General features: G+C 52.8%; 781 protein-coding genes, 14 tRNA genes, 3 rRNA genes, 3 pseudogenes and 1 riboswitch (1 of these 802 only partly in view). Of the genes and pseudogenes, 497 read left to right on the top strand and 304 right to left on the bottom strand.

What is annotated here, in order from left to right; all coding sequences use genetic code 11:
* On the top strand, nucleotides 1–759 hold the 3' end of the coding sequence (locus IR195_RS17640; RefSeq protein ID WP_146944320.1) for an efflux RND transporter permease subunit. The gene continues 2298 nt to the left of window position 1, outside the view; the window shows 759 of its 3057 coding nt (coding positions 2299–3057); its start codon lies beyond the left edge, outside the window; its stop codon occupies nucleotides 757–759.
* Here the strand turns inward: IR195_RS17640 and IR195_RS17635 are convergent.
* From IR195_RS17635 to IR195_RS17615, 5 genes are all read right to left on the bottom strand, one after another.
* A complete protein-coding gene (locus IR195_RS17635) occupies nucleotides 756–1628 on the bottom strand; it encodes an ABC transporter substrate-binding protein (protein ID WP_206048192.1) in 873 nt (290 codons plus the stop codon). The two genes, IR195_RS17640 and IR195_RS17635, sit on opposite strands and share 4 nt — an antisense overlap.
* A 179-nt stretch (nucleotides 1629–1807) precedes the next feature.
* Complete coding sequence (gene preA / locus IR195_RS17630; protein ID WP_206048191.1) at nucleotides 1808–3142, bottom strand: NAD-dependent dihydropyrimidine dehydrogenase subunit PreA; 1335 nt, start codon at nucleotides 3140–3142, stop codon at nucleotides 1808–1810.
* Entirely contained in the window at nucleotides 3139–4524 is a 1386-nt protein-coding gene (locus tag IR195_RS17625; RefSeq protein WP_277395550.1) for an NAD(P)-dependent oxidoreductase, read from the bottom strand. Before IR195_RS17625 ends, preA begins: the two co-directional genes overlap by 4 nt.
* Nucleotides 4525–4561: 37 nt before the next feature.
* Nucleotides 4562–6001: a dihydropyrimidinase gene (gene hydA, locus IR195_RS17620; RefSeq protein ID WP_206049823.1), complete on the bottom strand. Its 1440-nt coding sequence runs from the start codon at nucleotides 5999–6001 to the stop codon at nucleotides 4562–4564.
* Between the two features lie 31 nt (nucleotides 6002–6032).
* Nucleotides 6033–6899 (bottom strand): nitrilase-related carbon-nitrogen hydrolase, encoded by an 867-nt coding sequence (locus IR195_RS17615; RefSeq protein ID WP_206048189.1) that lies wholly within the window; start codon nucleotides 6897–6899, stop codon nucleotides 6033–6035.
* A 576-nt stretch (nucleotides 6900–7475) separates the two neighbouring features.
* On the opposite strand from IR195_RS17615, the gene IR195_RS17610 reads away from it, so the two are divergent.
* Nucleotides 7476–8993 carry an NCS1 family nucleobase:cation symporter-1 gene (locus tag IR195_RS17610; RefSeq protein ID WP_206048188.1) on the top strand — a complete coding sequence of 506 codons (1518 nt, stop codon included), beginning with the start codon at nucleotides 7476–7478 and terminating at the stop codon, nucleotides 8991–8993.
* Between the two features lie 86 nt (nucleotides 8994–9079).
* Here IR195_RS17610 and IR195_RS17605 read toward each other — a convergent pair whose 3' ends face one another.
* Nucleotides 9080–9985, bottom strand: a complete 906-nt coding sequence (locus IR195_RS17605; protein WP_206048187.1) for a LysR family transcriptional regulator — start codon at nucleotides 9983–9985, stop codon at nucleotides 9080–9082.
* 184 nt (nucleotides 9986–10169) lie between these two features.
* Here IR195_RS17605 and IR195_RS17600 point away from each other — a divergent pair, with 184 nt between their 5' ends.
* Entirely contained in the window at nucleotides 10170–13283 is a 3114-nt protein-coding gene (locus IR195_RS17600) for a bifunctional diguanylate cyclase/phosphodiesterase (RefSeq protein WP_206048186.1), read from the top strand.
* On the opposite strand, the gene IR195_RS17595 is transcribed toward IR195_RS17600, so the two are convergent.
* From IR195_RS17595 to IR195_RS17575, 5 genes are read right to left on the bottom strand one after another with little or no spacing between them, the layout of a single operon-like run.
* Nucleotides 13263–14285 (bottom strand): CobW family GTP-binding protein, encoded by a 1023-nt coding sequence (locus tag IR195_RS17595; RefSeq protein ID WP_206048185.1) that lies wholly within the window; start codon nucleotides 14283–14285, stop codon nucleotides 13263–13265. The genes IR195_RS17600 and IR195_RS17595 overlap by 21 nt on opposite strands.
* A 3-nt stretch (nucleotides 14286–14288) precedes the next feature.
* On the bottom strand, nucleotides 14289–15296 hold the full coding sequence (moaA, locus tag IR195_RS17590; RefSeq protein ID WP_213017540.1) for a GTP 3',8-cyclase MoaA: 1008 nt from the start codon (nucleotides 15294–15296) through the stop codon (nucleotides 14289–14291).
* The gene (moeA, locus tag IR195_RS17585) at nucleotides 15293–16546 is read right to left on the bottom strand and encodes a molybdopterin molybdotransferase MoeA (RefSeq protein WP_206048184.1); all 1254 of its coding nucleotides are present in this window, start codon (nucleotides 16544–16546) and stop codon (nucleotides 15293–15295) included. The genes moaA and moeA overlap by 4 nt, the downstream gene beginning before the upstream one ends.
* Complete coding sequence (gene mobA / locus IR195_RS17580; RefSeq protein ID WP_125751857.1) at nucleotides 16543–17178, bottom strand: molybdenum cofactor guanylyltransferase MobA; 636 nt, start codon at nucleotides 17176–17178, stop codon at nucleotides 16543–16545. The genes moeA and mobA overlap by 4 nt, the downstream gene beginning before the upstream one ends.
* Nucleotides 17175–18032: a formate dehydrogenase accessory sulfurtransferase FdhD gene (locus IR195_RS17575; protein WP_206048183.1), complete on the bottom strand. Its 858-nt coding sequence runs from the start codon at nucleotides 18030–18032 to the stop codon at nucleotides 17175–17177. Before IR195_RS17575 ends, mobA begins: the two co-directional genes overlap by 4 nt.
* Before the next feature lie 146 nt (nucleotides 18033–18178).
* Between IR195_RS17575 and IR195_RS17570 the strand changes: the two genes are divergently transcribed.
* The 11 genes from IR195_RS17570 to IR195_RS17520 all read left to right on the top strand — a co-directional run bounded on the left by IR195_RS17570 (nucleotide 18179) and on the right by IR195_RS17520 (nucleotide 28918).
* Entirely contained in the window at nucleotides 18179–18619 is a 441-nt protein-coding gene (locus tag IR195_RS17570) for a DUF3305 domain-containing protein (protein ID WP_206048182.1), read from the top strand.
* Nucleotides 18616–19239, top strand: a complete 624-nt coding sequence (locus IR195_RS17565) for a DUF3306 domain-containing protein (RefSeq protein WP_206048181.1) — start codon at nucleotides 18616–18618, stop codon at nucleotides 19237–19239. Before IR195_RS17570 ends, IR195_RS17565 begins: the two co-directional genes overlap by 4 nt.
* A gap of 186 nt (nucleotides 19240–19425) precedes the next feature.
* Complete coding sequence (locus tag IR195_RS17560) at nucleotides 19426–21144, top strand: 4Fe-4S binding protein (RefSeq protein WP_206048180.1); 1719 nt, start codon at nucleotides 19426–19428, stop codon at nucleotides 21142–21144.
* Nucleotides 21145–21148: 4 nt separating this feature from the next.
* A complete protein-coding gene (locus IR195_RS17555) occupies nucleotides 21149–21802 on the top strand; it encodes a TorD/DmsD family molecular chaperone (RefSeq protein WP_206048179.1) in 654 nt (217 codons plus the stop codon).
* A gap of 79 nt (nucleotides 21803–21881) precedes the next feature.
* On the top strand, nucleotides 21882–22085 hold the full coding sequence (locus IR195_RS17550; RefSeq protein WP_206048178.1) for a twin-arginine translocation signal domain-containing protein: 204 nt from the start codon (nucleotides 21882–21884) through the stop codon (nucleotides 22083–22085).
* Between the two features lie 24 nt (nucleotides 22086–22109).
* A complete protein-coding gene (locus tag IR195_RS17545; RefSeq protein ID WP_146944296.1) occupies nucleotides 22110–24962 on the top strand; it encodes a molybdopterin-dependent oxidoreductase in 2853 nt (950 codons plus the stop codon).
* A 72-nt stretch (nucleotides 24963–25034) separates the two neighbouring features.
* Entirely contained in the window at nucleotides 25035–25649 is a 615-nt protein-coding gene (gene fdh3B, locus IR195_RS17540) for a formate dehydrogenase FDH3 subunit beta (protein ID WP_146944294.1), read from the top strand.
* An 11-nt stretch (nucleotides 25650–25660) separates the two neighbouring features.
* Nucleotides 25661–26773, top strand: a complete 1113-nt coding sequence (locus IR195_RS17535) for a formate dehydrogenase subunit gamma (RefSeq protein WP_146944292.1) — start codon at nucleotides 25661–25663, stop codon at nucleotides 26771–26773.
* An 87-nt stretch (nucleotides 26774–26860) separates the two neighbouring features.
* The gene (locus IR195_RS17530) at nucleotides 26861–27187 is read left to right on the top strand and encodes a DUF1244 domain-containing protein (RefSeq protein ID WP_125751833.1); all 327 of its coding nucleotides are present in this window, start codon (nucleotides 26861–26863) and stop codon (nucleotides 27185–27187) included.
* An 11-nt stretch (nucleotides 27188–27198) separates the two neighbouring features.
* Nucleotides 27199–27720, top strand: a complete 522-nt coding sequence (gene moaB, locus IR195_RS17525) for a molybdenum cofactor biosynthesis protein B (RefSeq protein ID WP_125751830.1) — start codon at nucleotides 27199–27201, stop codon at nucleotides 27718–27720.
* Nucleotides 27713–28918 carry a molybdopterin molybdotransferase MoeA gene (locus IR195_RS17520; protein WP_206048177.1) on the top strand — a complete coding sequence of 402 codons (1206 nt, stop codon included), beginning with the start codon at nucleotides 27713–27715 and terminating at the stop codon, nucleotides 28916–28918. The genes moaB and IR195_RS17520 overlap by 8 nt, the downstream gene beginning before the upstream one ends.
* On the opposite strand, the gene IR195_RS17515 is transcribed toward IR195_RS17520, so the two are convergent.
* The 13 genes from IR195_RS17515 to dctP (IR195_RS17455) all read right to left on the bottom strand — a co-directional run bounded on the left by IR195_RS17515 (nucleotide 28901) and on the right by dctP (IR195_RS17455) (nucleotide 45052).
* Nucleotides 28901–29305 (bottom strand): hypothetical protein, encoded by a 405-nt coding sequence (locus IR195_RS17515; RefSeq protein ID WP_206048176.1) that lies wholly within the window; start codon nucleotides 29303–29305, stop codon nucleotides 28901–28903. The two genes, IR195_RS17520 and IR195_RS17515, sit on opposite strands and share 18 nt — an antisense overlap.
* 4 nt (nucleotides 29306–29309) lie before the next feature.
* The gene (locus IR195_RS17510) at nucleotides 29310–29897 is read right to left on the bottom strand and encodes a chemotaxis protein CheW (RefSeq protein WP_125751821.1); all 588 of its coding nucleotides are present in this window, start codon (nucleotides 29895–29897) and stop codon (nucleotides 29310–29312) included.
* Nucleotides 29894–31639: a diguanylate cyclase gene (locus tag IR195_RS17505; RefSeq protein ID WP_125751818.1), complete on the bottom strand. Its 1746-nt coding sequence runs from the start codon at nucleotides 31637–31639 to the stop codon at nucleotides 29894–29896. The genes IR195_RS17510 and IR195_RS17505 overlap by 4 nt, the downstream gene beginning before the upstream one ends.
* A gap of 54 nt (nucleotides 31640–31693) precedes the next feature.
* On the bottom strand, nucleotides 31694–32050 hold the full coding sequence (locus tag IR195_RS17500; RefSeq protein ID WP_125751815.1) for a response regulator: 357 nt from the start codon (nucleotides 32048–32050) through the stop codon (nucleotides 31694–31696).
* Between the two features lie 25 nt (nucleotides 32051–32075).
* On the bottom strand, nucleotides 32076–34211 hold the full coding sequence (locus IR195_RS17495) for a hybrid sensor histidine kinase/response regulator (RefSeq protein WP_146944282.1): 2136 nt from the start codon (nucleotides 34209–34211) through the stop codon (nucleotides 32076–32078).
* On the bottom strand, nucleotides 34211–35611 hold the full coding sequence (locus IR195_RS17490) for a CheR family methyltransferase (protein WP_206048175.1): 1401 nt from the start codon (nucleotides 35609–35611) through the stop codon (nucleotides 34211–34213). The genes IR195_RS17495 and IR195_RS17490 overlap by 1 nt, the downstream gene beginning before the upstream one ends.
* Nucleotides 35608–36675, bottom strand: coding sequence for a chemotaxis-specific protein-glutamate methyltransferase CheB (gene cheB / locus IR195_RS17485; RefSeq protein ID WP_206048174.1), 1068 nt, complete (start codon nucleotides 36673–36675; stop codon nucleotides 35608–35610). The genes IR195_RS17490 and cheB overlap by 4 nt, the downstream gene beginning before the upstream one ends.
* 10 nt (nucleotides 36676–36685) lie before the next feature.
* Nucleotides 36686–38713: a methyl-accepting chemotaxis protein gene (locus IR195_RS17480; RefSeq protein WP_206048173.1), complete on the bottom strand. Its 2028-nt coding sequence runs from the start codon at nucleotides 38711–38713 to the stop codon at nucleotides 36686–36688.
* 458 nt (nucleotides 38714–39171) lie between these two features.
* Entirely contained in the window at nucleotides 39172–40710 is a 1539-nt protein-coding gene (locus IR195_RS17475; protein WP_206048172.1) for a malonate--CoA ligase, read from the bottom strand.
* Complete coding sequence (locus tag IR195_RS17470) at nucleotides 40707–42074, bottom strand: malonyl-CoA decarboxylase (protein WP_206048171.1); 1368 nt, start codon at nucleotides 42072–42074, stop codon at nucleotides 40707–40709. The genes IR195_RS17475 and IR195_RS17470 overlap by 4 nt, the downstream gene beginning before the upstream one ends.
* Nucleotides 42075–42085: 11 nt before the next feature.
* Nucleotides 42086–43432, bottom strand: a complete 1347-nt coding sequence (locus tag IR195_RS17465; protein ID WP_206048170.1) for a TRAP transporter large permease — start codon at nucleotides 43430–43432, stop codon at nucleotides 42086–42088.
* Between the two features lie 2 nt (nucleotides 43433–43434).
* Nucleotides 43435–43956: a TRAP transporter small permease subunit gene (locus IR195_RS17460; protein WP_206048169.1), complete on the bottom strand. Its 522-nt coding sequence runs from the start codon at nucleotides 43954–43956 to the stop codon at nucleotides 43435–43437.
* Between the two features lie 100 nt (nucleotides 43957–44056).
* The gene (dctP, locus tag IR195_RS17455) at nucleotides 44057–45052 is read right to left on the bottom strand and encodes a TRAP transporter substrate-binding protein DctP (protein ID WP_206048168.1); all 996 of its coding nucleotides are present in this window, start codon (nucleotides 45050–45052) and stop codon (nucleotides 44057–44059) included.
* Nucleotides 45053–45208: 156 nt separating this feature from the next.
* On the opposite strand from dctP (IR195_RS17455), the gene IR195_RS17450 reads away from it, so the two are divergent.
* The 3 genes from IR195_RS17450 to IR195_RS17440 all read left to right on the top strand — a co-directional run bounded on the left by IR195_RS17450 (nucleotide 45209) and on the right by IR195_RS17440 (nucleotide 48174).
* The gene (locus tag IR195_RS17450) at nucleotides 45209–45898 is read left to right on the top strand and encodes a GntR family transcriptional regulator (RefSeq protein WP_206048167.1); all 690 of its coding nucleotides are present in this window, start codon (nucleotides 45209–45211) and stop codon (nucleotides 45896–45898) included.
* A gap of 117 nt (nucleotides 45899–46015) precedes the next feature.
* On the top strand, nucleotides 46016–47020 hold the full coding sequence (locus IR195_RS17445) for a GlxA family transcriptional regulator (RefSeq protein ID WP_206048166.1): 1005 nt from the start codon (nucleotides 46016–46018) through the stop codon (nucleotides 47018–47020).
* Entirely contained in the window at nucleotides 47011–48174 is a 1164-nt protein-coding gene (locus tag IR195_RS17440) for an MFS transporter (RefSeq protein ID WP_146944274.1), read from the top strand. Before IR195_RS17445 ends, IR195_RS17440 begins: the two co-directional genes overlap by 10 nt.
* Here IR195_RS17440 and IR195_RS17435 read toward each other — a convergent pair.
* Genes IR195_RS17435 through IR195_RS17415 form a run of 5 tightly spaced genes read right to left on the bottom strand, consistent with a single transcriptional unit; the run spans nucleotide 48171 to nucleotide 53436 of the window.
* Nucleotides 48171–48617, bottom strand: coding sequence for a phosphatase domain-containing protein (locus IR195_RS17435; RefSeq protein ID WP_089040680.1), 447 nt, complete (start codon nucleotides 48615–48617; stop codon nucleotides 48171–48173). The genes IR195_RS17440 and IR195_RS17435 overlap by 4 nt on opposite strands.
* Before the next feature lie 10 nt (nucleotides 48618–48627).
* Nucleotides 48628–49710, bottom strand: coding sequence for an MBL fold metallo-hydrolase (locus tag IR195_RS17430; protein ID WP_206048165.1), 1083 nt, complete (start codon nucleotides 49708–49710; stop codon nucleotides 48628–48630).
* A complete protein-coding gene (locus tag IR195_RS17425) occupies nucleotides 49707–50765 on the bottom strand; it encodes an ABC transporter ATP-binding protein (RefSeq protein ID WP_206048164.1) in 1059 nt (352 codons plus the stop codon). The genes IR195_RS17430 and IR195_RS17425 overlap by 4 nt, the downstream gene beginning before the upstream one ends.
* The gene (locus IR195_RS17420; RefSeq protein ID WP_206048163.1) at nucleotides 50753–52453 is read right to left on the bottom strand and encodes an ABC transporter permease; all 1701 of its coding nucleotides are present in this window, start codon (nucleotides 52451–52453) and stop codon (nucleotides 50753–50755) included. Before IR195_RS17420 ends, IR195_RS17425 begins: the two co-directional genes overlap by 13 nt.
* Nucleotides 52454–52455: 2 nt before the next feature.
* Entirely contained in the window at nucleotides 52456–53436 is a 981-nt protein-coding gene (locus IR195_RS17415) for an ABC transporter substrate-binding protein (protein ID WP_125751784.1), read from the bottom strand.
* 148 nt (nucleotides 53437–53584) lie between these two features.
* Here IR195_RS17415 and IR195_RS17410 point away from each other — a divergent pair, with 148 nt between their 5' ends.
* Nucleotides 53585–54337, top strand: coding sequence for a DeoR/GlpR family DNA-binding transcription regulator (locus IR195_RS17410; RefSeq protein ID WP_125753816.1), 753 nt, complete (start codon nucleotides 53585–53587; stop codon nucleotides 54335–54337).
* Between the two features lie 7 nt (nucleotides 54338–54344).
* Here the strand turns inward: IR195_RS17410 and IR195_RS17405 are convergent, their stop codons facing one another.
* Complete coding sequence (locus IR195_RS17405) at nucleotides 54345–54629, bottom strand: YrhK family protein (RefSeq protein ID WP_125751781.1); 285 nt, start codon at nucleotides 54627–54629, stop codon at nucleotides 54345–54347.
* Between the two features lie 127 nt (nucleotides 54630–54756).
* Here IR195_RS17405 and mtnK point away from each other — a divergent pair, with 127 nt between their 5' ends.
* A complete protein-coding gene (gene mtnK, locus IR195_RS17400; RefSeq protein ID WP_241006754.1) occupies nucleotides 54757–56022 on the top strand; it encodes an S-methyl-5-thioribose kinase in 1266 nt (421 codons plus the stop codon).
* Between the two features lie 564 nt (nucleotides 56023–56586).
* On the opposite strand, the gene IR195_RS17395 is transcribed toward mtnK, so the two are convergent.
* Genes IR195_RS17395 through mtnB form a run of 3 tightly spaced genes read right to left on the bottom strand, consistent with a single transcriptional unit; the run spans nucleotide 56587 to nucleotide 58420 of the window.
* Nucleotides 56587–57135, bottom strand: a complete 549-nt coding sequence (locus tag IR195_RS17395; RefSeq protein WP_206048162.1) for a 1,2-dihydroxy-3-keto-5-methylthiopentene dioxygenase — start codon at nucleotides 57133–57135, stop codon at nucleotides 56587–56589.
* A gap of 11 nt (nucleotides 57136–57146) precedes the next feature.
* Nucleotides 57147–57833, bottom strand: coding sequence for an acireductone synthase (gene mtnC / locus IR195_RS17390; protein WP_146945061.1), 687 nt, complete (start codon nucleotides 57831–57833; stop codon nucleotides 57147–57149).
* The gene (mtnB, locus tag IR195_RS17385; protein ID WP_206048161.1) at nucleotides 57830–58420 is read right to left on the bottom strand and encodes a methylthioribulose 1-phosphate dehydratase; all 591 of its coding nucleotides are present in this window, start codon (nucleotides 58418–58420) and stop codon (nucleotides 57830–57832) included. The genes mtnC and mtnB overlap by 4 nt, the downstream gene beginning before the upstream one ends.
* Nucleotides 58421–58531: 111 nt before the next feature.
* On the opposite strand from mtnB, the gene mtnA reads away from it, so the two are divergent.
* Nucleotides 58532–59557: an S-methyl-5-thioribose-1-phosphate isomerase gene (gene mtnA, locus IR195_RS17380; RefSeq protein WP_206048160.1), complete on the top strand. Its 1026-nt coding sequence runs from the start codon at nucleotides 58532–58534 to the stop codon at nucleotides 59555–59557.
* Between the two features lie 5 nt (nucleotides 59558–59562).
* Here the strand turns inward: mtnA and IR195_RS17375 are convergent, their stop codons facing one another.
* The 5 genes from IR195_RS17375 to IR195_RS17355 all read right to left on the bottom strand — a co-directional run bounded on the left by IR195_RS17375 (nucleotide 59563) and on the right by IR195_RS17355 (nucleotide 65311).
* A complete protein-coding gene (locus IR195_RS17375) occupies nucleotides 59563–60399 on the bottom strand; it encodes a carbohydrate ABC transporter permease (RefSeq protein WP_206048159.1) in 837 nt (278 codons plus the stop codon).
* Complete coding sequence (locus IR195_RS17370; protein ID WP_206048158.1) at nucleotides 60396–61280, bottom strand: carbohydrate ABC transporter permease; 885 nt, start codon at nucleotides 61278–61280, stop codon at nucleotides 60396–60398. The genes IR195_RS17375 and IR195_RS17370 overlap by 4 nt, the downstream gene beginning before the upstream one ends.
* Before the next feature lie 63 nt (nucleotides 61281–61343).
* Nucleotides 61344–62624 (bottom strand): ABC transporter substrate-binding protein, encoded by a 1281-nt coding sequence (locus IR195_RS17365; protein ID WP_206048157.1) that lies wholly within the window; start codon nucleotides 62622–62624, stop codon nucleotides 61344–61346.
* 29 nt (nucleotides 62625–62653) lie between these two features.
* The gene (locus IR195_RS17360; protein ID WP_206048156.1) at nucleotides 62654–63784 is read right to left on the bottom strand and encodes an ABC transporter ATP-binding protein; all 1131 of its coding nucleotides are present in this window, start codon (nucleotides 63782–63784) and stop codon (nucleotides 62654–62656) included.
* Nucleotides 63785–63898: 114 nt separating this feature from the next.
* Nucleotides 63899–65311, bottom strand: coding sequence for a sigma-54 interaction domain-containing protein (locus tag IR195_RS17355; protein ID WP_206048155.1), 1413 nt, complete (start codon nucleotides 65309–65311; stop codon nucleotides 63899–63901).
* A gap of 200 nt (nucleotides 65312–65511) precedes the next feature.
* On the opposite strand from IR195_RS17355, the gene speB reads away from it, so the two are divergent.
* The 4 genes from speB to IR195_RS17335 all read left to right on the top strand — a co-directional run bounded on the left by speB (nucleotide 65512) and on the right by IR195_RS17335 (nucleotide 71119).
* Complete coding sequence (gene speB / locus IR195_RS17350) at nucleotides 65512–66462, top strand: agmatinase (RefSeq protein ID WP_206048154.1); 951 nt, start codon at nucleotides 65512–65514, stop codon at nucleotides 66460–66462.
* Nucleotides 66463–66599: 137 nt separating this feature from the next.
* Nucleotides 66600–67982, top strand: coding sequence for a YjiH family protein (locus IR195_RS17345; RefSeq protein ID WP_206048153.1), 1383 nt, complete (start codon nucleotides 66600–66602; stop codon nucleotides 67980–67982).
* Between the two features lie 11 nt (nucleotides 67983–67993).
* Nucleotides 67994–69658, top strand: coding sequence for a 5-guanidino-2-oxopentanoate decarboxylase (locus tag IR195_RS17340; RefSeq protein WP_206048152.1), 1665 nt, complete (start codon nucleotides 67994–67996; stop codon nucleotides 69656–69658).
* On the top strand, nucleotides 69659–71119 hold the full coding sequence (locus IR195_RS17335; RefSeq protein ID WP_206048151.1) for an aldehyde dehydrogenase family protein: 1461 nt from the start codon (nucleotides 69659–69661) through the stop codon (nucleotides 71117–71119).
* Between the two features lie 2 nt (nucleotides 71120–71121).
* On the opposite strand, the gene IR195_RS17330 is transcribed toward IR195_RS17335, so the two are convergent.
* A complete protein-coding gene (locus tag IR195_RS17330) occupies nucleotides 71122–72084 on the bottom strand; it encodes a hydroxymethylglutaryl-CoA lyase (protein WP_241006753.1) in 963 nt (320 codons plus the stop codon).
* Nucleotides 72085–72094: 10 nt separating this feature from the next.
* A complete protein-coding gene (locus IR195_RS17325) occupies nucleotides 72095–73300 on the bottom strand; it encodes a CaiB/BaiF CoA transferase family protein (RefSeq protein WP_206048150.1) in 1206 nt (401 codons plus the stop codon).
* 151 nt (nucleotides 73301–73451) lie between these two features.
* Between IR195_RS17325 and IR195_RS17320 the strand changes: the two genes are divergently transcribed.
* On the top strand, nucleotides 73452–74354 hold the full coding sequence (locus IR195_RS17320; protein WP_125751730.1) for a LysR substrate-binding domain-containing protein: 903 nt from the start codon (nucleotides 73452–73454) through the stop codon (nucleotides 74352–74354).
* Nucleotides 74355–74372: 18 nt separating this feature from the next.
* On the opposite strand, the gene IR195_RS17315 is transcribed toward IR195_RS17320, so the two are convergent.
* The gene (locus IR195_RS17315) at nucleotides 74373–75140 is read right to left on the bottom strand and encodes an SDR family NAD(P)-dependent oxidoreductase (protein ID WP_206048149.1); all 768 of its coding nucleotides are present in this window, start codon (nucleotides 75138–75140) and stop codon (nucleotides 74373–74375) included.
* 311 nt (nucleotides 75141–75451) lie between these two features.
* On the opposite strand from IR195_RS17315, the gene IR195_RS17310 reads away from it, so the two are divergent.
* The 4 genes from IR195_RS17310 to IR195_RS17295 all read left to right on the top strand — a co-directional run bounded on the left by IR195_RS17310 (nucleotide 75452) and on the right by IR195_RS17295 (nucleotide 78941).
* Nucleotides 75452–76432: a TRAP transporter substrate-binding protein gene (locus IR195_RS17310; protein ID WP_125751723.1), complete on the top strand. Its 981-nt coding sequence runs from the start codon at nucleotides 75452–75454 to the stop codon at nucleotides 76430–76432.
* A gap of 113 nt (nucleotides 76433–76545) precedes the next feature.
* Nucleotides 76546–77076, top strand: a complete 531-nt coding sequence (locus IR195_RS17305; protein WP_213017542.1) for a TRAP transporter small permease — start codon at nucleotides 76546–76548, stop codon at nucleotides 77074–77076.
* Nucleotides 77073–78368 (top strand): TRAP transporter large permease, encoded by a 1296-nt coding sequence (locus IR195_RS17300; protein ID WP_095603727.1) that lies wholly within the window; start codon nucleotides 77073–77075, stop codon nucleotides 78366–78368. Before IR195_RS17305 ends, IR195_RS17300 begins: the two co-directional genes overlap by 4 nt.
* Before the next feature lie 300 nt (nucleotides 78369–78668).
* Nucleotides 78669–78941, top strand: a complete 273-nt coding sequence (locus tag IR195_RS17295; RefSeq protein WP_125751716.1) for a hypothetical protein — start codon at nucleotides 78669–78671, stop codon at nucleotides 78939–78941.
* A 96-nt stretch (nucleotides 78942–79037) separates the two neighbouring features.
* Here IR195_RS17295 and IR195_RS17290 read toward each other — a convergent pair.
* A protein-coding gene (locus IR195_RS17290; RefSeq protein WP_206047697.1) for an IS3 family transposase occupies nucleotides 79038–80398 on the bottom strand; the annotation gives its coding sequence in 2 pieces (ribosomal slippage) (nucleotides 79038–79942 and nucleotides 79942–80398; 1362 coding nt in all).
* A gap of 169 nt (nucleotides 80399–80567) precedes the next feature.
* Here IR195_RS17290 and IR195_RS17285 point away from each other — a divergent pair.
* From IR195_RS17285 to IR195_RS17245, 9 genes are all read left to right on the top strand, one after another.
* On the top strand, nucleotides 80568–81674 hold the full coding sequence (locus IR195_RS17285; protein WP_206048148.1) for a heparan-alpha-glucosaminide N-acetyltransferase domain-containing protein: 1107 nt from the start codon (nucleotides 80568–80570) through the stop codon (nucleotides 81672–81674).
* A gap of 56 nt (nucleotides 81675–81730) precedes the next feature.
* The gene (locus tag IR195_RS17280; RefSeq protein WP_206049821.1) at nucleotides 81731–82795 is read left to right on the top strand and encodes a serine hydrolase; all 1065 of its coding nucleotides are present in this window, start codon (nucleotides 81731–81733) and stop codon (nucleotides 82793–82795) included.
* Between the two features lie 281 nt (nucleotides 82796–83076).
* Nucleotides 83077–83355: a peptidylprolyl isomerase gene (locus IR195_RS17275; RefSeq protein WP_089040730.1), complete on the top strand. Its 279-nt coding sequence runs from the start codon at nucleotides 83077–83079 to the stop codon at nucleotides 83353–83355.
* A 58-nt stretch (nucleotides 83356–83413) separates the two neighbouring features.
* On the top strand, nucleotides 83414–84349 hold the full coding sequence (locus IR195_RS17270; protein WP_146945073.1) for an ABC transporter ATP-binding protein: 936 nt from the start codon (nucleotides 83414–83416) through the stop codon (nucleotides 84347–84349).
* Complete coding sequence (locus IR195_RS17265; protein ID WP_146945074.1) at nucleotides 84346–85107, top strand: ABC transporter permease; 762 nt, start codon at nucleotides 84346–84348, stop codon at nucleotides 85105–85107. Before IR195_RS17270 ends, IR195_RS17265 begins: the two co-directional genes overlap by 4 nt.
* A 53-nt stretch (nucleotides 85108–85160) precedes the next feature.
* Nucleotides 85161–86174, top strand: coding sequence for a nucleoid-associated protein YejK (yejK, locus tag IR195_RS17260; protein ID WP_206048147.1), 1014 nt, complete (start codon nucleotides 85161–85163; stop codon nucleotides 86172–86174).
* A 117-nt stretch (nucleotides 86175–86291) separates the two neighbouring features.
* The gene (locus tag IR195_RS17255; protein WP_206048146.1) at nucleotides 86292–86744 is read left to right on the top strand and encodes a tellurite resistance TerB family protein; all 453 of its coding nucleotides are present in this window, start codon (nucleotides 86292–86294) and stop codon (nucleotides 86742–86744) included.
* 90 nt (nucleotides 86745–86834) lie between these two features.
* Nucleotides 86835–87428 (top strand): exopolysaccharide biosynthesis protein, encoded by a 594-nt coding sequence (locus IR195_RS17250; RefSeq protein ID WP_125751698.1) that lies wholly within the window; start codon nucleotides 86835–86837, stop codon nucleotides 87426–87428.
* A 64-nt stretch (nucleotides 87429–87492) separates the two neighbouring features.
* Nucleotides 87493–88095 (top strand): YqhA family protein, encoded by a 603-nt coding sequence (locus IR195_RS17245; protein WP_241006752.1) that lies wholly within the window; start codon nucleotides 87493–87495, stop codon nucleotides 88093–88095.
* 294 nt (nucleotides 88096–88389) lie between these two features.
* Here IR195_RS17245 and IR195_RS17240 read toward each other — a convergent pair whose 3' ends face one another.
* Nucleotides 88390–88719, bottom strand: coding sequence for a hypothetical protein (locus IR195_RS17240; protein ID WP_206048145.1), 330 nt, complete (start codon nucleotides 88717–88719; stop codon nucleotides 88390–88392).
* Nucleotides 88720–89101: 382 nt separating this feature from the next.
* Between IR195_RS17240 and fliD (IR195_RS17235) the strand changes: the two genes are divergently transcribed.
* From fliD (IR195_RS17235) to IR195_RS17140, 21 genes and pseudogenes are all read left to right on the top strand, one after another.
* Complete coding sequence (fliD, locus tag IR195_RS17235; RefSeq protein WP_206048144.1) at nucleotides 89102–90448, top strand: flagellar filament capping protein FliD; 1347 nt, start codon at nucleotides 89102–89104, stop codon at nucleotides 90446–90448.
* A 233-nt stretch (nucleotides 90449–90681) separates the two neighbouring features.
* Nucleotides 90682–92085, top strand: a complete 1404-nt coding sequence (gene fliD, locus IR195_RS17230) for a flagellar filament capping protein FliD (RefSeq protein WP_206048143.1) — start codon at nucleotides 90682–90684, stop codon at nucleotides 92083–92085.
* A gap of 261 nt (nucleotides 92086–92346) precedes the next feature.
* Nucleotides 92347–93534, top strand: a complete 1188-nt coding sequence (locus tag IR195_RS17225) for a FliC/FljB family flagellin (RefSeq protein ID WP_125751686.1) — start codon at nucleotides 92347–92349, stop codon at nucleotides 93532–93534.
* Between the two features lie 185 nt (nucleotides 93535–93719).
* Nucleotides 93720–97565, top strand: a complete 3846-nt coding sequence (locus tag IR195_RS17220; protein WP_206048142.1) for an FkbM family methyltransferase — start codon at nucleotides 93720–93722, stop codon at nucleotides 97563–97565.
* A 3-nt stretch (nucleotides 97566–97568) separates the two neighbouring features.
* Nucleotides 97569–98066: an acyltransferase gene (locus tag IR195_RS20580; RefSeq protein ID WP_164517112.1), complete on the top strand. Its 498-nt coding sequence runs from the start codon at nucleotides 97569–97571 to the stop codon at nucleotides 98064–98066.
* A 282-nt stretch (nucleotides 98067–98348) separates the two neighbouring features.
* Complete coding sequence (locus IR195_RS17210) at nucleotides 98349–99119, top strand: amino acid ABC transporter substrate-binding protein (RefSeq protein ID WP_172422620.1); 771 nt, start codon at nucleotides 98349–98351, stop codon at nucleotides 99117–99119.
* Between the two features lie 102 nt (nucleotides 99120–99221).
* Complete coding sequence (locus tag IR195_RS17205) at nucleotides 99222–99890, top strand: amino acid ABC transporter permease (protein WP_206048141.1); 669 nt, start codon at nucleotides 99222–99224, stop codon at nucleotides 99888–99890.
* A complete protein-coding gene (locus IR195_RS17200) occupies nucleotides 99887–100642 on the top strand; it encodes an amino acid ABC transporter ATP-binding protein (RefSeq protein WP_206048140.1) in 756 nt (251 codons plus the stop codon). Before IR195_RS17205 ends, IR195_RS17200 begins: the two co-directional genes overlap by 4 nt.
* Before the next feature lie 292 nt (nucleotides 100643–100934).
* A complete protein-coding gene (gene rpsT, locus IR195_RS17195; protein ID WP_125751671.1) occupies nucleotides 100935–101201 on the top strand; it encodes a 30S ribosomal protein S20 in 267 nt (88 codons plus the stop codon).
* Between the two features lie 109 nt (nucleotides 101202–101310).
* The gene (murJ, locus tag IR195_RS17190) at nucleotides 101311–102888 is read left to right on the top strand and encodes a murein biosynthesis integral membrane protein MurJ (protein WP_125751668.1); all 1578 of its coding nucleotides are present in this window, start codon (nucleotides 101311–101313) and stop codon (nucleotides 102886–102888) included.
* Nucleotides 102889–103034: 146 nt separating this feature from the next.
* Nucleotides 103035–104072, top strand: a complete 1038-nt coding sequence (gene ribF / locus IR195_RS17185) for a bifunctional riboflavin kinase/FAD synthetase (RefSeq protein WP_125751665.1) — start codon at nucleotides 103035–103037, stop codon at nucleotides 104070–104072.
* A gap of 7 nt (nucleotides 104073–104079) precedes the next feature.
* Entirely contained in the window at nucleotides 104080–106911 is a 2832-nt protein-coding gene (gene ileS, locus IR195_RS17180) for an isoleucine--tRNA ligase (protein WP_206048139.1), read from the top strand.
* The gene (gene lspA / locus IR195_RS17175) at nucleotides 106904–107452 is read left to right on the top strand and encodes a signal peptidase II (RefSeq protein WP_125751658.1); all 549 of its coding nucleotides are present in this window, start codon (nucleotides 106904–106906) and stop codon (nucleotides 107450–107452) included. The genes ileS and lspA overlap by 8 nt, the downstream gene beginning before the upstream one ends.
* Before the next feature lie 27 nt (nucleotides 107453–107479).
* Nucleotides 107480–107923, top strand: coding sequence for an FKBP-type peptidyl-prolyl cis-trans isomerase (gene fkpB, locus IR195_RS17170; RefSeq protein ID WP_125751655.1), 444 nt, complete (start codon nucleotides 107480–107482; stop codon nucleotides 107921–107923).
* 55 nt (nucleotides 107924–107978) lie between these two features.
* Nucleotides 107979–108959, top strand: a complete 981-nt coding sequence (gene ispH, locus IR195_RS17165; RefSeq protein ID WP_206048138.1) for a 4-hydroxy-3-methylbut-2-enyl diphosphate reductase — start codon at nucleotides 107979–107981, stop codon at nucleotides 108957–108959.
* A gap of 63 nt (nucleotides 108960–109022) precedes the next feature.
* Nucleotides 109023–109424: a type IV pilin protein gene (locus tag IR195_RS17160; RefSeq protein ID WP_206048137.1), complete on the top strand. Its 402-nt coding sequence runs from the start codon at nucleotides 109023–109025 to the stop codon at nucleotides 109422–109424.
* Nucleotides 109425–109469: pseudogene (locus IR195_RS20500) on the top strand (prepilin-type N-terminal cleavage/methylation domain-containing protein); the annotation flags it as partial.
* 67 nt (nucleotides 109470–109536) lie between these two features.
* Nucleotides 109537–109830: a hypothetical protein gene (locus IR195_RS17155; protein WP_241006751.1), complete on the top strand. Its 294-nt coding sequence runs from the start codon at nucleotides 109537–109539 to the stop codon at nucleotides 109828–109830.
* Nucleotides 109831–109843: 13 nt separating this feature from the next.
* Nucleotides 109844–110317: a PilW family protein gene (locus IR195_RS17150; RefSeq protein ID WP_206048136.1), complete on the top strand. Its 474-nt coding sequence runs from the start codon at nucleotides 109844–109846 to the stop codon at nucleotides 110315–110317.
* Nucleotides 110318–110346: 29 nt separating this feature from the next.
* Nucleotides 110347–110829, top strand: coding sequence for a pilus assembly PilX family protein (locus IR195_RS17145; protein WP_241006750.1), 483 nt, complete (start codon nucleotides 110347–110349; stop codon nucleotides 110827–110829).
* 49 nt (nucleotides 110830–110878) lie between these two features.
* Nucleotides 110879–111901: a tryptophan--tRNA ligase gene (locus IR195_RS17140; protein WP_125751643.1), complete on the top strand. Its 1023-nt coding sequence runs from the start codon at nucleotides 110879–110881 to the stop codon at nucleotides 111899–111901.
* Between the two features lie 70 nt (nucleotides 111902–111971).
* Here the strand turns inward: IR195_RS17140 and IR195_RS17135 are convergent.
* Nucleotides 111972–113332, bottom strand: a protein-coding gene (locus IR195_RS17135; protein ID WP_206048135.1) for an IS3 family transposase whose coding sequence is annotated in 2 segments (ribosomal slippage) — nucleotides 111972–112876 and nucleotides 112876–113332 — 1362 coding nt in all. Because the reading frame shifts where the segments join, the coding sequence is not laid out codon by codon here.
* Between the two features lie 328 nt (nucleotides 113333–113660).
* Between IR195_RS17135 and IR195_RS17130 the strand changes: the two genes are divergently transcribed.
* From IR195_RS17130 to IR195_RS17110, 5 genes are all read left to right on the top strand, one after another.
* A complete protein-coding gene (locus IR195_RS17130; RefSeq protein WP_206048134.1) occupies nucleotides 113661–114425 on the top strand; it encodes a PoNe immunity protein domain-containing protein in 765 nt (254 codons plus the stop codon).
* Nucleotides 114422–115222 carry a PoNe immunity protein domain-containing protein gene (locus IR195_RS17125; protein ID WP_206048133.1) on the top strand — a complete coding sequence of 267 codons (801 nt, stop codon included), beginning with the start codon at nucleotides 114422–114424 and terminating at the stop codon, nucleotides 115220–115222. Before IR195_RS17130 ends, IR195_RS17125 begins: the two co-directional genes overlap by 4 nt.
* Nucleotides 115223–115468: 246 nt before the next feature.
* Nucleotides 115469–115984 (top strand): hypothetical protein, encoded by a 516-nt coding sequence (locus IR195_RS17120; protein ID WP_206048132.1) that lies wholly within the window; start codon nucleotides 115469–115471, stop codon nucleotides 115982–115984.
* 397 nt (nucleotides 115985–116381) lie between these two features.
* Nucleotides 116382–117593, top strand: coding sequence for a YeeE/YedE family protein (locus IR195_RS17115; protein ID WP_206048131.1), 1212 nt, complete (start codon nucleotides 116382–116384; stop codon nucleotides 117591–117593).
* Nucleotides 117594–117772: 179 nt separating this feature from the next.
* Complete coding sequence (locus tag IR195_RS17110) at nucleotides 117773–119452, top strand: NAD-dependent malic enzyme (RefSeq protein WP_146945093.1); 1680 nt, start codon at nucleotides 117773–117775, stop codon at nucleotides 119450–119452.
* 84 nt (nucleotides 119453–119536) lie between these two features.
* On the opposite strand, the gene acnA is transcribed toward IR195_RS17110, so the two are convergent.
* The gene (gene acnA, locus IR195_RS17105) at nucleotides 119537–122269 is read right to left on the bottom strand and encodes an aconitate hydratase AcnA (RefSeq protein ID WP_206048130.1); all 2733 of its coding nucleotides are present in this window, start codon (nucleotides 122267–122269) and stop codon (nucleotides 119537–119539) included.
* A 272-nt stretch (nucleotides 122270–122541) separates the two neighbouring features.
* Between acnA and trxB the strand changes: the two genes are divergently transcribed.
* A complete protein-coding gene (gene trxB / locus IR195_RS17100) occupies nucleotides 122542–123492 on the top strand; it encodes a thioredoxin-disulfide reductase (RefSeq protein WP_125751631.1) in 951 nt (316 codons plus the stop codon).
* Between the two features lie 28 nt (nucleotides 123493–123520).
* Here the strand turns inward: trxB and IR195_RS17095 are convergent, their stop codons facing one another.
* Entirely contained in the window at nucleotides 123521–124045 is a 525-nt protein-coding gene (locus IR195_RS17095) for a GspH/FimT family protein (protein ID WP_125751628.1), read from the bottom strand.
* A gap of 78 nt (nucleotides 124046–124123) precedes the next feature.
* Between IR195_RS17095 and thiO the strand changes: the two genes are divergently transcribed.
* Nucleotides 124124–125233: a glycine oxidase ThiO gene (gene thiO, locus IR195_RS17090; protein ID WP_206048129.1), complete on the top strand. Its 1110-nt coding sequence runs from the start codon at nucleotides 124124–124126 to the stop codon at nucleotides 125231–125233.
* 32 nt (nucleotides 125234–125265) lie between these two features.
* On the opposite strand, the gene IR195_RS17085 is transcribed toward thiO, so the two are convergent.
* Entirely contained in the window at nucleotides 125266–125532 is a 267-nt protein-coding gene (locus IR195_RS17085) for a PP0621 family protein (protein WP_038478351.1), read from the bottom strand.
* A 145-nt stretch (nucleotides 125533–125677) separates the two neighbouring features.
* On the opposite strand from IR195_RS17085, the gene IR195_RS17080 reads away from it, so the two are divergent.
* Nucleotides 125678–127312 (top strand): NAD+ synthase, encoded by a 1635-nt coding sequence (locus IR195_RS17080; RefSeq protein WP_125751622.1) that lies wholly within the window; start codon nucleotides 125678–125680, stop codon nucleotides 127310–127312.
* Nucleotides 127313–127420: 108 nt separating this feature from the next.
* On the opposite strand, the gene IR195_RS17075 is transcribed toward IR195_RS17080, so the two are convergent.
* Nucleotides 127421–128224 (bottom strand): outer membrane protein assembly factor BamD, encoded by an 804-nt coding sequence (locus tag IR195_RS17075; protein ID WP_125751619.1) that lies wholly within the window; start codon nucleotides 128222–128224, stop codon nucleotides 127421–127423.
* A gap of 198 nt (nucleotides 128225–128422) precedes the next feature.
* Here IR195_RS17075 and rluD point away from each other — a divergent pair, with 198 nt between their 5' ends.
* From rluD to ilvN, 5 genes are all read left to right on the top strand, one after another.
* Nucleotides 128423–129382 carry a 23S rRNA pseudouridine(1911/1915/1917) synthase RluD gene (gene rluD, locus IR195_RS17070; protein ID WP_125751616.1) on the top strand — a complete coding sequence of 320 codons (960 nt, stop codon included), beginning with the start codon at nucleotides 128423–128425 and terminating at the stop codon, nucleotides 129380–129382.
* Entirely contained in the window at nucleotides 129379–130134 is a 756-nt protein-coding gene (gene pgeF, locus IR195_RS17065) for a peptidoglycan editing factor PgeF (RefSeq protein ID WP_206048128.1), read from the top strand. Before rluD ends, pgeF begins: the two co-directional genes overlap by 4 nt.
* Before the next feature lie 172 nt (nucleotides 130135–130306).
* Nucleotides 130307–132886 (top strand): ATP-dependent chaperone ClpB, encoded by a 2580-nt coding sequence (gene clpB / locus IR195_RS17060; protein WP_125751609.1) that lies wholly within the window; start codon nucleotides 130307–130309, stop codon nucleotides 132884–132886.
* 516 nt (nucleotides 132887–133402) lie between these two features.
* Nucleotides 133403–135127 (top strand): acetolactate synthase 3 large subunit, encoded by a 1725-nt coding sequence (locus IR195_RS17055; RefSeq protein ID WP_125753799.1) that lies wholly within the window; start codon nucleotides 133403–133405, stop codon nucleotides 135125–135127.
* Nucleotides 135127–135618 (top strand): acetolactate synthase small subunit, encoded by a 492-nt coding sequence (ilvN, locus tag IR195_RS17050; protein WP_027336791.1) that lies wholly within the window; start codon nucleotides 135127–135129, stop codon nucleotides 135616–135618. The genes IR195_RS17055 and ilvN overlap by 1 nt, the downstream gene beginning before the upstream one ends.
* Nucleotides 135619–135696: 78 nt before the next feature.
* On the opposite strand, the gene ilvY is transcribed toward ilvN, so the two are convergent.
* Nucleotides 135697–136584 carry an HTH-type transcriptional activator IlvY gene (ilvY, locus tag IR195_RS17045; protein ID WP_125751606.1) on the bottom strand — a complete coding sequence of 296 codons (888 nt, stop codon included), beginning with the start codon at nucleotides 136582–136584 and terminating at the stop codon, nucleotides 135697–135699.
* 198 nt (nucleotides 136585–136782) lie between these two features.
* Between ilvY and ilvC the strand changes: the two genes are divergently transcribed.
* The 5 genes from ilvC (at nucleotide 136783) to rrf (ending at nucleotide 144385) form a co-directional block, all read left to right on the top strand.
* Nucleotides 136783–137799 carry a ketol-acid reductoisomerase gene (gene ilvC / locus IR195_RS17040; protein WP_016916053.1) on the top strand — a complete coding sequence of 339 codons (1017 nt, stop codon included), beginning with the start codon at nucleotides 136783–136785 and terminating at the stop codon, nucleotides 137797–137799.
* A gap of 163 nt (nucleotides 137800–137962) precedes the next feature.
* Nucleotides 137963–138895, top strand: coding sequence for a CDP-diacylglycerol--serine O-phosphatidyltransferase (gene pssA, locus IR195_RS17035; protein ID WP_206048127.1), 933 nt, complete (start codon nucleotides 137963–137965; stop codon nucleotides 138893–138895).
* Nucleotides 138896–139428: 533 nt separating this feature from the next.
* A 16S ribosomal RNA gene (locus tag IR195_RS17030) occupies nucleotides 139429–140963 on the top strand.
* 295 nt (nucleotides 140964–141258) lie between these two features.
* Nucleotides 141259–144151, top strand: a 23S ribosomal RNA gene (locus IR195_RS17025).
* A gap of 118 nt (nucleotides 144152–144269) precedes the next feature.
* A 5S ribosomal RNA gene (gene rrf / locus IR195_RS17020) occupies nucleotides 144270–144385 on the top strand.
* The 16S, 23S and 5S rRNA genes sit together here, the layout of an rRNA operon.
* A gap of 373 nt (nucleotides 144386–144758) precedes the next feature.
* Here rrf and hisC read toward each other — a convergent pair.
* A complete protein-coding gene (gene hisC, locus IR195_RS17015) occupies nucleotides 144759–145820 on the bottom strand; it encodes a histidinol-phosphate transaminase (RefSeq protein ID WP_206048126.1) in 1062 nt (353 codons plus the stop codon).
* A 164-nt stretch (nucleotides 145821–145984) separates the two neighbouring features.
* Here hisC and IR195_RS17010 point away from each other — a divergent pair, with 164 nt between their 5' ends.
* The 4 genes from IR195_RS17010 (at nucleotide 145985) to mnmH (ending at nucleotide 150082) form a co-directional block, all read left to right on the top strand.
* Nucleotides 145985–146434 carry a copper resistance protein NlpE N-terminal domain-containing protein gene (locus tag IR195_RS17010; RefSeq protein WP_125751595.1) on the top strand — a complete coding sequence of 150 codons (450 nt, stop codon included), beginning with the start codon at nucleotides 145985–145987 and terminating at the stop codon, nucleotides 146432–146434.
* A gap of 109 nt (nucleotides 146435–146543) precedes the next feature.
* The gene (gene radA, locus IR195_RS17005) at nucleotides 146544–147914 is read left to right on the top strand and encodes a DNA repair protein RadA (RefSeq protein ID WP_125751593.1); all 1371 of its coding nucleotides are present in this window, start codon (nucleotides 146544–146546) and stop codon (nucleotides 147912–147914) included.
* A gap of 45 nt (nucleotides 147915–147959) precedes the next feature.
* A complete protein-coding gene (gene selD / locus IR195_RS17000; RefSeq protein WP_206048125.1) occupies nucleotides 147960–148997 on the top strand; it encodes a selenide, water dikinase SelD in 1038 nt (345 codons plus the stop codon).
* Nucleotides 148997–150082: a tRNA 2-selenouridine(34) synthase MnmH gene (gene mnmH, locus IR195_RS16995; protein ID WP_146944772.1), complete on the top strand. Its 1086-nt coding sequence runs from the start codon at nucleotides 148997–148999 to the stop codon at nucleotides 150080–150082. Before selD ends, mnmH begins: the two co-directional genes overlap by 1 nt.
* Nucleotides 150083–150103: 21 nt before the next feature.
* Here the strand turns inward: mnmH and IR195_RS16990 are convergent, their stop codons facing one another.
* Entirely contained in the window at nucleotides 150104–150796 is a 693-nt protein-coding gene (locus IR195_RS16990) for a type 1 glutamine amidotransferase (protein ID WP_206048124.1), read from the bottom strand.
* A gap of 112 nt (nucleotides 150797–150908) precedes the next feature.
* Between IR195_RS16990 and IR195_RS16985 the strand changes: the two genes are divergently transcribed.
* Nucleotides 150909–151511, top strand: a complete 603-nt coding sequence (locus IR195_RS16985; RefSeq protein WP_146944854.1) for a YjaG family protein — start codon at nucleotides 150909–150911, stop codon at nucleotides 151509–151511.
* A gap of 13 nt (nucleotides 151512–151524) precedes the next feature.
* Here the strand turns inward: IR195_RS16985 and IR195_RS16980 are convergent, their stop codons facing one another.
* The 5 genes from IR195_RS16980 to hisB are packed head-to-tail and all read right to left on the bottom strand — an operon-like array spanning nucleotide 151525 to nucleotide 154888.
* Entirely contained in the window at nucleotides 151525–152031 is a 507-nt protein-coding gene (locus IR195_RS16980; RefSeq protein WP_125751581.1) for a hypothetical protein, read from the bottom strand.
* A 41-nt stretch (nucleotides 152032–152072) separates the two neighbouring features.
* Nucleotides 152073–152846 carry an imidazole glycerol phosphate synthase subunit HisF gene (gene hisF, locus IR195_RS16975; protein ID WP_038478299.1) on the bottom strand — a complete coding sequence of 258 codons (774 nt, stop codon included), beginning with the start codon at nucleotides 152844–152846 and terminating at the stop codon, nucleotides 152073–152075.
* The gene (hisA, locus tag IR195_RS16970) at nucleotides 152843–153589 is read right to left on the bottom strand and encodes a 1-(5-phosphoribosyl)-5-[(5-phosphoribosylamino)methylideneamino]imidazole-4-carboxamide isomerase (RefSeq protein ID WP_125751578.1); all 747 of its coding nucleotides are present in this window, start codon (nucleotides 153587–153589) and stop codon (nucleotides 152843–152845) included. The genes hisF and hisA overlap by 4 nt, the downstream gene beginning before the upstream one ends.
* An 11-nt stretch (nucleotides 153590–153600) precedes the next feature.
* Nucleotides 153601–154242, bottom strand: a complete 642-nt coding sequence (hisH, locus tag IR195_RS16965) for an imidazole glycerol phosphate synthase subunit HisH (protein WP_125751573.1) — start codon at nucleotides 154240–154242, stop codon at nucleotides 153601–153603.
* A 52-nt stretch (nucleotides 154243–154294) separates the two neighbouring features.
* The gene (gene hisB, locus IR195_RS16960; protein WP_125751570.1) at nucleotides 154295–154888 is read right to left on the bottom strand and encodes an imidazoleglycerol-phosphate dehydratase HisB; all 594 of its coding nucleotides are present in this window, start codon (nucleotides 154886–154888) and stop codon (nucleotides 154295–154297) included.
* A gap of 206 nt (nucleotides 154889–155094) precedes the next feature.
* Here hisB and IR195_RS16955 point away from each other — a divergent pair, with 206 nt between their 5' ends.
* The 7 genes from IR195_RS16955 (at nucleotide 155095) to IR195_RS16925 (ending at nucleotide 159958) form a co-directional block, all read left to right on the top strand.
* Entirely contained in the window at nucleotides 155095–155580 is a 486-nt protein-coding gene (locus tag IR195_RS16955; protein ID WP_125751567.1) for a GNAT family N-acetyltransferase, read from the top strand.
* On the top strand, nucleotides 155577–157910 hold the full coding sequence (locus tag IR195_RS16950) for an AsmA family protein (protein ID WP_206048123.1): 2334 nt from the start codon (nucleotides 155577–155579) through the stop codon (nucleotides 157908–157910). Before IR195_RS16955 ends, IR195_RS16950 begins: the two co-directional genes overlap by 4 nt.
* A gap of 141 nt (nucleotides 157911–158051) precedes the next feature.
* Entirely contained in the window at nucleotides 158052–159149 is a 1098-nt protein-coding gene (mutY, locus tag IR195_RS16945) for an A/G-specific adenine glycosylase (RefSeq protein WP_206048122.1), read from the top strand.
* 55 nt (nucleotides 159150–159204) lie between these two features.
* Complete coding sequence (locus IR195_RS16940) at nucleotides 159205–159480, top strand: oxidative damage protection protein (RefSeq protein WP_172422023.1); 276 nt, start codon at nucleotides 159205–159207, stop codon at nucleotides 159478–159480.
* Between the two features lie 174 nt (nucleotides 159481–159654).
* Nucleotides 159655–159730 (top strand) — tRNA-Phe (locus tag IR195_RS16935).
* A gap of 5 nt (nucleotides 159731–159735) precedes the next feature.
* Nucleotides 159736–159810, top strand: a tRNA-Gln gene (locus tag IR195_RS16930).
* Between the two features lie 72 nt (nucleotides 159811–159882).
* Nucleotides 159883–159958 (top strand) — tRNA-Thr (locus tag IR195_RS16925).
* Between the two features lie 189 nt (nucleotides 159959–160147).
* On the opposite strand, the gene IR195_RS16920 is transcribed toward IR195_RS16925, so the two are convergent.
* On the bottom strand, nucleotides 160148–161011 hold the full coding sequence (locus IR195_RS16920) for an MBL fold metallo-hydrolase (RefSeq protein ID WP_206048121.1): 864 nt from the start codon (nucleotides 161009–161011) through the stop codon (nucleotides 160148–160150).
* A gap of 104 nt (nucleotides 161012–161115) precedes the next feature.
* Nucleotides 161116–161754, bottom strand: coding sequence for a DsbA family protein (locus tag IR195_RS16915; RefSeq protein WP_206048120.1), 639 nt, complete (start codon nucleotides 161752–161754; stop codon nucleotides 161116–161118).
* Between the two features lie 83 nt (nucleotides 161755–161837).
* On the opposite strand from IR195_RS16915, the gene IR195_RS16910 reads away from it, so the two are divergent.
* Nucleotides 161838–162791: a LysR family transcriptional regulator gene (locus IR195_RS16910; protein ID WP_206048119.1), complete on the top strand. Its 954-nt coding sequence runs from the start codon at nucleotides 161838–161840 to the stop codon at nucleotides 162789–162791.
* Between the two features lie 20 nt (nucleotides 162792–162811).
* Here IR195_RS16910 and IR195_RS16905 read toward each other — a convergent pair whose 3' ends face one another.
* Complete coding sequence (locus IR195_RS16905) at nucleotides 162812–163261, bottom strand: META domain-containing protein (RefSeq protein ID WP_206048118.1); 450 nt, start codon at nucleotides 163259–163261, stop codon at nucleotides 162812–162814.
* A 677-nt stretch (nucleotides 163262–163938) separates the two neighbouring features.
* Between IR195_RS16905 and thpD the strand changes: the two genes are divergently transcribed.
* Both thpD and IR195_RS16895 read left to right on the top strand, forming a co-directional pair.
* Nucleotides 163939–164985, top strand: a complete 1047-nt coding sequence (gene thpD / locus IR195_RS16900) for an ectoine hydroxylase (RefSeq protein WP_206048117.1) — start codon at nucleotides 163939–163941, stop codon at nucleotides 164983–164985.
* Nucleotides 164986–165114: 129 nt separating this feature from the next.
* A complete protein-coding gene (locus IR195_RS16895) occupies nucleotides 165115–165780 on the top strand; it encodes a fumarylacetoacetate hydrolase family protein (RefSeq protein WP_125751531.1) in 666 nt (221 codons plus the stop codon).
* Nucleotides 165781–165911: 131 nt separating this feature from the next.
* Here the strand turns inward: IR195_RS16895 and speA are convergent, their stop codons facing one another.
* Together speA and IR195_RS16885 are read right to left on the bottom strand one after the other, a co-directional pair.
* Nucleotides 165912–167831, bottom strand: coding sequence for a biosynthetic arginine decarboxylase (speA, locus tag IR195_RS16890; protein WP_146944786.1), 1920 nt, complete (start codon nucleotides 167829–167831; stop codon nucleotides 165912–165914).
* Entirely contained in the window at nucleotides 167831–168787 is a 957-nt protein-coding gene (locus IR195_RS16885; protein ID WP_120387332.1) for a homoserine kinase, read from the bottom strand. The genes speA and IR195_RS16885 overlap by 1 nt, the downstream gene beginning before the upstream one ends.
* Before the next feature lie 174 nt (nucleotides 168788–168961).
* Between IR195_RS16885 and polA the strand changes: the two genes are divergently transcribed.
* Entirely contained in the window at nucleotides 168962–171736 is a 2775-nt protein-coding gene (gene polA, locus IR195_RS16880) for a DNA polymerase I (protein WP_206048116.1), read from the top strand.
* Between the two features lie 153 nt (nucleotides 171737–171889).
* Here the strand turns inward: polA and IR195_RS16875 are convergent, their stop codons facing one another.
* The gene (locus tag IR195_RS16875; protein ID WP_125751525.1) at nucleotides 171890–172915 is read right to left on the bottom strand and encodes a Fe(3+) ABC transporter substrate-binding protein; all 1026 of its coding nucleotides are present in this window, start codon (nucleotides 172913–172915) and stop codon (nucleotides 171890–171892) included.
* Nucleotides 172916–173139: 224 nt separating this feature from the next.
* Between IR195_RS16875 and IR195_RS16870 the strand changes: the two genes are divergently transcribed.
* Nucleotides 173140–174237 carry an ABC transporter ATP-binding protein gene (locus tag IR195_RS16870; protein WP_125751522.1) on the top strand — a complete coding sequence of 366 codons (1098 nt, stop codon included), beginning with the start codon at nucleotides 173140–173142 and terminating at the stop codon, nucleotides 174235–174237.
* Nucleotides 174238–174268: 31 nt separating this feature from the next.
* Here the strand turns inward: IR195_RS16870 and IR195_RS16865 are convergent, their stop codons facing one another.
* The 4 genes from IR195_RS16865 to dctP (IR195_RS16850) all read right to left on the bottom strand — a co-directional run bounded on the left by IR195_RS16865 (nucleotide 174269) and on the right by dctP (IR195_RS16850) (nucleotide 179132).
* The gene (locus IR195_RS16865; RefSeq protein ID WP_146944794.1) at nucleotides 174269–175969 is read right to left on the bottom strand and encodes an ABC transporter permease; all 1701 of its coding nucleotides are present in this window, start codon (nucleotides 175967–175969) and stop codon (nucleotides 174269–174271) included.
* Nucleotides 175970–176135: 166 nt separating this feature from the next.
* Nucleotides 176136–177467: a TRAP transporter large permease gene (locus tag IR195_RS16860; RefSeq protein ID WP_198350412.1), complete on the bottom strand. Its 1332-nt coding sequence runs from the start codon at nucleotides 177465–177467 to the stop codon at nucleotides 176136–176138.
* Nucleotides 177464–177967, bottom strand: a complete 504-nt coding sequence (locus IR195_RS16855) for a TRAP transporter small permease subunit (protein ID WP_146944796.1) — start codon at nucleotides 177965–177967, stop codon at nucleotides 177464–177466. Before IR195_RS16855 ends, IR195_RS16860 begins: the two co-directional genes overlap by 4 nt.
* 61 nt (nucleotides 177968–178028) lie before the next feature.
* Nucleotides 178029–179132, bottom strand: coding sequence for a TRAP transporter substrate-binding protein DctP (dctP, locus tag IR195_RS16850; RefSeq protein ID WP_125751509.1), 1104 nt, complete (start codon nucleotides 179130–179132; stop codon nucleotides 178029–178031).
* Between the two features lie 332 nt (nucleotides 179133–179464).
* Between dctP (IR195_RS16850) and IR195_RS16845 the strand changes: the two genes are divergently transcribed.
* Both IR195_RS16845 and IR195_RS16840 read left to right on the top strand, forming a co-directional pair.
* Complete coding sequence (locus IR195_RS16845) at nucleotides 179465–181651, top strand: tRNA(Met) cytidine acetyltransferase TmcA domain-containing protein (RefSeq protein WP_206048115.1); 2187 nt, start codon at nucleotides 179465–179467, stop codon at nucleotides 181649–181651.
* Nucleotides 181652–181683: 32 nt separating this feature from the next.
* Nucleotides 181684–183147 (top strand): aminoacyl-histidine dipeptidase, encoded by a 1464-nt coding sequence (locus IR195_RS16840; protein ID WP_206048114.1) that lies wholly within the window; start codon nucleotides 181684–181686, stop codon nucleotides 183145–183147.
* Between the two features lie 95 nt (nucleotides 183148–183242).
* On the opposite strand, the gene IR195_RS16835 is transcribed toward IR195_RS16840, so the two are convergent.
* Both IR195_RS16835 and IR195_RS16830 read right to left on the bottom strand, forming a co-directional pair.
* Nucleotides 183243–183719, bottom strand: a complete 477-nt coding sequence (locus IR195_RS16835) for a Dps family protein (RefSeq protein WP_009724882.1) — start codon at nucleotides 183717–183719, stop codon at nucleotides 183243–183245.
* 284 nt (nucleotides 183720–184003) lie between these two features.
* Complete coding sequence (locus IR195_RS16830; RefSeq protein WP_206048113.1) at nucleotides 184004–185134, bottom strand: glycerate kinase; 1131 nt, start codon at nucleotides 185132–185134, stop codon at nucleotides 184004–184006.
* 134 nt (nucleotides 185135–185268) lie between these two features.
* Between IR195_RS16830 and IR195_RS16825 the strand changes: the two genes are divergently transcribed.
* The 4 genes from IR195_RS16825 to IR195_RS16810 are packed head-to-tail and all read left to right on the top strand — an operon-like array spanning nucleotide 185269 to nucleotide 187968.
* Nucleotides 185269–185847 carry a hypothetical protein gene (locus IR195_RS16825; protein WP_125751497.1) on the top strand — a complete coding sequence of 193 codons (579 nt, stop codon included), beginning with the start codon at nucleotides 185269–185271 and terminating at the stop codon, nucleotides 185845–185847.
* Complete coding sequence (locus IR195_RS16820; protein WP_125751494.1) at nucleotides 185844–186218, top strand: hypothetical protein; 375 nt, start codon at nucleotides 185844–185846, stop codon at nucleotides 186216–186218. The genes IR195_RS16825 and IR195_RS16820 overlap by 4 nt, the downstream gene beginning before the upstream one ends.
* Before the next feature lie 53 nt (nucleotides 186219–186271).
* A complete protein-coding gene (locus IR195_RS16815) occupies nucleotides 186272–186910 on the top strand; it encodes a DUF1007 family protein (protein ID WP_146944855.1) in 639 nt (212 codons plus the stop codon).
* A gap of 59 nt (nucleotides 186911–186969) precedes the next feature.
* The gene (locus tag IR195_RS16810) at nucleotides 186970–187968 is read left to right on the top strand and encodes a nickel/cobalt transporter (RefSeq protein WP_206048112.1); all 999 of its coding nucleotides are present in this window, start codon (nucleotides 186970–186972) and stop codon (nucleotides 187966–187968) included.
* Between the two features lies 1 nt (nucleotide 187969).
* On the opposite strand, the gene IR195_RS16805 is transcribed toward IR195_RS16810, so the two are convergent.
* Nucleotides 187970–188389 carry an HIT family protein gene (locus IR195_RS16805; RefSeq protein ID WP_206048111.1) on the bottom strand — a complete coding sequence of 140 codons (420 nt, stop codon included), beginning with the start codon at nucleotides 188387–188389 and terminating at the stop codon, nucleotides 187970–187972.
* A gap of 201 nt (nucleotides 188390–188590) precedes the next feature.
* Here IR195_RS16805 and IR195_RS16800 point away from each other — a divergent pair, with 201 nt between their 5' ends.
* Both IR195_RS16800 and IR195_RS16795 read left to right on the top strand, forming a co-directional pair.
* Entirely contained in the window at nucleotides 188591–188722 is a 132-nt protein-coding gene (locus IR195_RS16800) for an entericidin A/B family lipoprotein (RefSeq protein WP_125751484.1), read from the top strand.
* Between the two features lie 107 nt (nucleotides 188723–188829).
* Complete coding sequence (locus tag IR195_RS16795) at nucleotides 188830–189198, top strand: I78 family peptidase inhibitor (RefSeq protein WP_146944812.1); 369 nt, start codon at nucleotides 188830–188832, stop codon at nucleotides 189196–189198.
* Here the strand turns inward: IR195_RS16795 and IR195_RS16790 are convergent.
* Entirely contained in the window at nucleotides 189195–189800 is a 606-nt protein-coding gene (locus IR195_RS16790; protein WP_206048110.1) for a LysE family translocator, read from the bottom strand. The genes IR195_RS16795 and IR195_RS16790 overlap by 4 nt on opposite strands.
* A 95-nt stretch (nucleotides 189801–189895) precedes the next feature.
* Here IR195_RS16790 and IR195_RS16785 point away from each other — a divergent pair, with 95 nt between their 5' ends.
* Nucleotides 189896–191299: an aminotransferase-like domain-containing protein gene (locus IR195_RS16785; RefSeq protein ID WP_206048109.1), complete on the top strand. Its 1404-nt coding sequence runs from the start codon at nucleotides 189896–189898 to the stop codon at nucleotides 191297–191299.
* A 35-nt stretch (nucleotides 191300–191334) separates the two neighbouring features.
* Here the strand turns inward: IR195_RS16785 and IR195_RS16780 are convergent, their stop codons facing one another.
* From IR195_RS16780 to IR195_RS16750, 7 genes are all read right to left on the bottom strand, one after another.
* Nucleotides 191335–192339 carry an ion transporter gene (locus tag IR195_RS16780; RefSeq protein ID WP_206048108.1) on the bottom strand — a complete coding sequence of 335 codons (1005 nt, stop codon included), beginning with the start codon at nucleotides 192337–192339 and terminating at the stop codon, nucleotides 191335–191337.
* Between the two features lie 33 nt (nucleotides 192340–192372).
* Nucleotides 192373–192897 (bottom strand): acyl-CoA thioesterase, encoded by a 525-nt coding sequence (locus IR195_RS16775; RefSeq protein WP_125751469.1) that lies wholly within the window; start codon nucleotides 192895–192897, stop codon nucleotides 192373–192375.
* Nucleotides 192898–193015: 118 nt separating this feature from the next.
* On the bottom strand, nucleotides 193016–194326 hold the full coding sequence (locus tag IR195_RS16770; RefSeq protein ID WP_125751465.1) for a short-chain fatty acid transporter: 1311 nt from the start codon (nucleotides 194324–194326) through the stop codon (nucleotides 193016–193018).
* Nucleotides 194327–194543: 217 nt separating this feature from the next.
* Complete coding sequence (locus IR195_RS16765) at nucleotides 194544–195842, bottom strand: MATE family efflux transporter (RefSeq protein WP_206048107.1); 1299 nt, start codon at nucleotides 195840–195842, stop codon at nucleotides 194544–194546.
* Nucleotides 195843–195854: 12 nt separating this feature from the next.
* Nucleotides 195855–196103: a YfhL family 4Fe-4S dicluster ferredoxin gene (locus IR195_RS16760; RefSeq protein WP_038478199.1), complete on the bottom strand. Its 249-nt coding sequence runs from the start codon at nucleotides 196101–196103 to the stop codon at nucleotides 195855–195857.
* 72 nt (nucleotides 196104–196175) lie between these two features.
* Nucleotides 196176–196670, bottom strand: a complete 495-nt coding sequence (gene coaD / locus IR195_RS16755) for a pantetheine-phosphate adenylyltransferase (protein WP_089039814.1) — start codon at nucleotides 196668–196670, stop codon at nucleotides 196176–196178.
* Nucleotides 196667–198553: a beta-ketoacyl synthase gene (locus IR195_RS16750; RefSeq protein WP_146944856.1), complete on the bottom strand. Its 1887-nt coding sequence runs from the start codon at nucleotides 198551–198553 to the stop codon at nucleotides 196667–196669. The genes coaD and IR195_RS16750 overlap by 4 nt, the downstream gene beginning before the upstream one ends.
* A 210-nt stretch (nucleotides 198554–198763) precedes the next feature.
* On the opposite strand from IR195_RS16750, the gene trmB reads away from it, so the two are divergent.
* The 6 genes from trmB (at nucleotide 198764) to IR195_RS16720 (ending at nucleotide 205865) form a co-directional block, all read left to right on the top strand.
* Nucleotides 198764–199429, top strand: a complete 666-nt coding sequence (gene trmB / locus IR195_RS16745) for a tRNA (guanine(46)-N(7))-methyltransferase TrmB (protein ID WP_206048106.1) — start codon at nucleotides 198764–198766, stop codon at nucleotides 199427–199429.
* Nucleotides 199426–199755 carry a DMT family transporter gene (locus IR195_RS16740; RefSeq protein ID WP_125751456.1) on the top strand — a complete coding sequence of 110 codons (330 nt, stop codon included), beginning with the start codon at nucleotides 199426–199428 and terminating at the stop codon, nucleotides 199753–199755. The genes trmB and IR195_RS16740 overlap by 4 nt, the downstream gene beginning before the upstream one ends.
* 179 nt (nucleotides 199756–199934) lie before the next feature.
* Nucleotides 199935–201365: a D-alanyl-D-alanine carboxypeptidase/D-alanyl-D-alanine endopeptidase gene (gene dacB / locus IR195_RS16735; protein WP_206048105.1), complete on the top strand. Its 1431-nt coding sequence runs from the start codon at nucleotides 199935–199937 to the stop codon at nucleotides 201363–201365.
* A gap of 28 nt (nucleotides 201366–201393) precedes the next feature.
* Nucleotides 201394–201765 (top strand): diacylglycerol kinase, encoded by a 372-nt coding sequence (locus tag IR195_RS16730; protein ID WP_038478183.1) that lies wholly within the window; start codon nucleotides 201394–201396, stop codon nucleotides 201763–201765.
* Nucleotides 201766–201838: 73 nt separating this feature from the next.
* Nucleotides 201839–204853, top strand: coding sequence for a bifunctional [glutamate--ammonia ligase]-adenylyl-L-tyrosine phosphorylase/[glutamate--ammonia-ligase] adenylyltransferase (glnE, locus tag IR195_RS16725; protein ID WP_206048104.1), 3015 nt, complete (start codon nucleotides 201839–201841; stop codon nucleotides 204851–204853).
* Nucleotides 204854–204971: 118 nt separating this feature from the next.
* Nucleotides 204972–205865: an AEC family transporter gene (locus IR195_RS16720; RefSeq protein WP_206048103.1), complete on the top strand. Its 894-nt coding sequence runs from the start codon at nucleotides 204972–204974 to the stop codon at nucleotides 205863–205865.
* A gap of 23 nt (nucleotides 205866–205888) precedes the next feature.
* On the opposite strand, the gene IR195_RS16715 is transcribed toward IR195_RS16720, so the two are convergent.
* Complete coding sequence (locus IR195_RS16715) at nucleotides 205889–206245, bottom strand: FxsA family protein (RefSeq protein WP_089039809.1); 357 nt, start codon at nucleotides 206243–206245, stop codon at nucleotides 205889–205891.
* A gap of 223 nt (nucleotides 206246–206468) precedes the next feature.
* Here IR195_RS16715 and IR195_RS16710 point away from each other — a divergent pair, with 223 nt between their 5' ends.
* The 3 genes from IR195_RS16710 (at nucleotide 206469) to IR195_RS16700 (ending at nucleotide 210360) form a co-directional block, all read left to right on the top strand.
* Nucleotides 206469–208094, top strand: coding sequence for a BCCT family transporter (locus IR195_RS16710; protein WP_125751448.1), 1626 nt, complete (start codon nucleotides 206469–206471; stop codon nucleotides 208092–208094).
* Nucleotides 208095–208480: 386 nt separating this feature from the next.
* Nucleotides 208481–209830, top strand: coding sequence for an MFS transporter (locus IR195_RS16705; RefSeq protein ID WP_125751445.1), 1350 nt, complete (start codon nucleotides 208481–208483; stop codon nucleotides 209828–209830).
* Nucleotides 209831–209844: 14 nt separating this feature from the next.
* A complete protein-coding gene (locus IR195_RS16700) occupies nucleotides 209845–210360 on the top strand; it encodes a retropepsin-like aspartic protease family protein (RefSeq protein ID WP_125751441.1) in 516 nt (171 codons plus the stop codon).
* Nucleotides 210361–210494: 134 nt separating this feature from the next.
* On the opposite strand, the gene IR195_RS20560 is transcribed toward IR195_RS16700, so the two are convergent.
* A complete protein-coding gene (locus IR195_RS20560; RefSeq protein ID WP_268764549.1) occupies nucleotides 210495–210617 on the bottom strand; it encodes a hypothetical protein in 123 nt (40 codons plus the stop codon).
* A 227-nt stretch (nucleotides 210618–210844) separates the two neighbouring features.
* On the opposite strand from IR195_RS20560, the gene IR195_RS16695 reads away from it, so the two are divergent.
* Together IR195_RS16695 and IR195_RS16690 are read left to right on the top strand one after the other, a co-directional pair.
* A complete protein-coding gene (locus tag IR195_RS16695; RefSeq protein WP_125751438.1) occupies nucleotides 210845–211603 on the top strand; it encodes a winged helix-turn-helix domain-containing protein in 759 nt (252 codons plus the stop codon).
* Nucleotides 211604–211621: 18 nt separating this feature from the next.
* Nucleotides 211622–213217, top strand: a complete 1596-nt coding sequence (locus IR195_RS16690) for an ATP-binding protein (RefSeq protein ID WP_125751435.1) — start codon at nucleotides 211622–211624, stop codon at nucleotides 213215–213217.
* Here IR195_RS16690 and IR195_RS16685 read toward each other — a convergent pair.
* Nucleotides 213180–214118: a LysR family transcriptional regulator gene (locus IR195_RS16685; RefSeq protein WP_125751431.1), complete on the bottom strand. Its 939-nt coding sequence runs from the start codon at nucleotides 214116–214118 to the stop codon at nucleotides 213180–213182. The two genes, IR195_RS16690 and IR195_RS16685, sit on opposite strands and share 38 nt — an antisense overlap.
* Nucleotides 214119–214217: 99 nt before the next feature.
* Between IR195_RS16685 and metE the strand changes: the two genes are divergently transcribed.
* Complete coding sequence (metE, locus tag IR195_RS16680; RefSeq protein ID WP_206048102.1) at nucleotides 214218–216515, top strand: 5-methyltetrahydropteroyltriglutamate--homocysteine S-methyltransferase; 2298 nt, start codon at nucleotides 214218–214220, stop codon at nucleotides 216513–216515.
* A gap of 219 nt (nucleotides 216516–216734) precedes the next feature.
* Here metE and ppk1 read toward each other — a convergent pair whose 3' ends face one another.
* On the bottom strand, nucleotides 216735–218948 hold the full coding sequence (ppk1, locus tag IR195_RS16675; RefSeq protein WP_146944832.1) for a polyphosphate kinase 1: 2214 nt from the start codon (nucleotides 218946–218948) through the stop codon (nucleotides 216735–216737).
* A 123-nt stretch (nucleotides 218949–219071) separates the two neighbouring features.
* Nucleotides 219072–220079 (bottom strand): porphobilinogen synthase, encoded by a 1008-nt coding sequence (gene hemB / locus IR195_RS16670; protein WP_125751422.1) that lies wholly within the window; start codon nucleotides 220077–220079, stop codon nucleotides 219072–219074.
* Between the two features lie 208 nt (nucleotides 220080–220287).
* On the opposite strand from hemB, the gene elbB reads away from it, so the two are divergent.
* Nucleotides 220288–220947, top strand: coding sequence for an isoprenoid biosynthesis glyoxalase ElbB (gene elbB, locus IR195_RS16665; protein WP_125751419.1), 660 nt, complete (start codon nucleotides 220288–220290; stop codon nucleotides 220945–220947).
* Nucleotides 220948–221073: 126 nt separating this feature from the next.
* On the opposite strand, the gene tatC is transcribed toward elbB, so the two are convergent.
* The 13 genes from tatC to IR195_RS16600 all read right to left on the bottom strand — a co-directional run bounded on the left by tatC (nucleotide 221074) and on the right by IR195_RS16600 (nucleotide 234099).
* Nucleotides 221074–221856 carry a twin-arginine translocase subunit TatC gene (gene tatC, locus IR195_RS16660; protein WP_125751416.1) on the bottom strand — a complete coding sequence of 261 codons (783 nt, stop codon included), beginning with the start codon at nucleotides 221854–221856 and terminating at the stop codon, nucleotides 221074–221076.
* Nucleotides 221853–222416 carry a Sec-independent protein translocase protein TatB gene (gene tatB, locus IR195_RS16655; protein ID WP_206048101.1) on the bottom strand — a complete coding sequence of 188 codons (564 nt, stop codon included), beginning with the start codon at nucleotides 222414–222416 and terminating at the stop codon, nucleotides 221853–221855. The genes tatC and tatB overlap by 4 nt, the downstream gene beginning before the upstream one ends.
* 3 nt (nucleotides 222417–222419) lie before the next feature.
* Nucleotides 222420–222704: a Sec-independent protein translocase subunit TatA gene (gene tatA / locus IR195_RS16650; protein ID WP_125751410.1), complete on the bottom strand. Its 285-nt coding sequence runs from the start codon at nucleotides 222702–222704 to the stop codon at nucleotides 222420–222422.
* Between the two features lie 23 nt (nucleotides 222705–222727).
* Nucleotides 222728–223084, bottom strand: coding sequence for a phosphoribosyl-ATP diphosphatase (locus tag IR195_RS16645; RefSeq protein ID WP_146944836.1), 357 nt, complete (start codon nucleotides 223082–223084; stop codon nucleotides 222728–222730).
* A 96-nt stretch (nucleotides 223085–223180) separates the two neighbouring features.
* Nucleotides 223181–224803: a ubiquinone biosynthesis regulatory protein kinase UbiB gene (gene ubiB / locus IR195_RS16640; protein ID WP_125751390.1), complete on the bottom strand. Its 1623-nt coding sequence runs from the start codon at nucleotides 224801–224803 to the stop codon at nucleotides 223181–223183.
* Entirely contained in the window at nucleotides 224803–225480 is a 678-nt protein-coding gene (locus IR195_RS16635; RefSeq protein ID WP_146944838.1) for a ubiquinone biosynthesis accessory factor UbiJ, read from the bottom strand. Before IR195_RS16635 ends, ubiB begins: the two co-directional genes overlap by 1 nt.
* A 22-nt stretch (nucleotides 225481–225502) precedes the next feature.
* On the bottom strand, nucleotides 225503–226258 hold the full coding sequence (ubiE, locus tag IR195_RS16630) for a bifunctional demethylmenaquinone methyltransferase/2-methoxy-6-polyprenyl-1,4-benzoquinol methylase UbiE (RefSeq protein ID WP_125751384.1): 756 nt from the start codon (nucleotides 226256–226258) through the stop codon (nucleotides 225503–225505).
* Nucleotides 226259–226379: 121 nt separating this feature from the next.
* Complete coding sequence (locus IR195_RS16625) at nucleotides 226380–226781, bottom strand: gamma-butyrobetaine hydroxylase family protein (RefSeq protein WP_146944840.1); 402 nt, start codon at nucleotides 226779–226781, stop codon at nucleotides 226380–226382.
* A gap of 237 nt (nucleotides 226782–227018) precedes the next feature.
* Nucleotides 227019–228341 (bottom strand): ATP-dependent protease ATPase subunit HslU, encoded by a 1323-nt coding sequence (hslU, locus tag IR195_RS16620; protein ID WP_125751379.1) that lies wholly within the window; start codon nucleotides 228339–228341, stop codon nucleotides 227019–227021.
* 11 nt (nucleotides 228342–228352) lie between these two features.
* Nucleotides 228353–228886 (bottom strand): ATP-dependent protease subunit HslV, encoded by a 534-nt coding sequence (hslV, locus tag IR195_RS16615; RefSeq protein ID WP_009724832.1) that lies wholly within the window; start codon nucleotides 228884–228886, stop codon nucleotides 228353–228355.
* Nucleotides 228887–229095: 209 nt separating this feature from the next.
* Nucleotides 229096–229881, bottom strand: a complete 786-nt coding sequence (locus IR195_RS16610; RefSeq protein ID WP_206048100.1) for an SPOR domain-containing protein — start codon at nucleotides 229879–229881, stop codon at nucleotides 229096–229098.
* A 3-nt stretch (nucleotides 229882–229884) separates the two neighbouring features.
* Entirely contained in the window at nucleotides 229885–231570 is a 1686-nt protein-coding gene (argS, locus tag IR195_RS16605) for an arginine--tRNA ligase (protein ID WP_125751374.1), read from the bottom strand.
* 144 nt (nucleotides 231571–231714) lie between these two features.
* Nucleotides 231715–234099 carry a primosomal protein N' gene (locus IR195_RS16600; RefSeq protein WP_206048099.1) on the bottom strand — a complete coding sequence of 795 codons (2385 nt, stop codon included), beginning with the start codon at nucleotides 234097–234099 and terminating at the stop codon, nucleotides 231715–231717.
* 19 nt (nucleotides 234100–234118) lie between these two features.
* Here IR195_RS16600 and rpmE point away from each other — a divergent pair, with 19 nt between their 5' ends.
* Nucleotides 234119–234334: a 50S ribosomal protein L31 gene (gene rpmE, locus IR195_RS16595; RefSeq protein ID WP_009724828.1), complete on the top strand. Its 216-nt coding sequence runs from the start codon at nucleotides 234119–234121 to the stop codon at nucleotides 234332–234334.
* 477 nt (nucleotides 234335–234811) lie between these two features.
* Nucleotides 234812–236083, top strand: a complete 1272-nt coding sequence (locus tag IR195_RS16590; RefSeq protein WP_125751368.1) for a malic enzyme-like NAD(P)-binding protein — start codon at nucleotides 234812–234814, stop codon at nucleotides 236081–236083.
* 84 nt (nucleotides 236084–236167) lie between these two features.
* Here IR195_RS16590 and IR195_RS16585 read toward each other — a convergent pair whose 3' ends face one another.
* A complete protein-coding gene (locus IR195_RS16585; RefSeq protein WP_125751365.1) occupies nucleotides 236168–236992 on the bottom strand; it encodes an acyl-CoA thioesterase in 825 nt (274 codons plus the stop codon).
* Between the two features lie 131 nt (nucleotides 236993–237123).
* Between IR195_RS16585 and tadA the strand changes: the two genes are divergently transcribed.
* Nucleotides 237124–237555, top strand: a complete 432-nt coding sequence (gene tadA / locus IR195_RS16580) for a tRNA adenosine(34) deaminase TadA (protein WP_125751362.1) — start codon at nucleotides 237124–237126, stop codon at nucleotides 237553–237555.
* A 49-nt stretch (nucleotides 237556–237604) separates the two neighbouring features.
* Here tadA and mltF read toward each other — a convergent pair whose 3' ends face one another.
* The gene (gene mltF / locus IR195_RS16575; RefSeq protein ID WP_146944845.1) at nucleotides 237605–239068 is read right to left on the bottom strand and encodes a membrane-bound lytic murein transglycosylase MltF; all 1464 of its coding nucleotides are present in this window, start codon (nucleotides 239066–239068) and stop codon (nucleotides 237605–237607) included.
* 182 nt (nucleotides 239069–239250) lie between these two features.
* On the opposite strand from mltF, the gene purL reads away from it, so the two are divergent.
* The 11 genes from purL to IR195_RS16520 all read left to right on the top strand — a co-directional run bounded on the left by purL (nucleotide 239251) and on the right by IR195_RS16520 (nucleotide 262226).
* The gene (gene purL, locus IR195_RS16570; protein WP_146944846.1) at nucleotides 239251–243192 is read left to right on the top strand and encodes a phosphoribosylformylglycinamidine synthase; all 3942 of its coding nucleotides are present in this window, start codon (nucleotides 239251–239253) and stop codon (nucleotides 243190–243192) included.
* 225 nt (nucleotides 243193–243417) lie between these two features.
* Nucleotides 243418–244209 carry a crotonase/enoyl-CoA hydratase family protein gene (locus tag IR195_RS16565; RefSeq protein ID WP_206048098.1) on the top strand — a complete coding sequence of 264 codons (792 nt, stop codon included), beginning with the start codon at nucleotides 243418–243420 and terminating at the stop codon, nucleotides 244207–244209.
* A 1-nt stretch (nucleotide 244210) separates the two neighbouring features.
* Nucleotides 244211–246040 (top strand): DNA repair helicase RadD, encoded by a 1830-nt coding sequence (radD, locus tag IR195_RS16560; RefSeq protein ID WP_206049818.1) that lies wholly within the window; start codon nucleotides 244211–244213, stop codon nucleotides 246038–246040.
* Between the two features lie 108 nt (nucleotides 246041–246148).
* Nucleotides 246149–247108 (top strand): segregation and condensation protein A, encoded by a 960-nt coding sequence (locus IR195_RS16555; RefSeq protein WP_125751347.1) that lies wholly within the window; start codon nucleotides 246149–246151, stop codon nucleotides 247106–247108.
* Complete coding sequence (gene scpB, locus IR195_RS16550) at nucleotides 247105–247905, top strand: SMC-Scp complex subunit ScpB (protein ID WP_206048097.1); 801 nt, start codon at nucleotides 247105–247107, stop codon at nucleotides 247903–247905. The genes IR195_RS16555 and scpB overlap by 4 nt, the downstream gene beginning before the upstream one ends.
* Complete coding sequence (gene rluB / locus IR195_RS16545) at nucleotides 247892–248761, top strand: 23S rRNA pseudouridine(2605) synthase RluB (RefSeq protein ID WP_125751341.1); 870 nt, start codon at nucleotides 247892–247894, stop codon at nucleotides 248759–248761. The genes scpB and rluB overlap by 14 nt, the downstream gene beginning before the upstream one ends.
* A gap of 1232 nt (nucleotides 248762–249993) precedes the next feature.
* On the top strand, nucleotides 249994–251193 hold the full coding sequence (locus IR195_RS16540) for a TolC family protein (RefSeq protein ID WP_241006749.1): 1200 nt from the start codon (nucleotides 249994–249996) through the stop codon (nucleotides 251191–251193).
* A 130-nt stretch (nucleotides 251194–251323) separates the two neighbouring features.
* The gene (locus IR195_RS16535) at nucleotides 251324–253546 is read left to right on the top strand and encodes a type I secretion system permease/ATPase (protein WP_206048096.1); all 2223 of its coding nucleotides are present in this window, start codon (nucleotides 251324–251326) and stop codon (nucleotides 253544–253546) included.
* Nucleotides 253543–254775 carry a beta-barrel domain-containing protein gene (locus tag IR195_RS16530; RefSeq protein ID WP_206048095.1) on the top strand — a complete coding sequence of 411 codons (1233 nt, stop codon included), beginning with the start codon at nucleotides 253543–253545 and terminating at the stop codon, nucleotides 254773–254775. Before IR195_RS16535 ends, IR195_RS16530 begins: the two co-directional genes overlap by 4 nt.
* A gap of 495 nt (nucleotides 254776–255270) precedes the next feature.
* Nucleotides 255271–256071, top strand: coding sequence for an OmpA family protein (locus tag IR195_RS16525; protein WP_206048094.1), 801 nt, complete (start codon nucleotides 255271–255273; stop codon nucleotides 256069–256071).
* A 206-nt stretch (nucleotides 256072–256277) separates the two neighbouring features.
* On the top strand, nucleotides 256278–262226 hold the full coding sequence (locus tag IR195_RS16520; protein ID WP_206048093.1) for a BapA/Bap/LapF family large adhesin: 5949 nt from the start codon (nucleotides 256278–256280) through the stop codon (nucleotides 262224–262226).
* Between the two features lie 154 nt (nucleotides 262227–262380).
* Here IR195_RS16520 and IR195_RS16515 read toward each other — a convergent pair whose 3' ends face one another.
* Entirely contained in the window at nucleotides 262381–265569 is a 3189-nt protein-coding gene (locus tag IR195_RS16515) for a UDP-N-acetylmuramoyl-tripeptide--D-alanyl-D-alanine ligase (RefSeq protein WP_206048092.1), read from the bottom strand.
* 216 nt (nucleotides 265570–265785) lie between these two features.
* Between IR195_RS16515 and IR195_RS16510 the strand changes: the two genes are divergently transcribed.
* The 3 genes from IR195_RS16510 (at nucleotide 265786) to nadA (ending at nucleotide 267314) form a co-directional block, all read left to right on the top strand.
* Nucleotides 265786–265861: transfer RNA gene (locus tag IR195_RS16510), tRNA-Lys, on the top strand.
* Nucleotides 265862–265919: 58 nt separating this feature from the next.
* Nucleotides 265920–265995 (top strand) — tRNA-Lys (locus IR195_RS16505).
* Between the two features lie 290 nt (nucleotides 265996–266285).
* On the top strand, nucleotides 266286–267314 hold the full coding sequence (gene nadA, locus IR195_RS16500) for a quinolinate synthase NadA (RefSeq protein ID WP_125751317.1): 1029 nt from the start codon (nucleotides 266286–266288) through the stop codon (nucleotides 267312–267314).
* Nucleotides 267315–267384: 70 nt separating this feature from the next.
* Here nadA and IR195_RS16495 read toward each other — a convergent pair whose 3' ends face one another.
* Nucleotides 267385–268845, bottom strand: a complete 1461-nt coding sequence (locus IR195_RS16495; RefSeq protein WP_206048091.1) for a M48 family metalloprotease — start codon at nucleotides 268843–268845, stop codon at nucleotides 267385–267387.
* 183 nt (nucleotides 268846–269028) lie between these two features.
* On the opposite strand from IR195_RS16495, the gene IR195_RS16490 reads away from it, so the two are divergent.
* Together IR195_RS16490 and IR195_RS16485 are read left to right on the top strand one after the other, a co-directional pair.
* Nucleotides 269029–269307: a sulfurtransferase TusA family protein gene (locus IR195_RS16490; RefSeq protein WP_206048090.1), complete on the top strand. Its 279-nt coding sequence runs from the start codon at nucleotides 269029–269031 to the stop codon at nucleotides 269305–269307.
* Complete coding sequence (locus IR195_RS16485) at nucleotides 269304–270401, top strand: AI-2E family transporter (RefSeq protein ID WP_125751308.1); 1098 nt, start codon at nucleotides 269304–269306, stop codon at nucleotides 270399–270401. Before IR195_RS16490 ends, IR195_RS16485 begins: the two co-directional genes overlap by 4 nt.
* A 109-nt stretch (nucleotides 270402–270510) precedes the next feature.
* Here the strand turns inward: IR195_RS16485 and IR195_RS16480 are convergent, their stop codons facing one another.
* Nucleotides 270511–270984 (bottom strand): peroxiredoxin, encoded by a 474-nt coding sequence (locus tag IR195_RS16480; RefSeq protein ID WP_206048089.1) that lies wholly within the window; start codon nucleotides 270982–270984, stop codon nucleotides 270511–270513.
* A 466-nt stretch (nucleotides 270985–271450) separates the two neighbouring features.
* On the opposite strand from IR195_RS16480, the gene dapA reads away from it, so the two are divergent.
* From dapA to purC, 3 genes are all read left to right on the top strand, one after another.
* Nucleotides 271451–272335 (top strand): 4-hydroxy-tetrahydrodipicolinate synthase, encoded by an 885-nt coding sequence (dapA, locus tag IR195_RS16475; protein ID WP_089039768.1) that lies wholly within the window; start codon nucleotides 271451–271453, stop codon nucleotides 272333–272335.
* Between the two features lie 79 nt (nucleotides 272336–272414).
* Entirely contained in the window at nucleotides 272415–273413 is a 999-nt protein-coding gene (gene bamC / locus IR195_RS16470) for an outer membrane protein assembly factor BamC (RefSeq protein ID WP_125751302.1), read from the top strand.
* 31 nt (nucleotides 273414–273444) lie between these two features.
* A complete protein-coding gene (gene purC, locus IR195_RS16465; protein WP_206048088.1) occupies nucleotides 273445–274158 on the top strand; it encodes a phosphoribosylaminoimidazolesuccinocarboxamide synthase in 714 nt (237 codons plus the stop codon).
* A 114-nt stretch (nucleotides 274159–274272) separates the two neighbouring features.
* On the opposite strand, the gene IR195_RS16460 is transcribed toward purC, so the two are convergent.
* From IR195_RS16460 to IR195_RS16450, 3 genes and pseudogenes are all read right to left on the bottom strand, one after another.
* Nucleotides 274273–275013, bottom strand: coding sequence for a response regulator transcription factor (locus IR195_RS16460; RefSeq protein WP_206048087.1), 741 nt, complete (start codon nucleotides 275011–275013; stop codon nucleotides 274273–274275).
* Nucleotides 275014–275504: 491 nt separating this feature from the next.
* Nucleotides 275505–276517: pseudogene (locus IR195_RS16455) on the bottom strand (IS630 family transposase).
* 307 nt (nucleotides 276518–276824) lie between these two features.
* Nucleotides 276825–277622, bottom strand: a complete 798-nt coding sequence (locus IR195_RS16450; RefSeq protein WP_206048086.1) for an IS30 family transposase — start codon at nucleotides 277620–277622, stop codon at nucleotides 276825–276827.
* An 847-nt stretch (nucleotides 277623–278469) separates the two neighbouring features.
* On the opposite strand from IR195_RS16450, the gene IR195_RS16445 reads away from it, so the two are divergent.
* The 7 genes from IR195_RS16445 to IR195_RS16415 all read left to right on the top strand — a co-directional run bounded on the left by IR195_RS16445 (nucleotide 278470) and on the right by IR195_RS16415 (nucleotide 290308).
* A complete protein-coding gene (locus IR195_RS16445) occupies nucleotides 278470–283899 on the top strand; it encodes a YadA-like family protein (RefSeq protein WP_206048085.1) in 5430 nt (1809 codons plus the stop codon).
* A gap of 11 nt (nucleotides 283900–283910) precedes the next feature.
* Nucleotides 283911–284744, top strand: a complete 834-nt coding sequence (locus IR195_RS16440; protein WP_206048084.1) for an OmpA family protein — start codon at nucleotides 283911–283913, stop codon at nucleotides 284742–284744.
* Nucleotides 284745–284831: 87 nt separating this feature from the next.
* A complete protein-coding gene (locus IR195_RS16435; RefSeq protein WP_089039761.1) occupies nucleotides 284832–285257 on the top strand; it encodes a hypothetical protein in 426 nt (141 codons plus the stop codon).
* 68 nt (nucleotides 285258–285325) lie between these two features.
* The gene (locus IR195_RS20490) at nucleotides 285326–285655 is read left to right on the top strand and encodes a DUF6447 family protein (protein ID WP_213017642.1); all 330 of its coding nucleotides are present in this window, start codon (nucleotides 285326–285328) and stop codon (nucleotides 285653–285655) included.
* 84 nt (nucleotides 285656–285739) lie between these two features.
* Nucleotides 285740–286660, top strand: a complete 921-nt coding sequence (locus IR195_RS16425) for an SH3 domain-containing protein (protein ID WP_206048083.1) — start codon at nucleotides 285740–285742, stop codon at nucleotides 286658–286660.
* 167 nt (nucleotides 286661–286827) lie between these two features.
* On the top strand, nucleotides 286828–288021 hold the full coding sequence (locus tag IR195_RS16420) for a FecR family protein (protein ID WP_206048082.1): 1194 nt from the start codon (nucleotides 286828–286830) through the stop codon (nucleotides 288019–288021).
* Between the two features lie 46 nt (nucleotides 288022–288067).
* Nucleotides 288068–290308, top strand: a complete 2241-nt coding sequence (locus tag IR195_RS16415; RefSeq protein ID WP_206048081.1) for a CHASE2 domain-containing protein — start codon at nucleotides 288068–288070, stop codon at nucleotides 290306–290308.
* Nucleotides 290309–290341: 33 nt separating this feature from the next.
* Here the strand turns inward: IR195_RS16415 and tsaA are convergent, their stop codons facing one another.
* Nucleotides 290342–291070 (bottom strand): tRNA (N6-threonylcarbamoyladenosine(37)-N6)-methyltransferase TrmO, encoded by a 729-nt coding sequence (gene tsaA, locus IR195_RS16410; protein WP_206048080.1) that lies wholly within the window; start codon nucleotides 291068–291070, stop codon nucleotides 290342–290344.
* A 161-nt stretch (nucleotides 291071–291231) separates the two neighbouring features.
* Between tsaA and IR195_RS16405 the strand changes: the two genes are divergently transcribed.
* Complete coding sequence (locus tag IR195_RS16405) at nucleotides 291232–291759, top strand: GNAT family N-acetyltransferase (RefSeq protein WP_206049816.1); 528 nt, start codon at nucleotides 291232–291234, stop codon at nucleotides 291757–291759.
* Nucleotides 291760–291764: 5 nt separating this feature from the next.
* Here the strand turns inward: IR195_RS16405 and nadC are convergent, their stop codons facing one another.
* Nucleotides 291765–292619: a carboxylating nicotinate-nucleotide diphosphorylase gene (gene nadC, locus IR195_RS16400; protein ID WP_172421865.1), complete on the bottom strand. Its 855-nt coding sequence runs from the start codon at nucleotides 292617–292619 to the stop codon at nucleotides 291765–291767.
* An 83-nt stretch (nucleotides 292620–292702) separates the two neighbouring features.
* Between nadC and ampD the strand changes: the two genes are divergently transcribed.
* The 7 genes from ampD (at nucleotide 292703) to IR195_RS16365 (ending at nucleotide 302052) form a co-directional block, all read left to right on the top strand.
* Nucleotides 292703–293269, top strand: a complete 567-nt coding sequence (gene ampD, locus IR195_RS16395) for a 1,6-anhydro-N-acetylmuramyl-L-alanine amidase AmpD (protein WP_125751273.1) — start codon at nucleotides 292703–292705, stop codon at nucleotides 293267–293269.
* 419 nt (nucleotides 293270–293688) lie between these two features.
* Nucleotides 293689–296361, top strand: a complete 2673-nt coding sequence (aceE, locus tag IR195_RS16390; protein ID WP_125747015.1) for a pyruvate dehydrogenase (acetyl-transferring), homodimeric type — start codon at nucleotides 293689–293691, stop codon at nucleotides 296359–296361.
* 58 nt (nucleotides 296362–296419) lie between these two features.
* Nucleotides 296420–298468, top strand: a complete 2049-nt coding sequence (gene aceF / locus IR195_RS16385; RefSeq protein ID WP_206048079.1) for a dihydrolipoyllysine-residue acetyltransferase — start codon at nucleotides 296420–296422, stop codon at nucleotides 298466–298468.
* A 250-nt stretch (nucleotides 298469–298718) separates the two neighbouring features.
* Entirely contained in the window at nucleotides 298719–299372 is a 654-nt protein-coding gene (gene adk / locus IR195_RS16380; RefSeq protein WP_125751262.1) for an adenylate kinase, read from the top strand.
* 110 nt (nucleotides 299373–299482) lie between these two features.
* On the top strand, nucleotides 299483–300187 hold the full coding sequence (gene tsaB, locus IR195_RS16375; protein ID WP_125751259.1) for a tRNA (adenosine(37)-N6)-threonylcarbamoyltransferase complex dimerization subunit type 1 TsaB: 705 nt from the start codon (nucleotides 299483–299485) through the stop codon (nucleotides 300185–300187).
* Nucleotides 300184–300903 carry a class I SAM-dependent methyltransferase gene (locus IR195_RS16370; RefSeq protein WP_125751256.1) on the top strand — a complete coding sequence of 240 codons (720 nt, stop codon included), beginning with the start codon at nucleotides 300184–300186 and terminating at the stop codon, nucleotides 300901–300903. The genes tsaB and IR195_RS16370 overlap by 4 nt, the downstream gene beginning before the upstream one ends.
* Before the next feature lie 27 nt (nucleotides 300904–300930).
* Entirely contained in the window at nucleotides 300931–302052 is a 1122-nt protein-coding gene (locus IR195_RS16365; protein ID WP_206048078.1) for a phospholipase D-like domain-containing protein, read from the top strand.
* 25 nt (nucleotides 302053–302077) lie between these two features.
* Here IR195_RS16365 and IR195_RS16360 read toward each other — a convergent pair whose 3' ends face one another.
* The gene (locus IR195_RS16360; protein ID WP_125751249.1) at nucleotides 302078–302752 is read right to left on the bottom strand and encodes a YecA/YgfB family protein; all 675 of its coding nucleotides are present in this window, start codon (nucleotides 302750–302752) and stop codon (nucleotides 302078–302080) included.
* 90 nt (nucleotides 302753–302842) lie between these two features.
* On the opposite strand from IR195_RS16360, the gene IR195_RS16355 reads away from it, so the two are divergent.
* From IR195_RS16355 to IR195_RS16345, 3 genes are all read left to right on the top strand, one after another.
* Entirely contained in the window at nucleotides 302843–303391 is a 549-nt protein-coding gene (locus IR195_RS16355) for a SprT family zinc-dependent metalloprotease (protein ID WP_206048077.1), read from the top strand.
* Between the two features lie 168 nt (nucleotides 303392–303559).
* Nucleotides 303560–305509 carry an acetate--CoA ligase gene (gene acs, locus IR195_RS16350; protein WP_125751247.1) on the top strand — a complete coding sequence of 650 codons (1950 nt, stop codon included), beginning with the start codon at nucleotides 303560–303562 and terminating at the stop codon, nucleotides 305507–305509.
* 273 nt (nucleotides 305510–305782) lie between these two features.
* On the top strand, nucleotides 305783–306445 hold the full coding sequence (locus IR195_RS16345; RefSeq protein ID WP_125751244.1) for a response regulator: 663 nt from the start codon (nucleotides 305783–305785) through the stop codon (nucleotides 306443–306445).
* Between the two features lie 255 nt (nucleotides 306446–306700).
* Here the strand turns inward: IR195_RS16345 and IR195_RS16340 are convergent, their stop codons facing one another.
* The 4 genes from IR195_RS16340 to IR195_RS16325 form a co-directional block, all read right to left on the bottom strand.
* Nucleotides 306701–310648, bottom strand: a complete 3948-nt coding sequence (locus IR195_RS16340) for a hybrid sensor histidine kinase/response regulator (protein ID WP_125751239.1) — start codon at nucleotides 310646–310648, stop codon at nucleotides 306701–306703.
* A gap of 95 nt (nucleotides 310649–310743) precedes the next feature.
* Nucleotides 310744–311274 (bottom strand): hypothetical protein, encoded by a 531-nt coding sequence (locus IR195_RS16335; protein WP_125751236.1) that lies wholly within the window; start codon nucleotides 311272–311274, stop codon nucleotides 310744–310746.
* A 105-nt stretch (nucleotides 311275–311379) separates the two neighbouring features.
* The gene (locus tag IR195_RS16330; protein ID WP_125751233.1) at nucleotides 311380–313161 is read right to left on the bottom strand and encodes a sodium:solute symporter family protein; all 1782 of its coding nucleotides are present in this window, start codon (nucleotides 313159–313161) and stop codon (nucleotides 311380–311382) included.
* Between the two features lie 6 nt (nucleotides 313162–313167).
* The gene (locus tag IR195_RS16325; protein ID WP_009721290.1) at nucleotides 313168–313428 is read right to left on the bottom strand and encodes a DUF4212 domain-containing protein; all 261 of its coding nucleotides are present in this window, start codon (nucleotides 313426–313428) and stop codon (nucleotides 313168–313170) included.
* 595 nt (nucleotides 313429–314023) lie between these two features.
* Here IR195_RS16325 and IR195_RS16320 point away from each other — a divergent pair.
* The 3 genes from IR195_RS16320 (at nucleotide 314024) to ttcA (ending at nucleotide 317529) form a co-directional block, all read left to right on the top strand.
* Nucleotides 314024–315841, top strand: coding sequence for a putative nucleotidyltransferase substrate binding domain-containing protein (locus tag IR195_RS16320; protein ID WP_206048076.1), 1818 nt, complete (start codon nucleotides 314024–314026; stop codon nucleotides 315839–315841).
* 5 nt (nucleotides 315842–315846) lie between these two features.
* Complete coding sequence (locus IR195_RS16315; protein ID WP_125753775.1) at nucleotides 315847–316497, top strand: 3'-5' exonuclease family protein; 651 nt, start codon at nucleotides 315847–315849, stop codon at nucleotides 316495–316497.
* 66 nt (nucleotides 316498–316563) lie between these two features.
* The gene (gene ttcA / locus IR195_RS16310) at nucleotides 316564–317529 is read left to right on the top strand and encodes a tRNA 2-thiocytidine(32) synthetase TtcA (RefSeq protein WP_372374321.1); all 966 of its coding nucleotides are present in this window, start codon (nucleotides 316564–316566) and stop codon (nucleotides 317527–317529) included.
* Here ttcA and fnr read toward each other — a convergent pair.
* The 11 genes from fnr to ccoN form a co-directional block, all read right to left on the bottom strand.
* Nucleotides 317516–318268 carry a fumarate/nitrate reduction transcriptional regulator Fnr gene (gene fnr / locus IR195_RS16305; RefSeq protein ID WP_125751227.1) on the bottom strand — a complete coding sequence of 251 codons (753 nt, stop codon included), beginning with the start codon at nucleotides 318266–318268 and terminating at the stop codon, nucleotides 317516–317518. The two genes, ttcA and fnr, sit on opposite strands and share 14 nt — an antisense overlap.
* A gap of 58 nt (nucleotides 318269–318326) precedes the next feature.
* Nucleotides 318327–319754, bottom strand: coding sequence for an oxygen-independent coproporphyrinogen III oxidase (hemN, locus tag IR195_RS16300; protein ID WP_125751224.1), 1428 nt, complete (start codon nucleotides 319752–319754; stop codon nucleotides 318327–318329).
* 128 nt (nucleotides 319755–319882) lie between these two features.
* Nucleotides 319883–320578: a sulfite exporter TauE/SafE family protein gene (locus IR195_RS16295; protein WP_125751221.1), complete on the bottom strand. Its 696-nt coding sequence runs from the start codon at nucleotides 320576–320578 to the stop codon at nucleotides 319883–319885.
* Nucleotides 320575–320796, bottom strand: a complete 222-nt coding sequence (gene ccoS / locus IR195_RS16290; protein WP_089039736.1) for a cbb3-type cytochrome oxidase assembly protein CcoS — start codon at nucleotides 320794–320796, stop codon at nucleotides 320575–320577. Before ccoS ends, IR195_RS16295 begins: the two co-directional genes overlap by 4 nt.
* Entirely contained in the window at nucleotides 320793–323270 is a 2478-nt protein-coding gene (locus IR195_RS16285) for a heavy metal translocating P-type ATPase (RefSeq protein WP_206048075.1), read from the bottom strand. Before IR195_RS16285 ends, ccoS begins: the two co-directional genes overlap by 4 nt.
* On the bottom strand, nucleotides 323267–323791 hold the full coding sequence (locus tag IR195_RS16280; RefSeq protein ID WP_206048074.1) for a FixH family protein: 525 nt from the start codon (nucleotides 323789–323791) through the stop codon (nucleotides 323267–323269). The genes IR195_RS16285 and IR195_RS16280 overlap by 4 nt, the downstream gene beginning before the upstream one ends.
* 7 nt (nucleotides 323792–323798) lie before the next feature.
* A complete protein-coding gene (gene ccoG / locus IR195_RS16275) occupies nucleotides 323799–325235 on the bottom strand; it encodes a cytochrome c oxidase accessory protein CcoG (protein WP_146941740.1) in 1437 nt (478 codons plus the stop codon).
* Between the two features lie 214 nt (nucleotides 325236–325449).
* Nucleotides 325450–326379: a cytochrome-c oxidase, cbb3-type subunit III gene (ccoP, locus tag IR195_RS16270; RefSeq protein WP_125751209.1), complete on the bottom strand. Its 930-nt coding sequence runs from the start codon at nucleotides 326377–326379 to the stop codon at nucleotides 325450–325452.
* Nucleotides 326376–326597 (bottom strand): cbb3-type cytochrome oxidase subunit 3, encoded by a 222-nt coding sequence (locus tag IR195_RS16265; protein WP_125751206.1) that lies wholly within the window; start codon nucleotides 326595–326597, stop codon nucleotides 326376–326378. The genes ccoP and IR195_RS16265 overlap by 4 nt, the downstream gene beginning before the upstream one ends.
* A 3-nt stretch (nucleotides 326598–326600) precedes the next feature.
* The gene (gene ccoO / locus IR195_RS16260) at nucleotides 326601–327209 is read right to left on the bottom strand and encodes a cytochrome-c oxidase, cbb3-type subunit II (protein WP_038477934.1); all 609 of its coding nucleotides are present in this window, start codon (nucleotides 327207–327209) and stop codon (nucleotides 326601–326603) included.
* A 19-nt stretch (nucleotides 327210–327228) separates the two neighbouring features.
* A complete protein-coding gene (ccoN, locus tag IR195_RS16255; RefSeq protein WP_125751203.1) occupies nucleotides 327229–328653 on the bottom strand; it encodes a cytochrome-c oxidase, cbb3-type subunit I in 1425 nt (474 codons plus the stop codon).
* Between the two features lie 177 nt (nucleotides 328654–328830).
* On the opposite strand from ccoN, the gene IR195_RS16250 reads away from it, so the two are divergent.
* From IR195_RS16250 to IR195_RS16225, 6 genes are all read left to right on the top strand, one after another.
* Nucleotides 328831–329580, top strand: coding sequence for an alpha/beta fold hydrolase (locus tag IR195_RS16250; protein WP_125751200.1), 750 nt, complete (start codon nucleotides 328831–328833; stop codon nucleotides 329578–329580).
* Nucleotides 329581–329673: 93 nt separating this feature from the next.
* Nucleotides 329674–329749, top strand: a tRNA-Val gene (locus IR195_RS16245).
* Nucleotides 329750–329799: 50 nt separating this feature from the next.
* Nucleotides 329800–329876, top strand: a tRNA-Asp gene (locus tag IR195_RS16240).
* 36 nt (nucleotides 329877–329912) lie between these two features.
* Nucleotides 329913–329989: transfer RNA gene (locus IR195_RS16235), tRNA-Asp, on the top strand.
* Between the two features lie 51 nt (nucleotides 329990–330040).
* Nucleotides 330041–330116: transfer RNA gene (locus tag IR195_RS16230), tRNA-Val, on the top strand.
* Between the two features lie 78 nt (nucleotides 330117–330194).
* A tRNA-Asp gene (locus IR195_RS16225) sits at nucleotides 330195–330271 on the top strand.
* A 146-nt stretch (nucleotides 330272–330417) separates the two neighbouring features.
* Here the strand turns inward: IR195_RS16225 and IR195_RS16220 are convergent.
* From IR195_RS16220 to glcD, 4 genes are all read right to left on the bottom strand, one after another.
* Nucleotides 330418–330819 carry a GlcG/HbpS family heme-binding protein gene (locus tag IR195_RS16220; RefSeq protein ID WP_125751197.1) on the bottom strand — a complete coding sequence of 134 codons (402 nt, stop codon included), beginning with the start codon at nucleotides 330817–330819 and terminating at the stop codon, nucleotides 330418–330420.
* Between the two features lie 87 nt (nucleotides 330820–330906).
* Nucleotides 330907–332139 carry a glycolate oxidase subunit GlcF gene (glcF, locus tag IR195_RS16215; protein WP_125751194.1) on the bottom strand — a complete coding sequence of 411 codons (1233 nt, stop codon included), beginning with the start codon at nucleotides 332137–332139 and terminating at the stop codon, nucleotides 330907–330909.
* A 14-nt stretch (nucleotides 332140–332153) separates the two neighbouring features.
* Entirely contained in the window at nucleotides 332154–333254 is a 1101-nt protein-coding gene (gene glcE, locus IR195_RS16210) for a glycolate oxidase subunit GlcE (RefSeq protein ID WP_206048073.1), read from the bottom strand.
* Nucleotides 333255–333305: 51 nt separating this feature from the next.
* Nucleotides 333306–334805: a glycolate oxidase subunit GlcD gene (glcD, locus tag IR195_RS16205; RefSeq protein ID WP_206048072.1), complete on the bottom strand. Its 1500-nt coding sequence runs from the start codon at nucleotides 334803–334805 to the stop codon at nucleotides 333306–333308.
* Between glcD and IR195_RS16200 the strand changes: the two genes are divergently transcribed.
* The gene (locus IR195_RS16200) at nucleotides 334804–335028 is read left to right on the top strand and encodes a hypothetical protein (protein WP_125751185.1); all 225 of its coding nucleotides are present in this window, start codon (nucleotides 334804–334806) and stop codon (nucleotides 335026–335028) included. The two genes, glcD and IR195_RS16200, sit on opposite strands and share 2 nt — an antisense overlap.
* A gap of 14 nt (nucleotides 335029–335042) precedes the next feature.
* Here the strand turns inward: IR195_RS16200 and IR195_RS16195 are convergent, their stop codons facing one another.
* Nucleotides 335043–336734 (bottom strand): L-lactate permease, encoded by a 1692-nt coding sequence (locus IR195_RS16195; RefSeq protein ID WP_125751182.1) that lies wholly within the window; start codon nucleotides 336732–336734, stop codon nucleotides 335043–335045.
* A 455-nt stretch (nucleotides 336735–337189) separates the two neighbouring features.
* Here IR195_RS16195 and IR195_RS16190 point away from each other — a divergent pair, with 455 nt between their 5' ends.
* Both IR195_RS16190 and IR195_RS16185 read left to right on the top strand, forming a co-directional pair.
* Entirely contained in the window at nucleotides 337190–337882 is a 693-nt protein-coding gene (locus IR195_RS16190; RefSeq protein ID WP_125751179.1) for a glutathione S-transferase family protein, read from the top strand.
* Between the two features lie 388 nt (nucleotides 337883–338270).
* Nucleotides 338271–338627, top strand: coding sequence for a phasin family protein (locus IR195_RS16185; RefSeq protein WP_038477905.1), 357 nt, complete (start codon nucleotides 338271–338273; stop codon nucleotides 338625–338627).
* 182 nt (nucleotides 338628–338809) lie between these two features.
* Here the strand turns inward: IR195_RS16185 and uraD are convergent, their stop codons facing one another.
* Nucleotides 338810–339352: a 2-oxo-4-hydroxy-4-carboxy-5-ureidoimidazoline decarboxylase gene (gene uraD, locus IR195_RS16180; RefSeq protein ID WP_125751176.1), complete on the bottom strand. Its 543-nt coding sequence runs from the start codon at nucleotides 339350–339352 to the stop codon at nucleotides 338810–338812.
* A gap of 177 nt (nucleotides 339353–339529) precedes the next feature.
* On the opposite strand from uraD, the gene uraH reads away from it, so the two are divergent.
* The 3 genes from uraH to IR195_RS16165 all read left to right on the top strand — a co-directional run bounded on the left by uraH (nucleotide 339530) and on the right by IR195_RS16165 (nucleotide 341906).
* The gene (gene uraH / locus IR195_RS16175) at nucleotides 339530–339883 is read left to right on the top strand and encodes a hydroxyisourate hydrolase (RefSeq protein WP_095604053.1); all 354 of its coding nucleotides are present in this window, start codon (nucleotides 339530–339532) and stop codon (nucleotides 339881–339883) included.
* 82 nt (nucleotides 339884–339965) lie between these two features.
* Nucleotides 339966–341165 (top strand): urate hydroxylase PuuD, encoded by a 1200-nt coding sequence (locus tag IR195_RS16170; RefSeq protein WP_206048071.1) that lies wholly within the window; start codon nucleotides 339966–339968, stop codon nucleotides 341163–341165.
* 24 nt (nucleotides 341166–341189) lie between these two features.
* Nucleotides 341190–341906 (top strand): GntR family transcriptional regulator, encoded by a 717-nt coding sequence (locus IR195_RS16165; RefSeq protein WP_083006885.1) that lies wholly within the window; start codon nucleotides 341190–341192, stop codon nucleotides 341904–341906.
* Nucleotides 341907–342000: 94 nt separating this feature from the next.
* Here IR195_RS16165 and IR195_RS16160 read toward each other — a convergent pair whose 3' ends face one another.
* The 3 genes from IR195_RS16160 to IR195_RS16150 form a co-directional block, all read right to left on the bottom strand.
* Nucleotides 342001–343467, bottom strand: coding sequence for an NCS1 family nucleobase:cation symporter-1 (locus tag IR195_RS16160; RefSeq protein ID WP_125751170.1), 1467 nt, complete (start codon nucleotides 343465–343467; stop codon nucleotides 342001–342003).
* A gap of 67 nt (nucleotides 343468–343534) precedes the next feature.
* Nucleotides 343535–344905: an NCS1 family transporter gene (locus IR195_RS16155; protein WP_206048070.1), complete on the bottom strand. Its 1371-nt coding sequence runs from the start codon at nucleotides 344903–344905 to the stop codon at nucleotides 343535–343537.
* Nucleotides 344906–345126: 221 nt separating this feature from the next.
* Nucleotides 345127–345882: an aspartate/glutamate racemase family protein gene (locus tag IR195_RS16150; protein WP_206048069.1), complete on the bottom strand. Its 756-nt coding sequence runs from the start codon at nucleotides 345880–345882 to the stop codon at nucleotides 345127–345129.
* Nucleotides 345883–346191: 309 nt separating this feature from the next.
* Here IR195_RS16150 and puuE point away from each other — a divergent pair, with 309 nt between their 5' ends.
* The 9 genes from puuE (at nucleotide 346192) to IR195_RS16105 (ending at nucleotide 354234) form a co-directional block, all read left to right on the top strand.
* On the top strand, nucleotides 346192–347139 hold the full coding sequence (puuE, locus tag IR195_RS16145; protein ID WP_125751161.1) for an allantoinase PuuE: 948 nt from the start codon (nucleotides 346192–346194) through the stop codon (nucleotides 347137–347139).
* Nucleotides 347140–347150: 11 nt separating this feature from the next.
* Nucleotides 347151–347975: a bifunctional allantoicase/(S)-ureidoglycine aminohydrolase gene (locus IR195_RS16140; protein WP_125751158.1), complete on the top strand. Its 825-nt coding sequence runs from the start codon at nucleotides 347151–347153 to the stop codon at nucleotides 347973–347975.
* A 112-nt stretch (nucleotides 347976–348087) separates the two neighbouring features.
* Nucleotides 348088–348579, top strand: a complete 492-nt coding sequence (locus IR195_RS16135) for an ureidoglycolate lyase (protein ID WP_125751155.1) — start codon at nucleotides 348088–348090, stop codon at nucleotides 348577–348579.
* Between the two features lie 92 nt (nucleotides 348580–348671).
* Nucleotides 348672–349520: an HTH domain-containing protein gene (locus IR195_RS16130; protein ID WP_206048068.1), complete on the top strand. Its 849-nt coding sequence runs from the start codon at nucleotides 348672–348674 to the stop codon at nucleotides 349518–349520.
* A 71-nt stretch (nucleotides 349521–349591) separates the two neighbouring features.
* Nucleotides 349592–351076 (top strand): pyruvate kinase, encoded by a 1485-nt coding sequence (gene pyk / locus IR195_RS16125; protein WP_206048067.1) that lies wholly within the window; start codon nucleotides 349592–349594, stop codon nucleotides 351074–351076.
* Nucleotides 351077–351079: 3 nt separating this feature from the next.
* Nucleotides 351080–351847 (top strand): molybdate ABC transporter substrate-binding protein, encoded by a 768-nt coding sequence (gene modA / locus IR195_RS16120; protein ID WP_125751145.1) that lies wholly within the window; start codon nucleotides 351080–351082, stop codon nucleotides 351845–351847.
* Complete coding sequence (modB, locus tag IR195_RS16115; protein ID WP_125751141.1) at nucleotides 351847–352515, top strand: molybdate ABC transporter permease subunit; 669 nt, start codon at nucleotides 351847–351849, stop codon at nucleotides 352513–352515. The genes modA and modB overlap by 1 nt, the downstream gene beginning before the upstream one ends.
* Nucleotides 352508–353713, top strand: a complete 1206-nt coding sequence (locus tag IR195_RS16110; protein WP_241006747.1) for an ABC transporter ATP-binding protein — start codon at nucleotides 352508–352510, stop codon at nucleotides 353711–353713. The genes modB and IR195_RS16110 overlap by 8 nt, the downstream gene beginning before the upstream one ends.
* Nucleotides 353710–354234, top strand: a complete 525-nt coding sequence (locus tag IR195_RS16105) for a DUF192 domain-containing protein (RefSeq protein ID WP_206048066.1) — start codon at nucleotides 353710–353712, stop codon at nucleotides 354232–354234. Before IR195_RS16110 ends, IR195_RS16105 begins: the two co-directional genes overlap by 4 nt.
* Before the next feature lie 44 nt (nucleotides 354235–354278).
* Here the strand turns inward: IR195_RS16105 and IR195_RS16100 are convergent, their stop codons facing one another.
* Nucleotides 354279–355145 carry a DMT family transporter gene (locus IR195_RS16100; protein WP_125751135.1) on the bottom strand — a complete coding sequence of 289 codons (867 nt, stop codon included), beginning with the start codon at nucleotides 355143–355145 and terminating at the stop codon, nucleotides 354279–354281.
* 249 nt (nucleotides 355146–355394) lie between these two features.
* Between IR195_RS16100 and IR195_RS16095 the strand changes: the two genes are divergently transcribed.
* The 11 genes from IR195_RS16095 (at nucleotide 355395) to IR195_RS16045 (ending at nucleotide 369513) form a co-directional block, all read left to right on the top strand.
* Entirely contained in the window at nucleotides 355395–356405 is a 1011-nt protein-coding gene (locus tag IR195_RS16095; protein ID WP_125751132.1) for a DctP family TRAP transporter solute-binding subunit, read from the top strand.
* Nucleotides 356406–356470: 65 nt separating this feature from the next.
* Entirely contained in the window at nucleotides 356471–356950 is a 480-nt protein-coding gene (locus IR195_RS16090; RefSeq protein WP_125751129.1) for a TRAP transporter small permease, read from the top strand.
* Nucleotides 356940–358241, top strand: a complete 1302-nt coding sequence (locus tag IR195_RS16085; RefSeq protein ID WP_206048065.1) for a TRAP transporter large permease — start codon at nucleotides 356940–356942, stop codon at nucleotides 358239–358241. The genes IR195_RS16090 and IR195_RS16085 overlap by 11 nt, the downstream gene beginning before the upstream one ends.
* Before the next feature lie 423 nt (nucleotides 358242–358664).
* Nucleotides 358665–359639, top strand: a complete 975-nt coding sequence (locus IR195_RS16080; protein WP_125751122.1) for a TAXI family TRAP transporter solute-binding subunit — start codon at nucleotides 358665–358667, stop codon at nucleotides 359637–359639.
* A gap of 137 nt (nucleotides 359640–359776) precedes the next feature.
* Entirely contained in the window at nucleotides 359777–362371 is a 2595-nt protein-coding gene (locus IR195_RS16075; RefSeq protein WP_125751119.1) for a TRAP transporter permease, read from the top strand.
* Between the two features lie 11 nt (nucleotides 362372–362382).
* Nucleotides 362383–362811 (top strand): universal stress protein, encoded by a 429-nt coding sequence (locus IR195_RS16070; protein WP_125751116.1) that lies wholly within the window; start codon nucleotides 362383–362385, stop codon nucleotides 362809–362811.
* Nucleotides 362812–363128: 317 nt separating this feature from the next.
* Nucleotides 363129–363947: a DUF2189 domain-containing protein gene (locus IR195_RS16065; RefSeq protein WP_125751113.1), complete on the top strand. Its 819-nt coding sequence runs from the start codon at nucleotides 363129–363131 to the stop codon at nucleotides 363945–363947.
* A 184-nt stretch (nucleotides 363948–364131) separates the two neighbouring features.
* Complete coding sequence (locus tag IR195_RS16060) at nucleotides 364132–364746, top strand: putative pterin-binding protein (RefSeq protein ID WP_241006746.1); 615 nt, start codon at nucleotides 364132–364134, stop codon at nucleotides 364744–364746.
* On the top strand, nucleotides 364736–366988 hold the full coding sequence (locus IR195_RS16055) for an ATP-binding protein (RefSeq protein ID WP_206048064.1): 2253 nt from the start codon (nucleotides 364736–364738) through the stop codon (nucleotides 366986–366988). The genes IR195_RS16060 and IR195_RS16055 overlap by 11 nt, the downstream gene beginning before the upstream one ends.
* A complete protein-coding gene (gene nosP / locus IR195_RS16050; RefSeq protein WP_206048063.1) occupies nucleotides 366966–368129 on the top strand; it encodes a nitric oxide-sensing protein NosP in 1164 nt (387 codons plus the stop codon). The genes IR195_RS16055 and nosP overlap by 23 nt, the downstream gene beginning before the upstream one ends.
* On the top strand, nucleotides 368101–369513 hold the full coding sequence (locus tag IR195_RS16045; RefSeq protein ID WP_125751103.1) for a hybrid sensor histidine kinase/response regulator: 1413 nt from the start codon (nucleotides 368101–368103) through the stop codon (nucleotides 369511–369513). The genes nosP and IR195_RS16045 overlap by 29 nt, the downstream gene beginning before the upstream one ends.
* Before the next feature lie 14 nt (nucleotides 369514–369527).
* Here the strand turns inward: IR195_RS16045 and IR195_RS16040 are convergent, their stop codons facing one another.
* The gene (locus IR195_RS16040) at nucleotides 369528–370211 is read right to left on the bottom strand and encodes a LuxR C-terminal-related transcriptional regulator (RefSeq protein ID WP_146941775.1); all 684 of its coding nucleotides are present in this window, start codon (nucleotides 370209–370211) and stop codon (nucleotides 369528–369530) included.
* A 119-nt stretch (nucleotides 370212–370330) separates the two neighbouring features.
* Between IR195_RS16040 and exaC the strand changes: the two genes are divergently transcribed.
* Entirely contained in the window at nucleotides 370331–371851 is a 1521-nt protein-coding gene (exaC, locus tag IR195_RS16035; RefSeq protein WP_125751097.1) for an acetaldehyde dehydrogenase ExaC, read from the top strand.
* A 121-nt stretch (nucleotides 371852–371972) separates the two neighbouring features.
* Complete coding sequence (gene adhP / locus IR195_RS16030; RefSeq protein WP_206048062.1) at nucleotides 371973–373001, top strand: alcohol dehydrogenase AdhP; 1029 nt, start codon at nucleotides 371973–371975, stop codon at nucleotides 372999–373001.
* Between the two features lie 47 nt (nucleotides 373002–373048).
* On the opposite strand, the gene dauA is transcribed toward adhP, so the two are convergent.
* From dauA to IR195_RS16005, 5 genes are all read right to left on the bottom strand, one after another.
* Nucleotides 373049–374800: a C4-dicarboxylic acid transporter DauA gene (gene dauA, locus IR195_RS16025; protein ID WP_206048061.1), complete on the bottom strand. Its 1752-nt coding sequence runs from the start codon at nucleotides 374798–374800 to the stop codon at nucleotides 373049–373051.
* 149 nt (nucleotides 374801–374949) lie between these two features.
* On the bottom strand, nucleotides 374950–376998 hold the full coding sequence (gene betT, locus IR195_RS16020; RefSeq protein WP_125751088.1) for a choline BCCT transporter BetT: 2049 nt from the start codon (nucleotides 376996–376998) through the stop codon (nucleotides 374950–374952).
* Between the two features lie 204 nt (nucleotides 376999–377202).
* The gene (locus IR195_RS16015; protein ID WP_338073798.1) at nucleotides 377203–377619 is read right to left on the bottom strand and encodes a type 2 periplasmic-binding domain-containing protein; all 417 of its coding nucleotides are present in this window, start codon (nucleotides 377617–377619) and stop codon (nucleotides 377203–377205) included.
* Nucleotides 377620–377741: 122 nt separating this feature from the next.
* The gene (locus IR195_RS16010; protein ID WP_206048060.1) at nucleotides 377742–378374 is read right to left on the bottom strand and encodes a hypothetical protein; all 633 of its coding nucleotides are present in this window, start codon (nucleotides 378372–378374) and stop codon (nucleotides 377742–377744) included.
* Nucleotides 378375–378387: 13 nt separating this feature from the next.
* Entirely contained in the window at nucleotides 378388–378741 is a 354-nt protein-coding gene (locus IR195_RS16005) for a DUF805 domain-containing protein (protein ID WP_206048059.1), read from the bottom strand.
* Nucleotides 378742–378893: 152 nt separating this feature from the next.
* Between IR195_RS16005 and IR195_RS16000 the strand changes: the two genes are divergently transcribed.
* Nucleotides 378894–380018, top strand: coding sequence for a helix-turn-helix domain-containing protein (locus IR195_RS16000; protein ID WP_206048058.1), 1125 nt, complete (start codon nucleotides 378894–378896; stop codon nucleotides 380016–380018).
* Here the strand turns inward: IR195_RS16000 and IR195_RS15995 are convergent.
* The 5 genes from IR195_RS15995 to IR195_RS15975 form a co-directional block, all read right to left on the bottom strand.
* Nucleotides 379995–381014: an alpha/beta hydrolase family protein gene (locus IR195_RS15995; RefSeq protein WP_206048057.1), complete on the bottom strand. Its 1020-nt coding sequence runs from the start codon at nucleotides 381012–381014 to the stop codon at nucleotides 379995–379997. The genes IR195_RS16000 and IR195_RS15995 overlap by 24 nt on opposite strands.
* 148 nt (nucleotides 381015–381162) lie before the next feature.
* The gene (locus IR195_RS15990; RefSeq protein ID WP_206048056.1) at nucleotides 381163–381882 is read right to left on the bottom strand and encodes a response regulator; all 720 of its coding nucleotides are present in this window, start codon (nucleotides 381880–381882) and stop codon (nucleotides 381163–381165) included.
* Nucleotides 381883–381898: 16 nt separating this feature from the next.
* Nucleotides 381899–383323, bottom strand: coding sequence for an ATP-binding protein (locus tag IR195_RS15985; protein ID WP_206048055.1), 1425 nt, complete (start codon nucleotides 383321–383323; stop codon nucleotides 381899–381901).
* Nucleotides 383323–386421: an efflux RND transporter permease subunit gene (locus IR195_RS15980; RefSeq protein WP_206048054.1), complete on the bottom strand. Its 3099-nt coding sequence runs from the start codon at nucleotides 386419–386421 to the stop codon at nucleotides 383323–383325. Before IR195_RS15980 ends, IR195_RS15985 begins: the two co-directional genes overlap by 1 nt.
* Nucleotides 386418–387620 (bottom strand): efflux RND transporter periplasmic adaptor subunit, encoded by a 1203-nt coding sequence (locus IR195_RS15975; RefSeq protein ID WP_206048053.1) that lies wholly within the window; start codon nucleotides 387618–387620, stop codon nucleotides 386418–386420. The genes IR195_RS15980 and IR195_RS15975 overlap by 4 nt, the downstream gene beginning before the upstream one ends.
* A gap of 217 nt (nucleotides 387621–387837) precedes the next feature.
* Here IR195_RS15975 and IR195_RS15970 point away from each other — a divergent pair, with 217 nt between their 5' ends.
* Nucleotides 387838–388449, top strand: a complete 612-nt coding sequence (locus tag IR195_RS15970) for a TetR/AcrR family transcriptional regulator (RefSeq protein ID WP_125751049.1) — start codon at nucleotides 387838–387840, stop codon at nucleotides 388447–388449.
* On the opposite strand, the gene IR195_RS15965 is transcribed toward IR195_RS15970, so the two are convergent.
* Nucleotides 388446–389249 carry a helix-turn-helix domain-containing protein gene (locus IR195_RS15965; protein WP_125751046.1) on the bottom strand — a complete coding sequence of 268 codons (804 nt, stop codon included), beginning with the start codon at nucleotides 389247–389249 and terminating at the stop codon, nucleotides 388446–388448. The two genes, IR195_RS15970 and IR195_RS15965, sit on opposite strands and share 4 nt — an antisense overlap.
* A gap of 221 nt (nucleotides 389250–389470) precedes the next feature.
* Nucleotides 389471–390736: a beta-ketoacyl-ACP synthase II gene (gene fabF, locus IR195_RS15960; protein ID WP_206048052.1), complete on the bottom strand. Its 1266-nt coding sequence runs from the start codon at nucleotides 390734–390736 to the stop codon at nucleotides 389471–389473.
* Between the two features lie 231 nt (nucleotides 390737–390967).
* Between fabF and IR195_RS15955 the strand changes: the two genes are divergently transcribed.
* Complete coding sequence (locus tag IR195_RS15955; RefSeq protein WP_206048051.1) at nucleotides 390968–391609, top strand: TetR/AcrR family transcriptional regulator; 642 nt, start codon at nucleotides 390968–390970, stop codon at nucleotides 391607–391609.
* Between the two features lie 180 nt (nucleotides 391610–391789).
* Nucleotides 391790–393973, top strand: a complete 2184-nt coding sequence (locus IR195_RS15950) for an OsmC domain/YcaO domain-containing protein (RefSeq protein WP_146941790.1) — start codon at nucleotides 391790–391792, stop codon at nucleotides 393971–393973.
* 87 nt (nucleotides 393974–394060) lie between these two features.
* Here the strand turns inward: IR195_RS15950 and IR195_RS15945 are convergent, their stop codons facing one another.
* On the bottom strand, nucleotides 394061–394963 hold the full coding sequence (locus tag IR195_RS15945; protein ID WP_206048050.1) for a LysR family transcriptional regulator: 903 nt from the start codon (nucleotides 394961–394963) through the stop codon (nucleotides 394061–394063).
* A gap of 100 nt (nucleotides 394964–395063) precedes the next feature.
* Between IR195_RS15945 and IR195_RS15940 the strand changes: the two genes are divergently transcribed.
* From IR195_RS15940 to IR195_RS15930, 3 genes are all read left to right on the top strand, one after another.
* Entirely contained in the window at nucleotides 395064–395279 is a 216-nt protein-coding gene (locus tag IR195_RS15940) for a DUF2798 domain-containing protein (protein ID WP_206048049.1), read from the top strand.
* Nucleotides 395280–395464: 185 nt separating this feature from the next.
* The gene (locus IR195_RS15935) at nucleotides 395465–396928 is read left to right on the top strand and encodes an alanine/glycine:cation symporter family protein (RefSeq protein ID WP_125751027.1); all 1464 of its coding nucleotides are present in this window, start codon (nucleotides 395465–395467) and stop codon (nucleotides 396926–396928) included.
* A gap of 39 nt (nucleotides 396929–396967) precedes the next feature.
* Nucleotides 396968–397978, top strand: a complete 1011-nt coding sequence (locus IR195_RS15930) for an asparaginase domain-containing protein (RefSeq protein WP_206048048.1) — start codon at nucleotides 396968–396970, stop codon at nucleotides 397976–397978.
* Between the two features lie 11 nt (nucleotides 397979–397989).
* On the opposite strand, the gene IR195_RS15925 is transcribed toward IR195_RS15930, so the two are convergent.
* The 5 genes from IR195_RS15925 to IR195_RS15905 form a co-directional block, all read right to left on the bottom strand.
* Nucleotides 397990–399222: a DUF3422 domain-containing protein gene (locus tag IR195_RS15925; protein WP_125751020.1), complete on the bottom strand. Its 1233-nt coding sequence runs from the start codon at nucleotides 399220–399222 to the stop codon at nucleotides 397990–397992.
* 118 nt (nucleotides 399223–399340) lie between these two features.
* Nucleotides 399341–400570: a nucleoside recognition domain-containing protein gene (locus IR195_RS15920; RefSeq protein ID WP_146941798.1), complete on the bottom strand. Its 1230-nt coding sequence runs from the start codon at nucleotides 400568–400570 to the stop codon at nucleotides 399341–399343.
* Nucleotides 400571–400649: 79 nt separating this feature from the next.
* Complete coding sequence (locus IR195_RS15915; RefSeq protein ID WP_146941800.1) at nucleotides 400650–401582, bottom strand: LysO family transporter; 933 nt, start codon at nucleotides 401580–401582, stop codon at nucleotides 400650–400652.
* Nucleotides 401583–402269 (bottom strand): hypothetical protein, encoded by a 687-nt coding sequence (locus tag IR195_RS15910; protein WP_423250122.1) that lies wholly within the window; start codon nucleotides 402267–402269, stop codon nucleotides 401583–401585. It lies immediately after the preceding gene.
* Nucleotides 402270–402405: 136 nt separating this feature from the next.
* Nucleotides 402406–403341 carry a 2-hydroxyacid dehydrogenase gene (locus tag IR195_RS15905; protein ID WP_206048046.1) on the bottom strand — a complete coding sequence of 312 codons (936 nt, stop codon included), beginning with the start codon at nucleotides 403339–403341 and terminating at the stop codon, nucleotides 402406–402408.
* A 222-nt stretch (nucleotides 403342–403563) separates the two neighbouring features.
* On the opposite strand from IR195_RS15905, the gene doeA reads away from it, so the two are divergent.
* From doeA to IR195_RS15845, 12 genes are all read left to right on the top strand, one after another.
* Nucleotides 403564–404763 (top strand): ectoine hydrolase DoeA, encoded by a 1200-nt coding sequence (gene doeA, locus IR195_RS15900; RefSeq protein WP_125751004.1) that lies wholly within the window; start codon nucleotides 403564–403566, stop codon nucleotides 404761–404763.
* A 27-nt stretch (nucleotides 404764–404790) separates the two neighbouring features.
* Nucleotides 404791–405822: a N(2)-acetyl-L-2,4-diaminobutanoate deacetylase DoeB gene (doeB, locus tag IR195_RS15895; protein WP_125751001.1), complete on the top strand. Its 1032-nt coding sequence runs from the start codon at nucleotides 404791–404793 to the stop codon at nucleotides 405820–405822.
* 8 nt (nucleotides 405823–405830) lie between these two features.
* Nucleotides 405831–406307, top strand: coding sequence for an Lrp/AsnC family transcriptional regulator (locus IR195_RS15890; protein ID WP_125750998.1), 477 nt, complete (start codon nucleotides 405831–405833; stop codon nucleotides 406305–406307).
* 193 nt (nucleotides 406308–406500) lie between these two features.
* Nucleotides 406501–407370, top strand: coding sequence for a carbon-nitrogen hydrolase family protein (locus IR195_RS15885; protein ID WP_206048045.1), 870 nt, complete (start codon nucleotides 406501–406503; stop codon nucleotides 407368–407370).
* Nucleotides 407371–407523: 153 nt separating this feature from the next.
* Nucleotides 407524–408996 (top strand): biotin carboxylase, encoded by a 1473-nt coding sequence (locus tag IR195_RS15880; RefSeq protein WP_125750992.1) that lies wholly within the window; start codon nucleotides 407524–407526, stop codon nucleotides 408994–408996.
* 56 nt (nucleotides 408997–409052) lie between these two features.
* The gene (locus IR195_RS15875) at nucleotides 409053–410036 is read left to right on the top strand and encodes a C45 family autoproteolytic acyltransferase/hydrolase (protein WP_241006744.1); all 984 of its coding nucleotides are present in this window, start codon (nucleotides 409053–409055) and stop codon (nucleotides 410034–410036) included.
* A 63-nt stretch (nucleotides 410037–410099) separates the two neighbouring features.
* Nucleotides 410100–412877: an aminotransferase class I/II-fold pyridoxal phosphate-dependent enzyme gene (locus IR195_RS15870; protein WP_206048043.1), complete on the top strand. Its 2778-nt coding sequence runs from the start codon at nucleotides 410100–410102 to the stop codon at nucleotides 412875–412877.
* Nucleotides 412878–413125: 248 nt separating this feature from the next.
* Entirely contained in the window at nucleotides 413126–414622 is a 1497-nt protein-coding gene (locus IR195_RS15865; RefSeq protein ID WP_206048042.1) for an NAD-dependent succinate-semialdehyde dehydrogenase, read from the top strand.
* A gap of 70 nt (nucleotides 414623–414692) precedes the next feature.
* Nucleotides 414693–416126, top strand: a complete 1434-nt coding sequence (locus tag IR195_RS15860; RefSeq protein ID WP_125750983.1) for an aspartate aminotransferase family protein — start codon at nucleotides 414693–414695, stop codon at nucleotides 416124–416126.
* A 133-nt stretch (nucleotides 416127–416259) separates the two neighbouring features.
* A complete protein-coding gene (locus IR195_RS15855) occupies nucleotides 416260–416937 on the top strand; it encodes a haloacid dehalogenase type II (protein WP_125750980.1) in 678 nt (225 codons plus the stop codon).
* Between the two features lie 61 nt (nucleotides 416938–416998).
* A complete protein-coding gene (locus IR195_RS15850) occupies nucleotides 416999–417346 on the top strand; it encodes a putative quinol monooxygenase (protein ID WP_009721375.1) in 348 nt (115 codons plus the stop codon).
* Nucleotides 417347–417399: 53 nt separating this feature from the next.
* Nucleotides 417400–417867: an S-ribosylhomocysteine lyase gene (locus IR195_RS15845; RefSeq protein ID WP_206048041.1), complete on the top strand. Its 468-nt coding sequence runs from the start codon at nucleotides 417400–417402 to the stop codon at nucleotides 417865–417867.
* 188 nt (nucleotides 417868–418055) lie between these two features.
* Here IR195_RS15845 and IR195_RS15840 read toward each other — a convergent pair whose 3' ends face one another.
* Both IR195_RS15840 and IR195_RS15835 read right to left on the bottom strand, forming a co-directional pair.
* Nucleotides 418056–418763 carry an inorganic diphosphatase gene (locus tag IR195_RS15840; protein ID WP_125750974.1) on the bottom strand — a complete coding sequence of 236 codons (708 nt, stop codon included), beginning with the start codon at nucleotides 418761–418763 and terminating at the stop codon, nucleotides 418056–418058.
* A 76-nt stretch (nucleotides 418764–418839) separates the two neighbouring features.
* Entirely contained in the window at nucleotides 418840–419499 is a 660-nt protein-coding gene (locus IR195_RS15835) for a DUF1826 domain-containing protein (RefSeq protein ID WP_125750971.1), read from the bottom strand.
* Nucleotides 419500–419603: 104 nt separating this feature from the next.
* Here IR195_RS15835 and dksA point away from each other — a divergent pair, with 104 nt between their 5' ends.
* The 5 genes from dksA to IR195_RS15810 all read left to right on the top strand — a co-directional run bounded on the left by dksA (nucleotide 419604) and on the right by IR195_RS15810 (nucleotide 424071).
* Nucleotides 419604–420089 carry an RNA polymerase-binding protein DksA gene (gene dksA, locus IR195_RS15830; protein ID WP_449204422.1) on the top strand — a complete coding sequence of 162 codons (486 nt, stop codon included), beginning with the start codon at nucleotides 419604–419606 and terminating at the stop codon, nucleotides 420087–420089.
* On the top strand, nucleotides 420089–421279 hold the full coding sequence (locus IR195_RS15825; protein ID WP_241006743.1) for a CobW family GTP-binding protein: 1191 nt from the start codon (nucleotides 420089–420091) through the stop codon (nucleotides 421277–421279). The genes dksA and IR195_RS15825 overlap by 1 nt, the downstream gene beginning before the upstream one ends.
* Nucleotides 421279–422163, top strand: coding sequence for a GTP cyclohydrolase FolE2 (folE2, locus tag IR195_RS15820; RefSeq protein ID WP_206048040.1), 885 nt, complete (start codon nucleotides 421279–421281; stop codon nucleotides 422161–422163). Before IR195_RS15825 ends, folE2 begins: the two co-directional genes overlap by 1 nt.
* Nucleotides 422164–422280: 117 nt before the next feature.
* On the top strand, nucleotides 422281–423318 hold the full coding sequence (locus tag IR195_RS15815) for a CNNM domain-containing protein (protein ID WP_146941812.1): 1038 nt from the start codon (nucleotides 422281–422283) through the stop codon (nucleotides 423316–423318).
* A gap of 102 nt (nucleotides 423319–423420) precedes the next feature.
* Complete coding sequence (locus IR195_RS15810; RefSeq protein WP_206048039.1) at nucleotides 423421–424071, top strand: peroxiredoxin; 651 nt, start codon at nucleotides 423421–423423, stop codon at nucleotides 424069–424071.
* A gap of 72 nt (nucleotides 424072–424143) precedes the next feature.
* Here IR195_RS15810 and IR195_RS15805 read toward each other — a convergent pair whose 3' ends face one another.
* The 5 genes from IR195_RS15805 to IR195_RS15785 all read right to left on the bottom strand — a co-directional run bounded on the left by IR195_RS15805 (nucleotide 424144) and on the right by IR195_RS15785 (nucleotide 428106).
* A complete protein-coding gene (locus tag IR195_RS15805; protein WP_125750957.1) occupies nucleotides 424144–425403 on the bottom strand; it encodes a methyl-accepting chemotaxis protein in 1260 nt (419 codons plus the stop codon).
* A gap of 124 nt (nucleotides 425404–425527) precedes the next feature.
* A complete protein-coding gene (locus tag IR195_RS15800; protein ID WP_206048038.1) occupies nucleotides 425528–426211 on the bottom strand; it encodes a DUF3047 domain-containing protein in 684 nt (227 codons plus the stop codon).
* Entirely contained in the window at nucleotides 426198–426383 is a 186-nt protein-coding gene (locus IR195_RS15795; protein ID WP_240645203.1) for a zf-HC2 domain-containing protein, read from the bottom strand. The genes IR195_RS15800 and IR195_RS15795 overlap by 14 nt, the downstream gene beginning before the upstream one ends.
* 42 nt (nucleotides 426384–426425) lie before the next feature.
* Nucleotides 426426–426995, bottom strand: coding sequence for a sigma-70 family RNA polymerase sigma factor (locus IR195_RS15790; RefSeq protein WP_206048037.1), 570 nt, complete (start codon nucleotides 426993–426995; stop codon nucleotides 426426–426428).
* 97 nt (nucleotides 426996–427092) lie between these two features.
* Nucleotides 427093–428106, bottom strand: a complete 1014-nt coding sequence (locus IR195_RS15785; protein ID WP_125750946.1) for an isocitrate dehydrogenase — start codon at nucleotides 428104–428106, stop codon at nucleotides 427093–427095.
* 528 nt (nucleotides 428107–428634) lie between these two features.
* Between IR195_RS15785 and IR195_RS15780 the strand changes: the two genes are divergently transcribed.
* Nucleotides 428635–430125: a SulP family inorganic anion transporter gene (locus IR195_RS15780; protein WP_125750943.1), complete on the top strand. Its 1491-nt coding sequence runs from the start codon at nucleotides 428635–428637 to the stop codon at nucleotides 430123–430125.
* Nucleotides 430126–430228: 103 nt separating this feature from the next.
* Here IR195_RS15780 and IR195_RS15775 read toward each other — a convergent pair whose 3' ends face one another.
* From IR195_RS15775 to crcB (IR195_RS15765), 3 genes are all read right to left on the bottom strand, one after another.
* Entirely contained in the window at nucleotides 430229–431203 is a 975-nt protein-coding gene (locus IR195_RS15775; protein ID WP_206048036.1) for an arsenic resistance protein, read from the bottom strand.
* Between the two features lie 71 nt (nucleotides 431204–431274).
* Nucleotides 431275–431670 (bottom strand): fluoride efflux transporter CrcB, encoded by a 396-nt coding sequence (crcB, locus tag IR195_RS15770; protein WP_125750936.1) that lies wholly within the window; start codon nucleotides 431668–431670, stop codon nucleotides 431275–431277.
* On the bottom strand, nucleotides 431667–432053 hold the full coding sequence (crcB, locus tag IR195_RS15765) for a fluoride efflux transporter CrcB (protein WP_206048035.1): 387 nt from the start codon (nucleotides 432051–432053) through the stop codon (nucleotides 431667–431669). Before crcB (IR195_RS15765) ends, crcB (IR195_RS15770) begins: the two co-directional genes overlap by 4 nt.
* Before the next feature lie 167 nt (nucleotides 432054–432220).
* On the opposite strand from crcB (IR195_RS15765), the gene IR195_RS15760 reads away from it, so the two are divergent.
* Together IR195_RS15760 and IR195_RS20485 are read left to right on the top strand one after the other, a co-directional pair.
* Nucleotides 432221–433075, top strand: coding sequence for a universal stress protein (locus IR195_RS15760; RefSeq protein ID WP_125750930.1), 855 nt, complete (start codon nucleotides 432221–432223; stop codon nucleotides 433073–433075).
* 81 nt (nucleotides 433076–433156) lie between these two features.
* The gene (locus IR195_RS20485) at nucleotides 433157–433309 is read left to right on the top strand and encodes a hypothetical protein (RefSeq protein WP_241006742.1); all 153 of its coding nucleotides are present in this window, start codon (nucleotides 433157–433159) and stop codon (nucleotides 433307–433309) included.
* Nucleotides 433310–433445: 136 nt separating this feature from the next.
* Here the strand turns inward: IR195_RS20485 and IR195_RS15750 are convergent, their stop codons facing one another.
* On the bottom strand, nucleotides 433446–435131 hold the full coding sequence (locus IR195_RS15750) for a 2-isopropylmalate synthase (RefSeq protein ID WP_125750926.1): 1686 nt from the start codon (nucleotides 435129–435131) through the stop codon (nucleotides 433446–433448).
* Between the two features lie 219 nt (nucleotides 435132–435350).
* Here IR195_RS15750 and IR195_RS15745 point away from each other — a divergent pair, with 219 nt between their 5' ends.
* Together IR195_RS15745 and IR195_RS15740 are read left to right on the top strand one after the other, a co-directional pair.
* Entirely contained in the window at nucleotides 435351–435836 is a 486-nt protein-coding gene (locus IR195_RS15745; RefSeq protein WP_125750923.1) for an Lrp/AsnC family transcriptional regulator, read from the top strand.
* A gap of 71 nt (nucleotides 435837–435907) precedes the next feature.
* Nucleotides 435908–436267 (top strand): RidA family protein, encoded by a 360-nt coding sequence (locus tag IR195_RS15740; RefSeq protein WP_038477690.1) that lies wholly within the window; start codon nucleotides 435908–435910, stop codon nucleotides 436265–436267.
* Nucleotides 436268–436299: 32 nt separating this feature from the next.
* Here IR195_RS15740 and IR195_RS15735 read toward each other — a convergent pair whose 3' ends face one another.
* Complete coding sequence (locus IR195_RS15735; protein WP_206048034.1) at nucleotides 436300–437163, bottom strand: MurR/RpiR family transcriptional regulator; 864 nt, start codon at nucleotides 437161–437163, stop codon at nucleotides 436300–436302.
* Between the two features lie 196 nt (nucleotides 437164–437359).
* Nucleotides 437360–438715: an aldehyde dehydrogenase family protein gene (locus tag IR195_RS15730; protein WP_206048033.1), complete on the bottom strand. Its 1356-nt coding sequence runs from the start codon at nucleotides 438713–438715 to the stop codon at nucleotides 437360–437362.
* A gap of 160 nt (nucleotides 438716–438875) precedes the next feature.
* Here IR195_RS15730 and IR195_RS15725 point away from each other — a divergent pair, with 160 nt between their 5' ends.
* The 12 genes from IR195_RS15725 (at nucleotide 438876) to lpxL (ending at nucleotide 449499) form a co-directional block, all read left to right on the top strand.
* Nucleotides 438876–440024: a GNAT family N-acetyltransferase gene (locus IR195_RS15725; RefSeq protein WP_206048032.1), complete on the top strand. Its 1149-nt coding sequence runs from the start codon at nucleotides 438876–438878 to the stop codon at nucleotides 440022–440024.
* Nucleotides 440025–440124: 100 nt separating this feature from the next.
* Nucleotides 440125–440478 carry a cell division protein FtsB gene (gene ftsB / locus IR195_RS15720; protein WP_125750913.1) on the top strand — a complete coding sequence of 118 codons (354 nt, stop codon included), beginning with the start codon at nucleotides 440125–440127 and terminating at the stop codon, nucleotides 440476–440478.
* Nucleotides 440475–441191, top strand: coding sequence for a 2-C-methyl-D-erythritol 4-phosphate cytidylyltransferase (ispD, locus tag IR195_RS15715; RefSeq protein WP_206048031.1), 717 nt, complete (start codon nucleotides 440475–440477; stop codon nucleotides 441189–441191). The genes ftsB and ispD overlap by 4 nt, the downstream gene beginning before the upstream one ends.
* The gene (ispF, locus tag IR195_RS15710) at nucleotides 441191–441679 is read left to right on the top strand and encodes a 2-C-methyl-D-erythritol 2,4-cyclodiphosphate synthase (RefSeq protein WP_125750907.1); all 489 of its coding nucleotides are present in this window, start codon (nucleotides 441191–441193) and stop codon (nucleotides 441677–441679) included. The genes ispD and ispF overlap by 1 nt, the downstream gene beginning before the upstream one ends.
* On the top strand, nucleotides 441672–442712 hold the full coding sequence (truD, locus tag IR195_RS15705; protein ID WP_125750904.1) for a tRNA pseudouridine(13) synthase TruD: 1041 nt from the start codon (nucleotides 441672–441674) through the stop codon (nucleotides 442710–442712). The genes ispF and truD overlap by 8 nt, the downstream gene beginning before the upstream one ends.
* A 50-nt stretch (nucleotides 442713–442762) precedes the next feature.
* Complete coding sequence (surE, locus tag IR195_RS15700) at nucleotides 442763–443509, top strand: 5'/3'-nucleotidase SurE (protein ID WP_125750901.1); 747 nt, start codon at nucleotides 442763–442765, stop codon at nucleotides 443507–443509.
* Nucleotides 443496–444173 carry a protein-L-isoaspartate(D-aspartate) O-methyltransferase gene (locus tag IR195_RS15695; RefSeq protein ID WP_125750898.1) on the top strand — a complete coding sequence of 226 codons (678 nt, stop codon included), beginning with the start codon at nucleotides 443496–443498 and terminating at the stop codon, nucleotides 444171–444173. Before surE ends, IR195_RS15695 begins: the two co-directional genes overlap by 14 nt.
* Nucleotides 444170–445141, top strand: coding sequence for a DUF368 domain-containing protein (locus tag IR195_RS15690; protein ID WP_125750895.1), 972 nt, complete (start codon nucleotides 444170–444172; stop codon nucleotides 445139–445141). Before IR195_RS15695 ends, IR195_RS15690 begins: the two co-directional genes overlap by 4 nt.
* 7 nt (nucleotides 445142–445148) lie before the next feature.
* Nucleotides 445149–446225: a peptidoglycan DD-metalloendopeptidase family protein gene (locus tag IR195_RS15685; RefSeq protein ID WP_206048030.1), complete on the top strand. Its 1077-nt coding sequence runs from the start codon at nucleotides 445149–445151 to the stop codon at nucleotides 446223–446225.
* Between the two features lie 154 nt (nucleotides 446226–446379).
* Nucleotides 446380–447351: an RNA polymerase sigma factor RpoS gene (rpoS, locus tag IR195_RS15680; RefSeq protein WP_125750889.1), complete on the top strand. Its 972-nt coding sequence runs from the start codon at nucleotides 446380–446382 to the stop codon at nucleotides 447349–447351.
* 120 nt (nucleotides 447352–447471) lie between these two features.
* A complete protein-coding gene (gene alr, locus IR195_RS15675; RefSeq protein ID WP_206048029.1) occupies nucleotides 447472–448572 on the top strand; it encodes an alanine racemase in 1101 nt (366 codons plus the stop codon).
* Nucleotides 448573–448584: 12 nt separating this feature from the next.
* Nucleotides 448585–449499: an LpxL/LpxP family Kdo(2)-lipid IV(A) lauroyl/palmitoleoyl acyltransferase gene (lpxL, locus tag IR195_RS15670; protein WP_146941836.1), complete on the top strand. Its 915-nt coding sequence runs from the start codon at nucleotides 448585–448587 to the stop codon at nucleotides 449497–449499.
* Between the two features lie 73 nt (nucleotides 449500–449572).
* On the opposite strand, the gene speD is transcribed toward lpxL, so the two are convergent.
* From speD to IR195_RS15650, 4 genes are all read right to left on the bottom strand, one after another.
* Nucleotides 449573–450367, bottom strand: coding sequence for an adenosylmethionine decarboxylase (gene speD / locus IR195_RS15665; RefSeq protein WP_125750880.1), 795 nt, complete (start codon nucleotides 450365–450367; stop codon nucleotides 449573–449575).
* Nucleotides 450368–450586: 219 nt separating this feature from the next.
* A complete protein-coding gene (locus IR195_RS15660) occupies nucleotides 450587–451006 on the bottom strand; it encodes an OsmC family protein (RefSeq protein ID WP_038477634.1) in 420 nt (139 codons plus the stop codon).
* 70 nt (nucleotides 451007–451076) lie between these two features.
* Entirely contained in the window at nucleotides 451077–451754 is a 678-nt protein-coding gene (murU, locus tag IR195_RS15655) for an N-acetylmuramate alpha-1-phosphate uridylyltransferase MurU (protein ID WP_206048028.1), read from the bottom strand.
* Complete coding sequence (locus IR195_RS15650; RefSeq protein ID WP_206048027.1) at nucleotides 451751–452761, bottom strand: aminoglycoside phosphotransferase family protein; 1011 nt, start codon at nucleotides 452759–452761, stop codon at nucleotides 451751–451753. The genes murU and IR195_RS15650 overlap by 4 nt, the downstream gene beginning before the upstream one ends.
* A gap of 70 nt (nucleotides 452762–452831) precedes the next feature.
* On the opposite strand from IR195_RS15650, the gene IR195_RS15645 reads away from it, so the two are divergent.
* Genes IR195_RS15645 through IR195_RS15615 form a run of 7 tightly spaced genes read left to right on the top strand, consistent with a single transcriptional unit; the run spans nucleotide 452832 to nucleotide 460671 of the window.
* Entirely contained in the window at nucleotides 452832–455279 is a 2448-nt protein-coding gene (locus IR195_RS15645) for an LPS-assembly protein LptD (RefSeq protein ID WP_206048026.1), read from the top strand.
* A gap of 39 nt (nucleotides 455280–455318) precedes the next feature.
* Nucleotides 455319–456356, top strand: a complete 1038-nt coding sequence (locus IR195_RS15640; RefSeq protein ID WP_206048025.1) for a peptidylprolyl isomerase — start codon at nucleotides 455319–455321, stop codon at nucleotides 456354–456356.
* A 12-nt stretch (nucleotides 456357–456368) separates the two neighbouring features.
* A complete protein-coding gene (gene pdxA / locus IR195_RS15635) occupies nucleotides 456369–457418 on the top strand; it encodes a 4-hydroxythreonine-4-phosphate dehydrogenase PdxA (RefSeq protein WP_206048024.1) in 1050 nt (349 codons plus the stop codon).
* Nucleotides 457419–457444: 26 nt separating this feature from the next.
* The gene (gene rsmA, locus IR195_RS15630) at nucleotides 457445–458275 is read left to right on the top strand and encodes a 16S rRNA (adenine(1518)-N(6)/adenine(1519)-N(6))-dimethyltransferase RsmA (RefSeq protein ID WP_146941850.1); all 831 of its coding nucleotides are present in this window, start codon (nucleotides 457445–457447) and stop codon (nucleotides 458273–458275) included.
* Entirely contained in the window at nucleotides 458272–458649 is a 378-nt protein-coding gene (gene apaG, locus IR195_RS15625) for a Co2+/Mg2+ efflux protein ApaG (RefSeq protein ID WP_125750855.1), read from the top strand. Before rsmA ends, apaG begins: the two co-directional genes overlap by 4 nt.
* Before the next feature lie 23 nt (nucleotides 458650–458672).
* Nucleotides 458673–459488, top strand: a complete 816-nt coding sequence (locus tag IR195_RS15620; protein ID WP_206048023.1) for a symmetrical bis(5'-nucleosyl)-tetraphosphatase — start codon at nucleotides 458673–458675, stop codon at nucleotides 459486–459488.
* A 46-nt stretch (nucleotides 459489–459534) separates the two neighbouring features.
* Nucleotides 459535–460671, top strand: a complete 1137-nt coding sequence (locus tag IR195_RS15615; protein ID WP_146941854.1) for a tRNA nucleotidyltransferase/poly(A) polymerase-related protein — start codon at nucleotides 459535–459537, stop codon at nucleotides 460669–460671.
* Between the two features lie 34 nt (nucleotides 460672–460705).
* Here the strand turns inward: IR195_RS15615 and folK are convergent, their stop codons facing one another.
* Both folK and folB read right to left on the bottom strand, forming a co-directional pair.
* On the bottom strand, nucleotides 460706–461251 hold the full coding sequence (folK, locus tag IR195_RS15610; protein WP_146941856.1) for a 2-amino-4-hydroxy-6-hydroxymethyldihydropteridine diphosphokinase: 546 nt from the start codon (nucleotides 461249–461251) through the stop codon (nucleotides 460706–460708).
* A complete protein-coding gene (folB, locus tag IR195_RS15605) occupies nucleotides 461248–461604 on the bottom strand; it encodes a dihydroneopterin aldolase (protein WP_125750842.1) in 357 nt (118 codons plus the stop codon). Before folB ends, folK begins: the two co-directional genes overlap by 4 nt.
* Nucleotides 461605–461709: 105 nt before the next feature.
* Here folB and plsY point away from each other — a divergent pair, with 105 nt between their 5' ends.
* On the top strand, nucleotides 461710–462279 hold the full coding sequence (gene plsY, locus IR195_RS15600) for a glycerol-3-phosphate 1-O-acyltransferase PlsY (protein ID WP_125753755.1): 570 nt from the start codon (nucleotides 461710–461712) through the stop codon (nucleotides 462277–462279).
* Nucleotides 462280–462309: 30 nt separating this feature from the next.
* Here plsY and tsaD read toward each other — a convergent pair whose 3' ends face one another.
* On the bottom strand, nucleotides 462310–463350 hold the full coding sequence (gene tsaD / locus IR195_RS15595; RefSeq protein WP_125750839.1) for a tRNA (adenosine(37)-N6)-threonylcarbamoyltransferase complex transferase subunit TsaD: 1041 nt from the start codon (nucleotides 463348–463350) through the stop codon (nucleotides 462310–462312).
* A 222-nt stretch (nucleotides 463351–463572) separates the two neighbouring features.
* Between tsaD and rpsU the strand changes: the two genes are divergently transcribed.
* The 3 genes from rpsU (at nucleotide 463573) to rpoD (ending at nucleotide 467981) form a co-directional block, all read left to right on the top strand.
* The gene (gene rpsU, locus IR195_RS15590) at nucleotides 463573–463788 is read left to right on the top strand and encodes a 30S ribosomal protein S21 (RefSeq protein ID WP_008956349.1); all 216 of its coding nucleotides are present in this window, start codon (nucleotides 463573–463575) and stop codon (nucleotides 463786–463788) included.
* Between the two features lie 177 nt (nucleotides 463789–463965).
* A complete protein-coding gene (gene dnaG / locus IR195_RS15585; RefSeq protein ID WP_206048022.1) occupies nucleotides 463966–465870 on the top strand; it encodes a DNA primase in 1905 nt (634 codons plus the stop codon).
* A 254-nt stretch (nucleotides 465871–466124) separates the two neighbouring features.
* The gene (rpoD, locus tag IR195_RS15580) at nucleotides 466125–467981 is read left to right on the top strand and encodes an RNA polymerase sigma factor RpoD (protein ID WP_125750833.1); all 1857 of its coding nucleotides are present in this window, start codon (nucleotides 466125–466127) and stop codon (nucleotides 467979–467981) included.
* A 137-nt stretch (nucleotides 467982–468118) separates the two neighbouring features.
* Here the strand turns inward: rpoD and IR195_RS15575 are convergent, their stop codons facing one another.
* Together IR195_RS15575 and IR195_RS15570 are read right to left on the bottom strand one after the other, a co-directional pair.
* Nucleotides 468119–469690 carry an AbgT family transporter gene (locus tag IR195_RS15575; protein WP_125750830.1) on the bottom strand — a complete coding sequence of 524 codons (1572 nt, stop codon included), beginning with the start codon at nucleotides 469688–469690 and terminating at the stop codon, nucleotides 468119–468121.
* Nucleotides 469691–469873: 183 nt separating this feature from the next.
* Nucleotides 469874–470524 carry a hypothetical protein gene (locus tag IR195_RS15570; RefSeq protein WP_125750827.1) on the bottom strand — a complete coding sequence of 217 codons (651 nt, stop codon included), beginning with the start codon at nucleotides 470522–470524 and terminating at the stop codon, nucleotides 469874–469876.
* 215 nt (nucleotides 470525–470739) lie between these two features.
* On the opposite strand from IR195_RS15570, the gene IR195_RS15565 reads away from it, so the two are divergent.
* The gene (locus tag IR195_RS15565; RefSeq protein WP_206048021.1) at nucleotides 470740–472107 is read left to right on the top strand and encodes an L-serine ammonia-lyase; all 1368 of its coding nucleotides are present in this window, start codon (nucleotides 470740–470742) and stop codon (nucleotides 472105–472107) included.
* On the opposite strand, the gene IR195_RS15560 is transcribed toward IR195_RS15565, so the two are convergent.
* Nucleotides 472104–473000 (bottom strand): LysR family transcriptional regulator, encoded by an 897-nt coding sequence (locus IR195_RS15560; RefSeq protein ID WP_125750822.1) that lies wholly within the window; start codon nucleotides 472998–473000, stop codon nucleotides 472104–472106. The two genes, IR195_RS15565 and IR195_RS15560, sit on opposite strands and share 4 nt — an antisense overlap.
* Nucleotides 473001–473172: 172 nt before the next feature.
* Between IR195_RS15560 and IR195_RS15555 the strand changes: the two genes are divergently transcribed.
* The 3 genes from IR195_RS15555 to mtgA all read left to right on the top strand — a co-directional run bounded on the left by IR195_RS15555 (nucleotide 473173) and on the right by mtgA (nucleotide 475939).
* Nucleotides 473173–474282 carry an S-(hydroxymethyl)glutathione dehydrogenase/class III alcohol dehydrogenase gene (locus IR195_RS15555; protein WP_206048020.1) on the top strand — a complete coding sequence of 370 codons (1110 nt, stop codon included), beginning with the start codon at nucleotides 473173–473175 and terminating at the stop codon, nucleotides 474280–474282.
* A gap of 75 nt (nucleotides 474283–474357) precedes the next feature.
* Nucleotides 474358–475212 carry an S-formylglutathione hydrolase gene (gene fghA, locus IR195_RS15550; RefSeq protein ID WP_125750816.1) on the top strand — a complete coding sequence of 285 codons (855 nt, stop codon included), beginning with the start codon at nucleotides 474358–474360 and terminating at the stop codon, nucleotides 475210–475212.
* A 10-nt stretch (nucleotides 475213–475222) separates the two neighbouring features.
* A complete protein-coding gene (gene mtgA, locus IR195_RS15545; protein ID WP_206048019.1) occupies nucleotides 475223–475939 on the top strand; it encodes a monofunctional biosynthetic peptidoglycan transglycosylase in 717 nt (238 codons plus the stop codon).
* 4 nt (nucleotides 475940–475943) lie between these two features.
* On the opposite strand, the gene IR195_RS15540 is transcribed toward mtgA, so the two are convergent.
* The gene (locus tag IR195_RS15540; protein ID WP_423250115.1) at nucleotides 475944–476843 is read right to left on the bottom strand and encodes a DMT family transporter; all 900 of its coding nucleotides are present in this window, start codon (nucleotides 476841–476843) and stop codon (nucleotides 475944–475946) included.
* A 181-nt stretch (nucleotides 476844–477024) separates the two neighbouring features.
* On the opposite strand from IR195_RS15540, the gene IR195_RS15535 reads away from it, so the two are divergent.
* The 3 genes from IR195_RS15535 (at nucleotide 477025) to IR195_RS15525 (ending at nucleotide 480288) form a co-directional block, all read left to right on the top strand.
* Nucleotides 477025–477414 carry a DUF4168 domain-containing protein gene (locus IR195_RS15535; protein WP_125750808.1) on the top strand — a complete coding sequence of 130 codons (390 nt, stop codon included), beginning with the start codon at nucleotides 477025–477027 and terminating at the stop codon, nucleotides 477412–477414.
* A gap of 236 nt (nucleotides 477415–477650) precedes the next feature.
* Nucleotides 477651–479561, top strand: a complete 1911-nt coding sequence (locus IR195_RS15530) for a DUF294 nucleotidyltransferase-like domain-containing protein (RefSeq protein WP_125750805.1) — start codon at nucleotides 477651–477653, stop codon at nucleotides 479559–479561.
* Between the two features lies 1 nt (nucleotide 479562).
* On the top strand, nucleotides 479563–480288 hold the full coding sequence (locus tag IR195_RS15525) for a 3'-5' exonuclease (protein ID WP_125750802.1): 726 nt from the start codon (nucleotides 479563–479565) through the stop codon (nucleotides 480286–480288).
* A gap of 76 nt (nucleotides 480289–480364) precedes the next feature.
* Here IR195_RS15525 and IR195_RS15520 read toward each other — a convergent pair whose 3' ends face one another.
* From IR195_RS15520 to IR195_RS15505, 4 genes are all read right to left on the bottom strand, one after another.
* Nucleotides 480365–482005 carry a BCCT family transporter gene (locus IR195_RS15520; protein ID WP_206048017.1) on the bottom strand — a complete coding sequence of 547 codons (1641 nt, stop codon included), beginning with the start codon at nucleotides 482003–482005 and terminating at the stop codon, nucleotides 480365–480367.
* Between the two features lie 259 nt (nucleotides 482006–482264).
* Entirely contained in the window at nucleotides 482265–483137 is an 873-nt protein-coding gene (locus IR195_RS15515) for a glycine betaine ABC transporter substrate-binding protein (RefSeq protein WP_125750795.1), read from the bottom strand.
* 191 nt (nucleotides 483138–483328) lie between these two features.
* Nucleotides 483329–484165 (bottom strand): ABC transporter permease, encoded by an 837-nt coding sequence (locus IR195_RS15510; protein WP_125750792.1) that lies wholly within the window; start codon nucleotides 484163–484165, stop codon nucleotides 483329–483331.
* A complete protein-coding gene (locus IR195_RS15505; protein ID WP_206048016.1) occupies nucleotides 484165–485367 on the bottom strand; it encodes a quaternary amine ABC transporter ATP-binding protein in 1203 nt (400 codons plus the stop codon). Before IR195_RS15505 ends, IR195_RS15510 begins: the two co-directional genes overlap by 1 nt.
* Before the next feature lie 376 nt (nucleotides 485368–485743).
* Here IR195_RS15505 and IR195_RS15500 point away from each other — a divergent pair, with 376 nt between their 5' ends.
* Nucleotides 485744–486205, top strand: coding sequence for a hypothetical protein (locus IR195_RS15500; RefSeq protein ID WP_206048015.1), 462 nt, complete (start codon nucleotides 485744–485746; stop codon nucleotides 486203–486205).
* Nucleotides 486206–486711: 506 nt separating this feature from the next.
* Here IR195_RS15500 and IR195_RS15495 read toward each other — a convergent pair.
* From IR195_RS15495 to IR195_RS15475, 5 genes are all read right to left on the bottom strand, one after another.
* On the bottom strand, nucleotides 486712–488112 hold the full coding sequence (locus IR195_RS15495; RefSeq protein WP_125750783.1) for a sigma-54-dependent transcriptional regulator: 1401 nt from the start codon (nucleotides 488110–488112) through the stop codon (nucleotides 486712–486714).
* Between the two features lie 11 nt (nucleotides 488113–488123).
* Entirely contained in the window at nucleotides 488124–489569 is a 1446-nt protein-coding gene (locus tag IR195_RS15490) for a sensor histidine kinase (protein ID WP_125750780.1), read from the bottom strand.
* 129 nt (nucleotides 489570–489698) lie between these two features.
* Entirely contained in the window at nucleotides 489699–490877 is a 1179-nt protein-coding gene (locus IR195_RS15485; protein WP_206048014.1) for a PQQ-dependent sugar dehydrogenase, read from the bottom strand.
* A 131-nt stretch (nucleotides 490878–491008) separates the two neighbouring features.
* On the bottom strand, nucleotides 491009–491884 hold the full coding sequence (locus IR195_RS15480; RefSeq protein WP_146941875.1) for an AEC family transporter: 876 nt from the start codon (nucleotides 491882–491884) through the stop codon (nucleotides 491009–491011).
* 69 nt (nucleotides 491885–491953) lie between these two features.
* Entirely contained in the window at nucleotides 491954–492877 is a 924-nt protein-coding gene (locus IR195_RS15475) for a LysR family transcriptional regulator (protein WP_125750770.1), read from the bottom strand.
* A 190-nt stretch (nucleotides 492878–493067) separates the two neighbouring features.
* Between IR195_RS15475 and IR195_RS15470 the strand changes: the two genes are divergently transcribed.
* Nucleotides 493068–495026, top strand: a complete 1959-nt coding sequence (locus IR195_RS15470; protein WP_125750767.1) for a ligand-gated channel protein — start codon at nucleotides 493068–493070, stop codon at nucleotides 495024–495026.
* Nucleotides 495027–495103: 77 nt separating this feature from the next.
* On the opposite strand, the gene IR195_RS15465 is transcribed toward IR195_RS15470, so the two are convergent.
* From IR195_RS15465 to IR195_RS15455, 3 genes are all read right to left on the bottom strand, one after another.
* On the bottom strand, nucleotides 495104–498259 hold the full coding sequence (locus IR195_RS15465) for an efflux RND transporter permease subunit (protein ID WP_206048013.1): 3156 nt from the start codon (nucleotides 498257–498259) through the stop codon (nucleotides 495104–495106).
* On the bottom strand, nucleotides 498259–499344 hold the full coding sequence (locus tag IR195_RS15460; protein WP_206048012.1) for an efflux RND transporter periplasmic adaptor subunit: 1086 nt from the start codon (nucleotides 499342–499344) through the stop codon (nucleotides 498259–498261). Before IR195_RS15460 ends, IR195_RS15465 begins: the two co-directional genes overlap by 1 nt.
* 112 nt (nucleotides 499345–499456) lie before the next feature.
* The gene (locus IR195_RS15455) at nucleotides 499457–501661 is read right to left on the bottom strand and encodes a TonB-dependent receptor domain-containing protein (RefSeq protein ID WP_206048011.1); all 2205 of its coding nucleotides are present in this window, start codon (nucleotides 501659–501661) and stop codon (nucleotides 499457–499459) included.
* Between the two features lie 279 nt (nucleotides 501662–501940).
* On the opposite strand from IR195_RS15455, the gene IR195_RS15450 reads away from it, so the two are divergent.
* The 5 genes from IR195_RS15450 to IR195_RS15430 all read left to right on the top strand — a co-directional run bounded on the left by IR195_RS15450 (nucleotide 501941) and on the right by IR195_RS15430 (nucleotide 507869).
* A complete protein-coding gene (locus IR195_RS15450; RefSeq protein WP_125750759.1) occupies nucleotides 501941–502882 on the top strand; it encodes an ABC transporter substrate-binding protein in 942 nt (313 codons plus the stop codon).
* Nucleotides 502883–502950: 68 nt separating this feature from the next.
* The gene (locus IR195_RS15445; RefSeq protein WP_125753752.1) at nucleotides 502951–503919 is read left to right on the top strand and encodes a FecCD family ABC transporter permease; all 969 of its coding nucleotides are present in this window, start codon (nucleotides 502951–502953) and stop codon (nucleotides 503917–503919) included.
* A gap of 58 nt (nucleotides 503920–503977) precedes the next feature.
* On the top strand, nucleotides 503978–505120 hold the full coding sequence (locus IR195_RS15440) for a FecCD family ABC transporter permease (RefSeq protein WP_125750756.1): 1143 nt from the start codon (nucleotides 503978–503980) through the stop codon (nucleotides 505118–505120).
* On the top strand, nucleotides 505117–505956 hold the full coding sequence (locus IR195_RS15435) for an ABC transporter ATP-binding protein (RefSeq protein WP_241006741.1): 840 nt from the start codon (nucleotides 505117–505119) through the stop codon (nucleotides 505954–505956). The genes IR195_RS15440 and IR195_RS15435 overlap by 4 nt, the downstream gene beginning before the upstream one ends.
* A gap of 77 nt (nucleotides 505957–506033) precedes the next feature.
* Complete coding sequence (locus IR195_RS15430) at nucleotides 506034–507869, top strand: ABC transporter ATP-binding protein (protein ID WP_206048010.1); 1836 nt, start codon at nucleotides 506034–506036, stop codon at nucleotides 507867–507869.
* On the opposite strand, the gene IR195_RS15425 is transcribed toward IR195_RS15430, so the two are convergent.
* From IR195_RS15425 to IR195_RS15395, 7 genes are all read right to left on the bottom strand, one after another.
* Nucleotides 507866–508444 (bottom strand): PadR family transcriptional regulator, encoded by a 579-nt coding sequence (locus IR195_RS15425; protein ID WP_206048009.1) that lies wholly within the window; start codon nucleotides 508442–508444, stop codon nucleotides 507866–507868. The genes IR195_RS15430 and IR195_RS15425 overlap by 4 nt on opposite strands.
* Before the next feature lie 76 nt (nucleotides 508445–508520).
* Entirely contained in the window at nucleotides 508521–510536 is a 2016-nt protein-coding gene (locus IR195_RS15420) for a TonB-dependent receptor domain-containing protein (RefSeq protein ID WP_125750747.1), read from the bottom strand.
* 86 nt (nucleotides 510537–510622) lie between these two features.
* Nucleotides 510623–511294 carry an O-methyltransferase gene (locus IR195_RS15415; RefSeq protein ID WP_206048008.1) on the bottom strand — a complete coding sequence of 224 codons (672 nt, stop codon included), beginning with the start codon at nucleotides 511292–511294 and terminating at the stop codon, nucleotides 510623–510625.
* Between the two features lie 52 nt (nucleotides 511295–511346).
* A complete protein-coding gene (locus tag IR195_RS15410) occupies nucleotides 511347–512111 on the bottom strand; it encodes a heme ABC transporter ATP-binding protein (RefSeq protein ID WP_206048007.1) in 765 nt (254 codons plus the stop codon).
* Nucleotides 512111–513151: a FecCD family ABC transporter permease gene (locus tag IR195_RS15405; protein ID WP_206048006.1), complete on the bottom strand. Its 1041-nt coding sequence runs from the start codon at nucleotides 513149–513151 to the stop codon at nucleotides 512111–512113. Before IR195_RS15405 ends, IR195_RS15410 begins: the two co-directional genes overlap by 1 nt.
* A complete protein-coding gene (locus IR195_RS15400) occupies nucleotides 513148–514011 on the bottom strand; it encodes a heme/hemin ABC transporter substrate-binding protein (RefSeq protein ID WP_206048005.1) in 864 nt (287 codons plus the stop codon). The genes IR195_RS15405 and IR195_RS15400 overlap by 4 nt, the downstream gene beginning before the upstream one ends.
* A gap of 164 nt (nucleotides 514012–514175) precedes the next feature.
* Nucleotides 514176–514766, bottom strand: coding sequence for a hypothetical protein (locus tag IR195_RS15395; protein WP_206048004.1), 591 nt, complete (start codon nucleotides 514764–514766; stop codon nucleotides 514176–514178).
* A gap of 127 nt (nucleotides 514767–514893) precedes the next feature.
* On the opposite strand from IR195_RS15395, the gene IR195_RS15390 reads away from it, so the two are divergent.
* Nucleotides 514894–514970 (top strand) — tRNA-Ile (locus IR195_RS15390).
* 380 nt (nucleotides 514971–515350) lie between these two features.
* Here IR195_RS15390 and IR195_RS15385 read toward each other — a convergent pair.
* On the bottom strand, nucleotides 515351–515668 hold the full coding sequence (locus IR195_RS15385) for a DMT family transporter (protein WP_146941936.1): 318 nt from the start codon (nucleotides 515666–515668) through the stop codon (nucleotides 515351–515353).
* Between the two features lie 234 nt (nucleotides 515669–515902).
* Between IR195_RS15385 and IR195_RS15380 the strand changes: the two genes are divergently transcribed.
* The 3 genes from IR195_RS15380 to IR195_RS15370 all read left to right on the top strand — a co-directional run bounded on the left by IR195_RS15380 (nucleotide 515903) and on the right by IR195_RS15370 (nucleotide 520282).
* Nucleotides 515903–516271, top strand: a complete 369-nt coding sequence (locus IR195_RS15380; protein WP_125750693.1) for a hypothetical protein — start codon at nucleotides 515903–515905, stop codon at nucleotides 516269–516271.
* A gap of 484 nt (nucleotides 516272–516755) precedes the next feature.
* The gene (locus IR195_RS15375; RefSeq protein ID WP_206049810.1) at nucleotides 516756–518756 is read left to right on the top strand and encodes a TonB-dependent siderophore receptor; all 2001 of its coding nucleotides are present in this window, start codon (nucleotides 516756–516758) and stop codon (nucleotides 518754–518756) included.
* A 173-nt stretch (nucleotides 518757–518929) separates the two neighbouring features.
* Nucleotides 518930–520282, top strand: coding sequence for a serine hydrolase domain-containing protein (locus IR195_RS15370; protein ID WP_146941938.1), 1353 nt, complete (start codon nucleotides 518930–518932; stop codon nucleotides 520280–520282).
* A gap of 152 nt (nucleotides 520283–520434) precedes the next feature.
* Here IR195_RS15370 and nhaC read toward each other — a convergent pair whose 3' ends face one another.
* The 7 genes from nhaC to IR195_RS15335 form a co-directional block, all read right to left on the bottom strand.
* The gene (gene nhaC / locus IR195_RS15365) at nucleotides 520435–521877 is read right to left on the bottom strand and encodes a Na+/H+ antiporter NhaC (protein ID WP_193067649.1); all 1443 of its coding nucleotides are present in this window, start codon (nucleotides 521875–521877) and stop codon (nucleotides 520435–520437) included.
* A 43-nt stretch (nucleotides 521878–521920) separates the two neighbouring features.
* Nucleotides 521921–523228, bottom strand: coding sequence for an NAD(P)/FAD-dependent oxidoreductase (locus tag IR195_RS15360; protein WP_206048003.1), 1308 nt, complete (start codon nucleotides 523226–523228; stop codon nucleotides 521921–521923).
* Between the two features lie 369 nt (nucleotides 523229–523597).
* Nucleotides 523598–524269, bottom strand: a complete 672-nt coding sequence (locus IR195_RS15355; RefSeq protein WP_206048002.1) for a GntR family transcriptional regulator — start codon at nucleotides 524267–524269, stop codon at nucleotides 523598–523600.
* A 173-nt stretch (nucleotides 524270–524442) separates the two neighbouring features.
* The gene (locus IR195_RS15350) at nucleotides 524443–526020 is read right to left on the bottom strand and encodes an aldehyde dehydrogenase (NADP(+)) (RefSeq protein ID WP_206048001.1); all 1578 of its coding nucleotides are present in this window, start codon (nucleotides 526018–526020) and stop codon (nucleotides 524443–524445) included.
* A 50-nt stretch (nucleotides 526021–526070) separates the two neighbouring features.
* Nucleotides 526071–527081, bottom strand: coding sequence for an Ldh family oxidoreductase (locus tag IR195_RS15345; RefSeq protein ID WP_206048000.1), 1011 nt, complete (start codon nucleotides 527079–527081; stop codon nucleotides 526071–526073).
* Nucleotides 527082–527174: 93 nt separating this feature from the next.
* The gene (locus tag IR195_RS15340) at nucleotides 527175–528122 is read right to left on the bottom strand and encodes a dihydrodipicolinate synthase family protein (RefSeq protein WP_172421581.1); all 948 of its coding nucleotides are present in this window, start codon (nucleotides 528120–528122) and stop codon (nucleotides 527175–527177) included.
* Between the two features lie 109 nt (nucleotides 528123–528231).
* Nucleotides 528232–529167, bottom strand: coding sequence for a 4-hydroxyproline epimerase (locus tag IR195_RS15335; RefSeq protein WP_206047999.1), 936 nt, complete (start codon nucleotides 529165–529167; stop codon nucleotides 528232–528234).
* A 705-nt stretch (nucleotides 529168–529872) separates the two neighbouring features.
* On the opposite strand from IR195_RS15335, the gene dctP (IR195_RS15330) reads away from it, so the two are divergent.
* The 3 genes from dctP (IR195_RS15330) to IR195_RS15320 all read left to right on the top strand — a co-directional run bounded on the left by dctP (IR195_RS15330) (nucleotide 529873) and on the right by IR195_RS15320 (nucleotide 532815).
* Nucleotides 529873–530925, top strand: coding sequence for a TRAP transporter substrate-binding protein DctP (dctP, locus tag IR195_RS15330; protein WP_198348986.1), 1053 nt, complete (start codon nucleotides 529873–529875; stop codon nucleotides 530923–530925).
* A gap of 67 nt (nucleotides 530926–530992) precedes the next feature.
* Nucleotides 530993–531496: a TRAP transporter small permease subunit gene (locus IR195_RS15325; RefSeq protein ID WP_172421578.1), complete on the top strand. Its 504-nt coding sequence runs from the start codon at nucleotides 530993–530995 to the stop codon at nucleotides 531494–531496.
* The gene (locus tag IR195_RS15320; protein ID WP_206047998.1) at nucleotides 531496–532815 is read left to right on the top strand and encodes a TRAP transporter large permease; all 1320 of its coding nucleotides are present in this window, start codon (nucleotides 531496–531498) and stop codon (nucleotides 532813–532815) included. Before IR195_RS15325 ends, IR195_RS15320 begins: the two co-directional genes overlap by 1 nt.
* Nucleotides 532816–532907: 92 nt before the next feature.
* Here IR195_RS15320 and IR195_RS15315 read toward each other — a convergent pair whose 3' ends face one another.
* Together IR195_RS15315 and IR195_RS15310 are read right to left on the bottom strand one after the other, a co-directional pair.
* Nucleotides 532908–533858 carry a sucrase ferredoxin gene (locus tag IR195_RS15315; RefSeq protein ID WP_206047997.1) on the bottom strand — a complete coding sequence of 317 codons (951 nt, stop codon included), beginning with the start codon at nucleotides 533856–533858 and terminating at the stop codon, nucleotides 532908–532910.
* A complete protein-coding gene (locus tag IR195_RS15310; protein ID WP_206047996.1) occupies nucleotides 533855–534706 on the bottom strand; it encodes an ABC transporter ATP-binding protein in 852 nt (283 codons plus the stop codon). Before IR195_RS15310 ends, IR195_RS15315 begins: the two co-directional genes overlap by 4 nt.
* Nucleotides 534707–534919: 213 nt before the next feature.
* Here IR195_RS15310 and IR195_RS15305 point away from each other — a divergent pair, with 213 nt between their 5' ends.
* Nucleotides 534920–537061 carry a TonB-dependent receptor gene (locus IR195_RS15305; protein WP_206047995.1) on the top strand — a complete coding sequence of 714 codons (2142 nt, stop codon included), beginning with the start codon at nucleotides 534920–534922 and terminating at the stop codon, nucleotides 537059–537061.
* On the opposite strand, the gene IR195_RS15300 is transcribed toward IR195_RS15305, so the two are convergent.
* Genes IR195_RS15300 through IR195_RS15290 form a run of 3 tightly spaced genes read right to left on the bottom strand, consistent with a single transcriptional unit; the run spans nucleotide 537058 to nucleotide 539989 of the window.
* On the bottom strand, nucleotides 537058–538098 hold the full coding sequence (locus IR195_RS15300) for a FecCD family ABC transporter permease (protein ID WP_206047994.1): 1041 nt from the start codon (nucleotides 538096–538098) through the stop codon (nucleotides 537058–537060). The two genes, IR195_RS15305 and IR195_RS15300, sit on opposite strands and share 4 nt — an antisense overlap.
* Nucleotides 538095–539099 (bottom strand): FecCD family ABC transporter permease, encoded by a 1005-nt coding sequence (locus tag IR195_RS15295; RefSeq protein WP_206047993.1) that lies wholly within the window; start codon nucleotides 539097–539099, stop codon nucleotides 538095–538097. Before IR195_RS15295 ends, IR195_RS15300 begins: the two co-directional genes overlap by 4 nt.
* Entirely contained in the window at nucleotides 539093–539989 is an 897-nt protein-coding gene (locus IR195_RS15290) for an ABC transporter substrate-binding protein (protein WP_241006843.1), read from the bottom strand. Before IR195_RS15290 ends, IR195_RS15295 begins: the two co-directional genes overlap by 7 nt.
* A 671-nt stretch (nucleotides 539990–540660) precedes the next feature.
* Here IR195_RS15290 and IR195_RS15285 point away from each other — a divergent pair.
* From IR195_RS15285 to IR195_RS15250, 8 genes are all read left to right on the top strand, one after another.
* Complete coding sequence (locus tag IR195_RS15285) at nucleotides 540661–541128, top strand: Lrp/AsnC family transcriptional regulator (protein ID WP_206047991.1); 468 nt, start codon at nucleotides 540661–540663, stop codon at nucleotides 541126–541128.
* Nucleotides 541058–542782: an aminotransferase class V-fold PLP-dependent enzyme gene (locus IR195_RS15280; RefSeq protein WP_206047990.1), complete on the top strand. Its 1725-nt coding sequence runs from the start codon at nucleotides 541058–541060 to the stop codon at nucleotides 542780–542782. Before IR195_RS15285 ends, IR195_RS15280 begins: the two co-directional genes overlap by 71 nt.
* On the top strand, nucleotides 542779–544233 hold the full coding sequence (locus IR195_RS15275; protein WP_125750666.1) for an NAD(P)-binding domain-containing protein: 1455 nt from the start codon (nucleotides 542779–542781) through the stop codon (nucleotides 544231–544233). Before IR195_RS15280 ends, IR195_RS15275 begins: the two co-directional genes overlap by 4 nt.
* A 48-nt stretch (nucleotides 544234–544281) precedes the next feature.
* The gene (locus IR195_RS15270) at nucleotides 544282–544776 is read left to right on the top strand and encodes a CMD domain-containing protein (RefSeq protein WP_125750663.1); all 495 of its coding nucleotides are present in this window, start codon (nucleotides 544282–544284) and stop codon (nucleotides 544774–544776) included.
* Nucleotides 544773–545351 carry a peroxidase-related enzyme gene (locus tag IR195_RS15265; protein WP_038477449.1) on the top strand — a complete coding sequence of 193 codons (579 nt, stop codon included), beginning with the start codon at nucleotides 544773–544775 and terminating at the stop codon, nucleotides 545349–545351. The genes IR195_RS15270 and IR195_RS15265 overlap by 4 nt, the downstream gene beginning before the upstream one ends.
* A 139-nt stretch (nucleotides 545352–545490) precedes the next feature.
* Entirely contained in the window at nucleotides 545491–546477 is a 987-nt protein-coding gene (locus IR195_RS15260; protein ID WP_089039560.1) for a TRAP transporter substrate-binding protein, read from the top strand.
* 76 nt (nucleotides 546478–546553) lie between these two features.
* A complete protein-coding gene (locus IR195_RS15255; protein ID WP_125750654.1) occupies nucleotides 546554–547060 on the top strand; it encodes a TRAP transporter small permease in 507 nt (168 codons plus the stop codon).
* Complete coding sequence (locus tag IR195_RS15250; protein ID WP_146941951.1) at nucleotides 547057–548346, top strand: TRAP transporter large permease; 1290 nt, start codon at nucleotides 547057–547059, stop codon at nucleotides 548344–548346. The genes IR195_RS15255 and IR195_RS15250 overlap by 4 nt, the downstream gene beginning before the upstream one ends.
* 15 nt (nucleotides 548347–548361) lie before the next feature.
* Here the strand turns inward: IR195_RS15250 and IR195_RS15245 are convergent, their stop codons facing one another.
* The 4 genes from IR195_RS15245 to sstT form a co-directional block, all read right to left on the bottom strand.
* On the bottom strand, nucleotides 548362–548697 hold the full coding sequence (locus IR195_RS15245) for an AzlD domain-containing protein (RefSeq protein ID WP_146941952.1): 336 nt from the start codon (nucleotides 548695–548697) through the stop codon (nucleotides 548362–548364).
* Entirely contained in the window at nucleotides 548690–549415 is a 726-nt protein-coding gene (locus IR195_RS15240) for an AzlC family ABC transporter permease (RefSeq protein WP_125750645.1), read from the bottom strand. The genes IR195_RS15245 and IR195_RS15240 overlap by 8 nt, the downstream gene beginning before the upstream one ends.
* Nucleotides 549412–549942, bottom strand: a complete 531-nt coding sequence (locus tag IR195_RS15235; protein ID WP_146941954.1) for a helix-turn-helix domain-containing protein — start codon at nucleotides 549940–549942, stop codon at nucleotides 549412–549414. Before IR195_RS15235 ends, IR195_RS15240 begins: the two co-directional genes overlap by 4 nt.
* Before the next feature lie 69 nt (nucleotides 549943–550011).
* Nucleotides 550012–551247: a serine/threonine transporter SstT gene (gene sstT, locus IR195_RS15230; RefSeq protein WP_206047989.1), complete on the bottom strand. Its 1236-nt coding sequence runs from the start codon at nucleotides 551245–551247 to the stop codon at nucleotides 550012–550014.
* Nucleotides 551248–551494: 247 nt separating this feature from the next.
* Between sstT and IR195_RS15225 the strand changes: the two genes are divergently transcribed.
* Nucleotides 551495–551824 carry a hypothetical protein gene (locus tag IR195_RS15225; protein WP_125750640.1) on the top strand — a complete coding sequence of 110 codons (330 nt, stop codon included), beginning with the start codon at nucleotides 551495–551497 and terminating at the stop codon, nucleotides 551822–551824.
* 145 nt (nucleotides 551825–551969) lie between these two features.
* On the opposite strand, the gene IR195_RS15220 is transcribed toward IR195_RS15225, so the two are convergent.
* Nucleotides 551970–552590, bottom strand: a complete 621-nt coding sequence (locus IR195_RS15220) for a CDP-alcohol phosphatidyltransferase family protein (RefSeq protein WP_125750637.1) — start codon at nucleotides 552588–552590, stop codon at nucleotides 551970–551972.
* Nucleotides 552591–552860: 270 nt separating this feature from the next.
* Here IR195_RS15220 and IR195_RS15215 point away from each other — a divergent pair, with 270 nt between their 5' ends.
* From IR195_RS15215 to IR195_RS15195, 5 genes are all read left to right on the top strand, one after another.
* Complete coding sequence (locus IR195_RS15215; RefSeq protein ID WP_125753734.1) at nucleotides 552861–554501, top strand: SLC13 family permease; 1641 nt, start codon at nucleotides 552861–552863, stop codon at nucleotides 554499–554501.
* A gap of 144 nt (nucleotides 554502–554645) precedes the next feature.
* Nucleotides 554646–555794, top strand: coding sequence for an exonuclease SbcCD subunit D (locus IR195_RS15210; RefSeq protein WP_206047988.1), 1149 nt, complete (start codon nucleotides 554646–554648; stop codon nucleotides 555792–555794).
* A complete protein-coding gene (locus IR195_RS15205; protein WP_206047987.1) occupies nucleotides 555791–558856 on the top strand; it encodes an AAA family ATPase in 3066 nt (1021 codons plus the stop codon). The genes IR195_RS15210 and IR195_RS15205 overlap by 4 nt, the downstream gene beginning before the upstream one ends.
* Nucleotides 558857–558976: 120 nt before the next feature.
* On the top strand, nucleotides 558977–559750 hold the full coding sequence (locus IR195_RS15200) for a tellurite resistance TerB family protein (RefSeq protein WP_206047986.1): 774 nt from the start codon (nucleotides 558977–558979) through the stop codon (nucleotides 559748–559750).
* A complete protein-coding gene (locus IR195_RS15195) occupies nucleotides 559750–560229 on the top strand; it encodes a phosphatidylglycerophosphatase A family protein (RefSeq protein ID WP_206047985.1) in 480 nt (159 codons plus the stop codon). The genes IR195_RS15200 and IR195_RS15195 overlap by 1 nt, the downstream gene beginning before the upstream one ends.
* 98 nt (nucleotides 560230–560327) lie before the next feature.
* Here the strand turns inward: IR195_RS15195 and IR195_RS15190 are convergent, their stop codons facing one another.
* The 3 genes from IR195_RS15190 to IR195_RS15180 form a co-directional block, all read right to left on the bottom strand.
* Nucleotides 560328–561710: an NAD-dependent succinate-semialdehyde dehydrogenase gene (locus IR195_RS15190; RefSeq protein ID WP_206047984.1), complete on the bottom strand. Its 1383-nt coding sequence runs from the start codon at nucleotides 561708–561710 to the stop codon at nucleotides 560328–560330.
* A 199-nt stretch (nucleotides 561711–561909) separates the two neighbouring features.
* Nucleotides 561910–562545, bottom strand: coding sequence for a peptide-methionine (S)-S-oxide reductase MsrA (gene msrA / locus IR195_RS15185; RefSeq protein WP_206047983.1), 636 nt, complete (start codon nucleotides 562543–562545; stop codon nucleotides 561910–561912).
* 89 nt (nucleotides 562546–562634) lie between these two features.
* Nucleotides 562635–563537, bottom strand: a complete 903-nt coding sequence (locus IR195_RS15180; RefSeq protein WP_125750615.1) for a LysR family transcriptional regulator — start codon at nucleotides 563535–563537, stop codon at nucleotides 562635–562637.
* Nucleotides 563538–563674: 137 nt separating this feature from the next.
* Between IR195_RS15180 and IR195_RS15175 the strand changes: the two genes are divergently transcribed.
* The 6 genes from IR195_RS15175 to IR195_RS15150 all read left to right on the top strand — a co-directional run bounded on the left by IR195_RS15175 (nucleotide 563675) and on the right by IR195_RS15150 (nucleotide 571060).
* Complete coding sequence (locus IR195_RS15175; protein WP_125750612.1) at nucleotides 563675–565186, top strand: CoA-acylating methylmalonate-semialdehyde dehydrogenase; 1512 nt, start codon at nucleotides 563675–563677, stop codon at nucleotides 565184–565186.
* A gap of 26 nt (nucleotides 565187–565212) precedes the next feature.
* Entirely contained in the window at nucleotides 565213–566880 is a 1668-nt protein-coding gene (locus tag IR195_RS15170; protein ID WP_206047982.1) for a GMC family oxidoreductase, read from the top strand.
* A gap of 190 nt (nucleotides 566881–567070) precedes the next feature.
* Nucleotides 567071–567274 (top strand): cold-shock protein, encoded by a 204-nt coding sequence (locus IR195_RS15165; RefSeq protein WP_009101184.1) that lies wholly within the window; start codon nucleotides 567071–567073, stop codon nucleotides 567272–567274.
* Nucleotides 567275–567555: 281 nt separating this feature from the next.
* Complete coding sequence (locus tag IR195_RS15160; protein ID WP_206047981.1) at nucleotides 567556–569325, top strand: SLC13 family permease; 1770 nt, start codon at nucleotides 567556–567558, stop codon at nucleotides 569323–569325.
* A 73-nt stretch (nucleotides 569326–569398) separates the two neighbouring features.
* On the top strand, nucleotides 569399–570064 hold the full coding sequence (locus tag IR195_RS15155; protein WP_125750603.1) for an alpha/beta hydrolase: 666 nt from the start codon (nucleotides 569399–569401) through the stop codon (nucleotides 570062–570064).
* A complete protein-coding gene (locus IR195_RS15150) occupies nucleotides 570065–571060 on the top strand; it encodes a YihY/virulence factor BrkB family protein (protein ID WP_125750600.1) in 996 nt (331 codons plus the stop codon).
* Nucleotides 571061–571159: 99 nt separating this feature from the next.
* Here IR195_RS15150 and IR195_RS15145 read toward each other — a convergent pair whose 3' ends face one another.
* Together IR195_RS15145 and IR195_RS15140 are read right to left on the bottom strand one after the other, a co-directional pair.
* Nucleotides 571160–572569 (bottom strand): PhoH family protein, encoded by a 1410-nt coding sequence (locus IR195_RS15145; protein WP_125750597.1) that lies wholly within the window; start codon nucleotides 572567–572569, stop codon nucleotides 571160–571162.
* A gap of 196 nt (nucleotides 572570–572765) precedes the next feature.
* Nucleotides 572766–573635, bottom strand: coding sequence for a LysR family transcriptional regulator (locus tag IR195_RS15140; protein ID WP_089039538.1), 870 nt, complete (start codon nucleotides 573633–573635; stop codon nucleotides 572766–572768).
* 107 nt (nucleotides 573636–573742) lie between these two features.
* Here IR195_RS15140 and IR195_RS15135 point away from each other — a divergent pair, with 107 nt between their 5' ends.
* Nucleotides 573743–574606, top strand: a complete 864-nt coding sequence (locus IR195_RS15135; RefSeq protein WP_089039537.1) for a cation diffusion facilitator family transporter — start codon at nucleotides 573743–573745, stop codon at nucleotides 574604–574606.
* Nucleotides 574607–574631: 25 nt separating this feature from the next.
* Here IR195_RS15135 and IR195_RS15130 read toward each other — a convergent pair whose 3' ends face one another.
* Nucleotides 574632–574814: a DUF3008 family protein gene (locus IR195_RS15130; RefSeq protein WP_423250114.1), complete on the bottom strand. Its 183-nt coding sequence runs from the start codon at nucleotides 574812–574814 to the stop codon at nucleotides 574632–574634.
* Nucleotides 574815–574964: 150 nt separating this feature from the next.
* Between IR195_RS15130 and ybaK the strand changes: the two genes are divergently transcribed.
* The 6 genes from ybaK to IR195_RS15100 all read left to right on the top strand — a co-directional run bounded on the left by ybaK (nucleotide 574965) and on the right by IR195_RS15100 (nucleotide 582159).
* Entirely contained in the window at nucleotides 574965–575441 is a 477-nt protein-coding gene (gene ybaK, locus IR195_RS15125) for a Cys-tRNA(Pro) deacylase (protein ID WP_146941979.1), read from the top strand.
* A gap of 166 nt (nucleotides 575442–575607) precedes the next feature.
* Nucleotides 575608–577005 carry an ATP-dependent RNA helicase DbpA gene (gene dbpA, locus IR195_RS15120; protein WP_146941981.1) on the top strand — a complete coding sequence of 466 codons (1398 nt, stop codon included), beginning with the start codon at nucleotides 575608–575610 and terminating at the stop codon, nucleotides 577003–577005.
* A 50-nt stretch (nucleotides 577006–577055) separates the two neighbouring features.
* Nucleotides 577056–577913, top strand: a complete 858-nt coding sequence (locus tag IR195_RS15115) for a PA4780 family RIO1-like protein kinase (protein WP_125750588.1) — start codon at nucleotides 577056–577058, stop codon at nucleotides 577911–577913.
* 183 nt (nucleotides 577914–578096) lie between these two features.
* Complete coding sequence (locus IR195_RS15110) at nucleotides 578097–579137, top strand: AbrB family transcriptional regulator (RefSeq protein WP_146942145.1); 1041 nt, start codon at nucleotides 578097–578099, stop codon at nucleotides 579135–579137.
* Nucleotides 579138–579173: 36 nt separating this feature from the next.
* Nucleotides 579174–581084, top strand: coding sequence for an ABC transporter ATP-binding protein (locus tag IR195_RS15105; protein ID WP_277395546.1), 1911 nt, complete (start codon nucleotides 579174–579176; stop codon nucleotides 581082–581084).
* A 67-nt stretch (nucleotides 581085–581151) separates the two neighbouring features.
* Nucleotides 581152–582159 carry a zinc-dependent alcohol dehydrogenase family protein gene (locus IR195_RS15100; RefSeq protein WP_172421540.1) on the top strand — a complete coding sequence of 336 codons (1008 nt, stop codon included), beginning with the start codon at nucleotides 581152–581154 and terminating at the stop codon, nucleotides 582157–582159.
* A 93-nt stretch (nucleotides 582160–582252) separates the two neighbouring features.
* On the opposite strand, the gene IR195_RS15095 is transcribed toward IR195_RS15100, so the two are convergent.
* Entirely contained in the window at nucleotides 582253–582519 is a 267-nt protein-coding gene (locus tag IR195_RS15095) for a hypothetical protein (RefSeq protein ID WP_125750576.1), read from the bottom strand.
* Between the two features lie 130 nt (nucleotides 582520–582649).
* Here IR195_RS15095 and IR195_RS15090 point away from each other — a divergent pair, with 130 nt between their 5' ends.
* Both IR195_RS15090 and IR195_RS15085 read left to right on the top strand, forming a co-directional pair.
* Entirely contained in the window at nucleotides 582650–583879 is a 1230-nt protein-coding gene (locus IR195_RS15090) for a hypothetical protein (protein ID WP_206047980.1), read from the top strand.
* 8 nt (nucleotides 583880–583887) lie between these two features.
* Nucleotides 583888–584715: a mechanosensitive ion channel family protein gene (locus IR195_RS15085; RefSeq protein ID WP_125750570.1), complete on the top strand. Its 828-nt coding sequence runs from the start codon at nucleotides 583888–583890 to the stop codon at nucleotides 584713–584715.
* A 73-nt stretch (nucleotides 584716–584788) separates the two neighbouring features.
* Here the strand turns inward: IR195_RS15085 and IR195_RS15080 are convergent, their stop codons facing one another.
* Nucleotides 584789–585520 (bottom strand): YebC/PmpR family DNA-binding transcriptional regulator, encoded by a 732-nt coding sequence (locus tag IR195_RS15080; protein ID WP_125750567.1) that lies wholly within the window; start codon nucleotides 585518–585520, stop codon nucleotides 584789–584791.
* A 188-nt stretch (nucleotides 585521–585708) separates the two neighbouring features.
* Between IR195_RS15080 and IR195_RS15075 the strand changes: the two genes are divergently transcribed.
* Together IR195_RS15075 and IR195_RS15070 are read left to right on the top strand one after the other, a co-directional pair.
* Entirely contained in the window at nucleotides 585709–586326 is a 618-nt protein-coding gene (locus tag IR195_RS15075) for a LysE family translocator (protein ID WP_051626348.1), read from the top strand.
* Nucleotides 586327–586403: 77 nt separating this feature from the next.
* On the top strand, nucleotides 586404–586889 hold the full coding sequence (locus IR195_RS15070) for a glutathione peroxidase (RefSeq protein WP_125750564.1): 486 nt from the start codon (nucleotides 586404–586406) through the stop codon (nucleotides 586887–586889).
* 16 nt (nucleotides 586890–586905) lie between these two features.
* On the opposite strand, the gene IR195_RS15065 is transcribed toward IR195_RS15070, so the two are convergent.
* A complete protein-coding gene (locus IR195_RS15065; RefSeq protein WP_206047979.1) occupies nucleotides 586906–587289 on the bottom strand; it encodes a DUF7079 family protein in 384 nt (127 codons plus the stop codon).
* Nucleotides 587290–587447: 158 nt separating this feature from the next.
* Between IR195_RS15065 and fabV the strand changes: the two genes are divergently transcribed.
* The 9 genes from fabV (at nucleotide 587448) to IR195_RS15020 (ending at nucleotide 597236) form a co-directional block, all read left to right on the top strand.
* Nucleotides 587448–588653, top strand: a complete 1206-nt coding sequence (gene fabV / locus IR195_RS15060) for an enoyl-ACP reductase FabV (protein WP_206047978.1) — start codon at nucleotides 587448–587450, stop codon at nucleotides 588651–588653.
* 69 nt (nucleotides 588654–588722) lie between these two features.
* The gene (locus IR195_RS15055; RefSeq protein ID WP_125750554.1) at nucleotides 588723–588938 is read left to right on the top strand and encodes a hypothetical protein; all 216 of its coding nucleotides are present in this window, start codon (nucleotides 588723–588725) and stop codon (nucleotides 588936–588938) included.
* Nucleotides 588939–589115: 177 nt separating this feature from the next.
* The gene (locus IR195_RS15050) at nucleotides 589116–590090 is read left to right on the top strand and encodes a GlxA family transcriptional regulator (RefSeq protein WP_171880231.1); all 975 of its coding nucleotides are present in this window, start codon (nucleotides 589116–589118) and stop codon (nucleotides 590088–590090) included.
* Nucleotides 590091–590190: 100 nt separating this feature from the next.
* Complete coding sequence (locus IR195_RS15045) at nucleotides 590191–591405, top strand: aspartate aminotransferase family protein (protein ID WP_125750551.1); 1215 nt, start codon at nucleotides 590191–590193, stop codon at nucleotides 591403–591405.
* 35 nt (nucleotides 591406–591440) lie between these two features.
* Nucleotides 591441–592505 (top strand): arginine N-succinyltransferase, encoded by a 1065-nt coding sequence (locus IR195_RS15040; protein WP_125750548.1) that lies wholly within the window; start codon nucleotides 591441–591443, stop codon nucleotides 592503–592505.
* A complete protein-coding gene (astA, locus tag IR195_RS15035; protein ID WP_125750546.1) occupies nucleotides 592505–593536 on the top strand; it encodes an arginine N-succinyltransferase in 1032 nt (343 codons plus the stop codon). Before IR195_RS15040 ends, astA begins: the two co-directional genes overlap by 1 nt.
* A gap of 145 nt (nucleotides 593537–593681) precedes the next feature.
* Nucleotides 593682–595157, top strand: coding sequence for a succinylglutamate-semialdehyde dehydrogenase (gene astD / locus IR195_RS15030; protein WP_206047977.1), 1476 nt, complete (start codon nucleotides 593682–593684; stop codon nucleotides 595155–595157).
* Nucleotides 595154–596536, top strand: a complete 1383-nt coding sequence (astB, locus tag IR195_RS15025; RefSeq protein ID WP_146941995.1) for an N-succinylarginine dihydrolase — start codon at nucleotides 595154–595156, stop codon at nucleotides 596534–596536. The genes astD and astB overlap by 4 nt, the downstream gene beginning before the upstream one ends.
* A gap of 205 nt (nucleotides 596537–596741) precedes the next feature.
* Entirely contained in the window at nucleotides 596742–597236 is a 495-nt protein-coding gene (locus IR195_RS15020) for a 2-thiouracil desulfurase family protein (RefSeq protein WP_241006738.1), read from the top strand.
* 177 nt (nucleotides 597237–597413) lie between these two features.
* Here the strand turns inward: IR195_RS15020 and IR195_RS15015 are convergent, their stop codons facing one another.
* Both IR195_RS15015 and IR195_RS15010 read right to left on the bottom strand, forming a co-directional pair.
* Nucleotides 597414–598052 carry an NAD(P)-dependent oxidoreductase gene (locus tag IR195_RS15015; RefSeq protein WP_146941997.1) on the bottom strand — a complete coding sequence of 213 codons (639 nt, stop codon included), beginning with the start codon at nucleotides 598050–598052 and terminating at the stop codon, nucleotides 597414–597416.
* A 43-nt stretch (nucleotides 598053–598095) separates the two neighbouring features.
* The gene (locus tag IR195_RS15010; RefSeq protein WP_206047976.1) at nucleotides 598096–599031 is read right to left on the bottom strand and encodes a DMT family transporter; all 936 of its coding nucleotides are present in this window, start codon (nucleotides 599029–599031) and stop codon (nucleotides 598096–598098) included.
* A 100-nt stretch (nucleotides 599032–599131) separates the two neighbouring features.
* On the opposite strand from IR195_RS15010, the gene IR195_RS15005 reads away from it, so the two are divergent.
* Nucleotides 599132–599662, top strand: coding sequence for a MarR family winged helix-turn-helix transcriptional regulator (locus IR195_RS15005; RefSeq protein ID WP_206047975.1), 531 nt, complete (start codon nucleotides 599132–599134; stop codon nucleotides 599660–599662).
* A gap of 242 nt (nucleotides 599663–599904) precedes the next feature.
* Here IR195_RS15005 and IR195_RS15000 read toward each other — a convergent pair whose 3' ends face one another.
* Nucleotides 599905–600921 (bottom strand): zinc-binding alcohol dehydrogenase family protein, encoded by a 1017-nt coding sequence (locus IR195_RS15000; protein ID WP_206049807.1) that lies wholly within the window; start codon nucleotides 600919–600921, stop codon nucleotides 599905–599907.
* Between the two features lie 39 nt (nucleotides 600922–600960).
* A complete protein-coding gene (locus IR195_RS14995; RefSeq protein ID WP_206047974.1) occupies nucleotides 600961–602052 on the bottom strand; it encodes an alkene reductase in 1092 nt (363 codons plus the stop codon).
* Between the two features lie 307 nt (nucleotides 602053–602359).
* On the opposite strand from IR195_RS14995, the gene IR195_RS14990 reads away from it, so the two are divergent.
* The 3 genes from IR195_RS14990 to IR195_RS14980 all read left to right on the top strand — a co-directional run bounded on the left by IR195_RS14990 (nucleotide 602360) and on the right by IR195_RS14980 (nucleotide 604632).
* Complete coding sequence (locus tag IR195_RS14990; RefSeq protein WP_206047973.1) at nucleotides 602360–603259, top strand: LysR family transcriptional regulator; 900 nt, start codon at nucleotides 602360–602362, stop codon at nucleotides 603257–603259.
* Nucleotides 603260–603279: 20 nt separating this feature from the next.
* The gene (locus IR195_RS14985) at nucleotides 603280–603783 is read left to right on the top strand and encodes an NUDIX hydrolase (protein WP_241006737.1); all 504 of its coding nucleotides are present in this window, start codon (nucleotides 603280–603282) and stop codon (nucleotides 603781–603783) included.
* A gap of 87 nt (nucleotides 603784–603870) precedes the next feature.
* The gene (locus IR195_RS14980) at nucleotides 603871–604632 is read left to right on the top strand and encodes a class I SAM-dependent methyltransferase (RefSeq protein WP_206047972.1); all 762 of its coding nucleotides are present in this window, start codon (nucleotides 603871–603873) and stop codon (nucleotides 604630–604632) included.
* 130 nt (nucleotides 604633–604762) lie between these two features.
* Here the strand turns inward: IR195_RS14980 and IR195_RS14975 are convergent, their stop codons facing one another.
* Complete coding sequence (locus tag IR195_RS14975; protein WP_125750519.1) at nucleotides 604763–605599, bottom strand: PhzF family phenazine biosynthesis protein; 837 nt, start codon at nucleotides 605597–605599, stop codon at nucleotides 604763–604765.
* Between the two features lie 107 nt (nucleotides 605600–605706).
* On the opposite strand from IR195_RS14975, the gene IR195_RS14970 reads away from it, so the two are divergent.
* Nucleotides 605707–606663 (top strand): LysR substrate-binding domain-containing protein, encoded by a 957-nt coding sequence (locus IR195_RS14970; protein WP_206047971.1) that lies wholly within the window; start codon nucleotides 605707–605709, stop codon nucleotides 606661–606663.
* A gap of 21 nt (nucleotides 606664–606684) precedes the next feature.
* Here the strand turns inward: IR195_RS14970 and IR195_RS14965 are convergent, their stop codons facing one another.
* Entirely contained in the window at nucleotides 606685–607581 is an 897-nt protein-coding gene (locus IR195_RS14965; protein ID WP_206047970.1) for a LysR family transcriptional regulator, read from the bottom strand.
* An 88-nt stretch (nucleotides 607582–607669) separates the two neighbouring features.
* Here IR195_RS14965 and IR195_RS14960 point away from each other — a divergent pair, with 88 nt between their 5' ends.
* The 5 genes from IR195_RS14960 to IR195_RS14940 all read left to right on the top strand — a co-directional run bounded on the left by IR195_RS14960 (nucleotide 607670) and on the right by IR195_RS14940 (nucleotide 611380).
* Nucleotides 607670–608425 carry an NAD(P)H-dependent oxidoreductase gene (locus IR195_RS14960; RefSeq protein ID WP_206047969.1) on the top strand — a complete coding sequence of 252 codons (756 nt, stop codon included), beginning with the start codon at nucleotides 607670–607672 and terminating at the stop codon, nucleotides 608423–608425.
* Nucleotides 608426–608510: 85 nt separating this feature from the next.
* Nucleotides 608511–608642 carry a hypothetical protein gene (locus IR195_RS20555; RefSeq protein ID WP_276313928.1) on the top strand — a complete coding sequence of 44 codons (132 nt, stop codon included), beginning with the start codon at nucleotides 608511–608513 and terminating at the stop codon, nucleotides 608640–608642.
* Nucleotides 608643–608839: 197 nt separating this feature from the next.
* Nucleotides 608840–609535 carry a 5,6-dimethylbenzimidazole synthase gene (gene bluB, locus IR195_RS14950; protein ID WP_206047968.1) on the top strand — a complete coding sequence of 232 codons (696 nt, stop codon included), beginning with the start codon at nucleotides 608840–608842 and terminating at the stop codon, nucleotides 609533–609535.
* Nucleotides 609536–609565: 30 nt separating this feature from the next.
* A complete protein-coding gene (locus tag IR195_RS14945) occupies nucleotides 609566–609946 on the top strand; it encodes a DUF1294 domain-containing protein (RefSeq protein WP_125750504.1) in 381 nt (126 codons plus the stop codon).
* Between the two features lie 81 nt (nucleotides 609947–610027).
* On the top strand, nucleotides 610028–611380 hold the full coding sequence (locus tag IR195_RS14940) for a DUF2252 domain-containing protein (protein ID WP_146942018.1): 1353 nt from the start codon (nucleotides 610028–610030) through the stop codon (nucleotides 611378–611380).
* Nucleotides 611381–611399: 19 nt separating this feature from the next.
* Here IR195_RS14940 and IR195_RS14935 read toward each other — a convergent pair whose 3' ends face one another.
* From IR195_RS14935 to IR195_RS14925, 3 genes are all read right to left on the bottom strand, one after another.
* The gene (locus IR195_RS14935) at nucleotides 611400–613151 is read right to left on the bottom strand and encodes a GGDEF domain-containing protein (RefSeq protein WP_241006736.1); all 1752 of its coding nucleotides are present in this window, start codon (nucleotides 613149–613151) and stop codon (nucleotides 611400–611402) included.
* 344 nt (nucleotides 613152–613495) lie between these two features.
* The gene (locus IR195_RS14930) at nucleotides 613496–614545 is read right to left on the bottom strand and encodes an SPFH domain-containing protein (RefSeq protein WP_125753722.1); all 1050 of its coding nucleotides are present in this window, start codon (nucleotides 614543–614545) and stop codon (nucleotides 613496–613498) included.
* 44 nt (nucleotides 614546–614589) lie between these two features.
* Nucleotides 614590–615054: an NfeD family protein gene (locus IR195_RS14925; protein WP_146942023.1), complete on the bottom strand. Its 465-nt coding sequence runs from the start codon at nucleotides 615052–615054 to the stop codon at nucleotides 614590–614592.
* Between the two features lie 179 nt (nucleotides 615055–615233).
* On the opposite strand from IR195_RS14925, the gene IR195_RS14920 reads away from it, so the two are divergent.
* Nucleotides 615234–615950 carry a trimeric intracellular cation channel family protein gene (locus tag IR195_RS14920; protein WP_089039499.1) on the top strand — a complete coding sequence of 239 codons (717 nt, stop codon included), beginning with the start codon at nucleotides 615234–615236 and terminating at the stop codon, nucleotides 615948–615950.
* A 74-nt stretch (nucleotides 615951–616024) separates the two neighbouring features.
* Here the strand turns inward: IR195_RS14920 and IR195_RS14915 are convergent, their stop codons facing one another.
* The gene (locus tag IR195_RS14915; protein WP_206047966.1) at nucleotides 616025–618988 is read right to left on the bottom strand and encodes a hypothetical protein; all 2964 of its coding nucleotides are present in this window, start codon (nucleotides 618986–618988) and stop codon (nucleotides 616025–616027) included.
* Between the two features lie 107 nt (nucleotides 618989–619095).
* On the opposite strand from IR195_RS14915, the gene IR195_RS14910 reads away from it, so the two are divergent.
* From IR195_RS14910 to IR195_RS14890, 5 genes are all read left to right on the top strand, one after another.
* The gene (locus tag IR195_RS14910) at nucleotides 619096–619803 is read left to right on the top strand and encodes a DUF3581 family protein (RefSeq protein WP_206047965.1); all 708 of its coding nucleotides are present in this window, start codon (nucleotides 619096–619098) and stop codon (nucleotides 619801–619803) included.
* A gap of 127 nt (nucleotides 619804–619930) precedes the next feature.
* On the top strand, nucleotides 619931–620917 hold the full coding sequence (locus tag IR195_RS14905) for a TRAP transporter substrate-binding protein (RefSeq protein WP_206047964.1): 987 nt from the start codon (nucleotides 619931–619933) through the stop codon (nucleotides 620915–620917).
* Between the two features lies 1 nt (nucleotide 620918).
* Nucleotides 620919–621482, top strand: a complete 564-nt coding sequence (locus IR195_RS14900; RefSeq protein WP_125750482.1) for a TRAP transporter small permease — start codon at nucleotides 620919–620921, stop codon at nucleotides 621480–621482.
* A gap of 28 nt (nucleotides 621483–621510) precedes the next feature.
* Nucleotides 621511–622776, top strand: coding sequence for a TRAP transporter large permease (locus IR195_RS14895; protein ID WP_206047963.1), 1266 nt, complete (start codon nucleotides 621511–621513; stop codon nucleotides 622774–622776).
* Nucleotides 622777–622993: 217 nt separating this feature from the next.
* Nucleotides 622994–624493 (top strand): CoA-acylating methylmalonate-semialdehyde dehydrogenase, encoded by a 1500-nt coding sequence (locus IR195_RS14890; RefSeq protein ID WP_125750476.1) that lies wholly within the window; start codon nucleotides 622994–622996, stop codon nucleotides 624491–624493.
* A gap of 49 nt (nucleotides 624494–624542) precedes the next feature.
* Here the strand turns inward: IR195_RS14890 and IR195_RS14885 are convergent, their stop codons facing one another.
* On the bottom strand, nucleotides 624543–625238 hold the full coding sequence (locus IR195_RS14885) for a hypothetical protein (protein ID WP_206047962.1): 696 nt from the start codon (nucleotides 625236–625238) through the stop codon (nucleotides 624543–624545).
* A 199-nt stretch (nucleotides 625239–625437) separates the two neighbouring features.
* Here IR195_RS14885 and IR195_RS14880 point away from each other — a divergent pair, with 199 nt between their 5' ends.
* The 6 genes from IR195_RS14880 to IR195_RS14855 all read left to right on the top strand — a co-directional run bounded on the left by IR195_RS14880 (nucleotide 625438) and on the right by IR195_RS14855 (nucleotide 631662).
* The gene (locus IR195_RS14880; protein WP_125750470.1) at nucleotides 625438–626019 is read left to right on the top strand and encodes a peroxidase-related enzyme; all 582 of its coding nucleotides are present in this window, start codon (nucleotides 625438–625440) and stop codon (nucleotides 626017–626019) included.
* A gap of 99 nt (nucleotides 626020–626118) precedes the next feature.
* Nucleotides 626119–626226, top strand: a riboswitch (TPP riboswitch).
* The gene (locus IR195_RS14875; RefSeq protein WP_125750467.1) at nucleotides 626216–627604 is read left to right on the top strand and encodes an SLC5/6 family protein; all 1389 of its coding nucleotides are present in this window, start codon (nucleotides 626216–626218) and stop codon (nucleotides 627602–627604) included. It overlaps the preceding riboswitch by 11 nt.
* A 34-nt stretch (nucleotides 627605–627638) precedes the next feature.
* Nucleotides 627639–628607 carry a magnesium transporter CorA family protein gene (locus IR195_RS14870; protein ID WP_125750464.1) on the top strand — a complete coding sequence of 323 codons (969 nt, stop codon included), beginning with the start codon at nucleotides 627639–627641 and terminating at the stop codon, nucleotides 628605–628607.
* Nucleotides 628608–628723: 116 nt separating this feature from the next.
* Nucleotides 628724–629302: an NnrU family protein gene (locus tag IR195_RS14865; RefSeq protein ID WP_125750461.1), complete on the top strand. Its 579-nt coding sequence runs from the start codon at nucleotides 628724–628726 to the stop codon at nucleotides 629300–629302.
* A gap of 132 nt (nucleotides 629303–629434) precedes the next feature.
* Nucleotides 629435–630601, top strand: a complete 1167-nt coding sequence (locus IR195_RS14860) for a zinc-binding dehydrogenase (protein WP_206047961.1) — start codon at nucleotides 629435–629437, stop codon at nucleotides 630599–630601.
* An 11-nt stretch (nucleotides 630602–630612) separates the two neighbouring features.
* Complete coding sequence (locus IR195_RS14855) at nucleotides 630613–631662, top strand: proline racemase family protein (RefSeq protein WP_125750455.1); 1050 nt, start codon at nucleotides 630613–630615, stop codon at nucleotides 631660–631662.
* Here the strand turns inward: IR195_RS14855 and IR195_RS14850 are convergent.
* Nucleotides 631659–631880 carry a DUF1289 domain-containing protein gene (locus tag IR195_RS14850; RefSeq protein ID WP_206047960.1) on the bottom strand — a complete coding sequence of 74 codons (222 nt, stop codon included), beginning with the start codon at nucleotides 631878–631880 and terminating at the stop codon, nucleotides 631659–631661. The two genes, IR195_RS14855 and IR195_RS14850, sit on opposite strands and share 4 nt — an antisense overlap.
* 101 nt (nucleotides 631881–631981) lie before the next feature.
* Nucleotides 631982–632398: an alternative ribosome rescue aminoacyl-tRNA hydrolase ArfB gene (gene arfB, locus IR195_RS14845; RefSeq protein ID WP_146942029.1), complete on the bottom strand. Its 417-nt coding sequence runs from the start codon at nucleotides 632396–632398 to the stop codon at nucleotides 631982–631984.
* A gap of 206 nt (nucleotides 632399–632604) precedes the next feature.
* On the opposite strand from arfB, the gene IR195_RS14840 reads away from it, so the two are divergent.
* From IR195_RS14840 to IR195_RS14830, 3 genes are all read left to right on the top strand, one after another.
* On the top strand, nucleotides 632605–633216 hold the full coding sequence (locus IR195_RS14840; protein WP_206047959.1) for a flavin reductase family protein: 612 nt from the start codon (nucleotides 632605–632607) through the stop codon (nucleotides 633214–633216).
* Between the two features lie 152 nt (nucleotides 633217–633368).
* On the top strand, nucleotides 633369–633938 hold the full coding sequence (locus IR195_RS14835; RefSeq protein WP_206047958.1) for a DJ-1/PfpI family protein: 570 nt from the start codon (nucleotides 633369–633371) through the stop codon (nucleotides 633936–633938).
* Between the two features lie 156 nt (nucleotides 633939–634094).
* On the top strand, nucleotides 634095–634457 hold the full coding sequence (locus IR195_RS14830; RefSeq protein ID WP_125750441.1) for a ribbon-helix-helix domain-containing protein: 363 nt from the start codon (nucleotides 634095–634097) through the stop codon (nucleotides 634455–634457).
* An 84-nt stretch (nucleotides 634458–634541) separates the two neighbouring features.
* On the opposite strand, the gene IR195_RS14825 is transcribed toward IR195_RS14830, so the two are convergent.
* Entirely contained in the window at nucleotides 634542–635309 is a 768-nt protein-coding gene (locus IR195_RS14825) for a DUF1499 domain-containing protein (protein ID WP_206047957.1), read from the bottom strand.
* A 199-nt stretch (nucleotides 635310–635508) separates the two neighbouring features.
* On the opposite strand from IR195_RS14825, the gene IR195_RS14820 reads away from it, so the two are divergent.
* Nucleotides 635509–635859 carry a hypothetical protein gene (locus tag IR195_RS14820; RefSeq protein ID WP_206047956.1) on the top strand — a complete coding sequence of 117 codons (351 nt, stop codon included), beginning with the start codon at nucleotides 635509–635511 and terminating at the stop codon, nucleotides 635857–635859.
* A gap of 46 nt (nucleotides 635860–635905) precedes the next feature.
* On the opposite strand, the gene IR195_RS14815 is transcribed toward IR195_RS14820, so the two are convergent.
* Nucleotides 635906–636118 carry a DUF3820 family protein gene (locus IR195_RS14815; protein ID WP_038477229.1) on the bottom strand — a complete coding sequence of 71 codons (213 nt, stop codon included), beginning with the start codon at nucleotides 636116–636118 and terminating at the stop codon, nucleotides 635906–635908.
* Between the two features lie 41 nt (nucleotides 636119–636159).
* The gene (locus IR195_RS14810; RefSeq protein WP_206047955.1) at nucleotides 636160–637032 is read right to left on the bottom strand and encodes a LysR family transcriptional regulator; all 873 of its coding nucleotides are present in this window, start codon (nucleotides 637030–637032) and stop codon (nucleotides 636160–636162) included.
* A 182-nt stretch (nucleotides 637033–637214) separates the two neighbouring features.
* Between IR195_RS14810 and IR195_RS14805 the strand changes: the two genes are divergently transcribed.
* Nucleotides 637215–637640 carry a VOC family protein gene (locus IR195_RS14805; protein ID WP_146942037.1) on the top strand — a complete coding sequence of 142 codons (426 nt, stop codon included), beginning with the start codon at nucleotides 637215–637217 and terminating at the stop codon, nucleotides 637638–637640.
* A gap of 177 nt (nucleotides 637641–637817) precedes the next feature.
* On the opposite strand, the gene IR195_RS14800 is transcribed toward IR195_RS14805, so the two are convergent.
* Complete coding sequence (locus tag IR195_RS14800) at nucleotides 637818–638585, bottom strand: class I SAM-dependent methyltransferase (protein WP_206047954.1); 768 nt, start codon at nucleotides 638583–638585, stop codon at nucleotides 637818–637820.
* Nucleotides 638586–638752: 167 nt separating this feature from the next.
* Here IR195_RS14800 and nfsA point away from each other — a divergent pair, with 167 nt between their 5' ends.
* Nucleotides 638753–639484 (top strand): oxygen-insensitive NADPH nitroreductase, encoded by a 732-nt coding sequence (gene nfsA, locus IR195_RS14795; protein WP_125750422.1) that lies wholly within the window; start codon nucleotides 638753–638755, stop codon nucleotides 639482–639484.
* A gap of 142 nt (nucleotides 639485–639626) precedes the next feature.
* Nucleotides 639627–640256: a hypothetical protein gene (locus IR195_RS14790; protein ID WP_146942041.1), complete on the top strand. Its 630-nt coding sequence runs from the start codon at nucleotides 639627–639629 to the stop codon at nucleotides 640254–640256.
* Nucleotides 640257–640287: 31 nt separating this feature from the next.
* Here the strand turns inward: IR195_RS14790 and IR195_RS14785 are convergent, their stop codons facing one another.
* The 7 genes from IR195_RS14785 to IR195_RS14755 all read right to left on the bottom strand — a co-directional run bounded on the left by IR195_RS14785 (nucleotide 640288) and on the right by IR195_RS14755 (nucleotide 649634).
* Complete coding sequence (locus IR195_RS14785) at nucleotides 640288–641091, bottom strand: PEP-CTERM/exosortase system-associated acyltransferase (protein ID WP_206047953.1); 804 nt, start codon at nucleotides 641089–641091, stop codon at nucleotides 640288–640290.
* A gap of 27 nt (nucleotides 641092–641118) precedes the next feature.
* On the bottom strand, nucleotides 641119–643983 hold the full coding sequence (locus tag IR195_RS14780; RefSeq protein ID WP_206047952.1) for a bifunctional diguanylate cyclase/phosphodiesterase: 2865 nt from the start codon (nucleotides 643981–643983) through the stop codon (nucleotides 641119–641121).
* A gap of 13 nt (nucleotides 643984–643996) precedes the next feature.
* On the bottom strand, nucleotides 643997–645232 hold the full coding sequence (locus tag IR195_RS14775) for a hypothetical protein (RefSeq protein WP_198350368.1): 1236 nt from the start codon (nucleotides 645230–645232) through the stop codon (nucleotides 643997–643999).
* Nucleotides 645201–645725 (bottom strand): hypothetical protein, encoded by a 525-nt coding sequence (locus tag IR195_RS14770; RefSeq protein ID WP_241006734.1) that lies wholly within the window; start codon nucleotides 645723–645725, stop codon nucleotides 645201–645203. The genes IR195_RS14775 and IR195_RS14770 overlap by 32 nt, the downstream gene beginning before the upstream one ends.
* A gap of 439 nt (nucleotides 645726–646164) precedes the next feature.
* Nucleotides 646165–647100, bottom strand: a complete 936-nt coding sequence (locus tag IR195_RS14765) for a glycerophosphodiester phosphodiesterase family protein (RefSeq protein ID WP_206047951.1) — start codon at nucleotides 647098–647100, stop codon at nucleotides 646165–646167.
* A 217-nt stretch (nucleotides 647101–647317) separates the two neighbouring features.
* Nucleotides 647318–647866 (bottom strand): P-loop NTPase family protein, encoded by a 549-nt coding sequence (locus IR195_RS14760; protein ID WP_206047950.1) that lies wholly within the window; start codon nucleotides 647864–647866, stop codon nucleotides 647318–647320.
* Nucleotides 647867–648239: 373 nt separating this feature from the next.
* Nucleotides 648240–649634 carry an SLC13 family permease gene (locus tag IR195_RS14755; protein WP_206047949.1) on the bottom strand — a complete coding sequence of 465 codons (1395 nt, stop codon included), beginning with the start codon at nucleotides 649632–649634 and terminating at the stop codon, nucleotides 648240–648242.
* Nucleotides 649635–649726: 92 nt separating this feature from the next.
* On the opposite strand from IR195_RS14755, the gene IR195_RS14750 reads away from it, so the two are divergent.
* A complete protein-coding gene (locus IR195_RS14750; RefSeq protein ID WP_206047948.1) occupies nucleotides 649727–650530 on the top strand; it encodes an AraC family transcriptional regulator in 804 nt (267 codons plus the stop codon).
* A 24-nt stretch (nucleotides 650531–650554) separates the two neighbouring features.
* Here IR195_RS14750 and IR195_RS14745 read toward each other — a convergent pair whose 3' ends face one another.
* Nucleotides 650555–651538, bottom strand: coding sequence for an aldo/keto reductase (locus tag IR195_RS14745; RefSeq protein WP_206047947.1), 984 nt, complete (start codon nucleotides 651536–651538; stop codon nucleotides 650555–650557).
* Nucleotides 651539–651605: 67 nt separating this feature from the next.
* On the opposite strand from IR195_RS14745, the gene IR195_RS14740 reads away from it, so the two are divergent.
* Nucleotides 651606–652541 (top strand): LysR family transcriptional regulator, encoded by a 936-nt coding sequence (locus tag IR195_RS14740; protein WP_423250112.1) that lies wholly within the window; start codon nucleotides 651606–651608, stop codon nucleotides 652539–652541.
* A 90-nt stretch (nucleotides 652542–652631) separates the two neighbouring features.
* Here the strand turns inward: IR195_RS14740 and IR195_RS14735 are convergent, their stop codons facing one another.
* From IR195_RS14735 to IR195_RS14725, 3 genes are read right to left on the bottom strand one after another with little or no spacing between them, the layout of a single operon-like run.
* Nucleotides 652632–654107, bottom strand: coding sequence for a sodium:solute symporter family protein (locus IR195_RS14735; RefSeq protein ID WP_062363614.1), 1476 nt, complete (start codon nucleotides 654105–654107; stop codon nucleotides 652632–652634).
* Complete coding sequence (locus tag IR195_RS14730; protein ID WP_054641024.1) at nucleotides 654100–654324, bottom strand: DUF3311 domain-containing protein; 225 nt, start codon at nucleotides 654322–654324, stop codon at nucleotides 654100–654102. Before IR195_RS14730 ends, IR195_RS14735 begins: the two co-directional genes overlap by 8 nt.
* 48 nt (nucleotides 654325–654372) lie before the next feature.
* Nucleotides 654373–655566 (bottom strand): M20 aminoacylase family protein, encoded by a 1194-nt coding sequence (locus tag IR195_RS14725; RefSeq protein WP_206047945.1) that lies wholly within the window; start codon nucleotides 655564–655566, stop codon nucleotides 654373–654375.
* Nucleotides 655567–655702: 136 nt separating this feature from the next.
* On the opposite strand from IR195_RS14725, the gene IR195_RS14720 reads away from it, so the two are divergent.
* A complete protein-coding gene (locus tag IR195_RS14720; RefSeq protein WP_206047944.1) occupies nucleotides 655703–656614 on the top strand; it encodes a LysR family transcriptional regulator in 912 nt (303 codons plus the stop codon).
* Between the two features lie 38 nt (nucleotides 656615–656652).
* Nucleotides 656653–657252, top strand: coding sequence for a class I SAM-dependent methyltransferase (locus IR195_RS14715; protein WP_206049804.1), 600 nt, complete (start codon nucleotides 656653–656655; stop codon nucleotides 657250–657252).
* Between the two features lie 5 nt (nucleotides 657253–657257).
* Here the strand turns inward: IR195_RS14715 and IR195_RS14710 are convergent, their stop codons facing one another.
* On the bottom strand, nucleotides 657258–658127 hold the full coding sequence (locus IR195_RS14710; RefSeq protein ID WP_120386560.1) for a LysR family transcriptional regulator: 870 nt from the start codon (nucleotides 658125–658127) through the stop codon (nucleotides 657258–657260).
* Nucleotides 658128–658309: 182 nt separating this feature from the next.
* On the opposite strand from IR195_RS14710, the gene IR195_RS14705 reads away from it, so the two are divergent.
* Nucleotides 658310–659527 carry a YbfB/YjiJ family MFS transporter gene (locus tag IR195_RS14705; protein WP_206047943.1) on the top strand — a complete coding sequence of 406 codons (1218 nt, stop codon included), beginning with the start codon at nucleotides 658310–658312 and terminating at the stop codon, nucleotides 659525–659527.
* Complete coding sequence (locus IR195_RS14700; RefSeq protein WP_206047942.1) at nucleotides 659527–660129, top strand: glutathione S-transferase N-terminal domain-containing protein; 603 nt, start codon at nucleotides 659527–659529, stop codon at nucleotides 660127–660129. Before IR195_RS14705 ends, IR195_RS14700 begins: the two co-directional genes overlap by 1 nt.
* 150 nt (nucleotides 660130–660279) lie before the next feature.
* On the opposite strand, the gene IR195_RS14695 is transcribed toward IR195_RS14700, so the two are convergent.
* On the bottom strand, nucleotides 660280–661173 hold the full coding sequence (locus IR195_RS14695) for a LysR family transcriptional regulator (RefSeq protein WP_206047941.1): 894 nt from the start codon (nucleotides 661171–661173) through the stop codon (nucleotides 660280–660282).
* Nucleotides 661174–661311: 138 nt separating this feature from the next.
* Between IR195_RS14695 and trpB the strand changes: the two genes are divergently transcribed.
* The 3 genes from trpB to IR195_RS14680 all read left to right on the top strand — a co-directional run bounded on the left by trpB (nucleotide 661312) and on the right by IR195_RS14680 (nucleotide 664155).
* A complete protein-coding gene (trpB, locus tag IR195_RS14690; RefSeq protein WP_206047940.1) occupies nucleotides 661312–662517 on the top strand; it encodes a tryptophan synthase subunit beta in 1206 nt (401 codons plus the stop codon).
* 20 nt (nucleotides 662518–662537) lie between these two features.
* On the top strand, nucleotides 662538–663377 hold the full coding sequence (trpA, locus tag IR195_RS14685; protein ID WP_206047939.1) for a tryptophan synthase subunit alpha: 840 nt from the start codon (nucleotides 662538–662540) through the stop codon (nucleotides 663375–663377).
* 157 nt (nucleotides 663378–663534) lie between these two features.
* Complete coding sequence (locus tag IR195_RS14680; RefSeq protein ID WP_206047938.1) at nucleotides 663535–664155, top strand: LysE family translocator; 621 nt, start codon at nucleotides 663535–663537, stop codon at nucleotides 664153–664155.
* Between the two features lie 173 nt (nucleotides 664156–664328).
* Here IR195_RS14680 and IR195_RS14675 read toward each other — a convergent pair whose 3' ends face one another.
* Nucleotides 664329–664676 carry an antibiotic biosynthesis monooxygenase family protein gene (locus tag IR195_RS14675; RefSeq protein ID WP_146942065.1) on the bottom strand — a complete coding sequence of 116 codons (348 nt, stop codon included), beginning with the start codon at nucleotides 664674–664676 and terminating at the stop codon, nucleotides 664329–664331.
* A gap of 83 nt (nucleotides 664677–664759) precedes the next feature.
* Entirely contained in the window at nucleotides 664760–665113 is a 354-nt protein-coding gene (locus IR195_RS14670; protein WP_206047937.1) for an NIPSNAP family protein, read from the bottom strand.
* Nucleotides 665114–665188: 75 nt separating this feature from the next.
* Here IR195_RS14670 and IR195_RS14665 point away from each other — a divergent pair, with 75 nt between their 5' ends.
* From IR195_RS14665 to IR195_RS14650, 4 genes are all read left to right on the top strand, one after another.
* On the top strand, nucleotides 665189–665929 hold the full coding sequence (locus IR195_RS14665) for an ArsR/SmtB family transcription factor (RefSeq protein WP_206047936.1): 741 nt from the start codon (nucleotides 665189–665191) through the stop codon (nucleotides 665927–665929).
* Nucleotides 665930–666085: 156 nt separating this feature from the next.
* Entirely contained in the window at nucleotides 666086–666550 is a 465-nt protein-coding gene (locus tag IR195_RS14660; protein WP_125750362.1) for a YpsA SLOG family protein, read from the top strand.
* Nucleotides 666551–666619: 69 nt separating this feature from the next.
* Complete coding sequence (locus IR195_RS14655; RefSeq protein ID WP_206047935.1) at nucleotides 666620–666979, top strand: VOC family protein; 360 nt, start codon at nucleotides 666620–666622, stop codon at nucleotides 666977–666979.
* 106 nt (nucleotides 666980–667085) lie between these two features.
* The gene (locus tag IR195_RS14650; RefSeq protein WP_125750356.1) at nucleotides 667086–667322 is read left to right on the top strand and encodes a helix-hairpin-helix domain-containing protein; all 237 of its coding nucleotides are present in this window, start codon (nucleotides 667086–667088) and stop codon (nucleotides 667320–667322) included.
* A 51-nt stretch (nucleotides 667323–667373) separates the two neighbouring features.
* Here IR195_RS14650 and IR195_RS14645 read toward each other — a convergent pair whose 3' ends face one another.
* Nucleotides 667374–668006: a LysE family translocator gene (locus IR195_RS14645; protein ID WP_206047934.1), complete on the bottom strand. Its 633-nt coding sequence runs from the start codon at nucleotides 668004–668006 to the stop codon at nucleotides 667374–667376.
* A gap of 42 nt (nucleotides 668007–668048) precedes the next feature.
* Entirely contained in the window at nucleotides 668049–668879 is an 831-nt protein-coding gene (locus IR195_RS14640) for a helix-turn-helix transcriptional regulator (RefSeq protein ID WP_206047933.1), read from the bottom strand.
* Nucleotides 668880–669041: 162 nt separating this feature from the next.
* Between IR195_RS14640 and IR195_RS14635 the strand changes: the two genes are divergently transcribed.
* Nucleotides 669042–669938, top strand: coding sequence for a dihydrodipicolinate synthase family protein (locus tag IR195_RS14635; protein WP_206047932.1), 897 nt, complete (start codon nucleotides 669042–669044; stop codon nucleotides 669936–669938).
* Nucleotides 669939–670038: 100 nt separating this feature from the next.
* Here the strand turns inward: IR195_RS14635 and IR195_RS14630 are convergent, their stop codons facing one another.
* On the bottom strand, nucleotides 670039–670941 hold the full coding sequence (locus IR195_RS14630; RefSeq protein ID WP_206047931.1) for a LysR family transcriptional regulator: 903 nt from the start codon (nucleotides 670939–670941) through the stop codon (nucleotides 670039–670041).
* A 144-nt stretch (nucleotides 670942–671085) separates the two neighbouring features.
* Here IR195_RS14630 and IR195_RS14625 point away from each other — a divergent pair, with 144 nt between their 5' ends.
* From IR195_RS14625 to IR195_RS14590, 8 genes are all read left to right on the top strand, one after another.
* Nucleotides 671086–672219 carry an MFS transporter gene (locus IR195_RS14625; protein WP_206047930.1) on the top strand — a complete coding sequence of 378 codons (1134 nt, stop codon included), beginning with the start codon at nucleotides 671086–671088 and terminating at the stop codon, nucleotides 672217–672219.
* 240 nt (nucleotides 672220–672459) lie between these two features.
* Nucleotides 672460–674073 carry an ABC-F family ATP-binding cassette domain-containing protein gene (locus IR195_RS14620; RefSeq protein WP_206047929.1) on the top strand — a complete coding sequence of 538 codons (1614 nt, stop codon included), beginning with the start codon at nucleotides 672460–672462 and terminating at the stop codon, nucleotides 674071–674073.
* Between the two features lie 101 nt (nucleotides 674074–674174).
* Complete coding sequence (locus tag IR195_RS14615) at nucleotides 674175–674468, top strand: type II toxin-antitoxin system RelE/ParE family toxin (protein WP_206047928.1); 294 nt, start codon at nucleotides 674175–674177, stop codon at nucleotides 674466–674468.
* A gap of 23 nt (nucleotides 674469–674491) precedes the next feature.
* Nucleotides 674492–674800 (top strand): HigA family addiction module antitoxin, encoded by a 309-nt coding sequence (locus IR195_RS14610; RefSeq protein WP_125750333.1) that lies wholly within the window; start codon nucleotides 674492–674494, stop codon nucleotides 674798–674800.
* A gap of 138 nt (nucleotides 674801–674938) precedes the next feature.
* On the top strand, nucleotides 674939–675274 hold the full coding sequence (locus IR195_RS14605; protein WP_125750330.1) for a zinc ribbon domain-containing protein YjdM: 336 nt from the start codon (nucleotides 674939–674941) through the stop codon (nucleotides 675272–675274).
* Nucleotides 675275–675555: 281 nt separating this feature from the next.
* Nucleotides 675556–676980 carry a bifunctional diguanylate cyclase/phosphodiesterase gene (locus IR195_RS14600; RefSeq protein ID WP_206047927.1) on the top strand — a complete coding sequence of 475 codons (1425 nt, stop codon included), beginning with the start codon at nucleotides 675556–675558 and terminating at the stop codon, nucleotides 676978–676980.
* Nucleotides 676981–677193: 213 nt separating this feature from the next.
* On the top strand, nucleotides 677194–677745 hold the full coding sequence (locus IR195_RS14595) for a LysE family translocator (RefSeq protein ID WP_241006733.1): 552 nt from the start codon (nucleotides 677194–677196) through the stop codon (nucleotides 677743–677745).
* A gap of 61 nt (nucleotides 677746–677806) precedes the next feature.
* The gene (locus tag IR195_RS14590; protein WP_125753711.1) at nucleotides 677807–678208 is read left to right on the top strand and encodes a PaaI family thioesterase; all 402 of its coding nucleotides are present in this window, start codon (nucleotides 677807–677809) and stop codon (nucleotides 678206–678208) included.
* A 195-nt stretch (nucleotides 678209–678403) separates the two neighbouring features.
* Here IR195_RS14590 and IR195_RS14585 read toward each other — a convergent pair whose 3' ends face one another.
* The gene (locus IR195_RS14585) at nucleotides 678404–679177 is read right to left on the bottom strand and encodes an HD domain-containing protein (RefSeq protein ID WP_206047925.1); all 774 of its coding nucleotides are present in this window, start codon (nucleotides 679175–679177) and stop codon (nucleotides 678404–678406) included.
* Between the two features lie 124 nt (nucleotides 679178–679301).
* Between IR195_RS14585 and IR195_RS14580 the strand changes: the two are divergent.
* From IR195_RS14580 to IR195_RS14565, 4 genes and pseudogenes are all read left to right on the top strand, one after another.
* A pseudogene (locus IR195_RS14580) lies at nucleotides 679302–680201 on the top strand (GlxA family transcriptional regulator); the annotation flags it as partial.
* A gap of 312 nt (nucleotides 680202–680513) precedes the next feature.
* Nucleotides 680514–681563 carry a DUF2235 domain-containing protein gene (locus IR195_RS14575; RefSeq protein WP_206047923.1) on the top strand — a complete coding sequence of 350 codons (1050 nt, stop codon included), beginning with the start codon at nucleotides 680514–680516 and terminating at the stop codon, nucleotides 681561–681563.
* A 146-nt stretch (nucleotides 681564–681709) separates the two neighbouring features.
* A complete protein-coding gene (locus tag IR195_RS14570; RefSeq protein ID WP_206047922.1) occupies nucleotides 681710–682012 on the top strand; it encodes a DUF427 domain-containing protein in 303 nt (100 codons plus the stop codon).
* A gap of 83 nt (nucleotides 682013–682095) precedes the next feature.
* The gene (locus IR195_RS14565) at nucleotides 682096–684978 is read left to right on the top strand and encodes a TrlF family AAA-like ATPase (protein WP_206047921.1); all 2883 of its coding nucleotides are present in this window, start codon (nucleotides 682096–682098) and stop codon (nucleotides 684976–684978) included.
* 148 nt (nucleotides 684979–685126) lie between these two features.
* Here IR195_RS14565 and recD read toward each other — a convergent pair whose 3' ends face one another.
* Together recD and recB are read right to left on the bottom strand one after the other, a co-directional pair.
* On the bottom strand, nucleotides 685127–687394 hold the full coding sequence (gene recD / locus IR195_RS14560) for an exodeoxyribonuclease V subunit alpha (protein ID WP_206047920.1): 2268 nt from the start codon (nucleotides 687392–687394) through the stop codon (nucleotides 685127–685129).
* Nucleotides 687391–691125, bottom strand: a complete 3735-nt coding sequence (gene recB, locus IR195_RS14555; RefSeq protein WP_206047919.1) for an exodeoxyribonuclease V subunit beta — start codon at nucleotides 691123–691125, stop codon at nucleotides 687391–687393. The genes recD and recB overlap by 4 nt, the downstream gene beginning before the upstream one ends.
* 145 nt (nucleotides 691126–691270) lie before the next feature.
* Here recB and pncB point away from each other — a divergent pair, with 145 nt between their 5' ends.
* Nucleotides 691271–692452, top strand: a complete 1182-nt coding sequence (pncB, locus tag IR195_RS14550) for a nicotinate phosphoribosyltransferase (RefSeq protein ID WP_089039424.1) — start codon at nucleotides 691271–691273, stop codon at nucleotides 692450–692452.
* Nucleotides 692453–692469: 17 nt separating this feature from the next.
* On the opposite strand, the gene IR195_RS14545 is transcribed toward pncB, so the two are convergent.
* A complete protein-coding gene (locus IR195_RS14545; protein ID WP_206047918.1) occupies nucleotides 692470–692958 on the bottom strand; it encodes a DUF2938 domain-containing protein in 489 nt (162 codons plus the stop codon).
* 221 nt (nucleotides 692959–693179) lie between these two features.
* On the opposite strand from IR195_RS14545, the gene IR195_RS14540 reads away from it, so the two are divergent.
* A complete protein-coding gene (locus IR195_RS14540) occupies nucleotides 693180–693644 on the top strand; it encodes a helix-turn-helix domain-containing protein (protein WP_206047917.1) in 465 nt (154 codons plus the stop codon).
* Between the two features lie 54 nt (nucleotides 693645–693698).
* Here the strand turns inward: IR195_RS14540 and recC are convergent, their stop codons facing one another.
* Nucleotides 693699–697325, bottom strand: coding sequence for an exodeoxyribonuclease V subunit gamma (recC, locus tag IR195_RS14535; protein WP_206047916.1), 3627 nt, complete (start codon nucleotides 697323–697325; stop codon nucleotides 693699–693701).
* A gap of 146 nt (nucleotides 697326–697471) precedes the next feature.
* On the opposite strand from recC, the gene IR195_RS14530 reads away from it, so the two are divergent.
* The 4 genes from IR195_RS14530 to chrA all read left to right on the top strand — a co-directional run bounded on the left by IR195_RS14530 (nucleotide 697472) and on the right by chrA (nucleotide 701650).
* A complete protein-coding gene (locus tag IR195_RS14530) occupies nucleotides 697472–697792 on the top strand; it encodes a type II toxin-antitoxin system RelE/ParE family toxin (protein WP_038477087.1) in 321 nt (106 codons plus the stop codon).
* On the top strand, nucleotides 697789–698079 hold the full coding sequence (locus IR195_RS14525) for a helix-turn-helix domain-containing protein (RefSeq protein ID WP_241006732.1): 291 nt from the start codon (nucleotides 697789–697791) through the stop codon (nucleotides 698077–698079). Before IR195_RS14530 ends, IR195_RS14525 begins: the two co-directional genes overlap by 4 nt.
* 127 nt (nucleotides 698080–698206) lie before the next feature.
* A complete protein-coding gene (gene ilvD, locus IR195_RS14520; protein ID WP_120386581.1) occupies nucleotides 698207–699883 on the top strand; it encodes a dihydroxy-acid dehydratase in 1677 nt (558 codons plus the stop codon).
* A gap of 573 nt (nucleotides 699884–700456) precedes the next feature.
* Nucleotides 700457–701650, top strand: a complete 1194-nt coding sequence (gene chrA, locus IR195_RS14515) for a chromate efflux transporter (RefSeq protein ID WP_206047915.1) — start codon at nucleotides 700457–700459, stop codon at nucleotides 701648–701650.
* Between the two features lie 19 nt (nucleotides 701651–701669).
* On the opposite strand, the gene IR195_RS14510 is transcribed toward chrA, so the two are convergent.
* From IR195_RS14510 to IR195_RS14495, 4 genes are all read right to left on the bottom strand, one after another.
* Nucleotides 701670–704765: a molybdopterin dinucleotide binding domain-containing protein gene (locus IR195_RS14510; RefSeq protein WP_206047914.1), complete on the bottom strand. Its 3096-nt coding sequence runs from the start codon at nucleotides 704763–704765 to the stop codon at nucleotides 701670–701672.
* On the bottom strand, nucleotides 704758–705945 hold the full coding sequence (gene nrfD, locus IR195_RS14505; protein WP_206047913.1) for an NrfD/PsrC family molybdoenzyme membrane anchor subunit: 1188 nt from the start codon (nucleotides 705943–705945) through the stop codon (nucleotides 704758–704760). Before nrfD ends, IR195_RS14510 begins: the two co-directional genes overlap by 8 nt.
* Entirely contained in the window at nucleotides 705929–706705 is a 777-nt protein-coding gene (gene dsrO, locus IR195_RS14500; RefSeq protein WP_125750271.1) for a sulfate reduction electron transfer complex DsrMKJOP subunit DsrO, read from the bottom strand. Before dsrO ends, nrfD begins: the two co-directional genes overlap by 17 nt.
* 255 nt (nucleotides 706706–706960) lie before the next feature.
* The gene (locus IR195_RS14495) at nucleotides 706961–707233 is read right to left on the bottom strand and encodes an XRE family transcriptional regulator (RefSeq protein ID WP_089039409.1); all 273 of its coding nucleotides are present in this window, start codon (nucleotides 707231–707233) and stop codon (nucleotides 706961–706963) included.
* Nucleotides 707234–707451: 218 nt separating this feature from the next.
* On the opposite strand from IR195_RS14495, the gene purE reads away from it, so the two are divergent.
* Together purE and IR195_RS14485 are read left to right on the top strand one after the other, a co-directional pair.
* Nucleotides 707452–707964, top strand: coding sequence for a 5-(carboxyamino)imidazole ribonucleotide mutase (gene purE, locus IR195_RS14490; protein ID WP_125750268.1), 513 nt, complete (start codon nucleotides 707452–707454; stop codon nucleotides 707962–707964).
* A 123-nt stretch (nucleotides 707965–708087) separates the two neighbouring features.
* Nucleotides 708088–709170 (top strand): 5-(carboxyamino)imidazole ribonucleotide synthase, encoded by a 1083-nt coding sequence (locus tag IR195_RS14485; RefSeq protein ID WP_241006842.1) that lies wholly within the window; start codon nucleotides 708088–708090, stop codon nucleotides 709168–709170.
* Nucleotides 709171–709223: 53 nt separating this feature from the next.
* Here the strand turns inward: IR195_RS14485 and IR195_RS14480 are convergent, their stop codons facing one another.
* The 4 genes from IR195_RS14480 to IR195_RS14465 form a co-directional block, all read right to left on the bottom strand.
* The gene (locus IR195_RS14480) at nucleotides 709224–710042 is read right to left on the bottom strand and encodes a TraX family protein (protein WP_125750262.1); all 819 of its coding nucleotides are present in this window, start codon (nucleotides 710040–710042) and stop codon (nucleotides 709224–709226) included.
* 129 nt (nucleotides 710043–710171) lie between these two features.
* Nucleotides 710172–711800: a serine hydrolase gene (locus tag IR195_RS14475; RefSeq protein ID WP_193084817.1), complete on the bottom strand. Its 1629-nt coding sequence runs from the start codon at nucleotides 711798–711800 to the stop codon at nucleotides 710172–710174.
* 57 nt (nucleotides 711801–711857) lie between these two features.
* Nucleotides 711858–713534, bottom strand: coding sequence for a ShlB/FhaC/HecB family hemolysin secretion/activation protein (locus IR195_RS14470; protein ID WP_206047911.1), 1677 nt, complete (start codon nucleotides 713532–713534; stop codon nucleotides 711858–711860).
* Nucleotides 713531–714823 carry a serine hydrolase domain-containing protein gene (locus IR195_RS14465; RefSeq protein WP_206047910.1) on the bottom strand — a complete coding sequence of 431 codons (1293 nt, stop codon included), beginning with the start codon at nucleotides 714821–714823 and terminating at the stop codon, nucleotides 713531–713533. Before IR195_RS14465 ends, IR195_RS14470 begins: the two co-directional genes overlap by 4 nt.
* 215 nt (nucleotides 714824–715038) lie before the next feature.
* Here IR195_RS14465 and IR195_RS14460 point away from each other — a divergent pair, with 215 nt between their 5' ends.
* Nucleotides 715039–717768 carry an AAA family ATPase gene (locus IR195_RS14460; protein ID WP_206047909.1) on the top strand — a complete coding sequence of 910 codons (2730 nt, stop codon included), beginning with the start codon at nucleotides 715039–715041 and terminating at the stop codon, nucleotides 717766–717768.
* Between the two features lie 320 nt (nucleotides 717769–718088).
* Here the strand turns inward: IR195_RS14460 and IR195_RS14455 are convergent, their stop codons facing one another.
* The 5 genes from IR195_RS14455 to IR195_RS14435 form a co-directional block, all read right to left on the bottom strand.
* Entirely contained in the window at nucleotides 718089–718859 is a 771-nt protein-coding gene (locus IR195_RS14455) for a transporter substrate-binding domain-containing protein (RefSeq protein WP_089039402.1), read from the bottom strand.
* A gap of 183 nt (nucleotides 718860–719042) precedes the next feature.
* Nucleotides 719043–719774: an ABC transporter permease gene (locus tag IR195_RS14450; RefSeq protein ID WP_089039401.1), complete on the bottom strand. Its 732-nt coding sequence runs from the start codon at nucleotides 719772–719774 to the stop codon at nucleotides 719043–719045.
* A gap of 1 nt (nucleotide 719775) precedes the next feature.
* Nucleotides 719776–720477, bottom strand: coding sequence for an ABC transporter permease (locus IR195_RS14445; protein WP_125750245.1), 702 nt, complete (start codon nucleotides 720475–720477; stop codon nucleotides 719776–719778).
* Nucleotides 720478–720492: 15 nt separating this feature from the next.
* A complete protein-coding gene (locus IR195_RS14440; protein ID WP_125750241.1) occupies nucleotides 720493–721263 on the bottom strand; it encodes an ABC transporter ATP-binding protein in 771 nt (256 codons plus the stop codon).
* Nucleotides 721264–721499: 236 nt separating this feature from the next.
* Complete coding sequence (locus IR195_RS14435) at nucleotides 721500–722483, bottom strand: succinylglutamate desuccinylase (protein ID WP_206047908.1); 984 nt, start codon at nucleotides 722481–722483, stop codon at nucleotides 721500–721502.
* Between the two features lie 342 nt (nucleotides 722484–722825).
* On the opposite strand from IR195_RS14435, the gene wrbA reads away from it, so the two are divergent.
* A complete protein-coding gene (gene wrbA / locus IR195_RS14430) occupies nucleotides 722826–723425 on the top strand; it encodes an NAD(P)H:quinone oxidoreductase (RefSeq protein WP_125750235.1) in 600 nt (199 codons plus the stop codon).
* Between the two features lie 80 nt (nucleotides 723426–723505).
* Here wrbA and IR195_RS14425 read toward each other — a convergent pair whose 3' ends face one another.
* Both IR195_RS14425 and IR195_RS14420 read right to left on the bottom strand, forming a co-directional pair.
* Nucleotides 723506–724579, bottom strand: coding sequence for a tartrate dehydrogenase (locus IR195_RS14425; RefSeq protein WP_206047907.1), 1074 nt, complete (start codon nucleotides 724577–724579; stop codon nucleotides 723506–723508).
* A gap of 17 nt (nucleotides 724580–724596) precedes the next feature.
* Nucleotides 724597–725112: a lipocalin family protein gene (locus IR195_RS14420; protein ID WP_146942160.1), complete on the bottom strand. Its 516-nt coding sequence runs from the start codon at nucleotides 725110–725112 to the stop codon at nucleotides 724597–724599.
* A 226-nt stretch (nucleotides 725113–725338) separates the two neighbouring features.
* On the opposite strand from IR195_RS14420, the gene IR195_RS14415 reads away from it, so the two are divergent.
* The gene (locus IR195_RS14415) at nucleotides 725339–725767 is read left to right on the top strand and encodes a secondary thiamine-phosphate synthase enzyme YjbQ (protein WP_206047906.1); all 429 of its coding nucleotides are present in this window, start codon (nucleotides 725339–725341) and stop codon (nucleotides 725765–725767) included.
* Between the two features lie 51 nt (nucleotides 725768–725818).
* Nucleotides 725819–728056, top strand: coding sequence for a glycosyltransferase (locus IR195_RS14410; protein WP_206047905.1), 2238 nt, complete (start codon nucleotides 725819–725821; stop codon nucleotides 728054–728056).
* 8 nt (nucleotides 728057–728064) lie between these two features.
* On the opposite strand, the gene IR195_RS14405 is transcribed toward IR195_RS14410, so the two are convergent.
* A complete protein-coding gene (locus IR195_RS14405; RefSeq protein WP_206047904.1) occupies nucleotides 728065–728760 on the bottom strand; it encodes a TVP38/TMEM64 family protein in 696 nt (231 codons plus the stop codon).
* A gap of 206 nt (nucleotides 728761–728966) precedes the next feature.
* On the opposite strand from IR195_RS14405, the gene IR195_RS14400 reads away from it, so the two are divergent.
* The 3 genes from IR195_RS14400 (at nucleotide 728967) to IR195_RS14390 (ending at nucleotide 731532) form a co-directional block, all read left to right on the top strand.
* On the top strand, nucleotides 728967–730418 hold the full coding sequence (locus IR195_RS14400) for an alanine/glycine:cation symporter family protein (protein ID WP_206047903.1): 1452 nt from the start codon (nucleotides 728967–728969) through the stop codon (nucleotides 730416–730418).
* Nucleotides 730419–730599: 181 nt separating this feature from the next.
* Nucleotides 730600–731205, top strand: a complete 606-nt coding sequence (locus tag IR195_RS14395) for an FMN-dependent NADH-azoreductase (RefSeq protein ID WP_206047902.1) — start codon at nucleotides 730600–730602, stop codon at nucleotides 731203–731205.
* A gap of 27 nt (nucleotides 731206–731232) precedes the next feature.
* Entirely contained in the window at nucleotides 731233–731532 is a 300-nt protein-coding gene (locus tag IR195_RS14390; RefSeq protein ID WP_038477012.1) for an MGMT family protein, read from the top strand.
* Between the two features lie 78 nt (nucleotides 731533–731610).
* Here the strand turns inward: IR195_RS14390 and IR195_RS14385 are convergent, their stop codons facing one another.
* Together IR195_RS14385 and IR195_RS14380 are read right to left on the bottom strand one after the other, a co-directional pair.
* Nucleotides 731611–733179, bottom strand: a complete 1569-nt coding sequence (locus IR195_RS14385; protein WP_125750213.1) for a carbon-nitrogen hydrolase family protein — start codon at nucleotides 733177–733179, stop codon at nucleotides 731611–731613.
* A 42-nt stretch (nucleotides 733180–733221) separates the two neighbouring features.
* On the bottom strand, nucleotides 733222–734139 hold the full coding sequence (locus tag IR195_RS14380) for a DMT family transporter (RefSeq protein ID WP_206047901.1): 918 nt from the start codon (nucleotides 734137–734139) through the stop codon (nucleotides 733222–733224).
* A 192-nt stretch (nucleotides 734140–734331) separates the two neighbouring features.
* On the opposite strand from IR195_RS14380, the gene IR195_RS14375 reads away from it, so the two are divergent.
* From IR195_RS14375 to IR195_RS14355, 5 genes are all read left to right on the top strand, one after another.
* A complete protein-coding gene (locus IR195_RS14375; RefSeq protein WP_206047900.1) occupies nucleotides 734332–736353 on the top strand; it encodes an NADPH-dependent 2,4-dienoyl-CoA reductase in 2022 nt (673 codons plus the stop codon).
* 150 nt (nucleotides 736354–736503) lie between these two features.
* Nucleotides 736504–737547, top strand: coding sequence for a threonine aldolase family protein (locus tag IR195_RS14370; protein WP_206047899.1), 1044 nt, complete (start codon nucleotides 736504–736506; stop codon nucleotides 737545–737547).
* Nucleotides 737548–737826: 279 nt separating this feature from the next.
* Complete coding sequence (locus IR195_RS14365) at nucleotides 737827–739749, top strand: PrkA family serine protein kinase (RefSeq protein WP_125750203.1); 1923 nt, start codon at nucleotides 737827–737829, stop codon at nucleotides 739747–739749.
* Nucleotides 739750–739768: 19 nt separating this feature from the next.
* Nucleotides 739769–741058, top strand: a complete 1290-nt coding sequence (locus tag IR195_RS14360) for a YeaH/YhbH family protein (RefSeq protein ID WP_125750200.1) — start codon at nucleotides 739769–739771, stop codon at nucleotides 741056–741058.
* A gap of 20 nt (nucleotides 741059–741078) precedes the next feature.
* A complete protein-coding gene (locus IR195_RS14355; RefSeq protein ID WP_206047898.1) occupies nucleotides 741079–742641 on the top strand; it encodes a SpoVR family protein in 1563 nt (520 codons plus the stop codon).
* A 79-nt stretch (nucleotides 742642–742720) separates the two neighbouring features.
* Here the strand turns inward: IR195_RS14355 and IR195_RS14350 are convergent, their stop codons facing one another.
* On the bottom strand, nucleotides 742721–743035 hold the full coding sequence (locus IR195_RS14350; RefSeq protein WP_125750195.1) for a high-potential iron-sulfur protein: 315 nt from the start codon (nucleotides 743033–743035) through the stop codon (nucleotides 742721–742723).
* 255 nt (nucleotides 743036–743290) lie between these two features.
* Here IR195_RS14350 and IR195_RS14345 point away from each other — a divergent pair, with 255 nt between their 5' ends.
* From IR195_RS14345 to IR195_RS14335, 3 genes are all read left to right on the top strand, one after another.
* Complete coding sequence (locus IR195_RS14345) at nucleotides 743291–743566, top strand: Lrp/AsnC family transcriptional regulator (RefSeq protein WP_009721675.1); 276 nt, start codon at nucleotides 743291–743293, stop codon at nucleotides 743564–743566.
* 62 nt (nucleotides 743567–743628) lie between these two features.
* Complete coding sequence (locus IR195_RS14340; protein ID WP_206047897.1) at nucleotides 743629–744492, top strand: DNA/RNA non-specific endonuclease; 864 nt, start codon at nucleotides 743629–743631, stop codon at nucleotides 744490–744492.
* 671 nt (nucleotides 744493–745163) lie between these two features.
* Entirely contained in the window at nucleotides 745164–747215 is a 2052-nt protein-coding gene (locus IR195_RS14335) for a choice-of-anchor L domain-containing protein (RefSeq protein WP_206047896.1), read from the top strand.
* Between the two features lie 225 nt (nucleotides 747216–747440).
* Here the strand turns inward: IR195_RS14335 and IR195_RS14330 are convergent.
* The 3 genes from IR195_RS14330 to IR195_RS14320 form a co-directional block, all read right to left on the bottom strand.
* Nucleotides 747441–747527, bottom strand: a tRNA-Leu gene (locus IR195_RS14330).
* Between the two features lie 43 nt (nucleotides 747528–747570).
* Nucleotides 747571–747657: transfer RNA gene (locus IR195_RS14325), tRNA-Leu, on the bottom strand.
* A 103-nt stretch (nucleotides 747658–747760) separates the two neighbouring features.
* Nucleotides 747761–747847: transfer RNA gene (locus IR195_RS14320), tRNA-Leu, on the bottom strand.
* Between the two features lie 246 nt (nucleotides 747848–748093).
* On the opposite strand from IR195_RS14320, the gene rnr reads away from it, so the two are divergent.
* The 9 genes from rnr to IR195_RS14275 all read left to right on the top strand — a co-directional run bounded on the left by rnr (nucleotide 748094) and on the right by IR195_RS14275 (nucleotide 755890).
* Complete coding sequence (gene rnr / locus IR195_RS14315) at nucleotides 748094–750499, top strand: ribonuclease R (RefSeq protein WP_146945248.1); 2406 nt, start codon at nucleotides 748094–748096, stop codon at nucleotides 750497–750499.
* A 2-nt stretch (nucleotides 750500–750501) separates the two neighbouring features.
* A complete protein-coding gene (rlmB, locus tag IR195_RS14310; protein ID WP_206047895.1) occupies nucleotides 750502–751314 on the top strand; it encodes a 23S rRNA (guanosine(2251)-2'-O)-methyltransferase RlmB in 813 nt (270 codons plus the stop codon).
* Nucleotides 751315–751511: 197 nt separating this feature from the next.
* Nucleotides 751512–751895, top strand: a complete 384-nt coding sequence (gene rpsF, locus IR195_RS14305; protein ID WP_009721681.1) for a 30S ribosomal protein S6 — start codon at nucleotides 751512–751514, stop codon at nucleotides 751893–751895.
* Between the two features lie 33 nt (nucleotides 751896–751928).
* On the top strand, nucleotides 751929–752156 hold the full coding sequence (gene rpsR / locus IR195_RS14300; protein WP_009097135.1) for a 30S ribosomal protein S18: 228 nt from the start codon (nucleotides 751929–751931) through the stop codon (nucleotides 752154–752156).
* A 12-nt stretch (nucleotides 752157–752168) separates the two neighbouring features.
* Entirely contained in the window at nucleotides 752169–753020 is an 852-nt protein-coding gene (locus tag IR195_RS14295) for a hypothetical protein (protein WP_125753704.1), read from the top strand.
* Between the two features lie 15 nt (nucleotides 753021–753035).
* Nucleotides 753036–753482: a 50S ribosomal protein L9 gene (rplI, locus tag IR195_RS14290; RefSeq protein WP_038476968.1), complete on the top strand. Its 447-nt coding sequence runs from the start codon at nucleotides 753036–753038 to the stop codon at nucleotides 753480–753482.
* Between the two features lie 219 nt (nucleotides 753483–753701).
* A complete protein-coding gene (gene dnaB / locus IR195_RS14285) occupies nucleotides 753702–755090 on the top strand; it encodes a replicative DNA helicase (protein ID WP_009721684.1) in 1389 nt (462 codons plus the stop codon).
* A 66-nt stretch (nucleotides 755091–755156) separates the two neighbouring features.
* Entirely contained in the window at nucleotides 755157–755450 is a 294-nt protein-coding gene (locus IR195_RS14280) for a hypothetical protein (protein ID WP_125750180.1), read from the top strand.
* A gap of 137 nt (nucleotides 755451–755587) precedes the next feature.
* On the top strand, nucleotides 755588–755890 hold the full coding sequence (locus IR195_RS14275) for a DUF6482 family protein (protein ID WP_038476962.1): 303 nt from the start codon (nucleotides 755588–755590) through the stop codon (nucleotides 755888–755890).
* Nucleotides 755891–755922: 32 nt separating this feature from the next.
* Here IR195_RS14275 and IR195_RS14270 read toward each other — a convergent pair whose 3' ends face one another.
* Nucleotides 755923–756321 carry a thiol-disulfide oxidoreductase DCC family protein gene (locus IR195_RS14270; protein ID WP_125750177.1) on the bottom strand — a complete coding sequence of 133 codons (399 nt, stop codon included), beginning with the start codon at nucleotides 756319–756321 and terminating at the stop codon, nucleotides 755923–755925.
* A complete protein-coding gene (locus tag IR195_RS14265) occupies nucleotides 756318–757898 on the bottom strand; it encodes a cryptochrome/photolyase family protein (protein WP_206047894.1) in 1581 nt (526 codons plus the stop codon). The genes IR195_RS14270 and IR195_RS14265 overlap by 4 nt, the downstream gene beginning before the upstream one ends.
* 112 nt (nucleotides 757899–758010) lie before the next feature.
* Here IR195_RS14265 and hemH point away from each other — a divergent pair, with 112 nt between their 5' ends.
* From hemH to rloA3, 12 genes are all read left to right on the top strand, one after another.
* Complete coding sequence (gene hemH, locus IR195_RS14260; protein WP_206047893.1) at nucleotides 758011–759093, top strand: ferrochelatase; 1083 nt, start codon at nucleotides 758011–758013, stop codon at nucleotides 759091–759093.
* A 191-nt stretch (nucleotides 759094–759284) separates the two neighbouring features.
* On the top strand, nucleotides 759285–761642 hold the full coding sequence (locus tag IR195_RS14255; protein WP_206047892.1) for a putative monovalent cation/H+ antiporter subunit A: 2358 nt from the start codon (nucleotides 759285–759287) through the stop codon (nucleotides 761640–761642).
* Complete coding sequence (locus IR195_RS14250; RefSeq protein WP_206047891.1) at nucleotides 761635–762066, top strand: Na+/H+ antiporter subunit B; 432 nt, start codon at nucleotides 761635–761637, stop codon at nucleotides 762064–762066. The genes IR195_RS14255 and IR195_RS14250 overlap by 8 nt, the downstream gene beginning before the upstream one ends.
* An 18-nt stretch (nucleotides 762067–762084) precedes the next feature.
* Nucleotides 762085–762432: a Na+/H+ antiporter subunit C gene (locus IR195_RS14245; RefSeq protein ID WP_009721692.1), complete on the top strand. Its 348-nt coding sequence runs from the start codon at nucleotides 762085–762087 to the stop codon at nucleotides 762430–762432.
* Complete coding sequence (locus IR195_RS14240; RefSeq protein WP_125750164.1) at nucleotides 762429–763997, top strand: Na+/H+ antiporter subunit D; 1569 nt, start codon at nucleotides 762429–762431, stop codon at nucleotides 763995–763997. The genes IR195_RS14245 and IR195_RS14240 overlap by 4 nt, the downstream gene beginning before the upstream one ends.
* Complete coding sequence (locus tag IR195_RS14235) at nucleotides 763994–764467, top strand: Na+/H+ antiporter subunit E (protein ID WP_125750161.1); 474 nt, start codon at nucleotides 763994–763996, stop codon at nucleotides 764465–764467. Before IR195_RS14240 ends, IR195_RS14235 begins: the two co-directional genes overlap by 4 nt.
* Nucleotides 764467–764736, top strand: coding sequence for an MrpF/PhaF family protein (locus IR195_RS14230; protein ID WP_125750158.1), 270 nt, complete (start codon nucleotides 764467–764469; stop codon nucleotides 764734–764736). The genes IR195_RS14235 and IR195_RS14230 overlap by 1 nt, the downstream gene beginning before the upstream one ends.
* A complete protein-coding gene (gene mnhG / locus IR195_RS14225) occupies nucleotides 764729–765133 on the top strand; it encodes a monovalent cation/H(+) antiporter subunit G (RefSeq protein WP_125750155.1) in 405 nt (134 codons plus the stop codon). The genes IR195_RS14230 and mnhG overlap by 8 nt, the downstream gene beginning before the upstream one ends.
* 240 nt (nucleotides 765134–765373) lie before the next feature.
* Nucleotides 765374–765565 carry a DUF2256 domain-containing protein gene (locus IR195_RS14220; protein WP_125750152.1) on the top strand — a complete coding sequence of 64 codons (192 nt, stop codon included), beginning with the start codon at nucleotides 765374–765376 and terminating at the stop codon, nucleotides 765563–765565.
* The gene (locus tag IR195_RS14215) at nucleotides 765549–766970 is read left to right on the top strand and encodes a DASH family cryptochrome (protein ID WP_206047890.1); all 1422 of its coding nucleotides are present in this window, start codon (nucleotides 765549–765551) and stop codon (nucleotides 766968–766970) included. Before IR195_RS14220 ends, IR195_RS14215 begins: the two co-directional genes overlap by 17 nt.
* Nucleotides 766971–767094: 124 nt before the next feature.
* On the top strand, nucleotides 767095–768351 hold the full coding sequence (locus IR195_RS14210) for a lytic murein transglycosylase (RefSeq protein WP_146945255.1): 1257 nt from the start codon (nucleotides 767095–767097) through the stop codon (nucleotides 768349–768351).
* 80 nt (nucleotides 768352–768431) lie between these two features.
* The gene (gene rloA3, locus IR195_RS14205) at nucleotides 768432–768986 is read left to right on the top strand and encodes a retropepsin-like aspartic peptidase RloA3 (RefSeq protein ID WP_125750143.1); all 555 of its coding nucleotides are present in this window, start codon (nucleotides 768432–768434) and stop codon (nucleotides 768984–768986) included.
* A gap of 56 nt (nucleotides 768987–769042) precedes the next feature.
* On the opposite strand, the gene IR195_RS14200 is transcribed toward rloA3, so the two are convergent.
* Nucleotides 769043–769753 carry a 16S rRNA (uracil(1498)-N(3))-methyltransferase gene (locus IR195_RS14200; protein ID WP_125750140.1) on the bottom strand — a complete coding sequence of 237 codons (711 nt, stop codon included), beginning with the start codon at nucleotides 769751–769753 and terminating at the stop codon, nucleotides 769043–769045.
* A gap of 133 nt (nucleotides 769754–769886) precedes the next feature.
* Here IR195_RS14200 and phaR point away from each other — a divergent pair, with 133 nt between their 5' ends.
* The 5 genes from phaR (at nucleotide 769887) to IR195_RS14175 (ending at nucleotide 773506) form a co-directional block, all read left to right on the top strand.
* Nucleotides 769887–770351, top strand: a complete 465-nt coding sequence (gene phaR / locus IR195_RS14195; protein WP_125750137.1) for a polyhydroxyalkanoate synthesis repressor PhaR — start codon at nucleotides 769887–769889, stop codon at nucleotides 770349–770351.
* Between the two features lie 96 nt (nucleotides 770352–770447).
* Complete coding sequence (purD, locus tag IR195_RS14190; protein ID WP_125750134.1) at nucleotides 770448–771734, top strand: phosphoribosylamine--glycine ligase; 1287 nt, start codon at nucleotides 770448–770450, stop codon at nucleotides 771732–771734.
* A 52-nt stretch (nucleotides 771735–771786) separates the two neighbouring features.
* Entirely contained in the window at nucleotides 771787–772239 is a 453-nt protein-coding gene (locus IR195_RS14185) for an acyl-CoA thioesterase (RefSeq protein ID WP_206047889.1), read from the top strand.
* Nucleotides 772239–773111, top strand: coding sequence for a phosphoribulokinase (locus IR195_RS14180; protein WP_125750127.1), 873 nt, complete (start codon nucleotides 772239–772241; stop codon nucleotides 773109–773111). Before IR195_RS14185 ends, IR195_RS14180 begins: the two co-directional genes overlap by 1 nt.
* Before the next feature lie 53 nt (nucleotides 773112–773164).
* Nucleotides 773165–773506, top strand: a complete 342-nt coding sequence (locus IR195_RS14175) for a histidine triad nucleotide-binding protein (protein WP_125750124.1) — start codon at nucleotides 773165–773167, stop codon at nucleotides 773504–773506.
* A gap of 103 nt (nucleotides 773507–773609) precedes the next feature.
* Here IR195_RS14175 and ettA read toward each other — a convergent pair whose 3' ends face one another.
* The 3 genes from ettA to IR195_RS14160 form a co-directional block, all read right to left on the bottom strand.
* Nucleotides 773610–775271, bottom strand: a complete 1662-nt coding sequence (gene ettA / locus IR195_RS14170) for an energy-dependent translational throttle protein EttA (protein WP_125750121.1) — start codon at nucleotides 775269–775271, stop codon at nucleotides 773610–773612.
* Between the two features lie 219 nt (nucleotides 775272–775490).
* On the bottom strand, nucleotides 775491–775703 hold the full coding sequence (locus tag IR195_RS14165; protein ID WP_089039365.1) for a PA3496 family putative envelope integrity protein: 213 nt from the start codon (nucleotides 775701–775703) through the stop codon (nucleotides 775491–775493).
* Between the two features lie 153 nt (nucleotides 775704–775856).
* Nucleotides 775857–776294 (bottom strand): PAS domain S-box protein, encoded by a 438-nt coding sequence (locus IR195_RS14160; protein ID WP_206047888.1) that lies wholly within the window; start codon nucleotides 776292–776294, stop codon nucleotides 775857–775859.
* Nucleotides 776295–776612: 318 nt separating this feature from the next.
* Between IR195_RS14160 and IR195_RS14155 the strand changes: the two genes are divergently transcribed.
* The 10 genes from IR195_RS14155 (at nucleotide 776613) to IR195_RS14110 (ending at nucleotide 806243) form a co-directional block, all read left to right on the top strand.
* Nucleotides 776613–776882: an Rdx family protein gene (locus IR195_RS14155; protein ID WP_125750115.1), complete on the top strand. Its 270-nt coding sequence runs from the start codon at nucleotides 776613–776615 to the stop codon at nucleotides 776880–776882.
* Nucleotides 776879–777754 carry a DMT family transporter gene (locus tag IR195_RS14150; protein ID WP_206047887.1) on the top strand — a complete coding sequence of 292 codons (876 nt, stop codon included), beginning with the start codon at nucleotides 776879–776881 and terminating at the stop codon, nucleotides 777752–777754. Before IR195_RS14155 ends, IR195_RS14150 begins: the two co-directional genes overlap by 4 nt.
* Nucleotides 777755–778045: 291 nt before the next feature.
* Entirely contained in the window at nucleotides 778046–779512 is a 1467-nt protein-coding gene (locus IR195_RS14145) for a TolC family outer membrane protein (RefSeq protein WP_125750109.1), read from the top strand.
* A gap of 106 nt (nucleotides 779513–779618) precedes the next feature.
* Nucleotides 779619–781796 (top strand): type I secretion system permease/ATPase, encoded by a 2178-nt coding sequence (locus IR195_RS14140; protein ID WP_206047886.1) that lies wholly within the window; start codon nucleotides 779619–779621, stop codon nucleotides 781794–781796.
* Nucleotides 781796–783226 carry an HlyD family type I secretion periplasmic adaptor subunit gene (locus tag IR195_RS14135; protein WP_125750104.1) on the top strand — a complete coding sequence of 477 codons (1431 nt, stop codon included), beginning with the start codon at nucleotides 781796–781798 and terminating at the stop codon, nucleotides 783224–783226. The genes IR195_RS14140 and IR195_RS14135 overlap by 1 nt, the downstream gene beginning before the upstream one ends.
* On the top strand, nucleotides 783226–783849 hold the full coding sequence (locus tag IR195_RS14130; protein ID WP_146945259.1) for a helix-turn-helix transcriptional regulator: 624 nt from the start codon (nucleotides 783226–783228) through the stop codon (nucleotides 783847–783849). The genes IR195_RS14135 and IR195_RS14130 overlap by 1 nt, the downstream gene beginning before the upstream one ends.
* Nucleotides 783850–783962: 113 nt before the next feature.
* Entirely contained in the window at nucleotides 783963–785012 is a 1050-nt protein-coding gene (locus tag IR195_RS14125) for a hypothetical protein (RefSeq protein ID WP_241006731.1), read from the top strand.
* On the top strand, nucleotides 785012–786826 hold the full coding sequence (locus IR195_RS14120; protein ID WP_206047885.1) for an ABC transporter ATP-binding protein: 1815 nt from the start codon (nucleotides 785012–785014) through the stop codon (nucleotides 786824–786826). Before IR195_RS14125 ends, IR195_RS14120 begins: the two co-directional genes overlap by 1 nt.
* A gap of 209 nt (nucleotides 786827–787035) precedes the next feature.
* Entirely contained in the window at nucleotides 787036–805815 is an 18780-nt protein-coding gene (locus IR195_RS14115; protein WP_206047884.1) for a hypothetical protein, read from the top strand.
* 104 nt (nucleotides 805816–805919) lie between these two features.
* Entirely contained in the window at nucleotides 805920–806243 is a 324-nt protein-coding gene (locus IR195_RS14110) for a tryptophan synthase subunit beta like protein (protein WP_089037379.1), read from the top strand.
* Between the two features lie 53 nt (nucleotides 806244–806296).
* On the opposite strand, the gene IR195_RS14105 is transcribed toward IR195_RS14110, so the two are convergent.
* The 3 genes from IR195_RS14105 to IR195_RS14095 all read right to left on the bottom strand — a co-directional run bounded on the left by IR195_RS14105 (nucleotide 806297) and on the right by IR195_RS14095 (nucleotide 809720).
* The gene (locus tag IR195_RS14105) at nucleotides 806297–808201 is read right to left on the bottom strand and encodes an EAL domain-containing protein (protein WP_125750086.1); all 1905 of its coding nucleotides are present in this window, start codon (nucleotides 808199–808201) and stop codon (nucleotides 806297–806299) included.
* Nucleotides 808202–808215: 14 nt separating this feature from the next.
* Nucleotides 808216–808920: a transglutaminase-like cysteine peptidase gene (locus tag IR195_RS14100; protein ID WP_206047883.1), complete on the bottom strand. Its 705-nt coding sequence runs from the start codon at nucleotides 808918–808920 to the stop codon at nucleotides 808216–808218.
* A 128-nt stretch (nucleotides 808921–809048) separates the two neighbouring features.
* A complete protein-coding gene (locus IR195_RS14095; RefSeq protein WP_206047882.1) occupies nucleotides 809049–809720 on the bottom strand; it encodes an arylesterase in 672 nt (223 codons plus the stop codon).
* Here IR195_RS14095 and IR195_RS14090 point away from each other — a divergent pair.
* The 4 genes from IR195_RS14090 (at nucleotide 809719) to glyA (ending at nucleotide 815974) form a co-directional block, all read left to right on the top strand.
* Nucleotides 809719–810552 (top strand): ABC transporter ATP-binding protein, encoded by an 834-nt coding sequence (locus tag IR195_RS14090; protein ID WP_206047881.1) that lies wholly within the window; start codon nucleotides 809719–809721, stop codon nucleotides 810550–810552. The two genes, IR195_RS14095 and IR195_RS14090, sit on opposite strands and share 2 nt — an antisense overlap.
* Nucleotides 810545–813109: an ABC transporter permease gene (locus tag IR195_RS14085; protein ID WP_206047880.1), complete on the top strand. Its 2565-nt coding sequence runs from the start codon at nucleotides 810545–810547 to the stop codon at nucleotides 813107–813109. Before IR195_RS14090 ends, IR195_RS14085 begins: the two co-directional genes overlap by 8 nt.
* Nucleotides 813110–813160: 51 nt before the next feature.
* Nucleotides 813161–814552: a hypothetical protein gene (locus tag IR195_RS14080; protein ID WP_206047879.1), complete on the top strand. Its 1392-nt coding sequence runs from the start codon at nucleotides 813161–813163 to the stop codon at nucleotides 814550–814552.
* Nucleotides 814553–814708: 156 nt separating this feature from the next.
* The gene (glyA, locus tag IR195_RS14075; RefSeq protein ID WP_146944937.1) at nucleotides 814709–815974 is read left to right on the top strand and encodes a serine hydroxymethyltransferase; all 1266 of its coding nucleotides are present in this window, start codon (nucleotides 814709–814711) and stop codon (nucleotides 815972–815974) included.
* 95 nt (nucleotides 815975–816069) lie between these two features.
* On the opposite strand, the gene IR195_RS14070 is transcribed toward glyA, so the two are convergent.
* A complete protein-coding gene (locus IR195_RS14070) occupies nucleotides 816070–817506 on the bottom strand; it encodes a phosphomannomutase (RefSeq protein ID WP_206047878.1) in 1437 nt (478 codons plus the stop codon).
* A gap of 154 nt (nucleotides 817507–817660) precedes the next feature.
* On the bottom strand, nucleotides 817661–822328 hold the full coding sequence (locus IR195_RS14065) for an ExeM/NucH family extracellular endonuclease (protein ID WP_206047877.1): 4668 nt from the start codon (nucleotides 822326–822328) through the stop codon (nucleotides 817661–817663).
* Between the two features lie 216 nt (nucleotides 822329–822544).
* Here IR195_RS14065 and IR195_RS14060 point away from each other — a divergent pair, with 216 nt between their 5' ends.
* The 18 genes from IR195_RS14060 (at nucleotide 822545) to IR195_RS13975 (ending at nucleotide 848169) form a co-directional block, all read left to right on the top strand.
* The gene (locus IR195_RS14060) at nucleotides 822545–824884 is read left to right on the top strand and encodes a DUF4214 domain-containing protein (RefSeq protein WP_206047876.1); all 2340 of its coding nucleotides are present in this window, start codon (nucleotides 822545–822547) and stop codon (nucleotides 824882–824884) included.
* Between the two features lie 148 nt (nucleotides 824885–825032).
* Nucleotides 825033–826802, top strand: a complete 1770-nt coding sequence (locus tag IR195_RS14055; protein ID WP_125750064.1) for a type I secretion system permease/ATPase — start codon at nucleotides 825033–825035, stop codon at nucleotides 826800–826802.
* A complete protein-coding gene (locus tag IR195_RS14050; protein ID WP_125750061.1) occupies nucleotides 826799–828178 on the top strand; it encodes an HlyD family type I secretion periplasmic adaptor subunit in 1380 nt (459 codons plus the stop codon). Before IR195_RS14055 ends, IR195_RS14050 begins: the two co-directional genes overlap by 4 nt.
* On the top strand, nucleotides 828178–829632 hold the full coding sequence (locus IR195_RS14045) for a TolC family outer membrane protein (RefSeq protein ID WP_206047875.1): 1455 nt from the start codon (nucleotides 828178–828180) through the stop codon (nucleotides 829630–829632). The genes IR195_RS14050 and IR195_RS14045 overlap by 1 nt, the downstream gene beginning before the upstream one ends.
* Nucleotides 829633–829641: 9 nt before the next feature.
* Nucleotides 829642–831018 carry an undecaprenyl-phosphate glucose phosphotransferase gene (locus tag IR195_RS14040; RefSeq protein WP_241006730.1) on the top strand — a complete coding sequence of 459 codons (1377 nt, stop codon included), beginning with the start codon at nucleotides 829642–829644 and terminating at the stop codon, nucleotides 831016–831018.
* Nucleotides 831019–831156: 138 nt separating this feature from the next.
* Entirely contained in the window at nucleotides 831157–832596 is a 1440-nt protein-coding gene (locus IR195_RS14035; RefSeq protein ID WP_206047874.1) for a mannose-1-phosphate guanylyltransferase/mannose-6-phosphate isomerase, read from the top strand.
* Between the two features lie 139 nt (nucleotides 832597–832735).
* A complete protein-coding gene (locus IR195_RS14030) occupies nucleotides 832736–833911 on the top strand; it encodes a glycosyltransferase (protein ID WP_241006729.1) in 1176 nt (391 codons plus the stop codon).
* Nucleotides 833912–833952: 41 nt separating this feature from the next.
* Nucleotides 833953–834204, top strand: a complete 252-nt coding sequence (locus tag IR195_RS14025; RefSeq protein WP_125750052.1) for a hypothetical protein — start codon at nucleotides 833953–833955, stop codon at nucleotides 834202–834204.
* The gene (locus IR195_RS14020; RefSeq protein WP_206047873.1) at nucleotides 834197–837097 is read left to right on the top strand and encodes a glycosyltransferase; all 2901 of its coding nucleotides are present in this window, start codon (nucleotides 834197–834199) and stop codon (nucleotides 837095–837097) included. The genes IR195_RS14025 and IR195_RS14020 overlap by 8 nt, the downstream gene beginning before the upstream one ends.
* A 51-nt stretch (nucleotides 837098–837148) precedes the next feature.
* Nucleotides 837149–838000, top strand: coding sequence for an ABC transporter permease (locus IR195_RS14015; protein ID WP_241006728.1), 852 nt, complete (start codon nucleotides 837149–837151; stop codon nucleotides 837998–838000).
* A 48-nt stretch (nucleotides 838001–838048) separates the two neighbouring features.
* A complete protein-coding gene (locus tag IR195_RS14010) occupies nucleotides 838049–839242 on the top strand; it encodes an ABC transporter ATP-binding protein (protein ID WP_125750043.1) in 1194 nt (397 codons plus the stop codon).
* The gene (locus IR195_RS14005) at nucleotides 839239–839997 is read left to right on the top strand and encodes a DUF4214 domain-containing protein (RefSeq protein WP_206047871.1); all 759 of its coding nucleotides are present in this window, start codon (nucleotides 839239–839241) and stop codon (nucleotides 839995–839997) included. The genes IR195_RS14010 and IR195_RS14005 overlap by 4 nt, the downstream gene beginning before the upstream one ends.
* Nucleotides 839994–841022, top strand: a complete 1029-nt coding sequence (locus IR195_RS14000) for a glycosyltransferase family 4 protein (protein WP_206047870.1) — start codon at nucleotides 839994–839996, stop codon at nucleotides 841020–841022. Before IR195_RS14005 ends, IR195_RS14000 begins: the two co-directional genes overlap by 4 nt.
* Before the next feature lie 551 nt (nucleotides 841023–841573).
* Nucleotides 841574–844594, top strand: a complete 3021-nt coding sequence (locus IR195_RS13995; protein WP_125750034.1) for a DUF4214 domain-containing protein — start codon at nucleotides 841574–841576, stop codon at nucleotides 844592–844594.
* Nucleotides 844595–844728: 134 nt separating this feature from the next.
* Nucleotides 844729–845517, top strand: coding sequence for a SapC family protein (locus IR195_RS13990; RefSeq protein ID WP_125750031.1), 789 nt, complete (start codon nucleotides 844729–844731; stop codon nucleotides 845515–845517).
* 198 nt (nucleotides 845518–845715) lie between these two features.
* Entirely contained in the window at nucleotides 845716–846276 is a 561-nt protein-coding gene (locus IR195_RS13985) for a hypothetical protein (protein ID WP_125750028.1), read from the top strand.
* A 98-nt stretch (nucleotides 846277–846374) separates the two neighbouring features.
* Nucleotides 846375–846587: a DUF6447 family protein gene (locus IR195_RS13980; RefSeq protein WP_125750025.1), complete on the top strand. Its 213-nt coding sequence runs from the start codon at nucleotides 846375–846377 to the stop codon at nucleotides 846585–846587.
* 403 nt (nucleotides 846588–846990) lie between these two features.
* Entirely contained in the window at nucleotides 846991–848169 is a 1179-nt protein-coding gene (locus tag IR195_RS13975; protein WP_241006727.1) for an O-antigen ligase family protein, read from the top strand.
* A 78-nt stretch (nucleotides 848170–848247) separates the two neighbouring features.
* On the opposite strand, the gene IR195_RS13970 is transcribed toward IR195_RS13975, so the two are convergent.
* Genes IR195_RS13970 through IR195_RS13960 form a run of 3 tightly spaced genes read right to left on the bottom strand, consistent with a single transcriptional unit; the run spans nucleotide 848248 to nucleotide 850434 of the window.
* Nucleotides 848248–849084 (bottom strand): glycosyltransferase family 32 protein, encoded by an 837-nt coding sequence (locus IR195_RS13970; protein WP_206047868.1) that lies wholly within the window; start codon nucleotides 849082–849084, stop codon nucleotides 848248–848250.
* Nucleotides 849085–849125: 41 nt separating this feature from the next.
* Entirely contained in the window at nucleotides 849126–849719 is a 594-nt protein-coding gene (locus tag IR195_RS13965) for a FlgO family outer membrane protein (protein ID WP_125750016.1), read from the bottom strand.
* 4 nt (nucleotides 849720–849723) lie between these two features.
* The gene (locus IR195_RS13960; RefSeq protein WP_125753689.1) at nucleotides 849724–850434 is read right to left on the bottom strand and encodes a hypothetical protein; all 711 of its coding nucleotides are present in this window, start codon (nucleotides 850432–850434) and stop codon (nucleotides 849724–849726) included.
* 160 nt (nucleotides 850435–850594) lie between these two features.
* Between IR195_RS13960 and IR195_RS13955 the strand changes: the two genes are divergently transcribed.
* The 11 genes from IR195_RS13955 to IR195_RS13905 all read left to right on the top strand — a co-directional run bounded on the left by IR195_RS13955 (nucleotide 850595) and on the right by IR195_RS13905 (nucleotide 860831).
* Complete coding sequence (locus IR195_RS13955; protein WP_206047867.1) at nucleotides 850595–851608, top strand: OmpA family protein; 1014 nt, start codon at nucleotides 850595–850597, stop codon at nucleotides 851606–851608.
* Nucleotides 851609–851956: 348 nt separating this feature from the next.
* Complete coding sequence (locus IR195_RS13950; protein ID WP_206047866.1) at nucleotides 851957–852916, top strand: HAD-IIB family hydrolase; 960 nt, start codon at nucleotides 851957–851959, stop codon at nucleotides 852914–852916.
* Complete coding sequence (locus tag IR195_RS13945; RefSeq protein WP_206047865.1) at nucleotides 852913–854133, top strand: glycosyltransferase family protein; 1221 nt, start codon at nucleotides 852913–852915, stop codon at nucleotides 854131–854133. The genes IR195_RS13950 and IR195_RS13945 overlap by 4 nt, the downstream gene beginning before the upstream one ends.
* Nucleotides 854134–854724: 591 nt before the next feature.
* Nucleotides 854725–855591: an MBL fold metallo-hydrolase gene (locus tag IR195_RS13940; RefSeq protein ID WP_206047864.1), complete on the top strand. Its 867-nt coding sequence runs from the start codon at nucleotides 854725–854727 to the stop codon at nucleotides 855589–855591.
* Between the two features lie 27 nt (nucleotides 855592–855618).
* A complete protein-coding gene (locus IR195_RS13935; protein ID WP_172421275.1) occupies nucleotides 855619–855810 on the top strand; it encodes a YgaP family membrane protein in 192 nt (63 codons plus the stop codon).
* A gap of 18 nt (nucleotides 855811–855828) precedes the next feature.
* The gene (locus tag IR195_RS13930; RefSeq protein ID WP_206047863.1) at nucleotides 855829–856290 is read left to right on the top strand and encodes a YeeE/YedE family protein; all 462 of its coding nucleotides are present in this window, start codon (nucleotides 855829–855831) and stop codon (nucleotides 856288–856290) included.
* A gap of 10 nt (nucleotides 856291–856300) precedes the next feature.
* The gene (locus tag IR195_RS13925; protein WP_206047862.1) at nucleotides 856301–856738 is read left to right on the top strand and encodes a DUF6691 family protein; all 438 of its coding nucleotides are present in this window, start codon (nucleotides 856301–856303) and stop codon (nucleotides 856736–856738) included.
* 212 nt (nucleotides 856739–856950) lie between these two features.
* Nucleotides 856951–857652, top strand: a complete 702-nt coding sequence (locus IR195_RS13920) for a response regulator (protein WP_206047861.1) — start codon at nucleotides 856951–856953, stop codon at nucleotides 857650–857652.
* A complete protein-coding gene (locus IR195_RS13915; protein ID WP_206047860.1) occupies nucleotides 857649–858992 on the top strand; it encodes an ATP-binding protein in 1344 nt (447 codons plus the stop codon). Before IR195_RS13920 ends, IR195_RS13915 begins: the two co-directional genes overlap by 4 nt.
* Before the next feature lie 88 nt (nucleotides 858993–859080).
* On the top strand, nucleotides 859081–859776 hold the full coding sequence (locus IR195_RS13910) for a c-type cytochrome (RefSeq protein ID WP_206047859.1): 696 nt from the start codon (nucleotides 859081–859083) through the stop codon (nucleotides 859774–859776).
* Nucleotides 859773–860831 carry a c-type cytochrome gene (locus IR195_RS13905; protein WP_171880183.1) on the top strand — a complete coding sequence of 353 codons (1059 nt, stop codon included), beginning with the start codon at nucleotides 859773–859775 and terminating at the stop codon, nucleotides 860829–860831. Before IR195_RS13910 ends, IR195_RS13905 begins: the two co-directional genes overlap by 4 nt.
* 446 nt (nucleotides 860832–861277) lie before the next feature.
* Here IR195_RS13905 and dsbG read toward each other — a convergent pair whose 3' ends face one another.
* From dsbG to IR195_RS13890, 3 genes are all read right to left on the bottom strand, one after another.
* Nucleotides 861278–862057: a thiol:disulfide interchange protein DsbG gene (dsbG, locus tag IR195_RS13900; RefSeq protein WP_146944910.1), complete on the bottom strand. Its 780-nt coding sequence runs from the start codon at nucleotides 862055–862057 to the stop codon at nucleotides 861278–861280.
* A gap of 70 nt (nucleotides 862058–862127) precedes the next feature.
* Nucleotides 862128–862880 carry a TlpA family protein disulfide reductase gene (locus tag IR195_RS13895; RefSeq protein ID WP_328284523.1) on the bottom strand — a complete coding sequence of 251 codons (753 nt, stop codon included), beginning with the start codon at nucleotides 862878–862880 and terminating at the stop codon, nucleotides 862128–862130.
* A 169-nt stretch (nucleotides 862881–863049) separates the two neighbouring features.
* The gene (locus IR195_RS13890) at nucleotides 863050–864819 is read right to left on the bottom strand and encodes a sugar phosphorylase (RefSeq protein WP_206047857.1); all 1770 of its coding nucleotides are present in this window, start codon (nucleotides 864817–864819) and stop codon (nucleotides 863050–863052) included.
* 238 nt (nucleotides 864820–865057) lie between these two features.
* Here IR195_RS13890 and nrdR point away from each other — a divergent pair, with 238 nt between their 5' ends.
* The 12 genes from nrdR to IR195_RS13830 all read left to right on the top strand — a co-directional run bounded on the left by nrdR (nucleotide 865058) and on the right by IR195_RS13830 (nucleotide 880048).
* Entirely contained in the window at nucleotides 865058–865561 is a 504-nt protein-coding gene (gene nrdR, locus IR195_RS13885) for a transcriptional regulator NrdR (RefSeq protein WP_172421267.1), read from the top strand.
* Nucleotides 865561–866727, top strand: a complete 1167-nt coding sequence (gene ribD, locus IR195_RS13880; protein WP_206047856.1) for a bifunctional diaminohydroxyphosphoribosylaminopyrimidine deaminase/5-amino-6-(5-phosphoribosylamino)uracil reductase RibD — start codon at nucleotides 865561–865563, stop codon at nucleotides 866725–866727. Before nrdR ends, ribD begins: the two co-directional genes overlap by 1 nt.
* 72 nt (nucleotides 866728–866799) lie before the next feature.
* Complete coding sequence (ribBA, locus tag IR195_RS13875; protein WP_125749972.1) at nucleotides 866800–867966, top strand: bifunctional 3,4-dihydroxy-2-butanone-4-phosphate synthase/GTP cyclohydrolase II; 1167 nt, start codon at nucleotides 866800–866802, stop codon at nucleotides 867964–867966.
* Between the two features lie 4 nt (nucleotides 867967–867970).
* Entirely contained in the window at nucleotides 867971–868459 is a 489-nt protein-coding gene (gene ribH, locus IR195_RS13870) for a 6,7-dimethyl-8-ribityllumazine synthase (protein ID WP_009721753.1), read from the top strand.
* Nucleotides 868456–868959, top strand: coding sequence for a transcription antitermination factor NusB (nusB, locus tag IR195_RS13865; RefSeq protein WP_009721754.1), 504 nt, complete (start codon nucleotides 868456–868458; stop codon nucleotides 868957–868959). Before ribH ends, nusB begins: the two co-directional genes overlap by 4 nt.
* 35 nt (nucleotides 868960–868994) lie before the next feature.
* Nucleotides 868995–869972 (top strand): thiamine-phosphate kinase, encoded by a 978-nt coding sequence (thiL, locus tag IR195_RS13860; RefSeq protein WP_146944905.1) that lies wholly within the window; start codon nucleotides 868995–868997, stop codon nucleotides 869970–869972.
* Nucleotides 869969–870442: a phosphatidylglycerophosphatase A family protein gene (locus IR195_RS13855; RefSeq protein ID WP_038486072.1), complete on the top strand. Its 474-nt coding sequence runs from the start codon at nucleotides 869969–869971 to the stop codon at nucleotides 870440–870442. Before thiL ends, IR195_RS13855 begins: the two co-directional genes overlap by 4 nt.
* A 128-nt stretch (nucleotides 870443–870570) precedes the next feature.
* Complete coding sequence (locus IR195_RS13850) at nucleotides 870571–871818, top strand: DUF945 family protein (protein WP_206047855.1); 1248 nt, start codon at nucleotides 870571–870573, stop codon at nucleotides 871816–871818.
* A gap of 209 nt (nucleotides 871819–872027) precedes the next feature.
* On the top strand, nucleotides 872028–874487 hold the full coding sequence (gene lon / locus IR195_RS13845) for an endopeptidase La (RefSeq protein ID WP_125749964.1): 2460 nt from the start codon (nucleotides 872028–872030) through the stop codon (nucleotides 874485–874487).
* Nucleotides 874488–874637: 150 nt separating this feature from the next.
* Entirely contained in the window at nucleotides 874638–876803 is a 2166-nt protein-coding gene (locus IR195_RS13840; protein WP_206047854.1) for a methyl-accepting chemotaxis protein, read from the top strand.
* Between the two features lie 167 nt (nucleotides 876804–876970).
* Nucleotides 876971–878815, top strand: a complete 1845-nt coding sequence (gene ilvD / locus IR195_RS13835) for a dihydroxy-acid dehydratase (RefSeq protein ID WP_125749958.1) — start codon at nucleotides 876971–876973, stop codon at nucleotides 878813–878815.
* A 180-nt stretch (nucleotides 878816–878995) separates the two neighbouring features.
* Nucleotides 878996–880048, top strand: coding sequence for an oxidoreductase (locus IR195_RS13830; protein WP_206047853.1), 1053 nt, complete (start codon nucleotides 878996–878998; stop codon nucleotides 880046–880048).
* Nucleotides 880049–880227: 179 nt separating this feature from the next.
* Here the strand turns inward: IR195_RS13830 and nudE are convergent, their stop codons facing one another.
* Nucleotides 880228–880842 (bottom strand): ADP compounds hydrolase NudE, encoded by a 615-nt coding sequence (gene nudE, locus IR195_RS13825; protein WP_206047852.1) that lies wholly within the window; start codon nucleotides 880840–880842, stop codon nucleotides 880228–880230.
* A gap of 70 nt (nucleotides 880843–880912) precedes the next feature.
* Here nudE and yrfG point away from each other — a divergent pair, with 70 nt between their 5' ends.
* The 9 genes from yrfG (at nucleotide 880913) to rsd (ending at nucleotide 891601) form a co-directional block, all read left to right on the top strand.
* Entirely contained in the window at nucleotides 880913–881590 is a 678-nt protein-coding gene (yrfG, locus tag IR195_RS13820; protein ID WP_125749948.1) for a GMP/IMP nucleotidase, read from the top strand.
* Nucleotides 881590–881979: a ribosome-associated heat shock protein Hsp15 gene (gene hslR / locus IR195_RS13815; protein WP_125749945.1), complete on the top strand. Its 390-nt coding sequence runs from the start codon at nucleotides 881590–881592 to the stop codon at nucleotides 881977–881979. The genes yrfG and hslR overlap by 1 nt, the downstream gene beginning before the upstream one ends.
* Nucleotides 881980–882037: 58 nt before the next feature.
* Complete coding sequence (gene hslO, locus IR195_RS13810) at nucleotides 882038–882913, top strand: Hsp33 family molecular chaperone HslO (RefSeq protein WP_125749942.1); 876 nt, start codon at nucleotides 882038–882040, stop codon at nucleotides 882911–882913.
* 311 nt (nucleotides 882914–883224) lie between these two features.
* Nucleotides 883225–884781, top strand: a complete 1557-nt coding sequence (locus IR195_RS13805) for a phosphoenolpyruvate carboxykinase (RefSeq protein WP_125749939.1) — start codon at nucleotides 883225–883227, stop codon at nucleotides 884779–884781.
* 143 nt (nucleotides 884782–884924) lie between these two features.
* The gene (gene msrB, locus IR195_RS13800; RefSeq protein WP_206047851.1) at nucleotides 884925–885422 is read left to right on the top strand and encodes a peptide-methionine (R)-S-oxide reductase MsrB; all 498 of its coding nucleotides are present in this window, start codon (nucleotides 884925–884927) and stop codon (nucleotides 885420–885422) included.
* Between the two features lie 856 nt (nucleotides 885423–886278).
* Entirely contained in the window at nucleotides 886279–888654 is a 2376-nt protein-coding gene (locus tag IR195_RS13795) for a Tex family protein (protein ID WP_206047850.1), read from the top strand.
* Nucleotides 888655–888795: 141 nt separating this feature from the next.
* A complete protein-coding gene (gene gshA, locus IR195_RS13790) occupies nucleotides 888796–890436 on the top strand; it encodes a glutamate--cysteine ligase (RefSeq protein WP_146945445.1) in 1641 nt (546 codons plus the stop codon).
* Nucleotides 890433–890930, top strand: a complete 498-nt coding sequence (locus IR195_RS13785; protein ID WP_125749927.1) for a disulfide bond formation protein B — start codon at nucleotides 890433–890435, stop codon at nucleotides 890928–890930. Before gshA ends, IR195_RS13785 begins: the two co-directional genes overlap by 4 nt.
* A 182-nt stretch (nucleotides 890931–891112) precedes the next feature.
* Nucleotides 891113–891601, top strand: a complete 489-nt coding sequence (rsd, locus tag IR195_RS13780; protein ID WP_125749924.1) for a sigma D regulator — start codon at nucleotides 891113–891115, stop codon at nucleotides 891599–891601.
* A gap of 183 nt (nucleotides 891602–891784) precedes the next feature.
* On the opposite strand, the gene IR195_RS13775 is transcribed toward rsd, so the two are convergent.
* Together IR195_RS13775 and IR195_RS13770 are read right to left on the bottom strand one after the other, a co-directional pair.
* Nucleotides 891785–894859, bottom strand: coding sequence for an efflux RND transporter permease subunit (locus tag IR195_RS13775; protein WP_125749920.1), 3075 nt, complete (start codon nucleotides 894857–894859; stop codon nucleotides 891785–891787).
* Nucleotides 894843–895934, bottom strand: a complete 1092-nt coding sequence (locus IR195_RS13770; RefSeq protein ID WP_206047849.1) for an efflux RND transporter periplasmic adaptor subunit — start codon at nucleotides 895932–895934, stop codon at nucleotides 894843–894845. Before IR195_RS13770 ends, IR195_RS13775 begins: the two co-directional genes overlap by 17 nt.
* Before the next feature lie 269 nt (nucleotides 895935–896203).
* On the opposite strand from IR195_RS13770, the gene IR195_RS13765 reads away from it, so the two are divergent.
* Nucleotides 896204–897178 carry a malate dehydrogenase gene (locus tag IR195_RS13765; protein WP_125749914.1) on the top strand — a complete coding sequence of 325 codons (975 nt, stop codon included), beginning with the start codon at nucleotides 896204–896206 and terminating at the stop codon, nucleotides 897176–897178.
* A gap of 237 nt (nucleotides 897179–897415) precedes the next feature.
* On the opposite strand, the gene IR195_RS13760 is transcribed toward IR195_RS13765, so the two are convergent.
* Nucleotides 897416–898072: a histidinol-phosphatase gene (locus IR195_RS13760; protein ID WP_038486032.1), complete on the bottom strand. Its 657-nt coding sequence runs from the start codon at nucleotides 898070–898072 to the stop codon at nucleotides 897416–897418.
* Nucleotides 898073–898248: 176 nt separating this feature from the next.
* Between IR195_RS13760 and IR195_RS13755 the strand changes: the two genes are divergently transcribed.
* A complete protein-coding gene (locus IR195_RS13755) occupies nucleotides 898249–898746 on the top strand; it encodes an RNA pyrophosphohydrolase (RefSeq protein WP_125749911.1) in 498 nt (165 codons plus the stop codon).
* Nucleotides 898747–898912: 166 nt separating this feature from the next.
* Entirely contained in the window at nucleotides 898913–901174 is a 2262-nt protein-coding gene (gene ptsP / locus IR195_RS13750; RefSeq protein ID WP_125749908.1) for a phosphoenolpyruvate--protein phosphotransferase, read from the top strand.
* Here the strand turns inward: ptsP and IR195_RS13745 are convergent.
* Nucleotides 901171–901962 carry an NRDE family protein gene (locus IR195_RS13745; RefSeq protein WP_146945373.1) on the bottom strand — a complete coding sequence of 264 codons (792 nt, stop codon included), beginning with the start codon at nucleotides 901960–901962 and terminating at the stop codon, nucleotides 901171–901173. The genes ptsP and IR195_RS13745 overlap by 4 nt on opposite strands.
* A 165-nt stretch (nucleotides 901963–902127) precedes the next feature.
* Between IR195_RS13745 and IR195_RS13740 the strand changes: the two genes are divergently transcribed.
* The 19 genes from IR195_RS13740 to IR195_RS13650 all read left to right on the top strand — a co-directional run bounded on the left by IR195_RS13740 (nucleotide 902128) and on the right by IR195_RS13650 (nucleotide 922672).
* The gene (locus IR195_RS13740; protein WP_206047848.1) at nucleotides 902128–903291 is read left to right on the top strand and encodes a response regulator; all 1164 of its coding nucleotides are present in this window, start codon (nucleotides 902128–902130) and stop codon (nucleotides 903289–903291) included.
* The gene (locus IR195_RS13735) at nucleotides 903288–904085 is read left to right on the top strand and encodes a sulfite exporter TauE/SafE family protein (protein WP_146945372.1); all 798 of its coding nucleotides are present in this window, start codon (nucleotides 903288–903290) and stop codon (nucleotides 904083–904085) included. Before IR195_RS13740 ends, IR195_RS13735 begins: the two co-directional genes overlap by 4 nt.
* A gap of 51 nt (nucleotides 904086–904136) precedes the next feature.
* Complete coding sequence (lgt, locus tag IR195_RS13730; RefSeq protein WP_206047847.1) at nucleotides 904137–904925, top strand: prolipoprotein diacylglyceryl transferase; 789 nt, start codon at nucleotides 904137–904139, stop codon at nucleotides 904923–904925.
* A 790-nt stretch (nucleotides 904926–905715) separates the two neighbouring features.
* On the top strand, nucleotides 905716–906528 hold the full coding sequence (locus tag IR195_RS13725) for a thymidylate synthase (RefSeq protein WP_171880200.1): 813 nt from the start codon (nucleotides 905716–905718) through the stop codon (nucleotides 906526–906528).
* Nucleotides 906525–907064: a dihydrofolate reductase gene (locus IR195_RS13720; RefSeq protein ID WP_146945370.1), complete on the top strand. Its 540-nt coding sequence runs from the start codon at nucleotides 906525–906527 to the stop codon at nucleotides 907062–907064. The genes IR195_RS13725 and IR195_RS13720 overlap by 4 nt, the downstream gene beginning before the upstream one ends.
* A 22-nt stretch (nucleotides 907065–907086) precedes the next feature.
* Nucleotides 907087–907917: a ProQ/FINO family protein gene (locus tag IR195_RS13715; RefSeq protein WP_206047846.1), complete on the top strand. Its 831-nt coding sequence runs from the start codon at nucleotides 907087–907089 to the stop codon at nucleotides 907915–907917.
* Nucleotides 907918–908181: 264 nt separating this feature from the next.
* Nucleotides 908182–909237 carry a porin gene (locus IR195_RS13710; protein WP_206047845.1) on the top strand — a complete coding sequence of 352 codons (1056 nt, stop codon included), beginning with the start codon at nucleotides 908182–908184 and terminating at the stop codon, nucleotides 909235–909237.
* 377 nt (nucleotides 909238–909614) lie between these two features.
* The gene (locus tag IR195_RS13705; protein ID WP_125749882.1) at nucleotides 909615–910040 is read left to right on the top strand and encodes a DVU3141 family protein; all 426 of its coding nucleotides are present in this window, start codon (nucleotides 909615–909617) and stop codon (nucleotides 910038–910040) included.
* A complete protein-coding gene (locus tag IR195_RS13700) occupies nucleotides 910040–911761 on the top strand; it encodes a polysaccharide biosynthesis/export family protein (protein WP_125749879.1) in 1722 nt (573 codons plus the stop codon). The genes IR195_RS13705 and IR195_RS13700 overlap by 1 nt, the downstream gene beginning before the upstream one ends.
* A gap of 91 nt (nucleotides 911762–911852) precedes the next feature.
* Nucleotides 911853–912662 (top strand): ABC transporter permease, encoded by an 810-nt coding sequence (locus tag IR195_RS13695; protein WP_206047844.1) that lies wholly within the window; start codon nucleotides 911853–911855, stop codon nucleotides 912660–912662.
* Between the two features lie 3 nt (nucleotides 912663–912665).
* A complete protein-coding gene (locus IR195_RS13690) occupies nucleotides 912666–913760 on the top strand; it encodes a KpsE/RkpR family capsule polysaccharide export protein (RefSeq protein ID WP_206047843.1) in 1095 nt (364 codons plus the stop codon).
* A 232-nt stretch (nucleotides 913761–913992) separates the two neighbouring features.
* Complete coding sequence (locus IR195_RS13685; RefSeq protein ID WP_206047842.1) at nucleotides 913993–915405, top strand: MBL fold metallo-hydrolase RNA specificity domain-containing protein; 1413 nt, start codon at nucleotides 913993–913995, stop codon at nucleotides 915403–915405.
* 133 nt (nucleotides 915406–915538) lie between these two features.
* Nucleotides 915539–916420, top strand: a complete 882-nt coding sequence (locus IR195_RS13680; protein WP_146945363.1) for an ABC transporter ATP-binding protein — start codon at nucleotides 915539–915541, stop codon at nucleotides 916418–916420.
* Nucleotides 916421–916468: 48 nt separating this feature from the next.
* Nucleotides 916469–917530, top strand: a complete 1062-nt coding sequence (gene rfbB, locus IR195_RS13675) for a dTDP-glucose 4,6-dehydratase (protein WP_146945362.1) — start codon at nucleotides 916469–916471, stop codon at nucleotides 917528–917530.
* A gap of 130 nt (nucleotides 917531–917660) precedes the next feature.
* On the top strand, nucleotides 917661–918575 hold the full coding sequence (gene rfbD, locus IR195_RS13670) for a dTDP-4-dehydrorhamnose reductase (protein ID WP_206047841.1): 915 nt from the start codon (nucleotides 917661–917663) through the stop codon (nucleotides 918573–918575).
* Nucleotides 918576–918587: 12 nt separating this feature from the next.
* Nucleotides 918588–918878 carry a GIY-YIG nuclease family protein gene (locus tag IR195_RS13665; protein ID WP_206047840.1) on the top strand — a complete coding sequence of 97 codons (291 nt, stop codon included), beginning with the start codon at nucleotides 918588–918590 and terminating at the stop codon, nucleotides 918876–918878.
* Nucleotides 918879–919783: 905 nt separating this feature from the next.
* Nucleotides 919784–920680, top strand: a complete 897-nt coding sequence (gene rfbA, locus IR195_RS13660) for a glucose-1-phosphate thymidylyltransferase RfbA (RefSeq protein WP_206047839.1) — start codon at nucleotides 919784–919786, stop codon at nucleotides 920678–920680.
* 82 nt (nucleotides 920681–920762) lie between these two features.
* Nucleotides 920763–921308 (top strand): dTDP-4-dehydrorhamnose 3,5-epimerase, encoded by a 546-nt coding sequence (rfbC, locus tag IR195_RS13655; RefSeq protein WP_206047838.1) that lies wholly within the window; start codon nucleotides 920763–920765, stop codon nucleotides 921306–921308.
* 41 nt (nucleotides 921309–921349) lie between these two features.
* Nucleotides 921350–922672: a UDP-glucose dehydrogenase family protein gene (locus tag IR195_RS13650; protein ID WP_206047837.1), complete on the top strand. Its 1323-nt coding sequence runs from the start codon at nucleotides 921350–921352 to the stop codon at nucleotides 922670–922672.
* Nucleotides 922673–922746 lie beyond the last annotated feature (74 nt).

Here is a 922746-nt window from a genome sequence, read left to right as displayed (position 1 = left end):
AACGTATGGAGCGCCGAACAGGGGCGTTACATCACGGCTGATCAAGTGATGCGTGATGTGACGACCGAGGTCGCTGACCCGCTGGTGATGCGCCGTGACCGCGAGCGCATGCTGGCAGTGTATGGCGAACCCGACCCGCTAAGCGGAGTGACGGCGGCTAGTGTATTGGCTCAGGTTCGACCTCAAGTAGAGGCGCTTGAATTGCCACCCGGTTATCGGCTTGAGTGGGGCGGTGAATTTGAGACTGCCGGTGAAGCTCAGAGTGGCCTATTTGCATCGTTGCCGCTTGGCTTGGTGATGATGTTTATTATCACGGTGGTGTTGTTTAATAACTTCCGTCAGCCGCTGGCGATCTGGTTTTTGGTGCCGTTGACCATTGTCGGCGTAGTGGCCGCGTTACTGCTAACCGGGCTGCCTTTCTCGTTTATGGCGCTGCTGGGCACGCTGAGTTTGATCGGGATGGTGATTAAGAATGCTATTGTTCTGGTAGAAGAGATCAATGTGCAACTGCCGTTGCACAAAGATCGCTATCACGCCGTGGTGCGCGCCGCCATTAGTCGCGTGCGCCCCGTTTCAATGGCTGCGCTAACCACCATGCTGGGTCTGATTCCGTTGATTAGTGATGCATTCTTCGCCAGCATGGCGGTTGCGCTGATCGGCGGGCTTGGTGTTGCCACGCTGCTTACTCTTATCGTGCTACCGGTGATCTATTGCGTGCTTTACCAGATCAAGATCCATGAGGATTCATCGAGCACTTAATTCAGCGCAGCAGCGACCTCTTCAATTTGTAGCGCTAAGCTTTGTAGGCCGCCACCGGAGAGGTACCACAGAGCCGGGGTTAGCATCACTAGCTGGGGGGTAGTACCAGCCTCGGCTAGTGTTTGGCGCAGTTGGTCGGCATCCGCAGGTTCATTGCCAATGGCGGCGCTGCGATCAATGACCAGCAAAACGTCTGGTTTGATGTCGGCAATGGCATCAGCAGAAAGCGGTGTAAAGGTGCGCTCACCACGGGTTTCTGAGATCACACTCTCTGGCATGCTGAGCGCTTCCACGCCTAGCACATCGTGAACGACGGGATGTTGGTTAAGCATCAGGTTGCCGCCGTTGTGAGTGACGACCAGTGTCCTGGGGGCATTGCTGAGTGCTTCGCGTAGCGCGTCAATCTCTGTGTGGAGCGTTGCAAGTGCCTCATCAGCTTCACTTTCCGCCTCAAATTGGCTGGCGAGCTCACGCACGTTGTCGTCAAACGCCGCGAGGTAATTATCGCCTTGCAAACTGGTGTTAAGTAGCGGAGCAATATCACCAAGTGCTTCTTCCCAATCGCCCTGGCGGCCAGTGTAGAGAATCAGGCTAGGCTCGCTAGCGCTGATGGCCTCCATGTCCGGTGAGCGCAGGCCACCAATATCGCTATAACGGTCGCTAGCGTATTGCTCTAGGTAGGTGGGCAGGCTCTGCTTGGGGACGCCAACCACCTGCTCGCTTAAGCCCAGCGCGTCTAGCGTATCTAGGCTGCCTAAGTCGAAGGTGGCGATGCGCTGTTCGGCATGAGCGTTTACGCTGATGGCTGAAAACAGTACGGCTGTGGCGAATGTAGGAACGAATTTAGTGGCAAAAGAGGTAGGCTTCATCGTAGCTCCTTTTATGAGAAAATGTTTTATATGCGATGGTTTCTCATATTCTCAAAAGAAGAGGCGCTATGTCGCCTTTTTATAACGGAACAAACTGTTGCGCAAAGTGACCGCCCTCACAGAGGAGGGCGGTGCTATTCGCGAAGACTAGGTCGTGATGAGGCGTTTATGGGACACGCTTATGAAGCGACACGGAAGGGGTTACGAGGGTCGTTGTCCCAGGCCAAGAATGGTTTGCCGGTTTCTTGAGGCACCATGGTGATGCAATTCTCCACTGGACAGGTGATTTGGCATAAGTTGCAGCCAACGCACTCGTCTTCGATTACCTCGTAACGGCGTGCGCCATCTTGCTCGGTGAGCTTGGCAATCGACTGGTGGGAGGTATCCTCGCAAGCGATATAGCAGCGACCGCACTCAATGCACAGGTCCTGATCAATCTTGGCAATGGTTTTAAAGTTGATGTCCAGGTGTTTCCAGTCGATGGTTTGGGGCACGGCTTTGCGCGAGAACGATTCAATAGAGTCGTAGCCTTTTTCTGCCATCCAGCGTGAAAGGCCATCTTTCATCTCTTCTACAATGCGAAAACCGTTGAGCATTGCAGCGGTACATACCTGCACGCTGCCTGCTCCCAGAGTGATAAATTCTGCCGCATCCCGCCATGTAGAAATGCCGCCGATGCCGGAAATCGGCAGCGTTGGCGTTGCCGGGTCGCGGGCAATCTCTGCCACCATATTCATCGCGATAGGCTTCACGGCGCTGCCACAGTAGCCACCGTGGGTACTCTGATGGCCTACCGTGGGTTTGGCGACCATATTGTCCAGGTCGATGCTAGTGATCGAGTTGATGGTGTTGATCAGCGATACCGCGTCGGCGCCACCCCGTAGCGCGGCTTGGGCACCCACTCGAATGTCGGTGATGTTGGGGGTGAGTTTTACGATCACCGGCTTTGAGTAGTGCTTCTTACACCAGTAAGCAACTTTTTCGATCAGGTCGGGATTTTGGCCGACCGCTGCCCCCATGCCGCGTTCCGGCATGCCGTGAGGGCAGCCCAGGTTGAGCTCAATGCCATCTGCGCCAGTTGCTTCCACGAGTGGCAAAATATAGGCCCAAGCGTCTTCGTTACAGGGCACCATGATAGAGACAATCAGCGCTCGGTCGGGCCAGTCTTTTTTCACCTGGGTGATTTCTTGAAGGTTGATCTCCAGCGAGCGATCGGTAATCAGCTCGATATTGTTGAAGCCGATCACCTCGCGGTTTTTGCCATAGTGCGCAGAGTAACGTGAAGAGACATTCACTGCTGGTGGCTCTTCACCAAGGGTTTTCCAGACGACGCCGCCCCAACCCGCTTCATAGGCGCGTATTACGTTATAGGCTTTATCGGTAGGCGGGGCTGAGGCTAGCCAGAACGGGTTGGGGGCTTTGATGCCTGCAAAATTCACCGACAGGTCAATGCCGTTTACTACGCTGTCGCCGCTGTTTTTGTTGCCTAGTGGTGTGAAGGGAAGTGTGTTCATGCGGCCTCCTGCTTGGCGGCAAGCGCTTGGTGAATGGCATGGGCAGCTAGTTTGCCGTGTTGAACGGCTTGAACAGTAAGATCTTGGCCGGGGTTCACGCAGTCGCCACCCGCGTAAACATTGGGCATTGAGGTGCGGAAGAAAGCATCAACTTGGATACGTTCGCCGTCGCGGGCAAGCTCTCTGGCGGCTTCATCCGTCAGGCTAGCGCTATCGAAGTCTTGGCCAATCGCCTTAAAGATGGCGTCGGCGGCAAGGTCGAATGTTTCACCAGTGGGTGTTAACTGACCAGCCCGATCGTGGGTCTTGGCAAAACGCATACCCGCCACGCGCCCTTGGTCATCCAATAAAATTTCGTCTGGCTGAGCCCACGTCACCATGCGCACGCCGTTCGCTTTGGCAATTTCTTGCTCATGATCGGTAGCAGACATCGCCTCTGTGCCGCGGCGGTAGACCAGCGTTACCTCTGTCGCGCCAAGCCGGGTCATTTGGGTCGCCATATCAATGGCGGTATTGCCTGCACCGATCACAATGCAGCGCTTAGCGACAGGTAAACTCCCAAGGTCTTTGGTTTGGCGCAGGGTTTTAATGTAGTCAACGGCAGGCATCAAGCCGGGAGCATCATCCCCCGTGAGTCCTAGGGCACGGCTGGCACCAAGACCCAAGCCGAGGAAAACGCTATCGAACTGCTGGTGCAGCGTCGCAAGCGACAAATTATCACCGAGGCGCTGGCCGTACTGAAGCTCAATGCCGCCTATTTCTAATAGAAACTCTACTTCTTTACGGGCGAAATCATCAGTCATCTTATAGCGGGCGATACCGTACTCATTTAGCCCGCCGGGTTTTTGTTCGGCCTCAAAAATGGTCACTTGATGGCCTAGCATTGCCAAGCGGTGGGCACAGGAAAGGCCGGCGGGCCCCGCGCCTACCACGGCGATATGGCGGCCGCTGTTAGCCGCCCGCTTGAATGGGTGGCTTTCGAACTGCATATGGTCAGTGGCGTGGCGTTGCAGCAGGCCAATTAGCACTGGCTGGCACTCTGCATCATGGTTGCGCACACAGCTACGCTCGCAGAGGATTTCAGTGGGGCACACCCGGGCGCAGCTGCCGCCAAGAATGTTGGCTTCCAGTATGGTTTCTGCTGCGCCATTAATGTTGTTTTCGCTGATCTGACGAATAAAGCTGGGGATATCAATATCCGATGGACAGGCCTCAACGCAAGGGGCGTCGAAACAGTACAAGCAGCGCTGGCTTTCGATCATTGCTTGACGGTGGGTTAACGGTGGATGGAGATCGGTAAAGTTGCTTGCCAGTGTCGGTGGGTCGTAGGTGCCGACCTCTTGTGCGCTAGGCAGGTGGTCAAGTGAGTGGTTCACGGTCATCTCTCCTGTTGGATTTTTTCTTTTCATGAGGAGCTGTTCAGCGCATTACGGCTACCGGCGCATTTAATTCGGCACGTTTAGCCAGTAGCTCAAACACACCTGGGTAGGCGGGGCGTTTTAAGTAGCGCCCAGCACCCCGCTCGGCGTGCAGTTCACCGTCTCGCCATACCCATTTCCCTTGGCTAATCGTGTGGCGAGCAATGCCGCGCACCGTTTTGCCCTCGAAAATGTTGAAGTCGACATTTTGATGATGAGTTTTTGCGGAGATCGTATGTGTGCCATTAGGGTCCCACACCACAATATCGGCATCGGCGCCCACTTGGATGGCTCCTTTACGAGGGTAGAGGTTGAAAATTTTGGCGGTATTGGTAGATGTCACCGCGACAAACTCCTGGGGCGAGAGCTTGCCGCTGTTAACGCCTGCGTCCCATATCACGGCAAGGCGATCTTCTACCCCGGCGGTGCCGTTAGGGATTTTAGTGAAGTCATCTTTGCCTGCGGCTTTCTGTTCTTCGCAGAAGCAGCAGTGGTCAGTGGCGGTGGTTTGCAAATTGCCGGACTGCAGGCCATGCCAAAGTGCTTCCTGATGCCCTTTGGGGCGGAAGGGGGGGCTCATTACGTGGGCCGCGGCGGTTGCCCAGTCGGAATGCTGGTAAACGCTGTCATCAATGAGTAAGTGTCCTGCCAGGCACTCGCCGAATACTGGGTGACCTTGCTGGCGGGCATAGGCAATTTCATCGACGGCGTCTTTGGTGGATACATGTACCAGGTAAACCGGCGCGCCTAGCGTGCTGGCAATTCGAATCGCTCGGCTGGCGGCTTCGCCCTCTACTTGGGGCGGGCGGGAAAGTGGGTGAGCTTCCGGCCCGGTAATGCCCTGGGCCAGTAGCTTCTGCTGCATGTGGTAAACCAGTTCGCCGTTTTCGGCGTGTACCGTAGGTACCGCGCCCAGTTCAAGGCATCGGGAAAAGCTTTCCACCAATATGTCATCAGTGGCCATAATCGCGCCCTTGTAGGCCATGAAGTGCTTGAAACTATTCACGCCGTGTTCGCGCACCAGGGTACCCATTTCCTCTTTGACGCTCTCATCCCACCAGGTGATTGCCACGTGGAAAGCGAAATCGGTAGCCGCTTTTTCCGCCCACCCTTGCCACGTCTCAAAGGCTTCTAAGAGTGATTGGCCTGGGCTTGGAATGACAAAGTCGATAATCGTCGTGGTACCACCCGCCATCGCGGCGGCGGTGCCGGTGTAAAAATCTTCGCTGGCCACTGCGCCCATAAACGGCATTTGCATATGGGTATGGGGGTCAATGCCACCGGGCATTACCAACTGATTGCTAGCGTCAATAATGTCGCAGTTATCGGGGAGGTCCAAGTCGGTGCCGATGGCGTGGATTTTTCCGTCGACGCACAGCACATCGGCGCGGTAAGTATCGGCATGGGTGACGACGGTGCCGCCTTTGATCAATAAACTCATCATGAAGTCCTCGTATGATTCATCAACAGGGCTACTCACCATCAGTGAGGCGGGTGTAGGCATCGGGGCGGCGATCACGGAAGAACTGCCAGTTATTGCGCACCTCACGCACCATGTCTAAATCAATTTCATGCACTAGCAGCTCGTCTTCCGTTTCGCTGGCCTGGGCTTCGATTTTGCCGCGGGGGTTGACGATATAGCTGGAGCCGTAGAAGTCACCGATATTCCAGGGCGCTTCTGTACCCACGCGGTTGATAGCGGCAATGAAGCAACCGTTAGCCGCAGCGGAAGCAGGCTGCTCAAGCTCCCATAGGTACTGGGAAAGCCCTGCTACGGTAGCGGAAGGGTTGAAGATTACCTCAGCGCCGTTAAGCGCCAGTGCACGCCAGCCTTCAGGGAAGTGGCGGTCATAGCAGATATACACACCAATTTTGCCGTAGGCAGTGTCGAAGACCGGCCAGTTTGATTTGCCCGGTTTGAAGAAGAATTTCTCCCAAAATCCGGCCACTTGAGGGATATGAGTTTTATGATATTTGCCGAGGTAGCTACCGTCGGCGTCAAACACGGCGGCGGTGTTGTAGTAAACGCCGGTCTCTGTTTCTTCATACACGGGCACGATAATGACCATGCGGTGTTCGGCAGCCAGTTTTTGCATCATCTGACAGCTGGGGCCTTCTGGAACCCGCTCAGCGGCGGCATACCATTTGCCATCTTGGCTTGGGCAGAAGTACGGCTGGTTAAAGACTTCTTGAAAACATAGTACTTGCACACCCTGTTCGGCGGCCTGCTGAATCATCGGTAGGTGTGCTTCGTTCATCGCATCGCGGATCGCCGCGGGGTCTAAATCGGTGCTGGTTTTGAGCCCCATTTGAATTAAGCCAATTTTCATTTTCTGCATAGAACATGCCCTCTCAAGTCATACGCGCCAACCGCATGCATACGCATGTCGGTACGTTACTGGTCAAGTAACAAGTGTGTGATTACGTGGCGTGCAGTGGTGTCTTATTGTTGTTCAAAAAGTTGTCTTGATTGACAGCTTTTTGAACATAGTCCTTTGTGAGGTGTTGTTTCAAGTGTTTTTTAATAATTTTAATTCGCTGCTTTAACTCTTTGATTTATTAATATTTTTATTGTTTTTAGTGATGGGTTTTCTAAGTTGGTGAAGTTTTGTTCGATGTTGGTGATGTTTGTTTTTTCTTTTAAAACATATGGTTGTGTTTATTTTTTTGAGTTTTGATATTTTTTGCGCATCTTTTTGGTGCGTATTTTATTTAAATGGCTACGCTTATTAATGGCTTTTAAGACCTGAAAGGCGAATAACAATAATCACGCTATAAGTATGTGTATGTCTGCCTAGTAAGTCAGCTTTTCGATCAATGGGTTAGTGTTTGTGATTTTGTTTTAGGCACGCTTATTGCTCTTGAAAGACTGAAACCATGAACTTACTGGGCTACAGCACTGCTGAGGAGACTATATGACTGGCTCAACATCCCGAATGGTAGACAGAGAGGGGTTAATTGAACTCGATGTAGGCAAAGACGTAGGTGATAGTCCTCGTTTCAATAAAGATATTGCGCCCACTCAGGCGAGTGAGCGCACTTGGAGCAAATGGAACATTGCGGCACTTTGGGTGGGGATGTCGATTTGTGTACCGACCTACACCTTGGGTGGTGTGTTAACCGCCTACTTTGGCCTGAGTGTGGGCGAAGCGCTTTTTGCCATTTTTCTAGCCAACGTGATCGTCCTGATTCCGCTCACTCTAAATGCTTTTCCGGGCACTAAATTTGGTATTCCTTTCCCAGTTGTGCTGCGATCGTCATTTGGTATTTTAGGCTCTAACGTGCCTTGTTTGGTGCGGGCTCTCGTAGGCTGTGGCTGGTTTGGCATTCAAACGATGTTTGGTGGCTTGGCTATTCATCTTCTGTTATCCGAACTGGTCCCCGCTTGGGCTGCGCTGGGTGGGGTAGGTGAAGTCATTGGCTTTTTTGTCTTCGGCGCAATGAATCTTTTTGTGGTCATTCGTGGGGCTGAGTCGATCAAGTGGCTGGAAACCCTAGCGGCGCCGTTGTTGCTTGCTGTGGGGATTGGATTAATGATGTGGGCATGGCCGCACATGTCGATGACTGAGTTATTAGCGCAACCGCCCTCGCGCCCAGAAGGAGCATCAGTATATGGCTACTTCTTTGCAGGATTAACTGCGATGGTGGGATTTTGGGCGACGTTGTCGCTGAACATTCCTGATTTCAGCCGGTTTGCCAAAAGCCAAAAAGATCAAATTGTTGGCCAAGTGATTGGGTTGCCGCTGACAATGTTCTTCTTTGCAGCGTTGGGCGTTGTATTAACGGCGGCGTCTGAGTCGCTAGTGGGCCAGACGGTTGCTGACCCAGTACGTTTGATTGGCTATATCGAAAGCCCTTTCTGGGTAGTGCTTGCCATGTTGCTAATCATTATTGCCACTATTTCCACCAATACCGCTTCGAATATTGTTTCTCCCACGAATGACTTCCAGAATATTGCCCCAAAACTGATTAACCAAACCCGCGGTGTGCTTATGACCGGAGCGGTGGGTGTTTTGTTGATGGGCTACGACCTTTTGCAGAAAGCGGGTCTCATTGCTCAAGGGGTGTCGCTTGAGCAGATGTATTCAAACTGGCTGCTGGGATACTCCAGCCTGCTTGGCCCCATCGCAGGCATCATGGCAGTGGACTATTTCCTAATTAAAAAGCAGCGTTTAGATGTGCCTAGCTTATATATGGATAACCGTGCTTATCCTGCGGTCAATGTGGCGGGTTTTATCGCGTTCGGCGTGCCGGTGGCACTGACGCTAATCTCGCTGTTAACCGGCACCATGAACTGGTTCTATGACTATGGCTGGTTTACCGGCTCTGCGCTTGGCGCGATTGTTTATTACGCCGCAAGCCACGTTTTAACATCATCTTCTCAGGTAGGGCCCGCGCCACACATGGCCAGCGAGACGGCAAAGCTGCCATAAACTCGTTATAAGTAAACGCCATTAATAATCAAAGCTCGGCACTTAGCCGAGCTTTGATTATTTTGTGCTTGGCATAACCAGGTGAGCTATTTTGCGCCTTTAACAAATCCTAAAAATGCATCGACCACCCGGTTGGGGCGGCGATCATGGCGAGTGATTAGCACAAACGGAATCTGATAACGTTGGGTACCCGGCTGAATGGCGCGCATCTTATGGGCATTAACCCATTGAGCGGCAACATGTTCAGGAAGAAAACCGATAAACCGTCCAGTGAGAATCAAAAACGCAGCGCCCTCCCGGTCAGAGGCAGAGGCTTGTAAATTTAACGCATCATGTGCTTTACGCGCATCGCTGGGGAGTGGATAGCGAGGCGTTATCGCTGGATAAGTGGCAATCTGTTCAAATGTGAATGCGTCATCAGTTGCATTAAACAGCGGGTGGCCAGCGGCGCAGTAAAGAAACGAAGGCTCCTCGTACAACAGGTGCGTTTCTAAGCTGGAGGGTAAGTTAACCGCGGGCACAACGCCGACATGCAAGTGGCCATCCATGACGCTTCGAATAACGGCATCTGAAGGCTCCATGTGAATATTAACGGTGACCTCATGATTTGGCGCGGTCAGCTCGGCGAGCGCATGGGTAACATGCATAGCAGGCAAGGTGACCAAGTTATCGGTGATACCGATATTCAGTTCGCCCTTGATAGTATGATGTAATGCGTTTACATCGCTTTTAAAGGCTTCGAGCGCGGCCAGTAGTGTCAAACCTGCTTGGTAAATTTCCTTGCCTTCTTCGGTTAAACTAAAGCCGCCTCGGCCACGCTGGCATAGCGAAAAGCCTAGCCTACCTTCTAAATCATTCATGTGTTGGCTAATGGCTGAACGGCTGATGCCTAAAGCGGTTTCCGCAGCGGTGAAACCACCGCACTCCACGACCGTTTTAAAAATACGCACTAAGCGTACTTCGTAGTCACTCATTTGGCCTAACGATGCCATGACAGCCTCTTATTGAGTAAAATAACGACTTTTATGAGCTTTTTGCTGAAAATAGATATACATCAAAAACAAGCCGCGCCACTATTTAAAACCGCCTACGAGGAGCCGTTGTGGTCTATTTTTCACTATTCTTTTTATACTGTATCAGGTGTGCTGCGGGATATCTGAATAAGGCCTACATATAATGCTGCTACCTCGCAGTGATCGGGTAACTAACAAAAGCCAGGCAATGCCTGGCTTTCGGCGCCAAAAGCAGCGCGTTATTACGCTCTACATTTTGTCGTTATGTATGATGATTGCGCTGTTTGGCTGGTTGCTCAAAGGCCAATATCACCAAGAAGTCACTGCGGCTGAGTCCCGTGTGATTGCTCGTGCGAACGTGGTGTCAGAATGGGTAACAGGCATGTTTGGGCAGAGCAGCCAAGGTTTGTTTAGCCTGGCCGAGTTGCTCAATGTTCACCAAGAAAACTCTTTGGGGTTGGATGGTTTAGAGGCGGAAAGTGCAGTTGCCGTCCAACGAGCGCTCGACAATTTTACCGAGTACGTGCCGCTAATCTATAGTGTTAGTGTATTAGACCCTCATGGGCGCCCACGTTTAAGCAGTAACGCTAATCGAGATGTTGAGGAGGGGATTGGCGACAGCGTCTTTTTCAGCACCTTTCAACAAGGTGACCAAGACGAAATGATGACGCCGCTTATTTGGTCGGCAAGCAAGCAGCGTTTCTTTCTCTATCATGGCAGGCGTCTAGTGAATGACCAGGGCGACTTCGCTGGTGTGATTATGTCTCGTATCATGCCGCATATCCTCAATAGTGCGCTGCAGCAAATGCGAGTGTACGAAGGTGAGAGCATGGCACTGATAGATGAGAGTCTAAAAGTAGTTGCTCGGCACCCGGCTCCCCATGAAGGCAGGTTTATTGGTAGCCAGCTTGATGCGCCTGAGACACAGCAGTGGTTAAACAGCGGTAGTGTTACTCGGACATTAACCGCGATCTCGCCCCTTGACGGAAGTAAACGCTTATTTCACATGCAACGCATTAGTGACTATCCGGTATTTGTTGCTGTAGGTGTTGACCTTCATACGCTGATGGCTGGATGGCGCCAGCGTTTGCTGGTGTTATTGTTGGTCGTTGGTTTAATTACGCTGTTAGGGGCTTGGGGTGTTCGCCACTACTTAAACCGCCTTGCGTTAGCTTATCAACTACATGAGCGAATAAAAGAGCGAGAGCTAGCAAGAGCCGAAGCGCAAGCGCGTGGCGCACGTATGGATGCTTTAGTCCACTCGATTCAGGATTTGATTTTTGTATTTGATGTAGAAGGGCACTTTAGCTATATCCATGCGGCTTCCCCTGAGCAGCTGCTTGTTAAAAGCCAAGATGTGCTGGGAAAGCACTTTTCACAGGTCTTGCCAGCTCCTTTGGCTGGTGCATTTGCCGCCGTTTTTGAGCGAGTGCAGCAGTTGCATAAAGTAGAAAGATTTGAGTATCCGCTGACCATTGACGCGCAGCCACACCATTTTCATGCCACCGTGAGCCCGCTAATAAGTAGTGCTGGACAGTTTGAGGGAGTGTTATCGGTGAACCGTGATATTACCGAAGCGAAGCGCGCAGAAGTTGAGCTGCAGATTGCAGCGGCTGCTTTTCAAGCGCATCTAGGCATCATAGTGGCGGATGCACGGGGAGATATTTTAAAAGTTAATGAGACGTTTAAGCGTATAACCGGCTACAGCGAAGCTGAGGTGATCGGCAAGAACCCACGTATGTTTAGCTCTGGTCACCATAACGCAGCGTTTTATCGTCGCTTGTGGAAGCGGGTGATGACCACAGGAAGCTGGGAGGGCGAAATCTGGAATCAGCGCAAAAATGGTGAGCTGTTCCCTGAGTGGCTGACGATCAGTGCTGTTTACGATGCAGACGGTGTGCTGACTAACTACGTTGCCACCATGAGCGATATTAGTGAGCGCAAAGCCGCTGAGCAAGAGATCCACCAACTTGCGTTTTATGATCCATTAACAGGCTTCGCAAATCGACGTTTGTTTATGGACAGAATGGAGACAGCACTCAAAGAGCTAAACCGCCACCAGCGCTGTGGGGCGTTGCTGGTGATCGATATCGACCGTTTTAACCATATTAACGATACCCTGGGGCACCTTGCCGGCGATCAGTTGCTTCAGCGGGTTGCCCAGCGATTTGGCCAAATGTTGCGCGATACCGATACGTTGGCTCGCCTGGGGAGTGATGAATTTGCCGTGCTTATTGAAGACATCGATGGAAGCCCACGTCAGACACGTCGCTTAGCAGAGCATATTGCCCAGAAACTTCTGGTGGCGCTTGATGAGCCAGTTAATTTTTCTGAAGAACAGATCATGGTCACCGCATGCGTCGGGATTACGGTTGTGTCCGATAGCCAGCGAAGCGCCGAAGACTACCTTCAGCAAGTCGACATGGCTTTACTACAGGCGAAGGCGAGTGGGCGTCGTGCCATACGCTTTTTTGACCCTTCGATGCAAGCTGCGCTACTGGCAAGGGTTAAGCTTGAAGCCGACTTGCGGCAGGCATTAGAGAGTCATCAATGGCGTCTCTATTACCAACCTCAAGTTGATCGCTGTGGCCACTATACGGGCGTTGAGGCACTGCTACGCTGGCAGCATCCAGAGCGTGGCATGGTGTCACCTGGCGAGTTTATTCCGCTCTTAGAGAGCACCGGGCTGATTAATGAGATTGGCGAGTGGGTCATTGAAGAGGCGTGCCATCAGCTAGCTTGCTGGGCAGCAACGCCACACCTGCATGAGCTGACGATTTCGGTGAATATCAGCCCACTGCAGTTCCGCGATAGTGATTTCTTGTCTCGCTTACAGCAGGTCTTTGTGCGTACAAAGGCACCGCTTGAGCGCCTCAAACTTGAAGTTACCGAGTCGCTGTTTGTGGAAGCGCGCGACGATGCGCGTGACAAAATGCTGAGCCTGAAAGCCCAAGGCGTGCGTTTTTCTCTGGATGATTTTGGAACCGGTTATTCATCGCTGGCGTATCTTGCCCAGTTGCCACTTGATCAGCTTAAGATCGATCAGTCGTTTGTCCATCAAGTGTTAGAAAGCAGTGCTAATGCGGCCATTGTGGAAAGTACGATTGCCCTGGCAAAAAGCTTAAATCTTGATGTCATTGCCGAAGGCGTCGAATCAGAGAGTCAGAAAGCTTGGCTGCTAGCTCATGGCTGCCAAGCTTTTCAAGGTTATTTGTTTGGACGCCCTATGCCGGTAGACGCTATCGAGAAAACGTTTTTAGCTCAACAGCGCTCCTGATGATTGCAGTTCTGTCACTAAATTGGTGTGGGTATCAGCGTCATTGTCGGGGGTAATCACCTCAAGCCGCGAATCTTGCCGCCAGGCGCTATTGCCGAGACTAAGTGTTCCATCGGCTCGATTGAGCTGCTTCCAGCCCTGCTCGGTATGAAAGACGCCTTTTACTCGCGCAGATGCGGGAAACTCACTCAAGTGAGCGGCCAAACGATCAAGGTCAAAGCGTTCACTGGGATGCCAGCGAAGGCCTGTGCTGGTATATCCAAGGGCACTAGCCGTCTTGTGCTGAGGCTGACCAGGCGCAGGAGCCGTATCAAAAAAAGTGCCTTCCAGTGTCGGGGTTGCCATCATTTGGCGGTGCGTATCAGGAACAGCGGTATCTTCTTGTTGGGCACGGGTCTGGGCGCTGTTTAACAGCAGCGATAGCGGCATCGTGCCATGCTCACTGCGATGAACCCACTTGCGTGGTGGCCAGAGCTCCGTCACAAACCGCTGCGCATGTTCGTGTTGTTCGGCACTGGCCTGCTCGCCCATCGTAATGGCGATGGCATCGGCCATGGCCAACTGGTCTTGAAAGGTCTCGTGTTCACGGACCCGAGACTCATCTAACCGGCGCGGATCTAGGGTGGCAATAATATCGTGCACGGCGACAACATCTTGAAAGGCTTCGCCGCGCAGTAAATCGAGTAAGCCAGCTGGATGGCCAAGCCCCGAAGGCTCAATAATGACGCGGTCTGGTTTGTTACGGGCGAGCAAATTGACCAATGCAGCCTGTAGCACAAAGGCCAGCTGGCAACATAGGCAGCCACCGGGGAGACCTTTGACAACGACGTCGTCGCGCTGCTCAAACATCGCTTGATCAATGCCTATTTGGCCAAACTCATTGACTAAAATGGCCCACTTCTCATCCACAGGCTTTTGCTCGATTAGGCTGTGAATAAGCGTAGTTTTACCGCTGCCTAGAAAGCCCGTAATGATATGCACTGGCACACGAGTAGCTGACAACGTTTAACCCCCTGTCATATTCATAAAGCGCACCACCTGGACATCGCCATCGGTCGTAAAGTGATGGCGCTCGGGCTTGAGCGGCAAGGCATTAATAATGGCGGTTTTCAACGCCAGCATATTGCCAGGGTGTCGGCGTAGTACAGCACGTAAATCGACCGAGTGTTCATTGCCTAGGCAGAGCAGTAGACGGCCTTCAACGGTTACCCGTACGCGGTTGCAGCTATCGCAAAAGTTGTGACTATGGGGCGAAATAAAGCCAACCCGACTGCTGCTATCGGCCATTTTAAAATAGCGCGAAGGCCCAGGTGTGGTTTCCGTTGTGGGCATGAGCGGGTAGCGTGTCTCAATCAGTGCTTGAACGTCGTCACTAGAGTAAAAGGTCTCGGCTCGAGAGTGATCAGACACATCGCCCAGCGGCATCTCTTCGATAAAGCTGATATCTAGCTCTTCTTGGCGAGCGAACGTAACGAGGTCCAGCACTTCATCATCATTGCGCCCCTTTAGAATTACTGCGTTAAGCTTGATACGTGAAAAACCAGCTTCTTTAGCGGCGTGAATGCCGTCAATCACTTTCGCTAAATCACCTGTCCGAGTCAGCTGTTTGAAGCGCTTTGGGTCAAGGGAGTCAAGGCTGATATTGAGTCTGCGCAGCCCCCCTTGATAGAGCCGTTTGGCGTGTTTACGCAAACTGGCCCCGTTCGTGGTCATGGTGAAATCGTTGAGCCCCGGCAGCGCGCCAATGTCGTCCACAAGCTGCTCAATGCCATTACGTACTAGCGGCTCGCCCCCAGTTAAGCGGATTTTCTCAACGCCTAGCTCGGTAAACGCCTGAGCTACCATGGCGAGTTCTTCCAGCGTAAGCACCTTCGCTCTTGGCAGGAAGGTCATCTCTTCGCTCATGCAGTAAACGCAGCGGAAGTCGCAACGATCCGTCACGGAAATGCGTACATAGCTAACACGACGGCCGAAATCATCAATGAGTGTTTCAGCAATTGGTTGTTTAGTCATGGCCACCTCGTCAGTGGTTGAATGCAGACTGCGTCGCCTGGCTGGGCGCCTGCTTGATCATCACCTAGCTCAATCAGGCAGTTAGCAGCTACCATCGAGGTTAGAATCCCAGACCCCTGTGCTCCGGTACTACGTACTTGCAGCACACCGTGAGCATCGCTTGAATAAATGCCACGTATAAAATCGGTGCGCTTTAGGCGACTTTTTAGCGGAGTTTGGGTAATGGCTGTTAAACGCCTCGGTGGAACGGGAGATTGTTTTTGTAAACGTTCCAATAATGGCACTACGAATTGGCTAAAGGTTACCATGACCGCAACGGGGTTGCCGGGTAAGCCGACAAATGGCTTGCGCGATTCACCCAGCCAGCCGCAGGCCATGGGGCGCCCGGGGCGCAGCGCCACGCGCCAAAAAGCTAATTGGCCTAATGTTTCCAACGCTGCCCTGGTGTAATCGGCCTGGCCGACAGAAACGCCTCCACTGGTAATAACTAAATCACACTGCGTCGCCGCGCTAGCCAGGGCATTTTGAATGGTGGTGGGGTCATCAGGCAAAATGCCCAGATCCATCACTTCAGCACCCTGTTCGTTGAGCAGGCCCAGCAATGTAAAACGATTGGTGTCGTAAATGCCTGCGCTGGGCAGCGCTTCGCCAGGGGGAGTGACCTCATTTCCAGTAGAGAAAATCGCCACCTTTGGACGCCTGAAAACACAAACCTCACCATAGCCCAGTGAGGCGATTAACCCCAAGCAGGCGGCATCTAACCGCGTGCCAGCTACCAGTGCTACCTCGCCTAGGGCAATATCTTCCCCTGCTTGGCGCACATGCTGACCATGGCTAACTCGATCGGGAGAGTCAACGGTGACACTGCTGTTATGCTCGCTAAGCTGCTCGCGCATGATAATGGTGTCGGTGCCTGACGGTAACGGGGCACCCGTGGTAATGCGTACGCATTGGCCGAGAGGTACGCTGCCTTCAAACGCTTGTCCGGCAAAAGCATCGCCTGCAATCGGCCATTGGGTTTGATGAGGTTGCTCTCCTGGCCACGCCAGGGCGATACCATCCATGGCTGCATTGGTATTCTGTGGCACGTTAATTGGCGCAATGATATCGGTGGCTAAGCGTCTGCCATAAGCTTGGCTCAGCGCTACCGATTCTACCGCAACGGGCTGTTCAGCCAAGGGCAGTAGTGCCTCTCGCGCTGCGTCAACGCTGAGCATTTGCTCACCGAGTTCGAAGCACGACAGGCTCATGGTGTTTCCCTCGAGGCAGCGTTGTTAGCGACAGAGCCTAGCGTTAGCTCCAAACGAGCCTTTTCCTCTTCGGTATTGAGGTTGGCAAATGTTTCCGGGCAATCCGACATATCGACCTTGCACCATGAGTGGCGAGCGTACCAGCGGTCAATTTTACGTTCGCCCTCAGCCAGCGCATTCGCTAAGTCATCGGCAAGCGAGGTGCGCAGCAGTGCGACGACTGGGTGCAGGCGCTCGCCGTCAAACGCAACGGCGATATCGTGTTCACCACTCTCTGAGGTGATGCCTGCCACCATACGCGCCACTAGGTCATTAGGTAGGGCAGGTGAGTCGCAAGGGGCAACCAGTAGCCAGGGCGTTTTAGCAGCGCGCAGGCCACTATAAATGCCCATCAACGGGCCTTTAAAGCCGCCTTCCACGTCTTCAATAACCCGACTTGCAAACAGTGCATAGGCATCTGTATTGCGATTGGCGTTGATCAATAGTTCGGATACATGGCTATCAAAGCGTTGAGCCACATGGGCCACGAGCGGTAGTCCCGCGAAGGGTTCAAGGCCTTTGTCACGCCCACCCATACGGCGGCCTTCACCGCCCGCGAGAATCATGCCAGTGAGGGTTTGCGGGGTGATCATAGACCGGCCTCCTTAGACGTGCGCGCACTGAGTGGCTTGGCAGGAATGGCATCTAACGTTAGGCGGTTAGCTGTATTAATCGCCTGGAAGTGTTTGCCCTTAGCCCGAGCAATCAGCATCACGCCGAAGCGTTCCGCCAGCTCCACGCCTTTTTGGGTCACCCCAGAACGTGAAACCAGCACGCTGATCCCCATTTGCGCCACTTTCAACACCATTTCGGAAGTTAGGCGGCCAGTGGTATAGAAAATATCAGCACTACTGCTTTCGGCCTGGTTGAGCCACTGGTGGCCTGCCAGGGTATCCACCGCATTGTGACGCCCGACATCTTCAACGAAGTCGAGCACGCGGCTTTGCTGGCACAGCGCACAACCGTGTACTGCTCCCGCGCTGCGATAAGTCTCGTTGTAGGTATTCAAATTGGTTAGCAACTGATAAAGCGTTGATTGCGCCAGCGGTGTCTCAGGTAACGCAGAGAGCGATGTTTGTTCCAGTAATTTGCCGAACACGGTCCCCTGACCGCAACCCGTGGTGACGGTACGAGTACTCAGCCGGTTGTCTAAATCGTCAGGTAAATAATCGGTGACGACGGCGGCGGACTCCACCTCCCAATCCACCTGTACCGCCAATAAGTCTTCCGCGCGGCGCAGTAATCCCTGGTTGCGTAGATAGCCCACCACCAAGGCTTCAGGGTCATCGCCCAGCGTCATTAGCGTGACAATTTCACGCTTATTGAGATAAACCGTCAGCGCACGCTCTGCGGCGATGGCTTGTTGGCGGGAGTCGCCGTAAGCATCCAGCACATCGATTGTCGTCGTGGCCGGTAAGCGGGCTCGGCTTAACTGAAGGGCGGGCATCCGCAATCCTCGTTGGAACCTAGTGAAGAATCATGTAACGCATACATGTAAATTATAATAGTTGAGTAAAACACTCTGAGTTGACGATGATGGCGCTCAAAAGGCTTACTTGTCTACCCATTCAAGGTCTAAGGTGGTCTATCCGTATGAGTGATAATCTGCGCTCTTTGAGCATTACCTTGATGGCAGAGCCCAAGCAGGTGAGGGGCTTTACCTTAACACAATGGCGTATCGCCGAGCTGACGCCAGGTGAGCAAGGTGACTATGTGCTTAGCCTTCAACTGTCGATGACCGAGCGTGCGGCCTACCGCTTTAACCTTACGTCAGCAACCCCACGTCTTTTTGTTCGCGCTGGTTTTACCGGACAAGCGCCCAAGCCTGATGCTATTACTGCAAGCCAAGATGTTGCGGCGGGGTGGCTTGATGGTGAACAGCAGGTACTCGAAGCATCGATGCCGATGGCGATTCAGGTATGGTTGGAAAGCTATTTAGCGCGCCATGGTGAAGCGCCATCAGAAAAGCGCAAAAAGAAGCATAAGGGAGCCGGTCGGGCTAAAGACACCCCGACCAAGGAGCAGCCCCAGTGAGCAGGCTTGAACGCTGGTCACGTAAAAAGCGTGGCGTTGAAAGCAACGAAGCAGACGTAGCTTCAGAGAACCCTCCCAACGGCAGCGCAGAGCCGAAGTCAGAGCTAGGGCTAGAGGCCGATGCGCTAAGTGCTACTTCCAGCGATACTGAGTCGTTGGATGCAGAGGCTAGCGTTGATGACGCGCGTCCCCTTCCTGGCAGCTTGGATCACACTTTACCCGACCCTGATAGTTTACCGGCAGGCAGTGATTTCAGCGCGTTCATGGCACCTGGTGTTAGCGCTGCGCTGCGCCGTCGTGCCCTAAAAAGGCTATGGGCTACCGGTAACTACAACGTACGCGATGGGTTGGATGACTACGATGCTGATTATCGTCAGCAGCTTAAACCTATGGCCACTGAGCTGGCAGGCAAGCTTCGCCGCTGGGCAAACAAAGCGGAAGAGGCAGTCGATAGGCCAGCAGAAACAGCTGGTGAGAGTATCGCGGATGACGGAACTTCTACCCCACATGAAGACGTTAATGCTTGTATAAGCGAGAGTGGTTGCGCAACAACAGCGTCACTAGACGACCAGTCTGATTCATCTAACAGCAAGCTAGACGAACGTATTAAAAAGGAGTAAGTGTTTTTATAAACAGTTGGTTATGGTGATTTTTCTGATGATGCGTTGAGACGCTGATGCGCTTTAAAGTGGCGAAAAACGCGTAAGCACCATACGCTCAAGGTAGGGAAAGCGCTAAGATATGCCATTAAAGTAAATAACATAACTTTTAATTATAAAAAAAAGACTTTCTGACCGTGAGAATGCATGAACCAACGAATCCAACTGGCATCGGTAGATGACCAGGTTAACGTCACCGCCCGCGAAGCGGTACGCCAGCGTATCTCGTGGCCGGTTAACTTAACGCCTGCTAACGTGACTTATCACAGCCGCGGTCATGCGCTGTTGATGGGCAATTCACACGATGTTAGCCAAGCTGCCCGAGTGTTACAGGGGCGTGGCTTGGCATCGTTGACACTGCTAACAACGGATTCTACCGTTGATTTAGCGGCGGCCAACGAGCCTCTCATCTGCCAAACGCTAACCGATACCCAACAATCTCAACTGCGCATCACTGGTTATCTGGGTGCCTTTCGCGTTGAGGTAGCGCCCGCGAATGGCGACACACTCAATTTGGCTCAAGCACTGATTGAGCGTGATGTGTTTGACGTGGTGCTCGACTTAACGTCAGCAGCCATGTCGAAGGCCACTCATGAATGGGAAATCCCACCGCCGGGCTATGTGTGTCTGGATTGGCTAGCCCAAGAAGCGCGGCGCGGTGAAATTCTGGAAAGCGTTATTGAACTCGTTGGTGAATTCGATAAACCGCGTTACTTCCAGGTTAATAGTGATCTCTGCGCACACTCCGCGAGTGGCAACGTGGGCTGTACTCGCTGTTTGGATGTTTGCCCCGCAGATGCCATTTCCAGCATTCAAGGGCGCATTGAGTCGCGTATTGAGATTGACCCGTTCCTTTGCCAAGGGGTGGGCAGTTGTACCAGCGCTTGCCCAACTGGTGCGATTGAATTTCGCCTGCCGGAAACCCGTCGTCAGCAAGACACCTTAGCGACGTGGCTGGCCGCCTATCGCGAGGCGGGCGGCCAAGCGCCTGTGATGCGTTTTGTCACCCATGACTTTCTCGATGCTGAACGCCAAGCAGGTGCTGTTACGCCAGGCCATCTGCTTGATGTCCCGCTTGAAGAGCTGGGGGCTGCTGGCCACGATCAGTGGCTTACCGCGCTGGCGAACGGAGCTGCCGAGGTGCGTATTCAGTTGCACGATGGGATGCCGCCTCGTTTAACCACGTTCATCACCCACCAGGTTGCTCAAGCCCACGGCTTACTGGAAGCACTGGGGCATGATGCCGCGCGGATTAAACTGTTGCCGCCAGAGTCGGCGGTTGAACGCGATGCACTTCCCACGCTTACGCCATTAACCGATGCTGCGTTGACCTTTACCGATACCCATAAGCGCGCCCGCTTTAATCAAGTGCTCGCAACACTTGCAGCATTTGGAACGCCTAGTAATGACCGGCATAGCATGCCTGACGGGGCCGCTTATGGCGGCATTCAAGTTGATCGTGAAGCCTGCACGCTTTGTCATGCCTGCGTGAGTAATTGTCCGACGCCGGCACTGAAAGCAGGGGGCGATACACCCGCGCTAAGTTTCTTGGAGTCCGACTGTGTGCAGTGCGGGCTATGTGAACAGGCGTGCCCTGAAAGCGCGATTACGCTACTTCCTGGTTTTTTAGCGGCGCCGGAACGCGACACACGGCAAGTTTGTCACGAAGAGGCGGCCTTTGAGTGTATTGGCTGCGGCAAGCCGTTTGCCACTGCCAGTACGGTAGCGACCATCAAAGCGAAGCTGGCTAACCACCCCTATTTCGCGGGCGATGCACTCGCGCGGCTAGAAATGTGCGAGGACTGCCGGGTTAAAGATGTGTGGAAAACCATGATCCGTGACCCTGATGCGCAACTAAAGGTGTAAAGCAATGAGTGATGCAATGCCCACACTTAGCGATACAGACGCACTGCGGGCCGATATTTATCAGCTATTAGCTAGTTTGCTACGCCAGGCGCCCGACGGTGAGTTATTAGCGTGGCTAGCCAGTCTAGATATTGAGCAAGACGGCAGCCGATTGGCGGAGTGTTGGTCAGCGCTCTCAAATGCTGCTGGCCAAAGCAGTGTAGATAGCCTGCAGCGTGCCCACTTTCGTCTTCTGGTTGGCGTCATTCAGGGCGAGATAGTGCCTTATGCGTCTTGGTACCGAAACGGGGAATTAATGGAGGCAGCATTAGTTGCATTACGTCAGGACCTTCGCGCGCTGGGGTTTGAGCGTAGCGAGCATACCCGCGAGCCAGAAGATCATTTGGCTGCTATATGTGAGGTGATGGCAATGCTGATTACGTCCCAGAGCAGCGAGCAGAGCTACTTCTTCCAGCAACACATGGCTCCCTGGTCAACGCGTTGTTTTGACGACCTTACTAACGTAGACACTGTTTTTTACGCATCGCTTGGTCAGTTGGGCGGCGCGTTTATGGAAAGCGAGCAGGCAACGTTGAGCGAAAGAGCGGCCTATCAAGCGGTGCGGATTGTGGAGCCAACGACAACCGCAACCGGCGCGGCGCGCGACGTCACACCGTGAGTGGCAGTGCGCAGCGGTAAGCGAATAATAGGGCCAGCAGGCCATGCAGAAGAATAAGGGCATGATAGAGGAGAAACCCATGCACACGTCACACAACCCTGAGCGCCGCCGGTTTATGAAAACCGTTGGGCTAGGTACCGCCGCTGCCGGTGCGGCCGCTGCTGTAGGTCACGTCACGCTAGCTCAAGCCGATAACACCACGTCGATTGAGCCTAAAAAACAAACAACGAACTACCACGAAACTGACCATATTCGCGCGTACTATGCGTCGCTGCGTGATTGACGGCGAAATGCCAGGAGAACTGCCATGCGTCTAACTCGCAAAACCAATACTGCCAACGCTTCAGGGCTTGGAATCTCCCGTCGTCAATTTTTAAAGCGTAGTGGCGTCGCCACCGGTGGCGTAGCAGCTGCGGGCTTTATGGGCGCGCCGATGATGCAGCGCGCCGAGTCGGCGAATAAAACCCCTGTACTAGACTCACCCGTTGAGACCAAACGCACCATTTGTTCCCACTGTTCGGTGGGCTGTGGTGTCTATGCAGAAGTTCAAGAAGGCATTTGGACAAAACAAGAACCCGCGTTTGACCACCCGATTAACCGTGGTGCTCACTGTGCCAAAGGGGCCTCGCTACGCCAGCACGGTCACTCTACCCGTCGCCTAAAATACCCCATGAAGCTAGTGGCGGGTGAATGGCAGCGGCTGAGCTGGGACGATGCGGTTAATGAAATAGGCGATAAGCTGCTTGAACTGCGTGACGCCTATGGCCCAGACAGTGTTTACTGGCTTGGCTCGGCCAAGTTTAATAACGAGCAGGCGTACTTGATGCGCAAGCTGGCCTCCATGTGGGGCACCAACAACACAGATCACCAAGCACGAATTTGTCACTCCACCACCGTGGCAGGTGTTGCCAACACCTGGGGTTACGGTGCGATGACCAACTCGCTCAATGATATGCAGAACAGCAAGGCGATTCTGTTCATCGGCTCCAACCCGAGTGAAGCTCACCCGGTCGCAATGCAGCATATTCTCATCGCTAAAGAGCGTAATAACTGCGACATCATCGTCGCCGATCCGCGCTTTACGCGTACCGCAGCAAAAGCCAATAAGTACGTACGCCTGCGCCCTGGCTCGGACGTTGCTTATATCTGGGGGCTGTTGTGGCACATCTTTGAGAATGGCTGGGAAGACAGCGAATATATCAGCCAGCGTGTTTACGGTATGGATGAAGTGCGTGCCGAGGTGGCTCAGTTCACGCCAAGTGTCGTGGAAGACATTACAGGCGTACCGGAAGCGGACATGTTTGATGTGGCTAAACGGCTTGCTGACAATCGCCCGGGCTGCGTGGTCTGGTGTATGGGCGGTACCCAGCACACTACCGGTAATAACAACACTCGCGCGTACTGCATTCTAGAGCTGGCGCTGGGCAATATTGGTAAGTCCGGCGGTGGTGCCAACATTTTGCGGGGCCATGATAACGTGCAGGGGGCTACCGACCTCGGCCTTGGCTGTGACTCGTTACCCGGTTATTACGGGTTAGCTGAAGGCGCATGGCAGCACTGGTCCCAGGTGTGGGATGTCGACTATGAGTGGCTAAAAGGCCGCTTTGACGATACCGAGTATGCTGATGGAAAACCAATGTACTCCAGCGGTATTACCGTATCCCGCTGGGTAGATGGTGTACTGGAAGAGGATGAAAATATCTCCCAGCGCACCGCGCTAAAAGCGATGTTCTACTGGGGGCACGCGGTCAACTCGCAAACTCGCGGCGTGGAAATGCAAAAAGCCATGCAGAAGCTTGAGATGATGGTCATTGTTGACCCCTATCCCACGGTTGCCTCGGTAATGCACGACCGCGCTGATGGTGTTTATCTGCTGCCTGCGGCGACCCAGTTTGAAACTACTGGTAGCGTGACGGCCACCAACCGCTCTATTCAGTGGCGCGACAAAGTCATTGAGCCGCTATTTGAAGCAAAGCCTGATCACGAAATAATGTACCTATTTGCCAACAAGCTTGGCTTTGGTAACGAGTTCGTGAAGAACTTTGAGATGAACGGCAACGAGCCTCTGATTGAAGACGTGCTACGTGAAATCAATCGTGGCATGTGGACTGTTGGCTACACAGGTCAAAGCCCTGAGCGTCTCAAAGAGCACCAGAAAAACTGGCATACCTTCAGCTTTCAGAACTTACGCGCCCAAGGTGGCCCTGCCGACGGTGATTACTATGGGCTGCCGTGGCCGTGCTGGGGCACACCAGAGTTTAACCACCCTGGCTCACCCAACCTCTATGACACCAGCGTACCGGTAATGGAAGGCGGTATGGGTTTCCGGGCCCGTTTTGGTATTGAACGCGACGGCGTTAATTTGCTGGCGGAGGGCTCTGCGCCAGTAGATGGCGAGATTGATGACGGCTACCCCGAGTTTACCGACCAACTGCTCAAAGATCTCGGTTGGTGGGATGACCTGACTGACATTGAGAAAACCGCCGCTGAAGGTAAAAACTGGAAAACCGACCTCTCAGGCGGTATCCAGCGGGTGGCGATAGGTCGTGGTTGCGCGCCTTATGGCAACGCAAAAGCACGTGCCGTGGTATGGACCTTCCCAGATGCAGTGCCTAAACACCGCGAGCCGCTATATACCACTCGTCGCGACTTGGTCGGACGCTATCCCACCTGGGACGATTTTGACTCAATTATGCGTCTGCCCACGATGTACAAAACCATCCAGGATCGTGATAACAGCGCTGATTATCCGATTATTCTCACGTCGGGTCGATTGGTTGAATACGAGGGAGGCGGTGAAGAAACACGCTCTATGTCGTGGCTGGCCGAGCTACAGCAAGAGATGTTTGTCGAGATGAACCCCGCGGATGCTAATGATATTGGCGTACGTGATGGCGACGACGTATGGGTTGAGGGTGCAGAAGGTGGTCGAGTGAAGGTGAAAGCCTTGGTCACGCCCCGGGTTGATCGCAACGTTGCCTTTATGCCGTTCCACTTTGGCGGCATGTTCCAAGGCGAGAGCTTACGGGATCGTTATCCGGATGGGTCTGACCCGTACGTCATTGGTGAGGCGGCTAATACCGCCACCACCTATGGCTATGACCCGGTGACACTGATGCAGGAAACTAAGTGCACCATCTGCCGAATTGAGCGGGCTTAAGCCAATAACGTCTCGACCGACCTGACAGAACCCAGCGGGGGGAAATGCCCGCGCTGGTGAGAGGAGAATACCATGGCTCAAATGAAATTTATGTGTGACGCCGAGCGCTGTATCGAGTGCAACGGCTGTGTCACCGCCTGTAAAAATGCCAATGATGTGGAGTGGGGGATTCAGCGTCGCCGAGTGGTCACACTTAACGACGGCGAAGCGAATGAGATGTCGATTTCAGTGGCGTGTATGCACTGTGACGACGCGCCATGCATGGCGGTATGTCCGACTGACTGCTTCTATAAAACTGACGATGGCATCGTGCTGCACGATAAAGACCTGTGCATTGGTTGTGGCTACTGCCTGTATGCGTGCCCCTTTGGCGCACCGCAGTTCCCACAACAAAATGCATTTGGCGAGCGCGGAAAAATGGACAAATGCACATTCTGTGCAGGCGGCCCCGCCGAGAGCAAAGAGGAGGAGTACGAGAAGTACGGCTCCAATCGCATCGCCGAAGGCAAGCTACCGCTATGTGCGGAAATGTGCTCTACCAAAGCCCTGCTGGCTGGTGATGCGCAAGATGTTGCCGATATTTTTCGTCAGCGTGTCGTTCATCGTGGCCATAAAGATGGTGCTTGGTCGAATAACCCCCAGGCCAGCACTGACAACCTTGCCTACGATGCTGCCCGTAAAGGGTGAGGAGGCGTGTCATGACAACGATGACCACGACCACAATAACACCAGAGGCGCCTGCGCTAGCACTCTGGGGAAGGGCGTTTTTCCAGCGCTGTTGGCGTATCGGCATACTATTACTGCTGCTGGCTGCCAGCCTTGGCATGTCCCAGCTAGCGGTTGCCCAGGCTGACACTGACCGCGAGATGGTGACCGCGGCTCCTGGTATTAGTGCCGATCAGTGGCGTCAGGTGCGCAGTGGCGAAACAGGGCCTAACTACCGCGACTCGCGCTTTGACAGCACCTATAGTCTGATCAATTCGAGTGGCGAAACCTGGCGACAGATCCGAAACCGTTGGGTCTCGCCGTTTGGTTTGATTGCGATTGGTGGGATGATCGTGTTGATTGCGCTGTTCTACTTTATGGTTGGGCGCAAACATCTCGATGAGCCGCGCACAGGGCGTAAGCTTTTGCGCTGGTCGTTGCTAATGCGTTCGCTGCACTGGACTGTTGCCACCCTGTTTATCACCTTGGCATTAACAGGGTTGAACCTACTGTTTGGTAAGTTTGTGTTCCGCACGCTGTTTGGCGACGCCGTCTGGGCATGGATGATCTCAGCTTCCAAAGTGCTGCATAACTATCTTGGCCCGATATTCGGTGTGCTACTCGTTGTGCTGTTAATCAGCTTGCTGAAAGACAATATTCCTAAGAAGCATGATTGGGTATGGTTTAAAAAGGCCGGTGGATTAACAGGCAAGCACCATCCTGACGCGGGTTTTGCCAACGGTGGCGAAAAAGCGTGGTACTGGCTATTAGCCACTGCGGGCTTGGTGGTGATCGCGAGTGGTTTTGTGCTCGACTTCCCTAACTATGGTCAAGGTCGCGATACCATGCAGTGGGCCAACATCATCCATGCGGTGGGTGCGCTTGGGTTGACGGCTGTCGCGCTAGGCCATATCTATATTGGGACCATCGGTACGGAAGGCTCATTGGAAGGTATGACTACTGGCTATGTCGATGAAACCTGGGCCAAAGAGCACCACAATTTGTGGTACGAAGAGGTCAAAGATACCGCCATGAGCGAAGAAGAAATCGCGGCACACAAAACGGGTAGCAGCAGTAGCGATATTTCTGTTACCAAACCTGGCTAGCTGGGTTGCTTAATTGCCACTCGACACCGCCTTTGGGCGGTGTCTTTTGTTATGCTGCTCTAAAGCTACTTGATAAGAGGATCACCAATGTCAGCGTTTAATGAATTTGACCAAACGACGCGTACAGAGCTAGAAGCTGCCGCGTTTCGTCGTTTGTTACAGCATTTAGACGACAATAAGGATGTTCAAAACATCGACTTGATGATTCTGGCAGATTTTTGCCGCAACTGTTTATCGAAATGGTTGGTGTCTGCCGCTGAATCGCGCAATGAAGCTCTCAGCTACGAAGAAGCTCGAGAGTACGTATATGGCATGCCCTATAGTGAATGGAAGGAGCTTTATCAGCCGCCTGCGACTGCCGAACAGAAGGCTGCCTGGGAAGCGCACCATGCTAAAAAGCAAGCAGCCAAATAGAGATAACGCTAATGAGTGAGCCAATGGTACCTCTTAAAGTCGCCGTGCTGACGGTCTCTGATACACGAACGGATGAGACTGATCGCTCCGGCCAAGCGCTGGTGCAGCGTCTGACCGACGCTGGGCACAGCCTGGCGGAGAAGCGCATCGTGCCGGATGACGTCTACCAAATTCGTGCGATAGTCGCTCAGTGGATTGCCGATGCAAATGTACAGGTGGTGATTACCACGGGTGGTACAGGTTTTACTGGCCGAGACTCTACACCTGAAGCTATTTCGGTACTGCTGGATAAGCGTATTGAAGGCTTTGGCGAGCGTTTTCGCCAACTGAGCGGGGAAGAGATCGGTAGCTCTACTATTCAGAGCCGTTGTCTCGGCGGTCTAGCCAACGCTACGGTCGTGTTCTGTTTACCTGGTTCAACCGGCGCCTGCCGTACCGGATGGGACGGCATTCTGGCCGAGCAGTTGGATAGCCGTCATAAGCCTTGTAATTTCGCCAACCTGGTTATCCCAGGCCGGGGGCAGCATGGCTGAACTACAGCCAATAAGTGCCGCGCTTAAAGCGCTGCTGGCCGACGTAAGCTTTGTTGACACCGAGAGCGTTCCACTAGACGCTGCTGCTGGGCGCGTGCTGGCCGAATCCGTTACCGCTCAGTTGGACGTCCCGCCGTTTGATAATAGCGCAATGGATGGCTATGCACTGCGTGCCAATGATGCGGGCAAGTGGTTGCCTATCAGCCAGCGTATTGCGGCAGGCAGCCCTGCAGTGCCGCTGGCGGAAGGCAGTTGCGCACGGATTTTTACCGGCGGTGAGATCCCCCCAGGGGCCGACTGCGTGGTCATGCAGGAGCGCGTCGAAGTTGCGGATCATCAAGCTTTGATGCCTACCGACATACCCAGTGGAGACAACATTCGCCTTCAAGGGCGCGATGTGCGCCGAGGTCAACCACTGTTGGCGGCGGGCGAGAGGCTCGAAGCGGCGGCGTTGGGCCACTTGGCAGGCCAGGGCGTTACTGTGGTAAGTGTACGTCGCCGTCCTCGCGTTGCGCTGCTCTCGACGGGTGATGAGATTATTGATCCAGGCACGCCGTTAAAGCCAGGTCAGCTCTATAACTCCAATCGGCCGATGCTGAAGAGACTGTTAGAGACGTTTGGCGCGGAGGTGGTCCAGCTTGTGAGTGTGCCGGACGATTTCGGCCAGACCGTTGCGCTGCTCACAAACGCAGCGGCGGACGCCGATGTGGTGGTCAGTACGGGTGGTGTTAGCGTGGGTGAGGAAGACCATGTTAAAGCTGCGCTTGAGTCGCTGGGCCAGTTGGATATGTGGAAGCTGGCGATTCGCCCAGGGAAGCCGCTGGCGCTGGGCCGCTTGCCACGCGAAGACGGCAGTGAAGCGCGCTTTGTAGGACTGCCGGGTAACCCTGTTTCCGGGTTTGTGGGCGCGTGGTTGTTTTTACGACCGTTGATGGGGGCGTTACTGGGGTGTGCGACGTTGAGCGCCTTACCTACGCTGACGGCCTCCGCTAATTTCACTACTCAGACCGGCCCTCGCCAGCATTATATGCGTGTTGTGCTGCGTTTTAGCGAAGCGGGCATCATCGCCGATGCCTTTGAAGACCAAAACTCTGGCGTGCTGTCATCCTGTATTAGTGCAGATGCGTTAGCGGTGATTGATCCGCACCAGCAGGTAGACAAAGGCACGTTGATTCGCTGTTTATGGTTGCAGCGTTAGCGCTGCGCCATCGAATAACAAACGTACCGTTTGGTTAGCCATCGTCAAGCCTCGTAGGGCGGGGCTGACGTGGCGTGCGGCAATTAAAGAGGGTAATGGAAACAGCTCGGTTATCAGTGTGTTGGCTAAGACAACGTCGCCATTAACGCCTAGCTGCCAAGCGCCGTTGGCATCCTCAAGGGTTAGCCAGTGGGTAGGTGTGATACTCAACTGTGGCGCGTTAAGTAACAGGCACTCGGCATTCGCGCATCGCGGTAGGTGGCTCGATTTCGCTAACCCCGAGACGTGGCGCGCTTCGATGGCGGCGAGCGTATGGCCAGCACTAAATAGCACTAACGCAACGTGTGTCGCTGCGTCTAAGGAGTGGTCTGGCGCGCTAATGGCCATAGGCTTACCCTAAACCTTGTTGATAGGCGTTGAATAAAGCAGCTGGATCCAGCAGGGCAATGGCCGCGCTGCCTCCTTCAGAATCGTTTTTAGTCTCTTCTTTGCCACTTTCTGCTGGCGTTGCATCAGGTTGCCATAGGGCGCTCACATAAGGCATTAGCTGGCTGGCGAGAGTATCCGGTGCCGGTTTCAGGGCACTGACCGGGATGTCGCAAACATCCTCTAAACAGTCGATGCGAACGGCACTGCGAATGCCCGCGGCGGTTACGACTAACAGCATGCCCGTTTGCTCCGCAGGGGGGAGGCCGAGAAGTGCCTGTAGGGTCACTACCGATTCAATGTTGCCGCGCAAGTGAATCACACCTTCTGTGGAAGCAGGCAGCCCAGGCACGAAATAAACTGGCTGATCACCGTTCAGAATTTCATTGACCGCACTGCCTGGTAAAGCGAACCTTTGCCCTGCTAGGCGAAATAACACCAGCTGCTGGCAAGGTTCGTCCACGTCAATAATCGCGTCATCGCTACTCTGACGCGCTAGTGCCTCTTCGAGAGAGAGGGGCTGGTCGTCACGCTGTTGGTGAGGGGTGGTCATTGTTTTTTTACACCGGGTGGCTTCGGTTGTGCTTTCCTGTCTGCATCGTTCTCGTTATTCGTTACCACTTGGTTGCGCCCCTGCTGTTTAGCTAGATAAAGTGCCTGATCGGCGCTAATGAGTAACGCTTCAGTGGAAAGCTGGCTGGGGAAACTGCTAACACCTGCACTGAAGGTGCAGCGAAAGCGCTCTGCACCCGCATGAAAATCTACCTGTTCGAAATCGTGGCGCAGTTCGTCAATAAGTTCGGCTGCGCGCTGTGCGGTAACGCCCTTTAGTAATACGACAAACTCTTCACCGCCATAACGCCCGATGATATCGGATGCACGCAAGCGGGTTTTTAGCAGCCGTGCTAGCGTGATAATGACCTGGTCGCCTGCTAAATGGCCGTAGGTATCATTGACAGTTTTAAAATGGTCAATGTCGAGCATGGCCATAGCATGCTGGCTACTTTCACGATATGCCTGCGTGAGTGTTTTATCGATAAGGTCGGTTGTGGTGCTATGGTTATAAAGCCCTGTCATACTGTCCTGGGTCATCAGCGAGCGCAGTAAGTGTAGACGTTCGGCACGCAGCTTTACCGCAGATACGAGCTCGCCAGGGGTAACCGGCTTGGTAATAAAAGCTTCGACGCCCGCCGTCATCGCCAATAACTGTTTTTGGCTGTCTGTTTCGCTAGATAGATAAATAATGGGCAGGCCAATATGGGCGGATTGCTGGCGGATAATTGTCGCTAGCTCTTCACCTGAACACACCGGCATATACACATCAATTAACAGTAAGTCAGGGCTGAAGCGTTCTATGGCGCTCAGCGCGTCAGCAGGGTGATGCACCTGCTGAACAATCATACCGGCCTCTTCTAGTATCAATGAGTGGTAAGTTGCAGCATCAGGCTCATCATCGACTACCAACACACGCAGCGGTTCTTCATCTAAGGGGCTAGTGAGCTCGTCAATCACTAACATTAAGTCCAGCGGCTTAATGGGCTTGGTAAAGTAGCCATTACAACCAGCTCGAGCAGCGCTCAGTCGTGAATAAAAGTCACCGTGGGACGACAGTACGATGGCGGGTAATTGTTCCCCGATTAATTTATTGAGGCTGGTCAGCGTTTCAGTACCCGCAGTGTTACCTTGCGGAAACTGTACATCCATGATGATCGCGTCGGGGCGGCGGGTAATAACCGCATTAAAAAATGACGCTGTATCTTCAAAATGAACCACTTCATGGCCAAAGCAGCGAAGGTGATGTAGCAACTGGTCGACTTGGTCAGGCTCATCGTCGCATAAATAAATAAGCCGCTGACGTTGGCCGAGTGACTGTGGTGCTACTGATGGGAATTCGACGCTGTTAAGAGATGTCAGAAGGGATTGCTGACCATGCTGTGACTGTAAGTACTTAATCTCTTCATTGAGCTGCTGAAAAAGCTGATGAATTAGGCTGTTTATATCATTAACGGCCTGGTCATCAAGAGCATGGTCAGCGGAAGCAGAGGCTCCTTTGAGGAGCTCTTCACCTTGATCTGCCAACAGAGCAATCCGTTCAAAGCCCAATGAGCGTCCGGTACCTTTTAAGCTATGGAAAAAGCGGTGAAGTTCTGGGGCTAAGCGTGACCCTGCCTCAGTTGAAAGTCGGCTTTGTTGCCACTTTGTTGCGGTTTGCTGTAAACGTGCTGGTAGCTGCTCAATAAAGCGTTGGCGCAGCTGGTTCAGCTTTTGTTGCAATGTCGGGGCAGATGGTGACATCAGACTACCTGTTCATGTGGGCGAACGGTGCGCTGTAATGCAAATGGACAATGTTCAACTGTTGAGCGCTTGAGTCACGGCATTGCCTAACGTGGATTCTAGCTCCGCATCTTTTTGCAGGCAGGCGTTTAAACCAGGCGTCTGGATAAGGGTTGAGTTAGGCGAGTCACCTGTGAGCAAAATAAAAGGTAAGGTAACGTCTTGTTCACGCAACATTTCCAAGAACTCTATCCCATTGATGAGCGGCATATGCATATCGCTAACAATAAGCGCGATATTGTCCAAACTATCTAATAGCTGCGTGGCCTCCATGGCATCATTGGCCATGACCGTTGTATAGCCCTGGAACTCTAGCAGCGTTGCTGTCATTTCACAGGCCAACGGGTCGTCATCTACGACCAATATTTGCATGATTAACCTCCGTCATGGTGAGTACTTAGCCGAGTAGCGCTTTTAGCGTATCCACCAAGTTATTCTGATCAAAGCTGCCTTTGACAATATACGCGTCGGCGCCCACTTCAATGCCGCGACGACGGTCTGCTTCTTTTTCGCGTGATGTGATAATGATAATAGGCTTATAACGATAAATCTCATTTTCTCGCAGACTCGCAGTGAGCGCAAAGCCATCCATGACAGGCATCTCAACGTCGGTGAGCACTGCATCAAACGAGTCAGCCAGGGCTTTGTTCAAACCATCCCGGCCATTTTCTGCCAGGGTGACCTGATATCCCCAAGCTTCTAATACATCTTTTTCAATTTCCCGGGTATTTAGAGAGTCATCGACGACCAGTATACGATGTGTCTGTGGCGGTTGATCCGTTTTAGCGAGAGCTTTGGGAGCATAACGGCGCGAGTGTTCCAGCAGTGTCGGCACGTGTAATAGGCTAACCAGCGTATTGCGCCCTAGCGTAACCATGCCAGAAACCAGTGGTAGGTGGCGCAAGTGTGTGGGTAGCGGCTTGATTACCATATCGCGTTCATCCACCAAGGCATCAATAATTAGCGCAAGTTTTTGATGACGTTGATGTACGACAAGTAACAGTAAGTTGTCAGCATCAGTGGGTGTATAGGGAAGTTCCAATAGCTCCGCAAGTGAAACGACCGGTACGAACTCGTTACGCAGGATCAATGTTTTTTGCCCAGCAGCATCAATAAAATCCGTTGATGCATGCTCTACAAGCTCTGACACATAAGGTGCTGTTACACCTAGCGTGATAGCACCCACATTGATCAGCAGAACCCGCATCATGGCTAGCGATAAAGGTAGGCGCAGGGTAAAACAGGTGCCTTTGCCTGGGTGACTGGTTAACTGTAAATCACCGTTGAGTTCGTCAATCACCGTTCGCTTGACGACATCCATCCCCACGCCACGACCAGAAAAGTCGGTAATCAAGGGTTTGGTTGAGAACCCAGGTAAGAAAATAAGTTCTAAGGTTTCCTGCTCGGTTAGGGTGAGCAGCAGCTCTTCACTGAGTAATTGCTTGGCGAGCGCCTTATGCCGTACGGCCTCAAGGGAAATACCTGCGCCGTCATCACGCATTTCAATCACTACCCAGCTACCGTCTTGCCATGCCTCAAGTGATAGCTGCCCCCGTGACGGTTTGCCTGTTGCCTGCCGTTCAGCGGGTGTTTCCAGGCCATGGTCTAACGCATTCCGCAGTAGATGAATGAGCGGGTCTGATAGGCGATCTATCATCTGCCGGTCAAGTTCAATCTCACTGCCGTGAACACGGCAATTAACTTGTTTGCCTAGCGAATGGGCAAGGTCTCTGGCCATTTGGGATAAGGGGTCAAACACCACGCTCAGCGGTAGCATACGCATTTGCAGAGCCCGGTCATGAAGGTCGCTCATTAGACCGTCGTGGGAAAGCACACTGTCCTTCAGCTCGCGACTAAAAGCGTTAAAGGAGGCCTGCTGTTCTTTGGGTAACGAGGCGCCAAGGCTGTGTGCCTGCTCTACGAGTGAGTGCAGATGATGGTGGCCTGATAATACTTCTCCCATCAGACGAATAACGTCATCTAGGCGGTCAAGACGCACGCGTACCGTATCTGTTAAGCGCAGTTCTTGAGTCGGAGGTGCAGAACTTTTCATTGTCGATGGCGCAGCGCTGAGGGCTGCGCTCTCGGCTTTGTCGTCCTCGGACACGCTTGTTTTAGGCGAGGGCTCCGTGGGCTGCCTTCCCGCCGCAGCGTTTTCCAGGGCCTGGCAAAGCTGACCGTCGGCGTCCGTGAGCTCTGCTGGAGACGTACCTTGGGCAAGCTGGCTAACTAGGTCAGACAGCGCGTCCGTGGCTTGATTAAGCAGGCAGGTGACATCAGGTGTAGCGGTTTGTGTTCCATCGCGTAGTGCGCTGAGCAGCTCCTCTGTACTGTGAGCGATCGCCGTTATGGGCGTCAGCTTTAGCATGCGCGATGAGCCTTTAAGCGAATGTGCTGCACGAAACAGCTCATTGATACGCTCTTGATGGGAGTCGCCTTGCTCTAGGGCCTCAATGCCCTCCCTTAACCGGGGTAAGTGGTCTGATGCTTCTTCAATAAAGCGCTGAATAAAGCGTTTAATATCCAGTGCCATTACCCTACTCCCTGTGTCGTTGCTTGTGCGCCAAGGTAGCAAGTTGCCAAGAAGTAGGCATCCCCCGGAGGAATAGGCGGCGTAATGACACTCAATCCACCATCCGCCTGTTTTGACGCATCCAGTAGGCGAATAACCGCCGCATAGCCGCGATTACGTTGTCCAGGAGCATCGTTAAGCTCTCCTAGTCGAAAAAGCTCGGCTTGAAAAAAGTGAGCTGGCCAGCATTCCGGAGCAACGTAAATGGCGCGCTTAAAGTAGTCGTAAGCATCGGTAAAGTTTTGCTGCCAACGAGCGACTAAACCCGCCAGCAGTAACGCATCCACACTCCAAGGCTGCTGTGCTAAAAGGTCAGAAAGTAGCGCGGCTGCTTCTGAAAATGCGTTCTGGTTGAGTAAATGATGAGCTTGCTGCAAAGCCGCGTTAAACGATGTCAGCGGCTGCTTGTGCTCAGGTGCATTTTCTGCCGGTTGTGAAGGTGTCTTTGGTAACACCGGTGGGGTTTCTGACAACATCGCTGGGACTTCTGGCAACACTGGCGGGGCTTCTGGCAACCGCTCGTCGTTATAGTGTGATTCATCATTGGCAGGTAAAGCGCGGGGCAGCGTGCTCTCTTGAAAAAAGAACACCCCTTGAGCCTGATGCAGTTCCAAAATGCCCAGGTCGTTGCCTAATGTTTCAGTGACACCACACATCAACACTCCATGTGGTTTCAGTAGCTGCTTCAGGTGGCGTTGTATATCGCGCCGGGTCGATTCGTCAAAATAGATCGATACGTTACGAAATAGGATGACGTCGAAGGGGCCAAGCTGGTCAGCGTCTGGCTGTAATACATTGAATGAGCAAAAGGTGACCCAGTGGCGAAGCGCATCATCTATTTTGAAGCGTCGACCCTCTGGGCGAAAATAGCGGTGTTTAAGCGCAGGTTTCAGTGTCCGAAATGACATGCCGCTGTAAATGCCTTTTTGGGCTTTACTAAGAACCTGCTGATCAACATCTCCTCCCGTAATATGAAAGAGTTGCTTGGCGCGCTCTCCGTAGCGCTCAAACAGCGCAATAGCGACACTGTAAGGCTCTTCACCTGAAGAACATCCTGCACTGAAAATAGCCAATGGCTTACCTTCTTCAGCCAATCGGCGAGGAAGATAGGTATCGGCTAACCAGTGGAGTGCTTCAGGCTCCCGGTAGAAGTAGGTTTCGTTTACCGTTAACTGACTAATAAAGCGATCAAACATCGCTTCGTTTTGCTCTAGGTGCACAATGAGCTTTGAGGTATCGCTAATGTCGGTGTCGGCCTGAAGTGCCTCCACGGCTTTGACGAGCCGGGCTTCAGCGAGGCCATCCAAGTGCAAACCGCAGCGGCGATGCACCAGATCTTTGAATGGCGTCAGCGAGCTCATAGTGATTTCGTCCAGGTAGACAGCCGTTGCTCACGAGTCTCGCGAATGAGTCTGCCAGGAAGCTCATCAAGGGAAACAACATGCTGGATAACGCCGGCACTAACCGCTTCTTGGTTCATGCCATAAATCACCGAGCTGGCTTCGTTTTGGGCAAAGGTGCAGCCGCCCGATAAATGAATAGCGCGCATACCGCTAACGCCATCACGTCCCATACCCGTTAAAATCACCCCGATAGCCTCTGGACCATAAATATTCGCGACGCTCGTTAACAGAACATCGCAGTTGGGGTGGTAAAGCGAATGATCTGGGCTCTGCTGTAGTTGAAGGCGGTGAGATGGCGTGACACGCAAGTTGCGTTCCGATGGCGATAGATAAATACAGCCTGGCTTAAGCGGTTCACCATGCTGAGCAACGCAAACCGGCATTGCGCAGAGCGATGCCAGCCAGTGTGCCATGCCTTCAATAAAGCCATGGCTGATATGCTGGGCAATCACTATTGGTGCAGGAAAGTTGCTCGGCAGCTTGCTAAGTAGGTGGGCGAGTGCCTGCGGCCCACCGGTTGAGCAAGCAATGGCGATAATGCGCTGAAAAGCCTTCGGCCGATGATGGTGGTTAACCGGTGGCACGTTTACCGGCGCAACGGTCATGGTGGATGTTGACCGGCGCCGTAGGCGAGTAATAACGGCCACTCCTGAAAGGAGCCGGACGCGCGCGAGTAGTCGTTGTGCGTCTTCATCATCCAGGGTCGGCTTCTGGATCACTTCTAGCGCGCCAACATCAAGTGCTCGGTAGGCCGTTTCAGCATCAGAACGATCGCTTACCACCAGGATAGGAACCCCTTTGGTATGCATAATTTCTTCAATGGCGCTGAGGCCGTCCATGACCGGCATATTCAGATCCATTGTGATCAACTGCGGCGATAAACGGCGGGCAAGTTCCACTGCTTCGCGCCCGTTACTGGCCTCACCAACAATCTCAATATCGCCATCGCGGGTGAGGATGTCGCGCAGCACGTCACGTGCCAGTTGGCTGTCGTCCGCCATCACTACCCGAATTGCACTCATCGCAGCGTCCTCACGAGGGGCGTTGGTGGTTTGTTTCCTGGTGAGCCAAAGTAAACTCCTGCACCAGTGCATTTAGCTCTGCCGACATGTTGATCATATCTTGGCTGATCTCGGTAATACTGCGTACTGACTGTGCATTACGTGAGCTGGCTGTATCAATATCGCGTAAGGCAATAACCACCTGATTACTAGCAGTTTTCTGCTGTTGGGTTGACAATGATATTTGCTGCGCTGCGCTACTGGTTTGGCTCGCTGCTTTGAGTAGTGCATCCAGGTCTTGAGCGGTATTAATACTGACCTCAACGCCTTTCTCTATCGAAGATGCTCCCTTTTCAGAGGCGACAACTAAACGATTTATCGCATTTTGAATTTCTTCGGTATGGCCCTCTATCTCTTGTGTTGAGTCAGTAACGCTATCTGCCAAGCGACGTATTTCGTTTGCCACAACAGAAAAACGGCGACCTGACTCGCCCGCACTTGATGCCTCTAGGGCGGCATTAAACGCAATCAGTTTAGTTTGTGCAGCGAGAGTATTAATCAGCTCCATGACTTTGCTGATTTGTTTCGACTTAGCACCCAGTGCCATGATTTCTGCCAGGCTCTGTTCGCTGTCGCTGCGAATATCCTGCATTTTTGCCTGCAGCAGTTGCATCGCTGTGCTGCCTTTGCGGCTGCGCTCAAGCGTTTGGTTAGCTACTTCTACCACAGATTGCGAATGATCAGCGATTTGTGTGGATGAGGTTGAAAGCTCCTCCATGGTCGAGGTTATCTCAGCCACTGATGAGGCCATTTCTTCTACGGCGGCGGCCATCGTCTGGTTCGCTTCATGATTGATGTCCCCGCCTTGAATGCCCGACAACCCTGCCGTTTGCGCTAAACGATCAGCCACTTGAGTAAGTGCCAGTGCGTTGTTGGAGACCGCCATAATGGTTCGAGATAAGCGTGCTAGCAGCTCATTAGTCTGATTCGCTAAATCGCCAATTTCAGCCTGATCGTCGGTGTTTACGCGGCGGGATAAATCTAGGTTGTTGGTAATCTCTTTAAGCTGGCGTTGAAGACGAGTGAGAGGGCGAATCAAGCTGCCAGTCAGTGGGTATAACGTAATTAACCCACCTAAAAGGATCAAAAGTCCGAAGCTCGTCGATGCAAAGAATCGCTCTCTGATGGAGCTTAAATACTCCTCTTTAGACACTTCAATCATCAGGTAGCGCTGCAGTTCGGGCAACCAGAGCGTAGAAACTAAAAAAGTGTGATTATCACGTTGGATTTCGTGTACACGAAGTTCGTGTTCGTCTTGCAGCAGGCTGTCTGACTCCTGGCTTTGAAGAGCGGCAAGTGACGTCTCATCACTGCGAATAAGTAGTTCGCCTTCCGCATTGAGTAGCGCGGCGCGGCCGGTTTCGCCTAGCTGAAAGCCTTCAATTAGCTGTGCCAATCGAGAGAGATCGAGCCCTGCTCCAGCAACAATAATAGGGCGGCCATTGGGTGCTTGTTCACGGCTGCGGAAATTTAAAAAGACAAACGCCTCTTCTGTTGAAAAATTATCGCTGTCTAGGTTTAGGTTATAAGCAGCATCGCTGTCGGTAAACTGATAGTACCAGTCATCATCGCCGCCGGGTGCTTGTAGCCTGCGCTCGAGAAACTCTCCATTGCGGTACTGGAAGTAGTAGCCGCGCCCTTGATACTGAGCCGTGATAAATAACAGTTCAGTGTCGAGCTGTTCCATCAAGCGTGACAAATAGCGCATGATATCCGGCTGGTCGGTGTCTGGCATCCCGTCGCGTACCCACCGCTCAATGAAATAGCTGTCGGCTAGGCTTTCTGATAGCGCTAGTGCTGGACTCAACCTAAGCGTTAGGCGGGTAGCAAGGCCCTCTACCTGAGCAGGCAGCTCTACGTTTAGCAGGTTTTCCAAGCGCGCCTGGCTATGCGAACGAGCCTGCAGGTAGAGCGCTAGCAACATGGCCAGTGCCAATACCGTTCCAAATGAGACAAACAGTCGTAACCGTAATGGCAAGGATTTCCAACGCGCTGTCATTATCGCTTCTGCTCCAAGTTAACTGGTGACGCTAGTAGTAGGAAAGTGCTAACACTGATTGCTTAGCGTTAAATAACGTTACAAGAAGCCTATCATATGACGATTTCAGCGGCTTTTATGAAAGCTGTCCAGTTTTCTCATTAACGCTACACCACGCGACAGGCAAATGCTGTGGCAAAAGTGCTGCACTTTGCGATGGAATTAAGCGTGGTAGGGGGAAGCTAAAGTGACATTATTGTGACATGGTGCGCGCAGCTTGATCCGTATGGCCCACTCTTGAGATTTAGCTCATGAGAGTTAGCTCATGAGATTTAGCTTTTTGCTGAGGTAACGGTCGGGGGCAGGTTCTCTGCTCGTTGAGTTGCTTTTTCACCACCCCCGAAAGTTGGATAGAGTGTCCAACTTCCGGGGGGAAGTTCATCGGCGGGGCGCCGTTGTTTGTAAGTAGGTTATAGGGGCTAGGTCGCTCGGTAGGTATCTCCAAAGCGCTTACGCAGCTCATTTTTTTGCACTTTACCCATCGTATTGCGCGGCAGTTCATCAACAAAGAAAACCCGCTTGGGCTGCTTATACTTGGCAAGCCGTCCATCTAAATGGGTGATTACCTGCTCCTCTTCAAGCTGGTTTTTTCCAAGATCAGCACCTTGCTGGCGAACGACCACTGCGGTAACGCCCTCGCCAAAGTCAGGATGTGGTAGACCGATCACTGCGGATTCGGCGACTTGCTCAAGCTCATCGATCACCTGCTCCACCTCTTTGGGGTAGACGTTGTAGCCGCCGGAAATCACCAGATCCTTGTCGCGCCCCACAATATGCACATAGCCCTGTTCGTCGACCATGGCGAGATCGCCGGTAATGAAAAAGCCATCGTCTAATAGCTCTTCACGCGTCTTTTCGGGCATTCGCCAGTAGCCGATAAACACATTCGGGCCGCGAATCTGCAGCATGCCAATCTCGCCCAAAGGCACCTCATCGCCGCTTTCACGATTGGTAATGCGCATCTCCACACCGGGTAGCGGCATGCCCACGGTGCCTGCTCGGCGGGCGCCTTCATAGGGGTTGGAGAGATTCATATTGGTTTCGGTCATGCCGTAGCGTTCAAGAATCGCATGGCCTGTTTTGGCTTCAAATGCTTCGTGGGTCTCGGCGGTGAGTGGCGCAGAGCCGGAAACGAACAGCCGCATATGGGCAGTCGCTTCTGGGGTTAGTCGTTCGTCCTGAACCAGCCGGGTATAGAAGGTGGGAACGCCCATCATCACACTGCCATGGGGCAGCTCATCAAAAATCACATCCGCATCGAACTTGGGCAGGAATAGCATGCTGGCGCCCGCTATCAAGGTGACGTTGCAAGCGACGAATAAGCCGTGGGTGTGGAAGATTGGCAGCGCATGAATCAGCCGATCATCAGCGCTGAAGTGCCATGCTTTGGCCAGGGTCTCGGCGTTAGAGGCGAGGTTTGTGTGCGTTAGCATGGCGCCTTTGGAGCGCCCGGTGGTGCCCGATGTATAGAGAATAGCAGCTAAGTCACGCTGACCAATCGTCACGATGTCTTGCCTTGGCGTTGCCGTTTGGGCGGCTTCCATCAGGCTGCCATCGGCAGCGCTGCCTAGGGTTGCCACTGCAGGGCAGCCGGTTTCAGCAGCAAGCGACCGTGCTTGCTCTTCTATCTTGGGGCGACAAACGAACAGCGCTGGCTCGGCGTCATTTAAAAAGTAGCGAATCTCATCGCCGGTATAGCCCGTATTGAGAGGCAAATAGACGCCGCCGATGCGCAGGCAGGCCAAGTAAAGCAATATTGCCTCAGGACTTTTATCTACCTGTACCGCGACGCGGTCACCTTGCTTAACGCCTAACTCGGTGAGTGCACCCGCAAGCTGCGCACTGATGGTTAGCGCATCTGCGTAGCGATAGCGGCGGCCGTCGCGGGTGGTAATAAAATCGGCCTCTGCGCGTTCGCGCATTTTGGCAGCAAAGGTTTCAAATAGGTTGTAGCTCATTTGGTGGTCTCTCCCTTGGCCAGCTTGCGGGCGCGTTTGGCGAGATCACGCACCTCATTTGAGCAAGCAACGGTCGCCTTGGCGGTATAGTTTTCGTGATTGCGCTCGATATCGTTCAGCACATACAGATAGTTAACCATCAGTCCTGCGGCTTGTTTAAAGCCCTTCTCGGAGGTATCGCCCAACCAGTTAATGCGGTGCAGTTCGGCGCCATTGCCGAGATGAAAGCGTGCCACCGGATTGAGCGGCAAGCCGTGGCGGTTTTTCTCTTCGACCAGATAACGGGCGGCCAGTGGGCGAATCGCGGCTTTCAACTGCTCTTCAAGCGCTTGGTCATGATGCCATCCTGGGGTTTCAAGCCCTTTGAGTGATTGACGCAGCGACGAGGGAAGTTGCTCATCGTCCCGCTGCTCCTGAAGCCACTGAGCGAAGCCAGGTACCGGCGAGAGGGTGACGAAGTACTTAAGCTGCGGCAGTTCCTGGGAGAGCTCTTGCACCACTTGTTTGATCAAAAAATTACCGAAGGAGATCCCACGCAGCCCGTTCTGACAGTTGCTAATGCCAAAGAACGCCGCCGTGTCGGCATCCTCCGGCTCGTCGATACCTTTTTTGCTATAGCTGCTTTCGCCAGAAAGGATGGGCTGAATACGGCTTGGCAGGCCCTTGTGGAGGGCTACTTCCACAAAGATCAACGGCTCATCGCCAATGGCGGGGTGGAAGAAGGCGAAACAGCGGCGATCACGGGCATCTAGGCGCCGGCGCAGGTCGTCCCAATCCTGAATCTCGTGTACCGCTTCGTAGCGGATGATCTTCTCTAGAATTGAGGCGGGGGTGTTCCAGTCAATGCGCTTGAGCATCAAAAAGCCACGGTTAAACCAGGAGCCGAACAGGTGAGCAAAATCGTTATTGATAGCTGCTAGTTCCGGCTGTTCGCGTAGTAATCCCAGCAGGTCTTCACGCATTTTAACCAGCTCATAGGTACCGTCGCTGGCGAGATTTAGGCGCCGGAAAAGCTCTTGTCGACGGGGCTCGCAGGCTTCGAACAAACGCTGTAGCGATTGGTTGTCGCGAGCGTCTTGATACGCTATATAGGCCGCGTCAATGGGGCCGGGCTCGGCCGAAAAGTCAGTCGTTAGGCAAGCAAAGAAGCGACTCTTTTCAGCCGTCGAAAGGCGCTGATAAATCGCCAGGGCGCGGCTTGCCAGCGCAATGCTGGAAGCTTCGCCATCGCTTTCCAAGAGCTTATGGCAGGCGCTTACCAACTGCCCATGATCGAGCGTTAAGGTCTCGGGATGGCGGCGCCGCAACAGCGCATCACGCTGGGTGATGTTATTGAACAGCTCCTGCAAAAACAGCATGTTCATGGTCAAACTCCTTAACCCATGATCAAGTTAGGTAGCCAAAGCGCGATGCCTGGGAAGAGACATAGCAGCAAGATACCCAGCACCATACACAGCGCGTAGGGCAAGCTTCCCATCAGAATGTCGCGTAGCGAGATATCCGGCGCGATCCCTTTGATAATGAATAGGTTGAGACCCACTGGTGGCGTAATCAGACCAATCTCCAGGTTGATGGTTAAAATCACCGCAAACCAGTAGGGGTCGAAATCAGCCGCTAGGATGATAGGCAACAGAATCGGCGCGGTCATGACGATCACCGCCACAGGTGGTAGGAAGAAACCTGCGACCAGCAAGAAGAGGTTAATTACCCCCATCAGTGCCCAGCGGTTGATCTCCAGATCGGCAATCGCAGCGGCGACGGTTTGGGTGATAAACATCGAGGAGAGTGCGTAGGCGAACACTTCGGCAGTTGCGATCACCAGCATGATCATCACGCTTTCGCGCAGTGAGTCGCGCATAATCAGCTTGATCGGGCCCAACTGCCACATGCGGTAGATCAGTATAGCCAGCGCCAGACACAGAAATGCGCCCACGCCTGCTGCCTCTGAAGGTGTTGCCACACCGCCATACAAGGCAAATAGGATACCCGCGACCACGCCCAGGAAAGGCAGAACACGCACTAACGCTTTCAGATTGGTATCGATATTCTGCTTAACGTTCTGCTTTAGCCGTTCGACGGACTCCGCCATGGGATTGTTCATGGAATTGTTATAGCCACCGGCCAGCTTGCAGGCGATCATCGTCCAGATCATAAACAGGCCCGCGAGCATAAAGCCTGGCACCACCCCGGCAATGAACAGTCGACCAATCGAAGTTTCGGTGGAGATACCGTAGATAATCATGGTGACCGATGGCGGAATCAGAATGCCCAGGGTGCCACCTGCGGCAATACAGCCTGCTGCCACGCCATCGGGATAGCCGCGCATGCGCATTTCGGGAATGCCCATTTTGCCAATTGCTGCGCAGGTGGCCGGTGATGATCCCGAGAGCGCAGCAAAGATTGAGCAGGCGCCGATATTGGAAACTGCCAAGCCGCCGGGCAGCTTGCCCATCCATAGATCCAGCGAGCGATACAGATCGCGCCCGGTAGGTGAGGAAGCCACCGCGGCACCCATCAGAATAAACATTGGAATGGCGACAAAACCAAATTCGGCGATGCGGTCAAAAAAGGTTTCACCGAAGTAGGTGAGCTCGGAAAGGCCGCGGTCGTAGAGCAGTGCTAGCAGCGATACACCGCCAAGGGCAAAAGCGATAGGGGTGCCAATGGCCATTAGCCCAATCAGTGCGATGGCGACAATAATGCCTAAGGTAATGGGATCCATACTTAACTCTCCCCACGCAGAATTTCAGCCACATACTGCAACGACAGCAGGGTGGCGCCGATGGCCATGGGTAGTAAGGCTGGCCACAGTGGTGGATTCCAAACGGAGCCCGTTGTCCACCCGCCGTGGAGCGCCTCAAAAACATACACCCAGCTGGCATACGCCAGAGCGGCGCAGAAACCTAATCCAAACAGTGACGCGATCAAGCGCATAATGGTGCGGGCTGTACCACCCAGCGCATCGGGCACAATGGTGATCGCGACGTGGCCGCCGGTCATCAGTACATAAGGGCTGCCCATCAGCATCGCCGCCGTTACTGAGAAAATGGTGAATTCGGTCTGCCAACTGGTGCTCATTCCGAGTAAGTAGCGAATAAAAACCATCTGGCAAATCACTAATACGCCAGCGATAAACATGGCGCAGGCTAAATAGGCGGAAAGCCGCGAGAGCTTATCCATGACGCGAATGTAGCCGCCGATGATGCCCCCACGCGACAGGGCATTGTGAGTCGTTGCAGGTGCCATATTTCCCTCGTCAAGCTGGTTATTTCGCCAAGCTAAGCAAGCATCAGTAGAAAACGGCCACCCGAAAGGGTAGCCGAACCATTAGGCGTATAGCGGTTGCTTACTCGACGGCCAGCGCTGCATCGATAATGGCCTGGCCATTGGGAACATTGTTGGCAAAGTTTTTGTAGGAGGTCTCACGGGCGATTTCCAGCCAGGCGTTATAGTCCTCTTCGCTCATGCTGACCACCTCGACGCCATTCTCCTCGTAAAGATCGACCATCTCCTGGTCAATGGCGGCGGCTTCTTCAGCAAAGAAAGCTTCTGCGGCTTCACCGGCTGCCATCAGCGCTCCCTGCTGCTCTTCGTTAAGGCCTTGCCACACCTGCTCTGAGATCAGAATCGGCTCGTACATAAACCACAGGGCGAAGTCTCCCGGCTCGGTTAAACACTCGACCTGCTCATAGAGGCGGAAGGAGATAAACGACATCGACGAAGTATTGGCTGCATCCAACACGCCAGTTTGCATGGCGGTGTAAACCTCAGAAGAGGGCATGGAGGCGATGGAAGCGCCAGCGGCCTCAAGCATCTCTTCAAACGCGGGGCCGGCAGCACGAAGGTTCTGGCCCTCGACAGTATCGGGTGAAGTAATGCATCGCTCGCTAGAGGCAAAACCGCCTGACAGCCACGCATCCGAGAGTACTCGGGCGCCGCCCTCTAGAATTACCGCTTTGATCATCTCCATGTATTCGGAGTCATTCAAACGCTGAGCGTGTGCTTGGTTGCGCACTAAGCCAGGCATCAGTGTGGCAGAGAACTCCGGGTGCCGTCCGCTGGCATAATCCAACGGCAGTGAGGTGATATCCAAACGGCCACGGGCTAAAGCCCCCCACTGTTCGCGTGCTTTAAACAGCGATTGACCCGGATAAACTTCTATCGTCAGGCCAACATCTGCCTCGGCGACATGGCGGGCCATCATTTGCACCATTTCGTCGCGGACATCCCCTTGCCCTCCGGGAAATTGATGCGACGCGCGTAGTACGGTATCGGCGGAGGCATGGGAAGCCGCAATGGCGAGACCAAGGGCGGCAGCAGTTGGGATTAAATAGCGTTGCATGTGGCGTCTCCAACAGTTGTTGTTGTGTGTTTGGATTGGCTTTATATATCTATCATTTGGCATGATATATATATCAATAGGCGCTACGTATGCTAATGTCAACTATATGACAGCATTAAACTAGCTAATATGAGTCGTGATCCAAGGAGGTGAAACATGACGGGCACCAAGCTTTCCAACGCTCAGCGATTAAGAGACTCTCTTGAAGACGACATCATTAATGGACGTCGTTTACCGGGGGAGCGTCTGGATCCCGAAGCCCTAGGGCAAGAGTTTCAGGTCTCACGTACTCCGGTGCGCGAAGCCTTTCAACAGTTGGTTGCTAGCGGCTTGGTCACCGTTTCGCCGAAGAAGGGCACCTTCGTTGCGAAAGTGGGAATTGATCAACTGATCGAGATGTTCGAGGTAATGGCGGAGTTAGAGGGTATGTGCGGCCGCTTGGCGGCACGGCGAATTACCGAAGCCGAACTGGCGGCGTTACGCGAGGCCCATCAGCGCTGCGAAGCAGCAGCGCTGGCTGGTGATAGCGATGAGTATTACTACGAAAACGAAGAGTTTCATGATTGTATTTACACCGCTAGTCATAACGCCTTTTTGGCTAGCGAAGCGCGTCAGCTGAAGCAGCGCTTAAAGCCTTACCGGCGGCTACAACTGCAGGTGCGTCAACGGGTAAATAGCTCTCTCAGCGAGCACCAAACCATCGTCGAGGCTATTGAGCGGGGCGACTCTGTGGCCGCCCAGCAGGCACTGAGCGACCATGTATTGATTCAGGGCGAGCGCTTTAGCGATTTTGTTTCCAGCGTACGCAGGATGGAGTCGCCATTGAAAGTAGAGAAAACGAACTGAGCCTAATAGATCGTTTTTATAACAATGTCCGAATCGGTGGGGTAATGGTCCTTGCCGACATTGGGCGTAGCGCTGACACTCTCTCATGCTTCCATATCCCGTTAGCGGAGAGAGACTGTGACTCGCCACGTTGTGCTATTTGCTTATCCTGACTGCCAACTACTGGATGTCAGTGGCCCTTGGCAGGTATTTGCCAGCGCCAATGCGTTAAGCCCTCAACCGCTCTATCAGTTGACGCTGGTTGCCGATGTCGTTGGCCCAGTAGCCACCAACGGCGGCTTAGCCGTGCATGCGACGCACAGCTACCACCAGCTTAAGCATTTACTGCCCCTGGATACACTATTGGTGGCGGGCGGCAGTGGCGTGATGCAGCAGCGTGACATAGCCGCTGTGAAACAGGTGCTTTGTAATGTCGCCCCTGAGGTGAGACGGTTTGGATCTATCTGCTCTGGGGCATTTTTGCTAGCCGCAGCAGGGCTGCTGGACGGCTGCCACGTCACCACCCACTGGCGCCATGCAGCTCAATTGGCCGAGGAGTATCCCGCGTTAAGCGTTGAGCCTGATGCACTGTATATCGAAAGCAACGGCCGTTACACCAGCGCCGGTGTAACGGCGGGAATTGACTTGGCTCTGTCGCTGGTAGAGGCAGATCACGGTGCTGATCTAGCCGGGAGAGTGGCTCGCGAGTTGGTGGTGTTTTTACAGCGTCCGGGCGGGCAGTCTCAGTTCAGTGAGATACTGCGCCACCAGCAAGAGGCGGGGCCGCTGCGCCGCTTGCTAGATCAACTCCACGCCGATCCCAGTGCCGATCACGGGCTTGAGAGTATGGCCGATCTAATGGCGGTCTCCCCGCGCCATTTAACCCGGCTTTTCAGGCGCTATCTGAATACTACTCCGGGTACCTACCTGACCCAACTACGCCTTGAGCAAGCACGCTTGGCGCTACTCAACGAGCGCGAGCAGTTGCCACTTGAGCGGCTAGCGCAGCGCTGGCGGTTGGGCGGCGCAGAGCAGTTACGCCGCCAGTTTCAGCGCTACTATGGAGTATCCCCCTCGATCTATCGCCAACGCTTTGCTTCTTCCCATACTAATGCCGCGCAGGAGAGTTCCTCATGCCTTTAGCCGTCACTCTATTATCGCTCTGTCAGGCGCTGCTAGTCACTGGCAGTGTCTTGTTGATCGCCGTATCACCGCTGATAGGGGCGTCCTTGGCCCCTAGCGCATCATGGTCGACAGCGCCTGTTGCTACCCAGTGGCTGGGGCTAATGTGTGCCACGATACCTGCCTCGCTAATCATGGCTAGGTTGGGTCGAAAGCGTGGCTTTATGCTAGGCAATATCGTGGGATTGGTAGGCGCACTGGTTGCCGTCCAGGCACTGATGGATGAGCGTTTTGGACTGTTCCTGCTAGCCACTTGGCTGGTTGGCATCGGCATTGGCTTTGGTCAACTGTATCGCTTTGCCGCAGTAGAGGCCGCCCCGGCATTGATGCGAGACCGGGCGATTGGTCTAGTGATGGGAGGCGGTGTGCTGGCGGCGTTTGCAGGGCCGTGGCTGGCCAGAGTGAGCCGTGAGCTGGGCGAGGTGCCGTTTCTGGGCAGTTTCGTGGGTTTAGCGGTGCTCTATGCACTGGCATTAGTGGTATTAATGCTGACACGGTTACCGCCCGCTTCTCGCACCCACTGCGAAGGCAGCGCACTGCCGCTAGGGAAGATACTCCGCCAGCCCGGATTTATTGTCGCGGTGAGCGCTGCAATGGTCGGCTACGGTGTGATGAACCTGGCGATGACTGCCACACCGCTCGCCATGGAGGGAGCCGGGCACCACTTTAACCACGTTTCAATGACTATTCAGTGGCACGTGGTAGCGATGTTCTTACCTTCCTTCTTTACTGGCCATTTAGCCGCCCGTTTCGGTGCCAAACAGGTCATTGTGGCAGGTTGCCTGCTGCTGGTAGCCAGTGCTTTGGTTGCTCAGTGGGGAATCGGTTTAGTTGGTTTCAACGTGGCGCTGATTTTGTTGGGCTTGGGCTGGAACTTTACCTTCCTACCTGCCACCGGGCTGCTCACCGAGAGCTACCGCCCAGTGGATAAAGCACGCACCCAGGCCGCCAACGAGTTTCTAGTGTTTGGCACCGCGGCGGTGACCGCCTTGTTTGCGGGGCCTTTGGTTAGCGGATTGGGCTGGGCAATGCTTAACCTACTGCTAATTCCCATCGCGCTGGTGCCCTTGGTGGTGCTGGTGTGGCAGCACCGAATCAGCTTGGCAAGTGCTTAAAAATCTCCCGGTGCGCACTGCAGGCAGGTAAGTCCGAGTGCGCGCCATTGGGCGACGACCGCGTCACGATCATCCAACACCAGCCAAGGTGCAAAGCCGTCGCTACGCATTTGATTAAGTAGCGCGGCTTTTACCTCTTCATCATCTACATGATCATCGCCTTGCGGGCGTAGGTACATCGCATCAAAGGGAATGGTGTGGCGCTCTAACCAGCGCTGAGTATGCTCCCGGTGGCTATCCGGGCGGCCGCTGCAAATCACGATTTGCTGTCCTTGGGCCTTCAGGATCTTAACCAGCTTGGCCACCGCGTCGATCACCGGCGCTTCAGCCATATGGGCAAAAAAAGGATCCCACTGCTTGGCGGGGCCAAGAACCCACTCGTGTACGTCGGTGGGGTGGAATTCGGCAAGCGTGCCGTCAACATCAACAATCACTGCGGACATTATTAATTTCCTAAACGGTTAAATAGGCGGTAGGGCGCGTGGCCGTATGCGGTTGAATCTCTAGGGTGTGATGGGTGCGTAGTCGCTGTCCCAGGCGTTGACGCCATTCGCTTAAACAGTTGCCAGTCAGCGGGGTAAATAGCGGTACTACCTGAGTAGCAGCTAGCTGATCGGCAAGCGCTACCAGGTGGGAGGCGCGCAGATGAACATTCCAGCGTTGCCAGCTTATCTCGCCTGCGGCGAGCTGAACTTGGCGTTCGGGTGTTAAGTAACCGGTGTGCAGTAGCTGGTAATTGGGCCATTGGCCTGGCGTATCATTGCGGTCACTAACCAGCCGCAGCGCTGGCTGCGGAGCATTCTGCCGCTCTAGCAGTGCGCTAATCGCACCGTCGAGGCCTGGGCGGCGTAAGTCGCTGGGCAGTGCTAACAGTGCGGCGAGGTTATCGCGAATAATTGGGTCAATGGCGAAAGGCAGTTGACCACGGTCGGCCACTTCCGATAGCCACAGGGCCATTTCCAGGGCGCGCCCCGTTTCAGGTACCGGTAATACTAACGGCTGGTCAAGCTGCAGACGAATAGCCTGCACGCAGTTTTCCTGGGGGTGGTCGTAGGTGCCATAGGAAGCATCCAGTAGCGCCGTGCGTGCAGGTGGCGGTGTATCGAAAGGAAACAAGCGGGATTCAAAGCAGGCGTCGCCGCTGTAGAAAATGCCGCCATCTACGTCCAGGTGCAGCCAAACGCCACCCAGCGAGTGTCCTGCCTGGCCGGTGGTCACCTTGATACCGTCGACCATAAGGCTTCCGCGTGCTGGCAAAGGCTGCCAAGCACGGTGTTTAGGCAATGTGTTGGCGACTAAGGGCGTGCAGTAGAGCGGAATGGTATCGGGCAGTTCAGCAACGCCACCGATATGGTCAATATGGTCGTGGCTAATCAGAATAGCGTCTACGTCCAAGCCATCTGCCCAGGTGATAGGCTCCCCAGGGTGCAGCGCGCCTCCTGCGTCCAGCAGCAGCCGTTTGCCGTTGGTTTCGACCACGATAGCAGCAGGGCCTTTACCCCCCAGCCCGCTTAATAGATGAATACGAGTGCTCATTGGTCAGGCTCCAGACACCAGCCTTCCAATAGCCGCAGCGCGACTTGTTGGCCCTCTTCAAGCGCTTGGTGATGGTAAGCCAGCAAGGCTTCGCCGCTGGGCAGGCGCAGGTGCAACTCGTAGCGTTCACCACGAAATGTTAACCGCTCGACACGCCCAGTGAGGTCATGCTCATTGGGAGCCTGAGCGTCTACGCGAATATGCTCGGGGCGAACTAGGACGGGTTGACGTGCAGTTTGGGCGCGGGGGTTGTGTGCCGCAGCCAGCCCTTGCATTAGGGCGCTTTCTGTTAGCCGCTGCCCTGGTACGCCGTTGGCAATGGCCAACTGGCTACCTTGGCCGATAAAGCTGGCCACCCATTCGCTGCGCGGTTGGCGATAAAGCGTTTCGGGCGTTGCCCACTGCACTAGCTTACCGTCGCGCATGACGGCAATACGGTCCGCCATCGCCATAGCTTCGCTTTGATCGTGAGTGACGTACACCATCGTCGCACGGGTGCGGCGGTGGAAATCCACAAAACTGTGCTCCATGGAGGCGCGCAGGTTACGGTCGAGATTGGCCAGCGGTTCATCCAGCAATACAACCGCAGGGTCGGTCACTAGACAGCGGGCGAGCGCGACCCGTTGGCGCTGGCCACCGCTAAGCTCCTGTGGCGAACGCTGTGCATAGGGTTCCAAGGCTACCTGGGCCAGTGCATGAGCAACTCGGCGTTGATACTCACTGCCCTGGATGCGGCGCAGTTTGAGTGGGTAACCGACGTTGTCGGCCACGCTCATATGCGGCCAGAGCGCGTAGGACTGAAACACCATCGCCATGTTGCGCTGTTCTGGTGGTAAATGGTGATGGCGGCTGGCGAGCAGCGTATCGTTCAGACGTATTTCGCCGCCAGTGACATTTTCGAACCCCGCCAGCATACGCAGCATAGTGGTTTTACCGCAGCCGCTGGGACCCAGCAGTGCCACAAACTCCCCTGGCGCAATCTCTAGCGAGAGATCATTGACCGCGCGATGGTCGCCAAACTGTTTGGTGACCTGTTGAATTGCTAGCCCTGCCATGGCACGACTCCTTTGGGTAAACGAGGGGCGAGCAGGCTGAGCGACAGCATCAGCGTGGCGACCATTAGGACCACCAGTACCGATACCGCCGATGCCAGCACGCTTTCGCCGCCCTCATCAAGGTTAAAAATCAATACGCCCAGGGTTTCGTTGCCGGCGCTCCAAAGCAGTGCCGATACCGTCAGCTCGTTCACCGCCAGCAGGAAGACCAACAGTCCCCCGGCAAATAGCGACGGTGCAATCAGCGGCAGTACGATCGTGGTTAGCCGCCGCCAGGGGCTTGCCCCCGCCAGTTGTGCGGCTTCTTCCAAAGAGGGATCAAGTTGGGCCAAGCTGGCGCTAACGGGTTTGAGGCATACCACTAAGAAACGCGCTAGATAGGCCACGAATATCAGTCCAAGCGTGCCGTAGAGCGCTACATTGATTAGCGGCAGTGGGCGTACGAACAGCAAAATGCAGGCGATCGCCAGCACCACACCAGGCAGTGCGTAGGGCAGTTCAATCGCGCTGAGCGTCATCTGCTGGAGACGGGGCGGGAGTCGCTGCAGGCGATATGCTAGCGGCAGGCTGCACAGCATAAGCACCAGCGCGGCACCGCCTGCTAGCCATAGGCTGTTGCGCACAGCGCGCCAGGTGGCGCCTTGGCGGCCAATCACTTCGTGATAAGCGTTTAACGTCACGCTATCGAAGCTAAGGGGAACGCCCATGGCGGGTACCAATGAACTGACTACTAGTGCTGCCAGTGGCGCGACGAGAATTACCAATAAAACGCCGACAAGTACCGTCGTCACCGCTGGCCGAAAGCGGCCCAGGGTAAAGTCATGAGAGCGACCGCTATGACCGCCTAAGCCAAAGCGGCTGCGATTCATCCAGTATTGCTGCAAGGCAACCCCTGCCAGTGCCAGCACACCAATCAATAACGATAGCGCCGCCATTTCCGCCAGCACGCCAGTACCAAAGCTAGCCATACGCTGGTAAATCAGCGTTGGTAACACGTAGTAGCCCGCTGGAATCCCCAGCATGGCAGGGATGCCGAAGTTGCCCAGGCTAGAAATAAACGCCATCGCCGCCCCGGCAATTAAACCGTGCCGAGTGACTGGCAAAATAATCTGTCCCCAGACTTGGGTCTGGCGCGCGCCGCTGATGCGGGCCGCTTCAATAAGCTCGCGGGGGAGTGAGATCAGTGAGGTGCGCAGCGCTAAAAAGACCAGCGGTGCGCTTTGAATTCCCAGCAACAGCGCAATGCCTTCCGCTGAGTAGAGCGGCTGGGGGCTGCCCAGCGGCGGCGCCATACCAATGCTTTTCAGCAACGGGCTGGCGGGGCCGAACAGCTGGAGCCAGCTCAGCGCCGTCACCTGAGGGGGAATCATCATCGGCAGCATAAAGCAGAAAACGAGCCACGCTTTGCCACGGATGTCGGTCAGGGTGATCACGAAGGCGAATAGGCTACCCAGCGTCAGAGCAATCAACATGCCAAGACCTGAGGTATACACACTGTGCCACAGCGCTCGCCAGGTACTCGCTGCGTTAAGCACCTTCCATAGCGGTGATTCGCTGCCCTGGCCAAGGTCACTAAGTGCCTCAGCCAGTAGCCGCAGGCTAGGCGCTAGGCTTAATAGCACCACCGTGAGTGTGATTAGGCTGAGCAGCCAGCGATGCTGGCTGCCAACGTTAAGCGACGGTGTCATGGTTAGCCGCCAAACAGGTCGCTAAAGCGCTGCTTCAACGTCTCTTCCTGCTCCAATGCTTGCTCAATATTGATCGGCATTAGCTGGATAGCGTCACGGGCGGGAAAACCTTCAGGCGGTGCGACTGTTGGGTGGGCAGGCAAGTAGCCCTGCTGGCTGACGAGTTCTTGGCCTTGTTGGGAAAGCACGAAATCGACAAATTTCTGCGCGGCATCCGGGTTGTTAGCACCCTGCATGATTGCGACAGGCTCGGTGACCGCACTAACGCCCTCGGTGGGGAAGACAAACTCAACCGGTGAACCCTTGGCGGCCTCGCGAATCGGCAGGAAATCTACCACGATGCCGTAGGGCTTCGTGCCTGATGCAACGGCATTGAACACGCCGCCGTTCCCGCCCTGGGCTTCTGCACGATTAGCTTGCAGCGCCTCGTAGTAGCCCATTCCTAGGTCGGGGTTGTCGCTTAGCGCGGCCATATGAATCAGCGCTGCGCCGGAATAGAGCGGGCTTGGCATTGTGACCAGGCCTTCATAGTCAGGCCCCGTCAGGTCTTGCCAACTCTGCGGCTGATGCTCTGCAGCGGTGTTATACACAATCCCTGTGGTGATCAGTTTGGTGCCGTAGAAGTATCCTTCCGGATCGTATAGTGACTCATCATAAGCCTCTCGCTCTGGGCTGAGGTAAGGCTGTAAATGGCCCTCTTGCTTGAGTGAGGTCATGGTCATGCTGTCAGCAATTAATAGTACGTCTGGATTGCTGACACCCGCGGAAAGCTCGGAGCGTAGGCGAGTCATCAGGCGAGTGGTGCCATCGCGTACCCACTCCACCTCAATATCCGGGTAGGCAGCCTGAAAAGCATCCACGGTTTGCTGGGCATCGCTATTCGGTTGGCTGGTATAGAGCACCAATTTGTCATCAGCGAGTAGTGACGACGATAGAGCAAAGCTTGCAAGCGTAACGGCAGTGCACAGTGAGCGCTTCAACATCGTAAAACCTCCAGTAGGTGAACACCGATCACACTACTGTCATCGCCTTACAACATCATGACACTACGCTTTCGTTTGATGGCGGCAGGCTTTCGCCTGCTAAAAAAAGGCTTTCGTTCCTAAGGTGGTCGCCAACGTGAAGAAAATAATGGGCTTAAACGAGCGCCGCCGTGCCGTATTGGCACAGGTGCGCCAGCAAGGTCGTCAGCCCCTGGAATCGCTAGCTGACCAGTTTGATGTGTCGATACAAACGCTGCGTGGGGATGTTCGTGTCTTGGCTGAGCAAGGGCTGGTATTGCGCCGCCATGGGGAAGTCTTACCATTTCCCGATCAGGAGAATATTGGCTACGATCAGCGCCAAATCGTTAATCAAGCGGGTAAGCGCCAGATTGCCCGCCAGGCCGCTTCGCTGGTTCAGCATCACCAATCACTATTTTTAGGTACGGGCACTACGGTAGAGCAACTGGCTGATGCCTTACGCGATAAGCAAGGTCTGCAGATTATGACCAATAACCTGCACGCACTGATCAAATTGTGCACCATGGAGTGCGAGCTGGTGGTTGCGGGTGGGCGGGTACGGCGCCGTGACCAAGATGTGATTGGTGGCGATGCTTGGCGCTTCTTTCAACGCTACCGGGTAGATGTTGGCATTGTCTCAGTGGGTGGCATGGACAGTCATGGCCATTTATATGATTACAATGATGACGAAGTCATGGCCCGCGAAGCACTGCTATCCCATGCTGCATATCGCATTCTGGTGCTGGATAAAACCAAATTCGACCTGCCGCTGCGCTGTGCCGCTGGTCAGCTTGCTGACTATCATGCGGTGATTACTGATAGCCCGCTACCGGATAGGCTGCGCAGCCCTTTGGCTGCCCAAGGGGTGAGGTTTTTATGTTAAGTCCGTTTTAAGCATCGTGGTCGGTATCGGGCAGTTGCTTGAAGTAGATATAACGATGTAGGCGGATTGTTGGACGAATCAGCAGCTGTATACTGCCAATCAAAAAGAGCCAAACGCCGACAGTTTGTATCGCGCCGTCATAGAAAAAACAGATACTGCCGATAACAAACCAAATACCAATCATAAAGTCGTTCATTATGCTTAGTACTTCATAACGACGGTGAACAATCAGCTCGCGGTGACCCATAGTGAATGTCCAATCGTTTGTTGATGGATCTTGCTGACGTTGCATCGTGCTCTCCTTATCGTCGGTTGCTGGGCTAATCGTGTTATGACGGTTTCGCTGCGCTTTCGTATGAAGGTGTTTGACAACCATTCCCCAGTGTGACAAATAAAAACGCATTTTCGCGAGGAATAACATGGTGGCACACGAACAGACCTATCAAGCGTTAGCGGTAGATACTCTGGCCCAACGGTTGGGGAGTGTTGAGGCAGTGGCAAGCCGAGTGGGCGCTAACCCTGAGCAGTGGCAGATCCGCGAAGTAGGGGATGGCAACCTAAACCTAGTGTTTATTGTGTCGGGAAGTGCGGGAAGCGTGGTGGTAAAACAAGCGCTACCCTATGTTCGTATGGTCGGTGAGAGCTGGCCGCTGCCACTTTATCGCGCCCACTTTGAATATTACGCCCTAGTGCGCCAAGCCCAGCGTGCGCCGGGCATCGCCCCTGAGGTGTTCTATTTCGACAAGCCCCAAGCGCTGATTGTCATGGAGTACCTTCACCCGCATACGATTCTGCGTCGCAAGCTGATCAACGGTGAGCGGGTTAACCTGCTTGGCGAAACCATCGGTCAATTCTGCGCGCGCATGGCGTTTCGTGGCTCGGAGCTCTCCTTAAGCAGCCCTGAGAAGAAAGCTGACGTTGGGCTTTTTTCAGGCAACGTGGCGATTCCTGCGATTACCGAATCTCTGGTATTTACCGATCCCTATTATGGCGCTGAAATGAATCGCCATACGCCGGAGCTGTCGCCGGTAGTGGATGAACTGCGCCGCAATACACGCTTAAAAGCTAAGGTACAGCGGCTGTTGATGAAGTTCACCGCGAACACGGAAACCATGTTGCACGGTGATTTGCACTCTGGGTCAATTATGGCCACCGAGTCGGATGTGCGGGTGATTGATCCCGAGTTTTCCCAGTATGGGCCAATGGCCTTTGATCTAGGCATGGCCGTTGCCAACTTCCTGATGGCCTATTTCAGCCAGCCCGCCCACCGCCAAGCCGATGAGCTTGCTGCCTATCAAGCGTGGATTCTTGACGTGATTGAAGCGTGCTTTACCCGCTTTGATGCCGAGTTCCGCCACCTGTGGCAAACCGAACGCACCGGTATTCTGTTCCCCCGGGCGCTGTTTGAGGCGCAGGGAAACAGTGCCGATGACGCCTGCGATGCGCTGCTTGAAGAGATTCGCCTGGATGCACTAGCTTATTGCGGCATTGAAATGCACCGTCGCGTTTTATCGCTGGCCCATAACGCTGACTTTGAAGAGATCGAAGACACCGCACTACGCGCTAAGCTTGAAGCACGCAATGTGCTGATGGGCCAAGCGTTAATTATGCAGCCGGAGGCTTACTGTGATCTTGCCGCGCTGGCGGAGCTTGCCAAGACGTATAACCAGCAAGAGATGTTATAAACGCTTACCCCTCTCGATATAATCGACTTCTTGATAATGGCGCTGTGGCTGATCCGGCCTCGGTGCCAACCTCGGCAACGCTGGCGCGTTGCTTCGCGGGTGCGCTGACGCTTACGCCGCGCTACATAATGAGCCCAACTCAACTATTGTTAAGCCCAGTAGCGCGGTGTAACGAATCTCGCGAGGGACGAGCGTATGAGGCACCCGCGACGGCGGCGCCAGCCGCCTGGGTAATGCCTCCGCGCCTGATCCGGCCTCAGTACCACCTTCGGCACCGCTAGCGCGCTGCTTCCGCGGGTGCGCTGACGCTTACGCCGCGCTACATAATGAGCCCAACTCAACTATTGTTAAGCCCCGTAGCGCGGTGTAACGAATCTCGCGAGAGACGAGCGTATGAGGCACCCGCGACGGCGGCGCCAGCCGCCTGGATAATGCCTCCGAGCCTGATCCAGCCTCGGTACCACCTTCGGCACCGCTAGCGCGCTGCTTCCGCGGGTGCGCTGACGTTTACGCCGCGCTACAACTGCCTCCCACTATTACAACTTACGATTCACCATTCACTAATCAAAGCTGATCCAAGCGATCAAACTTCCCGGCGATATCGCTCTCTGTCCAGTGGGGCACCCAGCCTTCAACGTTATCGAAGAAGCGCAGTGCAGTGAATTCTGGCGCTGGGCCCATATCGAACCAGTGAGGTGTATTCGCAGGTACGCTGATCAGGTCATTGCGAGTACACAGTACCTGATAGACCTTATCTTCAATATGCAGGCAGAAAAGCCCCTGGCCTTTAACGAAGAAGCGCACTTCGTCTTCGTGATGGCGGTGCTCGTTTAAGAACTTCTGGCGCATGGCGTCTTTGTCTGGGTGCGTGGGCACCATGTGCAGCACATCGACGGTTTGATAGCCGCCGATGGCCTTTACCCGGTCGATATCGTCTTGGTAGAGCGCCAAAATATCTTCCTGGGTGGCATCGTCGGCAATCTCGCCCGGCGTTGCCCAGCGCTCAAACAACACCCCCACCTTGTTCAGTTCCGCAGTTATCTGTTCGCCGTCAGTGATGTCCAGTAGGGCATTATTAGGGTTCTGATCAGCAAATACTTTTAGTTGTGACATTCTAGGCTCTCCTAAAGCGTTATTTCATCAAAGCGGGTAACGCAAGCATGGGTGTTGCCTGCCTGGGTGCCTTCGCGAACTAACTGTAGGGTTTGCATGCCCGCCTGCTTGGCGGCGTCCAGCTCTTCGACCACGTCCGACAAGAACAGCACCGCTTCCGGCGGCAGGTCAAGCTCAGCGATAATTCGCTGATAGGCTGTGGCTTCGCGTTTATGGCCAATATGGGTGTCGAAGTAGCCGCTAAACAGGGGGGTTAAGTCGCCTTCATCGCTGTAGCCAAACAGCAGCTTTTGCGCCTGCACGGAACCTGACGAATACACGTACAGTGCTTTGCCTGCCTGCTGCCACTGGCGCAGCACCGGGGCGACGTCGCTATACAAATGGCCTTTAAAATCGCCACGCTGATAGCCATCGGCCCACACCATGCCTTGCAGTGCTTTCAGCGGCGTGACTTTTTGATCAGTCTCGATCCAATGTAGCAACTGCGCAATGACTGCTTCCAGCGTGGCATCAGCGTCGCCCATTTCGCGGCGTACGGCGCTAATTTGCTCGGCAACCTCTGGAGAGTCAGCATTTGCCCGCAAAAAATCGGGCAGCTTGGCTTGAGCGTAGGGAAACAGCACCTTATGGACGAAGTTAATATCCGTGGTGGTGCCTTCGATATCGGTGACAACGGCGCGAACAGCAGGGTTACTCATTTAGACCACCGGCTCTCTTCAAGTACACAGGACAGTAAAAATTCAATGGCTTCTAAGTGTCGACGACAACTGGCGATGCTATCGCCCACGGCATAAATACCGTGCCCCGTCACCAAAAAGCCCCAGGGCATCGGCCAGCCGCTGCGTACATGCTCCGCTAGCTCGTCCATATCTTGGGAATTTGGTACCACAGGTAAAAGAACCGAGGCATCATGAGTCCCGTTGCCCTGCAGGGCTTTTTGCATCTCGAAGCCACTTAGCTCAATGCCGTTTGGAAAGCGCCGTGACAGCACAGTGCTGGCTAGGGTATGGGTATGCAGCACGCAGTTGATGGTCGGGTCTAACCGGTAAAGCGCAGCGTGAAGATCACTTTCTGCGCTAGGTTTACCATCACCGGATAGCACCTTGCCATCCAGGTTGCAGAGCAAGAGGTCATCGGCCTGAATGCGGGTTTTATCCCGGCCAGAAGCGGTGACAAGATAGCCCGCCTCGGTACGGGCGGAAAAGTTACCGCCGGTAGCGGGTGTCCAGCCTTGCTGCGCCGCCCATGAAATGGCGGCCAGCAGTTCAGTTTGTAGCGTCATCATAGGATCTGCGTCGCCTCATCTAGTAGCAGCCATTCTATATGATAAGCTTCGCGGCTGATAAGCCGCGCCGTTGTTCTGCTAGTCAAGTTCAAGTGCTCAAGGAGTCCAGCAATGCCACATCTACAGTCACGCAGTTTACGGGTCTACGCCGACCACCTTGAGTATTTGGATCAAACCCAACTGCCTCAGAAGGAGCAGTGGGTGCGCTGTGACTCGCCAGAAGAGTGGCAGCGTGCGGTGAAAAATCTAGCGATTCGCGGCGCGCCGTTGATTGGTTTGAGTGCGGCCTTTGTATTGGCGCAGACTGCCGCGCGTCATCCGCAAGGTGACTGGCAGTTGGTGAGTGATCGCTTACGTGCTACACGACCCACCGCAGTGAACCTGATGTATTGCCTGGATGCTATGGAAGCCTGCTTTGAGCAAGGGGCTGCCGCCCTGGCTGAGCGCGCCGCTGAATTGTTTGCAGAAGACCGCGCACTTTGCCAGCGCATGGCCGAGCGGGGAGCTGACCTTTTGCAATCAGGCGACCGCATATTAACCCACTGCAATACCGGGGCGCTGGCCACCGCAGGCGTTGGCACCGCTATCGGCGCACTCGCAGTTGCCAAGCAGCGCGGTGTAACGCTGCATGTGTATGTGGATGAAACCCGCCCGCTGCTGCAAGGTGGCCGTTTAACCGCTTGGGAAATGGCCGACTTAGGTATTCCCTATCAATTGATTGCTGACAGCATGGCCGCGAGCTTAATGGCCGCAGGGAAAGTCGATAAGGTCATGGTCGGTGCCGACCGCATTTGCGCCAACGGTGACTTCGCCAACAAAGTGGGTACTTACATGCTGGCGGTGATTGCTCACTATCATCAGGTGCCGTTCTATGTAGTGGCCCCTTACACCACGGTAGATCCCGCCTGCGTCACTGGCGCCGATATTCCTATTGAACAGCGTGATGCGGCAGAAATTCGTGGTGTTTCAGGTGCTTTCGGCGATGCAGTCTGGGCTCCCGAGAATGCTCCCGTGTGGAACCCCGCCTTTGATGTAACTCCCGCCAAGCTGGTCACTGCCTGGGTGCTAGACACTGGCACCTTTGATGCCGCCGCGATAGCGCGTGGCGATCACTGCCAGGGGCATGCAGAAAGATAGCGGTCTTAGCGAATTCCTGCCCGTAAAAACGACTGGACAAACTGACGCTGAAAGAGCAGGAAAGCGACTAGCAGCGGGGCGATGCTTAACAGCGTCGCCGCGCTAACGGTCGCCCAGTTAACGCCGGTTTCGGGCGCGGAAAACACCCCTAATCCTACCGTTAGCGGGCGGCTCTCTACTGAGTTGGTCACCACTAATGGCCAGATAAAGTTATTCCAGTGGTGGCTGATCGATACCAGGCCATAAGCCAAATAGGTGGGCTTAGCCAGTGGGACGTACACCTTCCACAAAATTTCCAGCCAGTTGCAGCCTTCGATGCGGGCGGCGTCTTCCAGCTCCCTTGGAATGGTTTTAAAGGTTTGGCGGAGCAGAAAAATACCCAGGGCGCTGGCCACGTAAGGTAAGCCAATCCCGGTGATGGTGTTGATCAGTCCCAGCTCACTGGCGATGCGGTAGTTCTCGACAATCAATACTTCTGGAAACACAAAGAGTTGAATCAGCACCAGCATAAACAGAACGTTCTTGCCGGGAATCGGAAAGCGCGCAAAGGCAAACGCCGCCAGGGTGCAGACCACAAATTGACCGATCACTACTCCTGTCACCAGCGCAAAGGTGTTCAGGTAGTAGCGGGCAAAGGGCGCTTGAGACCAAGCGTTAGCGAAGTTCTCCAACGTCAGCGGAGCGAAGAGCGCAAAGTTGACCATAAACTCGCTGGGGTGGAAGGCCGCCCAAAAAGCATACAGCAGCGGAAAAATCCAAATAATCGCCAGTAGCCAAGCGGCCACGGTTTCCAGCGCTGGAATTGAGAAGAATCGGGAGCGGGGCGCAGTGGTCGTATTCATTGATAGTGCGTCCTGCGATCTAAAATTGTGAACTTAAGCGTCGCCACTACCGCGAGCACCAGCAGAATCACCACCGTAATGGTGGCTGCCGTGGTGCGGTCAAAGAACGAGAACGCATTCTCGTAAACGTAGTAGAGCAGCAGGTTGGTGGCGTTGTTGGGCCCACCCTTGGTCAAGATAAATAGGTGATCCACGACCCGCACCGAGTTAATCAGCGCATTGATGAGCACAAACAGCGTAGTGGGCATCAATAGTGGAAATGTCACCCGCCAGAAAAAGCTCCAACGGCTAGTGCCTTCTAAATCAGCTGCTTCTTTTAATTCGGGGGGCATACTCTGGAGCGCCGCCAAGTAGAAGATCATAAAAAAGCCGGCTTCCTTCCACACCGACATCACGATCACCGAGCTTAACGCAATGCTTGGATCACCCAGCCAGTTCACGCCGGATAAGCCCAGCATACCGAGCAGTTTATTGAATAGGCCGATCTGCGGCGCGTAGAAAAACATCCAGATATTGGCCGCGGCGATCATGGGAAGAATCGTCGGCGTAAAGTAGGCCATGCGCACAAAGCCCCGCCCGCGAAGCTTGCCATTGACGAATAGCGCCATACCCAAGGCCAGCGCGATAGACGTAGGAATCGTACCGACGGCGTAGATTAAGTTGTTACGCGCTACTTTCCAAAACGTCGGGTCATCGAACAACACCTGATAATTTTCAAGGCCGACGAATTCAGTGGGTGCACCGCGAAAGCCGGGTAAAAACAGACTGTTAATAAGCGTCGTTATGGTCGGTAAATAAGCAAACGTCGTCAGCAGTACTGCAGCGGGCAGTAGCAGAAGCGCACCGTAGAGCTGCATTTTGCGGTGGTTGGTGAATGACATAGGGACGTACCGCACGTTGGAAAAGCCGGGGCGCGCCCCGGCGAACAGTAAAACGGCTAACGATTAGCGGGCGTAGCGGCGTAACACGCTATCGGCCTCTTGCTGCGCTTGGCTAAGCGCTTCTTGCGCTGTCATTTGGCCGGTCAGCGCTGCTTGCACGGCGTTATCCAGTGCGCGGCGAATGCGGCCACCCTGATAAGTGGAAAGCTCTGCCGTGCCGTGTTCAAGCTGGTTGCGGGCGACCGCGGCAGGTGGGAACTCTTCCACATAGCCTTGTAGCGCGTCGGTTTCGTAGGCAGCGGGGCTAACGCCCATATAACCAGTCTCAATCGACCAAGCGGCAGCACGCTCGGGAGCGGTCATCCAGCGAATAAACGTCATCGCTGCGCGCTGCTCTTCTTCAGTCGTATCTTCAAAAATGTAGAAGTTACCGCCGCCGGTGGGGCTGCCACGCTGGGTTTTCATCGGCAGCATGGCGACGCCAAAATCAAAATTGGCTTCGCTACGTACGGCGGTCAGGTTGCCCGTGGTGTGCCACATCATTGCCGTGGACTGTTCAAGGAAGTTCTGGCGCAGGGTGCCCCACTCAATGGTGCCGTCAGGCATGGCATTGTGCTCGGTGGCTAGCGATACCCAGTACTCCAGCGCTTCAACCGCTGCGGGGTCATCGAAGTAGACCTCGGTGCCATCTTCGCTCATTAGCCGGTGGCCGTTCTGAAAGGCAAAGGCCTGGAACATCCAGTAGGGGTAGCCGGTCGACGGTACCATCACGCCCCACTGCTCGCCATTGGAGGCTTCGCGCACGGTGGCGGCCATCTCGGCCATCTCTTGCCAGTTTCCTGGGGGTGTTTCGGGGTCTAGGCCAGCGGCTTCAAAGGCGTCTTTGTTCCAGAACAGGACGATGGTGGAGCGCTGGAAGGGGATGCCGTAGGTTTTGCCATCCAACTGGCCATTTTCCATCAGCCCTGGGTAGAAGCTATTGAGCCATTCGCGCTCTTCAGCGGTTTCGACTAGATCATCAAAAGCGACGATGGCGTTCTGCTCAATCAGCTCGTAAAGATCAATGGAGAACATGACCGATAGCTGCGGCGTTTCGCCCGCTTCCATTGCCGACATAGCGCGCACGCGGGTGTCGTCGTAGTTACCGGCGTAAATCGCTTCCACATTGATATCGGGGTACTCGCTTTCAAACTCTGCCACCAGCGTATCAACGACGTCGGTGAGTGCACCGCCCACTGCGACCGGGTAGTACATGGTCAGATCGACGCTATCCGCGTTTACCTGGGCGGCGCTTAACAAGCCCGCTGCCAGGGCGGTCATTGCAAAAGGGGTACGCAAACGCATAAGAGACTCCGCAAGTGTCAATACTGCTGTCAGTGTTGGAAAGAGCCCACCGCCGGTGGGCGAGGAACGCTTCGATATGAGCTGGGTAAGGGGAGCGGCGTCAGGTCATCCCGCCGCAGACCTTCGGCATCGAAAAGGTGTGTATTCTCTGGCGTCCAGTAGAGGCTGCATGGCTGACCTGCCAGCGCCTGCTTGCCGCTAAGCCGCACGCGTAGGGTGTGCGACCCCACTGCCACATAAGCAATGGTATCCGCTCCCAGGTACTCTTCACTTAATACGTTAGCGGGTACGCCGGAACCGGGTGCGATACGCAGTTCGATATCTTCCGGGCGGATGCCCAAATGTCCGCCAGCGGCATCCAGGGGGGCTACGGGAGTACTTGGTTCACCTTCGATAACAGCGCCATTTTTACCGGCCACTAGGGGCAGCAGGTTCATGGCAGGGCTGCCAATGAAACTGGCGGCAAAAGCGCTAGCAGGGCGGTTATAAAGCTCGTCCGGGGTGCCGTCCTGGACGATTTTGCCGTGCTGCATCAGAATTACGCGATCTCCCATGCTCATCGCTTCCACTTGGTCGTGGGTGACGTAAATCACCGTCATAGTCAGGCGACTGTGTAGTGCTTTGATTTCCCTACGCATGTCGCTGCGCAGCCGAGCGTCCAGATTGGATAGCGGTTCATCCATCAGGCAGATCGGGTGTTCGGAGATAATTGAACGCGCCAAAGCAACCCGCTGGCGTTGGCCGCCGGAAAGTTGCGCAGGTTTGCGGTCTAGGTAATCGGTTAAATCAACCAGTTCGGCGACCTTAGCCAGTCGCTGGCGCTGCTCATCTTTGGGTACCTTGCGGCTGCGCAGGCCAAAAACGATGTTGTCGGCAACGCTCAAATGCGGAAACAGCGCGTAGGACTGAAACACCATGCTCAGCCCACGGTCGCCGGGCGGCAGGCGGGTAACGTCGCGCTCGCCGATATAAATACGCCCGTCGCTGGCCTCTTCCAGGCCCGCGATCATGCGCAGCGTGGTGGATTTACCACAGCCTGAAGGGCCGAGCAGAATGACAAATTGCCCAGGCGTGACGTCGAAGGAAATGTCATCGACGGCAGTGGCCGCGTCCCAACGTTTAGTGACGCGTTCCAAGCGAATACGCGATTGGTTTGACATAGCACACACATCACCGGCTGCTGGTTGTTATTGGTTCAGCTTGTGTTGAAGGTGTTGCCGTTGCATGACACTTACATGGATGGTTGATGACAGCCGTTGTGTCAAGCAGAAAATTCACTTGGTGACTTTGATGCCATAACGCTGCAGCCTGCGCACCACGCTGGATTGACTAATCCCCAGCCGTTCAGCGATGGCGTACGTGCTGGGAAGCGTTTTGCTCAACGCTTCCAGTGTTTCGCGCTCTAGTCTGGCTAGGTACTGCTTTAGGGTTTCTTCGGGGGCTAAGGCGGCTCTTGGCGAAGAGGTTGGCGTTTGCGGCAGATTAGCAGGGGGCTGCTGCGTAGGAAGGCTAGGTGCTTCAATTTGATCCGTTGGGCTGGAGAGCCAAGCTCTTTCCAACCAGTTTTCAAGCTCGCGGACGTTACCTGGCCAGTCGCTTCCCATTAACGTTGACCACACTGGGTTGTCCAGGATTTTTTGCCGCCCATAGCGTTGGTTAAGGCGTTTCAAACAGGCTTCCACGAGGTCAGGAATATCTTCTCGGCGGTCGCGTAAAGGAGGAAGCGTGACCGGTATGACGTTGAGACGGTAGTAAAGGTCCAGGCGAAATAGGCCTGCTTCTACTTGTTTAGCTAGATTCTGATTCGTGGCGACAACTAAGCGAAAGTCCACTTTGCGCGGTCGTGTATCGCCTAACCGGGTAAGGCTGCCGTCCTGGATGACTTTTAATAGTTTGGTTTGCATTAATAAGGGGAGCTCACCGATTTCATCGAGAAACAGCGTGCCTCCTTCCGCTTGCTCTAATAAACCTGCTTTTCCTTGGCGAGCCGCGCCGCTGAACGCGCCGGGCTGATAGCCAAACATCTCAGACTCAAATAAGTTTTCGGGAATGGCCGCACAGTTAACCTCAATAAAGGGATGGTTATGGCGTTGGCTCCAACGGTGCAACTGTTTGGCAAACGCGGTCTTCCCCACGCCCGACTCTCCCAGCATCAACACATTAGCGTCCGAGGGAGCGACCCGTTTGAGAAGCAAGGCGACTTCACGCATAACGTGACTTCTCACTTGTAAGTTATCCAGCGCGTCGTCCAGCGCTTGTTCCTCGGCACCGTGGGCTGCTTGGCTACGTTTTAAGTGCTCACTAAAGCGTTTCTGGAGTAGTGCATATTCGTCTTGTAGGAGCTGCAAATCGGTTAAGTCTCTGGAGCGGCTGATAACACGCTCTAATTTTCCATTCACAAAGACGGGGTAGGCCTGAGCTATCACACGGCGCCCGGTACCGGTTACCTGCATCAGTTGGGCCGGCTGGTGGGTGCGCATTACTTCCAAGGTGATGGATGGCTTCAAAATGCCTGCTTGCTGCAGCTGGTAAACGCTACTACCTAGCAACTCTTCCCGGGGCGCGCCATAAACAGCCTCAGCGCCGGGGCTGATATCAAGCACTTGACCCTCCCCACTGACGATAAAGAAATGATCGTTGGCGGTTTCGACAATGGTTTTTAGCACGCACTTATCTATTTCACTCACAGCGATTGTCTCTTGAGTAACCTGCAATTCATTTTTGCATCAATGATGCATGAATGACTTAAGTGTACGTGATTTTGATTCATTACTGCATCGGTAATGGCTGGGAACCCTATTGTTAGGGCGTTCAGAGACTTGGCATGTTCTGTGCAATGTATGTGGTTATTCAGCGCTACAACATGAACAACGCCAAGGAGATCTGTATGTCTGATTTTAACCAGCCGCTTGGGGGCAATAGTATGCCGCGCTTTGGTGGGCCAGCTACTATGATGCGTTTACCCGCTCAGGAAAGTGCTGCTGGCTTAGATGCGGCTTTTATCGGTATTCCAATGGATATTGGTACGTCTAACCGCCCGGGTACGCGTCTTGGCCCACGTCAGATTCGTGATGAATCTCGCATGCTTCGACCCTATAACATGGCGACCCGCGCCGCCCCGTTTGAAAGTTTACAAGTGGCCGATATCGGTGACGTGCCCATCAATACGTTTCACCTGCCCAAAAGTGTCGACATCATCACGGCCTTTTATGATGACGTGCTAAAACACAACTGCATTCCGCTAACACTGGGTGGCGAACATACTCTGACACTGCCCATTTTGCGTGCCATTGCCAAAAAGCATGGACCAGTGGGGCTGATCCATATTGATGCCCATGCCGATGTGAACGAGCACATGTTCGGTGAGCCGATTGCCCATGGCACGCCGTTTCGCCGCGCCCAGGAAGAAGGCTTGTTAGCCCACGGCAAAGTGGTGCAAATCGGTCTTCGTGGTACCGGTTATGCCGCTGAAGATTTTGATTGGTGCCGCAGCCAGGGTTTCCGTGTTGTTCCCGCTGAAGAGTGCTGGCATCGCTCGCTGGCCCCCTTGATGAAAGAAGTGCGCGAGCAGATGGGCGATGTGCCTGTCTATATCAGCTTCGATATCGATGGCCTGGACCCTTCCGTTGCCCCAGGAACGGGAACGGTAGAGATGGGCGGGCTGACCTCAGCCCAGGGGCTGGAAATTGTCCGCGGTGCGGCAGGCTTGAACATCGTCGGCTGTGATCTAGTGGAAGTGTCGCCTCCTTATGATCCCAGCGGTAATACCGCATTGATGGGCGCCACACTGCTGTACGAAATGCTCTGTGTGCTGCCGGGCGTGAAACACAGTGATTAAGCTGTCCTGAAATAGCTAATAAATAAAAAAGCGCTTACCTGACAAAGCGCTAATGGTCAGAGAAATGGCAGGCTGCTTATTGCCTGCCAGGACGCCACCAGCCCACCTCCAATAATCACTTCCAACAGGTGAACCGTATGTCTTTCTCTCAAGTAAAATTGGATGACGCCGAGCCGTCGACTCCAATCCATCGTGCTCATTTGCTGAAATTTTTGATCCCATCTTTAATTGGCATCCTATTGTTTTTGGTGCCTTTTCAAGTGGGAGGTACGATTAACATTGGCATGGGGCTGATGGCCGATGGGTTGCAGTCGTTGCTTGGCTCTGCGCTACCTGTCATTGCCATGCTAGTCCTATGTTTGTCTGTGGTGATAACGCTTTACGTTAAAGTGGCAAAGCCCAACTGGGCGCAACGTGGTCACTTTCAAGAGATGTTTGACGTCGACACTATTTGGGTAGTGATGCGCATCTTAGGTGCCATTTTTGTCGTCATGACCTTTTTCCAAGTCGGCCCCGAATTTGTGACAGCATCGTATACTGGCGGCGTAATGCTCAATGATTTAGCGCCGGTGCTACTGACGTTCTTCTTCTTTGCGGCGATTCTGCTACCGTTTCTAGTCGAATTTGGCTTTATGGAATTTATCGGCACCATGGTGCGCAAGCCGTTTCGGAAGATTTTTAATCTCCCAGGACGCAGCGCTATCGATGCAACGGCCTCTTGGATGGGGTCAGGCACCGTGGGTGTATTGATCACTGCCCAACAGTATGAGCAGGGGTATTACAATGCTCGCGAGGCATCGGTCATTGCAACGAACTTTTCAGTGGCTTCCATCGCGTTTAGTTTACTGGTGACGAACTTTGTTGATATCAATCATCTCTTCGTACAGTTCTACTTTACGGTAGTCATGTCAGGGTTGATTGCTGCCATCATCGTGGCACGGATTCCCCCTCTATCGCTCAAATCTAACGACTACTACGAGCCTGTTGGCTGCCAGTTACGCGAGAAACGCACCGAAAATGTAGGGCTGTTTCGTTACAGCTTGCTCCAGGCAACTCGCCGGGCAGCGGATGCGCCAGGGCCAAAAGAGCTGGTGCGTTTAGCACTCCTCAACGTGATTGATATCTTTTTGACACTGCTGCCTTTGGTATTTGCCATCGGCACTGTCGCGCTGATTTTAGCCGAGTTTACGCCGCTGTTTACCTGGCTCTCTTACCCCATGGTGCCAGTGCTTGAGTTGCTGCGTATCCCTGAAGCACAAGCGGCTGCGCCAGCGACGCTGGTCGGGTTTGCCGATATGTTCTTACCAGCGGTGCTGGCGACGAATATTGAAAGCGAGCTGACCCGCTTTGTGATCGCTTGCTTGTCCATGACACAGCTGGTGTATATGTCGGAAATTGGTGCGCTACTACTTAAATCAAAAATCCCTATCAAGCTCTGGGAGTTAGCCGCCGTTTTCTTACTGCGCACGGCCATTACGCTGCCCATCATCGCCTTTATGGCCCATACATTTTTCTTCTGAGGGGGCCTGTCATGAACGCTGACGCCATGCGCAATCACTCAACGACGACCTGTGCCGAGCTGTTGATCCGCCTGCTGCGCGAAACCTATGGAGTTCAAACTCTGTTCGGTATCCCTGGCGTTCACACGGTGGAGCTGTACCGAGGGCTTGAAGGTAGCGATGTGCGCCACGTAACCCCGCGCCATGAGCAGGGTGCCGGGTTTATGGCCGACGGCTATGCCCGCGCCAGCGGTCAGCCTGGGGTATGTCTGATTATCACTGGCCCGGGAATGACCAATATTGCCACTGCGATGGGCCAAGCCTTAGCAGACTCTATCCCCATGCTGGTGATCTCCAGCGTTAACCGCCGCGATACGCTGGGCATGGGCCAAGGTCGGCTGCACGAGCTGCCCAGCCAGCAGCAGATGATCAGCGGCGTGTCACGCTTTAGCCACACGCTATTAGATGCCAATACGTTGCCTGATGTGCTGGCTCGCGCCTTTGCGATCTTCAATGGTGCGCGCCCTGGTCCGGTGCATATTGAAATTCCGATTGATCTGTTCAATGCACCGGTGAAGGCTCCGGCCAGTTGGCCAGCGCCATCGCTTTACCGAGCAGCGCCTGACCCGGATGGGCTTGCCGAAGCTGCCCGCTTGTTAAAGGCCGCGAAGCAACCTTTGCTGCTGTTAGGTGGTGGCTGTGTGGCAGCGCCAGAGGCTGCGCGGGCACTGGTAGAGAGGCTTGATGCCCCAGCGGTGACGACTATCAACGCTAAAGGGCTGCTGGGTCGCGACCACCCGCTAGACTTGGGGGCTAACGCAGCGCTGCCAGCGGTGCGTGAACTGGCCGCTAACGCCGATGTGATTTTGGCGGTGGGTACCGAACTTGGCGAGACCGACTACGATGTCGTGTTTGATGGTGGCTTTCACCTCAATGGCAAATTGATTCGTATTGATCTCGACCCTGAACAACTGGTGTGCAACCAGCATACAACGCTTGGTTTAGTGGGCGATGCCGGACGTAGCCTAGCGCTCCTACTCGCTCATTTCCCCGAACCTTTGCAGCGCCACGGTGTTGAACGCGGTATTGAACGAACAGCCACTACGTTGAGCGCACTTAACCTGGTTAACGATCCGGCTTTTAGCGACTTCGTGCCGCTTTATAAGACCCTGGCTGACCATCTGCCTGAGGCGATTTTGGTGGGTGACTCCACTGCACCGGTGTATGCGGGCAACCACCTAGTCAGCCAGCCAGCGCCAAGGCGTTATTTCAATGCCTCTACCGGCTACGGCACCTTGGGCTATGGGCTGCCGGCAGCGCTAGGGGCGCAGTTAGCTCGCGCTGATCTACCTGTGGTGGCGCTTGTCGGTGATGGTGGGGTGATGTTCACCCTTGCTGAGCTTGCTACCGCGGTGGAGGAACGCCTGCCGGTGGTGATTGTGCTGTGGCACAACGCAGGCTACGAAGAAATTCGCCGCTATATGGATGCCAACGGTGTGGCCCGTTTGGGCGTGGATATTCAAGCCCCTAACTTTCTTACTTTGGCCGAAGGGTTTGGTTGCCCAGGCGTGCGGGTAGAAAGTCCTGAGGAGCTTGCAAGCTCACTCGCTAAGCGCGTTTCAAGTGGCCCGTTACTCATTGAAATAGATGCAGCTGCTTGGCAGCGTGCGTGCAGAATTTCCGACCAGGATACCTAGATGCCGTTACTCGACCAGCAAGTTATCAATCAGCAGTTCATTAACAACCAATGGGTTGCCTCAGCAGGCACGCGTATGCTCGATGTGATGAACCCTTATCGCGAAGCGCGTATTGCCCAGGTCACGGCGGGGGACGCGGCAGATGTCGACGCTGCCGTTAAAGCTGCTCAGCAAGCACAACCTGCTTGGCAAGCGTTGGGTGGAGCTGCGCGTGCAAAGTACCTAGATAGCTTTGCCGATGCGTTGGAGGCCCGTCGAGAAGCGCTAATCACTCTTTCAGCCACTAATAACGGTAAACCGCTTGCGGAAGCAGGCATTGACCTGGACGACGCAATTGCCTGTTATCGTTATTACGCCAAGCAGGCCAGGGAGTTAGATGCTCGCCAAGGTGAGTTGGTTAGTGTGGCAATGGAGGGCGTCGAGGCGCGTACGTATCATGACCCTGTGGGCGTTGTGGGGTTGATTGCTCCCTGGAACTTTCCGCTGGTGACAAGCGCCTGGAAGCTGGCGCCTGCGTTAGCGGCAGGCTGCACCGCAGTGCTCAAACCGTCAGAGGTAACGCCGCTCCCCGAGTTAGCACTGGCAGAAATTGCCCTGGAGATTGGCCTGCCAGCAGGTGTGCTGAACCTGCTTAATGGCGACGGCGAGGGCATTGGCGCACCGCTAACCAATCACCCAGGTGTAGATAAAATCTCCTTTACGGGCAGTAACCGAGTCGGCGAAACGGTCATGCAAACGGCTGCCGTTCGCACCGCCAGTGTCTCTTTAGAGCTAGGTGGAAAATCGCCGATTCTGGTAATGGAAGACGCCGACCCCGCCCAAGCCGCCGACTGGGTAATGGCGGGTATTTACTTTAATGCCGGGCAAATCTGTTCGGCGACTTCGCGTTTACTGGTACATGAAAACGTGGCAGAAGCACTCTACACCGCCCTGGCTGAGCGGATGGATGCGCTAACCCTGGGCGATCCACTGGCGGAAGGCACTGACTTAGGGCCGCTGACCAGCGCTAAGCAGCGCGATGCGGTGCAGCGCTATTTAGACTTGGCGGTGCAAGAAGGCCTAACGGCAGTGCGCGATATTACCCATCGCACGTTACCCGCGCAGGGCTACTTTTTAGCGCCGACGCTTTACCGTGATGTACCGCTGGAAAGCCGCTTGTGGCAAGAGGAGATTTTCGGTCCGGTGCTCTGCGCACGCAGCGTTACCAGCGAAGCAGAGGCGATTAAGCTCGCCAACGATAGCGCTTATGGATTAGCTGCGACGGTGATTAGCGGTGATCCTGAGCGGGCAAAGCGCATTGGCCGTCAGCTAAAAGCCGGTAGCATTTGGTACAACAGCGAGCAGCTGGTGCTGCCTGAAACCGCCTGGGGCGGCTTCAAGCGTAGCGGCATTGGGCGTGAGCTTGGCCCCTGGGGGCTAAGCGCCTACCTCGAAGTGAAGCATGTGATTGGGCCTGCGTAAGGCTAACGCTTGGGCATCGCATAACGCCGGGATGATTTCCCGGCTTTTACCACTTGCCCGGGCACATCGTGGCCGATAAGTGTCGGCAGGGTGGCGGCAACGTCAAGCAGCGCATCTAAATCGACGCCCGTATCGACCCCCATCGCAGCGAACATATGCACTAAGTCTTCGGTGCATACATTACCGCTAGCGCCTGGGGCAAAAGGGCAGCCCCCCAGCCCGCCTAACGACGCATCAAAGCGGTTAATGCCCGCCTGCCACGCCGCCAGCGCGTTGGCTAAGCCCATGCCACGCGTGTTGTGAAAGTGCAGGGTGAACGGCGTTTCCGGCCATCGCTCAAGCACGGCGTCGCACAGGCGCCTAACCTGGGCTGGGTTGGCCATGCCCGTGGTGTCGCATAGCGTGACACCCTGAATGCCCAGCGCGATCAGCTGTTCCACCAGCGTAAGCACCCGCGTTTCAGGCACCTCGCCTTCAAATGGGCAGCCAAAGGTGGTCGAAAGCGAGGCGTTGATAAATACACCGCTGCCTTGGCTGGCCTCCACAATCGCGGCAAATTGCTCAAGCGACTGCTCTGGTGTCATGCGCAGGTTAGCCAAGCCATGGCTATCGCTTGCCGACATCACCAAATTAATCTCATCAACCTGGCAGGCAAGCGCGCGCTCCATGCCCTTAAGGTTAGGCACTAATACGCTGATATCGACGCCTGCCCGACGCTGAATACCTGTGACAACCTCAGCGGCATCGCGCAGGTTAGGAATCGCTTTGGGGGACGTAAACGACGTTGCCTCGATGCGCCGCAGGCCGGTGGTGGAGAGTGCGTCGATCCAGCGGATTTTATCGTCTGTGGGGACAAAGCGCGCTTCAATCTGCAGGCCGTCACGCGGAGCGACTTCATTAATTTCTATTTTTGTAGGACAGGGTGCTGTGGGGCAGAGCATGGGTTGACTCGTGGACTTGTGCATTGCGCTCTCCTTAAATAATGCCCGCTTGACGCAGTTTGGCGCGAGTTTCCTGGTCAATGCCCAGCTCATCCAGCACATCATCGGTATGCTGACCAAGCGCCGGGCCGCCATCGCCGAGTCGCCCTGGGGTAGCGCTAAGTTTGGGCAGTACACCGGGTACTTTTAATGGTTTGCCGTTGGGACGGGTGAAGGTTTGAATCATTTCCCGCGCCAAGTAATGGGGGTCAAAGGCAATATCTTCGGCGGTGTACGGATAGCCTGCTGGCACACGTGCCTCATCCAGCGCTTTAAGAATCGCCTCTCTTGGGCGCTCTTCAGACCACGCTTGAATCGCTGCGTCGATCATTTCAGCCTGCTGGCTGCGGCCATCGTTGTGGGCTAGCGCGGGGGCGTTGGCCAGATCATCACGGCCAATCACGCCCATCAGGCGTTTAAAAATGCTGTCGCCGTTACCGGCAATCAGTACGTAATCGCCGCCCTGGCAGCGGTAAGCGTTAGAAGGCGTAATGCCGGGGAGGGCGCTGCCGCTAGGTTCGCGCACCTGGCCGCTGGCATCGAATTCCGGTAGCAGGCTCTCCATCATGGCAAATACCGACTCATACAGCGCCACGTCGATCTCTTGTCCCAGACCGCTGCGGTTGCGCTCTTGCAGTGCCAGCAAGGTGCCAATGACAGCGTAAAGTGCGGACAGCGAATCACCAATGCTCACGCCTACCCTGACGGACGGCTCTCCCGGCTGACCAGTGAGATAACGCAGTCCACCCATGGCTTCACCCACCACACCAAAGCCGGGCTTGTCGCGGTAAGGGCCTGTTTGCCCGTAGCCGGAAATATGCACCATGATTAACCGTGGGTTGAGTTTTGAGAGTGCTTGCCAGCCCAGCCCCCAGTTATCTAATGTGCCTGGGCGGAAGTTCTCCACCACTACATCAGCCTCGGCAGCGAGTTTGCGCACCAGCGCTTGGCCCTCTTCACTGCGCAAGTCCAGCGCCACCGAGCGCTTGTTACGGCTTTGTACGTGCCACCAAAGCGAGGTGCCTTCCTCAAGCATTCGCCATTTGCGAAGGGGGTCGCCAGTGCCGGGCGGCTCAACTTTAATCACATCGGCACCAAATTCGCCCAACAGCTTGGTCGCAAATGGGCCTGCAATGAGCTGCCCAAGTTCAAGAACTTTCAGGCCTTCTAAGGGAAGCTGGCGAGCTTCGGGAGCGTGCATTAAGGCTCTCCTGGTCGTGTCGTTAATATTGTTGCCTACCAGCATGCGTGAGCTGCTGAGGTGCGACAATTAGGCAATGGGTAACAAAGGTTTCGTGACTGGCGAAGGTATGCGCTAGCATAGTCAGGTTACTTTTCAGGAGTTTGCCGAGATGCGCCGCTTTGATTTTTTTACGCTCAAGCTGTTTATCTCTGTTGCAGACGAAGGCCGCCTGACCGCGGCTGCCGAACGCGAACACCTAGCCCTTGCCGCCGTTAGCAAGCGAATGAGCGATCTTGAAAGCTTGGTCGGGACAACGCTACTTTACCGTAAGCCCCGTGGCGTGGAGCTAACCCCGGCAGGGCAGGCATTTTTGCATCATGCGCGGCGCATACTCGACAACGTTGAACGCTTACAGGCAGAGCTTAGCGAATATGGTGAAGGCGTGCGTGGGCATGTGCGTATTCATTCCAATACCTCAGCAATCATCGCGTTCCTTCCCCAAGATCTCAGCGCGTTCTCTCGCCACTACCCTGAAATTAAAATCGACCTGCAAGAGCGGGTCAGCAGTGAAATTATTGCCGCCGTGAGAGACGGCTTAACCGATATCGGCATTTTTGCTGGGCATGTAGCTGCGCCAGACTTACAGATAATCCCGTATCGGCGTGACCGCTTAGTGCTAGTCACGCCTGACAAACACCCTCTAGCGGAGCGAAGTAGCATTGCCTTCAATGAAGCGCTGGCTTTCGACTTCATCGGCTTGCAGCAAGATGCTTCACTGCAAGCGCTATTGTTTGAGCAGGCTAACCTATCGGGGAAAGCGCTGCGAATGCGCATTCAAGTACGTAGCTTTGATGCTATTTGCCGCATGATCCACCATGGTATGGGGGTCGGCGTGCTACCAGAACAAACGATCTACCGCGAGCTAGGTGATCTGCAGCTTAAAAGCATCCCGTTGAACGACGCCTGGGCCCAGCGGGAGCTTGTGATTGGCGTGCGCCGCTACGCGACGCTTCCTGTCACGGCAAGGCACATGGTGGATCTTCTAACCGCAGAAAAGCATTCAGCGTTATAAGGTTGATCAAGTCGCTGCTTAATCCCGCAGTATTGTGGGGGCCGACCACTGCTGGCAAAGCGGCATCACTTCTAAGCGCGTGATATTGATATGCGGCGGAAGTGAGGCTATATGGAACGCTTGGTCGGCTATATCCTCAGGCTGGAGCGGTTGCGCTCCTGCGTAGTAGCTATCGGCTACCTGGTGGTCACCTTTCATCCGAACCAACGTAAACTCACTCGCTGTCATCCCTGGAGCGAGGTCGGTCACTCTAACGCCCTGGGGGCCAACGTCGCAGCGCAGGTTATAGCTAAACTGTTCTACAAAGGCTTTGGTGGCGCCATACACATGCCCACCTGGATAAGGCGTATGAGCGGCGATAGAACCCAGATTAATGACCGTTGAACCAGGGCCAGCGGCGATGAGTTTGGGCAATAGGTGGCGCGTAACGGTTACTACCCCTTTGACGTTGGTATCAATCATGCGATGCCAGTCATCCAGCTCTGCGTTTTGTGCTGGTCCCTTACCCAGCGCTAGCCCTGCATTATTGATCAGGGTATACACCTGCTGAAAGCGCTCTGGCAACGCTGCAACCACGTTGGCAACGTCTTGTGGGTTGCTGACATCCAGTTGGGCAGTGTGCACAGCTACTTTGTTTTTCAGTGAGTGATAGAGCGCCTCTAAGCGAGTTTGACGCCGCCCTGTTAACACCAGTGACCAGCTTGCTTGGGCAAAACGGTGGGCACAAGCAAGGCCGATCCCAGAAGTGGCGCCGGTAATAAATACGACGGGTTTGACTTCGTGCATGATGAAAGCTCCTGGCGAACATAGCGGTTAAAACCACTGCTAAAAAGCAGCAGACAAGCGCCATTGAGATAGCCTAAGGGTGCAGTAGATATTCATCTTTGGTCGTACACTAATAATAAGGTGCGTAGTGAAGCGCGCTATAAGCGGCGTTTCTAGCCATCGTATTTGACGAAGTCAGCCTTCATGAACGTCGATTTGAGCCGCTTGGCTGCTTGTTTCAAGATCAATCAAACAGCAAAAAATGCTGTGATAGGTATCACGCTTAATAGCCATAACCACATCCAATAACGACAACCGTAGAGAGTCATCCTATGCGGACAACATTGCTTACCACTCTGGCCACCTTGGGTATGCTAACGGCGGCCCCCTTTGCCTTGGCAAATCCGATCGAGATTCAAGTTAACAACACCATGAGCGAAGGCGGCTCTGAAAGCGCAGCGGTCGAGCGCTTTGCCGAGTACCTAGAAGAGCAGGCACCGGGCCGTTTTGAGGTGCGTCCTTTTCTAGCAGGCTCACTCGGTGGTGAAAACGCGGTGCTGGAGCTGCTCAATTTAGGACAAACCCAGATCGCTATCACAGGCGGTAACTGGCGTCAGCAGTATGCGCCAGAGTATGACGCTATTACCGTGCCGTTTGTTTTTTCAACCTGGGATGAAGTCGACGCCTATATGGAAAGCCCTTCTGGCCAGGCATTGATTGAGCAGGCTGAGAACCAAGGCGGGCTTAAGTATTTTGGTTTGCAGCACCGTGGCCCACGCCATATGACCGCCAACAAGGCAATCAATAGCCCTGAGGACTTAGACGGCTTCCGTTTGCGTCTGCCATCGCTCCCCGTGTGGCTTGAGGTGTGGGAAGAGATCGGCGCCCAGGTAGTGAACGTTCCCGCGCCGGAAATTTACTTGGCCATGCAAACAGGTCAAGTCGATGGCCATGAAAACTCGCTCTCCTCGCCCTATACCCGCCGCCTTTGGGAAGTTCAGGATCACATCATTATGACCAGCCACGTGCAGTTTCCGTGGAGCTGGATAGCCAGTTCACGCTGGTGGGATGGCTTAGAAGCCGATGATCAGGCATTGATCGAAGAGGCGATCGACGTAGCTCGTCAATACGGTTCAGAGCAAGAGCGTGAACTTGACGAGTTCTATCTAAAAGCGCTGCAGGATGAAGGGATGACCATCATTGAGCCGGATGTGGCACCTTTCCGCGAAGCAGCGTTGCCTGCGATTGATCGTGTCATGGCCGATATGGCTGATGGTGTGCGTGAAGATGCGTTAGGTAATGAAAGTCAGTAATTGCCTGTGCTAAATGAACAACGGCGGCCTATCGGGCCGTCGTTGTAGTTTTAAAAGATACCTATTTAAGTTAAGCCTTATTAAGCCTCAGGAGCGTTCCCGTGGATTCAGCTATGCCGCCCAGAAACGGGCCGGATAGAATCGCTTTTTATGTGTTGCGTTACACCACCCGTCTTTGTGATGGGATAGGTGTTGCGTTAATGGCCGCGATATTACTGCTCATTGTGTCTGCAGTGGTGGCCCGTGACGTACTTGGGCTGGGGATGCCCTGGACAGAAGAAGTCGCATCACTGCTGGCCATCTATGCCATTGGTTTTGGGTCTATCTCTGCGTGGGTACGCAGTGAGCATTTAGTGGTTGACCTGTTCAGCCACAAGCTCTCTAGCTTAGGTAAAAATATACAGTATCGCCTTACTTCGCTGATCTCTTGCGGCTTTTTTGTCCTCGCGGCATGGGGCGCGTGGATTATGTCGGATATGAGCGCCAACAATAAAACCGTTTCGTTAAGTATCAGTTTCAGCTACCTCTACTACGGTATCTTCTTTAGCTTCGCAAGCATGGCGGTCATCGCCTTTTGGAAAGCGCTGCGCGGCCCGGTTTTGTGGCTTGAAGCACCCCGCGAAGAAGAGGTGACGGCACCATGACTGAATTACTAATTTTCGTTGGCGGCCTGTTGGTGCTAATGGCTATCGGGTTGCCTGTTGTGGTTGCCATCGGTGTGACTTCATTTATCGCTTTGGTATTCACCGGTACTGGAGGGTTGCCCGTTGAGCTACTGCCACTGCGAATGGTGCAAACGCTCAACAACTTTACCCTGTTGGCCATTCCGCTGTTTATTCTGGCGGCCAATATTATGAATATTGGCTCAACAACCACGCGTATTTTTGACTTCGCCACCGCATTAGTCGGTTTTACCAAGGGCGGTCTTGGTCACGCTAACGTAGTGGCCAGCTCCATTTTTGCCACTATGTCGGGTACTGCCGTAGCCGACGCGGCGGGTTTGGGGAGCATTGAAATTAAAGCCATGAAAGAGCGTGGCTATGATTTGAGTTATGCCACTGGGATTACCGCCGCCTCAAGTGTCATTGGGCCGATTCTACCGCCCAGTATTGCGTTGGTCGTGTACGGCTGGTTGGCTAACGTGAGTATCGGCGGGCTATTTATGGCGGGGCTGCTGCCCGGTATTTTGATGGCATTACTATTGATGGGGATGACGGTAGTGCTCGGGGCAACAGGCAAAGTAGTGATGCCTAAGCCTACGCCGTTTGATGCCTGCGAGGTCGTTCGAACCGGCAAGCGCGCTATTCTGCCTTTGATGATGCCCACTATTATTGTCGGTGGTATTTGGGGGGGCTTCTTTACGCCCACAGAAGCCGGCGCCATTGCCTCGCTCTATGCGGTTATTTTAGGCGGCCTGATCTACCGTGACTTAAGCCTGCGCGACTTGTTTAATGCTTTCCAACGTACCCTTATGTTCAGCGCCGTGATTCTGCTGATTATTGCGGTATCCAGCTTTTATGGCTGGATTTTAGTTCGTATGGGCATTCCGCAAGCGTTGGCGGGGCAAGTGGCCAGCATCGATATGCCGACGATTGCGTTGCTGCTCTGCTTTGCGCTGTTCTTCCTGCTTATCGGCTGTTTCATGTCGGTCATTGAGAGCATCCTGATCTTCACTCCGATTGTGGTGCCTGCTGCGCTAAGCGCGGGGTTAGACCCTGTCCATTTCGGCATTGTGATGGTCATTACGCTTTCAGTGGGGGTTATCACACCACCCTTTGGCACGGTGTTGTTTCTAATGGTGGGCATTACGCGACTACGCTATGGGCAGGTGGTCAAAGCGGTGTTGCCGTTCCTATTACCTATTCTGGCCACCATTTTATTGTTGATTGCGATACCTGGCCTTGCCACGTGGCTGCCTCGAGTGATGGGGTATTAATTGCCTAACACCCAATTGACATGATGCAACAGGACCCATGTGCCAACGGTAAACAATAAATCGCTAATTAAAGATAGATGCAGCCTTAGGTTGGCATGCATTGTTTATATTCAAGATTATGTATTTATTGTGTTTTTTGTTTTATTGGCATGGCTTGGTATGGCGGCTGCAATGTGTTGGGCAAGAGCGGAATGTTAGGAAGACATGACGTTCTTGCCACTAACCAAGGTTTTCAAATGATCGAATTTTCTGGTCACCGAAAACCAAAGTGAAAGCGAAGCCATACCAGGAGGCATGACTATGAAAAAGGAAGCTCTCAAGAAACTTGGCATTTTAGGCGTATCGTTTGGTTTAATCGCTAGCCCGTTGGCCTTTGCCGGCATGGAAGGCAACGATGATTACGAGCCTGCTCCTCAGGAAGAAACGACTCAGGATGAGCAAGGCGCTTACAACTCCTTCGACTCTGAGCAAGAGCAAGGTGCTACCAATGAAGGCGTAACCACTGAGTACGAAGAGGAAGAAGAAGAGCAAGGCACATGGGAAACTGAAGAGGAAGACGATTCCGGTTGGTAAACCCTGCTTGCTAACGGATTAACTTCTACCCAGGTTCACGGATGAACCAGAAAATGCTCCGCCAGTGAACTGACCCCCAATAGTTGGACGGTTCATTTAGCCGGCGCCCAAGGCCTGAGTCCTGTACTGCACAGGGCTCAGGCCTTTTAGTTTTAGCTTGATCCGGTGATGGTTGTAATAGTAGATGTAGTCAGCAATACCGCGCTGCAACTGCTCAACGGTATCGAACCGATTCAGGTGAAAATACTCAGCCTTCAGAGTGCCGAAGAAGCTCTCCATCGCCGCATTATCCAAGCAGTTACCCTTGCGCGACATGCTACGAAGTACCCGCTGCTCCACCACCAAGTGGCGATAGCTAGGATGTCGATAATGCCAACCTTGATCCGAATGGAGCAGCGGCCGATCCCCTGGCATCAGCCTGTCAAAGGCTTTCTTCAACATCCCCTTCACTAGATCGAATACCGGGCGTCGCCCTGTCTGGAAGGCAATGATCTCTCCGTTATACAGGTCCATGACCGGTGACAGGTAGAGCTTCTGGTCATTGACCTTGAACTCGGTAATGTCCGTCACCCATCGCTGATGGGGGTGCTGAGCCTGGAACCGGCGCCGCAAGGTGTTAGGAGCCGCGTGGCCCTCCGCTCCCCGGTAGGCACGATAGCGCTTGGGGCGAACCAGGGACTTCAAGCCCAGCTGTCCCATCAGCCGCTGAACGGTCTTGTGGTTGATCGTCTCTCCTGCCTGCCGCAGAACAGCGGTGATACGCCGGTAGCCATAGCGCCCTTGGTGGCGGTCGTAGATCGCCTGGATATGCTCCTTCAGAGAGGCATACCGATCGACAGTGCCCAAGGCCTGTATCTGGTAGTAAAACGTGCTGCGAGGCAGCTCAGCGGCACGCAGCAGCAGAGCCAGCGAATGTTCATGCCTCAACCCTTGGACGCTCCGGGCTTTTTGCCCCGCGTCGCTTCCTCTTTTTCCCGGATCAAGGCATCGAGCTTTTTTAAGTAGGCATTCTCGGCGCGCAAGTAAGCCAACTCTTCGAGCAGGTCCTCTTGGGAGCGCTCACCATCAGGCGGGATTGGTGTGGAGGATGGCTTCTTAGTCATCGGGCGGCGTCCTTTGGGTTTTGGCTCTAGTGCAGTCAGACCACTACTATGGTACTGACGCGCCCATCTGCCAATAGCGCCCATCTCGCGGATATTGAAGAAGGCCTGCGCCTGACGCTGTGACAAGCCATCTCGCCACATCGTCTCAAGCACCTTCCGCTTAAAAGCCGCGCTGTAGTGCTTATACTGCTTGCGCAGACCTGCTACGCCGTGCTGACGGTATCTCTCGCGCCACGTCCGTACCAGAGAATGATCCAGGCCATGCTGGCGAGCCACCTCCCTCAAGCTGGTGTTATCGTGCAGACACTGCTGCACCACCCGCAGCTTGAAGTCCTCATTGTATCGACTGCTCATAAAAACACCCCGACGGTTGGGTTGGGTGTCCAACTTTCGGGGTGCAGTTCAGTTGCGGGGCATTTTTGCGTTAAAAGGTGCCACATAGGGCGTAAGGATAGGGTGTCGGGAATGAATAGGCTATGGTTAGAGTTCTATTACTAACATCAGCCACAAGGACGTTGCCGACGTGTTGAACTGGAAGGAGGTTCCACAGCTTCCTAAAGCGCAAGGACGAATCGAGGCGATTGATCTCGCGCGTGGTATTGCCATTGGGCTGATGATTATCAGTCATGCCGTTAGCGGTTTAGTAGGTATGCGCCATGTGCCCGACTGGGGCATGGTGCCTATCCATTTTTTAACTAAATTCTCGTCCTCGCTATTTATTTTAGTTTTCGGCATTGCGCTGGCGGTGGCCTTCCTTGCTTACACGCAAAGTGACGATTGGCCTCGGCGGCGATTAAAGCTATGGGTAAGGGCCGTTGAGGTTTGGTTTTGGTATAAGGCGCTGATTATTATCGAAATGCTACCCTTTAGCTCGCCTAGCGATATGGTTAACACGCTGCTCTACGGGCGGTTTGCTATCTGGGTAGAGATTCTCGGTTTTTACGCCATTGCCTTGTTATGGGTACCGCTGATACTGCCGCTGTGGGCGCGAATGCCCCTCTGGGGACGTTTGGCGACCATTGCAGGATTAGCGCTACTTTCTGCATGGCTACAAGGGTTTTCCTTTGGGGGCTACGACCTTTTAAAAGCATTTCTGGTCGATCATGAAGAGCACTATGCCTGGGGGCAGCTTAGCCGTGCCCCGTTAATTTTATCTGGCTTATTGATTGGCGAAGCACTGCTACGCTGCTATTTCGATACCGCTTTACGCCGTCGTTTAATTCTTTGGCTGGTAGGGGCGGGGGCGCTGATGGTCGCTGCTTTTTATGCCATCGCCATCGCCGGGGGTGATGTTCATGGTGCGATGATGGCGGTGGCTCGTAATGTGGGAAAACACCCGCCAGGGATAAACTTTATGCTGTTTAGCGTGGGTGGCGCGCTGGTACTGCTCGGGCTTGCCTTAGCAGGTGGAGCAGCCGCTGCGAAAGTACTGTTGCCGATCACGCTCGTTGGTAGTGATGCGCTCAAAGCCTTTATCTTCCATATCGTGATGATTTTTCTGGTACTGCGTTTTTTATTGGAAGGCGAGGGGGCCTACAGCTACCCGCAGGCGCTAGGCGTTGGTGGCTTGTTAATACTCGGCGCCGCGCTGTGGATTTGGCTAACCCGCTGGATGGCGGCTCATCGCTAAACGCGAGCAAACTAACGGGAGTTGACGGTTTGCGACACTGGATACAGCGTGGACTGATGGTAGTCGCGCTGTTAATAGCGCTGCCCATTCATGCAGATTGGTATTATGCAGTTGATAAACAGAGCCGCTGGCAGGGTGACTTAAATGCCCGCATGGCCGCCATCGAAGAGGTGTTTGGTGGGCAACTGGGCGTGTATGTGCAGAATCTAGCCAGTGGCGAAGCCTATGCCTGGAAAGCCGATAAACCATGGTATTTGGCATCGCTGATAAAAGTACCGGTGGCTGCCCAAGTGTTGGCCGAGCATCAAGCTGGCAGGCTAGCTCTTGATGAGCGAATTACCCTGGCACGCAGCGACTATGTGGACGGCGCAGGCCCGGTTAACTGGCATGACCCAGGTACGCCTATTTCCATCCGTTATTTGTTGGAACAGATGATCACCGTTAGCGATAACACTGCCTCCGATATGCTGATTGATCGTGTAGGGCTTGAGGCAGTAAATACACGGGTAACGTCGATGGTGGCCGCAAGCGGAGGAAAGCCCGATCATATAGGGCCAATTAGCAAGCTCGTTGGCGTACGCCAAGGAGTGTATGGTCAGCTTCATCCAGATGCTCAAGGCTTAGGTGGTTTAGATTTTATGGCGCTGCGCAAGCACAGTGTTAGCCAGCGCCCGGAAGCGTTAGCCCGTGTACTTAGCGTGCGCCAAGATGCCTTCGCGCAACCTGACTATGACAGTGCCTTTGATGCCTATGAAGCTACGGGTGAGAACGTAGGCACGCTGCGCGCCTTCGGCGATGTGCTAGCCTCACTTCACCATGGGGGTATGGCGGATTTGAATAGCGAGCAGCGCCAAACGCTGTTGGCGGTAATGAGCCGTACCTCCTCTGGCGAGCGCCGCTTGAAACAAGGATTGGGCAGTGACATTCATTTTGCCCATAAGACCGGCACCCAGCACCGTCGCAGTTGCGATGCGGGTATTGCCTCACGCTTTTCTTCAGTCCAGGGGCCTTGGGTAATTGTCACTTGTAGCCGAGGCCCGCTTTCGGTAAACGCCCACGAACGCGCCTTGGCAAGTGTTGGTGAGGCGCTACGTTTTAGCGGAGCGCTCGCTGGGCCTTAATCAAGCTAACGCTAGCGCCTAACGCCGTACCAGCATGATAAACTGAGCCAATGCTCTGTTGATGTTTCACGGCCTGCCGTTGGAAAGTTGTAGCGCTTGGTGGCTAACGACGCGGGTGCCTCATTCGCTCGTACCTCGCGAGATTCGTTACGCCGCGCTACGGTAGGTGCCATAGGTTTTGTAGCGCGTGGTAAGCGAAGCGCACCCGCGATGACGGTTATGGCAAAATGAAACAGCAACAGGTTATGTAGGTTCTTTTTTTTATTACTTAGGAGTTTGTTATGGCAAGTGCCAGCGCCCGTCATATTTTGGTAAGCAGCGAAGAGCAGTGCAACGCACTGAAGCAAGAGATCGAAAACGGTCGTGATTTCGCAGAAGTGGCCAAGCAGCACTCTAGCTGCCCATCTGGCCGTCAAGGAGGCGACCTGGGTAGCTTTGGCCCCGGCCAAATGGTACCGGAATTCGACAAGGTCGTTTTCAGCGGTGAGCTGAATAAGGTACACGGCCCGGTCAAAACCCAGTTTGGTTACCACCTGCTGGAAATCACTAGCCGCAGTTAATGGCGCCGAACATCCGTCAAGCACCGCGGCAATACTGTCGCGGTGTGAGGAGCACGCCTTGAACGATCCCATTATTACTATTGAAGGCTTGAACAAAACCTATGAAGGTGGCTTTCAAGCCCTTAGCCGTGTGGATTTAACTATTCAGCGCGGCGAAATTTTTGCCCTACTTGGCCCCAACGGGGCGGGCAAAACAACGCTAATCAGCGTGGTATGTGGGCTGGTAAGCCCAACCCAGGGCCACGTCATTGTCGATGGCTATGATAGCGTTAGCCACTATCGTCAGGCTCGTGAACGAATTGGTCTTGTGCCTCAAGAACTGACCAACGAAGCCTTTGAAACGGTATGGAACACGGTTAGCTTTAGCCGTGGTTTGTTTGGTAAGCCACCTAACCCTGCGCATATTGAGAAAGTGCTTAAGTCGCTGGCCTTGTGGGACAAACGCAATAATCGTTTGATGACCCTTTCCGGTGGCATGAAGCGCCGCGTATTGATCGCCAAAGCGCTCTCTCATGAACCACGCATTCTGTTTCTAGATGAACCCACCGCCGGGGTAGACGTCGAGCTACGCCGTGATATGTGGGAAGTGGTACGCGGGCTGCGTGATAATGGTGTCACTATCATTCTCACCACCCATTACATTGAAGAGGCCGAAGAAATGGCCGACCGCATTGGCGTTATTAATCGCGGTGAGATTGTCTTGGTGGAAGAGAAAGCAGCGCTGATGAAAAAGCTTGGCAGCAAGCAGCTAACGCTGCAGCTACACACGCCGCTCTCCGCACTGCCTGCATCTCTTGATCAAGACGAGTTGAGCCTGGCAGCCGATGGCTATGAATTGGTGTACACCTACGATGGCCGTCAGGAGGAGGACGGGCGCGGTATTTCTGCGCTGCTCACCCAGTTGGAGCGGGCGGGCATTGGCTTTAAAGATCTGCATACCCGGCAAAGCTCGTTGGAAGATATTTTCGTCGATTTGGTAAAGGAGCGCCCATGAATCTCTACCCCGTTCGTGCCATTTATATGGCGGAAATGGCGCGCACCCGCCGTACTTTGCTGCAAAGCATTGTATCGCCAGTGATTTCAACCTCGCTTTACTTTGTGGTGTTTGGCGCGGCGATTGGTTCACGCATCAGCGAAATTAACGGGGTCAGCTACGGGGCCTTTATTGTGCCTGGTCTGATTATGCTGATGCTACTTACTCAGAGTGTCTCTAATGCCTCGTTTGGGATTTTCTTCCCGAAGTTCTCCGGCAGCATTTATGAAATTCTCTCAGCGCCCATCTCTTATTTAGAAGTGGTGGTGGGCTATGTAGGCGCGGCTGCCTCGAAATCAATTATTTTGGGGCTGATCATCCTGGCAACGTCCAGCTTATTTGTGCCGCTGGAAATTGCTCATCCGATTTGGATGCTGACCTTCCTGGTGCTGACCGCCGTCACTTTCAGCCTGCTGGGCTTTATTATCGGAATTTGGGCAGATGGTTTCGACAAGCTGCAGCTGGTGCCTTTGTTGGTGATCACTCCGCTAACGTTTTTGGGGGGCAGTTTTTACTCCATTGATATGCTGCCGCCGTTTTGGCAAACCGTAACGTTAGCCAACCCCGTGGTCTACTTGGTCAGTGGATTCCGTTGGAGCTTCTACGGCATTGGCGATGTTAGCTTAGCGGCTAGCGTGGCAATGATCATGCTCTTCCTGGCAGCCAGCCTTGCCACCATTGCCTGGATTTTTCGCACTGGCTATCGCTTAAAGCCTTGAGTGCGCCAATGTCTTATTTAGCTGTTCTTCTGATAAAAAGGTAACTCCCGCTTATGCCGCTACTGCAAAGTATTGTGCACCGCCTTGATCCATCACTAGATGGTGAACGTTTGACTGTCACGGCGGCACCTGCGTCAACACCCGCGGCCAACGATGACCCAGTGATGGCAAGCTTGGTAAATTCGCTAAATGACACCTACAACACCAAAGCCAAAGGGTGGGGAAGGTTTGCTGAGCAGGGCGAGCAGGCTGGGCCGCTGGTCGCTTGGCTGCAAGCCTATATGGCAGAAGAGCAAGATTTTACCCAGCTTTCTATGGCGATTGCCGAGCGCTTGGCGCAAACACTACAAGAGCAGCTCTCCGTTAGCGGCTACTTAGTGTTCGCACATCTGCGCCAGGGCGATACCGAAACGCTATTTTTAGGCTTAGTTCATCAGCGGGAAGGTATTGGCATTAACGCAGAGCACCAAGCAGTGCCTGCCGCGCAGCTTAATACCAGCCAGCTCACCTTGGCGGCACGGGTAAACCTTACCCAATGGCAGAGCGACTCTGAAAGCACACAGTATGTGTCGTTTTTAAAAGACCGCGGCGGCAAAAAGCTAGCCGATGGCTTGATAGCCCTGTTGGGAATGGAAGAGGGCATTGATGCCCCTGCCGAAACCCGCACGCTGTTGAAAGCCTTCAGTGATTACGTCGAAAAAGAGGACTACGACGACGAAGCCAGCCGAGAAAAAACTGACACCCTGGTTGACTACGCCAACGAGCAGCTGCGCCGTGGCGAGCCAATGACATTAGAAGAACTTTCAGAGCTGGTGGACGAAAAGCAGCCCAAAGCGTTTTACGACCATATCCGGAATGCTGACTATGGCCTTTCTCCAGAGATTCCGCCGGACAAGCGTACTATCAGTCAGTTCCGGCGATTTACCGGACGCGCTGGGGGCGTATCGATCAGTTTTGACTCCCACCTACTCGGGTCCAGCATTGAGTACGATGAAAACCAGGATCGCCTGATTATTAAGCAAGTGCCCAAGCAGCTAAAAGAGCAGTTGGCGAAGCGTAAGGAGTGATAGGTGAATAGTGAGGAGTGGGTGGGCGCTTAGGTGTAAAGGGCACTAAATGCCGCAACGCCAGTCGAAGTAGCATGTTTATTAGATGTGACATGTATATCAACAGGAGCGCTTAACGTGCTGGATGCCATTAGCAATTTCTTCCAACGCGCGCTGGCAGAACCTGAGCAGCGTGATAATCAAACTCTGACGCTAGAGCTGGCAACGGCGGCATTACTCTGTGAGGTCATGCGCGCCGATTACGATAAAAGCGATGCTGAACGCGCCGCGCTGAAGCAGATGCTAACCAGTCGTTATCACTTAAGTGAGAGCGACGTTAACGAATTAATGACGTTGGCGGAAGCAGAAGTGGATGATGCCGTCGATCATTATCAGTTTGTTAGCCTGATAAAAGAGCACTACGGCTATGAGCAGCGCTGCGAGTTGGTAACGTTAATGTGGCAGCTTGCTTGGGCAGACGGCAGTATCGACCCGCTTGAAGAGCACCGTATCCGGCGGCTGGCAGATCTTTTGCACGTTAGCCATAGTGATTTTATTCGCAGCAAGCTTGCCAGCACGCCCCAGGCCTAGCGGCTCCCTTCCGGCTCAGCAGAACCTCCCAGCCGTCGACATAACCATTAATAGACCCATTGATATAGGGCTCGGAGCGCAGATACGCCAATGAGTGATATGCAGGATGCATCGAACTTAACCGAACTGATTAATACCATGGAGCGAATGGAGCGTGAAAAAGCCAAGGTAAGCGTAGACGACGTGGTGCACGCGGTGGGCAGGCGTTCATTTGGGCCTCTCTTGTTGCTTGCTGGGCTAATTACACTTGCGCCTATTATTGGTGATATCCCCGGCATGCCAACGCTTATGGCGGCGTTGGTGTTACTCACGTCGGTACAACTATTGCTGGGAAGAGAAACGTTCTGGCTGCCCAAATGGTTATTAAACCGTTCGCTTTCCCGCAACAAGTTCGATAAAGCCATTCACTACATGAAGAAGCCCGCTAGATGGGTGGATAGTTTACTGGGTGTGCGTCTAGCGTGGATGACCGGCTATATCGGGATACGCGTTACCGCCGTGATGTGCTTGTTTATCGCCCTAGCCATGCCGCCGATGGAGTTTATTCCGTTTAGCGCCAACGGCGCGGGCTTAGCGCTTACCCTGTTTGGTTTAGGCTTAGTTGCCCGAGATGGCATTATGCTCTCGCTGGGTTTTCTACTCACCGGGGCGACGTTGACGGTTGTGCTGATCAACGTGCTATAAATTCGCCTACGACCATCCTAATGCCGCCTGAGCTGGCGGCTGTTTAAAGGAGCAAGCAGATACCATGTCTGATCCAGCGCCGTCTGAGTCATCATCGAACTCGCCATCGCCACATTCAGCACTGCCGCCTGCGCCCAAAACGCCCCGTGAGCAATCTCCCTGGGAGCGGCGGATTGAAACGCTGCTGTGGAATTCTCGCTTTCTAGTAATGCTGGCGGTAGTGCCGAGCCTATTGGGCTCACTGATGCTGTTTATTGTGGGTACGCTGGATATCTTAACCGTGGTGGGCGACGTACTGCGTTACTATCTGGTGGGTAGTTCTCAAGATATCCACGATACCCTGGTGCCGGACATCATCATTGCTGTTGATGTTTATTTAATAGCGATTGTGTTGTTGATCTTTGGGCTGGGTATCTATCGGCTGTTTGTTTCCCGAATCGATCAGGCGGAAGTGCGCTATCCCAAACACCCGTTTAACGTAGGCTCGCTGGATCAGCTCAAAGACAAGATTGCCCGCGTGGTGATTTTGGCGGTAATTATTGAGTTTTTCCGCGCTGTGGTGGATATCCGTTTCACGACGCCACTGGAAGCCATCTACCTCGCGCTTTCGGTGCTGGCGCTGGCGGCAGCGCTGTATCTCATGAGTCTTGGGCATAAGGGGGAGTGAGACGAATCGTCGGGCTGTCTCTTAAGCGAGTGAGTTAATACCCGCCGAGGGTAAATTACGCAAACATTATCAATCACTGCTAGGCTGGAAATGTTATCCCAAGGTGTTGCTCTCTTTGAAGCAAGCCTTTAAACGCAAAAGCAAGGAGTGCCGTTATGCGTAACATTATCTATATTATTGGTCTAATCGTTGTTGTGCTGTTTATTCTATCGCTACTTGGACTGCGTTAAGCACACCGCGCCAATAGAAAAACGCCCGCAGCCCTTTTTTCAAGGGGCTGCGGGCGCTTTGTATTTACGCGCAGTCGGCAGCGCCCTGGCCAAACATATCAAACATTAGTTCCCGTCCCATCGACGTCAGTACGAAACAGTCGTAGTCGTTAAATTCAGCGGCACCGCTCTCTTCAAGCACCTGTTGGCATGTTTTCCAGCTAGGGCATTGCCCCTTCAAATGAGCTAGCTCACGCCGGGCAAGGCCACGCTGTGGCAAGGTAATAGTTTCGAGCACATGGCCGTTATCGTAAAGCAGCTCGGCAACGCTAGAAAGGCAGTGGCGTAGGCTGCGCTGCACATGATAAGCGGCAGACGCTACGCTGGATGCGGGGTGTGACACCTCGGAAGGCATAAGTCGTTCTCCTGCAAATAGCCCCAAAATGGGCTTGTTGCAGCGCATTATAAAGCAATGTGAGTATTAGACCAAGGTCTATGATGGGTTGGTGTCAAAGCCACCATCGACCTTTTTCTGACACATTTCTGTCATCTAGATAATTCAGCATGTAAGCCGCTAGGGGAAAAGCAAAAAATATTAATTAAAATTGATGGTGTTATGGTTTTTTAGTTTTATGTAAGCGTCATTCTTTACAATTCATTACTTTTTAGTACGTAAAAAAAAGCCAAATAGGCTCAAGTCTAAGCTTTAATGGCCGATAGTATTAAATATAAATCACATTCTTATGTATGAGCAGCGCCAGCGTGTTGGGCGTTATTTAAAAAAAGGGCAGTAACTTATGGCTTCCATTTCATCACTCGGTATTGGCTCAGGGCTCAAGCTCAATGAATTGCTGGATCAACTGCAAGATGCTGAGCGAGGGAAGTTGAAGCCTATAGAGCGTCAACTGGAAACCCAGCAGACCAAGATTTCTGCTTATGGTCAGCTGCAAAGTGCGCTTTCCAAATTTCAAACTGCAGCCGCTGAGTTAAACGACAGTGCGCTGTATGAAAGCCTTTCCACGAATGTAGGAGGCGATGCTATTACTGCCACGGCAGACGGCGAAGCGCAGCCCGGTAGTTACAATGTCACCGTTAATACACTCGCTACTCGTGGCACGCTGGCTTCCGAAGGTGTTGCTGAACTGGATGCGTCGCTAACGACCGCTGAGCAAACGCTAACCTTCTCATTCGGTGATGGGTCCAGTAAAGAGGTCACCATCGGTGCGAATAGTAGTCTGGAAGATATTCGCGATGCGATTAACGCCAGTGAAGATTCAGGCGTTAACGCCACTATTGTGAACGACGGCACCAACTACCGGCTGGCGCTTAGTTCTAGCGAAACCGGTGCGGACGCCTCTATTACCGGCTTTAGCTTTTCAGGCACCGAACCCTTCGCTGCGGACACCGATAATACTCTGCAAGCAGGCACCGATGCCGCGTTAACGGTGAATGGTATTGCTATCACCAGTCCCACTAATCAGGTTGAAGGAGCGATTCAAGGCGTGACGCTTAATCTGCAAGAGGAAGGCGATAGCACCGTGGAAGTCGAGCAGAATACACGCGCTGTTCGTGAAGCAATTACGGGCTTTGTCGATGCCTATAACGAGCTTAAGGGCACCATCGGCGAGCTGACCAGTTACAATGCGGAAACCGGCGTGGCAGGCGAGCTCAACGGTGATAATACGGTGCGCACGGTGGAATCGCGCATGCGCAGCATATTAAGTGGCGGTATCGAAGGTGAGTTCTCGATGCTTAGTGATATTGGTATTTCGCTACAGCGGGACGGCACGCTTTCTATTGATGAAAGCGAACTGGATAACGCCATTGTCAATAACCAGGATGCGCTGTCGGTGTTCTTTGCTGGTGACGCCGACGATTCAGGTATGGCTGGCCAGTTAAACCAAGGCCTAGACCAGTTATTGGGCACTAACGGGGCTGTGAAAGGCGCTATTACCGGGGCGGAAAATCGTGTGGAGTCCCTAGTGGAGCGCTACACCCGAACAGAACAGACCATTGAGCGGACCATTTCTCGTTACCGTACCCAGTTCGGCCAGTTAGATAGCATGATTGCCCAGATGAACCAAACCAGCAGCTATCTAACCCAGCAGTTTGATGCCCTCGACGCTCAGCTTGGGCGTAAATAACCGCTAAAGTAATTGGATGGTTGTTGAACGTCTACGCTAACGCCTGCTTCCTGCAGGCGTTTTTATTAGAAGTTTCTCATTTCTAGTAAAAAAGTATGAAAATCAGCGAAAGCGCGAAAAGGCGCTAAAGTTGTGCGCTTTTCTGCCGATAGCAGTGCTATTAAATAAACGGGCGTGTGCATGCGCGCCTGAGTCTTGTGGTTTAGCCTTTTGCACTGAGGAATACCCCCCGCATGGCGACGATAACCTCTCTTGGCGTTGGTTCTGGCCTTGATCTCACCGGTTTGCTTGATCAGCTTCAAGTGGCTGAGCGAGGCAAACTCGTGCCGATTACGCTTCAAAAGAAGCAGCAGCAGGCGAAAATTTCTGCCTTTGGCCAACTTCAAACGTCGCTGAACGCGTTTCAAGACGCGGTCGCCAAAATCAATGACCCCAAGCTCTATCAAAGCCTTTCAGCCAATGTGCGTGGCACTGGTGGTGGAGAAGCTATTAAAGCGACTGCCGCCGCTGATGCGCTGCCGGGCAGCTACCGGGTAGAGGTCAGCCAATTGGCCACCTCTGGCACGCTAGCTTCAAACCGCGTGGGAGAGCGGGACGCAGCCATGGATCTACAAGGGGCAACTGCGCTGCAGCTAACCTTTGGCGATGGCGAGAGCGTCGCTATCAACATTGCAGAAGGCAGTAGCCTTGCGGATATTCGTGATGCCATTAACGCTGATAAAGATGCTGGTGTTAACGCCACGATTATCAACGATGGCACGGGCTACCGGCTGGCACTGAGTTCTAAAACGACCGGCGCAGACGCTTCTGTTGAAAACTTTAGTTTTGTAGATGCCGGTAGCACCGTAGTGCTTGGCCCCTTTGCTGAGGATGCGGCAACGAAGCGCTCAGGGGAGAATGCCGCGCTTACGGTTAATGGTATTACGATTAGCAGTGCGGAAAACAGTATTGAAGGTGCGATTCAGGGGGTAACGCTTAACCTTACTGAGCTTGATATCGTGGACGGAGAAATGGCTTCCAGTACCATTAATGTTGAGCGCGACACGCTAAAGCAGCGCGAAGCGATTAATGGCTTTGTAAAAGCGTTTAATGACTTAAAAGGCACTATTGGCAAGCTCACTCGCTTTACCGGCGATAGCGAAACCGCTGGTGAGCTATTGGGCGATAACACCGTGCGCACCATCGAATCCCGGCTGCGCAGTATATTAACCGGTGGGGTAGAAGGCGGTGAGTTGTCTACCCTTAACCAGCTAGGCATCACTCTGCAACGAGATGGCAAGCTCAAGGTCGATGAAGAGACGTTAGATGACTTGATCGCTAATAATCCCCAGGCACTCAATGCCTTTTTTGCCGGTGAAAACGAGGGGGAGGGTATGGCGGGTAGACTAAACACCACTATCGAACAGGTGCTGGGCAACAACGGCGTGGTCAAGCTGGCGATTAGCGGCGCGGAAAACCGTGTAAAAAGCCTGGACGACCGTTTCGAGCGTATGGAAAAAACCATTGAAGGCACTATCTCTCGCTACCGCACCCAGTTCGGCCAACTGGATGCGATGATTGCCCAGATGAACAGCATGAGCAGTTACCTCACTCAGCAATTTGACGCTCTGGATAGTCAGCTCGGCCGTAAGAAATAACCTTAGCGCTTCGGTTGAGTAGCCATAGATAAGTAGGGCGGTGTAACGAGCGAAGCGAGGCATCCGGAATGGGCGGCGTAAGCCGCCCTTTTGTTGCTCATGTAAAAGTAAGTTTCTCACTCTGCAGTTACCAAACATTACATCTTTTTTTACTAACCGCCCTAAAGATTCCTCTCGCCGTGCCGTTAATTCTAATAACGGCGCACAAAGTGGCCGAATAGCAGGCCTTCCGGCCAGTGTTCATGCAAGGAGAATCACACCATGTCAGTGATCAATACCAACATTACCTCCATGATTGGCCAGTCCAACCTGTCCAAATCACAAAGTGCCCTGACCACGTCTATGGAGCGCCTAAGCTCTGGTCTGCGTATCAACAGCGCTAAAGACGACGCAGCTGGCCAAGCCATCGCCAACCGTATGTCTAGCCAAATTACTGGCCTGTCTCAAGCACAGCGTAATGCCAATGACGGTATTTCTGTTGCACAGACTGCTGAAGGCGCATTGAACCAGGTCAACGATAACTTGCAGCGTGTTCGTGAGCTGACGGTTCAGGCACAAAACGGTACCAACAGCCAGGATGACTTACAGTCCATTCAAGACGAAATCAATCAGCGTCTTACCGAGATTGACCGTATTTCAGAACAGACTGATTTTAACGGCGTTAAAGTATTGTCCGAAGATCAGAGTCTGTCTATTCAAGTAGGTGCCAACGACGGTGAGTCTATCGACGTTGTCCTGGAGAAAATCACTTCTGACACACTAAATTTAACCAGCTTCAATGTAAACGGCCCGGGTGAGAATCTTGGCGCAGCTGTCGCTGCAGATTATGAAGCTGCCTACGGTCAGGGTACTGGTGTAACTACCAATACTGTTAACGACTTCTCCGCTGATTTGGCTACTAACTTAGGTGTTAGTGCTGCCGCTGTAAACAGCGCTGGAACTGCTCAAGTTGATGATAACGGTAACTGGTACGTTGACGTTACCATTACTGCTCAAAATAACGCTGAAGCAAAAGCACTTGGTTTACAGGGCATCGAAGCGACTTCCGGCACTGCGGTAACCTTCCAAGTGGCACTTGATCCCTCAGAAGCCACTGTCGCTACTGGTAATACCACTGCTGCCTATACTGTTACTGGCACAGACTTGGGTGCAAAAGACCTGCTAAGCTCTGCGTCCACTAACCCGATGGAGAAGCTTGATGCGGCCCTTAAACAGGTCGATGAGCTGCGCTCTGGCCTGGGTGCCGTTCAGAACCGCTTTGATTCTGCGATTACCAACTTGCAGACCAACGAAACCAACCTCTCTGCCGCTCGGTCACGTATCGAAGATGCTGACTATGCAACAGAAGTAGCTAATATGACCCGCGCACAGATTCTGCAGCAGGCGGGCACCTCTGTACTGGCACAGGCTAACCAGATTCCGCAGAACGTTCTTTCACTGCTGGGCTAAGCCATCGTACTACTTATCCGTACTTTCGGATTATCTACAGGCCTCCTTTATGGAGGCCTGTCTTGTTTTGCGGCTGGAATGAAATCAGTTAACAACTATATTCAGCGCTTTTCGTACCTTTGAGGGGAGGGGGCATCAGATATGATGTCATGCATAGCTTAACCGCCTTCAGGATGTTCTCTACCATGTCGAATAAAAAGCCCTATCGCTCATCAAATAATGCTCGCCAGCGCACTTTGGATACGAGAGGAACAGCGCAAGCATTGAAGAAAGCCAGAGCGCTAACGGAGCGTCAGCCAAAAAATATTTCTGCGTGGAAGCAGCTCAGTGCAGAACTCTCAGAGGCAGGACATCTACAAGAAGCACTTGAGGCATTAAGTAGCGCAATTTCTTTACAACCAAATGATGCCGAAGTGTTAGCGCTACAGGGGAGAATGACGCATCAAATGGGCGACCCTGATCAAGGATTGGCGTATTTACAGGCGGCTATCGAGTTACGCCCTAATTACGCTAAAGCACAACACTATATTGGCTACATCTATTATACCCAGGCACGTTTTGATGAAGCGCTACAGCATGCCGAAATAGCTTGCGAGTTGATGCCCGACGATGTGGATATGCTTAACACATTGGGCAATATTTTGATGCAAAAGTTTGAGTATGGACGGGCAAGAGATGCGCTTGAGAAAGCCGCAAAATTAGCGCCTAATAATTATTTATCCTGGAATAATCTGGGTAATGTTTACAATGCTATTGGAGATCTGGATAAAGGACTTGAAAGTTACGGTAAAGCTCATCGTGTTAATCCCCATGCGCCGGGTCCTTTTTCCAATATCATTACTACATATCACTACCACCCTGATAAGACAGGTGAGGAAATTACAGCGCTATGCAAGCAGTGGGAAAGTAAATTTTTATCAAGTATTACCACGCTTTCTTATGCTAGCCACAATAATCCTAAAAAACGCCTTAGAGTTGGATTGATCTCAGATGGTTTTCGTGGACATCCTGTTGGAAGAATGATTACTTCGGCACTGGAATGTGTTCCAAAAGACCAGATGGAGTTTTATTTTTATAGTACTAACCATGCTTCTGATGGTATTACCGAAAGGCTGAAGTCAGTAGCTACACAATGGATGAGTGTGCAACCGTTAAAGGATCAGCAGGTAGCTGAGAAAATTGTACATGATGGCATTGATATTCTGATTGATTTAGCTGGCCATAATGCTGGCAATAGAATATTGGCCGTAGGTATGCGCCCAGCTCCGATACAGGTAAAGTGGGTAGGCGGGTTGATTAACACTACAGGCTTGTCGGCCATTGATTATTTAATCAGTGATCGCATTGAAACACCTAAAAGTGTTGATGAAGCATATGTCGAAAAAATAATACGCTTGCCTGATGACTATATTTGCTATGTGCCGCCAAATGGATACGAGCCAGATGTGGGGACATTGCCTGCATTTAAGAATGGTTTTGTAACATTGGGTTGTTTTAATAATGCTAATAAATTAAATGATGTGGTGTTGGAACAGTGGTCTAGCATAATGAAGGCGCTACCTGGCTCTAAGCTATTGCTAAAAAGCATGCAGTATAAAAGTGAAGAACGCTGCCGAAAAGTTAAAGAAACAATGGCAAGGTTCGGTATTGAGAGTGATCGGTTACTTATTGAGGGGCCTTCATCGCACGCTGAGCTTTTAAATGCGTATAATAAAGTTGATATTTCCTTAGACCCTTGGCCTTACTCTGGTGGCTTGACCACTTGTGAATCATTTCTAATGGGCGTTCCGGTAGTGTCTTTCCCAGGGCCGACCTTTGCTGGGCGCCATAGTGCTACCCATTTGATCAATGCGGGTATGCCAGAACTTGTAGTGAGCTCTTGGCAAGAGTATCGAGAAAGAGTTTTGGAGCTTGCATCTGACTTAGATAGCCTTGCCACTATTAGGCAGCATCTTCGTCAAGTTTTATTAGAGTCGCCCGTATGCAATGCGCCTCGTTTTGCAAAACATTTTACCAATGCAATGCGTGCCATTTGGCAACGTCATTGTGAGGGAAAGCAGCCTGCCGCTTTAACGTTCGACAAAACTGGACAGGCACAGTTTGTGGATGAAGAAACACCCGTTGATATTGTCTATGCAGAAAGTATGGAGCCTGAGGTGGCCGGGTTTAAATGGTCGCTATCTAGCAAGATTATAGCGCTGGACAATGGGGCAAGGTTAGTTGTTGAGAAAGGCATTGAAACCCTTAGGCAATTAAATTCATTTGGCATAGTGGCCTTCGATCCAGCAAGCCAAGTAACAAATCCTGAGCGGTTTGAAGGCAGCAATGATGTGCAAGTCTTTACCCATGCTGTTTTAGGCGACGGCAATCAAGCAACGCTTTATTCGTGCTTAGATCCAGCAATGAGCAGTACTTTGCAACCGCTGCCTATCGGACAGCAGCACGGGGCTAGCCCGGAGGGTGCTAACGTGCTTGCCAAGCTGCCGATCAATACTATTGCGTTAGATTGTATCGAAGGGCTTGAAAGCTTGGATTGGTTGATTCTTGATCATCTAAGCGATTCCACTGCAATTCTTGAAAATGGCGAAAGAGCACTTAAAGATACGCTTATTATTCAAGTGCGTATTGCCTTTCAGCCGACGCACCAGCGCCAACCTAACCTCGCGGAAGTGCAGCACTGGATGAGCCGTCACGGTTTCCGTTTCTACCGCTTCAACAATGAGCAACACCGCAGCCACCTGCCAGAAAGCGTATCTGACAAGCAGCGCCAAGCGACGGAGTTGCATAATGCTGATGCTGTATTCTTGCCTAGCCATGAGCGTATGGCCAGCTTAAGCAATCACCAGCGCATCAAGCTTGCTTTTCTGTTACATACTATTTACGGCATCCGCGATATGAGTTACGAACTCTTGGTCGGTGTAGATAAAGCAAAGGCGGAAGAGTATTTACTTTCAGAAGGGATGGTGAAAGCCCCGGTAAATGAGTTTGATAATGAGAACGTGGTAACGCCTAAGCAAGCATCTGAGTTGCCCGTAGTTAATCAAACAGTAGCAGACAATATTTCTCAAGATATTGACGCATTATTAGAGCGTTATACTGAATTACAGAGCGATAATACTACCCAAGATGCGGCTAGTAGTAATGTTACACCTCAGTCTTCCGAGCTTGAAAAGCCACGTACAAAGAATAAGCCTATAAGCTTGTGGAAGCTCAATGAGCCAATCAGTGTAGTAGATGTCGGTGCCAATCCTATCGATGGGACGCCTCCTTATGCGGAAATGCTCAAGCAGGGGCTTGTGACGTTGGTTGGTTTCGAACCACAGAAAGAAGCACTGCAAAAGTTGCAAGCTATGAAAGGGGCTAATGAGACCTATCTGCCACATGCAGTCGGTACCGGCGAGCATGCCAAGCTTTATATCTGTCAAGCCTCGGGCATGACTTCAACGTTAAAGCCGAACAGCCAAGTGCTTAATCACTTTCAAGGCTATCCAATCTGGGGAAAGGTGAAGTCGGTCGAGGAAATCGAGACCGTACGGTTAGATGATATTGATCAAATAGAAAAAATAGACTGGTTGAAAATTGATATCCAGGGCGGAGAGCTTAACGTTTTTAGAAACGGCGAAAAAAAGTTGAAAGATACCTTGGTGATTCAGACAGAGGTTAACTTTATTCAGCTTTATGAAAATCAACCGCTCTTTGCTGAGATTGACCAATGGATGAGGGCGCATGGGTTTATGCTGCATACTCTTTTAGAGCAAAGAAAACGAATTTACGCACCGATGAGAATCAATGGCGGGATTCATCAGGGTATAAATCAGCTAACTACTGCTGACGCAGTATACGTCAGAGATATTAATACTTTACAGGAGGCTTCTGTAGAGCAGCGTAAAAAATTGGCGATTATTTTGAGCAAAGCATACGGAAGCTTCGATTTAGCTTACCGCTTATTGATGAATGAAGATGGTTGTAGTGAAAAGAGCTTTTTCAATAAAGTTGTCGGAAAAAAAATTAACGCTATTTCAGTGGATTAAAAAATGACACAGGAAACGCAGTTCCTGAGCTTGCTAAGAACCGCAAGTAAAAGTGATTTGCAGATTTTGGCAAAACTTTTAAGCCCATATTTGGCCGAAATAGAGCTTCGCCAGACAAAAGTATGGGGAGATCGTAGTCGTCTGCACCTAGATAATATTACGATTCCTTTGAATGACCTTTTGCTTAATACACGTTCAGGTCATATTACAATCGAAAAAGATTGCTTTTTTGGTCATCGTTGCATGTTGCTGACGGGAACGCATGATTACGAAAAAACCGGCTTAGAAAGATTAACAGCTGTCCCTGATAGCGGCCGAGATATCCACATCAAACAGGGGGTGTGGCTAGGTTCTGGTGTCACTGTGCTTGGGCCTGCCGTGATAGGGGAAAATGCTGTTGTCGCAGCGGGCAGTTTAGTTGTTGGTGATGTTCCGCCTAACACTATTATGGCGGGGCATCCTGCTAAAATTATTAAAAAAATTGATGGAAGTGATGCCTAATGAAAGTATGGGCTTCCTCATCTTTTTAAACGTTGAATGGTAGTAGTCGAGCAATGTTTACAATCAATTTGGGAGACCGGAGCCTTTTAATAGCGCGAACACGCCATCATCACGATAGCACCACCGGTTGCTCCTAAATTCCAAAAAGAACTAAAGAATAGGTTTATTATTTCTTTTTTGCTGGTATCTTGGCCTCATTGCACTGGTCGATGTTCGACGAACGTCGCAACCAGTGCTCACATTTAAAGCAGGGCGCCTCGGTGCCACTGAGAGGGAGATATGATGACGAATGTGAGCCGTTGGAAAAAAGCCGTTGCTGTTCTTTCGCTTAGCGTTGTGGGTGGTGTGCTGTCTGCCGCTGCTTATGCAGATACGCTGCGAGTCGGCATGTCTGGGGGGTACTTCCCTTTTACGTTTGTTGAGCAAAACGAGCTGAAAGGCTTTGAAGTGGATGTCATGAATGCCGTTGGTGATGTGACTGGCGATGAGATTGAATTCGTGACAGCGAGTTTCTCTGGTTTGGCGGGCATGTTGGAATCGGGGCGCATTGATACCATTGCTAACCAAATTACCATCACCGATGAGCGCAAAGCGAAGTACGCCTTCACCGCACCGTATGTTTACGATGGTGCCCAGGTTGTTGTACGGGCAGGTAACGACACTATTCAAGGGGTTGAAGATTTATCCGGCAAAAGCGTTGCGGTCAATCTAGGCTCTAACTATGAGCAGTTGTTGCGTGAACAGCCTAATGCTGATGAGATCGATATCCGTACCTACGAATCCAACGTCGAGCAGGATGTGGCACTTGGCCGTATCGATGCATTTGTGATGGATCGCGTTAGCGCTAGCCAAGTGATCAGCGAGCGCGGCTTGCCGCTTGCATTGGCCGGCCAGCCGTTCACCATCATAGAAAACGCGCTGCCGTTTCGTGATGATGAAGAGGGGCGTGCTCAGCGTGACCGCGTAGATGCCGCTCTGGAAGAGCTGCGTGAAAACGGTACATTAGGTGAAATATCGCAAAAATGGTTCGATACTGATATCACCCAGCCATAATCGCGGCGTTTATCTTTAGACGACCAGCAACTGATTGCGGCCGTGGCACTGCCACGGCCGTTTCGCTTATAGCGACGTTGCGAAACTGACCTTGGAATAACCATGCTGAATGTGGAGTATATGTGGGGCCTGTTGCCGGTCCTGCTGAGCTATTTACCGTTAACGCTGCAAATGGCGAGCATCGCCATGCTGTTGGCGCTGATCATTGCCTGCCTGTTGGCGGTCATCCGGGTATCGCGAGTGCCGGTGTTGAACGGCGCGGCAATGCTGTTTATCTCGTTTTTTCGTGGAACGCCGCTGTTAGTACAGCTATTTTTGTTCTATTACGGCTTACCCCAGCTGATTAACGCGCTGATTTCCATCAACGGAGTGACGGCCGCAGTGCTGGGCTTAACGCTGCACTTTTCGGCCTACATGGCGGAATCCATTCGCGCGGCGATTGTCGGTATTGACCGCAGCCAGACCGAAGCAGCGCTGTCCATCGGTATGACCCAGTCTCAATTGATGCGGCGGATTATTCTGCCTCAAGCCACCCGCGTGGCAACGCCAACGCTGATGAACTACTTCATCGATATGATTAAAGCGACTTCCCTGGCGTTTACCCTGGGTGTCACCGAAATGATGGGCGCTACCCAAAAAGAAGCCTCGGGCAGCTTTCTCTACCTGGAAGCATTTCTGCTGGTGGCGATTATTTACTGGGTGGTGGTGGAAGTGCTTTCCTGGGGGCAGCGCCGTCTGGAAACGTATCTGAATAAGGCGTACCAGCGATGATCACCCTCGAATCTGTCAGTAAGCGTTTTGGCCAGCAGCCAGTGTTTTCGGACGTTGATTTGCACCTGGAACAGGGTGAAATCATCGTCATTATTGGTCCCTCGGGTACCGGCAAATCAACCCTGTTGCGCTGTATTAACTTTTTAGAACGCCCAGAGACGGGGCACATTACGGTAGGCGATTTAAGAGTCGATGCCCGGCATGCTAGTCGTGCCGATATTCTGGCGCTACGCCGACGAACCGCTTTTGTATTTCAGAACTATGGATTGTTTGCCAACAAGACGGCGTTAGAAAATATCAGCGAAGGCATGATTGTCGTGGATAAGCTGCCTAAGGCTCAGGCACACGCTCGGGCAAGGGAGATTCTAGAGCGCATTGGCTTGGCCGATAAGGCGGATGCTTACCCAGCATCGCTTTCCGGTGGCCAGCAGCAGCGGGTAGGCATTGGGCGTGCGATGGCCGCGAATGCTGATGTGATTCTATTTGACGAGCCAACCTCATCGCTGGATCCGCAATGGGTGGAAGAGGTGCTGAGCTTAATGAAACAGCTCGCCGCCGAGCAGCAAACCATGATTGTGGTGACCCATGAAATGCAGTTCGCCAGAGACGTCGCCGACCGGGTGGTGTTTATGGATGAAGGGCAAATTGTCGAGCAAGGGTCGCCCGAAGCGCTGTTCACCAACCCTCAAGATGAGCGGACACGGCGTTTTCTGCGCAAAATTTTGGCGCCAACGGGGCAGGCATTGCCATAACGGATGAGTGGCGATCCGTGCGGGAAAAGCATTGACAAGCGCTGGCAAGCCCGCTTAACGCGTGATAGACTACGCCATCCTCTCAGACAAGACCCGTGGGCGGGCAGCTTTTGAACTGCTCGTTACACCATTTGGCAGCGTTTTAATTGCTTCCAAATCAATTGGTTGTTGTGGAAAGATTCTGACGGAAATGTCGTGTCATGGTGAAAACCTAGTGGCGAAAGCCGACCGACAATCACATAGTTAATCCGTTGCCGTTTATTGGCAACCTTTATTCTCCAAGGAGATACCTGTGGCGAACAGCAAGCAAGCACGCAAGCGCGCCCGCCAGGCCGAGACTCGTCGCGTCCTGAAAGCCAGCCAGCGCAGCAAGGTCCGCACTTACATCAAGCGTGTGATCAAAGCGATCAGCACCGGCGATCATGGCAAAGCGATGGAAGAGTTCCGGGCAATGCAGCCGGTTGTCGACCGCATCGCTGATAAAGACGTTCTTTCTAAGAAGAAAGCTGCACGTCTGAAAAGCCGCTTGAACAAGCGCATTAAGGCTCTGGCGGCGTAAGCCGGCAGGCGCCATAAAAAAACCGGCTGCGGCCGGTTTTTTTGTGTCTATACGTCGCGTTACCCGCGGCGACTTTGGGTCTCTTGTTTTAGTCGCTATGGATTGAGTGATGACCGCCAACACACCACCGCAAGCAAATATGTCGCCCCCGCGCCGCGGGTTGATGCGCTCTGGGTTAGTGGTCAGTGCCATGACCATGTTGTCGCGTGTGATGGGGTTGGTGCGCGATGTGGTGGTTGCCACCTTCTTGGGGGCAGGCAATGGCTCGGATGCGTTCTTTGTTGCGTTTAAAATTCCTAATTTTCTGCGTCGTTTGTTTGCCGAAGGGGCGTTTAACCAAGCCTTTGTGCCAGTGCTTTCAGAGTACTCAACCCAGCGCAGTAAGCAGGAAATTCGCGAGCTGCTGAACGCAGTAGCAGGCAGTCTGACCGCTATTTTGGCGCTAATAACCGCGTTGGCGATGCTGGGTGCCCCGTGGTTAGTGTGGGTGTTTGCCCCTGGCTTTGGGCGCGACCCCGAAAAGTTGGCCATGACAGCTGACATGTTGCGCCTGACGTTTCCCTATTTGCTGCTGATTTCGTTAACCGCTTTTTCGGGAAGCGTGCTGAATACCTGGAACCGCTTTGCGGTGCCCGCGTTCACCCCTGTGCTGCTGAATATTTCGCTGATTGGCGCGGCGCTACTGTTAATGCCGTTAATGGAAGAACCCGCCATGGCGCTGGCCTGGGGGGTGTTGATTGCGGGTGCTGCCCAGCTAGCATTTCAGGTGCCGTTTTTGCTGCGCCTTGGGTTGCTGCCGACCCCGTGGCCAAATTTTGCCCACGAAGGCGTGAAGCGCATCCTGAAGCTCATGGCTCCCGCGCTGTTTGGCGTATCGGTTTCGCAAATTAACTTGCTGCTGGATACGGTGTTGGCCTCGTTGTTAACGGCGGGCAGCGTGTCTTGGCTGTACTACTCAGATCGGTTGGTCGAACTTCCGCTTGGGGTCTTCGGTGTAGCGATTGGCACGATTATTCTGCCGGCACTTTCCAAGCGCCATGCGGAGCAGTCCACCGAACACTTTTCTGCGATGTTAGACTGGGCCATTCGCGTCGTGCTGCTGCTGGGAGTGCCGGCCGCGCTGGCACTGGCCGTGCTGGCAGAACCATTTTTGATTACCTTGTTCCACTACGGGGCAATGACCGATACCGATATTCAAATGGCCGCCATGAGCCTACGCGCTTACGCCTTTGGATTGGTGGCGTTTATGCTGATCAAGGTGTTGGCACCGGGATTCTTTGCCCGCCAGGATACTAAAACACCGGTCAAAGTGGGCATTATCGCCATGGTGGCTAACATGGTGTTTAACCTGCTGTTAATTTGGCCGCTTGCTCACGCAGGCTTGGCATTGGCGACCGCACTGTCGGCGTTTTTAAATGCTGGACTGCTAGGGTATCTGCTCTACCGCCAGAAGGTGTTGGTCTTTCAGCCAGGCTGGGGACGCTATGCAGTACAGTTGGTGGGCGGTAGCGCGTTGATGAGTATTGCGCTTTATCTGGCTGCCCCCGACTGGCAGGAGTGGCTTGATTTTGCACTGTGGCAGCGCATTCGCTGGGTAGCGGGACTCGTGGTATTGGGTGGTGGGCTTTATTTTGCCTGGCTGGCCGCGTTTGGCCTACGGCTGCGTCACTTTAAGATGAATAGCTAATGTGCAAACAGGCAGCGTTAGGGTGATAAAGAAGGTGATGCCAGGGCGAACGTAATCTTCCCCTGCACCTGATCAGCGCGTTCGTTATAATCAAACGCTTTTAGACGGCAAACGCTTTTAAAAAAGGCTTTTAAAAAAGAGGTGCCATGCACGTCATTCGAGGTCTGCACAATCTGACAGCGGCTCATCGGGGCTGCGTTGCCACCATCGGTAATTTTGATGGTGTGCATCGCGGCCATCAGGCGATCCTGCAGCAGTGCCGTGAGCATGCGGCGCGCTTGAAGGTGCCGTTGACCGTGGTGGTGTTTGAGCCTCAGCCGCGGGAGTTTTTTGCCGGTGATCAAGCGCCGCCGCGGCTTACCCGCCTGCGTGAAAAAGTTCGCTTGCTACGAGACCATGGTGCCGAACAGGTACTGTGCCTGCCTTTCAACGATGCCTTGCGCAGCCTGACTGGGCGCGAGTTTATCGATCAAGTGCTCATTGAGGGCTTGGGAGTGCAGCATCTGGTGGTGGGCGACGACTTCCGCTTTGGTTGCGACCGCCGTGGTGACTTCACCTTGCTTGAAACTGTTGGGCAGGTGGAAGGATTTGGTGTTGAACACACACGCACCTTTAAGGTCGATGACGAGCGTGTATCCAGCTCGCGCGTGCGCACCTTGCTGGCCAGCGGTAACTTTGAGGTCGCTGCACGCCTGCTTGGCAGGTCGTATTCGCTGCATGGCCGTGTGGTACGCGACCAGCAGCTAGGGCGCACCATTGGTGTGCCTACCGCTAACCTGCCGCTGTTGCCTCAGCCATTAACGCTGCGCGGCGTGTTTGCTGTGGTGGCCGAGCTGGCTAATGGTCAGCGCTATCCCGCCGTGGCGAATGTTGGTTTTCGGCCAACGGTGGGATCTAAACGCCCCACGCTGGAAGTTCATCTGTTGGATTTTTCAGGCGACCTCTATGGTCAGCGGCTGACGGTTTACCCCTGCGCGCGTTTGCGTGGGGAAGTGAAGTTTGACGACTTTGATGCGCTAAAAACGCAAATTGAACACGATCAAGCCAGAGCGCGCCGCTACTTTGCAGCAGCGGGTGCTGGCTGCATGAATTCTCTTCCGCTGGCCTCGGCCCCGCTTGGGCGTGAGACCGCTTCTTCTGATTTCTCTTCGGCGGATAACGCCGCCGATGCTAACGACGGCTGACCGGACTATGGATTATAAGCACACGCTAAACTTGCCAGAAACCGACTTTCCTATGCGCGGCATGCTGCCGAAGCAGGAGCCAGGGCGCGTTTCTAAATGGCAGGATATGAACCTATACCAGCGACTGCGCGATGCCCGTGCGGGTGCGCCGCTGTTTGTTCTGCACGATGGCCCTCCCTACGCCAACGGCAGTATCCATATTGGTCACGCTCTCAATAAAATCCTTAAAGACATTATTGTTAAGTCGAAGAATCTGGCAGGCTTTGATGCCCCTTACGTGCCGGGCTGGGATTGCCACGGTCTGCCTATTGAGCACAAAGTAGAAACCACCCACGGCAAACATTTGGCCGCGGATAAAGCTCGCGAGCTGTGCCGTGAATATGCCGGTGCGCAGATTGAAACGCAGCTCGCTGACTTCGTTCGCCTGGGCGTCATCGGTGACTGGGACCACCCCTATCGCACGATGGATTACGCTAATGAAGCGGGCGAAATCCGTGCTTTGGCGGCGATGGTAGATGCAGGCTATGTGTTCAAAGGCCTAAAACCAGTTAACTGGTGCTTTGATTGTGGCTCGGCCTTGGCTGAGGCGGAAGTTGAGTATGCCGATAAAAAATCCGATGCTATCGACGTCGCTTTCCCGGTAGAAGATGCCGACAAGCTAGCGGCGGCCTTTGGCCTAAGCGAATTGCCCAAGCCGGCGGCGGTGGTGATCTGGACCACCACGCCTTGGACAATCCCCGCTAACCAAGCGCTGAACGTTCACCCTGAGTTTACCTATGCGCTTGTGGATACCGGCGAACGCCTGCTACTGCTCGCAGAAGAGCTGGTAGAAAGCTGTTTGGAGCGCTTTGAGCTGACGGGCAGCGTAATTGCTACCGCACAAGGTGCCGCGCTGGATCTGATCAATTTCCGCCATCCGTTCTATGACCGCCTCTCGCCGGTTTACCTAGCGGATTACGTTGAGTCCGAAGTGGGCAGCACGGGCATCGTTCACTCAGCGCCTTCTTACGGTATGGATGACTTCATCACCTGCCGTGAGCATGGCATGAGCTTTGATGACATGCTTAACCCAGTGCAGGGGAACGGTGTCTATGCTGATGATCTGCCGTTCTTCGGCGGCCAGATGATCTGGAAAGCCAATCCGCATATCGTTGAGAAGTTGCGCGAGGTTAATGCGCTAATGGCGCACACGCCTATCAAACACAGCTATATGCACTGCTGGCGCCATAAGTCCCCGGTGATTTATCGTGCCACCGCCCAATGGTTTGTGGGCATGGATATCAAAGGTAAAGACGGTAAAACCCTGCGCGAGCGGGCGTTGGAAGGCATCGAAGCCACCGAGTTTACCCCCGCGTGGGGCAAGGCGCGTCTGCATAGCATGATCGCTAATCGCCCGGACTGGTGTATCTCTCGCCAGCGTAACTGGGGCGTGCCGATTCCGTTCTTCTTGCATAAGCAAACCGGCGAACTGCATCCCAAGACGGTTGAGTTGATGGGAGAGGCGGCTAAGCGCGTCGAGCAAGAGGGTATCGAAGCGTGGTTTAAACTCGACCCCGCTGAGCTACTCGGTGCCGAAGCTGCTGAGTACGACAAAGTCACCGATACATTGGATGTCTGGTTTGACTCCGGCTCCACGCACCGTCATGTGCTGCGTGGCTCGCATCCTCATGGCCATGAAAGCGGCCCGCGTGCTGATTTGTACCTGGAAGGCTCGGACCAGCACCGTGGCTGGTTCCATTCGTCGCTACTGACCGGTTCGGCGATTGATGGTCATGCGCCATATCGTCAGCTGCTAACCCATGGCTTTACCGTCGATTCACAGGGCCGTAAGCAGTCCAAATCGCTGGGGAATGTGGTCGCGCCGCAAAGTGTGATGGATAAGTTGGGCGCTGATATTTTACGTCTATGGGTCGCGTCTACCGACTACTCCGGTGAAATGGCGGTGTCCGACGAAATCTTGAAGCGTACCGCCGATGTGTATCGGCGCATCCGTAACACCGCGCGCTTTTTGCTTTCAAACTTGAATGGTTTTGATCCGGCAAACGACCAGGTGGCCTTTGACGATATGCTGGCACTGGATCAGTGGGTGGTTGACCGTGCGGCACAGCTGCAGGGGCGTATCGAAAAAGCCTATGAAGAGTACCGCTTCCTGGATGTGTATCAGCAGGTACACGGTTTCTGCGCACGGGAATTAGGCGGCTTCTACCTGGATGTCATCAAAGATCGCCAGTACACCACCCAAACGGATTCACTTGCCCGCCGTAGCGCACAAACCGCGCTTTATCATGTGGTTGAAGCGCTGAGTCGTTGGATTGCACCGATCTTGTCGTTTACCGCTGAGGAGATCTACGAGCATATTCCTGGCCAGCGTGGCGACAGCGTACTGCTGGAAACTTACTACACCGGGCTTAGCACCTTAGATGATGGCGCTGAGCTGGGCCGTGCCTTCTGGGAGCAAGTACTGGAAGTGAAGCACTCGGTGAATAAGTGCTTGGAAGACGCTCGTAATGCCAAAGTCATCAAGGGCAGCTTGGCGGCGGAAGTTACGCTGTACGTGAGCGACGAACTGAACGCTACGCTGTCCAAATTGGGCGACGAGCTGCGCTTCGTGATGCTTACCAGTGAAGTCCATCTAGCACCGCTAGCGGATGCCGCCAACGCAGAAAGCACCGAGCTTGAAGGCTTGAAAGTGGCGGTTAGCGGAAGTGAGCACCAGAAGTGCGAGCGCTGCTGGCACCATCGTGCTGATGTAGGCACCCATGCCGAGCATGCCGATCTGTGTGGTCGCTGTATCAGTAACCTTCCAGAAGGCAGCGGCGAGATTCGTTACTATGCCTAACACTGCGTCAACCACCAATGATCCACACCAGCGGCCGCCAATGCGGCGACCGCTGCGCTGGCTGTGGCTAGCGGTGGCGGTCATCGTGTTAGATTTGCTGACCAAATACACCGCCAGCCATTTGTTGAATTACGCCCAGCCCGTTGAGGTGCTGCCGTTTTTCAACCTAACGCTGCTGCACAATACTGGCGCTGCGTTCAGCTTTTTAGCGGACCACCCCGGCTGGCAGCGCTGGTTTTTTGCGCTGATTGCCATTGGAGCCAGCATTGGCTTAACCGTTTGGCTCTCCCGTGTTAAGGCGGATGAAAAGCTGCTGGCCGTGGCGTTGCCGCTGATTATTGGCGGTGCCCTGGGTAATCTGTATGACCGTTTAGTACATGGCTATGTGGTGGACTTTTTATCGTTCCATGCCGCTGGTTGGTACTATCCTGCCTTTAATGTGGCGGATATCGGCATTACGCTGGGGGCGGTGGGGTTAATTTGGGAGTCGATAATGGGTGATCGACGTCGTAAGAAAGCCGCGCTACAGCAGCGTGATTGAAAGCCATAGAGTGACGAGTGAGGAACCATGGACTACCTAATTGACGATGGTATGGAAATTACCCTGCACTTCACGCTGAAGCTGGAGGATGGCACGGTAGTCGATTCCACCAAAGAGAAAGCCCCGGCGACATTCCAGTATGGCGACGGTAACTTACCACCTGGCTTTGAGCACCCGATTAAAGGCATGGCCGCAGGCCAGAGCGGGTCGTTTCAAATCACGCCTGAGCACTCCTTTGGGCAGCATAATCCGCAAAATATTCAAACGCTGAAGCGTGCCGATTTCGGTGATGAAGCACCTGAAGTCGGTATGGTGATGTCATTTGCTGATAAAGCGGGAACGGAACTGCCTGGCGTGGTCAAAAGCATAGACGGCGACCGTGTGGAAGTGGATTTTAACCATCCGCTAGCCGGCCGTACGTTGACGTTTGAAGTCGATGTGCTGAACGTAACGCCCATCACCAAACACTGATTTTAAGCACTCGTTTTCATTTAACCGGCGATGCAAGTTGCATCAAGGCGCTTTTATGCAGTCATCAGAGTCCTCTCAGCCAATACAGATCAAGCTGGCGAACCCGCGCGGTTTTTGTGCTGGCGTGGATCGCGCGATCGACATCGTCAACCGCGCGTTAGATGTCTTCGGCCCGCCCATTTACGTGCGCCACGAGGTGGTACATAACCGCTTTGTGGTGGAAACATTGCGCGAACGTGGCGCGGTGTTCGTTGAAGAGCTGCATGAAGTGCCTGACGACGTGATCGTGATTTTCTCGGCTCACGGTGTGTCTCGTGCCGTGCAACAAGAAGCTGAGCAGCGCGGTCTCAAAGTCTTCGATGCGACCTGTCCATTGGTTACCAAAGTGCATTTGGAAGTGTTGCGTTATGCTAAGCGCGGCCAAGAGTGCATTTTGATTGGTCACGAAGGCCATCCGGAAGTCGAAGGCACCATGGGGCGTTACGACACTTCCCACGGTGGCCAGATTTACCTGGTCGAAGATGAGCAGGACGTGGCGAAGTTGGGCGTCAACGATCCTTCAGCGCTGGCGTTTGTGACTCAAACTACGCTCTCGATGGATGACACCGCTAAGGTGATTGATGCATTGCGGGAGAAGTTCCCAGAGATCCAGGGGCCGCGCAAAGATGATATCTGTTATGCCACTCAAAACCGCCAGGATGCGGTGCGTGAGCTAGCGGCAGATAGCGACTTGGTATTGGTTGTCGGCAGCCCCAATAGCTCCAACTCTAATCGCCTGCGCGAGCTTTCCGAGCGGATGGGCACGCCTGCCTATTTGATCGATAATGCCGACCAAATTGCGCCAGCGTGGCTGGAAGGTGTCAGCCGCATTGGTGTCACTGCCGGAGCCAGTGCGCCAGAAGTGCTGGTGAAAGGTGTTATCGACAAGCTGCAGGCCTTTGGTGCAGAGGTGCCTGTTGAACTGCAGGGCCGCGAAGAGAATATTACCTTTTCTATGCCGAAAGAGCTGCGTGAGCAAGTGATTGTAAGCGACTGATGCAAAGCATATCGGTTTGCGACATACTCAGGGTATGGGCTAACTGATATAGGAGCGCGTTCAGTGCCTTTGCCTTTTGCTAACCGTGCTGGGTGCCAGGAAGCTCGTCAGCACGGTTTTACGCTCTTTGAAATGCTGATTGTCGTCGCTATCATCAGCATTTTGGCGGGCATTGCCTACCCCAATTACACCCGCTATGTTGAGCGCTCGCTACGCACGGATGCCCATGCTGGTTTGCTGCAGGCCGCCGCCGAGCTTGAGCGCTGTTACTCTCGCCAATATACGTATGCCGGCTGCTCCTTTACTCCCTCTTCTCCCGATGGTAACTACACGATTACAGCCGATGACGGCGGTGAGGACGATGGCGGGTTTTTACTGACGGCGACAACATCACAAACTGACGGTTGTCACAGCGATATTCAATTTAATGCGCGAGGTGAGCGCCTGCCTGAGGCGTGCTGGTAAATGGTTAGGCAAAACGGCTTTTCGCTAATTGAAGCGCTTATCGCGCTGGTGATTTTAGCGTTTGGGCTAATAGGTGTCGCCGCGATGCAGATAACAGCACTGCAAAGCGCTAGTGCAGGCTACACAGTCGCTAGCGAACGTCGCAGCGGTAGATGCCCAAGAGCGGATATGGGCAGCGCTTTCCTCGTACCAAGACTGTGGCACGATTCCGTTAACCACTATTGAGTCCGCATGGCATAGCCATTGGTTTGCAGGCCAGCAAGCGGCGCTAGGCTATGCCCAGGGGCAACAGAGTCGTATTGAGCGCCAAGGCTGCCGGTTTGATGTGGTGGTGCGCCTGCGGACTGAGCCTAATGAGTCCGACGATATCTTCAACTACGTGTTCCAACTTCCCAATCAGCCGTAAAGGTAGGCCTGCCATGGATGTGCAGCGCGGTTTTACGTTAACAGAGCTACTGGTCGCCATGGTCATTGGGACGGTGGTGATTCTGGGTGCTGGACAGCTTTTCTTGAGCACCTTTCATACGTTTAAGCAGGTAGATCAATTGGGGCGTCATCAGGAAGCGCTTCTTTACGCGGCGACATCGATTACCGACACCCTACGCAGGCACGGCGCTACCGACTCAAACGGAGCACCTTTTTTTCGCCTGCAGTGCGTGGTGATTGAGTCTGACTGTCGCTGCACGGTTCAGGATATGCAGGAGGCTCAGCCGCTGGTCACCTTTGATTATGACGCTGGCGCTAGCTGTGAGCGGGACGAACCGCTTGGAGCACCCGCTACCAACGGGGGCAGCGTGGTGTCACTGCCATTAGGTCGGCAAGGGGCCAATATCGATTTCCACGTTACCCATCGAGAGGCTGCTCTGCAGTCTGCGTTTTCGGCTAGTCCATGAACGGTGTGGAGTGCGCACAAGGAGGCGATATGCAGCTTAGACCGCAGGAGCAGGGCGCTGCGCTCGTTGTGGTGATGGCGCTGCTAGCTAGCGCGTTGATTATTGGCGTTATCTGCGTTCAATCTGCGTTTGTGGATGAACGCTTAGCGAGTAATTACCGGGCATCGACGTTAGCGCAAATGCGCGCTGAAATAGCCGCCTCGAAAGCAGTGGCATCATTCAGTGAATTAACCTGGGGAGAAAGCGTGCTCACCATCAATAGCGATCAAACTCTCCGCTGGGAGGATGTCGTAGCGCACCCATCGACCACGCTGCTGGGGGAGGACTGCGAGCATAATAGCTGCTTATTTACGCCCGTTGAGCGTGACGGTCAACCTTGGGTAGTGGCGTTAGGTGCGGTTATTAGCGATGCCGATAGTGAAACGTTACTGGCACAGAGCCTACCTGTGTTTATCAAAGTAGAAGAAGGAGAGGAAAGCCATCAGACACAGGCGACGGTGGTTTGGCATTAAGTGTACAATGACTTACCTTTTTTGACCTTTATCCAGCTGGATCCACACTATGAGTCAGACAGCCAAAACCCGCGTGCTGACCGGGATTACCACGACCGGAACGCCACACCTTGGTAACTATGTCGGGGCTATTAAGCCTGCCATTGAGGCAAGCCAAGACCCCAACGTACAGTCGTTTTACTTTCTTGCTGACTATCACGCGCTGATCAAATGCCAAGATCCGAAGCGTGTGCAAGAGTCGCGTCTGGAAATTGCCGCCACGTGGCTTGCGCTAGGGCTAGATACCGATAACGCCATTTTTTATCGTCAGTCGGATATCGCTGAAATTCCCGAATTAATGTGGATGCTTTCTTGTGTGTGCGCCAAGGGGCTGATGAACCGCGCCCACGCATACAAAGCGGCAGTCGCTGAAAATGAAGAAGCCGGTGACCAAGACCCCGATAAAGGCGTCACCATGGGCTTGTTCGGTTACCCGGTGTTAATGGCCGCCGACATCTTAATGTTTAATGCCAATAAAGTGCCGGTAGGGCGCGACCAAATTCAGCACATTGAAATGGCGCGTGATATCGGCGGACGTTTCAACCACATGTTTAAAGGCCAGTATTTCGCTCTGCCTGAAGCCGTTGTGGATGAAAAAGGCGAAGTGTTGAAGGGCTTGGACGGTCGTAAAATGTCTAAAAGCTATAACAATACGATCCCGCTTTTCTCCAGCGAGAAAAAGCTGCAGAAGCTGGTGCGCAAAATCAAAACCAACTCACTGGAACCCGGTGAGCCCAAAGACCCAGACACCTGCACGCTGTTCCAGATATTCTCAGCGTTTGCCAGCAATGAGGAGGCCGCTGCACTACGCGAGCAGTACGTGGCAGGTATTGGCTGGGGCGACGCTAAGAACCAGGTGTTTGATTACTTGAATGCGCACTTAACCGCACCCCGCGAGCGTTACATCGCGCTTATGGAAGACCCCGCGCATATTGAAGCGGTGCTGCAAAAAGGTGCTGATCGCGCCAGAGAAGAAGCCGCCGTCACCATGGATCGCTTACGTTCCGTAGTAGGTTTAGGACGCTTTGTTTAGCAGATTTAAAATTGCACTGACAAAAAACCCCTTCTAAATTGAACTGACCCCCAATAGTTGGACGGTTCATTTAGCCGGCGCCCAAGGCCTGAGTCCTGTACTGCACAGGGCTCAGGCCTTTTAGTTTTAGCTTGATCCGGTGATGGTTGTAATAGTAGATGTAGTCAGCAATACCGCGCTGCAACTGCTCAACGGTATCGAACCGATTCAGGTGAAAATACTCAGCCTTCAGAGTGCCGAAGAAGCTCTCCATCGCCGCATTATCCAAGCAGTTACCCTTGCGCGACATGCTACGAAGTACCCGCTGCTCCACCACCAAGTGGCGATAGCTAGGATGTCGATAATGCCAACCTTGATCCGAATGGAGCAGCGGCCGATCCCCTGGCATCAGCCTGTCAAAGGCTTTCTTCAACATCCCCTTCACTAGATCGAATACCGGGCGTCGCCCTGTCTGGAAGGCAATGATCTCTCCGTTATACAGGTCCATGACCGGTGACAGGTAGAGCTTCTGGTCATTGACCTTGAACTCGGTAATGTCCGTCACCCATCGCTGATGGGGGTGCTGAGCCTGGAACCGGCGCCGCAAGGTGTTAGGAGCCGCGTGGCCCTCCGCTCCCCGGTAGGCACGATAGCGCTTGGGGCGAACCAGGGACTTCAAGCCCAGCTGTCCCATCAGCCGCTGAACGGTCTTGTGGTTGATCGTCTCTCCTGCCTGCCGCAGAACAGCGGTGATACGCCGGTAGCCATAGCGCCCTTGGTGGCGGTCGTAGATCGCCTGGATATGCTCCTTCAGAGAGGCATACCGATCGACAGTGCCCAAGGCCTGTATCTGGTAGTAAAACGTGCTGAGAGGCAGCTCAGCGGCACGCAGCAGCAGAGCCAGCGAATGTTCATGCCTCAACCCTTGGACGCTCCGGGCTTTTTGCCCCGCGTCGCTTCCTCTTTTTCCCGGATCAAGGCATCGAGCTTTTTTAAGTAGGCATTCTCGGCGCGCAAGTAAGCCAACTCTTCGAGCAGGTCCTCTTGGGAGCGCTCACCATCAGGCGGGATTGGTGTGGAAGATGGCTTCTTAGTCATCGGGCGGCGTCCTTTGGGTTTTGGCTCTAGTGCAGTCAGACCACTACTATGGTACTGACGCGCCCATCTGCCAATAGCGCCCATCTCGCGGATATTGAAGAAGGCCTGCGCCTGACGCTGTGACAAGCCATCTCGCCACATCGTCTCAAGCACCTTCCGCTTAAAAGCCGCGCTGTAGTGCTTATACTGTTTGCGCAGACCTGCTACGCCGTGCTGACGGTATCTCTCGCGCCACGTCCGTACCAGAGAATGGTCCAGGCCATGCTGGCGAGCCACCTCCCTCAAGCTGGTGTTATCGTGCAGACACTGCTGCACCACCCGCAGCTTGAAGTCCTCATTGTATCGACTGCTCATAAAAACACCCCGACGGTTGGGTTGGGTGTCCAACTTTCGGGGGGCAGTTCAAAATAGAAGGGGTTTTTTAATATGGACATAGCAAAAATGCTTAGCCTTCGATTGGATAATGATTGGGTTCGCAGGAGGCATTTTTAATGCCGTTGATGGGAGGAGGGGAAATCCTGCGCTCTTGGATGAAGTTCAAGCGTCTTGGGATGCCGGCCGCATCGATAAGTATCTGGTGCGTGTCAAACCCGACGGTTCGTCCCGAGTAAGGCTGCTGGACGACAATGCTAGAATCATCGGCGATGTCCCAGGGGTCTAAGATAACAGGAGACAAAATAGCATGCTGCGTGAGACCACTCGTAAGAAAAAAGACCTTGACGAATATCTTCGTTTTTTCTCGGAGGCTTTGGCAGAGGATGAAGCCGATATCCTGAAGCCGGATCTGTGGCCGTCAGAAGGCAAAGCTATGGCGGCTGCCGGGGTGTTTTCGCAAGCAATCAATCTGATAGTTGCCCGATACTCTCGGGGCGACGGTCTGGCGGCTCTCCGTGACGACCTACCTGGGCTACTTGAGCAGCGTGAAAAGCTGCTGTACTACTGCGATGCTCTCCCCGAAGAAAAACAAGAAAATCGTCTGATGTACGAGCGCTTGAGCGATGGGGCTTATATCGAGTACTGCCGCTGGCTGACCTTCGCCGCCTGCCTGGGTGCCGATCAGGTGCATATTGATCGTGCCCTAGAGCTGATTGATAACGCAGGCGTCGATGCGCTGTTTGATCGGATCGCCATCGCGCTGGGGGATAGCGAGCGCCCGGTGGCCGAAGGCCTGCTGTACCCCAAACCCTATGCACCGCTCTATGAAGCGCTGGATGCTGCGCCTGCCCAGCAGGGCCAGTTGATCAAGAAGTTTCTCAATAGCTATGCCAAGACCGTCTACAAGTGGGGGCTAAGTTTTATCTCCATGCCGGATGACGATGGCCCTTATCATCCTGGCAACTGGTGCCTCGAGGCCGCCCTGGTGGTCAAGCTGTTTGGCATCGACGATAGCGATTTCCGCGACCACCCCCTCTATCCTGCCGCCCTGATCCATGGAGACCCTGCATGAGTGCTGAGACTTCAATGCGAGATACCCGCAAGTCGCCAGCCTATTTTACCTCCTTACTTAGTGAGCTCAGGCTGGGCTTGCAAGGGGAACCGACGGATCCCGTTAATCGGTTGCCGGATGACCGGGTGCGTAGCGCCTGGCAGCTCTTCGAGGGCAGCCTGTATGGCCTCATCGCCTGCTACTCGCAGGGCGATCCCCTGGAAAGCCTGCTCCCTCTTCTGGATGAGGTGCTTAGGCGCCGCGAACAGCTCGCCGAGTTCGGCGATAAGCTCCCGGAACGCCAGCAGGTCATGCGACGTTCGCTGGAGCAGTTCGACAGCCGCTTCGAGACCTTCGACACCTACCTGTATCACCTGTGGTGGTGGTCGCTGGCCGTCTGCCTGGATGTCGGCGAGGATTACCGCCGGCGCATGCTGGCCGTGACCGGCAACGTCGGTCAGGACGCACTGTTCGATCGGCTGGCCCAGGCGCTGGGCGATCGCGACCGCCCGCAGGCGGATCGCCTGAACTATCCCCACCTTCATGCGCCACTGCTCGAAGCGATCGAGGCACCCGCCACGCTGCGCCCCCACGTCCTCAAGCGCTTCCTTGATGGCTGGTATGCCGGATGTGAAGCCGCCGCCTGGTACGACAACCACCTCAAGGAAGATGACGAGTTCGAATTGTCGGATTTCTACGTGGGCTACTGGTGCTTTGAAGCTGCCTTGGTTGTGGCTCTCTACGGTATTGATGATAGTGACTTTCGCGACCATCCTAATTACCCGTCAGATTTAGTGCAGTACTACCGAGCATCTTGAGCGGCTGTCTGATGCTTCAAGACAACATCCAGCACGGCAGTGAAGGAATTCTTAGTTATCAAGCTTGGAGGGATTTCTCCAACAGAAATTGGGCTGAGGTCGACTTTTGAAGTCCTCTAAAAATGGAGAGAGTTGCCACCCGATTTGGCAAGAAAATTCTCAATGGCGGTAACTACGATCAAGAAACATCTGCGGACGAAAATGAGCATGCAAACTATATAAACGTTAGCGCTACGGAGGATTGGTTTGGATATTGTAGAGCATTATGTCCAACAAAATTTGGATCTATATTCGCAGAGCTGTGTGTCGATTCTAGGCCGTCTGATCGATCTTTATGAAGATGAGCAGCAACATTGTGGCACAAGACTGGAGTGTGTTTGTGAGGTGTTTGATGATTTTAAACTATCATTCACCTTTATGAGTTTTCCAAATATGGGGAACTACGGGCAGGTGCTAAGTGATGAAAGTCAATTGTTCATGATGAAGTCGAAGTTTCTGAATAAATCGAAGGAAAAGGAAATCTTAAAAAAACTAGAGAGCTATCTCAGGGCTAACAATATTAACGAAGATGAATATGATATATATGAGATAGTTGCCTCAAGAATAGTTCCAGATTGGCTTGCGGAATGTTGGGTTGCTGCAAATAAGCTAAGAATGACTAGATATAATCTCTTCTACTTTTCACATAGATATTTTAATGAGCCAGCAATTAATTTGATTAATCAAGAAATGCTATTTCTGGAGGATTTAAAAACAAGCTAAGTACCTACTCAAAATTAATCGTGTGATCAGTGCCGTAGCAGCTTAGCAAGCAGTGTACCTCATTGTATAGGCGATCAAAGCCCCTGCGAAGGCGATGATAAGGCCACCAACGTAGGCACGCCCGACGGGCAGCCCCCCAAGGCGAACCCCTTACCGGGCAGGCCCGTCATGCCGGTAATGCGGAAGCCCGCTAGGCCGCGGCCATGTGCTGATTACCGGGGGCACGACAACGTCAAAGCCAACGGGCAATCGGATTTATATATTCCATAAAGATATAAATACCTCTCGATAAGGAATTTCCCGCGCTCTACAGCTATCGTTAGTCTTATCTGTATTGTCCCACTCAGCCAAGCGCCTGTTTCTAACAGGCGCTTTTGGCGTTGTTAGAAGGTGAGCTATGTCGACGATTTCTGCAGTGGCACCTAGTCAGAACCGGGTGCCATTACTCTCAGCGGCAGCCATTGTGCTGGGCGCGGTGATTATCGGTGTCGTGTTTGGCGCCAATATTGGTCTCTTAATGATTGTTGGCGGCTTGCTTGGGCTGGTGCTGTATCACGCGGCATTTGGCTTTACCGCCGCTTGGCGGGTATTTATCACCGAGCGGCGGGGGCGTGGTTTGCGTGCCCAAATGGTGATGTTGGCGATTGCGGTGGTGCTGTTTTTCCCGGCGTTAAGCGCTGGTTCGCTGTTTGGCACTAGCGTGAGTGGTTTTGTTGCGCCGATTGGTATTTCGGTCGTGGTGGGGGCGTTTATCTTTGGTGTGGGCATGCAGTTAGGTGGCGGATGTGCCTCGGGCACGCTGTTTACTGCAGGTGGTGGTAATGCACGAATGTTAATTACGCTGCTGTTCTTTATTGTCGGGTCGGTGATTGGTTCAGCGCATTTTAGCTGGTGGCAGAGCCTGCCTGCGTTTCAGCCTGTGTCGCTGGTGAATGTGGCAGGTGCTGGCGGTGGTATCGCGATTAGCTTGGTGCTGTTTGCAGCGATTACTGCGTTTACTGTGATTATGGAAAAGCGTCGTCATGGTCACTTGGAGCAGGCACCGCTGGTCGATAAGCCTGGCAGTCAGCGCTGGTTAACGGGGCCGTGGCCGTTGATGGCTGGCGCAGTGGCGCTAGCGCTACTCAATTTCGCAACTTTAGCCCTTGCCGGTCGCCCTTGGGGCATTACCTCTGCGTTCGCGCTGTGGGGGGCTAAAGGGTTTGAGCTCGTCGGTGGTGATGTCAGTCAGTGGGGCTATTGGCAAGCGCCGGGTAATGCGGCGGCATTAGAGGCGAGTGTATGGAGTGACATCACGACGGTGATGAACGTTGGCATCATGTTGGGTGCGCTTGCCGCAGCGAGCCTAGCTGGGCGCTTTGCTCCCAACTTCCGCATTCCGTTTAAATCCTTATTAGCGGCTGTTATTGGTGGCGTTATGCTGGGGTATGGCGCGCGGCTGGCATTTGGTTGCAATATTGGCGCTTACTTCAGCGGCATTGCCTCTGGCAGCTTGCATGGCTGGATATGGATGGTTGCGGCGTTCGCTGGCAACATGGTGGGCGTTAAGCTGCGGCCGTTCTTTTTTAGCGGTGTTGAAGGTCGCCAGCCTGTTGCTAAAAGCTGCTAGTAGTTAATCAGTTTTAAGGCTTTTTATGAGCGCCTTGGTAGCTACCAAGGCGTTTTTTTATTGCCATTGCTTATGTCCCTCCCACCTTTGTCGTATTAGCGTGTTACATTACGGATAAACGCCGCCAACGCCCAGCGTTGCTGCATTGCAATAGCAATCGACATAAAAAGAGAGTGCCTATGTCTACGAAGAGTAAACGCCCCCTGTACATTCCTTACGCCGGTCCTTCTTTGCTTGAAATGCCGCTATTGAACAAAGGCAGCGCGTTTACTCAAGAGGAGCGGCTAGCGTTTAACCTGATTGGTTTGTTACCGCAAAAAGTAGAGACCATTGACGAGCAGTTATCGAGGGCTTATCGCCAGTATCAGCAGTGTCATAGTGATTTAGAGAAGCACATTCATTTGCGTGCCATCCAAGATGACAACGAAACGCTGTACTTTCGCTTGGTTTCTCAGCATCTGGAAGAGATGCTACCGATTATTTATACCCCTACGGTCGGGCAGGCATGTCAGGAGTTCTCTAATATTTATCGCAATCACCGGGGGCTGTTCATCAGCTATCCGGATCGCGAGCATATGGACGATATCCTGCGCAGTGCCACCAAAGATAACGTTAAGGTGATTGTTGTCACCGATGGTGAGCGGATTCTAGGGCTGGGTGACCAGGGAATTGGTGGGATGGGTATTCCCATCGGTAAGCTGGCACTTTATACCGCTTGTGGTGGTATTAGCCCCGCCTACACGTTGCCGATTATGATTGATGTGGGCACTAATAATCAGGCATTGCTGGAAGACCCTATGTACATGGGCTGGCGCCATGAGCGGGTTAGTCAGGAAGAGTACGATGCGTTTATGGGGGAATTTATTGCCGCTGTAAAACGTCGCTGGCCGAACGTTCTGCTGCAGTTCGAAGACTTTGCCCAGGCCAATGCGGTGCCACTCTTAGAGCGCTACCGTGACGATTTGTGCTGCTTTAATGACGATGTGCAAGGTACCGCATCAGTGGTGGTGGGCACCTTAATGGCGGCGTGCCAGGCTCGCGATGAAACGATTGCCCAGCAGCGCGTAGTGTTTGTTGGTGGTGGTTCGGCAGGCTGTGGTATTGCTGAGCAGGTGGTCGTGGCCATGCAGGCAGAGGGGCTGACTGAAAGCGAAGCACGGTCGCGAATATTTATTGTTGATCGAGATGGGTTGATGACCACGGATCAGCCTTGGCAGCGGGATTTCCAGCGCCGCTTGGCCCACGATTCTGAGCTGGTGGCTAACTGGAATGGTCAGGGGCTTGAAGAGACCATTGCCCAAATGAAACCAACGATATTGATTGGTGTGTGCGGCAAGCGCGGTATTTTCACCGAACAAGTGGTGCGCACCATGCACGCGGGCTGCGAGCATCCGGTGATTATGCCGCTATCTAACCCTACCTCTCAGGCAGAAGCGGTACCCGAAGATGTGATTCGCTGGACCGACGGCCAAGCGCTAGTCGCGACTGGTAGCCCCTTTGCACCGGTGGTGTATAACGGCCGTACCTATCCAATTGCCCAGTGCAACAATGCCTATATTTTCCCCGGTATTGGCTTAGGTGTGATTGCAGCGAACGCTAATCGCGTCACAGATGAAATGTTGATGAGCGCCTCTCGGGCACTGGCGCGTGAAGCGCCGCTGGTTAAGGAGGGCAAGGGCGCACTGCTACCGCCGTTATCGCGGATTCGCGATATTAGTAAATCGATTGCCTTTGAAGTAGCTGCCCAGGCGCAACAAAACGGCGTGGCGCTTAAAACAAGCGGTACCGAACTACGTGAGCGTATTGAGAGAGCGTGCTGGTCGCCTGAGTATCGTGCTTATCGCCGCAGAGCCTTCTAAGCTTACAAACGAGAAGCCAAACCAGAGCGTAAAAAAAAGCCCCCACCATGGTGGGGGCTATGCAAGCATTGGTAGGTTTTACCTTTAGGCTGCGCCGATCATTTTGCGCAACACGTAGTGAAGGATACCACCGTGGCGGTAGTAAGCCAGCTCATTGATGGTATCAATTCGGCACTTGGCATCAACGGTGCGCTCGCCAGCATCATTTTTGATGACGACTTTCACGCTGCCGCCTGGGCTTAAATCGCTTAAGCCAGCAATTGATATCTCTTCATCACCGGTCAAACCAAGCGTTGCACGGCTGTCGCCTTCAGGGAACTGCAGCGGTACCACGCCCATGCCAATTAGGTTTGAGCGGTGTATACGTTCATAGGACTCGGCAATAACCGCGCGCACACCCAATAAGCGGGTGCCTTTTGCGGCCCAGTCCCGTGAAGAGCCGGTGCCATACTCTTTACCGGCAATCACCACTAAGGGGGTACCTTCCTCCTTATATTTCATGGCGGCATCGTAAATCGCCATTTGCTCGCCGCTGGGAACGTGGCGGGTCTCGCCACCGACAACCCCATCCAGCATTTCGTTTTTAATGCGCACGTTGGCAAATGTGCCGCGCATCATCACTTCATGGTTACCTCGACGTGAGCCGTAGGAGTTGAAGTCGACGGGCTTAACGCCATGCTCTTGCAGGTAACGACCCGCAGGGCTGTCGGGCTTGATAGAGCCCGCCGGGGAGATATGGTCGGTCGTCACCGAGTCGCCTAACAGGGCTAGCACGCGGGCGTTTTCAACATCCTCAATGGCATCCGGCTCACGCTCCATGCCTTCGAAAAACGGTGGGTGCTGGATGTAGGTCGATTCAGGCCACTGGTAAACTTTGCTTTCAGGAACGTTGATGGCTTTCCAGGTATCATCGCCTTCAAATACTGCTCCATACTCTTTGCGGAACATCTCGGTGTTGACCTGTTCAACCGCACTGGCGATATCTGCTTGAGAAGGCCAGATGTCTTTGAGGTAAACCGGGTTGCCTTCATCGTCCTGGCCAAGTGGGTCGGACGTTAAGTTACACTGTACATTGCCGGCTAACGCATAGGCGACCACCAAGGGCGGTGAGGCGAGCCAGTTTGTTTTGACTAGCGGATGAACGCGGCCTTCAAAGTTGCGGTTACCTGAAAGCACCGATGCCACGGCAAGGTCGCCGCTGCTGATCGCTTTCTCGATCTCATCGGGCAGCGGGCCGGAGTTACCGATACACGTCGTACAACCATAGCCGACCAAGTTAAAGCCCAGCGCATTCAGGTCATCGCTTAAGTTCGCGGCTGCTAAGTAGTCGGTTACTACTTTGGAACCGGGGGCTAGCGAGGTTTTAACCCAAGGCTTGGTAGTGAGTCCCTTTTGGCGTGCATTACGTGCTAGCAGTCCGGCGGCCATCATGACGCTGGGGTTGGAGGTGTTGGTACATGAGGTGATAGCGGCAATTACCACGGCACCTGGATCGAGGTTGAAATCCTTGTCGTTAAGTTTAACGGCTTGGCTGGTGTCATGTTTAAAGCTGCGCTCAGCCCCCACCGCCGTTTGGCCGCCTTCCGAGGAGAGCTTTCCTTTTGCGGTTGTGTCTGCGCTAGTGTCCTCTTGCATGAACTTGTCAAAGGCGGCGGCCATGTCTTTTAGCGCCACACGGTCTTGGGGGCGCTTCGGACCAGCAAGACTCGCTTCTACCTCGTCCATGTTGAGGCTGAGAGAGTCGGTGAAGACTGGTTCATCCCCCGGCTCGCGCCATAACCCCTGTGCCTTGCTATAGGCCTCAACCAACGCAATTTGGCCATCTTCGCGGCCAGTAAGACGCATGTAGTTGAGCGTTTCGTCGTCGACTGGGAAAAAGCCACAGGTCGCGCCATATTCCGGCGCCATATTGGCAATAGTGGCACGGTCAGCCAGCGGCAAATCTTTAAGGCCGTCACCGTAGAATTCAACAAACTTACCTACCACGCCTTTTTTACGCAGCATTTCAGTAACGGTAAGTACTAAATCGGTGGCGGTAATGCCTTCGCGCAGCTTGCCGCTAAGCTTGAAGCCAATAACCTCCGGAATCAGCATTGAGACCGGCTGGCCAAGCATGGCGGCTTCGGCTTCGATACCGCCGACGCCCCAGCCAAGTACGCCCAGGCCGTTGATCATAGTGGTGTGGGAGTCGGTGCCGACTAATGTGTCTGGGTAGGCAAAAGTCTGGCCATCCTGCTCTTTTGTCCACACTGCGCGACCCAGGTACTCGAGGTTAACCTGATGGCAGATGCCGGTGCCGGGCGGAACAACGCTAAAGTTATCGAACGCTTGTTGGCCCCAGCGCAGAAACTCGTAGCGCTCACGGTTGCGCTGCATTTCGATATCGACGTTTTCTTGAAACGCAGTAGCATTGCCGAATTTATCGACCATCACCGAGTGATCAATAACCAGATCCACAGGAGAAAGCGGGTTAATGCGAGCGGGATCTTCGCCGAGTTTCTCAACGGCAGCGCGCATAGAGGCAAGATCTACAACCCCTGGCACGCCGGTGAAATCTTGCATGAGAACGCGGGCGGGGCGGTAGCCTATTTCACGGCTTGATTTGCCCTCTTTTTGCCAGTCCACTAGTGCCTGAACATCCTCTTGATCGACACTTTCGTCATCGCCAAAGCGCAGTTGGTTTTCGAGCAGAATTTTGAGCGTTTTGGGTAGTCGGTCGATGTTGCCGAGTGAGTCGGCGGCTTTTGGCAGGCTGTAGTATTGATACTGCTGGTTGCCTACTTCTAGCGTGGTGAGCGTATCGGGTATCTTGCCCATTGGTCTCTCCTTTGATTGCTTGGCCTTTAGCGAATTGCTGATCGCAATTAATTGATTGCAATGCTTAGGCGCGACGGTCACTGCTTTGCTTTAATGTGGCTTATCCCCAGTATGGCTTATCTTGTTAATAGCACATGGGTGTTTCACCCCCGGCTTTCAAGGTGTCTTCGCCTAATAGCGAAAGCTAACCCTTGTAATTGCTTGTACTTGACGCCATTTCAGGCAGACTCTCTTGCAAACGATATCTGCTCAATTGTGACAAAGGTGGTGTCATGGAAACGCGTCATGAACGTTTAATTATTCTTGGTTCCGGCCCTGCAGGGTATACGGCAGCGGTGTACGCCGCCCGTGCTAACTTAAAGCCGTTGCTGATTACCGGCCTGCAGGCAGGTGGCCAATTGACCACCACAACCGATGTCGATAACTGGCCCGGCGACGCACAAGGTGTTCAGGGACCAGAATTGATGGAGCGTATGAAGCAGCACGCTGAGCGTTTTAATACGGAAGTGTTGTTCGACCATATCAATGAGGTCAGCTTAGGTGAGAAGCCGTATACCTTAAAAGGGGATAGCGGAATTTACACTTGTGATGCGCTGATTATTGCCACCGGTGCCAGCGCACGTTATCTAGGCTTGCCAACCGAGCAGCAATTTATGGGCCAAGGGGTGTCTGCTTGCGCTACCTGCGATGGCTTCTTTTATCGTAACCAAGAAGTAATTGTGGTGGGAGGCGGTAATACTGCCGTTGAGGAGGCGCTGTATCTCTCAAATATCGCCTCTAAGGTTACGTTGGTGCATCGTCGCGATACGCTGCGCGCCGAGAAAATTCTCCAGGACAAGCTGTTCGAAAAAGTCGAAGCAGGCAAAATTGCCCTTGAGTGGTTCTACGAAGTGGACGAGGTGCTAGGCGATAACTCTGGTGTAACTGGCGTGCGTGTTAAGTCGACTAAAGATGGTTCTACCAAAGAGATTCAAGCGCCTGGGTTGTTCATCGCTATCGGTCATAGCCCTAATACGGGGATTTTTGAGGGCCAGCTGGACATGAATGGTGGCTATATCAAGGTGCAATCGGGCCTTGAAGGCAATGCTACCGCTACCAGCGTGCCAGGCGTCTTTGCCTGTGGTGATGTGATGGATCATATTTATCGTCAGGCGATTACCTCTGCAGGCAGTGGTTGCATGGCAGCGCTAGATGCTGAGCGCTATCTGGATGGCATCGCCTGAGTTAGTCGTGGTTTAACGCCTGCCGCGATCAACAATCGGCGGGCGTTTCATCGATGCGCAGGCGACCCAGTCGACTGAGCACGAGCACTTTTCCTGGAGCGCTTGCCGCACATATATAAAAACGTCCGTTGAAGCCATTTGCATGGCCAAGCGTGCTATAGCTCACACGCCGCTTGTTACGGTTATAAGTGATGGTAGTTGCCTGCTCCTTAGGAAAGACGCGAATAATGTCGCTGTTGGTTATTTGATTTATCGCGTCCCCCTTGATGACCAGTAGCGCGTTACTCCAGTCACTGGTGCAGCTGTTTCTTTGCTGATTGGTTGGACAAACCGTGGCCGTTTCACGCTGTGTAATCGCTGTATTACGAGCCAGCGAAAAGGCGGACTGCAATCTGTTAATATCGGCGGTAACGGCTGTGTTTCGGCCAAGTGCTTGAAAATTTGGCACTCCCCAGGCGGCTAAGGCTGAAATAAGCAGAAGAGCAATAATAAGTTCGATCAGGGTAAAGCCTTGGATACGCGTGTGTGGAACGCCGTTATTGTTAGCTGACATGGTGGCTCCAGGCGTGTGTTTTTCTACAGCCTACCTCGCGGTGATCGTTTTTTATGTAAGCCAAAGCGGACAAACGTTGTGAGCAATTTCTTAATTATTGGCGGTGGCGTGATCGGTATGATGACGGCACTGCAGCTAGCAGATGCTGGCCAGCAGGTTACTTTAGTGGAGCGCGGCATTTGCGGACAGGAGTCTTCCTGGGCCGGTGGCGGCATTGTCTCGCCGCTTTACCCATGGCGGTATGCGCCGCCAATCTCGCAGCTTTCGCGCTGGTCAGAAGGCGTGTATCCCACGCTGTCGCTACGCTTGTTGGAAGAAACCGGCATTGACCCTGAATATCGCCAAAAAGGGCTGCTCTATCTCAACGTTGACGATGCAGACACTGCGCTTGGTTGGGCGAGAGGTTTAGCCAAGCCGCTGGAGCGTGTTAGCGCTGAGTTTGTTCGTCAGAAGGAGCCCATGGTGGCAACAGCGCAGGAGAGTGCGCTGTGGATGCCGACACTTGGCAGTGTGCGTAACCCACGTCTGGGGCAGGCGTTGCGCGCTCGACTGCTGGCAATGCCGAACGTTGTGCTTAATGAAGGCTGTGAGGTAAGCCGTTTTATAACGCGTGATCGACAGGTGTTGGGCGTTGCGACTGCGCATGGGGAGCTGCGCGCTGAAAAAGTGGTGGTATGTGGCGGCGCCTGGACAGCCAGACTGTTAGAAAGCTTAACGGTTCGCCTGCCGGTACGCCCCGTCAAAGGCCAAATGATTGCTTATCAAGCGCCGTTAGGGTTAGTACAGCGCGTGGTATTGAAGGATGGCCGCTATATTATCCCGCGTAGTGATGGGTTGCTGTTGGTAGGTTCAACCTTAGAAGAAGCGGGTTTTGATAAAACGACCGATAGTGAAGCTCTGGCATCACTCAAACAGACCGCTGAAAGCATTGTGCCTGGGTTATCAGATCATCCGGTTGCTTACCATTGGGCAGGGTTGCGCCCCGGCTCACCGGACGGCATTCCATTTATTGGGGCGCTGCCAGGGTGGTCTGATGTGTACGTCAATGCGGGCCATTACCGTAATGGGTTAGTGCTGGCACCTGCGTCTACTCATGTATTGGTTGATCTGCTATTAGGGCGTGAGCCACTTATCGACCCAGCGCCTTTTCAGCCGACAGCAGATCGATTAATCACGGATTTGGCATAGCTTACGGCTGACGCTGTCTATCGTTAGCGATTTCAATCGCGGTTCTGCTTATCTTGTTGCTCTTGCAAAAAACGATCCCGATGAGCGCTTGAGCAAAACCACTGTTCGCTATCGCGTAAGGCTTCTTCTTCCGGAACGTGGACATCGCACCAGCGGCAGCGCACCATTTGTCCGCCTTCATGGCGTTCGGGTTCACTCTGTTGGTGGGAAAGTTTGCGCTCTCGGTAGAGACCATAAAGTTTCAGGCCCACATAGAACAGCACGGCAAAAATAATCAGCCGAATGATCAAAAGGTTCATCCTCTATGACTCCCATGGTGGGATGTAATAATAGCTAGAGTAACATGAGCGCCGGCTAACCTTTGCCAGTTGGCAGTCCTTGCGGGACAATGTACTAAGGTGAGCGGCAACGTGTTCTAAAGATTCTCAAGAGATTTTAACGCCCATGCAAGACTTAACGCTGGTAATGGCCCAACTCGACCCTCTAGTGGGAGATATTCCCGGCAATGCTGCACGCGCCATTGAAGCGGTGCGCGAAGCGAGGATCGAGCATGGGGCGGATATTGTTGTCTTCCCAGAGCTTTTCTTGTCCGGTTATCCGCCGGAAGATCTGCTACTTCGCCCATCGATGGAAGCTCGCTTGCGTGAAGCACGGGCGAAAATGGCAGAAAAAATCGCCCGCGATGTGCTGGTGATTATTGGCTACCCGGGCGTCCGTGAAGGCAAGCGGTATAACCTGGCGGGTGTGCTGTATAACGGCCAATGGGAAGCGGAGTATGCTAAGCAGGCACTGCCGAACTATCAGGTGTTTGATGAGCAGCGTTACTTTACGCCTGGTACCGAACCGCTGGTTTACGAGCACAAAGGTGCCAAGCTAGGGCTGCTGATTTGTGAAGACCTTTGGGAAGGCACTCCGGTCAATGCTGCCCGTGAAGCCGGTGCAGAGGTGCTGATCAGCTTAAACGCCTCGCCTTATCACCAGGATAAGCCCAGCGAGCGCTTGCGCTTGTTAGAGCAGCGTGCCCAGGATGTAAACCGCCCGATTGTATATGTGAACACTATCGGCGGTCAGGATGAGCTGGTTTTCGACGGCGGTTCTAGCTGTGTAGATGCCCAGGGCGAACTCAAAGTGCTGGCGCCTTCTTGGCAAGCAGGCTTAATGCCCGTTCAGCTGCTGCAAACGAGCGCTAATACCTGGGAACCCCAGGCGGGTGAAATTGAGCCAGAGGTTGAGCCTGAAGAGAGCCTTTACTGTGCCTTGGTGACAGGGCTGCGTGACTACGTCAACAAAAGCGGTTTTCAAGGCGTTGTTCTGGGGCTTTCCGGTGGTATCGATTCCGCTCTTTCCTTAGCGATTGCCGTCGATGCGCTGGGCCCTCAGCGTGTGCAAGCAGTGATGATGCCTTACCACTATACGGCGGATATCTCGAAGCAGGACGCTGCCGAACAGGCTGACATGCTGGGCGTTCATTATGACGTAATGCCCATCGAGCCGATGGTCGACGCGTTTATGGGCACGCTGGCAGAAAGTTTCGCTGGCGCCGAGCGGGATACCACTGAAGAGAACCTGCAGTCGCGCTGTCGCGGCGTTCTGCTGATGGCGATCTCCAATAAGAAAGGCCTGATGGTGCTTACGACCGGCAATAAAAGTGAAATGGCTGTGGGTTACGCCACGCTTTATGGCGACATGGTGGGCGGCTATAACGCCATCAAAGATGTCTATAAAACCTGGGTGTATCGCTTAGCCCGCTGGCGTAATACCCAGTCGCCCGCTATTCCAGAGCGAGTGATTGAGCGCCCGCCCAGTGCGGAGCTGGCGCCCGACCAGCAAGACAGTGACTCATTGCCTGATTACGACGTGCTAGACGCCATTCTGGTGAGCTACATTGAAGGCGATATGAGTGCTGAGGCCATTATTGCCGCTGGGTTTGATGAGGAAGATGTTTATAAAGTAGTGAAGCTTGTTGATCGCTGCGAATATAAGCGCCGTCAAGCCCCGGTCGGAGTGCGGGTGACGCCCAGAGGGTTTGGGCGCGACCGGCGCTACCCGATTGTTAATGGTTGGCAGCCTGGCGATTAAGCATCAAAAACGCCCTAAATCGTGCTTCAGCATGATTTAGGGCGTTGTACACCTGATTAATCCATCCTATGCGGTCATCGGACCCGGCGTTATTTTACAGGCGCTTATTCATAAGTGCTTAGGCTTGAAACGACCATTGCTAAGCTGCTCATGGTTTGGCGCATTTTCGCGCAGTACGGAAAGCACTTCGTTGGCGCGGTCGTCCATGCCAAGTCCTTGATAGCCTTCTACCATGGTTGCCAGCGCGTCACGCGTTGCGTTGGACTCCGGATAGTTTTCAATCACCCAGCGACCTCGTTCAACGGCGGCCAGGAAGGCACCGCGACGCAAGTAGTAATCGGCAACGTGCAGTTCATGACGTGCCAGCAATTCACGCAGATACACAATGCGTTGCTGGGCATCCGGGGCATATTCGCTTTGAGGGAAGCGCTGAATTAATTCGCGGAAGTCGTTGTAAGCATCCCGTGAAGCACCTAAGTCACGCTTAGAAATATCAATCAGGCGCAAGCGTTCAAGGCTAAATCGCCCTGCCTGCCAAGCCGAAAGGCCGCGCAAGTAGTAGGCGTAATCCACTTGAGGGTGGTCAGGGTGCAAGCGAATAAAGCGGCTGGCAGCGGCGCGTGCCTCTTCCCAGTTGCTGTTTTCGTAGTAAGCGTAAATTAGCTCAAGCTGAGCTTGTTCGGCATGGGGGCCAAATGGGTAGCGGGTATCAAGCGCTTCCAGTCGCTCAATGGCAATTGGGAAACGGTTGCTATCCAGCGCTGTGCGGGCAAGTTCATAGAGCTCACGTTCTTGCACACCTGAGAATTCATCCTCTTCTTCAGGTGTGGTGTCGTTACTGGCACAGCCTGCCAAAAGGGCAAGGCTTAAGGCTAGAACGCCAAAGCGGTTGGCAGCGGAAAAAGCGCGCATCATCATCCTCGTTGCAAACAAGCCTCAATCACCGAAAAGCGACGATGGCCATAAGTAGAAATGGTAGAATAGGTCGCAGTTCGCCCACTATAAATCACCTAGACGCAAAACGCAGGCTTAGCGACACTCTAATGCCGTGTGAAGAGTTAAAAGCATTATAGGGTAGCCGCGGTTGTTTGCGTCTTAAAGAGGTTGTTCATGTCTCGTATTGTTGAAGCCACGCAGCGAGTACCCGCGACATTAGCTGGCGCGCGTTTAGACCAGGCCGCCGCTGAGTTGTTCAGCGACTATTCCCGCGAGCGTTTGAAAGCGTGGATCAACGCCGGTGAGCTCACCGTCGACGGCGCTAAAGTAAAACCGAAGGCCAAGCTGCACGGCCACGAAACATTAGCGCTAAAAGCGACTATTGAAGACGATACTCGTTTTGAGCCTCAAGATATTCCGCTTGATATCGTTTATGAAGACGACGCGGTGATGGTCATCAATAAGGCCGCTGGCATGGTGGTTCATCCCGCCGCGGGCAACCCTGATGGCACGTTGTTGAATGCGTTGCTCCATCATCATCCTGCACTGGCAGAAGTGCCCCGGGCGGGCATAGTCCATCGTCTGGATAAAGACACTACTGGTCTAATGATGGTGGCAAAAACATTGCCCGCACAAACGACGCTGGTTGAACAGTTGCAGGCGCGCAGCGTTTCTCGCCAATATGATGCCGTGGTGATTGGCAAGCCCGTGTCGGGCAGCACCATTGACGCGCCCATTGGTCGGCATCCAAAAGACCGCAAGCGCCAAGCGGTCACGGCTTCCGGGAAACCGGCAGTGACTCACTTTCGGGTAGTTGAGCGCTTTCGCGCGCATACCCATGTGCGTTGCCAGCTGGAAACCGGGCGTACCCACCAAATTCGCGTTCATATGGCACATGCCCGCTACCCATTGATTGGCGATCCGCTCTATAGTGGCCGTGCTAAGCTGCCGCCGGGCGCTGCGGCGCCGCTAAAAGAGATTTTGCGTGAATTTCCGCGTCAGGCGCTGCATGCTCGAAAGCTCAGTTTTGTGCATCCGGTGAGTGGTGAAACGCTTACTTTTCATGCCGACTTGCCCGATGATCTACTGATGCTGTTGGATTACCTGCGCGAAGATAGTGAGACCATGAGATGAGCGATGCGATTGATCTAAAGCCCACGCTGCTGTTACCTGATTGGCCAGCCCCTGCTAATGTGCGGGCGTTTGTGACTACTCGGGAAACAGGGCCGAGCCAGGATGATTTTGCCGCTTTCAATCCAGCGAGCCACGTCGGTGATAATGCTGATCATGTCGCGCTATGCCGGCGCTTGTTGCATAAAGAAGTTGGCGATGATCGACCGCTGCTGTGGCTTAATCAAACCCATGGCGCACGTGTTCAGCAGGAGTATCAAGACGATACACCGGAAGCAGACGCCTCGGTTGCCAGCAGCAACGACTATGCCTGTGTGGTGTTAACCGCAGACTGCTTGCCGGTGATGTTCTGCAATCGCCAAGGGACTCAGGTAGCCATTGCCCATGCGGGCTGGCGCGGGCTGGCGGGTGGCGTGTTGGAAGCGACCGTCGCCGCGATGAACTGCGATTCTGACGACATTTTGGTGTGGTTAGGCCCGGCTATTTCGAATGCCCAGTTTGAAGTAGGGCCCGAAGTCTATGGTGCCTTCGTTGCAGTACACCCGGAGACCGCCGAAGCGTTTGACCATAGCCCCTATCGTCTTGGCCACTATATGGCAGATCTTTATCGCTTAGCGCGCTTTCGTTTAGAAGCGCTGGGGATCCATCACATCAGTGGTGGCCACTTCTGCACTGCCTGCGAGTCGCGTTTTTACTCCTACCGCCGAGACAATGGCAACACTGGACGCATGGCAAGTGTGATCTGGATCAATTAAGCAGCACTATTCCTTCGAGCTTGTGAGGCACAGCTCTTGAAATACGTGGAACTGACTCCATTAAACTTGTCAAGCTAAACGTTTTTAGTACGTCAACGTTTCTAGCATATTAAAGACAAGTTATTGGGAAGCACCGTGGGTCCAAACGCACGGTTCCCCCAGGAGGAACTCCATGCGATTCGATAAATTTACTGCCAAATTACAGGCCGCTATTTCTGAGGCACAATCCCTTGCGGTAGGGCACGGCCATAACCAGCTTGATCCTGCGCACTTATTGCTTGCGTTACTCGATACCAAAGACACTGGCATCAAAGCCCTGGTTGAAAAAGCTGGGGGTAGCAGCTCGCGCCTGCGCGACGGTTTGCAGAAGCAGCTAGATGACTTACCTAAGGTAAGCCAGTTCGACGGTGACGTTCAGCCATCTCGCGACTTCATTAAACTATTCAATCTGACTGACCGGGAAGCGCAGAAGCGTGGCGACCAGTTCATTGCCAGTGAATTGGTACTTCTGGCTGCACTGGAAATGAACAGTGCGATCACCAAGCTGATGAAAGAGGCAGGGCTCAACCGCAAAGACTTGGAAGCCGCAATCAATAGTTTACGCGGTGGTGCTAAGGTCGACGACCCGAATGCCGAAGATCAGCGTGAAGCACTTAGCAAATACACCATGGACCTAACCCAGCGTGCCTTAGACGGCAAGCTGGACCCCGTAATTGGCCGTGATGATGAAATTCGCCGCACGATTCAGGTGCTGCAGCGTCGTACCAAAAATAACCCGGTACTGATCGGTGAGCCAGGGGTGGGTAAAACCGCCATTGTCGAAGGGCTGGCCCAGCGCATTGTGAATGGCGAAGTGCCTGAAGGCTTGAAAGAGAAGCGTGTCCTTTCCTTGGATATGGGCTCGCTGCTGGCAGGCGCTAAATTCCGTGGTGAATTTGAAGAGCGTCTGAAAGCGGTGCTCAAAGAGCTTTCCCAGGAAGAAGGCCGGGTCATCCTGTTTATTGATGAGCTGCACACCATGGTGGGCGCAGGTAAGGCTGAAGGCGCGATGGATGCAGGCAACATGCTTAAGCCTGCGCTGGCGCGTGGTGAACTGCATTGCGTAGGGGCGACCACCCTGGATGAGTACCGCAAATACATTGAAAAAGACGCCGCGCTGGAACGTCGCTTCCAGAAGGTGTTGGTCGATGAGCCCTCTGAAGAGGACACGGTAGCTATTCTGCGTGGCTTAAAAGAGCGCTATGAAGTCCACCATGGCGTGGATATTACCGACTCGGCGATTATCGCCGCGGCTAAGCTCTCTACCCGCTATATCACTGATAGGCAGTTGCCCGACAAAGCCATTGACCTGATCGACGAAGCAGCGTCACGTATCCGCATGGAGCTGGACTCTAAGCCTGAAGAGATGGATAGGCTGGATCGTCGCCTAATCCAGCTGAAAATGGAGCGCGAAGCGCTTAAGAAAGAGACCGACGAGGCCACTAAGAAACGCCTTGAGGCGCTGAATAACCAGATCCATGAGTTGGAGCGCGAATACGCTGACTTGGATGAAATCTGGAAAGCTGAAAAAGCCAGTATTCAAGGCGCAGCTCAGTTTAAAGCGGAGCTTGAGCAGGCGCGCATTGACCTTGAACAAGCGCGTCGCCAGGGCGATCTGGGGCGTATGTCCGAGATTCAGTATGGCAAAATTCCGGCGCTTGAGAAGAAAATCAGCGAAGCGGGTGAAGGCGAAGCTGATATTGCCAGCCACCAGCTGCTGCGCTCAAACGTTACCGAAGAAGAGATTGCCGAGGTGGTTTCTCGCTGGACAGGCATACCGGTCTCCAAAATGCTGGAAGGCGAGCGAGACAAGCTGCTGCGTATGGAAGAAGCGCTACATGAGCGAGTGATTGGCCAGCATGAAGCGGTAGAGGCCGTGGCTAACGCCGTTCGCCGCTCGCGGGCAGGGCTGTCTGACCCCAATCGGCCCAACGGCTCGTTCCTGTTCCTCGGCCCAACCGGGGTGGGTAAAACAGAGCTATGTAAGTCGCTGGCTAACTTCTTGTTCGATACTGAAGAGGCGATGGTGCGTATCGACATGTCGGAGTTTATGGAGAAGCACTCCGTGGCTCGCTTGATTGGTGCGCCTCCTGGCTATGTAGGTTATGAAGAGGGTGGTTACTTAACTGAGGCGGTGCGTCGTAAGCCCTACTCGGTGCTGCTACTGGACGAAGTGGAAAAAGCGCATCCGGATGTGTTCAATATCCTGCTGCAAGTGCTAGAGGATGGTCGTTTAACTGATGGGCAAGGTCGCACAGTCGATTTCCGTAACACGGTAATCGTGATGACTTCTAACATGGGCTCGGACATCATCCAGCGCATGGGGGGAGATGATAGCGACTACGAAGTCATGAAAAATGCAGTGATGGAAGTGGTGGGTAACCATTTCCGCCCTGAATTGATTAACCGTATTGATGAGGTGGTGGTGTTCCACGCCCTTGGCCAAGAGCAAATTCAGGCGATTGCCGGTATTCAGTTAGCGCGTTTGAAAGCTCGCTTGGCTGAGCATGACCTGAGCCTGGAAATTAGCGATGACGCCATGGCCCAGCTGGCGGTAGTCGGTTTCGACCCGGTGTATGGCGCAAGGCCGCTGAAGCGGGCGATCCAAAGCCGCATCGAGAACCCATTGGCCCAAGACCTGCTGGCGGGCAAGTACGCCCCTGGCGACACTATTCATATCAGTGCGAGTGAAGGCAAGCTGGTATTTGAGTAAGGTGGGTAATTAAAACGCCTATGTTCTCAACGCGTCTGCGCAGTGAAACCTAGCAAGCCTGCGCAATGAAATATGGCAAAAGCCTCGTTAGCTCTGCTAGCGGGGCTTTTTTAATGGCTAACTGCGACGTTTGTTGCGTTTGTCCTGATCGGAGGTTGACAGGCTGAGGGCGCTAATGGAATCTTGTGTGTTCCTGATTTGCGGGCGCGGAACCAACGGGCAACCCCTAATCCCCGCGTGAAGGGTAGGCGAAAGCCTTTACCCGCCGAAGGACTTCCGGGCTTGGGCTAACCGTCCGACCTGGCCAACGCCCCGACACGGCAAACCGTCGTGTAAGGTAGCTACTGGCGTATTTGATGATATACCGGTGCTTCCGATGAGAGTGCAGGCCCTAACCGGGCCATATGCCAGGGTTTGGCATCAGGTGCCGGCATGGGCCGGCAGCGGCATACCGCCGCACTCGACACCGCAGGATGTCCTGCGGATCGCACTCGAGACCTCCAGGGGAGAAACACAGTGGAACTGCTTTCCGGCGCAGATATGATCGCCCGCTTCTTGCAGGATGAGGGCGTTGAGTACATTTATGGTTATCCCGGCGGCGCGGCGCTGCACATTTACGATGCGCTGTTCCGCCAGGACAAGGTGAAGCACATTCTCGTGCGTCACGAACAGGCTGCAACTCACGCAGCAGATGGCTATGCCCGTGCGGCGGGTAAGCCAGGCGTGGTGCTAGTCACCTCCGGTCCTGGTGCTACCAATGCGGTTACCGGCATTGCGACTGCCTATATGGATTCGATTCCAATGGTCGTGCTGTGCGGTCAGGTCATGAGCCACCTGATTGGTGACGATGCCTTCCAGGAAACCGATATTGTGGGTGTAACTCGCCCCATCGTGAAGCACAGCTTCTCAATTCGGCATCCGTCTGAGATTCCAGAAGTGCTGAAAAAAGCCTTCTATCTTGCGGCGACTGGTCGCCCGGGTCCGGTCGTGGTCGATATCCCTAAAGATATGACAGCACCGACCGAGCGCTATGAGTACGTCTACCCGAAAAAGGTCAAGATGCGCTCCTATAACCCGGTTACCCGGGGGCATACCGGTCAAATTAAAAAAGCCGTTGAGATGATGCTGAAAGCCAAGCGCCCGGTGTTCTATACCGGCGGTGGCGTGGTAACTGGCAAGGCAAGCGAAGGGTTGACCGATTTGGTCAAACAGCTCGGCTTCCCCATTACCACAACGTTGATGGGCATCGGCGCCTACCCGCAAAGTGATCGGCAGTGCCTGGGCTGGTTGGGGATGCACGGCTCGTATGAGTCCAATATGGCCATGCACCATGCGGATTTAATTATCGCTATTGGCGCGCGTTTTGATGACCGAGTGACCAACAACACGTCGAAGTTTTGCCCCACGGCAAAAATCATTCACGTGGATGTGGACCCAAGCTCGGTATCTAAAACCGTACGTGCAGATGTGCCCATCGTTGGGCCAGCGTCTAGCGTCATTAATGAAATGATCAGCCTGGTTCAGGGGCAGTCAATTTCGCAGCCTGAAGCGCTAGCCGAGTGGTGGCAAAAGATTGACGGCTGGCGCGCCGAGCGTGAAGGCAAGCTATACGAGCCTTCTAAGCCAGGCGAAGTGTTGAAGCCACAGGAAGTTATCGAAGCGCTATGCCGTGTTACTCGCGGTGAAGCCTATGTGACGACGGATGTTGGCCAGCACCAGATGTTTGCTGCTCAGTACTACAAGTTTGATAAGCCTAACCGTCTGATCACGTCGGGTGGTTTGGGCACCATGGGCTTTGGCTTCCCGGCTGCCATGGGTATCAAGCAGAACTTCCCTGATGACGACGTTGTGTGTGTCACAGGGGAAGGCAGCTTCCAGATGATGATGCAGGAGCTTTCTACCTGTAAGCAGTACGGCGTGGGCGTCAAAATTGTAAACCTCAACAATGCATCGCTGGGCATGGTTAGGCAGTGGCAGGATTTGAACTACAAGTCCCGTCATGCGCACTCCTATATGGAGTCGCTGCCAGACTTCCACATGCTAATTGAGGCTTACGGATTTACCGCAATCACCGTGAACACACTTGATGAGTTGGAACCGGCGCTAGAGCGCGCCTTTGCTGACAAACATGAGCTAGTGTTCCTGGATGTGAAGGTTGATCCCTTTGAGCACGTCTATCCGATGCAGGTACCGTTGGGTGCCATGCGTGACATGCTGCTGTCTAAAACGGAGCGTACCTGATGCGTCATATCATCTCGATTCTGATGGAAAACGAACCGGGTGCGCTGTCACGTGTGGTCGGGCTGTTCTCCCAGCGTAACTTCAACATTGAAACGCTGAACGTTGCACCGACCGAAGACCCGTCGCTGTCACGCCTGACGGTGACCACCGTGGGTGATGACCGAGTGATTGAGCAAATCACCAAGCATCTTAATAAGCTGATTGATGTGGTGAAGCTGGTCGACCTGACGGAAGGTAACCACATTGAGCGTGAGCTGATGCTGGTGAAAGTAAAAGCGTTAGGTGCTGCCCGCGATGAAGTGAAGCGTACGGTGGATATTTTCCGGGCGCAGATCGTCGACGTAACGCCAAGCCTTTATACCGTTCAGATTACCGGTGACGCCGCTAAGCTGGATGCCTTCCTACAGGCCATGGCGCCGGTAGGCATTCTCGAAGTGGCGCGTACCGGGGTGTCCGGTATTGCTCGCGGCGATAAAGTTCTATCGTTGTAAACGCAACATGCTAGTTGAATCTGTCGTTGGCAAAGCCGTCCTTATCAGGGCGGCTTTTTTGTATCTTTTAAGCACACGTTAACCTGGCGTCACAGTCGCCCAAAACGCGTCAATCATCGGATTTTTGAGGCGTCGGTTAAGCACGCAAACTCCGACATCGTAGTGGGGTAGCTCGGGTTTTACGTTGAGTACTTGCACACGTTCGGACAGCGGGCTGTTATCTAGCACGATTTTGGGTACCACTCCCACGCCAAACCCCAGCCCTACCATGCTGACAATCGCTTCGTGCCCAGCGACTTGGGCATAAATGCGTGGCGTAATGCCCATCGCTTTAAACCACGTGTTGGCGTACTCCCTTGAAAGCCCTGCCTCTGAAAGAATCATCGGGACATCACGCCACTGCTCTGCTGTTGAGCTTTCCGGCTGGCTTGGCAGCCAATCGTGGGCTTCTGTCGGTGCAATAAACAGCAGCGGCGAGCGGGTAAGTGATTTAAACGCCAGGGCGCTGGGGGGAATCCGCGGCCGGGGGGTGATGGCCATATCGTCTGCGCCTTCCAGTACCCGCGACATGGCATCCGCGGGGTCGCCGGTATGCAGCTTTAATTCGATACCGGGGTGTCGAGTACGCACATCACTCAGGAGCTCGTAGAGAAAGCTATAGCTGGCGGTTACCGAGCAGTAAATGCTTATTTCGCCACTCAGCTGTGCCACCGTGGCGGCCAGTGTTCGCTTCTGCATTTCCCATTGCTCTAAGGTCTCTTTTGCATAGTGCTGAAACGCTAAGCCTTGAGGGGTTAGCGTGACATGGCGATTGTCGCGCTCAAATAGTTGCGTGCCTAGCTCGCTTTCAACCTGCTGGATTGAGCGGCTTAGGGTGGAGGGGCTGATATGACAAAGCTCGCTGGCGCGGCCAAAGTGCAGCGTCTCGGCCAGTGTTACCACATGCTTTAATAAGCGGAAATCCATAGTAAGCCCACTGTTAAGATCGGTGTTTCATAATTAGAAATAGTATGTTGCAAATATAGCGTTTTACGCAATGGTGGCGGTGGCGTAGAGTGATCTCAATGCCAAAGCCCAGTGCTGCAAAAGACGGCACGGGTGGCCATCAACGCTGACATATACGCAATAAAAACTTTTGGTTTCATCGACTTCTGGAGTCTCGCCATGCACGTTTATTACGATAAAGATTGTGACCTGTCCCTCATTCAGGCTAAGAAAGTCACTATTGTTGGTTATGGTTCGCAAGGCCATGCCCATGCGAATAACTTGAAAGAGTCTGGCGTCGACGTCACAGTTGCTCTGCGCAAAGGTTCTTCCTCTGCCGCCAAAGCAGAAGCCGCAGGCCTGAAAGTGGCAAGCGTTCCAGAAGCGTGCAAAACCGCAGACGTTGTCATGATTCTGGCGCCGGATGAGAATCAAAAAGCGATCTACGAGCAAGAAGTAGAGCCGAACTTGAAAGAGGGCGCGACCTTGGCCTTCGCTCATGGCTTTAACATCCACTACAACCAGATCGAGCCGCGCAAAGATCTAGATGTCATCATGATCGCGCCGAAAGCGCCAGGTCACACGGTTCGTTCTGAGTTTGTTAAAGGTGGCGGCATTCCTGACCTGATCGCTATCCACCAGGATGCATCTGGTAATGCCAAAGAACTGGCGCTTTCCTACGCGGCAGGCGTCGGTGGCGGCCGTAGCGGTATCATCGAAACTACCTTCAAAGATGAGACCGAAACGGATCTGTTTGGCGAGCAAGCAGTTCTGTGTGGCGGCGCAGTTGAGCTGGTTAAAGCTGGCTTTGAAACGCTGACTGAAGCAGGCTATGCGCCAGAAATGGCTTACTTCGAGTGTCTGCATGAGCTTAAGCTGATTGTTGACCTGATGTACGAAGGCGGCATCGCCAACATGAACTACTCCATCTCCAACAATGCGGAGTACGGTGAGTATGTGACTGGCCCTGAAGTGATTAACGATGAGTCTCGTGCTGCAATGCGCAATGCACTCAAGCGTATCCAAACGGGTGAGTATGCCAAAATGTTCATCCAGGAAGGCAACACCAACTACCCGTCGATGACGGCACGTCGTCGCTTGAATGCTGAACACGAAATTGAGCAAGTAGGTGCTAAGCTACGTGGCATGATGCCGTGGATCGCTGCCAACCAGTTGGTTGATAAATCGAAAAACTAAGCGGTTAGCGTGTTAGTACGCTAGTTAAAGTCTCGGGGCGCACATTGTTGCGCCCCGAGTCGTTTGGCGTCGCATGCTGCAATTGACTGGCTGAGTTAGCGTCACCGTGTAGAATGAAAAGGGATCACTGTTCTTGTGACTTCACTTCAAACGGATGATATTTATGACCCAGGATGCTCGCGATCAAGAGCGTAAACAGGCCCCACAGTCAGTGCCTCAAGAAGGCCAGAAAATAGAAGAGAGTGGCACTGGAGAGCAAGAAGACGCTAGTCACGAAAAGCTGAGTAATGGCAGCGTAAGTCATGGCGACATAAGCAATGAAGATCTTGCTAGCGTTTTTTTGCGCGAAACCGAAGTGGTTGAAGAAGCGGTTGAAGACGGTAAGAAGATTCGCCGAAAAGGCATTTACTTATTACCTAACTTGTTTACTACGTCTGCGCTGTTTTCAGGGTTCTTCGCGGTGGTGGCGGGGATTAACGGAGAATTTACTTCGGCAGCAGTGGCAATTTTTATCGCCATGGTGCTTGATGGGCTTGATGGCCGTGTTGCCCGGATGACCAATACTCAAAGCGAGTTTGGCGCCGAGTACGATAGCCTTTCCGACATGATCTCGTTCGGTATGGCGCCTGCATTGGTGGCCTTTACCTGGATTTTACAAGACATCGGTAAAACGGGTTGGGTCGTAGCATTTCTTTATGTGGCTTGTGCTGCACTGCGCCTGGCGCGCTTTAATGTACAGATTGGTAGTGTTGATAAGAAATGGTTTATCGGCTTACCAAGCCCATCCGCTGCCGCTTTAGTGGCTGCAAGTGTATGGACCTTCCATAGTTTTGATGCAGATGCGGTAGGTTTTAAGCTGCTTATGCTGTTTGTAGTAGGGGCGGCGGGGGTGCTTATGGTTAGCAATATCCGTTATTACAGCTTCAAGGACCTCGATTTTAAAAAGCCTGTACCTTTTGTTGTGCTGTTAGCGGTGGTGCTAGGGTTCGTCATGATCTCAGTGGAACCGTCTGTCATGCTGCTACTGCTTTTTGGTGCTTATGTTTGCTCTGGGCCCGTTTTGGCCGTTATGCGCAAGGCCAAGCCTAGAAGTTAAAGTTTATTCGCATTTTCTCAAAAAACTACTTGCCAAGACGGCAGCGAATCCGTAAAGTACGCATCCGCTGCCGGGGACGCACAGCGTTACCAGCGGTGATTGAAGGTGAAAACCTTCGGTTTGTCAGAGAGTTAGAAGAACTCAGCAGTCACATGCTTCGATGTCTTCCAGCGCTTTTTGAAACGAGCCACGCCAGAAAGCATTGTTATCTTGCTTTCTTCGCTCACTCGCTTCACTCACTTAAAACAGTGATTGACAAACACTAGGAAATGCGTAGAATACGCCTTCCTCGCTGAGGCAAGCCAGTTCATCGGTTAGCCAGTGACTTCTTCGGAAGTTCAGCAGCGAAAACAGCTCTTTAACAATTTGATCAGGTAATTCATGTGGGCGCTTGCCGATGAGGGTGATAAATCACCAAATATCAAGGCAAGCGGTCATGAGAACGAAAGTTTGAATGAATTCGTTTGAACCTTGAGCCAAGTTTGATGCGCTTTTGTTGCCTTCGGGTGACGAGTAAGCATCACAATGATTTTAAACTGAAGAGTTTGATCATGGCTCAGATTGAACGCTGGCGGCAGGCCTAACACATGCAAGTCGAGCGGTAACAGGGGTAGCTTGCTACCCGCTGACGAGCGGCGGACGGGTGAGTAATGCGTAGGAATCTGCCCGATAGTGGGGGATAACCTGGGGAAACCCAGGCTAATACCGCATACGTCCTACGGGAGAAAGGGGGCTCCGGCTCCCGCTATTGGATGAGCCTATGTCGGATTAGCTAGTTGGTGAGGTAAAGGCTCACCAAGGCGACGATCCGTAGCTGGTCTGAGAGGATGATCAGCCACATCGGGACTGAGACACGGCCCGAACTCCTACGGGAGGCAGCAGTGGGGAATATTGGACAATGGGCGAAAGCCTGATCCAGCCATGCCGCGTGTGTGAAGAAGGCCCTCGGGTTGTAAAGCACTTTCAGCGAGGAAGAACGCCTAGTGGTTAATACCCATTAGGAAAGACATCACTCGCAGAAGAAGCACCGGCTAACTCCGTGCCAGCAGCCGCGGTAATACGGAGGGTGCAAGCGTTAATCGGAATTACTGGGCGTAAAGCGCGCGTAGGTGGCTTGATAAGCCGGTTGTGAAAGCCCCGGGCTCAACCTGGGAACGGCATCCGGAACTGTCAAGCTAGAGTGCAGGAGAGGAAGGTAGAATTCCCGGTGTAGCGGTGAAATGCGTAGAGATCGGGAGGAATACCAGTGGCGAAGGCGGCCTTCTGGACTGACACTGACACTGAGGTGCGAAAGCGTGGGTAGCAAACAGGATTAGATACCCTGGTAGTCCACGCCGTAAACGATGTCGACCAGCCGTTGGGTGCCTAGCGCACTTTGTGGCGAAGTTAACGCGATAAGTCGACCGCCTGGGGAGTACGGCCGCAAGGTTAAAACTCAAATGAATTGACGGGGGCCCGCACAAGCGGTGGAGCATGTGGTTTAATTCGATGCAACGCGAAGAACCTTACCTACTCTTGACATCCTGCGAACTTGTGAGAGATCACTTGGTGCCTTCGGGAACGCAGAGACAGGTGCTGCATGGCTGTCGTCAGCTCGTGTTGTGAAATGTTGGGTTAAGTCCCGTAACGAGCGCAACCCTTGTCCTTATTTGCCAGCGCGTAATGGCGGGAACTCTAAGGAGACTGCCGGTGACAAACCGGAGGAAGGTGGGGACGACGTCAAGTCATCATGGCCCTTACGAGTAGGGCTACACACGTGCTACAATGGCCGGTACAAAGGGTTGCGAGCTCGCGAGAGTCAGCTAATCCCGAAAAGCCGGTCTCAGTCCGGATCGGAGTCTGCAACTCGACTCCGTGAAGTCGGAATCGCTAGTAATCGTGAATCAGAATGTCACGGTGAATACGTTCCCGGGCCTTGTACACACCGCCCGTCACACCATGGGAGTGGACTGCACCAGAAGTGGTTAGCTTAACCTTCGGGAAAGCGATCACCACGGTGTGGTTCATGACTGGGGTGAAGTCGTAACAAGGTAGCCGTAGGGGAACCTGCGGCTGGATCACCTCCTTAAACGATGCATCATCCCTCGCGGTAAGCGCTCACAATGAATTACCTGATCAGAATGCTGTTGATACGCAGTGATAAGCGTTTTCTTTATGTTGAAAGAAGAAAAAAAGGTCTTTCTTTTTCTTTTAATGTGAAAAAAGCACTCGCTTATCACTGCGCATAGCAGTCGCTCTTTAACAATGTATATCATGCTGACATAAACGTTTTAAAACGTTTATACGTAATTGTTTTGTGATACGTCTCAAGCGTATCCGGCAATCGTTATCATTGCGAGACACCAGACTCCTTCGGGTTATAGGGTCAAGCAATGAAGCGCACACGGTGGATGCCTAGGCAGCCAGAGGCGATGAAAGACGTGGAAGCCTGCGATAAGGCTCGGCGAGGTGGCAAACAACCTGTGACCCGGGCATCTCTGAATGGGGAAACCCACTCATCATAAGATGAGTATCTTGCGCTGAATATATAGGCGTAAGAGGCGAACCAGGGGAACTGAAACATCTAAGTACCCTGAGGAAAAGAAATCAACCGAGATTCCCCTAGTAGCGGCGAGCGAACGGGGACCAGCCCTTAAGCATGTGACTGATTAGACGAATGCGCTGGGAAGCGCGGCCGTAGTGGGTGATAGCCCCGTAGTCGAAAATCTGATCATGTGAAATCGAGTAGGTCGGGGCACGAGAAACCTTGACTGAAGACGGGGGGACCATCCTCCAAGGCTAAATACTCCTGGCTGACCGATAGTGAACCAGTACCGTGAGGGAAAGGCGAAAAGAACCCCGGAGAGGGGAGTGAAATAGACCCTGAAACCGTGTGCGTACAAGCAGTAGGAGCAGACTTGTTCTGTGACTGCGTACCTTTTGTATAATGGGTCAGCGACTTATATTCAGTGGCGAGGTTAACCGTTTAGGGGAGCCGTAGGGAAACCGAGTCTTAACTGGGCGACACAGTCGCTGGATATAGACCCGAAACCGAGCGATCTATCCATGAGCAGGGTGAAGGTTGAGTAACATCAACTGGAGGCCCGAACCAGGATCTGTTGAAAAAGATTTGGATGACTTGTGGATCGGAGTGAAAGGCTAATCAAGCTCGGAGATAGCTGGTTCTCCTCGAAAGCTATTTAGGTAGCGCCTCACGTATCACCGCCGGGGGTAGAGCACTGTTTCGGCTAGGGGGTCATCCCGACTTACCAACCCGAGGCAAACTCCGAATACCGGTGAGTGCAAGCGTGGGAGACACACGGCGGGTGCTAACGTCCGTCGTGAAAAGGGAAACAACCCAGACCGTCAGCTAAGGTCCCGAAATCCTGGTTAAGTGGGAAACGATGTGGGAAGGCTCAGACAGCTAGGAGGTTGGCTTAGAAGCAGCCATCCTTTAAAGAAAGCGTAATAGCTCACTAGTCGAGTCGGCCTGCGCGGAAGATGTAACGGGGCTAAACCAGGTACCGAAGCTACGGGTTCACACTATGTGTGAGCGGTAGAGGAGCGTCGTGTAAGCCGATGAAGGTGAATTGAGAAGTTCGCTGGAGGTATCACGAGTGCGAATGCTGACATGAGTAACGATAAGGGGAGTGAAAAACTCCCCCGCCGGAAGACCAAGGGTTTCTGTTCGACGCTAATCGGAGCAGAGTGAGTCGGCCCCTAAGGCGAGGCCGAAAGGCGTAGTCGATGGGAAACGGGTCAATATTCCCGTACCGGACATGATTGCGATGGGGGGACGGAGAAGGCTAGGTGAGCCAGGCGTTGGTTGTCCTGGTGAAAGTGAGTAGGCTTGGGTCTTAGGTAAATCCGGGACCCTTCAAGGCCGAGACACGAAACGAACTGACTACGGTCAGGAAGTCATTGATGCCACGCTTCCAGGAAAAGCCTCTAAGCTTCAGATCATGTGCGACCGTACCCCAAACCGACACAGGTGGTCAGGGTGAGAATCCCAAGGCGCTTGAGAGAACTCGGGTGAAGGAACTAGGCAAAATGGTGCCGTAACTTCGGGAGAAGGCACGCCGGCGTAGGGTGATGAGACTTGCTCTCTAAGCCCGAACCGGTCGAAGATACCAGGTGGCTGCAACTGTTTAGTAAAAACACAGCACTCTGCTAACGCGCAAGCGGACGTATAGGGTGTGACGCCTGCCCGGTGCCGGAAGGTTAAATGATGGTGTTAGGATTCGTCCGAAGCTCTTGATTGAAGCCCCGGTAAACGGCGGCCGTAACTATAACGGTCCTAAGGTAGCGAAATTCCTTGTCGGGTAAGTTCCGACCTGCACGAATGGCGTAATGATGGCCACGCTGTCTCCACCCGAGACTCAGTGAAATTGAAATCGCCGTGAAGATGCGGTGTACCCGCGGCTAGACGGAAAGACCCCGTGAACCTTTACTATAGCTTCACACTGGACGCTGATGTTGCCTGTGTAGGATAGCTGGGAGGCTTTGAATCTCGGACGCCAGTTCGAGGGGAGCCAACCTTGAAATACCAGCCTGGCATCATTGGCGTTCTCACTCAGGTCCGTTATCCGGATCGAGGACAGTGTGTGGTGGGTAGTTTGACTGGGGCGGTCTCCTCCCAAAGAGTAACGGAGGAGCACGAAGGTACCCTCAGCACGGTCGGACATCGTGCAATGAGTGCAAGAGCATAAGGGTGCTTGACTGCGAGACAGACACGTCGAGCAGGTGCGAAAGCAGGTTCTAGTGATCCGGTGGTTCTGTATGGAAGGGCCATCGCTCAACGGATAAAAGGTACTCCGGGGATAACAGGCTGATACCGCCCAAGAGTTCACATCGACGGCGGTGTTTGGCACCTCGATGTCGGCTCATCACATCCTGGGGCTGAAGTCGGTCCCAAGGGTATGGCTGTTCGCCATTTAAAGTGGTACGCGAGCTGGGTTTAGAACGTCGTGAGACAGTTCGGTCCCTATCTGCCGTGGGCGTTGGATGTTTGAGAAGGGCTGCTCCTAGTACGAGAGGACCGGAGTGGACGCACCTCTGGTGTTCCGGTTGTCACGCCAGTGGCATTGCCGGGTAGCTATGTGCGGACGGGATAACCGCTGAAAGCATCTAAGCGGGAAGCCCCCTTCAAGATGAGACATCCCTGAGGCCTAGAGCCTCCTGAAGGGCCCAGCGAGACCAGCTGGTTGATAGGCACGGTGTGGAAGCGCTGCAAGGCGTTGAGCTAACGTGTACTAATGGCCCGTGAGGCTTGACCCTATAACACCTAAGGGGTCTGGTCGCAGTGATAATGAAAACCGGATACGCGCTTCCTGTCGGTGACAGGAAACGAGAGACGCCACAAAACACCTCAGCATGATATGCATTACAAGTTACGCCTGACGACCATAGCACGCGTGAACCACCTGATCCCATGCCGAACTCAGAAGTGAAACCGCTTAGCGCCGATGGTAGTGTGGGGTCTCCCCATGCGAGAGTAGGTCATCGTCAGGCACTTATTTAGCAAAGAACCCAGCCAATCGGCTGGGTTTTTTGTTTGCGCGGAAGAAAATCAATTAGGGACGCTCCCAACTCACTACACCGTCATTCCCGAGCGGGGTGATCGGGAATCCACCTTGTCCTTTGCCTGGAGTAGCCCGAAACCCCACTTCAACATGGATTCCCGCTAGGAGCCTGCGGGAATGACAAGGGCAGGACCTGCGGGAATGACGAGGGCGGCGTGGAGGGCTTCGTCAGGCACCTATCAAGAAAAACCCCAGCTTCAACTGAAGCTGGGGTTTTTTGTTGGTGATATTGGTTATGGACTGTCTGAAAAATCCCTTAGAGCCTCGTGCACTGAGGATCTTGATGCATGGAACGGCAAAAACTAGCGGCAGATTGCTTCCAGTGCCTCTATTAAACTATCCATCTCATCATCTGTACCGATGGTGATGCGCAAGAAGTTGTTGAGTGCATCGGTATTAAAGTGGCGAACCAACACTCCTCGCTCGCGGAGGCCTGCAAATAGTTGAGCGCCTTCAATGTTAGGATGTTGAGCAAGCACGAAGTTGGCTTTTGACGGCAGCACTTCAAAGCCTAGTTGCTCAAGACGCTGGCGTGTGCGGTCTCGCGTTGTGATCACATTATTGCGGCAGGCGTTAAAATGCTCTTCATCCTTAAGAGCTTCAATGCCGATGAGGCTTGCGAGACTATCAACGGGGTAGGAGTTAAACGAGTCTTTGACCCGCTGCAGTCCATCAATCAGCTCGGGGGAGCCAATGGCATAGCCCAAGCGTAACCCCGCCAAGCTACGTGATTTCGAGAACGTTCCCGTGACTAGTAGATTAGGGTAGCGGTTAATTAAGGCGACAGCGCTTTCTGCGCCGAAATCAACATAAGCCTCATCAATTAATACCACCCGGTTTGTCACGCGTTTAAGCAGAGCCTCAATGGTTTCGAGGGAGTGCGCGTGTCCAGTTGGCGCGTTTGGGTTGGCAAAAATAACACCGCTGCGCTCTGATGCGCTCGCCAGGGCATCAATGTCCACTTCCCACTGAGCATTTAGCGGGTGTTTACGGAGCGTGACTCCATAAAGATTGGCATAAACAGGGTAGAAGCTATAGGTGATTGAGGGGACATCCAGCGCTGCGTCATGGCAGAAAAAGGCCTGGAACGCAAACGCGAGCACTTCATCCGAGCCATTGCCGACGAAGGTTTCGGCGACGCTAACCCCATAGGTTTCTGCCAGCGCTGTACGCAATGCGTAAGAGGTAGGGTCAGGATACAAGCGCAAATGATCGGTGGCATAATTGCGTAGCGCTTTGCTCACCCCTGGTGCGGGTGGATAAGGGTTTTCATTGGTATTGAGTTTAATAACCTGTTCACGGGGCTGCTCACCTGGCACATAGGGGGTAAGCTCCCGAACAGCTGGACTCCAGTATTGGCTCATGCGGGTAACCTGATTATCCTAATGTTAATATTCCATGGTCACCCGATGACCGCCCGAGCGCAAGCATTCAAGTAAGCTAGGGGGTGGGCGTCGCACCTTGTAGCGGTTATGCTGTCATAAGCGCGCGAAAGAAATGTATGTCCAACACGATAAGGAGACACTCAATGCAATTTAGGAGTTTGCTAGCCGGCTCGGCTATGTTGGCACTGCTGGCGGGCTGTGCAGCTGGCCCGACGGGCCAGAGTGAAGATGCAGGAATGACCGCTTCTCAAGTCAATTACCAAGGTACGCTACCTTGCCGTAACTGCGATGGTATCGACTTGGATGTGACGATGATAGGCGAAGAAATGAGTGCTCCTGAAGAACGGACGTTCACGTTAAACGCCACTTATCGTAATCATCCACAAACACCGCCAGACGAAAATTATGCAGGTAACTGGGAAGTGCTGACAGGCACGCCGTCTGATCCATCTGCAACTGTCTATGAATTAACGCCGAATGGCGATGGTCAGATTTACTACTTCCTGCGCATTAGTGATCGCACGTTGGAGCTGATTGACCCAGAGCGTCGCCGTTTCGAGAATGGTGAGATGCTGCAGTTACAGCGTCAATAAAGTGTGAAGCGACGCTAAAAGGCGGCCATTGGCCGCCTTTTGCATTTCTAGTCAGCTGAGGCATAACGCTCAGTGGCGACATCAAGATATCAACAGGAGCAATAGGGCGGTGGCGAAAGCGAAGAGTGCCTTTGTATGCACCGAGTGCGGTGCAGAGTATCGAAAGTGGCAAGGCCAGTGCTCCAGCTGCCAGGAGTGGAACACGCTAAGTGAGATTCGTTTGGCCAGTGCGCGGCCTGGAGGTAGTGCTGCGACAGGACGAGCGGGCTATGCCGGAGACCTATCGCGAGATGTGGTGGATCTTGGCAATGTGGATCTCAGTGAGGTTCCTCGCCTCACTTCAACCTTTGCCGAGTTTGATCGTGTGCTGGGTGGAGGCTTAGTGCCGGGTTCTGCTGTATTGCTGGGGGGGAATCCAGGCGCTGGTAAATCGACACTGCTGCTGCAAACCGCCTGCAAGCTTGCCCAGCAGCGGCGTATTCTATATGTCACTGGGGAGGAGTCGCTTTCCCAAGTCGCCATGCGTGCCCACCGCTTACAGCTGCCTACTAATGGCTTGAAAATGTTGGCCGAGACTAGCGTGGAAACCATCTTGGCGGTGTCTGAACGGGAGAAGCCAGAGATTCTGGTGATTGACTCCATCCAGACCATGCACCTGGAAGATATCAGCTCTGCGCCGGGGGGCGTGGCCCAGGTAAGGGAATCTGCGGCAGCGCTGACACGCTTTGCTAAGCAAACGAACACGGTTCTTTTACTGGTTGGGCATGTGACCAAAGATGGCACGCTGGCGGGGCCTAAAGTACTGGAGCATATGATTGATGCTTCGTTGCTCTTAGAGGGCGGAGCTGACTCACGATTTAGAACGCTCCGCGGCCAAAAAAACCGCTTCGGCGCGGTGAATGAGCTGGGTGTATTTGCAATGCTCGAGCAGGGGTTGAAAGAAGTTAAAAATCCCAGCGCAATTTTCCTCTCACGCCAAGAAGAGCAGGCACCCGGTAGCTTGGTGATGGTGGTGTGGGAGGGCACTCGGCCGATTCTCGTGGAAGTGCAGGCATTGGTCGACGAGTCTGCTCTGGGTAATCCACGTCGGGTTGCCGTGGGCGTCGATCAAAACCGGCTTGCCATGCTGCTAGCCGTATTAAATCGTCACGGTGGTCTGTTTACCGGTGATCAAGATGTCTTCCTCAACGTGGTGGGTGGGGTAAAAGTGCTCGAAACCAGTGCTGACTTAGCGGTGCTTTTAGCCGTGGTGTCCAGCCTGCAAAATCGCGCACTGCCAAAAGAGCTAGTGGTCTTTGGCGAAGTGGGGCTTTCAGGAGAAATTCGACCAGTGCCCAGTGGGCAAGAGCGTATTGCTGAAGCGGCTAAGCACGGCTTTTTGAAAGCCATTGTTCCGCGCGGCAATGCACCCAAGCAGGCCCCGAAGGGGATGGAGGTTATTCCTGTCGATAAACTGAGTGATGCCCTGGAAGCGCTTTAGCGTAAGCTATGCTAAGGAAAAGTGTTAAGACTAAGGAGAGGCGCCATGAGTGCAATTCGGTTAACCCAATATAGTCACGGAGCGGGTTGCGGTTGCAAAATTGCACCAGATGTACTGGATGGGATTCTTGCCAAAGCTGGCCCTGCTGCAGGCCATAAGCAGCTCATTGTCGGGAACAAGGGGCGCGAAGACGCAGCGGTGTATGATTTGGGTGACGGCCGCGGCATGATTGCGACCACCGACTTCTTTATGCCGATTGTCGATGATCCCTTTGATTTTGGTCGTATTGCTGCCACTAATGCGATTAGCGATGTGTATGCCATGGGCGGCACGCCGGTTATGGCATTGGGGATTTTAGGTTGGCCGCTGGATAAGCTCAGCGCAGAGATCGCGGGGGATGTTGTTGCCGGTGCCCAGGCTGTTTGTCGTGAGCTAGGGGTAGCGTTAGCGGGCGGTCACTCGATCGATGCTCCTGAGCCGATGTTTGGTTTGGCGGTCAATGGGTTAGTCGATTTAGCGCAGTTAAAGCTCAACAGCCAAGCCAAGCCTGGTGACCTGTTATTCCTAACCAAACCACTTGGCGTAGGGCTACTAACCACAGCCGAAAAGCGTGGCTTGTTAGAGGCTGGGCACCATGGCCTTGCCCGTGAAACGATGCTTAAGCCCAATCATATCGGTGTTGAGTTAGCTAAAGTGAAAGGCGTTAACGCGATGACAGATGTCACCGGGTTTGGCCTTGCTGGACACCTTGCTGAAATGTGCAGCGCAAGCGGTGTGAAGGCGCAGATTGATTTTCGCCGCTTACCCCGTTTAGCCGAAGCCGAAGCTTACCGTCGGCAGGGCGCTGTCCCCGGAGGTTCGCTACGCAACCGCGAAGCTCTTGGTAAAGCGTTGCCAGTGATGGACGACGCTCACTGGCAATGGCTGTGTGATCCTCAGACATCAGGCGGTTTGCTGATCAGCGTCGACCCTGCCTGGGAAGATGATGTAGAGCGTATTGGTCGCGAACACAGCCTTAACTTGGTACCGTTTGGGACTCTGAAGGCAGCTCAAGGCGATGTTTTGATTGAGGTTATTGGTTGATGCTAGCGACTGTTCCGGCATCCTTGAGTTTAATCGCGCAAAAAACACCGCTGATTGATGTGCGCGCCCCGGTTGAATTTGTTCAGGGCAGTTTGCCTGGTGCGGTTAATTTACCGTTAATGGTTGATGGTGAGCGCCATCAAGTGGGCATTGCTTATAAACAACACGGACAACAGGCGGCAATCGGATTAGGTGAACGTTTAGTCAGCGGTGATACTAAGCGAGCACGCGTTGACGCGTGGTTGGGATACGTAGCGCGTCAACCAGACGCTATTGTCTACTGTTTTCGCGGAGGACTGCGTTCGCAAATTGCCCAGCAATGGCTTGCTGATGCAGGCATCAACAGGCCGCGCATTGATGGTGGCTGGAAGGCGATGCGACAACGGCTATGTCAGCGCATTGATGAGGCTGCCAGCCAACCGATGCTGGTCGTGGCGGGGCTGACAGGCTGTGCGAAAACGACGTTAATTAATCAATTGAGTAACGGCGTTGATCTGGAGGCGTTTGCCAACCATAAAGGGTCGGCTTTTGGGAGGCAGCCGGAAGAACCGACAACACAAATTAATTTTGAGCATGCCTTGGCTAAGCGCTTAATTGGGCTGACGGGAAGCTTAGTGGTAGAAGATGAGTCGCGGCAAATCGGTAATGCCAATATCCCGCTGACGTTCTGGCATGCCCTACAACGTGCGCCGCGAATACGCATTGAGATGCCCCTGGATTGGCGGTTAGAGCAGTTGCGCCGTGACTATATCGAAGCCCTAGAACAGCGCTACACTGCCCGTTATGGTCAGCAAGAGGGCTGGCAACGTATGCGACTTCAATTAGCCAATGCCTTGCAGCGTTTGGCGAAACGCTTAGGCAATGCCCGATTGCAACGTCTACAGCGCTTACAAGGCATGGCGTTTGATGCTCATGCCCTAGGGAATATTCAAGCCCACGAAGCATGGCTTGCGCCGCTATTGACCGAGTATTACGACCCACTTTATCGCTATCACCTTGAAAAGCAGCGAGATAATCGCCCTGTGGAGCTGCATGTTGGCGATTGGGAGAGCTGCTTGGAAGCCGCTAGGCAATGGAGCGCTTAGCGGCGTCGTATTGGTTATCGATTATGCTGCTTTCAGCCACTGGGTCATCACACGGTCTAGTAGCGGAGCTAACTGATGGAAGCGCCCAGCATCTGCTAGGATCTGTTCATTGGTTTGTATAAAGCGTCCTGCTGCAGCGGTTTTAGGCTGTGGCCATTCATCGGCATTGAGCAGTGGTGATACGCTGGCAGCCGTCGCTTCGAAATGACACAGCAAACCGACGACACGCCCGGCGTCCCACGAAAAACCTTGCAGTGGTGCTGCTGCGCTGCCGCCTAGCGGTAGTGCGCTTTCCGGTAAGCTAAACACTAGCCGGTGTCTCATAAATGCCTCAAATTGTTCGGGTAGGTCAAAGGTGCTTTCTGGGGCAAGTGTTATTTGGTGCCAGCCAACTTCAGGGTAGGTACCTGGGGCAATAACGGCATCCAACGCCTCCGCTATCCACAGTGCGCCCAAGCCAATACCCAATAATGGTTTTTGCCCATCCAGGTAGCGATTGATCAGCTTGCGTTCGGCTTTAAACCAGCCGGGTGGGGCATTCACTAGACGTTCAGGGCCATCCAGTAGTATTAGCGCGTCGCACTCACCTGGTCGTGGGGTTAGCTCGCCCGCATAAAGATGAAAAACGGTGTAACTATGGCCCATACTCTCAAGCCAGTCAGTTAGACGAGCGGGACCATGGTCAGGGCCGTGCTGTAGCAGATGGATATGCATGGTAATCTCCTCGCCGGCCGATGTTAATAACGCGATAGGGATCTCCTGCCGCGTTTGTGCGACGATAACGTATCGCGTTCATTTCACCAATATTGTGACCCAGGAAATCAGCATGGTGGCTAAACCCCTAGGATTTTACCAACGGCTTCAACAGTTGCCGTTGCCCGCTCAGCAAGCGTTTATGGCAGCTTTGTGTGAACGTCTGCTACCTAACTACGCGCTTTATCAACAAACCACGGGGTTAGGTGACGAGCATACACTGCGTACTGTGCTGAGCCTGGTGTGGGAACGTCTAAGCGTTTCGAATGCGAGCATAGACTTTGCTCGGCAAGCGGAAAAACTGGCTGAATGTGAACCCCCGGAAGATGATGAGAGCTTTGGAGCGCGCCGTGCGTTAGATGCTGTTGTGTCGGTATCCGCACTGCTGGACACGCTGCTGGGGGAGTCGTCTGAAGCCGTGTTAGATGTCAGTCGCACCTCGCGGGCGGGCGTTCGTGCTTTTATCGAACTAACGGAAGGTGAAGAAGATGCCCAGGCACTTGCGTTGATCATTCGCGACCATCCCTTGATGGCCGACGAAAATGATTTCCAGGATGCTGTTTTGGATGCCGTGAGCGAGCCAATTAATAAAGCCTCCCTAAGGGAAATTCGTCAATTAGGACGTAATAACGGCATCAGTAATCTTGGTTTAACCTTAGACGAGGGCGAGGAGTAACTGTCGAAACTGGTTAAAACCGCAGGCCCGCCGTCACCATCATGCCGGCGGTGCCGAAGATGATGAGGTCCGATTCTACGCGCCCCCATTGCACGCCAATGCTGGGTAGCAGTACAGGCGCTGTGTCTAAATGGTTAAAGGGAATCTTGTCGCGATATTCACCTTTATAACCGTGTAGTAGCCCGCCAGTTAGCTTGGCGCGTACATTGATCTCTTCGGCAAATTGCCAAAGGGGGAATTCACGCCCTGCATAAAAATACCAGGTTGGTTGATCAAATGAATTTTTAAACCATGCCGTCCCTGCTAACCAGCGGTCTGGATTATGGAGTTCAATGCCCACCAGTTTTTGCTGATTAGTATGGTCAGGGTCCGGGTCGAAGTGGCGCGTTAGCAAACTGGTTTGCACCAGTGTGTGATCGAGCTCTAAGCTGGGAGGCCAATCAGGCAAGGAAAAGGCTGAGACGGTAGTGCTCAGCCATATCCCTGCTATCCCTCCTGCCCATTGATAATAACGAGGCATGTAACTGCTCCTGAGGGAAGGGCTTTTGCTAAGCGTTTTCGCTAAAGGCGCATTTCGATGCCGCGTTCCGCCATGTAGCGTTTGGCTTCTGGTATCGTATATTCACCAAAGTGGAAGATGCTTGCTGCCAATACCGCATCGGCACCACCTTTGAGTACGCCGTCTACTAAGTGATCCAAATTGCCCACCCCGCCAGAAGCAATTACTGGCACGCTAACGGCTTCAGAAATAGCGTGGGTAACCCCCAGATCGAATCCCACTTTGGTGCCATCGCGATCCATGCTGGTTAGCAATAGCTCGCCAGCGCCAAACTCGACCATCTTTTTGGCCCACTCGATGGCATCCAGTCCCGTTGGTCGACGTCCACCATGAGTAAATATTTCCCAGCGAGGAGGTTCGCCTTCTTTAGACACCTTCTTAGCGTCGATCGCCACCACAATACATTGGCTACCAAAGCGCTCGGCGGCTTCGCGAACAAACTCAGGGTTGGTCACCGCGGCGGTATTGATGGAGACCTTATCAGCCCCTGCATTCAGCATCGTACGAATATCATCGCAGCTGCGGATGCCTCCCCCTACGGTGAGGGGAATAAATACTTCACCGGCAATGCGCTCTACCATGTCGACCGTTGTGTCACGGTTTTCATGGCTGGCGGTAATGTCGAGGAAGGTGATTTCATCGGCACCCTGCTGGTTATAGCGCTGGGCAATTTCGACCGGGTCGCCTGCATCACGGATGCCAACAAAGTTAACGCCTTTCACCACGCGTCCGGCATCGACATCTAAGCAAGGGATAATGCGTTTCGCTAGACTCATTTGTCGCCTCCGCGAAGCTGGTCGCTCAAGCGCTGAGCTTCTGCCACATCGAGGCTGCCTTCGTAGATCGCACGACCGGTAATGGCGCCTAGAATGCCGCTGTCAGCAACATCACACAGCGCACGAATATCATCTAAATTGGTGACGCCGCCGGAAGCAATCACCGGTAAGCCACCTTCACGGGCAAGCGCAGCCGTGGCTTCGACATTGACGCCTTGCATCATGCCGTCGCGGGCAATGTCGGTATAGACAATGCTGGAAACGCCATCATTGGCAAAGCGCTTGGCGAGCTCGGTCGCCTTCAACGTAGATACTTCCGCCCAGCCATCGGTGGCCACATAGCCATCTTTGGCATCCAGACCAACAATAATGTGACCTGGGAACGCACGGCACATTTCGCCCACGAAGTTCGGTTCTTTAACCGCTTTGGTGCCAATAATGACGTAAGAAACCCCAGCATTTAAATAATGCTCTATGGTTTCCGCTGAGCGGATGCCGCCGCCAATTTGGATGGGCAGCTCAGGATAGGCGCGCGCAATTGCGGTGACTGCCTCGCCGTTCATCGGCTTGCCTTCAAAGGCGCCGTTTAGGTCAACCAAGTGCAGGCGGCGAGCACCCGCTTCTACCCAGCGAGCAGCCATGGCAACAGGGTCATCGCCGTAGGAGGTTGAGTCTTCCATGCGGCCTTGCTTCAAGCGCACACACTGGCCGTCTTTGAGATCAATCGCGGGAATTACCAACATAGTGAAACCTCTCAGGGCGTCCAGGTGACAAAATTTTCTAGCAGGCGAAGGCCCGCGCGGGAGCTTTTTTCAGGATGGAACTGCACAGCGAAGGTGGCGTCACGGCCAATCGCTACATGGGCGCAAACCTTGCCGTACTGGGTAGTGCCAAACACTTGAGCGTCGTCAGTGGCATTGACGTAGTAGCTGTGTACAAAATAGAAGTGTTCGTTATCGTCAATGCCTGACCATAGCGGGTGGTTGTGATGTTGCGCCACAAGGTTCCAGCCCATGTGCGGGACTTTCAAGCGCTGTTCGTGGTCATCGCGCATATTGGCCGGAAAACGATCAACGCTGCCATGGAAAAAGCCTAGGCAATCTACGCCACCGTTCTCTTCACTACGTTCCATCAGCATTTGCTGGCCCACGCAAATACCCAATAGTGGTTTTGCTTGGCGGGTAAGGATGTCATCGACTAAGCCGCGCAGCTCGGTACGCTCCAGTTCGCCTACACAGTCCCGAATGGCCCCTTGGCCCGGGAGTACTAGGCGCGTTGCACCTAAAATACGCCGAGGGTCGCGAGTAATAATCACATTTTCGTGGGTGACGTGCTCAAGCGCTTTTGCCACAGAGTGCAGGTTGCCCATTCCATAATCGATTACCGCGATGGTCATAAAGCGCTCCTTGTGATCGTTGGCGAGCTACCACTCGCTGCAATACCCGGCATTATAGGCTTCCTTTGGTAGACGGCATTTGCCCCGCCATACGAGGGTCTTCGGCCACCGCCATGCGCAGCGCGCGGCCAAACGCTTTAAATATAGTCTCAGCCTGATGGTGAGCATTAAAGCCTTTTACATTGTCAATATGCAGGGTGACGCGCGCATGGTTGACGAAGCCTTGGAAAAATTCCCAAAACAGCTGGGTATCCATGCGGCCAATGGTATCGCGGGTGAAGTCGACATTCATATAGAGACCTGGACGGCCGGAAAAGTCGATAACCACACGGGACAACGCTTCATCAAGAGGAACGTAAGCATGCCCGTAGCGATAGATGCCACGCTTATCGCCGATCGCTTGGTTAAATGCTTGGCCTAGGGTAATGCCTAGATCTTCAACTGTATGGTGATCATCGATGTGCAGATCGCCTTTTGCGTCAATGTCGAGATCCACCATCCCATGACGAGCTACTTGATCAAGCATATGGTCAAGAAACGGAACGCCGGTGTCGCTGCGGAGACGGCCTTCGCCATCAAGGTTGACGCTGACCGTAATCTGCGTTTCGTTGGTGTCACGGCTTACCGTGGCAATACGCGCTGACATGTTGCATCTCCTGCGCTGATGCGCACTCTGAGGGGATATTGGTGGATCGTCGGGTAATGTTAACACCGCTAGATCAAAGCATAACCTGTGCCAAAAGCGACCATTATAGTGAATCGGCGCCCCCATCCGCTACAATGCGCGAAAGGTAGCCGCCTTTGTTGGCGGTAGAATAGCAGCCTTGCTGCTTTGGCAAAGAGGATTTCACCATGCCGGTGACACTGCAGTACGTCGACCAGGCCCGTTGGGCAGCTGAGGAGCAGGTGCGTATTGACCTAATACGTATCTATGAAGACGCGCCTCAAGAGCGAATGCCTACACCAGCGGTCACCCCTTTTATTGAGCAACATTTAAAAGGGCAGCACTTTTTTGCCTGCGCACATTTTAACGATCGACTGCTCGGTGCGGTGGCGATAAAAGAGGCATCAGACCACGCGTGGTGGCTCTCCGAACTGTGCGTGCGTAAACCCACCCGACGGCGTGGTGTGGGCACGCGACTAATGGCACTGTTAGGGGAGCAGGCAAAACAAGAAGGGCGTGTGCTGCGCATCGAAACGTCGTCGCTGCCGTTAGCAGATCGAGTATTGCTCTCCAAGCTTGGTTATCGCCCCGCAGCCAATGAATCATCCGCACAGCCGGATGATGCCATCACCAGTGGTTTTGTTGAGCTAGACCCACAAGGAAAAGGGCAATGAATCAGCTATTACGTATTTTGCTGGCTGCGGTAGGTATTTTAGCGATCGTTGCCGTTGCCGCAGTGGTGTATGTGACTACTTTTCTTGACCCAGAAGATTTCAAGCCTCGGCTAACCGCAGTGGTAGAGGAGCAAACTGGCCTGAATTTAGCGTTGGAGGGCCCAATCACATGGTCATTTTATCCACGTATAGGGGTCAGTGTTGAGCAGGCAAAAGCATGGTTGCCTGAGCAAGCTCAAAACGAGAGTGCGTTTGCTGCCATCGAGCGGGCTGAAGTTAGCGTTGCCTTTGCTCCTTTATTACGCGGTGAAATCGCGGTTGACGGCTTAACCCTAGATGGCATGCGCTTGAACCTTGAAAAGGATGAACAGGGCGAAGGTAATTGGCAGCCGTTACTGGAGCGCCTCGCTGAGCAAGGTAACGAAACGGCGGAAACGGTACTGGCCCCTGCAAGCGCTGGTCCTAACGCGGATGCTGGCAATTTGTCGGTGGTGCTGAATATTGCCAGCGTTGAAGTAAAAAATGCTGATATTCGTTTCCGCGATGAGCAAAGCCAAGCGCTTTGGCGAGTGCAGCCGCTCAATATTTCAGGCGCCAATGTCAATCCGCTACGCTCTTTCCCTTTAAAAACCATGTTCACATTAACTAAGCATAATCGCTTAGATGCGGAAATGTTGGAGCGCACGCCCGACCTGACCAGCGAAGTGAATCTCGATACTCGTCTTCGTCTAGGTTTAAAAGACGAGCAGTTGGTTTTTGAAAACATGCAGTTGACGACCCGCACGCGACGCTCTGGAGAAAGCGATCCGCAACAGCTTAGTTTGAAAGCAGCTGAAGTAGTTGCCCGAATGGGTGAACAACAGCTTACGATTCGTGAGGGTGTCGTTGACGTGGGCTTACGCCACCCAGATAACTGGCAGGGTAGCCTTGCGGTCTCGTTGGCATTTGGTTTGGAAAGCGACTTTGCGGCGCAAACTGCTCAGTTTAAAGATGCTCAGTTAACCGGGCCTGATGGGTTAAGAGTCAGTGGCCATCTCAATATCGAAAAGTTTTTAGACTCTCCTCAGTACAGCGGCCAGCTCACCGCAGCGCCTTTTACATTGCGGCCTTGGTTATCGCGCGCGGGTATTACACTCAATACGGCCAACGAAAGTGCCCTGAGAGATGTGGCGATGACTAGCCCAATTGAAGGCGATATGACGAGTATTGCACTACCGCGCCTTTCTCTCGTAGTGGACGACAGTACCTTTACGGGTAATGTTTCCGCCGCGCTGGACGGTACTCGACTCGCCTTTAATCTGGAAGGCGACCAGCTGAATATTGACCATTATCTACCTGGTCCGGAAACCGCTCAACAAGCTAGCCGAGGCCTGCTGCGCACAGCCTTCGCCCAAACTGATGAAACACTATTACCTCAGGAATGGCTGAGTGCGCTATCGCTGGAGGGGGACTTAAGCGTCGACCAGCTTGTGCTGGCTGGGCTAACGTTCGATGACACTTCGCTAAGCTTGCGCGGAGAGAATGGAGTACACCAATTGACAGCCTTTGAGTCGCGCTTTTATGAGGGCGAACTTACTTCAACGGGCCGTCTAGATGCGACAACAAACGTACTGGAATGGCAGATTTCTCCACGTGTCAGTGACGTTCAGGTCGCGCCACTCATTGAAACCTTTAGTGAAGAGGCATCACCATTACGAGGCCGCTTTAACCTGGAAGGCGCGCTGACGACCCAAGGCAATCGCCGTGACGTGCTCACCAATAATCTTAACGGCGAGCTAACTGCACAGCTGAGCGACGGGGCGATTCTGCAAACGAATATTTCTCAGCAAATGTGCGAGATAGTGGCGCAGCTAGAGGGCGAAAGCACCCAGCGCGAATGGGAACCTGATACTCGCTTTGAACAGTTTGACGCGACCTTCCAGGTGCGTAATGGTGTAGTGCACAGCGACGATTTGCTGATCACCCTGCCTGGCATTGATGTACAAGGTGAAGGCGAATTTAATCTCAATACGCTGAGTTTTACGACGGAAGCAAGTGCCCGGTTGGTCGACACAGCAGATGCAGCCTGTAACGTGAACCCACGTTTAGAGCAGTTGCCACTTCCCGTTCGCTGCGAAGGCCATATGGGCGATGATAAAACCCAGTGGTGCCGATTTGACCGTTCGGCTTTCCAGGCAGCGGTAGTAGACCTGCTACGCAATGAAGCAGGTGGCCATCTTGAAGAAGCGCTTGAGGAACGGCTGGGAGATTCGCTTGATCAAATTGATGAACGCCTAGGAGAAGGCGCTGGTCAGGAACTTCGCGAGGGAATTCGCCGTCTATTTAATTGAGCATTCATACACGTTTTGAACCGATACAATAAGCGCGCCGGCCTCACCGCCGGCGCTTTTTTACGTGTTAGTTAGTCACATAATAGTCAAGCCAACTGACGGCTAATTGCAGGGTGCCGTTTTACTGTTTAAGGAAATTCTATGGCCGACATGTTTACGCCGCGCCTTGCGGCTGAAGAGTTTCAACGCCGCTTGCTTACTTGGTTCGATCAGTATGGCCGGCATGACCTGCCTTGGCAGTCGCCTCGAAGTGCCTACCGGGTATGGGTATCTGAAATCATGCTCCAGCAAACCCAAGTGGCTACGGTCATTCCCTACTTCAAACGCTTTATGATGCGTTTTCCGACGTTAGAAGCATTGGCCAACGCACCCCAAGACGACGTGCTGCATCTCTGGACCGGGTTGGGTTACTACGCCCGTGCCCGTAATTTGCATAAAGCGGCCCAGGTGGCGTTAGCGTCCCATGGGGGCGAGCTGCCAACGGATAGTCTCGAAGCGCTAATGGCGCTGCCAGGTATAGGCCGTTCCACGGCTGGCGCGATCATCGCGCAAAGCGCTGGCCAGCAGGCCACGATTTTAGATGGCAATGTAAAACGATCACTGACTCGCTTGCATGCCGTTACTGGCTGGCCAGGCAAGCCAGCAGTAGAGCGCTCACTATGGGCGCTGGCTGAGTATTACACGCCCAATACCCGCCTTGCCGACTATACCCAGGCCATTATGGATTTCGGCGCCACGCTATGTAAACGCAGCAAACCTGATTGTTTGATCTGTCCGTTTAACGACGTATGCCGTGCCTATGCCCAAGGTGAACCGCAACGCTATCCCGAATCCAAGCCTAAAAAAGCTTTGCCTACGCGTGAAACCATTATGCTGATGTTACGAGACAGGCAAGGCCGGGTATGGTTAGAGCAACGACCACCCAGCGGCCTGTGGGGAGGTCTATGGAGCCTCCCCCAGTTTGAGCAACATGGTGAACTGAACGATTGGCTGGCTGATCATGTGACGTCCCCTGAACGCCATGCACCGCTGCCCAGCTTTACACATACGTTTAGTCATTTTCGGCTATTGATTACGCCTCAGCCGGTCAGTTGCGATAGGCTGAACGGCGTAAGAGAAGACGGCGTTTGGTATGACGTTGACGAACCGCCTGCTCTCGGCTTGGCTGCGCCGGTTAAATCGTTACTGAGCCAGCTGGCGCCTTTTTCCTTAGATCCAACGCCAGGGCCGTCACGCTAACCTCACACGCGTTATTACTTTTATATTCGCAGCGTTATTCAAAAAGGAGTATCTCATGAGCAACACCGTTTTCTGCCGCAAGTATCAACAAGAGCTGCCCGCTCTGCCATTTCCACCACTGCCAGGTAAGCAGGGCCAAGAGATTCAAGCCACCGTGTCTAAGCAGGCCTGGGAAGAGTGGCAGTCGTTGCAAACGCGCTTGATCAACGAAAAGCACCTCAACATGTTAGAGCCCGAGGCACGCGCCTATTTGATGGATCAAATGCAGCGTTTTCTAAATAACGAAGCTACGGATCAAGCGGAAGGTTACGTGCCGCCTACCCAAGCGTAAGCGTTTAGGTAGCGGGGCTGTAAGGAGTAAAACTCGGTGCAGCCCACGGATGGCGTGGCTTTTGCACGTTTTTAGCCCTGAAAAGAAGTGCCCTAAGCACGTGACTAGAAAGAAAGTTTCACGAAAGTGTTGACGGAAAGCTGAGTTTTTAGTTTAATACGCACCGTTGGCAGCGGCCAGATAGCTCAGTTGGTAGAGCAGGGGATTGAAAATCCCCGTGTCGGCGGTTCGATTCCGTCTCTGGCCACCAAACGTTGGGGTATCGCCAAGTGGTAAGGCACCGGTTTTTGGTATCGGCATTCCCAGGTTCGAATCCTGGTACCCCAGCCATTGTCAACAAGATTTCTTGTTGATTGCGAAGCTTAACAGTGAAGCAATCATATTCTCAAGAAAACGCGAAGCGCCGACATAGCTCAGTTGGTAGAGCAACTGACTTGTAATCAGTAGGTCCCGGGTTCGACTCCTGGTGTCGGCACCACTTAAAAGTGGTTAAAATCAGAGCGTTAGAGAATTAGATTAAGCCGTCCGAAAGGGCGGCTTTTTCGTATGTGTTTATAAAGTGTCTACAGCGTGGGCGCTTTCACAGCTGAACCTTGCAAATTGGGCGACCAAGCAGCCATTGCAGAAAGCTAGTCATCGTTCACCTCTATACTATAGAGAGAACTGACTATCCCCAGTCCATTTCCCCCATAGCTACCTTAGCGCCAATTTGAAGTGCAACACTTAGCTTTGCATTTGGGTAGCGACGGGTCATTGCTTCAATGAGTTCATCGCTGTTATTCGCTTTGGCGAGCTCTTCTTCAAATGCTAATAGGTACTCACGTGTATATTGAATCGCGGAAGCATCAATCGCTGCGTCAGGTTGCATGTGGCCGGGTATAACGACCCTAGGAGAACGTGCTGCCATTTCATCAAGCGCTTGTACCCAAGCCGCTCGCTGTCCAGCAGTAGGGGTGTCTGCTGTCCACACATGCAGGTCTGAGAATACCAGCACACCACCAAAAACAGCTTCCAGGGAGGGAGCCCAGAGGTAGCGACGATTGGGCAGACCCTCTACGTTAACAATCTGAATGTCTTGACCATCGACTTGCAATGTCTGGCCATCAAACGCCTCGGGCATAACGATTTCATCAACTGATTGTGGTCCGTTTTCTTGGAGCTGGGGTGACCAGGTAGAGATTTTTTTCTCTACATTTTCCTTGATGGCATCAATTGTGGCGGGGGCAGCGATAACTCGAGCATCGGGAAATGCTGCTTGTATCGCGCCAAGGCCAAAATAGTAATCAGGATCGCTTTGGCTAATATAGACAGTGGTTAGCTGCTTACCGCTCTGTTGGATTGCCTCGGCAATTGCACGACCATCAGATAAGGTAAAGCTGCTGTCAATTAATACTGCCTCTGTTGCTCCCGTCACCAATACGGGCGCCCGGAAAAAGCCATTTTCTCCCGCAGGAAAATGCCGCCAACTTAATTGGTCATCAGACGCGAGGCTCTTTTTTATGCCGCTTATATTACCAGTGCTTATAGCCATGGATAATCCCAAGGCAGTTAACGACTTTAACAACATACGCCGAGTAGCCATTTTTTCTTCCTTCTGCAATTTCGTTTAGAGAGCCAATTGATTGAGTTGGCGCGTTACAGCGCGCGTATCTGTTGGGCTAGCGCACTGGGGTTGGCATACAACTCATTCGTAGAAAGAACCTTTAGGTTTTCACTCGACTGAGCGATGAACGTGGGCACTCCTCGAACGTTAAGCTTCTGCATTAGCGTTTGAGCCTGTGAAATTCGAGAACGATTGGAATGGGTAAGTGTTTCACTGGCATCTGTCATTAGCTCGGCCGCTTGGGTCAGCTCAAGTCTTTGTAGAATTTCAACCAACGTGACTTGAGATGTCACGTCACGACCCTGTACGTAGCGTGCGTATTGGATTGCTTTTAAAGCCTCGAACTCATTGGCGGGTGCGGTAAGTGATACTGCCGTTAGCGCTAGCGTAGCGGCACTACTATCAAACCGTTGATGATGATCGCTTAACACCTGAGCGCGATATAGTTGAGTGAATAGTTGCCCCGTTAGGCGCTCAATTCGTTGATCGTTACTCCAGGCATAGGCCGCGAACTCCTGATCCATTTGCCTTCCGCCACCGTCTGAGAAAAGGCCGCTGGGTAACAGCACCACGTTTATATCGTCTGCCGCGATCACGTCCGAAACAGATGGTGTTGCGCCATAGCACCAGCCACACAAAGGATCGAATAGGTAATACAAAGTGTTATTCATCGTCGAAGCTCTCTATACATGATGGACTCGCATGCTAAAGAGATTGTATTGACGGATAAATACATACGAAGCATATTATGTGTATGGAAAAAGCATACAATCGCAATGGAAGTAAGCTAGCTGGGTTTAATAACTTGCGGCGCTTAACTTACTTTGCGGCAGTGGTTGAAACGGGGTCTTTTACGGCCGCCGCTGAGCGTCTGGGTATCACCAAGGCGGTGGTTAGCCAGCAGGTAGCACGTCTTGAACAAGAGTTTAGAACCTCTCTCCTCACGCGTACGACGCGATCGGTACAGGTTACCTCCGCTGGAAAAGCGTTTTACCAACGCTGTGCCTTGATTCTCCGTGAAGCTGAAGATGCTTTTGATGAGTTAGGCGAAATAGCCCAGGAGCCGACAGGCACATTACGGTTGACGGCCCCTTTCGATTACGGTGTCACCTTTGTGGTGCCGGCGATTGCTGCATATACCCAGCAATATCCCGATTGCCGGGTCGATGCCACGCTGCGGGATCAAAAAGTCGATCTGATGGCTGAGGATATCGAACTGGCTATCCGTGTTGGTTGGCTAACAGAGACAAGCGTGCAAGCAAGGAAAATAGGCTCTTTTCAGCAATTGCTCGTTGCATCGCCAAGCCTTGAACAAGAGGTGGCGCAGCTCTCACAGCCGGAAGAGTTATTGAAATTCCCGTTCATTGCTAATAAAGCGCTACCCCATCCATTACAGTGGGAATTTTCACTCAGTAAGGGGGAGCACAGAACCATCCACGTGCGCGCCTCAATTTTTCTTGATGCGACACTCGCGGTACGCGAAGCGTTGTACGCTGGTGCGGGAATCTCGGTATTGCCGGATTATGTCATTGCAGGCGACATAGCCGCCGGGCGCCTTATACATATTTTGCCCCAGTGGCGTCTGCCCTCCGGCGGCATACATGTCGTTTTCCCATTCGCACGTTTTCGTCCTGCGAAAGTGCGTGCGTTTGTCGACATACTTGCGCGTAGAGAGCAGCAGCGACAAGAGGGCGCTTTCATTAAGTAAGCTTGCCTGTACATCGATGGCTAATAAAGATGCACGGCCTCAAATACTGCCACTGGTTTGCCATTGGCGTTTTTAAGTGACAGGGAGCCACCGTCTACTTGCCAAGTGTCTACATTGTTAAGCACGCTTAGCATTGTCTGCTCGTTACGCATTTGTGTGTCGGGGCAGGCCATCATCGTGGTGCCAACTTGTTCAAATGCTATCTGCTGACCATCAACACGGTAACTGCCAATCAAGGTATTGCAGCCAGTTGAGCCAGCTAGGCGTGTATTTTCTTCATGGAGCACAAGATGAGGCTCGCGAAAGTTCTCAGCGGTGATGATGGGTTGCCCTTCAAGCGTGACCAGTTTCCAGTAGGTATTGGTTAGCGTTTCGTCAGGCTTGGCTGCTTGCTGTGGCGCTGAATGTGATTGGCACCCGCTCGCTAGCAGGATAATAAGAGTGGATGCGATAAGGGATAATTTTTTCATAAAGCGTTTCTCTAGGTTTGCGTCATGAAATCATAATCGGATCGTTAATTTTTTTCTACCTTGGCTTATGTTAGATAACTTGTTGAATGTTTTATCTCACCCATTTTTAAGTTTTTATTTAAGTAGTAAGTCGAATTCTTGTATTTTTTTATAACCTGCTGATTGAATCAATTTTTGCGGGCAGTATTTGGTGTGAAAGATATGTGAGTAAGTAAAGTATTATTAGTTATGTTGCCATTGCCTTTATTGCAAATAGGGCTCTGAGGTAAGCGTTTCAGTTTTCCATAGCGCCGAGCCATCTGGTGATGCTTTGGGGCCTATTGGTCTATCGGGTTGGGCGGCTAAATTTACCGTGCCGCCATACTGTATGGCGGCATTTGAATAGAAAAATTCCTAAAGCTCATAGCGCTATCAAGCTTTCTAGTCCGAAGGGAGTGAAAGAAATGCCAGTTTTTATAGTGACTCTGTTTGTGGGTATAGTTTTCCGGATTGGTTTTTAAAAGTTGTTGCTATGTCTTTTAAGAGGTGGTGAAAAGTTTCATAACACATGTTATAAATTAAGTTATATGGGTTGCAAGGGCTGACTACTTAGCTATCCTACTGCCTGTGTTATGCACTAAATAAAATCGCTACATGTTTTATCGGTCTGAAATTTAATCATACAAGGAGTAGATTAGATGACAGTCAGTAACAACGCTCTCAAAACGATTACTGCCTATAAGCAATATAGTGAAATGTTGGATATGCCGTCGGCGCAACGTAGCGTAGTGAAAGATGACTACCCAACGCGCCTAGCAGCAGCCCCAGCTTCGCTAACGCAAGCGCGCCGCGATGCGGTGGTTAAAGGTCGCAATTTATCAGGGCCACTATCCTCAGCGCAGCTTGATGAGTTTGAACGCAAAGGTTTTTTGTTTATTCCAAACCTCATTTCAGGTGAAGAGCTGGAGGCACTTCGCGATGAAATGACATTATTAATGAATAATCAGGCCTATCGCGATCAGGAATTCAGCATTACCGAGCCAGAAAGCCACGATATTCGTTCGCTGTTTGCCGTGCATAGGCTTTCTAAACGATTAGCTCAACTGGCCTGTGACGAGCGCTTAGCGGGGGCTGCCCGGCAGATTGTTGGTGATGACCCTTACGTGCATCAGTCACGGATTAACTATAAACCAGGCTTTGCAGGTAAAGGGTTTAATTGGCACTCGGATTTCGAGACGTGGCACGCGGAAGACGGCATGCCGAATATGCATGCTGTTAGCGCATCACTGATATTGACCGACAACCATGAATTTAACGGTCCGCTTATGCTGATTCCAGGCTCCCATTTGGAATTTGTGCCCTGCTTGGGGGAAACGCCGGAGGATAACCACAAAAGCTCGCTTAAAGCACAGAAGGTTGGCGTGCCCAGCCCAGAAGCGCTGACTCAGCTAGTAGCAAAATATGGTATCGAGGCGCCAAAAGGTAAAGCAGGGGGCTTGCTGCTATTTGATTGCAACACGCTGCATGCGTCTAATGCCAATTTGTCGCCTGATCCCCGCAGCAATGTATTCTTTGTGTTTAATCGTCCGGATAATCGCTGTGTTGCTCCGTTTGCTGCTCCCAAACAGCGCCCTAGCTTTTTGGCGCATGAGCCTGATGATCGTTGGACGCCGGACGCCGGACGCCGGACGCCGGACGCCGGACGCCGGACGCCGGACGCCGGACGCCGGACGCCGGACGCATAGCTTAAGGTATCCCTTGTGGTATAAATAAAATGCTGTCGAAGAGGGTGTGGAACATACGCATAGCTGGGGTAGACTGTTGCGCCTGTCGTTGCGAATGCGGCACGCATAATGAGAAGGAGAGGAACCGCCATGCGTTTTGTTCCACAGTTTACCGATGGTCAGGAGTTTCCCCACGCGTTGGGCAAAATCGTCTGCGTTGGCCGCAACTATGCCGACCATGCCAAAGAGCTGGATAACCCAGTTCCCAGTGAGCCGCTGTTATTTATCAAGCCCGCTACCAGTGTGGTGGACTTGACTAAACCCCTTGATCCGCCGTTTTCACGGGGCGATGTACATTATGAAGCCGAGCTTGCGCTTTTGGTGGGAGAGACCCTGACCCACGCGACCCAGGATGAAGCTGAGCGTGCCATTGCGGGCATTGGCCTAGCGATGGATTTAACGCTGCGTGATGTGCAAACCAAGCTGAAAGAGAAGGGGCACCCATGGGAAATAGCAAAAGCATTTGATGGTGCTTGCCCCCTATCTCCTTTTTTGCCACTAAGCCGTATTCCCAATTGGAACGCGCTGGTATTTACCCTTGAGATTGATGGTGAAGAGCGTCAGCACGGAGAAGGTGCCGATATGATCTTCGCCATCCCAACATTGGTAGCGGAAATGAGTCGTCATTTCACCCTAGAGCCGGGTGACGTGATTTTGACAGGTACGCCTGCTGGCGTCGGTGAACTGCCCCGTGGAGCTACGCTGCGTTTAACATTGACCGGTGGGTTAGAAATCACCACTAGCGTAGTAGAGTAGCTGGATGGCGGTGACGCCAAAACCACACTAGCTAAGCGTTAGCCGTTATGCGAAAAGCCACTGACATCGTCAGTGGCTTTTTCGTTGGCCTATTCTATAAGTACTGTTCTATAAGCACGATTCTATAAGCACTATTCTAAATAGGTGTAGCCATCCAGGCCTTCGCTCAGGCTAGCGGCAAACTTTTCCTGTTCTTGGGTTGAGAAGCCGCTAGTGATCAGTTGCTCGGTGAGCTTCTGCTTAAGCACTCGAGCATCAAAATTGACGTAGGCTAAAACATCGGCCACCGTATCGCCTGCCTGTAGGTTAGAAAAGACCCAATCGCCATCGTCACCCAGTGCGGCATCGACGGAATCGGTATCGCCGAACAGGTTGTGCAAGTCGCCGAGAATTTCTTGATAGGCGCCTACCAGGAAGAAACCTAGCCAACGCTCGTCGTCGCTCGCCCACTCGGGCAGCGGTAGAGTGCTCTCCACGCCTTGACCATCTACGTAGCTATCAATGCGCCCATCTGAATCGCAGGTAATATCCTGAATAACCGCGCGACGAGTGGGGGGCTGGTCTAGCCCGCTCAACGGCAGAACAGGGAATATCTGTTCGATTCCCCACACGTCAGGCACCGACTGAAATAATGAGAAGTTGACGAACAGCTTGTCGGCTAGCTTTTCAGCCAGTTCGTCCATAATTTCTCGGTGTGCGCGATTACGGGTATCGAGCTGGCCGCGTAGGCGCGCACAGGCCGCCATATAAAGCCGTTCGCCTTCGGCACGGGCCTTGATATCACTTAAACCCATTACAAAACGGTCTTGCAGCTCACTCACCGCTTGCAGAAGGTCATGCCAAGCTTCCACTAAGACACGGGGCTCCTGGCTTTCGGCTAACTGCTCAAAAACCCGCCATAGAGCTTCCACCTGAAGGTCTTCCTGGGGGGAACGTTCTGGAGGCGAATCATTAACGCGCTCTTCGCCAATCACGTTGGTGATCAGTACGGCATGATGAGCGGTTAGCGCACGGCCTGACTCGCTGATCAGGTGGGGCTGTGGCAGATCCGCCTCCTGACACAGTTGCGCAAAGGCGCTCACGACGTTGCGCGCATACTCCTGCATGGAGTAGTTGGCTGAGCAGTAGCTGCGTGAGCGGGTGCCTTCGTAGTCGATGCCTAGACCGCCGCCAACATCGACGGTATTAACCGGTGCCCCTAGGCTCACTAGGTTTTGGTAAAAACGGGCGCACTCCCGTAGGCCACGCTGGATATCGCGAATATTGGCAATTTGCGAGCCGAGGTGAAAGTGTACTAACTGCAAGCTTTCCAACGCATTTTGAGCGCGCAAGGTTGCGACTACGTCAAGAATTTGGCTGGCAGTCAGGCCAAATTTTGACTTCTCGCCACCGGTGTTTTGCCATTTACCTTTTCCTACTGAGGCAAGCCGTGCCCGCAAACCAATGCGCGGGGTGACTTCCAGCTCACGAGCTTCTTCTAATATAAGCTCCAGCTCAGACAGCTTCTCAACAACCAGATAAACGCGATGCCCCAGCTTTTCACCCAGCAGCGCTAAGCGAACGTACTCGCGGTCTTTATAACCGTTGCAGACAATCAGCGAAGAGCCGCCATCCGACAGCGCCAGCACTGCCAGTAGCTCCGGTTTACTGCCTGCTTCTAAGCCTACGCGACCATTACCCCGTTCGGAGGTAGCGAGGATCTCTTCCACCACGCGGCGCTGCTGATTCACTTTGATCGGATAAACGGCTGTGTAGCCGCCCTGATAGTCGATGTCCTGCATCGCAACATCAAACGCACCGCACAGCTGTTCTACGCGGTCATGCAGAATGTCGCTAAACCTTACTAGCACCGGCAACCGCAGGCCCGCTGTCTGCAACTGACGGACAAGCCCGCTGAGCGGTAGCGCTGGACCTTCTGCGTCGCTGCCAAGCGGGCGGACCAAGGCTTGGCCGTGGTCATCCACGTCAAAGTAGCCACTGCCCCATTGGTCAATATTCCATGTGCGTCGGGCGCGTAAGGCCTGGGCGCTGGTGGTCACCGATTCGATCATCAAGAAACCTCTGGGAGCGGTAGTGCGCCAAATTCAATGCGCGCTTTTAAAATGGTTCGGAAACGCTCAGGGTCATGAGGCGTTAGGTCATGGGCAGGCGGGTCAACATAGACGACTAGCAGGCGCGATAGCCAATATCGCAATGCCGTCATGCGCAACATGGCTGGCCATAATTCACGTTCATCAGCGGTGAGAGGGCGACGTGCTTGGTAAGCGCTCAGAATGGCTTCATAACGCTCAGCATTCAACGTGCCATCCTCATTGGTGGCCCAGTCGTTAATGACGATGGCGAGATCAAATAGCAAATCGCCGGTACAGCCGTTATAAAAATCGATAATACCGCCTAGCTGGTCGCCCTCAAACAGCGTGTTATCACGGAATAAATCGCCGTGAAGCGCTCCTTGCGGTAGCTCGCCGTGTTGGCTAAAGGCACCTTCGAAGTCATCGACTTCATTTTTCATCAGTGTTTGGTCATCAGGGCTAATATAGGTTAGCACCTTGTGATGCACCGCTCGTAGCCAGTGAAGGTCGCGCGGGTTTGGCCGATGGCCAGGAAAACGCTGAGAGACAACATGCAAGTGCCCCAACGTATTGCCCAGCGCTTGGCATTGGGCAAGGTTAGGGGCGCTAGGATGCTTGCCGGGTAAGCGTGGAAACAGTAAAGCAGGCTTACCTGCCAAACTGTGTAGCGCAATTCCTTCGCGGTCGTGAATAGTACCGGGCACCGGCAAACGGTGCTCATCCAGGTAATCCAACAGCTCGACAAAAAACGGCAGCTCTTCATGTTCACCCTGTTCAAACAGGGTTAGTACCAGCTCGCGGCGATCGGTGGTCACAAAAAACGTTGAGTTTTCGGTGCCACCGGCAACGCCTTGCAGCGAAACGAAGCTGCCTACATCAAACTTTTCCAAAAACGCGGCGACCTGAACGTCGCTCAGCGGGGTAAATACAGCCATGAGAATCTCGCCCAGGTTGCTAAGCCCATTATTGTAGCGGCTTGCAGGATCAGTTGGCAGCGTTGTGTGAGTTTGAAATGCGTTATTCGTAGCGGTTGTTTCTGCAGTCATTGCCGTGAACGCGTATCATAGCCAATAGACTTTCTTACTGTGTTGCTAACAATGGAATTGGTTATGGCCCGTGCCCCAATCGTGCTTGTCGATGGCTCATCGTACCTATATCGCGCTTTTCATGCGTTGCCACCGTTAACGACCTCCAACGGCCAGCCTACGGGAGCCGTGAAAGGCGTATTAAATATGCTCAAGCGGCTGATTAAAGACTACCCGGAAAGCCCAATGGCGGTGGTGTTTGATGCGCCAGGAAAAACCTTCCGCGATGAGATGTACAGCGACTATAAAGCTCATCGGCCACCTATGCCCGACGACCTGCGCAGCCAAATTAAGCCGCTGCACGCTTGTGTAAAAGCGCTAGGCTTACCGCTACTGTGCATTGAAGGTGTTGAAGCCGACGACGTGATTGGCACTCTGGCCCATCGTGCCACCCAGGCGGGTCGTGATGCGGTGATTTCGACTGGCGATAAAGATATGGCGCAGCTGGTGAATGACCACATTACATTGGTCAACACCATGAAAGAAGAGACCCTCGACGAAACGGGCGTCAAAGAGAAATTTGGTCTTCCCCCCTCACTGATCATTGATTTTTTGGCACTGATGGGGGACAAGGTTGATAACATTCCCGGTGTGCCGGGGGTGGGCGAAAAGACGGCCATTGGCCTGTTGCAAGGCATGGAAGGTGGTTTAGAGACAATTTACGGAGATCTTGAGCGCGTCAAGACACTCAGCTTCCGTGGTGCGAAAACGTTACCCAAGAAGCTGGAAGAGCACCGTGAACAGGCCTTTCTCTCTTATCAGCTAGCAACCATTAAAACCGACTGCGAGCTGCCCGTGGGGCTGGATGACTTGGATATTGCGCATCCCGACCGTGAGGCGCTGGTAGAACTCTATAAAGAAATGGAGTTCAAGCAGTGGTTGGCTGAGCTACTGGCAGGTAGCGACGAGGGCGTCGATGATGTAAAGGGGGGCGAGCCTGCGCCTGATAACGCTGCTAATGAGGTGGCTGATAGCGCTGCGACTTCCAGCCAGCGGCATGATCACGTCATCGTTGAGCAAGCTGAGTTTGATGCATGGCTAGCGCGACTCAGAAAAGCCGAGCGCTTTTGCTTCGACTTAGAAACGACCAGCCTGAATTATATGGACGCCGATATTGTCGGCGTTGGCTTGGCACTGGAAGCTGGTGAAGCCGCCTATATCCCACTGGCCCATGACTACCTGGATGCCCCCGCTCAGCTTGATCGTCAACAGGTTCTGCAGGCATTAAAGCCGCTGCTGGAAGATCCTGAAAAAACCAAAATTGGTCAGAACCTTAAGTACGATATTTCCGTGCTGGCAAACTATGATATTCGCGTGGTGGGGCCGCTTGCCGACACTATGCTAGCCTCGTACGTGTTGAATTCCACCGCCACGCGTCATGATATGGATTCGCTGGCGCTGAAGTATTTGGGCGAAAAAACCATCTCTTTCGAAGAGATCGCTGGAAAGGGTGCCAAGCAGCTCACGTTTAATCAGATCGCCTTAGAGCAAGCGGTTCCTTATGCCTGTGAAGATGTCGATATCACGCTGCGGCTGCAAGAAATACTGCGCCCTCAGGTGGAGCGGGAAGGGCGTTTGGCGGACGTGTTGGATCATCTTGAGCTGCCGCTGATTAACGTCTTGTCGCGGATTGAACGCAATGGCGTTGCGCTGGATGCCGAACGTCTGCACGAGCAAAGCCAGCAACTAGAGCGCCGTATTCGTGAGCTTGAAAGCGAAGCCTTCGAGTTAGCAGGCCGTGAATTTAACCTTGGTTCGCCCAAACAGCTGGGGCAGATTCTGTTCGAAGAGCAGAAAATTCCGGTGATCAAGAAAACGCCCAAAGGCGCACCTTCGACCGCAGAGGCAGTGCTAGAGGAGTTGGCGCTGGATTACCCCTTGCCCAAGGTGATTATGCAGCACCGGGGACTGGCGAAGCTAAAATCCACCTATACCGATAAGCTGCCGCGCTTGCTCAATAAAACCACTGGGCGGGTGCATACTAGCTATCACCAAGCGGTAACGGCGACAGGGCGTCTTTCGTCGTCTGACCCCAACCTGCAAAACATCCCGATTCGTACGGAAGAAGGACGTAAAATCCGCCAAGCGTTTGTGGCGCGCCCAGGCTACCGCATTGTGGCGGCAGACTACTCGCAAATTGAGCTGCGTATTATGGCGCACCTCTCCGAAGATAAAGGACTTCTGGAAGCGTTTGCGGAAGGGCGAGATATCCATACAGCGACCGCTGCCGAAGTATTTGGTACTGCGCTTGAAAAGGTCTCCGCCGACCAGCGGCGCAGCGCTAAAGCGATCAACTTTGGCCTGATTTACGGCATGAGCGCTTGGGGCTTATCACGCCAGCTGCATATTGATCGTAATCAGGCGCAAACCTACATCGACCGCTATTTTGACCGTTATCCTGGCGTTGCTCGCTATATGGATCGTATTCGCACCCAAGCCGCGGAAGATGGTTTTGTTGAAACCGTGCTTGGGCGGCGGCTGTACCTGCCAGAGATCCACTCGCAAAACCGCAATCGCCGTCAGGGTGCTGAACGCACCGCCATTAACGCGCCTATGCAGGGCACGGCAGCAGATATCATCAAGCAGGCGATGATCGATGTCGATGCATGGCTTGCTGAAGGGGAGTTTGATGCCCTTATGGTTATGCAGGTGCATGATGAACTGGTGTTCGAAGTGGCCGAAGGACAAGTTGAGGCGTTTATTGAGCAGGTCCAAACGCGCATGCAGGCCGCTGCCACGCTTAGTGTGCCGCTGATTGTTGAAGCCGAAAGCGGCAGCAACTGGGATGAAGCCCACTAGTCTTAACCACTAGCATGAAGCCCGCTAGGCTAAGCGAGGCTTAAACGACGTTACGGGGTCGTTACCGGCAACCCAATAAAAAACACCTGCAGCTGAGCTGCAGGTGTTTTTTTAGTTAGGCTTGAGGCTCCTGAGTCCTAAGAGCCGCCGAGCTTAACGCCAGCTTACACGATCGAAGATACGGATCGCTTCTGGGTTATTTTCACCCAAGATGCTGATGTTGATATCGTCTTTGGCGAAATCACCCCAAGATTCCAGCACCGGGTTTTTCTTGATGCCTTCCACGACGGGGAACTCGTAGTTACGGTCAGCCAGTACTTCCTGAGCTTCGTCAGAGGCTAAGAACTCCAGGAAACGAATGCCGTTTTCTGGGTTTTGCGCGTTAGCCACTAAGCCAGCGCCGCCAACGTTAATGTGAGTGCCACGATCATCCTGGTTGGGGAAAATCACCCCCACTTTGCGTGCGGCTTCGCGGTCGGCATCTTCATCGGAATGCAGCATGCGAACATAGTAATAGTGGTTTGCAACCGCTAAGTCACACTCACCGCTGGCAACACCAAGAATCTGATCGGTATCGCCGCCTTCTGGGTCGCGCGCCATATTATTTACAACACCTTGGGCCCACTCTTCCGCACCTTCTGCGCCGTGGTGCTCAATCATTGACGCTAGCAGCGACTGGTTATAAATGTTGTTGGAAGAGCGAATGCATACTTGGCCTTCAAACTGCGGATCGGCCAGGTCTTCATAAGAGGTGATTTGGCTGGGGTCAAAGTTCTCACGGTTGTAGAAAATAACCCGTGCGCGCTGGCTAAAGCCAAACCACAAACCTTCAGGGTGACGCATTGATTCTGGCAGGCGCTCGTTAAGCACGTCAGACTCTACGCTTTGAAAAAGGCCGTCCTGCTCGGCGCGCCATAAGCGGCCTGCATCAACGGTAAGCATCACGTCGGCAGGGCTAGCAATGCCTTCACGCTGCATGCGCTCCATCAACTGGTCAGAGTCGCCTTCCAGCACATTAACTTCGATGCCGGTCTCGTCAGTGAACGCTTTGTAGAGAATCTCATCAGAGTCGTAATGGCGGGCGGAGTAAATGTTGACTTCGTTAGCGAGCGCGCTACCTGCAAAGGCAGAACCTGCCATAATGGCAGCTACGGTAGCCGTAAGACGTGCTTTGTTCATAACAAATACCCTGAATGTTTATGATAATAAGTTGCATTAGCGACGTGACGTATTGAAACGCTTCTCTTGGTTGGCGTCAAGTCAAATGCTAATGACACGCATCCGCTGTTTAGCAAGAAACGTGCATCTCTACTCAATAGAAAATAGAATGCAAATAACTTTCAACCGTGTTCGCAGCGGCATGCGTTTATCATGTCGCGGGTGGACGAGACAATGGTGAAATAATGACAGCAACTGTGTCACTTTCCGATGTGTCGGCGCCTGCATCAGCACTGTCGCTTCGTGGTATTCAGCACACGTTCGCGGCTAATAAAGTGGTTAAAGGCATTGATCTTGATATCGCCCCAGGCGAGGTTGTGTGTTTACTGGGCCCTTCTGGCTGCGGCAAAACCACACTGCTTCGGATTGCTGCGGGCTTAGAGGTCGTGCAGGAAGGCACGGTTAGTCTTGATGGCCTATCCATTGCGGCACCCGGTAAGCGTCATGTGCCACCAGAAAAGCGCAATGTTGGTCTCGCTTTCCAAGACTCAGCCTTGTTTCCACATCTTAGCGTGCTGGAAAATGTTACCTTCGGTCTGAAAAATTTGCCCTCTAGCCAGCGTCGGGAGCGTGCGCTGGAACTGCTGGCTCAACTTGGCATGGCCGACTACGCCGAGAGCTATCCACACATGTTGTCAGGTGGACAGCAGCAGCGCGTTGCGCTGGCGCGAGCGCTGGCACCCACGCCTAAATTAATGTTGTTGGATGAACCCTTTTCGAGTCTTGATGCGCGGCTACGTGATCGCATCCGAGACGATACGCTACACGTGTTGAAAAAACTCGGCTCAGCGACTCTGCTCGTGACCCACGATCCTGAAGAAGCCATGTTTATGGCGGACCGCATCGCACTAATGCGGGATGGCGAAATTGTGCAGACGGGCACTCCCCGTGAGCTTTATTGTGCGCCAGTGGCTCCCTTTGTGGTGACGTTTTTTGGCGAGGTGAATGAGTTAAGCGGCATTGTGAAAGGGGGCTTTGTCGCTACGCCCGTTGGGCCGGTAGATGCCAGCTGGTTACCAGAAGGTAGTCACGTTCAGGTGATGATTCGCCCCGAAGCACTGCGCATTAAAGAGCGTGACTTACCCGTCGAGTCGCATAGTCACAGCCATGTGGTGATGGCCAAGCTGCTAGGGCGTTCCAGCCTTATTCACTTATGTGCGCATGGAGAAGATGGTCAGGAAGCCCACCTTCACGCCCGCGTGCCAGGCGTGTTTTTACCCCAGGAGGGCCAGCCGATTGATATCGACTTGGACCATTCCCAGGTATTTATCTTTCCGCGTTAAGTGTTCGCTGTTCAGCGCTTGCTCGCCTCCATTACTCAGCTTGGCTGCCAGGGCGCGCCCGGCGCATTGCCAGGCTGAGTAAAATTACCGGTAATATGCCGACGACCACAATGGTCAGAGAGGCGGTTGACGCTTCAGCTAAGCGTTCATCTGAGGCGAGGCTGTGAGCGCGTACTGCTAGCGTGTCAAAGTTGAAGGGGCGCAGGATGATCGTGGCAGGCAACTCTTTCATCACATCGACAAATACCAGAATCCCTGCTGCCAGAAGACTGCTGCGCATCAGCGGCGTATGAATATGGCGCAGTGTACCGCCAGCGGTTTGACCCAAGGTGCGGGATGCGGCATCCATGCTGGGGGTTACTTTGCCAAGGCTTGCTTCTACCGCATTAAACGAGACGGCCAAAAAGCGTACGACATAAGCGTAAATCAAAATAAACGCTGAACCGCTAAATACCAGGCCAATGATTTTTCCGTAGTGTTCGTGAAGCCACATGTTCAGCGAGTTATCCAGCCAGGCAAACGGAATCAGGATGCCCACGGCAACCACCGAGCCAGGAATGGCATAGCCCATTGCGGCGATACGGGTGAAAAATCGTGCGCTTGGTGAGTTGTTAAGCCTAACCCCGTAGCTCAGTAGTACGGCTAAGCCTACCGCAATCAATGCAGCCACGGTCGCGAGGCTCAGGCTATTCATAGCAAAGCCAATAAATCGTGTGCCAAACAAGCTATCGCCCGTTTCAATGGCCATATTGAGCAAAATACCGCTGGGCAGTAAAAAGCCGATAACAATGGGCAGCAAACACGCCAGGGTAGCACCGAGTGCATGCCAGCCACGCAGCGGATATTCCGGTAGTTGCTGATAGCGGTTAGTGGTATGGAAGTAGCGCCGTTTACCCCGCGAATAGCGCTCTAGAAGAACCAATACAATGACAAAGGTCAGCAGACAAGCGGCTAACTGAGCGGCAGCGACGGGTTCACCTAAGCCAAACCATGTGCGATAGATCCCCGTGGTGAAGGTATCTACCCCAAAAAACTGTACCGCGCCGAATTCGTTAAGCGTCTCCATCAGTACCAGTGAAACGCCGCCTACTAATGCCGGGCGAGCAAGAGGCAGCGCCACGCTGGCAAATAAGCGCCAGGGGCCACGGCCCAGAGTGCGGCCTACATCTAATACACATACCGACTGCTCAAGAAAAGAAGCCCTAGCTAACAAATACACGTACGGGTAAAGCACAAAGGTAATCAGTGTGGCCGCGCCACCGAGTGAGCGTACATTGGGGAAATAGTAATCGCCCACTCGCCAGTCAAACCATTCACGCAACATGCTTTGTAGCGGTCCGGCTACTTGGAAAAAGTCTGTATAGGCGTAGGCAATGACATACGTTGGTACCGCAAGGGGTAGCAGCAGCGCCCATTCAAATATGCGCTTGCCTGGAAAACGGCACATTACCACCAGCCACGCAGTTCCGGCGCCTGTAATCAGAGTGCCGATGCCAACCCAGAGTACCAGCCAGAAAGTATTAGAGAGGTAGCGTGGCAATACCGTGCTTGCAAGGTGCTGCCAAACGCCTTCTGTCGGCACAAAAATATGGCTTAGGACCACAATAATCGGCAGGGCGACAACAAGGGCGATCAAAAAAAGCGCGATTGACCAAGGGTTGAGCGATAGCGAAATACGTGACGCAAAACCTGAAAGCAGAGCCGATGGTGAGCGGCGAGCTGGCGTAGACACGTCGTTATCTCCTTGGATGAGGGGCAGCTTGGCTCGTCAATGCGAAAAAATTGCGGCTGCAAATAGTATCACTTGCGTCAGGCGGCTGCAGCCAACATTGTTTCTATCAAAAAAATCCCCCCGCAATGCGGGGGGAGGTTGTGCGTTTGACATCAGTCGCTTGATATCACTGGTAGCCCACCAGCATGCTAGGTAATCCCGTAATCAAACTAGGGAAAAGAGCCATTAGTACGCAGGCGAAAAGGATGATGGCCACAAATGGCACGACGGCTTTATATAGGTCGATGATTTCGACTCCTGGTGGAGCCACTCCTTTCAAATAGAACAGCGCATAACCAAAAGGCGGCGTTAAGAAGGAGGTTTGTAACACCACCGCCACCATGACGACGAACCACAGTACATCCACGCCCATCTGCGAAATGATTGGCAGCATGATAGGGAAGCTAAGTAATACAATGCCAGTCCAATCAAGGAACATGCCGAGAATGAATACCAGGAACAGCATTAATAGCAGTGCACCAATGGTGCCGCCCGGCATGGCCAGTACAAAGTCACTGATCACGGTCATCCCGCCGCCAATCGAGAATACCCCAGTGAATGCTGTGGCCCCGACGAGCACTAACATGACCATCGTCGTGGTTTTGCCAGCTTCAATCAGCGTGTTGTAACAGGTTGATAGTTTGCGGTCGCCGAAAATTAAAAACAGCAGGAACGCGATAAAAACACCAATAGCGGATGCCTCTGTCGCCGTGGCCACACCGGTAAACAGTGCCCCCAAGACGCCGAGAATTAACGACATGGGGGGAACAACATATTTGCCCAGCATGATCAGTAGCTGTTTTGTGCTGACTTCGGCGCGCTCTTCTGCCGGTACTTTAGGGCCGTAGCTAGGTTTGAGCCAGCAGATTACCAGCACATATAGGGCATACATCACCCCCAACATCAGGCCAGGGACTAACGCACCAGCGAAGAGGGCGCCCACTGAGACAGGCGAGTAGCTTGCCATCAAAATCAGCATAATGCTGGGAGGGATTAAAATGCCCAGGCAGCCGCTAGCCATGATGACGCCCGCGCTTAGCTCTTTGTTATAGCCATACTTAAGCATTGGCACTAAGGCAATCATGCCCATAACGGCAATCGACGCGCCGACAATGCCGGTGGTAGCCGCAAGTAAGACAGAGACAACCACCACAGTAAGCGCTAACCCACCACGTAGATTCGCCAGCAGCAAGCGCATGGCATCAAACATTTTTTCGGTGACGCCTGAGTCGTTCAGGAAACGCGCCATTAGAATAAACAGTGGTATCGCCACTAGTACATAGTTGTCCATAGCATTGCCATAGACGTTGTTAATGATGATACCCAAGGTATTAATGCCCGGCCCTAAATATGCGCCGATGACCGCCATGCCACCCAATACGAAGGCAAGCGGATGACCCATAAACAGGCCAACTAAAAGGCCACCAAACATTATCAGCGTCAGTAGTTCTGCACTCATGCGGATGTCTCCTCACGCAGCTGCATAATGGCGCGCAGAACGATAGCAACCGCCTGCAACAAGATAAGCACAGCAGCGACTACGATAACGCCTTTTACCGGATACACCGGGATTGAGACCATTCCGTAGGTCGTTTCGCCTCGACTGAATGAACGCTCGAAAAAGCGCCAGCCGTAGGTCAATAACAGCCAGATAAAGGGTACAAAGAATATCAAGTAGCCGAGTAGCTCCAGTACGGCCTGCTTTTTACGTGATAGCAGACGTTTAATAACGTCGACTTCCACGTGGGCGTGGTGGCGCAACCCATAGGCGGCCATCAGCATAAAGTGAGCGCCGAACAGCATTTTGGTGACATCAAACGCCCAGTCGCTAGGACGGCCAAAGAAGAAGCGCGACACAATGTCGTAAAGCACTATTAGAGTAATGATGGCAATTAACGGTGCAATGATGCGGCCCAGCAGCTCGTTAATTGCATCGATCGCCTTGGCAATCGCGTTCATGGAAGGTCTCCGCAGCTAAGCAATAACCGCCCCCACAGCGCAGGGGCGGCACTTAAACGCCTTATAGGCAGGCTTCGATCTCTTCCAATGAGGGCAGGTTGTCCATCGTACGACTCATGTTGAATGGCGCAGTAACATCACGCCATACAGCGTACTCTTGTAGATAGGTAATCATGGAGTGATAGACCTTCGCGTGGTCGGAGTTTTCACACGCGCCACGTACGATGACATCGTTGGTGATTTCCTGGATGCGCGCCAAGTCTTCTTCTGAGAATTGGTTAATGGTGACGCCCGCATCAATAAACTTCTGGGTCGCTTCGGTAGATTCACGCTCCGACCAGGAAAGTGACCAAGCCATGGTGGCTTCAGCAGCTATTTTTAGCTTAGTCTGGGTTTCTTCAGACAGGGCATCCCAAGCGTCTTTGTTAATCATAACGCCGAAAACGCTTGCCGACTGGTGCCAGCCAGGTGTCGCCCAGTAATCAGCAACTTCAGCAAAACCGGCTTTAAAATCAACGCCTGGAGTCGAGAACTCACCGGCATCAATTACGCCGCGTTCAATCGCTTGATACACTTCACCCCCAGCCAGGGTGACCTGGGAGCCGCCTAGCTCTTCGAGCACCCGGCCCTGATCGCGTCCCGATAGACGCAAACGCTTACCTTCAAGGTCTGCGATGCTCTCAATCGGTGTGCGGCCCATAAAGCCAGATTCGTTGTTGGTAATGCCGTAGGGCAAGTACACCATGTTGTACTGGCCGTAGATTTCTTGATAGAGCTCAAAACCGCCCCATTGTTGAATCCAGTTCAAGTAATCCACGCCGTTAAACAGACTGGTAGTGGTGGCCAGAGGAGAGAATGCTGGATTCAAGCCGGCCCAGTAGCCTGGCCAATCGCCAGAGGCTTGGATAGCGCCGGTTTCGGTAGCGTCGAACACTTCAGTGCCAGGCATGAGCGTGCCGCCTGCACGGAAGTTAATTTGTACTTCGTCACCTGCAAGCTGGTTGACAAGCTCTGCCCAGTGCTGATCAACCTTAATCAGGTCAAGGTTTTCGGGCCAGGTAGTCGTCATTGTCCACTGTTCCTGCGCTTGAGCAGTGGAGGTGAGGGCGGCGAAAGCGACACCAGCGGCGAGGCTGGTTAGTGCGAATTTAGTGGTCTTTTTCATTGTATGTTTCCTGGTACTTTGGCGGTTGGCGTTATTAGTGTTTATTACCTGAAAGCAGGAAAGTGCAGTGAGTGTGGCTTACGTTTACGTAAAGTAAACGGCGCTAGGCTGCCTCGCTAAGCTAGCACACTCCCCCCGCTGCAGCGCAATATCAGTAACTCAAGGAATTTAACGTCGTATAAGAAGTTTTGTTGGGAAATTTAGCTCATTAAAAACAATTATTTGTATATTTTTTAGTAACTTTCTTAACCTTATGGTTAGTTCTAAGAGCGTTGAAAATTACGCGAATCTACAACCAAAGTTGTAAACAAAACACAAGCTCAGGAGTTGCTATGCGAGCAGGCTGCCGCGTTGACACACCCAACGCTGCCATTAAGCAGGTATCAGCCTTGGTTCATCATGCCATCCGCTTGCAGCGCCGCCGTTGGCGGGCGCTGGTATGGCTATATGGGCCGCCTGATAAGGCTCGCCAGCAGGCGCAACGGTTGTGGGAAGCGCAAACGTGGCAAGCACCGCTGTGGGTGGGCGCTGAGCATGAGACGCCAGTGGCGCCGTGTTTACCAGCCGGTAAAGCTCGTACACGGCTAGGTGCGGAGCATCAGCTAATCGTCCTAGATGCTAGTGGTAGCCAAGGGTTAGATCCAGATGCGCTCGGCGCATTAGCAGGTACCGTCAGTGCTGGTGGGTTATTAGTCATTATCACGCCAGACAATTGGGGCGAACAGCCTGATCCTGACTATGCTCGCTTTGCCGATTACCCGTGGCGTTGGGATTCGCTGAGCGCCCATTACCTTAAACGGTTAGCGTTTCAACTAACGGGTGAGAGCACTATTGTTCGCTGGAAGGTAAACGGTAGCCTCACGCTGCCCAGGCTGTCGCTTCGAGACCTGCGTGCGACTCCGTTTGACGATGCAGACTGTTTGACGGCTGACCAGGCTCGTGCAGTGAATGCGTTAGTAAAACTAAAACGTCGCCGGCCATTGGTTATTACGGCGGATCGTGGGCGGGGTAAAAGCGCTGCATTGGGTATTGCTTGTGCTCGCCTGCTACAAAAAAGCGTAACGCAACTGATGGTGACGGCACCTCGGCTGAGTGCCGTGGAAAGCTTGTTTGCGCGCGTAGTAGCGCTATGTCCGCAAGGTCAACGCCTCAGCCCTGCGCGGTTTGAACTGCCGAACGGCAGCTCGCTGTGTTTCCTTGCACCTGATGCGCTTAACGAACAGGTTGATCAGGCAAGACTCGGTGGTAGCGGCAGCTATTTACTCGTCGATGAGGCAGCGGCCATTCCTGCGGCAATGTTAGCCCACTGGCTTGCTGCCTTTCCACGTATCGCGTTTGCAACTACCGTGCATGGCTATGAAGGCTCAGGGCGCGGTTTTGCACTACGTTTTCGCGAGGTGCTCAATCGAACCGCTCCTCAATGGCGAGAGTTACCGTTAGATACCCCTGTTCGCTGGTCAGTGGGAGACCCTTTAGAAGCGACTATTCAAACGTTGCTACTGCTCAACGCTCCGTTGCCTGAGGCACACGCCAGTACTCATTGCCCGACGGCCTCTATGCTGTTGACTCAGGCCCAGTTAGCCAAGCAGCGTGAGTTGTTAGCGAAGCTGTTTGGCTTGCTGGTGCAGTCCCACTATCGCACCACGCCTAGTGATTTACGCCAACTGTTAGATGGCCCTGGTACCGCCATTCGTACAATCATTGCAGCACAAGATCCCCAGGCCGTTTTGGTGACCCGTGAAGAGGGCGGCTTTAATGCCGCACTTGCTGAGCAAGTGGCACGCGGCGAGCGACGCCCTCAAGGCCATCTGCTGGCCCAATCGTTGGCGGCTCACAGTGGTAGCCGTGAGGCGTTAACCTCGCGCTGGCGGCGGGTAGCACGCATTGCTACCCATCCAGAGCGGCGGCGTGAAGGATTAGGGCGCAGGTTGTTAGAAGAGGATATAGCCAACGCTCGTCAGCAGGGTGTCGCGCTTTACGGGGCTACCTTTGGTGCCGAAGCATCGTTGCTGCGTTTTTGGCTGGCGCTCGGGTTTACGCCTGTTCGTTTAGGCATCACCCGAGAAACGGCTACCGGCGAGTACGCCATTATGGTGGCTCGCGCGCTGACCAGCGAAGGGCAGGCCGTGCTAGCATCGCTGCGTGATACCTTTGCGGCCTCGTTGATAACGCTATTGGCCTTTGAGTTAGCGACACTGCCTGCGCCGATCGTCGCGTTGCTGCTGCCATCCTTGCCTCGTTTGCCGCTTAGCAACGCTGAGATTCAGACGGTGGACGATGTGGCGTATGCGCACCGCGACCCTGCCTTGGCAAGGGCGTCGCTTCAGGCGCTGGCCAGAGAGGCTAGCCATTGGTCATTAGCGCAAGAGGCACAAATAGCTCATCAGCAGTTGATCACCTGGGCCTTCCAAAACCAACCGTTAGCAAAGGCGCACGGTGAGTCAGTACGGCTGATTCGTCGCACGACTCAACAAATTATTGAACAACGCACGCTTTTCCCCAGTAGCCCAGGCGGGTAAAGTAAACTGGTTATCGATAATGAAGAGTTTACATGAACGCACATCTAGAAGCCCTCGAGCCACGTTTGGTGTGGCAGCACTTTCGCACACTGTGTAATACGCCGCGCCCCTCTGGTCATGAAGCCGCGCTGGTGGCGACGTTGGAGGCCTGGGCCGACGCCCAGGGGCTACCCCACGACCGTGATGAGTTTGGCAACTTGCGCATTTGTAAGCCAGCCACGCCCGGCTGTGAAAGCGCGCCAGGCATCGTGCTGCAGGGCCATCTAGATATGGTGGCGCAAGCTAACGCAGGCCATGACCACGATTTTACCCGCGACCCTATTCAGACGTATGAGAAAGATGGTTGGCTATGCGCTGATGGCACCACACTGGGGGCTGATAATGGCCTTGGTGTCGCCGCTATTCTGGCCGTATTGGAAGACCCAGAGCTTACTCATGGCCCGTTAGAAGCACTGTTTACGCTAGAGGAAGAGACCTCTATGGGGGGCGCGCTCAATCTTGCTGAAAATTGGCTGGCAGGGTCATTGCTGCTCAATTTAGACAGTGAAGATCGCGGCCAAGTTTATATCGGCTGTGCGGGAGGCGCAGACGTAGTAGTAAATGCTCAGCTTCCCAGTACGGCGCTGCAAGATAATGAGCAAGTGATTTCGCTGGCGCTGACTGGGCTAAAAGGCGGCCACTCGGGGGTGGATATTGATAAGCCCCTAGGCAACGCGAATCGCTTGTTGGTCCGTGTACTGTGGACATTGGAATCTTTTGGTGCACGGCTGATTAATTACCATGGCGGCACACTACGTAATGCCATCCCCCGCGAGGCGTTTGCGCAAATTGCCCTGCCTGCTGATGAGCTTGACGCCGCGTTGGCGATGGTGGGAACGCTTGCTGATACGCTAAAAGCTGAATTGGGTAGTGGCGATAGCACTATGGTGCTAACGGCTGAGCGCGTGGAACGGACTGATGCTGAGCCGCTAACGCGAGACGCCAGTGCGATGCTGCTGGCTGCGCTGCATGCGGCTCCCTGTGGGGTCGAACGCATGAGTGCTGATGTGCCGGGAGTAGTGGAAACTTCGAACAATTTAGGTGTATTAAGCGTCGAAAACGGACGTTTCCATCTTTGTGCGCTGGTGCGTTCGCTGCATGACAGTGCCACTGACGCCATGGCGGGACGCTTTCAGGCGCTGTTTGGCCTGATGGGCGCTAGAGTAAAAGTGGAAAATGGCTATCCAGGCTGGGCGCCTAATCCACAAAGCCCCTTACTGGCTACCTTTAACTCTCGGCATGCCGCATTAATGGGCCGTGAGCCTGAGGTCAAGGTGATTCATGCAGGCCTTGAATGTGGCATTCTGGGAAGTAAATACCCACAGTTGGACATGATTTCGTTTGGCCCGCTGATTCGTGGTGCGCATTCGCCAGCCGAGCGAGTGGAGATTGCCTCGGTGGCCGAGTTCTGGGTGCTGCTACGCGATTTCATTGAAACCCTGGCGAATTCTCGTTAGGCAAATTGCCATAAAAAAACGACACCCGTATAGGGTGTCGTTTTTGTTAGTGCTTACCTCTACTTACGTTAGCCGTCAGCGAGGTAAGCATCGTATTATTTGCTCAGGTAAGCATTGAGCATCCATACGGTTTTTTCTTGCTCGCGAATATAGTCACCGGCTTGTGCCGCGGTACCTTCATCGTCAGCGTCCGATGCAATTGCCAGCAATTCCCGCTGTAATTCAATCAGTGTTTGATAACCTGTGAGTACGCCTTTCACGCAGGTTTGACCATCATGAACGTCTTTATCTTCTTCAATACGCGAAATCTTCACATAGTCGCTATACGCATGAATGGGCTTGTGGCCTAACGTCAAAATACGCTCTGCCACTTCATCTACTTTGGTGAGCAAGTCGGTATAAAACTCTTCAAATTTCGCGTGTAGCTCAAAGAAGTCGCTACCTCGCACGTTCCAGTGGTAGCCACGAACGTTCATATAGAAAATCTGATAATTGGCCAGCAGGTGATTAAGTTTCTCGGCAAGTTGGCTGGCGCTGCCTTCGTGTAAGCCAATGCTATTTGTATCACTCATGTAGTGCTCCTCCATGGTTGTCACCGTTCCGAAAACAGTACGGTCATCAAATCGTTTGATTTAGCTTAAGACGCTTAGCGAGCATTGCAAAACAAGTTTTTTGCATCGCGGCAATAGCGTCATAACATTACCTTGGCGGTGAGCTGGCGACGGCTGACTCATCGCTCACGCAACGTATACAGATCTGATCTGCCGCTGCATGTATACCTAGTAAAAGAGGTGTAGGCGCCTAGCGTGTTTTTCAAGGGGGGGAGTACTTTTCACCCCACGGTCTGCTGACCCGCTTATCGCGCGAGCCAAAGCCTTGCAATACTCTCACAGCGGTCAGCGAGTAGTTCAGCGGTGCGTGGTAAAGCATCCTCAAGTGTCATCGGACCGTCGGCAAGGGCAAACGCAGCGGTAACACCTTCTTCTAAGCAGGCTTGCCACCCTTCACCCAGGCTACCGGCCAGTACGATGACCGGCTTGCTGTGGTGCTTGGCGGTACGGGCAACGCCAATAGGCGTTTTACCCGAAAGGCTTTGGCCATCTAAGCGACCTTCTCCGGTTATCACTACGTCAATATCAGGAAGCAGGTTGGGTAGCTTGGCCTGCTGCATCATTATCTCAATACCGGGCGTGAGAGTGGCGTTCAGAAAGCTGCGAGCGGCAAATCCCATACCACCCGCAGCTCCTGCGCCAGCCAATTCTTTTTCATCGCGCCCCAGCACCTGGGCGCTTAGCTCAGCAAAGTGGCCGATCGCGCGATCAAGTGTGGCGACATCGTCAGGTGATGCGCCTTTTTGCGGGCCAAAGACAGCGCTCGCCCCGCGTGACCCTAGCAGTGGGTTATCTACATCCACGGCGGCTTCAACTGCTAAGCTGTTTAAACGAGGATCCAGCGTGGAGAGGTCTAACGTTGCAAGCTGCTGGAGTGCTGCGCCACCAGGGGGAAGCGAATTACCGTGCTCATCTAATAGCTTGGCTCCCAGTGCTTGGAGCATGCCTGCGCCTGCGTCATTGGTGGCGCTGCCACCTAAAAAGAGCAGCGCTTTCGTGGCGCCAGCATCAAGCGCCGCATGAAATAACTCTCCGACGCCGTAAGTAGTGGTATGCAGGGCATTACGTTGGTGGGGGGATAGGTGCTGCAGCCCGCTGGCTTCTGCCAGTTCGATAAACGCGGTACGCTGCTCGCTAAGCCAGCCCCAGGATGCTTGGCGCGGCCGCCCCAAGGCATCTTGTACTGTAAGGTGACGTCGCTCGGCGTGGGTGGCGGCTATAAGCGCATCCAGGCTGCCTTCACCGCCATCAGCCAGCGGGCAAAGGTGGATCGTGGCGGTTGGCGCAGCCCGTTGAATACCGTCTGCCATGGCGCTTGCTGCTTGTTCAGCGCTAAGCGCATCTTTAAAACTATCGGGGCAAAGCAGAACATTCATCGCACAACCTCCCTAACGCGTTGTCATAATTGTTTATCGTGGTTTTTTATCATTTATCCTAATGAATCGCTGCTGGCGAGCTTAGCGCGGCGTTCGATGACACACCAGCCGCATCTGAGATGAGAGGATCACTCATGAAGGCAATACTACCGATTAGCATGACGTGCTTGTTGATACTGACAGGCTGCCAAGCAGTGCCAGAGCGCCTTCCACAAGCCGAGCCTGCGCCTTCTGCAGCCTGTTATTTTCCCACTGGGGCGTCTGGCCAAACGACACCGCCGTTGGAGGTGTTGACGCAAAGTATTGATGTATTGGAAGCATGGGGGTTTGAGCTTGAAACCACCGACACCGCTTTAGGTCTGGTGACCGCTAGTCGACAGCGAGACTTGATTGGCTACTACGACCCTTATGATAACGACTTTGGGTATGGGCGAAGCATGCGGGTCTTTGGTGGTTTTGGTTTGGGGCGTGGCGGTTCCAGCGTTGGCCTGGGGATTGGTAGTGGGTTTGGAGGTGGTTTCCACCATCAGCCTGTTGAAGTAGAGCGAGTCTCGCTACTGGCACGTGATGGTCATATTCGGCTTTCCCGAGATATTCGCCGCTTTGATCACTTAGGGGATCTGCGTGAATCTTATAGCGCTAGCAATGATGATTTTTGTCAACGTTTCCAAACTGCATTTGAGCAAACGGTAGCTACCCCGAGGACGTTATGAAACCACTACGTAAGCACTTTTTAACGGCCGCCACAGTACTCATGATGACTATGCTGGCAGGCTGTGCCTCCACGCAGCCACTAGAGCCGCGAGAGCTACGTTACAGCGCTTCCTCAGAGCAAACGTTACGCGCAGCCATTGAGTTGATGATCGAGCAAGGCTATGTCGTTCGGCACGCTGATTTAGCGTTAGGGCGAGCAGATGCGACGTTAGCCCGTTGGCCAGAGTATCGCTTGCAACTGCAGGTAAGTGACGTTGTTGGCGGTAGCCGTGTCAGCTTGTCGGCATTGCGTGGGAACCAGCCGCTGCCACCGTATGTATTAGATCCCTGGCTAGTTGAGCTGCAGCATAAATTAGGAGAGTTGCCGTGATAGGCGTACCCCCTCCACTCGGTCATTTATTGAATAGATTCCGCGCTTACTGGGTGGTGTTGGCAATAGGCGTTGGTAGCACGCTAAACAGCAGCCCTGTGTTAGCTCACCCACATGGTTGGATTGATCTCAGTGTGCGGGTGATAACAAACGATGAAGGGGTCGCAACAGGGCTTCATCAAGCATGGCGAATGGACCCTTTTTACAGTTTGGTGGTGTTCGAAGAGTTACAGCAGGTGCAAGGTAGTAGCCTGCAAGAAGGGCTTGACCAACTAGGCAGCGACATCCGCGATAACTTGTCGCGCCAGCACTATTTTACCGAAGTGAGTATCAATGGCGAACCGCAAGCACTGGGTGAGGTGTCTGAATACACGGCGTTAGAGCGTGATGGTCGGTTAACCTTTATGTTTATTCTGCCGTTGGCAACGCCTCAGCCATTAGCCGGGAAAATACTGGAGTATCAGGTCTTTGACCCAACCTACTATATCGAAGTGGTGCACGAAGAAGAGGACGGGGCACCCTCTGAGCAAGCGCTGATTCTCTACGGCAAGCCTGACTGCCGTTTAAGCGTGTTACCTGCTGATCCTGACCCTGAGCTCGTTATGCAAGCCGCGCTGTTAGATGTGGATGAAACGGGGGAGCCAGGATTGGGCCGCTATTTTGCAGAAACAGGGCGGATTGAATGCGACTAGCGAAAAACCTGGAAGGTCGTGTATAAAGTGTTACTTTATAACTTTTAGGTGGAGGGGCAATGCCTTTAACGCGGCAACAACTGCTATGGGGAGCGCTTACCGTGTCGGGAGCGCTGTTGTTGGTCTTCATCGTACAGGCTAATTTTCAGGAGGTTAGTCTTCAACTGCTGGCTTGGCAGCGAGATTTACACCGCACCCTAACGCTTGCTATTACCGAACTCTCGCGTGCGCCTTCTACTAACACTTGGCTAACGCTGCTGGGGGGAAGTTTTGCTTATGGCGTTTTCCATGCTGCGGGGCCTGGACATGGCAAAGCGGTATTGGCGACGTATTTAGCGTCTCACGGCGGTGCTACCCGTCGCGCCTTGGGGCTCTCTTTTGCGGCAGCTCTGCTGCAGGGGATAACGGCGATTGCCATGGTGGCAGTGCTTGTACATGGGCTAGGCTGGGTAACCCGCCAGGCGATGGGGAGCGCGGTTTGGGTGGAGCAAGCCAGCTTTATATTGGTGGCACTGTTAGGTGGCTGGTTATGCTGGCGGGCGATAACCCAATTGCGCCACGCTTACTCAAGCCGCGCTAGTGATGCTGTTGGTCACGGCCACAGTCACAGTCACAGCCATGATCATTCCCACTGCTGCGGTGGGGCTCATCATATTGAGCCGCAGCAAGCGCTGGATTGGCGCACAGCGCTGATGACCGTTGGTGCGATTGGAATGCGCCCATGCACTGGGGCGGTGCTGATGCTGGGGGCTGCTAGCCTGCTTGGGCAGTTTTACGTCGGTGTCGCTTCGGTGCTTGCCATGTCGCTTGGTACCGGTATTACCGTTTCTGTGCTGGCGCTGGCAAGCATCGTGGCTCGAGGCTGGGCCGCTAAGCGGCTGCAGCAACAGAGCAGCCGACAGGTGGTCGAAAAAGCGGCGGGTTGGGTGGCGTTTGCCGGCGGTGCTCTTATTGTTGCACTAGGCGTATCACTTTTTATGGCTGGCGCCGCCCAACCTGCTAGTGGTCCATTACTTAGTGAGCCACCCTCAAGGCAGGGCTCTTTGCTGGGGAATTAAGTTAAAGCTTTAACCCTTCAATTTGGGCCAGTAACTGTTCGCGGCGACTGCCCTGTAGGGCTAGCTCATAAGGCTCTGGGCTACCATTGCCCCATACCGGCGCTGGCCAGCAGGCATCATCTGTATAACGTACTACTAGATGCATATGCAGCTGGCTGACCACATTGCCTAAAGTGGCAATATTGAGCTTGTCACCGTGAAATATCTCCTTCATCGCTGCGCCTAGCGCTATCGTTTCACGCCATAGCTGGGCTTGCTCATCCTGACTTAGTTCAAACACTTCGCTGACTGAGGCACGCCTGGGCACCAGAACTACCCAAGGGTAGCGTGCGTCGTTCATTAGCAGCGCACGGCACAGAGGAAGGTCGGTGAGTGGCAAGGTGTCTGCTTCTAGGCGTGGGTCAAGTTCAAAGGTTTTCAAGTAAGTACTCCTTTACATAATGAAAATCATCATAGCAGTTGATGATTCGCCTTGCCCCTTATCAAAGGCCTGTTAAGGGCTTGGGAAGGCGGGGGCAAAACAGGCGAAATTATTAAAATATGTTACGCTAAAAACACTCCCATACGGCAAGGCTGCCGTCGGAGCATCCCGATGTTGAAGGATTTGTTAAGGAGAACGCAGATGAAAAAACTATTAAGTATTAGCTTTATTCTGTTGATGACGGCGGGCGCTCTAACGGGCTGCAATACCATTGCAGGTGCAGGAAAAGACGTTCAAGAAGGTGGCCAAGCAGTTCAGGATGCGGCGAGTTAATACGCTTTATTTCCCCTGTTTCTTGGCGTGAATGAGCGGGTTAGGCATAGTTGTCTAGCCCGTTTTGCATTCAGGGCAGTTATTTGCCAACACAAGGAAGCACCACAATGAATCATCCATTCCGCTGTGCGAAGAAAAAATTGGCCAGCCTCACGGTATTACTCGCATCGGTATTACCAGTCTCGGTGTTATTGGTGGCATGCGCAGGCTCACCCGATAATGTCTCTGCTCCAGAGCCTCCAGCTGTTGGTCAGCCTTCTGCCGAAATGCGCACCACATGCGATGCTGAGGCGGTTCAGTACGCCATTGGCACGCCTTTTGATGAAGTCAATGTACCCGCGCTACAAAGTGAGAGTGGTGCCAAGCAGGTTAGGGTACTCAGGCCTAACGGCGCTGCCACCATGGATTATCGCGAAGACCGCTTAAATATTCTTCTTGAACTTAATGACACGATTGAAGCGCTGCGCTGCGGCTAGCGTAAAATCAGTACGACGCAGGCGGCCGTTAATAGTCCCATAGTGATATTAAATGCCCGCCATGCTTGGTCACTTTTGATCCACTGTCCAATCGCGCTGCCAAACGCTGCCCACAGGGCAATGCACGGCAGCGCGACCAACTCCGCAAAGCCTGCTAACACCAGTGCGTTTACCACCGGTTGGCCATTTTCGGGCAGAAACCCAGCCATCAACGCCAACCCCATTACCCACGCTTTAGGGTTGGCGAATTGAAACATCGCGGCTTGGAAAAAGGTTAGCGGTACCCCGTGTTGAGTTCCGTTGAGATTTGGCGGTGGCGCAGTGGCTATCTTCCAAGCTAAATACAACAAATAGGCGCTACCTACCCAGCGGAGTGTCGTTTGCACCATAGGAAAGCGTTCAAACAAGATGCCTAGCCCCAGCGCGATACCGGAAAACAGCAGAAAACAGCCGCCTAAAATGCCCCACATATGAGGCATGGTTCTGCGAAACCCAAAATTCGCCCCAGAGGCGGTCAGCATAATATTGTTTGGCCCAGGGGTAAGCGTCATCGACATCATATAAAGCGCAGCCGGGCCAAGCAGTAGCCATTCGTTATTCATTTTGTACCCATACAATTCTGTGGTTTAAATTGTTTTTTGATCGCTTTTGTAAGCATAATGGCGGGTAAATCTACGTCAAAGGTTTTATTGTCATCATGACAATTTGGGTGCCTTCACTTGAGTGTTTTTCTGGGCCACGCTATCGCGCGATTGCCCAGTCCATTGGCGCAGCCATCTCGGCCGGCGAACTTTCCCCAGGCGAACGTTTACCACCTCAGCGGCGCTTAGCGGATGCGCTAGGGGTAACCGTAGGCACCGTTACTCGGGGGTATGCTGAGGCAGAGCACCATGGCTGGGTAACCGCGCGAGTAGGCAGTGGAACCTTCGTCAAACAACCTGCACCAAGAACCGTTTTTGATATGGCATGGCGGGCGAGTGGCGACAGTGATGATAGTGATATCATCGACTTAAGCTTAAGTTTGCCGCCGCCTCATCCGCTTCGTTTGCAGGCGTTCAGCGCTGCATTAAAGGCAATAAGCGAATCGCCTTCTGCAGTCACGCGAGGAGTTTCCTATCTTGATGCCAGGGGCACCGAAGGTCATCGCGAAAGGTTGGCAGGGTGGCTGGCGCAGTTAGGTATGGCGCTGGATGTGGATGAGCTACTGGTTACTCAGGGGGGACAGCATGGCATTAGTTTAGCGCTGAGTACGTTGCTGCGTCCTGGTGAACTGATTGCAACCGATGCTTTGACCTATCCAGGTGCCATTAGCGCTGCCCAGCAAGCACACCTAAAAATGGTTGGCATTGCTTTTGATGAGTCGGGGATGTGTATGGAAGCGCTGGAAGCCCAGTGCGCCCGCCAGCCACCCAGGTTGATCTATGTGACACCTGATCAGAATAATCCTACCGGGGCATGTCTCAGCGAGGCGCGGCGAGAGCAGTTGGTGGCGCTCGCTAGGCGCTACGATAGTTGGTTGCTGGAAGATGGTGTGCAGTATTTGCCTGCAGAACAGCGTGGCACGCCGCTGTATCAGTTAGCGCCAGAACGAACGCTGTTTGTCTTCAGCACCGCAAAAGTGTTGGCAGGTGGACTGCGTATCGGAGTCTTGCGGGCACCTAATAAGCTGCTTGAACGCCTAGCCGCTGGGTTAAGGGCGCAGAGCTGGATGGTACCGCCGCTCATGGTTGATATTGCCTGTTATTGGATCGCTCAGCCCGAGGCAGCATCGCTGCTTGCATGGCAAACCGAGGAGTTGGCCGCGCGACAGCAAATAGTGACAGAGGTGCTTGCTGATTACAGGCTGGGTCGAAGCCACAATGGCAGCAATGTTTGGCTAACGCTGCCGGAAGGGAGTCGTGCCATTGAGCTGTGTGAACGCTTGCAGCTGCAAGGCGTTAAAGTGTCAAATGCGGAGCCTTTTTGTGTGGGAAGTACGCCGGCGCCCCAGGCCATTCGGATTTGTATTGGCGCTGCTGCTGATAGGCAGGCATTAACCCAGGCACTGAACGTTATTAAGCAGTGCCTGGCTCAGCCTCCGTTGGCGACCGTTACCGTATAGCAGGACTATGAATAGCCCTGCGATTGGTAACCAAGCTACTCATAACGGTCTTTCCATCCTTGATGGCGTACCTGCTCTTTGAGCATTTCGAGAATGTCGTAAAGCACTTGTTCGGTGACATGCGCGCTTGTTTCATCCACGGTTAGCCAGCTGTTGAGGCCTGTTTCGGCTGTACGCTCAACCAGTTGGCGAAACTCCGTTGAGTGAATGCCTTGGGCGAGCTCATCCACTAGCCGCTGGGCAACTCCGCTAAGTGACGCCTGCATAGCGTTTGAAGCCGTGTATCCCATGGGAAGGCGGTGTAGTTTTTGAATTTCTGGGCTTTCCCGCAGTGTTCGGCTAACTAAGTCGTCAATCGCCGCCATAATAGCGATGCGGTTCTGTTGATAGGCTTGCCCCACCGTTGTTTCTAATCGTTGAGCAATTTCATGAATTAGCTGAGCCTTGCGTGGGAGGATAACGCGATCAATAACCTGCTCTGTAAGCGAATCGCTAGCGACAATTTGCTCTTGCACATTACCTAGTAAGCGCAGTGCAATGCGATCGGAAAGTTCCTCTAACAGGATGTCGTAATACTTGGCAAAAAAACGGTAGCTGGTCCAGCGAGTTACATTAATCAAACGCAGCCGGTGCAGTCGGTGTAAGAGTGATACGACACGCAGCACGCGTAATAAACGAAACCCGCTGAGCGGTATGCAGCCAAGCACGTCGTACCAGTGAACAAAAGGGTAGAAAAACCAGCGGTGGTAGCGTCGTTCGGCAATCGCTACCACCCAACCCAGCAGCACATCCGTTATAAAAATACCCACGAAAAATAAGTCGATGGTAATAAAACGGCGGTGGATCACTGTGTCGTAAAAAGCGTGAAAGCCAGGTGCGAGGCTGGCAAGGGCGTCGTTAATTGGCCCAATCAGAAATAACGAGTCAAACAGTAGTAGGCCAAGGTTGATGATAACCGCGGCGAGAATAAAAAAATCCCAGCCGATATGCGCATACTCAACGGTTTTAGGTAGCTGTGGGTAGCGCTCCCTAACGGGCATGAGGACTCCTTGCTCTGGAGTGTGGGTTAGGCGTTAAGAGTGCTGCTGATGATGATGTTTATGCGTTAGTAACTCTTCCTGCTCTGCCTGCTTACGCAGTTTTTTGCGTAGTGCGGCTTTTTCGAACCTCAGCTTCTGTAGCGACGTTTCCAATGCTAGCGGCGGTACTAACGCGGGCTTACCGTCTGAATCTACTGCCACCATGGTGAGATAGCAGCTATTGGTGTGACGAATCAGCTTCTCACGAATATCTTCGGCCACCACCTTAACGCCGATCTCCATAGAAGAGCGCCCCACATGATTGACGCTGGCAAGAAAGGTCACCAGCTCGCCGACGTGAATCGGTTGTTTAAACAACACCTGATCGACGGAAAGCGTGACGACATAGTGACCTGAATAACGACTGGCGCAGGCATAGGCCACCTCATCGAGTTTTTTAAGAATAGCACCACCGTGTACTTTGCCACTGAAATTAGCCATGTCGGGTGTCATTAACACCGTCATGGAGAGTTCTCGCTGGCCGGGCAGGGCGCTATGTTCAACTTGGGTGTCAGACATAAATAATAGCCTTTAGAGATTAAAATGCCCGCCCCAGAGGGCGGGCGCTATGCAGGTCTCAAGTGTTGTCAGGCTAGTGTGCTAAAACTAGTGCCCTAACGCTACCGCTACATGAGTGCTAGAGCCATACTAGGCCAACAGAAATGATAATGCCGGTAACCAATAGCTGGATAAGACAGAAGCCCATAATGTCTTTCGCTTTCAGGCCTGCGATAGCCAGAACCGGCAATGCCCAGAAAGGCTGCAATAGGTTTGTCCAGGCATCGCCCCAGGCGACTGCCATGGCAATACGTGGAATATCAGCACCCAGCGCTTCTGCGGCAGGTAGCATAACCGGGGCTTGCACAGCCCACTGGCCACCGCCGGAAGGCACGAACAAGTTTACGATGCCAGCACTTAGGAAAGACCAGAATGGCAGCGTCGTAGCGGTGGCGAAAGAGACTAACCATTCAGACATGCTCTGGGCCAATCCCGATTGCACCATTATGGCCATAATGCCCGCGTAGAAGGGGAACTGGATGACAATGCCAGCGCCGCCCTTTATGGCTTCGTTCAAACTGTTGAGCAGGTTGCGCGGCGTCCGGTGCAGCACAATAGCTAAGAATAGGAACAGGAAATTAACCACGTTTAGGTTCAAACCGCCGCTACGGAGTAGAAAGTGGTCGAGCAGGAATAGCAGCCCCGGAACACCCACTAGTAGGGCGAGAGGCATACTGTTTTCGAGCTTTTCGGCTGGACGGGTAATACGACCTTGCTGTTCAGGTTCATCGTTTAGCAGGTTGGGGTCGACATATACGCTGTCTTTTTCGTCCGGCAGCATGAAGCGGTTAACTAACGGGACGGCGATAAACAGGCAAATAACAATCGCAAGGTTAAAGAAAGCAAAAATAGTTGAGCCAGTACCGATAACGCCGATCTGATCAGCGGAGAAGTGGCCTTCAGTGGCAATGGTCAACGGAATTGAACCAGCAAGCCCACCATGCCATACCACGAAGCCTGAGTAAGCACTGGCAACCAGAAGCCGGTAGTCCACTCGCACCAGGCGAGCGAGCTCTTTGGCAAAAAGCGCCCCAACAACCAGGCCAAATCCCCAGTTAATCCAACTAGCCGCGAGTGAAACAAGCGTAACTAAAATGATCGCACCACCAGGACTTTTCGCAGTGCCAGCGATTTTCTGCAGAATGCGTTTGACCGGCGGTGAGCTTGCCAGCATAAAGCCCGTGACGAGTACCAGCAGCATTTGCATTGAGAAGGTGAGTAGCCCCCAAAAGCCATCGCCCCACATGCGCAGCACGGCAAGCGGTGTTTGGCGCTCAACGGCGATGGCAGCCACGGAAGCAATCAATGTAAGCAGCAGAACAAAGATATAAGGGTCAGGCAAATAGCGCTCGACCAGCTTAACGGCCGGTTTCGATATGAGTTTTAACATGAGTGCTCTCTTTATTCGTTATTAAGATATGCGTGGCTAATATACGGCGGTACTCCGTATTTTTCATCCATTGTTAGCGGCTTGATTAAGTGCTTGCTCAACGACTGACTCAGAGAATCATTCTTACGATAGACCGGTTGGCAATCGCTAAGCGTGGTGGGATTCAACGGTGGGAGGGCACGAGGGGGTTAGCGCTGCGAATTTCAGCAATGTGGGCTTAGCCCTGAGGGCGCCAGTAGCGCTGACGGTAGCGGTAGTAGTAGGCGATTAGTACCACTGAGCGAGTGAGCATAAAGAGTGTTAAGGCTAACCACAGGCCATGGTTGCCAAGCCCTTGAGATAGCCACCAAGTCGGTAGGTAAACCGCTAAACCGATAAAAATACTGTTGCGCATTTCGCGCACAGCGGTGGTGCCGATAAAAACGCCATCAAATAAATAGCTCCATACGGCTATTAATGGCATCACAATCATCCAAGGCAGGTAGCTAGCGGCGGTAGCACGCACCTCTGCCAGTCCTGTCAGCATGGCAACTAGATAATTTCCAGCTAATGCGAAGGTAACGGTGGCGACAGTGGCTGTCCAGAACGAGAATTGTGCTGTCGCCCGAACTGTCGCTGCAAACTCACGCCAGTCACGCCGGCCATACGCGCGGCCTACTAGCGATTCCGCCGCGTGGGCGAAGCCATCAAGTGCGTAGCTGGTGAGCATAATAAATTGCAGTAGCACAGCATTAGCGGCTAACACGGTGTCGCCCTGACGTGCCCCTTGAGCGGTAAAAAAGGCCATGGCAAACAGCAGACCTAAGGTGCGTACAAACAGGTTGGCGTTAACATTAACCAGGGCTGAGTAGGCTGACACTACCAAAAGCCGCTGGCGTTGAAAGCCGCCTTCCAAGTGGACAAGTTGGCGCAGTACTAAATAGCCGCCAAAAGTCAGCGCACTGTAATCGGCAATCACGCTGGCCAGGGCGACGCCGCCGCTGGTCATCCCTAGTCCTACGACAAACCAAAGATCGAGCACGATATTGACGCTGTTGGTCAGTACTAAAATCATCAGCGTAACGCGGGCGTTTTGTTGACCCAAAAACCAACCGAGAATAGCGTAGTTCGCCAGCACCGCTGGTGCCGACCAGAGGCGTATTTCGGCATACTCGCGTGCCAGTGGTGTCGCCGCTTCGCTGCCGTCTAATAGCCACAAACCGAGCGAAATCAGCGGCGAGCCAAAGATAATCAGTAACGCGCCGATGACGGCCGCCATAATGAGCGACTGGCCCAGCAAGTTGCGCACATCGCTATGCGCTTCGCGGCCGATTGCCTGGGCAACCAACCCCGTGGTGCCCATACGTAGGAAGCCAAACCCCCAATAGAGGAAACTAAACAGTGTCGCACCGAGAGTCACGGCCGCCAGATAGCGAGAATCGGGCAGGTGCCCGACCACTGCGGTATCGACCAGCCCTAGTAAGGGCACTGTTATATTCGAAAGAATAATTGGCCAGGCAAGAGTCCAAATACGCACGTTTCAGTGAGCCTAAGCAGCAGTAATAATGCGGTACTTCTCCATGAGTTTCTCGTGGGTTTCGGGACGCTCTGGGTCGAGAGGGATGCAGTCCACTGGACACACTTGCTGGCACTGTGGCTCGTCAAAGTGACCGACACATTCCGTGCATAAGTTGGGGTCAATAACGTAAATCTCTTCGCCAGGAGAGATGGCGTCATTGGGGCATTCAGGTTCGCAGACGTCGCAGTTAATGCATTCGTCGGTGATCATCAGGGCCATGGGCGTACCTCACGAATGGCTTTTCGCCCAGGTAGCTATATACCTGAGCGTTTTACTCAACAATATCGATCGCTAGATAGTGTAGTGCTTACGCAGTGCCTCTGCGACCTGCGGGTGAACGAGCGGTGAAATATCGCCGCCCAGTTTGGCGATTTCTCGCACGATGGTCGACGAAATATAGGAGTTTTCCACCGCTGGAGTGAGAAATACGCTCTCAAGCTCAGGGTTTTGCGCCCGATTCATATTGGCCAACTGTAGCTCGTATTCGAAATCCGAGACAGCCCGCAGGCCACGTAGAATAATGGTGGCCCCCTGTTCACGCATCATAGTGGTCAGAAGTGTTGAAAAGCCGATGACCTCTACGTTCGGTAGTGAAGCACACACCATTTTGGCCAGCGCGATACGGGTGTCTAACTCAAGGCTAGGCTGCTTGCCGGGGCTCGCCGCGACGGCAATGACGACTTTATCGAACATCCGGGCGCCGCGTTCGATAAGATCAAAATGGCCGTTGGTGATGGGGTCAAAGGTCCCGGGGTAGACGGCAACATTCACACGTTGATCGTTCATTCGGGGGGCTCCTGCTCGTCAAGCTGACCAAAAGGATTGTCCGCCGTTAGCGAAACGGCGTGATCATAGCCCGGAATATGAATGCGGTCGGCGTAGATCTCAAGTTCAGGGCCTTCTAGAACGGCTTCACCAAACTGATAACGAGGCGCATAGTGCCCATGGTCAGCGTCGGCTAAATAAGCGGCGGCATTCTCGCGCACAGCTTCTCGGCGTGTTTTCCAGGCGCTAATGGCAGCACTACCGTGGCGCTGAGTGAGCAATCGCTCGGTGACCTGAGGGGAGAGCACAACGCCAGTCGCGTTATTACCACCGAACCCTTTTGCATTAATAAACGCCGCATCGGCGCTAAATGCCACTGGGGTAGTGGAAAAACGCAGCCGCTTAGCGAATACATCGTCTGCGACTGCGTCTAAGGTGGGAATACCTGGCAGTAACCCATGGGCAAAACTGCCCAAAGCGCTTACCAATTGATCGCCTGCTGCAGACCCTTGAGAGTGACCGATAAACGCTTTAATGGCGACCACTGGCCAGTTCTCAATGCCGTTTGCTCGGGCAATCTCATCAAAAACATGGGATTCGGTAGTGCGGTTTTTGGGAGTACTGGTGCCATGGGCATGCAGGAAAGTGCGCTCTTTTAGCGCTTTCTCACCAAGCATATCTTTTACCAAAGCGGCTGCTTTGCCCAGGGTAATGTAGTTGCCAATACCGGGTGCAGAAATAGAGCGTTTAAAGCCATCGGCATTGACGAACACATCGGGCACTGAACCTAGAATATCCGCCCCTAGCTCAAGCGCTAACGCATCGTCCATTAACAGGACGAACTGACTTGCTTCCGCCATGGTGAAGCCACAGTTACGTGCAAATGGGCGACAAGCGCGTTGGTAATCAGCGTCGGTAAGTAGCGCTAAAGAATCCAGTGCCTTCAGGCTGGCATCATCGGCCAGTGCGCCCATGGCGCGGAAGCCTTCGATGATTTCGGGGGTAATCGGCGCATCTGCGGTGCCTACCATAACGACCCGGCAGCGCCCTGTACGAATATCATCAATCCCCAGGCGCAGGTTGTATAAAAAGCTTGCGCAGGCGCCTAAGGTTGCCCCCGTGCTTCCCACGCTGCCTAATACGTAAGCATTGAGGAAGTCAGCGGGCATTTGCCCGTAACCCAGCGGCATCTGCTTAGAGGTGGCGCGTTGGCCACTCACCAAGCTCTTTAGTAAGCCGCCCCAGCCTTGGTCATCTAATTGGCCAATAGAGTTGCCCGCATATACAGCGATATGGTCAGGGTCAAGCCGCTGGCGAATTGTTTCCCAAGCGAGCCCGCTGGCACCTAGGCAGTCACTGGCACTAAAGACTGCCATCGACAGCCCGCGCGGATGGTGCACGCTACGGTAAAGGCTAGCGGGATCGAAGCCACTCGGCAGTTGGGCGGCTGCGCGCACCTTGGGCTCTAAGGCGTCAGGCAGCAGAGCACTAAAGTTGCCTGCGGGCACAGTGACTGCGACTACTTTCGCGTCGATGTCCTCCACCTGCCATCCTTCAGGCAGCTGTTCGGGCAGCTGGCGGCGGCGCAGTGTAAAACGTACCGGTTCAGACAGGGTCATTTCTGCCCGTCGGTTGGCTGGTAAGCCCGGGGCGAGAAAGCGTGGATCCTCGTTGCGCCGAATCAATGTGTGGTTAAGCACATGATCGCGCAAGGTTTGAGCAGGGGAATCAATGGGCTGGCCGGCGCTATTATGCCAGCCGTTAGCGGAATGCTCGGCAAGGCGCATAAGCGCTGCCAAGCCTTCCAGTGTTTGGCGCTGCTGGTCAGCTGGAAGAGCATCAAGCACGGTGCGGCGGAAGGCCTGGTGGCCCGAGGTTCTGCCGGCGGGATTGATGCCGCCCATGCCGACAATCACCGGTAAGTGTGACAAGCCGGGTTCCTCGTGGTGCGGTGGTTTTTAGTAACAGCTACTGTCAGAGGCATAGCAAAAAAGTGCTGCTCATCTGCGCTTAATAATACTCTCGAACGTGATCATAGCACCGGGCGTGCAACGGCGTCATGCCGCGTGCGCGGTAGACTGATAGAATCACGTTTTTTTTAAGCAGGGAATGGCATGCAGCATACTTCACGACCCGTGGTTTCCAACCAACCTGGCCCGCATCACGATGTGGCGCGCCGGGTAGCCCGTGCCTTGGAAAACCCACTGCGAAAGCCAATCGCTGTGCATACGCAACAGGCTTTTGAAGGCGCGCATGCGTGGCTGCAAAAGCAGCAAGCGCCGTTAATTCTCGATGCCGGCTGCGGTGTAGGGCTTTCGACACGCCGTTTGGCAGAACAGTTTCCAGCACACGCAGTGATCGGCGTCGATCGAAGCGAAGATCGGTTAAGCCGAGACCATGGTGAATTGCCTACTAATGCACGGTTGGTGCGGGCTGACCTTGTCGATTTCTGGCGACTAGCTGAACAGGCAGAGTGGGCACCCGAGCGGCATTTTCTGCTTTACCCCAATCCTTATCCAAAAGCTGCGCATTTAAAAATGCGCTGGCATGGGCATCCTGTTTTCCCCACACTGCTAGCCCTTGGAGGGCATTTAGAAGTTCGCTCCAATTGGCAGCTGTATGTTGAAGAGTTTGCTCTGGCAATTGCTCTAGCAACGGGAAAGCAGGCAACGATTGCCGCGTTGGCGCCTAACGGCAGCTATTTAACGCCATTTGAAGCAAAGTATGATCAAAGCGGCCAAACGCTTTGGCAGTTACAGATCGAATTGGAGCGGGCATGACGTTTGTATATCTAGTGTTGGCGATTGTTGCCGAAGTTATCGCTACAAGCGCCCTCAAGTCTTCGGTGGGGTTCACTCGACCACTTCCAAGCATCATGGTTGTTGTGGGCTACGGTGTGGCATTTTATCTGTTGAGCTTGGTGTTGCGGACATTGCCGGTTGGTATTGCTTATGCCATCTGGGCAGGTCTGGGTATCGTGTTGGTCACGCTGGTTGGCATTGTAGTTTTCGGTGAGAAACCTGATTTACCTGCCGTCATCGGCATTAGTTTAATCGTGGCTGGGGTAGTCATACTTCAAGTCTTTTCAAAAATGAACGTGCATTGAGGAAAGTAAGCGTGACGTGCTCAGATACTAGGTTTTCAAATGCTAGGTTTTCAAATACTAGGTCTTCAAATATTGGGTCTTCAGATATTAAGTGTTCAGAAGTTAGCTATTCTACGGTGGCATTCTCAGCGTTCAATCATGCGGTTAAATCATCCCTACGCCGCTGGCATCGGGCGTTGATGACAACCGTGGTAGGTGCCGCTATGTGCGCAAGCCCTGCACTGTATGCCGATTTCAGCCAGTTGGGGCAGTTGGAAAGCAAAGGCTTCTCAATTAGCGCTGAAGCACGCTTACTGGATGGGGATGCTGGCAGTAATGCATTGCTGGGTAGTCTGAATCCTGAGCGTCAGTTGTCGCCAGCGTCTGTCACCAAAGCCTATATGTCTGCTGCGGCGCTCAATCGTTTTGGGCCTCAGCATCGCTTTACTAGCCAACTTGTCAGCACCGGTAGTGTGGAAAATGGTGTATTAAGTGGCGACTTGGTATTTGAAGGTGGAGGCGATCCGGGCCTCACAACTGAAGACCTTTGGCGGTTAGTGCAGCGTCTGCAGTTAGCTGGTGTACGCGAGGTGGATGGCGCACTGGTGGTTAGTCAGTGGCGCTTTGGCCCTGTTGAGTGTATTACCACGGACCGCTGTAATGCGCGTACCCGAGTCACCAATGCTTACAGTGCGCCGCTCACCTCGGCAGGTGTCAACTTTGGTAGCTGGTGCGCCAATATAGCCCCCGCTGCAGCAGCGGGCGAGCCTGCTCGCGTGGGCTTGTGCGATAGCCCCACGCCGTTAATTGTGATTGATAACCAAGTTATCACGCGCCCGGCTAATAGTGGCACTGACATTAGTGCTGAGCGGATTACCGATGAGCGCGGGGATGTTCTGCGCCTTACCGGACAAATTTCAACCAATGCCGCGGCTCGTGATGTTTACCGTGGCGCTGGTGATGCGGCAGAAAAAACGGCGCAAGTATTGTTAAGCATGCTAAATCAGGCAGGTATCAGTGTGCGAGATACCTGGCGGGTTAGCTCAACGCGTCCGCCCAGCAGTGCACAGCGTTTGGCAGCCGTTGACAGCAAACCGCTGCAGGAGCTACTGCTGCGAACAATGAACTACTCCAATAATTACATGGCTGATGTGCTGGCGCTGAACTTGGTGGAAACGCCACAAGCGCAACTGCGTCAAGCGGGGGAGGCGATAGAAGCCTATGTGAACAGCTTATCGGGACACGGGCCGTTAACGTTACACAGCGGCAGCGGGCTGACGACTGATAACCGCACTTCCGCTCACGGCGTCAATGTGATGTTAGAGGATATGTTCCACCAGAGCGCCTTGTTCCCCAGTTTTGTCGCCTCTTTTCAGTCGCCAGCCAATGGGGTTATGCGCTTTATTCGCCGTGGTTCTCCAACGTTTCAAAATAATGTCATGTTGAAAACAGGCACACTCAATCAGCCATTTTCTGTTCGCGCCTTGGCGGGCTACTTCCGTACCGCTCAGGGGCGCTGGGGCGTTTTTAGCGTGCTAGTTAACGGCACTGGCAGTACGCCTTATCTTAGCTGGCCGGAAGTGTTAGATCCGCTGTCGCTGGATTTAGAAGCGATGATATTGGCTAATTAATCTTAATTTTACCGCCGAGGCAACAGGCATGAAGCCAGGACATACGGGGTTAACCCATTTAATGCACTCAACGCGCTATTCATGGAAGGGGCTAAAGGCCGCTTTTAGAAATGAAGCTGCGTTTCGCCAAGAAGTGGGGATTACAGCGGTGTTGCTACCGCTAGCTTGGTGGATTGGAGAAGGGCCTATTAGTTGGTTGCTGCTGGTCGGCAGCCTGTGCCTTGTGCTGATTGTGGAACTGCTTAATAGTGCTATAGAGAACGTCGTTGACCGTATTGGCACCGAGCATCATGAGCTTTCAGGGCGGGCTAAAGATATTGGCTCGGCAGCGGTTATGCTGTCATTGATCATGGCAGGTTTAACCTGGGGGCTGTTAGGCTGGCAAAAACTAGTAGGCTAAATTGATTTTATTCAGCTCATACAGCGATTCGCTTTATCAACAAACATAATAGACGCTTGGCAGAGAGGTGGTTATGCAGTTAGACGGCGCGTTTTTACCCCAAACTGGGCTGCCAACAGCGCTTAAGCCTGCCGCACAGCGAGCCTGGCAGCGCTTAAGTGAAGCACTTAGCCAAGCAGATAATCTTGCTTCAATGACCCAACAGTCGTTGCCTTCCAGTAGTTGGGAGGCACTTTCTGATACGCGCCGTGAAGCGTTAGCCAACGTGATAACTGTTTCAAGCTTTGCCCTAGATACCTTGGCACGCTTTCCGCACTGGCTGATTGATCTAGATGTGGCTGGCGAGCTGGATGCGACAGCAAGCAAGGAGTCGCAAGCGAGTTGGTTAGATGAAGTGCTGGAAAATGCCGATGATGAAGAGGCAATGCATCGCGCTATTCGCCGTTTTCGCCGTGCCCGCATGCTCGGGATTGTGTGGCGCGATCTTAATCGTCCTGATGGCTACACCATGTGGGACACTGCTCAGGCAGTTTCGTGGCTGGCGGAAGTCTGTCTTGAGGCCGCGCTAAGCTGGCTTGAGCGTTTTTACGCCCCGCGCTGGGGATTGCCTGCGGCCCGCAGAGATGGCTCATCCCAGCGGTTGGTGGTGCTGGGTATGGGTAAACTCGGCGCGGGTGAGCTGAATCTTTCCTCAGATATTGACCTGATCTTCGCCTTCCCTGAAAAAGGTGAAACCGAAGGCGGGCGCAAATCCCTTGAGCACCAAGAGTACTTCACCAAACTAGGTCAGAAACTGATTGCCGCTTTAGATGCCATGACGGCCGACGGTTTCGTATTTCGCGTTGATATGCGGCTGCGCCCACTGGGTGATGGTGGCCCTCTGGTGGGCAGTTTCTCGATGCTCTCCAGTTACTACCAGGATCAGGGCCGTGAGTGGGAGCGTTATGCCATGCTCAAAGCGCGCCCCGTTGCAGGAGACATAGATGGTGGGCATGAACTGCTCGCAAGTCTCAGGCCGTTTGTTTACCGCCGCTACCTGGATTTTGGTGCGATTGAGTCGCTGCGTGAGCTCAAGGCGATGATCAATCGCGAGGTAAAGCGCAAGGGCATGCAAAGCAACATCAAGCTAGGGCCCGGTGGAATCCGGGAGGTTGAGTTCGTTGTCCAGGCATTTCAGTTAATTCGCGGTGGACGTGATACCGAGCTTCAAGTGACTTCACTCAAGACCGCCCTTCAACGACTGCCTGAACTAGGACTGTTGCCCCAAGCAGTTGTCGATGACTTGCTACCCGACTATGCGTATCTTCGCGACATGGAACACGTGATTCAGGCACTAGAAGATCGTCAAACCCAAATGCTGCCCGTTGACGATGAAGATCGGGAGCGGGTCGCGTTTGCCTTGGGGCATGACGATTGGCCTGGACTCATCGCGCGGCTGGAGGAAGTGCGCGAACGCGTTCGCCAGCACTTTGATGCGGTGATCGCCGACCCAGAAGAGGATAGCGATACAGAGAGTAGCGACGATAACCTTGGCCTGTCTCAGTGGCGGTTACTGTGGCGCGGCGAGCTAGAGCAGGAAGAAGCGGAAGCACTGCTAACTGAGGCTGGTTTTATAGAACCAGGGAAAGCACTTAAACGACTGCAGAGTCTTTACCATTCCCGCCAAGTGCAAAGCATGCAGCGTATCGGCTTTGAACGGCTAGATGCACTGATGCCGCTACTACTGGTTGCCGTTGCTGAAAGTGAATTGCCGGATAACGCGCTTAATGGTGTCCAGCCGTTGATCGAGTCGGTGCTTAGGCGAACCGCTTACCTTGCGCTGCTGCGTGAAAATCCCCAGGCGCTTGAGCACTTAATGAAGCTGTGCTCGGCCAGTCACTGGATTGCAGAGCAGCTTGCGCGCTACCCGATACTGCTTGATGAGTTACTAACACCGGATACGCTTTACACCCCCGCTGATAAATCACGACTTGCCGATGAGTTACGCCAGACCTTAAGCAGACTGCCAGAAGATGATGATGAGGCGCAGTTGGAAGCGCTTCGCGTGTTTAAGCATGCACAGATGCTGCACGTCGCAGCGTCGGATATTGCTGGAACACGCCACTTGATGAAGGTGAGCGACTACTTAACGTATATCGCTGAAGTCATTCTGGATGCCGTACTAGCGATGGCTTGGAAACATGTCACGCGAAAACATGGCGTGCCAGAAGGTCTTAATCCACAAGAGCCAGCGTTTTTGATTGTGGGATACGGCAAGCTTGGGGGCATCGAACTTGGTTATGGTTCTGATTTGGACTTGGTGTTCCTTCATGATAGTGACGGGAAAGGCACTACCGATGGTGCCCGGCCAATCGATACAGCGGTCTTTTTTACCCGTCTAGGTCAGCGCATTATTCATCTTTTAACCGCAATAACGCCTGCCGGCAGCCTCTACGAGGTTGATATGCGCCTTCGGCCTTCAGGCAATGCGGGTTTGTTGGTGACCTCTTTAGATGCTTTTGCGGATTATCAGCGCCAAAATGCCTGGACCTGGGAGCATCAGGCGCTGGTGCGCGCGCGCGTTGTCGCCGGTAGTCATGCGCTGGCGAGTAAATTTGATGCGATCCGTGGCGAGATGCTGTGTCGCGAGCGTGACCCGCAAGCCTTAAGAGACGACGTTGTCAGCATGCGTCATAAAATGCGTGATCACCTTGGTTCTAAAGGACAGGGCTCTAAAGGGCAAGGCTCTAAAGGGCTGGGCTTGAAAGGGCCATCAGATAGTGCGGACGGGGAGGTATTCAGTCTGAAGCACGATGTGGGTGGCATGGTCGATATTGAGTTTCTTTGCCAATACGCGGTGCTATCGCTCGCCCATGACACGCCTGCATTAATCACGTACAGCGATAATATCCGCATTTTAGAAACCCTCGCCAAAAGTGGTCATATTAGCGAGTCAGAAGCGGAGCAGTTGCGGGAAGCGTACCTCGCTTATCGTAGCCGTACCCATCGTGCGGCGTTAACCGGTGAGAAAACCGTCGTGGATGCACAGGCGTTCAAGGCCCATCGCGATGTGGTTATTGCACTTTGGCAGCGTTTTCTTGAACCCTGATTGGCGAAGTGAGCGTTTTTAAGTAGCATCGATAGGGAAGATAGCTTGATAACAATAAGGAAAAGCTCCCTATGTATGCAACAGCTTGTCTCTGCGCCCGCCGCTCGGCGGAGGGCGTATGATCGGTCATATTCTCGCAACGCTGTTACCGGTGTTCTTAATTGCTGGCTGTGGTGCGGTTTACGGGCGTTACCGAAACCCTGATATTCGCAGCCTTAACACGCTTAATATGGAGCTATTTGTTCCCCTGCTGGTATTTGCCGTGTTGGCTGATCGCCAAGCGCCGTTAGCAGAGTATGCGTGGCTTGCCACTGCGGCGGTGGCCGTGGTGCTGGGGTCTGGTGTTGTGCTTTGGCCGATCGCTAAATGGCTGTCTCTGGACACAAAAGTGTTCTTGCCACCGATGATGTTCAATAACTCTGGCAATATGGGAGTGCCGCTATTGGTGCTCGCCTTTGGGCCAGAAGCCCTACCGGCTGCAGTGGTCGTGTTTATTGTTGAAATGCTGCTGCATTTCTCAGTAGGTCTTTATATGTTGGACCCACGCACGTCACTTTGGCGACTATTGCGAATGCCCATTGTAGCGGCGAGCCTTGCAGGGCTAGTCATAAACGTGGGAGATGTACCGTTGCCGAGCTGGCTGCTAGAAGCAATGCATATGTTAGGGGGAATCTGTATTCCACTGATGCTCTTTGCATTAGGTGTTCGATTGCTGGAAATTGATTTTAATGACTGGCGAACGGGCTTGTTGGGCGCGCTCCTCTGCCCACTTTCTGGCTTAGTGATCGCACTACCACTCATGTGGTTATTACCATTGAATCCGCTACAGACAGCTGTGCTACTGGTATTTGCAGCACTGCCGCCAGCGGTATTGAATTACTTAGTGGCCGAGCAGTATAAACTGGCGCCGCAGAAGGTCGCTTCGTTGGTGCTCATCGGCAATTTAGGGAGCTTAATCGTAATGCCGCTGACGTTAGCAGCAGCGTTCGCCTGGATTCAAGCGCCGCTTTAACAGCGGCGTTAGTGGGCGACTGGTTAAGACCGGTGATGGTCGTCTTTAACTTCGTAACTACCTTCTATTGCATCGTGCTGGCTCGTGGAGGTGTCGCTGTAAGCATAACCGCCACCAACGTCTTGAGCGTTGTCAGCGCGCATCTGCTCCATGCGCTTTTTCATTTTATGGCGGACAAAGGGCATCATTGCCCAGCCAATGAGCAGGAAAAAAAGCCCGAGTACGACACCGACGATCATCAGCGCACCAAACGCTAGCCACGTCAATAACAGTTTAATGCTGCCCATTAGACCAGTTGGCTGGGTCTGAGCTGCCCGAGCACGCCACTGGTTAGCAGCTTGCCACGCGGCATTGCGTTGATCACGATTCATTTGCGGCATGAAAGCCTCCATCGTTCATATGCGTTTCATTGGAACACAGGCTGGGTATCAAGTTCCTGGTCTGGACTAACATTTCTTGATTGACGCCGCGAAGAAATTTTATACGCATATGTTAGTTTAAAGGCCATGCTGTTTAATGTTTAGTTATATATTTCAAAAAGCCTGCATTTATCAGTACATTATTACGCTGTTATACACAATGCTCATTTAACAGGATGGTTATATGGCAAATCATGGCGGTAAGTCGGTATTTGTCGCCTCTGCGGTGATTATATTCGGCTTGGTTGTTATTGGCGCTGCATTCCCAGAAGGCTTTGGTAATGCAGCCCAGGCGGCGCTCACCTCAATTACGGAATTGTTCGGCTGGTTCTATTTATTTTCAGTGTTTGGCTTTGTAGTTTTTCTGGTTGGCTTAGCATTGAGTAAGTATGGAAAAGTACGCCTTGGCCCTCAGGACAGTACGCCCAGCTACAGTTTTTTCTCGTGGATTAGCATGCTGCTGGCAGCTGGATTCGGCGTTGGGCTGGTGTTCTACGGTATGGCGGAACCAATGACGCACTATATCAATCCGCCTTATGGTGACGTGCCTGCTGAAACAGACGCTGCTGCGCGCTATGCAATCCAATACAGTTACTTTAACTGGGGTATCCATCAGTGGGCGGCGTTTTCTGTTGTGGGCTTGATTATTGCCTACTTTCAATTTCGCAAAGGGCAAGCAGGGCTGGTGTCTTCCGTGCTCTCTTCGGTGACCGCCAAACATCCCCGCGTTCGTCCTTACGCATCCTGGCTGGATGTTTTTGCCGTGGTCGCCACCGTTATGGGGGTTGCTACCTCGCTTGGCTTAGGTGTGCTGCAAATGAACGGTGGCCTTAATGCAGTATTTGGTTTGCCGGAAAATGGCTTTTGGCAGTTTATTATTCTATTTGTCATGTTCTGTGCTTACATGGCATCGACATGGTCAGGCTTGGATAAAGGTATTAAACGGTTATCGAACATAAACATGATTTTATGTATTGGCTTGATGCTGTATGTATTAATTACCGGCCCGACTATTGCAATTTTAGAGACTATTACCCTGGGGCTTGGCGATTACCTGCAAAACTTTATCGGCATGAGCCTACGTATTTCGCCCTATAGCGATAATCAATGGGCGAGTAGTTGGACCATATTTTACTGGGCATGGGTCATTGCCTGGTCGCCGTTTGTGGGCACCTTTGTAGCGCGTGTTTCCCGCGGCCGCACGATTAAAGAGTATGTCTTTGGTGTATTGTTTGTGCCGCCTCTATTAGCCTGTTTATGGATAGGTGTTTTTGGCGGTGCTGCACTTAATTTGGAAATGTCGAGCAGCGATGCAGGATTAGCTGCCGCCACTGAAGCCAATATTACTGTGGCGTTGTTCGAGATGTTTGAGCTGATGCCCTTTACCGGTGCATTATCGGTCGTCGCTATGTTGCTCATCTTTATTTTCCTGGTGACGTCTGCAGATTCTGCTTCCTACATCGTGGCGCAAATGACCGACAATGGCTCCATCAATCCGCCACTTTATAAGCGTATTATCTGGGGAGTATTGATCGCCGCCATCTGTTTAACACTGATTGTGGCGGGTGGGCTTTCTGGCCTGCAGTCAGCGGCGGTGCTTTCGGCATTACCGTTTACTTTTATTTTGTATATGATGGTTGTCGTGCTGGTTCGTGAGCTGCGTGCTGACCGCAAGGCGATGCTCACGCAGCTATATCGTCGCCACGGGGAAACGCCGGTTGGTGCTGATGCATTTGAAGCCGAACAGTTAGGCGAGGAAGAGCGCCTGCGCCGTGCTCCAAGTGTCGTCAATCGCCGCATTAATAGTTAAATTATTCGCTGATTTATGGGGAATGCACACATGGATAAAGCGTGCTGATGGCCCGGCAAGGACACCACGGTGCCACGCGAAAACAGCCCAAAAGGGAGGTTTTTGACCGCTGGCTAGATCGTCTTGTCACCGTTGCTGTTATCACGGCGATGGTGGTAGGAATCACGGCTGTGGTAGCGCACTGGTTGCTATGAATCGCAACGCTAAAGATGGCAAAAGCAACCATGATCAGTGTGTCGCGCTCGGCTATGCCGGGCGTTTGCTTTTCAAGGCCCCATCCGCGGTGAAGCCGCTGTTTTGAATAATCACCTGCCCTATGATCGTCATGAATTAGCTGTCGTTAATAGGGCAATGACGCTACTACACACTTTTTTGAGAGAGCCAGCATGCTGTCTGCTAACCCCGCCAAGGTTGCTCCCACCTACGCATCGCGACGTGAAATATTTGGTTGGGCAATGTTTGACTTTGCCAACCAGGCTTACACCTTGCTCATCATCACAGTCGTGTTTGGAGAACTGTTCACAACGGTAATCGTAGGTGATCGAGGCGATGGCTTTCGCCTAGCCAATTTCTTGTGGAGCCTCGCGCTAGCGTTGAGCTATCTCATGGTCGTATTAACTGCTCCACTCTGCGGTGCAGTGATGGATTATCGAGCAGAAAAAAAGCGCTTTCTATTTATCAGCTATCTCGCAACGGTGGCGACAACCGCCATGCTTTACTTTGTCGAGCCTGGTTACGTAGTCGCGGGACTGCTGTTAATTATACTTTCAAACTATGCTTACTCGATGGGCGAGTCGTTTATTGCCGCCTTTTTACCGGAGCTAGGCCCGCCTAATGCACTGGGTAAGATCTCTGGGTTTGGCTGGGCACTTGGCTATATTGGCGGCCTCTTTGCTGCTGGGTTTACGCTAGTGGTGCTAGGGGAGGCGACTGCCGATAACTTTGAGCGCATACGTTGGGTAGGTCCTTTTGCGGCTGGCTTTTTCTTAGTAGCGGCGCTTCCCACCTTCCTATGGATGAAAGAGCGCGGTGTGCCTCAACCCCATGCTGTTTCCTATCGCCGTATTGCGTTACAACGCGTTCGCTCAACATTTACTGAGCTGCGCTACTTTAAAGACTTAACGGTCTTTTTAGTGTCACTGTTATTCTCAATGGCAGGTGTCTATATCATTATTGCGTTTGCATTTATTTATGGCGCTCAGGTGATTGGTTGGGAAGAGAGCGTGCGCAATATTATGTTTATTATTGTGCAAATAACGGCAGCGGCAGGCGCGCTGGGATTTGGTTTTTTACAAGATAAATTGGGTGCCAAGCGCACATATCAAATGACACTAGCGCTGTGGGTCATTGCTATTGTATCGATATGGGCGACGCCAGAGCTGACTGGCTGGGTTAACAGCCATTACGCCGTGCAGTGGCAAGCACAGTACGTTTTTTTGGTGGTCGGTTGCTTGGCAGGTCTTAGTCTGGGGTCTAGCCAATCAGCTAGCCGAGCGTTGGTCGGCGTTTTTTCACCACTGGAGAAGTCTGCTGAGTTTTTTGGCTTCTGGGGGCTCGCTAATAAATTGGCTGGCGTGTTCGGCATTGTCATGCTGGGCATTTTGCAAACGTTAATTGGTTTGCAAGCGTCTATCCTATTATGTGTAGCGCTGTTTGTTATCGCGATGTTGATATGCGCTGGCGTGAATGAGCAGCGTGGACGTGAGGCTGCACTTGCCTGGAAAAGGAGCGCTTAGTTTGGAGGTGGCGTATGAAAACCCTCGCTATGCAACGAGGTGGTATCGTCACAATGCTACTCTTTTGGGTGCTGCTATTGGCTGCTGGCACATGGCTATTAGATGGTGGTTTCGCGAAGGTCATGACGCCGAATGCCCATGTGATGTACACCTCCGCCGATGATGGGCCTGTCAGTTTGACACGAAATCGTGCTGGTCATTTTGAAGCACCTGGGGAAATTAACGGAAAGCCGGTGACCTTTTTATTAGATACAGGAGCGACTTATGTTGCAGTACCGCGCAATTTAGCTAGCGAGTTGGGGCTAGAGCCGGGGCGCAGCGCTTGGTTTAATACCGCGAATGGTCGTGCAGAGGGCGCGCTAACAAAGCTAGATGAGGTTGTGTTGGGCAATATACGTATGAAGGGCGTGCAAGGGTCTATAAGCCCTGGTATGGAAAACGATACCGTACTGCTTGGCATGAGTTTTCTTAACTTATTGGTGATTGAAATACGCGCTGGGGAAATGGTGTTGAGCCTGCCTGCGGAGTAGATCTTGCTGAAGAGTCTGACCAACAAGTAATTGTCTGGTGAAAAAAGGCAGGCAGTGTTCAAACCTGCCTTTTTGGTAACCTAGCTGTTTAGGTTAGCGTACTGAGTGCTCAGTGGCTAAGTACACAAGCCGTATTAGTCGCTAGGCGGCGCTTTATAATGCCCAGGAATGGTCAGCTTCTCTCCATTCGGTAGATCACGCACTTGAGCGGGTACGTAAACGCGTTTAATAACACTTTTAGTTTTGCTGTTTCCCATAATGTCCTCCTTCTGTCAAATTGTCGACAGCTAGCAAAGCTACACTAGCGTTTGGCGGTGTGAGAATCAAGGTGACTAGCAGGCAAACCAGTACTCGGAATATGGGAAAGAGGTAAGAAGGCAGGCGTTTGAACGGTTTTGAGGTATCCTGGAAGATATTGCAACCTGCGGTTACATAGGGTGAGCGGGTGATTACACAAACTGCCTAAGCGGAGTGAATATAAAGGATGGTAGACCACTTGGAACAGCAATTTCAGGCGCTTGGGACTCAAGACGCCGCCACACTTGGCTATCCCGATCAAGATCACGTGCTGATTATTGAAGATGACCAGCGCTTGGCAGAGCTGACCCGCGACTACCTGGAGGCAAATGGCTTTCAAGTGACGCTAGAGGCAGATGGTGCAAAGGGCGTGGATCGTATTTTAACACTTCAGCCTGACTTGGTGATTTTGGACTTAATGTTGCCGGGCGAGGATGGTTTGGCTATTTGCCGTCGTGTTAGGCCTAACTTTGCTGGTCCTATTATGATGTTGACGGCCCGCACAGATGATCTTGACCAGGTACTGGGTTTGGAAATGGGGGCCGATGACTATGTGCCAAAGCCGGTTCAACCCCGTGTACTTCTTGCGCGTATGCGTGCACTACTGCGTCGTGCCGATGCACCAGCGCCGGGTGGTGAGATGCGCCTGCGCTTCGAAAATCTAGAGATAGATAACGCAACGCGTGAGGCCTGGCTTTCCGGTGAGCGTATAGATCTCACCAGCGCGGAGTTTGATCTGCTGTGGCTGTTGGCGAGCAACGCAGGGCGTGTATTAACCCGAGAAGAAATTTTTAATGAGCTGCGTGGCATTAAATACGATGGACAGGATCGTTCGATTGACGTGCGGGTTTCGCGTATTCGTCCCAAAGTAGGCGACGACCCTAACCAACCGCACCGAATCAAAACAGTGCGGAGCAAAGGCTACCTTTTCGTCAAAGACAGTTAACTAACAGAGGCTAACCGCATGCGGCGAGTGCTGGGCCACGGTTCTTTCTTAAGGTTTTATCTTCTGCTGGGGCTTGCACTGTGCGTGGTATTCTTTATTGCATTGGGCGGGCGCTCTTTTATTGAGCAGATTCGTCGCGAAGATTATCGTGAACAGCTTGCCGCATTGCCGATGTCATTAATGACGCAGCAGTTAGCATCAAGTCCGGTGGCGGGAAGAGAAAGCCTGCTTGCCCGCTTCTCGGAACAGCTGGGGATGCAGCTCTCACTTAAGCGTATTGAGAGTGTAGGGCTTAACTATTTTGAGCAAGCTCGCGTCGAGCGAGGCACGGTATTAGTTGCTGAAGATCCCTGGCGGTTACGGCAACGTATACCTAACGATGAGTGGCTGCTGGAGGCAACATTTGCCGCCTGGAGCGAGCGTCAGTGGCAGGGCAGCATGATACTACTCGGTGGGTGGCTTGCTAGTATGCCTCATGAGGCGAGGGCTGACGCCATCGCCTCGCTAGACGCGGGTAGTTGGCCACTTGTTTTGCTTTCCGCGCCGCCTTCTGACCTTACTCCAGAACAGCAGTTTCAACTCGCCCAGGGAGGCGTGTTGACTCGGCTGGTGTCGGATAAGCTCTCACTGATGCTGCTTTATCGGCTGCCGGATGATAATCAGTGGTTACAAGCGGGGCCTACCTCACGCGGTGATACGCTGCCAGCCAATTTGCATCTGCCTTTACTGGTGGGGTTAATGGTGGTGCTGAGCCTAATTATTTATTTAATTATGCGCAGCATAGAAGCGCGTATGGCGCGTTTGGAGCTTGCCGCGACTAGAATCGCCAGCGGGCGCTTAGAAACCCGGGTAAAGGTGGAAAGCGGAGACTTTTTAGGCCGTCTGGGCATGGCATTCAATGGGATGGCGAATCAAGTTCAGAGTTTGCTAAGAGGTCAGCAAGAAATGATTCGCGCGGTCTCTCATGAATTACGCACGCCGGTGGCTCGTATACGGTTTGCAGTGCAAATGGTCGAAGATATGACCGACCAACCAGCGATTCGTCGTCAGCTTCAGGGGATCGATGCTGATATTTCCGAGCTAGACGAATTGGTAGACGAAATTCTCACCTATGCCCGTTTGGGGGGAGAGTCGATCAATGGCGTTGAATTAGAGATGGCATTGGTTGAGTGCCGGGCAATGGCTGAGCGAGTCATCGACACGCTGTCACCGTTGCACCAAAGCTTATCGTTAACGCTGGATGGTAGTGCTGAAGTCGAGCTGTACGCCGAACCCCGCTATTTACAACGAGCGCTGCAGAACCTTGTCAGCAACGCCTGTCGCTATGGCAAGTCGCAAGTAGTGATTCGCCTATGGGATGAGCCTCACCTTGTACGGATTGATATTGAGGATGATGGGCCTGGCATACCACCCGAGGCACGTAGCGATATCTTCAAGCCGTTTGCCAGGCTTGATGACAGTCGTGCCCGTAGCTCTGGAGGCTACGGGCTTGGCTTATCTATAGTGCAAAAAATTATGGCAGGCCATGGCGGTAGCGTCACTGTGGATACCAGCCCTACACTGGGCGGTGCGCGCTTTACGCTGCTGATTCCTCGTCGCGAGTTGCCGGTTTAATCCCTGATAGCACCGCAAATGACGTCTCTTTAGCGGTGCGCAAAAAATCCTGCATCCAAGGCGCTTCTCTATTTTCTTCCCGAATGGCTGCATAAAGCGTGCTCCAAATACCATTCTCACCCAGTTTTACGGCGCTAACGTAATCCCGCTCTAAATACTCAGTGAGTGCCCAGTTGGGTAACGCGCAGACGCCTCTACCGCTGGCAACAAGCTGCATCATCATAATGGTGAGCTCTGCGGTGCGGATTTCCTGTGGTCGCACATTGGCGGGAGATAAAAACTGGGTAAACACGTCCAGCCGAGAGTGCTCGACCGGATAGGTGATCAGTGTCTCCTCGGCTAACGCTTGTGGTTCGATAAACGGACGGCCAGCAAAAGCATGCTGTCGAGCAACCGCCAGCAGTCCCTCATAACGAAATAGTGGCGCGTAGTGAACCCCTTCCAGTGGCTGGGGATCGGCGGTAATCACCAAGTCTAACTGCTCTCTAGCAAGGGCAGGCAATGGGTCAAAGTGGTGGCCACTGGGAATATCGATCTCCACCTCTGGCCAATGGTCGCGAAAATAATCCACCGTTGGCATCAGCCACTGAAAACAGCTGTGACACTCGATAGCCATGTGTAATCGCCCCTGCTCGGTACCTGCCAAGCGAGCAAGGTCGCGTTCAGCTTTACGCACCTCGGGCAATATCTCATCCGCTAGGGCTAAAAGGCGAAGCCCCGCTCTTGTGAATTCTACGGGGCGCGTTTTACGTACAAACAGCGCACTGTCAACGCGACCTTCCAAGTCTTTTAGCTGATGAGAAAGCGCCGACTGTGTTAGGTGAACCCGATCAGCAGCCTCCACTAGAGAGCCGGTTTCCCGGAGGGCGAGCAGCGTGCGCAGGTGACGTAATTCAATCATTGTGAGTATTTTTCATGTTTGCTATTAAAAACTTTAGTTTGATTCATTTTTGTGGGGTGAGCAGACTGTGCGAAATCATTCACGTTGGAAGGTTTCATCATGACAGTTTCTCATATTCTCGGCTATCCCCGAATTGGCGCTCAGCGCGAACTTAAAAAAGCCACCGAAGCCTACTGGAAAGGAGATATATCGCGGGAAGACCTGGAAGCAACAGGGCAAGCGCTTAGACTTTCGCATTGGCAGATCCAGCAAAACGCTGGCCTCGATTTTATCAGTGTTGGCGATTTTGCATTTTACGACCAAGTACTGAATGTTTCCGTCATGCTGGGAGCAGTGCCCGCACGCTTCAATGCTCAGCATGAAGTTAGCGCAGGCAATGTCGATTTGGATACTGTGTTTCGCATGGCTCGTGGCCGTGCCCCTAGCGGCACGCCCGCAGCTGCTTGCGAAATGACCAAGTACTTTGATACCAACTACCACTACTTAGTACCTGAACTGCATAAGGGACAGTCGTTTACGCTAGCGTCTGAGCGCTTATTTAATGAAGTAGATGAAGCCTTACAGGCAGGCTTTACGCCTAAAGTAACGCTAACCGGCCCGCTTACTTGGCTATGGTTGGGTAAAACCAAAGGTAGCGATTTTGACCGGCTGAGCCTGCTGGACAGCGTACTGGATGTGTATAGCGAGATTCTGGCACGCTTAGCCACTCAAGGTATCGAGTGGGTGCAGCTTGATGAACCTGCCTTGGTACAAGACCTGCCGTTGGCATGGCAGCAAGCGTATGAGCGCGCCTATCATCGTCTGCAATCGGCGCCGCTGAAGCTACTCGTTGCCAGTTACTTTGGTGCGCTGGGTGATAATCTTTCGCTAGCCACTCGCCTGCCAGTAGCTGGCTTGCATATTGATGCTGTGCGTGCGCCGGGCCAGGTAGAGAGCGTGATTGATCGACTAGGCCCTCATCAAGTGCTCTCAATTGGCTTAGTTGATGGCCGCAATATTTGGCGTGCTGATTTGGCTGCCCTACGTGAGCGTTTGCTGCCTTTAAAAGTGCGTTTAGGCCAGCGGCTATGGCTGGCGCCCAGCTGCTCATTGCTACACGTACCGGTAGACTTGTCCCAAGAAACCGAGCTGGATAGCGAGCTGGTCGGCTGGCTAGCATTTGCACGCCAAAAGCTAGATGAGGTGGTGACCCTTACTCGGCTCATTGATAACCGCACAACGCCTGTTGATGAACAGCGGGTGAGCGAGGCAACCCATGCTTTGGATCAGCGTCGTGAGTCAACGCGAATTCATCAGCCTGCTGTTAGCTCACGTCTAGCTGCAATAACGGCTCAAGATAGCCAACGTCAGTCGCCTTATGCTGCCCGCGCAGCGGCACAGCGCAGAGCACTTGCATTGCCGCTGTTTGCCACCACCACCATTGGTTCTTTTCCGCAAACGGGTGAGATACGCGCTGCCCGTCGAGCATTTAAAGCCGGTGAACTGAGCCAAACGGATTATGAAGGCCGTATGCGGGAAGAAATTGCTTTCGTCGTAGAGCGCCAGGAAGCACTAGGACTGGATGTGCCTGTCCATGGTGAGGCTGAACGTAATGACATGGTGGAGTACTTTGGTGAACAGTTAGAGGGGTTTGCCTTTACGCGCTTTGGCTGGGTACAAAGTTATGGCTCCCGTTGCGTGAAACCACCGATTATTTTTGGTGATGTCACCCGACTGGTGCCAATGACGGTGAAGTGGAGCGAATATGCCCAATCGCTTACTGATAAGCCCATGAAAGGCATGTTGACAGGGCCCGTGACGATTTTGCAATGGTCGTTTGTGCGTGATGACCAACCTCGCGCAACCACCTGTCGCCAGATCGCCCTAGCGCTGCGTGACGAAGTGCTGGATTTGGAAAAAGCCGGTATTCAAATTATTCAAATTGACGAGCCTGCGTTACGTGAAGGTTTACCGCTGCGCCAGCACGAGTGGCAAGACTATTTAGATTGGGCGGTAGAAAGCTTCCAGCTAAGCGCTGCTGGCGTTAAGGATAGCACCCAAATTCATACCCATATGTGCTATTCGGAATTTAACGACATCATTGGTGCCATTGCTGCACTAGACGCGGATGTGATTACTATTGAAACGTCTCGCTCCGATATGGAGCTGCTGGACGCTTTCCAGGATTTTGCATACCCGAACGAAATTGGGCCAGGGGTTTATGATATCCACACGCCCAATATTCCGGATGTTGCCTGGATGGTGGCGTTGATGGAAAAAGCGCTAGAGAAAATCCCTGCCGATCGGCTGTGGGTGAATCCTGATTGTGGTCTGAAAACTCGTGGCTGGGCAGAAGTAGAGCCTGCATTGGCGAATATGGTGGAAGCGGCGAATCAACTGCGTCAGCGTTATGGGTAATTAGCTGATTATCCACTAGACAAGTAAGTAAGGGTGATAAAAGTTAATTCTGAACATAGGTGCTTATAAATATAGGCACTTCTGAACATAGGTACTTATAAATATAGGCACTTCTGAACATAGGTACTTATAAATATAGGTACTTCTAAACACAGGTACTTGTCATTTAAGCCCCGCTGCAACAGACAGCGGGGCTTATTGTTTTTCTAGCGGTGGTAGCTAGCTTTTTGAAGCGTAGGCATAGAGCAGTGTTTCCTGGGCACTGATCGGGTCGCCATTGCCAGGGCTCTGCAGTTGATAGCTACCGTCGCTTTGTAGAAGCCAGCTTTGACAGTTATCGACCAGGTAGGTCTCCAAATCTTTACGTACTCGGGTGGCAAGCTTTTTATCCAATAGCGGGAAGCAGGTTTCTACGCGATGGAACATATTGCGTGACATAAAATCAGCGCTTGAACACCATGTCTCTGGCTTGCCGTCATTGTGGAAGTGGAAAACACGAGTATGTTCTAAAAAACGCCCAATAATCGACCGAACGCGGATATTCTCTGAAACACCCTCGATACCAGGTTTCAAACAGCACATGCCACGAATGATCAGGTCGCACTCTACGCCTGCTTGCGAGGCGCGATAAAGCGCTTTGATAAGCTTGGGCTCTGTTAGCGAATTGCACTTAATAATGATATGGCCACGCTTACCTTTTAGCGCTACCTGCGCTTCACGATCAATCATTTCGACTAGGCGCTCGTGAAGCGTAAAGGGGGCGTGAAGTAGGGTGTCGATCTTGCGCGCGCGGCCCATGCCAGAAAGCTGCTGAAACACTTTGTGCACGTCCGCGCATAGCGCAGTATTGGCAGTCAGCAGGCTATAATCGGTATATAGCTTGGCGGTTTTAGAGTGGTAGTTGCCAGTGCCTAAATGTGCGTAGTGGCGCAACTCGCCCTTCTCGCGTCGCACGATATGCAGCATCTTGGCGTGGGTTTTATAGGCCATGATGCCGTAAATCACGATGGCGCCGGCTTCCTGCAGGCGTGATGCTAACTGAAGATTGTCGGCCTCATCAAAGCGCGCCCGTAGCTCGATAACAACGGTGACTTCTTTGCCTTGGCTGGCGGCATCGACCAGAGCACTCACTATCGTAGAGTCTGCACCGGTGCGGTACAGCGTCTGCTTGATTGCCAGTACGTCTGGATCGCGGGCGGCCTCGCGCAGTAGGTCTTCGATAGGTGAAAAGGACTGGAACGGGTGGTGAAGCAGAATATCGCTTTTGGCAATAGCGCTGAACAGGCTACCGCCTTTTAATACTTTTGGCACGCTAGGTGAATAGGGCCGATAGAGCAGCTCTGGTCGGTCAACGTCGCCGAGAACCGCCATCATACGGGTCAAGTTTACCGGCCCTTGAACACGGTATAAGTCGCTGCTTTCTAGCTCAAACTGGCGCAGTAAGAAACTGGTCAAGTCATCAGGACAGTTATCAGCGACTTCAAGGCGCACACCGCTGCCATAACGGCGGGCTAATAGCTCGCCGCGTAGCGCTGAGGCCAAATCTGAGACCTCTTCAGGATCGACGGTCATATCGGCATTACGGGTCAGCCGGAACTGATAACAACCACGCACACGCATGCCGGGGAAGAGTTCCTCTGCATGTGCGTGAATCATTGACGATAAGAAAATATATTCGGAGAAGCCTTCTGCACATAGCGCTTTAGGCAGCGCCATTAAGCGAGGCAATGAGCGGGGAGCGGGCAGTATTGCCATACCACCAGCCCGACCAAAGGCGTCTTTTCCCTCGAGTTCCACAATGAAATTTAGGCTTTTATTAACTAAACGCGGGAACGGATGGGAGGGGTCTAAGCCAATGGGGCTGATGACCGGCATGATCTCGTTATCAAAAAAATCTTTAACCCAGGCTTTTTGCTCGTCGGTCCACTGATCGCGCCGACGAAAGCGTAGCCCCTGAGCTTCCAGCGCGGGCAGTAGCGTCTCATTCAATATTTGATATTGGCGAGCAATTTGCTGATGCGCGATATCCGAAATTTCTGCCAGCACCGCCTTGGGTAAGCGGCCGTCGGCGGCGGTAGTGTCGTCGCCTAATGCCATTTGGTGTTTAAGCCCGGCGACTCTTATCTCAAAAAACTCATCCATGTTGGATGAAAAGATCAGCAGAAACATCAGCCGGTTAAGTAGCGGATGCGCATCGTCCAAGGCTTGTTCAAGCACTCGGATATTGAACTGCAGATGAGAAAGCTCGCGATTGAAGTAGAGCTGCGGGTCGTCAAGATCCGCCTCCAAATGAGACTCTTTCGCGTGAACTCCGGTGGGGGTACGATTGATGCGTAATGGCAAAGCCTCTCCCTCGCCAGTTACCGTTTCGTGTGTAGCGTTTGTTGACTCGCTAGAGAATGCTGGCGTGGAATCTGCTGATTGATCGTCCATGGTTGCCCCCAGTAGTGGTTCATACTCATCATAGCGTGATTACGACTGTTGGGAGCAGTATGCCGGGGAAAGATGACAAACAAGTGTCACTGGTTTGTCATCTTTAAGGACTGACCTATTAAACTAGCGCTGTAACAAGCGTGCTGCTTCTAACGCGAAATAGCTTAAAATTCCATCGGCACCTGCGCGCTTGAAGCACATTAGTGACTCAAGAATCACCGGTTCGGCCTCAAGCCAACCGTTATCGAATGCGGCGCGATGCATAGCGTATTCACCGCTAACTTGATAAGCGAATGTCGGTACTTGGAGTTCGCTTTTTACACGGCGTACGATATCCAAGTAAGGCATGCCGGGTTTCACCATCACCATATCGGCGCCTTCGGCGATATCCATAGCCACTTCATGCAGCGCTTCATCGCTATTGGCGGGGTCCATCTGATAGGTGCGTTTATCTGCTTTGCCAAGATTGGCGGCAGACCCGACCGCATCACGGAAGGGACCGTAATACTTAGAGGCGTACTTAGCGCTATACGCCATAATGCGCACATTATGCAGGTGTTCCTGTTCTAACACTTGGCGGATGGCGCCGATGCGACCATCCATCATATCGGAAGGTGCTACGACATCGGCGCCTGCTTCGGCGTGGGAGAGCGCTTGTTTGAGTAGCGTATCTACTGTGCGGTCATTCTGCACATAGCCATGCTCATCAAGAATGCCGTCCTGACCATGACTCGTATAGGGGTCAAGGGCGACATCGGTAATAATGCCAAGTTCGGGTAGCGCTTCTTTTAGCGCCCGTACACTACGCTGGACAAGACCGTTAGCGTTGTAAGCCTCTTCCGCCAACTCGCTTTTTTGCTCAGTATCGATAACTGGGAAGAGCGCCAGGGCGGGAATACCCAGCGCGTAGGCCTCGCGTGCCTGCTCAATCAGCAGGTCGATGGAAAGGCGTTCAACACCGGGCATTGAGGCAATCGCTTCGCGTTGATTTTCGCCTTCCAGTACAAAAACCGGCAAAATTAAATCGCTGGGTGTTAGCGTTGACTCCTGCATCAAGCGACGGGAGAAATCGTCGCGACGCATACGGCGAAGTCGAGTAGCAGGGAAATGGCGGGGAGCAGAGGTGTTCAACGGCTTTCTCCAAACAATCGCATAGTCAATCGAATAGTGGATGCCTTAAAAGGCCTTACGTGAGTATATCAGTCCTGCACTGCAGCGAAAGCGGGCTTGTGATAGCTGGCTTGTAGTGGCTTTATAGACTGACTAAAGTGAGTCACTCAGCGACGCTAAGTGGCGACGATTTAACAGCGATAATAAGCGCTACAACAAGGAGATAAGCATGACCAAACAGGTAGCAATCGTATTAGCAGGCTGCGGCGTTTTTGATGGTTCAGAAATCTATGAAACAACGCTAACGCTGCTGCGCCTTGATCAGTTAGGGATTGGCTATCGCTGCTTTGCGCCGGATGTCGCTCAGCACCACGTGATTAACCACTTAACTCAAGAGCCTGTCGAGGGCGAGCAGCGCAATGTGTTACAGGAGTCGGCCCGCCTTGCCCGTGGTGATATTAGCCCGATTACGGAGCTAGATGCTGACGACTTTGATGCGGTTATTGTTCCTGGTGGCTTTGGTGTCGCTAAAAACCTGTCTGATTTTGCCGACAAGAGCGACAGTATGCAGGTACTTGAGAGCGTCAAAGAGGCGCTAGTAGGCTTTAAAGAAGAGGCAAAACCCATTGGCCTGATGTGTATTGCTCCTGTTTTGGTCCCGCGCCTACTTGGCGAAGGGGTGGCCGTGACGATTGGTCATGATCCCGGTGTTTCTGGTGCCATTAGTGCGATGGGTGGCCTGCACCGCAGCTGTGGCGTAGAAGATATTGTGGTGGATCATGAGCACCGGGTGGTAACCACGCCTGCTTATATGCTGGCGACCCGTATCAGTGAGGCCGCCACAGGTATCTTTAAGTTGGTCGACCGCATTGATGAAATGATGGGCTAATATTTTCTCGGTAATCGGCTATTCGTATTAAAGGCAAACAGCCTCTCGTATGAAGAGCAAAAAGCCTCTGCCATGTTTCAATGGCAGAGGCTTTTTTTAAGCTGTGCAGCGCCGTTAACAGTGCTTTTAGGTCTCTTGTTCCTCAGCGTCATCCGCCTTGGCCTTACGGCGTACCAATCGGCCAAACAGTAGGCCCACCTCATAAAGTAGATACATCGGTATCGCTAACAGGCTTTGAGAAATAACGTCGGGAGGAGTAAGCAGCATGCCCACCACAAAGCAGCCTAAAATAACGTAGGGGCGCTTTTTAGAAAGGCTTTCGACCGTGGTTGCGCCAGACAGTATCAGCAGAAATGTTGCGATGGGGATTTCAAACGCAACACCAAAGGCGAAAAACAGTTTAAGTACAAAGTTCAAATACTGATTAATGTCGGTCATTACCGCCACATTTTCCGGCCCGGTTTGGGTGAAAAACTCAAATAGCAGCGGAAAGACCACGTAATAAGCAAAGGCCGCTCCAGCGTAAAATAGCGCTATGCTGGAGACCAGAATCGGGATCGCCAGCGCTTTTTCGTTATCGTAAAGTCCAGGTGCTACAAACGCCCATGCCTGGTGCAGTACGAAGGGGATAGCGATAAAGACAGCGACTACCAGGGTTAGTTTAAAGGGGGCTAAGAAGGGCGAGGCCACCTCGGTGGCGATCATCTGTGAACCTTCTGGCAACAGGGCCATTAATGGTTCGGCTACAAAGCTGTAGATGTCATTAGCAAAGGCATAAAGGCCAAGAAACACGACTAATACCACTACGACTGCTTTCATAAGCCGCGAGCGTAACTCGATCAGGTGCTCAATAAGAGGCGCTTGGCTTTGGTCTTTATGTGGCTCCTGGGAATCGCCAGACATGCTCATTGGTGATTACTATCCTTTGTAAGATCCGCCTTTGTAAGATCCGCCTTTTGAATAGCGGCATCATGCTCCACATCCGCCTGCTCAGCATTAGCCTTGCTAGGTTCATGCTTGCCGCTAGGGTTCACCGCGCGCAGTTCATCGGTAGCAGGTTGATGAGGCGTTGGGGAAGAGGCTGCTGGCGTGTCTTCGCGTACCGTTTGCAGGGCGTCGTCTAACCGAGCACTCGCGTTGGCAACCCGCTGCTCGGTGTCATTTTGGGTCGCTTGTGTCGATGAGCTTGAAGAGCTGGAAGAAGAGGGTGCGTCGGCAATGTTCTCAACATCCTGCTTGGCTTTTTTGAGACTGTCATCGAGCTTTTTCTGCTGCTCGTTGAGCTTTTGACGCAGTTCCTCTGCTTCCAACTGAGCGCTGATTTCGCGCTGCATACCGGATACCGTACGCTTGATTTTGCCAATCCACATACCTGTTGTGCGAGCGGCTCTAGGCAGGCGCTCTGGGCCAAGCACCAGAAGCCCGACGATACCAATCAGCATCAGTTCAAGAAAGCCGATATCCAGCATGGGTTATTTGCGCTCTTCGTTACGTTCTGTGGGGCGTTCTTCGGCGGCACGCTTCTCTTCTGCTTGAACATCGTAGGTGTTGCCAGTCTCTTCGTGGCTGACTTTCGCCTGAGATTGGTCAGCATCTTTTTTGTCGCCGTCTTTCTCTTCTTCGTTAATGGCCTTTTTAAAGCCTTTGACTGCACCGCCTAAATCGGTGCCCACATTACGCAGTTTCTTGGTGCCGAAAATTAGGATGATAATGCCTAGAACAATCAGCAACTGCCAAATACTGATACCACCTAACATATGCATTTCCTCATCAGTGCAGGTTAACGTTGTGTGCGGGACGCTTTTTCTTCATGACCCGAAATACCAAACCGCTGTGCTAGCTCATCTAAAACGCGCTGATGATCCAGTTCAAGGTGCGACAGCATCACTAAGCTATGAAACCACAGGTCGGCGGTTTCAGCGATCACCGCTTGATGCGCCTGTTCACCGCCGTGCTCAGCATCTTTAGCAGCCAAAATTGTTTCGGTCGCCTCTTCGCCGACTTTTTCGAGTATCTTGTTCAAACCCTTATGATGCAAGGAGGCAACATAAGAATCTTCTGCACAAGCGTGTCGACGCTGCTTTAAGACCTCTGCGAGTGCATCTAGCACTTGCGTCGTCTGGGTAGAATCAGTCATAGGCATCCTTTTATCAATCATCACCGCGCGGTCACCAAAGGTCAGTGCTTTCGCCAAAAGCGACACTGAGGCGCTTTATCTTACTGCCTGATTGTTTCATTGCCATAGCAGCAGCAATAAGCCGACGCCCGCCGCTGCTAAAACAGGCCACTCTTGAGCCGATGCCCAGCCGCTCAGCGGCTGCCAGGCCAGGGCAATAGCAAGCAAAATAAGCCCGATACGCAGTCGGTAATGACGTTTATGCTGGCGCGTCAGTTGCTGCTGAACCGCACCAATTGACGTTGCTTGCTGATGACGCTGACGGTGCTCATGCTCCATTCGGTTTAGCGCTTGATGCGCTAGCACGGGGAGTTCAGGCAACTGATGAGAAAGCTCTGGCGCTTGGCGTTTGAGCGACTCCCAAAGACCGCCGATACCCGCGCGCTGTTTCATCCACTTTTCTAGATATGGTTTCGCGGTGCTCCACAGATCTAGATCAGGATAGAGCTGGCGACCCAGCCCTTCGATGTTCAGCAGCGTTTTTTGCAACAATACTAGCTGTGGCTGTACTTCCATATTAAAACGCCGTGCCGTTTGAAACAGCCCTAACAGCACCTGCCCAAACGAAATATCTTTGAGCGGTTTTTCAAGAATGGGTTCGCATACGGTACGAATCGCGGCTGCGAACTCGTTGGCGCGGGTGTTTTCGCCTACCCAACCGGACTCAATATGTAACGCGGCTACTTCGTAGTAATCTTGATGGAAAAATGCCAGTAGGTTACGTGCAAGGTAGTCTTGATCTTCTCGGGTAAGGCTCCCCACGATGCCGCAGTCGATGGCGATATACTGTGGGTCTTCAGGATCATCGCAATTAACAAAGATATTGCCGGGGTGCATATCGGCATGGAAGAAGTTATCTCGGAAGACCTGGGTAAAGAAGATTTCTACGCCGCGTTCAGCCAGCTTCTTAAGGTTGGTTCCGCGCGCCTTGAGGGTGTCTAAATCAGCCACAGGCACGCCGCGAATACGCTCCTGAACCATGACATGGCGACGGGTGTATGACCAATAAATTGTCGGCACAAACAGCAGCGGTGAGTCTTTGAAATTACGCTTAAGTTGCGATGTGTTTGCCGCTTCTTTGTAGAGATCAAGTTCGTCAAATAGGGTGGCTTCGTAATCACGAATCACTTCTACGGGGCGTAAGCGTTTTGCGTCAGGCACCTTACCCAGCAACTTAGCGATTTGGTACATCAACGCCATATCTTGGCGCATAATGCGCTCGATGCCGGGGCGAATAATTTTGACGACGACATCTTCACCGCTATGCAGCGTGGCCGCGTGCACTTGGGCAATTGAAGCTGATGCCAAAGGCACTCGGTCAAAGGCGGCAAATGCCTCTACCAGCGACATTTCAAGCTCTTTCTCGACCCGTGCAGCGGCTAGTTCGCCGGGGAAGGGCGGCACTTGGTCTTGTAACCGTTTTAATTCATCGGCGATGTCTTCTGGCAGTAGGTCTCGACGGGTCGAGAGCATTTGGCCAAATTTAATAAAAATCGGCCCCAGTGCTTCCAGGGCTAGGCGCAGCCGCTCGCCGCGACTGCGCTGCCCGACAGGGAGCAGTTTTAGGGGCGAAAGCGTCATTAAGGCACGTAGCCAGAACGGCAGCCGCTCAACGGGTATCAACGTATCTAAGCGATGGCGAGCCACTATCCAAGAGATTTTTAATAACCGCAGGCTCATCAGCGCGGCTCCTCAAGGTGTGGTTGCTTGTTGGGCGACTGGCTGGTCGTTAACTGTGTCAAACGCTTATGCAAGCGATTGAGCTTGGCTTCCAGACGGTCGGTGGCGATCTCAAGTTCGGTCAAGTGGTCGCGGAGCACGTCGCGCTGCTGGCGGCCGGGGAGTATGCGGGCTTCTTCAAATACGTATTCAGAAACGTCTTGTAACAGCTCATCTTTTGCTCTTAGCCCCCAGCGCGCGGCGCGTCGGACGCCTTCGGCCAGTGAATGAGCGGGCATATCTCCCAGCCAGCGAGCTAGCTCGCCCTCCCAGTCGATATCCAGATCAAACAGCAGGTCACGGGTAGCCTCCAGAAGGTGGATGCGGCCGCGCACAGAAAGCTTGCCGTCAAACATCAGCCGCTCAATGGAGGCACCACTTAACCACTCAGAGAGTGTTTCAGGAGTGAGTTCGACGATGGCATCGACGTCAGTTTCGTCTAAATCATCGCCACGCAGCAGATCAATCCCTGCATGGTGGTAGTGCAGCACCAGCTGAAGGTGAGGCTTTTCAAGCCTTACCAGTAGTCGACTCCCTGCTAACGCAGATAAGCGCGCAGGCGCGGCTGGATCACGGGCAAGCAAGGCATTCAACGTGCGTTCACATCCGGCCAGCAACAGGGTCGGGGTGACTAGCATGCTGACCTCATTGTCGGTGAATTCATAATTTAATGCCGCGGTGAAGGGCAACGATACCGCCGGTCAGGTTGGTATATTCGACCCGATCAAGCCCGGCCGTTTCCATCATGCCTTTCAGGGTTTCCTGGTCGGGATGCATGCGAATAGATTCGGCGAGGTAGCGATAACTCTCACCGTCCCCGGCTACTAGTTCGCCCATTTTAGGCAGCAGGCGGAAGGAGTACTCATCGTAGGCTTTTGACAGCAGGGCGCTATTTGGCTTCGAAAATTCAAGCACTAGCAACCGTCCGCCAGGCTTTAGCACGCGTGTCATAGATCGCAGCGCAGCGTCTTTGTCGGTGACGTTGCGCAGCCCGAAGGCAATTGTAATGCAGTCAAAACTGTTGTCCGGAAATGGCAGGCACTCGGCGTTGGCTTGTACAAACTCAACGTTGCCTCCAACGCCATTGTCCATCAGTTTGTCGCGGCCAACGTTGAGCATGGAGGCGTTAATGTCGGCCAATACCACTTTGCCACGCGGGCCAACCAAGCGAGAGAACTTGAGCGTCAAATCGCCAGTGCCGCCAGCAATATCCAGCACATGGTGCCCAGGGCGAACACCTGCGCGCTCAATCGCAAGGCGTTTCCAGATGCGATGGATACCCATGGACATCAAGTCATTCATGATGTCATAGCGCGTAGCGACCGAGTGAAAGACATCGGCAACACGAGACGCTTTCTCGTCAACCGCGACTTCCTGGTAACCAAAATGGGTGGTGCGTTTTTCAGAGGGGCTCATGGGGCTCTAGCTCCCGGGTTCGAGGCGGTAATAATCGACCAAAAGGTCGTCGCAATAAATGGTTAGCGACATTGTAGCCTTCTCACCCCCAACTTGTCTGCGCTTCAACTGAGGTCAAGCGTCACAGCTGTTTGAATTGGATACCGGTTGGTTCGCGGGAGGCGCCAGCCTCTTCGAGGCGTTGTAGGTAGTTTTGCCAATACTCTGTTTGATGCTGAGCTAAGTCATAAAGATAGTTCCAGCTGTAAAGTCCGCTGTCGTGGCCGTCGTCAAAGTGCAATTTCAGAGCGTAATTACCTGCTTGGGTAATGTTTTGCAGGCCGACATCTTTTTTACCCACTTGTAGTACGGCAGTATCGCCGCCGTGGCCACGCACTTCGGCTGAGGGTGAATAGACCCGTAAAAATTCGACAGGTAGTCGATAGCTTTCACCCGTGGCATAGCCGAGCTCTAGCTCGCGAGCCTGCTTATGGTAGTGAACCCGCGTTGGGGTGGGGGCATTCGTAGAAACAGGGGCGTTCATTGATAACGTCACCTCTTACGATATTGAGCTAAAGCGGATTGACCGACTATTTGCGCTTTAGCAAATGCGTGAAGGCAAGCGCCACGGCTAACGTTTGATCGACAGGACGTCGATCAAGCACGAGCAACAGGGATGTTGTTTTCGTGCGTAACATTAGACGCAGCGCAGCCTGAACAGCAGCATTTGCGTGCGTAAAAAGCGGGCAAGCTGCTGCGGGCTATACCGATATAAGCGCGTTTACAAAATGTATCGCGATAGGTCTTCGTCCACTGCTAGCTCACCCAGCTGGGCATTGACGTAATCGGCATCGATGATCAGCGGGCTATCCATGTCGCCGCCTTTGAAGGAGGCTTCTTCAAGCAGTCGTTCCAGCACTGTATGTAAACGGCGAGCACCAATATTCTCGGTGCCTTCGTTTACTTGCCAGGAAATTTCGGCAATACGCTCAATACCGTCTGGAGTGAACTCGATATCCAGCCCTTCGGTAGCCAGCAGTGCTTGATACTGCTTGGTGAGCGAGGCGGAGGGCTCGGTGAGAATTCGCTGGAAATCGCCAGGGGTCAGCGCGTCCAGTTCAACACGGATCGGCAAGCGTCCTTGTAGCTCTGGAATAAGGTCCGAGGGACGCGATAGATGGAAAGCGCCCGAAGCAATAAACAGGATATGATCGGTTTTGACCATGCCGTACTTGGTTGACACGGTAGAACCTTCGATTAACGGCAATAGGTCTCGCTGAACGCCTTCACGGGAGACTTCGCCGCCGCTAGACTGACCGCTACCTTTGGCAACTTTGTCAATCTCATCCAGGAAGACAATCCCATGCTGCTCGACGGCTTCGACGGCGCGGGCTTTGATCTCTTCTTCATTGACCAGCTTGCCAGCTTCTTCATCGCGCAGTAGAACCAGTGCCTCTTTCACCGTTACACGGCGCTGCTCACGCTTTTGCTGGCCCATGTTGGAGAACAGGCTCTGTAGCTGGTTGGTCATCTCCTCCATGCCCGGCGGCGTCATTATGTCGATGCCTTGCCCGTGGGAGGAAACTTCGATATCGATCTCTTTATCATCCAGCTGGCCTTCCCGAAGCTTTTTGCGGAAGGTTTGACGCGTGCCACTATCTTCCCGAGGCTTATCTTCCTGGCCGCGGGGCGGGGGTAGCAGCGCGTCTAGAACGCGGTCTTCAGCAGCATCTTCAGCGCGATGGCCAACTTCTTCCTTGGCGTATTCGCGCACCATTTTAATGGCAGCTTCCATCAAGTCGCGAATAATCGACTCAACGTCCCGGCCTACATAGCCTACTTCGGTAAATTTAGTCGCCTCGACCTTGATGAAGGGCGCTCTGGCTAGTTTGGCAAGGCGGCGAGCAATTTCAGTTTTACCTACGCCAGTCGGGCCAATCATCAGAATATTTTTGGGCGTTACTTCCGGACGCAATTCGTCGTCTAATTGCATGCGCCGCCAGCGGTTACGTAGGGCAATGGCCACAGCGCGCTTGGCATCCTGCTGGCCAATAATGTATTGATCCAGGGCGTGAACGATTTCGCGGGGTGTCATCTGAGTCATAAAAAGGGGCCTCAACGGTCGTTGATGTTCAGCTCTTCGAGCGTCACGTGGTGATTGGTAAATACGCAGATGTCGCCGGCGATTTCGAGTGACTTTTCAGTGATTTCACGAGCAGAAAGCTCGGTATTTTCCAATAGTGCGCGGGCGCTTGCCTGGGCAAAGTTGCCGCCAGAGCCAATAGCAATAATGCCGCGTTCAGGCTCAACCACATCACCGTTGCCAGTGATAATCAGTGATGCACTGTGGTCAGCTACAGCCAGTAGTGCTTCCAGGCGGCGCAGCGCTCGATCGGTGCGCCAATCCTTGGCCAACTCAACCGCTGCTTTGGTGAGATGTCCTTGGTATTTTTCTAACTGCGCTTCAAAACGCTCAAACAGGGTGAAGGCATCGGCGGTGCCGCCAGCAAAACCCGCGAGCACTTTGCCTCGATACAGGCGGCGCACTTTACTCGCATTGCCTTTCATTACGGTGTTGCCTAGTGATACTTGGCCGTCGCCTGCAAGGGCAACCTGATTACCGCGGCGTACGGATACAATAGTGGTCATGGAGATAACTCCTTGGGGGAGGCACATGCTCCCGATGACTGATCGGCCATTTTAAAAGACCGTATAAAAAGCGATTCACAACAAAATGCGGGCGGCTGATAAAAAATCAACCGCCCGCTAAATAAAGCTGTTAGATAAAGTGTTTTTTAACGGGGCTTATGACGATGAAAGCCTGCCTAGCCCGTTGGTTAACGTCGTCTGTGGTTAGATTAGTTCTGTAGCTGGATCAGCAGTGGCTCAATGCCCTGTGTGGCCATTAAGTCTTGGGCGCGGTTAAGCTCCCGGGTATCTTCGTAAGGACCTACTTGAACACGGTGCCAAGTATCGCCATTAGCCTTTACCTCGCTAACTTGGGCCAGCAGGCTCAAGTTGCGCAGGCGGCCACGCAACTGCTCGGCATCGCTTAACTCTCGAAACGATGCGGCCTGTAGCATGTAGCGGTTAGGCGTGCTGCTGGCAGGTGCTTGCTGGGCAGCGGCCACTTGCTCTTCAGGGCGCATATTTGCCGCAATCACCTGAGCAATAGGGTCATCGTTCTGGCGCGCACTGGCATTGCTTGTCGTTGTTTCACTGCTCGTTGTTGTTGCACTTGCTGTCGCGCTGTTACTTGCGGTTGTTTGCTGCTGCGTTGTTGCTGCTTCAGGGCGATTCACAGTTGATGGCAGCGATACGCCTGGAGCGATGACTTCTGTGTCTGGCAGCAGTGTGTAGAACTCAAACGTCGGCATTGCTGGCTCGGTGACGTTTTCTGTTTGACGCGCAGCGCTGCGCTCATCGCTGTCGGCAGGCTTAGGTAAGACAGTTGCTTGGGGCGTGTCTTCCTGCTCTTGCCAAGGAGCGGTGCCATGTTGATGTTGTGCTAGGAAGAAGCCTGCCGCTAAGCCTGCTATCCCCCAAAGCCAACCAGGGATTTTGAATCCGCCGCCTGAACTTTTGCTGGCTTTGCGCTGAGAGGTGGCTCCTCGGCGGGCGGGCTTCTCTTTTGGGCTGGCCATCGCTTACATCTCCTCTGGGGCGCTGACCCCCATAAGGTCAAGGCCGTTGCGAAGCACCTGCTTGGTGGCTAAGCCAAGAGCTAAGCGTGTGTTACGCAGGGTATCGTCTTCAACCATGACTTTAACGGCGTTGTAGCAGGTGTGGAAATCACCTGAAAGGTCCAATAGATACTGAGCAACCTGCTGGGGCTCGCGATTTTTAGCGGCGTTCTCAACCACTTCTGGGTAGCGCGCCAAGCGATTAAGTACCGCTTTTTCCTGGTCGCTATCGAGCAATGCGAGGTTAGCTAGAGCAGTGCTGTGGCTGAATGGCTGGCCAGCATCCTCGGCTTTGCGCAGCATGCTAGCTACCCGCGCGTGGGCGTATTGAATGTAATACACCGGGTTATCGTTCGACTGCGAGCGCGCCAAATCGATATCAAAGGTAAGCTGTGAATCCGCCCGGCGTGCGGCCAGGAAGAAGCGAGTAGCGTCGCGGCCAACTTCGTCAATCAGGTCACGCACGGTGACATAGCTGCCAGCACGTTTGGAAAGCTTTACCTCGACACCTGAGCGGGTCACCATCACCATCTGATGTAAAACGTAGTCGGGCCAGCCTTTTGGAATGCCGACCTCAAGTGCCTGCAAACCTGCACGAACACGGGTAACCGTGGAGTGATGGTCAGCACCTTGCTCGTTAATCACGGTTTTAAAGCCGCGTTGCCACTTGTTCAGGTGGTAGGCCACATCCGGTAAGAAGTAGGTGTAACCGCCTTCGCGTTTGCGCATCACGCGGTCTTTATCATCGCCAAAGTCAGTGGTGCGTAGCCACATGGCACCGTCTTCTTCGTACGTATGGCCATTCGCAACGAGCTTTTCAACGGTCGCGTCTACTTTGCCGTCTTGGTAAAGCGATGACTCAAGGAAGTAGACGTCAAACTCAACGCCAAACGCTTTCAGATCTAAATCCTGTTCTCGGCGTAGCCAAGCGACAGCGAAAGCCTGAATGGCATCTAGATCATTAGCATCTGCTTTAGCGGTGACTTCACGGTCATCGGCTGCCACCGTTTTGCCCGCCATGTAGTCATTAGCCACATCAACGATGTATTCACCGCGGTAGCCGTCTTCTGGCCAGCTGGGATCGTCTGGCCCGAGGCCCTTGGCGCGAGCTTGAACAGAAAGCGCCAGATTTTTGATCTGGGCACCGGCATCGTTGTAATAAAATTCGCGCGTCACATCGTAGCCGGTGGCTTCTAGCAGGCGGCAAATGCAATCGCCTATGGCTGCGCCACGGCCATGGCCAACATGAAGAGGTCCTGTCGGGTTGGCAGACACAAACTCCACTTGGACCTTCTCGCCCTTGCCAATCAGGCTGCGGCCAAAGGCGTCGCCGCTATCGAGCACTTGAGCAACAATTTGAGCGGCCGCATCTGTGGCAGCAAAAAAATTAATAAAACCGGGGCCAGCAATCTCGGTTTTTTGAATGGCATCGCTCGCGGGGAGGGCGGCGACCAGTAGATCGGCTAGCTCGCGCGGCTTCTTCGCTGCTGGCTTCGCCAGCATAAGCGCTAGATTGGTGGCGTAGTCGCCGTGCGCTTTATCTTTAGTGGGGTCAACTTTAATCGTCGGCTGTAGATCGTCGGGCAGCACGCCTTGGTGCTTAAGCGCGTCAATCGCGCCTTCTAGCAAAGTAACAATTGTGTCTTTCATTTAAATATCCGAATGTCGTCAGTGGCGGCGTGTGCATGCGCTCATGTTAGGCAGCGGCAAAGCGGCCATTATCGGCAATTGGCGCGCAGTTTCAAAGCCGTATTACATTACAGGGCGAGCCAATGGCCCATGATATCCCTGTCTCTACGCGAGCGTTTGCGGATCAATATCGATTGACCAACGGACTTTGCGCGCCTCACGATTGGCCTCTAACCACTGTACCAGCCAGTTAGCGGCGGTATGACGCTGGCTACGTTTGTCTGCTGCCAGCATGATATGCACATGATAACGGTTTTGTCGGCGCTCCATGGGAGCTGGAACGGGGCCCAAACAGCGCACCGGCAGTTTTACAATTGTTAACCATTGGCGGAGCGCTTGAGCAGCCTGCTGGCCCAAAGCGGTGGCGGCTTGCTCATGGGGGCTTTCAATGCGTAGCAAGGCCATAAAGCAAAAAGGCGGCAGCATTGCGAGGCGGCGCTCTTCCAAAAGGCTGCGGGCGAGTGCGCCATAACCGTGCTCCGCAAGTTGGCCCAAGTGCGGGTCATCTGGATGCAGCGTTTGCACCAGTACTCGCCCAGGATGAGCGGCACGCCCTGCGCGGCCGGCGACCTGTTCCAGTAACTGCGCGCTGTGTTCTAACGCGCGAAAATCAGCAGCGTAAAGCCCCCCGTCGGCATTAACGACGACCACCAGCGTGACATGGGGCAGGTGGTGGCCTTTTGCCAGCATCTGGGTACCAACAAGCAAGCATGGTTCGCCTCGCTGAATCTCTTTGAGTATCTGCTCAAAACTCTCTTTTTTACGCGTACTGTCGCGGTCAATTCGATGAACGGTGACGCTTGGGAACAATCCCTGCAATGTCTCTTCCGTTCGTTCGGTGCCGCTGCCCAGGGCGCGCAGGTCGCCGCTGCCACACTCGGGGCAAGCGTCTGGTAGTGCGCGCCGACTATCGCAATGGTGGCAGGCCAAAAGAGCAGGCTGACGGTGCAGCGTCATGCGTGAGTCGCACTGCCCGCACTCAGCGATCCAGCCACAGCTATGGCAAGCCAGCGTTGGCGCGAACCCCCGTCGGTTAATAAAAACCAGCGCCTGCTTGCCTGACGTTAAAGTGTTTTTGATAGCGGTGATGGCGCTGGGCAGAAGCCCGCCTTGGCGTCGCTGATGGCGTAGGTCGATCAACTCAAGCTTGGCTGGCGGGTGCCGACTGGGGCGTTGGGTGAGGCGTAGATGACGGTAGTGGCTGGAAAGCGCTTGCTGCAAACTCTCAAAAGAAGGTGTGGCGCTGCCTAACAGCAGGGGAATATTGTGGTAATGCGCCCTGGCAACGGCTAAGTCCCGAGCGTGATAGCGAAGCCCGTCGTGCTGTTTATAGGAGCCATCATGCTCCTCGTCGACGATAATGGCGCCTGGGTTTTTGAGTGGCGTGAAAATAGCCGAACGGGTGCCGATAATGACTAGCGCGCGGCCATTGGCTGCGGCTTCCCATACATCCAAGCGCTCCAGGTCGGTAAGCCCTGAGTGTAGCGCCACTACCGGTACCCTAAAGCGGCTTTTAAAGCGTGCCAGGGTTTGAGGTGTGAGGCCTATTTCTGGCACCAGTACCAGCGACTGCTTGCCCTTAGCGGCGAGGGCTTCAATTAGCTGAAGGTAGATTTCGGTTTTACCACTACCGGTCACGCCTTCAAGTAGGCAGGGGTGGTAGCTTTCGAGCTTTTCATGCAGCGCGGCAAGTGCCGAGGCCTGCTCTCTGTTTAGCGCAAGTGATGGTGAGGCCAGCAGATTGCCGCCAGCGGGCGGTGTGGCGGTTAGCGTGGTTTCCTGGGCACGGGCGAAGCCCTTTTTTTGCAAGGCTAGCAGCTGTTCACGGGTGAAACCGTGAGCAGTGATGGCTCGACCAGCGAGTCCGTGTGGATGCTGGCGCAGCAGGGCATACAGCTCAGCTTGTTTGGGTGCTCGCTGAAGCGCTAGGTCGTCTCCAGGTGATAGCGGTAGCCACAGGGTTTGTGTTCGTCCTCCTACCGGGTGGCCTTGGCGTAGCCTAGCAGGCATGGCCAGTTGCATCGTGTCGCCTAAGCTGTGCTGATAATAACGCGCAGCGAAATGGCATAGCCACTGCCAGTCGTTGGGCAGGGGAGCGTCATCAAGCACCTCGCTAATGGCGCGCAGCTTCTCATGGGGCAGCTCGCTGCCATTGGCAAGCTCTGCCACCACGCCGACCACTTCTCTGCGGCCAAAGGGGACGCGCACTCTTAGGCCTACCTGCCAGCCACAAGCGGGTGGTTGGCGTATTGGTAAATAGTCAAATAAACGCCGCAGCGGTGATGGTAGAGCGACTTTTAGCACTTGAAAAGATGCTGAGGAAGCGCCTTGAGGGCGTGCCTGGTTAGAAACAGAGTCGGACAATTGGCCTCCGGCGTTTAGTTTGCTAGAATGCGCGGCCGCTCTGAATCTATAGAATGGAGCGGGTAACCGGTTAGCAGTTTTTTCAAACCCGTATGCGGTGCCTGGCAATGGATCAGGTGGCGGCATACAGCTCATGAGGCTCAAGATGAAACAAGGTATCCACCCGAATTACAACACGGTCACCGCTAGCTGTTCTTGCGGTGCAAGCTTCCAGGTTGGTTCTACTTCTGGTCAGGACTTCTCTCTGGACGTGTGCTCCAACTGCCACCCGTTCTACACTGGTAAGCAGAAGCAAGCGACCACTGGTGGCCGTGTAGAACGCTTTAACAAACGTTTCGGCGCTGCCGTTAAGCGCGGCTAATCCTAACGGATTTGCGCTGCTGCAAACACACAATGTGTTTGCAATATAAGCCCACGCTACGGCGTGGGCTTTTTATTCTCAGAAGCACGCTTTTTCCATTCCCTTCTTAACCTGATGGGCCTTTGAGGGCTTATTCTACCAAGTAATGATGCATCCATGGATGCTTCTAGCAGATGCTTTAAGTAGATACTTTTCCACAGCCGCTTCTACACAAGCAGGCCTGTGGAAAAATTTGGTTTTTTTATGATTTTTAATGGAATTTATTTTCATAAATGCCGCATTGCATCAATAAGTAAACCTTTATGGCTGTTGCGCTTATTTATAAGTTGCAGTAAATGGTGTTGAAAAGTTACGAACATGTTGGAAATGGGAATGAAACAACTGTTTTTCTGCAAAGTTTACTACGTGCTTGAGACGCATGAGTTTTTTCTATATTCTGAAGCAACTTTTCTACTTTAGGCTGATTGGACCTTGACCATGATGGATGCAAATAAGCAAGCGGCTTTGGATTATCACGCTAAACCGATTCCCGGTAAGCTATCTGTGGAGTTAACTAAACCCACGGCTACCGCGCGTGATCTGGCGCTGGCGTATAGTCCTGGCGTTGCTGAGCCGGTTCGCGAAATCGCCCGTGAGGCGGAAAATGCGTATCGCTACACTGGTAAAGGAAATCTGGTCGCTGTCATTTCTGACGGAACTGCCATTTTAGGCCTTGGTAACCTTGGTCCGCTGGCCAGTAAGCCGGTTATGGAAGGTAAGGGCGTACTATTTAAGTGCTTCGCAGGCATTAACTCAGTTGATATTGAAGTGGATGCTGAAAGCCCGCAGGCGTTTATCGATACGGTGGCGCGTATTGCGGATACCTGGGGCGGCATTAACCTGGAAGATATCAAAGCCCCCGAGTGCTTTGAAATCGAAAAAGCCTTGATTGATCGTTGCAGTATTCCAGTATTTCATGATGATCAGCATGGTACGGCCATTGTGACCGCTGCCGGTATGCTTAATGCGCTGGATATTGCCAATAAGCGTATTGAAGATGTGAAGATTGTCTGCATGGGCGCGGGGGCAGCGGCAATTGCCTGCATGCGTTTGCTAGTGTCGTGTGGCGCTAATAAAAAGAATTTGGTGATGCTTGATCGTCGCGGTGTTATTCACGCTGATCGCGATGGCATTAACGAGTATAAAGCTGAATTCGCCCGCCATACCAATATGCGCACGCTAGACGATGCCATCGACGGCGCTGATGTGTTTATTGGTCTTTCAGGTCCAGGGCTGCTTTCTGCCGAGCAAGTGAAAAAAATGGCCGCAGACCCGGTTATTTTCGCCTGTACTAACCCTGATCCGGAAATCCACCCAGCTGTGGCCCGCGAGGCACGTCCGGATGTGATCATGGCCACTGGCCGTTCGGATTTTCCTAATCAGGTAAATAACGTATTAGGTTTCCCGTTTATTTTCCGAGGTGCTTTGGATGTTCGAGCGACACGTATCAATGAGGCCATGAAGCTGGCTGCTGTCCACGCTTTGAAAGATCTGGCTCGAGAGCCGGTACCCCAGGAAGTCTTAGACGCCTATGAGCGTACTGAGATGAGTTTTGGGCGTGAGTACATTATCCCGACACCGGTCGACATTCGCCTGCTTGAGCGAGTTTCTTCGGCGGTGGCTCAGGCTGCAGTCGATTCAGGTGTGGCGCGTAAGCCTTATCCGGCGCACTATCCGCTCAAAACGGTTAATGACGTTTACGGCGCGTAAACGGTACTGCGCAGGTTGATGTAACCTCCAACGCCCGCTGATAGCGGGCGTTGGTGTTTTTGCCAGCCGCTTGATTGGTGCGCTTTAGTGCTGTTGCGGGTAACGCACCAGTCCTTCTTGAGCGGTAGATGCCACTAAGCGACCGTCGCGTCGGTAAATATGCCCGCGTGCTAGACCGCGGGCGCCGCCAGCCCAGGGAGAGTCAATCACGTAAAGTAACCAGTCATCCAGGCGAGTATCTTCGTGCAGCCACAGCGCATGGTCTAGGCTGGCGATGCGCAGTTTAGGATCGGTAAACTTGATGCCGTGAGGGATCAACCCGGTTGTTAGTAGGTTGAAATCCGATACGTAGGAAAGCAGGTGGCGATGCAAGGCTGGATCATCGGGCAGCGTTCCGCCCGCTAGGCGAAACCATAGGCACTGGCCTGCAGGCGAGGCATTGTCTGGATTGCCTTTTAAATGCAGAAATTCGATAGGATGACCTGGAAAGCGCGCGTGCTTGACATCCCCGCTGTCGATTAACGCTTCTGGCGTAGGTACGTGTGGCATGGCGCGCTGATGGCTAATGCTCTCTTCGGCGCTTTGAAACGAGGCGCTACAGAAGAAGATCGGGCGCCCTTTTTGAATAGCGGTCACGCGTCGAGTCGTAAAGCTACCGCCATCGCGAATGGTATCTACTTGGTAGACGACCGGGCGATGAGGGTCGCCGGGACGCAGAAAATAGCCATGTTGTGAGTGTGGGCGACGATCTTCGGGCACGGTGCGAGCCGCAGCTGCTAATGCTTGGCCTAATACTTGGCCGCCGTAGAGCTGCGGGAAGCCGAGGTCTTGGCTTTGGCCACGAAATAGCGTCTCTTCAAGTGTTTCCAGCTCTAGTAAGCTTACCAGTAACTTCAGCGCATCGTTCATTCTCGGTATCCTTAGTGCTGTCCGTTTGGCCGCTAATGTTTGCCGAAGTAGCTATGCGGCTATGGCACAATTAAAACGATCGTTTTGCTACCTTAGCGGAGTTTGCCTTGATACGCAGCGACGAATTTTACATGCACCGAGCGCTTGACCAGGCGCACCTTGCCTTTAAAGAGGGCGAGGTGCCGGTGGGAGCCGTAGTGGTGGATGCTTTGGGAACCATTATAGGAGCAGGGCGAAACTCATCGGTAGCTAGCTGCGATCCTAGCGGCCACGCGGAAATTTGCGCGCTGAGAGCAGCGGGACAGCAATTAGCTAACTACCGTTTAGAGGGCTGCACACTCTTTGTGACGCTTGAGCCATGCATGATGTGTGCGGGTGCCATGGTCCATGCCCGTCTAACACGCTTGGTATATGGTGCGGCAGAGCCGCGCACCGGGATGGTCGAATCAAAAGCTAATCTGCTTGCTCAGCCGTGGTTCAATCATCAAGTGGTCGTCACTAGTGGCGTGCTGGCAGCGCCGGCAAAAAAGTTGCTAAAACAGTTTTTTGCTACGAAACGCTAGCCCGCGACTATCGCCAACGAGTGGCGGCGTTGGGAGTAGCCGTCGATCATTATTCCACGGGAGGAATAATATCAAAAAGTAACAGAGGCTCTTCGCTTACCAGCGTTTGTCCCAGCTGAAAAAACTGCTGGCGACTGCGTTCGACGTACTCAATCATCTCGTAGTAGCGGCGAATGTTGCGTACATAGATCACAGGCTCACCGCCGCGTGCATAGCCATGACGAGTTTGGCTATGCCACTCCCGTTGCTGCAGTAAGGGCAGCGCTGCACGGACATCTTGCCAGCTGTCTGGATTGCCACCGCGCATTTCGGCGATGTTGCGGGCATCGTATAGGTGCCCGAGTCCTACGTTATAGGCTGCCATTGCCATGTAAAGCCGGTCATTGCCGACAATGCTTTCTGGCAGACGGTCTTTAATACTACGTAAATAGCGGGCGCCGCCGTCAATGCTCTGAGCAGGATTGGTGCGGTCAGCGACGCCCATCTCGCTGGCGGTTGGGTTGGTGAGCATCATTAGGCCGCGCACCCCGGTGGGAGATACTGCGTTAGGGTCCCAGTGAGATTCCTGATAGCCCACGGCAGCCAGCAGTTTCCAGTCAAACCCCGTGTCTCGAGCCGCCTTTTTGAAAAGCTCGGTATAGGCTGGCAGACGTTCATCAAGGTGGGCTAAAAACGTGCGTGTTCCCACGTACTCCAAATAATCGTCATGGCCAAAGTAACGACTGACCAGTTGCTCCAGCGTGCCATTTTCCTGCAGTTCTTGAAGAAACTGATTGGCAGCTTCCAACAGCCCCAGTCCGCGCCCGCTAGGTACCGCCCAGGCTAATGATAGCGGCTCTCCCAAAAAGAAACCGCGCTCGACGTTAGGAAAAAAAAGCCGATTGAGTCGAAACTGATGATCAAAAATAATCGCAGCATCCAGCGTGCCGTTTTCCACCTGGGCTAATAGTTCTGCTACTTCTAGCTCGTGAGACTCTTTCCAGCTTAAGCTAGGGTAGTCGCGTTGAAGGGCGAGAAGTGCTTGGCTGGTGCCTGCTTCGCTAAGCGTGCCTAACTCTAAGCCAACTAAATTTTTTGGCTCGTCTATGTTGTTCAAGCCGCGACGATAAACCACCAGTGGCTGCATTTGGATAATCGAGCGGGTGTAATGAATGCCGGGTGAATCTGGCAGCAAGGGCAGCGCTGCGGCACCTAGGTCTCCTTGTTCTCGTACGGCAGGTAGCACGCTTTCAGGATGGTGGCTTGTATTGAGATTTAAGCTAACTCCTAAGTGGTCAGCAAACCGATGCATCAGCTCATATTCAAAGCCAGTGGGGCCTTGGCGGCCTTCATAGTAAGTAGTTGGTGTGTTGCGGGTATGAATAGTAATAAAGTCTTTCGCGATGATCTGAGCGAGGTGTTCACCTTGCGGTATCGGTGTGGCACGCGGAATTAACGCTAAGAAAAGCGTAACAATGACTGCAAAATAGGCGCGATAACGCGTTATAAAATGTCGGCAAATCAACGGCAGCATGGCGTCTTGTCGGCATGAAACAAGCTGCCACGATACCCAGCCTGAGAGATGCTGTCACCTTGTTGATTTCGTGTGGACGCCGCTTTCCAGTATCATAGTGCCTATTAGTGTCATTAAAGAGGGCCGCGCTGCGGCCCACTGATTTCCCGCACGAACTCTTCCTGCTTTAGAGGCTCCCAGATATGCTCGAACTGCGAGGCGCACCTGCCCTTTCTGCCTTCCGCCATGAACGGCTGTTAACGGTGTTGCGTGAACGTGTTCCCGAGGTGGAGGCGTTGTCCGCCCATTACGTCCACTTCATAGACCACCGCGAGACACTGGATGATGCTGCCCAGGAGTGTTTGGCCAAGCTGCTTGATTATGGCAGCCATGCGAGCCAAGACATTCCTGACAACGCCCAGCGCTTCCTGGTTGTACCGCGTTTAGGCACTCAGTCGCCATGGTCTTCTAAAGCAACTGATATTGCTCATAACTGTGGGCTGCACCAGATTGATCGCATCGAACGCGGTGTCGATTATCGGGTAGCACTGCGCGGAGCGCCTAGCGCTGAACAGTTAGGCGCAATCAGCGCGCTACTGCACGATCGTATGACGGAGAACGTGCTGTCTGACGTTGCCGATGCGGTCAAGCTGTTTGCTCATCACGCGCCTGCGCCACTGGGCAGTGTCGATATCTTGGAAGGCGGCCGCGACGCGTTGGCGACGGCCAACCGAGAATTAGGGCTGGCGCTTGCCGACGATGAAATCGACTATCTGGTAGCTGCGTTTATTGAGCTAGGTCGCAACCCTAGTGATGTCGAGCTGATGATGTTTGCCCAGGCGAACTCTGAGCACTGCCGCCACAAAATCTTCAACGCGGACTGGGTTATTGATGGTGAGGCCCAGAGCCATTCGCTGTTTAAGATGATTAAGAACACCTTCGCGACCTCGCCGGATAACGTGCTCTCGGCCTATAGCGACAACGCAGCGGTGATCAAAGGTAGCCAAGGGGGGCGCTTCTTCCCCACGCCACTGACTGGCGCTGAGGGAGAGCGGGCTAGCTACGACGCCCACCAAGAGCCTATCCACATTCTGATGAAGGTGGAAACTCACAACCACCCTACAGCGATTGCACCATTCCCAGGCGCGGCGACCGGTTCCGGCGGTGAAATTCGTGATGAGGGGGCGACCGGTATCGGCGGCAAGCCGAAGGCCGGCCTGTCGGGCTTTACCGTATCCAACCTGCGTATCCCCGAGTTCGTACAGCCTTGGGAAGCGTTTGACTACGGCAAACCAGAGCGCATGCAGTCAGCGCTGCAAATTATGCTGGATGGCCCCATCGGTGGTGCAGCGTTTAATAATGAATTTGGTCGGCCCAATCTGACGGGCTACTTCCGTACCTACGAACAGGATACGTTGAGCGACGATGGTATCGAGCGTCGCGGCTTCCACAAGCCGATTATGCTGGCCGGTGGTTATGGCAACATTCGTGCTCACCATGTGCAGAAAGGGGAGATTCCCGTAGGTGGCAAGCTCATCGTGATGGGCGGCCCGGCCATGCTGATCGGTCTGGGTGGTGGTGCAGCGTCTAGCATGGCATCAGGCGAGTCCAGCGCGGACTTGGATTTTGCCTCAGTGCAGCGGGAAAACCCGGAAATTGAGCGTCGCGCCCAGGAGGTCATCGACCGCTGTTGGGCGCTGGGCGATAAAAACCCGATTCGCTTTATTCACGATGTAGGTGCAGGCGGACTGTCCAACGCCTTGCCGGAGCTGGTCAAAGACGGTAACCGCGGTGGCCTGTTTGACCTGCGTGCCGTGCCTAATGCTGAACCGGGTATGAGCCCGCTGGAAATTTGGTGTAACGAAGCCCAAGAGCGTTATGTGCTGGCTGTTGCCCCTGACGACTTAGCTACCTTTGACGCACTGTGCAAGCGTGAGCGTTGTCCCTATGCAGTGGTCGGTGAGGCCATGGAGCATCACCACCTGGAGGTTCGCGACGGCCATTTTGACACCAAGCCGGTCGATCTCCCGATGAGCGTGCTATTTGGCAAGCCGCCGAAGATGACGCGCTCGTTTGAACGTCAGACTCCAGAGCTGTCTGGCGTTATGCTTGATAACCTGGATCTGCGCGAAGCGATGGATCGGGTGTTGCGCCTGCCCACCGTGGCATCGAAGAGTTTTTTGATTACCATTGGCGACCGTTCAATTACCGGCCAAGTCGCCCGTGATCAGATGGTTGGCCCTTGGCAGGTGCCGGTGGCTGATGTGGCCGTGACCACGGCTAGCTTCGACACCCACGCTGGTGAAGCCATGGCGATGGGTGAACGTCCGCCAGTGGCACTGATTAACCCTGCTGCTAGTGCTCGCTTAGCGGTTGCCGAAGCGATTACTAACTTAGCTGCGGCGCCAATTGGCAAACTGTCGGATATTAAGCTTTCAGCGAACTGGATGAGCGCCGCCGACCATCCCGGTGAAAACCAGGCGCTCTATGATGCGGTACACGCCGTGGGTATGGAGCTGTGTCCGGCACTCGGCATTGCCATTCCTGTGGGTAAGGATTCCATGTCAATGCGCACCGCTTGGCAGGAAGGCGACAGTTCGGGCGAAAACAGTGCTGACGAAAAGAGCATCACATCGCCGCTTTCGCTGGTGGTGACGGGGTTCGCGCCAGTGACTGATGCGCTGGCGACGCTGACACCGCAAATCAATCTGGAGCAAGACGAATCAGACCTGATTCTGATCGACCTGGGGAATGGCCAAAACCGCTTAGGTGGTTCTGCACTGGCGCAAGTCTATGGTCAAGTCGGTAATGACTGTCCTGATGTTGATGACCCAGAAGACCTGAAAGCATTTTTCGAGGTCATTCAGGGACTCAACCGCGATGGCAAGCTGCTGGCCTATCATGACCGTAGTGATGGTGGCCTGCTGGTCACGCTGTTGGAAATGGCTTTTGCTGCCCATGCGGGTCTTGAGATTAAGCTGGACTGGCTGATTGATGAGCCGGTAGAGGCTTTCAATGCGCTGTTCTCTGAAGAGCTGGGTGCGGTGATTCAGGTGAGCCGTGAGCACACTGAAGAAGTGCTCACCCAGTTCGCCATGGCAGGTATCGAAACATGCGGTGTTATTGCGCGCCCCCGTTATGACGACCAAGTGCGGGTAACGCTGTTTGAAGAACCGCTGCTGGAAACTACTCGCCAACTGACACAGCGCACCTGGGCAGAAACCAGCTACCGCATGCAGGCACTGCGTGATAACCCAGAGTGCGCCAAGAACGAATTCGATAGCCTGCTGGATGTGCGTGATCCTGGCCTAAGCGCTGCACCTAGCTTTGATATCAACGATGATATTAGCGCGCCGTTTATTAACACGGCCAAGCCCGCTGTTGCTGTACTGCGTGAGCAAGGCGTTAATGGTCAGGTTGAGATGGCATGGGCGTTCCATAAAGCGGGCTTCGACGCTGTGGATGTACACATGAGTGACATCCTGGAAGGACGTGTTTCGCTTGATGAGTTCAAAGGCTTAGTCGCCTGCGGTGGTTTCTCTTACGGTGACGTGCTGGGTGCTGGCGGCGGTTGGGCAAAGTCGGTGTTATTCAATGAGCGTGCCCGTGAACAGTTTGCCAACTTCTTCACCCGTGATGACAGCTTCTCGCTGGGCGTGTGTAATGGTTGTCAGATGCTCTCGCAGCTCAAGACACTGATCCCGGGGGCTGAAAGCTGGCCTGCGTTTGAGCGTAACGAATCTGAGCAGTTTGAAGCACGCGTAGCGATGGTGCGGGTAGAGAAAAGCCCATCGATTCTGCTGGCGGGTATGGAAGGCTCTAAGTTACCGATTGCTGTGGCCCACGGTGAAGGGCGTGCCGAGTTCCGTGATACCGCGCACCTGCGCAGTATGCAGTCCAGCAGCCAGATAGCGCTGCGTTATATCGATAACTACGGTCAAGTAACAACCCGTTACCCGGCTAACCCTAACGGCTCGCCGTCAGGAATCACCGGCCTTACCACACCGGATGGCCGTGTGACCATTATGATGCCTCACCCAGAGCGGGTGACCCGCGCGGTCACCAACTCCTGGCGTCCGGCCGAATGGACTGAGGATGGCGCTTGGCTACGTTTATTCCGTAATGCCCGTGTGTGGCTGGGCTGATATACCCTGTCATGCTAAACAAAAGCGGCCTGCGGGCCGCTTTTTTCCTGTGGTGGAGAAGTGATCTTGGTAGTGGTGGTGATAAAATGAAACGTTTGTTTGAAAATGCCTCGTCTACGCGCCACACTCAGTTCACCGGCGCGTTTATCACCTCATAAGCGCATTACTTCACCAGCACGGCGATCGCCCACCGGTGGCTAGCCAAAGGAATCTTCGGGGGCTCGAATGCATCAACTACTCAATGAACGTGTGACTCTAACGTTTGCTGATCATGTGGCTGAGGTCATGTTGTCGCGACCTAACCACCACAATGGTCTGGATTGGGCCATGATTGATGGTCTGTTGGCAGCCCAACAGTGCCTGACCCAGCTCGCTGGGCTGCGTGCAGTGGTCTTGAGCGGCGATGGTGACAGCTTTTGCGCGGGGCTCGATATGGCGTCGATCATGAGCGAGGCGGAACGGCTGCCCACCCTGCTGGCGCCCGACGAAGCGGGTATCAACCCGGTTCAGCGCTTGGCTCTAGGCTGGCGTGAAGCGGGGGTTCCCGTGGTAGCTGCTTTGCATGGGCATGTCTATGGTGGCGGCCTGCAGATAGCGCTGGGTGCCGATATCCGTATTCTCCACCCCAGCGCAAAATTGGCGCTGCTGGAGATTGATTGGGGCATCATCCCCGATATGGCCATTAGCGTGACGGGAGTGGGGCTACGCCAGGATGTACTTCAGGAGCTGGCGATAAGTGGACGCAGAGTGTCAGGGGAGGAAGCCTATCAGCTGGGCTTGGGTAGCCGTCTAAGCGATACGCCTCAGGGTGCTGCCCGAGAAACCGCCGCGCTCATCGCCTCACGCTCACCTAAAGCCGTCGCTGCGGCTCGTGAACTGTTTGCTCGTGGTCCGGATCTGGCTCCTCGCGATCGACTAGCCCTCGAAGCGCAGCTGCAGCGGCAGCTTTTAGCCGGTGCTGAGCAGCGTGAGGCGGTAAGTGCACGAATGGAGCGTCGCGCCCCGCGTTTCGACTGACATGCCCCAATTCAGCCCTTCCAGCGATCCCTCTTCTGGCTCATCACCCCGTTTACGCCCCTACCAAACGGAGGCGGTAAAGCGCGTGGTGGAGCACTTCCGTGCCGGCAGCGCGCCTGCAGTGGTGGTATTACCCACTGGGAGCGGTAAGTCGTTAGTGATTGCTGAGCTGGCCAGGCTAGCCCGTGGCCGTGTGCTGGTACTGGCCCATGTGCGTGAGCTGGTTGAGCAAAATCATGCCAAGTACCAAGCCTACGGACTTCAGGCAGATATTTTTAGCGCTGGCCTCAAACGTAAAGAGGCCAGCCGACAAGTGGTGTTTGGCTCGGTGCAATCAGTGGTGCGTAATCTAGAGCGCTTCAGTGACGCCAGTTTTACGTTATTAGTGATTGATGAATGCCACCGAGTGTCGCTGGAAAAAGATGCCAGCTATCGCCAAGTGATTGAGCATCTTCAGCGTCAGAATCCGCAGCTAAAGATTCTCGGTTTAACCGCCACGCCGTATAGGTTAGGGCAGGGGTTTATCTACCACCGCCATCACCACGGCATGGTACGCGGCGATGAAGCGTGCTTCTTTGCCGACTGCGTCTTTGAGCAGCCGCTACGATTGATGGTGAAACAAGGTTTTTTGGCGGCGCCTAAACGGCTAGATATGGCCATTGAAGGCTACGATTTTTCCGCCTTGGCCCCTGCCTCTAGCGGTTGGTTTCGTGAGGAAGAGCTCAATCGCGTTGTTGCTGGTAGCCGTGCTACGCCAAGGATTATTCAGCAGGTGGTTGAGTACGCTGAAGAACGCCAAGGGGTGATGATTTTTGCCGCAACGGTCGCGCATGCTGAAGAAGTTGTCAGCTACTTACCCGCGGACCAAGCGGCGCTGATTACCGGTGCGACGGCCTCCCAAGAGCGCACCTCTCTGATTGAGGCGTTCAAGGCGCGTAAGCTTAAGTTTCTAGTTAATGTGGCCGTGCTAACCACAGGGTTCGACGCGCCTCATGTGGATTTAATCGCTATTCTGCGGCCCACGGAATCTGTGAGCCTTTACCAGCAGATTGTTGGTCGAGGGCTGCGTTTATCACCGGATAAAACCAACTGCCTAGTGTTGGATTTTGCAGGCAACCCCTGGGATCTTTATGCGCCAGAAGTAGGTGAGCCAAAACCAGACAGCGACAGCGAACCGGTCCAGGTTGAGTGCCCCGCGTGTGGCCATGCCAACCTGTTCTGGGGTAAGCGTGATGGAGAGCTGGTGATTGAGCATTTTGGCCGCCGCTGCCAGGGGCTGGTAGACAACCCCAATCCGCCCACTAAGCCGGGCAAGAGTAAGCAGGGCATCTATCAAAAACAGTGCGATTTTCGTTTTCGCTTTAAAGTTTGTGAGCAGTGTGGCGCTGAGAATGATATTGCCGCTCGCCGATGTCATGGTTGTGAGCAACTGCTGGTGGATGCCGACGATAAGCTCAAAGACGCACTCAAATTAAAAGATGCCAAAGTGCTGCGAGTCAGCGGTATGCAGTTAGAGGCCACGACCAATGGGCGGGGGCTGCCACGTCTAAAAGTGACCTATTACGATGAAGATGGCGCGAACTTGGCAGAGTGGTTTGCGCTGGAAACGCCTGCTCAGCGGCGGGCATTTTATGCTGTTTTTTTACGTAACCATCTGCGTGCGCCAGGCGCTAAGTGGCAGCCTGTTTCGCCGGTCGAAGTGGTCGAAGAGCAGCGCCGCCTGCGCCATCCCGATTTTGTTGTGGGGCGTAAAATCGGACGGCACTGGCAGCTTCGCGATAAGCTGTTTGACTACCAAGGGCGTTATCGCAAGGCGGCTGAGGCAGGCTAGCAATACCTCGATAGGTGACACGCTGTTACACTGGCGAGCATAGCCATTTAACTAACCATGGGCGCTCAGCTAACCATGGATGTTTAACTAACAAGGAACACGCCCCGCGTGAGCGAGACGCCAAACGCCCCTGTTGATCACGAACTTATTGAGCCAACTGCCGAACCGGTAGCGCAAGCGCTTGGGCGCCTGTTTGATGAGCCCATCATGCAGTTGCCGGAGGATCTCTATATACCGCCAGAGGCGCTGCGCGTGTTTCTAGAGGCCTTCGAAGGGCCGCTTGATCTGCTGCTCTATCTTATCCGCCGTCAGAACCTGGACATTTTGACGATCAATGTGGCGACCATTACTCATCAATACATTGAGTATGTGGAACTGATGAAAGCTATGGAGATAGAGCTGGCCGGAGAGTACTTATTAATGGCGGCTATGCTGGCGGAAATTAAATCCCGCACACTACTGCCGCGCCCACCGAAGGCAGAAGGCGAAGAGGAAGAAGATCCCAGGGCTGAGCTGATTCGCCGTCTGCAAGAGTATGAGCGCTTAAAGGAAGCCGCCGAAACGTTGGACACGCTGCCTCGAGTAGGGCGTGACTGGTTTAGTGTACAGGCGGGCCTGCCCCCGTTAGAGGCGCGGATAATTCATCCCGATGTTGGATTGGATGAGCTGCTTGGGGCGCTGTCGGATATTCTGAAACGCGCTGAGTTGGCGCAAGCTCACCAAATCAGCCGCGAGGTGCTCTCTACCCGCGAACGCATGCTGAAAATTATGGAGCAGTTAAGTCACGATGGGGACCATCAGCGCTATACCCCGTTTGAAGCATTGTTTACGCTGGAGGAAGGGCGCGCCGGAGTAGTGGTGACGTTTATGGCCATTTTAGAGTTAGCCAAAGAAGCCATGATCGAAATTGTACAGAACGCGCCATTGTCGCCCATTCATGTGCGTGCGCGACGTGCAGCCCTCACAGATGGAGAGGAGAGCGCATTTGAAGAGGCTGACTCAGACGATGGCGCCTCAGAGTCTGCATTTGAGGAATCTGCATTTGAGCCTGACGAGGAGTCGCCGTGAGAGACACCACGTTAGACGATATTATTGAAGCGGCATTACTGGCCGCTGGCGAGCCGCTTTCTTTAGAGCGGCTTGAAACGCTGTTTTTAGCAGACGAGTGCCCGTCTAAAAAAGCGCTGCGCGATACCTTGTCCCGCCTTGTCCTGCGCCATGAAGAAGGAGCGCTGGAGCTAGTAGAGACCGCGTCAGGATTCCAGTTGCGTATTCGCCCGCGGCTCTCTCATTGGGTGTCGCGACTATGGGACGAGCGGCCACAGCGCTACTCCCGGGCACTGTTGGAAACACTGGCGCTGATTGCCTATCGCCAGCCGGTGACGCGGGGAGATATCGAAGACGTGCGCGGTGTGAGTGTTAGTAGCTCTATTATCCGCACGCTAATGGAGCGAGGGTGGATTCGCGTGGTAGGCCATCGAGATGTGCCTGGGCGACCAGCCGTTTATGCCACCACCCGCAGCTTTTTAGATGATTTTGGCTTGAAAACCTTGGATGCATTGCCGCCGATGCATGAACTGGTCAATGCCGATGAAAGCGATACGGTTATTGAGCAAGATGAAACGCAGCCAGCACTGGACGAAATGCCTGAAACCGTGCAGGATGCGCCACCCCAGAGTGAAGAGATAGCTTCAGCTGAGATTGTTGCAGCAGAGATAGCTGATAAACACGCCGAGACGGCGTTAACCCAGCCGCTGAGTTTTGCCGATTTAGAGGCTCGCTTAGCGGCACGTGCGCAGCGTAACGATGATGATGCGCGCACGCAGACTAACGATGTGAGGTCAGACGACCATGAGTCAGAGTAATAACACCACGCCCCCCGCCAGTGAAAAGCTGCAAAAAGTACTGGCCCGGGCAGGGCTAGGGTCACGCCGTGAAATGGAAACTGCCATTTCCGATGGTCGGGTAAAGGTTAATAGCCAGGTAGCCAAGTTAGGCGACCGAGTAGAAGCCCGCGATAAGGTCAGTTTTGATGATCGCCCGGTGTCGCTGCGCCCCGAAGAGGAAGTGCCGCGTCGTGTGATTATGTACAACAAGCCGGAAGGAGAGTTGTGCACGCGTAAAGACCCAGAAGGGCGGCGCACGGTGTTTGAACGTCTCCCGCGCCTGAAAGGCGAGCGCTGGGTTGCCATTGGTCGTTTGGATATTAACACTAGCGGCCTGTTGCTATTCACCACAGACGGTGAGCTTGCAAACCGACTAATGCACCCTTCGACCCAGGTCGAGCGAGAGTACGCGGTTCGCGTGATGGGTGAGGTCAAGCGCGAGCATATTGTCGCCATGGTTGATGGCGTTATGCTAGAAGATGGTCCAGCGCGCTTTACTGATGTACAAGAATTTGGCGGCGAAGGCATTAATACCTGGTTTCACGTGGTGATTTTAGAAGGTCGTAACCGCGAAGTACGCCGCCTGTGGGAATCTCAGGGGCTAACGGTTAGCCGTCTGAAGCGGGTGCGCTACGGCAACATCTTCCTTGATAAGCGCGCTAAAGCAGGCGAATGGGTTGAGCTCTCCCAAGATGAGGTCGACGACCTAGCTACGTTAGCAAATCTAGAAACTCGCAAGGTGCCTGCACTAACACCCGATGAGAAAAACCGCTGGAGCCGTGATAAACACAAACGCCGCCCGGTTCAAGCTATGCGCAAGCCTAAGCGTCGCTAATAACGATCAACACCATCGGCACTATAACGAGTAGTGCCTCTCTGGTAATTCGATGAGGGTCTCCGTAGGCATCAATGTCTTCGGGACCCTTTTGTGTTTTCAGCCACTGTGTTACTAGCAATGCCCAGTGGTGTGGCCCCGTTCCTGTGCTGCTTTTTTGCCACCTACGTTACCGAGTTGTGATTAAGCCCAAGCGGTGGGCATATATTTCCTCTCTTTGATCAATGTTGATTCTCTAATGCCTCTGAACTTCATCAAGTGAGAAAGATTTACTGCAAGGTGGATTTATCGCACCAGAGATGCGGCGATTTAATGCCGTATCTACAATCAATAAAAGTAATGCGCTGACAGGTCAAACGGTAATAATTGGGAGCTGTGAGGTGGCCCGTCTGCTCAATAAGAATACTAGTTGGGGCTCTTTTTACTTAACACCGAAAGGTGGTAATTGGTTGAAAGAGATATGATTTTGACGCAATGGGACGTCTATATTAACCACAGCGCTAGTACTACAGGTGGGCTCTCTTTGACAGCATGATGTTATAGCAGTTGTGGAAGGTATTGTTGTAAAGCAATGCGTGTATATAGAAGGTGATGTTGAGTTAAAAATTGTAGCGTAATTCTAAAGTTGATTAGCCGTCAGCCGAAGCCTTGTCATCCATATTAATTTAATCGTTATGGTTGAAGGAGGCTTGGTTTTACCTGAGTTTAAAGACAGCAGTAACGAGAAAGGTAAAGTACCAAATGGTTTTGAAACCCTTGGCGAGGTGCTGGTAGCGGGCTCTGAGTTGCAGAATCCACTTTAGACGAGCTTAATTAAAATACAGATGTGACTTGATTAAGGCTTTAACGTTGGCATTATTACCAAAGAACCGAGTCCGAAGGGCTTGTACGTTTTTTAGATAAAGATAGCCCAATATTGGCACGCAGTTTTTTGCAATCGATGCGGCCACTCTTAGTGGTATTGATGGCTAAATACTGGAATAGATGCTGCAAGGAAAGCCGTCATGTCACTCAAGTGATCATCGCGACATGGAATGAAGCTAACTATGAGAAACCTCAGTGCTGACAAACTTAAAAATAAGACTCCCTACGTAGCATGGGCATTGGCTGCCAGTTTTTTGTCATGGGGCGGGATTAACACGACGTGGGCGCAGGTGAGTGACCCGTCGACATTGGAGGGTAACACTAATCAGCCAGTGCAAGAGGCTCGACAGCTAACCATGCAAGCCGCGGTGCAACAAGCGGTTAACTGGTACCCTTCTATTGCGGAAACATTGGGACGCTTATATCAGCAAAATGAGCAGGTAGCGGTGGCGCGTTCAGGAGCTCTTCCACAGGTCAATGCAGGGCTATCATCAGAGTACAGAACATCCAGTAGCCAAACGGAAGAGGCGTTTAATATTACTGCCTCCCAGATGCTCTATGACTTTGGCAAAGTTGAAAATAAGGTAAAAGCCGAATTATTTGGAGTAGAGCGCGATCAGGCAAGAGTTCTATTGGCAATTGATCAGCTAGCGCTTGAAGTCGCTCAAGCGGTGATTGATATTCAGCGATTTGAAGCTTTGCTAGCGATTGCAGATGATCAAATTAACAGTGTCACCGATATACAGTTGTTAGCGGAAAGACGTTCAGAACTTGGCGCTAGTACACGCTCTGATGAGGTGCAGGCGCAGTCAAGGGTGGAAGCGGCTAGAGCAATACGTGAGCAGTACCAGTCACAGTTGACGATTAGTCAAAATAACTTAAGTCGGCTTATCGGAGCGCAAGGGCCAGTTAGCGTTGCGGACACACTTCCTGATGGCCTGTTACAAGTATGTAAGGCAGCTTCTGATCAGTTTCATAATGTACCGGAAATCATGGTGGCTGATGCCCAGCGCGAAGAAGCACGAGCACAAATTGCTCGGCGTGAGGCAGATTTTTACCCAACGATCTCCGCAGAAGCAGGCTTTAATCAATTTATTAACCAGATCGGCAACAATGATGATACAGATGTATCGCTGCGGTTTAATGTATCCAGCAGCCTATATCAAGGTGGAGCCACCCTTGCGCAACGGCGATCTGCTGACTATGTACTGCAAGCACTAGAGGCATCAAAAGATAATATTTTAATTGAGTTACAAAGAAGAGTGCAGGATGCCCAGGAACAAGCTCGTAGTGCTATGAGCCAAATTGATATTCTAAGAAAAAGAGTAGAGGACATGGCGATCACTCAGGAGCTATATCGACAACAGTATTTATCACTTGGGACGCGTTCATTGCTTGACTTGTTGAACGCAGAGGAAGAAATACAGCAGGCTAGGATTAATATGGAGAGTGCGCGTTACGATATGTATGCGGTTCAACTTGACTGCCTTTATGCATCTTCAGGTTTTCGCGATATGTTTGAAATAAGTAATGAAACTGTTCAAGGTGTTAGTTTATCTCCGTTGTAGTTGCGCTCGCCTCTTGTTCATGACTTTTCTTTGAGTGCTCTCCGTGAGGCTTTTATGTGTTTACGAGATGCGCTTTTTTCTCGCACAACTGTCTACTATGATTTAATTATAAAATATAAGGTGTATAAATATGCCAAATGAAGAATCAGTAGAGCATGGTGGGGCTCAAAACGCCATATTTGATCATTGGATAGAGGCAATAGCAATGGTCGCCCGCCACTATCGATTAGACTACTCTGCTGAAAACGCTAAAATTCGTTCAGCTTGGAGCCAAGGTTGGAGCCAAGGGGCGGCGCTTTCAGATGCGCTTCGTGGTATTGCTCATCAATTGGGCATGACACTGACGATTGAGCCTTACAATAAAAAATTAATGACGCCCTGGCGGTTGCCCATTGTTGTGCAGTTTGACAATGGCCAGCTTGCCGTTATTGAAACAATAAGCAGTCAGAATGAAGTTGGACTGGTTTATTGTGGTGATGGGGGAATAAAAAGTAGGCTTGATATAAGTGTTCTTGAACAGCACGCTGTAGGTCTTTATATGGCTCGGCCAGCACGTTCGGTGCCTGATTCACGAGTCGATGAATACATAAAGCCTTATCATAAGCACTGGTTAAGAAAAATTGTTCTGCGGGATTGGAAACCGTATGGACACATTATGTTGGCCGCTTTACTCTCTAATATTCTAGCGCTAGCTGGAATTGTATTTACGCGGCAAGTTTATGATCGTGTGATACCCGCTGAATCCTACTCAACACTTTATGTGTTATTTAGTGGCGTTGTGATTGCACTGATCTTTGACTTTATTTTGAGAAGGGTAAGGGTTCGGGTAACAGATCTACTGGGCAAACGTGCTGATTTACGCATGTCTGATAAAGTATATGGTCATGCGCTAAGAATTAAAAACTCAGAAAGACCGACGTCAACAGGCACATTTATATCGCAAATTCGCGAGTTAGAACGCGTTAGAGAGCTAATGACGTCAACGACGGTTACTGCGTTTTCAGATATGCCCTTTTTTATCCTTTTCTGTTTTGTTTTTTGGTATATCTCCGGCTCTTTAGTGTTAGTGCCAGTGGTGGCGGTGATGCTCATGCTGTTGCCCGCTATTTTGATACAGGGGAAACTAAAGAAATTAGCTACTGAGTCAATGCGAGAGTCGTCGCTGCGTAATGCAATGTTAGTTGAGTCTATACAAGGTATGGATGATATAAAATCGCTACAGGCTGAACCTAGGTTTCAAGGCCAGTGGAATCATTATACGTCCGAAGTTGCCGACTCAAGTCTTAGGCTAAGATACATTACCAACACATTAAGTGTCTGGAGCCAAACCATTATCACAGGGGTGTTTGCAACGGTTGTTCTGGTTGGGGCTCCAATGGTGATGTCTGGTGACCTAACAAGCGGTACGTTGATAGCGGCTTCTATTCTATCGTCCAGAATGTTGTCGCCAATGACAGGTTTGACGCAAGTGCTTAGCAAATGGCAACAAGCCAAGGTGGCTGCTGAAGGTCTTGATAAATTAATGCAGCGTTCGACGGACTATCCTGAAACAGAAAAAAGTGTTCATCGTCCAGTTATCAACGGTGATTATCTATTTAGCGATACAACGTTTAAATACAGTGCCGACGCTAAAACGCCATCACTTAAGATTGAGCAGCTACAAATAAAACGGGGTGAGAAAGTGGCTGTTTTAGGACGTAATGGTGCGGGTAAGTCGACGCTGTTACAGGCGTGTTCGGGGATGTTGGAGTCTTCGGAGGGTGAAGTAACGCTTGATGGCATTCGCCTTTCACACATTGACCCTGCTGATGTTCGGCGTGATGTGGCTTTCCTTAGCCAGAACGCAAGGTTATTTCACGGCACTATCCGTGAAAACCTATTGATGGCTAAACCCATGGCATCCGACCAGGACTTGATCGAGGTGTTGGAAATGTCAGGTGCCCAAGGTTTCATTCGCAAGCTTGCAGATGGGCTCGACCACGTTATTTTAGAAGGTGGCAGCGGCCTTTCTGGAGGGCAGAAACAGGCACTATTGTTAGCCCGTTGCTTTCTTCGCCAGCCCAATGTTTTGCTGCTTGATGAGCCTACCGCGTCACTGGATGACAGTTCAGAGAAACATATCATTCAATCACTAGCTGCATTCGCGGCTAATAAAACCTTAGTGGTCTCCACGCATCGCATGGCCTTATTGAGCTTAGTGGAGCGTATTATCGTGGTTGATAATGGCCGTATTGTGATGGACGGTAAAAAAGCTGACGTGCTCGCTAAACTTAAACGTAACCCTACGACTGTTAAACGTGGTGTAAATTCGTCGCAAAACCTGCATCGGAAAGGTGGGGAGGGGGCATCATGAGTCAGTCAAACAATCGTAAAGCAGATTCGAAAAGGTTGCTTTTTCTTGATTTTGAACAAGATAGGCAACGCCTGGATCAACATTCCGATGATGCTAAAACGACCCGTTCGGTGCGTATTATTTGGTGGGTATTAGCTTGCTTCTTGAGCTTTGCTGTCTGGGCCTACTTCGCAGAGCTGGTCGAAGTGGCTTCCGGCGAGGGCAAGGTGATTCCCTCTTCACGCGAACAAATTGTGCAGTCGCTTGAAGGGGGGATCGTGACCCAGCTAAACGTGCGAGAAGGAGATATTGTTGAAGCTGGGCAAGTGCTGGCTCAACTAGATCCAACCCAGTCTCAATCTATCGTTGAAGAAACAGCAGCTAGATACAGAGCGGCCTTAGCACGGGCAAGCAGACTGGAGGCTGAGGTAAATGAAGAGCCTCTTACTTTTCCAGAAGAACTAGATAATTATTCAGGTTTAGTGGCCGGAGAGCGGTCACTGTACGCAACAAGAACCAATGCACTAGAGAGTTCGCTTTCAGGTATCGAAGATACGTTAGCAATAGTGCGAGAAGAGTTAGGGCTAACAAGATCACTCGCTCAGGTGGGGGCAGCAAGTAACGTGGAAGTGCTCAGGCTACGCCGCCAGGAAGCTGAGTTGGAGCTCCAAGCTGCCGATGTCCGATCAGAGTACTTTGTGTTGGCTAGGGAAGAACTTGCTGAGGCTCGCGCTGACATAGAAGCTTTTTCTTCTGTGATCATGGGGCGCTCGGATACGCTTTCCCGGCTTACTATGCTTTCTCCAGTAAGGGGGGTGGTAAAAGATGTGGAGGTAACAACCAGGGGAGGGGTGATTCCACCTAATGGTCGGTTAATGACTATTGTGCCTTTGGATGATCAATTACTGATCGAAGCACGTATCTCGCCACGAGATATCGCGTTTATTCATCCTGGGCAGATGGCTAACATTAAAATAACGGCTTATGACCATAGTACTTATGGTGGCATGGAAGGTGAGGTTGTGACGATTTCACCGGATACGGTACAGGATGAAGCCGACCCTAATATTTTTTACTACCGTGTGTTTGTACGAACAGAGAAGGATTCGTTAGAAAATGATATAGGCACAACATTTGATATTGTGCCTGGTATGGTGGCGACAGTGGATATACGCACGGGCAGTAAAACTGTCTTTGATTACTTGGTAAAACCACTGAATCGCGCACAGAACGCGATGCGAGAAAGATAACAGGTAGTATGTGTCGCGAGCAGTGAATACTGCAATAAGTGGTGGCGAATTTTGGATGATTGTCACCATTTTTTTCACTGTTTCTTAAGTTATCTTTAGTAAAAATTCATCGATAAGCTTCTTTGACTGAGAGTTATTGGTGTCAATCTTCCTCCCTTTCCTCATTAACTGCTTAATTTTCTCCTTGCCTACTGGAGAAAATCATTAGGGCTGGCACAGTAGATCGTTCTAGTAGCACTGCTACTTAAATACGTCAATTTGGCACTGCTCAAAAAGTGTAGTGGCATAAGTGGCGCGTATTATTAATGTGATCTAATTTTATTGAGTTTAGTAATGAATAATAAATTAGGTTACGTCGTCGGGGCCGAGTTGCTGACATGTTCGACGCAGGTGAGGCTTTTCGCAAACAGGCTACTGCTAATGGTTAGCACGGTTTGAATGTTGGTGGGGGCTCTTCAAATCGTTTCAGTAGCTATGACGTATAAGGTAAAAGCTATGAAACAATGCACTAAGCCAAGAACTGTAATACCGGTGGTTGGAATTATTTTAGCGGTAAACAGCAGCGCCATTTGCTCTGCTTATGCAGAAGGGTTCCCAGATGTTAGAGCATCTCCCGAAGGATTAGGTGAGTCGTTTCTACGAAGCGGTACTTTTATGCCACTCAATAACTTACGAAAAGTAAACGCTGGTGCAGGCAGGTTAACTCAACAAGATGTAAAGAGCCTTCTTGGCCCACCCAGTAGCCCTTCAGCCGTGGACCAAGAAGAAGATAGCTGGATATACAACATTAATTTGCCTCTACATGGTGAAAGCTATCTTGTATGCCAGTATCAGATGTCATTTTCCCAGCAAGTACTTACATCTTCAGAATGGCGGCGGCCACAGTGTGAGCGCTTTTTCGCAGAACTCTCAACCCCAGTTCAGCCTCAAGAAGTCAGCTTCTCAACTGATTTTTTATTTGGGTTTGATAGCTATGCCATTTCTTCGCAAGACCGATCAGAACTTCAGCGAGCCATTCAAAGCATCCAGGCGGAGTTTCAAACTCCCACCACCATAGTGACAGGGCATACTGATCGAATTGGTTCAGCAGAATATAACTTGCGCCTTTCTGAACATCGAGCAAAAGCGGTAGCCGATGCTTTAGTGGAAGGAGGGGGCAGTCCCCACAATATTCGTTATACCGGCATGGGACAGAGCGACCCTTTGGTGAGCTGCCAAAACATCGTGGGTGCTGCATTAAAAGAGTGCTTGGCGCCTAACCGCCGCGTTGAGATTTTATTACAGGAAAGTATTTGAAGCTGAGAGTGGCTAGCTCTCACAAGCTTACTAAATGACTTAATTAAAAGGAGAGCCAAATCAAACAATAACAAAGTTTTTAACTTTGATAGTTCTTTTCAGCCTTGGGAATCTTCGGGCCAGGATGCATCAGTGTTCTACAGGATGTTGAGAAAAATGAATTTTTCAAGGTATTCCTTTGGAAGTAACACGAAAATAGGTGAAGCATGGACAATGCACTCATTGTCATTACCCCTAAAGTGGGTGGTGATTCGGTTGAAGTACCAAGAGGCAGTGTTGTTGATTTGCAGGAACCGAGCGTCGTTACGATTTCTGTAGGACCTGAAGAAACTGCTGCTTTTGATCGGTCTGGAATGGATCTGATTATCACCCTGAAGTCTGGTGAGCAGATTGTCATCGCTGGATTTTTTAATGCCCCGGAGGGGGAACGCTCGGAATTGCTTCTCAAGGATTCCGAAGAGGTAATTTGGTGGGGGCAATACGAGATACCTTGGTCTGGATTTGCGTTCTCTGAGACCCTAGTGGCAGCAGGTGGGCAAGTGCAAGATAGTAGCTCCCCAACTTTGGCAGCTGCATTAGGAATGCTTGGTTTAGTTGGCATTGCTGCAGCTGGCTCCTCTTCGTCTTCTTCAAACAGCGACTCTGATTCTGACGCGGATTCCGACGCGGATGCTGATGGCGACTCAGATTCCGATGGCGACTCGGATGCTGATAGCGACTCTGATTCTGATAGCGACTCAGACTCAGACTCTGATGCCGACGCAGATGCGGATGCGGATGCCGATGCAGACGCTGACGCTGACGCTGACGCAGATGCTGATGGCGACTCGGATGCTGATGGCGACTCGGACTCTGATAGCGACTCGGATTCTGATGGCGACTCTGATTCTGATGGCGACTCTGATTCTGATAGCGACTCGGACTCCGACGCCGATGCCGATGCCGACGCAGATGCTGATGCGGATGCTGACGCCGACGCTGACGCGGATGCGGATGCGGATGCTGATGCTGATGCGGACGCCGACGCCGACGCCGACGCCGATGCAGATACTGACGCTGACGCTGACGCTGACGCTGACGCTGATGCAGACGCGGATGCTGATGCTGATGCTGATGCGGACGCCGACGCCGACGCCGACGCCGACGCCGACGCCGATGCAGACGCAGATGCAGATGCAGACGCAGATGCCGATGCCGATGCAGATACTGACGCTGACGCTGATGCCGATGCCGACGCCGACGCCGACGCCGACGCCGACGCGGATGCTGATGCGGACGCCGATGCAGATACTGACGCAGATGCAGATGCAGATGCAGATGCAGATGCAGATGCAGATGCAGATGCAGATGCAGATGCAGATGCAGATGCAGATGCGGACGCCGATGCAGATGCGGACGCCGATGCAGACGCTGATGCAGACGCAGACGCAGACGCTGATGCAGACGCCGATGCAGACGCCGATGCGGATGCCGATGCTGATGCTGATGCTGATGCAGACGCAGACGCAGACGCAGACGCAGACGCCGATGCGGATGCGGATGCGGATGCGGATGCCGACGCAGATGCCGATGCTGACGCAGACGCAGACGCAGACGCAGACGCAGACGCAGACGCCGATGCCGATGCCGATGCCGATGCCGATGCCGATGCTGACGCAGACGCAGATGCCGACGCGGACGCCGATGCGGACGCTGACGCTGATTTCGAACTAGTCAATATCGATATTGCTGCGAATCTAGAGCGTGAAATCAGCTATGAGCCTGAAGAAACGCCGGATACTGGTAGCGATAGCCAGTCCGACTTGCTTGGTATCGATCTTCTAGGTGGACTCGCCAACCTGGATATTGGCTCTGGTGACCACCCGCTGGTCGAGTTTAGTCTGGATGAAAATACCAACGAGACCACGTTCAACATCGATATCTCTGGAGCTCTTGAGGTCGGTGTACTGGACGACTATGTTCTGATCGTTGAAAGCTTTGAGAACGGGGAGTGGGCACGTGTTGAGGATGGTGAGAATAATCTCGACGAAGGACTGCTTTCACTTAGTCTGCTTGGTTTGGGTGGTACTTCTGGGCAGGTGACTCTGGAAAATCTGGATGCGGGCGACTATCGCGCCACTCTGGTTCCCGACCCAAGCTTGATCAATGTTGGTGTGGCCATCACGCGTGACCTTGACGTTACCGCTACCGACTTGCTGGAAATTGAGGACATCACTGTTGGTGAGGGTGCGGAAGGCAACTTTATTGATGAGGCCGCCAGCGGTGATACCGGCAATCTGGAAATTCAGTCCATCACTTTCAATGGTACTGAGTTCACGCCAGTGAATGCTGAGATAGAAGTCGTTGGTGAATATGGCACTTTGGTCATAAATACCGACGGTTCTTACACATATACGCCGGATGCAGAGGCGGGTAGCTCAGGTGTGGACAGCTTCACAGTGGACGTCGTGGATACTGTAACTAACGAAGTGAAGTCCGCGAATATCAACGCTGAAGTGGCCCTAGTCGATGTGCCAGGCGAAGGGGATGCAGACGCCGATTTAGACGCACCGGATGCGCCTACCGCCGAGTTCAACGCTGACGGCGATATGGTCACCGGTGACGCCGAGCCGAGCAGCACGGTCACGGTGTATGACGAAAACGGTGAAGAGATAGGTACGGCGATTGCCGATGCGGAAACCGGCAGCTATAGCGTGGAGCTTGATCCGGCCCTGGCCGACGGTGAAGAGGTAACGGTGACGGCCACGGATGGTTCAGGCAACGAGTCCGAGCCAACCACTGTGACCGCACCGGATACCACCGCACCGAATGCACCTACCGCCGAGTTCAATGCTGACGGCGATATGGTCACCGGTGACGCCGAGCCGGGCAGCACGGTCACGGTGTATGACGAAGATGACAACGTGCTGGGTACCGCCACCGCCGATGGAACCGACGGCAGTTATAGCATCACTCTGGATCCGGCCTTGGCCGACGGCGAAGAGGTAACGGTGACGGCCACTGATGGTTCAGGCAACGAATCCGAGCCAACCACCGCGATCGCACCGGATGCCACCGCACCGGATGCGCCTACCGCCGAGTTCAACGCTGACGGCGATATGGTCACCGGTGACGCCGAACCGGGCAGCACGGTCACGGTGTATGACGGAGATGACAACGTGCTGGGTACCACCATCGCCGATGCAGAAACCGGCAGCTATAGCGTGGAACTTGATCCGGCCCTGGCCGACGGTGAAGAGGTAACGGTGACGGCCACGGATGGTTCAGGTAACGAGTCCGAGCCAACCACTGCGACCGCACCGGATACCACCGCTCCGGATGCACCGACCGCCGAGTTCAACGCTGATGGCGATACGGTCACCGGCGACGCCGAACCGGGCAGCACGGTCACGGTGTATGACGGAGATGACAACGTGCTGGGTACCGCCACCGCCGATGCAGAAACTGGCAGCTATAGCGTGGAACTTGATCCGGCCCTGGCCGACGGTGAAGAGGTAACGGTGACGGCCACGGATGGTTCAGGCAACGAGTCCGAGCCAACCACTGCGACCGCACCGGATACCACCGCTCCGGATGCGCCTACTGCCGAGTTCAACGCTGACGGCGATATGGTCACCGGTGACGCCGAGCCGAGCAGCACGGTCACGGTATATGACGGAGATGACAACGTGCTGGGTACCGCCACCGCCGATGCGGAAACCGGCAGCTATAGCGTGGAACTTGATCCGGCCCTGGCCGACGGTGAAGAGGTAACGGTGACGTCCACTGATGGTTCAGGTAACGAATCCGAGCCAACCACTACGACCGCACCGGATGCCACCGCACCAAGCCTGCCGGGCGTGACCATTGGCAATGGTGATGCCTTCCTTACCACCGATGATCTTGATGAGGATGGCAATGTCGAAGTCACCATCGACCTGACCGACACCAACGCCGAGATCGGTGACACTCTGACCGTCAATGGTGTGGAAACCACCTTGACAGAGGAGCACATCAACGCTGAGGAAGTAGTGACCGAGGTTGAAGCGCCGGAGGGTGGTGGGACCCTGGAAGTCACGGCCCACTTGGCCGATTCTGTGGGCAACGTATCCGACCCCGGTACTGCCAGTGCCACAGCGCTAATAGATGGTGAGGCAACCGCTAATCTAGGCAACCAGACCAGCCTGGACTACACGCCGGATAGTACCTCTGAGGTGCAGGTTATCGATCTGCTGGATAGCTTCCCAGAAGATGCGGGCACCACCGTGATTGTTGGAAACAATGAGGACTTCAACGCCTTCTCTGGGGATCTGGAGGTCGAGGTCAGTCAGGTTGGGCTATTGGCAGTGGCCGGTGCCTTCCGTGTCGATGTCTACGATGCAGGCGGTAATCTCGTGCACACCGCAGCCACCGCGGACAGTCCCTTGGTCGGTGATGTGGCCGGCCTGGGTATATTGGGGCTAACGGATGACGGAGCGCTAACCACAACGGTGACCGGGCTGGAACCTGGGCAGTATCAGGTTATTGTGCGCAGCGATGAGAGTGCATTGAACCAACTGGTCGGCGATCTCACTCTGTCGGAGTTGGGCGATAGCGGTGTTGTGCTGGGTGAAGAAAACCAAGCGGTGGTGCTGGATGCTGTGCGGGATGGCCTGAATGGCACTGTTCCTGTTCTTGACCTTCTGAGCCTTGGCTTAGGCGATATCGTCGTCGATTTAATACTTGAGCCAGTGCTGAACACTTCGACGGAGCTCGGGGCTGGAGAGCTGGTCGATGTTATCGTCGAGGGTTTGAACGACCTTGGTTTGACCTACCTGGTCGATGATGTGCTCGATGCGGTTGCCGATGCCTTGCTCACCGAGACCCTGACGCTGCTCGAGCAGACTGAAATTACCACTACGCTGACCGAGCACGGCCTGGAGGGCGACGGTATCGCTGAAGGCACCGTGGACACGGGGGCTGGGGTCGTTGGCAGTGTGATAACGGAAGTCGCCAATAGCAGCGGGCAAACCGTGCAATTGGAGGCTGGCACGGCAACCATTGCGGGGCTCTACGGTGATCTGGTGATCAATGAGGATGGCAGCTACACCTATACCGCCAATGGAGATATCGCCTCGCTAAACCAGCAGGAGACGTTTACCTACACGGTATCCGATGGCGACAGCCAGGCAGAGGCGGAGCTCACTGTTACGATCGAGGGCGAAATTCCGTTCTCGGCTAGTGATGATACCGCCACCATCGATATCGAATGGACAAACGTTACCGATAACGACTTCCACCAGGATGAGGGGTCGGCCAGCTCCATTCTGCTAGTCTTGAACTCACCCTATGTAGGTGAAGAATTCGAGATCGAGCCTAATATGGAGCTTTCAGGCGTCGTTATCGCTTCTTCGTCGGTTAATCTTCTTGGCGGTGGCAACCTTAACATCCAGCGGCTTGACGATAACGAAAATTGGGAAACGGTTTACTCTCAAGAGTTCGGCAACTTGGTGGGTGTGGCTAATGAAGTAGCCAGTATCGATATTGCTGGACTGGATCTCGACCCCGGAACTTATCGAGTCCATTCACAGATCACTGGTGTAACAGCGGATGTCAACATCGATGGTAGCTTTGCCGCTACCTATCTTGATCAGTTCGAGTCCGCTTTCGTACCGGTATCGGGCAATCTGTTGGATAACGATGAGGCGATAGGCGCAGGCTTGGAGATCCTTGAGCCGGATACGGGGGACTATGTTGAGATCGGTGTTGAGCCGATAACGATCGAAGGAGATTATGGCTCCCTGACCGTGGATGCCAACGGCAACTATAGCTACACGCCAAACGGTGATCTGGAGCACTTCACTGAGCCGCACTCGGAGGTGTTTGTCTACCAGCTTACCCACCCTAACGGCAGTACGAGTGGGGAGGCTACGCTGACCATTGAGCTTAAAGCGGTCGACGGGGAGGCGAGCCAACTCGACGATGTAGGCATTGCTGCGCTGAGTACCTTCAGCCTTAGCGATATGGACTTTGGTGATGGCAGCGAAGAGCTGGTATTCCCTGAATCTGAGGACAGTAACGAAGAGGAGGAGCAGGTAACGAGTGGTACTGATGGCGTTGAGGAGATGGCAATGGGTGATTTCTCTGAGCCGCAGAACCCGCTTGACGACGAGTTTGATCAGACGCTTATGGTCTGATGGGGAGTCTAATAGTGGAATCACTGCAAAACAACGCCGGGCCTTCGGGCCCGGCGTTGTTTTGCAGTTAATTGAAATTATCCATGAGACAATCAGCAGCCTTTAACATTAGGCCGTTATGGGCTGCGTCGCTACGCACGGTATTTGGCCATGATTAGTCCTGTTCGCTTTCCAACCAGGCAACGATTTTATGCATGCCTGTGCTGTTCGAGCCTTTTACGAGTACACCGTCGCCATTGTTGAAGGTATCTGCCAGTACCGTTTTTAATGCCTCAATAGACGCCACGTAGGCGCCTTGCTGCGCAGTAGGCAAACGCTCCCAAAATGTTCGGTAATGGGGGCCAACAACATACAGTGCGTCGATTTTAGCGCGCTCGACAGCCTCTAAAAGTGCCGTGTGGTAGTGCTCGGCTGATGGTCCCAGGTCTTCCATTTGCCCCAGAATGGCAATTCGTTGTCCTTCAACAGTGAGGTGTCCCAGCCGATCCAGTGCTGCGACCATTGAGCCTGGATTGGCATTGTAGGCATCATTGATTAGCGTAAACTGGCGACCCTTAAAACGAATCAGTTGTTCCTCTCCACGGCCGGGCAGTGGACGGAATGTTTTTAAGCGTTCTAGTATTGGTGCTAACGGATAGTCCAATGCCGTAGTGACGGCTATTACGGCAAGGCTGTTCAAGGCCATATGATGGCCCGCTGCTCCAATTTTCATGCTCTCCTGTGGGCCGCCGTAACGTGACAATGTGGCAACCTGTGTTGCGTTGTCATAGCTAATCAGTCGTATGTCACTCTGCTCGTGTTCGCCGAACAATATGACGCGTTGCTTGTTCTTAATGGCGGCCGAATAGACCATTTCAAACTCGAGCATATCTCGGTTGATGACAGCGACCCCTCCCGGTGACATACCCTCGAAAATGGCGCTTTTGACACGCGCAATATCAGCTACCGTGTGTGAACTACCTATATGCGCCGGATGGACGTTGAGGAAAACAGCAACATGTGGCCGGGCCATTCTGGAACTAGTAGGCATTCTGCCGACTGCCATCTCTAGTACTAAGTGTGGCACATCCCATCCTGCTGACGTCAGGTTCCAGGCAATGCCATGCGGTAAATTGGCATTGTGCGCACTGGCATAAACGTCACCTTGGGTTGCTAAAACATGTGACAGCATAGCCACGGCTGTTGTTTTACCCGAACTTCCAGTCACTCCGACAACAACACCGCTCAGCTGATTTCGAGCATAGCGGCCAAGGGCTAAAATTGCCTCTCCACTGTTATCGACCTCAAGTATTGGGAGTTCGGTGTTTTCTAGCGCTGTCGCGGATGATGAGGATGAACTCACCATGATACCCGCTGGTGTTGGTAAGGTGCTCACGCGACTTGGCAGTACGCCGACCTTTTCATCTTCGCCTCTCACAACCACGAGGTCGCCACCGCAAACGCTCGGAGCGAAATACTTAACTCCCTTTGCAAACCACTCATGTGTGGGCCGTCGAAGCCAGCGCCCCCCGGTCGCTGTTTCTAAGTGATGGGCATTCCAAACGCGGTCGTTGATAACGGGTGAAGGGGCTAAGGGCGCCTTTAGGTAGTGGTTCAAGAACGCAACATACCCTGATAAGTAGTGCTCCACATCATCGATGCGTACGCGGAAACTGTGATGGCGAATAAAGAAGCTACCCATGATACGTTGGGGGTTCTGAAAGTAGATAGCGAATTCCGGCCAGAAGAACCCATTGAGCAGGTAGTGTGCCCGTGTTTCTAAGGCGCGGTAGAACATTTTTAAATCGATCTGTTCCAGCAGGTGTCGGTGTTGGTCGCTGGCTTTTAAGCGTGTAATCATTTTGTGGGCTGCCATCATCAACTCAAGCAGCGTTGGGAAGGTAGTGATACGCCCAATGACGAAGCCAAGATACCCAGCAACGTTTTTGATGCCAAATTGGTAGTAACGCTCTTCCGGCCGGTAAAGCGTTAATTCATTGACGCAGTAGCTAAGCCAATGGTCATGGATTTTCCAGTGCTCTTTCTCGATGAAATACTCAAACGCCTCTTCAACCGTGTTCAACCAGCGCTCATCTTTAGTAAGGCCGTATAGGCGCATTAGGCCGAAAGCGGCCTCGCCATCGTAATATATGATGCGAAACTCTTCTTTTATGCTGAGATCGTCGGCATTTAAAACATGATTGAACTGGCCAGTGGCCTGATGCTGCATGTGCTGTATGCCAAGCGCTAGCTGCTCCATAAGCGGCAAGTATTGCTGATCATTAGTAAGCTCTGTGTACTTAACAAGGGCAAGCAAGCACACCGCGTTGCCGCCGAGCTTTATTTCGTTATTGCTGTCTTGTAAGTAAGCAAGGGTTTCCCCCGATGGTAAGCTATATTGGCGAATTAATTGGCTCGTTAAGTGCTCGATTGAGCGGTCTATTGCTGACTTTAGCTCGCTACTTTGGGTGACTTCCCATGCTTCAAGCATAGAGTACGTGGTACTGGTGTGGCGAAGCGTATTGTAGGCGTTGATATCTCTATCGAAGCAGGGGTGAATGCCATAAATAAAGCGGCCTGTTGCATCGACCTGTTCTGCTAGGAACTGGCTGGATTGCTGAATTAATGACGTTACCTGTACGGGGTCTAGCTTCTCGATAATCCGCCGCCCGGTATTGCGACCTTCTTGGCCACCGCTATAGCCGTGAAGCAGTTTATACGGCTGGTCGGGTTGTACTAAGATGGCTTGGGTGGTGAACAGCAGGGCTTGATCTTGATGGGCGGGTAATGAGAAGTGCTTACCGTAACGCTTCACTCCATAGATGAGAAAATTTTTCTTGTTCAGTGCGGCCCTTGGCTGATTGCCCCCCAGGTACAGCATGGCGTTGGCATTGAGTTCTTGCTCAAGAAAGGCGTAGCGGAAGTTGGTATCTAAAGAGACGCCATAGCGGAAATAGTTGCGCTTTACGCTGTGTATCTCTTTTAGGCAGTCGGCCCATGGCATGGCCCGTGTTTCGGTTACCCAATCAATACGTAGCCAGCGTACCTTGGGTGACTCTTTAAATTTTCGTTGTTGCCAGTCGGCGAGCTTTTTCCATACCTCGGCTAGATGTTTGCCTGAAAACTGCACCACGGTTGCGCGTTGCAAGCCATCCGTGAATGATAAAAATAGAGTAAGTGGTTTGCTGACAGGTAGGTGGGCCTTCGACAGCTCAGCTTCCAGTGGCGCTTTTGCCTGCACAATTAACTCTGAGAGCTTTTTTGCGGGATGCTCATTGATGAAGCTGCGTACCTGAGGCGGTTTGGCTTTGGGTTGGGCACTACGTGCGGAGGTAGGCTTTTTCACTGTCGATTGCTGGCGCATGCTGTGCTTCTCGTTGTTAACGTCGCGGAAACATGTGGGTATGGTGCGTTAACGCTTTATGTTTGGCTTAAATATCACATTTTAATTAGTGTGTGTCATTAGCATCGAAGAGTCGCAATTCATGCTTTTTCTGGATTAATTAGCTGCGTTGTAGATCCGCGTTAAAAGAACTTGCCAAGCATAGGGGGGATCTGTATTATATGCATCCGTTCGAGGGGGTCGTTAGCTCAGTTGGTAGAGCAGTTGACTTTTAATCAATTGGTCGTAGGTTCGAATCCTACACGACCCACCATTCGAACAGGTTTCAGGTTTATAGCGCCAAGTAATCAGCTAGGTGCGCAGCAAAATTTGGGTCGTTAGCTCAGTTGGTAGAGCAGTTGACTTTTAATCAATTGGTCGTAGGTTCGAATCCTACACGACCCACCAAATTTAACGCCCTTGGTAGCTTGCTGCCAGGGGCGTTTTGCTATGTCGGTGATAAGCCGTCCCAGCGCGCACTTAATGCTTGCGGCGGGCAACGATTTAACACCACAATAGTCTTGGTTATAGCTACCAATGATGTCACGGTAGCGCTGCCCGCACGAGTGGTGGGCAGAGCGACGAGTCACCGCGAGAGACGCAGCGACTTGTCGCATCGAGTGCGGCGTTTGCGGAGTGCACACGCCGTGACCGGTGTTTAACAGGGGGATTCCCTGTTCGTCACAGTGGTAGACACGATGACTATTATGACTACTCAAGCTGAGCTTGACGCTCCGCTCCCCAGCCCATATTGCCCCACCCGAATTCCTGCGGAAGATGAGGCTCGGGTAGCCGAAATCAAGCAGTTGCTAAACGCACATAATGCGGTGCTCGTTGCCCATTACTACACCGATGATGCCATTCAACAGCTGGCTGAAGAGACCGGTGGCTGTGTTGCTGACTCCCTTGAAATGGCGCGCTTTGGTGCGCGGCACGATGCAACAACGCTGGTGGTTGCAGGTGTACGCTTTATGGGAGAGACAGCGAAAATTCTATCACCAGAAAAACGCGTCTTAATGCCTACTCTGGAGGCGACCTGCTCGCTGGATATTGGCTGCCCCGCTGATGAGTTTAGCGCTTTTTGTGATGCCCATCCCGATCGTACCGTTGTGGTATACGCCAATACTTCAGCTGCCGTGAAAGCGCGCGCTGACTGGGTCGTCACTTCTTCGATTGCGGTCGACGTTATTGAGCACCTGCAAGCCAAAGGTGAAAAAATACTGTGGGCACCAGATAAGCATTTAGGCGGTTATATCCAGAAAAAAACCGGTGCAGATATGCTGATGTGGGACGGTGCCTGTATCGTTCACGAAGAGTTCAAGGCAAAGGGGATTGAAGACCTTAAGCGCCTTTATCCTGAGGCTGCTGTACTGGTCCACCCGGAGTCGCCCGATGCTGTGGTCAAATTGGCCGATGTGGCAGGTTCAACCTCTCAATTGATCAAAGCCGCGCAGACGTTGCCCAATGAAAAATTGATCGTTGCTACTGATCGCGGCATTTTCTTTAAAATGCAGCAGGCGGTGCCCGATAAAGTACTTTTTGAGGCGCCCACTGCTGGTAACGGTGCCACCTGTCGCAGCTGTGCGCATTGCCCATGGATGGCGATGAATGCTCTGGATAACTTGGCTGGTGCGTTGCGCGACGGTAGCGGTGAGATTTTTGTTGATGACACGCTGCGTCTGCAGGCATTAAAACCATTAGAACGAATGCTGGGCTTTAATGCCTAGCGTATAAATGCCCCATGGACGCCAGCAGCAGCCCGAATGCGATCAGCATTCGGGCTGTTTTTGTGAAACGTCAAAATTTCCCTAGTGCCTCGCGATATTCAATGAACGCTTCCCTACGTTGTTCGATACGTGCCAGTGCCTGTTGATCATTCTCTTGCTGAGCAGCATCTTTGGCGATGCTCAACTGACGAATACCGCGGTCAATTCTGCCTGTTAGCTGTAAGTGTTCTGCTCGTGCTAAGTGTCCCCAGCCGTCATAACCGCTTCGGCCAGCCGCTTCGGCAAGAAGATTGAACCCTTGAGGAGCTTCAGGGTGCAGAGCAGTCATCTCGCGCAATAACTCATAGGCTGCTTGCGGGTCGCGCTGGAGCTGGGCTTCGGCTAGCACTAATTGAGCAGGTAAGTAGTTAGGCATAATGCGCAGCAGGCGCTGGCTACGGGTAATAGCCTCCTCATAGCGGTGTGCTTCTAGCGCAACGGTGGCGGCAGAAGCAGGTAGCATGCCGTAGTCAGGTAGCTCACGGGCCAGTTGATCAATGGTTCGCAGTGCGTTGTCTGTTTGGCCATTGCGAGCTGCAATTAGCGCTGAAAGATAGCGTTGCGCTTGCTCTTCGCTATCCTCTTGAGCAAGTCGAGATGCGGCTTGCTGCGGTGTGTTGTGGTAAATGCTCAGGAGTGCGCGGGCGCGCATCATGTCGTATAACGTGTCGCTGGTATAGGCGTCGGCAATATTTAGCTGCGATGCGCGTGCTTGAGCATCGCTTAAGCGGCTATCACTCACCGGGTGGGTAAGTAAGAACTCTGGTGGCGTGCCGCCCTGGAGCCGAGCCATCCGCTGCATAGCGCTGAACATCCGCACCATCGCATCTGGGTTGTATCCTGCGCTTGCCATTGCCTGTAGGCCAACCCGGTCGGCTTCTTGTTCAAAGCGCCGTGAATAGGACAGTTGATCTTGAATTAGTGCCGCTTGGGAACCCATTGCGGCGGCCATGCCCGCATCGCCGCCTCCGCTAGCGGCAATGAGCATGCCTGCTAGCATAGCGGCCATTGCAGGCAGTTGTGTCTGCTCCGCACGTGCACTGCCCCTGGCGTAGTGTCGTTGAGATAAGTGGCCCAGTTCGTGGGCGATGACCGACACAAAGGCTCCCTCATCTTCAGCGAAGGCGAATAGCCCTGAATTGATACCTATGACACCCCCTGGGACCGCGAAAGCATTGAGAGAGCTGTTATCAACCATCACGGTGGTTGTGCGAAGGTTGCCAAGCTGGCTGTGGGGAGCAAGGCGTGCAACTAGACTATCTAGGTAGTCATTGACGATAGGATCTTGCCACTGTGGTGCCTGGGCACGAAATTGACGAAGCCAAGCGCGCCCCAGGCGGTACTCCTCGTTACTGACAGAGGTTGATGCGCCGCCTAGGCTGGGGAGCTGATAATCGTCGAAGCCAAGGCTGGGTGGGCTAACACTGGCGACGCTTAGCATGAGCGCTAGCGCGTAGGCTCGGCGAGAAAGTGCGAATCGAAGGTGCAGCATGGCATCCTCATGGTGTTCCTGATTTTCAAGTAATATACGCAGCAAACAGCGGTGTGACATTGATTCAGGCAGGTAAGTGCCGTTAAATCAAATTCTCAAGCGACCGTTTTAAAGAAATAGTTTATGTAACAATGCCGTATTCAAGTAAGTATGTTGATCAAGCAGGCATTTTGGGGAGAGGGTATGTCCGAGCACACAGAGTCCAGAACAAACGCTAGCATCAAGCCCGATATGGTGCTGGATGCTACCGGGTTGCACTGCCCGCTGCCATTATTAAAGGCCAAGCAGGCACTGGCAGGGTTGGCCCCTGGTCAATTACTTGAAGTAAGAGCAACTGACGCTGGTTCGTGGCGTGATATAGCATCGTTCACTGAGCTTAGTGATCATGTGCTAGAAGCGCGCGAACAGCATGGCGATATGTTCTATTTTTGGATATGTAAAGCAGGGGTGTCTCACTCATGACCATGCGCACTATTCTGAAAAGTTGGATTGATCGCTACTTTTCAGACGAAGAGGCGTTGATTCTTCTCTTGGTATTGGTAGCTGGTTTTGCAGCCATTATTTGGTTTGGCAGGATGCTGGCACCGTTCTTCACCGCGCTGGTGATAGCTTTTTTACTACAGGGCGTAGTGAGTGCCTTGACGCGACGCGGTGTGCCCCATTTGCTAGCGGTCATTGTTGTATTTGTGGCGTTTGTTAGCGTGTTGCTAACAATGGCCTTTATTTTGATGCCGCTGATATGGAATCAACTTGTCGGGCTTGTTCAGGAAACGCCGCGAATGTTTGCTAGCGGCCAGGGGTGGTTAGATGAACTTCAGGCTCGTTATCCTAATCTAATCACTCCCGATCAAATGCAGAGCTGGATCGGTGTTGCCAGCCGGGAAATTAGCCAGCTAGGACAGCGTGCACTAACGCTTTCACTGGCATCACTCGGCAATATTATGTCGTTGATTATTTACTTAGTGCTAGTGCCGATACTGGTATTCTTCATGCTGAAGGATCGCCAGTCTTTAGTAGGCTTTACGCTATCGCTGCTACCGCAAAAGCGTTCGCTGCTAACGCGTATTTGGCATGAGATGGATCGTCAAATTGCCAATTATATACGCGGTAAATCGATAGAGATTATTATCGTCGGTACGGTCGCCTTTTTTACCTTCGCTTTCTTTGGCTTACCATACACCGCCCTGTTAGCAGTGCTAGTGGGTTTTTCTGTGCTCGTGCCATACATTGGCGCGGCAGTGGTCACCATCCCAGTGGCGGCTGTTGCCGGATTTCATTTTGGAATCAGTGAGCAGTTTGCTTATGTCGTTGTCGCTTACGGTGTTATTCAAGCACTTGATGGGAATGTGCTTGCACCGGTGCTGTTTTCAGAAACGAATAACATTCACCCGGTTTCCATTATTGTCGCGGTGCTGTTTTTTGGTGGTATCTGGGGGTTCTGGGGCGTTTTCTTTGCGATTCCCCTGGCCACCCTGCTAAAAGCGCTGGTTTATGCATGGCCAAGAGGAATGGCAGAGAGGGAAGGGGAAAAGCAACTGCCATTGACTGAACATTAGACGTCACCAGCTAACCGCAGTACACGCAGCGCGAACGGAAAGGTTGTCTGCGAATCAGCCGCAGCCCCTTCGCGCTGCACCCGTTAAGGAGACGGCGCTTTTGACCTTGTTAGCTGGCGTGCAGCGCTTCTGCCGCTGCTAGTACCTCGTCAGCATGCCCTGGTACTTTAACGCCGCGCCACTCTTGAGCAAGCTTACCCTCGCTGTCGATTAGGAAGGTACTGCGCTCAATGCCAAGATGCTCTTTACCGTACATCTTTTTAAGTTTGATAACGTCAAAAATCTGGCATACGGTTTCGTCCTTATCGGAGATAAGCTCGAAGTTAAAATCTTGCTTGGCTTTGAAGTTCTCTTGAGCACGGATACCATCTCTAGAAACGCCGATAATAACCGTATTGGCAGCATCGAATCGTGGCTTGCGGTCTCTAAAGTCTCCGCCTTCGGTAGTGCATCCTGGGGTGCTGGCTTTTGGATAAAAGTAGATAATCACCTGCTTGCCACGTAGCTCAGACAGTGTCACCGTCATATCGCTAGTGGCAGGGGCGGAAAAGTCAGGTACCGGGTGGTTGAGTGTTACAGACATGAAGAGCTCCTTTGCTAAGATGGTCTACTTAGTTGATTACACGCAAGTAACGCTATTATGTCAAAGCGTATAGGCGCCCAGGAATCAGTCAAGTGAGAAAACTCTCAGTGCTTTACGCTGTACAGGTTCGAGCCGCCTGAGTACCATTTGCTGTCTGTAGCCTCCCTTGGGACGACAACACAGTGCTCAAGGCATAAAATGGCAGTAGGCTAAATCGCCCCGATATGCTCGTCCTGGTGGTCAGAGTACTTGTAGAGAGTACTTGTGGAGAGTGCTTGTAGAGAGTACTTGAGTGTGTTCTTGAGCTCTTTAGTGCTTGTAGAAAGGTTCGTGTGAACCGGCTCGTATGGACAGGTTCGTGTGGACAAGCTCTTAAAAATAGAGCCCTTATGGTCGAAGCTTCTCGATGTTCAATGAATATCGTCAGTAGCTTAATTTTATAATTTGGCAGGTGAGGAAAAAACGGATGATCACAGGCAGCATTGTCGCCCTGGCGACGCCGATGAAAGTCAATGGCGACATCGACTGGGAGGCGCTTCGTCGCCTGGTGAACTTCCACCTCGATAATGGCACTGATGCCATTGTTGCAGCGGGCACCACGGGTGAACCTACTACTATGACCTTTGCTGAGCACTTTGATGTGATCCGCAGCGTGGTAGAAGAGGTGAATGGCCGTATTCCAGTGATTGCAGGCACGGGAGCGAACGCCACATCAGAGGCGGTTGAGTTAGCACGCTACGCTAGCGAAGTCGGCGCAGATTACTGCTTATCGGTTTGCCCTTACTATAACAAGCCGACTCAGGAAGGCCTCTACCAACATTTCAAAGCAGTGGCTGAAGGAAGCAAACTGCCGGTAATTCTTTATAACGTTCCCGGCCGTACTTGCTCTGATCTGTATAATGAAACGGTAGTACGCCTAGCCGAGGTGAAGAATATTATCGGTTTGAAAGATGCTACTGGGAACCTTGAGCGTGCAGAGGATCTAATCACCCGCCTGAAGGGCAGTGATTTTATGCTTTACTCCGGCGACGATGCTACCGCCTGTGACTTTATGTTGATGGGCGGCCACGGTGATATCTCTGTGACTGCGAACGTAGCGCCTAAAGCAATGCATGAACTCTGTGCTGCAGCTGTGGCTGGTGATTCGGACAAGGCACACCAAATTAATACGCGTTTGATGCCGCTACATACAAATCTGGGCATTGAAGCGAACCCGATTCCGGTTAAATGGGCACTGCATCGCATGGGATATATGGACGCAGGGATTCGTTTGCCGTTGACCTGGCTGTCGGAAAAGTACCACGCCACTGTCAGTGAAGCGCTGCAGCTGGCGGGCGTCGTAGAGGAGTAATTCGACGTAACCCCTTTGCTACTCGGCGTACTTTGTTGATGCGCCGAGTACTCGACCTGTTGACTGTAAAGGTGGCTTGATGAGCCCTGTTCTTGAAAAACGTTTGCTTGAAAAACGCGCGCTTAAATGGATACCGCTGGCTCTCGCAACGGCTGTCACGCTTGCAGGGTGCGCGCGCGATGACGGTTACTATCACGACCGCAACTTGGATTATACTGAAGCTACTCCAGCCCCCCCCTTAGTACTGCCGGAAACCCGCAATCCTCAGCGTTATCGTGATGCCATGCCGGTGCCCCAGGTGGCGCTCCAGGGCAGCCGTATTGATGAAGCGGCCGAGATTGCTCCCCCCCAGACGCTGACAATTGGCAGTGGTTTAGAGCCTGAATTTGTAGAGCGTCGTCAGGTCGGTGATCAGACTTGGTTGGTGGTCGCGGCAGATACGGGAACTGTCTGGCCTCAGTTAGAAGCGTTCGCGAATAGTCGCCAGCTAGGTGTTCAGCAAAGTGATGCGAACCAAGGCGTCATAGTGACTTCTCAAGCCACGCTGAAGCTACAAAGCGCACTCAGGGCGGGCAGTAGCGAGGTGCGCTGTGAACAAGCAGGGCAAAGTGTAGATGTGTGCCTTGATGCCCTAGAACAGTACTTAGGCGCACGCAGTGCAACTGCTAGTGCATCTTCTTGGACTGCACAGCGACTCGCACAAGATCAGACGCTGCAAATGCGTCAGCAGGGCGACGAATGGGAAGTTGTGATTCCACAACCTATTGATCGTGTTTGGGCAGAGCTGGATCACTATCTTGAGCTCGACTTTAGTGTCGAAGGTCAGCGAGACCTATTAGCTACTTCAGCGGAAAACTATGAGTTCCTGGTTGAGTACATGACCGAGACTGAGCGAGGTCGCAACCCTCTGCAAATTGTTTTCAGCCCCGATGTGCGTCGTATGTCGCAGCAAATTCGTCTTGCCCTTCAACCTAACGGCGATAAGACCATTCTGCGTGCGATAAATGCCAGTGAGCGTAGTTTTAGTGCTGATGATCAGCGCGAGCTGCTTGAGCGTGTCTCCGGCTACCTACGTTAATTTTTAATTTTTGAAATCTTTCGGAGCCCCTATGGAAAAGCGCCAAGAACTCTACGCTGGAAAAGCGAAATCCGTTTATACCACCGACGACCCTGATTTGTTGGTACTGCACTTTCGTGACGATACCAGTGCCTTTGATGGCAAAAAGAAAGAGTCACTGGCTCGTAAAGGTAAAGTAAACAACATCTTCAATGCTTTTATTATGCAGCGCCTTGAAGAAGCAGGGGTTCCGACCCATTTTGAGAAGCAGCTTTCTGATACGGAAAGCCTCGTCAAGAAAATGGAGATGATTCCTGTTGAATGTGTAGTGCGTAACATTGCGGCAGGCGGTCTAGTTAAGCGCCTGGGTGTGGAAGAGGGCATCAGTTTGAATCCACCCACCTTTGAATTGTTCTTAAAGAACGATGAAAAGGGGGACCCCATGATTAACGAGTCGCTAGCAGAAACCTTTGGTTGGGCAACCCCCGAGCAACTGGCGAAAATGAAGTCGCTTACTTTTCAAGTAAACCATGTGCTTAAGCAGCTTTTCGCCGAAGGCGACATGTTGCTAGTCGATTACAAACTTGAGTTTGGGGTCTTCAAAGGCAACATAATCCTCGGCGATGAATTCTCACCAGATGGGTGCCGCTTATGGGATGCCAATACGCGCGAAAAGCTTGATAAAGACCGTTTCCGCCAGGGGTTAGGTGGTGTCATTGAAGCGTATGAAGAAGTAGCACGACGGATCGGTATTCATATTGATTAATACTGTAGCGTATATGCCATAAAACGTTTGTGCTGATGCGCTCGCATAGTAAAAACCCGCTTAGGATAGCTGTTTCCTAAACGGGTTTTTTTTATTTAACTCTGATAGTGTGTTTTAGTCGTCTGAAGATTCGGCAGTCATTTCATCAAGCGCCTGTAATCGGTAGCCATAGCCATAGACCGAAACAAGGTTCCAACCAAATTCCGACGTTAGGCTAAGCTTTTTGCGCACTCGGTGAATATGAACGTCGAGTGTTCGAGTGCCCGGCGGATCACTTTTACCCCATACATACTCATATAGGTAGGAGCGGGAAAGAGGACTGCCTAGCTGGTTTAGCAGCAGATAGGCTAAGCGAAACTCTTGTTTCGTCAAAGGGACTTCTTCTCCATCTACGTAGGCTGTTTCACGGTTGGTATTGAGCTTAATACGGCCAAATTCTAATGTTTGCTGTTGAGCAACACTTTGTGTGCGTAGCGAGTGTCGACGAGTTGACGCATAGGCTCTTGCGGCCAGCTCGCGCGGTCTAAAAGGCTTGCTGATGAAGTCATCAGCCCCCGCGTTCAAGGCTTGAATAATATCGGTTTCTTCCTGCCTCAGGGTCACCATCAGGACAGCAGGAATAATCTGTAGATAGGTTTTCATCCAATTGAGCAGCGCAATACCAGTGCCGTCGGGCAAGTGCCAGTCAAGTATGACTAAGTCGAACGTATTGCGGCTAGCGGTATGAATAAAAGCCTTACTGGTTTCGAATGAGTAGATATTTGCCTCTATGCCTCGCTCGGCGAAGCCATCTATAAGCGCTTTTTCAATGCGCTCTGACACCACCTTCTCATCTTCTACTACTGCAATGCGCATAGGCTGTACCCAAATCAGGTCTCGTCAGTGAAAGTAAGGAGTGTAGGTTGCAAATCTATTTCTAGACTAAAAAAAATCATCAGGGCAGCATAGTTGATAGTTGCTCTGAAAGATGAGCTTTGCAAGTAGAAAAACTCGTTAACTGTCTTCTTTGTAGTGTTCGGTATTCCCAAAATTCTCCTCTATTGATGCTGCCGCAGTGGTATGATCAACGTCGAATGTGAGCGAAATACGTTACAGGTCAGCTACTGTCCAGAATACGCATGTCAACAGAAAAGTAAATTTATGAGTTTAATGAAAACGGTAATTTAAGGTGGTGTGAGATTTTATCATGCCTGGTGTTTTTTTGTAAGTTAATTAGTAAGTGCTTACTTTTAATTTGACTAAAGTGTTAATTGGGTTTTAGCTGAAATATATTTCTTCTTCCTTAGTGCTTATTAAGTGGAGATAAGGGGAGTTTAAAGGCCAAAATTTTAATGTTAGTTAAGTGCTTATTCAAAATTAATCGCGTAATCAGCTCCATAGCTACCCAATAGCCGGTGTACCTCTTCATAGAGGTGATCAAACGAAAGGTAAGCACTCAACGGCAGCCAAGCGTACTTCATCTGACGCCACAGTATCTCAATCAGATTCAGCTCCGGCGAGTAGACCGATAAGTAAATCAGATGCACACGGTGCGACATCCACTCAACTATTTTCCGCCTGAAGGCCTGCGAGCGATGCATGCTGGCGTTGTCGAGCACCACAACAGCGAAAGTATCGGTTTTTTCTGTGCTACAAACTGATCAAATGCTTCGATGACCGTCTCGGTGGTCACTGACCCAGTCGTGGTGTGGTAGATCAGTTTCCCAGCACGGCTGAGGAACCCCAATACGTTCAGCCTTCGGCTGTGTGAGTAGGCGGTCACCTCGCAGGGTTGCCCGATGGGACTCCACGCATAGGGTATCGACGACGATTGTGAAAAAACCGATTCATCAAAGTAATAGAGCTCGTGCTCACCTTGGTCCTCCTGCTGATGGAGGACCTTGAGGAGGCCTTGGGTGTTTCGGAAATCCGTCTCGTCACGCAGCGCTTTGAGAGAATGCCGGATACGTTTGAAGCTGAAGTCATTTTTTTTCAACGCTCGGCGAAGAGTCACCGTGCTGACGGTCTTGCCTGTCTCTTCTTCAAAACGGGCCTGCAAGGATCGAAGCTGGTGAGGCTGTTCGGCGACGAGTTCCTGAAGTCGCTGATGGTCGCTCTCGTCCAAGGCGGGCGTGCGATCACTGCGAGGCTTGTCGATCAACCCATTGAGGCCTGACGCTTCCCATTGCTTGAACTATCGTGATACGGCGTCGCGGCGGACCTCCAGTATCTGGCTAATTTGGTTGATCGTATGGCCTTGATTGCTCAGTAGGATGGCATGTGCACGGCGGCGTAGAGCACGCTTCTCACCGTGGTGATAGGCGGAAGATAGCTTCTGCTGTTCAGAGTCAGTAAGGGGAGCAACGAAACGCTTTAACATGGTTCCATCCGTTAGAGATACCTGACTCCAACATTGCACGAAAATTTAAAATCAGGCACTTAGCAGTGTGGAGGAAGGGGAGGCTCTATGCTAGCTTCAATGTTAAATAGTGTTTCAAGCATGGGTATGGCTTTCATGAGCTAGATACAAATATTTCAAAAAGGGCGGTTTCAAGTTCCAGGCGCAACACTATTGTAGGGGCTGAGTGCTAGGTATTGCTTTCTTCAGTACATCAGCGTGAGCTTCTAAAGGCGTAAGGGCATTTTGCGTTTCTCTTGGCCGGGTATTCAAGGAGTCAGCAATGGCATCAAGCTCCTCTTGGCTGTACACCGATAAAATTGGTGCCTTTCGGTAAGTATTGCCACAGAAGGCCATTGATATTCTTATTAGAGCCACGTTGCCAAGGGCTGTGCGGATCAGAAAAGTAAATAGCGGTCTCCGTGCGCTGCGTAATCTCTGCATGCTTTACCATCTCGCGACCTTGATCGTACGTCGTGGATAGACGCAGAGCCTTCGGTACTTCATTTAGTTTGTCGCTAAAGCCCAACGCAGCGGCTGCTGTGGTCGTGCCATCCAGCTTTACCAGCATGACGAGCCGGATCGTGCGCTCCACTAACGTGCCGACGGCGGATTGATTGTTGGCTCCCATGGTGAGATCACCCTCCCAATGACCAAGCATGAGGCGATCCTCAATGTCCGGAGGCTGCATGTGAATACTCACAAGTTCTAGAATTTGTTGGTGTTTGTCATTTCCTCGGCGACGGGGGCGTCGCTTACCGTTTCCCTGGAGTAGGCAAGCGATGAGTTTTTTTAAAGAGAGCCACGAGGCATCACATAGAGCGCATTGTAGATGGTCTCGTGCGATTTGGCGTGGTGACCAGTACTTGCGCAGCAAGTAAGTCACTAATTCGAACAGCTGGCTATCCGGGTGCAGCTTTGCGGTTCGGCGGGCTCGTCGTCGGGTTACGTGAGCACGGAATCCTGCAAGGCTAGCGTCGTAGCAATATTGAGCATTGATTGTGTGACGTGATATCTCACGCGATACAGTGTCCACAGAACGACCAAAGTGGCGAGCGATGTCACGCGACGAGTGCTTCGCGTGCATCAACGCTGATGACAGCGCGTTCTTCGGTGGAAAGATGGTGATAGTGAGTTATAGCAATAGCTCACCAAGTGCGTTAGGTGTTGCACTTGCTCATTGAGACCGCCCATCGTGGGCTTTTTTTGAAATAAAAGAATGCGTGAAATTTTTTCTTTTTGCTGTAGATCTGTGTGTCTCTTGGGTTCTATCGGCTAAATGTATTTCGGTAGGGAAATATGAACAATTGTAAGAACGATAGCATTGCCTAGTTTTTAGTTAACGATTTATTAACGTTTAACTGGTTGTTAATATTTTTCTATTATAATTAATTCGAGTGGGTAGTTGTTTTATTCTACTTTGATAATGTGGTTGGCTAAGCGTTGATTTGTTTTTTATTTCAATGGTTTTTAGGTTTTTTTGACCGCTGGTGATTTAGTTGGAATAACGTTGATTAATAATATTCACCGTAGTGCACGCTGCAAAGAAAATAATATTGTTAAATTTTGTAAGTAAGGCTGCTGGATTATTTTGTTTATTAAATCACTTCATTGTGAACAATTATTAACTCGTATTGAGGTATTACTTGTATAAGTAAGAGAATGTATCCACTAAGAAAAACCTTGTAAAAAAATCGCTATCTTCTGAGCTTTAGGGCAGCGGCTGGCGGTTATGTGAATTGGTCGTTTGTTTGTAGCTGCATTGCGAATGCTCCGGTTATTGAGATGCATTCAGCAGTTGCTGAGTCGGGAAAGTGTTGCGCTGGGGTAGGGGTTGCTTCTAAGCATCAACATTGCACCGAGATGACCAAGGTAAAGGGAACTGAGCGAGGCAATTGCATCTCCTCATCGAATAATTAGTGGAGTTCTAAGTCATGAATAACGTGTTTCGACTAATTTGGAACCGATCCCTTGGTCGGTTGGTCGTCGCCTCGGAAGCTTCTCGAGCAAAAAGTAAAGCCGGAAGTTGTCAAGGGTTAGTGGTTGGGCTAGTTGTTAGTGGACTCGTTACACTATCTTCAACCGCCTCTGCAGCAGTAGGTATTAGTGGAGGGGCAGGGAGCGGAACGGCGATATCAAGGTGCACTGGCACTACTCAAGCTAATGCTGTCGATGAACATAATATTGCAATTGGCTGCAATACGACAGCTGACGGCGGGTCACAATTTTTTGATAGACAAAACCCCTTTCACGAAGCAACGGGATCTACGGGAACGCTCTACGGCAATGCTACAAGCTATTCTTTAGCTATTGGTCAAGAGGCAAATTCTGATGGTGGGGGCGTCGCTTATGGTGCACATTCTTCGGCGACCTCATTAGCGGTAGCGCTTGGTGCCCGGGCCAAAGCCAGCGATGTTGCAGGTGTTGCCATTGGTCCAGCAGCTTGGGCTGCAGGCAACACATCGTTAGCACTTGGTAGGCAAACTGCTGCGACTGCAGATTTTGCACAAGCCATAGGGAATGTTGCTGCGGCAACCGGGAAAGGCTCTTTAGCGATGGGGCACTCTGCAACGGCCGAAGGATATCGTGCTATTGCCATAGGCTCTGCTGATATTGAAAACGCCGGATCTACCGGTGATCAGGATGGTGTTACCTATCAGACAGCACTTCGTACTCATTCAGCGGGACGTGACTCTATAGCCTTAGGGGGAGGGGCGCTAGCAACTGAAAATGATGCATTAGCAATCGGTGCGTTTTCAGCATCATCTGGTGAGAAGAGCGTTGCAATTGGTACGGGAGCGGACGCACAGGGGAAGGAGTCTGTCTCTATTGGTCAAGGCTCAGTAACCACACTAGAGGGTGCGGTAGCCGTTGGGCAAAATACACGTGTGGAAGCGGCAAATAGCGCTGCTATTGGCCGCGCTTCAGTGGCAACCGCACCGAGCGGCTTAGGCTATTTAACTAACTCGGCAACACCAAGTGGTGTTGTGTCAATTGGTACCATAGGTGATGAGCGGCGCCTGCAAAATGTATCGGCGGGCTCAGCTGATACGGATGCTGTTAACGTTTCACAATTGAAGGTTGTCAATGAAACGGCCAACAAAGGCTGGGATCTCACCGCCAATGGCGAAGCTACTGGCGAGAACATCGCCCTCGGCGAAACGGCGGACTTCAGCGAAGGCAATAACATTGCCATCACCCGCACGGGTAACAGCATTGAAGTGGCTACTGCGGATGATGTCGAGTTCACGAACGTCGAGGTGACTGAGAACCTGAACGTCGCGGGCGATACGGATATCGCAGGTGATACTATCATTGGTGGCAGCACCACCATCAATGAAAACCTCACGGTGGCAGGTGAGACCAAGCTGGGCGACCACTTCGTCGTCAACAACGAAGGTAACGTCACCTACACCGGTGACATCACCGAAGGCGACCACATCACCAACAAGACCTACGTTGACGGTCTGGGCGACGATTTGATCGCCGAAGGCCTCAACTTCGCGGGTAACGACGGTGAGGTTATCCACAAAGACCTGGGTGAGCAGCTCGACATCGTTGGCGGCATGACCGACCTGGATGAAGACGCCGCCTCGGCCGAGAACCTGCGTACGGTTCAGAACGCCGACGGCGCGCTTGAAATCCAGCTGTCCAAGAACCTGACGAACCTGGAAAGCGTCGAATCGACCACGGTGAACGTTACCGAAGAACTGACGGTGGCCAACAAAACCACCATCAATGAAGGCGGTATCACCACCAACAACGTCGATATCACTGAAAACCTCACGGTGGCAGGTGAGACCAAGCTGGGCGACCACTTCGTCGTCAACAACGACGGTAACGTCACCTACACCGGCGACATCACCGAAGGCGACCACATCACCAACAAGACCTACGTCGACGGTCTGGGCGACGATTTGATCGCCGAAGGCCTCAACTTCGCGGGTAACGACGGTGTTGTGATCCACAAAGACTTGAGTGAACAGCTCAACATCGTTGGCGGCATGACCGATCTGACGGCAGACGTCGCCTCGGCCGAGAACCTGCGTACGGTTCAGAATGCCGACGGCGATCTTGAAGTCCAGCTGTCTAAGAACCTGACCAACCTGGAAAGCGTCGACTCGACCACGGTGAACGTGGCCGAAGAACTGACGGTAGCCGGCAACACCACCATCAATAAAGGTGGCATCACCACCAACAACGTCGATATCACCGACAACCTCACGGTGGCAGGTGAGACTCAGTTGGGCGACAACTTCGTCGTCAACAACGATGGTCACGTCACCTACACCGGTGACATCACCGAAGGCGATCACATCACCAACAAGACCTACGTTGATGGTCTGGGCGATGACCTCGTTGCCGAAGGCCTCGACTTCGCGGGTAACGACGGTGTTGTGATCCACAAAGACTTGGGTGAGCAGCTCAACATCGTTGGCGGCATGACCGATCTGACGGCAGACGCCGCTTCGGCCGAGAACCTGCGTACGGTTCAGAATGCCGACGGCGATCTTGAAGTTCAGCTGTCTAAGAACCTGACCAACCTGGAAAGCGTCGACTCGACCACGGTGAACGTGAACGAAGAATTGACGGTAGCCGGCAACACCACCATCAATAAAGGTGGCATCACCACCAACAACGTCGATATCACCGACAACCTCACGGTGACAGGCGAGACCCAGCTGGGCGACAACTTTGTCGTCAACAATGATGGTAACGTCACCTACACCGGTGACATAACCGAAGGCGATCACATCACCAACAAGACTTACGTCGATAACAGTGTGACTGAGCTGGAGGATACACCGCTGACGTTTGGTGCTGATGAAGGTGAAGACACTGAACGCCGCTTGGGCGATCGTCTCGACATCGTGGGCGAAGTCGACGATGAAGGACACAATAACGTCATCACCAAGGTAACTGATGAAGAAACACTGGAACTGGCGCTGAATGCTGACTTGAACGTCGACAACAGCATCACCGTGGGAGAGACCTTTATTGATGGTGACAGCGTTACCACCAATAACATGACGGTGAACGAGAACCTGACGGTTGAGGGTGACACGTATCTGAACGAGAACCTATACGTCGATGGCAGCACCACTATCAACGAAAACTTGACGGTAGAAGGCACCACCCAACTGGGCGATAAATTCTTCGTTAACAACGGAGGTAACATTACCTACGACGGCGACATCACCGAGAACAACCATATCACCAACAAGCAGTATGTGGATAACACTGTCAGTGAAGTTGCGGATACACCGTTGACGTTTGGTTCTGATGAAGGTGAAGACACTGAACGTCGCTTGGGCGATCGTCTCGACATCGTGGGCGAAGTCGACGATGAAGGACACAGTAACGTCATCACCAAGGTGACCGATGAAGAAACACTGGAATTGGCGCTGAATGCTGACTTGAACGTCGACAACAGCATCACCGTGGGGGAGACCTTTATTGATGGTGACAGCGTTACCACCAATAACATGACGGTGAACGAGAGCCTGACGGTGGGAGGTACCACCCAACTGGGCGATAACTTCTTAGTTAACAACGAGGGTAACGTCACCTACGACGGCGACATTACTGAAAACAACCACATCACCAACAAGCAGTATGTGGATAATTCCGTGACTGGCCTGGGAGATACGCCGCTGACGTTTGGTGCTAATGAAGGCGAAGACACCGAACGCCGCTTAGGTGAGCGTCTCGACATTGTGGGCGAGGTCGGCGATGACAGTCACAGCAATATCATCACCAAGCTGAGCGATGATGAGACGCTGGAATTGGCGCTGAACGATGATCTGCAAGTAGGCAATAGCATCACTGTTGGTGAAAGTGGCCCCGTTATTAGTGTCGAAGGCATCGATATGAGTGATACCAAGATCACTAACCTAGCAGCAGGCGATGTATCAGCGGATAGTAAAGATGCAGTCAATGGCTCTCAGCTTTATCAGCTAGAAAGCATCGTGACGAACGTGACTGGCGATATCAGTAATGAATATATTACTGAAAATGGCTTAGGTATTCGCTATGTGCGCACCAACGACAGTGGCTTACCAGTAAGCGATGCCTTTGCCCAAGGAGAAGGCGCCACTGCCGTGGGTTACGAGGCTGTGGCCTCCGCAGATCGCGCACTGGCGATGGGCTACGACGCTATTGCCTCGCATCAAGGTAGCGTAGCGCTAGGGGAAGGCGCTCGCACTGCAGAAGCGGTTGGTACCGCATCGGTAGACATTGCAGGCCAAACGTACCAGTTTGCAGGTGCTTCTCCCGTCGCCACCGTCAGCGTTGGCAGTATGGGCAGCGAGCGCACCATCACCAACGTGGCGGCAGGTCGTATCACCGCGGATAGCACCGATGCCATTAATGGTAGCCAGCTTTATGCCGCGATGGACTTTATGGGCAGCCTGGACGATCGTCTAACGATTGTTGAAGGTGACACAAGTGGCGGTGGAACGGACGGCGCTGTTATGTATGACCGTGATGACAACGGTGATATCAACTATGACAGCGTTACGCTGGCCGGTGAAGATGGCACCAAGCTGACGAACGTTGCGGATGGCGATATCAGCAATGATAGCTCCGATGCAATTAACGGCAGCCAGTTGCACGATACCAACCAGAATGTGGCTAACAATACCACCAATATTGCTGGCAACAGCCAGCGCATTACCAACAACGAAGGGAATATTGCCGACAACAGCCAGCGCATTACCACGAATGAAAACAGCATCACCGATATCAACGAAACGCTGGGGCTAGGGTTGAACTTTGGCGCTGATGAAGGTGATACGGTTAACCGCCAGTTGGGTGATACGGTGGCGATCACCGGTGATGACAATATCACGACCAAGACAACCGATGACGGTGTACAGATAACGATGAACCGTGATTTGGATGTTGATAGTGTCACCACCGGCAACACCACGGTTAATAACGACGGTGTCAGCATTAAAGATGGCCCGAGCATGACGGTTAACGGCATTGATGCTGGTGGCACCACTATCACCAACGTCGCACCGGGTGTTAATGAGGGCGATGCGGTCAATGTAGGGCAGATGAACGAGCTTGGCCGTCGCTTCCAGAACGAGATCGTCAACGTACATGGTCGTATCGACAGCGTTGAACGCAGCGCGAATGCGGGCTCTGCCAGTGCGATTGCCGCTTCCACGGTGCCGCAAGCCTGGATGCCCGGTAAGAGCATGATTGGTGTAGGGGCAGGTACTTATGGCGGTGAGTCGGCGGTATCGGTCGGTATCTCGCGCCTTTCTGACAATGGTCGCTGGGTGATTCAAGGCAAGGTAACGGGCGACTCGCAAAGCAACTTCGGCGCAGGTATTGGCGCTGGCTGGCACTGGTAAAGGAGAACGACGTGAACAACCTTCGTAACACAATGATGAACAAGGCGGCCCTTGGGGCCGCCAGTATCGCCGCCGTTCTCGTGTTGACGGGCTGTGCTAGCCCGTCTAACAGCGACCGTGCAGAGCTAGGTGAAGTGGATGATGGCTTTCCAGCGCTAGCGGATAACTGGTATGACGGGGGCCAGTTTGTCGATCCGGATAGCGTGCTGCGCATTGCAGAAGGGCAAAGCAAAGAGCAAGTACGGCAGCTCATTGGTAACCCCCATTACGCGGAAGGGTTCTTTGGGGTGCGGGAGTGGAACTACGTGTTTAACCTGTACACGGGAAATGGCAATGAGTACCTCACCTGCCAATACCAGGTGCACTATGGCGATGACATGACGTTAGAAAGCACCCGTTGGCGAAATGCACAGTGTCCGGCGTTACTGATACCCATCGAAGTAGAAGAGATCGCTGCAGAGCCGCGCAAAGAGAAATTAACCTTATCAGGTGATGTACTATTCGATTTTGATAGCGACACGCTAACATTAGAGGGGCGGCGAACCGTCGATCAAGTAACCCAGGCAATTACAAATGACTTTGCAAACCCGAGTGTATTGATTGCGGGTTATACAGACCGTTTTGGTAATGAAGCTTATAACTTAGCATTATCCAACTCTCGTGCTGAGACCGTGGGAGCCCGTATGGCAACCCGAGGTGTGCACCGCTCAAATATTATGACGGCTGGCCATGGTATGGCAGATCCTGTTGTTGAGTGCCCAGGGAGGATTGCAACGCCAAGTGTGACTGAGTGTTTGCGACCGAATAGACGAGTTGAAATCACGGTTACTGAGACGTCTCGTTAGTTGCTAATTTAGTTAATTAGTACTAAAAATTAATTACTAATGGTGGGGGATGTTACCCCCTGCCTTTTAAAAACTAGGAACTTAATAATGAAGTATGTTGGCTATCTCACGACGTTCGTAGCAGCAGTTGTGGCGGCAGTTGGTCTATCTGTATTCAGTATGGGAGTCATGGCGGAGCAGCAAGAGCAACAGCAACCAGCTAAGGAGTCAGTGGATCAAAGCTCGATATGTGTAGCAGTAAGTGACGAACAAGCGCTAGAGTGTCCGGAAGGTGGCCTATTTTTAGCACGTTTGGTCGTTAGTGAAAATGACTTGCAAAACCCACTGTTACTTGAAAACCGTGTGCTTAACACCATGGCTCTTTTCTGTGATACCAACTTTGAAATTCAACATACAAACACGGGTGTACTTTGTGTACTGACCCATGAGCGTGTCGGTATGCCAGCTGAAGATGTTAACGCTATTGAAGCAGTTGAAGAAGAGTCAGTTGCAGAAGAGTCAGTTGAAGACTGATATCTCATCGTAAATTGAAATAATATTATTGCTTTAATCTAATAAATTAATTTAAGAGGTCGTTTTATATGAGCAAACAGCGTGCGACAGGTTCAGCAAAAAGCAGTGCAGTTAGTAAAAGTGAAGCCACTCAAAACGACAAAAACGTAACTGCTAACGAAAGTGAATCTGCGGTTGCCGTCGGTGAGCAAGCAGCACAACCAACTGTCACAATAGACGGTAAAAAGTACACGCTTGAAAGCCTGGGACAACAGGGGCGCGAACAGCTTCAGAACTTGCGAGTAACTGATCAAGAACTACAGCGTTTACAAGATCAACTGGCTATTACGCAAACGGCTCGTAATACTTATGCCCGTATTTTGGCAGAAGTGACGCAGTCGGTAACGCCAGTGAAGTAATCTTGTAAGCTGTGAGATTGCTCAATTTTGTTGAATGCCCGGTAGGCGAGAGTCTATCGGGCTTTTGTGAAGGAAGGCCTAAGTATGAGGATACTACCCTGGTTGAGCCTTGTTTTTGTCGGGATTAGCACGCTAGCCAGTGCGGATTATGAGGCAGGGCTTAACGAATACCAACGTGGTCATTACGCCTCCGCTATTCATGAGTGGCGTACGGCTGCTGAGCGAGGTGATGGGCAGTCTCAGTTTGCGTTAGGCATGATGTTTGAGCGTGGAGAAGGGATTGGCGAAGATAAGAACGAGGCCTATAAGTGGTATCGTTTAGCGGCAGATAACGGAGAGTCTGATGCTCAAATGCGTCTTGCTGAGCTGTTTCTTCGCGAAGAAATTGACGGTAAGGGGCCTGCAGATGCTGTTGAGTGGCTCGAAAAAGCCGCAGAGGCGAGCGATGCCGCAGCGCAATTTCAGCTAGGGCTGCTATATCTTGAGGGGGTGGGGGTAGAGGAAGACCCTGCGCTGGCAGCGCGTTGGTTTGAACTTGCAGCCGAACAAGGCCATGTGCCTGCTCAGAATAACCTTGGTAGCCTTTATGAGAATGGGCGCGGTGTAGGCCAAAGCTTTAGCCGAGCATTTGAATGGTACGAACGGGCTGCTAAGCAGAATGATCCCTTTGCCCAGAATAATCTAGGGGCTTTGTATGCCCGAGGCCGTGGTGTCGATCGCAATTATGCGTGGGCGGTGTTCTGGTTCGCTAATGCGGCGCGAGGCGGTAACGAGTTAGCGCTGGGTAATATTAGGGAAAGTCGCGAACACCTTGAGCAAAAAACGGTAGCTGCCAGCCGTATTAATATTCGTGCGGGTAATGGTACAAATCATCAGCGTATTACCCAGTTGGATCAAGGGGCTAGCGTCTATGTACTGGGCAGTGTGGATGGCTGGAGCCACATTTATTTTGAGGGCGAGCAGGGGCCAATGCTGGGGTGGGTATCCAATACGCTTATTGAATGATTTTTTTGATATGAACGAGTGTTGTTTGAGCAACGAGTACATTACTGAGCATACCTATGCGCATTGAGGGTGGTGGCGTTATGAATATAAAAAGTAGTGGGAGTCGCCCGAAAACTAAGTCGCTGCTGCGGTATTTTTCAAGTCTTGTGTTCGGGAGTGTTTTTTTAATGACCGGGAGTCTTTCCTACGCATCTGATACTCACCAAGTGATGCCAGGCGATACACTTTGGGACATCTCCGAATATTATTATGGCACGCCTGACGAATGGCCTGCCTTGCAGCAAGTGAATGCGATAACTGACCCCATCAAGCTTCAGCCCGACACCCTGGTGGAACTCAGTGCTTTCGACCCTTTTCCTTTGTCAGTTCTATACCGTTCGGGTGATGCATGGTTAGTTGAAGAGAACAGTGAAAGCCTTTTGATGAGTGGTGACCTTATTGAGGTTGGCTCTGTTATTCAAACTGGCCCAGGCTCATCCTTGACCGTTCAAATGCGTGACGGCGCTAGAGCGGTGGTACCTTCTAATTCACGCATTGTGTTAAAGCGTGAAGGAGAGAGGGGCATCACGTTTCAATTAGAGCAAGGAGAGGTGGAGTCCTATGTGCCGAAAAATCGCATGCGCAGGCGTGCATACAATATAGAAACCAATGCGGGCGTTCTAGGTGTGCGCGGTACTCACTTTCGAGCAAGCTATGCTGACGAAACACTGCTGACGTCGGTTTATGAAGGGAATGTTGCTGCTCAACACCGGGTGAATACTGCAGAAGCCTCAATAGATCAGGGCGAAGGGGCACGTGTTGATGGAGCAGGTGGTATCCAGGTCGTAGCGCTATTACCGCCACCAGAGAACGTGGCTATTAGTTCGCTGCCGAATGAGGCCATACAAGTAGATATTTCGCCACCTACGCAGGGGCGGGCTTTCAGAGCGCAGATAGCAAGTGATCCAAACTTTTTAACCATCATGCGTGATCAGCGGTCTCAGAGTAGCCAGATACAGTTCGCCCCGCTTTCGCCTGGGTTCTACCATGTGCGTATAGCCGCTATAGATGAGCTTGGTATTGAAGGTGAGAGCGCCATTTTCGTTATCCATCACCATGGTGATCAAGTCTCCGTTAACCAGGAGGAAGGCGCGTGGGTCTTCGAGTGGTTACATAAAGCACAAACAAACTATCGCTTGCAGTTAGCAGCTGATCACCAGTTTACCCAAATGTTATTAAACTATGAGCTGCAAAATAACGGTCCTTTGAGGATAAGCCGTTTGCCAGGTAACGAGATATTCTGGCGTGTTGTCAGCTTGGATGAACGTACAGGTATGACCGTTGTTCTCGATACTGGAACACTAAATGACTCAGGGAAGTAACCTTTCTAGAGCATTGCATCGGCGGTTTGTGATGACATGGTGTGTGATGGGCAGCTTGTTACTGCCCATTGCTTTTTTTCTTTATAGTTTGTCTCCCTTTTTATCTGATAATTTTTTTTACGATGCCTGGCTTTCCAGGCAATCAGAGCCACCTTCTAACGATATTTTAGTTGTAGCGATTGATGAGCCCAGCCTACAAACATTGGGGCGCTGGCCTTGGCCTAGAGAGATTCACACACAGCTGATTAATCAGTTGAACGCTGCGGGTGTGCACTCCATTGTTTTAGACGTCCTGCTAGTTGAGCCAAGCCGATTACCTGAAGAAGATCGGCGGCTTGCTGAAGCGATGCACCGCCATGGCAGAACTTATCTACCTATGGCACTCCTTCCTGAATCGATACTGGAAGGTAGGGCACGAGATGTATTAATCCCTCCCCCTCCATTGTTATCTGCCGCCAAAGGCGTTGGGCATATCAATGTGAAACTTGATACTGATGGAGTGGCTCGTTCAGTGGAGCTGTTGATAGAGCGCCGTGAGGATGTGTGGCCACAGCTCATGACCCTGCTTGTGGATCAAAACAAAAGCGGCGGGGCTGGTACATCAAACTGGTCAACTGAGGCGATAAGAATACCGTTTCGTGGTCCGTCTGGCTCATATCCAACGGTTTCTTACCGCGATGTATTAATGGGGTATGTACCGGCTTCTTTACTCCAAGGCCGTACTGTCTTAGTAGGCATGACTGCTCTTGGCTTGGGCGATCGTTACAATGTGTCGTTATTGTCTTCAGGTTTAATGCCGGGTGTGGAAGTGCATGCTCATTTGCTCGATGCCCTACGAAATGAAACTTATATACGCGAAGTAGATAGCTGGATAGGGGCATTTTTAGCAAGTTTGCCGATTGTGGTCTTAATGCTATTGGCTTGGTGGTTAAGGTTTCGATATTTACCGTTAGTGATGCTATCGCTCGTTGCTGGAGTGTTGTGTGCTTCTCTGATCGCTTTGAACTTTAGATGGTGGTGGCCTCCTTTTGCCAGCTTAATAGCATTGGGTATCGCCATCATTGCCATTGTTTGGCAAAGCCAGGCAGCTTTACTGTCTTGGTTTAAGCGCGAGTTGGAATTGTTATACCAAGAACCATCTATCTTGCCATTTAGGCAACCTGATGACATTCGCGGAGAGGGTGGGAAACTTTACCAGCAGTCTCAAGCACTTGAGTTTGCACTAGGGCGAATTGTAGAAGGGCGGCGATTCATATTGGATTCGATGCACTCATTGCCGCTCCCTATCTTTATACTTAATAAAAAGGGGGAGGTTCTGCTGGCAAATAAGAAAGCATTGGCGGTTTTTTACCAGGAAGGGGGGCATGCCATTGATCATATTAATGCGCTGCCATCCTTTCTAACTTTTGAAGAAGGGCAAGGTTTTTCGACTATATGGCCACCCCGGTCAAAAGGCGCGAGTGACGTCAACGCCATTCAAATAGGTGGCTTATGTACTGATAGAGATGGACATACGTATCGGCTGGAAATGGGAGAGCTGTCTACAACGACAAGTAGTGCCGCTGGAGGGTGGTTGGTATGGCTGGTTGACCTGACGAGTGAGGTAGAGGCAGAAGCACAGCGATCTAGTATGCTTAGTTTCTTGTCACATGACATGAAAGCTCCTCAGGCAAGGGCGCTAGCATTTCTAGAAGCCCAAAAAGATCCAGAGTCGGCTGTAACACAAGCTGACTTCTATAGTTATTTGGAACAGTGCCTCACGATGGGGCTAGGGATGATTAACGATTTTATTAGCTTAACACGAGCCAAGTCATTTAGTTTGAAAAAAGAGTTTGTGCTCTTTGAAGATGTTGTGATGGAGGTGCTTGATCAAGTTTATTCACTAGCTAAAGTAAAAAATATTAAAATAGTGAGTGAGCTACAAGATGAAGATGGGGCTCCTGTGTTAGGTGATAAAGACTATCTTTCCAGAGCGGTATTTAACTTAATTGAAAACGCCGTTAAGTATACGCTGCCTGGTGGCGAGGTTAATGTTCTTGTATGTCGGCAAGATAAGTGGGTTGTGCTGCAGGTTTCTGACAATGGTGTCGGTATTGAGCCAGAAGAGATTGACGATATTTTTGACGACTTTACCCGCAGCGATAAAGGAGGCGTAGCGCAAGGGCATGGCCTTGGGCTAGCATTGGTGAAAACGGTAGTCTCTAAGCATAATGGTGAGATTTACTGTAAAAGCGAGTATGGGATAGGCAGTCAATTCACCATGAAGCTTCCTATTTGTGAGTTGTGAGTTGTGAGTTGTGAGTTGCCGAAGTGCCAATTGTTAGTTGTTTTGTTGAATATTAACTATATAAATGACGTTGCCTAGCTCTGGTGTTTGTTGTACTTGAAAACGAATATTGACATCTCTTAACTGCATGCCATATTCCCGTTCTGATTGACCATGGTGGTAGGCGGGCCGTGGGTCTTGGCCTAATACTTGGGTAATAAGCTGCCTTAAGTCATTAGCATCTGCGCGTTGCGCGAGCATCGTTTCGGCTGCTGAGGAGAATTCTACGGGGTAAAAAGGTGGCGGTTCTGGGGCAAAGCCCGAGCGTGCATCCGGGACGGCTTCAGTCCAAGGTAGGTAAGGTTTGATATCCACCACGGGTGTACCTGTCATTAAGTCTGCTCCTTTGAGCAATAGCCGTGCACCGTTGTGTGTATCGATACCCACTAGCTCAACGAGTGATAGTCCTAAACGATTAGGCCGATGTGTGCTACGACTCGCGAATACCCCTATTTTTTTATTGCCACCTAGACGGGGAGGGCGTACAAGGGGAGCCCACTCTTCGGGGCTGCGGTGAAAAATAAAGCTGATCCATAAGTGGCTGAATGCGTCTAACCCACGAACGCTTAACGGTGTATTGAAGGGAGGCGTTAATACCAGTGTCGCTTTTGCTGCCGTCGCTAGCCCTGGTTGGCGAGGAATGCCAAACTTATCAGGGTAGTCGCTTTCAATATAGCCTATAGGGTTGATGGTAAACGATTCATTTGCGGGTATTTCGTGCATGACTCACCTTACGTGTAGGTAAAACCGAAGTATAAAGCAGTCAAGCATCGAGTTGGGGTGTGATACCCCTTAAGGTGTGATGATACGAAGCGATAAATAGTGGAGTTGTAGACATGCCAAGTACTAAAGCGATGAATACTAAAGCGATGAGTACTAATGTTATGAGTGCTAACGTAAGCCAAACACCTGCTTCGCCTACTCCACGAATTATCTATCGTGAGGGGGGGGGGCGTGACGCAGCTGACCAAGCAGAGGTGTTTTATCACGCGGTGATGCAGGGTGCCGCTTCCCACTATAGTGTAGACGAGCGCCGAGCTTGGGCGAGTGCTCTACCACGCGAAGCAAGCGCCTGGGCGGCCAGGCAAACGCTCTATACGACGCTAGTCGCCAGCTGTGATGGGCGATGTGTAGGGTTTTTAGAGTTGGATGCTACCGCCAAACGTATAGAGACACTTTACGTATGGCCTTCACTAACTGGACGTGGGATTGGTACCACGCTATTGATTCACGCTGAACGTATGTTGCTTGAGCAGGGCGTATCGAGTGTAGAAATTGAAGCAAGCTTAGTGCTTTATGAACGCTTGATTCGCCGAGGTTTTAGCAACCTCGGCGAACAGTGGGTAGAGCGCAGTGGCGAACTCTTGAAACGCTATCACTTAGTTAAAAAGCTTAGTGCTGTGGAAACCTGAGCACATCAAACGTCGTAGGTGTGGGTAATGCGCATCGATAAATCGATTGATTTTAGGTCTTTAGTGAGTGCGCCGCTGGAAATACAGTCAACTCCAGTATCGGCAATTGCCTTTAATGTTGCTGCGTCAACATTGCCGGAGGCCTCAAGTGTTGCTCGCCCACCGTTTATCTCGACGGCTACATGTAAGTCTTCTAAAGCGAAATTATCAAGCATGATAATGTCTGCCTTTGCGGCCAACGCTTGATCAAGCTCCTCAAACGTTTCCACTTCAACCTCTACTGGCAAGTCACTTGCTAGTTTACGAGCTTGCTCAACGGCTGCCTGAATACCGCCACAAGCAGTAATATGATTCTCTTTAATTAAGAAGGCATCCCACAATCCAATGCGATGATTATGCCCGCCGCCGCAGGTGACAGCGTACTTTTGGGCTAGGCGCATTCCGGGCAGCGTTTTACGCGTATCGAGCAGGCGTACATTAGTGCCTTCAATTAAATCAACGTAATGGCGCGTTGATGTCGCCGTGGCAGACAATGTTTGCAGCATATTTAGGGCCGCTCGCTCGCCGGTCAGTAGGCTGCGAGCAGGCCCTTCTAGCTCTAAAAAACACTGATCTGCTTGAAGAGAGTCGCCGTCTGCTGCCTGCCAACGTAGCGTAACGCGGTTATCTAGCCGTCGAAAAATCTCGTCTACCCAGGCAACACCACAAAGCACTGCGGGTTCACGAGTAATGATGCTGGCGGTTGCCCACTGGTTCTCGGGGATTAGCTGCGCTGTAATATCGCCAGGACCAATGTCCTCAGCCAATAGACGGGCTGCGCTAGCGCGTATCTCTTCGGCAAGAGCGTTTTCATAATGCATGGCGGTGCGTTCTCTAGGCGTTATTGAGTGTGTTGGGCATTATAGTGAAAGAGAACGCCAACGTAGAGGAGAGTGTATCGGTTATGGAAAGAACAACCCTGGAGGGGCGGCTGCCAAACGCTAGGCAAGTGGTATCGCCCAACTGCGATCAGCGCCCCAATAGTGAGGTCTCACTACTACTTATTCATGCGATTAGTTTGCCGCCCGGTCAGTTTAGTGGCGATGCTATTGAGGCGCTGTTTACTAACCAGCTAAATTCGGCAGAGCATCCCTTTTTTGCTGAGATTGCACACCTTAGGGTATCGGCCCATTTTCTGATTCGTCGCGATGGTGAATGCTTACAGTTTGTTGATACAGATCATCGCGCTTGGCATGCCGGGCGCTCATTCTGGTTGGACCCATATCATAAGGCGTGGCGAACAGCCTTAAATGACTTTTCGGTGGGCATTGAGCTGGAAGGTGATGACGTGACCCCCTTTACAAAAGCGCAGTATCAAAGGTTAGTCGCGGTAACTCAGTGGCTAATAGCGCGCTACCCTCAGCTGGATAAGTCGCGCATTACCGGTCATGCCCACGTGGCTCCGCTGCGTAAAACTGATCCAGGACCCGCCTTTGATTGGGCTTACTATTTTCAGCAGTTAGATGCTTAGCGACGGGCTGATAAATTCTCCAAAGAACGTTGTAAACTTAATTAAGTACTTCACTCGTAAGTAAATAAAACGGTAGTTTGGCTACATTTTTGAGCGTTTGGTAGATTCATCTAAAGTCTTGCTGTTTTTTTATGTTGCGGTGCAATAGTCTGTTTTCGATAGCCTTTTAGGGCTTGCTGGAATTGGCAGAATGATGACTTTGCGGTATCTTCTCATATACAAAAGGCTAACTTTTACGACAATTGTGTAGCTTTACTACATCAAAAAGTACGTAGCTTGTTGAATGTAGAAAGAAAACATCTACACGGCGCTTAGGCGCCGGCGTTTTATCGGCCTGTGGTGGTTAAACACCGCAGCCGCCCCAGGCCCTAAGGGTTGGCGGGGCTCATTGTCATTTATCGTCATTCGGAGAGACCTCTATGAGTCTGGAGACAAGAGAAGATCTCGATCCGCTCGAAACCACGGAGTGGCTGGAATCCCTGGAATCAGTGCTGGATCGTGAGGGCGAAGATCGTGCCCGCTACCTGATGACCCGCTTGGCGGATCGCCTGCGCCGGGACGGGATGAAGGTACCCTTCTCGGTGACAACCCCGCACCGGAACACTATCCCTGTGCATCGCGAAGCCCCGATGCCCGGCGATCTGTTTATGGAGCGCCGCATTCGGTCGTTGATTCGTTACAACGCCATTGCCCAGGTCATCCGTAATAACCGCGCCAACCCCGGGCTGGGCGGCCACATTGCCAGCTTTATGTCGTCGGCCACGCTGTACGATGTTGGCTTTAACCACTTCTTCCGCGCCCCCAAAGGCGACTTTGAAGGCGACCTGATTTACATCCAGGGCCACGTTGCCCCGGGGATTTACGCGCGTTCCTACCTGGAAGGCCGTTTGTCAGAAGAGCAGATGGACAAATTCCGTCGCGAAGTCGACGGCGATGGCCTCTCGTCCTACCCGCACCCGTGGCTGATGCCGGATTACTGGCAGTTCCCCACGGTGTCCATGGGCCTTGGCCCGATTCAGGCCATCTATCAAGCCCACGTGATGAAGTACCTGCATCACCGTGAGCTAAAAGACATGTACGACCGTAAGATCTGGTGCTTTATGGGCGACGGCGAGTGTGATGAGCCGGAGTCACTGGGCGCCATTTCCCTGGCCGGGCGTGAAAACCTCGATAACCTGATCTTCGTTATCAACTGCAACCTGCAGCGCTTGGACGGCCCGGTTCGCGGCAACTCCCGCGTCATGGACGAGTTCGAAGGCGTGTTCCGCGGCGCTGGCTGGAACGTCATCAAGGTGGTCTGGGGACGTCACTGGGATCCGCTGTTCGAGAAGGACAAGAAAGGCATCCTGCAAAAACGCATGGACGAAGCGGTCGACGGTGAGTACCAGAACTACAAGGCCAACGGCGGTTCGTACACCCGCGAGCACTTCTTCGGTAAGTACCCCGAAACCGAAGCGATGGTCAACGATCTGTCCGATGAAGACATCTGGAAGCTCAACCGCGGTGGCCACGACCCGTTCAAGGTCTACGCGGCCTACCACGAAGCGGTCAACCAGACCAACGGTAAGCCCACGGTCATTCTGGCGCACACCGTCAAAGGCTACGGCATGGGCAGCGGCGATGGCGAAGCCGCCAACGAGTCCCACCAGGTCAAGAGCATGGAGTACGAGGCGTTGCGTAAATTCCGCGACCGCTTCGGTATTCCGCTCACCGACGAGCAGCTTAAAGATGTGCCCTATTACAAGCCGGAAGAAGACTCTCCCGAGCTGAAATACATGCACCTGCAGCGGGAGCGCTTAAACGGCTACCTGCCGAGCCGCCGCAGTGACTTTGAGGCGCTGGAGATCCCCAGCCTGGAAGACAAAACCTTTGCCTCGCAAATGGCCGGTTCCAAAGGGCGCGAAGTCTCCACCACCATGGCGTTCGTGCGCGTGCTGAACGGCCTGGTGAAAGATAAGAAGCTCGGCAAACATGTCGTCCCGATTATTCCTGACGAAGCACGTACCTTCGGCATGGAAGGCATGTTCCGTCAGCTTGGCATCTACACCTCGGAAGGTCAGAAGTATGAGCCGGTCGATAAAGGCCAGATCATGTTCTACCGCGAGGATCAGAAAGGCCAGATCCTCGAAGAAGGGATTAGTGAAGCCGGTGCCATGTCCGCGTGGATTGCCGCCGCAACGTCCTACAGCAACAACAACGTCACCCTGCTGCCGTTCTACGTCTACTACTCGATGTTCGGCTTCCAACGCATTGGTGACTTGGCCTGGGCCGCCGGTGACCTGCAAGCCCGCGGCTTTATGGTCGGCGGCACCGCCGGGCGTACCACGCTCAACGGTGAAGGCCTACAGCACCAGGATGGCCACAGCTTGATTCAAGCCTCCACCATCCCCAACTGCCGCAGCTACGACCCGACCTACGCCCACGAAGTGGCGGTCATCCTCCAGGATGGTCTGAAGCGCATGTTCTCCGACAAAGAGAACTGCTTCTACTACCTGACGGTGATGAACGAAAACTACGAGCACCCCGCGCTTGAGAACGTGCCCACCGACGATATCGTCAAAGGCATGTACCTGCTCAACGAAACCCAGGGCGATAAAGGCCGCGTACAACTGCTGGGCTCCGGCACCATCCTGCGCGAAGTCGAAGCCGCCGCCGAGCTATTGGCCAACGACTGGGGCATTGGGGCGGATATCTGGAGCGTGACCAGCTTTAACGAGCTGCGTCGCGAAGCGCTGCTGCTGGAGCGTGAAGGCTTCCTGAACCCGGACGCTGAGGCTAACAAGCCCCACGTGACGAAGTGCCTGGAAGGCCGCGACGGCCCGGTGATTGCCTCCACCGACTACATGAAGCTCTACGCCGACCAGGTGCGTGCCTGGGTACCGTCTGAGTACACCGTGCTGGGCACGGACGGCTTTGGCCGTTCCGACACCCGCGAGAAGCTGCGCTACTTCTTTGAAGTAGACCGCTACTTCGTCACCGTCGCGGCGCTACGCGCGCTGGCAGACCGTGGTGAGCTTGATCGCAAGCACGTCGGCGAGGCGCTGAAGAAGTATGGCATTGACGCCAACAAGCCGAACCCGCTGACCAGCTAAACCGCTGCCCGGCGGGCAGATGCCCGCCGGCTCGATCCGATTTGGAAGGAGCGCGACCTTGAGTAGCGAAATCATCAAAGTTCCCGATATCGGTGGCGATACCGATGTCGAAATCATCGAGATTGCGGTGTCAGAAGGCGACGTCATTGAAGCGGAAGACACCCTAATCACCCTGGAATCCGACAAAGCCAGCATGGACGTCCCGGCCCCAAAAGGCGGCAAGGTGCTCAAAGTGCTGGTCAAAGAAGGCGATAGCGTCTCCGAAGGCGACGACATCGTTGAGCTGGAGGTTGAAGGCAGTACAGACGGTGGCGAAGAGACGTCAGCCCCCGCGTCTGACAGCCAGCCCAACGACGCGCCAGCGAAACAAGCCAAACCGACGCAGGAAGACGCCCCCGCACCGGCAGCGAAGAAAGCCAGCGGCGGTAAGCAGACGGTCGATATTAAAGTGCCTGACCTGGGCGGTTCCGACAGCGTTGAAATCATCGAAGTCGCGGTTAGCGCCGGTGATGAGGTCAACGCCGAAGATACCCTGATCACCCTGGAGTCTGACAAAGCCTCCATGGACGTGCCCAGCCCGCACGCAGGTAAGATCGTTGCGCTGACGGTCAAAGAAGGCGATAGCGTCTCGGAAGGCGACGTGATCGGCCAGATGGAGATCGCTGGCGACGGCGGTGATACATCGGCTGAAGAAGACGCACCGCAAGCCGCAAGCCAAGCCAGCAGCGCGCCGCAAGCCGCTGCTGAAGAACCGGCCGTTGAAGAAGATAGCGGTAGCGGTGAGCCTGAGCGCAAAGAGATTCGTGTACCTGACTTGTCAGGCTCTTCTGACGTGCCGATTATCGAAATTGGTGTGTCGGCAGGTGATGAGGTCAACGAAGAAGATCCGTTGATCACCTTGGAGTCTGATAAAGCGTCAATGGACGTGCCTAGCCCTTACAAAGGCAAGCTCTTAGAGCTGACCGTAAAAGAGGGTGATACCGTCTCTGAAGGCGATGTGATTGGCTATATAGAAGTGGCGGGTGCTAAGAAAGCAGCCCCGAAACAAGCGGCGCCGGAAAAAGCGCAGCCCGCTAGTGCCAGTCAGTCAAATACTAGCCAGTCAAGTGAGAAGTCTGCCGCTTCACCCAAAGGTACGCCTAGCCCTGAAGCGCAGATGGCCTCTCACAAGCCCCGTGATGGTAAGCTGGTACACGCAGGCCCAGCAGTGCGTATGCTGGCACGTGAACTCGGCGTCGACCTCGGCCTTGTTAAGCCTAGTGGCCCGAAAGATCGGGTGCTGAAAGAGGATGTGCAGGCTTACGTGAAGCAGGCCATTGCCAACCAAGGTAACGCACAAACAGCGGCTGCCCCAGCGGCGAGTGGTGGTGCTGGCATCCCCGCGATACCAGAAGTCGACTTCAGTCAGTTTGGCGACGTCGAAGAGAAGCCGATGGGGCGCCTGCTCAAGATGGGCGCGACCAATCTGCATCGCAGCTGGCTCAATGTGCCTCACGTGACCCAGTTCGACGAGGCCGACATTACCGAGCTTGAAAGCTTCCGTAAAGCCATGAAAGCCGAGGCCGAAGCCCAGGGCGCTAAGCTGACACCGTTGCCGTTTATGGTCAAAGCCTGTGCCTTTGCCCTGCGTAAATTCCCCCAGTTCAACGTCAGCCTGAAAGGCGACGGCGAAACGCTGGTATGGAAAAACTACGTGCATATCGGGATTGCCGTGGATACCCCGGATGGTTTGATGGTGCCGGTAGTGCGCAACGCCGATAAGAAATCCTTGATTGAGATAGCCAAGGAGATGGCGGAGCTAGGCAAAAAAGCGCAAACCAAGAAGCTAAAGCGTGATGAGATGACCGGTGGCTGCTTCACCATTTCGAGCCTTGGCTCGATTGGTGGAACCGCGTTCACACCGATCGTTAATGCGCCGGAAGTAGCGATCCTGGGAGTATCGAAAGCGCAGATGAAGCCGGTATGGGATGGCAGCGCCTTCCAGCCGCGCTTAATGATGCCGCTCTCGCTGTCCTACGATCACCGGGCGATTAACGGTGCCGATGCCGCTCGCTTTACGGCCTTCCTGGCCGATGTGCTGACGGATATTCGTCGATTGCTGCTGTAATCGTCTCAGCGTAAGCCACAAGCGGCGCCCAGTAGGGCGCCGCTTGTGTTTAAAACAGTTTCGTTGGTCTGCAAAGAAGGGGTGACCAAAGTACGAGAAGTTGCCACTTGGCTGTTTTTACTTAAGAAAATATAAAAAAAATGCGTTATCAGGCTTTTGGGGAGTTGTGTCATCCGAACGGCACGGTTATTGTCAGTCCATTATTAACAATATATTCATATCTAACGACTAACATTCAAGGAGCAGTGCCATGCGTTTAATCCTGTTGGGTGCCCCCGGCGCAGGGAAGGGGACCCAGGCTCAGTTTATTTGTGAGCAATTTAAGATCCCTCAAATTTCCACCGGGGATATGCTGCGCGCGGCCATCAAGGACGGCACCGAGCTGGGGCTCAAAGTAAAAGAGATTATGAATAGCGGCGGTTTGGTATCCGACGATGTCATTATCGATCTTGTTAAAGAGCGCATTAGCCAACCCGACTGCGAAAATGGTTTCTTGTTCGATGGTTTTCCGCGCACCATCCCGCAAGCCGATGCGATGAAAGAGGCTGGCGTTAAGCTGGACCACGTGTTGGAAATTGCCGTGCCAGACGAAGAAATTGTTAGCCGTCTTGCGGGGCGTCGTGTTCATCCGGCGTCTGGGCGTGTTTATCATGTTGAGCATAATCCGCCCAAAGAGCTGGGTAAGGATGACGTGACTGGTGAAGCTCTGATTCAGCGCGAAGATGATCAAGAGTCTACCGTGCGCAACCGTCTGTCGGTTTATCACGACCAAACCGCTCCGTTGGTCGATTATTACCAGCAGTGGGCGAAAGAAGACCCCGAGGCCGCGCCGCAGTACCATCGTGTAGAAGGTGTAGGCAGTGTGGCTGACATTACTCGGCAAGTGAAAGAAGCGCTTTGCTAATTAGTACATGCCAGTGAATGACACGATGGCCCGCAGGTTACCTGCGGGCCATCGTCGTTTAGGCCATGTAAAGGTATAATGATGGCCATACTTTATGGAGTGCAGAATCGATGTCATCGTTATACCTTCTCGCACTGGACGCATCTTCTAGTGCCTGCTCTGCGGCTTTATTGCGCCAGCAAAGTGGCCAACGTGAATGCTTGGCGCGTTTCGAGATGACGCCAAGGGCTCATACCCGGCGCTTAATGCCGATGGTGGATGACATTCTCGCTGAGGCCAATATTTCTACGCAGCAGCTAGATGCGGTTGCGTTTGGGCGTGGCCCTGGATCATTCACCGGCTTGCGCATCGCTGCCGGTGCAGCGCAAGGCTTGGCGTTTGGGTTGGATCGCCCATTGCTGGGTATTTCCACCTTGGAAGCACTCGCGCTTCAGGCCCATCGCCGCTACCATTTTCGTCATGTGGTGACCGCGCTAGATGCCCGAATGGGCGAAATCTACGCGGCTACTTGGCACTGTTTAAATGACACGCTTAGCTTGCAAAGTGACGAAGTGGTCGTGGCGCCTGCAAACTTTCATTTACCCGCTGAGCAGGAGACCGACTGGGTCGGCGTGGGCTCGGGGTTTACGCTGTGGGATGACTTCGCGCTAAGTTTACAGACCAACATGTCTCAGCACCTTACTGATCTTGAGCCACGGGCAGAAGAGATGGCATGGCTCGCCGCTCGTGATTTAGAAGCGGGGCTAGGCAAGGTTGCTCACGAAGTACAGCCGGTTTATTTGCGCAACGACGTGGCTTGGAAAAAGCCAGCATGAGCCATGTGGCAAGCCCAGAGACGTTGGTGTTGCCTTCGGGGTTAGCGCTTGGCTACGTTGATGGCCAGTTGGCGCTGTCAGGTGATGAGCGTCAGTATGGAAAACCGCTTAGTGTCGATTTTGCCGCTGGTAAAGCGGCTCATCGTCGTCAGTTTGGTGGCGGACGCGGGCAGTTAGTGGCAAAAGCCTGTGGGCTGGCTAAAGGCATTACGCCTAGCGTGGTGGACGCTACGGCTGGCTTGGGTCGGGATGCGTTCGTACTGGCAAGCCTGGGAGCAAATGTCTTACTAATTGAACGTGTCGCGGCGATTGCCGCACTGCTTCAAGATGGTCTCGCGCGTGCTGCAAAAACACAGACGACAGCAGAGATTGCCTTGCGTATGACGCTCCGCCATGGTGATGCCGCTAAGCAGTTGGCTGCTCTTGTGGAAAGCGCAGCTTTTGATCCTGAGGTTATTCATCTTGATCCGATGTTTCCGCACCGTGAGAAGTCGGCATTGGTCAAGAAAGAGATGCGCGTGTTTCGAGAGTTGGCGGGAGACGATGATGATGCACCGCGCTTATTAGAAGCGGCGTTGGATGTAGCGACGCATCGAGTCGTGGTCAAGCGCCCGCGTAAAGCACCTCCTATCGATGGCCCCGCGCCGCAGCATACGCTGGAAGGTAAGACGAGCCGTTACGACCTGTACGTCCATCGCTCGTTGGCTCGTCGCTAAGCCGTTTCATCAAGAGAAGGAGTCTCTATGCAGCACGTGTGGCGTGAAGGCAACCGTACTACTCTGTTGCCGGAAGCAGCGCGATTTTTGCCAGCGATGTTTGAGGCGGTGAGTCAAGCGGAGTACTACGTGCTGGTGGAGCTCTACTTGATGGAGTCAGGTAAGTTAGCCAACCAGATGAGTGATGCGCTGATCGACGCTGCTGAGCGCGGTGTAAAGGTGTATTTGCTGCTCGATGGTTATGGCTCCATGGGTTTGGAGCAGCGTGATCGTATACGCCTAGAGCAAGCAGGTGTCGCATTACGGTTCTTTAATCCCATTGGTTTTCACTCGCTGGCTCGCAACTTAAGCCGTGACCACCGTAAAATTGTTGTCGTGGATGGAGAGATTGCGTTTACCGGCGGATTTGGCGCGGTGGATGAGTTTCTTGAAGCATGGTACGAAATTGCGGTGCGCATCGAAGGCCCGGTAGTCGCTGATTGGGAAGGGCTTTTTCGCCGCTTATGGCGTTCCCGGTTAACACGCCAAGCAGGTGATGGGCGGGCTAGAGCGACGTTGCCGCCACAGCGGACAGCAGCGCATTGTGCTGATGGCATACGCGGTAGAGTGATGTCAGCGAGGGGGTATCGTTATCAAGCGATTCGCCACTCGCTTCATGCGCGGGTAAATCAGTCAAACAAGCGGCTTTGGCTGTGTACGCCTTATTTTGTACCGACCTTCACGCTGCGCAGACGCCTGATTCGCGCAGCACGGCGTGGCGTAGATGTTTGTTTACTATTACCGGGCAGTAAACATGACCACCCAGGCGTGCGCTATGCAGGACAACGGTTTTACCAAGCGTTGTTAAAAGCTGGCGTGCGGATTTTTGAGTTCCAGCCTACGTTTATTCATGCCAAGTTTGTGTTAGCCGATGACTGGGTCAGTATTGGCTCATGTAACTTCGACCATTGGAATCTGCACTGGAACCTTGAAGCGAATCAAGAAGTAGAAAATCAGGCATTCGCCGAGCAGGTTCAGTCGCTTTTTGAGCGTAACTTTGCCGCTAGTCAAGAAATCGATGCTGCCGCCTGGGCTGCACGGCCCTGGCGGCAGCGAGCCCGCGAGTGGGTCTATGGCGTAGTGGATGGTATTGTCACTCGCCTTAAATAATGCGCGGTTAGCAATCGGCTATAGACTATCGACGCTTTTTACCTTTGGCCGGGGTTTTCTTGCGTGGTTTAGGTTTCGGGGTTTCGGGGGGCACGCGGTAGTGAAGATAAAGATCCAGGACTAATTCTGGCAGTTGAGCAACAAAGGTTTCCTGGCTGGCCTGATCTTGGGCCATTTCAGCCATTTCTGGCTCATCATCGAATAAACCTGAGAGCGACATAAAGGGCAACAGTAGCGTGGCGGCAGCTTCTTCGTCATCTTGGAACCAAGCGCTTTCGTCGCTAAAGACACCTTCCATAAACCCTGCGCACCAGTCGCCGATAGGCGTTTCCTCCGCGGGGATGCCACCGAGCGTTAGCTCAAAGGGTAGCTCTGGTAAACCGCCTTGTTCAAGTACTGCGACGGCGTTGTCACGCAGTAGTGTTAGCAGTTGGATAATCTCGTCTCGTTCGGCATCGTCCCGATAACTTGGCTCTCCCTGAAACAGCTCGGCTAGCCATTGGTTGGTGGGTAATTCGCTAGGGGCAACTGCTAGTGCCACTAAAAAGCCATGGGCAGAAATCAGATCCAGCGCATCTTCGCCGACCTGCTCTGAGTCGAGAAAGTCATCCAATCTATCAAGTTGCTCGTCGTCAAGTAGCGGTTGAGGTGGCGGGGTACTAGGCGACGTTGCTGCGGGAACGTTATTGCGCTCTGCCATCAGGGGCCTCATCATAAAAATCGTCTTTGAGAAAAAGATGTTGATCGGCAACACTCGTTGGCAACATCGTTACTGGTTAGTTTATCACTAATGACGACTTTACCACTGCCTCCATGGCCTGCTGAAAAACTTGCGGCACTCTCTTCAGAGGCGCTTATGCATGCCGTGCGAGACAGAACAGATGAAGCGCTAAGGCGCTGCCAAGAAGTCTATCCTGCGCTGCCTGCGCCAAAGGTGTGGTTCGATCTAAAAGGTGCCTCAGCAGGGCAGGCGCATCTAGGGCGTGGCGGGCTGCGTTTTAACCCTGTTTTGTTGGGCAATAATCGGCAGGCGTTTTTTGACGAGGTGGTTCCCCATGAAATGGCGCATTGGCTAGTCTTTCATTTAGCCAATGGCACGCGGTTCAAACCGCATGGTCGAGAATGGCAAGCTGTCATGCGAGACCTGTTTGGTCTTGAGCCTAGGGTAACTCACTGTTTTGATGTTCAGGGTGCCCAGTCTCGGCCATATCATTATCAGTGTGGCTGTCAAACGCACTGTTTCACAGCTAGGCGTCATTCTTTAGTGGTAAAGGGGCGCCGCTATCGTTGCCGTCATTGTGATCAGACCTTGGTCTACAGTGCTTTTAGAAAACCCTGAAATCGTTTTAACTTATTGTTTTTAATATTGAAAATGTTAATACCAATGTCTAAGGGGAAGCCAGCGTTGGGAGGTTTATGCTAGGTAAATATTAAGCGCGTCGGTGCGACTAATAATAATACCGACACCATTTCTAGAGAGTGCAATTTCACGGACAGAGGCAACTTCATGAGCGAGCATAAAAACGTCTATCCAGTGCGCGACAGTATCGCTGCCAGTGCATGGGCTGATAAAGATAAATATGCGGCAATGTATCAGCAGTCCATGGACGACCCAGAGCGTTTCTGGGCCGAGCAAGCAAAGCGTCTGGATTGGATTAAGACGCCCACAAAGATTAAAAACACTTCCTTTGCACGCGATAATGTCGATATCCGTTGGTTTGAAGATGGTGAGCTTAACGTTAGTGCCAACTGTTTAGATCGCCACTTGGAGAAACGCGGCGATCAGACGGCGATTATCTGGGAAGGCGATAACCCTAACGATTCAAAACATATTACTTACCGTGAGCTCTATGAGCGCACTAACCAACTGGCCAACGGCCTGAAGTCGCTGGGAGTTAACAAAGGCGATACGGTGACGCTGTATATGCCGATGATTCCTGAGGCGGCAATGGCCATGTTGGCGTGTGCCCGTATCGGTGCTGTGCACTCTGTTGTGTTTGGCGGCTTTTCGCCGGACGCTGTCGCGCAACGGGTCATCGGTGCTGATTCTAAGCTGGTGATCACTGCTGATGAGTCGGTACGTGGTGGTAAACACGTGCCCCTTAAAGAGAACGTCGATTCAGCGCTGACGCGTAACGGCACCGATGTATGTAAAAACGTATTGGTGGTGAAGCGTACAGGCGGAGATATTGATTGGCAGGAAGGTCGTGACATCTGGTTTGACGAGCTGGTGGATAAGCAGTCTACCGAATGCCCAGCTGAGGCCATGAATGCTGAAGACCCGCTGTTTATTCTCTATACCTCTGGGTCAACCGGTGCGCCGAAGGGCTTGAAGCACACTACGGGCGGCTACCTGACCTATGCAGCGATGACTCATCAGTATATTTTCGACTATCAAGAAGGCGAAGTTTACTGGTGTACCGCGGATGTCGGCTGGGTGACGGGTCACAGCTATATCGTGTACGGACCGCTTGCCAATGGTGCAACCACGCTAATGTTTGAAGGCGTGCCGAGCTACCCAAGCCATGGCCGCATGGGCGAAATTGTCGATAAACATCAGGTCAATATCCTCTATACCGCGCCTACCGCTGTGCGGGCATTAATGGCGCACGGTGATAACGTGATGGACTCTAGCAAACGTGATTCACTGCGCTTGCTGGGGTCGGTGGGTGAACCTATCAACCCAGAAGCCTGGGAGTGGTTCTATCGCGTTATTGGCAATGAGCAGTGCCCTATTGTAGACACCTGGTGGCAAACCGAAACGGGCGGCATTATGATCGCGCCACTTCCCGGTGCTACAGATCTCAAGCCTGGTTCTGCGACAACGCCTTTCTTTGGTGTGAAACCCGCGCTGGTGGACAATGAAGGCCATCAACTGGAAGGCGAGACGGAAGGTAACCTCGTCATTCTCGACTCCTGGCCGGGTCAAGCACGCTCCATTTGGGGCGATCACGAACGTTTTGTACAGACCTACTTCTCTACTTACGACGGCATGTATTTTACTGGAGATGGCTGCCGTCGGGATGAGGATGGCTATTACTGGATTACAGGACGGGTTGACGACGTACTTAACGTATCAGGCCACCGGATGGGCACTGCTGAAATAGAGTCGTCTCTGGTTGCTCACTCGGCAGTGGCAGAGGCTGCTGTTGTTGGCTTCCCGCACGATATTAAGGGCCAGGGCATCTATATCTATGTAACGCTCAATGATGATGTTGATCCCACCGATGAACTCAAGAAAGAGCTGACTCAGTGGGTGCGTAAGGATATTGGCCCGATTGCATCGCCAGATGTAATTCAGTGGGCGCCTGGGCTGCCAAAAACACGTTCTGGTAAAATTATGCGGCGCATTTTACGTAAGATCGCGGCCAATGAGTGTGACGGCTTGGGAGATACCAGCACGCTGGCGGATCCATCGGTGGTTGACGAGCTCATTGAACATCGTGCCAATAAGTAATCTGCTTTGCCCTCAGTTATTCTTCAAATGGGGGCACGTTTAAATGACGGATGTCATTCATTTGCTATGCAAAATAAGGCAAACTTAGCAGATCCGTTGCAGTGCCGGCCATGGAGCCGGCACTGTTATTTCTGTTTGGATGACGTATCAATGACAAATAGTGCATGTGATGCTTGGGAATGACGAAGCCCATGGGGTACCATGCTTCAACCGTATGAGCCTAGCGTCGCGGCGGTAGTCAACCCCGCTGCTCGAGGAACCGGAGGAATATCCATGGCAGTAGCCCATAAGTTTATCGTCGCAGACGACCATCCGCTGTTTCGTGCAGCGCTCACTCAGGCGTTGCGCCAGTTAGCCCCCCAGGCTGAGATTGTCGAAGCCGACACCATGGAAGCCACCACTGAGGTCGTGAATCGACACCCTGATGCTGATTTGATTTTGCTAGACCTCCATATGCCTGGAGCGCATGGCTTCTCAGGTTTGATTCAACTGCGTGGCCAGATGCCCGATATTCCGGTAGCGGTTGTTTCAGGCAGTGACGAACCCTATGTTGTTCGTCGTGCAATTGATTACGGCGCGTCAGGCTTTATTCCTAAATCTTCATCGTTACAGCTGATTGCTGAAGCGGTGGGAGAAATTCTGCAAGGGGAAGTTTGGCTGCCAGAAGCGTTGGCGAACGTCTTAGATGAAACCAGCGAAGAAGAGTCGCGTTTTGCGGAGGCAATTGCTTCGCTGACGCCGCAGCAGTTTCGTGTGCTCAATATGCTGACGGAAGGCTTGCTAAATAAACAGATCGCCTATGAGCTTAGCGTCTCAGAAGCCACTATTAAGGCCCACGTGACGGCTATTCTGCGCAAGCTGGGAGTGCACTCGCGCACCCAAGCTGTTATTGCGGCGCAAAAGCTCGAAGTCGAGCCGCCTAAAGTCGAGTCTTAACGACTGACCCCTTCGGAAAGCGCCGCCCCTAGGACAACCTAAGGACGGCGCTTTCGTTTTGCTACTTATCTCGCCGCTGTGTCACTACCGCATGCCTCGCTGCTCCGTCATTCCCGCGTGTCTCGCTGCTCGGTCACTCCCGCATGTCTCGCTGCTCCGTCATTCCTGCGTGCCTTACCACCGTGTCATTCCCGCATGCTTTTAGCGGGAATCCATTTTGAATACGGCATTTTTGTCGGGCAATCCGCCATATCATTACGTTTTCCCACCTGCCCGGCTGGCCTGCAGCGTACGCGTTAAAAGTGCGCGCAGCGCGGCAGGTTTGACCGGCTTAAGCAGCAGCTGATAGCCCGCGCGCTTGATCTCTTCGGCCACTGCTTCCGTGCGGTCGGCGGTAATCACAATGCCCGGTACGGCTCCTTCGAAGCGCTCGCTGAGCGCTTCGAGTGCCATTAAGCCCGTGACTTCGTTGTCCAGATGATAGTCGGCCAAAATAGCATCGGGGTCGCCGTCCATATTACGCAGAATCGATTTTGCGCCGCCGATGCTGGTCGCGGTGAATACCTCGCATCCCCAGCCACTTAGCATGGCCGTCATGCCCTCTAAAATAAGCGTTTCGTTATCGATACATACTATGCGGGTACCCGCTAGCTTATTACCACTACGGCGATTGTGATGCTCTTGATCCGCGACGGTTACTTCACGGGCGGCAACGATGGGAACGCTGACGCAAAATGCAGTCCCCACCCCGACCCAGGAACGAACCTTAATGGGGTGATCAAGCACACGGCTCATACGATCAGCGATTGAGAGGCCTAAACCGAGTCCTTTCTCGCTCTCTTTATGGCGTGAAACTTGATCCAAGCGGCGGAACTCTTGGAAAATTTCCGTTAGCTTAGATTCCGGAATGCCCGGCCCGCTATCCCATACCTCTATGGAAAGCCGTCCTGCCTGGCGGCGGCAGCCTAGTAGTACACGACCCTCTTGGGTATAGCGGATCGCGTTGGATAAAAAGTTTTGTACAATCCGGCGAAGCATCTGCGGATCGGAATCTACCCACTGTTGCGTCGGTACGACGACAAGATCCAGCCCACGGTCATCGGCCATCACTTCAAATTCGGCACGCAACGGGCGAATAATATCTGCGAGGGCAAAGTGGCTGCGTCGCGGAGTAAGCGCACCCGCATCAAGCTTTGAAATATCTAGCAGAGTGCCAAGCAGCTCTTCAGCGGCTTGCAGTGAGTTATCAATATGGCTGATGGTGCGCTGGGTGTCGCTAGTGGTCACGTTCTGCATTAATGCTGAGGTAAACAGCCGGGCCGCGTTCAGTGGCTGTAGCAAGTCATGACTAGCGGCAGCTAAAAAGCGCGTTTTGGAAGCATTAGCATCTTCAGCTAACTGCTTGGCTTGGCGCAGCGCCTGCTCAGCTTCAGCACGCACACGGTTTTCTTGGCGCAGCGCCGCGTTGGCCTCGGAAAGTGCTTGTGTGCGCTCGCGAACGCGCTCTTCCAGGGTTTCGTTGGTCACTTTTAAGGCGATTTCGGCTTGGCGGCGCTCGGTAATGTCTTGATAAAGCGCGAAGAAGCCTAAAATCGATTGGCTATCGCCAAAGTGGGGCGTATAGGTGACCAGCATATAGCGCATGGCATCATTAACGCGCATTGAAACTTCAAAGCTGACCCGTTCGCCTGCCAGCGTTCGCTGAACCCATGGCATGCGCTCTTCGGCTTTTTTAACCGGTAATACGTCTTCGTATCGACGCCCAATCACGGCATTACGATCTATGTCGAAAGCTTGTTCGTAGGCGCGGTTGGTAAATAGATAGCGGCACTCTTTATCAAAGTAGGCAATCAGCGCTGGCACATTATCGGTGTAGATACGGATGTTATTTTCAGAGCGGATCAGCGCCTCTTCAATGCGCTTCTGCTGAGTAATATCTTGGTAGGTATAGACAAAACCACCGCCAGGCATCGGGTTGCCTTGGACTTCCAATACGCTGCCATCCTGGCGATAGCGCACATAGCGGTGAGGCTGGCCGTCGCGAATGTTGTCTAGCAGCAGTTGAACGTGCTCTTCCGGGTCGCCTGGGCCATATTCGCCGTTGTGCGCGTTGTAGCGAAAAATGCGATCCATGGGGGCGCCGACCCGTATCAAGTGATCAGGGAAGCGGAACAGCTCTAAATAACGTTGGTTCCACACCACCAAGCGCAAATTTTGGTCAACCACGCTAATACCCTGGTTGATGTTTTCAATGGTGGCTTGCAGCAGTGCGCGGTTGAACTCTAGGACTTGAGAGGCTTCATCAACGATAGAAATAACGTCTGAAATGCCAATGCCGCGCCCCTGAAGCGCCGAATTAACGACTATACGTGCTGATGATGCGCCTAGCACTGACGCAAGAAAGCGCTCGGTAAATTGGATGACGTCGATAGACGCCCGGGAACTATCTTCTATGGGTTTGCCCGCGCGGCGTGCGTAATCCTCAAACGCACGATCCACTTGATCTGCCCCAAGAAAACGCTCACACAGCACTTTAAGGTCACCGACCGTGGTGGCACCTGTCCAGGGGCGGTTGACGGATGTCTGGCGGGTTTCAACGCTATCGACAAACAGCGACGCCTGGATACGTTCGACGACCCGCTGAGAAGTCACCTGTGACACAAAGATATAGCAGAACAAGTTGATGCCCAGCGACAGCATGACCCCGTGGGTAAATGGGTCGCCGAGGTTTAAGCCAAATAGGGTTGTCGGCGATAGCCAATTAAGCCCTAAGGGGCCGCCTGCTAACCATTGTTGAGGAAGTACACCGGCATTGATCATCGCAGGCATTAACAGGCTGTATGCCCAAATCGCAAAGCCTGCATTCATGCCAACAATAACGCCGAGGCGGTTGCCGCGCTTCCAATACAGCCCGCCGATGAGTGCGGGGGCAAACTGAGCAGCGGCCGCAAAGGACAGCATGCCAATTGAGGCCAACGAAGTGAATTCGGCAATAAGCTGGTAAAAGCCGTAAGCCATTGCCAAAACAGCAACAATCGTCAGGCGGCGTGCGCGGAGCACTAAGCGGCCATAGTCGCGGGCTTTGGTGTCGAACCAACGCAATCTAAATAGCGCTGGGATCACAATTTCATTAGAAATCATGATGGACACTGCCACTGCTGCCACAATAACCATACCTGTCGCGGCAGAAAATCCACCAATAAAGGTGAGAAGGGTCAGCCACTGCTGGCCGGACGCCATTGAAAGAGCAAGTACGTAAGTATCAGGCTCAACCCCGCTTTCCGAAAACAGCAGTAGGCCCGCTGCCGCCAAAGGGACAACAAAAAAGGCGACTGCGAGTAAGTAAAGAGGAAATAGCCAGCGTGCTTTTGTTGCATCATCTGGGTGAGTATTTTCCACCACTGCCACATGAAACTGGCGAGGTAGGCAAAGTATGGCGAGCATGGCAAGCAGCGTTTGCGCCCAGAAGCTTTGGCCAAAATCTTGATTGGCTAGCTGGCGCTGAAGCTCCAATTGACTTTCAGCGTGGCCCATTAGTTCGCCTAGGCCATCAAACATCCCCCAGGTAACAAAAGCGCCAAGGACGACAAAAGCCAACAACTTTACCAGCGATTCAAATGCTACCGCATGAATCAGCCCTTCGTGGTGCTCTGTCGCGTCCGTGTGACGAGTGCCAAAAAGGATAGCGAAGATTGCCATGACGATGGCGACATAAAACGCTGTGTCGCCAAACAGCGGCGTATGGGTCATGTCCGCTGCGTCGGTCAGAACACTAAAGGTGGTAGACACCGCTTTTAACTGCAGAGCAATGTAGGGCAGGGTGCCAATCAGGGCAACTAAACTAGCAAACGCCGCAAGGGATTGGGTTTTGCCGTAGCGGGAAGCAATAAAGTCAGCGATTGACGTGACGTTTTGGTGCTTGGCAACACGAATCATTTTTGCCAGCACCGGCCAAAACAGTAAAAACGTTAAGATCGGGCCGACAAAGATACTGGCGAATGACCAGCCCGCTGTAGCTGCTTGCCCCACTGCGCCGTAAAACGTCCACGAGGTGCAGTAAATGGCCAATGCCAAACTGTAGATGATTGGCCGTCGGCGGCTGGCGCCGTGAGTCCGTGCACGGCGATCACCGAACCAGGCAATTCCAAACAGCACTGCAATGTAAAGCAGTGATACCGCGACCAGCAGACCGCCATGAAACATGTCGTCTCCCCACGTTGAAGGCTTCGCCTAGCGACGATCCAATATCAAATAACGATCATCTAAATAAAGACCCTATTCTAGGCGAAGGAGGGGCATCACGTCTGCTGGTCGGCGGCAAGTTGGCAAACGGTGGTTAACAAAGGCGCGGTTTCACGCAGCGTGCGGCGTTCGTTTAATTCAGCGTCTCCCGTCTCTGTATTCAGGGGGACTATCTCGCGGTTAGTGCAGTTCAATATATAAGGTTGAGTGGTTAGTATGTCGGTATGGCGGCGTTCGAATTGATAAAGAATAAATTCAGCAATTAACTCATCGTCAATGTGACGAGCGCGTACATTGTCGCGATCAACGATGCTGAATTTAGTCGTCATCGGAAACACAAAGGTCCATGGTCGCCACACGGCACTAGACGTATCGCTGGAAATGACGATGGCAGTTTCAGGTAGTTGAGAGCGCTTGTGTTCAAACCAGCTGTATTCGGTTGAGACCTGATACCCCAGCATACCCAAGCCACCAAAAACGGGCACAATCCACTTAGGCAGCCGTTTACGGCTAAGTGCTCTAAGTAATAGGCCTATCCCCGCGGCGGCAAGCCCTGCAAATACAGCGGCAACAAGATGCCAGATCATAAAATATCCTTTCTAAATGACATCGGGCTCCCCTAAGGAAGCCCGATGATAAGTATCGATTCCAAATCTAATGGCAGTGTGCCAAAGAGAGGATCCGATTATGACTTAGTGGTCGAGCGCTACACCAGCACCTTTCGGATAGCGAACGCTTTCTACCAGGTCTTGAATCTCCTGTGGAGGCTCTTCCGTTGCGCTAGAGACAGCAAACGCAACCGCAAAGTTAATCATCGCGCCTATTGCACCGAAGGAGAGTGGTGAAATGCCCATAATCCAGTTATCTGGCGTGTTGGCCAGCATGTTGGTGCCGGGGACGAAGAACCAACCGAGATAGGTGAAGATATAGAGCAGGGTGCAGACCAGGCCTGCCAGCATGCCGCAAATCGCGCCTTTGCTGTTCATACGCTTTGAGAAAATGCCCATCATTAGCGCTGGGAACAGGGAGGCACCAGCGATACCAAAGGCAAGTGCCACCGTCTGTGCGGCGAACCCGGGTGGATTAAGCCCAAGATAGGTAGCCAGAAGAATTGCGCCGCCCATAGAGATACGTGCCGCCAGCATTTCCCCTTTCTCAGAGATCTTCGGATTAATCATTGTTTTGATTAAATCGTGGCTAATTGCCGACGAGATAGCCAATAGCAGACCTGCCGCTGTTGAGAGGGCCGCAGCAATACCGCCTGCTGCAATCAGGCCGATAACCCAGCCTGGCAGATTAGCAATTTCTGGGTTTGCTAATACCAGAATGTCATTATTAACGGTCAGCTCGTTACCTTCCCAGCCACGATCAGAGTAGTCAGCAGCATTGTTGTACATTTGGATGCGGCCGTCGTTATTCAGATCGTTAAACGTGATAAGCCCGGTTTCTTCCCACGTGCGTACCCACTCAGGACGATCTTCATAGAGAATCGGGTTACGAGCGGCTTCTTCGTAATTCTCTACTTGTCCGGCCATCTCTGGATAGACGGTAGTCGCCAAGTTCAGACGCGCCATGGAACCAACCGCAGGTGCCGTGAGATACAGTAGGGCAATGAAGACCAGTGCCCAACCAGCAGACCAGCGCGCATCGGCAACTTTCGGCACCGTGAAGAAACGGATAATGACGTGAGGTAAACCAGCAGTACCCACCATTAGCGACAGGGTAAACAGCACCATGTTCAGCTTATTATCGACGTCGGCGGTATAGTCACGGAATCCAAGCGCACTGACTACTTCATCCAATTTCGTCAATAGCGGAATGCCAGACTCTGTATGGGTACTGAACATACCAAACATCGGAATTGGATTGCCGGTTAGTTGCATGGCAATGAACACCGCCGGAATAGTGTAAGCGATGATAAGCACTACGTATTGGGCGACCTGCGTGTAGGTAATGCCTTTCATGCCGCCAAAAACGGCGTACAGGAACACAATCAGTGCTGCGATCCAGATGCCCCAGGTGTTGCTGACTTCCAAGAAGCGCGAGAAAGCAACGCCAGCGCCGGTCATTTGGCCAATGACGTAAGTAACCGAGGCAACGATCAAACACACAATCGCGACTAAGCGCGCCGTGTTACTGTAGAAGCGGTCACCAATAAAGTCAGGCACGGTGAACTTGCCAAACTTACGTAGGTAAGGTGCTAGCAGCATTGCCAGGATAACGTAACCACCTGTCCAGCCCATCAAGAAGGTGGAGTTAGCGTACCCGCCAGAAGCGAGTAGACCGGCCATTGAAATAAACGAGGCTGCTGACATCCAGTCAGCAGCCGTCGCCATACCGTTGGTGATAGGGTGAACGCCTCCACCAGCAACGTAGAAGTCTTTGGTCGACCCGGCTCGTGCCCATATCGCAATGCCGATATAGAGCGCAAACGATGCGCCGACAAATAATAGGTTAATGGCAAATTGGCTCATACTGGCTTACTCCCCAAGGCCGAATTTTGCATCGAGTTTGTTCATTCTCCAGGCATAGAAGAAGATCAGTACGATGAAGGTGAGGATGGAGCCCTGTTGAGCGAACCAAAAGCCCAAGTCAGTCCCACCAACGGGAATGCCCGCTAATAGCGGACGAAAGAGGATGGCACATCCATAAGAAACGAATGCCCAAACAACCAAGCATCCAAAGATCAATCGGACGTTGGCTTTCCAGTATTCAGCAGCGTTGGATTTGTCGTCTGCCATTGTGGTGCTCTCCAGTTGTGATTTTTAGGGTTGGAAAGTTAACTCAGGATAGCGTGTGATCCATTAGGGCAATCCTTCATAGAAAACCGCTCTTTTAGTTGTCTGCGATGATTTAGTGCGATTAGACGCATATCACCTTGTTGGTTAAGTTGCTCTGCTGGTTAATGGTTTGGCAAGGTTTTCTTCAGTGTCTTGATAAGTGTTTAACAAGTGCCACGTGAACATCCTGTATAGCCCGTTGTTAATAGTGGGCAATAATTGCAAAAAATAAAGCCCAGACTTTGGTATCAATGAGCTTTCAGTACGTATTTTAACGCTCTATTTTGTTTCTAGTTATTTGTTTTGAATGGTTTTTTGTTTTTTGCGTGTGAGTGATAGGACGATGGTCTATGGGTCGCTTAAAAGCAATGTTTGCTACTTTTAATAACTGGTATATTAAGTTGCCAAGTTTGCTGATTCATGCCGCTACTTTGGTCGTTAAACAAACGTCTTTGCGACGTTAGCGGTATAGCAAAAGGTATAATGAAGGTGCTGGTTAAGAAGCAATCAAACCTTAAGCCATTTTGTTCTTCATCGCGATTAACTGGGGTCACTCATGATTGACGTTGATCTTTCTCAATTGCCCTTCACATTAATTGATGATGAAGGGCGTGACCACGTTCGCCGTGGCATGGACATCGCCTATTTTGATCGTGATGAAATCATTATCGAGGTGGGGCAGGCGGGTGAATCGGTTTTTTTGATTCACAAAGGCGAAGTTGCTGAACTGGATCCTACTCTGCCAGCGTCCAGTGCGCGGATTGGGCACTACACAGCTGGTGATCTGTTTGGTGCTATTAGTATTCTGAATGGTAAAAGCCGCTATCGTTTTAAAGCTGAGCAAGAGTGCTTGTGCTATGTGATGCCGAAAGCGCTATTTATAAAGCTATGCCGTCATCATCCCGACTTCGAAAATTTCTTCAAGCAATCGCTATCTCACAAAGCGCGGTTAATGACTGAAAAGCGTGCCGAAGGTGGCGTGACCATGGCCGGTTTTATGTTGGCTAAAGTCAGCGAATGCATGCGTGAACCTCTTATCATGGATGCATCGACAGAGATTGCCAGCGCGGTGCGCCAGCTCAACGATAGCCACGCAGATAGCTTGCTCGTCAAAACCAAAGGCGAATTTGGCATTGTCACTAAAACCGATTTGCTCAATGGTGTGGTGCTGAATAACTTTGAGCATACAGCGCCCGTTGAGGATGTGGCTCATTTCTCGCTGGTGACCGTTACCCCCAACCAATACTTATTTGAAGCGCTCGTGCTGATGACACGGCATAAAGTAACGCGGGTGGTGGTGATGGAACAGGGCGTCCTGAAAGGGGTGGTAGAGCTAACGGATGTCCTTAGCTATTTTTCGAGCCGTAGCTATGTCGTTAGTCTGCAGGTGGAGCAGGCAAGTAGCTTAGAAGCATTGGCGGCTGCCAGCCAACGCACGCCAGAACTGGTAAATGCGCTTATGGCACAAGGGGTCAAGCTACGTTTTGCTATGGACCTACTGGCCGCGTTGAATGGCCGAATCATCAATAAAGCGTGGTCATTTGTTATTCCTGAGCAGTATCACTCCCAAAGTTGCCTAATGGTGATGGGGAGCGAAGGGCGTGGTGAGCAAATTCTTAAAACAGATCAAGATAATGGGCTGATTTTAGCCGACGACAGCCAATGGCCTTCGCTTGCCGAAGACATGAATGCGCTTACCCAAACGCTGATTCAGCTCGGTTACCCACCCTGCCCAGGAAATATCATGGTGTCTAATCCTGAATGGGTGGGCACTGTGTCGCAATGGAAAAGCAACATTGCTAAATGGGTGAGCGCAAGAGATGGCGATAGCCTGATGAAGCTGGCGATTTTGCTAGATGCCCATGGTGTGGCTGGTAATCCGCAATTGCTCGATAGTGTGCGTGCGGAGCTATTTGAACGCTGCTCAAGGGATGAGTTATTGCTGTCCTACTTTGCGCGCGCTGCGTTGCGTTTCTCAACACCGCTAACGCTATTTGGCTCCTTAAAAAAGCCCCAGCATGGGATTGATATTAAAAAAGGCGGTATTTTCCCCATTGTTCATGGGGTGCGCACAATGGCGCTTGAACGGCGCATTAATGCCACGTCCACCTTAGATCGTCTGGACGCTTTAGCAGAAGATGGTCGTCTTGATCGACGTTTTGCTGACGACCTGGGCGAGGCGCTGGCGCTATTTACCGAACTACGTTTAAAGCAGCAGCTACAGACAGCGGAAGCATCGACTCAGCAGCGTAGCAACCGTGTAGTGGTGCAGGAGCTCTCATCCCTTGAGCGTGATCTGTTGCGAGAGGCGCTGCATATCGTAAAAGATTTTAAACAGCGGCTCTCCCATCGTTATCATTTGGAGTATTCGTGAGCGGAATGCGCTTGTTAGACCGGCATATGTCACTGCTCAGTGGCTCGCTGCGCACGTTAATGCAGCGCGAAAGCGACCGCCGACGTTGGGCGGACTCCCCCTACGCATGGCTGTTTCAGCCCTACATGGGGGAAGAAATGGTGGCGCTTGCTTGCCAGGTTAGCCCAGGCCAAGCACCGGTGGTCAGCGTCGCTGCTGTTGTCTTAAGTCCAGGGCGAGTGCAGACCAGCCGAGCCTGGGTGGCAACTCTGGCAGAAGAGCGAAACAACAACGCCCCTGCGCTGCGGCGACATCATCGACTGTACGCAACAGACACGGTGCTGGCGCCTAACGCTGAGCATCTTGGGGCGTTAGCTGAATTCATCGGCAATCGGCCACTAATTGGTTGGCAGTTAGGCCGCTCGGTGGAACACCTTAATCTTTTGTTTAAAGCAGGGTTGGGATTTGGTTTGCCCAATGCCCAGGTCGACGTTGGAAAGCTACACTATCGTCAATTACGTCGCTTACATCCACAGTGTGAGACGAGCGGTCGTCTAACGGAAGCGCTCGCTCGTTGGCAAATGCCCGCTCTTCAATGGATGGGGGTGCTGGGGGATGCAACCGCAAGCGCACTTTTATACCTGCGTTTGCAGCGCGAGATCGCCCAGCAGGGATAGTCGTTACTAGCCTGAAGGGATGAATCCACGGGTTTATCTTGGGTGGACGTGGTGAGTCTTGTTAGAATGCTTGCTGCTTCTTCTACCATCGGCAGTGCCTACACCATGCTACAACCTGACTATTTTGACCCCGCAGCGCCTGAGACTGTTTCTGTTGACAGCCCTGCTGTTAATAGCGCACAGACACCATCCGAGCATCACGCCGCTAAACAAAAGCGTGAATTTAATAAGCTACAAAAGCGCTTACGGCGAGAGGTTGGCAACGCCATCATTGATTATCAAATGATTGATGAAGGTGACAAGGTGATGGTGTGCCTGTCTGGCGGCAAAGATAGCTATACGATGTTGGAGATACTGCTTAACCTGCAGCGCAACGCACCGGTTAATTTCTCTCTGGTCGCCGTTAATATGGATCAGAAACAGCCAGGTTTCCCTGAACATGTATTGCCCCAGTACCTAGATAAAGTGGGGGTTGAATACCACATTCTAGAGCGTGATACCTACTCGGTGGTGAAAGAGAAAACCCCAGAAGGAAAAACGACCTGCGCACTTTGTTCTCGACTCAGGCGTGGCTCGCTCTATGGGTTTGCTGAGGAAATTGGAGCAACGAAAATTGCTCTAGGGCATCATCGCGAAGATATTTTAGAAACGTTATTCCTTAACATGTTCTTCGGTGGCACTTTGAAAGCAATGCCTCCCAAGCTTTTATCTGACGATGGCAAAAATATTGTCATTCGCCCCCTTGCCTACTGCAAAGAGGCTGATATTGCAGAGTTTTCTCGGCTAATGGAATTCCCCATTATTCCCTGTAACTTATGTGGCTCTCAGCCCAATCTCCAGCGCCAAGTGGTCAAAGATATGTTGGCTGAGTGGGATAAAAAACATCCAGGACGCCTAGAAAGCATGTTTAAAGCGGTGACCAATGTAGCGCCTTCCCAGCTAGCAGACCGCCGTTTATTTGACTTTGCTGGCCTTGAAGCCAAACAAGCGGCGTTGATGGAAGGGCGTATTCAGGCGCTTAGCGTGGACTAGCCGACTGCTCTTCCTCTTCAGCTAGCGTGATGAGGCGGCGCATATCTAAAATATTAACCTCGCGCCCTGAAACAGCTACCACCTCTTGCTGTTGAAAGCGGCTAAGAATACGGCTGACCGTTTCTACTGCCAAGCCTAAGTAATTGCCGATGTCGGCGCGGGACATGGAGAGTCTGAAGCTATAAGGCGAGTATCCACGTCGACGAAAACGGTCTGAAAGGGTGACTAAAAAGCTGGCTAGTCGTTGATCGGCCGTCTTGCGCGATAGCAAGCGCATCATGCGTCGGTCATCTCGCAATTCTTTGCTCATACTCCGATAAAGCTGGCCACGTAGTTCGGGCAGTTCTTCGGAAAGTAGGTCCAGGCGGTCAAATGGGATTTCACACACTGTGGTGGTTTCCAGGGCAATGACGCTACCGGGGTAGTGCTCTTCATCAATTCCGTCCAATCCCACTAGTTCGCTGGGAAGGTAGAAATTGGTCAGCTGATCATTGCCGTTACCTTCACTGGTCACTTGTTTCAGGCTACCTGAGCGGACAGCATACACACTGGTGAAGTGATCACCCTGGCGAAACAGGGGCTCGCCTTTTTTGAGTGGTGAGCGGCGGCGAATGATGGCATCAAACTGGCTCATGTCCTCAAGCTCTAAGGCAAGCGGCAGACACAGCGAGCTTAGGCTACAGGTCTGACAGCGCGCCTCTTGCAGCAGTGAGCGTCGTTGGCTGGCGGGTTGTGGCATATAGGTCTCCCTTTCTCGTTAGCCATCATAGGCCCAGAGGCAAGACGTCTCAACAAGCTTATACAATTTTAGAGTAGCGCTGAATAGGCTGGTCAGCTAGGTGAGCATCAAAGGCCATCGCCAAATGGCGAATCAGCAGCCGTCCAGTGGGAGTGGCGCTAATAACTTGCTGATGGCGAGTGATCAAGCCGTCTTGCTCAGCTGTCTTCAATTGCTCAATTGCGGTGGAAAAATAATCACTAGCATCGATGTGCCAACGCTTTCCAACGTCCGCAAGATCAATGTACATGTCGCACATTAGCCGTTCAATCACGTCTCTTCGTATTAGGTCATCCTTATTTAACCTTAATCCTTTGATGGTTGCCAGCTTACCTTTATCTAAGGCTGCTTCATATTGATCAAGCTGAGTCGGGTTTTGTGCGTAAACGTCGTCAATCCGTGATATGGCGGATACGCCTAAGCCAACTAAATCGCACTGTGCATGGCTGGAGTAGCCCTGGAAATTGCGTTGTAAGGAACCGTTGCGCTGTGCAATCGCTAGGCTATCGTCAGGTCGTGCAAAGTGATCCATGCCAATATGCACATAGCCTGCGTTAGTCAGCATTTCTATGGTGGTGTGCAAAATAGCCAGCTTTTCATCAGCGCTGGGGAGGTCGGTTTCGTTAATACGCCGCTGCGGTGCAAAGCGAGTGGGCATGTGCGCATAATTAAATACCGACAGCCGTGCCGGGTTAAGTTCGATAACTTGGCTTAGCGTCTCGGCAAAACTTTTTTCGGTTTGAAATGGCAGCCCATAAATCAAATCAAGATTGAGTGAACGAAAACCAAGACGGTGTGCTTCTTCCATCAAGGTTTCGGTGAGTACCCGGGGCTGTACGCGGTTGATAGCTTTTTGTACCTGCAGATTTAAATCCTGTACGCCAAGGCTTAGTCGATTAAAGCCGAGAGACTGTAGGTGGCGCAACGTAAATACGTCTGCTTCACGAGGATCTATTTCAATAGCGTAATCGCGGTCAGCTGAGCCGGATAAACCAAAACGAGCATCTAGGCGGTCAATCAGGTCCCCCATTTGCGACAAGGTTAGAAACGTAGGCGTGCCGCCGCCCCAGTGTAACTGTTGCACCGGGCGTGAAGTGTCTAAATGGCGGGCAGTGAGCACCATTTCCCGGTCTAGCCGAGAAAGGTAAGGTTCCGCAAGGGCGGTATTCTTGGTGGCGATTTTGTTGCATGCGCAGTAGAAGCAAATTTTTCGACAAAAGGGCACATGTACATACAGTGATAGCGGGCGGTGGCTCTCATTACTGCGCGTTAGCGCCTGAGTAAAGTCATCGGCGCTGAACTGCTCATGAAACGCGAGGGCTGTCGGGTAGGATGTGTAACGTGGGCCACTTTTGTCATAGCGACGCAGTAGCGCTTCATCCCAGGCGTTGGCCTCAGACACTTCCGTGTTGGTAGGTGAGAAGGAAGCAGTGGCATGAACGGGCATGGCGAGCGCTCCGAAGTGAGAAGTAAGCAAAACGAGTGACTGAGCGCTGTCGCTCAGTGTGCTCTAGGCATGCTACGTCGGTGTCACTTGGAATGCGTTGAGCTATATCAAACTATCGGAGGGTCTGACTAATGCGCTGTTAGGGAGATAAGCGTCCATAGTTGCCAAAGGGCGAAACTGATAATCGACAGTGCAGCGACGCTGCGAGTGGCGGGGTGGCGAATTAAATGGCTTAACTGCTGTGCTGCAAGTCCTGTTGCCAGCAGGGCAGGGAGTGTACCCAGGCCAAAAGCGCCCATTAGCAGCGCGCCATCGATTGGGTCTGCAATTGCTAAGCTCCAGGCTAGCATGGAGTAAACCAGCCCACAGGGCAGCCAACCCCACAGTGCACCTAAGGTGAAGGCTTGGGGAAGATGCACGACAGGCATCAGGCGTCTTCCCACTGGCTCAATATATCGCCAAAGGTGCTTCCCCACTGCTTCTACTTTCAGCAGCCCTTTCCACCAGTTGGCGATATAGAGTGCCATTAAGATGAGCATCAAGGCGGCGAAAGCCTGCAGCGCAATACGTGCAGACGGAGAAAGCGAGATAAGTGTGCCAAGTGCAGCAACAATCGCACCTGCCACCATATAGCTGAGAATGCGCCCGGCGTTATAGCTAATCAGCAGACCACCCAGGCGGGCAGGGTGTCGCATGCTCGGCGGTACGGCAAAGGTCAGCGCGCTCATAATGCCGCCGCACATGCCGATACAGTGGGCACCGCCCATTAAGCCAAATACAAACGCGGCTAGCAGGGGCGGTAAATCAAGTCCCGTCGGATTCATGCGGGCGGCTCTTGGTTATGTTGAGAAGAAGAGCCGCTTTTTTTACGCGCGGCACGCTGCTCGGGAGTCAGATCATTTTCATCGTCATCGAATAGGATGCGGTGAGCTGGACCTTCCAAGTCGTCGAACTGATCGTGTTTTACGGCCCAGAAAAACGCCCACACCGCGAGGCCAAGAAGTGTGAGTGAAAGGGGAATCAGTAAGTATAAAATCGTCATGCCGTCACCGGTGTTGATAGGGCAACCTGAGGGGCGGGCGGCGTACGCCAGCGAGTGAGACGCAGTGCGTTACCTACCACAATCAGGGAGCTTAGCGACATGCCAATCGCAGCGAGCCAGGGAGGAATTAAGCCCATTGCTGCTAAAGGCAGTGCTGAAAAATTGTAGCAAACCGACCACAGCATATTTTGGCGCATAATGCGGCGTGTGGCGCAGGAAATATCAATCGCCTCAAAAATACGCATTAAGCGTGGACTGAGCAATATCGCGTCGGCACGGGTCCGGGCGAGGTCTGTGGCGCCATTCATAGCAATGGCAACGTCAGCGCCAGCTAATACCGGCACATCATTGATACCGTCACCGATCATCACGACACGCTCACCGTTGGCTTGTAGCTCACGTAATCGTGCCAGCTTACCCTCAGGCGATTTGCCAGCGTGCCACGTGGCAATATTGAGCTGTTCTGCCAAGCTTTCTACCGCTTCCTGTGTGTCACCAGAAAGTAGCTCTACATCCAACCCGCGGGCTTGGAGTGCGGCAACGGTTTGGGCCGCATCTTCGCGAATGCCATCGTGCAGCTTGAACCAGGCACGTGGTGCATTATTTTCACTAAGCAAAAGCCACTGGCCGGTGCCTGGTGGGGGCAGCGCGGTAGTCGTTGCAAAATCGGCTTTGCCTAATCGCCATATTGCGCCGTTTAAAGAGCCTTCCAGCCCGCTTCCGGTCACACTTTTGACGTTGCGTGCCTGTAGAGTGGCATCTCGAAATGGGCGAAAAGCCCTAGCAATGGGGTGTTCAGAGTGTGCTTCTAGCGCCGCCGCGATGGCTTGGGCATGCTCTGCACTAAGTGGCGTATCGCTGTGGGCGGGATGCTGTTGGTCAATAGGATGCGTTTGGGTCAGCTGCATTTCGCCGCGAGTCAGCGTACCGGTCTTATCAAAAATCACCCGAGTGACGTTGGAGAGTGATTCGATCGCGTCAGCACGTGTAATGAGTACGCCACGCTGGCGCAATTGACCATGCCCTGCTGTCAGCGCAGTGGGGGTGGCCAGTGCCAGTGCACAAGGGCAAGTGACGACTAACACCGAGAGCAGTACCCATAGCACGCGAGACGGGTCGATAAACCACCATGCTACGGTGACACAGACGGTAACGATCAGCAGTCGTAATACAAACAGGTGCGCCATACGTGCCGCCATCTGGGCAAGACGTGGGCGGCTAGCAAAGGCGCGATCGGTTAAATCGACAATGCCAGCCACTCTGGCGCTATTGCCAGCATGGGTTACCTTTATGATGAGCGGGTTTTCCATGTTTTGGCTGCCACCCACCACGCTTTCGCCTACCCGTCGAGTCACTGGCAAATACTCACCGGTCAGCATCGACTCATCAAGGCTGGATTCGCCGTCTTCGATAATGCCATCAGCGGGAACGCCATGACCGGGCTTGATGAGCACGCGGTCGCCTTGTGTAAGTTCACTGGCAGGCAGAATGCGTTCACTACCATCCGCTTCAAGGCGAATAGCGGAGACCGGCAAAACGCCGCTCAGCGCATTGCCGCTGTGGCCGCTGCGCCGCCTGGCCCTACCTTCTACATAGCGGCCAAATAGCAAGAAAAAGGTAAACATGGCGACCGAGTCGAAATAAACATCGCCAACGTTAAACAGCACTGCATAACTGCTCGCCAAATAGGCGCCGCCAACGGCTAGCGAGACGGGGACGTCCATGCCAAGCACGCCGGTTTTCAGATCCCGCAATGCGTTACGGAAAAAAGGCTGCGCTGAGAAAAATACCACTGGCGTGGCTAGGGCAAACGATAGCCAGTGAAACAGAGCGTAAAAGTCTTCGCTAAGCTCACCAGGCCCCGATACATAAATGGGGATCGAGAACATCATAACCTGCATCATGCCGACAGCCGCGACAATCAGGCGGCGCACATTCATGCGCTCTTCATGTTGCAAGCGGGTTTGAGCTTGGTCAGGTTCATAAGGTTGCGCATCGTAGCCGATGGCCGCTAGTTCAGCGAATAGTTGTGAAAGGTTGATGGCGGCGGGGTCCCAGCTCACCCGTAGGCGATGATGGGTAAGGTTGACCGCGCTAGAGGTAACGCCATCAAGTGCATTTAAACGATGTTCAATGAGCCAAGCGCAGGCTGCGCAGGTGATGCCATCTATTGCGAGTGTGGCCCGAACGTATCCTTCGTCACCCTCTGGGTGAACAAACTGCGCTTGAAGCCCCGGGTCATCAAATACCGACCAGGTTTCTGCTTTGGCAGCTTGGCGCTCGTCAGGGCGCTCGGGCATTTCTGTGCGATAGCGATAATAGCTTTCCAGCCCGCCATCAACGATGGCATGGGCGACGGCTTCGCAACCTGGGCAGCATAGTGGCTTGGCTGTGTCGTCAATATTAATTCGCCACGGTGCCCCTTCAGGCACCGGGTTGCCGCAGTGATAGCAGCTAAGGGCGGTCGTGGTCATTCGTTCTCCAAGCGCCCGCCAGGTAGTAGTGCAATGGTGTTTTCGTTAGGAAAGCGTGCTTCGCCGATAAGGCGCCATGCTGATTCATCGCCTTGCTCTGGCTGCAGCTGTAGATACCAGCGATAGCGCAGATTGTCAGGTCCTTGAGTGATGTAGCGACCTTCGCGCACATGCTCTAGCACAAACGATTGGTCACGATCGTCTTCGGTGGGGAAAATAAGATCTAGATAAAGCTTGGCTGGGCGAGCATCGCCAGCAAGATCAACAACAATATCGCTGGTCAGCGGATCAATGCGTAACTCGGCACTTAAATTTAAAGCGCGCGCTTGCTCTTGCTTGGCGAATACCATGTTAATTGCTTTGCCGTGCTCGTAGTAATCTTCTTGTACCACCATACCGTCGTAGCTTTTGATCGACATAACCGCAAAGGTCGTGCTGACAATAATGGAGGAGAACAGCAAGCCTAACAAAAACCATGGCCAGAACTGTTTGTACCACGGCGTAATCGTAGGGTCTGACATAACGCATTTATCTCCTGGCATTACCTAAGAAGCGGGCTTCACGCTCCTGGCGGATTTGCTCATCTTGTTGTGCTTGTAGCACAAATGTAATGGGGTGACTGGGCTGGCTTAAATCTTGAGGGTTCGCCAGTACGGTGACGACCTGAATGCGAGACTCGCCTGCCGGAACGCTAATCGATGTGCTATCTAGCGCTAAGCTGGGTAGGCCTAACACACTGATTTGGTAAGTATGTGGCTCGTTATCAAGGTTACGCACCGTGAGACTGTAAACGTTGCTGATTTGCCCTTCTCGGGTCATTTGATAAAGCTGCGTGCGCCCACGCTCGGCGTCGAAGCTAAGTGGTACGCGGTCGTTAACCGACCAGGTAAACGCAACTATCATAATAATTAGCGCGGCAAAGTAGCCCAGTAGTCGGGGGCGTAAGATGTGGCTTTTCTTACCTTCTAGCGCGTTTTCCGTTGTGTAGCGAATAAGCCCTTTGGGGTAGCCCATTTTGTCCATGACGCTGTCACAGGCATCGATGCAGGCTGCACAGGTAATGCACTCGTACTGGAGTCCATCACGAATATCGATACCTGTTGGGCAAACCTGAACACATAATTCGCAGTCTATACAGTCGCCAAAGCCAGCTTCTCTCGCCTGCGTATGGCTAAGTGTCTTTTTCCGCCGACCTCTTGGCTCGCCACGTGCTTCGTCGTACGACACAATCAGCGTGTCGCGATCAAACATGACTGACTGGAAGCGCGCGTAGGGGCACATGTAAATGCACACCTGCTCACGCAGCCAGCCTGCATTTAAATAGGTAAATACTAAAAAGAAGCCAACCCAAAAATAGGACCAGCCATGGGCTTCTAGCGTAGGCAGTTCCGCCACTAGCGTTCGGATGGGGGTGAAGTAACCCACAAAAGTGATGCCGGTCGCCAAAGAAATCAGTAACCAAGCGGAATGTTTAGCTCCTTTTCGCCACGCTTTGTCAGCATTCATTGGCTGTTTGTCGAGCTTAATACGGTGGTTTCTAGATCCCTCTATGCGGTGCTCGAGCCAAATAAATAGGAATGTCCAGACGCTTTGTGGGCAGGTATAGCCACACCAAACGCGTCCAGCAAAAACAGTAATAAAAAATAGCCCAAAGGCACAAATAATAAGCAGCCACGAAAGTAATACGAACTCTTGAGGGTAAAATGTGGCAGCAAAAATATGAAACTCTCGGCCCGGAAGGTCAAACCAGATGGCTGGGCGGTCTCCCCAGTTCAGCCATGGAAGCAGGAAAAAGCCTAGCATCAGCGCCCAGTTGGCGCTGCGCCTTACTTTTTGGAAGAGCCCTTTGATTTCGCGCACATAAATATGTCGGCGCTTAGCATACATGCTCTGAGTCGTACTTTCCCCAGGGGTATGGTGCCCAACGGGCGGCGGCGTAATATCTTGGCTAGGTATTTTTTCCATGGCGATGATCGCAGCTCACTAAGGCGGGAATGGGCGGCAGCATGGATATCGTGGCGTTAAACCTGCGACGCTAGATAACACAACTGTATGCCGTGTCGCTAAATGGTAGTGTAACGGATAGAAAGGGTGTCTGGATGGGCGGTGGATAAAGAAAGGGTGCGGTATGAAACCGCACCCTCGTGATACCTACCAGCGGTTGCTATTGACTAAGCGATTAGTCGTTGAAGCGTAGGCTGTAGACATAAGCGGCTACCAAGTGAACACGCTCTTCACCGATATAAGCTGCTTGTGCTGGCATGTGGCCGTTACGACCATTGCGCAGTGTTTGGCGAACAGAATCTGCAACGCTTTGTCCCGGTGCCAAATAGAGCCATACATCATCAGTCAGGTTCGGTGCGCCAAGCGCGGTATTTCCCGTTCCACTGGGTGTATGACACGCCGCACACGCTGCGAGGAAGGTGCTTTCGCCACTGGCTGCACGGTCTGCGTCATGCTCTTCGCCAGACATTGAGAGAACATACTGAGTGAGGTTCTCAATGTTGTTCTCACCAAGCTGCTGCCAGGCAGGCATTAGCCCATTACGGCCATTGTTCAATGTCATCATGATGTTTTCCGGCTCACCGCCATACAGCCAGTCGTCATCGGTGAGGTTGGGGAAGCCGTAACCACCTTGGGCGTTAGAGCCGTGACATACCGCACAGTTGTTCAGGAAAACACGCTCTGCGACCTGCATTGCTTCAGCGTCTTTTGCCAGTTCAGGAATAGGTATTTCCTGATACTGAGCAAAAATCGGTGTGAAGCGCTCTTCAGCATTAGCAACTTCTTCTTCCCACTGGCCTTCTTGGGACCAGCCCAAAATGCCTGCATAGTTACCTAGGCCTGGGTAGAGTACTAAGTAGCCCAAGGCAAAAATAACGGTGAGGATAAACAGTTTGAACCACCACTGGGGTAGTGCATTGTCATACTCTTCGATTCCATCGGCCGCGTGGCCAGTGGTTTCGATATTGCCATCAGCATCGGGGGCTTTATCGGTACGGCGGTTGGAAAATAAGATCCAAACGCTCAGAGCGATAGTGCCCAGTGTGACGACAATGATCCAGGCGCTCCAGAAGCTGGATAGGGAGTCACCCCATAAATTATTCATGTATTCTTATCTCCCCTGTCGTGGCGGGAATCCACTTCGTGCTCAGACGAAGCATGCTTGTCACGGGTCGGTTGCTTATCATTGTCATCGGCGAAGGGCAGGTTAGCTGCTTCGTCGAAGTCTGGTTTGCGTCGCTTGGAATAAGCCCATAAACAGATGCCAATAAAAGCGACAATCAATATCAGCGTGATAAGGCCGCGGAAAGTTCCCGTATCCATAACTTAACGAGTGCCCTCAAGCACGGTGCCTAACTGCTGCAAGTAGGCCACCAGTGCAGTAATTTCCTGGGTGCCGCGAACGTCTTCTGTCGCAGTGGCGATATCTTCATCGGTATATGGCACGCCTAACTGACGCAGGGTGCGCATTTTTGCCGGTGTCGATTCGCCATCCAAGGTGTTTTCAAACAGCCAAGGATATTCAGGCATGACTGACTCGGGTACCACATCGCGTGGGTTATAGAGGTGGGCGCGGTGCCAATCATCACTATAGCGTCCACCTACGCGAGCAAGATCCGGCCCGGTGCGCTTGGAACCCCAAAGGAAGTTGTGTTCGTAAACCTGTTCGCCTGCCACGTTATAGTGGCCATAGCGTTCGGTTTCTGCCCTGAAGGGGCGAACCATCTGGGAGTGGCAGCCTACGCAGCCCTCGCGGCGGTATATGTCGCGTCCTTCCAGCTCCAGTGCGGTGAGCGGCTTGAGGCCCTCAACTGGCTCGGTTGTTTGCTTTTGAAAGAACAGCGGTACGACCTCGGCCAAGCCGCCAAAGCTGATCGCAACCAGGATCAACACGGCGAGCAGGCCAACGTTCTTTTCAACAATCTCGTGTTTCATTGGTCTCAACTTCCCCGTTTTAAGCGGCTTGTGGCGCTGAATGGCTAATCGTTTCGCGACGTTTTACGGTCATGTAAACGTTGAACGCCATAATTAGCATGCCTGTTACCCAGAAGAGACCGCCAACCATACGCACAAAGTAGCCGGGGCCACTAGCTTCGACAGACTCTACAAAGGTGTACATCAGCGTGCCGTCAGCATTAATCGCGCGCCACATTAGGCCTTGCATGATGCCGTTGACCCACATGGCCGCGATATACAGCACAGTACCGATGGTGGCTAACCAGAAATGCACCGCAATCAGATTGACGGAGTACATCTCGGTACGCCCAAAGACCCGCGGAATCAGGTGGTACATAGAGCCAATGGTAATCATCGCTACCCAGCCTAGTGCACCAGCATGCACGTGACCAATGGTCCAGTCGGTGTAATGCGACAGCGCGTTGACAGTCTTGATGGCCATCATTGGTCCTTCAAACGTCGACATGCCGTAGAACGACAGCGCTACCACTAGGAAGCGAAGTGTTGGATCGGTGCGCAGTTTATGCCAAGCGCCAGACAGGGTCATCATGCCGTTGATCATACCGCCCCAAGAAGGCGCCAGCAGGATGATAGACATAATCATACCCAGCGACTGTGCCCAGTTAGGCAGCGCTGTGTAGTGAAGGTGGTGGGGGCCTGCCCACATATAAATCATAATCAACGCCCAGAAATGGACGATGGAGAGGCGGTAGGAGTAGACCGGACGTTCGGCTTGCTTCGGCACGAAGTAGTACATCATGCCCAGGAAGCCTGCCGTCAGGAAGAAGCCGACCGCATTGTGGCCATACCACCACTGCACCATCGCATCTACCGCACCCGCATAAATCGAGGTGGAGTACATGGGGGTGACCGGAATAGCCGCATTATTAACGATGTGCAGCACCGCGACGGTCAAAATAAACGCTGCAAAGAACCAGTTCGCCACGTAAATATGGGAAGTGGTGCGCTTTTTAATCGTCATTAAGAAAACGATAGCGTAGCTAATCCAAACAACCGCAATCAAAATATTGATCGGCCATTCGAGCTCTGCATACTCTTTTGTCGTGGTATAGCCTAGCGGCAATGACACGACAGCCGAGAGAATAACTGCTTGCCATCCCCAGAAGGTGAACGCTGCGAGCTTGTCAGAGAATAGACGAGTCTGACAGGTACGCTGTACGACATAGTAAGACGTCGCAAATAGCGCTGAGCCACCAAAGGCGAAGATGACAGCGTTAGTGTGTAACGGGCGAAGACGCCCAAAGCTTGTCCAAGGTAAGCCGAGATTCAGTTGCGGCCAAACTAGCTGGGAGGCAAGGATAACGCCAAGCGTCATACCTACAATGCCCCACACAACGGTCATGATCGCGAACTGCCGAACTACCTTGTAGTTGTAGGTCGGGTGTTCCAGTGCTGTGCTCATTTCATGTTCCCATCGAACGCGGTTAGGGGGTAACCCGTAGCATTTTGCATTAGCATTTTGCCCGGGTGCGGCCACCCGCTTGATGATGCAGGTCAAGATCCGATAGAGATTCTATCGCAGCCACGCTCTAAGCTGAACACGCCAATAGAAGTAACACTGAATTATTAGGAGTTCATCGTGTCTTATTACGCTGGTTCTGGTTTCGTCGAGATACATCCAGCCGCTTTAAACGATGCGTTAGCCAATCCCACCGTACAGCGGTTTATAGTGATTGGGCACGGCCCGCTTTCCGTTTTAGGCTCGCCTACGGTGGGCCGAATACTCCTTGCTCATGGCGCTGGGGCGGGGCATTGCTCTGTGTTTATGCGGCAATTTGCCGCGATGTTAGCAGCGCAAGGCATACAGGTATTGGCAATTGATTTTCCCTACATGCAGCAGATTAACGAGCAGGGTAAGCGCCGCCCACCGCCCCCCATCAAGCAGACGGTGGCTAGCTTTGCCTCATGGTATGCGCTACTTACGTCTTTAAGCGATCAGCCCTTGTGGGTAGGCGGTAAATCGATGGGTGGGCGTGTTGCAACGTTATTTGCCAGTGAAAGGCTATCCAATGACGTACATGGGCCTGGTGTTATTGTTGCAGGCTATCCTTTCCATCCACCCAGACAACCAGACAAAACCCGTTTGCAGCATTTTCCCGCTATTCGTTGCCCGGTGCAGATTCTCCAGGGGGAGCGAGATCCCTTTGGTAACGTCGATGAGGTTTCAGGCTACAGCCTTCCTAATAATATTAGCGTTGCTTGGCTTGCTGATGGCGATCATGATTTTAAACCTAGACGTGTTTCTGGATTAAATCAGCAAGTTTTGATTGACGAAGCGGCCATACTTGCGGCATCCTTCGTCCGCGCTCACCAAGCACGGTATGTGTGAGGAGTGGCAATACGCTGGTTTGAATCGAAAATTTGAACACGCCGTGTTGACATCTCACCAAGTTCCTGTAGAATGCAGCGCCACGTGACCAGCGGGTGGTTAGCTCAGTTGGGAGAGCACCAGCCTTACAAGCTGGGGGTCACTGGTTCGAACCCAGTACCACCCACCATTTATTTGGTCGTTTGGAAACGTGAAGCAGTAGCAGTTGATGTATTAAGTGGACCGGTAGTTCAGTTGGTTAGAATGCCGGCCTGTCACGCCGGAGGTCGCGAGTTCGAGTCTCGTCCGGTCCGCCATCATCAATTATTACCGCATAAAAGTTATCGTTATTCGGACCGGTAGTTCAGTCGGTTAGAATGCCGGCCTGTCACGCCGGAGGTCGCGAGTTCGAGTCTCGTCCGGTCCGCCACGATAGCTTAATGAGTTGTACCATTTAAAGCACTATTGCTTTTAATGTTCTGGGTGGTTAGCTCAGTTGGGAGAGCACCAGCCTTACAAGCTGGGGGTCACTGGTTCGAACCCAGTACCACCCACCATTTAACTGAATGTTTTTAAGCGCCTCTGAACCGCTTTTAAATAGCTAGTTTTATGGTTAGAAATAAGTGACTTAAAGTGGACCGGTAGTTCAGTCGGTTAGAATGCCGGCCTGTCACGCCGGAGGTCGCGAGTTCGAGTCTCGTCCGGTCCGCCATTTAAGCACTCATCGACTAAAACGTTTAGTCGAACGAATTCCAAAAAACCCAGATCATTGATCTGGGTTTTTTATTGCGTATTAGTTAGCTCTCAAGCCTCATTTTCTAGCGCCATAACGTGCAGCCATGAGGCTGCACGATAATATTAGGCGATAGCACTTACCCCGGCTTTGGCGATCTGTACGTCTTGGTCAGGCTTCACGCCTGAGATGCCGACAGCACCCACGACATTGCCGTCTACGATAATCGGAACGCCACCCGACAGCAGGCCTTGTAGCGGCGCAGAGACAAATGCCGTGCGCCCACCGTTGATCATTTCTTCAAATACTTGGGTCTCTTTACGACCTAGTGCTGCACTGCGCGCTTTATGTGTTGCCACATCAGCACTGAAGGGCGCAGCACCGTCTAAGCGGCGCAGAGCGAGAAGATGTCCACCATCATCTGTTACGGCAATGGTGACTGGCCAGCCGTTGTTGTCGGCTTCTTTTTGAGCGGCATCTAGTACCTGAATGACATCGGCTTGGCCGAGAACAGCTTTGCTTTGCATCAAACTTTCCTTTTGATCAAGGGGAGTAAAGTGCCGCGCTACTATTTGCTTATAAAAGCTTGTGAGCGCGGCAAAGTGAATTAGTGTTTATACCAGGGCAGCATCCACCACTTCCACCCAATGGCGTACCGGGGTGCGATTGGCACTAGCAAGGTGGGTTTGACAGCCAATATTGGCAGTGACGATAACCTCTGGATTGCTAGCTTCCAGCGCATTGAGTTTATTGTCGCGCAGTTGCGTGGCAAGCGCTGGCTGGGTAACCGAGTAGGTGCCCGCTGAGCCACAACAGAGGTGCGCATCTTTTACCGGCGTTAGCGAAAACCCCAGCTTGCTAAGCACGCTTTCAACCGCACCATTGAGCTTCTGGGCGTGCTGCAGTGTGCAAGGGCAGTGAAACGCGAGACGTTGGTGCTCTTTTAGCTCCAGCTTCTCTATTGGCTCTTCGCGCAGTATTTCGACAATATCTTTCGCCAGTGCGCTGACTTTTTGCGCTTTTTGGGCATAGGCCGGGTCATCTTTGAGCATGTCGCCATACTCTTTGACAAAAGCGCCGCAGCCACTGGCCGTTTGAACAATGGCTTCAGCACCTTGTTCGATCTGTGGCCACCAAGCATCGATATTGGCGCGCATACGAGCGCGCCCATCGTCTTGAGCATTCAAGTGGAAGTCAATGGCCCCGCAACAACCTGCTTCGCTGATGGGGGTTACGCTAATCCCAAGTCGGTCTAAAAGTCGAGCGGTCGCTGCATTGGTATTCGGTGATAGGCCTGGTTGAACGCATCCTTCTAATATTAACACTTTACGAGGATGGCGTTGGCTATCCGGACGCTGGCCCGCGTCGACTGGTGCCGGTGGCATCTTACTGCGTAGCTTGCCAGGCACCAGGGGTTTGAAGGTTTGTCCTAAGGACAGAAGCGCTTTGAAGCGTTTAGGCTCTACCAGCATTTTACGCAGTGCATAGCGTTGAGCGCGCTCGGCCATGGGGCGAGGAACCCGGCGGTCAATTTCTGCACGACCGATGTCCAACAGTTTGTGATATTCCACGCCTGAAGGGCAGGTGGTTTCACAATTGCGGCAGGTCAAGCAGCGGTCTAAATGCAGGCGTGTCTCTTCGGTGACCTGAGCATTATCATCGCGGCTTTCCAGCAGCTCTTTCATTAAATAGATGCGCCCGCGTGGTCCGTCCCGCTCATCACCTAGCAGTTGATAGGTGGGGCAGGTGGCATTACAAAAGCCGCAGTGTACGCAGGTGCGCAGAATGCGCTCGGCCTCCTGAATATGCGGTTTTTGGCGATCAGCATCGGTAAAGTGCGTCTGCATGTCTACTCTCCGGATTAAAACGCCGCATAAAGACGGCCAGGGTTGAAGATGCCGTAGGCATCCAACTCGGCCTTCAGGTTGCGATGATACTTTTCAATTACTGGGTTGAGCGGGGTGAAGGGTGACTCTGCTCCACCTTGGGCGTAGGGGGTAAAGCAAGTGGCATGCCCCCCCGCCTGCTGGCAAACCGCGCGCAACGTATCAGCTGCCGCGCTGGTTTTTATCCACCGCTGGCTGCCACCCCAGTCATAGAAGATATCGCTTTGCGGGATATCCAAGGCGAGCGGTGGCGTATTGGGGGGGAGTGATAAGCGCCACAGTGCTTGCCCTTCATGCAAACGGAAAAAAGGATGCTGATGGTCGCGCAGTTGCTGCCAGAAATCGCTGGAAAGTGATTCGCCACCCAGGCGTTCCTTGGTCGCATTCACGGAGCTTGCGCCGCCTTCTAAACGAATAAACAGCTCGCCTGAGTGCCATCCGGCTGCGGTGATGGGCAGCGGCTGCCGTCCTAGCTCGGCGAGCTTAGCCAAGGCATCTTCAAGGCTCATGCTTAGGCGTAGGCTGTGACTGGCAGTAGGAATAGGCAGGACTTTAAACGAAATATCCGCTAGCACGCCTAGCGTCCCTTGAGCACCTGCCATCAAGCGTGAGAGGTCGTATCCGGCGACGTTTTTCATGACTTCACCGCCAAAACGCAACAACTTGCCTTCTTGAGTAATTACGCGTGTGCCCAACACGAAGTCTCGCGTCGCGCCAGCCCATGGGCGTCGCGGGCCGGACATGCCGGTGGCAACGGCACCGCCAATGGTGCTGGTATCGCTGAACGCGGGCGGTTCAAAGGCTAGCATTTGATTCTCTTTGGCTAGAGCTGCATTGAGTGCACTTAACCGCGTACCGGCACGAACAGTAATCACAAGCTCTACCGGGTCATAAGAGACAATGCCACTATGGGGCGCCATATTTAAGGCGTTGCCTTCAACCGGGCGGCCATAAAAAGCGCGGGTATCGCCACCTGCTATGCGCAGTGGCGTGCGGTTGGCATAGGCGCTGCGCACCTGTTCGCACAGGTCGTCAGCGATATCTTGATCGGCAGCATGTATCGCTAGTTCAGTCATGGTGATTCCTAATAATTATGCTTCCTAGTGGTTAGTCGACTAGGAGCTGCATCAGAAGCGTGGTAGTTCCGGATGCGGTAGTTCGTTGTTGTGCACATGCATTGCGCCAAACTCAGCGCAGCGCGCCAGGGTAGGAATATTTTTCCCTGGGTTGAGTAAGCGCTGAGGGTCAAAAGCGGCTTTTAAGGCATGGAATACCGTAAGTTCATCGGCTTGAAACTGACTGCACATCTGGTTGATTTTTTCGCGGCCGACACCGTGTTCGCCAGTGATAGAGCCACCTGCCGCAACACATAGCTCAAGAATTTTGCCGCCGACATCTTCTGCAAGAGTCAGCTCTCCCTCTTTATTGGCATCAAATAAAATCAGTGGGTGCATATTGCCGTCACCGGCGTGGAATACATTGGCAATCGCCAAGCCACTCTCTTCCGACAGAGCGGCAATACCCTTGAGGACGCGAGGAAGTTCTCGACGAGGGATGGTGCCATCCATGCAGTAGTAGTCAGGCGACATGCGCCCCACTGCGGGGAAAGCGTTTTTTCGCCCTGCCCAGAATTTGGCCCGCTCAGCCTCATCGCGAGCTTGTTGAATGTTGGTCGCCCCCGCTTTTTCTAGGACGCGACGAACGGTTTCGCAATCGTCGTCCACATCGGCTTCAACGCCATCTAGCTCGCATAGAAGAATGGCTTCTGCTTCAACCGGGTAACCGGCCTGGATGAAATCTTCAGCCGCTTTGATGGCCAGCTTATCCATCATTTCTAAGCCGCCAGGAATGATTCCCGCAGCAATAATGTCGCCAACAGCACGGCCCGCTTTTTCTACGTCATCAAAGCTGGCCATGAGTACCTTGGCGGTTTCGGGCTTTGGCAGCAGTTTTACGGTGATTTCAGTGACCACCCCCAACATGCCTTCAGAGCCATTCATCAACGCGAGGAGGTCAAAGCCCGGTGCATCCAGCGCTTCGGATCCCAGCGTCATGCGCTCGCCTTCAATCGTCATGACATCAACACGCATCACGTTATGAACGGTGAGACCATACTTGAGGCAGTGCACGCCACCCGCATTTTCCGCCACGTTGCCACCAATCGAGCAAGCAATCTGTGACGATGGATCGGGGGCATAATAAAGCCCGTAAGGAGCAGCAGCTTCAGAAATAGCTAAGTTGCGCACGCCTGGCTGCACGCGTGCAATGCGAGCATCCGGGTCCACATCAATAATTGTGTTGAAGCGTGACATCACTAGCAGGACGCCTCGCTCAAGCGGTAAAGCACCGCCTGAAAGCCCTGTGCCTGCGCCGCGAGTAACCACCGGAACACCCAAGGAGTGGCAGCGTTTTAAAAGACCTTCGACTTGTTCCAGCGTCTCGGGCAACGCAACCAGCATCGGCAGGATGCGGTAAGCGGCAAGGCCGTCGCACTCAAAGGGATGCAAGTCCTCTTCACGGTGCAGCAGCGTTAAAGACGGCACTGCGTTTTGCAGATCATCTAATACATCTGCTTTATCGCGGTGAGTGAATTCGCCGTCGAGGCGTTCATCGAAAAGAAAGTTCATGTTGGCTCCTGTGGGTGAGGAGAGCAGAAAATTATCTAATCACTTTATGAAAAATCTTTCCATAAATAACCAGTTCAGTGCTGGAAAACTTTTGCATACAGTGAAAATACTAATAACGCGTTGGTGGTTTACTGTTTCTGCTGAGGCTATCGGGCAGCAATTCCTTGTGAAGCGGCCTGCTGGGTTGCCCTTAGGCTACCCAGCAGGGGTGACTCACTTTTGATTAACGTTTTCCCGTTACATCAGTGGGTCGGTAATGCCAATCACATAAAAGGCAATAAGCGCAATGATTCCAGTAAAGATCAGATAGTAGATCGTGGGAATAATTGTTTTACGAATCGTTGTACCTTCGCGACCCAGTAGACCCACCGTCGCTGATGCGGCGACAACATTGTGAATCGCAATCATGTTACCCGCTGCGGCACCGACGGCTTGTAGCGCGACCATCATCGCGGTGGACAAACCGAGTGTTTCGGCAACGCTAAATTGGAACTCCGCTAGCATCAGATTAGAAACGGTATTTGAACCGGCAATAAAGGCACCCATGGCCCCAACCGCAGGTGCAAAGAATGGATAGATTCCCCCTACGCCGTTAGCTACCGCTTGGGCCATCATGACGGGCATTGACACAAGATCAGCACCATTCACGCCAGAGTTAATCAGGATGCGCACCATGGGAACGGTGAAGATCAAGACAAAGCCAGCACCGAAGATGGTTTTAGTAGATTCAGACACGGCAGCGCTGATTTTCTGCGGGTTCATGCGGTGCAAGAAGTAGGTGACAATAACCACCGCGATAATGATGCCGCCTGGCAAATACAGCGGCTGTACGCCGCCACTGATACCGGCTTCGCCTAAAATGTTGCTCCAGCTTAGGTTAACGGAGGTCAGCGCAGCTTTCAGCGGTTCAACGATGCGTGAAGCAACCAAGAATACCGCGAGTAGGACGTAAGGAATCCAACCCTTGAAGGTCGACATTGGCGCTTTACCAGCAACGTCATCCAGTTTGATCTGCAGGTTGCCGATCCATTCGTCTGGCCAAGACGTTGATTCTGGAAAGTCCCAAGTGTCTTTGGGTAGCAAGAAACCTCTGCGAGCAGCGGGCACTACAATCGCTAAGCCCACCATTGCCCCGATCATTGACGGGAATTCTGGACCTAAGAGAACGCCGACTAGCATGTAAGGTACGACGAACGAAATACCGGTAAAGATTGCAAAGGGCGCAATGGATAGGCCTTCCTTCCAGGAGCGGTTAGCACCGAAGAAGCGCACCATGATCAATACCAAAATCAGAGGCATCAATATGCCTACGATGCCGTGAGTAATCGCCACAGAGCTAGTAATTTGCTGGAAAAAAACATCCCACGTAGAACCGCCAGCTTCCAACTGAGCGGTGATGCCCGCGCGATCAAGCCCACTACCGACACCCACTACAACTGGGGTGCCAACGGCGCCAAAAGAGACCGGTGTGGACTGAATCATCATGCCGACAACAACGGCTGCCAGAGCAGGGAAGCCAAGCGCTACCATAAGCGGTGCAGCGACTGCTGCGGGCGTACCAAAGCCAGAAGCCCCTTCAATGAAGCAGCCGAATAACCAAGCAACAATTAGCGCCTGCACGCGACGGTCAGGGCTAATGCCTGAAAAACCGTTACGAATCGCCGTAATGCCACCAGAATGCTTAAGCGTATTTAGCAGCAAGATGGCGCCAAAAATTATCCATAAAAGGCCTGCTGTTTGAATTAGCCCTTGAATGGTAGACGCGGCAACGCGGCTAAACGACATATCCCAAGCGGTCAGACCAATGATGGCTGCGGTCAGGAAAACAATCGGCATCGCTATTTTTGCAGGTATTTTAAAACCAATGAGCAAAATACCGGCAAGCAACAGCGGCAGAAATGCCAGAAGTGCAAGTGTAGTTTCATTCATTTTAGGAGTGGCCCCTTGTTATTGATTTGATGTGCTCGGCAGATGCCAGCGGTCGTGGCAATGCTGTTCGGGTCAGTGCGAAAGATACGGTTAGGTAGAAAAAATGGCTATATTGGATAATTGGTATTACCAATTAGGGGTGGTTGCATGTATCGGCTTTGAACCGCTTTTTTAAATTTAACGATTTGTTTTTATTTGCTTTTAAATTTCCACAAGGCAGTAGGCCTCGCTGCAATTCATTAGACTAATAGACAGTACAGTTGCCACCTGAAAGAGCAGTACAGATCAAATGAAGGACGAGAAAGTCGCTCGCTTATTTTGCTGATATGAGGGCCTTTGGGGATGGGGGGCAGAGCAAGTAAAACCGATTACTTGCGTCCTTGGTGGCTTAAGCCCATTGTTATCGGCGCATGTTGGGTTTTAACCACGTTGCTAATTACAAGGAGGCCGTTACAGTGGCAATAACTCTTTATGACTTATGCGGGCGTGATGAACGCTTACGCTTTTCTCCCTATTGCTGGCGTGTTCGTATGGCTCTGGCACACAAAGGGCTGGAATATACGACAGTTCCTTGGCGTTTTCTTGATAAAGAGGCACTTGCCTTTGCCGACTACGACAAAGTGCCGGTGCTAACCGATGGTGACACGGTTGTCACTGATAGCTTTGAAATCATGCGCTACTTAGATAAGGCTTACCCTGCGAATCCTGTGTTGGGAGAAGGAGTGAGCTATCAGCGAGTCCACTTTTTTAAGCTTTATATTGATCGTAGCGTTACCCCGGCACTTTTTCGCACAGTCGCGCTGGATTTATTGGCCGCCATACACCCTGATGACCGCAGCTACTTCCGAGAGACCCGCGAAGCCCGCTTTGGTATGCGTTTAGAAGACGTCAATAACCCGGAGCAGGGGCGAGTTCAGTTGAAAAAACTGCTGGCTCCTGTTCGTGATCAGCTTCGGAGCAGCCCATTTTTAGATGGTGAAACACCCAGTGGAGCAGATTACCTACTATTTGGCAGCATGATGTGGGCATATACCGTGTCACTTGAGCCATTAGTTGATGCTAATGATCCGGTTGATGAGTGGTTTAAGCGTATGCTGGAGGTGCATGAGGCGGTTGCGGGTAAGGCCATTACTATTCGTGATCTATAGTGTGTCAGGCGGCATAATGCCGCCTGTATCCATTTTATGGGCGAGAAGAGCCACGCAAGCGGCTTAACCTAGGGCGTTGGCTTGATGTGATGAAGCTGTACAGCCCCCCACTGTCCAAAAAGCTTATTCTTTGATCGAATACGTCAATTCGCAGGCGGGATGGAAAATAGCTGAGTAGGCACGTAACTATCTGTTTGGCAATCGCTAAGTAATCGTTGCTGGGTTGATGTGATTGCTGCCTTGAATCGCTAGTGGCAATGTTATTTAAAAAATCATGTTGCGCTGCACAAAAAGCACTGCTAGCTTTGTTGTTAGTAAAGGCAACCGCCTGATCATCGACCGCTTATCGATGCGTGTCGAATCGCTAGCTCAGTAAGGAGATTATGTGATGAACAAGGCCGCAGAGAAATCCACCCAGCAGTTTGAGTCTGTCTTTGTATCGCCAATGCGTTCTTATACCCTGGCGGCGCTTGATTATTATCAGCAAGTTGTCAGCGCGCAGATGGATGCAGCACGTGCATACTCTGACATGACGGTTGCCCAGGCGCGCACATGGTTAGACGTTAAAGATGCCGACAGCTTTAAAAAAGCCATGGAAAGCCAGCAAAAAACAGCTTCTGACCTGATGGAGCGCATGAAAGGGGACTCTGAAAAAGTCACCTCCATTAGCCAAAACTTTATGCAAGAGAGCCAGAAAATGGCGGAAGAGACCACAAAGAAAGCCGTGGAAACCGCTAAGCAGTAATCTATTTTGCATGGTATAAGCGACTGGTAATAAACGATCAGACGCGAGTAATTGATCGATGAAATGCCGCACCGTCAGGTGCGGCATTTTTTGTCTATATACATTTTAAAGCGTTGTAAGACGTTATTTCTGCAATTAAAAAAGAGTGGCTATAGCGCTGGCGTTTTCGTGGTGATTGCACGTTACAACGGCTGTTCAGCCCGGACGTTCAGCCTGAAGCGGGCAATACGAATAATCTCCTTAATTGCTGTCTCGCGCTCTTCAGCTAAATCATTGTGTAAGCGTGTTTCAAACGCCGCCAAAATGGCGTGGCGATCCAGCCCCTTCACAGCAATGACGAACGGGAAGCCAAATTTTTCTTTGTAAGCAGCGTTGAGTTGTTCGAAGCGAGCAAACTCTTCAGGCGTACATTGATCTAGCCCAGCGCCTGCTTGCTCGCGTGTAGAGTCTTGAGTCAGCTCACCCGACATCGCCGCTTTGCCTGCTAAGTCAGGGTGGGCCTGAATAACCGCAATTTGCTGTTCAGGTGTGGCCCGCTGCAGCATAAGTCCCATCAGGTCAGCTAGCGCATCCGGCGCGTCATGCGCATTGCTTAACCCTTCTTTCCAGGCAGCTTCCGCCACCCAGGGAGAGTGCTCATATACATCGCCGTAATGTTGGGTAAAGGTTTCTAAGCTGCATGTGCTAGGAGCGGGCGAAAGGGTAAGTGATGTTGAGGTAGCCACTAAATTTCTCCAGTATGTTTAATCATGGGAATACTGTATACAATAAATGGTATCAACGGTACTCTTTGACCGATGGGTTAAGTCGGTCAGCTGTTATCAACAACAGTTACCAACAACTAGTATCAACAACTAGTATCAACAACAGTCAACAACAACGGTGATTATTAAGGAGTTGCTATGGGACGCTTAACGACTCACGTACTCGATACCGCTAAAGGACAGCCCGGTCAGGGTATTACCATTGACGTGTTTCGCCTCGCAGGCACCACGCGCGAACACCTGGGCAGTGTGATTACTAACAGCGACGGTCGTTGTGACGCGCCTATCTTAGAGGGTGATGCCCTTACAGTAGGCGAGTACGAGCTGGTTTTCCACGCGGGTGACTACTTGCGCGCCCAGGGTATAGCTTCTCAAGAGCCGCGCTTTTTGGACGTGATTCCTTTACGTTTTGGCGTTGCGGATGCCAGCCAGCACTACCATGTGCCGTTACTGCTATCCCCTTATAGTTACTCTACCTACCGCGGTAGCTAGAGCTTGGCTATCTTTTCGTCGATTTTTGCCTAGCCTGACGTTCGCTCGCTGAGTTACCAGGTAAACCTGCTAGGATGTGTTTATGCAAACATATGTTGTTGATTTTGCTAACTTATTGTTACGCTGGCTGCACGTCATAGCAGCCATTGCCTGGATCGGTGAGTCGATCTATTTTGTCATGCTGGATAATGGCTTAAGAACGCCCAAAGCCGCTGAAGATCGTGAAAAAGGCGTCTTTGGAGAGATGTGGGCCGTGCATGGTGGTGGTTTCTACCATAATCAAAAGTATGCTACCGCGCCTGCCAAGCTGCCGAATGACCTCCATTGGTCGTTCTGGAAAGCCTATACGACGTGGCTATCGGGTTTTGCCTTGTTCGTTATTCTCTATATGGCAAACCCGGGCTTCTATCTAGTTAACCCCAACAGCAACTGGGCGTGGGCGGCGAGTATGACAGGCTGGCAGGCCAATCTACTGGCGTTGGCCTTCTTGCTCGGCGGTTGGGTGGTTTATAACGAACTCTGTAAACGTATAAGTCCTAACATGAACCGCGACGGCCTTCTCAGCGTTGCCGTTGCGCTGATGATGATAGTAGTCGCCTATTTAAGCACCCAGATGTTCACAGGACGTGCCGCCTTCCTATTAACCGGGGCTGTGATGGCCACCGCCATGTCCGCCAACGTGTTCTTTTGGATTATTCCTGGCCAGCGCCGCATGGTGAAAGCCATGAAGGCAGGTGAAGCGCCTAATCCTTTGGATGGTAAGCGGGGCAAGCAGCGTTCGGTACATAACACCTACTTTACGTTGCCGGTAGTGCTATTGATGGTGAGTAATCACTACTCTTTCATCTACTCCCATGAGCTTTCCTGGGTGGTCATGGTACTGTTTATTTTTGCTGGTGCCCTTATTAGGCAATTCTTTGTATTAATGCACGCAGGAAAAACGCAACCAGCCTATCCTGCCGTAGGGATAGGGCTTATTCTATTAGCGTTTTGGGTAGCCGCACCAAGCCCAGGGGCTGGTAATGCGAGTGTCTCAGGCACGCCTAGCCAAGCCCAAATTTCCGGGTTAATTGATCAGCATTGTAGTCAATGCCATGCTCGCAACCCTGAGCATGCCGGTTTTTCAGCGCCGCCTGCTGGCTACGCGTTTGATACTTGGGATGAAATTCTGGGTCATCAAGCGCAAATTAAGCAAGTTGTCGCGAGTCGCTATATGCCACTTGGCAACATCACCAACATGAGTGATGAAGAGCGCGATAGTATTGCCGCGTGGGAGGAGTGATTAAAATCGCAGACAGGAGACCCTATGAGTGATGCGCAGGCGGCGTTAAAGCAAAGACCCGCAGAAAAAGAAGGCGAGGAGCGTCACGAGTCAATCTATCGCGCGGTTAGCGACGCCATTGTAGAGCAGCGGCTAAAACCGGGTGCTCGGCTGCGCGAAGACGCCTTGTCAGACGTCTTTGGCATTAGCCGTACCGGTATTCGTAAAATCTTGCAGCGCTTAGCATTAGAACAGTTGGTAACGCTCACACCACGTCGGGGAGCCAGCGTGACACGGCCTACCGCCGAAGAGGCCAAGGATGTGTTCGACGCACGCCAGATGATTGAGTGTGGGCTAATGCCTGATGTGGCCAGGCGGGTTGGAGAGAAAGAGGCCGCTGAACTACGCGAGATGGCTCGTCAGGAGCGTCAAGCGTTGCGCAACGGTCAACAGAGCGTTGCTATCCGCCTGTCAGCTGACTTTCACGTGCGCCTTGCCCAGCTATCGGGTAATGCAACCCTTGCTGAGTTTGTTGAACGTCTGTGCTCACGCTCGTCGTTGATTCTGGCGGTTTACGGTCATCGTGGCCACTTAGGCTGCGAATCCCATGATCACGATGATTTAATTGGCTATCTGGAAGCGGGCAATGGTGAGCGTGCGAAAGCGTTTATGAGCCGCCATCTTAAAGCGATTGAAGCATCACTCTCGATGGTTGAAGAAGAAGAGAATGTGCCAGACCTGCAGCAAATTTTTGGTGGTTAAGCAGGTTAAGTAGTGAAATATAAGCAGTGAAAAGCCCAGGCCTTTAGGCCTGGGCTTTTTTGTGGAGCTAGCAAGTTTAATGCTGTGTGAGTACTTACACCGCAGGTGCTGGGGCGGCCTTGAACTGGCGCATTAAGCCAAAATAGAACAGCCCACCTAACCCCGCGCCAATCAGCCACCCATAGCCGCCAAGGCTTTCGAACGCGGGCACGACAACCGTAGAGAGTGAAAATAACGCTGCACTGCCGAAAGCAACCAATGCACGGCTATTCCAGCCATTAACATAGTAGTAGGCGCCACTCGGTGCTGAGGAGAATAGCTCTTGCATATTAAGGTGTTGGCGTTTGATCAGATAGTAATCCACCACAATGATGCCGTAAAACGGAGCCACAATGGCACCTAGCGCGTTAACGAAACCAGGTACGCCGATTTGGCTAATCACTGAAATCCATAGCGCACCCACAAAGAAGGCAATCACAGCGGTAATCAGTCCACCCATTTTAAAACTGATTTTGCTGGGAAACAGGTTAGCCAGGTCGTAAGCCGGCGGAATAAAGTTAGCGACCAAGTTGATGCCTACGGTGGCCGCGAAGAAGGTGAGGGCAGCCACAATGGTCAATGGTAACGAATCAACACGCTCAACAATGTCGGCGGGATTGGTCAGTGCATCTCCAAACAGTACCAATGTGCCAGCCGTAATGATTAACGCAATAAACGAGAAAAAGGCGACGTTAAGTGGCAAGCCTAGCAAGTTGCCAAGTTTCATTTGGCGCTCAGTTTTGACAAAACGAGTGAAATCGCCAAAGTTAATCACTACCGCAGCAAAGTAGGCCACCATGGTGCCAACAATGGCTAGAAATGCCCCAAGACTACTGCCACTTTGCTCGCCGCTACCGCTAAAAATAGTGCTCACTGCGGGTAGTAGTTCACTTCCGGCTTGGAACCATACAACGATCATCAGTACGACCATCACTACATAAACCAGCGGCCCTGCCCAGTTTAGAAAGTGTTTGATGCGCTCAATGCCTTGCCAGAAAATGGCAATTTGAAATAGCCAGACAATCACGAAAGACAGCCAAGCGACCCCTGAAAGGCCCAGAAAAGTGCTGCCATTGCCAGCCCCAAACAGGGCTGTGATGAGCAGCGCTACAGCCGTTGAGGCAAAGTAAGTCTGTACGCCGTACCAAAAAATGCCAACGATCGCGCGTAACATCGCTGGCAGGTTAGCCCCCCGCACTCCCATGCTGGCGCGAACCATAACAGGAAAAGGGATACCGTATTTGACACTCGGTTTTCCGGTCAGGTTGACCAGAAACATGACAATGACACCGGCTAGAATGATGGCTGCCATTACAGCCCAGCCATTCAGTCCGTAAGACAGAAACAGCGATGCCGCCAGCGTGTAGCCAAACAGGCTTTGAATGTCATTCGACCATACGTTGAAAATTTCAAACGCGCCCCAGTTACGGTCTTGGGGCTTTAAAGGCGCAAGGTCTTCATTGTAAAGAGTGGGATCAATTTGCTTTATATCAAGATCACTACTAGATGGCTGCTTATTCATGGTTAACGCTCTCTTGTCGGAAACGATTGCCTGCCACGTATCGTGAGCAGGCAAATACGCATCATGGTTACTGTGTAAAACGCTGGCAGGCAGGCCAATGCTTCATCAGTAGGTAATAGCTCAACCCGGCAGGAATAAGGCTGGCGTACCATGAGATTGAAGAGAATGTTAGCGCGGCCACAATGCCGACTACCGTGGCAATTAAGGCGGCTTTGTTGATGCCTTGATAGGGGCCAGAAGGGTCGTATAGTTTACTAATGTCCAGTGTGCGACGGCGGATGACGTAGTAATCGACGACGAGAATGGCAAAGATAGGCCCAAGAAACGCTGAGTACGTTTGCACGAATAGCTGCAAACCTGCAGCCGACTCAGGCTGAACAAGTTTCCATGGGAAAGTGGCAAATGCCAGTAGGCCTACAATAACGGTAGCGACTGGAAACTTAAGTTTAAAGACGTCCATTAACACGTAGGTGGGTGGCACCACATTATTCAGTACGTTCGTGGTGACCTGTGCAAAGGCGATGAATAGCAGTGTGGTCATTAGCAGTGGCGTGTTGTCCACAGCGTTAGCAAATACCTGGATGGGGTCTGCTGTGCCTGTCGCCTCTGACACCATGTAGCCAATCAAACCCATAAATAGCGTACAGGGCAGAATCGACATGGCGTAGATCGTTGTTAATAAGCTTTGGCGGGTGCCTTTTTTGTGCTCTCGTGAGTAGTCGCTAACATTCAGCATTATGGTGCTATAAATGCCCAGAAACAGCATGGTAGCGCTCCAGAACGGCAAGCCCCAAGAGCCTTCCATGGTCAGAATGCTGGCCGACAGCTCATCGCCGTAGCGTTGCACCGTGGCGTAGAACATATACATCAGTGAAAGCAAAATAAAGACGCTGCCGATATTCTCAAGCCATTTAATGCCCTGAAAGCCCAGCACTGATAAACCAATCTGTAAAAATTGGAAGGTAATAAAGTAGAAGATCAGGTTATCGAAGCCGAACAGTGTGGCAGACACCATATTGAGCGCGCCTGCGCCAATCCAGCTTTGAAAACCGTACCATACTACCGCCGGCACAGCCCTGACCAAGCCAGGAATACGGGTGCCACTAAAGCCAAAGGCACTGCGCGCTTGCACCATAAAAGGAATGCCATATTTGTAGCCAGCTGCGCCATTAACTGCCAACGCAATACCGATCACAAAGCAGCCAATCGCTATCGCGAGTGTTGCCTGTAGTAGATTTAAGGTGCCCACCACGCTTGAGCCCATGGCAAAGGTGCCAATTGAGACGCATCCACCAAACCAGGCCAAAAAGTAGGACGTTCGTCCCATAATTCGCGTGCTTTGTGGTGCTAGGCTTTCTGCGCCAATGGCTTTGTCATCTGTTGCAGTGTTCGCAGCGGGTGGTTCTTGTGACGTGAGAGCAGGGTTAGAGTTCCTCATGTTTCCGTCCTCGCAAGATTGTCGGTGTTATTGGCAGCTTGAGCGCATTACGCGCCCAAGCGATGCTTGCGGCATGGCGTGCTAACGGGAATACAGTTATTTTTGAAGTTATTCTTTTAAGGCCTGTTTTTTTAAGATCTGTTTTTAAGACCTGTTTTAAGACCTGTTTTAAGACCAGTCTTTTAAGTCATGACGACTACGTGTTTCTATCTAAGTAATATTTACCTTGGTGAGGGGAGGTGAAGATCGGAGAGTGCGGAGAACTTGCCGGTAAATGCTTTCGGACGAGGGTAGTCCAAGTCACCATGTTTGCTGGTGTGGAGACCTAGGCTAACCAACGACTCCGCAAGCTTTAACGCGGCACTAACGCCTTCTATCACCGGTAAGCCAACTTCGCGGCTAATCTCTTCAGTCAGATTCGCCATCCCGCCGCACCCTAAAACGATGGCGCCAATGCCGTCTTCATCGCGGGCGCGACAGCACTCTTCGACAATGCGGGTGAAGGCGGCATCAGGGTGATGCTCAAGATCGAGAACCGGAATTTCTGCAGCGCGTATGCGGCGACAGTGGTGGCGGAATCCATACTGTTCAAGTAAGTGTTCTGCAATAATGCCGGTACGCCCTAACGTCGTCACAATCGAGAAGCGGGTGCTGATAAGCGTGGCTAAATGAAAGGCGGCTTCCGCAATGCCGATGACGGGGGCACGGGTTAATTCGCGGGCTGCGAGTAAACCAGGGTCGCCAAAGCAGGCCACCACGTAAGCATCGATGCCGCCTTCGCGTTCTCCTTTAAGAACTTCTTCGGCAACACCGACAGCGCTAATGGCCTCGTCAAAATGACTCTCGATGGACACCGGCCCCGCATCGGGCTGGGTGGCGGTAACCGTTGTCGATGCCCCTGCCTGCCGCTGGGCGGCTTGATGAATGGCAGCCGTCATTGAGGCTGTTGTGTTTGGATTGATTATGCGTATATGCATGTTGAATCGCTCGCTGGTAGACAAAATTGAGCATCTTGTATACAAAAATAGGGCGGTTTCGCACGGATCGCAAGCCCTTTTTATACGGTTTAAATACAAGTGTTATTTGACCAAATGTTCAGATTTCAACAAGTTAGCGACTTTGCTGCTTTAAAATGCTAGCCATCTCAGCTAATTAAGCGGCTGTTAGATTGCGGTTGTTCTATAAAGCCGCTATTTTGTATACAATTATTTTCTGTATTGTAGATCTTTAATTCCAATAAAATGCTCTTCAACCAGCTATCTACAAGCGTATAAAGGAGCCGTTGAATGTCCTATTCACCTGATCGATCATCGAATGCTTACCCTCGCGACCTAGTGGGATATGGTCGTACCCCTCCTCATGCTAATTGGCCAGGCAATGCGAAAATTGCCGTTCAGTTTGTGTTGAATTATGAAGAAGGTGGGGAGAACTGTGTTCTTCACGGTGACGCCGGATCAGAGCAGTTTCTGTCTGAAATCATTGGCGCGGCCAGCTATCCAGATCGCCACCTAAGTATGGAATCGATCTATGAGTATGGCTCCAGAACCGGCGTTTGGCGGATTTTACGTGAGTTTGAAAAGCGTGATTTGCCACTGACGGTATTTGGTGTCGCTATGGCTCTAGAACGCAATCCTGAGGTCGCTCAAGCGTTTAAAGAGCTGGGACATGAAATTGCCTGCCACGGCTATCGCTGGATCCATTACCAAGAAGTCTCCGAGCATGTTGAGCGAGAGCACTTGCAGAAAGCCATGGACATTTTTCAGCGTCTTTACGGTGAGAAGCCACAAGGCTGGTACACAGGGCGCGATAGCCCGAATACGCGACGGTTGATTTTGGATGAGGGCGGCTTCCTTTACGATAGCGACTACTACGGCGACGACTTGCCTTTCTGGACGCAGGTGACCGATAGCCAGGGCAGTGAGCATAACCACCTTATTGTGCCCTATACTTTAGACACTAATGATATGCGCTTTGCAGCCCCGCAAGGTTTCAACACGGCGGATCACTTCTTTACCTACCTGCGCGATGCCTTTGATGTACTTTACGCAGAAGGGGAAGAGGCGCCCAAAATGCTCTCTATTGGTATGCACTGCCGCTTACTAGGGCGCCCTGGACGTTTCCGCGCTTTACAGCGCTTTTTAGATCATATCGCAGCCCATGACCGTGTTTGGGTAGCTCGCCGTGTGGATATTGCTCGCCACTGGGCAGAACACCATCCCGCTCCAACCCGCTAAAAGGCAAAATAATGAATAAATCTCCATACTACGCCCCTACGGGGGGGCATCCGCCACAAACACAGCTAACCGCTGATCGTGCCGTGTTCACAGAAGCGTTTGCGTTGATTCCCAAAGGCGTGATGCGCGATATCGTCACCAGCAACTTACCTTTCTGGGAAGGCACTCGGTTATGGGTGCTGGCACGTCCGCTTTCAGGTTTTGCTGAAACGTTCTCGCAATACATTATGGAAGTGCAGCCTGAGGGCGGCAGTGAAAAGCCGGAGCTAGACCCCCAGGCCGAAGGTGTACTGTTCATTGTGGAAGGTGAGTTAACGCTTACTCTGGCGGGGGAACGCCATACCATGCGCCCCGGTGGCTATGCGTTTCTTCCCCCAGGTAGTCACTGGCAAGTGCGCAATGAGTCCTCTGCTCCCGTACGCTTTCATTGGGTGCGTAAAGCGTATCAGTTTGTGGAGGGGTTAGACGTACCCCAAGCTTTCGTCACTAATGAGCAAGACATTGCTCCCATCGAAATGCCGGGAACCGAAGGGCGTTGGGCAACCACGCGTTTTGTCGATCCTGCTGATGTGCGCCATGACATGCACGTCAATATCGTGACTTTTCAGCCAGGTGGCGTGATTCCTTTTGATGAAACTCACGTGATGGAGCATGGGCTTTATGTGTTGGAAGGGAAGGCGGTGTATCACCTAAACCAGCAATGGATTGAGGTAGAGGCAGGTGACTTTATGTGGCTACGCGCCTTCTGCCCTCAAGCGTGTTACGCCGGTGGCCCGGGGCCATTCCGTTACTTACTGTACAAAGATGTTAACCGCCATGCCGCTCTCAAGCTCTAGCATTGAGTTTAGGCGTTTAAGTTTTGGTGTGTAAGTTCTGGTAGTTGAATTCCGACGTTGGCTGCTTCGCTGTGTTGTTATCCGGTGGAGCCGCCTATTTTAGGATTTTGTAATGATTAAATTGATAGCCGAACCGCTAACCGCCGAGGCGTTTGCGCCTTTTGGCGATGTGATCGATGCCCGCACGTCAGCATCGTTTCCCATTAATGCTGGTCGTACCCAGCGTCATCATGACCTAGCGAGCGTTGAGACATTAGGCGACAACGCCCATACGCTGATTAATATTTTTGTCAGTCAACCGATTACGTTACCGTTGGAATTAACCTTTTTGGAGCGCCACCCTCAGGGTAGCCAAGCCTTTATGCCGCTGCATCAAGAACGCTTTATTGTGGTGGTAGCCCCTCCTGGCGACACCATTAATACTGCAGATGTGCGCGCGTTTGTGACCGATGGCCGTCAGGGTGTCAATTATCGGGCAGGCACCTGGCATGCTATTCAGTCGGTGCTTGAGCGTGAGGGCGAGTTTTTAGTGGTAGATCGGGGGGGAGATGGCAATAACTGCGATGAGTATTCGCTTGATATTACCGTTACTCTAGGCGAATAGCTTGCGCTAACAGCATACGCTTGTCATCTTGCTCAGGTTAGCTTTTGACTGAACGAGAAAAATAGAGCGCAGATTGCGCGTAGGAGGCCAGCATGTCACAAGCCCACCGTTTGCCAAAACTACTTAAAATGCTGCGTCACTACGATGATCCAATCAGCGGTGCGGATCTGGCTGAAGCGCTAGGTATACCGCTAAGCGCTCTCTACAAAGATATTGCTGTGCTTAGAGCCGTAGGTGTCGAGATTGTTAGTGAACCAGGCCAAGGCTATGTGCTCCCGCCTAGTGCTCAATTACCTCCCGCAGCACTTTGTGAGCCAGCCGCCGAACGGTCTGATGAGCTGGTTTTCTATACTCACCCCCTCTCGCGGGGAGGCATTGTGCACTGGATGCTTGAAGAGCTTGGCGTACCTTATCGCTTGGTGGTCCTGGAGTACGGCGCCACAATGCATGCGCCAGACTATTTAGCCATCAACCCGATGGGTAAGGTGCCGGCTATTCGCCACGGTGAGCGAGTGGTCACGGAGGCTGCCGCTATCTGCGCTTATCTTGCCGATGCTTTTCCCGAGGCAGGTTTGGCACCGCCGCTTTCAGCCAGAGCCGACTATTATCGCTGGCTATTCTTCGCTGCTGGGCCGCTAGAAGCGGCTGCCTCGCTTAACAGCTTGGGCTTCCAACCTAACCCAGAGCAGCGGATGCGGCTAGGTTCTGGCGATTATGCGACGGTGATTGACGCTCTAGCTGCGGCCGTTAATGGGCGCCGCTATATCGCTGGTGATGTTTTCAGTGCTGCCGATATTTATGTCGGCTCCCACATTGGATGGGGAATGCAGTTTGGAACCCTACCACGTCGTCCTGAATTCGAACATTACTGGGCAGGGCTGCAAAGCCGCCCTGCACGGCAGCATTGCGAGATGTTTATCCAGCAGGCGTTGGCACAGTAGTGGTAGTTGCCCCCACGCTGATGAACATTTATTAAGTTTTTATTCTCATTCTATTAATAATTAGGAAAATTATGAACGCACTGCACTTCTCTTCGATCCGTCGTACTAAAATTGTTGCCACTTTGGGCCCCGCCAGCGACCGAGAAGGTGTCTTAGAAGCCATGCTAGCGGCGGGTGTTGATGTGGTGCGTTTAAACTTCTCGCATGGCAACGCAGAGGATCATCGTCGACGCTTAATGCGTGTGCGCGAAATTGCTACTCAGCTGGGCCGTAGTGTCGCAGCACTGGGGGATCTGCAAGGCCCTAAAATTCGTATCGCGCGCTTCAAAGAGGGCGCGGTGGTTCTTCAAGAGGGCCAGCCGTTTATTCTCGATATGGCACTTGATGGCGATGCGGGTGATGTACACCAAGTGGGCTGTGACTACAAAACCTTGGCGCAAGATGTGACTGCCGGCGATCGCCTGCTGCTAGATGACGGTCGGGTGGTGCTAGATGTTACACGGGTAGAGGGGCAACAGGTACACACCGAGGTGGTGGTGGGCGGTAAGCTCTCCAACCATAAGGGTATTAACAAGCAAGGTGGTGGGCTTTCTGCTCCCGCGTTGACCGAGAAAGATAAAATTGACCTAAAAACCGCTGTTGAGATTGGTGTCGACTACCTCGCTATCTCGTTCCCCCGTCATGCGGAAGATATGTTAGAGGCGCGCCGTTTACTCGGTGAAGCAGGTAAAGATATTGGCTTAGTTGCCAAGGTAGAACGTGCTGAAGCCGTAGCGGATGAGGCAACCCTTGATGGCATTATTGAAGCATCAGAAGCGGTCATGGTGGCGCGTGGCGATTTAGGGGTCGAGATTGGCGATGCCAAGTTGGTCGGCGTGCAGAAGCGCATGATCAAGCGCGCGCGTTCGCTTAACCGCGCTGTGATTACCGCCACGCAAATGATGGAAAGCATGATTTCTGCGCCGCTGCCTACCCGCGCAGAGGTATTCGACGTTGCCAACGCGGTGCTGGATGGCAGTGATGCGGTAATGCTTTCCGCCGAAACGGCTGCAGGCGATTACCCACTGGAAACCGTTGAGGCGATGGCACGAGTATGCTTAGGCGCCGAACGTGAGAAAACTGCCCAAGAGTCAGGGCACCGTATTCATGAAGGTTTCTCACGGCCAGACGAAACCATTGCACTTTCGGCAATGTATGCTGCTAACCATATGAAAGGCGTGACTGCGATTGCCTGTATGACCTCTTCGGGTTATACGCCGCTAATTGCCTCGCGTATTCGTTCAGGCTTACCTATCGTAGGACTTGCCCACACCCCCATTGCTCAACGCCGTATGGCGCTTTATCGTGGTGTTGTATCACTGCCGTTTGATACCTCAGCAATGAGCGCCACAGAGTTGAATGACGAAGCACTGACGCTGTTGGTTAAGCAGGGTGTTGTTAAGCTTGGCGATCATGTGATACTGACTCGAGGTGATCATATGAACGCTCATGGCGGCACTAATACCATGAAGATCATGGCAATTACCGAACAGCATATTGAGCAAGCGCAGCTCTGATTGATGCGAATCCTGCTATTAACGTATTTACTGTTTGTTACTGCGCCTGTGTTTGCAGGCGCACCTATTATTGCAGCAGCTTCTAATCTGCAGTTTGCACTGGAAGAGGCTGCGCAACGCTTTACCCAGCAAACGGGCCATGCCCTGCGCCTCAATTTTGGTTCCTCCGGAAATTTTCGCCGCCAAATTGCTCAAGGGGCTCCCTTTGAGTTATTTCTCTCGGCGAACGAATCTTTTGTACAAGCGCTTTATCAACAAGGCCACGTCGATAACGAGGGCGTTATTTACGCTCGTGGTCGGCTAGCGTGGGCGCAGCCTAAAGGAAAGTACCCACCACCTGAGGCACACACGCCGCTTGCTGGTGTTTATGAAGCTATTGCCGCACTTGAGGAGGGGCAGCGTCAGCGTATCGCGATTGCCAGCCCTGAGCACGCGCCTTACGGAGTTGCTGCTCAAGAGGTATTGCTACAGGCTGGGCTGTGGGAAGCTAGCGAGCCATTGCGCATTCAAGGCGAAAATGTATCGCAAACGCTGCAGTTTGCTCTGTCGGATGATGCCCGGGGTGGGTTAGTAGCGTACTCATTAGTGCTGGCTCCAACCCTCAGCGAGCGAAGTGAGTTTGTATTGATTCCCGAAGCGTGGCACACACCGTTGCGTCAACGTATGGTACTTACACCTCAGGCAGGAGAGGTGGCTCAGGCTTTTTATGCGTGGCTTCAGCAAGCAGACGCGCAGGCTATTTTCCAACAGTACGGTTTTAATACAGATTAATGGACTGGACAGCGCTCTCGGTATCGCTGCACTTAGCAGGCTTGACCTGTCTTTTTTTGCTGCCCGTTGGGGTGTGGCTAGGCCGTGCATTGGCTACCGCACATTTTCGCGGCAAAGGGCTATGCGAAGCGCTAGTGGCGTTACCGTTAGTGTTGCCACCCACCGTGCTTGGCTTTTACTTGCTACAACAATTTGGCCGTGACGCTCCCCTGGGAAGTGTTTGGGCTTCGTTAACAGGAGGCGGGCTCAACTTTACTTTTAGCGGTATCTTGCTCGCCTCACTAATCGCTAATTTACCTTTTGCAATTCAGCCTATTCAGCGTGCGTTTGAGAATGTGCCAACTAATCTGCGTGAAGCTGCCTGGTGCAGCGGGCTGAGCCCTTGGCAAACATTTTTGCGCATTGAACTACCGCTGGTATGGCCGGGCATTCTTTCCGCTCTCGCATTAACATTCGCCCATACGTTGGGAGAGTTTGGGGTGATTTTAATGGTCGGTGGTGCGATTGATGGGGAAACCCGCACGCTAGCGATTGCTATCTATGATCGGGTCCAGGCGTTCGATGAGCAGGGGGCCGCACGTATGTCAGCGCTGTTGTTATTGGTGTCGCTAACGACCCTAGGTCTGGTATACGGGCTTGCAGGCAAGCGTAGGTGGGGACGTGGCTAAAGTGAACACGGGCAGTGGGCTGGAAGTAATGGCTAAGCAGTGCGGCCCGATACCGCTGGATGCGACATTTAGCTGTCCTGCGGGTGAACTTCTAGCACTGGTAGGCCCGTCCGGCAGTGGCAAAACTACCTTACTGCGTACTATCGCTGGCCTATATCAACCAGAGCAAGGCCAGGTGGCATGTTTGGGCAGCACTTGGTTAGCAACGGAGCGGCGTTACTCGCTTACCCCTCAGCAGCGAAAAATCGGCATCGTATTTCAAGATTATGCACTGTTTCCCCATCTTAGTGCGCTAGCGAATGTTCAGCTTGCCCTGGGACACCTTCCTCACTCTGAACGGCCGCACCGTGCCCAGCAGTGGCTTGCCAATGTGCGTTTGGAGGGGCTGGAAAAGCGCTTTCCTAACGAGCTTTCTGGCGGCCAGCGCCAGCGGGTGGCGCTGGCACGCGCCTTAGCTCGTGAGCCGCAGGTACTGTTGTTAGATGAACCCTTCTCAGCCGTTGACCAGGTGACCCGACGCCGATTGCAGCGAGAACTGGCGCTGTTGCGCCAGCAAATATCGATTCCCATTATCTTGGTTACCCACGATTTAGAAGAAGCCACTGCGCTAGCAGATCAAATTTGCGTGCTGCATAACGGCGTAAGTCTGCAGCAGGGGAGCCCGGAAACACTATTTCGGCGGCCTGCTTCGCCGCTGGTGGCAAGGCTTTTAGATCGCCACAATATTTTTGAGGGTGAAGTGACCAGTGTTAATGGCCAGAAACAGCTGCAGTGGGGGGATCGATACTTAGAGGTTGCTGCAGGCCTCTCTGATCTGCCGCTGGGTGAGAGAGTGACATGGTACTTGCCGCCTTCCGACATTGTGCTGCATCGCCGTGGTCGACCTTCACAGGGCGAGCGTGAAAACCCGGTGGCCGCTATTGTGCATGAAATGATCGTTCTTGGCGGTATCACCTCAATCTCGCTGCGTGTTTTACATGGCGATATGCTACGTTTCGATATTGCCACCCATGCTGCTAGGCGCAACCAGCTAGCACTGGGGGAGCCGGTATATGTGTCGCTGCTTGCTGAAGGCATTCATATTATGTCAGGAAAACATGTGGCTACGTCGTCACGCCATATATCCTCAAATAACCTAGCTTCAAATAACCAGTCCGCTAATAACATGCCCTCTCATCATAAAAGGAACCTGCCATGACTGTTACTCGCCGTCAGCTACTGAAGACGTCTTTGGGAGTTTCACTAGCGGCGAGCTTACCGTTGCCGCTGTTGAGCGCTTGGGCTGATGAATCTCGCCAAGCCTCGACATTGCCGCTGGCGATTCACAGCCAGGAAGGCCCTCATCGATTAGACGTTGAAGTGGCCGAGACCGCCGCTCAGCGACAGCGCGGCTTAATGGAACGCGAGCACCTGCCGGAAGCGCGTGGCATGCTGTTCCGGTTCGAGAGCGAACAGCCCGCTGGCAACGCCTTTTGGATGTACCGCACGTTAATCCCCTTGGATATTGCTTTTATCAACGGCGAAGGGCGGATTGTGGCGATCAACACCATGCAACCCTGCGCGTCCGATAGCCCTCGTGAGTGCCCCGCATACCCCGCAGGTGCGTCTTATCATGCTGCGCTGGAAGTTAACGCAGGCTACTTCGCTGAGCGTGGTATCCAGGTGGGCGACTGTGTATCAGTCCCTGCTTTGGCTGGGTTTTGCCGCCCTGATGCATAGCACTTATAACAGGCACTTAGAAACAGTACGCCGACACCGGCGTACTACAATGGCTTTGCTGGACGACGCTTACCAACGTTGAGCACGATCAGAGCAATACCGGCTACCACAAGCCCCCCGCCTGCCAGCTTATGGATTCCTAAGCTGTCGCCCATCAATAGCACGCCCAAGCCAACAGCAAGTACCGGTACCAGTAAGGTCATTGGTACCACGCGATTCACAGGATGACGGCGTAGTAAGGCATACCAAATGCCATAAGCAACAATTGATGACATTACCGCGGTGTAAATCATCGCTCCCCATCCGCGCCAGCTTGCTTGCTGAATGGCCTGCCACTGGCCTGTTTCAAATAGCCAAGACCCTAACGCGACCTGAGGAACCGCAAACAGCGCTACCCAGCCTGCCAGTGCTAAGGGAGCGATAGGCGGACCGCGCTTAATCAACAGTTGGGAAACTGCCCAGCCAAACGCGCTTAACAACAGAATCGTCAGCGGCAGTGGCGAGGGCAACGTTGGCCCGCCTGCGAGCACAATGATGCCCGCGAAAGAGAACAGCAGTCCCACGATGCGCTTTGCTCCCAGTTTTTCTTTAAGAAATACCACTGCCAGTAGCGTGGCAAACGGCATACCCATCTGTACCAGCAGCGCTCCAGTGCCTGCTTCTGCTTGGCCTAAACCGATAAACAGCAGCGCAAAATGCAGGCTGCCAAACGTGAAAGAGAGTAAGAGCAAAAAAGGCAGCTGAGCGCGAGCGACAGGGTAGAAAGGCACCAATAGGACAGCGACCAGCGCAAAGCGCAGAGTCGTCATTAGTAGCGGTGGTAGCTCCGCCACCCCCACCTTTATGACAATAATATTCAGCGCCCAAATAGCGATGACAAATAGGCCTAACAACAGGTCGCGTAGTGGCACGTTGATATCCGTTGATCACAATTTAACAGTGGCTTTAGCATATCAGTAAGCGCTACTGCAGCGTAATGGCGCGGTGTTCATCTACCCACAGTTAACGGTGAAATGCTAACGACCGACTTCCTTTAAACTCATGAGTGCCTACAATAGAGCGTTGCCTGCTTTAGCGTTTATGTTGTAGCCAATAGCGGCGCACTGTGGGTAGATAATAGATATCGCTGGATACCAATTGATAAAAAAGGATCGACAATAATGACGCTGACACGCTCTATGGCTCGTTTAACAGTAGGTTTAGCTGGTGCGGCTTTACTCTCGGCTTCTTTCTCTGCACAAGCACGTGAACTCTCTGTTTCCACTGTTTTATCGGATGCTTTCCCATGGGGGCAAGCGGCGGAAAAGTGGGCGGAATTGGTGGAGGAGCGCAGTGGTGGAGAACTAACGCTGCGCGTTTATCCAAACTCTCAGTTAGTCTCAGGTGATCAAACTCGTGAATTTTCGGCCATGCGTTCGGGTCTAATTGATGCTGCGGTGGGCTCGACGATTAATTGGTCGCCCCAGGTCCCTGAACTGAATTTATTCTCTTTGCCGTTCTTTATTCCCGATGAGGCTGCTGTGGATGCCGTTACTGGCGGCGAAGCGGGTGAGTTGGTCTTTGCGGCAATTGAATCCCGTGGTGTTATGCCGCTGGCCTGGGGCGAAAATGGCTTCCGCCAAGTGTCAAACTCCCGTGGGCCGATTAGTCAGCCAGAAGATTTGGAGGGCCTGAAAATTCGCGTGGTGGGCTCACCGCTGTTCCAGGATACCTTCTCTGCTCTTAACGCTGATCCGACGCAAATGAGTTGGACAGATGCTCAGCCAGCGTTAACCACCGGCGCGGTTGACGGGCAAGAGAACCCGCTTTCAGTCTTTGATGTTGCGCGTATTGATCAGGTGGGCCAGGAGCACTTAACGCTCTGGAACTACATGAATGACCCGCTGGTTTTTGCAGTTAACCAGCAGGTATGGCAGTCGCTTGATGAAGAGCAGCAAACGCTGTTGCGTGAAACGGCAATTGAGGCTGGGGAGTGGGAAATCGCCATGACGCGCGAGGAAGAAAGCGAGCGCCTGGCGGCTATTCAAGAGCGTGGTGTGACGGTTACTGAGTTAACCGATGAACAGTACCAAGCCTTTGTTGAAGCCACCCAGTCCGTTTACGAAAAATGGGCACCGCGCATTGGTGAAGATGTGGTTAACGCGGCTCGGTCGGCTATCGACGCACGTTAATGAATCCTTTGGTGTTTTAACTACCGGCCTACAGGGCCGGTAGCTTTTTCTGTTGTGAGGCTGCCATGAAAGGCTTTCCCGATGCACGCCCTGAACGTTGGCTGGGTGCGCTGTCACTTATTATTATTTCGTTGATTAGTTTGGGAAATGTGGTCACACGTTACCTGACAGGCGGCTCATTCTCGTTTACCGAAGAATTTTCCGTATTCTTGCTAGTGGTGCTTACCTTTGCAGGGGCATCGGTGGCGCTTAGGCGAAACCGTCATATTCGTATTGGTTTTTTGGAGCGGGCGCTACCTGGGCGCTGGCGCAGTGCCCTTATTCTATTTCAAGCGCTATGCGGGGTAACCGTTCTGGGCTTGATTACTTGGTATGGTGGAAAGCTAGCTTGGCAAGAGTACCAATGGGAATCGCTATCACCGGGGTTAGGGTTGCCCCAGTGGTGGTACTTAGTATGGCTGCCGATATTGTCCTTTGCCATGGTGTGGCGTCTTGTTCAGCAAACCCGAGATCGATTAAATGGAGGGCTGAATAATGACGCCTGATATTTGGATGATTCTTGCCTTTGCGGGATTTTTGATAGCAGGTGTGCCCGTGGCATTTTCGCTCGCTTTGGCTGGCTCGGTGGGAATTGTGGCTGGGCTTTCGCCAGATATGTTAGCGACGCTGGGCACCAATACCTATAACAGCATTGCTAAATATCCTTTAATCGCGATACCGCTATTCATACTGACGGGACTGATTTTTGAGCGCTCAGGTGTGGCGTTACGCTTGGTACGCTTTGCTCAGGCTCTTATTGGGCCTCGTCATGGCGGCCTAGCGTTGGTCGCGGTGCTGGTGTGTATGATTATGGGGGGTATGAGCGGCTCGGGCCCGGCGGATGCGGCGGCAGTGGCTATGGTAATGCTGCCGAGCATGACGAAAGCGGGCTACCCAAAGCCATTTTCCGCAACGCTTATTGCTGCATCAGCCTCCACCGCTATCCTAATCCCTCCTTCCGTGGCGCTAATTCTCTATTCGATTGTGGTACCTGGTGTTGATCTGCGCGCGTTATTTGCCGCAGGGCTTTTTCCCGGCATTTTGGCAGGGTTAGCGCTGCTGGTGCCTGCGATGATCGTTGCTAAGCGTTACGGCTGGGAGGGGACTCCGGCGGTCGGCGCTGAAACCTTGACCGTGCGTACGACGTTTAGGCAAGCATTGCCCGCTTTATTTGCTCCAGTGCTCATTTTAGGAGGGCTTCGCTCAGGCCTATTTACGCCGACAGAAGCCGCCGTCGTAGCGGTTGCCTATGGCACCATCGTGGGGCTGTTTTTGACGAAAGAGCTTTCGCTACGTGACCTATGGGAATTGTTAGGAGAGGCCGCGATTATTTCTGGAGTGGTGATGTTGATTATCGCTCTAGCGGGTATTTTTGCTTGGGCCGGAACAATGCTGGGGACTTTCCGCCATTTGGCAGAGTGGATTATCGGTCTAACCGACAACGGTGTTTTGCTGCTGGTGCTGGTTATGCTGGCGGTATTAGTCGCAGGTATGCTGCTTGATGCTATTTCTATCTACCTCATCATGATGCCAGTGCTTATCCCCGTCATGCAGCACTTTGAATGGAATCCGGTTTGGTTCGGCATTCTGCTAGCGATGAACATTGCTATTGGTCAATTTACCCCGCCGGTTGCGGTGAATTTAATGGTAACCACAGAGGTTGCCAAAATTCGTTTGGAAGAGACTTTGGGGTGGGCGTTGCTGTTTGTTGTGGCGATGGGGTGTGCACTCGCTCTTGTGGCTATTTTTCCAAATATTGCGCTGTGGTTGCCATCAGTACTTGGTTACAACATCTAGCCATCCCATGGCTGGCGTAGTTCGTCATAAGATGCTTAATCCGCTATACGCTATGCGAATACGGCATGGCTGTTAACGGTAACTAAACGTAATTCATCGGTAATCTGAATTTGTTGTCTGAGCTGCTTGTGGTAGGCAATGTCATCTACAGCACATTGTCTCTAAGCATTAAGTTTATCTGTTAAACAGCAGGACTTAATTGCAAGCACTAGGATGTGTATGGGCGTTATAGCAGTAATGACTTACTGCGTATTTCGCCAAGTATGTTTTTTTTCGCTAAAGTAGTAAGTGTTGGCTGTACTAGTCGACGTTGATAACAGATTGTCTTGAAAACGTTTTGGCAGAAAAACACCTGAGGGAATCGTTCAGCAGGTGGGGTTAAAGCGTATAACGCTCACAACATCAAGATAAAGAGGTGTGTCCATGAAACGCCATGTATTTTCCACTGCCGCCTTCTCAGGCGCGCTGATTGCGGCCGCTACGTTTGCATCTCCGGCGGTTGCGCAAGAACGCTTCATCACTATCGGTACCGGTGGCCAAACAGGTGTGTACTACGTAGTCGGTCAGTCGATCTGTCGATTGGTGAACCGTCTGGAAGACGCTGACATCAAATGTAATGCACCTTCTACTGGTGGCTCCGTGGCCAACATCAACGGTATCAAGTCCGGCGAATTGGACATGGGTGTCGCTCAGTCGGATGTTCAGTACCAAGCTTATAACGGTACTGGGAACTTTGAAGGTGAGGCCTATGAAGACCTGCGCGCGGTGTTCCGCGTTCACGGTGAGCCGCTGACTATCCTGGCTCGTGCTGATGCCAACATTAATTCCCTTGATGACTTGGAAGGTAAGCGCGTCAATATCGGCAACCCAGGCTCTGGGCAGCGCAACACCATGGAAGTGGTGATGGGCGCCAAAGGCTGGACTGAAGATTCTTTCTCGTTAGCGTCTCAACTCGATGCCGCCGAAATGGCTGCCGCGCTTGCTGACAACAACATCGACGCGATGGCCTATGTCGTGGGGCACCCCAATGGAGCCATCCAGGAAGCGACTACCACCGTCGATTCGCGTCTGGTGCCTCTCAACGATGAGACAGTTCAGGGCATTGTTGATGAGTTCCCGTACTATTCCATGTCGGTCATTCCAGGTGGATTGTACAAAGGTAACGACGAAGACGTCGAAACCTTCGGTGTCGCAGCGACCTTCGTGACTACCGCAGAGACCGACGACGACATCATCTACCAGACCGTTAAAGCGGTATTCGATAACTTCGATCGCTTTAAGCGTCTGCACCCGGCCTTCGAGAACCTCGATCCCCAAGACATGGTGACCTCTGGTCTATCAGCACCACTGCATGAAGGTGCCGCTCGTTACTACCGAGAGCAGGGCTGGATCGAGTAACTTGGCCAAGCTGAGGTGATTTCGCCTCAATGAGTGATTACGCGGCCACGTCGAGTGGCCGCGTATTCTGTTTGAGATGCTGTATGGCGTAATGCCAATGGAATCTTTCGTCACTACATACCAGGCAGGGTTAGCTTATGACTGAGGACAAGAACAGGAGCGCGGAATCCGCGGTTGACCTCGAGGATATGGTGGCTTCGAGTGATACTGGGGCTCGCAAGCCTGCGGGCATGCCGGGAAAACTATTGGTTAGCATCGCCGCGGCATGGTCGCTGTTTCAACTGTGGGTCGCCTCCCCACTGCCTTTCGTGGTCGGCTTTGGTGTCTTCAATGCCACTGAGGCTCGTTCCATACACTTGGCATTCGCGCTGTTTTTAGCCTATATGGCCTATCCGGCACTAAAACGCTCACCACGCGACCGCATACCCATTCAGGATTGGGTGCTAGCCGCGGCAGCGGCATTCTGTGGTGCCTATATGTTCATGTTTTATGAACAGTTGTCACAACGACCGGGGGCGCCGATTCTGCAAGATGTGATCATTGGGGTGACGGGGCTTCTGTTGCTGCTTGAAGCAACGCGTCGAGCGCTTGGCCCACCACTGATGATCATTGCCTCGATCTTCATTATTTATTCTCTTGCCGGGCCCTACATGCCAGGCATTCTTTCACACCGGGGGGTAAGTCTCTTCGGTCTGGTCAACCACCAGTGGCTGACTACCCAGGGGGTATTCGGTATCGCCCTTGGGGTTTCTACTAGTTTCGTATTCCTATTCGTGCTGTTCGGAGCCTTACTCGATAAGGCGGGTGCTGGCAATTATTTCATCAAAGTGGCGTTCTCGCTGTTGGGTCACTACAAGGGGGGGCCGGCCAAGGCTGCGGTAGTGGCATCGGGCATGACTGGCCTGATCTCGGGCTCCTCAATTGCCAACGTGGTAACTACAGGTACCTTCACCGTACCGATGATGAAGCGCGTCGGTTTTTCCTCCGAAAAGGCGGGTGCTGTTGAAGTAGCCTCCTCTGTCAACGGTCAGATTATGCCGCCCGTGATGGGCGCTGCGGCCTTCCTGATGGTCGAGTATGTCGGCATCTCCTATGTGGAAGTCATCAAGCATGCATTCTTACCTGCGCTAATTTCCTACATCGCCTTGATTTACATCGTCCATCTTGAGGCCATGAAGGCTAACCTGCAGGGCCTGCCAACCAGCAATCCTCCTAAGCCACTGGTGCGCAAGGTGATCGGCTTCTTGGGCGGTTTATTATTGATGATGGTAACGGCGCTGGTGGTCTACTACGGCCTGGGGTGGTTAAAGCCTGTTTTGGGCTCCGCCACGCCTTGGGTGGTAAGTGTAGCCCTGGTGGTGATCTACATCGCACTGCTCAAGGTGGCTTCAGGCTATCCGGAGCTCGAGCTTGACGATCCGAATGAGCCGATCTTCAAGCTGCCCCAGACCCGGCCAACGGTGATGGTTGGGCTGCAGTTCATTCTGCCGGTGATCGTGCTGGTGTGGTGCCTGATGGTAGAGCGCTTGTCTCCGGGACTGTCGGCATTCTGGGCCACGGTGCTCATGGTCTTCATCATTCTGACTCAGCGTCCCATTACGGCAATCTTCCGCGGGCAGAGTGACATGGGCGAGGATATCCGTGCGGGTGTCCTGGATCTGTGGAGTGGCTTAGTGACGGGTGCCCGCAACATGATCGGCATCGGCATCGCCACCGCGACAGCTGGCATTATCGTTGGTGCGGTTTCCCAGACCGGCGTGGGCTTGGTGCTGGCCGATGTGGTGGAAATCCTCTCTATGGGGAACCTGATGCTGATCCTGCTGCTCACTGCGGTGCTCAGCTTGATCCTCGGCATGGGTCTGCCCACTACCGCCAACTACATCGTGGTGTCGGCGCTACTTGCCCCGGTGATCGTGCAACTCGGTGAACAGAACGGTCTGTTGGTACCGCTGATTGCCGTTCACCTGTTCGTGTTCTATTTCGGCATTATGGCCGATGTGACACCACCGGTGGGGCTTGCCTCTTTCGCGGCAGCAGCCGTCTCGGGAGGAGACCCGATACGAACCGGTTTTCAGGCTTTCTATTATAGCTTGCGGACCGCGGCGCTACCGTTCCTGTTCATCTTTAACACCGACCTGCTGCTGATCGACGTGAGCTTCTTGCAGGGTATCGTTATCTTCATCATATCGACGATAGCGATGCTGATCTTTGCTGCTGGCTCGCAGGGCTTCATGATCGTGCGTAACCGCTGGTACGAATCCATTCTAATGCTGCTGGTCGCCTTTACGCTGTTCCGCCCGGGGTTCTGGATGGATATGATCCATGACCCCTATGAGTCGGTGCCGCCGTCACAGTTCGTCCAGACATTGGGTGATGTGGATGAGGAGAGCACGCTACGACTGCAGATCCGTGGTGAAGATGACTTTGGGGACCCGCTTACTACCTATATGGTTCTGCCCGTGCCTGAAGGGGAGACAGGGGAAGAGCGCTTGGAGAACCTAGGGCTTGAGCTACTGATCGAAGACGAGCGGGCGGTCATCGACATGGTAGCCTTCGGTAGCACCGCGGCCGATCTTGGCTTGGATTTCGACCAGGAAATCATCGAGGTGCTGGCACCTGTGGATCGTTGGATCAAGGAATTGATGTGGATTCCGGCGTTCCTGGTGTTTGGTTTGATCGTAGTTATGCAGCGTCGTCGTCGTAATAATACGTCAGCCACGGCTGCTGCATAAAGGAGGATGCCATGTACAGCAAAATCGTATTGCCGGTGGATCTGAACGAGGAAGCCTCTTGGTCAAAGGCTCTGCCTACGGCCATTGCGCTGTGTCAGACTTTTGGGGCTTCACTGCATGTGGTAACAGTGCTCCCTGAGTTCACGATGCCCATGGTAGGAGCCTATTTTCCAAAGAACTTTGCTGAAAAAGCACATGCTGCGTTGAAAGAGGCGCAGCATAAGTTTATTAAGGAAAATGTGCCTGAGGAGATTAAGACTCAGAGTGTGATTGCTGACGGCTCGCCATGGGAGGCCATCATTAAGGTAGGTAAAAAGCTAGATGCCGACCTGATTGTCATGGCATCTCACACCAAACGTAAATTTGTCGACTACGTTCTGGGCCCCAATGCGGAACACGTGGTTCACCATGCCAAGATTTCGGTGATGATCGTGCGCTGATGTCGATACTCGTTGACTAGTAAGAGAACTCCAGGCCATTTGGCCTGGAGTTTTTGTTTGTGGGGTTATATTAACGCTGACTAACGCATCGAATAAATTGGCGTTAATAGCATGAAAGCAGGATTTTTTGTACGTAATGCCGTGAGACAGCTCCACCTTGCCATTGCTCAGCTACATTAAAGGTACGTTAAGCCATTAACCCATGGTTAACGTACTCATGCATGTGGCGACTTTTCAGGGTGTTGGGTAAGTTCGATCTCAACCTGAGTGGGTTTAAAGGCCACCGCTGCATTGGGGCAAAACTAAGGAGTCAGGCTATGAATGCAGCTACAACAAAAACGCACGGCCGAGCAGATATGCCTAACGTGAAAATCACTATTAATAAGGTGGGGATGGATCGGCCGCGTGCATGGCTTGCCGCGGGGTTCGAGGACTTCCGTCGTGCAACTGCTATCAGTTTAACCTACGGCATGTTTTGGGTGGGATTAAGCATAGCCATTACAGCAGGCGCAATAACACTGGGATATTGGTACTGGTTATTACCTATGATCGCCGGGTTTATGTTTGTTGGACCACTGGTGGCGGTAGGCTCTTACGGCATTAGTCTTGCTCTTGAACGGGGAAGGGTTCCGAACCTTGGTGATGCCTTCGGCAGTTGGCGTCCTCATGCAGGCCAGTTGGCGATGATGGGCGTGATGATGATGATTTTCTTTCTTGCTTGGATTCGTCTTGCAACGCTGCTGTTCGCGTTATTCTTTGGCTTTGAGGTGCCGAGTCCAGCGACTCTTTACACATCACTCCTTACCACGCCAGAAGGCTTGGGCATGATTGCAGTAGGTTCAGTGGCGGGCGGTATTCTCGCTTTTGGTGCCTTTGCCATTAGTTCAGTGGCTATCCCAACGCTCATGGATCAGGACCTTACTTTTATGGAGGGTATCGAAGCTAGCGTACGTTGTGTTGCCAAAAACTTCCGTCCTATGCTGTTGTGGGCTGCTATTTTAACGGGCTGCGTTTTAATTGGCGTACTTACTTTTTACATTGGCTTGGCACTCATTTTGCCCGTTTTAGGCCACGCAACATGGCATGCTTATGAAGAGTTGGTGCGTTTTGAACCAGTCGAGAAGCTTGAGACCTAACGCTCTGAAAGCCTTAGAATGCTGAGCCTCAAACGTGTTGTTAAGTAAAAACATACTTAACCTGACTATGTAAAAGAGATAGCGTAACCTTTGCGCTATCTCTTTTTTATCTAGGGTCCTGCCTGTGTTGATAGTTGACAGAAAAGGTCCTACTTTCAAAATATTGTGTCGTGAGGTAAGCGTTGTGAAAGCATTTTTACTGGGAGGGATTATGCTGGCGCTTAGCATTCCTGCGATGGGGCTTGCGCATACAGAGGCTCCCCTAGAGATGCCTGAAGGGCCCGTTATACTCACAATCAACGGTGATATAACACATTTCAATACCACCCAAGGCGCACGCTTTGATCGTGCTATGTTGCAAGCGTTGCCGCAGCACTCCTTTGAAACAGGCACGCCGTGGACCGAGGGCAGTAGTACTTATAGCGGACCGCTGATGCGCACATTATTAGAGCATGTTGGGCTACCAAATGCTGACAACCGCCTTGGGGGCAGCTCTAGAAATAGTTCTAGAAACAGCTCTGGAAATGGTCCTGGAAATGGTCCTGGAAATGGTCCTGGAAATGGTCCTGGAAATAGCGTTTATGTCTCCGCTTTAAACGGCTTCGAAGCGGAAATACCGATTAGTGATTTTTATAAGTATGATGTGATCCTAGCATTAGAGCGGGACGGGCAAAGCATTCCCATCCGTGAGTACGGCCCGTTGTGGGTGCTTTATCCTTTCAGCCAAGATGAGGCTCTTTTAAGTGAAAAAATGCGTTTTAGAGCTGTTTGGCAAGTTATGCAGATAAATGTCCGTTAGTCGGCCTGTTTCTCGAGCTCCCCGCCTGCTGCGTTATCCGCGACGCTTTAAAGTGGTTGCTATGATTACCGTCCTGCTGTTCGCGGCCGCGCTGGTAGTGGCAGCCTTAGCGGCTTGGCGTCAGGATAATTTGACCCAAAGTTTGAGAGAAGATACGGCCTGGGTGGTATATAAGCTTGATCGCGATGCGATTCAGCTATTCAACCACTTGCTTGCGGTCACCCGTGGCCCGATTTCACCTTCTGATCAGGACACTTTGAACCTGCACTTCGAGTTACTCTACAGCCGCATGACGCTGTTGCAGGAGGGCGAAGTGAGCCAGCTGTTAGACAATATCAGTGTAGCAAAAGCGTTATTAGCTCAAATTCAGCAGCAGCTAGATACGCTAGATCCTATGTTTGAACCTCATGCCTCTTTACCTCAGTTACCGATTGCTGAGCTAGAGGAAGGGCTGTTGGTGCTCACTCGATTTACAGAGCGATTTGTTATCGCTATTAATGGTTATCTAGCGGAGTCTGCTACTGAAGAGCGCGTGTTATTAAATATTTTATATAAGCTTTTAATATCACTGTTGGTGGGAATGAGTCTCGCTGTCTTGCTGGTCATTGTGTTTCTCGTGCGAGAGATGCGAGAAAGTGCCTCCGCTCGCCGTGAGCAAGAGCAACTTAGCCACCAACTAGAAATCACTGCCACGCAGGCACAGGCCGCAAATCACGCTAAATCTGACTTTTTAGCGATGGTTAGCCATGAAATTCGCACGCCGCTCAACGGCGTCATTGGTATGAGCGAGTTGCTGCGTGAACCATCTAGCCTTGCGCAAGTAGAAGACTATGCTCGTACGATTCATGACAGCGCTAACCAGTTGCTAGCGATGATCAATGAAATTCTTGATTTTTCAAAGATTGAAGCGGGGCACCTAACGCTTGACACTTCACCCACCGCCCTTAAACCACTAGTCGACAGCGTTATATCGCTTTTCGAGCCTCGCGCTAAGGAAAAAGGCCTGCAGTTAACGTTGTATGTTGATCCTCTCGTCCCGGCATGGGTAATGATCGATGCCAGCCGATTGCGTCAGATTTTGCTTAACCTCATCACAAACGCTATTAAGTTTACTGACCATGGTAAAGTCAATATACGTATTTATTCCACGGTAAATAGCCTGTTATTTGAAGTTTGTGATACCGGTTGTGGTTTAAATGAGGAGCAACAGGCATCCCTGTTTGAGCCATTTCAACAAGCGGATGAGTCAGTTGCTCGTCGGTTTGGCGGTACTGGGCTAGGGTTGGCGATTTGTAAACGCTTAAGCGAGGCTATGCAAGGGCGGTTAGGGGTTCGTAGCACCCCTGGACAGGGCAGCACATTTTGGTGCGAGTTGCCCCTTGTAGAAGCTAGCCCCGTTACCGCTTCATTGCCGCCCGAACCAACGCAGGATTTTGCTGGCACATCCTTACTACTTGTGGAAGACAATGCCATCAATCGTAAGGTTGCCACTGGGCTACTGTCGCGCCTTGGGTGCGATGTCGTCTGTGCCGAAAATGGCCAAGATGCTCTGGACATGGTGCAGGCTCAGCAGGTGCACCTCATCTTTATGGATATTCAGCTACCGGACATCGATGGCATCACCGTGACCAAACAGCTTCGCTCTCAAGGCGGTTGGTTGGCCAACGTGCCGATTGTGGCCATGACGGCCGGCGGCGTGGAAGATGTTCGTCAACGCTGCCTAGCAGCGGGAATGAACGATTACATTACTAAACCGCTATCCTTAATTTCCCTTAGTCATGTGCTGTCGCTACAGCTGTTTGCGGTTTCGCGCCCATGTACTTTGTCGACATTGCCTTTAGATCAGGAGCAGCAAGAGTTACAGCCACTACTTAATCGTACAACGCTAGAGTCCCTGGTGGAGTCACTGGGAGCTGAAAGTGTCGATCAGCTCATCATGCTTTATCATCAGCAAGTGAGTGATTACTCTGCGCAGTTGGCGGCTTATCTAAGCAACACGGCGTTGCTGACAGCGGAGCAAGCCAAGCAAGTGGCACGCTTAGCACATCAGCTGCGCGGCGAATCGCTCGGTGTTGGAGCCGAGCGTTTGGCCGCTGAGGCTAAACGGCTTGAGATAATCGCCAGTAACAGCACGTCCTCACCGCAAGATTTTACTGACACCATGAATCTATTGAGACAAACCGCTTCGCGAACTCATGCAGCGTTGGAGAAATGGCGTCGTGACGATAGCACCGAAGAATAGCGGCATTCAGGCCGCAGCCAGCAACCAACTTAATCCCTTTCAAGCCGCTGATGAATTGGCTCAACAGCTTGGTCATGAAGACTTAGGTTTTGTGCTGTTTTTTTGCAGTGCTGAGTATCCGTTAGAGGAACTAGCAACGGCCCTTAGCGGTGTGTTTGATAAGGTGTCAATGAGTGGCTGCACGACGGCGGGCGAGATTACACCACAGGGCTATGATCGGGGCTCTGTGGTAGCGATCGGTTTTGATCGTCGCGTGTTTGCGGTTGAAACTGCACTGGTAGACGACCTTGATAACTTCGACCTCAGCCGCGCACAACCGCTCGTGGATACCTTACTGGAGCGTTGTCGACAGCAGGCGGTTGCACCGGTGAATGAGCATAGCTTTGCGCTCACATTGCTAGATGGTTTATCCAGCCGTGAAGAACAGGTATTAGCAACCTTAGATGCGGCTCTTGGCCGTATTCCCAGCTTTGGCGGCTCGGCCGGTGATGATAACCACCTTACCCATACGCATGTGTATGCCAATGGGCATTTTCATACTCGCGCCGCCGTCGTGGTAATGCTTAACACGCGGCTACCATTTGAGGTGTTTTCTACCCATCACCTTGAACCGCTAGCCCATAAGTTAGTGGTAACAGAGGCTGACCGAGAGCAGCGCCGAGTGCTAGAGCTTAATGGGTTACCTGCTGCTGACGTTTATGCAGCATTAGTCGGCTGTCCTGTTGATGCGCTATCACCCTCCATTTTTGCCCAGCACCCACTGGCAGTTTATATCGGTGGACAGCACTATATTCGCTCAATACAACGCGTCAATGAAGATGCTAGCCTAACGTTTTACTGCGCAGTAGAAGCGGGCATTGTGCTCACTGCGATGCGGCCTGCGCCGTTACTCTTAGATCTAGAGGGGATGCTACAGCGCGTGCAACAACGCCTGGGAGCAACACCTTCGATTATAGGCTGTGATTGTTTCTTAAGGCGTATGGCGCTTGAGTCTTTGCAACAGCTGGATCAGGCGTCAGCGCTGCTTCGTCAGGCACGAGTGGTGGGGTTTAATACCTACGGCGAACATCATCATGGCATGCACGTAAACCAAACCTTTACGGGGGTGGCTTTTGGCGCTCTTCCAACTAGCGGCAGATAGTGATTCTACGGCGGATAATGCCACGCTAAGCGAAGAAAACCGTCGTTTGCGTAAGGTTTGCCAAGCCCTAATGGAGCGTGTGGAGTCCGGCGCAAGCCCTAATAGCGCTCCCTATGCCGCGTTTGAGCGTTCGGTGCTGCTAGCCGAGCAAGTGCGCGAACGCACCGATGCACTTCACCGCACACTAGATGAACTTAGCCAAGTTAATGCGCGGCTGTTGGCGGCGAATGCCGAAGCGGAGGCGGCCAATCTTTCTAAAACGAAATTTTTAGCGGCGGTCAGTCATGACCTGCTTCAGCCGTTAAACGCCGCCCGTTTATTCGCCAGCGCCTTAGAAACCCACGCGCTACCCGAGGCCTCCCAGGCTTTAGTAGGGCACATAGGGCGTTCGTTAAAGGATGTTGAAGGGCTTTTAGGTACATTGGTAGATATTTCCCGTTTGGATGCCGGTGTGCTCCACGCGGATAAAGCACCGTTTGCGGTAAGTACGCTATTAGATGCCTTGGCAGAGGAGTATCGGCAAGTGGCCGCCGTGCGTGGGCTGACGCTTCACTATGTGCCGTCGAGTGTGGTGGTCGAATCAGACTTGGCGCTACTGGCACGTGTTGTGCGCAACTTTCTCAGCAATGCCGTGCGCTACACTGAACATGGACACTTACTGCTTGGCTGTCGACGACGCGCCAATGGTCTTGAAATTATGGTGGGCGATACTGGGCCGGGGATACCAGAGCCACAGCGTCAGGCGATTTTTCTAGAATTTCGCCGCGCCAGCCAGTCTCAAAGTAGCCACAGCCGAGGGCTTGGGTTGGGGCTAGCGATCGTAGATCGCATCAGCACTATGCTAGAGCACCCTGTGTCGCTTACTTCACAACTTGGGCGTGGCTCGCTGTTTTCTGTGCTGGTCCCTTTCTCTGCGTCAGAACCTAATACAGCCCCAAGCGAGGGGGCATCGCCCGTTGCTTATGCGCCAAAAGCATTGCCTGGATCTGATCGTTGGCAGCACGACCCGCTACAAGGCTGTGTCATTTGGGTGATCGATGATGATCCCGCGATTGTAGAAGGAATGCAGGCGTTGCTGGGCAGTTGGGGGTGTCGGGTGAGGGCAGCCGCTACGGTGAGCGCGCTGGAAGCAGCGAGTGACGGTGAGTGCCCGGCTGTGCTGTTAGTGGATTACCATCTGGGGGATCACCGCGAAAATGGGATCGACCTGGCTGCAAGGCTACGTCGACGCTATCCAGGGTTAGCCACCGTAGTCATCACTGCCAACCATGAGGCAACTTTGAAACGAGCCACTCGGGAAGCAGGTATGCACTGTTTGTTAAAACCGCTAAAGCCTCTTCGCTTAAAGATGCTACTGGGGACGCTCTTAGAGACTTCTGCTTAACGGGAAGTCGGCGGCTAGGTGGAGGAAGTTCGTTTGGCAAGATAAGCGCCTAGTTCCTCTTCACCTGCGATGACGATGGCGTGCACTCTGCTTGTTGCACCGAGCTTGCGTAAAATAGCTGAAACATGCGTTTTTACAGTGGTTTCAGCGATAAACAGCTCTCGTGCGATTTGCTTATTGGACATCCCCTGCGCCATGCAACCCAACACATCTAACTGCTTGTCGGTTAAGCGTATTAGCCGTTCACGGGATACCTCCGACGAAGGTGCCAACGTCGATGGCTCCATGCGCGGGGGCGGCTGGCGCATAATATCTGCAGGCAGATAGAGCTGCCCCTGAAGAATTTGGTTGAGTGCTGCTAATAGCTGTTCTCGGGGAGTTGATTTCGGAATATAGCCCACGGCACCTTGGGTAATGGCGTCTAACACCAACTGGCGCTCCTGGTGTGCCGAGACAATGGCGACAGGCAGCCATGGAAATCTTTCTCGAAGTATTGTCAGACCTTCTAGTCCATCGGCATCGGGCAGGCTTAAATCGAGTAATAGCAAATCAAGTTCATCATGGATGCCGATTGTGTGAATAGCCGCCGCCAAACTGTCCGATTCCAACAGTTGAGTATCTGTTAAACCAGCGCTAATTACCGCGTGAAGTGCATCGCGAAACAGCGGATGGTCGTCTGCCACTAGCAACGAGTACATGGCGTCTCCTACCAAGGGATGAGGGTGCGTCCTGCCATCGGGCTATATCGTAAATGGCGCGTGTGGCCAACACTGGGTAGGCACCTTATTTTATAATCATAATACTCAGGAGCTTTACCATGATCTACGCCAACCCGGGTGATGCTGGTTCCGTTGTGTCCTTTGAAAAACGTTTTGGCAACTATATCGGCGGTGAGTTTGTTCCCCCGGTCAACGGCCAGTACTTTGATAATATCAGTCCTGTTAACGGTCAAGTATTCTGCGAGATTCCCCGCTCTGGCGCTGAAGATATTGAGAAAGCGCTGGATGCAGCCCACAAAGCCGCGCCTGCCTGGGGCAAAACCTCCGTTCAAGAGCGCAGTAATATCCTACTTAAGATTGCCGACCGCCTCGAGCAAAACCTTGAAATGTTAGCGGTCGCAGAAACGTGGGATAACGGAAAAGCCGTTCGTGAAACCTTGAATGCGGATATTCCGCTTGCTGTTGACCACTTCCGTTACTTTGCTGGCTGCTTGCGTTCGCAGGAGGGTACGGCTGCGGATATCGATGCTAACACCGTTGCTTACCACTTCCATGAGCCGCTAGGCGTTGTTGGCCAGATTATTCCCTGGAACTTCCCGATTCTAATGGCCGCTTGGAAACTGGGCCCTGCTCTTGCCGCGGGTAACTGCGTCGTACTGAAGCCAGCTGAGCAAACTCCTGCCTCGATATTGAAAGTGATGGAGGTGATTGGCGACCTGCTACCCCCTGGTGTACTTAACGTCGTTAATGGATTTGGCGCCGAAGCTGGTCAAGCCCTCGCCACCAGCAAGCGGATTGCCAAAATTGCCTTTACCGGTTCAACACCGGTTGGTTCGCACATTCTTAAATGCGCCGCAGAAAATATTATCCCTTCGACAGTGGAGCTGGGGGGTAAATCGCCCAATATCTATTTTGCAGACATCATGAACGCCGAGCCGACGTTTATTGATAAAGCTGTTGAAGGCTTAGTGCTGGCATTCTTCAACCAAGGCGAAGTATGTACCTGTCCTTCTCGTGCACTGATTCAAGAGAGCATGTACGACGAGTTTATGGCCAAGGTGGTTGAAAGAACTAAAACCATCAAGCGTGGCAACCCGCTAGATACCGACGTGCAGGTTGGTGCACAAGCCTCCCAAGAGCAGTTCGATAAAATTATGTCGTACATGGACATCGCCCGCGACGAAGGCGCCGAGTTCCTTGCCGGTGGCGATAAAGAGAGCCTGGATGACAGCATCAATAGCGGCTACTACATCCAGCCGACACTGCTCAAAGGCAACAACAAGATGCGCGTCTTCCAGGAGGAGATCTTTGGTCCTGTGGTCGCTGTGACCACTTTCAAAGATGAAGAAGAAGCGCTCGCCATTGCCAACGATACCGAGTTCGGCCTGGGGGCTGGTGTCTGGAGCCGTGACATCAACGTCGCCTTCCGTATGGGACGTGGCATTCAAGCAGGTCGCGTTTGGACTAACTGCTACCACCAGTACCCTGCCCATGCTGCGTTTGGTGGTTATAAGAAATCAGGCGTAGGTCGCGAAACCCATAAAGTGGCGCTTGAGCACTATCAGCAAACTAAGAACCTGCTAGTGAGTTACGATATTAACCCGCTAGGTTTCTTCTAATAGGCTATTCTGAAGTGATACCGCCCGGCTATTGCCGGGCGTTTTGCTACTCCTCTGACGCTTACTGTAACGATAAGAGCAATCACAAGTTGCCACATCGACAACCATCAGGAGTTGCATCATGGATAACACAATGCGAGCGGCAGTCGTACGTGAGTTCGGTCAGCCACTAGCGATAGAAGAAGTAAACGTGCCTCGTCCCAAGCGGGGAGAGGTACTGATGAAGGTGGCCGCCTCTGGCGTTTGCCACACCGATCTACATGCAGCACACGGCGATTGGCCGGTGAAACCCTCGCCACCGTTCATTCCTGGGCACGAAGGTGTTGGGCATATTGTGGCGGTGGGTGACGGCGTTACCCATGTCAAAGAGGGCGATCGTATCGGCGTGCCCTGGCTATACTCAGCCTGTGGTTACTGTGAACACTGTTTAGGCGGCTGGGAAACCCTGTGTGAATCCCAGCAAAATACCGGTTACTCGGTCAACGGTGGGTTTGCCGACTACACCTTGGCGGATGCAGGCTATGTGGGGCGTCTGCCGGACGCCGTTGATTTCATCGAAATAGCCCCGGTTCTGTGTGCCGGAGTAACGGTTTATAAAGGCTTGAAAATGACCGATACTCGCCCAGGTCAGTGGGTGGTTATTTCAGGCGTCGGCGGCCTGGGACATATGGCGGTGCAGTATGCGAAAGCGATGGGGCTAAACGTCGCTGCTGTTGATATTGACGACGGAAAGCTCGCTTTGGCCGAACGGCTAGGTGCCACGGTGACGGTTAATGCGATGAAAACCGACCCAGCAGCGTATCTGAAAAAAGCCATTGGCGGTGCCCACGGGGCATTGGTCACAGCGGTATCGCCAAAGGCGTTTGATCAAGCGCAAAACATGTTACGCCGTGGTGGCACACTGGTGCTCAATGGCTTGCCACCGGGTGACTTCCCGCTGCCAATTTTTAGCACAGTGCTTAACGGTATTACCATTCGCGGTTCGATCGTCGGAACCCGCAGCGACCTGCAGGAAGCGTTGGATTTCGCTGCTGAAGGCAAAGTCAAAGCGACCGTGGCGACCGATACGCTGGATAATATCAACGATGTCTTCCAGCGCATGATCGACGGCAAGATCGAAGGTCGTATTGTGCTGGATATGGCGAGTTGAGTGACCGAGTGGGGGAGACGATAGCTCCCCCTTTTATTCTCTGCCGTCTATCCAATACCTACTGTATCTTGCTTTTCCAGCCAGCGTTGTGCCATACGCTCGGCATGGGCAAGATTGCTCACGACCGCTAACTTTCTCACTTCACGCTTAATGCCCGCGCGTTTAATTTTGAGTGCCAGGCGCGGCTGCAGCCCAACGAACATCACTCCCACGCCTTGTTCGCTTAGCTCACGACGCAGCGTATCTAACGCCACCATGGCTGTGGTATCCAGACTGGGAACTTCACGCATATCCAGAACGATAATTCGCACGCTGTGATCAATCACGCGTAGCGTGGCAATCGCCTTTTCTGCGGCACCGAAAAATAGTGGGCCGTGAATTTTGTAAAGGGCGACTTCCGGCGGGAAGCGCGCCTCTTTGTCGGGTGTGTCTAAGCGTTGAGTATGGGTCAACTGTGCCATGCGGCGAATAAACAACGCGGCGGCCAAGCCAATACCGACAGCTACTGCAATCACCATGTCAAAAAGCACCGTTAGCCCAAAGCAGATAACCAGCACCCACACATCGCTGGCGGGGGCACTTTTCAGCGTATGCACGAAGTGGCGCGCCTCGCTCATATTCCAGGCGATGATCAGCAGCAGGGCGGCTAGCGCCGCCATGGGCACGAACCCCAACACACCCGCCAGCGCCACCACGGCAAGCAGTACCACCAGGGAGTGAACGACCGCCGCCAGCGGTGAAAATGCTCCGCTTTTGATATTGGTCGCCGTGCGGGCAAGCGCAGCTGTGGCGGTAATGCCGCCGAAGAAGGGCACCACCATATTGCCCAGGCCCTGGCCAATCAGTTCGGCGTTAGGGTCGTGGCGGGTGCGGGTCAGGCCATCCGCCACCACGGCGCACAGTAGCGACTCGATGGCGGCCAGTAAGGCGATGGCCAGTGCTGGGCCAAGCAGCGCCTTAATCAGCGCGAAATCGACCTCGAGCGGTGTGCCATCCGCGCCAGGAAAGTGCCACGGTGCCGCAACGCTAGGTGCAAAGGGGGGAATGCCGCTACCGCTTTCACCTTGGAACTCCCAGCTAAAGCGTGAGGCGATGGTATCGACTTCAACGCCACTCATCGTCAATAAAGCGGCGGCCAGAGTGCCCACTGCCAAGCCTATCAGCGGGGCAGGAATGGGCGTCTTCAGGCGGGGCCAGATCAGCAGCGTTGCCAAGGTCACCACCCCCACGCTGAGTTCCGCCGGTGAAAGGCTGGGCAGCGCTTGGCCAATCAATACCAGGTTATGCAGGGTGCTATCGCCTAGCGCTACGTCCGCGAGGCCCAGAAAGTCAGGTAACTGGAGGAGGGCAATGACTACCCCAATACCTGCGGTAAAGCCAAGAATGACCGGGTAGGGCACGTACTGAATTAGGCTGCCCAGCCTGGATAGCCCCAGCGCCACGAGAATGGCACCGGCCATCAGTGTGGCGATCAGCAGTCCGCCCAGGCCATGGTTGGCCACGATGGGAAACAGAATCACTACAAAGGCGGCGGTGGGGCCGGAGATGTTAAATCGTGAACCACCGGTTAAGGCAATCACCGCGCCCGCGACAATCGCTGTGTAAAGCCCATGTTGGGGCGGCACGCCGGTAGCAATCGCTAACGCCATAGAAAGTGGGACGGCTACCACACCAATCGTCAGCCCCGCCATCACATCGCGCTTCAATCTGGCCAGTGTATACCCTTGACGCCAAGCGCTGACCAGCGCGCTGCCGGGCAGTGGCACAACGTAACCCGAAGAACGTTTGGCGCGGGACATGGGGGAGCCTCCTAAAAATAGCGAAAACAAGCCATTACGCTACGCCTGCGATGAAATTTGCACAACAAGCCGTTCGTCGTCGTGTCGTTCGCGCACAAAAATCCCAGCCGCTTGGCTGGGATTTTTTTAAGCTAAGGGCAGATGCTTGCTTATATCTGCGAGTCTTCCGGCGGTTCACCGATGGTGCCTGGCATTGCTTGCACATGGCCCATCTGTTGACCTGCCAGAGTAAGGAAGTGTAGATGGCGTTCGTACTCTGCCACGAGATCACCAATCACTTGACCACGGGTATAGCCGTTCAGGTCTTTATCTTGACCGCCTTCAGCTAAGTACACGTCCAAGCGCACATAGAAGTCATCATCCGCAGGGATAAAGCTGGGTGTACGCATACGGTGCGGACATACTTGGTAGACAAAACTAGTGGCATCGCCCAGGTCAACCTGCAGTGTCAGATTGGGAAGTGACTCGCCATCAAGATGCTCTTCGGTAACGTTGGCGGTTTGGCCACGGCTTTCCAGTTCTTGGGCAAATTGCGTCATCGCTGGGCGAATAGAGTGCTGAATGGTTGCCGCGGCACCTGCACGGTTAGAGGTATCCAGCGCACGGTCCAAACGCTCACGCCAGTCGCCGCCGGGCGCGCCACCGGCAATCATGCGGCGTGCATCGGCCTTGCTGCCCTCCAGCTTCAGGGCTTTATACATTCCCACCATGACCGCAAAAATCACCAAGGAAAAAGGCAGGGCAGTAATTACCACCGCGCTTTGCAGAGCGTTTAAGCCGCCAGCCATTAACAGGGCAATGGTGATCAAGCCAATTACTGCCGACCAGAAAATACGCAGACGGATCGGCGCATCGTGGTTAACGTCACTCAAAATAGACGTAAAGTTGGCCAGTACCAGTGCACCAGAGTCGGCAGAGGTAATAAAGAATACAATGCCTAGTACTGTTACGATGGCGGCAGTAAGACCTGCGTAAGGGTAGTACTCAAGCAGTGTATAAAGGGTCGTTTGTGGCGTGTTAAGTGCCTGTTCACCCAGTTCGACCACACCCTGATTGGCTACCAACTCAATGCCGCTGTTACCGAACACCGACATCCATACCATCATAAAGGCCAGCGGAATAAACAACGCTCCAGCGACAAATTCGCGGATGGTACGGCCACGTGAAATACGTGCCAAGAACAGGCCGACAAATGGTGTCCAGGCAATCCACCAGCCCCAGAAGAAGATCGTCCACCACATTTTCCACTCTTGGGCACCTTCATCGGCAAACGCGTAGGTGTCAAAGCTGGCACCCACAAACCCAGAAAGGTAGTCACCGGCGTTATTGACCACTTTATCTAATAGGACCAGGGTGTCGCCTGAAAAGAGTACAAATAGCATTAGCCCTAGCGCGAGCAGCATGTTGAACTCAGAAAGACGGCGAATGCCTTTCTCGACGCCAGTCACCACGGAAATGGTTGCCAACACCACGACCAGAACGATCAGAATCACCTGCACGGTGAGGGTTTCAGGCACGCCAAACATATAGGTGAGGCCGTAATTGAGCTGCATCACCCCAATACCCAGACTAGTGGCGATACCGAATACAGTGGAGACAACCGCGGTAATGTCTACGGCGTTACCGATTGGCCCGTGAATACGCTTGCCTAAAATTGGATAGAGAGCGCTACGGATCGCCAGTGGCAAACGGTGGCGGTAACTAAAGTAGGCCAGCGCCATACCCATCAACACGTACAGCCCCCAGCCGGAAAGCCCCCAGTGCAGATAGGTTTGAACGACGGCCTGACGCATGGCCTCTTGGCTTTCAGGCGCTAGATCAGGTGGTGCCAGATAGTGTGCGACCGGTTCAGCAACGCTGAAAAACAGCAGATCGATACCGATACCTGCAGCAAACAGCATGGCTGACCACGATAGCAACGAAAACTCAGGCCGTGAGTGATCCGGGCCTAGGCGAATGCTGCCAAAGCGCGACATGCCAATCATCACCACAAATACCAGATAAGCCACAATCGCCAGCATGTAGTACCAGCCGAATGTTTTACTTACCCAGGCAAGCCCAGCATCGAAGAAAGCGCCAGCCTGTTCGGTAAACAGCATGGTAAGAATCAAGAAAAGCAGAATTCCCGCCACGCTTCCGTGGAAAACCACGGGGTTGAGGCGGTCGCGTGAGGGGAGGTTGGGGTTGTCTTTCGCCATGGAGGCGGACTCCTGTTGTTAAGACAAGAATTAAAAACAGCATTATTTTTGAATGAACGTTCAAATAAAATACGCGGTTTAAGTACTCACTTCAAGTCGACGGGGAGCTTTCAGACCTGCGGATAAAGCGCTTTTCAGCCGTGTAAAAACAAAAATGCCCGGCTAGGCCGGGCGTTAGAGTGAGGTTTAACGTTTTATAAACGCTTACTCTGGTGTGCTTTCCGCTGCAGATTCACTGTGGTGTCCACGACGCTCATGATCACGTTTGCCGTGAGCGCCGTCACTTTGGCGGCGCTCGTCATGCATCTCGCGCATAGCATCGCGCAGCGCTTGTTGCTCGTCTTCGGTTAGGATCTCGGCCACCTGAGCTTGGTGCTCTTCGCGTAGCGACAGCATGGCATCACGGTGTTCAGCGTGTGCTGTGTTTAACGCCGTTTGCTGCTCTTCGCTTAAACCGGCGCGTTGATAAGCTTCTTGGCGGTACTCTTCCATGCGTTCTTGCATTGCTTCTCGGTCAATAGCTGCATTGCTATGGTGGCTGGCATTGGCGCTGAAGGCTAAAGGCATAAGGGCCACGGCAAGCAGTGCAGGAGCAAATAATTGGCGAAGTGACATGTTCATAACATCTCTCTTTTTGGTTAACGATTGTTTGATTGACGGTGTCAGTATCGCCTTGCCAAGTGCAAGCCGTTTGCATGAAGTGTGCAATAACCAAGGCCTTATGTGCAGATGCCATCCGTTTGCTACGGCTCAAGTGTCACAAGCTTTCTGTTGTTACCCAGTGCGCTATCAATGGGGTCTGTACCATTGATATTGAGACGCTCACAGCTCACTTCATTTTGAGCCTGTCCGAACGCTGACAGCCAAGACCATTCGCCTGGGTTGAGCACGAAGCCGTAGCTGAGTGTTAAGCCAGATATGATTTTGATATCACCCAGCCTGGCTTCATTTTGACCTGTGATGTCGTAGTCTTCACTGACAACTTCGTCTCCTGCGGTGAGTTTTTGCATGACTTCGTCGTCATAAATCACTAGCTGAATCGGCTCTACTGAGCGAATTCCGATGCTAGAACCGCCAAAGTCACCCGCGGCGAAACGCATCGGTACAGATACACAGTGGGCTTCATCCTGCTGTTGGGTGGGCGTTTCTCTGCTAATGAGCATGCCTCTTCCGGCAATACCTCGCAGCTGTAATAAAGCGCCTGTTTTTGGTGATTCAATAATCACCACGCCTTTTATGTCACCTAGCATCACTTGCTCATCTTGCACCGTCGAGCCTGGGCTATTAGTAGCATGGCTGTAAGCTGGCAATGTTAAAAAGACTAGCAGTGTGCACAAGAGGGTAAATAAATGGGGCTGGTTATCAACATCTTTCATTGTCTTCTCCAACTTAAAGCGTATTACCATGCTGTGGGGAATCCATATCGGTGAGGGGCGGCTCGCTCGGTAAGGTTAGTAAGATGAGCAACATCACCATGCCGATGACGGGAATCAAGATCACTGACAACCACCAAGCAGAACGCTGAGTGTCGTGCAGTCTTCGCACGGTTAAAGACAACAAGGGCAGAAAAATCGCTAGGCTGTAAATCGCTTCTATTTTCCATGTCGATTGATAGAAGGTTTCCGCTAAAGCAAACGCCATCGATATAAGGCTGTTCACTAGGAAGAACATCCAAAAAGCTGCTCGTGATGCCCTTCCTGAAAATTGTGCGTAACGCTGCCAAGCATCAAAATACCAGTGCATACTTTTCTCCTATCCAGCGGCTGTTGATGCGTAAAAAGTACGTCTTAGTTAGCGTGTCTGCGTCCTCGATCAGGTTCGAGGACGTCCAGGAAAGGGATGTAGGACAAAATGACGAGCGTTAAGCAAAGATCAATAAACCCAACGGAACGGAAATGATCGCTATTCCATTGCCTTTTGTGGTGGCCCTGCTGTTGTCTATATTGGCGGTGTTATTGTTTATGCGCCGTGAAGAATCCACGCCATCGGCGTTTGTTTTTATCGCCCTATGTGCGTTAACAACGACGGTGGTTGGCCTACGTTGGACATTTGATTGGCCGCTGTTGCGCTTATTCCAGCCTATCTTTGCGTCCTGTATTCCTATTACGGCCTGGTACTGCTTTTCCAGTGCACATCAACGCTATAGGCTGCGAGTCTGGCATGTAATACCCCCCGTATTGGTGACCTTAGGCTCCCTGACGTACCCATTCTGGCGTCCGCCTCTAGATCCTGCGTTGACGCTGCTTTATGTGGGATACGGTATCGCGCTAATTCATGCCTCGTTTAAAACGTCGCTCCCTCCCGAGCAAGTACGCTTTTCCGATATCGACAAGGCGTTAAAAGCTGAACGCATGGCGGGTGTGATGCTTTTGATGTCGGCGTGTATTGATGGCGCTCTAGTCGTTGATTTTGAGTTTTTTGCGGGTGCTCATGCACTGACGATTCTCACTATCGGCCATGCCGTATTACTGCCGATACTCGCTATTGCAGTGATTATGGTGAGCTTGAGCATCGCGCCGAGGATTAACGAAACACTCTCTCAAGACGATAAAGAAGCGCCTGCAGTAGTCCCAAAAGATAAATCTTACAACCAACTCAATGACGATGGGGAAGAGGGGCTGAATGCAGCAAACCTGAATGCCACAAACCTGAATGTCAGCAACATAGTGAACAAGATAGACGTGTTGCTCTCTACTCAAGAAGTATTTCTCGATCCTGATCTGACCTTGGATCGGCTCGCACGTAAAGCTTGTATACCCGCGCGGCAGATATCCGCTGCGATTAATCAGGTTTATGGGCGTAATGTCTCCCAAGTGGTTAACGAATACCGCATTGAGCGAGCAAAAATATTATTAACCACCACCGATAGCAGCATCACCCAGATCTACCTAGACTCGGGTTTTCAGACCAAATCTAATTTTAATCGGGAATTTTCCAGAGTCACCGGTCAAACGCCCAGCGCGTTTCGGCGCGAAGCGGCGGGTAAAGATACGGCCTTAATGGGCACCGATGAAGACTAGAATATCTTGGTAGATGACCTGGTGAAGTTCCTGCCGTGAGTAGCCATCACCGTCTAGGCAGATAACGCCATCGCCCGGCGTTTGCTCTTCGATTAACTCAATCGCCCCCGGTTTGCATCGTTGCATAAAGCTGAAATGGGTCGCATAGGGATAAACAATATACGTTTGCTGACTCGCTGGAATGTACTGCGCCAGAAAGCCCGACTCCTCCTCTTGCGGTGTGTCACCTATATCGACGCCGGCAGCCATGATGAGTGTCGGCGTCGTGAGGGATTGCAAACTCTGACGAGAAAAGCTGTGTGCCAACCCCAGATCTAAAGAGACAACACGCTTGATTCGATCATCTTTCAGGCTGCCCGTAGGTTCGTCTGCTTGGGGGATGTTTAAACCCAATTCCGGCATGAGGCCACAGACTCGCGGGTTCTCTTGGGTTGAGCATGCTGCTGTTAATTGGCCACGATCAAACTGCGCGCCTGCTAACAACATTACCGTCCAGCCGCCCAGTGAATGGCCGATGGCTGAAATGTTATGCGTATCGATATATGGCAGCAGGTAAGACTCTTTTAACAGCCAGTCCAATAAGCGAGACAGGTCGTGAGGTCGTTGCCACCATTGGGCGGCAGCTAGCGGGGAATGATCAAAGCTCGTGGTGCCTGGGTGATCAAGTGACGCAACGATAAACCCCTCTTGCGCCAGCTTGGTGGCTAACCAGTTTTGATTACGCCAGTTGCCACGATAACCATGTGAGACCACAACCAACGGAAAGGTGCCCGCTAACGGAGTGCCGCCCCGTATGGCATCTGTACCCAAAAACGCTGGAGTGTCAGCCACCCTTTCAGTTGGAGAAGTCGTTTGGGATGGATACCAAACACTGGTTTCCAAAGGGCGATCACTGTCTGCGTATAAGATAGTTTGATCAAAGCCCACCGCCGACTGCGCAGATGCCTGGTCCGTCATACAAAGCATCAATAACATCAAACCCAGCAGTATTTTCATTGCACTGTTCCTCATAGTCATTACCAACGTCATCACTATGGGGAACACCAAGACACGCAGCGACCTAAAACAGGATCAAGGACGCATCCGTGGGTTTAAAGCTCGCTAAACGCCTTCTGGAATAGCTGCAACTAACGAAGAGCGACGACTACCCCTCTGGCTGATATTTATATCCAACCCCGTAAACGGAGCGAATAATCTCTAGCTCGGGCAGTGCTTCATGGATTTTTTTGCGTAGCTTCTTAATGTGGCTGTCTACAGTACGCTCCGAGACAATGCGGTTGTCCCTATACATGTGATCCATTAGCTGCTCGCGACTGAAGATACGTCCCGGAGACTGCATCATAACGCGCAATAGTTGGAATTCTACGGCAGTGAGGCCAAGGTCGTGCCCATTGGCAAGTGCTTGCCAGCCCTCTTCATCGAGTGTCACCGGCGCTTGTGGAGTGGTGATAGAGGCGTCATCGTCTTGCGTCGCGGCTTGGCTACGGCGTAATACGGCTTTTACGCGGGCAACCACTTCGCGGGGGCTAAAGGGTTTACAAATATAGTCGTCTGCTCCTAGCTCCAAGCCCAGTAAACGATCAACTTCCTCGACTTTCGCGGTCACCATAATAATGGGTAAGTTAGGCCAGTGTTGACGGATTTCTCGACACAGCGTTAGTCCATCTTTACCAGGAAGCATGACATCTAGCAGCACTAATGCAGGGTCGTGCTGGGTTAGCCAAGGCATAACGTCGTTGCCGTTGGCAATGACTGTCGGGGCAAAATTATTGTTTTCCAGATAGTCCGCCATTAGGCGGGCAATTTTAGGTTCGTCCTCAACAATTAACAGTGAGGTGTCTTGGGGGAAACTATTCTCAGGCATAGTCAGCTCGCTTAGATTAACAGGCAATAAATAGCGGAAAGCGCAGCGTCCATTTCAGGCCGCCTAGCTCAGACGTGCCAGGCGACAGTGTTCCGCCATGGGCGTTAACTAACGCGCTAGCAATGGAAAGCCCCAGCCCGCTGCCGCCACTTGCGCGATTACGTGAGCCTTCCACGCGGTATAGGCGTTCAGTTAAACGTGAAAGTTCGCTTTCAGGCACGCCCGGGGAACTGTCTTCCCAAATAATCACAGCATGGTTAGTCTCGCAGGTTAATGAAACCCGTAGCTCTCCTGGTGGTTGTGTATAGGCGCAGCTGTTATCCAGCAGGTTATTCCAGAGTTGGCGTAGGCGTTGGGCATCCCCTTGTATCATGATATCGGGGGTAAGCTGGCTGGACAGTGCCAAGCCACTCTCTTCTAGCCAGCGGTCGGCATCGGATAAACGGCCTTTCAAGCTTTCGCTAAGGTTCATTGGCGCTAGCTGAATATCTAATGCGCCCGCATCACTTTGCGAAAGCAGCCTTAAGTCAGTGACCAACCGTTCCAGTTGAGCCACTTCCTGAGCAAGTGAGCCAAGGTTTTCCTGGTTTAGCGGACGAATCCCGTCCTGCATCGCTTCGATTTCACCACGCAGGACTGCCAATGGGGTGCGTAGCTCGTGCGCTGTGTCTGATACCCATCTTGCTCTGGCGTCACGGCTAGCTTCTAGGGTGGCCGCCAATACGTTGAAATCGCGTGCCAAACTGGAAAGCTCATCTTTGCCGCGTTCTGGTAACCGAGTGTGATAATCACCTTCGGTTAAGCGCAGCGTTGCGCCTGCCAAAGCTCGGGTGCGTCGGCCTAGCCACCAGGAAAGCCCTCCTGCCAGTAACAGCGATGCCAACCCAAGAGAAATAACAATAAGCCCCAGGTTGCGCTGCTGGCGCTCCAGAAAGCGGCTTTCCATGCGCTCCATCATGTCTTGTGGAGGACGAAACCCCAGTTCGCCAATCGCCTCATTGTTTCCGCTTGAGGCCACGTTGCTATACAGGGTGAGCCACCGCCATCCGTTTGAGCCGCGTGCGCGCTCAGCAGGTGGAACGACGAAGTGGCCGTCGCTGTTGCGTAAAGCGAAGTCCTGAGCTTCGCCCAAGGGGGAAGGGCGGTCACGGTGCTCTTGGCCCAGCTCAAAGCGCACAATATAGGGCCAACGTTCCGGCGATTGCTCCAACCACTTCCAGCTGCGCTGGGTTTCCCAGCGAGTAATTAGCCCATCCGCCAGCAGCCTAGCGCGCCGTTCTTGGGCTTGATTGAGATATTCTAAAAAGCCGCGATCAATGCTGTAAGTGACTGCTAAAAAAACGCTCGCTGCAATGGCTACGTTGACGCTTAAAATCGCCACAAAAAGCTTTAGACCCAGCCGAGAAGGGCGCCACTGGCGTAGCGAAGCGAACAATTTCATTAGCTGGCGCCCTCATGGCTTGGTTGGGGTGGTTTGCTGAGTCGTTCGCGCAGGTTTTCTAAACCCAAATAGAGGCAGGGCACTACCAGTAACAAGATAACCGTGGCGAATAGCATGCCAAACCCTAGCGAAATAGCCATGGGTATCATAAAGCGCGCTTGGCGAGAGGTTTCTAGAATCATGGGTGCCAAGCCTAAAAACGTGGTGAGCGTGGTCATCATAATTGGCCGTAGACGGCGGGTCGCCGCGGCGACAATCGCTTCACGAGCATCCATGCCCTCACGACGCTTACGGTTAGCATAATCAATCAGTACCAGGGCATCGTTAATTACCACGCCTGAAAGAGCCAGCATACCGAGTAGGCTAATAATCGATAATCCGAACCCCATTAGCATATGGCCCGCGACGGCCCCGACAATACCAAACGGAATAGCGGCTAGTACCAGCAGTGGCTGAAAGTAACTACGGAAAGGAATCGCCAACAATGCATATAGCGCGGCCAGCATTAACCACATGGCGTTGCGTAACGTGGCTAAATTGTCAGCAGTATCTTGTTGCCGACCGCCCATGCTGACTTCAAGCCCTGCCCAGGTATTGCTAAGCGTGGGGAAAACATCCTCTTGTAGCGTGGCGAGCACCTGGTTAATTGCTTGGTCGCCTTCCGAGTCTGCGGTCACTGTAATGATTCGCCGACCATCGATACGTTGAAGACTGCTGGAAGCTTGGCTTAACGTAATGTCTGCCACGCGTGACAGCGGAACGCTCAGGCCGTCGGGGGTCCGGATCGGCAGCCGATAAAGCTCATTAAGGCTATCGCGATCTTGCTCTGGCAGGCGTACCTCAACGCTGACTTCTCGACGGCCAATAAACTGCTCTACGGCAGTAGCACCCTGAAGCGGGCCGCGTAGCGCCTGGGCTAGGTCGCTGCCTGTTAGCCCTAACGCGCGTCCTTCGGCAGATAGGCGCATTTCGAGCTGCGGTTTGCCGTCTCCCAATCCGCTGTCGATATCGGTTAACCCATATTCAGCCAGTTGTTCAGCCAACTGCGCAGCGGCCGCTTCCAACACTTGGGTATTTGGGTGGGATAAACGTAGGCTTAGCGCTGCGCCGCTACCGGGGCCTCCGAAGTCGGACTCAAAACGCACTGATTGCGCGCCGACTAAGTCGCCGGTTAAGTCACGCCACTCCTGAGCAATTCGAGATGGAGGCCAAGCATCTAAACTTTCTCTGGCGATATCCAGGCGCACTTGCAGGCTCTCACCATCCAGGCTGCTGCGGGTACTGCTAAAGCTGAGGGTTGCCTCGCGCTCGCTAAGTTGCTCGGCGGCATTGAGCAATTGTTGGCTTAGCTCGCGGCTAACGCTTATGTTGCTGCCAATCGGCAGGGTAACGCTGGCCTGAACTTGGTCCGATTCCACCCTGGGCATAAGTGAAAAGCCAAGCCTACCGCTCATTGCCCAGGCAAGCGCAACGCATAGTAAAGCGACGCCTAGGGATACCGTTAGCAGGCGTTGGCTAAGCGCCCGCTGTAAAAATGGTTCAAACTGCTGGTAAGTAAAGTAGTGTAAGCCCTTTTGCATACGTAGCCGAATGGCTTCTATAGGGCGCTGCCAGGCCGGTGTTTTGCGAGGTTTGCTGGCGTGGGCGAGGTGGGCAGGCAGTATAAATAGAGCTTCCACCAGGGAAATAAGAAATACCGTGATAACAACCACAGGCACGGTAGCAAAAATAAGCCCTAAAAAGCCGGGTAAAAACAGGAGTGGCAGGAACGCAACAATATTAGACAGAATCGCAAAGGTTAGCGGGGTAGCGATTTCTTGAGCACCTTTCACCGCGGCATCGCGTAATGAATAGCCCTGTTCCCGGTAGCTGTAAATATTTTCACCGACCATAATGGCATCGTCCACGACGATACCAAGGGCGATAATAAAGGCGAACATTGACATCATATTGAGTGAGACGCCAATCCAGGGCAGAAATAGCATCGCACCCAAAAATGCCGTCGGAATACCTAGCGTTACCCAGAAGGCCAGTCGTGCCTCAAGAAACAGTGCCATAAGAATTAGCACCAGTGCCAAGCCCATCCAGGCGTTCTTTAGCAGCAGATTTAGGCGGTCTTCATAGATTTCTGAGCTATCTCTGGAAACATCCAGGCGTATTCCGTTGGGCAGATTTTCGCGCAGCCGCTCCAGCTCTCCGTATACGGTTTTTGAGATACTCGTCGGCGTTTGATCGCCAATCTGATAGATATCCACCGATAAGCCCTGTTCGCCGTTGTAGAACTCCTCGCGGTCGGTCTCAGCAAATCCTTCGCTTACGCGAGCAATATCGCCTAACACAACGGGTGAACCTTGGGCGGTGGTGAGAATGGGCAGTGCGGCAAACTCATCCGCACTGTTGCGGCGTCCCTGGTAGCGAATCAACCACTCGCCTTCGGCGGTAGTGAGCTGGCCACTGGCGAGGTCGAGCGCTTCTTCGGCAATACGGCTAGCAAGCTGTTGATGGTCTAAGCCAAAGCGCTCAATAGCTTCTTCATCCAACAGCACCTGGATTTCACGTTCTCGGTTGCCAGAGAGTTCTGCTCGGGAAATACCGCTAGTGGCCTGCAGTTCTGCGCGGACATCCTCCGCGGCGTCATGGAGTGCAGCTAAGCCAACCGAGCCATACACTTGTAGGCTCACCACGCTACGAGAGCGGCCAGAGAGGGTAAAACGTGGTGGATCCGCAGCGTTAGGCAAGGTGGTGATGGCATTCACGGCTTGCTGGATATCCTGATAGGCTCGCATCACGTCAACGCCATCGATCAGCGTGGCGCTGACCACGCCGCTACCTTCGCCAGCGCTGGCGGTTAATTCATCGATGCCTTCTACGTCGGCAATGGCAGCTTCAACCGGGAGCAGCAAACTTTGCTCAACATCTTCCGGTGTGGCACCGGGATAGCTGATGCTAACTTGGATGATTTCCGTTTCAAATTCCGGGAAAACCTCTTTCTTGATGGCCAAGGATGCCATTAAACCGCCGACGATAAACAGCACCATCATCAGGTTAGGGGCAACGCTATGGTCGACCATCCAGGCGAGTGGGCCACGGCGAATCATGGGCTTTCCTCATCACTAGCTGGGGTATCTCCACGCTGGCGAATGCGGACTTGTTGGCCTTCACGGGGTTGCGCCAAACCGGCAATAACCACCCGTTGTCCGGGGGCTAAACCGCTGCGTACCAGCGCCGTTTCCTGCCCGCGATAGGCCAGGGTGACATGGGTGCTGTGTAGGCGATCTTCATCGTCTACCCACCATACCTGCTCACCGGGACGCAGTGCGGCAGAAGGCAAGGCGATGAGCGGCTCCTGGGTTGTGCTATGAAAGGCAACACGTAGCACATCGCCAAGACGCAGCGCAGGGCCATCTTGCTCAAGCGACAGTGGGTCGTTCACGGAGATCAAAAGCTGCGCCTGTAAGCCGTTCTCTTCCAGGTTTGGCAGAATAGAAATTAAGCTACCTTCTCTGCTTGCTCCTTCCGGCCAGCCTTGGCTGGTAAGCGTGACGCGGCTGCCTGGCGTTAGCCAACCCAAAACGTCCCCCGGCAACGAGGCGCGAACCCAAAACTGTTCGACACCGACCAAGCTGAGAACTTCAGTCCCCTGGCTTAACAAGGTTCCTGCACCAACCAAGCGATCTTGCACCATGGCTCGCCAAGGGGCAGTTAACGTGGCACGCTCAAGATTAAGCGCCGCTTGGTCTCGCACCACGCGTGCTTGTGTTAATTGCGCTTGAGCTTGGCGTAGCTGTGGTTCACGTAGCACCAATGCACGGCGTTCAGCGCTGAGTTGGCGGCCAAACGATTCATACTCACTTCGGGCGCGCTGTTGCTCCGCTTGTTCTAGCGCTAACTGGGCCTGCGCGTTGGCCAACTGCGCTTCAGCATCTTCGAGAACCAGCCGTAAATCAGCTTGATCGATATAAGCAACTGGCGCTCCTTGTTCGACGACCTGACCTGGAAGAACGCCTTCGCCAAAGCGCTCTAGCTGACCAGCCACCCGACTGGCTAACATGGTGGATTTTTCTGCTTCAACTCGACCAAAACCGTTAAGCATCGGCGCTTGCAGGCGCTCTTCAGCCGTCATGATATCCACTAGTGGAGGCGCTGCGGGTGGTGGCGGGCGGCGCTCAACACGAGGCGGCTGGCTGATAATCCACCAAGCTAAGGTTAAGCCGCCAACGAAAACCAATAGCGCTGCCAATGCGCCGAAACCGATACGGCCTTGTTGAGAGGGGGCGTGAAAGTGAGGGGAGGTCATTACCGCGCGGCATCCGTTGGCTAAGGGCGAAAATTCCAGAGAAAATGGCGTATGATGCTAGCATCACCGATACGCAAGCAATGATTAGGTAAGTAATGTGCAAATAGTGTGCAACCCGTTAAGCATCACTGCATCGTGCGGTTTAACTGCTGACGGGCCTACAATACCTGTCATTATTATTTTGCAAAGCACTAAATTCACTGGTTAATGTGACGTCATGAAAAACACCGCCACTCGCGATAAGTTAATTGAAACCGGTGCCGAGCTGATTGCCCAGCAGGGCTACAATGCGACGGGTATTAATGCCGTTTTAAAAACCTGTGGTGTGCCTAAAGGATCGTTTTACCACTACTTTTCCAGCAAAGAAGATTTTGGGCTGGCGGTAATCGAGCGCTTTGCCAATCAGTATGATGAACGCCTAGCAATACTGTTTGATGACGTTGCATTACCGCCGTTAGAGCGCATACGGCGTTACTTTGCCACAGGGCGTGAGCATATGTTGGACTGTGACCACACCACTGGCTGCTTGATTGGTAACCTGGGTCAGGAGCTTTCGGGGCAGAGCGACACCTTCCGGGATGCACTTAACTTGGTGTTTCAGCGCTGGGAAAAGCGTTTAGCCGTCTGCCTGGAAGAAGCGCAAAATCAAAATGATATTGATAAGGCGATGGTTCCTGAAGCCCTTGCTAGTTTTATATTGTCGGGATGGGAAGGTGCTATATTGCGCGCCAAAACGCTTAAGTCAGTCGCACCCATGGAGCACTTTGAGTCGATTCTATTTGCCCATGTGCTGGTGCCATCAGCGTCGCTTTGCGAAGCAAGCCGCTAGTGACGTGCACGAAAATGGTGCTCTCCACTAGCCACGTCATTGCGCACGGCTGCCAGTAGTGACTCATCTAGCGATGGGTCGTCCGGTGACAGCAGGCCGCACTGAGCCAACGCAGACCGCAAACTTATCTGTTCATCTAAGCGCTGATAAACCACTCGCACACAACAGGGCATGCGCTCACTGTTATCAGCCACCCCCATTTTCAATCCAGTTAAGCGTGTGACTTGGCTTTGGAAGCTGGGAAACAGAATAGTTTGAGTGATTTCATGGCCATTGAGGGTCTCGTGGTCAACCAAAAATAGTCGGTCTGCAAGTTTAACGGCGGTTCCTACGTACCGGTTATGACAGGGTCGCCTTCCCAGAGCGACTTGCATACGCTCGGTGCGCTGGTACACCACACCTCCTTCTCTGGCTTCTAGGCACACCAATGTGCGCATCAAATGCCCAGGGCGCGACATTGAGTGGTAAAGCTCGAAGTAGCGACCTAGATAACGCTCCATACCTTCGCTTCCCCGCTGAATCAACGCATTAGGCCAGGGCAGGGTATTCGGTGAAGTATCCGCATTAAGCTGGCCGGTTTGCACCAGCGCACGGAAGTCGTGGTGAGGCAGCGCAATATCTTCTGGCGTTACCCCAAAAAAGTGGCAAATACGCTGCAGCGCGGCATGGCTTGGGTAATAGCGACCGCTGAGGTAGCGGTTGAATTGAGCACGGTTAATGGATAAGCGGCGGCAAACGTCCGCAATAGACGGGTAGTAGCTGCACAGCAAGCGTAGGTTGGCCACAAAATTATCATGCATGGGAGCGGTTTCAGCGTTCTCAGTAAGCGTCGGTGCGGCTAATGTGACGCTTCGCTCTGCATAGTGCAATAGCTACCTAACAGCGCCGTTGCGTCAATCAGGTGCGATTTTAATTAGCATCTTGCGAGGCCAAGTGATGGACACCCGCAGCGCCGCTCCCACTCCAGCGAAAGCTAAAATATACAGCTTCGCTCGGTACTAATGATGGCTCTTAAAACCGTCTAGACAGTGCTGATAATTAGCGCTGCATTGACGCCACCGAAACCGAACCCGTTGCACAATACATGCTTAGTGGCGTGATTTTGATGGGGTGCCGTGACGAAGGTTAAATCCTGCATATCATCATCGCAGTGCTCAAGATTGATGGTGGGCGGAAGCTGCTGGTTATTGACTGCCAATACAGAAAAAATACTCTCAATGCCCCCTGCTGCGCCTAATAGATGCCCGGTGGCGGCTTTCGTTGCCGAAATAGGGATGGCAGGCAAACGCTCACCGAATACGTTACGCAATGAGGCAACTTCAGCCCGGTCGCCAACGGGCGTCGATGTGGCGTGGGCATTGATATGATCAATAGCATCAGTAGAAAGGTTCGCCATGCCCAGCGCCGCTTGAATCGCGGCTGCTGCGCCGGCCCCATCCTTTGGGCCTGCCGTCAGGTGGTAGGCGTCTGCGCTGGTGCCGTAGCCGCTAATGATCGCTAACGGCGTTGCGCCCCGCGCGATCGCATGCTCAAGTGTTTCGATCACCATAACGCCAGCGCCTTCTCCCATCACAAAACCGTTACGGGCTTTATCAAAGGGTCTGGACGCGTGTTCAGGGTTGTCTGCTTCTGTGGAAAGGGCCTTTAGGGCGTTAAAGCTGGCAAGTGATAGCGGGTCAATACACGCCTCTGCGCCGCCGACGAGGGCAACATCGGCTTCTCCGCTGCGTATTATGCGCATACCATCACCAATCGCCTGTAGGCCAGCCGCGCAAGCCGTCACCGGGCAACCAAGAGGGCCTTGAAAGCCATAACGGATGGACAGGTTACCAGCAGCCAAATTGGCCAGAAAGGCGGGCACCGTGAAGGGGGAGAGTTTGCGATAGCCGCGCTCAACAAGGGTTCTGTGAGCTTGTGTAATGGTCGGGAAGCCGCCAATGCCAGAGCCAATGATGGTGGCCGTTCGGCGTTGTTGAGCTTGCTCAACGGGGAACCAGTTGGCCTGTGACAGCGCCTCTTTGGCTGCCGCCAATGCGTAGAGGCTGAACAAGTCCATTTTGCGCTGCTCTTTGGGGTCGGCTATCTCATTCAGGTCAATACCGCCGCTGGGGTCTTGGTCAATGCTCGGCACCACCCCGGCAATTTTGATCGGGATACTGCTTGTGTCAAAGCGGTCAATGGTGCTGATGCCAGACTGTCCATTAATCAGCCGCTGCCAAGTTGTATTGACGCTGTTGCCCAGTGGGCTGACCATACCCATGCCGGTAATCACGATAGTTGTGTGCATAGTGACTCCTGAGTTATTGATAGGGTCACCCTAGCAACGGCCAATATATGATCAAGATAATATTTAAGCTTTGTTCGAAAACTGCCTGTGCTTGACAATACTGCGTTAAAAATCACCTCGAAATGCTCATTTACACCGCGTAAATTCCGCTTTCTCGTTGATTTTTGCCTTGTCTAGTCTTCGCTCGCCGACTTTTCGTACAAACCCTAGCTGACGTATGACGAGGTAGGTATGCCTTATCCCAAGAGCCATAAATCGAAAACCAAAGAGCGCATTTTGGCTTCGGCGACGGAGCTATTTAGCCGTAATGGCTTTCATAAGGTGTCGATTGGCCAGATCATGAAACTCGCTAAGATGACGCATGGTGCCTTTTATGCGCATTTTGCGTCAAAAGAGGCCCTATACCATGAGTCTATTCGCTTGACCCTTGATAACAGTCGGGCGGCTAGGCTGGTAAAAGGCCCGCTTTCGTTGCAGCACTTAACCGAATTAGTTGCTAACTACTGCAATCTCCAAGAGCTGGAAGCTAAGCATAGGCCCGGACCTGAAGCGGTACTGTTCAATGAAATAGGTAGTGAAAAAGCAGAAATTCGCACTATGTTTGAAGCGTCATATATGAGTATGAAAAAGATGCTTGAAACACGGCTGATAGCGTTGAGTAAGCTGAAACAACTCCCCCTTGCCAATGACCGCAAGGTAATTGCTGATAAATCCAGGGTCATATTGGCCTCTCTGGTAGGGGCTGTCGCGATTGCCAAAAGCTTGCCGGAGGAGATGGAACGTAAGCAGGTGTTGTTAGCCACGCAACGTCAAATTTTACTAATGCTCGGGGTCAGCGAAGCTGAGGCGGAGCGTATGATGCAAGCACAGTAGTTCGGCCGTCGACTGAAGAGAGTCTCGATATGTTGTTTGACGCGTTAGTGTTCTTAATCGGCGTTGAATGAGTGATTCGGCAGACTGCCCAAGACGAAGCGGGTAAAAAACTGGATAATGGCCGCCATCAGCCTATGGCCCCAAGACCTTCAGCACATTTATCTATCCGGATGCCCGCTCATGGAAATCAAAGTTAACTATCTCGACAACCTCCGCTTAGAGGCCAAGTTCGACGATTTTACGGTTATCTCCGACCAGCCGATTCGCTACAAAGGCGACGGCTCGGCACCGGGGCCGTTTGACTACTTCCTGGCGTCGTCTGCCATGTGTGCGGCCTACTTTGTAAAGGTTTACTGCAACGCCCGCGATATTCCTACTGAAAATATTCGCCTGTCACAGAACAATATCGTCGATCCAGAAGACCGCTATAAGCAGATTTTCAAAATCCAGGTCGAGTTGCCGGAAGATATTTCTGAAAAAGATCGCCAAGGTATTCTGCGCTCCATCGATCGCTGCACGGTTAAGAAGGTGGTTCAAACCGGCCCTGATTTCCAGATCGAAACGGTAGAAAACATCGATGAAGACGCCCAGGCACTGCTGATGGGAGCGCCGGAGGGCAGTGCTACTTATATTCCAGGTAAAGATCTGCCGTTAGAACAAACCATCGCCAATATGAGCGCGATGCTGGCTGACCTGGGCATGAAGATCGAGATCGCCTCCTGGCGCAATATCGTGCCCCATGTTTGGTCGTTGCATATTCGCGATGCGGCTTCGCCAATGTGTTTTACCAACGGCAAAGGAGCTACCAAAGAGAGCGCACTATGTTCGGCGCTGGGCGAATTTATTGAGCGCTTAAGCTGTAACTTCTTCTATAACGATCAGTACTTTGGTGAAGAGATTGCCAACAGCGATTTTGTTCACTACCCCAATGAGAAGTGGTTTCAGCCGGGGCCAAACGATGAACTTCCCGCCGAAATTCTCGACGACCATTGTCGCGATATTTACAACCCTGAAGGCGAGCTGTGTGGCTCACATCTGATCGATACCAATTCTGGTCGCGAAGATAGGGGGATTGTTTCGCTTCCGTTTGTGCGTCAGTCCGACGGTGAAACGGTCTACTTTCCCTCCAATCTGATCGAAAACCTGTTCCTGAGTAACGGCATGAGCGCGGGCAATACCCTGGTAGAAGCCCAGGTGCAGTGCCTGTCGGAAATTTTCGAGCGGGCGGTGAAGCGTGAGATCCTCGAGCAAGAATTAGCTCTGCCGGATGTACCGCAGGACGTGTTAGCCAAGTATCCAAGTATCGTAGAAGGTATTAACGCCCTGGAAGCCCAAGGGTTTCCGGTGTTGGTCAAAGATGCCTCTATGGGCGGGCAGTTCCCGGTGATGTGCGTTACCTTAATGAACCCACGTACCGGCGGCGTATTTGCTTCGTTTGGTGCGCACCCGAGCTTTGAAGTGGCGCTGGAGCGTAGCCTGACCGAGTTGCTCCAGGGCCGTAGCTTTGAGGGCTTGAATGATCTGCCGCTGCCGACGTTTAACTCGCAAACCGTATCTGAACCCAACAACTTCGTTGAGCACTTTATCGATTCGGTGGGCGTCGTTTCCTGGCGCTTCTTTAGTGCCAAGCCCGATTTTGAATTCAGCGAATGGGATTTCTCTGGCAGTAATGAGGAAGAGGCCGCGACGCTGTTTGGCATTTTTGAGGAGCTGGGCGCGGAAGTGTATATGGCGGTCCACGAAGACCTGGGCGCACCAGTCTGTCGCATTCTGGTGCCGGGTTACTCAGAGGTGTATCCCATTGAAGACTTAATCTGGGATAACACTAATAAAGCGTTGGATTACCGCGAAGATATTCTCAATCTGCATCGCTTGGATGACGCTCAGCTTACCGATCTGGTTGAGCGGCTGGAAGAGAGCCAGATGGATGACCACGCCGATATCATCACGCTGATCGGTATCGAGTTTGATGAGAACACGGTGTGGGGGCAGCTAACGATCCTAGAGCTGAAGCTGCTGGTTTACCTTGCGCTGCAACGCCATGAAGAGGCACTGGACTGCGTGCAGATGTTCCTGCAGTACAATGATAATACCGTTGAGCGCGGCCTGTTCTATCAGGCGGTAAACGCGGTGTTAGAGATTACCCTGGATGATGAGCTAGAGCTCGACGATTACCTACCCAATTTCCAGCGCATGTTTGGTGAAGCGACCATGGCGGCTGTTGTGGGGTCGGTGAGTGGCGAAGTACGTTTCCATGGCTTAACGCCGACTAACATGCAGTTAGAAGGTCTGGAGCGCCACCAGCGCTTGATCGAAAGCTATAAGAAGCTTCATGCGGCACGGGCGGCGAAAGCAGGGGTTTAAACATTCCCCAAACGCGCTGCTAGTTAACTGTTTTGCTGGTGTTACGGCGCCAGCAGAGCAGGTCGCTATTTTGCCCGAACAGACGGTCTAATCAGCAGAGTGGAACCAAGACTGGTGGCTGAGGAATTCGATTAACTCGTGGCGAAACAGCTTGGCCCTTGCTGAAAGGCTGCGCCGGTAAGGCCATACCAAGAAGATCTCACGGTGGCGTCCCCGCCACTCAGGAAGCACTCGTATTAGCTCGCCCGCTTGTAAGCTGTTCGCCACCATACTGGCGGGCATCAATGAGACGCCTGCTCCCGATATTGTGAGGTTCAGCACAATATTCATATCGTTACTGATATGAAAATGGCTCTTGTGGCAAGCGCACTGGCTGCCGTCTTGATGGAACAACTGCCAATCGCTAAACATCTTTGCCGCCACGCTGGGACATGCCTGTAGCTCTTTAATACTGCTCGGAAGAGTGTGCTTCATCGATGGTGAAGCCACCAAAATCGGCTCTATATAGCCCAGATGTTTTTGAATCAGCGTCGAGTCTTTTTGTGGTCCAGAGCGAAGCGCAATATCCGCCTGATGGTCGCGAATATCCACCACATTGTTATCGAGTTCGATTGTCAGCGCAATCTCAGGGTAGCGGTCAATAAAGTGACGCCAAAACGCATCTAGTGGCCCGCTGCCCAGATTGACGGGCGCCATAACCTTCAATGGCCCACTCAGGCTATGCAGTGTTTGATCTAGGTCTGAAATTCGCTGATCCAGTGCGAGTACTAACTCTTCACATTCGCGGAAGTAGGACTCACCTTGAGGCGTCAACGTTAACCCCTTGGTTGAACGATAGAGCAACTCTACGCCGAGAGTGGCTTCTAGTGCGCTTATGCGCCGCGACACAGTGGCAATGGTCATCTTTAACGTTGCTGCCGTAGCCGTGAGGCTGCGTTGGTTAGCGGCCACGATAAAGATATTTAGGTCATCAAGAGAGGGTTTTTGCATTTTGCAATTCTGTAAAATTGATTCTCATATATTGGCATATATTACCGTTATAGGTGTTTGTTAGTCTGTTTGCACTCAAACATCACCCTTAGGTACTGCCATGAAACACAGAATTATCTTCGCTATTCTCATGTCGTTTACGCTATCGCTGATTATGTCCGCTTGGGTGACGTACGTGAATATTGGAACGCGTGCTGATTTTGTGGGCATCTGGATGCACGCTTGGCTGCTTGCTTGGCCAGCCGCTGGGATTATCGCGTTTATCTGCGGCCCCTTTATGCATAAATTAGCCCACCGTATTGCCGAGAAACTTTAATAAGTTCACTGATGCACTCTGGTGCAGTGGTTGGTGCAGTCAGTGCACACAACTGCACCGCTGCGCCAAATTTAATTCTTCCCCATGCTTGGTAAAACGTTCTCCGCGGCGCGGTTTTAAGAAGCGCGACCTAAAACGACGCGAATTCCAACATAACGCTAATACAAGAACGCGGAGAACATCACATGCTTGATATGCTCAATGAGCTCCTCTGGGGAAAGATACTGCTAGTGCTGCTGGTAGGCGTTGGTATCGGTTTTACCGTTGCTTCTCGCTTTGTGCAGTTTCGTTATTTCGGCCAAATGTTTCGTATTTTGGGGTCGGGTCAGGCTTTTAAGCGTAATAAACACGGCCACTTAAGTTCGTTTCAGGCACTTGTTCTGTCCGTGGCGGGGCGCGTCGGCGGCGGTAATATTGCCGGCGTAGCGGTCGCGATCACGCTAGGTGGCCCGGGGGCTATTTTCTGGATGTGGCTGGTGGGCCTGATGGGAATGGCGACTAGCTTTTTAGAATGTACTTTGGCGCAAACCTACAAAGAAGCGGAAGGTGATGGCACTTATCGCGGTGGCCCGGCGTATTACATTGTTAAAGGGCTAGGCAAGCAGTGGCGCTGGCTGGCAGCGTTTTACTCGGTGCTATTGCTGTTAACCTTTGGTTTTGCCTTTACCGCGCTGCAGTCTTATGCGGTAGCGACCTCATTTGGCGACGCCTTCGGTGTACCGGTGCTTTACAGTGGCATTGCCCTGGCGATGCTGGTCGGGCTGATTATTTTTGGTGGCATCAAACGTATTGCGCGCATCTCAGAGTTTCTGGTGCCTTTTATGGCGGTCAGCTATATCGCCATTGCGCTGCTGGTCATCGCCATGAACATTAATGAAATTCCCGGTGTTATCACGCTAATAATAAAAAGTGCTTTCGGCCTTGAACCGCTAATTGGTGGCGGTATTGGTGCGGCCATTATGATGGGGTTGAAGCGTGGCCTGTTTTCTAACGAAGCGGGTCTGGGCAGTGCGCCTAATGTGGCGGCGGTTGCTTACGTGCCGCACCCGGCCAACCAAGGCATTGTGCAGGCATTTTCGGTGTTTATCGATACCGTGATTATCTGCTCTGCCACGGCATTCTTGATTCTACTCAGCGGTGTATATGACCCAGCGGCAGGCGCTGGCGTTGAAGGTATCGCTCTTACCCAGGCGGCGCTAGCCGACCATGTAGGCGAATGGGGGCGCACCTTTGTTAGCCTCGCGCTGCTGCTGTTTGCGTTCAGTACTATTTTGTACAACTACTACCTGGGCGAGAACAGCCTCAACTTCTTTAGCCGCGACAACCAGAATCTGTTTAACGCTTTCCGGGTCGCCATTGTATTGCTGGTGTGCTGGGGCGCGACCACAGATCTTGGCACTGTGTTCGGCTTTGCCGATGTCACCATGGGGCTATTGGCCGTGGTCAACCTAGTGGCGCTGATTCTGTTGTTCAAGTGCGGCCTGCGCATCCTTAATGATTACGATAACCAGCGTCGCCAAGGTATCAAACGGCCGATCTTCGATGCCAGTCAGCATCCGGATCTTGAGCTGGACCCGAAGGCGTGGGAGCTAGAGCCTAAAGAGGCTGAGGCGTTAAAGCAGCGCTTGGCAAGCGCGCCTGCTAAGTAAGCCTGCACATGTACTAACGCTATTCGATAAGGAGAGACTATGTCCCGCGTACTCATGCTCTACACCGGCGGTACCATCGGTATGCAGCCATCACCACATGGGTATGTGCCTTGCGCGGGGCTGGCCGAACGTTTAAGCGCATGCATGGCGCTGGCTGCCGACGACAGGTTGCCAGCGTTTGATGTACTGGAAATGCAGCCGCTGATTGATAGCGCTGAGCTAATGCCCGATGCCTGGAACCGTTTAGTGGCAGTGTTAGCAAGCCACTGGCAAACATACGATGGGTTTGTAGTGCTACACGGAACCGACACCATGGCGTATAGCGCCGCTGCGCTGTCGTTTATGCTTGGCGCGCTAGACAAGCCGGTGATTTTCACCGGCGCCCAAATTCCTTTGGGGGAGCCCCGTAGCGATGCACTGAATAATCTTGTCAGTGCACTGCAACTGGTGGCTCACCCTGCGACACCTTGTGAGGTAAGTCTGGCCTTTCATGATCGACTGCTGCGCGGTAATCGCGCTCGCAAGGTACGCACTCAGGGGTTAGATGCCTTTGACTCTCCCAATTTTCCCTGGCTTGCCGAGCTTGGCATTGCCATATCTTACCCTCAGCCCTCTGCCTTGCTGAGCGGACGGCCTGACTTTGCCCCCATTGAGGTGGATGATGAGGCGGTTGCGATATTGCCACTCTATCCTGGTATGTCGCTGCGCCGCGCCAAGGTGCTGCTGGCCGATGAACGCTTAAAAGGCTTGATTCTGCATAGCTACGGCGTGGGCAACCCGCCTAGTTTTGAAGGCGAGCTGTTAACGGCGTTAACGGCTGCAAATGAACGAGGGGTCGCACTGCTTAACGTGACTCAGTGCGCCCAAGGGGAAGTCGTACAGGGAGCTTATGCCACCGGCGCGGCGCTGAACCAAGCCGGTGTGATTGCGGGAGGCGACATCACGTTAGAAGCCGCCGTTGCAAAGCTCACAGTGCTGCTAGGCCGTGGGATGAGCGGCTCTGCGCTGCGCAGGGCGCTTAGCGGCTCATTACGAGGTGAGTGCAGCTAGTACCTTACCCTCTAGTGCTTTTTAACCTTCCAAATCCGCCAGGTTAGGATCGCGATAATCAGCGTACTCAGTGGCGCTATGACGGAAGCGGCAAGGTTGGGTTCGATATCGACACCGAGTGCTCTTAAGCTTTCCAGCCCTAGTTTCATTAAGCTGAAAATGTAGTAGCTGATGACGATGATCGAGAGGCCTTCAACGGCCTTTTGGATTTTGAGCTGGCTGCTTGCGCGGGCATCTAAGCTCTGCAAAATTTTGTAGTTTTGCCTCTCGATTTCGACCTGGGTGCGGGTACGCAACAAGTCGTTTAAGCGTGTGGCGCTGGTGGCCAGCGTTTCTACGCGGCGATTCATGGCATCGCAGTAGCGCACGGCCGGTTCAAATCGCCGCAAAATAAACATGCCCAGCCGAGGATAATTACCGATACGCTCCTCGCGCAGCTCATTGATGCGTGCCAACACGATGCTGGCATAGGCATCGGTCGCGCTAAAGCGTTGGCGTGTTTGTACACCGCAGCGTTCGAGTTTTGCCGAGAGCAGTGTTAAGGCGTTGAGCAGCGGTTCGGCTGGAGAGGTGTGCTGTTCGGCGTGTTGGTGAGAGAGCGCAGACAGCTCCGTTTCATAGTGTTGTAGCTCACGGCTGAGTGCTTTGGCTTCCGGTAGCGCCAGCATTGCCATTATGCGGTAAGTCTCAATATCAAATAAGCGTCTTGCCATCCTGCCTAGTCGATAGCTATCCAGATTATCGTTAACCATTAGCAATCGGTTTCTTTGCTGATCATCCAGGTTGAAGTCGCTCCAAACCGTGGCATCTCCGCCGCCTACCTGTGAACCCGCTGGCTGATCTAATCCATAGGCCTCCACGCTACCTGCCCATCGATTAGCCGTTTCCACGCGTAATACGCTGGCGCTGATTATTTTATCGGCAACATCCGCAAGTAAACGGGCTAAAAAAGTAGGTGGTGTTGGCCATATGCGAGGGTTGCTGTTGTTGTCGTGCTTAATGGTCAGCGTAAAAAACTCGGTGTGCCGCTCCCACTTTACTAAGCAACCCTGGCAACTGACTATTTGCTGCACCTGATCGGGTGTGACAGCGACCTCTGTCAGCTCTGCTAGGCGATTAAGCAACGTCGTAACGTCATCGCCTTCAAGCGTAAAAGCGTAGTGATGAAGACAAGCAGGCCCTTCAAAATAGATGGGAGGCCGCGCGTGAAGCTCGTTATGTAATGCCGTGTGTTGAGCATGCATGAAACAAATTACCTGATCTATTGTTGTTACAAGTGTTGTAAAGAGTGTCGTTAAGAGCGTTGTGACGAATGTTGGTATGAATAACCAGCTTGTTGGCTAACCGAGTTGCCAAGCGGCGTTAGCCAAAGAACCAATAGCAGACAGTGATGGCAGTAATAATGCCCGCAGCGTCAGCGATGAGTGCACAGCCCAGACCATGGCGAATACGGGTAACGCCGACCGCGCCAAAATAGACCGCTAGCACGTAGAAGGTCGTCTCGGTGCTGCCTTGCAGGGTGGCGGCCAGCAGGCCAGGAAAGCTATCGACGCCAAAGTTGTTCATTGTCTCAATCATCATGGCCCGCGAGCCGCTACCAGAAAGCGGTTTTACAAAGGCGGTAGGCAGCGCATCTACAAAGCGAGTATCCCAGCCAATCCCTTCTACTAACCAGCGAATGCCACTGAGCCCTGCGTCCAGAACGCCGCTGGCACGCAGTACGCCAACCGCCACCAACATGGCAATAAGATACGGCAGCAGGGTGACGGTAAAACTGACACCTTCTTTTGCTCCTTCAATAAAGGCGTCATACACCCTGACACCACGCAGTGCGCCGACCACTAAAAACATCATGACAATTGTGAATAACGTGAGATTACCCACCAGTGTTGAAGCAGCCGCCAATGCCTGGGCCGACATGCCCGCCAGCGTAGTAATTAATAATCCCAAGGCAAGCGCTGCGGCGACCAAATAGGCCAGCACCACGGGTTGCCAGAGCTTTAAGCGTTGCACAAGTGCAACCGCGAGTAGCCCTGCCAGGCTGGAGGCGCTGGTAGCCAGCAGAATCGGCAGAAAGACCAAGGTTGGCTCGGCCGCGCCTTGCTGAGCACGATAAATGAAGATCGTGACAGGTAGCAGCGTCAGTGATGAGGTATTGAGTACTAAAAATAGGATTTGTGCGTTGCTGGCGGTATCGCGGCTCGGATTAAGACTTTGCAGCGATTGCATGGCTTTAATGCCAATCGGTGTCGCAGCGTTATCTAAGCCTAGAATGTTAGCCGCAAAGTTCATGCTAATTAGCCCCATGGCAGGGTGGCCCCGGGGCACTTCTGGCATTAGGCGGGAAAACAGTGGGTCAAGCACGCGGCCTAGTAAGCGAATCATGCCGGCCTTTTCGGCAATTGAAAGAAAGCCTAACCAAAGCGTCATCGTGCCTAGCAGCACTAAAATAATATCTACGCTGACGCTTGCCATATCGAACAGCGACTGCACTAAGCGAGCAAAAATCTCGCTATCGCCACCGACTAACCACTGCCACAAAGAGGCTGCAAACGCAGCAATGAAAAAGCTTAACCAAATTCCGTTTAGCATAGTGGGTAGGCATCCTGGGCAGTGAAGCAGTTGTATTTTTATAACGCTGCTTATCCTACCCAATGATTGCCTGCAATCGCTAACCTGATAGCGAAAGAAAAAACAGAATCAGTGGAGGAGAGAGTAGTGACAGGATAAAGCCGCTGACCACGGCAATCGGGACACAGGCCACACCGCCGTGCTGCTGGATCACCGGCAAGGTAAAGTCCATCGACGTTGCGCCGCCATAGCCAATGGCTAGCGCGGTGTGGCGGTGGATAACGAGCGGAATCAGAATAAATGCCAGCAGTTCGCGCGTTAGATCGTTGAAAAACGCCACGCCGCCCATTAATGGGCCAAGTTGATCGCCAATCAAAATAGCCGAAAGCGAATACCAGCCAAAGCCAGATGCCATGGCTAAGCCTTCATTCCAGCTAAGCGAGAGAAGCGGGGCGGCTAATAAGCCAGCCAGCAGCGAACTCAGCGCAAGGGTAACCGCGATGGCAAGTCCCAGGCGATTCAACAATATTTGTTTAAGTGGCATGCCGGAATTGCGTAGTTGGCAGCCAATCAGTACCAATAGTGCGTATAGCACCCATTCGGCAAGCCAGTCGGCGGCGGTAAACAGCGTTTCGCCAATCATTGGGCCGATTAGCAAACCAAATGCCACGCCAGCGGCCACCACACCTACCAACATGAGTGACCCCTGCATAGCAGCCAGCTTGCTAGTAGGAGCGTTCTTGACTACCGGTGAATTACCGGCTTTCAACGCCACTTGGCGCGATAACCACCATAGAGCAGCTAGGTTGAACACCGTCGTAATGCTAAACAGCAGCAGTGCGTTGCCGCCTAACCTTGAAAGTTGGCTACCCAGGTTTTCAAGGCCTGCAAGACTTATCCCCATAAATAATAGAATCAAATAAACCGAGCCATTAACGGCTCGGTTGATGAGATTCAGTAAACGGGCAGCACGAACGCGTACTAAGTAGCCTAACAAGAGAGGCAATAAAACAATCAGTAATCCAGAAAGCATTTAAGGTGCGTTACCCCCCGCGGGGTTAAATTGAGTCATGGCGAGGTAAGTCTGACGACGCCCCTCTTTTCGATATTCTGCCGAGAGGATCAGACCTGGCCAATCTGGATGAAAATTAATGTGTAAATATCGGTCGGGTTTTTCTTTATCAATCAGCGTGACGCGGGTGGCTTCGAACTCACCGGCGGGAACGGTGATGGTGCTGGGCTCGTTGATATTCTGCTGATCGACATAGTACTGAAAGTGTTCATCACGTCCACGATGATCAACAAACTCGATATCACAGGGAGTGCTTACCATGCAGCCTTCATGACCCGCTCGTCGGGAAAGATCAAATAGCGCGGCCTGGCGATCAAGCGAGCTAATATCACTTTCGTTGAGCTGGTAACTGTCGCCGACACCCAGTAGCGAATAACTGCTGTTATAGAGCAAAGAGCGAGTCGAGGTATCGTCTATCGAAAAGCGACTACGCTCCTCACCTCGGGCAATCGCGACAGCAAAATGCATATTGCTTAACCAGTGAAGCCCCTCATTGCTGAGCGTATGGGTGATGGTTGCACCGGGCCAGCCGCGTATTTCTAAACGGTATTGGGCCTGGAAGGGGTGTGGAGCCTGCAGAGTTTGCTCATCTTGAGTAGTATTTGCTGCTGATAACCCACTCAGGGAAAACAGACAAGCGCCCAACACTGTGCTCACAGACTTAGGGTGTCTGATGCTCTTTGTAACATAACGCAAAGGCCCTTCCTCCTTCTCGTGTGTTTTCCTAAGAGCCTTTAGCGGGCGCTTGGTTCCCAGCGCAGTATAGCGTGCGTATGGCTAAGCGTCAGTAGCCTGATGCTGGGCTAATTGTTGCTAACGTATCACCCGCTTCAAATGCTTTAATATACGCAATAACTTGATCAATGGCGTCATTGAGTGGTGTAGGCGCTGCCATATGGGGCGTTACTAAGACGTTTGGATGTTGCCAAAGGGGATGGTTGGTAGGCAAAGGCTCTTCACAGAAAACGTCTAGTAGGGCACCACGCAGATGTCCTGGTTTATTGGCTTCACCGAGCGCATCGAGCAGCGCTTGTTCATCAATTAGGCTGCCGCGACCGGGATTAATAACACTGGCGCCTTCGGGTAGTTTCGCTAGCCGCTCGGCGTTAAGAATACCTTCAGTAGCAGGAGTATCTGGCAAAATGGTGACTAAGCTCTGCACTTGGCCCAGTAGCTCATCAAGACCCTCGTCACCATGCAGGCAGCGTACGCCGCTAATCTGTTTAGCTGAGCGGCTCCAGCCAAGTACCGGAAATCCTGCTTGCGACAAGTGAGTGGCTACGTAACTGCCGATTGCGCCAAGGCCTAATATGCCAACTGGCCACTGTGTTTTGTCAGGCACGGCTTGGGGCTGCCAAGTAGCGCTCTGCTGTTGAGTGGCGTAGCGATCCATGCTGCGGTAGAAGTGCAGTACGCCATATAGCACGTAATCTGCCATGAGTTCGCCCATGCCAGCATCACGTAATTTCACGATAGGAACATCGCTTGGAAGGCCGGGTGTTTTCAGTAAGTAATCAACACCCGCTCCCAGATTAATAATGCCTTTAAGCTGGCTTTGTTCCTGCAGTAAATGCTCTGGGGCTTTCCAAACGGCAAGGTAGTCGGCGTTTTTGCGCTCATCTTCAGGTGCGTCACTTGTCAATATAGTGGCTTGGGGAAACGCTTTCTCAAGTGCGGCTTGCCACTGGGCTGAATCATCAATATGGATGACTAGTTTCATTTTTCCTCCTGACTGCATGTTAACTATGGTTACGCTACCACGGCTTACCACAATTTTTGTCATAAAGGCTTTGACCAGCAACCAAGGGTCGGTGCTAGTATCGCCCTAAGACGACATTGGCAGGCCTACTGCGGGGGTGGCCAGGTCGATCCTGTGGCCCAGCGCAGCTAACTTACAATAGATAGCGCTGGTTCTTAGTGATCTTTGATGGCGAGTTGCCCGATGACTGAGGTTTCCCTGCCCTTCACACGTGAAGAGTACGCTAATCGGCTTTGGAAAGTGCGCGCAGAGATGGCGGGCCGTGGTATTGACGTTCTGATCGTCAGTGATCCTTCCAACATGGCGTGGTTGACCGGCTACGACGGCTGGTCATTTTATGTTCATCAATGCGTATTGGTGGGCCTTGAAGGCGAACCTGTATGGTTTGGCCGCCGTATGGATGCCAACGGCGCGCTGCGCACCTGCTGGATAGACCCCGATAATATTACCTACTATCCGGATTACTATGTTCAAAATCCGGATATGCATCCAATGGAGTATCTTGCCCAATCGATCATGCCTGACCGCGGCTGGCATACCGGTGTGGTGGGCATGGAGATGGATAACTACTACTTCTCTGCTAAAGCCTACCAAAGCCTTTTGCGTGAGCTTCCCCATGCGCGCTTTATGGATGCCAACGCACTCGTGAATTGGTGCCGGGCGATTAAGTCGCCGCAAGAAATCGCTTATATGCGTGTGGCAGCAAAAATTGTTGAGGGGATGCACACGCGTATTTTGGAGGTTATTGAGCCCGGGCTGCCAAAGAGTAAGCTGGTGTCGGAAATTTACCGTGTCGGCATTGAGGGATTTGTCGACGAGAATGGTAAGGTATTTGGCGGCGATTACCCCGCTATTGTACCGATGTTGCCAACCGGTAAAGACGCTGCTGCGCCGCACCTTACCTGGGACGACACGCCATTTCGCAAAGGTGAAGGCACGTTTTTTGAAATTGCTGGTGTCTTCAAGCGTTACCACGCGCCGATGTCGCGCACCGTATTTTTAGGTACGCCGCCAACCGACTTTATTCGTGCTGAATCCGCTTTGCTGGAAGGCATTGAGGGTGGCTTGGCCGTGGCTAAGCCGGGCAATCGTACGGCGGATATTGCCATGGCACTGGGTGCGGCGATGGATAAGTACGGTTTTGACCGTGGTGGCGCTCGCTGTGGTTATCCGATTGGCATCTCGTACCCGCCGGATTGGGGCGAACGCACGATGAGCTTACGCCCCTCAGACGAAACTATTCTTCAGCCCGGGATGACGTTTCACTTCATGCCTGGTCTATGGGTAGAAGACTGGGGGCTGGAAATTACCGAAAGCATTCTGATTACTGAAGATGGTTGTGAAACCCTGGCTAATTTTCCGCGCCAGCTGTTTGTTAAGTAGCTGTCTATACAATACAAGGGATATAAAATGACGCTTCAACCGAACCAACTGCGGCCTAGTCCTATTTCCGCCACCGTTGATTTCGACGCCGATGGCGTACAGCACGGCTTTTTAAAGCTGCCGATTTCCACCGATGAGTCTGCCTGGGGCGCGGTAATGATACCTATTACCGTGGTTAAAAATGGCGAAGGCCCCACTGCGCTATTAACGGGCGGAAATCATGGTGATGAATACGAAGGCATAACGTCGCTGTTGAAGCTCTCTTCCACGTTGAAAGCGGAAGAGGTGAGTGGGCGAGTCATTATTGTACCGTGTATGAACACGCCTGCAGTCATGGCCGGAAAGCGCACCTCGCCGATGGATAAAGGTAACTTGAATCGTAGTTTTCCAGGGGACCCAAACGGCACCGTAACGTCGCAAATTGCTGATTACTTTACTCGCGTGCTGGTTCCTCTTAGCGATGTAGTGCTCGACTTGCACTCAGGTGGCCGTACGCTGGATATTTTGCCGTTCGGTGCTTCTCATGTTTTAGACGATAAGTCTCAACAGCAGGCTGCGTTGGAAGGCGCTAAAGCATTCGGTGCTCCCTACGCGATGGTGATGTTTGAGCTAGATGCAGAAAAGCTGTTCGATACGGCCTGTGAGCGCCAGGGCAAAGTATTTGTGGCCACTGAACTTGGCGGCGGCGGCACGTCCACGCCGCAAAGCATTGCGATTGCTGAGCGCGGTGTGCGCAATTTTTTGATCCATTACGGTTTGGTGCAAGGCACAGTGGAAATGCCCGAAGGTGGGCAAATGTATCTCGATATGCCTGATGCCAGCTGCTACGTGCAAAGCCAGCATTCTGGGGTGTTAGAGCTGTTAGTGGCGTTAGGTGATGAAGTGAAAAAAGGCCAAACCATTGCCTATGTTTACGATATGACCCGCAGCGGTACCGCTCCTGTGGCTTACAAAGCGGAACGTGACGGCATCTTAATGGCTCGTCGTGCGCCATCGTTAATCAATATGGGGGACACCCTGGCGGTGATTGCCGATGTTGTTGAACGCCTGGAGGCGTGACAACTCGCATGATGAAATTGGACCGTTATGATTTAAAAATTCTCGATATTCTCTCTCGGGATGGACGAATCACTAAGTCGAAGCTGGCAGAAGCCATCAACCTCTCGGTGAGTCCCTGCTGGGAGCGAGTTAAACGTCTGGAAAATGCGGGCGTTATCGAAGGATATAGCGCGCGCATTAATGCTGATGTATTAGTGCCGCGCAACGCCGTATGGGTGCAGATTGAGCTTAAACAGCACAATGCCGAAAGCTTTTCTCGCTTTGAAGCATTAGTCATGCAAACGCCAGACGCCACAGAGTGCGTGGCGGTAGGTGGCGGTGTGGATTATCTGGTGAAGTTTGAAGTATTTTCCATCGACAGTTATCAACGCTTGATCGATAGTTGGTTGGTCTCGGACGTAGGAATAGAGCGTTACTTTACCTATATCGTGACCAAGTCGGTCAAGCGGACCGAACCAAGTATTGGATCAAATGACTTCTTGTAATGCTGGTTTGTGTAAATCGATCTGTATAAATCGAATTTAACAATCTATTCCCAGTGCATGATCAACGCTATTTCAGCGTTTCGTTGGCTTAACATGAAAATTAATGCCACTCACCATTCGCTTAGTGAAAGCCATCCATCGAATGAATTGGCTAAGCAGAAATAGTCAGATCGCCTAACGCAGAGAGAAACTAATGTCATATTTCACCATTGCCGGTGTTCAAATGCATGCCCTGCACCATGGCGACAATACCGAGGCTATGCGCCATCGGATCGATGCGCTAATGAATCGTTTTCCTCAGGTTCAAATGGTGCTGTTCAGCGAATTAATGCCAATGGGAGCCTCTCCGCTCCACGCCCAAGCGTTGCCCAGCGATACCGAGGCATTTTTTTGCCAATTGGCTGCGCAACACCGCATCTGGTTAATTCCGGGATCAATGTTCGAGCAAGTCGGCGAGCATACTTACAATACCTTGGTAGTGATTAACCCTCTGGGCCAAGTTGTAACGCGTTATCGTAAGATGTTTCCGTTCCGGCCTTACGAAGCTGGCGTAGAAAGTGGCAGTGAATTCGTGGTCTTCGATGTGCCAACCATAGGTCGCTTTGGCGTTTCTATCTGTTATGACATGTGGTTTCCCGAGACGACTCGTACCCTGGCTTCAATGGGGGCCGAAGTCATTCTTCACCCCACGATGACCGATACCATTGACCGAGATATTGAGCTGTCAATTGCCCGTACTAATGCGGCGATCAACCAGTGTTACTTCTTCGATATCAATGGCGCTGGCGCGTTGGGGAATGGCCGTTCTATCGTTGTTGGCCCCTCTGGCGATGTGATCCATCAAGCGGGTATTGGTGAAGAAGTCATCCCCATCGAAATTGACCTCAACCGTGTCCGCCGCGAGCGCGAAACAGGGTTGCGCGGTTTGGGGCAGCCACTGAAAAGTTTCCGTGACCGTGAAGTCGATTTTTCGCTGTACCGTAGCGAAAACGGATCCACTCCTTTCCTTGACACCCTAGGACCACTTGCTAAACCTGTACGTACTGACCAAGACATTTTTTAGGAGCCTATTTGGCTTACCCAATCATCACGAGAAGAATGGATTTCGCGCCAGCTGGATGATTAATTTAGGCGATTATCGCGATATTTAGCGAAACTCCTAGGCAGCACTAGTTCAACACGGCCTTCAGTACGTGTCATACAAGGAGCGAAAACAATGAATAAAATAACGTCCATTGCAGATGTCCGTAGATATTTTTTAAACAATAAAGAGCCGGTTTACTTTATTTCTGCGACGAACTTCAATCTTCTGGGTATCGGTGATTGGGTAGGTAGCTTCCGCCATATTAACTATATTGACTGCTTTGAAGGCAAACAGCGTAATGTCTTTGTGCCTAAGCAGAAGTTTCCCCGCGACTTCGAGAGCATTGAGGATATTAATAACTATCTGCTTGAGCACAAAGAAGTTATTGATTTCATTCAATCACGCGCCAATGGTGAAAGCGCTGGGGTGGCATCGTTTTTAATGTTCGATGAACACACCGAAGACGTTTGTGAGCAGCTGGGCCTGCGGGTTGCCTTCCCCCCTGCTGAACTGCGCAAGCGGATGGATAATAAAATTGAGACGGTGCGTATTGGTAATAAAGCGGGTGTGCCCAGCGTGCCCAACGTGTTGGCCAGAGTAGGCAGTTATCAGGAACTTCTAAAGGTCAGCGAGTCGCTTGGTAACGATTTAGTGGTGCAGACCGCGTTTGGTGATTCTGGTCACACCACCTTCTTTATTGCCAGTGAAGAAGACTATTACAAACATGCCGAAGAGATCGAGGCCGAACCCGAAGTCAAGATCATGAAGCGCATCAACTGTCGCGGCTCGGCGATAGAAGCTTGTGCCACGCGTTGCGGTACGGTTGTCGGCCCGTTGATGACAGAGCTGGTAGGCTTCAAATCATTGACTCCTTATAAGGGCGGTTGGTGTGGCAACGAAATGTTCGCTGGCGCCTTTAGTCAGGAAGTGCGTGATTTAGCGCGTGAGTACACCTTTAAGTTTGGTGAAGCACTGCGTGAAGAGGGCTATCGAGGCTATTTTGAGCTCGATTTCCTGATTGATATGGATACCAATGAAGTGTATCTGGGTGAGCTTAACCCCCGTGTGACAGGCGCAAGCTCACTGACGAACGTGGCGGCTTTTGCGCATTCTGATATTCCACTGTTTCTGTTTCACCTGCTTGAGTTTTCGGATGCCGATTTTGATCTGGACATCAATGATATCAATGAGCGCTGGGCGCATCCTGAAAGTGTCGACAGCTGGAGCCAGCTGGTTATCAAGCATACCGATGAAAGCGTTGACCTGTTAACGGAGGCGCCTACTACCGGTGTATGGCGTATGAATGCTCAAGGTGAGATTGCTTATGATCATTACAGCTATCACCCCCACGCGGCAGAGAGCGAGCATGAAGCCTTTTTTCTGCGCATTAGTGGCGCAGGAGACTTCCGTTATGAAGGAGCCGACCTGGGTATTTTGATCACCCGGGGCCGGTTAATGGATGATGACTTCCAGCTTAATGAGCGTGCCAAGGCTTGGATAGATGGCATTCGTCGCCAGTACACCGGACAGGCCTTGCAAGATCCAGTGGTGGAGGAAGTTGCCGTCAGCCACGCTATCGGCGGTGGCAACTTCAAAATTCTTTAATCATGGACAGCAACTTTGCTGCAGGCCGGGCGCCTGGTGTGGAGCTGGACAAAGCCTTGACGTTTCGCACCGTGCATGAAGAAGTGGCGGGGCCAAAATGGCAATCGTTGTTCCATTATCACTGGCCTGCCTATGAGCCCTGGTATCTAGCCGAAGGTGAGCGTGAGCGTCCCTCTTATCTGGAGTGTCATAACGCTTTACGCAAGCACATGCCTGAGCTGCTAGTGACTTATCGGACATTGTGTGAAGTCGCCGGTGGCGGGGATCTCTCGTCACGGCTACTGAGTTTGTATCGTCCGCCGCCGTATATTACTGGTTGCTCGCAGGCGGTATTAACAAGGCCGACGTCAACGTTGCTGGCACGCAACTATGATTATCCGCCGGAGCTATGTGAGGGCACTATTCTCTACACCCGCTGGAATCAGCGTCGTGTTATTGCCATGTCTGATTGCCTTTGGGGCGTGCTGGACGGAATGAACGATTCCGGGCTTGCTGTTTCGCTAGCCTTCGGTGGGCGCAAGGTGGTGGGAGATGGCTTTGGTGCGCCGATTATTCTTCGTTACATCCTCGAATTCTGCGATACCGTGCCCGAAGCCGCTGCGGTACTTGCCCGAGTGCCTACCCATATGGCCTACAACATCACCGTGGCAGATGCCTCAGGGCGTTATGTTACGGCGATGATTGCGCCGGATAGCCGTGCCAGCATTCGGCGAGTGCCGGTGGCTACCAATCATCAAAAGAAAATCGAATGGTATGCCCATGCGCTGGCCTCTGAAACCTTGATTCGTGAGCGTCAGCTCTCAATTCTGGTGGACGATGACGCTACCACTGCAGAGAGGCTAATTTCGGCTTTCTCCGCTCCCCCTTTGTTTCGCCATGACTATCGGCGTGGCCTGGGGACAGTGTATACCGCGGTATATCGCACCAAGGAAAAACTTACCCAGTTCCGTTGGCCCGGCAGGATATTAAATTTGAACTTTGATGAGTTTCCAGAGGAGCAGATTACCGTGCGTTATGGCTCCCGCGGACTGTATGGCTGATGAGCACTGTTGCTGAGGCAAGTGTCGTTGCCAGATAAATACCTAAAAAGGATGGGTGTCGTTATGCAAGAGAATAATTCAACCGAAACTTCCTACACCGCCCTGGGTTTTTATCACAAAATCTCCCAACTTCGTGCTGATACCTGGAATGAACTTAAACGTGATTTAGGTATTCTGACGCGCCTTAAAGAAGAAGATCGCGCCAAAAACTTGATTAAAGCTATCGACATCAAGCTAACGCGCTTAGAGATTATTGAGGACTACCACGCATTTCCATCTAAAGAGGATTTTCGCCATCTTTGGACGCTATTTAATCGCGCTGAATATGCGCTGTTGGATAAGGTCGTTAAGCGTTTGGTGAGGGCATTGATCAGTGAGTCTTATCGTCGACGGCATGTGGATCTCTCTGAGACGGATGCGGGCGCTGAAGACATGGAAGCACTGGACGCCCTTAATCAACTTCGCCGCGGGCACCCGGCTTCCAATAGTTCGGCGCAACCTTACTTTGAACTGCTGATCGTAGACAATCTTTCTAACCAAGAAGAAGACGTGGTGCGTGAAGCATTTCACAATATGCGCCGTCCTGAAGACCGCTTTGTTTACGATGTTGTAACGGTAAAAAGCTTTGAAGATGCGTTGATTGCCATATTGGTTAATCCAAATATACAAGCCTGTCTGATTCGCTATGAATTCCCATATAAGTCAAAGTATAACCTCAGTGCTTTGCGTAATTATCTGGAAGGTCTCTCAGAAAATGAGCTGGAGCACCATAGCGAAGCTGATCGCAGTATCCTACTGAGTTCGATGATTCATGAGTTGCGCCCAGAAATTGATCAATTCCTGGTAACGAGCGGTGATGTTGAAGCCACGGCAAGTCGCGATATTAAGCACTTTAATCGTATTTTCTACCGTGAAACGGATTACATAGAACAGCATCATACGATTCTACGCGCCATTGATAATCGCTATCGCACACCGTTCTTTGATGCTCTGCGTGAATACAGTAGAAAACCCACTGGGGTGTTTCATGCCATGCCCATTTCCAGGGGCAAGTCAGTGACTCGATCTCACTGGGCAGGGCACATGATCGACTTCTACGGCATTAATATTTTTCTGGCAGAAACATCCGCAACATCGGGGGGATTAGACTCGCTGTTGCAACCGTTTGGGCCAATCAAAAAGGCACAAGAGTACGCAGCCCGCGCCTTTGGAGCTCGTCGTAGCTTCTTTGTGACTAATGGTACGTCCACTGCCAATAAGATTGTGGTGCAGGCGCTGATTAAGCCGCGAGACATTGTGTTGATTGATCGTGACTGTCACAAGTCGCATCATTACGGCATGGTGTTAGCCGGTGCGCATGTCAGTTATTTAGACTCCTATCCGCTCGATGATTATTCCATGTATGGCGCGGTGCCGCTGCATGAAATCAAGAAAACACTGCTGTCCTACAAGCGTTCCGGGCAGTTGCATAAAGTTAAGATGTTGTTGCTGACCAATTGCACCTTCGATGGCATCGTCTATAACGTGCGCCGGGTGATGGAAGAGTGTTTGGCGATTAAGCCTGATCTGGTTTTTCTTTGGGATGAAGCATGGTTTGCCTTCGCTGGTTTTAACCCGACGTATCGGCCACGCACCGCTATGAATGCGGCACGCACGCTGCGAGATCGTTACCGCAGTGATAGCTATCGAGAGGAGTATGCGGCTTGGAGAGCCGAGTTCGACAAGCTTGATCCGGAAGATGACGCTACATGGCTGGACCAGCGACTGATGCCCGATCCAGACGAGGTACGCATTCGCGCCTATGCCACCCATTCAACCCACAAAACACTGACCTCGTTACGCCAAGGCTCAATGATTCACGTGTGGGATCAAGATTTTCGCCAGAAAGTGGAGGCTTCTTTCCACGAAGCCTACATGACTCACACTTCTACCTCGCCCAATTATCAGATTGTGGCATCGCTGGATGTGGGAAGAATGCAGGCAGAAATGGAAGGTTTCGAACTGGTACATGCCCAGGTTGAGACGGCGCTTTCGCTGCGCGAGCAGCTCTACACCCACCCATTACTGCAGAAATATTTCCGTGTATTAAAAAATAGCGATATGGTGCCCGAAGCCTACCGTGAGTCGGGGGTAGAGTCCTATTACGACCCGGTGACGGGGTGGAATAAAATGGAGGAAGCCTGGGCGCGAGACGAGTTTGTGGTTGACCCTACCCGGGTCACGATTGCCATTGGTAATACGGGCGTTGATGGCGATACCTTTAAAAATGAATACCTGATGAATAAGTACGGGATTCAGATCAACAAGACTTCCCGCAACACCGTCCTGTTTATGACCAATATCGGCACAACTCGGGGCTCTATTGCCTACTTACTGGATGTGCTGATCAAGTTGGCCAAAGAGTTCGAATATCGCTTGGAAGACAGTAGCCGCCCTGAGCGCAAAATCATCGAAAATCAGGTGCATTCGCTGAATCATGATTTACCGCCACTACCTGACTTCAGCCGTTTTCACGACGCCTTCCGGCCGAATCCCGATACGCCCCAAGGGGATGTTCGCTGTGCTTACTTTCTGAGTTACGACGAAGAGAATACGGAGTACTTACGCTTCGATAATGGCAAGTTGCAGTCGCAAATGCGCGCTGGACGCGATGTTGTATCGGCAAGTTTTGTCATCCCTTATCCGCCAGGATTTCCGGTATTAGTGCCAGGGCAGGTCATCAGCGAAGAAATTTTAGCCTTTCTGCAGGCGTTGGATGTCACTGAGATCCACGGCTATCGGCCGGAGTTAGGGCTAGTGGTATTTACTGAAGAGGCTTTGATTAACCCCGTGGCGGGTTAAAGGCAGCAGGTTAAATAGAGGCGCTGCCAAAAAAAATCACTATAAAGCAAGCTTTCACAAAAAAAGCGCCGGAATTATCCGGCGCTTTCAAAAACACTTCGTGCGGTATCTCCCTTACGCTAGACACACTGAAACAGCCCAGCGAGACGTTGGGCTGTAGAGCGATTTTTTAGCAACATTTTTCTGTGCAACGGTTTGTCGCCAGCGATTGGCTTCACCGTAACTGGCTGCAACCTGGGGAGGTGCCCATGACCACATTATCGACCACGCTCACTAAGCGCTTGGAAGATCCGCGTCTGTTCCGGCAGTACGCCTACGTAAACGGTAAATGGACCCACGGTGATGGCGGCCGAGAAGAAACGGTGTTTGACCCAGCGACCAATGAAGCCATTGGCCACATCCCCTTGCTGGAAGCTGAGCAAATTACCGCTGCCGTAGATGCTGCTGAAACTGCTTTTGTGCAGTGGCGTGCTCTACGCGCCGACGAGCGCTGCGAGCGTTTGTTGGCATGGTACGATTTGATTCAAGCCAATCGTGAAGACCTAGCCACCATCATGACCCTGGAGCAGGGCAAGCCGCTGCCGGATGCCCGTGGCGAAGTAGAGTACGGTGCCAGTTTCGTGCGTTGGTTCGCTGAAGAGGGTAAACGCACCTACGGTGAAACCATTCCCAGCCATATTCCCAATGCATCGCTGGGCACCATTAAAGAGCCGGTAGGCATTGCGGCGATGATTACGCCGTGGAACTTTCCGCTGGCCATGATTACCCGCAAGGCCGCAGCGGCGTTGGCCGCTGGATGTCCGGTGATCATCAAGCCTGCCAATGAAACGCCGTTTTCTGCGCTGGCGCTGGCGGAGCTTGCCGAGCGCGCAGGTATTCCAGAAGGTATTTTTAACGTCGTACTGGGGGATCCTGCAGAAGTTTCTAACATTTTGTGCAGCGAGCCTCGTATCCGCGCGCTCTCTTTCACTGGCTCGACCCGTGTTGGCCGCTTGTTGATTGAGCAAAGCGCAAATACGGTTAAACGGCTATCGCTGGAATTAGGTGGCAACGCGCCGTTTATCGTCGGTCCGGATATGGATCCCAAAGAGGCAGCTTATGCTGCAGTCTCGGCCAAGTTTCAAACGGCCGGGCAAGATTGCCTAGCCGCTAACCGCATCTTGGTTCACGAATCTATCCATGATGCGTTCGTTGAGCAATTTACCGAGCGCATGGCGGCACTTACCGTGGGTAACGGTTTGCATGGAGAAGTTGATTTAGGCCCGCTGATTCATCGCCAGGCAGTCGAAAAAGCAGCATCGATTGTTGATGATGCGATTTCTAAAGGTGCCACGGTGATTGCTGGTGACCAGAGCCAAGCACCGGGCGATAACTTCTTTATGCCAGTGCTGTTGACCAACGTAACACCGCAAATGAAAGTCTGGCGTGAAGAGAACTTTGCCCCGGTGGCCGGTATTACCGCTTATAGTACCGATGACGAAGTTATTGAAATGGCCAATGACACCGAATACGGCTTAGCGGCCTATATCTATACCCATGATATTCGCCGCATCTGGAAGTTAATGCGGGCGTTGGAGTACGGCATGGTTAGCGTCAACTCCGTGAAAATGACTGGCCCACCGGTACCTTTTGGTGGCGTGAAACAGTCCGGCCTTGGCCGTGAAGGCGGCGCTACCGGTATCGATGAGTATTTAGAAACGAAGTACTACTGCCTTGGGGCATTAGGTTCAGTGTCAGGAAGTTGATATCCAATTGGTTTTATTAATTTAAGCAACCTCCCCACACGGTGGGGAGAGACTGTATAGAGAGAACGTTATGAGCTTGCATCAGGATCTGATCGAACGCGACCGTAAAGTCACTTTTCACGCCTCTACCCACCTGCGCGACTTCGCCCACGGCGATTTGCCAGGTCGTGTTATCACTGGCGGTAAAGGTATTAATATCGTAGATAAAGATGGCCGTGAGTTTATCGACGGCTTTGCGGGCCTTTACTGCGTCAATATCGGCTATGGCCGCACTGAAGTTGCTGAAGCGATCTATAAGCAAGCGCTGGAACTTTCTTATTACCACACTTATGTAGGCCACTCGAACGAGCCGCAGATTGAACTTTCTGAGCGTGTACTGAAAATCGCAGGCATGAACATGTCCAAGGTGTATTACGGCATGTCAGGCTCTGATGCGAATGAAACACAGCTCAAAATTGTGCGTTACTACAACAACGTGCTGGGGCGTCCGCAGAAGAAAAAAGTGATCTCGCGTATGCGTGGTTACCACGGTTCTGGTATCGCCTCTGGTTCGCTAACCGGTCTTAAAGCATTCCACGACCATTTTGACCTGCCAATCGAAACCATTCGCCACACTGAAGCACCGCACTACTATCTGCGCGCGGCAGAGCAGCACGGTATGACAGAGCTTGAGTTTTCTGCCTACTGTGCCGAGAAACTAGAGGCAATGATTCTGGAAGAAGGCCCTGACACCGTCGCAGCATTTATCGGTGAGCCAGTGCTGGGTACCGGTGGTATCGTACCGCCGCCAGAAGGCTATTGGGATGCGATTCAAGCAGTGCTGAACAAGTATGACGTGTTATTGATAGCTGACGAGGTCGTGTGTGGCTTTGGCCGTACCGGCTCAGACTTCGGTAGCCACCATTACAACATGAAGCCTGATTTGGTTACCATCGCGAAAGGGCTTACCAGTGCTTACCAGCCGCTTTCTGGCGTGATTGTTGGCGACAAAGTATGGAAAGTGCTTGAGCAGGGGACTGGTGAGTTTGGTCCCATCGGCCATGGCTGGACCTATTCAGGTCATGCACTAGGCTGTGCCGCTGGCCTTGCCAACTTGGATATTATCGAGCGCGAAAATCTAGTTGGTAACGCTGCTGAAACTGGCGGCTACTTCCAGCAGCAGCTGAAGGCCACTTTTGAGGGCCACCCGTTACTTGGCGACGTGCGCGGCGTTGGTCTAATGGCCGCTCTAGAGTTCTCACCAGACGCCAAACAGCGCCTGCATTTCGACCCGGCGTTGAAAGTTGGCCCGCGTGTTGCCGCAGCGGCAATGGAAGAAAACCTGATCGCTCGTGCGATGCCACAAGGTGATATTCTGGGCTTTGCGCCGCCACTGACTATTAACCGTGGTGAAGTTGACGAAATGATTGGTCGCGCCAAGCGTGCCATTGATCGCGTGACTGATGAGCTTGTACGTTCCGGTGATCTTAAAACTGGTGAGCAAGAAGCGGCCTTTACGATTTAATAGCGCTTAAAGCTGTCCAAACGCCGCTGCCTATATCGCAGCGGCGTTTTTGTTTTTGAGCAGGGCGGCTATGCTAAATGCAGGAGATCAATTATCTCCCACCCTTATCCGGTCCATCAGGCTAGGAGTTATCATGCAAACGGTACTTGCTTTTGATGTATACGGAACGCTCATTGATACCCAAGGGGTAACGGTTGAGCTAGAACACCGCCTAAGTGATGCCGCCAAAGCTGGGGATTTTGCTAAGCGCTGGCGGGAAAAACAGCTTGAATACAGCTTTCGCCATGGTTTGATGGGGGCCTACGTGCCGTTTTCGGAGTGTATCCGGGAGGCATTAGTGTTCACTGATCGTGCGATGCAAAGCGGTCTTTCTGATAACGACCATGACCACTTAATGGCGGTTTATGCGGAGTTGCCTGCATTCCCAGATGTGCTGCCTGCCCTAGATCAACTTCGCGATGCCGGAATTCGCTGCGTGGCATTTTCTAACGGCACTCAAGAAGCCGTCACTAAGCTACTGGCCCGCGCAGGTGTGGAAAACCACATGGATACGGTGGTAAGTGTTGATGACGTTAAGCGCTTTAAACCTGATCCTGCGGTATACGCTTACTTACGAACACGCTTAGAAGCACGCCCAGAGCATACCTGGCTGATTTCCAGCAATCCTTTTGATGTGATTGGAGCAACGCATGCAGGTTTACATAGTGCCTGGGTGCGCCGCCACTCTGATGCGCCCTTCGACCCCTGGGGAGGCGAGCCGGATATGACAGTGCCTGATTTGGAAGTGTTGGCTGAACGGATGAGTCGTTAGGTTGTTAACCCACATCGACAAGCCGCATAATGATGGCCTTTTAACCGGTTAGGAAGTCAGCATGTCGGAAAAAATATACTGTATCGCCAGCTTTAAGCCCAAAGCTGGCAAAGAAGAAGCGGTATTTAAAGCACTGCAGTCTTTAGAGCCGAACACCCATCGCGAAGATGCGTGTATTCACTACACTGTGACTCGGCAAATCGACAATCCGTTTGCCCAGGGCACCAGCTACCCGATTGTGTTTCATGAAATTTGGGCCAGCCGAGAAGAGTTTGAAGCTCATTGTCAGCGCAAAGAGATACAAGACTTTTTTGCTAAGCACGTTGAGTCTCCCGACGGCGATATTGAAGACGCCAATGTGTGTGTTTATACCGACGAACCGTGGAACTTCGACGCTCCCAAGGTGTAAAAGCGGTAACGGTGTAGCATGAGTAAGCGTTGTACCTAGATGGCGGAGCCAACATGACCGAAAAGAAAATGAACGTCGAAAGCTTTAACCTGGATCATACCAAGGTTAAAGCACCTTACGTGCGTTTGGCCGATATTAAAGAAGGCCAAAATGGCGACCGTATTCACAAGTATGATCTGCGTATTTGTCAGCCCAACAAAGAGCACATGGAGATGCCTGCACTGCACTCCCTTGAGCATCTGATGGCTGAAATGTCGCGTAACCACACCGATAAGGTGGTTGATATCAGCCCGATGGGTTGCCAAACCGGTTTTTATATCGCGATGATTAACCACGACGATTATAACGGCGTGCTAAGCATTATCGAGCAAACGCTCAACGATGTACTGACGGCCACGGAAGTACCTGCCTGTAATGAAATGCAGTGCGGCTGGGCTGCCAGCCATAGCCTGCAAGGTGCCCAAGCGCTAGCTAAAGGCTTGTTGGCTAAGCGCAGTGAGTGGACCGACGTATTTGCTTAAACGGTAAATGAAAGAGCGCAATATCAGCAATACGCCTCCTTACTGGGGGCGTTTTAGTGTTGGGCCAGTAACCACAATGGAAAACGCTTGATAACGTTAAGCATGGGAAAGACATAGAACATCACTGCGCTATCAATCGAGCAGTGATGTTCAAGCAGTTTAAAATACGACGGTTTGATTCAATCAGATTATTGCGTGGCCGAAAAATTCTCGGCAGCTGCTTCTAGTACGGCTAATGCAGACTCGGCGTCTTCAAACCCAAGACCTTCCATACCACCATCAAGGCCTTTGTAATTCGCGAACCAGATATCAACAATCTGGCTAACACCAGGAAACTCACTATCGAGTTGCTGCATGCTTTCAATATGGGCAAACGGAGAATCCTGGGTAAGTACCGCCACCAGTTTGTCGTCTTGCTCACCGTCATCTAACATTTTTAAAACGCCAATAACACGTACATCTACGACTTCACCACGCGGTAACGCTTGGCCTAAGACGATGACATCGAGTGGGTCGCCGTCACCGCCTAGTTCTTTAGGCAGGGCAGTACCAGGGATAGCGCCATAATTGCCGGGATAACCCAGGTAATTTACAACGCGCGGCTCGCCGTCTTTATATTCCCAATAAACCGCGTTCGGGTCTTCTTTGCTAACTTCCCATTTGGCAGATGTGCCTGTGGGTATTTCGATAATGGCGTTGGCATAACCATTGCTATTAATGGCATCCATCGCCATTAAATCGACATCACCGACAATGGTGAAATCATCTTTTAGGGTCATGGCTGAGGTATAGGGCGTTGTTTCAGAAAAGGCTAGATTGCCTAATGACTCAGCATGCGCCGTAGACGTTAACATCGAGATGCTTATCACACCTGCAAGCAGTAGTTTGTTATGCATGACCATTCCCGTAAGCAATTTAATTCAGTCAACTTTATCAGGGGGGAGTGACGAATTAGTGACAGGGAATTGATGATCAAGCGGGGTCTATCGTTAGCAGTAGCCGCTTTTGACCTGCCTCCAAAGAGGGACTGCGGTGCACTAAGCCATGCTTTTCACAGCCTTCCCAACCGCTGCCTTTTAGTAACGCGATATCACCGGGCTGCAAACGCTGAATGGCGGCTGGGTCGTTGATAATGTCTGGGCGATCAGGCGTTGGCGCACCTAGCCCCGCGCGATTAATCGCATTTTCAGGTAACCATTCACTACCTGGGCCGACGTAGGTGGTCACTAAACGTACCGGCAAGTTGTCGCAGTGAAAACGTGGGCACATCGCTGCTGTTAATAAGCGTAGGCGAATGCCCACGGTATCGGTATCAAACAGGAACGCGATGGCTTCAGCAACGGTTGCGACATCGTTAACCAGCGCCTCTCCCGCTGAGGGCTCTGGGAGCTTGCGCCGTAAGTCATTTTTGAAGTCATCTGTCGGGCTGCCAAGCCATGCATACTGCCAATCTCGCGATGTCTGGCTCTGTGCGTTTGCGCTAAGCGCTACATCGGCGGGCAGAGAGCGCTGCAGAATAGCGATGTTAATCTGCTCTTCAAATATACGTGGCAGTACGCTGATGTCGGTATCCAGTGCGGCGTGTTGCGGTAACACCCAAGATGCTGCTTGATGAAAGGGTGGGGTTGGCATTTAGGTCTCCTATTACGCTGTAGCAGTGCATCGCATTGAGAAAGGTTAGGTCGCGGAGCTATATTTGTTATGTTATAACGTTTTTATCAATAGGAGGCCATACATTGCAACCCGATATCACTCAGTTAGTAACTGCTAGAACAGACAGTGGTGCTGAATTCCCAGATGTAAAAAAAGCTGAGGAGGCTTTGCTGCTGGCTTCACCAGAAGACGAGTATATGAATGCCGCGCAGCTTGCATTTTTTCGCCAACGGCTTTTAAACGAGCGAGCCGAGCTTGAAGCACATTTAAACGAAGTGAAAATGGCTATCGCCTCCCATGAGCGAGATAGTGACGAGGCTGACCAAGCTTCTTTTGAGGAGGAACTGCGGTTGGCGCTTCGCCAAGCTGATCGCGAAAGCAGGTTGATCACTAATATTGATGCGGCTCTTAAACGTATTGAAAGTGGGGACTACGGTTTTTGCGAGGAAACCGGTGAGCCAATTGGTCTTCAACGACTACTTTTTAGGCCAACGGCGAAGCTAAGCATTGAAGCGAAAGAGCGTCAGGAGCGTAAAGAGCACCATTTCCGTAAGGCTCGGGGGGAGTGATGCAGTTCTCAACACTGACGCCGGTTAACGTACTGACCGGCTTTTTAGGGAGCGGTAAGACAACGTTGCTCAATCGCTGGGTACGCCAAGCGTCAATGCAAAACACGCTGATCGTAATTAATGAGTTTGGTGATATTGGACTTGATCATCAGCTGATTACCCAGAGTGATGAGCAAGCGGTGGTGGAGATGAGCAGCGGCTGTTTGTGCTGCACATTGAGGGGAGACTTAAGCCGCACGTTAAAGCAGGCTATCGACTCGCTGTTGGCAGAGGGAAAGCCAGCACCTTCCCGTGTTGTTATTGAAACCACAGGACTGGCTGATCCCGCCCCTATTTTACAGCTGCTAATGACCGATCACTGGCTTGCCCATCGTTTTCAATTAGATAGCGTAGTGTGCTGTGTTGATGCCGCGAACGGCGAGGCAACGTTGCAGGCGCATCGCGAGTCACAGCGCCAGATAGCGATAGCTGACCGATTACTTATCACCAAAACTGACTTAGTCGACGAAGTTCGCCTAACACCACTGGCTAACCAGCTCGCGTCCATCAACCCCGCCGCAGAGCAGTGGCAGGTGGTGAACGGTAATCTTTCGCCCGAGCTATTGGTAGGTGCAGGGCTTTTTCGTCGGGATTCTCAACGATACCAGGTAGAGCAGTGGCTTAAATCAGCACGTTATAGCGTTATCCATGCTGAAGACGTTAAGCACGAGGAGAAGCAGCAGGGCGGCAGTAGCGCTGATGCTGTACCGCCTTCTAGCCAACCAACGCTGACTCGTCATGGCGAGAATATCAATGCGTTTTGTTTTTGTGTTGAGGCGCTAATTACCCCAGACGCTTTAGAAAATTGGCTGGATCTATTGATGTCGCTGATGGGGGAAAAGATGCTTCGTATCAAAGCGATTGTGCATCTTACCGATCGTGATGAGCCACTCGCGCTGCACGGTGTCCAGCACATTTTTCACCCGCCAACGCCTCTGCCTATGCAGTGTGTTAACGACCGTATTTCTCGGTTTGTCTTCATTACTCAAAATGTCGCGCCCGCCACTGTGGCTCAGCTTTACCGTTTTTTCACACCCACTAGCACTGCGACGACCTTATCAACTGATCCAACAGCTAACTCACCAACCAACTTATCAACTAACTCACCAGCTAACTCACCAGCTAACTCACCAACTAACGAGGCGATTTAATGACGGCTTTTACTTTACCCGATATTGCCCAGCAACCTGCGCGTTTACCGGGTACGCTTTCCTGGGTTGGTATGGAGGGCATTGCCTTGCCAGTAAAACTGGCAGGGTGCCAAGTGAATGCCAATGTATCAGCGGGCGTTAGCCTTGAAGAAGCCGATGCTCGTGGTATCCATATGTCTCGGCTGTATACCGCATTAGATGCATTAGAGCATCAACCGCTAACCACTACGTTAATTCATCGTGTTCTTGCGGCCTTTTTAGAGAGTCACCAAGCATTATCAGAAAACGCTTATCTATCGTTTAGTGGAGACGCATTACTCAAACGCGACGCGCTTATCAGCCCTTTGTCAGGATGGAAAAGCTATCCGTTTACGCTGCGCAGCCAGCTCACACCGTCAGGTTTCAAGGTAGAGCTAGACGTATCCGTTGGTTACTCCTCAACATGCCCCTGCTCAGCGGCATTAGCGAGACAGCTAATTCAGCAAGCGTTTAGCGAAGATTTTGAAGAGATTCCCTTAACCAAGCAGACCGTACTGGCATGGTTAGGTAGCGAGGAAGGGGTGCTTGCTACTCCTCATAGCCAGCGCAGTGTTGCCCACTGCTCCATACGGTTGGCAGGAAACGACGTCATTCCGCTTGCCGATCTTATTGAGCGTATTGAGAACGCCCTGGGTACAGCGTTACAGACAGCTGTTAAACGTATTGATGAGCAAGCGTTTGCGCTCGCCAATGGCCAAAATCTGATGTTCTGTGAAGATGCCGCCAAACGTCTGGACGGAGCGCTTAGAAAGATGGCTGATATTTCAGGGTTCCAACTAAAAGTAGTGCACGCAGAAAGTTTGCATGCCCACGATGCAGTGGCAAGAAGCGAATGGCAGTGGTGAGAAATGTCCATGAGAAATGTTGTTTGCTGGCTGTAAGAGAATAAACATGTGTTTATGCATTGACACCAAGCATGCGTGGCCTTATATACCTCTCATCACCCATCACTATGAGCTCCCATGTTCCTTCTCATCACGATTGCTACCTTTTCAATCGCGTTCTCTTTTCTGTGCTCCATCCTTGAAGCAGCGTTGCTGTCTATTACGCCAAGCTATATCGCCAAGCAAAAAGAAGATAACCCCAAGCTTCATGCCGCGCTGACGAAGCTAAAAACCAATATCGATCGGCCGTTGGCGGCGATTTTAACCCTTAACACCATCGCGCATACGGTTGGTGCGACGGCGGTGGGGGCGCAGGCCGCGGTCGTGTTTGGCGAAGCCTCTATTGCCATCGTGTCTGCCGTCATGACCATGCTGATTTTAATTCTTTCTGAAATCATACCCAAAACGATTGGCGCTACCTATTGGCGAGGTCTCTCACCGGTGTTGCCGCGGTTACTGAACCCAATGATCATTGGGTTGCTGCCGTTTATCTGGATGTCCGAACAGATTACGCGCCGCTTAGGAAAGTCAGAGCATGATGTGGACTTGCGCGATGAAATAAAAGTGTTGGCGCGGGTAGGGTTAGAAGAGCAAGTATTGGATGCGGATGAGTCGCGCACTATTATTAACATGCTGAATTTGCATGAAATAGTGGTTAATAAAGCGATGACGCCCCGTACTGTCTGTGAAACAGTATTGCCTAACATGACGGTTAAGGAGTTTGACGAGCAGTATGGCAAAATGCCATTCACGCGTTTTCCTGTGATGGACAACGGTGAGCAGGCATTTGGTTATGTGCATAAGGCCGACATGTATCACGCCGATGATGCTAAAACCATGCGTGAGCTGATGCACCCCATTGGTAGTGTCGACGTGTCAAATAATGTCGAGCAGGTGTTTACATCAATGTTGAAGGATCATTTGCATATGCGGGTGGTCTATGATGAACACGGTACCTTTGTGGGGCTTATCACTCTGGAAGACATTATTGAGACGATATTAGGTCAAGATATTGTCGATGAAACTGACAGCGTGGCTAACTTGCGCCACTATGCGAAACAGCGCTGGGTAAAGCGCATCAAGCGGGAAGAGAAAGACATCACATCGCAGGATTGATCACAGCCGATGTTGCAATGCTATAGCGCGAAACGTTCTATAGTGAAGGCGTTGAAAGTCATATAAGGTATTAAGGTCACTTGACCCTAATAAGGAGGAACGATGTCATTACGTATCAATGCGGTAGTGCCTGATTTCGAAGCAGAAACCAGCCAAGGCCCGATTCACTTTCATGACTGGATCGGCGATAGCTGGGCGATCCTCTTTTCTCACCCCAAAGATTTTACGCCGGTCTGCACCACTGAATTCGGTGCAGTGGCAACGCTGAGCCCCGAATGGGAAAAGCGCGGCACCAAAGTCATTGGCGTTTCTGTGGATGGCGTTGAAGACCACAAACGCTGGGCAAGCGATATCGAGAAAGTTTGTGGCAATTCGGTAGGCTTTCCCATTATTGCCGATGAAGGCCTAAAGGTTTCCAAGCTGTTCGATATGCTGCCAGAAGATGCTTATCTGCCAGATGGCCGCACTCCCGCTGATAGTGCAACGGTACGCTCGGTGTTCATTATCGGGCCGGATAAGCAGCTGAAACTATCGATGACCTACCCGATGACGGTTGGCCGTAATTTCGCAGAAATCCTGCGTGCGCTGGATGCACTGCAAGCCACGGCAAAACATGGTGTTGCAACGCCTGCTGACTGGACAGTTGGTCAGGACGTTATTATTCCGCCGAGCGTGTCTGATGAAGATGCCAAGCAGAAATTCGGTGAATTTGACGCTGTTCTGCCGTACCTGCGTAAAACGAAACTGCGCTAATAAGTTAACGCTACTGCGTTTTAAGACCGAAAACTCGCCATGCTTATGGCGAGTTTTCTTATTATGCAGATGCTAAAGAGAGAGTCGTTCGATGGAGTGAGAAACATTCTGCGCACCTTGCAAAATTTCGCTCACAATTGACTCTATTTCTTTAACACTCGTTTGACTGCTTTCACCTTGCTTGACCACTTGCTGCATTGCCTGGGTGGTGCGGGCAACAAGTGCATTATTTTCTTTTAGAACCCGAGCGATTTCGCTCACCGCTGCGCTTGATCCTTTGGCTAATTGGCGTACCTCATTTGCTACAACAGCAAATCCACGGCCCTGTTCACCTGCTCTTGCTGCTTCTACCGCGGCATTTAATGAAAGTAAGTTTGTTTGGCTGGCAATTTGCGCGATTGATGCAGTGATTTTGTTAATCTGTTCTGCTTGTTGGTTTAGTGCAGTGATTAGTTGCTGTGCTTCGTTGAGCGTATGGGCGGCATGCTGTGAGTCAGCAAGTACCGTTTGCAAGTGGGTTAATCCATTTTGAGCAATTCGCTCGGTTTGGCTAGATGACGCTTGGGCGTTGCTGACAGTGGCTTTAGCCGCTTCGGTTGCCAGCATTGCTTGAGTAATATCGGTAGCAAACTTAACGATCTTTACCACCTTACCCTTGTCATCAAAGATAGGATTATAAGTAGCTTCCAGCCAAACGGTGCCTCCTTGGGCGTTTAGGCGTAAGAACTTACCCTGCTTATACTCTCCTTGGCTTAAGCGCTGCCAGAAATCTGGGTGTTCTCGGTAAAAATCATTATTGCAGAACAGTCGATGATGTTCGCCACGAAGCTTGTGCAGTGGATACCCCATTACTTGTTCAAAATTAGGGTTGGCATCCAGAATGAAGCCGTCAGTTGTGAATTCAATGACTGCCATTGAGCTATCTAGGGCTTGAAGAATGAAGCGCTCGCTAGCGGCGTTTTGGTGCTCCTTGGTCACGTCATTGGCTACTTTAAAAATCTGTACAACCTTGCCACGACGGTTCTTGATCGGTAGATAGGTGGCTTCAAGCCATACCTCTTCGCCAAGCGCGTTCATGCGCCGAAAACGCCCCTGCTGGCTTTCACCTGCTGCAAGTGATTTCCAAAAATTATCATATTGCGGGTTAGACGTTTCTTCAGGAAAACAAAAAATACGGTGATGCTGCCCCTTAATGTCAGCTAATGAGTAACCCATAGAGGCTAAAAACGGCTCACTAGCCTCTTGGATAATGCCTTCCGATGAAAAATAGATACAAGCAGTATGTTGGGCTAGGGCGCTACGTAAGGCGTCAGAAGCGAAATATGCGAGCATTGGTAGTCCCTTAAATCTAGTCTGTTGTCATCTGAGAATAGCATGATAGTAGATCAGATCTTAATAAAAGGCACTCTGTTTGTAATGGTTTTGTATAAATAAATAGTATGCTAGCCTCGCCTAGCTATTGGGGACATATCGGGGGAGTGCTAAGGCTAGAAAAGCCTAGTTGGGTAAACCAAGCGGTGGCGCTGCCGCCTGTATTGTCACCATCGCTCATTAAGGCGATACCGTTGACTTGGCTAGGAGCGCTGCCAAAAAGAGCTTGGTAGTCCGCACGGACATCGCGTACTTCTGCCACCCATTCCCCAACGACGCTATTGCCACTTTGCAGCGCTATCAGCTGTGCTCGGTCAGTAAAGGCATTTGGCCATGACGCACCCTGGGGCTGGGTTGAGGCCCATACGTAATTAACCGATTCGATCTGCCAGGGAAGAATGCCTGTTTTGCGAGCTACGTAAATCCTTGCAGGATAGTCGTCGCCCGCTTTCGTTGTTTCATCAACGCCCGGATAGGTTGAGTCCACTTGCCAGCACCAGTGAAGATAGGGCGTTGCATTTAAATCAATATCGCGTTCCAGGTAGCGTGCAGAGGCCTGGCCCTGAGTATTGGCTTCAAGCACTCGCTGGCCTGATTTCTCAACAATGGAATAGTGTGTTTCGCCTTCGAAGCTACGGGTAGGCCAGGTCATGATTTGATTGGGGGTGAAATGTATCTCTTGCCCGCTAGCGGTTGTGAGCAACAACGGGCTAAGAAACAGGCTCGCTAGTGCTGTTGCTTTGGTGGGGAAAGCGCTAGCGAGGCTCATAATGGCCACCGCTGTCTTTTGAGCTTTTTGGTATTGCAGGGTGGTGATCAGCTAGTTTGTGAAGCAGGTCAAATTGGCGGGCACAGGTGCGGCAGGCGCTACACATCGAGAGATGTAGGCGTAGTGCGGTACGTTCGCGGAAAGTGAGCGTTCTATCTTGCTTAAGTGACATCAAACGCGTTGCTTCACGGCACATTAGCATCTTTATTGGCTCCTACTGAATCCAGCCGTTATCCAAACACGCCCTTAACCTTAACCGTGCTCGGTGTAAGATAACCCAGCAGTTAGTTTCTGTTATGTCGAGTTCCTTACAAATATCCTGTGTCGATAGCCCCATTAGCTCTCGTAAGGTAAATACCCGCGCGATACTGTCGGGTAGTGCTATTAGACAGGCATCGAACACTTGCCAGAAGCGCTGGTTCTCTAAAATATGCTCAGGTTCTCCCCAGTCGTGCGGGCGGGCGCTGGGCTGCCAATGCCCATTTGATTTGAATAGCCGGTCTAACGTGTCCTCGTCGATTGGGTCATTTAGCGGCTGCCAGCGACCCTGTTTTTTCTGCTGGCGTAGATGGTCAAGTATCTTAAATTTCAAGATGCCGAATACCCAGGTTTCAAACTCTGAGCGTCCTTCAAATGAATTGGTTTTTTCAAACGCGGTGAGTAACGTTTCCTGAACGGCATCTTCAGCGGCAGCACTCTCCATAAGCTGCAAGCGTGCAAAGGCAAGCAGGCGGGGGCGTATATGACTGAAATGCTCGGCAGCTTGCTGTGAGGAGATAGGCAATGTGAGTTTCCCTAAGCTAAGAAACGTTAGACTTAAAGCTCAAGGATCCCATCACCGCGTAAGATGCGGTGCGGTGACGGGAGAAGCACCTAAACAGTTAAGCCGTTAAATGCTCTACGAGCGCTTGGGCAAATGTATCGGTTGTGCCGGTGCCACCCATGTCGGGTGTCACCATATCGCGGCGTGTTTCCAGCACCGCGCGAATTCCGTGACGAATAGCGTCGCCTTTTTCGTTCATGCCTAAGTGGTCAAGCATTTGGGCGGCTGCTAGCAGCAGGGCGCAAGGGTTGGCGATTTTTTGTCCGGCAATATCCGGTGCTGAACCATGAACTGCTTCAAAAATAGCAGCCTTTTCGCCAATGTTAGCACCGGGCGCCAGGCCTAATCCGCCAACTAGCCCAGCACATAGGTCAGAAAGAATGTCGCCAAACAGGTTGGTGGTGACAACGACATCGAACTGGTGCGGATTCATTACCAGCTGCATGCAGGCGTTATCTACAATCATTTCCTGGAATTCGATCTCGGGATACTCTTTGGCGACTTCCCGAGCGACATCCAAAAACAGGCCAGAGCTGGTTTTAATGATGTTAGCTTTATGTACAGCGGTGACTTTTTTACGACCGTTATTTTTTGCTAACTCAAACGCATAGCGCACAATGCGTTCGGAGCCCTGGCGGGTAACCTTGATGACTGAAATGCCTGTATTGCCATCGTCAATCATCTCTTGGCCATCAGAGAGATAGGCCCCTTCGGTGTTTTCCCGCACGGTAATCATATCGATATCGTTGTAACGCGAACGCGTGCCGGGGAAGCTAATCGCAGGGCGCACGTTGGCGTACAAGTCAAAATGACGACGTAGCTGCACGTTGATGGAGGAGAAACCCTTGCCAATAGGGGTGGTCAGCGGGCCTTTCAGGGCAATACCGTACTTCTCGATGGCATCAAGCGATTCTTGAGGAATCAGCGTACCGTGTTTTTCAAGCGCCGCCAGGCCAGCATCAATAAACTCATAATTTAGGCCACACTCCAGCGCATCAAGTACGCGCAGGGTGGCATCCATAATTTCTGGGCCGATACCGTCGCCTTTAATCACCGCAATTGACTGACTCATCATCTATTTCTCCTCTTTGGCGGGCATATTCGGCACGTGACTATGTGTGCCGCATCAACATAAAACGTTGGCCATTGTCATCGTTTCTGGTGGCGCAATGGTACGCCACAATCAGTCGCGAGGTCACCCTGCCTAAGTAGAGGTGGGGCCTGTCAGCGCGTATTACAGTGTGGGCTACGAAAACGGCGTGAGATGCAATGCGGCTGTGGTGCTGTTAGAATACGGCGCTTTGTCGCACCTTGCTTATTGCAACCGTACAGAATATTACTTATGACTGCTTTTACTCGCATCTTTTCTGGGCTGATGACTCCGCCCTAAGTAATTCCCTCCTTTATATAAGCGCGTGACGCCTATCGCGTTATGTCGGCGCTTGTGCATCCTATGGCCGTTCATTGGCTGTTTATGCTGCCCCCGTATCTTTGTGATGCAGCACTGTTTTGACAACCTATTCGCTTAATTGCGCGTTCTCGTTTCACCTCGGTGTGGCGGTAGTGCGTAGTGTTTCACCTTCAACTATGGACTCCCTGAATGGCACTTTTCAGTAAGCAAGAGTGGTTCTCTAACATCAAAGGCGACACGCTCTCAGGCATCGTTGTTGCCCTAGCGCTAATTCCTGAAGCGATTGCGTTTTCGATTATTGCGGGCGTTGACCCCAAAGTGGGCCTGTACGCCTCGTTTTGTATCGCGGTAGTGATCGCCTTTACTGGTGGCCGCCCAGGTATGATTTCAGCAGCTACCGGTGCGATGGCGCTACTGATGGTTACGTTAGTGCGCGAACATGGCCTGGAGTACTTACTGGCGGCCACGCTATTGACTGGGGTATTACAGATTATCGCAGGCTACTTAAAACTTGCAGAGCTGATGCGTTTTGTATCCCGTTCGGTGGTCACCGGGTTTGTGAATGCGCTAGCGATATTAATCTTCATGGCGCAACTGCCTGAGCTAACGAATGTGACGTGGCATGTGTATGCCATGACGGTAGCAGGCTTGGGTATTATCTATCTCTTCCCGTACTTACCGACGATTGGAAAGTCGGTTCCTTCTCCTCTGGTATGCATTGTGGTGCTTACCGGGGTGTATATGGTAAGCGGCATGGATATACGCACGGTAGGTGATATGGGCGAACTGCCCGATACACTGCCAATGTTCTTATGGCCTAGCGTGCCACTTAATTTAGAAACGCTAACGATCATCTTTCCCTACGCCATCATGCTGGCGGTGGTAGGCCTTCTTGAGTCTATGATGACAGCCACCATTGTTGATGACTTGACGGATACACCCAGCGATAAAAACCGTGAGTGTAAAGGCCAGGGTATCGCTAATATTGGATCGGGCTTATTGGGCGGTATGGCAGGCTGTGCAATGATTGGTCAGTCAGTCATCAACATCAAGTCCGGTGGCAGGACTCGGCTCTCAACGCTTATCGCGGGTGTCGTTCTGTTGCTGATGGTGGTCTTTCTAGCTGATTGGGTCTCGCAGATACCCATGGCTGCGCTAGTGGCAGTAATGATCATGGTATCGATTGGCACCTTTAGCTGGGAGTCGATTCGCGACCTTAAAAAACATCCGATGAGTACCAATATCGTTATGCTAGCCACCGTAGCGGTGACTGTTGGGACGCACAATTTAGCGATTGGTGTTTTTGTTGGTGTACTGCTTGCCGCCATGTTCTTTGCTAATAAGGTCGGCAACATCATGTATATCGGCTCGCAAGAAGTAGAGCCCGGTAAAGAGCGTGAATACCAAGTGGTTGGCCAAGTGTTCTTTGCCTCTTCTGAGCGGTTTATTGCGGCCTTCGATTTTAAAGAGAGCATCGATAAAGTCACCATCAACCTTTCCCGTGCCCACTTCTGGGATATTACTGCTGTCCAAGCCCTGGACCGCGTGGTGATCAAGTTCCGTCGTGAAGGTACTGAGGTGGAACTGGTAGGCTTGAGTGAAGCCAGTGCCACTGTCGTAGATCGTTACGCGGTGCACAACGACCCCGAAGCGGTTGAGAAGCTAATGGGCGGCCATTAACCACAGCAGCGTAGTTACGCGGTAGCCAAATTCCGATACTGATATTGCGTTAATCAATACGTACGCTTTAACGCCGGTCACCATGCTAAGGGGCCGGCGTTTTTTATAGCTGGCTCGGAATTAGCTTACTGGGCACCCAGCGTATCAACGCTACCATGCCAAATAACTCCACTAACGATTGAAAAACAATAACGACTACCGCAGCTTGCCAGCCATTGGGCAGGGTAAGCGCAATGGGTAGCATGACAAACGAATTGCGCGTGCCAAAACTAAAGGCAAGTGTTCGGGCGCTGGCAGGCGGTAGTTTGAATAGACTGCCTAACGTTTTACCCAACAACCCAGCGATGACTAAAAAGCCGATAAAGATAAACACAACTTGCCACAGCACATGGCTAAGCCCTAGCACGCTATTCACCTGCGAAGCGGCAATGATGAACACCACCAGTGCTAGCAGCGGCACTGGTAAATAAATGAGACAACTCACAGAGCGTTTGATAGCTGAAGATCGCTTGGCGGCAAGTTCCGTTAGCCATGCCAAACTCAAGGGCAGCAGGATCAGTCCAGCAAACGCGCTGAGTAGGTCGGTAGAAAAAGTTAGCTGAAACCACTCGCCGCCTAAAAATAACCACAGATAAACGGGCAATGCGGCCATTTGGATGAGCAGCAGCAGTGGCGTTGCCGCAACAGCCCGGGCGGCATCGCCTTTGCCTAAGTGCGTGAAGGTAATAAACCAATCGGTGCAGGGCATCAGTAGTACTAGCAAGACACCCGCTATCACCGGTGGGGAAAGCGGGAGCCCCAATACAGAAACTCCTAGCACTAATAACCCAAGTAACGTAGGGATAATTATAAAGTTGCCAATTAGCAGCGCTGCCATAAAGTGTTTATCGGTAACGCTTTGCTTGATATGTAATAGCGGTATTTGCGTAAAAGTGGCGTATAGCAGTATGCCGAGTAGCGGCCATAACAGCTGTTCAAGCGATGATGCTAGTAAGGGAGCTATCAGGCCCATCATAAGCCCTAGGCAGATAAACCCCAGGTATACCCATGACTGCTGCCGCTCTAACTGCTCGCGCATAAAATACCTATATTTCAATGAGCATGAGGTTAATTAGCAATAAGATTTACGAGCTGAACTTAAGACTGACTTTACCGGTTAGACGAACGAGCAAGCGCTATGCGTTCTCCTAGCCAGGCCGCCAGTAACCAAAGCGGTAGGCTGATGAGCACATAAAGCAGCGCTAGCCCAGAAAGCCCTTGTTGAATAAGGTGCAAAGTTTCCAAGCTAAAGAGTGAGAACGTGGTAAAGCCACCACAAAAGCCGGCCACTAACAGCGGCTGCCAGTGCGCAAGCTTGCCGTTAGGAAAGCGTGAGGCGGTAGCGGCAATCCAGCCGATAATGCCAGAACCCAACACGTTAACCAGCAGCGTGGCCCAAGGGAAGTGGCCGCCAAATGCTGCCAAAGATACGAGAGATACCCCGTAACGAAGGGCGCTGCCAAGCCCGCTACCTATTCCGACGGCTAGGTAGGCTTGCCAGCTCATAGCAGCAACTCCTTAGCTAACAGCCAACCGAACATGGCCATCACTATGCCGAGCACTATGGTTGCGGCAATATTTAAAGCGGCACGCAGCGCTTGGCCGCTTTGCCACAGCTCAATAGTTTGTAAGCTGAATGACGAAACGGTGGTGTAGCCACCTAGCAAGCCTGCAACAGCAAAGAGCCACACTGGCTGTACGGTTGGCACTCCGTAATAACCAAGCAGCCCGCCCGCTATAAACGCTCCGCTGGCATTCACTAGCAGGGTACCCCAGGGGAAGGCTTTGCCCAGCAGATGGGCGATCAGATTAGAAACGGCATAGCGCCCTATGCCGCCCAATGCGCCGCCAAGTGCTACCAGCAGTATGCTCGCGATACCATTCCCCATCGTGACTCCTTAACTGGCCGCGTTGATAGGCAGCTAAGTGTACCACCCAGGCTATAACGATAGGGGGATCAGAAAGAACGCGTTAAGGTGTCGCTGATCAATAAGTTCGTGTAAAAAAGAATGAGAATAATAAAAACCTTAACGCACCCGCTCAAGGAGTCGCTTTTATGTCTGATCGTGTGTTCGCCGCTATTGATGGATCTCAATATTCAGAAAGTATCTGTGATTATGCTGTCTGGGCCGCCCAAGCGCTTGATGCGCCATTAAGCTTTATTCATACCCTGGATAACCACTCCCAAGTGGCGGAGCCTGACCTAACCGGTAATTTAGGTTTAGGAACCCGAGAGCATTTGCTTGAAAAGCTTTCGGATATTGAAGAGCAGCGCGCGAAAGTTGCCCGTGAGCAGGGGGGCTATATGCTCGATGCGGCAAAAGCACGTGCAATGGCAGCCGGTATTGCGGATCCACTCTGCCTTCAGCGTAACGGCACGTTGGTAGAGACCCTGGTTGAGAATGAAAAGGAGATGCGCCTGCTAGTATTAGGCAAGCGTGGTGAAACTGCGCATCAAGCCAGTGGCCATCTAGGCTCTAACCTTGAACGCGTCGTGCGTGAGCTGCATCGCCCACTATTGATGGTGCCTAAGCAGTTTACACAGCCGAAAAACGTGATGATGGCGTTTGATGGCAGCAAAACAGCTCGCAAAGGCATTGAGATGCTGGCCAAAAGCCCGCTCTTTGAAGGTGCTGCCTGCCATGTCGTGATTGTGGGCGCTGAGACGGCAGAAAACCGATCGCAGCTTGAGTGGGCAATCGATCTCCTTGAATCTGCAGGCCACCACGCTGCAGGCGCAATTCGCGCTGGCGAAGTGGAAGAAACCTTGCGTGCTTACAAGCAGGAGCACGGTATTGACCTGCTGGTCATGGGGGCCTACGGCCATTCGCGTATTCGTCACTTGTTAGTGGGCAGCACGACGACCACCATGCTGCGTAATGCCCATTTGCCGGTGCTTATTCTGCGTTAAGGTCTCTAGGAGACGCAGGTGAGTCACCCTGACGTAGAGACAGCCGCGATAAGCCAGAAGCTGTGAGCGCTAGAGGTTTCTTTGCGAGAGGAGAGTATTGAAAGCGCCTCTTCAAGAGAGACGGTGGTGCTTGATCAAACGTCGGTAGGGCGGCTGTCACGGATGGATGCGCTGCGAGGTCAAGCCATGGCAAAGGGCAAAGGCAGAAGAGCAGCGCCGCCAAATGAAGCTTAAGTGTACTGGCGGCGCTTTGCAGCGAATTGAGCAAGAGACTTTGGCGAGTGTATCGAGTGTGGCGAATGGATGGGTGCCAAACGCCTCACCGGAGACCCGTTAGTGCTGAAATGAATCGAGTGTGCTGAGTAAGCGCTCAGGCCTCAATAGCAGCGTCTTTTTGCTGATGCTGCTTGGTAGCTTGTGCCATATTAATGCCCGACAGTAGCGCTTTCAGCGATGCGCTAACGGTGTCACTATCTTCCGCCACGGCGCAAAGTCGCTGGCCATCAATATTCAGCTGCACAAAGGCAATTGCATTGGCTTCGCTGTCGCCACCCAATGAGTGCTCACTATAGTCAATAATGGCTACATTGCTACCCGAATGCTGCTTCCAGGCATCAGTGAAGGCTGACATGGCACCGTTGCCAGTGCCTGACAAACGCAGCGTCTCGGCGCCTTGCCAAAGGGTTATTTCAATGCCTTCGTGTTGACCTTTTGATAGCCGGTAATCGGCCAATGCCAGCGGCGCATCCTGAGTAAAGTTATCAAACATTACTTGGCGAATAATTTCGCTAGAAAGCTCACCATTGCGACGCTCGCTCTCTTGCTGCACGTAAGGAGCAAGTGCCAGCATCATCCAGCGCGGTAAATTAATGCCATAGTCTCGCTCCAACAAAAAGGCCATGCCGCCTTTACCAGATTGACTATTCACCCGAATAACGGCTTGGTAGTCGCGGCCAATATCGTGCGGGTCAATGGGTAAGTAAGCCACTTGCCAAGGCTCGTCGGGTTTTTGATGCTTGAGAGATTTACGAATAGCATCCTGGTGGCTGCCAGAAAACGCGGTATACACCATCTCGCCAACCCAGGGATGGCGCGGGTGCATAGTAATACCGGTGCATTCATGCACCACCTGGACGATTTCGTCTGGGTTGGAGAGATCCAGTTTTGGATCTATGCCCTGGCTATACAGATTCATTGCCAAGGTAACAATATCCATGTTGCCAGTGCGCTCGCCGTTACCCAGTAGCGTACCTTCGACACGGTCAGCTCCTGCCAATAGTGCCAATTCTGCTGAAGCAACGGCACCACCGCGGTCGTTGTGGGTGTGTACTGAAATAATCACGCTATCGCGACGGCTAATGTGCTGGCAAAAATATTCAATTTGGTCAGCGTGGTGATGCGGCCCCGCGACTTCTACCGTAGTGGGCAAGTTGAGGATGCACTTGTTGTCTGGCGTCGGCTGCCAAACATCCATCACCGCCTCGCAGATGGCCAGTGAGAAATCGATTTCAGTGCTAGAGAAGCTTTCCGGCGAATATTGGAAACGCCAGTCAGCATCGGGGTGTTGGGCAGCATAGGTCTTCACCCAGGTAGCGCCTTGCACGGCAATATCGGTAATGCCATCGCGATCCATCTCAAACACCCGCTCGCGCTGGATGGTAGAGGTGGAGTTATAGAGATGGATAATGGCGCGCTTGACGCCCTCCAACGATGCAAAAGTTTTCTCGATTAAGTGTTCGCGGCACTGAACGAGTACCGCAATAGTGACATCGTCTGGAATTTGGTCTTCTTCAATTAGCCAGCGGACAAAGTCGTAGTCTGGCTGGCTAGCCGAGGGAAAGCCCACCATTACTTCTTTAATACCCACTTTAATAATCTGCTGCCAAAAGCGTTGCTTTTGCTCAACCGTCATCGGCTCTAGTAGCGCCTGGTTGCCATCGCGTAGGTCTTCACTTAGCCAAATTGGCGCTTGCGTTAAGTCGCGGTCAGGCCATTGGCGGTTGAAAGCGGGAACACGCGGAGCAGGGCGGTATTTGCGATGATCAAAAGCAGACATGGTGAGTTTCCTGAAGGCGATAAGTTTAGTTGGGCGGCCGCTTGTGGCGTAAGCCGCGTTAGCAGGTGCCTGGGTAAGACACCGTGTCGGGGCTGCTTGTGACAGTCAATACAGTTTACTGGAAACAAGGCGAAAGTTTATTGCGAAAATGTGGTTTTATTGCCAATAATTGGCAATAAATATCGCATTGTTGTTTTTTGTTGGTAGGAGCTGCTTGTTATGTCTGTCGTGCCGCTTGAACTTGATCGTTTTGATCGCCACATCCTGAATGTGCTGCAGCAGGAGGGGCGGATTAGTAATCAGGAGTTAGCCGAACGCATCGGCCTTTCCCCTTCACCTTGCTTGCGCCGAGTGCGTGCGCTAGAGGAGCATGGCTTAATTACCCAATACCGAGCCGATGTTGATGCGCGTCAGTTGGGCTATCAACTGATGGTGTTGCTGCACATTTCAATGGATCAACATACGCCTGAACGGTTTGATAACTTCGAACGCCATATTCGTAAAATCCCCAATGTGATTGAGTGTTTGATTATCACCGGCCAAGCGGCAGATTTTCAGCTCAAGATACTGGTTCGCGATATGGACGATTATCAGCACCTGCTGCTGCACGTGATCAACCGCATTGAAGGGGTCACCGGAGCCCACACCAGCTTTGTTTTGCGGCGTGTCTTCGAGCATCGTCCTGTGCCTACGGAGCGGGCGTAATTAACAAGGCATAGGCAATAAGACGGTGGCGGTTTACACTGCTTTTTTTGTCCTACCCAGGAGATTGAACCATGACAATTCAACGCCATGATACAAAAGCCCGTATGAGCCGTGCCGTTATTCATCAAGGTGTGGCTTATTTGTGTGGTCAGGTAAGCGGTCCTGAAGCGCGCCACGAAGGAATTAAGGAGCAAACCGAGAGTATGCTGGCGCGGGTTGATGCCTTGTTAAAAGAAATTGGCTCCAGCCGTGAGCAACTGCTGAGTGCGACTATCTATCTTAAAGACGGTAATGATTTTGCTGCAATGAACGAAGTGTGGGATGCCTGGGTACCAGAAGGCTATGCACCGGCACGCACCTGTGTATGCGCGCCGCTGCCGGCTGATGAGTTAAAAGTAGAAATTACCGTTACCACTGCCGTCAGCAGTTAAGGTATCCGTATCAGCGATAGTTGTCTGACTGGTTACTTAGCCGCTTTTTCTATGGGAAAGCGGGTGTCACGCAGGCTGTCTTTGATTTTCTTAAGGTGCGGTAGGAAGTCTTCGCCGCGCCTTAGGGTAACCCCGGTGGCTAAGGCATCAATCAGCGTTAGTTGAATCATCCGCGAGGTCATGGGCATATAGTGGTCGGTGTCCTCGGGGGTGGCGACTTCGAGAGTCGAGGTGCATTCCAAGGAAAGCGGCGAGTTGGGGGCGGTGATTCCCAGTACCACGGCACCTGATTCGCGAGCAACGCGTGCGATATCGACCAGTTCTCTGGTGCGGCCTGTGTACGAGATAATCACCACTACGTCACCGGTATGACAGGCGGCGGCCACCATGCGCTGCATCAGCACATCTACATAGGCCATGACGGGCAAGTTAAAGCGGAAGAATTTGTGTTGGGCATCTTGGGCGACGGCACCTGAGGCACCCAAGCCAAAGAAATGAATCTGTTTTGCTTGAGTAAGATAATCAACCATGCGCTCAACGGCGGCCATATCGACCTCTCGCTGGGCTTCGTCCAGGGCGGCAATCGTCGCGCCAAAAATCTTATGGGTATACTGCGTTGCGGTATCGCCAGGCTCGACAGCGCGCGTCACATAGGGCGTTCCGCCTGCGAGGCTTTGAGCAAGTTTGATTTTAAAATCGGGATAGCCCTTGGCGCCGAAGTTGCGGCAGAACCGATTGACCGTAGGCTCGCTGACGCTAGCCGCTTGGGCAAGGCTGGCAATGCTCAAGCTGGTGGCAATTGCTGGGTCCTCCAGGATGACATTGGCAACTTTGCGTTCTGAGCGGTTTAATTCTTCTAAGCGTTCGCGTAAGCGGTCAAGCAGGTCATGCGCCATCAATAGCCTCCATGGCAATGTTTTTTGCACGTTGGGTGCCCAAATTCGTTGCACCAGGTAAAAAGCGTTGGCTAAAAGAATATCACCACTCGCTTCGGCTAGGGGAATAAACTCCGTCACTAACCGATTGCCTAGCCCCGTTTAGTCTGCGGATAAAGGGGCTTCGGAACCGATGGTAGGCTGTTGTTTATCAGCTTTAGCCAATCCTGAGTAATCTCAATAGCCAGCGCTTATAAGGCGGCCTCACTAGTGCGCTAGAGGCCCGCTTTGATTGATAAAAAATACCTCGTAAATGGCTGAATCGTTCAAAACCATGGCGACCGTGATAAGCCCCCATGCCGCTTTCGCCAACGCCACCAAAGGGCAGCGAGGGAACGGCGTGATGAAGTAGCGTTTCGTTAAATACCAGCGCACCAGAGCGAGTGGTATGGCGCAAGGTTGCCTGAAGTGTTTTGTCGTCGGTAAAGGCATAAAGTGCCAGTGGGTGAGGCCGGGTATTCACAAAGGTAATCGCGTCTTCGATGTTTTTAACGCTGATAAGCGGTAGCGCACGGCCAAAAATTTCCTCTTGCATCAGCTCAAGGTGTTGGGTTGGATCAATAACCAGCGCTGGTGCGTGTTGCCCGGTGTCGATGATGCGGCAGCCGTGATCTCTCGCTTGTGCTATCAGCCGCTCACTGCGCTGCTGATGGTGAGGGCTGACAAAGCCCGTGACCTCTTTATCGCTGGGGCGTTGCTGTTCGATAGCTCGACTGAGCGCCTGAATAAGTGCTTCCAGGTGGTGGCTTTCTACCAGTACATAATCCGGTGCAATGCAGGTCTGGCCAGCATTCATTCCCTTGCCAAATATAATTGAGGCGGCTGCACGATCCAGATCAGCGTCACTCGCCACAATAGCGGGTGATTTACCACCTAGCTCAAGCGTCACTGGGGTTAACTGCTCGGCAGCGGCACGTGCAACTTGGCGGCCCACCGCCGTCGATCCAGTGAAAACCAGATGATCAAAAGGCAGTGCGCTAAACGCTTTTGCTATCTCTGGGCCGCCCTCAACAACGCCTACTTCTTCATCGGTAAAATACTGCGGCACCAGCTTAGCTAGGAGAGCGCTGGTATTAGGAGCGTACTCGCTGGGCTTGATTATAACGCTATTGCCCGCTGCGATAGCGTCAATGGCGGGCATCAGCGCTAAGCTCCAGGGGTAATTCCAGGGCGACATAATACCCACCACGCCCAGAGGCTGAGGAGCGATACGGGCGCGGGCAGGCCATAAACGCCATGGCATGTTGGCAGCGTATGGACGCATCCAGTGCCAGAGGTGTCGCCGTGTATGGCGAATGGCATGCAGCACCGCGTTAATCTCCGCTAAGCGTATTTCTGTCTCACTACGCCTGCCGAAGTCAGTTTGAATGGCCTGGATAATGTCCCGCTGGTGATGCTTCGTCATTCGTGCAAGGCGGGCTAAACGCTCTCGTCGCAACCTTAATGAGGGAAAGGGCGCTTGGCCAGACGCATGACGCTGAGTGTCCAACAGGCGCATTAAATCGCGTTTCATGGCAGCTCCTTGAGTTATTTCTTAATAACAATAGCCGTTTGTGTGGCTACTTGAATACCTCACTCCAAATAGAAGTGACAGCATCAACAAAAGCACAGATAGCTTGGTTGGTGGTAAGGTCACACTTTCACTATTTAAACGATAGGCTTCGGGAGACATCATGCTGTCGCGCTCACTGTCATGCATTACGCTATCCGCTATCGATGATGTGGATGCCGACCGATGGGACGCACTGGTGAGTGGTGAGCAGCCTTTTCTCCGCCACGCGTTTTTGCATGCATTAGAGAGTAGTGGCTCTGTCTGTGAAGCGACCGGATGGGAGCCTTGCCATCTTTGCGTATGGCAAGATAGCCGCTTAGTGGGCGCGTTACCCATGTATCGCAAACACCACTCATACGGTGAGTATGTGTTTGATTGGGGGTGGGCGGATGCACTGGAGCGAGCAGGTGGCCATTATTATCCCAAGGCATTAAGTGCTATTCCGTTTACCCCAGTTCCAGGTACGCGCACCTTAATTGCCAATGATGCTAACGCCGAAGAGGTTCGCGGATTATTAGCAGCGACGTGGCAAACGCACTGTGAAGAGCAAGCGTTATCGAGTTGGCACCTCCTGTTTGCTCAAGATGACGAAGTGGATGCCTGGCAGCGCCAATTTCCAGCGTTAATTGCGCGAGAAGGCGTTCAGTTCCAGTGGCGAGATCGCGACTTTGGTGATTTTGAAGGTTTCCTAGCCAGCCTTACGTCGAAACGTCGCAAAATGATTAAACGCGAGCGTCGCTTGGTCGCTGAGCAAGGTTTTACGCTACGCCGTTTAGAGGGCGAGGCAATTACCCAAGAAGCGATGGCGCATTTCTTTCGCTGCTACACGATCACATACCACGAGCGGGGACGGCCGCCTTACTTAAATGATGTTTTTTTTGAGCGGTTACGTCATGCGATGCCTGAGGCGCTTGTGTTGGTGCAGGCGCTGTTAAATGACCAGCCGGTTGCCGCGGCGCTCTATTTTCGTGGCGATCGCACGCTGTACGGCCGCTATTGGGGGAGTGAAGTGGTTGCCGACTGCCTTCATTTCGAAGTCTGCTACTACCAAGGCATTGAATTCTGCTTGGAAAAGGGGCTCTCTTTGTTTGACCCCGGTACTCAAGGAGAGCATAAACTAGTGCGCGGTTTTGCTCCCCAGCGGGTACGCTCGCTGCACTATCTTGTCCACCCGGGCTTAGCGGCCGGCGTCGCCCAATTCTGTCAAGAAGAGGGAGCCCATATCAGCGCCTATCGTGAGGCGGCGGCCGACGCATTACCGTTTAAATGAAAAGCGCTTCATAAAGCCTGCTAAATAAAGCGTGACTCGCTGGAAATAGCCCATGATGGCATAATGCGCCTCGTTCAGGCCTAAACAAGGGAATGCGGTGATGCATAAATGGCTAATGGGTGCGCTGCTTGCTGTATTGGGACTTCTCCAATACCAACTTTGGCTGGGTAATGGTGGCTGGAAGGATTTGCAGCTAGTAGAAGAGCGCGTTGCTGTTCAAGAGGCTGCCAATGTGCCGATGCGAGAGCGCAATGCTCGGTTGGCGGCTGAAGTTACCGACCTGAAAACCGGCCTGGATGCTATTGAAGAGCGTGCTCGTAGCGACATGGGCATGGTGCGTAGCGATGAGCAGTTTTTTTGGGTACCAGGTGTTGCCATTGAAGCAGAGCTAGTGGGCATCAATGCGGGGCTGGTGACTCAGCCAGGCTTGCCTAGCGAGGGCGCAGACGAATGAGCCATTCGTTGTGGCTAATCGTGCCCGCCGCAGGGCAAGGTAAGCGAATGGGCGCAGATAAGCCTAAGCAGTACCTGTCGCTGGGTGAAAAGCCCATTCTTGCCCATACACTTAGCCGATTACACCAAACTTTCCCCACTGCGCATCTTGTACTGTGCCTGGATAGTGATGATCATTGGTTCAAGCCGGAATGGGTGCCATTTTCCCAGTGGCAGCGAGTGGCGGGTGGCGCGGAGCGAATGGATAGCGTTTTAAATGCGCTGCACGCTATAAAAGCGCCAGAAAACGCGATGGTGATGGTGCATGATGTCGCGCGCCCCTGCATCACATCGTCTGATTTGTGGGCGCTTTATGACGCTGCTCAGCAGCACCCAAGTGGCGCGCTCTTGGCGATGCCGGTTGCTGACACCATGAAACGAGCCAATGCCGAACAATTAAGCGCCGCGACAGAGCCTCGGGATCGGCTGTGGCACGCGTTAACACCTCAAGCTTTTCGTTATGCGCTTTTGCGGCGTGCTCTGGAATACGCTGTCGCTAATCACTGTATGGTCACGGATGAAGCCTCGGCGGTTGAAGCGCTTGGCCTAGCACCCAAGCTGGTTAGTGGGCGCCGTGATAATCTTAAAATCACCCATCCTGATGACCTTGCCCTTGCTGCCGCTATCATGGCGTCGCAAGTAGCCCAATCCTCTGAATCTGAAAGGAGTTGTTAATGCGAATTGGCCACGGATTTGACGTGCACCGATTTGGCGTTGGCGACCATTTGATGATTGGCGGCGTTAAGCTGCCTTTCGAACATGGTTTTGTTGCCCACTCGGATGGCGATGTGTTGCTGCATGCTATCAGTGACGCACTGCTGGGTGCGTGCGCGCTCGGTGATATCGGGCGGCATTTCCCCGACACTGACCCTGCATGGGCTGGCGCAGATAGCCGCCATTTATTGCGCCACGTGGTTCATTTGGTTCACGCCGAGGGTTTTTCGGTGGTTAACTTGGATGCCACGTTAATGGCCCAGGCGCCTAAAATGGCGCCGCATATTGAGGCGATGCGCGCTGTCATCGCTGAAGACTTGGGTATTAGCCTTGGACAGGTCAATGTTAAAGCCACAACGACCGAACGGCTTGGGTTTACCGGACGAGGTGAGGGTATCGCCGCTGAGGCGGTGGTGTTGGTTGAGCATCAAGAGGCATTAAATGCTTAACTTACCCGCTTGGCAGCGCAGCTTAGATGCCGAGTTCGGAGCCCCTAGCCCAGGGTGCTATCGCGTTCAGCCAGAAGATTTTATCGTTGACGAGCAGCTGGACTTTACGCCTGAAAATCACGGTGAGCACTTGTGGTTGCGTCTTGAAAAGCGCCATCAAACCACGTTAGATGTAGTAAAAAGCGTCAGCCGCCTGTGTGGTGTCACACTTCGAGATGTGGGTTACTCCGGGATGAAGGATCGTGTCGCAGTGACGCGACAGTGGTTAAGTGTTCATTTACCCGGGCGCGAAGCGCCAAGTGATTTGAGCGAATCACTAGCCGCCGTGGGTATTAAGGTGTTGGCTCAGGCTAGGCACCCCCGAAAGCTAAAACGCGGTGTCCATCGTACCAATCACTTTACGTTGCGACTTAGTGGCGAAGCGCTTCAACGTCAGCATTTTGTTGACCGCTGGGAGGCGCTTTGTCATCACGGTGTGCCTAACTATTTTGGACCCCAGCGCTTTGGGCCTGAAGGGCGGAATTTACAGCGTGCAGAGGCTCTTTTAGCGAAAGGCTGGCGCAAGCGAGATGATCGCCAAGGCATGATGCTCTCTACTGCGCGGAGCTTTTTGTTTAACGAGCTACTGAGCGAGCGTCTGGCAGATGGAACGTGGTGCCAGCCGCTGGCGGGCGATATGCTCATGCTGGATGGCACACACAGTGTGTTTACTGTTGATACCGTTGACGACGACCTGGTTAGTCGTGCTGCTGCGCTTGATATTCATCCAACGGGTGCCCTGTGGGGAGTCGGGGAGCTTGCCGAGTATCAGGTGGCAGACTACGAAAAACGCCTGTTAGCGAGGCATCCCGTGTTGTGCGAGGGATTGCTGAAAAGCGCTGTGAAACGCTCCCATCGGGCGCTGCGAGCAAGGTTGATTTCGCCTAGTATCGAGATATTGCCTAATGCCGTGGTACTCTCATTTGCCTTACCACGGGGAAGTTTTGCCACGGCGGTGGTGAGTGAATTAATTGCTCACCCAGATTTTGCTTAATGCGCCTAACGTGCGCTTATCTTTGTTAGGCATCCATGAAGGAGACGTTAATGCGGCGACTGCTGCTTTCCAATGACGATGGTGTCCATGCGCCGGGCTTGCGGGCACTTCATGATGCGCTAGTCGCCCATGCGAATTTACGTGTGGTTGCTCCTGATCGAGACCGCAGCGGCGCCAGTAACTCGCTGACCCTTTCCCGTCCACTCTCTTTAACCGCGCTGGATAATGGCTTTTATAGCGTGGACGGTACGCCTGCTGATTGTGTTTATCTGGGCGTGAACGGCGTCTGGGATGAGCGTCCTGACTTGGTTATTTCGGGGATTAATCACGGCAGCAATCTTGGCGATGACGTGCTCTATTCAGGCACTGTGGCGGCTGCCATGGAAGGGCGCAACTTGGGCATGACCGCCATTGCTATGTCGCTGTGTGGCGAGCGTTATTTCGCGACGGCTGCGAAAGTGGCGGCCAGCTTAATCGGTGCTGCCGATCAGCTATCGCTGCCACCCCGCACCCTCTTGAATGTCAACGTGCCAGATGTTCCATGGGAAGAAATTAAAGGCGTTAGAGTGACTCGTTTAGGCTATCGCGGACCAGCAGAGAAGCCTGTTCCCGTAAAAGATCCGCGTGGCCATACGCGCTTCTGGATAGCCCCGGTGGCGGCTAACGCTGATGATGGTGAAGATACCGATTTCTCGGCTATCGAAGAGGGCTATGTATCCATTACTCCACTTCAAACTGACTTAACGCGCCACCCCGCGCGTAGCGACGTGCAGGATTGGTTGGATGCTTTTGCCTAAGCTTTCGCCCAACGAACTGCGCGGACGAGGCATGACCTCTCAGCGGACTCGAGATCGCATGGTAGAGCGACTTGAGCAGCAGGGTATTCAAGATGCGCGGGTGCTTGATGTTATGGCAGCTGAGCCTCGGCACTTGTTTGTTGATGAAGCGTTGGCGCACCGTGCGTATGAAGACACCGCGCTGCCTATCGGCTTTGGCCAGACCTTGTCGCAACCATTGACAGTTGCGCGCATGACCGAGCTGGTACTGCGGGCTAACCCAACGCGTGTGCTGGAGGTGGGGACCGGTTCGGGGTATCAAACGCTGATACTGTCCCGGCTGGTGCCGATGCTGTACTCGGTCGAACGTATTCAGGCATTACATCAGCGCGCTGCAGAGCGGCTGTGGCGGCTTGGTGCTCCAGCGACGCTGGCAGTGGCTGATGGTGGTGAAGGGTGGCAGGAAGCTGCGCCTTTTGATGTGATTTTATTAACCGCTTGTGCTCAAACGCTGCCAGAAGCCCTATTGGAGCAGCTTAACCATGATGGTGTACTCATTGCTCCGTTGGAAGAGCCTGACGGTAGCCAATGGCTCACCCAAATAAAACGCATTGGTAGTGCCTTTGAAAAGCGTCGGCTCGAGCCCGTACGCTTTGTACCTCTATTGCAAGGAGTGGTGGATTGAAGCGTCGATTTGTAGAGCTGTTTTTAAAAGGCGCAGGGATGGGGGCAGCCGATGCGGTGCCCGGTGTTTCAGGTGGCACGATCGCATTTATTACCGGTATTTATGAAGAGCTCATTAATACCATCAAACAGTTTGGCCCCGGTGCCTTCATCGCTTGGCGTCGTGGTGGTTGGCTGGCGTTGGCTCAACATTTAAATTTGGCCTTTTTAGTGCCGCTACTACTGGGCGTTGCGGTTAGCCTTTTCAGTGTGGCTCATCTAGCGCTCTGGCTAATGGATGCGCACCCGCTGCTGATTGAGGGATTTTTCTTCGGCTTGGTGGCTGCGTCGGGGTTTGTTGTCGCTAAGGCGGGCAAAGGGTGGAAGTTTTGGTACTTATTGCCAATGGTAGGCGGGCTGCTGTTAGCCAAGTCGCTGCCAGGTATGATGCCGCTGGTGTTACTTCTTGGTAATGAAGCTCTGGTAGTGATGGTCGCTGGCTGCATCGCGATTAGCGCCATGCTGTTACCAGGCGTGTCTGGTAGCTTCTTGCTGCTTACCATGGGACTTTATGGCACCATTTTAGGGGCTATTCGAAGCTTTGATATCGGTATTATCATACTCTTTGGCTTGGGATGTGTTGTTGGCTTGGCGTTATTTTCACGACTGTTGTCGTGGCTCCTGCGTCGCCATCATGATTCTACGCTACAGCTTTTGCTCGGGTTTATTGTTGGCTCGTTACCCGTGTTATGGCCGTGGAAAGAGCTGGTACGTTATCAGCTTGGCCCTGATGGGCAAATGATCCCGTTGGCTCATCGTTATCTCTTGCCTAGTGACTATGCGGTATTGTCTGGTGCATCTGCACAAACGGTAGGCGTTCTTGCACTAATGGTGGTTGGCGCACTATTGGTGGTGTTATTAAACCGTCGCGCAGTGCACTATGCCGGACATAGATCAACAGGAAACGCGCGCGACGTTGAAAAGGAGTAGGGTTTTCATGCGTAAGGTTTTCATCATGTCAGTATTGGCGTTAGCTGTTAGCGGCTGCGCCAGTCAGCAGCAAAACACCCCACAAGTGCGTGACTTAAGTGAAGCACGCCGCGCGGTAGCAGACTCACCTCAATATACTGTTAAAGCAGGCGATACCCTTTATGGCATCGCATGGCAGCATAATCTGGATTATCGTCAGCTGGCGCAAATCAACAATATTGACGCCCCTTACCAAATTTACCCAGGCCAAACCATTGCGCTGCGTGAAGGAGCGGTGGCATCAAGTCGCCCGTCGGCAGGCTCTCCTGCCCCAGAACGCCCGGCGTCAGGCGCCGTTGCAACAGGGCTGAATCCTCAAGCGACTTCCGTGGCAAGTAACGATCAGCAGCTAGATTGGTTACTGCCCGATGAGAGTGCGATTGAGCGCAACCAGCGTTTAGCGGCTGAGCGAGCGGAACGTGCTGAGCAAGCGTCGGTGGCCGCCGCACAGCAAGTGGCTGATAGCGCAAGTGCCGTTACCCCCGAGACAACGCCTGCTGTGGAGACGCCTCAGCCAGAGCCCACGCCTGAGCCGGAACCAACGCCTGAGCCTAAACCAGAGCCCAAACCGGAACCCACGCCAGAACCAGAACCAGCAGTGACCGCTCAGGCTGAGCAGCCGAGCCAAACCGCTAGCGTTGACCGTTCTTCACGCACCTTTACACCTGTTGATAATATTAATTGGCAGTGGCCAACGACAGGCCAGGTAACCGGAGAGTTTGGCCAGGGTGGCTCTATCACCGCTGGGATTGATATCGACGGTCAAAAGGGGCAACCTGTCAAAGCGGCAGGCCCTGGTATCGTTGTTTATGCGGGTAGCGGTGTACGAGGTTACGGTAACTTAATACTACTCAAACACAACGATCAGTATCTGAGTGCTTATGCACATAATGATAGCTTAAGCGTTAAAGAAAATGATGTCGTTGAAGCGGGAGAAGTGATCGCCACGATGGGCGATAGCGATGCGGACAGTGTCAAGCTGCACTTTGAAGTACGCCGTGATGGGCAGCCTCAAAATCCCTTGGATTATCTGCCGTCCCGTTAATCATTGCCAAGCGAACCTTTTAATTGGTGTGCTTGGGGAACCCGAATAGCTAGAGTTAGGGCGTCATATAACAACAATGGTGTAAGTGCACAGGGAGTGCGGCCACCTTTACTTTTCTAAATGGCGGTTAGGCGAAATAACGGGGGATACTACCATGAGTATGCTGGAGAAAGACCTACAGGAGGTTGACCTGGACGCTGTGGAAGAGGCGCTGGATAGTGTCGATGATGTCTCTGAGGAGGAAGACGCCTTTGAAAAAGCGTTGGGCCGTGATGAGCGTCAATCGACTCAAAGCTTGGACGCGACACAAATCTATCTCAATGAAATTGGTTTTTCGCCGTTATTAACGCCGGAAGAAGAGGTCTACTACGGCCGTTTAGCACGCAAAGGTGACCCGCTTGGGCGGTCAAGGATGATCGAGTCTAACCTTCGCCTAGTTGTTAAAATTGCCAGACGCTATCTTAATCGCGGGCTTACGCTGCTTGATCTAATTGAGGAGGGTAATCTTGGGCTAATTCGGGCTGTGGAAAAGTTTGATCCTGAGCGAGGCTTCCGTTTTTCTACCTATGCCACGTGGTGGATTCGACAAACCATTGAGCGGGCGCTAATGAATCAAACGCGCACCATTCGCTTGCCGATCCATGTGGTTAAAGAGCTCAATATTTACCTGCGTGCAGCGCGTGAGCTAACCCAAAAGCTTGATCATGAAGCAACAGCAGAAGAGATCGCTGACCATCTCGACAAGCCCGTAGAAACGGTTAAGAAGATGCTTGGGCTTAATGAGCGCGTCTCCTCGGTAGATTATCCAATGGGTGGCGAAAGCGATAAGCCGTTAATCGACACGTTAACCGACGATGAGGTGCTAGGGCCGGAAGCATGTCTAGTGGATGGCGATGTGCGTGAGCACGTAGACCATTGGCTGGATGAGCTAAGCGATAAGCAGCGAGAGGTGGTTGTACGCCGCTTTGGTTTGCGAGGCCATGAGTCCGCTACGTTGGAAGAGGTTGGTGCAGAAATTGGCTTAACTCGCGAACGTGTTAGACAAATTCAAGTTGAAGCACTAAAGAAGCTGCGCCGTTCATTGGAAAAACAGGGCCTTTCCCTCAACGCTATTTTCGAGAGCTAGCCGCGGTAAGCTATTGTGCCACAACGACCATAACGCACCGGGTTCATTGCTCGGTGCGTTGTTTTTGACGCCCATTGGTTGACCAACCGTTAACTATTGACTGTGTAAGTGAGAAACGTGATGCGCCCCTTGGTGGCCCATATTGATTTAGACGCTCTGCGTCATAACTATCAGCTAGCGAGCCGCTGCGCCCCCCAAAGTCGCTCGGTAGCCGTTATTAAAGCGGATGCTTATGGTCATGGTGCACTTGAGTGCGCGCGTGCGCTAGAAGCTGATGTGCCCGCATTTGCTGTTGCTTGCATCGAAGAAGCGATTAGCCTGCGTGAAGGGGGAATTAAAAAGCCTATTGTACTGCTTGAGGGTATCTTTACCGCTGACGAGCTGGCGCTGGTTGATCAACACAATTTTTGGATCAGCGTTCACAGTGAGTGGCAGGTGGAGGCCTTATTGGCTTTTTCACCCCGTCAGCCTATTCCGGTATGGATGAAAGTAGATTCCGGCATGCATCGTTTAGGTTTTTCTATAGACGAGGCGCCTGGTGTTTGGCAGCGGTTAGCCAGCGCACCACAGGTGACAGCGCTGCATTTGATGAGCCACTTTGCGACAGCAGATGCACGTGAGGGCAGCTACTTTAATCGACAAATGGCCGCTTTAAAGACATTGGCAGAAGCGCTTGATGCGCCCCTATGCTTAGCAAACTCCCCTGCAACACTGGCATGGCCAATCGCCCACGGCGACTGGAATCGCCCTGGTATTATGCTGTATGGCAGCGACCCGCTGGAAGATGCCAACGATATCACCCGGCAACTGCGCCCGGTAATGAGCTTGCGTTCTGAAATTATTGCCCTTCGTGAACTAGAGGAGGGGGAGTCTGTTGGCTATGGTGGCCGTTGGCGTGCATCCCGGCGTTCTAAAATTGCCGTCGTCGCAGCAGGTTATGGCGATGGTTATGATCGCCACGCCATCGATGGCACGCCGGTATTAGTGAATGGCCAGCGCTGTGCGATTGCCGGCAAGGTCTCCATGGATATGCTAACCGTAGATGTCACCGACGTGCCGGGAGCTGTCATCGGTAGTGAGGTAGTGCTGTGGGGAGCCGCCAGCGATGGCGCTGTGTTGTCAATTGATGAGGTAGCACGCTATTGCGATACCATCAGCTACACCTTGTTAACGGGAGTGCTGCCAAGAGCACCGCGCCGCTACCATGGGGCCTTGGCTTAAACGGTTACCAGTATGTCTAAAAGCTCTTATCCGCAGTCGTTTGCACACCTTCGTTATTGGCCAACCTGGCTTGCGATAGGCGCGATGCATCTTGTTGCCTGGTTTCCCTGGCGGCTTAAGTTATGGGTGGGGAAAATAATTGGTTTGGCAGCATGGCGCTTTATAAAACGTCGGCGGCATATCACTGAGACAAATATTGCGCTCTGTTTCCCTGAAAAAAGTGCCGATGAGCAGCGTCGTTTGGTGAGAGAAGTGTTTATCGCCAACGGTATTGGCTTAGTGGAAACAGCCACGGGTTGGTGCCGTGACGCAGAGGGATTACGGCACCGAGTGGCCTATCACGGCCAAGAGCATCTCGCACAGGCTAAAGCGCAAGGCAAGGGCGTGCTAGTGGTGGGTATTCACTTCTCCACGTTGGATTTAGGGGGAGCGCTGCATTCGCTATTTTTCCCTGCCGATGTGGTCTATCGTCAGCACAACAATCCGTTATTCGAACGCTTTATGACCCGTGCTCGATCACGGATTTTTGGTCAGGCGATTGATCGGCATGACTTGCGTGGTGTTGTGCGGCGAATAAAGTCAGGACATATTGTGTGGTATTCACCGGATCAAGATTTTGGCCGTGATGCCAGCGTGTTCGCGCCACTTTTCGGTCAACAGGCCGCTACGATCAGGCTGACTGCAAAAATCGCTAGAATGACGGGGGCGCCAGTGGTGCCGTTGATGTTCCACCGCAATCCTGATAACCAGACATACACCATCACCTGCCTGCCTGCGCTTGATAATTTCCCAAGCGGTGATGAAATAGCCGACGCCACTCGAGTAAATGAATTTATCGAACAAGCGATTCGCAAGTATCCTGAACAGTACTTATGGCTTCATCGACGCTTTAAAACGCGTCCGGAAGGTGAGCCAAGCGTTTACTAGCGACATCCGTTAATAAAAAAAGCCGTTTTGCTACTAAGGCAAAACGGCTTTTCGTTAACTCTGAAAGCAGACGTTAGTCCAGATTTCGAGAGTAGAAAATCTCTAGCATCTCTTTACGCAGACGGCTTTCAATGTCTCGTGCTTCTTCGAAGGTAATGTCGCGGCGCGATGTATCGAACAGGTAGTTATCAAGTTCGAAGTCTTTCAGCAGCATTTTGGTATGGAACATGTTCTCTTGATATACATTTACATCGATCATCTGATAGGCGTGCTTGGTATCTTCTGCCAAGTAGTCCTGGATCGAGGTAATGTCGTGATCAATAAACAGCTTTTTACCATCGACATCGCGTGTAAAGCCGCGAACCCGATAATCCATAGTGACAATGTCAGAGTCAAAACTGTGGATTAGGTAGTTCAGTGCTTTCAATGGGCTGATGTGGCCACAGGTAGACACATCTATATCCAATCGAAAGGTGCTGATGCCGTTGTCAGGATGCGACTCAGGATAGCTATGCACGGTCACGTGGCTTTTATCAAGATGCGCCACGACTGTTTCAGGTAGCGGTCCAGGGCCTGGTTCAGTTTGCTCTGGGTTTGCTTCATCCAGCTCGTGTTCAGCAATCAGAATCGTAACGCTGGCCCCGTGGGGCTCATAGTCTTGACGAGCAATATTGAGCACATGAGCGCCAATAATATTGGTGACGTCTTTTAGAATCTGCGTCAAACGTTCGGCGTTGTAAAGCTCATCGATATAATCAATGTAAGCCGCACGCTGCTCTTCGGTTTTGGCATAACAGATGTCGTAAATGTTAAAGCTCAACGAGCTAGTCAGGTTATTAAACCCGTGGAGTCGGAGATTATCTGACACGTCCGAACCTCCCTATGGCAGATGAAGACACCCCGACGAGCCAGCGCCGGAACCGGTAGTAACTTGTCACCGTGATGCTGTAGTCGCTTTCTGCAAAGCGGCTGTTTGCTACGCAGTAGGGGTAAAAACAAGCGAGCGTATTATGCCCGCCAAGTGCATGGTATGCATCCAGCCGCGTTAATTTTTTTAATAAATAGGGACGATGGCGCTCCGAGTAGCTCAAGCGTCGACAATCTCAAAAGAGTGGGTAATCTCAACGCCGCCTTGTGTCAGCATAATAGATGCGCTGCAGTACTTCTCTGCGGAGAGCTCAACCGCCCGCTGTACCTGTTTCTCTTTTAGGTTGCGGCCAGTCACCACAAAGTGTACGTGGATTTTGGTAAACACAGAGGGCACTTCATCGGCGCGTTCAGCGTCAAGCTCCGCGATACAGTCGGTGACATCGGCGCGGGCTTTATCGAGAATGTTCAAAATATCAAAGGCGGTGCAGCTACCCATGCCCATTAATAGCATTTCCATTGGGCGGGGGCCGGTGTTGCGGCCGCCATGATCAGGGGGGCCGTCGATAACGACACTGTGCCCACTACCGGACTCTGCTACAAATTGGCGACCATCTGTCCATTTTACCCGTGCTTTCACGTCGCTCTCCTCATCTAGGCACCTATAGGTAGTTGCGAAGCATAACATTTATAGCGATAGACGCACTTTTTCATCGCTTGCTAATCTGCTGCGTTAAAAGGTGATGTTCAAGAGCCTCTAGGCGCTCTGGCGTGCCCACGTCGACCCAGTGGCCTGAAAAGTGCTCGCCGCTGACACGCTTGTCTGTCATTGCCTGTTTAAGTAGTGGTGCTAGGGCAAACGCCCCTGGTGTCTGGTCTGCAAAAAGATCCGGGTGCAGCAGGCTAATGCCGGCAAAGGTGAGGCGCTGGTGGCCTTCCACTCCAACGCGCCCGTTGATAAGGGAAAAATCACCGCTAGGGTGGTAGGATGGGTTATCTACTAACACAAGATGGGCGACGTCACTTCCCTGTAACAGTGATTCTGACGGAATGTAATCGCACCAGACATCCCCATTGACCAGCAGAAACGGGGCATCACCAAGCAGGGGGAGTGCCTTGTGAATGCCACCGCCGGTTTCTAAAGGTGTCTCTTCATGGCTCCAAAGAATCCGTAGTTGGTAGTCGTTTCCATCACCAAGTGCTGCCATTATCTGCTCGGCGCGATAGCTCACGTTGATGATCACTTCTTCAATGCCTGCACGCTTAAGCCGTTCGAGGTGGTGCACAATAAGTGGCTTGTCGCCTACGGGGAGCAGGGGTTTTGGGCAGTGGTCGGTAAGTGGCCGCATCCGTTTGCCAAGTCCCGCGGCTAAAATCATCGCTCTCATAGTGTGCTTTCCGCTAAACGTTGGGTGATGGCAGGGCGCAATGTGGCACTTACCCATTCAGCAAACTCGCGGTGCTGAGGTAGCGCAGTTAGGCTGTCTTCTAAATGGGCTAAAAAATGCGGCAGGCGTGATAAATAGCCTTGCTTGGCATCACGAAGCGTTAGGCGGCAAAAAATTCCCAGCACTTTGAGTGAGCGCTGAGCCGCCATCGCTTGGCATTGGGCAAGAAATTCATCATTGCTGAGATGGCCAGAGAGGCGCCCATCTTGACGCGCTTGACGATAGAAGGAGTCGACGAACTGCGTAAACTGCGTCTGAGAAAAGCGGCAGTAGCGCCCGCGCAGTAAGGAAATAACGTCGTAACTGATTGGCCCTGCCACCGCGTCTTGAAAGTCAATCATGTAAAGCTGCTGGTCGTGCACCATGATATTCATTGCATCGTAATCGCGATGAACGCTGACGACGGGTTGATCAAGCGCTTGCTCAATGAGGTGACCACGCAGCGCATGCCAACTGGCTGGCGTTGATAGCGACAGCCAGTTGTCTAGGCACCACTCTGTGAAAAGATCGAGCTCGCGGCCCAGCAGCGTCGCATCATAGGGAGGCAGCGCGGCAGGGTTGGCGTGGTTTTGTAGCTTAGCCAGTAACGATAGCGCATCGAAATAACTTTGCTGAATGCGCTTTTCATCAGTGAAGAGCGTCTGTAAAGGGGTATCTCCAAGATCATCAAGCAGTAAAAAACCCGTGTCGAGATCGGCGGCGTAAATATACGGAACGGGCAGCTTTGCTGCATACCAACGCTTTCCAATAGCGACGAACGGCGCTGAGTCTTCCTGGGCAGGGGGGGCATCCATTACTATGCGGGTACCGCCACAGGGTAGTGTCAGCCGGAAATAGCGCCGGAAACTTGCGTCACCGCCCGCTGGGGAAAGGCGGATAGCGGCGCTATTTAGGCCATTTTGTTCAGCTGCCCACTGGGTGAGGGCGTCAATCCTAGAAGAGGACATGCAAGCTCCTTGCTGGTCGGGCATCATGCGGGCTGTATAATACCGATTCTGGATGCCAAGGATAACGAACATGGGCAAGCGAATCTCGCGTACCGTACCGGTTGCGCACACACTGATGGGCAGTTTGCTCGCTAGCGCCTCATTTTCAGCGGTGGCACAAGGCCAGACGCTGCCTGCCGAGGCGCTTGACTGGCAGGCCTGGAGCCAAGAGGAAGCACCGCATCAGCTGTGTCGAGGGCGATATGTGATGCCTGACTACCGCTTGCCTGCGGTGGATAACCCCGAGACGTTGTCGGTGGAGACCCTGGAAGCCGATTACGCCGCCGATGGTGAAGCCTTGTTGCGCGGTGATGTTGTACTGCGTCGTGGAAACACAGAGCTACAGGCAGCGCAGATGTATTTACCCGCCGACCGCCAACGTGTCGATGCAGAAGGCAATCTCGCCATACGAAATGGTCAGGCGCTAGTGCGCGGCGAGCAAGCCACGTTAATGCTCAACGATGACCGAGCCTCGTTACGCAACAGCCACTATGTGCTTTACGAACAGCATTTACGCGGCCAGGCCAGTCAATTAGAGCAAACCGGTGAAGAGCAATATCGTCTACACAATGCTTCGTTTACGACGTGTGATCCAGGGGCCAACAGCTGGCAACTCGTGAGTAGCGATATAAAGCTGAATCAAGCCGCAGGATTTGGTACCGCACGGCACGCACGGTTAGAAGTAAAAGACGTGCCGATTTTTTACTGGCCTTGGCTACGTTTTCCCATTGATGACCGTCGTCACACAGGATTGCTGTCACCCTCTATTAGCTTTTCTAACGAGGGATTTGACTATGCGCAGCCCTTTTACTGGAACATCGCACCAAATCAAGATGCCACCATTACACCGCGCTGGATGTCTGATCGTGGGCTGTTACTCAATGGTGAGTACCGCTATCTACTTGAAGAGAGTCGAGGAACGGTAGAAGGCGGCTATATCAATAGCGATGACGGCAGTGAAAATGGTGATAACCGCTTCGAAGGCAATGATCGCTGGTATATTGATGCCACGCATGCAGGAACGCTGACGCCACGCAGTGATTACCAATTGCGCTATGGTGCCGCCAGCGATGGTCGCTATTTCGATGATTTCGGTGGTGAGTTTGGCAATAGTGATCGCGTTAGTATGGAGCGGATGGCCCAGGTAGATTACCGCGGTGAACGTTGGCAGTTAGATGCCCGAGCCCAAGGTTTTCAGCGCTTGGAAGACCCGCTGAGTGATTCCGATAAACCGTTTTATCGTCTGCCCAGTTTGACAGCGAGCTCTGACTGGCAGTTAGGCGGTGGTCTCTATACACAGTGGCACTCTAACGTGACCTATTTCTGGCGTGATGTAGACGAGCGACAGGTGCCTGAGCGAGAAGCCGCCATCGGCACGCGGCTGCATCTCACGCCAGCGATTGGTTGGCGTTTTGAGCAACCCTGGGGCTATATCGAACCGCGTACCGAATTATGGCATACCGCTTATGAGTTGGATTATGGCGATCGCGTCACTGACCGAGGCACGTCTCCCAGCCGTAGTGCGGCGGTCACATCGATAGATAGTGGCCTTGTGTTTGAGCGTGAATTAGAACTGAGCGGACGAGACTATCGTCAAACCCTTGAGCCACGTTTGAACTACGCCTACGTCCCACGTACTAACCAAACACAACTGCCTGATTTTGACAGCCGCGAGCGAGCGTTCTCATGGGATCAACTATGGTCACCTCATCGTTTCTCCGGCGCTGATCGTTTAGGTGATCTCAATCGCGTGTCGCTTGGCGTACAATCTCGCTTTATTGAAGACGCCACTGGGCGGGATCGGTTAACGTTTGGCGTTGGGCAAAGCGTTTATTTATCCGAGCGTCGCATTGATAGTGAAGGCGACCCGGACACATTGCCTGCTCATCCAGAAGATGACCCAAGTGTGAATCCGCTTAGCCGCTATCAAGCTACTCGCGATCGCTCTCCGCTGGTGACGCGCCTTGATTGGCAGATTAATAATCGGTGGAGTGCGGGGTATGAATGGTTATACGACGACCAGCGTGAACAGACTGAGCGCTCTAGCGTTGATGCGCGTTATCGCCATCCCGCTGGCCACGTAGTGAACCTTGGTTATCGTTGGGAGATCGAAGGTTTTGATCCAGGCGTTGTACCTGGTGATGACGGCTTTAGAGATTACAGCCGAGAAGAGTGGGATCTGTCACTTGCTTGGAAAGCCAGCCCGAGGATTGATTTGATTGGTCGCTATCTATACGACCAAACCAATGAGCGCGCGCTTGAACGGCTGGCAGGCGTTCAGTGGAACGACTGCTGCTACGGCTTACAGCTTGTCTGGCGTGAGTGGATAGACGATAACGACACCGCCCCTGTGGGTGATGACTTTAATGATCGCGGGCTATTTTTACGCTTTGTATTCCGTGGCCTTGGTGGCGTTGGTCAACAGGCTGACGGCTACTTTGAACAGGCCATTCCTGGCTACCGCCCAACGCCGCTATAACGATTTTGTTAAATGGCGACTGACTGAAAGAGATTCTTTATGACTACCAGAATGACCCTGCTGACTGATGGCTTGAAAAAGCGGGCAAAACTGCTTTCTGCGGGCGGTATGGTGGCGCTCTGTCTTGGAACGAGTGCTACGCTTGTGCCGCTAACGGTTTACGCCCAGAATTTCGAATCAACCCAGCGGCAAATGCTGGATAGTGTTGTGGCTGTCGTGAATGATGGCGTCATTATGCGCAGTGAGCTTGATGACCGCATTGCCCAAGTAGAACAGCAGGCTCAGGCCCAGGGGGGGAACTTGCCTCCCCGTAGCCAACTAGCTCAGCAGGTGCTAGAGCGTATGGTGATGGATGAAATTCAACTGCAAATGGCTCGCCAAGCTAATCTTAGCGTGGATGACACGGAGCTTAATCGCCAGCTGCGCTCGATTGCTGAGTCTAACGGCATGACGTTAGACCAGTTTGCCGATGCCGTGGAAGCGGACGGCATGACCCTGGGTGGCGTACGTGAAGAAATACGCCGCGAAATGCTGATGCGCCAAGTGCAGCAGCGCCAAATTAGCCAACGTGTCACCGTAACTGATCGTGACGTTGAGCGCTTTTTGAGTCAGCAACCAGCGCAGCAGGGGCAAGCGTTCATTGAAGAGATTCGTGCCCGCCACGTGTTGGTAGAGTTAACGCCAACGCGCAATGACAATCAGGCCCGGGCCCGCGCTGAGCTGGTACGCCAGCGTTTACAGCAGGGAGCCGACTTTGCATCCGTCGCCCGTGAGTTTAGCGACGACCGTGGTAGCGCCTTGAATGGCGGCGAGCTTGGTTGGGTGCGTCCAGGACAAACGGTGCCAGCCTTCGAAGAAGCGTTGGGATCGCTGAGTGCTAACCAGCTATCTGAACCCGTTCGTTCCCAGTTTGGCTACCACGTGATTGAAGTACTAGAGCGCCGTCGTCAGGATGTGACAGAGGAAAGTCGCCGGGAGCAGGTTCGTCAGGCCATTTTCCAGCGTCGTGCTAACGAAGAGCTGCAGACATGGCAGCGTGAAATGCGTGAGCAGGCTTTTGTCGATATTCGCCTTTAATGAGCCAATCTAATGAGCAATAGCGCGCCACTGCTGATAACGACCGGAGAGCCCGCGGGCATCGGCCCAGAAATCACGCTGATGCTGGCCGCCAATGGGCAATTGAATAATACGGTGGCCATTGGCGATACGCAGTTGTTGAGACAGCGTGCGTCGCTTCTGGGGCTTCATCTTGATGTGATAGAAGCCGCTCCAGGAAGCGGGGTTACTTCCTCGCCAGGGCGTTTGGTTGTGTGGCCCGCAGCACTTTGCGAACCTGCGCTCCCTGGTGTGCTCAATCCTGCTAATGCAGGCTACGTGCTAGAGACATTGCAAGTCGCTGTAGATGCCTGTCAGCAGGGGCATGCAGCGGCCATGGTGACTGCGCCGCTGCATAAAGGGGTAATTATCGAAGGCGGCTATCCTAGCTTCACTGGCCACACCGAATGGCTGCGCGATGCCTGTGGGGTGGATGAAGTCGTGATGCTGTTGGCTACCGACCAAGCGCTGCACGCTCAGACGAGTCATTGGCAGGGTAGCAGTGACCTACGCGTCGCGCTTGTCACTACCCACCTACCGCTGCGTGACGTGGCCGATGCGGTTACCTACGACAAAATTATCCGCATTAGCCGTTTGCTTGCGGCCGATCTGAAATACCAGTTTGGGATTGCTGCTCCGTGCATTGCGGTGTGTGGGCTAAACCCTCATGCCGGAGAAGATGGCCATTTAGGGCGCGAAGAGCTCGATGTTATTATTCCCGCGCTGAAAGCGCTGCGCGCTGAAGGTCTTGATGTTCAAGGCCCGTTGCCAGCTGATACGCTTTTCACGCCGCGCCATTTGGCAGGTGTTGATGCGGTACTGGCGATGTATCATGACCAAGGGCTGGCAGTGTTAAAATACGCAGGCTTTGGTCAGGCGGCGAATATCACACTTGGCCTGCCGCTGGTGCGTACATCGGTAGACCACGGCACCGCGCTCAGTTTAGCCGGTCGCGGCATTGCTGACCCCAATAGCTTAGGCGTAGCTCTCGCGCTAGCAAAGCGGCTTTCCGCACAGCGCGCCAATGGCTTAAATGCTTTATGAATCAACCCTCCAAGGAACACTGTTAGATGTCTCAAGTGCCTCAGCAGCACCGCGCTCGTAAACGCTTTGGTCAAAACTTTCTGCGTGACCTCGGCATCATTTCGCGTATTGTCCGTGCCATTGGGCCTCGCGAAAGCGACCGACTCGTCGAAATTGGCCCTGGGCAAGGCGCGCTTACAGCTCCGTTGCTAGAGGCGGCAGGAAAGCTTGAAGTCATTGAATTAGACCGAGACCTTATTCCGGGCTTAAGGGTGCAGTTTTTTAACTACCCTGACTTTGTTATCCATGAAGGTGACGCGCTAAAGTTTGATTTCGCCGCGCTTAAAGGGGATGGCCCTGCGTTGCGAGTCGTCGGTAATCTGCCTTACAACATCTCGACGCCATTGATAGTGCATCTCTTAACCATGGGCAAGGCGATTGCCGATATGCACTTTATGCTTCAAAAAGAGGTCGTTGAGCGTTTGGCTGCTGAGCCAGGTAGCACCGATTGGGGCCGCCTGTCGGTGATGGCGCAATATTACTGCCAGGTTGATCAGCTGTTTGTTGTACCGCCGGAAGCCTTTGTTCCCAGGCCGAAAGTTGACTCCGCCATTGTTAGGCTAACGCCCCATGAGAGTTTGCCTCAAACAGCAGATGACCCCGCGCTGCTATTTGAATTAGTCAAGTTGGCGTTTGGTCAACGACGCAAAACACTGCGTAATAACCTGAAAGGTAGGGTAAGCGCAGCAACATTAGAAGCCCTAGGTATTGACCCTGCCCGGCGCCCTCAAACCCTGACGGTTGCAGAGTACGTAGCTATCGCTAATCAAGTGGCTGTTGACGAAGCGCTTAGTGGTAATGGGAGTGCCGACGCGTGAGTGCCCTAGCCATTGAGGTTAGCGTCGTGCCTGAGTACCGTGCCGCTGAGTCAGATGATAGTGAGTCGCGCTTCGTGTTTAGTTACACCGTGACGGTGCATAACCAAAGCCCTCATAGCGTGCAACTCATGGCACGCTACTGGAAAATTACCCAAGGTAACGGTGATAGCCAAGAGGTGCGTGGCAAAGGGGTGGTGGGCCAGCAGCCGTTAATTGGTCCGGGACAGCGTTTCCGCTACACCAGTCGAGCCATCCTGCAAACGCCGGTGGGCGTTATGGAAGGCGCTTACACACTGCTTAACACCTACACCCAGCGAGCTTTTGAAGTGCCCATTGCACCTTTTAGGCTGGCGGTGCCGCGCCAGCTTCACTGACCATTCTCTAGAAGGGGAGAGCGATGAGCACCTATGCCATTGGTGATCTGCATGGCTGTCATGCCGAGTTTATCAGTTTACTGGAAAAGCTTAACTTCAATGCAACGAACGATACGCTCTGGCTAGTTGGCGACCTAGTCAACCGTGGCCCTGGCTCGCTGGCTTGTTTGCAGGAAGTGCAGGCGCTAGGCAGCGCCGCTCGATGCGTACTGGGTAACCACGATTTTCATTTGTTGGTGGTAGCTCGTGGCGGCGGCAAACTGAAAAAAAACGACACTCTAAGCGATATTTTGGCGACTCCGCAGCGCGAACAGGTGCTGGATTGGCTGCAAAGCCAGCCATTGGCAGTTTACCAAAACAGTACGCTAATGACCCATGCCGGTATATTACCAACGTGGTGCGCTGAGCAAGCGGTATCGTTTAGCCAAGAAGTGCAGACGGCATTGCTTAGTGAAACGGCCGGTGATTTTTTAACGCAGTTATTCGGCAATCAACCCGACCGGTTCCATGAGGATCTAGAAGGGATTGATCGTTTACGCTGTCTCGTCAATATATTTACCCGCATGCGCTTTATTGACGCTAATGGTCGGCTAGACTTCGCTGCCAAAGAAGGCTTGGAAAGTGCGCCTGACGGATTTGCCCCTTGGTTTCAATACCCAAGAGCAGATGCGCTTCAACTGTTATTCGGACACTGGGCGGCATTAGAGGGCCAAACCCCGAACGCCAAGATACAGGTTGAAGCGCTGGATACTGGTTGCGTGTGGGGTGGGGCGTTAACCGCTCTCAATCTGGAGTCGGGTGAACGCACCAGCGTCCCTAGCCGTCAGCCTAGACATTAAAATACGAGATATTAAAACACGAGACATTGAAAAAAGGGCGATAGCCGTGTTTCAGGTGGATGCGAAAACCAAAGGGCTCGATGTTTATCGTGTTGGTGGGGCAGTGCGCGATGCGCTGTTAGGCTGGCCGGTAGTGGATAATGATTGGGTCGTCGTTGGTGCTACGCCAGAAGTCATGCAGCAGCGGGGGTTTAAGCCCGTGGGGCGTGATTTTCCGGTATTTCTGCATCCTGATACCGCCGAAGAGTATGCGCTAGCACGCACTGAGAGAAAGTCTGGCCACGGTTATAGCGGCTTTGAAGTACACGCAAGTCCTGATGTGACCCTAGAAGAAGACCTTTCAAGGCGTGATTTAACCATCAACGCGATTGCACAGCGCTTTGATGGCGCGTTGACCGACCCCTTTAACGGTCAGCGGGATATTGAGCAGCGCCTATTACGCCATGTGTCCTCGGCATTTAGTGAAGATCCCTTACGGGTGCTTCGTACGGCACGCTTTCTTGCCCGTTATGCGCATTTAGGGTTTGCTATTGCGCCTGAAACCCTTGAGCTAATGCGCGATGTAAGCCGCAGCGGTGAGCTTAGCCACCTTGCTGCGGAGCGAGTGTGGATAGAAACCGAAAAAGCACTGGGTGAACCAAACCCTGACCGTTACTTCACCGCCTTAAATGAGTGCGAGGCGCTGGCGGCGTGGTGGCCAGAGCTAACCGATGACCTTGTGCTGGCAAATGCGCTTGAAGCGATGACCCTTGAGACGATCGCACAGCTGGCTATCGACAGCTCGCTTCCGCTGGCTCACTGGCGTTATGCGTTGTTGGTGTCGGTACTGAATGATGCACAGCGTGATGTGCTGGCGATAAGGTTACGATTGCCTAATGCCGTAACGCAGCTTGCGCGTCATGTGGCGTTAAGTAAGGGCATATTGGCCGAGCCATTAAGTGACGAATGTGTTCTTCACTGGCTGGAGCGTTTGGATGGTTGGCGTAAGCCTGCGCAGGTTGATGCCCAGTTACAGCTGATTAAGCGCTTAGCAGAGAGTACGGTCGAACCGTTGAGTCGGGCGTGGCAAGCTGCACAAAGCGTTGACCCTCAAGTGCTATTGAAAGCGGGCTATCGCGGTGCAGCTTTAGGTAAGGCGCTCCGTGAGCACCGCCAACAGGCCGTAGCAAGTGCGCTTTATTAATAGGCACTAAGGGCTGGTTGGTTATGGGCTTTGTTTAGCGAGCGGACACCGCCTTTGGCACAGCGTCTGCCTGAGAAATCCAGCGCCCACGCCAATGAAAGTCGATGGCCCATAAGCGTTGATTACCCAGCTCAAAGCGTTGCCATAGCGCAGCATAAGATAAGCCATAGATAGGGTGGTACTGGTCGGGTAGCAGTTCGGCCAGCGGTTGCAGAACGAAGGCATTGTGCGTGATTTCCCCTCGGGGCAGGGTAACGCCGTCAACGGTGCCGCAAATGCCGCCCACTGTGAGTAGGTCAATATCCAGCGCTCGAGAACTACACTTAACCATATCGGGAGTGCGGCCATGGGCAATTTCGAGTTGCTTAGACCACGCCTGAAGCTTGCCCACCGACCAATCGCTATCAAAGGCAACCACAAGGTTGTAAAAGTTGCGATTATCGCTAAACCCTACCGGCTCGCTTTCAAAAATACGCGATATTTGGAGGGGACCAAATGTGTCTTCAAGCGCATCTAGGCATAGGCGGATATGAGTGTCCGGATCGATATTGCTGCCTAAACTGAGAGTAACCAAGTTCATGGAAGCGTGCCGCGGATGATTTCAAGACCGACGCTAGCGGCTTGTGGAACAGCCCCTGGTTTGCGTACGGTAAGTCGCAACCAGATAATGGAAAACTCCTGCTGTAGGCACTCTGCTAGGCGCTCGGCAAATGTCTCGACGAGAGCAAAGTGGTGCTCGTCAGCAAAGCGCTGAATTCGCTGGCAAATGGCTGCATAATCAAGCGTCAGGCTTAAGTCATCTGCAGCGGCAGCAGGACGAATATCCGTTGCGAGCGATAAGTCCAAGCTCAAAGACTGAACAATAGTGCGCTCCCAGTCGTACACACCGATCACGGTATCTACTGCCAGCGCTTCGATCAAAATGCGATCCACAGCTATTCCTCTAGCGTCAACAAGCGAGGGATTGTACTTGAGGATAGCGCGAAACGACAGCTAGGTACGATCTAACGCTGGGTAGGAGCCAAGATGGTGGGCGGAGTGATATGGATGGTGGTGGGCTACTTAAGCGGAAGCTGGTTAGCAGCGCTGAGCGTATGCCGGCTGGCAGGTGTACCTGATCCGCGATATTGCGGCTCGCGTAACCCAGGATTTTCGAACGTGCTGCGCCTATACGGGCCGCGTCTAGCCGTCGCCACGCTTTTGCTAGATGCCTTAAAAGGGGCGCCTGCAGTGTTGGCAGCCAAATTGTTAGGGCTGCCTGTTTGGCTACAGGGGGCTGTGGGGTTAGCGGTTCTGTTGGGCCACAGCTACCCCTTATGGCATGGCTTTCGCGGCGGTAAATCGGTTGCTAGTGCGTTTGGCGTGTTGCTGATATTGGTGCCCAGCGTGGCGCTGCTTAGTGCGGTATGCTGGATGCTACTTGCTTGGCGGCTACGCATGGCAGCGGCAGCGTCGCTTGTTAGTGCATTCGTCGCACCGTTGGCCTGCGCGTGGCTAGCACCTGACTATGTGGTGGTCGTCAGTGGTTTTAGCCTTTTAGTGCTAGCTCGCCATGGGTTAAATATTCGCCGCCTGCGCCGCGGAGAAGAGCCGCATCTACGCGGCTAGCAGGGGCTGTCGGTGTAGGAGCTAGAGGTGTTAAGTAGGCGTTAAGGTGTCCAGTGGCCAGCGTGGCGTAGCCCTCATAATGCCGTTGTCATCCTGCTCGCCTGCTGCCAAGCGTTGGGCGCCCACATAAGCGATCATCGCGCCATTATCGGTGCAGAAGCGCCCGCGAGGGTAATAGGATTGCGCGTTGCGTTTCTGTGTTTCAATCGCGAGGCGCTCCCGCAGGCGATGATTGGCACTGACGCCACCTGCTACCACTAAGCGCTTCAATCCGGTCTGATCCAGTGCACGGCGACATTTGATAACCAGGGTGTCTACTACGGCCTCTTCAAATGCCCTCGCCACATCAGCCTTGGCCTGGGTGTCTAGCTCTCCAGCAGCTTCTAATTGGCGAATAGCGGTCAGCGTGTGGGTTTTCAAGCCAGAAAAACTGAAGTCTAGGCCTGGGCGGTCGGTCATCGGCCGTGGGAAACGGAAGCGTTTTGGGTTGCCCTGTTCAGCAAGCTTAGCGACGTGAGGGCCGCCGGGGTAGGCGAGTCCTAGCATTTTGGCCGCTTTGTCGAAGGCCTCACCTGCGGCATCATCAACGGACTCACCGAGCAATTGGTAGTGTCCTAAGGCCTGTACTTCGACGAGCTGGGTGTGTCCGCCAGAGACCAAAAGGGCTACGAAAGGGAAATCCGGAGCATCATCTTCCAGCATGGGGGCTAACAAATGGCCTTCCATGTGGTGTACGCCCAGTACCGGGATATTCAACGCGCGTGCCATACCATGCGCCGTGCTGGCGCCCACCATGAGTGCGCCGACTAACCCCGGGCCAGCCGTGTAGGCAATGCCGTCTAGATCGCTACGCGTCAGTTCTGCATCGTGCAATACTTGCTCGATCAGCGGCAACAGTTTACGTGTATGGTCACGAGACGCGAGTTCAGGCACCACGCCGCCATACTCGGCATGCATGGCAATTTGACTATACAGCGCGTCGGCGAGCAGGCCGCGGCCTCCAGTATATGAAGTATCATAAATCGCGACGCCCGTTTCATCGCAAGACGTTTCAATGCCCAGTACGCGCATGGCTGAAGAACTCGTTGTAAGTTAAAAAGTTGCAGGTTAGCAAGCAGTGCTGCTAAGCAGTCGCCTAGTTTAGCATTCTCATGCTTATAGCGCGTAAGCATTTGCAAAGATAGCCAACCACGACTAGACTACTGTGCGCTGTAAAAACTGGGTCGTACACTGTGTTATTAAAAGTGTACGTACTATCCGAACTCAAGACTCCTTAAGGTAGGTGAGTGCTTAATGCCTTCTGTAAAAGTACGTGATAACGAGCCGTTTGACGTCGCCCTGCGTCGCTTCAAGCGTTCTTGCGAAAAAGCCGGTGTTCTTTCTGAAGTACGCCGCCGCGAGCACTATGAGAAGCCGACTGCTGAGCGTAAACGCAAAGCGGCAGCTGCCGTAAAACGCCACGCCAAGAAAGTTCAGCGTGAGCAAAAGCGTTTCGAACGGCTCTATTGATCCGTACCCGAGGGGGCCGGAGCAGTTAGCTGGTCATCTCAAGAGGGATGTCAAGCGGCCGCCACTAGGTGGCCGTTTGTTTTTGCTTTGATTTATCGCTGTCTATGGTGATTTGGCAACAGGCCCGATGACCCTAGGCAAGTGAATTAGCGCTTTGCGCGAGGATGCCCGCAGTTCATGGCAGGCCAAATTCCACAACGTTTTATCGATGACCTGTTAGGCCGCGTTGATGTGGTCGAGGTGGTTGGTGAGCGTGTGCAGCTTAAAAAGGCCGGGCGTAACTATTCTGGGCTATGTCCTTTCCATCAAGAGAAAACCCCATCGTTTACGGTAAGCGCTGATAAACAGTTTTATCACTGCTTTGGGTGTGGTGCCCACGGTAATGCGCTACGCTTTCTAATGGAATACGACAAACTACCCTTTCCTGATGCGGTCGAGCAGTTGGCTAGCCGTTTGGGGCTGGATGTTCCTCGTGAGGGTGCCGACGATCCGCGCGCCCAGCAGCGCGAAAAAAAGCGCAAAGAGGGCGTTAATCTTCTTGAACTTGCTGCCAGTTTTTATCGAGAACGGCTAAAAATGCAGGAAGGGCAGGGAGCGCAGCGTTATCTGCAGGGGCGTGGATTATCGCCAGATGTTGTCAGTACTTATGGTATTGGTTATGCGCCTGGCGGATGGGAAGCCCTGAAGCAGCACTTGAGTGCGCGAGGTATTGGTGAACCCGTACAAGTAGAGTATGGCTTGCTAATTCATCGTGAAGACACAGGGCGGACGTATGACCGCTTTCGTGACCGAGTGATGTTTCCCATTCGGGATCTAAGAGGGCGGACCATCGCGTTTGGCGGCCGGGTAATGGGCGATGAGCAGCCTAAATATCTAAATTCGCCAGAAACGCCTGTCTTTCACAAAGGACGTGAGCTGTACGGGCTGTACGAGGCTCGCCAAGCTTCAAGCAAGCTTGAGCAGCTCGTCATTGTTGAAGGATACATGGATGTTGTGGCGCTAGCGCAGTACGGCATCAACAACGCCGTCGCAACCTTGGGGACGGCTACAACGGAAGATCACCTAAGCCGACTATTTCGTTTAGTCAGCCGTGTGGTGTTTTGTTTTGACGGTGACCGAGCAGGACGCCAAGCGGCCAGCCGGGCATTGGAAACAGCCTTGCCGCAGATGATTGACGGTCGTGAAGCACGCTTTTTGTTTCTGCCGGAAGGCGATGACCCAGATACGCTAGTGCGCCGTGAAGGTAGCGACGCATTTCAAGATCGCGTTACCTGCGCGATGCCGCTATCTGAGTTTCTTTTTGAGCAGGCTGCTCAGGGACGAGACTTGAATACCGTGGAAGGGAGAGAGCGGTTTGCAAGTCAGGTGCTTGAGGCATTGAACAAAGTGCCTGAGGGCATGCTCAAATCGTTACTGTTGGAAGCGTTGGCTAAGCGCAGTGGGTTGGCGCAATCGCAGCTGAAAACGCTGCTTGAGAAACGCGCTACCGCCAGTGCGCAAAAAGAGGCACAGAAAGCGTCTTCGCAGGAGGCCGTGCACTGGGAGCCGATTGAGTCGCCCGACATGATGCCGTTTGAGCATCATGAGGAGCAACTGGTCAGCGCGCAGCCAGCTAGTAAAAAGGCCCAGCAGGGGCGCTCTCAATCGCGTCGCCCGCAAGTGCTTTCAACCGTTGCGCGTATTGCGCAGCTACTGTTGCATGAGCCTAGTTTAGTAACATCGCTGCCAGATTCCCTGGATTGGCTGTCGGAGAGTGAAGAATCATTGCTATGCCGTAACTTGATTGAGTTGTTACGCGCAGGGCGTTATCGCAGCCCGCAAGTGGTGTTGGCGCACTTTCAGGGGAGCCAAGAAGGGCAGGTCTTGGCGGAGCTGGCGTCACGAGAGTTATTGATTCCCAAGGGAACCCGGGAGACTGAGTTGACAGGGTTGGTTGAACATCTAGTAGAGGTTCAGCGCAAGCGATCACCTCAGGAAGAGTACCAGGCGTTGCTGGATTTAGAGCGTTCTGGGCAAAAGCTAGATAAAGCCCAGCGGCAACGGTTGGCCAGCTTAATGATGGAGCTTGTTCAACGACATTAAGTCGGCTTTACAGTGTTTGCTTTGCAATGATTAGAGTTTGAGGCGCTAGGGTTGAATTTCCCTAACGTTGGCACCAAATAAAGGGTCAGTCGCCAGGCGCTGGCCTAACCGAACAACCTAACACACCTGAATGACCGCGCAAATACGTTTCGCTGGAAAAATTCCTGCTATTTACGCTATACTGTTCGGCTTGTTGAGTTTAATCGATTCAGCGCCCCAGGTGTTTCATTCTTCTTCGTCGAGATAGGGTTTCTATGGCTGGAAATGCGCAGCAGCAGTCACGTCTGAAGGAGTTGATCGCGCGCGGCAAGGAACAGGGCTACCTGACCTATGCCGAGGTCAACGACCATCTACCCGAGGATATCGCCGACCCGGATCAAGTGGAAGACATCATTGGCATGATTAACGACATGGGTATTAGTGTCGTTGAAGAAGCGCCAGATGAAGACACTTTGATGATGTCGGATCACTCCACGGACGAGTCCGCTGCGGAAGAGGCCGTCGCGGCACTCGCCGCCGTGGAAAGCGACGTCGGTCGCACTACCGATCCTGTGCGCATGTACATGCGCGAGATGGGAACGGTTGAACTTCTAACCCGCGAAGGTGAGATCGAAATCGCCAAGCGGATAGAAGAGGGTACGCGGGAAGTAATGTCAGCGTTGGCATATTTGCCAGGCGCTGTTGCCTCTATCCTAGATGCCTATGATGCCACACAGGATGAAGAAGCGCCTGGTCGCTTGTCCGATCTGTTCTCTGGCTTTATCGATCCCGATGAGGGGATTCCTGGCGTTGCAGAAGCTGAAGTGCCTGAGCCTGAGCCGGAAACCGAGCTGAGCGATGATGACGATCTCGACAGCGACGATGACGACGAAGACGAGGACAGCACAGCCAGCGAAGGCGGCCCTGACCCGGAAGAAGCGAAAGCACGTTTCGAGCAAATCCGTGAGCAGAATGTCGCTGTTGAAGCTGCGTTGGCGAAATATGGGCGTGGTAGCGCTGAGCTTAAAAGTGAGCAATCGCGTTTAGCCGAGCTATTTTCGCCTATTAAGCTGGTGCCGAAGCATTTTGAGCGTCTGGTTGGTCAAGTGCGTATTAGCGTTGAGCAGGTGCGTGCCCAAGAAAAAGCGGTTATGCAGCTGTGCGTGAAGAAAGCTAAAGTACCGCGTAAAACCTTCATTAAGTCGTTCCCTGGGTACGAGTCTAATCCAGCATGGTTAGACATCTTCCAGGAGGCTCAGCCCAAGTATGCTGATCGCCTTGAGCCACTGCGCGCGGATATTGCTCGTTCGCAGCGCAAAATTGCCTTTGAAGAAGACATGGTGCAGCTCACCGTGGCCGACCTCAAAGAAGTTAACCGTAAGCTCTCTATCGGCGAAGCGAAAGCACGTCGTGCCAAGAAAGAGATGGTTGAGGCTAACCTGCGTTTGGTAATTTCGATTGCTAAGAAATATACCAACCGTGGCCTGCAGTTCTTGGATCTAATTCAAGAAGGCAATATTGGCTTGATGAAAGCGGTTGATAAGTTCGAATATCGTCGCGGTTACAAGTTCTCGACCTATGCCACATGGTGGATTCGTCAGGCGATTACGCGTTCTATCGCTGACCAAGCACGCACCATCCGTATTCCGGTGCACATGATCGAAACGATCAATAAGCTCAACCGTGTTTCTCGCCAGATGCTGCAGGAAATGGGCCGCGAGCCAACGCCGGAAGAGCTGGGCGAACGTTTGGAAATGCCGGAAGACAAAGTGCGCAAGGTGCTAAAAATTGCCAAAGAGCCGATCTCTATGGAGACGCCGATTGGTGATGATGACGATTCGCACTTAGGTGACTTCATCGAAGACGGCACAATGTTGTTGCCGATTGATATGGCCACCGGTGAAGGCTTGATTGAAGCGACGCGTAACGTTCTTGGCGGCTTAACCGCACGTGAAGCGAAAGTGCTACGCATGCGTTTCGGTATCGATATGAATACCGACCACACGCTAGAAGAAGTGGGTAAGCAGTTCGACGTTACTCGCGAGCGGATTCGTCAGATCGAAGCAAAGGCGTTGCGCAAACTACGCCACCCCAGCCGCTCTGAGCCGCTGCGCTCGTTCCTTGATGAGTGATTTGTAGGCTGTGTAGTAAGTGGTATGTGGTAAATAGAAAGTGGTGAACTGATAGTCGTCACCATAAACAAAAAGCCCGCCGTTCATAGAACGGCGGGCTTTTTGCGTTATGCCATGAGCGTTATATAACAAAAGGGCTATAGCGTGTAATGCGTAGCTGACCCTGGGCCGACAGGCAAGCCAAAAACGAATACCCAAATAAAGAACATCAGGCTCCAGCCAATCAGCATAAATAGCGTGTAGGGCAGCATAACCGCCACCAGCGTACCAATGCCCATATCTTTGCGGTAGCGGGTTGCCACGGCAAGAATCAAGCCAAAGTAGCTCATCATAGGCGTAATTAAGTTAGTCACTGAGTCGCCGATTCGGTATGCCGCCTGAATTACTTCAGGGGCGTAGCCCATCAGCATTAGCATCGGTACAAAGATGGGAGCTGTTACCGCCCACTGTGCTGAGGCGCTGCCTAGTGATAGGTTGACGAACGCACACATAATAATAAACAGCGCGAATAGGCCTGGGCCGCGTAGCCCTATAGATTGCAGTAGATCGGCACCGGCAACGGCTGTTACGGTGCCAAAGTTGCTCCAGCTAAATAGCGCTACAAACTGCGCCGCAAAAAAGACCAGAACGATATAGAGACCGAGGCTGCTCATGCTTTTCGCCATAGCGTTGACAATATCACGATCGTTTTGCATGGTGCCTGCTAGACGGCCATAGACAAACCCCAGCACGGTGAAGGACACCGCGACAATTACCACAATGCCACGCAAAAAGGGCGAGCCGCTAATTAGTCCTGTTTCGGGGTTACGCAATATGCCGCTTTCGGGCACAACCATGACCGCGACCAGAGCGGCTAATGCTAATGTCGCAAGTCCAGTCCCTTTTAAGGCGTGCTTCTCTGAGTCGGATAGCCCTTCCATGCGCTGGTTTTCAATGTCGCTATTAGCATAGGCAGAATCGAATTTACCCAGCTTGGGTTCTACGATTTGCTCAGTAACAAAGCCACCAATAAGCGTGACAAAGAACGTACTGGCGAACATAAAGAACCAGTTAGCTTCTGCGCCCACAATGTAAGCGGGATCAAGCAGACGCGCTGCTTCCTGGGTGATGCCCGATAGCAGTGGGTCAACAGTACCGATCAGTAAGTTAGCGCTGTAGCCTCCAGAAACACCGCAGAACGCAGCCGCTAGGCCCGCCAATGGATGGCGTCCTAATGAGTGGAAAATCATGGCCGCTAAAGGAATTAATACGACATAGCCAAGCTCAGCCGCCATGTTCGACATGATGCCGGCAAACACCACTGCATAGGTGACAATGCGCGGCGAGCGATTGAGAACCAGCGCACGCATGCTGGCTGAAAGCAGTCCTGAGTGCTCAGCAACGCCGACTCCCAGCATGGCTACCAGTACTGTGCCCAGCGGTGCAAAGTTAGTGAAGTTGGTCACCATTTCAGTGACTAAACGGCGCAGACCTTCGGCATTGAGCAGTGAATTAACCGCTATCCATTCACCTTCGTTAGCAGGGCGAGGGTCAGCAACAGATACCCCTAATGCACCGGCGATGCCGCTGGCGACTACTACCAGCACACATAAAATAGCGAAGAGAGTAACAGGGTGTGGGAGTAGATTACCCAGCCACTCAACGCTATCAAGAAAACGAGTAAATGCACCTCGCTTTAGGGTTTCTTGGCGATTTTGTGAGTTTGTCATAAGGTTTGTGTCGTCAGTAGGTTGTTTTGCAGAAAAAATGCCCATGAATCGGGGGGACGACACTACGTTGAAGCCAACAGGGTCGCAAATGGCTTTGTGTATAACGAGATGTAAAAAATGAATGCCGCCTATGCAGAGCGTAAGACGGCGATAGAGAAGGGCTGCTAGCGGGAGATGAGAGGATTAGCGTGCGACTTGTCGCGCTTTGTAAATACGCCGAGCAATCAGCAGAAGCTCAATCATGGCAAATAGAATCAGGCTGTAGCCTAAAAGCTCAATGGCTTCTTCCGCGACATCTTTGAATTCGCGAATATAAGTGTCTTGCATGACGGCTCGCCAGAAGTCTTGGCGACCATAAAGGCGGGAAAAAATGTAGGTGACGAGAACACCGGCAGTGAACAACCCAAATGCGAAGGTGTTGCTATAATGAGAGAATTCCTCAATAAATCGACCTCGCTGCACGACCACCCAGGTAAGGCTAGGGATGACAATGAGTGCTACCAGCACTTTCCAAGTATTTTCTGCAACGTAGTAATCAAAAAAGTAATCCTGTTCGCGTACCAGCGACGCAGCCACAAACGCCAACAATAGTAGCGTAACAGTAGGCCATACCTTGAGTACTTGGCGCACGTAGATGAGTAAGCCACAACAGCTGGCCAGCACCAGAGTTTGAGCGAACTCTGTAAAGCCTAGTTCGGTATAGCGCACATCGGGTAGGTAGAGAGCTTCAAAATATCCGCCCTGGGCGATACCAGCGATAAAAAACATATAAAGCGTTGCGCGCAGAAGCGTGTATCCAAAACTGAGTGGCCACTGCGGTGGGGAAGATGACATACCAACATCCTTTTCGGAGAGATGACGTTATAAGAGAGAAGTTTAGAAACATGCATAGAAGAATGTTCATTATATCGCCACACTTCTGTGCTCGCACGTTGAACTTAATGGGAGCTGCTCGACTAATGATGGATTAAGGCTGCAAAGTAGCTAGGTTAAGAGGTAATCAACGTTAAGAGGTAATCACCCACTACCGATGAAGGGCAGACAACACAATGGCAATAAGCGTTTTTGATCTCTTTAGAATTGGGATTGGCCCATCAAGCTCTCATACGGTTGGGCCTATGCGCGCGGCGTGCGATTTTAGCCAAGCAATTACTTCACCGTCGCTGACGCGCGTTGTGGTCAGGCTTCACGGTTCGTTAGCGTCTACCGGCATTGGGCATGGTACTGATAGCGCGGTCATCATGGGCTTGATGGGGGAAGCGCCTGAGTCAATTGATCCCGACACCATTACTGAGCGGCTACGTGCGCTGGATGAAGGCGCTCTGTTAATGCTGCCCAATGGGCAAGCGCTACCATTTAATCGTACCCAAGATATTGAATGGGACGACGATTGCTTGCCATTTCACCCGAACGCTATGGTGTTGACGGCTTATCAGCACGATACGGTTATTGCGACAAATACTTATTACTCCCTGGGCGGTGGCTTTTATGTCGATCAAGCCTGCGCCGACCAGGGTGGGTTAGACGAAGATAAAACCGCGCTACCTTACCCGTTTGAAACGGCAAATGAGCTGTTGGCGCTCTGTCAAACAAATAGCTTGCGTATCAGTGAGTTAATGTTTGAAAACGAAAAAGCATGGCGCAGTGAAGAGGTGATTCGCACAGAGCTACTGACGATTTGGCAAGCCATGCGCAGCAGTATTGAAAATGGCTTAAAAGCGACAGGGCACTTGCCCGGAGGGTTAAATGTTCGCCGACGTGCCCATGGCTTGCACCAACAGTTGCTTTCACCACCGCAGAATCAACGCTTAATTGTCTCAAGTTTTACTGTAATGGACTGGGTCAATTTGTTTGCGTTGGCTGTGAATGAAGAGAACGCTGCGGGTAAACGGATGGTTACTGCACCAACGAATGGTGCTGCCGGTATTGTGCCTGCTGTGCTGGCGTACTATTTGAAATTTGAGCCAGATGCCTGTGACGACGACATAGTGGACTTCTTGCTGGCTGCGGGGGCGATGGGTATTTTGTGCAAAAAGAATGCGTCTATTTCTGGTGCGGAAGTTGGCTGCCAAGGAGAAGTCGGTTCTGCTTGTGCGATGGCCGCAGCGGGGCTTGCAGAAGTGCTGGGCGGCTCGCCAAAACAGGTAGAAAACGCGGCTGAAATTGGTTTAGAGCATAATCTTGGCCTTACTTGTGACCCTGTGGCGGGGTTGGTACAAGTGCCGTGTATCGAGCGCAATGCCATTGCCTCGGTAAAGGCGATCAATGCTGCACGTATGGCGCTGCATGGTGATGGTGATCATTTTGTATCGTTGGATAAAGTGATTCGCACCATGCGTGACACCGGCCGAGATATGCAAGATAAATACAAAGAGACGTCAAAGGGTGGTTTGGCTGTTAACGCCATTGAGTGTTAGTGAGTCGGGCAAGGTGGCAGCGTTGCGTCAATATTGGCCACTAAGTAATCGACGAGCTGACGGATTTTAGGTGATAGGTGGCGGTGACGGGGGTATACCGCCCAAACCGCCGTATCGTTGTGTTGGAAAGGTTCCAATACGGACACCAGTTCGCCACTGGCTAGGTAAGGGGCAACGTAGTAATCCGGCAGTTGAGCAAGCCCTAGCCCTTTAAGCGCGGCGTCCAGTAGAGCAGGACCTGAATTGCCGCTCCAACAGCCTTCCACTTTAACTTCGCGGCGCTGACCGTTGACTTCAAACAACCAGTTCGGCCGCGAACCCATCAGACAACGGTGTTGGCTAAGTTCCGATAAGGTATGTGGCCTGGGTGCTTGACGGAAGTAAGCCCGGGATCCGACAACATACTCCTGCCGTTCGCATAATCGCCGCGCAATCAAGCTAGAGTCTTTGAGTACCCCCATGCGAATGGCGATATCGTAGCCCTCTTCAATAACTTCTACAGGGCGATTAGTGAAGTGCATATGTACTTCAAGCTGTGGGTGCAGACACTGAAAATCATTCACCAGTGGCGCGATATAGCGCTCGCCAAATGTTGTTGCTGACGTCAGTTTCAGCAGCCCACGTGGATTTGCCTGAAGTTCGCTGACCGCTTGCTCTGCATCGCGCAGGCCATCAAAAAGGTGGCGACAGTGCTCAACGTAGATGGCTCCAGCATCGGTTAAACGAATTTGTCGTGTGGTGCGGTACAAAAGCTGTACCCCCAACTGATTTTCTAGCTGGCTCACTAAGCGACTAATATGCGATGTCGACACCTTTAAATGGCGTGCGGCTGCTGAGAATGTGCCCAGCCTTACCACCTCAACGAATGCCTCGATACGATCCCAACGCTGCACGGCTGTCCTTATTAATTAGTGATTTTTGCTCTATGGCAATAATCTTGTGAGTGTATCCCGCTTTATCCCACTCGCCTAGCTGGCCTACACTGCAGCCATTCAATCGGGTTCGATTAAAACGAATCCGGCAAAACAGTATTCACTCGTATGTGACCGTTAAGGAGATGCATAGATGAAATCACGCGCTGCTGTAGCACTCGAAGCGGGCAAACCGCTGGAATTAGTTGAAATCGATGTGGAAGGCCCGAAAGCGGGTGAGGTGTTGGTGAAGATGGCTGCGACGAGCGTATGCCATACCGATGCTTATACCCTCTCTGGCGCTGACCCTGAAGGTAATTTCCCAGCGGTATTGGGCCACGAAGGCGCTGGCGTGGTACAGGAAGTTGGCGAGGGAGTGACCAGCGTTAAGCCAGGTGACCATGTTATTCCGCTATACACCGCAGAGTGCGGCAAATGCAAATTCTGCCTATCCGGTAAAACAAATCTATGCGGTAGCGTGCGCGCTACGCAAGGTAAAGGTGTGATGCCTGATGGCACCTCGCGCTTTTCACTAGATGGCAAAATGTTGCATCACTACATGGGCACGTCGACTTTCAGCGAGTACACCGTGTTGCCGGAGGTATCGCTTGCGGTGGTCTCCCAAGAAGCGCCGATGGATAAAATCTGCCTCTTGGGCTGCGGCGTTACAACCGGTATCGGTGCGGTACTGAATACGGCAAAAGTAGAGCCAGGCTCCACTATCGCCGTTTTTGGGTTGGGCGCGATTGGTTTGGCGGTCATCCAAGGCGGGGTAATGGCAAAAGCCTCAAAGATTATTGCCATCGATGTGAACCCCGATAAATTTGAATTAGCCAAGCAGTTTGGCGCTACAGACTTCGTCAATCCAAAAGACTATAGCGACCCGATTCAGCAGGTCATCGTCGATATGACCGACGGTGGTGTTGATTACTCTTTTGAGTGTATCGGCAATGTTAACGTGATGCGTTCGGCTCTTGAGTGCTGTCATAAAGGCTGGGGAGAGTCGATTGTTATTGGCGTCGCGGGGGCGGGCGAAGAGATCTCAACGCGCCCATTCCAACTGGTCACCGGGCGTGTTTGGAAAGGCTCTGCGTTTGGCGGTGTAAAAGGACGCAGTGAGTTACCGGGTTACGTCGAGCGCTATATGAATGGTGAGTTGAATATCGACGACTTTATTACCCACGACATGCCATTCGAGCAAATCAATGAAGCCTTTGATTTGCTTCATGCAGGTAAGAGCATTCGTACCGTGTTGCATTACTGAGTATCATTGGTAATAGGGTAAATGAGCGCGGTAGGGGAAACCCGCCGCGTTTTCATCTTTTGAAGGAGCCTGCCCATGAGCATGAGTGAAACCTTAGAACTAGTGTCTGCCAATCGCAGTTTTGGTGGCTGGCACAAGCGCTACCGCCACTACTCCCGGGCGCTGGATTGCGACATGGTGTTCGCGGTTTATCTGCCTCCTCAAGCAGAGAGCGAGCGCGTACCGCTACTTTGGTGGTTATCAGGTCTAACCTGTAATGATGAAAACTTTATGCAGAAAGCGGGGGCGCACCGTATTGCTGCGGAACTAGGGGTGGCGATTGTTTGCCCCGATACCAGCCCACGCGGCACTGAGCTACCCGGTGAGCATGAAAGTTATGATCTAGGGTCAGGCGCTGGTTTTTATGTGAATGCTACCCAAGCTCCCTGGAAATCGAATTACCGCATGTATGACTACGTGATTGAAGAGCTGCCTTCTGTCGTGCGTCAGCATTTCCCTGTTAATGGGCGTGAGTCGATCAGTGGTCACTCCATGGGCGGCCACGGCGCGCTAATCATGGCATTGCGTCACCCCGGTCGGTTCCGTTCGGTTTCTGCGTTTGCGCCTATTGTTAACCCCATGAACTGTCCTTGGGGGCAAAATGCGTTTACCAGCTATTTGGGTGACGACCAGTCGCGTTGGCGCCAGTACGATGCTTGTGAGCTGGTTGCGAATGGCGCTTCCCGACAGCGGTTATTTATCGATCAAGGTGAGGCCGACCAGTTCCTGGATGAGCAACTGATGCCAGAGCGTTTGGAAGCGGTGTGTGAAGAGCATGATCACCCACTGACATTGCGCCGCCAGCCAGGTTACGACCATAGCTACTTCTTTATCGCCTCGTTCATTGAGGAGCATTTGCGCTATCATGCAGAACACCTCATGAAGCGCTAAGGATATCGAAATGCTTAATCGCGCGTTGCGCCGTTTTCTTGGTTTGATATGGCGTCTTGCTTGGCGTGGCGCGCTGGCTTTTGTTGTCTTCTCAATTGCACTGGTTTTACTCTTCCGGTTTGTGCCACCTCCTGGCTCAATGGTCATGGTAGAGCGCAAAATACAAAGCTGGATAAACAGCGAGCCTATTGATATTCAACGCCAATGGAGAAGCTGGGAACACCTATCCAGCAATGCCAAGTTGGCGGTGATAGCGGCTGAAGACCAGCGCTTTCCTCAGCATAGTGGGTTTGATTTAGTTGAGTTGAAACGCGCCCTGAAGGCTAGTCTCGATGGTGAGCGGTTGCGAGGGGCCAGCACGCTCAGCCAGCAAACCGCCAAAAATGTTTTTTTATGGAGCGACCGTAGCTGGGCCCGAAAGGGGCTAGAAGTATGGTTTACACTGCTGATTGAAACGCTGTGGAGCAAACAGCGCATACTGGAAGTGTATTTAAACGTCGCTGAGTGGGATACCGGAGTATTTGGGCTAGAAGCCGCGGCAGGGCACTATTTTGGTGCTTCTGGCAGTGCCTTGACCGAACGGAAAGCAAGCCTGCTCGCGGCGATTCTTCCGAGTCCGCGTACCCGCAGCGCATCACGCCCGGATGCCCAGGTAGAGCGCCGCAGCCAGTGGATTCTTCAGCAAATGCGTAATCTAGGTGGTGTCAGGTACTTGGAGCGCTTGTAGTGCTTTAAGTCTCTTTTGTGAGGCTAGGTTTGCGTACCACCATGACCACCCCCGCAATGGCAATGACCATACCTGCCAGTCCGAGCAGGGGTAAGCGTTCGTCGAACAGCCACCATGCTTGTAGCGCAGTCACCGGTGGCACCAGATAAAACAGACTGGCAACGCGGGATGCTTCGCCCTTTTTAATCAGCATCATTAATAGCAGGATGGCGGCGATAGACAGAATAAGCACTAGCCAGCCAAGAGTGAGCAAGAACGTTATGCTCCATTCGACTTGGCGGGTTTCAAACAGCAGTGCTCCCATGCCTAGCAGCATGCCTGCCGCTATATATTGAATAACCGCCCCGGAAAGCAGTGGCATGCTGGTGCAGTAGCGTTTTTGATAAAGTGTCCCCAGTGAAATCCCCACTAGCGCGGCCATTACGCTAGCCAGTGCGCCTAGGCCAAATCCAGCAAAAAGTGAGGTGCCGAACTCTAGCTTGCTGCCCAATACTAGACAAATACCCACTAGGCCAAGCAGCAGCCCCAGCCACTGGCGGGAGGTTAAGCGCTCTCCCAAAAGGGGGCCCGCACAGGCTGCTGTTAATAGTGGCTGTAGGCCCACCAATAGCGCTGCCAGTCCAGCAGGCATGCCTAAGTAGATACCGTAAAAAACCCCACCTAAATACGTGCCGTGTACCAAAAGCCCTGAAACGCCTATATTCAGCCACAGTGCTGGCGATGAAGGCCATGCAATGCGCATTAGCCACGTCAGTGGCACAAGCAGCATAAGGGTGAGCACGAAACGAACAAACAAAAAGGTAAAAGGTTCTGCGTAGGGCAGACCAAATTTTGCGCCAATGAACCCCGTGCTCCAGAGCAAAACAAATAATCCTGGCATGGCGGCAAGGCCTAAAGAAGCCATGTTTACATTTTTTAAACTATTGATAGTGTTGAACATAGTTCCTCGGCGTGGGTCCTTTTTGCTTGGTTCTGTGTTACTTAAATGTTTTTCCTGTTACTAACTTTTACATAAAAAGTTGAACCTGTGCTTGAACAACGCGTCACAGCTGCACATTCATAACGCGTCAATGAGGTTTCTTACTATGCAACGTATGACTGCTCTGTTCTCTGCTGCTCTTCTTGCTACTGGTCTGCTGGCTGGCACCGCACATGCACAGCAAGCCGAAGAATCCGCTCAGGATACGATGGCTACCCAGCAAGCGCCTGTTCAGGATTTCTCTGATGAGCAGCTACAGCAGTTCGCCGATGCTTCTCAAGAAATCGCCGTGATCTCGCAAGAGTACACACAGCGTCTGCAGGAAGCAGAAGATGAAAACGCCCAACAGGAAGTTCGCGCTGAAGCCAACGACCGCATGATCGAGGTTGTTGAAGATAGCGGTCTAGATGTTGATACCTTTAATGCCATTGGCCAGTCAATCCAGCAAGATCCTGAAATGATGCAGCGTGTTCAGGAAATGGCCAACCAGTCATAATCAGCCAGTCATAATTAGTTCCAGTAAGTAACATAGAGGATAGTGACAGATTTTCCTTAACCTGCGAAGTATTCTGTCCGCCTACTGAAAGTCTGTTACTGCACAAAGCCCAGCGTATTTCGCTGGGTTTTTTGCGTTTGTTAACGCTCAATTGTGATCGAAGGGTTTACGCTACAGGCTATCCAAGACAAACTTCATCTATTGATGATGCTGCCGCGCCAAGTGCAGGAGATCGCATGGATGTTGAACTGTTAGAAATACGTCAGCATATGGGGCAGTTCCCCCCGTTTGATGGCTTATCGGATGTATTGCTAGACGCCATAGCTGAGCAAGTAGAAGTGCGCTATTTCAAAACCGGTAGCGACATTTTAGAGCTCAACGATACGCTTGATAAGCTGTGTTTTATCCGTAGCGGTGCAGTGGAAGTCTATCGTCGTCAGGGCGAGCTATATAACCGCTTGGGCGAGGGGGATATTTTTGGCCACTTTAGCCTGCTTCGAAACTATAAAGTACGTTTTCCTGCCAAAGCGATTGAAGATACGCTGATTTACTTTATTCCCAACGCTGTCTTTCAGCGGCTTTGCGAAGAAGACGATGATTTTGCTGACTTTGTTGAGCTAGAGCGTCCTCGTTTAGAAACTGCCGCAGAGCAGCAGAAAAAATCTAACGACATGATGGTCACGCGGATACGCAAATTGGTAACGCGTTATCCTGTCATGGTTGAATCCACTACTACCGTCCAGCAAGCTGCCAAACAGGTGAGTGAGGCACAGGCGTCGGCCGTATTGGTCATTAATGAAGGCGGTAATAACCCTCGCTACAGCTTTCAGGATAGCGAAGGCAAAACTTGGCAAATGTGTGGCATTTTGACGGATAGTGACTTTCGTACCCGCGTGGTAGCTGAGGGGCTATCCGCGCAAACGGTTATTGGAGAAGTGGTTTCCGAACGGTTGATTACTATCCAGTCGGATGCGTCGGTTTACGAAGCCATGCTGACGATGCTGCGCAACAATGTTCACCACTTACCGGTACTTTACCGCCAGCGTCCGGTTGGGGTTGTCCACCTCTCCGATATTATTCGTTACGAGACGCAAAGTGGGCTGTACTTAGTAAGCAATATTTTCAATCAGTCCAGCGCACAGGGGTTGGCAAAACTTGCTCCAGATGTACGCGCAGCCTTTGTAAGAATGGTGCAAGAAGGGGCTAATTCACAAATGGTGGGGAGTGCCCTGTCGACCATTGGGCGTAGTTTTACTCGGCGACTGCTAGAGCTTGCTGAAGAAGCGCTGGGGCCACCGCCGGTGCCTTACTGCTTTATGGTGAATGGCTCTATGGCACGCAATGAGCAAAGTATCGTCACCGACCAGGATAATGCACTAATCTTGTCAGACGATTTCAATCCCGACGAGCATGACGACTACTTCCACGCATTAGCGGCCTTTGTCAGCGATGGCTTAGATGCCTGCGGTTATACCTACTGCAAAGGCGATGTGATGGCGACTAATCGCCAGTGGCGCCAGCCGTTGCATGTTTGGAAGCGTTATTTCCTAGATTGGATGGCAAATCCAACCCCTGAGAGGCTCCTGCATAGTTCGATCTTTTTCGATCTAGACAGCATTTACGGCGAGGACCATTTTGTTGAAGCGCTTCAGGATTTGATTGCCCAAACGGCACCGCAATCGCCGCTATTTTTGGCAGCCATGGCCCGTAACGCATTGAATCGAACGCCGCCGCTTGGGTTTTTCCGCACCTTTGTGATGGAAAAGGATGGCAAGCATAACAACTCCATCAACCTAAAACGGCGTGGTACTGCCCCCATGGTTGACCTTATTCGGGTGCATGCGTTGGCCTGTGGATCTAAAGCGCAAAACTCGTTCCAACGCTTAAATGACATTAGCAATACCCAGCTACTGGCGACGGGGGTAAGCGATAAGCTTAGTTACGCATTTGAGTTTTTGTGTATGTCACGGATTCGCCATCAAGTGATAGACCTGCAGGAAGACCGTTTCCCCGATAACAATATCGAGCCGGAGAATGTTGAGGATAGCGAGCGCCATACGCTTAAAGATGCTTTCCAGGCACTCAACAACGCACAAAAATTTTTGAAATTCCGCTATCCAGTACCCACTCAGCGGCAGGGGCGATAACATGCATGGAATCCGGCCCCGCCAAAAAGTAGTCCAAGCTAACTGGATAGGCTATATGGCTGAGCGTGCCGAAAAGGCTCATGATGGCTCGCTTAGGGAATTTTTTGCCACGCCGCTACCCAGCCCGGACACACCTATCGCGCAAGTGCCGATGGCGGCGCTAGATATGGAAACAACGGGGTTGGACGAGCGGCGCCACGCGATTATCAGTATTGGCGTGGTGCCTTTCACACTGGATCGCATTCCGCTTGCTCAACGTCGCTACTGGGTAGTGAAACCCTCCCGCCCCTTAGATGAGGCATCCATTGCTTACCATCACATCACTCATTCTGAAATCGCCACTGCTCCAGACTTTGATGCCGTGCTGGATGAGCTATTAGCAGTGCTGGCTGGGCGACTGGTGGTGGTGCATTTTCGCAACATCGAACGTCCGTTTCTCGATGCTGCCGTAAAAGCACGACGGGGAGAAGGGGTGATGTTCCCGATGATCGATACGATGTCACTTGAAGCGCGCATGCATCGACAAACGTTATGGGCACGGTTTCGCCGTTGGCTAGGGCGTCCGCCGGTTTCGATTCGTCTACATGCCAGTCGTGAACGCTATGGTTTGCCCGCCTATCAAGGGCACCACGCGCTGGTTGATGCGCTGGCGACAGCAGAGCTGTTGCAAGCACAGATCAGCTATCACTACACGCCGGAAACGCAGTTGAAAGATATTTGGGTTTGAGCAGCGCAACGTTACGTAACGCAAACGGGCAGCCCTTTGGCTGCCCGTTTGTGGTTTAGTGCAAGGATGATTCACATCATACCGCTTTAGGTTCGCTCATCAGACCTTTGATAATGGCATAACATGCCACTAGCAAGATGATGGTGAACGGAAAGCCGGTAGAAACTGCCATGGTTTGCAGTGCAGTCAAACCACCGCCGAGCAGCAACGCAATGGCGATAGCCCCTTCGATAATCGCCCAGAATACGCGCTGAGGCTTCGGTGCATCTACCTTGCCGCCTGCGGTAATGGAGTCGATAACCAGCGAACCTGAGTCAGAAGAGGTCACAAAGAAAATAATGACCAGTAGAATCGCAATGAAGGAAGTAATTTGTGACAGCGGTAGCTGCTCAAGCATGATGAACAGTTGCAGATCTACACCAGCGTCGCGTACCGCTTCAATGCCTTGGCTAACGTACTGATCAATGGCGGTGCCGCCAAAGGTAGTCATCCATAGTACCGATACCACCGAGGGTACAATCAGTACCGAGACTAAGAATTCACGCACGGTACGGCCACGGGAAACGCGAGCGATAAACATACCGACGTAAGGAGACCAGGAGATCCACCAAGCCCAGTAGAAGGCAGTCCAGCCTTGGCTAAAGTTGGCATCTTCACGGCCAAACGGATTCGACAGAGCCGGCAGATTAGCAGCGTAGCTAATTAGGTTCTCAAAGAAACCTGTCGCAATGAGCAGGGTTGGGCCAACGGCAATAACGAAGAAAAGCAGCAGTGCCGCCATGGCGATGTTGATTTTTGAAAGCAGCTGAACGCCTTTATCGACACCGGCTGTAATCGACCCGATAGCGATAATCGTGATGCCGATGATGAGCAGAATCATCGTAATATCGCTTTCTGGTGCGCCAAACAGGTAGGTTAACCCTGCCGCCGCTTGTGTTGCCCCCAAACCAAGCGATGTCGCTAAGCCAAATAGCGTGGCAAAGACCGCCAGAATATCGATTAGATGCCCCGGCCAGCCCCAGACGCGCTCACCCAGGATTGGGTAGAATACCGAGCGCATAGACAGCGGTAGCCCTTTGTTAAACGAAAACAAGGCAAGTGACAGTGCTACTACTGCGTAAATTGCCCAGGGATGAAGGCCCCAGTGAAAGATAGTCGCTGCCATACCCAGTGCAGCTGCGCCTTCGGCATCGCCCTCAGCGCCCGCTAACGGTGCCCAGCTACCCCCATCAAAGGACGTACCAAAGTGAGTCAATGGCTCGTTAACGCCAAAGAACATCAGGCCGATACCCATGCCCGCAGCAAACAGCATTGAAAACCAGCCCACATAGGTAAAGTCGGGCTTTGCATCAGCGCCGCCGATGCGGATTTTACCGAGTGGCGAAATAATTAGCCCCAGACACAAAATAACGAAAATATTGGCGGCAAGGATAAAGAACCACGCCAAATTACCGGTCAAGAAACTAAAAATAGCGTCATACACCGGTGCGATAGTGTCTTGTAGGGCCAGGGTTAAAACGACAAACAGTAGAACCACAATCGATGAGATGGTGAATACCTTGCCATGTAGATCAAGGTTCACACCCATCGTGGTGGTGGTAATGTTGTCTTGACCGATAACGTAATCGGTATCTATTAGGTTGGCTGGGCCATCAGGGGCGGGTATGCCGTCTGATACCGGCTCGGTTGGGGAGTGTTTCGAGTCAGGTTTATCCACTTTAGCCTCTCCATGTTAAACAAAAACGGCTATGCATTCGAGGAGTACTATGTTTTGACATCAACATCGTTATGTCATCAACATCTCACTCCTAGCAGGCATTAGCTGGCGGGCGTACCATCCGTACAATAGCAAATGTTGCTTAAGCTTTATTCAACGGGCTACACACAGTCATAAAATTAGCTTTTGCCAAAGCGATATTCACGCTGACAACAGAGAGCCGCAGCCCTCTGTTGTCCCTATCGCCAGACTGGTGGCATTAACCATTAAGCCACTGCTCGACTACATCTTGATTATCTTCAACCCACTGCTTGGCATTTTCGTAGGGGTCGCTGCCATCTTCCTGGTTCATCAGCATAACCTCACCCATCTGCTCGGGCGTCCACTCGAAGGCATCAAGGATGGCGTAGGCTTCTGGCATGTCATCTTTTAGACCTTGGCGCACCACAGTGTGAATCTGCTCAGCACCGCCATAGACATTTTCCGGATCTTCGAGGTATTTCAGATCGAAGCGGGCAAACATCCAGTGTGGTGTCCAGCCAGTGACCACGACATCCTCTTCATTGTTAATCGCGCTTGAAAGTGCTGCGGTCATAGTGGCACCGCTACCGCTACGCAGACGCAGCCCAAGGTCATAGGTATCCACGACCTCTTCAGTAAGAGCCATCAGGCCCGCACCAGGGTCAATACCGATGATCTCGCCGTTAAAGCTGTCGGCGTTGTCGTTTAGGTCGGCAATAGAATCAGTCTCAGTATAAGCTGGTACGACCAGTCCCAGTTTGGTGCCATCCAAGTTCATACCGAGATCTTCAATATTGTCACCCACACGCTCCATGTAGTCAGCGTGAGTCGTGGGTAACCAAGCAGCGACGATAGCATCGGCGTCGCCAGTCGAAAGAGCCTGGAACATGGCGGCGGCAGAAAGCGACGTTAGCTCAACATCGAAGCCAGCCTGCTCTAATACGGCAGCCACTACGTTGGTAGAAGCTACTTCAGACGACCACTCAACATAGGCAAGGTTTACGGTGCCCTGGTCGTCGGCGTGGGCCAGACTTCCAGCGGCAACGCCAGTGCCTGCAATAAGGGCCAATGAGGCTAGGCGGATACGGTGATTCAACGTACGAGTTTTCATTCACTTGCTCCTTGGGAAATAGTCGTGGGCTTTATCAAATAGGGCGATAAAGCGCCACAACCGTAGTAAACAGATTCTCAAATGCATTTTTTGGATTTGAATGCACGACCAGCATGCGTATGCAAAAAGAGTGAATCAAGAAGAGCCGTAATCGCAGTACCATTGCCGCTGCACGACTTTTCTAGTTTGATTCACTGTGAGCGGCGTGTTTTGCGCAATGATTGAGTCAAGCGGTCAAGTAACATAGCCAGAATGACCACGGCGATACCTGCTTCAAAGCCATCGCCAGGACGTAGCCGCTGAATAGCACGCCACACTTCGCTACCCAGACCATCTGCACCAATCATGGCGGCGATAACCACCATCGAAAGTGCCAGCATAATGGTCTGATTGATACCCGCCATCACCGTTGGTAGTGAAAGCGGAAGCTGAACTTTAAAAAGTTTTTGGCTACGCGTCGCTCCATAGGCGTCGGCGGCCTCAATTAGCTCAACCGGTACCTGGCGGATACCTAACGTTGTGAAGCGAATTGCCGGCGGCATCGAGAAAATTACCGTTGCAAAAATGGCGGATACAGAGCCGATGCCGAAAAACGGAATGGCTGGTATCAGGTAAACAAAGGCAGGCATGGTCTGCATAAAATCTAGTATTGGCATGATTAATCGGTACAGCCGATTAGATAATGCCGCCGCAATACCGACGGGCAATGCGATAACCACAGCAACCAGGGTTGCGAAAACCACCAGGGTGAGCGTCTCAATCATCGGGTTCCAGAGACCCAGATTCCAAATCAAGGCCAGCCCGGCTAATGAGCCAATCGCTAAGCGAGCACCCGCGAGCTTCCAGCAGAGTAGGGTGATTAACCCGAGTAGCGCCCACTCAGGTAGCCACATCAAGCTGTCGTTTAAAACATCAATGCCGGTTTGAGTAAAGCGTGAAATTGCCCGGGTGACGGCTGAATATTCGCTGGTCAACCAGGTCAGGCCGCTTTCGATCCAATCGCCAAGGGGGATGCTTGGAATATCCATTACTGTTCTCCTGCCCGTGCTAATTCATCCAGTACTGCGCCCTTTACAACAACACCTAGCAACCGCTGTTGCTCGTCAATAACGGCGATGGGAAAGCTTTTATCGCTAAACATAGCGAACAGGTTTTGCAGGGGTTCTTCAGGGGGGACTTTGCGGAAGTCTTGGGTCAGGTGATCAGTAATAGTATCTGACTTGGCATCAATCGCCTTGCTCGCCGCCTCGGCCTCGAGCAGGCCTATTAGGCGTCGGTCACGATCAGTGACATAAATTGAGTCAATACTGTGGTCACGCATGCGATGCAGCGCCGTGCGCGGGCCGTCGCTGTCGCGGGCGGTAGAGCGCACGGGGCGCATGGCGCTTTCGGCGGTTAATACACGCGAACGATCAACACCTTCGATAAAGCGGCGCACATAGTCATCAGCAGGTTGGGTTAATATTTCTTCCGGGGTACCAATCTGTACGACTTCGCCATCTTTAAGCAGCACAATGCGATCACCAATATTGAGCGCTTCATCTAAATCATGGGTGATGAAGACAGTTGTTTTCTGCATTTTAGATTGCAGTTGCAACAGCTCCTGCTGCATATCCTTGCGGATTAAAGGATCCAGTGCTGAAAAGGCTTCATCCATTAATAGCACGGTAGAATCATTTGCCAAGGCGCGGGCTAGGCCGACACGCTGCTGCATACCGCCAGAAAGCTGATTCGGATAGGCCTCTTCCCAGCCATCTAGTCCCACTTGGGTTAGCGCGCTTTGAGCAATTTGCTGACGCTCAGCTTTATCGACACCGCGTATTTCGAGCCCGAACTCAGCGTTTTGGCGTACAGTGCGGTGTGGGAATAACGCAAAGTTTTGAAAAACCATAGAAAAATGACGGCGACGACACTCTAACAGCGCCTTTTCGCTTAACGTGGGAATATTCTCGTCATCAATGATTATTTCGCCTTCAGTGGTATCAATCAGGCGGTTCAGGCAGCGGATTAACGTTGACTTGCCAGAACCCGAAAGTCCCATAATAACGAGAAGTTCGCCTTCATAGACATCGAATGAGATGTTTGAAAGACCTAATGTTTGACCGGTTTTTTCAAGAATTTCAGGGCGTTTTAAACCTTGGTCACGAAGCTCAAGGGCTTTTTTCGGCTGCTTGCCAAATACCTTGCTTAAGCCGCGAACCTGAATTTTTACAGGGCGTTTCTCGTCCATCAGCAATGCCTTTTGCGTGAATGAGCAGCCTTGTGTCGTTGCTCAGCTCGCTTTCCAGTACCCGATGGCTTTCCCTGCAAACAGCGACACAAAACGGTTCATAATTAGAATTTAAGCTTTTACTTGGTTATTTATTAATATTTATTATACATAAGTGAACAGGGTGTGTCACAACGCCTCCTCCGCTAAGCGTCAAAAGGTGTCACATGTGTCATTTTTAACCCAAAGTAACAATTTGCTGGGCATGAAATTAATATGCTGTTTTTTATAAGAATTTGATTTTTAAAATAAAATTACATTTTTTTGATTTTTGGTATGAGCTATGCAGCAGGTTAAGTAGTAAATCGATATTTTGGCTAAAAGGGAGGTAAGCCTAATGGATAAACAAGTTACCAAACGCCCCCGCGTTCTTACATTGTGTATGTTAGCAGCCACCGTTAGCACATTAGCCCTTGCAGGTTGTGGTAACGATGATGAGCCAGTGCCGCCTGCCGAACAGCCAGAAACGATGGAGCAAGATGCGACTTCTTCTATTGAACAGGCAACTGATGAAGGTAAAGCTACTGCGTCGGATCCTGTGATGGATGGTGAGCCTGCAGCATCAGACAGCTCAGCCATGGGCGATCCTGGGCTAAGCGATGATGCAACGGCATCACAAGAGCCTATGCCCGGTGAAGAGTCTATGCCCGGCGAAGAATCGATGCCTAGTGAAGGGTCTATGCCCGATGAAGAGGCTAGTAACCCAGTAGACCCTGAAGAAAACCCAGGATTTGGTGAAGGTACTGACCCGATGCCAGGTGCTGATGATAATGACGACGAGATGAATAGCAGCCAGTAATCGTTAACGCTCCCTACGATGATAAGCCGACCCAGCTGTCTGTTCCCTGCGGCTGCTCCACACGGTTTATCATTCTTTTCCCCCCGCGCCCGCGGGGGTTTTTTATGGCAGTGACTATATCGTCTGAAAGACTAAGTTTGAAAGGCTAAGCTGGAAAGCCATCTTTAGAAAGAGATTATCCAACTCAGCCTCTCCACCTCAGCCCTCCGATCCGCCCTCGTCATTCCCGCATGCCCTTAGCGGGAATCCATGCTGATCTGGAATTTCGGGCTGCTGCAGGCCAAGGTCGAGGTGGATTCCCGATAACCCCGCTCGGGAATGACTGCGAGGTGACTCGGGAGTGCGTGCGGTACACGCTTTGCTATACGGAACTAGGTGGTAATGCCAGTCAGCCTTAACTGACTGACATTACCCAGCGTGTGCCCATGTTTGGCATGTTGTGTATAGCCTGTCGGCATATACGCACAGCCGGTCTCTCTGGTGAGTAGCCAGCAAATTGCGTTAATTTATTCCTCGTTATCTTCCAAACGACGATAAAGTGTTCGGCGAGCTATACCCAGCACTTCAGCCGTGCGCCGTTTATTGCCGCCAGTGGCCTCTAACACTTTGCGTATATAGCGCTTTTCAACTTCTTCCAGGCTGGGCCAGCGGGTCGGGGCGGGGGCTGGAAGCTGAGTGCCAGGTAATACTTCACCGGTAAGCGTCGGCGTTATTGCCGAGCCGCTATGTTGGCTAGCCTGTTCGCGTAAGCGCTCTGGTAAATCCTGGTGCTGCAATATGCCTTCTTCGCTCAGTGTTACGGCTCGCATAATGGCATTTTCCAGCTCGCGTACGTTGCCGGGGTAGGTGTAGTTCAACAGACTATTGAGCGCTTCGGGCTCGATTTGTTCAATCTGCTTACTTTGCGCTTCGGCGTGTTTGTCGATTAACGCAAATACAAGGTGCTCTATGTCGGTGCCACGCTCACGTAGTGGCGGAATGCGCAGCGAGAACGTCTCAAGGCGATAGAACAAGTCACTACGAAAGTTTTCTTGCTCGATCTCTTTTTCAAGATTGCGATGGGTTGCGGCAATGATACGGACATCTACCGGCTCCTCACGCTCGCCACCAACGGGTCGCACGGTCTTTTCTTGCAGCGCACGCAGCAATTTGGCTTGAAGATTGACCGGCATTTCACCAATCTCATCCAAAAACAGACTGCCACCTTGAGCGCTATGAAACAGACCGCGGCGTGCTTCGTTAGCCCCGGTAAATGCTCCTTTTACATGACCAAAAAACTCACTTTCCATTAGATCGGCAGGAATACTGGCGCAGTTAACGGGCACAAAGGGTGCTTCGTGGCGTTTGCTTTCTTGATGAATAGCGCGGGCCAGCAGCTCTTTACCGGTACCGCTTTCGCCTAGAATCAAAATAGGCGCATCGCTTTTAGCCAGCCGAGAGGCATCATGAAACAGCGACTGCATGGCTGAGCTTTTTCCGACAATACCGTGAAACTGGCTCAATTCAGTCTCGCGGGAGAGCGACAAGCGCTGGCGCTCTAGGACACGAAAAACTGCCTCGCGAATGGCATCTAAGTCCAATGGTTTCGTTAGGAAGTCATCGGCACCTAACTTTAGTGCCTCGACGGCTTGGTCAATGGTGCCAAAGGCCGTGATGACAATAATGCCCAGCTCGCTACCGCTTTGACGCAGCTGCTGAAGTAGCTGAATGCCGGTCATTCCTGGAAGACGTACATCCGTAATCATCATAGCCACAGCTGTATGGCTGAGCAGCGCCAAGGCGTCTTCAGCACTGGGAACGCCTAGGGTGTCATAGCCCGCGTCGTTGAGTTCTTCTTCTAATAACTCACGTATAGCGGCGTCATCTTCCACTACCAATAAAGGTAAAAGGTGTTCCTGATGGGTCACAAACGTTTTCCTCAAGCGGCTGCGGTTTCACTAAGGGGGAGCGTAATCTCGAATCCAGCGCCGCCAAGGCCGCTATCAAATACGCCAATTGTCCCGCCGTGGTCGTTAATTATGCGATGCACCATGGAGAGCCCTAAGCCACTGCCTTGGCCCACCGGTTTCGTCGTAAAGAAAGGATCAAATACTTGCTGATGATGCGACGCTGGAATGCCAGGCCCATCATCTTCAACCCAAAGCGTTAGCTCCTCACTGTATTGTTTGGCACTAAGGCGTATACAGCTAACGTCTGGTGCTTGCGCTGCGTTGCGTAATAGATTGGTGAGTACCTGTACGATTTGCTGCCCATTGACTAATAAATGGGGGGTAGGAGAGGGAAGATCAATATCCAAATGAATATTTCGTGGCTCCAACTCCTCTTCTACGAGCTCACTGGCACTCAGGATAAGCTGATCCAACGCTTGCGTATCTTTGTCTACGTTATGCTGTCTGCCCAGTTCCATTAACTGGCGGACAATTTGGACAATTCTTTCGACTTCTCCTCGGATACGGCCTAATCGAGCACGTTCGTCATCGCCAATGATGTCCCTGCGGGCTAAGCGCTGGGCTTGACCATTGATGACGGTTAATGGGGCGCCAATTTCATGGGCGACACCAGCCGCCAAAACGCCTAATTCAGCCAGCTTTTTAGATTTTCGTAGGCGCTTCTCTAGTTCGATTTCGCGCTGCCGACGGGCATCAATATCGCGATCTTTTTCTGCCATAGCATCGAGCATGCCGTTTAAGCCTGATGCTAAGCGGCGATATTCAGTCGGGCCATCTTCGGTAGCCCGCTGACTGCGATCACCATCTTCCACCAGCAACATCACGTGCAAAAGACGATTGAGTGGCCGTTCTATATAGTGCCTAAAGCCCCACCAAATGCTAAAAACAATACCGGCCGCTCCGATCACAAATACCAGCACTGCCACAATACTGATAAAACCTGTGTAGTTTTCGATGCCGGTATTAAGCCGGTTAACTTGCAGAACACCTTTCACCGTGCCGTTTTGCGCCCTCAGCGGAATCAATGCTGAGTAGTACGTCCAGCCTTCCTGCTGGCGGTAATTGCTGTACAGGTCATCTTGTTTGATAACCTGCTGAATTTCATCCGGCGAAAATAGGTCCTTGCCCAGACCTAGGCCATAAACCTCCCGGCCTTGGGTGTCGAACACATAAGCACCATAGATACGATGGAATGAAAAAGCGGATTGCAGCGCTTCTCCTAGTGGGGTGTCGCTATCACGAGTAACGGCGTAACTCAGTGATGTGCCCAATGCACGGGTGATAATCTCAACTTCGGTTTGCAGCTTGGAACGCACGTTATCTTCTAGCGACTTGATAGCCACTAGGCTAAAAACCACTAGAACGACAAACAGTGGCACGATAACCGTCAAAATAATTAAATTACGTAGTCGCATCAGGCATCCGTAATGAGTATCGGCTGTTCAGCGCAGAACAGCATTGGCAGCGTGCACAGACAGTATAAATAAATAGACAGTATCAATAGACAGTATAAAGAGTCGCGGTTCAGATAACGTTAATGTAGGTTAATCCGCCACCCTTAAACGATAAAGGCCGCCCTGACCACCATCGGTTAGCAGGTAAATGGCCTCGTTAGGACCTTGGCGCACATCGCGAATGCGCCCAATGTGGCCATCCAGAATGACCTCTTCATCCACCACGTTGCCGTTTTCCAATTGCAGGCGCAGCAATGTTTCGCTAGCTAAACCGCCGGCTAATAGCTGCCCCTGCCAGTCTCCAAACGCGCTGCTGGTGACTTCGGTAAGGCCCGAAGGCGCAAATCGGCCTTCAAAGCGGTAAACCGAGTCAACCATACCGGGCTTCGATTCGACGCCAATCGGCTCATTTGTCCGGTAGTCATTGCCCAGGCTAACCTCAGGCCAGCCATAATTGCTGCCTGCCTTGATGTGATTAAGCTCATCGCCTGTGCGCGGGCCATGTTCGGTCGCCCAGGGTTCACCATTGCTAAGTACCGTCAGCCCTTGGATATTACGATTGCCCATGGAGTAAATTTCATCCAAGGTGCTATCAGTACCCACAAATGGGTTATCGTCGGGTACGCCGCCGGTATCCGTTAGCCGCAGTGTTGAGCCTGCATGATCATCGCTTGCCTGGGCACGGGATGGGGTAGCGCCGCGGTCTCCAATACTCATTAATAGCGTGCCGTCTGCTAGCCACGCCATACGCGAGCCGTAATGACGGCCGGGGGACGAGGCGCGATCCTGTTCAAAAAGGTGCTCGACCTCACCGAGTGAATTCCCTTGCCACTTAACCCGTGACAGTGCTGAGCGACTGTTATTGCCGTCTGGTTTGCTCCAGGTGAAATAAATCCAGTCATGTTCACCGTCACCAAAGGAAGGATGCAAGGTGATATCGAGAAGTCCACCTTGCCCCTGGTGGCTAACCGTGGGCAGTCCTTCGAGCGTTTGCTGGTTACCTTCGTGATCCACTAAGACGAGTTGACCGCGGCGTTCGCTGACTAAAAAGCGCCCATCAGGCAAAAAAGCCACTGCCCAAGGGGCGTTCAAACCACTCGCCACACGTTCAAGTGACAAAGTCATTTGCTCGGTTTCGATCGCGTCGTGAAGCATTTCTGCTCGGGCATTGCTAACCGGGTCCGCCAGCATTAGCCCGCCAATAGCTGCCAGAAACCAACGCTGAGAAGGCGTCGTTAGCCCTATCTGGCGTTCCTGTGCTTGGTGCATCACGTTCACTCCTGTGGTCGGGGCTTTCGATGATCATATTGCATGTCTAGCAATGACTGCTTAAAGCGAGCGGGGTTCCCTGTGTCGCTATATATGCGGCGGGCTAAATCAGGTGGGGTAGGCCAAAGAGACTACATCAGAAATGCCAGCAGTATCGGTAAATACACCAGAGCAAGCAGCGTCGAGCAAAACACGAGGCTGGCGACATACGCCGGTTCGCGCTGGGCACGCTGGGCGAACAAGTAGTTAAACACGGCGACAGGCATGCACATTTGTAGCACCAGAATGCTTTGTGCCAGTGGGGGCAGGCCAACCCAACTTGCAATTAGCCACGCTGTCCCCGCAGCAAGGGGAATACGTACTAGGCTAAAACCGATGCCAGAACGCAGGCTTTTTACTTGGATGCTGGCTAGAGAAACACCAAGCGTTATCAACATCAGCGGTACGGTGAAGCCAGACATTAAATCGACCGTATTGGCCAGCCATGGGGGTAGCGATGTGTCGGTTAGCAGTAGCGCCATCGAAATTAAAATGGCGTAGACGGTGGGCGTTTTCAGCAGCGTTTTAGTCGGGCTTGCGTTGCTATTGAGAACCGCCCCTAAAGTGAACTGAAAGAGCGAGACCGTCACCATCACCGTAATGCCATAGGCAAACCCTGCGCTGCCAAAGGCATACAGAACGACGGGGAGTCCCATATTGCCGGTGTTGGGATACATCATCGGGGCGAGTAATACGCGCCAACTACGGCGCAATAGTTTGGCGACCACAAAGCTCGCTGCACCCATGGTCAGTATCACAATAGCCGTGGCAAACATCACCTGCCCAAAGCTATTGGCATCAATATTAGCCCCAGAAAGTGAGGCAAGCACCAGCGCGGGTGTGCCGATGTTAAACACCAAACGAGTAATGAAATCGACGGGGTAGGGATGCCCTAAGCGTACCCATAGATATCCCAGCCCAGCACCGGCGAGTACCGGAGCCATCACGGCAAAAAGTTCGGCGAGCATTACCATTCCTTGACGATGATTAGCGGCTCATTGTCGTTAATTAGGCCGCTAACTGGCAAGGCGAATTGGTTATTCAGCGTTAGCGGTGGCGTGGTTGGTTTGCCAGGCAGCCGGAACTTGCTCGCGTAAAAACTCGAGCAGTGCGTTAACTCGGCGCGAATGGTGGCCATAAGCGTACAACATGGTGATGGGCAGCGGGGCGGGTTCCCAGCCGTGCAAGCAGCTGACTAAATCACCGGGATGATGCTTCTCGCGTTTTTCAACCACCCAGTGGGGCAGCAACCCAATGCCTTGGCCATAAGCAATGGCATCGATTTGAAGCACCGTTAGATCAACGCGCAGCCGTGAACGGGGCGCATTAAACAGAAAGTCGTCGTGATGAGCATGGTGGAACAGCAAGCCACTAGAAGCGCTATCGAGTAAATCAATCCACGCGTGTGATTCAAGCTCGCTTGGATGCTGAGGGTAGCCAGCGTTGGCAAGGTAGCTGGGGTTGGCATAAAGGCCGCGAGTCAAGTGTCCTAAACGCTCCTGATTGAGACCGCACTCGTGCGTTGGTCCTAGCCAGATGTGCACACTGTTGCTGTGCATTTTAGTAGGTGGAGATTCTCGCGTGTGGAGGGTTAATTCCACCTTGGGATAGCGAGTGAGAAACGCATCAACGACGCCTGCCATCCAACCTCGTGCTAATGCCCCGTGAACTTCCAGTGTTACTTTTCCGCTGATTTCCTCACGCAGTTCTGCCAGCGCTTCTTGGCTATGTGCCGCCATCGCTAGCAGTTCTGTGCAGTAGTTATGAAACAGCAGACCCGCTTCCGTAGGAATCAGTCGATTGGCTTGCCGCCTAAGCAGAGGCTGGCCCAATCTTGCTTCTAACTGGCTAATGCGGCGGCTCAGCGTCGATTTAGCAAGTCCTAGCTTTTGTGCGCTGCGCGTTAGGCTGCCGCTAGTCATCACATCGGCAAAGGCGGCGAGTTCATCAAAATCGTACATGGTCGGGCCATTAGGCAACAGTTGAAGCGCTATTGTGCCATTTAATGATGTTAATGAAAATAATTGGCATTTGTGTTCCGGATGGCTGAACGTACTGTGCGACCTCTTTGTGTAAGAATTATGCAAAAATACGAATGTTAATGATTCGTATTTGATCGCAAGTGCTCTTTCACACTAAAGGAACCCTGCTATGTCTACTCGTTTGCGTCGCACGCTATTGGCCGGTGCCATCTCTTCATTGGCCAGTAGTGCCGTGTTGGCACAAGAAACACCTCGGCTAGATGATGTTGTGGTTACCGCATCGGGGTTTGAACAGCAAATTTCCAGTGCGCCTGCTTCTATTAGCGTTATTTCTCGGGAAGAGCTTGAGCGTGGCCACTATCAAAATGTCACCGACGCGCTGCGTGACGTGCCGGGTGTGATTGTTACCGGCGGCGGCGCAGGTGACCGTGGCAATGATATTTCAATTCGTGGCATGCCTTCCCAGTACACTTTGATTTTGGTCGATGGGCGTCCGCAAAACTCTCGGGAATCACGCCCGAATGGCAGCGCTGGATTCGAGCAGGACTGGCTCCCACCACTCCAAGCGATTGAGCGTATTGAAGTAGTGCGTGGGCCAATGTCGACGCTCTACGGCTCAGACGCTATCGGTGGGGTGATCAACGTAATTACCCGCAAGGTGGCCGATGAGTGGCACGGCAATGTACAGCTCGACACGGTGCTACAAGAAAACAGCAATTCTGGAGACAGCCGCCAAGCGAATTTCTACCTAAGCGGGCCGTTAGTGGGTGACCGGTTAGGTCTGCAGGTTTATGGACGTGCCTCAGAGCGGGATGAAGATGATATTTTGAACGGCTACGAAGAGAAAAGCCTGCAAAGTCTGACCGCACGGCTAAACTTCGCCGCTAACGATAATCACGACTTCACCGCCGAAGCTGGCGTTACCGAACAGGATCGTTACTCACGGGTAGGGCGGTCTGGTGCTGCTGAAGGGTGTCGAGGTGGTTGCACCGATAGTATCGGCGAATACACCAACACTCACGTTGCGGTTACCCATAGTGGCCGCTTTGACTGGGGCACCAGCGAGACCTTTGTACAGCGTGAGCGTAGCGATAACAAATCCCGCGATATTGAAATTACCAATACTACCGCTAAAACCAGTGCAGTGATCCCACTAGGCATGCACCTAGTGACTGTTGGCGCGAGCTACGAAGAAGAGTCGCTGAACGATACCACCACCAACCGAATATCTGACCGGACCGAAATCGAAAATAGCCAACGGGCGCTATTTGTAGAAGATGAGTGGATGTTGACCGACACCTGGGCGTTGACCGGTGGTTTACGCGTTGATGACGACGATAACTTCGGCAGTCACGTCAGCCCGCGCCTGTACAGCGTTTGGAATGCAACACCGGACTGGACCCTTAAAGGAGGCGTTTCAACCGGTTATCGCTCGCCAAGCCTACGTGAAATCACTCCCGATTGGGGGCAGGTCAGCCGTGGTGGCAATATTTACGGTAACCCGGACCTTAAACCTGAAACGTCGCTTAACAAAGAGATTGCACTGCTCTACGCCAATGATGCCGGTCTAAGCGGCAGCTTGACGCTGTTCCACAACGACTTTGAAGACAAGATTACGCGTATTGCTTGCCCTGTCGATATCTGTACCGATGGCCCTAATGATTTTGGCAGTGATCCTACTTATCGCGTCAACGTGGATGAAGCGATTACGCAAGGGGTAGAAGCCAGCCTGGCAGCGCCGTTGACAGATGCAGTGTCGTTAACGGCTAGCTATACCTTCACTGACTCCGAACAGAAAAGTGGTCAATATGCTGGTGAGCCTTTGACGCAGCTACCACGCCATCAGGTCTCGGCTACACTCGACTGGCAGGTCAACTCGCGACTCAGCCAGTGGACCAAAGTGAGCTACCGTGGCGAAGAGAGCCAGCCCACCACCGGGCCGTCGCAAAGCTCCATCGTCGCGCCATCCTACACCTTTGTGGATGCAGGAATGGGTTACAAGCTCAACGATAGCACCACGGTGAATGCGGGTATCTACAACCTATTTGATGAGCGCATTACTTACGAAGAGTACGGCTACGTAGACGATGGACGCCGTGTTTGGTTGGGGCTGAACGTCGCGTTCTAGCCCCGGTTTTGCCAAGCGATTAAACGTTGCGGCCACCTGATTAGGTGGCCGCCCTTTTAAGTGAACCACGTGTTTATTTACGAATGTTGGGCTTGGGCAGGCTGCGTATTGCGTTTGCTAAGCTGCAGCACGCTTATCATCAAGGCTGGCAGGAAGGTCACTGTCACGATGGAAGCTCCCAGCAAACCAAATAAGACGATCGCTCCCACGCCACGATAGAGTTCGGTGCCTTCACCGGGCAAAAACACCAATGGCGAAAGCCCGCACAGCGTTGTCAGCGTGGTAATCGCAATCGGGCGCAGGCGGGTTTGAATTGCTTGAGACACGGCTTCCTGAACGGACAGTTGCTTATCGTGAAGACGCCGCCGTGCCTGGTCGACCACCAGGATAGGGTTATTAACCACCGTCCCCATGAGTATCAAAAAGCCCAGCATGGTAATCATATCGAAGGGCTGAGTGAGTGGCGCGATGCCAATGAGAGGCAGCAAGCTACCCACTGTATTCATGGCCGCTAAACCAATAATGCCGCCTACCACGCCCAAAGGAATTGAGGTAAGGATCAGTAACGGGTATCCCCAGTGAGAGAAAATCGCTACCAAAAGCAAATAGACAATCACAATCGCAATCAAGAAATTACCCATTAGCGCGTCTCGCGTAGCATTTAACTGATCACTCGCTCCCGAAATTGAAATAGCCACTGCCGAAGATAACACCCCTTCATGGCGAAGCCGCTCCAGCATCCTCTCGGCCTGCTCAACTCCCGCTTCCAGGGCAATACTGGGTGGTGGGATGACATTCAGGGTCACCGTTCGACTACCATCGACACGACGAATAACGCTGGTATCCATGGTTTCATCAATGCTGGCGACGGCAGAGAGCGGCAATGTTGCGCCGCTGGGAGTATGGAGCAGAAGGTTGGGTAGCTGGTCCAGAGGTAGCGACCGCTGGGGGCCATAAAGATAGATATCGATCTTTTCGTCGTCGAGAAAGAAGTCATCCACATAGGCACCTTCGGTGAGTGCGGCGACCGAGAAACCGACATCTCCTGCCGCTAAGCCAAGCGCTGACGCCTGTGCCCAGTCGGGGCGAATTTGAATTAGCGGCTGATCTAGCGACAGCGAGGAGGGTTGGCTCTGAATGCGCGGATTACCAAACTCTTGGCGGGCTTCTCGGTAGAGGTTATTGGCGGCTTCATAAACAGTCGCCAAGTCTGGGCCAGAGATATCCAGGTTGATACTCCGCGTGCCGCCATCGTTACTGGAAATGATCGAGCCTTTTGAGGCAAAGGCGCGCATTCCTGGAAAGCGCTCGTAGTAACTGGTAAGTGCATCCATTAACGCTTCGATGTCGCCGGGGTCCGCTGCTTCCGCGACGATAAACAGCCGCGTCGGGGCGACTCGCATGTTCATATAGGCCAGCGGTGGCACCTCAGTGTCGCCTGCTAAAAATGCCGCTGGATCAGCGCCTACATGAGGTAAAAAGTAATCCTCTACCTGCGCGGCGATTCCCGCCATCTCCTGCAGGCTATAGCCCGGCGGTGGGCTCATCACCGCAAAGGTTTTAGGTTCCTCGCCTTCGGGTAAGTACTCGGCGGGCGGAGTGAGTACCAAGAGAGTCCAGCCGCTGATCGCTAGCGTGGTTACCAGGATCGCTCCGCGCCGAAAAGGGGTGGCGATCAAACGCTCAAGTCGTTTCCCAGCCCACGAAGGGGGAGAGGCCGCGGGGCTATTCTCATGTTGGTTGCGCATCGAAAAACTAAAGCGCGAACAGAGGGACGGCACTAGCGTAACTGCCACCAGCATTGAAGCGAAAATAGCAGCGGAAACGGCAATCGCTACATCAGAGTACAGCTGCCCAGCTTCTTCTTCGATAAACACAATCGGTAGGAACACCAAAATGGTGGTGGCTGTCGATGCTAGCGTCGCAGGCCATACTTCCTGCACGCCGCGTAGCGCCGACTCAATGCGGTCGAGCCCTAAACGGCGGTATCGCTCAATATTTTCCAGTACCACAATACTGTTATCGACGCTCATGCCTATGGCAAAGGCAATGCCTGCCATGGAAATCACGTTAATCGTGCGCCCGGTGAGCATCAGCCCTAAAAAAGCCGCAATGGTGCAGAAGGGGATGCCGATAACACCAATAAAGGTGATGCGAGCGGAGCGCAAAAACAGGTACATCACCAACGTTGCAAAGGCCGCCCCAAGTAGTAGGTTGCTCCATACATTACTGACCGAGGCTTCTACATAGCGCACATCATCGGCAGTCAACACCATTTCCATACCTGCCGGGCGCAGAATGCTATCGTTAATAGCTGCCATTTCTTCTTCAATGGCGTATTTGATATCGATGACGTTAGCACCGCTTTCCCGCCGCAGGTCCATACCAATGCCCAGTTGGCCGTTATAAAACGATAGCTGGCTTAAGCGAGACTGTCCCTGGCGGACCTCGGCAACGTCGGCAAGCCGCACGATGCTATCGCCTTGACGAGCGATAACCAGCTGCGCCAAGTCTTCAGCATCATCAAAGCGACCCAGTGTGCGTATCAGATAGCGACGTTTACCGGCTTCTAGTTCGCCCCCGGAAATATCCCGGTTACGTTGGGTGATGGCATCGCGTAACTCGGTAAGTGAAATCCCGCGCTGGGCCAGCGCGCCCGGGTCGAGCAAAATTTGTAGCTGCCGCTGAGCGCCGCCATTGACGCCGACTTCGGACACGCCTTTAACGCTTTCCATGCGGGGCCGCACACGATCGTCGATAAAGTCGTTCATCAGTTGGATATCTAGCGCCTTAGGATTACCGGGTAGCGTTCCTACGTGAAAGCGCAAAAACGCGTCTGTCGAAAAGGCGGCAGAAACAATCCGTGGCTGGTCCACATTAGAGGGATATGACGATACTTGGCTGAGCGCGTTATTGACTTGAATCAGCGCTGCCGTCATATCCACGCTAAACGGGAATTCAAGCTCAATTTCAGCGCTGCCGCTTTCGGCTATCGCCGTCATGCGGGTAAGGTTCGGCACATTGCGCAAGTACTGCTCCTGCTCAATGAGGATCTCTTTTTCGATATCCTGGGGTGTCGCTCCCGCCCAGCGCGTCTCGACCGTTATTGTGCGGGCTTCAATATCGGGAATCATCTGAACTGGGATGCGCAGCGTGGCGGCAATGCCCAGCAGCAGGAAGATTAGTGCGATAACCGTAACCAGCGTTTGCTGGCGCAAAAGGGCTGCAAACATTACTCGCTCCCCGCCGTGATATCCTCAACACTGACACCTTCGACCAGCGATTCATTGCCACGAATGACGACCTGCTCATCACCGGTGAGACCCTCGATAATTTCCACACGGTCGGCAAAGCTAATGCCCAACTGCACACGTTGTTCAGTCACGTGGTAGGTGTTGTTTTCGTTAGGGGTGGCTACCCATACGGTGACTCGCCCATCTGGGTAGCGGCTTAACGCATCGCGGGGAACCGTTAGTCCATCGCTATTGGTCGGCGCCCGTAGCACAGCATCCACTGCATTGCCTGGGTATAGGGACGCTGCTTCGGGCACATGGGCGCGTAATAGAAATGTGCGGGCACTAGGGTCACTGATCGGCACCACGGTGGCGATAGTCGTCTCATAGGTTTGTTGCCCCGCACGTAGAGTGATAAACGTTTCGCCTTGAATGGCGGTATAAAAGGTTTCGGGCACCTGAAAATCAGCGCGCAGCTCGTTTAGGTTAACCAGTCGCGCAACGCTATCTCCTGGCGTGACCCACTCACCGAGATTGATGCTGCGAGCGCTGACGACTCCATCAAAAGGAGCGTTAATTACATGGCGAGCCAGTAGCGCGCTTAGGCGCGCTTGCTCCGCTGTTAAACGCGAGCGTGCGGCGCGGGCCACGTTAACGGCACTACGGCGGGCGCTAGCCTCAGTCGCCGCGATGTTACGCCCCACGCCCACCGATTCTGCTTCTCGCAATAGCCGTTCTGCTTCCGCTAGTGTGGCCTGGGCCTCCTGCTCTGCGGCAGCCGCCGCTGCTACGTCAAAACGAGCCAGGTCGTCATCCAGCGCGATTAGCGTGTCGCCTTTGCTGACATGGTCGCCTGGATTAACTGCTACCTGAACAATTAGCCCTGCTACCGATGCTGATAGGAGGGCATCTTCCAGGGAGTTTACGGTGCCGACTAGGTTTGTTTCGGTATAAATTGGTTCGCGGTTTACCGGCGCTAGTTCAACCCTGGGGGCTGATTGCGCGAAGGAAGCACTAGAGAGCATTAGGCCGCAGAGCAACAGTAGAACCAAGGCAAGATAGCGGACGAGCGGGTGCGCGGTCATGACGGACAGTTCCCTAATAAACATCGAATTCGCTGTTAAGCGGGCGTAAAAAAGCCCTGGCGCATGGCCAGGGCAGTAAGTCAGCATTGAAACAGTAAGGAAACCTCGTGTATTAGAAATCGTACGTGGCAGAAACCCAGAAGCTGCGGCCATCCAACGCTACGCCATCGGTAGAACGGCCCGTTTGGGTAAAGCGATAAGCCAGCAGTGTATCGCCGTTGTGCACGAAGGTATCGGCGCCGGTGAAGTCTTTATCGAATAGGTTGTAGATGGTGCCGGTTAGACGCACGTTGTCACTGAAGCGGTAGGAACTGCGCAAGTTGAACAGCTCGTAGCCGTCCAGTTTGTTGCCTAGCTGCTCGACAAGCGAGGCGGATTCACCGCTTACATCGCCCACGAAACGCTCGCGGGAAGAGTAGTACTCACCTTCCAGCGTGGTGCTCCAGCGATCATTGATCGCCCAGGTCAGGTCGGCGGTCAGCTTGTGGTCAGGCGTATTGGTGAGCACCTGACCTTCATTAGCACCCGAGGTGATTTCGGAATCTGTGAAGGTGTAGCCACCGCTAACTCGCCACGCAGGGGCAATCTGATAGCTAGCATTTAGTTCCACACCGCGGGTTTCGGCTTCGTCGATATTGGTCAACTGACCGAAGCTCTCCTGCTGGGTGAAGTTGCCGACGCTCAAGCAGTTCGCCAATCCTGCGTTCGGCGTATTACCGTTGCTGTCGACGAATTGGCAGTTAGGAATGTCCGCAGCACTGGCAATACGGTCGGTGAACTGGTTGTAGAACACCGTCGCACCTGCCGAGAAACCGCTCTGGTTGTCGTAGACCGCGCCAATTTCGTAGTTGGTGCTCTTTTCTGGCTCTAGGTCCGGCGAACCAATGTTCACTGTGGTGCCCTGGCCGCCAAAACCATTGATACCGCTGTGCAGGTCATTCAGGCTTGGCGTTTTGTAACCACGGCTCACGCCACCTTTGAGTGTCCAGTTTGGCGTGGTGTTCCATGCCAAGTAGCCGCGTGGGCTAAAGTGACCGCCAAAGGCATCGTGGTGCTCATAGCGGCCCCCCAGGGTCAATGCAAGGTTGTCTCGTAGCATCCACTCGTCTTCGGCAAACAGTGCCCAACTGGTTTGTTCGAAGGTAATGTCGCCTGCGGTACCGTCCTGAAGCTCGGCATCAATGTACTGGCCGCCAATGGTGGCGATATGGTCGCCCAGAGGTGCCACAAACTTGGTATCAACGATGATGTCGCGGCTCTCCAGCAGACGGTCTTCACCGCCTTGGGCTTCGTAGCCGTAATCCGGCGCGCTGCCCGCTGGCAGCGTGCGGCCAAGCGTTTCGGTGAAGTTGCGCGTTATGCTGCTTTCCCAGGTGCCTGCGCTATAGTGGCCTGTGTGGCCAATAGCGATCTGGTCGCGGTTGAAACGCAGCTCATCTTTATAGCCGTTAACGCTGCCGGGTGAAGGCTGTCCTGCACGATTGGTACCGTCCTGGGTGCCCAGTCGGTTATCGTCGTTGGAGTACACTTGGCGGGCGCGCTCGGCGTCTAGCCAGAACTCGTTCGCTTCGTCCGGTGTAACGTTCAAACGCCCACCGATGGAGTAAATGCGTGCTTCGGTAGGTCGTGGGTCGCGGCCAGCACTGTTTTCGACCATTCGCTCAGAGCTGTCTCGATCGAATAGGCGGCCACGCACTTGTAGGCCAACGGTATCTTCCACAAGCGGCCCGGCGCTATAAAGGTTGATCGTCGAGCTGTTGCCTGCATCTCGATCCTCCTGGAAGGTATTTTCGACGCTCACCGAACCCGCCCAGTCTTCACCGATACGGCGTGTGATGATGTTGATTACCCCGCCCATGGCGTCTGAACCATAGAGCGTCGACATTGGGCCGCGAATGACCTCGATACGTTCGATGGCAGAGAGCGGTGGCATAAAGCTGGTAGAGGTTGCGCCAAAGCCGTTAGGCGTGACGCTGCCTGAGGTGTTCTGACGACGGCCATTGATCAAAATCAGTGTGTAGTCGCTAGGCATGCCACGGATAGAGATATTCATTCCACCCGTTTTTCCCGTGCCCGCGCGCACGTCGACGCCCGGCACGTTAGCAATTGCTTCGGCAATATTAGAGAACTGTTTTTGCTCCAGTTCTTCACGTGTGACCACGGCAATACTCGCAGGAGCGTTATTCAACGACTGCTCATACCCAGCAGCAGTAACCACCACATTATTCAACTGGGTATTTTCTTGAGCTAACGCTGCGGTGGCGGTGACGCTAAGAGCGACGGCGCTGGCTAACGCGGTGCGAGTGAAGCGTGGCATGGTGATCCCCTGAGATGAAACTTATTTGCTAATGAAAACTGTTATCAATCGAGGTGGTGATTCTAAGAAGAAAAGTTCCCATATGCGAGTTTGTTTCATCGAACATTGCGTTGCCAAATGTCGAACAAAGTTGTGAGAAAAATATACCCCTATAAGGTTGTTAGGCGGCTAACTGAGCAGGTGTTGCTGTATCTGGAACGTTCGATTCGTTGGAATAATAATGCAAGTGCTTTTGAGAATCGTTATTATCATCACCATAAACTCTCAGGAGCGTTACTTATGGGTTACTCATCGCTGCGCAACGGACTAGTAGGTATTGTAGTAGGCGGGTTATTGGTAGGCGGGTCGTTAGCAAGCGTTGCTCAGGCGCGCACGCTGGATACCGCATACGGAGACGTTGAAGTTAATGATGCGCCAGAGCGTGTTGTCACTCTGTATGAGGGGGCGTTAGATGCTGCGTTAGCCGCGGGCGTTACCCCCGTTGGCGCGATCACTACGCGCGGTGGCGATAATGTTGCTGAGTATGTGGAAGCCCACTTTAATGGCGAGCGTCCTGAGATTGTCGGCGTTACACGTGAAATCAATATTGAAGCGGTTTTGGCCCAGCAGCCCGACTTAATTTTGGCCGCGGCTCAGCTATCGGAAGAGCAGTACCAGTTGCTATCGCGCATTGCGCCCACCGTGGTGCCGCATGCCCAGCCGTTAGCGTTTGATAGTTGGAAAGCGGAAGCGCGGCTTTATGGACAGGCACTTAACCGTGAAGCAGAAATCGACGATGCTATTGCGACCGTCGACCAACGTATCAGTGAATTGGCCGCTGCGATTGATGATGCTAACGCGGGTGGCACCGCGGTGCTGGCTCGCTGGATGCCCAATGGCCCGATGGTGATGTCCAAAGAGCTAATCGCCACTGGGCTGTTAGCGGAGGTGGGGTTAGAGGTTCAGGATGCCGGTCTGGTTGCTGAAGGTCACCCCCATAGCGATATACTCAGCCTTGAAAATCTTTCCCAAGTGGACAGCGATTGGCTGTTTTTGGCTACGCTAAACGCCGATGGTCAAGCGGCGTTAGATGCCGCCAAGCAAAGCGCAGCCTTCACACGTTTAGACGTTGTTAAACGAGACCAGGTTGTGGCGGTGAATGGCCAGCTGTGGAGCAGTGCTAATGGCCCGCTAGCCGCCCAAGCCATTTTGGACGACATTGAGAACGCATTGTTGCCGTGAAAGATGCCGTGACATCACTATCTAGCGCAGTGAGTAGCGCCAGTCGGCGCTACGCTCCCCGTACATGGCTGCTTATTCTGCTCACCGCCCTTGTGGCGGTGAGCGTCGTTAGTTTACTAATTGGGGCAGGGGAGGTAGGGCCCCGCCGAGTGTTGGGTTTGCTGTATGGGGTAAGCGACAGTGAGGCGCAGTTTATCGTCTGGGAACTTCGCGCTCCGCGTACCTTAATTGGCATTGTGGTAGGCATTGCGCTGGGCGTTGCCGGGGCGCTGCTACAAGCCATCTCCCGCAATCCGCTCGCCGAGCCTGGCCTGCTGGGGGTTAGCGCAGGGGCGGCCTTTGCGGTAGCGCTGGCACTGGTGCTAGGGGCTAGCGCTGCCACGCTACGCATTTCGGTTGCTCAGTTAGGGGCGTTGATCGGCTGTGTGTGTGTCCTCAGCGTGGCGCGTTTTCGCGGAGTGGGAAATGACCCCGTGCGTTTAGTGTTGGCGGGGGCGGCATTTTCTGGGCTGTTAGGCTCGCTCACCTCATTAATGCTGCTGTACGACCAGCGCGCCGCTGATGAAATTCGTTTTTGGGTGGTAGGCAGCCTAGCAGGAAGACGGCTGGATGATCTTGTCGCGGTGCTGCCGAGCTTACTGGTTGCTGCCATCGCTGTGGTGATCATGGCGCGGCCGCTGGCGGCACTAGCGTTAGGCGAGCGAGCGGCGAGTGGCCTGGGGCATCACCCCACGCTGATCCGTTGGGTAGCCGTTGGTTGCGTGGCTCTGCTGGTTGGTGCGGCAACTGCGATTGCTGGGCCGATCGCCTTTGTTGGGCTGGTGGTGCCATTTGTCGCGCGCGCGTTTGCCGGGCCTGATATTCGCCGCACGCTGTGGTTTTGCCTGCCCATTGGCCCATTGATTGTACTCTCGGCAGATATTATCTCGCGTGTTGTCGTTGCGCCTTCTGAGCTGCCATTAGGGGTGCTTACCGCGCTATGTGGCGCACCGGTACTTATTGCCGTGGTGCGTGCTAAGCGATTACCCATGCTATAGCTTTTTTTAAACACCCTGCCGCCCAGGCGTCTTGGTGTCATCTTGGTGATGTGTTGATATGAAAATAATGGCGAATCATCCGCCTTTAACGGATGTTGTCACTCCCAGCCATGTTTTAAACAATGTGCCAGTCGATGCCGCAGCACATGCTGGTAGCGTGCCAGTACCAGAAGGCTACTGGCATATCGTGCTACCCCGTTGGGGCTATAGTTTTCTGTTCGAAAAGCGCGCGCTAGCGGTCAATATTGGTTTGTTGATTGCGTTGCTGGCATCTTGCTTGCTCTATCTAAGCTTAGGAAGCGTACCGCTGGCGCCTAGTGAGGTTATTCCTGCCGTGCTAGGTAAGGGCGACGTAATGACGGCTTTTATGGTGCAGGAGCTGCGTTTGCCTCGTTTGGCCGCTGCTTGTTTTACCGGGGCGGCGTTCGCACTTTCAGGTATTTTGATGCAAACCCTGGCACGCAATCGCCTAGCCACACCCGGCATTATCGGTATTGATAATGGCGCAACGGCCTTCGCGGTAGCTTCAGTTGTAGGTATGGGTGTGTCTATTGCGCCACCCGCGATGGCATTGGCTGGAGCAACAACCGCCACCGTGCTGACCTTTGGACTCGCGGCGGGCAGTGGCACCCAAGGATACCGGTTTATTGTCGCGGGCATTGGCGTGGGGGCGGTGTTTGGTGCTGTCACCCAATTAATGCTGGCGCGGGTAGCGATTGACGTCGCCAATGCCGCCTACCCATGGACAGTGGGATCGCTCAACGCTCGTCCTGGAGGCGCAGTACAACTGCTGGGGATTGGTTTGGTATTGGGGGTGATTACCGCCTTGGCGCTGGCGCGTTCACTGACACTACTACGCTTTAAAGATGCCACCGCCAGTGGTCTCGGGCTTCGTGTTAAAGCCCGCAGGCTACAGATCCTGATGCTATCCGTCGTGCTTACCGCCTTTGCGGTTGCTGTGGCCGGTCCAGTGGGTATGGTTGCGCTGATTGGCCCAGAGATTGCCCGCTCTCTTTCCAGTGCTCGACATGTGCCGATCCTAGCTGCCACCTTAGCTGGCGCTTTAGTGATGCTGTTGGCCGACCTTGCCGGGCGCACCCTCTTAGCGCCGATTGAAATTCCCGTTGGCATTGTTACCGCAGTGGTTGGCGGGCCTTGGCTGTTATGGATATTAATGCGCCCACAACGGAGCCGCCCATGAACAACTCATCTCGTTTGCCAGGCCAAGTATCAGCAACGCCTGTTTCACCAACGCTAGCCACCAATGCGTTGTGCATGAGCTACGGCCAGCACCGAGTGATTGAAAACCTGGGCGTTAGCCTGCCTAGCGGACAGGTCACCGCCATTGTTGGCCCTAACGGCTGCGGTAAATCAACGCTGCTTTCCGGCCTTGCTCGTTTGCACAAGCCAGACAGCGGCGCGGTACTGCTGGATAGCCAGGATATTCAACGCCTGCCTGCGCGTCAGTTAGCCACTCAGTTAGCCTTGCTGCCCCAAGAGGCGGTGGCCCCGGAAGGCTTAACCGTTACGGAATTGATTCGCTTTGGTCGTCAGCCCCACCAAGGCTGGCTGCGTCAATGGTCGGCGGAAGACCAGCGCGTGGTGCAGTACGCGCTCGATGCCGCTGGTTTGGAAGACCTCGCCGACCGGCCGCTAGAAGCGCTTTCCGGTGGCCAACGCCAGCGTGCCTGGATCGCCATGACCATTGCTCAGCAAACGCCGCTTGTGCTTTTAGATGAGCCCACCTCTGCGCTAGACTTAGGCCATCAGATTGAAGTGTTTGAGCTAGTGCGCCACTTGGCTTGCCATGGCCGCACGGTGGTGATGGTATTGCACGACCTCGCCAGTGCTTGTCGTTATTCAGACAACCTGATTGCGATGCGTGAAGGCCAGATTATTGCTCAGGGAGCACCTGCTGAGGTGGTGACACCCGAGCTAGTGCGCGAGCTTTACCAAGTAGACTGTACGCTGCTGCTTGACCCGGATACCGGCAGCCCCTTGCTGGCTAACGTGCGCCGCGTGGCTCAGCCTGTCTAAGCGCTACCCAGCAACTTCTAGCCACCGCTCTCGTTCTCTCTACATAATTCTTTCGATAACTTCTAAAAGGAACCGATGTGGCTTCTTCACCACTTCGCGCTCAAGCGACGTCTTCAAACCAAAGCTTTCAAGCGCTCCTACGACTGCTGCGCTATGCCAAAGGTTACCGGCGGCGGATTGCCGCGGCTACTGCCTGTTCTATTATCAATAAACTGTTTGATATCGCTCCGGAAATTCTGATCGGTGTGGCGATTGACGTGGTGGTGAATCAGGAAAACAGCTTTGTTGCGCGGCTGGGTTTTGAAACGCCTCATCAGCAAATCACCATCCTAGCGGTGCTGACGTTCTTTATCTGGGCGGGGGAGTCGCTGTTCGAGTACCTGTTCCAAATTCTCTGGCGCAACCTTGCCCAGCGGCTACAGGCCGATATGCGCCAGGACACCTACGAGCACGCCCAGCGCTTGGATATGGCATTTTTCGAATCTAAAAGCTCCGGCCAGCTTGTCGCCACCATGAACGACGACGTGAACCAGTTGGAGCGCTTCCTGGATGGCGGAGCCAACGCGCTGATTCAAGTGGGTGTGACGGTAATCGCGGTAGGCGCCGTGTTCTTTGTGTTGTCACCGCTGATTGCGCTGCTGGCGTTCACGCCGATTCCGCTGATTATCTGGGGCGCCTTCTTTTTCCAACGCAAAGCCGGGCCGCTGTATAGCGATGTGCGTGAAAAGGTGGGGGATCTTGCCAGCCGCCTTTCCAACAACCTAAGTGGCATTGCCACCATCAAAAGCTTTACCAGTGAAGCACGGGAAGCCGAGCGCCTCCGCGATGCCAGTGAAGCCTATTTGGAGGCCAACCGCCGGGCGATAAAGGTCAGCTCCGCGTTTATACCCGTGATCCGTATGGCGATTCTGGCGGGCTTTCTCGCTACCTTTACCGTCGGCGGCATGATGGCGCTAAACGGCAGCCTGAATGTAGGCGCTTACGGCGTCTTGGTTTTCCTTACCCAGCGCTTGCTGTGGCCGCTCACCGGTCTTGCCCAAGTGATCGACCTGTTCGAGCGCGCGATGGCCAGCACCAAGCGGATTCTCGACCTGCTGGAAGTGCCAATCACAGTTAAAGATCAAAGTGCGACGCCTCTCACTGCACCTGTGAAAGGCGAGGTGCGGTTCGAAGCAGTGAGCTTCCACTACGCCGCTAGCCAAGTAGGCGTGAATGGCGTTGATCTGCACGTGCCCGCAGGCAACACCCTAGCGCTGGTAGGCGCTACCGGTTCCGGTAAATCGACCCTGATCAAATTGCTGCTGCGCTTTTACGACCCCGCCAGCGGCCGCGTACTGGTCGATGGCCAGCCGATCACACAGGTCAGCATGCACTCGCTGCGCCAAGCGATAGGCTTGGTGAGTCAGGATGTGTATCTGTTTGAAGGCAGCATTCGCGACAATATTGCTTACGGCAAACCCGATGCCTCAGAGGACGCGATTATTGACGCCGCGAAAACCGCCGAAGCCTGGAGTTTTATTGAAACGTTGCCCCAAGGGTTGGAGACCCCGGTTGGCGAGCGAGGGGTATTGCTCTCAGGTGGCCAACGTCAGCGGCTTTCCCTGGCTAGGGCGCTGCTTAAAGATCCGCCAATCCTGGTGCTGGATGAAGCCACTAGCGCGGTGGACAACGAAACTGAAGCTGCCATTCAGCGTTCGCTAAAGCGCATCGCCCATGGCCGCACGGTGATTATGATTGCCCATCGACTTTCAACCATTGTGCATGCCGATGAAATCGTGGTGATTGAAAAAGGACGCGTTGCTGAGCGCGGTAACCACTCAAGCTTGCTGGAGGTTGATGGCCACTATGCGGCCCAGTGGCGAGTACAAACCGGCGCCGCCCAGGCAGGCGATTTAGCCGTGCTCGAACATTAATTAGAATGACGCTGAGTGCAGGCACGAATGCGTTCTGCAGCATCGCGTAAAATGGTTAGCACCTCTTCCTGCGCTTCTAAGGAGAGGTGCTGCGTCTTGTAAAGAGCAGCCTTAAGATCCATCCGGGCTGTCATGAGTTCTTGCGCCATGGGTAGCGCTTGGCTGGGGGATTCAGTCGTTTCGCTGAGTACTTCATGTAGGCGCTGCAATTTCTGGCCTGCGCGCTGCAGTTGCTGATAGATCTGTTCTCCACTATCACGTCGAGTAGTCAGGTAGCGCTTCCCTTCATCGGTTAAGGCGTAATATTTACGCCGTCCTCGCCGCTCTTTTACCAAACACCGCTGTTCGGTTAGCTTGGCCAGTACCGGGTAAAGCATGCCAGGGCTAGGCCGATAAAAGCCTTTTGAAAGCGTTTCTATTGCTTGGGCTAAGTCGCTTCCGTAGCGAGGTGTGTCCGTTAACAGGATAAGCACCAGAAGGCCCAGTTCATGATTAGATAGCTTGCGGGTGGCGGGCATTCCAAGTGGCAATGCTGCCTCGGGTTGGGGGGCATCAACGGATGAAGAATCCTGCATAAGCTGATGGTTTCGCTATGTTATTAGTGTGTTGTGCGAGAAGGGCAGCAGGGAGTTGCTGCCCAGCGTATATGTTTTAGAACGTTACGTTAAGACCTGCATTAAAGCGTCGCCCATCCAGTAGCCGTCCATAGTCATCGAAATTGATATCCTTGTCGAGCAGGTTGTAAATCCCGCCATAAATACTCACCGTTTCGCTTAATTGGTGGCGAATACCAACATCTACCAGCGTATAGCTTGGGTAAGCACGGCTTAATCCTCTGCGCCCAGCGATCTGCTCAGCCTCGCCTTTGTAGCGCGCTTGCGACCATAGCTGTGTATCTGCGGTTGCCTCCCAATCGAGTCCCAAGGTGGCGCGGTGCCGCGGCTGGTCGTTTAGCGGCAGGCCACTATTTTCACCGGAGCGCTGTTTGCTGTCGGTGAACGTGTAGCTGGTGCTCAATGAAACATGCTCTCCGATGGGGATATCCAGTGTTAGTTCAGCACCATTGACGGTCGCTTCATCAACATTCATATATTGCGCAATGGCAGTGTATTCCTGTCCTTGATATAGGCAGAGCGCATCGCCTTCGCGAGTATCACAGACGGTAGGCTTTTCGATCTTGTCGCGATAATCTGTATGGAACAATGTCGTGCTTAGCTCTAGGCCTGACTCACTTTGCCAAAGAGCAGATAGCTCATACGTGGTGCTCTTTTCAGCTTCCAGGTTGGTGTTGCCCACATCGCGGCAGTCTGCACAACGCGGGCCACCGCCGCCCTCGATCCAGTTGGAATCTCCCTCTTTAAGATCTGGCGTGCGATAGCCTGCACTAACTCCTCCTTTCAGGGTGAGTTGTGGGGTTGCATTGAAGACACCATAAAGCCGTGGAACAATCTCGGAGCCGTAGTTCTCATCGTTAACCCAGCGTGCCCCTGTGGTCAGTGAGAACTGATCGGTCAGGAACCATTCGTCTTCAGCAAATAGAGCCATATCCCAGCGTTCTAAGTTAGCTTTTCCGAACCCTCGTCCTGGATTTTCCGTGCGCTGTTCACGCGCTTGAGCGCCTAGGGTTAGTAAGTGGTCACTTAGTGGTATAACCGTTGATGTATTGGCGGTCAAACGCTCATAGACCGAACGATAAGACGTATCATCCTGACGCAATTCGGTGCGTTGTAAATAGCTGCGAGTGGTTAGTCGATCGCCCCACTGCAAAGTATGACGAAGGGATTGTTGCTGACGTCGTGTCTCCAGTTCGTTGGCGTTGCCGGTTTTGTCTGTCGTACCTTCTGTATCCTGCGTACCGTAGCCCGCTTCAAGCTGAAGACGGTTGGCGTCGTTGGGCGTCCAGTCCAGCTGGGCGGTTAGATCTCTTCGGTCATAGCCACGGTAGCCGTCTTGAATGGTATCCTCATCACGGCTAAGTACTGAGCCGGTAATAGTGGCCGCGAGAGTGTCTTCGATCAGTGGGCCGCTTACGCGGAACTGCGATTGGTGGCGGTCGCCGGACGCCGAATCCTGTTGAATCATTGTGTCGACATTGACCGAGCCGCCCCAGTTCTCACGGGCGCCTTGAGTAATAACATTGATCACTCCACCCAGAGCGTCCGACCCATAGAGCGTGGACATGGGGCCACGAATCACTTCGATGCGCTCAATGGCAGAAATCGGCGGTAGCCAGCCGAACTCAGCGCCACTACCGTAACCGTTGTAGTACGCCTGCTGTGACCCTTGGGGCACACCGTCCACCAGGATTAGCGTATATTTGCTATCCATGCCGCGGATGGAAATCTCGCCTGTGCCCCCTTTGCCCGAAGGCCCGTCATCGAAATACACGCCAGGTACACTTTCAAGCGCTTCGGTAATATCGCGAAATGAGCGGCCTTCGAGCTCCTCCTTGGTAATGACAGAAATACTGGCAGGCGCATTAGCGGGGTCAACCGCATAGCCAGAGGCCGCCGCTGAGGTCACTGTCAGCGTAGATAGCTCCGTGTTGTTGGTTTGCGCTTGCGCTTGAGAAAGCATCAATCCACCCAGAATCAGGCTACTTAGTGGAATCAATTTTCCAGAAGCCAAAAGCGTTGCACAGGGGCGTTTTATAGGCGTAGTAATCATAGCTAACTCGTAGATTCCTTGAATGAATATGAGTTGCTAGTGACGGTATGCGGTTGAAACCGCTTATGGTTATTGGGTGTTATTGTTTATTCGCCGTGATATTGGGATACGCTGATCTCGCCTTTTTCCAAGGACATGATTCGCGATGTAAACGCCGGATTGCTCAGAAGTGTGTGTCGAAAATCGCCTGGCTCACCTGCAAAGTGGTTCAGGTTATCGGCGACAACAAAAGCGTTAGGTTTCAGCTTTGGTCGAAGCATATCCAGCACCGGCTGGTAAAGGCTCTTGTCTCCATCCAGAAAGACAAAATCGATGGGGGTGGGAAGCTCACTTAGCGTCTCCATCGCATCCCCCAAGCGAATCTCAACGCGATGATCCAGGCCCGCGTCGTTTAAGTTGGCCAGGGCATGTTCCCGCTTGTTGGCGTAGTACTCACTGCCGATGACAGTGCCATCGTTATCTTCCGCCGCTGCGGCCAGGTAGAGGGTAGAAATACCAAAGGAGCTGCCAAACTCAACAATAGTGCGAGCATGGCAGGCACGGGCCAGCATATAAAGTAGCGCACCTTGGCCTGGGGAAATGGCGAGATAAGCATGCTGAAAATGGTCGGCCTCTTTAAATGAGCGCCAGCCTTTAGGGGCAGCCTGCTGTTCCGATTGCTCGCGGGCGGCTTGGCGCTTCGCCCGCTGCTCTAACGCTGCGGCATGCTCGCGTTGAAGGGTTGCGACAACGTTGTCGCGATCAAGGGTAGAGCTCATAGGGCGTCTCCTGTGGCAGTGACTATGGGGCTGATGAGGTTGGTCGTGGGTATTAGGTGTCCGAAGGGGCAGTCACGACCACCGGGCAGCCACGTTTGGGGTGAGTGAGTACACACACATCCTGCTGATAAATGTTTTCCAGCAACTTCTGATTGAGCACATCCCAGGGCGCCCCTGTTGCTATGAGCTTGCCTGCGTCTAAAAGAGCCAACTGATCAGCATGAGCCGCCGCCAGATTAAGGTCATGCATCACCGCGACCACGCAGTGCCCCCGCGCTGCCCACTGGGAGGCTAGTTGCATTAACCGTTCTTGATGGCGTAGGTCGAGCGCAGCAGTCGGTTCATCCAGCAGTAGAATGGGGGTTTCCTGTACTTGCACACGGGCAAAGGTGGTGCGTGCTTGCTCGCCGCCGGAAAGCGTCATGGCGTTGCGTTGGCGCAAAGCCAAAATCTCGACCCGCTGCATGGCGGCCTCAACACGGCTATCGTCCTCTCCGGGTGGCAAGTCGCGCATTGCGCGCCCCATACGAACGACATCTTCTACGCAGTAACCAAAGCGCAGAACGCTATCTTGAGGCATCACCGCACGTTCGGCAGCTAAGTCACGAATGCTGTAACTGGTGAGTGGCTGCCCGTTCAGCCATACGTCTCCTTGGGAGGGGCGGTGGTCGCCTGCCATTACGCCTAGCAGCGTTGATTTCCCTGCGCCATTGGGGCCAATTAATGCGGTAACGCTACCTTTTGAGCAGGTCAGCGACACATCATCCAGCAGCGTTTTTGAGCCGATGTTAAGCGATACATTGTGTAGTTCGAGCATTAGCGAATGCCCCCCACGCGTTGTCTCGCGACCAGCCATAGGAAGAAAGGGCCACCCAACGTTGCGGTAAGAATGCCAATCGGCATTTCATTGGGAGGGTCAAGGCTGCGCGCACCCAGATCGGCCAGCATCAATAAAAGGCCGCCCCCCAGGGCGCTCAAGGGTAAAAGGTGGCGATGGCCTGGGCCAATCAATGTTCGAAACAGGTGCGGGATCACCAACCCAACAAATCCGATAGTGCCGCTAAAAGCCACCGCTGCGGCGGTCAATACTGCGGTTAAACCAATCAGTTGAAGGCGCAGGCGCTTCACATCGACTCCCGCGTGGCGTGCCTGACGCTCGCCAAGAGCCAGTAAATCCAAGGAGGCCGATTGGCGAAGGAGTAAAGCGCAGCCTATTAGAACAAGGGGGGCAATAACCATCACCGGTACCCAGGAGGCCCGAGCCAGTGATCCCATCGACCAGAACATCAGATTTTCTAGCTGCTCAACGCTGGCAAGGTAAGTAAGGTAGCCCGTGACAGCCCCAATCACCGCATTAATCGCAATGCCGATTAGTAGCAGACGGGCGTTGTCACTGCCCGCTTCTGAAGGCTTGGCCAGTAGGTAGATCAGCCATGTGGTAAGAAAGCCACTGGCAAAAGCACCGACAGGGAGCGTCCAGACGCCTAGCGTATTGATGCCGAGGACAATGATAGCGACCGCACCGAGAGAGGCGCCAGCACTGACGCCTACAATGCCAGGGTCTGCCAGCGGATTGCCGAATAAGCCCTGCATGGCCGCCCCGGCACTGGCCAGCGCCGCTCCAATAAATAGTGCCATTAGTGCACGAGGTAAACGCAATTCCCAAAAAACGGCATGCGCTATACGATGCTCTTCCGCGCTTGCAAAGGGTGATGAGATCACAGCCCATAAGTCGCTGGTAGACAAGGAGATAACCCCGCTCACCGTGGTTAGGATGAGGCAAAATAGCGTTAGACTGGCCAATATCCCGTAGCTATATGAGCCGAGCGTAAAACGGAAAGAAGGGCGCATTTTCATGGTGTGTGTAGCGCCTCAGCCAGCTTGAGGGTGGCAACTCCGCTGCTGGCGGCGTCAAATTTAAGCGCAGCATGATCCATTACGATCAGGTGGTTATTCACAGCGGCAGGCGTATGGGCGAGGCCTGGAATATGTTCCCAAATGCCATCAGCGTTACCCAACTGTGTCAATTCAAGGTCTGAGACGACCACCGCATCGGGTGCCATGGACATCACACCTTCGGCACTCAGCGTTTGGTAGCGCTCCAACCCCGCCTCGGCGCCGACATTAATACCTCCCGCCCGCTCAATCAGTGCATGGGCAGAAGTTTCCGCCCCTGCTCCGGTGACTGCCCCGGAGCTACCTGCACCGCTACTGGAGATGTGCAGTACACGGGGTGTTTGCGTTTGTGGGATCGTCGCTGCCTGCTGATAAGCCTGCTCAATGCGGGCTATTAACACCTCGCCTTGTGCTTGGCGACCGATTAGTTCAGCAATGCGCTTAATGCGTTCTATAGCCGGTAGCGAGCGATCAATCATATGCTCTGGAATGCCTAAACGTGTGATTTGATCCAATACGGGGAGTGTGCGCCCCGGATTACCAGCCAACACCAACTGTGGGTCGACTTCTAAAATGCTCTCGATAGACGGTGTCCGGTGGAAGCGTTCTGCCTGAGGGTAATCGCCTTCCATTGAGGGATCTTCGGGCACCAAGACAAGCGCATTCTCCATGCCTAACGCGGCAATTATTTCGACGTGTCCTGGGTCTATCACCACAATGCGCTCAAGCGAGGCGTTAGCCAACGCGTTTAGAGGCGTGCTGACGAGTAGAGCCATTAGGCTAAAAATGCCTAAACGAAAAGAGAAGTTAAGCGGTTTCATGCGTATGTCCCTTTCTATTTATCTTACGATAATTTAAATGATAATCATAATCAATAGTAAGGGCGAATGGGTATGAATATAGTTAAATGTCGGCTGCTAGGAAGCCGACGATAGAGCCGGTAGCGCTAGGCGATGACTCGTCTGGAGGCAGAAGGTAAGTGGCCTTAACGGTTCACTAGCAGGGCATTCAAGGTGACCGGTACATGCTCGTCAATTTCCTGGTAGCCCAGCAAAGACAGCACGGTTCGCACCGTGCTGTTGGCCATCAGCGCGCGGCCATCTATCGCCATCGGTTCAGCATGGGTAACACGCACCTCGTTCAACCCTTCGCGGGTAAAGCGCAGCGGCACCGACTCTTCCTGGTTGATCAAATCGGTTTGTACCCGAAAGGTAAGCGTTTCTACCATGGATTCACCAATATCCAAGCCATCTAACCGCTCCGGTGGCATTTGCGCGACCAGTGTGACTAGCGTGGTATTGGCAAGTAAGCCCACCCACGGTGGCAAATCACCAAAGCGAGTCAGCAAATCCGTTTGGCTCAAACGTAACGGCAGGCGCAGGGTGCCATCGGCAGAGATATCACCCTGCAAATTGTTCACCTGATGGTGATGGGTTTGCGGGGCATCGCCATCTAATTGAGTAATAGACGCCTGCACCCGCGACTGTCCGGGATCTAGCTGCCAATCCGCATGAACCGGCACCGCTAATAATAGTGGGATAAGAGCAATCAAAGCTTTCACAGCACGCCTCCGCATCAGTAACTCACTACCAGACCCCATACTTTTCAATAAGTGCCGCTAAAAAATTGCTGCTATCACCACAAGATAGCACCGGAAGGGGTAGCCTCGCCCGAACACATTCGCTATTATATGCACGCTTTACGGGCCTATAGCTCAGTTGGTTAGAGCAGGGGACTCATAATCCCTTGGTCGTAGGTTCAAGTCCTACTGGGCCCACCATTTTTCAATGGATTATCCTCGCTTTATTTCTTCCTAGCTGTACTTTTTCTTCAAAGTGTCCATAAAGTGTCCACGCATGTTTAAGCGTGCGACGTTGTTGGCATTTTCTTGCGCCGCAGTTCTCATTGCTTCTTGAGTCTGAGATTTATTCTTTCGTGCTTGCGACCATTATAGGTGCTCCCGGTGGTCTTGCAGGCTCGGCAGGTCTACCGGTGCCGAGCCGCACGAACGCAATCGGCATGCCATATTACAAGCACGCGATGGGAATGGGCACATTCACCTGGAAGTGCATTCGTGGTCGGTGGATTTGGAGTGCCTTACTTTATAGCTCGATAGGCTAATAATGCCAGCAGCGAGATCCATCGTTAAAAAACTCAGTGTTAGGCGCTTGATAGCTTCATCAACACCAATCCTGAAACAATCAGAATCATAGCAATGATTCTTGATGTACTAACCGGCTCAGCCAAAAAGGCAATTCCGACTAGAAACGCCCCGACAGCCCCTATTCCAGTCCAGATCGTATAGGCCGTTCCGAGCGGAATAGTTCGCATAGCAACGGCCAACAGCCAGAAGCTGGCCACCATCGCTGAGATTGTGATGAGTGATGGTATGAGCCGACTGAAGCCATGAGATTGCTTCATTGCGTAAGCCCATACAACTTCAAGAACACCGGCAACGAGAAGATAGAACCAAGGCATTGACCCCTCCGGAATCTAACGGGGCCAGGTCGTCCTGGTCATTATTGCCCAAGATGGGGGAGGTCGTCCTCCTTTGAAGAGGCCTATATTAGCTCGTGAGAAGCAGTTGATCCACTAGGTTTTCGTTGAGAAATGTTGTGACAACTACCTGACTGGCATCGTCGGGATCATTCTGGGTATGTAGAAAGGTGTATCATTAATATTTGGCAGGCAAACCAATAGTACGAGCAAGCAATGACCCATACGCTTAGGTTTATCTATCAACTTGTCTCATGGGGTGGTACCGCATTAGCTTGGACTAACGGTGCTATTCTGGTGTGGGATGGTTGTATTAATGAGCAGTACCGAGCCATCACTTTTGCGGTCGCGCTGCTGTTTGGCGTTATTGGTGGCATTGCTCTTGGCGTGGAGCGAAGTTTGAGCCGAATCCACCGTTGCTCCACTAAAGCTTCCAACGAGCAGCTGAATTCAGCCTCCGCCAGTTCTTGGACATTGCTTTATGTGTGTCTCATTGCAGGAGTGTTCCTTCTCGCTCTGGTAATGGGAAGCGGTTTATTCGCGATCATCGGAAGGCTGCAGCAAGGGTTTCATATTTTCGGATGAGTACTAATGCAGGCGTGTTTGATGCTTGCAATGTCCAACAAGGAAAATGCTGAACAAGGCTTTGCACCGGATGGCAATTCCGCTGTGTTGCATTGCCGCCGGTTAGCTTAAAAGTTGCATCAATGTTGGCTAAAACAGCTCTCCTGTCCGAGGCTGTGTAACAGCCTATAAATCAGCAGCGATGATAGTGTCCAGTCGTCTTGGCACAACTGTCGGTTAACAATACATTTCAAAATGCCTTCATTGATTATTCCCGCATCTCTAGCTGTTTTAGATTGCTACGGAACATTCGCTTAAAAGCGTGATTGGCGTGCACCGTTGTCGTTATTGTTCATGCAAATAAAAATCCGTATCATTCGTCTTACTATAACGATATTTCTCCTCATGCCTGTGAGACCTTCTTATGCTCCCTACGTCCATGTCGTTTTCTGTTGCGCCGCTGACTGCGGCGGTTCGCCGCTCGTTGGTGGTGTCGCTTGGTGGAATGCTCAGCGTTGCGCCTTTGGCGGTACTTGCTCAAGAAGAGCGTATTGCTAACGATCCTGTCGTGGTAACCGCAACTGCACTAAAAGTGGAAACGCCGCTGGTGGAAACGCCGCGCCCTGTATCCAGCGTTGATCGTGAGGAGTTAGAAACGCGCAACGTTCAGCAACTCGATGAAACTTTCCGTTATCGTGCCGGTGTACTCTCGGGGCATTTCGGCAGTGATAACAACACTGATTGGTTTAAGGTGCGTGGGTTTGATCAGTCCACTTACCAAGATGGCCTGCGGATCTATCGTGAAGGCTTCTACCAATGGCTGCCGGAGCCATTTGGCTTGGAGCGGGTAGATGTGTTCAAAGGTCCATCGTCTATTCTTTATGGCGAAGCGCCTCCTGGGGGCTTGATTAATGCGGTTAGCAAGCGCCCAACAGAAACGCCTCAGGGCGAGGTGAATATACAGTTTGGCAATCGCGATCATCGTCAAGTGGGCATTGATACCAGTGGCCCGGTAGGCGAGAGTGATAATGTTCGTTACCGTTTGGTCGGCCTTTATAAAGAACGTGATGGTGATCTGAACGCGACTAACAACGAGCGTTACTACTTTGCGCCGAGTTTGGCGGTGGATGTTAGCGACGATACAACGGTTACCTTTTTGGCCAGTGTGCAGAAAGATGACGGTGTTCCAGTCAACTCCTTCAAACTGCCCTATGGTACGGTCCAAGACACTCCCTTTGGCCGTGTCGACCCCCAGACTAACCTGAGTGAGCCGGGTTACGATAAGGATAACCGTACCCAGTGGGCGTTAGGCTATGAACTACGCCATCAGCTTAATGATACGTGGCGCTTCGAGCAGGATTTACGCTACAGCGAACTGGATTTAGAGCTGCGCAGTACGTACGCCTTCTTTATGGCTGATGAACGTCAGGCGGCACGCGGGCATGTGTATCGCGATGGCACCATTGATAGTTTGACGGTTGATAACCGTATGGTGGGCACTTGGTACACCGATCGTACAGAAAATACCCTGCTGCTGGGGGCGGATTATCAGAACCTTGGGGTGAGTGGCCAAGAGGCTGATCCGTTCCCCTTCGGCGATCCTATCGATATCTTCAACCCCACCTATGGCAACTTTACGCCCGTAGGAGCGGATGATTTGTTTACCCGAGAAATTGATAAAGAGCAAACCGGCTTGTACGCCCAAAACCAGCTGCGTATTGATGACCGTTGGGTGCTTTTGGGTGGGGTTCGCTATGATCAGGCGGATACCGAAAACACGAATGTTACCGCGGGAACAACGCAACGCTCAGACGATGACCAAGTATCCTGGTCCGGTGGTGCGATGTATTTGGGGGAAAACGGTGTTAACCCCTATATCAGTTATACCGAATCTTTTGACCCGTTGGGTCGAGTCGATAGCGATGGTGATCTTTACGAGCCACGCGAAGGTCGCCAGTGGGAAGCAGGGGTCAAAGTCGCGCCCTTTGGCTGGGACGGCTATGTCACGGCCGCAGTATTTGACCTGCAAGAGAGTAATACGCTGATCAACTCACCGAGCGGCTTCCAGGTGCAAGAAGGTGAACGGACCTCTCAGGGCTTTGAGTTGGAGGGGGTTGGTTACCTAACAGATGATTTAAAAGTGACGGCGGCTTATACCTATACCGATTCACGCCTTGAAGATGATCAGCGGGCGCCCTTGATCCCGCGCCACCAGGCGTCAACCTGGCTGGACTATGCCTTTACCGGTGGCGCCTTGAAGGGCGTTACCTTAGGAGGTGGTGTGCGTTATGTAGGTAGCACAATAGACACCAGTGTGGCAGATAACACTGCCGTAGGTAGCTACACGCTAGTTGATGCGATGGTGGGCTATGAGTTTGCTGATGGTTGGCAGGCCCAATTAAACGTTAATAACCTCACCGATAAAGAGTACGTAGCGAGCTGTGAATATTGGTGCTACTACGGCGAGTCTCGCAGCGTCATTGGGAGTGTTAAATATCAATGGTAGGCTGAAACGCTATTGGAAATCCTGACTTGCTTTTACGCCCGGCGATTTAGCCGGGCGTTTTTGTTTTTAGTGCCTGGTTTAGTGTCTGGGTGATAAATCGGTGGATTTCTTTCGCTATACTGAGATGACTGTCGGCATGTGTGTCGGTAGCATCGATTACCAAGGAGTGGCTTATGCCAATGCTGAATAGCCGTTTTACGTCGCTACTGATGCTGACGCTTCCTGTTGTATTGATAAGCGAGGCAGCTACTGCTTCTACTCAGCAGGGGGCAGCCGATGTATTAAGCGCGGAAGCTTCTGACCCTAACCGTTTAGGCTGGATGCAGGGCTTCCCTCCGGCGCCGGAGCAGGTGATTGGCCAGCCAGACTCCAACTACTTTAGTTTTCCTAAAATGCGCTGGACGGTGTGCCACTTTCGCGAGCTGTTGCCTACTAAGCAGGTCAGCCGAGGGTTGGGGGCACCTGTTCCTTTGCCTTATGCATTAGACGATGCAATCAACGAGGTTACTTTTACGCCGATTGGCGCTAGTGAGCCTATGTCGTGGCAGGCGTCGCTAAATGAAAACTACACCGACGGCCTGCTGATTCTTCATCAAGGCCAAGTGGTGTATGAGACTTACTCTGGCTGTTTGGATGAAACGGGCCAGCACGGCGCGATGTCGGTGACTAAATCGATGACCGGCTTGCTCGGTGAGATCTTGGTGGCAGAAGGCGTGTTGGATGAGCAGGCCATTGTAGGCGATATACTGCCGGAACTTGCCGACAGTGCTTTTGGTAATGCCACGGTGAAACAACTACTTGAAATGACCACAGGCCTTGCTTACAGCGAAGATTACAGTGACCCCAACGCTGAGATTTGGGCCTACAATGCGGCGGCAAGTCCGCTTCCCAAGCCAGACGATTACACTGGGCCGCGTACTTATTATGAGTATCTCGCAACGGTACAACCGGAAGGGGAGCATGGGCAGGTCTTTGGCTATAAAACGATTAATACCGATGCACTTGGCTGGGTGATCGCGCGCACGACGGGTGAATCGGTGGCATCACTGTTGTCATCGCGTCTTTGGCAGCGGTTAGGCATGGAGCAGGATGCTTACTTTACCGTGGACTCCATTGGTACGCCGTTCGCAGGGGGCGGTTTGAGCGCTGGCCTTCGGGATCTGGCCAGGGTCGGCCAGTTGGTGCTCAATGAAGGCGTAATGAATGGTGAGCGGCTATTTCCCGCAGCCGCGGTTGAGCGCATTCGGGAAGGTGGCGACAGGCAAGCGTTTGCCGCCGCGGGATACCGTTATTTACCGGGCGGTAGCTACCGTGGCATGTGGTGGTCTCTGCATAACGAGCATGGCGCCTTTGCCGCAAGAGGGGTGCATGGACAAACCATTTATATTGACCCCACCGCTGAGATGGTCATTGTGCGTTTTGCATCGCACCCGGTGGCGGGAAATGCGGCTAATGACCCGACTTCACTTCCCGCCTATCAGGCGGTTGCAGAGTATTTAATGGAAAAAGCGGCTATGACACCTTAGAAATACGCCAAACGCTGCTGTATATATCTGCATAAGGTTATTTTTTTCTTGAGATTAAAACTAAAAACTCCGGTTTGAATTATTTACAAACCGGAGTTTTTTTACGTGTTTAGCTTATTGGAAAGCCAAAAGCTTGAGGTGATTTTAGGCGATCAAGCTACGGGTACACTGCGTTGATGAGTGGTTGTTTGTTCGGCGTTGTCTGCTGGAGAGGTTCTCCAAATAGCAATGTTGGCGTAGCCATAGAAGATAGCGATTACCAGTACAAGCATGTGATACCAAAGGAATGGCAGGTAGCTCAGTGTTGAAACACCGAGGGTGGCGGCCATAAATACACCGCCGTCTGTCCATGGCACCATAGGAGTTGTAATGGTACCGCCTGCTTCTGCGTTACGAGAGAGAACGCGACGATCGATCCCCTGTTTGTCGTAGTTCTTCTCAGTTATCGTGCTGGCGGTAATGAGTGAGACATAGGCTGCGCCACCAAAGAAGTTACCGAAGAAGCCACCCAACATGGTTGAAAGGGTAAGTCGACCTGGATTGTTGGCCCAGCTCAGAAACCCCTGGCTGATAGCCTGTAGAATACCGACCCGTTCCATTAAACCGCCTAAACCAAGCGCGAAAAGGATGAGGGCAACGACACCCAACATAGACTCTATTCCGCCACGGTTGAGAAGAGTGTTGAGAAACGCTTCATCAGACTGCATTGCATTGCCGGAATAGGCGGTTTGGATCGCATCAACGGGACTCATGTCCTGCACTAGCCAAGCACAAATGCTGCCGAGGAGCGCACCTAATGTGATGACAGGGATGGCTGGCAAGCGACGAGTCAATAGGATAATAACAACGGCCGCTGGAAGTAGCAGCCAAGGCGTTATTGTGAAGTGGCTTTCCAGGGCTTGCATGGCCGCTGCTGCTTGAGATGTGTCTGCAGTGTCGCTGATATAGAAAAAACCAACGGTGATGAACAGTATCGACGCGATGATAACCGCGGGCCCGCTAACCCACATCATCGAGCGAATATGGTCTATAAGGTTCACCTTACATAGTGACGCAGTCATCACTGTTGTATCGGAAAGCGGTGACATTTTATCACCTACGTACGCGCCTGATATCACGGCGCCAGCAACCAGTGGTAGCGGGATACCAAAGCTGTGACCGATACCCATCATCGCTACCCCAGCCGTTCCCACTGTACCAAAGGAAGTACCGGTAGCTAGAGACGTTAAGGAGCAAATAATAAAAGCTGCGAAAAGGAAAATCTGTGGATTCATAACTGACAGGCCGTAATAAATAATGCTCGGTACGATACCGCCTGCAATCCAGGTGCCAATCAGTGCCCCCACGGTAGTGAGCACCAGAACGGCCTCCATGCCATTATGAATACCTTTAATAAGCCCTTCCTGCATGTTTTCGTAGGAAAGTTTAAGTTTTAAGCCCAGCCCCATAATCAAAAACCAAGAGGCGAACAAGGCAAGTTGTATCGGGAGTTCGAGTAAGCTGATACTGACAAACATGATGGCTATAAAGCCGAACATGATCGCAAAAACCTCTATCATGTTAGGCAGTCTTGCGAGACCTTTTGGTGAAGACATAATAGCTCCTATGACGTTGTTCTTAGGGTTGGGGTGTCGCTTGCTAGGAAAATCGGCTTAGCCGATAGGGAGATAAATCAATGGGCAGTTGGCAGTGCAGTTGAGCTTGTTGGTTTTCTCGCTTGGCCAGCTGGCTAATAATTTCGGCTGTAATAGCGGCTTGAGTAAGGCCAAGGTGATGATGCCCGAAAGCTAGTAGGACTCTGCCGCTTTTAACGCTATCGATAATAGGGAGTGAGTCGGGTAAGGAGGGACGAAAGCCCATCCAGGGTTTAGCTTCGGTAGTATCTAAGTCGTTTTTGAAGAGCCCTTGGCTGAGTTTATGCAGTTGCCAAGCGCGTTGCATATTGGCTGGTCGATGGAGCCCGGCAAATTCGACGGTACCTGCCAAGCGTAATCCCTCATCCATGGGTGTCATGATGAAACGACGCTCCAACGAGGTAACCGCCATAGGCAGCCGATGCCGTTCATGAGGCAGCATCAGGTGATAGCCCCTCTCCGTATCAAGAGGAACTTTGGTACCCGTTAGTGTGGCAGTGAGATGGGCAGAATGAGCTCCACATGCAATAAGAACTTTGCCAGCCGTGAAGGAGGACGAGCTCGCGGTCTTCAGCGTCACACCGTTGCCATGGTCTTGGCCTGATACGACGTTTTGTTGTCTAAACTGCACTCCATTGGCTTTAGCTGCGGATACGAGTGAGTTGACGATCTGTGAGGGATTAATCGTATGTGCGGTGTCAGGGAAGAATAGCCCGCCTTTAATGCTGTCTGACAATTGAGGAGCAGTGTTTTTAATTGCACTGGCTTGCCAGTATTCAACGGCTACTTGCTGCTTAGTCATCTTTGTGTGAAGTGTTGCTAACTCTTCGGCAGCGCTATCCTTTTCATAAACCAGGAGAGATCCGTCTTCCTTTAACAGATACCTGCTATCTATGGTTTCGAGCAGTCGACGCCAAGCATCCAGACTATTTTCATTGAGAGCACGGATACCTGCCACGCTGGCTTGGTAGGGAGTCTTACGTAGATTCCAAAGTAGTCGAGTGAACCATGGTAGGGCCTTGGGAACATAGCGCCAATCCAAGCGTAGCGGCCCCATTGGGTCCAGTAGCATTTTGGGTAGTCGCTTCACAATGGCTGCATCGGCAATAGGAAAAACCTGCTCCGTTGCCATATGGCCCGCGTTGCCAAACGATGCACCCATACCCGGATGCTGGTGGCTGTCTAGCACCAAAACACGCAAGCCTTGTTGGCTCAATGACAGGGCGCAAGCGCTACCTACCACTCCTGCACCGATAACGATGACATCGGCATCCTCGTTAGAGCCGCTACTCTTAGTGCTTCGTGGATTCATGAAGCTTCCTTAATTCTATTTTTTGTAGATTGTATAAAATATATCTCAGGTTTATGAATTGGATCAATACCGTCAATGACAAATATTGGTAAGAAATGGCAGGAGAGGAGCTCAGTGCGATAGCAAAGGGCAAGTAGCGAGCGGTAAAAATGAAACTAGCTAGCAGTGCAATGATTCCTGATGGATAGGAACGATAGAAATGGGGATTAATCCACTGAAGCTACTCGAATAGCCGGAAGGCGCTAGCGTTAGCTAGCCGAGGTATATAAAGAGGGTAAGTGGTGCTAGACGTAGTGTTTATAACTTAAGTAGAAGAGAGGGGAGAGGCAACTATGGTTGGAGTCGGGTAGTGAAAGCGGCACTTATGTTTCAAAGTGCCTCTGCCTGGTTGGAACGCTTTTCAAGTACCGCGATAATACTTCCACAGGCGTCTTCAATGTGGGTTTTAAGCAGTCGGCAGGCATTATCAGTGTCGCGTTGGCGCGCCAGCTCCAGCAATTCGTGGTGTTCCTTTTCAGCCTTTGTGATCTCTTGGGAGTAGACGAGCTGCATGCGGATATAGCGGTCTGATTTGGTATTTAACTGATGAATGATAGCGAGTGTTTCTGGAAGTTCGGCCGGCGCATAAAGCGCCAAATGAAAGGCATAGTTGTACTCACTCCAATTGTCGACTTCGCCACCGCGATTTAGAGCGTCGTCATATTTGCGCAGTATATCCTCAGCTTTATCGAGGTCTGCTTCAGTGAGGTTATCAATGGCATGCCTAAGCACATAGGTCTCAAGCAGAATTCGTAGCTCAAAAAGTTCACGAATTTTGCTGACGGAAAGCTCGGTGGTGAAAGCGCCACGGTGAGCATGAAACTCTACTAGCCCTTCTGATTCGAGGGTTAGCAAAGCTTCCCTGACAGGAATGCGGCTGACATCATAGTCGCTAGCTAGGGCGTCCTGACGAAGTTGAGTACCGCCCTTGAACTCACCGCCAAGGATACGTTTGCGTAAGTCGTCGGCGACGAAGTGTGCTCGTGTTTTGAATGTCGCCATGGTTCACGTCCATCCTGAAAGTTAATTTGCACATTTTATACAAACCTATATAGATGTCCATGGCTGGTAGCTGAATGGTCGGTAGTTGAACCGTTGAACCGTTGACCAGCTTGCATGGCTCAATACATGATGCGCCGCTCTCCCCAGAGTAAAGCGGCGCAAACTCCTATTGATCAGTCTTCACGTTCTCCATTAACTAGGCGTTTAAGTGACAGTGGGTTGCTATGCTGCAATGCCTTTGGCAAAAGTGCATCCGGTAGATCTTGATAACAAATAGGACGTAAAAAGCGAAAAATAGCTGCGGTACCGACAGACGTGGTGCGTGAATCTGACGTTGCTGGGAAAGGGCCACCATGAACCATGGCATCGCAAACTTCGACGCCTGTTGGCCAGCCATTGACGAGTAGCCGGCCCGCTTTACGTTCCAAAATTGGCAGCAGGTTGCGAGCAACTTCCTGATCGGCATCCTCCAGCTGAAGGGTTGCGGTCAACTGGCCTTCAAGCGCCTCCGCGACGCGCTGAACCTCGTTCTGGTCTTGGCATTCCACTACCAGCGACAACGCGCCAAAAACTTCTTCCTGCAGTGTTTGCTCAGCCAGAAAGTGAGCAGCAGAAGTCACAAAAAGAGCTGTTTGGCACTGATTTTGGCCAGTTCCTTTTTGACCGCGAGCTACTTCGTGGACCTTACCTGTCGAGGTAAGGGCTTGCACACCGTGGGTATAGGCTTGGTGAATGCCAGGCGTAAGCATGGTTTGAGCGCTGCTGCTCTCGACCGCTTGGCGTGCCGCTGCAATGAACGCGTCTAGCCCCTTGGACTTTACGGCAATGACTAACCCAGGATTAGTACAAAACTGGCCAGCTCCCATATTCAACGAGCTTATGAATTCTGCCCCCATGCTGGCACCACGTGACTCCAGGGCCGCTGGTAGAGGGAATACTGGGTTGATAGAGCTCATCTCAGCATAGAAAGGGATTGGCTCAGGGCGTGATTGCGCCGTTTTCCATAGTGCCAAGCCGCCGCTGCGTGAGCCAGTAAACCCTGCCGCTTTGATGTAAGGATGCGCAACCAATGCCTGCCCAACCTCACGGCCAGAGCCGAAAATTAGCGAAAATACGCCTTCGGGAAGATCACACCGCTTGACGGCAGTTTGAATCGCACGCCCTACTAATTCGCTGGTTCCTGGATGTGCGGAGTGGGCCTTGACGACCACGGGACATCCCGCCGCTAACGCTGATGCGGTATCGCCGCCGGCGACGGAGAAAGCCAGTGGGAAATTGCTTGCACCAAAAACAGCGACTGGGCCAAGCGCGATATGGCGTTGACGCAAATCGGCGCGCGGCATGGGCTGACGATTAGGCATGGCCGGATCAATTCGAACATCTAGCCATTCACCATTGCGTAGGGTTTTTGCAAATAACCGTAGTTGGTTACAAGTCCGTCCTTGCTCCCCTTGGATCCTGGCTTGGGGAAGGCCAGATTCGGCCACTGCCCGGTTAATCAGCGTTTCTCCGAGCGCTTCTATCTCATCTGCAATGGTCTCGAGAAACTGTGCCCGTGCTTCCAGCTGCGTTTCGCGGTAGCTGTCAAATGAGCGCCAAGCTAACTCGCAGGCTCTTTCTACCTCTTCCTGGGAGCCACCTAAATAAGCGGGTTCAAGACGTTCATTATTCGCTGGATTGATGGCGTAAATGGCGTCACGAGAGCCCTGTACAGCTTGTTGGCCAATCAGCATTTTGCCTTGCAATGTCATGTTCGTCTCCGTCGTTAGAGTAACGCGAATGGTCGGTAAGAAAAGAGCCGTCATAGTCGCGCTAGGCGTGACAACTCCTGATATAGGGATTCTGGAATTGAAATACCTTCTTTTTGAGTGCGTTGCCGTGCCGTATATCGTCGTTGCGAAGGTAAGCGAGCGCCCTGGGCTATGATCGACGAGAACAGATCTTCAGCACGGGCCATATAATCCTCGAGCGTACTCCCCAGAAAGCGTTCAGGATCCATAGCGAGTATGAGTTCGCCGTGATAGGGGGAAGCTCCGGCTCCATCATCGTATGCCAGCGATTCAGCGCTGGTTAAGTCACCGATGAGTGGGCCAGCAATAAGCTCAATCATGATCGATAAGGCAGAGCCTTTATGGCCGCCAAAGGTAAGGAGTGCGCCGTCTAATACGTCAGCAGGGTTTTGGCTATGCTGCCCTAAACGGTCGATACCCCAACCCTCGGGAATCGGCTTATTTTCACGGTGATGGAGTTCGATATCACCGCGAGCAATGGCACTGGTAGCAAAGTCGAAGATAAATGGTGGCTGACCATTGGGACGCGGCCAGCCAAAGGCCAACGGGTTTGTGCCCAGTAATGGGCGACTGCCACCCGCGGGAGCCACCCAGGCATGGCTGGGATTACAGGCCAGGGCTACCAACCCCTGGTCTGTGATAGCTTCAATCTCAACCCATAAGGCTGAAAAATGTACGCAGTGATTGATGGCAAGCGCGGCAATTCCTTGCTCACGCGCTTTTGCCGTTAAAATGGGTAAGCCAGCCTCGAAGGCAAGTTGCGAAAATCCTCCTTTGGCATCAACCCGTACGATGCCTGGGGCGTGATCGTGTACTTCTGGCTGAGCATTGGCGACCACTTTCCCTGCCGCTAGCGTTTTAACGCAGTTGAGTAAACGGTATAGGCCATGTGAATGGCACTCGTCGCGTTGCCCCGCTATCACAGCTTGAGATAGGGCGTGTGTCTGCTCTTGATTGAAGCCTTGGGCGTTGAGCACTGCTTTTGCCAGTACCTCGGCTTCCTCCAGACTCATACGATGCATGAGTAACTCCTAGCAAAGAGAGTTCGCTCCAGCACATTAGCTGTGCTGGAGCAGTCGGCTGCTAAGCGGCAAAAAATTGTGTACCACTGAGCCTTAGATGTTCTCTAAGGAAGCAGACCAATTGGCATACCAGGTACGGAACAAGGCGTATTGAGATTCCACATAGTGGCGCTGGGCATCGCTCAGAGTGTCAGTTTCATTGAAGTGGAGGGAGTATTCGGAGTCCCCGTTGAGTACCATTAAGTGTTTGTAATACAGAACTAGGTCGCCGCCCTCATCGAAGGAGGAGAGAACTCCCAGCGCTTCCTCAAGCTCTTTGGCTAAACGGCGTGCTTCGACATTGCCTTGCGCGGCTTTTTTACTAAGAGCGACGAGCTGGAGCACCTCGCGGGGGAGAGCATTGCCAATGCCGGTGATGGCACCGGTGGCGCCACAGTTGACGAAACCATGGTAGACAGTCGTGTCTACACCTACCATCAAGGTGACATCGTCATCCTGGGAGGTAATGTTTTCCGCAGCGTAGCGTAGGTCATCGGCACCGCCAAACTCTTTGAAGCCGATTAGGTTTGGGTAACGATGACGCAGCTCAAAGAAGAGGTCTGCACGCGTCGCGAAGCCGTAGTAGGGGCTGTTATAAATGACGGCGGGCAGCTTAGGCGCTGCTTCTAAAATGGCTGAGAAATGAGCTTTTTGTGCCGCTACTGAGGTGCCCCGTGAGAGCACGCGCGGAATAACCATCAGACCATGGGCTCCCACTTTAGCAGCGTGAGCGGCATGGGATACGGCCTCTTTGGTATTTACTGCGCCAGTGCCCACGATGGTTGGTATGCCTGCTTGAACTAAACGGGCGACGCCTTCTTGGCGCTGTGCTTCGGTTAACAGTGGCCAATCGCCCATAGAGCCGCAGTACACGACGCCACTCATACCGATATCTATTAACTCACGACCTTTAGCAACCAGTGCATCGAAGTCCGGTTGACGGTCCGCATTACAGGGGGTCATTAACGCTGGGATGCAGCCTGTAAAGATGTTATCGCTCATTGTTTTTCCTTTCGGTTGGTGTTGTCAGTACTCACATCAGCGCCGAGTCGATAGTGGAGTAATCGGTGCTGCTTGGTTAATGAAGAATTAGGGTTAGCGAGTCGCGTGCTTACACGTCAGAAATACCCCAGGCAAACGGGTCCTGTTCATCAATGAGTAGGGTGGCATCTGCACTTAGATAAGCTCGCCCCTTGATATAGGGACGGATGCCATTGCCTTCCCATTCATAGTGTCCTTCGAACTGGCTGCCACAAATACTGGCTTGTACCCAGGTCTCTCCTGGCGACAATTTTCCATCTGCCGCTAGGCAAGCCAGTTTGGCACTGGTGCCGGTACCACAAGGGGAGCGGTCATATGCTTTACCGGGGCAAAGCACAAAGTTACGACTATCGGCTGCCTCGTCCTCTGTGAAGAGCTCAATATGATCGATTAGCCCGCCGTCCTCGCCAGTAATCGAGGCGGCTTCGAGTGCCTGGCGTACGGCCCAGGTGAATTCGGTTAGCTTTTCGGTGTTATCAAGCGCTAGCGATTGGCCATGCTGACTGATAAGGAAGAACCAGTTGCCTCCCCAAGCGATGTCCCCATGCAAAAGCCCATATCCAGGCACTTCAACAGGGACTTGCTGGCGATAGCGATAAGAAAGGACATTGCGGACAGTAACTGCACCGTCGTTGTGAAGGGTTGCACTAATAGGACCAACGGGAGTGTCTATCTTATGGGCACCGGGTTCTATAAGGCCTTGATAATGCAAGGATGCGACTAGCCCGATAGTGCCGTGGCCGCACATACCCAGATACCCCGAGTTGTTAAAAAAGATGACCCCGCAAGTGGCATCTGGTGACTCTGGCGCACAATAAAGCGCTCCCACCAACACATCATGCCCACGTGGCTCCAACATACAGGCGCGTCGCCATTGATCATGCGAAGTGCGCAGCGCTTCACATTTTTCTGCCATGGTTGCGCCAGGCAGAGTCGGGAATCCCTTCATTACCAGCCGTGTAGGTTCACCTGCTGTATGAGAGTCAATGATATGCACTCGTTTCATGGAACACCTGTGATTGTTTTGCCCTGGTGATCAACGCTGGCGCTACAGTGGATGTCAGCATCAATTGGTAGTTTTTATATTTTATACAATCTTCAAAATGATTTGTGAAGCCATATTTCGCATCAGGCTTACGTTCTCTATGCATGAGTTACTGATCTGAGCATTAGGAAGAGCTTGCTATTACAAAGATTTATAGCAACTGGAGTAGAGATGTCAGTTGATAGATGGTTAGACTAAGGTCTTATAATTGTGGAGGTGGTCGAATTATTCCTCGCTTTTTCTAAGTCTATGGGAGCTCAGTAAGTCCCGATTCGGGATCCTTACTTAATCTCTAAGAAAACGAAGCTATTCCCATAAACGCTTCTTCACATAGCCTTCTATATCAGAATTATCTTAAGTTCCTGAATTAAGATGGTGTTTTTATAAAATTGTCCTGATTCTGCAAAGATACTCTTGCAATGATTTATTATATATTTTATACAAAAAAGGCAGCCAAGATTGATTTGTTCGTAACTCATCTGGCTTTGCTCAGCGCGACAAGTCTGTTCCAGGGAGAGGGAAAGGCGAACAGCAGACGGCTCTGCAATAACAGTATTTGCTGTAGGAAAAGCTTAAACGTACAGGCATGTAGCTACCTCTCAATGCCCTTTATTTAGCAATGGGGTGAGAGATAAATAAAACCAACATATAGAAAGGTTAGTGATCATGAAAACAAAGCAATGGCTTTCCTCTGTGGTAGCGGCGATAGCACTTTCCTCCCAAGTGCATGCAGCCGAAGTGGAATGGCGGGTGCCCACCTCCGTCCCAGGAGGCTCTCCATTCTATGAAAATTTCCTCGAACGGTTCTCACGCAACACAGAAATTTTAACTTCAGGACGAGCTAACATTAGGCCTTTTGGCGCGGGCGTGATTGTGCCTGCCTTGCAAGTTTATGATGCTGTCAAAGAGGGTACAGTAGAGGCGGGGCACTCCACGCCAAGCTACTTAGTTAATCAAAATCCTATAAACGCTATTTTTGCTGGATTCCCTGGAGGCATGGGGCCACAGTCATATATTAATTGGATTTATGAAGGTGGCGGTCAAGAAGCATTGCGGGAGCTCCGGGCTAGTGAAGGATTGCACTCGCTAATCGTTGGCATTGGATCTACTGAAGTATTTGCTCATTCCAACGTGCCAATTAACGGGCCTGAGGATCTCGACGGCTTAAAGTACAGAACTTCTGGCCCTTGGGCTGAAGTTATGCGTGAGTACTACAATGCAGTCCCTACTGTTGTTCCGCCCGGAGACACTTACACTTTATTACAGCGTAAGGGTGTCGATGCTGTGGAGTGGGCAACGCCTTCCAGTAATTATCCAGAAGGCTTTCATGAAGCAGCCCGCTACATCATAGTCCCAGGTGTACATCAACCCACATTCCTTTGGGAAGTCGTTGTCCGTCAGGAAACATGGGATCAAGTGCCAGACGACCTAAAGCAGCTAATTGAATCTGCAGCTAAGTTGACGACTTATGAAGGGCTTTCCAGTTTCTATCATAACGACCTAATCGCTATGGAAAATTATCGTGAAGGTAGAAACGAAGTCATTAGTTTGGACGAAGCATTCGTTGATGAATTAGCGGAAAATGGGCGTTCATGGATTACTGCCCGGGCTGCGGAAGAAAGTGAAGCTGGCAACCCTGACATGGAAGAGATTTTAAAAGACTACCAAGAATATCAGTCACGTTGGAATTCTCAGAAAGACTATCTCATAACTAATTAACATAAAAATTATAGGGGGAGACTTTAAGAGTCTCTCCTTGTATATATAGACATGAGTGGTGCCAATAATGATATTTAAATTAGTAGATAAAATTTCTGAAGTGTCTGCGTGGGTGAGCAAGCTGGCAATTGTTGTATTGGTATTGTCAATGTTATATGAAGTGATAGCTCGCTATGTTTTTAACTCATCAACCATATGGGCATTCGATATTTCTTATATGGCTACAGGTGTTGCGTTTGTGCTGGGTGTTGCTTGGACAGCGCAGATTGATGGTCATATAAAAGTTGATGTGTTAAGTAGCTTGCTACCAAATAATGTTTATCGATTGATTATCGGAGTGGTTTATACAGTTGTATTGTTTCCAACTTTTCTATTTATGGCCTGGTATGGTTGGAAGAAGACTGTGTCGGCATTCATAACTAATGAGGTGGAAATGGTCAGTACATGGGCGCCTCAAATGTGGCCATTCTATACATGTATAGCTGTAGGTCTTACTCTCCTTGCTCTTCAGTTTCTTGTCATTGGGCTTCGTTCTTTTTTAAATAAGACTATAAAAAGTGAGATTGAGTAATGGATTCGACAATAGCTTCGTTAATGTTTCCAGGGCTTTTTTTGTTAATATTTTTAGGTATTCCGGTTGCTTTTTCATTAGTTATAGTGTCACTTGTTTCTGGTTGGTTCGCTTTTGGCCCTATGATTTTTCAACAACTTTATGGCAGTGTTTATAGCGCTTCATCAAATTATGTGCTCTCTTCGATTCCTCTTTTTATTCTAATGGGGGCGATACTAGAGAAGTCAGGTATCGCAAAAAATCTTTTCGATGCCATTCAAATGTGGATAGGGCGGCTACCAGGTGGGCTAGCGCTAACAACGATCGCTATGGCTGCAATATTTGCTGCTGCATCTGGAGTCGTTGGTGCGGTGGAAATAATGATTGGGCTAATGGCAATCCCTGCTATGAGAGCCTATAAATATAATAACTCACTGATTGCGGGTACGGTTTGTGCAGGAGGTTCTTTAGGAACAATCATACCCCCTACTGTCATTGTAGTCGTCTATGCTGCACTCGCTCAACAGTCGATAGGTGCCTTATTTGCAGCGATTATATTCCCCGGCATTCTTATGCTTTCTCTTTTTGCTACTTACATAGTTGTGCGATGCTGGCTGCGCCCTCAAGATGGCCCAGTCTCTACTATTGTTGACGATGATAAACCCTTTGCGCTTAAAATAAGAATTACACTGAAAGCGTTAGTGCCACCCCTGCTATTAATGTTCGCTGTGCTTGGGTCACTGTTGGGTGGTATTGCATCCCCAACAGAAGCAGCGGCAGTTGGTGTTGCAGGCGCAGTGATCTTGGCAATAATTAATGGTGGTATAACGATATCTTCACTTACTGACTCTTTATCTCTTACCGTACGCATTACATCTATGATACTGCTTATAGTAGCCGGTGGTACGATGTTTACGGGTATTTTTGCAGTCAACGGTGGTGGAGAAATGGTATCGGCAATAGCCAATGGTTTAGGTGGTGGTACAGCAGGCGTTATTTTATTTTTCCTAGCGGTTACCTTTTTGTTAGGGTTTGTTCTTGATTGGACCTCTATCGTTTTAATTTGCGTGCCAATATTTACTCCTGTGATTAAACAGCTCGGTATCGACCCTATTTGGTTTGCTACGTTAGTGCTGATAACAATCCAAACGAGCTACCTGACACCTCCTATGGCGTCGTCAATATTTTATTTAAAGTCAATTGCCCCTAGTGATATTACCTATGGGCAAATGTGCAAAGGTGTGTTGCCCTTTATCGCTGTGCAATTACTAACACTGGCTATTGTTGTGCTGTTTCCTACAATGGCTACATGGCTGCCTGATAAGATTTTGGGTTTTTAAGGTCATAACAGGTGGGCTTCTGTCCACCTGTTAACGTTAGCTAAAATGTATGTGGCATGTTGTTGTCGGTATGTGCCATATGCCCGAAATAGCTAATAGTCACTATTAGAAAAGCTCAGGCGATTAAAGCAACCATAGCGCTCCTCAGCTACCCGCCAAACGGTACTTTCCGTGGGCCCTTTCTCAAGGTCGGCGCAGGTGTCAATTCGCATGATGGTGGTGGCTTGGCAGCGCACGCTGAGTTGGCCTTGAGTGTTGCCCCGTTGCCACTGCCAGCGTATCAGGCGTTCTTGCTCACTGCCGCTATCGTCCAACAGCGTTAGCTGGGGTTGGTGTTGATCCGTGCTTAGTTGTGTACTTAGGTGGGTCAGGGCGGCTAGTTCTGCACACTGTTGGGCAGGGGTGAGTTGTGAACTGCCCCGATAGCCAGGCAAGTAGCGTTGGCTGTTAGCTTCTGCCTGTAGGAAGGGCAGTGCTTGCGCCGGGGTAATGCGTCCGTATTTGCGCACCTTGGGCAGCAAAATCAAACTGGCTGCTAGGCGGCAGCCCCCCAGATGGCTACTTTCCCAAGCCTCAAACGGTAGCTGGTGGTCAGCAATCGTTTGAGCCAACGCCTTATAGGTTTGGTAGCCGTACTTGGCGCAGCATTTGTCTTTTGTGCCGTGGGTGCAGCAGAGCAGCAGGTCGGTTTCTAGCGGTGGCTGTTCCCACTCTGCCAAGCTGTTGCCTGTTTGCAGAGCGCTTAAAAAGTCTTCTAAGTGATGGCGGGCAATCAGAAAGCGCCGTCGTTCTGGCATCAGAAATACTTGGTGCTGATGTTTATCCATTCCCGGTTGCTGAATCAGGTTAATACGTAGGCCGCTATCGGCAATGTCATCTAGTGTCTGTTTCAGCGTGTCGTTCATGTCGCTGGCATGGCGCAACTTGCGCAGCCACTTTGCGCGCGGCCAACTGATTAATAGATTGCGTTCGGCATGGGTAGCACTCCCAGCTAATGGATCATGCTGTTCACGGCTGAGGTCGGCGCAGAAAGTATGCTTCATAGGGCGATATGTTCTTCCGAGGCGGTGTGCTGTTGTTGGGTGTTAACCGTGAATTTATGGGGAACGCACACTGGGCTGTTGCTTACCGGGTCGAGAAGTACGTGGGCATCCAGGTCGAAAACGCGCTTAAGATTGGCGGCGGTAAATATTTCGCTAGGCGCGCCGCTGGTGATGATCTTTCCATCTCGCATCATGATCAACTGGTCAGCGTAGGCGGCGGCTAGATTCAGATCGTGAAGCACCAGTAACAGCGTGCGGCCATGCTCATGGGCCAAACGTGACAATAGCGCCAGTAAATCGACCTGCACCTTGAGGTCCAGAAAAGTGGTGGGTTCATCCAGCAGAATCAGATCCGTTTGCTGAGCCAGCACCATAGCAATCCAGCAGCGCTGACGCTGCCCACCGGAAAGGGCGTCGACGTTGCGCTCAGCAAACTCGGTCACGTTGGTGTAGGCCATGGCTTCGCGAATTGCGCGGGCATCCTGTTCGGGATTTTTTTGCCACATACGCTGATGCGGGAAACGTCCCATTCCGACCAGTTGTTTTACGCTCAGCCCCTCGGGAGCGACTGGCCCCTGGGGCAGAATACCAAGCCGTTGAGCGACTTCCCGCGTATTGCTGCGGTGAATATCTTTGCCATCCAGGTAAACGTGCCCAGCGCTTGGCGTGAGTGTACGTGCCAGCGTTTTTAACAGCGTGGATTTGCCACTACCGTTCGGCCCTAAAAGGACCGTTAGCTTGCCTTCCTGTATGCCGATATCGACACCGTCCAGCACGCGCTTGTCTTCATAACCAGCATGAAGGCTTTCACCTCTGAGCCGAGGCGTAAGACGGGAGGTGAGTGTCATGGGAAGAGTCGCCTGCATGATCTAAGCAGCCAGCACCGTAAGACAAAATATTCTCATTTTCAAATCTTTGTCCCAGCTCTGTACATTTCGATAAATCGAACGACGTGTTTCGTTGATGAAGCCATGTTGGTAATATATGCACAAGTTAATCGTTATCATTTAGATGTGCATTGTCTTTTGGGCGACTCACTCACTGCAAGGGAAAATAAGCGGATGTCGATAAAAAAATGCCACGTGTTTTGGCCAACAGTAACGCTTGCTGGGTTGGTAGCGGCTACCCAGGCACATGCTCAGTCGCCTGTAATCGCTGAAGCACAAGGTGAGCGAGAAAACACAAATCAAACGGTGGTGGTGACGGCTTCCCGTACTAATTCCTCAAAAGAGGATTCTCCTCAAACGGTGCGTGTTATCACCGAGGAGGAGATCAACCAACAGTTACAGCTAACCAGCGATTCATCGCAGATTTTAAGTAACCTGCTGCCCTCTTACTCCCCCAGCCGCCAAAAGATGACTGGTAGCGGTGAAACCCTTCGTGGGCGTAAGCCGCTGATCCTGATTGATGGTATTCCACAGTCGAACCCTCTGCGCCCAACGGGGCGTGAAGCACATACGATCGATTTTTCCATGGTTGAGCAGATCGAGGTGATTCAAGGGGCTAATGCCACTAATGGGGTGGGAGCGGCAGGTGGCGTGATTAACTTGATCACTAAACGTCCAGAGCCAGGTTCGCTTAATCAGCATGCTGAGGTTCAGGTAACGACTCCCACCAGCGAGTTGGATAGCGAGACACTCAGCTATAAAACTAGCTATGGGGTCAGTGGTAATCGCGGTGATGTGGATTATCTGTTTTCGGCCAGCCTTGAAGATCAGGGGCTATTCCTGGATGGAAATGGTGACCCTGTGGGTGTGGACAATACCCAGGGCGACCTGATGGACTCTCGCAGTTTCAATGTTTTAGGTAAGCTGGCTTACTGGATTGACGACGATCAACGCCTGCAATTTACCCTCAATCACTACAATATTGAGGGTCACAATAATTATGTGAGCGTAACGGGAGATCGTGCCAATGGTGTGGTAACGACGTCTGAGCGTGGCACTCCCGAGGGAGATGACCCCTATAACCGAGTCTGGACCACAGGACTAAGTTACGATCACTATGACCTGGCGGGGATGCGTTTAAGCGCCCAGGCGTTCTATCAGGATTATGAAGCGCTGTTTGGGGCAACCAACTCAGCGACTTTCCAGGATCCTGCGCTTGCCCCAGTGGGATCTTTTTACGACCAATCCATGGCATCAACGAGCAAGTTTGGCACTAAAGTCTCGCTGACTAAGGATGATCTGCTGAATGATCGACTGTCCTTAACGGGTGGTTTTGATACGCTGTTTGATGAAACCGAACAGTACCTATATCAGTCCGACCGTACCTATGTGCCACCAACAGAGTACACCGACCTTTCGCCTTTCATTCAGGCCGAGTTTAGGCCCGTGGATTCACTGCTGCTATCCGCTGGCGCACGCTATGAGTACGCCAAGCTAAAGATCAATGACTATCAGACGGTGGCGGCTAACAATAGTGTTGATGTTGCCGGTGGTAACCCCAGTTTCAATGAAACGCTCTATAACGTCGGCGCAGTGTGGAAACCTGTGGATCATTGGAGCCTGTTTGCCAATTACTCTGAAGGTTTTTCTATTCCCGATGTTGGTCGAGCATTGAGAGGCATTAGTACCCCTAATCAATCGGTTAATAGCATTGAAAACCTAAGTCCGATTGTTACCGACAATATCGAGACAGGCGTTCGCTTTGAGAATGGCCGCTTAGCCGCTGAGCTTAGTTATTATGAATCCTCCTCCGACTTCGGCAGCCGACTCACGGAAGTCGACGACGTCTTTTATATGCAGCGTCAGGAGACTGAAATTAAGGGCTTTGAGGCCTCGGTAGATTATCAATTTACCGACCAGCACTCCGGCCGTTTGGCGTACTCACGTATGGAAGGGCGCTACGACAGTAACGATGATGGCAGTTTAGACGCCAAGTTGTCTGGACTGGATGTCTCGCCAGATCGCCTGACGGCCAGTTGGTCTGCCAATTGGACAGATAACCTTTCCACCTTTGTGCAGGCTAACTACGCCTTCGATAAAACCTTCGACGCAGCCAACCGTGAGTTTGACGGCTATCTGTTGATGGATGCCGCCGTGGGCTACCAACTTCCCGTTGGACAGGTCAATGTAGGCATCGCTAACCTGCTTGATGAGCAGTACGTTAGCTACTACTCACAAAGTGCGCTGGTGAACGACGAACGCTATTTTGCCGGACGCGGTAGAACCGTGACCTTCGGCTATCGCGTCGATTTTTAGTAAGGACGGTAGCGCGCCCTGTGCAGCAAATACACAAAGAAGGGCGCGCCTATCCCGGCCACGAAAATACCGACAGGCAAGTCTTTGGGTAAAAAGGCTACGCGGCCTAATAAATCGGCGTTTAAAACGATCAAGGCCCCGACTAGCGCTGAGGTGGGCGCCAACCGTGCCAGGTTGCGCCCCACGAGCCTAGCCGCTAAGTGGGGCGCAATTAATCCCACAAAGCTTAACCCACCCGCAAACGCAACGGCGGCACCGGCTAATGCCACGCTGCAGGCCAGCAGTACTATTCGGCTGCGCAGAATAGGCACGCCAAGTCCTTCGGCTACATGGTCGCCCAGCGCCATGGCATCCGCATGCCAAGCGAAGGCAAGGCTGATAGGCACTGCGACCAATATCCATGGCAATAGACCCCACACATCTACCCATTGCGCCGCGTAAAGGCTGCCGGTAAGCCATACATAGGCCGTCATGGCCGCAGTGTCATCGCTAATAACGATTAATAAGGTAGTGGCAGCCCCCATGGCCGCTGCCAAGCCAATGCCTACCAATACCATACGTGCTGGGCTAATGCCGCTCTTCCACGCCAAACTGACCACCAGTAGAGCGGATGCCAGCGCACCGAGCATGGCCGCAACAGGCAGCCAGCGAATGCTGAGGGTTGTGCTGAGCAGCGCTAAAAACAGTACGGCAGCTAGCGCCGCGCCGCTGGTGATACCGATGACATCTGGCGATGCTAGCGGGTTACGCACAATGCTTTGCAGAATGGCACCTGCTACCGCTAAGGCGGCACCGACCAGTAGCGCCAGCACGATGCGGGGCAGTCTTAGCTCCCAAATAATAAAAGCGATATCGCTACTTTGAGGAGCAATCAACGTCTGTAAAACCTGTAGAGGTGGCGTGGGAAAGCTACCCAAGCAGAGGGATACGCCGACGCTGAAGAAAAGCAGACCGCCTAACAGCAGCAGGCTATTCAAGAGGCGGGCGCTTTTGCGTTCTATCGTGTGATTGAGGGGGAGTGCTGTTTCTTGCGTCATTGGCTAGCCATCTTTTGTCGCGCCAGATAGATAAAGAAGGGCGTGCCAATAAGCGCGGTCATGACGCCGATAGGTACTTGCTGGGGGGGCATTAGAAACCGTGAAGCGATATCGGCCAGCAGTAGTAGGCAGGCTCCCAGTACCGCACAAGCGGGTAGCAGCCAGCGGTGATCAATACCAAATAGTCCCCGTGCCATGTGGGGCACAATTAATCCCACAAAACCAATCATGCCTGCCAGCGCCACAGAGCTACCTGCTAGCACGATCACGATCAGCCCTAGCAGCAGTTTGATGGTGGTGGCCTGCATGCCAAGCCCGGTGACCATATCGTCTCCCAGCAGCAGCGCATTGGCGTGGCGTACAAGTAATCCACTGAGTAGCAGTGCCCCGCCGAAGAGCGGCAGCAAGGGCATGACCACCGAGAGGTCGCGCCCTGAGACAGAACCTGCCAGCCAGTAAAGAACGCTCTCAAAACTTTGTTGATCAATCACCAGCAGTCCCTGGCTAAATGATACAAACATTGCTGTGACCGCCACCCCCGCTAGCACAACGCGCAGTGGCGAAAGTTCGCCGTGGCGGCCCCGGCTAAGCAGCACAACGAGGCTTGCGGCGACCAGTGCGCCCAATAGGGCTGCCCAGACATAGTGAGCGGGGGTGTGAAGCGGCAGCAGTGAGACTGCGACCACCACAAAAAACATTGCGCCAGCGTTAATCCCCAAAATACCCGGCGATGCCAGTGGGTTGCGCGTCATGGTTTGCATCAGCGCACCTGCAATAGCTAAGCTGGCGCCGACTAGGGCGGCAATCACGGCACGGGGTAAGCGCTCGGTCAATAGAATAATGTGGGATACGTTGGCAGCGTCATAGTGGGTGAGCGCATCGAGCAGCGTGGGTAGGGCGATCTCCGTCGTGCCTAACATCACGCTAGCGAAAAAAGCACCAAACGTTAGTACTGCCCCGACTATCAGGCCAATGCCTTTTGCAGCGGCACTGTTTAGCATTGGAAGTGCTCCCCGGCGTGATCGATAGCGTGGGGAAAGCAAGTCTGATGTTGCAGCTTATAATGGTCATAGAGATCATCTAGCATAGCGTTGGCCGCTAAGATGCCACCGCCCATCATCCAACTAACGGGGTCGACTTCAAATACGCGCCCGTTTTGCACCGCTGAAAGGCGCTGCCATAGTGGGTGAGCCGTCCAGCGTTGATAATTATCCGCAATGGCCGGATCGTCCGGTTCTAGCAGCACAAACATAACATCCGCATTCAGAACAGGAATGTTCTCAGTGCTGGAAAGTTTCATTCCCCAGCCTTGGGTATGTAGCGTATCCGGCTGCTCGAAGCCAAGCTCATCTAAAATAGAGCCAGCAAAGCCGTGAGTATAGATGCGCACGTGGTCACTTTTAAAACGTACCACGGCCACTTTCTGAGGCCATTCACTGCCCAGCTCAGCGGCTATCTGCTGGCGGAAATCGCTCACTCGGTCATCCCAGAGCCGAAGTAATTGGCTGGCCTCCGTTTCGCGGCCAGTGGCATTGGCGATCATCGTCAGCGTAGTTTTAAAGCCGAAAACGGTGTGAGTAGATGCCGTGGGTGCAATGGCTGACAATAGCGGTGCTATTCGCGCATGGCGAAAGTCGCTAGCAATGACCAAGTCAGGATCGAGCCAGGCAATTTTTTCCAGGTTGGGCTGGGTTTCCAAACCAACATGCTCGACGCCTTCCAACGGTTCACGCAGGTAACGATACATCGGTTTTTCTAACCAGGAGTCGACGACACCAATCGGCGTAAGCCCAAGAGCGACAGCGCTATCGGTAGCACCTTGATAGAGCGTAACAATACGTGGCGTCGACACGGATGGTGCGGGATTGTCGTTCTGAGCAGCGCTTTGCAGCGGATTGGCTAGCACGGAACAGGCTATCAGCGCCGCGCATGCTAGTAGCAACACACGTCTCCAAGCCTTGCCGCAATGAGCGTGTATTGTTGGCATACGTGTCACAGGTAGCTAGACGTTTGAAAGACAGAATGATGGCACGTGTCAAAAGCTAATGTAAAGCATTATCAAATATAGGCCTTCCATCTGCCCAAGCATGGTGCGTTCTGGTGGCTGTTGACCGGTTCAAGGAGCGGATAGCGGCTTTGATAAAGCAGCGGATTCGGCCTGCATTCATAGAATAAGTGCGGCTGTTGGGAGGCTAATATTTCTGGCGATTAAAAAGTAGTTTGCTACGGGTATGTTCAAGAGTCTATTTTTTTCAAGATCATGATTTTTAAAATTATGAGCTCAAGAGTATGTGTTCAAAAGCGTATATGTTAATGAACGGTCAAGGAGTTTTAATCAATTGTGTGCTTTAAATTCCTAGTAGGCTCGACTTTAAACTCTTATGTATAGCTCTTTTTGGTGCAGCATATTGTTTGCTGCACCATTTTGGGATGCTCTTTTAGTGGGAGTAAGCACTTGGTTGGTTTTAACTGGGTTGATGGTGAAAAATTATTTCTCTTGACCGTATGAAGAAAAGGTTATAAAGAATAAAATTCCTTGTAATCGTATAGAGGGGAAATAAATTGCTTATTGATCGTTTTGATTTAAAAATTCTTGAACAGCTTCAGCGCGATGATAGTCTTTCTATTGCACAGCTTGCAGAAGGGGTTGGTCTCTCTGTTACGCCGTGTTGGCGGCGAATACAAAAGCTGGAAAAAGACGGAATTATAGAAAAAAGAATTGCCGTGCTGAACCCTGAGAAATTGAATCTTAGTCTTACTGTGTTTGTGATGGTTAAAACGGATAAACACAACCAAGCTTGGCTTGATAAATTTCAGGAGACGGTTAAAAACTTTCCTGAGATCGTAGAAGTTAATCGCCTTGCAGGTGAATACGACTACTTACTCAAGGTCATTACGCGTAATAACCAATCTTATGACGCCTTTTATAAAAGGCTGATTGCGAAAATAGAGCTCAGTAATGTCACATCGTGCTTCTCAATGGAACAAGTCAAGAAAACCACCGAGCTCCCCCTCGGCGATCTCTCGTGAGTGGATAGAGCGCCTACAGAGTGGGGTCATTGGAGAAGGGCGCTTGATCCCCGGCCCATTTGGAGATTGCCCCTTGCTCTATGCCGATTACACGGCATCGGGAAGGGCGTTGGATATCGTCGAGCGGGCAATTCAAGAGGAGGTGTTGCCTCTGTATGCCAATACGCATACCGAAACCTCTTACACCGGTAAAATGACCACGCGACTACGGGAAGCTGCTCGCCAAGCTGTGGCGGAGTCTGTAGGTGCTGATGACGAATATGCGGTCATTTTTGCTGGTGCTGGTGCTACCGCGGCGATAGATCGTTGCTGTCGCATTCTTGAGCTGACCCATGGGCAAGTGGCAGCGAAGGCCGCTAAGCCGGTTGTTTTCGTTGGCCCCTATGAGCATCACTCTAATGATCTGGTATGGCGCGAGTGCGATGTTGATTTGGTACGTACTCCTCTGGATAGCCATGGTCTTGTTGATCTGGAGGTGCTTGAGCAGCAATTGCAGGCACATGCCGAGCGCGACGTTAAAGTCGTGGCGTTTTCGGCAGCTTCCAATGTCACGGGTATTCTGTCGCCCGTGGCCCAGATAGCCAAGTTAGCGCACCAATATGGCGGCTTGGCTGTGTTCGACTATGCGGCAAGTGGGCCCTATGTGGCGATCAATATGGCAGGCAGCGGCCAAGGCGATCATCTGGATGCGGTCTTCCTTTCTCCTCATAAATTTGTCGGTGGGCCTGGGAGTTCCGGCGTGCTGGTGATTCGCAAAGCGGTGTGCCGCAATGCGAAGCCCTCTATTGCAGGTGGCGGTACGGTATCTTATGTAACTGCCTCCCATCATCGCTATGTTCAGAATGTCGAGCGCCGGGAGGAGGCGGGTACGCCTAATATTTTGGGCGATATTCGTGCGGGGTTGGCGTTCCGAATCAAAACAAAAGTTGGCGCTGAGACCATTGAACTGCGCGAGGAAGAGTTGGTGGCCATGGCCGTGGAGCGTTGGCAAAAAATAGCTAACTTGAACCTGCTTGGCTCACTTAATGCGCCCAGGTTGGCCATTTTCTCGTTCAATATCACTGCTGGAGAACGGGCGATACACCATAACCTGGTTGTTGCCATGTTGAATGACCTATTCGGTATTCAGGCTAGAGGTGGCTGTTCCTGTGCGGGCCCTTATGGTCATGAACTGCTCTCCATTGATAGCGATACGGCCGCAGCGCATGAAGCGTTAGTCCAAAAAGGTAGAAGCATATATCGTCCAGGTTGGGTAAGACTCGGATTTAACTTCTTTTTTAGCAATGAGTCGGCTAACTATGTAATATCTGCGGTCGAGTTTATTGCGCGTTATGCCCCGGCATTAATGAAACTTTACTCTGTGGATGAACATAGTGGTGTTTGGGTTGCCCAGCGCCCTGACGCATCAGCTCAATCCGAAGAGTCAGTAACGCCATGCCTATTGGATACGCTTTTCACTAAGGATGCATCTGTTGGAACAGCTGACGAGGCCACAGTGCTTGATTGCTTTGCCAGAGCGCTTGAATTGGTTGAACTGGCGGAAGCCCTGCCGTTACCCGTTAATCGCCACGCTGAAGATGTACCCGTTCGTTGGTTCTGGTGGCCCCATGAGGCCGAACAGGCCATGCAGACACAAGCCGAGATGATGCCATGACCCTCACTCCCTCTTTGGCCGGTGCCGGCCTTGAAGCCTTAAATGCGCGTGTTAAGCACGACCTCGCCTGTCTGAACCTGCCGCCTGCTAATTGGGTCCCCTCATTAGAGAGAGAGGATGGGCGGCACGTTTACGATGTCGTGATTGTGGGCGGTGGTCAGTGCGGTTTAGTAGCGGCTTTCGCGCTACTGTCGGGAGGTATCTCCAATATCCGTATTTTTGATCGCAACCCGGCGGGTAAAGAAGGGCCTTGGATGAACTATGCCCGTATGGAGACACTGCGTTCGCCGAAAACATTACCAGGGCCCAGCTATGGATTTGCTTCACTGACCTTCCGGGCTTGGTATGAGGCGCAGTTTGGCACCGAAGCCTGGGAAACTCTTGACAAGATTCCGCGGCCTACTTGGATGGAGTACCTTTGCTGGTACCGTGAAGTTCTCAATCTACCGGTCGAAAATAGTGTCAAGGTTGAGCATGTTAAGCCTGAGGGAGAGCTACTCAGTCTTGAACTTTCTGGCTCCGGCGCGACGGCTGAGCGTGTTCTGACACGCAAACTGATTATGGCGACTGGCCGTGAAGGTACCGGTGCCCCCAAGATTCCCGATTTCGTTGCTGGTTTACCGGCGTCTCGCTGGGCACACACGGCGGACGATATCGATTTTACTGCCCTTAAGGGGAAGCGCGTGGTCGTGGTGGGGGTGGGCGCTTCGGCAATTGATAATGCAGCTGAGGCGTTGGAGCATGGCGCCAGCGAGGTTCGCTTTCTGATTCGTCGTCAGCAGATGCCGACGATCAACAAAATGATGGGTATTGGCTGCTATGGCTTTACTCATGGCTACGCAACGCTGCCGGATGAGTGGCGCTGGCGCATTATGCACTACTCGTTTATCACCCAGACGCCGCCTCCTCGTGGCTCGACGTTGCGTGTCAGCCGCCATGAGAATGCTTATTTTCACTTTGGTTGTGGCATTGAAAATATCCAAGTTGAAGGGCCGGAAGTGGTGATCACGACCCAGCAGGGCAAGCAGGTTCGCTGCGACTTTCTGATTCTGGGAACTGGGTTTGAAGTTGATCCACTGGCGCGTACCGAGCTGGCTGGGTATGCCGATCGTATTCTGCTGTGGCGTGACCAATATCAGCCACCCGCCGAGCTTGAGCATGAGGAACTGGGCAATTTTCCTTACGTGGATCGCGACTTTGCCTTCCAAGAACGAGAGCCAGGAGCGGCACCCTGGCTGCGTAATATTCACTGCTTCAACTATGGCGCCTCTATTAGCTTAGGCAAGGTCAGCGGTGACATTCCTGGGATCAGCGAAGGAGCCAGCTGGTTGGCAGGTGCAATTGCCGCAGGCTTTTATCGAGAAGACATTGAACGCCACTGGCAGCTACTCGAACACTACGACTCTCCGGAACTACTGGGGGATGAGTGGGAGCCTTCCCCATTGCCTTGAATGCGTAGCGCTAACATCGTCTTTGTATTGCAATGTTAAGGAACCGAAATGTCACATGTACTTGAAACAGCCGCTGGCGTACCCAGCAGCGGCCCGCTGGCCGAAGCCCTAACTATGCGCGGCAAGTTAATGGAGCTGACACAAGCATCCTATGAAGCAGCGCTGCTACCCAATGATGCCGGGAACCTGCCTGTCAGCTTAAGAGCGGCGCTGGCATGCCGTATGGCGAGAATTTGCCAGCAAGCTGGGCTGACACAGCACTATGCTGATTTGCTTGCCGGGTATGGCGATGATGCCGACCCTTACCAACTAGCCCTTCCAGGACAAATGCCACCGGCGGATAACCAGCGTTTGGTTGCGATGGTGGATTACGTTGATTTGGTCACCGAACGGCCGCGAGATGCCAGCGAAGCAACAATCGGTTCGCTACGTGCCGCAGGCATTGATGAAGCAGATATTGTCCGCTTAGCCGGGCTGGTTGCTTTCGTTAACTACCAGCTGCGCGTTGCCGCTGTGCTGAGTGTGATGGGGAAAAGCCAATGAGTCGTGTCATTCACAAGTTCACTACCCGGGTACCCACGTGGCGTCCCCATATCACCCCGATTGATTTTGATCAGGCGACGCCTGCTCAACGGGAAGCGCTGAAAGAGACGCCTTCCAACACCAAAATTTCCGACTATGTATTGGTGTTGGCACATGATCCTGAGCCGCTGCGTATTCGCACGTCTCTATTTAACGGCATCATGTATGACAAGGGTGGTTTATCCCGTGAAGAGCGGGAACTGGGAGCGGTGGCAGCATCGGTCGTCAACCGCTGTATCTACTGCGCGGCTGTGCACGCTCAGCGTTATAACAACCTGACGCGTGATGAGCGGGTGATGCAGGAGATCTTCTTCAATGGCGAAAAGGCGGATATCGATGCACGTCAGCGTGCCATCCTTAAGTTTGGCATGCGGCTCTCTGAGTGTCCTCCCCAAGTAACCGAAGATGATATTGCCAGCCTACGTGAAGCAGGGCTGGATGATCAGGAAATTTTGGATCTTACCCTCTCAACCACTCTATTTGGCTGGGCAAACCGGCTTATGCATACCCTTGGTGAACCTGTATCGGGAGCATAGCTTAAACAATCACCCGCTTTTTAAAGCGTTGGCACATCCCTGGCGAGTATCTATCGGCAGCTAGCCGCTATCGGCATTTAGTACCTATAGACAGTTAGCACCTATGGACAGCTAGTAAACCTATAAGAGGAACGTCCCCATGACAAAACGTACGTTTTCGCGCTTGGCCCTGGCAGCCGCAACTTCCATGCTTTTTATTTCCCCTGCTATGGCAGAAACCTTACGCCTGGGCACGGTAGTAAGTGCTCCTCACCCATGGATTGATGCTGCTGAAGCGTTTAAAGCCGAAGTAGCAGAAGCGACCGATGGGCGTATCGATGTACAGATTTTCCCAGGTGGCCAATTGGGTAATGACCAGACAATGGTCGATGAGATTCGTATCGGTACCACCGATATGATCATTGGCGGTGTGATGAATATTTCGCCGTATACCCCTGAGTTTGAAATTTTCAGTCTTAATTATCTGTTTGAAGATATGGATAAATTTCGGGCTGCCACCTCTCCCGACTCGCCCGTGTTTGACTATTTCGCCAACGCTATGCAGGAGTCAGGCGTAGGCTTGAAGTTGTTGAGTCTGACAGGAGGGGGAACGCGCAATTTAAGTACCAATACCGGACCTGTCACCCAGCCTTCGGACCTGCAAGGTATCAAGATGCGTGTCACAGGCTCGCGCCTAGATGCTGAGATGTGGCAATCAGTCGGTGCGTTGACGACATCGCTACCATGGACAGAAATTTACACTGGCCTGCAAACCGGCGTAGTGGGGGCCTTCGAGAGCACCATCAGCGGCTATTACTCAAGCCGCCTTTATGAGGTAGCTCCTTATCATGCCAAAACCGAGCACCAGGTGATGATGAGCCATATTTCCATCAGTGAGAACCGCTTTAATCGCTTCTCGGAAGAGGACCAGGCCATCATTCTCAATGCGGCCCAGCATGCGGGTGAATTCGGCACTGAAAAAGGAGTGGAGTACGATGCTGAATTTATTCAGGAATTCGAGGATCTGGGGGTAACGGTGACCGAAGTCGACAAGCAGGCCTTCATTGATGCGGTCGTTCCTCTGCATGACGAGTTTGCTGAGGAACGTGGTTTGACTGAGCTGCTCGACACGATTCGCAACCTGTAAACCGCGAGCCATCAGCGCTTTGGCGTGCTGCTGTGGGTCTCATCTGCAAGCAGTGCGCCAATGTAAGGGTAGAAAAATGCGGAAAATAAACGATCTGTTGGAGAAACTCCTGACATTTATCGCAGGCTCGCTGTTTGCAGCCTTCATCCTAACGGTGCTCTATCAGGTGGTGGCACGAAACTACTTGAAAATATCAGTATCTTGGACCGATGAAGTCGCTATGGCCTGTTTTATTTGGGCGGTCTTTATTGGCGCGGCCATTGCACTGCGTAAGCGTAGGCACTATGTAGTGGACGTTTTCCCTCCAAGCTTTGTTATTACTCAGCGGGTATTACGCTTATTCGGTAGCCTAGCCTGTCTGCCCGTGATCTATGTACTGATTGTGCACGGTAATGTACTGGTGGATATGGGCTGGAACCGACGCTCGGTAGCGCTAGGTACGCCCATGGCCTATGTGTTCGCCGCGATCCCCGTAGCAGGTATCTCCATGTTGCTATTTTCTATTGAGACTATTCGCGATGATATCGCCAAGCTGCGTGCTGGTAGAGATGCGGCCAATGGTGGAGAGGCCCCCGAATCATGAGTCCATTGATTACCTTGATTGGCAGCTTTCTGATTCTTATCGGCCTAAGTGTCCCTATCGCTTTTGCGATTGGTTTGGCGTCCATATTGACGATCATGCAATTGGGACTGCCCTTAACATCGGTCGTTAATCAGATGTTTGCCAGCATTAATTCATTCCCGTTACTGGCCGTGCCTTTCTTTCTATTGCTAGGGCGCCTGATGAACGACGGGGGAATCACCGACCGTCTGCTGCGCTTTGCTGATAGTACCGTTGGGCATGTTCGCGGCGGTCTTGGCCACATCAATGTCATGGTATCCATGATGTTCGCCAGCCTCTCAGGGTCTGCAGCTGCAGATACTGCTAGCGTGGGGGCGGTGCTCATTCCGGCGATGAAGAAGTCGGGCTATCCCGCGCCGTTTGCTGTGGCATTGACGGCAGCATCGTCTGTGCTGGGGGGGATCATTCCGCCCTCGATTCTCATGGTAATTTACGGTGCCTTTGGCAACGTATCCGTGGGTGCTCTGTTTATGGGGGGCATTCTGCCAGGGATACTCGTCGGTTTGATGCAGATGGGCTATGTGTATTACATCGCGAGAAAGCACGATATTAAAGCAACGGGTAAGTTCTCTTTCCGCCAAATGGGGCGTACTGCGATCACCGCTGCTCCACCTATGGTGCTGCCGCTAGTGGTGCTAGGTGGCATCACCCTAGGCGTATTCACTGCCACGGAAGCTGCTTCGGTAGCGGTTTTGGTAGGCGTGTTGCTGGCCTTTGTTTTTTATAGAGCGATACGTTTTAGGCAGCTTCCCGGCATTTTGTCAGATTCCGTTGTCGCCTTTTCGTTACCCATGTTTGCTGTCGCTTCCGCAGGCATTATGGGATGGCTAATTTCGTACTTGGGGATCGCTCAGGAGGTCGCTAACTTTATCCTCACCGTAACGCAATCGCGGGTGGGCATCATGCTGTTGGTGATGCTGTTTATGTTAGTGATTGGCACTGTCCTCAGCCCGGTGACAGCAGTCATTATCTTCCTCCCCATTATTCAGGGACTGTGTATCGCGGCTGATATCAACCAGGTCCATATGGCACTGGTAGTGATTTTATCGCTCACCCTAGGGTTGATTACGCCTCCCTATGGTATTTGCCTGCTTATCGCAACACAGATTGGCGAAGTTTCCATGCCGCGTGCTTTTATGGCAGTAATACCGCTAATAGTGCTCATTATGTCGATAATTATCGCCATGATACTACTGCCAAGCGTCTTTCTGTATTTACCGCAATTAGTGTTTCCAAAAGCGTTTTAGTCAGGTGGGGTAGCGTTATATTAGCGCTACCCCTACCTTGACGATGCCAAATACAGCTACCCCTGCGGCGACCGGCCAGCCTAATGAGCGTAGCCGCGACCATACCCATAATGTGACGGCAAGACCGATAGCCGTGGCAAACCATGAAACGGCGCCTGGGCTCACTGGCACGATAGAAACACCGAGTACAGCGGCGATCATCAGCGGGCCGAGAATACTGAGCCATTGAGGCATATTGCTAATCCCCGTCTCGCTATTAATTCGGCGCTGCATCCATAGAAAAGGCACCACACGCATCAGCAACGTACCTATCGCAGATATCACCACCGCTAACCACAATGCACTACTCATGACTGTCTCTCCCTTTTTCAAACTTCACCATATAGAAGCACAGCGCGCCACAGGCAGCCGCTAGTGGGATGGCTACGTTGCCCCACCCAGTCAGCGTTAAACACAGTGCTGCAATGATGGTGAGTCCCATTGCTACTGCCCAGCGTTTATCGGTAAAACGCGGAGCCACCATAGTGAGAAATAGGGCAGGCAGCGCGAAGGGCATAATTTCACCCAACAACGGCCAGCGGGCGGTAAATGCTTCACCAGCAGTAGCCCCCACGGCAGTGCCCACCGCCCACGCTCCCCACGCCAGTAACGATGCACCTAAAAACCAGCTAAAGCGCTTCGCGTCAGGCAGTTGCGGAAGTCTGGTTAATGCCAGAGCAAATACCTGGTCGGTTAGGCCGTGCATTAACCATGGCCAGTGACGGCTGCGCGGCAGTAGCTCGGCTAGGTTAGGGCCGTACACCATGTGGCGCACGTTAATCAGTAACGTCATTGCTACCACCAACCACAGTGGAGCGCCGGTGGCGATCATGCCGACAAACAAAAACTGCGAGGCACCCGCGTAAATCAGCGCCGATATGGCTGTGGCTTCCCATGTGCTAAAGCCAGCTTGGCTAGCTACCAAACCAAACGATAGCGCCACCGGTATATAACCGCCTAATAGCGGAATCGCTTCCTGCACACCTTGCAGCGCGCTGCGCCACGGCGAGTGGCTGACGAGTTGGTTCATAGCGCTTCTCCCTGTTCGCCGTAAGTAATGGTAAGTAGCATGGTGGCCTCGTGGTCCTGGGTGCGGTAAAAGTGAGGCTTATCAGCACGGAAGGTGATGCTTTCGCCAGGGGTTAGCGTCGTCACTGCACCTTCTGGGCCGGCTTCTAACCAGCCGCTGATCAAGGTCAGCGTCTCTTGAGTACCCAGGGTGTGAGCTTCGGCGTGGCGCAGGGTATGAGGAGCGCAGCGCATCCAATAGGCATCTACCTGAGGCGAGCCTTTTCCCTGGTCGATTAACTGAACTTGCACGCCATCTTCACCTAAAGGCACAGAGATAGGCGCGACCAGAGTGCCGAAGGGGACATTAAGCTGCACTGCTAACCGCCAGATGGTATCCAAGGTGGGGTTGCCATTACCTTGTTCCAGACGGCACAAATTCGATTTGGCAATGCCAGCGGCATTGGCTAGATAGGAGAGTGACCAGCCCCGCGCTTGGCGAAGGGATTGCAAATGCTGACCTAGGGTACTTAGTGAGTGCTCATCCATTCGATTATCTCGCTGTTCCTTTTATAGAACGTTCTATATAAGGAACAGCGAGAAGTCAACCAAATTGCGTTATAACCTGTGGTCAGAACCGGAGGGTTGACGGGCTCGGCAGGCGGCAGCAGTGAATAGCACATCCGTTGAGGAATTCAGCGCAGTTTCGGTCGCGTCTTGTACCACGCTGATGACAAAGCCAATTGCTACTGCTTGCATGGCGACTTCTGTGGGAATGCCAAATAGGTTGGCGGCCATCGGAATGAGCATCAGCGAGCCACCGGCTACGCCTGAAACACCGCAGGCAGCCAGTGCAGACACCACACACAGTAGTAGGGCAGTGGGGAAGTCAACGGTAATGCCTAGCGTATGGGTGGTCGCCAAGGTAATCACCGTTATGGTGATTGCTGCACCACACATGTTGATCGTCGCACCAAGCGGAATTGAAATAGCGTAGGTATCGGCATCCAGCTTTAGACGGCGACACAGCTCTAAATTTACGGGAATATTTGCCGCTGAGCTGCGGGTAAAGAAGGCGGTAATGGCACTGCCGCGCAGGCAGGTAAACACCAGTGGGTAAGGGTTCTGACGGGTAGTGAGATAAACGAGCAGCGGATTGCTAACAAGAGCAACAAACAGCATACAGCCTACGATGACCCCTAGCAGTTGAGCGTAGTTGAGCAATGCCTCTACCCCTGACTCTGCCAAGGTTCCCGCGACTAAGCCAAAGATGCCAATCGGCGCTAAGCGAATTACCAGCGTGACAATGCGGGTGACAGCAGTAGATAAATCGTTTAACGCTTGGCGGGTGGTGTCGCTGGCTTGGCGTAGCATTAAGCCAAGGCCAATGGCCCATGCCAGGATAGCGATAAAGTTCGCTTCCATCAGCGCACTTACCGGGTTAGCCACCGCATTTAATAACAGATCCCTTAAAACGCTAAAAATATCCCCAGGTGGATTGCCGTCAATTTGCCCCGCATTCAATGCAAGTTCGGTAGGGAATAGAAAGCTTGCCGCCACTGCAATTAGCGCAGCGACTAATGTGCCTACCACATACAGTATGAGCACGGGGCGAATGTGAGTGGGTTGGCCTTTCTTGTGTGCAGCGATGGCAGCGGTAACCAGCACAAAGACTAAAATAGGAGCCACTGCTTGCAGCGCGGCAATAAATAGCTGACCAAGCAGTGCCACATTGCCTGCAATGTCCGGTGTGAAAAGGGCGATAAATATCCCGGCAACAATGCCAATTAAAATCTGCGGGATAAGGCCCAGCCGGAAAAGTGGCTGAAACACGGTGTAGATGGTGGCGATCATTGCGCGACTCTCAGGTAGTAGAAGGGGAAACGTTGTGGCGATAGGCCGTGAACGTGCCTGAAAGGGACAGCATTCTACCAGCTGTGAGTATCTCGCGGGCAGTGGCAGGAAAAACTTGGCTAAGGCTCTCAATTAGATAAGTAACTGACGATATAATGTGCTGATCGCTATGTTTTGATCTTGGCGATACTAGGTTGCAATCTATCGCTTCTCTTAAAAGAAAGAGAAAAGAACAGGGAACTTATCAATGCGCATTAAAGTGTTATTCGCTGCACTGCTGGTACTGTGTAGCTCTTCGCTTGCAATGGCTGCCGACTACCATATCGATATCACTAATCGTACGGGCTATATCTTGTATTACATGTATATAAGCCCCGTCGACTCAAAAAGCTGGGAAGAGGATGTGCTCGGTAATGACGTCTTGATGGATGGTGATACTCAACGGGTGGCGATCACGGGGTATGACAGTCCCTACTTCGATATTCGTTTAGTCGATGAAGACGACGACAGTTACACCTTCTGGAAGGTAGATGTATCTACCCGGGATCTTGTGGTTACGCTAGATGATTTAGACTGATAAGAAATTCTAAACGGTTTGCCTCCCTTAACAGCAACTCGGCTGATGAATCTTCGGCATAGAGGCAAGCCGTTTATATAGCCATTGGTTAGCTAGTGGCGTGATAAGAACGAGATTGGCTTTTAATCGCATAGAGATAGAATTATCACCTTGGCCACGACCGCAATGTCCAATAGCCTCCCCATAGCCGCGTGGCAGTCGTGATTAGGCAAGCGACTGCGAATAGGCCCGCTAACCATGGAAAATAGTCAGGAAATAGGCAAAAGAGTACTAACGCGATCACGGTCTCTGTGCCTTCGGTTAATCCCTCTAAATAGTAAAATGCCTTTTGTGGAAAGTTTGGCCGTTCAACATTGCGTGCTTTCGCCGCAATAGCAAAGGCTAAAAACGATGTCCCTGTGCCGATAAATGCGAATAGCAATACCGCTGCTGCCAGCGCATTTTGCCCAGGGTTAGCCAGCGCGAATCCCAGTACTACCGCAGCATAAAAGACAAAATCTAACCCGATATCAATGAACCCACCCGCATCGCTTTGCTGGCCGCTTAGCCGGGCAAGTGCACCATCAAGCCCATCACCGAGGCGGTTCAATAAAATCGCCATCAGTGCCAAAACATAATATTCAAAGGCTAATAGCGGTAGCGCGCTGATACCCACTAAAAAAGCCACTAAGGTAACTTGGTCAGGGGTAATCTGCTGGTTGTTGAGATGCCGAGCCATACTGGCAAGTGGTCGATGGGTCAGCGGCATAGTAAAACGGTCGAGCATGTGAGTACCACCCTGGAAAAAGACTCAAACCTAGCGGGATAAAAGTGCCGTGTCACATCAGGGTAAGGAGCGCTAACAGCTACAACTAAAGTTGTTAGACTTTGGTTGTAGTTTTCGTCAATTCGCTGGACTAATACCTGGCTGCAGTGAATAAAGGGCACCAAAAAGCCAGCTAGGCTGTTTTAAATACGCCATAGGAGGAGCTGAGAGAAGCTCCCTTTCGATCACCTGACTGCGAACGGTACTTTGATAATGCGCAGAACTGCCACTATGACACTCTGGGAGTCGCTTTGGCACTCCCATGACCAAGCCAAAAACCTACTTATGTGTGCGTTGCCAGCCGCCGGCGCTGGACGCTCATCCTCTGCTAAGTCAGGTGAGCAACAACATTCGGGTAGCAAACCGCCAAAGCCACCTGCCTATACGACTGCTCAAAAGGTTGGGCTAGTGCTAGGACCGATGCTGTTTGCCTTCGTGCTGCTGTTTTTTCATCCGGCGGAGCTAAGCTTAGAAGGCCGCATGGTACTTGCCACTACGCTTTGGGTGGCCGTGTGGTGGATTACCGAAGCCATCCCTATTCCTGTCACGTCACTTTTGCCCATTGTATTGCTGCCGATCACCGGCGCCCTTGAGAGTAGTGCGGTTACGGCAGCATACGGCAACCCTATTATCTTCCTTTTCCTCGGCGGTTTTATGATTGCTCTGGCGATGGAAAAGTGGGATCTGCATAAGCGTATTGCCCTCACCATTATTTCGGTATTGGGCACCAGCATTAACAGTATTGTGTTCGGCTTTATGGCGGCCACTGGCTTTTTGTCGATGTGGGTATCCAACACTGCGTCGGTCATGATGATGCTGCCTATTGGCACCGCGATTGTCTATCAGGTAACCCAGGAGCTTAATAAGAGCGAGGGTGATCATAGCGAAGACATCGATAAATTCAGTAAAGCGCTAATTTTTGGCGTTGGTTACGGCGGCACTATCGGCGGTTTGGGTACTCTGATTGGTACACCTCCCAATATCATTCTGGCAGCGATTGTGAATGAGCTGTTTGGCGTTGAGATTACCTTTGCCAGTTGGATGATGTTTGCTTTCCCGGTCGTTGTGGTGCTGCTGTTTATTGGTTGGCTAATGCTGACACGCTTTATTTACCCGATTAACTTCAGCAACCTTCCGGGTGGCAAAGCGCTCATTGCTAAAGAAAAGGCCGCGCTGGGTAAGATCACCTTCGAAGAGAAAGCCGTGCTGGTCGTTTTTCTGTTAGCGGCGTTTTTCTGGATTACCCGTTCTTTCCTGTGGCAAGGCCAAATACTCACCATCCCAGGTATTAACGACACGATGATCGCCATTGTGGCGGCGATTGCGCTGTTCTTAATTCCCTCGCCAAGCAAAGGCGGTTGCCTGCTAGGGTGGGATATTGCCAAAGACGTGCCTTGGGGCATTTTGCTGCTATTTGGCGGCGGCTTGGCAATTGCGGCTGGTTTTGGTTCTTCTGGTTTAGCTGCCTGGATTGGTGGCCAGATGAGCGTGCTGGAAGGCGTTAACTTCTTGCTAGTGATCTTGTTAGCCGCTGGAATGGTGTTGTTCTTGACCGAGATTACCTCCAATACAGCAACGGCTACGATGATTCTTCCGGTGCTTGCCTCGTTGGCGCTGGCGTTGGATATCCATCCGTTCGTGCTAATGGTACCTGCTGCCATGGCAGCTAACTGCGCCTTTATGCTACCGGTGGGTACACCTCCCAACGCGATTATTTTTGCGACCGGAAAAATCAAAATTATCGAAATGGTACGCAATGGATTCTGGCTGAATATTTTCGCGCTACTGCTAATCGTCGCAGCGGTTTATTTCTTATTGCCCCTCATGTGGGGTATTGACTTAACCACTTATCCGGACGCGTTCCGCGACTAACCGCCAGTCACTACTGTTGCTTAAGCCCCGCCATGTGCGGGGCTTTTTGTAGAGAGCTTTGGTAGCAAGCTTTTTGTGCTGCGTGACGGACAGTTTGGAAGGCAGGTTGCTATGATGGGGTATATTTTTTGCGTTGAGCCTGCCATGCGACTACTTCATACCGCCGATTGGCATTTAGGGCGGCTGTTTCACAACCTCTCTCTGCTGGAAGACCAGCGCCATGTGCTGAACCAGCTCCTGGATATTATTGACCGCGATGCGGTGGATGCTGTGCTGGTTGCAGGCGATATCTACGACCGTTCGGTGCCGCCATCCGCTGCCGTCACCCTGTTAGATGAGGTGCTTGGTGAGCTGTGTGAAAAGCGTGGCCTACCGGTGATTATGATTTCCGGCAACCACGATGGCGCTGAGCGACTCGGGTTTGGGGCACGCCACCTGCGCCAAGCAGGGCTGCATATTTTGTCTGATCTATCTGCCTGCGATCACCCAGTGACACTGTCGGTTAATGGGGAAGAGGTGGATGTGTTCGGTATTCCCTACGCTGACCCGGAGTATGTGCGCAGCCAGTTTTCGGTGGATGTCCGCGATTTCGACAGCGCCCACCGTTTCTTAGTCGACCGTATCAACGCCCAGCGCCAAGCGGGCCGACCTACTGTGCTTATGAGCCACTGCTTTGTAGATGGCGGCAGCGCCAGTGATTCAGAGCGACCGTTAACCTTGGGAGGCGCGGAAAGCGTCGCTTGGGAGCCGATGCAGTCGTTTGACTATGTCGCCTTAGGCCACCTTCATGGACCGCAATATCGCGGTGGTGAGCATATTCGCTACAGCGGCTCGTTGCTTAAATACAGCTTTTCAGAGGCTAACCAGCGCAAAGGCGTCACGCTGGTGGATATTGGCCCCGAGGGTGTGAGCCAGATCGAACACCGCCCGCTGACGCCGCGCCGAGAGGTACGTGTGCTGGAAGGCGAACTGGCCGAGCTGCTAGCGCAAGGCAAAACCGATACCCAAGCCGATGACTATCTACTCGTTCGTTTGACCGACCGCCACGCGATTCTTGATCCCATGGGCAAGCTACGCGAGGTCTACCCCAACGTGTTGCATTTAGAAAAGCCCGGCATGCTGGAAGCCCAAGGGCGTCAGCAGTTAGATCGCGAACGGCTGCAGTTCAGCGCGTTGGATATGTTTAGTGATTTCTTTAGCCAAACCAGCGGGGGCACCATGAGTGATGAGCAGGCCAGCGCCATGCGCGAACTCATCACCACCCTAAGCCGTGAGCAGGAGAGCCAGTCATGACGCCGTTAACGCTCACCATGCAGGCGTTTGGCCCCTTTGCAGGCAGCGAAACGATCGACTTTACTGCGCTGGGCAGAAGCCCGCTGTTTCTGATTAACGGCCCCACGGGCGCAGGGAAAAGCTCGATATTAGATGCCATCTGTTTTGCGCTTTACGGCCAGACCACTGGTAATGACCGCGATGCTGGCCAAATGCGCTGCGACCAAGCTACTGCTACCTTGTTGACCGAGGTGAGCTTGGATTTTCGCCTGCGCGATGGGACTTACCGAGTGCGCCGGGTGCCCCAGCAGGAGCGCCCCAAGGCCACTGGCGAAGGCACTACCACACAAAGTGCAGAAGCCCAACTGTGGCGGCTTACCCCGGAAGGCGATGAGGATGAATGTTTGGTGGCGCGTAAGGTCACCGATGCCAACAGTCAACTGCACGCCTTAATAGGTCTGGATGCTAATCAATTCCGCCAAGTCATGGTGCTGCCCCAGGGGAAGTTTCGTGAACTGTTGTTAGCGGAATCGAAAGATCGCGAGAAAATTTTTTCGCAGCTATTTCAAACCCAGATTTTTCAGCGTATTGAAGAGCGCCTGCGTACCCAGGCGAATCAAATAGAGCGAGCGGTGAATGATCATCGCCAGCATATCAGCGGCATTTTGGCCGGGGGCGAGCTGGAAAGCGAAGCGGCATTGGCGCAAGAAGTAGAGGCGCTAACCCCGCAAGTAGGTCAAGCCCGTCAGCGTTTTGAAATCGCTCAGCAACAGCGCCGTAGTGCTGAACAGCGACGAGATGCCGCCCAAGCGTTACAGCGCCAATTTGAAGCGCGGGACAGCCTCGCCGCAGAGAAAGCACGCCACCTTGAACAGCAGGCGCAAATAACGGCCTTTCAGAGCCGCTTGACCCAAAGCGACCACGCTCAAGCGCTGCGACCCTATAGGGCTGCGTTAGTCCAAGCGCAGCAGGAGCTCACGACCGCTCAAGAAGAGCAGCGGCAAGCCGATGCCGCGCTGACTACCCAGCGTACGAATACTGAACAAGCCAAGCGTACCTTTGAAGCGACACGCCAGCGCCAGACTGAACTACCTGCACTGCGCGAGCGCCATCGTCAGTTGGGCGAGTTTATCCACAAAAGCCAGCAGTTAAGTGAGCTTGAAGCGCGCTGGCAAGCGGCACAAACCGCTTGGCAGCAAGCCGATGGCATACTTAAGCGTGATGAAGCTCAGTTAGACGGTATTCGCCAGCAAGGTGAATCGCTAAGCGTTACGCTTGAGCAGCTGCAAACGGAAAGTCAGCAGTTGGCCAGCGCCCCTGCAGAGCTGAGCCGTCATGAGAGCCTGCTAGTTCAGCGACAGGAGTTGGAGGCGCTGATGCGGCAAGGGCGTGAACTTGTCGCTCAACAGCAGCAGGCAGCGGCGGCACTTCAAGGTCGGCGCAGCGAAGCAGAACAGGCTAAGCGCCACGCAACCGAGCAAGAGATGCGCTGGCACCAAGGGCAAGCCGCACTGTTAGCGCTCACCCTGGAAGCGGAAGCGCCTTGCCCGGTGTGTGGCAGCCTTGAACACCCATCCCCAGCGGTTCAGCATGCTGATATTGTTACCCAGGCGCAGGTAGAAGAAGCCCGCTCAGCCCAGGAACAGGCTCGCCAGGCCTTACAAACCGCTGAGCGTCAGGAGCAGCAGTTAGCACAACAGCTTAGCTATAACGCTGAGCAGGCGCAGCGCCTTAGTCGCCAGCTAGGCGACTGGGCCAGCCAATCGCCAGTTGAACTGCAACAGGCTTGCGAACAATTGCGCCGCCAAGTCGCGCGTCGGCAACAGGTCGAGAGTGAGATTAACCGGCAAAGCGCTGCCCGTGACGAGCTACGTAGCGGCTGGGGCACGCTGGACAAACAGCTCAAAGCCCAGCGGCCTGTGGTTGAAAAGGCCAAAGAGGAGGCGTTACGGCTAGCGAGCCAGCGCGATCAATTAAGCCAATCACTGCCAGAAGATGCCCGCAACCCGTTGGCCATGCGCCAAGCGCTCACTGAACTTGATAACCAAATTGCTGAGCTTGAACAGGCCTGGGAGCGAGCACAACAGCTGCTTTCGACGAGCCAAACCCAGCAGGCGCGGGCAGAAGAGCAGCTGCGCAGTGCAAACCAACAGCTGGCGCGAAAACAGCAAGCGCTTGAGCAGGCCCAGGCTGGGTGGCAATCGGCGCTACAAGCCAGTTCATTTGACTGCGAAGCTGCTTTTCAGGCGGCTCAGCTAGAGGATAGCCAGCGGCAAGATCTGGCTCGCCAAGTAGAGGCCTATCAACGCCGTTTGGCTGAACTGGACGGCGCGCTACACAATTACCACGCCCAGCTGGCCGAAAAAACGCCGCCAGATCTCGCCGCACTCACCGCGCTTACCGAAGCCGCCCAGGCGGAGGAGCATACTCAACTCGATGCATGGCGGGCGCTAGATGGGCGGCTAAATACGCTGCAGGGTGTTCACCAGAAACTTACCACCGCCCGTGCGGCCCAGGCCAAGCTTGAAGCCCAGTATCGGGTGTGGGGGACATTAAGCGAAGTGGCGAACGGGCGCACCGGTAATCGCATTAGCTTGCAGCGATTTGTACTGGGTGTGCTGCTGGACGACGTACTGATTCAGGCGTCTGAACGGCTGGTGCGTATGAGCCGCGGGCGCTACCAATTAGTGCGACGCGAAGACCCATCCAAGGGCAATAAAGCCTCGGGATTGGAGTTGGATGTGGCCGATACCTACACCGGTAAGAGCCGTTCGGTAGCGACGCTTTCCGGCGGCGAGTCGTTTATGGCGGCTTTGGCGCTGGCGCTAGGGCTTTCTGACGTGGTGCAGGCCTACGCAGGCGGGATTCAGTTGGATACGCTATTTATTGATGAGGGCTTTGGTAGCCTTGATCAGGATGCATTAGACCAAGCGATTGCGATGCTCAGTGAGTTACAAATGGGCGGGCGAATGATCGGCATTATCTCTCATGTCAGCGAACTCAAAGAGCAAATGCCTGTCCGTGTTGAAGTGCGTGCCAGCCGATTTGGTAGCTCGGTGGAGGTGAAGGGCGCGCTTCTTTAATGCCTAGGGTGGCGTTAATTCATGCTGCGTTCATACAGCATGTTTTATAACGGAAGCGAAGCGTCTAGCGAGCCCTAGAGATACTATCCACTTAGATACTATCCACGTAGGAGTACAAGGATGAACGCAAGCAAGATTTTACAACAGTTGATGAAGCAGGCCAGCGGTAGCAGAAGTAGTGGAAACAGTAGTGGAAACAGCGGAAGCGGTATCGATGTTAAAGGCGTTATTGATGGGCTATCGCGCCAGCTAGGCGGTGGTAGCAGTAGCGCAGGCCAGGGCTCGCGGCAAGGGGGTGGCTCTAGCGGCTTTGATATTAAGAGCCTGTTAGGTGGTAGCGCAATGGGCATGCTCATTGGCTCTAAGCGTGGTCGTAGTATGGGCGGTAAAGCGCTCAAGTACGGCGCAATTGCTGGTGTGGGCATGCTGGCCTGGAAAGCATGGCAAAGCTCCCAGGAAGGGAAAAATGCGGCTAGCTCGTCCAGTGCTGGTCAAAATGCATCCGAGGGCGAACGGGTAGAAGTGCTTAGCGGTGAGTATCAAGAGCGGCGCAGCCTTGAGCTGTTGCAAGCAATGATTATGGCCGCCAGGGCCGATGGCCATATTGATGAGCAAGAGCAGGCACTCATCACAGAGCAGATCGATGCGCTAGGTGCCGATCAGGAGATGCACCGCTGGGTCGAGCAGCAGCTCAATGCTCCGCTGGATGCTCAGACACTCGCCCGTGAAGCTGACTCTCCCCAGGCTGCCCGCGAGATGTATCTGATCAGCGTTGCGGTGACCGATGATCAAAATCCCATGGAGCGCGCTTGGTTGGATCAATTGGCAAGTGCGCTGAATCTCTCGCCCGACATGGCTGCCGAGCTTGAGCGCCAGGCGCAGCAGGCAGGTTAATGCTGGATACATTTAATTTTTGGCTAGCCACTGGCTTTGGGCTGGGGCTAGCGCCAGTCGCGCCGGGTACGGTTGGTTCGCTGCTGGGCATTCCCTTAGCATGGTGGTTGTTAAGCCGACCGCTGGTGCAGCAGGGCGTTATCATCGCTGTTCTGCTGACACTTGCAGTGCCGATTTGTCACGTCGCTGCGTGGCACTACGCAGGGTTAGATCATGGCAGCATTGTTGCCGATGAGTACTTGGCGTTCCCGCTAGCGGTTATTGGGCTGCAAGCAGCACGCCATCCACTGGTGATGGCGTTGGCATTCGTTATTTATCGCTTCTTTGATTCGCTGAAGCCGCCGCCAATTCATTTGGCAGAGTATGTGCAGGGTGGCTTTGGTATTGTGTTAGACGATGTTATTGCGGCGTTAGTGACGTGGCTAGTGATGGCCCTGATAGTGAAGTTTTGGCAGCGCCGAACCGCAGAGCAACATTAAAACCGCTAATAATACGAGTAACGAAAAAAGCGCCGCTAGCCTGTTGAAAGCTAGCGGCGCGTTCGTTTTATGGCCTATGGTTCTGAGCGTTTACCGCCTCACTCTTTAACAACAATGACCGACTTTGCGTTAACGAACTCAAGCATGCCAAAACCGCCATGCTCACGCCCATAGCCCGAGTCTTTAACGCCACCAAACGGCATTTCCGGGGTGGCAACGCCAAAGCCATTGATAAACACCATGCCAGTGTCGAAGTACTTGCTGGCAAGCTCAGTGGCACGCTGCACGTCTTTAGAGATGATGCCACCACCGAGGCCATAACGGCTGTCGTTGGCAATGCGCATGGCGTCTTCGTCGTCTTTAGCGCGAATCAGCGCCGCGACTGGTCCGAATAGCTCGTCATCGTAGGCGGGCTGGCCGGGCGTTACGTTCTCCAGCACGGTCACTGGGTAAAACGCGCCTTTGCCAGATGGTTTTTCGCCGCCGCAGAGGATTTTTGCGCCTTTACGCACACTCTGTTCCACCTGCTCGTGGAGAGCATCGCGAAGGTCAACTCGCGCCATGGGGCCTAAGTGGGTGTCATCTGCCCTGGGGTCGCCTACTTTCAGCGCCTTCATTTTTTCCACAAAACGCGCTTTGAACGCTTCATAGTTAGCGTCGGTCACTACGAAGCGTTTTGCAGCCACGCAGGTCTGTCCGGTATTAAACACACGCCCAGTGACGCAGGTTTTGACGGCAACATCGAGATCGGCATCATCCAGTACCAAATAGGCATCGTTTGAGCCTAACTCCAGTACGGTTTTTTTCAGGTGTTCGGCGGCTTTTGCCGCTACTTTACGTCCTGCGCCATCACTACCCGTAAGCGTGACGCCACGAACCGCTTGGTGTGCAATCACCTCATCAGATACATCGTGAGAGATAATGATCGTGCGGAAAACGTTTTCCGGTAGGCCAGCCTCACGGTAAATTTTTTCGAGCAGTAGGCCACTGCCAGTGACATTCTCAGCATGTTTTAGTAGCACGCTATTACCCGCCATAATGTTGGCGATGGAGTAACGCACTACTTGATAAGCAGGGAAGTTCCACGGCTGTATGCCATAGATAACGCCCATAGGAGAGTAAGTAACAATGCCACGCTCGCCGTTGCTGGGGTTGCGCTGTTCGTCAGCTAATATAGTGGGGCCATGTTTCGCGGTGTAATCACATATACCCGCGCAAAGCTCGACTTCCTGGCGGGCTTGGCTGGGTAGCTTGCCCATTTCATTCACCATCAGTTCGGCAAGCTCTTCTTTATTGGCGTTAAGCGCTTCGCCAATGGCTTTGACTACCTTAGCGCGCTGCTCAAGTGGTTTAAGTCGCCAATCAAGAAACGCTTCATGGCTAGCCTCGACAATCTGCTTGGCTTGGCTGGCATCCATTAGCGCATAAGTCTCAAGCGTTTCGCCGGTGGCTGGGTTGACGGTGGTGATGCTGTTGCTCATAAGATCTCCTATCTTTTGATCAACGGGGCGTTAAACAATCGACCAGCTATTAGCCGACTGGTCTATTAATGTTGATTCTCCACTCTAGTAGAAAAACGCCGGTTTGCCCAAATTGATTGTTAGCGTCTTAACTACAGCGCTCCCTCTAGGGCAGTCGTCGGTAAAAAATGTTCCGTTAAACTTGCGCGTTAAGGGTAGGCTACTCAAATATTGGCCCACCGGCCTCTTCGCCCCATACCTCTTCCAGGCGATTGTCCCGACCACAGCTCAAGCGATAGAACCGATAGCGTAGTGGATTCTTTTGATAGTAATCCTGGTGGTACTCTTCAGCTTCCCAAAACTCGCTGGCGGGAGTTATTTCAGTCGCTATAGCCTGGCCAAAGCGCGCTTCCATGTCAGCCTTCGACGCTTCTGCTAGTTTCCGCTGTTCTTCACTATGGTAAAAAATGGCTGAGCGGTACTGGTCGCCGCTGTCGCAAAACTGGCGGTCTACGGCGAAAGGATCAATATTGCGCCAGAAAATCTCTAGCAACTGCTCGTAGCTGATTTGGCTGTCATCATAGCTGATTTGCACTACTTCGACGTGGCCAGTGCCGCCGCGAGAAATTTGTTCGTAGCTAGGGTTTTCAAGCTCGCCGCCCATATAACCAGAAGTAGTGGCGCTGACGCCGGGCTGCTTATCGTAGGGAGGTTCCATGCACCAAAAACAGCCGCCAGCAAACGTAGCTTCCGCATTAGACTGAGCATGTAGTGGCGTGCTGGCGAGACCTGCGGCAGCTATGACACACAGCGTTAAGGGCTGAGATAAGGGGCGAAAAAGCTGGAATCGAATCATGGTAAGCACTCCAGTAGACGTAGTGAGTTATCGCTCGCTGTAGAGTCAATTAGTGGCAACGGTGGCGACTACCTTACATAACCTATTCGCTACCCCAGCCGGTAAGGCCATACTGTGTCTAACGTATCCAAGGCTGCTTTGAGCGCCGGTTCCGCAGCGCGTTCTTTGCGCCATATCATGCTAAGTGCGCAGGGCAGGCGTACATTTTCGGCTACAGCCAAACCGCTTTCCTGGCGTTCGGCCATTGCCAGCGCATCCCTTGCTAAGCTTAGACCGACTCCCGCACGGACTAAATCCAGCATACAAGCTTCTTGGTCTACTTGGGCAACCCTATTCGGCGTGGCGCCACTTGGGGTTAGGACGCGATCTAGCAGTCGGTGGTGCGCTGAGACTGGGGGAGTGACTATCCAGGGAAGCTTTGCTAGAGCTTCCCAGCGAGTATCTAACAGTTTGGTTTCCCAGCCTGCTGGAGCGATGACGTGGTAGTGGAAGTGGGTCAGCTCACGCCAAGCAAGGAGGTCGCTTCCTGAACCCTCACCGGGAGGAGCGAGAAAAAAGCCTACATCCAGTTCGCCTTGCTCCACCCTCGTTAATACGTTGCCACTCATTCCGTGATGCAACTCGGTTTCCAGTTGAGGGGCGCGGGCCATCAATCGGCTGAGAAATTTGCCCAGGCGAATAAATTCCGGATCAACAATCGTGCCGATTTTTAGTTTTCCACGCAGGGTGCTGTGCAATGCGCTAGCGCGTTGCTCAAAGGCCAGGGCGCTGGCCAGGGCATTTTCTGCGGCGGGTAATAACGCATAGCCATCGGCAGTGAGCGTTAACCCCTGAGGGCGACGGGTGAATAGGGTTAACCCTAAGTGCTGCTGAAGCTGCTTCAACTTTAGACTGACGGCGGGTTGAGTCAGGCAGAGCTGGTCAGCTGCCCGTGAAACGCTTCCGGTACGTGCGACGGCTACAAATGCCCGTAGCGCAGAGTTTTCTTGCATAAGCGAGCACCTGTTGTCGTTGTGTTATTTGAAAAGCTTATATCCAGGTTAAAAAATACTCAATTGATTGCCTCGCAGGGCTGGTTAATCTGTCGATACTTAATTCGTTATTTTAATCTGCTTATAAAGGTAGCCACATGACAACAACCACTATTAACCATTTCATTAATGGGCAGATCAGCCAGGGAAGCTCGGGTCTTTCGCAAAACGTGTTTAACCCTGCGACGGGTAACGTTACCGGAAACGTGGTGCTCGCCTCTGCACACGATGTTGATAGTGCTGTGCAAGCCGCTAAAGCGGCATTTCCTACTTGGGCAGACACCCCACCCATTCGCCGGGCACGGGTAATGTTCAAGTTTTTGGAGCTGCTCAATACCCATAAAGATGCGCTGGCGGAAGCAATTACTAAAGAGCATGGCAAAGTGTTTACCGATGCCCAGGGCGAAGTTGCCCGGGGGATTGATATCGTTGAATTCGCTTGCGGTATTCCCCAGTTGTTAAAGGGCGATTATACGGAGCAGGTAAGCACCGGGATTGATAACTGGACCATGCGACAGCCATTGGGCGTGGTAGCGGGTATTACGCCGTTCAACTTCCCGGTTATGGTACCGATGTGGATGTTCCCGATTGCGATTGCTACGGGCAATACCTTCATCCTCAAGCCTAGTCCGCTTGACCCCAGTGCTTCGCTGATGATCGCCGATCTGCTCAAGCAGGCGGGGCTGCCGGATGGCGTATTCAACGTGGTTCAGGGCGATAAAGACAGCGTTGAAGCGTTGATCGACCATCCGGATGTTAAAGCGTTGTCGTTTGTTGGTTCTACGCCGATTGCTAACCTGATTTACGAGCGCGGCGCTAAGCACGGCAAGCGGGTGCAAGCACTGGGTGGCGCTAAAAATCATATGGTAGTGATGCCAGATGCCAACCTGGATAAGGCGGTGGATGCCCTGATTGGTGCTGCCTACGGCTCGGCGGGCGAACGTTGTATGGCAATCAGCGTGGCGGTGCTGGTGGGCGATGTGGCGGATGGTGTGGTAGCTCAGTTGGCTGAACGTGCCAAGGCGCTGAAAGTTAAGGACGGCATGCAGTTGGATGCGGAGATGGGGCCGATTGTTACCCGCCAGGCCCATGAGCGGATTACCGGTTACATCAATAAAGGCGTAGAGGAAGGCGCACACTTGGTGGTGGATGGCCGAGAGTTCGATGCTGCGCAAACCGGTGACGGCTGTGCTGAAGGCTTCTGGATGGGCGGCACTCTGTTTGATCATGTCACCCCTGAGATGACCATATACAAAGAAGAGATATTCGGCCCAGTGCTGGCTTGTATTCGAGTGCCGGATATTGCCACCGCCATTCAGCTGATCAATGACCATGAATTTGGTAACGGCGTGAGCTGCTTCACTGAGAGCGGTAGCGTTGCGCGGGAATTTGGCCGCCGTATTCAGGTGGGCATGGTCGGTATCAATGTGCCCATTCCGGTACCTATGGCGTGGCACGGTTTCGGCGGCTGGAAACGTTCGCTGTTTGGCGATACGCATGCTTATGGCGAAGAGGGCGTGCGTTTCTATACCAAACAGAAATCCATTATGCAGCGTTGGTCAGACTCGATTGATTCAGGCGCTGAGTTTGTGATGCCTACGGCGAAGTAACGCCATCAGGTTACGGGAACCAGTTCATGTCACATGCTGCTAATAATAACTTCGATTATATTGTGATCGGCGCAGGCACCGCAGGGTGCCTGATGGCTAATAGACTCAGCGCTAATCCAAATAATAAGGTGCTGCTAATTGAAGCGGGTGGGCCGGATAACTACCACTGGATTCATATCCCGGTGGGCTATCTTTACTGCATTAACAACCCGCGCACAGACTGGCTGTTTCGTACTGAGCCTGACAAAGGGCTCAATGGTCGCTCACTGATTTATCCTCGGGGTAAAACGCTAGGTGGCTGTTCCAGTATTAATGGCATGCTTTATCTACGTGGTCAGGCACGCGATTACGATCACTGGGCCGAGTTGACCGGCGATGATGCTTGGCGGTGGGACAACTGCTTGCCAGATTTCATGAAACACGAAAACCACCACCGTTTGGATGAAGGCGGTGATGGCGACGCCGATCATCGCCGTTATCATGGCCATGGTGGCGAATGGCGGATCGAAAAACAGCGCTTAAGCTGGCAAGTGCTAGATGATTTCGCTGAAGCGGCGGTGCAAGCGGGTATTCCGCGCACTGACGATTTCAATCGTGGTGATAACGAAGGCGTTAACTATTTTGAGGTCAACCAGCGCAATGGCTGGCGCTGGAATACTTCTAAAGCGTTTTTGCGGCCGATCAAGCAACGCACCAATCTAACGATCTGGCACTCTACCCACGTCAATCGTCTGCTATTTGAACCACAAGATGGCCAACCACGCTGCACGGGCGCTGAGCTTTTGCGTGAAGGCACAATGATCAACGTGACAGCCAATAAAGAAGTTGTGCTGAGTGCAGGCGCTATCGGTTCGCCACAGATTCTGCAGCTTTCCGGTATTGGCGCGCCGGAGTTATTACAACAACACGGTATTGAGGTGGTGTCAGCGCTACCCGGCGTAGGCGAAAACTTGCAGGATCACTTGCAGATTCGCTCCGTCTATAAAGTAAAAGGGGCAAAAACGCTGAACACTATGGCCAGTACTCTGTTGGGCAAAGCCATGATTGGTTTAGAATACGTGCTGAAACGTCGGGGGCCGATGAGCATGGCGCCTTCTCAGTTATGTATCTTTACGCGTAGTTCTGACGAGTATCAGCACGCCAACATTGAGTACCACGTACAGCCATTAAGCCTTGAAGCGTTTGGCCAGCCGTTACACGACTTCCCGGCGATTACTGCCAGTGTCTGCAACCTTAACCCTACAAGCCGTGGCTCGGTAAGGATCAAAAACCGTGATCCACAAACGGCGCCCGCCATAGAGCCTAACTACCTGAGCACCCAAGAAGACCGCAAGGTGGCGGCAGACTCATTACGGGTTACGCGGCGGATTGCCGAGCAGCAGGCATTTGCCAAGTATCAGCCAGAAGAGTTTAAACCTGGCTTGCAGTATCAAAGCGACGAAGAGCTGGCCAAATTGGCGGGCGATATTGGTACCACGATCTTTCATCCCGTTGGGACGGCGAAAATGGGCCGTGACGACGATCCGGACGCCGTGGTGGATTCCAAGCTGCGTGTCAAGGGGGTGAGCGGGCTGCGAGTAGTGGACGCCAGTATTATGCCGACCATTACCAGCGGTAATACCAACTCACCTACCTTAATGATTGCTGAGAAAGCAGCAGGGTGGATGGCAGTTGCGGATCAGTCATCATCCTGACATTTTTTTTCATCATTGTATTGACGTGCGGCTAAGTTAAGCGCATGCTGAATGCAGTTGGTTAGCAAGTCGAACGTTGTCAGCAGTATCGAAACGCCCAAGCGTTTAGTCTGGTGAAAGTTTCTTGTTCTACCCACTGCAACTCGGGTATTACCCGGCTCTACATCAAGCTACATCGAGGATTTCGATCATGGCAACTGGTACCGTTAAGTGGTTTAACGACACTAAAGGCTTCGGCTTCATTTCTCCGGACGACAATGGCGACGATCTGTTCGCGCATTTCTCTGAAATTCAAGCTGACGGCTTCAAAACTCTGCAAGACGGTCAGAAGGTTTCCTTCGACGTCACTCAGGGTAAAAAAGGCCTTCAGGCTTCTAACATCAAAGTTCTTTAATTAGAAACGATGATGTTCGCTGTTAGCGGTTAACGCTAATATGCTAAAAAACCCCGCGAAAGCGGGGTTTTTTGTTGCTGCTTAGTCAATACCCTGCACACGCCACACGCCACACGCCACACGCCACACGCCACACGCCACACGCCACACGCCACACGCCACACGCCACACGCCACACGCCTATATTCTTTTTTGTTCTTACTGTGTTTCTAAAAATAACTTTTTAGAATATCCTCGAGGCGGCACAATGCTCCTAAGATTTTAGGTTAGGGATGCAGGATATGTCGCTGGATGCTTGGATAGCCGTGGGGGTAGTACTCACTATCTTCCTGTTAATGACACTGTCTCGATTGGGGCCAGACATTATTCTGCTTGGTGCCGTCGTGGTGTTAATGACCTTAGGTGTCATTGACCCTCAGCAGGCGCTGGGCGGTTTTTCTAACAGTGGCTTGTTCACCGTGGCCTTTATGTATGTGCTGGTTGCCAGTATTCGTGAAACGGGCGGCATTGACCTGATTATTCGCTATGTTCTGGGGCGTCCTAACAGTGAACGGGGCGCGCTTGTTCGGCTGCTGTTACCCGTGGCATCGCTGAGCGGCTTTCTCAATAACACGCCCGTAGTGGCTACCTACATCCCTGCTGTCATGAGCTGGAGTCGGCGACTAAGACTTTCTCCTCAACGGCTGTTAATGCCGCTCAGCTTTGCTTCCATTCTCGGCGGTACCATTACACTGTTTGGTACCAGTACTAACTTGGTTGTGCATGGTTTGTTAGTAGAGCGCTATCCCGCGCTTGAGATGGGGCTATTTGATTTAGCGTGGGTAGGCGTCCCTGTTGCGCTGGTGGGGCTTGCTTATCTTATCTTCTTAGGGCCACGCTTATTGCCCTCGCGAGAGGGGATGTCAAAAGCGTTTGCTAACCCTCGCGAGTTCACTATCGAAATGGAAGTTGATCCTGCGGGAGTGCTGGTTGATCGTACGGTGGAAGAAGCTGGGTTACGCCATCTTCAAGAGCTTTTTCTAGTTGAAATTGAGCGTGCAGGTAATGTGGTGAGTGTGGTGGGGCCCGGCGAGCAGCTAAAGGCAGGTGACCGACTCGTTTTTGTGGGTACCTCGGATGCCGCTGTAGAGCTACAGCAGATTCGTGGACTCATCCCTTCTCGTGACGCCGCGTCGAGTTTGGAAAAAGAGTTTAAAGAGCGTCGCTTGGTTGAAGCGGTGGTATCGAACCAGTGCCAGTTTATTGGGCAGCGGATTCGTGATGGCCGTTTTAGAACGCTATATGGCGCTGCTGTCCTAGCAATCTGTCGTGGCGGCGAGCGGGTAACCGGCAACTTAGGTCAAGTCCGTTTGCAACCTGCTGATGTGCTGCTGTTAGAAGCGCGCCCTCCGTTCATTGAGCGCCATCGCCAATCGAAAGACTTTCTTTTAATTAGCGAGTTGAACGGCTCAGCGCGGCCTGTGCATGAAAAAGCCCCGCTGGCTTGGGCGATTTTGTTGGGGGCGGTGCTGTTGGCGGCATTAGGTGTCTTAAGTATGCTCAATGCTGCCATGTTGGGCGCGGCGCTCGCGCTGTTAACCGGTTGTTGTTCCGTGGGCGCTGCTAAGCGTGGCCTGGATACGCAAGTGTTGTTGACCATTGCAGCATCGTTCGGGGTAGGAGCTGCGCTACAAACATCCGGCGCGGCGGATTTCCTGGCGGGCAATGTTCTATCGTTGGTGGCGGGTAACCCGCTGTTGCTATTAATTGCCACTTATTGCGTCGTGGCAATGTTAACCGAGTTGGTAACCAATAATGCCGCTGCGGTGATCATTTTTCCGGTGGTCATGGCAGCAGCAGAAAGCCTGGGGGTTAACCCGATGCCCTACGTAGTGGCAGTAATGTTTGCTGCCTCGGCGAGTTTTTTAACGCCAATTGGTTACCAAACGAACCTTATGGTCCATGGTCCTGGCGGCTACCGGGTGAGTGATTTCTTGCGTGTTGGTGGTGGCTTAAACCTTTTGACAGGCGCCATTGCCTTAACCCTTATTCCACTGGTTTGGCCGCTTTAAGCAGGCAAATGACTCGCCCAACGCGTCACTTTACGCTAGGGTGGCGCTTTTAACGTTAGCAAGGAAAGAGCCCATGACAGCCCCAGGCGAACTGATTATTGAACCGCAAAATGGTCAACCCGCCGATGCGTGCGTGTTTATTATTCACGGGTTGGGTGCCGATGGGCACGATTTCGAGCCGCTAGTGCCAGCCCTGACGCTACCGGACTCAGCGCATGTGCGTTTTATTATGCCCCATGCGCCGCGCTTGCCGGTCACTATTAATGGCGGCATGGTGATGCCCGCGTGGTACGACATTCTCGCTATGGACTTAGGGCGTCGGGTAGATGAAGTGCAGCTGAAAACGTCTGCCGAACGTATCCAGGCACTGATTGAAGAACAGATTGATCAAGGGATCGACAGCCGTCGTATTATCGTCGCGGGTTTTTCCCAAGGTGGCGCAGTCGCGTATCAGGCGGCACTTTCGTTCCCTCAGCCTCTTGGCGGACTGTTGGCTATGTCGACCTATTTTGCGACGGCCGATAGCATCGATGTAGCTGAATCCAATCGTGAGATACCCATCGAAGTGCATCATGGGAATTTCGACCCTATCGTTCCTGAGACTCTGGGTCGCAGTGGTGTCGAACGCCTAAAAGAAATGGGCTACACGGTTAATTATCGCCAGTATCCGATGGCGCATGCGCTATGCCCGCAGCAGGTAAATGATATTGGCAAGTGGTTGAGCGAGCGGTTGGGCTAAGTGGGTAAGCAGTACCGTGGTCGTAGAGCTGGCGTACCTAGTGATATCCCTCGTGAGGGGTGGCTCGATATTATTTGGCGTGTAGTGCGTGCCGCACGTCGGGATCGGATTACTATCTTTGCCGCGGGCATCGCTTTTTATGCCCTGCTGGCGCTATTTCCGACCATTGCCGCCGTTATTTCTCTTTGGGGTTTGCTGTTTGATCCTGTTGAGGCAGGCCGCCAGCTTTACGAAATTAGCCGCTTTATGCCACCGGATGCGGCAAAATTGATTGACCAGCAGGCTCAAGAGGTGGTCGAGACGACAGAGTCTGGCAATGTGATGACAGCGCTTGCGGGGCTGTTAGTGGCCATGTACATCGCATCGAAAAGTGTTTCTGTGTTAGTGGTTGGCTTAAACGTAGTGTATGGCGAACACGAAAAGCGCCCGTTATTGCTGCGTGGTGTCGTGCTGGTATCGTTGACCTTTGGCTTGATCATAATGACGCTAGTGTCACTGGGGTTTATCGCCATTGTGCCGATAGTGGTGGATGCGCTGACGATTGAGCCACCGCTGGATAGTATTTTGAAATGGCTGCGTTGGCCCGCGCTGCTGTTACTGATGAGCGTGCTTATTGCTTTGCTGTATCGTTACGCGCCTTATCGGCGTTCTGCCCAGTGGCGCTGGTTAAGCTATGGCACGCTGTTTGCCACCACTATGTGGTTATTAGGCTCAGGCGGCTTGTCGCTTTACGCACGTTACTTTTCTACCTTTAGTGAGCTGTATGGCTCTCTTGGTGCTGTTGTGGCGCTAATGCTGTGGTTTTGGCTGTCAGCGTTTGTGGTGCTGTTTGGCGCCGAACTTAACTGCGAAATGGAGCGCCAGACCTGCAACGACACAACGGTGGGAGCTGCTCGCTCTATTGGCGAACGTCAGGCATTTGCTGCCGACACGGTGGGTGTGGAAAACCCCTGGAATAGCGAAAATGTTGATGCGCGACACCAACAGCGGGATTAATAAACCTGTAAATAATAGCCACTAAACAACACCGCCCAGCCAAGCTGGGCGGTGTTGTTTAGTGGAAGTGTGAAATCGGTAGGGTTTTTGCGGCAAACGTTACAACAGCTCTTCGGCAGCCAGCGCCAAGCGTGAACGTTCAACGCTTTTCAGGGTGATGTGCCCTGCATGTGGCCAATCCCTGAATCGTTCGACAACAGCCGCCATGCCACAGGTGTTAGCGGTGAGGTAGGGCGTGTCGATCTGGCCCACGTTGCCTAAACAGACAATTTTGGTATTTCGACCCGCTCGGGTTACCAGTGACTTCAGTTGTTTGGGGGTGAAGTTTTGTGCCTCATCAATGATCAAGAACGTATCGTTTAAGGTACGCCCACGCATAAAGCTCGGTGCGCGAATCTGTACCCTAGAGCCAATTAACTGCCGAGTCGCACCATTATCCCAGCTAGATTCCCCTTCTTCGTTACGCAATAGGTTGTCCATATTGTCGTGGAAGGCGCCCATCCACGGTGACATTTTCTCCTCTTCGGTGCCTGGTAAGAAACCAATATCTTCGCCCATGGGGATCGGTGCACGGGTAAACACAATGCGCTCAAATAGTTTGGCATCCAGTGTTTGCTGGAACGCTGCGGCGAGTGTCATAAAGGTTTTGCCGGTGCCTGCATTACCAGCAATGGTGACCAGATCAATGTCTGGGTCCATCAGTAGGTTGAGGGTGAAGTTTTGGCGGCTGTCATGAGCATGAACGCCCCATACGCCCGCATGGTGACGGTAGTTGGTAAGTAGCTGAAGTCGGGCAGATGACGGCGAAAGCTCACGGACAATGGCTTCAAACTCAGCGCCATTTTCGCTATCGGAGACCAGCATGCCGACATGCCAATGGCGAGGCATGCTGCCACTTAGCTGATAAAAGGTGTGGTGGTCGACACGTTCAACGGTGACGTCGACATTGAGCGCTTCCCACAGCGAAGCACCATCTTGTCCGGCAGTGGCGTAAACCTGTGCGCCTTCAATCATGGCATCGCTGTCAGAATAGGCGCGATCATTCAGGTAATCTTCCACCGGCACTTTTAGCGCGGCAGCTTTCACCCTCAGGTTGATATCTTTAGTGATCAGGATGACGGAAGCATCCGGACGCTCATCGCGTAACCGGCAGGTTTCCGCCAGAATACGGTTGTCGGGGTTGTCATCAAGGGAGTCGAAGGGTTTAAGGTCGTTGTAGCACAAAAAATGGAGGCGGCCTGATTCTCCGCTGATGCGAGGAATAGGAATGCCTTTCTGGATTTCGTCGAAGGTGACTTGGCTGGTTAAATCGGAAAGCGTACGGCTAATTTGGCGCGCCGTACGGGCGATCTCTCTGATGCCGTTTTTATGCTTGTCTAGCTCCTCGAGAACAGTCATGGGGATAACAACGTCGTGCTCATCAAAATGGTAGAGCGCGGCGGGGTCGTGGATAAGGACATTCGTGTCTAGGACATACAGCCTAGTCGCTTTCTTATCGAGTCGTACCATCGTGGAAACTACTCCTTAGTTGACGGCAACATCGACACTGGCAGATGCACTTTACGCTTAGATGACACTCACCTGTGCCGGTTCTCTAGCGTGTCCTTTTGATCTCCTTATGTAGCACTTTTTTACAAGTTCCTTAACAGAGTGGAAGGCATAAGCAATTTTTTCCAATGCTCTATTTCAACGTTATGACAAAGTATCACCGAGTCGTGCCTAAAAAGCGTGACACCTTGGTTAGCAGCGCGGTAGCGACCACGCCCAGGCTTTCACCTTCTACGTAGCGATAATAGTGGCTGTCCAGGGCGAGATCATGATTTAGCGCGCAAAGCTGATGGCTTTCTATGGCTTCTTTCACTAATGGATAGGGTAGTAGTGCCCAGCCAGTGCCATTGATAGCGGCATCGCGAATGACCTCGAACATGGTCAGCCCTAGGTAGTTTGTCGAAAAAAGTGCCTCACTGACTAGCTTATCGCCCTGCTCATAGGTTAAGCACACCTGAGTATATTGGGCGAGATCATCGCGGGTAACGCTGGGTAAGCGGCTTAGTGGGTGCGACGTTGCCGCTACTAAGCACATGCTCACCGGGGCTAGATTACTAGCACTTACGTCGGCCCCTTCAGCGGTATACAAGCCAAAGGCGATATCGACGGTTTGGCGAAGGACGAACTGTGGGTGCTCTTGAGGAGGCAATAAATATACCGAGATGGCCGTAAGCGGATAGCGCTGCTTTAAATCGTGCATGACTTGTCGCCAAAATGCTTCAGGCAACGCATCATCCCTGGCAATGCACAGCTGGCTTTCTACGCCTTGCAGGTGCTGTTGGCAGTGTTTTTTTATTCGGCTGGCACTTGTCAGCAGGCGGTAGCAGTCCGGCAGCACGCTTTCTCCTACCGCCGTGAGCTGTAGGCTATTGCCTGAGCGCTCGAACAGCACGACCCCTAGGCTATCCTCTAAAGCATTCACTGTGGCACTGAGGGTGCTGCGCTTTATCCCTGTGTGCCGCGCGGCCGCTGCAAAGGAGCCGTGCTCAGTAACGTCAATAAACGCCTGCACTTGTTCTGCGCGCATAGGTTACTCCGTGGAGAGCCAAAAAAGTTGGCGCTGAGCGATTGGTGAAACGTGAGTGTACTCACTATTATGCGCTGGGTTTAACACACTTTACTGGAGTATTTCGCGTGACCCCCTTTGTCGCCGAGCGTCGTGCGCTCAGATTCTCTGCTGTCTCAGCCAGCCTGTTTGCCTTTACCGGTCTTGCGCTTGGGCTTGCCAGTGGATCAATTACTGTTTTATTCGATAGTGGCTATTCGCTATTAAGTTTAGTGCTGGCATCGCTGTCGTTGTTTGCGTTACAGCAAGCGAGCAAACCTGCAGATGATCATTACCCCTTTGGGCGGCTGACCGTAGAGCCGTTGGCTGTACTGCTTAAAGGCGTAGTGATCGCGTTAGTGTGTCTGTTCTCAATGGTGTCTGCTGTGTGGAGCCTTGCACAAGGCGGGCGGCTGGTAACGTTAGATCTTGCGCTGATGTTTGGCGTGGTGAATGTGGCAGGTTGTTTACTTTCTTGGTGGTGGTTGAAGCGCTATGCCCGAATTGCGCGTTCATCACTGCTGGCCGCCGAGCTGCGCCAGTGGCAAATGGACACATGGCTGAGTGCCGCTGTGATGCTGGGCTTTGCGCTTACGTGGGGGTTAACGTTTACCCCTTGGGCTCATCTAGCGCGTTTTGCTGACCCTGTGATGGTACTGATTATCGCCGGATACTTCTTACCAATTCCTATTCGCATGGTACGCGGTGCGCTGCGCGAATTGATGTTTGGCAAACCATTAGACAGCGTTCGTCAGGACGTAGTGCAAGAGGTAGCAGATTTTGATATTACCAACGAAGACGTGCGTTTAGCCCAAGTTGGTAGTTTTTTAATGGTAGATATTCAGTTAGATAAGCAGCAAATCAATGATGCTGAAGAAATTGTCGAAAGTGTGGAGCAGCATTGTAAGCTGCGTAACTTGCGTGCAGTGACCAGCATTACATTAGTTACTTAATCCCCCGGCTTTTTGCTAGTAACGTTTAGTTACTTACTCTCTTTTGAGGTTTATCTTTGCGCTGAGTGCTTGCCATCCCTTCAAGTTCCTCTGCGCTCTTGGAGCCATGCATGTCTTTGGATATGTCTTTGGACAGATCTTTGGACAGGCCTTTGGAAGCGTCATAACGTTCGCTAGGCTTTTTTTCACCACGCTTGGCAGAAAGCACCGCCCCCGCAGCTTTCTGCTGTGCTTTGGAAGTTGCTTTAATATCACTGACGCCTGTCAGTTGACTTTATTAAACCAATCACGATATTAAACTTGTTAGAGAGAAGTGTCCTTTTCAGACGAGCTGATGATGTTAACTTAAGAGAATTACATGACACCGGCGATTAATAGCGCGAAACATGCAGGCATTGCGTTTCAGATCCATGAGTATCAACACGATGCTGCTGCGCAATCTTACGGGCTGGAGGCAGCTGAAAAACTGGCTGTTGCCGCTCAGCAAGTGTTTAAAACCTTGGTCGTTACCCTAGATGGTAAGCAGCTGGCCGTTGGTATTGTACCGGTCACCAGTCAACTGGGGTTAAAGCAAATTGCTAAAGCGGCAGGGGCGAAAAAAGCGGCAATGGCGGCGCCCGCTGACGTGGAGCGGGCCACAGGGTATGTGCTTGGTGGCGTTAGCCCGCTGGGCCAGAAAAAGCGTCTGCCTACGTTTATCGACGACTCGGCGCAGACATTTTCGACACTTTATGTAAGCGCGGGGCGACGTGGGCTGGAGATTGAGCTGACTCCGAACGACTTAGCAGCGTTATGCCAGGGGCGTTTTGCAGCGCTAGCAACGGCTCTTTCCTAATTTCTGATCTACTATCTAGGGGGCTAGCAACCACTCATCTATGAGCCTAGTAGCCGCTTATGTTGTACCGTTCGCCTATCCTTGCCAAGGCATAGATGGGTGCTTTCTGGTATGGTGCTTCACATTATGGGTTTGCTGGGCAATATAGCCCCTTCAGGATAATTTTGTGTCTGACACTTCTTTTGCATCGCTGGCGCTCTCTCCTGCGCTTTTAAGCAATTTAGATTCCCTTGGCTATCACGCAATGACGCCTGTACAGGCGCAAAGCCTGCCACCGATGTTGGCGGGGCGTGATGTGTTGGCCCAAGCCAAAACGGGGTCGGGAAAAACCGCTGCCTTTGGCTTGGCGCTGCTGGCTGAGTTGCGTGTGGAAGCGTTTGCTGTACAGGGCCTTGTGCTGTGCCCCACCCGAGAACTCGCCGACCAGGTAGCCGAAGAGCTACGCCGTTTGGCGCGTGGGTTGCCCAACGTTAAAGTGCTTACCCTATGCGGCGGTGCGCCGTTTGGGCCGCAGTTAGGCTCCTTGGAACATGGTGCGCATATTGTCGTGGGCACGCCGGGACGTATCGACGAGCATTTGCGCAAAGGCTCGTTGACACTGGGGTCGCTTACCACCTTGGTGCTTGATGAAGCCGATCGTATGCTCGATATGGGCTTTCAAGACACCATTGATGCGATCATTGATGAGACCCCCGCTGATCGCCAAACGCTGCTGTTTAGTGCGACATTCCCAGACGATCAGGCGTCAGGTGGCCTGACTGCTATGACCCGCGGCATTATGCGTGAGCCAGTAATGGTCAAAGTGGCCGAGGTTCACGATGCCACTACGATTGATCAACACTTCTATGACGTTGCTAATGAAGAGGCGCGTTTTGCAGCTCTTCAGCAGCTGCTACTGGTTTATCGGCCAGCGACCAGCGTGGTGTTTTGCAACACTAAACGCGAAACTCAGGCGGTGGCTGAGCAACTGGTGGATGCCGGCTTTAGTGCCGTGGCGCTCAACGGCGACTTAGAGCAGAAAGATCGTGATCGTCGCCTAATTCTGTTTGCTAACCAAAGTGCGTCTATTCTAGTAGCAACGGATGTTGCTGCGCGTGGTTTAGATATTGCCCAATTAGACGCGGTGTTTAATTATCAGATTGCCCGTGAGCTTGATGTTCACGTGCATCGCGTAGGGCGAACCGGGCGCGCAGGGGCTAGCGGCATTGCCTGTACGCTGGTCACACCTAAAGAGCATTATCGGCTGGAGCGTTTGGAAGGCTTGCTAGAACAATCGATTACCACCGAACCCTTGCCCAAACCCCAGCATTCAGCGCCCTTTGAGCCGCCTATGGCAACACTGCAGTTGGCGGGGGGTAAGAAAGACAAGTTGCGTCCAGGTGATATCCTGGGGGCACTAACCAGCGAAGGTGGCCTGCGTGGCGATCAGGTAGGCAAAATTAAAGTGCTGGCCCGCAGTGCTTATGTGGCGGTGGAGTATGGTGCTGTTCAAAAAGCCCAGGCCAAACTTGAACGTGACAAGCTTAAAGGGCGCGCTTTCCGCGTTCGCCGTATTCGCTATTGATCTATTAATGAGTGTGCACAGATAGTAAAGAGGAGCCGACGCAGCTAACCATGAAAATCCCTAAGCGATTACAGCCCCTGGTCGATGATGGAATGATCGACGAGGTGCTGGTGCAGTTAATGAGTGGTAAAGAGGCGCAGGTATATGTCGTGCGCTGCGGTGAAGAAGTACGTTGCGCCAAGGTCTTTAAAGAAGCTAAACAGCGTAGCTTTAAGCAGGCCGTGCAATACCAAGAAGGGCGCAAGGAGCGTAATAGTCGTCGTTCGCGCGCCATGGCCAAAAAGACTCGCTACGGTCAAAAAGAGCAGGAGCAGGCGTGGCTGAATGCAGAAGTCGATGCGCTGTATCGTCTTGCTGCTGCAGATGTGCGCGTGCCTGAGCCGCATGGTTTTGTTGATGGCGTACTGCTCATGGAAATGATCAGCGATGCCGAGGGTAACGTAGCACCACGTTTAGGCGAAGTGACCCTAACCGAGGAGCAAGCGCTGCGCTATCACGCCAAAGTGATTCAAGACGTAGTGCGAATGCTATGCGCAGGATTGATCCATGGCGACTTGTCTGAATTCAACGTGCTGGTTGATGCAGAAGGGCCGGTGATTATCGATTTGCCCCAGGCGGTGGATGCGGCGGGTAACAACAGCGCGGCGGCAATGCTAGAGCGCGATGTGGATAATATGCGCGCCTATTTCGGTCGTTTCGCCCCTGAGCTACTGACTACCCGTTACGGTAAAGAAATGTGGGCTTTATATGAAGCAGGCAAGCTACATCCCGATAGCAAGCTGACTGGCCATTTTGAGCTTGATAGCCACATAGCCAATGTCGATGAGCTATTGGAAGTGATTGATGATGCCATTGAGGAAGAGGCTGATCGTCAGGCGCGCATCCGCGGTGATGATGACGAAGATTAAAAATAGCAGTACTTAACACCTAATATCAGTGACTTAAAGTCTAGTACTTAACAACTAGCACTTAACAACTAGCTCATAACACCCGAAAGCCCTTAGCAGTGGTAATCTAACGTCTACGATTAGCAGGTTAACAATTGCGTTTTAACGTTAAAGGTTAGGGTGGAGGAGAGCGTGAAGGAGAGCGTGAAGGGCATCCGTGTCAGCGCAGAAAGTGCAAAGGGACTTGTAACATCGCTTACCGTAGGCGCCGTGGGCGGCATCGTTTTTCATCTCTCCGGTTTACCGCTAGCCTGGATGCTAGGCCCGCTGATTGCCAACCTGCTGGTATCGGCAAAAGGAATTAGCGTTGGCGTACCGGAGCCGCTGCGCAACGTATTTTTAGCGGTCATGGGGTTGGTGCTGGGCAGTCAAGTAACGCCGCAGCTTGCCCATCGTGTGCTGGACTGGCCAATCTCGGCAGCACTCTTGCTGGCCGGTGTTGCGGCATCCACCGCGGTTGCCGCGGCGTGGTATCGTCGCTGTGGCTTCGACCCGGTCAGTGCTTGGTTTGGTGCATCGCCAGGAGCCATGACAGCAATGATTATGCTTGGCGATCAATGTGGCGGCGACCCGCAACGCATCGCCATTGCCCAGTCACTACGTATTATTCTCGTTATCCTGTTTCTGCCTCCCCTGTTTTGGGCATTTGAAGGCGGTGCAGGTGACATTGGGCCAGCCCAGGCTACCCTTGAGCACGGCTGGATGCTGCTCACTATTCCTTTCTTATTACCGGTGGGCCGGTGGCTGCGCATTCCAAGTTCGGCGTTACTTGCGCCGCTTATTATGGCGGCCTTGCTCTCTGGGTTTGGGCTGGCCAGCCTTACCTTGCCTAGTTGGGGAATGAACCTCATGTTATGGGTGTTGGGTAGCGCGATTGGCTCGCGTTTTCAAGGCATGACACGGCGCCTGCTCGGGCGTTATTTATGGCAGTCGGGGGTGGCGACGCTGCTGGCACTGGTGGTGTTAGCACTGTTTGCTGAACTGATCCATCAGCTGTTGGGCGTGCGCCGTGACGTAGCCCTATTAGCGCTGGCTCCCGGTGGCATCGGTGAAATGGCTATTCTTGCTGTTGCGCTGAATATCGACCCTGTGTTTGTAGCATTTCACCACTTACTGCGTATGGTCACACTGATGATCGTGGCTCCTTTTTGGGCTCGTTGGCTATTGCGTCGCCACTCTTCTTAACTACGTCTGTCTACCAAGGTAACGAAAGGACTTTCCATGTTGTCACGTACGCTAGCACCGCTGTTCCGTTACTTTGAAACGCGGGTGAACCCCTATCCTGAAGGTGAGGTTGCCACGCCACCGAAAGGTCTGCTGCCGTTTATTTGGCATTTTTCGCGCCCTGTATGGCCGTGGCTATTGCTGATGTCGGTCGCGACTGCCTTGGTTTCTGCGGCGGAGGTGGTGTTTTTTAGTTATATGGGCGACTTGGTCGATTGGTTGGGTAGCGTAGATCGAACGAATTTCTGGTCGGATCACGGACTTTGGCTGGCAGGCGTGGGCGTGTTAGTGATTATCGGCCTGCCACTACTGGTACTGGCGCAGTCTCTGGTGACCCACCAAAGCATCTTCGGTAACTACCCGATGATCGGTCGCTGGCTTTCTCACCGCCATATGCTTAGCCAAAGCTTGGCCTTTTATCAGGATGAGTTTGCAGGGCGGGTGTCGCAAAAAGTCATGCAAACAGCGTTGGCCATTCGTGAGACGGTCACCAAAGTGATGGATCTACTGGTTTACGCCATTGTGTACTTCACCGGGGCAGCAATTTTATTAGGCCGTGCAGACCCATGGTTACTATTGCCGTTAGCAGTTTGGTTGGTTGGCTATTTAGGCATTATGCGCTTTTTTGTCCCGCGCTTGCGCGACGTTTCGATGGCCCAGGCCGATGCCCGTGCCCAGATGACAGGGCGCGTGGTTGATAGTTACAGCAATATCCAAACGATTAAGCTGTTCGCTGATACCGAACGTGAACAGGGCTACGCCAAGGATGCGATGCAAGGTTTTATGGACACGGTGCATCGTCAAATGCGACTGGTCACCATCATGAGTGTCTGCCTGACGCTGCTCAATACGCTGCTACTGGTAGGAACGGCGGGTATGGCGATTAGCGCTTGGTATTTTGACGCTATATCTCTGGGCGTTTTAGCGATTGCTATCGCGCTGGTGATGCGCATCCGCTTTATGTCGGATTGGATTTTATGGGAAGTGGCTGGCCTGTTTGAAAATATTGGTACGGTGCAGGATGGTATGAATACCATCGCCCAAGAGCCTACGATCAAAGATAAGCCCGCTGCCAATACCCTTGTCGTGCCCAATGGCGAGATTGTGTTTGATGCGCTGCGCTTTCAGTACGCCCAGGCGAAGGGGGAAAGTAAAAACGTCTTTGACGGGTTGAGCCTGACGATTAAACCTGGCGAGAAAATTGGCCTGATTGGCCGATCCGGAGCGGGTAAATCCACCCTGGCCAATCTGTTGCTGCGCTTTTATGACTTACAGGGCGGGCGTATCCTGATTGATGGACAGAATATTGCTGACGTTACCCAGACCTCATTACGCCATCAGATTGGCATGGTGACTCAGGATACCTCGCTGCTGCATCGTTCGCTGAGAGATAATATTCGCTACGGTAGCCCTCATGCTAGCGATGATGATGTGTGGCAAGCAGTGTGCCGCGCCCACGCAGATACGTTTATCAACGAGTTGGTCGATCCCAAAGGGCGACGCGGGCTGGATGCCCATGTCGGCGAGCGCGGTGTGAAACTATCCGGCGGTCAGCGCCAGCGTATTGCTATTGCTCGCGTGCTGCTTAAAAACGCCCCGATTCTGGTGTTGGACGAGGCTACCTCAGCGTTGGATTCCGAAGTGGAAGCCGCGATTCAAGAGCAGCTCGATGCGCTGATGGAGGGCAAAACGGTGATTGCCATTGCGCACCGACTTTCGACTATTGCGATGCTTGACCGATTAATTGTGGTCGATGAAGGTCGTATGGTGGAGAGTGGTACTCACCAAGAATTGCTGGCACAGAACGGTATTTACGCCAGCTTGTGGCAGCGCCAGTCCGGGGGCTTTTTGGGGCACGATCTTGATCTTGGCCTTGATACTGACTCCAGTGCCCTCATTTCATATTAGACCAGTCGTTTACTAGGCTTTTTAATACTAGTCACTGTGGACGACATGTGTTCAATAGGAGGTAGTGATGCAAGCCATTCAGCTTCGAGAGCCCGGCGGTTTAGCTAAACTGGACGTGGTTGAACTAACGACGCCAGGTGAGCCTGGTCCCGGTGAAATTAAAGTACGTCTGCACGCCAGTTCACTTAACTTTCATGACTATGCCGTGGTAGCAGGGATGATTCCCACCGCAGATGGCCGTATTCCCATGTCGGATGGTGCCGGTGTGGTCGAAGCGGTTGGGGAAGGCGTTAGCGAGTTCGCAGTTGGTGATGCCGTTGTGTCGACCTTTTTCCCTGATTGGCTGGAAGGGCCTGCGCGAGTAGGCGACTTTGTCACCACGCCAGGGGATGGCATTGATGGCTATGCTCGCGAGCAAGTTGTGGCTGCCGCTACCTCGTTCACCCATCAGCCGCAAGGTTATAGTCATGCGGAGTCTGCGACGCTGACGACCGCAGGCTTGACCGCTTGGCGAGCACTAGTCGTTGATGGTGGATTAAAAGCAGGAGACACCGTGCTGGTGTTGGGCACCGGGGGCGTTTCCATTTTTGCGCTACAGTTTGCCAAGATGATGGGCGCGCGGGTAATTGCCACATCGTCTTCTAATGAAAAACTGACCCGCCTGCGCGAGCTGGGCGCTGAACACACCATTAACTATAAAGAAACGCCTGACTGGGGCAAGGCCGTTAAGGCGTTAACGAATGGTGAAGGTGTCGACCATGTTGTTGAAGTAGGCGGCCCTGGTACGCTGCCGCAATCGATTGAGGCGGTGAAAATTGGCGGCCATATCGCGCTGATTGGTGTGCTAACCGGTCGGGAAGGCGAAATACCAACAGCCAAGTTGATGGCTAAGCAAGCTAAGCTGCAAGGTCTTATTGTGGGAAGTCGTCGTCATCAAATTGAGATGATTCGTGCTATCGAAGCGGCTAATTTGAAGCCGATTATTGACCGTGAGTTTGCACTGAGTGACATTGCCGACGCCTTCCGCCATCAGGAGTCCGGTGAACACTTCGGTAAGATTTGTCTGACTTTCTAGCTAGGCAGTGCTTATTACTAGGTTGAGTTAACTTTTTTGGTTTTGGAGTGTTGCCATTGCACGCCCACTGAGGAGTGGGTGTGCAAAAAAAGATCACGTTTCCAAGCGGCTGTACACGACCCCTTTGACTTCAAGTTCCCAAATATCATCATAAGGAACGGTGACTCCTTCGATATCACCCGGGTCCCCCGTGCTGTTTTTGATCTGCGTTTCAGGAATGACCTTTAACCCCGTAAAGCCAACATGTTGAATACGTGCGCTAAATCGATTTCCTTCGTGGTCGATCAGCACCCGTTCGCCTGCAATGCACTTTGAAAGCTTTTCATGCAGTTCTGCCATAGTGACGTTAACTACGCTCATTGTCGCCTCCTGCGCTTTGCTCTCATATAAGTTAGCTATTGTATAACGACTTTATTTTAGACGATAAGTTCGGCTAACCCCTCATGAGGCATGCTAACCTTAATCCACTTATCTATGTTCGAGGCGGCATATGACGCAGCGCTCAACGAAGTCTGCTTTTTCGCCATGGGAAGTGGTGGCGCTTGAGTCGTTTCAAACACCAGAACACACCCAAGCCAGCCAGTGGCGACGTAGTTGGCAAGCAGCAACTATGTGGATAGTGGGCAGAGAGGCCTCGGAACGCCAAGCAAAACAAGAGAGTGAGCTGCGTAAGTTGCCTGAAGTCGCACTTTCGCACTGGGTGCCTGCTATTGACTGGACGCCAGCGGCTCGCGCGCTCAGCCAAGTAACGCAAGAGTATGTTGATGCGCCAGTCGTGTTGTTTATTTCACCACCTTATGGTGGCCATGGAGCTGTCGTTAGCCATTGGGCGCAGCAGCAGGGCGTCAACTGCATATCTGCACCCACCCTCAACGAACTCACAGAAGGATGCCTAGAGTGGGTCGATCGCTGTGGCCACCAGCATCAGTGGGTAATCCCTGCCTTAGAGCGGCATTTTTTACGCCATACCCAAGGGCTACAAGGCGTTCGTGAATTATTAGAGCGGGCGTTAAGTGGTCGTTTGGGGCAGGGTGTGATTGGTTGTGATAGCTGGACGTATGCTTATTTGCAGCATGCGGTGGGCTTGGAAGGCGTCCCTGTGGTTACCCTGCAGGCGTTAGAGGGTGAGCAGCTAGCGCACTACTTTGCCCAGTTGGCGGACAATGGTGGCATCCGCCCGACGGTGTATAGCTCCCGTACTGGGCAACCAGTTCTTGCTGACGTGAGTGAAGATGGCGCTGGTGGCGAGCGTTCCTGTAACGAGCGTTCCTATAAAGAGTTGCAACGCCTTGCCGCCCACTGTCGAGGGCATTTAGGTATTGCTTGGCACTACTGGCGAGAACGACTGCGCAAACCGGCGGAAAATGGAGAGAGTGGTCGTTCACAAGGGCAGTCTCAAGGGCCGTCAAAACAGTCTTCAAAAGAGCCTTCAAAAGAGCTATGGCTATTGGATGCATTGGCGGAAGCGGAGCTAGCGTCAGATATGGGGGATGTGGCAACGCTGTTGCTACATACACTGCTCATTCATGGGGGGCTAGAGGATCAAGCGTTAGGGTATGTGCTGCCCTTCTCGAGTCATGAAGCGCTAAACGCACGGTTAGCACTTGCTCGCCAGGGAGTTCTCCGTTGCCATCAAGGGCGCTGGCAAGTCGACCCATTAAGCTACGCAAGCGTGCGACAACTGCTGGAATCGCGGAACTATCTAGTTGACCCGCTTTAGGAGCTGATATGGACGGTCAAGAGCAGTACGCCAAGCTGTTTAATGATATTGATAGTCAAGCGCTGATTACCTTAGGAGTCATTCTAGCGAGTACGGTGCTATTGATTATTGTCAGTCAGCGAGGGTTGAACTGGTTAGCCAATCGCTTGCATGGCCAAGTGCGGTTTAGAGTATTTGCGCTGGTGCCACTCACCCGGTTATTGATTTTAATTACCGCGCTGGCTGTGGCTGTTCCTATCGTTATTGAGCCTTCATTACGCAATATGGTGACGCTGCTGGGGGCCATTGGCCTAGCGATTGGCTTTGCCCTAAAAGATTACGTAAGTAGCTTAATTGCCGGGGTAGTATCTGCCGTTGAATTACCCTACCGGCCAGGGGATTGGGTCAACATTGAAGGGACTTACGGCGAAGTAAAGCACGTTGGCATGCGCACAGTAGAAATAGTAACGCCCGACGATGATTTGGTGGCAGTACCTCATCTTAAGCTTTGGGATTCCGCTATTTATAACGCTAACAATGGTGACGTTAGCCTTCAGTGCGTGGCAAGTTTTTATCTTCACCCGGAGCACGAAGCAGGGTGGGTGCGTAAAGCGTTACGAGACGTTGCGTTAACCAGTGCTTACCTTAAGTTTGATAAGCCGATTATTGTCGTAGCTGAGGAGAAACCCTGGGGCACGCATTACCGTATTCGCGCTTATCCGGTGGATCCTCGGCAGCAATTTTTGTTTATCACCGATTTGACCGTGCGCGGTAAACAAGTGCTAAGCGCAGCGGGCGTTACGCCGGCATTGTTACCGCCTGATGCAGCCATGGACTCACAGGGCGCCACTAGTTAATGACGGCGACCTGCGGCCGCCAGCGACATAAGTGCTGACGGCCACAAGGGGGATGTATCAACCGAGTGACGGTTTAAGCCGTTGCTTCAGGTAGTTCGGCACTGTGGAAGACATTCTGAACATCGTCCAGCTCTTCGAGCATGCCCAGCAGTTTCTCGAACATCGCCACGTCATCGCCTTCGATGGGCGTGGTGGTTTGTGGTAAGAATTGGATTTCGTCTACTTCGAAATCAATCTCACCGAAAGCATCTAACAGCGCTTGTTTGGCTTTGGCGTAATCGGTATGCGGCGCAAACACCGTGATACGCTCCTCTTCCTGTTCAATGTCGGTAACGTCGACATCGGCTTCCATGAGGGCTTCAAGCACGGCTTCTTCATCACTGCCCGCAAACGAAAAAATCGCGCAGTGATCAAACATGTGACTAACGCTGCCAGGAGTGCCAATTTTGCTTTTCGTTTTGGTAAAGCAGCCGCGCACATCACCAAAGGTGCGATTGGGGTTGTCGGTCAAACAGTCGACGATCACCATCACGTTACCGGGACCAAAGCCTTCATAGCGCGCTGGTGAAAAGTCTTCGCCGCCTGCGCCGCTCGCTTTATCCAAGGCTTTATCGATAACGTGAGACGGTACCTGATCTTTCTTAGCACGCTCCATTAAACCGCGTAGCGCAAGGTTACCGTTTGGATCTGTGCCGCCTGCTTTAGCGCAGACGTAAATTTCACGCCCATACTTGCTGTAAACCTTGGTTTTCGCAGCGGCCGTTTTGGCCATGGATTCCTTACGGTTTTGAAACGCCCTACCCATATTGAAGTCCTTTATTAGCCATGAACCGCCTGCATAGCAGGCGTCATCGTTTTCAAAAAGGGGAAAATTTTACCCAACAGCGTACCATGCTAACAGCGTTATTTAAGGGGATAGATTTATTCGCTAAACGCTTGTGCGACTGTCGTATACTCAGCCAACCTACATTGTTGTCTTTCAAGGAGAGAAAAATGCCGTTGTCACTCTGGCTATCGCTGGCCGCTATCTGCGCCATGGGGGCGATGTCACCAGGACCTAGTCTGGCACTGGTACTGCGCCATACGCTAGGAGGTGGTCGCTTACCCGGCATGACGGCGGCGATTTTTCATGCGCTGGGCGTCGGGTTTTATGCGTTGCTCACCGTGTGGGGCTTAGGTGCGCTTATTGTGCGCCATCCAGATTTATTTCAACTAGTGACATGGTGTGGGGCGGCCTATTTAGCTTGGCTTGGGATAAAAGCACTACGGGCGGGCAGAGGTGGAGCGCTATCCCCTGATGCCGCAGTGACAACGCCACGCCAAGCTGCCAAGGAAGGGGTGCTGGTGGCGTTGGGTAATCCCAAGTTGATCATTTTCTTTGTGGCGCTATTAAGTCAGTTCGTGACGCCTGAAATGAGTGTGCTTGCCAAGGCAATTATCGTCGCAACTGCGATTATTATTGATGGGGGATGGTATGTGTTAGTAGCAGTGGGGCTTTCACACTCTCGCGTATTACCTTGGCTCCAGCGCCATGCCCACTGGATTAATCGAATCACCGGGGTGCTACTGATTGCACTGGCGCTGCGCGTTGTCGCAGGGCCGATTAGTTGATAAGCCGCACTGGTGTAACTGCCAATGCCGTGGCATGGTAAAGCCTATGCTGGTGGAGTCATTTAGGGGGCCTTGCGATGATGATTTATGAGCAAGATTGTTATACCCATCAAGGCAAGCCATTTAACTTGCGGGCGCTGCGCGGGCAGGTGTTGTTGGTCGTTAATGTGGCCAGTAAGTGTGGCTTTACCCCGCAGTTAAGAGAACTGGAAAGTTTGTACCAGCGCTACCGAGACCGTGGTTTTACGGTGCTTGGTTTCCCCTGTAACCAGTTTGGTAAGCAGTCGCCGGAGAGTGCAGAGGCTTTCTGTATCTTCGGCGAACAGCAGTTTGGCGTCAGCTTTCCACTCATGGAAAAAGTATCAGTGAATGGCCCGAACGCCCATCCGCTGTTTGTAGTGCTAAAACAAGAAGCACCGGGCGTGTTAGGCACTAAAGTGATCAAGTGGAATTTTACCAAGTTCTTGGTGGGACGCGATGGCAAGGTGATCGCACGGTTTGCTCCCAACGATCATGGCCTGTCACTGCGACTTGCGCTGGAAGCCGCCCTTGATAAAGAGTAAAGCGTAAGGTGAACGGTTAGAGCTCGCCGCGGGTAACCATTAGTCGCTGCATTAACTCTACCCAGCGATGACGAACCACCATCGTGGTTAAGCCAGAAAACAGCGCCCAACTTTTGCGCCGCCAGCCTTTCAGGCGCAGATTGTGGCTTACCAATTGCTTCATCAGCGTATAGTCATCGAATTTTCGCCATTCACTGGCAATAGACAGCTGGTGCCTCGCCATCACAGGGGCAAGCTCCAAGCGGAACATCCACTCTAGCTCTTTCAGCGACATATCATGCTGTTCGATCATCTCAATCATATGGGCGTAATCACGTTCGCTTGGCTCACGGTCCAGCCATAGCGGCGCAAGAGCAAGCCATAGGTCGCCGCGTTCATCGACTAGCTGCTGTGCGTTCATCAGGGTCTCGTCGGCAAGGAGTTGTCTGGTCGCTATCCTGCCGTGAATGGCGAAGAAGCTCAAGAGCGGACAGGGCGCGTCTAGACCGCTAGAATACCCCCACACGGTAATGGCACTGCCATGCTGATAGCGACATCAATCTGATAAAGGGGCCCAATGTGATCATTAAACCAAAAGTGCGTGGCTTTATCTGCACCACCACTCACCCTAAAGGCTGCGAGCAAAACGTTCTGGAACAGATCGAAGCGACCCGTGCGCGTGGCTTAGATAGAAGCCAAGGCCCTAAAAAGGTGCTGGTGATTGGTGCTTCTAGCGGCTACGGCTTGGCAGCCCGTATTACGGCTGCCTTTGGTTATGGCGCTGATACCCTAGGTGTTTTCTTTGAAAAGCCTAGTAGTGAGAAAAAAACCGGCACGGCTGGTTGGTACAACAGTGCCGCATTTGACAAATTTGCCAAGCAAGAAGGGCTGTACAGTAAATCAATCAATGGTGATGCGTTCTCTAACGAAGCGCGTGAAAAAGCCATTGAATTGATCAAACAGGACATGGGCGAAGTTGATCTGGTGGTGTACTCCCTCGCTTCACCAGTGCGCAAGTTGCCAGACACTGGCGAAGTAAAGCGCTCAAGCCTGAAGCCGATTGGTGAAACGTATCGTGCTACTGCGATTGATACGAATAAAGACGCCATCATCGAGGCAGAAGTCGAGCCTGCCACTCAGCAAGAGATCGACGATACCATCACGGTAATGGGCGGTGAGGACTGGGAGCTATGGATGAGCGCCCTGGACGAGGCGGGTGTACTGGCCAAAGGCGCGCGTAGCGTGGCGTTTAGCTATATCGGTACTGAAATTACCTGGCCGATTTACTGGCACGGTGCGTTGGGTAAAGCGAAAGAAGACCTTGATCGCGCCGCGACTGCGATTGACGCCAAGCTGAAAGAGACAGGCGGCGGCGCCAATGTTGCCGTACTTAAGTCGGTCGTTACCCAGGCGAGTGCCGCGATTCCAGTCATGCCGCTGTATATCGCCATGGTCTACCGCATCATGAAAGAACAGGGCCTGCACGAAGGTACGATTGATCAATTAAATCGCCTGTTTGGTGAGCGTCTTTACTCTGGCCAGACTGGCGATATGGTCACTGACGACCAAGGCCGCCTACGTCTTGATGACTGGGAGCTACGTGACGATGTACAACAAGCCTGCCAAGACCTATGGCCAACCGTCACGACAGAGAATCTGTTCGAAATTACCGACTATGCTGGATATAAGCACGAATTTTTGAAGCTGTTTGGTTTCGAGCGTGATGACGTAGATTACGACGCAGATGTGAACCCTGATGTTCACTTTGATGTCGTTACACTATAGCGCTAAGCGTGACGAGGAGGGTTAATCGCCGCGCTTTTAATCATCTAACCGGAAAGCGAGAGGTGTTGTATGGATACCAAGGAAAGCAAAACCCGGGAAGAAGAGATAGAGCACGTAATGAATGAACGTCTGCCTGAGGACTTTGAAACATCTCAGCCGCAACGGCAGCCAGAAGCGAAAAAGTCGCCTAACGGGCTACATAAGGTGCTTCCTTTCGTCATTATCGTGATGGGCATTATCGTTGCGGGCATGGTCATCCTGGGGCTTGGCAATAGCGGCGGTTAACCAAGACACATACTCCTTCTGTTGCCGGGCCTGGGCCCGGCAATTTTGTATTTATGCCTCCTATTTTAGTTTTAAGAGCCATAGCGCTGCCTTCACTTGCGCAATTGGGTAAGATGGCTTTTTCTCTAGCTATTTATCTAAGTTGGCGGCGATTTCTATGCAGCAAAGCAACTTGTTATGTTCTCAAGTACGTTGATGTCATCCGCCAGTGAGCGTCGGCGGGTGGCCTTTGTGTTGCTGCCTGGTTTTTCGCTGTTGGCCCATGCGAGCGCTATCGAGCCGCTGCAGATGGCCAATCAGCTAAGCGGGCAGATGCTTTACCACACCGTTACGTTAAGCTTAACCGATGAGCCAGTGCGCAGTGGCGCACAACTCTCCTTGTTAGCTCAACATGTCTTAGGCGCGCCGCTCGGCCCGCTTGATATGCTGCTGGTATGTGCCCCTACACCGTTACCCTATGCACTGCCGGCTAAGCTTAATGAGTGGCTGCGTAGTCATCAGGGTAGAGGTGTGGCTATTGGTGGCCTTGCGGGAGGTACGGAAGTGCTTGCCCGCTGTGGTCTATTAGAAGGCTACCGCGCCACATTGCCTTGGCAGCGCTTCGATGCGTTTGCACAGGCGTATCCTCAAGTTACGCTCTCTCAGCAACTGTTTGAAATTGATCGCGATCGGATAACCTGTGCCGGTGGCACTGCGGCAATGGATATGATGCTAACACTGATCGGCAAGCATCATGGCCAGCGCCTTGCTGAGCAGGTTTCTGAGCAGTTTGTCTGTGATCGCATTCGCTTAGCCGATGAACGTCAGCATGTACCGCTGCGCAATCGCCTTGGCCATGCGCCACAAAGCTTGGTAGATGCCGTCACACTGATGGAAGCTAATATTGAAGAACCGCTTTCTACCCTAGAGCTGGCCGAACATTTGGGCATTTCTCGACGCCAGTTAGAGCGCCTGTTCAAAAAGTATCTGCAGGCAGTACCTAGCCGCTATTACCTGGATTTGCGCCTACAAGATGCGCGCAAACAACTACGCGAGAGTGATCGGCCGGTAGGTGATATCGCACTGATGACCGGGTTCTCTTCTGGTGCTCACTTTTCTACCGCCTATCGTAATCACTTTGGCATTACACCGCGGGAAGAACGGCTTGGATAAGCGCAGCTTTTCATAATTTACCGTCCCAATACTGAAAGCGCGGCGTCTATTGCCCCCCGTATACTGAATTTATCCTTTACTCCACCGGAGGTATCGTCCCATGAGCTACACCCCAAGCCGTCAGGATTTCGATAACTACATGGCGCCAAACTACTCGCCACAACAGATTATTCCAGTGCGTGGCGAAGGCAGCCGCTTATGGGATCAGCAGGGGCGTGAATATATCGACTTTGCTGGTGGTATTGCCGTGAACTCACTTGGCCACTGTCACCCCGTGCTGGTGAACGCGCTTAAAGAGCAGGGCGAAAAGCTTTGGCACCTGTCTAACGTATTCACCAACGAGCCAGCACTAGCACTTGCCAAAACACTCACTGAGCGTACTTTTGCCGATAAAGTGTTCTTGTGCTCATCCGGTGGCGAAGCTAACGAAGCCGCACTGAAGCTAGCCCGCCGTTGGGCGGTAGACCACCATGGCGAGCAGAAAGATAAAATTATCTCGTTTTATCAGTCTTTCCATGGCCGTACTTTCTTTACCGTTAGCGTGGGTGGTCAGCCCAAGTATTCGCAAGGCTTTGGCCCGGTGCCAGGCGGCATTCTGCATGCCAACTTCAATGATCTGGAAAGCGTACGCAAGCTAGTGGGCGACGATACCTGTGCCATTATGGTTGAGCCGATGCAGGGCGAAGGCGGCATTGTTCCCGCGACCCAAGAGTTCCTTCAGGGGCTACGCGATCTGTGTGACGAACACAACGCGCTGCTGATTTTTGACGAAGTGCAAACGGGCGTTGGCCGCAGCGGTGAACTTTACGCCTACAAAAATTTCGGTATCACTCCGGATATTCTCACCAGTGCCAAGTCATTGGGTGGTGGCTTCCCGATTGGCGCCACTTTAACTACGGATGCGATTGCGAAATCTTTGGCAATTGGTACCCATGGTTCTACCTACGGTGGCAATGCGTTGGCATCTGCGGTTGCTCTGGCGGCGGTGGAATTCATTGATACTCCTGAAGTACTTAGCGGCGTTAAGCATCGTCACGACCTGTTCCGTGAGCATTTAGAAACCATTAACCGCAAACATGGCGTATTTAAAGAAATTCGCGGCATGGGAATGCTCATGGGCGCACAAATGTCGGATGCCTTTGAAGGCCGCGCTAAAGACATTCTGCCTCTGGCTATCGAAGAGGGTGTGATGGCACTGGTTGCGGGTCCCAACGTGCTACGCATGGCGCCATCTTTAGTCATTCCGGAAGCTGATATCGCTGAGGGGATGGCGCGTTTAGAGCGTGCTATTGAGCGGCTAGTTGCCAGCGCATGAGTAGGCAAGAAGCCACACAAGAGGGGGCGTTAAGGATGCTGGTAATTCGACCGGTAACAATGGCTGATCTTCCAGCCCTGGAGCAGTTGGCAGAGCACGCGGTGCCGCGGCTCACCAACCTGCCCGCCAACCGTGATCGGCTTGAGGAGCGCATTGTGCGCTCCCAAGAAGCCTTTAATAGCGACGTAGAGTTCCCTGGCAACGAGCACTACATGTTCGTACTGGCGGATGATGACCGCGAGGAAGTACTCGGCACAGCGACTATTCGCGCCCAGGCAGGCGCAGCTGAAGCCTACTACACCTATCGTCAGGAAACGCTGATTCATGCTTCTCAACAGCTGAATGTGCGCCGGGAAGTGCAAACCTTGGCGCTTTCTCATGAAGCCTCTGATGCCACGCTGCTCTGCGCGCTATCGCTTAACCCACGCTACAAAGGCACCAGTGCAGAAAGTCTGTTACGCCGTGCGCGACTCATGTTTATTGCTCAGTACCCCGAGCGTTTTTCACGCATTCTGGCGGTCGCCTTTCCAGGCTATCTGGATAGCAACAACGAATCGCCTTTTTGGGAAAGCGTCGGCCGCCACTTTTTTGCGCGCAGCTTCCAAGAAATGAATCATATTGCTGGCGTTCGCTCGAAAAGCTTTATTGCTGAAGTGATGCCGCAATTTCCGCTTTATCTACCGCTGCTAACGCCTCAGGCACGCGCTGCCATTGGCCGAGAGCATCCTGCCCATGAAGAGGCGTTAGCAGAAATGCTGGCAGAAGGCTTTGTGCGCTCCCGCCATGTCGATATTTTCGACGCAGGGCCGATTGTAAAAGCCGAGCGTGAGCGATTGGAAACCTTCCGTCGTGCCGCTTGGCATCCTGTCAGGGTACGCCCTGAACACGCGCTGCCCGATGCAGAGCCAGCGATGATTGCCAATCAAACCTTAGGTGATTTCCGCTGTGTTGTAGCGCGTTATGCGCTTTCGCCTACTGGGCAATTAATGCTTTCACCACAGCACGCTAAACAGTTGGGCGTTGAAGAGGGGCGCGCGGTGCTAGCCGCGCCATTAAGCCTGCCAAGCGCGGTAGATGCGCTTGATGAAGGAGAGATGTAATGCGCATTCGACCCATTGCCCGCGACGATTTGGATGGGCTCCAGGCGCTTGCGCAACAGGCAGGCGTTGGCTTTACCTCACTGCCGGATAACCGTGAGTTTTTGGCTGGCAAGATTGAAGCCGCTGCACGTGCCTTTGAAGAGCGCACGCCAGTCGATGATCGACTCTATTTTTTTGTACTGGAAGATGAGCAAAGTGGAGAGTTGGCCGGTTGCTGTGCTATTGAGGGTCAAGTAGGTCGTGAAGTGCCTTTTTACCACTACCGCCTGGGAACACTGGCCCATTCATCGGTACAGCTGGACTTGCACCGTACAATCGACACGCTATTTTTAAGTTCCGATCACACTGGCGATGCGGAAGTATGTTCGCTGTTCTTACGCCCTGAATACCGCGGCGAAGCGAATAAACACTTACGTAATGGCGCGCTGCTTTCCAAAGCTCGCTGGCTGTTTATGGCTCAGTTCCGTGACCGTTTTCCGCAAAAAGTGCTGGCGGAAATGCGCGGCGTGTTTGATGAAAATAACATCAGTCCCTTTTGGGAAAGCCTGGGTAAACACTTTTTTCCCATGGACTTTAATGAGGCCGATCGGTTAACCGGGCTAGGCCAAAAAAGCTTTATCGGTGAGCTGATGCCTAAGTTCCCGATCTACACCACCTTTATGTCGGAAGAGGCACTTGCCTGTATTGGCCAAGTGCACCGCCATACTCGACCAGCCCTTGAAATGCTCAAGAAAGAAGGGCTGCGTTGGGAAGGCTATATCGATATTTTCGATGGTGGCCCCACGGTGGAAGCCTATATTGACGACGTGCGAGCGATTCGTAATTCGCAGCTCTGCCAAGTGGAAGTTTCTCAAAACGCTCCGGAAGAAAGCGTCAGCCGCTGGCTGGCAGCCACTACTGAGATGCTTAACTTCACCGCTAGTTGGATAGGCCGCGGACCCAACGAGGAAAACACCATTGTGCTTAACCCTCAAGAAGCGGATCGCCTGGGCGTGACGACGGGTGACTACCTACGTTTATTGGAAACCTAGTTTTTCAAGAACCGTTTTTCAAAAATAGCCTTTCAAGAACAGTTTTTCGAGAACAGCTTTTCAAGAACGGTTTTTAAACAGTCTTTCAGAATAAATATACATAACAAGCTCGCACAACAAGCACGCACACGGGAAGGAGATGAACATGCACGCCCAACAGCAGCAACTGATTAACGGCGCCTGGGTAACGGGCGATGCCGATACCTTCACAAAGCACGACCCGGTTTCAGGAACACTGCTTTGGCAAGGTGCTTCGGCCTCAAACGCGCAGGTTGGCGCCGCTATTGATGCCGCGCGTGTGGCTTTTCCTGAATGGGCGCGCACTACGTTTGCTGAGCGCCAAGCACTTGTTGAGCGTTTTGTTGAGGTACTTACCGCCCGTCGTGAAGAGTTAGCGGTAGCGATTGCCTCTGAGACCGGCAAGCCGCTTTGGGAAGCACGCACTGAAGCCGGCGCGATGGTCGGAAAGGTGGCGTTGTCTATCAAGGCTTATCATGAGCGCACTGGTGAGCGGGAAAAAGAAGTGGGTAGTGCGAAAGCCGTACTGCGCCATCGCCCCCACGGTGTCATGGTGGTCTTTGGCCCCTATAACTTCCCCGGCCACTTGCCCAATGGCCATATGGTACCCGCGTTGCTCGCCGGTAATACCGTGGTGTTTAAGCCTAGCGACCAAACCCCGTTGACCGCCGATTTAACCCTACAGTGCTGGGTGGAGGCAGGGCTGCCTGCAGGGGTGATTAACTTAGTGCAAGGTGGTGTTGCTGTAGGTCAAGCCTTGGCAGCGCACCCCGGCATTGACGGCCTGCTGTTTACTGGCAGCGCTAAAGTGGGTGGCATGTTGCAGCAGCAGTTCGCTGGGCAGTTGGATAAAATCCTGGCGCTGGAATTGGGCGGCAACAACCCTCTGGTGGTGAAGGATGTCGACGACGAGCGTGCTGCCGTTCTGACTATTCTGCAGTCGGCGTTTTTATCCGGTGGTCAGCGCTGCACATGCGCCCGCCGCTTGATGGTGCCGCAAGGGGACGTTGGCGATCGCCTGATCGACGCGCTTTCCGACGCTATCGCCAAGCTACACGTGGCAGGGCAGTTTGAAGAAGCACCCGCAGCGCCGTTCTATGGCGGTTTGGTCAGCGTGGCGGCTGCCGATGGCTTGCTTAAGGCGCAAGACGAGCTGGAAGCCCTGGGCGGTACGGTGATTAACCGGATGCAGCGCCTTAAAGAAAACACTAGCTTATTAAGTCCGGCGCTGATTGATGTCACCGGACTAGACATACCCGATGAGGAGTATTTCGGCCCGCTGTTGAAAATTCATCGTTACAGCGATTGGGACGAAGCGTTAGCCCTTGCCAACAATACGCGCTACGGCTTGTCTGCAGGGCTGATTGGTGGTGATAAAGCTGACTGGGACGACTTCCTACTCCGCATTCGTGCGGGCATCGTGAACTGGAACCGCCAAACCACAGGGGCTTCTGGCGACGCTCCCTTTGGTGGCGTAGGTGACAGCGGTAACCACCGCCCCAGCGCTTACTATGCGGCGGACTACTGCGCCTACCCAGTGGCGTCGATGGAGGCCGATAGCTTGGAAATGCCCGAAACGCTACCGCCAGGAGTCAACCTATGAGCGACGCGGTGAATAGCAACGTGGTTAATAACAGCGTCAGAGAAGTTAATTTTGACGGCTTGGTAGGCCCCACCCACAACTACTCCGGGCTGGCCCATGGCAACGTGGCGTCGATGAGTCATGGGGGGCTGGTGTCCAACCCTAAAGAGGGCGCACTGCAAGGGCTTCTGAAAATGAAGTCACTGATGGATGCTGGCTACGCTCAGGGCGTATTACCCCCTCAACAGCGCCCCGATGTGGGCGCATTACGGGATTTAGGCTTCAGCGGTAGCAATAGCGACGTACTGAACCGTGCCGCCAAAGAGGCACCCCAACTGCTGAGGGCGGTCTGCTCAGCTTCCAGTATGTGGACGGCCAACGCAGGCACCGTTACCCCCAGTGTTGATGCGCCTGACCGCCGAGTGCACTTTACACCGGCGAACCTGCAATCCAGTTTTCATCGCTACCTAGAGCCGCAAACCACCGGCCGTGTGCTACAGGCTATTTTCCATGATGAGCAGCATTTTGCTCATCACCCTGTACTGCCAGCAACGCCTGCTTTTTCTGATGAAGGCGCGGCCAATCACACCCGGCTATGCGGTGAGCACGGCGAGCCAGGCGTTCACTTATTTGTGTATGGTCGCCAAGCATTTGGTGACGTGCGTAGCGGCGAGCGTGAGCCAAAACGCTTTCCCGCTCGGCAAACCCTGGAAGCCAGCCAAGCAGTGGCTCGCCAACACGGGCTAACGGATGCACAAACGGTGTTTGCTCAGCAGCATCCGGATGCTATCGATGCGGGGGTCTTCCACAACGATGTCATTGCCGTGGGCAATGGCCCGGTATTGCTCTATCACGAAATGGCCTTTTTGGATGAAGCGCGCACCTTAGACGAGCTGCGTAGCAAAATGTCCACGCCACTGATTCCCGTGCGGGTGTCGCTAGACGCGGTGAGCATGGAAGATGCGGTAGCGTCGTATCTGTTTAACTCCCAGCTTCTTTCCAACCCGGATGGCACCATGACGCTGGTCGTACCCAGCGAATGCCAAGAGCGCGATGCGGTTTGGCGTACGATCCAGGACTTTATTCTGGCCGGCAATAACCCGATTAGCGATGTGGTTGTTAAAGATGTTAAGCAGAGCATGCGCAACGGCGGGGGGCCTGCCTGCTTGCGCCTACGGGTTGCCCTATCCGAAGCCGAACGGGCAGCGTTGACCGGCCGCGTATTAATGAATGATGCGCTGTACGATGATTTGACTGCTTGGGTCAATCGCCACTACCGCGATCGCCTTGCGGCAGATGACCTGGCCGATCCTAAGCTCGCCACAGAAGTGCTCACGGCATTAGATGAGCTGACGCAATTGCTAAAAGTGGGATCAGTGTACCCGTTTCAGTTGGGGTAAGCAGTACACCCAGCAAAAACGCCAAGGCACAGCCTTGGCGTTAATTGTATATGACTGCAACGGATTGGCTTCAAATAATTGGTAGTGCGTGGTAAACCTACAGCGCACCCGCAATGATCGCGGCTCAGGGGGAGTGGTCAGCAGGGGAGTGTTAGTATTTGCTAAGCGCTCTAACGGCTAACCACCAAAACTAGAGATCGGTATTTTGAAAAAAGTATTAATGAGTGCCTGCCTTTTAGGAAAAAAGGTTCGCTATGATGGTGGAGCCCTTCCTGTGGCTGACCAGATTATTGAGCAGTGGCATTCTGAAAGACGAATTGTTTCTGTCTGCCCTGAGGTCGAGGCGGGAATGAGTATTCCCAGGCAGCCTGCAGAGATTTTTGAAGGCAATGGTCAGAGCGTAATAAATGGCGAAGCCGATGTGATTGAAAAAGAGGGAGGCAATGTTACTGCCGAGTTTTTGGCAGGCGCTTCCGTTGCTCTAGATTTATGCCTTAAATTTAATATCAACGTCGCGGTACTGGCAGACTTTAGCCCATCATGCGGAAGCTCCGCTATCTATGATGGCAGTTTTACCGGCACAAAAGTGCCTGGTATGGGAGTAACCGCCGCACTGCTCCGCCAGCATGGTATCCGGGTGTTTAATCAGTATGAAATAGCGGAGGCCAATCAAGCGCTTCTCGCTAAACATGATGATTAAAGCACCGAGAGCTAATCAGCGATTTTCCAGAAATATATTTAGCCGCTGGCCCCAGCCGAATTTTTTCAACGGGGGCAAGCGGCTAACGTGGTTGTCATCGTTAAGCTGTAACGTCGTAAGAGGTGCTGGTCGCATCGTTAGGCTAACCTGACTCTTGGTGTTCTACGTTTTACCGGCTTAATAACCAACGGTAAACGCTTGCTGAATATGTGTTGGCGTTTCTGCTTCATCAAGCATCGCCACTGCAAAATCCTCCATTGAAATGCGTGATTCTCCGTTCTTGTCCATAACAAGCGTATCCGAGCCAAGACGAAAGCTGCCTGTCCGTTTTCCAGGGAGGAGCATGGCGGCAGGAGAGACGTAAGTCCACGCTGTGCGAGTTTCGGCAAGGCACCGTTGGTACTGTGCTTGGCAAGCCTTGGCAATTTCTAGTGCTGTTGCCGGTAGAAAATCGGGGGCTGTTAACACTGTTTCCCCGTTGCGTCCGGGGATGAGTAGTCGAGCGGCTCCGCCCACCAATAGCACACGTTGTTCGGCGAGGGCGCTGTTGAGAATCACATCCGTGAGTTTCACCAGCAGCGCTTCCTGACCCTCTGGTGGGCGGACAGCGCTGATCAATAAATCCTGACCTTCGACCGCCTGCGCTAGCTGGTGTGAGTCTGATATATCGGCAACACAGTAGCTTGCTTCAGCAGGTAGCTTATTACGCTGACTTTCAGCTCTTACTACACCTGTGACGTGATGTCCCCGCGCTAACGCCTCACTCATAATGCGTGTTCCAACGTCACCTGCGGCACCGAGTATCGCGATTTTCATGATAGTTATTCCTTGGTTGAGTGGATCTTGATTGAGTAGATATTCAGTTAGTACGAGAAAGCTGTTTGGCTTTGCCAATGTTGAGCAGGAAAATACCTGTGCCAATTAAGACAATGCCTAGGAGTAGGCCCTCGGGAGCGGCTTCTCCTTGGAGGAAGATCGCAACAGGCACCCCCACCACAGCGCCGACGGAACCCAATAAACTCAGAAATACGGGGCCACCGCTTTTCTGGAGCAGAAACAGAAGAAAGAACTGGCCTGCGAACACTAGCGCTTGGAGTGCGATCAGCATGATGGGCAAGTGGTGTTGAGTTGGCACACGCAACGAAAAACCTGGTAGGAAGCCTATTCCTAGCAAGATTACAACGGCGGCAATCAACATGCCGGGGGCCAGAGCGCCGCTCGACACACCTGCCGGCCAGCGTAGGGTTCGGTAAATGTTGCCGATGGCTAAGAGGACTGGGCCAGCCAGGGCAACCAGGATCCACAGGTGATTGGCATCAGGTGACGATAGCTTATTGGCTGCTAAGGTGATGGCACCCAATAGCGCAGACATAACACCAGCCGCTCGCATAAATTGAAATTTTTCTATTTTCAATAACAGCGCACCAATGTAGGTGAGCAGCGGCGGTAGCGTTATGATCAAGGCAACGAACCCAGCCCCCACATGTGGGATAGCGGAGAAAAAGATCAAGTTAGAGCCAGCCACGCCAAGCAGTGCAGATACGGAATAGTATTCAACTGAACGCAAGCTAATAGGTGGTAAATGGCCCCGCAGTGCTGAGACGACCAACAGAATTAATGCCGCCCCAGTGATTGACCAAAACAGAAATGCGAGTGCAGATAGCTGCATCTCCCCGGCAAATTTAGCCAGATTTGTTGACAGGCCGAGTAGAGCGCCGCCTGACAGTAGGTAAATCAATGGTGCGAGCCAGCCCCTCTTTGATGGGTGTGTCGCAATTGTGTTTGATAATGTCATTAGTTATGCTCTCAATTAATGTCTTGATATCAAGATATATGCGGACTTTCTTGACGTCAAGATAAATGAGCTAAGCAATAATCAGGAGCGCACTACTTCTATGGATCGTGTGGATAGAAATCATGTGGATAGAGACCATTTGGATAGTGACCATGTGGATAGCATTCTTAATCAGTGGCGGCAGGAAAGGCCTGACCTTAATGTTGCACCCATGGCCACCCTTGGACGGATTAAGCGGCTGAGCCACTGCTTAAACCGTGAACTGGAAAAGACCTGGACAAAGTACGGGCTTAACGGTGCAAGCTTTGACGTTTTGGCAACCCTTCGCCGAGAAGGTCCCCCGTTTGCGTTATCGCCAGGGGGATTAATGGCTTCCACCATGGTGACCTCTGGCACTATGACTCACCGTATCAATCTGTTGGAAAAAGCTGGCTTGATTGAGCGGGTCAAGAACCCAGAGGATGGGCGCGGTTTTTTGATCTCTCTTTCACAGCGTGGCTTTGAATTGATTGATGAAGCGGTTACCGCTCATGTGGAAGCACAGGCGCAGTTGGTGAGTGCCCTCAGTGAAGAGCAGCTGGCGCAATTAGATGCCCTGCTGAAGCAGTTCTTAGCGGGGTTAGAGCAGTAGTGGTGTGCGTTATAGCCGTGTACACATCAATATTGTCGAGTATCCTAGCTAGGGCAGCACTGCCCAGGCTAAGCGCCCCCATTGAAGCGCTGACATATAAAAGGCGAGCCCAAATCATGTTTCGTGGGTGATTTTTAATGTTAACGGGGTTGAGTGTTTTTCGTGGGCTGAACAAGAGGAAGCCCGGTAAAAACGGGCTTCCCCTCGCATTAGACGCTAGCGCTCATCTTGGCTAACGCTGTTTATTCGAATCCCTCGAGTACCACTTTTCCAATCATACTCTCGGCCTCCAATTTTTCGTGAGCCTTACGCAGGTTAGTCGCATTGATCTTGCCCGCATTGACACCCAACGTACTCTTCAAGATACCCTGATCAACCAGCGCGGCGACTTCATTCAGCAGCTTTTGCTGGGCCACCATGTCTGTGGTCTTATACATGGAACGGGTAAACATGAACTCCCAGTGCAAGGAGAGACTTTTACTCTTTAGTGCACGTACATTCAGTGCTTCAGGATCGTCGATCAAGCCAAACTGACCTTGAGGCTTCAGTGCAGCAACGATCTCGTCAAGATGCTCTTCGGTGTGGTTAAGGCTGACAACATGGTCAACTTCTCCAACCTCTAATTCCTGCAGTTGCTTACTCAGCGATGCTTTATGATTGATAACATGATGCGCACCTAACTGTTCTAACCAGGCCTGACTTTCCGCCCGAGAGGCCGTGGCAATAACGGTCAGACTGGTTAGTTGGCTCGCCAGCTGAACCAGAATGGAGCCAACACCCCCAGCAGCACCGATAACCAGCAATTTCTCACCTGCGTGCTCCCGACCGGGCTTGATGTTCAGTCGGTCGAATAGCATTTCCCAAGCGGTAATGGCTGTCAGCGGCAACGCAGCGGCACTAGCGAAATCGAGAGAGCTGGGCTTGCGACCGACAATACGCTCGTCCACCAGCTGGTATTGAGCATTACTGCCCTGGCGGCTGAGATCCCCAGCATACCAAACAGCATCGCCGGGCTTGAAAGCGCTAACCTTCTCTCCCACAGATATCACAATACCTGCAGCGTCCCAGCCAAGAACCTTCCAGCTACCTTGGTCAGGCGCGACATTGGCGCGAATTTTGGTATCCACCGGGTTAACCGCCACGGCTTTCACTTCAACCAGTACATCGTGCCCGTTGGGTTCCGGTATCGGCAGTTCGATATCGCAGAGTGATGCCTCCTCCTGAATCCGCAGAGCCTGTTGGTAGCCGATTGCTTTCATTGTCTGTGCCATGCTGTACTCCAGTTTTATCTGAAAATTTTAAGTCGTCGAATAAGCGGGGTAGGTCGTATAGCCTTCGGCATCACCGCCGAAAAGGCTGTCACTTTGAAAGCTGGCCAAAGGCAAACAGTGATGTAGGCGCATAGGCAGGTCGGGGTTTGCGATAAACGGACGGCCGAATGCCACCAAGTCAGACAGCCCAGCATCGATCATTTGACTGGCTCGTTCCTTGTCATAGCGTCCAGCCACAATCAGCGTGCCCTGATACACTTGACGAAGCGCTAGTCGGAAATCGCTCGGTATCTCGGGGGCATCATCCCAGTCAGCTTCAACCAGATGGATATACCCGATACCCAGTTCCTGTAGCTGAGTTGCCGCGTGGAGAATGGTGGGGATGACATCCGGGCAGTTCATGCCACGCGCCGTAATAAACGGGGCCAGGCGCACGCCTACTTTTTCAGCACCCACTTCGTTTGCCACTGCTTCGGCAACCTCAATCAGAAAACGTACTCGGTTGTCACGACTGCCACCATAAGCGTCTGAGCGCGTATTCGAGGTGGTGCGTAGAAATTGATCAATCAGGTAGCCATTGGCGGCATGAATCTCAACACCATCAAAACCGGCTTCCATGGCGTTCCGAGCGGCCTGTCGATAGTCCTCTACCACGCCTTGAATCTCTTCGGCTTCCAGTGCGCGTGGCGTTGGGCAGGGCACCATGCCACCCGCACCGTTTTCATCTGCCATCCAGATTTTGGCGTCGGGGTTGATGGCCGAGGGTGCTACAGGCAAAGCCCCTTGATGAAAATCAGGGTGTGACATTCGCCCTACATGCCATAGCTGGAGGTATATAACCCCAGCCTCGGCATGAACCGCATCTGTCACTTTGCGCCAGCCGTCCACCTGCTCAGCACTATGGATACCGGGAGTGAAGCTATACCCCTGTCCTTGCTGGGAAATCTGCGACGCCTCCGTAATGATCAAACCAGCACTGGCGCGTTGCGCGTAATACCGAGCCATAAGTGAATTGGGGGTGTTGCCCGGCTGAGTACTGCGAGCACGTGTCATTGGGGCCATGACGATACGGTTATGCAGAGACTTTCCCGACAGCGAATATGAACTGAATAGCTTCATGAGTGACTCCTTTGATTAACTGGGTAGTGTTGATCGCATGCCATTGCCATCCACTAAGCTGACTCATCTACAGATAAGACAGCGGCATATCGGGATGGGAAAACCGTGCGACTCCACTGCTGTGCATCGCCATCAGTCGGGCCTAAAACTTGGCTAGCGACCGGTAATAGAAACGCCATTGCGAGATAAAGAGAGATATGGCGACTTCTGAACTAGCGGAATGCACTAAAAACACAAGCAGCTTATTTGACCTGGTCGGTTTGAAAAACTAGCCTTGTGAACAAATTCTTTCAAAAAAAATTTGAATATGCGCTCTATCCAGGATCTCAAGATTTTTATCGAAACCGCTCGTCAGGGAAGCCTTTCGGCCGCTGCCAGGCTGCTGGATCTATCACCCGCTGCGACAAGTGCAGCAGTAAAAAGGCTGGAAGCTGAACTCGGCGTGCCGCTGTTTATCCGGTCAACCCGTCACTTGCGCCTGACTCATCAGGGCGAGACCTTTCTTGGTCACTGTCAGCAGGCACTCCAACTACTGGATGATGGCTGCCAAGCTATACAGAAAGGTCAAACCGTTATTCAGGATGTGCTGCAACTATCCATGCCATCCGATATAGGTCGGAACTTACTACTCGGCTGGTTAGATGATTTTCTCGACCTATATCCGCAGATCGACCTGCGTATTCAACTATCCGACCGATTGGTTAATATATATCGCCAACTGGTTGATATCGCTTTACGTTACGGGGAATTGCCTGACTCCAGCTTGATCGCTGTGCCGCTTGTGCCAGACAACCGGCGCGTTCTCTGCGCCTCGCCTGACTATGTTCAACAGTTCGGCACGCCTCTTCGTCCTGAGGATTTAACGAAACATAACTGCCTCTGTTTTATGCTCGGTGAAGACGTGCATGGCCGCTGGCGTTTTTGGAAAAACGCTCAGGAAGTGTCAGTGAAAGTGAGGGGCAGCCGTGTCGCCGATGATGGTGAGGCAGTGCGGCGCTGGGCCCTGGCCGGCAAAGGAATCGCTTACAAGGCTCGTTTGGATGTTATTGAAGATTTGAGTAATGGGCGCCTGGTTCCTCTGTGCGAAGACTGGGAGACTGAACGCACGCCGTTCAATCTGATTTGTGCCGATCGGCGCCAGTTTAGTCCAGCGGTTCAGGCGCTGAGACAGTTTCTTTCGTCACGACTCGAGAAGCTTTCAGCCTGATTTCCTTTGTGTAATATGAGTTGTCATTTTTAATCGATACAGAGGGTTTGATGTCTGGTCAGAGTGGCTGTGAGTTTCAAGAGACGTCGGAACAACGCCCGGTGGTCGCAACCATCGCCGTTCTATTAAAAAATGATAAAGTACTCTTAGTGCGTCGCTCTAACCCACCTGATGCTGGTCGGTGGGGCTTTCCAGGTGGAAAAATTGAGCGAGGCGAAACCATAGAAGAAGCTGCGCTGAGAGAGCTTTACGAGGAAACAAATGTTATCGCCAACGTGCATAGAGTGTTCAATGCTGTTGACGTATTAGACTTCAATAAACGTGGTGAGCTTGAATATCATTTTGTGCTTGTGGCTGTACTCTGTGTATGGGTCTCAGGTGAGCCCTTCGCGGGTGATGATGCACTAGATGCCTGCTTCTTTAATCTGGATGATGTAAATGAAAAAAATCTGGCGCTTAGCTTAGATGTTGAAAAAGTGGCAAGACAAGCTCTGGCTGTATATGAAAATGAGCTAGTTGAGTAAGGTTGGTTTTAACTTCCAATCTCTTCTAAGGAAGATATTTTGGAATCGCCGTTTAGTGCATTGATACCTAAGGAGTAGGGTGGCTTTATGGATAATGAGTATGGATCTCTAGCCTCCTGGGTTTACCATGTGGACAAACCCATTGGCCGAACGTTTGGAGATATTGAGTTTTATTTGTCACGCCTCAAGGACACTAACGGGCCAATTTTAGAGCCTGCGGTTGGTAATGGAAGGTTTCTTATACCACTGCTTGAGGCTGGTCATGTTGTCCATGGCTTTGATGCCTCTCCTCATATGTTGGAGATCTGCAAGAAGGAGCTTTCTAAAAGGAATTTAACCGATAATGTCAGCAAGCAAAATTTTGAAGACTTTGTCTACAAGGAGACGTTTGCTGCTGTAGTAATGCCTGCAGGGTCTATTCAGTTAATTAAGTCGCCTGTTGCATGCTTAGACTTTCTTAAGCGCTTAAAAGCCTGCTTGTCAGAGTCGGGTAAAATTATTGTAGATATAGACTCATTGGCTTTTATGCTTGATTCTGGGCCTGAAGCGCGCATGTGGAATTTAGGCGCGGATATGCTGACCTTAACAGAATCAAGGGTGAGGACCAGCTATTTACATCAGACCACAGCTTCTCAATTGAGGTATGAACACTGGCGTGCAGGAAGTTTAGTCTCTTCAGAGTTGGAGATTTTTTCTCTGCGCTTTTGGGGTATTTTTGAATTCAGAAGTTTGTTGCATGAAGCCGGGTTTAAAAATGTTTCTATTACGTTGGACTATAAGCATCCGTTTTCAATCAGTGATAGCGATGTGGAATCACCTAGCGCAATTACTTTTGAAGCCTCATTATAAATAGCTAAGCGGGCCTGGAAGTGTCTCTCAAGATTGCAGTGTCTCGATAGGTAATGAATGCAACACCGACCAAATAGGGTAGGTGTTGCATGCAGGATTTGTCGACCCAGCTATGAGCGTATAGCAATAATTAAGTGATCTCTACGGCTGTGCCAGCCACTACGATTCCTCCTTGTTCAGGTACTTCGACCTGCAGCAGGCTTAAGCGTCCCATTGCTTCCCCTTGCCTGATAAGAAACTTCCCTGGTGCATCAATCAACTTGGCATCTCGCAGATACCCACCTAGCGCTGCAGCTGCAGCGCCGGTGGCAGGATCTTCCACGACGCCGCCTATTGGGAAAGGATTCCGAGAATGAAACAGGCCGTTATGCTCTCGAAAGACTAGCTGCAGCGTGGTTAACTCTTCTCGTAACATTAAAGCCTTCAGTTTTTCAAAATCGTAATCAAGCTGGTTCAATCGAGACTGTGAGTTGACCGCCAAAATAAGGTGCCACACGCCACCGTAGGCGAGGGCTGGGGGGATCGCTAGATCCAGCTCATCAGATGACCATTGCAGTAGCGCTAACACATCATCGACCAACGCTGTAGGGGCAGGTTTATGAGAGGGGACTACCGAGGTTAGTGCTGCTTGAATCTGACCATCGACCGAGCGAACCTCCACAGGTATTCGGCCAACGGCGGTATCCAGCTGGTAGGTGCCGGTACCACTTAAGCGCCCTAGCATGACGGCGCTAGCAATCGTGGCATGACCACAAAAGTTGATCTCTGTCAGTGGGCTATAGTAACGAATGGTTCTGATGTTTCCGCTAGCTGGGGCGATAAACGCGGTTTCCGAGTAACCCACCTCTGCGGCCATACTCTGCATTGTCTTAGTATCCGGCAACTCATCACCTATCCAAACACCGGCAGGGTTGCCTTTGCTAGGGTCGGTTGAAAACGCGGTTAGGTGGTATAGAGGTTTACTCACGATGTTCTGCTCCGGAAGGAATTATGTTAGAGAGAACATCATTGTGACCTTAAAAAAAATAATGGAAACTGCATTATTGTCATCCATAGGGTTACTAAATTTTAGCCATGAGCGGAGTCCCTTTTCCACCTTTAAACACGCTTCGCGCCTTTGAAGCCGCCGCACGGTTAGGTAGCTTCGCGTCTGCTGCGCAGGAACTGAACTTGACTCCCGCCGCCGTCAGCCACCGTATTAAAGAGCTAGAAGGAAGGCTCGATATATCGCTATTTGTGCGCCTACCACGTGGCGTACTTTTGACGGAGTCTGGTCGTCGCTACTATGGGCGTTTAGCTAATGTCTTCACCCAAATCGAACAGGCAACTAAAGAACTGAGGCAACAAGGGGTGGACGGTCCGCTGACACTATCTGCCCCTCACTCTTTTATTCACTACTGGCTGATTCCACGGCTAGGTAACTTAAAAGCTCTTTATCCTGGGCTGGAGCTAACGTTACGTGGTGAAAGTGAGCTATTGAGTTTCCGCGATAATCAAGCTGATATCGGAATTCGCTTTGGCACAGGAGACTATCCAAACCTTCATGCTGAACACCTGATGGGCGATGCCGTGACGATACTTGCTCCTTCATCATTAATTAGCAGCCTCCAGGATACGCGTCCTGAGAGCCTGTTACGTTCGCAGCTTTTATTGGAAGACAGTAGTGTTCACCCAACAGAGCCCTGGAATACTTGGCAACCTTGGTTGCGTGAAGTAGGCGTTGAGTTACATTCATTGCTACAGAAATTACAGTTCTCTGATAGCGGCTTAACCTTAACCGCCTGCGTTAGTGGGCTTGGTCTTTGTATTGGTCGACACTCCATTGCCAGTCAGCTTCTTTTGGATCGAAAAATCCAAGCGATTATGCCTTGGCGTAGTCATGAGTTTGCTTACTACCTAGTGTCACATCCGGCTGAAATTGACAATCCACGTGTTATGGCATTTAAGCACTGGTTAATTGAAGAAATTAAAAACTTTCAAATACCTTGCGGGAATGGACCTGCTTCCGAGTTAGTGAAACCGTCACGGTGAGTTCTCATATCCAGTGCGGCGCTAGACGCTTTGCTGACCAACTCCCTCCGCTATTGCCTGCATAAACGCGCGGACTCTAGCTACATGCCGTAAGTCTGGGTGAGTAAGTAGCCATAGTGGAGTGGTCAGCGCTTCAATGGGAGCGCTTAGCTTGAGGAGTGCTTCATCGGCATCAGCGAGGTAGCAGGGCAGTACTGCAATTCCCGCCCCGTGGCGGACAGCGGATTGCATACCGAGCATGCTGTCTAGCTTGTAGGCGGCACGTTTATCCATCATCCACTTTTCAAGTGCCGTGTCGCCTAGCTGAACATCCGGGCCTATCCAGGCTTCTTGTTGTAGTGACACTGGGTCTAGCGGCAGTGGGGTGTTTAGAAGGAGAGGGGCGTTTTGCCAAAGCGCCTTTTGTCCATAAATCGCCAGGCTGATATCGCTTAGCTTGCGGCCTACAAGGGTTTCCGGTGGTTGACGGGTAGGGCGAATAGCAATATCGGCCTCACGCCGCGATAAGCTTTGGCGCTGGTTGGAGATGACCACTTCCAACGTGATATCTGGATAGCGCTGGCGAAAACTTGCCAGTAGCGGTGACAATAACCCCGCGAAAAGTGTGTCGGTAGTGGTTATTCGCAAGCTGCCAGAAAGGGTTAAGTCCTGCCCGATTATCCGGCGCTCGGCGCCGTTGACCTCACTCTGTACGCGTCTGGCAGAAGCCGCCAGATCATCTCCCGATAAGGTGGGGATATAACCGGTGCGGCTGCGCTCAAAAAGAGTCACTTTCAGCCGTCGCTCCATTTCGTTTAAGCGTCTGAAAACGGTGGCATGACTGATACGCAGCGCTCGGCTGGCGCCGGATAGCGATCCCGTTTCGGCAATCGCTAGCACAATTTGTAGGTCGTCCCATCTTATTTGCTGTTCATTCATGCAAATCTGTCTCTTATTTTTGGCCAATGTTTTGTCTTATATGAACAGGCTAGTCTGTCATCGAACCAATCAACAGGGGAGATGCAGTATGAATGTATTGATTGTCTTGGCCCATCCTGAACGCCAGTCGTTTAATGGCGGCTTAGTGGATATTGCGCTAAAACAGCTAGTCGATGCTGGGCACTCCATCGAAGTGGATGATCTCTATGCCGAGCGGTTTGATCCAGTGGAGCGTACTGAGCTCTATCCGCAAAAAGCGGTGGATGCGGACTATTTTTATCCTCTTAACGAGCAACGTGCTCACTACGAACAAAACACCTTGGCGCAGGATGTTCAGAGGGAACTGGCCCGGCTGGAGTGGGCAGATGTGGTGATATTCCAATTCCCTTTATGGTGGCACGCTCAGCCCGCCATTCTGAAAGGTTGGTTTGATCGTGTGCTGGTATATGGTGGACGCTATACAAGCCGCATGCGTTACGACCACGGCTACTATCGTGGCAAGCGAGCAATGCTATCGGTAACCACCGGTTCACCAGAAAAGGCGTTTCAACCCTTTGGCCGCGCTGGCAATATGGTTCATTGGCTATGGCCTATTCATTCATCGTTGTACTACGTTGGCTTTGAGGTGTTGGCTCCCCAGGTTAGCTATGGCATCCAGGGAGGCGGCATTCGCTATCAAGAGGAGACCGAGATCACTGGTCACTTGGAGGCATGTAAAGGAGCTTGGGCTTCCCGGGTTGTGAATTTGGATGCCGAGCCACCCATTCCCTTTACGGGCTGGAATGATTGGGACGCGGATGGTGTTTTAAGCCAAACAGCGCCGCTGCGCTGGCGACTTAATTGATCTCGCTATTAACGAGCGTCGCCGTCTGTGGCGATCAATTCACCGCAGCGGATATCGTGCTCAGCAGCTACCTATGTGGGGGATAATGCAGAAAAATATTCCGCCCAAAGAGATATTCAAAGAATACATAGAACGCACCGAAAGCAGGCCTGCCGCTAAACGCGCGAATGAAATAGATGACGCGTTGGCGCAAAAAATGGAGCCTGTTTCATTCTAACGATCTATGTTACTGCCCTGGCCGGTGATGTTGGTGGGCTGGGGCTTTAGCGTATAGGTGACAGTTGATAGCGTGCATTCCAGATCATTTGACTCACCGCTGCTTGAAATCTAACTCTCTATTGCTCTATTCATGAATGCTGTGAAGTTCTGGGGTAGGCTGCACCTATATTTGTATTATCAAAGGCCTTACACCCAATGAGTACCCCGAGTCACCACTTTTCAGATGCTGAGAAGCGCGGGTTATACCGTGCCATTTATGAACGGCGCGATGTCCGTTCACAGTTTTTACCCGATCCGATTGCTCCCGAGATTCTGGCCAAGCTTTTAAAGGCAGCCCACCACGCTCCCTCGGTAGGCTTTATGCAGCCCTGGGATTTCATTGTGATCGAAAGCCGCGAGGTGAGAGCGGCGATAGTGGCGATGTTCGAGCGAGAAAACCAAAAAGCCGCTGAGCGGTTTGAGGGTGAACGCAAGCAGCGCTACCAGGGTTTGAAACTACAAGGCATTTTAGAAAGCCCGATTAACCTCTGCATTACTTGTGATCGCAGCCGGGGAGGCCCCCATGTGCTAGGGCGCAATAGCATTGTGGATACCGACCTATTTAGCACGTGCTTAGCCGTGCAAAACCTCTGGCTGGCAGCGCGGGCAGAGGGCATTGGCGTTGGCTGGGTGAGTATTCTCGATCAAGATCAACTGAGCACGGCGTTGAAGTTGCCTGAACATGTTTATCCATTAGCTTATCTTTGCCTTGGCTACGTCAGCGAGTTTTTAGATCAGCCCGAGCTGGAAGCAAAAGGGTGGCGCTCTCGGCTTTCATTAACTGAATTGGTGCACTGTGATGGCTGGGGCGGTTCGTTGGCAGAAAGCCCACTTCTAACTGCTTTAGAGTAATCGAGGCTCAGGGAAAGGAGCGAAACACTCATGTTGAATCGGAAGGCCCGTTCACCTCGGCACGGAAAAGGCACTGTGGGGCGCTCACTGGTAATAACGCTGACATTTTTTGCGCTGCTGGCCGCCGCGGTCATGATTGAAAAGTTGCCTATATGGTTACTATGCGCTTATCTAGCGGTCAGCGTGGTGATGTGTTTTACCTATGCGTTAGATAAATCCGCTGCGCAAAAAAACGCGCAGCGGATTTCCGAAAATACCTTACATGTGCTGTCACTATTAGGCGGCTGGCCTGGGGCTATTGTTGCGCAGCAATGGCTTCGCCACAAAACACAAAAGCGCGCTTTCAGACGTGTGTTCTGGGTAACGGTGCTGATCAATCTAACAGCGCTAGTTAGCTGGGCATGGGTATAGTTTGTGAATGACTTATTCTGTTAACGTTTATCACCTACGCTGATAGCAGACTGCTTTTTACGCACCGATGAAGGCAACGCAATGAGCCATGCACTAACCGGGCATAACCGCCCACAGCAAGTGATCGAGGCAATTCAACAGGTGAATGCGCCGCTTAATGCAGCGCACCGCCAAGCGAAGTACGCCAAAATGGCCGTGTCTCCTTACCGATTCTTTCGTGGAACTAATCACTTGTATTGGCAAGACGTTTGGCACGACTGGCGCTTTGCGTTATTTGGTGGATGGCCTAATACCCAAACGTGGCTGCAGGGCGATGCACACGTTTATAACTTTGGCGCTTATGGTCACCATGATGACCAAGTGCGCTACGGTATGGATGACTTCGATGACGCGTTGATCGGTGACTATCAATACGATGTATGGCGGCTGGCGATCAGTGTGGTACTGGATAGCCGTGAAAACGCCGCGTTAAGTTCTAAAGCGACGGCTAAAGCGCTGAAAAAGCTGTTAGAGGGGTATATCCATACGCTAGCTGTTTATAGCCAAGAAACGTATGAAAAAGATACGCTGGCTAAAGAGCAGCCCATTGAGGCGGTGACTCTGGATAGCGCCAAGGGCCCGCTGAAGGCCTTCATGGGCAACGTCGCTGATAAGCAGAGTCGGGCGCGTATGCTGGAAAAATGGACAACCCTCGATAGTCAGAAAGGGCGCATGTTCGCTGAGCGCTCTGGGAAGCTTGCGAACTTACCAGCTGATGTCGCTAGCCAGCTGCGTCGTTTGATTGAGCAAGAGTATCAACAGACGTTACAGCACCCGATCAAAGAGAGTGACCCAAAACACTTTCGTGTCAAAGACACCGTTCGCCGTCTTGATGCCGGAACGGGGTCGTTAGGTTTAGAGCGATATTACGTTTTGATTGAGGGTGGTGCGGACCATGAGCACGACGACGTTATATTAGATGTTAAAGAGCAGGTAACGCCAGAAGCTTATGGCTTAATGAATAAAGCCCAGCAACAGGCGTGGCGAAAGCTATTTCCTAATGAAGGCATTCGCCATGCGGCGGCATTTCATGCCATTGCAGAACACCCCGATGCCTATTTGGGTTGGCTGACCATGAATGGAAAAGTTTTTTCGGTTCGGGAGCGCTCTCCGTTTAAAAAAGATGTGCCTACTCACAAGCTTTCAGGGGGTAAGTCTTATCGGAAATTGGCGCGCCAATGGGGTGAAATTCTCGCGCGTGAGCATTTGCGCGGTGCTCAGGCGCTTCACCGTGGTCATTCAGCACCATTTGCCAACGCGGTATGCCAACGTTTAGAAGGTCGCGAAGCGCAGTTTATTGAGGTAGTGACGACCCTGGCAATTGCCTATGCCGACTGCGTATCTCAAGACTATAAGGTGTTCGTGGAGCACTTTTTGAAGGCAGATTCTGCTTAACAAGCTGGGCCATTAACGTTCATAGTGTTTGCTGCTTACCGAATAAAAAGCCTTTATCCTCAAGAGAGTCCTCCCAAACAACGCAGCGGTTTCGCCCGCTGTGTTTTGCTTGATAGAGTGCCTCGTCGGCAAGTCGTAGCAATGTCTTGGGGTCTTGGGTGTGATCAGGGTAAGTGGCCACCCCGCAGGAAAGCGTGATCTGCCGAAGCGGTATACCCTGATGAGCAAATACCGTGTGCGAGATGGACGTCAGCAGTGCTTTTGCTCTGGATTCGGCAACAGTTCGCGATGTGGCAGGCAGCAAGGCAACAAACTCCTCGCCACCAAAACGACAGATGACGTCGAGATCGCGTAGATGCTGTCGCAGCAACTGTGCAATTTCCACCAGAACGGCGTCTCCTGCATCATGACCAAAATCGTCGTTGATCTGTTTGAAATAGTCCACATCCAGCATAAGTACAGAGAGTTGGCTGGTAGGCTGCCCTGCTCGCTGACATTGGTGTTCAAATGCTGAGTCGAAGTGACGACGATTATGCAGGCCCGTCAATGGATCTTTGCGGGATAGGCTATCTAACTCCTGAACGAGTCGGTCAAGGTCAGCGGTGCGGGACGCTACCTGTTGCTCAAGAGTTTCATTGGCAAGGGCGAGTTGTTGTTGAGTATGGCGATAGTGCCACAGGAAAATAGCAGCGTTTGCGACTGCGAATGCTAATGTGCCATAGCTTAATGGCACACTGCGCCAGGCTATAAAACCATGGGCAACGGCCATGTCGGCTAACAGCAGTGGGGCGAAGAAAGTAAAACTCACCACTAGTAGCCGCTGTTCCACCTTTAGCCATTGAAAGCGCATAAGTGCTAGCAACAACATGACAGGGAGCGAGATGGCTAGCATGACATCAAAGATAGGAAACGTTAGCGAAAGGCTGATTACGTCCAACAGAACCAAGCCCATGGCGAAAACGAGGCATAGCAGATGGGTAATCCATAGCCGCGTGATCCAGCGTTTTGCCGTGCCTTTCAGCCAGTCGCTGAGCAATAAGCCTAATGCCACTGGCAGTGTGTAGTAGCTGCCTGCTCGCAACATGTCCCAACCCAGAGCGCAACCGGAAATTAGCTGGCGAGCAGGGGTTTCAGCAAGCAACATCAACCCTGACGAATAGGCAAATAGAGCAATGGCACCAAAGCCTTGGCGTTGCGGCCCGATCAACGCGAAAATAGTTGCCAGAATTGCTAGTACCAACACCAGTGCACTCACGCCAAGATCTTGTGCAGAGTCGTGAATAACCTGATTGAGTACATCACTGCGTTCCATGACTTGCACTTGGCCCCATAGACCAATGCTGGTGTAGTCAGAGTAGAAGCGAAAAGTGAGTTGTTGCCCGGCAGCATTGTCGGGTAAATCGATCATATGCCAGGGCCAACCAGCAAAACTCCCCTTACCCTGAGCGTCAAACTCGCCGTATTGATAAATAAGTTTGTCACCTAGATAAACCTGTCCGATAAGGTTCATGCTAGTGATAAAGAGAACAGGGTCATTCCAGTCTCCGGCGGGCAGCGTCGTGCGTAACCAGAGATGTTCGTGCCCCTCGCGGCCAGGCGGGTTAAATGGAGAAGCAGTCGCCTGCCACTCGCTTGCGTTGCTGTGTAGCCATAGAAAGCGGTTATTTGAATCCTGCGGAGAATCGCCCCAACGATACTCCCAACTTGGCAGGGGTTGTGGTGGGTAAGCTGCGCAAAGCCCACTTGGAAGCATCACAAGCGTGGTCAGCATTAGGAGCAGCTGAGGGTAATGACGTATGGCAAGCCAACGAGGCAGCATGATGAACGTCTAATCTCCTGATTATGATCCTTCTTCTAGTAAGAACATCAGCCAAAGCCTGCAATTGACTGAAGCGCACATGAGGTAAGCAACAAAGATTCTTCCCAGTTTAACTAAAAATATGCCGAAGGCGATGGTAGTTTCGTCAACGTTACTAAATGTTGCTAGAGAGTGACAGAGGGGGGCTGAGCCTTTGTTGGCCCAGCCTTGCTAGGTTTTGCGTCGCTGATAGAAATAGCTGATAGAAGTTATTGGTAGAAATAGTAGCTAGCGCAGTATGAGTAAAAACATACTTTTTAAGTGGATGCGGCGCCGCCGACGATGCCGCTGCGTAAGCTGCTCTCGCTACGGCTGCGATTTTTGAGATGGTTGGCGACAGTATCTTCAGGTGAGCCTGCCATTTCACGGAACATGCCCATTGACCCCAATAGAGCAGAAGACTCGTAAGGCACGAATACCCGCTCACCCTCTTTCGCCATGTGGGGCAGCCCTTTGATATAGCTTTGGCCTAGTAGATAGCCCACTACGGTGCGCTTATTCTCTTCGCTATCGCCGATGGCGCTAAGCACGAGTTTGATGGATTCTTGCTCACCCTGAGCGCGTAAAATCGCCGACTCTTTATCACCCTGAGCGTTAAGAATGGCCGACTCACGCTGTCCTTGAGCCATTGCAATGGCTGCAGACTTTTCACCTTCTGCTTCTGTCACTGTCGCGCGGCGTTTGCGTTCCGCGGCCATCTGCAGGCGCATCGCAGACTCTACCTCTTCTGGCATGGCGATATCCTGCACCTCTACTCGGGAGATTTTGACACCCCATTTTGAAGCGGGCTCTTCCATTGCTGCCTGGATTTCATTGTTAACTTCGGCACGCGACTCAAACAGTTTATCTAGCTCCATCTTACCGACCACCGAGCGAAGCGTGGTTTTGGCCAGCACCTCGACAGCTTGGCTCATATTCTCTACTTCATAGACAGCTCGTTTAGGATCGATAATTTGATAATAAAGCGCGCCATTGATTCTCACCGTGACGTTATCCGTAGTGACGACCGGCTGGCCAGGAAAGTCCATGACTGTTTCACGACGGTCAATGCGGACTTCATCGCTGGTAATCGCGGTGTAATCCTCGCCCATTTTGCGGTAGCGCAGCATTGTGATCGCGCGTGGCTGCTCAATAAACGGAATGATGATATTGATGCCGCTTTCAAGTACGCGATGAAAGGAGCCCAGTCGTTCAATCACCATCACTTCTGACTGGCGAACAATAACCAATCCTTTCGAGATAATGAGCACGCCAATAACGACAATAATCAAGCTGATGAGCAGGCCAGGACTAATTGATAAATCCATGAGGTTATTCATGTTTATGGCTCCTTGCGTGGGGAAGATGCATCCTAGTGGTTGGTATTTTCTGGAGGTGTCAGCGTCACTACGGCCGTGGTACCTTCAAAGTGCTTAAAGATAACTCGGGTGCCAGGCGGTAAGTCGGTATCACCGCTCTCAATAACACGCAAACGGTAGAAATCACCGTTCACTTTAATGCCGGTTACGTTGTCAAAGTCGCGAACCAGTGTTTTGTAATGGTTACCTTTTTCGACACCTGTGCCGGTTGTGCCGTAGGCAACGCCTCTTGGTGAAAAGCGCGGACGAATAACCATAATGCCTAAAGGCACTAAGACACCCGCGAAAATTCCCATACTAAGTAACTGCCACGGCAGTGATAATCCCAGTGCTGTGACCGCCGCGGTGAGCGCCGCAGCAACTCCCAGTGCAAGCAGTAACATTGCGCCAGACGTCAATTCTGCGAGACTCAGCAGCAGAGCAATCACCAGCCAAGTATAAGCAGGGTTCCAGTCCATGTGTGCTCCTTGCAGTCTATGGATGAAGCTGTTCACTAGCGTAACCTACTCGGCGTATATTGGCCTGTGTACTGCGTAACAGCCACTGTTTAGTGGCCTCATCCTCTTGTTGATGACCTGAATACGCAGTGGAGTGCTATCCTACTTGCCTTACTGAGCATGTCTCTAAGGAGAGTCGTGTGTCGGGTGTGATTTATTGGTTAGATATGGCGGGTGTCATCGTATTCGCCTTGTCAGGGGTGATTTTAGCCTGTCGTTCGCGAATGGATCCCTTCGGTATGCTGGTATTGGCGGCGGTGACCGGTATTGGCGGCGGCACACTCAGAGAGCTGGTGTTGGGCGTTCGCCCGGTATTCTGGGTAACTGATCCGACCTATTTGTGGGTGATATTAGCCACAGTCGGCGTGTCTTTGGTGGGGTTTCACTATATTCATCGCCTTTCTCGGGGCTTTTTGCCTGTCGCTGATGCGTTTGGGCTGGCGCTATTTACTGTCATTGGCACCCATGAAGCACTGTTGCTGGGCACATCAGGCGTTGTGGCGGTGTTAATGGGCATGATGACCGGCGTGGCGGGGGGCATGATCCGTGATGTGTTAGCCCAGCGGGTGCCGATGGTGCTCCGTGAGGAGATCTACGCCACGGCAGCCTTGGCGGGGGGGATTGTGTATGTGGCGCTCGATGCATTACAGGCGCCGCTCACCGTTGCGATTGCCGCTGCATTAACGGCGACACTCGGGTTGCGCCTAGCGGCTATTCACTGGCACCTGGCGCTACCGGTATTTGCCTGGGTTACGCTGCCACCGAAAACGCAAGATGAGGCCTCGGCACCGCTATCGACCCCTCAGAAAGCCAAAGAGCGGGTGCGCATGATCCGGCGAGAGCGTAAAAAACGTTAGCTGAGCAGACTTCCTATGGCGATGTCGCGAAAGGAAGGCGTATTCGCCTCTGTTTGTTTCTTTTTTCTTGTCTTTCAAAACGCATTTGCTTCTCGCCAGCGATCAAACCAGCGTCTTGGTTGCAGTACCTTTAATGAGGGTTCGCTGTCGATCAGTTCTACACCTATCCCTAGTGCACCAAGGTGTGCATAGAGCGCACCATTGGCGCTTTTTTCAGCCAAAGTGACATCGGAAAGCAGCAAAAGGGGGCCGCCGCTAAGCGTGAGATCATGTAGGCGTATGCGTTCGCCATTGATCTGCAGCTGCGCGCTACCGTTAATTTCATGCACGTTTAATAACCGTCCCAGCCAATCACTTTGTCTGGCGCGGGCAAGAAAGAGTCGCGCCAATAGCCCTGTATCGCGCATGCCAAGGCGCAGTTGGCTGGTTAAACTGATTGGATCTCCCCACTCAAGCTGTGCTTCTTCCATTGTGAGCTGGACCCACCAGCCAGCATCCTGTGTGCCTTCCGAGCTTTGCCGGAAGACGTTTTCAAGACGCAGAAACGAGTCATTTGCGTTGAAGTGGCGTGTTTCTAAATCACCTTCGGTGAGCTGCAGATGTAACTCAACATCGCCCTTAAGCTGTTGATCAAGTAGTGCTAGTTCTGCACCAAATGCGCGTAGTGTCATGTTTCCCTGGGCGGTAAGTCCATCCAATAACCATTCGCTGGTTAGGCTGGCTTGGCCGCCCAATAAGGTAACCCCGGCATTTTCAGGCAGGTAACGGTTATAGCGGGTGAAGTCTGGCACTTCCGTAATAGGCAGTGCGATGCGAGTAGTGAAGAAATCGGGCTCTGGTGACTCTAGCACGTCACTAAAACGTTCAGTTTCGGTCGTGAGGGCAAAGTGGCGGCCTTCCAAATGGGGACGGTCATCACCCTGGCGCATAAGTTCAAAGTGTGGAATGCCTAACGAAAGCTGGGCCTGCTCAGATGTGTCGAGTTGGGCGGTGAGCTCGCCGCGCCCAGTGGCAAGGTAATCTAAAAAGGCCACCTCAAGCTGATCGGCATTCACACGTAGGCGGGTGGGGGCAAGTAATCGGTCATTACCAAAAGCCCCCTGAGCGAACAGTTGGCCATTGCCCGCAACTGCCAAGCCATGGGCGTCGGGTAAAAAAATATTTAAGAATCCGAGTCGCTGAACGCTACCTTCGAGTGAAAACTCGCCACTGAGCGGCTTATTCTCATTAGCATTACTGTCGCTGCGCTGAAAGCGACCGTCATTGAGCACTAAAATACTCTCTAATCGCTCGCTGGTAGACTGTGTATCCGCCACTTGCCAGCTTAGACGTGAGCCGCTGATATCAAGCCTTGTGCCATCAAGAGCGGCTTGGCGAATGGCTAACCTAAGCTGTGCGTCGCTTTCCAGTACGCCGTTCTGTTCGGTGTGTTGCCAGCGGGTGGCTAATCGCTCTCCTGCTAACAATATCTCGCCGTTTACCCTTTGGGTGGTGAAATCGAGCTGCCCACGGCTAGTCGCTTGGCCGCTAAGCAATTGCAATGGGGCAGGGTCGGGCAGGGCGGCTTTAAGATAGGCTTGTAACACACTAATGTCGGGTAACCGAGCGGACTGCCAAGTTAGCCGGGCAGTAGCGTTTTCTCGCGCTAGCTCTGGGTTCAGTGGGCTTAGTGCAGTTAACGTGATGGCCGCGTCCGCCATCAACGTTCGCTGATGGTGGCTAAGGGTGGCGTCGGTGAAGGTGAGTGTCGCATCTATCGTCTCTTCGCTCGACAGTTGTGCGGCTAATGAACCACTTCCTTGAGCCGTGAAATTAACTAAATTTGCCGCAAGTGTTGGTGCTTGAATCGTTAAGAAGGCGTCATGTGGCTTGGCGTCACTTAGCGTCACGCTGGCTTCAATTTGGCCGTTACCCTCAAGCCGAACCCCTTGGCCGTCAAAGGTGTGTGCCAGGTAGCTATCAAGCATGTCCAGGCGAGTGACGTCGCCCTGTAGCGCCAGCGAGGCGCCAGTGGGCAGGTCTAACTGGTCGAGGCGCTGATTGGGCATGCTGGTTGATAGGTGAAGCTGCGTATTGGTGGCATAAGGGTGAATATCCGCCAAGACGACATCGACGAGCTGCGTTGAAAAGTTGAGCTTGTTGTCTTCTACCGCCAAGCGCACAGCGCCTTCACCAACGGCGGTGTGGAGCGGAAGTGGTGTTTCTGCAACCAACCAACGCAGGTCGTCTGTTTCGCGGGGTTGCAGGCGCTGCTCGTTTACCGCTAAGCGCAATTCAGGTGCATTTAAGGTTAGCTCGCTGCCATGCTGTAGTTCGCCATTGTATAGGTTCAATTCACCCGTTAAGTTGCCGTGGCCATCAAGTGTTAGCCAGGGAAGCGCTTCTAGGTAGGGCATAAACACGTCCCAGGCATCTGCCTGCGCCGCGATGCTCAGTTGTGCAGACAGGGCGCTGAGCAGCTCAGTGGTGAGCTCTTCGCGGGGAATTTGCGCGGTATTCACACTGTCTAGGGAGGCGTCTGCGCGTAACTGGATATTTTGTACTAACGAGGCTTGGTCGCTAAGGCGTATCAGGTGGCCTTGGCTGACATCCAACGACACGTTAGGAACGGCTAATGCAGCGCGACTTAGCTGGGTATCAGCCACTTGCAGCTGGCCTTGTGCCTCGAGAGCAATATCGCCTATGGTTAAGCGGCGAAGCCCGTTGGCATTAAGTGCCTGTATGTGTAGTTCACCGCGCAGAAGAGCTAGTAGCGACAGCGAAAGCGTTGCACGTTGGGCTTCAACGGAAATCGGTAAGCTGTCGTCTTCCCGTGCCAAGTAAAGGTTCTCTACTTCCCAGCGCCCTGGATGCAGACTGTTTGCATTCGTCCAGCGCACTTCGACTCCCTCGATCTGAGACAGCCGTTTGGGTAGCCATTGACTATTTAGCAGCCAACTACTGCCAAATACCCATACTAATGTCGCGATTAATGCGCTTAATAGCGTGATTATCAGGATACGGGGGAGACGTTTTGACCTAAGGTTCTCTTTCGGCATACGGGCTTCCTTGCAGATGACTCCTGTCGGCGCGTGTTTTATGGCATTATGCGCGTCGTGGGGCCGTAATGGGTTTTCGATTTCAACGCTAGGCAGGCAGCAAAGCCATGTTCAAGGATTTTTACGCGCAGCGCGGAGAGTATGTTGTGATCTCTGCTGAGCAGGCCAGCCGTTTCGCCAAGGGCGTGGCCGGCGACTACAACCCGATTCATAATCCAGATGCGCGCCGTTTTTGCGTACCTGGAGACCTGCTCTTTACACTGGTGCTGGTGAAGTTTGGGTTGTCGCGACAAATGGAATTTCGCTTCACCAATATGGTGGGAGCTGACACTCCTCTCAAGTTTAGTGAAGAAGCGAATGGTGATCTACTTGTCTGCGATGAAGGTGGCAAGTGCTATCTACAGGTGACGCGTAGCGGAGAAGTTACTCACGATGAAGCGGCGGTTGAGGCGTTTGCCCGCTGCTATGTGGCGTTTTCAGGTAAGAATTTTCCTCACTATTTGAAGCCTTTAATGGAGCAGCATGGGGTAATGTTTAACCCTAAGCGACCCTTGGTTATATACGACAGCATGGGGTTTTCCTTAGAGCGTCTAGACGGTTTCTCGCCGAACTTAGCCCTAACGAGCTCCTCGCTAGAGGTTCAAGGTAAACGTGCTGATGCCTTGCTTGAGTTCTCGATTGAGTCTGCTGGAGAAGCAGTTGGGGTAGGCTCGAAAAAATTAGTGGTCAGCGGCTTATGTGAGTACAACGCAACTGAGATGGCAGCGATTGTTGATGAATTCTACCGCTTAAAGGCGGCTTACGAGGCGGCGTAGGTAGTGTCGTTGCGTTAGCGTAATGGCGGGTGCCATTAACGCTAACGCTAAGGTATTCTCAAAGCCTATCAATTAAAAAAATGCGCGAAGCGCGCTCGACGCTTCCGCTGGATACAAGAGGCTTTGCATGAATCGCATCAAAACGCTTACGCTTGCCTGCGCAGCAGTTACGCTCGCCGTTTCAGCCATGAGTGCTCAGGCGCGGGACTTTCGTCTCGGTCTTATCACGCCAGCACAGCATCTATGGTCTACCGAGGCAGAAGCCTTTGCCCAAACACTTAACGAACGCTCTGGTGGCGAGCATAGCGTTAGTGTCTTTCCAGCTCAGCAGCTAGGCAATGAAGCGCAAATGGTTCAGCAGCTTCAAACCGGCGCGTTAGATATGGCTTTCTTGACGATTGCCGAAATTTCCAACCGTATTCCAGATTTTGGCGCACTATACGCGCCTTACTTGGTTGATGACGTTAATCACGCGGCACGGCTTTTACGTTCTGATGCGGCAGGGGAGCTGCTCGAGTTAATGCCACAAGAAGTCGGCTTAATTGGCGTTGGCTATGGCATGGTAGGCATGCGCCAAGTGCTCAGCCGTGATCCTATTGAAAGCGCTGACGATCTGCAGGGGCAGCGTTTACGTATTACCCCTTTCGAGCCAATTCGGGATTTCTATACGGCCACGGGTGCTGCCCCTGCGCCCATGCCACTCTTAGAAGTGTATGACGCGCTGGCTAACGGTCAGGTCGATGCCATTGATATGGATTTCGACTCTATTTTAATTTTGAAATTCTATGAGCAAGCGGAAAACCTGCTGATTTCTAACCATATGATGTTCCCTATGGTGGGCGTCGTGTCTGGGCGAGTATGGCGCGATCTTTCTGAAGAAGATCGTGAGCTGATTGATACTGCGATGGCTGAGCATCTAGAGAACGTGCTGGTGGGTTTTGAAGAGAAGGATGCCGCTCAGGAAGAGGAGATCCGCGCCTTGGATATCAATATCGTTGAAGCGGATGCTGAGTTTTTCTCTGACGCCATTGCACAGTGGGAAAACATCTGGGCGCCTAAGGCACCTATGTTAGAAACGTTACGCGCCGAGGCTGACCGGTTACGTGAAGAGTAACATGCTGCAACGTTTTTCATTAGGGCTTGCACGCTGTGAAGAGATTGCCGCCGCTGCCTTAGCGGCGGCGGTTACCTGTCTGATTCTCACCAATATTGCGTTTCGCGCCCTAGGCAGCCCGCTTTACTGGATTAGCGAGCTGGCGATTTATGCCATGATCTGGATGACCTTTTTGATAGCCGCCACGGTGTTTAAACGCCGCCAGGGGATAGCGGTCACGTTGCTGAGCGATCTGTTACCGCAATCCGGCCGGAAATTGATAGGCATCTGGGTAGATACCATGGTGCTGCTATTTGCCCTGCTGTTAGCGTGGCTTTGCTGGCGCTGGTATCAGCCACTTGCACTGGTGCAAGCAGGGTTTGATACCCGTGCTTTTCAAGGGCAAACATTCAATTTTATTTACGCTGAAAACACCTCCACGCTTGGCATTAAAAAATTCTGGGCGTGGTTAATTGTGCCGTGGTTTGCATTGTCCCTTAGCCTGCATAGCTGGGCGAATCTTATCCAGTCACTCAAACAGTGGCGAACGCCGACCCCAGAATCCACCGCCAAAGCGCTACGCTAATTCTGCTTACCCTGTTGACGGTACGTTTATGACGATTGCTGTTTTTTTGCTGCTGTTGCTCGGTGCTGTGCCCATTGCGCTAGTACTGGCATTGACTGCCATGTGGTACATCCAGATGTCAGGCAATACGGTGTTGTTTGATTCGTATCCACAGCAGCTGTTTAGCGCCATTGAAAGCTATGGATTGCTGGCGATTCCGTTATTTATGTTGGCGGGCGAATTAATGAATGAAGGCGGTTTAACCCGCCGCTTGATCGCCCTAGCGCGTATTTTAGTAGGAGGATTTCGCGGTGGTCTCGCCTATATCAATTTAGTCGCCAACATGATGATGGCGGCGATTATTGGTTCGGCAGCCTCGCAAATTGCCATTATGTCTCGGGCAATGGTGCCAGCAATGGAGCAGGATGGTTATGACACATCCTACAGCGCAGCGATTACCGCTGCGGGTGGGCTACTGTCGCCGATTATTCCGCCTTCCATGCTGTTTGTGTTGTTTGGCGTCATGGCCCAAGTGCCGATTGCGGAAATGTTTATTGCTGGTTTGCTGCCGGGGCTGCTCTTGGGAACCAGCTTTTTTATCGTGATTGCCTTGGTAGGCTTGGTCCAGCAATACCCTAAAGGTCAGTGGCCTACTCGCCGTCAGGCGCTTCATGACCTGCTTTGGGGGCTGCCTGCTCTACTCATTCCAGTGATTATTATCGGCGGCATTCTATGGGGGGTTGCCACGCCAACGGAATCGGCCGCGCTGGCTTCACTGGCGGCGCTATTGATGGGACGTTTTGTCTACGGTGATCTGCATTTCAGCCAGTTGTCCCAAGTGCTGACGCGTACTGCGATTAACGCCGGCTTAGTGATAATGCTGATTGCCGCTGCTGGTGTGTTTGGCTGGGTGGTGATTTATGAGCAGCTTCCGCAAATGGCCGCCGCATGGATTGCCGCGTTGACCAGCGACCCTTTCGTATTCTTGCTACTGGTGATTGGCGCACTGCTGTTAGTGGGAATGGTGATTGATGGCATTGCGGCGCTAATTTTAGTGGTACCGATTTTAATGCCCATTGCCCAAAGCCAATTCGCGATTAGCCCCTACCAGTTTGGTGTAGTGGTGTGTTTAACCCTGGTAATGGGCCTGTTAACGCCCCCGGTAGGGGCAGGACTGTTTATCGCTTCCTCAATGACGGGGGCGTCGCCGCTTAAAATATTTCGCTCGCTGCTGCCGTTTTTGCTAGCAACGTTAGTGACCCTTATGCTTCTTGCCTGGTTGCCGTGGTTAACCAACGGGCTTATCCAGCGTTAATCGCTATCACATTCATTTCAACCTCTAGCTGAACTGATGCTCTCCACGGTGTTGATGATGCCGTTTAATGGTGGAGTATCAGTTCCAGACTGCCTGCTTGGCACCAAATTGCCCTGCTCTTTATCAAGTGGCTAATTGACGTTTACGTCAACTTGCTGATATACCCTAGGGTTCATCTTTGCGTCTCATAACAAACACAACGTTGAGGAAGGTAGTCATGTCCGTTCGTGAAATCCCTATGTATATCGATGGCCAGCCAGTCATGTCACAAAGCCAGGATTGGCGTGATGTGGTAAACCCGGCCACTCAGGAAGTGGTTGCCAGGGTGCCATTTTGTACTGCCGAAGAGGTAGAACGCGCGATTGCCAGCGCTAAAACAGCTTTTAAAGGGTGGCGTAAAGTGCCGCTTGGCAAGCGCATGCGCATCATGCTGAAACTTCAGGCACTGATACGCGAAAATACGGCTGAATTAGCCGCGCTAATCACCGAAGAGCACGGTAAAACCTTGCCTGACGCTGAAGGTGAAGTAGGGCGTGGTTTAGAAGTCGTTGAGCACGCTTGTTCAATTACCTCGCTGCAGCTGGGTGAGTTAGCGGAAAATGCCGCTAATGAAGTTGATGTTTATACCATGCACCAGCCGCTGGGCGTTGGCGCAGGTATTACCGCCTTCAACTTCCCGATTATGTTGCCCTGTTTTATGTTCCCGCTTGCCATCGCAACGGGTAATACCTTTGTCCTGAAACCATCCGAGCAGGACCCTAGTTCTACCATGCGACTGGTTGAGCTTGCCCATGAAGCGGGCGTCCCGGCCGGCGTTTTAAACGTGGTTCATGGCGGCCCTGATGTGGCCAACCAAATCGCCGACCACCAGGATATTAAAGCACTCTCGTTTATCGGCTCGACCCATGTGGGCTCCTTGCTTTACGACCGTGCCGCCGCCGCTGGAAAGCGTATGCAGTCGATGATGGGAGCTAAAAACCACTGCGTTGTTATGCCGGATGCTAACCGTAGCCAAGCGATTGATAGCCTACTTGGCTCGGCGTTTGGTGCCGCTGGCCAGCGCTGCATGGCTAACTCTGTAGTGGTGCTGGTAGGTGAAGCGCGAGAGTGGCTGAAAGATATTGAGGAAGGCGCACGCAGCATGAAAGTTGGCCCAGGCACCCAGCGCGATGCCGACTTAGGGCCGCTTGTCTCACCACAAGCGAAAGAGCGCGTTGAGCGCTTGATTACAGCGGGTGAAAAAGAGGGCGCTAAACTGCTAATAGACGGCCGTGGTTGCACGGTAGAGGGCTATCCAAACGGCAACTTTGTTGGCCCAACTCTATTTGCCGATGTGACCGCTGATATGACGGTGTACCGGGAAGAAATTTTTGGACCAGTACTATGTGTGGTCAATGTGGAGACGCTGGATGACGCGATTGCGTTTATCAACGCTAACCCTAACGGCAACGGTACGTCGATATTTACCAACTCAGGCTGGGTAGCACGGCGCTTTGAAACGGATATCGACGTCGGCCAGATTGGTATCAATGTGCCGATTCCTGTGCCCGTCGCGTACTTCAGCTTTACTGGGTCGCGAGCTTCCAAGCTTGGCGACTTGGGGCCGAACGGCAAGCAGGCAATTACCTTCTGGACGCAGACCAAAACGGTCACTGCCCGCTGGTTCGAACCAGAAAATGTATCTAGCGGCATTAATAGCACTATTTCGTTGAGCTAATTGCACCATGGAGAAGCCCCGAGCTAAGCGGGGCTTTGACCGTTTCAACTTATGTGATCTGAAATAACGGCAGGCTTCTTTTTAAAAGTTGGCCGATAGGGCCAAGCTGACTGGCGTGCATAACGAGAATGGTGGGAATGGTCATTTGCGCTGTTGTGCTGTGAGGAACTAACAGTGCAAATTCGCCTTCTTCAAGATGAAACTCATGTAGCTCATGCAGGCCATCGGGCGTTTCACACTGAGAGCAGCGGTAGTTGTCATCTTCGCCATAAACTAAGCGATGATACATTTTGAAGAGCGTATAAATGGCTAAACCGCCTTTCAAAGTAGGCCAGCGGGCAGGTGTGCTGCGCAGCGCGTCAGAAACGATGATGCCATCGGCTGCTGCGTTAGCGAATACGCTCGCCAGTGGTGTTGAGAGGAGCGGCGTGCTAGCGCTTAATGACGTCTCGTGTTCTTGAGGGTTAGGAGGGATCTCGTTAGCCACTCGGTGGAAATCATCTAAAGAGGCAAGCGGGAAGTCTTTGTGCTTTAGGTCACTTGGCTCGAAGCCGCCGTTTTCCCAGCCATGGATAACCCTGAGTGTGGCACGCGCGTGCTGCATAGGCAGTGCAAGAAGGGTATGTAGCATTATCCGGATATGCAGCTGACGCTCATCGGTGTTGTTTTTAAACGCGCAGTAAGGGTCGGCAAAAAGAGTATGCAAGCGCCCAGGCGTATGCTCTTTGGCTTCGGAATAATGCATTTTGGTGTTCCTGTTAATTGCCGTTTGATGCATTTTCTGCACGGCTTATAGGTCATTGAATAGTTGAGAGTATGGACAGCGTTTGCCGCGATTGAAAGTCACTTTGTTTAGTGTTTTGTTACCGTATCGCGTTATCTAACAACATAATTGTTTAAGCAAAACAAAAATTTAAAGCTAAAACAGCAAGTGAGGTGTAGCGATGACTGATCGACTTAGCCGTTTCCGTGTACCAGAAACGCTGGATGAACTACCTGACGATATTCGTGATGCAATATTAGAAGTGCAAAGCAAGGCGGGATTTGTGCCCAATGTGTTCTTAATGCTGGCGCATCGCCCTGCGGAGTTTCGCGCTTTTTTTGCTTATCACGATGCTTTGATGGAGCGTGAATCCGACACGCTGACTAAAGCTGAGAAAGAGATGATTGTTGTGGCTACCAGTGCTCGCAATCGTTGCCTCTACTGTGTTGTTGCCCATGGCGCGCTATTGAGAATTTATAGTAAAGATCCCTTAGTCGCTGACAATGTTGCTATCAATCATCTGACGGCAGGGCTAAGCGAACGCCATCGTGTCATGCTGGATTTTGCACTGCACTGCGGGATTGAGGTTGGGGAGTTCTCTGCCACGTGGCAAACAACCTTAGAGAAAGTAGGTTTTACGCTAGAGGACTGTTGGGATATTGGCGCCATTGCTGCTTTTTTCGGCATGTCGAATCGATTAGTGACCATGGCGGGGACGCCGCCCAATGAGGAGTTTTACTTGATGGGACGCCTGCCGCGTTAGCAGGTTAAATACACACATCTAGGCGTGACTCTCGGATAGATTTTACTAACGCCCAGCCTTTACTAACGAGCCGCTTTCACCGAGGATAGCGTCTCCATTCACTGTCGCCAGGGGAGCCCACAGCTGTTGGGCTGAGAATGCGCACTGCGCAGACCCTGGAACCTGATCCGGTTCATACCGGCGGAGGAAGTGCGACATGCCTTACCTAACGTCAGCCGTACTTGGTGCGGCGCTATTCTGTTTTGCCTTGCTGGGCCTGCGTGCACGTCATGTGCAGGGGTCGCTTGATGACTATGTCACGGCACGAAACTCGCAAACCGCTTCCACACTTGGATTCTCCTTTTTAGCCTCGGGAATGGGCGCCTGGATCCTGTTTGCTCCGCCTGAAATTGGTGCCTTTGTGGGGCCGTTAGCGTTGGCAGGGTATGCCCTGGGCTCTGCACTGCCTTTTATTGTGTTGGGGTTGTACGGGCCAAAAATTCGCCGTGCATTGCCAGAAGGCAGAAGCATCGCCGAATTCGCCCACGCGTGTTACGGCAAAGGTGTGCGTCATTGGGTGCTACTGGTGTCCGTAGCCTACATGGGCTGTTTTTTAGCAGCGGAGCTAACCGCGATAGGTGCTATTACCGCACTGCTTTCCGATGTGCCGCCTGCACTAGTGATTATTGGCGTTGCACTCACTACCTTGGTGTATACGGTGATTGGTGGACTGCGTGCAAGTCTCGCAACGGATCGCTGGCAGGCTTGGCTTTTGCTAGCCCTATTATTAGCCGTAGGTAGTGTGGCGATTTGGCGATTACCCACTATGCCAAGCGATGCAGTCATGCCCTCGATTCCTATCGCAAGCGCGTTGAGTGTTGCCCTGACGCTTGTGATTGCGGTGACCGCCGCCAATCTTTTTCACCAAGGTTATTGGCAGCGTGTCTGGGCTGCCCGGGACGATCAGAGCTTAGGTCGCGGTGCTTGGCTAGGTGGCGGTCTGACCGTGTTGGTTGTGATGGTGATTGGCGGTGTCGGCATTATGGCCGCGATGAGCGGTGTTGCTTTGGGCGAACCCCCTATTCCTTTCTTTGCGCTGTTAACCGATGCGCCTGCCTGGATGGCGTTACCTGCATTGGTGTTGGCCGTCACGTTAGTGACCTCAAGTGTCGATACGCTACAAAACGGTATAGCGTCGCTGATAGTAGGGCGTGGCGGTGAGCGACATGCAGCATCTTTAACGACCGCGCGCTGGATAACGGTCGCACTGATGGTGCCGGTGATAGTTATTGCCCTGCAGGGATTGTCGGTTCTACGGCTCTTCTTGATAGCAGACTTGCTTTGCGCTGCCATTGTGGTGCCTGTGCTGCTTGGCCTGTGGCAGCGAATGACGCCAGTTGCGGCGATTGGCGGCGGCATGGCTGGATTAGTTGGGGCAATACTACCGGGGTGGCTAAGCCAGGGAAGTATTTCGGCTGGCATAATGGCGGCTACCTTTCCAGGCAGTATCCCAACGTTAGGGCCTTTTCTAGGGGCGTTGCTGGCGTCTATAGTCGTCAGCATTACACTGGCCTACCTGCCTAAGCGACGAAGCGCTAGGCCGTAACGTTAAGCCGTGAGCTCAATTAACAGGGACGATCATGATTCGCAGCCTACTAACGACGCCAGAAGGTGACGTGCGCGAAGGCGATGAACGCCTCATCGATGACTGGCAAACAATACCCGGCAGCCACCTATGGATAGACATGAAAGGTGAGTCGGAGGAGTGTGAACGTCAGCTATTGGAAGGTTTTGATTGTCATCCAATGGCAATTCAAGATGCCCACAAAGAGCGTCATCCACCGAAAATTGAAGAGTTTGAGCATCATACCCTGATTATTTACCGAGGTATTTCATCGTTTGATGCTCAGCTAAACTTTGTGCCTCAGCAGGTATGCTTCTTTATTGGGGAGCGTTTTCTAATCACGCTGCACGCTGGTGAAGCGCTTAGTATTGAACGGCTCTTTAATGAGCACGGCAAAACGCTGCTGGCGTTATCTCCTGAGCGTGTTGCACTCAAAGTTATGTACACCTCGGCGGGTTTCTACATCGATAGCCTGTTGGAATTTGAAAGCGAGCTAAGCGACATAGAAGATGAGCTTTTGGAGGCTGGTAATGATGTGCTGATGCGGAAAATCACCACCTACCGTTCACGATTGGTAAAGATGCGCCGTATTTTTAGCTACCACAAAGGCATTACCCAAGAGCTTACTGCCTATGACTATGCTCATTTGCCCCGTGGAGAAAGTGAAACACTGCATGCCATCACGGATGTAGAAGAGCGCTTTGAACGCCTATATACACTGACACAAATGTACTATGACATTTGCGGCGATCTCGTTGATGGTTATATTTCGATTTCCTCTCACCAGTTAAATATCACCATGCGCTTATTAACGGTGATTACTGCCATATTTGTGCCACTGACGTTTATTGCCGGTATTTACGGCATGAACTTTGAGTACATGCCCGAGCTGCGCTATCAGTACGGATACTTTTTTGTCTGGGGAGCCATGCTGGGCGTCGGGGGTAGTTTAATCTGGCTATTTAAACGCAAAAACTGGTTCTAAACCCAAATAGCTGCTCGCCATCGGCGAAAAATTGATAGTTCGCCATGTGGTTTGAGCGCTAGTGTGGCATCCTCGCAGTCGACCAATGACCTGCAAATAACCTGAGAGCCACTTTTATGACCATCATGATTATTGGCCTGCTGATTTTTCTTGGCAGCCATTCTGTGCGTATCTTTGCTGAAGACTGGCGTCAGCGACAAATTGTTAACTACGGCGAAAATACCTGGAAGATTGCCTACTCCGTAGTGTCGGCAGTTGGACTGGCGATTGCTATTTACGGTTTTGGACAAACGCGGCTAGATCCTATCTACGTTTGGCTTCCCCCCACGGGGTTACGCCATGCGGTAGCACTGCTGATGGTGCCTGCCTTTATTATGCTGGTGGCAGCCTATGTACCGCGTAATGCTATCAAAGCGAAGCTTGGTCATCCGATGGCGTTGGCCGTAAAAGTTTGGGCATTTTCACACTTGCTGGCCAATGGACGGCTTGGCGATATTGTCTTTTTTGCGGCATTTTTGGTGTGGGCTATTCTGGCCTTTAAGGCAGCCAAAAAGCGTGATCGCCTGCATCCCACTAATCCAGTACCCACCTCGACTCCCGCAACAATAGCCACCGTTGTGATTGGTTTAATAGCCTATGTTTTGTTCGCGCTTTACCTGCATGTGTTAGTTATTGGTGTACCTGTCTTTAGTTAGTGATTATTAATAAATATTAATGGCGTCAATGGGTTATGCTCGTTGGCGCCGTTTGTATTATGACTATTAAGCGGTGGCAAAAGTTTGCTATTGTCAGCTAGGTTCATCCAACATGTCATAAGGGAGAAATTTATGGCCGAAGCTGCACATCAAGTACCGAAAATGATGTCTGCCATGTTGTTAACAGGCCATGGCGACGTAGATAAATTGCAGTATCGGCAGGATGTCACTACCCCTAAACCAGGGGTGGGACAAGTGCTGGTTCAAGTAACCGCAACAGCCAAAAATAATACCGACCGGAAAGCGCGTGAAGGTCTTTACCCTACGAAAGGCAAAGAGGAAGTGACCTCGTTTGCGATGGGGGGATCGCCCACGCTGACGTTCCCTCGTATTCAAGGGGCTGATATTGCTGGACGTGTGGTGGCTGTAGGCGAGGGGGTGGATGCTGCTCGTATTGGAGAACGAGGCCTGCTCGATTTCAATATTTACGCTGATGAGCGCCGCGATATCAATCTGACGCCAGACTATTACGGCCATGGGGCTGATGGTGGCTATGCTGACTTTGTCGCCGTACCAGCCGATCAGTTTCACCATGTTCCCAACCCTGAACTGCGCGATGCAGAGCTTGCTGCGATGGGGATGTGCTCGTATCAGACGGCTTATCACATGATGACGTCTGCCAATGTTAGCGCGGGCGAACGTGTGTTAGTGACCGGCGCCAGTGGTGGAGTTGGAACGGCGTTAATTCAGCTTTGCCGCATTGTGGGCGCTGTTCCTTACGCTGTCAGTCAGCCGGATAAGGCCGATGCGCTGTTAGCGTTGGGTGCCGAAGCCGTCATTGATCGAGGTGATTTGTCGACGTTTGTTGAGCGTGTATTGGCGACCACTGATGGTAAGCCGATTGATGCAGTGATGGACTTGGTCGGTGGGCAGATGACCGATCTGTTTATCGATACCATGATAGTTGATATGCAAGGTCGTAACAGTTATCCGCGGCTTTCCATTGCAGGCGCCAGTGGTGGCAATATCAGCGAGATTATGTGGACTCGCGTCTACTTGTACCAAGTGCAGATTTTCGGTGTTTCCCATGGCACTCGCGAAGAGGCTGAGCAACTGATTGAGTGGATTCGCAGTGGTGCGCTGAAGCCAGTACTACATGGGGCCTTTAAACTCTCAGATCTACATAACGCTGAACGCTACTTTGTAAATCGTGGCAGTAACTACTTGGGAAAAATAGTTATTGTTCCTGATGCGCAGTGGGAAACCCATGGTGCGCCGTTTGCCCTCACTACCGCCTAGGAGTAGTGCTAATGAAGAATCTGCATACGATTCAGCTGATGGATACCCATGCCGGTGGTGATGTTAGCCGTATTGTGACGGGAGGTATCGGCGTGCTTCCTGGTGCCACAGTACGCCAGCAAATGGAGTTTCTGCGTGATGACGCCGATGGTTTGCGACGGCTGTTGCTAGAAGAGCCGTATGGTATTCCGGAGATGTCGGTAGATCTGTTGGTGCCTCCCTCGCACCCGGAGGCCGTCGCGGGCTATATCATTATGGAAGTCATGGGGTACCCAATTTACTCGGGCTCTAACACGCTGTGTACCGCCACTGCGGTGTTGGAAAGTGGATTGGTGCCCAAGCGGGAAGGGATTCAACGCTTTAAACTAGAAGCACCTGCAGGCTTGGTGCAAATTGAAGCGAAGGTGTCCAATGGCGTGGTGGAGTCTGTTACCTGTGAAGGCCTACCAAGCTATATCGACACCTATCGCGACACGATTCAAGTTCCTGAACTAGGGACAGTGACCTACTCAGTCGCTTACAGCGGTGGCTTTTATGCCTTGGTAGATGCCGAGGAGTTGGGCTTCAAGCTAGTACGCAGTGAAGAGCAGGCGCTTGCCGCTTGTGCTTATAAAATTGTTGAGGCGATCCAAGCGCAGCGTGGCTATTCTCATTACACCCTGGGAGATGTAGGGCCACTGCCATTTTTGCATTTTATGGGGCCGGAAGAGAAAGTGGCGGAAGGCTATATTCGCTCGCGTTCAACAACCTATGTACATCCCGGTGTTATTTGCCGTAGCACCACCGGCACAGGCACCTCTGCGCGGTTGGCGCTGATGAATTATGAAGGTCGGCTGGCAGTCGGTGATAAGTTAGAAACCGTGTCACTACGCGAAACGGGGTTTATTGGCACTTTCACCGGCACGCATCAAGAAGGCGCTTATCAGGTGGTGGAGAATACCACCACAGGCCGTAGCTATGTGTTGGCAGAATCAAAGGTTGTGATTAACTGCGACGATCCGATGGTGGCGTGTGGCGAACTGCATCATATTCTGAGTGACCGACATACACCAGAGAGCTAGTGCTCTTCCTGGCGTAATGTGTCGACATAGCCTGTTTGCTCAAGTCGCTCCCATACCGGGGTCTTCTCGGCCTCGGTCATACTTCCCCAACAGGCGATTTCATCTAGCGTTCGGCCGCAGCCTTGGCACAGTGAAGAGGCTGGATCAATGTTGCATACCTGAATACAGGGCGACAGCGGACGGGGAACGCAACGTTTAGCGGATGAGTCGCTGGACATGATGGCTAAGCTCAATACAGTGGTGAGAAAACGGTGCTAGGCGAGCATTACTTATTCTGCTTATCTCTTATGCGGCGCATAGCATACATTCAGTTCACGCCTTATGAGAGTGGCACTTTACCACGCAGCGACTTCGTTTTGCCTTTACGCGTTTTGTGGTCCACACGGCGTCGCTGTGAACCCTTAGTGGGCTTCGTTGGCCGCCGCACTTTCTGCTGCCTGCCCGCACTTTGAATCAGTGCCTTTAAACGTGCAAGAGCGTCCTCTTTGTTAAGTTCCAGGGTGCGGTAACTTTGCGCTTTGATAATCACCACGCCCTCTTTACTGATGCGCTGATCAGACAGCGCCATTAATCGCTCTTTGTAAATCGGCGGTAGCGTAGAGCGTTGAATATCAAAACGTAAATGCACTGCAGAGGCGACTTTGTTGACGTTTTGGCCACCCGAGCCTTGCGCTCTGATCTGACTAATATCAATTTCCCAGTCCGCTAGCGTCACGTTGTTTGAGATAGTGAGCATCCAGTTCCTTTATGTCGCGTGTAGCCCGTAAGGCTAGCATACTTAGTGCTAAGCAGCCGACGTGGGGCGGGTTAAGGCAGGTGTTGGCATGTCCTCACGAGTACTATGCTCATTGGCTACCTTACGGGGCTGGTTGGGTTGCCCAGCCAGGGGCACAACTTTAAAGTAGCTTGCTACTCTTTATAACCACTGCCATAGGAATACCCATGGATTACTTACTCGATGAACAACCTTTGAGTGCTGGTGTTATCTACCGTTTGCTGTCAGGCAGTGTCTGTCCCAGGCCAATTGCATGGGTGTCAACTCAAGATAAGGACGGCAATACAAACCTTGCACCGTTCTCTTTTTTTAACGTAGCCAGCGTTAATCCCCCCATCCTGGCTTTTTCACCGTTGCTTGATGGCAGTGGGCGGCCCAAAGATACGCTGCGCAATTTAACCGAACTAGCTGAATGCGTCGTGCATATAGGCAATGAAACCTTGATAGAAGCGCTCAACACGACCAGCGCGAGTGTTCCTCCCGAGCAAGACGAGTTCTTATTAGCGGGCCTAGAGAAGGCTGAAATGCCGGGAATCAGCGTGCCACGTATCGCAGGTGCCCCGGTCGCATTTGGTTGCAAGCTGCGCGACTTAATTCGTTTCGGCGATCAGCCATTAGCGGGATCGTTAGTGCTTGCTGAGATTGTCGCTATGCATATTGATGATGCGATATGGGATGGCCGGCATATCAACATGGACATGCTAAAGCCAGTAGGGCGCCTGGCCGGCAGTGATTATGTACGCATCAGTGACCGGTTTACTCTTGAGCGGCCTGCATAATCTAGCTAACCGATGTCATAAGCCTTGTCGTGAGTGGATGTAGTGGATGTAGTAGTGGCTTACTACCCGCTGCGAAGCTGCGCTTGCTACTCTCATTTAACACACCATTCGTGTGCTCTGTGCCTCGACCAATAACGACAAGGAGAAGTGAGATGAGCAACAAACGAATTTTAATGATTACCGGCGATTTCACTGAAGATTATGAAACGATGGTGCCTTTCCAAGCACTGATGGCGGTTGGCCATCAAATCGACGCGGTATGTCCCGACAAGGTCGCCGGTGATACCGTGGCAACGGCTATTCACGATTTTGAAGGTGACCAAACGTATACTGAAAAGCCCGGCCATCGTTTCGCTCTGAACGCTGATTTTGCCAACATTAACCCGGCTGACTACGACGCCTTAGTGATTCCTGGTGGCCGTGCACCGGAATACCTGCGCTTAAACCAGCAAGTACTGGCGATGGTGAAGCACTTCTTTGAAACCCAGAAGCCGGTTGCTGCTATCTGTCATGGCGCCCAGTTACTGGCTGCCGCTAAGGTGCTAGAAGGCAAGCAGTGTTCCGCTTACCCGGCTTGCCAGCCAGAAGTGGAACTTGCCGGTGGCCACTTCGCAAACCTGGAAGTCACGGAAGCCGTGACGGATGGCAACTTGGTAACTGCACCCGCATGGCCCGCACACCCTGCATGGCTTGCCCAGTTTATGGCGCTCTTGGCTAAGTAGTACTGATAGGCTACCCCTTTTGCGCCCAGCGGTATCGAACTCAATACGGTTGGGCGCGTTGCCTGTTAACCACTATGCTAAAGAGCAGAATTTACGCTATAGCAGATCTTGCCTAGTAGCTTAATAGTAGAGTTTGATAGCGGAGAGGGCGTAACGATGTGCAAGCTGTTTATTGATGCCGACCCGGAGCTATGGCGTAGCGCCACACACTCGCTGCGCATTGATGGCATGGTGACCAGCGTTCGTATGGAGAACTACTTCTGGCACCTGCTGGAAGAGATGGCCCAACGCGATGGGATGAACACGGCCCAACTGATTACGCGGCTTTATCACGAGTCAATTGACGCCGGCCACGATCTAGGTAATTTCACCTCATTTTTGCGTGTCTGCGCGCTACGTTACCAAGCGCTACAGCTTAGCGGTGATATTCCAAAAAATGTAGACGTGGCGATTGGCTCGTTGGATGCGCAGCAAATTCTGAGCAGAGAAGCTGCCGCGCGTACTAACCAAATGCACTGAAAGAAATTATTGAAAGAAGTGCGCTGAAATTGACTTTCTTTTGTTAAATCGATCAATAGATGCAAGCCGCTTCAGATAAGGCCGTCATTCTAGCCGCTTAGCCAGGTTATCCAGGAAGGTCTCGATACGCAGCGCGTTGGTGCCGACATCGCTAGCTCCCAGGCGGGATGCTGAACGCATATCCACCTGCACGCTGTTTTGTTGCTCAGAGAGACGAATAATGACGTCATCTTCAAAGCCAAACCAACGGGTCGTGGCGGTTGCTTCGATAGTGTTCTCTGTTATCGCAGCGATCTGCCAGCCGGACGCTTCTACTTCTGCCTGAACTGCCGCAAGAACGGTCGCTTTAGGCGCTGTGGCTTGTAAAGGCCGCACATTTGGATAAGCATTTTGTTGCTGTCGCGCGGTGGCTTCGCCTGGGTAATCAACGGCATTTGGCGCTGCCTCGCGGGCATCTCTTAGCGCAACAAAGCCGGGTGGGTTTTGGGTGTCGGTGGTAATATCATGAATGGGCGGTGCTTGCTGTGCACGCTGCCATTGCTGCCACGGCATATATAACAAGGCAGCGGTTGCAACAATGACGAAAATAGCGACTACGCCAGCGCCCATGCGACGGGTAAAGGCGCTGATAAGCAGTAGCAAGATGCTGATTGCCACGGCTGCGGTTGCTGCATAGACACCGTTGCGCATCAGGTTGAAGGCGTCGCCCAGGCTAATCAACTCCCAGCGATAAGCGGGCCCCGCACCGACCATTAACAGCGCCGATGCTAGCAGTGCAATGACACCCAGCCAAGCCAGCAGCGTTGGCAACACTCCTCCTCTACGTGAACGTGCTGAGCGCTCCTTTGCCATAGTTATTCCCTCATTTTGAATACGATATTGACTCACTTAGCATAGATTGCGCGAGATCATCTGTCTTTGTTAGACGAGTAGGTTAAGACCAGCCATCCTACTATGCTGCTGTTAGCAGTAACGCAAGTATTTGCTGTGACGCAAATGGACGTCAGCTTTGACGATATGAGTTTTGACAATTTGAGAGGCTAAAGAAAGCATGACATTAGCGACTGCATTAGCACCCCCCTTGCGAGAGTTACTGGCGGCGACGCCGAGCAGTGCTTTACCAATGACCTATCAGCAAGCGGCGAATGCGCTAGGCCTTTCGCCACCTAAGACTATTCAACGGATCGCACAGGCACTTGAACAGCTAATGAGAGAAGACGCCGCCGCAGGAAAGCCTTTTATTGCAACGCTGGTGATTAGCCGAAGTGGCCAAGGGCTTCCAGCGGCAGGTTTTTTTGAGCTTGCCGTGGAATTAGGACGTTTTCCCTCAGCGCCTTCCCAGCAAGAAGCGTTTTACTATGCCGAACGCGAGCAAGCCATTAACGAATGGTGTCGTTCTTAGTTTTGAACAGAAAACAGTTTTGAGGAGAAATTAGCTTTGCGAAAACTCAATTTTTGCGCAGCGGGTTGAGCAAGTCGCTTAACCCATTGTGGTCAATTTCATGCATTAAATGCAGCAGCTGGCCAATTTCTCCTTTTGGAAATCCTTCCCGAGCAAACCAGTTCAAATAGGGACCGGGCAAATCGGCAATAAGCCAACCTTCGTATTTGCCAAAGGGCATAGTACGCGTGACCAGCTTCTCAAGGTCTTCGGGGTTCATGGGCTACATCTCCTTATCAATGGTGGTTGCACGTTGGCAGTTTAGAGCTCCTGTGATGATTCAGCCAGAAGCTGGGCAAACCCGCGGGCAGCTTCGCTTAGATGGCCAGTAGCGCGATGCACTAACCCAATATCGCGATGAAATGTATGCGCTTCTAACGAGATGGCGCGGACTGTTTGGGGCCAGCGCTTTAGCGCTATTGGCTGCGGCACTAAGGCAACACCCACGGCGTTACTCACCAGCTTTACAATGGCTTCAAGCTCGTCCAGCTCACACAAATCGTTAACTTGGCAGTGATTGTCCCTTAAAAAACGGTCTACTTGGCGTCCACCGAAAGAAGCGCGGTCGTAGCGAACAAACGGGTGTTGGGTTAGCAGCGTCCGCCAGCAATCACCAGCTAACTCCTGTGGGACAAGCAAGCGAAACGGCTCGTGGGCAAGGGGCGTCCAGCGTAGATCGCTATGCAGTGAAAAAGGCGGCCGAATAATAACAGCCATATCCAGTTCACCCGCATCTACCTGGTTCATTAGGTCCATGGAAAGACCTGGCACAATGCGGGTGCGACACTCTGCAAACTGCTGATGAAAGCGCGCCACAATATCCGGCAAGACGGTACGCTGGATAGAGGCGATAGCGCCAATAGTGACACGACTACCAGCCCCTTGGCCTGACGGTGAAACGCCCAATGTGGCGTATAACGCTAACAAGCTTTGGGCCTGGAGCAACGTCTCTTCGCCCCGCTGGGTGAGCACCGCGGTTCGGCCGCTACGTTCGAATAGCACAATGCCCAGGGTCTCTTCCAGGCGCTTCATTTGAGCACTTACCGCGGCTTGGGTGAGGCCAACTTGGAGGCCTGCCGCCGCAAATGTACCGTACTGTGCCACGGCGACTAGTGTTTTAAGTTCTCGTATCATTCGTTGTTGCTTTTATAAGAGCTGTCATAAGGAAACTCATAAAAAATATTTGTGAATGGCTCAAAAAACTATTGATTTTATTTTTACATAGCGCGACCTAGGATGGCTATACAGTAGCCAAGTTATACGGCTACCCCTTGCCAATAACGCAACGAACAAAAGCGCTGCAACAGGAGATAACCATGAGTCTTTCCCCGTTTCATCTCGCCATTCCTGTTTACGATGTTGCCTTAGCCAGAACGTTTTATAACGATGTATTTGGTCTGGAAGAAGGGCGCTCAAGCGACCATTGGGTCGACTTTAACTTTTTCGGCCACCAGTTGGTGATTCACGAACATCCGAAAACACCTGGCCAACAGAGCGCTCACACTAACCCGGTTGATGGCCATAACGTGCCGGTGCCGCACTTTGGCGTGATTCTAGAATGGGATGAGTGGGAAGCCTTGGCCGAGCGCTTAAAAGCGCGCAATACCGATTTCGTGATTGCGCCATACATTCGCTTTAAAGGTGAAGTCGGTGAGCAAGCCACCATGTTCTTGCTCGACCCTTGCGGTAACGCCCTGGAGTTCAAAGCGTTTAAAGACCAGGGCCAGATTTTTGCCAAGTAAACGTGTGCTAGGAAAACCGCTCAACAAAGCCGCGTTAGCGAATATGGTTAGGCGCGCTGTGATAATCGACTAGCTGCGCTGCTTGGTTCACGTGGCTCTTGGGCATAAAAGCGGCTGCGCCTTAGTTAGGCGCAGCCGCTTAAAATACTGCAGAAGCGTTGTTAGCTATCGAAACTATCACACGTGGGCAGAAACCCGCAGTCTGACGTAGTCGGCGGTCCAGTTGCCTTGCCCATCACTTAGACTGTGTGAGAGCAGGTTAATCGTATTATCAATAATGGCTACCTGCAGGTCCTCATCTAATCCGTGCAAAAACGGGCTTGCAAAGGTTTCGAGCCAGCCAGCAATACCCGTGGGTAGTGGTGTAGGGCGAGGGATTAGCTCGATAGAATCGACATGAAAGCCCGCAGTTTGAAGTAGATTTGTGTACTCTTCGGGGGTGGGAAAGTACCAAGGATGACGGCCACGTGAGCTAATGCCGCGAAACTGAAGCGAGGCAATAAGCGCCGTACAAATAGCGGCCACGTTGCCATGCCCCCCAAACTCTGCAACAAAACGCCCACTGGGCTTTAGTGCGCGTTTTACGCCAGCCAGTACCGTTTGCGGGTCCAACATCCAGTGTAGCGCCGCGTTGCTGAATACCGCATCAAACTCTTTGTCAAAGGGTAACTGGTGTCCATCGACAACCCTCGCAGTCACCCCGCGCTGTTGAGCGGCAGCGACCATCTCTGCGGAGGCATCGACACCCAGTACATCGGCACCTAATTGCATAATGCGCTCGGTAAGCGCGCCATCACCACAGCCAAGATCCAGGATGCGTTGTCCGGGCTGTGGTGCTAAAAGCTTCATTACATCGCTTCCCAATTTGGGAACAAAATTCGCGTGTTCCGCGTAGTGGCTGGCGTTCCATTCCTGCCCTTGCGGTGTGAGAGGGGCGTTCGACATATCGGCTTCCTAGCGGCGTTATTTATTTTAGGGGGGACCCAGTGGCTTCATTTAGTATAGCTTGCTATCAATAGCATGCGTTAAGCCTGAACTCAGGAATAAATGCATGGAACCAAGGCACTTTAGTTGTCATATCCGTTATATCAAGTATTAAGAGGCGAGACGAAATGAATGATGTTATCAAACTGCTTCAAGCTCACCGTTCTATCCGTAAGTTTACCGACCAGAAAATTTCGCGCGGGCTACTGTTAGAACTCATCAAAGCGGGCCAGGCCGCAGCGACATCAAGCCATGTGCAAGCCTACACCATTATTAATGTCACCGACTCAGCGAATCGCGAAAAAATTGCGGAATACGCTGGTGGTCAAAGCTATGTCGCCAGTAGCGCGGTGTTTTTAGTATTTTGTGCGGATATGAAGCGCCCGACAGAGGCATCTGAACGGACAGGTGCCAACGTTGAACGAGGTATGACGGAACAGCTATTGGTTGCCACTGTTGATACTGCTCTAGTGGCACAAAACGTTGCAGTGGCGGCCGAGTCGGAAGGGCTTGGGATTTGTTATATCGGTGGTATCCGCAATAATCCTCAGGCGATCAGCGAACTTTTACACTTACCTGAGCATGTTTATCCGGTGTTTGGTATGTGCCTTGGCTATCCGGCTCATAACCCTGAGGTTAAGCCGCGTCTACCAGTAGAGGCTATTCTCAAGGAAGATACTTACCGTGAAGATATTGAGCAAGTTGAGGCATTTGACAGCACTATGCAGGCTTACTACCAAACCCGCAGCACGGGCAACAAAACGACTGATTGGTCGCATAATCTAACGCCGCTGTTCGATTCAAAGCTGCGTCCCCACATGCGTGACTTTTTAGTTAAGCGTGGTTTTGAAATGAAGTAACCAATGGAGTGAGTGTGAAGTAGGTCATCAGCGTGGGGTAAGGCGTTTAAAAGAGCAGGTTTCTTGCGCTGCACGATAATCGCGTTCATCTATACTGGTTGCATGCCAAAAGTAGTGCCGATAACAATAAAAGGAGCTATTGATGAATCTTCAGCGCGCTTACTACCTGCTAGCAGCTTTTTACAGCCTGTTTCCATTTATCGGGCTAGTGGCCATTTTCTCTGGTGGGGGGACGCCGCTGGCGGTGGCTCACCTCACGCTGGGAGGGCTTGCCGTGATAGGGCTGTGGGGCTACGTATTGAAACGTGGGTTTATGAACCCCCGCATGTGGCAGCCCTTAGCCGTGGTACTTGCTGTTATGGCGGCAGGTCAGATGCTGGTGATCTTCATCTTTCCCGTTTCCAACATTGCACTTACCTGGATGCTGACAAGCAGTATCTTCTCAGTGATGCTAACCATAGTGCTGTTTCACTATGGAGAACGTGATCAGCCGCTGTGGGCAACGCCTGTAGAGGCTGACGCTGCAAAGCAGCTTACAAAATTGCTTGATAGTGCTTCACCTTTATCTGCTGTTCACTACGAAGGTGAACAAGAAAATAGCGTTAACGTTACTAAAATAGGCAGCCAATACCATGCCAAAGTGACGCGGCGTGGCAAAAATGGGCAAGAGACATTTGAGCGCTACTTTCAGTACCCTGAAACACTGGTGTTTTTTTTGGAAAAATTCGCCAGCATTTCAGTTCAGGATTTTCGGCAAACAGCGCTTTCTTAAGTCGTTTAACGAGCTAGATTTAAAAAATGCGTTAAGAAATAAATGTGTGAGCGATCTGAGGCTTTAATGTTTCTGCGATATGTTCGTATAACGGAATCAGACGCTCACTCATCTCTTTTTTCGCCACATGATAGTCAATGTAGTAAGCATGGCGAGTACCGTGATACACAATCGGCTCACTTACTTTGGTAAACTTAAAGCCTGATATCGCCAATAAACGGGGAAGGCGAGGCTCCATCATTGCAAAAACATGCCTGCGATTAGTTAAACCAACGATAGAGTAAGTACATAAAAAAAGACCCAGGGCGACAAGTGAGAACGTCTTTGCCTCATCTTGTGAAAATAAGACGACTTCTTTATCTGCGGCTTCTTCTGGAGTGGTAGATTTTCGCGTTCTGAAATTTTTAGAAATAGCTAACCGTGATACTTCACACGTTTCAAGAGGCGGTAGCTTAAATGGCGTTAATGTCGCATGGTTTAGTAACTGCTCCCCTTGGTTTTGAACAGGCAACTGATTAGCAGGGTGTGTGTTACCGGAAAAGGGCATGACTAATCGTACGCATCCTGCAAGAATGCCACTCCGTTTATGTTCTATAAGGCAATGAACCGAGTAATTATCGTACTCATCGGACTCATACAGATGCGCCTCATCTTCATGCATTTCGTAGTTGAATTCTTTTAAAAATACATCGTGCCGTAGCCGGAAGGCGCGCCGTTTTTGGTCGTCGGTGTTAGCAATAAAAAAATGATATTCGTCGATAAATTTGTCAATCATCCCCTTATGATTACTTTTATCGTCAAACTCACTTCCTTGGGTGGTTTTCCCTGCTAGCATCTGTTGCTTCCTTCTGAGTGCGGCTGCTTACCGAAGTCGAATTTTTTCAGGCTTCCCTAGATGATAGCCCTGTCCATACTGAATGCCATAAGAAAGCAGAACAGGTACCAGTGCTTCTTGGTCTACAAATTCCGCAATAGTCTGCTTACCGAAGCCTCTTGATATATCGGCAATTGCTTTGACAAGCGTGTGGCTATCCGTATCGATAAGTAGGCTGCGAATAAAAGAGCCATCAATTTTAATATAGTCCACCGGGAGCTGGCTAAGGTAGTGAAAGCTGCTAAATCCAATCCCGAAATCATCGAGTGCTGTTCGGCAACCCAAATCCCTGACGGCTTGCAGCACGTTGCGCGCTGTTGAGAAATCTGTAATAGCTGCCGTCTCTGTTACTTCTAAAATGAGATGATGGGGGTCAGCACCACAGGTTTTTAATTGATCTGCCAGAAACTGTTTTAAACCTAGATCATGTAAAGACTGGCCTGATAAATTGACGGCCAACGATAAGCCCTCTTTTTGTAGCGTCGACAGTGCCGCTAGGCTATGGCGTAGTACCCAACGGTCAACTTGAATAATTAAACCGCTTTGCTCTGCAACAGGTATAAATTGTGCCGGAGAGACTAAGCTACCATCGTCATTGCGCATACGAAGCAATACTTCGTAATGCTTAATGTCGCGGTCCTTCAGCCGCACAATGGGCTGCGCCCACAGTTCAAATTCGTCGTTTTCTAGTGCTTTGTGCAGCCGCTCTACCCAATAGACGCGTTCTTGAAGCTCATCTTTAGCATTTTCCGCCTGCTTGAGAAGGTACCAATGCTGATTGCCACTCTCTTTTGCTTTGTACATGGCCATATCGGCGCTAGCTAACAGGTCAGCGGGTGTCTGCCCATTAACAGGGAACAGCGCGATACCAATGCTGGCAGAAACATGGTGCTTTCTTCCTGCGGCTGAGAAGCTAAGGCCGTCCAGCAATTGAGCAATGTATTCAGCCACATTAATTGCTTGTTCGCTGCTAATATCTTCTAGCAGTAGGGCAAACTCATCACCACCGAGGCGGGCAATAATGCTTCGCTGACTGAGATTTAAAAACAGCGTATCAGCAACTTCTCGTAATAGGCGGTCGCCGACATGGTGGCCACTCAGTTCATTGATCTCTTTAAACTGGTTTAGGTCTAGTAGTAATACAGCGCCTTTGGCTTGATTAGCGATAGTGCGCTTCAAAGCATCTTGGAAATAGCGGCGATTATAGAGTTCCGTTAATGGGTCGTGTTCCGCAAGCCACGTTAAGCGCGCCTCAGCAGCCTTACGCTCGGTGATGTCTAGCCCAACGGATATCTTCGAAGCATTGTGGCTGTTACTGTTCGCTAAAAAAGCGTGGTACCAAACGACGGTAAAAGAGCGTTTATCCTGAGTTTGAAATGTCTTTTCTTCCTGGCTGGAAGTACTAAGGCGATTCACGGTACTGTCATTAGCATTACTGTTGTCTTCATCCGCAGTGTTGCTGGGCGATGCCAAGTGCGCATTGTGATCAAAGATGTCAGAGAAGTGGCGCCCAATAATATCTGCGTCTTTTAGCCCTAACCTTTCTAGCGTGTAGCCATTAATAAGTTGAATACGCCCAGCACTATTTTGAACAACAATAAAGACTTGTGCGGTATTGAGCAGACTATTTACAAAATCACGCTCTTTGGCTAGCTCATCTACGCGTTCGGCTAGCTGTCCGCTATGCTCTTGGACACTCTGTTCCAGTGCTTCTAACTGGTGGGAAAGCTCCCGGGTTGAATCTTCCAACCTATCAATTTCATTAGAAAAATGCCGCCTTGGTAATGGGAGTTTATCCCTTACACGACGAAATTCACCGTTTGCCAGTGCGGGCAATAGACCAGCGACTCGCCTTAGCCGAGCCATGGGACCCAAGAGGATAATCAACAGTAATAGTTCGGCAGCTAACCAGCCGACCAAGCCCACCACAAGTAGTGTTTTCGTTGCTGTACGAATAGCGACGATCTGAGAAGTGATATCTGAAATAAGTAGGAAGTACCCAGTGCTGCGCCAGTCGGCGTCTTCCTCCATGTACACGGCACTTAATTCAAAATACCGGCCCATGTATTCAAGGCTGAAAGGCATATGAGCCAATTGATTCAGAAAGACGTCTTGAGATGCTCGTTGAAGTATCGAAAGCGTCTGGTCGCGGTTTGTCAGCGCTAGAATATGGCCGTTCCAATCTGCCAGTAAAAGCGCCTCGGTGGGAGGGGAGCCCGTCATGCGTCCGGTCACCATCAGCGCTATTTCGCTATTGGAGACCTCTTTAGCTTGCCGCGTAACATCGGCAAGTGAGCGCGATAGCACTACCATTCCGATGCTAGCGCCATCCACAAGAACAGGAACCGCAGCAAACTGTTGGCATGTTACGGCGCAACGTAGTGTGGTAATGGGGGACTCTGTGGTTAGTACACTGCTTATCCAGCCTTGAATGGGCAGATCAACCGGCGGATCACTGGCACCTGAGTAACCCACTCTTGCTCCTTGGGTATTAAAAACAAAGATTTCATCAATCCCTGCTTCTAATTGCAGAGAAGGCCACTGTGCTCTGAGCACATTAGCTAGCTCGTCCTGGTTATTCTCTTGTAGTGCGCTTCCAAGCTCAGGCGCCGCAGCGGTTAAACCCGCCAACTGGCGTAAGTTATCCGCTGAGCGCTGCATTGCTAAGCGGATCTCGCGCTGCTGCCGCTCATGGCTTTCTATCCGGCTACTTTCTAACTGTTGAGTGAGCTGGTGTTGACCTAACCAGATAAAGAGTGCCACAAGCGCGAGCAGTAATAGACTGCTCAGCGCGATAACACGCCAAGTCAAACTAAGCCGGTAGCGCGCTTTGGAGAACGAACGTGTGGGCATCTACATATCTCGCTTAAAAGCGCAGTGAAAGCTGGAAGAGCAGCATATTCCAGTGTCGGCTTGTTTCTGACGCATCCGCATCTTTATGTAAGGGTAGCCAACCAGTACCGTCCACATGATGATATTCACCTGCCAACATTAGGTTAGGTCTGGGTGTCCACTGAACGCCAAAGGTAACGTCATCAGCAAATTGGGAATGGGCAGGGCCCAAACCACTTTGTGCGTATTGAGTACCTGAGCGGTCACTTCGGTCGTTTACTAAACGATCGAAGCGAATTAACCACTGCCAATCATTGTCCATACGGCGCGTATATTGCACATACCAGCTTTCACCGGTTTTTTTATTATCGATGGCGGGATTAAAGCCATCTAGTTCAATTGTTCTCAGTGCATACTCAGAGGTTAAGCTCCACAGCTCGTCATTGTATTGCAATGAAAATACCCAAGGCTGAAACTGAAAGCTGCCATTAGTTAGTGGAGCTTGAGCGCCTTCATAGTCAGCGTTAGCACTCGCGGTGCTAAGTGCCATTAGAAAGTGTCCGCTGTTGTCTTCATAGCGAATTTGGCCAATTGCAGAAGAGCCCGCTTGTAACGATCCTGGAAAACGATTAAACCCCAGCGCTTGATCTACATCACCTTCTATGCGTGTTTTACCAACGCCTGCTTGAAAGCGAAAAACGCCTGACGGGGTTCTCTCTTCATGATAAATACTGGCGCCATCGCCAGCTATTCCCAACGATCGAGTGCGGTCAAAATAGATTGATTGCGGCAACAGGATACTAGGGCGCGTGAAAGCGACGTCACGCGTTTGGTTATACAGGCCGAAGGGATTTTTAAATCTACCTAACTGAAGGCCAAGCGTACGTTGCTGGTTGGAGACCATCTGATAATCCACCACGCCATAATCTAGCGTTGGGGCCGCATCGCTGGTTTCACCACCGGCGCGACGGCTAAGTACCTGAGCGGCCACCAGCACATTGCGGTGAGGGCGGATAGAGGCGTTAACACCTATTTCGGTATACTCCAAACTTCCTGCATTCTCGCTGCTGCGACCGAAGAAATCGTTATCATTGGTAATGATAAGCGCTTGGCTCAGGAAACCATGCACTTGTAGAGTGTCGAGAACGTTGTCGTTTGCCCAGGCTGACGAGTAAACAGGCAGTGCTAGCAAGCTTGTGAGTACGGCTGCAGTGGGCCTGCGGGTAACGGAAAAATGTTCATTCCATTGAAATAACTTGGACATTTTCATCCAGATACTCCCTTTCAAGGTATCCCAGCGCGCCAGGAGTATTCGCAATCTTCTCACGCATTTCGAACTGATCAGCAACGCGGTTAGGCGCTTGCCCCATGCCAGAAAACACCATGCGATCCCATGCCAGTTGTAGCTGATGTGGATAAACGGCGAGCTGCTCTTTAGTGAAACGCGCATGGACAGGATCTCGGTTTGGCAACACGAATACCTGTACGGCATCGCCGTCCGGCCATGTACGTTGTCGCATAGCAAATATCGCCCGTGTTGTATCACGGTTTAACCATTGCGTGGCTACTGCTGGGTGCGCTACTAGAAGTATGGTTGCGTCTTGATCAACGGACTGTGCATGGGTTTGTCCGGCAAGAAGAAAAGCCAGTGCTAACCCAGTAAGGCCCCGTGTGATTTGTTGGCAAACGGTGTGTATCAAGCAAAGAGACGGCATAGCGCGAGTCTTTTCCATCGCTTGCTGAACGCCCAACCCATGCAGCATGCCAGTTGTGCCAGCATGCTATACGTGTGTGAAATGATGACGCTTACTCCTCTTCAGCCTTTAGAGGCAAACTATTGTTTGATAAATATTTTGGGTGACGGCAGATAAATTTTTGGACCTCGGCTAGCTAGCGGTAAGTCGAAACTGCACAGTTTTTAAACCCTACATCAATTTTGTCGATCTTACCTACATTACAATCAACAAAATTATATAAAACTAAAGTATATATCGTCTGATAGTGCCCCACCGCAAGGCTGATTGACGATGACACACTAGGGCAGTGTTTGAAGCGCTAAATACACCCGTTCAATAGACCCACTTCTCGATAGTTAAGCTGTGGCTAATTGCTATCAGGGTGGGGAATAGGGTAGCGATTACATCACGACCAACTAAAACGCCCGGCCAGAGCCGAGCGTAAAAGTGACGAGCTAGTGATGGGCTAGTTCGCGAGTTCCAGAAGCCGGTCAGTGTAGTCGGTAAACAAACCGTTGACGCCCCAGTCCCGCAAACGCTCCATCTCATCAGTTTCATTGATGGTGTAAACGTGAACGGAAAGGCCGTTTTCTTGAGCTTGGCTAATAAACTCAGCATCAATAACGTCTTCGCCGTTATAGGTTACATTTGTGCCGATACCCACCGCGTACTCTTTAATAGCCTGAAAATCGTCGTCAGTGGTATCTGCTGGCGCAGGAGTAACCCCTGTCCACTCTACTAAACGATCATTATCTTCTGCGCTGGGTGAGTACCAAACCAACTGGATGAGGGGAATATGTTTATTAAGCTCATGTAGTTTGAGTAGGCTACCCTGCTCAAACGATTGCACCAGCACACGACCATTTTCAATCATGTCGTGCTCTTCAAGTGCCTCCACCAAGGCTTCTTCTAAACCAGGGTTTAAGAGAGGGGACTTGGTTTCAATATAGTAACGAGCCTCGTGACCAAAGCGCTCAAATAGCTCTTCCAGAGTGAGTATCTGCGCTCCTGCAAAGGCCGGGTCTGCCTTATCGGCATTGGCGTCGTTGAACCAGGTGCCGGTATCAAGCGCCTTTAGTTCTTCTAGCGTGTAAGCATTGATACTACCTTCGCCGTCACTGGTGCGGTCGACGGTATCATCATGGAATACCACTAACTCACCATCAGCGCTAAGTTGAACATCGACTTCTAGGTAATCAGCTCCCCACTCATGGGCCAGTTCATAAGCTGCCATGGTGCTTTCCGGTGCATGTCCGCTGGCACCGCGATGCGCGATTACCTGGAACGACTCCAGATCCTTTAGCTGCTGCTCCAGTGGCGTTGTCTCTGCGAGTGCAGTGGACGTAGTAGCACCAGCAAAAAGACCCAGAGATAGCACGGCAACCAACGGATAACGTTGCATATAAAACCCTTAATTGAACAATTGTTCAATTATCCTACATGCCCGTAAGCGTAAATGCCAAACTGCGCATACCCTCCCAAGGTTTTATGGTAAGTCGCTTAGCGCAGCTAGGCGGCTTATAAAATAAATTGCAGAAAGCCACTGTTAATACGCACAGATAATGCACACAGAGCAGGTGTAGACACCTGCCTCGTCTAGTTTAGCTAGTTTAGATTGTTTAGATAGCGGCATTGCGGTGGAGGTTATCCACGAGTATCTGCGCTTCTTTACGCGATGTTAAGCGTACAAACTGAATATGGGCGTAGCGTGGATCAATCATATCGGCGAAGTAACGTTTGCGGTTTTGATGCCATGTTTTAAGCGACCAGAGCAATACTGAATCACGGCTTAAAAATGTTTGGCGAAAGCTTTCGCGGTTTCCTGTGCCGGGCCAGATCTCTTCTTTGCTAATAATGCGCTTTATCGCTCGTGAGCAGGCTTGGCTGAAGACACGCCAGAAGGGGAAATCGATCCACACCACCATATCGACATCGCGCCACTTAATTGGCCGCGTGCGATCAAAGTTGCCATCCAATACCCACCCTTGGGTGGAGACTGACAGTGCCTCCTCCAGCTTAGCGAAAAAAACATCGTCGGGTGTGCCTTCCCAGTTAGCGCGCCAAAACAGCTGATCAAGCTGAATGTAAGACGTATCCAGCGCTACTGAGAGCTGTTTTGCCAGTGTGCTTTTGCCACTACCACTAGTGCCGACCACATTGATTTTCATGGGGGTATCTCCTGGGCGGCGCAGTAGTTTAAAGAGTGTTCTAAACACGGGCAAGTGCACTTGAGAAAAGAAACTCAAAGGCTCACAGTGAGTTACCAACATTTGGGAACTGATAAGCGGCTTTTTCAGGATGCCGCTCTATAAAGGTTGGATGACTCAAAAACACCTGCAATTACCGATAAGAGACCATTCAAGAAGAGCAATGACGACGATGCTAGTCGTTGGCACATACTCCCGGTATGACTACCAGGAGTATGTGCTGCCAGGAGTATGTGCTGCTGGATGGAAGGCGCTCAATTGATGAAATTGTTTGAGGAAACTGTTTGAGGAAATTGCTCCTTCGTTGGGCTAGAGCAATCGGTACTGGGTGTCTCTAACCCACCCAGCCCAACAGTCGCCACCAAAGGTAGTCTAATGGCATCAATAGTAAGATCGTTATTAGCGCTAATGGGATGATGATTTTCAACAATTGGCTCAGAGGCTCTTTAGATAGCTGCATGGCCATAATCAAGGGCGCCACCTGATAAGGAAAGATGACGGTGGAAAAACCTACCACTTGAGTCATTAGCACTGTAGAAAGTGGGAGTTCTGAAGCAGCGGCGAATTCGCTGGCCATGGGCGTTAGTATGGTCGCTACATTGGGTGTGGTGGCGACTACTCCAGTCAAGGTGGCCATCAATGAAAGCGACATAAAGTCCCAGAAGGGGCTACTGTTGCTCGTCTCCAGCAGTTGACTAAACTCTTTGCCCATTACATTGCCAATCCCCGAAACATTTACCAGTGTTCCCACCCCCAACGCGGCGGCCACAAATACCACGGTGCCAAAATCTGTCGCTCCATTGAATGATTTCGGGGCCATGACACCGACTTTTGGCATCATTAGCACCACCGCTGCCATCAGTCCTACCCACGCCGGGTTCACGCCGTGTAGCGTATCGGTTACCCAAAACAGCAACGTAATGCCGAGTATGACAGCCACTTTTTTTTGCTGTGTCGCATCGCCGGAAAATTTGGTTTCAGCGACGGCTTGCTTAAACTGTGGGTCAATACGGGCTGGAAATACCACTATTACCAGCGCTACGATTAATAGCGCTTTTAGCACTCCCAAAATAGGAAAGTGCAGAAGTAGATACTCCGCATAGCCAAAATGAATGCCATATAGACTTTCACTTGCACCTGCCAAAATCATATTAGGGAGGTTGGATGGAAGTACCGCAAAACTTGGCATGTTACAAGCGGCAGCAAGAGCGGTTGCTACGCCCAGCCGGCCAGCGCTGCCCGGCTCAAAGCCCACTCGTTCAGCCAATGCTAAACCAATAGGAATCAATACCACTGCTCGACCCGCTGAAGAGGGCATCACAAAGCCTAATGCTACGGCGGTTAACACTAATCCCCCAATCAGCCGTGGATAGCTTGCCGTTAGAAGCGGTGCCAATACGGCCGCTAGTCGATCGCCAAGTTTGCTTGATGTAATGGCAGAACCAATTACAAATCCGGAAATAACCATCCACACGGCTGTTGAGCCAAACCCGGCGAATAGTTGCTCCGGCGCTAGCAGTCCAAAGACACTAACCAGCGCGAAAAAGATCAGGCCAGTCAGAAATGGGGGGAGTATGCCGGTACTCCACAGCACCAGCGTGAGCAGTACCATGCCAGCGCTGTAAGAAAATGCCGCTGGATTGCCCGTTAAGGGAAAAAATGCCAATAACAAAGCCACCAATAAAGCCGCTGCTGTTATTGCGTGGGAAAAGCGAAGTGAACGAAGCATGAAGGGGGTCCTGGTGGCGATGAACTCAATTGCGCGGTGCGCGCAGCTGGACCTACAATAGCGCCTGCATGCTGACGTGTTGAGGGTAAGATATGACAATAAATAGCGATAAGGCGACAATGTCGCCACCCAGTGATATAGCGTTTGTCCTCGATCCTAGTCGCCCTGTATTGACTCGCGCTCGCAGTATGCAGGCTGAAACCGGGGTATTGCCGCACGCTCACCCACGCGGGCAATTGCTATGGGCTAAACACGGCGTGCTGCGTGTTACCAGTGAACAAGCGGTGTGGGTTGTCCCCTCTACTCACGGCGTGTGGATACCCAGTGGCTGTCTCCACCAAGTGAGTTGTGAAACGCTGGTGGAAACCCGCAACCTCTACATTGATCCTACTTGCAGGGCACGTGATCAGGATACCCAGGTGGTGATGGTGGCGATGAGCACGTTGATGCGCGAGATTGTGCTAAGGCTAAACGATTCCCTAAAGTGTCGCGACGGCGATGCCAGCACGACGCGCCTAGGTCTAGTCGCTATTGATGAACTAAATAGTCTACCCGCTGAGAATTTGTCGCTACCTGCTGGGGCTGACCCGCGGTTGCGACGTATCATCAGCCACATGGTCAACCACCCGGATAATCGCCATACATTAGCTGAGCTGGCGGGCCTTGCCGGGGCGAGTGTACGAACGCTAGAAAGACTATTTAAGTCCGACACCGGGCTGACCTTTCGCCAATGGCGTACCCGCTTCAAGTTGATGAACGCGCTTGAAGCCCTGGATAGAGGCGAAAGCTCAACCGCAGTGGCCTATACGGTAGGCTATAAAAGCGTCAGCAGTTTTGTGGCTGCCTTCAAAACGGAGTTTGGCTATACACCTCAAGTCCGCGCCCGCTGCCAATAATGCGGCGATTAGGCGTTAGTTGACTCATGCATTAACCCCTTTCATGCCTTCCGGCGTGTAGCGCTCACCGATGACCGGAATGCGAGCGGTGGCTGCTTCCAACTGGCGTTGTTCATCCGGGATCAGAGTGATAGCCGTTGCAGCTGCATTCTCTTCAAGATAACGCAGCCGCTTAGTTCCTGGAATTGGCACGATATTGGGGCCTTTAGACAGTAGCCAGGCGAGCGAAAGCTGTGCGGGTGTGCAGCCTTTGTCGGCGGCCACTTGACCAATCACGTTGGCGATTCGGCGGTTGGTACTTATGGCTTGATCTGAAAAGCGCGGCAAGTTAGGACGGAAATCACCTTCTTCGAAATCCGTCGTGTCCTGAAATCTTCCCGTTAAAAAACCACGGCCTAATGGCGAGTAGGGCACAAAACCGATGCCTAGCTCTTGGCAGGTAGGGAGCACCGCTTGCTCTACGTCGCGTGTCCAAAGCGAATACTCGGTTTGGACGGCGGTAATCGGATGCACTGCATGGGCGCGGCGCAAGGTGTCAGCGCTGACCTCGCACAGGCCGATATGGGCAATTTTTCCCTCTTTGACTAGCTGGGTGAGTCCTTCCATGGTCTCTTCAATAGGCACATCCGGGGTTACGCGATGGACGTAGTAGAGATCGATTTGCTCGACCCCTAATCGTCGCAGCGATGCCTCGCAGGCCTTGCGCGCATACTCGGCGCTGTTGTCCAGGCGTCGTTGATACTCACCGGGCTTGCGCACAATGCCAAACTTGGTTGCGATACGCACTTGCGGCTTATGCTTGGCCAGAAAGCGGCCAATAAGCTCTTCGTTATGGTGCGGCCCGTACATATCTGCCGTATCAAAAAAGTTGATGCCCAGCTCCACTGCCTGCGCTAATACGCGTAGCGATTCACTGTCATCCCGGGGGCCGTAGAATTCGCTCATGCCCATGCAGCCCAGGCCAATGGCGGAAATAGAAAGGTCGGTGCCAAGTGTACGTTGTTGCATGCTGTCTCTCCGTGAACCGTTCTTGAGTAGCGGAGTGACAGCGTGGCACTATCCCATAATGAAAAAAATGAACGAGTTCGATAAGCCGTTTTCCGGTTTTGAAAAGCAGATGCCCCGTGGGTGGGTGTGGGATGACACCCGCGCCTTTTTGGCTGTGGCTCGTCACGGCACGCTGAGTGGTGCCGCCGCGGAACTGCATTTGGGCATTGCGACGCTCTCCCGACGTATTGAACGGCTGGAAAAAGCGCTGCAGCTACCGCTATTTGTGCGCCAACAGTCGGGCTACCAACTGACCGAGGAAGGCGCAGGGCTGGTCGAAAAAGCTGAAGCACTGGAAGCTGCTGCGATGGCGTTTACCACCGATGTTTCCCGCCACTCACAGCTGAGTGGTAGAGTGCGTTTGGCTACCGCAGAGAATTTGGCAACGGCATTGATTCTACCTGCGCTTGCGCAATTTCAGCGTCAGTACCCTGGTATTACACTTGAGCTAGTGACGGATATCTCGACGGCCAACCTACACCGTCGTGATGCTGATTTAGCCCTCAGAATGGTCAAACCTGAGCGCGGTAATGTCACCCTTCGCCGCTTGGGTTCCTTAGGCTATGGGCTTTACGCTAGCTCAGCTTATGCGGCGCAGCGTAAAACAGCGCTTGATACTGGCGACTACGACATGGATGCTTTTATCACCTGGGGGGAGGCGCAGGCCCATTTGCCTGCAGCACAGTGGGTCGAGCGCATTCTACAAGGGCGAGAGCCAGCGCTAACCACTACCTCTTTGGCAACTCAAGTCGCCGCAGCTAAAGCAGGGCTAGGTATTGCAGTACTACCGCACTTTTTGGCTCAGGAAGCGGGATTAGTCTGTATTGCTTCTGATCTTGGCGTGGATCAGCCTATTTACCTCGTTATCCAAACAGACCTGACACAGTCACGCCGAACCCGTGCCGTGGCGGACTTTCTTATTGAACTGGTCGCCAGTAACCATGCTCGCTTGAGCATGGGCTGAGAAGCGGGGGGTATGACTCTAATTGATGCTATCAACGCCCTCTCCGTAGCCAGGATTCCCGTAGCCAGGAGAGAGCGTTAAAGCCAAGCGTCAGCCTTTGGAGCTGAGAGCCTGAGCCGGTGAGTACGATGATGCACTGTGTGTCACGAGACTCACGCCGATGAATACGACGGTATTGACGACTAGGCCACAGAAGCCAGCGTGCCAGCCGAATGGAGTACTGACCCCAAACTGGAACAATAGGGTTAGGGCCGCGCCTACTGCTAAACCTGCAAAGGCACCAGAGCGTGATGCTCGCCGCCAGAATAGTGCGCCAAGCAGCATCGGCAGCAACTGCACCACGATGCCATAGGCGCCGAGTAACAAGCCAACCAATGAGCCAGGGTTGGCTAGGGCTAGCAAGTAGGCTGCTAAGGAGATTACCACCACACCGTAGCGAGTCAGCCTGAGTGCCTTGTCATCAGATATACCACGCAGCACGGGCAGGTGCTGCCCCACGTCTCTTACCAGAATAGTGGCGGAGGTATGAGCCAAGTTGGCAGCCGTAGACATTGCCGCGGCCAGCGCGCCGGAGAGGGCTATACCGATTAGCCACGCAGGGAAGTCAGCTAGTTCAACCACTAACGTCAACAGCACGCGATCAGCAGAGTCGAGCGGGCTATCTTCGAGTAGTAATACTCCTGCGAAGCCGATAACCAGCAATGGCACCAGCAAGTAGCTATAAAGTGGATAGAGTACGAACACCTGTTTCAGGGTTCGCTCACTGCGCGCACTATAAAACTTCATGAAAATGTGCGGCCACATTACGCAACCTAGAGCACTTACTAGGATGGCTGTCGAGAAGGCTCCCCAGCCCATGCCGCCAGCACCGGGCATGGTTAGATATTCCGGCGCTTCGCGCTGCAGTTCGCGGAACATTTCACCGACTCCACCAAAGAACTGGTCAGCCGTTGCCAAGCCTAGAAACCACGCGACACCCACCATCATCACGCCCTGGAGCAAGTTGGTCCAGCCGATGCCTTGTAAGCCGCTCGCATAGACATAAGCCGCCACCACGCCACAGGCCAGTAAGCTGCCGAGCCAGAACGGAATGGTGCCTGAGGTTGCCGCCTCGAAGAGCAGTCCCGCACCCGCGATCTGAATAGTTAGGTAGGGGATCATCGCCAGTACGCTGACCACACCGATGAAAAGCCCCAGCAGATTCCCCCGAGTTGGATAACAGGCAGAGAGGAACTCCGCCTGGGTCAGAAAACCATGGCGACGGCCAAGCCGCGAAATGTGTGGCGCGATTAACCACCATACAATCACAGCGAGCGCCAGGTAGGCGATGATATAGAGTGCCGGCGCCCCTTTGCTGTAGGCCCAGCCGGGGGCTCCAAGAAAGGCGAAAGCAGAGAATATCTCCGCTCCGAGAATGAAAAACAGCACCAGTAGCCCCATGTGGCGCCCACCAGCGACGTAGCCTTCCAAAGACGAACTCTGGTTATGCCTTGCTCGCAGGCCCACCGCTAGAACGATCAGCAGGTAGGCTAGGGTGATGGTAGTGATCAGCAGTGAATCACTCATCGTTCACCTCCTGTGCGGCATCATGGCGATAGGCAATCACTAGTCCCACAAATAGGACAAAGACCCAAGCGACGTACCAGAACATGAAGAAGGGCAAGCCAATCACCATCGGTTCGATGCGGTTGGCCACTAATGCGCCAGGCCAGATCATCGCCAGTGCACAGATAGTGAAGTAAATCAGCAATCCCCTAGGGGGAAGCGAGGGGCGGGATTTCATATGCATACCTCATTATTGTGGTGTTATCGGTAGTAGAGCAGGCCTCGTTTAGGCGGCAGCGAGTGCGCCGAGGCCGATGGCCAACAGTAGTTGGCAACCAGTGGGAATAATGTCGTCGTTAAAGTCGTAACGAGCGTTGTGTAATGGTGCGGTGGCTTCATCCTTGGCTGTACCGAGGAAGAAGTAGGCTCCTGGACAGCGCTGCAGCATGAAGGAGAAATCTTCGCCGCCAAGGCTAGGGTCGACGTCGCGCACCAGGGCAGCTTCGCCGAGTGTTTGCACTACGCAGGATTCCACGTGGCGGGTTTCCGCCTCGCTATTGATCGTCGCTGGGAATATGCGTTGGTAGTCGACCTCAATGTCGCCGCCATGGGCAATGGCCACCCCTTCACAAACACGGCGAACAGCATGCTCAATACGATCCTGAGTGTCGGCATCAAGGCTTCGTGCTGTACCGCTGATGCGTACTTCATCGGGAATAATGGCGAAACCGTCAATATCGCCCCCCTGCAAACCACACAGGCTGAGGGCCGCGGGGGAGAGAGGATTAATATCACGGGCGACCACGGAGTGTAGATTTTGAATCAGGGCACCCGCCATACGCACAGGATCTGTCGATAGGTGTGGGTTGACGCCTCCATGGCCCCCTTTTCCGCGTACCCGGATATCGAGCCGATCGGTGGCTGCCATGATGGCACCTGAGCGGACGGCCACTTGGCCAGCAGGCAGAGAAGGCCAGTTGTGCAGGGCGTAGATGGCCTGCATAGGAAAGCGCTCGAACAACCCCTCTTCAACCATTGCCCGGCCACCACCTAATCCTTCTTCTGCGGGCTGAAAGACTAGGTGAATGGTGCCAGCGAAGTCGCGGTGTTCAGCCAGGTAGCGGGCGACGCCAAGCAGCAGGGTCGTGTGACCATCATGACCGCAGGCATGCATGCGACCGGGCACTTCGGATGTGTGGTTGTGCTCGCTAAGCTCTTGGATCGGTAGAGCGTCCATATCGGCGCGTAGACCAATCTGGCGTCCATTGTCGGGCTGATCACCGGTGACAGTCGCAACGATACCGGTTTTGCCGATGCCAGTTTCAAAGGTCAAACCGAGACGTTCTAGTTCTTCAGCGATGCGCTTAGCCGTGGCATGTTCCTGAAACCCTAGCTCTGGGTGACGGTGCAGCTCGTGCCGCATTTGGGTCAGCTCGGCGTGGTGACGCTCGAAGAAATTTGCGTTGATGAGTTCTGTCATAGTCGATTCGCATAGTTGTTGGATGGACCAATTCATCTTGGTTGTTTCGGTGGCATAGAGAAAATAGTTTTTTTATTAGCTTTCCATGCTTATATTGGATGGAAAGAGCCACGGCGGGTCATTCAATGGGAATGAGATGGACTTCAAACGCTTAAAATATTTTCAGACCGTCGTAGAGGAGGGAGCTATCTCCTCAGCAGCACGACGGATACCACTTGCTCAGCCAGCCCTGTCACGTCAATTGCTGCTGCTTGAAGATGAGGTCGGTACCACATTGCTAACTCGTTCACGGCATGGCGTTCGCCTGACCGCCGCAGGCGAATCGTTCTACCGTGATACCCGGCGTTTGCTTGGCGAATTCGAACAGGCCAAGCGCAATGCACGGCGCATCGCCGATGGCCAAGTCGGTGAGTTGCGTCTAGGGGTGACGGTGATGCATTTATGGGTACCCCAGATAATCGGTTTGCTCAACCGTTTCCGCGAGCAATATCCCGAGGTCACGCTGAAAGTAGAGTCAGTGCTTTCGGGGCCTCAGGTCGATGCAATCCGCCGTGGGAGGCTGGATGCTGGCATGTTATTTTTCCCTCCAGAAGATGATGACAGCCTCTGTAGCCATTGCTTGTATGAGGATCATCTCGTATTGGTTACCAGTGCCACCTCACGCCTAGCGCGACAACCGCCGCGATACCTAGCCGAACTCAATGACGAAAATTTTATCTGGTTTGATCGTAGTGCCACCCCGGTCTATCACGACAAGCTGATCCACGCTTTTCAGCGAGAGGGTTTCACGCCCCATGTGGTTCAGGAGGGAACTGACAACGCTACTATGTTGTGTTTGGTAGCTGCTGGCATGGGCTGCAGTATTTTGCCGGCCATGACCATGGCAGGGGCACCAGAAGGCGTAGTAAGTCATCGCCTGGAGGATCTCAAGCTGGCTTTGCCTTTGATGCTGGTATGGCGCAGGGATTCAGGGCTGTCGGCGGTACGCCGGCTGATCGAAATTGCCGAAACAGAATCTTTGGCGACTGATGATGACGCTGACGCGTGACGTTCATCTTGATGGAAATTAATAATATGGAAACACCTATGTCCCCCACCGATATTGGCCGTGCATACAATCAGATCACTCATCTCTGGCAGAGCGAAAAATTTAATCTCACGAACGGTGTAGACGCGCACAAAAGAGCGCTAGCGTTTGTAAAGAATCGAGGCAGGGCGCTGGATATTGGCTGTGGTTGCACAGGACGTTTTATTGACCTGCTACAGCAGGAAGGCTTTACACCAGAGGGGGTGGATATTTCTGCTGAAATGCTGCGGCTGGCTAAACAGAAACATCCAGACGTGACCTTTCACCACCAGGATATTTGTCAGTGGCAACCGCCTGGCAAATACGATGTCATTACTGCGTGGGATAGCATCTGGCATATTCCACTGGCTCAGCAGGAAGCTGTGATAACCAGGATTATTAATAGCCTGAGCGAAGGTGGCGTATTTATCTTCTCCTTCGGAGGCACCGATGAACCCGGTGATCACACCGACAGCTTCATGGGGCCACCGGTTTACTACTCATCGCTCGGTACTAACGGCTTTTTATCCCTGTTGTTAAAACTTGGCGTAGTATGCAAGCACCTAGAGTATGACCAACATCCTGAACTGCACGCGTATCTGATTGCTCAGAAGGAATGAAGAGCCTATAACCTGGCTTGCTGGTGTAACGTATCAACAAAACGGGCTAATGCGGGCGACCAAGTAGCGGGTTCTGAAGTAACAAAATAGGTGTCGATATTGGCAATCTCGGAGGGCAGTTCCATCGCGTGAATGCCGAAGCGGTGCTGGTGCGCTTCAATGATAATACGTGGCAGCACGGTGTATCCCATCCCGGCTGCTACGCAACCAAGCATGGCGTCTAGCGTGCCAAACTCAAAAACACGCACGGCATTAATTCCTTGAGATGCCAGCAGCAGTTCGATACGTTGCCGGTAACTACATCCCTGACGAAATGCGAGAAACGTTGCGGTTAGTAGTTCTTCCGAGCTGGGTGCGCTCGTCATGGGAGTTGAGCTTACCAGCACAAGCTGTTCGCTGAAGACTTTGAGCGAATGATAGCGATGATGATCGATAGCGCCGGCCACAAACACACCATCCGCCTGGCCGTCCATTAGCTTCTCGATCAAACTGGCGGTGGGGCCGGTCGCCAAGGTCATATCAACCTCTGGAAAGTCAGCATGATAGGCCGCCAGTATCGGGGGGAGGCGCAGCGCCATAGTCGTTTCCATCGACCCCAAGCGCAGCTGGCCAGTTGCGTTCTCTGCACTTTGAAACAGCATTAATGCTTCGTCATGCACTGCCAGCAACCGTTCTGCGTAATCCAGTAACGCTAGCCCCGCTGACGTAAGGCGCACGCCACCCGTGCGATGAACCAGCTGCGCGCCTAATTCCTCCTCAAGTTTTTTGATATGCGTGGTCACGTTAGATTGCACCGTGTGCAGTTGCTTTGCGGCGGCCATAAAGCTGCCGGTTTCTGCCACCGCCATAAACAGCCGCAATGATTTAAATTGCATGCCCATCTCCCTTAAATGGCCACTGTCTCAAGGGCTATCTCAAGAGCTATCCCAAGAACTATCTCAAAAAAAGATAGAGGTTATCATTATAAATCGTTTCTAAAGAATTGTTGGGGTGGGTAAGCTACAGGTAAATGCGCTTGTTGCCAATCTTGCTGCACAGCGATTAGTAAGGATACGACATGATCAATAGCAAAGACTTGCCTGCTCTGATGACTGGCGTGATGGCCACCTTGGCGGGAATAGGCATTGCACGTTTTGCCTACACACCACTATTACCGGCACTGATTCAAGAAGGGTGGTTCAGTGCCAGCCAAGGGGCTTATCTAGGGGCTGCTAATCTTCTCGGCTACTTTATTGGTGCGTTATCTGCTCATGCACTAAGTGAGCGTTTTTCTGTTCGCGCGGTGATGGGGGCAAGTTTCGTAGCGATTGCACTGAGCTTTTTTCTCTGTGCAGGGGCGGGCAGTTTTGGCTGGTTTTTCTTTTGGCGATTGGTCTCAGGTATTGCTGGCGCCATTCTTATGGTGGTTGGCCCATCGTTGGCTCTGTCAACCACCCCTCCGGAAAGGCGGACGAGTGTCGGTGCCTTGGTGTTTACTGGCATTGGCTTCGGTGCGCTGCTTTCCGCATCGGTGGTGCCTGTGCTCCTGGAGTTAAGCTTAACGGTTACCTGGGCAACGCTGGGCCTGCTCTGTATTGCCGCTGCTCTGGTATGTGACTGGGGCGTTACGCAGCTCTCCTCTCCACCGTTGGCCAGTCAGGAAAAGTCAACAAGTCAGAGCGGGTATGCCGGAATAAATGCCGCTGTGCTACTGGTGATCGGGGCCTATGCCCTGGACGCCGTCGGGTTTGTTCCGCATACCGTATTTTGGGTGGATTATCTCGCCAGAGAAAATGCCTTAGGACATCAAGCGGCTTCTCTACAGTGGGGTATTTTCGGCTTGGGCGCTGTGTGCGGGCCACTGGTGGTAGGAACGTTGGCGAGAAAAGTGGGTTGGCACCATGGTTTAACCCTCGCTTTTTTAGCCAAGGCTGCCGCTGTGGCCCTGCCCGTATTTTCACTTGCACTGCTTAGTCAGTCAGTTTCCTCGTTCGTGGTGGGCGCGATGATCCCAGGTATTGTTGCGCTGACGTCTGGGCGACTGGCCGAATTGGTCGGCCCCGCTGCCCACAAAAAGCTCTGGGGGCAAGCGACTGCTGCTTTCGCTGCGGCTCAAGCGTTTTCTGGCTACGCGATGTCGGCGCTCTATGTAGTTTGGGGCACTTATTCACCGCTATTTGCGATTAGCAGCCTGGTATTGGTAGGCGGCTTTGTACTAGTGCTGCTGAGCCGATGCCAGCAACGTCACGTTTCCCTCTCTACTGTTCCTCTCGCTACTAAAAACCGGAGGCCATAATGCAGCTTTTTCTCAACGCAACCTCACCCTATGCGCGCCTAGCGCGGATCATCTTACTTGAGAAGGATCTGGTGGATGACGTTACATTGCGCTGGTGCGACCCTTGGGCAGACGACCAAGCGCTGCTAGAAGCTAATCCCGCCGGGCGAATTCCTGCGCTAGTGACAGACGAAGGCACAACACTTAGCGAGTCGATGCTGATTGCTGTTTATCTTGATAGCATCAGCTCTCACTCGCCTATGATTCCCCAAGCCCGATTAGCGAATGTGCTGCATCTGGCGGGGCTTGGTCAGAATCTTATGGATGTTGCGTTTACAACCGTTATCGCCAGAAAACATTATGGCGCTGAGATTGATCACAGTGAGCTTGGGCGAAGGCGCCAGCGAGCCATGCAGCGAATAACCGAACAACTGAACAGTGAACTCCACGAAAGTCAGCTGGCGCCATCGATGACGCTTGGTGAAATCGCCTGCGCTGTTGCACTAGAGTACGTGTCTTTCAGGTTGCCAGAAGTGCACTGGAAGGAAGCGTACCCACAGCTCAAAGCGTGGCATGCCGCAGTAATTGCCAGAGATAGTTTTCAGCAGACGGCATTTGTGTAGCCTCCCGCGGGTGCGGTGACGCTTACACCGCGCTACAACATAATAAAATTCAATAGTTTGGATTATGTTGCGCGGGTTAACGAATCTTGCGAGGGGCGAGTAAATGAGGCATCCGCGAATGGAGACGGAGCCTCCCGGTAAGGCTGGGGATCACTCGCTGAGTGCCTGCTTAAGCCACTTTGCCAGTGGTTCGCTGCGGCGGCTGCTGGTTTGTTCCGGCAACCATAGGCAGAGACGGGCGGGTGTTTCGATACTCCCCCAGGGAGCCACCAGCCGCCCGCTGCGTAAATCGTCTTCCACCAGTAGCTTGGGCGCTATTGCGACGCCCAAGCCCGCTACTGCTGCTTCAATCAGATAATAAAGATGGGCAAACCCTTGGCCCTGTTGAAGGGCATCTTCCAATGCACGCTGCTCCAGCCCTTTGGCGCTCGCCCACTGCGGCCACGCCTGGGGACGTGAAGCGGTCACTAACAGCTTGTTGGCAAATAACGATTCTGGTTTGGCTGGGTCAATGTGCGCGGCTAGTAGTGGGCTTGCTACTGGGCAAATCTGCTCGGGAAGTAGCTCGATAACCTCCACATCCGCGGGCCAGGGCGGTTCAATAAACGCCAGGGTAGCGCTGGTATCTACCTGTTGAGCGGGCAGTTCGCTGTCACTTACCACGACTTTTAGCTTCAGTTGCGGCAGCTCTTGGTTCAGGCGATCCAGGCGGGGAATTAGCCAGCGCGCTAGCAGGCTGCCGGGGCAGGCCAGAGTAAAGGGCGCTTCTTCCACGTCACGCTTGAGTGCTGCGCAACTATTGCGCAGTTTGCTAAATGCCTCGCCCACGCCGCTTTGCAGTTGCTCACCATGGTGAGTCAGCACCAGCCCACGGCCTGCTTTTGCGAATAGTGCTACACCAAAGTGCTCATCCAGGCTTTTAAGCTGGCGGCTAACCGCGCCGTGGGTAACGCTTAGCTCATCGGCGGCAGCGGTCACGCTACCCAATCGGGCAGTGGCTTCAAAGGCGCGCAGGGCGCTAAGCGGCGGCATGCTGTTCTGCATTGCTTATCCCATTATGATGTTCTGCTGTAATAGTTGATTAAAACTCACCTATTGGTGACATCTTATCGATTTTTATCCTCGCCTGCCTGCGCTACCTTCAATCCAATCCTAATTTTCACCTTGTACTCAGAGGTCGTGATGAACCAATTCGTGAACCTGCCCGATGCCAATGGACTGTTTGGCAGTTTCGGCGGCCGCTTTGTCGCTGAAACACTCATGCCGCTCATTTTAGAGCTGCAAGAAGAATACGCTGCCGCTAAAAATGACCCCGAATTCCAGCGCCAGTTAGCCTACTTTCAAGGGGATTACGTGGGGCGCCCAAGCCCGCTTTATTTCGCTGAACGACTGACCGAATACTTCGGTGGGGCGAGTATTTACCTCAAGCGCGAAGAGCTTAACCACACCGGCGCGCACAAGATTAACAACTGCATTGGCCAGGTACTGCTAGCCAAGCAGATGGGCAAAAAGCGCATCATTGCTGAAACCGGCGCCGGAATGCACGGCGTGGCCACCGCCACGGTAGCAGCGCGTTTTGGTCTGCCCTGTGTCATCTATATGGGCTCAACCGACATTGAGCGACAGCAGCCCAATGTGTTCCGCATGAAGCTACTGGGGGCTGAGGTGATTCCCGTTACCTCCGGCACCGGCACACTCAAAGATGCCATGAACGAAGCGCTGCGCGACTGGGTGACCAACGTAGATGATACCTTCTACATTATTGGAACCGTGGCTGGGCCGCACCCGTACCCTGAAATGGTGCGCGACTTCCAAGCGGTGATTGGCCATGAAACCCGCAGCCAAATGCTCGAAAAGCAGGGACGTTTGCCGGATTCGCTGGTGGCCTGTATTGGTGGCGGCTCAAACGCTATGGGGCTGTTCCATCCGTTCTTAAACGACCCAGATGTGCAAATGATTGGCGTAGAGGCGGGCGGCAAAGGTGTTAAAAGCGGCCTGCATGCCGCCAGCTTGAACGGCGGGACGCCTGGCGTACTGCATGGTAACCGCACTTATCTGCTGCAAAATGAAGATGGCCAGATTATCGACGCCCACTCAATATCAGCGGGGCTGGATTACCCTGGTATCGGCCCAGAACACGCATGGCTCCACGAGCAGGGACGGGTTGAGTATGTTTCCGCCACTGACGATGAAGCGTTGGAAGCCTTCCAGATCTGCTGCCGTCAGGAAGGCATTATTCCTGCCCTGGAAACTGCCCACGCCTTGGCGGAAGTGGCTAAGCGTGCGCCCCAGCTTCCTCGTGAGCACCTAATGGTGGTCAATCTTAGCGGTCGTGGCGACAAAGACATGATGAGCGTCGCCCATCATCTAGGTGAGAAATTCCAATGAGTGCGAACCAGGAGACTGTTATGAATACCCCCACTCGTCTTAAAGACTGCTTTGCCGCGCTCAAGCAGCAGAATCGCCCAGCGCTGGTTAGCTACCTCACTGCAGGTGATCCAGATGCCGAGACTTCACGTCGTCTGCTGCATGGGTTGCCAGATGCTGGGGTGGATATCATCGAACTTGGCATGCCGTTCAGTGACCCTATGGCCGATGGTCCCGCGATTCAAAAAGCCGCGCTGCGTGCCCTTGAAGGTGGCCAAACCCAGGTTAAAACCTTGGACATGGTGCGCCGTTTCCGCGAGCAAAATAGCACCACGCCGATCGTGCTGATGGGCTACTACAACCCGATTTACTGCTATGGCGTTGAGCGCTTTCTAACGGAGGCCGCCAGCGCTGGGGTCGATGGCCTGATTGTGGTGGATTTACCCCCCGAACATGATGAAGAGCTCTGCCAGCCAGCAGCTCAGCACGGCATTGATTTTATCCGCCTGGCCACCCCGACTACCGATGCCAAACGGTTGCCCAAAGTACTCAGCAACACCTCTGGGTTTATCTACTACGTATCGGTGGCGGGGGTTACTGGCGGTAGTGCGCCAACACCAGAACGGTTAGAGGCGTCGGTCACTCAGCTCCGCGAATACACCGAGCTACCCATTGCCGTTGGCTTTGGCATTCGCACCGCCGAACAAGCCGCTACCATTGGACGGTTTAGCGATGCGGTGGTGGTCGGCTCCGCGCTTGTTGACTGCATCGAACATGCCAGCACGGCTGATGACGCCGTTGAGCGAGTGCATGGCTTAGTCAGTGAGCTGGCAGAAAGCGTCAGGGTGTGCAGGAAGGTGAGTGAGTCACAAGTTTGTTGATACAAACAGCGTAAAAAGAACGAAACATTAAGAGGGCAGGCCAGCGCGCCTGCTCTTTTTTTAACGTTGAGCAAAATCCTAATTAAAGGTTAATCTAGCTGGTTCGATGGTGAAATAATGAGTGGAAACTCACGCGAGCTAATAGGAACGGGCTTTTATGAACCTGACAACACTGCTGCTTTTTATCCCTGCCTGCTTTGCCCTTAATATGGCGCCTGGCCCCAATAATCTAATTTCATTAACCAATGCGAAACGCTATGGCGTTCGGACAGCTTGTTTAGCGGGTATTGGGCGGCTAATAGCATTTGTCGGCATGATTACGTTGGCAGCGACTGGCTTGGCGACGCTGCTTTACACTTCTGAAAAGATCTTCCTCGTCATTAAGGTTGTCGGTGGTCTCTACCTGTTATGGCTGGCATATCAACTATGGGGCGCCGATACTGCCGCAAGTGATAGCGCTGAAATCCAGCATATGAGCTTAGTTGAGCTGGCGCGACAAGAGTTCTTGCTTGCTGCTGGTAACCCCAAAGCCATTCTGATTTTTACCGCTTTCCTACCGCAGTTCGTGGAACCTAGCGGCAATGTCGGTCTGCAGTTTTTGGTGCTAGGTGTGCTGTTTTTACTATTGGAATGGGTAGCGATTGCTGGTTACGCCTATGCAGGTAGCTTTTTGAGCCAGTGGTTTTCACGCCCCGCTATGCGGCGCTTATTTAACCGCGGTTGCGCAACTCTATTAGCCAGTGCCGGAGTAGGGCTATTGCTGTCTAAAAAAGGCTGAGTAAGCGTTAAGACTCGCTGTTTAAATACGCTAGATTCCTCTGCTGACTGCTATGAGGCGTGAATGAAAACGGGCGAGATCACCTTTCGCATCTTCGCTGGCATCCAGTCAGTTGGCTAAATATTTTGAGGTCGGTGTGGCGCATATTGGGTTGCCCGCCGACCTCAATCGTTCTACGAGTGGTGGGTGCGGCGCGAATCTTCAGGTGCCTCGTGGCGCTCATTCATTCCATAGTCTCGGATGACGGAAGCGACACGTAGCCGGTAGTCGGCAAAGATTTCCTGTCGACCAGCTTTTTGGGCCGCTCGGTGAGATTCAAGCGAACGCCACTGCTTCACGGCCTCTTCATCCCGCCAAAAAGACAGCGAAAGCACTTTACCGGGCTGCGTCAGGCTCTCGAAGCGCTCAATCGATAGAAAGCCGTCAATAGTTTGCAAATCTTGGCGCAGTGCGCTGGCAGTATCCAAGTAGTCTTGATAACGGTCAGTATGCGGAAGCACTTCGAATATCACAGCGATCATGGCCAATTCCTTATATTCATAAATTCTTTATATTCTTAAGCTCTTTATATTCTTAAGTTCTTTTATTCTCAGCTTCTTTATAGTCACAGCGTCGATATGTTCATTACATCGACAGCCTCAATGCCTAAGGTGCCGTCTACCACCTCGACAAAGCTGCGCTCCTCTTTGAGGATAAACCGCTGCTCTTGGGCCATGGTAAAGTTCGCGTGACCTCCCTCGTCAGATCTCAGTCGAGCGCGATAGGCCTCATAGGAAGCCAGGCTATCGAAGGCAATGAGGCCCCAGGCGATATTGTTGGTGCCCTCTAAAGGCAGGAAGTAGCCAATAAGATGGCCGCCACACCAGGGGATGATTTTTCCCCAGTTTTCGGCGTATTGCTTGAAAGCGTCGCGCTGGAAAGGGTCGATCTCGTAGCGAATGATGCAGGTAATGCTCATCTGATTAGCTCCGTTGAAAGGCAACGGAGACGATACCTAATTGCCGCACCCCAATGGTTCGACTAAGATCGAACCATGAATGAAGCCCCTAACATTGTGCGCGTTGCCGCACTGATCGGAGATAACGCTCGGGCGGAAGCGCTCTGTGCCTTAATGTCTGATCGCGCGCTAACGGCGACTGAACTGGCAGATATGGCCGGTGTGACTAAGCAAACCATGAGCTTCCACCTCGGAAAGCTGCGAGAGGAAGGTTTACTCGCGGTCGAAAAGCAGGGGCGCCACCGCTATTTTAGGCTGGCGGGGCCACATGTGGCTGAGCTTTTGGAGTCGCTGATGGGTCTCGCTTTCCGAGGCGACGATAAGCATTTGTCCATCGGCCCGCGCGACCCCGCGCTGCGCAAGGCTCGGGTTTGCTACGACCACCTTGCAGGGGAAATGGGGGTTTTTGTGTACGAGCAGATGCTCGAGACAGGTATCCTTCAGCAGCTTCCAGGCGGACTACAGCTGACTAACCAGGGTCGGCTGTGGTTCCAGAAACATGGCATCGATGCAGACGCGCTGGCTTCTTCGAAGCGGTCATTCTGTCGAGCGTGTTTGGATTGGAGCGAGCGTAGGAATCATCTTGCCGGCGCGCTCGGGGCGGCACTGCTTGCGCGAATTCAGGCGCTTGGCTGGGCTAAACGGCAGGAAGACTCTCGCGTTATCGTTTTCAGCGCCAAAGGGGAAGCGTCGCTGCGGGCAATGTTCGCAGTGAACAATATGACACCTACTCCCGACACCTCACCATTAGAATCCTGCTCGCTGGTTTGTAAATAATGTTCATTTTTCAGTGCTTGTAGCTACCTACTAGCGCAGGCATTATCAGCGCTAATGACTGCTGACCGAAGGCGGCAACCATACGGATTTCGTCTTTACTTTTTCACACCGCGTGGCAATCCGTTTGCCGCTCAATTAAAGACACGTGGCTAATTTATGCTTTCCAAAATTATAAGCGGCGGCCAAACCGGCGCTGATCGAGCGGCACTGGATGCCGCATTAGCACTGGACTTTTCTATCGGTGGATGTTGTCCCGTTGGCCGAATGGCTGAAGACGGACCGATTAGCAGCGTCTATAGCCTTGAAGAAATTGGCGGGGGATATCGTCAACGTACCAAGAAAAATGTACAAGATGCCGATGGCACCGCTATCTTCTATGCGTCTTATCTTCAAGGGGGAACAGAAGCTACGGCTCTGTTCTGTATTCAGCAGTCAAAGCCCTACAAGCTGATTGATATTGAGCTGATAGACCCGCTGCACGCGGCGATGTTGCTGGCCGATTTTGTACACGACCGCCATATCACGACACTTAATGTTGCAGGCTCCCGCGCCAGCACTTGTCCGGTAATGTACGCGTACGTTAAGCAAGCGATTGAACTGGTTATTAAGCAGTCACGATAGGCTAAGCTGTTACTGGGTGGCAATTAAACGTGCTCATAATCTGAATTCGGCAACGTAAAGGGACAACTTATGCACCTGCATGAAAAGCTTAATTATGTCGAGTTTGCAGCCAAAGACTTAGTGGCGACAAAAACGTTTTTCTCGACGGTGTTCGGCTGGGATTTCGTCGACTATGGCCCTGAATACACAGCGTTTTCCAATCAAGGGTTAGATGGCGGCTTTTATCACTCAGATACCTGCAGCCGAACGGCTAACGGCGGCGCATTGCTGGTTTTCTATAGCGCGGATATTAACGCAACGCTCGATAAAGTAGAGCAAAGCGGCGGTGACGTTATTCAGCCTATTTTCGAATTCCCGGGCGGTTTTCGCTTTCACTTCCTAGAACCCAGTGGCAATGAGTTTGCGGTTTGGTCAGAAGCACGCACTTAAAACGCTAACGCCCCAAAGGCCTTTTAACCCCAACGATTTTTTAACCCCATCGAGCTTGTTAAAGAAGAGCTTGTTAAAGAAGAAATTGTGAAAAAGGAGTACATGAGTGGCCTTTTCTGATGCAGAAAGAGATGCTCTGCTGAGTGTCAAAGGCGTTGGTCCTACCGTCCTCAAGCGTTTTGAAGAGATTGGTATCGGTTCATTTGCTGAGCTGGCCGCTCGCCAAGTGGATGAGATAGCAGAAATGGTGGCCGCCATGCTGCACACAACCTGTTGGAAAAATAGCCCACAGGCAAAGGCGGCCATTGCTGCTGCTATTGCCAGGGCGCAAGAAGGCCTGTAACACAGCGCAAATGTAGCGAGCAATCCATGGCTAGCCTATCGTGTCATCAGGCTAGCTAGCATTTAGCGCCAGCCAAACATGCTCATAGCCAATCGATATCGCTACGGCGACCAGCAGCCCCGCCATTACCCAGTTGAAACCCTTAATGATCCCTGCGCTTTGGATACGCTGGCCAACCAAACTGCCTATCAAGACATAACTGCCGGGTGCGCCAGCAGCTAATATTGCCAGCCCGAATGCCCAAATCACCAAGCTAAGCCCCTCAATACCCGCCGCGGGAAATTGCAGTGTGGCAATCGGTAGCGTGGCAATAATGGCTTTTGGGTTAAGCAGCTGCATTACCAGCCCATGGCGAAAACGCAGTAGATGTGGCGAGTGGTCATGGTTGTTTAACTGGCTGTTTAAGTTGCTACTTAAATCAGCGCTTGAGCGGGCAATTTTTATTGCGAGATAAACAATATAGCTACACCCCAGCGCACTCACGATGATCAATGCCTCATCGTCGATCCACGCGGCGCCAGCCCAGCCTAGTAGTAATAAGTAAATTAACATTGCTGTGCCTACCCCGAGACAAAAACCTAGCGATTTTTGGGCTTGGCCGTTAATGCCAACATTTAAGCCCAGCAGATTTACAGGCCCAGGCGTATACATAGCGCCCAGGGCATAGGCGACGATTCCTAGCATGGTGAAGCCTCGTTTGTTTAATGGCGGTTCTAAAATTGGCAGTTAACGCGCGATATCGCGTTGGTATTGGTGGGGAGTCATGCCATAAATGCGCTTAAAGCGCCGATTAAAATGGCTAAGATCAGCAAAGCCAAAGCGAAGTGCCACTTCGTTCAGTGGGGCACCAGCGTCTAGTGCAGTGCGCGCCGCATTGATTCGGCAATTAATCACGTACTGATGGGGGGTAATGCCGTAATGCTGGCGAAACAGGCGCAGGAAATGGTACTTGGATAAATGCGCTGCCTGGCAAATATCATCCAGCGACATATCGCTTTCCAAGTGGGCGTGAATATACTCCTTAGCCAGACCTAGCAGGGCATCGGGTCGACTTGTTATCGGGTTGGGTTGTGAAATGCCGCCGAGCTGAACGGTTCTCTCGATAACCCGATAAAGCGCATTTTCCTGATCAATACAGCTACCTGCTTGGGAAGTAACCAAGCGCGCCAGTTCCAAAATGGCGTGGCGCAGTTGAACATCCTGAATCAGCGTTTGGTTGGAACGAAAATCCGTGGCATGTTCGCGCCCAAGCGCATCAGCGAACAGCGGCTTGAGCTGTTCAGGATGGGCATAAACCATCAGGTAGTCCAGTGCATGCTCACCGCCTGGTTGGCCATCGTGAACCTCCTCAGGGTTGAACAGAATAACATTGCCCGGCGGGCTCTTGTGGAACTGCCCGCCGCTAAAAAAATCCTGACGCCCGGCCAACGTTACGCCGAAGGCAAACTCCTCGTGGGCATGACGGTCATAGCTGAAATCCTCAATTGCCGCCTGAAGCACCGTTAGTGTTGGCACATGCTGACTTTTGATGAATTGAAACCGGCTGGTATTCGCCATGCCAAACCCTCCTGATAAATCACACCACCTAGCTTATGCGCTCCTGGGTATCAAATGCTTGTACATAATTGCTAACTAGCCTTGAGCGACTCGCTAGCCTCAGCATGCAGCATCACGTATGTTAATAGCCTCCTATCTGTCATCGTAAAAGGATCATTCACCATGTTCACTGGTTTGAGCGCTTTTCCGCTAACCCCTATGAATGAGCAGGGCATACATGAGCATGAGTTTACTCGTTTAGTGGAACGCTTGGTGGAGGCGAAGGTGGATTCTATCGGCGTGCTGGGGTCGACGGGCAGCTACGCTTATTTAAGCGCTGAAGAGCGCGCCCGCGTAGCCAAATTGTGCGTTGAGCATGCTGCCGGCGTGCCGGTAGTGGCAGGCATAGGTTCGCTCCGCACCCGTGATGTACTGGCCAATGCCGAAAGCGCCCAGCAAGCAGGCGCTAGTGGCGTGCTGTTGGCGCCCGTGTCTTATCAAAAGCTGACCGAGGATGAGGTATTTGGCCTTTTCGAGACGGTTTGTCGTTCTCTGAGTGTGCCGCTATGTGTCTATGACAACCCAGGCACTACGCACTTTGAGTTCAGTGATGAACTGCATGGGCGCATCGCCCAACTGCCCCAGGTTCGCTCGATTAAAATTCCTCCGGTGCAGAATGACATGGCGGCCGCACAGCAGCGCGTGGCACGGCTGCGGGGGTTAATTCCCAGCGACGTAACCATCGGCATTAGCGGTGACCCAGCGGCCGCCACGGGCATGCTGGCTGGCTGCGATGCTTGGTACTCGGTGATTGGTGGGCTATACCCTGAAACTGCGCTGGCGCTAACCCGTGCCGCCCAAGCGGGAGACGCAAAAGACGCCAACGCGCTTTCCGCTGCGCTTGAGCCGTTATGGGCGCTCTACCGCGACTTCGGCGGCAGCCTGCGGGTAGTTGCTACTATTGCAGAACTTACCGGAACAGTAAGCCAACCCTGTTTGCCCCAGCCGCTACAAACGCTGCAAGGCGATGCGCGGAAAAGGGTGGCGGCGGCGATTGACGCTATGCAACTAAGTGAGTGACTAAGCGAGTAACTAAACTAACGCGTTAATAAGTGCTGCAACGCCGTTGCATAAGTTCTCGTGCTCATCGTCAAACATCTCACGAAACGCATCAAGTAAGTCAACCCTTAAGCTCAGCCGCCATCTCAGCTTCAACGAGATCCCTAAGCTGCTCACTCAGAGGGTTGCCTTTCTTGTAGGCTAACAGTAACGGCGGGGAAGAGCCCTCGTCGGCAAGCGGTATGGCTATCAAACCGTGGGCCATCGATGCGGCGCTGGCGGGCAGGATGGTAATGCCAATACCGGCGCTAACGAAGCACAGCATACTGCCAATATCGGGCACTTTCACAACATGGCTGAAAGAAACGCCTGCTTTATCGGCCAATGTCTCCAGTTGGCGCCTCAGAAATGTTCTTTGCGTGGCGGGTTGTAATAAAAGCCGCTCGCTGGCTATTTCGCTAAAATCGATGGAAGGCTTTGCCTGCAGCCGATGGCCCGGGGGGAGTAACACGAGCAGCGGTTCATCTCCCAGCCTGGAAACCGATAAACCCGCTAGAGCGTTCTCGTCCAGGTCGGCTCGTAGTACCGCAGCGTCAAGCTTACCCGCTTTCAGCGATGCGATATGTAAGAGGGCATTGCCTGCGCACAGCTGCAGTTCGATCAGCGGGCGCTTGGTGAGCAGTTTAGCCAGGGCAGAGGTGAGGGGGTTGGAGAAAATCGCGCTGGCCGAGTAACCAAGGCGCAGCGTGCCGACTTCGCCTTGGGCTGCCTGCCTAGCAATACTGATGCTTCGTTGTGCAGCACTGAGTATCTCCAAGCTTTCACCAAGAAAGGCTTCGCCTGCTTTGGTGAGCTGAACGCCTCGGGTATTGCGCTCAAACAGCTTCACACCCACGGTTTCTTCTAATGATTTAATGCTCTGGCTCAGCGGCGGCTGGGTAATATGCAATCGCTCGGCAGCGCGCCGGAAGTTAAGCTCCTCAGCAACGGCAACAAAGTGCTTAATTTGTTTCAGTTCGACCATCCCGTCGCTCCTCCGATGACCACAACATATCCCACTTTATGATGCTGCACTCTGTTGAAACAGCTATCACTGCGATACCGAATCCGACCTTCATTCGAGCCTTTAGCGTACGTATGGTAATGCCTGTCTAAACAGGAATAAGCCATGCGTACGGCCTTAATCATTGGATCGCTCGGCGCTTTTTTTAATTTGTACCAGCTTCAGGCGCTGTTTCCAGCGTTAGTCGAGCGCTTCGGAACAACGGCCACTGGCGCTGGCTGGTTAACGATGGCGTCGCTGCTAGGAATGATGATCACCGCGCCACTAACCGGCGCTGTAACAAGACACGCCAATCCCTTGTACTTATTAGTCGTTGGCTTTATCGCATTGGCGGCGATTAACGCTTCAATGGCATTGACGACTAGCCAAGATGTGCTTTTTGTACTGCGGCTAGGCCAGGGCATTGTGATTCCCTTTCTATTAACCGCAACGATGAATTTGGTCTCTCAACGACCAAGCAGCTTTGTGCCGCTGTACGTGACCGGCACTATTGTTGGCAGCACACTCAGCCGGTTTTATCCTGCTTGGTCAGTTGATGCCATGGGCTGGGAGCTGGGCTTCTTAAGCTCTGCATGTCTAATGATGCTATCGGCGGTGGCGGTTTACCGTCTTGCGAAAGCGACGGGCGCTGAACCAATGCAGCGTACGGAACGGCATCAAACGTCGGTGGCATATACAAGGCGCGCGTTGACTGATAGTACGCTGCTCACTGCCTATCTTACGGGTTTTGCACTGCTCTTCACGCAAAGTGCGGTGTTTACGGCGCTGGGTCTATGGCTTGCCCAAGACCCTTATCATTGGAATTCACAGCAGATCGGCACGATCTATCTAGCGTGTTTGCCGGCACTTTTCTGCGTGCTTACTGCCAGCATACTGCGGCGCTACCTAAGTGAAGTGGCGATTGCCATAGCACTAATAGCGTTAATCTGGGCAGCGCTGTGGCTGATTAGCACAACACGTCTGCCTATCATGCTGAGCGTGGCGCTGTTTGCCATAGGAACCTATCTGTTCCAAACAGTGACGACCCAGTTATTAAGTAGTACACGCTGCGTACCCGCCGGTGTTGCCGCTGGCATCTACCTCTCTTGCTACTATTTAGGCGGTGCAATGGGCGCAAGCCTTGCGGCGTATGCCTTTGCGATATGGGCATGGAAAGGAGTAATTGTCTGTATAGCGATAGCCCAGGCAGTTATCTTTTGCCTAGTCATCGGCACCCGGCATTGCGCTAAAAAGCGCTGAGCGAAAATCTTCCTAACACCGCATAGCTAGCGAGTGTTATTTGTATTATGGTTTAAATCCTCCCACGTTTAGCAGAGGTATTTGTCCAATGAACCATTGATGCCGCCGTTGCAATAACGGCCAGTCTCCATCCCCCCAGCAGCAAGGATAGTCTTTGGGAAATAGTCCTTGGAATAGTCCTTGAGAAATAGTCCTTGGGAGGGGTTCTAGAGAGAATTCTTGGCATCCTTGGAATCACATATGACAAATACCCATCTCACCCTAAAAGGTGTTTCCTACGTTCTGTCGGATGGCAGAATGCTTTTTACGGATCTTCACGAGCAGTTCGATAACCGCCCAACCGGATTGGTGGGGCGTAATGGTGTCGGCAAAACGGTTTTGGCCCAAATCCTCGCGGGCCTGTTGCAGCCAACCACGGGCGAATGCCAGCGCCCCGGCAGCGTCCATTACCTTGCCCAGCAGGTGGCGCAGCCGAAGGGTGCTTGTGTCGCTGAGCTTGCCGGTATTCGAACAACGTTGGATGCGCTGGCACGTATTGAAGCTGGCAGCACAGCGCCTGAGGATTTCGAAGCAGTCGATGACCGTTGGGATATGCCCCAGCGATTCCGCCATGAGCTTGAACGCAATGGCCTCGGCTATCTTGAGGCCAGCACACCTGCGAGCACATTGAGCGGCGGCGAAGCCATGCGCGTGGCCTTAATGGGCGCCATGCTCTCGGGAGCGGATTGCCTGATTCTTGATGAGCCAAGCAACCATCTCGACCGACCCAATCGGCAGGCACTTATTGAACAGCTGCAGCGCTGGCCGCGTGGGCTGATTGTGGTGAGCCATGACCGACAACTGCTGGAAGCCATGGAACGTATCGTGGAACTATCTCCATTAGGGCTGCAAAGCTACGGCGGCAACTACACGTTCTATGCTCAAGCCAAAGCGCACGAGCAGCAGGCTGCCCTTGATCAGCTCAGCCAGCGAAAACTCGAACGTCAACGCGAAGAGCGCGCGATGCGCAAGCAGCGTGAACGTCAGGAGAAACGCCAGGCTCGCGGCAACCGGCTGGGTAAGGAAGCCAACCAAGCTAAGATCCTGTTAGATCGCCAGAAAGAGCGCAGCGAAACCTCGGCGGGCGCGCTGCGCCAAAAGCAGGCGGCCAGTCAGGCGCAGCTGAATCAACGTGTGCGTGACGCCGCAAAGCAGGTTGAAAACGAGCGACAAATCAACCTGCATGAAATACCCGTTACCCAGACCGCCAAGCGCTGTTTGGCGGAGTTAGAAAGGGTTGAGCTACCGTTCGTTATGGGCGCTACTAGGCACATCAATCTCATGCTGAGAGGGCAGCATCGACTAGGCATTATTGGCCCAAATGGCTGTGGTAAATCTACGTTGCTCCGCGTGCTGGCGGGCCACATTGAGCCCTTGTCAGGAGCCTGCAACATAACGCCTGAAAGCGCCTATCTCGACCAGCAACTGGAGAATTTAGACCCAGCAAAGACGCTGCTTACACAACTGCAGCAAGCCAACCGAACCGCTAGTGAAGGGGACCTGCGCATGCGGCTAGCCCAGTTAGGTCTGGACGCGCAAAAAATCACCACGCCCAGTGGGCGGCTAAGCGGTGGCGAGCGCTTGAAAGGTGCACTGGCCTGCATTCTCTACGCCGATTCCCCCCCGCAACTACTGCTACTGGACGAACCAAATAACCATCTTGATCTGCCTTCAGCGCAAGCCTTGGAAACCATGCTGCGCAGTTACCAAGGCGCGTTAGTGGTGGTATCCCACGACGATGCCTTTCTGGAAAACCTATCGCTAACAGACCGCCTGCTAGCAACCGAACAAGGCTGGCACTTAGAGCCGGTTTGATGAAGAACTCTGACTTCTTCGATCTTCAATAAGCACTGGCTGGTGTAGGGTGAAAATTCAAATAGGCTTGAATAGCATGGGTTCCGTGCTATCGTGTATTTATGATCGTAAATTTCAAAGACAAAGCGGTAGAAGACTTATTCAATGGCGAGCATACCAAGGCTGCTCGCAAGCTATGTCCGCTATCCCTATGGAAAATTGCATCACGAAAACTCGATCTACTGGATTCGGCACAAAAGCTGGATGAACTGAGGGTACCGCCTGGTAACCGGCTTGAAGCGTTATCAGGCGACAGAGCCGGACAGCATAGTATTTGCATCAATGGGCAGTATCGTCTCTGTTTTAGGTGGACAGAGGCTGGGCCTGATGAGGTCGAGTTAGTCGATTACCACTAACAGGAGACTAAAAGGAGAAAGGTATGATTCGTGTCCCCACACATCGCGAACCGACGCACCCCGGCGAAATGTTACTGGAAGAGTTTTTGCAGCCCATGGATATTACCCAGCGTGAGCTGGCCGCTGCTATCCACGTTCCTTACCAGCGGATCAATGAGCTGGTGAATAAAAAACGAGGTGTTACGCCTAGCACGGCACTAAGGCTGGCACGATTTTTTGATGTTTCAGCAGATTTTTGGCTGAATTTACAAATGCGCTGGGATCTCTTCAAAGCAGAGCAGTTAGAGCACGAGGATCTCTCTAGCATCCAACACTGGCAGAAGATGGCGTAGTCCTGAAGCTTCACGGCAGGGGGAAACTGACTTCGTAACGGCGCTATTCGATTATGAACGCCTTATCGGGATACATTCGCCAAGGCTGCAAAGGCTCAGTATCATAAGCAGCCAATCCAACCACAGAAGTTTTCTCCCATGTCATGCCCACCTTGCCCCAATTGCCAATCTGAATTCGTCTACCAGGATCAAAGCCTGTTTATTTGCCCGGAATGCGCCCACGAATGGAATCCTTCCGAGGTTGAAGCAGAAGATACTGTCACGGTGAAAGATGCCAATGGCAGCCTGCTTGCTGAAGGCGATAAGGTAACGCTTATCAAAGACCTCAAGGTCAAAGGCAGCTCACTGGTGCTTAAAATTGGCACCAAGGCCGTTATCAAGCGGCTCAAAGAGGGCAAAGACCACCAGCTCGACTGCAAGGTCGATGGCGCTGGCGACATGATGGTCACCGCCCAGTTTGTCAAAAAAGCCTGAATCACCTTCACTCGTCTAGAGAGCTATCATGGCGGCTAGACTCAACAGGTAACAACAGATCCTAAAAGGCACTGTGAGATGGCTATCCATGGGTAGCCATTAAAAATGCGATGCGATATGAGGTGTCAGGTGTTTGAATGCATCGTAGAGTACAATAAACAACGGCGGCACAGTGCTAACGGGAAATGATCAGCCCAGAGGCCTTCGAAGCTCGAATGATCGCTTAAATCAGTATCAACTATTGCTGGATAAAGTCACATGGCTTCATGAAGGGTGTGTCTATGAAAGACGATAAGCTAGGCGAAACGACTAAAGCTTTGGTTGATGATGGCGGCGTAAATTCGATTTCACTATCCCTATTCACCGAAGTATTCGACGCTTTTGAAGAAGCCGTTGTCGTTACCGACGCAAGTCGGCGTTTGGTTTATGTGAATTCTGCGACAGAACAGCTGTTTGGATACTCAAAAAACGCGCTATATGGTGAAGAGGCAAAAATACTCTATGCCGATGAAAACGATTTTTCCGAACAGGGGCGGATACGCTTTAATACTTCCAGCAAAATAGCTGCGGAGAACTACAGAGTTGCATATCGGCGCTCGGATGGAGAGCAGTTTTTTGGCCTGACGACGGGTGCAGCTATGCGGGCCAAGAATGGAACAGTCGTCGGATTTATTGGCATTATCCGCTCAGCTCGCTCAACAGATCAGTCTTTGGATACGCTACAAAAGATCCAAAACATAACTTCAGATGTCACGCTGAGCCAGAGTAATAAAATAGAACGACTGCTGCGGGTTGGCCTGGACCACTTTGGTCTCGAAAAAGCGATTGTTGCTCGTATTGTGGGAAACCAGTACACCGTTGAGTACTGCGTTGATCTCAAAGGAGAGCTGGAACCATTAACAACGTTTGATTTGTCGGGAACTTACTGTGTTCACACGTTAAGTGCGGGTAAGTCGGTTGGCTTTCATTTCGTGGCGGAAAGTGAAATTAAAAAGCACCCCTGCTATACAAACTTCAAACTGGAGTCGTATATTGGTGCCCCGATAAGGTTATCTGGCCAACTATATGGAACTATAAATTTTTCTAGCCCATCTCCGGTTGAGCCATTTTGCAAGGATGACCATATTCTTATTACATTGCTCTCAGATACTGTTAGTTATCTCTTATATAAGAAGCAGTCTGAGGAGGAAATGAAGCGCCTGGCAAGTATTGATGGGTTGACTGGTTTGTTAAATCGACGCGCAACAATGGAGCGCCTGAGTGAACTAGTAAACCAAGCATCACGGTTTGGTAATAGTTTCAGTGTTCTTTCAATAGATATCGATTATTTCAAAAAGATTAATGATAAATGGGGGCATGCTGCAGGTGATCTAGCATTGACTGAGTTTGCTCGTTTAGCATCGGAGGTAGGGCGCAACACCGATTGTTGTGGCCGTATAGGGGGGGAGGAATTTGTCTTTCTCTTACCCGGTGCAAACTTGGAAGCTAGTCAGAAGTTGGGCAATAATCTGAGAAAGCGGTTAGCCGCTGCGCCGATCGATGTTGGCAGCGGAGAGTCTACTACGCTAAGCATAAGTGTTGGGGTCGCTATGTTGGAAAATGGCGAGTCGCCCGAAAGCTTACTGGCTCGTGCGGATGAGGCTATGTACAAAGCCAAGCAAGACGGTAGAGATCGTGTGTACCTTGCCTCTCATGCAACCCGTTAACAGGCTCGTAAGCTTGCGCTAACCCATGCAAAAGCTTGCTTTAAGGCAAAAGTAAAGCTGCCTCACGGCTAACGTTTCACCACCTGAACAGAAAGTCCCGCTGGCGATGACGTTCGGTTACAGGTAGAAGGAGAGTACATGTTTCCACTAGAGGTGTTGGCTACATATACACTGGCATGTTTGCTGTTAGTGATTTCCCCTGGGCCAGATAACATGCTGGCGATAGGACGAGGTTTAAGCCAGGGTAGATTGGCCGCAACTGTTTCCGGTTTATCGTCTGGAATGGGAATTCTATTCCACGTGCTAGCGGCGACATTTGGGCTGACTCTTTTAATTCAAACGTCCGAGCTGGCGTTCTATGTGGTCAAGATTATTGGTGCGGGCTATCTCATTTGGTTAGGCGTTAAAGTCCTTCGCTCTCGAAACCTATTTTCCTTAGAGCCTGCCAAAAAACAGTCTTTAAAAACGATATTCTCAACAGGCTTTCTTTCAGCGGCACTCAACCCTAAGCCGGGTATGTTTGTGCTCGCGTTTGTCCCCCAGTTTGTGAACCCCAATTTGGGCTCTGTGACCTGGCAAATGATTGGCTATGGGGTTTGGTTTGCGGTTTTAACAGCGCTGGGTTTCAGCCTTATGGGCGTGTTTTCATCTAGGCTATCGGAATGGCTGAGAAGCAAACCCAGATTGGTTTCTGGGTTAAATATTGGAGCAGGCGTTACGTTTGTCTCATCGGGTCTGGCTGTGGCGTTCATGAAGCAGAGGTAAAAACGCTGTCTAATAGTTGTTAGATCTCCAGAGTAGAGCAAGGAGCTGAACATTGAGTGATATGTTAGAGAAAGGAAGAGAGATACTGTCACAGCAATCTTTCAGCTTACTATTGGGAGCAAAGCTAGAAGCGTTTGCTGCCGGAAGTGCTGAGTTGAGCCTTGAGATTAGAGATGATCTCAAGCAAAACAATGGTTTTGCGCATGGTGGTGTCGTTAGCTACTTGGCGGATAATTGTATTACCTTTGCCGGAGCGTCAGTGCTAGGAAGCTGTGTCACGTCAGAGTACAAAGTAAACTATGTGAGACCCGCGATCGGCGATAAATTGATCGCTAGGTCAACGGTCTTATATTCTGGAAAACGGCAAGCGACCTGTGAGTGTAAGGTCTACGCTCAAGCAGATGGTGAGGAAAAACTGGTAGCCGTTTCTCTTGGCACGATAAGCAGGATTGCGGCATCGTAATCTCACCCAGCGCTGTGGCGAACTGCTTTTCTGAGAGCTGCTTTTCTGAGGCCGCTGTAAAACGCGCTGTTATTCCTTCCCACTCATCCTCATTGCCTCTCCTGTCACCGCCTTATTCAACAGCCCGCGTTTGCTTGCGATGAGCGTGAGTCAATCGCAAGCGTGTGTGATGCCGCTAACGTGACAGCCCACTATTCACCTGTAGTGACGATCAAGCGGGTTGCGGTTGGCAAGGCGGGTGAATCCCAATGACGAGAGAACGGCCGCATGTGAGCCAGGGGCGTGTACTACTTCAGTCATGCTGGCCAGGATTTCTTCACGAAAGCCTGTGCGTGGGTAATCGGCGTGCACTTTCGTAATTGCGCTATCCGGTAACAGATGATGCCCCGCGCCGATCACATCAAGGTGGGCAGCGCGTTGCAGACAAACCGCCTCGGGTTCGTGGTGGGCCAAAGATAGATAGGGATTGAGATGGTAGCTGATCGCTTCGTAAACTGCTCGTTGACGCTCTGGGGGCCATTGCTGGCTTGCCGCTAAATCTCTTGCGCTACGCGCACCCACGATGGCAAAGCCACAACAAGCTGTTTGTTGATGAAAATGGCCGGTCAGACCAAGATCATGAAGAAGGCTGGCAACATAGAGCGTTTCAGCATCAATACGTAGCCCATGGAACTGCGCCCATAGCTGGCCGAAAAAAAAGGTTCGCAAGCAGTGCAGTCGTAATGGCTCGCTGTAGTGCTGGGCGGCCAGTTCATCCGCCATTCGTGTGATTGACGATTCCGGCACTACAACGCGATCAGCGGCTATCCGCCGCCGCTGCTGCTGGTAGGCACCTAGATTTAACGCTAGGCGCGATAGCGTTTCACCAAGCTGCGCCCGCACTAGGCCCGCTAGCATTTTCATGCGGTCTGTTGACGATAAGATACCGTCACTTTTCTCACCCCACGCCATTGAGCCCAGTTTCGCCATGCTATTCGCCCTCGGATTTTACTGTTTAAACGCGGCCTCAGTGTCACGTACCTGGGTACTAGAGAGGAGAGGCGTTATCGCCATATAATTAGGCGATAACGCCATTAGGGAGGTCAGCCCGTCAATGCGTGTCGCGATCCTCGCGTTCGACCACTGCCTGAGCATGGAAGTGTGCATCGTTAGCGATTTGTTGCTAATGGCTAACCGTGTTGCGCAGTACAACACGAACAATGATCAGCCTCCGTTCCAGGTGGAAGTGATTAGCATGCGAGGCCGACGGATTAAGGCTGCCGGATGCATTGAGCTAAATACGACTCCCGCGACGGGCAAGATTGATCTGCTTATTGTGCCGGGAATAGATGTTGCGCAACTAGAGATAGGCCGGGACGACCTCAACGAATTCGGCCAGGAAATCCGCTTTATCCGCAGATGCTTTTCAAGCGGAGTGCCGGTTGCTTCTATCTGTGCGGGAGCCTTTCTGCTTGCTGAAGCCGGCCTATTAGACGGTCGGCGTGCAACGACAGCATGGCTATTTTCGCCCCAGTTAGCCCGCCTGTATCCCGCTGTCCAGGTAGATTCTGATGCCCTGTTGGTAGAAGACAGGGGAGTGATCACGGCTGGCGCATTCAGCGCCGCAGCAGACCTCGCTCTGCACCTGATTCGCAGGCACGCTAGCCCAGATTTGGCCCAGCAGGTAAGTGGCTTAGCGTTGACACCTCCAGCGCGTGAAAGCCAAGCGCCGTACATCGAACCGCTGCTGTTGCGAAGCAATGAAGAGCGTTTTTCAACCCAGGTTGAGCGCTGGCTACTGCAGCGATATACCGAGCCCTACGATCTACAGCGCCTGGCGGACGCCTTTCATGTCAGCACGCGCACGCTGCTGCGCCGCTTCCGCAATGAGAGTGGCACCACACCGCTACTCTGCCTGCAGCGCCACCGAGTGCATATGGCCAAGAGCTTACTGCGCACGACATCCTTGACCGTGGCGCAGATCACCGAACGCGTTGGCTATCGGGATGTGGCAAGCTTTTGCGCTCTTTTTAATCGCTTAGTGCAGCTATCGCCCAGCGAATATCGTCGACAGTTTGCTCCGGTGCGCATCAACGCGCTTTGCTAACGAGCTGTGTCTGCATCGCCGCAGAAAGCGTGAGGCAGTCCGCCGGTTGGCTATCAGCAGGTGACTATCAACAGGTGACGGGATGAATTGTCGACTAACCTTCATTAAATAATGTGGAGGTCGCAGGTACGCGTTGGCCAAGAGCGCATCGCGCATCGTCTGCCCCTCATTAAGCGATTATGAGCACTGTTCAAAGGCGTGCATCATCATGGGGGCACCATGGCAAAGCAAAAATTGATTCTGCTATTCGATGGCACCTGGAACGACCCTGAAGATCAAACCAACGTGTATCGTATTACTCGGCTGCTCCGTGATGACGATGACGGCATTAAGCAGCGGTTCTATTACGACCCCGGCGTAGGGACATCCAAATTTCAGCGCTTTTCCGGAGGAGCCTTTGGTTATGGGCTGAACAAAAACCTACGCCAAGGCTATGACTGGCTGGCAAGGCATTACAGTGAAGGCGATGAAATCTGGATATTTGGATTCAGCCGCGGTGCCTACACCGCCAGAAGCCTAGTAGGGATGATTCGTAAATGCGGGCTAGTGCATGTCGTCACGCCAGGGCTTCTCGATAAGGCCGAGCATATTTATCGAAAACGTGATTGTCACCCCGATTCTGAGGTGTGCAAAGAATTCAAGGAGCGCTTCAGCCGCCAGCCCAGGATTCATTTCATTGGCGTGTGGGATACCGTTGGCGCACTGGGCGTGCCCGGAACCAACCTGTTCAAAAGAAAATACGATTGGCACGATACCGAGCTTTCCAGCATTGTCGATTATGCCTATCAAGCGGTCGCGCTGGACGAACACAGGTCGGCGTATAACGTATCGCTCTGGACAAGCAAGGATGGCAAGCAGAAAACAGGCAACCGCAACGTCGAGCAGCGCTGGTTTATCGGTGCCCACGCTAATGTCGGCGGCGGCTATGGCGCTGACGACACACTGGCCGACATACCGCTGAGCTGGATGTTAACCAAAGCGCAGCAGGCCGGCCTAAAAGTGGCTCCCTTCAATGCTGCAGAGGATGCCTGGAAAACGCCACCGAAAGATTCGTTTGCTGATTTTCTAAACGGGCTCTACGCCAAGTATGCACGTCTTAGATACAAGGGCGACGGCCGCTTTTACCGGCAGTATGCGCAGGACATGCAGGGGCTGCCAGCGGTGAATATTTCAGTCGATGAGAGTGTATGGAAGCGTTGGGCCGATACCACGTGCGAGTACCGACCACGCACCTTGACCGATGCCCACCTTTCCCCACCGGAGGATTAGGCCGGGCGGCGGCGTGGAAATGATGAGTGATCTAGGTCATGAAGTGACCACTATCGACTAAAAACTAAGTCTGCAAAGTGGGCTAAATATAATTTAACTGCTAGGATCGAAGCATTAGAGCGAATAACGCCGCAGGGAACAACCTAATGCCAAATGCCCCACGCATTGAGCTTCACCCTATTAGCCAACGCGTGCAGGCGCATGTTGATGGCACGTTAATCGCCGACTCCACCAATACGCTTGAACTCCGCGAACGCGGCTACCCGCCACGTCATTACTTCCCACGCGAAGATGTGCGGATGGACTTACTCAGCGTTTCAGAAACCACCACTTATTGCCCGTTTAAAGGACATACGGTGTATTTTTCGTTGGCTGAATATCGGGATATTGCTTGGAGTTACGAGCAGCCGATTGAAGGTGCGGGTAGGGTGGCGTTTTATGACACATGAGTGAATGATGCTTTTCGACTTGACACTATTATGTCATTAACATATTGCCCAAAAAATTTTTAATTTTATTGTTAAGGAATGTGATGAATAGCAAAGGTTCTGAGTGGAATAAGTGGGACTTACACTTTCATACTCCATCTTCGTATGATTATAAAGATAAGAGTGTTACAAATATTGAAATCATCGATGAAATGAAGAGAAACTCAATAGCTGTGTTTGCTATTACTGATCATCATGTGATTGATATCGATAGATACAATGATTTGAAGGAGCTAGGTGGAAAGGAAGGGATTACTGTTTTACCTGGTATAGAGTTTCTTTCTGATGCTAGAGGTAGGGAGCCTGTACATTTTATCGGTATCTTTTCTGAAGATTCAAATGTTGAACATATTTGGGGGCAGATTAAACACAAAACAGATATTAATAAAGTAGAGCTAGATGGTCTTAGGGAGAATCAAGTTTATTGTAATCTTAAAGATACAATAGCTTTGGTAAAAGAGTTAGGCGGAGTTGTAACAATACACGCTGGAGATAAGAGTGGTTCTGTGGAAAATATTACACATTCACTTCCACATGGAATCGCTCAGAAAACAGAAATTGCGAAGGCTGTTGATATATATGAGCTTGGCAAGGAAAGTGACCAAAATGGTTATGTGAAATCTGTTTTTCCTAATATAGGAAGAATAATACCAATGATTATTTGCTCTGATAATCACAATATTAGAAAATATCAGATAAAACAAAATCTATGGATCAAGGGTGAACCTTCCTTTAAAGGGCTTAAGTACGCGCTGAATGAACCTGAGGGCAGATTCTATATTGGAGACGAACCAGAAGTACTGAAGCGAGTTAGAGAGAATTCTACCAAATACATTAAATCTATAAATATTCGGAGAACAGGGAAAGAAGACGCTAATTCAATTTGGTTTGAAGATGTTTGTATACCAATGAATAGCGAGCTAATAACTGTTATTGGACACAAAGGAAGTGGTAAGAGCGCTTTGTCAGACATACTTGCTGTATGTACAGACGCTGAGCACTCTGATGATTATATATTTCTTCACAAGCAAAAGTTCAAAAAGAAAGGTCTTGCTGATCGATTTAGTGCGTTTGTTGAGTTTGAAAGTGGGAAAAAGACTGAAGAGCGGTTACTAACTCATATTGTTGATGAAAGCCAAGAAAGGCTTGTTAGATATCTTCCACAAAGCTACTTTGAGAAAGTTTGTAATGAAATTGATAAAGTAGATGCTTTCCGCTCGGAGATCGAGAAAGTAGTGTTTCAGTATGTCCCTGCTGAGAAAAAAATGGGCAAAGCAACATTTGAAGAACTTATAGATCTAAAGAAATGGTCTGCAGAAAAGGAAATTCATCATATTCATGAAGAGATACTCGCGTTAAATGATAAAATTATAAAGCTTGAAGATCAGTTGGATCCAAGTTTCAGGAAAAATATGGTTAGTAAGATTAAATTAAAGGAGGACGAGCTTTCTGCGCATGAGTCTTTAAAGCCAATAGCTGTTGACGATCCGTCAAAACAAGCTGAATCAGAAGATACAAGGGCTAAGAAAAAAGAGTTGGAAAGTTTAGAATCTTCTAAGTTGAAAATTGAAGAAGATATTGAGGGCATAACTAAAAAGATTTCTGATAGAAACTACTTGATCGTTGAGGCAGAAACGCTTAACCGAGATTTGAAAAACAAATATAATGAAGTTTTATCTGTTATATCTGAAGGTAAGGATATCGCTGAAAAGTGTGGGTTCGATATTTCCAATGTCATTCGTGTTGAGTTCGATGAGAGCGTGATTGGCTCTAATATCCTAAAATTGAGGGAAGAAAACAGAGACGACGCTAATCTCATAAAAGTAGAAGATAACTGGGAGCAGAAGCAATACGAAACTCTTTCGCCAGCTTCAAAACTGGAATATTTGAAAGTGCGGATAAAGGATATTCATTCTGAGTTTACCGGCGAGCAAAAGGCATTTCAGGACTACTTGATGGCTCTGGCAGAGTGGCAGGCAAGAAAAATTGAAATAGAAGGAGATGCTGAAACCGCTGATAGCTTAATTTATATGATAAAAAAGCTAGAGTATCTAGATGTTAAGCTTGAAGATGATATAAAGGAAATGAGAAACTTAAGAGTTAATAAGTCCATGGAGATTTTTTCGAAGAAAAAAGAAATACAAGCTTTTTATGACGAGATAAAAGAAGAAATTTCTAATAAGTTGGCTCAGTCTGATGTTTCTGGTTTAAGTGTAGCTAGCTCTTTCTATTGCTCTAATGAATTTAAAAGCAATGTTTTAAGAAATATAAAACAAAACAGAGTTGGTTCTTTTTATGGTGGTGAAGATGGTTCGGTAATGCTGCAGGAAGAGTTGATTGCACCAACTAATTGGAATGAAGAAAGATCGGTTGAAGCTTTTTTGCGGCAGTTTGTTGATTATTTAGAATATGATAAGCGGGCTGGCTCTAAAAATGAACGTATATTTGTTGGAGAGGTAGTTAAGAATAGAAAAGAGCTTTATAGTTATATATATGGATTGAGTTTTATTGATCCTTACTATGATTTGCGCCAAAAGGGTAAGAGCTTGGAACAGCTATCGCCTGGAGAAAAAGGAGCTCTTCTACTGGTGTTTTATTTGGTTCTTGATAAAGAGGACATTCCTTTAATTATTGATCAGCCAGAGGATAATTTAGATAATAATAGTGTGGCGAAAGTGCTTGTTCCCTACATAAGAGAAGCCAAGAAGTATCGTCAAATTATTATGGTAACTCACAATCCTAATTTAGCAGTAGTGGCTGATGCTGACCAAATAATTAAAGTTGGTGTTAATAAAGAGCATGGTAACGAATTCAGCTTCATATCCGGCGGCATTGAACATCCAATGATAAATAAACAAATAGTAGAAGTTCTAGAAGGCACCATGCCGGCGTTTTCTTTAAGAAAAAGTAAATACCAGATTCTGTGATCAAAAATAAGGTGCTACAGTAGGGTGAATTTTATTTTTCTTTAGATTTTTCGCAGAGCAGTATGTTTAACTGCTATTTTTAGTGGTGCCTACAGGGCTGCTGCTATCTGTAAACCGACACAACTTGAAAAAGTGATGTCGGTTTCAATTAACCCCCAACCCCACTAACCCTCATCACCTCCTTGACCACCGCCTCATTCAACACCCCGCGTTTGGCTTCCACTAGCGTGAGCCAGTCGCGGGCACGGGTGATGCCGGTGTAAACCAGCTCGCGGGTGAGGATCGGGTTGATGGTGGGCGGTAGCAGCAGGGCGGTGTGCAGGAACTCCGAGCCTTGGGATTTGTGTACCGTCATCGCGAATACGGTTTCTACCGCGTGCAGGCGGGAGGGCAGCACCCAGCGGATGGGGTTATCGGCGTCGCTCGTGGCGCTTGATGAAGGAAAGGCCACTCTTAGCAGTTTCTGTTGCGGATTGCGGGGATCCGGCACGGCGAGGGTTATGCCGATATCGCCGTTCATTAGTTTTAGGCCGTAGTCGTTTTGGGTGACCAGCACCGGGCGGCCTTCATACCAGCCTTTTTCCAACGTGTAATCACTGCCAAACAGCAGCTTTTCGCTGCGCAGGGTTTTGGCGATATGCAGGTTTAAACCTTCTACTCCCCAGGGGCCTTTGCGCAGCGCGCATAGCAGTTGAAAGTGGCTGTAGGCACTGAGTACCTCGCTGGCCCAGGCGTTATAGGCCGCTGGGTTGTCCTCAAACGATTCCCCACGCGGGCGCTGCGCGTTTAGCACCTTTAGGTAGTGGCGATAGCCGGTGGGCGGGGCGATGGGTTCATGTTTATGGTTAGTGCGGCCTTCACCACCATTGAGAAACTTATCCGCGCTGCCATGAATCACCAACTTCTCCAGCGCGGTGTCCTCTGCAAGCGTTAGGTGGTGTAAGTCTGGGTAGCCATGGCGCAGCACGGCGTTAACGGCCTGCTGTTTTTCCCAGTCAGTTTGGGCATGGCTGGGCTGGTTAATCGCCTGGGCCAACTGGCCGATGCCGCTGTGTTCGTTAAAGCGGTGGCTTACTCGCAGCATGGTAATGGCTTGGTCGAGCGGCTGGCCGTCAGCATCCAGGTACTCTGGTGGCAGCGGCTGGCCGGTGGCGTGCTCCAGCCATTGGGCGGTTGCTGGGGTGTAGTGGGCGGCTTCGGCACGGCGGCATAAATCACCGAGTACCGAGCCAGCTTCTACCGAGGCTAGCTGGTCTTTGTCCCCCAGCAGCACGCACTGGGCATTGGCGGGCAGGGCGCTTAGCACGGCGGCCATCATTTCGATATCCACCATCGAAGCTTCGTCGATCACCAGTACATCCAGCGCTAGCGGGTTGGCGGCGCTGTGGCGGAAGTGGCGGGTGTCGGGGCGGGCGCCCAGCAGGCGGTGCAAAGTCGTCACTTCCGTAGGAATCGCTATGAGCGGTTGGTCGCTTGCCTGGTCTTCGCTTATAAGGCCATTCGTTAAGAGTTTTTCTAACTCTGCCAAGGGCAAACTGCTTACCTGACCGGCGATGGACTCATTCAGGCGGGCGGCGGCTTTGCCGGTGGGGGCGGCTAGGCGAATGCGCAGCGGCTGGCTGGGGGAGCGAGACAGTTGCAGGGTTTGCAGCAGGGCGAGCAGGCGCACCACGGTGGTGGTTTTGCCGGTGCCGGGGCCGCCGGTAATAACGCCGAAGCGGCTGCGGGCGGCTAGCGCACAGGCGGTTTTCTGCCAGTCGAGGCTGTCGCTGGGCTTGAACAAAACGTTCAGCGCCTGGGGGAGAAGATCGAAGGGGCTGTCGTCACCCGTCGCCGCTAACCGTGTGGCGATTTGCTGATGCAGGGTTTGCTCGTACTGCCAGTAGCGGCGTAGGTAGAGCCGCGTATGATTCTTATCACCGGCGCCTGAGTGAGTCGTTACTACCACCAGCGGTGTATTGCCAGGGCCTTCGCTGGTGAGCAGTGGGTGATGCAGTGCGGCTTGCCATTCGCTTAGCGTGAGCGTTGCCAGCACGTCGCTGGGTAGCGGTGGCGGGTCGCTTAAATCATCCCCTTCGGGCGGTAGCGAAAGGGCGAAATCCGGTGCGTTAAGCGTGGCGGTTAAATCCAGACACACATGGCCTCGGCCTAGCTGGTGGCTGGCCAAGGCGGCGGCTAACAGTAGCAGTGCGGGGGCATCCGCTGCTTCTGTTGCTAGAAAGCGCACCAGGGCGCGATCTAAATCGCGCAGCCAGCCTCTTGCTACCCAGCGTTCGCATAGGGTTAGTAATTCAGCGGTATCGCTTAACGCAGGGTGAGCGCTCACTGGCGTGGAAGCTGTGGTGGGCTGGGCATCCTGTGTTTCAACGGCATCGCCAAACAGGTCGAAGGTGTGGGTGTCTTTGGGCTTACTCATACCGTCGCTTCCTGTGCGGGGCTTGAAAACGATGCGCCTGCAAACAGGCTATCCAGTGCTTCGATCAGTTCAACCGGGGCTGGCTCGGAAAATACCCCGCGCCCTGGGCTGCGATTGCCACGTAGAAATACTGTCATTGAACCGCCCAAGTGCTGGTGCGGGTCGTAGTCGGGCAGGCGCGCTTTTAGCAGCCGATGCATAGCCAATAGGTAAAGCGCGGCCTGGAGGTCGTAGCGCTTGGCCAGCAGCGCATGGCGCAGGGCTTCCGGTTCGTAATCGCTGTCATTCGGCCCTAAATAGTTCGATTTCCAGTCCAGTACGTAAAAGCGCCCTTGGTGCTCGAAGGCTAAATCAATAAAGCCTTTGAGCATGCCGTTTAGGGTGTCGGTGTCCAGCGCTGGGCGCTCAATCCCTGGCAGTAAGTGCTTGCTTACCAGGGCATCAATTGCTTGGGTGTTGACCCGTTGGGCGGCCAGCCAGAACTCTAGTTCCACTTGGTAGCTGGTGAGTTCGGTGAGCGCGACGCTTTGCTGGTTTGGCGCGACCAGCGGTAACGGCGTGGTGAGCAGCGCTGAAAGCCAGCCAGCCAGCGGCTCCTGCCATGTTTGCCAGCCGCGTAGCTGTACGCGCCGCCATAGCATATCGTTGAGTGAATCTTGATCGTTAGCAGCGGCTGCAAAGCCTTGTCTGCCTGCCCATTCCAATAGCCCGTGCAGGAAAGTGCCCGGCCCTGGCCCTCTAGGAAATTTGTGTAGGTGGAAAGTGTCTGGCTGAGACAGCTCTTGAGACAGTTCTTGAAACAGTTCTTGAGACAGCTCTTGTGGTTCATCCAGTACTTCAAATGTTGTAGCTTCCTGGGCGGTGGTCGGCTCCAGTGGCGTGGCCGTGGGGGCGATGAGCGTGCCGGAAAGGCGCAGTGCCGAGTAGCTGGCAATCCACCAGTGTTCCTTGGCCGGGCGCGCGGGCGTGCGGGCGTGGCCAAGCGTGGCGCTTTGTTCAGAGAGAGCAAGGCGCTGGGCAGTGGGCGCCGGTGGCTCGCTGACAACAATCTCACTGCCGTGTGCCAGCGCTTCCAGCGCGCTGGTTAGTTCGGCTGGTGCCAGCGTTTTTCCGCCGCTAATCAGGTAGCCGAGGGCGCTATTTTCCAACCCTTGCAGCGGGGCTAGCCCCAGCCAAGTCGCGTGGCGGGCGCGGGTCAATGCCACATAAAGCTTGCGCAGGTCTTCCCCCAGGCGTTCGCGGTCGGCGGTGGCCAGGGTTTCTTCATCGGCGCTTAGGCTGAGCTGAAGATTGCCTTGGGCGTCGTGCCAGCGCAGCGGTATGTCTTTATCGCTTACCGGGCGGTGGTTGGCGATAAATGGTAGGAATACCAACGGGTACTCAAGCCCTTTGGATTTGTGGATGGTGACCACTTTGACCAAATCTGCGTCGCTTTCCAGGCGCAGCTTGTGGCTGTCGCCGTGGCTTTCCGGGTCGGCAATGGCTTCATACAGAAAGCGAATCAGCGCGTGTTCGCCATCCAGTTCTGCGCTGGCTTGCTGCAGCAATTCGCCCAAGTGCAGCAGGTCAGTGAGCAAGCGCTCACCCTCTTCGAATTCCCCCAGTAGGCGGGCGGGAATATCGAAATCCACCATCATACGGCGTACCAGCGGTAGCACACCTTGGCGCTGCCATAGGCGATGATAGTGGCTGAATTGCTCCACCCGCGCTTCCCAGGCCAGCTCGTTTTGTTGCAGGTGATCAAGGTCGGCCAAACTGAGCCCCAGCACGGGCGTCGCCAAAGCGGCGCGCAGATGGGCTTCGGCTTGGCGGGAGCTGGCCAGTGGCTCGGCGCAGGCGCGTAGCCAGCGTTCTACCTGCTGGGCCATGGGCGAGCTAAATACTTTATCGTGGTCGGAAAGGTAAACACTCTTCACCCCTCGGCTGGCCAGCGCTAAGCGAATGGCGCGGGCTTCCTGCAGGCCGTTGACCAGCACTGCCATATCGGAAGGTTTTAGCGGGCTTAGCTCATCGCCTTTCTGAAAACCGCTTTGGCCTTGTTTATTGCCACTTTGCGCTGCCGCGAGCAGTTCCACCATATAAGAGGCGCAGCGTTCGGCCATCTCGGTTTGGTAAGCGGTTTTGGAAAGAGGTTCTTCGCTTGTTAACGGCCACAGCGTCATGGCGGGCAGCGGCTGGCCTTGGTGTATCAGCTGTTCGTCGCGGCCTTTGGCATCTACCGATAAGAACGGCAGCGGGTTTTCGCCGCCTGATTGGCGAAATAGAAACGCCCCAGCCGGATGCTGATCGGCGTAGTGGAAGCAGTGATTGACGGCTTCCACCATGGCGCGGCTGGAACGGAAGTTGGTGCCCAGCGTGACGTGGCGGCCTGCTGTGTCTTGGCGGGCTTGCAGATAGGTGAAAATATCCGCACCGCGAAAGGCGTAGATGGCCTGCTTGGGGTCACCGATCAGTAGCATAGCGGCGTCGCGGCGGGGGTTGGCGACATCATAGACCGCGTTAAAAATGCGGTACTGAATCGGGTCGGTATCCTGGAACTCATCAATCAGCGCGACGGGGAACTGGCGCAGAATCTGCGCGGCCAGGGCGTCTTTGTTAGGGCCTTGCAGGGCGCGGTCTAAATGGGTGAGCAGATCATTGGGGCCCATTTCAGCGCGGCGTTCTTGCTCGCGCTCCATACGCACTTTGCACCACTGCACGGCGTGGATCAGCAGGTCGTTGCGTGGTTCGGGCAAGGCGTTGAGGGCGGCGGGCATGTCCGCCAGCGCTTCCCAGGCGGCCGGGCAGGGGGGCGCGCCGTCTTTCCATATCTCGGCCATGCCGTCTGGAGTCAGGCGTTTCCAGGCGGCGGGTGTCAACGCGGGGCGCTCAAGGTCGCTTTCGCACCATTCGCGCAGTGCGCCTAGCCAGCTGGCGCGGCTGTTGGCGTTGAAGCTTTGGCCTTTGAAGGCTTTACGTTTGGCGGCCTCTTCCAGTGCGGGCACCAGTTCATCTAGCCAAGCGGGCCAGGGAGCTTTTAACGTGCCTAATGTGGCGCTGCGTTCGGCTTCGGCAGCGCTTAGTGTGTCGGCTGGCGCGGGGCGCTGGCTACCCAAGGCGTCGCTTTCGTGGAGCAGTTTGCGTACATCTTCATGGAGTTTATCCGGCGATTTCCAGTAACAGGTAATGCTGCCCAGGGCGTCGGCATCCAGCGGGTAATAGAAGGTGCGCCAGTAGTCGCGCACCACTTCTTGTTCCAGTTCGCGCTGGTCGTTTTCCAGGTTGAGCGAGAACAGGCTGCCGCTATCGAAGGCGTGTTCGCGCAGCATGCGGTAGCACCAGCTGTGGATGGTGGAAACCGCGGCTTCGTCCATCCATTCGGCGGCTAGCTCCAGACGGCGGGCGCAGGCGGGCCAGGTGGCCTCTGCGTATTGCTCGCGGAGTTGGATAAGCAGAGAGTCTGAACCAGCATCATCAGTGGCCCTAAACACTGCGGCGGCTTCTACCAGCCGGTGGCGGATACGTTCGCGTAGTTCCTGGGTGGCGGCGTTGGTGAAGGTGACTACCAGAATTTCCGGTGGGGTTAGCGGGCGCACAAAGGCGCTGTGGTCTTCGCTGTGCTGCCCGCCCAGTACCAAGCGCACGTAGAGCAGCGCGATGGTGAAGGTTTTGCCCGTGCCCGCGCTGGCTTCAATCAGGCGGCTGCCGTGAAGCGGTAGCGTAAGTGGGTTAAGCGGGGCGGGCTGACTCATCACGGGTCTCCGAAAGTAAAGCGCCCCAGCGCGGGGCCAAGACTGTATGAGTGCCCCGCCACCTGATAATCTTGTCGCCAAGCCACTCTTAGGACGCTTAGTTTACGCTACCAGCGGCTTCGGTTCACTTACACGTAGGGATCTCATGCTGACCTCGCTTCTGGATAATGACTTCTACAAAATCACGATGCAGAACGCCGTGATCAAACGCTTTCCCTATGCACATGCACGCTACGCATTTATCAATCGTGGCCAGCACGCGTTTCCTGAAGGCTTTGGTACTGCGCTCCGCCACGAGGTCGATAAAATGGCAGCGCTTCGCCTGAGCGATCAGGAAAAGCGCTACCTGGAAGTTACTTGCCCTTATCTTGACCCGACCTATCTCGATTTTCTGGCCGGCTTTCGTTACGAACCCTCTGAGGTAATCATCGAGCAGCAGGGCAGTGAGCTGTCGGTGGTTATCGAAGGGCCTTGGTACCGCACTATCTTATGGGAAGTGCCGCTGATGGCGTTGATCAGCGAACTTTGGTATCGGCTACGTGGCGTCTCGGTGACCCATGATGACGATGCCCTGATCGAGCAACGCACCCAGGAAAAGATTGAGCTTTACCGCCGCTTAGGGCTGAAAATTGCCGAGTTCGGCACGCGTCGCCGTTTCTCATTTGAGGTTCATGATCGAGTGGTGGAAGCGCTGCGCCACTACGGTGGTGAAGCCTTCAGCGGTACTAGCAATGTGCTGTTGGCTATGCGTCACGATGTGAAGCCGATAGGCACCCACGCTCACGAGTGGTTTATGTTCCATGGCGCCCGCTTTGGCTTCAAAATGGCTAATAGTCTTGCCCTTGAGCATTGGGTGGATGTGTATCGTGGCGATTTGGGAATTGCCCTAACCGACACCTTCACATCGTCCGCTTTCTTCGACAGCTTCGATAAAAAGTTTGCCAAGCTGTTCGACGGCGTACGCCATGATAGCGGTGACCCGATTGAGTTTGCCTCCCAAACCATCGCGCACTATGAACGCTTGGGAATTAACCCACTTAGTAAAACGATCATTTTTTCGGATGCCTTAACGCCGGAAAAAGTCGAGCGCATTCAAGCGTTTTGTCAGGAACGGATTGGAATGGCGTTTGGCATCGGCACCAACTTCACTAACGATGTCGGCGCTGAGCCGATGAATATGGTGATCAAAATGGTCGAGGCGCGCCCTGAAGGACAGGGCTGGCTGCCGGTGATCAAACTCTCCGATGTGCCGGATAAGCATACCGGCGACCCGGAGATGATTTCGTTAGCAAAACGGATACTCTCGTTAAGCGAGACGAGTATTTAAGCTGGTTTTATGCTGGCCTAAAGAACCCGCATCACTAGGACGCCTGCCACCCATAGGCCAGCGCCAAAACTGGCGTGCGCGAAAAGACTACGCAGCCTGGCGGTGGTTGGCTGCGGCGTCTTGCGGGCGGCAATCCCTGCGCCCATACCAGGCTGCAGGATTAGAAACGGCGCAATTACCGTGATCACACCGAAGCCTAACGCAGCTATGAGTGTGGGGCGTGCCAGCCAGTTTGGCCCAACCAGCACTAAGAATATGATCGCGAAAGCGATGCCAATCAGGTAGTGGGCCAGCCATCCTAGCGCCATTTCTGCCTGAATCGGGGCGCTTTCACCAATCGGCCGGTGGATGAACCTGCCCTTCGGCAAATGCCCTAGCCAACGCCCGACCATAGCGTAATTCAGCGAGGGAATACCCAGCAGCCGCTTCTGCAGCAGCGCGACTATGTCCATAAAAGCAGTTGCTCCCAGGCCGAGCAGTAGCGCATCGGTCAGCAGCCCACTCATTGCTGCGCTCCTGGCATTTTTGCCCCGGTTGTCTCTGTGCTTGTTATCTTTGCTCTTGTTAACGGTTTAGCAACGGCGTATGGGCGGCTGTGCGTATTCAAAACAGGCATGCTTGTTAGACTCCTGACAGTGTGGATAGACGTGTGGCTAGAAGTGTGGGTGGATACGTAAGGGAGAAGCGTTGTAGCCTATTACTTCAAGTCAACTTTAAGTCAAGTGCCATGCTCGATATTTCCGAACTGTCTCGAAAAAGCGGTATTCCTGCCTCGAAATTGCGCTATTACGAGGAAGTTGGCCTGATTAGGTCGGTGGGGCGCAATGGTCTGCGGCGGGTTTTCGAGACCAGCGTTTTAACACGCTTGTCGCTGATTGCGTTGGGGCAGGTCGCGGGGTTTTCACTGGCCGAGATGCGCGACATGCTTGGCACGCAACGGCAGCCGGAAATCGACCGTGAAGCGGTGAGTGCTAAGGCAGATCTTCTGGATCGTCACATTAACGAACTGACAGCCCTTCGTGACGGTTTGCGTCATGTGGCGACCTGCACTGCGCCGAGCCATCTGGAGTGCCCGACGTTTCAACGTCTTATGCGCATCGCATTGGCTCGCCAGACTGGGCGAAAGCCTGAGCAGAAAAAGCGCCTTACGCAGAAAAACAGCCGTGCCAAGCAGAAAGGGAGTAAACCCTGATCACCACATGGCACGGTTGAGCTTGAATAGGGGCTAGACGAGGCGCTTAACGCATTACGATGCCGCTTTCTTGGCGTTATCTTTGTTCGCATCATCTTTCTTCGCATTACCTTTCACAGCGTAAAACAGCGGGGCGTACAGCGCTTCTGTGAGTTCGGCAAAGGTGTGCTTTTCGTTGGCGGTGCGGTCGAAAAGCAGCCGCTCGAAGCGGGGCCATTGGTGGCCGAGATAAGGGCTCTGGTCGGCTTCGCCGGTGGTTTTAAATCCGCTCTCATAGACTTTTTCGGCTGCGGCGTAGGCGTCGCTTTCCCTGCCTTTCTCAATCGCAATGTCAGGTGTGCCCAGTTTTGTCAGCCACGCAAAGGCGGCTTGGGGGGCTAGCGGAAGCGGCACTTCCAGGCCGCGTTGCCAGGCACTTAGCTGAGTTTCCAGGTGGGCGTGGGCGGTGTCGGCAGCGATAGGTTCCAGGGTGATATTGCCGGCCTTGGAAAGCAGCTGGGTGGTCATCGGACCGCTGAGATTGCCAGCCAGATGGGCAACCCAGTGGCGTAGCAGAAGATGCCACTGGTACTTGCTGTTCTTGATCAGGCTACTGCTGAGTAATAGCAGGCGGCAGCGGTTGCCCACGTCATCCTGGCGTAGCTCGCCCAGCCAATCTTCCAACGTAATTCCGTTACTGCCTGCCAGGTGAATAGCTGCTGGGTCACCTAGCGCAATCGGCCAAGCGTCCAGGGCTTCTTCGTAGTCGCTGAACAGGGCTTCCATCGGTTCTGCTAAGGCATCGCGCATACGCTCGCCAAAGGCACCCATGGCCAATACGCCTTGGCCCTGAAAACGCTCAAGGGCTGCGTGCAGTGCTTCAATGCGTGGCTCGCCGCGATCAATGGCGTGGCGCTGGGCGGCGATCAGTTGGTCTTGTAGCTGCCAGTTTTGCAGGCCATCCAGGGCGAACGGTTCTTCGTCCAGTTCGGCAATTGCTTCTTGCTCGAAATACACCCCCAGCCGGGTATTGAAAAAGGCGCGTACCGGCTCGCGCAGGAATTGGCCCAACTGGCCAAGCGTCAGGTTGGTGGGGATGTTTTCCGGTGGGGAAAGTGTCGGCTGAGCAGCTTGAGGCGTGCGCGGTGCGTGCACCTCGCGCCATTCATGTGCATAGGTAAACAGTCGCGTGACTTGCGGGTTGTTAGCAAAATAAGCGCGGCTAAACGGCTGCAGCGGGTGCTCGGTGGTTAGCGCTTCCAGCAGTGGCTTGCCGTTCTCGATCTGCCAGCCTGCTTCCAGGTGGTCACGCAGTTGGCCGACCAGTACCGAAGGCGGTAGCGGTGTGTTATCGATTTGGCTCCTGCCGACCCAGCTTATGTAGAGCTGATCGCGGGCGGAGAGCAGCGCTTCCAAAAACAGGTAGCGGTCATCTTCCCGGCGGGAGCGGTCACCGGGGCGGTAGTCACTGCCCATTAAATCAAAATCTAGCGGTGGCTGAGAGCGGGGGTACTCACCGTCGTTCATGCCCAGCAGGCACACGCGCTTAAACGGAATGGCGCGCATGGGCATTAGCGTGGCGAAGTTGACCGCACCGGCTAGAAAGCGCTGGGAAAGGCTGTGTTCATCAATCTGTGCCAGCCAGTGTTCGCGCACCATGGAGAGCGGCAGCGGTTCGGTTAACTGGGCTTCCTCGCTGCTTTCCAGCATTTGCTGCAAACCGTTTTCCAGCTTGGTGAGCATTACGCTTTCTTGGGCGTCGTCGGTCAGGAAGAAGGTTTCCAGCAGCGTGCGTAGGCGTGCTACCCAGTTGGCCGCATCGGTGGGCTGGCAGAAGGTTTCCCAGATCTCTTCGAGCTTTTCCAACAAGGTGGCTAACGGCCCGGCAAGGCCCGCTTCCAGCCCGCCGATATCGTCAAACGGCTCGATTCCTTGCCAAGCGTGGCCCTCGCCCACGGTGTAGCCGAGCAGCAAGCGGCGCAGGCCAAACGCCCAGGTGTTTTGGCTTAACCCGCCGGGTAGCTCAAGCGTCTGGCGCTGCTTGGCATTCAGCCCCCAACGAATGCCTGCACCCTCCATCCAGCGCTCGAGTACCGGTAGGTCGCGCTCTTCCAGTCCAAAGCGCTGGCGCAGGGCGGGTACATCGAGCAGATCCAGTAAGTCGCTGACCGAAAGGCGTAGCTCAGGTAGGCGCAGCAGCTTTTCCAGGGCAATCATCAGCGGTAGGCGGTGGCGGCTGGCTTGGTCGGAAAGCGTATAGGGAATATGTCGTGGGTCGTCGCTTGGTAGCTGGCCAAACACTGCGGCGATATGCGGCGCGTAGCGGTCGATATCTGGCACCATGACGATAATATCACGCGGGCGCAGGTCGGGGTCGGCGCTAAAGGCGGCCAGCAACTGGTCGTGAAGAATCTCAACTTCCCGCTGAGGGCCATGGGCAATATGAAACATCATGGAGTCATCGGCCGAGCTTAGCGCGGGCCAGTGGGTTTGAGTTTCCGCCACGGGGCGCAGCTCGCGAATATCATCTTGCAGTTGGCTGAGCAGGCAGTCGCGATCAACACCGTTAAACGGCTCGAACATATCGATCCGTAGCGCCTGCTGCTCAAACAGGGTTTGGTAGTTGCCCGAATCGTCGTGTTCATCCAGCAGGCGCAGGTAGTCGCGGCCCTGCTTGCCCCAAGCGGCGAGTAGCGGCTGGGCGTGAAGGTGCAGGGCATCGTCGGCGTCGCCAGTGCCCAATACATCTAGCGCTTCGGGCATACCGGTTTTGCGCCGCTGGCGGTAGCGGTTGGCGCGCAGTAAATCTTTGTGTTCGATGATATCTGCCCAGTAGAACTGGCAGGGGTTGTGCACACACAGCACGATTTGGCAGCAGCGAGAGAGTGCCGCCAGGGCTTCCAGGGTTTGTTGGGGCAGCGATGAAATACCAAAAATAATCAGCCGCCGAGGCAAACCGCGCGGGCAGGGCTGGCCTTCCAATTGTTCAGTCGCTTTCAAAAAGCGCCGATGCACCTGGGCACGGCTACTGTTGATGCCTGCATCGCCTTGGCTGGCGGCGACATCTTCGCGCAGAATGCGCCATAGCGCGGGCTGCCAGCGCTGGTGCTCTTCCAGCGGGCGGGGTTCGCCCCGAGCAGTAATCAGCACGTCATCACCGTTGGCCCAGGCATCCAGCCAGTCGGCGCGGTAGACCTGATACTGGTCGAACAAATCCGCCAGCCGCTCGGCCAGTTGGTAGTGCTTGCGCTGGTCGCGGTCGACTTCCAAGAACTGCGCCAGCGGCGCGAACACTTCCTGCCCCGCTAGCGTGGGCAGCAGGCGTAGCAGCCGCCATACCAAGCGCGATTTATCAAACGGCGAGGTTTCAGGCACCGCGTCGCCATCTTGATCAACATGGGTGAGCACCGTGCGGTAGGCCTGCCATAGAAACCGCGCGGGCAGCATGACATCCAGCGCGGCGGCGATACCTGCGCCGCCATTCTCTGGGTCTTCCGCCAACGCTAACTTTAACCACTGCCCAATGCCGTTGCTCTGCACCAGAATGGTCTCGTTTTCCAACGGTCCCAACGGGTGCAAGCGCATCCACTGCACCGCCAACCCGCGCAAGTCTTCCAGGCGGTTAGCGTGCACCACCATAAAGCCAGGGGTAAGCGACGTTGGCGAGAATGGCGTTGGTGAGCAGTGTGAATTGGCAGACATGCGGTGGTGTTCCTTCACGGCATTAGGCATTGGGAATAGCACGTAGCGCTATGGTGCCATAAGTTAAAGGAACCCGCGTGCATCAGAGCTAGGAACTTTTACAGAAGTTTGGTTATCATAAAAGATAACTTAACCGGAGCTTGGCTATGGAATGGCAGGTTAGTTTTTATCCCGGCGTAGAGAAAGAGATTCTCGGCATGCCGCCAAAAATACAAGCTAGAATGCTCCGGTTACTGGAAATGGTAGAGGAGCATGGCGCGAACTTAGGGCCACCGCATACAGAGTCGATGGGCGATGGTCTTTTCGAGATCAGAGCAAAAGCAAAAGAGGGCATCGGGCGTTCTTTGTTTTGCTATGTGCATGGACGACAGGTCGTGATTCTTTATGCATTTGTCAAAAAGAGCCAAAAAACGCCTCGTCAGGCGTTGATGTTGGCTCGATCAAGACAGCGCGAGGTGCAGTCGTGATTAACTTAAAAGCATTGAAAGAGCAGGCGCTTCAAAACCCTGATGTGAAAGCAGAGTATGAGCGTTTGGCGCCAGAGTTTGAGCTGGCGGCAACGCTTATTTCTATGCGTCAGCGTGCTGGCTTAACTCAGGAAGAGTTAGCCAAGCGCTTGCATACCCAGAAAAGTAACATCAGTAGGTTAGAGCGTGGAGATAGCAATCCCGGCTGGAAAACGCTGCAACGTTATGCGGATGCCTGCGGATTTGAGCTGTCTGTTCAGGCTCAGCGGCATAAAACCGCTATTTAACGTAAATAGTACGCTATAAGTGAGCCACTTGGGTTTGTCATCTTTGCTTGCGTGAACGCCATGGCATCGCCAAGCTATGTGGATACCGTGCGTAACGCGATGTGAGTCAAGCAAAGAGGAATTCCCCATGACCGAGCCGACTAATAATACCCGCCGCCATTCAGCCCAGGTGGTGGATGGCCCTGGCAAGGCGGCCAGCCGCGCAATGCTGCGGGCGGTGGGGTTTAACGACGATGACTTTACCAAGCCTCAGGTGGGCGTTGCCTCTACCTGGAGCATGGTGACCCCGTGTAATAGCCACATCGGTGAGTTAGCAGAGTTCGCCCGTGACGGTGCCGATGCGGCGGGTGGTAAAGGGGTGATCTTTAATACCATCACTATTTCCGATGGCATTGCTAACGGTACTGAAGGCATGAAGTACTCGCTGGTTTCCCGCGAGGTGATTGCCGACTCCATTGAAACCGTGGCGGGCTGTGAAGGCTTTGATGGGCTGGTGGCGATTGGCGGTTGCGACAAAAATATGCCGGGTTGCGTGATGGGCTTGGCACGGCTGAATCGTCCCAGCGTGTTTGTGTATGGCGGCACCATTATGCCCGGTAAAGGCCATACCGATATCGTGTCGGTATTTGAGGCGATGGGCGCGCACTCCCGTGGTGATATTGATCTGATCGAGCTTAAAAACATCGAAGAAACCGCGATTCCTGGCCCGGGTTCCTGTGGCGGTATGTACACCGCCAATACCATGGCGTCTGCCATTGAAGCATTGGGTATGAGCCTGCCGGGCAGCTCGGCGCAGAACGCCATTTCCCAAGATAAGCGCGATGACTGTAAAGCGGCGGGCGAGGCCGTACTGGCACTGCTGGCCAGTGACATTAAGCCTTCTGACATCATGACCCGCGAAGCGTTTGAGAATGCGATTACCGTGGTGATTGCGCTGGGCGGTTCTACCAATGCGGTGCTGCATTTGATTGGCATGGCGCGCACCATTGGCGTGGAACTGACCCTTGCCGACTTCACCGAGATCGGCAAGCGCGTACCGGTGGTCGCTGACCTGCGTCCCAGTGGCCACTATATGATGAGCGAGCTGGTGGCGATTGGTGGCATTCAGCCGCTGATGAAAATTTTGCTGGATGCTGGGTTGCTGCACGGCGACTGCTTAACAGTGACCGGTAAGACGCTGGCCGAAAACCTGGAAGAGGTTGAGCCTTACCCCATGGATCAACAGATTATTGCGCCGCTGGGTAACCCGCTTAAAGCCGAAAGCCATCTGCGCATTCTGTTTGGTAACCTGGCGCCGGAAGGTGCAGTGGCCAAAATTACCGGTAAGGAAGGTACGCGCTTTAGCGGTTCGGCGCGGGTGTTTGGCTCTGAAGAAGAGGCTCAGGCGCGCATTAATGACGGTACCGTAGTAGCGGGCGATGTGGTGGTGATTCGTTATGAAGGGCCAAAAGGTGGCCCCGGCATGCGCGAAATGCTCACGCCAACGTCTGCGATTATGGGGCGTGGCCTGGGAAATGATGTGGCGTTGATTACCGATGGGCGTTTCTCCGGCGGCAGCCATGGCTTTGTGGTTGGCCACGTATCACCGGAAGCCTTCGATGGCGGCCCGCTGGCGCTGGTGCAGGATGGCGATGCCATCACTATTGATGCCGAGGCCGACACCATTGAAGTGGACATCAGCGATGAAGAGATGATGCGCCGCCGCGCCGCCTGGCAGCAGCCAGAACCGCGTTATCGCAAAGGCGTGCTGGCCAAGTATGCTAAGTTGGTCAGTTCTGCCAGTACGGGTGCGGTAACCGATTAACCTGCACCTCAATACGTGAAGGTACCTGGATCAGCCCGCGGGTGCCTCATTCGCTCGTTCCTCGCGAGATTCGTTACCACGCGCTACTTAATTCATTGAATAAGCAGATTTTGTAGTGCGGTGTAAGCTTCAGTGCCTGGATAAGCTCGCGGGTGTCTCATTCGCTCGTGCCTCGCGAGATTCGTTACCACGCGCTACTTAATTCATTGAATAAGCAGATTTTGTAGCGCGGTGTAAGCGTCAGTGCCTGGATCAACCCGCGGGTGCCTCATTCGCTCGTGCCTCGCGAGATTCGTTACCACGCGCTACTTAATTCATTGAGTAAGCAGATTTTGTAGCGCGGTGTAAGTGTCAGTGCCTGGATCAGCCCGCGGGTGCCTCATTCGCTCGTGCCTCGCGAGATTCGTTACCACGCGCTACTTAATTCATTGAATAAGCAGATTTTGTAGCGCGATGTAAGCGTCAGCGCACCCGCGTTGATGAAGCCCCAGCGGATAATCGTGCACACTGTCATCACTGTGTCAGCTTTAATCGGTAGGTTAGGCCTTTTGTCCACATGGGGAAGCTTACGCTATGGCTGAAAAGCACCATCTGAACGAGCGGGTAAGCGAGGTGTTTTGGGCGTTTTTAGCCTTGGGGCTGACCTCGTTTGGCGGGCCGGTGGCTCACCTGGGCTATTTTCGAACGGCTTTTGTGGAGCGCCGACAGTGGTTAAGCGAAAGCGCCTACGCGGATCTTGTGGCGCTGTGCCAATTTTTGCCGGGGCCTGCCAGTAGCCAAGTGGGCTTTGCTTTGGGATTAATGCGCGCCGGGCCTTGGGGGGCGGCCATGGCATGGCTGGCATTCACGCTGCCTTCCGCCATAGTACTGGTGCTGTTCGCGTTTGGCGCGGCGGTACTGGATGGCCCGATTGCCAGCGGCATCATTCATGGCTTAAAAGTTGTCGCGGTAGCCATTGTGGCCCACGCGGTGTGGGGCATGGCGCGTAACCTTTGCCCTGATAAAACCCGGGTGGGAATTGCGCTGGCGGCGGTGTTTGTAGTCGTTATGGTCAGTGGGCCGCTGGGGCAGGTCGCTGCGATTGTGCTAGGCGGTATCGCCGGGTTGGCACTATGCCGCAGTATTGCCGCGGTTACGCCCAGTGAGCCACTGCAGTTTCCAGTCTCTCACCGTGCAGGCACGATGGCGTTGGGGCTGTTCGCTGTGCTGCTGATAGTACTACCGCTAATGGCAGGCAGCGCTGGGTGGCTAACAGTGGCCGATGCGTTTTATCGCTCTGGTGCGCTGGTATTTGGCGGTGGGCATGTGGTGCTGCCGCTGCTGGAAGCGGAAGTGGTGCAATCTGGCTGGATTACCGCAGATGAGTTTTTGGCAGGCTATGGGGCTGCCCAGGCGGTGCCCGGCCCGTTATTCACCTTTGCTGCTTACTTGGGCGCGCTGTTGCCCGGTATCAATAGCGTGGTTGGTGCGCTGCTGGCGCTATTGGCGATCTTTATTCCTGGCTTTTTACTGTTGGTGGGCGTGTTGCCCTTTTGGAATCATTTTCGCCGTTGGCAGAGCGCTCAGGCGTTGATGCGCGGTGCTAACGCGGCAGTGGTGGGTATTTTAGGCGCGGCGCTTTATCAGCCGGTATGGACCAGCGCGATTATCGGGCCTTATGAATTTGTTTTGGCGCTGACGGGCTTTTTACTGCTGACCGTCTGGAAGCTACCGGCGTGGATTGTGGTGATCGTCATCGCCTTGGGTGGGGTAGTGATCACGCTGTAGCATCACTACCCCAGTCTGTTTATACGCGGCTTACTCTTACCGGAAGACCTTGGCGCACACTGGCGCCGCTAATCGGTTCAAGCCAGGTGCCGCCGACCTCCCGCGTAGGGTCTTGAAAGCCTAGGTCGTTGATGTTAATGCCGGCGCGCATCCAGGGCATATCTGGCTGGGATTGACCGTCAATGATGTGTGGCGTGGCACCTAAGTCTTTATGCCCGTAGCCGTGCTCAATGCCTAATGCACCGGGCACAACGCTTTCGCTCACCAGCGCAAGCCCCACTATGCTTCCGCCTGGGCTTTCAATGCGGATGGTGTCGCCATGCTGGATGCCGAAGCGCTCGGCATCTTGGCGGTGCATTTGTACCGGGTTATACGGCTTGATCATTCTTAGCCGCTCGTTACCAATGGCGTAAGAGTTCATCAGGTTGGACTTGAACGAAAACGCCAGCAGCGGCCACTCCTGCTCTGAAAACACCTCACGCATGGGCTGCTTGTTGGCGAGCTGTGGCAACTTGTGACAGGGCACGCCGCTATTGGGTAACCCGTTAGTAGTATCAATGCTGGTGCCCACCGCTTCGTTATACACACATAGCGTTTTTTGCCACTGATGTTTCAGGTGCTCGCCGACAAAGTGTTCGCTTGCCTCTTCGAAACGCCCACCCCGAGCGTAAAGGTAGGCAACGCGGCCGCGCTCATCGGCTTTCAGTGTACGCTCGATTTTAGGCAGCAGCGGGGTAATGCCGCCATGAGTAATGTCCGCGGCGTTCGCTTCGGGCAGTGGTTCATCTTGAAAGGCAATATTGGCGGCCGCCCGTAGGTAATAGTCTTCAGCGCGGTTGAGCGGATGGAGATTGCCGTCGGCATCGGGAATGGCGTTGTCGCCGAAGCCTGGCAGTCCTAGCCGTTTAGCAACCGCGATAAAGAAGCTGTCCATAGAAACCGGCTCGCCTTCGGCGGTTTTTTGCTGGCGGGGCTCAACGACTGGCCAGCAAGCGGTGGAGAGTTTGCCCAGCGTGCCTTTCCAGGAGCCTGCAAAGCCCCAGACTTCGTACATCACCGAATCAGGCACAATGTAGTCGGCATAGCGATTGGTTTCATTGATAAACCCATCGATGGCAACAAAGAGGCCCAACCGTTTGGGGTCTTTCAGCTTATCGACAATTACTCCTTTCAGGCCCGCTTGACCATAAATTGGATTAGCCATACAGCCAATCACCGCTTTGATCGGGTAGGGGTAGCCATCCAGTGCGGAAGGTAAGTGCTCGGTGAGCGTTGGCGGTGCCAGTGAACGCCAGGGTGCCTTCGCGGGATAGGGGTTTTCGCCTGTCGCGAGCTTGCGCTGGTACTCCGATGATTTCTCATAGGGAAAACGTGAGCGGGAGAGGAACACGCCTTGGGGCCCGCGTTTGCCTGGGAAGTTGGCGAGGTCGTAGCGGGGGCCTTCGCCGGTGCCGTTATAGGTTCCACCGCCCACGGCGCTGCCACCTTTCATATTGTAGTTGCCAGCCAACAGGTTAAGCATTTGCACGCCAAACGCGGCGTAAAAGCCATTGCCTGACATCATGCCGCCGTGGCAGTTAACGGCGGCTTTCCTGCCATGGCTAGCATAACGTTGAGCCAGCTCGATGATCGTTGTTTTGGCAATGCCGCAATGTTCAGCGTAGGTGTCTAGGTCGTACTGATTGGCGGATTCGCGCAGCAGCGCTAGGCTGGTTTTGACGGTGACGGTGGTGCCATCCGCCAGGGTGACTGGGCGTTCGGCAAACAGGTCGGCGGTCATTACCTGTTCGCTCAGTGCCAAGTCGCCCTCTGACACCACGACGGGGATGTCGGCATCGCTACCTGGCTCGGCAAAACCAAGGTCGCTGGCGCGCAAAAAGTAGCCTCGGCGCGGATGCTCGAAGGTATCAATCACTAAATGGGTGGCATTGGAGTGGGTGGTTTCCCCCGCTGCATCGGCGGCGGCTTGACCGGGTAGTTCAAGAAATTCCTTGGCATAACCGTCGTTATCCAGTAGCCACTGAATAATCGCCATGGCAAAGGCGCTATCGGTGCCAGGACGGATCGGCACCCAGCGGTTGTTGTCGGCGGCATGGGAAGTCGCAGCGTTCAACGCGGGGTCCACCACCACATATTCCAGCGTGCCGGCGGCGCGTGCCTGTGCAAGCAAGCGGCCTTGGCGTTTAAATGGGTTACCTGCCTGGCTGGGGGCGCAGCCGATATACATGATAAAGCGTGCGTTCTGGATATCTGGCTTTACGTGAGCGTTCGTGACGATGTTATTCATCACTGCTCCAGACCCCATGCGGAACGCTAGGCCACAGTAAGCGCCATGATGGCCATAGTTGCGGGTCGCAAAAGCGTTCAAGGTGAAGCGTTTAAGTAAATCCGAGCGTCCGTAGTCAGTGGCTTCCATGACCATCAACTGATTAGCTTTTGGGCCGTACTCAGGGTTGTCGGGGTCAATCAGCGTATCGTGGTCGCGAATGTCACGCAGGCCGTCTACCTTTCCTTCACCGAACAGATCGCCTCCTTCGCAAATTTCCTCGATAAGTTGCTCAAACGATATTTTTTGCCACTCGCGACTGCCTCGTTCACCGACCCGTTTAAGGCAGTGATCAATACGGAACGGGTTGGTGATCTGGCTCATCATTGCGTTGCCACGGGCGCACGCGGTGGAGCGGTTAACTTGCCCGTGTTCTTGGTAAGCACTCACGCTGCGCAATGCATCCTCCACCGGTGTGCGCATTGGCAAATGGTCATCGGCAGAAAGCGGATGATAGGGGTTGCCAGCTACTCGTAGCACTTCGCCGCGCGTGTCATCGACTCGCACGCGCACTCCACACTGGGTGGTGCAGCCGTAGCAAATAGTAAAAGCCACCCGTTGATCGGGGGTGAGGGTTAGTTCGCCGGTTGTTAAATCGACACGATATTCAGGCGTCAGCGAATTGCCATGAATATTATGCTGCGGTTTTTCACCTGCGCTGCCGGTAATGCCTTTGGCCATTTTAGCCAGCGGGTCGGCGTAGCCCACGGCAAAGGTAGCGGCACCGCCAGCGGCAGCGGCGCCTTTTAGAAAGCGACGGCGTGAGGGATCTTGAGCGGACTTAGCCATGACTAGGCGCTCCTTTGTTAGCAGTGAGTGGGGAGCGGGATGCATCCTGGGCGTTGCCTGGTAGCTGGCTACCTTGTTGAGCCTGTCGCCATGGAATAAATAGTTCGATCAATAAAATGGCCGCCAGCCACAGCCCGAAAGTGCCGACAATGCCTAAAATGCCGGAAGAACCAGCAGGGATACCGTAATGATGGAAACCTGCGCTGTTACGAGCCACATGTTGAACATCCATCAGCACTACCCAGCGGAACATCCAGCCCATGTGGATAGCCACCAGCCCTAGCAACCATGCCCAGGCAAACAGTACTGGCTGGCGCTGAGCCGAACGTGTTAACAGAAATACCACGCTGACGAATAGCGCTACGCCGGTAAGGCCACCCCAAAGTGCGGTGTTGCGCCAAGAGGGGCTGAAACGGACAGACTCCAGTGCCGCCGCTACTGAACCAACGTGGGCATTCAGGCCGTCTAATAGCCAACTGAGTGCGATAAGCCCCGCTAGCGCACAGAAGACTAGCAAGACATAAAGCATCTGCCGGATAACGGCGGGCGCGCAGAGTCCGCTCACGCGGCTGAGGACCAGTATTAACCCAGCGGCGGCAATAAATCCGCTCGCTACCAGCATGGGCGGTAGCCAAATGGTGTTCCATAACGGGCGGGCTTTGACGATAGCTAACTCCGCTCCGGTGTAGAGCATAATGCCGCTTGATAGTACCAGGGCGGCTAATCCCACCAGAGCCACCAGCGCTTTGGGTGTCGCACCACTGCCCATGCTCAGCCACTTGGCGATCAACCCGCTCAGCCCCGCTGCCTGTTGCCGGGCCTGCAGCGCGGGTCGCCAAGCCAGCCAGGCGAAGCCTAAAACGCTGGCCAGATACAGCGGCAGCACCACACTGCCAATCGACATCCACGAATGCGTATTGGCGTAGGCGTAGAAATGCCAAAAGCGCAGTGGCTGATGTAGATCTGCCAATAAGGCCACCGGCGCGACTAACGTTGTGCTGACGCAGGCGATCATTGCCAGACGTGCTGTAGGCAACCAGGATTGCTTGCCAAACACCAGTGCGGGCGCTGCCAGCCAAAGGCTGGCGTAGGAGACCGCAATCATAAAAAAGTACTGCACTGCCCAGGGATACCAGGCGATGTCATAGCGTGGGGCGAGTAGTTCAATGGTGGAATTCATAGCCCATCTCCTGGCCGTGTGGGTCGAGCACTTCAAGCGCCACGGGTTCTGCCACGGGGCGCGTAGTGAATCGTTCGTCCATACCTAAATAGAACACTTGGGGAAGGGTGTTTTTTTCTGGCTGAAGCACCATGAGCGCGTCGCGATGCTCGTTGATCAGACGGCTGATTTGGCTGTCTGGATTGCGCATGTCGCCAATAATGCGGGCACCACCCACACAGCTTTCAACGCAGGCAGGCAGTAGCCCTGCTTCTAAACGGTGAGCACAGAAGGTGCATTTGTCGGCAGTTTGAGTGCGTTCGTTAATAAAACGGGCATCGTAGGGGCAGGCGTTGACGCAGTAAGCACAGCCGACGCAGCGGTCACTATCGACGACAACGATGCCATCCTGCTGTTGATAGGTCGCCTCAACGGGACAAACCGGCACACAGGGCGGATTTTCGCAGTGGTTACATAGCCGCGGCAGCATAAACGTTGCCAGTTCACCACTTTCTTGGTGTTGCACTTCGTATTGAGAGACAGTGGTTCGAAACTGGCCAAGCGGTGCAGCATTCTCGATATGGCACGACACCGTGCAGGCTTGGCAGCCGATGCATTGGCGAAGGTCGATTAGCATGCCGTAGCGTTTGCTAGGGTCGCCCTCGCGGCGGGCAGGCTGCTGATTAATGCCAGCTTGAGCAAGACTGGATAGCGGCACTAGCGCAGCGCCCGCGCTTAGTCGGGCCAATTGGCCTAGCAACGACCGACGAACGGCGTCCATAACGCCTCCTTAGCTGATAAAGATGTTGCTGTAGAAACAAGTCGTTGTTTCACAGCGAGTGATCTGGATACGCTAAGGTTACGCCTTTGGTATTATAAAAAGTTGATATGTGTCAATGGGTTAGCGAGAGTTTCTTAATGCTCCCTTAATCCTGGAACGCTAATTGGCTGTTTTGAAACAAAAACAGGCCTGCCCAGCGGGCAAGCCTGTTAGCAAACAAAGGGGATGAATGATTACGTTAGGTAGCAACTATTGCTATGGCGTCTCCAGCTCTAACGTGCGACGCAAGACATTGAGTTCATCAATATCTAGGTGCTCTAGCCTTCCGGCGAGCAGGTCGCTGATCTTTTGTACTGGAAGCCCCGCCCGGCGGGCTATTTCGCGGCTTCCCAGATCTGATACGGCGATCAGGCGGGTAATGATACGCATAAGGCGCGTACGTTTTTCTAAATCCCTGACATCGAGGTCAGGGCTGCTTCGCGGAGGATCTAGCGTTTCTGCGTGAGCAGTTGAGTATGCCGTACTCATGGGACTCCATCAGTCTGAAATGACAAACACACAATGCCGCCAAGTCGCGCGCTTTTCAATGCTACTTTGATTAAAATTTCGATCTATTTACAAACGCGCTCTAAGCGACTAGCTCTGGTAGACTATGCGCCTTCTAATTTCCTGGTGAGCCGCTTGCGGCACACGGCACATTAAACGCTTGATTGCTTTAGTAGGCCCTTTGGCCGAGGAGTTTTTGCATGTCGAACAGCGCACCCAAAGTGGGCGTGATCATGGGGTCGAAATCTGATTGGCCCGTCATGGAACACGCGGTGGCGATGTTAGAGCGGCTGGGCGTCCCTTATGAGACCCGCGTCGTCTCCGCTCATCGTACCCCTGACTTGTTGTTTGACTATGCTAAAAGTGCCGCTGAACGTGGCTTGCAAGTAATTGTGGCGGGAGCGGGCGGTGCTGCCCATTTGCCCGGCATGGTGGCTTCTCAAACGGCGTTGCCAGTGCTGGGCGTGCCAGTGGAATCCAAAGCGCTTAAAGGCTTGGATTCATTGCTTTCAATTGCGCAGATGCCCGGTGGCATCGCTGTTGGCACACTGGCGATTGGTAAAGCAGGCGCGACCAATGCAGGCTTGTTGGCAGCACAGATTGTCGGTTTGCATGACACCAGCGTGCGTGAAGCGGTTGAGGCTTTCCGCGCTGAGCAAACCCAAATGGTGCTGGATAACCCAGACCCTCGCCCCGATGCGGAAGCGAATTAAGGAATCCTGGCCATGAATTCTGGTATCTCGAAAAGCTCTGGTAGTTCGAAAAGTGCTGGTAGTTCGAAAAGCGCTGGCATCGCTAAGAACATTGGTGTGCTCGGTGCAGGCCAGCTTGGTCGTATGCTGGCATTGGCTGGCTATCCGCTAGGTAACCGCTTCACCTTTTTAGACACGACCGGCAACCCGAGTGCGGGCATTGGCGACGTTGTTATCGATCCCAATAACCAGCATTTGGCAGAGTTTCTCGATAAGGTCGATGTAGTAACCTACGAGTTTGAGCATCTGCCCGTAGCGCTGGTTGAGCAAATTGAACAGCACAAACCCGTTTACCCAGGAAGCCGGGCGATTGCCGTTTGCCAAAACCGTGTTGAAGAGAAAGCCTTATTTGATCGCTTGGGTATTCCGACACCTGCCTACCGCGTCGTTGAGAGTGCCGAACAGCTTGAAGCGGCAGCCAATGAGCTGGGCTGCCCGGTGGTCGCCAAATCAGTGACAGAGGGGTATGACGGTAAAGGGCAAGCGGTGCTGAAAGCGCCGGAGCAGGCTGAAGAGGCATGGAAGAGCATTGGTCATCGCCAATTGATCGTAGAAGCGTTTGTTGATTTTGTACGGGAAGTCTCGATGATTGCCGTGCGCGGTCGTGATGGGGATGTGGTGTTTTATCCCATGGCGGAAAATCAACACGTAGATGGCATTTTGCGCTATTCCGTTGCGCCGCTGCCGGATTTAGCTACCAGCGTTCAAGAGATAGCCGATAGCTACATTCGCATGCTGTTGGATGAGCTGGATTACGTGGGCGTGATGGCGCTGGAGCTGTTCCAAACGCGGGATGGCAGCCTATTGGCTAATGAGATGGCTCCACGCGTGCATAATTCTGGCCATTGGACCATGGATGGTGCGGTCACTAGCCAGTTTGAAAACCATCTGCGCGCTGTGCAGGGCCTACCGCTCGGCAGCACCCAGGCTATTGCGCCTACTTGCATGGTGAATGTCATTGGCCAGGAAGGTGACAATGCCGCTCTGCTGGCGATTGGCAATACTCATCTGCATCGCTATGACAAGGAAGAGCGGGCAGGGCGCAAGCTGGCACATGTCAATGTAGTCGCTGACACGCATGCCGAGCTGCTTGAAAAAGTGCGTGCTTGTCAGGCACTGCTTCCTGATGCGCCGTCGGTGGCGTGGAGTTTCGAGCGCTCACTGTAACGTTGATGGATTATCACTACGAAGCCGCCCGATTAGGGCGGCTTCGTCGTTGATTACCCCGCCAGTTGGCCGCTAAGTAGTAGCCAGAGCGCAATTAAAGCAAAGTGTCCTGGATACCAAGCAAGCCATAGACGGCGTGGCATGGCCAGGGCTACGGGGGGCACGCGTTGGGCAGCGCCCGCTGCTAGCATCAATATCACCACGCAGGTGCCAACGGTAAACGACTTTGCCATGTCTGAGGCATTCATTTGACCGGCTATCCAAAGTGCGGGAAATGCGGCTAAACCTGCCCACAAGCGCGATTTTAGCGCGTCGCGGGTTTCGTTAAGCGCCTGCATGGCAAACATTAATAGCGGAATCAGTAGCAAACCGTTATGGCCGTACTCCACCCAGAACCCCAACAAATACCAAACGGTGACGCCTACCGCTGCTCCAAGCATTAGCCAAGCTAATCCTAGCGTCTGCTGTTGATAATGCTGCCAACCTTGGCGAACCAGTGCGCCCAGCGCTAAGCCACAGGCAAGCGTGAAGCAGACATTAAGAATAAAATCGTCAGACGCGCGTGGCATCAGCATATAAGGCAACTGAGCCACTAAACCAATGACCAGTATGCGGCGTGAGTAGCGTAGTGGGTTACGGGTATTAAACAGCCCGTGCCAGGCAACCATTGCCGCAAACAAGGGGAAGGCGATACGGCCAATGGACGAGCCTGCCCAGCTTAAGTCCCAGTCACCCGGCAACACATAGCGAGTAAGGTGATCTACGGTCATGGTGAATAGCGCCAGCCATTGACCCCAGGCGGTCCAATGAGACGAGGGGCGCGCATCGTAAGCCGCCTCGGCGGAGACGTTTGCAGTGGTTTGTTCAGCCATTAGACTTCCTTGTGAGTTTCCTTACTGGATTACAGACTCGATTTGACTGAGCAAGTTCGGTGCAGGTTTAAGTGCTAGTTTAAGTACTAGTTTAAGTACTAGTTTAAGTGCTAGGGGTGACAGAGCTTTTCAGCTAAATGGCCGCTGAAATTCTCCAAGGCCCGCCTCGTTAAGATGCTCAACGGTCATCGTTTCTGCTTTTCCATCCGCACCCATGGTGAATTCAACCTGCGAAACCGAGCCCTCTGGTTGGTTCTCTGTCACCGGGAAGGCGACAAAGCGATCGCCGTCCCAGTGGGTCAACCGCAGGTGCTGTGGCGCGGGGCCAACTTCGAGTACCAAACCGTCAGCGGTCTCACGCACCTCAGCCGCCCCGAAATAGGCATTGCCATAGTCCCCTGCATAAGCGTCGGCAGGTCGGGCCTCGGTGGGCTCAGTCGGAGGTGTCACACCCACCAGATCTCCGGCCGGGGCAGAGAGCGGTGCTATGCGTGGCCCGTAGGCCGCCAGCCAGTCGCGCTGTTCCACACCAAACTCTGCCAGATCAAGAAAGCTGGCCGTCAGCGCCTCGGGGAGACCCGTGGGGGTGGCATTGGTCAGCACGATGATCCCAAGCCCAAGGTCCGGCAGCATCGAATAGGAGGTCGCCGCACCAAAAGCGAAGGCGCCCGAATGGCTCACCACGACACGCCCAGTGGGACGCACCCCGACGCCAAATCCGTAACCATAGGTACCAGCCCGATCGGCCGCGTCACCGGGGCGGCTGCTGATGGCATGTGGTGAAAGCGCGGGCACGAGCGCTTCGGGCGCAATCAGTTGCTGCTCTGCAAAGCGCCCGTTGGAGAGCACCAGCTTCATCCATTTCGCCATGTCTCGCACGCTGGAGCTTACCCCACCCGCCGGACTTTGCGCATCGGGCTGGCGCAGGTCTGCCACTCGGAAGCCGTTGGCATCCGGCACATGGCTAGCGGCGCGATTATCGCGCGCCATGTAATCCGAGTGGCGCGAGCTGGTTGCCTCCATGCCGAGCGGACCATAGAGCGCCTCTTCCGAGAGCGTTGACCAGTCCTTGCCGGTTGCGGTGGCTACCGCCTCTGCGGCAGCCGTCAGGCCGAAATTCGTATAGGCGTAATCGGCTCTGAACTGCCCCATGGGCAGCTGCGCCAGCCGCTCCAGTACAGCGCGACGGTCATAGCCTATATCCTCGAGATCATCACCGGCGTGGTCCGGCAGGCCCGAGCGGTGCGCATAGAGATCCCCGATGGTGACATGATTGCTGACCCAGGGATCGCCCAGGTCGAACCACGGTAAGTGGTTGCGCACCGGATCATCCCAACTGACGGTCCCTTGCGAAACCTGCGTGGCCACCACCGTGGCTCCGACAGATTTGGATAACGAAGCGAGCAGAAAGACCGTATCCGCATCAACCTGTTCCTCCGCGCCCTCCGCCCGTAGCCCCCAGCCGCGCATCAGCAGTGTCTCTTCCCCATGTACCACGGCAACGGCGAGGCCCGGTACCCCGGTTCGCTCCAACATATCCTGTGCCAACTCATCCAGCGAAGCGACCGCCTCATCGATCCGTGCCTGCGGCACTGGCAGTAGGTTCACCCGCGCAGGAGAGATCGCCGGGTCCGGCAAGGTGATGGCTGGCAGCGTCTCCGCATGGAGCGGAGCATTGAACGCAAGCAATGCGGCGGCAGCGCTAAGAGCGCTCAAGGCCGAGGTCAGAAGGGGGCGTGCGGCTTTCGATGTGGTCATGTCAGGATCTCCTGTGGGATGGGTGGCGCGACAGGTGAGGCGATACCTCCTAGCGGATCAGAAGGGCATTGCCAGTTGGAAAATTAGTTTGCCCCCCTTGTCGTCCACTATGTCAGAACGGGTCCAAGGAAGCGCACCGATAACTTGGAAATTCAGCCGTTCCTCTAACGTTCCACCAAGGCCCACTCCATAGGAGCCAAGATACATGTGTCCGGCGACGTCGTCGGACCAGGCTGCGCCGTAATCCACGAAGGCCGAGGTTGAAAGCGTGGGCAGGAGTGCCAGCCCGATATCGACCTCGTGGCTTACTCGGGCCGAGGCCGCTGCACCTTTGTCGCCAGAGATGGTGCCGCTATCGAAGGCTCTGCCATAAGTCTCGCCGCCAATGCCGAACTGAACAGCCCCCGGCAGGGGCCTGCCAGAGTACTGGCCGCGAGCCAACAATGTCATTGTCGTCGCCTCGCTGAACGCCTGTGTATAGTCCAGTTCGGCGGTAACAAAGTGGAAGTCATCCGGCACCGCGCCCAGATCAATATCCGAGTTCGTGCCGAGATTCAACGCTCCTTCGAGGTTGATCTCGGAGGTCTCAAAGCTCTGGCTATATTGCAGTGAGTTCGTCGCCCAGCGGATCCGGCTGCGGGCAGCGGCCGAGCCAAAAACGTCCACGTCATCGTTACGCACCGTCAGCTCAGCCTGCCCCCAGAGCGACCTGTCCAGCGTCCGCAGAAACGGATAGGACATAAACGCCGTGCCTATGGCTGATGTCACATCGATGTCTGGCGCACCAGCTCCTCCGTCGGGGTGTTGGCGCAGATAAACAACGCTATAGCCCGCGCTAAGCCCGTTCGAGCTGATCGGATAGCTTTGCATCATTTGAAGCAGTGTCATCCGGTCAGGGTGTTGCGGTGTGATGACGCCGGTTAGGTTGGTGGTCTCGAACCTGCGCAGAACATCGTTTAGGGTCACCATACTGGCCATTTGTAGTGGGCCAACGGCGTCGGACCCCAGATTATCGAGCCCGATCATTCCTGCGCTGCGATGCTGTGCGACCTCCAGCCGTAGCACTCCGCCGCCCGTCGCGCCTTCGGGGCGCACAAATGTGCCTTCAATCGACAGTCCGGCAAGATCACTCATTAACAATAGTTCGCGCTCGGCCGCCTTTACCCGAATCGGGTGCATGTCGAGAATACGTTGCAGGTAAGGGGACAGTCGGTTCTCGATGCCGGGGATATTGCTGTTGATCTCGATACGGTCGACATAGCCTTCGAATACCTGCAGCTGGATCTGTCCGTCAGAAAAATCCTGCACCGGCACCACTGTCTTGGAAAAATAGCCCGCAGCGAGATAGGCCGCGTCAACAGCATCTGCCATGCGGTAAAGGTCAGCTAGCGTAATTTCGGTGCCGATTTTGCCCTGCCAGATTGGCGTCAACGCCGGCAAGGGTAGAGTCCGCGCGCCATCAATGTGCACCGAGTTCAAGCGAAAACGGATGCTTTTGGCGCGATCTAAGTCGATCTTGTCTCGTTCGTCCTGCACGCCAATGGCGACACTGCCCACCTGTGGCGGCGGTTCATAGCGTTGTAGAATGACAGTTTGCTCGGAGAGGATACGGTCGACGTTCGGCAAGCCCTGTGAAAAGGCCGGGCCCGCGTAACAGGCGCAAAGCAGTGCCAGTGCGCCCAAGCGAAGGGGTGAGGAGCAGCTGGGATGGAGCTGCAATGTTAACGCGCTCACTCTGCCGGAACCGTCGGTGGCATAGAAAACGGATGCCCGAGGGCGACGGATAACGCCTCAAACACGCGGCTAGCGGGCGAGCTGCACGCAAGTTCGTCGGGGTTATTCGGTAGCACGTCCTCATCCCCGCAATCGCCCGAAGGGATGTCGCTGTTAGCCTGGACGACTACCGTCGTGTCTGTCGTCGTGTCGTAAAACACCGTCGTGTTGTAACCCGGCAGTTCGCCCGTGTGGCCGACCCAGCCGTCGACGCATCCCATGGCGATGCCGTAGCCTGCCGGTTCGGGGAAGGACCGCAGGCGCTGGTGCTGTGTCTCGGCGCTTAACAGGCCTTTGCCTGTGCCGAGGGATCGCCCATAAACCAGCAGGTCGTCGAGAGTTGAGATCATTCCGCCCGCTGTCCATCCCCAAGACGGATTCCAATGCGTCGCGTTCGAAGGCGCTGTCGGCGTGGCAGCATCACCTTGCAGGGTAAATCCCTGCGGATAAGGCGTCGGCATAAGGGTGGCACCGTCAGGACCGATGGTCTCTGTCAGGCCCAGTGGTTCCAGGATCATCGAAGCAAAGACAGTATCGATATCTTGCCCGGTCACCTGCTCAATCACGAGGCCCAGCAGCACGGTATTGGTGTTTGAATAATTGAATTCCTCCCCCGGCGCAAAGATCGGTGAACCGGGGAGGGCAAAATCGAGCAGCTCCTGCGGCGTATAAGGCAAGTTAGGATCTGCGAAGAACTGATCAAGGAAAGGGTCCGCCTGAGTATAGCTCAGCAGGCCGCTGGTCATGCTGGCCAGATGGCGTAGGGTGATGATATCGCCATTGGGAATGCCGGACACATACTGGTCGATCGTATCGTCGAGTGATAGCTTGCCAGCTTCGGCCAGTTGCATCAGGGCGGTACCGGTGAAGGTCTTGGTGATCGATCCGATCCGGGTATGCATGCCGACTTCCATCGCAGCCTCGGTTTCGGGGTCCGCAACGCCCCAAGCACCGCTCCACCTGCCCTCGGGTGTGACAACGCCCGCAATAATCCCCGGCGCAGCGGCCCCGTCCAGCGCCCCAAGCGCGGCCGCATCAAGGGCGTCGGCCAGCGTCTCAGGCAGCGGCGTGTCGGGTAGCGTGATGGCTGCACGAGCCGTTACCGCTGCCGGGTCGGCCACGCAGAACTGCTGCGCCTGATCTTGAGCCTGCGCTGTAACCGGGGCCGCGAGGGCAAAAGCCACAGCACAGACCGAGAGGCTGGGCCGAAACTGGCGGGCCGTTCTGTGATGGAGTCTGATCGCTGTCATGTGCCTGTCCCTTGTTTGTTATGCACTTGCTACTTGGATTGCTTCGAAAGCGAAGATAGCCCATTTATGATTGCAAACAAACAAATGTAAAGTTCAATTAAGGTGCAATGTGGGTATAATTTGCGCTTTACTAATCCGCTTATGCCCTTTACCTAACGGCTGCCGCCATTCGTGCGCTACGGCCTGGGGTAGTCAGTTCCGAGGCCCCCTACGGCATGATTTCGAAAGATATCAAGGTAAACCTAAGCGAAGGCATTTTGCTGTGCGGCGAAGTACAGATGCGCCTGCGTCCCAAGACGCTGTCTGTTTTGGTGGCATTGGTGGAGCAACAAGGCGAAGTGGTCAGCACGGCTGATTTGCGGCGCATGATATGGGGCAATAGCCATGGCAACGAGGCAGGCCCCAAACAGTGCATCCGCGAATTGCGCCGGATGCTGGACGACAGCGCCCAAGACGCCGGGCTGATCGAGACAGTGGGTCGCCGGGGCTACCGGCTGACGCGTCCGATCTCGTTGATCGGCGCTGCGTCTGAGGATCTTATAACGGCATCGACAGTACTCTGCCTCGGGCGGGATAAAGAGCTGGAAGTTCTAAGCGAAAGGGCCGACGCCGCCAAGCGCGGTCGACGGGCGCTGGCATTTATTTCGGGCGAGGCAGGGGCCGGTAAGACACGCCTTCTGGAAGCATTTGAGGCTGGTTTACCCCAGCGCACACCGCTGTGGGTCGCCTGGGGACAGGCCATTGCGCACCCTGGCGCACGCGAGCCTTACGGGCTGCTGATGGATGTGTTGACGCAACTTATGGCCGGGCCTGAGGGGGGGACGCTGGCGCGACTTCTGCCACTCGTCGCTCCCTCTTGGGTCAAGCAACAACCTGGGCGTCGCTCGAAGGCGGAAGCGTTGGACCGTACTCGCCGCGACTCAATGCTGCGGGAATTCTCCGCGCTGATGGAGCGGCTGACCCGTGGCCGCCCTGGTATTCTCGTGCTTGAGGATCTGCACTGGGCAGACCCCAGTACGCTAGCTTGGCTAGCGGCTTGGGGGCTACAACGCACTCCGGCGCGATTACTGGTGCTGGGTAGCTATCGCGATGATGAACTAGACCGCGCTGGAACGCTTGCGGCAACACTGAGTCAGCTAAGTCGGCAGCCAGACTGCAGGTTGATCACCCTTGGTGGTCTCGATGAGGCGGCAGTGTCTGGATGCCTTGCAGAGCGCTTCCAGGGTAACGCTTTTCCTCCTGATTTGGCTCAGACTCTTGCCTACCGAACCGAGGGTCATGCCATGCTTGTTGATGCGGCGGCAGACTTTTGGCAGGCGCAAGGTCTTGTGCGGCGCGACGAGACTGGCTGGCAGCTTTCCAGCTCTCCTGAAGCGTTGGTCGCAGCCATCGCCCCCAGTGTCCGTACCCTGATCGAGACTGAACGCACTAGCCGCCTGCTGGCTGAGGAGCGCAGCTTGCTTGAAACCGCCAGTGTAGCGGGATCGAACTTTTCCGCGATTGACCTGGCCGACAACCGCGACGGGGTGGAGGCGGCGGAGCGGCAGCTAGAACTCCTCGCCCGAAACCGACGATTCATCACCCGTGCGGGCCTCAGCTATCGACCCGCCGGATCGGTGGCCACGCGCTATGCCTTCCGGCACGCGCTACATCACGAAGCGCTCTACGATGGGTTGCCGGCAGCGAACAGGCAAGGCACGCACCGAAAGGTCGGTCTGCGGCTGGAGGCCAGCCACGGTAATGCAGCGGGTGAGATTGCCCCCGTACTGGCCGATCACTTTGAGCGCGGCGCCGACTGGCCGCGGGCCGCACGCTATCGTGTGCTGTCGGGGTGGCGTGCGCAGGCGCGTGGTGCCTCCATGGATGCCGCAGAGCAGTTCCGCAGAGCACGGGACCTGCTGACCCGAGGCAGCGGGGCTGGTACGACGAACCCTGAGGCCGACCGCGCGACTGAACTCGATGCCCTGCTTGGGCTTGGCGCGGCGCTCATTGTCTCGGATGGCTTTACTGCGGAAGAGCTTCGGGAGGTTTACCGCCGCGCGGGGCAACTAGCTGCCGAGGTCGGCGATCCTGCTACGACGATCCCGGTTCTCGCAGGGCTTTGGAACGATCACCTGACGCGGGCTGAACTGACCCGCGCCGAAGATCTCGCGCTAGGGCTGCAGGCTCTCGCAGGGCATGCACCAGCACATATGGCGATGGTAGCCCATAACGCTGTCGGGCAGACTCGGTTTTTCACCGGCGCTTTACCGGCTTGCGCCGCAGAAATCGCCGCCGTGCTGGAAATCGCCCCCCGCCATGCCGAACAGAACGGTAATGTCCTCTTCGGTGAGGACCCAGAGGTTGTATGTCGCCAGTACGCGGCCTGTGTCGCTGAACTGACTGGCGCCTCGGCAGAGGCTGAGCGGCACTTTACCGCTGGCAGTGCGCGCGCCGACCGACTGGGCACCGCCTTTGGGCGCGCCCAGATGCTCTGGTGCGGGGCGGTCTGTGCGCGTCTCCGTAGCGATGTCGGACTGACCCGCGAGCGGGCTGAAGCGCTTGTTGCCCTGTGCCGGAGTGAGGCGGTGCCCGTTTGGGGCGACGCAGGTGAGATGCTGGCGGGCTGGGCGCAGGCAATGGCCGGCGATACAGTCGGGGCCTCGCGGATTGCAGCGGGGCTCTCGGCTTTCAACTCGATGGGCGTGAGGGTCACGCTACCGTTTGGCCACGGGCTCGCCGCAGAGGTCGCGGGAAATATGGGTGATCCAGTCGCTGGAATGCATGCCTTGCGTCAGGCTTTCGCGATCGTCCGGGCGAGCGGCGAACGCTGGTACTTGGCCGAGCTTCACCGACTGCGCGCTGGGCTGGCTCAAAAGGCGGGTCGCCCCGATATTGCCAGCCGAGCGCTCGCCCATGCCGAAGCCGTAGCGCGGGCGCAGGGCAGGATCGAACTGGTCACGTGAGAGCGGGTACAAAAGTTGGCCTCGGCAGTTGCGGAACGAGTCGCTTTGCAGCAATTAAATCTCAGCTTTTGTGTTCAAAATTGTGCATTACACAATCACGCTAGAGGCGTTAGGTGGCACTGGGGGCAAAGAGGGGAAGGCTATTCGTCGAACCATTCGCTCAGATAAAAGCAGGCGATATCGCCGCTAGTACCTGGGGGGAGTGCGCCTAGAGCTGGCAATTGCAACCAGAAGGGCGCTGAAAGAAGAAAAGTGTGCATGATAGCTTCTCGCGGTATAAGCCTCCCCGAGATGGGGAGGCATACACAGGCTGCTAGCGCTTACTCTTCGCCAAAGTAGCGAGCGAAAATTTCGTCGTAAGTGCCGTTTTCTTTCAATTCAGCAAGGGCTTCGTTGAATTTCTCAGCGAGTGCTTCGTCACGCTGGCGGAAGGCGATACCAAAACCTTCACCGAAAACTTCCTTGGGCTCGGTAACCATCTCGCCGACTACTTTGTAGTCGCTATCTTCGTTTTCAAGTAGGGTAGATTTGCCTACTGAAAACTCCAGGAAGACAGCGTCCAGACGCTCGGCGTCCATATCCAGCACCATATCATCGGCGGTGGAGTAGCGGTTGATAGTCGCGGTGTCGCCGAGGGTATCGGTGGCGAAGTTGTCATAGGTGGTGCCGCGCTGTACGCCAATGGATAAACCCTCAAGGGTTTCCACTGTAGCCTCTTCTAGGTCGCTGTCTGCTGGAGCGAACCAAGCACCGGGCATGGTGATATAGGGGTCGGAGAAGAGCAGTGTCTGGCGCCGCTCTTCATTGATGGTCATCGACGACATAATGGCATCGTAGTTGCGTGATAAAAGGCCAGGAACAATGCCATCCCACTCTTGCTCGACCCACTCACAGGTCACACCCATCTGATCACATAGGGCGTTGCCCAGGTCGATATCAAAACCAGTCAGTTCACCATCGGCGGTGCGGTATTCCATTGGTTCATAGGGAACGTCGACGCCAATACGTACATGGTCGTAATCCCGCGCCTGGGCAGAAGAGGCCGCGGCAATGGCTAAACCAAGCACAGATACTGTTAGTAATTTCTTCATTCTTATACTCCGTAGAAAGCAGGTTCACTAGAGGTGATCCCCTTTAACGTACCCTAGGTTGGGGCGAACGAAAAGAGGGAGCGTTGCTATGAACCAACGTTTGTTTGACGGTGCAACAAACGAGGCTGTTTTTATCACTCGATGCTTTTGTTGTTAAGTGCTCTTGATACGGTTCTCGTGATGCTAGTTATTTTGCGGCCTTAAGTGAGCCAACAGCTTTTTCTCCAGGAAGCGGAAGAAGTACAAAATGGCAAATGTGAGGCAAAGATAGATCACTGCTACAAATAAGAAAGCATCAAACGGTGCGTAGAAGCGGGCATAAACGAAGCGTGCAGCCCCTGTCAGATCCATTAGCGTGACGACGCTGGCAATGGCGCTGGCATGCAGCATAAAGATAACTTCGTTGCCATAGGCGGGCAGGGCACGTCGGAAAGCGCTGGGCAGAATAATACGCCGCATCATCAGGTTTTGTGACATGCCGTAAGCCCTGGCAGCCTCAATTTCCCCTTTGGATGTCGCTTTGATAGCCCCTCGGAAAATCTCAGTAGTATATGCCGCCGTATTAAGCGTGAAGGCAATCAGCGCGGGGTAGAAAGCTTCCCGCAGGATTGGCCACAAAAATGTTTCTTGGATACCGTCAACAAATACCACGCCATAGTAAATGATATATAGCTGAATCAGCAGTGGCGTGCCACGAAAGACATAGGTGTAAAAATAGATGGGTAAACTAATCCACTTATGCTTTGAGCTGCGCATAACGGCAAGTGGCACTGCCAGTATTAAGCCCGCTACCAAAGACAGGAATACCAGTTGGGTTGTCGTGACTAGGCCTTCCCAGTAGTAGCCTAACGTATCTGGGGTGAAAATTACGTTGCCAGCTAGCAGGTCGTTGAACCACGCAGAAATATCCAGCATCTCATTGCCCCCCAAAGCCAATGTCGTAACGTTTTTGTAGCCGCACGAAGATCCACTCGGATACGCTAGCAATCAGCAAGTAAGCCGCTGCGACGGGAAGTAAGAAAGTAAAGGGTTCATGGGTGGCTCGGGAAGCCTCCGCAGCGACGCGAACCATATCTGTCAAACCGATCACTGATACCAGTGCCGTTGTTTTAAGCAGCACCATCCAGTTGTTAGATAAGCCAGGGAGTGCGTGGCGCATCATTTGCGGAAAGCGAATACGCCGAAATACCAAAGCGCTGCTCATACCGTACGCTTTTCCTGCTTCAATCTGGCCGTTATCAACCGCCATGAAAGCGCCGCGGAAGGTTTCACCCATGTAAGCGCCAAAAATGAAGCCGATTGTCAGAACACCCGCCGCGAATGCATTAAAATTAATATAAATATCAATTCCATAGCTGTCGTACAGCATGTCGCTAATGGCATTGACACCGATTTGACCGCCAAAGAACAGCAGCATCATCAGTACCAGATCGGGCACGCCGCGAATAACGGTGGTGTATACCGTTGCAATGCGGTGCAGGAGCCAACTGCGTGACATTTTGGCAGTCGCTGTTAACAAGCCAAGTAAAATGGCCAGAATAAGCGAAAGAACCGCTAATTGAATGGTAATGCCCGCCCCTTCGATCAGGCGGGGGCCATAACCTTGCAAATCAAGCATGGTGTGCCTCGCTGATCAGTATTTGGGGGCCAGAAATTGCTTTAAGCGCGGTGATTGCGGATTGCCCAGTACATCAGCTGGCGCGCCTGCTTCTTCTACCAAGCCTTGGTGCAGGTAAATCACTTTGCTGGATACATCGCGGGCAAAACTCATCTCGTGAGTGACCACCACCATGGTGCGCCCTTCATCGGCTAAGCCGTGCATTACTTTCAAAACGTCGCCGACCAGTTCTGGGTCAAGCGCCGACGTTGGCTCATCGAACAGCATTACTTCGGGATCCATCGCGAGCGCTCGGGCAATTGCTCCGCGCTGTTGCTGTCCGCCCGACATTTGCGCCGGGTAGGCATCAGCGCGTGCGCTTAGCCCAACGCGCTCAAGCAGTGCTCGTGCGTGTTCGATAGCTTCTTTTTTGGGTTTTCCCAGGACATGAATAGGTGCTTCGATAATGTTCTCAAGCAATGTCATGTGGGCCCATAGGTTGAAACTCTGGAAAACCATCGACAGCTTGGCACGCATTTGCACGACTTGTTTCCAATCGGCAGGTTCGCGGCCATGTTTGGTCGTTTTAAAGCGAATCTGCTCGCCATGAACGAACAGTTCACCCTCGTCAGGTTGTTCCAAGAGGTTCATACAGCGCAAGAAGGTACTTTTGCCAGACCCCGAGGCACCTATCAGAGTGATGACATCACCCTTTTGAGCTTCGAGAGAGAGGCCTTTGAGAACTTCTGTATCGCCAAAGCGCTTTTTTATATTGCGCACTTCAAGAGGGGTAGGCGTATCAGCCATAACAGTGGCTCCAGTACAGGGTTGCCGCTACAGCAACAGGTTTAAGACATGTGCTTGATAGGCGGCTAGCGCGAAAAAAGGGGCGATTCTATCAGGCCTTGTGCGTATTGCGTGCTTTCCTTATGCGATTAATAAGAAAAACGTTTGTTTAATACACATTGATAAGCCTTGAAAAGCCTCTACGTTATTGTTGTTAAAGCATTTGTTCAAATTTTCTTAATGTGGTGCTTGGGTCGCTAGCTGGCGTGAGAAGGGGCAACTAGCAGCGCGGCTCGTGCGCCAATCTCAACCTTTGCGTTGGGAAATACCACATGTAAAGGCGTGTCCCCAACAATAAAATCACCTGCGACGCTATCTTTGGCGAGACAAGTGCCCGGCTCAAAGCGGCTGAAATTGGGGACATCTTCATCGAAACAGAGACAAAAGTTTTCAGCTTGACGCATTAGCTCATGCTGAACTTGGAAAAACTTCATTGTTTCAGCGGGCTTTTTAGGCGGCTGTTCCCCAGCGCTAAGCGCGCTAATAAGCGTTAACATCGGTGCTAATGCCGCCATATCGTTTTCTCCAAAGGGCGCAACGCGGCCTAATTCGAAAGTGAAGGCTTGGGCAGCATGGTAGTGCTTACTATAGTGAGAAAACGTCCAACTGTGCTGGTGTTGGTGTAGCACCGCTTGCATATCCGCCGCTGCGAGCCATTCCCACTGCTCTGGGTGGATCACGGTGTCTGCGAACGGCTCTACGACAAAGCGAGTATAGAGGCTACCGCGAATAGCCGTGTGTAAATCGTAGTGCAGTTTAGGCAGCGCCTGATGACGATTATAAAAACTGTCTACCGCTGACATTAACTCGCGAGCCCGATCAGGCTCATCGCCTGTTTCGGCGAGTTCGCGCTGAAATAAGCGGTTGAGGTTCGTACTGATAAACCTCTGCTGGGCCTTTAAAGCAGGTAGGTTGCCTAAAATCACTAGTACGGGAGCACCAATGGTGACCGTGCCAGCTTCTATCGCAGCTAGCCAGCTACCCAACAGCTCTACGGGGGCCGTTTCGTTACCGTGTATCGCTGCAGAGAACACGCAAGCATGAGCCGCTGGACGAACGGTCGCCGGGGTTATCTCTAAAATTCCCGGTGCATGTAATTGGTAGGTACCGCTGCCAAAGCGGCCTGACCGTGGAGAAGAGTGTTTGTCATCGAGAGTCCAATCAAGCCATTGGCCAAGCATGAAGTTTTCCTTGAGCAGGGAGCGTCAGCTTTTTGTAATGTTGTACCTTTAACACGCTGAAGCTTAACCACAAGGGGGGACGTCGATAGCATGAAAAACGCAGGTGCGAACATGAAAATTCAGCGTGAAAAGTATCCATGCCCACTGATGTATATGAAAAGGTTCTAATCGATAAAATCGAAGGAGGGCATCGAAAACATTCGCTTTTTTCTACGCTACGCTGAGCTATTGTATTAATAGATTTTCATAAGACCTTTCCATAAGATCTTTTCATAAGACCTTTTCATAAGCCCAAGACGGGCAAGACATAGCACTACCAGAAAACACGACAAGGAGTGGGTAATGACGAAGGTACTAGTTCTTTATTATTCCATGTATGGCCACATCGATACGCTAGCGGCCTCGGTGGCAGAGGGTGCGAAAAGCGTTGATGGTGTTGAAGTGACCGTTAAACGTGTGCCTGAGACTATGCCAGCAGAAGCGTTCAAAAATGCGGGTGGTAAGCAGGACTTCACGACGCCAGAAGCGACGCCACAGGAGCTTGCTGATTACGACGCGATCATTTTTGGCACGCCAACGCGTTTCGGCAATATGGCTGGTCAGATGCGTACCTTCTTAGACCAAACCGGTGGGTTGTGGGCCAAGGGCGCGCTGCGTGGCAAGGTGGCGAGTGTGTTCACCTCTACCGGGACCGGCGGCGGTGATGAAATGACCATTACCTCCACTTGGACAACGTTAGCCCATCACGGCATGGTAATTGTGCCGATTGGCTATGGTATTGAAGAGCAGTTTGATATTTCCAAAGTGAGCGGTGGAACACCCTATGGTGCATCCACGCTTGCTGGGGGCGATGGTTCACGTCAGCCGGATGATCGCGAGCTAAAAATTGCCCATTTCCAAGGTAAGCATGTCGCCGAAATTACTGCGAAGCTGGCGAGCTAACGCCCGTTTGCCAGCACGCTTGAAAGGCAATGCCTCACTGTTTTTACAGTGAGGCATTGTTTAGCATTGTTTAGTTAGCCTTAGCCGCGAATACGTTCAGCAATCGCTTGACCTAGACTTAGCGTATTGCCTAGCCCGCCAATATCTCCGGTAAGTACTTGGCTATCGCCTTCGCTCAACACGTCTTCAATGGCTTTCACCATCGTATCGGCGGCTTCTTGATAACCCAAGTGTTCTAGCATCATGGCACCAGACCAGATTTGGCCAATAGGGTTAGCAATACCTTTGCCAGCGATGTCTGGTGCGCTGCCGTGAACCGGTTCAAACAGGCTGGGGAACGTGCCTTCCGGGTTGATATTAGCAGAGGGCGCAATGCCGATAGTACCAGTGCAGGCGGGGCCAAGGTCTGAAAGAATATCGCCAAACAGGTTACTGCCGACCACCACATCAAACCAGTCTGGGTGCAGTACAAAGTTAGCGGTTAGGATATCAATATGAAGTTTATCCACCGCAATGTCGGGATACTGCTTGGCCATTTCGGCTACCCGCTCGTCCCAATAGGGCATGGTGATTGAGATGCCGTTGGACTTGGTGGCCGAGGTGAGCTTTTTACGCGGACGGGTTTGGGCAAGATCAAACGCATACTTCAGAACTCGGTCGACGCCGACGCGGCTCATCACCGTCTCTTGAAGAACAATTTCACGCTCGGTGCCTTCGAACATTTTGCCGCCGACACTTGAATACTCGCCTTCGGTGTTTTCACGCACGACATAAAAGTCGATATCGCCTGGCTCGCGGCCTGCTAATGGACTTTTGATGCCCGGCATCAGTTTGCAGGGGCGTAAGTTAATGTACTGGTCAAACTGGCGACGAAACTGTAGCAACGAACCCCAGAGTGAAATATGGTCGGGCACTTTGTCGGGCCAGCCGACGGCGCCGTAAAACAGCGCATCAAAGCCCTTGAGCTGCTCGAACCAGTCGTCGGGCAGCATTTTGCCGTGCGCTAGGTAGTAGTCACAGCTACCAAATTCAAACGTTGTGAATGCAAGGTCAATGTTGAAACGCTGTGCGGCAGCTTCCAGGGCGCGAATGCCTTCGGGCATGACTTCGGTGCCAATACCGTCGCCAGCGATGACAGCAATGCGGTGGGCCATAGTGGCTCCTTCTGTAGTTAGCGTTCGGGACAGCTATTATCTTGGACAACGTCAATCAATTCACTAGTGGGGAAATTAAGCTCGGCGGCGCGCTGGCGTAGCCGCTCTTCCACCGCGCTTTCCATCACTGGCGTACGCGAGAGAATCCATAGGTAATCGCGGTTCGGGCCTGATACCAGCGCCCACTGATAGTCTTCATCCAGTTCTAAAACGTTATAGCCGCCATAAAAAGGGCCAAAAAAGCTGACTTTTAACCGCCCGATGTTTTCATCGTCAATAAAGTAGGCGCGGCCTTCAGCTTCATTCCATGTTTGCTCTGTGAGGTTGTAGCCACGATTGATCACACGGACACCGCCATCGTCACGTAGGCTGTAGCTAGCCGTTACGCAGTCTAAGTTTCGCTCAAAGGAGTGATCCAAGCGGGCGATTTCATACCACTGACCTAAATAGCGGTTAAGTTCAAAGTCTGTGACAGGCTCGGTGCCGTCAGGAATGCCGGTACAGCCGGTTAGTACTAGGCTGCTGAGGGCCATAAGCCCAATGATTTCCCCCACTTTCTTGCCTGGTATTCGTGCGGCAGTGAGCATTGCACGCTCCTAATGACTGCATGGAATAATAAGTGTTAAATCTATCAGTATGGTGAAATAAGCGCTATGAACGGTTTCCTTAGGTGGTTCTTGAACCGGAAGGAAATGGAAATAGGTTTTGGTATTTCTGTACTGAATAAGCCCTTACAATATCTACAACAAAGGAGTGGTTATGTGGCATCAACAAGAGATTCACTTACCGGAAATGCCCAGGGACTTTCATCTAATTACGGATGAGATCGCCAGGGCATTGCCGCGCTTGGCCGAGTGTAGTCAAGGGCTACTGCACCTGCAGTTAATGCATACTTCTGCCTCGCTTACATTAAATGAAAACTCTGATCCTGACGTCCGTCACGACCTGGATGCCTTTATTCGCCGCTTAGTACCTGAAGGCCTAAACTATTTTCGCCATACCCTTGAAGGCCCAGACGATATGCCCGCTCATGTAGCCTCCAGCTTATTGGGTACTCAGCTAACGCTCGCCATACGTGATGGCCGTTTGGCGCTGGGCACCTGGCAAGGAATATGGATGGGGGAACACCGTGAGCAGGGTGGTTCGCGCCGTCTGTTAGCAACGATAAACGGCCGTGAAGCGAATTAAACATCCGATTTTTTTCTTTTCTAACGACTTCTTTTCAATAAGCGCCTCTACATGCTTCGACGCTCTTTTCGCTTGACTCGCCAGCGCTGGCTAAGACTGCTGTTTGTGCTCAACCTCGCGCTGGTGGCAGGGCTGATTACTCACCAAATATGGCTCTATGTCGCTAAGCCTGAATTTGAGGCATTGCACACTAGGGAAGTGGCGGATATCCGTGAGCAACTCGCTGAACGAAGCTCCTACCGTTTTGCGGTAGTAGGTAATATCAATAATTCAGTGAATGTGTTTCAGGATGAAATCATTCCCAGGCTGAACCAAAGCGATATTGATTTTATGGTGTCAGCGGGGAATGCGGTGAGTGGGGGGCAGCAGGAGAGCTATAAGGCGATTTCCCAAAGTTTAGAGCAGTTAAGCGTGCCGTATGTACTGACTTATGGCGCCCATGAAGACAGCGATTTTGGCAGTTATCTTTTCTATGAATACTTTGGCCCGCATTTCTATTCCTTCGTTGCGGGTAACAGCCATTTCATCTTTTTGGATGGTACGGGTAAGTCGTCTACCTCATGGCAGCTAGATTGGTTAGAGCGCGAGCTGGCTGCCTCTCAAGCGCAGCATCGGTTTTTGTTCATTGGCTTGCCACTGCATAACGTGATTAGCGATGCGCCCTTATTTGAAGCCGATAATTACCTCAATGATCCACGGCTGAGTGAAGGCATTATGCGCTTGTCAGAGCAGTACGCGGTGGACAGTGTGTTTTCGGCCAACCTGTCGCTCTATTCGCACCAATCGCTGAATGGTGTGGATTACGTCACCACGGGGGGAGCTGGCGGCATTTTAATGGATGCTAATGACAGTTTTCATCACTATGTAGTGGTCGAGGTCAATGGCGAAAACGTAGCCATAACACCCGTTCGGCTGAATGTGGATAGTCCAGGCTGGTGGCGTATGCTCAGCAGCGTTGCCTCAACGATTTATGCGTTTTTTTACGTCAGTTACCCTCGCTTTCTGCTCATTGTCGGGGTGTTGTCACTGCTGGCGATGCGCTTGTACCGACTGATTTTTGAAGAGCGCCACTATTACCCAGATTTTGATATTGATCCAACACCGTATCTGGAGAAGCCCCTGCGGGTGGCGATGATATCGAATAACTACTTCCCGTTCGTCTCCGGCGTGTCGGTTTCCGTTGAGCGACTTCGCCAAGGGCTTAGCGAGTTAAAACATCAGGTGCAGTTGTTGGTGCCGCGTTATCGAGAGGCGTGGCAAGACGATGAGACGATCTTGCGTGTACCCACTGTGATGGCCTTTGGTGAAAAGCGTGAGTTCCGTTTGACCAATCCGTTTAGTGCACGTTTTCGCCACTGCCTGCAGCGCTTTAAGCCGGATATTATCCATGTCCATCATCCTTTTTGGCTGGGGTCGATGGGGCTATGGATGGGGCGGCGGCTACGTGTGCCGGTTGTTTATACCTATCACACACGGTTAGAACATTACGCCCATTTTGTGCCGCTGCCTGGAGCTCTGTTTCGTAATTTGATTTCGCATTCGTTGATCAAACACTTCTCTAACCGCTGCCAAGGCGTCATCGTGCCCACCTACTCGGCAGAAGAGTATCTACGCATGATTGGGGTGAAAACACCGACGCTAATACAGCCTACGGGCATTGATACGGCGCGATTCGCCGACACGGATCGTGATGCGCTGGAAGAACTGCGCCATCAGCTTTCCATCGATCCAGCCGACACGGTGTTGGTGAGTGTCTCGAGAATTAGCCAAGAAAAAAATATTGGTTTTATGCTGGAGGCATTGGCGGAATTGAAAAAACTGGGCAGGCAGTCGTTGCGCTTATTGTTAATTGGTGATGGCCCTGATCGACAAACCATTCAACAGCATATAGAAGCGTTGGCGCTGCAGGAGCAGGTAACTTTGGTGGGCGCTGTGCCGCCGGAGAAGATGGCGCGCTATTACCACTTAGGCGACATCTTTGTGTTTGCGTCTACTTCTGAAACTCAAGGCATGGTGATTTTAGAAGCCATGGCCGCTGGCCTGCCAGTTGTGGCGGTACGCTCTAGCGGCATTGATGACGTAGTGCGTGATGGCTTTAATGGCTATAAAACGCCGCAAAATCGGCAAAAGTGGGGACAGCGAGTAATGGCGTTAGCCGAGGATAACGTGTTGAGAGACACCCTGGGCAAGCAGGCAAAAAGATTTGCTAGCGACTATGATATCGCTAAGTTTGCAGGAGCGGTCGCGCACTTCTATGCCGAGGTACTGGCCAAGTATTACGCGAAATAGCCGCTGTTTCAGGCCGGGTCGTTGTTATTTTTGCTAGATCGTGAGGTCGCTATACGCTTTAGCAACCACAGCAGTCCCACGCCAGCGCCAAGGCCTATTACTGCCCATACCAATTCTTGATGAGACGCCGCGGTAAATAGGGCGCCCAATTGGCTTCCTAGCAGTATTACCGCCGCGAGCCCTGGCACAATTCCCAAGGTCGATCCGATCATGTAATCGCGAAAATCAACATGAAACGCACCGGCTAGCATATTGGTGAGCGTGAAAGGGGCTAAGGGCAACAGATTGATCACAGCCATGGTGCGAATGCCGCGCTTGGATAAGTAGCCGGAAAGCCCACGCAAATGGCGTCCGCCATAGCGCATTAGTGCGTCGCGCCCCATCCAATAGCCGACCCAATAAGAGGCGACCGAAGAACTAAGCGTACCCAGCGTGGCATAAGCCAGCCCCCACAGCGGCCCAAACAGTAGGCCGGTCAATACGACTAGCAGGCTTAACGGAAACATGATCAGTAGCGAGCCGGTATAAACGGCTATCACGGCGACAAACATCCAGGGAGCTTGCTTCCATTGACTGATGGTGGACGCTAGCTCGGTCAGGTGGGTTTCGGTGAGTAAGCCTTGCTGCTGAAGCCAGCGCCACATGATACCCAGCATGACCACTGCAACAACTAGCCCAATGCCTTTTAGTAACGTGCGTGACATCTGTTTCCCCGTCGCTGGTACTAAAAAAGCGACAGCATACGTTAGAGGCGTAACCGGATGAAATCATATTCGGTGTTTAAGCGTGGCTAATGAGACCAATTTAGTTGTAATGACTGTTTGGTAGGAATTTTTCCATTTTTCTTGCCATTTTGGTGCAGCCGTGAAGAATGAGGCGCCTCCACTGTTATACAAAAGGCGCATTACCTATGGATTTTACTCTTCCTCCTCTGTTGACGGCGATGGTTGATCGCGGCAACGGGCTGCTATGGGGCAGTGTGCTGATCTACCTGCTGATCGGTGCTGGCCTCTACTTCACCATTATGACCCGTGGTATCCAAGTACGTTACTTTGGACACATGTTCAAACTGCTGCGCAGTTCGCGTCAATCTAACGGCGGTATCTCTTCTTTTCAGGCACTTTCTACCAGTCTGGCGGCACGGGTAGGTACCGGTAACCTAGCTGGTGTGGCGGTAGCGATTTATTTTGGTGGTCCCGGCGCGATCTTTTGGATGTGGCTGACCGCCATGGTGGGTATGGCGACCAGTTTTGTGGAGTCCACTCTAGCCCAGGCCTATAAAGTTGATCACGGTGATAACACCTTCCGTGGTGGTCCGGCTCGCTATATTGAACGTGGCCTGGGGCTTCGCTGGCTGGCGGTACTGTTTTCGATCTGCTTAATTATCGCGTTCGGGTTGGCGTTTAACAGCGTACAGGCCAACTCCATCGCCCAGGCCATGGAACAGGCATTTGCCATTCCCACCTGGGCCATGGGGTTAGTTCTGATGGCGGTGATTGCGCCCATTATATTTGGCGGCCTGAAGTCGATTGCTAAAGTAGCTGAGCTAGTGGTGCCGCTGATGGCACTGTTGTATTTGCTGTTGGCACTCACGGTGGTGGCGCTCAATATCAGCGATTTGCCCGCTGCCTTTATGACCATTATTAAGAGTGCGTTTGGTTTTGAGCAGGCGGCCGGTGGCGCAATGGGGTATGCCATTTCTCAAGCTATTATGAACGGTATTCAGCGTGGTCTGTTCTCTAACGAGGCGGGTATGGGTTCAGCGCCCAATGCTGCCGCGACCGCCAGTACTCGGCCAGACCATCCCGCTGCGCAAGGGTTTATTCAAATGCTGGGCGTGTTTTTAGACACCTTGGTCATTTGTACTGCTACTGCGGCCATCATCATTATGGCTGGGCCTGAGCTGCTGGCTGGCGAAGAAAACAACGGTATTCAGCTTACCCAAATCGCGCTCTCTAGCCATGTGGGCGATTGGGGCGGTATGTTTATTGCCGTGGCGATCTTGCTGTTTGCATTCACTTCGGTGATCGCTAACTACTCATACGGTGAATCTAATATTGAGTACTTGGCAGGCCGTCGTGCGCCTATTGCGGTGCTGATTTATCGCTTGGCGGTACTCGGTATGGTGATGGTAGGCTCGGTTGCTAGCTTAGGTGCTATCTGGAATTTTGCCGATCTTTCCATGGGTATGATGGCAGTGATTAACTTAGTGGCTATTTTGCTGCTATCGCCGATTGCCTTTGCACTGTTCCGTGATTACGACGCTCAGTTGAAGGCTGGCCAAGAGCCTGTGTTTGATCCCAGTAAATTCCCTAAATTAGTAAATAAAGTAGATCCTAGCGCGTGGCCAAAGCGGAAATAAACGCTACTTTTTGATGCGATAGACGAAAGGCCCCGCCCTGCGAGCACCGCAGGGCGGGGCTTTTTGTTGTCTATGTATTCGATTTTTTCGAATAAGACAGGGGAAACGTTGCGCTTTTTTTAATCGAAAAGCGCCGTAAAATAGTTACCAGAGTTCCCACTAATACGTTAGGAAATTATCCATGACTACACGTGCACTGCTTGTAACTTCTTCTATTTTAGGCGAAAACGGCCAGTCCAATGCGTTAGCCAACCATTTTAAAACCAAAACGGAAGCTCATGATGTAGTGGTTACTCAGCGTGATGTGGTGGCTAACGCGTTACCGCACCTTGCGATCGAAGAACTCGGTGCATGGCAGACACCCGCAAACGAACGCAACGCTGAGCAGCAGGCATTAGCGGCTTACTCTGACGAATTGTTGGCAGAGCTACGGGCGAGTGATGTCTTAGTGCTGGCGGTGCCGCTGTATAATTTAGGTATTCCGTCCCAGCTGAAAGCGTGGTTTGACCGCGTGCTGCGCGCTGGTGAAACTTTCCGTTACACTGAAAATGGTCCGCAGGGTTTGCTTGAAGGTAAGCGTGCGATTATTTTAGCGGCTCGCGGTGGTCAGTACGCAGGGACTGAATTAGACAGCCAAACGCCACACCTTAAAGCCATGCTCGGTTTAATGGGCATTAGCGATGTGGATGTTGTCTTTGCGGAAGGCTTGAATATGGGTGACGCTCAGCGTGATGCAGCGCTAAAAGAAGCGTTCCAAGCGATCGATCAACTGGTCGAAACACTCTAGTAATACGTTGATTTAAAAGAGGTGACAATGCCACGCCCAGAACTGCTCGAACAAATTTATACCATTGTTGATCAGATTCCTGCTGGGCGGGTAACCACCTATGGGCGTATCGCGGCGATGACGGAGGGCGCTACGCCGCGCATGGTTGGCTCGGCGATGCGCCACTTACCAGAAGGGCATCAGCTACCCTGGCATCGCGTCATTGCTGCATCACTAACGCTAGCCGACCACGGCGGTGCTGACCGCCAGCATCAGAAATTGCGCGATGAAGGTGTTATGTTTGATAGCAAAGGGCGCGTTCCTGCACATCTTGTCTGGCCTGATTGAGCCAGAAGCGCTGTAAAAATAACGCCGCCCAACTATTGGGTACTATTGAGTGCCAGTTCATTCGGCGGCGTTATTAATTTACTCTTCCAGATTAGCCCCAGACTTCCAGGACCAGTCGCGCCAGCGTAGGTCAAATAAATCTTTGCGACGATCTTTCAAGTTGGTGACTGAGCCTTCGGCACGCACAACGGTAAGACGCGTCAGGTCTAGGTCCGAGAAGAAGATCATTTCGGTGTTAGGCGTGGTTTCCGCCAGCACTGCATCGTGGGGGAAAGCGAAGTCTGACGGTGAGAACACTGCCGATTGGGCATACTGGATATCCAGGTTCTCGATCGAAGGTAAATTGCCGACGCTGCCACACAGTACTACATAGCACTCGTTTTCAATGGCTCTTGCTTGGGCGCAGTGGCGTACTCGCAGATAGCCGTTTTTGGTGTCTGTCCAGAACGGTACAAACAGTATATCCATATCCTGATCGGCTAGCAGGCGGCCAAGTTCCGGGAACTCAACGTCGTAGCAAATCAAAATGCCCACGCGACCTGCATCGGTGTCGAAGACCTGCAGGTTATCACCCCCTTCGATCACCCAGTCGCGGCGCTCTTGGGGGGTGATATGCAGCTTCGACTGCTTTTCGATTTTGCCATCCCGGTGGAATAAGTAGGCAATGTTGTATAGCCGGTCATCGTCACCGACTTCAATCATCGAACCACCAACGATGTTGATGTTATACGACACCGCCATCCGCGAAAGCTCGCTTTTAAAACGCTCGGTGAAGCCCGCTAAAAAGCGAATCGCGCCCATTTGATCCTGCTGGGCCGAGCGGTCTTGTAGGCCCATCAGTGGCGCATTGAACAACTCCGGGAATACCGCAAAGTCACTTTGATAATCTGATAATGCGTCAACAAAGTACTCAATTTGTTGCAGGGCTGCTTCCACGGAAGCGAACTCACGCATTTGCCACTGTACTGCGCCCACTCGTACTTGAGTCGGGCGGGTATCTAGCACGCTCTCAGCAGGCTCGAACAGGATGTTGTTCCACTCCAACAGCGTGGCATAGCCGCGGGACTGCTCATCTTCCGGCAAATATTTACGCAGTAAGCGTTTTACTTGGAAGTCGTTAGCCAATTGGAACGACAAAATCGGGTCGTAGATCTCTTTGCGAGAGACTTTTTCGATGTACTCTGCTGGGGTCAGTTCTTGGGCGTACTGGTGGTACTCGGGAATGCGTCCACCTGCCAGAATGGCACGCAGGTTGTGCGAGCGGCATAGCTCTTTGCGGGCTTCGTATAAGCGCCGACCTAAGCGATAGCCACGGTAGTCGGGGTGGATCAACACATCCAGCCCGTACATGGCATCGCCATCTTGGTCGTTAAGGATAGTTTCACGATGGCCGATCAGGTCGTCATATTTATGCGGGTTGGAAAACTCGTCGTAATCGACCTGAACCGTTAGCGCAACGCCCACTAGCGCACCATCGTCCTCAATGGCAATTTGGCCATCAGGGAACTCCTCAATGAGCTTGTCAATAGTGTGCTTTGGCCACGCACCGCCGATGTCGTGATATACCGCATCCATCAGCGTTTTGAGCTGGTCGTAGTCATCGCTGGTGAGGTTGCGAAGATTAAGGTGCAGTTCTTCTAAGGACATGTTCAGGGGTTCCCGGCCGTCGAATGAAGGTGGCCTATTGTATCATTGCTGTGCATTGCTCGTTTTATCCGCCGCAATAGGGCGCGCCAGGGGGCGTGTCAACGTTTGCGCCATAATGACCCCGGCAAGAATGAGTAGCCCACCCATAAAGTGGAACCCGGCCACTTGCTCGCCTAAAAATGCCATGGCAATCAGGGCGCTAAATAGTGGCATTAAGTTGATAAAGATACTCGACTGGTTCGCGCCGATTTGGCGTACCGCGCGCATCCATAAGAACGTGGTAATGATGGAGGCGGGAATACCTGCGTAAAGAATTAACCCTATATTGTGGCTATCGACGGGGGTCATAGGGCCCATTAAATAGGGGGGTAGTAGAAATAGAACCGCAAAACAGACTTGGGCATAGAGCATAACCCAAGGGGGGAGGTTCATCGCCCAGCGCTTCAGCATTACGCCGTAAAGGGCGTAGCAGGTGGCAGCAACCACCATTAATGCGTCACCGGTGGCTACCTGGAGTTGCAGCAGAGACAAAGGGTTGCCTCGCCCAAGCAGTACCGTGACGCCAACGAATGCCAGAACGCCCCCGACAATACCGCCTAAGGTAGGCGGCTCGCGCAAGATCAGCGCGCTTAATAGTACGGTGAGAAGCGGCACCATGGCAGCCAAAATACCCATATTGGTGGCAGTTGTTGTTTCCGCCGCCATATACGCCAAGCCTTGCCACAGCCCCATGCCAAGTAGCCCCAGCAACGCCAGTTTCGGCCAGTGGCGACGTATTTCATCGCGATGACGTAAGGCCGCGGGAAGCACAAACGGTGTCATTATCGCCAGCGCCAGCAGCCAGCGTAGAAAAGCAATACTGCTAGGCGCAATGGTACCCACTGTTAATTGGTTAATCGTCATGTTCCCTGACCAAATCAACACAGTGGCTAGTGGCGGTAAAAAGTAAATCAATGGCATAGCGCGTTCCCTTATCGTTAGCCTGGTAATGTGACGTGCTTTCGCAAGAGGAGCAAGTGCTTTGCCACAAAGGTTGATGGTTTCGCAAGGCGGCTAAAGGGTGACAGATTAAGGGGAGTAAAGGACTGTACGTGGGACGATGTATGTCATACGCTTGTTTGAATGTTGTTAAAAATATAAAGGAGTACCGTGATGAATCATACGCCCGCTTACCCGCATCTATTTCGACCACTGACCGTTGGCCACTTAACGCTACCTAATCGTGTGTTGATGGGCTCAATGCACACCAATTTAGAAGAAGCTCCCAATGGTTTTGAGCGTCTAGCAGCTTTCTATGCTGAGCGGGCTCGTGCGGGTGTCAGCCTGATTGTAACCGGCGGTATTGCTCCTAATGCTGAAGGCGCTGTGTTCCAAGGGGCAAATGCCCTTACCGATGAGAGCCAGCTAGCGGAACATCGTGGGGTGGTAGAGGCCGTGCATGAAGCGGGCGGGCATTTGTGTATGCAGATTCTCCATGCTGGTCGCTATGCTTACTCGCCAGAGCTGGTAGCGCCCTCTGCGCTGCAGGCGCCAATCAACCCATTTATGCCTCGGGCACTTTCAGGCGACGACGTTGAGCAGCAGATAGACGACTATGTGCGCTGTGCGCAGCTTGCCCAGCAGGCGGGCTATGACGGTGTTGAGGTGATGGGCTCTGAAGGTTATTTGATCAACCAGTTTATTTGTCGTCGCACCAATCAGCGCGATGATGAGTGGGGCGGTGATTTTGAGCGACGTATTCGCTTCCCAATCGAAATTGTGAAACGCATTCGCTCGGCAGTGGGCGAGCGTTTTTTGATTATCTTTCGCCTATCGATGATTGATCTGGTGGAAGAAGGTAGTACGTGGGAAGAAGTAGTGCAGCTTGGTCATGCCATTGAAGCCGCAGGCGCGAATGTGATCAACACAGGTATTGGCTGGCACGAAGCCCGAGTACCAACCATTGTAACCAGCGTGCCTCGGGCAGCGTTTACCGAAGTTACAAAGCGCATTAAAGCAGCACTATCCATCCCGCTGATTACCACCAACCGTATCAATATGCCCGAGGTGGCGGAGCGTGTGTTGGCTGATGGGCACGCGGATATGGTGTCGATGGCACGCCCGTTTTTGGCTGACCCTGAATGGGTGCGTAAAGCCGAGGCGGGCCTTTCAGACGAAATTAATACCTGTATCGCCTGTAACCAAGCCTGCCTAGACCACACCTTTATGGGCAAGCTCACATCATGCTTGGTTAACCCAAGGGCGTGTCATGAAACCGAGCTGACACTCGAACCCACGCAAACACCCAAGCAGGTAGCGGTTGTCGGCGGCGGTCCCGCGGGGCTTGCCACCGCTGTGGCCGCTGCTAGTCGGGGGCATCACGTGGTGCTGTTTGAGCGACGTAGTGAGTTGGGTGGGCAGTTTAATTACGCCCGTAAAATTCCCGGTAAAGAGGAGTTCAACGAAACGTTGCGCTACTTCCGGGTGATGTTAGAAAAACACGCGGTAGATGTTCGCCTAAATACGGCGGCTACCCTCGATACACTAGCTGAATTTGACGAGGTGGTGATTGCCACCGGCGTTACCCCCCGTGAACTTGCGCTACCGGGGGCCGACCATGCCAGTGTGCTTAGCTACGCTGAAGCGATTGAGCATCCTGAACGTGTGGGCCAGCGCGTAGCCGTGATTGGTGCTGGTGGTATTGGCTTTGATGTATCAGAGCTGCTCGCTGACCAGGAGCATGCTGAAATGGATGTGGCCGCTTGGTGTGATGAGTGGGGCGTTGACCTTGCTGTAGGCGATCGTGGTGGTCTAAAGCCGCCAATGCCGCCAGCGTCTCCCCGTGACATTATTATGCTTCAGCGCAAAAGCTCTAAGCCAGGTAAGAACCTGGGCAAAACCTCGGGTTGGGTGCATCGTGCATCACTAAAACAGCGGGGAGTTAAAACCCTGACTGGCTGCGAGTATTTGAAAATCGATGATGCCGGTCTTCACATTCGCCGCGAAGGCGAAGAGCAGGTGCTGGCGGTGGACACGGTCGTGGTATGCGCCGGGCAGGAGTCGGTTCGCGAGCTTATCGCGCCCTTAAGTCAGGCGGGAGCATGCTTTCATGTGATTGGCGGCGCCGATGAAGCTGCAGAGCTAGACGCTAAACGAGCCATCGATCAAGGCACACGTCTTGCCGCTTCTCTGTAGCGATAGGCCAAGCGAGTTAGGCGGGTGACGTAAGCGTTGCAATGGCGATAGACTGGTCGATCAAGATAGCTGTTAACCGCAGTTAACAAATTAAGGCGCGAGTGGCACCCAGCTTGCGCCGTAAGATCGTCAGATAAAAGGACTATCGTCATGACCTCGGAGTGTACCCCACGATTTTTAGCCAGTGACAACACCTCGGGTATCTGCCCAGAGGCTATGGAATACCTGCTTGAAGCCAATCAGGCTGATGATTTGGCCTACGGCAATGACCGTTGGACTGCCCGTGCCGCAGATCGTTTTCGCGAAATGTTTGACTACGATTGCGATGTCTTTTTTGTGTTTAACGGTACTGCAGCAAACTCACTGGCACTTTCTGCAATGGGGCGCAGCTACCACAGCGTTATTTGTCATGAATTGGCCCACATTGAAACCGATGAGTGTGGTGGCCCTGAGTTCTTTTCTAACGGCGCGAAGCTGCTGACCTCGCCTGGGGCTAACGGCAAGCTAACGCCCCAGGGCATTGAAGCGCTGGTCACTAAGCGTAGTGATATTCACTATCCCAAGCCTAAAGTAGTGTCGCTTACCCAAGCGACAGAAGTTGGCACGGTCTACTCTCGGGAAGAGTTACTGGCAATACGCGCCATGGCAGACAAGCACGATTTACGCTTGCATATGGACGGCGCGCGCTTCGCCAATGCCTGCGCTAGTCTTAATGCAAGCCCCGCCGAGCTAACGTGGCAGGTAGGCGTCGATGCGTTGTGCTTTTCAGGGACCAAAAACGGGCTAGCGTTTGGTGAGGCGATTCTGTTTTTCAACCGTGACTTGGCTGAGGACTTTTCCTACCGTTGCAAACAGGCAGGTCAACTGGCTTCGAAAATGCGCTACGTTTCTGCCCCATGGCTAGGGTTGTTGGAAAGCGGCGCGTGGTTAACCAACGCTGAGCATGCCAATGCTATGGCACGGTATTTATCCGAAGGGCTGCAAGCACTTCCTGGCGTTTCACTGATGTTTCCGACCCAGGCGAATAGTGTTTTCGTTGAGTTTCCTCCTCATGCTATCGAGGCGTTGAAAGCCAAAGGCTGGACCTTCTATACCTTTATTGGAGCGGGTGGTGCGCGTTTTGTATGCGCTTGGAACACTACCGTTGAATTGCTGGATCAACTGTTGGCAGATGTAAAAGAAGTACTGGGATAATACTGCCTAAGCTGTACCTTCTCGATGCGTTGTTACCCGCCATTGCGCCGCCTTTCAGGCGGCGCTGTGCGCTCTGAACGCTGTTTTTAAGGCCATCGCATATTCAACGCAACTTAATCTCTCCTGCTGTGCTCAAATTATTAAACATTGTGCGTTGAAGGTTTAGTCATCACTTTTTGCTAATGCTGACTACGCTGATAGAGCAACACCTCGTATTGCGCACCGCTTGATGTTTGGGCTTGGCGGTAGCTGCTGGGGGATGGGCCACAGGAGAGTTCCATGAGCATCTTTGATCACGTTCAAGACCGATTTGCCCGCGTTCAGCAAGAGGACATGAGCCTAGAGGAGTATTTGGCGCTTTGTCGCCGTGATCCAAAGGTTTATGCCAGCGCCGCAGAGCGTATGCTGGAAGCCATTGGCGAGCCTGAAGTGATCGACACGGCGAAAGACCCGCGTCTATCACGCATTTTCTCGAACAAGGTGATTCGCCGCTATCCTGCTTTTGCTGAATTTCATGGTATGGAAGAAGCTATCGAGCAAATTGTCTCGTACTTCCGTCATGCCGCGCAGGGGTTAGAGGAGCGTAAGCAAATTCTCTATTTACTGGGACCAGTAGGTGGCGGTAAATCGTCGCTGGCTGAGCGCTTGAAGCTGTTGATGGAACGTATCCCGTTCTATGCCATTAAAGACTCACCGGTGTATGAATCACCGCTAGGGCTTTTTTCGCCGGAAGAAGATGGTGAGCTTCTGGAGCAAGAGTACGGTATTCCTCAGCGCTATCTGCGCAGTGTAATGTCGCCATGGGCGGCGAAACGCTTAAAAGAGGCAGGCGGCGATATTTCTCAGTTCCGGGTGGTGCGCCTTTATCCCTCGCGGTTAAATCAAATTGCCATCTCCAAAACTGAGCCTGGCGATGAAAATAACCAGGATATCTCGTCGTTAGTGGGTAAAGTCGATATTCGTCAGTTGGAGCTTTACTCGCAAGATGACCCCGATGCCTATAGCTTCTCTGGCGGGCTCTGCCGCGCTAACCAAGGGCTTATGGAGTTCGTCGAGATGTTTAAAGCACCTATTAAGGTGCTGCATCCATTACTTACCGCCACTCAAGAAGGTAACTACAACCCTACAGAAGGCATGGGGGCAATTCCTTTTGACGGGGTGATTTTAGCCCACTCGAATGAATCGGAATGGCAGGCATTTCGCAATAACCGCAACAACGAAGCATTTTTGGATCGTGTCTATATCGTCAAAGTGCCTTACTGTCTGCGGGTCTCTGAAGAAATCAAGATTTACCAAAAACTGCTCGAAGACTCCTCGCTTAATGCCGCCCCTTGCGCGCCTGATACGCTGCGCATGCTGGCGCAATTCTCGGTGCTTTCGCGGCTAAAAGTGCCAGAAAACTCCAGCATCTACTCCAAGATGCGCGTCTATGATGGAGAAAACCTGAAAGACACCGATCCTCGCGCAAAGTCGATCCAAGAGTATCGTGATGCGGCGGGTGTGGATGAAGGCATGCAGGGATTGTCTACCCGTTTCGCCTTCAAGATACTTTCTAAAGTGTTTAACTTCGATGGCACTGAAGTTGCCGCGAACCCTGTGCATTTGCTGTATGTGCTAGAGCAAGCATTAGAGCGGGAGCAACTGCCTTCAGAGGTATTTGAACGCTATATCGGCTTTATCAAAGAGTTTCTGGCACCGCGCTATGTCGATTTCATTGGTAAGGAAATCCAAACGGCGTATCTGGAATCTTATAGCGAGTATGGGCAGAACATCTTTGATCGCTACGTAACCTACGCGGATTTCTGGATTCAAGATCAGGAGTATCGCGACCCCGAAACGGGCGAATTGTTGAACCGCCAGTCACTCAATGACGAGCTCGAAAAAATTGAGAAACCAGCAGGTATCTCTAACCCGAAAGACTTCCGTCATGAAGTGGTTAATTTCGTATTGCGGGCGCGTGCGCAAAACAATGGCATGAACCCCAGCTGGCAGTCTTATGAAAAGCTCAAAGGCGTTATCGAGCATAAGATGTTTGCGAATACTGAAGAGCTATTACCGGTTATTTCGTTTAATGCGAAGGCGTCGAAGTCGGATCAGAAGAAGCACGAGGACTTTGTGGCGCGCATGGTGGATCGTGGCTATACCGAGAAACAGGTTCGGCTGCTTTCCGAGTGGTACCTACGCGTGCGCAAGTCCCAGTAGCGGATAATCGGGAGGTCGTATGACCTACTTTATTGATCGAAGGCCTAACGCTAAGCATAAAAGCGCGGTCAATCGGCAGCGCTTTTTGGAACGTTATCGCAAACATATCAAGCGCTCGGTGGAGGAGGCGGTTAACCGCCGCTCCATTACTGATATGGAGCGAGGGGAAAAGGTATCCATTCCTACCAAGGATATCTCTGAGCCGGTGTTTCAACATGGCCCGGGTGGTGCGCGCAATATCGTATCGCCCGGCAACAAGGAGTTTTTAGAAGGCGATAAAATTCGCCGCCCTGGTGGTCAGGGCGGTGGCGAGGGGGCGGGCGAAGGCGGGGCTTCCAATCAAGGCGAGGGTGACGACGAGTTTGCATTTACCCTAAGCCGTGAGGAGTTTTTGGAGTTTGTATTTGATGGTCTTGAGTTGCCCCATTTGCAGCGCAAGCCACTGAAGTCACTCGAAGAGATAAAAATGGTGCGTGCGGGGCTTGCGCGTGACGGAGTGCCGTCGCGAATTAGCATTACCCGATCAATGCGGGAAGCTTACGCACGCCGTATTGCCATGCGTGCCCCTATTAAGCGAGCGTTGAAAGAGGCTCAAGAGGCGCTCGCGGCAGAAGAGCGCAAGGACCCGGTACTGCGCAACCCTGCGAGAGTAGTTGAGCTAAAGGCAGAAATAGAGCGTTTGGAAAAGCGTATTGAGGCGGTGCCATTTATTGACACTTATGACCTGCGTTACCACCAGTTGGCAGCGCAGCCTCAGCCTTCGAGCCAGGCGGTGATGTTCTGTGTCATGGACGTTTCTGGTTCTATGACGCAAAACCACAAAGATATCGCTAAACGCTTTTTCTTACTGCTCTATTTGTTTTTGGAAAAGCATTACGAAAAAGTAGAGCTGGTGTTTGTGCGCCACCACACGGCTGCGCGAGAGGTCAGCGAGGAGGAGTTTTTCTACTCTCGAGAAACCGGTGGCACCATCGTTTCCAGCGCACTCACCCTGGTAAATAAAATCATCGAAAAACGCTACCCCGCCGGACAGTGGAATCTCTATGTCGCCCAGGCATCGGACGGCGATAACTGGGATGATGACTCGAATATTTGCCGGGACTTACTGGTTAAACAGCTTATGCCGCAGTTGCAGTACTACGCATATGTGGAAATTACTCCTCATGAGCATCAATCGCTGTGGCATGAATATGAAGCGGTCGCCGCACAGTTCCCCGAACGGTTTGCGATGCGCCAAATTGTTGATGCTGGAGATATCTACCCTGTCTTCCGTGAGCTGTTTAAACGTCGGTTGAGTCAAGAGCAGTAACGTGAACCGAGGAGTACGCCATGAGTGTAGCCCGTAAGCCAATAGCGACCGGTTCCGACTGGAATTTTAGTGTGTTGGAACGCTTCGACGAGGAACTCGCCAGGCTCGCTGATGAGTACCGCCTAGATACTTATCCCAATCAAATAGAAGTGATTACCACTGAACAGATGATGGATGCCTACGCGAGCGTAGGGATGCCGGTAGGTTATCATCACTGGTCGTTTGGTAAGCAGTTTCTGGCCGTTGAGCAAGCCTACAAGCGCGGCCAGATGGGGCTTGCCTATGAGCTGGTGATCAACTCCAATCCATGTATTGCCTATCTAATGGAAGAGAACACGTTAATGATGCAGGTATTGGTCATTGCGCATGCCTGCTATGGACATAACTCTTTCTTTAAAGGCAATTACTTGTTCCGCGCCTGGACCGATGCCGATTCCATCGTTGATTACCTAGTATTTGCTCGTAAGTATATTGCGCAGTGTGAAGAGCGCCACGGTGTCCATGCCGTGGAGCAACTGTTAGATGCCTGTCATGCACTACAAAACTACGGTGTAGACCGTTACAAGCGACCCTCGCCTATTTCTGCTGAAGAAGAGGTAAGGCGTCAGGAAGAGCGTGAAGCCTACCTGCAAACCCAGGTCAATATGTTGTGGCGCACGATTCCTGATGCGCCCAATGGCACTTCTCCACTGCCGGGTAGCCTGCACAGTGATGCAGACCCACTGGGCCTGCATAGCGGTGGTGTTTATCCCTCAGAGCCACAGGAAAACTTGCTCTACTTTATTGAGAAAAATGCGCCACTTCTAGCTCCCTGGCAGCGCGAAATTGTACGCATCGTTCGTAAGCTGGCGCAGTACTTTTATCCCCAGAGGCAAACCCAGGTGATGAACGAAGGATGGGCGTGTTTCTGGCACTATACGCTGATGAATCGTTTATACGATGAAGGGAAAGTCGATGAAGGCTTGATGCTGGAGTTTTTGCAATCCCATGCCGCGGTTATCAATCAGCCAGGATTTGATAGCCCGCACTACAGCGGTCTTAATCCCTACGCTCTAGGGTTTGCGATCTTTATGGATATTAAGCGGATTTGTGATGCGCCAACGGATGAAGACCGGGAGTGGTTTCCCGATATTGCGGGTAGCCCGTGGCGCGATACCGTTGAGTTTGCAATGCGAAACTTCAAGGATGAATCGTTTATTCAGCAGTTTTTATCCCCCAAGGTAATGCGCGATCTCAAGCTGTTCTTAATTGTTGATGATGATCAGGTGGAAACACTGGAAGTCGCAGCAATTCATAATGAACGGGGGTATCGGCGAGTGCGCGAAGCGCTTTCAACTCAATATGCGTTATCGGTGCGTGAGCCCAATATCCAAGTTGTCGAAGCGGCCATACGTGGGGATCGTTCGCTGACGTTACATCATGTACAAGATAGTCGTCGGCCCCTTGGCCGCAGCGTGTATCCGGTGATTCGCCACTTGCAGCAACTATGGGGATTCCCGGTGCATTTAATCTCAATGGAAGAGGGCCGTGTGACGCGCCGTTACCAGTGGCCGATTGAGGAGGAAAACAAAGAGGTGAGTTAAGGCTAACTAACTACCCCGCAGTAAACGCGGGGTAGTGGTAAAGCTTGGCTATTTTACCAAGCCCTGCCGGCGACTAACGTTAGCCTTTGGCAGTCCAGGACTGGCACCAGCCTCCCGGCTCAACGCTATTTTGCGGGAATAGTTGGCAGCCTTCAGTTTCTGCATTAAAGAACATGCAATTTGAACACAACTCACCTTCCTCATAGGCTGGATGGTCGCTTGCGTCACTGGCTGCCGCAACGTAATTAAGCGCCTGGGCAGTAGAGTTGGAGGGATCAAGGCGCGGCAGTTCCTGGGCAAAAGCAGTCTTTGACAGGATACCTACACCCAATGGCAGGGCGGCTAGGCCCATTACGCTATTACGCATGAACTTACGACGGCTCTGATTAGCCATGGTGTCTCCTTAGCGTCACGGTTTGACGTTTTTTTGCTTATGTTGTTGGGTGGTGATCCACCTCTAATACTCCGACAAAACTAAGAAACCGGAGTTCTCTAAGCCATGCTAGCGCATGCTCAAAATTAGTGCGAATAACCTTATGAAAAGCGCGACAATTAACCACGTCACTGAGCGGTGCTTGGTCTTGGCAAGCAGCCTGTTATACTCGCCTCTGGTTGCTGATTAGATTGTTAACGCTACTTTGGGGGTGCTATGCAAAACGCTGTGATTTTAATCAATACTGAGAAAGGCCAGGTAAAAGCAGTCGCTGAGCGCCTTGCTGATGTAGACGGTATTAGCGAAGTCTATTCGACGTGTGGTCGCTATGATTTGGTCGCGATAGCCCGTACCCCTGATTTTGAAAGCCTTGCTGAACTGGTCACAGAACGACTAAATGCTGTCGAGGGTATTAGCGATACCGAAACACTCAATGCGATGCAGGTACACTCCCGTCACGACCTAGAAACGATGTTTTCCCTGGGCTGGTAACCGGCAAATTAGCTGATATAAAAAAGCAGGATGCAGAATCATTATTGTAGGGAGTAAGGCTGTTGGGAAAATCGCTTTCGCGCTGGCGTCGTCGGGGAAAACGCCTGGGTATCGCTGTGCTTTTTGTCGTAGTAGGAACGGGGCTTTGGGAGTTTCAGGAGCGTCAGCATCAGGATGATTATACCTGGATGGGCGTGCCTACCTGGGATGGGTTTCAGCTAACAACATTTCACCGTGTGCTGAGAAACGATGGCTTTTTAGCGGGATGGTCTGATGTGCGGGTAAACCCACTTTGGGTCAGCTATCAAGTCGAAGCGGTGCCCGATGATACTCGTATTGGCCCGCGGCCTAATTTTAAAGCTGACTGGCGCACGTTATGGCCAGTAGGTACTGATAGCTATTCCGGCAGTGGTTATGATCGCGGACACTTAGCACCTAACTATGCCATTGCAGCGGTGCATGGTCGTAACGCTCAGGTCGATACCTTCTTGATGAGTAATATGACGCCTCAGCGGCCTAACTTGAATCGCCAGCTTTGGCAGCGCCTTGAAGAGTCGGTGATGGACCATTTTGCACCGCGCTTTGATCGCTTGCAGGTGATTACTGGGCCTATTTTTCCTGAGCACTTCATGGACAATGCGTTTAATCGCGTTGGTTTTGTGGAAGTGCCAGAAGCGTTTTATAAGATTATCGTTGTGCCGAATGAAGAGGCGCCGTTGGCGCTTGCCTTTATTATGCCGCAGGACGTTCGTGGTAATGAGTCGTTAGCCGATTATCTGGTGACTATCGATGAGATAGAGTCGCGCACAGGGCTGAATTTCTTCCCTGATTTAGCGGCAGAGCGTGAAGCTGTTCTGGAAGGGCAATTGCGTACTCAAGGCTGGGCGCTAGAAGAAGTAGCGCGACGTCCTGGGCGTTTCCAGTAATAAAGTCAAAGCATTTAAAGTCAAAGTGCTTTCGAGGACATAGGCTTAACGCGACGACAATCTCGTTTAGTTCTTTCGTCTAGCTGTCTCGTCTATCTGTCTCGCCTAGCTCTTCCTGGCTAGGGGTGTTTGACAGCGAGATGGATGCTGATGGGCTGACAGAAAGTTTTATCTTTGCCTGATAGTGCAACTTGGACAGTAATTTAAACGGCTACTCTTCTTCTTGACTCGTGTTGAGATAGAGTAGCCGTTTTTATTGCATGGAGGCCCCAGAACTTATTTGAACACTTGTCTCAAAATAAACAACGATCATAAAAAAAGATAGCTACTTACCCAGCACTTCTTTCTAGGCATTATCAACCATTCCCCCTCGTGACTACGACAAGCGTTTTTACGTGACGTGGATAGCTACATCATAGCTACATTGGCATAACACAAGCGCTCGCTGGCAAGCCATATTCAATCTGAACTTCTTGGTGGGCTGAATTTTATGTATTTTGTCTAAGTTAGACTAATTATTCTTACAGGTTGATATGGCGGTAGTGGCATGGTTGTTGCTAATATTTGAATGCCCATTTGGGCTATACATCTTCACTCTTGATTAAGCATATATTTATGCGGTGTGTTCTGAGCAATCATGCTAATGGATCAGTACTGGAGGGGATAGGTAAGTGACTGTAAAAAAAGAAGAGTATGAATTTTCCGCGCTGGATGATGAACTGTTGGCGAGTTATTATCTAAGTTTCCACGATCTAATGACTCAGGCGGAAGAGGCTACAGCTTCAGATATTGCAGCTGATGCAGTTAACAAAGTTCTGGGAGGGGGGCTAGCAACTAACGTTACCTATACCGGCTCAAGTAATGCTGCGTTTTGGGTTGATAACTTTGAAATTCTGCCAGAAGAAGGTTTTGAGTTGCCAGCCTACCAATATGGTCAGGGTATTATGTTGTCGACAGGTGGGTTCCCAGGCTCAGAGAATACCACGACTGGGGATAGTGTAAATCACGGAGAGCCAGGAGACTCAGATCTAACCGAAACGGCACTTGAAGCATTCCCAGGAGCGGGTAGCACAAACGATGCGTCAGTGATTGAGTTTACGGTAAATGTTAATGACCCGGATGTGGATACACTTCGTGCAAGCCTTGTATTTGGCTCAGAAGAGTTCCCAGAATTTGTTGACAGTGACTATGTAGATATTGCTGCTTTATATGTCAACGGCGTTAACTACGCTGAGTTTGCTGCGACGGATAAACCGCTAAGTGTTATTTCAGATAACCTTGAGTCAGGTGTATTTGTTGATAATAGCAACCAACTTAGTTCTCCTTATGCAATTGAGTGGGACGGCTTCAGCAGAGAGATTGTCGTTCGTGCTCCCCTGCAGCAAGGCGAAAATACCATCAAGATTGGTATCGCTGATACTGGTGATCTCATTCTGGATTCAGGGCTTTTTGTATCTGATCTCTCTCTGATTAGCGGGGGAGGCTCGGGCGGTGGTGTGCTAAGTGCATTGGTTCCGGATACTGAAGGTAACGTCACTACAACCGTGGCTGCAGAAGAAGTCACGTTGAATGAGCAGGCAAACATCGTCACAGGCAGTACTGCTGAGTTGAATGGTGATGTCATTGTTGGCTTTGAGACGAATGACAAAGTAGTTGTTAAAGATAGCTTTTTTGATGTGTCAGATGTGACATTTAGCCTTGGGTCAGTGATTTTAGATATTGATTCTAATCAGGACGGGGAAAATGATACGACGCTGACGTTTGCTGACTTGGATGATCCAGATAGCTTTGTATTTACACAAGCTGAAGATGGAACCACGATCACCCTTGATGAGACTTCTCCGGAGCCAGAACCAGAACCAGAGCCAGAACCAGAGCCAGAACCAGAGCCAGAGCCAGAACCAGAGCCAGAACCAGAGCCAGAACCAGAGCCAGAGCCAGAACCAGAGCCAGAGCCAGAACCAGAGCCAGAGCCAGAACCAGGGCCAGAGCCAGAACCAGAGCCAGAGCCAGAGCCAGTGGCTAATAATGATGATCTAGCGGGTCATTTTGGCTGGTTGGCCAGTGGCAACCTGTTTGCTGATAATGGTAATGGTGCTGATCAGGCAGCTGGGGACGATGCAATTGTCATCACTGCCATTGATGGCCAGGATGTTGTTTTCAATACGGCAATGACGCTGGACTCCGGTGCGAGTGTGATTGTGCAGGAAAATGGCGACTTCACTTATGACCAAGGTTCTGCGTTTACTGCTTTGGCAGAAGGTGAAACAGCTATCGATACTTTCGAGTATTCAATTGCCGGTAGCCAAGGCGCAGCAGCATCAGCAGTTGTTTCTGTGGAGCTGGGTGAAGCAATCGATAGCGTCGAGATTTCGGCTATTGAGGCGCTTTACCAGATGGCGTTTGACCGCGAGGCGGATGCCGAAGGGTTGGAGTACTGGTCCGGTATTCGTGACGAAGGTAGCAGTCTGTTTGAGGTGGCTGACTACTTCTTAGCATCGGAAGAGTTTGTCAGCGAGCATGGTGATAACCTAGACGCTGATGACTTCCTAATGGTGCTTTATAACAATACCTTTGACCGTGCGCCCGATGCAGAAGGGCTTGAGTACTGGTCTGAGGTGCTGGTCACTGAGCAGGCTGGCCAGGGCGATGTAATGGCTTACTTCGCCTCATCCGACGAAATGCACAGTAAGTATCTGGCGGAAGGCTTTATCTTCGCCTGATAGTGCAACTTCGTTCGTAATCTAAGCGGCTATTCTTCCTAAAATGACGACGGTCGAGAAGAGTAGTCGCTTTATTTATCTTCAGCCCAACAAGCACCAACGCTCTAGGGGAATCGAGGCATGACAGGTAGATATGAGCATGATATGTAGATATGAGATTTAAACGTCAGAGGGGAGGTAAGTGTAAATGAGGAGGGAGAGGGGGAGTCAATAACATTACAGTGTTGGTGCCCAGGAGAGGACTTGAACCTCCACGACCATACGGTCACTAGCACCTGAAGCTAGCGCGTCTACCAATTCCGCCACCTGGGCATATCATACTTCGCTACTGATCTTACTGCTGTTTGTATTCGCGTGGTGCCCAGGAGAGGACTTGAACCTCCACGACCATACGGTCACTAGCACCTGAAGCTAGCGCGTCTACCAATTCCGCCACCTGGGCGAATACAAACGTTTTGCTGATGCTTTCTCAGTACTATTGCTAAATAGTACTGCTTGCTGCTACACCGTTTTACATCATCAAAAGGGGATGACATGATATAAAATGGTGCCCAGAAGAGGACTTGAACCTCCACGTCCATACGGACACTAGCACCTGAAGCTAGCGCGTCTACCAATTCCGCCATCTGGGCAAGTGGCGCGTATGATACCGAGGCCACGCTTAAATGCAAGACCCGGTAACTGTTTTTTATCATTAAAATCGTACAATTGCCGTGCTAGATGGTTGGGTGATTGGGCGGGCAGCGCTATAATGCAGTTATGACCAAACCAAACATGATGTTTTTCAGTCGATCAATGACTGAATCCCCCCGCCCGCAGCGCACTGCGCCTGCGCAAATTGTCTGCCTCCCGCAAACGCAATCAAGGATGTTGATCGCATGAAGTACTGGACGTTGAGTGATGATCCGCACGCCGAGCGCGAGGCGCAAAAGTATGATAATCCTGCGCCCAGCCGCGAATATTTATTAGCTGCCCTGGAAGCGTACGGCAAGCCAATAACCCACGAAAATATGAGCCGCATGCTCGGCATTGAAGATGAAGATCATCTCGAAGCTATTCGCCGTCGTATGGCTGCCATGGAACGTGATGGTCAGGTGCTGCGCGATCGTCGTGGCGCTTATGCGCTAATTGACAAGCTTGATCTTATTAAAGGGAAGGTGATGGGCCACCGAGATGGCTTTGGCTTCCTGTTGCGTGATGATGGAAAAAAACCAGACTTAGTCTTGCCGCCACGTCAGATGCGCCGAGTTTTTCACGGCGATCATGTGCTGGCGCGCGTTAGTGGTCGCGACCGCCGCGGCCGTGATGAGGCGACTATTGCCGATGTGATTGCGCGCAATACCCAAACAATTGTGGGTGTATACCGTAGTAACTCACCTGAGTTTGGTGTGCTGATTCCTGAAAATCCACGTATTACCCAGGAAGTTATCATTCCTCATACGGCAAGCGCTGGCGCAAAAGACGGCCAGGTAATATCGGCAAAAATCGTTCAGCAGCCGGCCACACGTGTTCAGCCGGTCGGCGAGGTTATCGAAGTGCTGGGCGAGCGAATGGATCCTGGCATGGAAATAGATATCGCGATTCGTAGCTACGATATCCCCGCTGAGTTTCCGCCAGAAGTACTTGATCAAACTAGCGGTATTTCAGCAGAAGTATTAGAGGAAGATAAGCAACACCGCGTTGATTTGCGTGAGATTCCGTTGGTCACTATCGACGATGAGTCCGCCAAAGATTTTGATGACGCGGTGTGCGCCTGGAAAACCAAGTCGGGCAGTTGGAAGCTGCTGGTCGCTATTGCCGATGTGTCGCACTACGTGCGCCCGGGAACCGCGCTTGATGATGAAGCGCGCACGCGGGGCAACTCGGTGTACTTCCCTGGCCAAGTTGTGCCAATGTTGCCTGAGTTACTTTCAAATGGCTTGTGTTCGTTAAATCCCCATGTTGATCGTCTTGTGATGGTTTGTGAGATGAATATCTCCAAGACGGGGGCTATTAGCCGCTACTCGTTCTATGAAGCGGTAATGAACTCCCATGCCCGCCTGACTTACAACAAAGTGGCGGCCATTCTCGATAACGAGAGCGCTGAAGGGGAGGCGCTGCGCAATGAGCATAAGGCGCTAGTGAAGCCGCTGCGAAATTTACACGAGCTTTATGGCCTGCTGCGTAACGCCCGGGAAGAGCGTGGTGCGATTGATTTTGATACCACTGAAACGGCGATTATCTTCAATGATGAGCGCAAGATTGAAAAAATTGTCCCGCGCACCCGCAACGATGCTCATAAGCTAATTGAGGAGTGTATGCTGGCGGCCAATGTGGCTACCGCGCGGTTCCTGGATAAGCATGATTTGCCCGCTCTTTATCGTATTCATGAGCGCCCGACACCGGAACGCCTTGATAAATTACGCCTGTTCTTGAGCGAGCTAGGGCTTTCCGTGGGTGGCGGTGACATGCCGACGCCTCAGGACTACCAAGCGTTGCGTGAGGCGATTGCTGATCGTCCTGATGCTGACATCATCCAAACTGTCATGTTGCGCTCAATGAATCAGGCGGTTTATTCGCCCCAGAATGAGGGGCATTTTGGCTTGGCTTACCAAGCCTATGCGCACTTTACTTCACCGATTCGCCGCTATCCTGATTTGTTGGTACATCGTGCCATTCGCTCGGTTATTCGTGGACCACGACAAACCAATACCGTTGTTCGGGTAGCGGGCGCGCCTGTTGATCCGCCAAGTAAGTGGTGTCCTTATACCTTCGAGCAAATGCTTGAGTTGGGTGAACACTGCTCAATGACCGAGCGGCGGGCTGATGAAGCAACCCGTGATGTTGAAAGTTGGCTCAAGTGTGAGTTTATGTCCGACAAGTTGGGCGAAACGTTCGAAGGCACGATTGCTTCGGTGACTCAGTTTGGCTTGTTTGTGCGTCTGGACGACTTCTATGTCGAAGGGTTGGTGCATGTCACCTCGCTACCCTCTGACTACTATCACTATGAAGCAGAGAAGCACCGTCTTAAAGGTGAGCGCACAGGCACGACCTACCGCTTGGGTGACGGACTGACGGTTCAGGTCGCGCGGGTAGATATGGATGATCGTAAGATCGACTTTGGCTTAGCTGACGAGAAGCCTCGGCCACGCCGCCAGCCGCGTAAGCGCCGCGCTGGAGAAGGTGCTGCTGGGGTAGAAGGGGGAGCTGGCAAAGCAGCGGCATCAGCTGATAAGCAGCCGACGCGCCGTGGGCCAAGACGCACGCGTAATGGTACGCGTAAACCATCACCGAATAAGGGGTGAGCATGAAATCGTCGTCATCTCGACGTAGCCCGCGTCCGACTGTTCGTACTCCGGATGGACTGGACCAAGTGTATGGCGTTCACGCCCTGGAAAGTCTGCTAGAGCGGGGCGAAACGCCCCTTGAATTGTGGGTCCAGCAGGGGGCGGGTAACCGCTTGAAAGAAGTGGTTGCGAGTGCTCAGGCGCGTGGTGCGCGGATTAAAGAGCAGTCTCGCGACTTGTTGGATCAGCTTACTCAGGGGGCAGCCCACCAAGGAGTCGTAGCGTTTTGTCCGCCGCTGGTTCCCGAGGGGGAAGAGTCGCTGTGGTTGAAGCTACGTGCATGGCAAGCGTCTGCACCGCCGCTATTGTTGGTGCTAGATGGTGTTACCGATGTGCATAACTTTGGTGCGTGCCTGCGTAGTGCGGATGCCGCTGGCGCTCATGGTGTGATTGTGGCTAAGGATAAAGCCGCGCCGCTGAACGCGACAGTGCGCAAAGTTGCTTGCGGCGCAGCCGAGGTAGTGCCTGTTTATCAAGTTACTAATCTATCTCGTACGCTGGCTAAGTTAAAAGATGCCGGTGTATGGATTACCGGTACCGCCGGTGAGGCCGAGGCTAGCCTGTTTGAGATCGATATGACTGGCCCGACCGCGTTAGTAATGGGCGCTGAGGGGAAGGGGGTGCGCCGGTTAACCCGGGAGGCCTGCGATAACTTGGCAAAGCTGCCTATGGCAGGGCAGGTGTCCAGCCTGAACGTATCGGTCGCGACAGGTATTTGTTTGTTTGAAGCTGTTCGGCAGAGGCAGCTTGCAAGTTCTGCACTAGCCCACTAGAATGCTTGCGCCCGTTTAACTTTGAGCGGGCGCTCGTATTGGTTAACAGTTAATACGAAAAACAGTTCTGCTTGATGCCCCACATGACACCGCATGCGGTGAACAACGGGCATTTCAGTTAACTCCTTGCTTCCCTGTCGTCATTGATGCAGCTGTGTCAATACACACCGGAAGCTGTCAAACCGCAAGGAGATTCCATGCGTCATTATGAAATCGTGTTTATGGTCCACCCGGATCAGAGCGAGCAAGTGCCGGCTATGGTCGAGCGCTACACCAGCATTGTTACCGAAAACGGTGGCACTGTGCATCGCTTGGAAGATTGGGGCCGTCGTCACCTGGCTTACCCGATCAACAAGATCCACAAAGCCCACTACGTGCTGATGAACGTTGAGTGCACCGGCGAGACTCTCGAAGAAATCGAGAACATCTTCCGTTTCAACGACGCCATCATCCGCAGCTTGGTTGTTCGCTGTAAAGAAGCGATCACCGAAGCTTCTCCGATGATGAAGCCGGCAGAAGAAAAGCGTCCGCGTCGCGAAGACAAACCGCGCGCTGAAGAAGCTGAAGAAGAAACTGCCTAATTTCATCCACCGCACGTTTTAAGGAGCTAGTCCATGGCACGTTTTTTCCGTCGCCGTAAGTTTTGCCGCTTCACTGCTGAAGGCGTCAAGCAGATCGACTACAAAGATCTCGATACGCTGAAGGCTTACATCACCGAAACCGGCAAGATCGTTCCGAGCCGTATTACCGGCACCAAAGCACGCTATCAGCGTCAGTTGGCGACTGCTATCAAGCGTTCGCGTTACTTGGCACTGCTGCCCTACTCCGATAGCCATCAGTAAGCGTTTAACGTGATGCTGGCACTGGCGAGATGGCTTATGCGGAGCACGCCCTATGCTATTGGCGGGGCGGCGTTAGCGACGCTAGTGCCTTGGCTGTTCTGGTTAGGGGCAGCCATCGCCGCGCTAGTTACCTTACGCAAAGGTTTTGCACCTGCGCTTCCGGTAATTATCGCTGCTGCACTACCTGCGGGTTTCTGGTGGTCTCAGGGTGACGTCATTCCACTTGCTAGCGTACTGCTAGTAACGCTGATGGCAGTTATCCTGCGTGAGAGGATACGTTGGAGTGAAGCGTTAATCGTTGGCACATTGGCGGCCGCGGTTATGGTTCAACTCGGTATCTTTATACCGCCAGGTGGAACAGAGTTGATGCTCGAGCAACTGCGAACAAGCTCTACCGAGATTGATCGCATGCTGACAGAGTTTGCTAACCAAGGTATTGATGCGCCCACGCTTGCCGCTATGGTGATCGGTGGTGTAACAGGCTTGGTGGTACTGTTGGCTGCTATTGCGTGTTTAGCGTTGGCGCGAAGCTGGCAGGCTGGGCTTTATAACCCAGGCGGCTTCCGCGAAGAGTTTCACGCACTACGCCTATCGCCCAAAGAGCTGGCTATTTTAGTCGTGCTTGGTGTTGGAGGTATGGTGTTGGGAGCGCACGCTCTGGCAATGCTTGGTTGGATTCCACTGCTGGTAGCTGGCATTGCGCTAGTGCATGGGTTTATTGGAATAAAGGGGATGAACGGGCTGTGGCTGGTGGCATTTTATGTGCTGCTGATCACGACCTGGCCCACGATTCTCATTGTGCTGCTGTTGGGGCTGATTGATACATTCGCGAACGTTCGCGCACGCCTTGCCCGCAGCAACTGACAAGAGGTTTACGAGATGGAAGTCATTCTGCTCGACAACATTGGTAAGCTGGGCGGCCTGGGTGACAAAGTCACTGTAAAGCCCGGTTATGGTCGTAACTATTTGGTTCCTTACGGCTTAGCCGTGCCGGCAACCAAAGACAACGTTGAAGCATTCAAAGCCCAGCGTGCTGAGCTTGAAGCCCAAGCCGCTGAGCGTAAAGCAGAAGCTGAAGCGCGTGCTGAACAGCTTAACGACATCGAATTGTCGTTGGTTTCTAAAGCAGGCGATGAAGGCAAACTGTTCGGTTCTATCGGTCCTCGTGACCTGGCCGACGCTATTTCCTCTGCTGGCATCGAAGTTGCCAAGAGCGAAGTGCGTATGCCGCAAGGCCCGATTCGCCAAACTGGCGAATACGACATCGCTCTACACCTGCATGCAGAAGTAGATGCTGTTGTTCGCGTGGTTGTTGTCGCAGAGTAAGCACTCTCGTCAACGCTGACGCCTCAAAGGGCGCGGGTCTTCCCGCGCCCTTTGTCTTTTTAATCTATGTCGTTCTAAGCGCGATCAAAAACGTTTGAGGTGTGGGTCGAATTTTTTTGAACGTCGCTTGGCGTAGATAAGTCGCTTATGGTGAGTTTGAGATTGTCTCGCTAAGATAGTCATCGTTATTGGCTACGCTTTATGATTAAGGAGCTCACTATGCAGGACCAGCCTTCTGCTGATCAGGAAACGGCAGCGATAAAGCTGCCGCCGCACTCTCTTGAGGCGGAGCAGTCGGTGCTAGGTGGGCTAATGTTGGATAACCAGGCCTGGGACAATGTCTCGGAACGGTTGGTGGCGGATGATTTTTACCGCTACGAGCATCGCTTGGTATTCAATGTGATGATTCATTTGGCCGAATCTGGGCAGCCTTTGGACGTTATAACACTGTCAGAGGCGTTGGAAGCGCGTGATCAATTGGATACTGTGGGTGGTTTGGCATTCTTAGCTGAGCTGGCTCGCAATACGCCTTCGGCCAGTAATATTCGTGCTTATGCGGATATCGTGCGCGAGCGGGCAACGCTGCGTAAATTAATCCGTGCGGCCAATCAAATTGCTGACGGGGCATTTTCTCCCCAGGGGCGACCTGCTGATGAACTGCTGAATGAAGCTGAGCGATTAGTCTTTCAGATTGCCGAGGAGCGGCCGAAAACGGGCGGTCCTATCGGCATGAGCGAGCTGCTAACCAAAGCCGTTGATCGTATTGATGAGCTGTTCAATTTAAAGGGTGAAATGACAGGGCTCTCCTCGGGGTTTCGTGACCTTGATGAGATGACCTCAGGCTTGCAGCCCTCCGATTTGGTGATTATCGCGGGCCGCCCGTCAATGGGTAAAACTACGTTCGCCATGAACCTGGTGGAGCACGCGGTGATTGCTAGCGATAAGCCGGTGATGGTGTTCTCCATGGAAATGCCTGCTGAATCGCTGATGCTGCGTATGCTCTCTTCGTTGGGTAGGATTGATCAAACCCGCGTGCGTTCGGGGCAGTTGGAAGATGAAGATTGGCCGCGACTGACGTCAGCGGTCAACCTGCTCAAAGACAAGCAGCTATTTATCGATGATACGGCGGCGCTTTCGCCTAATGAGATGCGCTCACGCCTGCGCAGAGTAGTGCGGGAGCACGGCAATATGGCGCTGATCATGATTGACTATCTGCAGTTAATGCAGATTCCGGGGTTTTCTGAAAACCGTACCGGTGAGATATCGGAGATATCCCGCTCGCTGAAAGGGCTAGCAAAAGAGTTTCAATGTCCTGTTGTAGCACTTTCGCAGCTTAACCGTTCGTTGGAGCAGCGCCCCAATAAGCGTCCTGTCATGTCGGATCTGCGGGAATCGGGCGCGATTGAGCAGGATGCTGACGTCATTGCGTTTGTTTACCGAGATGAGGTGTATAACCCTGACAATCCTGACAACCAAGGGATTGCCGAGCTGATTATTGGTAAACAGCGTAACGGGCCTATCGGTACGGTACATATGGCCTTTATTGGTAAATACACACGCTTCGAAGACCTTGCGCCCGATAGCTATGGCGAAGCGTTCGGCGATTAACTTGAGCGTTAGGGGGGAGAACGTATAATGCTCCTCCCCGACCAAGCAGATAGACAGGAGTAGCAAATGGCAGGTGGTTTTAGACGTGGTAACCGTAAGCGTCTTCCTAAGCTGGAAGGCCGCGGGGAGCTGCAGTCACTAGAGCGAGAAGGGCCATTTAAAGAGTGGTTGGGAATGCCTGACCTCTACCGTTACTTCCTGGTAGTTGAAGGGGAAAAGTATAGCTACCAAACTGAAGATTCAGAGCTGCCGGTAAAGGTGGGCGATAAAGTAGTTTTCCGTTACAAGGAAACTAAAGGCGGTAACTGGATAGATCGCAACTCGTTAGGTAAAGCAATCGACCCTTCTGAGTATCAATAATTCGACGAATAAGTTGACGTTCTGGTCAGGAACTCTTTTGTGATGTTGCCGTCATAGGCAGTTAGTGCCAAGGTAATAAAATTGTCATGGGGTATCGTCATGCTGTGCCCCATGATGAACAATCACAGGAGGGAACCATGGAACTTAAAGAACTGAAGCAATTTGTTGCGGGTCACGATAACTTTGAAATACGCGTTATCACGCATTCGGGCAGCCGCTTTTATCAACTAGAGCTTGAAGATGTAGAGGGCGAGCGACATATGTTGACCCAGCGCGGCAAGCCAATGCTGTTTCGCTCACTAGATGATGTTTATCTTGAGCTAAAGCGCGCAGGGATTCACCGTGCTTACTTAGTGCAGCATGTGCCCCAGGATGAAGTGATTGGACGCGATGCCCATTACAGCTCGCCGTTAACATCACGTATGCCGCTAGTGTTTTAGCATTGCTAGCGCTTTAACACTATTTGGCGTCTTCATTTGTTAGCGTGACGTTTCTCCCACCATCGCCCTAGCCGAACACGACGACGGGCAAAAAAACGATAGCCTGCATCCATTGCTCCTCGTAGGCCTGGTAAGCAAGAAAGCCATACTAGCCACCGGTAGCCCAGTACTGCATAGAGGGCCCGGCTGGCATCCATCCCGATATACCAATTTCCTTGGCTGTCTTTGACATGCAGTAGCCCCATCATGTCGTCAAACCTGCGTCCTATATCGGCGGCATTGAAATCATGACTCTGAATATCCACTAGTGCGACACGTTCTTGATGGCGATGCTTTGCAAGCCACGCGACTTCCACGCGACAAAAAGGGCAGTGCCCATCATGATATAGCGTGACAGGTGACGTTGCGTGCAGCGTAGAGAAACGACTCATTGGGTATCCTTTGATAGATAGCCTTGTGTGTGGCAAGTCTGGCCGTAACTTGGACTGGTGGGTAGCGAGGCAAGAAACTGTTCAGCCTGCTGACGCATCGCGTCACGCTTGTCGTCTGTCATGCGAGAGAGTGAGCCATAGATCAGCTTCATACGTGGATTGCGGTTCAGCTGTTCAGCGTTGGTTTCCAGAAAGTGCCAGTAAAGGCTATTAAACGGACACGCCTTTGGGCCTGTTACCTGTTTTGGAGAGTAGCGGCAGTGCTGGCAGTGATCAGACATTTTGTCGATATATTTGCCTGAAGCGCAGTAAGGTTTGGAGCCCATTAAACCGCCGTCAGCGTGCAGTACCATGCCTAAGGTGTTGGGCAGCTCTACCCATTCGCAGGCATCGGCATACACCGCTAGATACCAGTCACAAAGCGCTTCAGGCTTTACACCACACAGCAGGGCAAAGTTGCCGGTTACCATCAAGCGCTGAATATGATGAGCGTAGCTGTTGTCGATAGTCATTTGGATAGCGCGCTGTAAGCAGCGCATATCGGTATTGCCATCCCAGTAAAATGCCGGTAATTCACGCTTAAAGCCAAGCTGATTATCACGCTTATAAGCTGGCATTTGTGTCCAGTAAAGCCCCCGAACATACTCTCGCCAACCCAGTATTTGACGAATGAACCCTTCGACGGCATTGATAGGCGCATGACCTGTTAGGTAGCGCTGCTCAGCGGCGTCACAGATTTCGTGAGGTGTTAGTAGGCCGATATTGAGTGCCGCCGATAATCTGGAATGAAAAAGGAACGGCTCTTTATCGCTAATCGCATCTTGGTAGCGCCCAAAGTCGGCCAATCCATGATTAAGGAAGTGGTTTAAATCCACTAGCGCCTGTTGGCGGGTGACGGGGAGGTTGAAGTTATCCAGAGACCCCATGTGTTCGCTAAAATGCTGCTTGGCATCATTGAGCGCTTCCTGGGTCAGCGCATCTTGGCGATGGGTGGGCAGCGATGGAAAGCTGAGCGTTGTTTGAATCGGCTCACGGTTGTCGTGGTCAAAGTTCCATTTTCCTCCAGCAGGTGTATCGCCCTCCATTAGTAGCCCAGTTCGTTTGCGCTGCTCGCGATAGAAATACTCCAGACGCAGCTGTTTACGCCCTTTAGCCCAGTTGGCAAAGTCATCGGGCGAGCTGAAAAAGCGATCATCTTCGATCACTTTCCAGGGGAGGGCGGCTGCTTGGCGCTGTTGCATAGCATTCCAAAGTCGCCATTCACCAGGTCTTGCTACACGCACTTCATGGCAACCGTACTGAGCGGCAATACGTTCAGCTTCCGTGATGAGTGACTGGGTATTGTCAGCATCATCAATGCGACTGTAGTGAACGTTATAGCCTTTATCGCGTAGCGCCTGTGCAAAGTGCCGCATGGCGGCCATGAATAAGCCGATTTTATGTATATGGTGAGGCACATAACGCGCTTCTTCAGCGACCTCGCAAAGAGCGATGACTGCATCGGTTGGCGCATTGCGCAGGGTTGCCAATGAAAGCGAAAGCTGATCACCAAGGACTAATAGTAAAGGCTTCGACATGAGTTGGCCTGTAGTTATACAAATGATGTTGATAGTATAACTTTATGCCGCAACTTTGCCGAAAAGTGTTAAGATTTTGCCAACTATTTAAAGTATCTGAGGAGTTAGCGACATGGTCGATAGCGTTGTAAAAGATCAGCCGGGTGAAGGGCGCTTGGTTCATGCACCCAGTGATCACCCTGCCGTTCCGCCTGCAAAAGTCGGCGTGGTATTGGCTAACTTGGGCACTCCGGACGCAACCGACTATTGGTCTATGCGACGCTACCTTAGCGAGTTTTTGTCCGATAAGCGTGTCGTTGATTACGCCAATTGGAAGTGGCAACCGCTTTTACAACTGATTATTTTGACCAAGCGTCCATTCTCCTCTGGTAAAGCGTATAAAAGTATTTGGAACAACGAAAAGAACGAGAGCCCGTTGTTGACCACGACGCGTGCTCAAACTGAAAAAATGGCCGCACGTTTGAAAACACTCTACGGCGATCGCGTCGAAGTAGATTTCTGTATGCGCTACGGCAACCCGTCGACGGAAAGTGTCCTTAAGCGCATGCAAGAGAAGGGCTGTGAGCGGATTGTTTTTTTTCCGCTTTACCCTCAGTACGGCTCGCCTACAACTGCCACGGCAAATGATCAGGCGTTTCGCGCATTGATGAAAATGAAATGGCAGCCTTATATTCGTGCGGTGCCCGCGTATTTTGAGCACCCGGCCTATATTCAGGCGCTAGCGAATTCTGTTCTGGAAGCTTATGGCGGCTTTGAAACACGCCCGACGAAACTGGTCGTCAGCTACCACGGTGTCCCCGAACGTTACCTATTAGAAGGTGACCCTTACCACTGCCAATGTCAGAAAACCACTCGCTTAATGCGTGAAAAACTAGGGTTGAGCAAAGAGGAAGTCGACACCGCCTTCCAGTCTCAGTTTGGCCCAGAAAAGTGGGTAGGCCCGCAAACCGTCGATCACGTGGCTGAGCTTGCCAAGCAAGGGCATAAACATATTGCGATTATGTCGCCTGCTTTCTCTGCTGATTGTGTTGAAACGCTGGAAGAGATTAAAGAAGAGATTCACGATAGCTTTATGGAGGCGGGAGGGGAGACGTTTAGTTATATTCCTTGCCTGAATGATCGAGACGACCATATCGATGCTTTGCTAGCGGTAGTTAATAACGAGCTGGCGGGATGGTTGTCCGCTTCTCAATAGTGTTTTTGTCACAAGCCGCCAAGGTACTTAACTAAGGCGGCTTTTTTATGGGTTCTAGATTTCTAGAAATTTTATCAACCCTGGTATAAGGTCTGTACATTAAAAATCACATTTATTCAGCGCTTAGGGCCGTTCGGTCTTGCTACTGCCTTGGGGTTAACTGACACGTTCTTATAGGGAGAAACCACCGGATGCAATTCGCTGTGTTAATGGGCTTTGTGCTGGCAGTGTCGTCGCCTTTGCTCAACCGCTGGTTTGGAGAACGGACGAGCCTAGTATTGGCGCTGTTTCCTGCCTTGATGGCTGCTTGGCTGTTCAGTCAGGCAGCCGCTGTAATGAGTGAAGGGCCACTCCTGCTGGAGTGGTCTTGGGTGCCATCACTAGGCATCAGCTTGAGCTTTCTGCTTGATGGGCTATCACTATTATTCGGGCTGCTGATTACCGTTATCGGCACTTTGGTATTGATTTATGCCGGTGGTTATCTCAAAGGCCATGCGGATATTGCACGCTTTCATTTAGCGCTTGTTGCGTTTATGGCTTCTATGTTGGGGCTAGTGCTTGCAGATGGATTGCTTACGCTGTTCGTGTTCTGGGAATTAACCAGCATCACTTCTTATTTGCTGATTGGCTTTAACCACACCGATATTGAGGCAAGAAAATCCGCACGCCAGGGGCTGTTTGTAACGGTTGCTGGTGGTTTGGCGCTGATGGCAGGTCTGGTGCTGTTAGGGCAGGCAAGCGGAAGCTGGTCATTTTATGAAATTGGCCAAATGGAAAGCGATCTGCGTGAACATTCGCTTTATACCCCTATGCTTATTTGCTTGCTGTTGGGGGCGTTCACAAAATCAGCCCAGTTTCCTTTTCATTTTTGGCTACCCAATGCCATGGCGGCGCCAACGCCGGTGTCGGCCTACCTCCACTCGGCCACCATGGTGAAAGCGGGTATTTATTTACTGGCGCGCTTACACCCTGAACTGGGTGGCACTGCGCTATGGGTCGGAATACTGTCGATCGTCGGCGCGATTACCATGCTGACAGGCGCCTTTTTAGCGATCCATCACACCAATATTAAAAAGCTACTGGCTTATTCCACCATTATGGCGCTTGGCACGCTAACCATGTTGCTGGGCATTGGTTCTGAGTACGCCATGACGGCATTTGTGACGTTCTTGCTAGCCCACTCGATGTACAAAGGGGCGCTGTTTATGGTTGCCGGTATTTTGGATCATGAGACTGGCACCAAAGATGTCACTGCAATGGGTGGCTTGAAGTCAGCCATGCCAATCACTGCGGTGATTGCCTTTGTTGCGGCGCTGTCGTTGGCAGGCGTGCCGCCGCTATTTGGCTTCATTGGTAAAGAGCTAATGCTAGAGGCAGCGCTGGGGGCGGAGCGTTTTGATGTGTTGTTAGCATTATTTGCTTTCCTGGCGGCTATTTTGACGATTGCAGTGGCTGCCATTATTGCCTTCCGCCCCTTTTATGGGCGGCAAATTGAAACGCCTAAAACACCCCATGAAGCGCCTTTGAGTATGCTGGTCGGGCCTAGCTTACTAGCACTTGGTTCGCTGCTATTAGGACTGGCTCCCGCCTTGCTGGGTGCCGGTGTGCTGCTTACCTCAGCGGCGACAGCGGTGGTCGGAGAGCCGTTGCAAGTGTCATTATCGCTTTGGTACGGCGTCAATATGGCGTTGATCATGTCGATTGCCAGTCTTGGGCTAGGCTTTTTACTGTTTAAGCGCTGGGATAGCGTGCGGTGTAAACTTGCGATGTTAGCACCGCTAATGCGGCACGGCCCCGAAGCGGGCTATGAAGGCTTTATGAATGGCATTGTGCGTTTTTCGGAATGGCAAACACGCCTGCTGCAAAACGGTTATATGCGCAATTACATTCTCGTCATGTTAGTAGTGCTGATTGCTTTGATTGGTAACTCAATACTTGTGCGCCATGCGCCTCAACTGGTGCTGGCGCTTGACGTACGCTTCCATGAGGTCATTGTCGCAGGCACTATGGTGATGGGGGCTTTGTTTGCCACTATCTCTCGTTCACGCCTTGGTGCTGTAGTGTCGGTTGGCATTATGGGGTTCTCGATTGCGCTGATTTTTATTCTCTTTAGTGCGCCGGACTTAGGCATTACCCAACTATTGGTTGAGACCATGACCGTTATCTTATTGGTTTTAGTGCTCTTCCGCTTGCCGCGTTTTTCAAACCTTTCCACAACCTTGGAGCGTATTCGAGACGGTGCAGTAGCCGCCATGATGGGAATATTGATTTTTCTACTGATTATGACTGCTTGGAGTATTAATCAGTTTGAGCCTATTTCAATGTACATGATAGAGAATAGCGCTCCCCTGGCTTATGGTCGCAACATCGTTAACGTCATTTTGGTGGACTATCGGGCACTCGATACGCTAGGTGAAATGTTTGTGCTGGCACTTGCTGCTATAGGGGTTATCGCCATGCTTAAACTGCGCCACGGCGCAAATGAAAGCAAGCCAGCAGCGGGCGTAAACGGCGAGAAAGACAGTGTTAAGGAGCCGTACGATGGTTAAATCCGGCACCATTATACTCAACACTGCGGCGCGGTTTTTGATGCCGCTACAACTGATGTTTTCAATTTTCCTGTTGCTGCGGGGGCACGATGAACCTGGGGGTGGGTTTATTGCTGGGCTAGTCGCCGCGGGGGCTTTCACTCTCTATCTGTTTGCCTTTGGCGTCAGTGCCACCAAAGAGGTGCTGCGGATGGTTGATCCCCGTGACTTAATTGGGGCTGGGCTATTGCTGGGGATGATTTCAATCATACCTGCTTGGTTTATGGGCCAACCATTTTTAACCGCTCAGTGGTGGACTATCCCCGTGATCGACTTTAAAGCATCTACACCGCTTATTTTCGATGTGGGGGTGTACTTTGCCGTTCTTGGCTCGGTGATGGGTATGGTGATGGCGCTGATGGAGGTGGATAAGGATGAACCCTAATGCATCAGGAGGCTTCGTATGGAACCGCTAATGGCACTAGCAATTGGGCTACTCTACGCTGCCGCAATCTTTATGATGTTACGTCGCTCTATTGTGAAATTGGTGATTGGTCTGCTGTTGCTGTCGAATGCTGCTAACTTGCTAATTTTCACCACTGCAGGCATGACGCGAGGCGCCCCACCATTAATACCCGAAGGGATGCTGCAACCGTTAGGCGAAGTAGCAGATCCGCTGCCTCAAGCTGTTGTGTTAACGGCGATTGTTATTGCATTTGGGGTGCTGGCATTTGCTGTCGTATTAATTCGCCGTGCCTATGAAATTGTCAAAGCAGATGATTTGGACAAAATGAAGGATACCGACACGTGAGGCCTGAAGTTGCACTGCCCGTCCTGCTGCCACTGCTTTCTGGCGCACTTTCACTGCTTTTTTGGCGTTCTCGGCCCGTTCAACGCTTCATTGCGGTAGCGGGTAATGTCGCGCTACTGCTGGTAAGTGTATGGCTGTTTGCCGCTGTGTTAGCCGATGGCTACATCACTATGCAGATGGGCAGCTGGCCCGCTCCGTTTGGGATTACCCTCATTGCCGATATGTTGAGTGCCGTTATGATTTTAATGACGGGCATCATTGGTTTGGCAATGGGGATTTATTCGCTGGCCACCACCGGAAGAGGGCACGAAAAATTTGGCTATTACCCACTAATGCATTTGTTGCTAGCAGGGGTGGCAGGAGCCTTTTTAACTGGCGATATCTTCAACCTATATGTCTGGTTTGAGGTCATGCTGGTAGCATCATTTGCGCTGTTGATTCTGGGCGGTGAAAGGGCGCAGATGGAAGGCGCAATAAAGTACGTTACGCTGAACCTATTGGCTTCGGTGATCTTTTTGACGGCTGTGGGGCTACTGTATGGCACGGTAGGTACGCTCAACATGGCCGATATTGCACTGCGTATGGATGAGGCCGAGCACAGCGGAATGGTCGAAGTGCTTGCCGTGATGTTTATGGTCGCTTTTGGTATTAAAGCGGCTGCTTTTCCGCTCTTTTTCTGGCTGCCTGCTTCTTATCATACGCCGCCAGTCGCAGTATCAGCGTTGTTTGCTGGTCTGCTGACAAAGGTGGGGGTGTATGCGTTGTTCCGCGTGTTCACTGTTATTTTTGACCAAACGATGGGATACCTGCAGGACATTATGCTTTGGGGCGCCGTGTTGACGATGGTGACCGGCGTGCTTGGCGCTGCAGCCCAGTATGAGTTTCGGCGAATCCTCTCATTTCACATTGTGAGTCAGATTGGCTACATGATCCTTGGTTTGGCGCTGTATACGCCGCTGGCAATTGCAGGCGGTGTGTTTGCTATCGTGCATAACATTGTTGTTAAAACGAACTTGTTCCTGATCAGCGGTATTACCCACCGTTTGCAAGGCACTTATCAACTTAAGAAGATGGGCGGGCTTTATCGAGAGCGTCCTTGGTTAGCCGTAGCGTTTTTTATCTCAGCGTTTTCACTGGCGGGCATTCCACCGCTGTCGGGATTCTTTGCCAAGTTTGTGCTGGTTCGCGCTGGCCTGGAGGCGGAGGCGTATGTTGTAACAGGTTTTGCGTTGGCAGTGGGGCTCATGACACTTTATTCCATGGTTAAAATTTGGAATGACGTGTTTTGGAAAGCGCTGCCAGAAGAAAATAAAGTGCCCGCTGCGCAAACCACCAGCGGAGATGATGGCCGATTACTAAAACCAAGCCTGTGGATGATGTACACCCCAGTTGCTGTGTTGGCCATGATGTCGTTATTAATCGGTGTTTTCGCAGAAGCCATCATGCAGGTAATGATGATTATCGGTGATCAGCTAATGTCGCCATCAGGCTACATTGAAGCTGTGCTGGGCGTCTCTGCTAGTGCTGAAGATGCGCTACTTGAGCGTGCGGAGGATGACCCATGACAGGAGCAATTTGGAACCTTCTGCTCGGGCTAGCCTGGGTGCTATTAAGTGGCGATTTTTCCGGACTTAATCTGCTAGTAGGGATGATCTTTGGCTATATCGCGTTGCTATTAATTGAGCCTCAAGTCGACGCGTTAAAAGGTTACCCCGCTCGTGTGCCACGAATTATTGGTTTTATTGGTTTTTTTATTAAGGAGCTGGTGCGGGCAAACCTGCGCGTCGCCTTCGATATATTGACCCCTCCCTGGCACATGAAACCTGGCGTTATTGCGCTACCTCTTGCTGCACGCACGGAAATGGAAATTACGATCGTCGCTAACCTGATTTCGCTGACGCCTGGCACGCTGAGCCTTGATGTCTCTGACGATCGCAAGGTGCTCTATATTCATGCGATGTTTCTGGATAATGAAGAAGAACTTCGAAATAACTTAAAAGAGATGGAGCACCGTGCATTGGAGCTATTTCGTTAATGGATACCGTTATTCTGATAAGCCAGATAATTATGGGGCTAGCGCTTGTACTGGCTTTCGTACGTGTCGTTCGTGGTCCTAGCTTACCTGATCGTGTTGTTGCGCTTGAATTGTTTTCCACTACGGTGGTGGGGCTAGTGGGTGTTTATGCGATTCAATCGGGGGTGGCGAGCTTTCTAGATGCGGCAATTGTGATCGCCCTGATGGGCTTTTTAGCCGCGATTGGGTTTGCACGCTATCTGGAACGTGGAGGGCCGCGAGATGATTGAATTTATCAAAGGTGCACTGTTGATAGCGGGGGCAAGCTTTATGCTGCTAGCGGCCATCGGCTTGTTACGGCTGCCAGACTTGCTGACCCGTATGCATGCCACCACTAAGGCTGCAGCGCTTGGGGTTATTTTAATCATGCTTGCCTCGGCCATGCACTTTGCCGAAGTTGGGGTGGTTGCGCGCTCGTTCGCGATTATTGTGTTTATTTTAATAACGGCACCGATTGCTGCCCATGTCATTGGTAGGGCAGGTTACTTTGTTGGTTCGCGCCTCTGGAGCGGTACTGTTAAGGATGAACTGAGGCCTAATTATGACCCGCTTACCCATGAGCTTAAAAGTGGCCTAGAAACCCATGAAAATGCCAAACGGCATCCCCGCGCCACAGACCCGGACTGACGGCAATTTGCCAACTTTCCCCATGCTGACACGTCTGCTCGAAAAGCCATCCTCACGGATGGCTTTTTTATTTTCAGCATCTTGAGTGAAGCATGGAGGACGGATTTGGTTAGCCCAGTCGATAGAAGTTTTATCTCAAAATATGTACGCTATATTATGTACAATAGTTATACTGTATAAGTTGTTGTGTCTATGTTTTTGGCGCGTGGCGCGTAAGTGTTTGGCAGCGAGGTGGAGTCTATGCAGCGTAAGCGTGATTTACCGCAAAAAGACTGTATTCAATGCCAGCGCCCTTTTACTTGGCGGAAAAAGTGGGCGCGCTGCTGGGATGAAGTGCGCCATTGTAGTGAACGTTGCCGTCGCGAAGCCAAGCAGTCCAACGCACTAAAGAGGCACGCACTAAAGAGGCAAATGCATGAGCAGCACGACTGATATTGTATGGCTTCAGGATAATTTGCGGATAGCTGATAATCCCTTGTTGCATTTTACTTCCCCTCCGGAGCAGTTGCTTTGTCTCTATGTGCTGGATCAGCGATGGCTTGAACGTTCGGTTACGGGCGATGCTTTCCCCAGGCTAGGACCTGCTCGACTACGCTTTTTATGGCAAAGTCTGATGGAGCTACGAGGTGAACTGCTGCAGCGCGGCAGCGATTTGCTAGTCCGCGTCGGTGACCCGGCCAGTATTGTGCTAGACACGGTTGCCATGCTCGGTGCAAGACAAGTGCGTGTGGCAGCGCATTCCGGATATGAAGAGTCCCAGCATATTGTGCGAGTCGCTGACCAGCTCCCACCGGCCTGTCAGCTATGTTGTTTTGATAGCGGTTATTTAATTGCCGAAAGCGAACTTCCTTTCGCATTGGACGAGTTGCCGCCCAGCTTTTCGGCATTTCGGCGACGTGTTGAAAAGCATTGTACGTTTTTAGCGCCCTTGTCAGCGCCAGTGACACTGCCGCCCTGGCCAGAACCTGCTCCCAGAGGGTTTCCTTCCCTTAACGTAGTATGCAGTGAGAGTGCCGGCTGGCAGCCCGATAAGCGCCAGGGCTTTGTGTTTGTTGGTGGGGAGGCGGCGGCACACGGCCGTTTTCAGCACTATCTCTGGCGGCAAAACGGCGCGGAGTCTTATAAGAAAACCCGTAATGGTTTACTAGGCGCTAATTTTTCTACACGTTTTTCGCCTTGGCTGGCGCGGGGCTGCTTATCTGCACGCCAAGTGTGCCAAGAAGTAAAAAAATGGGAATCTATTCACGGGAGCTGCGAATCAAGCTATTGGATTATTTTCGAATTAATGTGGCGAGATTACTTCCACCGAGCGGCTCAGCTGGAAGGTGCCGCATTATTTGGTAATAAGGAGTTACCGCCCGTTAGCAGTGCATTTGATGCGTGGCGCAATGCGACAACCGGCGTGCCGTTTGTAGATGCTGCCATGCTAGAACTGAAGGCTACCGGGTGGTTATCTAATCGGGCGCGTCAAAATGTTGCCAGTTTCTTAGTGAAAGATCTAAACGTCGATTGGCGCCTTGGTGCATCATGGTTTGAGCACTGTCTGATTGATTACGATGTGGCGAGTAACTGGGGCAACTGGCGTTACATTGCCGGCATTGGTCGTGATCCGCGCCAAAACCGCTACTTTAATGTGCTGAAGCAAGCAGGGCATTATGACCCGTATGGGCTTTACGTAGCCTATTGGCTGCCTGAGCTAGCGTCGTTGCCGTTAGGTGTGGAGCGGCACCAACCCTGGCGGGTAGCGCCTGCTAAGTTTGATACACCTTGCGTAGAGCCAGCCGAGTGGCAGCGTTGGCTAGTGACTACAACGGAACTTCAAGAAACAGATGAGTAACGTATCTCTCAAAACATAGACGATGGTCCCGAAAGATAGGCTAGGCAGTGCCGCTAGGGCTAGCATCTAGGCTGTTTCTAAGCCATTATCGGAGCACGCCAAGGATTGCCACGAGATTATTGTTATGTCTTTGAAAGTTAAAGGTCCACTGAGTCTTCGCCCCGCCTTGTATTTATCGTTCGCACTGGCAGCAGGCAGTGGGACATTGAGTACGAATGCCGTTGCTAATCAGCAATTGATGAGTGAAGTAGATGCACAAGCGGCAGAGCAAGTAAGCTATGCCAACTTTAATCAATGGTTGGCTGATTTTCGCCGCTATGCTGCCCAGCAGGGCATCAGTGAGGCTACCCTTGCCTCTGCCTTTGATGGGCTTCGTTATCGTGAACGGGTCATTGAGCTCGATCAGTATCAGCCAGAGTTTGTGCGTCCCATTTGGCAATACTTGGACACAGCGGTTTCCAGCACACGAATTAATAATGGTCTAGAGAAGCTTGCGGCTCACCGCGGTACCGCTCAGCAAATGCAGCAACGTTATGGAGTTCCTGCGGAAATCATCGTGGCTATTTGGGGTATCGAAAGTAACTACGGTAGCAATTTTGGTGATTTCTCGACGCTTGAGTCACTGGCAACACTTGCTTACGACGGCCGTCGGCGTGATTTCGCACGCAGCGAACTGTTAGCTGCGTTACGTATTATCGATCAAGGTGATATTGCCGCCGAGCAAATGAAAGGCTCCTGGGCGGGCGCCATGGGGCATACCCAGTTTATACCCAGCAGTTTTGAAGCATACGCAGTGGATGGCGACAATGATGGTCGTCGAGACATATGGGGTAGTATTCCGGATGTCATGGCTTCTACGGCTAACTATCTTGCCAGGGCAGGCTGGCAAGCCGGCCAACCCTGGGGTGTTGAAATAAATTTGCCTGACTCCTTCGATTATTCACAAACCCAACGTCGTAGCAGTGCTGAGTGGGCGGCACAAGGCGTTCGCTCATTGAAGGGTGAGCTGCCCGCGTTCGATAGCGCTGCGGTTATTGTGCCAGCAGGAGCAAACGGCCCTGCCTTTTTGGTAGGGCCTAATTTTCGGGCAATTTTGCGCTATAACAACGCAACTAGTTATGCGTTAGCCGTGTCTACCTTGGCGGATGCTATTGCTGGGCGCGACGGCATTGCCCAGTCTTGGCCCAGAGAGCAGGCGCCGTTGACGCGCGATGATGTGCGTACTCTGCAGCAACGCCTAAATAATGCTGGATATTCAGTGGGGACTGCAGACGGCATCATGGGGCCTAATACGCGCGAGGGGCTACGTGCCTTTCAGCGTGACCAAGGGCTCACACCTGATGGCTTTGCCACTCAGGCACTGTTAGAACGGCTGCGTTAATGTTGCGTTTCGATGAGTCTCTTTAGCGAGTTAAATGTCTCATGCTAGGTAAACTTCTCACTAAGGAAGGACGAAAGGTAATGAGGAAAACTTTTTTAGGTGTGCTGGCTACCGGTGTAATGGTCAGTGCGTTGTCAGTGAGCACAGCTATCCAGGCAGATGATAAGGTATTTGGCTGGGTTGAAAATGCATCCATTGAACCGTGGGGTATCGCTGTAAAAGCGAAGCTAGATAGCGGTGCGCTGACCTCTTCATTAGACGCGCGTGATATTGAGATGTTTGAGAAAGACGGTGAGGAGTGGGTTCGCTTCCGTCTGAAGCTCGAGGATCAGGAAAACGGTGAAACGTTTAGCGATCAGATTGAGCGCCCCCTCTACCGAGAGCTAGCGGTTCGTGGCGCAGGTGGTCGTGATGAGCGTCCCGTGGTGCTCATGGATGTTTGCATGGGCAATAAGGTGTACGAAGAGCAGTTTAGTCTGCGAGATCGAGAAGAGATGATTTATCCACTGCTCTTGGGGCGTCGCACAATTAGCCACTTAGGGTTATTAGATGTGCGCAGCACCTTTCTCCAAGACCCTGAATGTGGGGAAAATGCAGCTTATGTTCCCCACGATCCAGCCGATGAGCAGTCCTAAATACGCTGTTGTAAGCATAGCGCTCGAGTCACCCAACTTGCTGGCTTAAGCGGTGCTTAAAAAAGCCGCGATAATAGGGCGGTAACAGCAGTTTCTACCCGTAAAATGCGAGGGCCTAGGTGCATGCCCTCGCAGCCTGCCTCAAGTAGTTTTTCAACTTCCCACGGTATAAAACCGCCTTCCGGCCCAACGAACAGCAGTACATTACCGTCAATATTGCGTGGGCAGGCATTCGGCATGCCGGGGTGTGCCACCAGCCCGCGTCGATCTTTGAGTAGTTCGGGCAGCTGCTCTTCCAAAAAGGGCCGAAAGCCTTTGCACAGCGCCACATTAGGTAGCTGTGTGTCTCGCGCTTGTTCCAGGCCAAGTACTAAGTGGTGATGGATTTTTTCTGTGCGGAGTTCGGGAGACTGCCAGTAGCTTTTTTCCACCCGTTTACTGTGAAGCAGGGTAATATTTTTTACGCCAAGAGCCGTGACATGCTCTAAGGTACGTGCCAGCATTCTGGGGCGAGGAAGCGCCAATACTAAATGTACTGGCAAGGGTGGAGGGGGGAGCTCATTAAGATTTTCCAGTGTAAAGGTTGCCTGGGTCTCGTGTAGTTCAGTTAGCTGTGCTTTTCCCATCTTGCCGCCCTGTAGGCCGACGGTGTAATAATCCCCTACACACGCGCGGTGTACCTCGCGTAAATGGGTGATACGTCGTGTGTCGGTAAGGTAAGCATAAGCTCCCTTCACTTCGCTCGGATCAAGCAGAATAAGATTCATGATTGTCGTCTATTGGTCATAAGGAAGACACGCCTAACGGTACTATCCGTTAAGCTGGCTTGCATAGGCGCATGTTGCAGGCACAATAGCAGCAACGGCGACAAAGCCTCTACCGCCTTTAAGGAGATGCGCTGTGCGCGTAATTCGCAAATATGCCAACCGTAGGTTGTACGATACTCAACAAAGTCGTTATGTGACGCTTGAGGATCTGCGGCGTTTGATTATTGAAGAAGAACCCTTCCGCGTCGAGGATGCAAAAAGCGGTGAAGACCTGACGCGGACCATTTTGCTGTCGATCATTATCGAGCAAGAGCAGGCTGATAGTGAAGCCGAAGTTTTCTCAAATGACCTGCTGGCTCAACTGATCCGTGTGTACGATATGTCATCGCCTTTACCGCTAGCACGTTATTTAGAGCAGGGCACACAACTCATGCTGGAGCAGCAAAAGCGCATGCAAAGCCAGTGGCAACAAGCGATGCGCCATTCGCCTATGGAGTTCATGCGCGAGCTGGCAGAAGAGAATATGCGCTTTTGGCAAAAAACACTTAATCAGCCTAATCAAACAGACGATGACGATACGCCGGATAAAAGCTCCTGACGCCGCTGGTTGAGTCGTTGTGGCATAATATGCCGATTAACTTAGTTACGCTTTCAGCTAATCTCGGCTAGGCACTCCCGTTTGAGAAGGATGATGATGAACGTTTTAATGATAGGTGGCGGTGGTCGCGAGCATGCATTGGCGTGGAAACTAGCGCAGTCTAGTGACGTCGAGCAGGTGTTCGTAGCGCCAGGCAATGCAGGTACTGCCACTGAGCCAAAATTAACCAATGTAGCTATTGATGCAACAGATTTAGACGCGTTGGTGGCGTTTGCCCAGCGCGAGCAGGTTGCGCTAACAGTGGTAGGGCCAGAAGCGCCGTTAGTTGAAGGGGTCGTTGATCGCTTTCAGGCGGCTGGCCTGACAATTTTTGGGCCTTCACAACGCGCCGCACAGTTGGAAGGTTCTAAGTCATTCACCAAAGACTTTCTGGCGCGTCATCAGATCCCTTCTGCCGCGTATCAAACCTTTACAGCAGTAGAGCCAGCCTTGGCTTACTTAGCTCAGATGGGTGCGCCTATTGTCATCAAAGCTGACGGTTTGGCGGCGGGCAAGGGTGTCATTGTCGCAATGAGTGAAGCTGAGGCTGAAGCGGCGATTCGCGATATGCTAGAGGCGAATGCATTTGGTGACGCGGGTGCGCGTGTCGTTATCGAAGAGTTTCTGGAAGGCGAAGAAGCCAGCTTTATTGTCATGGTTGATGGTGAGAATGTGGTGCCGATGGCCACTAGCCAAGACCACAAGCGTGCTTATGACGGCGATACTGGTCCCAATACGGGCGGTATGGGAGCTTATTCTCCGGCACCGGTGGTAACCCCAGAGATCGACGAACGCATCATGGAGCAGGTTATACTTCCCACCGTGCGGGGCATGGCGGAAGAGGGAAATGCATATACAGGCTTTTTATATGCAGGCCTAATGATTGATGCAGAAGGCAACCCAAAAGTAATCGAATATAACTGCCGTTTTGGTGACCCTGAAACTCAGCCAATCATGATGCGGTTAACGTCAGATTTGGCCGCGCTTTGCTTGGCTGGCGCTAAGGGCGAGCTTGCCGATAAGCAGTGTGAGTGGGACGCTCGCGCAGCCGTGGGTGTTGTGATAGCGGCAGGTGGCTATCCCGGCAGTTACCGCAAGGGCGATGTCATTCATGGCTTGGAGCAGGCAGGTCAGGCGCAGTGCAAAGTATTCCATGCTGGTACCGCTCAGGCTGCTGATGGCAGTATCGTTACTGCAGGCGGGCGAGTGCTATGTGTCACCGCATTAGGCAACACAGTATCGGCTGCTCAACAGCAAGCATACCAGGGGGTTAAAGCGATTCACTGGGAGGGAGCTGAGTTCCGCCGTGACATCGCATTCCGTGCTATCGCCCGAGAAAAATAGCGATCAGCGATAGTCTCGCCGGAGCTAAACCACCACTGACAAGGAGCTAGGCATGGAGCGTGTCACGCTAGATTTCCCCACGGCAGCGATTATTCATCGGCATCCTTTAACGGTGCGCGTAACGGATATGAATTACGGTCGTCACCTGGGGCATGACGCTTTAGTATCGCTGCTGCATGAGGCTCGCGTGCATGCGTTCGCTGCGTTAGGTTTTCCTGAGTGGGATATAAAAGGCTACCCGAGTGTTGTTGCTGATCTAGCGGTTCAGTACCAGAGCGAGGCACGCTGGCCGGATGCTTTGGTAATTGAGACCGCTGTCCCCGAGCCACAAGGCAAAGCGTTGACGGTCTATCAGCGTATTTGCCAGACAACGACCAATAAGGTGGTGGCAACGGCTCGGGTTAACCAGCTTCTTTTAGACCTTTCTTCTGGGCGGCCTGTCAAAGTGCCTGATGACGTTGCGCAGGCAATTGCTCGCGTGACTGCTCAGGAGAGAGGTGCTTAATGTCCCGGGAATATCCAATCATTGCCATCACGGGGTCTTCAGGCGCGGGTACTACCACCGTGCGTCGCAGCTTTGAGCGCATGTTCCTGCGTGAAGATGTGCACGCCGCCATGGTGGACGGTGATGCCTTCCATCGCTACACCCGCGATGATCTCCAGCGGATTTTTCGTGACGAGCCGGAGCGCAAAGATGAGCTTTCTCACTTCGCAGTAGAAGCTAATCTGCTTGATCGGCTTGAAGGACTGTTTGTTGAGTACGGTGAGCATGGAACGGGTACGTTCCGTCACTACATTCATGCAGAAGATAAGCAAAAAATTGAGGCAGGTTATCGAGTAGGGACGTTCACCGAGTGGCAGTCACTGCCTTGTGGTACTGATCTGCTCTTTTACGAAGGGCTGCATGGCGGCTTGGTGACGCAAGAGTATGATATTGCTCGCCACGTAGATTTGTTAGTTGGTGTTGCGCCGACCATGAATCTTGAATGGATTCAAAAAATTGATCGTGATACCAAGCTGCGCGGCTATTCCCAGGAAGCCGTCATCGATACCATATTAGGGCGCATGGATGATTACGTGCGCTACATTCAGCCGCAGTTTTCCCGTACCCATATTAATTTCCAACGTGTGCCCACTGTCGATACGTCGAACCCCTTTGAGGTTCAGGATATTCCGACCGATGCAGAATCGTTTGTGGTGATTCGCTTTAGAGATCCCTCAACGGTGGATTTTCCTTGGTTGTTGGCGATGATCAAAGATTCATTTATGACACGCCCGCACACGTTAGTAGTGCCTGGGGCGCGAATGTCGTTAGCGATGGAGCTGATTTTAGCGCCGTTGGTCCGCCATTTGCTTTCTCAGCGCCGTTTTCGTTAGGCCGTTTTTGCTGTTAGTACGTTTTCGCCACTTACAAATATGAAGGAGGCTGTATGGATTGCCTGTTTTGCAAAATAATAAACCGCGAAATTCCCGCAGATATTGTGTTTGAAGACGAGCATGTATTAGCGTTTAACGACATTAATCCTCAAGCACCAACGCATCAGCTGATTATTCCTAAGAAGCATATTGCTACGCTAAACGATATTGCCCCTGAGGACTTAGCCCTAGTTGGGCGTTTGCAGCACACTGCCGCACAGCTGGCCAAGCAACAAGGCTTCGCGGAAGATGGATATCGTGTGGTGATGAATTGTAATGAAATGGGTGGTCAGACGGTTTACCACATCCATATGCATTTATTGGGAGGTCGGCAGTTTACTTGGCCGGCAGGCTGATAGCGGGTTCTATTTATTTTATAGCCCAACAAAAGCAAAAGCCCCCTGTGCGTTTTTAGCGTACAAGGGGCTTTTTACGTATCAGCGGTATGGCAGCAAATCGTTAGGCGTCGATGCGCTTATACTTCATTCGCTTCGGTGTGTCGTTACCCACGCGCTTCTTGTGGTCTTCTTCATATTCGGTGTAATTACCATCGAAGAAGACGACTTCTGAATCGCCTTCAAAGGCGAGAATGTGCGTGGCGATACGGTCTAGGAACCAGCGATCGTGAGAGATCACCATCGCGCAGCCTGGGAAGGCCAGCAGCGCTTCTTCCAGGGCGCGCAGAGTCTCGATGTCTAGATCGTTTGAAGGTTCGTCTAACAGTAGTACGTTTGCGCCTTGTTTCAGCGTTTGGGCAAGCTGAAGACGACCGCGCTCACCGCCAGAAAGCTCATCTAGACGCTTCTGCTGATCGTTGCCCTTAAAGTTAAAGCGGCCAACGTAGGCGCGTGAAGAAACTTCGTAGCCGTTAATGTTTAGAATATCTTGCCCATCAGAGACGGCTTCCCAAACCGTTTGCTTGTCGTCTAGCGCGTCGCGCAACTGCTCTACGTAGGCAATATCGACAGTCTCACCAATCACTACTTCGCCAGCGTCTGGCTGTTCTTGGCCGGTGACTAGCTTGAACAGTGTCGATTTACCGGCACCGTTACCACCTACAATCCCGACAATCGCCCCTTGTGGGATGGTAAAGGAGAGGTCTTGGTAGAGCAGTTTGTCATCAAACCGCTTGGTCACGTTATGAAACTCGATGACCTTATCACCCAGGCGCGGGCCAGGCGGAATATAAATCTCATTTGTTTCATTACGCTTTTGGAAGTCGCCAGACTGCATCTCTTCAAAGCGATTAAGGCGCGCTTTGCTCTTCGCTTGGCGTCCTTTTGTGTTGCTGCGAACCCACTCAAGCTCTTGCTTGATAGCTTTCTGGCGTGATACTTCCTGTTTGGCTTCCTGGTTTAGGCGCTGCTCTTTCTGCTCCAGCCACTGGGAGTAGTTGCCTTCAAAAGGAATGCCCTGGCCGCGGTCAAGTTCTAAAATCCATCCGGCAACGTTGTCCAGGAAGTAACGGTCGTGAGTAATGGCCACGACAGTGCCGTTATAGTCGTGCAAGAAGCGCTCTAGCCAGGCCACGGATTCAGCATCTAAGTGGTTGGTAGGCTCGTCGAGCAAGAGCATATCAGGACTTGAAAGCAGCAAGCGGCACAGCGCTACGCGGCGACGCTCGCCCCCAGAAAGGTTGCCCACTTTGGCATCCCAAGGCGGCAGGCGCAGCGCTTCAGCAGCAACTTCCAGCTTACGCTCAAGGTTATGTGCGTCGGCAGCTTCAATAATATTTTCAAGGCGTGCCTGTTCGCTTGCTAGGGCATCAAAATCTGCATCAGGTTCGGCATAGGCGGCATACACCGCATCCAGTTTTTCCTGAGCTTCTTTAATGGCGCCTAACGCCTCTTCTACCGTTTCGCGAACATTCTTTTCGTCATCAAGCTGTGGCTCCTGAGGCAGGTAGCCCACATTAATACCAGGCATCGGACGAGCTTCACCTTCAAACTCTTTATCGACACCGGCCATAATGCGTAGCAGTGTGGATTTACCGGAACCGTTTAAACCGAGCACGCCAATTTTGGCGCCAGGGAAGAACGATAGCGAAATATCCTTGAGAATTTGCTTTTTGGGTGGCACAACTTTGCCAACCCGGTTCATGGTGAATACGTATTGCGCCATGGAGATCCGTTAGGTTGTTGGAGAAAAGAGTCGCAGCTGTGTGCTGGCATAGGGCTAAGATGATAGTGCTCAGCGCAGGTAAAGGCCAGACGCGTAGAAGATAAGTCTTGTATATGCGTTGATCAGCAGCTTAGTAAAGGCTTGGGGTGCAACCATTACAGTGAGTAACTAGATGTCGTAACTAAGCTGCCAATCAATGAAAGCGGTTGGACGATTAGGTTATTCCTCTTCATCCCAATCATCTTCAATAGCGCGCTGCAAACGGCGCTCCTCAAGCCATGCTTCGACTTGGCGTCGGGCACGAAGCGTATCTGCTTTGCTGGGTTTGCTTTTGCCGTAGTGGTCATCGTTAACAGCGTCTAAGTTATCGAACTCATCGGCATCGATTGCATCACTGGCATAAGATTCACGATTTAAGGGGTCACGGCTCATAGTATGCCCTCCAACCCAAGCCGGCGCACCGGCATCACAACGGCTTCTTCTTTCAATCGATAGATGAAACAAGAAGCGCCTGGCGCTTTTATGCGCTTAGCCGCTATATACCGCCACTTAGGTTGAAGTTCAAGCCCCCGAGGCTATTTTATTTTATTCTGCCAGTTCTTGGCGCTTTTGAATGGCTGCCAATGCTTGCTGTGCTTCGACGCGTTCAGTCACATCTTTTTGTACGCCGATGTAGTACATCAAGTTATCAGCTTCGTCATAAACGGGAGTGATAGAGAGCTCATTCCAGAACATGGTGCCGTCTTTGCGGTAATTGCGCAGCACTTCACGAGAAGGGCGACCCTCTTTCAGCGCTTCCCGGATAGCGACCAGTGCGTCTTGGTCACGGTCTTCATTTTGTAAAAAACGGCAGTCGCGATAAAGAATTTCATCTGCACTGTAGCCAGTGAGGCGTTCGAAGCCTTGATTGACGTAGATAAGGATATTTTCGTCGCCTTCTTGTTCTGCAACGACGATGCCATCCTCGGAAGCGTCAACAAGACGTTCAAGTAACTCAGGGCTGATCAAAGGAGATCGTTTCATCAATGGGTTCCTGTTGCTGCTCTCGTTCTTGCGAAGCTATGCGCTGTCCATCAACGCGGAGCTAAGCGGCATTTCATACTGCTTAATAAAGGTAGAATAGCAAAAACCCAGCTAATCACCGCTAATTACCTATCATCATGGCGAGCGTTGCGATGCATTGCAATCGACAGTGCTATCCAGATAGAGGTCGTTACTGTTACCCGCCAGTACTGATAGCAATGGGAGCATCTAAAGCGTCGCGTTCCCTTGGCAGTTGCTAATGTAAGGTGACAGAATGAAAAACAGGGATGCCACTCTAAAACGTTTAGGAACCTTCGTATGTCACGCATTCAAATACGTTACTGCACGCAGTGTCAGTGGTTGCTGCGTAGTGCTTGGTATGCCCAAGAGCTGCTTTCAACCTTTGGCGAAAGTCTTGCAGAGGTTGCGTTGTCTCCCTCTCATGGTGGCACCTTTGAGATATGGTGTGACGAAGCGCTGCTATGGGAAAGGAAGCGCGATGGTGGCTTTCCAGATATTAAGCTTCTAAAGCAGCGCGTACGGGATAAGATCGAGCCAGCTCGGGATTTGGGGCATATCGACCGATGAACCAGGATCGTCAAGCCATACTGTATGGCCTTGGAGCAGTAGCGCTATGGTCGACCGTTGCTACGGCTTTTAAGGTCGCTCTTACCTGGATGAGCCCGTTAGAGTTGATGTGGCTCGCGGCCCTTGTATCTTGGGCATTCATGCTGGTGTTGGTCGTGAAGCAAGGGCATTTAACAGAAGCCCTCCGCCATGGCTGGCGAACTGCTGCATGGGCTGGGCTGATGAATCCTGTTGCCTACTATCTAGTGTTGTTTGCCGCATATGACAGGCTGCCTGGGCAAGAGGCCATGGCGCTCAACTATACCTGGGCGCTGGCAATGGCGCTTCTGGCGGTACCGATCCTTGGGCAACGGCTCACGCGTGTGGACATGGTCGCGGGGCTTATTGCCTACGCAGGCGTGTGGGTGATAGCAACTCGCGGTAATGTTTTCAATGTTGATTTTGCAGATCCTCTTGGGGTTGTGCTTGCGCTTGTGTCGACGCTGTTATGGGCGCTCTACTGGTTGCTCAACGCGCGGGATGAAAGAGCGCCCTTGGTCGCGCAATGGCAGAACTTTAGTGTCGGTTTGCCTGTTTTAACGCTGCTATTAATGGTGGGTCCCGGGTTCAGTTGGCATGGCTGGCAAGCATTAGGCGCGGGTGTCTATGTGGGGCTTTTCGAAATGGGGGTCGCTTTTATTCTTTGGCAAATGGCAGTTCGCAAGGTTTCGCGGACGGCCAAGGTATCTAATCTGATATTTCTTTCGCCGCCTATTTCGTTGTTGCTGCTCTACCTGGTTGTCAATGAGCCATTATTGGTATCCACGTTAATTGGGTTGTTATTGATCCTTTCAGGACTAGCGATACAGCAGCTGCAGTCCTCAAAAACCTAGCTTTAGAATCCAGAATGTTAAATCAAGTTAAAAAATATGCTTTGTAATGTTTTTTTAGGATTTTTATTGTAAAATTTTGTGACTCTTGGGTTCGTGGCATCAGCTTAACAGCTAATGCTATTAAATTAAGCTAAGTAAATGCGCTAATTCATGTCACTGAGTCGTATCAATACTCATTAGTATGAGGTATTGATCAGAGGGCGAAGCAAGAGAGTCAAGGGTGCCCCAGGGTGGGTGGCGTTTAGCAGCTATTTCTTCAGCAGCGTAAATATTCATTAGGGATCTATGGCGATGAAAGACGGTATTAAAACGACACTAAAAACTTTGTTTTTACAGCGCGCTATTCGACCGTTGACGGTTACTACTCTGGCTTGTCTTCCTCTCTCTGCTTTGGCTCAGTCGTTACCAACGACGCTTTACGCGCCAGGTACTACCGACCTATCGAGCACTATTCAGCAGGCGATCGTGACCAATCCTCAGGTAAATGCATCCTGGGCCAATTTTAGTGCCTCAGGAAGCGATATCCGGGTTGCGCAAGGCGGCTATTTGCCCACGATTGATGTTAGCGCGGGTATCGGTAGGCAAGATCAGCAAAATGATGGGCGCGGTAGCTACGATAGTGATTTTGCTGAATTGACGTTAACCCAGATGGTTTTTGATGGCTTTGCAACGCGCAGCGAGGTTGAGCGCTTGGATCGTGCGCGGCTGGTCGCCTATTTCGAACTTTTGGGTGCCAGTGAAGAAGTGGCGCTTGAGGCTTTCCGTAGTTATCTCGATGTTTTGCGCTACCGTGAACTGGTGCGCTTAGCGCAGGATAACTATCGTGAACACCAGCGTGTATTTGCACAGATCGAAGAGCGAGCGCTATCAGGTGCCGGGCGAGGTGTTGACCTTGAGCAGATTAGTGGCCGTTTAGCCTTAGCCGAGTCAAATCTGATGTCGGAAGCGTCAAATCTTCATGATGTGACGGCACGCTTCCAGCGAATTGTTGGTGAGCTACCGGCACAAAATATGGCGCCCGCACCGTCGCTGGCGACAGAACTGCCCGCGGACGTAAGCCAAGCCATTGAGCTAGCATTTCAGGGTAACCCTGAGTTCCACGCGGCGATTGAAAATATTGCTGTACAACGCGCCGAGCGAGAGGGTGCCCGTGCTGCCTTTATGCCTCGTCTAGATATTCAAGGACGCACCGGCACTAACAACCAAGATGATGCCATTGATGGCCGTCGTGATGAACACAGTATTCAGCTCGTCGCGAGCATGAACCTTTATCGCGGTGGTTCTGACTATGCGGCCTTCAATGCGGCAACCACACGAATTGAAGAAGCCAATAGTTTACGCGAAACAGCATGCACCAATGTTAGACAAACGACGCAAATCGCTTATAACGACACGCAGCGTCTCAACGAACAGCTGAATTATTTGAACGAACATCGGCAGTCAATTGACCGTGTGCGTGGTGCTTATCAGCAGCAGTTTGATATTGGCCAGCGCACGCTCTTAGACGTTCTGGATAGTGAGAATGAGTATTTTGAAGCAAGTCGTGCCTATGCAAACGCGCAGTTTGACTTAACGCTGGCGCAGGCACGAACGCTGGCGGCGATGGGGCAACTGATGCAAACCTTGCAAGTAGCCCGTGATGATATTCCTAGCCTTGATGAGCTTGGCTACGAAGACTCTGCGTCGCGTGTAGAAATGGCGTGCGCAATTGATGGGCCACGTGGATTTACGCTAGAAGATTTTACCAGTGGTATTTAATAACTGATGAGTGGCGGCCTTTGGGCCGCCGCAAATTAGGCAAGCCTGCTGGTCAAGGTTCAGCGAATGATTTTTTCGACGAATTCATTAGGATGATGAGGTTTCAGTGACACAACGTAAGCTGGAAGTATCTCGGACTGACCGCAGTAGTGATCAGGAAGAACACGATGAGTTACTGGAGTGTTTAAAGACAGTTGCTTCATATTATCAGCACGAAGTGTCATCAGAGGCCTTAAAAGCGGGCCTGCCTTTAGAGCAGGGGAAATTGATTCCTTCTGTCTTCGGGCGGGCAGCCTCACGAGCCGGGCTTACTGCGCATATTGTGAAAAGTAAACTCTCGGGGCTAAATCCTGCGCTGTTTCCAGCAATTTTACTACTCGAGCCAGGCCGTGCTTGCGTGTTACTGGGGCTGGATCTCAAACAACAAAAAGCAAAAGTGATTTTTCCTGAGCTGTCAGAAGCCGACACGGAAATATCGCTAGAGGAGCTTCACGCCGGTTACAGCGGAGAAGCTATCTATATACGGCCCAAGTTTAGAGTTGATAATACCTCCGAACCTAGTGTTAAGAAGCGTCGTGATCAGCACTGGTTTTGGGGCGTTATTCGTGAAAACCGTCGTCTTTATCGCGACATTGTTTTAGGTTCAGTAGCGATCAACTTGTTCGCACTGGCGATGCCACTGTTTGTGTTGAACGTTTATGACCGTGTCGTACCCAATCAAGCCACTGAAACGCTTTGGGTGCTGGCAATTGGTATTTTTGTCGTCCTGTGCTTTGACTTAGCGTTACGTTTAATGCGTAGTAGCTTTGTTGATTTAGCGGCCAGCCGGGCAGACGTAAAACTTTCATCGTCTATTATGGCGAAAACGTTAGGGTTGCGTTTAGAGGAGCGGCCAGTATCAACAGGCTCTTTTACCTCAACGCTTCAATCGTTTGAGTCGATACGGGCGTTTATTGGCTCTGCAACCATTCTTGGCATCGTGGATTTGCCCTTTGTCATACTTTTTGCGGCCATCATTGCATTGATCAATCCCTGGCTGGTGTTGCCAGTGCTCGTTGGTATCGTTTTTGTGCTTTTATATGCCCTTGCTGCACAAGGGAAGCTGCATGAGCTGTCACAAACGACTTGGGAGGTGGGCGCTCAGCGTAACGCCTTATTGGTAGAGTCTGTTTCCCAACTAGAAAACGTCAAGGCATTGCGAGCGGAAAGCCGTATTCAACGCCATTGGGAAAAAGCATCTGCCTTTTTATCGAGAACTGGTGCTCAGCTCAAAATGGTGAGTTCGTCAGTCTCAAGTGTTGCTCAGTGGGCTCAGCATAGCGTAGCTGTATGCGTCATTATCATCGGTGTCTATCAAATTATTGAAGGTAACTTGACCCAGGGCGGTTTAATTGCTGCCTACATGCTTTCTTCTCGCGCAATGGCGCCCGTTAGCCAGGCGGCTGCTCTACTGGCTCAATACCACCAGTCCTCAACGGCCCTGGAGTCGTTAAATGATGTAATGGCCAAGAATGTAGAGCGCCATGAAGGTAAAGCCTACGTAGAGAAGCCCAATTTTACCGGCAGCATTCGCTTAGAGAAGGTTACCTTGCGCTACCCCGACGAAGAAAGAGAGGCACTGCGTGATGTCTCGCTTTCCATCAAAGCCGGTGAAAAGGTGGCGTTACTCGGCCGTATTGGTTGCGGAAAGTCATCGCTGAACAAGCTTGTGCTTGGTTTTTATCGGCCTACGTCTGGTGCGGTATTGGTAGATGGCGTGGATATTCGTCAGCTAGACCCTCTTCAGCTGCGTCGTCATATTGGCTATGTGCCCCAGGATGTCAGCCTGTTTGCTGGGACACTGCGGGATAATATTGTCGCGGGTGGTGGAAACGACCGTGTTGATGACGAGGCGTTGCTCCGGGCAATCAAAATTGCTGGCCTTGATTCACTGGTTAATAGCCACCCCAGAGGCGTTGACCTTGAGGTGGGGGAGCGAGGTCAGGCACTTTCAGGCGGGCAAAAACAAGCGGTGGCTATCGCCAGAGCCGTGGTGCAAGACCCACCAATATTGCTGCTTGATGAGCCAACGAGCTCAATGGATAACGCCAGTGAGGAAGCATTTAAAGCGAATCTAACCAATGTTGCACCAGGGAAAACCATCCTGGTGGTTACTCACCGAACATCGCTGTTATCTCTCGTTGATCGCATCATTGTGATGGATGCTGGAAAAGTGGTGGCGGATGGTCCTCGCGACACCGTAGTGGAGGCATTGCGCAAAGGCCAGATCGGGAGGGCGTCATAATGGCGAAAAAAACCACCTCCACGGGGGAGCAAAAAGGCTTTGAGGCGATTGGTCGTTTCTCTGAGAAAGGGAAGAAGCCGTTTCGCCCTTTTATGGATCGACTCTTTGCTCGGCGTATCACTGCCGCACATCTTAATCGTGATTGGGCAAGTGACACCGACTGGGCGCGTATGCAGCAAGAGCCCATTCGTGCTCGGCTGTTTCTCTACACTGTTTTAGTGGCCATCATTGCGCTGATAGTTTGGGCATCGTTTGCCGCTATCGATGAAGTGACTCGTGGTGCAGGGCGCGTCATCCCGGCCAGCCAGTTACAGCGCATTCAGTCATTTGACGGGGGTGCGATAGAACAAATCATGGTGCGAGAAGGGCAGATGGTCAGCGCTGGCGACGTGTTAATGCAGGTTGACCCAACGCGATTCGTTTCTGACTTTCGAGAGAACCGTGCTCAGCGTTTTGCACTTGAAGCCCGTGCAGAGCGGCTGCGGGCGTTAGCTACGGGAACTACTTTTGATCCTTCTGAAGAGTTGCGTCAAGAAGTGCCCGATATCGTAATGCAGGAACGCGAAGTATACGAAAGTCGCCGCGAGGAGTTGCGTGAGCAGGAGAATGTGCTCAACGATCGCATTCGGCAGCGCCAGGAAGAGCTTCGGGAAGCGCAGGCTCGTCGTGATACTGCCCAGCGCGAAGCAAATATGGCTGGGCAAGAGCTTAACTTAACACGCCCGTTACTTGCTTCTGGTGCTGTTTCTGAAGTTGAGGTATTGCGCTTGCAGCGTGAAGTATCACGCGCTACAGGTGAGCGTAACCAAGCTGCTGCCGCTGTTTCCCGCCTGGAAGCTGGCGTGGAAGAAGCCGAGGGGCAGCTACTAGAGTTAGGTGCCGAACGCAGGAGTGAGTGGCGAAATGAACTTGCTCAGACGTTAGGAGACTTAAATGCGCTTCAGCAGTCAGGTACGGGGCTGCAGGATAGGGTACGACTTACCGAAATACGCTCACCTGTCGATGGGGTGATTCAGCGCCTTCACGTTAATACGATTGGCGGAGTGCTGCAGCCAGGTCAGGAAGTGGTGGATATCGTGCCCAGCGATGACCAGCTGTTAGTTGAAGCGCGCATTGCGCCCCAAGATATTGCGTTTCTCCATCCCGGTCAGCCTGCGACGATTAAGCTCACTGCCTATGACTATGCCATTTATGGTGGCTTGCAGGCTGAGCTTGATCACATCAGCGCAGATACAATTACCGATGATGAGGGCAATACATTCTATTTAGTCCGTGTTCGTAGCTTGCAAGATGAAAGTATTTCCGATCAGCTTCAAGTTATCCCAGGGATGACGGCACAGGTAGATATTGTGACAGGCAAAAGGACGGTTATGCAGTTCTTACTAAAACCTGTTTTGAGGGCATGGCGAGATTCCATGGGGGAGCGCTAATGAAACATTGGTTTGTAACAAAGGATGGTAACCTCAAGGCACGTTGGGAAAGTGCTTTTCCTGAGAGCGCAGCTACCACGCCAAATACAGTATTGGATCAGGTGCAGCCAGGTGACGTGGTATGGCTAACAACCATGATCGAAAACTGGGATGGGTTGATCCCGGCGCTAACCGCAAGAAAGGCAATTGTCGTGCTGCTTAGCTATGCTCCTAATGATCGCGAGGCATTAAAGGCACTTGATCTTGGTGCGCGCGGATACGTGCATACACTGGCGGCACCCGATGTACTTAATCAAGTGGCCCTGGTGGTGAGCAATCAAGGCGTGTGGGTAGGCCAAGAACTGCTTGCGAAGGTGATGGGCGGTACATTTATGGCCCTGAAGAATCGTCAGAGCGGTGAAGGCCACCAGCACAGTGAATATTTGAACCTACTCACGGAGCGCGAGCGGGGCGTGGCGCTAGCTGTTGCCAGGGGAGCAACCAACAAAGAAGTTGCCCGCCAGTTAGACATTACTGAACGCACGGTAAAAGCTCATCTAAGCGCGATATTTAAGAAGCTATCTGTCCGTGATCGCCTGCAGTTAATATTAAAGTTAGCCCCCGTTGCTGAGCGCTTTTCATAACGGTTCTAATTGGTGTGCCTGAATGTGAGCGGCGTATCGCAAGGTATTAATGCGAAAAATATAGAGAGAGCAGCGGTTTGCTACTTTGCACCGATAAAGCGCGGACAGCTGAAATGCAGATGGCAACTGCTGGCGATACAGTAAAAAAAGCTACCCAGCTACATTCATGGCGTGGGTGGATTGCTTTGCTGATGCTTTGTGTCATGGTCAGCAAGCTAACGCCAGTGGTTGCCCAGCCGCATCCAGAAGCAGGCGAGTGCTATTATCTGCAGCGTAATAGGCCTCTTGGTGTGCTGGAGAGTGAGTCGAGCCATGCTGAGAGTTTGGGGAGTGTTCGCTTCTTTGTTGAAGCCGCTGAACAGAGAGCGCTGCTGGGTGGCACAAGGCTTGATGACTTGAAAATGCAGCTTGAAGCTGCCGATGTGCTCTATCGTGACGTGCTTGGCCTAACGCCACCTTTACTTATGCCACGCTATCAGCGTGCTAACTTTATGATGGTGATATTACGTGCTGACCAAACGCGTGGTGGGAAAGCCTATGATGAAGTGGTTCGCAGTCCTGTTGTGACCGATTGCCATATTCGTATGGCGCTAGGTGGACAAGTCAATGCTGCCAAAAACTTAACACCTGCACATGAGTTGTTTCATCTGTATCAAAATGCACACATGATGTTTAAGCAAGGTTGGGTGCATGAAGGATTGGCTCGCTGGTCGGAATCACTATTGAGAGGTGGGGCACCGGTAGGGTACCTCTTGCCTGCTAATGCCGAAGCGCTGGACGTGGTGATGCAAGATAGTTACGGCGCAGCAACCTTTTGGCAACGACTGTTTTATTTACTTGATCCCCAAGGCGATAGTGCCATCCCAGAAGCGCTGCGAGAGATGCGTTATCACGATGGCAGCCAAGTAGTGGCAGTGAGTAAGTATCATGGCAGTGCTTTTCTACCGTTACTTTTCTCTTCGCTAAATGAGGCTGGGGCAAGACTATCCCATCAAGAGCAATGGCCAGTGTATGGTTGGGCAGAGGCAGAACAGCATAATCTGCGACACAATAGAGCCGTTTTGTCCGCCGTGCACCATGCCGTTTCCACATATATGCCGACAGCCGATCAGCCGGACGAATTACGTACATTCATGCAGCTTATTGAACCCATGGTTGATTGATGAGTAGCCAGGCCACTAATAGTAAGAGAGACAGGATTAAAGGGGATCAAGTTCTCGATCTAATGGCTGCGTTAGTTCGTGCGGTGCTGTGGCCGTTCCGTTGGCGCGTGCTGGCTATCTTACTAATCCAAATCGTAAGTCAGGTCTTGCTGTTGGCAAGCCTAGTGCTACCCTGGCAACTGCTTCAAGTGTTGATTACTGGGCATAGCCGTATTGATGGTTGGGTCCCCGGGGGGGATGACCACGCTAATAGAATAGCGATATTAATCGTATTGACCGTCCTCTGCTTTTGCACCTATGCCATCTTTCAATGGCTAGTCAAAAAAGCCATTGCTTATCTTTCAGTTCTCATTCTAGCGGAGTTGAATAAAACTCGGTTAGTTGCCAACCACCGATTACTTGGCCAGCGCGTATTAAGCATTGTGATAGGTGCCTTATCATCGACGGTGATTGCACTGCTTTTCTGTCTTTTGATCGCTCTTCTACACCCTCTACTAGCTCTGTTAGCAGTTGCCTGCGTATTGGGGCTAGTACTGATCGTTGGCTTTTACTACCGCTTTGAACGGGTGCAGAAAATTCAGAATATATTGCAAGGCAATGTGCTGACCGTTATCAATATCAGCTTTGCGTTGGGATTTTTCATTATTGTCCTGGACTATCTCAATGGGACGATGCGTCCACTCTTGACACTGTTCATATTGCTGCTGGGAATGCGCCAACTCATGGCAGCCAGTGTTAATGGACTAGTCAACTTTTTGAGCATCATCAAATATTTTCAGCAGATTAATATGCTGCTTTTGCCTCGCTCACAGCAGATCTCTCTCTTTTCAACCACAAATTTTGTACAACGTTTTGAGCAAGCAGCCCTTCAGCAGTGGCTATTGCCATGGTTGACTGAGTCTAATTACTGCCACCGCGATCCTGAGATTTTGCAGTGTCGCCTGCTTTCTGGGCGAGCCATCGCACACGTATTAGTTGGTGATGTCGATAGCAATGACTCCCCGCGCTATAGGTTGCTGAAGTGCTATGTCTCGGCAAGAGAGAACGAAGCACTTCATGAAATTTCGCTACTGAGTGAAGTAGGTGGGTATTGTTATGGAAGCATCCCTAGCGTGCCTGTTTTGCGCGCCAGTGGGCGTTTGCCTTGGTGCTCATACTTGTTGCTGGAAGTAGGCGGTAATCCACCTCAGTGGAAGAACTCTGAAGAGCGTAAGCCTTGGATGAATGAGCTGCGTCAAAGCCTGCGGCACGTCCCTTTACCGGACAAGATCAGCACCCAATACACTGCAACGTTTGCCTCACTACCTGAGCGCATGAGAAATATTGAGGCGTCGCACTTTGCCTATCTAACGCAAGAAGACAAACAGACTTTTCAAGTTGAGCGTTTCATGCAGTTATGGCCGCTTATGATCGTTGAAATAGAAAGGCTCCCCAAATGCTTAACGGTGCAAAATGCAAGTAGCGCACGCATGGCAACCGTAGGCAATCATATGCTTCTGCTGGACTGGCATGGTTGGGTGTATGACACGCTGGGGTCTTACTGGCCGCTATCAGCAAAGCTAAATGCGGAAGTGCTGGAGTTACTTAGCAGTGAGTGGAGAAACCTTGAGAGTCAGCAAAGTTGGTCTGGATTTACCTCACTAACTAGGGCTGCGAACTGCGTTGCGCTAGCAGCACGTGCGCACGAATTCTGCCAACGTTGCCGTCTCAACAATGATTCAAGCGCACTCAATATGATGTCCGGGCTTATAAAAGCCTATGAGTCCATAGGGCTGGTTGATGAACAAAAAGCCAAACTGGAACGCACCATTTAGTATTGAAAACGGTATTAAAAAATCAGCGTAGTTTTCAGTATATCCGTCAGCCCCTCCTATCACTGTGCTAGTACTGTCCACCGGTACAATATGAATTCGCCGCCATCAAGGCTAGTCTTGCCGCAAAATGCCGTTAATGAATGTTTACTTTCATTGATTTTTACAAAGACGGCAAATCCTTTAATGAAACGGCGGGTGGGATACAGCACATGGCAACAGTTATCGCGATTTCAGGTCAGGCTTGGGCACGTGATGAAGATGGCAACCTGCGTGAGCTTCGTATTGGCGATGTTCTTCAGGAAGGTGAAACGATTATCACGTCTGCAGATGGTCGTGTAGATCTAGACTTTGCCGACGGAACAGGCGTTAACGTTATTGAAGGCGGCCAAGAAGTTGCTGTCACTCCAGAGCTTGATCTTGACGCGATTGTTGCCACCGATGCCAGTGCTTCAGATGATGATTTAGACGCGCTGCTCGCCGCTCTGGATGATGAAGATGGTGACCTGCTCGAACTGTTAGATGCCACTGCAGCCGGTGGTGCTGCCGGCGGTGGTGGTGGCGGTAGCAGCTTTGTACGCCTTGCCCGTATCGCCGAAGAAACCGACCCACTTAGTTTTAGCACTGAAGGAAGCGGCCTTGAAAGGGCCGAGTTCGTCGAGCTTGATGATACCGACGCAGACGCAGACGCAGACGCAGACGCAGACGCAGATGCCGACGCCGACGCCGACGCGGATGCAGATGCTGACGCTGATGCCGATGCAGACGCCGATGCGGATGCGGATGCGGACGCAGATGCAGATGCCGACGCCGACGCCGACGCTGATGCAGATGCCGACGCTGATGCCGATGCTGACGCAGATGCTGACGCAGATGCGGATGCCGACGCCGATGCGGACGCTGATGCCGATGCAGATGCAGATGCAGATGCAGATGCCGATGCAGATGCAGATGCCGATGCAGATGCAGATGCAGATGCTGATGCTGATGCCGACGCCGACGCCGACGCCGACGCCGACGCCGACGCCGACGCCGACGCCGACGCCGACGCCGACGCCGACGCCGACGCCGACGCCGACGCCGACGCCGACGCTGATGCCGACGCTGATGCCGATGCCGATGCCGATGCCGATGCCGATGCAGACGCAGACGCAGATGCTGACGCGGATGCTGATGCCGATGCCGATGCCGATGCCGATGCCGACGCAGATGCCGACGCGGATGCTGATGCCGACGCGGATGCAGACGCCGATGCAGATGCAGACGCAGACGCAGACGCTGATGCCGATGCTGACGCCGATGCTGACGCCGACGCTGATGCCGACGCCGACGCCGACGCCGACGCCGACGCCGACGCTGATGCAGACGCGGATGCCGATGCTGATGCCGATGCCGACGCTGATGCTGACGATGGCACGCTCGATGTCACCCTCGGTGACCTCAGCGACGAAACCGCCGTTGAGATCAGCGGTACCACCACCGACGTCGCCGAAGGCGAGACCGTCACCCTGGTGATCACCGACAGCGAAGGCAACGAGATCAACACCACGGCCACCGTGGGTGCCGACGGCAGCTACACCACCACCGAAGACCTCAGCAGCCTGGTCGACGGCGAGATCACCGTGGACGCCAGCGCCACCGATCGCAACGGCAACCCGGTCAGCGACAGCGACAGCGGCACGCTTGACGCCACGGCCGGTACGCTCGACGTCACCCTCGGTGACCTCAGCGACGAAACCGCCGTTGAGATCAGCGGTACCACCACCGACGTCGCCGAAGGCGAGACCGTCACCCTGGTGATCACCGACAGCGAAGGCAACGTGATCAACACCACGGCCACCGTGGGTGCCGACGGCAGCTACACCACCACCGAAGACCTCAGCAGTCTGGTCGACGGCGAGATCACCGTGGACGCCAGCGCCGAAGACCGCAACGGCAACCCGGTTAGCGACCGCGACAGCGGCGAACTCGACGCCACGGCCGGTACGCTCGATGTCACCCTCGGTGACCTCAGCGACGAAACCGCCGTTGAGATCAGCGGTACCACCACCGACGTCGCCGAAGGCGAGACCGTCACCCTGGTGATCACCGACAGCGAAGGCAACGTGATCAACACCACGGCCACCGTGGGTGCCGACGGCAGCTACACCACCACCGAAGACCTCAGCAGCCTGGTCGACGGCGAGATCACCGTGGACGCCAGCGCCGAAGACCGCAACGGCAACCCGGTTAGCGACCGCGACAGCGGCGAACTCGACGCCACGGCCGGTACGCTCGATGTCACCCTCGGTGACCTCAGCGACGAAACCGCCGTTGAGATCAGCGGTACCACCACCGACGTCGCCGAAGGCGAGACCGTCACCCTGGTGATCACCGACAGCGAAGGCAACGTGATCAACACCACGGCCACCGTGGGTGCCGACGGCAGCTACACCACCACCGAAGACCTCAGCAGTCTGGTCGACGGCGAGATCACCGTGGACGCCAGCGCCGAAGACCGCAACGGCAACCCGGTTAGCGACCGCGACAGCGGCGAACTCGACGCCACGGCCGGTACGCTCGATGTCACCCTCGGTGACCTCAGCGACGAAACCGCCGTTGAGATCAGCGGTACCACCACCGACGTCGCCGAAGGCGAGACCGTCACCCTGGTGATCACCGACAGCGAAGGCAACGTGATCAACACCACGGCCACCGTGGGTGCTGACGGCAGCTACACCACCACCGAAGACCTCAGCAGCCTGGTCGACGGCGAGATCACCGTGGACGCCAGCGCCGAAGACCGCAACGGCAACCCGGTTAGCGACCGCGACAGCGGCGAACTCGACGCCACGGCCGGTACGCTCGACGTCACCCTCGGTGACCTCAGCGACGAAACCGCCGTTGAGATCAGCGGTACCACCACCGACGTCGCCGAAGGCGAGACCGTCACCCTGGTGATCACCGACAGCGAAGGCAACGTGATCAACACCACGGCCACCGTGGGTGCTGACGGCAGCTACACCACCACCGAAGACCTCAGCAGCCTGGTCGACGGCGAGATCACCGTGGACGCCAGCGCCGAAGACCGCAACGGCAACCCGGTTAGCGACCGCGACAGCGGCGAACTCGACGCCACGGCCGGTACGCTCGATGTCACCCTCGGTGACCTCAGCGACGAAACCGCCGTTGAGATCAGCGGTACCACCACCGACGTCGCCGAAGGCGAGACCGTCACCCTGGTGATCACCGACAGCGAAGGCAACGAGATCAACACCACGGCCACCGTGGGTGCTGACGGCAGCTACACCACCACCGAAGACCTCAGCAGCCTGGTCGACGGCGAGATCACCGTGGACGCCAGCGCCGAAGACCGCAACGGCAACCCGGTTAGCGACCGCGACAGCGGCGAACTCGACGCCACGGCCGGTACGCTCGATGTCACCCTCGGTGACCTCAGCGACGAAACCGCCGTTGAGATCAGCGGTACCACCACCGACGTCGCCGAAGGCGAGACCGTCACCCTGGTGATCACCGACAGCGAAGGCAACGTGATCAACACCACGGCCACCGTGGGTGCCGACGGCAGCTACACCACCACCGAAGACCTCAGCAGCCTGGTCGACGGCGAAATCACCGTGGACGCCAGCGCCACCGATCGCAACGGCAACCCGGTCAGCGACAGCGACAGCGGCACGCTTGACGCCACGGCCGGTACGCTCGACGTCACCCTCGGTGACCTCAGCGACGAAACCGCCGTTGAGATCAGCGGTACCACCACCGACGTCGCCGAAGGCGAGACCGTCACCCTGGTGATCACCGACAGCGAAGGCAACGTGATCAACACCACGGCCACCGTGGGTGCCGACGGCAGCTACACCACCACCGAAGACCTCAGCAGTCTGGTCGACGGCGAGATCACCGTGGACGCCAGCGCCGAAGACCGCAACGGCAACCCGGTTAGCGACCGCGACAGCGGCGAACTCGACGCCACGGCCGGTACGCTCGATGTCACCCTCGGTGACCTCAGCGACGAAACCGCCGTTGAGATCAGCGGTACCACCACCGACGTCGCCGAAGGCGAGACCGTCACCCTGGTGATCACCGACAGCGAAGGCAACGTGATCAACACCACGGCCACCGTGGGTGCCGACGGCAGCTACACCACCACCGAAGACCTCAGCAGCCTGGTCGACGGCGAGATCACCGTGGACGCCAGCGCCGAAGACCGCAACGGCAACCCGGTTAGCGACCGCGACAGCGGCGAACTCGACGCCACGGCCGGTACGCTCGATGTCACCCTCGGTGACCTCAGCGACGAAACCGCCGTTGAGATCAGCGGTACCACCACCGACGTCGCCGAAGGCGAGACCGTCACCCTGGTGATCACCGACAGCGAAGGCAACGTGATCAACACCACGGCCACCGTGGGTGCTGACGGCAGCTACACCACCACCGAAGACCTCAGCAGCCTGGTCGACGGCGAGATCACCGTGGACGCCAGCGCCGAAGACCGCAACGGCAACCCGGTTAGCGACCGCGACAGCGGCGAACTCGACGCCACGGCCGGTACGCTCGACGTCACCCTCGGTGACCTCAGCGACGAAACCGCCGTTGAGATCAGCGGTACCACCACCGACGTCGCCGAAGGCGAGACCGTCACCCTGGTGATCACCGACAGCGAAGGCAACGAGATCAACACCACGGCCACCGTGGGTGCCGACGGCAGCTACACCACCACCGAAGACCTCAGCAGCCTGGTCGACGGCGAAATCACCGTGGACGCCAGCGCCGAAGACCGCAACGGCAACCCGGTTAGCGACCGCGACAGCGGCACGCTTGACGCCACGGCCGGCACGCTCGACGTCACCCTCGGTGACCTCAGCGACGAAACCGCCGTTGAGATCAGCGGTACCACCACCGACGTCGCCGAAGGCGAGACCGTCACCCTGGTGATCACCGACAGCGAAGGCAACGTGATCAACACCACGGCCACCGTGGGTGCTGACGGCAGCTACACCACCACCGAAGACCTCAGCAGCCTGGTCGACGGCGAAATCACCGTGGACGCCAGCGCCGAAGACCGCAACGGCAACCCGGTTAGCGACAGCGACAGCGGCACGCTTGACGCCACGGCCGGCACGCTCGACGTCACCCTCGGTGACCTCAGCGACGAAACCGCCGTTGAGATCAGCGGTACCACCACCGACGTCGCCGAAGGCGAGACCGTCACCCTGGTGATCACCGACAGCGAAGGCAACGAGATCAACACCACGGCCACCGTGGGTGCTGACGGCAGCTACACCACCACCGAAGACCTCAGCAGCCTGGTCGACGGCGAAATCACCGTGGACGCCAGCGCCACCGATCGCAACGGCAACCCGGTCAGCGACAGCGACAGCGGCACGCTTGACGCCACGGCCGGTACGCTCGACGTCACCCTCGGTGACCTCAGCGACGAAACCGCCGTTGAGATCAGCGGTACCACCACCGACGTCGCCGAAGGCGAGACCGTCACCCTGGTGATCACCGACAGCGAAGGCAACGTGATCAACACCACGGCCACCGTGGGTGCCGACGGCAGCTACACCACCACCGAAGACCTCAGCAGCCTGGTCGACGGCGAGATCACCGTGGACGCCAGCGCCGAAGACCGCAACGGCAACCCGGTTAGCGACCGCGACAGCGGCACGCTTGACGCCACGGCCGGCACGCTCGACGTCACCCTCGGTGACCTCAGCGACGAAACCGCCGTTGAGATCAGCGGTACCACCACCGACGTCGCCGAAGGCGAGACCGTCACCCTGGTGATCACCGACAGCGAAGGCAACGTGATCAACACCACGGCCACCGTGGGTGCCGACGGCAGCTACACCACCACCGAAGACCTCAGCAGCCTGGTCGACGGCGAGATCACCGTGGACGCCAGCGCCGAAGACCGCAACGGCAACCCGGTTAGCGACCGCGACAGCGGCGAACTCGACGCCACGGCCGGTACGCTCGATGTCACCCTCGGTGACCTCAGCGACGAAACCGCCGTTGAGATCAGCGGTACCACCACCGACGTCGCCGAAGGCGAGACCGTCACCCTGGTGATCACCGACAGCGAAGGCAACGAGATCAACACCACGGCCACCGTGGGTGCCGACGGCAGCTACACCACCACCGAAGACCTCAGCAGCCTGGTCGACGGCGAAATCACCGTGGACGCCAGCGCCGAAGACCGCAACGGCAACCCGGTTAGCGACCGCGACAGCGGCACGCTTGACGCCACGGCCGGCACGCTCGACGTCACCCTCGGTGACCTCAGCGACGAAACCGCCGTTGAGATCAGCGGTACCACCACCGACGTCGCCGAAGGCGAGACCGTCACCCTGGTGATCACCGACAGCGAAGGCAACGTGATCAACACCACGGCCACCGTGGGTGCCGACGGCAGCTACACCACCACCGAAGACCTCAGCAGCCTGGTCGACGGCGAGATCACCGTGGACGCCAGCGCCGAAGACCGCAACGGCAACCCGGTTAGCGACCGCGACAGCGGCGAACTCGACGCCACGGCCGGTACGCTCGACGTCACCCTCGGTGACCTCAGCGACGAAACCGCCGTTGAGATCAGCGGTACCACCACCGACGTCGCCGAAGGCGAGACCGTCACCCTGGTGATCACCGACAGCGAAGGCAACGTGATCAACACCACGGCCACCGTGGGTGCTGACGGCAGCTACACCACCACCGAAGACCTCAGCAGCCTGGTCGACGGCGAGATCACCGTGGACGCCAGCGCCGAAGACCGCAACGGCAACCCGGTTAGCGACAGCGACAGCGGCACGCTTGACGCCACGGCCGGTACGCTCGATGTCACCCTCGGTGACCTCAGCGACGAAACCGCCGTTGAGATCAGCGGTACCACCACCGACGTCGCCGAAGGCGAGACCGTCACCCTGGTGATCACCGACAGCGAAGGCAACGTGATCAACACCACGGCCACCGTGGGTGCCGACGGCAGCTACACCACCACCGAAGACCTCAGCAGTCTGGTCGACGGCGAGATCACCGTGGACGCCAGCGCCGAAGACCGCAACGGCAACCCGGTTAGCGACCGCGACAGCGGCGAACTCGACGCCACGGCCGGTACGCTCGATGTCACCCTCGGTGACCTCAGCGACGAAACCGCCGTTGAGATCAGCGGTACCACCACCGACGTCGCCGAAGGCGAGACCGTCACCCTGGTGATCACCGACAGCGAAGGCAACGTGATCACCGACAGCGAAGGCAACGTGATCAACACCACGGCCACCGTGGGTGCCGACGGCAGCTACACCACCACCGAAGACCTCAGCAGCCTGGTCGACGGCGAGATCACCGTGGACGCCAGCGCCGAAGACCGCAACGGCAACCCGGTTAGCGACCGCGACAGCGGCGAACTCGACGCCACGGCCGGTACGCTCGATGTCACCCTCGGTGACCTCAGCGACGAAACCGCCGTTGAGATCAGCGGTACCACCACCGACGTCGCCGAAGGCGAGACCGTCACCCTGGTGATCACCGACAGCGAAGGCAACGTGATCAACACCACGGCCACCGTGGGTGCTGACGGCAGCTACACCACCACCGAAGACCTCAGCAGCCTGGTCGACGGCGAAATCACCGTGGACGCCAGCGCCACCGATCGCAACGGCAACCCGGTCAGCGACAGCGACAGCGGCACGCTTGACGCCACGGCCGGCACGCTCGACGTCACCCTCGGTGACCTCAGCGACGAAACCGCCGTTGAGATCAGCGGTACCACCACCGACGTCGCCGAAGGCGAGACCGTCACCCTGGTGATCACCGACAGCGAAGGCAACGAGATCAACACCACGGCCACCGTGGGTGCCGACGGCAGCTACACCACCACCGCAGACCTCAGCAGCCTGGTCGACGGCGAGATCACCGTGGACGCCAGCGCCGAAGACCGCAACGGCAACCCGGTTAGCGACAGCGACAGCGGCACGCTTGACGCCACGGCCGGCACGCTCGACGTCACCCTCGGTGACCTCAGCGACGAAACCGCCGTTGAGATCAGCGGTACCACCACCGACGTCGCCGAAGGCGAGACCGTCACCCTGGTGATCACCGACAGCGAAGGCAACGTGATCAACACCACGGCCACCGTGGGTGCCGACGGCAGCTACACCACCACCGAAGACCTCAGCAGCCTGGTCGACGGCGAGATCACCGTGGACGCCAGCGCCACCGATCGCAACGGCAACCCGGTCAGCGACCGCGACAGCGGCACGCTTGACGCCACGGCCGGCACGCTCGATGTCACCCTCGGTGACCTCAGCGACGAAACCGCCGTTGAGATCAGCGGTACCACCACCGACGTCGCCGAAGGCGAGACCGTCACCCTGGTGATCACCGACAGCGAAGGCAACGTGATCAACACCACGGCCACCGTGGGTGCTGACGGCAGCTACACCACCACCGAAGACCTCAGCAGCCTGGTCGACGGCGAGATCACCGTGGACGCCAGCGCCGAAGACCGCAACGGCAACCCGGTTAGCGACCGCGACAGCGGCGAACTCGACGCCACGGCCGGTACGCTCGATGTCACCCTCGGTGACCTCAGCGACGAAACCGCCGTTGAGATCAGCGGTACCACCACCGACGTCGCCGAAGGCGAGACCGTCACCCTGGTGATCACCGACAGCGAAGGCAACGTGATCAACACCACGGCCACCGTGGGTGCCGACGGCAGCTACACCACCACCGAAGACCTCAGCAGCCTGGTCGACGGCGAGATCACCGTGGACGCCAGCGCCGAAGACCGCAACGGCAACCCGGTTAGCGACCGCGACAGCGGCGAACTCGACGCCACGGCCGGTACGCTCGACGTCACCCTCGGTGACCTCAGCGACGAAACCGCCGTTGAGATCAGCGGTACCACCACCGACGTCGCCGAAGGCGAGACCGTCACCCTGGTGATCACCGACAGCGAAGGCAACGTGATCAACACCACGGCCACCGTGGGTGCTGACGGCAGCTACACCACCACCGAAGACCTCAGCAGCCTGGTCGACGGCGAGATCACCGTGGACGCCAGCGCCGAAGACCGCAACGGCAACCCGGTTAGCGACCGCGACAGCGGCGAACTCGACGCCACGGCCGGTACGCTCGATGTCACCCTCGGTGACCTCAGCGACGAAACCGCCGTTGAGATCAGCGGTACCACCACCGACGTCGCCGAAGGCGAGACCGTCACCCTGGTGATCACCGACAGCGAAGGCAACGTGATCAACACCACGGCCACCGTGGGTGCCGACGGCAGCTACACCACCACCGAAGACCTCAGCAGTCTGGTCGACGGCGAGATCACCGTGGACGCCAGCGCCGAAGACCGCAACGGCAACCCGGTTAGCGACAGCGACAGCGGCACGCTTGACGCCACGGCCGGCACGCTCGACGTCACCCTCGGTGACCTCAGCGACGAAACCGCCGTTGAGATCAGCGGTACCACCACCGACGTCGCCGAAGGCGAGACCGTCACCCTGGTGATCACCGACAGCGAAGGCAACGTGATCAACACCACGGCCACCGTGGGTGCCGACGGCAGCTACACCACCACCGAAGACCTCAGCAGCCTGGTCGACGGCGAGATCACCGTGGACGCCAGCGCCGAAGACCGCAACGGCAACCCGGTTAGCGACCGCGACAGCGGCGAACTCGACGCCACGGCCGGTACGCTCGATGTCACCCTCGGTGACCTCAGCGACGAAACCGCCGTTGAGATCAGCGGTACCACCACCGACGTCGCCGAAGGCGAGACCGTCACCCTGGTGATCACCGACAGCGAAGGCAACGTGATCAACACCACGGCCACCGTGGGTGCCGACGGCAGCTACACCACCACCGAAGACCTCAGCAGTCTGGTCGACGGCGAGATCACCGTGGACGCCAGCGCCGAAGACCGCAACGGCAACCCGGTTAGCGACCGCGACAGCGGCGAACTCGACGCCACGGCCGGTACGCTCGATGTCACCCTCGGTGACCTCAGCGACGAAACCGCCGTTGAGATCAGCGGTACCACCACCGACGTCGCCGAAGGCGAGACCGTCACCCTGGTGATCACCGACAGCGAAGGCAACGTGATCAACACCACGGCCACCGTGGGTGCCGACGGCAGCTACACCACCACCGAAGACCTCAGCAGTCTGGTCGACGGCGAGATCACCGTGGACGCCAGCGCCACCGATCGCAACGGCAACCCGGTCAGCGACCGCGACAGCGGCACGCTTGACGCCACGGCCGGCACGCTCGACGTCACCCTCGGTGACCTCAGCGACGAAACCGCCGTTGAGATCAGCGGTACCACCACCGACGTCGCCGAAGGCGAGACCGTCACCCTGGTGATCACCGACAGCGAAGGCAACGAGATCAACACCACGGCCACCGTGGGTGCCGACGGCAGCTACACCACCACCGAAGACCTCAGCAGCCTGGTCGACGGCGAAATCACCGTGGACGCCAGCGCCGAAGACCGCAACGGCAACCCGGTTAGCGACCGCGACAGCGGCACGCTTGACGCCACGGCCGGCACGCTCGACGTCACCCTCGGTGACCTCAGCGACGAAACCGCCGTTGAGATCAGCGGTACCACCACCGACGTCGCCGAAGGCGAGACCGTCACCCTGGTGATCACCGACAGCGAAGGCAACGTGATCAACACCACGGCCACCGTGGGTGCCGACGGCAGCTACACCACCACCGAAGACCTCAGCAGCCTGGTCGACGGCGAGATCACCGTGGACGCCAGCGCCGAAGACCGCAACGGCAACCCGGTTAGCGACCGCGACAGCGGCGAACTCGACGCCACGGCCGGTACGCTCGATGTCACCCTCGGTGACCTCAGCGACGAAACCGCCGTTGAGATCAGCGGTACCACCACCGACGTCGCCGAAGGCGAGACCGTCACCCTGGTGATCACCGACAGCGAAGGCAACGTGATCAACACCACGGCCACCGTGGGTGCCGACGGCAGCTACACCACCACCGAAGACCTCAGCAGTCTGGTCGACGGCGAGATCACCGTGGACGCCAGCGCCGAAGACCGCAACGGCAACCCGGTTAGCGACCGCGACAGCGGCGAACTCGACGCCACGGCCGGTACGCTCGATGTCACCCTCGGTGACCTCAGCGACGAAACCGCCGTTGAGATCAGCGGTACCACCACCGACGTCGCCGAAGGCGAGACCGTCACCCTGGTGATCACCGACAGCGAAGGCAACGTGATCAACACCACGGCCACCGTGGGTGCCGACGGCAGCTACACCACCACCGAAGACCTCAGCAGCCTGGTCGACGGCGAGATCACCGTGGACGCCAGCGCCGAAGACCGCAACGGCAACCCGGTTAGCGACCGCGACAGCGGCGAACTCGACGCCACGGCCGGTACGCTCGATGTCACCCTCGGTGACCTCAGCGACGAAACCGCCGTTGAGATCAGCGGTACCACCACCGACGTCGCCGAAGGCGAGACCGTCACCCTGGTGATCACCGACAGCGAAGGCAACGTGATCAACACCACGGCCACCGTGGGTGCCGACGGCAGCTACACCACCACCGAAGACCTCAGCAGCCTGGTCGACGGCGAGATCACCGTGGACGCCAGCGCCGAAGACCGCAACGGCAACCCGGTTAGCGACCGCGACAGCGGCGAACTCGACGCCACGGCCGGTACGCTCGATGTCACCCTCGGTGACCTCAGCGACGAAACCGCCGTTGAGATCAGCGGTACCACCACCGACGTCGCCGAAGGCGAGACCGTCACCCTGGTGATCACCGACAGCGAAGGCAACGAGATCAACACCACGGCCACCGTGGGTGCCGACGGCAGCTACACCACCACCGAAGACCTCAGCAGCCTGGTCGACGGCGAAATCACCGTGGACGCCAGCGCCGAAGACCGCAACGGCAACCCGGTTAGCGACCGCGACAGCGGCACGCTTGACGCCACGGCCGGCACGCTCGACGTCACCCTCGGTGACCTCAGCGACGAAACCGCCGTTGAGATCAGCGGTACCACCACCGACGTCGCCGAAGGCGAGACCGTCACCCTGGTGATCACCGACAGCGAAGGCAACGAGATCAACACCACGGCCACCGTGGGTGCCGACGGCAGCTACACCACCACCGAAGACCTCAGCAGCCTGGTCGACGGCGAAATCACCGTGGACGCCAGCGCCGAAGACCGCAACGGCAACCCGGTTAGCGACAGCGACAGCGGCACGCTTGACGCCACGGCCGGTACGCTCGATGTCACCCTCGGTGACCTCAGCGACGAAACCGCCGTTGAGATCAGCGGTACCACCACCGACGTCGCCGAAGGCGAGACCGTCACCCTGGTGATCACCGACAGCGAAGGCAACGTGATCAACACCACGGCCACCGTGGGTGCCGACGGCAGCTACACCACCACCGAAGACCTCAGCAGTCTGGTCGACGGCGAGATCACCGTGGACGCCAGCGCCGAAGACCGCAACGGCAACCCGGTTAGCGACCGCGACAGCGGCGAACTCGACGCCACGGCCGGTACGCTCGATGTCACCCTCGGTGACCTCAGCGACGAAACCGCCGTTGAGATCAGCGGTACCACCACCGACGTCGCCGAAGGCGAGACCGTCACCCTGGTGATCACCGACAGCGAAGGCAACGTGATCAACACCACGGCCACCGTGGGTGCTGACGGCAGCTACACCACCACCGAAGACCTCAGCAGCCTGGTCGACGGCGAGATCACCGTGGACGCCAGCGCCGAAGACCGCAACGGCAACCCGGTTAGCGACAGCGACAGCGGCACGCTTGACGCCACGGCCGGCACGCTCGACGTCACCCTCGGTGACCTCAGCGACGAAACCGCCGTTGAGATCAGCGGTACCACCACCGACGTCGCCGAAGGCGAGACCGTCACCCTGGTGATCACCGACAGCGAAGGCAACGTGATCAACACCACGGCCACCGTGGGTGCCGACGGCAGCTACACCACCACCGAAGACCTCAGCAGTCTGGTCGACGGCGAGATCACCGTGGACGCCAGCGCCGAAGACCGCAACGGCAACCCGGTTAGCGACCGCGACAGCGGCGAACTCGACGCCACGGCCGGTACGCTCGATGTCACCCTCGGTGACCTCAGCGACGAAACCGCCGTTGAGATCAGCGGTACCACCACCGACGTCGCCGAAGGCGAGACCGTCACCCTGGTGATCACCGACAGCGAAGGCAACGTGATCAACACCACGGCCACCGTGGGTGCTGACGGCAGCTACACCACCACCGAAGACCTCAGCAGCCTGGTCGACGGCGAGATCACCGTGGACGCCAGCGCCGAAGACCGCAACGGCAACCCGGTTAGCGACCGCGACAGCGGCGAACTCGACGCCACGGCCGGTACGCTCGATGTCACCCTCGGTGACCTCAGCGACGAAACCGCCGTTGAGATCAGCGGTACCACCACCGACGTCGCCGAAGGCGAGACCGTCACCCTGGTGATCACCGACAGCGAAGGCAACGTGATCAACACCACGGCCACCGTGGGTGCTGACGGCAGCTACACCACCACCGAAGACCTCAGCAGCCTGGTCGACGGCGAGATCACCGTGGACGCCAGCGCCGAAGACCGCAACGGCAACCCGGTTAGCGACAGCGACAGCGGCACGCTTGACGCCACGGCCGGCACGCTCGACGTCACCCTCGGTGACCTCAGCGACGAAACCGCCGTTGAGATCAGCGGTACCACCACCGACGTCGCCGAAGGCGAGACCGTCACCCTGGTGATCACCGACAGCGAAGGCAACGTGATCAACACCACGGCCACCGTGGGTGCCGACGGCAGCTACACCACCACCGAAGACCTCAGCAGTCTGGTCGACGGCGAGATCACCGTGGACGCCAGCGCCACCGATCGCAACGGCAACCCGGTCAGCGACAGCGACAGCGGCACGCTTGACGCCACGGCCGGCACGCTCGACGTCACCCTCGGTGACCTCAGCGACGAAACCGCCGTTGAGATCAGCGGTACCACCACCGACGTCGCCGAAGGCGAGACCGTCACCCTGGTGATCACCGACAGCGAAGGCAACGAGATCAACACCACGGCCACCGTGGGTGCCGACGGCAGCTACACCACCACCGAAGACCTCAGCAGCCTGGTCGACGGCGAGATCACCGTGGACGCCAGCGCCGAAGACCGCAACGGCAACCCGGTTAGCGACCGCGACAGCGGCGAACTCGACGCCACGGCCGGTACGCTCGATGTCACCCTCGGTGACCTCAGCGACGAAACCGCCGTTGAGATCAGCGGTACCACCACCGACGTCGCCGAAGGCGAGACCGTCACCCTGGTGATCACCGACAGCGAAGGCAACGTGATCAACACCACGGCCACCGTGGGTGCCGACGGCAGCTACACCACCACCGAAGACCTCAGCAGCCTGGTCGACGGCGAGATCACCGTGGACGCCAGCGCCGAAGACCGCAACGGCAACCCGGTTAGCGACCGCGACAGCGGCGAACTCGACGCCACGGCCGGTACGCTCGATGTCACCCTCGGTGACCTCAGCGACGAAACCGCCGTTGAGATCAGCGGTACCACCACCGACGTCGCCGAAGGCGAGACCGTCACCCTGGTGATCACCGACAGCGAAGGCAACGTGATCAACACCACGGCCACCGTGGGTGCCGACGGCAGCTACACCACCACCGAAGACCTCAGCAGTCTGGTCGACGGCGAGATCACCGTGGACGCCAGCGCCGAAGACCGCAACGGCAACCCGGTTAGCGACCGCGACAGCGGCGAACTCGACGCCACGGCCGGTACGCTCGATGTCACCCTCGGTGACCTCAGCGACGAAACCGCCGTTGAGATCAGCGGTACCACCACCGACGTCGCCGAAGGCGAGACCGTCACCCTGGTGATCACCGACAGCGAAGGCAACGTGATCAACACCACGGCCACCGTGGGTGCTGACGGCAGCTACACCACCACCGAAGACCTCAGCAGCCTGGTCGACGGCGAGATCACCGTGGACGCCAGCGCCGAAGACCGCAACGGCAACCCGGTTAGCGACAGCGACAGCGGCACGCTTGACGCCACGGCCGGCACGCTCGACGTCACCCTCGGTGACCTCAGCGACGAAACCGCCGTTGAGATCAGCGGTACCACCACCGACGTCGCCGAAGGCGAGACCGTCACCCTGGTGATCACCGACAGCGAAGGCAACGTGATCAACACCACGGCCACCGTGGGTGCCGACGGCAGCTACACCACCACCGAAGACCTCAGCAGCCTGGTCGACGGCGAGATCACCGTGGACGCCAGCGCCGAAGACCGCAACGGCAACCCGGTTAGCGACCGCGACAGCGGCGAACTCGACGCCACGGCCGGTACGCTCGACGTCACCCTCGGTGACCTCAGCGACGAAACCGCCGTTGAGATCAGCGGTACCACCACCGACGTCGCCGAAGGCGAGACCGTCACCCTGGTGATCACCGACAGCGAAGGCAACGTGATCAACACCACGGCCACCGTGGGTGCTGACGGCAGCTACACCACCACCGAAGACCTCAGCAGCCTGGTCGACGGCGAGATCACCGTGGACGCCAGCGCCGAAGACCGCAACGGCAACCCGGTTAGCGACCGCGACAGCGGCGAACTCGACGCCACGGCCGGTACGCTCGATGTCACCCTCGGTGACCTCAGCGACGAAACCGCCGTTGAGATCAGCGGTACCACCACCGACGTCGCCGAAGGCGAGACCGTCACCCTGGTGATCACCGACAGCGAAGGCAACGAGATCAACACCACGGCCACCGTGGGTGCCGACGGCAGCTACACCACCACCGAAGACCTCAGCAGCCTGGTCGACGGCGAAATCACCGTGGACGCCAGCGCCACCGATCGCAACGGCAACCCGGTCAGCGACAGCGACAGCGGCACGCTTGACGCCACGGCCGGTACGCTCGACGTCACCCTCGGTGACCTCAGCGACGAAACCGCCGTTGAGATCAGCGGTACCACCACCGACGTCGCCGAAGGCGAGACCGTCACCCTGGTGATCACCGACAGCGAAGGCAACGAGATCAACACCACGGCCACCGTGGGTGCCGACGGCAGCTACACCACCACCGCAGACCTCAGCAGCCTGGTCGACGGCGAGATCACCGTGGACGCCAGCGCCGAAGACCGCAACGGCAACCCGGTTAGCGACAGCGACAGCGGCACGCTTGACGCCACGGCCGGCACGCTCGACGTCACCCTCGGTGACCTCAGCGACGAAACCGCCGTTGAGATCAGCGGTACCACCACCGACGTCGCCGAAGGCGAGACCGTCACCCTGGTGATCACCGACAGCGAAGGCAACGTGATCAACACCACGGCCACCGTGGGTGCTGACGGCAGCTACACCACCACCGAAGACCTCAGCAGCCTGGTCGACGGCGAGATCACCGTGGACGCCAGCGCCGAAGACCGCAACGGCAACCCGGTTAGCGACAGCGACAGCGGCACGCTTGACGCCACGGCCGGCACGCTCGACGTCACCCTCGGTGACCTCAGCGACGAAACCGCCGTTGAGATCAGCGGTACCACCACCGACGTCGCCGAAGGCGAGACCGTCACCCTGGTGATCACCGACAGCGAAGGCAACGTGATCAACACCACGGCCACCGTGGGTGCCGACGGCAGCTACACCACCACCGCAGACCTCAGCAGCCTGGTCGACGGCGAGATCACCGTGGACGCCAGCGCCGAAGACCGCAACGGCAACCCGGTTAGCGACCGCGACAGCGGCATGCTCGACGTTACACCTCCAGCTGTCACCGTGGCACTGCAGGGCGCTGGCGACGACGATGTCTACAACATCGATGAAATTGCTGCTGGCGAGCCAAATAGCGTCGAAGCCTTAGTGACGTTCCAAGCAGGTACTAAGGTTGGCGATACGCTGGTCGTTAAAGATGCGGGCGGTAATACGCTGACTACTGTAGTGCTGGATCAGGAAGACATTAATAACGGTGTTACTGTTTGGGTGGCTGTGAGCGAAGGTGCGACTAACGTAAGCGTTAGTGCCACGGTCACGGACCCTGCGGGTAATAGCGACAGCGATGATGACAGTAAAGACGTCGCCAACGTAGCTCCAGAAGCCACGATCACGATAGATGCGCTCTTTGGTGGGGATGACTTCCTGAGCAATAGTGAGTCTAACGAGGGGCACTCCATCAGTGGTTCCGTTGGTGGAGATGCGAAAGCTGGTGATACGGTTGAAGTCACGGTTGGCGGGCAGACTTATGTCACGCAAGTCAATCCAGATGGCAGCTCGTGGGTAGTGAATGTTTCCAGCGATAAAGTAGCGGGGCTATCTTCTGGAGATGTGACTGCTAAAGTTGTAGGAAATGACCAATTTGGCAATACCTATGAGGACGAGACTGATCGGCCGTTTGAGGTTCAGCCGCCTGCGTCGCTCAATGTAGGAGGAAACGGAGATAACACCATTGAAGGTGGTGGCGGTGACGATGTCATCCTAGGCGACCGTGGAGGGAAGGTCACGATTGTAGACCCCGCCACTAACTACAATATTTCTTTGATTGTTGATACGTCCGGGAGTATGGATAGGCCATCTGGCACTCCAGGGTTGGATAGAATGGAGCTGACAAAGCAAGCATTGACCCAATTGGCTCATCAATTGAAAGACCATGAAGGAACTATCAATGTTCAGCTAGCTCCCTTTGCCAGAGATGCAGGAAGTGGCGTCACTATTGAAAACCTGAATGCCAGCAATGTGCAGAGTCTTATTGATGCTATTGATGACCTCGACGCCAATGGTGGAACCAACTATATGGCTGGTTTCCAGAAAGCTGCTGATTGGTTTAATCAGCAGAATGCTAAACCTGATGCGGCTGATTTCGAGAATCTGAGCTACTTCTTAACCGATGGTGACCCGACCTACTACTATAACTCCTGGGGTGGCGTGAGTGGTTCAGGTAGCTCAACCAACTACGACGTGTTCAAAGCTTCTGTAGATGCCTTTGCTGAGCTTTCTGGTTTGAGTTCTGTGAATGCTATCGGTGTTGGTACCGGGATATCGCAAGATTATCTCAAGTTCTTTGATAATACCGATTTCGCTGGGACCGCTACGGAATGGTTTGGCAGCAACTGGAGTGGCTGGCGGGGTGTTACTGGTCCAATAGGTGAAGTAGATATTGTTAATACCGCTGCTGATTTAGCTGCGGCCCTTAAGGGAAGTTCTGAGTTCGATGAACTTGAGCCCTTAGGTGCTGACGTCATTACTGGAGGGCAGGGAAATGACATTATCTTCGGTGATACTGTCAATACCGACCACCTCGAATGGACGAACCAGGATACAGGTGATGTCTTCACTGCAGGAAGTCACGATGGCTTGGGTTATCAAGGGCTGCGAGAGTTCCTGAAGTGGGAAGTTAATAGCGGCACGGTGCCTAACGATGACCAGATTCTCGACTATGTTCGGGAAAACTGGGAATCCTTAATTGATACTGCTCGTGCTGATGGTGGTGGTAATAGTATCGACGGTGGTGCTGGTGACGATATCTTGATCGGAGGTGCTGATAACGACACTCTCATTGGTGGCGAAGGTAACGATCTGCTGTTCGGTGGCCTCGGCGCTGACACCTTCAAGTGGGAGTTAAATGACCAGGGCACTGCGGATAATCCTGCCATTGATACAGTGATGGACTTCAATGCGAGTGAAGGCGATAAACTGGATATTGGTGAGTTATTGGATTATGAAAACGGTGACTCGCTAGATGCCTATATTGTCGCGGAGGAAGACAGTGGTGATACAGTGCTGTATGTCAACTCTGAAGGAGGCTTGGCAGGCGATAAGGAGAATGCTGATCAAGTTATTCGTTTGGAGGGTAAGAGCTTCTCTGACTTTGGTGGTGGCGGATCACAGGATGTCATCCTCCATATGATCCAAAATGGCAAGCTAGATATCGAATAACCTTTATCTACCCCAACAGGCCGCCCAATGGGCGGCCTCGTAGTTTTTAATGACGTGTTACGTTTAGCGACACTTAAGCGCTTTTACTTACAGAGGAAGCCGCTATGCTTTACATCAAACGCAATGCCCAAGGGGAGATCGTGATGCTCAGTAAGGAGCCATCGCCTGAGTGTAATGACACTATTAATGATGATTCGTCAGAAGTGTTTGCTTTTCTAGCTGAGCAAACGGGGCAGTCAGCACAATTTATTGCATCGGACTTAGCGTTTGTACGGGTAGTGGAAGATATGCTTGAAGTGCTGCTAGAGAAGGGAGTGCTTAGTTTTACTGACTTACCTTCGGCAGCGCAGAGTAAAATCATGGAACGTAAATCATTGCGGGCGAAGAATGATGTCAATTTGATTAGTGATGATGGTGGTATTATCTAACACGGCGTTACAGGATAACGCCGTGTTATTGTTGGTTGATTTAGCGAAGCTGCTTACACGCGCACGCCTGGGCCAGTCGCTCCGTCAACGCCTACGCTGAAGAGGTTTTCCAGTTCGGCTTGTTCAGTAACGCCCTCCGCTATCACCTGAATGCCAAGGGAGTGGCATAGGGTGGCCATACCTCGCACGATGGCTTGCTGCTCATGAGATGTGTGAATTCCCCCGATCAAGCTGCTGTCTATTTTTAGATAGGCAAGGCCGATGTCATGCAAATCGGCAAGCTTGGTGAATTCTGCCCCGACATGTTCAATGCCAAACCGGCAGCCGAAGGGCCTTAGCGCGGCACATAGGCCGCGAAGGCTACCAATAGCGTGGCTGTTCAACATAGCGGGCACTTCGAAGCACAGCTGTTTGGCAAGTTGAGGTTGTTTTTCGAGCAACATTCTTAGCTCAATAACAAACTCAGCATTAGTAATTGATGCAATTGAAAGGTTAATACCAAGAGCGTGTTCTGGGTTGTAAGCGAGTTGCTCAAGGGCTTTCTTAACCACGGCAATATCGAGCGCGGCCTCTAAGTTAAAGCGCGAAATCCAGGGAATAAACATACCCGCTGTTTGCCAGTGATTGGCAAGCTCTAGGCGAGCAGGGCATTCGTAATGGAGTATGTCATGGTGGGCATCAATAACTGGGAAATAAGCGAGCTGGGGCCCCACTGCAATCGCAGTATTTAGCGCCGAACGCCATTCGGCATGATTGCCAAAGAGAGAGTTATGCTGATGCTCTCGTATAGCCACTGTGGTGTGGGCGCTCGCGCTTTCGGCTTCAGCCAGAGCGTCATCTAACGTAGCCAATAAACCGCTTCGATCATCATGAGGGGTGTAGGCCACCACAGCGGTTGGCAAACGCATGCCGATATTAGGTGCCTTGAGCGCGATGGTATCGAGTGCTTGGTGAAGGCGCGGTGTGAGTGCGCTGGTATCTGCTTCTAAAGGCAGCATGAGGATAAAATCACTACCGTTTAATCGCCCAATCAGCGCTTCTTCTGGCGTGGGGGCCAGCAGGGAGAGCTGTGACACTAACTCACTGAGTAACTGATCAGTGGCCTGGTGGCCTAGCTGCTCATTAAGGATTTCAAGTGACTCCACTCTGGTCATTATCATCAGCCCTGTTGCTCGGGCATCTTCGCTCCCCAGTAACGATGACAAACGGCCCATAAACACATCGCGATTGAGTGCCCCTGTGACACGGTCGTGTTGCAGATGGCGACGTAGCTCATCCAGTTTTTGGCTTTCCTGGCTGAGCATTTGGTGCACATTCGCAGACAAAGCGTTCATTGCTTGGGCCACTTCGCGTAGTTCTAATGTGCGGGGTTCTTTAATAGTGGTAAAGCGCCGAGCGCTGATGTCTTTTGCTTGGGCGACAACACGTACAAGAGGGTGCTTTATGCCGCGCACCACAACGGTGGTGATGGCGAGACTGATAGCACCGGCCAGTAAGAACCAGCCTGTAAGCTCAAGCATGATGCGCCATAAAGAGGCATAGGCGAAACTGTGCTGGCTTTCGAGTTCAAGCGTACCGAATTGTCGCCAACCGTCTTGAATAGTTGCCGTACCGATCGGCACATCAAAGTGAATAACGTTGCGGAACCAAGCAGGTACGTCACCCCTGTATTCGTTGGCTGAACGCTCAATGAGCACCTGACCTTCGGTGTCTCGCAGGGTAATACGACGATAATAGCCAGTATCAAACTGTGCGGAGGTTAACAGTTCGAGCGTCACCAAGTCCTTATCGAGCTGGCTCATGGAGAGTGCCAGTGCCGTTGCATTATCTTCGTTTTTAATGCGTACTTCCTGCTCAATATAGTCACGGCTCGAGGTGATGCTGATCGCAAGGCTGCCGATAAACGAAAGCAACAGTAGCGCAATAATGGCCAGCCAGAGCTGTTTAATCAGCGACATAGTGCTTAATCCTCTTAAATAAAACCTTGTGATTGCATTCGTTCAACGACACTGCGCCAGCGTGATAACCGCGCTAACGGGTCGGCACGTGATTGCGTTGTGCCTCCAGCCCACAACCCTTCGCTATTAAAACTGAACACTGGGTCTAGGTCGGTGCGCTGAGAAGCAGGGGTGATAGAAGGCACAATATTATCAAGTACTAATGGCTCGGCGCTGGGCGTTGAGTAGTAGCCAAGTACCATGTGTGCCTGGGTGATCTGACTGCGGCCAATGCGTGCTCGAACATAAATCATGCGCAGGCTTTCACCGCTAACACCTAGTTGCTTCAAGGTGATGTACTTAGCAATGGAGTAATCTTCACAGTCGCCTTGTGCTTTACCCATGGCCTCTAATGGCGTCGCCCAGTAGTCCTTTTGTCCCCATACGTGGATATCATCAATCCAACGGACTCGGCGATTAAAAAAGTCATTGACCTCGCGAAGTTGCATTTGCACCTCTTGCCCACGCAAACGCTCCAACATGGCAAACCACTCTTCTAAAACAGCAAGACCGCTTTGGCCATACTGTTGCTGCATACTCTGCCGTAAACGTTGGGGGTTGAAGGCGGTTGCAGGCGAAGCGTGAAAACCTAACCCCGCCCCCAGCACAAGCGCGCCGGCAGTAGCTAAAAACTGACGACGCGAAAGTTGCTTAAATGGAGGGTGAGTGAGTACAGGCATAAACGCTAAGAGCAATGGTTAATAAGTATTAGACTACAAGCTGCGGCGTTGAAGTGCACTCTTTCCTTAGCGCTATCTCCTGATTAGAAAGTGCTCGCGTTAAACGATGAAATGAGGCTGTCGCTATCTTATTCGGCGGATGCTTGAAATACGCTGTTGAGCAGTGGTTCAAGTGCTGGCCAAACGTTGTCTAAAATAAGTGGTTGAGCTGCTGCGGTGGGGTGGATGCCGTCGTCTTGCATCAGTTCTGTATTAAGCGCTACGTCTTCCAACAAGAAGGGCACCAGAGGTACGTCGTACTCATCAGCTAGCGAATGAAAAACACCGGTAAAGGCATCACGGTAGGCTTGGCCATAGTTGGGAGGAATATCAATACCGAGCAGCAGTACATCAGCACCCGCCTGCTGGCTTTGTTCAATCATGCTAGCTAGGTTAGAGCGCATTTGAGTAGGCGGTAGGCCGCGTAGCCCATCGTTGCCACCAAGCTCCAACAGAACGATATCAGGCTGCTGTTGTCGGATAATGCTAGCTAATCGTTGTGCACCACCGGACGTCGTTTCACCGCTGATACTGGCATTGATAACGTCTGCTTCATCTTCTAGACGCTCAGCCAATAACGTGACCCAACCCATTTCTTGCTCTATACCATAGGCGGCACTAAGACTATCGCCCATGACTAAAAGGGTGGGGCGTTGGTCGGCGTTGAGTGCGGGTGCGCTAAAGATGACTATCAGTGCTAGCAACCCTCCGGTTACCATGCGATTCAGTCTTTGCCACGCTACAGGGATGCCACGCTTCATGTCTTACTCCTCTGATCCACAAGCCAACTTGGACCCAACAACTAATTTACCCGCTGATAATGCCTCTTCGCATCAGCCTACCACCGACACTATCATCGCTAGTAATGTTCCTCACAAGCAAGTTCACCAGCCCGTATTACATGCTGAAAAACTTTCTAAACAGGTGAAAAGTGGTGAGCGTTCGTTAACTATCTTACACGACCTTTCGCTTAGCGTGGCCGCGGGGGAGAGTGTTGCCATTCTTGGTAAAAGTGGTGCTGGCAAGTCGACCCTGCTTGGGTTGTTGGCCGGGTTGGATACCCCCAGCGATGGTGAACTGATGCTATTTGGCCAGCCGCTAAGCCGCATGGATGAAGATGGACGTGCCGCACTGCGTGCAGGAAGAGTTGGTTTTGTATTTCAAAACTTTCAGCTACTACCGACGCTGAGCGCATTGGAAAATGTGTTACTGCCGTTGGAGTTGTCGCCCCGAGCGGGAGAGACGCAGGCGGCGACTCAATGGCTTGAGCGGGTCGGACTTGGCGAGCGCGCAGAGCATCTGCCTAAACAGCTTTCGGGAGGTGAACAGCAGCGCGTTGCCATTGCACGTGCGTTCGTTACCGACCCTGAACTCGTCTTTGCCGATGAACCAACAGGTAACCTTGATTCCGAGACGGGCGCACAAATTATTGACCTACTGTTTACGCTAAACCGTGAAGCGGGCACGACGCTCATTTTAGTGACCCACGATCACGCACTTGCCCGCCGCTGTGACCGCTGTTTGCGTCTGACTAACGGGCAGTTAATACCGTTCGAGCCAACCGCTACTGTGGGTGGGGGTGGCGATGAGTGATATAAACTGGCGGCTTGCGGCACGTAGCTTGAAACGTGATTTACGTGCCGCTGATGTTCGCGCGCTGTTTGTCGCACTGGTGTTGGCAGTTGCCGCTTCTACCATGATCGCTTTTTTTTTAGACCGCCTAGAGCGTGGGTTAGAGCGCCAAGCAAGTCAGATGCTGGGCGGCGACTTAGTCCTCGAACAGCGCGAGCCATTCTCTGAGGAGCTACGCACGACGCTAGAGCAAGCGGGTTTTACGCTGAGTGATCAGGTTGATCTGGTGTCAATGATTAGTCGCGGTGAGCGTTTCCAGCCAGCTAGCTTGAAAGCGGTGGATAATGTCTACCCCCATTACGGCGTTTCCCATGTGGATCGTGGGAATGGGGTTGAGCAGATTGCATCAGGCCCACTGCCTGGGGAAGCTTGGGCTGACCCTCGGTTAGCGCAACTGATTGATATTGCGATAGGCGACAGTGTTCAGGTGGGGCAAACAGAACTGCTGATTAGTGGGATTATCGAGCGCGAGGCGGATCAGTCGGCTGGTTTTAGTAATTTCAACCCTCGTTTAATGCTCAATACCGCCGACTTAGATGCAACAGGATTGGTGCAGTTGGGGTCACGGCTCGAGTTTGAACTACTGGCTGCTGGGCCTCCTGCGGCACTGGAGCAAGTGCAGGCCTTGCTGGCCGAACTAAGGCGTAATGGGGTAGATGTACGCGATGTACGTGTTGACCGTCCTCAGTTAGGCAACGCGCTTCAACGCGCAGAAAGTTATCTGGGGCTCGCCGGATTGGCCGCAGTACTGTTAGCAGGGGTGGCAGTGGCTATGTCGACTCGCCGTTATGTTGAGCGCCACCTGGACACCGCCGCGTTGCTACGTTGCTTCGGCGCTAGCCAAAATCAGCTGGTGACTATTTTCACCCTGCAATTAATGGGGCTCGCATTAATAGCGGCAATTATTGGCGCGCTGTTGGGGCTTATTGGTCAAGCTGTGCTGTTGTGGCTGTTAACTAGTTTTTTACCTATGACGCTGCCACCCCCTGGGATTATGCCGCTCTGGCTGGGCATTTTTACTGCGCTTGCGGTGTTGGTTGGGTTTGCTGGCCCCACACTGTTACGCATTAAGCGTGTCAGTGCGTTGAAAGTGCTACGCCGTGAGCTTGACCCGCTGCCGCCGTCTGCTTGGCTAGTCGTGGGCGTTGCGAGTCTCGTGTTTGGTGGTTTGTTGTGGCTTTACTCAGGTAGCTTTTCGCTTGCCCTGGCGCTACTCATTGGCGGTGCGGCCCTGTTAGGGCTTCTATGGATGGCTAGCACGCTGTTGCTGGACGGTCTGTTGAAAGCTATTCAGCGGCTCTCCGGTGGAAGTGAGTGGGGCCAAGCGTTTCGGCTGGGCGGCAGGCAGTTGGCTCGCCGAAAGCAGGCCGGGCTTGGGCAACTGCTGGCGTTTTCGGTCACGTTTTTTGCGATGGCGATGATTGTACTTGTGCGAGGTGATCTATTGTCCACCTGGCAAGATCAGTTGCCAGCGAATACCCCTAATTACTTTGCTATTAATATTCAACCCAATGAACGGGATGCTTTTGAACAAGCGGTTGCGCCGCGGGTGGAGACCCAAAGCACCTTATACCCGATGGTGCGTGGAAGAATCACTGCTATTAACGGTCAGCCGCCGATAGAAGCCGTTCCTCCTGACGCCAGAGGTGATAACTCACTACGCCGTGAACTGAATCTTACCTGGCAATCGGAGTTGCCCGAAGGTAATCAGGTCGTCGCCGGAGAGTGGTTTTCACAACCGAGCGAGCCTCAGGGATGGATGAGTGAGGTAGAGGCCACGCCTCAGGAAGCTTCTCACGTGGTGCCCATCTCCGTGGAAGATGGACTAGCAGAGCGCCTTGGCCTTGGGTTAGGCGACGAGCTAGCCTTCTCCGTCGGCGGTGATACGATCACTACCCGTATTGAGAGCTTGCGCAGCCTTAACTGGGATAGCTTTAACCCGAATTTCTTCGTTATTTTTCCACCGGGCGTGCTTGAATCGTTTGGGCATAGTTTTATCACCGCGTTTCACTTGCCAGAACAAGAGCAGGGCTTAATCCGACAGCTAGTCAATGATTTTCCAGGTGTCTCACTGCTCAACGTGGATGCCATCTTGGGCCAAGTGCGTGAGGTACTTACCCAGGTCACCCGAGCAGTAGAGCTAGTGCTTATGCTGGTTCTGATGGCTGGCGTTAGTGTGCTTTATGCAGCACTGACGGCTAGCCGGCCGGTACGCGCCCATGAGAGCGGCTTACTGCGTGTATTTGGTGCAGGTAACCGAATGATTTCACGGGTACAAGGCGCTGAATATGCGCTGCTTGGTTTTGCCAGCGGTTTGATGGGGGCCTTCCTTGCAGAGTTCGCCACTGCCGCGCTTTATCTCTATTGGCTTGATTTAACACCGCGCCTACATGTGAGCTTATGGCTAGTGCTGCCCTTCGGAGGCGCATTACTGATTGGCATTATCGGACATGCCCTTTCTTATAGCCTGCGGCGTCAAGCGCCTGCAGCGAGCTTGGGGTTGCTTGGTGAGGCTTAACAAAACTTTACCAAATGCTATGCTTAGCGCTTCTCACAAGGAGGTCATGACATGTCTGTGTCTGTAGGTCATCGCCAGCTTACGGCTGGAGTTTCGTTGCTGCTACTTTCCGGTGCGGTGAGTGCTTCACCTCAGCAACTTGAAGCAGAGCTTCGTGAGCGACTAGCTAGCGAGTCGAGCGCATTCACGGTTGCCCAGGTGTATGAGCAGCCTGACGCGATTGTCGCTGAAGATATTGCTATCACTTATGCTAATGGCCATGTGTTTACGATCGAACGTTACCTCGTTGAAGGTGACTATCATCGCCCAGACAATATCGTTATTGATGGTATGGCCGTTAGCGAAGCCGGTGATTCATTACCCTTTCTCAGCGTTGCCTCCATTGAATTGCCTAACGCTTCGCAAGCAGTGCCGTCGATGGATGAAATGAGTGCGCCTGACATGGTGCTGGAGGCACTGAATGCGCGTGACATCACCTTAAACCTACCAGGTGAGGCAGCGGATAAGTTTTTGAGTGAGCTAGATCCTCCTCCGTTTGAAGGGCAGCTGCACATTGAAACGCTGACGCTTGAAGAGGTCAGCCGTAGCGCTATTGGGCTGTTCGATATACAGGGCGTCAGTGCCGATTTTAATGACTTGAAAAATGGCATTAGTTCAGCTTTTTCGCTCGCTAACTTACGGATTGAGCAGCTAACTGGAATCGATACGCCTGGGGAGGAGAGCGTCGAGCATGCTGCATTGAACGGCATGAATCTTTCTGGTGATGGGTGGAGCGTAGCGTTGGATAACGCCTGGGTGGAAGGCAATTCCTATGTGGGCGATGCGGGTTTTGAAGGTGCATTTTTTGATATTGGGGGGCTGCTGCCTTTGTTGCCGCTCGAACAACGCCAAGGGTTTGAAACTTTCAGCAAAGTACTCACAGGGGGCAGTGGTCAGTTACAGGCTGAAGGACGCAGTCACTCTCGCTGGGAGGAAGAAGAGGAAACCGATCGCTTGATCTCTGATGGCTATTTGCGCTTGAGCGGTGCCGCGGGAATTGAATATAGCCTTGATTTACCGATTAGTTTGCCAAAAAGCGTTTCCATTGAGCAGGCAATGCAAACCCCTGAGTTGTTTGAATCCGCCACGTTGCATGGTGGTGAGGTCGTTGTGGCTTATAGCGATGAAGGATTGCTGCCGCGATTAACTACCGAGATCGCTGCGAACGAGAGTATTACCGAGGCACAAGCAATCTCTATGGCGATGGGGCAGGTTCGCCAGCTTGAGCCTTCGCTAGGCTTGCAAATAACCAAATTAATGACCGGGATGGTCGACATTATGGCTGGTCATTCCCAAGCTTTAACGGTCAATGTTGCATTGCCCAACCCGTTTACTGTTAACCAATTCATGATGAATCCAATGAGGAGCGCTGAGCGGTTTACGCTTACCTTTGAGCTAAAGTAGCGCGGTTGACCAGTCAGTCAGTTTTTTAATGACGACTGCAACATGAAATACGCTCATGCACGACCTGACGCGGATGCGATGAAAGTCGCGTCAGGCTGCGTTATGATAGCGACCGAGTTTCTCCATGATGATCCTTTTGTAACGAGGTTCCCGCCGATGTTCAGCCGCGATATGACAATTGCCGGATTCGATGATGTGCTTTTTGACGCGATGCAAAAAGAAGTTGCACGCCAGGAAGCGCACATTGAATTGATAGCTTCTGAAAACTACGCCAGCCCCCGCGTACTGGAAGCGCAAGGCAGCCAGCTGACCAATAAATATGCCGAAGGCTATCCAGGTAAGCGCTACTACGGCGGTTGTGAATTTGTTGATATCGCTGAAAATCTTGCGATTGACTATGCCAAGCAGCTGTTCGGCGCAACTTACGTGAATGTTCAGCCTCACTCTGGTTCACAGGCCAACAGTGCGGTTTTCCAAGCGTTGGTAACGCCGGGTGACACCATCTTGGGGATGAGCCTGGATGCCGGTGGTCACTTAACTCATGGCGCTAAGCCTAACTTCTCTGGCAAGCACTACAATGCTATCCAGTATGGGCTGAATGAACAGGGCTTGATTGATTACGATCAGGTGGCTGAGCTTGCTCGCGAGCACAAACCCAAAATGATCATTGCTGGTTTCTCTGCCTATTCGCAAATTGTCGATTGGGCTAAGTTCCGTGAGATCGCTGATGAAGTAGGTGCCTACTTGTTGGTTGATATGGCGCACGTCTCTGGCTTGGTTGCTGCAGGCATTTATCCAAGCCCGCTGCCCCATGCTCACGTTGTGACATCTACCACCCACAAAACCCTGCGTGGCCCACGTAGCGGCGTTATTCTCTCCGCTGAAAACGATGCGGATATCGAGAAAAAGCTCCAGTCAGCTGTTTTCCCGGGTGGCCAGGGTGGCCCGTTGATGCACGTTATTGCCGCCAAGGCGATCTGCTTCAAAGAAGCCATGGCGCCTGAATTCAAAGCTTACCAGCAGCAGGTAGTCAAAAACGCTCAGGCGATGGCCAAGGTGTTTATCGACCGCGGTTACGATATCGTTTCTGGGGGGACCGAAGATCACCTGTTCCTGCTGTCTTTGATCAAGCAGGGCGTGACCGGTAAAGATGCAGACGCTGCTCTGGGGCGCGCTCACATTACTGTGAACAAGAATGCAGTGCCTAACGATCCGCAAAGCCCATTCGTGACCTCTGGTTTGCGTATTGGCACTCCGGCAGTGACCACGCGTGGGTTCAGTGAGCAAGAGTGTAGTACATTGGCCGGTTGGATCTGCGACATCTTAGATGTCCTTGCTAAAGGTGAGGACACCAGCTCAATCGAAGCCCAGGTGCTGGATAAAGTGGCCGAGATTTGTGCGCGGCTTCCGGTTTATAAATAAGCACCTTTAACATACTCCTTGGCTAAGGATAGCCCAAAGAACGGGTGACCCCATTAGGGTCGCCCGTTCCTTGTTGAGGGTATGGTATGCCCCTACTAGTTTAGTTTGGCGAGCGCAGCCAGACTCTGTTTTACCAGGGTTGCTGCGTCTGCTGGCGACGTTGATTCGCTATAGCAACGCAGCTCCGGCGCATTGCCAGAAGGGCGAAGGTGTACAATATCGCCATTTTCAAGCGTGGCTCTTAGGCCATCGATACTATTCACCGCTGAAATGCGAGACTGAAGACCTAACGTTTGCTGCATCAGCTCAGGCGAGACTTGCCACTCGGCGAGTAACCCATGGCTTTTCTCAGTGGCGAACTCTTTGAGTCTATCGCTTGCTGTATAACGAGCAGGTAGGTCAGCGATTAATTGCGAAAGATTAACTCCGCGTTGGGCAGCCATCACCATTAACGTAAGAGCGGGTAGTAGCGCATCACGGGTGGGGAGTGCGGCTAACTGACGGCCATCGCTTTCCAGGTTGCTTCCCAATAGAAAGCCGCCGTTGGCCTCAAATCCAGCCACTCGCGCAAACCGCTTACTGAGCTCAGCCATACTGTCCAATACATACGGTGAGCCGATACGCGTGCGCTCAACTAGCTGGAAGGCACCGCAGGCTTCTATGGCTGTGTTGCAGCTTACCGGGACAGCCAACGCGTCGATTCCCAATGCTCTGGCGCAGAGTAAACCTACGATATCACCACGCTGCCATGTGCCCGTTTCATCCCCCAGCAATGGGCGATCACCATCACCATCCGTAGACAACAGGGCCTGTAACTGGTGCTGGCTTGCCCAGGCACGACCTTGGGCCTGATCCTCGTCGCTAACGGCTTCGGTATCCACGGGAACGAAGGCCTCGCTGCGGCCTAATACCACCACATCCGCACCTAGCTCGCTCAAAATATGCGCGCTTAAATCACGGCCTGCAGCAGAGTGCTGGTATAAACCTACCCGCCAACCTTTCAATGGTTCACCTGGGAACCATGCAGTGAAGCGTTGGGAGTATGCTTTGTTCGCTGCTTCAGAGACCTTGCTGCGCGCTGGTGTAGGTAGGGTAGGCATTGCTGCCTCGGCATTAAGAATGGCAATTTCATCAGCTTTGGTAATCTCGCCATCAGGGCGGTAAAACTTGATGCCGTTCCGGTCAAACGGAATGTGACTGCCTGTGATCATAATGCAGGGGATGCCATCTGCCATCGCCTTTAGCGCCAGGGCGGGCGTTGGCAATACGCCATAGTCATCAACCTCCACCTCCATCGCACGGGCAGCACTGGTGCAGGCGGCTGCCATCGCGGGGCTGCTGGGGCGGCGATCCATGCCTAACGCAATACGTTCCACTGGAAAGGATGTGCGCATGGCGCTAATAAACGCCACGGTAAAGGCTGCGCATACTTCATCGGTAAACTGTTCAACTAATCCTCGCGCACCGCTAGTACCAAAAGCGATGCCGCTGTCCTGAATAATCTTGGTCGTGGAACGTACAGAGCTCAACATGTATCTCCTGGAGAAAGTGTCTGCTGTGAGTTTAACACCCTAGACGAGAAGCGCCACGGAGGGCTTTGATCACTAAACTGGGCAAGGGAGGCGGCTGCTAAGACAAAAAATGGCCCCCGCAAGCGGAGGCCATCTCAAAAGGAAGCAGGTTTAATTAAACTTCAGCGATGCCTAAGTTCAGGCCTACTAAGATAGGGTCATGGTCTGAGCTACGGAATGCATCATCGGCGTATAGGTTTTCATCCTGACGGTCGTTGGTGAAGTCGGTGTTGTAGTCCAAAGCAGATGCCTCATCCGCATTAATGTGCCAGGTCGTGGTGCCCGTGACCTGTGCTGCGAGCGTTTCACTGGCTAACGCATGATCCAAAGAGCCCCAGAAGCCATCAAAGACGTAGCTATAATCATCGTCAAGCAGATCATAGCCGGCATTCTTCAGTGTCGTGATGGGGTCTTCCATGGCATAAGCATTTAAGTCGCCAAGAATCAGCACATCGCTGTCATTGCTACCGGTGGGCTGGGTGGATAGCCATTCAAGCAATTCCTCTGCGGCCTCGACCCGTGTGGGGTTGTTGTTGGCCTGGCCATCGCCGATAGCGTCTTCACCATTGACGACACTACCTTTGGATTTGAAATGATTAACCACCACCGAAAAGGTTTCACCTTCACTGTTTTCGAAGGTTTGCATCACTGGTGCGCGGTTGGCAGTGGCGAAGGCCCCATCAGTTTTAGTGACTGCAGCGCCTGCTGGCGTCACTGCCTGACTGTTGTAGATTACCCCAACTGCAATAGCGTCATCCCCAGGGCTAGTGGTGTTGCCACTGCCGTCTTCGGGGATGCTGTAAGCCCAAGTGACATCCTGAATGTTTTTATCCTGCACATCTGCATTCAGTGCATCAACCAACGCTGCAATGGCGCTATCGTCACCATAGCCGTTATTCTCGATTTCCATCAGCCCCACCACATCAGCGCCGCTGGAATTAATCGCCTCAACGATTTTGGCTTCCTGACGGGCAAACTCTTCAGCATTATTGGCCCCGCGAGGATTGTGCAGAGTGCCATTTAAGGTCTCTGTTTTATTGCCGTTCTCATTCAGCGTTGTGAAGTAGTTCAGCACATTGAACGATGCGACCGTAATATCGGCATTACCTAAGGCATCTGTATCCGGTGTTTCCGGGCGCGCTGGGCCAGTAAAATCTACTCCCTCGACGTTTTGGACTTTCCACTCACTAAAGTTGTAATCAAGTACGCCTTCAAGTGTCTGAAGCTTATCGCCACCGCGCAGCGGGTTAGTGCCAGAAAGCTCTCCACCATTGCGCCCGTAGATAATCGGGTCGGGGTTTTGTGAGGCGTTCGCATCATCGATTTTGATGGTGCGTGCCTCGGCGTCTTCAAGCCAAGCGCTATAGCCTTCTACATCAGGCTCGTTGACTTCTGTGAACTGCTCTAAACGGCCACCGGACGAAAGCGTGACTTCGCCGTAACGGCCAAGCTCGTAAAGTTCGGTGACCACCAATGGCTCACCGTCCAGTGCTTCTATGGCGACTCGCATACCTTCAAAGGCTTCCAGACCTTGTTTGTCGGTAAATGGCATAACGATTCGCTGGCTTTCAGGTAGGGGAATATCGTTTGCCAGTACCTCAAGGCTGCCGCGTTCGGCGGTTAACTGCGTTTTATCGAAATACTCTGAGACCTCACCGCTAATGCGAATTTGATCGCCGGCAGTGAGTTGTTCCAGCCAATCGCTACTACCGCTACCCGCGTACACAAAAATACCTTCTGACGTCTCGGCATTATTGTCGTTATCGTTATCTTCCTCTTGCAGGAAGAAGCCATTCAAGCCAGGCGCTACCATGGTGACGATGGCTTCAAGGGTAACGTTCTCACCCGCTAAAGTGCTGGTGTTCGAGTTACCCTGTACGGCAGAAATCAACGTGATATCTACCTGGGGTTCATTAGCAAGGCCCGGAGACGCTACGGCGGCTACATCACTAGCATCACCGCCTAGTGCGTCAGAGCTAATTGCTCCCTCGGTATCAGTGGTGGTGAATTTGCCTAAATCCACATCCCAAGAAGCGGCGTCAAACCCGTCAGTATCTGGGTAGGCTTCCATTGCCACTTGGTTGCCATTAACACGTGGGTCACCTTGCCACAGCGTTACCGCATCGCCACCACCACCCAGGCCAGAAGCATTCTCGGCATAACCAATTTTTAAGGCATCGATATTATCCAGGTTGCTCCACGCTGAACGGAATTCCGCGACTGACTGGGCATCGCCATCGACCATGACAATCGCTGATTCACCAGGAGCTAGCGAGCTTAGCCCTTTAATTTCAATCGCATCTACGGGGTCGGCGCTGTCATCATCGTAGTAAAGCGGCATACCGCTGAAATCAAGCGCTTCAGACGAACGGTTGGTTACTTCAAACCAATCGGCGGTGACGTCAGAGCCGCTTTGGCCCGACCATATCTCAGTGATGGCTAAACCAATATCGAGCTCGCCCGGTACATAAGGAGCTTTCATCGTGCCTACATGAAAGTCAGTGGTGGCATTGGTGGGTAGTTCAGCGTACTCAAATGACCAGTTCTCTGGGTTACCAATGGCGCTTAATAGCTCCTCCGCCGTGCCGAAGCCATTGCCGTTAAAGGCGGCATTGCGTGCGCTGCCAATGGCAACCGCGGTGATACCCTCTTCAAGGCCAGGCGGCAGGGCCGAGTTATTAGAGGAGTCTGCAGTGTCTTGCCACGCATCGCTGTTTGTTTGGGCTGCGTAGATAAACGTTGGGTCGCTTGCCGCGCCGACGAAAGCAAGTACTTGGTCGCCGCCGACCGAAAGGTTGAACCCGTTATTACCTACGTTGCTGCTATTAGCAGGCGTGAACTGCGAAGAGTCTGCGGTATAAGTAACAACCGTGCCTGCCGGTACGCCGCCTTCAGGCGCCGTCCACTTAACGGCGCCTTCGTTGGCGCGGAAGCCATCGCCCGCCCAACCTGAATCAGTGAAGGTAATTTCTGCGCCTCCGCGAATACCCTTCAATGCGACGAACTGGAAGGATTTTTCGCTACCACTGAGCGCAGTAATCGCAATGTCACCAGGTTGAGGTGCAAAATCAGGCAGACTGAATTCAATGTCTGTGCTCACAAAACGCTGCTGTTCGGCGGGCAGATCCTTAGACTCTTGACCATCTTCTAGCCAATCCACCGTACCGCTATCAAACAGCATGCTCGCAGTAACGCCTGACGCTGTGACGGAAACATCAAAAAGTGATTCCGGCTTCGCCGTCAGTGCATCCGGTAGGGTATTGAGATCCGGGCCGTCTATTTCGCGAACGGTGTAGTCGCCATCCCATAGGTAAAGACCAAAGCCGACGTCGTCATCATCATTAACCGGGCCCGCTAGTATCAGGTAGCCTTCATCGCCAGCAGGTTCAATAGAGCGCACCGCGCGGCCATCCAGATCTAAACGCAGGGGCTCGCCAAAGGAAACTTCGTTAGCCTCGCCAGAGACGAGGCCACTCACATTTTCAACAGGCACTAATTGTGCGAAGCCATCATCCAACGGCGAGCGGAGGCCAAGGTGAAGGGAATCACCGATAAACACAGCGCCTTCAATATTAACCCCTAACGAGAGGCTCAGCGCATTTTCACCGAGCCCATGGCCATTTTGGGCATCCCAGTCGCTAAGCTGGCTGGCTAAGTCGGTAAACTGGCCCGTCACCTCAATACTCAAATTCTCAGCATTATCACCTGTCACTTGAGTGGCAAAGATCATTGAGCGCTGGCTGCTCTCGTGGGAGCCCAGCCAGTAGTGAATGCCCTGATAAGTCGCCACCGCTTCCAAGTCCACTTCCTGGGTGTCATTCAAGCCCAGGGCAGTATTCAGGTTAATTTCCGCCAGGGGAGCGCCATCGGTGTCGCGCTCATAGAGACGTAACACTTGATCTTCGTCATCCGCCACCAGCATTAAATTCTCACCCACGGCAATCGCTGCTGAAGCATCAGAAGTGCCCGTGTGGTAGCGCTCTCCCAGATTGAAGTTTGGGTTGCTTGGCTCAGGCTGACCGGGCTCTTCAGGTTCTGTTGGCTCTTCAGGTTCTGTTGGCTCTTCAGGTTCTGTTGGCTCTTCAGGTTCTGTTGGCTCTTCAGGTTCTGTTGGCTCTTCAGGCTCTGTTGGCTCTTCAGGTTCTGTTGGCTCTTCAGGCTCTGTTGGCTCTTCAGGCTCTGTTGGTACTTCGGGGTCTTCTGGCTCGCTCTTGAGCTGCTCAATATAACGACTCAGTAGCGACTCAACATCATCTACGCCGGAGCCATCGCCGAGCAAAGAAGCTAATGCACGTGCTGGTTGCTGTTCAATGCTTTCGCTGCTGTTCATAAATGCTGCGACAAGCTCCTCTCGAGACAGCCCTTCTGCCAGCAGCTCTGACCAGTATGCTAAGCCTTCTGGGTCTGGCTCGCGGTTAAGAACACTATTGTAGAGTTGATTTAGCCAAGCGGTATCGTTCAAGTTAGAAATGGTGGTTTCGAACTCATTAGACGCTTGAAAGCTATTGGAAATATCCTCTAATGCTAAGCCGTCGCGGTACTCATTGACCCAATATTTGAGGCCTGAAAGGTCAGGCGTACGTAATAGGTGAACGCTATAGAGCGTAATAATAGGCTGGATTTGCAACTGAAATTCATTGCTAGTCACCATTGAGTCAAGAGTGGTTGCAATATCGTCAGTCCCGCTATCCAGGGCGGCAGTCCAATAGTTAGCACCAGCCTCATCCGGCTCACGCAATAAAATATCGTGATATAACGTAGAAACAAGCTCAAAATTGGTCATTTAACCAGCCCTTACTGGATGAATTGAAGGGCTGAATTTATTACTAAGTCATAGCAATTAAATGACTTAAATATTTTATTTTTATGATGCTTATATGAGGACAGTTTTATAGCAGCGTGAAAATACTTTTTCTTTAAAGCGTCATGTGTTTGCAATGGCTAGCTGCGTAATCTCATGTTTGCCTATTTTCTCCATCGATTAAAAAAGGGAATCGCCATGAGTAACTTCCAACTTCAGCTCCTGCACGCAGCCGATATGGAGGGGGGTGGGGGAGACCTGCTTAATGCACCCAATTTCATCTCTATCGTGGATCACTTAGAAGACCAATACGCTAACTCGCTGTTTGTCAGCTCGGGAGATTTGGTGTTGCCTGGGCCATACTTGAACGCTGCCGCTGATTCAAGCCTGCAGGCAGCCTTCCAAACAGCGGTTGAAGAGATTTATGGGCTGGAAGCTGGCTCCATGAGCGGCATCACGGCAGCTTCTGGGCGCGTTGAGACTCTATTGATGGATCTGGCAGACGCGGCGGCCGTGACACTGGGCAATCATGAGTTTGATTTGGGTACCGGGCTGATCGAAGCAATGATTGCATCGGTCGTGAACGGCGGTTCTACGGCAGACGCTGAGTGGCTAGGCGCTCAGTTTCCTTATCTGTCTGCCAACCTAGACTTCTCGGGCGATTCCGCTCTAAGTGGTTTAGCGACCGAGGAAATATTAAGCCAAGACGCCTTTCAAGCCACCTTGGAAGAGCTGTTGGCGGGCGCTAATAAGCCTAAGCTAGCTCCGGCGGTCATTGCTGAGCGTGGCGGAGAGAAGATCGGCATTATTGGCGTGACTACCCAAATTCTGGAGAGCATCTCTTCACCTGGCGATGTCAATGTGCTGACCGGTGGCAGCAATGACATGCAAGCTCTGGCCAAGCTTATTCAGCCCATTATTGATGACCTTGAAGCGCAGGGCGTCAATAAAATAATCCTCAGCTCGCACCTACAGCAAATTCAGTTTGAAGAAGAGTTGGCGACACTGCTGGACGGCGTCGATATCGTGATAGCGGGTGGTTCCAATAGTCTTCTGGCAGATCAAGAAGACCAGGATCGTGGCTTATTCCCAGGGGCAGGCGAGCCCTATGACACTTACCCCATCGTTACTCAAGATGCTGCAGGTAACGATGTAGTCGTCGTTAATACCGACGGGGGCTGGCGCTATGTTGCCGAACTGGTGGTAGAGTTTGACGAACAGGGTCGTGTGATTGCTGACTCCATCGATGAAAACTCTTCTGGTATTTACGCCTCTACCGATGAGCAGGTAGAAGCGCTGTGGGGAGACCTGGTAAGCGCCTTCGCCGAAGGCACTAAAGGTAATATTGCTAATGATTTAGTCGGCTCGGTGGGTGAGTTTGTTGCTGAGCAAGACGGCAATATCCTTGGTTTGACCGATGTATACTTAGTAGGCGAGCGGGCAGCGGTGCGCACCGAAGAAACCAATTTGGGTAATCTAACTGCGGATGCCAACCTCTGGTATGCCAAGCAGCTTGACGAAGACGTCGTGGTATCGTTCAAAAACGGCGGTGGTATCCGTGAGCCGATTGGTAATGTTGTCGTAGATGGAAGCGACAGCGAGCCAACCTATCAAGCGCCAAGTGCCAACCCCACCATAGGTAAGCCTGAGGGCGGCGTATCCCAGCTGGATGCAGCGTCATCACTCCGGTTCAACAATGACCTAGCCATAATCACTATCACACGCAGCAAACTGCTGGAAGTTCTGGAGCATGCGGTTGCTGCATCGGCACCGGGTGTCACTGCAGGTCAGTTTGCCCAGGTGGGCGGTATTCAGTACAGCTATGATCTTAGCCAATCCGCAGGTGAGCGCATCCAAAATGCGGTGATTGTTAATGACGATGGCAGTACCAACGATGTGCTGGCTGCCAATGGCCGCCTGGTAGGCAGTGCTGAAGAGACTGTTAAAGTCGTTACGCTAGGCTTTTTGGCCGACGGCGGCGACGGTTATCCGCTAGGGGAAGATAGCTACCAAGATCGGATAGATCTTATGAGCGCCTTCGAAGATGACGGCCTCTTCGACTTTGCCGAAAAAGGCACAGAGCAGGATGCCTTCGCTGAATACATGGCCAGCATGTTCAGCGAAACACCGTTTAGCGAGCAAGAAACCCCTGCTAGCGAAGATCTGCGAATCCAAAATCTTGGTGAGCGCAGCGATGCTGTCTTCGATGCTCCTGTCGATCCGCTGCTACGCCTTTACGATGCCGCTTTTGATCGCATGGCGGATGGCAAAGGGTTAGGCTACTGGCTTGAAGTGAGTGAGTCGGTCAGCCTGAGTGATATTGCTGATAGCTTTGTGGGTTCAGAGGAGTTTGCAAGGCAATATGGCAGTGTAGAAAACGATGCCTATATTGAACTGATGTATGAAAATGTACTCGAAAGGGCTTCTGATGCGGCAGGTCAAGCGTATTGGCTTGATAAGCTAGATAATGGAGCTGAGCGCGGTGCTGTTATGGTTGGTTTCACTGAGTCAGCAGAGAGCATGATGCTGTTTGGCTAATGAAGCAACCTAGCTCTGTTGGGTAAGCACGTTGTTTATCTCACTCAACACTCAGTGCCTTCAACGCCCCTACCCTAGGCAGGGGCGTTTCTGTTATGCTGCCGCGATAATCCTCGCGTGACTTCTTTGATTCAACGGTGACCCATCCATGGCAAAGCAACAGGAAGCAACGGATCTGCAGCGTGCATTAAGCGCCTGTAAGGGTTCGTTTGTATCGGTGGGCTTTTTTAGCATGTTCGTCAATTTGCTCATGCTAGTTCCCCCCATGTACATGCTCCAAGTGTATGACCGCGTGCTTACCACGCAAAGTCTCGATACGCTCATCATGCTGACGCTTGTCGTCATCTTCCTTTTTATGGTGATGGGTGGGCTTGAACTAGTTCGGTCAAGAATGCTGGTTAGGATAGGGAATCGATTAGATACTACGATTAATCAGCGCCTCTATGGTGCCATGTTTCGCCGTAGTTTAGTTGCTCCAGGGGCACAAAGTGCTCAGCCGCTAAATGACTTGACCGGTTTACGACAGTTTCTAACTGGAAATGGACTGTTTGCCTTTTTTGACGCCCCTTGGGTGCCCGTTTATTTAGGCATTCTGTTTATTTTTCACCCTTGGTTAGGTGTGTTTGCTACCTGTGCGGGCATTATTTTATTTGCGCTTGCGGTGGCTAATGAAAAATCTACTAAGGCTTTACTTGCTGAAGCCAATAGCGAGCAAATTCAAGCACAGAATCTAGCCAACTCTAACCTGAGAAATGCTGAAGTGCTGCATGCTATGGGCATGCTGCCCGGCATTATGGGACGCTGGTCAAAACGCCATCATGAATTCCTTGCTAAACAGTCACAAGCGAGTGACCGTGCGGGCGCTTTGACCAATACGTCTAAAGTAATGCGTTTGCTCTTCCAGTCATTAATTCTTGGTCTAGGTGCGCTGTTAGTGCTCCAAGGGGAGATGACTCCCGGTATGATGATTGCCGGGTCTATTCTAATGGGGCGTGCGCTGGCACCTATTGATCAAATGATCGGTGGCTGGAAAGGCTTTGTAGCCGCACGTGGCTCTTATAGCCGATTAAACGAGCTCCTGACGCAGATACCTGACGAGCAGCGTCATATGTCTTTGCCAGCGCCGAAAGGCATTGTTGATGTGGAGAATGTAGCGGCTGCTCCTCCCGGTGCACGTATGGCTACCATCCGGGGAATTAACTTTAGCGTCGCTAAAGGCGAGCATGTTGGCATTATTGGCCCAAGTGCGGCAGGTAAATCAACCCTTGCCCGCGTACTGCTGGGAATATGGCCAACGCAGGTTGGAGACGTAAGACTAGATGGTGGGGCGGTTAACCAATACAACCGTGACGAACTGGGCCCCTATATCGGCTATTTGCCACAAGATATCGAACTCTTTGATGGCACCATCAGTGAAAATATTGCCCGTTTTGGGGACATTGACCCTGAAAAGGTGGTTGCTGCGGCCCAAAAAGCAGGTGTTCATGAAATGGTGTTAGAGCTATCCAATGGCTACGACACCGTGATTGCCTCTAACAGCGGCGCGCTTTCCGGGGGGCAGCGCCAACGCCTCGGGCTTGCTCGCGCACTGTATGGCAACCCAGTCCTGGTCGTTCTAGATGAGCCCAACGCTAACTTAGACGATGCTGGCGAAAAAGCGCTGGGCCAAGCCATTGCTCAATTGAAAACAGAAGGTACGACGCTGTTTGTTATTAGTCACCGTACCAGTGTTTTAAAAGGCATGGATAAGCTGTTGGTAATGAAAGAAGGTCAAGTCAGTATGTTCGGTCCTCGTGATCAAGTGTTGGCGCAATTTGCCAAGAAATCGCGCCCCCAGGTTAGCCAGCAAAACGCCACTCGCCTGTCTGCTATTGCAGGCGGTCGTGGAAATGCTAATGGCAGCGAGGAGACGACATGAGCCAGCAGAGAGATAAGGTTCCAGCCAATAGGGAAATTGATGTAACGCCCCAAGGTCCGGTTACCCTAGATGGCGAGGCACAAGAGGCCTTGCCAACGAGTGATAAAGGTTATCGAAAACTAGGTTATGCCATTTTGGGCATTGCACTAGGGGGGTTCGTTCTTTGGTCTGTGACGGCTTCACTGGCCGTCGCCGTTGTTGCGCCTGGCAACGTTTCCATGGAGTCTTTCAAGCGCTCGGTACAGCATCTTGAAGGTGGTATCGTACGTGAGCTGCTTGTCGAAGATGGCGCTAAGGTAGAAGCTGGGCAGCCGTTGGTGATCTTGAGCGATACCCAGGTGCGTTCACAGCTAGAAATTGCCCAATCGCAATATTATATCAACCGTGCAATGGAAGTACGTTTGTTAGCTGAGCAGCAGGGCGCAGAAATGCTTGAGATGCCCGAAGAGCTGATGTCGGTTGATAATGCGAGAATCCAGCAGATCACCGCTGTTCAGCAAAGCCTCTTCGCTGCCCGCCGTCAATCGCTGCAAGGCACGATGGATGCGATGGACCAGCAAATTATTCAAATGCAAGAGCAGATTGATGGGCTTGAATCACGTGTTCGCGTTAATAATCAGCGGATACGTTCGTTGCGCTCTGAAGCAGAAGACTTCCGTTCGCTCTACCGCGAAGGGCTGGGCGATAACCAACGCCTGCGTGAACTAGAGCGACAAGTGCTGCAGTACGAAGGTGAGAATGCGGAGTTCCAAGCTAATATTGCTCAGTTGCGCTCAAGGATCAGCGAAAGTCGCCTGAAAAAAGAGACTACCCTGCAAGAGTTTCAAGCCGAGGTGGGTGAGCTACTGCGAGATGCGCAGACGCAAATAGCCGAGGCAGAGGAGCGCATTACTTCGTTAACAGACCAAGTAAACCGCACCGTTATTCACTCGCCTGCTTCCGGCACCGTGGTTGGGCGCAAGATACACACTATTGGCGCAGTCGTTCGCCCTGGTGACACCATTATGGAAGTTGTGCCCTCTAACGATGGTTTTGTGGTGGAAGCGCGTATACCGAGTCGCGACATCGACAACCTTTATATAGGCCAACTTGCTGAAATTCGTTTTTCTGCCTTCAATCAGCGCTTAACAAACGTCATTGATGGCGAAATTATTCATCTTAGTGCCGATAGTTTTGAAGATGAAGCGACTGGTCAGCGCTATTACAAAGCCCGTATTAGAGTAACGGAAGATGGGCGGCAGGATATGACCGAGCAAATGCAGCTGTTATCCGGTATGCCTGCAGAAGTTATGATTCGGACAGGCGAACGTACATTTGCCAGCTACATTGCGAAGCCAATTGCCGATATGTTAGCTCGCGCTATCCGGGAGGATTAATGATACGGACGCCACGTTTTGCTCTTAGTGCGCTTGCACTTACTATCGCGCTGTTAAACCAGTCTGCATTCGCGCAGAGCGATATGCCTGCTGATCAGCAGGCTCTTGCTGAGTTGGAGGCGCTGGCCAATAGTGAAGCAGCCTCCCAAGCGTTGCCCTCATTGCCCGATCTTTTTTCCAGGGCTCTACGCCATGACGCAGACCTTTCACGTCAGCGTTATGAGTTAGATGCCACTCGCGAAGAAGTGCCGATGGCGCGCTCTCAGCTGCTGCCACAGGTAAGCGCTTCGGGGGGGTATTTATGGCAAGACTCTACAAATATCCAAACGTCTCCAGATGAGTTTGGCCTAGATCAGCCTGCCCAGCGTCCAGGCGAAATTGATGAGACTTATTATCAAGTCCAGCTGCGGCAGCCGCTTTTCAGCTTGGAACGCTGGCGAAAGATGGATGTTGCCAGCGCCCAGGTAAGTTCTGCCGAGCTTCAATTGGCTGTGGTTGAGCAAGAGCTAGCATTGCAAGTTAGCGAGGCCTATATAAAAGCTTATTTAGCGTCGCAGCGATTAGGTTTATTAGAGTCTCAACAAGATTCCCTTGAGCTACAGGTACGCCAAGCAAGTCGTGCGTTTGATCTGGGTGTTGGCAATCGGGTTGACTTATTGGAGGCGCAATCTAGGTACGATCAGGCAGTCTCTGACGCAGTTGAAGCTGAAAATGAGTTAGACAATGCGCTTAGCGAGTTGGAACGCCTTACGGGTGTTACGCCCAGCTTTCAAAGCTCAGCGCCTGGTGAGTTGACCACTGTTACTCTCAATGGCGACACTGGCAATCCCGACGAATGGATTTCACGCACTGGTCAAAACCTAAAAGTCTTATTAGCCCAGCAAGAGCAACAAGTTGCGCAAGCTAATACAAGCGTTAGGCGTTCGGGTTACTACCCTGAGATAAATCTAAACCTTAGCTATTCTGACCGAGTAAGCGACGATGAGCTGAGGGAGAGCGAAGATTATCGTGCGGGCGTCGAATTGAGCGTGCCGATTTATCGCGGCGGCTATACCAACGCCAGTGTTCGGCAAGCAGAAAAACGTATTGAGGCTAGCTTGGCTGCAGTCGACAATGAGCGAAATCTTGCTATCCAAGAAGTGCGCAAGCGCATAAGAGCCTTAAATGGCGGAGAGCGCCGTTTGCAAGCACTTAACCAATCCATTGAATCCAGTCAGCTATTCCTTGACGCGGCTGAACGTGGCGAACAACTCGGCCTGCGGGATCTAGTTGATGTGCTGGATGCTCGGGCCAGCTTATACGATCAGCGTATCAAGTACGTTGACACTGTTGGTAACTACGCTTTGGATATGATCTCACTGCATATCGCAGTGGGTAGCTTAGAGAGCGACGATCTTAATCGCACTATGTCGCTATTGGCCTCGTTGTCCACTTCATCGCAGGTAGCGCGGTAGTCAGTAACTATGGCCGTTATTAAAACAAACCAGGGTAGTGAATGGTTACGGCGTGCTATGCGTTGTTTCGATGCGGCAATTGCCACCAGTGTAGCGCTTATTGCGCTGTGGTTAATGCCGCACATTGACCCTAAAACTAATGACTACCTGTTTCTGATCTTGATCGGTAGTCTTCTCTTGCCTGCCGTTGGTGAACTGATAGGGCTTTATCAGCCATGGCGGGGCCGCAGCCTATATACTATGCTAGGCATTTATGCAGTAACGTGGCTCGCGACGATTGGCTTGCTTAGCTTATTGCTAGTGGCCATACAGGGTACCCAAAGTTTTTCGCGTTTGTGGATGGGGGGAGCATCGCTGGCCGTGTTGTTAACGGGCAGTCTTATGCGTACTGTTTTATACAGCTATTTAAAACGCCTGCGTGCCAAAGGGCACAACTTAAAGCGTGTCCTGTTAATTGGTAAACAGGCCAATGTTGTGCTGCTTGAAAAGAGAGTTGCGGATACTCCCCAAGCTGGCTATATCGTCGTTGGTCACTATATCGACGAAGATGATGCGACCTTCTTTCATGAAATGGCAGATTTTGCGAAAGCCAACGTTTTTCAGCGTGGGTTTGATGAAATATGGCTTGGCTATCCGCTTGTTCAGGGAAATCGCGTTCGTCATCTAATGCGCCTACTGGCAGGTATTCCTACCAGCATTCGCTTTTTCCCTGATTTGCCTGATATTCGCCTGCTTAACCATCGTATTACCCAAGTGGCAGGGCTTTACTCGCTAGAGCTAAATTACACGCCTCTCAATGGCCCCATGCGTTTCGTGAAAGCGCTTGAAGATCGTGTGTTGGGGCTTGTTCTCTTTTTAGTATTTAGTCCCGTCATGTTAGCCATTGCCCTGGCGATCCGTTGGAAAATGGGAGGACCTGTACTGTTTAAGCAGGAGCGACACGGCTTAGACGGTAAGCGTTTCAAAATTTATAAATTCAGAACCATGCGCCAGCATGAAGATAGTAAAACTCAGCAAGCTACCTATGGGGATGATCGTATAACGCCTATCGGGCATTTTTTACGACGTACCAGCCTAGATGAACTGCCTCAGCTCTACAATGTGCTGCAGGGGCGGATGTCGCTTGTTGGGCCACGTCCCCATGCGATGGATCATAACGACCATTATAAAGACCATATTGATATCTATATGCAACGGCATCGTGTAAAGCCAGGTATGACCGGTTGGGCTCAGGTGAGCGGTCTGCGTGGTATCACAGAAGACGTTAAGCTGATGGAAAAGCGTGTGGAATATGATTTGTATTATATAGAACGCTGGTCATTGGGATTTGATCTTAAAATACTGATTATGACGCTGACACGTGGTTTTATTAATGGTCAGCCCTAATTAAGTCAGTCTGAGCATTTGTACACCATTAATGGTTCATAATTTTGCAGCCTTGTTTAACGATAGGCTGCAAAAATAGTTAATGATATTGAGGCGGGATGGTTAGCGCTAACCACTGGCTTATCTCAAGGAGGAAAGATGATATTACCTGTGATTTTGTCTGGAGGCTCAGGTTCGCGTTTGTGGCCCGTCTCACGCGAGCACTATCCCAAACAGTTTCTAAACCTGCATAAACAGGACGTTAGTTTGCTGCAGGAAGCTGCCTTAAGGCTCAATGATGTCTCAGGTGCCGGCGAGCCTATTATTGTATGTAACGAAGAGCATCGATTTTTAGTCGCCGAGCAAATGCAGCAACTTGGGTTTAAGAAAAGTAAGATTATTCTTGAGCCGATTGGTCGCAATACCGCTCCAGCACTAGCCCTGGCGGCGCTGGCTGCAGTTGAAACCACTCCAGAAGCTGAACTGTTGGTGATGCCTGCCGATCACGTTATCAAGGATACTCAGGCGTTTGCCGAGGCTGTAAAAAAAGGCCAAGTACTTAGTCAGCAAGATAAGTTAGTCACATTTGGCATCACTCCCACGGCGCCTCACACCGGCTATGGTTATATTAAGCGTGGCGAGGAGCTTGGCGAGGGGTTCTCAGTTGCCGCATTTGTCGAAAAACCTGATGCAGCAGTTGCTGAAGCCTACTTAGCTAGCGGTGGCTATTTATGGAATAGTGGTATCTTTTTATTCAAAGCCAGCTGCTATTTAGAAGCGCTTAAGACTCATGCGCCCGATATTTTGGCTAACTGTCAGGCGGCGTATCAGCAGCGGGCAGAAGATATGGATTTCTTGCGCATTTCCGAAGAAGCTTTTGAGCAGTGCCGTAGTGAATCTATTGACTATGCCGTTATGGAGCATACTCGTCAGGCGGCGGTAGTGCCGATGTCGCCCGGCTGGAGTGATGTTGGCGCTTGGGACGCATTGCACGCGTTGCGTTCAAGCGAAGATAAGGAAAATGGCAATGCCATTCATGGTGATGTCATGCTCCACCAAACGCAAAATAGTTTGGTGTACAGTGAGTCTCGCTTAGTGGCTGCTGTGGGCGTTAATAACCTGATTATTGTAGAAACAGATGACGCCGTATTGGTTGCCGATCGCCGCCAAGCGCAAGATACCAAGCTAATCGTCAATGCTTTAAAAGCGGCAGGTCGCAAAGAGTCCCAATCGCACCAACAAGTATATCGACCATGGGGGCATTATCGCACTATGGTGTTGACTGACAGCTTCCAGGTGAAAGAGATAGTCGTGGTTCCTGGGGGGAAACTGTCTTTGCAAATGCATCACCATCGCGCAGAGCATTGGGTTGTGGTGCAAGGTACTGCTAGGGTTACGCAGGGTGAGGGGCATGGCGATCTTTCCGATCTTCGGAGCTTCCTACTCTCCGAAGATGAGTCCACCTATATCCCACTGGGCACCGTTCACCGTCTGGAAAACCCTGGCGTTATTCCTCTGAAACTTATCGAAGTGCAAACCGGTTCTTACTTGGGAGAAGACGATATTGTGCGTTACAACGATAAGTATGGGCGCGAATAAACTGAAAGGCGGTCAATCAATCAGTTCTGTTTCTTACGCACATTAATTACCGCTGTGTTTGTCTTATCTTCTGGAGCTAACGCCATGCTTACTTTAAGCTATGGCGCTTTATTTCGTTCAATAGAAAAGGCCAGTCATCATGCAAGTAGGCCCTATGCTACGTTTTCAGCATCTGCGAGTTGCGATTGTGCACGACTGGCTGGTGGTTAACGGTGGTGCCGAAAAAGTGCTAAAAGGGTTGGCGGAGGTCTTCCCACAAGCAGAAATATTGACACTGGTACACACGCTTGATCACGATAGCGCTCCTTGGCTAACAAAACACCGTATCCATACTAGCGGCTTGCAACGTCTGCCGTTTATTAAACGCATTTATCGGCACTGTTTACCACTGATGCCTTACGCCGTAGAGCAGCTTGACCTGCGTGGCTTTGACTTGGTGATCTCCTCTAGCCATGCGGTAGCTAAGGGAGTGATAACTCATCCTGGGCAGATTCATTTATGTTATTGCCACACGCCTATGCGCTATGCCTGGGATATGAAGGAAGCTTATCTGGAAGATGCGCACTTCCGCTTGCCGGGAATGAACTTCTATGTGCGTAAAACGCTCAAGCGTCTGCGTCAGTGGGATTATTTTACGGCCACGCAAGTAGATGCTTTTTTTGCTAACTCGCAGAATGTCGCGCAGCGTATTGCTAAGTATTACCGGCGTGAGTCAGACGTGCTTTACCCTCCGGTGGATACCGATAGCTTTGCTCTCTATACCGGGCCGCGAGAGCCTTATTATCTAGCGGCATCGCGATTGGTGCCGTATAAGCGCATGGATTTGATCGTACAAGCATTTGCTCAGGACCCGATGAAGCGTCCGTTGAAAGTGGTTGGTGACGGGCCAGAGCTCAAGCGTTTAACGCGACTCGCAGAAGGTCACGAAAATATTGAGCTGCTGGGTTATCTGCAAGGTGAGAAGCTGCATCATCTTATGCAGCGCGCTAAAGCCTTTGTGTTTGCCGCTGATGAAGACTTCGGCATTGTACCCTTAGAGGCTCAAGCCTGTGGCACACCGGTTATTGCGTTTGGAGATGGTGGCGCGCTGGAAACTGTCAAAGGATTAGAGCACAACGAGGATGCCACGGGTATCCACTTTGCCGAGCAAACCACAGCCAGCCTGGGGCAAGCGATTGAAATGTTCGAAAAGTGCGACTTTTCACCGGCTGCTTGTCGCCGCCAGGCTGAGCAGTTTAGTAACGCCTGCTTTACTCAGCGTTTAATGATGCTGGTGGATGAAAAGTTAAGCGCAATGTCGACAAAAAATCACTGAAACGTATCCAGTGAACGATTTGAATGCACAAGGAGCGACGCGTGATCAAGGCTGCCATCAAACAGCGACTGCGCATTATCATAAAGAAGCTGATCAGCTTCCCGACGTTTAAGCGGCTAGGGCAGCGTTTGCTGAGCCCGTTTCCAAGGCTAAGAGGGTGGGTTATTCGATTGGTGCAGGCGGGCCAGTATAGCGATCTTGCTGCGTCAACCCGAATCGAAGGTTATGGAGAGCGTCAGCAGCGGTTGATGGATGGCCTTGAGCGGCGTAGGAAGCAAGCCACTCATGAATAATAATGTCACGCTTTATATTGCCGATGCTCGTCATGCAACGCGGTTCACCCGGCTTGAGGATTGGTTGGCTGCGTTCTCGAATGCTTTCATGCAGGATGGTTCTGCAAACATCGCTGATGCTCATGTGCTGCTGCTTGGCTTTGATCACGCTGCATTAATCGATTGTCATCGGCACCTATTTAATATTGGCATTGCGCCAAGGCGTTGCCATGCCTTGCTACGTGAGCAGGAGGACGTACTAGCGTCAGTCAGTGATGCTTTGGTAGATATTGTCGTGCAGCATATGGCGAATGCAATGAATCCCGCAGCCATCGTCAATATTGCCAACGGTGAAACATTAACGGTTGCTTCGCCAGCTCCTTCGCCAACTACTGCGGCTAAGCCTACATTGGCATTTGTGTCACCCTTGCCGCCGCAGGCGACTGGCATTGCCAATTATAGCGCGGAACTCCTACCGTATTTAGCGCCTCATTTCACGCTTACGTTGGTAGTTGATCAGCCTGAGCTTGATGCTGAGCTGAGTCGTGCGTTTGAGTGCATTGATCCAGCTACCTTTAGTCAGCGTGCCAGCGAGTTTGATTATACCGTCTACCAAATAGGTAATTCGCTTTATCACGCTTACCAGTTTGGTTTGCTGCAACGCCACCCGGGTATTGTCGTACTTCACGACTACTTTCTGTTTGATGCGGTTTGGTGGCTTAATGAAAGCGGGCTGAAGCCCAACGCATTGCTCCAGCAGCTCTACACTGATCACGGTTATCCGGCGTTACTTGCCCATGCCGAAGCAGCGCGAGATGCTCGAGGTGCCGAACAGTTTCCGGTGAATGGTTTGGTCACTCATCAGGCTGGCGGGATGATCTATCATTCCGCTTTCGCACGTTCTCTGGCCGATCGCTGGCAGTTGGGGCAGCTGGCACCCACTTACTTGGTTCCTCATCTACGTCAGTTGCCGATGCCGTTTGATAAGCAAGCAACACGTAAGGCATTAGGAATAGCTGTTGACGAGCGAGTCATTGCCAGCTTTGGGGGAGTTAATCCCAAAAAGCTGACACACGTGCTGTTAGATGCTTTTCTGGGTGATGCTGATGCACAAGCGCTTCCTGTGGCTAGTGCAACAGGACGCCCCGTACGGCTGGTGCTGGTCGGTGCTCAACATAGTGGTGAATATGGGCATGCCTTGGCACGTCGACTTAAGCAACACCCCAATGGCCACCAAGTGACAGTTACTGGCTATGCTTCCCGCGAAGAGTATCAGTGCTGGTTACAGGCAGCGGATATTGCCGTGCAGCTACGCACGCAATCTCGAGGTGAGACCTCGGGAGCTATTTTTGATGCTATGGCCTATGGCGTTGCGGTAATTGCTAATGCTCATGGTAGCAGCGCAGAACTACCTGAGCAGTGTATTTGGCAATTAGCTGATGGAGCTGAAGAACAGTTGATCACACCGCTACGAGAGGCGCTTTGCCAGCTGTGTTCTCATGACGATGAACGTGAGCTCCTGGGGCAGGCAGGGCGCGACTACGTAGCGACAACTTTGGCGCCAGAGAAAGTGGCTGAGCAATATCGCCAGGCGATTATAGACGCGCCATTAGTGGCGCCTCGTTACCGCTATGAGCGCTTCCTGGATCAGTTGGCGGCACATGCGCCGCTGAACACGGCACTACAAACACCTGAAACGGCTAAGCAGCTGACTCGGATACTGAGCGATGTAGATGTTACCCCCGATGAATGTACGCCAAGGCTGCTGTTTGATGTCAGCACGATCGCTTGGGAAGATTTAAAAACAGGCATCGAGCGGGTCACGCGGCGCATTGCTGACCATCTTCTACGCCACCCACCCGCTGGCTGGAGGGTTGAGCTGATTCGTTGGGGGGGAGACGATTTTTATCTCGCACGAGGCTTCGCGAGCGAGCAACTAGGGCTTACGCCCCCAGGACCTGACGTACCCATTGAGGCTCGTTCCGGAGATCGCTACGTAACACTTGAATGGGCACCGCCATTATTAAAGCAGGCGGGGCATGTAATGCGTCGGATGCGTGCCTCCGGCGTCAGATTCTATTTTACCGTTCATGATTTACTACCGTTATCTCTACCAGAGTGTTTTCCTGAGCATATTCCGGCCACTATGAATGAGTGGTTTGCTTCTATAAGTGAGCTGGCGGATGGCATTACCTGCGTATCACGACATGTTGCTGATGTAGTCGAAGCTGAGTTGGATCAGCGGGAAACTGGTAAAGAGCATCGGCCCTGGGTTCAACATTTTCACCTTGGCGCTGATTTTAAGTCTCCTACAAGTGGCGCTGATGCAGCGTTAAGCAAAGTCGAGCGCCAGTGGCTTGAGCCGTTAGCGCAATGCCAGGGGGCTACCTTACTGATGGTTGGCACGATTGAGCCACGTAAAGGCCACCGCCAGGTGCTGGATGCACTGGAGCAGTGTTGGTCTGATGGCGCCGATATCAATCTAGTGATCGTTGGTAAGCAAGGTTGGCAGGTCGGTGATTTGATCCGCCGTATTAAGCAGCACCCGCGGCGCAATACGCAGTTATTCTGGGCTCAGGGTGCCAGTGATACGCTATTAGAGACTCTTTACCGGCGCAGTGATGTGCTGGTGGCCGCGTCCTATGGGGAAGGGTTTGGTCTGCCACTGATCGAAGCGGCTCATCATGGCATCGCTATCCTCGCTCGAGATATCCCCGTCTTTCGTGAAGTGGCAGGCAAGTACGCCACATACTTTAATGCGGATACGCCGCAAGCATTGGCTCAAGCACTTCAGGACTGGGTTCGGGACTGGCAAGCTAATCAGGTGGCAGGATCTGATGGTCTGCCGTGCCTTGACTGGCAGCAAAGTAGCCAGCAATGGCTGGCGGCAGTGCTAAGCGACCATTTTCGCTAAATGATGCTAATTACTCTTCGAAGTTGATGATCCACCAAAGGAGCCATGTTCATGGCATTGCTTGGTAACAGCAAGCCACGCTTAGCGCTGGCGCAGCGACTGCGTCAAACCCTGAGCTGGTGGCGGCAGCACTTGCCGTTGATTGTCCTGCTGACGCGTCAGGAGTTGGTAGACCGCCATAAAGGCTCAGTGCTAGGTCGGATATGGACGCTGCTTTCACCGCTGATTAATATCCTGGTGTTTGTGCTGATCTTTTCGGCCATTATGGGGGCGCGGCTTGAAGGCTTCGGCGCTGAAGTCGAGCGGTTTACCTATAGCATCTATCTGATCAGCGGTATTCTCGCCTGGACGGCCTTTGCAAAAAGCTTAAGCGCCATCACCAACCTGTTTATTGAACGAGCGGGGATGATCACCAAAGTCAACACCTCGCTAGCAGCGTTGCCACTCTCGGTACTGTTTGCTGAATTAGTGGTATATCTGATCAGCATGATCTTTTTTGCAATATTTTTGTTGATGATAGGGTTTTCTATTGACTGGCACTGGTTAGCGATCCCCTTTGTGCTAGCTCTACAACTGGGCTTTACCTATGCTCTGGGGTTGTCATTGGCCATTCTGGCCGTCTATCTGAAGGATATTCGTGAAGGCGTCGCAGTGCTATTACCCGTTTGGTTCTGGCTAACGCCGATCGTATATGTTGACGATATTATTCCAGCTTGGGCGCTGGGGTTGATTAGCCTTAATCCGATGTTTCAGTTTATTGACGCCTATCGTGAGCTGATACTGTATCAGCGCCTGCCAAGCGTTGCAGGACTGGCGACAATGCTGGTGATAACCCTTGGATTGATGTATGCCGCCTTCTGGTTGCTTAAACGCACCGAACGGGATTTGCGCGATTCATTGTAATAAAGGTACAGCGCACATTGTTAGCGTTCAGCGCCTCAGGAGATGACTGTGATAGTTGTTAAAGATTTGCATAAATCCTTCAAGCTGTTCACCTCGCCACGTGAGCGTTTGAAAGAAGCCCTGACAGGCAAAAATTATCACACTCAGCATATCGCGCTGGATGGCGTCAGCTTCGAAGTTGCTGCGGGTGAAGTGCTGGGTGTTCTAGGTCGTAATGGTGCCGGAAAGTCCACATTGCTGAAGCTGCTTACCGGTGTGTTGATGCCTGATGCCGGCAGTTTGCATATCGATGGCCGTGTCACGGGGCTATTAGAGCTAGGGACGGGGTTCAATCCCGAACTTAGTGGCATCGATAACATTACGATTAATGCCTTAATGCTGGGTATGAGCCACGCGGATATTGAGCGCCATCGAGACGCAATTATTGAATTTTGCGAGCTGGGTGACTATATCCATGAGCCGTTGCGTACTTACTCCTCGGGCATGGCCATGCGGCTTGGGTTTGCTATTGCGATTCACGCTGACCCCGCCTGCTTTTTGGTGGATGAAGCGCTTTCAGTGGGGGACGGCTATTTTCAGCAAAAATGCATTCAGCGTATCCGTCAGTTTAAGCAGGAAGGCGGGGCGATTCTGTTTGTCTCCCACGATCTTAATGCAGTGAAAGTGTTGTGTGATCGGGCGATTGTGCTTGAAGGAGGGCGTCTAATTTATGACGGAGACTCCGAAGGCGCCGTTAATCACTACAATCGCATTATGGCCGAACAGGCTGAGGGTGATGATTTACGTGACGGGGAGTCTGGTGCTTTTGGTACCCAAGAAGTGTTGGTCACCCATTGCCATGTTCAGGGGCAAGATAGTCAAAGCCCAATGATTGCGAGTGGCGAAGTTTTAGAGATTCATTTACGTCTGAAAGCAAATGCTACGCTAGATGATGTCGCTTTAGGTGTATTGCTGCGTGACCGTTACGGGCAGGATGTGTTTGGTCAGAACACCCATCAACACAAGATTGTGTTGTCTGTGGTAGAAGGCGAAGAGCGCGAGGTTGTGGTGCGTATTAAGGCGGATATTGCGCCAGGTAAATACACCCTTTCTGCAGCACTACATTCCAGTGACCACCATCTGGATGATTGCTACTGGTGGCATGACAGTCTTGACACCTTTGAAGTGGCAGGCTATCGCTACAGCAAGTTTTCGGGTTTCTGTCGATTAGACTGCTCTTTTGATATGGGACCCTTGGTATGACAGACCCTGAGCGCGACATAGATGCTCTGATCAAGCAGCTCAAGGATGAATCAATGCTAGTGGATACACAGAATTCACTGGCCATCGAGAGTTGGTTCACGCTATGGCAAAAGCGCCTTGTACCTATTTTTAAACTGCCACGTCATCGACTTTATGAGCCACAGCAGCCGCGTCTGGCTGAGCTGATGGGCGTGCATCTTGATGATGAAATGTTTGTAGACCGTGCTTATATCTTTCTGGTTGGGCGCTCGTCAGACCCACAAGGTGCTACCTATTATCGGCAGATGGCTGCCTGTGAAGGACGAATTTCCGCGCTGATTGAATTGCTTGAGTCCGATGAGGCGCAAGAGTATGTCAGGCAGCAACGGTTAAAGTTGCCTGGTCATTTACTAAGGCTAAGTGGTTTGCGGCAGCGTCTCGTTTCTCTTCCAGGTATAGGGCGCGGGGCTTGGCGATTGGTCGCGGGATTAGTGTGGCGCCATTATGAACAGCGCTGGCGTGAAGCGGGTGAGTTCTACGACATTCTCGCCCACCACGGAAAGCGCCAAGAGGAGCATCGAGCGCTTGCCATGACGTTAGCAGAAATGGCAAATATTCAGCAGCGTATCGTGGCACAGATAAATGCTGAGTCGCATGACCAGTCATCCAGCACTGAGTCTGCTAAATGGCTAACGGCAGAACAAGCGGTTGCGATAATGGATATGCTGAAGCGCGCTGAGCAGGAGTTAAGCAGTAACGAGGAGAAAGCGTCATGAAAATTTTGGTGACGGCCAACCATACTCCTTTTATTGCGGGCGGCGCCAACTATCACGTAGAAGGGTTAGTCGCGGCATTGAGGCTCTATGGTCATCAAGTAGAGTGCCTACGCCTGCCATTTCACTACGAGGAAGCCCAAATTGAACGTCAGATGATGTTCGCCGAACAGTTAGATCTCAGTGCGCCAAACGATGTGGCGGTTGATCGTGTAATCAGCCTGCAGTTTCCTACCTACGGTGTACAGCATCCCGAACATGTTATCTGGTTGATGCATCAGCACCGTGTTTGCTACGAGCTCTATAACCCCTCGCAAGCAAGCGCTGCCTTGACAGCCTTAAAGCCGCAAGTGGAAGCATTTGATCAGCGCCACCTTGGTGCTGCAAAGCGTTTGTATGCCAATTCGCCTCGTGTGGCTGAGCGTCTAAGCCACTACAACGGTTTGTCCGCAGTACCGCTTTATCACCCACCTTATCAGGCAGAGCAGTTTGTCTGTGGTGATGATTGGGGGTACGTATTTTACCCAAGTCGCCTAGAGCCGTTAAAGCGCCAGTCGCTGTTAATAGATGCCTTAGCGTTGACGAAAACGCCTGTGACATTATTGCTAGCGGGGGAGGGAAGTCAGCGACGGCAGCTGGAAACTCAGATAGATAAGTTAGAGCTGAGCAATCGAGTGCGGTTTCTAGGGCATATTTCTGAGCAGGAAAAACACACTTTGTATGCGCACTCGTTGGCTGTGGCGTTTCCTACTTTTGATGAGGATTATGGCTATATCACTCTGGAAGCCATGCTAGCCTCGAAGCCCGTTATTACCTGCACAGATAGTGGTGGTCCTATCGGATTTGTCGAGCATGGAGTAACGGGGTGGCATTGTGAGCCAAGCCCCCAAGCGCTAGCTGATGTGTTAGATGAAGCCTATACTCATCGTGCGATGGCCAAGTGGATGGGGGAACAAGGTCGTGAAGCCTACCAAGCGGCAAACATATCATGGCATCGTGTTGTTACAACGTTAGTCTATGATGAGTAGAAACAGTGATGTTTGTTGCGCTTATTTATAAGTCTATCAAAATCAGTGATCTACATAGGAAAGCCTGATTTTAAAGCGTTGCTAGTGATTTCTTACTAGTAGGCTCCTTCTTCTATAGAGGGCATCATTCCCATCTAGTATTGCAAGAGTTGCTCGCATCGCTTTATACTGATTATTAGCGACCAGTGTTCGAAAACGTGAAAGTTCGAAAATTTACTTCATGGAAAGGTTCTGACACCGCTGGCTCAATGGTAGCGCGAAAACTTTTAGTGCTTTGGCCTAAGGTAAGTTTTGACATTGAGTACGTACTTTGTAAGTAGCTTGTGGAGTTCTTGCTACCGTCGCAGAGAGATTGACTTATCTTGGTACGTGACATTACATTAGGCGTGTTCCAGCTACTGTTATGTAGTGTAAGAGTATCAGCAGTATAGGTTCGTACCATACGCTGAAACTGCACTATTTGAGGAACCTAGAAATACCTTGAGCGCTCAAGGTGATAAGAGCCGCCTATCGTAGGTGGTATCTTTCTTAAGCAAGGAGACTATAGTCCCATGGCAACACAAGAGAATTTGAACTTGGCTCAACAACTGTATGTAGCTTATTACGGCCGTCCGGCTGATGCAGCTGGCTTGCAGTTTTGGGCAGAAGAAATTGAAGCCAACGGAATTGACGCCGCCATCAGCGCTTTCGGTAACTCTGCTGAGTTCACAGAGCGTTTTGGTGATTTAGACAACGAAGAACTGGTTAACGGTATTTATCAGCAAGCGTTTGGTCGTGATGCTGATGCTGAAGGCCTGGCTTTTTACACCGAAAAGCTTGAGTCTGGTGAATTAGATCTGGCGACTATCGCTCTGACAATCGTTCAGAACGCAACAGATACTGACGCTAAAGACGCCTCTGCGCTGGAAGCAAAAGTAGCAGCAGCAGATAAGTACACTGTGGCAGCTGGCGATAAGCATTCAGGCGAAGCAGCTGATGATTACGCAGCTGAGTTCTTGTCAACAGTCGACGCCGATACCGATGTTGATGCACTGGACTTAGGCCCGGTTGTTGCTGGTATTCCTTCTGACGGTGGTGACGGTGACGGTGACGGCGGCGAACCGTCCGAAACCATTAACATCGACTTCAACAATACAACTTCTGTTGGCGGTAACGGTTCTTTCATTATCGACGATGAAGGTCGCTTAGTGTTTGTTCCTGGCACCGAAGACGCCGATGGCGGTTACGTTGCTGTTGAAAATGGCACTGGTGGTACTACCGTCAGCAACATTGGCAAAATCGAGTGGGACGAAGCTGGCCAAGTAGTTACCAGCTCTAAAGACTACACTTTCAATCTGGCTGACCAGCTGCACTCAGGTGAGCAGTACAACGGCCTGTTCCTGAGCCCGGTACTGACCGCTGAAGACCGCAGCGCGGATTCCCAGCTGTTTATTGACCTGCTTGACCTGCGTACCGCACAGACCAACCGTCCGCTGGGTGACCTGCCGGTTAACGGTTTCCGTTTCTCTGTCGGCGGCGAAACAGTTGTCCTGCAGTCTGAAGACATCTTCGCTGCAGAAACTTATCCTGAGCTGCTGACTGCGGTACAAAACGCGATTGCTGCTAGCGACGATCCGCTTCTGGAAGGCTTCCAAGCCACTCTGGGCGGCGAGTTCCGCGCTCAAGATGACCAAGGTGTTCAGGTTTCAGGTACTACCCTGGTACTGACCGACAGCAAAGGTCGTCAGATCGAAAGTGGTAACTTTACCTACAGCGAAGACGCTTCTGCGGGTGGCTTCACACTGTACGGTGAGCAGAGCACTGAAGCGCCGCAAAGCATTCAGGAGCTGATCGAAACCAATCTGAATCTGGATAACATTGGTTACGGCTCACAAGGCGGCTCTATCAACCTGGTTGGTCAGTCTAACTCTGACAAAGGTATTGAGCAGATGAACGTCACAGCAGACAACACTGTCTGGCTGACGCGTCTGGAGTCTGACTCTGCTGGTCGTGGAAATACCGGTGCTAATGTTGATGGCTCTCAGTTCCTGAAAGAAATCAACCTGGAAGGTGAAGGTAAATTCCTCGTTGGTCAGCAGGATGGCGAAGCTGTTCTTGGCCTAGCTGATCTGGTTGGCGCTGACACAACAGCTTACGGTCTGGTTGACGTTCAGGACTTCAATGGTGGTAGCTATAACGGCGACATCAAACTGAACGCTATCATCACTGAAGAAGTAGTGGCGCGTGATCTGGATGCGATGGACGATGACGTCGATCCGAAGAGCGACAACGCTACCTTCAACTACACCACCGCTGCAGGCGACGACCAGGTTTCTCTGGCGCTTTCTGATGAGCTGATGGCGCGTGAAGATGCTAACGTTGTAGTCGACACTGGCGCAGGTGATGATGTCGTTGAGACATTCATTACTCTTGAAGACTCTGTAAGCTTCGACGACTTGGCTGACCTTTCTGATCAGCAGCTGAACGCTAACCTGACCATCGCCACTGGCGAAGGTAACGATGTTGTTCGCACCTGGGGTGCAGGCGATGCCGTTATCGGTACAGGCACAGGTAACGATGTTGTCTACGCTGACAACTCTGGCTTCCGTAACGATCGTTGGGAGTTCAACTCCACTGCCGCTGCTGGCGCAATGCCGACAGATGTATCCAACAGCGATACTTCACTGTCCGACACTGCGAATGGCGTTAAGCAGACGTTCAGCGTTGACGAAGGTGCTGAAATCCAGGTTCGTGTATCCTTTAAAGGCCACGAGACCGTATGGGTTGACGTACCGAGCACCGACGGTGGCAACACTGGCGATACTATCAGCACCCTGCAGGTTAACCAGGCTATCAAAGACGCGGTTAATAACGACCACGTACTTGCCAACCTGCTGGAAGCATTCGATGGCGATGGCAACATCCTGAACATCGAATCTCTGATCGATGGCAACAACCTTGACGCGCTGGATATCTCCTTCCGCGATCATAACAGCAACACTACCTCTACCGATGGCCTAGCGGCTATCAATGCACTTTACGGTGAGAAGGTAGATTCTGATGTTTCTGGTCAAACGCTTGGTGGCGCTGACAGCGAAGCTGAAAGCGACAACACCATTGACGTTGGTGCTGGCAACGATGTTGTTGTACTGGGTACCGGCGAATTCAGCAATGACACGCTAGTACTTGTTGATCAGTTCGGCAACAACGATATCGTTAACTTCACCGTTGGTGACGTTAACGGCCACGATATCCTTGACTTCACCAGCTATGGTGTTAATCGTGCAACTGTCGGTTCAAATGACTATAACGTTGCTAACGATGAAGTTAACCTCGTGTCTTTCAATGCAGCCGACTTCGATGCGGACACTACCTTCGCTAACCTGAATGCCGATGATATCCGTGACGCGATTGGCAACACTGTCGACAACGGCCGTGTTGACAGCATCGTAATGGTTGAGTCTGGTAATAAGGGCATGTACAAAGTCTTCGATATCAACTCTGCAAACGACTCTACTAGCTACACTGTAGAGCTGGTTGGTACTCTGGACTTCGGTGATTCTCTGGCACTGGTTGACGCCAACATCGCCTAAGCGACACTGCTCAAATGATGGGTGACTGCTAAGTAAGTTTGTCACCTGTCATAAGCATCTGTTGTGCACATAAGCCCCACTTAGCTTGCTAGGTGGGGCTTACTCATTTGTCTGAATATAAAATAGGTAAGCATATGTCACGATATGTACCGCTAGATGCTAATCAGCACGCTCAGGGCGGTTGGTTGCCTTATGTGGATTATCTTTTTGCCTCCGATCAAACGTTAGTTGCCATATCACTGGAAGAAGTGCCCCACATTCTGAAATCGGTTCCCCTTGCATTTCGTGAGGTGGGGGCGGGTCGTTATCAGCTGGTGGCTGTCCAATCATTGACTCAAAACGTTAACCTCTGCGTGGCGCCAAACGGTCGCTGGCTGACGGGGTATATCCCGGCGCTGTATCGTGCTTATCCCTTCCGTTTACAACCTAACCAAAACCAGCGCCAGTGGTCGCTTTGTATCGATATGGATAGTGGCCTATGGCTGGCTAATGCCAACGAGCAGGGTAAGCGCTGTTTCAATGACAGCGGTGAGGATTCAGAGACGTTAAAGCAGCTACGTAGCTTCTTGAATAAAGTGATGCAGGGGCAAGCATTGGCCGCTCGTGCAGTCAATGCGTTGGCAAATGAGAAGCTAATTCAGCCGTGGCCGCTGAAAACACAAGGCGATAATGAGCAAGTTCAGCAAGTCGAAGGCTTATATCGTATTGATGAAAAACGCCTTAATGCCCTAGCCCCCGAAGCGTTATCAAATTTGCGTGATGCGGGAGGGCTTAGCCTTGCCTATGCGCAATTGCTATCCCAACATCGTCTAAATAACTTAGCTGAACTTTATCGTCTACATCACGCGGCTGCGCCGAATGTTGAAAGCTTAGATGAGTGGTTTGAAGAGAGTGATGACCTGCAGCTAAGTTTTGATGATTGAGGTTGATTGATTTCTTGCTTTCTGAGTTAACGGTTAGATGGGTAGCAGTATCCCGCTCATCACGACGTTTTGCCTTTTGTACTGAATAAATTTAGCTTTATAAGGTTACTGCTGGGCTTTGAAAAAAGATTTTTTACCAAGCGAGGTGAATTCAGTAGAATATAGCGCTTATTTTAAAGGCGACGAGATTGGAGCCTAATGTCTAAAATGCCCAAAAGCGTCGTGCTGGAAGGACGTCGATACCCTACGTGGGTACTAAGTTCGCGTGCGCGTGCTCAGTTGGTGAACCTTCAGCAGGTAGACGCGCATATTGCTGAGCTGCGTGAGCGATTGGCGCACTACTCAATGGCTCGAACGCTTTGCCAGCAGCGCTTGCTAAATGCACTACCTAAGCCTCTCAGTCTACCTGCAGGCCGATGTTATTGGCACACGGTGCCAAGAGAGTGGGTTGAACTGTCTGACGTATCATGCCCTTTACACGCTGTGCCGGGTGGGCATAGCTATCAGGAGGGGGATACGCTAGTCGTATATATTAAAGGGCTTGGCGTTGTTGGTTGGGGAGCGGTAACGGTTGACAGCTCTTCAGTCTGTCACTTCACTTGGCGTTGTCGAGTGGCGTCAATGGCAAGTGTTATACCGGCTAAAACGTTAAGTCAGTTTGCGCTTCGCCATCCCACTAGGCCATCACAACGTCTGCCTAGTGACGCTAATATTGGTCGTTTATTTGAAATGCTGAATTCTCGATCACTCTCCAAGTGATAGGTAATTTTATATATCGGTTTATAACCGATAAGCAATAGAAAAGATGTAGCGATATTGTCGCATTAAACTTTATTTTGATTTACTAAGGAGCTTTTATGGAAAAGCAAGAAGCCAAATCAGTCACTATTGATGGCCAGGAATATAATCTTTCCGATCTCTCAGAAAATGCCCGTAATCAACTGATAAATCTTCGTCTTACGGATCAAGAGATTCAGCGTCTTAACCAGCAGCTTGCGATTGCTCAAACAGCTCGCGCTGCCTACGCAAATGCACTCAAAAAAGAGCTGCCAGAGCAGCGCAAGCACTAACCATAAAGCAACGTATTTGTACTGTGCGCAGCACTTCGGCGAGCGCTGTTCCTGGAAGTGGGCTATTGATCCAGGAACGGGGTAATGGCTTAAATGTTCTGCTCAAACAGTGATATAAGAAACTTTATGCGCGTTATGGGGTAGGGTGCCGGAGGATGCTCAGGCCCCCTATCTTTGCTTGCCCACCTACTTTACTTGCCCCCTATTGCTCCCGACTGTGTGCTATCTAACGATACCATCGTCATGTCTCTTATATTGAGCATGGCTGTGGCATCTTCAGGTGGGTGGTTATGCTACTATTCGTGGTTTCCATATAACCGCTGGGTCGCCTACCTTTATGTTTAGTCGTCTTTTTTTTCCTTCTGAGTCTCTAAGAAGTGTTACTGGGATTGCGGTGTTTCTAATGGGAGCCTTGGCTCTCATTGTTCCATCGGGTTATTCCATTGGCCCTCTGTTGTTATTACTTGTCAGCATTTCCCTATTGTTTTTGCAATCGCCTTATTCACTCACTTCGAAAGACCGCTGGATAATTTTGACGTTAGTGGTCTACGGAGTGGTTGTGGGGGGGCTGTCCATTATAGATCTAGGCGCTAAGGGCTTTGATCGCCCATTACGCTTTTTGCTAGCCGTTCCAGTATTGCTACTCATTTTACGCTTTCCGCCACGCCAGACATGGTTATGGAGCGGGTTGTCGCTGGGCGCCATAGGAGCAGGTAGCTGGGGGTTATGGCAGCGGTTTGGCAATGGAATAGAGCGTGTTGGTGGCTATTTACATCCCATCCAGTTTGGCAACCTAAGCATGTTGATGGGGGTGTTATGTCTAGCAGGTTTAGGTTGGGCGGTGCTTCAGCGTCGACGCGCCATTTGGGTGGTTTTACTGCTACTAGGGGCTTTGCTGGGAATGCTAGGGTCGCTAATGTCTGGTAGCCGTGGTGGATGGGTGGGTCTGCCTGTCATTGGTTATGTTCTTTATCGTGGTTTTGGGCGTCAGTTGCCGTTGGCGCTAAAAGTGAGTGTGGCTGGGCTGGTTGTGACACTGGCTACGTTGGTATTTGTACTGCCTCAGACGGGGGTTCAGCAGCGCGTTAATTCGGCGATTAGCGATATCAGCCTGTATGTTTCAGGCGAGGAGAGTAATACCTCTCTTGGGTTACGTTTTGAAATGTGGCGTGGGGCATCGCAATTAATCATTCAGCGTCCACTGCTAGGTTGGGGAGAATCGGGGTATGAAGCGGCGATGATTAATTTGGGGCAGCAACAAACTATCTCTCCGGTGGCGGCTCAATTTGGTCATGCCCACAATGAATTTATCGATGCGCTGGCCAAGAGGGGGGTAGTGGGGTTAGCTGCTCTCGTGATGCTCTACATGGTGCCGCTGAAAATGTTTGCTTCTGGGGTGGTGCACGAAAACCTGCAAATAAGAGCATTAGCGCTGGCAGGTACGCTGCTTCCGGTTGCGTTCATTGATTTTGGACTTTCCCAAACCTTTTTAGCCCATAATAGCGGTGCAATGTTTTATGCGTTTTGGTTAGCTGTTATATGGGGATGTTACAGTGCTTACAATAGAGCTATTCAAGATTAGCAAAATGCTATAAAGCGTAAGCGTCTAAACGTCGGCTTATTACCAGCTGTGGCTGGATATAGGCCGACGTTTATTAACTTATGAGTCGTTTTTATGCGGTGGGGTTGTGGATTGTTCTACGGTTTCAGAAGCGACAATTGCAACTTTTTTCTGCTCTCTAGTCCATTTTCCTGCTTTTTTATCAATATACTGGAAATGCTCGTTAGTGAAATTTCCTTGATTACAGGCGTGGCGGTACGACACTGTGGGGACGGTGCGTTGATCTAATAGCTGAATAAATACGCCAGGACCCGTAAGTTCAAATACGTTGGTGAGAGTGTTCTCTTCAATGTTTTGCTGCACTTGATCAATCAGTCTGCGTAGGTTGGGATTACCTGGCTTGCTAGCGATGAAGTAATTGCTTAGCTCGCTCTTACGGGTGGTGACGTAGAGTTCGTCAATATCACCAGGGACAACACGGGAAAGCGGCCAGATGGCATGTGCGTCAATATCAAGGTAAACGCCGCCGTATTTGTAAAGCACCATAAGGCGCCAAAAATCAGCCTGCGCCGCACCAATTTGTAACTTTGAATAGCTAGTGAATAGGGCGTCGTCGAAATTTTCCTTAATGAAATCACTGCGCGCATCGGTAATCATGAAGCGATATTCGAAGCGAGGAGCCATGAGACGATTGAACAAATAGTTCAGATAAACCGGAAGGGTCACTCTATTGGTAAAGTTAGTCTGCCAAATAATACGTGGAATAGTCGAACTGTGTTTAGGCTTTAGCCAGGGTGCGGCATAGGCTGGCAGCGTGAAGCGCTTGTTTGGCAGAACGGCATGGAATATATAGCTAAGCAGCTTGGTAATGTTTGCGCATAGTTTTATCAAGCGACTAGTGGCCACGATAAGTGGTTTGCTTGTGCGGGTGGGCATGTTCATCCTTTTCATTCGTGTCGCGGCAAGCGGTGAATCAATTACCAGCCGCCTTGACCTTCCAATAAGCTGCGGGTGTTATTATCCAGCGGCAGTTTAAAGTCAGCGCTGCCAAGCACCATCGCATCGCCAGCGCGAACGACTCGTGCACTCACATAGAGATAGTCCTGGCCTTGTGCATAAGTACCCATCAGTATTGAGCGTGCATTGTGCTGGGCGCTAAGACGTTGGACTTGGCGGGATAAAATTAATTCGCCAACGGTTTCTTCAATAAACATACTGTCACGCATTTTGACTTCGCGTACCTGCATGCCTTGCCTTGCAAGAGCTGACGCCATAATTTCTGAGCTAATACGGCCAAATGTAGATGATTGGCTTAAGTTATCAATACTTACAAAAGTAGCCGCGATCATCGGGCTATAGCGTGTAAGGTTCGGGTTGCTGGCAACCATTTGCGCGGCAGCCGCGTGAGCTAGCTCAGAGAGGTCTGGCTGAGGCTCAGCATGTTGCATGCTATTGTTATTGCCAAGTGCGGTACAGCCCGCCAAAGACAGCATAAGCAACGCAGCGATAAGCTGACGAGCGCCAACTGCTAGGCCGCGCAGCGGAGACAGAGAGGAAGAGAGTGAAAGCATGTAATTACCAAGTATCGGTGATAGAGACAGTTGGAGTTGCAGGCGCTTGAGGAACACGATGTGGCGCATAGTGACGCCGGTCACCAGCATTTATGTAATAAATATTAGAAGAGGAGTAGAGGATTCGGTCATTATCAACGATCTGGGTGGTGATGATAACCTCCTCTTTGCCCTCTTGCGTCCAACTGCCGCTGGTTGTATCTGCCACCATCGCAGCGGGAATTAATGCAAGCGCAGGCTCGCTCCAGTTTCCCAATGCCATGCTAGCCACGGTTACGCCACCGGCAAGGGCGGTGTAAGTGCCAAACGGTGGGCGTATATAGCCGCGATCACGATGCTCAACAACTTCCACGTCCACTTGAACGGTGGCACCGCCAGTGCTGGGGTGTGTCATCACACTTCCACCACGAGACACTAGTTCACTTGTTAATAGCCTGCGAAAACCACGTTCAAATTCGCCACCGTAATAGGCGCTAACGGACGTATGCTCTTGCGCTGGAATATGGAGGTCTCTAAAGCGAACCCGTTCATTGCGAAGAATGCCCGTCGCTTCGTGTTGGGCCAGCACTTCCCAGTGCTGAGCTGCTTGCATACGCTGCTGCTCACTATAAGGGTAGGTAGTCGCAATGGGGGCCTGCGATGTGTTGGCATAAAAGCAGCCGCTTAGCATCAGGCTCGCCAGTCCAATACAGGCAGGGCGCAATAGTTGAACCATGGATGGTGACATTGTCGATAATGAAGCAGCTCTTGATGACATAGGTCGGGTGCGCACCTGATTGTTCCTTCTCGCTACGAAACGGCTTTTGATAGACTAGTTTGCCACGCTTACCCTAGATCGGCCACGAGGTTAAAAACTTGAATGAGTGAAGCCCCACATGCTTGAAGACCACCGCACTGGTCCGCGCCATGATTCATTGCTAACCGCCTATCCAGAAGATGAAAGTAATAGCGGTTGGATGATTAGCTATATTGACATCATGACGCTACTGGTAGCCCTGTTCGTTATTATTATTGCTGCGGCTAATGTGACAAGCCCATCACAGTTTCAGCAACAAGCTGCTGATGAGGACGGCTATGAGTCATCGCCTACTATAGAGATACCTCTGCCGGATACGCTTGCTGAAGCCCGCCAACAGCGCGCGGTACTAGGCATATCACCTAGTAGCGATACGCTTAGCCCATTTGCGATTAGCGCTGCGTTGGGTGTGGCAGGGTTGCCAAAAACTCGCTCTATTGTTGCGGATGTGCCTCCTTTATTGGCGCGGATTGAGGAAGCATCGATAGATACCCAGCCATCGACAATCAATCGTAGACTTCCACAGCTGTTGCTGCCTAGCGATGAACGTCAGTCTGTTTCACCGTTGGCGGATTACATGGTAGTACTCACCGATCGTCCACCGGTTAATGTGCAAACAGTGTCCGATGTGGCGATGAATAGTGCGCTAGCACTTGATGAGAGGTTGTCTGAGCGCGTGGAGGCCTCGACGTATCTACCTAACTTGGAAGGTGTTGAAGTTTCCCGAGTCGCCGAAGGGATCAGCCTGCGTGTACAAGATCGGTTGTTATTTCCCTCTGCCGATGCTCAGTTGACAGAAGGCGGCTCGTCGCTAGTGGGGTCTTTGATGGATACCATCCAGCGCTTCGATGGGGAAGTGTGGGTGGAGGGGCACTCTGACAGCCAATCCATTAATACCCCAGAGTTTTCGTCCAACTGGGCGCTTTCAAGTGCGCGTGCGATAGCGATCGTAGAGGCACTTGAAGCCGCAGGGGTTGCTCCAGAGCGGTTACGAGCAGTTGGGCTAGCGGCCACCCAGCCGCTAGAAGATAACGATACTGTGGAAGGTCGGGCGCGCAACCGTCGCGTTGAGGTAGTTATTCACGTGGACTAAGGAATAGATCAAAAAAAACCCGCCGGAGGGGACGGGTATGAAAGGGCTTGGCTCACTGCAGTCCACTGGCATCAGGTGAGGGGGTGTACAAGGCTGCCAGTGGGTACAGTTTTAGTATAGCTATTTGCGAGCTTTTGCCAAGGGTGTGTCGAGCTTTTTTCAGTTTATTTGCGCGCTATTTTGGTGCGTCAAAATTGCGTTGCTTGGGTGCTTATAAAAAGACAGCTATTTATTAGTAGCTAATCTTATGATTATTAAAGATAAAACCGTATTGGCATACAAACTGCTTGATTGCTTATCTAAAAGTGGACGTGTGTAACAACTTTAAGATCGCAAAAAGGTGGTGCTATGACCGAACACAGGCGTACTGCGTTGCCCAGTGATGCTCAGTTACCAAGCGACTTAGACCCAGCGCTTCAACCGCGTTTAGTCGTCACTGACTTGGACGGTTCATTACTAGATCACCACAGCTATGATTTTTCACCTGCCAAGCACTGGCTTGCCCGCCTTAAAACGTTAGGGGTTCCGGTTATACCGGTCACTAGTAAAACTCGTGCTGAACTCATCCCCCTTCGGGAAGCCCTTGGGCTAACAGCGACTCCCTTTATTGCCGAGAATGGTGCCGTCATTGGTCTGCCGCCAGGTTGGTGCCATGCGCGTTTAGACCGCCCCGGTAATGGCCGAGATGGCGTCGTTATTAAGCACACCGGTGTTGATAGTGGTTTCATTAGGGCGCGACTCAATGTTTGGCGCAAGCGTCTGGATGTTAGGTTTACTCGAATGGGCGACTTAAGTCTTCAGCAGGTAATGGCGTTAACTGGGCTTGATGAAACCCGTGCGAAAGCTGCGCGGCAGCGAGAGGGAAGTGAGCCACTTATTTGGCAAGATACCGCAGCTGCACTTGAAACGTTTCGCGTGGCACTTGAAGGCGATGGTCTTGAACTCACACAAGGGGGGCGCTTTTGGCACGTGATTGGGCGCTTGTCTGACAAAGGTGGTGCTGTTGAGTGGCTAATTAAGCGGTTTACTGCATTACGAGGCAGTCAGCCACTTTCATTGGGCTTGGGTGATGGCCCAAACGATATCACGATGCTGGAAACTGTCGATCAAGCTGTGGTGATTCGAGGTTGCCACGCACTTAATGTTGAGCCGCAAAACCATGCGCTATATCGAACAAACGCAACTGGACCAACAGGCTGGGCTGAGGGGGTAGCCCACTGGTGGGGGCGAGATGATAGGCGTCTAAAAATGACGCCAGTGGATGACGTCGCTGCATCAGTTTACCCGTCACGGGAGGCTAGCGTATGAGTGATTTTCATCAAAATGGTGTGATTACTGATTTTCACAACTTAACGCGCCGTCCTGTTGCGGCACTTGAGCAGGAGCTTTGTCAGTTTGCCAAACGCCGCCCAATGGGGCTGATCTTGCCCTCGCTTTTTTCTGAACTGGAAGGGCCTGCGCTGTCGGCGATTGTTGATGAGCTGGTGAAAGTGCCTTATCTCAATGAGATTGTTATCGGTTTGGACAGGGCAGACCGGGAGCAGTTTTTATATGCACGGGGGTTCTTTTCGCGCTTGCCCCAGCACACTCGAATCCTATGGAATGACGGTCCGCGTTTGCGCGCCATCGACCAAGAATTAGAGTGTCATGGTTTGGGGGCATTAGAGCCAGGTAAAGGAAGAAACGTATGGTATTGCGCTGGCTATGTGCTGAGTTCAGGTCGCTCCACCGCCGTTGCTCTTCACGATTGCGATATTCTTACCTACGACCGTGGCCTTCTAGCGCGCCTTATGTATCCCGTCGCGAATCCCCGTTTCAACTATAGTTTTTGTAAAGGCTATTACCCGCGTATCGCCGAAGGAAAGCTCAATGGACGTGTTTCTCGGTTGATGGTGACGCCGCTGCTGCGTGCCTTGAAAACTGTCTGTGGCCCGTTACCCTATTTGGACTATTTAGACAGCTTCCGTTACCCGTTATCGGGTGAATTTGCTATGCGCAGCGATGTACTAGAGGGCATCCGAATTCCCGCTGATTGGGGGTTGGAAATTGGCGTACTGTCGGAGTTGCAGCGTAACTATTCCCATCGTCAGCTATGCCAGGTAGATATTGCCGACGCCTATGACCATAAGCATCAGCCTATTAGTGAAGAGGACGCTACCAGCGGCTTGAACCGAATGAGTCTGGATATCGCGAAAGCGCTGTATCGTAAGTTGGCCACCCAAGGGGTTAGCTTTAGCAGCGAAGACTTTCGGACGCTCAAAGCAACCTACTACCGTTTAGCCTTAGACCTCATTGAAGCCTATGATCACGATGCGACAATGAATGGACTAAGTTTAGACCGCCACTGTGAAGAGCAAGCGGTGGAGCTATTTGCCAGCAATTTACTAGAAGCTGGCAATCTGTTTTTAGATAACCCTCGCGAACGCCCCTTCATTCCCAGTTGGAACCGTGTGCAAGCGGCGATGCCTGAGGTGCTAGCCCGTATGCATGAAGCGGTAGAGCTCGATAACCAGGGTAAGGTTTAGAACATTCATTTCACCGCTAATGCCGCCATGTAATCGCAGCGTCTCCTAGGCAGCGGGGTAATGTCAGTTAAGGCTAACTGACATTATCTCCTAGCCCCATATAGCAAAGTGGCCACCTCCCAAAGCGTGCATCGCACGTCATTCCCGAGTCACCGCATTGTCATTCTCGAGTCACCGCATTGTCATTCTCGAGTCACCGCACTGTCATTCCCGAGTCACCGCACTGTCATTCTCGAGTCACCGCACTGTCATTCCCGAGTGGGGTTATCGGGAATCCACCTTGACCTTGGCCTGCAGCAGCCCGAAATCCCAGGTCAACATGGATTCCCGCTAAAGGCCTGCGGGAATGACGAAAACGGCTCGGAGGGCTGGGGTGGAGTCATAGTCAGGCACTTATTAAACAAAAAATAGCCCATCGGCTAATGCCAGTCAGCGAGGTGCTTTTTTGTCTCGTGACGACTGGTTGGCGAGCAATATTGACCGTGCTCAAGAAATGGCTTTAAATTCCAAAAAAGTATAAACATATAACATTTTATGGTCTATGATGATTGCATAGCAGCATCACTACTTGCCATTAGCGGGAGGCACAGAATGCAATATCCTATTGTTACTCACTTCTTTGATGAGCCCACCAACACCTTTAGCTATGTAGTGCAAGATCCAGAGAGTAATGCCTGCGCTATTTTGGATTCGGTACTGAATTTCGATTATGCCGCGGGCCATACGGATGTACGTTCTGCGGATGAGATTATTGAGTTTATTCGTGATAACGACCTTGAAGTGACATGGATTTTAGAAACCCATGTGCATGCTGATCACCTCTCTGCGGCGCCTTATTTACACCAAACATTAGGTGGCAAAACTGGGATTGGCGCACACATTGTCGACGTGCAGGAAATTTTTGGTAAAGCATTCAATGCAGGTACCGAGTTTGCTCGGGACGGCAGCCAATTTGATGCGCTGTTTAACGAAGGCGATACGTTCACCATTGGCAGTCTTCAAGGGCGCGTGCTGCATACGCCGGGTCACACGCCTGCCTGTCTTACTTATGTGATAGGCGACGCGGCCTTCGTTGGCGACACACTATTTATGCCAGATTACGGCACTGCACGCTGTGATTTTCCCGGTGGCGATGCCCGTACGCTGTATCGCTCTATCCAAAAGGTGTTGGCACTGCCGCCGCAAACGCGGCTGTTTTTATGCCATGACTATAAAGCACCAGGTCGAGACGTATATCAGCACGAGACCAGCGTGGCGGAGCAGCGTGATGCAAACGTTCATGTGCATGAAGGCGTTACGGAAGATGAGTTCGTGAAAATGCGCACCGAGCGCGACGCCACGCTAGGTATGCCTAAACTCATCATTCCTTCCGTACAGGTCAACATGCGCGCGGGAGAGATGCCGCCTGCCGACGACAATGGCGTTGTCTATCTAAAAGTCCCTATCAACCGTTTTTAACTGATATTGATCATCGAGGAGCAGAACATGAAAGCAAACGTTGGTGGTATCGACAAAGTCGCAAGAATCGTTGTTGGTCTTATTCTGATCATGCTGGCGCTTACCGGCACCATCGGTGCATGGGGGTGGGTTGGTGTTGTACCACTTGCCACAGGGCTGTTTAATTTTTGCCCACTATATCCTCTGCTGGGCATCTCAACCTGTAAAAACAAGCAGTAGCACAGCAAGGAGATACCTGTGGACTGGATGGCAAGCCTGCAAGGGCTCGTTGGTGGTGTATTGATAGGCTTATCCGCGGTGTGGCTGATGGGAGCCTTGGGACGCATCGCCGGTATTAGCGGCATTATTGGAAACTTAATAACCCAGCGCCCCAAAGGCGACAGCGCTTGGCGCTTGGCTTTTGTGGTTGGGCTGGTGAGTGGCCCATTACTGGTGATGGCAATGGGAGGCGGGCTGGGTAACGTTGCCGATGCTCCCGGTGTGGTGATTGGCCCCCCTGCTGGCGGTGTGTCGCTGATGTTGATCGCCGGTCTGTTAGTTGGGTTAGGCACAGGGCTTGGCAGCGGCTGTACCAGCGGCCATGGCGTTTGTGGCTTAGCACGCTTATCCCCGCGATCGATGGCCGCCACTGGGGTGTTTCTGCTCACAGCGATCGCCACGGTCTATGTGATGCGTCATGTGATTGGAGGTGGTGTATGAGGCGCGTGATATGAAGAACACTGGTGTGAATAGTGCAACAGTAAAAACCGCTGCTGGCTATATCGCTGGTTTACTATTCGGGCTTGGGTTAGCTATCTCAGGTATGACGGATCCTGCCCGTGTACTTGGCTTCCTTGATGTAGCTGGCGCTTGGGATCCAACGCTGATGTTTGTGTTGGGCAGTGCAGTAGGCACCACGTTTGTGGGCTATCGATTGGTATTTGCCCGTGGCGAGCCGCTGTTTAGCGCTAATTTTCAGCTTCCAACTAAGCAAGCGTTAGACGGCAAGCTGCTGGGTGGCGCAGCGCTATTTGGTATTGGATGGGGTCTATCTGGCTACTGTCCTGGCCCTGCTATCGCCTCCATTGGTGGGATCTCATTGCCGTTATTGGCGTTGTTGGCCGCGATGGTGGCAGGCTGGTTTATCGCAAAACGTATTAGCTCGTAGCACGAATGTATAAGTAGCACGGATGTATAAATAGCTGCTATCGCCCTTGTCGCTTTAGACAAGGGCGTTTTTATAGCAGGTTTTTGTGAATGAGTTTTTGTGAATGAGCTTTGAAAAATCAGCTTTTGTAATCAGTTTATGGCACCGCTCGTTAGCTTAATGCTGGGTTAATGTGCGTTTGCCATGCTAGCAGTAATAAAAGGAAAACCGTCATGCACGTCTTGCTTATCGAAGATGATCCGCTTGTCGCATCAGGGATACGTTCCGGCTTAATGATGTATGACTTTGTTGTCGATCATGTGTCCACGATTCAAGCCGCGGAACAAATCATGCAGTCAGTGGCAAGTGACGTTGTGATACTTGATCGCGGTCTTCCCGATGGTGACGGCTTGCATCTGCTGCAGTCGTGGCGTGACCAGGGCAACGCTACGCCGGTATTAATGCTAACGGCGCGGGATGCGGTACGAGACCGTGTCGACGGCCTGCAGTGCGGAGCAGACGACTATCTGGTAAAGCCTTTCGACCTTGATGAGTTAGTGGCTCGCCTTCATGCGCTGTTGCGGCGAGTATCGGGCCGCAGCCAGGGTATGACGGTGCATGGGGCTCTGACGCTAGATCCTCATGCGCGTGAAGTGAAAGTCTCCGGTCAGTTGGTAACGCTATCACGCCGAGAGCTGGTGCTTTTAGAGACCTTTTTGCATTCGCCACGCAGCGTGCTCTCTGCCGACCAGCTAAAAGATAGCCTCTACGGGTTAAGTGACGATGTAGAGAGCAATGCACTGAACGTGCATATCCACCACCTACGCCGGAAATTAGGCAGTGGCATCATTGAGACGGTTCGTGGATTGGGCTATCGGTTAGGCAAGCCTGAGGCTGTCCACATTCCCGGCATGCCTTATAAGGGGCAGCAATGAGTTTACGAGCCCGCCTATTGCTCACCCTAGGGGTGACGCTGGCACTGCTATGGGGTGTTGCTGCGGCTTGGTTGCTCAATGATCTAGAAAACAAATTCGTCGAAACACTGGATCAGCGCCTGGCTCAGTCGGCACGCATGGTCGCGGGACTCGTGCTTCAACTGCCTGAAGATGTCTGGGAGCAGAGTCAATCTCACGCTTTGTCTATCCCGCCCATCGAGGGGTTGGCCTGTCAGGTGCACTCTCCCCGTGGCGATATCATTGCCCGCACTCATGCCAATATGGAAACCATACTGACACCGGGTGAGCGTGGTCATGCTTACCGGCAGGAGGGCGATACTACCTGGCGTGTCTTTACCTATGAACGTGGCGATCTGGTCATTACTACCGCCGACCGGATGGATGAGCGGGACATGTTGCTTAGCGATGTATTTCGCGTTGCTGTGGTGCCGTTTGTAGTGGCACTAACGGGGAGTTTAATTGCGCTCTGGGTAGTTGTTTGGCGTGGTTTGGCGCCGCTAACAAGGCTGCGTGCTTCGCTTGCCAGTCGTCATCCTGAAGCATTGGCACCTGTGTCTACCTATGGTGTGCCGAAAGAGATTAAACCGTTGATCGATACGCTCAATGGGTTGCTCGTAAGAATTCAACAAACCATTGTTCGTGAGCAGCGTTTTACCAACGACGCCGCTCATGAGTTACGTACGCCCTTAACGGCGATTAAAACCCATCTACAAGTAGCGCAGCGAGCCGACGGCGAAACGGCGAAAGAAGCGCTCAGATGCGCAGAGGCGGGGGTGGTTCGACTGGCACATACGCTAGATCAGTTACTGACGTTAGCAAGAGTCGAAGGGCGCATGCGCTTTGACGATGGCGAGCCAAGTCAGGTAAGTGAGATTGTTGATGTGGCGATCGCCGACAGCATGGCAACCACAGGGCAGTGCCAGATTCTCTCCCAATTACCCCAAGTATGCGTTGCCATGCCTAGAGAGCTGGCAATAACCGCACTACGTAATTTACTGGATAACGCACTGCATCATGGGGCAAGTGAGCAGCCTGTAGCGTTAAACGTACAGTATACCGCTGATCAGCGTCACGTAACGTTCACAGTGCATGACCAGGGTAGCGGCGTCGATGACGCTACACTAAAACAGTTAACGCAGCGTTTTTGGCGCGTGAGCAAGCAGCAAGGTAGCGGTTTGGGCTTAGCAATTGTGGCGGCAATTGTTGAGCGTTTTGGGGGCTGGGTAAGTTTTGAAAATGTCCAGACCGGCGGGTTTAGCGCCCATTTAACCATTCCTACGGCAGAGGATGACCAACGAGCACGATCTGAGGTTATTTGATAGTGCTCGCTGCATCACCTTTGTCAATGGGCAATGGCTAGTACTAGCAGGCAGGTAAGTAAATAACGAATAGCAGTCAGGGGGATATATGAATAAAAAACCGTGGGGCAAGTTTAGTTTGTTGATGGGCGCCAGCCTTATAGGCGGTAGCACTCTCGCAGGTGTGGCCTTTGCCGAAACAGGCGATGCCGAGCGTGGCCAGGCCGCCGCGGCAACCTGTACAGCGTGCCATCAAGCTAACGGTAGCGGGATGAACATACCTGGAGGTGAGTCGTGGCCGCGTTTGGCTGGGCTTAATGCTGATTATATCGTTAAGCAGCTACACGATTTTAAAGAGGGACGTCGCCAAAACGCCACCATGATGCCCTTTGCTAACATGCTTAATGACCAGCAAATAGCAGATGTTGCCGCCTACTATAGCGCAATGCCTATCACCCCTGGCCAGGGTGGCGATGATGTGGACGACGCGTTATTGGCCCGTGGCGAACAGTTAGCTGAGCGTGGAGATTGGGATGCCTACATTGTGTCATGCAAGAGCTGTCATGGCCCGAATGGCACTGGCGTTGGGGAAGTGTTCCCTGGTATTGCAGGTCAGCACGCTGGTTACATAAGCAACCAGCTGCATGCTTGGCAAAATGATCAGCGCCATAATGATCCCCAAAACTTGATGGGAGCCATTGCCAAGCGCATGAGCGATGAGGATATCCAGGCGGTGTCAGCGTGGTATGCCACCCAGGACGTTAGTGCCCAAGTCGGTAGTGAAGAAGGGGAGGTAGCGCAATGATTTTGCATAAAAAACGTCTCGTGCTAGCGCTAACAGGCTGTTCATTAGCTACCGGACTAGCCGTCAGCGCTTTCGCTGATAATGCTGGCGACTCATCATCGAGCGAAGCGCCCTACCAGCAGTTAGTAGAACTTGGCTTTCCTGCACCGCAAGAGGGCGAACTCGTTCATGTTCCACCGACCATGGCAGACCTGGAAGACGCCGATATCCATCCAGAGCTAAAAAAGGTCATTCGGTATGGCTATGACCTATTTACCAACACCCAGCAGTTGCGCGGTGAAAACGTTTTTAATGACATGAACTGCTCAAGCTGCCACTTAGGCGAAGGGCGTCAGCCGTTTAGTGCCCCTGTCTGGGCCGCAGCAGTCACACTGCCTGACTTCAGGGGTAAAAATCAGCACGTTAACAATCTTGAAGAGCGCATTGCAGGTTGCTTTGCTTACTCGATGAATGGTACGCCACCTGCCTATGGCAGTGATGAGATGCTCGCACTCAGCGCTTACCACCAATGGCTGGCTACCGGTGCGCCAATGTACCCCAGTCAGCCTATTTATGGCCGTGGTTTTCCTGCGCCAGGCGAGCCAGATGAATCCCCCGATTACGCTCGTGGTGAAGCGGCGTACCAAGAAAATTGCGCTATTTGTCATCAAAACGACGGCGCTGGGCACTATGAGAACGGCGAGTATGTGTTCCCTGCCCCTTGGGGCGATGGCTCTAATAACTGGGGCGCAGGCATTGTCAGAGTAGATACCGCTGCAGGGTTTATTTACAACAATATGCCGCTCGGACAGCCACGCTCGTTAAGTGACCAGGATGCCTGGGACATTGCCTATTACATGACTAGCCAAGAGCGACCGCAAGACCCCCGTTACACGGGTGACGTTGCTGAGACACTAGAGCGCTTCGGCCCCACCTTCCATAAGCGTTCGCTTTATGGGCAAGTACGTGAGCATGATGGCCATGTCCTTGGCGACCATGCGAACTTTGGCGAAAAAGGCGATATCCAGCCATGGAACGTCGGTATGCCGCGTTTTGAAAACCTCTCAGACGAGTAACTAGCTGAGCAGCAGCGATACAAGCATCGCAATCAACGCGTCAGGAAAAAATCACTAGCCCGTGGTGGTATAACCCACGGGCTAGTGATTAGTTTGAGGATAGTGGATGGAAGCTTTAAAACTTGCTTATATTGTCTAATGCCAGTTAGTTAAGGCTGACTGGCATTATCCCCTAGCCCCATATAGCAAAGCGGCCACCTCCTCAAGCGAGCGCCGCACGTCATTCCTGAGTCACCACACTGTCATTCCCGAGTGGGGTAATCGGGAATCCACCTTGACCTTGGCCTGCAGCAGCTCGAAACCTCAGATCAACATGGATTCCCGCTAAGGGCCTGCGGGAATGACGAAGTGGCAGAGCCTTCGGGCATGACGATGGTGGCTCGAAGGGCTTGGGTGAAGTCACCGTCAGGCACTTATTAAACAAAGAAACAGCCCAATTGTCTGCTTTAAGGCGCTTCACCGCCCATCATTTCAATTAAGCGCTCCTCGCTGGGTAAGCCTTGAATTCGGTCGATACGTAAACTGCCACTGTCTGTCTCGCGCTGAAAGGCACTGGTGGGCGTAGCGTACAGGCCTAGCTCTTCAAAAAGCTGATTGTTGGCATAGACCTGTTCTTCAATATCTCTAGGCTGGGCGCGGGCTGAAAGTGAATCGCCGCTGCTGTGGTCATGTAGCGCGGCAGAAGGGTCGTCTGCACCAAGTATCGTGGCCGCCAGAGCGGGACTGTTCGGGGCTAAGATGCCCACCATAATATGGCGCAGCTGCACTTCACCAGCCTCTACCCAGGGGCGGCTTTGTTGCCACAGCTGGCGACAGTAGGGGCAGTTAGCATCGGTAAAGGTATAGATAACCCGCGGCGCGTTTTCATCGCCATCTTGAATCCAGTGGCTCTCTTCCAGTAACGCCCAAGTTTGCGCTTCAAGCGGAACCCGAACATGCTCCTCTATCTGTGCTTCGGAGAGGTCGTTGCCTTGATCATCCATTAGTGTGCCGATAATGGTGTGTTGGCCATCAGGTGTTAAATAAATCGCCAGCTCTTGGCCCTGCACGCTAGCACCGAAACCGCGCATGCCCCCTGGTGCCTCAAACTGGCCGTGAATCGTTATCCCCTGATTGGTGAGCGCTTGAACCGGTGCAGGCAATTCTTCGGCATAGCCTGTGGAGAGGTTGCCAATGCCCGTTAATAGTAACAAGGTGCTTAAACGAGACAGGGAAAAGTATTTCATAAGTAAGTCCTTATGTTTGAATGATACGCAGTGTAAGCCAGTAATGTTATGAGCAAGGTAGGAGGTTATCTCAACGTAATCGTTTCAAGCCTTGTTGAAGCGTTGCCCGGGAAAGTTCGCCAAAGTGCGTGTTCACGAGTTTTCCTTGCGCATTATAAAAAAGGGTAGTGGGCATGGCGTGAGCCCCCGTTGCTCTCCCTAATGCATTGCTTTGGTCAAGCCACACATTCTCAAGTGAAAGGTCATGCTGATTCATAAATGTCTCAATGTGCTGGGCACTTTCCCCCTGATTAACAAACACAAATGTGATGTCCTGCTGGGTGTTTTGAGCTTCCTCAAAAACAGGCATTTCTCGAATACAGGGAGGGCACCAGCTTGCCCAAAGGTTAACAACCAGGGGCTGCTGCGTTTGCTTGGCAAGCTGGGGTAGGCTGGTAGGGTGGCCGTTTCGGTCTAATAAAGCGGTGGTAGGGAGTGGGCGCGATTGCTGTTCGATGAACAGCGTGCTACCAACCAGCATCCCCCAAGTAAGCAATCCCGCAAACAAGGCGCCGCTTAAAGGCCTGCGTTGGCCAGCAGAGCGCCAGAGAGCCCAGCTCGCGTAACCCAGTCCAGCAATAAAACCGGCTGCTAAATCAAAGCCACCGTCACGGATATCTAAGCGGGAAATAATACCGTCATACGCTTCCCAGTAACGCACGACAAACGCGACTCGAGCAGCCAGGAGGCCAATAAAAAATACCGTTATAAGCGTATCGCCGACCGCTACACGGTGTCGTCGCCCTAGTAACGCTCCTACCAGAAGCGCTATCAAAAAAGCCACTATTAAAACCAGCTGATGAAGGCTGAAACCCAAAGGGCCAATGACAATGCTTTGTTGCAGCATAATTAACGATTAACTCAGTCAATGTTGAATGCTGCAGTATCTCAGTCGTCGATTATTTGACGATTATATTGCCTCATTGCTGAGACATTATGCCGCAATGCATTTCTCACGTATCTGCCACCATCCATCTTATTGCATAAGGAGGAAGCGCGCGCTCCTCCTGGGCATTTTGCAGATCTAAAGCACGCCAAGCATGTTGGCTAAGTGCCTGCTCTAGTGCTTCACCTACATTATCTAATGGCAGTAGCGTATCAGTGACATTAAATAGGGCAAGCAAGCGGCGGCCGTCGCTGAGTGGGCCTCGCTCAATGGCTAACACTTCAGGCGGTGTAGTCAGTACGCGTTGTGTGGCGTTGGGGTGGAAGCAGGGCTCTGTGCGCCGAAGTTCCAGCAGGCGGCTAAGCGCATGAAACACATCGTGGGTCGGCGTTGAGGGGCTTTCGAGTAACAGTGCTAACTCATCACGCTCCCAGCGGCGCCGATTAATTGAGCGCAATCGGCCGCTGCGCTCCACTCCTTCGACATCGTTAAGCGTGCCGGTCAATGTATGAATATACAGAGCGGGAATGCCCTGTAGAGTGAGCATAATTGCTTGGCTGCACAGAAAGCGGGCAATTTGCCAAGGGTCTGGTCCTCTGCGCGTGCCGCGCATGGCCTCAAACCAAGTAATATTGATTTCATAGGGCGAGTCACTGCCGTCGGGATTGCTCCGCATGCTGACAAAGCCACCAAAGCGATGCATCAGTTCTAGCAGCGCATCTCGCTCATGGTCGGGTAGCAGCCCTTCTAAAGGGCGCACGCCAATACCATCATGGCTGGCGGTGAAGTTTAAATAAGTGCAGTGTCTGGGCAGTATCGGCAGGCTGGCAAGCCATGTTTGAAGGGTAGTGGCTTCACCGCGGGTGAGGGTGTGCAATAACAAAGGAGGCAGGGCGAACTGATAGACCATGTGGGCTTCGTCTGGCGACCCGTTGGCTAACCGCTCTAGGCCAAAGTAGCTGATGTTTTCTGCGTGAGGGACGTTCGTTTCGGTAATTATCAGTGTGCCCGGCGCTATTTCATCGACAATGGCGCGCAGTAAGCGGACAACCGTATGGGTTTCGGGAAGGTGGATGCATGGCGTGCCCAGACGCTTCCATAAAAATGCCACTGCATCCAGGCGAATTATGCGCACGCCTTGTTGGAGGTAGAACAGCAAGATGCCAACAAACTCGAGCAATACGTCAGGATTTTCAAAGTTTAAATCGATCTGATCTTCTGAGAAGGTTGCCCATACATGGCGCGTGCCCCGACGCGTGGAAATGGGCACCAGCAGCGGGCTGCTACGTGGACGAACCACGTCAGAAACATCGGTTTCCGGGTCTATCTCTATAAAGTAATCACGACCTGGCAAGCTTCCGGTTAAGTAATCCACAAACCACAGCGACTCGCGAGATACATGGTTGAGCACTAAGTCGCCCATCACGTCATAGTGGTTTGCCAGCTCACGGATATGCTGCCAATCGCCTAGCTCTGGATTAACCTCGCGGTAATGAATGACTGAAAAGCCATCATCGCTACTCCAAGGAAAAAAAGGCAGCACATGCACGCCGCTGATACGCTCCCCCAAATAGCGCTGAAGGAATTCATTAAGCACAGCAAGCGGCGGTGTTTCCTCTGCCACAATGGAGTCACCGTAGCTAATGACCCACTGGTCTTTTTCGCTCCATGTTGGTGCATTATCGCTTTCAGACGCGGTATTTTCGGTTATGGCTGGCGTCTGTGATGTATTGCGAAAGTGCTCAATGTGTTGTCCAAGACGGCGTTGTACCTCGCTGGCGCGGGGGCCGTAGAGGTGCGAAAGGAGCGGGTGGACTGTCTGCTCAAATGGGGTCATAGGGGTGTCCTCTTAAACAACCTACGACAAACGCTGCAGCTTGTGTGCCAAATCGTTACAATGCTAGGTTAATGCCGCGTTTAAAGAAGCGACTATTTCTGCTTGCAAGCGCCCTTAAACTGCATGCCGTTGTAGCGCGTGGCTACTCCGCTGCTAATAATAGTTTGCAATATTGCTTATATGTGCCGTTATCCGCACAAGCTGACACGCTGCACGTACTGACAACAGGTTGACTGCCATGCATTGCCCTTTTTGTGGTGCTAATGATACTCGAGTGACCGACTCGCGGCTGGTAGCCGACGGTGACCAAGTGCGCCGTCGTCGCCAGTGCGCTAGCTGCCAAGAACGCTTCACCACATATGAAACCGCAGAGTTGATTATGCCGAGGGTCGTAAAATCCGACGGCTCACGCGAAACCTTTAACGAGAGCAAGCTGCGTGCAGGCATGTTGCGAGCGCTGGAGAAGCGTCCGGTCAGTGCGGAGGCAATAGAAGCTGCTGTGGAGCGTATTCGCCAATCGCTTCGTGCCCGCGGGGACCGCGAAGTTAATGCGCGGGATATCGGTGAAGCCGTCATGAAGGCATTAAGTAACCTGGATCAGGTAGCGTATATCCGCTTTGCATCGGTATATCGTAAGTTTCAGGATTTAGACGAGTTTCGTGCTGAAATAGACCGTCTTTCTCAAGATCCTGGCGATCACCCTGCATCAGCCCGTAGCGTCCCGCAGCGCGGAGAGGATTGATGAAAGAGTTAACGGAGCAGAGCTACACCCGTGCTGACCATCAATTCATGGCGCGTGCGTTGCAATTAGCGGCGAAAGGGCTATATACAACTGACCCCAACCCCCGAGTAGGCTGTGTTATTGTCCGCTACGATCAGCACGCTGAAGGGCAGGTGGTTGGCGAAGGCTTTCACCTGCGTGCTGGTGAGCCTCACGCAGAAATTCACGCGCTTAACGCCGCTGGTGCAAAGGCAGAAGGCGCAACGGCTTATGTCACGCTGGAACCTTGTTCCCACACAGGACGCACTGGTCCTTGTGCCGTTGCGTTAGCGGAAGCCAACGTTGCTCGCGTGGTGGTCGCAATGGTTGATCCTAACCCTTGCGTTAGTGGACGCGGTATCAAGCGGCTTCGAGAATCAGGAATTCAGGTCGATGTTGGGCTGCTGGAGCAGGATGCCCGTGTGCTGAATCCTGGCTTTATTTCCCGTATGCAGCACAAACGTCCCTTTGTACGTTTAAAAATGGCCATGAGTCTGGATGGCCGCACTGCTATGGGCTCTGGAGAGTCGCAGTGGATTACTGGCCCAGAAGCTCGTAGCCAAGTGCAGCGTCTGCGAGCGCGTTCAAGCGCTATTCTGAGCGGCGTTGAGTCTGTCATTATGGATGATTCACGGCTGACAGTGCGCGCAGACCAGTTGGGGCTAGATAACTCAGATACAGTAAGTCAGCGGCAGCCACTACGCGTTATTTTGGATTCGCGTCTACGGTTACCGTTAGCGGCAGCTTGTCTTCGTGAACCCGGCCGCACATTGATTATTACTACTGAACACCACAGTGAAGAGAAACGCCAAAAGCTGAAAGCTGCAGGTGCAGACATTAAGGTGCTGCCCGCGGCTCAAGAAGGCCGAATCGACCTCACGGATATGCTGAACTGGTTAGCTGAGCATGAGCTGGTAAACGAGCTGCTCGTAGAAACCGGTGCTACCCTGGCAGGCGCGCTGTTAGATGCAAATGTGGTGGATGAACTACAGTTATTTGTTGCTCCCACGCTTTTGGGAGGCGAGGCTCGACCACTTTTTGCGTTGCCCGGCATGACCCGCATGGCCGACCAGAAGCGCTTAACTATTAAAGAAATTCGAGCCGTTGGCAATGACTGGCGCATCATCGCTAAACCGTGCACTGACTAGCGCGCTGGGCCAGAGCAAGGTACCCTGACGCGCGAAATCGCATGTGCGGCGACCACTTATTTGGGAGATTCCATGGCGCATTCCTCTTCAGAGGGTTTGTCCCCTATCGCTGAGCTGGTGGAAGATATTCGCCAGGGCAAAATGGTGATTCTCATGGATGATGAGGATCGCGAAAACGAAGGTGATATCATCATGGCGGCTGAAAAAGTTCAGGCCGAGCATATCAACTTCATGGCACGTTATGCCTGTGGGCTTATCTGCATGCCCATGACTCGCGAGCGTTGCGAGCAGCTAAATCTACCGCTGATGGTGCGTGACAATGGCTCTGGGTTTGGCACTAAGTTTACGCTCTCCATTGAAGCGACCGAGGGTGTAACCACCGGCATCTCAGCAGCTGATCGTGCGCGTACCGTTCAAGCGGCAGTGGCGGCGAATGCCAAGCCGACGGATATCGTACAGCCAGGGCACATATTTCCGCTGATGGCTGAGCCAGGTGGCGTACTACGTCGAGCTGGGCATACTGAAGCAGCCTGTGATTTAGCTTCTTTAGCAGGCTGTGATCCCAGCGGCGTCATCTGTGAAATCATGAATGACGATGGCAGCATGGCGCGTCGGCCTGAGCTTGAAGTGTTTGCTAAAAAGCATGGCATCAAAATTGGCACGATTGCTGATTTGATCCACTACCGTATCGTCAATGAGCAAACGGTGGATGCGGTTGAAACAACCAGTGTGATGACGGCTCACGGGGAACTGGCGCTGCATGTGTTCCGCGACCGTATACAAGGTGCCCATCATTTGGCGTTAGTTAAGGGGCAACCGACGCCAGAGCAGGCGACGACAGTGCGTGTTCACTTAGCGGATACGCTGCGTGATATCGTAGGGTTAATGAAAGATGAGCAGTGCCGTTGGGATGCCCATCGTGCACTGGAAGAGATCGCTAATGCGTCTGCGGGGGTCTTTGTGTTGATTGACGATGGTCGTCCTCACCAAGACTTGAAAGATCAACTGGATATTTTTCTGGATCGCGTGCGTCAACCGCGCACCAGCGATTCGGACGGTTCAGGTAACTACTTAACGATTGGTACTGGCTCGCAAATCCTACGCCATTTAGGGGTAGGCAAAATGCGGCTACTCAGTTCACCGTGGAAATTCTCGGCGCTCTCCGGTTTTGATCTCGAAGTTGTCGAGCGTCTAGGACCCAATGACACGGCGTATGAGCCAACTTCTCAGCAGGAATAAATTGATGCAATCCCTTTCGCAAGTTGAAGGCACTTTTGTGGATGTCGATGGCCGTTATGTCATCGTTGTAGGTCGCTTTAACCACCATGTGGTGGATAGCCTGGTGGAAGGCGCTATTGATAGCCTGACACGCCACGGCGTTGATGCGGACAATATTCATCTTGTCCACGTACCCGGTGCTTGGGAGCTGCCGCTGGCAGTAAAGCGTGTCCTTAACGTTATGAAGCCCGACGCTGTTATCGCGCTGGGCGCGGTTATTCGTGGTGGTACACCGCACTTTGAATATGTAGCAGGTGGCTGTAACACTGCCATTAACCACCTCCAGCTTGAGTTCGATACGCCGGTAGCAAATGGCGTGTTGACCGTTGAATCTATCGAACAGGCGATTGAGCGGGCGGGCACCAAAGCGGGTAATAAGGGTACGGAAGCCGCAATGGCAGCGATGGAGATGGTGTCGTTACTGCGTGCATTGCCGCTAGGAGACAACCAATGAGCGAACGTCGTGAGCGTAAGCCCTCTGCCGCGCAGCTAGGGCGCCACGCCGCGCGTGAGTTAGCGGTTCAGGGGATTTACCAGTGGCAAATGACAGGGAAATCGATCACCACTATCGAAGCTGAGTTTCGTAGCCAAGTAGCAGATGATGACCTGGAAGATTACGAAAACTGGGTGAAAGTAATGGAAATTGCTGATAAGGCGCTTTTCCATGAACTGCTGCATAATACGGTCCGCTTTAAAGCGGAGTTAGACCGTGAAATTGCGCCGCTACTCGACCGACGCCTAGAAGACCTCGATGCTGTTGAGCTAGCTATCCTTCGCTTGGGTGCCTACGAGCTTTCCCGGCGGATGGAAGTACCCTATCGAGTAGTGATTAACGAAGGCGTTGAGCTGGCCAAATCATTTGGTGCCACCGACGGCCATAAATACGTGAACGGCATTCTCGATAAGCTAGCAAATCGCTTACGAAGTGCTGAGGTCAGCGCTCGCCGTCTGTAAGGCGAGCCTCCTGATGATGCGTTTAAGGGGCCTTTGTGCTTGGCGAATTTGAACTGATTCAGCGCTACTTCATGTCGCCGCAGGAGGCGCACGCGACAGCTGGCATAGCGCTTGAAAATGGCGACGATGCAGCGCTCTTGATACCCCAAGCAGGTCAACAGCTTGTGGTCAGCGTTGATACGTCGGTGAGTAACGTGCATTTCCCTCACGATGCCCCAGCTCACGCGGTAGGACATCGCGCGCTGGCGGTGGCGCTCAGCGACTTAGCAGCCATGGGGGCGACGCCTCGTTGGTGCCTGATGGCATTGACGCTGGACAAGAGCATCTTTAATGACCGCAAAGCTGCTGAGCAATGGTTGGCAGGGTACGCTGAAGGATTTCACGCACTTTGTCAGCAACACGCCACCGCGTTGGTGGGGGGCGATGTCACCTCTGGGGCACTAACAATTGGGGTGACGGTGATGGGCGAAGTGCCAACTGGTCAAGCGCTAACTCGCTCAGGCGCAAAGGTCGGTGATGTTATTGCCGTGACGGGTGCATTGGGCGGTGGTGCCGGAGGCTTATCGCTCTGGCGCCGAGGGGAGCGTGAGTTGTCGCACCCGCTGCTCGCCCGCTATTTGTTACCGCAACCCCGCTTAGCCGCTGGTGTTGCACTGCGCGGTATTGCAACGGCGGCATTAGACATTTCGGATGGCTTGCTGGCAGATTTATCGCACTTGCGTAAGGCCTCTGGTGTAGGCTGTGCACTAGAAGTCGGCGCGCTACCGTTGGCCGCAGGATTGCAAGAGACATTAGGCCGCGATGAGGCAATTAAAGCCGCACTATCGGGTGGCGATGACTATGAGCTGCTGGTGACACTGTCACCCAACAATCTCGCTATTGCCCAACAGCGACTCGCCGATCTCGGCCTCTCGCTGACGGTGATAGGCCACTGTACGGAAACGCTAGGTGTCACTGGCGTTGCCGCCAGTGACTACGAAGGATGGCAGCACTTTAGCGGGGAAACGCCATGAACCGAGCACCAGCGAGCGTGTGGCGTCGGCCAACCCATTTTTTTGCCTTTGGCCTAGGCAGTGGTGCGGTGCCCTGGGCTCCAGGCACTTTCGGAACGCTAGCAGCAATCCCTTTTTACTGGATGATGGCCGACCTCCCTTTGGTCTGGTATCTCAGCATTGTGTTTGTAGCGTTTGTGGTGGGAGTGTGGCTGTGTGATAAAACCTCCCATGACTTAGGCGTGCATGATCACTCTGGTATTGTTTGGGATGAGTTTGTTGGTTACTGGATAACCATGGCGGCAGTGCCCTTCTCGTGGGAGGCCGCTCTCTGGGGATTTATTGTTTTTCGTATTTTCGATGTCTTCAAACCGTGGCCTATCCGGTGGGCAGACCGGCGTGTTGCCGGTGGATTTGGCATTATGATCGATGACGTCATGGCGGGCATCTACGCGTGGAGTACGATGCATTTATGGTTTTGGCTACACTAATAACCTACCTGCCCAAACTGGCAGGTGAGCCACTTATTATAATAAATGGACTTATCTGATTACCTTAAACTGATTACACAACGTCGGTGGTGAATGGCTCCAATCGTGGGGGTGTTCAAGGAGATCGCATGCGCAAGGAACGACTGATCGTGCCTATTCTCGCGGCCTTCGTGGTGGCGTGGGTGGTAGCACAACTGCTATCGAGCATTTTGTTTGAACGCAGTCTTCGTCAAGCACTAGAAGATTTGGAAGCGCGAGGGGAGTGGCGAGTTAGTCGCACGGAAAGCCGCCAAGGGTGGTTGACGTCTCAGGGGAAACTGCTTTTATCGCCCTTATTAGGGCGGCCATGGCGGTTAGAGCTGACTTACCGCGCTCGTCATGGTGCGCTAAGTACCGATGTTGAGGGAACGCTATTACCTCGTTTAGATAGCGTCTTGCAAAAAGCCGTGGGAGAAGTCTCCGCTCCGTCTATCCCGCGTTGGCAAGGGCGCTACCATACACTAAGTGGCCACAGTGAGCTGCGTCTGGCATTGGCTCCTTTTGTGATCCAGCAAAGTGGCCGTGAGCTATCTGTGCGTGGTGCTCGGATGCGCTTAGAGGGCGTGTTTGGTGATTGGCGGTTGCGCGGGCTGTTCGACCAGCTCACGTTAACGGACGGACCCGCTCAGTTAACCCTGGGGCCTTCCTCCCTCGAAAGTCGTTATACCTATATTGATGATGCCTATCACTTTGCGCAGCGCGACCATCTGCATGTTGAGGCGTTATCGCTTCACTATCCTGCCTATGATATTCATCTGTCGCCGCTTGATGTTCACAGCCACATGGTGCTCGACGAGCAAGAGCTTCGCTTAAATGGTGAACTAATCATTGGTGAGGTAAGTGTCCCAAGTGAAGCGCCAGACACTCCTTTGTTAAGCGGGCGGATTGAAGCAGAGCTTTCTCGTCTTAATGCAGATGCTGTTCGCGCAGCCATTCTGCGATTGCGCCAAGAAGCCTCATGGGGCGATGCTAGCCTACCGATGGCAGAAGGGCTGCTGGTGCGTTTAGCCCCTGATTTGAAAGGGATATTGAGTGATTCGCCGCGTTTAGACGTTACAACGATAGCGATTGAAAGCCCGCTGCTAGGTATCAATGTTAACGCAGATGGTGCGCTCTTTTTTGATGCGAGCGGGCTTGATGAACTTATGATGACCGGGCTGGATAAGCCAGAAGAGCGCGCTCGCTGGTTAGGTTATATTGATGGTGATTTCACTTGGCACGATGCGCCAACCGTAGTTGCTCTTTGGCTAGGCCTCCCTCTTGGTACACGAGAGTTAGAGTTTGATGTTGTTCGTGGCGAGTTGCGTGTTAATGGGCGTCCGATGCCTCAGCTTTAGCCATAAGCGTTTTGAGCATCACCGTTTTGAGTACCACTGTTTTGAGCATCAATGCTTTCTACTAAGGCAGTGGCGAGCCCTGAAGCTGTTACCACTCTTCGAATACACTGCTACAAATAGTGTCAAGGGTTGAAGTTCCCCCACTGTGCCCACATTCCATAGGCATTGCTAAGCGGATCAAGCCGCTAGTCACTGTTATGGGAGGGCGCATGAGCGACCAAGATTACGACCGCGATCACGAACACCTCGATTGGCTGACGGATGATGAATCCGACGCACAGCAAGACGATACCGTGAACAGTGAAGAGTACCGCTCGGACGGTGAGAAAGTTAGCTCGTTAGTGCCCGCCAGCGATATGCTCCCAGAGCGCATCTACCTTTTACCGATTCATAATCGACCTTTTTTCCCCGCTCAGGTACAGCCATTAGTCATCAACCGTGAGCGTTGGCAAGAAACCATACGTCGGGTAGGCAATACACCTCACCACACCATGGGTGTCGCCTTTGTAGGTGAGCAGGGTATTGAGTCGTTGGATCACAACGACTTTCCTGAGATTGGCACGGCGGTCAAAGTACATAAACTCCAGAGCGAAGATCAACAGATCCAGTTTATCGCTCAGGGGGTTCGGCGTTTTAAAATTCAGCGCTGGCTGTCTAAAGAGCCGCCTTACCTAGTGGAAGTCAGCTATCCCAAAGAACCCGTCGACGCTGAGAACGAAGAAACCCGCGCTTATGCAATGGCGATTATTAACGGCATCAAAGAGTTGCTGCCGATTAACCCGCTGTATGGTGAAGAGCTAAAACATTACCTCAATCGCTTTAGTCCTCATGAACCCGGTCCGCTGACTGACTTTGCAGCCGCAATCACGTCTGCCAAGGGCCCTGAGCTGCAGGATGTGCTCGCCACACTGTCGGTGGCTGAGCGTATGCATAAAGTTCTCCCGCTGTTACGCAAAGAAATCGATGTTGCTCAGTTGCAAAGCGAGATCAGTGAGCAGGTTAACGCTCAGATGCAGGAGCGGCAGCGCGAGTTTTTCTTGCGTGAGCAGCTTAAAGTCATTCAGCGTGAATTGGGTATTTCCAAAGATGACCGTGAAAACGATGTTGACACGTTTAGGAACCGTCTAGAGTCGTTGGTGGTGCCAGAGCGCGTCCAAGCACGTATTGATGATGAGCTTAATAAGCTCAGCGTGCTAGAAACCGGCTCGCCAGAGTATGGCACTACCCGTAATTACCTTGATTGGCTCACCTCGTTGCCTTGGGGCGTTACTAGCCAGGACAAGCTCGACTTGGCCCATGCCAGGGAGGTACTTAACCGCGATCACGACGGCTTACACGATGTAAAAGAGCGGATTATTGAGTTTCTTGCCGAAGGTACCTTCAAAGGTGATGTAGGAGGCTCGATTGTGCTGCTGGTCGGCCCTCCCGGAGTTGGTAAAACCTCGATTGGACGCTCTATTGCTGAAGCCTTGGGCCGTGAGTTCTATCGCTTCTCCGTAGGCGGTATGCGTGACGAGGCTGAAATTAAAGGCCATCGCCGTACTTATGTGGGCGCAATGCCCGGCAAACTGGTGCAGGCCTTTAAAGAAGTCGAGGTCGAGAACCCTGTGATTATGCTCGATGAGATTGATAAGCTGGGCCAATCATTCCAGGGCGATCCCGCATCAGCGCTGCTTGAAGTGTTAGACCCAGAGCAGAACGTCGATTTCCTGGATCACTATCTTGATGTGCGCATGGATCTATCCAAAGTGCTGTTCTTGTGCACCGCGAATACCCTGGATTCTATTCCAGGTCCGTTGCTTGATCGTATGGAGCAGATTCGCCTGTCGGGTTACATCGCCGAAGAAAAGCTGCAGATCGCTAAGCACCACCTATGGCCGAAATTGTTGAAACGCGACAATCTGGCTAAGAAACGCATCAATTTGACCGATGCCGCGCTCAAGCAAGTTATTGATGGCTATGCCCGTGAGGCGGGCGTTCGCCAGCTTGAGAAACAGTTGCATCGAATTGTTCGCAAGGCAGCAGTGAAGCTGCTAGAAGAGCAGCTGGAAACGGTAAAAATATCGGTTAAAAACCTGGAAGAGTTCCTGGGGGCGCCGCTATTCCGCAAAGAGAAAGTGCTAAAAGGCGAAGGCGTGGTTACCGGGCTTGCCTGGACCTCTATGGGTGGCGCAACACTGCCTATCGAAGCGGGCAAAGTCCATGCGCTGGATCGTGGCTTTAAACTCACAGGCAAGCTTGGCGATGTGATGAAAGAGTCCGCCAACATCGCATACAGCTACACGCTGGGTCACTTGCAAGAGTATGGTGCCGATGCCGACTTCTTCGACTCGGCGTTTGTGCACCTGCACGTGCCCGAAGGGGCGACACCCAAAGACGGCCCGTCGGCAGGGGTCACAATGACCACGGCGTTGCTTTCATTGGCTAAGCATCAGGCAATTAACCGCCCCTTGGCCATGACCGGTGAATTGACCTTAACTGGGCAAGTGTTACCGGTGGGGGGAATCCGAGAAAAGATTATTGCCGCTCGCCGCAGCGATATTTTTGAGGTGATACTACCCGAAGCCAATAAGCGCGATTACGAAGAGCTTCCCGACTACTTGAAAGAGGGAATGACAGTACATTTTGCAAACCGCTATCGTGATGTGGCCAATGTAGTCTTCACATAAGCGCTTCAATCAATCGTTAAACAACCGTTTAGTTAAGCCGCCGCACCGAAGAGTGCGGCGCTTTTGTATGGTTATTCAGGGATTAAATTGCCTTGCGGCGAGTGATAATAGAGGTAAATCAAAATTAAAAAGTCCCTGGGGAGCCTGTATATGCGCAATAACCAACCCGTCACTCAGCGTGAGTACACGCTTGACGATGAGACTGTGCTGATTTCACGTTCCGATTTGAAGGGCAATGTAACCTACGCCAACGCCGCGTTTGTCGAGGTCAGTGGCTACACCCGCGATGAATTGATGGGAAGCCCTCATAACCTAATTCGCCACCCGGATATGCCGGAAGCTGCCTATGCAGATTTCTGGAAAACGATTCAGTCAGGTGCGAGCTGGCAGGGGACGGTCAAAAATCGTCGCAAAAACGGCGATCATTATTGGGTCACTGCTAGCGTGGCACCGCTCAGAGATGGCGACCGTATCGTAGGGTATACCTCGTTGCGGCGCAAAGCTCCTGCTCAAAGTATTGCGTTGGCAGAAACCGTCTATAAAGAAATACGCGAAAAAGGCAAATCTCGTCGCTACACGTTGGCGCAAGGCGCGCTAAGGCGCCGTGGTGTGGGAGGCTTTTTAGCTCGCTTTCAGTTTAATAGCCTAAAAGCTAAATTAACCGGCATGGTGATAGCGTCCATTGTTCTCATGGGATTGGCAGGTGGCCTAGGGATGTACGGCTTAATGGTTTCTGGCGAGCGTCTCGACACGTTAAATCGCTCAGGGCTAGAAGCAGTCGCCAACCTTCAGCGAGTAGAGCGCCAAATCGGCCAAGTGGTGGCTCAGTTGGAACCTGCTGTGCGCAACCCTCGCCGGGTTGATGTTGCTGCAGTTGCCGCGTCAGTTAGCGAATATTCTCAGTCAATACAAACGCTTTGGAACGAGTATCTTACCGACAGTAATGCCAGTGCTGAGCGTCTACAAGCGTTTAGTACAGGATTAGCAACTTGGATCAGCAGTGTCGATACCACGGTGACTGCGGTTAGTGACGCAAACGGTTTTGCCGCTTTCGAAGCCTTTAACGACGGCGTACAACCGACCACCGAGCAGCTAAGAGAGAGCAGTAGCCAGTTAGTCAGCGATGAGCGAGCAAATGCTGAGGCGTTGGTTCATCAGGCACAGCAGGGGCGTCAGCAGATGCTGATTGCTCAAATGGTGTTGATGGTGATTGGTTTGCTGCTGATGGTAGGCCTCAGTGTGGTGATTTTAAGATCCGTACTGCGTAGCGTCGAAGGCGCGCGGCATATTACTTTTCAAATTGCAGCAGGCAACTTGGCTGCTCGCGAACGCCGAGAAACCAAAGATGAGTTGGGTGAGTTGCTTTACTCATTGGATACCATGCGCTTTAGCTTGGCGAGTATTGTTGGTGACGTAGAGCATCGGGTGTCGGTTGTCACGCCTGCTGTTCAGCAAATTGCCGCCGAAAATGAAGAGCTTGCTTCCCGCACCGAGCAGCAAGCGTCATCACTCCAGCAAACGGCCTCTAGCATGGAAGAAATGACGTCCACGGTGCAGCAAAATACTGAGCATGCGCGCCAAGCGACGGAGCTAGCGATACAGAATGCCTCAAGTACCCGCGATACCCGAGAGCAGATGCAGCAGTTGGTCGCAAGAATGCAGCGTATTGCCCAAAGTGCTGAAAAAATGGCGGAGATGATTAGCGTCATTGACGGAATCGCTTTCCAAACGAATATTCTGGCACTCAATGCATCGGTCGAAGCTGCGCGTGCCGGAGAGCATGGCCGAGGCTTTGCGGTGGTGGCTAGCGAAGTACGTAACTTGGCGAGCCGTAGTGCCGATGCCGCTCAAGAAATTCGCAAGATGATTGAGAGTACGACGCAGGAGGTCAGTGGCGGGCGTGGCGCGGTTGAGCAAGCTGAGCGAGCCATTGACAATGTAATGCAGCAAGTCAGCCGTGTTAGTGAGCTGATGGAGTCGATCAGCACTGCCTCAAGCGAGCAAAGCAGCGGTATTGGCCAGATTAATTCTGCGATTGCTGAGATGGATAATGTGACTCAGCAAAATGCCACCAAGGTACAAACCATCGCAGCTTCTGCGGATAATTTAGCGCTAGAGACGTTTGAGCTAGCGAATGTAGTGGATGCCTTCCGTCTGGAAGGTGCCCAGGAAGAAAATGTTCGTTCTGCCCGAGAAAAGCTACAGCAGGTTAATCAAGCGCAGCATAAAGCATCATTGACGTTGCCTGCTGGAAAAGCCGCTGGGGCAAAAGGACTGGCTAGCCAAGAGTCCTCTGCACAGTGGGAGACGTTTTAACGCTGTCCGCTAGGCTCTCTTAAACGATCGCTAACGGCGAATAGGGAGCGGTGGTCAGTCTCAGCATCTAGTCTCCACGGCGCGCTCATGCCACAATCTAAGGCCGCTGGATTCATTCGCCTGCCGCCAAGAATGTGGCAGGCCACGATAAAGATGTAGAGGACACCATGCCCGAGTATCGCTCCCGTACGACCACCGCTGGCCGTAATATGGCCGGTGCCCGTGCCCTTTGGCGCGCCACTGGTATGAAAGACGACGATTTCCATAAGCCCATTATTGCGGTTGCGAACTCGTTTACCCAGTTTGTGCCGGGCCATGTTCACTTAAAAGACATGGGCCAATTGGTCGCACGTGAAATTGAAAAAGCTGGCGGTGTGGCTAAAGAGTTCAACACCATCGCGGTAGATGACGGCATCGCCATGGGGCACGATGGCATGCTCTATTCGCTGCCTAGCCGCGATATTATCGCCGATAGCGTTGAGTACATGTGTAATGCCCACTGTGCCGACGCGCTAGTGTGTATTTCCAACTGTGACAAAATTACCCCTGGGATGCTGATGGCGGCTATGCGCCTCAATATTCCGGTCATTTTTGTCTCGGGTGGGCCCATGGAAGCGGGCAAAACCAAGCTGCTAAATCACGGCCTAGATCTGGTCGATGCGATGGTCATGGCGGCTGACGACAGCGTTGATGATGACACCCTGGCTGAAGTTGAGCGCAGTGCTTGCCCTACCTGCGGCAGTTGCTCGGGTATGTTTACCGCCAACTCTATGAACTGCCTGATGGAAGCATTGGGCTTGGCGCTGCCTGGTAACGGAACCGTACTGGCCACCCACTCAGACCGCCGGCGTCTGTTTGAAACTGCTGGCCATCGCATTGTAGAGCTGGCCAAGCGCTACTATGAAGGTGAAGAAGCTCACCTGCTGCCCCGTGCGATTGGTAACAAAGCAGCGTTCAAAAATGCCATGACGTTAGATATCGCCATGGGCGGCTCTACGAATACGATTTTGCACTTGCTGGCGGCGGCTCAAGAAGCGGAAATTGACTTCTCCATGGCGGATATTGACCGGCTTTCCCGTGAGGTGCCACAGCTATGTAAAGTGGCACCCAATACCCAGAAATACCATATCGAAGATGTTCACCGTGCGGGTGGCATTATGGCTATTCTGGGCGAGTTGGATCGCGCGGGAGTGCTGGACACGTCAGTGCCAACGGTTTATGGCGATAGCCTAAAAGCGGCGCTAGAAGAGTGGGATATTATGCGCTCGCCAAGCGCTGAGGTGGTCGAGTTCTTTAAAGCTGGCCCTGGCGGTATTCCTACCCAAACCGCTTTCTCGCAAAGCGCCCGCTGGCCAAGCCTAGATGGCGATCGTGCGACCGGTTGTATTCGTGACCTAGCGCATGCGTTCTCAACAGAAGGCGGTTTGGCTGTGCTTTATGGCAACATTGCCCTTGATGGTTGTGTGGTTAAAACGGCAGGCGTTGACGACTCGATTCTCGTGTTTGAAGGCAAAGCCCACGTCGTTGAGTCTCAAGATCAGGCAGTGGCCAATGTATTGGATGGTAAAGTCAAAGAGGGCGATGTGGTGGTTATTCGCTACGAAGGCCCCAAAGGCGGCCCTGGCATGCAGGAAATGCTCTATCCGACCTCGTACTTAAAATCCAAAGGGTTAGGTAAGGCTTGTGCATTGTTGACGGACGGCCGCTTCTCTGGCGGAACGTCTGGGCTTTCCATAGGCCATGTTTCCCCCGAAGCGGCGGCAGGTGGCGCGATTGGTTTGGTTGAGCAGGGCGATACCATTCTGATTGATATTCCTAACCGTACGATCAATGTACAGCTACCTGACTCAGTATTAGCGCAGCGCCGCGAGGCGATGGAAGCTAAAGGCAAAGACGCCTGGAAGCCCGTCGAGCAGCGTCCTCGTAAGGTAACGCCCGCACTGAAAGCCTACGCATTGCTAGCCACGTCAGCAGACAAAGGGGCGGTTCGCGACCTTTCCAAGCTCGACTAGGTGTAGGTACTATGTAAAGCAGCCCGTGCAAAGCGGGCTGTTTTATGTGGACTGTTTTATGTGGACTGTTTTATGTGGACTGTTTTATGTGGATTGCTTTATGTGAACCGTTTTATGTGAACCGTTTTATGTGAACCGCTTAATGCCCAATGCAAACCGTCAAAACGACTAAGGAATGTAATGAAGGCGATTATCAACGTTGGCCTCGTTGGCTATGGATTTGCGAGTAAAACGTTTCATGCGCCACTCATTCAGGCAACGGAAGGCCTGGATTTAGTCGCAGTATCCTCCAGTGATGCCGCCAAAGTGCATGCTGACTTAGATGTTGAGGTTGAACGCCAAGCACTAACGTTATGTCAGCGCAGCGATATTGATCTCATTGTTATCCCAACGCCTAATGACACGCATTTTCCACTCGCCAAAGCGGCGTTGATGGCGGGTAAACACGTAGTCGTCGATAAGCCGTTTACCGTCACACTTTCGGAAGCCAAGCAGCTCAAAGCGCTGGCGATTGATAAAGAGCGTTTGGTATCGGTATTTCATAACCGTCGTTGGGATAGTGACTTCCTTACTGTTAAAGCGCTGCTGGAAGCCGGTACGTTAGGCCGTGTCACTGGGTTTGAGTCGCGTTTTGATCGTTTTCGGCCTGAGGTTCGTGACCGCTGGCGCGAAAAAGCCACGCCGGGAGGTGGGATTTGGTATGACCTAGGCCCTCACTTGCTTGACCAAGCCTGTGAGCTGTTCGGGATGCCCAATGCCATCATGCTGGATTTGGGCGTGCGCAGAGACGACGCTAAAGCGGATGATGATTTTTTAGCGCTGTTGGAGTACGACGGCTGTCGCGTTAGCCTCAGCGCTGGCACGCTGGTTGCTGAATCAACACCGCGCTTCCGTATCAATGGTACGCAAGGCAGCTACCTTAAATACGGCCTAGATCCTCAAGAGGATCGCTTAAAAGCGGGTGAGGTGCCAACATCTGCGTGGGGTGCCGATTCACCAGGTACGTTAATCCTTCGCGAAGGTGACGGTAAAGACGCACCGCTAGTGCGTCACGAGCATGCTACCCAGGCGGGTGATTATCTGACTTATTATCAAGGCGTGGCCGTCGCAATCCGCGATAAAACACCGCTGCCTGTTGATATCGAAGATGCGCTACGCAACATGACGCTCTTGGAAGCTGGCCTAGACAGCCACCGCCAACGCCGTTGGATACCATTGAAGCATCACTTGTAAGCAGTTGGGGCGGCAGGCGCTGGGCGTCGTTCCGCCACCTTCCGCGGGTGCCTCATTCGCTCGTTCTTCGCGAAATTCGTTACCACGCGCTACATAACTTATTGAGTTGACGAGTTTTGTAGCGCGGCGTAAGCGTCAGCGCACCCGCGACCACGCCAGCGGCGTTGAACGTTAACGCTTTACAACAAATCCATTGCGCTATTACGTTTCTCTTCGCGTAGCTTATCCCTTGCGATATAGAGCGCGGCGATGGCGCGGGCTTCGTGGAAATCGTCACGTAAGAGCAGTGCCGGCAGTTCCTCAATGGCATGGGTTTCGACAATCAACGGCTCTGGCTCGTCGCCTGGTAGGCGCTTGGGATAAAGGTCGGTGGCCATTAGTACCTGCATACGGTGGCGCATATAGTTAGGCGCAAGCGATAACTCCACCAGCGGCTCAATGCGATGCGCGCCAAAGCCGCACTCTTCCATTAGTTCGCGATTAGCAGCAGTGACAATATCTTCGCCAGGGTCAACTAGCCCCTTTGGCAGGGTCAGCACATAATCTTCAAAGCCAGCCGCATATTCACGAATAAGCAGTACGTGCTCTGGGTCGGGCATGGCAATAATCATTACCGCGCCTCGGTCTGCGCCGGTTAAACGTTCAAACTGGCGCTCTTCACCATTTGAGAAGCGCAAGTCAAGTGACTCAATCTGGAATAAGCGGCTTTTGGCGACGTTGGTACGCGTCAAAATTTGCGGCTTTTTCGGGTAGTCATGGGGGGTGTTGCCTGTTGAAGCGTCGTGGAGTGACATCATGCCTCCGTGGCTGCAAAAAACGGGTTACGCTACAATAGCATGCTTACTCTTTCATACTGGAGCGGCAATGATTGATTGGCGCGAGATTGATACTGTCCTACTCGATATGGATGGCACGCTGCTGGATTTGCACTTCGATAGTCATTTCTGGCTAGAGCACCTGCCGAAACGCTATGTTGAGCTTCATCAGCTAGACGCAGCGAGCCAGGAAGCGCTGCGTGCGCGCATTATCGGCGAGCAGGGCACGCTAAACTGGTACAGCCTTGCTTACTGGAGCCGCGAACTTGGGGTGGATATCGTGGCGCTGAAACGTGAAGTGCAGCACTTGATAGGCCTGCGTAGCGATGCACTAGACTTTTTAACCTGGCTGAAGCAAGCCCATCCCCGTGTCATTCTAGCGACCAATGCAGACCGAGCCAGCCTCGCGCTAAAATTGCCGCTGACAGGGTTGGAAAACTACCTCGATGCCATCATCTCATCAGAAGATGTGGGGGCAGCCAAAGAGGAGCAGGCTTTCTGGTTTGCGCTCCAAGAGAGAGAGCCGTTCGATTCGCAGCGCACGCTGTTTATCGATGATAACGCGCGTGTACTCGAAAGTGCCCGTGAGTTTGGTATCAAACACTTACTCGGTATTAAGCAGCCAGATAGCCAGCGGCCTGAAAAAGAACTGCAAGAGTTTATTGCCCTAGACCGGTTTGCCCAACTGCTGCCAGATAACCTGCCAGGGCAGCGAGGAGAGCGTTAATGAGCGACAGCGTTCGCTTGGATAAGTGGCTATGGGCTGCGCGGTTTTTCAAAACCCGTGCCCTAGCTAAAAAAGCGATAGAAGGCGGTAAAGTCCACTATGACGGTGGCCGCGTAAAAACCAGCAAAAATGTCGAGTTGGGGGCGCTGATTCGTGTTCCCCAGGGGTGGGATATTTTTGAGGTGGAAGTGGTTGCGCTTTCCGATCAGCGGCGCGGCGCGCCAGAAGCGCGTAAGCTCTACGCTGAAACGGAAGACAGCGTGCAACGCCGAGCCAAAGAAGCAGAAGCTCGTCGTCTCACCAACGAAGCCATGCAACACCCACTCAAACGCCCTGATAAAAAACAGCGGCGTGACATTCAGCGTTTCCAGCGCCAACAGGGCGATTAAGCACACGCTTACTCGTCATGGCGGTAAGCCTTCTCTCTATTTCTCCGACGGTTTCCTTATGTCTGATCAAATCCAGCGTTTTATGTTTGACCAAACCAACGTGCGTGGTGAAATCGTCACGCTCAGTACTGCCTATCACGAGGTGCTAGACCGCCACGCCTACCCACCAGCGGTTAATGAATTGCTGGGTGAGCTGTTGGCGGCGGTCGCTTTGCTAACCGACACGGTAAAACTAGATGGCACCTTAAGCATTGAAGTGCGTGGACGAGGCTCGCTGGCACTCTTAATGGCAGAGTCCAACCCCGGTGGTGAGCTACGTGCAATTGCGCGAATTGCGGAAGACGCTGTGCTGCCCAGCGAACATGCCAGTTTCCGAGAGCTGGTGGGAGAAGGCCAAATTGTGATTACCCTCGATCCCAGGGAAGGGCATCGGTATCAAGGTATTGTTGCGCTTGATCACGCTACCTTGGGAGGCTGCCTGGAAGCCTATTTTGGCCAATCAGAACAGCTGCCAACTCGCCTTTGGCTCGCGGCTGACGGCGAGCGTGCCGGTGGTCTTCTACTGCAACGTCTGCCCGATGCCTCACAAAATCAAGATATTGATGCCTGGGAGCGTAGCGTTCATCTCGCTGACACCATTAAGACTGAAGAACTTCTAGGGTTAGAGCAGCGCGAAGTACTGTACCGGCTTTATCACGAAGAAACGGTTAGAGTTTTCGAGCCAAAAGCACTACGCTTTGGCTGCACCTGCTCGCGGGAGCGAATGAGCCATGCGTTATACACGCTTGGTGAACAGGAGCTGCGCGATATTTTGCGCGAAGAAGGCGCAATCGATACGCAATGCCACTTTTGCCATACGAAATATCACTACACAGCCGCAGAGATTGAAATTTTATTAGAAAATCCGGACGCGCCACCCCCAGTGATTCATTGATTGTGTAGTCGCAGATGATGGCATGGGTATTGAAGTCGTATGTCTACCGCACTAGTCATAGCATAGCCTATAGGATGCCTGTCGAACGATTGTTTGAAAAACTTGCTGCGATGCAACACAAAATGTAGTGTCATTGTAGTAGTTTAACTACAAGATATTTGATGAAAGCCCCCGTTTCCCGGGGGCTTTCTTTTTGCCATAATGCGCCGGACTTCAGCGCACTCAGCCCGTGGTATTGGAAACAATAAGCGGCTGAGGTGATTTCTCAAGGCGTCGTTGACGCCCGGTAAATTCGAGACCCAGGAATCGACATGACCACGACTCAAGCCGCTCCCCAAGCCCACGTTAATCTTAGCAGCGCCGAACTGATCGAGCGCGCCGTGGCCCGTGGTGAAGGCCGCCTGTCGGCTAACGGTGCGCTGGTGGTAAACACCGGTCTGCGCACAGGGCGTTCACCGAAAGATCGCTATATCGTCGACGAGCCCTCTACTCGCGATAGCATCGACTGGGGAAGCGTGAACCGCCCGTTTGATAGTGAGAAATTTTCAGCGCTGTGGGCACGTGTAGAAGACTATCTGGGTAGCGGTGAGCATTTCGTCGCTGAACTGCATGTCGGCAGTGATAACACGCACTACTTACCCGTTCGTGTTACCACAGAAACTGCCTGGCAAAACCTGTTTGGCCGCACTATGTTTGTGCGTCCGCAGGCATATAACGCAGCGGTTAAAGATGAGTGGACGATTCTGAACGCTGCGGGCTTTGAGTGCGACCCAAGCCGCGACGGCACCAACTCTGATGGCTGTGTCATTATTAACTTTGCCGAGCGCAAAGTATTGATTGCTGGTATGCGCTATGCCGGCGAAATGAAGAAAGCAATGTTCTCGGTGCAGAACTACTTGTTGCCAGAAGCTGATGTTCTGCCAATGCACTGCTCTGCGAACGTTGGCGAAGATGGCGAAACCTGTTTGTTCTTTGGCCTTTCAGGCACGGGTAAAACCACGCTTTCCGCAGACCAAGCGCGTTACCTGATTGGCGATGATGAGCACGCCTGGGGCGACGGTATCGTCTTCAACATGGAAGGTGGTTGCTACGCTAAGTGTATCGACCTGTCTGAGAAGAACGAGCCGGTTATCTGGAACGCGATTAAGTTTGGTACCGTGCTGGAGAACGTTGTTCTTGACGATCGTCGCGAGCCGGATTACGCCGACGACAGCCTGACTCAGAACTCTCGTGCCGCCTACCCGCTAGAGCACGTTGAAAAGCGTGTGCCGGAGAACCTGGCCGGTGAGCCTAATGCTATCGTCTTCCTGACCTGCGATATGTCTGGCGTGTTGCCGCCCGTATCGATTCTTTCTAAAGAAGCTGCCGCGTACCATTTCCTGTCAGGCTACACTGCGAAAGTGGGTTCTACTGAAATGGGCTCGTCCGAAGGTCTGGCTGCTACATTCTCTACCTGCTTCGGTGCGCCGTTCTTCCCGCGTCCTGCACGTGAATACGCCGACCTGCTGATCAAACGGGTAGACAAAAAAGACGCTCAGGTTTACCTCGTCAACACCGGTTGGACAGGGGGTGCCTACGGCGAAGGTGGCTCACGTTTCTCTATCCCGACCACTCGTGCCATCATCAGCGCTATTCAGGCTGGCGTGCTGCGTGATGTTGAAACCCAGCACATTGACGGCCTGAACCTTCAAGTGCCTGTAGCCGTGCCGGGTGTCGACTCTAGCCTGCTCAACCCTCGCGAAACGTGGGCTGACCAAGATGCCTACGACCGTCATCTGCAAGACCTTGCCACCAAGTTTGTAGATAACTTCAAGAAGTTTGAAGGCGTTAACGAGGCAATTGTCAAAGCAGGTCCGCAGTTAACCTGATAGGTGCGGTAGGATAAAGGTTGTCGAGCGTTTGGATAACGAATCGAACGCTTGGATAGACAAGTAGTCAAAACGGGACGGTGCTAAGGCGCCGTCCCGTTTTTGTGTCTATGTGCTTGACGTATCAAAGGGGGAGTGCGCAGATGAAACGTCGTCACTTTTTGGGTCTTGCAGGACTAACGGGGTTGGCAGGTGTTCTGCCTGGCGTCTCTTTTGGCTTTCCGCGATTAGACCTTGAAGCAGCCCCTGGCCTTGAAAAACTTGAGTTAAGCGAAGACGAATGGCGTGAGCGCTTAACTGATGAAGCATTTTACGTGCTCCGCGAAGAGGGAACCGAGCGCGCTTTTTCAAGCCCCCTGGATGAAGAAGATAGGGAGGGCGAATACCGCTGTGCTGGATGCGATCTTGTACTTTTCACCAGCGCAATGAAGTATGACTCTGGTACCGGTTGGCCCAGTTTTTACGAGCATGTTGAGGGCCACTTATTAAGCAAGCTAGATTTCAAACTGGTGTGGCCCCGCACAGAGTATCACTGCGCGCGCTGCGGCGGTCATCAAGGCCATGTCTTTGGTGATGGACCAGAGCCGACAGGCTTGCGCTGGTGCAACAACGGTTTAGCGTTGCGGTTTGTGCCTGCATAAAACACTATCCGCGGGTGCCTCGTTTGCTCGTCCCTCGCAAGGCTCGTTACGCCGCGCTACAGGGATGCAACCATTGAACTCAGTGGTGTTGTAGCGCGTGGTAAGCGAAGCGCACCCGCGAGGATAGTGCGAAGCGGTGCTGGAGTTGATCATGTGCCCATGGAGTGTCGCGGGCGCCTCGTTTGCTCGTCCCTCGCAAGACTCGTTACACCGCGCTACAGGGATGCAACCATTGAACTCAGTGGTGTTGTAGCGCGTGGTAAGCGAAGCGCACCCGCGAGGGTAGTGCGAAGCGGTGCTGAAGTTGATCATGTGCCCATGGAGTGCCGCGGGTGCCTCGTTTGCTCGTTCCTCGCAAGGCTCGTTACGCCGCGCTACAGGGATGCGACCATTGAACTCAGTGGTGTTGTAGCGCGTGGTAAGCGAAGCGCACCCGCGAGGGTAGTGCGAAGCGGTGCTGAGCTGGAGTTGATCATGTGCCCATGGAGTGCCGCGGGTGCCTCGTTTGCTCGTCCCTCGCAAGACTCGTTACACCGCGTTACAGGGATGCAACCATTGAACTCAGTGGGATTGAAGCGCGTGGTAAGCGAAGCGCACCCGCGAGGATAGTGCGAAGCGGTGCTGGAGTTGATCATGTGCCCATGGAGTGTCGCGGGTGCCTCGTTTGCTCGTTCCTCGCAAGACTCGTTACACCGCGCTACAGGGATGCAACCATTGAACTCAGTGGGATTGAAGCGCGTGGTAAGCGAAGCGCACCCGCGAGGGTAGCTTCTCCATCGTAGCCAATTCATGCCAGTATCGTGCGATTGTGGTACCTTGTCGGCACCTCGAATGCTGCATGAGTTAGTTGCACGTTATGGATGTCAAACAACGTATTATTTCACGCTTAGCCACTGAGCTAAACGTACGGCCTGAACAGGTCTCCGCAACGGTAGAGCTTCTGGATGGTGGCGCTACCGTGCCGTTTATTGCTCGTTATCGTAAAGAGGTAACGGGTGCCCTTGATGATATTCAGCTGCGCCAATTGGATGAGCGCCTGCGCTATTTGCGCGAGCTAGAAGAACGCCGTGAAGCCGTACTAGCGGCCATCGATGAGCAAGGCAAGCTGGATGCCACGCTAAAAGCAACGATTCAGGCAGCTGAGACGAAGCAACGCCTAGAAGACTTATACCTACCGTTTAAGAAAAAGCGCCGCACGAAAGCACAAATTGCCCGTGAAGCGGGCTTAGAGCCACTGGCGGATGCCCTATTGGCCAATCCGCAGCTTAATCCCGAAAGCGAAGCAGCACAGTACCTGCGCCCTGAAGAGGGCGATATTCCAGCCATTGAAGATGCCAAAGCCGCCCTTGATGGTGCTAAGCAAATTCTCATGGAGCGCTTCGCCGAAGACCCTGAGCTTATTGGCCTGTTGCGTGAACGGTTATGGCAAGAGGGCGAATTAAGTGCCCGCGTGCTAGACGGCAAACAGCAGGAGGGCGCGAAGTTCTCTGACTACTTCGAGCATGACGAGAAGCTGGCCAAGGTGCCATCTCACCGCGCGCTGGCTATGTTCCGTGGTCGCAACGAAGGTGTTTTAAGCCTGGCGATTCGCCTGCCGGGCGAAGAGGATGCGCCCATTCATCCGGCCCAGGTCGCCATTGCCAAACAAGTCGGCATTAGCGATGAAGGTCGCTCCGCCGACAAATGGTTGGGCGAAGTCGTGCGCTGGACGTGGCGTGTAAAACTCTATACCGCACTTGAAACCGAACTGTTGGGTCGTTTGCGCGAGCAGGCAGAGTTAACCGCTATCGAGGTGTTTGCCGCCAACCTGAAAGACCTTTTGCTGGCCGCACCTGCAGGGCAAAAAGTAACTCTCGCGATTGACCCGGGGCTACGAACCGGCTGCAAGGTTGCGGTGGTGGATGCAACCGGTCAATTTATCGACCAAGCGACGATTTACCCTCATGCGCCGCAGAATCGCTGGGATGAATCGCTCAATGTGCTCGCTAAGCTAGTGAAACAGCACGGCGTTCAACTCATTGCCGTTGGTAATGGCACCGCCAGTCGCGAAACCGACAAGCTGGCAGGTGATCTGCTGAAGGCGCTAGCACCTGAGCATCGTTTAAGCAAAGTTATGGTGTCTGAGGCGGGGGCGTCGGTTTACTCCGCGTCGGAATACGCTTCCCGTGAGCTGCCAGATCTGGATGTCACCGTGCGCGGCGCTGTCTCTATTGCCCGCCGCCTGCAAGACCCGCTTGCCGAGTTGGTGAAAATCGAGCCGAAATCTATTGGTGTTGGTCAGTATCAGCACGATGTTTCTCAGGTGCAGCTGTCACGCAGTTTAGAAGTCGTCATAGAGGACTGTGTTAACGCAGTCGGTGTGGATCTCAATACGGCATCTAGCGCCTTGCTTTCACGTGTTGCAGGGCTAAGTGCTGTCATTGCTGAAAATATTGTTGCCCAACGCAACGTTAAAGGTGCCTTCAAAAGCCGTAAAGAGTTGTTGGAAGTTAGCCGCCTTGGGCCAAAAACATTTGAGCAGTGTGCTGGTTTTTTACGCATTAGCAACGCCGAAAATCCGCTGGACGCCAGTGCTGTTCACCCAGAGGCTTATACGCTGGTAGAGCGTATTGCCAAGCAGAATAGCCGGGATATAAAAGGCCTGATTGGTGATAGTGCGACGCTAAAAGCACTGAAGCCCGCCGACTTCGCTGATGAGCGCTTCGGTGTTCCTACCGTCAGCGATATTCTCAAAGAGTTGGATAAGCCAGGACGCGATCCGCGCCCGGAGTTTAAGGCGGCTGAATTCCGTGAAGGCGTCGAAACACTCAAAGACCTGAAATTGGGCATGGTGCTGGAAGGCACGGTCACCAACGTGACCCACTTCGGCGCTTTTGTAGATATTGGGGTTCATCAAGATGGGCTCGTGCATATTTCAGCGCTCTCTGACCGTTTTATCGATGATCCCCGTAGCGTAGTCAAAGCTGGCGATATCGTTACCGTTAAGGTGATGAGCGTGGATATTCCCCGCAAGCGAGTAGGGCTTTCAATGCGTTTGGATGATGAGCCAGAACAGGCACAAGCGGCTTCAGACTCGACTAACGGCGAGCCTCGTAAGCCCGCACGTAGTCAACGGTCGGCGAGTTCTGGACAGAATGGTCGTGGTCAGCGCCAGAGCGGAAAGTCCAGCGAAGCAGCGGCACCAATGGGCGCGCTCGGCGCAGCACTGCTTAAAGCAAAGCAGGGCAAATAGTCGCGCGCCTTGAATATTTAATGGTTGCCGCCATATCCTGCTGTCTATTCTCGGTAAAAAACGTGATAAACCGCATGGCGATGCCAGCTGATTTCAACAAGGCCTGCTTTAAGCAGGCCTTACTAACAAGGAGTGTTCACCTTGTCTGAACCTCTCACTGTGCCATCCACACTGACTGCCCAGGTTGAGCGCTTGCTGCCTAGCGCGCGTTTAGGGCGTCTAGGTCGCCTGCGTCGCGGGGTGGAAAAAGAGGGCCTGCGCGTTGATGCCAACGGCCATATTGCTCAAACGCCACACCCCTACGCGCTGGGTTCAAAGCTAACCCACCCACATATCACCACTGACTACTCCGAAGCCCTATTGGAGTACATCACACCGGTGTATTCAGAACCCAAAGAAGCGCTGGCATTTTTATCAGACCTGCACACGTTTACCTATCACCACTTGGAAAACGAGTGGATTTGGCCAGGCAGCATGCCATCTCGGCTTTCCGGCAATGATAGCGTGCCGATTGCTGACTACGGCAGCTCCAATGTGGGTACCATGAAGCATGTCTATCGTAAAGGGTTGGATGTGCGCTACGGGCGTATTATGCAGGCTATCGCCGGAGTGCATTATAACGTGTCGCTACCCGATGATATGTGGCACGCCCTACGTGAGCTTGAAAAAGCCACCAATATTCCTTTTAACGATTATCGCTCTACGCGTTATTTCGGCATGATTCGGCATTTTCGTCGTCATAGCTGGCTGCTGCTCTATCTATTCGGCGCATCACCCGCCATCGACAAAAGTTTCCTGCCAACGGGCACAGTGCCTGAAAAACTTCAGACGCTGAGCGACGACACCTATTACGCCCCCTATGCGACCACGCTACGTATGTCGGATTTGGGCTATCAGAATAAAGTGCAGTCACAGCTTAAAATCTGCTTTAACTCGTTGTCTAACTACGTCAACACCCTGCGGCACGCTATTTCTACTCCGTGGCCTGACTACGAAAAACTGGGCGTGAAGAATGGCGACGAGTGGCAGCAGTTAAATGCCAATATTTTGCAGATTGAAAACGAATACTACAGCGATATTCGCCCTAAGCGAGTCGCCAAGCACAACGAAACGCCCAGTCAAGCCCTGGAAGCGCGTGGGGTGGAGTACATCGAAGTACGCTGTTTGGATCTTAATCCATTCGACCCGCTAGGGGTCACCGAGGCGCAGATGCGCTTTGTTGATACCTTCCTAATGTGGTGTCTGCTCAGCGATAGCCCGTGGATTTCAGACGAAGAGTGCGACCGCTTAGACGACAACCGCCGTTTTGTCGTTGAGCGTGGGCGTGACCCAGCGCTGAAGCTGATCCATAACGGCAAAACGACGACTGTGAAGGAGTGGGGCGAGCAGATTTTTGCGGAAATGGCTGAAGTGGCACGGCTGTTGGATGCGGTAGAAGAGGGCGCGCCCCATGCGTCGGCACTTGCTGAGCTAGCGCCACGGCTGAAAGACCCTTCTCTAACTCCCTCAGCGCAACTACTGGCGCGCCTGGAAGCTGGTAATGGCTCGCTCAGCGATACGCTGCTGCAATTGGCTCAAGAGCAGGCCGAGAAGCTTAAATCCACGCCCATGCTACGTTCTCGTGAAGCACTGCTTGCTCAGTTGATCGAAACCTCGCACCAACAGCAGCACGATATTGAAGAGGCCGACCAAGAGAGCTTTAGTGAGTTCCTAAGCACATATTTTGCCAAAGCGCGTGAATCCAGAGCGCTATCTGCTATTTCACCAGAGGATGGTCAATGACATCGTTAGCAGTTCGTCCCATCGCGTTGGCTGGCTTCGCCTTTTGTGTTCTGATGATGGCAGTAGCCTTGGGGCTTGAGCATATTATGGGGCTAGAGCCCTGCCCGTTGTGTGTGTTTCAGCGGGTCGCGGTGATTGCCGCAGGGCTGGTGCTGGGGATCGCTGCCCTCCACAACCCAAGTGGCAAAGTAGGCAAAGCTATCTACGGTTTACTGAGCTTAGCCGCAGTAGGTACCGGTGCTTTTATTGCTGGAAGGCATGTATGGCTGCAAGGCTTGCCCGCCGACGAAGTGCCGACCTGTGGCCCAGGCCTTGAGTACATGATGGATATCTTGCCGATGCAAGAAGTGGTTGCCATGGTGCTTACCGGCTCTGGTGAATGTGCTTCAATCGATTTCATGTTCTTAGGCTTGTCGCTGCCTGCATGGACCTTGATCGGCTTTTTATTGCTCGCCATTGCGCCTCTGCGTATTCTGTGGTCTTTAAAAGCATAGTCCGTAAAAACATGGCCATGTAAAAACATGGTCTGTAAAAAAGAGTTAAATAAGTGGTATGGTTTACGTTAATCGTTTGGCCTCATTTAATTAAGTAAACCGTACCCGCTAGGATTGACAGGTGTCCACGGACGCGCGAGTCTAGCTCAGTTGAAGACGGCTATCTGTAAGGAGAAAGCCCCATGCTCGAAGATTGCAAAAATGCCCTGGAGCGCTGGGGGGGCGTGCATAGCTTGATTGATCGCTGGCTTGATCAGCGCCGTTCGCTGTTAGTCAGCTTCATTGAGCTGCAAGAAGCGTGTGACGCCGAATTAGAGGCGATTAGCAAAGCACGCATTGACACCTTTAGTGAGTTGCTGATGGACTACATCAGCGCTGGGCACTTCGAGATTTATCCCCAGCTTGCTGAGGAAGCGAAGGCATTCGACGATGAGAGTGCGCTACAAATCGCCGCAAAGCTTCTTGAGCGCTTAGAAATGTCAACGGCCATGGTGCTGGAGTTCGATGAAGACTTCGCTTCACCGATTCGCTGTCAGCAGAATCTAGTGCGTTTACCCGCCTGGATTGATCGCTTAGCGAAAGGCTTGGCAGAGCGCTTCGCCCTCGAAGACCAGTTAATCGCCCGCCTGCACGCTGCCCACAGCCCCCAGCAGATGAAGTCACCAGCGTAGCGCTTTGTCCTGCCCCGCGGGTGCGCTTCGCTTACCACGCGCTACAGCCCCTGTGAATTCAATATGTTTTGTAGCGCGGTGTAACGAATCTTGCGAGGCACGAGCAAATGAGGCACCTACGAACGGTGCCCCATCCCCGTCTGCTATGCAGCCTCACTTCTCACTCTTTTCAATTCTCACTGCTCACCTATCACGCCTTAGTTTGCCGCCTATCACTAGCATGCAAGGGGTTAATAAGAGCGTCAGGGCGGTGGCGAACGTGAGGCCGCCTGCAATTGCGCTAGACATTTGTGTCCACCACTGAGCTGAAGGGGCATTGAAACCTAACGCGGGTGCGAAAAGATTAACGTTGATTCCCAGCACCATCGGCATTAACCCCAGCACGGTGGTAATGGCGGTGAGAAGCACTGGGCGTAAGCGCAGGGTGCCTGCTTCGAGTGCCGCTTCGGTTGGGGGCATGCCTTGCCCGCGCAGCTCGTTGTAAGTGTCGATCAAGACGATATTGTTGTTAACCACAATGCCTGCCAGGGCGATAATGCCCATGCCTACCATGACAATACCAAACGCTTGGCCAGTAACGAGCAGCCCCATCAAAACGCCCGCCGTCGAGAACACTATGGCCGATAGCACTAGCGCTGCTTGATAGTAGCTATTGAACTGAGTGACCAGAATCAGCGCCATCAGCCCAATCGCGATCAAGAAAGCGCTGATCAAGAACTGCATGGATTCCTGCTGATCTTCTTGTTCACCCGCCACATTAACCATCAAACCACTATCAAGTTGGCTTTTGCCTGCCTCTAGCAGCGCTCGCAACCGCTCGTCCGCTAAGTAGCCAGGTGCTAAATCGGCCTCAACGGTAATCGCACGGCGTCCATCGATGCGATTCAGGGTGCCTACTTTGGGGGCAGGTGTAATGTCTACAAAGTGAGCAATAGGCACTTGGCCGCGTGGGGTGTTGATCGTCAGCCGTTCAAGCTGGTTGAGCGTGCGCCAGTGTTCCGGTAAGCGAACACGAATATCCACCTCATCAGTAACGGTGGGGGGGCGGTAGTTGGCCACTTGAAGGCCAGTGGTTAGTAGCTGTACGGCGCTACCAATGGTGGTGATGTCGGTGCCCATGCGGGCAGCAGCTTCACGATTAACCTTTACCTGCCATTCGACTCCCGGCAGGCTGCGGTTATCTTGGATATCGGTAAAACCGCCTAACTCGTGCATTAGTGCCGTAATTTGATCAACGCCAGCGTTTGCGATATCGGGATCGGTGGCGCTGACTTCAAGCACAATCGGTTTGCCGCCGCCAGGGCCCATCTCCTGCTCGCGAAACTCTAGCGTAATCCCCGGCAGGTCTTGGGTACGCTCGGCCATGTCAGCCAAAATCGTGCGGGCAGGGCGGCGCTGATACCAGTCGACAAACTGAAACTGCAACATCCCAATCACATCATTGCCCATTTGCTGGTTGGGCACTGCAAAAGAGCGTGCGTAAAGAGCTTCGACTTCCCCCATGCTGCCTAACCGGTTTTCCACTCGTTTTAGAATGGCGTCGGTTTCTTCAGCGGAAAAATCGCCTCGCGCACGTACCAGCACCTGGGCGCTGTCCGGCTCTACGCTGGGGAAGAAGTCAACCCCGTGATTAAAACGAGCATAGCCGGTATAAATCAATCCAATTAACAGCACCGCAAACACAAGCACCCAGGCAGGGTGTTGCAGCAAACGCCCGAGCACGCGGCGGTAGCCACGCCCAAGTGCCGTGCTTTCGTCGACTGGGCCAGCTCCCGCAGTTGCTATATGGGATGTGCGGGTAAACAGTCGGCCCAGGGTAGGCAAAAACACCAGGGCCATGGCTAGCGACGCTATAAGGCACAAGATGACCGTGGCAGGCAGGTACTTCATAAACTGGCCTACCACGCCAGGCCAAAATAGCAGCGGTATAAATACCGCAAGCGTTGTCGCGGTAGAAGCAATAACCGGCCAGCTCATACGTGTTGCGGCATTCAGCCACGCTTGGTGGGGAGACTGCCCCTCATGGAGATGTCGATCAGCGAGTTCGCTGACCACAATCGCGCCATCCACTAGCATGCCAGCCACTAAGATCAGCGCAAATAGCACCACAATATTGAGCGTAAAACCAAATGCCCAAACCAATAAAATGCCGGTTAAAAATGCGCCGGGTATAGTCAAGCCTACCAGCAGCGCCATGCGCCAGCCCATAACGGCTACGACAACAATTAATACCAGTACCACTGCGGTGAGCACGTTATTTAACAGCTCAGAGAGCATGTCTTGAACGGTAACCGACTCGTCTAAAATCGTGGTAATACGTAGTTGTTCCGGTAGTAGGTCGCCTGCCTGGGCAAATCGTTCTCTTACGGCTTCAATGGTGGCGATGATATTCGCCCCGGCGCGCTTGGAAATTTCCAGCACTACTGCTGGCTGGCCGTCGATGCGGGCAAAGCCTTCGGGATCTTTGTAGGTCGGTAAAATCCACGCAACATCACCAAACGTAACCACTTGGTCGCCGTCAACTTTCACCGGCATGTCCATGACATCGTTTAACGATTCGATAATGCCCGGTACTTTGAGGGCTAGTCGTCCAGCGCCGGTATCCAAGCTGCCTGCAGCAACCAGGCGATTATTGCGTGAGATTTGATTAAACAGCGTATCAAAATCAACGCCGTAACTTTCCAGTACCAGCGGATCAACGACAATTTCGAGTAAGTCCTCGCGGTCGCCAGCAATATCGACCTCTAGGACGTCAGCAATGCCCTCTATTTCCTCTTTTAAGCGACGTGCGATGGTCACCTGTTCTCGGGTATCCAACTCGCCGGAAAGGCCAATGCTCAACACCGGAAACTCGGAGACGTTAACCTCCATGACCCGGGGTTCGTCCGCTTCATCCGGTAAGCTACTGCGGGCGATATCCACGCGCTCGCGCACATCAGAAAGCGCTGTATCCGGATCAAAGCCAGGATCAAACTCCAGCGTCACCGACCCATGACCCTCGCTAGACTGGGCGGTAAATTTGCGTAGCCCTTCGATTCCGCGTAGTTCCTGCTCCATTGGGCGAACTAGCAGGCGCTCACCATCTTCCGGGCTAACGCCTTCCAGTGAGAGCGAGACGTATATAATCGGGATAGTGACGTCCGGGTTGGCTTCCTTGGGAATCATCTGCCAGGCAGTGGTGCCCGCCAGCAGTAAGCCAACCAGGAGCAGTAGGGTGGTTCGCGTGTGGGTTAGCGCCGCATTAATCAACTGACGCATGACCACCTTCCTGGATAGACACTGGTGTTACGGTTTCACCTGGGCTAACTAACCCCGCGCCAAGGGTGATTAACTGCACGGAGCTGGGTAAGCCTGTCACGTAGGCGCGTTCAGTATCAGCACTGACCAGCTCAATAGCCGTTTGGGCAACGCGGTTATTATCAACAACATGCTTGATAGCTAATTGACCCTGCTCGTTCAGATTAAAGAGAGCAGGCGATAGAGTATGCACCTGTCGAGGTGGCAGCGTTATGGTGAATTCAGCGCTACTGCCTGCTAGGCGTTGCCTTTCTGGATTGTCGAGCGTTACTTCGATATAGAATGTGCGAGTGGCTTCTTCTGCGCGACTGCTAATGTACGACACTTCGCCGGAAAGCGACTGACCATTGAGCAGTCGTGCGGTAACAGGTAAGCCAACGCTTAACTCACCGATTTGCTGTTGAGCCACCCAAGCGGTGCCGATTAAGCGGCGGTCATCGATCAGTCGTGCCCACTCTTCACCTGGCTGCAGCAAGTCGCCAAGCTCTACCTGGACGCGGTCCAACACGCCTTCAAAGGGCGCGGTTGGACGGGTATCGCTTAACTGCTTTTCCAACTGAGCTACTTGGGCTGCGCTGGCGCTCAAGGCACTTTGCAGGCGTAGCAATTCTGGCTGAGAAATTAGCTCACGACGACGCAAATTTTGGGCGCCGGCGTACTCCGCTTCAGCGAGCGTTAACTCATCACGTGCCTGCTGTAGGCGTTGAGGGAGCGCATCATTATCCAGTACCAGCAGTGTCTCGCCTTGGCTGACGGTTGCCCCTTGGGTCACGGGTTTCTCTGCGACATAGCCAGTCACGTTGGCACGCAGCAGGGTTTCTCTTTCCGCGGTCAGTTGGCCTTGCAGTACTTGCTTAGGGATATAGGGCGCGCTCTGCTGGGTCATCACCTCTACACGGGGTGTTGAGTCGCGTTCAGTGGCATTTACTTCAGGCGGGCTACTTTGGAAACGCTGAAAATCGCCAATCGCTAGCCATATCACAAGCGCCAGAACCAGCAGGCTAGCAAGCGCGTAAGAGTAGGGGATTCGTCGCATGGGGGAGTTATATCCGTATTAACCCAAAAAAATTACACAAGGTAAGTCATGCTGAAGAGGGTGTCAGGCTAAGAACTAAGGCTTAGCGGACCGGTATACCATAGCGCAACTGGCGTCTGGCAGCGAGTACCAAGCAACCGCGAGAATGGGTAGTAGTCTCATGTATGATTGAGTTTTTGTACATCTGGGCATACCATCTTTGCGTCTTGAGTTCTGTCGTCCCACTCTCAGGCGAGAACCCATCCTAGGCGAACCATCAAGGAGCAATGATGAAAGATCCAGTACGTATTGCGATTACCGGCGGTGCCGGCCAGATCAGCTACTCTCTTATTTTCCGCATCGCCGCTGGCGATATGCTGGGGCCGGATCAGCCAGTCATTCTCCAGCTTCTCGAAATTCCCCAAGCCATGGACGCCCTGAATGGCGTTGTCATGGAAGTTAACGACTGTGCTTTCCCGTTAGTGCAAGATATCGTTGCCACTGATGATCCGAACGTTGCCTTCAAAGATGCCGATTTCGCCTTGCTGGTAGGTGCGCGTCCGCGTGGCCCGGGTATGGAGCGTAAAGATCTGCTGGAAGCCAATGCCGCGATCTTCTCTGTACAAGGTAAAGCGCTGAACGACCACGCTAGCCGCGACGTGCGCGTACTAGTAGTTGGTAACCCGGCTAACACCAACGCATTGATTGCTTCTTGCAATGCGCCGGATTTAGACGCAGGCCAGTTCACTGCGATGACGCGTTTGGACCACAACCGTGCGCTAACGCAGTTGGCTCAGAAAACCGGCAAGCACGTTACTGACGTTGACAGCATGATTATCTGGGGCAACCACAGTGCTACCCAGTACCCGGATCTGGCACAGTGCAAAGTAGACGGCAAAGCCGCCTTCGATCTGGTTGAGCGTGACTGGTACGAAAACGACTTTATCCCGACAGTACAGCAGCGCGGTGCGGCAATTATCAAAGCCCGTGGCGCGTCTTCTGCTGCATCTGCGGCGTCTTCAGCGATTGATCACATGCGTGATTGGGCGCTGGGTTGCGATGGTATCGTTAGCATGGCAATCCCTGCTGACGGCAGCTACGGCATTGAAGAAGGCATCATCTACTCCTACCCAGTGCGTTGTCAGGGTGGCAAGTATGAAATCGTTCAAGGCTTTGAGTTGGACGCGTTCAGCAAAGAGAAGATGCAGGCCACCGAGAAAGAACTGCGTGAAGAGCGCGCGGCCGTTGAGCACCTGCTTGGCTAAGCATGCTAGCTAGCGTTCTTTGAGCTGTTCTAAACATGGCTCTGAGAACCATGCTCAGTAATACAAAACCCCGCAAGCACAAAGCTTGCGGGGTTTTTATTGGGCGGCTGTGTCATTCGCGAGTGCCTCATTAGCTCGTTCCTCACAAGATGCGTTACCCGCGCTACGTTTGCCACGCATTGAATTAACGGGTTTGTAGCGCGGTGTAAGCGTCAGCGCACCCGCGGGGCCGTTGGCTCAGTCTCGTAGGCTCATAATGCGCCATTGGCGTTCTTCGGCCACCTTGCGCAGGGTATCGTCGGGGTCGACGGCCACTGGGTGCTCTACCTGTTCAAGCAGGGGAAGGTCGTTGTGGGAATCGCTGTAAAACCATGCGCCATCCATAGTGAACTCTTGCCCTTCAAGCCATTGCTTTAAGCGAGTTACTTTGCCTTCGCGGTAGCTGGGAGTGCCTGCCACTCGCCCGGTGTAGCGGCCGTCTACTATTTCTGGGTCAACTGCAATCAAGTCGTCCACGCCCAAACGATTGGCGATCGGAGCCGTAATAAAGCGATTAGTGGCGGTGATGATCAGCAGCGTATCGCCTTTCGTGCGGTGCCGAGCAAGCAGTTCTTCTGCTTTAGGTAAAATATTCGGTTCGATTTTGCTGACCATAAACTGCTGATGCCAAGCGGCTAACTGCTCCGGCGTATTTTCAGCCAGTGGCTTCAAGGCCATTTCCAAAAAAGCCGCCATGTCTAGTGTGCCTGCATTGTAGTCCGCCATAAAGCGCTCATTGGCCTCGCGGTAGGCAACTGGGTCAACTGCCCCCTGTTCGAGCAAAAACTCGCCCCAGGCATGATCGCTGTCGATGGATATCAGCGTATTATCCAAATCGAATATGGCCAGACTCACGGCGCTCCCCTTATGGTGTTAGTTAGTTGTGCTGGTCGTTAGCTCAGTAACGGCTCGCAAAGCGGCGGATTATCGCAGAGTCACCATGGTTTAACCACTTAGGGCGATATTGTATTGATACGCTTGTCTCCCTTGTGGAAAAATGGGGACAACTGAAAATTTATAAGGTGATGTCCGTGATCGACGCTGACGGCTTTCGCCCCAATGTTGGCATCATTATTGCCAATAGCCAGGGGCAGCTGCTTTGGGCGCGTCGTGTAGGGCAAAACGCGTGGCAGTTTCCCCAGGGAGGCATCAAGGCAAACGAAACACCACATCAAGCGCTTTTTCGTGAGCTTTTTGAGGAGATCGGTCTAACCGCCGACGATGTCGATATTGTCGCCTGTACCCGGGGATGGCTGCGCTATCGTCTGCCACGACGCATGATTCGCACCCACTCACGGCCGGTTTGTATCGGCCAGAAGCAGAAGTGGTTTTTACTCAAGATTCGCTGCCAAGAGAATCGAATCTGTATGACGGCAACGCCTAACCCCGAGTTCGATGGTTGGCGGTGGGTAAGTTACTGGTATCCGCTGGGGCAAGTGGTGCCGTTCAAACGAGAGGTATATCGGCGCGCGCTACGGGAGCTTTCTCCTCGCGTTCAGCGCTTGGCGCAACAAGATCACGATGGATAGCGTGGGCTCCACTGTTCTAGAAAACTGTTCTAGGAAGCTGTTCCAGTAAGCTGCACTAGGTGAACTGTTCAAAAGAAACAGTTCCAAGGAAACGGTTCGAAGGGCACAGTGACAGCTGGCCGAAAATCCCTCAGCGAGGCAAATAATAGTGAATAGGAAAACGTCCATGCTTGAGGTACTGCGACGCGTTATTCAAGAAGTGAATGGCGCACGAAACCTCGACGCCGCGCTGTCAACGATGGTACGTCGCATACGAAAGGCCATGCAAACTGACGTGTGCTCCTTCTATTTATATGACAAGGAGCTTGAGTCACTTGTATTGATGGAGACGATTGGCCTTCGCACCCAAGCAGTAGGCCGTGTTGTGCTACCGCTAGGCGAAGGCTTGGTAGGCTTAGTGGCTAAGCGCAGCGAGCCGCTTAATTTAGAAGATGCACAAACCCATCCTCACTTTCGCTATTTTGAAGCAACTGGCGAAGAGCGTTACTCCAGCTTCTTGGGAGTGCCGATTATTCATCAGCGGCTCATGTTGGGCGTTTTAGTCGTACAGCAAGCCGAAAAACGTCAGTACGACGATGAAGATGAAGCTTTTCTGGTAACCATGGCTGCTCAGTTGGCAGGCGTGCTGGCTCACGCGCTAGCTACCGGCAACTTGGCTCGCCCTGCGCTTCCGGGTGGTCAGGCCATGTTTAAAGGCGTGGCGGCTTCTCCAGGCATGGCGATGGGGGAGGCGGTAGTCATTACGCCGCCCGCTGACCTAAATAGCGTGCCCGACCTTATTCCCAGCGATCAAGACTACGAAGTCGCACGGCTAAAAGAAGCCATTGGCAAAACGCGCGATGAAATCCGTGCCGCGGCAGAGCGCTTGGTTAATCGTATTTCTTCCCAAGAGCTGGCGCTGTTTGATGTTTATCAGCAAATGCTTGGCGAAGCGGCGCTCTCCGAAGAAGTGGAAAAGCGTATTCGCGAAGGGCAGTGGGCACCTGGCGCGTTGGCCGACGTGGTGCGTCGTCATGTGCAATACCTTGAGCGCGTCGACGACGACTATTTACGTGAGCGTGCGGCGGATATCCGCGATCTTGGCCGCCGTGTGCTGGCACACCTGCAAGAAGACACGCCTTCCACCCCAGAAACCTACCCAGAAAATGCCATTCTGGTAGGTGATGAAATTAGCGTTGCTATGCTGGGAGAAGTGCCAAGAGATAAGCTGAAGGGCTTGGTGTCCGTGCGTGGTTCGAGTACCTCCCATGTTGCTATTGTCGCCCGTGCCATGGGGATTCCGACGGTACTTGGGATGATGGATCTCCCGCTGCCACGCTTAAATGGAGCCCCGGTAGTGCTTGATGGCCATCGGGGGCGATTGTTTGTGCGGCCAGCGCCAGAGTTAAGAACTCGTTATGAAAGCCTGATTGCCGAGGAAGCGGCGCTGAGTGAGCTTCTGGAGCACGAGCAAGATCTGCCCAGCGAAACGCCAGATGGTCATGCCATGCCGCTAATGGTAAATACCGGGCTGGCGGTTGATGCCTCGGCGCTGCTGAAAAGCCGTATCGGCGGCGTAGGCCTATACCGCACCGAAGTGCCGTTTATGATTACCGAGCGTTTCCCTGGTGAGAAAGAGCAAATGCGCATGTACCGCGAGCAGTTAGAAGGCTTTGCGCCGCTGCCGGTAGTCATGCGAACGCTGGATATTGGTGGCGATAAAGATCTTCCCTACTTTCCCATTGAGGAAGCTAATCCATTCCTGGGTTGGCGGGGGATGCGGGTCACCCTCGATCATCCAGAGGTATTGATGGTGCAGCTGCGTGCCATGCTAAAAGCATCGCATGATTTGAATAATCTCTACGTGCTCTTCCCGATGATTACCAATGTGGAAGAGGTGGACGAAGCGATTCGTCTACTGGATCGCGCCATTTTAGAGCTTGGCGAAGAAGGTAACGGCGTCGAACGGCCTAAAGTGGGTGTGATGATTGAAGTGCCTGCCACTATCTATCAAATGGATGCGTTGGCGAAGCGAGTCGATTTCTTCTCGGTGGGCAGTAACGACCTAACCCAATATTTGCTCGCAGTGGATCGCAACAATCCCCGCGTATCTAGCCTGTACGATGCCTTACACCCAGCGCTGCTGGGCGCGCTGCAAGAACTCGCTCAAGACGCCACTCGGCTAGAAAAGCCGATCTCGCTTTGCGGCGAATTAGCGGGTGACCCTGCTGGTGCGTTGTTATTAATGGCAATGGGATTTACCAGCCTGTCTATGAATGCCCCTAGTTTGCCTAGGGTGAGGGCCGCTATTCGCCGGGTGCCAATGCAAGATGCACAAACACTGCTTAAAGAGATCTTGGATCTGGATACTCCCGCCTTGGTGCATGAACATCTCAACCAGCGTATGGACGAGTGGCAGCTCTCACACTTAATGCCGCCACGCGATTAATACTGGGGCTGATGGGATGTCAGTTGGGCTGGTGTCGCCAACGTAACTTCTCCTTCAAAACGACCGAGTGGCCCAAACCGCTGCTCGGTAATCGTCACTTGCCCCCGCTGGTTTAGTGTTAACCAAGTGGTTGCTCGGGTGCCGTAGTGTTCACCCACGATAAACGCGGCAGAGAGCTGGCGCTCCAGTGCTAAACCCACTCCGGTATCTGGCAGCTTTTCATCGGGCGCGGTTTGTGAATTATGCAGCGCATGCTGCGTCGCGCTCTGCCACTGTTCGTCGGCACTGTTTAACAAGGCATCACGGACTAAGTTCAGTTTTGGCCAGGGTGTATTCAGGGTGGCATTTGACAAGCCGTGTACCCCTGGGGGCACGCTGGTCAGTACTACCCCATGGCGACCGCGATGCAGGTGCCACATACGGTGTGGTGTGGCAACCAGTAGATTGAATCCGGCATAGTGGTGCGCGCTCGCGCGCTCTTTCTCTTTAAGCCAGGCTTCGATATCGTCGCTTTGTAATACGCTAGCAACGAGTTCACCTCGGCTGGGCGCATTAACGGGGGTTGGCAGTGCTGGGTCACGCACATTGGTCAACGCTGCGACAACGCCTCGGGAGTTAGCGGCCAACCACGTACCACCGGCTTCCAGGTCGCGGCCTCCCAGTACAGCGGTGTGTTCTTGCCAGTGAGCAAGAGGGGCAGTGGGGCGCTGGTGGAATTCATCTCGGTTTCCTGCCAAGCGTAAGGGTATAGAAGAGCCGGGGGACCAAGAAAAGGTAATTAAGCACATAGATAAGGCTCTCGAAGAGTAACAGGAATCCAATTCGCCAGTGTGGCATGACAGTATTGAGGCGTAGACATACACTTAACATTAATATAAACATGCTTAGCCACGCTATGGCTGCCAGCATGTTGAGGCGCAACATTTTAGAAGACACCTAGGAAGGCGCACACTATGCAACGTTATCAGCAAGAGCACTTCTGGAATGCGATTGTCTGGCCTACGTTGTGGCCTCTTCTGCTTATTCAGGCGGCCTTGGTGCTGCTTTGTGTGCTGGTAGGGCTGGTGGTGTGGGGGCTTTCTCCTAGTCAAACATCATGGAGCACCACGCTATGGTTGACCCTGGCGTTGTTACTGGGAAGTTGCTTGAATGTTGGTGTTTTTTTGATGCTGGTTAAAAGTCGCGCGAAGCAAGATGGCGCCAGTTACATGCAAGAGCTGGCCGAGTTAGAACGACAAACGGCGCAATTGGTTAATCATCAAGCGGCGCCGACTGACGCGCAGACGCAAGATGTCGGCGAAGAGTTACCGCTTAACCGCTTAGCGAAGGTCAATCAGCGGTTGGCGGACGTCATTCGCGCAGGTGAGGATGCTCAGCCTCCAGCTTCCTCAAGCGAGCGATTCCGATCTGATCAAACGCTGCTTGATGATCTACATCACCAGCAAAAACAGTTGAAGCATCTAATCGCTGGACGCGACCGTGCGCGGGAAGAGTCTCGTTTGAAGTCTGGTTATCTAACGTTACTTCAGCGTGAAGCCGACAGCCTGTTTGATCATTTGGGCGAAATGCTGCAGATGGATAATTCAGACACATGTTTGCAAAATATTACTCAGGTGCGTGAGCGGCTGGCGGATATACGCGCACTGCTCGCTAACCTTGTTCAGCAAAGTGCCAATGAAATAGATAGTTATGAGCAATTGCTGCCGGCTGACCGCAAGTTGCGTATTCTGGTGGTCGATGATGGTCCCGTTAATTTAATGCTGGCGCGCCAAATGCTCGAAACCCAAGGGCTTCAGGTAGACGGCGTCAGTAGCGGAGAGCAGGCTTTAGACTGTCAGCAAACGATTTTTTATGATCTGGTGTTTATGGATATCTTTATGCCGACCTTAGATGGGTTAGAAACAGCGCGTCGCTGGCGAAGCTTTGAGCGTCATAGTGGCGGTCAGCAGCGCAGTATTTTGATTGCTCTCACTGCGAATGTTGATAGCGCTGGTCACGGTGCTTATAACGCTGCCGGTATGGATGACGTGCTAGCCAAGCCCTACAGGCCTGAAACACTACTAAGCATGATTACTAAGTGGCTACCCAGCGCGAATAACCAAGTGCAGAATAAATGACAGTATTAAGTATTTTGGCAGGCTATTTGTCGCTAGGCGCGGTGGCAGGCACTATGGCAGGTTTGTTTGGCGTGGGGGGCGGTTTAATTATTGTGCCTGCGCTTGTCTTTGCATTCGGTTTGCAGGGGGTTGCTCCCGAGATTGCCATGCATCTTGCGGTAGGCACCTCGTTGGCGACAATCGTCGTCACCGGGGCTTCGTCAGCATTAGGACACTTCCGAAAAGGCAGTATTCATAAGCCATGGTTTATGGCGCTGTTACCCGGACTTATGCTCGGAGCTATCGGAGGGGCGTTTATCGCAGACAACCTTTCTGGCACCGTTTTGGGAACCTTGTTCGGGGTGTTTGTATTGCTGTTAGCAGCCAGAATGGTGTTGGGTCTTTCACCAAGGCCCGGTAGTTCGCCGCCAGGGAGCGTTGCGATGACCATCGCTGGCGGTGTAGTAGGCGCTATATCTGCACTATTTGGTATTGGAGGAGGCGCAATGACAGTGCCTTGGCTTTCACGATGTGGTGCAAGCATGACCCAGGCGGTGGGAACCTCTGCCGCCTGTGGCTTACCAATAGCAATGGTGGGTGCGTTAACGTTTATTGTTGTGGGATGGGGGCATCCGCTTCTTCCCCAGTGGGCGACCGGCTTTGTCATGTGGCCTGCCTTTATCGGTATTGTGCTAACCAGCGTGCCTTTTGCGCGGTTTGGCGTTCGTTTGGCTCATGTGCTGCCAGCCAGTGCATTGAGGTTTTTATTTGCAACGCTGCTGGCCGTGGTGGGCTTGCGCTTCATCTTGGCGTAATTCACTTATGCCACGCTGCTGATTTCTTCCTGTTTGTTTTAGAGAGTCTCAATGATTAATTACCCAACGATCGATCCGGTAGCGATTTCACTTGGCCCGCTGCAGGTTCATTGGTACGGCTTAATGTATGTGGTCGGGTTTGTGGCGGCGTGGTGGTTAGGGTGTAAGCGGGCGCCCCGTATTGGACTTACAAAAGATGATATCGGTGATTTGCTTTTTTACTGCGCCATTGGTGTGGTGGTGGGAGGGCGACTAGGCTATGCACTGTTTTACGGCCTAGGGCAGTGGACGGCTGACCCGCTATGGGTATTCCGTGTATGGGATGGTGGCATGAGTTTCCATGGCGGTTTATTGGGAGTGCTGCTTGCGGCATGGCTATTTGCACGTCGTAAACAACTGGCGTTTTTCACCCTTGCCGACTTCATCGCCCCGTTGGTGCCCATTGGTTTAGGCGCTGGGCGGATTGGTAATTTTATCAACCATGAATTGCCGGGAGGCGTGACGTCGCTACCCTGGGGCATGCCCTTTCCTGGTATGGGGCCAGAGCCACGCCACCCTTCGGCGCTGTACGAGGCCTTTCTAGAAGGTATCGTACTGTTTGCCATCCTGTGGTGGGTGTCTGCCAAGCCGCGCGCCAGAGGACTGGTCTCGGGGTTGTTCCTGTTAGGCTATGGCGTCTTCCGCTTTATGGTGGAATTTGTACGTATGCCGGATGCCCACATTGGCTATCTCGCCTTTGGCTGGTTCACCATGGGCATGCTGCTGACGCTTCCAATGATCGCGTTAGGCCTCGTTTTCATCGCCTGGTCGCGTAATCAACCTATTGATGTCAAGACGTAGCGCATGGTAAGCGTAGCGCACCCGCGATGGTGCTCCAGCGCGAAGCGGCGCTGTTATTAAGCAGAGCGACGGCCTCTGTCGCGGGTGCCTCATTTGCTCGTTCCTCACAAGATTCGTTACGCCGCGCTACGATAATCGCAATAGATTGACATTAAAGGTTTTGTAGCGCGTGGTAAGCGTAGCGCACCCGCGATGGTGCTCCAGCGAGAAGCGGCGCTGTTATTAAGCAGAGCGACGGCCTCTGTCGCGGGTGCCTCATTTGCTCGTTCCTCACAAGATTCGTTACGCCGCGCTACGATAATCGCAATAGATTGACATTAAAGGTTTTGTAGCGCGTGGTAGGCGTAGCGCACCCGCGATGGTGCTCCAGCGCGAAGCGGCGCTGTTATTAAGCAGAGCGACGGCCTCTGTCGTGGGTGCCTCATTTGCTCGTTCCTCACGAGATTCGTTACGCCGCGCTACGATAATCGCAATAGATTGACATTAAAGGTTTTGTAGCGCGTGGTAAGCGCAGCGCACCCGCGATGGTGCTCCAGCGCGAAGCGGCGCTGTTATTAAGCAGAGCGACGGCCTCTGTCGCGGGTGCCTCATTTGTTCGTTCCTCTCAAGATTCGTTACGCCGCGCTACGATAATCGCAATAGATTGACATTAAAGGTTTTGTAGCGCGTGGTAAGCGCAGCGCACCCGCGATGGTGATCTAATTAGGCTCGACCTACCCCCCTGTACCAGCCTAGAATATCCAATTTCATTGCCTGTTAATCTGGAATTTCTGTGACTGCAATAACGCCCATGCCGAAAGAAGCGCTAGAACAACCGTATCTCGACCTAATGCGCACCGTAATGGAGCAAGGCGTTGATAGGAATGATCGCACTGGTGTCGGTACGCGCTCAGTGTTTGGTCATCAAATGCGTTTCGACCTCTCTCGTGGTTTTCCGCTGCTAACCACTAAAAAGCTGCACCTGCGTTCTATTATTCATGAGCTGCTGTGGTTTCTTAAAGGTGATACCAATATCGGGTATCTCAAAGAGCATGGTGTACGCATTTGGGACGAGTGGGCCGATGAAAACGGTAATCTTGGTCCGGTCTATGGTTATCAGTGGCGCAGTTGGCCGAGCCCCAAGGGCGGTAGTGTCGATCAGATTGCTCATGTATTGGAGCAGATTCGTACGACGCCTCAGTCACGGCGACTGATTGTTTCAGCCTGGAATCCTGGCCAAGTTGATGAAATGAAATTGCCGCCTTGCCACTGCTTGTTTCAGTTTTATGTGGCCAATGGGCGTCTCTCGTGCCAGCTTTACCAGCGCAGTGCGGATATTTTCTTAGGTGTACCATTCAACATTGCAAGCTATGCGTTACTGCTCAGTATGGTGGCGCAGGTAACTGGCCTAGAGCCCGGCGAATTTGTGCATACGTTGGGTGATGCTCATCTTTACAGTAACCACCTTGAGCAAGCTCAGGAGCAGTTAAGTCGCACACCTAAAGCACCACCGCGTCTGGTGCTTAACCCCCAGGTAACCAATCTGTTTGACTTCACCTTTGACGACATCAGCATCGAAGCGTATGAGTCGCATCCCCATATCAAAGCAGAGGTGGCAGTATGAGCCTGCAACAAGATGCTTATGACCCGCTAGTGCCGATAGCGATGATTGTGGCAATGGCCAAAAATCGGGTGATTGGGGTTGAAGGTAAGTTACCTTGGTACTTGCCTGAAGATCTAAAGTTCTTCAAACGCATGACTCAAGCCAAGCCGCTTGTGATGGGGCGCAAAACCTACGCATCAATAGGTAAACCGCTGCCCAATCGGCTCAATATTGTGGTAACCCGTGATGCGGGCTTTGCCGCCGAAGGCGTGCGGGTATGCCACGAGTTGCCAGCAGCATTGGCATTGGCCGACCAACAGGCCACTATTGAAGCTGCCGAGGAAATTATGGTGATGGGAGGGGGCGAGATTTATCAACAAGCACTTCCTTATGCTCAGCGCCTCTATATCACTGAAGTGGATATTGATGTTGAGGGTGATGCTGTTTTTCCCGAGTTCTCTATGAAAGAGTGGCAGGAAGTTCAGCGTGTAGCGGGCAAGCCAGCAGAAGGGCAGCCTCAATACGACTTTGTAGTCTATGAGCGGATCGCCGACTGATCAGCGCAAAGAAGGAGGGGGTATGGCCGCACCAGTACTGGATCTGCTAGGGACATTGGAAGCACGCCTTGAGCAGACTAAAGCCGCACTGAACGCGTTGCGTGAAGAGAACGAAATGCTCAAACGGCAGTTGGCGAGCCAAGTGCCGCAGACTCAGCAACCTTCACAGCCGCTGCAGGATTCAGCTCAGTCTGATGTATCGGCCACCGAGCCGTCGGCGGAAGGTGTAAAGCCTTCTGACTCTCAGGTGATCAGCGAAGTTGCCGCAGAAACAGCGCCACAGCCGCCTTCTCCTCAGGCGCTGTTGAATCAGTGGTATAAACGCTACCCGCACGCCTTTTTCGCTGGTCATACTAAACCGCTGAAAGTGGGCATTCATCAAGATCTGGCCCAGCGAGAACCCTGGTCAGGGAAATTAATACGCCGAGCATTGGCTAACTATGTGAATTTGCCTCGCTATGTAAAATCGATGCGAGAAGGGGCTGAGCGAATTGACTTGGATGGCAACCCAGCGGGTAAAGTTGATAAAGAAGCGGCGCGACATGCTAGTGATCGACGAAAAGATAAGTTGGGAAAAGATAAGCTAGACAGCAATGCATCAAAGCAAGCGCCGTCTTCTGAGCGCGGGTCTTCGGAACATAGATCTTCGGAATACAGCTCTTCGAAACATAAAAAGCAGCAGCAATCATTAAAACAAGTGTCAAGACAAGCACCTAAAAATGCTGTCCCCCCGTCTGTGAAGGCGCATGAGCAGAGAGAGGAAGGTAAAGCGGTAGATGCGCTTGAAACAGCAAAGCCGCTTAGCTTGGAGGATAAATTAAGAGGACTTCAGCAAAAATTTACAGGCCGCTGAGACCAATCAGTTGCCCATGGGTTCCCTAAAAAAAATGCAAATCGTAAAGAAACACTGTTTTTTTCTATTGCGTTCACTGGAATCCCAGTATAGAGTTTGACCTGCGAGCATTGGACTATAACAAGGCTTAGTTGAGGACATGCCGCATACCGCCGGGAAAAACCGGAGGATGGGATAAAGAGCATGGCCCGCAAGCCAGCTGCAGACTTCACAATAAGTTTGCGGTAACGATCGAAACAGTAAGCTAGTTAAGGAACCTACATCATGAAAAAGACACTTTTAGCGACTGCTATCATTGGCGCCCTGGGTGCCTCTGCCGCCGCTCAAGCAGCTACCGTTTATGACCAAGATGGTACCAAGCTCGACGTCTATGGCCGTATCGCCATGGGTATCGCTGGTGGCGGTCCTGAGTACAACGACGCTGACCAAAAAATTGACAACGGCGCAGAATTCGTAGACGTCTACTCTCGTCTTGGCCTGCGCATGAGCCACGAAGTTAACTCTGACCTGACTGCTTTCGGTCGTTTAGAGTGGCGCTTCAAAGGTGACGAGCGTTACACCGAGTCTGGCTTCACCGAAGTTCGTCAAAGCTACCTGGGTGTACAGAGCAAGCAGTACGGTACCTTCCAAGCTGGTAACTTCGACGCCTTCTACAACCAGTTCGTTTCTTCTCCGTTCGACTGGGAAATCGACCGTGGTCTAGAGTTCGCTGGTCACACTAAACAGTCACGTGGCGACTCTATCGGTTACTACACGCCTGATCTTCAAGGCTGGACTGCCTTCCTGCAGCTGAAACACTACAGCACGCGTGGCCAGGTTGAGACTGGTAACAACGATCCTGACAACGTAGTTGCTGCCCAAGGTGGTGTGCGTTACGAGCAAGGTCCGGTTACTTTAGGTCTTGGTTTTGTTGACGACGTAGTACGTGGCGGCGGCAATGGCGAAATCATGGGCGGCCTGATCGGTTCTTACGCCATCAGCGACCAGTTCTCTGTTCGTTTAGGTTATGAAGGTCGTGAAAACAGCGACGTTCGTGGCGGCGGCTACGACACTGTAGGTCTGGGTGGTACTTACACCACTGGTCCTTGGGCATTCGCTGCAGATATCTACAATGTAGATACTGACGGTGAAGACGATGACCGTACTGCTTGGGCCCTGGGTACTTACTACAAAGTTTCCAGCAACTTCGACGTATTCGTTGAGTTGAACCAAGCTGACCAGCAGTCTATCAGTGTTAACCTCGACGGCCTGGATTCCAGCGTTGAAAATGCTGACGGCGACGACATTTACTACCTGACAGGCGCGCGTTACCACTTCTAAGCCTGGCTTCATGCCATGCTTAGCAGGTAACCCCTGTAAGTAGAAATAGAACCGGCCTCATTACGAGGCCGGTTTTTTTTGGCGCAAAAAATGCAGGTATAGACCTGCATTAGCTGTCAGTCGTCGAGTCGGCTGCTTGCGTGAGCTTCATGCGTAGAATGTATGCCGAGGGCTAGTAACAGGAAGTGCTAGTGTTGAGGCGGTGTTTTAATAGCTGTTTCGTTTGTCAATGTAGAGTGGTGGGCGGTAATAATTTACAATGACCCACGAAACGATAAGCCAGCAGGTAGGCTACTTTTCATCCGCACTGTGTAGGGCAAGGGAATGCGCCCGTTAAAATCCCTGGGCGGTAGCGTGCCTCTTCATTGGAAAATATTATGCCAAATACCCCATTTTTGTTAACGAGGCCAGCTCGCATGCTGTTGGCCGCGTTAAGCGTTGCTGTCGTTAGTGGCTGCGCTACCTATCCTAATAGTACGCAGCAGCAGGCACAGTATGTGTTGAATACTGACTCAGCTAAATTGCTGGGTGATGACAACCTCAATGGCTTTTTATCCCAAGCGCCTGCAGGGGCAGTAATGAACTTGGTGTACAGCCCATGGGGCGATAACGTCGAAATCATTGCAGATGCCCCATACCTCGCAGCCAGTGGGAGAGAGTGTCGGCGGCTGCGGGTGGTAGAATCAGGAAGTGGCGCCGCCGGTACGGCACTCACCTGCGAGACTCCTAATGGTTGGGTTAATCAGCGAGTGCTGAGCCCAAGCACTTCGGCTACATCCACTGCAGCACAAGGGCGCTACTAATGAACGCTATTCGTCTTCTTAAACGGCTTTCGTTTAAACGCCCTGTTGCCGTTGCTTCTTTGGTAATCGGCAGTGCCGTAAGCACAGCGGGCTGGGCACAGAGCATTAGTCTACCCAATACTATTCTGCCGGAAGAGCAAGCTGGCGAACAGCAAGAGCAGGTAGATGATACGCCCCGTGCCGATTGGCGCAGTGGCACTTATGGCCCGGTTAGCGCAGCGCCGCAAAACCCCGATGCGTTACCGCCATTCGGGGCTAACCTGTTTAGCGGTGGGTTCCGCGGCGCGATGGGCGACGGCCTAAATGCCAGCTACCAAGTAAAGCCCGGCGATCAAGTGACCGTGCGCGCCTGGGGGGCATTTGAATTTGACCGTGTGCTACCGGTAGATGCCCAAGGCAATATCTTTATTCCTGGCTCAGGCCCATTAAACGTAGAGGGCCAGAATAGCCAGCAAGTAGATAGCAGCGTGCGTGGTGCTATTACGTCGGTTTATCCAGAAAACGTACAGGTCTATACCAACGTACAAGGTGTTCAACCCGTTGCTGTTTTCGTGACTGGCTATGTTGAAAATCCGGGCCGCTTCGCAGGCACACCGAACGACTCTGTTCTATATTTTCTCGATCAAGCCGGCGGCATCGACCAAGACCTTGGCAGTTACCGGCAAATTCGCGTAATGCGTAATGATCGTACGGTTGCCACTGTGGATCTCTATGATTTCCTTATCAATGGCTCTATTGCCCGCCCGCAGTTTAAAGATGGCGACACCATCGTGGTCGAAGAGCGTGGCCCCGCGATTGCGGTGGGCGGTGATGTACACCGTGAGCACCGCTATGAATTGCTGGGTAACCAGTTAAGTGGTGCCGAGTTAGTTGATTTGGCGCGCTTAAGAAGTGGTGTTTCCCATGTGCTGCTGCGTGGTAATCGGGAAGAGGGGCCCATCGCTCAATACTTCCCAATTGATAAGTTCTACAGTCAAACCATTCGTAGTGGCGATGAAGTCTTGTTCAGCGCTGACAAGCGCAGTGAGACTATTGTGGTGGAAATAGAAGGTAGTTACTACGGGCCTTCACGTTACGCTTTACCCCGTGACGCTCGCTTAAGCGAACTGCTAGATGCTATCCCCGTGCCGGAAAACATGACAGCGGTGGAAAGTGTTTCGCTTCAGCGCGAAAGTGTTAGGCAGCAGCAACAGCAATCCATGGAAGATAGCTTGCGCCGCTTAGAAACTACCTACCTCGGCGCTGAATCCAGCACCAATGAAGAAGCGAAAATTCGTGCCCAAGAGGCCGAGCTGATCCAAAACTTCATTGAGCGTGCCCGCGAGCTAGAGCCTAGTGGCCGTTTGGTAGTCGCCTACAACGATCAGATTTCTGATATTCGCCTGCAGGACGGCGATGTTATCACTATCCCTGAACTGAGCGACTCGATGCTTATCAGCGGCGAAGTGCTCGTGCCTCAGGCTGCTGTTTATCGCCCGGGTATGAACGTGATTGACTACATCGAAAGCGCTGGTGGGTTCACTAACCGCGCCGATGAAGACCACATTTTAGTAGTTCGACAGAACGGCGCGGTGGAAAATGCCCGCAACGTTAACCTACGCCCCGGCGATGAAATTCTGGTCATGCCTGCCGCACCTACCCACAATCTGCAGCTAGCTTCTACGCTGACGCAGATATTGTTCCAAATTGCTGTCGCTACCCGCGTGGCAGTTGATCTGTAAATGGTGAAGAGTGAGGTGTGAGGGGGAAACCGCTAACACCTCACGCCTCACGCCTCACGCCTCACAGTCCCACTTATTTAAAAGTAGAGCTATGGCAAATGTAAAAGGAGCGCCTAAGGGCGCCCGTACGCCTTGGCAAGTCACCCGTAGCGTTTGGTATGCCATGTTCGTGCGTGAGGCGCTGTCACGCACCATGGGCGATCGCATGGGCTGGTTCTGGATGATCTTTGAACCCGTTGCCTTTGTCGGCATTATGGTAGGCATACGTAGTTTCCTCAGTGGTGGTCGGATAATTGCCAATGCTGATTTTATTCCTTGGATGATCGCAGGCTTAATGGGGTTCTTTCTTGTTCGTGAAGGAATGATGCGCGGGATGGGAGCAATTGATGGCAACAAAGCGCTGTTCGCCTATCGCCAAGTGCAACCGATTGACCCGGTTTTAGTGCGTAACTTTCTTGAAGGAACGCTACGTAGCTTGATTTTTCTGATTTTTATTGGCGGTGGATTAATGCTGGGGTTGGATCTTTACCCCGATAATGCGATCCGCGTGATGGCCGCCTGGTTGTCACTTTGGAGTTTGGGGTTAGGTTTAGGGTTGGTCACCTCAGTCGCTGCAACATTGGTGCCTGAAATAGGCATCGTAGTACGTGTGATTTCGTTGCCACTATTAATTATTTCAGGCGTTATTTTGCCGCTAAATAGCTTGCCGCATTGGCTGCTGGAATACTTACTGCTTAATCCTATTCCTCACGGGCTGGAAACACTTCGATTAGGTTTTTTCGAAAACTATGAAGTGGTACACGGAACCAGCATGCTCTATATGTGGCTGTTCACTCTCACTTTAATATCGCTAGGGCTACTGATGCACCTGCGTTTTGTTGATCAGTTAAAGGCAAAATAATTCATGCAAGCTTCCCTAAGTCGATTTGTAAAAGCCTCCCCCCACTGGGCGTTAGCATTTTTAGCTATTCTGCTAGTGTCATTTTATTGGTTTGTATGGGCAGAAGAGCGCTATGTGTCCCGTGCAACGGTAGTGCTAGAAAGTCCTCAGGTTGCCACGCCGGAATTCAGCCTTTCGTCATTGATGGGCGGTGGTGGCAATACCCACGATTTATTGTTACTGCGTGAGCATCTGCTGTCTGTTGATATGTTGCGTTTGCTGGATGAGCAGCTCGATATTCGCCAGCACTATAGCGAACACGGCGATATTTTTGCCAAACTGCGCAACCCTGACGTGCCCATTGAAGATCTACATAAATACTATCTGCGTCGGGTAGAAGTAGAGCTGGATGAGTATGCCGGTGTTCTGAATATTTACGTTCAGGGCTACACGCCTGAATTCTCCAGAGATATGGCTGCACTGCTGTTAGAAGCTGGTGAAAACCACATGAATGAGATGGGCCACCGTTTAGCAGATGAGCAGGTTCGTTTCCTAGAGCAGCAAATGATTCGCTTGGAAGATCGCTTTCGTGAAACCCGTTCGGAGCTCCTAGAGTTTCAAAACGAGTATGGCTTAGTATCGCCAACCTCAACGGTGGAAAGCATTAACCAAGTAGTCGCGACGCTAGAAGGCGATTTAGCTCGCTTACAGGCGCAACGCAATGCATTAGCAAGCTTTCAAAGCGCGCAATCCGCCGAGCTGCGCCAAATAGAGCGCAGCATCACCGCGTTACGTGATCAAATCGCTGAGCAGCGCGACCGCTTAGCACAGGCAACCGGTGATTCGCTAAACCGCGTATCAGCAGAGTACGAAACGCTAGAGCTTCAAGCTCAGTTTGCTCAGGAAACCTATTCAAGCGCGTTAGCCGCGTTGGAAAACACTCGCTTGGAAGCTGCCCGCCAACTCAAGCAGGTTAGCGTACTGCAAAGCCCGCTACTTCCAGAGTACCCAACCGAACCAAACCGCCTTTATAACAGCAGCGTGTTCGCTATCATCACTATCTTCCTAGCCTTTATCCTCAGCATGATCATAATGATCGTGAAAGACCACAGGGATTAAAGAAAAGGCTTTTTTGTAAGGCGGGTGCGCTGACGCTTACACCGCGCTACAAGATCAATGCACAACGTAGTGCGGTGTAACGAGGTCGCGAGGAACGAGCGAAACCGAGGCACCCGCAACGGCGGCGCAGCCGCCCAAAGGCCTCCAGCCAGCACCACATTGATACCCCGCGGGTGCGCTGACGCTTACACCGCGCTACAAAATCAATGCGCCACCGAAAAAGGAATTTTCGATGCTAGATATCATCCATCATGGTGGTGCAACAGGCGTAACGGGCAGTTGTCACCAGCTAATTCTCAATAGTGAAAACTCACTGTTAGTCGACTGCGGCCTATTCCAAGGTGAAGACGCAGCGCAAGATAGCTTTCAGCAGCTGCAAATTGAATTTGATATCAGCACCGTTAAAGCGCTGATTATTACCCACGTACATATTGACCACGTCGGGCGGCTGCCATACTTGTTGGCAGCGGGTTTTAAAGGCCCGATTATTTGCTCCATTCCGTCGGCAACGCTATTACCGCTGGTTATTGAAGACGCTTTAAAAATCGGTTTCACGCGTAATGCAGAACTGATCCAGCGTTTCCAAGCCCAGCTTGAGTCACAAATTGTCAGCGTGGCTTACGGCAAATGGCACTCGGTTGTGAATGGTTGCGAAAAGGGTAAGCAGGGCATTACTACCCGCATCAAGTTTAAACGAGCAGGGCACATACTCGGTTCCAGCTATGTTGAAGTTGCCCACCAGTATGCTAATGGCAGCAAAGAGCGAGTTGTCTTTAGCGGTGATTTAGGGGCACCCTACGCTCCGCTATTGCCCGCGCCTAAATCACCCTATGGCTGTGACCAGCTAGTTCTCGAAAGCACCTACGGCGACCGCCAGCACGTGGGACGTCGCGAGCGCCGTGCCACGCTTAAAACTGCCATTGAACAAGCCCTGGCTAACGGCGGTACGGTCATGGTGCCCGCCTTCAGCATTGGCCGTACCCAAGAGCTGCTTTACGAGCTGGAGGGCATTATTTATGAAGCCAAACGCAACGCCAAAAACAATCAGTGGCAAGCTATAGAAATTATTGTTGATTCACCGCTTGCTGCACGCTTTACCAACGTATATCGCCAGTTAAAGCCCTACTGGGATAAAGAAGCCCAACGCCGCTTACGCAGTGGCCGCCACCCGCTCAATTTCGAAAATCTCTACACCGTAGAAAGCCACGAAGCCCACGAGCAAACTGTCCAATACCTAGCGAAAACTGGCCGTCCAGCGGTAGTCATTGCCGCCAGTGGCATGTGTGCAGGTGGGCGCATCATGAACTACCTAAAAGCCATGTTAGGCGATGATCGTCACCAGGTGTTGTTTGTGGGATACCAAGGGGCCGGTACGCCAGGACGAGCAATACAGCAATATGGCCCGCAGGGCGGTTGGGTGGAAATTGATGGTCAGCGTATCGACATCAATGCAGGCATTACCACCATTAGCGGCTACTCCGCTCATGCAGACCAAAAAGACCTGCTTAACTTCGTAAAGCGCATGCGCCGCTGGCCTCATACCATACGCCTTGTACACGGCGAAAAAAACGCTAAAAACGCGCTCAAACATGAACTAGAAGCGCTTTATCAGCGCAGCAGCAAACCGCTTGATATCAATTTGTAGTGTGGCTCTCTTACCGCTCGCTACCTATTAAACACTTAAAGAGTCGGTGAAACTAACTTGCCCATAAATTTCCTATTTACTATTCACCATTCACTATTCATGAGTTCACCACTTACTAGTTCACGAATTCAAAATGATTGAAATCAAACACCTCTACAAGCGTTACCACAACCATCATGGTAGCGACTGGGTACTAAAAGACGTCAATTTCACTATCCCTATGGGCGTTAGTGTAGGCTTGATAGGCGCGAACGGAGCAGGTAAATCAACACTTTTACGTCTTATTGCTGGCATGGATACCCCTGAGCGCGGCGAAGTGATTCGCCATAGCCGCGTTTCGTGGCCGGTTGGTCTTTCTGGGGGAATGCAGGGCAACATGACGGGACGCCAAAACGTTAAATTCGTTGCCCGGGTGCAAGGCAGTAACCCCGAAGAGGTCAAACGGGTTATCAAATTCGTAGAAGAGTTCGCAGAAATTGGTCCAGCCTTTGATGAGCCTATTCGGACTTATTCATCGGGCATGAAATCACGTATTTCGTTTGGTTTATCGCTTGCGTTTGATTTTGATGTCTACATTTCCGATGAAGCCACTGCCGTTGGCGATCGCGCATTTAAAGCCAAAGCGAAAGAGCTATTTGAATCGAAAACGGGTCAAGCCTCTTTGATAATGGTTTCCCACTCAGAAGGTATTTTGAAAGACCTCTGCCAAGCAGGTGTTTATCTTAAAAAAGGCAGCGCCTTTTGGTACGACGATATCAACGATGCTATTGCCGCCTATCATGCAGATGTAGACAAAAAGCAACGTCAGTCTGAATTGCCTAGCGATGTGGTAGGGGCTCGTAAATACCTACAAGCCTGCCACGCCGATTTAAAAGCCGCTCAAGAAATTCTGGCTGATGCCAAAGAGCAGGAAGACAAAGAGGCACTCGCGGCTGCTAAAAATGCAGTGAAAGAAGCGAGCAGCAGAGCAAGAGAAGCACGTGAAAACTTAGAGTTACGGCAAAGCACACGCTAGCGTCAGCGCTAATAAGATAGCCAATAAGGCAGTTACTGAGATTGCAGTATGAGTAAAACTTTTTTTATTACCGGTGGAGCGGGCTTCATCGGCTCTGCCGTTATTCGTGAGTTAATCCATAACACCGACAACCATGTCGTGAATGTTGATAAGCTCACCTATGCAGGCAATCTAGAATCGCTGGAAAGTGTCGCCGACAGTGAACGCTACACGTTTGTGCAAGCAGATATTTGTGATGCACCTGCGATGCAGCAGTTGTTTGAACGGCACCAACCCGACGTAGTGATGCACCTAGCTGCAGAAAGCCATGTAGACCGTTCCATCGATGGCCCCGCCGCGTTTATTCAAACCAATGTGGTCGGTACGTCGGTTCTATTAGAAGCTGCCCGTGCTTACTGGAAAAGCTTACAGCAGCAAGAGGCTGCCAAAGCAGAAGCATTCCGTTTTCACCATATCAGTACCGATGAAGTGTATGGCGATCTAGACGGAACCGATGACCTCTTCACCGAAGAAACGTCCTACGCGCCTAGCTCGCCATACTCAGCGAGTAAAGCCAGTTCAGACCATCTGGTTCGTGCCTGGCAGCGCACCTATGGCTTGCCCACACTGATTACCAACTGCTCTAACAACTACGGGCCGTATCACTTCCCCGAAAAGTTAATTCCGTTGATGATTCTAAATGCCTTAGCGGGTAAGCCGTTGCCGGTCTACGGTGATGGCCAGCAAATTCGCGATTGGCTATATGTTGAAGATCACGCTCGCGCCTTGATCAAAGTGGCGACGGAAGGCGAAATCGGCGAAACCTACAATATCGGCGGGCATAACGAAAAAGCTAATCTCACTGTTGTTGAAACACTGTGTGATCTGTTGCAAGAGCTAGTTCCACAAGAGAGCTCATACCGTGAGCTGATCACGTTTGTGACTGATCGCCCAGGCCACGACGTACGTTATGCCATTGATGCTGGCAAAATTGAACGAGAACTCGGCTGGGCACCAGAAGAAACCTTCGAAACCGGCCTGCGCAAAACCGTGCAATGGTATCTCGCCAACGAAACCTGGTGGAAACGCGTGCAAGACGGCAGCTATCAACGGCTGGGCACCAACACGTAGTGCGTGGTAAGCCTACGGCGCACCCGCAACAGGCTTTCGGATTTCGCGGGTGCCTTGGTACCGCTCGTTCCTTGCGGCCTCATTTCGCCGCGCTGCAGGTTGCGCAATCGATTGACGTTAAGGCTTCACTATGAATATCTTCATCACTGGCGGTAACGGCCAAGTAGGCTTTGAATTACAGCGCCAATTTGACCCTTTCGGCACTATCTTGGCCCCGACACGCCAAGAGCTCGACCTAACCAACGCCGAAGCCGTCAATGTTTATCTTGAAAAACACCAGCCTGGGCTGATCCTCAATGCTGCGGCCTACACAGCCGTTGATAAAGCCGAGAGTGAACCAGAGCAGGCAAAGCGTCTAAACGCTAAACTGCCAGCGCAGTTGGCTGATTACGCCGCGATGCAGGGCATTCCCCTGGTGCATTACTCAACGGATTACGTCTACCCAGGCAATGGCGAAAAGCCTTGGCAGGAAGACAGCCTCACTGGCCCGCTAAGTATTTACGGACAAACCAAGCTGGAAGGTGATGACGCCGTCGTTAGTAGCGGCGCCAAGCACCTGATTTTTCGCACGAGTTGGGTATATGCCGCGCGTGGCAATAACTTTATGAAAACCATGCTACGCCTTGGTCGCGAGCGGGAAGCACTGAACATTGTCAGCGATCAAATTGGTGCGCCTACCCCCGCGCGTCTAATCGCCCAAATCACTGCCTTGGCTTGCACCAATCACCACTCGCCATCCACCACTCACCATTCTCTATTCACTATTAACATCCCCCAAGGCATATACCACTTAGCGCCCAGGGGAGAGACAAGTTGGTATGGCTTCGCTAGTGAGATTTTTAAAACAGCCCGTGGGCTAGGGGAAGAGCTTGCTATTGCACCCGAAGGCGTCGCGGGTATTTCCACTGCCGAGTATCCAACACCCGCCAAGCGTCCGTTAAATTCGCGAATGGCGCTAAGCAAGCTTGAAAACTCACTAGGCATCACCATGCCCACCTGGCAAAGCCAGCTGGGGCTGACACTGCGTGAGTATCTGGATCAATAGCCCGGTTGTGCCATGCACAAACAGCCTTGCGTATACATAATGGCCAGCAGAAAACGCGGCACACTTTATATCGGTGTGACCAGTAACTTGGCCCAGCGAGCATGGCAGCACAAGCAGCAGTCGCACGACGGTTTCACAGCAAGGTATGCAATCAATCAACTCGTATACTTTGAACAAGCGAGTGATATAGAGGCGGCTATAAAGCGCGAGAAGCAACTAAAGAAATGGAACAGAGCTTGGAAAATCCAGTTAATCGAGAATCACAACCCACATTGGAAAGACCTCTACCCTGACATACTTTAGCTTGGCTACCAGAACCAAACTGGATTCCCGCTAAGGACATGCGGGAATGACAGAACGTCGGACATGCGGGAATGACGAGGTGTAAGGTGTCATTCCCGAGTGGGGTTATCGGGAATCCACCTTGACCTTACTCGCCGAGGCCGGAGTACTAACATCAAACTGGATTCCCGCTAAGGGCATGCGGGAATGACAGAATGTCGGGCATGCGGGAATGACAGAACGTCGGGCACGCAGGAATGACAGTCAGTAGGCGCCATTCCCGACAAATCACACCCCCGTCATTCCCGAGTGGGGTTATCGGGAATCCACCTTGACCTTACTCGCCGAGGCCGGAGTACTAACATCAAACTGGATTCCCGCTAAGGACATGCGGGAATGACAGAATGTCGGGCATGCGGGAATGACAGAATGTCGGGCATGCGGGAATGACAGAACGTCGGGCACGCAGGAATGACAGTCAGTAGGCGCCATTCCCGACAAACCACACCCCCGTCATTCCCGAGTGGGTTTATCGGGAATCCACCTTGACCTTACTCGCCGAGGCCGGAGTACTAACATCAAACTGGATTCCCGCTAAGGACATGCGGGAATGACAGAATGTCGGGCATGCGGGAATGACAGAACGTGGGGCACGCAGGAATGACAGTCAGTAGGCGCCATTCTCGACAAACCACGTACCCGTCATTCCCGAGTGGGGTTATCGGGAATCCACCTTGCCTTACCCGCTGAGGCTGGGGTACTAACATCAAACTGGATTCCCGCTAAGGGCATGCGGGAATGACAGAACGTCGGGCTCGCGAGCATGGCAGAACGCCGGGCATGCGGGAATGACAGAGCGTCGGGCCACGTTAATGACGAAACGTCGAGCGCGTGGGAACGGCAGAACAAAAGGTTAATGAATGACTATGAGTCAAAGTACACCAAGGAAAGGCATTATTCTTGCCGGTGGCTCCGGTACGCGGTTGCATCCCATTACCCGCGGTGTATCCAAGCAGCTACTGCCTATTTATGATAAGCCGATGATCTACTACCCGATCTCGGTACTCATGCTGGCAGGTATTCGAGAGATCTTAATTATCTCAACGCCGGAAGACTTACCGCAGTATCAAAACTTGCTAGGTACCGGTGAAGACTTCGGTATAAGCCTAAAATACGCAGAGCAGCCAAGCCCAGACGGCCTAGCGCAAGCGTTTATTATTGGCGAAGAATTTATTGGTGATAGCCCGGTGTGCCTAGTGTTAGGTGATAACATCTTCCATGGGCAACACTTCTCCGATCAGCTAAAACGCGCCAGCTCATATACCTCCGGTGCGACGGTGTTTGGTTATCTAGTCAAAGATCCCGAGCGGTTTGGTGTTGTAGAATTTGATGAAAATAGCAACGCTATTTCCATTGAAGAAAAGCCCCGCAAGCCTAAGTCTGCCTACGCGGTGACCGGCCTGTATTTTTACGACAATGATGTGGTGGAAATCGCCAAAAATGTCACCCCTTCCGAGCGAGGCGAGCTAGAAATTACCAGCGTCAACAACGCCTACTTAAAGCGTGGCGATTTACGCGTGGAACGCCTAGGTCGAGGTTTTGCCTGGCTAGACACCGGCACCCACGACAGCTTGCTAGAAGCCAGCCAATACGTACAAACCATAGAGCATCGCCAAGGTCTTAAAATTGCCTGCCTGGAAGAGATCGCCTGGCAGCAGCACTGGATCAGCGATGAACGCCTAGCCGAACTCGCCAAACCACTTGCCAAAACGCAATACGGCCAATACCTGCAGCGCCTACTCAAAACGAAAGGTAATAAGTAAGGGGTGAGTCGTGAGGAGAAAGTAATCTTACCCCTCACGCCTTACATCGAGCTCCTCATCCTTCACCTCTCATGGTTTAGATATGCAATACGAAAAACTCGCCATTCCTGATGTTGTGCTTATTACTCCTCAAGTGTTCGGCGATGAGCGCGGTTTCTTTATGGAGACCTTTCGCCAAAGTGAATTCGAAGATCACTGTGGCCACTACACGTTTGTGCAAGATAACCACAGTAAATCCACTCATGGCATTCTGCGAGGGCTGCACTACCAACACCAGCAACCACAGGGTAAGTTAGTGCGGGTAACCCAAGGAGAGGTCTTCGATGTGGCGGTGGACATGCGCCAAAGCTCACCCACCTATGGCCAGTGGGTAGGCGCAACACTTAGTGAACAAAACAAGCAAATGCTTTGGGTTCCCCCCGGTTTCGCCCACGGTTTTTACGTCACCAGCGAAACGGCTGAGTTTCAGTACAAATGTACCGATTACTACGCCCCTGGGGATGAAGTGTCTATTTTATGGAACGACCCGCAACTGGCTATTCAATGGCCTACCCAAGGCCAGAAGCCCCGGCTTTCGGCAAAAGATGAGCAAGGGCTTGCTTTTAAAGCCGCGCCAGCTTTTGACTAAAAGCGGTGAGCTAACGAACACACTCAAACTGAAGTGAACGAATGAACATAACGGTTTTTGGTACAGGTTACGTAGGGCTCGTTACAGGCACATGCTTAGCAGAAGCTGGTCATCACGTTATATGTGTCGATGTGGATGAGCAAAAAATAGCTCGGTTAAACCAAGGCATCATTCCCATTTATGAACCTGGCCTAGAAGCCATGGTAAGGCATAACGGCGAGGACGGCAGGCTCAAGTTCACCACCGATGCAGCGCAAGCGGTACAATTTGGTACCCTGCAATTTATAGCGGTAGGAACGCCTGCTGATGAAGATGGCAGTGCCGATTTACAATACGTGTTGAATGTAGCCGAAACGATTGCTCAGCATATGAACGGCTACAAAGTTGTTATTGATAAATCGACTGTGCCAGTTGGTACCGCTGAAAAAGTACGCGATACCATTGCAGCAACGCTCAGCAGTTTAGGTAAAGATTACACCTTTGATGTATGTTCCAACCCTGAATTCCTCAAGGAAGGGGCTGCGATAGAAGACTTTACTCGGGGCGCTCGGATTGTGGTGGGTACTGACAGCCCCCACGTAGAAAAGCTAATGCGCGAATGCTATGCACCATACAACCGCAATCATGAAAAAATGCTGTTTATGGATGTGCGCAGTGCCGAGCTGACCAAGTATGCCGCTAACGCCATGCTAGCCACTAAAATCAGCTTTATGAACGAAATAGCGAATCTCGCTGAACGCTTGGGCGCCGACATTGAACAAGTGCGCCAAGGCATAGGTTCCGACCCGCGCATTGGCTACCATTTCATTTACCCCGGCTGCGGTTATGGCGGCTCTTGCTTTCCTAAAGATGTTCAAGCGCTTGCCCGCACCGCTGGGCTAGCAGGCTACTCTGCTGAACTGTTAAAAGCTGTCGAAAGTGTCAATGAACGGCAAAAACAGACGCTGTTCACCAAGCTAAGCAATGCCCTTGATGGGCAGTTGCGCGGCAAAACAATCGCTGTATGGGGACTTGCCTTCAAGCCGAATACTGATGATATGCGAGAAGCACCCAGCCGCGTACTAATGGAAGCATTATGGGAAGCTGGTGCCCAGGTGCGAGCATTCGACCCTAAAGCGATGGAAGAAGCAGCGCGTATCTACGGCAGTCGTGAAGACTTAACGTTATGTAAGCGAATGGAAGATACCGTCATCGACGCAGATGCACTGGTGATTTGTACCGAGTGGCAGCAATTCCGAGCAGTAGACTTAACGTGGTTGGCTAATCAATTGAAAGGCGGTGTAGTCATTGACGGGCGTAATCTTTACAACCCCAAAGAAGCCAAAGCCGTTAATTTACGCTACATATCGGTAGGTCGAGCATAACGCTGCTAAAGAGAGCTGTGATATTGCGCTGTTAATTTTGTTCAAGCACCCAGTTTTAACATTACTGTTTGGGT

This window comes from Vreelandella venusta, from assembly GCF_015689495.1.
GTDB lineage: Bacteria > Pseudomonadota > Gammaproteobacteria > Pseudomonadales > Halomonadaceae > Vreelandella > Vreelandella venusta.
This window is presented reverse-complemented; position numbering and strand designations above follow the sequence as displayed.

Bases quoted from the DNA above. Each gene is read 5' to 3' on its own strand.
- IR195_RS17635 (WP_206048192.1), bottom strand. From the start codon at position 1,628: ATGAAGCCTACCTCTTTTGCCACTAAATTCGTTCCTACATTCGCCACA.
- preA (WP_206048191.1), bottom strand. From the start codon at position 3,142: ATGAACACACTTCCCTTCACACCACTAGGCAACAAAAACAGCGGCGAC.
- IR195_RS17625 (WP_277395550.1), bottom strand. From the start codon at position 4,524: ATGACCGTGAACCACTCACTTGACCACCTGCCTAGCGCACAAGAGGTC.
- hydA (WP_206049823.1), bottom strand. From the start codon at position 6,001: ATGAGTTTATTGATCAAAGGCGGCACCGTCGTCACCCATGCCGATACT.
- IR195_RS17615 (WP_206048189.1), bottom strand. From the start codon at position 6,899: ATGCAGAAAATGAAAATTGGCTTAATTCAAATGGGGCTCAAAACCAGC.
- IR195_RS17610 (WP_206048188.1), top strand. From the start codon at position 7,476: ATGACTGGCTCAACATCCCGAATGGTAGACAGAGAGGGGTTAATTGAA.
- IR195_RS17605 (WP_206048187.1), bottom strand. From the start codon at position 9,985: ATGGCATCGTTAGGCCAAATGAGTGACTACGAAGTACGCTTAGTGCGT.
- IR195_RS17600 (WP_206048186.1), top strand. From the start codon at position 10,170: ATGCTGCTACCTCGCAGTGATCGGGTAACTAACAAAAGCCAGGCAATG.
- moaA (WP_213017540.1), bottom strand. From the start codon at position 15,296: ATGACTAAACAACCAATTGCTGAAACACTCATTGATGATTTCGGCCGT.
- moeA (WP_206048184.1), bottom strand. From the start codon at position 16,546: ATGAGCCTGTCGTGCTTCGAACTCGGTGAGCAAATGCTCAGCGTTGAC.
- mobA (WP_125751857.1), bottom strand. From the start codon at position 17,178: ATGATCACCCCGCAAACCCTCACTGGCATGATTCTCGCGGGCGGTGAA.
- IR195_RS17575 (WP_206048183.1), bottom strand. From the start codon at position 18,032: ATGCCCGCCCTTCAGTTAAGCCGAGCCCGCTTACCGGCCACGACGACA.
- IR195_RS17570 (WP_206048182.1), top strand. From the start codon at position 18,179: ATGAGTGATAATCTGCGCTCTTTGAGCATTACCTTGATGGCAGAGCCC.
- IR195_RS17560 (WP_206048180.1), top strand. From the start codon at position 19,426: ATGAACCAACGAATCCAACTGGCATCGGTAGATGACCAGGTTAACGTC.
- IR195_RS17555 (WP_206048179.1), top strand. From the start codon at position 21,149: ATGAGTGATGCAATGCCCACACTTAGCGATACAGACGCACTGCGGGCC.
- IR195_RS17550 (WP_206048178.1), top strand. From the start codon at position 21,882: ATGCACACGTCACACAACCCTGAGCGCCGCCGGTTTATGAAAACCGTT.
- IR195_RS17545 (WP_146944296.1), top strand. From the start codon at position 22,110: ATGCGTCTAACTCGCAAAACCAATACTGCCAACGCTTCAGGGCTTGGA.
- fdh3B (WP_146944294.1), top strand. From the start codon at position 25,035: ATGGCTCAAATGAAATTTATGTGTGACGCCGAGCGCTGTATCGAGTGC.
- IR195_RS17535 (WP_146944292.1), top strand. From the start codon at position 25,661: ATGACAACGATGACCACGACCACAATAACACCAGAGGCGCCTGCGCTA.
- IR195_RS17530 (WP_125751833.1), top strand. From the start codon at position 26,861: ATGTCAGCGTTTAATGAATTTGACCAAACGACGCGTACAGAGCTAGAA.
- moaB (WP_125751830.1), top strand. From the start codon at position 27,199: ATGAGTGAGCCAATGGTACCTCTTAAAGTCGCCGTGCTGACGGTCTCT.
- IR195_RS17520 (WP_206048177.1), top strand. From the start codon at position 27,713: ATGGCTGAACTACAGCCAATAAGTGCCGCGCTTAAAGCGCTGCTGGCC.
- IR195_RS17515 (WP_206048176.1), bottom strand. From the start codon at position 29,305: ATGGCCATTAGCGCGCCAGACCACTCCTTAGACGCAGCGACACACGTT.
- IR195_RS17510 (WP_125751821.1), bottom strand. From the start codon at position 29,897: ATGACCACCCCTCACCAACAGCGTGACGACCAGCCCCTCTCTCTCGAA.
- IR195_RS17505 (WP_125751818.1), bottom strand. From the start codon at position 31,639: ATGTCACCATCTGCCCCGACATTGCAACAAAAGCTGAACCAGCTGCGC.
- IR195_RS17500 (WP_125751815.1), bottom strand. From the start codon at position 32,050: ATGCAAATATTGGTCGTAGATGACGACCCGTTGGCCTGTGAAATGACA.
- IR195_RS17495 (WP_146944282.1), bottom strand. From the start codon at position 34,211: ATGGCACTGGATATTAAACGCTTTATTCAGCGCTTTATTGAAGAAGCA.
- IR195_RS17490 (WP_206048175.1), bottom strand. From the start codon at position 35,611: ATGAGCTCGCTGACGCCATTCAAAGATCTGGTGCATCGCCGCTGCGGT.
- cheB (WP_206048174.1), bottom strand. From the start codon at position 36,675: ATGAGTGCAATTCGGGTAGTGATGGCGGACGACAGCCAACTGGCACGT.
- IR195_RS17480 (WP_206048173.1), bottom strand. From the start codon at position 38,713: ATGACAGCGCGTTGGAAATCCTTGCCATTACGGTTACGACTGTTTGTC.
- IR195_RS17475 (WP_206048172.1), bottom strand. From the start codon at position 40,710: ATGAGCTACAACCTATTTGAAACCTTTGCTGCCAAAATGCGCGAACGC.
- IR195_RS17470 (WP_206048171.1), bottom strand. From the start codon at position 42,074: ATGAACATGCTGTTTTTGCAGGAGCTGTTCAATAACATCACCCAGCGT.
- IR195_RS17465 (WP_206048170.1), bottom strand. From the start codon at position 43,432: ATGGATCCCATTACCTTAGGCATTATTGTCGCCATCGCACTGATTGGG.
- IR195_RS17460 (WP_206048169.1), bottom strand. From the start codon at position 43,956: ATGGCACCTGCAACGACTCACAATGCCCTGTCGCGTGGGGGCATCATC.
- dctP (WP_206048168.1), bottom strand. From the start codon at position 45,052: ATGCAACGCTATTTAATCCCAACTGCTGCCGCCCTTGGTCTCGCCATT.
- IR195_RS17450 (WP_206048167.1), top strand. From the start codon at position 45,209: ATGACGGGCACCAAGCTTTCCAACGCTCAGCGATTAAGAGACTCTCTT.
- IR195_RS17440 (WP_146944274.1), top strand. From the start codon at position 47,011: ATGCCTTTAGCCGTCACTCTATTATCGCTCTGTCAGGCGCTGCTAGTC.
- IR195_RS17435 (WP_089040680.1), bottom strand. From the start codon at position 48,617: ATGTCCGCAGTGATTGTTGATGTTGACGGCACGCTTGCCGAATTCCAC.
- IR195_RS17430 (WP_206048165.1), bottom strand. From the start codon at position 49,710: ATGAGCACTCGTATTCATCTATTAAGCGGGCTGGGGGGTAAAGGCCCT.
- IR195_RS17425 (WP_206048164.1), bottom strand. From the start codon at position 50,765: ATGGCAGGGCTAGCAATTCAACAGGTCACCAAACAGTTTGGCGACCAT.
- IR195_RS17420 (WP_206048163.1), bottom strand. From the start codon at position 52,453: ATGACACCGTCGCTTAACGTTGGCAGCCAGCATCGCTGGCTGCTCAGC.
- IR195_RS17415 (WP_125751784.1), bottom strand. From the start codon at position 53,436: ATGTTGAAGCGCTCACTGTGCACTGCCGTTACGCTTGCAAGCTTTGCT.
- IR195_RS17410 (WP_125753816.1), top strand. From the start codon at position 53,585: ATGGGCTTAAACGAGCGCCGCCGTGCCGTATTGGCACAGGTGCGCCAG.
- IR195_RS17405 (WP_125751781.1), bottom strand. From the start codon at position 54,629: ATGCAACGTCAGCAAGATCCATCAACAAACGATTGGACATTCACTATG.
- mtnK (WP_241006754.1), top strand. From the start codon at position 54,757: ATGGTGGCACACGAACAGACCTATCAAGCGTTAGCGGTAGATACTCTG.
- IR195_RS17395 (WP_206048162.1), bottom strand. From the start codon at position 57,135: ATGTCACAACTAAAAGTATTTGCTGATCAGAACCCTAATAATGCCCTA.
- mtnC (WP_146945061.1), bottom strand. From the start codon at position 57,833: ATGAGTAACCCTGCTGTTCGCGCCGTTGTCACCGATATCGAAGGCACC.
- mtnB (WP_206048161.1), bottom strand. From the start codon at position 58,420: ATGATGACGCTACAAACTGAACTGCTGGCCGCCATTTCATGGGCGGCG.
- mtnA (WP_206048160.1), top strand. From the start codon at position 58,532: ATGCCACATCTACAGTCACGCAGTTTACGGGTCTACGCCGACCACCTT.
- IR195_RS17375 (WP_206048159.1), bottom strand. From the start codon at position 60,399: ATGAATACGACCACTGCGCCCCGCTCCCGATTCTTCTCAATTCCAGCG.
- IR195_RS17370 (WP_206048158.1), bottom strand. From the start codon at position 61,280: ATGTCATTCACCAACCACCGCAAAATGCAGCTCTACGGTGCGCTTCTG.
- IR195_RS17365 (WP_206048157.1), bottom strand. From the start codon at position 62,624: ATGCGTTTGCGTACCCCTTTTGCAATGACCGCCCTGGCAGCGGGCTTG.
- IR195_RS17360 (WP_206048156.1), bottom strand. From the start codon at position 63,784: ATGTCAAACCAATCGCGTATTCGCTTGGAACGCGTCACTAAACGTTGG.
- speB (WP_206048154.1), top strand. From the start codon at position 65,512: ATGTCTGATTTTAACCAGCCGCTTGGGGGCAATAGTATGCCGCGCTTT.
- IR195_RS17345 (WP_206048153.1), top strand. From the start codon at position 66,600: ATGTCTTTCTCTCAAGTAAAATTGGATGACGCCGAGCCGTCGACTCCA.
- IR195_RS17340 (WP_206048152.1), top strand. From the start codon at position 67,994: ATGAACGCTGACGCCATGCGCAATCACTCAACGACGACCTGTGCCGAG.
- IR195_RS17335 (WP_206048151.1), top strand. From the start codon at position 69,659: ATGCCGTTACTCGACCAGCAAGTTATCAATCAGCAGTTCATTAACAAC.
- IR195_RS17330 (WP_241006753.1), bottom strand. From the start codon at position 72,084: ATGCACAAGTCCACGAGTCAACCCATGCTCTGCCCCACAGCACCCTGT.
- IR195_RS17325 (WP_206048150.1), bottom strand. From the start codon at position 73,300: ATGCACGCTCCCGAAGCTCGCCAGCTTCCCTTAGAAGGCCTGAAAGTT.
- IR195_RS17320 (WP_125751730.1), top strand. From the start codon at position 73,452: ATGCGCCGCTTTGATTTTTTTACGCTCAAGCTGTTTATCTCTGTTGCA.
- IR195_RS17315 (WP_206048149.1), bottom strand. From the start codon at position 75,140: ATGCACGAAGTCAAACCCGTCGTATTTATTACCGGCGCCACTTCTGGG.
- IR195_RS17310 (WP_125751723.1), top strand. From the start codon at position 75,452: ATGCGGACAACATTGCTTACCACTCTGGCCACCTTGGGTATGCTAACG.
- IR195_RS17305 (WP_213017542.1), top strand. From the start codon at position 76,546: ATGCCGCCCAGAAACGGGCCGGATAGAATCGCTTTTTATGTGTTGCGT.
- IR195_RS17300 (WP_095603727.1), top strand. From the start codon at position 77,073: ATGACTGAATTACTAATTTTCGTTGGCGGCCTGTTGGTGCTAATGGCT.
- IR195_RS17295 (WP_125751716.1), top strand. From the start codon at position 78,669: ATGAAAAAGGAAGCTCTCAAGAAACTTGGCATTTTAGGCGTATCGTTT.
- IR195_RS17280 (WP_206049821.1), top strand. From the start codon at position 81,731: ATGGTAGTCGCGCTGTTAATAGCGCTGCCCATTCATGCAGATTGGTAT.
- IR195_RS17275 (WP_089040730.1), top strand. From the start codon at position 83,077: ATGGCAAGTGCCAGCGCCCGTCATATTTTGGTAAGCAGCGAAGAGCAG.
- IR195_RS17265 (WP_146945074.1), top strand. From the start codon at position 84,346: ATGAATCTCTACCCCGTTCGTGCCATTTATATGGCGGAAATGGCGCGC.
- yejK (WP_206048147.1), top strand. From the start codon at position 85,161: ATGCCGCTACTGCAAAGTATTGTGCACCGCCTTGATCCATCACTAGAT.
- IR195_RS17250 (WP_125751698.1), top strand. From the start codon at position 86,835: ATGAGTGATATGCAGGATGCATCGAACTTAACCGAACTGATTAATACC.
- IR195_RS17245 (WP_241006752.1), top strand. From the start codon at position 87,493: ATGTCTGATCCAGCGCCGTCTGAGTCATCATCGAACTCGCCATCGCCA.
- IR195_RS17240 (WP_206048145.1), bottom strand. From the start codon at position 88,719: ATGCCTTCCGAGGTGTCACACCCCGCATCCAGCGTAGCGTCTGCCGCT.
- fliD (WP_206048144.1), top strand. From the start codon at position 89,102: ATGGCTTCCATTTCATCACTCGGTATTGGCTCAGGGCTCAAGCTCAAT.
- fliD (WP_206048143.1), top strand. From the start codon at position 90,682: ATGGCGACGATAACCTCTCTTGGCGTTGGTTCTGGCCTTGATCTCACC.
- IR195_RS17225 (WP_125751686.1), top strand. From the start codon at position 92,347: ATGTCAGTGATCAATACCAACATTACCTCCATGATTGGCCAGTCCAAC.
- IR195_RS17220 (WP_206048142.1), top strand. From the start codon at position 93,720: ATGTCGAATAAAAAGCCCTATCGCTCATCAAATAATGCTCGCCAGCGC.
- IR195_RS20580 (WP_164517112.1), top strand. From the start codon at position 97,569: ATGACACAGGAAACGCAGTTCCTGAGCTTGCTAAGAACCGCAAGTAAA.
- IR195_RS17210 (WP_172422620.1), top strand. From the start codon at position 98,349: ATGACGAATGTGAGCCGTTGGAAAAAAGCCGTTGCTGTTCTTTCGCTT.
- IR195_RS17205 (WP_206048141.1), top strand. From the start codon at position 99,222: ATGCTGAATGTGGAGTATATGTGGGGCCTGTTGCCGGTCCTGCTGAGC.
- IR195_RS17200 (WP_206048140.1), top strand. From the start codon at position 99,887: ATGATCACCCTCGAATCTGTCAGTAAGCGTTTTGGCCAGCAGCCAGTG.
- murJ (WP_125751668.1), top strand. From the start codon at position 101,311: ATGACCGCCAACACACCACCGCAAGCAAATATGTCGCCCCCGCGCCGC.
- ribF (WP_125751665.1), top strand. From the start codon at position 103,035: ATGCACGTCATTCGAGGTCTGCACAATCTGACAGCGGCTCATCGGGGC.
- ileS (WP_206048139.1), top strand. From the start codon at position 104,080: ATGGATTATAAGCACACGCTAAACTTGCCAGAAACCGACTTTCCTATG.
- lspA (WP_125751658.1), top strand. From the start codon at position 106,904: ATGCCTAACACTGCGTCAACCACCAATGATCCACACCAGCGGCCGCCA.
- fkpB (WP_125751655.1), top strand. From the start codon at position 107,480: ATGGACTACCTAATTGACGATGGTATGGAAATTACCCTGCACTTCACG.
- ispH (WP_206048138.1), top strand. From the start codon at position 107,979: ATGCAGTCATCAGAGTCCTCTCAGCCAATACAGATCAAGCTGGCGAAC.
- IR195_RS17150 (WP_206048136.1), top strand. From the start codon at position 109,844: ATGGATGTGCAGCGCGGTTTTACGTTAACAGAGCTACTGGTCGCCATG.
- IR195_RS17145 (WP_241006750.1), top strand. From the start codon at position 110,347: ATGCAGCTTAGACCGCAGGAGCAGGGCGCTGCGCTCGTTGTGGTGATG.
- IR195_RS17140 (WP_125751643.1), top strand. From the start codon at position 110,879: ATGAGTCAGACAGCCAAAACCCGCGTGCTGACCGGGATTACCACGACC.
- IR195_RS17130 (WP_206048134.1), top strand. From the start codon at position 113,661: ATGCTGCGTGAGACCACTCGTAAGAAAAAAGACCTTGACGAATATCTT.
- IR195_RS17125 (WP_206048133.1), top strand. From the start codon at position 114,422: ATGAGTGCTGAGACTTCAATGCGAGATACCCGCAAGTCGCCAGCCTAT.
- IR195_RS17115 (WP_206048131.1), top strand. From the start codon at position 116,382: ATGTCGACGATTTCTGCAGTGGCACCTAGTCAGAACCGGGTGCCATTA.
- IR195_RS17110 (WP_146945093.1), top strand. From the start codon at position 117,773: ATGTCTACGAAGAGTAAACGCCCCCTGTACATTCCTTACGCCGGTCCT.
- acnA (WP_206048130.1), bottom strand. From the start codon at position 122,269: ATGGGCAAGATACCCGATACGCTCACCACGCTAGAAGTAGGCAACCAG.
- trxB (WP_125751631.1), top strand. From the start codon at position 122,542: ATGGAAACGCGTCATGAACGTTTAATTATTCTTGGTTCCGGCCCTGCA.
- IR195_RS17095 (WP_125751628.1), bottom strand. From the start codon at position 124,045: ATGTCAGCTAACAATAACGGCGTTCCACACACGCGTATCCAAGGCTTT.
- IR195_RS17085 (WP_038478351.1), bottom strand. From the start codon at position 125,532: ATGAACCTTTTGATCATTCGGCTGATTATTTTTGCCGTGCTGTTCTAT.
- IR195_RS17080 (WP_125751622.1), top strand. From the start codon at position 125,678: ATGCAAGACTTAACGCTGGTAATGGCCCAACTCGACCCTCTAGTGGGA.
- IR195_RS17075 (WP_125751619.1), bottom strand. From the start codon at position 128,224: ATGCGCGCTTTTTCCGCTGCCAACCGCTTTGGCGTTCTAGCCTTAAGC.
- rluD (WP_125751616.1), top strand. From the start codon at position 128,423: ATGTCTCGTATTGTTGAAGCCACGCAGCGAGTACCCGCGACATTAGCT.
- pgeF (WP_206048128.1), top strand. From the start codon at position 129,379: ATGAGCGATGCGATTGATCTAAAGCCCACGCTGCTGTTACCTGATTGG.
- clpB (WP_125751609.1), top strand. From the start codon at position 130,307: ATGCGATTCGATAAATTTACTGCCAAATTACAGGCCGCTATTTCTGAG.
- ilvN (WP_027336791.1), top strand. From the start codon at position 135,127: ATGCGTCATATCATCTCGATTCTGATGGAAAACGAACCGGGTGCGCTG.
- ilvY (WP_125751606.1), bottom strand. From the start codon at position 136,584: ATGGATTTCCGCTTATTAAAGCATGTGGTAACACTGGCCGAGACGCTG.
- ilvC (WP_016916053.1), top strand. From the start codon at position 136,783: ATGCACGTTTATTACGATAAAGATTGTGACCTGTCCCTCATTCAGGCT.
- pssA (WP_206048127.1), top strand. From the start codon at position 137,963: ATGACCCAGGATGCTCGCGATCAAGAGCGTAAACAGGCCCCACAGTCA.
- hisC (WP_206048126.1), bottom strand. From the start codon at position 145,820: ATGAGCCAATACTGGAGTCCAGCTGTTCGGGAGCTTACCCCCTATGTG.
- IR195_RS17010 (WP_125751595.1), top strand. From the start codon at position 145,985: ATGCAATTTAGGAGTTTGCTAGCCGGCTCGGCTATGTTGGCACTGCTG.
- selD (WP_206048125.1), top strand. From the start codon at position 147,960: ATGAGTGCAATTCGGTTAACCCAATATAGTCACGGAGCGGGTTGCGGT.
- mnmH (WP_146944772.1), top strand. From the start codon at position 148,997: ATGCTAGCGACTGTTCCGGCATCCTTGAGTTTAATCGCGCAAAAAACA.
- IR195_RS16990 (WP_206048124.1), bottom strand. From the start codon at position 150,796: ATGCATATCCATCTGCTACAGCACGGCCCTGACCATGGTCCCGCTCGT.
- IR195_RS16985 (WP_146944854.1), top strand. From the start codon at position 150,909: ATGGTGGCTAAACCCCTAGGATTTTACCAACGGCTTCAACAGTTGCCG.
- IR195_RS16980 (WP_125751581.1), bottom strand. From the start codon at position 152,031: ATGCCTCGTTATTATCAATGGGCAGGAGGGATAGCAGGGATATGGCTG.
- hisF (WP_038478299.1), bottom strand. From the start codon at position 152,846: ATGAGTCTAGCGAAACGCATTATCCCTTGCTTAGATGTCGATGCCGGA.
- hisA (WP_125751578.1), bottom strand. From the start codon at position 153,589: ATGTTGGTAATTCCCGCGATTGATCTCAAAGACGGCCAGTGTGTGCGC.
- hisH (WP_125751573.1), bottom strand. From the start codon at position 154,242: ATGACCATCGCGGTAATCGATTATGGAATGGGCAACCTGCACTCTGTG.
- hisB (WP_125751570.1), bottom strand. From the start codon at position 154,888: ATGTCAGCGCGTATTGCCACGGTAAGCCGTGACACCAACGAAACGCAG.
- IR195_RS16955 (WP_125751567.1), top strand. From the start codon at position 155,095: ATGCCGGTGACACTGCAGTACGTCGACCAGGCCCGTTGGGCAGCTGAG.
- IR195_RS16950 (WP_206048123.1), top strand. From the start codon at position 155,577: ATGAATCAGCTATTACGTATTTTGCTGGCTGCGGTAGGTATTTTAGCG.
- mutY (WP_206048122.1), top strand. From the start codon at position 158,052: ATGGCCGACATGTTTACGCCGCGCCTTGCGGCTGAAGAGTTTCAACGC.
- IR195_RS16940 (WP_172422023.1), top strand. From the start codon at position 159,205: ATGAGCAACACCGTTTTCTGCCGCAAGTATCAACAAGAGCTGCCCGCT.
- IR195_RS16920 (WP_206048121.1), bottom strand. From the start codon at position 161,011: ATGGCTATAAGCACTGGTAATATAAGCGGCATAAAAAAGAGCCTCGCG.
- IR195_RS16915 (WP_206048120.1), bottom strand. From the start codon at position 161,754: ATGAATAACACTTTGTATTACCTATTCGATCCTTTGTGTGGCTGGTGC.
- IR195_RS16910 (WP_206048119.1), top strand. From the start codon at position 161,838: ATGGAAAAAGCATACAATCGCAATGGAAGTAAGCTAGCTGGGTTTAAT.
- IR195_RS16905 (WP_206048118.1), bottom strand. From the start codon at position 163,261: ATGAAAAAATTATCCCTTATCGCATCCACTCTTATTATCCTGCTAGCG.
- thpD (WP_206048117.1), top strand. From the start codon at position 163,939: ATGACAGTCAGTAACAACGCTCTCAAAACGATTACTGCCTATAAGCAA.
- IR195_RS16895 (WP_125751531.1), top strand. From the start codon at position 165,115: ATGCGTTTTGTTCCACAGTTTACCGATGGTCAGGAGTTTCCCCACGCG.
- speA (WP_146944786.1), bottom strand. From the start codon at position 167,831: ATGATCGAATCGGTGACCACCAGCGCCCAGGCCTTACGCGCCCGACGC.
- IR195_RS16885 (WP_120387332.1), bottom strand. From the start codon at position 168,787: ATGGCTGTATTTACCCCGCTGAGCGACGTTCAGGTCGCCGCGTTTTTG.
- polA (WP_206048116.1), top strand. From the start codon at position 168,962: ATGGCCCGTGCCCCAATCGTGCTTGTCGATGGCTCATCGTACCTATAT.
- IR195_RS16875 (WP_125751525.1), bottom strand. From the start codon at position 172,915: ATGAACAAAGCACGTCTTACGGCTACCGTAGCTGCCATTATGGCAGGT.
- IR195_RS16870 (WP_125751522.1), top strand. From the start codon at position 173,140: ATGACAGCAACTGTGTCACTTTCCGATGTGTCGGCGCCTGCATCAGCA.
- IR195_RS16860 (WP_198350412.1), bottom strand. From the start codon at position 177,467: ATGAGTGCAGAACTACTGACGCTGATAATGTTTGGTGGCCTTTTAGTT.
- IR195_RS16855 (WP_146944796.1), bottom strand. From the start codon at position 177,967: ATGAACGCGATTGCCAAGGCGATCGATGCAATTAACGAGCTGCTGGGC.
- dctP (WP_125751509.1), bottom strand. From the start codon at position 179,132: ATGAAAAAGACCACTAAATTCGCACTAACCAGCCTCGCCGCTGGTGTC.
- IR195_RS16845 (WP_206048115.1), top strand. From the start codon at position 179,465: ATGCGAGCAGGCTGCCGCGTTGACACACCCAACGCTGCCATTAAGCAG.
- IR195_RS16840 (WP_206048114.1), top strand. From the start codon at position 181,684: ATGAACGCACATCTAGAAGCCCTCGAGCCACGTTTGGTGTGGCAGCAC.
- IR195_RS16835 (WP_009724882.1), bottom strand. From the start codon at position 183,719: ATGAGTGATACAAATAGCATTGGCTTACACGAAGGCAGCGCCAGCCAA.
- IR195_RS16830 (WP_206048113.1), bottom strand. From the start codon at position 185,134: ATGAATGTTCTGCTTTGCCCCGATAGTTTTAAAGATGCGCTTAGCGCT.
- IR195_RS16825 (WP_125751497.1), top strand. From the start codon at position 185,269: ATGAAGGCAATACTACCGATTAGCATGACGTGCTTGTTGATACTGACA.
- IR195_RS16820 (WP_125751494.1), top strand. From the start codon at position 185,844: ATGAAACCACTACGTAAGCACTTTTTAACGGCCGCCACAGTACTCATG.
- IR195_RS16810 (WP_206048112.1), top strand. From the start codon at position 186,970: ATGCCTTTAACGCGGCAACAACTGCTATGGGGAGCGCTTACCGTGTCG.
- IR195_RS16800 (WP_125751484.1), top strand. From the start codon at position 188,591: ATGAAAAAACTATTAAGTATTAGCTTTATTCTGTTGATGACGGCGGGC.
- IR195_RS16795 (WP_146944812.1), top strand. From the start codon at position 188,830: ATGAATCATCCATTCCGCTGTGCGAAGAAAAAATTGGCCAGCCTCACG.
- IR195_RS16790 (WP_206048110.1), bottom strand. From the start codon at position 189,800: ATGAATAACGAATGGCTACTGCTTGGCCCGGCTGCGCTTTATATGATG.
- IR195_RS16785 (WP_206048109.1), top strand. From the start codon at position 189,896: ATGACAATTTGGGTGCCTTCACTTGAGTGTTTTTCTGGGCCACGCTAT.
- IR195_RS16780 (WP_206048108.1), bottom strand. From the start codon at position 192,339: ATGCCCGTTAGGGAGCGCTACCCACAGCTACCTAAAACCGTTGAGTAT.
- IR195_RS16775 (WP_125751469.1), bottom strand. From the start codon at position 192,897: ATGTCTGACACCCAAGTTGAACATAGCGCCCTGCCCGGCCAGCGAGAA.
- IR195_RS16770 (WP_125751465.1), bottom strand. From the start codon at position 194,326: ATGTTAAAACTCATATCGAAACCGGCCGTTAAGCTGGTCGAGCGCTAT.
- IR195_RS16760 (WP_038478199.1), bottom strand. From the start codon at position 196,103: ATGGCCCTGATGATCACCGACGAATGCATTAACTGCGACGTCTGCGAA.
- coaD (WP_089039814.1), bottom strand. From the start codon at position 196,670: ATGAACGATCAACGTGTGAATGTTGCCGTCTACCCCGGGACCTTTGAC.
- IR195_RS16750 (WP_146944856.1), bottom strand. From the start codon at position 198,553: ATGGGCGGCATCAATCCCGCCGGCAGAACCTCGGGCCACCAGGCCTTC.
- trmB (WP_206048106.1), top strand. From the start codon at position 198,764: ATGCAGCATACTTCACGACCCGTGGTTTCCAACCAACCTGGCCCGCAT.
- IR195_RS16740 (WP_125751456.1), top strand. From the start codon at position 199,426: ATGACGTTTGTATATCTAGTGTTGGCGATTGTTGCCGAAGTTATCGCT.
- dacB (WP_206048105.1), top strand. From the start codon at position 199,935: ATGACAACCGTGGTAGGTGCCGCTATGTGCGCAAGCCCTGCACTGTAT.
- IR195_RS16730 (WP_038478183.1), top strand. From the start codon at position 201,394: ATGAAGCCAGGACATACGGGGTTAACCCATTTAATGCACTCAACGCGC.
- glnE (WP_206048104.1), top strand. From the start codon at position 201,839: ATGCAGTTAGACGGCGCGTTTTTACCCCAAACTGGGCTGCCAACAGCG.
- IR195_RS16720 (WP_206048103.1), top strand. From the start codon at position 204,972: ATGATCGGTCATATTCTCGCAACGCTGTTACCGGTGTTCTTAATTGCT.
- IR195_RS16715 (WP_089039809.1), bottom strand. From the start codon at position 206,245: ATGCCGCAAATGAATCGTGATCAACGCAATGCCGCGTGGCAAGCTGCT.
- IR195_RS16710 (WP_125751448.1), top strand. From the start codon at position 206,469: ATGGCAAATCATGGCGGTAAGTCGGTATTTGTCGCCTCTGCGGTGATT.
- IR195_RS16705 (WP_125751445.1), top strand. From the start codon at position 208,481: ATGCTGTCTGCTAACCCCGCCAAGGTTGCTCCCACCTACGCATCGCGA.
- IR195_RS16700 (WP_125751441.1), top strand. From the start codon at position 209,845: ATGAAAACCCTCGCTATGCAACGAGGTGGTATCGTCACAATGCTACTC.
- IR195_RS20560 (WP_268764549.1), bottom strand. From the start codon at position 210,617: ATGGGAAACAGCAAAACTAAAAGTGTTATTAAACGCGTTTACGTACCC.
- IR195_RS16695 (WP_125751438.1), top strand. From the start codon at position 210,845: ATGGTAGACCACTTGGAACAGCAATTTCAGGCGCTTGGGACTCAAGAC.
- IR195_RS16690 (WP_125751435.1), top strand. From the start codon at position 211,622: ATGCGGCGAGTGCTGGGCCACGGTTCTTTCTTAAGGTTTTATCTTCTG.
- IR195_RS16685 (WP_125751431.1), bottom strand. From the start codon at position 214,118: ATGATTGAATTACGTCACCTGCGCACGCTGCTCGCCCTCCGGGAAACC.
- metE (WP_206048102.1), top strand. From the start codon at position 214,218: ATGACAGTTTCTCATATTCTCGGCTATCCCCGAATTGGCGCTCAGCGC.
- ppk1 (WP_146944832.1), bottom strand. From the start codon at position 218,948: ATGGACGATCAATCAGCAGATTCCACGCCAGCATTCTCTAGCGAGTCA.
- elbB (WP_125751419.1), top strand. From the start codon at position 220,288: ATGACCAAACAGGTAGCAATCGTATTAGCAGGCTGCGGCGTTTTTGAT.
- tatC (WP_125751416.1), bottom strand. From the start codon at position 221,856: ATGAGCATGTCTGGCGATTCCCAGGAGCCACATAAAGACCAAAGCCAA.
- tatB (WP_206048101.1), bottom strand. From the start codon at position 222,416: ATGCTGGATATCGGCTTTCTTGAACTGATGCTGATTGGTATCGTCGGG.
- tatA (WP_125751410.1), bottom strand. From the start codon at position 222,704: ATGTTAGGTGGTATCAGTATTTGGCAGTTGCTGATTGTTCTAGGCATT.
- IR195_RS16645 (WP_146944836.1), bottom strand. From the start codon at position 223,084: ATGACTGATTCTACCCAGACGACGCAAGTGCTAGATGCACTCGCAGAG.
- ubiB (WP_125751390.1), bottom strand. From the start codon at position 224,803: ATGAGCCTGCGGTTATTAAAAATCTCTTGGATAGTGGCTCGCCATCGC.
- IR195_RS16635 (WP_146944838.1), bottom strand. From the start codon at position 225,480: ATGCTAGTCACCCCGACCCTGTTGCTGGCCGGATGTGAACGCACGTTG.
- ubiE (WP_125751384.1), bottom strand. From the start codon at position 226,258: ATGAGCCCCTCTGAAAAACGCACCACCCATTTTGGTTACCAGGAAGTC.
- IR195_RS16625 (WP_146944840.1), bottom strand. From the start codon at position 226,781: ATGAACGCCCCTGTTTCTACGAATGCCCCCACCCCAACGCGGGTTCAC.
- hslU (WP_125751379.1), bottom strand. From the start codon at position 228,341: ATGACTCAGATGACACCCCGCGAAATCGTTCACGCCCTGGATCAATAC.
- hslV (WP_009724832.1), bottom strand. From the start codon at position 228,886: ATGACCACTATTGTATCCGTACGCCGCGGTAATCAGGTTGCCCTTGCA.
- IR195_RS16610 (WP_206048100.1), bottom strand. From the start codon at position 229,881: ATGGCCAGCCCAAAAGAGAAGCCCGCCCGCCGAGGAGCCACCTCTCAG.
- argS (WP_125751374.1), bottom strand. From the start codon at position 231,570: ATGAAAGACACAATTGTTACTTTGCTAGAAGGCGCGATTGACGCGCTT.
- IR195_RS16600 (WP_206048099.1), bottom strand. From the start codon at position 234,099: ATGCCGCCACCTGATCCATTGCCAGGCACCGCATACGGGTTTGAAAAA.
- rpmE (WP_009724828.1), top strand. From the start codon at position 234,119: ATGAAACAAGGTATCCACCCGAATTACAACACGGTCACCGCTAGCTGT.
- IR195_RS16590 (WP_125751368.1), top strand. From the start codon at position 234,812: ATGATGGATGCAAATAAGCAAGCGGCTTTGGATTATCACGCTAAACCG.
- IR195_RS16585 (WP_125751365.1), bottom strand. From the start codon at position 236,992: ATGAACGATGCGCTGAAGTTACTGGTAAGCTTACTAGAGCTGGAAACA.
- tadA (WP_125751362.1), top strand. From the start codon at position 237,124: ATGCACCGAGCGCTTGACCAGGCGCACCTTGCCTTTAAAGAGGGCGAG.
- mltF (WP_146944845.1), bottom strand. From the start codon at position 239,068: ATGCTGCCGTTGATTTGCCGACATTTTATAACGCGTTATCGCGCCTAT.
- purL (WP_146944846.1), top strand. From the start codon at position 239,251: ATGCTCGAACTGCGAGGCGCACCTGCCCTTTCTGCCTTCCGCCATGAA.
- IR195_RS16565 (WP_206048098.1), top strand. From the start codon at position 243,418: ATGCATCAACTACTCAATGAACGTGTGACTCTAACGTTTGCTGATCAT.
- radD (WP_206049818.1), top strand. From the start codon at position 244,211: ATGCCCCAATTCAGCCCTTCCAGCGATCCCTCTTCTGGCTCATCACCC.
- rluB (WP_125751341.1), top strand. From the start codon at position 247,892: ATGAGTCAGAGTAATAACACCACGCCCCCCGCCAGTGAAAAGCTGCAA.
- IR195_RS16535 (WP_206048096.1), top strand. From the start codon at position 251,324: ATGCCAAATGAAGAATCAGTAGAGCATGGTGGGGCTCAAAACGCCATA.
- IR195_RS16530 (WP_206048095.1), top strand. From the start codon at position 253,543: ATGAGTCAGTCAAACAATCGTAAAGCAGATTCGAAAAGGTTGCTTTTT.
- IR195_RS16525 (WP_206048094.1), top strand. From the start codon at position 255,271: ATGAAACAATGCACTAAGCCAAGAACTGTAATACCGGTGGTTGGAATT.
- IR195_RS16520 (WP_206048093.1), top strand. From the start codon at position 256,278: ATGGACAATGCACTCATTGTCATTACCCCTAAAGTGGGTGGTGATTCG.
- IR195_RS16515 (WP_206048092.1), bottom strand. From the start codon at position 265,569: ATGCGCCAGCAATCGACAGTGAAAAAGCCTACCTCCGCACGTAGTGCC.
- nadA (WP_125751317.1), top strand. From the start codon at position 266,286: ATGACTATTATGACTACTCAAGCTGAGCTTGACGCTCCGCTCCCCAGC.
- IR195_RS16495 (WP_206048091.1), bottom strand. From the start codon at position 268,845: ATGCTGCACCTTCGATTCGCACTTTCTCGCCGAGCCTACGCGCTAGCG.
- IR195_RS16490 (WP_206048090.1), top strand. From the start codon at position 269,029: ATGTCCGAGCACACAGAGTCCAGAACAAACGCTAGCATCAAGCCCGAT.
- IR195_RS16485 (WP_125751308.1), top strand. From the start codon at position 269,304: ATGACCATGCGCACTATTCTGAAAAGTTGGATTGATCGCTACTTTTCA.
- IR195_RS16480 (WP_206048089.1), bottom strand. From the start codon at position 270,984: ATGTCTGTAACACTCAACCACCCGGTACCTGACTTTTCCGCCCCTGCC.
- dapA (WP_089039768.1), top strand. From the start codon at position 271,451: ATGATCACAGGCAGCATTGTCGCCCTGGCGACGCCGATGAAAGTCAAT.
- bamC (WP_125751302.1), top strand. From the start codon at position 272,415: ATGAGCCCTGTTCTTGAAAAACGTTTGCTTGAAAAACGCGCGCTTAAA.
- purC (WP_206048088.1), top strand. From the start codon at position 273,445: ATGGAAAAGCGCCAAGAACTCTACGCTGGAAAAGCGAAATCCGTTTAT.
- IR195_RS16460 (WP_206048087.1), bottom strand. From the start codon at position 275,013: ATGCGCATTGCAGTAGTAGAAGATGAGAAGGTGGTGTCAGAGCGCATT.
- IR195_RS16450 (WP_206048086.1), bottom strand. From the start codon at position 277,622: ATGCACGCGAAGCACTCGTCGCGTGACATCGCTCGCCACTTTGGTCGT.
- IR195_RS16445 (WP_206048085.1), top strand. From the start codon at position 278,470: ATGAATAACGTGTTTCGACTAATTTGGAACCGATCCCTTGGTCGGTTG.
- IR195_RS16435 (WP_089039761.1), top strand. From the start codon at position 284,832: ATGAAGTATGTTGGCTATCTCACGACGTTCGTAGCAGCAGTTGTGGCG.
- IR195_RS20490 (WP_213017642.1), top strand. From the start codon at position 285,326: ATGAGCAAACAGCGTGCGACAGGTTCAGCAAAAAGCAGTGCAGTTAGT.
- IR195_RS16425 (WP_206048083.1), top strand. From the start codon at position 285,740: ATGAGGATACTACCCTGGTTGAGCCTTGTTTTTGTCGGGATTAGCACG.
- IR195_RS16420 (WP_206048082.1), top strand. From the start codon at position 286,828: ATGACCGGGAGTCTTTCCTACGCATCTGATACTCACCAAGTGATGCCA.
- IR195_RS16415 (WP_206048081.1), top strand. From the start codon at position 288,068: ATGGGCAGCTTGTTACTGCCCATTGCTTTTTTTCTTTATAGTTTGTCT.
- tsaA (WP_206048080.1), bottom strand. From the start codon at position 291,070: ATGCACGAAATACCCGCAAATGAATCGTTTACCATCAACCCTATAGGC.
- IR195_RS16405 (WP_206049816.1), top strand. From the start codon at position 291,232: ATGAGTGCTAACGTAAGCCAAACACCTGCTTCGCCTACTCCACGAATT.
- nadC (WP_172421865.1), bottom strand. From the start codon at position 292,619: ATGCATTATGAAAACGCTCTTGCCGAAGAGATACGCGCTAGCGCAGCC.
- ampD (WP_125751273.1), top strand. From the start codon at position 292,703: ATGGAAAGAACAACCCTGGAGGGGCGGCTGCCAAACGCTAGGCAAGTG.
- aceE (WP_125747015.1), top strand. From the start codon at position 293,689: ATGAGTCTGGAGACAAGAGAAGATCTCGATCCGCTCGAAACCACGGAG.
- adk (WP_125751262.1), top strand. From the start codon at position 298,719: ATGCGTTTAATCCTGTTGGGTGCCCCCGGCGCAGGGAAGGGGACCCAG.
- tsaB (WP_125751259.1), top strand. From the start codon at position 299,483: ATGTCATCGTTATACCTTCTCGCACTGGACGCATCTTCTAGTGCCTGC.
- IR195_RS16370 (WP_125751256.1), top strand. From the start codon at position 300,184: ATGAGCCATGTGGCAAGCCCAGAGACGTTGGTGTTGCCTTCGGGGTTA.
- IR195_RS16365 (WP_206048078.1), top strand. From the start codon at position 300,931: ATGCAGCACGTGTGGCGTGAAGGCAACCGTACTACTCTGTTGCCGGAA.
- IR195_RS16360 (WP_125751249.1), bottom strand. From the start codon at position 302,752: ATGGCAGAGCGCAATAACGTTCCCGCAGCAACGTCGCCTAGTACCCCG.
- IR195_RS16355 (WP_206048077.1), top strand. From the start codon at position 302,843: ATGACGACTTTACCACTGCCTCCATGGCCTGCTGAAAAACTTGCGGCA.
- acs (WP_125751247.1), top strand. From the start codon at position 303,560: ATGAGCGAGCATAAAAACGTCTATCCAGTGCGCGACAGTATCGCTGCC.
- IR195_RS16345 (WP_125751244.1), top strand. From the start codon at position 305,783: ATGGCAGTAGCCCATAAGTTTATCGTCGCAGACGACCATCCGCTGTTT.
- IR195_RS16340 (WP_125751239.1), bottom strand. From the start codon at position 310,648: ATGTTTCATGGCGGTCTGCTGGTCGCGGTATCACTGCTTTACATTGCA.
- IR195_RS16335 (WP_125751236.1), bottom strand. From the start codon at position 311,274: ATGATCTGGCATCTTGTTGCCGCTGTATTTGCAGGGCTTGCCGCCGCG.
- IR195_RS16330 (WP_125751233.1), bottom strand. From the start codon at position 313,161: ATGAGCCAATTTGCCATTAACCTATTATTTGTCGGCGCATCGTTTGCG.
- IR195_RS16325 (WP_009721290.1), bottom strand. From the start codon at position 313,428: ATGGCAGACGACAAATCCAACGCTGCTGAATACTGGAAAGCCAACGTC.
- IR195_RS16320 (WP_206048076.1), top strand. From the start codon at position 314,024: ATGATTGACGTTGATCTTTCTCAATTGCCCTTCACATTAATTGATGAT.
- IR195_RS16315 (WP_125753775.1), top strand. From the start codon at position 315,847: ATGCGCTTGTTAGACCGGCATATGTCACTGCTCAGTGGCTCGCTGCGC.
- ttcA (WP_372374321.1), top strand. From the start codon at position 316,564: ATGCTTGCTGCTTCTTCTACCATCGGCAGTGCCTACACCATGCTACAA.
- fnr (WP_125751227.1), bottom strand. From the start codon at position 318,268: ATGCCACAACCCGCCAGCCAACGACGCTCACTGCTGCAAGAGGCGCGC.
- hemN (WP_125751224.1), bottom strand. From the start codon at position 319,754: ATGCCCGTTCATGCCACTGCTTCCTTCTCACCTACCAACACGGAAGTG.
- IR195_RS16295 (WP_125751221.1), bottom strand. From the start codon at position 320,578: ATGAATCCGACGGGACTTGATTTACCGCCCCTGCTAGCCGCGTTTGTA.
- ccoS (WP_089039736.1), bottom strand. From the start codon at position 320,796: ATGACGATTTTATACTTACTGATTCCCCTTTCACTCACACTTCTTGGC.
- IR195_RS16285 (WP_206048075.1), bottom strand. From the start codon at position 323,270: ATGACCACGACCGCCCTTAGCTGCTATCACTGCGGCAACCCGGTGCCT.
- IR195_RS16280 (WP_206048074.1), bottom strand. From the start codon at position 323,791: ATGTCAGACCCTACGATTACGCCGTGGTACAAACAGTTCTGGCCATGG.
- ccoG (WP_146941740.1), bottom strand. From the start codon at position 325,235: ATGGAAAAAATACCTAGCCAAGATATTACGCCGCCGCCCGTTGGGCAC.
- ccoP (WP_125751209.1), bottom strand. From the start codon at position 326,379: ATGAATAATTTATGGGGTGACTCCCTATCCAGCTTCTGGAGCGCCTGG.
- IR195_RS16265 (WP_125751206.1), bottom strand. From the start codon at position 326,597: ATGGATACGGGAACTTTCCGCGGCCTTATCACGCTGATATTGATTGTC.
- ccoO (WP_038477934.1), bottom strand. From the start codon at position 327,209: ATGAAACACGAGATTGTTGAAAAGAACGTTGGCCTGCTCGCCGTGTTG.
- ccoN (WP_125751203.1), bottom strand. From the start codon at position 328,653: ATGAGCACAGCACTGGAACACCCGACCTACAACTACAAGGTAGTTCGG.
- IR195_RS16220 (WP_125751197.1), bottom strand. From the start codon at position 330,819: ATGCAAAGCAAAGCTGTTCTCGGCCAAGCCGATGTCATTCAGGTACTA.
- glcF (WP_125751194.1), bottom strand. From the start codon at position 332,139: ATGCAGACGCACTTTACCGATGCTGATCGCCAAAAACCGCATATTCAG.
- glcE (WP_206048073.1), bottom strand. From the start codon at position 333,254: ATGACTGAACTAGCGATACATGCTGCCGATCAAGATATCGCTGACGAC.
- IR195_RS16200 (WP_125751185.1), top strand. From the start codon at position 334,804: ATGTTGGCTCCTGTGGGTGAGGAGAGCAGAAAATTATCTAATCACTTT.
- glcD (WP_206048072.1), bottom strand. From the start codon at position 334,805: ATGAACTTTCTTTTCGATGAACGCCTCGACGGCGAATTCACTCACCGC.
- IR195_RS16195 (WP_125751182.1), bottom strand. From the start codon at position 336,734: ATGAATGAAACTACACTTGCACTTCTGGCATTTCTGCCGCTGTTGCTT.
- IR195_RS16185 (WP_038477905.1), top strand. From the start codon at position 338,271: ATGAACAAGGCCGCAGAGAAATCCACCCAGCAGTTTGAGTCTGTCTTT.
- uraH (WP_095604053.1), top strand. From the start codon at position 339,530: ATGGGACGCTTAACGACTCACGTACTCGATACCGCTAAAGGACAGCCC.
- IR195_RS16170 (WP_206048071.1), top strand. From the start codon at position 339,966: ATGCAAACATATGTTGTTGATTTTGCTAACTTATTGTTACGCTGGCTG.
- IR195_RS16165 (WP_083006885.1), top strand. From the start codon at position 341,190: ATGAGTGATGCGCAGGCGGCGTTAAAGCAAAGACCCGCAGAAAAAGAA.
- IR195_RS16160 (WP_125751170.1), bottom strand. From the start codon at position 343,467: ATGAATAAGCAGCCATCTAGTAGTGATCTTGATATAAAGCAAATTGAT.
- IR195_RS16155 (WP_206048070.1), bottom strand. From the start codon at position 344,905: ATGAGGAACTCTAACCCTGCTCTCACGTCACAAGAACCACCCGCTGCG.
- IR195_RS16150 (WP_206048069.1), bottom strand. From the start codon at position 345,882: ATGCATATACGCATAATCAATCCAAACACAACAGCCTCAATGACGGCT.
- puuE (WP_125751161.1), top strand. From the start codon at position 346,192: ATGTCCTATTCACCTGATCGATCATCGAATGCTTACCCTCGCGACCTA.
- IR195_RS16140 (WP_125751158.1), top strand. From the start codon at position 347,151: ATGAATAAATCTCCATACTACGCCCCTACGGGGGGGCATCCGCCACAA.
- IR195_RS16135 (WP_125751155.1), top strand. From the start codon at position 348,088: ATGATTAAATTGATAGCCGAACCGCTAACCGCCGAGGCGTTTGCGCCT.
- IR195_RS16130 (WP_206048068.1), top strand. From the start codon at position 348,672: ATGTCACAAGCCCACCGTTTGCCAAAACTACTTAAAATGCTGCGTCAC.
- pyk (WP_206048067.1), top strand. From the start codon at position 349,592: ATGAACGCACTGCACTTCTCTTCGATCCGTCGTACTAAAATTGTTGCC.
- modA (WP_125751145.1), top strand. From the start codon at position 351,080: ATGCGAATCCTGCTATTAACGTATTTACTGTTTGTTACTGCGCCTGTG.
- modB (WP_125751141.1), top strand. From the start codon at position 351,847: ATGGACTGGACAGCGCTCTCGGTATCGCTGCACTTAGCAGGCTTGACC.
- IR195_RS16105 (WP_206048066.1), top strand. From the start codon at position 353,710: ATGACTGTTACTCGCCGTCAGCTACTGAAGACGTCTTTGGGAGTTTCA.
- IR195_RS16095 (WP_125751132.1), top strand. From the start codon at position 355,395: ATGACGCTGACACGCTCTATGGCTCGTTTAACAGTAGGTTTAGCTGGT.
- IR195_RS16090 (WP_125751129.1), top strand. From the start codon at position 356,471: ATGAAAGGCTTTCCCGATGCACGCCCTGAACGTTGGCTGGGTGCGCTG.
- IR195_RS16085 (WP_206048065.1), top strand. From the start codon at position 356,940: ATGACGCCTGATATTTGGATGATTCTTGCCTTTGCGGGATTTTTGATA.
- IR195_RS16080 (WP_125751122.1), top strand. From the start codon at position 358,665: ATGAAACGCCATGTATTTTCCACTGCCGCCTTCTCAGGCGCGCTGATT.
- IR195_RS16075 (WP_125751119.1), top strand. From the start codon at position 359,777: ATGACTGAGGACAAGAACAGGAGCGCGGAATCCGCGGTTGACCTCGAG.
- IR195_RS16070 (WP_125751116.1), top strand. From the start codon at position 362,383: ATGTACAGCAAAATCGTATTGCCGGTGGATCTGAACGAGGAAGCCTCT.
- IR195_RS16065 (WP_125751113.1), top strand. From the start codon at position 363,129: ATGAATGCAGCTACAACAAAAACGCACGGCCGAGCAGATATGCCTAAC.
- IR195_RS16055 (WP_206048064.1), top strand. From the start codon at position 364,736: ATGTCCGTTAGTCGGCCTGTTTCTCGAGCTCCCCGCCTGCTGCGTTAT.
- IR195_RS16040 (WP_146941775.1), bottom strand. From the start codon at position 370,211: ATGTACTCGTTGCTAGTGGCAGACGACCATCCGCTGTTTCGCGATGCA.
- exaC (WP_125751097.1), top strand. From the start codon at position 370,331: ATGATCTACGCCAACCCGGGTGATGCTGGTTCCGTTGTGTCCTTTGAA.
- adhP (WP_206048062.1), top strand. From the start codon at position 371,973: ATGGATAACACAATGCGAGCGGCAGTCGTACGTGAGTTCGGTCAGCCA.
- dauA (WP_206048061.1), bottom strand. From the start codon at position 374,800: ATGTCCCGCGCCAAACGTTCTTCGGGTTACGTTGTGCCACTGCCCGGC.
- betT (WP_125751088.1), bottom strand. From the start codon at position 376,998: ATGGCGAAAGACAACCCCAACCTCCCCTCACGCGACCGCCTCAACCCC.
- IR195_RS16015 (WP_338073798.1), bottom strand. From the start codon at position 377,619: ATGAACATGTCACTTCGCCAATTATTTGCTCCTGCACTGCTTGCCGTG.
- IR195_RS16010 (WP_206048060.1), bottom strand. From the start codon at position 378,374: ATGAAAGATGTTGATAACCAGCCCCATTTATTTACCCTCTTGTGCACA.
- IR195_RS16005 (WP_206048059.1), bottom strand. From the start codon at position 378,741: ATGCACTGGTATTTTGATGCTTGGCAGCGTTACGCACAATTTTCAGGA.
- IR195_RS16000 (WP_206048058.1), top strand. From the start codon at position 378,894: ATGATCGCTATTCCATTGCCTTTTGTGGTGGCCCTGCTGTTGTCTATA.
- IR195_RS15995 (WP_206048057.1), bottom strand. From the start codon at position 381,014: ATGAAAATACTGCTGGGTTTGATGTTATTGATGCTTTGTATGACGGAC.
- IR195_RS15990 (WP_206048056.1), bottom strand. From the start codon at position 381,882: ATGCCTGAGAATAGTTTCCCCCAAGACACCTCACTGTTAATTGTTGAG.
- IR195_RS15985 (WP_206048055.1), bottom strand. From the start codon at position 383,323: ATGAAATTGTTCGCTTCGCTACGCCAGTGGCGCCCTTCTCGGCTGGGT.
- IR195_RS15980 (WP_206048054.1), bottom strand. From the start codon at position 386,421: ATGATTCGCCGTGGCCCACTCGCCTGGATGGTCGACCATAGCGTTGCC.
- IR195_RS15975 (WP_206048053.1), bottom strand. From the start codon at position 387,620: ATGACCTCCCCTCACTTTCACGCCCCCTCTCAACAAGGCCGTATCGGT.
- IR195_RS15970 (WP_125751049.1), top strand. From the start codon at position 387,838: ATGAAAAACACCGCCACTCGCGATAAGTTAATTGAAACCGGTGCCGAG.
- IR195_RS15965 (WP_125751046.1), bottom strand. From the start codon at position 389,249: ATGCATGATAATTTTGTGGCCAACCTACGCTTGCTGTGCAGCTACTAC.
- fabF (WP_206048052.1), bottom strand. From the start codon at position 390,736: ATGCACACAACTATCGTGATTACCGGCATGGGTATGGTCAGCCCACTG.
- IR195_RS15955 (WP_206048051.1), top strand. From the start codon at position 390,968: ATGCCTTATCCCAAGAGCCATAAATCGAAAACCAAAGAGCGCATTTTG.
- IR195_RS15950 (WP_146941790.1), top strand. From the start codon at position 391,790: ATGGAAATCAAAGTTAACTATCTCGACAACCTCCGCTTAGAGGCCAAG.
- IR195_RS15945 (WP_206048050.1), bottom strand. From the start codon at position 394,963: ATGCAAAAACCCTCTCTTGATGACCTAAATATCTTTATCGTGGCCGCT.
- IR195_RS15940 (WP_206048049.1), top strand. From the start codon at position 395,064: ATGAAACACAGAATTATCTTCGCTATTCTCATGTCGTTTACGCTATCG.
- IR195_RS15935 (WP_125751027.1), top strand. From the start codon at position 395,465: ATGCTTGATATGCTCAATGAGCTCCTCTGGGGAAAGATACTGCTAGTG.
- IR195_RS15930 (WP_206048048.1), top strand. From the start codon at position 396,968: ATGTCCCGCGTACTCATGCTCTACACCGGCGGTACCATCGGTATGCAG.
- IR195_RS15925 (WP_125751020.1), bottom strand. From the start codon at position 399,222: ATGCATGCTCAACACACGGCATTACATAACGAGCTTCACGCGCGGCCT.
- IR195_RS15920 (WP_146941798.1), bottom strand. From the start codon at position 400,570: ATGCTAAACGGAATTTGGTTAAGCTTTTTCATTGCTGCGTTTGCAGCC.
- IR195_RS15915 (WP_146941800.1), bottom strand. From the start codon at position 401,582: ATGCTTTCTGGATTACTGATTGTTTTATTGCCTCTCTTGTTAGGCTAC.
- IR195_RS15905 (WP_206048046.1), bottom strand. From the start codon at position 403,341: ATGAAACTAGTCATCCATATTGATGATTCAGCCCAGTGGCAAGCCGCA.
- doeA (WP_125751004.1), top strand. From the start codon at position 403,564: ATGACTGAGGTTTCCCTGCCCTTCACACGTGAAGAGTACGCTAATCGG.
- doeB (WP_125751001.1), top strand. From the start codon at position 404,791: ATGACGCTTCAACCGAACCAACTGCGGCCTAGTCCTATTTCCGCCACC.
- IR195_RS15890 (WP_125750998.1), top strand. From the start codon at position 405,831: ATGATGAAATTGGACCGTTATGATTTAAAAATTCTCGATATTCTCTCT.
- IR195_RS15885 (WP_206048045.1), top strand. From the start codon at position 406,501: ATGTCATATTTCACCATTGCCGGTGTTCAAATGCATGCCCTGCACCAT.
- IR195_RS15880 (WP_125750992.1), top strand. From the start codon at position 407,524: ATGAATAAAATAACGTCCATTGCAGATGTCCGTAGATATTTTTTAAAC.
- IR195_RS15870 (WP_206048043.1), top strand. From the start codon at position 410,100: ATGCAAGAGAATAATTCAACCGAAACTTCCTACACCGCCCTGGGTTTT.
- IR195_RS15865 (WP_206048042.1), top strand. From the start codon at position 413,126: ATGACCACATTATCGACCACGCTCACTAAGCGCTTGGAAGATCCGCGT.
- IR195_RS15860 (WP_125750983.1), top strand. From the start codon at position 414,693: ATGAGCTTGCATCAGGATCTGATCGAACGCGACCGTAAAGTCACTTTT.
- IR195_RS15855 (WP_125750980.1), top strand. From the start codon at position 416,260: ATGCAAACGGTACTTGCTTTTGATGTATACGGAACGCTCATTGATACC.
- IR195_RS15850 (WP_009721375.1), top strand. From the start codon at position 416,999: ATGTCGGAAAAAATATACTGTATCGCCAGCTTTAAGCCCAAAGCTGGC.
- IR195_RS15845 (WP_206048041.1), top strand. From the start codon at position 417,400: ATGACCGAAAAGAAAATGAACGTCGAAAGCTTTAACCTGGATCATACC.
- IR195_RS15840 (WP_125750974.1), bottom strand. From the start codon at position 418,763: ATGCATAACAAACTACTGCTTGCAGGTGTGATAAGCATCTCGATGTTA.
- IR195_RS15835 (WP_125750971.1), bottom strand. From the start codon at position 419,499: ATGCCAACCCCACCCTTTCATCAAGCAGCATCTTGGGTGTTACCGCAA.
- IR195_RS15825 (WP_241006743.1), top strand. From the start codon at position 420,089: ATGCAGTTCTCAACACTGACGCCGGTTAACGTACTGACCGGCTTTTTA.
- folE2 (WP_206048040.1), top strand. From the start codon at position 421,279: ATGACGGCTTTTACTTTACCCGATATTGCCCAGCAACCTGCGCGTTTA.
- IR195_RS15815 (WP_146941812.1), top strand. From the start codon at position 422,281: ATGTTCCTTCTCATCACGATTGCTACCTTTTCAATCGCGTTCTCTTTT.
- IR195_RS15810 (WP_206048039.1), top strand. From the start codon at position 423,421: ATGTCATTACGTATCAATGCGGTAGTGCCTGATTTCGAAGCAGAAACC.
- IR195_RS15805 (WP_125750957.1), bottom strand. From the start codon at position 425,403: ATGCTCGCATATTTCGCTTCTGACGCCTTACGTAGCGCCCTAGCCCAA.
- IR195_RS15800 (WP_206048038.1), bottom strand. From the start codon at position 426,211: ATGAGCCTCGCTAGCGCTTTCCCCACCAAAGCAACAGCACTAGCGAGC.
- IR195_RS15795 (WP_240645203.1), bottom strand. From the start codon at position 426,383: ATGTCACTTAAGCAAGATAGAACGCTCACTTTCCGCGAACGTACCGCA.
- IR195_RS15785 (WP_125750946.1), bottom strand. From the start codon at position 428,106: ATGAGTCAGTCAATTGCGGTGATTAAAGGCGACGGTATCGGCCCAGAA.
- IR195_RS15780 (WP_125750943.1), top strand. From the start codon at position 428,635: ATGGCACTTTTCAGTAAGCAAGAGTGGTTCTCTAACATCAAAGGCGAC.
- IR195_RS15775 (WP_206048036.1), bottom strand. From the start codon at position 431,203: ATGCGCGAGCAGTTAGAGCGGCAGCAGTCATGGGTATACCTGGGGTTT.
- crcB (WP_125750936.1), bottom strand. From the start codon at position 431,670: ATGAGCTGGCAAGCCTACCTAGCCGTCGGAATAGGTAGCGGGCTTGGC.
- crcB (WP_206048035.1), bottom strand. From the start codon at position 432,053: ATGGGGAATGGTATCGCGAGCATACTGCTGGTAGCACTTGGCGGCGCA.
- IR195_RS15760 (WP_125750930.1), top strand. From the start codon at position 432,221: ATGTCTGATCGTGTGTTCGCCGCTATTGATGGATCTCAATATTCAGAA.
- IR195_RS15750 (WP_125750926.1), bottom strand. From the start codon at position 435,131: ATGTCTGCTTTTGATCATCGCAAATACCGCCCTGCTCCGCGTGTTCCC.
- IR195_RS15745 (WP_125750923.1), top strand. From the start codon at position 435,351: ATGTCTGTCGTGCCGCTTGAACTTGATCGTTTTGATCGCCACATCCTG.
- IR195_RS15740 (WP_038477690.1), top strand. From the start codon at position 435,908: ATGACAATTCAACGCCATGATACAAAAGCCCGTATGAGCCGTGCCGTT.
- IR195_RS15735 (WP_206048034.1), bottom strand. From the start codon at position 437,163: ATGGCGCATGACCTGCTTGACCGCTTACGCGAACGCTTAGAAGAATTA.
- IR195_RS15730 (WP_206048033.1), bottom strand. From the start codon at position 438,715: ATGAAACGCGATTTAATGCGCCTGTTGGACACTCAGCGTCATGCGTCT.
- IR195_RS15725 (WP_206048032.1), top strand. From the start codon at position 438,876: ATGCTGTCGCGCTCACTGTCATGCATTACGCTATCCGCTATCGATGAT.
- ftsB (WP_125750913.1), top strand. From the start codon at position 440,125: ATGCATAAATGGCTAATGGGTGCGCTGCTTGCTGTATTGGGACTTCTC.
- ispD (WP_206048031.1), top strand. From the start codon at position 440,475: ATGAGCCATTCGTTGTGGCTAATCGTGCCCGCCGCAGGGCAAGGTAAG.
- ispF (WP_125750907.1), top strand. From the start codon at position 441,191: ATGCGAATTGGCCACGGATTTGACGTGCACCGATTTGGCGTTGGCGAC.
- truD (WP_125750904.1), top strand. From the start codon at position 441,672: ATGCTTAACTTACCCGCTTGGCAGCGCAGCTTAGATGCCGAGTTCGGA.
- surE (WP_125750901.1), top strand. From the start codon at position 442,763: ATGCGGCGACTGCTGCTTTCCAATGACGATGGTGTCCATGCGCCGGGC.
- IR195_RS15695 (WP_125750898.1), top strand. From the start codon at position 443,496: ATGCTTTTGCCTAAGCTTTCGCCCAACGAACTGCGCGGACGAGGCATG.
- IR195_RS15685 (WP_206048030.1), top strand. From the start codon at position 445,149: ATGCGTAAGGTTTTCATCATGTCAGTATTGGCGTTAGCTGTTAGCGGC.
- rpoS (WP_125750889.1), top strand. From the start codon at position 446,380: ATGAGTATGCTGGAGAAAGACCTACAGGAGGTTGACCTGGACGCTGTG.
- alr (WP_206048029.1), top strand. From the start codon at position 447,472: ATGCGCCCCTTGGTGGCCCATATTGATTTAGACGCTCTGCGTCATAAC.
- lpxL (WP_146941836.1), top strand. From the start codon at position 448,585: ATGTCTAAAAGCTCTTATCCGCAGTCGTTTGCACACCTTCGTTATTGG.
- murU (WP_206048028.1), bottom strand. From the start codon at position 451,754: ATGAGAGCGATGATTTTAGCCGCGGGACTTGGCAAACGGATGCGGCCA.
- IR195_RS15650 (WP_206048027.1), bottom strand. From the start codon at position 452,761: ATGTCCTCTTCTAGGATTGACGCCCTCACCCAGTGGGCAGCTGAACAA.
- IR195_RS15645 (WP_206048026.1), top strand. From the start codon at position 452,832: ATGGGCAAGCGAATCTCGCGTACCGTACCGGTTGCGCACACACTGATG.
- IR195_RS15640 (WP_206048025.1), top strand. From the start codon at position 455,319: ATGACTACCAGAATGACCCTGCTGACTGATGGCTTGAAAAAGCGGGCA.
- pdxA (WP_206048024.1), top strand. From the start codon at position 456,369: ATGAGCAATAGCGCGCCACTGCTGATAACGACCGGAGAGCCCGCGGGC.
- rsmA (WP_146941850.1), top strand. From the start codon at position 457,445: ATGTCTCAAGTGCCTCAGCAGCACCGCGCTCGTAAACGCTTTGGTCAA.
- IR195_RS15620 (WP_206048023.1), top strand. From the start codon at position 458,673: ATGAGCACCTATGCCATTGGTGATCTGCATGGCTGTCATGCCGAGTTT.
- folK (WP_146941856.1), bottom strand. From the start codon at position 461,251: ATGAACTTGGTTACTCTCAGTTTAGGCAGCAATATCGATCCGGACACT.
- tsaD (WP_125750839.1), bottom strand. From the start codon at position 463,350: ATGCGCGTACTGGGCATTGAAACGTCTTGCGATGAAACGGGCGTCGCG.
- rpsU (WP_008956349.1), top strand. From the start codon at position 463,573: ATGCCTTCTGTAAAAGTACGTGATAACGAGCCGTTTGACGTCGCCCTG.
- dnaG (WP_206048022.1), top strand. From the start codon at position 463,966: ATGGCAGGCCAAATTCCACAACGTTTTATCGATGACCTGTTAGGCCGC.
- rpoD (WP_125750833.1), top strand. From the start codon at position 466,125: ATGGCTGGAAATGCGCAGCAGCAGTCACGTCTGAAGGAGTTGATCGCG.
- IR195_RS15575 (WP_125750830.1), bottom strand. From the start codon at position 469,690: ATGACAAACTCACAAAATCGCCAAGAAACCCTAAAGCGAGGTGCATTT.
- IR195_RS15570 (WP_125750827.1), bottom strand. From the start codon at position 470,524: ATGTCATCTTCCCCACCGCAGTGGCCACTCAGTTTTGGATACACGCTT.
- IR195_RS15565 (WP_206048021.1), top strand. From the start codon at position 470,740: ATGGCAATAAGCGTTTTTGATCTCTTTAGAATTGGGATTGGCCCATCA.
- IR195_RS15555 (WP_206048020.1), top strand. From the start codon at position 473,173: ATGAAATCACGCGCTGCTGTAGCACTCGAAGCGGGCAAACCGCTGGAA.
- fghA (WP_125750816.1), top strand. From the start codon at position 474,358: ATGAGCATGAGTGAAACCTTAGAACTAGTGTCTGCCAATCGCAGTTTT.
- mtgA (WP_206048019.1), top strand. From the start codon at position 475,223: ATGCTTAATCGCGCGTTGCGCCGTTTTCTTGGTTTGATATGGCGTCTT.
- IR195_RS15540 (WP_423250115.1), bottom strand. From the start codon at position 476,843: ATGGCTTCTTTAGGCCTTGCCGCCATGCCAGGATTATTTGTTTTGCTC.
- IR195_RS15535 (WP_125750808.1), top strand. From the start codon at position 477,025: ATGCAACGTATGACTGCTCTGTTCTCTGCTGCTCTTCTTGCTACTGGT.
- IR195_RS15530 (WP_125750805.1), top strand. From the start codon at position 477,651: ATGGATGTTGAACTGTTAGAAATACGTCAGCATATGGGGCAGTTCCCC.
- IR195_RS15525 (WP_125750802.1), top strand. From the start codon at position 479,563: ATGCATGGAATCCGGCCCCGCCAAAAAGTAGTCCAAGCTAACTGGATA.
- IR195_RS15515 (WP_125750795.1), bottom strand. From the start codon at position 483,137: ATGAAAACTCGTACGTTGAATCACCGTATCCGCCTAGCCTCATTGGCC.
- IR195_RS15510 (WP_125750792.1), bottom strand. From the start codon at position 484,165: ATGGATATTCCAAGCATCCCCCTTGGCGATTGGATCGAAAGCGGCCTG.
- IR195_RS15505 (WP_206048016.1), bottom strand. From the start codon at position 485,367: ATGGACGAGAAACGCCCTGTAAAAATTCAGGTTCGCGGCTTAAGCAAG.
- IR195_RS15500 (WP_206048015.1), top strand. From the start codon at position 485,744: ATGGATAAACAAGTTACCAAACGCCCCCGCGTTCTTACATTGTGTATG.
- IR195_RS15490 (WP_125750780.1), bottom strand. From the start codon at position 489,569: ATGCGACTACGTAATTTAATTATTTTGACGGTTATCGTGCCACTGTTT.
- IR195_RS15485 (WP_206048014.1), bottom strand. From the start codon at position 490,877: ATGCACCAAGCACAGGAACGCCAGATAGGGCTAACGACGCCTTCTCAG.
- IR195_RS15480 (WP_146941875.1), bottom strand. From the start codon at position 491,884: ATGCTCGCCGAACTTTTTGCCGTGATGGCTCCGGTACTCGCCGGTGCT.
- IR195_RS15475 (WP_125750770.1), bottom strand. From the start codon at position 492,877: ATGTACGATTTTGATGAACTCGCCGCCTTTGCCGATGTGATGACTAGC.
- IR195_RS15470 (WP_125750767.1), top strand. From the start codon at position 493,068: ATGTCTACTCGTTTGCGTCGCACGCTATTGGCCGGTGCCATCTCTTCA.
- IR195_RS15465 (WP_206048013.1), bottom strand. From the start codon at position 498,259: ATGTTTGCAGCCCTTTTGCGCCAGCAAACGCTGGTTACGGTTATCGCA.
- IR195_RS15460 (WP_206048012.1), bottom strand. From the start codon at position 499,344: ATGACCGCGCACCCGCTCGTCCGCTATCTTGCCTTGGTTCTACTGTTG.
- IR195_RS15455 (WP_206048011.1), bottom strand. From the start codon at position 501,661: ATGCCACGCTTCACTCGCACCGCGTTAGCCAGCGCCGTCGCTCTTAGC.
- IR195_RS15450 (WP_125750759.1), top strand. From the start codon at position 501,941: ATGGGTTACTCATCGCTGCGCAACGGACTAGTAGGTATTGTAGTAGGC.
- IR195_RS15440 (WP_125750756.1), top strand. From the start codon at position 503,978: ATGAAAATAATGGCGAATCATCCGCCTTTAACGGATGTTGTCACTCCC.
- IR195_RS15435 (WP_241006741.1), top strand. From the start codon at position 505,117: ATGAACAACTCATCTCGTTTGCCAGGCCAAGTATCAGCAACGCCTGTT.
- IR195_RS15425 (WP_206048009.1), bottom strand. From the start codon at position 508,444: ATGCAGGATTCTTCATCCGTTGATGCCCCCCAACCCGAGGCAGCATTG.
- IR195_RS15420 (WP_125750747.1), bottom strand. From the start codon at position 510,536: ATGATTACTACGCCTATAAAACGCCCCTGTGCAACGCTTTTGGCTTCT.
- IR195_RS15415 (WP_206048008.1), bottom strand. From the start codon at position 511,294: ATGAGCTCTACCCTTGATCGCGACAACGTTGTCGCAACCCTTCAACGC.
- IR195_RS15410 (WP_206048007.1), bottom strand. From the start codon at position 512,111: ATGCTCGAACTACACAATGTATCGCTTAACATCGGCTCAAAAACGCTG.
- IR195_RS15405 (WP_206048006.1), bottom strand. From the start codon at position 513,151: ATGAAAATGCGCCCTTCTTTCCGTTTTACGCTCGGCTCATATAGCTAC.
- IR195_RS15400 (WP_206048005.1), bottom strand. From the start codon at position 514,011: ATGAAACCGCTTAACTTCTCTTTTCGTTTAGGCATTTTTAGCCTAATG.
- IR195_RS15395 (WP_206048004.1), bottom strand. From the start codon at position 514,766: ATGCGGAGGCGTGCTGTGAAAGCTTTGATTGCTCTTATCCCACTATTA.
- IR195_RS15385 (WP_146941936.1), bottom strand. From the start codon at position 515,668: ATGCCTTGGTTCTATCTTCTCGTTGCCGGTGTTCTTGAAGTTGTATGG.
- IR195_RS15380 (WP_125750693.1), top strand. From the start codon at position 515,903: ATGACCCATACGCTTAGGTTTATCTATCAACTTGTCTCATGGGGTGGT.
- IR195_RS15375 (WP_206049810.1), top strand. From the start codon at position 516,756: ATGCTCAGCGTTGCGCCTTTGGCGGTACTTGCTCAAGAAGAGCGTATT.
- IR195_RS15370 (WP_146941938.1), top strand. From the start codon at position 518,930: ATGCCAATGCTGAATAGCCGTTTTACGTCGCTACTGATGCTGACGCTT.
- nhaC (WP_193067649.1), bottom strand. From the start codon at position 521,877: ATGTCTTCACCAAAAGGTCTCGCAAGACTGCCTAACATGATAGAGGTT.
- IR195_RS15360 (WP_206048003.1), bottom strand. From the start codon at position 523,228: ATGAATCCACGAAGCACTAAGAGTAGCGGCTCTAACGAGGATGCCGAT.
- IR195_RS15355 (WP_206048002.1), bottom strand. From the start codon at position 524,269: ATGGCGACATTCAAAACACGAGCACACTTCGTCGCCGACGACTTACGC.
- IR195_RS15350 (WP_206048001.1), bottom strand. From the start codon at position 526,020: ATGACATTGCAAGGCAAAATGCTGATTGGCCAACAAGCTGTACAGGGC.
- IR195_RS15345 (WP_206048000.1), bottom strand. From the start codon at position 527,081: ATGCATCGTATGAGTCTGGAGGAAGCCGAGGTACTGGCAAAAGCAGTG.
- IR195_RS15340 (WP_172421581.1), bottom strand. From the start codon at position 528,122: ATGAGCGATAACATCTTTACAGGCTGCATCCCAGCGTTAATGACCCCC.
- IR195_RS15335 (WP_206047999.1), bottom strand. From the start codon at position 529,167: ATGAAACGAGTGCATATCATTGACTCTCATACAGCAGGTGAACCTACA.
- dctP (WP_198348986.1), top strand. From the start codon at position 529,873: ATGAAAACAAAGCAATGGCTTTCCTCTGTGGTAGCGGCGATAGCACTT.
- IR195_RS15325 (WP_172421578.1), top strand. From the start codon at position 530,993: ATGATATTTAAATTAGTAGATAAAATTTCTGAAGTGTCTGCGTGGGTG.
- IR195_RS15320 (WP_206047998.1), top strand. From the start codon at position 531,496: ATGGATTCGACAATAGCTTCGTTAATGTTTCCAGGGCTTTTTTTGTTA.
- IR195_RS15315 (WP_206047997.1), bottom strand. From the start codon at position 533,858: ATGAAGCATACTTTCTGCGCCGACCTCAGCCGTGAACAGCATGATCCA.
- IR195_RS15310 (WP_206047996.1), bottom strand. From the start codon at position 534,706: ATGACACTCACCTCCCGTCTTACGCCTCGGCTCAGAGGTGAAAGCCTT.
- IR195_RS15305 (WP_206047995.1), top strand. From the start codon at position 534,920: ATGTCGATAAAAAAATGCCACGTGTTTTGGCCAACAGTAACGCTTGCT.
- IR195_RS15300 (WP_206047994.1), bottom strand. From the start codon at position 538,098: ATGACGCAAGAAACAGCACTCCCCCTCAATCACACGATAGAACGCAAA.
- IR195_RS15295 (WP_206047993.1), bottom strand. From the start codon at position 539,099: ATGCTAAACAGTGCCGCTGCAAAAGGCATTGGCCTGATAGTCGGGGCA.
- IR195_RS15280 (WP_206047990.1), top strand. From the start codon at position 541,058: ATGTCACATCGTGCTTCTCAATGGAACAAGTCAAGAAAACCACCGAGC.
- IR195_RS15275 (WP_125750666.1), top strand. From the start codon at position 542,779: ATGACCCTCACTCCCTCTTTGGCCGGTGCCGGCCTTGAAGCCTTAAAT.
- IR195_RS15270 (WP_125750663.1), top strand. From the start codon at position 544,282: ATGTCACATGTACTTGAAACAGCCGCTGGCGTACCCAGCAGCGGCCCG.
- IR195_RS15265 (WP_038477449.1), top strand. From the start codon at position 544,773: ATGAGTCGTGTCATTCACAAGTTCACTACCCGGGTACCCACGTGGCGT.
- IR195_RS15260 (WP_089039560.1), top strand. From the start codon at position 545,491: ATGACAAAACGTACGTTTTCGCGCTTGGCCCTGGCAGCCGCAACTTCC.
- IR195_RS15255 (WP_125750654.1), top strand. From the start codon at position 546,554: ATGCGGAAAATAAACGATCTGTTGGAGAAACTCCTGACATTTATCGCA.
- IR195_RS15250 (WP_146941951.1), top strand. From the start codon at position 547,057: ATGAGTCCATTGATTACCTTGATTGGCAGCTTTCTGATTCTTATCGGC.
- IR195_RS15245 (WP_146941952.1), bottom strand. From the start codon at position 548,697: ATGAGTAGTGCATTGTGGTTAGCGGTGGTGATATCTGCGATAGGTACG.
- IR195_RS15240 (WP_125750645.1), bottom strand. From the start codon at position 549,415: ATGAACCAACTCGTCAGCCACTCGCCGTGGCGCAGCGCGCTGCAAGGT.
- IR195_RS15235 (WP_146941954.1), bottom strand. From the start codon at position 549,942: ATGGATGAGCACTCACTAAGTACCCTAGGTCAGCATTTGCAATCCCTT.
- sstT (WP_206047989.1), bottom strand. From the start codon at position 551,247: ATGATCGCCACCATCTACACCGTGTTTCAGCCACTTTTCCGGCTGGGC.
- IR195_RS15225 (WP_125750640.1), top strand. From the start codon at position 551,495: ATGCGCATTAAAGTGTTATTCGCTGCACTGCTGGTACTGTGTAGCTCT.
- IR195_RS15220 (WP_125750637.1), bottom strand. From the start codon at position 552,590: ATGCTCGACCGTTTTACTATGCCGCTGACCCATCGACCACTTGCCAGT.
- IR195_RS15215 (WP_125753734.1), top strand. From the start codon at position 552,861: ATGACACTCTGGGAGTCGCTTTGGCACTCCCATGACCAAGCCAAAAAC.
- IR195_RS15210 (WP_206047988.1), top strand. From the start codon at position 554,646: ATGCGACTACTTCATACCGCCGATTGGCATTTAGGGCGGCTGTTTCAC.
- IR195_RS15205 (WP_206047987.1), top strand. From the start codon at position 555,791: ATGACGCCGTTAACGCTCACCATGCAGGCGTTTGGCCCCTTTGCAGGC.
- IR195_RS15200 (WP_206047986.1), top strand. From the start codon at position 558,977: ATGAACGCAAGCAAGATTTTACAACAGTTGATGAAGCAGGCCAGCGGT.
- IR195_RS15195 (WP_206047985.1), top strand. From the start codon at position 559,750: ATGCTGGATACATTTAATTTTTGGCTAGCCACTGGCTTTGGGCTGGGG.
- IR195_RS15190 (WP_206047984.1), bottom strand. From the start codon at position 561,710: ATGAGCAACAGCATCACCACCGTCAACCCAGCCACCGGCGAAACGCTT.
- msrA (WP_206047983.1), bottom strand. From the start codon at position 562,545: ATGATTCGATTCCAGCTTTTTCGCCCCTTATCTCAGCCCTTAACGCTG.
- IR195_RS15180 (WP_125750615.1), bottom strand. From the start codon at position 563,537: ATGCAAGAAAACTCTGCGCTACGGGCATTTGTAGCCGTCGCACGTACC.
- IR195_RS15175 (WP_125750612.1), top strand. From the start codon at position 563,675: ATGACAACAACCACTATTAACCATTTCATTAATGGGCAGATCAGCCAG.
- IR195_RS15170 (WP_206047982.1), top strand. From the start codon at position 565,213: ATGTCACATGCTGCTAATAATAACTTCGATTATATTGTGATCGGCGCA.
- IR195_RS15165 (WP_009101184.1), top strand. From the start codon at position 567,071: ATGGCAACTGGTACCGTTAAGTGGTTTAACGACACTAAAGGCTTCGGC.
- IR195_RS15160 (WP_206047981.1), top strand. From the start codon at position 567,556: ATGTCGCTGGATGCTTGGATAGCCGTGGGGGTAGTACTCACTATCTTC.
- IR195_RS15155 (WP_125750603.1), top strand. From the start codon at position 569,399: ATGACAGCCCCAGGCGAACTGATTATTGAACCGCAAAATGGTCAACCC.
- IR195_RS15145 (WP_125750597.1), bottom strand. From the start codon at position 572,569: ATGGTACGACTCGATAAGAAAGCGACTAGGCTGTATGTCCTAGACACG.
- IR195_RS15140 (WP_089039538.1), bottom strand. From the start codon at position 573,635: ATGCGCGCAGAACAAGTGCAGGCGTTTATTGACGTTACTGAGCACGGC.
- ybaK (WP_146941979.1), top strand. From the start codon at position 574,965: ATGACACCGGCGATTAATAGCGCGAAACATGCAGGCATTGCGTTTCAG.
- IR195_RS15115 (WP_125750588.1), top strand. From the start codon at position 577,056: ATGAAAATCCCTAAGCGATTACAGCCCCTGGTCGATGATGGAATGATC.
- IR195_RS15105 (WP_277395546.1), top strand. From the start codon at position 579,174: ATGTTGTCACGTACGCTAGCACCGCTGTTCCGTTACTTTGAAACGCGG.
- IR195_RS15100 (WP_172421540.1), top strand. From the start codon at position 581,152: ATGCAAGCCATTCAGCTTCGAGAGCCCGGCGGTTTAGCTAAACTGGAC.
- IR195_RS15095 (WP_125750576.1), bottom strand. From the start codon at position 582,519: ATGAGCGTAGTTAACGTCACTATGGCAGAACTGCATGAAAAGCTTTCA.
- IR195_RS15090 (WP_206047980.1), top strand. From the start codon at position 582,650: ATGACGCAGCGCTCAACGAAGTCTGCTTTTTCGCCATGGGAAGTGGTG.
- IR195_RS15085 (WP_125750570.1), top strand. From the start codon at position 583,888: ATGGACGGTCAAGAGCAGTACGCCAAGCTGTTTAATGATATTGATAGT.
- IR195_RS15080 (WP_125750567.1), bottom strand. From the start codon at position 585,520: ATGGGTAGGGCGTTTCAAAACCGTAAGGAATCCATGGCCAAAACGGCC.
- IR195_RS15075 (WP_051626348.1), top strand. From the start codon at position 585,709: ATGCCGTTGTCACTCTGGCTATCGCTGGCCGCTATCTGCGCCATGGGG.
- IR195_RS15070 (WP_125750564.1), top strand. From the start codon at position 586,404: ATGATGATTTATGAGCAAGATTGTTATACCCATCAAGGCAAGCCATTT.
- IR195_RS15065 (WP_206047979.1), bottom strand. From the start codon at position 587,289: ATGAACGCACAGCAGCTAGTCGATGAACGCGGCGACCTATGGCTTGCT.
- IR195_RS15055 (WP_125750554.1), top strand. From the start codon at position 588,723: ATGGATACCAAGGAAAGCAAAACCCGGGAAGAAGAGATAGAGCACGTA.
- IR195_RS15050 (WP_171880231.1), top strand. From the start codon at position 589,116: ATGTTCTCAAGTACGTTGATGTCATCCGCCAGTGAGCGTCGGCGGGTG.
- IR195_RS15045 (WP_125750551.1), top strand. From the start codon at position 590,191: ATGAGCTACACCCCAAGCCGTCAGGATTTCGATAACTACATGGCGCCA.
- IR195_RS15040 (WP_125750548.1), top strand. From the start codon at position 591,441: ATGCTGGTAATTCGACCGGTAACAATGGCTGATCTTCCAGCCCTGGAG.
- astA (WP_125750546.1), top strand. From the start codon at position 592,505: ATGCGCATTCGACCCATTGCCCGCGACGATTTGGATGGGCTCCAGGCG.
- astD (WP_206047977.1), top strand. From the start codon at position 593,682: ATGCACGCCCAACAGCAGCAACTGATTAACGGCGCCTGGGTAACGGGC.
- astB (WP_146941995.1), top strand. From the start codon at position 595,154: ATGAGCGACGCGGTGAATAGCAACGTGGTTAATAACAGCGTCAGAGAA.
- IR195_RS15015 (WP_146941997.1), bottom strand. From the start codon at position 598,052: ATGAAAATCGCGATACTCGGTGCCGCAGGTGACGTTGGAACACGCATT.
- IR195_RS15010 (WP_206047976.1), bottom strand. From the start codon at position 599,031: ATGACATTATCAAACACAATTGCGACACACCCATCAAAGAGGGGCTGG.
- IR195_RS15005 (WP_206047975.1), top strand. From the start codon at position 599,132: ATGGATCGTGTGGATAGAAATCATGTGGATAGAGACCATTTGGATAGT.
- IR195_RS15000 (WP_206049807.1), bottom strand. From the start codon at position 600,921: ATGAAAGCAATCGGCTACCAACAGGCTCTGCGGATTCAGGAGGAGGCA.
- IR195_RS14995 (WP_206047974.1), bottom strand. From the start codon at position 602,052: ATGAAGCTATTCAGTTCATATTCGCTGTCGGGAAAGTCTCTGCATAAC.
- IR195_RS14990 (WP_206047973.1), top strand. From the start codon at position 602,360: ATGCGCTCTATCCAGGATCTCAAGATTTTTATCGAAACCGCTCGTCAG.
- IR195_RS14980 (WP_206047972.1), top strand. From the start codon at position 603,871: ATGGATAATGAGTATGGATCTCTAGCCTCCTGGGTTTACCATGTGGAC.
- IR195_RS14970 (WP_206047971.1), top strand. From the start codon at position 605,707: ATGAGCGGAGTCCCTTTTCCACCTTTAAACACGCTTCGCGCCTTTGAA.
- IR195_RS14965 (WP_206047970.1), bottom strand. From the start codon at position 607,581: ATGAATGAACAGCAAATAAGATGGGACGACCTACAAATTGTGCTAGCG.
- IR195_RS14960 (WP_206047969.1), top strand. From the start codon at position 607,670: ATGAATGTATTGATTGTCTTGGCCCATCCTGAACGCCAGTCGTTTAAT.
- IR195_RS20555 (WP_276313928.1), top strand. From the start codon at position 608,511: ATGCAGAAAAATATTCCGCCCAAAGAGATATTCAAAGAATACATAGAA.
- bluB (WP_206047968.1), top strand. From the start codon at position 608,840: ATGAGTACCCCGAGTCACCACTTTTCAGATGCTGAGAAGCGCGGGTTA.
- IR195_RS14945 (WP_125750504.1), top strand. From the start codon at position 609,566: ATGTTGAATCGGAAGGCCCGTTCACCTCGGCACGGAAAAGGCACTGTG.
- IR195_RS14940 (WP_146942018.1), top strand. From the start codon at position 610,028: ATGAGCCATGCACTAACCGGGCATAACCGCCCACAGCAAGTGATCGAG.
- IR195_RS14935 (WP_241006736.1), bottom strand. From the start codon at position 613,151: ATGCTGACCACGCTTGTGATGCTTCCAAGTGGGCTTTGCGCAGCTTAC.
- IR195_RS14930 (WP_125753722.1), bottom strand. From the start codon at position 614,545: ATGGATTTATCAATTAGTCCTGGCCTGCTCATCAGCTTGATTATTGTC.
- IR195_RS14925 (WP_146942023.1), bottom strand. From the start codon at position 615,054: ATGGACTGGAACCCTGCTTATACTTGGCTGGTGATTGCTCTGCTGCTG.
- IR195_RS14915 (WP_206047966.1), bottom strand. From the start codon at position 618,988: ATGCCGAAAGAGAACCTTAGGTCAAAACGTCTCCCCCGTATCCTGATA.
- IR195_RS14910 (WP_206047965.1), top strand. From the start codon at position 619,096: ATGTTCAAGGATTTTTACGCGCAGCGCGGAGAGTATGTTGTGATCTCT.
- IR195_RS14905 (WP_206047964.1), top strand. From the start codon at position 619,931: ATGAATCGCATCAAAACGCTTACGCTTGCCTGCGCAGCAGTTACGCTC.
- IR195_RS14900 (WP_125750482.1), top strand. From the start codon at position 620,919: ATGCTGCAACGTTTTTCATTAGGGCTTGCACGCTGTGAAGAGATTGCC.
- IR195_RS14895 (WP_206047963.1), top strand. From the start codon at position 621,511: ATGACGATTGCTGTTTTTTTGCTGCTGTTGCTCGGTGCTGTGCCCATT.
- IR195_RS14890 (WP_125750476.1), top strand. From the start codon at position 622,994: ATGTCCGTTCGTGAAATCCCTATGTATATCGATGGCCAGCCAGTCATG.
- IR195_RS14885 (WP_206047962.1), bottom strand. From the start codon at position 625,238: ATGCATTATTCCGAAGCCAAAGAGCATACGCCTGGGCGCTTGCATACT.
- IR195_RS14880 (WP_125750470.1), top strand. From the start codon at position 625,438: ATGACTGATCGACTTAGCCGTTTCCGTGTACCAGAAACGCTGGATGAA.
- IR195_RS14875 (WP_125750467.1), top strand. From the start codon at position 626,216: ATGCCTTACCTAACGTCAGCCGTACTTGGTGCGGCGCTATTCTGTTTT.
- IR195_RS14870 (WP_125750464.1), top strand. From the start codon at position 627,639: ATGATTCGCAGCCTACTAACGACGCCAGAAGGTGACGTGCGCGAAGGC.
- IR195_RS14865 (WP_125750461.1), top strand. From the start codon at position 628,724: ATGACCATCATGATTATTGGCCTGCTGATTTTTCTTGGCAGCCATTCT.
- IR195_RS14860 (WP_206047961.1), top strand. From the start codon at position 629,435: ATGGCCGAAGCTGCACATCAAGTACCGAAAATGATGTCTGCCATGTTG.
- IR195_RS14855 (WP_125750455.1), top strand. From the start codon at position 630,613: ATGAAGAATCTGCATACGATTCAGCTGATGGATACCCATGCCGGTGGT.
- IR195_RS14850 (WP_206047960.1), bottom strand. From the start codon at position 631,880: ATGTCCAGCGACTCATCCGCTAAACGTTGCGTTCCCCGTCCGCTGTCG.
- arfB (WP_146942029.1), bottom strand. From the start codon at position 632,398: ATGCTCACTATCTCAAACAACGTGACGCTAGCGGACTGGGAAATTGAT.
- IR195_RS14840 (WP_206047959.1), top strand. From the start codon at position 632,605: ATGGATTACTTACTCGATGAACAACCTTTGAGTGCTGGTGTTATCTAC.
- IR195_RS14835 (WP_206047958.1), top strand. From the start codon at position 633,369: ATGAGCAACAAACGAATTTTAATGATTACCGGCGATTTCACTGAAGAT.
- IR195_RS14830 (WP_125750441.1), top strand. From the start codon at position 634,095: ATGTGCAAGCTGTTTATTGATGCCGACCCGGAGCTATGGCGTAGCGCC.
- IR195_RS14825 (WP_206047957.1), bottom strand. From the start codon at position 635,309: ATGGCAAAGGAGCGCTCAGCACGTTCACGTAGAGGAGGAGTGTTGCCA.
- IR195_RS14820 (WP_206047956.1), top strand. From the start codon at position 635,509: ATGACATTAGCGACTGCATTAGCACCCCCCTTGCGAGAGTTACTGGCG.
- IR195_RS14815 (WP_038477229.1), bottom strand. From the start codon at position 636,118: ATGAACCCCGAAGACCTTGAGAAGCTGGTCACGCGTACTATGCCCTTT.
- IR195_RS14810 (WP_206047955.1), bottom strand. From the start codon at position 637,032: ATGATACGAGAACTTAAAACACTAGTCGCCGTGGCACAGTACGGTACA.
- IR195_RS14805 (WP_146942037.1), top strand. From the start codon at position 637,215: ATGAGTCTTTCCCCGTTTCATCTCGCCATTCCTGTTTACGATGTTGCC.
- IR195_RS14800 (WP_206047954.1), bottom strand. From the start codon at position 638,585: ATGTCGAACGCCCCTCTCACACCGCAAGGGCAGGAATGGAACGCCAGC.
- nfsA (WP_125750422.1), top strand. From the start codon at position 638,753: ATGAATGATGTTATCAAACTGCTTCAAGCTCACCGTTCTATCCGTAAG.
- IR195_RS14790 (WP_146942041.1), top strand. From the start codon at position 639,627: ATGAATCTTCAGCGCGCTTACTACCTGCTAGCAGCTTTTTACAGCCTG.
- IR195_RS14785 (WP_206047953.1), bottom strand. From the start codon at position 641,091: ATGCTAGCAGGGAAAACCACCCAAGGAAGTGAGTTTGACGATAAAAGT.
- IR195_RS14780 (WP_206047952.1), bottom strand. From the start codon at position 643,983: ATGCCCACACGTTCGTTCTCCAAAGCGCGCTACCGGCTTAGTTTGACT.
- IR195_RS14775 (WP_198350368.1), bottom strand. From the start codon at position 645,232: ATGAAAATGTCCAAGTTATTTCAATGGAATGAACATTTTTCCGTTACC.
- IR195_RS14770 (WP_241006734.1), bottom strand. From the start codon at position 645,725: ATGCTGCATGGGTTGGGCGTTCAGCAAGCGATGGAAAAGACTCGCGCT.
- IR195_RS14765 (WP_206047951.1), bottom strand. From the start codon at position 647,100: ATGCAACGTTATCCGTTGGTTGCCGTGCTATCTCTGGGTCTTTTTGCT.
- IR195_RS14760 (WP_206047950.1), bottom strand. From the start codon at position 647,866: ATGAAAATCAATGTGGTCGGCACTAGTGGTAGTGGCAAAAGCACACTG.
- IR195_RS14755 (WP_206047949.1), bottom strand. From the start codon at position 649,634: ATGCTTCGTTCACTTCGCTTTTCCCACGCAATAACAGCAGCGGCTTTA.
- IR195_RS14750 (WP_206047948.1), top strand. From the start codon at position 649,727: ATGACAATAAATAGCGATAAGGCGACAATGTCGCCACCCAGTGATATA.
- IR195_RS14745 (WP_206047947.1), bottom strand. From the start codon at position 651,538: ATGCAACAACGTACACTTGGCACCGACCTTTCTATTTCCGCCATTGGC.
- IR195_RS14740 (WP_423250112.1), top strand. From the start codon at position 651,606: ATGAACGAGTTCGATAAGCCGTTTTCCGGTTTTGAAAAGCAGATGCCC.
- IR195_RS14735 (WP_062363614.1), bottom strand. From the start codon at position 654,107: ATGAGTGATTCACTGCTGATCACTACCATCACCCTAGCCTACCTGCTG.
- IR195_RS14730 (WP_054641024.1), bottom strand. From the start codon at position 654,324: ATGAAATCCCGCCCCTCGCTTCCCCCTAGGGGATTGCTGATTTACTTC.
- IR195_RS14725 (WP_206047945.1), bottom strand. From the start codon at position 655,566: ATGACAGAACTCATCAACGCAAATTTCTTCGAGCGTCACCACGCCGAG.
- IR195_RS14720 (WP_206047944.1), top strand. From the start codon at position 655,703: ATGGACTTCAAACGCTTAAAATATTTTCAGACCGTCGTAGAGGAGGGA.
- IR195_RS14715 (WP_206049804.1), top strand. From the start codon at position 656,653: ATGTCCCCCACCGATATTGGCCGTGCATACAATCAGATCACTCATCTC.
- IR195_RS14710 (WP_120386560.1), bottom strand. From the start codon at position 658,127: ATGCAATTTAAATCATTGCGGCTGTTTATGGCGGTGGCAGAAACCGGC.
- IR195_RS14705 (WP_206047943.1), top strand. From the start codon at position 658,310: ATGATCAATAGCAAAGACTTGCCTGCTCTGATGACTGGCGTGATGGCC.
- IR195_RS14700 (WP_206047942.1), top strand. From the start codon at position 659,527: ATGCAGCTTTTTCTCAACGCAACCTCACCCTATGCGCGCCTAGCGCGG.
- IR195_RS14695 (WP_206047941.1), bottom strand. From the start codon at position 661,173: ATGCAGAACAGCATGCCGCCGCTTAGCGCCCTGCGCGCCTTTGAAGCC.
- trpB (WP_206047940.1), top strand. From the start codon at position 661,312: ATGAACCAATTCGTGAACCTGCCCGATGCCAATGGACTGTTTGGCAGT.
- trpA (WP_206047939.1), top strand. From the start codon at position 662,538: ATGAATACCCCCACTCGTCTTAAAGACTGCTTTGCCGCGCTCAAGCAG.
- IR195_RS14680 (WP_206047938.1), top strand. From the start codon at position 663,535: ATGAACCTGACAACACTGCTGCTTTTTATCCCTGCCTGCTTTGCCCTT.
- IR195_RS14675 (WP_146942065.1), bottom strand. From the start codon at position 664,676: ATGATCGCTGTGATATTCGAAGTGCTTCCGCATACTGACCGTTATCAA.
- IR195_RS14670 (WP_206047937.1), bottom strand. From the start codon at position 665,113: ATGAGCATTACCTGCATCATTCGCTACGAGATCGACCCTTTCCAGCGC.
- IR195_RS14665 (WP_206047936.1), top strand. From the start codon at position 665,189: ATGAATGAAGCCCCTAACATTGTGCGCGTTGCCGCACTGATCGGAGAT.
- IR195_RS14660 (WP_125750362.1), top strand. From the start codon at position 666,086: ATGCTTTCCAAAATTATAAGCGGCGGCCAAACCGGCGCTGATCGAGCG.
- IR195_RS14655 (WP_206047935.1), top strand. From the start codon at position 666,620: ATGCACCTGCATGAAAAGCTTAATTATGTCGAGTTTGCAGCCAAAGAC.
- IR195_RS14645 (WP_206047934.1), bottom strand. From the start codon at position 668,006: ATGCTAGGAATCGTCGCCTATGCCCTGGGCGCTATGTATACGCCTGGG.
- IR195_RS14640 (WP_206047933.1), bottom strand. From the start codon at position 668,879: ATGGCGAATACCAGCCGGTTTCAATTCATCAAAAGTCAGCATGTGCCA.
- IR195_RS14635 (WP_206047932.1), top strand. From the start codon at position 669,042: ATGTTCACTGGTTTGAGCGCTTTTCCGCTAACCCCTATGAATGAGCAG.
- IR195_RS14630 (WP_206047931.1), bottom strand. From the start codon at position 670,941: ATGGTCGAACTGAAACAAATTAAGCACTTTGTTGCCGTTGCTGAGGAG.
- IR195_RS14625 (WP_206047930.1), top strand. From the start codon at position 671,086: ATGCGTACGGCCTTAATCATTGGATCGCTCGGCGCTTTTTTTAATTTG.
- IR195_RS14620 (WP_206047929.1), top strand. From the start codon at position 672,460: ATGACAAATACCCATCTCACCCTAAAAGGTGTTTCCTACGTTCTGTCG.
- IR195_RS14615 (WP_206047928.1), top strand. From the start codon at position 674,175: ATGATCGTAAATTTCAAAGACAAAGCGGTAGAAGACTTATTCAATGGC.
- IR195_RS14610 (WP_125750333.1), top strand. From the start codon at position 674,492: ATGATTCGTGTCCCCACACATCGCGAACCGACGCACCCCGGCGAAATG.
- IR195_RS14605 (WP_125750330.1), top strand. From the start codon at position 674,939: ATGTCATGCCCACCTTGCCCCAATTGCCAATCTGAATTCGTCTACCAG.
- IR195_RS14600 (WP_206047927.1), top strand. From the start codon at position 675,556: ATGAAAGACGATAAGCTAGGCGAAACGACTAAAGCTTTGGTTGATGAT.
- IR195_RS14595 (WP_241006733.1), top strand. From the start codon at position 677,194: ATGCTGGCGATAGGACGAGGTTTAAGCCAGGGTAGATTGGCCGCAACT.
- IR195_RS14590 (WP_125753711.1), top strand. From the start codon at position 677,807: ATGTTAGAGAAAGGAAGAGAGATACTGTCACAGCAATCTTTCAGCTTA.
- IR195_RS14585 (WP_206047925.1), bottom strand. From the start codon at position 679,177: ATGGCGAAACTGGGCTCAATGGCGTGGGGTGAGAAAAGTGACGGTATC.
- IR195_RS14575 (WP_206047923.1), top strand. From the start codon at position 680,514: ATGGCAAAGCAAAAATTGATTCTGCTATTCGATGGCACCTGGAACGAC.
- IR195_RS14570 (WP_206047922.1), top strand. From the start codon at position 681,710: ATGCCAAATGCCCCACGCATTGAGCTTCACCCTATTAGCCAACGCGTG.
- IR195_RS14565 (WP_206047921.1), top strand. From the start codon at position 682,096: ATGAATAGCAAAGGTTCTGAGTGGAATAAGTGGGACTTACACTTTCAT.
- recD (WP_206047920.1), bottom strand. From the start codon at position 687,394: ATGAGTAAGCCCAAAGACACCCACACCTTCGACCTGTTTGGCGATGCC.
- recB (WP_206047919.1), bottom strand. From the start codon at position 691,125: ATGAGTCAGCCCGCCCCGCTTAACCCACTTACGCTACCGCTTCACGGC.
- pncB (WP_089039424.1), top strand. From the start codon at position 691,271: ATGCTGACCTCGCTTCTGGATAATGACTTCTACAAAATCACGATGCAG.
- IR195_RS14545 (WP_206047918.1), bottom strand. From the start codon at position 692,958: ATGAGTGGGCTGCTGACCGATGCGCTACTGCTCGGCCTGGGAGCAACT.
- IR195_RS14540 (WP_206047917.1), top strand. From the start codon at position 693,180: ATGCTCGATATTTCCGAACTGTCTCGAAAAAGCGGTATTCCTGCCTCG.
- recC (WP_206047916.1), bottom strand. From the start codon at position 697,325: ATGTCTGCCAATTCACACTGCTCACCAACGCCATTCTCGCCAACGTCG.
- IR195_RS14530 (WP_038477087.1), top strand. From the start codon at position 697,472: ATGGAATGGCAGGTTAGTTTTTATCCCGGCGTAGAGAAAGAGATTCTC.
- ilvD (WP_120386581.1), top strand. From the start codon at position 698,207: ATGACCGAGCCGACTAATAATACCCGCCGCCATTCAGCCCAGGTGGTG.
- chrA (WP_206047915.1), top strand. From the start codon at position 700,457: ATGGCTGAAAAGCACCATCTGAACGAGCGGGTAAGCGAGGTGTTTTGG.
- IR195_RS14510 (WP_206047914.1), bottom strand. From the start codon at position 704,765: ATGGCTAAGTCCGCTCAAGATCCCTCACGCCGTCGCTTTCTAAAAGGC.
- nrfD (WP_206047913.1), bottom strand. From the start codon at position 705,945: ATGAATTCCACCATTGAACTACTCGCCCCACGCTATGACATCGCCTGG.
- dsrO (WP_125750271.1), bottom strand. From the start codon at position 706,705: ATGGACGCCGTTCGTCGGTCGTTGCTAGGCCAATTGGCCCGACTAAGC.
- IR195_RS14495 (WP_089039409.1), bottom strand. From the start codon at position 707,233: ATGAGTACGGCATACTCAACTGCTCACGCAGAAACGCTAGATCCTCCG.
- purE (WP_125750268.1), top strand. From the start codon at position 707,452: ATGTCGAACAGCGCACCCAAAGTGGGCGTGATCATGGGGTCGAAATCT.
- IR195_RS14485 (WP_241006842.1), top strand. From the start codon at position 708,088: ATGCTGGCATTGGCTGGCTATCCGCTAGGTAACCGCTTCACCTTTTTA.
- IR195_RS14480 (WP_125750262.1), bottom strand. From the start codon at position 710,042: ATGGCTGAACAAACCACTGCAAACGTCTCCGCCGAGGCGGCTTACGAT.
- IR195_RS14475 (WP_193084817.1), bottom strand. From the start codon at position 711,800: ATGACCACATCGAAAGCCGCACGCCCCCTTCTGACCTCGGCCTTGAGC.
- IR195_RS14465 (WP_206047910.1), bottom strand. From the start codon at position 714,823: ATGACAGCGATCAGACTCCATCACAGAACGGCCCGCCAGTTTCGGCCC.
- IR195_RS14460 (WP_206047909.1), top strand. From the start codon at position 715,039: ATGATTTCGAAAGATATCAAGGTAAACCTAAGCGAAGGCATTTTGCTG.
- IR195_RS14455 (WP_089039402.1), bottom strand. From the start codon at position 718,859: ATGAAGAAATTACTAACAGTATCTGTGCTTGGTTTAGCCATTGCCGCG.
- IR195_RS14450 (WP_089039401.1), bottom strand. From the start codon at position 719,774: ATGCTGGATATTTCTGCGTGGTTCAACGACCTGCTAGCTGGCAACGTA.
- IR195_RS14445 (WP_125750245.1), bottom strand. From the start codon at position 720,477: ATGCTTGATTTGCAAGGTTATGGCCCCCGCCTGATCGAAGGGGCGGGC.
- IR195_RS14440 (WP_125750241.1), bottom strand. From the start codon at position 721,263: ATGGCTGATACGCCTACCCCTCTTGAAGTGCGCAATATAAAAAAGCGC.
- IR195_RS14435 (WP_206047908.1), bottom strand. From the start codon at position 722,483: ATGCTTGGCCAATGGCTTGATTGGACTCTCGATGACAAACACTCTTCT.
- wrbA (WP_125750235.1), top strand. From the start codon at position 722,826: ATGACGAAGGTACTAGTTCTTTATTATTCCATGTATGGCCACATCGAT.
- IR195_RS14425 (WP_206047907.1), bottom strand. From the start codon at position 724,579: ATGGCCCACCGCATTGCTGTCATCGCTGGCGACGGTATTGGCACCGAA.
- IR195_RS14420 (WP_146942160.1), bottom strand. From the start codon at position 725,112: ATGGCCCTCAGCAGCCTAGTACTAACCGGCTGTACCGGCATTCCTGAC.
- IR195_RS14415 (WP_206047906.1), top strand. From the start codon at position 725,339: ATGTGGCATCAACAAGAGATTCACTTACCGGAAATGCCCAGGGACTTT.
- IR195_RS14410 (WP_206047905.1), top strand. From the start codon at position 725,819: ATGCTTCGACGCTCTTTTCGCTTGACTCGCCAGCGCTGGCTAAGACTG.
- IR195_RS14405 (WP_206047904.1), bottom strand. From the start codon at position 728,760: ATGTCACGCACGTTACTAAAAGGCATTGGGCTAGTTGTTGCAGTGGTC.
- IR195_RS14400 (WP_206047903.1), top strand. From the start codon at position 728,967: ATGGATTTTACTCTTCCTCCTCTGTTGACGGCGATGGTTGATCGCGGC.
- IR195_RS14395 (WP_206047902.1), top strand. From the start codon at position 730,600: ATGACTACACGTGCACTGCTTGTAACTTCTTCTATTTTAGGCGAAAAC.
- IR195_RS14390 (WP_038477012.1), top strand. From the start codon at position 731,233: ATGCCACGCCCAGAACTGCTCGAACAAATTTATACCATTGTTGATCAG.
- IR195_RS14385 (WP_125750213.1), bottom strand. From the start codon at position 733,179: ATGTCCTTAGAAGAACTGCACCTTAATCTTCGCAACCTCACCAGCGAT.
- IR195_RS14380 (WP_206047901.1), bottom strand. From the start codon at position 734,139: ATGCCATTGATTTACTTTTTACCGCCACTAGCCACTGTGTTGATTTGG.
- IR195_RS14375 (WP_206047900.1), top strand. From the start codon at position 734,332: ATGAATCATACGCCCGCTTACCCGCATCTATTTCGACCACTGACCGTT.
- IR195_RS14370 (WP_206047899.1), top strand. From the start codon at position 736,504: ATGACCTCGGAGTGTACCCCACGATTTTTAGCCAGTGACAACACCTCG.
- IR195_RS14365 (WP_125750203.1), top strand. From the start codon at position 737,827: ATGAGCATCTTTGATCACGTTCAAGACCGATTTGCCCGCGTTCAGCAA.
- IR195_RS14360 (WP_125750200.1), top strand. From the start codon at position 739,769: ATGACCTACTTTATTGATCGAAGGCCTAACGCTAAGCATAAAAGCGCG.
- IR195_RS14355 (WP_206047898.1), top strand. From the start codon at position 741,079: ATGAGTGTAGCCCGTAAGCCAATAGCGACCGGTTCCGACTGGAATTTT.
- IR195_RS14350 (WP_125750195.1), bottom strand. From the start codon at position 743,035: ATGGCTAATCAGAGCCGTCGTAAGTTCATGCGTAATAGCGTAATGGGC.
- IR195_RS14345 (WP_009721675.1), top strand. From the start codon at position 743,291: ATGCAAAACGCTGTGATTTTAATCAATACTGAGAAAGGCCAGGTAAAA.
- rnr (WP_146945248.1), top strand. From the start codon at position 748,094: ATGAAGTACTGGACGTTGAGTGATGATCCGCACGCCGAGCGCGAGGCG.
- rlmB (WP_206047895.1), top strand. From the start codon at position 750,502: ATGAAATCGTCGTCATCTCGACGTAGCCCGCGTCCGACTGTTCGTACT.
- rpsF (WP_009721681.1), top strand. From the start codon at position 751,512: ATGCGTCATTATGAAATCGTGTTTATGGTCCACCCGGATCAGAGCGAG.
- rpsR (WP_009097135.1), top strand. From the start codon at position 751,929: ATGGCACGTTTTTTCCGTCGCCGTAAGTTTTGCCGCTTCACTGCTGAA.
- IR195_RS14295 (WP_125753704.1), top strand. From the start codon at position 752,169: ATGCTGGCACTGGCGAGATGGCTTATGCGGAGCACGCCCTATGCTATT.
- rplI (WP_038476968.1), top strand. From the start codon at position 753,036: ATGGAAGTCATTCTGCTCGACAACATTGGTAAGCTGGGCGGCCTGGGT.
- dnaB (WP_009721684.1), top strand. From the start codon at position 753,702: ATGCAGGACCAGCCTTCTGCTGATCAGGAAACGGCAGCGATAAAGCTG.
- IR195_RS14280 (WP_125750180.1), top strand. From the start codon at position 755,157: ATGGCAGGTGGTTTTAGACGTGGTAACCGTAAGCGTCTTCCTAAGCTG.
- IR195_RS14275 (WP_038476962.1), top strand. From the start codon at position 755,588: ATGGAACTTAAAGAACTGAAGCAATTTGTTGCGGGTCACGATAACTTT.
- IR195_RS14270 (WP_125750177.1), bottom strand. From the start codon at position 756,321: ATGAGTCGTTTCTCTACGCTGCACGCAACGTCACCTGTCACGCTATAT.
- IR195_RS14265 (WP_206047894.1), bottom strand. From the start codon at position 757,898: ATGTCGAAGCCTTTACTATTAGTCCTTGGTGATCAGCTTTCGCTTTCA.
- hemH (WP_206047893.1), top strand. From the start codon at position 758,011: ATGGTCGATAGCGTTGTAAAAGATCAGCCGGGTGAAGGGCGCTTGGTT.
- IR195_RS14255 (WP_206047892.1), top strand. From the start codon at position 759,285: ATGCAATTCGCTGTGTTAATGGGCTTTGTGCTGGCAGTGTCGTCGCCT.
- IR195_RS14250 (WP_206047891.1), top strand. From the start codon at position 761,635: ATGGTTAAATCCGGCACCATTATACTCAACACTGCGGCGCGGTTTTTG.
- IR195_RS14245 (WP_009721692.1), top strand. From the start codon at position 762,085: ATGGAACCGCTAATGGCACTAGCAATTGGGCTACTCTACGCTGCCGCA.
- IR195_RS14235 (WP_125750161.1), top strand. From the start codon at position 763,994: ATGACAGGAGCAATTTGGAACCTTCTGCTCGGGCTAGCCTGGGTGCTA.
- IR195_RS14230 (WP_125750158.1), top strand. From the start codon at position 764,467: ATGGATACCGTTATTCTGATAAGCCAGATAATTATGGGGCTAGCGCTT.
- mnhG (WP_125750155.1), top strand. From the start codon at position 764,729: ATGATTGAATTTATCAAAGGTGCACTGTTGATAGCGGGGGCAAGCTTT.
- IR195_RS14220 (WP_125750152.1), top strand. From the start codon at position 765,374: ATGCAGCGTAAGCGTGATTTACCGCAAAAAGACTGTATTCAATGCCAG.
- IR195_RS14215 (WP_206047890.1), top strand. From the start codon at position 765,549: ATGAGCAGCACGACTGATATTGTATGGCTTCAGGATAATTTGCGGATA.
- IR195_RS14210 (WP_146945255.1), top strand. From the start codon at position 767,095: ATGTCTTTGAAAGTTAAAGGTCCACTGAGTCTTCGCCCCGCCTTGTAT.
- rloA3 (WP_125750143.1), top strand. From the start codon at position 768,432: ATGAGGAAAACTTTTTTAGGTGTGCTGGCTACCGGTGTAATGGTCAGT.
- IR195_RS14200 (WP_125750140.1), bottom strand. From the start codon at position 769,753: ATGAATCTTATTCTGCTTGATCCGAGCGAAGTGAAGGGAGCTTATGCT.
- purD (WP_125750134.1), top strand. From the start codon at position 770,448: ATGAACGTTTTAATGATAGGTGGCGGTGGTCGCGAGCATGCATTGGCG.
- IR195_RS14185 (WP_206047889.1), top strand. From the start codon at position 771,787: ATGGAGCGTGTCACGCTAGATTTCCCCACGGCAGCGATTATTCATCGG.
- IR195_RS14180 (WP_125750127.1), top strand. From the start codon at position 772,239: ATGTCCCGGGAATATCCAATCATTGCCATCACGGGGTCTTCAGGCGCG.
- IR195_RS14175 (WP_125750124.1), top strand. From the start codon at position 773,165: ATGGATTGCCTGTTTTGCAAAATAATAAACCGCGAAATTCCCGCAGAT.
- ettA (WP_125750121.1), bottom strand. From the start codon at position 775,271: ATGGCGCAATACGTATTCACCATGAACCGGGTTGGCAAAGTTGTGCCA.
- IR195_RS14165 (WP_089039365.1), bottom strand. From the start codon at position 775,703: ATGAGCCGTGACCCCTTAAATCGTGAATCTTATGCCAGTGATGCAATC.
- IR195_RS14160 (WP_206047888.1), bottom strand. From the start codon at position 776,294: ATGAAACGATCTCCTTTGATCAGCCCTGAGTTACTTGAACGTCTTGTT.
- IR195_RS14155 (WP_125750115.1), top strand. From the start codon at position 776,613: ATGTCACGCATTCAAATACGTTACTGCACGCAGTGTCAGTGGTTGCTG.
- IR195_RS14150 (WP_206047887.1), top strand. From the start codon at position 776,879: ATGAACCAGGATCGTCAAGCCATACTGTATGGCCTTGGAGCAGTAGCG.
- IR195_RS14145 (WP_125750109.1), top strand. From the start codon at position 778,046: ATGAAAGACGGTATTAAAACGACACTAAAAACTTTGTTTTTACAGCGC.
- IR195_RS14135 (WP_125750104.1), top strand. From the start codon at position 781,796: ATGGCGAAAAAAACCACCTCCACGGGGGAGCAAAAAGGCTTTGAGGCG.
- IR195_RS14130 (WP_146945259.1), top strand. From the start codon at position 783,226: ATGAAACATTGGTTTGTAACAAAGGATGGTAACCTCAAGGCACGTTGG.
- IR195_RS14125 (WP_241006731.1), top strand. From the start codon at position 783,963: ATGCAGATGGCAACTGCTGGCGATACAGTAAAAAAAGCTACCCAGCTA.
- IR195_RS14120 (WP_206047885.1), top strand. From the start codon at position 785,012: ATGAGTAGCCAGGCCACTAATAGTAAGAGAGACAGGATTAAAGGGGAT.
- IR195_RS14115 (WP_206047884.1), top strand. From the start codon at position 787,036: ATGGCAACAGTTATCGCGATTTCAGGTCAGGCTTGGGCACGTGATGAA.
- IR195_RS14110 (WP_089037379.1), top strand. From the start codon at position 805,920: ATGCTTTACATCAAACGCAATGCCCAAGGGGAGATCGTGATGCTCAGT.
- IR195_RS14105 (WP_125750086.1), bottom strand. From the start codon at position 808,201: ATGTCGCTGATTAAACAGCTCTGGCTGGCCATTATTGCGCTACTGTTG.
- IR195_RS14100 (WP_206047883.1), bottom strand. From the start codon at position 808,920: ATGCCTGTACTCACTCACCCTCCATTTAAGCAACTTTCGCGTCGTCAG.
- IR195_RS14090 (WP_206047881.1), top strand. From the start codon at position 809,719: ATGTCTTACTCCTCTGATCCACAAGCCAACTTGGACCCAACAACTAAT.
- IR195_RS14095 (WP_206047882.1), bottom strand. From the start codon at position 809,720: ATGAAGCGTGGCATCCCTGTAGCGTGGCAAAGACTGAATCGCATGGTA.
- IR195_RS14085 (WP_206047880.1), top strand. From the start codon at position 810,545: ATGAGTGATATAAACTGGCGGCTTGCGGCACGTAGCTTGAAACGTGAT.
- IR195_RS14080 (WP_206047879.1), top strand. From the start codon at position 813,161: ATGTCTGTGTCTGTAGGTCATCGCCAGCTTACGGCTGGAGTTTCGTTG.
- glyA (WP_146944937.1), top strand. From the start codon at position 814,709: ATGTTCAGCCGCGATATGACAATTGCCGGATTCGATGATGTGCTTTTT.
- IR195_RS14070 (WP_206047878.1), bottom strand. From the start codon at position 817,506: ATGTTGAGCTCTGTACGTTCCACGACCAAGATTATTCAGGACAGCGGC.
- IR195_RS14065 (WP_206047877.1), bottom strand. From the start codon at position 822,328: ATGACCAATTTTGAGCTTGTTTCTACGTTATATCACGATATTTTATTG.
- IR195_RS14060 (WP_206047876.1), top strand. From the start codon at position 822,545: ATGAGTAACTTCCAACTTCAGCTCCTGCACGCAGCCGATATGGAGGGG.
- IR195_RS14055 (WP_125750064.1), top strand. From the start codon at position 825,033: ATGGCAAAGCAACAGGAAGCAACGGATCTGCAGCGTGCATTAAGCGCC.
- IR195_RS14050 (WP_125750061.1), top strand. From the start codon at position 826,799: ATGAGCCAGCAGAGAGATAAGGTTCCAGCCAATAGGGAAATTGATGTA.
- IR195_RS14045 (WP_206047875.1), top strand. From the start codon at position 828,178: ATGATACGGACGCCACGTTTTGCTCTTAGTGCGCTTGCACTTACTATC.
- IR195_RS14040 (WP_241006730.1), top strand. From the start codon at position 829,642: ATGGCCGTTATTAAAACAAACCAGGGTAGTGAATGGTTACGGCGTGCT.
- IR195_RS14035 (WP_206047874.1), top strand. From the start codon at position 831,157: ATGATATTACCTGTGATTTTGTCTGGAGGCTCAGGTTCGCGTTTGTGG.
- IR195_RS14030 (WP_241006729.1), top strand. From the start codon at position 832,736: ATGCAAGTAGGCCCTATGCTACGTTTTCAGCATCTGCGAGTTGCGATT.
- IR195_RS14020 (WP_206047873.1), top strand. From the start codon at position 834,197: ATGAATAATAATGTCACGCTTTATATTGCCGATGCTCGTCATGCAACG.
- IR195_RS14015 (WP_241006728.1), top strand. From the start codon at position 837,149: ATGGCATTGCTTGGTAACAGCAAGCCACGCTTAGCGCTGGCGCAGCGA.
- IR195_RS14005 (WP_206047871.1), top strand. From the start codon at position 839,239: ATGACAGACCCTGAGCGCGACATAGATGCTCTGATCAAGCAGCTCAAG.
- IR195_RS14000 (WP_206047870.1), top strand. From the start codon at position 839,994: ATGAAAATTTTGGTGACGGCCAACCATACTCCTTTTATTGCGGGCGGC.
- IR195_RS13995 (WP_125750034.1), top strand. From the start codon at position 841,574: ATGGCAACACAAGAGAATTTGAACTTGGCTCAACAACTGTATGTAGCT.
- IR195_RS13990 (WP_125750031.1), top strand. From the start codon at position 844,729: ATGTCACGATATGTACCGCTAGATGCTAATCAGCACGCTCAGGGCGGT.
- IR195_RS13985 (WP_125750028.1), top strand. From the start codon at position 845,716: ATGTCTAAAATGCCCAAAAGCGTCGTGCTGGAAGGACGTCGATACCCT.
- IR195_RS13980 (WP_125750025.1), top strand. From the start codon at position 846,375: ATGGAAAAGCAAGAAGCCAAATCAGTCACTATTGATGGCCAGGAATAT.
- IR195_RS13975 (WP_241006727.1), top strand. From the start codon at position 846,991: ATGGGAGCCTTGGCTCTCATTGTTCCATCGGGTTATTCCATTGGCCCT.
- IR195_RS13970 (WP_206047868.1), bottom strand. From the start codon at position 849,084: ATGCCCACCCGCACAAGCAAACCACTTATCGTGGCCACTAGTCGCTTG.
- IR195_RS13965 (WP_125750016.1), bottom strand. From the start codon at position 849,719: ATGCTTTCACTCTCTTCCTCTCTGTCTCCGCTGCGCGGCCTAGCAGTT.
- IR195_RS13960 (WP_125753689.1), bottom strand. From the start codon at position 850,434: ATGGTTCAACTATTGCGCCCTGCCTGTATTGGACTGGCGAGCCTGATG.
- IR195_RS13955 (WP_206047867.1), top strand. From the start codon at position 850,595: ATGCTTGAAGACCACCGCACTGGTCCGCGCCATGATTCATTGCTAACC.
- IR195_RS13950 (WP_206047866.1), top strand. From the start codon at position 851,957: ATGACCGAACACAGGCGTACTGCGTTGCCCAGTGATGCTCAGTTACCA.
- IR195_RS13945 (WP_206047865.1), top strand. From the start codon at position 852,913: ATGAGTGATTTTCATCAAAATGGTGTGATTACTGATTTTCACAACTTA.
- IR195_RS13940 (WP_206047864.1), top strand. From the start codon at position 854,725: ATGCAATATCCTATTGTTACTCACTTCTTTGATGAGCCCACCAACACC.
- IR195_RS13935 (WP_172421275.1), top strand. From the start codon at position 855,619: ATGAAAGCAAACGTTGGTGGTATCGACAAAGTCGCAAGAATCGTTGTT.
- IR195_RS13925 (WP_206047862.1), top strand. From the start codon at position 856,301: ATGAAGAACACTGGTGTGAATAGTGCAACAGTAAAAACCGCTGCTGGC.
- IR195_RS13920 (WP_206047861.1), top strand. From the start codon at position 856,951: ATGCACGTCTTGCTTATCGAAGATGATCCGCTTGTCGCATCAGGGATA.
- IR195_RS13915 (WP_206047860.1), top strand. From the start codon at position 857,649: ATGAGTTTACGAGCCCGCCTATTGCTCACCCTAGGGGTGACGCTGGCA.
- IR195_RS13910 (WP_206047859.1), top strand. From the start codon at position 859,081: ATGAATAAAAAACCGTGGGGCAAGTTTAGTTTGTTGATGGGCGCCAGC.
- IR195_RS13905 (WP_171880183.1), top strand. From the start codon at position 859,773: ATGATTTTGCATAAAAAACGTCTCGTGCTAGCGCTAACAGGCTGTTCA.
- dsbG (WP_146944910.1), bottom strand. From the start codon at position 862,057: ATGAAATACTTTTCCCTGTCTCGTTTAAGCACCTTGTTACTATTAACG.
- IR195_RS13890 (WP_206047857.1), bottom strand. From the start codon at position 864,819: ATGACCCCATTTGAGCAGACAGTCCACCCGCTCCTTTCGCACCTCTAC.
- nrdR (WP_172421267.1), top strand. From the start codon at position 865,058: ATGCATTGCCCTTTTTGTGGTGCTAATGATACTCGAGTGACCGACTCG.
- ribD (WP_206047856.1), top strand. From the start codon at position 865,561: ATGAAAGAGTTAACGGAGCAGAGCTACACCCGTGCTGACCATCAATTC.
- ribBA (WP_125749972.1), top strand. From the start codon at position 866,800: ATGGCGCATTCCTCTTCAGAGGGTTTGTCCCCTATCGCTGAGCTGGTG.
- ribH (WP_009721753.1), top strand. From the start codon at position 867,971: ATGCAATCCCTTTCGCAAGTTGAAGGCACTTTTGTGGATGTCGATGGC.
- nusB (WP_009721754.1), top strand. From the start codon at position 868,456: ATGAGCGAACGTCGTGAGCGTAAGCCCTCTGCCGCGCAGCTAGGGCGC.
- IR195_RS13855 (WP_038486072.1), top strand. From the start codon at position 869,969: ATGAACCGAGCACCAGCGAGCGTGTGGCGTCGGCCAACCCATTTTTTT.
- IR195_RS13850 (WP_206047855.1), top strand. From the start codon at position 870,571: ATGCGCAAGGAACGACTGATCGTGCCTATTCTCGCGGCCTTCGTGGTG.
- lon (WP_125749964.1), top strand. From the start codon at position 872,028: ATGAGCGACCAAGATTACGACCGCGATCACGAACACCTCGATTGGCTG.
- IR195_RS13840 (WP_206047854.1), top strand. From the start codon at position 874,638: ATGCGCAATAACCAACCCGTCACTCAGCGTGAGTACACGCTTGACGAT.
- ilvD (WP_125749958.1), top strand. From the start codon at position 876,971: ATGCCCGAGTATCGCTCCCGTACGACCACCGCTGGCCGTAATATGGCC.
- IR195_RS13830 (WP_206047853.1), top strand. From the start codon at position 878,996: ATGAAGGCGATTATCAACGTTGGCCTCGTTGGCTATGGATTTGCGAGT.
- nudE (WP_206047852.1), bottom strand. From the start codon at position 880,842: ATGTCACTCCACGACGCTTCAACAGGCAACACCCCCCATGACTACCCG.
- yrfG (WP_125749948.1), top strand. From the start codon at position 880,913: ATGATTGATTGGCGCGAGATTGATACTGTCCTACTCGATATGGATGGC.
- hslR (WP_125749945.1), top strand. From the start codon at position 881,590: ATGAGCGACAGCGTTCGCTTGGATAAGTGGCTATGGGCTGCGCGGTTT.
- hslO (WP_125749942.1), top strand. From the start codon at position 882,038: ATGTCTGATCAAATCCAGCGTTTTATGTTTGACCAAACCAACGTGCGT.
- IR195_RS13805 (WP_125749939.1), top strand. From the start codon at position 883,225: ATGACCACGACTCAAGCCGCTCCCCAAGCCCACGTTAATCTTAGCAGC.
- msrB (WP_206047851.1), top strand. From the start codon at position 884,925: ATGAAACGTCGTCACTTTTTGGGTCTTGCAGGACTAACGGGGTTGGCA.
- IR195_RS13795 (WP_206047850.1), top strand. From the start codon at position 886,279: ATGGATGTCAAACAACGTATTATTTCACGCTTAGCCACTGAGCTAAAC.
- IR195_RS13785 (WP_125749927.1), top strand. From the start codon at position 890,433: ATGACATCGTTAGCAGTTCGTCCCATCGCGTTGGCTGGCTTCGCCTTT.
- rsd (WP_125749924.1), top strand. From the start codon at position 891,113: ATGCTCGAAGATTGCAAAAATGCCCTGGAGCGCTGGGGGGGCGTGCAT.
- IR195_RS13775 (WP_125749920.1), bottom strand. From the start codon at position 894,859: ATGCGTCAGTTGATTAATGCGGCGCTAACCCACACGCGAACCACCCTA.
- IR195_RS13770 (WP_206047849.1), bottom strand. From the start codon at position 895,934: ATGCGACGAATCCCCTACTCTTACGCGCTTGCTAGCCTGCTGGTTCTG.
- IR195_RS13765 (WP_125749914.1), top strand. From the start codon at position 896,204: ATGAAAGATCCAGTACGTATTGCGATTACCGGCGGTGCCGGCCAGATC.
- ptsP (WP_125749908.1), top strand. From the start codon at position 898,913: ATGCTTGAGGTACTGCGACGCGTTATTCAAGAAGTGAATGGCGCACGA.
- IR195_RS13745 (WP_146945373.1), bottom strand. From the start codon at position 901,962: ATGTGCTTAATTACCTTTTCTTGGTCCCCCGGCTCTTCTATACCCTTA.
- IR195_RS13740 (WP_206047848.1), top strand. From the start codon at position 902,128: ATGCAACGTTATCAGCAAGAGCACTTCTGGAATGCGATTGTCTGGCCT.
- IR195_RS13735 (WP_146945372.1), top strand. From the start codon at position 903,288: ATGACAGTATTAAGTATTTTGGCAGGCTATTTGTCGCTAGGCGCGGTG.
- lgt (WP_206047847.1), top strand. From the start codon at position 904,137: ATGATTAATTACCCAACGATCGATCCGGTAGCGATTTCACTTGGCCCG.
- IR195_RS13725 (WP_171880200.1), top strand. From the start codon at position 905,716: ATGCCGAAAGAAGCGCTAGAACAACCGTATCTCGACCTAATGCGCACC.
- IR195_RS13720 (WP_146945370.1), top strand. From the start codon at position 906,525: ATGAGCCTGCAACAAGATGCTTATGACCCGCTAGTGCCGATAGCGATG.
- IR195_RS13715 (WP_206047846.1), top strand. From the start codon at position 907,087: ATGGCCGCACCAGTACTGGATCTGCTAGGGACATTGGAAGCACGCCTT.
- IR195_RS13710 (WP_206047845.1), top strand. From the start codon at position 908,182: ATGAAAAAGACACTTTTAGCGACTGCTATCATTGGCGCCCTGGGTGCC.
- IR195_RS13705 (WP_125749882.1), top strand. From the start codon at position 909,615: ATGCCAAATACCCCATTTTTGTTAACGAGGCCAGCTCGCATGCTGTTG.
- IR195_RS13700 (WP_125749879.1), top strand. From the start codon at position 910,040: ATGAACGCTATTCGTCTTCTTAAACGGCTTTCGTTTAAACGCCCTGTT.
- IR195_RS13695 (WP_206047844.1), top strand. From the start codon at position 911,853: ATGGCAAATGTAAAAGGAGCGCCTAAGGGCGCCCGTACGCCTTGGCAA.
- IR195_RS13690 (WP_206047843.1), top strand. From the start codon at position 912,666: ATGCAAGCTTCCCTAAGTCGATTTGTAAAAGCCTCCCCCCACTGGGCG.
- IR195_RS13685 (WP_206047842.1), top strand. From the start codon at position 913,993: ATGCTAGATATCATCCATCATGGTGGTGCAACAGGCGTAACGGGCAGT.
- IR195_RS13680 (WP_146945363.1), top strand. From the start codon at position 915,539: ATGATTGAAATCAAACACCTCTACAAGCGTTACCACAACCATCATGGT.
- rfbB (WP_146945362.1), top strand. From the start codon at position 916,469: ATGAGTAAAACTTTTTTTATTACCGGTGGAGCGGGCTTCATCGGCTCT.
- rfbD (WP_206047841.1), top strand. From the start codon at position 917,661: ATGAATATCTTCATCACTGGCGGTAACGGCCAAGTAGGCTTTGAATTA.
- IR195_RS13665 (WP_206047840.1), top strand. From the start codon at position 918,588: ATGCACAAACAGCCTTGCGTATACATAATGGCCAGCAGAAAACGCGGC.
- rfbA (WP_206047839.1), top strand. From the start codon at position 919,784: ATGAGTCAAAGTACACCAAGGAAAGGCATTATTCTTGCCGGTGGCTCC.
- rfbC (WP_206047838.1), top strand. From the start codon at position 920,763: ATGCAATACGAAAAACTCGCCATTCCTGATGTTGTGCTTATTACTCCT.
- IR195_RS13650 (WP_206047837.1), top strand. From the start codon at position 921,350: ATGAACATAACGGTTTTTGGTACAGGTTACGTAGGGCTCGTTACAGGC.